This is a genomic window from Sporofaciens sp. St.21A7, from assembly GCF_059728535.1.
The window spans coordinates 1,373,401-2,296,146 of record NZ_BAAGFN010000001.1 but is presented as its reverse complement, the minus strand read 5'-3'; the positions used below and the strand labels follow the sequence as shown (position 1 = coordinate 2,296,146).

The following is a 922,746-nucleotide window of genomic DNA, read 5'->3' as shown; positions in this document are numbered from 1 at the left end:
TCTTCGTCGGAAGACAGATTGCCCCAGAAGTCGTCGTCACTGCCATGATAGACATCTTGGCAAATTTCTTCGGCATCTTAGCCGGGTTTACTTTACACATTGCCGCAGTAAATGGCCCGAACAGCATGAACTGAATCGCATCGCCGATTAGGAGTACCCCTAAAAACTTCATCATTGGAATAATTACTTTCAGGCCCGTAGAACCGGCTACATTTGCCAACAGACAGAAGATACCGATTGGCGCAATGTGCATAACCGTCTTAATAATATTTGTGATAATCGTATTCAGTCCTGTCACCCACTCTACCATATTGCGGTTCCCGCTCTGCTTCGTGTACGCGCCCATCGCCACGCCGAAGAACAGTGAGAATACGATACACGGAACCATTGCGCTCTCCGCCATAGAACCGATAATGTTCGTCGGTACAAATCCCAACAGCGTCTCCTGTAAGGAAGCAGATTCTACCGCCGCATTTGCCACATCCTCCGCACTTGCAATCTCAATCCCGACGCCCGGTTTGAACAGCATGGACAACGCCACACCAAATCCTGCCGAAATCACTGTAAATGCAATAATCCACTTAAACGTGTGGAAACCCATCTTCCCTACGTCCTGCCCGTCGCCGCTTCCTACCGCCGCCGCTACTGCGGACATAACCAGAAGTACTACGGACATCTGAATCAGCCGGATAAAAATATCACCGATAAATTTCAGATTTGCCGCCCACGGTCCGATGATTGTACCGAACAGAATACCTCCGACCGTCGCGATTAGAATCTGTGTCGTAAGAGATACCGAAAATCCCTTTTTCTTTTCTTCCATTTGTCATCCCTCGCTCTTTTCTTTTTCTCGCTGCATTCCTGTGAGATGGCCATCCCTTTTAATGAGTTTATTTTATCCTATTTTAAAAAAGAAGCAACACCCTGTGTTTAAAATGTGGTTATTTCTGTTTTAAATACGATTTTTTTTGCGTGAAAGGAGACCGTATCACGCATCCATAAAAATATTCTTGAAAATATTGTCCGTTCATGCAATAATAGAGCATAATCTGTTTTTGGGATGAAAAGAATTGAGGAGGATTTTAAATGAAAGACAGAAGTAATTTTTCTAACAAGCTTGGTTTCGTTCTCGCCGCTGCTGGCTCAGCAGTCGGACTCGGGAATATCTGGAGGTTTCCATACCTTGCCGCTCAGTACGGCGGGGGAACATTCCTGTTGATTTATCTGATCCTTGCAGTTACCTTCGGTTTTACACTGATGATTGCAGAGATTTCATTGGGGCGGAAGACAGGTTTAAGCGCCATCGGCGCATTCCGGTCACTGGATAAACGGTTTAATTTTCTGGGGATACTTGCCGTCATCGTTCCGGTTATTATCTTCCCGTACTACTCCGTAATCGGCGGATGGGTTGTAAAGTATTTTACCGTTTTCGTCACAGGCGGCGTGAAGGCTTCCGCAGGCGATACATATTTTACTGATTTTATCGGAGGCACAATTGAACCAATCGGCTGGTTTTTCATATTCCTGGCGTTCACGGCCATCGTCGTATTATGCGGCGTAGAAAAAGGAATCGAGAAGGTCAGCAAAATCATGATGCCGATTCTCGTAATACTTACGATTATCATATCCGTGTACGGACTGACCTTAAAAGGCTCCATGGAAGGACTGATTTACTACATCAAGCCTCATATGGCAGACGTGTCCGTGAAGACGATTCTGGCGGCAATGGGACAGCTCTTCTACTCGATGTCGCTGGCAATGGGCATCATGATTACCTACGGTTCTTATATGAAGAAAAACGATAACCTGGAAAGCTCCGTGCGCCAGATCGAGTTGTTCGACACAGGAATCGCATTCCTTGCCGGACTGATGATCATCCCGGCTGTATTTGCATTTTCCGGCGGCGATCGTTCTGCGCTCAATGCAGGACCGGGGCTTATGTTCATGACCCTTCCGAAAGTATTTGCAAGCATGAAATTCGGCGGCTTCATCGGAACCATTTTCTTCATGCTGGTATTCTTTGCGGCCCTGACATCCGCCATCTCACTGATGGAGACGATCGTTTCCGTTTTCATGGACAAATTTGGCTGGAAACGCAGATTCACCGGTATTTTTGTTGCGGTACTTGCGCTGGTCATGGGAATCCCGTCTTCCCTTGGATTCGGTCCGTTGGGCTTCATAAGCTGGAACGGCATGTCCATCCTTGACATTATGGACTTCGTAAGCAATAGCGTCCTGATGCCGATCGTTGCCCTTTTTACCTGCATCTTTGTTGGGTTCATTATCAAGCCCAAGGCGGTTGCCGACGAGGTAAAGGGATCAGACGGAACCTTCAAGGCAGAAGGAATGTTCAACATCATGATCAAATGGGTGGCTCCGCTCTTCCTGATTATTATTCTCATCAGCTCCGTCGCAAGCGGGCTTGGGTTATTTAAGCTGTAATTGTTTTTAGGGGGGAATAAAAAGCCATGGGGCTAAGAAAATGGAACGTATTCCTTTCAGTCGTTGATTCCGGCAGCTATACCAAAGCCGGAGAAGAACTGGGGTATACACAGGCAGGGATTACGCAGATGATGAAATCCCTGGAAAAGGAGGTCGGATTCCCGCTGTTCCACAAAGGGCATCAGGGAGTGTCGCTGACCAGGGAAGGGTCGGCGCTCCTTCCCTCAATCCGCTATCTCGTCGCCGCCTACGAATCGCTGAATCAGGAGATTTCTTTCCTGACAGGCGTACGTAAGGGAACATTAAAGATTGGAACCTACACCAGTTGTTCCATCCACTGGATTCCGGGAATCATCCGGACATTTAAGGATGAATATCCAGGAATCCATTTTGATATCTCAGAAGGAAATGAAGCAGAGCTTTCCAAATGGATTCGTGACCACAAGGTAGACATCGCATTTACCAGCTATCAGAACAGCTCTTCCTATCATTTCATTCATCTGTATGACGACCCGATGCTTGCAGTCATGCCGAAAGGACATCCCCTTGCCGCATACGACGAGATCCCGATCGAATTATTCGAGAGTTCAGCCTTCGTCGTGTCCGACTATACCTATCTGAACGATGTCCACAGAATCTTAAAAAATGCGGGCGTGACGCCGGATATTAAATACACTTCCCACAATGATTATTCCATCCTGTCCATGGTGGAGCATAATCTAGGAATCAGCATCCTTCCGGAGCTGATTCTTCGTGGAAAAACAGGGAACTTCGAGGCACGTCCGCTGAAACCCTACTCCTTCCGCAGACTTGGTATGGCTGTGGCTTCACCCACGGACATGTCGCCGTCTATGAAGATATTTATTGAATATACGAAAGAATATTTTAAAAATTAACCGCCGGACAGCGGGCGTATTGGTAAAAGAAAAAGTGGGCGCCACTTTTTCTTTTTACCGCTTATCTCCCATACAGAATACAGCGACTACGCCCGGTCCCGTATGGCTGCCGATCACAGTACCGATATTGTTGACCAGAATCTGGTCAATGCCCATCTTCTCCCGCACCAGTTCCTCCACGTACCGCGCATCCTCTTCACAGTCCCCATGGGTTATCATTATGATATCATTCTCCCACCCTTTTGACTGCTTCACAGCCGTATCTACAATCTTGTTCAGAGACTTTCTGCGCCCGCGCTCCTTTCCGATGACCTGCAAAGCCCCCTTATCATCCATATGGATCATGGGCTTAATTTTCACCATGCCGCCAAGCACCGCTACCGTTTTGGAGATACGCCCTCCCCTGTGGAGATGCTCCAAATCATCAATCGTCACATTATGGCAGACGTGCAGCTTATTCTCCTCCACCCACTTCGCCGTCTCCTCCATTGAAAATCCCTCGCTCTTACGCTTCAACGCATAGTACAAAAGCAGACCTTCCCCAAGGCAGGCACATAACGTATCAACCACTATCATCTTTTGCTGCGGATACTCTTCCATAAGTTCCTCTGCCGCAATCCGCATACTGTTGCAGGTTCCGCTAAGGGCGGAAGAAAAAGCAAGGTGCAGGATATCCTTCCCTTCCTCAAGGAAGGGCTTCAACGCCTCTTTTGCCTCTCCCGGATTCACCTGAGATGTCGCCGCCATCTTCCCGTCCCTTAACTTCCCAAAAAATTCTTTCGCAGACAGTCCGTCCATATCCTCGTATGTTTCCCCGTCTATGGTATATTTAAGGGGCACTATTGGCACCTTTCTCTCTGTCAGCCATTCCTTAGGCAAATCCACCGTACTGTTTACCGTAATGATATAATCTTTCAATATTTAAGCCTCCTTCGTTACGTTATTTTCTTCCATGCTGCGTAACACCTTTTTCATCGTAAATGTAAATAAAATTCCTGTAGTCACCACAGAAATGATATCCGCTACCGGCTCCGCCCTGTAGATACCCATCACGCCCATAAACTTTGGGAAAATGACTGCCAGCGGAATCAGAAGGAAAACCTTCCTGAGAAGGGCGATAAACAGGGAAACCTTCGCCTGCCCCAGTGCAAGAAACGTAGACTGGCATGCGGACTGTAATCCAAAAATTGTAATCCCAAGGAAATACACCGGCATCACCTGACATGTCAGCTCAATCAATTTCTCATTGTTCGTAAATATCCCTGCATAGACTTCCGGCACAAGGACTGCTATCCCGCCGAGAATCAGAGTCCCCAAAAGCCCCGCTGCCAGAAGCCTCATAAATGCTCCTCTGACCCGCTTACGGTTTCCGGCCCCGTAACTGTAGCTGATAATCGGCTGGACACCCTGAGAAATACCCTGTACAGGTATCAGAATCAACTGCATAATACTGGTCATAATCGACATGGTTCCCACATACAGATCCCCGCCGTAATTTTGCAGTCCGGAATTCAGGGTAATACTTACCATGCTCTCTGTACTCTGCATGATAAACGGAGAGATTCCAAGTCCTGCAATCCGTTTCACAATATCGGCTTTCAGCCCCATATTCTTGATTTTCAGCTTCATGACGCTCCGGCTGGAAGTAAGGAAACGGATGACCCACGCGGCGCTGACCGCCTGGGAAATAACCGTTGCCAACGCAGCGCCTCTCACCCCCATATCCAGTAAAAAAATCAGGATGGGGTCCAGCACAATATTCAGTACGGCGCCTATTACCACAGACAGCATTGCCGTCTTTGACTCTCCCTGCCCGCTGATAAACGTATTCAAACCAACAGCTACCTGCACGAAAATCGTACCGATAAGGTAGATGCCGATATAGCTTGCCGCGTACTCCACCGTCACGTCACTGGCGCCGAATGCGTACAGAACCGGCCGCTTGAATATGGAGAACCCGACGGTCAGCACAGCCGAAAACAGAACAATCATACCGGCCGAATTTCCCAGTATCAATTCTGCCTTGGGGACATCCTGCCTGCCTAATTCAATCGACGCAAGAGGCGCGCCTCCCATCCCCGCAAACGCACTGAATGCTGAAATCAGCATGATAATCGGAAACGTAACCCCAACCCCTGTCAGCGCCACATCTCCATACCCTTCGATATGGCCGATATAAATTCTGTCTACAATGTTATACAGCACATTGATTAACTGCGCCGCCACAGCCGGCACCGCAAGCGAAAACATCAGGCTTCCCAAAGGCGCGGTGCCAAGCCTCTGGCTGTCCATCTCCTTTTTCATATGTATCCCTTCCTAAAAAACTTTCTTTTGATATACGTCCCTTATTCTAACACGTGTGGAAAATAATGTAAAGAAGAAAGCTCTGGGAAGAGCCATATCCTTTCCGCACGGCTCTTCCCAGACATGCTGTTTAATTTAATTTTACATTCAGATAATTTCTTCCCGACAGGGTCTTGTTAAAGCAGATGCTAAGGACAATAATCAGCGTCCCCGCCGCAAATCCCCACCAGTTGAAAAGCGCCGTTAAAACCAGCAGCTCCAGACGCATGAATTTCAGGGCATATCCAAGCTCAAAATTAGGCTGTGTATAATTTGCCACGGACACAAACGCCATATACAGCATAACCTCCGCGTTGAACCACCCGGATTTGACCGAAAATTCACCCATAACCAGACCGGCAATCACACTTAACGGTGTGCTTAACATGCTGGGCGTGTTCAGCGCCGCCAGACGCAGGCCGTCAATAGCAATCTCCAAAATCAAAAGCTGGAAAATCAGCGGGATATTTACCGTATCCTTCACAGCCACAAAGGAAAACACCTTGGGAAGCCAGTTTAGGTTCTGCATAAAAAGCAGAAACACCGGCGTTAAGAAAACCGTCATAAGGGTGATCAGCCCCCGGGCAATTTTCAGGTAGATATTGGTAAGCGTTGGAAAATAATAATCATTTGCCTCCTCTATCATATCAAAAATCGAAGTCGGAAGAATCATTGCCGATGGCGAATTGTCCACCAGCAGCACAATCTTCCCCTCTAACAGGCATGCAGTCGCTGTATCCGGCCTTTCTGTGAACTTGAACTTTGGAAACGGATTGAACCATTTCCGTTTGTACAGCTCCTCCGCAAGACTCTGCTGGTTCATCCGCAGGGCGTCCGTGCGGATGCTGTTAATACGGTCGGATACATTTTTCAGAAGCTCCTGATCCACCCGGTCGCTCATATAACAGATTGCCACATCCGTCCGGGAACTGTCCCCAATCTCTACCATCTTCATAATCAGGTGGGGGTCCCGAATCCGCCGCCGCATCAATGCTGTGTTAAATACAATCGTCTCCACAAATCCATCCCGGGAACCTCTAAGGGACTTATCTTTGTCCGGTTCCTCCACGCTTCTTGCCGGATAAGTCCGGCAGTCGATTGCGATACATGCATCATATCCTTCAATAAACAGGCAGCTAACCCCAGATAGCAGGTTCTTTAAAACCTGGTCGAAATCCTCCAGAATCTCCACCTCCGCATAAGGGATGCATTCCCTGGAAAAACTGTTTACATCGTTGGGCATATCCTCCTTTGTGACTCCGAAAAATGAATTCATAATCTTGAGCATCGTTTCATCATTTGCAAACCCATTGATGGAATAGCATGAAGAGCATCGTCCTCCAATCATGATATCCCGTTTTATCAGGTCGAAGCTCTCATTGACCGGAAGTATCTGGTTAAGATACGAGGTGTTTTCTTCTCTTGAAGCAGTTACCTTCTTTACGTCTGACATAGCAATTCCTCCGCTTGTTTTTCACCTCTTATCTTTCCCTATATTACAAAAAATATGCGGAAATACTGCCATCTAAAAACCAGTATTTCCGCATATGTATTTTTATCCTGATCAGCTCTTTGTCGTACTTCCAAATCCTCCGTTCCGGGCCGCCGTCACACAGTCGTCCACCGTAATCCCGTATTCCACAAAAATCCCCTGCATGAAACCTTCCCCTGCTTTTAGGGAAACCGTCTTTCCTTCCCGGCTGTCATTAGTAATCTTCGCAAAAATATGTCCTTCATTATCTGAGTAGAAATAGTCACTGTCTATGATTCCAACCGTATTGTTCAGCTGAAGCCGATATTTAAAGCCAAGGCCGCTCCGTGGATAACACTTGAGCGCCCAGTCCGGCTCCATCTCCACACGGATTCCTGTTGGTATCTTCACCGTATCTCCTGGATTTAACGTGATTTCTACAGGAGTGAAAAAATCATATCCCGCCGAGCCTATCGTCGCCCGCTTAGGCAGCTCAATGCTATCGTAAATCTTTTGGATTTCCTGCTCCTCCTGCTTGCCAAACCCATCCTCATACCCTTCTTTAAACTGTCCGTAACTTACCTTATGAAACTGTGCAATCCTTCTTGCCATATTTCTTTCCTCCGTATATTTTTCATTCTTTAATTCTTCACTGCCGGAACCGGCGTACTATCCTTTGCGTCAAGGTCGTGTATAAATAATTTGGTATCCCGAACCATCACGTTAGACAGAAGCAGCACGGCTACCAGGTTCGGAATTGCCATCAACGCATTCAACGTATCCGCAACCAGCCAGACCAGGTCAAGTTTTAAAACAGGCGCAATGACCGCTACTGCAACGTAAAGAACTCGATAAGGAACCAGCCCTGTCTTTCCGGAAAAATACTCTACGCACCGCTCTCCGTAATAAGCCCACCCTAGAATCGTGGAGTAGGCAAATGAGATAATTCCAAGGGTCAGGATAATCGGGCCAAGATATGGAATCTGCCCAAATGCCAGCGTCGTAAGCCGCCCGCCGTTGTCAATTGTATCCGCGTTGACACCCGGATTCTTCATGATGGTCGTCACCAGCACCAGCCCTGTCATCAGACATACCACAACCGTATCCCAGAATGTCCCCGTGGAGGATACCAACGCCTGACGCACCGGATTCCTCGTCTGCGCCGCCGCTGCTGCAATCGGGGCAGAACCAAGGCCAGACTCATTGGAAAACAACCCCCGCGCCACCCCATAGCGGATTGCCATGCGCACGCCGTTTCCTACGAGGCCACCTGCCGCCGCTCCAGGCGTAAACGCCAGCCTGCATATTGCTCCGATTGCCGGAATTATGTAGTCGAAATTCATGCACAAAATGATGATGCATCCCAATACATAGAATACTGCCATAAACGGAACCAGTTTCTCACAGACTTTTGCGATAGACTGGATTCCTCCGAAGATTACAACCGCCGTCAGCGTTGCAATGATAATCCCCACCCCGATTCTCGGAATATGGAAATTGGTCTCACAGATCTCCGCGATTGCATTCACCTGTGTGGCACACCCAATCCCAAAAGATGCAAACGCTGCAAAAAATGCAAACAGCATCCCCAGCCATTTCATATTCAGTCCCCGCTCCAGCGCATACATTGCTCCGCCCTGCATACGCCCGTCTGCCGTCTTGACCCTGTACTTGACGGCTATGTAGGACTCCGCGTATTTTGTCGCAATACCGAACACGCCCGTAAGCCAGCACCATAAAACCGCCCCTGGCCCTCCGATGGCAATCGCAGTGCCGACGCCCACAATATTGCCCGTGCCAATGGTCGCCGCAAGCGCCGTTGTCAACGCCCCGAACTGGGAGACCTCGCCTTCCGCATCCGGATCCTTCGCGATGGAGAGCCGGATTCCCTTTGATATGGTGTACCGCTGGATAAATCCTGTGCGGAATGTCAGGAATACATGGGTTCCCAGCAACAGGACGATCATGCCCCATCCCCACACCACATCGTTAAGCGCCTGCACAAACGCATTGATCATATCATACATAGAAATCCCCCTTTTTCAAGATTCGTACACAAAACATAAAAACTCCAAAGCTTTTCCATCCTTGGAGTTTTTCATGTACAGTCTTTATATTATTATTCAATAATATGGATAATATACTATCACATACTCGAAGCCTTAGCAAGCATTTTTCCCTAAACACGAAGAGAAGCGCTCCTGACTACATGCTTCGCCAGTACAGACGACGTGACGCTTCCGACCCCTCCCGGCACCGGGCTGATATATGAAGCCTTCCTTTCTGCTGCCTCATAATCCACGTCCCCACACAGGCTGCCCGTTTCGTCCACGTTGATTCCCACATCAACCACAACTGCGCCGTCGCCCACCATATCTGCCGACACCATCCTTGCTTTCCCTGCCGCCACAATCAGAATCTCTGCATCGGAACATTCCGCCGGCAAATTCTCTGTCCGGGTATGGCATAGCGTAACCGTCCCATGCTCTTTGAGCAAAAGCATGGACAACGGGCGTCCCACTACCATGCTTCGCCCCAGAACCGTCACCCGTTTCCCCTTGGGCGTAATTCCGTAATAACGGAGCATTTCCATGACCGCCTCCGCCGTACAGGGAGCGAATCCTGTACTGTCCCCGGAAAATATCTTCGCCATGTTTACCGGGCTCATGCCGTCTACATCCTTTTTCGGATCAATCATCGCCCTGACAGGCTCCTCATCCAAAGACTCCGGGAGGGGGCGCAGCAAAAGAATTCCGTGTACCCCCTTATCTTCATTAATCTGGGAAAATGTCCGCTCAAATTCTTCCTGGCTTACATCCTCCGGAAGTTCTGTCACCCTGCATACGATTCCCGTCGTCTCCATGCGCTTTCTCGCACTTCGCTCGTAGGAAAGGTCATCCGGGCGCGCACCCACCCGTATAATGGAAAGACAGGGAGTGATTCCGATTTTTCCCAAGGCTTCCACCTCCTGCACCAACGTTTCCTTCATGGACTTGGCCACGTCGGTTCCCCGCATTACAACACTCATATGGTCCTCCCCTTCTTTCACAAATTCTGTGTACTAGGAACGGATTTTCCCCAGTACTTCTGCGTATATACGCTGGCGGTAGAAAGTCCCTTCCCGTATCAGAGCGTCTGCTTTTCGGTTCAATTCCTCCGCCTGTTTGCGATCCTTCATCAGTTTCGTATTGATAAAGACATTCAAAGACGCGCCTTCTAACGCCGCCTGGGCAAACAGGACTCCTCCCCCTACGTCGCTGACCGCAATCCTGCTGCCCTTCTCTCCTAAAATCTCCAGACACTCCATTGTTTTGAGGATCGTTTCCATCAATTCGATTGGGACAATACTTGCCTCATATAAGGCTTTCTCAAGGACTTGTTCCTTTGCCGCTTTCTCTTCTTCTGTCTCCTTAGGCATTCCGTAGGCCCGGGACAACGGCTCAAAACATTCTGCATCTTTGTCCGTCAATGCAATTAACCGTTTTTTTAACCCATCCAGACAGGCTAAATTCTCCTGAATCTCTTCCTCCACATCCGCATAACGTTTCTTCCCCACCGTCAAGTTTGCCACCATCATTCCCAGCGCAGCGGCAAAAGCGCCTACTGCGGCGCATGCCCCGCCGCCGCCCGGAACAGGCTTCGCGGAAGACAAGTCGTCTATAAAAACAGTTGCCTTTTCTTCTAACATCATCAATTTCATCCCCTCTCCAAACACTGATTATGCATAGAGTGGGTATTTCTCACAGATCCGGTTAACCCTACTGCGGATTTCCTCCGCCTTCGTGTCAAAATCCGTCACCGCCATCTTGATTAGCTTTGCAATCATCCCCATATCCTCTTCTTTCAGTCCCCGCGTCGTGACAGCCGGTGTGCCGATGCGGATACCGCTGGTTACAAACGGGCTTGCCGGGTCATTGGGGACTGCATTTTTATTGACAGTGATATATACCTCGTCCAGCCGGTTCTGCATTTCCTTCCCGCTGACGCCCATATTCTGCAAGTCAACCAGCATCAGATGGTTGTCTGTACCGCCGCTTACCAGATTGAATCCTTCTTCTACCATGGCCTGGGCAAGCGCTTTCGCATTCTTCACAACCTGCTTCTGGTAGGTCTTGAATTCCGGCTTTAAGGCTTCCCCGAAGCAGACCGCCTTCGCCGCGATAATATGCATCAGCGGACCTCCCTGGGTTCCCGGGAAAATCGCCTTGTCAATCGCCTTGGCATGTTCTTTCTTACACAGAATAATCCCGCCCCTCGGTCCTCTCAGCGTCTTGTGGGTGGTGCTGGATACGACATCTGCATAGGGAACCGGGCTCTGGTGCAGCCCAGCCGCTACTAATCCTGCAATATGCGCCATATCCACGAACAGGTATGCTCCTACTTCTTTTGCAATATCCGCAAAAATGTCAAACCGGATCTCTCTCGGATATGCAGACGCACCCGCAACAATCATCTTAGGCTTACATTCCTGCGCCTGTCTCCGGATCTCGTCATAATCCAAAAATCCCTCGTCATTCACATTATAGGGAACGAAATTGTATAAAAGTCCGGACATATTTACCGGAGAACCATGTGTCAGATGACCGCCATGTGCCAGATTCAGTCCCATCACAGTGTCGCCCGGCTTCAGCAAAGCCTGATAGACTGCATTGTTGGCGTTCGCCCCAGAATGAGGCTGCACACATGCATGGTCGCAGCCGAAGAGCTTCTTCACACGCTCAATTGCCAGATCTTCCAGAATGTCCACATGCTCACAGCCGCCGTAATAGCGTCTTCCCGGATAGCCTTCTGCATACTTGTTGGTCGGCACCGTTCCCATCGCCAGCATGACTGCCGGGCTTACCACATTCTCAGAAGCAATCAGTTCCAGGTTGCGTCTCTGGCGGTTCAGTTCCAGATAAAGAGCTTCGCCGATTTCCTCGTCGCAGCTTTTGATGTAGTCCATAACGTCTTGAATCATGTTCATCGCTTTTCCCTCCATTTTTCTTATGCGTTCTCCTTGTTGGTAAATGTAACATGTCCATATTACCATATTATAAGAAGATTCGTAAAGACAGAAATTTGCAGTCCACACATCGCTTTCCCCGAAGGGCGTGCGGCTGTACTTAAAACGATTCTATGATGTAAAGTGTTGCCATTTAGGGAATAATTATGTATAATTTCCATAAATTATAGCTCTGAGAGCAGCATGGGAACCGGCTGCAGCATTCATTTCTATAGCAGGCCGGTTACAGAACAAAAACAGGAGGACAGATATGGATAAAAAAGCAATGTATAAGCTCACATATGGATTATTCATCCTAACGGCGAAAGAAGGCGAGAAAGACAACGGCTGTATCGTGAATACGGTGACACAGGTTACGACAGAACCGAATCGAATTACGGTAGCGGTGAACAAGAAGAATTATACGCATGACATGATAAAGCGGACGGGAATATTCAATGTTTCTGTCCTTACAGAAGGCTCTAAGTTTGATACTTATAAGCACTGGGGATTCCAAAGCGGCGCTAACGTGGACAAGCTGGAAGAGATTTCCTTCCAAAGGGCGGAAAATGGAATTGTGTATATTGCGGATGAGTGTAATGCTTATCTCTCTGCGAAGGTGGTATCGGAAACGGACCTAGGGACGCATACACTGTTTCTGGCGGATGTGACGGATGGATGCGCGCTGTCTGACGAGGAGTCTGTGACTTACAGCTATTACCAGAAGAAAATTAAGGCGGCCCCTAAGGCGGAAGGGAAGAAAGGGTTTGTCTGTACGGTTTGCGGGTATATCTACGAAGGCGAGAGTTTGCCGGAGGATTTCGTGTGTCCGCTGTGTAAGCATCCGGCGAGTGATTTTAAGAGATTGTAAGCGGTGGCTTTGCACAAACGCTGGTGGAAGCAGCCGTATAGGACTGCCCATCAGCATCTTTTTCCTAATACCGGTTATGTACATCCTCCGCAAAGCACATCATATCTTTCACCTCAATGACCTTCCCGTCATCCAACACGGCACGTCCGCTCATCCGCCCAAATACCTGGTGCTGGTCCGTCTCAATAATCACAGCCGCCGTCTTTGCTGCCCGGTCAAGTACAGGTACGAAATCCATCTCGAACCTTCCGTCGCTGGACGTAAATTTCCACGGTTTCATATAATCCCCTTCCGGGATATGGAATGTCACATCATCCAGCTTATGTACTTTCCCGTCATAGACCAGCACGTTCTCAGACGCCGCCCGGGTATCTCCAAACCCATATCCAATATTGAAACCAAACGGCTTTCCTTCTACCATACAGTTGCCGGACCCCCAATACCAGCGGTTATCATAAGTCCAGACCCCGCGGCCCCAGTCCAGAGTCCCGAAGTCCGTCTCAGGATTGAAGGTATAAGTCTTCCCGTCAAACCTCATGCTTCCGCTGGCAGACATGCAGTTAATCTTCTGGTTATAATAGAACGCCGTCTTTTTCTTTTGCCATGGCGTCGCAATCACCATCGTATCCATCTGCGGCTGCCTAAGGGTAATGTTACAGTCCAGTTCCTTCCCCTGATAAAAATTCCGGTATTTACACAGAATCCTCCTCATGCCCTCTTTCTTTCGGAATTCAATATGCAGCCGCTTATCATGGTAAATCGTATCCCCCTCCTCCGAGGTAGACGGCATATTGAGCCTTCCCAAGGGAAACGGATTCAGAATCGTCTCCGTATGCTCCCATCCCTCCTTAAAATTCAACAGCGACACGGACTGTAAGCCGATATACCCGTCGTCCGACACAGTAAATGCGCCTGCAAAATCTTCGTTTAGTACCAGATAATAGTCCCACTCCTTAATCCGGAAAGCCGGCGCTTGAATCATGGAACGGTCGTAACGCTGCACCAACTGTCTGGACCATCCCGGTTCCCTCAGGGAACCGTCCTCCTTCAACAAAGGCTGCCTGTCTGTAACTTCATGGTTCCTCATAACGATTTCTCCTCTCCTTTTGCGCTCCCCGTATGCGGGGAAATCCTGTTCTCTTGACACAACATACCGATATCTTGACACCAACCAAAGGTGTCATAGTCTTCATGCGTTTCTGCATGTTTTCTTAATTGTAACATAAATGGAGAAATATTTGGACATTTCTGCTGCAGACAGTAGAAATTTTCATATTTTTCTGATATACTTCATTTACGGAAAGCGGCGAGGCATATAAGAATTTATGGAGGTAAAGAAATGTTTTTAGATACATCCTTTTTACAAAATGATGAAATAAATTTGGTTTTGGAAAGAACCGCTGACGGGAATGAAGAAAAAGGGTGGGTTCCTGCATATCATTTTGCAATCTGCAATCAAGATGGAATAAAAATGGGCGTTTGCGACTTGCGTATCGGCCATAATGATAAATTATATTATGGTGGAAATATAGGATATCGTGTAGATGAAAAATATAGAGGTCACCATTATGCAGGAAAGGCGTGTTTGCTGCTGTTTGAATTAGCAAAGATGCACCAGTTAGAATATGTGATTATTACTTGTAATCCAGATAATTACGCTTCGAGAAAAACTTGCGAATATGCAGGCGGCGAACTTTTAGAAACTGTAGAACTGCCTGCGGATAATGATATGAGAGAAGACGGCGAAACAGAAAAATGTATTTTTAAGTTTATATTATAGCCACCTATAAAGCGCTAGCAATCTGTTGCCGGGAGATGCAAAACCTGCCGAACTGCCTGGCCTGCAATGTTGTACTGGTATAACCCACATGAATTAACCGTACGTATAGATTATACCAGTAGTTCCTTACACAACCACCTTCATACAGATAAAATCTGCCCCATCCGCCTTCTCCATACCCACCACAATATCCCCATGATACCGTCCAATCAGCATCTTCGCACGATACAGCCCAAGTCCATGACGTTCGGCGTCCTTCTTCGTAGAATAACCCTTCTCGAAAAACCTGTGAATATTTTTAAGCTTCATCCCCTGCACCTGGTTCTTAATCAGGAAAACCATCCTGTCATCCTCTGAATCCAGTTCCATGACCACCCGGTTCATTTCCTCCGTACAGGCTTCATAAGCATTATCCACCAACGTACCCACAATCTCAATCAAATGGTGTTCCGAAATCCCCGAAATAATCTCCAGGCTCTTCACCTCTACCTCCGTCTTCACATAAGACGGCGCACGGACGATCTTACTATAAAGAAACCCGGCAAGCACCTTGTCGCTGATCCTAAGCAGCGGCAGATACTTCCTGCTGCCGTCGTCCCGAATCACCTCCGTAATATACGCCGACTGCCGCGCAACCAGTTCCTCATAATCGTTCACTGTCAGGTGCATGTTCAGAATCGCGTTGACATGATTGTCAAACTCATGCTGTTTCGCACGAATCTCCTTCACCAGTTCTTCCAACGGCCGGATATAATGTTGATACAGCTTCAATTCCGATTCCTTCTGCTGCATCAGGAGATAATTCCTCCGCCAGTCAATGATTCCCCAGATTTCCACTACCGTAAGCAGCAAAAACATCGTAAAAATCCGATAATCAAATGTGCCGCTGACCAGAAAATCCACAATCAGATAGACCGACACCAGCATTGCAAGCACACAAAAAATCCGGTATAAAAATTTTCTCGCCCAGTTAGCCACTCACAAGCCTCCCTATCTCTGCCTTGTACGTCACGCCAATCTCTACCACATCTTCACATCCTCTGAGTTTCACGATTCGGTTTACCGTATCGTAATACTCCACCTCACGGCGGTTCACGGCAAATACCCTGTGGCATTGCAGGAACATGCCTTCCGGAACTCTCGATAAAATATCTTTCAGCGTCACATACGGGATTTTCCAGTCTTCCTCTTTCAGGTGAAGGCAGACGCCCCTGTGTACCGCCTCAATATAGCGGATGTCCTCACACCTGACCTGATAGTTCACCCCATCTCGCTTCACCATTATCGAGGGCGGTTCTTCCTGCTTCTCCTGTCCAAGAACCTTCCTGACCACCTCCCTGACCTGTTCTGGCAGAAATGGTTTCATAATGTACTGATAGCAGTGCAATTCCCTGTACGCCTGCATCTCCATCGCGCCAACGGACGTGACCATAACAACCGGGGTAAACGTATAGCGAAACTGTTCCCGCAGCTGTCTTGCGAACAGGATTCCTCCGATATCCTCCCTGTTCTCGCCTCCCAGATTCACATCCAGCAGGAATAACCCATACCGGATATCCTGCGCCAGAAGCGCTTTTGCCTCTTCATAAGAAGAGGCGGCGTGGACACAGATATTCTCCGGATACTCCATTAGGATTTTCTCCAGGGCTTCCATCGAAGCCCTGTCATCCTCCAGAATCAATACATGTATCATACCGCCGCCTCCTTTTTGCTTTCACTTTACTGTCATTTTCTACTCGGCAATTACTTCCTTTGCGCTCTTTACCAGCCCTGCAATTCCCTGAATCTCTGAGGGGATGATAATCTTTGTCGCCTTGCCGTCCGCCGCTTTCTCAAACGCCTCCAGGCTCTTCATGGTAAGCACTGCCTCGTCCGCTCCCGCTTCTTTCAGGAAACGGATACCGTCGGCGTTCGCCTTCTGTACCTTCAAGATGGCTTCCGCCTCACCTTCCGCCTCACGGATCATAGCTTCCTTCTGCGCCTCTGCCCTGAGGATTGCCGCCTGCTTCTCAGCCTCGGCGTCCAAGATTGCAGACTCTTTGTGACCTTCTGCCACAAGGATTGTTGACTTCTTCTCACCTTCCGCCCTGAGGATTGCCTCACGGCGTTCGCGCTCAGCCTTCATTTGCTTCTCCATCGCATCCTGAATCGCTGCAGGCGGGATAATGTTCTTTAACTCAACCCGGTTCACCTTGATTCCCCATGGGTCTGTCGCCACGTCAAGGGACGCACGCATCTTCGTGTTAATCGTCTCCCTGGACGTCAATGTCTGGTCAAGTTCCAAATCACCGATAATGTTACGCAGCGTCGTCGCTGTCAGGTTCTCAATCGCCATAATCGGATTTGCCACCCCATAACAGAACATCTTAGGATCGGTAATCTGATAAAATACTACCGTGTCAATCCGCATGGTGACATTATCCTTCGTGATTACCGGCTGCGGTGCGAAATCCACCACCTGCTCTTTCAAATCAACCCGCCTTGCGACACGATCGATAATCGGCACTTTAAAATGAAGCCCTGTGCTCCAGGTCGCCTGATAAGCCCCCAAACGCTCTACCACCATCGCCCTCGCCTGAGGCACGATCTTGATACAGGAAATCAGAAGCAACAACACAATCAAAACTACGATAACTACAACAATTAAACCAATAATACCACTACTCATTCCTATTCCTCCTCATACTTTCTTACAATCAGCTTCACACCTGATATGTTCACTACCTTCGCCAGCGTCTCCGGCTCAAGGACTTCCTGTTCATCCTCTGCCCGCACGGTCCATTCCTGCCCATTCACCACCGCCATCCCCGTCTGTCTGATATTATCTACCCTTTCTGCAATGCGAATCGTCTTGCCGATAATCCCCTCGTAATTCGTCTTCTCCCGCTGCGTGTTGATGAACCGCACCGCAAACGGCCTTGTGAAAATGAGAAGCACGAATGTCACGGCAAAGAATGCAATGACCTGCCACACCAGAGATAATCCCAGGATGTTTAGAATCAGCGCAGCCAGCGCGCCGCCGGCCGCCCAGATACTCGTCAGCCCCACAGTGATAATCTCGATAATCAGCAGAATGATCAGAAGCCCCAGCCAGGCAATCGTAATATAACTGTCCTGCATCACCATATGTTCACTTCCTTTCTGTTGAACCTATGGTAACAAAGTTCGATGGATGAATCAATAGCTATTGCGTGAATACGGTGATTTCATGTTTGAATGACTAATTTTCACTGGATATTTCCTCCACACTTCTGTATAATAGTGAAGACAAATTGATTCTAATAACAGGAGGGATTCATATGAGTAAAATCGAAGAAGTCCGCGCCGATATGGTGAAAGCCATGAAAGCCGGAGACAAAGAAACCAAGGAAACACTGTCCATGCTGCTGGCCGCCCTCAAGAATAAAGCAATCGACAAACGGGACGACCTGACTGAAGAAGAAGAGACCCAGGTAATCATGAAGGAAATCAAGCAGACGAAAGAAACACTGGAAATGACTCCTGCTGACCGTACAGAGATCATCGACGACTGCAACAAGCGGCTTGCCGTCTTAGAGCAATACGCCCCTAAGATGATGGACGAAGCCGAGATTCGCGGCGTCATCTTGGCAACCTTAAAAGAAGTTGGGATCGAAACACCTACAGCCAAAGATAAGGGCAAAATCATGAAAGTTCTGATGCCTAAGGTCAAAGGCAAGGCTGACGGCAAGCTGGTGAATGAAATTCTCACATCTATCATGCAATAGGAGAGGCGTACGTCGGATATAACTCGGCTCTCCCGACCAGACAAACCGACCCACTCTGGCAAGAATCATGTCCTTTGGACATAAAAATGGAAAGCACAGTCCGGCAGACAAACTCCATTCTTATGCTTTCCATTTTTACAACCGCAGCTATTACCGCTGCCAATTCCATACCTTACTCTCCATTCTCCTCCGCCTCTTTCTTGGCGTCTGCCACGTCGTCCGTCTCCACGTCATTTGCATAAGGCTCCTTGACTTCTTCCCTCATCGTAACCCTGAGTTCTTTGAAATCAATCTTCTTCCAGACATCCTTGTCTACACTGATATCCGCTTTCTCGCGCCATTCTTTACAAGTATCTGTATAGAGCTTCTGCTTCCGCTCATTTACAATCGTATCTTTTCTCGCGTCCGTCGCCTCGCGGTCAAGCAGGCTGGTCAGCTTCGCAACATAGCAGCCGCCGTCTGTCTTCACAACCCCTGTCACTTCGCCCTCTTTCAGCTTGTCCGCTTCCTTAATAAGGTCTTCCGCCAGGTTCACTGACTCGGAATCAAAGGTCGCCTTCTTCGCCTCTAATCCCTGCTCTTTCACAAAAGCCTCGAAATCCTTAGCGTCTTTCGCGCCCTTGGCAAACTCCTTGGCCTTCTTATCGGCCTCTTTCTTCTCCTCGTCCGTCATGTCCACAGACTTCCCGTCCTCGTCCTCGGTCTTATAGGAAAACAGCACATACTGCATACTCTTCTGTGCGGCTTCCTCATCCGACACCTCCGTATCGGCGCCTTCCTGAATCTTCTTCTGCATCTTCTGCTGAATCGCCATAAGCGTCATGACGCGCCTCACCGTCTCTTCCGAACCGGATACCTTCTCCTTATCCTCCAGCGCATTCACATTGTCGAACTTCTTCGCAGCCTTCTCAACGACACTCTTCTCTTCGTCGGAAAGCTCCGCCTCGTAATCCTTCATGTGCGCCTCCAGGACTATCATATCCTCAAGGCTCTCAAGCACGGAATCCTTCACAGATTCCTCATAAGTCTTGCCCTTTGCAGCCTCGCTGTCCCACATATTCTCTCCCAGATACGCCGAATAGTAAGTCTCATACTGCGCCTGCACATACCTTGCATAAAAATTCGCAATATCAGCCGTAATCTTCTGATCCCCTACCGTCGCCACTACTTCATCCTCTTTAAATGAACTGCACCCGGCAAGGGAAACCACGCTTAGCATCCCTGCCATCATCAGCATTAAAATCTTCTTTTTCATCTCTATATACCTCCTTCGTATCATCCCTTCAAGCATATCAGCCTTCATTATATCCCTTTTTTACTGCTCAATCAATCCCTTCATGCCATTTAACACATTTTTCACAACTGCCAGGGCATCCACTCCCTTTTCCTTCCGCATCCTGCCCTTCCTCTCGTAGATAAAGCAAGGACTCTCCCCGTCCGTTTTTAGAGTCAAATCCCCCCGGAATTCATTGATCAGCGCCGGAATCCTTCCAGGCTGTATCTTTGCCTTCTCATACATGGTAAAATAATACGTCTCGCCTTTCTGTTCCACGGAAGTGACATATACGCTGTGGGCCAAAGCCTTTAAGCTGGCCGCCTCCAACAGCTTTTCCACCTTCTTAGGGATATCCCCGAAACGGTCCGTCAGCTCCTCCGTCATATCTTCCTTCTCTTCCTCATTTTCAATCGCAGCAATCCGCTTATAAATATCCAATTTCTGGTATTCATTGGGAATATAGGAATCCGGGATAAATGCATCTACGTTCAAATCCAGCGTCGTCACATAAGTCTCTTCCTCCGCCTCGCCTTTCATGTGCCGGACCGCCTCGTTGAGCATCTTACAGTACATGTCATACCCCACAGCCTCCATATTGCCATGCTGCTCCGCCCCCAGAAGATTCCCTGCGCCTCGGATCTCCAGATCCCGCATAGCAATCTTAAACCCGGAGCCAAGGTCGGTAAATTCTCGGATAGCGGCAAGCCGTTTCTCCGCAACCTCCTTTAACATCTTGTCTCTCCGGTACAGGAGAAATGCGTACGCCATCCGGTTTGAACGTCCCACCCTTCCCCTGAGCTGATACAGCTGCGACAGCCCCAGCCGGTCTGAGTCATGAATTATCATGGTATTCACATTGGAAATGTCAAGCCCGGTTTCAATAATGGTAGTGGACACCAACACGTCGATCTCCCCGCTGATGAATTCATACATAATCTTCTCAAGCTGATGCTCCTTCATCTGCCCATGGGCAAACTCCACGGAAACCTCCGGGACAAGCTTCTGGATGTGCGCCGTAACCTCTGCAATATCCTCCACCCGGTTATACACATAGTAGACCTGCCCCTGTCTCGCACATTCCCGCTCAATGGCTTCCCGTACCATCTCATCGTTATATTCCATCACATAGGTCTGAATCGGCATACGGTCATTGGGCGCCTCCTCTAAGACGCTCATATCCCGGATTCCAATCAGGCTCATATGCAAGGTCCGGGGAATCGGCGTCGCCGTCAGCGTCAACACGTCCACATTTTCCTTTAGCTGTTTAATTTTCTCTTTATGCTGCACGCCGAAACGCTGCTCCTCATCAATAATCAGAAGCCCTAAATCCTTGAACTTCAAATCATTTCCTAAGACCCTGTGGGTGCCGATTACAATGTCCACCAGCCCCCGCTTCGTATCCTCCACCGTCTTCTTCTGCTGGGCAGGCGTCCGGAACCGGCACATCAAATCTACCCTTACCGGGAAATCCTTCATCCTCTGCAAAAACGTATTATAATGCTGCTGTGCAAGAATCGTCGTCGGAACCAGATACACCACCTGCTTATCCTCCTGCACCGCCTTGAACGCCGCCCGGATTGCAACCTCTGTCTTCCCGAATCCAACATCCCCGCAAATCAGCCGGTCCATAATCTTTTTGCTCTGCATATCCCGCTTCACGGCTTCAATCGCATGAATCTGGTCTTCCGTTTCCTCGAAGGGGAACATTTCCTCGAATTCCTTCTGCCAGACCGTATCCTCCCCATACACGTAGCCTTCCTGCTTCTGCCTTGCGGCGTACAGTTTCACCAAATCCCTTGCAATCTCCCGGACGGCGCCCCGTACCCGGGATTTCGTCCGGTTCCACTCCTGGGTTCCCAGACGGTTCAGTTTTGGCTTCTTTGCATCTGCGTTGGCATACTTCTGTATCAAATCAAGCTGGGTCGCCGGAATATAGAGATTGCCCCCCTTAGCATAGGAAATCTTCATATAATCCTTGGAAATCTTATCCACCTCAATCTTCTCGATTCCCTGATAGATTCCAAGCCCATGATTCTCATGAACTACGTAATCTCCCGGTTTCAGCTCGGAAAACTCCTGAATCTTCCGTCCTTCGTATAGTTTTCTCTTTTTTTTCTTCTTCACCTTCCCGAAAATGTCCGTCTCCGAGATTACCGTATATTTTATCATCGGGTACTCATACCCTGTGGCTACATGGCCGTAAGCCGTCATGATTTCGCCGGGAGCCGCCTTACGATCCAGGTCGTCGCTATAGAAACTGCTCAGGTTATAGTCCCGCAAATCTTCCGCCAGGCGTTTTGCCCTTGTCCGGGAACCTGAAAGAAGAACTACCCGGTATCCGTTTCGTTTCAGACGCTTTAAATCACGGGTCAGCATGTCAAAGCTGCTGTTATAAGGATTAACCGTTTTCGCCTGAAGGCTTAATGAACCTCTGGTTTCCAGAATCTTGCAGCGCATATCCAGCGCAAAAAAACCGATGCTGCTGTAATCGTTGATTTTATGGAGAATCTCTTCCGTCCCGAACAGGCTGACCTCCCCATCCGTCATCTCATAACCGTTCTCCACCCGCTTCTTCTGCGCCTCCATAAACTCCGCTTCTACGCCCTCGCCCTTTTCCCTAAGGCGCACAGGTTCATCCAGAAACAGGATTGTCTCATCCACAGGGAAATAATCCAGAAACGACACCCTCCGTTCCCCTTCCTGAGGAAATTCAATTGCCGGGCAGATGGATATCTCCGTAAGGTTCTCGATAGACCTCTGTGTCTCCACGTCAAAAGTACGAATGGAATCCACCTCGTCTCCCCACATCTCGATACGGACGGGGAGCTCCTCCGTCAGAGGATACACGTCCAAGATGCCTCCCCGGACGGCAAACTGCCCGAACCCTTCAATCTGTGTTTCCCTGTCATATCCAAGCTCCGTAAGCCTTCGCTGCATTTCCCCCAAATCCAGGGCGCTGTCATTCTTAATGTTCAGGAACCGCTCTCCGATTACTTCTTTGGGAACTAACGAATCCAGAAATGCATCGAAACTCGTCACCACCGTCATTGGTTTTCCTTCCTCCAACGCCTGAATCACTTCCATACGCTGCCGCAGAAGTTCCTTGCTCCTGAGGTCAGCCTGATAGAACAGCAAATCCTTTGCCGGATACAGGTACGTCTGAGGATCGAGGAAATGGTACTCTTCATATATCTGCTTCGCCTTGAGTTCACTGGAACAGGCGATGACTTTATATTTCAAGCCATCGCTCAACGCGTACATCATATGTGTTTTCTGGGAATTGACGCATCCGCAGACACGTATCATCCCCCGTTCCTTCGTTCGGTTTTTGTAGAGCTCTTCAAACTCTGCCAACTCATTTAACGGCGCAATTAAGGCCTGCATCCTGATGCCTCCTCCTGTTCTAAGGCTGGTTTTGCCTAGCCCTCCCATCCTGTCATACTTCTTTGGCGGCTGGCCTTACCTTCCTGTTATATAGATTCATTGCGGCATCCGTCCCTTCCTCAAGAATCGTCTCGATGGCACAGACTGCCTGTTTGTATCCTTCTTCCATCAACTCCCGCTCGGCTTTGGAAAAATGCCCGAGCACATAATCCGCCAAATCATAGTTCTTAGGCTTCTCACCCACTCCTACTTTGATTCTCGGAAACACCTCCGTCCCAAGATTCGAGATAATATTCTTAATCCCATTATGCCCGCCTGCGCTCCCCTTCTTGCGGATGCGCAGTTGTCCCACATCCAGGCTCACGTCGTCATAGATGACCAGCAGTTCATCCTCCGGCTCCACCTTGTAATAATCCGTAAGCCCCCTGATGCTCTCTCCGCTGAGATTCATATATGTCTGTGGTTTTGCCAGGATCACCTTCCTGCCGCAGATCAGCCCTTTTCCCACATATGCCCGGTTCTTTCTACCGTCTACAGAAATATTATATTTGCCCGCAAGGGCATCTATGACCTCAAAACCTACATTATGCCTGGTTCCTTCATACTGTAATGTAGGATTCCCAAGCCCTGCAATGATAAACATCTTTTCTTCACCTCGGTTTCCTATTATACAAGAAGCAGGTTCATTTGTCACGCAAAAAGAAATGAATAATTTTCCTGTTTTTCTCATACATTATAGAAAACCAAATATCATACCCAATACAGGAGGCAATTTATGAGTTCCAGAACAAAAATAGTCGTATTGCATATGAAGGAGATTATCTACACAGCGGTATTCGCGACCTTGGCAATCCTGCTAATCATACTGCTGCTGTTCATGTTCCTTCCTAAGAATAAAGAAGCGGGCAGCATCGAAGAAAAATACATGCCGGGGGTCTACACCTCTACCGTCACCTTGAATAATACTGCTCTGGAGGTGGAGGTAACGGTGGATGAGTCCCACATCAATTCCATCCGTTTTTCCAACCTGGATGAGACGGTGGCGACCATGTTTCCGTTAATCCAGCCGGCGATTGAAGATATTGCGGAGCAGGTGTATGACCATCAGTCATTAGAAAATATCCAGTATTCCGAGGAGAACCCTTATACCTCCCAGGTCATTATCAATGCAATCGAAGAAGCGCTGAAAAAAGCCGAAACTACCAAGTAGTTACGGCTTTTTGTACGGGGCTTCTATCCCTCCACAATTAGATATCTTCCGCCGGGAAGCGCGAAGACTTCCGACGCTTCCTCCAGCTCCTCGGCGGACATTCCCTCCACGTCTGCGCCCCCTTCTTCCAGAAATTCCTTTACTTCCTTAATACTGTCCACGACCGCCGCAATACAGTCCTCAAGGAAAGCCTCCGCTTCCTCCAATGTCTCTGCTACCGGCTCGTCAAATAGCTGTCCCTGCTTTTTCAGAAATGTCTTCAGGCACTCTTCATCATACTCATACATCTTACCTCTTCCTCCTTATTCCCACTCTCTATCTGAATTTGCTCCTGGGTGCGCCGGATCCCTTCGCTTTCCAGGCATTCTTCCCGTTATATCCAGATACCCGTCAGTTCTCCAGGCCTGTCTATAATCGTCTCCGCCCCGGCAGCCGATAGAGTCTCTCTGTCTCTGAATCCCCATGCCACGCCAACCGTCCTGACTCCCGCATTCTTTCCTGTCCGAATATCTACTTCGGAATCGCCCACATACAGGCACTCCTCTTTCGTTGTATTTAACGCCTCCATTAAACGGTACACCCCTTCTGGATCTGGCTTTCTCGCGATTTGCTCCTGCTGTCCCTGCACACAGTCAAACACGCCCTCCCCGAAAATCTCCCGTACAACTTTCACCGTCTGCCTGTGAGGTTTATTGGACAAGACTCCAAGCCGGATTCCCTGGCTTTTCAGTTCTGACAGCATCTCCCGGATGCCCTCGTAGGGTGTTACATGATATGTACAGTTGGCGTCAAATATGCGTCCATAGATCTCCATCCCCTCGTCAAGCCTTCCGGCCGCCGTTTCACCGCCTGCTGCCTTGAGGGACTTCTCAATCAAAACCCTGGCTCCATTTCCAACAAATCGGCGACATTCATCCGATGTGATGGGCGGCATCCCCATCTCCTTTAACGTCTCGACTACCGAATATGTCAGAGATTCCAGTGTGTCAGTCAATGTTCCGTCTAAATCAAATATGCATGCTTTCATAATGTAAATACCCTCCATGCTCTAATCATAGTATAGACATACTGAAAATGCAAGTAGGGAACCCCCCTTTTTTCAGAGCAGGTTCCCTACGCATTATGAAAGATACTGCCGCATCACCCGGAGCGCATTTTTCTCAAGCCTGCTGACCTGGGCCTGAGAAATCTGAATCTGCTCCGCTACTTCCATCTGGGTTTTTCCTTCAAAAAACCGGAGCTTAATAATATACCGTTCCCGCTCCCCCAGATGCTCCATGGCAGCCTCCAAGGACAGATCCTCTACCCATTTTTCTTCTTTGTTCTTGGTATCGCTGATCTGATCCATCACATAAAGGGCGTCGCCGCCGTCATTGTAAACCGGCTCCTGCAGGCTCATAGGCGCCTGGATGGCGTCCAGCGCAAACACAATATCCTCCTTGGAAATCCCTATCTCCTCTGCAATCTCCTGAACAGTCGGTTCTTTCAGATTCCGTTTCACATAATTTTCCTTCGCATAAATCGCTTTATATGCCGTATCCCGCAGCGAACGGCTGACACGGATGGAATTATTGTCCCGCATGTACCGCCGGATCTCGCCGATAATCATAGGTACTGCGTAAGTTGAAAATTTCACGTCAAGCTCCGTATTGAAATTATTTATTGCCTTAATCAGCCCGATACACCCAATCTGGAACAAGTCGTCTGGATTCTCGTTGCTTGCCCCGAAACGCTTGATTACACTCAATACAAGCCGGAGATTGCCCTTAATGTATTCCTCTTTCGCCTCGGCGTCCCCCGCCTTAATCCGGGCAATCAAAGCCTCCTTCTCCTCTTCTTTCAGGATCGGGAGCTTCGCCGTATTTACCCCGCATATTTCAACTTTTCCCTGTGCCATAAAAAGAGCCCTCCTACCAGATAAATAAATTTGAATCTTTGTATAGTAAAATGATTCTCACTTGAAGGGCGTCGTATTCCTGAAACAGGAAAATAAAAAAAGTTTTGGTCCTTGACAGAGACAGTTCCCTTGATATGCAAAAGACAGTGTGATAAAATCTGGATATAAAAACGTACGCCATCTGAAAGGAGCCGACAGAGCTTATGAAAGCCGCTATTTCCATTGGGAATCAGAGTTTTGAAAAAATAAGGACGACCCAATCCTTCTATGTAGATAAAACAGATTTTATCCGGGAATGGTGGGAGGAACGTGATGAAGTTACCCTCATAACCCGTCCCCGCCGTTTTGGGAAAACCTTGAACATGAGTATGATGGAATGTTTTTTCTCTGAAAAATATAAGGGCAGAAGTGATTTATTTAAAGAGCTTACTATTTGGGAATCCGAGGAATACCGCAGGATTCAGGGAACATATCCGGTAATTTTTTTGAGTTTTGCCGGGGTGAAGGCGGATCTTTTCTCCAATGCAAGAGACGGCATCATTAAAGCCGTGGCAAATGCTTATGACGCCCATTCCTATCTGAAATGCAGCGATGCGTTGAGCAGAGAAGAAAGCGCTAACTATGATGCCTTCCAGAATTATTCCATACAGCCCTCTCCCAGGGAAAAAATTTCTGATACTATGCTGGCGTCATCATTATATACGCTCTCTATGTATCTGGAACGCTATCACAAGAAAAAAGTCCTGATCTTTCTTGATGAATATGACACTCCCCTGCTGGAAGCTTATATGTCCGGATACTGGAACGAACTGTCAACGCTGATCCGCAGTATGTTTAATCTGACCTTTAAGTCAAATATATCTTTAAATCGGGCAATCATGACCGGGATTACCCGAGTAAGCAAAGAATCTATTTTCTCCGACCTGAATAACCTTGAGGTTATTACTACAACATCTGAGAAATATTGTACGGCGTTTGGTTTTACTGAGGAAGAAGTACAGACATCTCTTCAACAATATGAGCTTGACAGTACGCTTGATAAAGTACGGCTCTGGTATGACGGATTTTGCTTTGGTAACAGAAAAGACATCTACAACCCATGGTCTATCACGAAATATCTGGATACGAAGAAATTTGGAACTTACTGGGCGAATACCAGCTCCAATCATTTGGTCAGCAAATTTATCCAGGAAAGCGCTTCCGACATTAAGATTGCAATGGAAGATCTGCTCGAAGGTAAAAGCATTGAGACGGAGATTGACGAAGAAATCATATTCGACCAGCTAGGAGAAAGCAGCGAAGCAATCTGGAGCCTGCTCCTTGCGTCAGGCTATCTAAAAGCAGACGGACTATCCGAAGAAGGAGTTTATCAGTTATCATTGACCAATCTTGAGGTAATGAAAGAGTTCCGAAGGATGATTCAAGGGTGGTTTAAGAAATCATCCGCCCGCTATAATGATTTCATCAAAGCTCTTCTTGAAAATAACGTGGGATATATGAACCACTACATGAATAAGATGGCGTTAAATACATTCAGTTTCTTTGATAGCGGCAACCATCCCTCTGAACAGACAGAGCCGGAAAGATTTTACCATGGTTTTGTTTTAGGATTGATTGCAGACGCCAAACTTGAGTATGTGATTAGCTCAAACCGAGAAAGCGGTCTTGGAAGGTACGACGTCATTATGGAACCAACTGACAGGGGGAAAAATGCGTATGTGTTTGAGTTCAAAGTGAAAGCTCCGGATTCTGAAATTACTTTGGAACAAACTGCCAAAAATGCTCTGGCGCAGATTGAAGAAAAAGGATACGACATCGAGTTGTCTGCCAAGGGATTTTCCAGGGAACAGATTCATCACTATGGGTTTGCTTTTGAAGGGAAAAAGGTTTTCATCGGTTATAGCAGCCCCGCAAACAAAGTGCAGGAAGCAGTCGGGAAATGAGATATCGCATTTCCCGACTGCTTCCTGCACTATTGTTTCTAATACTTCCTCCAAACCATCTTATCCACAACCCCGGTATAACTTTGAATCAGCTTGACCACCTTGGTACTGACATTCTCCTCCACATAATCTGGTACCGGAATCCCATAATCTCCGTCAAGGTTCATCTGTACCGCAATGTCCACCGCCTGCAGAAGCGACTTCTCATCAATGCCCGCCAGCACAAAACAAGCTTTATCTAACGCCTCGGGGCGCTCCGTACTGGTTCGGATGCAGACTGCAGGAAAGGGCTTTCCGATACTTGTGAAAAAGCTGCTCTCCTCCGGCAATGTCCCTGAATCCGAAACCACGGCAAACGCATTCATCTGTAAATGGTTATAGTCGTGGAAGCCTAACGGCTCATGGCGCACCACCCGCGAATCCAGTTCAAATCCCGTCTCTTCCAGCCTTTTTCTGCTTCTCGGATGGCAGGAATACAGAATCGGCATATCGTATCGCTCTGCCATCTGGTTGACCGCGGTAAACAGGGAAATAAAGTTCTTCTCCGTGTCAATATTCTCTTCCCGGTGGGCAGAGAGCAGGATATACTTCTTGGGTTCTAATCCCAGTTTATCCAAAATCTCCGATTTCTCAATGTCTGGCAGATTCTGGCGAAGCACCTCTGCCATTGGCGACCCGGTCACATACACACGCTCCTTGGGCAGGCCGCATTCATGCAGATATTTTCTGGCATGCTCGGAATATGCAAGATTGACGTCCGAAATAATATCTACAATACGGCGGTTTGTCTCCTCCGGAAGGCACTCGTCCTTACACCGGTTCCCCGCCTCCATGTGGAATATGGGGATATGAAGCCGCTTTGCCGCAATCGCCGAAAGGCAGCTGTTGGTATCGCCCAGAATCAGAAGCGCGTCCGGGTGGATGGTGTTCATCAGCTTATAGGAACAATTGATAATGTTGCCCACCGTCGCCCCTAAGTCGTCCCCGACCGCGTCCATGTATACATCAGGGGCGTCAAGCTTCAAGTCGTGGAAAAACACGCCGTTTAAGTTGTAGTCATAATTCTGCCCGGTATGCGCAAGAATGCAGTCAAAATATTTCCGGCATTTATGAATTACCGCCCCAAGCCTGATAATCTCCGGGCGTGTCCCTACGATGATGAGAAGTTTTAGTTTGCCGTTCTCTTGAAAATGTATATCCGTATAGTCCGTTTTAATCTCCATATGCTCTGTCTCTTTCCTTTCTTCTGCCGAATTCTGTGTCACAACAACTCACCGTCCACACACTTCGGCATTTTTTTCATGCTATCATACTATTATGGAGATTGTCAAATATCTTTCTACCGATCCCACTTATCCGCAAGATTCTGAATCTGTGTCTCAAACTTCGCCAGCTCCTTATTCGCCAGTCCTTCATTCCGATACACCACCTCAAGCAGCCGCTTTGCCGCCGCGACCACCCGCTGGAACGCCTGTGCCGCCCGGGATCTCGCCGGTTTCTCCGCCGCCTTCTTAGGAGCCTTCACCCCTTCCGTCACAATCTCATTGGTCATCAGGTCAATCGTGCCGCCCGAATACGGTGCAAACGCCGGACACCCTAGCGTCTCTTCCACAAGCCGGGCAAAATGATCCGTCACCTGATCCTCGCCATGGACTACAACCACACGTTCCGGTTTCTTCTCGAACCCGTTAAGCCAATCCAACAGCCCGTTCATGTCCGCATGTCCGCTGATTCCTCTCAGAACCTCAATCTTCGCATTCACGGTGATATTTTCCCCGAACAGCTTCACACTCTCGGCGCCCTCAATCAGCTTGCGCCCCAGAGTCCCCACAGCCTGATACCCCACGAAACAGATGGTACACTCGGAACGCCACAGATTATGTTTCAGATGGTGCCTGATACGTCCCGCCTCGCACATACCGGACGCCGACAGGATTACTTTCGGTTTCTCATCGAAATTAATCATCCGTGACTCGTCGCTGGTAATCGTCGTTTTGAGCCCCGGGAACAGCAGCGGATTAATCCCCTTCTCCACCAACGCCATTGCTTCTTCATCAAAACAAGATTTAACGTTCTTGTTAAATACGTTCGTCGCTCCAATCGCCAGCGGACTATCCACATAGACCTCAAATCCCCGAAACTCCGGCAAAAGATCCTTCTCCTTAATCTCACGGATAAAATACAGAAGCTCCTGGGTACGCCCTACCGCAAAGGACGGGATCACCACATTTCCTCCTTTGGCAAACGTTTCCCGCAAAATTCTCGTAAACTCGCCGATATAATCCGGAATCACATCCCCATGAGTCCTGTCGCCATAGGTAGATTCAATCACGATATAATCCGCCTCTTTCACCTTCTGCGGTTCTTTAATAATCGGCTGGTTCGCATTTCCCACATCGCCGGAGAAAACAATCTTCTTCGTAACCCCATCCTCCGTGACCCATACCTCGATACTGGCAGACCCAAGCAGATGCCCCATGTCGTGGAACTGTACGTCTATTCCTTCGCACAAGGTAATCCGCTGCTCGTAATCACAGGGAGCCAGAAGCTTAATGGCGGCGTCGGCATCTTCCATGGTATACAGCGGCTCAAAAAGCTCCTCCCCACTTCTCCTTCCCTTCCGGTTCCTCCACTCTGCCTCAAACTCCTGAATATGGGCGCTGTCACGGAGCATAATATTGCACAGGTCTGACGTGGCAAATGTTGTGACGATCTCTCCCGCAAATCCCTGCCTGCACAGAAGCGGAATCTTGCCGGAGTGATCGATATGGGCATGGGTCAGAAGCACATAATCAATCTCTCCTGCCGCTACCGGCAATTCCTGATTCTCATATAAGTCAGGTCCTTGCTCAAGGCCGCAGTCGATTAAAATGTTCTTCCCACATGCATTCAGGTAATGACAACTTCCAGTTACCTCATGGGCCGCCCCAATAAACTCAAGTCTCATATCTCCAACCCCTTTTCTTTTCATTATAGCACCATTCAGGGTTGTTTTCTATGCATACTTGCCGGATTCTCTACGAATATTTATAACCGTTCAGCCTTCCGGCTTCACTGTTACGAATATTTCACCATCTCCCGCTTCAGCCTCTGCATAATCTTCTTCTCTAGCCTCGATATGTATGACTGGGAAATCCCCAAAATATCCGCTACCTCCTTCTGGGTGCGTTCCTCCCCATCCGGCGTCCCAAGGCCGAACCGCATCTTAATAATCGTCCGCTCCCTTCCCGAGAGCCGCCCAATCGCCTTAATCAGCAGTTTCCGTTCCACTTCATTTTCCAAATCCTTATAAATCGTATCTTCCTCTGTGCCTAAAATGTCCGACAGAAGCAGCTCATTGCCGTCCCAGTCCACATTTAGCGGCTCGTCGATAGATACCTCCATCTTCGTCTTGTTATTTCTGCGAAGGTACATCAGAATCTCATTTTCAATACAGCGGGACGCATAGGTCGCCAGCTTAATATTTTTATCCGGGTTAAACGTATTGATTGCCTTAATCAGCCCGATGGTTCCGATTGAAATCAGGTCTTCCACGCCCACCCCCGTATTGTCAAATTTTTTCGCGATATATACCACAAGCCTAAGATTATGTTCAATCAACATTTTTCTTGCCGACTCGTCGTCCTCCGAGCCCAGGTCATTAATCGCCGCCGTCTCTTCGCTGGTATTAAGCGGAGCGGGCAGGATATCCGAACCACCGATATAGTGGACATCCTTTTTATCCGGGAAAAACAATGTCCGGAAATCCGGAACTACTTTCAGTTTAAATTGATGCGGTACTGCGACTCTTATTACCATAGCCTATCCCTCCTATTAAGACATCAGGATTCAAAATCATCTCATAACGGTCAGCCGTCATATCTCCCTCACAGATGGCCGCCAGCGGTTTCTCAATCCATTCCTTTTCTTTTCTGCATACATACATCCCATCCAGCGTTACTAATGGCATTACACCTTCCGCCTTTCCGATAGAGTGATATGAAATATAACGTATTCCTGTTATGTCATTTTCTCCCCATAGTTTCTTGATTACATTTTTGTCAATAATACTGACTGGCTTTCCCGTAACTTCGTCTTTCAGACAGTTGCCAGTGTCGATTAAAGCCTGCACGGCAACGCTTTTCTCTCCATAAAGCAGCACCACCCGGCATCTGTAACTGCTCTGCCTGCCCAGATATGCCACCAGGCTCCAGATACCGGATACCAGGTAGTAGCTGGCGACAGCCAGCGCCAGGAAAAGACTTCCTGCGCGTACATACTGCCTGAGGAATCCAAAGACCCCGCCGATAAGGAAACCGCTGATATAGAGCATCACCCATGCCCGCACAAGCTCCTGCCACCCCTGGGGCTGAATCCCGATTTTGACCATTACGATATTTGCCAGTCCATGGAGCAGTATGAGCTTCACAAACGCATATGGAACCGGCAAAGCCACGGCAAGGCAGGTCAGAAACGCGCCCGCCAGGGCTCCAAGACAAATCCGCCAGTATGCGGACAAACATCCCGTCATCTTGCGCACAATCGCAAGCAGGATGAAATCCATCGCAAAATTTTCCAGAAAAAACACGTCTATGTACAACTCATAATACACGCTCCACCTTCTTCCTTTGGATACGATCAGTGACACGAAATCGATTGAATTACTTAAGCAAGATTCATTATACGAGCCAAAGCAAAAAGATTTTGTCAGATGGTGGGACGAATCCCGATTTTCGTTCGACAGACTGTATTGACCACAAGATATAGTTTTTGGGAAAATGGATTTGTGGGAATCCTGCAAATCCAGACACAAGACTTTGTATCTTTTTTTGACATAAAAGAAAGAATTTTAAGGGAATAAACTGCAAATTTCTGGAAATATTTGGAAGTTTATGTAATCTATTGGCACATTTTGTCAACAAGTCCCGAAAACACAAAAAAAGCATGGAACTTGCCATGCTTCTCTTTTATTCATGTTGCTTAAAGACTAATCAAACGTCACAGAACTGACGATTGAATCTTATATTTATCAGTCTCGATAACTCTGCCCGCCCTGGCATCATGCCTGTGAAGCCGTTTTAACGGATATTTTCCTTCAGCCTCTGTGTACTTTCACGGACAGTCAATTTAGGCTGAAACGTAATACATTTTCTGGAATTCACCCCACTGCCAATCTCGCTGATAATCTGCTGCACCGCTTCCACTCCCATATCATAAACTGGCTGACTCACACTTGTAAGAGGGACGTCCAATATTTCGGAGAAAAAAATATCGTCATAACCCACAAGAGACATATCTCTCGGAATGTAATAATTGTGTTTTTTCAATCTATTATACACGCCATACGCAGACATATCGTTGAAAGAAAAGATTGCGGTTACTTTCTTTGAAAGCCCAAGAATATATTCTACCGCCTCTTTGCCGCTCTCCCTGTCATAATTACCTTCATATATCAAATCCGGATCATACGCGATCCCATATTCTTCCAACGCCTCCTTATATCCTTTTAATCTGTGCTGCGAATCTTCCAATGCCAATGGTCCTGCCACACAGGCAATATTTTGGTGTCCCAATTCCAAAAGATGCTTCGTCGCAGCATAACCTCCGCTCCTATGGTTCACAATAACAGAACAACAGTCCACTTCCTCAAGGAAACGGTCTATCATTACAAACGGCATCTTTAGCTTTTTCATTAAATCCACACTCTCCAGCGCCCTCTTTTTATCACTATCCAAAGACATACAGAACAAAATTCCATCTACGCCCTTATCCGCAAGCACTTGTATATACTCTAAATCTCTTTTATGTAAATCATTTGTATTACACAATATGAGATTCCAGCCGTTCCGTCTGCATTCATCCTCTACTCCTTTCGCAAGATTCGAGAAAAAGACATTACTGACATCTGAAATCACAAGCCCAATCGTTTTTGTTCTTTTCTTCACAAGCCCAACCGCAATCTGATTCGGCCGATAATTTAATTTTTCTACTGCATCAAATATGACATCTTTTGTACTTTTGGGAATTTTGTCAGCCTTTCCATTCAGAACCAGTGAAATAGTCGTCACAGAAAAACCTGTATAATTTGCTATATCTTTAATCGTTGTTCTCAATGTAATCTACTCCGTACCATGATTTATTGGATATATTATAACATTTTTTTCCATTTTTGTGGACAAATATCAAAAATTCGGCACAATAATCTTATATACTGTTTGTATTTTTCAATCTCCACATATTCGTTTGGTTTATGCGCCATATGGGGTTCCCCAGGGCCGAACAAAAGTACCGGCATTTCTTCGCATCCCTCCGTCAAGATTGATGCATCGGTAAAATAATTAATTCCTATCTCCTCCGCCGGTTCATTTTCCATTTCTATACAATGAGAAAAATGTTTCACCCAATCATGCTCCGATGATATTTCTATCGCCCTTCTCTCATTCATGATATTCACCTCGAATCCAGACCGTCTTCCCGATTCCACATATAATTTTTCGCAGATTGCTTCCATCTGCTTTAAAACCATTTTCACATCCAATCCCGGAACCGTTCGGATGTCCAGCATAATCTTTGCACAATCCGGCGTCATATTGGAGGCAATTCCTCCTTCTGCCATTGTAATCTGGACTGTCGCATTGCCAAGCACCCTATGGCCGAACCCTTCAATCCATTCTTTCAGACGAACAAAAGCTTCCATCCCATATTCAATTGCATTACACCCTTCCCAAGGATAAGCGCCATGGCTTGTCACGCCATGTACCTTTAATTCCAGCCAAAGGCATCCTTTCTGAGCCACTCCGAGCCGGCACCCCGTCGGTTCGCCGATTAGCAGAAGCTCCGCATTCGGCGCCTGTTTACTCTCCAATATTTTTTTCGCCCCGATTCCTCCTTTTTCTTCATCACATGTTCCAAAAAAGTAGATTCCCTTCTCAGGCTTTTCTCCTGAATTTCCAAGCTCTCCTAACAGATATACCATAGCCGCAAGGCCGCTTTTCATATCACTGGCTCCTCTTGCATAGATCTTCGTATCCCTCTTCACAGGAACCGCCGGTTCAGAGTCCCATTCGTCTTTATCTCCATATGGAACCGTATCCAAATGTCCGTTCCATATAATATTTTTTCCGCTCTTTCCAGGAATGACTGCCAGCACATTGGCATGTCTGTCGTCTATATACTGCACTTTTGCCTTTACATGATTGTCCTGTAAATATTTACATATAAACTCCGCAATCTTTCTCTCATCATCTTTTCCATTTACACTCGGAATCGATAGGATTTCGTTCAGCAATTCCAATTCTTTGTCCATGATTCTAACCTCGTTTGCAAATTAATATGTTTCCGCCAAAATCTCTCTCTTCTCAAAAAGGCCATCCCCAACAGGACAGCCTTTTCATTATTTGGTCAGCCAATCTACAATGCCTTTCCATAGTATATTATATTCTGACCATTCGCAGAATTCAACCGGTGCCCAATGCGGCGCACAATCCGATGTGAATACTGCGCTTCTCCCTTGCCCGTATTTGGCAAACGCGATAAACGGATCGCCGCCCACCGTCACGACAACTTCTGTCTCGGGCTTCGCAATTGTCTTATTATATCCAAGAACTTCCGGCCACTCTCCCGTTATCTGCGCAAGCGCTTCATGCTTAGCTGCTGTAACCGGCCGTATTCCGTCACAGTGCTCCATCCGGTCGTCCACTGTCAGCACTTCTACCGGAAGCACTTCCTGTACCGCCGTATCATGCCACTTTCCTTTTGCATCCACACCCGAAAATGTAAGATAACCCCCCACCATAAGGAGCGCGCCTCCTTCCAGTACGTAATCGCGGATCACTTTTGCTCTATCCGGTTTTTTGATGCTTTTTGTAAATGTTTCAGCTGGAAGAAGCAATGTATTTGCACCAATATCCGATAAAATTACACAGTCATATTCTCTTAATTCCTCTACTGTATAAGGAAATTTTTCTGCCGCAATATGATTTGGCATAAATTCGACTTCATATCCTGCTTCTTCTAATGCATTTTTCAGCCACTTTTCACCTGTTTCATATACGGATGTATAAAAACTATCAAATCCTTTTACGTGAGTTGTGTAACTCATCCATGATTCTCCTGCAAGCAGCACTCTTTTATTCATAATTCAGTTCTCCCTTTATTCTCTGTTTTTTTCTACATTTGCTACAAATCTTGCCATCGTGTGATTCAAGATAATCGCTATAACCAAGATAAATCCTAAAGCTGCAAGCTGCCATACGGAATTAATATTTGCAATCTGAAGCCCTGAATTCATCATTGTTATAATAATGACTCCTATCAGAACACCGCCAAGATGCCCAACACCTCCGGCAACTCCAATACCTCCTAATACTGCCACCGTAATCGCCTGCATCTCCATTCCGGTTCCCGCATCCGCTCTCGCCGTCATAAGCCACGAATTGTTGATAATTGCACTGATTGATGCAAGCAGCCCTGCGAGTATATACACACACATTCTGACTTTCTTTTCCTTAATTCCTGTGTACTTTGCCGCCTCAAAATTCGTTCCCATCAAATATACACGCCGTCCAAATTTCGTCTTATAAACAAGGCCAAAGACAAGTACCGTCACCGGGATTACTACAAATAAAATCTGATTTGGTATTCCAAACGTACTTTCAAGTGACAACATCTTAAAGCTGTCCGGAAAACCACTGATTGGAATCCCTCCTGTTAAATAGAGGGCAAGCGATCCATACACATACTGTGTTCCTAACGTTGCAATCAACGCCGGAATCTTGGCTGCGGCAACTAATCCCCCATTAATAGCGCCAAGTAAAATTCCTCCTGCAAGCGTAACAAGCGCGGCCGAAAAGATTCCTGCACCATTCATCACCGTCAATCCGAATATTACTCCCGATAAACTCATAGTTGCTCCGATAGAGATGTCAATTCCATCGCGCCCTGCAATCATTACAAGCGCCTCGCCCAATGACAACAAGGTTAAAGATGCTCCGAACTGTGTCACCTGCATTAAATTGTTCATATTAAAAAAGTAAGGGCTAATCAATGACAATACAATAAGTTCCACTACAAACAGCAACAGCAAAAATTTTGTTCTGCTCTTCGCAATAGAAAATGCTATCTTCTTCATGCTGTTACCTCCCGATTTCTCTTTCCCGCTCTTGTACTTGCCGTCATCGTGTCAAACAATACGGAAATCACAATCAAAAGACCAATAAAACAATTCTCCAATAATGATGGAATTCCAAGGATTACAATGCCATTTTTTAAAAAAGCGATAAACAAGACCCCTGCAAGCGTACCAATCACGCTTCCACGCTTCCCATTTCCTTTTGCTCCCGTTCCTCCAATCGTTACCGCTGCAATACAGGCAATCGGAAGGTCCGATCCAATCGTCATCTCCACGCTTCCCATCCTTGCAATATAGAGCATGGCGGCAATTGCGGCAATTCCTCCTGATATACAATAAGAAATCAGCTTGATTTTCTTTATATTAATACCGCTTAGATTTGCCGATTGCGGATTACATCCCGTCGCATAAATATAGCGTCCGAATCTTCGATACATAAGGAAATAATAGAAAACAGCATAAACAGCTATAATTAAAAGGAGTAATACCGGAATTCCAAAAAACTTCGCCCTGGAAACCACTGCCCAGCTTGGATTTAACCCTGTCAGCCATTTCCCACCAAGCAAGGCAAAAATTACAGCTTTCCAGATATTCATAGTCGCAATCGTCACAATCATGTCCGGAATCTGAAACTTTGCAACTAAAAATCCGTTTACAAATCCAACCGCAATGCCAATCCCAATTGCCGCAATTACAATGATAAAAATATTTATATTTGCCTGCAGCATATATCCAATCAGTATCGCAATTACACCCATCACAGAACCAACAGACAAGTCGATTCCTCCAAGCAGCATTACGATCGTCATGCCAATACTTACCATGGCTATCTCCGCATTATTCTGAATGACCCGAATCATGTTATCTATCGTCAGAAAATTGGGCGCTAATATTCCAAACAAAATAATCTCAGCAATCAATAAAAGAAATGTAACATATTCTCTCCTTCCCGGTTTCGGAACATATTTTTTGAACACACATCTCACCCCCATTACGATACTTCTTCCACTTTGCACCAATCTAACAAAATAGACGCTATCATTTTTGTACAGGTTACGAGTTCTTCTATCTCTACATACTCGTCCGCCTGATGTGCTAACCTTGGATCTCCTGGCCCGATATTCAATGTTGGAATTCCCACATTGCAGAACCATCCCATATCCGTATGGCAGCAAATCCCCTCTACTTTTGACTGGCTATTAACCTCTTGTGCGCTGTCCCTTACAGTTTGAAAAAAGGGCTGGTCGTCCAATGTCTCCCCGCAATCCGCATCTATCAGCCATTCGATTTTCGGTACGTTATCTCTCAGCCAGGGATCTGTCATTGCTACTGCTCTCACATAATCCTCAATCTCTTTCTTTACTTTTGAACCAAGACCATTTTCGTCTTTCTCTGCCGGTAAATACTGCGCGTTAAAAGTCAATACCGCCCGATTAGCAAATGTTGTCGGATATTCTCCCGCCTCAAACTGTGCAGTATGAATCTGGCAGGGAATGGGAAGATATTTATGTTCTTTGGTTACTGACCAATCTTTATTTAATCTACGAAAATGTTCCAAATAAAGGGACGCCTTGTCAATCGCATCTACCGCTCCTCCGGTCCGGAAATCTCCCTGTTTGAGCTCAATATGGCCGGCTCTTCCCTCTATTGTGAGCTTCCCCCACAAGATTCCTCTGCAAAGCGGCGCAATATCCAAATGCGTCGGTTCTGTAATCAGACATCCATCTGCACGATACCCCTTCGCAACCAAAGCCAGCGTTCCCATTCCCCCTGCTTCTTCATCCACGACCGTACCGATCATGGCGTCTCCCCTTAACCGGATTCCACTCTCTTGAATCGCCTTTAGAGCAACCGTCATTGCGGCAATTCCGCCTTTCATATCCACAGTACCTCTTCCATACACCCTATTACCGACTATTTCCGCCCCAAAAGGATCTTTACTCCACTTGCTTCCTCTTTGCACTACGTCAATATGGCCGGACATCATCATAGATCTTCCGCCTCCTGTGCCTCTTAACACCGCGAAAAGATTGGGTCTGCCCTCAAATGTATGATCTGCATAATATCCCGGTTTTCCTTCATATTCTGCAAGCTCTTTTGCATCCGGATAAGAATATTCTGTTTCCATTCCCATCTCATCCAAATATTTTTTTAATACTGCCTGTGCTTCTCCCTCCTGCATATATTCTTTTTCTTCATCAAAATATGGATTCACACTCGGTTTTTTTATTAATTCCTGGAGAAGGTTCACCACTTCATTCTGGTTCTCATCAATCCATGTATAAACCTGTTCTTTTGTATTCATATTTTCCTCCTACTCCCCATTCAGATTTAATGTATTTTTCAAAATATCCTCTTCCGTTACGTTTTCTCTGTCAAATCTGGCTGTAATTTTTCCTTTATAAAGCGTGATAATATTATCACTCAGCTCCATAACCTCCGGCAGGTCTGAGGAAATTACAATCACTGCCACACCCGATTTTGCAAGTTCTATCACGTATTTATGTATTTCAGCCTTTGTCATAACATCTATACCGCGTGTCGGCTCGTCAAGAATCAAGACCTTAGGCTCCTCAAGAAGCCAGCGGCATATCAAAACCTTCTGCTGGCCTCCGCCGCTTAGGCTGCTGACACTGACATTCTGATTCGGTGTTTTAATGCTGTATTTTTCAATATTATCCTGCACAGTCTTTCTCTCTTTCTTTTTATCAATCACCCCAAACTTATTAGAAAGGCTGTCTAAGAAAGAAACACTCATATTATCCCTGACCGGATGGATATCAAACAAACCCTGGACGCCTCTGTCCTCCGGCACATAAAAGATCCTTTTTTCAATGGCCTGATTGATCCCCTCTCCCGTAATGTCTTTCCCTTCAAACAGAATCTGACCGCTCTTCGCATTTGTTTCCCCGAAAATGGCTCTCGCTATTTCTGATCTTCCAGCGCCGACAAGCCCATACATTCCTAAGATTTGTCCCGGTTTTACAGAAAAAGAAATATTTTGATATACATTATCATAAGAAATGTCTTTTACTTCCAAAACAGGTTCTTCTCCCTGCTCATGCTCTTCATAAACGCTCATGTTTATTTTCCGCCCTGACATTGCCTGAATAATGGTTTCTTCACTTACCTCTTCCGGAATCAGCGTTCCTGTCAGGCATCCGTCTCTCAATACAATAATGTCGTCTGAAATTCTTAAAATTTCCGGAATTCTATGACTTATGTATATGATACTTACGCCCCGGCTTTTCAAATCCGCTATAATATCAAATAGTTTTTCCGACTCATTATGACTCAAAATAGAAGTCGGTTCGTCTAAAATCAGTATTTTACACTTCTTGTATATCCCTCTTGCAATTAAGACAAGCTGTTGATTTCCGATTGATAGTTCACTCATTGTCAGATGCAGAATATCCTCTGATAAACCAACCAGTTTCAAGGCTCCTTTTGCTTCTTCATACATCTTCGTCCACATAATAGTCTTATTACGGCTTACCACTTCATTCCCCATAAAAATATTTTCAAGAACAGACATATCTGCAAAAATATTAGGTTCCTGATATACAATTGAAATCCCTTGTTTCACCGCGTCAAGAGGCGAATGTAAATGCATTTCCTTCCCTTCAAAAAAAAGAGTTCCCTTATCATTTTTCAGAGCGCCTGCAATGATTTTCATCAATGTAGATTTGCCCGCGCCATTTTCTCCGATTACAGATAACACTTCCCCCATTTTTAATGAAAAACTTACATTCTGCAGCGCTTTCACTCCCCCAAAGGATTTACTAATGGATTCTGCCCGTAAAATAGTCTCTTCCGCCAAAAAATCATCTCCCTCCGCTTTCAGAAAAAGAGGCAAACCCTATGATTTGCCTCTTTGCTAAATAATCCTAGAAGTCAAAATCGTCAACATTGTCTTTTGTAATAATTAACGGCTCTCCAAGTAACAATATTTTATTTTCCGCATCCCATGTCACCGGATTAGAAATTCCTTCAATCTCATTCACTTCTTCAAACTCTTTCCCTTCTGCCGCCATTTTTCCAGCCCAAACCGTAAGGTATCCCAATTCTTCCGCATCCCACAAAATAGATTCTTCCATAACTCCTGCTTCAACAAAAGGTTTTACAGTCGCCGGTGAACCGTAACCGATAACTTTTACCTTTCCTGCCTTTCCTTCCTGCTGTACGGCCTGCGCAGCTCCTGGAATCGTAGATGATGCGACTGCGACAATTCCTTTCAAATCCGGGTATCTTGTCATAAGCTCCTGCGCTTGTTTTAAAGCCTGCTCGCTGCTTCCGCCCTGTGTATACCTGATATCCACGATTTCTATGTTCGGATATTTTTCTTTCTGCTGTTTCTCTATGAAAGAAATCCATGTATTCAAATTAGTTGCCGTTGATTCTCCTGAGACAATTCCTATTTGACCTTTCTCACCAATTTGAGCTGCCAGGCGATCCATTAAAGTTCTGCCTAACGCCTCGTCTGTTGCCTGCGCTACATAAAATTCACGTGTACTATCCGGAGCATCTGAATCACTTGTATAAACATGAATGCCAGCTTCCTGTGCTTTCTCAATATACGGATTCGTAGAAGAACTATCTAAAACAGAAAGCGACATAGCGTCTACGCCCTGCTTAATCAAACTGTCCATAATTTTTACCTGCTCTGTGGCGCTTGCCTGCGTAGCCCCTGTATAAAGAAATTCTACATCCAAGTCTTCTGCTGCCTGCTGCCCGCCTTTTTCCATAGCGGTAAAATATGGAATTCCAATTAATTGTGGAACGAATGCGATTTTCAGCTTATCGCTGTCTTCTGTTTGCTGCTTACTTTCACCGTTATCTTTCGGTTTATCCCCGCCGCTTCCGCATCCTGCTAACATTCCGGTTGCCATTGCTGCTGCCATAAAGAGCGTAACCGCCTTTTTCATTGTGTTTTTCATATTGTTCCTCCTTTAAGTAGTTTTGGTAAAACGTTTTTCCAAATTAGTAAAAAAAATAAGCCGCTTTATTTTTCTTTCTGAACTGATAATAATACATCTTATCTCTTTTGTCAATATGTATATTTTTATTATTTTTTATTTCTATTTCAGTGCATAATATACAAATATTGGAAACACATTTTACAAAAAATTCCTTGACCTCTGCTGTTTTAAATGTTTACTAAATCGTTTTTCCATCGTGACCGCATTTTTGTCAATCTCATAATCAGTAACTACTCAATGGGATACATCGAAATACCACAAAAAGACCCGAACACACCTTCATGTGTCCGAATCTCTTATGGAATTCTATCATCTTTCAACACTCAACCTACTTCTTAAAGAAATCCGGTATCTTAATCGACTGCTCTTTCACCTTGCTGGTGGGAGTCCTGGGCGTATCCAGAGAAGGCGCTGTTCCCCCTACCGGACGTCTCGGCATCGCTGACGCTCCGCTGCTCTTCATGCTTCCCATACCGAAGTCCAGCCTTGGCGCCGCAGGCCCGCCCTGCTGCATAGACCTGTCATATCCGCCTTGCTGCATACCGCCGCCGGCATGTCCCATAGCGCCGCCGCCCCTTGGCGTCTCAAGCCTTGATTTCAGTTTAGATGCACTGCCTCCCACATTGTGAAGGCCCGTAGCGATTACCGTAATAGTCGCCTCGTCTGTCCTGGCATCGTCATACATGGCTCCAAAGATGATATTCGCATCCTCACCTGCAAGATCCTGCACATATTCAGCCGCATCGGACGCATCCATCAGGGTAATATCACCGGATACATTGATGATGACATGGGATGCGCCTGCGATGGTCGTCTCAAGCAACGGACTGGAAACTGCCTGCTTTACAGCCTCCAACGCCTTGTCGTCGCCCCGTCCCTGTCCGATACCGATATGTGCGATACCCTTGTCTGTCATAACCGTCTGGACATCTGCAAAGTCAAGGTTAATCAGCGCAGGCACGTTAATCAAATCAGTAATACCCTGAATACCTTGCTGCAATACCTCGTCCGCCTTTTTCAAAGCCTCCGGCATCGTGGTACGCCTGTCCACCACCTCAAGCAGCTTATCATTCGGGATTACAATCAGAGTGTCCACACTCTCTTTCAGCTTCTCGATTCCTGACAGCGCATTGTTCATACGCGTCTTAGACTCGAAACGGAATGGTTTCGTCACAACACCGACCGTCAGCGCGCCAAGCTCCTTGGCAATCCGCGCAACTACAGGCGTCGCTCCGGTTCCCGTACCGCCGCCCATACCGCAGGTAACGAACACCATGTCCGCTCCCTTCAGCGCCGATGAAACTTCCTCCGCGCTCTCCTCCGCAGCCTTCTCGCCAATCTCCGGCCTTGCTCCTGCTCCAAGACCCTTCGTAATCTTCTCGCCAATCTGCATAAGCGTCGGCGCCTTACATAACTGGAGCGCCTGCTTATCTGTATTAATAGCAATAAACTCAACACCGGCAATCTGCTCATCAATCATTCGGTTCACAGCATTATTGCCGCCGCCGCCGACTCCAACAACAATTATCTTCGCCGCAGCTTCTGATTCATTCGTTTTAATTTCTAGCAAGGGTTTCTCCTCCTTTGTTATCCTTATTATATATTATACATCCCACACATAAAGCAAATGAAATGTGTTCTTTGCCATATATACTTATATAATATAGACTTTTGTGTAAAATATCAATAGAATTCCTCTATTTTTCTCAATTTTATTCTCTATTTTCTTCCCAAAGCCCATTACAATCCTCTCTCTTCCGAGTGACGAATCGGCAATCCCTTAATTTTATCCTTTGATTCCTATACGCCATCTGCTTCCGGTGCACCCTCGCCAGACGAATCCTGTACGCCATCTGCTTCCGGCGCACCCTCGCCAGACGAATCCTGTACGCCATCTGCTTCCGGCGTTCCGTCCCCTGCATCCCCTGTGGGCTCATCGCCTCCACTCTCCTGGGGCAGAGGCTCCTCCTGAAAAGTAACCGTCCCCTGCACCTCAGAATAATTCTCCAGATGCAGCGTCCCTTCCTTATCACCAATCTTTTCAAGAATCGGCGTAATCTGCGCAATCTTCTCGGCAGATACCGTCTTCCCCAGACGAATCCGTATCCTCCCCATATACAGATAGATAACATCCCCCTCGCACACAATCCTGTCCGGCTTGAGTCCATACTTGGCAATCTCTCTGGACGTCTCAAGAAGCTGCTCGAAGATTTTTGTGTTCTTACTCTCCAAATGCTGATACAGCTTCACCTCTCCCATGCCGATCCCTTCAATATACGGAACCCCTTCTATCAGCGCAGATGATTCCAACACCACAAACCCTTCTTTATCGAAATAGTCGTAAAGCTCCCCATTGCGCACATATCCCACAATCGGCTTCTCCTTCACATCCACCTTCACAATCCACGGCGCGTTAAGCCGCACCTTCATCTGCTCCAGGCATGGCAGTACTTTTCCTTTCCCAAGGGCATATTTCCCCAGAATATACAATGCATTAACCGATAAATCGTCATTCTGCACAGCATCCACAATCTCCTGCTCCGTCACATAATCATTTCCTTTGACCTCAATCTTCTGGACATAGAACAAAAGAAAGACGACAGCCGCGAGAATCGCCGCCGCCAGCGCAAGGACGATAAATGCGTATATCTTATGTGACTTTTTCTTCCTTCTTCTCGAGCCATCCCGCTCCTTTAATTCCCTGCGTCCCATATTTCATACTCCCCTGTCTAACCAAAGACATTCTATTTTACCCAAGAAGATACGCTGAGCACAAGCCCCATTTCCACCAGCAAAAACATGACCGAAGTCCCACCGTAACTGATGAACGGCAGCGTAATCCCCGTATTCGGTATCGTATTCGTTACCACGGCGATATTTAAAATCACCTGAATCATCATATGCCCCATGGCTCCTGTGGCAATCAGCGCGCCAAACAAATCATTTGCATGGGTCGCAATCACGAAAAACCGCCATATCAGAATCAAAAACAGAATCAGCACGAACCCTGCGCCAAACAAGCCCAGTTCCTCACAGATAATCGAAAATATCATGTCATTCTGCGCCTCTGGGACGAACCCAAGCTTCTGGATGCTCTCCCCAAGCCCGCGCCCGAACAAGCCGCCTGAACCGATGGCGTACAATCCCTGCAGCGTCTGATATCCTTTCTCATAGGCTTCCGGATTCCGCCAGATTGCCAGCCGCTCCAGACGGTAGCTCTCCAACGCAAGGAAGACCGCCATGAACCCGATGCCAAGCAGCCCCATGAAGATAAACTGCCCGTACTTAGGGCTTGCCACGAAGATCAAGATAACCCCGATTCCCAGGATAATAATGGCGGTACTTAAATTACTCGCCCCCACCAATCCTACCACCGGAAGAATCATCAGCATAATTTTCATCATGGTACGCATCTTCCCGATGTCCTTCACATTCTTCGTCACCATCTGGGCAAGGAATAGAATCAAAGCCACCTTGGCAAATTCAGACGGCTGAAAAGAAAGCGGCCCCAAAGACAGCCATCTTTTGGAACCGTTAATCTCATCACCTATGAACAAGACTGCCACTGACAAAAGTATCGCCGTCAAATATCCCAAAACAGCAAAATGCCGCCACACATGGTAATCCATATTAGCGACCACGAACATCCCGGCAATTCCAAGCAATGTCGCAAACACCTGCTTCTTTAAGTAATAAAACGAATCATGGAACTTGACGTCGCCATTGTACGCACTCGTACTATATAGGATTACAAGCCCCGTAATCACAAGCAGAAACAACGCGGTAAGAAGCGTATAGTCATACCTTGACGGCCGTAACCCGCCTGCCCTGGGCGGGGCATGCATTTCGGGATTCCCCTGACTATACCTTCTGTTCTTAGACTGTGTCAATATATGCCACTCCTTATAAGGAATTTACAATCTCTTTGAACTTCTCTCCACGTACTTCATAGTTCGGGAACATTCCCCAGCTTGCACAGGCAGGCGACAAAAGAACTGCATCCCCCGCTTGGGCGAAATCAGCCGCCGCAAGCACCGCCTCCTCGAAGGTTTCCGCAAACTGGTAATCCGTAAACCCACATGTAAGCGCATCCCTTGCAATCTTCTCCCTAGTCGCGCCAACCAGGATCAGCTTCTTGACTTTCCCTTCAAAACTGTTGATCCAATCCGTATATACCGAATCCTTGTCGTACCCGCCGCCAATCAGCACGGTGGGGCGGTTCATCGCCTGAATGCCTTTGATCGCGGCGTCTGGGTTCGTACCCTTGGAGTCATTATAATACACGACTCCCTTTTTCTCCGTCACATACTCAATCCGATGCTCCACTCCCTTGAACGCCAGCACACTCTTCCTGACTATGTCCGCAGGGACGCCGTACACCAGCGCCATTGCCGCGGCAGCCATAACATTTTCATAGTTGTGGGTTCCCAGAAGATTCAGTTCCTCCACCCGGCAGACCAAAATCTCTTCCCCATTTTTGTAAATAATATTGCCGTCCTCAAGATAGATTCCCTTTTCTAGTTTACGCTTGCTGCTGAAATATAGAACCTGCGCCCGTATATTTTCGCCAAATTCCCGCGTAAGCACATCCTCATAATTCAGGATACAGTAATCTTCTTCCGTCTGGTTCTTTGCAATATTCTTCTTTGCATTCACATAGGCTTCCATGGTATGATGGCGGTTCAGATGATCCGGCGTAAAATTCAGAATTGCGCTGACCCTGGGACGAAAATCAATGATTGTCTCCAACTGGAAACTGCTCATCTCCGCCACCGTGACAGAATCCTCATCCATCTCCAAAGACGCCGTGGTGTACGGATTGCCGATATTGCCCACCACGAAGGTCTTTTTATAATTCCCCATAATCTCGCCAAGGAGGGCTGTTGTAGTCGTCTTCCCATTGGTTCCCGTAATGGCAAGCACATCTCCCTTCCCGGCTTCATAGGCAAGCTCCACCTCGCCCGTAATCAGTATCCCCGCATCCCGCATTCGGTTCACAATCGGCAAATCCGTCGGAACGCCGGGACTTAGGACCACGATATCTAACGTATCGTACAATTCCTCCGGGAACGCGCCGATTACAATCTCCGCCCTGCTCCCTTCTCCCAGTTTCTGGCGCACTTCCCTGGCATCTAGTTTCTCATTGCCATCGTAAAGCGTCACATAAGACCCCTTTGCCTCCAAAAGCTTTGCCGCGCCGATTCCGCTGATTCCCGAACCAAATACCAGAACCTTCTTCTTCGTTACTTCCATATTCAATGTCTCCTCCTACATAGCCATCAGCGCAATCAGGCAGAGGAGCGCCGTGATAATGGAAAATACCGCTACCACCCTCGTCTCTGACCATCCGCACAGCTCAAAATGATGATGTATAGGCGCCATCTTAAAGATACGCTTGCCGCCTGTTTTCTTAAAATATGTCACTTGTATGATGACCGACAACACTTCCACCAGATAGATCAGCCCCACGATAAGGATAAAAACCGGCATCTGCAGCATGTAAGCCGTGGATGCGACAAACCCGCCCAAGGCAAGGGAGCCGGTATCGCCCATGAATACGCTTGCAGGATATACATTGAACAGCAGGAAACCCAGCAGCGCGCCTACCACGGCACAAGTGACCGGCTCTATCCCGCTCTCGGTCCCGATGGCGACCACCGTAAAAAATGTAGCGACCAACACGGTCACGCTGGATGCCAGTCCGTCCAGCCCGTCCGTGAAATTCACACCGTTCACAGTCCCAATCACGGCAATGAACAGCAGTGGAATCGCAAGCCATCCTATGTTCCAGTACTTTCCTCCCGTAAATGGAATCAGCATGGCAAGGGATACATCCGTAAACTTGATAATGTAAAATGCGAAAATTGCCGTCACCACAATCTGGAGAGCCATCTTCTGTTTCGGGAACAGACCGTCGGAACGCTTCATCACCACCTTCAGATAGTCATCCAGAAAGCCAATCAGCCCGAATCCAAGGGTCACAAACAGAATCGGGATTATCTTAGGATAATCCTTAATATAAATGACCGACGTGATGACCACGCTCAAAAGGATAATTACTCCTCCCATCGTCGGCGTACCTGCTTTTTTCAGGTGTGACTTCACACCCTCCTCCCGCTCTGTCTGCCCCATCTTCAGCTTCCGAAGCACCGGAATGATCAGCGGCCCCATCACCACACTCAGCGCAAATGATATCAGTACTGGAATCAATACACTATAATCCATAATCCACCTCTTTATCTCTTTCGTTAATTACAACTCTTTAACTATCCTAGTATACTTCATTTCCTACTCTTTTTCAATGCCCAGATACGGCAATATGCTCTCAAATATATTCCGCACCACCGGCGCCGCAATGGTCCCTCCGTAATAGATTCCCTGCGGGTTGTAGATGACGCACATCCCCAATATCTGCGGGTCGTCTGCCGGGGCAAATCCGATGAAAGAAGAAATGTATTTGTTGGCGCTTCTCGGAAGCGTCTGGGAGGTCGCCGTCTTGCCGCCGATGGAGTACCCTTCGATATACGCATTTTTCCCAGAACCCTCGGAGACAACACTCTCAAGCAGCATCCTCATAGTGGCTGAAGTCTCCTCGGAAACGATTCCCTTCTTCTCCTCGTACTTGAACTTCTCCACTTCTTTCCCCTCCGCATCTAGAATACGTACGCCGAAATGGGGAGTCACCCTTCTCCCTCCGTTGACCAATGCGGAAAATGTCGTAGCCATCTGCATGGGGGACACCTGAAAAGACTGTCCAAAACTCATGGTCGCAAGTTCCACCATCCCCACATTCTCCTTCTTGTGCATAATCGTCCCTGCCTCTCCCGGAAGGTCTACCCCTGTCAGGTCCATCAGCCCAAACTGCTGGAAATACTTATAAAAATCATCAGTCCCAAGCCGCAGCCCAATATCGATGAACACGGGGTTACAGGAATTCTGAATTCCCTGTACGAAAGTCTCTCCCCCATGGCCCCCCACTTTGTGGCAGCGGATTTTCCGGTCCTCCACCACCCGGTATCCCGGACAGCTAAAGGTATCCTCAAGCCTTACCGCACCCGCTTCCAGACAGGCGGACGCTGTGATTGCCTTAAATGTAGAACCCGGTTCATAGGTATCGTTAATGCATCCGTTCCTCCACATCTGGTTCAGCGCGTTCTGGCGGTCCTCATCCGACATCGAAGCGCTGTCCGCCCCGGTATTCAAGGTAAAGGGGTCATTCAGGTTAAACTCCGGTACATTTACCATGGCAAGGATTTCCCCGTTCTGAGGATTCATCAGCAGGATTCCCACCTTATCCGCCTGCTTTTCCTCCATGACCTTTTCTGCCATCTGCTGGGCGTACATCTGGATATTATAGTCCAGGCTGATCTGCAGCGTATTGCCCGCCACAGGCTCCACCCGGTCTTCCGCCACGCCGTTAAGTTCCACCCCCCGGGCGTCCGTCGTGGTCAGGATCGTTCCGTTCTTCCCTTTCAAGTACTCCTCGTACTTCACTTCCAACCCTATGATTCCCTGATTATCCCCTCCCGTAAAGCCAAGAACCTTGGAAGCAAGCTCGTTATAGGGGTAGTAGCGTTTGAAATCTTCATCTACCTTCACGCCGTCAAGTTCCATATTACGGATATTGTCCCCGGTCTCCTTATCCACGTTCGTCTTAATCCTCTCCATGGAGGACACCTTCTCCACACGCTTACGGACTGTCGCCTCATCCATCTCAAGGGCCTCCGCCAACGTCTTAATTACCTTCTCCGGCTCCCGTATCTGGCTGTGGATTACAGATATGGTGCAGACCGTCTTGTTGGTGGCCAGTACTTCGCCCCGGGCGTCCAGTATCTCGCCCCGGGCCGCCTTGATTTCCCGCTCTCTCTCGTGAAGGTCTTCTGCCTTCTTCTGATAGTATTTTGCATCGAACACCATCAGATAGACAAGCCTCCCCACCAACGCCAGGATAATCACGGCCGCAACGACGAAAACCACCAGAATCTTACGCTTATTATATGTTTTATTTTTCATAATGCAAAAACCTCGCAAAAGCTGTTTGTATAATTTATTACTGCTTTTGCAAGGTTATGAATCCTATGTCCAAATATTCTGCTCTGCCTGATTGTTTTGATTACATGCCAGTCTCACATTAGTTCCCGGTTTCTTCTATAACAGCGTCCGCCGCCGTCGCCTTCTCTATCCCAAGATAGGGGAATACTTCCCGCATAATATCCGCCGCAAGCTGAATTGCATAAGCGCATACTTCCTGCTTCGCCACATTTGGTTCATCCACGATGACGTAGACCATCACCTGCGGGTTCTCCTGCGGCGCATAGCCGATAAACGACAGCAGGTAATTGTTTGCCGAACGGGGCAGTTTCTCTGCCGTTCCAGTCTTGCCGCCGATGTCATATCCTTCAATCGCCGCCGATGAACCGGTTCCTTCCTCCACAACCCCAAGCATATAGTCCTTGAGGATATCGCTGGTTTCTTTTGAAACAGTCCTGCGCAGCACCACAGGGTTCTTATTCTCCAGCAAATCCCCATTTTCATCCCATATCTGCCTTACCACATGGGGTTTGTAGTAATCTCCTCCATTAATCAAAGAACAAAAAGATGCGCCTAACTGAGTCATAGTCACATTAAAATTCTGACCGAACGCGTTGGTCGCAAGGCTGGCGGAATCCATGTTCTCCACGTCGTAGAGAATCCCGGTGGATTCCCGGGGAAGGTCAATTCCGGTGGATTCCCCGAAACCGAACAACTCCTGATACCTGCTGAATTCCTCTTTTCCAAGGATCTGCCCAATCTGCATCAGAGCAACGTTACAAGAATTCTCAAGGGAACGCTTCAACGTCTGTGTCCCATGTCCGCTGCGGTTATTACAGTGGATGTCATGGTCCCCCACATGGAGCATTCCTCCACAGGAATAGCTCTCCCCTCCCGTCAGGATACCCGTCTCAAGCCCTGCCGCTATGGTAAATGGTTTGAAGGTGGAACCCGGCTCATAGGGTTCGCTGACACAGAAATTATTCCAAAGCTCGTTGTATTTCTCCACCTTTTCCTCTTCTGACATGGCTTCAATGGTTTCCGGCGCATAGTATCTCGTCAGATCCCTGGGCTGGTTCAAATCAAAATTAGGATAGGTCGCCTCCGCCAGAATCTCCCCATTCTGGGGATTCATAATGAGAACCGCCGTGTTCTTGCTGCCTTCTCCCGGTCTTGCCTCGTTCTTGTGCGCCTCGTTAAATGCCAAAATATGCTTCTCCACAATATTCTGCACCTGCAAGTCAATGGTGGAAACTACGGTATTCCCTGTGGTCGGTTCCTTAACTGTCCGCTCAAATGTGGAATCCTCGTCCAGATATCCGTATTCTTTCCCGTCCGTCCCGTTCAGGATCGAATTGTAAGACGCTTCAATCCCACAGCTCCCTACATTTCCATTGACCGTGAACCCAATCACATCGCTGGCCAACGTATTATAAGGATATTTCCGGATATAGTCGTCTTCCAGCCAGATTCCCCGGACGTTGGGATAATTCTCATCGTCCGCGTCGATTGCCTCGAACGCCTGCGCCGTCTCGTAGTCCACGCTTTTCCTTAAAATACTGTACCTGCTTGAGGGCTTCTCTTCAATAATCTGGCGCACCGCCGCTTCCTCGATCCCGAAACAGTCCCTAAGCACTGCTATGGTAGGCTCTACATAATCCTCGTCGCTTAGCATATACTGGACGTCCAGAATCACGTTGTACACCCGTTCGCTGGTGGCAATCTTCGTCCCGTTGCGATCCACGATGTCCCCGCGCTTAAAAGGAATCGTCCGACTGTCATACTGTTGTCTGTCCAGCACAATCTTGGTATAGTCCGAACCGTTGGACGCATTAATATAAGTAATCCTTCCCACTAAGATAACAAAAGCCAGTATAATCGTCACAAACAATAATACCAGCTTTTTCTGCATGAATTTTGAAAATTTTGTCCGTAATAAACTCTTTGTATTTTTTGCCATGTCACACCCCTATCTGTTGCGTTTACCTGATTGGGCGAGCACACCGTCATCCGGAATCTCCTCAAACTGCTTGACATAATCCGTGGCCGGGTTGTCGTATTCCACAATCTGCTCCGGAGATGCATAGACCATGCCTAGTTGGTTCTGAGCGCGATCCCTGATCTCGTCAAGATTCACGGAATCCATCACGGCGTTAAACTTTGCGTTATTCTCTTCTTTTAAGTTCGCCAGCTCCTTCTGCATTGCCGTAATGTTCTTCGAGCGGTCCGTAATGCGTGACTGTAATTTTACGTAGTTCACGCAAACGATAACTGCCATGACCGCCGCCACAGTAAGGAAAATCACATAGGCGGAATTCATATGAAGCGCCTGTTTCCTGTTCTTTAGTACCTGCTTGCTGACTTTCTTCTTAGGTTTCTCAGGTGACTGTTCATGGTATCCCGGTTCCACCTCTACCGCCACATTCCCGTAAACATATGGCGCCTGACTTCCCCGTCTTCTGTACTGCTGCCCATGATTGACACGATTCTTTGCTGCCATGTAAGTCACCCCTTTCCCGTCAAATATCCTGCCTTCTTCTGTTATGCCCGTTCAAAGATCCGAAGCTTCGCGCTCTTTGCGCGGCTGTTCTCCTTCAGTTCTTCCTCGCCCGGCAAAATCGGCTTTTTCGTAACAATACTCCCCTTTGGGACTTTCCCGCATACGCATACCGGAAAATCCGATGGACAGGTGCATGGATGCTCATTCTTCTTAAATGCGCTCTTCACGATCCTGTCTTCCAGTGAGTGGAATGTTATGATACATAACCTCCCTCCTGGATTCAGCAAATCGATCATGTCGTCCAAAGAATCCCGCAAGACCTCCAGTTCCCGGTTCAGTTCGATACGAATCGCCTGAAACGTCCGCTTCGCCGGATGCCCGGATTTCTTCTGGAACTTCATTGGTATCGCCCTCCTGACGATCTCCGTCAGCTGCCCTGTGGTCTCGATCTGCCCTTTCTCGCGCTCCATTACGATATGTCTGGCGATATTCTTCGCAAACTTATCCTCCCCGTAATCCCGGATAACGCGGTAAAGTTCTTTCTCTTCATAGCCATTGACAATGTCTCTTGCCGTCATCTTCTGCCTGGTGTCCATCCGCATATCCAGCGGCGCGTCCTCCCGGTACGAAAACCCCCGTTCTGCCGTATCCAACTGGTACGATGATACGCCCAAGTCGAGAATAATTCCATCGACCCTGTCAATCCCTAATTCATGGAGCCGCGACTTCATCTCACAATAGTTGCTCCTGACTATCGTGACCTTCTCCCCGAAGTCTTTGAGTCGAATACCTGCTGCCTTGATGGCAGCGGCATCCTGGTCTATTCCTACAATACTCCCCTTTGATCCCAGACGCTTACACACTTCAAGGCTGTGTCCTCCGCCTCCTAAAGTGCCATCCACATAGGTTCCGTCTGGCTTGATGGATAATCCATCGATTGTCTCCTGTAACAATACTGATCTGTGCCCGAATTCCATATCCTCTCCCTCTTATCAGATACTAAATCCGCTCGCTTCCATATCGGATGCAATATCCTCAATGTTTTCTTCCAATTCAGCATTCTCTGCGTCCCATCTTGCCTTGTCCCAAATCTCGGCACGCTTCCCCATACCGATAAATACTACTTCCTTTTCCAGATGCGCAAACGTTCTCAGACCGGAAGGAATCAATGTCCTTCCCTGCTTGTCCAATTCTCCCTCTATTGCGCTTGCCTGAAAAAAGTGGGCAAAACTGCGGGCTTTCTTGTCAGTCGTAGTAGGTAGTTTGTTCAGCTGCTCTTCAAAGGCGAGCCATTCATTCTCTGGGTATACATACAGGCACTTATCCACTCCCTTAGTTATGAAGAAATTCTCCCCTAATTCTTCACGGAACTTCGCAGGAATAATAAGTCTGCCCTTGGTATCTATATTATGGCTATACTCCCCCCTTAACATGTATGAACCCACCTTCTTCCAAGTGGCTCCACTTTCCCACCACTTTGCTCCACTTTCTACCACTCTCTACCACTTGTCACCATTGTAAACCACTTTTTTGAGTATTTCAACCCTTTTTTCACTTTTAGGGATTTTGCACAAAAAAGGAAAATATGTTCTCGAACAGCCGTTTACCGGCTGCTGAACAACTGTTTTTTCTTCTGCCAAGCCATACCTTACCAGACAAAAAGGAGCAGATAATCTCATAATTATCTGCTCCTCTTTCCTACTGTCTCTTAATAATCTAAGTATATACCGCAAAATATGCTGCCAATCTATGCCCGGCAATATCTCCCCCCTATAGATGCACATCTTTTATTCTGCCGTCCCATGCACTTTCTCAAGCTCTGTATTCAGCCCCGTCATCGCAGAATAATCAAGCTGCGCCTCCTGCTTAGGCTTCTTAGCCTCGTACGTCCCATACGCAGAATAGCCAATCCATCCAATCAGCACCACGCCTACAACCGCCACAACACACTTCCTAAGCGCATTCTGGAACTTCTCCTTCTTCATATTCTTCTTACGGTTCGCTTTTTCCTGTTTATATTTGTCAACTTTCTCCTGGCTCATGTCTCCTGATTTCTCCTTCTCAACCTGATATCCGCATAAAACATAAAACCTTCATGCAGTCCGTACCAGAATTCATTCTACCACAGATTAGAAAATTATACAACCACAATTACACCGCCATCCGCAGCATACATACTGCTGATGCCCGCCGTATCCAAAATGATCGTATCCCTGAAATCCGCTTTCTTCATTAATGTATCCCGCACATATTCTGCCCGTTCCCGACAGTTACAGTGGGAAATCGCCAGGATCTTCTCCTTGGAATCCTTCAAATCTTTCACAACCTCTTCCGTCAGCTTCGCCAGTGCCTTCTTGATTCCTCTTGCCTGCCCGAGCTGTTGTATATTCCCATCCGGCGTCGCGCCCATAACCGGCTTAATATTCAGCGCCGTTGCCACCACTGCCTTAACGCCCTTGAGCCTGCCGTTCTTACGCAGGGTATCCAGCGTCTCCAGGACAAAATAGGTATTCTGTCCATCGATGTAAGCCTCTACCGTCTCAACAACCTGTGAAAATTCCATACCCTTATCTTCACACTCTGCTATCTTCAACGCAATCAGCGTCTCGCCGATGGACGCCGAACGTGAGTTAAATACATAGATATCCTTCTCGCCGTATTCTTCATGGTACAGGTTCTTCCCCAGAATCGCACTGTTATAAGAACCGCTCAGTTCCGCCGACAGCGTTACTGCATACACATGCTGCGCGTCGCAGTGATACCCTTCCATATACCGCTCCGGAGACGGGCAGGAAGACTTAGGCGACGTGGGGCATGCCGCTACGCGCTTCAGGAAATCCGCCTGGTCAAACGTCTCGTCGTCTATTATATGATAAATATCTACGTCAATCTCCAGCGAAGCCGTCTCGTAAAGCCCCGACGCTTTCATCTCGTCTGTCAGTTCTCCACAGCTATCTACTATAATCTTATAACTCATATCCACCCTCCCGGCATGCTCTTATCATACGGTTCTAATCTCACTTGGGCATGTCATTAAATTCTATACTATGTAGTTTTCAATACTACATGGTTTATCATACCATATTTATGCCGGAAAAGAAAGTATTTTATTCGCTGATTTTTATTCTCCCGGACACTCCCAGAGCAATTCCCATCTCTACCATTAGAAACAAACTGGACGTCCCGCCATAACTGATGAACGGCAGCGTAATTCCCGTCGTAGGTATCAGGTTCGTCACAACAGCAATGTTCAGCACCACTTGGAGGGCCACATGAGCAAAGATTCCCGTCACCACCAGAGAGCCGTACATGTCCGGTGCATTCTGCGCTACAAACATTAGCCTGTACAGCAATAACCCAAACAATACCAGCACAATAATCACACCGAAAACGCCTAGTTCCTCACAGACTATGGAAAGAATCATATCATTCTGAACCTCCGGCATAATCATTTTCTGCGCACTGTTCCCAAGACCTTTTCCAAAGAAACCTCCGGACCCCACGGCATATAATCCCTGTAAGACCTGATATCCCCCCTCCTCGGCATGTCCCTCTGGATTGAGCCACACCAGGATTCTGCGCAAACGGAAATTCTTGCTGGTTTCAAGCATCGTCCCTAATACCTTAGCCCCCGCAATCGCACCTGCAATTCCCAGCACCGCAAGGATTACAAAGGGCTTGGTTTTAGGATGTACAACAAATATCATGATACAGGTAATCCCCATCACGATGATTGCCGTACTCAGGTTGTCCGTAAGAAACAAGACGCATGCCGCCGAAAAGCCGCCCCACAGAAGCACCTTCCGGATTCCCTTCCATGTCTTGATATCCTTTCCCAGATTACAGATGAGCACAGGGATAAACAGAATCACGGCAATCTTGGCAATCTCCGCCGGCTGAAGCTGCTGGCCGAAAGGCAGCCGAATCCATCTCCTTGCTCCTTTGACTTCTTTTCCAAGCGGCGTCTGCACCAGAGCCATCATAAAGATAGAAAAGAAGTAAATCATATTCGCCCATTTGATATAAACATGGTAATCAATCTTCTCGACAACATACATACCGACAAATCCGACACCATAGAAAAATAGCTGCCTTTTAAAATAGTACATACTGTCCTCATGTTCGACTAAAGCGCTGTATGCAGTCGTACTGTAAAGCATAACCAATCCAAAACAAATCAGAAAAATCAATACAGTAAGCAGGTTGAAGTCGAAGAAGCGAATCATATTCCCCCTCTTTTTCTCCCTGTCCCTTGTTTTCCCTGTCTTCTGCTTTCTTACTCTTTGATTCTTTGCCATATATTTACACTCCCATCGTATCTATTATACTCAGATACCGCTCTAAAAACAACCTGCAAACGAAGGAAAACACGCACCACTTTCTGAATTTCCCATACACTGTTATTGCAAACGTTCTATGAAAGGAGCAACACATATGCCGAATTATCGCTATAACACATCGGATTACATGCGGCGGAACGGCTGTGGAAGACCTGCGCCTACCCCGGTTCCGATACCGCAGCCCGCACCGTCCTGCCAGTCGGCCGCTCAGCTTATCCCGGAGCCTTCATGCTGTGACGACAATGCCGAGTATGACGAGCTGAATGGAATGCCCCTCGCTATGGCTTACGTTCCATGGCAGGAGTGGCGGAATCTCTACGAAGCAGAAAAAGGATTTCATAAGGGGACTATTTTCGAGGAATTGGATAAACCGTTCAGAGGAATTGGGATGGGAGGTTGTTGCAGATGACAGAGAGCAGACCGAACCGAAGTGAATTATTAGAATGGATTAACGTGGTCAGTTTTGCAGTTGACGATGTCAAACTGTTTCTGGATACGCATCCATGCAATGAAGACGCATTAGAGTATTTCGAGGAATTTAAGAAACAGCGGGTGCAGGCGCTCAAGGAGTACGCCAAGTATTTTGGCCCGCTGACCCTTGACACAGCCTGCACCCCGGCAGAATACTGGTGCTGGATCAACGAGCCATGGCCCTGGCAGGAAGGAGGATGCTAGTATATGTGGAATTATGAGAAACGATTACAGCACCCGGTAAAAATTACACAGACAAATCCTAAGATTGCGCAGGTTATTATTACTCAGTTTGGTGGACCTGATGGAGAGCTTGCAGCTTCGATGCGGTATCTGTCACAGCGGTATACGATGCCTTATAAGGAAGTGACTGGGATACTGACGGATATCGGTAGAGAAGCCCCTGAAATGTTCCATCTCAGGGGCCTGCGCTTTTTTTAGCGATTTACCCTGCGGACAGTTTACGCTTTTTGCAACTGTATAGCTCCATTTGAGAGGGAGCAGGTTCAAATACACATCAATATGGTCTTTGTCGTTTACAACCATTTTATCTAAGATTTCTTTGTAAAAATCATCTTCATATTCCACGCCGTTTATAAGCTCATTCATCGCTTCTGTAATTTCAGCGACAAGCTCTTGCTGTTTTTCTATCATCTCCCTTTGTTTGTCTATGCTATCTATCACGGATTGCAGTTCGGCAATCTCATTCTCGCACTTTGCTCTTGCTGCTGAAAATTCATCTCTGGTAATATCTCCAGATGTATAAAGGTCAATGAGGTTTGTGCGTTTTTGTTCAATGGCTTTTATTTGTGATTTTAGTTTCTCACTGTCTGTACCTGCGGTATCCATTGCGATAATAGACTTGATAATAGCAAGCAGATTATTAGTGATTTTCTCCTTATTGTATTTTAAGCTGCTCGTGACAAGGTACATGATGTGGGTTGCATCTTCGTTGCGTATGCTAAGTCCACTGCATCCAACTTTATTCCCTGCTTTGTCCACATGAGGGCTTCCATGTCTTGCAGCTTCAAGACACCGCCACGCCTTATAGCGGCTTCCATTTTTTCGGGTTTTATATCTCGCCACATAACTTGAACCGCAGCATCCGCATTTAATTTTCCCAGAAAATGGATAACGGTTGCTGTGTTTTGCTTTGCCCTCCTGTGAAAGCGATTTTTCATCCAAAATGCGGTTTGCCTTATCGAAAAGCTCACGGGAGATAATCGGTTCATGATGGTCTTTGATAATCACAAATTCCTCTTGTCCTCGGTTATACTTTTTTTCATGGGATAAAAAGTCTGGCGTATAGGTTTTCTTCTGCACCAAATCACCGCAGTATTTTTCATTGCGGATAACACGGAGAATGACTGTATTCTGCCATTCTTTTACACGCATGGGCTTAATTCCCTCCTCCCGAAGCTCACGGGCAATCACATGAGTTCCTTTCCCCTCATTTACAAACTTATGGAAGATAAGACGGACAACTTTTGCCCCATCCTCATTAATATACATTTTGCCATCTTTCACATCGTAGCCAAGCATACTCCGCCCAAACACAACTCCCTGCTCCATCTGGCGTTTCTGCCCCCATTTCACACGCTCGGAAGTCTTACGGCTTTCCTCCTGTGCAATCGAGGACATAATGGCAAGGCGAAGCTCTGCATCGCCGTCTAAAGTGTTGATGTTATCATTCATAAAGATAACACCCACGCCGTGCTTTTTGAGGTCACGGGTATAGAATATACTATCAAGGGTATTCCTCGCAAAACGGGAGATTTCTTTTGTTACAATCAAATCAAAATCACCGTTCTTTGCACACGCAATCATGCGGTTAAATTCTTTCCGTTTTTTTGTATTCGTACCAGAGATGCCTTCATCTGCGAACACTTCGTAAAGCTCCCAATCGGGATTACGTTCTATATATTGTCTGAAATAACGCTGCTGGCTTTCAAATGAATTTGCCTGGTCTTCGTTGTCCGTAGATACACGGCAGTATGCGGCAACCTTTCTCTTTGTGTGCTGTATCTTCCTTTCTTGGTTTAGTGTTTCGTATTTATCTATTGACATAAGAATATCTCCTTTCCCGACAATCCCTTGCCGTATTTTCAGTATAGTTAATTGAAAATGGCATGTCGAATGTGCAAATTTGTAATTCTCACACTTGACTATGTAAAAACGTCAAGCGGTTATGCCTGACGTTGCTTTTTTCTAATTTAGACGATATTGTTTTTCAAGCTCAAGCAAACAGCGTTCCCGCTGTGATGCGGTCAACAGATTCCGTTTTTCTAATGATAAAAGGATTGACCTTTGAAAATTCATAAGAAATGCTGTGTGTTCCTGCTCATTCAATTCTGGAACAGGCTCGCCAACATATCTAAATTCTCTATGCTTCAACAGGCAACACCTCCCTCATTCTCAATGTATGAGCGAATGATTGTACCATATAACGAGAGGGCTAATCCTTTTTTTGAACGCTGTCATCATGCAGCGGACAACATTCATGAGCAGGTAAAGAAGCCGAGAGTCTGCCCTGCTTCATCGGGCATTGCGAATATCCGTTTAAACCAATACTAATTGCCAACGCTTTGTCCATTGCAGGAAGAAAACGCCTGTCAAGAGTTCCCATATATTCCCGCAAACGTCGCTTATCAATCGTCCGTATCTGTTCAAGCAGGATGATAGAGTCCCTGTCAAGCCCCTCAACATCCTTTACTTCGGTATGTGTCGGTAATTTTGCCTTTGTCTGTGTTTTACCTGTTATGGCTGCGATAATGACTGTCGGGCTATGGCTATTTCCTATATCATTAGAAATGATAAGTACGGGTCGTATGCCGCCCTGCTCCGAACCGACGACGGGATTAAGCTCTGCGTAGTAGATGTCGCCACGCCTAATTGTTCTTTCCATATTCTTTAGAACCTCCTATCTGAATTTAGGCAGGAATACCCTGCCTATGTAACAGCCAGACACAAGGAAGTATTTAAAGTCGGAAGCACATAAAACAAGCCCTGTTCCGATAGACCGCCCTGCATCTGGCATTATGATAAAAGGCATTTTCTATTTGTCCCCGACACCCCGAAAATGCTGATGCGTGATAACGCAAAGGGAAGTCACCAAACGGTCAGCAGCAAACTGACGCCACGGGAGTTACACCCCAACTGTCGGTCTGACAGAGCCGCCCCCATTGCCTGCGGCGGATTGGTTACCGCTCGGACTGTGGCTGGACGGGAGTATCATTATCCTCTTTGTGGGTCATGGCGGAATCGGGAGCTGCCCGATATTTTCAGTCGATAATTTTCGCTTACTGCCTTTCGGCGGGTCATGGCGTATCGCTGCACACGCTTACACTTATTACAGCCACAAAGAGAATGTATTTGGTGAATGGGTATTCGGTTTTCAAAGAGCCGTCCCGTTTTTGCCATAACGGAAAACAGGTGAAAGGGTTTTTAAGCCCCTTCACCTGTTTGCTCACTCAACTGCCACAACACAAGGCAATTATTTCATAAATTTTTTTATCGCCTTTAATGCCGCTTTTATGGAACACTGGACAGCTTGATATTTGCAGCCCTCCAGCTTCGCAATCTGCTCATAGGTCAGCTCCCCGAAAAAATAAAGCTTCAGCCTGCGCCGCTGCACTTCGGGAAGTTTGGAAACCGCCCTATGTAGCTGCTCGTATTCGATGCTCTCTGAAACAATATCCTCAATCCGTTCTGCCTTATAAAAAGCTCTGTCATTCAGCGTTTCTTCGGTCAGCTCGGAGTGTTCAATGTGCCTGCTCACCCTGTTCAGATGGGATATGTCCTCAAGCTCAAATCTGTCAAACGTCTGGTACAGCATTTCGTCAATCTCAATATTCTGCTGCTTTCCACGCCCGTCCTTAAAAGAGAGGTAATAATGTCCCTCGGTTATCGTCAAAGTGTACGGATTATACTTGTCCTTTTTTCGGTTTGGATGCTTTTCAAGCATTGTAATTTCCTCCAATCAATCTGAATTTTTTTGGAAATCCAGATTGACGGGCGGAGAACGGCATCCCACGTCAAAAACAGCCCTGCGGCATGTTCTAACAAAAAACGACAAAAGAAAAACCGCAAAGGCTGTCACACCCTCACGGTTTATAGATATTTTGGTTCTTATATGTAGAGATTTGACTTCTACTTCTTGGGTAGAAAGCCCCCTTGCATTGACAAGGATTTTTTTAACAGGCTGTCCACCCATCCCCGATATGATATATGTAAATGAAAATTGCTATTTGCAGGCAATAAAAATCCCTCCAAACTTGAAACAGGTTTGGAGAGTGCTTGTTAAGTCTTTCAGGCATAGCAATACCGCCCACCAAATCGCCGTTTTTTTTAATTTGGTGGACGTGCCTACCTTTAGTTATATAAAAAGAAAAGCCGACAAACTGTGATTGCTCACACGTTCATCGGCTCTGCATCTATTGTGTCTGGCTCTGTGATGACTATTGTTTGTAAATTTCTCACTTCTATCAATCTTTCCTGCCTGCATTTCGGGCAGTAGAGAGGATAATTTATCAGAATAGTATCCTCCCTTATTCTGCTGCGGGTTTTGCTCCCGCAGACAGGGCATAATATCCATTCTGTCTGTTTCAATTTCCTGCCTGCCTTTCTTTCAAAAATAATTGTATTGTTTCCGATGCCTGTATAGCAGATATACTGTCAGCATAAGCGTGAAAAGCTCCGCAAGCGGTACTGCAAGCCATACGCCCGTTACCTTTAAAAATCTCGGCAATGCCAAAAGGAACACTGTAATAAATCCAAACGTCCGTAGAAAAGATATGGTTGCAGACGCTTTCCCATTGGACAATGCCGTAAATAATGCGGATGAAAAAATATTGCATCCAGAGAACAGAAAGCTGAATGAAAAAATGACAAATCCATCCTTTGTAATTTCAAAAACATTCCTGTTATCCTCGGCAAATACCTTTGCAATGCTTTCTCCACCAAGCAGGGAAAATAAAAATACAAATATGGAAATCCCCACTATAAATCTAAAACAGATACAGACGGTCTTTTTTAGCTGTTTTACATTCCCACTCCCATAGTTATAGCTTACGACGGGGGCTGTTCCCATAGAAAAGCCAATATAAAGCGTTGTTAAGAGGAACTGCGAGTAGATGAGTACCGTAATCGCCGCCACGCCGTCCTCGCCTAACAGCTTCATCATCGTTATATTAAACAGAAATGTCGTTACGGCAGTCGAACACTGGCTTACCAGTTCCGACACACCGTTGGAGCAGCTTTTCAGCAGAACAGATGCGTCCATATTAGGCTTGCAAAAGTGCAATTCACTTCTTTTCATCAGAAAAAATATTGTACCGATAATTGACGGTATCATATATCCGATGCCTGTCCCAATAGCAGCTCCCTTGATTCCCATTTGCAGTAAAACGATAAAAACATAATCAAAAACAATGTTGGCAATCCCCGCCAGAACAGCAAGCACTAAGCCTAATGTCGGTTTCCCCGCCGTCACAAACAGATTCTGATATAGCACCTGCATCATGTTAAAAGCGGCGAAAATGAGCTGTATCGTCAGATAATCCCTGCAATATGGGAACAATATTTCACTCGCCCCCAATCCCCAGATGATTTCATCCAAAAAGAAAAGCCCTGCTGCTGTAATCAGCAGACCGATAACCGCCCCTGCCACGACAATCAACGTGAAATTACTTCGGGCTTCCTCTGTGTTTCCATTCCCCATTTTCTTCGCAACGACCGCACTTCCTCCTGTTGCAAGCATCGTCCCCAGACCGACAATCAGATTGATGACGGGGCAGACGATATTGATGGACGACAGGGCGTTCGTGTTTACAAACCGTGCTACGAAAATCGTATCCACAATGGTGTATAAGCCCATAAACAGCATCATCACCATACTTGGGAAAGCAAATCGGATGAGGGATATGGCGTTAAAGCTCTCTGCCAACGGGTTTTTCTGTGTTTCGGTCATTCCTTGTTTCCCCTTTCCTGCCCGTATTTTCGGGCATAGAGGTATACCCTTGCGGTATTTCCTCCTTGTTTTTCGGTGGAAGCACGAAACGCTGCGTCGGGTAGCCATATTCCACAAGCAGTTCCCGTTCTGCAAATCCAAGACGGCGGTATTCTTCCCGCCAGCCCGTATCTGCCTTATCGCCTGCACGATATGTCGTCAAGGTAATCTCTTTCCCGCAAAGTAATTCCTCTGCCAGCTTATCGAGGAACAGCTTTGTAATGCCGAGATGCCGATACTGTGGATGGACAGCCAGAAAGTCTATGCTTCCTGTGTCGGGCGAAAATCCCATCACACCAATAGCCATATCGTCATCCCGTAAAATCAAAGCCTTTTTATCCGCAATATACCGATGCAGGTTTGCGGTGTAATCTCCCTTATCCAGACATGGATAGCCGTCAATCGTGAGGCTTACCAGTTCCATCCAGTCATCCACATCTTCGGGCGTGGCAAATGTTATATTGTCTTTTGTCAAATCCATTTTTATAAGTTCCTCCTTCAGATAAATTTCAAGCTGTAACGGGTAGAAGTTTTCCGCTTCTCGAAATTCCGCAGGGGAAGTCTTATACATCGCCTTAAAAATATCCGTAAATGCCTGCTGGCTTTCATACCCGCTCATAAGGGCAATCTCGATAATCGGTTTTGCAGAAAACACCAGAAGTTTTGCCGCTTCTGTAAGCTGCCGCCGTTTTGCGTAGTCATGGATAGTCAAGCCGACGGTCTTTGTAAAAATCCGATGCAGGTGGTATTTGGAATAGTGCAGTGCCGATGCCACCATATCTAAATCCATCTTTTCGTGCAGATGTTCTTCGATATAGCGGATAGCCTGTGAAACAATGCGTACTGTCTGACCTTGCATTTTGCGACCTCCTTTCTTCATTCTCACCCATGCTTTATGGGCATAGAGGTACACCCTTGTGGTGTTTCCTCGTTTTCACCCGCATTTTTTTAACATTACGAAATGTCAAAGCAGGGGTTCAATGAGATATTGTAGCACAAGGAGTTTTCTATCTTTTCATCATTCTTGCTATGTTTTAAACCATCTTCATTTACAGCAGTTCTTCTTTCAATGCCCTTATCCATTCTTCGATTGCCTGCACTAATCGAAATTGCTGTTGCAGAACTGCCATGCCCGTGGCAGGAACATCGGGAGCGTTTTCTTTTAAGTCCATGTTCTCCTCAAGATAGGATTTCAGCATATTGATATTACTTTCAATGTTATCCAGACATTCCCTCTGCTGTTCCTTTTCCATGCTTTCTAAATTAACAATAACCGCATTAAAATCCAAGAATATGTTAATCGGCTTGCAGGATATTTCGAGCATCAGCTTCTCAAATTCCTCATTTCCTGCATCCGTCAAGGAATATACCGCCTTTTCGGGCATTTTTCCCTCTTTCTCCGTGCGGCTTGTGATAAGCCCCTTTTCTTCCAACTGGATAACCTTTTTATAGATGGATGGTGTGCTGATTTTTACCCACTTTGAAATGTTGCGGTATTCCACCAGTTTCTGAATATCGTATGCACTCATTGATTCCCGTTTCAACATTCCCAATACAATCAAGTCAATGGTCGCCATTTAAAATTCCTCCTTTTTCTATTGACAACTACTATAAATTATAGTATTATAATTCCCGCAACACAACTACTATATTTTATAGTAGTATAAATAGCACTATTTGTCAAGAGAAAGGAGTTCAAAATGAACAGTCAAAGTAAAAAGATGGAGCTGCTCGGCAGCACATCCATACCAAAAGCACTTTTAGCAATGGGCATCCCAACAATGATTGGCATGTTGGTAAATGCTTTCTACAACCTTGTTGACGCTTATTTTGTCGGCGGGCTAGGGGAGAGCCAGATGGGGGCAATCTCCGTGGTCTATCCGCTCGGACAGGTTGTTGTCGGTCTTGGTCTGCTGTTCGGAAACGGTGCGGCTTCTTACATTTCCCGATTGTTAGGTCGTGGGGATAAGGAAAATGCAGATAAAGTGGCAAGTACCGCTTTATACAGCAGCGTATCCGTAGGGGCGGTCATCATTCTCATTTCTATGGTGTTCCTGCATCCCATACTGAAGCTCTTGGGGGCAACCGACAGCATCCTGCCTTATGCCGCCACATACGCAGGAATTTACATTGTTTCCTGCATCTTCAATGTGTTCAATGTCACGATGAATAACATTGTGACTAGCGAAGGAGCAGCTAAAACAACCATGTGTGCCTTGCTGACGGGAGCGGTACTCAATATCGCCCTAGACCCGCTGTTTATTTATGTGTTTGATTTAGGCGTGGCAGGAGCGGCGATAGCGACCGCAATCTCACAAATCGTTTCAACCTGCGTATATCTGACCTATATTTTTCGGAAAAAGAGCGTATTCCATTTTCGGGTTAAGGACTGCACATACGCAAAAGAAACCATGTCTGAAATTTTCAAAATCGGCATCCCGACATTGGTATTCCAGATTTTAACGAGTGTGTCCATTTCCTTAATCAACAATGCCGCTGGCGATTACGGGGACTCTGCCATTGCAGGCATGGGCGTTGTTACCCGCCTTATTTCAATGGGCAGCTTGTCCGTATTCGGGTTCATCAAAGGCTTTCAGCCCATTGCAGGGTACAGTTACGGGGCGAAGAAGTTTGACCGTCTGCGTGAAGCAATCAAGACTTCCATCCTATGGTCTACGGCTTTCTGTGTAATTTTCGGTGTGATACTGGTTCTGTTCCCTACGTCTATTGTTTCCCAATTCACAAAGGGCGACGCCGAGATGATTCGCATCGGAGCAGCGTCTTTGAGGGCAAACGGCATTTCCATTATGCTCTTTGGATTTTATACGGTGTATTCTTCCCTGTTCCTTGCTTTGGGAAAAGGCAGAGAGGGTTTTATCCTCGGAGCTTGCAGGCAGGGGATTTGCTTTATCCCCGTTATCCTGCTTCTTCCGATTGTCTGGGGGCTAAATGGAATTATGTACGCCCAGCCGATTGCCGATGTGCTTTCCGCAGTCATAACGGTATTCATGGCGATACCGCTCCACAAAAAGCTGAATGATATGCAGAAACAAACTACCGCAATAAGCACGAAAGACAACGACTAAATATTTATTCTTTCTGACAAATAGAGCCGATGAGCTGTGAGGTTTTCCACAAGTTCATCGGCTCTGCGTCTGTGCGTCTGGCTCTTTCATAACAACTACTTTTAATGATTTTACATTGATTAAACTTTCTTGCCTGCATTTCGGGCAATACAGAGGGAAGTTCCTTATTTCTGTATCTTCCCTTATTTTCATGCGTGTCTTATTTTCGCATACAGGGCAATATATCCAATGATACCGTTCCATATCTTTCTACACTCCAAAACAAAACTATTTTACAATTACTGTTCCGCTGTTGCTCATGATAGATAAACTGTTTTCGCCCTTTCCGATGCTCCCATCCTTACATCCGTCTGTATCGGTACTGAATTCCGCATTCTTAAGCTGTACGGTTACATCGTCCGAACCACTGGATATATGGCAGGATAAATTATCTGGCATCGTTTCATGGGACAATGTTATATCTCCCGAACCCGTTTCTACAGATAGGGAATCATAGCTGTTTATGTTGCTTATATTCACTTCGCCAGAATCTGTCGAAACAGCAGCCTTTCCAATAACTGCATTTTTCATAGTAACATATGCAGATTCTGTATTGATATTAGAATCCGTACATGAAGCATCTGTTATTTTAATATCGCCTGAAAGAGATTTTATTTTTACGCTTTCAGCTATGAAATCAGACATCGTTACATAGCCAGACTGGTTGTTCAAGGACAAAGCGGAAATGCTGACCGCTTCCAACTCCATCTCTCCCGAACCATTGTTCATGGATAATGAAACAGCATTATCTTTAGGAATATACAGTATTATCTTCCCTGCTTCACCAAACGAAAATTGCTCCGCCAGATTTTTGTCCGTATCATCATCCTGCTGTACCATTAGTTTTCCATCTTTCTGCACAACCTGCATATCACGGTCATTTTCTACTTTTCCTTCGCAGGCTATGTGTACTTTGTCATCACTGGAAGCCATCACTTTTAAATTCCAAGAGGAAATATCCAATACAATTTCTGAAATGCCTTCCGCCGAAAATTCCTCGTTAGAATCTATTTTTTCCTTGTTTCCACATCCGCATATGCCAAAAGCTATCACTAAAATCCCCGCTAACAGTATTTTTTTCACATTCATAACCCCGCCTCCTACATTAAATCTTTGCTTTCCACATTTATGATTGACAAAGCGGCAAAAAGCAAAGAAATAGCCGTCAAAATAATAGGAAATACTGCGTTGCCTGCCATTGTGAAATCGCCAATGTTCGCCTGCGTGAGAAAAATCAACAAAAATGAAGTGACAATCGTTGCCTTTGAAGATTTTAAAGCCATCCCGACAAACAAGGCAATAAAGCTCATGCTGACGATTACCACTGATTTTAGTATCAGTTGTATATAAAATGACAGACTGCCTATTGAAAAATCAACGACAAAGGATGACTGCATAAATTTTGCCCCAAAGAACACACACATATAAATTGCCAGTTTTGTTAAAATGAGTGCGGCAAAATTAAAAGTCCAGACCGCAATCATTTGGGAAGCTAAGATTTTCTGCCGCTTAATAGGGTAGGAAAACATCAGATTCATGGTCTTGTTTTTGTATGCGCTTACAATAAAGGTCGCCAACATTACACTGGTGTAAATAAGAAAAGCCATGCTGGTAAATAATTCAATGGGAGCGGAGATTACATCTGTCCCAGGCGCAGCATCCAGTGTTCCGTCGGGGTCGTTGGCAATACCCAAAAACGCTAACGCAAAAACAAATAAGCCAAGCAGAGCCGCCATAATGATTACGCCTTTGATATATTTCCCGATATTATTCTTTTTCCATTCAAGTCTGACAAGCTTTAACATGATTTTCCCACCTCCGATGTAATTTTTAAGAAATAGTCCTCCAATGTTTCGGTATGTTGGCTGATGGAAGCAATCTCTACATCATTTGCCATCAATTCCCTCGAAATCTTTTGTGTGGTGATACCCTGCTCATAAATACGAATCGCCGAATCGTTTACGATTTTAAAATTACTTAACTGCATTTTTTCAGCTAAAACATACGCCGCTTTCTTTGTATCCTCTACGGCAAGCTCGATATACGCCGTATTTGTTTCCGCAATTTCTTTCATGGATATTTCTTTCATCATCTTTCCATGATGGATAACGCCAACCGTATCGGCAATACTTTCTATTTCTGGGAGAAGATGACTGGATATCATAAACGTCATTCCATACTCGGTACATAGCATCCGAAACAAATCTCTGATTTGCTTCATTCCTGCGGGGTCTAAACCATTTGTCGGCTCGTCAAGGATAACTAACTCTGGCTTGCACAATATGGCACGGGCAATCCCCAGACGCTGCTTCATTCCTAAAGAATAGCTGCCCGCAGGCTTATCCGCCGCATCCGAAAGCCCAAGCATCCCGAGTGCTTCCTCCACGCTGCCTTTGTTATAATATCCCATATACTCACAATGAAGCTGTAAGTTGTCCTTTCCGCTCATATGGTCATAAAATGTAGGAAATTCAATGATGCTTCCCATACGCTTCAGCACCTCGTAAGAGTTTTTTTCCAATGCTTTCCCGAACAGCGCAACCGTGCCGCTTGTCGGTTTCCATAGATTTGTAAGCATCTTCATCACCGTGGTTTTTCCTGCCCCGTTCGGTCCTAAAAATCCATATACCTCACCTTTCTTTACATGGATATTCACATCTGTAACTAACTGTTTCCCATCTATCGTTTTGCTTAGATGGCTTGTTTGCAAAATATAAGACATTTTTTGCCTCCTTTCCTTAATGTTGCCAGCTTTTTGGCATAGAGGGATACCCGTAGGGTGTTTCCTTAGTAACGCCTTTTTCGGACATAGCAATACGCCCAAAGGTGTTTTATGAATATCATTATAGCGATATAGATTTTCAAAACTCTTGACTAATTCTTACGAATTTCTTTCGCAGGGAATTTAATAAGTTATTTTTTTGAGGCTTACTGTAAAAGTTGTTTTGACATTCGGTATGCTGTTTAAAAATATATCGCCCTCTAACTGCTTTGCAAGGTTCTTAGCAATCGTTAAACCTAATCCGTTCCCTTGTATTTCCCTGTTTCTGGAATCTTCCATTGTATAAAGCCTGTCAAACACATTCGATGCAAATTCCTGTTCAATCCCTTTCCCTTTATCAACCACATCAATATATACATTACCCTTGTCTTGACGCAAAAAAACTCCTAAATATTTGCCGTCGGAGCCGTAGCGTATTACATTTGACAATAAATTGTATAAAATTCTTTGCAGGGCTTCTTTCTCCCCCTGCACAAAAATAGCTGTTTCTGGAATAAACAAATCAACATCAAAATCTTTCTGCAATAAAATATCGTAAAACTCCAAAACATTCTCCCTGCATATCTCGTTGATATTGACTTTGCCAAGATTTATATTTGTATCGCCAGATTCCAGTTTTGCCAATGTAAAAAACTGATTGATAAGGTTCATAACTTGATTCGCTTTTGTTTCTACTTTTTTCAACATCTCATTATCTGCATGGTTCAAGCTCATAATTTCCAGATAACCCAATATGACCGTTAGCGGTGTTTTTATGTCATGGGAGATATTCGCCAGCATCTTTTTAGAAGAAATTTCTTCCCTTTTAAAATCTGCCCTTATTTTCTGTCGGTCTATCAGCAGGCGGTTGATTTGTCCCCCTAATTCCATCAAAACAGGGTTGTCCGTAAATACCATTACTTTCTCGTCGCTACCAGTTTCTAAAATTTCCTCCAACTTTTTATTCATCCGTTTTATCTTTGCCTGTATTCCCCTGCCAAAAATAAAACGCTGGTATAAAACCACAAGGAATAATAAGCAGACAACAACTGCCAAAAAGAATATGATTGTTTTATCGCTCATCCTTTCACTCCCCCAATTTGTATCCGATTCCCCATACCGTAATCACATACTGCGGTTCACGGGGATTATCCTCTATTTTATTCCTCAATCTGCTGATATGGACATTGACGGCATTTTCATCACCATAATAGGTATCATTCCAGACAAGGGAGTAAATCTGTTCTTTCGTATATACTTTCTTTGGATTCTGCAATAACAGCTTTAAAATTTCAAATTCTTTTGATGTAAGCTCTATTTTACAGCCGTTTTTTGTTACAGAATACTCATTCAGATGCATGACAAGGTTTCCCGTTTGAAGTATTGGCTGCTGTTCTGTTGCACTTGCAGCATACTGTGTAGTTCTTCGGATATTTGCTTTTATCCTTGCCAATACTTCTGTGACAGAAAACGGTTTCGTTATATAATCATCTGCTCCCAAACCTAAACCAAGCGTTTTATCAGAATCGGTATCTTTTGCCGATATAATAATAATCGGGACAGTGCTGTTTTCTCTGATTTTTTCCATGACTTCAATTCCGCTTATTTGAGGAATCATCAAATCAAGCAAAACCAGACTGAAACTATCCGAAAAGAACCTGTCGAGGGCATTTTTGCCATCATACGCTGTAATTACCTCAAATTTTTCTGTGTGCAAAAAATTCTTTAGCATGGTACTGATTTCCATATCATCTTCAACCAATAAAATCTTACTCATTGTCTGATTCCTCCTTATCTCTTTTTTTAAAACGCCCGTCTATAGGCTTTGATGCAGTCTTTGGAATCAGCCACACATTGCTGATTCGCATTACATCGGGGATTCGGTTTGTAGCGCATAATACCTGTATCCTCCGTTCGGACAATCCCCATTTTTCAGCCGCTTCTTTTACATTCATGTAATCAAACATTGAAATAACCTCCTTCATAACTGATATTATAATGCGTCAAAACGAATAATACAATTATAGAAAAAGTGTTATTGAGAAAAGCAAGAGATAATTTTTCCTAAAATAAGAAGTACAGTTTCTTATGTATGGAAATTTCACATCGTTTAAGCAGAACTTTCACTTCTGTAAAATATAAGGGAAAAATTAATGAACAGGTGGTGAAAAAATGAACGAAGCCGTAGGAAACCTTGACTTTATGGAATTGGGGCAGGCTATCCAAAAAGCCCGTGAGAAGCAGCGAATTACAAGAGAGGAATTAGCCGAGGAGCTTGGCATTTCGGCAAGGCATTTGCAATCTGTGGAGAAAGAGGGGCAGTATCCGAGCTTTCGGCTGTTTATTCAGCTTGTTACAATGTTCCATATATCCGTAGACCAGTACATACACCCAGACAGTCCAATAGGGAAAACAACTTTACGTCGGCGGTTAGATGTGCTTCTTGATACTTTTGATGATGCGGAACTGACTATCATAGCAGGGACGGCGCAGGGGATATGTACGGCAAAAGAGCAGCCAGAGGATTGACCTCTGGTTTTTCTTTCACCCGTTCTGCCATCAATACGCAGGCAAGCCGTACCCGTAGATAGAGCCGCTCCCGACTGGATAGCTCTGCTGTTTGCAGGCATCCCCAGAGTTGCCCTCCACGGTGTAGACCGTTCCATTCTCGCACTTCTCCACGATTCCCACATGGTCGATTGAGCCGTCGCTCCCCCAATCAAAGAAAATTAGGTCGCCTGCCTGCGGCTCATAGTTCTTATCCTGCCATTGTCCTTTGCCCTTGAACCAGTTCACACCGTCCGAGCAGAGGGAGAATTTCGGGATGATGCCGCTTTCCAGATAGCCGCACTGGTCGGCACACCACGATGCGAAGCAGGCGCACCATTCCACACGCCCACCAAAGCCGTACCAGCTCCAATAAGGCTGTCCGCCCTCGTTGCCGAGCTGCGTCAAAGCAACCTCCACAATGGCATGGTTTCCTCCGCTTGTAAACGCCCGCCCGTATGGGTAGTAGCGTAATACATGAGCGGGGTACTGCGTGTCGCCGTATTTCTCCCAACCGAGCCGCTGCGCCTGCATTGCGGAGAACTCCACCGCATTTGCATAGGAATAGCCGCCATAATTAGTCTTTGCCCATGAGATATACCCATTGCCGAAGTTGTAGCCCTGCAAGGCGAGCTTGATGCGCTCCATGTCAATCGGGTTCTCCACCTCGGCTGAAACAAGGGCAGCTTTTAGCTCCTGCACGCCGCACTCAATAGAATATTCGGGGTCTTTGATGCCGTTCGGCTCATGGGGGTATTTCTTATTGAAGCTCCCCTCCGCCGCCTGCATCGGGTCGCTGCCCTTGCCGCCAGATTCCTGCATCATCACCGCCTTGATAAGCTCCACATATTCGGGGATTCCGTACTGTTTCGCATACTTCTGTATCAGCGGCGTGTAGGCTTCCACCTCCGCACTGACAGGCGTATAGGCTGTGCTGTCGCTGCCGCCCCCGAACAGGGAAACGGCGCATCCAAGCAGGACGACGATGAGGATAATCACGACGGCAATCCAGCCGCCTGCGATAAGGGCGGAAATCAACGCCTTAGTCCCCACTATGATTGCCTTGACCGCCGCAATGGTCGCCTTGACCGTGGCTTTCGTCGCTTCGGCTGTCGCCTTTGCGGTGGCTTTTGCCGTCTGCGCCGCTTTCTGGGCGGCTTTGGCGGACGCTTTCGCTGTTTTCTGCGCCGCCTTTGCGGTCTGCTCCGTGGTTTTAATCGCCGTTTTGGATGTTGCCTTTGCGGTTTTCACGCCTTTTTCCGTCGCCTTGATTGTCCCTTTTGCTGTGGTCTTGACGGTTTTTTCCGCATTTCTGGCGGTTGTCTTTATCATCCGCTTTCCCTGCTGTCTGGTCTTTATCAGTGAGTTTGCCGCCGTCTGGGGCGTTTCGGTCTTGGCAGAAGCAACAGAAGTAGCGGAAACAGCGGGACGGCTTGCAGTCCCTTGTATTTCCTGCAAGCCGTCCTGCCTTATTGTACGCACGGCGTTTTGCCCTGTCTTGTTCCGCATTGTTTTCTGCTCTGCGGCTTTCTTCGCCCGCTTTGCCTTAAAATCGGCGATTTTATCTTTCGCCTTACCGATATTTTCTTTTGTAATCTGGGCGTTTTTCTGCCCCTGCTTATTAAACTGGTGGATGCCCTCGTCCTTGATACGCCCCGAAGCATGGGAAACCTTGTCGGCGGCATATTCCGTGGGGGAATTTTCCTCCGCATAATATCCCTGCTCCGCCTTATCCTTTGTTTTGGCGTAAGCGGATTTCATTCGACTGCCTGCTATGGCGGCTTTGTCTAAAGTCTTAATCGTCCCTTTGACCGCATCTCTGGTCTTTATATCAGCCATAAAATCCGACCTCCTTTCCCAGAAGATTTGCGGTCATATCAATTTACCTTTTTTGCCACGACGACAAGCCTGCCGTTCTGCGCCGAGTATTCGCAGGTGGAGAGGGTAATGAGCTTATCCCCATATTCAGCGGTCACGCCCGTATCATACAAGGCAAGTTCCTTACACTTCCCGATATAGGCATCAAACTCTTTTTCATTCTCCGCATGGACAAAATCATAGTAGCGGTAGCCCTCCGAGCTGTACGCCACGGTTTTAAACACGGCGATGATTTCATACTCTGCCTGCTCCGTGAGGGTGTCAAACTGGACGGTCTTATGCTTCTCATAAAAGCTCTTGGATTTGTAATCTTCCAACGCCCCGAACATCCTGCCGCCTTTGATGTGGTGTCCGTAGATAACCAGATTGTCGCTTGTGGGGATGTCGCAGTCCTCTTGGATATACGGTACGCCTAAGTCGCTGTATTCCTTTTCAAAGCTGTGCTTCAGATAGAAGTTGGGATTGTTCCTGCTCTGCATGACGGGGTAGTTGATGCTTGTTCCGTCAATGGCAATCCACTGTCGAGCGACACTTTCTGGTAGACTTAAACGGCACTTTATAATCGCCAACTTTTCCAGAAAAAAAGCACAACCGCATCTCAACGACACGGTCATGCCTCTTTCCCTGCATTCTCTCAGCTCAATGCCTGGTTATTGATCGCCGCTAACATTACCTCGGCATCAATCACTTTTTTCTCCATCTGGCTTCCCAAAGTCATCGCGTCTGTCATCACATTGTCAATCAGCCGGGCATTCCCCTGGCTGTAGCTGTGGACAGAACTGATCGCTGCAGTATCAATGATCTCCGGGCTCCCGCCCGCATTCCGGATCTTCTGCCGGATATAGTCCGGCACTTCCTGGTCTGTCAGGCCATGGAAGTTGTAATGCACCACAACCCTCTGCCGCAATGCCTCATTGACCTGTTTTTCCAGGATGTGGTTCAGATAAGGTTCCCCACATAAGATCAGCGAAAAACAATTCACCGAATCATATTTCTGGTTCATTAGCATTTTCAGGTCTCGCAGGATGCTGCTGTTCAGGTACTGTGCCTCATCCAGGATACAGATGAACGGCTGCCTTTTCTCTTTATACAGATAATACAGCCGCTCCTGGATCGACTTGAACATCTGGCTCTTCCCAAATCCGGATTCCAGCCCCAGCGCTTCACACAGCTGGCGGTAGAATTCCTGCACGCTTACTGTGGACAGGCACAGATAAGCACATTGATACAGATTCGGGTTCAGTTTCTTTGAAAAACACCGCAGTGCAAATGTCTTCCCCATCCCCGGGCTTGCCGTAAACACCCCGATCCCGCGGATCTCTTTCAGGTATTCCAGCCGCGCTGTCATCTCACGGAAATCTTCGGATTCAAAAGCATCTTTTTCCTTTACCATCTGCTTATCAAACGGATTAAAACCCAGACCATAATAATCAGTGTACATCTTCCCCACCTCCAAGCGCTGTGCTGTAATCTATGGATACATGGTTCTCCCGCTTTGTTTTCCCGTTCCCTCCCCGATCTGTCAGGCGCATCGGATATCTCTTCCCCTCCGAGAACACCCATACTTTTTCCGGGTCCTCCGGGAGATAGCGGACCTCTACCTTCTGGCCGATGAACTGCATCGGCGCGTCATAGCACCGGGAGTCCAGCTCCACCGTGGCGTCCCGGGATACCCTGCGAGTCGTACGGTTCAGGAAGCATTCCTCCAGCCATTCTGCTGACTGTGGTTTCCTTACCGGGCGTGGGCTGTGGAGATAACGGTACAGCGGCGTTTCCCCTGTCGTGGAATGTTCTGTCGTATTGTGCTTCCGGATATATGCTGCCAGGAGGTCATTGAACTCGTCCAGCGAGCGGATCTGGCTGATGTCGAGCCCGTAAAGCCATCTTTCCTTGAGTGTCCTGAAATTCCGCTCCACCTTCCCCTTGCTGGCCCCATCCCGGACAGGGGTATGCAGAAGCACTGTCCCAATGGATGCGCACACCATATCCAGCTGCCGGTTTTTGTAGGGCGCACCGGAATCCACATACAGTTTGTTCGGGATCCCATAAGCCGCAACTGCGTCCTTAAGGACCTTCTGGAAGTTGTATGCATTCTCCTGGTAAAAGATACGCCCGCCCACGATCATCCGGGAGTAGTCATCCAGGATCATAATCAGGTACGTCCTGTGCTTTTTCCCGTTTTCTTCCAGATACGGGAGGTAACACGTATCTGCCTGGTACATGCCGCCGAAATACGCCTCCTCGAACGCTTTCCGGTCACGCCCGGCCAATGCCGCGTCTGCGCTTTTCAGCCCATTGCGTTTCACAAATCTCTGGACGCTTGCCACAGAAACCGTTGCCGGGATCAAGCCCTCCTGTACCAGCCTGGCGTGGATCTGTGTTGCGTTCAACCTCGGATATTTCTGTTTGATCCGGTAGATCTCATCAATTGCCTCTTCTGTGAGCACCCTGGTCTTTCCAAGGTCGGACCGCGTTTTCGGCGTCAGGGCATCAATCCCGCCGTTCCGGTAAAGGCTGACCCATTTTCCGATTGTTTTGGGCTTATATTTCACAGTCCGCCCATCCGGAAGCCGCATTGGCGTCCGGGATACCCTCCGACAGTAAGCCATGACGGATTCATCTGGGTAAGTTTCCTGGATCACCGGCGCGATCATCCCAAAGCGAAGCCGGGCTGCCTCCATCTGTTCCTCTGTCCGTTCTGTTTTCTTTTGTTGTTCCATTTTATATCGCCTCCGGTTACAGTATATCCCCGCCGCCCCCCAAAGTACATGCCGGGATTATGGGAAACATCCGGAATGTTTTGCCTGGAACTTCAGCGGTGATGGAAATCTGACGCATGGTATGCCTGCAGGAATGAATACCGGAACGACTCCCAAAACCGGAAGAGCCGTTCCCCGTCCAGTTTTCCGATAAAATCAGACGCTTTTTTCTGTGCATCATTCAGGAGCCCCAGGATCATCTGTTTATGGGAAAGGAACAGGTCCCGGAAGACGTAAAGTGTGGAATGGCAGATCTGGTAAGCTTCACAAATATCTTCTACCGTATGGGCATGCAGGAAATAAGCATTCAGAACGGACAGGACAAAGCGCAGGCTGTAAGATGAATAGGGGATCAGCATCTCAGGAAGGAGGGCATGGGTATGCCCGCAGGAGGTGCACTTTACCCGTGGAACACACAGGGATTCCGTTACCGGTTTATCCCCTTTTAACGTGACCATGTAACGGGAATAGCTGTCATGGGGTTTCATGCTGCTTTTTGCCCCACAGTATGGGCAGCACTGGTCCGAAAGCATCAGGTCTCCAACCGCCTGGTCAAACCACTCCTGGTCTGATATTTTTATTTTTTTCAGCTTGCAAAACAGATTGAAAATGCGTATCATAATACTTGGATACTTCCTTTGGGATGTATTTGATGAAAGATGGAACCGGTTCTTGCCAGGAAGGGGTTCCTTCTTTTTTATTATAATCCTGTTTGTAAAGAGAAAAAAGCATGCAGTAAAACACAGCACACTCTCATCTCCCTCTTGTTCTATCTATTCTTATAATTTGCTTTTTTCTTTTAATCTCAATCATTCATAAAATGTTGCTCTACAATCCACCCGACCATATCCTCATTCTGCAAATACAGTTCTTTGTATTTTGCCAATATATCCTCGCCCTCGCTGACGGGCGTCTCCTTATCTTTTGGCGGTTCTTCCTCTGGCTCGGCGTTCTCCACGACCTCGGCAATCTCCGCAAAGGCTTCCGTCTGCTCGTCTATCTGCTGGTAATGGCTGTAAATCTTAAAGCCGCAAAAAACCGCTGCTCCTAAAAAGGTAACAGCGGCGGCGGTACAGAGAATGGTTTTATAGTTCTTAAAATTCATAGGCATTTCCTTTCCTTTTTATATTTTAACGTGTATGCTCCGCCTGCTTCTTGGGCGTGGGTAAATCCCTGCAATATTCGGGATACCGTGCCTTGATGCCCTCCATGAAATACGGGGCGAACTCGCAGCAGAACAATTCCTCTGGCGTAAAGAGTTTCTCACGCCCCTCCTCGGCGTAACCGTTCCAGAGGTTAAAGGCAAGGTGGCAGACCTTGACCGTTCCGCTTGTCTGCCATCCGCCGTGCATCCCCTCTGGCTTGATGCAGTCCGTCTTAAAATCGAACATGGCATTGATGTTCTGCCTTGTTTCCCCCGCAATCCCCATCACATAGAAAAACGCCCTGTGATAGCAGTCGTTTACCCTGCATTTCATCATACTTTCCAGAAAAAAATCACGGTGGGCTGCGTTGCGAAACCTTATCTCTGACATAAAAATCCTCCTTTCTCCTGCGCCGATACGCTGCAATCTGTTTCTTTTTGCAGCCGTGGCAGAATGATATTCTCCACATAAACTTCATTGATTTCAGAAGCGATAAAGTCACGCCCGTTTTTGATGCACTGGACTACCTCGCTCCCAGAGCCTGCAAAGGGGATTACCACTAAATCGCCCGCCTTGCTGCTTGCAAGCAGCATCCGTTCCGCCAGTTTCTCTGGCTTCTGCGTGGGATGCCCTGTTGCTTCTTTATAATTAGGCATAATCCTCGGAAACTCCCACACGTTTCCGCAGGATTTCCCCTTTGGGTTTTTCCTTTTGTCTTTTTCGCCGCCCTCATCATAGGGGATGCGGACGGCGTCAATGTTGATTTCATGCAGGGGGTTACTGTAAAACCACAAGAACTCCGCTTCATTCCGATAGGTCGCTTTCGCAGGTCGCCCCGTCCTGTAATTCCAGACAATCAGATTCCGCTTTATCCATCCAAACTTGTCTAAGACGTGTGTGGAGAGCTTGTCTATCATCTGGCAGCTCCCCCAACAGTAAAACGCACCCGTGGGCTTCAAAATCCTGTGGCATTCCCCCGCCCACGCCAGACACCATTCCAGATATTCCGCAACTGTCTGGAACACAAAGTCAAAGTCCCCTTTCATACGGTAATACGGCGGGTCGGCAATCACTAAATCCACGCTTCTGTCTGGAAGTTCCCGCAGCACTTCCAGACAGTCGGCAGGATAAACACAATTCCTTTCCAAAAATGCCATCTTTTTAGCACTCCCCAAATTTCGTCGTCATCAGTTTATACAGTTCCGTATTGCGTGGAAATTTATTGACGAAAGGCACAAGGGAGCTGCCCACTTTCAAAAGCCCCTGCCCCGCACCGACATTCGTGATATAACTCATCTGCAAATCGGAGATGTTAAGGAGCTTCGCAAGCTCGATGCGGTCTGTGGACGCCTGATTCAACATGATGATAAACTCGCTGTTGGCAAGCATCGTCCTCGCCGTATGGCTCTGCAAGAGGTCGTCTACGTTCTGCGTGATGCCCGTGCAGTACGCCCCGTACTTACGCACACGTTTCCAGAGGGTAAAGAGGAAGTTGGCACTGTATTCATGCTGAAAGAGCAGATAAATCTCGTCAATGAAAATAAAGGTGTTCCTGCCTTTCGCCCGGTTCTGGGTGATGCGGTTTAAAATGCTGTCGAGGACGACAAGCATACCGATAGGCTGTAACTGCTTGCCCAAATCGAGGATGTCGTAGCAGATAAGGCGGCTGTGGGTGTCCACGTTCGTATGCTTGGCAAAGGTATTCAAACTGCCGTCCGTAAACAGCTCAATCGCAAGGGCGATTTCCTGCGCTTCTGGCTCGTCCTGTTTTAACAGCTCCTCACGGAAGTCCTGCAAGGTCGGAGGTGTACCCATATAGTTGCCCTGCTGGTAATGGCGGTAGACGCTCGCCGTGCAGCGGTCAATGATGGATTTCTGCTTTGCCCCAAGGCTTGCCCCGCCGATAAGCTGCTCGCAGAGGGATAAAATAAACTCTGACTTCAAGATGACGGGGTTCGCACCGTCGCCGTAATCAGAGTTCATGTCCATTGCGTTGATGTGGTTGTCGCTCGTCGCCGAGATGTGGATAACCTCGCCCTGCATCGCCTTTACAAGAGGGGCGTACTCTCGTTCGGGGTCTATGACCAAGACATCGGCGTTAGGGTCGGTCAGAATGATGTTCGTCATTTCCTCCTTTGCCGTAAAGGATTTGCCCGCACCAGACACGCCGAGGATAAAGGAATTTCCGTTCAAAAGGTGGCGGCGGTTGGCGATTATCATGTTCTTTGAAATGACGTTCTGCCCGTAATACACGCCGTCCTTATGGTAGATTTCCTGCACACGGAAAGGAATAAACACCGCAAGGCTCTCCGTGGTGAGGGTACGCAGGGCATCTATTTTCCTCACGCCGAACGGCAGGGCGGTGTTCAGACCGTCCATCTGCTGGTACTTCAGCACGGCAAACTGGCAGAGATGCTTCCTTGCCGTCGTGAGCAGGGCTTCCGTGTCATTGTCAAGCTGCTCTTTGGTGTCTGCGGTATGCACCATCGTAAGCACGGCAAACATCATCCTCTGGTCACGGGTCGTCAAATCGTCCAGAAATTCCTTGCTTTCCTTTCTCTGCTGTTCCAAGTCGTAGGGGATGACGGCGGAAAAATTGTTGTTCTGGTTCTGTTTCCTCTGCCAGTTCGTGATGTTGGTTTCCACGCCTAAAAGACGGTTTTCCACCTCCCGCACGGCTTCGTCTGTGGGAACAGGAACAACATCAACAGAGAGCATCATGTTACGGTTTAATTCGCAAAGCTCCGCCACCATGCTGTCCTTGATATAGGCGGCGTACTCTCTGAGGAATATCACACGCCCGTAGCGTTTGCCCATCTTAAAATAATCTTTCTCAAACTCAAAGGAGTCGGGGCAGATATAGTCCTTGAAGTCGTGTCCTTTCCGCATGGTCTGCACCATGTCAAAGGAGAACGCCGTTTCCTCGCCCGTGCGGTAAAAATCATGGAAGATACGCAGCTTGTCGTTAGCATCCAGTTCCGTACACTTCGAGCCTAAACGGTTAAAATGCCCGATAAGGTCAGCACCGACACGGGCAAAATAATTCCTCGCTTCCTCAATGTTCTTCTTGCAGACGGAAACCGTCACATATTTATCCTGCACGGTGGAGTTTGCCCCCGTTGCTTTATCGAGCAGCATCTTGTTATACTCTTTGCGGTATTTATCCAAATCGTCCTCCGCCATCGGGATTAAGATGGTCTGCTCAAAGTCCGCTTTATTGAGCCTGCGATTGTTTATCGTGATTTTCGTGGTCGCCCCGCTATCGAGGGCGTTAAGAAGCTCCGAGTATTCGAGGAACATCGCTTCCTTGTCCTCACGGCTTGCCACGGCGTAGTTGATGTCCTCAAACTTAAATGTCTTTGCGTATTTGTTCCTGCCCACGAGGAAAATGCCGTCCTCCCACATGGTCTTTAACGGGATGACCGCCTGCACCGACTTCGGCACGATGAATTTCTCCCTGTCCTGCTTGAACAGCGTTTTCAGCGTCTTAATCATAATCTACCTCCTTGCGCTTTCTTGATTTCTTGGGCTGCTTTCGCCCGTCTGTCTTTGTTCTTTTTTTCTGCGTTTCCCCTTTTTCCGTTTCTTCTCCTGCACGGCGGGCAATCCTTTCTCATGTGCGTCCAGTGCCTGCTTCACCGCTTCGTAATATAAATTCTCTGGGACAAATAGAATCTTCTTCGGCATCAGAAACTGCGACTTTATCCACGCACACACAAACTGCTCGGCGGTCATGCCGTTGTACCTTACAAATCCCATGACCGCAAAAGGGGAAGCCCCCAAGATGCACATCCAGCTCAATGTTTCCGTCCCGAACCTGCCACGGAGCAGGAAGAACAAGCCGACCGCCACGCCGCAGGCAAGCACGGAAAACAGGAACTGCCGCATCGACAGCCCGAAGAACATGGATTCCGTGTAGTTGCGGATTTCCTTATTTATCTTGACTTCCATATCAGCACCTCTCCTCCCCGACATCCCCCGTCGAAATAAAGAGGATGCTGCGTTTTGGGATATATGCAAATCCAGAAATGGCATCCCCGATTTCAAATATCTCGTTATCGTCAGCTTTTTCAAATTTTCCTACCAGCCCTTTTTCAGCAGGCAGGTCATAGGCTTCGGAAGCCCCGATGACTTCTCCATTTAACAGATGGATATTATAATTCTGGCAATACTTCGTTTCTTTTTTCATTTCAATTTTCCTTTCCTGTTGGATAATTACAAGCCCATCATTTCCCTTACCACACGGTCTGCCATCTTGACCGCACCGACAAGGACGAGCATATTGAACACCAATTCCCCGATATAGCCCCACACCATCGTGACCGCCGCCGCATCGGGGTTGACTGCGGGCGGGGACGCCGCAAACACCGAGAAGATGATGCAGGCAAGCACGATAATCGCCCCCTCAAGGCACACGGCGGAGTAGCTCTTGATGAAGCTCTTTCCCACGCTCTGGCTCGGCTCTCCCGCAAACGAGGACAGCGGCACGGGGGCGATGGCGGTATATAAATATAGCTTGAAAAATCTCCCGTACACCGACATTATCATAATGAACGACAATACCGTGATGAACAGCCCGCCTATCAGCGTGACCGCCCATAGGGGGATGCTCTCGAAAAATCCGCAGTCCTCCACGGCTGTCACTATCTCTGTCGGCAGCACGGTCTTTTGCGCCGAGCCGAAACCTGCGGCTTTCATAATGGCGGAAATCACGCCCTGCACGATTTTAAACAGAGACATCATCAGCTCCAAGCCGTATGTGACCGCACCTTTCGCAAGGGTGAAGCGGATGAACAGCTTCAATGCGTGTTCGGGCTTCTTCACGCTTGCAAAGTCGCCGCAGGTACGCATCACGCCCACTACAAAGAACAGCACGAGCAGGGCAAGCCCTATCGCCTGCAACGCCCCGTGGATGTCAACAATGACTTTCCATATCGCACCGCCTTTAAAGGTTTCGGGGGATTGGGTGATGAGCTGCCATATCTCGGCTAACTTCTCATTCCAAGTGTTAAGGGCGTTCTCCAAGTTCTGGACTACCCAGTTATCAGACACATAGACCACCTCCTGTTTTTTCTGGATAAATGTTTATCTGGACATCAGACGCCACTTCATTGCCCCACACATCCCAACCGTCCGCTTTATTACGGGCAAACAGCTCCAACCTCGGCAAATCCCCCATAAGCTCAACGATTTTTTCCCTTGCTTCATCGGGCTTCTGGCTATGCCCACGCAGAGGGCTGATAAGGAACTGATGCACACGGGCGGATTTCCTGCGGATTTTCCCTTTTGTGGCAAGCAAACAAATTTCTGCATTGCCCCTCGTCCAAAATCCCAGACCAAAAAACCATCCTTTCCCGCTTTTATTCTGCTTCAGCCAGACAAAGGCGACTGTCTTGTACTGGAATCCCCATGCCTTAATCACCTGCAATGCTTCCTGTAATTGTGGGAAAGTCGCCCATAAAAACAGCACGCAGTCGTCAGCCGCCACTTCCGCAATATTTAATTTGCAGATTTCACCTACGCTCATGGTACTGTAATGATGTTCCGCAGCCCCAGAAAGATTTTTCTGGTCATAACGCCATGGCGGGTCAGCGTAAATGATGCTGTATTTTTTTACATTCTCGATAACTTCAACACCTCCATCCTTAAAGTTGGATAACGGAGCAAGTTCCGCAAGGCGGATCTGCCCCGTTACCCCTGTCTTATATCAGTCTGTTATTTCAGTCTGTTTTGGATTAGCCCGTGATGAGGGTCAAAATCTCTTTCGCAAAGGTAATCACAACGCCGCCCGCCAGTGTGAGGAAGCCGTTCGCCCTCTGGGACGGGTCGTGGGATTTCAGCGACAAGCCGACCTGCACGATGCCGAAGCCGAGCATAATCATTCCGACCGCCCGTATCAGACCGAAGATGAAATTGGAAAGGTTGTTGACAACGGCAATCGGGTCACTGGCGGCAAAGGCGGTCACGGACGTTCCGAGCATCAGAGCCGCAGCCAGTACCGCCATGCAGTAGAAGCGGAAACCTCTTTTTACCTTGCCTGTCATCGGCAGTTTCTGGGTTGTTTTGCTCTGGTTGTTCTCGTTCTTCTTAAAAAGTTTCATAGGGTAAATCCTCCTTATAAATTGAATATTTCTTCCAAGTCCTCATCGGACAGAAGCTCATAGGAAGTGCTGACAGGGTTAAGCGTAACAGCGTCTTTTGGAATATCCCCGCCAAACACAAAGGTTGCGACCGCCTGCATCGGCTCGCCGTGGATATACGGCGGCTTCCCACCGTCGGCGGTCAGTTTCACGTTCGGGTGTTTCAAGATGTCGTACTTCAAATCCATGACGGGACGTTCCCCACGCACAAAAAGAAGTGCGTAGCGGTTGTCCAGCATACGCACCTCGTCTGGGGTTAAAAGCTCACGCCCCGAAATCTGGTAGTTGGTGGAATAGTTGCCGCTCCGCCCAGAGCTTTTCCCATAGGTGTTCGTGTCTATCGTGGCTTTTCCAAGAAGCTCACTTACAAACTTATGGGTACTCTGCTCGTTGCCGCCGAGATAGAGGAACTCGTCGGCGTTCCCGACGATGCTTTCCCATTGTTTCTCGAATAATGCTTTGAGCTGTGCCAGATTTTGCAGGATAATCGAAACGGACACGCCCCTTGACCGCATGACGCTCAAAATCTTGTCAAAGTCATCGGGCAAACTGACGTTCGCAAATTCATCCATAATGAACTGGCAGTGGACGGGCAGGCTCCCGCCGTACTTGTGGTCGGCGAGGTAGAATAACTGTTGGAATAGCTGCGTGTATAACAGCGACACAAGGAAATTGAAACTGGTGTCGTTGTCTGGTATCAATGCGAACAGTGCAACTTTCTTCTCGCCCAAAGACGGCAAATCCAATTCGTCCGTGGCGGTCAAAGATGCAAGGCTTTCCAGATTGAACTTCTCAAGCCGTGCGGCGAGGGTTATCTGGATGCTCTTTAGCGTCTTGGCACTTCCGCTGTGGTAATCACGGTAATATTTCAAAGCGATATGCTCTGGGTTTACCATCTCAAGACGGTCAAACAGTTCGTCAAGCGGGCTTACATAGCTGTCGTCGTCCTCCCTTACCTCGCCCGCCCTTAATAGCTCCATCACCATCGGGAAATTCTGCTCGTCTGGCGGGGCTTCGTATTTCAGATAGAACACGAGGGACAGAAGCAGCATACTCGCCGCTGTGTCCCAGAACGGGTCTTGCGACTGGCTTCCTTTCGGCGTGGTCGCCTTAAAGAGATTCGTCACAAGCCGCTGCACGTCGTTGTCATTTCTTAAATAGACAAAGGGATTGTAGCAATGGCTCTTGTGCATATTGATTAAATCAAGCACACGCACCTCATAGCCTTTCTTTTCCAGAAGCCCGCCCGTGTCACGGACAATCTCGCCTTTCGGGTCTAAGATTACCATTGACGTGTTGCACTGCATGACATTGGGCTTACAAAAAAATCTGGTCTTTCCTGCGCCAGAACCGCCCACCACAAGGATATTTAAGTTCCTCCTGTGTTTCTTCCCGTCAAGTCCGATGCGGACGCTCTGGGTCAGCAGCTTGTTCTCCGATGCGTTTTTATCTCGGTATTTTTTATTAAGCGTACTTGCATTGCCCCATTTGGCAGAGCCGTGTTCCTCCCCCTTGCGGTAGTTCCTGCGTGTGGAGAAATAAACGCCGATTCCCATGCCGTAGGCAAGCAGGAAAATAAGGACAATTCTGGGAGTGTCCTCACATACCGTTATGGAAAACGGGTTCTCCATTGCCACGGACAGGTTGCCGATTATCTCCACGATGCCGCCGCTGACATAAGGGGCAGTCAGCAGGGCAAGCCACACGACAGGCACGATTCCGCAGAGGGAGAGGATTAAGCCCGCCTTATAATCATCACCGTTCTTCATGGCACTTGCACGGGGCGACCTTTACTTTCTTGGTCGGGGCGAATGCCACCCTGCTTATCAGCTCGTCAACAGGCTCGGTGGGGCGTTCCTCCTGTATCTGCTGCGTCCGCAGGGTGTTGAGGGCATTGAGGACGATGTTCTTATCGTATTTGTCCAATGCCAGATGGTATCGTTCTTCTTTCATGGTCTGCACCTCCGATTATTAGCGTTCCTGCTCTTTGGATTTGGGCGGCTTGTTCTTCTCAAGGCTCTTATACATGTCCGACTGGATTTCGCCCAGAACGTCACGCATCGAGCCAAGCTGCCCCTTAAATTCCTGCGTTTCCATGCCCGCAAACTCTTTCGGGAGATTGTCAAAGCGGAAGCCTTTGGTGTCCACGCCGTAGCGGGAGCTTACCATATAGGCGACGCAGAACGACTTGAACTCTGAAGCGTCACGGCTCTCCTTATGCTTGAAGTCAAAGACCGCCGCCGACACTTCCTTTGCCATGCTGACAAAGAGCTGTTCTTCATTCAATCCTGTCTTGACGAAGATTGTCTGCTGCGAACTGTCGTAGAACGCAGGCAGCTCAAGCTTATCATCTGGCACAAAGGAAACGGGGCTTGCGTCAATCATCGCCGACACAAGCTCCCGCATGGTTTTGGCTTCCTGCGGCTGCTGCCTGTCCTTTGCCGTGGTCTGGGAAATGTCGTAGACCACTTTTGCGTTGTAGCTGACCGCTTTTGAGCCGTCCTCCCGCTCGTACTCTTTCCCCGGCTCAAGGATAGTAATTTTCTGTGCGTCCTTGTCCACATAGGCACGGCTCTGTTTCCAACTGCCGTAGTCTTTAAGCTGCGTCGCTTCGGGCATCTGTGCCGAAACCAAGATGGCGTTGTTGACGGAGTAGCGGTCAAAATGCCCCTGCACGTCAAGGTACTGCTGAAACGCACCTCCGTCCGCCATCATTTTTTCGCAAGTCGTGTCTATCAGCTCATAGGCTGCTTTCCGCTGCTCCTGTTTCTGCGCCGCCCATTCCTCTTTGTTAAAAGGTCTGCCGCCGCCGCTGAATACGTCGTAAATGCTCATGCTCATCTTGCTCCTTTCGATTTTGGTTTCCGTTTCCGCTTCTGGGGCTGCTTATGCTCCGTCTTTCCTGCGGGCGGCTTCTTCGCCCTGTCGGAAGATTTTTCTTTTGCAGGGGAAACGCCCGCTTCCTGCTCCTTGCGGCTCTCCTTGATTTTCCGCAGTTCCTCCCTGACTGACGGCTTCTCCGCCTTAGCCATAGTAGCCCCCTCTGCGGGCTTCCTTTGCTGCTTTAAGGTAGGCTCGGACAGAGGGGATTTTTCTGTCTTTGCCACCGAGGGGTTTGGGGCGTTTTCCTCTTTCTGCATGGGCTTTCCCATAAGGGCATCCATGAGCCTGTCTTTCTCCGCCTTTTCTTCCACACCGACGTCTGGCTCTGGCTGACCGTCCTTTGCCCCTGCGTCTTTTTCTCCTGCGGTCTTGGCATCTCTCGCCTTTCCCTTTTCCCCTTTCGATTTCTCCGCTTCGGTCACGATAGAAGCGGTGTCCACCGACGCAAGGCTGAACCGCTCCACGATGCGGCTGATTTTCGATGCGTCCTCCGTACGGGCAATCACGTCCACTTCCGCATTGGGGTCTTTGTTCTTACGGTCTGCCAAAACGCAGTAGAGTACGCCGTATTTCTTCGCTTCCTGCGTGAACTTCTTCAAGTCGCCGCTCTTTACGGTAAAGACTTTCAGTTCTTTCCCAGAGCGGAGCATGTTTGTGAGCCTTGCCTTTCCTTTAGTTTTCTGTTCCTCTTTTAAAATGGAGTAGAGCAGGATGGCGATGTTCTTCGCACCCGCCCCCGTGATTCTGGCTGCGACCTCAAATCCCTCCAAGCTCATCCTTACGATTTGCTCCGCCGCTTCGCCGCCTGTGTTCATGCTTCATCAGCTCCTTTCCTTTCTGTTCTTTATCATCTGCCCGTATGACATTTAATTTTTCTTTGAGGGTGTCGCTGCGGGCTTCGATTCCCTCGCACAATCTGACCTCCTTCCGTAGTGTTTTCATGCGCCCTGTGATTTCCGACAAACGAGCCTTGACCGATTCTTTATCTTTGCCGCTTGCCTTGCGGCTCTGGGAGTAAAGCCCCTTGCGCTGTTCGGTCAGCTCCTGCATCTCGGATTCCAGAGAGCCTTTATAAGACAAAAGCTGCCCCGCCGTGTCAATATGGTTGCGGCAGAGCAGCCTTGTTTCGTTGGTAATGGCTTCCATCTTCAGCAAGTCGTCTTTCAGAAGATAGTGAAGCCTTGCATAATTCGGTTGTTTCTTCTTTGGCAGGATGCCGAGCTTGTAGCAGTAGTGGAGATACAGCCCACGCAAGCCGCCGATTTTCTTGGCATCCTTTAATGTGCCTTTTACCTTTATCACTCTGACCTGCGGCTGTTCTTTGGAAAAGCTCTGGAACTTGACCGCATAGGAATTTTCCCTTATGCGTTCCGTTATCCTCTCGTTGGTGTAGTCTTCGCCGAGCTTGTAGAGCCGCTTCGGTCTTTGCCATCCCTTGCCGACTATCGTCCAGTATTTTCGGTTGGGGTCAAAATTGATGCGGTATCCCATTTCCGACAACTGGCGGTCGAAGTCTTTCAGCGTGAACGATTTTGAGATGGCTTCGTCCACCGCCTGCCGTGCCACGGCATCCCTCGTAGGCAGACCGTTCTTCTCGGCTTGGCAGAGGACATAGGGCTTCTTCCTGCCGCTTGGGTGTTCGATGACCGATAAGGAATACTCACGGCACAATTCGTCCGAACGCTGGCGGAGCAGCCGCAGGTTCTTCTTGTTGTCGTAATAGTGCCTGCCGTCAATATAAGAAACCGAGTTGACGACAAAATGGTTGTGCAGGCATTCCGTGTTCAGATGCGTCGCCACAATCACTTGAAACCTGTCGCCCCACATCTTCTCCGCCAGCTTCACGCCGACCTCATGTGCCTGCTCTGGCGTGACCTCGCCCGCCTTGAAGCTCTGGAAGCCGTGATAACAGACTATTTCACTCTGGTCGTTCCATTGGGCTTTCGCCATCATCATCTCATCCCTTGCAGTGGTCGGGTCGCAGTTTACGCCCGTGACAAAAAACTGACGCTCGGTCTTGTCGCCGTTGGTGGCATACTTCATCACGTCGCCCATCGCCTGCAAGTCTGCATCCGTGTATTTGGGGTTGGCGGTCTTTTCTGGGTTCTCGGCGTAGCCGATGGGGTGGTCGAGCCTGCCCTTTACGTCCCATATCTCGCAGACCGCCATCAGCCAGACATCTTCCTCGGAACAAGGTAGCATCTGCCCACGTTCAGACGGAAGTCACGCCACCGTTTGGCTTCGTCGTAGAGCATCGGCGTGTCCACAAAGTTTAGGGCGTTCGCCTTTGCCGCAAGCTGGTTGATGCGGTTGCCGATGGCGGACAGCTCCCGCATGATTTTATAAAACTCTGGGTCTGGCTTCTCGCACAGGCGGTAGCCCATGACCATCGACTGGAGCAGGGCTTGTCTGGAATGCCCCGCCCTCTCCGCAAGGGAGCAGAGGTATTCAGCTTCTTCCTCTGTCAGTCGGAACAGTATCTGCACGTTTCGTTTCCGCATTGGCATCCCCCTTTCCCTCGGAGAGCCTGTTAATCTGCAACACGCACATACACGCCACGCCGACCATGCCGCCGAGCGTCGTGCCGAGAGCGAAGAACAATAAATCTCTCATCCTTAAAAACTCCTTTCTTCCTGCCGCACTCTGGCGGCGGTCTTTTCCACGGGGTATTAGGGGAGCTTTCCCCTAACAAGCGAATTTTGTTTCCATCGGCTGATGGATAACCAAATTCAGTGCTTGGTAAGACGTGTCTTTAATCCCCGTCCCCGCAACAGCATCCTTTACACACCGTTCTGAAACACGGACAGCCCGAACAACAATCGTCCTCAAAATCCTCTCCCTCGGATTCGTTTTCTTCCCCTGCGTCCTCCATAGGGTCGTTAATCTCGGCTTCGCCGCAGACAAAATCCCCGTCGGAAAACTTCACAAGGTCGGTGTCAAACAGGACGGTCTTTAACTTCTCCGCCGCCTGTTCGGGGCTGTCGGCATGGATGGAAACGGTCTTTGCATAGTGGGCGACAAGGGTCACTTCATAATTTTTCAATCGTTCTTTCCCCCCTTTCGGTCTGAAATTTTGTTATGGTTACGGTCATTTCTTACTGAAAATCTTCATTCAGTCAGCGGGCATCCCTCCTTTCACGGCTCGGTTTCTGCCTTGCAATCCCCAGATAGGACATTAAAAAATCGTTGAAGTCCTTGCCGATTGGCGGCGGTTCATCAACAATTCGGTAGTCTTTCTGCAACAATTCTTTCAAGGCGGCGGTACATAAACGACCTGCTTTGTCCTTATCCAGATGCAGAAATATGGTCTTGATTTGCGGGTTTGCTTTCAAAAAAGTCGTGAGGGCAACGGGGATTTTGCTTTCTTTCAGCTCTTTCTTCGGCTGGTACACGCCCGACAGGGAGAGAAGATTCTCCGCTTTATAATCTTTTCCCTCACATTTTAAATAGGTGGCGTAGGAGAGTAAATCAATGGCGGCTTCAAATAAATGCACGGCATCGGTCGGCTCTTTTGCCAGCAAGCGAAACGAATACCGCTTGTCGCTGCCCGATGCGTCACGCTTGAAGCTCCGCATCGTGCCACGGCAGGCGGCGTACTTTGGCGTCCCACTTTCATCTTTCCCGATGAAAACAGCGTTGTGGTAGTCGGCACTTTCAAATATAATCCCCTCGGCAATACACTCTTGGATAAGCTGGTAGTCAATGCCACGCCCGAAAAGATACTCCGTCACCCTGTCGCAGTTTTTGTTCTTCGGCGGCAGGAGCAGCACCTTTGGCTCGTCTTTTTTCACGGCAGGGGGCGGCGGCTTCCAGTCCGCCATCGTCTGTCCCGTGAGGGTTTCCACGGCTTCCACAAAGCCGTATTCCTTGACTTTCATCAGATAATCAAGGGCGGAATAGCCGCCGAAGCCCCTCGACCACCAGTACCATTTGCCGTTGGAAATCTTCAAGCTGTCATGCTCAGCGGTACAGTAGACGTTCGTCGTGCCTTTGACTTTGACAAGGTTGCTCGGTTCGTAGGCTCTAAGATAAGACAACAAATCTATCTGCCTTGCCTGCTCAAGTACGTCTGGGTCAATCTGCACATAGGGTTTAGATGCTCTCATTCAAATAAAAATCACCTCCAGAAATAGAATTAGCCGAGGGATTTTCGTAAATGAAAACCTCTCGGCTATGTAAAAAACAATATCAAGTTTATACTAACATCATTTTTTCTTGACTAGTTCACTAATTGTGTCCCTTTTCAGATGCCACTTTGGAAAGCTTTATCAAGAAATCATTCAAAACATTATTCCATATATTTAATTCTGAAACACACTTTTTAAGGTTATCTTTATAATGATTTTCATTGATTCCTAATAATTCAAACAGTGTTCTGCGATATAATAAACTTATTTTTGACGAATATAAAACGGACTCATTTCCAGTAAAATGTAAGCCTTTTTGTTTACGCTTGATGTGCATTATCCGAACTCTGCTATTAACCATTGTTGATAAAAACTCATCATAATTATTGGATAATTCATTTTCAAAAATATCTGTACCAAATTTATCAATCAAAGCTTCTAAACAGTTTCTAAGAGTTGTTCCACGTTCCCCTGGAAACAAAGATGAGAAAAGATTGGTATGTTCTTTTACAATTTCAATAAGAGGTTCTGCTAATTCCACCAAAAAAGCACATTTAACATCTACTGTTATTCCACTATTGCTTACTGAATAAAGATACATTTGATGCACCACATCTAATTCATCAAGCAATTTTTCCCATTTATAAAACAAATCCGCTGTAATGACAGAATCAAATTGCATCATTTTGTCATTAGAATAATTACAAAAATCGGCAGATGAAAAGTAAGATAGCCGCCTCTCTATAAGTTGTTCTTCATAAGAATGTAATATATCTTCATTTTCCATATCAGATTCAGATAATTGAATTTTTGATAATGGGATAAACGTGCCATCCAATAACATTAACAACCGTTCAATACTTAAAAACAGTGCATCCAAATCAAATACGGAAACATCCTCATCGGAAGTTACTGTTATTTTTCTAATTCCTAATTGTTCAATACTAATATGAAAATTCTTCCCCTTTTTAATGTCAAAATTAACTTCATGCGGACCGTCTAACATCATTTTTTCATCTTTAAAGGTAGCTACTAAAGATTTGCACGCTACTATTTGCTCCATACTTTCTTTCCTCCTTTTAACACATTTTCTTCACAAAAAAACACATTCTCATATTTACTAATTCAAACTATAAGTAGTCCAATCTGTAAAATTACTTACCTCATCTTTAGTAAATATTAGAATGTGTTCTTTCGTATTTTCGTTCAGAATAAACTATTTCCCGAAATTTGTCAACAATATTTTGTGATTTCTTATAAAAAAAATCAAGATATAGCGTTTATTGTCTATCCGAACTATGTAAAAGACGGCATCAGCACTCACGCCGACACCGCCTTTCCCTCGGTCAGTCCGTTATAAAATCCCTGCCTTTTTCAGATACCCCACGCTGTCATAGCAGCCACGGAAGTAAACCGACTGCATCTCCATGTCCGTAAGTTTGTTTCTAAGCTCCATTACTTCAATCAACGCTGCACATTCTTCCTCGGTCAGTTCCGCCGATGTTTCCGTGTCAAACACTCCCAAGACTTTCGGATATTTCCCATAAAGTCTCTCAATCTCGGCTCTTATGGCACGGTATTCCTCGTTTTCTCTGGACAGCTTTGCCACGACAGAGCCGAGGTATTCATTGAAGATATTGCTGTGGGCGTCTACAAAAGTTTCAAATCTGAACGTATCAGACATTCCTCTTCACCTCCGATTTTTTCTAATCGTCCTTATTATAATACCCCAAAATCAGCAGTACAAATGTGCAAACTGGATTTAACGCTCCCTATCCACACTTTTTTTCTCTGGCTGTTCGTCGTTCTGCTCTGGTTCATCGTCAATAACAGACTTGTCCTTTTCATTCAGATTCAGTTCGATATTGAGGGCGTTCAGCCGTTTCGTCTTTTCTTTCAGCTCATTTTCAAAGGCAAACGGCTTCTTCACTTCCTCTTTTGCGGTTTCAAGCTGTGCAATGGTTTCCTCCTTTCTCGTCTTGGCGGCTTCCAGTCTGGCGGGGATTTTGGCAATCTCATTCTCGATTCGGGTCAGATTGCCGATGGCATCCGTCCCTAAATCTACCTTATATTTCCTCATTCCGCAAAGGTTCAGACAATAGTGTGCATTGACGGTATCATAGAAAACCTCCATCTGAAAGCCACGGTAGCTGCCGATTTGTATCGGCTGTGACAGCGGGTTTTCCTTGCAGATGGCAAGGAGCATCCCGCCTGCGTCCGCTTTTTCTTTGTAGGTCACGCCGTTTAAGGTCATCGGGCAGAATTTATCCTCGCCCTGCGGCTTGTGCTGGCTGGCAATTTCCACATCGTTTTCGTAGCCTATAATGCGTTCCTCATACTCCTTAATCTCCTGCGGGTAATGCTTCAGTATCCTGTCCTCAAGGTCGTAATGTTCGGAAAGGTAGCTCTGCTTCAAAACTTTCAGCTTCGCCACCTGCATATCCAAGTCCATTTTTTCCTTAAAGCGTTCGTCGCCCGTGGCAAGCATTTTCACCTCCGCAAAGGAGAGGGCGACCTCGTCCACGTCCTCGGCAGAACGCACGGGGCTTTTGCTCGTCATTATCTGGGAAATGAATTTCTGCTTTCCCTCGACGAGCTGGTCGGGTAGGTCAGCGGTATTACTACCGCCTTCCCCCCTAAGAACCGTGCATGAAAGTTTCCCCTCACACGGCTCAAGCACTTATAAGCCCTGCATTACCAGAGCCGGTTCATCAACATTTTTCGAGTAATGGATAAATCTATGGCAGGCTGCGTGTAATAAAAACTTTCTCTCTTTGAAGTCTTCCCCTATAACTGTATGGATTCTGAAACCTTTTTCTACCGTTATCGCTTCCTTGCAGTATGGGCAGATTCCGCCCTGCGTTTTGTACAAAGCGTTCAGTTTCTTCCTGCCGCCTATCTCACGGAACATTCTTTCGGTATCCCTGTCCTCAAAATATTCTGCGTAACTGGCGTCGAATGGCGTCGCTTCTGACTTTGTTTTCAGCCACCTTACGATTTTTGTGTCAGTGGCATAAATCAGGTTGAGTTCAAACGAATCGCTCGTTTTCACGCTGAATGTCCAGATTCTTGTCCCGACCTGTCTGAAATATCTTTTCGCTATCCATTTGTGACTCTTTCGGGGATGTCTTCGTTTACACCACCGCCATAAGCATCTCCATACGTCAAAATCGAATCTCTCAAACGCATCCGTGGATACATTGTATTTGTGGAAATTTACCCACCCTCGGATAACTGGGTTCAGTTTTCGGATTAAATCCTCCTGTTTCATGGATGGGTTCTGCTTTATGATTCCCCTTACTTTACTGATTATGGCTTTATAGTTCTTTTTGGATGGTTTGGTCAGAAGCTTGTCTTTGTACCACCGTATATTTGTCCCAAGAAAATCAAACCCGTCTTCGATATGGGTTATGACTGTCTTTTCCTCTGACAGTTCCAGCCCTCTTTCTGACAGGAAATCCCGTATGATTGGGAGCACTCCGTTTTCCAAAAGTTCCCTGCTCTCGCCAGTGACGATGAAGTCATCCGCATAACGGATAAAATTGACTTTTGGGAAATATGATTTTCCATTGCTTTTCGTTTTGTGGTATTTCTCTTTTATCTTGGCTTCCAGTCCATCCAGCACCATGTTACAGATAGTCGGTGAAATCGCTGAACCCTGCGGGCTTCCCAAATCTGTCGGGAATAGCTTCCCTGTTTCGATATAGCCGCTTTTTAACCATTTCCGCAGGATATCCTTATCCATTGGGATGTTGCTTAAAATCCACCCATGGCTGATGTTGTCAAAACAGCCTTTTATATCTCCTTCCAGCACCCACTTCGGGGATTTCCCCTTGTTCAGACAGGTGAAGCATTGCTCAATAGCGTCCTGCACGCACCTTTTTGCCCTGAACCCATAGGAATTTGGGTCAGCGGTGGTTTCTGCAATCGGCTCTATCGCAAATTTATATAACGTCTGCATTGCCCTGTCCTTCATGCATGGTATGCTTAGGGGGCGTGGCTTTCCATTCTTTTTCGGGATATACACCCTTTTTAATGGCAATGGTTTGTAGCCCCTGCGTTTCAGTCCGAGAATTGCTTCATATTTCATTTTTGGGGTAGACCATAATACTTTGTCTACGCCTGCCGTCTTTTTGCCTTTATTACCCGTCACCCTCCTTACGGCTAATGCACGCCCGTAAAAAGAGTGTGTGAGCAGCCACTGCAAAGATTTTACCTTGCCTGTCCTGCCCTGTTGATGAGCCTTTACGATACGCATTTGCAGTTTTTTAACGTATGCCTCTGCCTTGTTCCAGTCTATGCTGTCCCATGCTTTGGCTGCGTCAGAAGTCGCACACGTTTTACCGTTCATTTGCCTTACTCCTTTCAAAAATCCTATAAACTCTCTCGTAATTAAGCACCCTGCGGAATTCTGCCCCCTTTCGGGTGGGGCAAATCTTGAACCCCTGTCCGTCCCCATTACAGGGTCGGCATTCGCTTCTTCCGCAATCCTTTTTCCGCATTCCCATCGGCTTTCCTTACGGTCGGCTTGCCCGTCTGGGCGAAAATACGGAGTTGACACGTTCCGCCTAACCAACAATTGATTGATAGTTTAGGTCCCACCTCTCCTCCGGCAGTCATTACGTCCGTGTATCCCCACTATACAAAAGGATAACCGACTGCACACCTTTTGGTTCAAGCCTGTCAGCTACTTTGGCTTGTTCGCCTTAACGAAGTTTATCAGTGGTTCAGTTAATTAACCATGCTATCAGTAAGCCTGCACCCTAACCGCCTTGTAGCTAGCAGTTTCATCTCCACCTCACGGTTTTGATTCCAAGTAGGGTTACTTTTATGCCCGCTTCCGAACAGTGCCATTGCTGGCAGAGCCGGGGACAACGGCTTCATCCAACGGAATGGATGGTTTGGTCTGTAATATTACATCCAAACAGTTAAATTAAGCGACTTCGTGTCGCACATAAAGGTACGCATCAAAGGTCTGTTCCGTTACATAGCGGTAAACTTCCACTTCGGGAAACATATTTCCCTGACGTTCCAGACGACCTTGACGCTGTTCCAAGCACGACGGCTTCCACGGGCAGTCGAGGTTATGGATGGCAATCAATCTGTCCTGCACATTTGTACCCGCACCCATCTTCTGGGTAGAGCCGAACAATATACGCACCTCGCCGCTCCTTACCTTTGCGAACAGCTCCTTTTTCTGTGCGTCGGTATTCGCTTCATGGATGAAACGCACCTGCTCCGCAGGGATTCCACGCCGTATCAGTTTTTCCCTCATGTCGTCGTAGACGTTGAACATACCGTCATTTTTCGGTGTGCTGAGGTCGCAGAACAATAATTGTGCTGCCTTTGTGTCGGCGTGTTCCTCCCAGATGCGGTACATATTGTCCACGCAGGCGTTGACTTTGCTGTTCGGGTCGTCTGGCAGCATTGGGTCAATCAACCTTTGGTCTAGGGCAAGCTGCCGCCCGTCGTTTGTCACTTTGAGCATGTTATCTGTTTGTGGTTTTACGAGCCTTGCACGGATTTTCTCTGCCCGCTTCGCAAGCCCCGCCACCATTTCCGTCTGGATTTGGCTCGGCTTGGTCTTGATGTTGTGGTAATTGACCTTTGGCACGGGGAGCTTCAGCATATCGGCGGTCTGGATGTCCGCAACCTCACGGAACATCTGCATCAGTTCTGGCAGGTTGTAGAACTTCGCAAACCTTGTCTTTGCTCGGTAATTCGTCCCCTCTGGGGCGAGTTCACTACCCCCAGTATTATAGATACATAAATGGATTTTTAATTGATTTCCCCAACAAACTTATAGAAAATCCTGATATTCTGGACTTTCTCTCCGCTGATAGTCTGAGGTTCCGAAACCTCAATCTTTTCGATCAGGCGATTTACAATCTCTGTAGTCAGCTCCTTAATCTCGGCACACTCTGCCATTTCATCGGCAAGGCGTTCTGCTTTATCCGCACTGTCCTCCAGATTTTCAGCCATCGCTTTTAACTTTTCGATTTGCTCTGTATAGTCTTTCTTTTCCTGCTCAAAGTGGGCAGACAGCAACCGGAATTGCTGCTCTGATATCATCTGCTTTGACCAGTCCCCATACAGCTTGATGAATTGTTTATCAGACTCTTTTAACTTTTTCTCTAAGACAGCCACTTTCTTGTCAATATTTGCCTTGCTGTTTGCAGATGACATGTCCATCTGACCAAGCACTTTCCGCATAAATTTCTCTCGATCCTTTATGACCTTCCCTGCATGGAATTGGATATCAGAAAGTACCAGTTCTTCCAAATCCCCGGCGCTGATGCGGTGCTTGCTACAGAACTTCGCTCCTCTTACACGGTAAATCCGGCATAGATAATACGTCTTTTCTAGCAAAGGCCTGTCCGGGTTCCGGCCATCCGTATGAATCGTCAGATTACTGCCACAGTCAGCGCATTTTAAAATCCCCCGGAACTTATTGTCATAACCGGAAGTGCATGGCTTCACTTTCGTATGCCTGTCAAGGATTTCCTGCACGGTATTCCATGTATGCTCGTCTACAATGGCTTCATGGTCGCTGGGTATAGTTACACGATCCTTAATCGGGATATAACCTTTTGACTGCTGTTTAAAATACTTCCTGTCATACCTCTGTACCCAAAAATAACCTTTATACAGGGGATTCCGGAGTATGCGGATGATCGTTGACTGTTTCCAATTATAAATATCATCCTCAGCAATTAAAAACTTTCCAAAAACTTCCTGATTGTAATAAGCTGGTTTCGGAATCTTTTCCTCATAAAGAATCTTTCCAATCTTATTGTTGCCATAGCCTTTCAAAGCAAGCTGGAAAATATAGCGGACGGTCGGTGCGGTTTCTTCATCCGCAATCAGATGGTTCTTATCTGCTGGATCTTTTTTATAACCAAACGGTGCATAAGCCCCCATAAATTTCCCTTGACTGGCTCGGATATACCTTCCCGTCTTTACCTTCTTTGAAATATCCCTCGAATAAAATTCGTTCAGGATGTTCTTGAACGGGGTAATGTCCATCTCTCCGCTGTTCGCTGAATCAACACCGTCATTGACAGCGATATACCGGACATGGTGGTTTGGGAAAAACACTTCGATATATGCCCCACTCTCCAGATAATTCCTGCCAAACCTTGATAAATCTTTGGTTATGACACAATCTACATGTCCCGCTTCAATATCCGCAATCATTTGTTGAAAAGACGGCCGGTTAAAATTCGTACCTGAGTATCCGTCATCCACGTAGAATTTATAACTGTGGATACCCATTTCTTCCGCTTTCCGTTTAAGGATTGCTTTCTGGCTCCCGATACTCATGCTCTCCCCGACGTTTCCATCGTCCATTGACAATCTCGTATAGAGTGCTGTCCATATTTCTTTATTTTCTGTATTCTGCATATTGGCCTCCTATATTCACTCAATATCCAGAGACAGAAATACGCTGACTTCATTATAGCCTTTTCCATCTCTGGCATCAACCGTCAATTCATCTTTTTAGACAGCTTTCTTCTCCGTCTCTATATTGCCCCTTAATCTTTTTTCCACATTCCTGCGGGCAGCTTCTTCGCTTACAACCGTTAATAATCCCTCCATACTTTCCGTACCGGAATATACATGCTCTACCACATAACGGATCGGCGTATTCTTTCTCCCCCTTTTCTTTCTCTGCATAGATTCCCTCCCTTCTTTCAATATTTTTTCAGTTTTCTCCACTACCCTGATATGTTTCCTTGCATCTTTTGTGCAGTTCTTATTTTTATCATAGTGCTGTTATCTGTTATGCTCTGCTTTCTTATCTGGATACAGTTTCCCGGAAACTACCGCCGCATGGCTGCGGATTTTGATTTCCCCACGCTTTTCACTTTCTATGGCGTTGCGGTATCCCCCGTCTGAAAGGAAGAAGCGGTATCTCTCCCCTTTAAACCCTACGGGGCTGTCATTATTCAGCACATCAAGTACAATCATATGTCTTGTGTCTGGCTGGAACCGCTCCCTCCCTGACAGGTCATGCCCCTGTAAGACCGGCTGTTTCAACCGTTCCTTTGCTTCATTCAGTCTCCGCAGGACAGAACTTCTGCCCTGTCCTATGAAATACGCCTTATTGTCTGCTATAAACCGGCTACATTCCGGTTCTGGAAGTTTTTCCAGTTTATCTGCAGCATTCCTTATGATGATCATCGTCAGGTCATCTCTGGCTGCTGACTGCCCATCCCTCATAGCTTTCACTGTGTCCTCTTTTGTCGTTGCTTCATACTTGTAAATCATCTCCAGTTCACTTCTTGTAAATCGCATAAATCCCTCCTTGCTTTTTTCATAATGCCTGATCAGGGGAAGCTGTTTTTTGCTTCCTACTATATAAGCCGATTGGGAACCGTTGGTGGGAAGGGAAATTGGATTTTTTTAGAAGTTTTTTGATTTTCCGTGACGTAAGACGATCACGCTGCGACTATTTTTAATAGGAGCCAATCTGCATATTGGGAAAATATGCAGGAACTGAGGGCATGGGGAGCGGATTCCCCATCAAGTTTGTCAGAGTAACCCAAAACCACAAAGTGGGTTTTGAGTTACTCTGGCGAATCTTGCTCTTTATTTCACTCTTTATTTCACTCTTTATTTCAGTTCTGACATAGAGAGCATTATCCGAGAAGTTTTATTACTAAAGAAATATCATGGAAGGTACAATTTATCGGCAATATCTAAAAAACTTCTCGAATAATAATTCGACTGTTTAGATCAAAGATACATTGCGTACCTTATGTCATTAACAGTCATCAGATAATTACGATAAAGAATTCCTTAATTTCTATGCTTGATTTTTCTATACCTGCCAAACATTATTCGAGAAGATTTTCTTAGAAATCGTTAATGAACTATATTTCTATAAATTTTCTGGAATAACGAAACTTCTCGGATAATGCCCTTTCAGTTCCCCAAATCCCAACACGCTGCTTTCTATGACTGTAAAGCCTGTTTCTAGTGACTGTATTTCAAAATTACGGCAAAATAAAACGTAGCAAATCTATTCTTTCTTAGATTCACCACGTTCGATATTTTTGTCTGTTATTATAATTTTATCTTTTTATCGTAATACTGTACCATAAGCTGTATGGATTCTTGATCCACATTAAATTCTTCTGATATATCCTCCGTAGATTTCTTCTCTATACAATAATTCTGATATACCAGCGCCGCCATATCACAGGACTGCGCAATCAGGATTCCAATCAGCTTTCTCATGAGGTCAATAAATTCTTTCACGTCCGGGTTTTCTTCTGCCTCGTAATCCCGCAATACCTTAGCAAAATCTGTTTCCTCAACATTTCTATTCCCCTTTTTCAGATTTTCCCGGATAAATTCCCGGATCATCTCCTGTTCCTCTCCCGACAGCCGGGTATACAGCCAAATCATTTCTATGACTTCTGCAGGCAGATCTGTCGGCAACGGCGGTAATTGTATATATTCCGGTTTCATTTTACTTTGTCCTCCTGTTATCAATTCTTGAATTACTTGGTTACGCTGATAGATTTAACAGCTATCTCGTAACCGCTGTCTTTATATTTTATTTCCAGTGCATAATCTCCTATCTGTGCCTTGCCCTCATCCTCCACAGCATAAAAGACATCCTCCTCCGTATCTCGAATGACTAGCTCCCCTATGGGTTGGTTCTCAACCGTATCCAACATAGCTTTGATACAGTCATCGCAAAACAGTTTTTTCATCTTATGGATACTGACAATACCGTTTCCCCGCTCTATTTCTGCAGAACCTTTACCTTCTCCCGGACTTTTGGAGATACGGATACCTGTCTGACTTATTTCATCATAGCCAAATGTCAACTGCGTATTTCCCTGATAATCCTCTGGGTCTATCCCTCGTTCAAATAGGTCTAACGAGTAGGATTCCCCAGTATTCAAACTGACAAGGACTGCCTGTGCCGGATAACTTCCCTTGCAGGCACGGCATTGATCAGACGTATTTGGGATATATTGGATATATTTCTCTATATCCTTTTCATATTTGTGAAATACTAAGTCGTGCCTTATGCTCTGAGCAATTTCGTCATATTCATCTTCTGTGGCAGACTCCATGTAAGATGTAACCATATTTAGAATTTCTTCCATAGCTTCGTCATCCCGGCGGTCCATCCGCAGGTTATTTATATTAATGAGCAAGATTACAAAAGCAACCATAAGCATACTTATTATAAAATAGCCATATAAAAGAGAACGCTTATCTGACTGGCTTAAATGCTTCTTAGAATCGTCGTGTTCATCCCCTATCCAGAAATCATCCCAATTATTCTTTATCCTTTTCCACAATCCTCTAATCTTTCACACCCCCATTCCTTCAGCATATAACCGCATACCGTTAATCTATCATATTTTATTCGTATAGTCAACCGCACACCGTTAATACAATGTCTTAAAACCTCTTATACTTTCATTAACCGTACAAAGTTGGGGGGATTTTCATGACATATTCTGACGCTGTTATTAAAAGACTGACGGCATTATGTGCCGAACGGGATATCACTGTAAATAAATTAGCTACACTATCCGGGATCACGCAATCTACAGTAGACAATCTAATAAAAGGAAAAACAAAGAACCCCAAGCTGAAAACTTTACATAAATTGGCAGTCGGTTTAGATATGACAGTATCCGAATTATTGGATTTTCCTGAAATGAATGAAACTGCATTTGATGATGAATAATCAATTACTAACGCTGTACCGTTAACCTCGAAGAAAAATTCCCCGTATACTCTATTTAATTCTTGGAACAGGGAGAGTTCTTTATGACTTATTCAGATGTGATTATTTTAAGGCTCACCAGATTATGCAAAGAACAAAATATTACGATAAACAAATTGGCTACTTTATCCGGTATTACTCAATCTACTGTCGAAAATATTATGTCCGGTAAAACAAAGAATCCCAAACTGAAAACACTTCATAAACTGGCAATCGGTTTAGGTATGACGGTATCTGAGTTATTAGATTTCCCTGAAATGAATGAAACCATCTTTGATGATGAATAAAAAGCAAATGGAAAGCAGATGCTCTCAATTCTGTCTAATGGTTTTTCATACATTTATCCCCAGAATGGAGGACAAGGATATGGCAACCAATAAGCGTGTATTTACTTTACGTCTGTCAGATGAAGTTTTTGATAAAATCGGTGTCTTGGCAACAAACAACCACCGTTCCATGACTAACTATATTGAATTTGTGCTGATTCAGCACTTGGAACAAACAGAAAAAAAGTATGGGAAGATAAAATCTGATGGAAAATAATGTAAGGGGCAGCAGCACTCTATGCTGTTGCCCATTGTCTGTCCATCAGCAAAATAAGCCGGAACTGTCAACGGCGGGCAGCGCCCGTTCATCTCGACCGTTGACTGTTCCGGCTTATTTTGCTATTGCTGACAACTTTTGAAACTACTCAACTCCATATTGTCACAAACAAAAATAGTTTTTATAATGTTTTCAAAAATTCTGACCTAGTCATTATAGTTGCTATGTCTTCTAACTTTCTTATCTTAAATCTGATATTTTTTTCATCAGCGTTCTCATCTACAAGCAAATACCTGTATTCATTCTGATATAAGAAAAGCTCCTTTCTCTTCGCAAATGACACATGATCAAGACTTTCTGTCATTAAATCCATTACTTTCATTTCATCTTCGATACTTTCGTCTTGATAATATAAAACATCTCTATTATAGAGCAAGTATTTATTTTTTTTTGCCCCATTTTTTATTCTCCTATCAAATTCTAACTCATCTTCTATTTTTACAACATACTCTCCAAATTCAAACATATCAGTTATTCTTTCTATACTACGTTTGTCGTCCAAATGATATAAACATAAAGCATAATCTACATCCTGTCTATCGGCATTAATCGTTAATCTAACCGGGATACCTTGTAGGGTTTGGTTTTTTGTCGTATAATATTTACCTTCCATTTCATCAGTTTTCCCAGCACACTTTTTTTGCTCTGCCTTTAAAAATTTTTCTGCATACTTTTGCTCAATTTCCAAATATTCTTTTACTCGTCCAAATTGTGCTGTACCTGACATAAAAGAATCCGCACCTTCTTTATCTATAAATTTTAAAAATGCCATTTTTCTTCCTTTCACAATTCTTCTTTATATTATTAAGTATCACTAACAATTGGCTATATAATCATTAATATTTTAACACAAAATATTTATACTTTCAATTTATACATCCATTTTGAATCAAGTGTTCCTTTTTTCTGCATGTTATTTTTGTGTATTTACAAAGTATTTTCTGCGTATTTCCCTCTGGATATTCCTATGTGTCTTTAACACTGGTGCTATCTCCAGAGCTGTGACTGTTTCGCCGAACGTGGAAGCCCAACTGTCAAAATGCTGCAACCCGTTCCTTGCGAGGGTGTCATACTGCAAGTACCGCTGCACGGAATACATCTCGACCATCGAGTTACTTATAGGCGTCCCCGTTGCGAAAACTACGCCACGGCTGCCCGTGATTTCGTCCAGATAGCGGCATTTCATAAAGAGGTCGGAGCTTTTCTGGGCTTCGGTCTGGGCGATGCCGCCCACATTCCGCATCTTGGTAAATAAATAGAGGTTCTTGTAAAAATGACTCTCATCTATAAAGAGCCTGTCTATGCCCAGTTCCTCAAAGTTTATCACGCTGTCTTTCCGCTTGGTGTCGTTCAGCTTGTCAAGTTTTGCCTTGATTGCTTTCCTCGTTTTCATGAGCTGCTTGACCGTGAACTGCTCCCCGTGGGATGCCTGCACGTCGTCAATGCCACGCTCAATATCGTCAAGCTGGCGCATGAGCTGTTCCCTCTGGCGTTCCTCGCTGATGGGAATTTTCTCGAACTGACTATGCCCGATAATCACCGCATCATACGCCCCCGTCGCAATCCTGCCGCAGAACTTCTTGCGGTTTCCCATTTCAAAATCCCGCTTGGTCGTGACAAGGATGTTCGCACTTGGGTAGAGCCTTAAATATTCCGATGCCCACTGCCCGACAAGGTGGTTTGGCACGACAAACATGGATTTCTGGCATAAGCCGAGCCGCTTGCTTTCCTGCGCTGCGGCGACCATCTCAAAGGTTTTTCCCGCCCCTACCTTGTGTGCAAGGAGCGTGTTGCCGCCGTAAAGGATATGGGCAATCGCATTGACTTGATGCGGTCTTAGCTGAATCTCTGGGCTGATGCCGCCAAATGTGATATGGCTTCCGTCATATTCACGGGGGCGGATAGAATTAAATGTGTCATTATAATAGCGTACAAGCCTGTTCCTGCGCTCTGGGTCTTTCCAAATCCAGTCCTGAAACGCCTGCTTTATCACCTCCTGCTTTGCCTGCGCCGCCGTGGTTTCCTTATGGTTCAGAACCACTTTCTTATTGTTGTGTTCGTCATAAACATAGTCAAAGATACGGGTGTCACGGAGATTCAAAGTGTCCTCCATGATGCGGTAGGCACTTGCCCGCTTCGTGCCGTAAGTGCTGTCCGCCTTGACGTTCCCCACGTCGGAACTTTTATTCTCAATAAACCAGTCGCCGTTATATGCCGTGTAGCGTACTTGCAGCCTGCCCGCCGCATAGCTTGACGGCGTTAAAAGCTCCACCATGAACTGCTGTATATCCTCCTGCGGTATCCACGTCGCGCCCAGACGGACGGAGATTTCGCTTGCGGGCAAATCCTTTGGGATGACCTTTTCCAGTGCCGCCACGTTGACCGCAAGCTCTGGGTCTGACTTTGCCGCTATCTCTGCGATTTTCAGTTCCTCCCGCACATTCCCCGATAAATACTCGTCTGCGGTCACATACCTTGCAGGCTCGGAAGATGGAACTTTATAAATAACTCCCTGCAATTCCTTAATGATTTCTTCCTTCGACCTGCAGGTGAGCCGCGCCATATAAGATAAATCGACACGGGCTTTCTCCCCGATGGAGAGGGCGAGGGCTTCGCTGGCGGTTTCCACAAAGGTCATTTCTCGGTGGGGCTTTATCGTCCGCTTCGTAAACATATCCGCTTTGCGTTTGAATTTTCCCTCGTCATCAAGCACCTCCAAAGAGCATAAAAGGAAGTAGCTCTCGTCTGCCGCAAAAGCGAGGTAGTTGCCCCTGCTGTTGATTAAGCCGTACTTTTTGGTAAAGGCATCATATAATCGGTTTAGGTTTTCCTGCTCGGTCTGTATCATTTCCTCTGGGCAGTCGTTGGTCTGGTACTGGATGAGCTTCCTCACGCAGTCACGGATTTCCAACAGCCCCTTGATGCGGTTCTCCGCCGTCATGGACACGTTGGCGGGGGTCATCCCGTTATTCTCTCGGAAGTAGACCTTTCCTCCCACAAGGGCAAAAGAGAAGTTCCGCACGTTCGGGTCGGCGGGGATGGCTTTCTCCTGTTCATCGGAGATACGGTCAACTTCATTTTCTATCTCTGGGATTTCGCCGTCTATCCGCTGCATGGCTTCATGGAGAAGCCCCGCAAGCGGCACGTCTGGGTAGGCTTTGCAGGCACTGTCCATGCCGAACCTTGTGCTTTCCATCTTCATCTCGCCAAGCACCATCTCTGGATGCTGGACAAAATAGCTGTTCATCGTAATGCCGTCCTCATTGGTATCGAGGTGTACCCACTCTGGCTCTATCTCTATCATGCGGTCACGTTTTTGTAAAATAAGGATGTCGCTCGTGACCTCCGTCCCTGCGTTTGCCCGAAACGTATTGTCTGAAAGCCTTACCGCACCCAAAAGCTCGGCTCTCTGTGCGATATATTTCCGCACCTCTGGGCTTGCCTTGTCCATCGTCCCCTTAGAGGTGATGAACATCACAACACCACCTGCCCGCACTTTATCCAGAGCCTTTGCAATAAAATAGTCGTGGATTAGGAACTTCTGGGCGTTGTAGCGGCTGTCGTTGACTTTGAACTCCCCGAACGGGATGTTGCCAAGCACCACGTCAAAATGATTGTCTGGGAGCTTTGTTTCCTCAAATCCCTCAATGGCAATGCTGGCTTTCTGGTAGAGCTGCTTCGCAATCCTGCCCGATAACGGGTCAATCTCGATGCCGTGCAGCTTTGATTTCTCCATGCTGTCGGGCAGAAGCCCTAAGAAATTGCCCGTGCCGCAGGACGGTTCTAAGATATTCCCCTGTGAAAATCCCAGACGGTCAAGTGCTTCATACATTGCCTTAATGACGATGGGCGGCGTATAAAAAGCGGTCAGCGTGGATTCCATAGCGGCATGGTATTCCTCATCGGAGAGAGCTGATTTTAATTCCTTATATTCATTTGCCCATGCCGCATTGTTGCCGTCAAACGCCATCGACAGACCGCCCCAACCGACGTATTTTGCAAGAGTTTCCTGTTCTTCGGGCGTGGCAAGGCGGTTTTCTATCTGAAGGTCATGGAGAAGCCTTATTGCTGCCATATTGTTTTGGAACTTCTCTTTTGCGCCGCCAATACCTAAATTATCATCGGTAATGCGGTAGTTGCGGCGGTCGGCAGAGAGGGCAAGGGCAAACGGTTTCGCTGCAATGGGCGTTTCCCTCGGCTGCTTATGCTCTGGCTCGTCAAAACGTATCTTCTCCACCACAATGTCATAAGGAAGCCCGTTCTCCACGGCGGGATACTCCGCCACGGTTTCCGTGGTCGGCTCTGTGGGGGATTCTGTTTTTTCTTCGGACTTTGGTTCTTTCTGTGCCAGTCTTTGCCGTTGGTTCTGTTCTCTTTCCTGCTCTAAAATCCTGCGGACATAGCCCACTTTCTCCACACGGTTTATCTGGAAACCCACGTTATTCTGAAATGTGATGTCACGCATGGAAACATCGCCGCTGATTTTTCCAACGCTTTCTATCATATAACGGCGGTTGTCAATCATAATCTCTTTGCCGATAAGGTCAGAATTATCCTGCTTTTCATCTGTTCCAGTCGGGGCAGGCTCTAAGTCCTGTTGTGCTTTCCGTTCCGCATCTTTCGCCGCAAACAGCTCCGTGATATGCTCCGCACTGTTTAAGGTATCGGCGTATTCCTGCGCTTCTTCCTCGGTTTCAAAAGTCTGGTAGATGCCACCTACGTCGTAGTATCGGTCGGCACTGTCCTCTGGGGCTTCGTTATTCCGTATAATAAACGGGTCGGCAAAGGCATCGGAAGTCTGCTCTACCGTGTAATGCGGTATCTCCTCTGGGGTATCGGGTACAATTTCTTTCCCCAATGTTCCATCAGTCTTTGCACTTCCCTCTCGATAAAACGGCTCAAGCTGTTCCTCCGTCAAGGACACTAAATCGTGGTAATACAGATTGGAAAGTGCGTTCTGGATAAGGTCGGCAAGGTCACTGTACTGCGTATATTCTGCAAGAACGCCATCCACATACGTTTCCATGCGGTACTGCAAGAGGTTGACGGATGCCTGTATCCCGTGCAAGTCATCCTCGGTATTCCGAAATGCAATCTTGACGTTGGACAAATCCGTATAGTCCACTTCGGCGTCGCCGCCAAACTCCGCATCGCAGTATGCGTCGATGCAGCCTTTCGCCTGCTCCAAAAGTTCTTCCTCGGCAGGCTCTTTCCTCCTGTGAAACCAGTCCTCCTCGGTAGCCATTATCTCGCCAAGCCGCTTTTCATCCTCTGGGGTCAGTTCCGTGTTCTGCTCCAAGAACGGGATAAACACGTCACGCCCCAGACGCAGGGATTCCATTTTCTCTCGGTAGTAATCTTCCCCCTGCCGTTTCCACTCTGGGATAAACGGACAAGTTGGGGAGAGGGAATATTCATAGAAATTTCGGATATGGTCGGTTAAATCCCCCTCGCCGTCGCCGATGTCAAACCGCCCCTCGTAATTAAATTCCTCACCGCCGATGACGGCATGGATTTCAAAATCGGTCTTATGATACCAGCCGACATGGTTCTCCTCATTCTCCCTTTCCCGATGCTGTTTTTCGTCCAGAACGCCGAGCAGCTTATTTCCCAAAGCGAAACTTAAATCCGTAAATCGGTCGTTCAGCTCCCTGTCATAAAAGGCGGGATGCTCGGAAAATCCGATAGCGAGTGTGATGCTGTCTGGCTTTTCCTCGGCAAGTGTTTCTGTTTTCTGGCTCTCGGTGATGACCGTTTTCAGATGGTCGTTCGCAGGGTTCTCCTTTAGCTTTTCTTCAAAATCGGCTCGGCTGAACTCTTTTCCGAACAATGGGAACTCCGCATTTCGCAAAGACACGGCGTTCTCATCAAAGGCGATGACCTCATATTTGTCCGCCCCGATATACACCACGTCGCCCTCGTGGTAGAGGTAGCGGAGAGGGTACAGCTCCGTAAGCTCCTGCGAGAAACGCCACGCATTGCTGCGGCTGTAAACGCTGGTCGTCTTTTTTTGCACAAGGGAGAGGAAGTCTAACAGCTCCTGCACGTTGTCGGGATGCTGCAATGCCTGTTCCATAAGGTCAGCGGGCATATCCGCAAAATCCCCGCATCCAATTACGCCCAACAAATCTTTCTCATAGCCGTCCAAGTCACGGATAAAGTCGGAGAGCCGCAGGGCGAGCGTGTCCCGCTTGTCCGCAGGGGGCAGCTCCCTTTTTTCCTCAATAAAACGCTGCCTTGCCAGTTTCCTCTGGGTGTCGATTTCATACTGCGGGGCAGATATGCTTTCCAGATAATCGGCATAGTGGTCTTTCTCTTTGGGATTGAGGTAGCGGTTATCCTTAACAAGCTCCCGCATCCGTTTTTCCGCTTTCGACCAGCTCAAAACAAGGTCGTGTTCGGTGGAAATGCCGTCACGGTCAATGGAGATGCCCTTGCCGCTGTACCACACATACCCCTCCGTGCCGTCTGAAAAATCAACGAAAAAGCCGCCCGTGCCGTATTCCCTTTTCAGAAAATCAATGTTCTTCTTTTTATCTTCCTGCTTCTGGAACTGGTGGTAAATGCGGTATTTCCCGTTCGCAACGCTGTTCCCTTTTACAAGGACGGCATCAATGTCCTCCTGTGAAACGGCAAAAGCAGAGGCTTTTTCGTCCTCTGCTTCAGCTATCATTTCAATCTGTTCGTCTACGGTCGGGAGATTGGCAGCAACTTCTTCCTCGTTGGCAACGCTGCCTTTTTCAGTTCCCGTCTGTTTTTCTGGCTCTGCGGTCTGTGCCGCAGCCGCTTTTTCTTCCTGCCTGCCGCCGTCCGACTGCGGCTCTGGCTCTGAATTTCCTAATTGTAAATCAGTTCTTCCAGTATCAATTCCTCCGCCTGGCTGCGGATATTGTTCATCATGCCGAGCCACTGCATCGGGGCTTTCTCTTTCAGCTCCTCCGTCACTCCCTGCTCGGCTGCTAACTGCTTCGTTAGAAGCTCCAGCCGCTGCAACGCCGTCTGTTCGGTCTGGTGTAAGTGTTCGTTCAGCCTGCCCGCTGTCAGCAGGTTGAGGTACGCCACCCTCTTGTGGTTTTCCAGATAATCCCTGTGCATCAAAGCGTACCTGCCAAGCGGAAGCTCTGGCTCTGTCGGTAATGTCAGGTCGGGAATAAGATAATCCGCCTGTTTCGTGTAAGTGATTTCGCCCATTATCTTCGCTCCTTTCGGGTTGTTTCCTGCCTTTATCATACTGGCTTGCGATGTCCCTTGCAAATGTGCGGTTCTGACCTCTAGCTTCGATTTGCACATTTCGGACTGCCGCCGAGATTTCCCGCAACGCCATCTCAGAAATGTCGCTCGTGGCTATGCCGATGGCGTTCAGCGTCTGGGGCGTGTTGAAATTTATAATCTCTGCAAAGTCCTCATGCTCAAAATACCCATCCGTATCCAGACCGCAGCGGCTCAGCAGCATATAGGCGACGCTGTTTGCGGCAAGCCGTCTGTAAATCACTTCTATATTATAGTCGTCCAGTTCCTCCAAAAAGCTGTCTTTCGTGCAGCCCTTTAGCTGTGAGAGGTAATCGGGCAAGTTGTCCTCCACGGCGTTCTCCGCCGTCCCTATTAAAAATGTGGCAAAATCGCCGCCCTCCGTGCCGCCGAACCTGTCCGCAAGCCGCTCCATGACGGGCTGCTCGTACCGCTTATCCATCTGCCATATCGGGACGGCTCGGCTGCCGTAGTAGCCCTCATGGGTGTCGGAAACGTCAAAATAATATTTCAGCGTATTCCTGCGCCCTTTCGGGTCAAAGACCGCTATGCCTTTGCTGTCATTATTTACCCAACGCTTAAAGAGCCTGTTCCATGTGCCAATCTCGGCGACTGCCGTAGCGTCGGGGCGTTGGGCGTAAATCAAGAGCTGCTCGTCAAAGCGGCACTTGTAATTGTGGCAGGCAGAGGATAAAAAGCCCTGCCAAGCCTGCGGGTTCTTTGCGACCGCCATCCCCGTGCGGCGGTACAGCTCCGTAATAAGCTGGTACTTTGCAGCCATAGGCTCACACCTCCTTATCGTTCCATATCTTTGTTTTTCTGCTTCCTGTCGTATTCCCCGCACCGCTCGGCGATTTCGGAATACATCTTGTCCCGCATGTCCCGCTCATAGGCTCGGTATTCCTTTGCCTTTTCCGTGGGCTTGTACCAGACACTCTTTTTATCTGCTTCATCTAAGCCCTCATAGCGGTCGTCTATCTTGTCCATATATTCCTTGTAGATGGCATGGGCGGCGGGGGCGTCCTTTGCGTAGCGGTAACGGTCAAGGCTCTTATGCGTCCCACGAAGCTCTGCGTATTCATAGAGCATACGGATAACCTCACGGTCAAGCCCTTTCTGCCCCTCGGCATCATAGATTTCCGACAGTCCCTTACATCTCCATGAATGGTAGGGAGAGGTGTCGTTGGAGCTGTGGGAAGATACATACACGCCGTCTTTCTTTACCGTGATGCGGTTGATTAGCTCCGTACTCATTCCATCCCACCTCCCAGAAATGAGATGACCTTGTTCCCCTTGATGCTTTTTTGCAGCTCATTGATGAGCGTGATGTCCGCTACCGTGATGCCCTGCATGGAGAGAATGTCGTCCATCGTCATGGCAGCAATGGCTTTTTCCTCGGTAAATCCTGCGTCCAGAACCTTGTTTAAGGCTCTGACGGCTTTTGGGTTGACTGGCATATCCCATACCTCCTATCGTTCATGGTCTTTTTGCTTCGGGGCTTTCTGTGCGGACGGCGGCTCCTGCGGCTTCGGCTCATACGTTGCCCCGTTTTTCTCCATGCGCTCGGCAAACTCACAGATGTGGTAAATGTCGCCGCCCCTGCCAGAGCTTAACTCTAAATGGGTTTCGTCGATATAGCGGCAGGCGTGTTCAAATTTTTCTTTCCACGCCGTCGTAATGATGATTTTCCCGCCGTCTGGGATGCGGAACAGTTCTTTGTAATGGGGGTCAATAAATCGGATTCCCTTTTCTGCTCTGGATATATGCCTGTCGAGCCATTCTTTCACATAGCAGTAGCAGTAAAAGTTATAGTCGCCCTTTGTCGGGTTGCAGCGGAGCAGGAAAGCGTGTTTCTCTGTATCCACACGGAAGCCGTACTCCGTGCAATAGTTCCCATTAAAGCCACTATCGGGAAATTCCTTTGTAAATGCACCCATGTCATAGCGGTTATGCAGAAGCCCCTTATCTTCACGCAGGGCGTTGATAATATCGTCCAGACCTGTCTTGAACTCGTCCGTTTTCCATTGTTCTCTGGTATCAAACCAAGTGGTATGAAAGCCATATCCAGAGGGGGCAAAATCACCTCGGAGATGCCCAATACATCCCGTCTGTCCCTCAAGCTGCATACTCTGGGCGTAGGTGTATTTCTGTTCGGATTGCGTCAAAGCCCGTACCTCCATCAGCGTTCCTCCCTGCTCTTTGATTTCTTCGCCTTTTCCTGTTCCTTGATTTTTGCGAGTGCTTCCTTTGCCCAGTCGGGCATCTTCTCTGGCTTGATTTCCCCAAGCACGTCGCACCGTTCCCATCGGGCGTGCTTTCCGTCCGCAAGGGAAGTGCCGAACACCGCCTGCCCCCTGCCGCCCAACGCTCCGTGACCGCCGTCCGCCAATACAAGCTGGTAGGCAGAATGTCGGTATTCGTGGCGGTTGACTTCGGCATTGATGACAACGACCTTTCCCACAATGCTGCCGCATTTGTCGTCTGGGATGCAGTCGTCTATGGTAAACGGGGTCATGTCAAACTTGAACTGTTCCTGCTCGGCTCTTACACTTTCTATCTGTTCCTGCACCCTGTCGGTAAACATCTGCATGGCTTCCAGATAGTCGTCAGAGCCGACCGCATCCGTCACCCATTCTGCGGACAGCGGGTTATCGTAAGTGCAACAGCAGACAAGATACGGGTATTCTTCTTTCTCATCTATGCCGAACACGACTTCCTTTTTGCCGATGTGGATGCTCTGCGTGACCTCGTAGGAGCTAATCATCCGTTTTTCTTCGTTCTCCATCGGGATTCTCCTTTCTTTGCTTTTTCTCCCTCTGCCAGTCTAAAACCTTTCGGATGCAGACGTCGCAGAAGATGACACGGCTGTCCTTATATCGGGGATAAGGACAGTCCGTGCAGTCATATTTCTTGTCATTTTCATTGTTTCCCGTGCTACCGCTCACGCCCATCGTGCTGCTTCGCCTTTTTATCGTGCTGTTGGTTGTATGGCATCTGGCACTCCGACTGGTAGCGTTCGTTCAGCTTTTCCCTCGCCGCTTCAAGGGTGTTGCAGTAGCAGCCCCAATAATAGTTGTCGCCGCCCTTGCAGTACCAGCATACATAAGGGTTCGGGGCTTTCGGGTGATGCCCGATGACAAGCTCCGTGTTCCCGATAGTGCAGCTCTCTATGATTTCATAGCCCTGATTGGAGCGTGTTTCACCGTCCATAGGCGTTCCTCCTCTCTTTAAATTTTTTATTCACTTCAAGATTCTTTCGCATATCTATGGTATGCCTTTTCCCCTTTGGCTCTGATTTTCTGCATCCGCACGCTCCCTAAAAGCTCTGGGTATTTCTCCTGCAATTTGCGGCGTGTCCTGCCCACGCTCTCAAAGCTCGGCAAGCCAAGCCCCTTATGGTTCAAAAGTATCTGGGCAAGCGGCATAGCTCCCGCATCTTTCAGATACAGGTTGCAGAGGGCAAGGTACAGCACCATGTCGTCATTTCTGGCGTCCTCATTCTCTTGCAGGACAGACTTCACTTTCCCCTCTATGGTTTTCAGATTTTCCATATCTACCTCCATACATGGAAAGAGGGCGGTCATTGAAAACCGCCCCAATCCACATCAGTAAAATATTTCTCAAACTATTTCCTGCGGAGATGCAGCCACGCAGCCGCACCGCCGATAAACGCCACAAGCACAATGGCGATGATGGTTTTTCCCCTCATCCTGCTTAGTCCTCCTTTTTCTTTCTTCTGCACTGGTAGCCTGCAAACCCGAAGATTCCCGCACCGACTGTAAATGCCGCCGCAAGGCTTACCCAAAAACCGAGGCTGAAGTCGTCGCCCGTTTTCGGGGTGTCACGCAGCTCGTTGTGCATGGTTACGGTTGCCGTTTCGTCCGTCTTGACGGTCACTTTCTGGTCGGCGGGCAGGATATAGCCAGAAGATGCCTTGTCGCTGACCTCAGACACGGTGTACTCGCCGATACGCAAGCCGTCAATGACGATTTCTCCGTTCTTGTCGGTAGTAAAGGTCTGGTCGTAATCTTTGCCGATGACACGGAAAGAGAAGCCCTCCACCTTACCGTCAGAGGATGTCTTGACGATTTTGAGTGAGCCTTTCTGTGCTTCATTTAAGAAGCCCTTGCCCGCTTCATTCTCCACATTGTAGGTCTTGCCGTTTTCCTCGATGGATACGGGATAGACATTCTCATCCAAAACAAAGCCTGTCGGGGCGGTTTTCTCACGGACAAGATATTTGCCGTACCGCAGGTCGTTCATCTGATACACGCCTTTCTCCACCTCGCCCATCTCGCCGAGAAGCTCGTCTTTCTTGTCCAGTTTTCCATCTTCGTTTGTATCAGAGTAGACCTCGAATACTGCACCCGTGAGCTTGTTGTCTTGGTAGTCCTTGTCTACCTTAGTCAGAGAGATATTGCCTTTGATGAAATAATTTACAAACTCAATCTCCACAACCTCGTCAACCTCACTGATTGTCACGCTGATTTCTTCCTCGGAGAGTACATATCCTTTCGGGCTTTTGATTTCACGGATTACCCATGTGCCATACGGAACTTCGGCAAAAGAAAAACTGCCGTCATCCTCGGATGTGGCAGTTGCGATTGCATTTTCCTTTGTATATTCCGTTGTCCCCACCTTAAAGATGCCGATTAACGCATCGCCTAAATCTTCGCCGTCCTCATTGGACTTTTTGCCGCTGACAGAGCCGTAAATCAGTTCGTTTTCAATGGCTTCGCCCTCGTTTGCCGTGATGGTTACAACGGCTGTTTCCTGCCCTGCGTACTCGAAGTCAACAGGGTACTTCTCATCGCTGATAAGGTAGGCGGCATTTGTGCTGATTTCCTGCACATAATAGCTGCCCATCGGCAAGTCGCTGATTGCTTTTCCGTGACCGTTCTCATCAAGGAAGATGACTTCAATCAATCCGTCCGCAGGGATAACAGAACCGTCTGCGGCGGTCAGCTCCTCGGCTGCATACAGACCGAACGTGACGTCCTTGATTTCGCCGTTGCTGCCCACGCCGTATGCTTCATCAACCTCAAGGCTCTTGATTACGTCAATTTCTACACGCTGACGCTCATTGTAAAACTCCGTGCCTGTTTCCGTCACTTCGATTTCCTGCCCCGCATACACAAGCTCGACCGCATGGATTTCATCATTCAGCACCATGCCATACGGGGCGGACACTTCCTTTACCTCATACTTTCCGAGATAAAGCTCCTTACTTTCCGCCGTTCCGTCCTCGCCAGTCGTTACAGTATCTACCACCTCGCCTTTTTCGGCTCTGACTGTTCCGTCTGTCGTGATGATGTCCTCGGCTGCGGTAATCTCGTAAACTGCACCCTCTAAATTATCCACGGCAAAAATCGGCTGGTACAGCCCCTTGTTTCCTGATACCCTGCTGAATACCTCCCCAGACTTTCCTACCGTGATTTTCCCTTTCTGTGCCATATTGGAGCGTTCCACCTTTACAATGGTGACGCCGCTTTCTTCCTCGGAGTTTTCCTGCCCCACGTCAAAATAAACTGGCTCGGAGTCTAAAACATAGCCGTATGGGGCTTGCACTTCCACAAGCGAATATCCCTTGCCGTATTCTAAGGTCTGCGGCGTGATAAGCCCGCCGTCCGCCGTGGTGTAGAATGTGTCAATCTCCGTCACTTCTGGATAAGTGAATTTCATTGTTACAAGGTTTCCCTCTGGGTCGTAAATCTGGAAGCCTGCGCCCGCATAGGGAATAACTTTAGCCGTTTCTATATCCTTTTTCACAATCTTGATATAGCTTTCAAAGTTGGCGTTGTTGATAAGGTAGCGGTAGGTCTGGCTGTCCTTGCAGATGAACACGTCAAAATCTTTCATCAGCTCCCGACCGTCCCATCCAGAGGTCTGATGCACGGTATAAATGCCGTATGGCATATCCTTTGTCTGGGCAAAGCCGTTCTCATCGCAGATAAGCGTGTCACGCTCGGTTTCCTCCGCCGCATCAAAGCTGCCTGCGGATTTCAAATACACCTCAAAGACAGCCCCCTCCTCTGGTGTTTCAATCTGGGTTTCGCCGTTGTCGGTGTGCTTGATGACGGCGATGTTCCCCTTAATGACCTGCTCATTTACGTCGTTCTTCGCAGAATTGTATTCCACGGTATAAAGTTCTGGCTCTGCCCCTACATGGTGTACGGTCGTGTCCAGAAGATAGCCCTCGGACGGGGTAATCTCACGGACGCTCCAATCATTCCCGCAGATATAATATTTCGTTGTGAACTGCCCGTTTTCATCGGTGGTGTAGGTGTCAACCAATTCCTCGCCCTTATAGATGCCGTAAACCGCACCTGCAAGGGTGGCGTCGCCCTGCGGCTTCTCGCCCGTTTCCACGTCGGTCTTTAATACCGTGACATTGAATTTCTTCAAGATGTTTGTAAAGCTGCGTTTCGTGACCTTTTTCCACTCAATCGGGGCGGTCTGGGATGCAGGGACAACGTAGCGGATAGCCGTGTCCACTTCCTCAAGGGTGTACGGCGTGCTGCCGCTGATAAGGACGTTCTCAAACTTAGCCAATCCATTCTTATCGGTCACGGCGTATTCATCAACCGCCAATCCGCTTAAAGAAGTGCCGTAAAGGTGGAATTTCACGCCCTCCACCAGATTATCCTCGGATGTTTTCACAACCTCAAGGCTTCCACGTTTCAAGGTATTGCTGAACGTCACCGTAGAGGTTTTCCCGCCGATGATTGTCACGGTCTGGGTTTTCTGCGGCTCATAACGGTCGATGGACTGCTCCGTGACGGTGTAAGTGCCAGGGAATAATCCCTCAACCGTGATATTTCCGTCCTTGTCTGTTTTTACGGTCTTGTTGAAGCCGTCGCCCTTGATGGTAAAGGAAATCCCCGCAACAACGCCGTCCTCGGAAGTCTTTTTCAATGCGACCGTGCCTGTCGGCGTTTCCACGTTGATATACGCCGTCATGGTGTCCACGTTTTCCACGCCCGTAATGACATCCTGTAAATTCGGGTCGCCGTAGGCAATCATCTTCGCTCCGCTGCTGACCGTCGGCGTGTTGTTCCTCGTTGCCGTAATCCTCGCCTTGCCGTCAATCGCCTTTTTTGACGTGATGGTGAGCTTGTTCCCAGATTTGGAAACTTTCACATTGCTGTCGGAACTGGTAAAGGAATACTCGGAAAGAGCATTATTCTTATCCGTCAATGTCAGGCTGTACTTCCCGTCCTTATAGGCAAGTTCTTTTGTAATATCTTTTTTGCCCGCCGACATGAAGCTTGGAATCGTGCTGTGCCTTGTCATGAATGACACAATCTGGTCGTAAGCCGCCCTCGCCCCGCTGTTGGCATAATTAGAGCCAAAGTGTAGGCTGTAAACGGTCGTGCTTGTCTGGCTGTACGGGCTTGCTGAATTACGGCATCCCGTGACGAACTCCCATACAAGGGTCTGCGTGGCAAGCCATTTCTCATCATCGCTCCCAGATAAATTCCCGCTGTTCCCCTGATAGCCGTAGAGCAGGGCAAGCCCCACCGCCTTTTTCTGGTCTGCGGAGAGGGCGTTCCATGTGTTGGAAGACGCCTTTGCCAGCGTGTTGCCTGTTTTTAAGGGTACGCCCGGCTGAAGGCAGAACGCCGTTTCCCCGTCTACATACATGCGGTATTTGTATTCGCCCGTGCCGCCTGCGGTATGACCTCCAATGTTTGCACTGGAATTATAACGGATGGCGTTCCCTGCGCCGTCGTAGGTGTGGGTAAAGGAAATTGTGCCGATGTCGCCCGCCGCAAACGCTGTCGTGGCAGGGACGGCGGACAGTGCCGTGACCGCAGCAAGGGCAAACGCCGCAGCCCTTTGAAATAGTTTACATATCTTCATTCATTACCTCCTGTTCGTACTCATGTTAATAGTTGACTTTCTGGCAGAAAAAAAGCCGCCCATGTGGACAGCCTTTAATATTTCTTTTCTCGGATAGTTACTGGCAGTATCTAGGGGGAGAGGTGTGGAGAGGGGGAAATTAAAAAATTTTTTCTGTTTCCCAAAGGGCAGACTTCCCCCTCGGTGTCCCATCCTAAAATCCCTATTTTTCCTGCCTTACCTCTCGTGAGCCTTGTTCCGCTGCAAATGGCGGTTATAGAATTCCAACGCTTTTACGACAAAATCCGTTTCCTGCCCTCTGGGGATGGATTTCGGTATGAGCTTGGTTATCCGCTCGTCCTTAAAGGGGGGCTTCTCTTTCTGGTTCGGCTTTTCCTCCTGCATGATGCTCTGGATAACCTCATCCGTGAGTTTCCCCTCCTGCATGAACTTTTTCATCTTGATAGCCTGTGCAAGAGAGGGCGTGGCATCGTTGTAGCCCATCGCTTCTAAAAGCGTATATTGCTGTTCCTCGGACAGATAGGAGATTTCCACCGCAGGGCGGAAAGCAATCTGGCGTTCATCAACCATTTGCAGGATTTCGGGTACAAGCTCGGTCAGACGGATAAAACGGCGTACCTGTTCGTGGCTGTCGCCCGTATCTTTACCAATCTTTGAAACTGATAAAGCATCTTTTCCCGCCGACTTCTCCACCAGTGGTGGAGAAGTTAAATCACTTCGCTCACCTTGCCGCTTCATGGCTTCAAGCCGCATCTTATACGCAAAGGCTTTCTCACTCGGCAAGATAGTCGTCCTTTGGAGATTACTCTCAACCATGACAATAATCGCTTCGTCACGGGTCAGCTCCTTAACTTCGCATTTGAGCGTTTCAAGCCCTGCAAGCTCGCAAGCCTTTTTCCTCCTGTGACCGCTGATAAGCTCATACCGCCCGTCCTCTTTCTGGCGGACTGTGGCAGGGGTCATCACGCCGCTCCGCCTTACGCTGTCCACAAGCTGCTCCATGTCCTCGTCCATTAAGACCTTGAACGGGTGGTCTGGAAACTCGTCAATCTCCGCAATCGGGATTTCCCTAATCTTGCTTAGATTCACTTCCGCACGGCTCTCGTCCGTTTCAAAGAGGTCATCGTATGCGGTCAGCTCGATTTTGCTTCCTCTGTTTCTCGCCAAGCTCTGCCACCTCCTTTCCGAACTGCTCGTAAGCGGCGGCTACTTTGCCGCCTTTGTCGTAGGCAAAAATGCTCTTTCCCTCTGCGGTGGCTTCCACGGCACGGATGGAGTGGGGTATCTGTGCGTCGAATACCTTGATTCTCTGCCCGTAGGCACTTTTTACCGTTGCCGTGATTTCCTTAGAGATGTTCGTGCGTGGCATTACCATCGTCATAAGGATGCCGTCAATCCGCAGGTGTGGGTTGATTTGCCGTTTCACTTTAGACACGGAGCGAAGCAACAGCTCTAAGCCTTTGGCGGAAAGATAATGGGGCTGTGTCGGGATAACCACGCTGTCAGCAGCCGCAAGAGCGTTGATTGTCAGCATACCCAAGCTCGGCATACAGTCAACAAGGACAGTATCATAATTCTTTTTTACCTCGTTGATGCAGGTTTTCAGCACGCTTTCACGGCTTATGGCGTTAATCAGCCTTACTTCCAGCCCCGACAGCTCAATGTTGGACGGGAGCAGGTCAACGCCCTCGTCATGGTGCAGGATGCTTCTGGAAACATCGACAGGTTTATCGTCAATGATGTCCTGCATGATGGTGGAGAGCGTATCGGGCAAGTCGTCTGGTCGGCTGTAACCGAGCGACATGGTTAAATTTGCCTGTGCATCGGCATCAATAAGCAGTACCTTTTTGCCCTGCTGTGCCAGAGCCACGCCCAGATTGACCGCCGTGGTGGTCTTTCCAACGCCGCCTTTCTGATTGGTTAAAGCGATTACTTTGCAATTTGACATAGGGTGCGTCCTCCTTTCGCATAGATTTAGCCACTTTGTCAAGGTGGCTATGTAAGAGTACCAGAGAACGCAAAAAAGCCACTTACTCTTAAAAATCAATAAGAATAAGCGGCTCTGTGATGTGCCTTAGACATATTCAATTTTCATTCTCTTGACTGGTGCGTTTACGACTTTGAATATCAGCTCGTCAACGCAGTCTGTATATCTGCCTTGCTGAATGAGCTGATTTTTCAGCTCCACAAGGCTATGTAATAAAATGCTCCGTTCTTGGCTATCCACATACAAATGGACTTTCTTTTCTCTCATAAATTTCACCAACCTTACTTGTCCAACTATGCAACATCGGGAGTAGATACCAAAAGGTTAATTGTACGTTCATTACCTCGTTGAACCACTGTCGGATGTTCCGAAAACTCAACTTGATTATTTTCACCATACCGTACCACCTTATCCGAAGTCTTTAAAGAATATACTAAAAAGCCTGTAAAATCAGATGATTCATTACTTTGTGATAATGGAACATTACCGCTGCTTCTCTGGGTCGAAATTTTTTCAAATAGCACACTTCACTTTTTATCATTTTAATCAACTCTGTGGGACAATCCTAAAAGCTCTATCCATAAAATCAAGAATTGCATCGTACATCTTAATTATATCGCCATATTCCAGATAAAGTTGATGGTCTTCTTCTCTGTAGCCAATACCAAACTTATCATATTTTTCAAAATCCTTGTGTATTCTACCTCCATTGTGTACAATCATATTCCGAGCGTCACGAATAGCAGTAATATATTCCCATTGCTTATCAGCAGTAAATCCAATTATGCCGACTTCTTCTTTTAAGTATTTAGCTGCCCTCTCTAATCCGCTTCCCTTAATATCTTTCAACTCTTTATCTAAATGTTTTATGCCATGATATAATCGACAAAGAGTATTTACCGCTTCCTCCAACAACGCTACCATTGTTAAAAGCAATGAATATTGTGTCAATAAATCCACCCTGCAAGAATGCAACCCTCCACTTGTCATTGCCCATTCTTCGGTTACAAAATCTTTATCACCTCTAGCTTCTTTTGCTATTTTTCTATAACTTTCAGCTATTACATCAAGAGCTATTTTATTATTTTCTATAACACTTTTAAAAGGATAAAAATCACAATGAGCTAAATACAAAGCCATATCACTTGCCTTATCCATATCATAGTATTCCATGTTTGGAAACTTTACATTGCTATTAAGGCTATACATATTTGTCATTTACTTACCTCCAAAAATTTCACGGTGATGTATTTATATTAAACCTTTGTCGTCTCTCCAATTACAACGAACATATCTTTTAAATTCCTCTTTGCACTCTAAATTCTCTCCATCCACATGGTCTACTATAATAATTTGTGGTAAAATTCCTGTATCTTTGCTAATAGCTTTAATTTCATCAAAAATTGTTTTATACATTTTATTAACTGCCATTAAATCAGCCTGTGTTATCTTGTCATTATCACTATCACCTTGCGGAAAATAAACTTGGCTTGGTTGGTCAAAAAACATAGTTAATGGCATAGGAGAATTCTTTTGCTTTGCAAAAAAATGGAGAAAACTCAAAAACAATGCAATATGACAGGATACCCAATTAGCCCCACTTCCCATTTCATATAAATAAATGTTTTCTCTATTATTCTGATGTTGATAAATATCAAAACTTCCATCAGTCAATCCAAAGTTCAAATTAATGGGTCTATATTCCTCCTCAAAATCCAGAGTAATGGCAAGGTGATTCATATTTTCTGACAAAAAAGATTTAGCCTTTGACATTTTTGTATCTACATCAAATCCTTTAATCTTTTTTTCTAGCCGTTCTATTTTTTCTTTAAGGTCTTCAATATCTTCATCAACTGTTTCAAAAATTCCAGAATCACTCATTTCAACAAATAGTGATATATTTGCTTTTGCATAATTTACCTTTTCTCTTTTCGAAGCAAGGGTTTTAGACGAAATAAATTTTTCCTCAATTGTTCTAATCTGCTTCCATACTTCTCGAATTTTAGCATCAATTTGAGATTGTATTTCCTTAAGTTTTCTGACATCCTCTGAAAAATCAGCAGTATATTTTTCGGTTATCTTTAATTCATTATCTAACCATTCAGTAGCTTCAATAAGTTCAGAATCTTTTTCTGCAATTTCTTTGCAATCATGACCGCAAAGCGGGCAAACATATTCCGTAGTCTCTATTTCTGCGACTCTCGTTTGTTGCTTTAACTCATTTAACATTTCTGAAAAAGCATTACCAGTATTTGAAGCCTTATCTATATTTTTAATTTTCAATAAAACTTCTCTTTCCTTATCCCTCAACTCATCCAATTCTTCATTTAACGCACTATAACGAGCCGCTATTTTAGATTCTCCAAAAAGTTGTGAATCATCAAATTCGGGTAGATTAGTCGCCAATCTCAACATTTTTTGTACAGAAATATTACTATCAAAATCCTGTTCAATCAGTGCAAAGTAATTTGCTAATAATGGGGATAAGTTCTCTTTTATATAAATAGTACTTTTTTCATTAGCCTTTTGTTTTTTATATTTTTGCTTTAATTGAGCTTTTAAACTATTGAGCTGAATCAAATCACTATAGTATTCTTGACTAATCATTCCAGCAAAAACAGGAAATTGGTCTATCACATCTTTTCTTTTATAATAATCAGAAAATCTATAAAACAATGCAAACTTACTTGCCATTAAATTCTGATGTTGAAATAAATATGAAACCATATTTCTTAGTGAAGCCCTTTTACTTTGCATTTCACCATCTGTAGCCATATTTATTACAAATAGTCCCAATGCACATTCAATCTCATACTTAACATCTTTATGGGACAATGGATTCATCTCTGCAAAATAGCCTATCTCTATTGTTTCCGGCTCAAAATTTATGGATTCTTTAGAAAGGTACATTTTACCCCCATTTTCCCAATTTTGACGAGCAATCACATAGGTGTGCTTACTTATAGCCATTACAAGTACATAGAGAAAGGAAAACTCCGTTATTTTGCCCTTAGGTATAGTACAGCGAGTACTACACAAGCAGTAATCCATTATCTCAACTAAGGCACTTTTTCCTGTTTTTGATTCTCCAGTAATTATATTAACCCCCTGTTTGAGCGGGACAATTCTTTTTTCCCCATTTTCATTAAAAATAATGATTGCTTTTACATAACTTTTCATTTACACATCAACTCCTAAATAGTAAGATAAATGGTCTTCGGTTGTCTTTGAAAACACTACTCCAAGATAAAATGCACATTTAATCCAGTCTCTAATTGTTCCTTCAAAATTTTTATATTCAATCTTTTTTATAAGCCTTATTTTATGATTGTTGAAAACTATTTTATCTTCGGAAGAAAGGATTATTAAGGCTTCCTTACAATACGGTTTAAGCGAATTATATCTATCCACATATCCTGACAAACGTGTCTTTCCAGAAATTTTACTTTCTTCTATAATTTGGGACGACTGAAATAAAGTATCAATTCGACTTCTCTTATTTGCAGTTACTAGTTTTTCTCGCGACTCTACATATAATAAAATAGGAAGTGCCATAAATGGCAATTTCATTTCGCAAGGCTTATCATAACCAGAAAGGAATCCTTGTATGAGCAATGAATAAAAATGAGTATTCATCGAAAGTTTCTTAATATTAGTTATGCTCATCTATTTCTTCACCCACTTTCCATTTAAAATCAGTTTCATCTACTATGTTATGTATAATTCCCCGCTGAAAAAATCCCTGATTACGAATAATCGAGCCAAAATCGTGTACATCCCACATCATTACATCATCATAAAGCGATTGTGCCGTATCAATTTGTTTCTCAAAGGATTGTCCCTTTGCATTTCGTTCGCTAATTCGTTTTTGGCGGTGCAACTTTTTATCTAATTCATCTATGTAAGGCTCAAGGCTATCCAAATACATTAGATTATTGTGAAAATAATTAACAACTGTCATATCAGTTTTCCAGTAATCTGAAATAGCTTCCATAATCTCAGAAGTATATTCTATTTCTCGGATAGCTTCAACAAATTTTTTTTGTTCAAGTTTTTTAGCTTCTTTTTCAGAAACAACCGCTTTGATATATTCTTGGGGAAGTGGAATAGAACCTTTAGTACCATATGCTGACGCTTCAACTTGGCAAATCTCATCAAATTCTTTTTTTGCCACTTCCCACTTATGTGGTGGATTCTTTACTTTATTTAATATCCGCCCAAGTAATGCTCCAATATATCCATCTCTATTCTCTTCTGGAATTGAGCGTATATATTTTGAAAATTCACCAGATATGCCAACTAATGATGTTTTTGCAGCATCAATTATAAATTTATCCAAAATTTCTAAAAGGCGATTTTCATCATAAGAATCAGTAAAAATTCTATTATACTGACTTCTAAATGTTTCTTCTTTCTTTTTATATACTGCTCCTATACCTTTTAGTCGTTTTAATTTTTCACCTTTTTCTATGTTGTTCCATTCATAAAAAGGAGACTCTTTAGCAATTTTAGCCGTGGTACTGAGTATATAGTGAGAAAAATTCTTTACCCTTTCATAGTCTACATACCAATTAGCTAATGTTTTCCAAAAATCCACATCTCTATCCGAAAGAAATGTTTCACTAAAATGATGTTTCACCTCTCTTTGAAATAGACCACCTGTATTATTTATAATGCTTACATCACCATTTATCTCTATCTGAAGAGTCTCACCATCATTCAATTCAAAGCAATCTCTTAAAGCATTTAGATATTGATAAATATCGCCAGCTTTGGTTAGTGTTGCATCATTAACTGCTCTTGTCACTTTCGATACCTCCTTTCAAATCCAACCATGTGCCTGAATTGCTGTTCCATTCTTTATCCCATTCTCCCTCATCCACTATCGCATCAAACACTGGCTCAAGAAATTTCTGCATCTCCTTAATAACCACCGCAAATTCCAACGAACCATCTTTAATATTTTTCAAAAAATATCTCCACCGCTTCTGCATATCTTCATCTTCGGAAAGTGCCAGAATACGCTTAAAGCTATCTCTGTCATAAGGTGTTTCTCTTTTCTTCAATGTTTCAAAAATTGCCGCCCGCAGCTTCGCTCCCTCAAAATCGAATGTTCTTGCCAGATAATATATATCGTAAAAGTCTTTCATCCTGCCAGTCAATTCAAATCGCTGCAAGATAGCGTCAAATTTCTCTGCTATCGTACTTTCCAAAGAATAAGTTTTTATCACTGGCTTTTCAAAATCTGGAAGCTGTGTATTGATTCTCCTTTCCTCCGCTTTCGGCACAATAATATCTCCCACACCAATATCCACATTAAACGGCACACGTACATTTTTTATCTGACCGATAATTTGAGTGCTGATGCCGTGGTATTTCCTCTGTGGGGAAATTTCTTCAAATCCCTTTGCTATCATGGAAACAAAGTCATTTCCTGTTGATGTCTCAATAATCTTACCAATCATACTTTTTACATCTTCTATGGAATTGGAAAATCCACGAAGCAGGAAATCAACATCTATCGTTGCGCGGCTTTCAAAATTGGTAAGCGTATAGATGAACAATCCGCCTTTCAGAATAAGATTGTCTTCATAACCAGATTTTGAAAGTTTCCGCAAAAATTCCTCCTGCATAAACAACTGTAAACACTGTTGATAGCTGATTCCAGAAATCTTAGCTTTGTTTTTCAATTTTGCAAGAACGGACGCCGCCTTATCTGTCATTACAACCACACTCCAATCAAATCCTTTACACGCTTTTGCACCCGCAAAGTCTTTGCGTACTGCATAAGGTTCGGAATATTTTTTTTCTGGTCTTTTACATAGCCTTGTATTGCCTTATTAAAAATCTCTTTATCCATCTTATTCATATTCCTCAGCACATCACAAATGGTACGGTCACGGTCATAAATATGAACTTCTTGGAAGTCAATTTCTCCTTTTGTTTTTCCAATGAAAAGCAGCTCTGGCTCCACCCGATAAGCCTTAATGAAAGGATAATCAATATTTGTACGCTTTCTGGAAGTATTTTTGTCAATGGTAATATTCCATTCAGCGGGATTCCTGTCACTGTATCTATAATAGAAAAGGGCTGTTTCCATACAAAGAACTGCATCAGGGAACAGGCGGTTGACAATAACCACCTCACTCGTACCATAGTCATCCACCCAATGGTAACAGCCCCTTTTTATTCTTTCAATCAATCCTTGTTCCAGCATACGTTGAATATCTCTATAAAACAATTTTTCATTTGTAAGCTGTGCCGTTGTCATGACATAGCCATAATCAGAAAATATTTTGCTTAGTATTCTTATATCATTTTGTGTTAGCATTATTTCCTCCTTCTGACGCATTTACTGCGTCATTCAGGTAGATTTGGAAGTTTACTTCCAAACTTTCACCTCTGCACTAAAATACGCATAAATTTTTTATCGCTTGTGTGCTTTACTACATTATATCTATTCAACGCAAAAAAATCAAGCGAATCAAATCGAACAACTTCAAATCTTATACTTGTGTAATTTACTACATAAAATCAGACCTACTTGTCCACAATAAAACAAATAGGTCTGACACAATTTAACCTGCTATATCAAATCTCGTTGAAGCAATGCCATATATAGTTATCGTTCTTTCCGTATCTCTAACTTCGATAGAATAAGGCTTCCCGACATCCCCCGCATCTTCATTTTCATCATACTTCTTTATCCTCTCAAACGTCGAAAAGCTATGTATCGGGAATCCCACCGTATCATCCTCGTCCCAAAATGCAGTAAGCGGAACATTACCGCTGCTTCTCTGGGTAGTGAAGCCTCTGAAATGTTCCTTTCAGAGGCTAACGCTTTTTTTGATGCTGTCGCAACCGTATAGCTCCATTTAAGGGGAAGTAAATTCAAATATACATCTATGTTCTCTCTGTCGTTAATCACCATCTTGTCAAGTAGCTGTGTGTAAAATTCATCTTCGTACTCAATGCCGCCGATAAGCTCATCCACGGCGTTTTTAATGTCCTCCATCAGTTCCTTTTGCTTCGCAATTACAACTTGCTGTTTTTCCATGCTTTCCACCATAGATTTCAAGCTGTCGATTTCAGCATCGTATTTTGCCCTAAGAGCCGTAAATTCGTCACGGTCAATATCGCCGCTTGTGTAAAGGTCAATCAAATCAGTACGTTTTTTCTGTGTCGATTCAATTTTATCTTCCAAAGTATTCGTATCTGCGCCTGTCATATCCAGTGAAATCACCTTGTTAATCGTCTTAATCAAGTTATCCGCTATTTTCTGGCGGTCAATGGTGAGCTGTTTGCAGACAAGATACATAATATGGATGGCTTCTTCGTTGCGGATGCTTGTTCCAGAGCAGCCCACTTGGTTCCCTGCCTTGTCGATGTGGGGGCTTCCGTGCTTTGCACTCTCAAAACAACGCCATGCCTTATACTGGCTTCCGTCCTTTCTGGTCTTGTATCGGGCAACATAGCTTGCCCCACATCTGCCGCATTTGATTTTCCCAGAGAACGGATAGCGGTTGCTGTGTTTTGCCTTGCCCTCCTGCGAAAGCGATTTTGCATCCAAAATGCGGTTTGCCTTATCGAAAAGCTCACGGGAGATAATCGGCTCGTGGTGGTCTTTGAGGATGACAAATTCCTCCTGCCCTCGGTTGTATTTCTTTTCATGGGATAAGAAGTCTGGCGTATAGGTTTTCTTCTGCACTAAGTCGCCGCAGTATTTTTCATTGCGTATCACTCGTAAAATGACGGTATTGCTCCATTCTTTCACTCGCATGGGATTTATGCCCTCCTCCCGAAGTTCACGGGCGATAACATGAGTGCCTTTGCCCTCGTCCACGAACTTGCGGAAGATAAGACGGACGATTTTCGCCCCATCTTCATTGATAGTCATTTTACCGTCTTTTACATCATAGCCGAGCATACTGCGTCCAAACACAACGCCTTGCTCCATCTGGCGTTTCTGTCCCCATTTCACACGCTCGGAAGTCTTGCGGCTTTCCTCTTGTGCGATAGAGGACATAATGGCAAGGCGAAGCTCTGCATCGCCGTCCAAGGTGTTGATGTTGTCGTTTAGAAAGATAACGCCCACTCCGTGCTTTTTGAGGTCACGGGTGTAGAATATGCTGTCAAGGGTATTTCTCGCAAAACGAGAAATCTCTTTGGTGATAATCAAATCAAAATCGCCGTTTTTGGCGCACGCAATCATGCGGTTAAATTCTTTTCGCTTTTTTGTGTTCGTTCCAGAGATGCCCTCATCGGCAAATATGGCGTAAAGCTCCCAATCGGGGTTACGTTCGATATACTGGCGGAAATACCGCTGCTGGCTTTCAAATGAATTTGCCTGGTCGTCATTGTCCGTGGAGACACGGCAGTAAGCGGCAACTTTCTTTTTCATATTCTGTATTTTTCTCTCTTGATTGAGGGTTTCGTATTTGTCTATTGACATAAGAATAGCTCCTTTCCCGACAAAAGCCTTGCCGTATTTTAAGTATAGTTTCATAGAGGTATGTTGTCGAATGTGCAAATTGGGAAATCGTACATTTTTATTCTTGATTGAGTAGTGATGGTTCACGAAACATATGTAAAGAGCCAAGCGTTTAGGCTTGGCTGCGGTTGTTCTTTCTGTATTGCTTTTCTATTTCCTCAATACAACGCTCATACTGCGAGTGTGTCAATAGTTCTCTTTTTTTCAGAGAAGCAAGTATTGACTTTTGAAATTGCAGATAAAACGCTGTGTGTTCCTGTTCTGTGATTTGCGGAGCAGGCTCTCCGACATAGACAAACTCACGACACTTCAATCATCAACACCACCTCGCTATATGATATTCGTTAGGGTTTGTACGATATAACGGGATGGTTAGTCCTTTTTGGTAATGCCGATGCTGATAGCCAAGGCATCATCTACCAATAACATGAAACGCCTGTCAAAAGTACCGATGTACTCTTGCAGGCGTTGTTTATCAAGTGTCCTTATCTGTTCAAGCAGGATGATAGAATCTTTTTCAAGGCATTCATAGCCTTTTGCAATGATGTGGGTGGGGAGTTTTGCTTTGGCGTGTTCCATGCCCGTAATTGCCGCCACAATGACCGTAGTGCTGTGCTTGTTGCCCATATCATTAGAGATGATAAGTACGGGTCTGTGCTTGCCGCCCTGCTCCGAGCCGACAACGGGATTTAATTTGGCGTAATAAATATCGCCACGCTTGATAGTCCTTTCCATTATGTGTTTGACCTCCTATCTGGATTTAGGCAGGGATTTCCTGCCTATGTAGCAGCCAGATACAAGGGAGTGTTTAAGGTCGGCGGGGCATAAAAACAAAGCCCTGTTTCCATAGACCACCCTGCATCTGGCTTGATATGATAGGAGCATTTCTATGTTGTCCAAAGCCAGCAGAGCTGGCTTTACACCCACGAAATGCAAATGCGTTAGATAACGCATAGAATCCACCAAACGGTCAGCAGCGAACTGACGCCACGGGAATCGCACCCCAACTGTCGGTCTGACAGAGCCGCCCTCATTGCCTGCGGCGGGTTGGCTACCGCTCGGACTGTGACTGGACGGGAGTATCATTGTCCTCTTTGCGGGTCATGGCGAAATCGGGGGCTGCCCGATATTTTGAGTCGGTAATTTCCGCTCACCACCTTTCATCGCTTCTGCTTTTTGGCAGGTCATGGCGTACCGCTGCACACGCTTTTGCTCATCACAATCACAAAGAGAATGTATTTGGTGAATGGGTATTCGGTTGTCAAGGAGCTTGGGGAAGCCCGTAGAAAAGCCCCCTCACTTTTCCAAAGGAAAAAATGAGGGGGCTATGCACGGAAAATTTAATTTTCCAAAAGTTTTTTGAGCTTTTGCAGGATTTTCATGATGTGCCTGCTGACGCTGGACTGGTTAATGCCATAGATACGGCTCAACTCAACCTGCGATTTGCCCTCATAGAAATGCTGTTGTATAAGCGTCCGTTCTTCTTCCGACAGCAATGTGAGGGAAGATTTCAGCTTGTCCAACATCATTCTGCGGACAACGGTTTCCGCAACATTTACCGCTTCATCAGCTATAAACTCAAAACCGTTACCGCTGTCATCAGCATTTTCTATCGCTTCTAAAGACAGCAGGCTGTTGTCTGCATCGAGCTTTTGCAGATAACGCCACCGTTCCTTGTCCCGATAGAACTCGATGTAGTGGGTCTGTTCCGTCTCAATCAGACAGCCCTGCACGGGGATAAAGAACTTGTCCTTATAAGTTCCGTCCGCTTCCCTGCGGCGGCAGAAATCCTCGTAAGACAATTCCGTATAGCCGCCGTTTTCTTTGATATAGACCTTTCTTGGTGCATATTTCACCGTAAGTACCTCCAATCTGAATTTTGAAAATCGCTAAAATCCAGATTGAGAGGCGGGGAACGGCATCCCACGGCAGAAAGAGCCATGCGGCGTATTTCAGCAAAAAACGACAAAAGAAAAACCGCAAAGGCTACCACACCTTTACGGTTTAAGGAGAATATATTTCTATTGTATAGAGATTTGATTTCTACTTTCGAGGTACAAAGCCCCCATATGTTGACGAGGATTTTTTTAGCAGGTTATCCGCCCATCCTCGGTATGGTATATGTAAGTAGAAGTTGTTGCTTGCAGACAATAAAAATCCCTCCAAACTTCAAAAGCGAAGTCGGAGAGTGCTTAAGGCATAGCAAAACGGCTCACCGAAACATCGTTTTTTTTATTCGGTGGGCTTGTCCAATTTATATTCATATAAAGAACAGAGCCGATGAACCTGTGATTGCTCACTTGTTCATCGGCTCTGCGTCTTATGCGTCTGGCTCTTTAATGACTGTAATATGACACTTTTTTACTCGTATCAAACTTTCTTGCTTGCACTTTGGACAAAAGAGTGGAAAGTTTTTAAGCTCTGTATCTTTCCGTATCATAATGCGGGTTTTGTTCTTACAAATTGGACATAGTATCCATTGAGTATCTGCCATTACATCACCTCCCATATTACAAAACAGGAGTTTTTAAGCCAACATATCCATTTAGAGCTGCCATAATTAAAATAATCAGTCCCATTACGATACAAGCAACAAGGAAACGCCACCCTTTTAGAGATGCAAAATTTCTCAAATATACGAAATAGAGAATGGCTTTCCAAATCAAAATGCCTACAAACACAATGTTCAAAATCATTCCGGAAATAGTATTATTCCAGAATAGATAGAAGAAAACTTCGGTAAAAGCTACTACAACAGCACAAATTGCAGTAGGAGCATATGAGATACCCCATGCTTTTATATGGTCTGATACCGTTCTGTTACTGCCCAAACATCTGCATACAGCCCAAAATAAAATGCAAATGAGAGCATAAGATAATATTCCATATCCTGTGATTTTCAACATTCTCTGCATCTCAAATTCTGGTCGATTTACTCCGCAAAAATGCTGAAGAACAGGCTCAAAAACAGAATTTAGTAGTATCGTAATTATCACCAATCCCCACGAAACTGCTTTATTGCCTTTTGCAAAGGCTTCCGCAGGATGGTTTAGTGCTTCAATCAACTGCTTCATAGATTTACCCTCCAAAGAAACTCAGAAACAAATTTGTGTACTGTGTTCCAAAAATCATAGTAAAAACAACAGCTTGAACGGCTGAAACTGTAAAAGCAAACCTCCAAGGATAGGTGACAATCATTTTTTTAATCTTACCAATACCAGAAGTGTCCTCCGCTTTGCATTCTGTTAATATACGACTGAGCATCATGTCCCTTTGCTGCTCTGTGGGTATCCCGTCCTGTTCAAATACTTCAAATGCTTTTTCGATAAACTCATCTTTCCTTGGCATTGTAGTCCCTCCTTTTCTCATATCCTGCATAGCTTTTTATAAAAGCGTTTTTTGCCCGCTGCAAAATGCTTTCTATGGCTTTTGGCGACTTTTCTACAATAGATGCAATCTCTTTAACAGATTTTTCGTCAATATATTTCAGTACCAGAACAATTCTATATTGCTCTGGCAGCCCATGTAAACAGGCTCGAACTTTTTCCCGTTCAAATGACTTAATCAAAAGCTCCTGTACATCTTGGGATGGGTCTTCGAGATACTCTGCCATATAATCATCAATCTCAACCATCTCAAATTTAGGGCTATACTGTTTTCGATAAAAGTCATTTAACTTATTTCTGGCTATTTTGAAAATCCAAGTTCGTTCAGAGCTTAATCCCTTAAACCCAGACATTCCTCTATATACATCCATAAAGATGTCTTGTGTTATATCCTCAGCCAGAGCTTTTTTCATTCCCGTTCGCAAATATACATATTGGTATATTTCATTGACATACGAGTGATACACCGATATGAATTTTTGTTCTCGTCCCTCTTTAAAAACACTCATATAATCATCTACCTCATTGAATTATAAGCTCCTTTGTAAGCAATATAGTATCCTTGTAAATTACCTCAAGCTTCAAAGAGCCAGCCGCTACCTGCTCTGCCTCCAGCTCGTACACAACAATGTCCTGCATATCTTTTTCTGTTGCTTTTGTTTCAGATTTGATTTCAGTACCATCAAGATACCATTTCACGGTATATTCCATGCCTTTTGGACTCTCGACAAAATGGACGCTTGCATAAACTGGTTCATTAACGATAAGAGCGTCTTCTTGATTTGCTGACTCCAACTCTTCCTGCGAAGAATAGCTGCTATTTGAAATGATACATGTCTGAATAGTATCGTCATTGCCGCCACATCCAACCAATGAAACTGCCATCATCAAAATTGTGATTAATAAAACCGTAACTTTTTTCATAGAAAATCCCTCCTTATTCACCGTAGTTATATTCATCCTGTTTTATAAAGGTCAAATATGCAATTATTAGAAATGATATAATGCTGATACCAAAAATGACGGATGCCTGCGAAAACCTTGAAATATCTGATACTTCTGATAGTGCCTGCATCATTACTCCTGGTGCTATCAGACTGAAATTATCAACCATCTGAGTTGTCCATCCAAATGCTTTTCCGATTCCCTCTACTATCATAACAAAAAAACGGGGCATCAACAGTAAACCTATTGCTAAACTCCAAATGAGCGCTGCCTTTGAGGAACGGGCAAGTATTGAAATCAACATACCCATAGTAGCATAGACCATAATATATCCCCATAATGGAAGCAAATACTGTATCAGTACAAGTATATGTGCAAAGTTGCCGCTAAGCCCAATGATGGCACAAGTAACTGGTGTCATATAGATAAAGGACAAAACCAATGACATGATTGCTGCAACAAGGACTTTTGAAATAAAGATTCTTGTTTTCGGAATGCCCGAACATATGATGCAGTCTAAAACATTGTGTTCTCTATCAGACGAAACCAAATCAAAGTATGACGATAGTACCGCCCACGAGCCGAAAATCATATGCGGAAGAAACAATGCCAAAAACTCAATCTGGTCGCTCTCTACTAATTTTGTTCTACCACCCGACGTATAAAAGAAGAACACTCCCATACCTGCAAGAGCTATCCAAATAACCAATGTGCGTAAGTTCATTGCTTTTTTGAAATCTCGTCTAACAAGAGACAGAATATCCATTCTCATTTTCGCACCTCCTCTAAATGAAGTTGTTCCTGCACTATGCGCTTCACATTGCAAGCAGTGACCTCAAATATGCTAATGTCGTGTAAAGTCAACGCAGAAATCAACAGGGGGACTTGCTCCTTGGTAATTTGTGCGGTAAGAGTAGTTCCAAGTTTATCTACTGAAAGGGAGAAATCACTCGCTAACATTTCAAGAACCTGTCTTGAAATGTTGGCTATTTTGAAAATATAAGAGCTTTCAATTTCATTGTCATATATCAGTTGTCCGTTTTGCAATATCGCAATGTTGGTGCAAATTTCATCCATATCCTGCAAAATATGAGAGGAAATGATGATGCTTTTCCCTTTCTGGTGGATACCCTTAATAATGCCTTTCATCTCAAAAGTTGCATTGGGGTCTAAGCCTGCCGTTGGCTCGTCCAGAACATATAAATCTGGTTCACCTGTCATCGCAATAATCATTTGCAGTTTTTTCTGTTGCCCAGGTGACAGGTGTTTGACCTTTTTACTCATATCCAATTTCAGTTTTTTCCCAAGAAAAACACTTTCTTTGGTATCTGCGTTCCGCAATCGGGCAAAAAAGCGAATTATTTCAGAAACAGTTGTATTATCATCAAATCGACAACTTTGTGGCATATACCCAATAAAAGGTTTGCCCGTTTGAAGATTCACCGTGCCTTTTGTGGGCTTCATCAATCCGCTAATCAATCTTAGCAGGGTCGTTTTTCCTGCGCCATTCTGCCCAATAAGCCCGTAAATCTCGCCGTACTCAATAGACATATCGATTCCATGTAAAATCTCTGTTCTGCCAAAAGATTTTGACAAACTGTTGGTCTGAAGCACATATTTGTCCATTCCCATGACCACTCCTTTCTGAGCAGATGTTTTCCTGCTTCATAAAGGTAGTCGTATGGATATCAAAAATCCCTCGCTTTTTTTAATATTTTTTTCTCCAAGCGTCAGCTTTCATATATTATAGACAGTGAAACGGACTATATCAACTATGTAAATATGAATTTCCATCTCTTGTAATAGGATATTAAATCTCCTGTTTTAGGAGATTATACATCGTTTGACTGGAAGCCATATCTCTGTAAAATATAAGAGTAAGATTTTCAGAGTATAGGTGGTGAGCTAATGGACGAAAGAAACATTCATTTTGACTTCGACTTTACTCCGATTGGACAGGCAATCAAAAAAGCCCGTGAATCCAGAGGGATAACAAGAGAGCAGCTTTCTGGTATTATCGGCTATGCTCCCAGACATATTCAAGCGATTGAGAATGAGGGGCAGTATCCGAGCATTGAGCTGTTTATTCAACTCATTACAATGTTTGATGTGTCAGTTGATGAGTACATATTCCCAAACAAAGAAGTCAAAAAAAGTTCTGTCCGCAGACGCTTAGACGCACAGCTCAACAGATTAGATGATAAAGAGCTTTTCGTCATAGAAGCAACCGTAAGCGGATTATGTAAGGCAAAAGAGGAAACAGAGGATTAAGCCCCTCTGTTTTTCTTTTGCCCGTTTTTAATAGGCAGGGATGCCGTAGCCGTAGATAGAGCGGCTCCCGACAGGGTAGCTCCGCTGCCTACAGGCATCTCCAGAGTTGCCCTCCACGGTGTAGACGATGCCGTTCTCGCACCGTTCCACGATGCCGACATGGTCGGTTTCCCCGTCACCCTCCCAGTCAAAGAAGATGATTTGTCCTGCTTCTGGCGTAAAGCCAACCTCCTGCCATTGCCCCCTATCCTTAAACCACTGAGAGCCGTTGACGCATCCCGCAAATTTAGGGATAACGCCGCTGTCGATATAGCCGCACTGGTCGGCACACCACGAAACGAAGCAGGCACACCATTCCACACGCCCGTCAAAACCGTACCATGACCAATACGGCTTGCCGCCTGCGTTGCCCACCTGCGATAGAGCCACGGTGACGATTTCGCCGTCCCCGATGGTGATGCCGTAAAGCACCGCAGACCAGAGGGAATTGTTTTCCTCGGCAAGTAATTCCGATAGCTGCTGCCGCTGTTCCTCGTTGAAGCCGTATCTGTCCGCCATTTCTTCAGCTGTCTTGTGGCTCACGGTGATATAAAGGTAGGTCTGGGTGACGGTGGTTTCCGTTTCCACGATATTCCCGTGACCGTCATCGCTCTCGGTTATCTGGGTTTCGGTCTTGCTCTCGGTACGGAAGCTGATTTCGTTCATCTCCCAGAAGATGTCCTTTAGGAGCTGCTTCTTGTTATCGTCCATTGTGGCGACTTCCTGTGGGTTGTCTGGGTCGGTGGTGGTCTTGACGGAGTACACCGCAAGCACCTCTTTCCAGACCGCACGGCTTCCCGACATCTCCAGTACATCGTGGGAAGTGCCGTCTATGATTTCATCAAGGCGGCTGTCGTAATCGGCATTGATTTCACGGACTGCGGTCTGCATGGTCATCCCGTTGCCAGAGTCCTCGCCCGAAAAGAATATGCCGAACACTGAGCCTACAAGCAGCCCGATAAGGCAGATAATGAGTATCACGGCAACGGCAATCCACCCGCCTGCCATGACTGCCGCTATCAGAGCCTTTGTGCCTGCGATAATCGCCTTGATTGCCGCAAGGGTAGCCTTGACCGCCACTTTCACGGCGTGGGCTGTCGCCTTGGCAGTGGCTTTTGCCGCCTGTGCCGCTTTCTGGGCTGTCTTTACGGAAGTCTTTGCCGCCGCTTTCGCTGCCTTGGCGGTCTGCTCCGTGGTCTTAATCGCCGCCTTAGAGGTGGTCTGGGCGGTCTTGATGCCTTTCTCCGCAGTTTTGAACGTACTCTTTGTGGCAGCTTTGACGGCTTCTTTTGATTTTACCGCACCTTGGGCAGCGGTTCTGGCGGCTTCTCTCGTTTTTACCGTGCCTTGGGCGGTGGATTTTACCGTCTTTTCGGCATTTCGGGCGGTGGTCTTGATGGTCTGCTTTCCCTGCTGCCTTGTCTTGATAAAGCGGCTCTTTGCTTTCTCGCCTGCATTTGCGGGGGTATCGGGGGCAGGAGAACGGCTCGCCGCCCCGTGACGGGGCTGTGAGCCGTTCCGTTCTGCAGAAGCCTGTGCTTTCTGTTTCTCTGCGGTTTTTACCGCCCTTTTTCCCTTAAAGTCCTCCACCTTGTCCTTTGCCTTGATGATGTTCTCCTTGGTGGTCTGGACGGATTTCTGCCCCTGCTTGTTAAATTGGTGTGCGCCCTCGCCTGCAATCCGCTCCGAAGCATAAGAAACCTTGTCGGCGGCATACTCGGTGGCAGAGCTTTCCTCCGCATAATAGCCCTGCTCCGCCTTTTCCTTGGTCTTGGCGTAGGCGGCTTTCATGCGCTCCGAAGCGACAGCCGCCTTGTCGATAGCCTTGATTGTGCCTTTGACCGCATCTCTGGTCTTAATCTTTGCCATAGGGAGCCTCCTTTCCGAAAATACGCTGTACCCTCTGGGATTTGGCGGTCAAATCAGTCCACCTTTTTCGCCACCACCACAAGCCTGCCGTTCTGGGCGGAGTATTCGCAGGTGGAGAGGGTGATGAGCCTGTCGCCGTACTCGGCGGTCACGCCCGTGTCGTAGAGGGCAAGCTCCTTACATTTTCCTACATAGGCGTTGAACTCGTCCTCGCTTTCCGCATTGACAAAATCATAGTAGCGGTAGCCCTCCGAACTGTACGCCACGGTTTTGAATACGGCGATGATTTCGTATTTGCCCTGCTGCGTGAGGGTGTCGAACTGGATGGTCTTGTGTTCCTCGTAAAAGTCCTTTTCCTTGTAGCTCTCCAACGCCCCGAACATTTTGCCGCCCTTGATGTGGTGTCCGTAGATAACCAGATTATCGCTTGCAGCGATGTCGCAGTCCTCCTGCACATAGGGCGTACCTAAATCGCTGTACTCCTTTTCAAAATTACGCTTGAGGTAGAAGTTGGGGTTATTTTTGCTCTGCATGACGGGGTAGTTGATGGTCGTGCTGTCAATGGCAATCCACCCTATCAAATCCTCGTTCTGCAAGAACAGCTCGTTGTACTTCGCCAGAACGTCCTCGCCCTCGCTCACGGGTTCATCCGTGGGAATCGGCTCGGATTCGGGAGCCTGCTCCACTATCTGGGCAAGCTGCTCGAAGTTCTCTGCCTGCTCGTCCACCTGTGCATCGTGGTGAGAGATGCGGAAGATACAGAAAGCCGCCGCACCCAAAAGGCAGACGGCGGCAGCGATGCAGATAACAGACTGGTGCTTTTTCAGATATTCTTTCATAGGCTTTTCTTTTCCTTTCTCGTCTAAAATTTGCTTGGCTTTGTTTGGTTTACCTTGCGTGGTCGGTGTGCTGCTTGGGAGCGGGTAAGTCCCTGCAATATTCGGGATACCTCACCTTGATGCCCTCCATGAAGTAGGGGGCAAACTCGCAGCAGAACAATTCCTCTGGTGTGAAATACCTCTCACGCCCGTCCTCTGTATAGCCGTTCCAGAGGTTAAAGGTGAGGTGGCAGACCTTGACCGTGCCGCTTGTCTGCCATCCGCTGTGCATCCCCTCTGGCACGATGCAGTCCGTATTGAAATCAAACATGGTGTTGATGTTCTTCCTCGTTTCCTCCGCAATCCCCATCACATAAAAGAACGCCCTGTGGTAGCAGTCGTTTACCCTGCATTTCATCATGTTCTCCAGAAAGAAATCACGGTGAGCCGTGCTGCGAAACCTTATATCCGCCATAAAAATCATCCTTTCCTAAACCTCCCCGAACTTGGTCGTCATCAGTTTATACAGCTCCGTATTGCGGGGGAACTTGTTGACGAACGGCACAAGGGAGCTGCCCACTTTCAAAAGCCCTTGTCCTGCCCCCACATTGGTGATATAGCTCATCTGCAAGTCGGAGATGTTAAGGAGCTTCGCAAGCTCAATCCTGTCCGTAGACGCCTGGTTTAACATGATGATAAACTCGCTGTTGGCAAGCATCGTCCTCGCCGTGTGGCTCTGCAAGAGGTCGTCCACATTCTGGGTGATGCCAGTACAGTACGCCCCATACTTACGCACACGCTTCCAGAGAGTAAAAAGGAAGTTTGCGGAATACTCATGCTGAAAGAGCAGGTAAATCTCGTCAATGAAGATAAAGGTGTTCCTGCCCATCATTCTGTTCTGGGTGATGCGGTTTAGGATGCTGTCAAGCACCACAAGCATACCGATAGGCTGTAACTGCTTGCCCAAGTCCAGAATGTCATAGCAGATAAGGCGGCTCTTGGTATCCACATTCGTGTGCTTGGCAAAGGTGTTGAGAGAGCCGTCCGTGAAAAGCTCAATAGCAAGGGCAATTTCCTGTGCCTCTGGCTCGTTCTGCTTCAGAAGTTCCTCACGGAAGTCCTGCAAGGTGGGCGGCACTCCCATATAGTTGCCCTGCTGATAGTGGCGGTACACCGAAGCCGTGCAGCGGTCTATGATGGATTTCTGCTTTGCCCCAAGGCTCGCCCCGCCGATGAGTTGCTCGCAGAGGGATAAAATAAACTCTGATTTGAGGATGACGGGGTTTGCCCCGTCTCCGTAATCAGAGTTCATATCCATAGCATTGATGTGGTTGTCGCTTGTAGCCGAAATGTGGATGACCTCGCCCTGCATCGCCTTTACCAAAGGCGAATACTCACGCTCTGGGTCTATGATAATCACATCGGCGTTGGGGTCTGTGAGGATGATATTCGTCATTTCCTCCTTTGCCGTGAACGACTTGCCCGCCCCAGACACGCCGAGGATAAAGGAATTACCATTGAGCAGGTGGCGGCGGTTGGCGATTATCATGTTCTTGGAGATAACATTCTGCCCGTAATAAACGCCGTTCTCATGGTAGATTTCCTGCACACGGAACGGGATAAATACCGCAAGGCTCTCCGTTGTGAGGGTGCGGAAAGCGTCAATCTTTCTTACGCCGAACGGTAGGGCGGTGTTCAGACCGTCCATCTGCTGAAATTTCAGCACGGCAAACTGGCAGAGATGCTTCCTCGCCGTGGTGAGCAGGGCTTCCGTGTCATTGTCAAGCTGCTCCTTTGTTTCCGCCGTATGCACCATCGTAAGCACCGCAAACATCATCCTCTGGTCACGGGTTGTGAGGTCATCGAGGAACTCCTTGCTTTCCTTTCGCTGCTGCTCCAAGTCGTAGGGGATGACGGCGGAAAAATTGTTGTTCTGGTTCTGTTTCCTCTGCCAGTTGGTGATGTTGGTTTCCACACCGAGCAGGCGGTTTTCCACCTCCCGCACGGCTTCGTCCGTAGGGACGGGAACGACATCAACGGAAAGCATCATGTTACGGTTTAACTCGCAAAGCTCCGCCACCATGCTGTCCTTGATATAGGCAGCGTATTCCCGCAGGAATATCACACGCCCGTACCTGTCGCCAATCCTGAAATAATCCTTTTCAAACTCAAAGGTGTCGGGGCAGATGAAGTCCTTGAAGTCGTGACCTTTCCGCATGGTCTGGGAGAGGTCGAAGCGGAATGCCGTTTCCTCGCCCGTGCGGTAGAAGTCGTGGAAGATGCGGAGCTTTTCTTCCGCATCAAGCTCCGTGCATTTCGAGCCGAGCCGTGAAAAGTGGGCGATAAGGTCAGCCCCCACACGGGCAAAATAATTGCGGGCTTCCTCGATATTCTTCTTGCACACGGATACGGTCACATACTTATCCTGCACGATAGAATTAGCCCCTGTTGCCTTGTCGAGCAGCATCCTGTTGTATTCCTTACGGTACTTATCCAGTCCGTCATCTGCCATAGGGATAAGGATGGTCTGCTCAAAATCCGCCTTGTTCAAGCGGCGGTTGTTGATGGTGATTTTCGTGGTCGCCCCGCTGTCGAGGGAATTGAGCAGCTCCGAGTATTCAAGGAACATTGCCTCTTTGTCCTCACGGCTCGCCACGGCATAGTTGATGTCCTCAAACTTGAATGTCTTTGCGTATTTGTTCCTGCCCACGAGGAAAATGCCGTCCTCCCAGATGGTCTTGATTGGGATGACCGCCTGCACCGATTTCGGCACAACGAATTTCTCCCTGTCCTGCTTGAACAGGTTTTTAAGCGTCTTTAACATGGTCTACCTCCTTACGCTTCTTTGATTTCTTGGAATGCTTTGGTTTTCTTGTCTTTGCTTTCGCCGCCGTCTGCTTCTTTTTCTTCTGCACGGCGGGCAAGCCCTTTTCGTGGGCTTCAAGGGTCGGCTTCATGGCTTCGTAGTAAAGGTTGTCTGGGGAAAACAAAATCTTCTTTGGCATTAAAAATTCTGATTTTATCCACGCCCAGACGAATTGCTCCGCCGTCATGCCGTTGTACTTGATAAAGCCCATCATGGCAAAGGGGGAAGCCCCCAGAATACACATCCAGCTTAGGGTTTCCGTCCCGAACTGCGGGCGGAGCAGGAAATACAAGCCCACCGCCACGCCGCAGGCAAGGACGGAGAAAATGAACTGCCGCATTGACAGCCCGAAAAACATACTCTCCGTGTAGTTGCGGATTTCCTTATTTATCTTGACTTCCAATCGTTCTCACCTCCTTATCGCTCCCTGTCCTCATGTTTACGGGCAGGGGGCTGTTTCTGTGTTTCCCTCTGCGGCACAAGGTAGGGCTGACCGTCACGCTCCTTAACCTGCGTGGGATAGCCCATGACCTTTAGTGCTTTTTGCAGGTCGGACACGCTTCCTTTGTCTGGCTTGCAGACACCGATTGCCCGATACATCTGCAAATCGCCGTACCACTTCTCATTCTGGAAATTGTCTGCCCGAAAGAAAATATCCTCTTTGATTTCCTCAAGGGGCATTTCAAATATCCTGCGGTATTCCGCTTCAAAATCGTACATGGCTGTCCTCCTTACCGTTCCATCGTGTTCTTTCTCTTTGGTGCTTTCTTCTGGGACGGATAGGGGATAAATTCTTCCTCCCCTTTGATGATGCTGAACTCCGCCCTTAAAATCGGGTGTGTTTCCTGCTTCTGGTACTGGCGGATAAGGTCAACCGCACTTTCCCTTGTGGCGGTGCTGCCTTGCTGCATCCCGTCCTTGAAAATATAAAACCGTTCCATTGCTACCTCCTTTACAAGCCCATCATTTCTCTGACAACACGGTCTGCCATCTTGACCGCACCGACAAGGACGAGCATATTGAAAACAAGTTCCCCGATATAGCTCCACACCATCGACACCGCCGCTGCATCGGGATTGACCGCAGGGGGCGTTGCCGCAAAGAGGGAGAAGATGATGCAGGCAAGCACGATAATCGCTCCCTCCAGACATACGGCAGAGTAGCTCTTGATGAAGCTCTTTCCCACGCTCTGGCTCGGTGAGCCTGCAAAGGTGGAAAGCGGCACGGGTGCGATGGCGGTGTAGAGGTAGAGCTTGAAAAACCTGCCGTACACTGACATAATCATAATGAACGACAGCACCGTGATGAACAGCCCACCGATGAGCGTCACCGCCCATAGGGGGATACTCTCAAAAAAGCCGCAGTCCTCAACTGCCGTCACGATTTCCGAGGGGAGTACCGTCTGCTGTGCCGAGCCGAAGCCTGCGGCGTTCATAATGGTGGAGATTAGCCCCTGCACGATTTTGAACAGAGCCATCATCAGCTCCAAGCCGTAAGTCACCGCACCTTTGGCAAGGGCAAAGCGGATAAAGAGCTTCAACGCCTGCTCTGGGCGTTTCACCTCCGCAAAGTTTCCTGCGGTACGCATCACGCCCACCACAAAGAACAGCACGAGCAGGGCAAGCCCGATAGCCTGCACCGCACCGTGGATATTGACGATTACATTCCAGATAGTGCCGCCCTTGAACTGTTCTGGGGACTGGGTTATGAGCTGCCATATCTCCGACAGCTTTTCGTTCCATGTGTTAAGGGCATTCTCCAAGTTCTGCACAATCCAGTTATCTGACATTCGACCACCTCCGTTCTTAAAATTGGATAACGGGGCAAGTTCCACAAAGCGGATCTGCCCCGTTGTCCCTGTCTTGTGTCAGTCTTTCAATGAGCTGTCTTTTCCCTTAGCCCGTGATGAGGGTCAAAATCTCCTTGGCAAAGGTAATCACCACGCCGCCCGCAAGGGTGAGGAAACCGTTTGCCCTCTGGGACGGGTCGTGTGATTTCAGCGACAAGCCCACCTGCACGATGCCGAAGCCGAGCATAATCATTCCGACAGCCCTCACCAGACCAAAAATAAAATCCGACAGGTTGTTTACCACCTGTATGGGGTCGTTGGCGGCAAAGGCGGTCATGGAAGTGCCAAGCACCATCGTGAGGGCAAGCACCGCCACGCAGTAGTGGCGGAAGCCTTTCTTGACCTTGCCTATCATGGGCAGCTTTGCGGTTGCTTTCTTCTGGGTGTCCTTTTTGTTGAAAAATCTCATGGTGTAATCCTCCTTAAATTTGATAAATTTCTTCTAAGTCCTGTTCGGACAGAAGCTCGTAGGATGTGCTGACCGCTATAACACTCGTAGCGTTCTGTGGAATGTCGCTGTCAAACACAAGGGTTGCGACAGCCTGCGTAGGCTCGCCGTGGAGATAGGGCGGCTGTCCTCCGTCAGTCGTCAGTTTCACATTGGGGTGCTTTAGGATGTCGTACTTAAAATCCATGACGGGGCGTTCCCCACGCACAAAAAGAAGTGCGTAGCGGTTGTCGAGCATACGCACCTCGTCTGGGGTCAAAAGCTCACGCCCCGAAATTTGGTAGTTGGTGGAATAGTTCCCGCTGCGTCCAGAGCTTTTCCCGTAGGTGTTGGTGTCGATGGTCGCCTTGCCTAGAAGCTCCGACACATACTTGTGGGTGCTTTGCTCGTTGCCGCCCAGATACAGAAATTCATCGCAGTTGCCCACGATGCTTTCCCATTGCTTCTCAAAGAGTGCTTTGAGCTGTGCCAGATTTTGCAGGATGATACTCACCGAAACGCCCCTTGACCGCATGACGCTTAAAATCTTGTCAAAGTCATCGGGCAGCGAAACATTGGCAAATTCGTCCATAATAAAGTGGCAATGCACGGGCAGGCTCCCGCCGTATTTGTGGTCGGCAAGGTAGAAAAGCTGTTGGAATAGCTGCGTGTATAAAACGGACACAAGGAAGTTAAAGCTCGTGTCGTTGTCGGGTATCAAGGCGAACAGGGCGACTTTCTTTTCCCCAAGGCTCGGTAAATCAAGCTCGTCCGTTGCGGTTAGGGATGCAAGGCTCTCCAGATTGAACTTTTCAAGCCTTGCGGCAAGGGTTATCTGGATGCTCTTTAAGGTCTTGGCAGAGCCAGAGTGGTAGTCACGGTAATATTTGAGGGCGATATGCTCTGGGTTTACCATCTCCAGACGGTCAAACAATTCGTCCAGAGGGCTTACATAGCTGTCATCGTCCTCCCGTACCTCGCCTGCCCGCAAAAGCTCCATCACCATCGGGAAATTCTGCTCGTCTGGCGGTGCTTCGTATTTCAGATAGAACACCAGAGAAAGGAGCAGCATACTCGCCGCCGTATCCCAGAACGGGTCTTGGGACTGGCTTCCTTTCGGCGTGGTGGCTTTGAATAAATTGGTCACAAGCCGCTGCACATCGTTATCGTTCCGAAGATAGACAAAGGGGTTGTAACAATGGCTGCGGTGCATATTGATAAGGTCAAGGACACGCACCTCATAGCCTTTCTTCTCCAGAAGCCCGCCCACATCACGGACGATTTCGCCTTTCGGGTCTAAAATCACCATCGAGGTATTGCACTGCATGGCGTTGGGCTTGCAGAAGAAGCGTGTTTTTCCCGCCCCGCTTCCCCCGCACACAAGGATATTCAGATTTCTCCTGTGCTTCTTGCCGTTCAGCCCGATGCGGACATTCTGGGTCAGAAGCTTGTTCTGAGTTGCGTCCTTATCTCGGTACTTTTTATTGAGCGTACCTGCGTTGCCCCATTTTGCAGAGCCGTGTTCCTCGCCCTTGCGGTAGTTCCTGCGTGTGGAGAGATAAATCCCGATGCCCATGCCGTAGGCAAGCAGAAAAATAAGGACAGTCCTTAAACTGTCCTCGCACACCGTTATGGAAAACGGGTTATTGATTGCCACGGTCAGACCGTTCATTATCTCCACGATGCCGCCGCTGACATAGGGTGAGGTCAGCAGGGCAAGCCACACGACAGGTACGATGCCGCAGGCGGCAAGGATTACGGCTGTTTTCTGGTCGTCACCGTTCCTCATGGCACCGGCACTTGCAGGGTGCGACTTTCACCTTTTTGCTTTTAGCAGTCGCCACCGTTTCAATCAGCTCGTCCACGGGGTCGGTGGGGCGTTCCTCCCGTATCTGCTGATTGCGGAGCGTGTTCAACGCATTGAGGACGATATTTTTGTCGTATCGGTCAAGGGCAATGTGATACCGTTCTTCTCTCATGGGCTTCACCTCCGATTACCGTTCCTGCTCTTTGGACTTGGGCGGCTTGTTCTTCTCCATGCTCTTATACATATCGCTCTGGATTTCCCCAAGCACATCCCGCATGGAGCCAAGCTCTCCCTTGAACACCTGCGTATCCATGCCCTCAAACTCTTTCGGTAGCCTGTCAAAGCTGAAGCCTCTGGTATCCACGCCGTAACGGGAGCTTACCATATACGCCACGCAGTAGGCTTTAAACTCGGACGCATCCCTGCTCTCGTTGTGCTTGAAGTCAAAGACCGCCGCCGACACTTCCTTTGCCATGCTGACAAAGAGCTGTTCTTCGGAGAGGTCTGTCTTAATGAAAATCATCTGCTGTGAGCTGTCATAGTAGGCGGGGATTTCAAGCTCCGCCACGGGCTGAAAATCAACGGGGCTGGCATCAATCATTGCCGACACAAGCTCCCGCATGGTCTTGGCTTCCTGCGGCTGCTGCCTGTCTTTCGCAGAGGTTTCGGAAACATCGAAAACCTCCTTGGCGTTATACCCGACAGCCTTGCTGCCGTCATCACGGGTATATTCCTTGCTCGGCTCAAGGATAACGACTTTCTGGGCGTCCTTGTTCACATAGACACGGCTCTGCTTCCAAGCCGCTTTTTCCTTGAGCTGTGTCGCTTCGGGCTTCTGTGCCGACACCAGAATGGCGTTGTTGACGGAGTAACGGTCAAATCGCCCCTGCACATCAAGATACTGTCTGAATGTCCTACCGTCCGTCATCATCTTTTCGCAGGTCGTGTCAATCAGCCCATAGGCTTCATTCCGCTGTGCCTGCTTTGCGGCAGCCCATTCCGCTTTGTCAAAGGGTCTGTTGCCGCCGCTGAATACATCATAGATACTCATTATCTTGCTCCTTTCGCTTTCTTGGGTTTCTTCCTCTGGGGCTGCTTATGCTCCGTCTTTCCCGTGGACGGCTTCTTTGCCCTGTCGGAAGATTTCTCTTTATCAAGGGTGGGGGACACATCGGCTTCCTGCTCCTTTCGGCTCTCCTTGATTTTCCGCAGTTCTTCCCTGACGGACGGTTTCTCGTCCTTAGTCATAGTAGCCCCCTCTGCGGACTTCCTTGGCTGCTCTGAGGTAGGCTCGGACAGAGGGGATTTTTCCGTCTTTGCCACCGAGGGGTTTGGGGCATTTTCCTCTTTCTGCATCGGCTTTCCCATGAGGGCGTCAAGCAGCTTGTCTTTCTCCGCCTTTTCCTGCACGCCGATTTCTGGCTCTGGCTGTCCGTCCTTTGTTCCTTTGCCATCCCGTGACTTCTCCGCTTCGGTGACAATGGATGCGGTATCCACCGATGCAAGGTCAAAGCGTTCTACAATACGGCTGATTTTCGATGCGTCCTCGGCTCTGGCAATCACATCCACCTCCGCATTGGGGTCTTTGTTCTTACGGTCTGCCAAAACGCAGTAGAGTACGCCGTATTTCTTTGCTTCCTGCGTGAACTTTTTGAGGTCGGCGTTCTTCACCGTAAAGACTTTCAGCTCCTTGCCAGAACGGAGCATTGAGGTGAGCCTTGCCTTGCCCTTGGTTTTCTTTTCCTCTTTCAGAATGGAATAGAGCAGGATGGCGATGTTCTTCGCACCTGCCCCCGTGATTTTGGCAGCGACTTCAAATCCCTCCAAGCTCATTCGGACGATTTGCTCCGCCGCTTCGCCGCCTGTGTTCATGCTTCATCAGCTCCTTTCCTTTTTCTTTGTTCTCGTCTGCCCGTATGGTCTGTAACTTTTCTTTGAGAGTGCCGCTGCGGGCAAGAACACCCTCGCACAGTCTGACCTCCTTTCTGGCTGTTTTAAGCCGCCCCGTGATTTCGGAGATTTGAGCCTTGACCGCTTCTTTTTCTTCGCCGCCTGCTTTGCGGCTCTGGGAGTAAAGCCCCTTTCGCTGTTCGGTCAGCTCCGTTATCTCCGTTTCCAGAGAGCCTTTATATGACAAGAGCTGCTGTGCCGTGTCGATATGGTTGCGGCAGAGCAGCCTTGTTTCCTGCGTGATGGCTTCCATCTTCATAAGGTCGTCCTTTAGGAGATAGTGAAGCCGTGCGTAATTCGGTTGTCTTTTCCTTGGCAGGATGCCGAGCTTGTAGCAGTAGTGGAGATACAGCCCACGCAAGCCGCCGATTTTCCGTGCGTCTTTCAGAGAGCCTTTTACCCTTATAACCTTGACCGCCTTTGTCGGCTCGGCAAAGCGGGAGAACTTCACTGCATAGGAATTTTCCCGTATGCGTTCCGTAATCCTCTCGTTGGTGTAATCGTCACCGAGCCGATAGAGCCGCTTGGGTCTGTCCCAACCTTTACAGATAATCGTCCAGTATTTGCGGTTGGGGTCAAAATTGATGCGGTAGCCCATCTCTGCCATCTGGCGGTCAAAGTCTTTCAGCGTGTAGGATTTGCTGATGGCTTCATCCACCGCCTGCCGTGCCACGGTGTCCCTTGTGGGTAAGCCCTGCTTCTCGGCTTGGTAGAGGGCATAGGGCTTCTTCCTGCCGCTTGGGTGTTCAATGACCGATAAAGAATATTCACGGCACAATTCATCGGAACGCCTGCGGAGCAGCCGCAAATTTTTCTTGTTGTCGTGGTAGTGCCTACCGTCCACAAAGGAAACGGAGTTCACGACAAAGTGATTGTGCAGGCACTCGGTATTCAAGTGGGTGGCGACAATCACTTGGAACCTGTCGCCCCACATTTTCTCCGCCAGCTTCACGCCTACCTCGTGTGCCTGCTCTGGCGTGACCTCGCCCGCCTTGAAGCTCTGGAAGCCGTGGTAACAGACAATCTCGCTCGTGTCGTTCCATTGGGCTTTGGCTATCATCATCTCGTCCCTTGCGGTGGTCGGGTCGCAGTTCACGCCGCTGACGAAAAACCTCTGTTCCGTCTTGTCCTTATTGGTGGCGTATTCCATGACATCCACCATCGCCTGCAAATCGCTTTCGCTGTACTTGGGATTGGCGGTCTTTTCTGGATTTTCGGCATAGTCGATTGGGTGGTCGAGCCTGCCTTTCACATCCCATATCTCGCAGACCGCCATCACGATGCCCTGCGGGGGAGCAGGTATTTCTTTCGGATGTCGATTTGAAATTCGTGCCACTTCCTCGCTTCCTCGTTCAGCATGGGCGTATCCACAAAGCCGAGGGCGTTTGCTTTCGCCGCAAGCTGGTTGATGCGGTTGCCGATGGCGGACAGCTCCCGCATGATTTTGTAAAATTCGGGGTCGGGCTTCTCGCAAAGCCGATAGCCTTTCACCATTTCTCTTAGGAACGCTTCTCTGGAGCGTCCAGACCTACGCACAAGCTCATGGAGCTGCTCGGCTTCGTCATCAGTCAAACGGAAAAGTATCTGTACCTTTCGATTTCTCACTTTTCTTCACCTCCCTGTCGGAGAGCCTGTTAATCTGCAAACAGCACATCAGCATGACGCCGCTCAGACCGCCGAGGGTCACGCCGATGATAAAGAACAGTAATTCGCTCATTCTTATAGCTCCTTTCTCTGGTCGCCGTGTTGCCCACGGCAGGGCTGCATCCTTTGATGCCAGTCTTTTATGGGGTATTAGGGGGCATCCCCTAACAAGCGAATTTGGTTAGCCAAATTCAGTGCTTGGTAAGACATTACTTAGTCCCCGTCCTCATACATACATTCTCCGCATACGGGGCAGTAGTAGGGACAGCCCGAACATTCCTCATGCTCCAGACACTCGTCCTCGATGTCCGTTTCTTCGCTTCCGTTCTTCAAAGGGTCTGTAATGTCGGCTTCGCCGCAGACAAAATCCGCATCGGAAAAGCTCACAAGGTCGGTGTCAAAAAGCACGGTCTTTAATTTCTCCCTTGCTTCTTCGGGGCTTTCGGCGTAGACGGAAATGGTCTTTTCGTAGTGGGCGGTAAGGGTCACTTCATACTTTTTCAATCATTCTTTCCTCACTTTCGTTCTTGAATTTTGTGGTGGTTTCTGTGCTGCAAGGGGATAAATCTCTCACGCAATCAGCGGGCATCCCTCCTTTCACTGTGGGGGTTTTGCCTTGCAATCCCCAGATAGGACATTAAAAAATCGTTGACATCCTTGCCGACTGGCGGCGGGGCGTCAACGATTTTATAGTCTTTCTGCAACAGTTCTTTGAGGGCGGCGGTACAAAGCCTGCCTGTCCTGTCGTTATCCAAGTGCAGGATAACGGTCTTGATTTGCGGATTTTTTTGCAGGTAGGTGGACAGGGCAATGGGAATTTTGCTCTCAGAGAGTTCCTTTTTGGGCTGATACACGCCCGACAAAGAGAGCAGGTTTGCCGCCCTATAATCCTTTCCCTCGCATTTGAGGTAGGTGGCGTAGGACAGCAAATCAATGGCGGCTTCAAATAGATGCACCTTGTCTGTCGGCTCTCTTGCCAGAAGTCGGAACGAATACCGCTTGTCGCTGCCCGATGCGTCCTGTCTGAAAGAACTGCCGAGCGTACTCCTGAGAGCCGCATATTTTGGCTTTCCGCTTTCGTCCTTACCCACAAAGACGGCGTTATGGTACGGTCTGCTCTCAAAGATAATGCCCTCTGCGATACAGTCCTGTATGAGCTGATAGTCAATGCCACGCCCGAAAAGGTACTCTGTCACCTTATCGCAGTCTGCATTTTTCTCTGGCAGGAGCAGCACTTTCGGCTCGTCCTTTTTCACGGCAGGGGGCGGCGGTTTCCAGTCGCCCATGTCCCCCGTGAGGGTCTGCACGGCTTCTACGAAGCCAAGCTCTCTGACTTTCATCAGATAATCAAGGGCGGAATAGCCGCCGATGCCCCTTGACCACCAGTACCATTTGCCGTTGGAAATCTTCAAGCTGTCGTGTTCCCTTGTGCAGTAGACATTGCCTGCCACACGCTTTAGGTTGCTCGGCTCGTACCGTTGCAGGTAGGATAGCAGGTCGATTTGCCGTGCCTGTTCAATCACGGCGGGGTCAAACTGAACATAGCCGTTACTTCCCATTCAAATAAAATCACCTCCAGAAATAGATTTAGCCGAGGGGCTTATCGTGAGATAAACCTCTCGGCTATGTAGATTCAACGTCCGTTATTTACTTTAATCTTATTTGCTTTTCAATCTTTTCTTCAACCTTTTCTTTTTTCAGCATGTCATAAGACTGCTTCAAATTGTCAATGGCTTTCTGTAATTCTTCCCGATGATGTTTTTCATCCACCGTTTTTTGTGCTTCTTCAATCGTTAGTCTGAAATCTTGCGATGCTTTATGCATATTCTTTAATAGAATTTGATATTGGTACATCTTAAACAATAGCTCTTGATAACGTAAAACATAATCTCCAAGAAGAATAGCAACTTTACCATTAAATATGTATTTGATTTTAGTGGAAGCATCTTTTACCATTTCCATTTTAACTAAGAATTCTTTATGATAAGGTTGCTCTAACGGATGGGCTATTACATCAGTGATTTTTTCTAAATAGGTATTGTTCGTCATCTGTGCAAAGATAAAGTCCATCGCAAGTACAGGCTCATCCTCTTTATTTATCAAAAGAATCTGATTGGTTTCATGTAGCTGCATCAGACCTTTTGCTATAAGATAATGCTCAATACGTTTATCAAATAAATGCTGCTTATTACTCAGCTTAATCTGCTGTTTCGTCTGTACTAAAGCAATAACAGCTACAACGGCAGTAATTACAGAAAACCAGAAATTCCAATCTATTAGCATATCAACATCAACCTCCTACAATTATTTGCCCAGAAGTTCTTTCGCAATTTTTAAATTTAAGAATTGCTCTTTTGCTTCTTTTGCCATATCAAATTTTTTGTCCCATGCTTCACGAATTTTTGATTTTGACAATACCTCCTCAAGCGAATAATCATCAAAATATTCAATGTGTTCAGAAGTATAATATTTTTTGCAGTAATGAGCATAAAGGGCAATTATAGCGGATTTGCATTCATCTGGTTCAATTTCAGTGTCATTCTTTTTAAGTATCCGCTCTAAGTCATAGGATAAATAGTGTAAGTCTGGCGGATAATCATAATACACAATTTCGCCCTCATACTCCATTGGAACAGGTTTTACATCAATGTTGTGTTCTTTTAATTTATACTCAAAATACGAAAACAAAATATCCGCATTAACACAAGTATCATTATACAAACTGACTTCCTCATATGTCGATAAAAGAGAGACTAACTTCTTTGTTTCATTTTTGCTCATATATCTCGTGCTATATTCTTTGGAAATCGCACATAGTGTATCGTAATTTTTTCTTGAATATCCATTAGCTAATAGTCTAATAATCGGATGGATAACAGCCATTTTAAGATTGTTCCTATTCCCCTTTTGATAATATAGTGCCGAAATAATCAATGATATTATCCCAGAAAGCACAACTGTTATAAGTGTAAAGAAATTTGAATACCAATTTGAAACAAACCAATCTATAAAACGCATATATCTCACCTCGTCCTTTTTACTTGATATCTAAATCAGTAGCCTCAATTATACTATAGCTACATGATTTTTTCTACCCCTCGACTATGTAAAAGACGGCATCAGCTTCACGCCAACGCCGTCCTTTTTCTCGGTCAGTCCGTCATAAAATCCCTGCTTTTTTCAGATAGCCTACGCTGTCATAGCAGCCACGGAAGTACACCGCCTGCATCTCCATGTCCGTGAGCTTATTCTTCAGCTCCATTACCTCAATGAGAGCCGCACATTCTTTCTCGGTCAGCTCGCTTTCCGTTTCGCTGTCAAACACAGCTAAAACCTTGGGATATTCCTCATAAATGGCTTCAATCTTTTCTTGCAGGGCTTTGTATTCCTCGTCCTCTTTCGACAGTTTGGCAACGACAGAGCTTAGATATTCGTTGAAGATATTGCCGTGAACATCTACAAAAGTTTCAAATCTGAACGCATCAGACATTTTCCTCACCTCCGATTTTTCTTATCGTCATATATTATACTGCCCAGATTTCAGCAATACAAATGTGCAAATGGGCTTTAACGCTCCCTGTCCTGTGTTCTTTTTTCGGGCTGTTCGTTTTCCTGCTCTGGCTCGGTATCCATAACAGGGGTGTCTTTCTCGTCTAAATTCAGCTCAATATTGAGGGCGTTCAGCCTGTCGTTTTTTTCTTTCAGCTCATCTTCAAAGGCAAAGGGCTTTAATACTTCGGTCTTTGCGTTGGCAAGCTGCTCCAAGGTTTCCGCCTTTCGGGTCTTGGCGGCTTCCAGTCTGGCAGGGATTTTTCCAATCTCGTTTTCAATACGGGTCAGATTTCCCAGAGCATCAGAGCCTAAATCAACCTTGTGCTTTGCCTTTCCGCAGAGGTTAAGGCAGTAATGGGTATTGAAGCTGTCGTAATAAACCTCCATCTTGAAACCTCGGTAGCTGCCGATTTCCACGGGATTTGACAGCGGATTTTCCTTGCAGACCGCAAGGAGCATTTCGCCTGCGTCTGCTTTCTCGGTATAGGTCACGCCCTTTAAGGTCATGGGGCAGAACTTATCCTCGCCCTGCGGCTTGTGCTGTTCGGCAAGAGCGGTATCGCTTTCATAGCTGACGATACGTTCCTCAAGCTCCTTTATCTCCCTCGGAAAGTGTTTCAGTATCCTGTCCTCAAGGTCGTAATGTTCGGAGAGGTAGCTCTGCTTCAATACTTTCAGCTTTGCCACCTGCATATCCAAGTCCATTTTTTCCTTGAAACGCTCATCGCCCGTGGCAAGCATCTTCACCTCCGCAAAGGAAAGAGCCACCTCGTCCACATCCTCGGCGGAACGCACGGGGCTTTTGCTCGTCATTATCTGGGAGATAAATTTCTGCTTCGATTCCACAAGCTGATAGAGGTAGGCATCAAAGGTCTGCTCCGTCACATAGCGGTAAACCTCCACCTCTGGGAACATATTGCCTTGGCGTTCAATCCTGCCTTGCCGCTGTTCCAAATCTGAGGGTCGCCAAGGGCAGTCGAGATTATGAATTGCCACAAGCCTGTCCTGCACATTCGTACCTGCACCCATCTTTGGCGTAGAGCCTAAGAGGACACGCACCTCGCCGCTCCGTACCTTGCCGAACAGCTCCTTTTTCTGTGCATCGGTGGTCGCTTCGTGGATAAATCGCACCTGCTCGGCGGGAACGCCACGGGCAATTAGCTTTTCTCGGATGTCATCGTACACATTGAAAGAGCCGTCATTTTTCGGTGTGCTGAGGTCGCAGAACAGAAGCTGCGTTGCCTTGGTGTCGGCGTGTTCCTCCCAGATGCGGTACACATTATCCACGCAGGCGTTGACCTTACTGGTAGGGTCGTCTGGCAGCATGGGGTCAATCAGCCTCTGGTCGAGGGCAAGTTTCCGTCCGTCATTGGTGATTTTGAGCATATTGTCGATGTTCGGCTCGACAAGCCTTGCCCGCACTTTCTCGGCTCTTTTGGCAAGTCCCGCCACCATATCGGTCTGGATTTCACTCGGTTTGGTCTTGATATTGTGGTAGTTGACCTTGGGGACGGGAAGCTTTAGCATATCGGCGGTCTGAATATCCGCCACCTCCCGAAACATCTGCATCAGCTCTGGCAGGTTGTGGAACTTGGCAAACCTCGTCTTTGCCCGATAGCTTGAGCCTTCGGGTGCAAGCTCCAGAGCCGTGACCGTTTCTCCAAAGGTGGAAGCCCATGCGTCAAAATGCTGCAAACCGTTCTGTGCAAGGGTGTCATACTGCAAGTACCTCTGGACGGAGTACAGCTCTACCATTGAGTTGCTCACGGGCGTTCCTGTGGCGAAAACCGTGCCACGGTTGCCCGTTATCTCATCCAGATAGCGGCATTTCATAAACAGGTCGGAGCTTTTCTGGGCTTCGGTCTGGGCGATGCCGCCCACATTCCGCATCTTGGTGTAGAGGTACAGGTTCTTGTAAAAATGGCTCTCATCTATAAAGAGCCTGTCAACGCCTAACTGCTCAAAATTTATCACCGTGTCCTTTCTTTTCGTGTCGTTGAGCTTCTTTAACTTGGCTTCAATGCCTTTCCTCGTTTTCATGAGCTGCTTGACCGTAAACTGCTCGCCGTGGGATTTTTGTATCTCGTCAATGCCCATCTCTATATCGTTGAGCTGCCGTTCTAACTGCTCCCTCTGGCGTTCCTCGCTCATCTGGATTTTCTCGAATTGAGAGTGTCCGATGATGACCGCATCATAATCGCCCGTGGCAATCCTGCCGCAGAACTTCTTGCGGTTGGCGGTTTCAAAATCCTGCTTGGTGGTGACGAGGATATTGGCACTCGGATAGAGCCGCAGGTACTCGGAAGCCCATTGCCCTACAAGGTGATTTGGTACGACAAACATGGATTTCTGGCAAAGCCCCAACCGCTTGCTTTCCTGTGCGGCGGCTACCATTTCAAAGGTTTTTCCCGCCCCTACCTTGTGGGCAAGGAGCGTATTGCCGCCGTAAAGGATATGGGCGATGGCGTTGACTTGGTGGGGTCTTAGGGTAATCTCTGGGCTTATGCCGCCGAAAGTGATATGCCGCCCGTCATACTCACGGGGTCTTTTGCTGTTAAAGGTGTCGTTGTAATAGCGGACAAGGCGGTTTCTGCGTTCTGGGTCTTTCCAAATCCAGTCCTGGAACGCCTGCTTGATGACTTCCTGCTTTGCCTGTGCCGCCGTGGTTTCCTTGTGGTTGAATACCGCTTTTTTGTTGCCGTGTTCGTCATAAACATAGTCAAAAATGCGGGTATCCTTTAGGTTTAGGGTGTCCTCGATGATGCGGTAGGCACTTGCCCTTTTCGTACCGTAGGTGCTGTCCGCCTTGACATTATCGAAGTCGGAAGTCTTGTTCTCAATAAACCAGTCGCCGTTATATGGGGTGTAGCGTACCTTGATACGCCCTGCGGCATGGCTTGACGGCGTTAAAAGCTCCATCACGAACTGCTGGATATCGGACTCTGGTATCCAAGTCGTACCCAGACGGACGGCGATTTCCGCTGCGGAGAGGTCTTTCGGGATGACCTGCTTCAAGGCTTCCACATTAAGTGTTAGGGCAGGGTCGGACTTCGCCGCAATCTCCGCAACTTTCAGCTTCTCCCGCACATCGCCCGACAGATATTCGTCTGTGGCGGCGTACCGTGCAGGCTCGGTATTCGGCACACGGAAGATAACACCCTGCAATTCCGTGACGATTTCCTCCTGCGTTTTTCCCGTGAGCTTCGCCATATAGTCAAGGTCAACACGGGCTTTTTCCCCGATGGAGAGTGCAAGGGCTTCGCTTGCCGTTTCCACGGAAGTGATTTCACGGTGGGACTTTATCGTCCGCTTGGTAAACATATCCGCCTTGCGTTTGAAATTGCCCTCGTCATCAAGCACCTCCAAAGAACACAAAAGGAAGTAGCTCTCATCGGCGGCAAAGGCAAGATAATTCCCTCGGCTGTTGATTAGCCCGTATTTCTTGGTGAACGCATCGTAGAGCCGATTAAGGTTTTCCTGCTCGGTGCTTATCACTTCTTCGGGGTAGTCATTGGTCTGGTACTTGATAAGGCTGCGTACACTGTCCCGTATCTCAAGCAGCCCTTTGACACGGTTTTCCGCCGTCATGGAGAGCGTGGCGGGGGTCATGCGGTCATTCTCTCGGAAGTAAATCTGACCGTTTACCAGAGTATAAGAGAAGTTCCGCACATTCGGGTCGGCGGGGATGGAGTTGTCCTGCTCATCGGAAATCTGGTCGATTTCGCTTTCGTACTCTGGTATCTCGCCGTTTATCCGCTGCATGGCTTCATGCAGAAGCTCGGAAAGGGGTCTTTCCTTATCTGCTTTGCAGGCAGGCTCTAACTTCCCGAAGCGGGTGCTTTCGTTCACCATACGCCCAAGCACCATCTCTGGATGCTGCACAAAATAGCTGTTCATGGTGATGCCGTTCTCGTCCGTGTCAAGATATATCCAGTCTGGCTCTGCATCTATCATTCGGTCACGCTTCTGTAAAATCAGAATGTCGCTTGTGACCTCCGTGCCGGCATTGGCACGGAAAGTGTTGTCTGGAAGCCTTACCGCACCCAACAGCTCGGCTCTCTGGGCGATATACCGCCGCACCTCTGGGCTTGCCTTATCCATCGTACCCTTGGAAGTGACGAACATCACCACGCCGCCTGTGCGTACCTTATCCAGAGCTTTTGCAAAGAAATAATCGTGGATAAGGAACTTCTGAGCGTTGTAGCGGCTGTCATCTACCTTAAATTCCCCAAACGGCACATTGCCAAGCACCACATCAAAGTGGTTGTCGGGCAGCTTGGTGTCCTCAAATCCCTCCACGGCGATTTTCGCTTTCTGGTAAAGCTGCTTTGCGATTTCACCTGTCAGCGGGTCGATTTCCACGCCGTGGAGCTTAGAGCCTGCCATGTTTTCGGGCAGAAGCCCGAAGAAATTGCCCGTGCCGCAGGACGGCTCCAAAATATTCCCCTGTGAAAAGCCCAGACGGTCAAGGGCTTCATACATTGCCTTGATGACAACGGGCGGCGTATAGAACGCCGTCAGGGTGGATTCCTTTGCCGCACGGTATTCCTCTGGGGACAGGCTCGCATACAGCTCCTTAAATTCCTCCGCCCATGCAGCGTTGTTCTCGTCAAACGCCATAGACAGACCGCCCCAACCGACATACTTCGCAAGGGTTTCCTGTTCTTCGGGAGTGGCAAGGCGGTTTTCAAGCTGAAGCTCGTGCAGGAGATTGACCGCCGCCATGTTGTTCCGAAACTTTTCCTTTGCACCGCCAACGCCTAAAGCGTCATCGGTGATATGGTAATTGCGGCGGTTATCGGAGTAGGCGGGGACAGAGGGCTTTGCGGGAGCTTCTGCTTTTTCTTCGGGTGGTAATTCCTTTTCTGCCTGCTCCAAGAGCCTGCGGACATAGCCGATTTTCTCCACTCGGTTTATCGGGAAGCCCACATTGTTCTGGAAAGTGATGTCACGCATGGAAACATCGCCGCTGATTTCACCGATGCTCTCAATGAGATAGCGGCGGTTGTCTATAGTAATTTCTGTGCCGATAAGGTCTGAATTGTCCTGTTTTGCAGGCTCGGACGGGGCAGATATTACACCCTGCTTTACACGCTCCGCATAAAGCCATTCCTCGGCTTCTTTATCTGCAACGGCTTTTCTGGCTTTCAAAAGCCCTGCTTCGGCTTCTTCCTCCGTGGGATAGGTCAATATCTTACCGTAATCATCGGTGTAATACTCGTCACGGATATTGTCCCAGATGGCAAAGGCGTCCTCTGGGTCTGGAAACGCATCGGAAGTCATAATGACCTCAAAGCGTTCCTCTGGCGGCTCGGTTTCGTACTGTGCCGCAATCTTTTCCGCATAGGCAAGCATTTCATCGACAGCGGAGTTTCCATCGGCGGGAGTTTGTTTATCAGAATTTTCTTCAGCGGCTTTTGTTTCTTCGGGCTGTGGCTTGTCCTCGGCTTTCCTGTTCCAGTCGGCTTCGGTAGCCATTATTTCTGCAAGGAGCTTCTCGTCCTCTGGGGTCAGCTCGGTGTGCTGCTCCAGAAAAGGAAGGAACACATCACGTCCGAAACGCAAAGTTTCCATCTGCTCTCGGTAGTAATCCTCGCCCTGCCGTTTCCATTCTGGGATAAAGGGGCAATTCGGGGAGAGGGAGTAGTCATAAAAGTTTTTGATATGGGCAATCAAGTCGCCCTCGCCGTCCCCGATGTCAAAGCGTCCCTCGTAGTGGAAGTCCTCGCCGCCCACAACAGCGGTAATTTCAAAGTCGGTCTTTTTGTACCATCCCACGCCCTTGCTCTTATCCAGTCTTTCACGGTGCTGCTTTTCGTCCAGAACGCCGAGCAGCTTATTCCCAAGGGCAAAGCTCAAATCGGTAAAGCGGTCATTGAGCTGCCTGTCGTAAAAAGCGGGATGCTCGGAGAAGCCGATGGAAAAAGTGATGCTGTCTGGTTTTTCCTCGGCGGGTGCTTCTGTTTCCTTTTTTTCGGCGGTTTCCTGCTTCTCGGTGATGACGGTTTTCAGATGGTCGTTGGCGGGATTTTCACGGAGCTTTTCTTCAAAGTCGGTACGGCTCAGTTCCCTGCCGAACAGGGGAAATTCCACATTCCGCAGGGATACGGTGTTCTCGTTAAAATCAGAAATCTCATATTTGTCCGCACCGATATACACCATATCGCCCTCGTGGTAGAGGTAGCAAAGAGGGTAAAGCTCCGTAAGCTCCTGCGAAAACCGCCACGCATTGCTGCGGCTGTAAACGCTTGTAGTCTGCCCCTGCACCAGTTTAAGGAAATCAAGGAACTGCTGCACGGTTGCAGGGTCGGAAAAAGCCTGCTCCATCTGCTCGGCGGTCATATCGGCAAAGTCGGTACGCCCTACCTTTTCAAGCAGGTCTTTTTCGTAGCCGTCCAAGTCACGAATGAAGTCGGAGAGCCGCAGAGAGAGCGTATCCCTTTTGTCGGCAGGGGGCATCTCCCTGTGGGCTTCGATAAACCTCTGGCGTGACAGCTTCTTCTGGGTGTCAATTTCATACTGTGGGGCAGATACGCCCTCCAGAAAATCGGCATAACGGTCTTTCTCTTTCGGGTTGAGATAGCTGTTGTCCTTGATAAGCTCCCGCAGGCGTTTCTCTGCCTTAGACCAAGTTAAAACCAGCTCACGGTCTATGGAGAAGCCTTTGCCGTTAACCTCAAAGTGACCGCTTCTCCCGTCTGAAAAATAGTAGCTGCCGCTTCCTGTGCCGTATTCCCGTTTCAAAAAGGCGATGTTGCTTTTGCTGTCCTCATTCTTCCAAAACTGGCGGTAGATACGGTATTTGCCGTTTTCCACGCCGCTGCCTTTTGTAAGGATAGCGTCAATATCTTCCTGCGAAACGGAAAAAGCAGAGGATTTTCCGTCCTCTGCTTCAACCATCATTTCAATCTGTTCATCTACGGTGGGGAGATTCGCCCTTACTTCTTCCTCGGTGGCAATACTGAGCTGTCCGCCGCCCTCGGTTAGCTGTAAATCAGCTCGGTCAGTATCACTTCCTCCGCCTGGCTGCGGATGGCGTTCATTGCCTGCACCCACTGCATCGGCGCTTTCTCTTTCAGTTCCTCCGTCACGCCCTGTTCCTTGGCGAGCTGCTTCGTCAGAAGCTCCAACCTCTGTAACGCCGCCTGCTCGGTCTGGTGCAGGTGTGCGTTCAGCCCGCCCGATGTCAGCAGGTTGAGGTAAGTCACCCTCTTGTGCTTCTCCAGATAATCCCTGTGCATCTGTGCGTATCTGCCAAGCGGAAGCTCTGGCTCTGTCGGTAATGTGAGGTTGGGTATAAGATAATCGCCCTGTTTGGTGTAAGTGATTTCGCTCATTGTTTTCGCTCCTTTCGGGTTGTGTCCTGCCACTATCATAGCGGCTTTGGGGTTTCGGTGCAAAGGTGCGGTTTTGCCCTTTCTCCGCCATTTGCACATTTCGGATGGAAAGGGAGATTTCCCTTAGTGCCATTTCCGCAATATCGCTCGTGGCGATGCCGATGGCGTTAAGGGTCTGGGGCGTGTTGAAATTGACAACAGCCCCGAAGTCCTCACGCTCAAAATACTCTGCTGCATCTATACCGCATCGGGTCATCAGCATATATGCCACACTGTTTGCGGCAAGCTCACGGTACATGACTTCGATGTTAAAATCGTCAAGCCCCTCTAAAAAGCTGTCCTTGATACAGTCCTTGAGCTGTGCCGTGTAGTCCTGCAAATTGTCCTCAACGGCGTTCCTTGCCGTTTCCATCAGCACCTCGGCAAGCCCGTCACTTTCTACCTCGCCAAACCTGTCGGAGAGCCGTTCAATGACTGCCTGCTCGTACCGCTCATTCATCTGCCATATCGGGACGGGGCGGCTGCCATAATAGCCCTCATGGGTATCCGACACATCAAAATAGTATTTGAGGGTGTTCCTGCGTCCTTTCGTGTCAAACACGGCGATGCCCTTGCTGTCCTTGTTTACCCAACGCTTAAACAGCTTGTTCCACACCTCTATGGTGGTAACGGCAACTGCATCGGGGCGTTGGGCGTAAATCAAGAGCTGCTCGTCAAAGCGGCACTTGTAATTGCGGCAGGCAGAGGATAAAAAGCCCTGCCAAGCCTGCGGGTTTCTCGTCACCGTTCTGCCTGTACGCTGGTACAGCTCGGTCATTAGCTGATACTTAGCAGCCATTTTCACACCTCCTTATCGTGAAATTTTTTGCCTGTTTCTGTTCTTCATTCCGCACCACCGCCCAAAAAGGAGATGACCTTGTTTGCCTTGATGCTCTTTTGCAGGTCATTGATGAGCGTAATATCCGCCACCGTGATGCCCTGCATGGAGAGAATGTCGTCCATCGTCATGGCGGCGATGGCTTTTTCCTCGGTAAAGCCTGCGTCCAAAATCTTGTTCAAGACCTTGACGGCTTTCTGGTTTACTGCCAATCTAAAAACCTCCTTATCGTTCATGGTCTTTGTGTTTCGCCGCTTTTTGGGCGGACGGCAGCTCTTGGGGTTTCGGTTCAAAGCTGTGTCCGTTCATCTTCATTTTCTCCGCAAATTCGCAGATGTGGTAAAGATTACTGCCCACCTCGGTGTGGTACTCGTCAATGAAACGGCAGGTCTTTTCCGCCTTTTCTCCCCACGCATAATGGATAATGATTTTCCCGCCGTCTGGGATGCGGAACTTCTCATTATAATGAGGGTCGATAAAGCGGATGCCCTGCTCGGCTTTCTGGATATGCCCGTCAAGCCAGTCTTTCACATAACAGTAGCAGTAAAAGTTATAGTCGCCCTTTGTGGGGGTGCAGCGGAGCAGAAAAGCGTGTTTTTCCGTATCCACACGGAAACCGTACTCGGTGCAGTAGTTCCCCGTAAAGGCGGCATCGGGATTTGCCCTCGCAAACGCCGCCATGTCACGGCGATTATGCAGAAGCCCCTTGCACTCACGGAGCGTATTGATAACCTCGTCAAGCTCCGCCTTGAACTCGTCCGTTTTCCACTTGTCCCAATGGTCGTCCCATGTGGTATAAAAGCCGTTCCCAGAGCTGTCAAAATCGCCACGCAGATGCCCGATGCAGCCCGTCTGTCCCGCAATCTGCGTACTCTGGGAATAGGTGTATTTCTGTTCGGGCTGTGATAAAGCTCGTACCTCCATCAGCGTTCCTCCCTGTCCTTTGCTTTTTTCTCTTTCTCCTGTGCCTTGATTTTGGCAAGGGCTTCCTTTGCCCATTCGGGCGTACATTCGGGCTTGATTTCCCCAAGGACATCGTACCTTTCCCACCTGCGATGCTCGCCCGTGGCAAGGCAGGTGCCAAACACCGCCTGACCTCTGCCGCCAGTCGCACCGTTTCCGCCGTCCGCCAGTACAAGCTGATAGGCGGGATGCTGATATTCATAGCGTTTCGGCTCGGCATTGATAACCACAACTTTGCCGACAATGCTTTTCCCCTTATCATCGGGGATACAGTCTTTCACGGTGAAAACAGTCTTGTCAAAGGGATATTTTGCAAGCTCGGCTCTGGAAAGCTCCACCTGTGCCTGTACTCGGTCAAGGAATACCTGCATGGCTTCCAGATAATCGTCTGAGCCAACAGCTTCCGTTGCCCACGGAACGCCCAGAGGGTTATCGTAGGTGCAGTAGCACACCATAAAGGGGTACTGTTCCTTTTTGTCCACGCCCAAGATGACCTCTTTATCCCCAAGGTGGATGCTGTGTTCCACCTCATAAGAGCCAATCATTCTTTTTTCCTCACTCATTCGGATGCTCCTTTCTCTGCTTTTTTTCTCTCTGCTCGTCTAAAATCTTACGGATACAGACATCGCAGAAAATAATGTGCCTGTCCTTATATCGGGGGTAAGGGCAGGTCGTACAGTCATATTTTTTGGGGCTGCTTTCCGCAGCCTTTTTATCGCTCACGGTCATCGCCGTTTCTCTGCTTCGGGGCAGGGAGATTGTTGTAGGGCATACGGCACTCCCTTTGGTATCTCTCGCTGAGATTTTCCCTTGCCGCTTCGACGGTATTGCAGTAAGTCCCCCAGAAATAGTTGTCGCCGCCCTTGCAGTACCAACACACATAGGGGTTGGGGGCTTTGGGGTTATGCCCGATGACAAGCTCCGTACTCCCGATAGTACAGCCCTCTATGATTTCATAGCCGCCATTGGAGCGTTTTTCTTCCTCCATAATCAGACCTCCGTTCAATCGCTTTTTGCATACTTACGGTATGCCTTTTCCCCTCTGGCTCGGAGCTTCTGCACGGGGCGGCTTCCCGCAAGTTCGGGGTGCTTCTCCTGCAATCTGCGCCGTGTCCTGCTGACGCTCTCGAAGCTCGGCAGACCGAGGGATTTGTGCTGCGTCATTATCTCGGCAAGCGGCATCGCCCCTGCGTCATCCAGACAGAGGTTACAGAGAACAAGGTACAGCACCATGTCATCGTTTCGGGCATCCGCATTCTTTTTCAGAATGGTTTTCACCTTGCTTTCGATGGTCTTGAGATTCTTCATTGCGTACCTCCATAAAGGGGTGGGGGCGGCTGTTGGAAGCCGCCCCGTCCCTGCAAACTTGGGTTACTTATTCTTTCTGTGGCGGATGTTGAGCCACAAGGCTCCGCCGCCGATAAATGCCACAAGCACGATGGCGATAATGGTCTTTGCGTCCATTCTCATAAAACCTCCTTTCCGATTTCTGACCGCAGGGGATTACTTGTCCCGTGGTTCGGTCATCAGTCCTCTTTTTTCTTCTTTCCCTTAATCCCAAGAAATCCCAGAACGCCTGCGCCGATAGTAAATGCTGCCGCAAGGCTCACCCAGAGGGCAGGGTTGAAGTCATCGCCCGTTTTCGGGGTGTCCCTCAGCTCGTTGTGCATCTGGACGATGGTGGTCGCCCCCGTCTGCACGGTAGCCTGCTTGTCGGCGGGCAGGATATAGCCTGCGGAAGCCTTGTCGTTCACCTCGGAAACGGTGTATTCGCCAATCCTCAGATTTTCAATGAGGATTTCACCGTTCCTGTCGGTGGTAAAGGTCTGGTCGTAGTTCACGCCCGTGATGCGGAAAGAGAATCCATCCACCTTGCCGTCCGAGGATGTCTTGACGATTTTGAGGTTCCCTTTCTGGGCTTCATTCAAGAACCCCTTGCCCGCCTCGTTCTCCACGGTGTAGGTCTTGCCGTTTTCCTCGATGGATACGGGGTAGACATTTTCATCAAGGATATATCCAGTCGGGGCGGTTTTTTCACGGACAAGGTACTTGCCGTAGCGGAGTTCTTTCATCTGGTAGATGCCGCCCTCCATCTCGGTCATCGTGCCGAGCAGCACATCGTCCTTATCCAGTTTGCCGTCACCGTTGGTATCGGAGTAGACCTCGAATACCGCCCCCGTGAGCTTGTTGTCGGGGTAGTCCTTATCCACTTTTGTGAGGGAGATGCTGCCACGGATGAAGTAGTTCACAAGCTCCACCTCAACAGCTTCGTCCACCTCACCGATTGTCACGGCGATTTCTTCCTCGGACAGTACATATCCTTTCGGGCTTTCAATTTCACGGATTACCCATGTGCCGTAAGGCACTTTTGCAAAAGAAAAACTACCGTCCTCTGCGGATACGGTAGTCGCAATCGCTGATTCCTTGGTAAATTCAGTCGTGCCAGTCTTGAAGATGCCGATTGTCGCACCGCCCAGAGCCTTGCCGTCCTCGTCTGATTTCTTTCCGCTGACAGAGCCGTAAATCAATTTATTTTCAATGGCGTTGCCGTCATTGGCAGAGATGTGGACGGCTGCGGTGTCCTGCCCTGCATACGCAAAGACAACAGGGTACTTGGTGTCGCTTGTGAGATAGGCGGCGTTGGTGCTGATTTCCTGCACATAGTAGCTGCCAAGGGGTAGGTCGATGACTGACTTCCCGTGACCGTTCTCGTCAAGGGAAAGTACCTCAAGCAGGCTGTCGGCAGGGATTTCCGTACCGTCTGCGGCGGTCAGCCCCTCTGCCGTGTAGAGACCGAAGCTCACATCTCGGATTTCGCCGTTCCTCCCCACGCCGTAGGATTCATCTGTCTCAAGGCTCTTTACAAGGTCAATCTCCACACGCTGACGCTCGTTATAGAAGTCTGTGGCGGTTTCGGTGACGGCGATTTCCTGTCCTGCATAGACAAGCTCAACGGCGTGTACTTCGCTATTCAATACCATGCCATAAGGTGCAGTGACTTCCTTTACTTCGTATTTCCCAAGGTAAAGCTCCCTGGACTTCGCCGTACCGTCCACACCTGTGGTAACGGTATCAACCACTTCGCCCTTGGACGCTCGGAGAGTGCCGTCCAGAGTGATGATGTCCTCGGCGGCGGTAATCTCATAGACCGCACCCTCAAGAGCTGCCACGGAGAAAATCGGCTGATACAGCCCTTTTGTACCAGATACGGTGCTGAATACCTCGCCAGACTTCCCTACGGTGATTGTGCCTTTCTGTGCAGTGTTGGAGCGCACCACCTCGATGACGGTGATGCCGCTTTCTTCCTCGGAGTTCTCCTGCACCACGTCAAAATAGACTGGCTCGGAGTTTAAGACATAGCCGTAAGGAGCCTGCACTTCCACAAGAGAATAGCCCGTGCCGTATTCGAGGGTCTGGGGCGTGATGAGGTCGCCGTCCGCCGTGGTGTAAAAAGTGTCGATGGTGGTCACTTCGGGATAGGTGAATGTCATAGTGACAAGCCCGCCGTTGGGGTCGTAAATCTGAAAGCCCACGCCTGCGTAGGGGATGGCGTTGCCCGTCTCCGCATCTTTCTTCACCACCTTGATATAGCTCTCAAAATTGGCATTGTTGATAAGGTAGCGGTAGGTCTGACCGTCCTTATTGATGAACACATCAAAGGGCTTCATCAGCTCACGCCCCTCCCATCCAGAGGTCTGCTTTACGGTGTAGATGCCGTAGGGCATGTCCTTGGTCTGGGCGAAGCCGTTCTCATCGCAGGTGAGGATGTCACGCTCGGTTTCCTTGGCAGCTTCATAACTGCCTGTGGATTTGAGGTAGACTTCAAATACGGCTCCCGTTTCGGGCGTTTCAATCTGGGTCTCGCCGTTGTCGGTGTGCTTAATGATGGCGATGTTCCCTTTGATGACCTGCTCGTTTACATCATTCTTTGCGGAATTGTATTCCACGGTGTAAAGCTCGGCTTCTGCACCTACATGGTGGATTGTACCGTCCAGAAGATAGCCCTCGGATGGGGAAATCTCACGGATGCTCCAGTCATTGCCGCAGACATAATACTTGGTGGTGAACTGACCGTTTTCATCGGTGGTGTAAGTGTCAATCAGTTCCTCGCCCTTATAGATGCCGTAGACCGCACCTGCAAGGGAAGCGTCCCCCTGCGGCTTTCCTGTCTCCACGTCCGTCTTTGTCACGGTGACGTTGAACTTCTTCAGCACGTTCACGAAGCTGCGGCTTGTGACCTTTTTCCATTCAATCGGGGCGGTCTGGGTCGCAGGCACGACATATCGGGTGGCGGTGTCCACTTCCTCCAGTACATAGGGCATATCGCCGCTGATAAGCACGTTCTCAAACCTTGCCACGCCGTCTGCGTTGGTGACGGCATACTCATCCACGGGCAGACCGCTTAGGGACGTGCCGAAAAGGTGGAACCTCATGCCCTCCACGATGCCGTCCTCGGAAGTCTTTACCACCTCCAGACTGCCACGCTTCAAGACATTGTTGAAGTTCACGGTGGTCGTTCTGCCGCCGATAAGGGTCACAGTCTGGGTCTGCTGCGGCTCATAGCGGTCAATGCTCTGCTCGGTGATGGTGTAGGTGGCGGGGAACAGCCCCTCCACGGTGAGGTTGCCGTCTGCATCGGTCTTTACGGTCTTGTCGAAGCCGTCACCCTTGATGTGGAAAGAGATGCCTGCCACAACGCCGTCCTCGGAAGTCTTTCTGAGGGCAATCGTGCCGGTGGGCGTCTCGATGTTGAGATACGCCCTCACACCACCTACATTTTCCACGCCTGTCACCACGTCCTGCAGGTTCGGGTCGCCGTAGGCAATCATCTTCGCCCCGCTGTCTACCGTGGGTACGCCGTCCTTGGTGGCGGTGATGCGTACCGTGCCGCCGATGGCTCTGGTGGAGCTGATGGTCAGCGTGTTCCCAAACCTTGTGACGCTCACGCTGGCATCGGAGCTTGCAAAGCTGAAATCGGAGAGTACGCCGTTGCTGTCATTGAGGGTAAGGGTGTACTTCCCGTCCTTGTAGGCAAGCTCCCTCGTGATGTCGTTCTCACCGCCCGACATAAAACTGGGGATAGTGTTATGGTTCGCCATGAGGGACACAATCTGGTCGTAGGCAGCCCTCGCCCCGTCATTGGCGTAATTGGAGCCGAAGTGCAGGCTGTAGATGGTGCTGCTCGTCTGGTGGTAGGAGCCAGTGGATTCACGGCATCCCGTGACGAACTCCCACACGAGGGTCTGGGTGGCGAGCCATTTCTCGTCATCGCTCCCCGTGAGGTTATTGCGGTTGCCCTGGTATCCGTAGAGCAGGGCAAGCCCCACGGCTTTCCTCTGGCTGTCCGAGAGGGCGTTCCATGCGTCCGAGGAAGCCCGTCTTAGGGCGTTGCCCGTCTTTAACGGTGCGCCGGGCTGGATGCAGAACGCCGTCTCGCCGTCCACCGACATGCGGTACTTGTACTTGCCCGTGCCGCCTGCGGTGTAGCCGCCGATACTGGCACTGGAATTGTAACGCATGGCGTTCCCGCCGCTGTCATAGGTCATGGAAAAGGAAATCATGCCGATGTCGCCTGCTGCAAACGCCGTGGATGCGGGCATGACGGACAACGCCGTGACCGCAGCCATGACAAAAGCCGCAGCCTTTCTGAAAAATTTAGGGATTCTCATAGTTACCTCCTGTAATCTGGATTGTTGTTTGCCCGACTGACCGAAAAAAAGCTGCCCGACTGGACAGCTTAAATAAATCTCTTTTTCTCGGATAGTCTTGGCAGTATCAAGGGGGAGAGGTGTGGAGAGGGGGAAAGCCGATTCCGTTGCTATCCACCCATGCCGCAAAAGGGCAGACTTCGCCCTCGGTGTGCGGCTGTCCTACCTTTCCCTGTCTTTGCTCCGCTGCAAATGGCGGTTGTAGAACTCCAACGCCTTGACAACGAAGTCCGTTTCCTGCCCTCTGGGGATGGACTTGGGGATGAGCTTGGTTATCCTCTCGTCCTTGAAAGCGGGCTTTTCTTTCTGGTTGGGCTTTTCCTCCTGCATGATGCTCTGGATAACCTCGTCCGTGAGCTTGCCGTCCTGCATGAACTTTTTCATCTTGATAGCCTGTGCAAGTGAGGGCGTGGCATCGTTGTACTCCATCGCTTCAAGCAGGGTGTACTGCTGTCCCTCGGTGAGATAGGATAGTTCCACCGCAGGGCGGAAAGCAATCTGGCGTTCATCTACCATTTGCAGGATTTCGGGGACAAGTTCGGTTAGGCGGATATACCGCTGAATTTGATTGCGGCTTTCCCCTACCTTTTCAGCAAGTTCGGCATCACTCCGTAAATGTGTCCCCAATGGGGACGAATTATCTTTCGGGGGTCTGCCTGCCTGTCGCTTCATGGCTTCAAGCCGCATCTTGTACGCAAAGGCTTTCTCGCTCGGCAGGATGGTGGTACGTTGGAGATTGCTTTCCACCATGACGATAATCGCTTCGTCACGGGTCAGCTCCTTAACCTCGCATTTGAGCGTTTCAAGCCCTGCAAGCTCGCAAGCCTTTTTCCGCCTGTGACCGCTGATAAGCTCATACCGCCCGTCCTCTTTCAGACGGACAGTAGCAGGTGTCATCACGCCGCTCCGCTTGATGCTATCGACAAGCTGCTCCATGTCCTCGTCCATTAAGACCTTGAACGGGTGGTCTGGAAACTCGTCAATCTCCGCAAGGGGAATGTCCCTTATCTTGCTTAATGCTGCTTCTGCACGGCTTTCATCTGTTTCGAAGATGTCATCGTATGCGGTCAGCTCGATTCCTGTTCTTTTGCCTTTCGCCAAGCTCTGCCACCTCCTTTCCGAACTGCTCATAAGCTGCGGCTACCTTGCCGCCTTTGTCGTAGGCAAAAATGCTTTTTCCCTCTGCGGTGGCTTCCACGGCACGGATGGAATGGGGTATCTGGGTATCGAATACCTTGATTTTCTGCCCGTAGACATTCCTCACCGTGGCGGTGATTTCCTTGGAGATGTTCGTGCGGGGCATTACCATCGTCATAAGGATGCCGTCAATCCGCAGAGGGGGATTGATTTGCCGTCTGACTTTCGACACGGAGCGAAGCAACAGCTCTAAGCCTTTGGCAGAAAGATAGTGGGGCTGTGTGGGGATAACCACGCTGTCAGCCGCCGCCAGTGCGTTGATGGTGAGCATACCAAGGCTCGGCATACAGTCTAATGCGGAGTTAAATATTATGCAGAGTAACTATCTGCAATCATTAATAAAACCTATGATTTTCTTTCTGTTTACTCAGCATAATATTCCATATAGAATACCTCTTACAAATCACAGAAAGGGGGTTCCTATATGGAGCAACACGAGGTAACTATTGAAGAATTAGTAAATGGGCTGATGGATCACCTTAAGCTCATTGGCTACAAAGAAAGTACCCGGGAAAGATACTTGGCTTATTATAAAGTCTTTATCAAGTACTGCAGAAAGAAGGAGATTGATTATTTTTCACTTGATCTTGGAAAGCAGTTTCTGTTAGAACATCACAAGCATAAGTGGGTTGATTTTGAAAATCTGACAATGGCTGAGAATTATCTCCAGCGTCACATATGGATGTTGTACGAATTTCAATTGTACGGTGAAATCCGCCAGAAAAAACGACTTTCAAAAGACATGAGACTTGAATATTTTGAGGGTGTTTTAGATGGCTACATTGCACATGAAACAGAAAGAGGACTTAAGGATACAACCTTAAAGGGCAAGGAATTTTCTGCGAGAAAAGTATTTAAGTATTTCGAAAGCATCGGGATAAAAAATACCAGCGACATACGGTCCGAGCATGCATATGGATTTTTGGCAAGCAGATCCTACTACTCTATAACGACAAAAGAGGCTTATCAGTATTTGCTTAGGAGCCTTCTCGCTTATATGAGCCAAAAGGAACTGTGCAGTAAGGATTTAGCTCAGATGTTTCCGGTTATTTCAATTCACACCAAGAATTCATATCCTTCGTATTTCACGCCGGAATGTATAACAAAACTGCTTCAAAGCATCGATACCGAAACGTTGTATGGGAAAAGAGATTACCTGATTCTCCTCTTGGCAGCAACCCTTGGAATGAGGTGTATCGATATATGCCGGCTTACTCTGGATGACATTGATTGGAAAAGGAAAACTATTGGTTTTGTACAGTCTAAAACCGGTGAATATGTTTCATTACCCATTAGTGATGAATTGCTTATGGCTCTTATCGATTATATAAAAAACGCACGTCCCGAATGTGATTATAGAGAAGTATTGGTCAGCAACCGGGCGCCTGTGAAACCCTTTGAACACAGAAATTTCCATGAAATGCTGCAAAAATATTTTAAGCGTGCAGAAATTACTTTTAAAGAGGACCAGAAGCATGGGATGCATTCCATGCGTTCTTCTTTAGCAAGCAACATGCTTAGAAGTGAGGTCCCTATTCCTGTGATCTCAAATGTATTAGGGCATAAATATACAGATACGACAGGGATATATATCAAAATCGATTTAGAAGGACTAAGAAAAGTCGCATTGGAGGTGCCGAGGTATGAGTGAAAAAGAGATGGCTGGATTCGATGGTTTATATGGAGATACGTGTATCGCCTTTATAGAATACAGACGAAGCCTTGGATATAAATACGAGGGAAGAATCGTCCGTGCAATCAGGGAATTGAACCGATATCTGAATGAGCATGCCGCAGATGACACTATAAATCTGACAAAAGAATTGGTTCTTGGATTTGCTGCTAAGAGAGAAGGTGAACAGCCTATGACTCAAATGCGTAGAGAAGCACTGATAAGGCAGCTTGCAACATATCTGAACAGCATTGGTGTTCCTACATATGTTCTTCCGGAACATCAGCATGAAAGGTGTTCATTTGTTCCATATATTTTCACAAGGGAACAGATTTGCAGTCTGTTAAAGGCGGCAGACAGCCTTCCGTATGCTTATCGTTCGCCTAATATGTACAATGTTTACCCTTTCCTCCTCAGACTGCTCTATTGCTGCGGTTTGAGAATATCTGAGGCCTTATCCCTGAAGATATCTGATATAGATTTTACAGATAAAGTGATTACGGTAAGACAGTCAAAATACAATAACACACGCTTAGTGCCTATGTCGGAGTCCCTGTTCGCATGCTTAAGGAACTATATGAACGCGGTCAGATACTCGGAAAATGATACCGGTCTTCTATTCAGAAACCGATGGGGTAAGGCTTACCGGCCGAACTCTATACTTCAGAAGTATAAGAAGCTGCTTGAAGAAGCCGGTATTCCATGTACGGCAAGCGGAAAGCTTCCCCGTCTGCACGACTTAAGGCACACATTTGCAGTTCATGCACTTGAGGGAATGGCTGCCCAAGGAATTGATATGTATGTTTCCATACCATATCTTGAGGAATACATGGGGCATAGAAATATCAACTGCACAGAGAAATACCTCCGCTTAACAGCAGACTCCTATGATCGGATAATTGATGCACTCACACCATTATACAATGACATGATCAAGGGAGGGGATGCAGATGAGTAAAAAATATTTATCGGATTATCTTACTGACTATCTCACGAGATACCTTCCTCTGCAGATAGGAGCAAGCCCCAACACTATCAGGTCATACAGAGATGCCTTTATTGTATTTTTGCGGTACTGTCGTGATGAATTAAAGATTAAACCAGAGAAGTTAACAATGGATCAGATTTCAAGAAAAATGGTTGAAGTCTATTTGTTATGGCTGGAAGAAAACAAAGGCTGTGCTGTTAGTACAAGGAATCATAGACTTACAGTCATTCATGCATTGATGAGATATATCGCGGTAGAAGATCCCCGGTACATGTCCAAATGTCAGGAAATACTCGGAATAGACTTTAAGAAATGCGCCAAAAGAGAAGTTGAATATCTAACTGTCGATGAATTGAAAATCATTTTTGAACAGCCTGACAGTAAAAGAAAAAATGGCCAAAGAGATCTTACCATGCTTTCACTTTTATATGATTCCGGGGCAAGAGTCCAGGAACTTGTAGATTTAAAACTGAAAGACATCCGCTTTACAAAACCTGCAACTGTTACGCTTACAGGAAAAGGAAACAAGGCAAGAATCGTGCCATTGATGCCGGATACGGGAGCGCTGATAGAAAAGTATACAAGTAACTATGGCATCACAGTGCCGGATCAGTACCTGTTTGTGAATAAAATGAAACAGAAACTGACGAGATCCGGAGTCGAATATGTGATATCGAAATATGTGGCAAAGGCTCAGGTTAGTCACCCTGAAATAGCCATCTTAAATGTGACACCTCATATTTTTCGCCGCAGTAAAGCGATGCATTTGGTGCAGGCAAATGTAAATCTGATTTATATCCGCGATTTCTTGGGGCACGAATCAGTCAAAACAACAGAAATATATGCGAAAGCTGATTCTGCCGCAAAAAGAGAAGCTCTTGAAAAGGCAAGCGAAAAAATCATTCCAGAAAGCCGATACAAAGATAAAAAGAGAGAAGAACTCCTTGATTGGTTAAAGGAAATGATTTAAAGAGATCAACAGAATGGAGAATTATTATGCAGAGTATAATACGACACAATCACAGCGAAATGAATGAATTCAGCGGTTTACTCCGCATAATAATTTACTCCGCATTAGATTGTTTATGTGGTTATCCACATAAACAGTCCACGAGTACATAGTCGTAGCTTTTCCTTACCTCGCTTATGCAGGTCTTCAGCACGCTTTCACGGCTTATGGCGTTAATCAGCCTTACTTCCAAGCCCGACAGCTCAATGTTGGATGGGAGCAGGTCAACGCCCTCGCCGTGGTGCAGGATGCCTTGGGCGACATCAACGGATTTATCGTCTATGATGTCCTGCATGATGGTGGAGAGAGTGACCTGCAAGTCGTCTGGTCTGTGGTAGCCGAGGGACATGGTTAGGTTTGCCTGTGCATCGGCATCAATGAGCAGGACTTTCTTTCCCTGCTGTGCCAGAGTTGCGCCCAGATTCACCGCCGTGGTGGTTTTGCCCACACCGCCTTTCTGGTTGGTTAAAGCAATTACTTTGCAGTTTGACATGGGTGCGTCCTCCTTTCGCATAGATTTAGCCGCTTTGTCAAGGCGGCTATGTAACTGTACCAGAGGACGCAGGACGCAAAAAAGCCGCTTACTCTTAAAATCCATAAGAATAAGCGGCTTCATGGTGATGTGCCTTAGACATATTCGATTTTCACTTTCTTTAACGGGGCGTTGGCTACCTTGAAGATAATCTCGTCAACGCAGTCCCCGTATCTGCCCTGCTGTATGAGCTGGTTTTTCAGCTCCACAAGGCTATGTAAAAGTAATGATTTCTCCCGGCTGTCTACATATAAGTGAGTGGTCTTTTCCCTCATATCGTCCACCGTCCTTTCTTGGCTATATTGTATATAAAGGCAATCAGTCCTGCAAAGGTATAAATCCTATGCGGCAGGAATAGCACAATAGATATTGATTTTTCGCTGAGAGCCTTGTCCGATAACGGATGGCTGTTCAGCGTATGTAAAATGATTGTTCTTTCCGTATCTTGTGGGCTTGTCCTTTGTTACAATATCATCTACCCAAAAGCCCACAAATAAAGACTGTTCGGGCATTTCGGGAGAGTGGAACATTTCCGATGCTTCAGTGGGTACGGAAGAACTGGCCCACATGGAGATGATATGTGCCATCGTCCATCAGCTTACACGCAACCTGACGCCGGAAGAACTGGAGAAGTCCGGATTCGATAAATACTATGTAGACCACACCCTTGCCCTCTGGCCCCAGGCGGCAAGCGGCGCGCCTTGGACTGCAACTTACTTTCAGTCCAAGGGCGACCCGATTACGGATATACACGAGGATATGGCGGCAGAACAAAAAGCAAGAACCACCTACGACAATATCCTGCGCCTCGTAAAAGACCCAGAGGTCTGTGAACCCATCCGTTTCCTGAGGGAACGTGAAATCGTCCACTATCAGCGTTTCGGTGAATCTTTAAGAATCGTCCAGGATCACTTAGACAGCAAAAACTTCTATGCCATCAACCCTGAGTTTGATATCCGTCCCCGTGACTAACCTTTAAACTCGCAGAATCTATGAATCTATCTGAATTAATCAAGGGCAAAACCATTCACCAGGTTTTGCCCTTTCTCAAAACAGCAATGACATTTTTTACTTATATCCACTCTGACGCCCACACTGAAAGGGTTTTACACAAAGCATTCGCCGCAAAACGTTTCCCGTCCACCACTTTTGCCCCTGGCGCTAAAGCCTGCATATTTTTCCCGGCTTCTCCCATTGGGCTTCCGCCGGATGTAGCAAACGGTATCACCGTCTTTCCCGTAAAATCATAGGCTTCCATAAAAGTATCAATAATAGACGGTTCCCTGTACCACCACACCGGGAATCCGATAAATACCACTTGATACTGATTCATATCCCCTACCTTAGAGCGGATTGCAGGACGGCATCCTCTGTCGCTCATTTCCACAGAACTCCTGCTTCCCTTATCCTGCCAGTCAAGATCTTCGTCCGTATATGGAATCTCCGGTTCAATTTCAAACAAGTCCGCCCCTGTCTCCTTTGCCAGTCGCTCTGCCACTTGCGCAGTCACTCCGCTTGCACTGAAATATGCTACCAATACTTTGCTCATTGTGAAACTCCTCCTTGCATCTGTTTTCATTGGTAGTTTTATCATACAACCTGAAGTACACTTAAAGTCAAGAGATATTATTATAAAATCATCTTAACGGCCTCTTTCCAGCCCTTGCTTTTTTTACTTTTAGTTCAGGCTCCATTTTCGGTTCATAAATACTTCTGCCAATTTCCTCCATGACCCTTTTATCGTAGAGGCCAAGCGCAATCCCCGCCACATATGCCGCCCCTATCCCGGACATTTCTTCCGCCTGCGATACGCTTACCCTTGTATTCAGCAAATCACTTTGGAACTGCATCAGATAGCTGTTTTTCGACGGGCCGCCGTCTACCCTGAGTTCCGTCACAGTATCTCCCGTATCTTTGCAAAATGTCTCCACAATATCCATAATCTGATATGCAATACTCTCTACCGCAGCGCGCACAATTTCTTCCCGCCCTGTAGTTCTTGTAATACCGCACAAAAGTCCCTTCGCCTGGCTGTTCCAGTAAGGCGCCCCTAGCCCGGTGAATGCAGGTATCAAATACAAGGAATCATCCTGTCTCGCCGACCGGCATAAGCTTTCTGTTTCATTTGGGCTGTCGATCATCCGGACTTCATCTTTAAGCCACGTAATGACCGCTCCTGTATAATTAATATTTCCCTCTAATACATAATTGATTTCCCCATTAAGCTTCCATGCCAGCGAAGTCACAACGCCGCTCTTACTGCTGATCGGCGTCGCTCCCGTATTCATCATAATCGAAGAGCCTGTCCCGTAAGTCGCCTTGATCATTCCCGGCCGTATGCATCCCTGCCCGAACAGAGCCGCATTGGAATCTCCCATCACACCATGGATCGGCACAGCCTTAGGCAGGAGCCCTTCAAAATCCGTCATTCCAAAGCAACTGTCCGAATCGCACACTTCCGGTAAATACTCCGGTGACAGCCCGAATATCCTGCATAGCTCTTCATCCCACCTAAGCCTGTAGATATCAAAAAGCTGTGTCCGTGATGCATTGGAATACTCTGTCTTATAAGAAGTACCGCCCGTGAGCCGATAAATCAGCCATGTATCAACGGTTCCCATTCCAAGCGCTCCTTCTAGCGCCTTCTGCCCTGCTCCTTCTACATTCTCAATCAGCCATGCAAGCTTCGATGCCGGAAAATACGGCGACAGTGTAAGCCCCGTCTTCCGTTCAATGACCGCTCCATCACCGGATTCTTCAATCCTATCACAGATTGCCTGTGAGCGGGAGCACTGCCATACCACAGCGTCTGCCAGCGGTTTTTTCGTCTGCCTATCCCAGATTAAGGCTGTCTCCCGCTGGTTACTGATTCCGACGCCGGCAATCTGCTCCGGATTGATCCTAAGCCCGCCCTCTTGGGGATTGATAAGAAGCTGCTTTACCACACGCAGCGTATTCTGATAGATTTCTTCCGGGTCATGGGACACCCATCCCTCTTCATTTACAATCTGTCGGTGGGGAAGATCTTCCCTGCGAACCATCTTCCCGTTTTCATCAAACAGCAGCGCTTTCGTTCCCTGTGTACTCTGATCAATGCCAATCAAGTACTTCTTATTCATATTCTCATCACCCATATGACTTTCTCCATAATCCTTATCCAAAGACGCCGTTGCTTATATCCGGGCCTTTGGCTCTGCAAAAAATCAGGCAAGCGCCTCACGTACCTTCTTTGCAATCCCTTCCGCATCCAACCCATAGTAGCCAAACACCTCACTGGATGTACCCGTAATCACCGGTGCATCCGGCAGCGACATGTTCACTACCTTCTTCGGGCAATGCTCACCGACTACCTGTGCGACCATAGCGCCTAATCCGCCAAACGGGGCGTGTTCCTCTACGGTCACAACAGCTTTTGCCTTCCCGGCCTCTCGGATGATCGTTTCCCGATCCAGCGGTTTTACACAGTACATATCTACGACCGTGATAGAGATGCCATCCTCTGCCAGAAGCTTTGCGGCGTCCTTCGCCGGTTTTACCATCTCGCCGCATGCAATCACGGCTGCATCCACACTTCCTGTCCTTGCCCTATCGACTACAACCGTAGCCCGGTTAAGCTCAAACGGAATCTCCTTACCTGCTTCTTCATATTCATCATAAACCGGGTCTACCGCATTTCTCCCTACACGGATATAGGCAGGGCTTTCATCCGCAAGCAAGGCCTCTGTAAGCTTCTTTGTCTGCAGATGGTCGCTTGGCAGATACACCCTCATATTCGGAATAGCGCTCATAGCTGCGATATCCTGCGCTGAATGATGACTCATGCCCAATGCGCCGTAGCTGACGCCGCCGCTAATACCGATTAATTTGACATTGGTATCAGAATATGCCACGTCCACCTTGCACTGCTCATAACTTCTGGCCGACAGGAAACATGCCGGAGATACGGCATAGGCCTTCTTCCCGCATTTTGCAAGCCCTGCCGCAATACTGACCAGATTCTGCTCCGCAATCCCGGTCTCTACGAACTGCTCCGGATAGGTATCGGCAAACGGCGTAAAGGAACCGCTTCCTCTCGAATCGCTGCATAACGCCACAATACTTCGATCCTCTTTTGCAGCCTCCATCAGCACTTCACAAATCACCTGTTTATTCGCTGTCTTTCCCATTATGCCAATGCCTCCTCTCTTGCTTTCAGATCCTTCATAATCTGTGCATACTCTTCATCCAACGGAACCTTATGATGCCAGTTCACCTTATTTTCCATGACCGGAGAACCTTTTCCCTTTACTGTATTTGCAATTAGGACCGAGGGCTTTCCCTTTACCGCCTTTGCTTCTTCAAATGCGGCGTGAAGCTCCTCCACGTCATTTCCATCCTTTACATCAATCACATGCCACCCGAAGCTTCTGAACCTCCCATGTAAGTCGCCGTGGGCCATCACCTCTTCGGTCCCCCCGGAAATCTGCAGACGGTTACGGTCTACCACCGCACAGAGATTATCAAGCTTATAGTGGCTGGCCGCCATGACTCCCTCCCATACAGAACCTTCTGCCAGCTCACCGTCGCCCATCACAGTATAGACACGGCAATTTCGCCCGTCCATCTTCCCTGCCTTCGCCATCCCCACGCAGACCGGAAGCCCATGGCCAAGAGAACCTGAATTCATCTCAATTCCCGGCAGCTTGTTATTGGGATGCCCGATAAACCGGGAACCGAATTTGCTGAAGGTTTTATGTAATTCTTCCTTTTGGAAGAAACCCTTCTCCGCCAGCACGGAATAATACGCTTCCACGGAATGTCCCTTGCTCATTACAAAATAGTCCCTGTCCGGTGAATCCATATTCTCGGGACTGATATTCATCTGGTCAAAATATAATTCTGTCAGGATCTCCATCACACTCATATCCCCGCCGATATGTCCCGCCTTTCCTGCCCGAATCAGGTCTACGGTATCCTGGCGTAATTTATACGATAATGCTTTTAAATTCATTGCAGCCTTCCTTTCTTATTTCCTGTTTCCAAACCTAAGTCCACCTGCCCCGCAAGGGGCATGCATTACGAACCGCCTATCTTAGCCAGTCCATTGATATCCCGGCCATCTGTCTGCCGTAGCCAATCACTCGCCTCTCAGATAAGCCTTCACCTCTTCTTCAATCGGGTCGTAGAGATCCGGTTTCACACCGATATACTTACATGCCTCATATAAAACCGGAACAATATCCTTATGGATTCCCACACAATGATGGATATAAGGCCCCTCTACAATCTTGGCCTCCAGACGTTTGATATTTTCCACCTCTACCCAGAGATAGGTTCCCATCCCCTTAGGTCCGTCTACGCCCTTCGCCCTTCCAAGGAGCAAGGAGTATTCACCATTATCTCCGTCAAACCGGCAGAGTGTCACATCGCCATGTTTTGCTTCTGCAGTCAGGCTGCCCGGATGGTCAAATGCCAATGGATACGTAAGCCTCGGCTTCTGCTGTGCCACAGACATAGGCCATGGCCCACAGTGCTGCAGCAATTCGCCATTCGGGATATCCGGATGGCGGATCGTCCAGTCTGCGAAAAAGGTTCTGGTTTCCCCCATACCTGCCGCCTCTGCCAGAAGCGCTGTCACCGCCCCATGGATATCCGTCTCGCAGACCACTGGGATTCCCTTCTCATTCAGGATTGCATTTGCCGCGCAAGGCATAATCCCAATCTCGGTCTGCAGGGCATTCCAACACTGGATAGCTGCTGCCTGGCACCCATATTGGCTGGCCAGCTCCTCCATCGCGACCGCAAGCGCCGCCACATTCTCCACCTCGTTATCCTTGATCTCAATCTCCATCGTTTCATGGATATAAGAAATCATCTCTTTAAGCCTCAAATCCTCTGCCTTCACAGCTCTAATCTTCTCGGTCAGCTCCGTCATTGGAATTGGGGCGAGCTGAATCTGAAACTTCTCAAGCAATTCCCCTTCGTTGCACATAGTAGTCCAGAAGTCAAAGGGACGTGTGGAAATCTGGAGAATACGGATACTTCTAAAGGTCTTCACCACATTGCATACCGCAAGAAAATCACGAAGCCCTCTCTCGAACACCGGATCATCCAGCCTGCAGTTCGTCATATAGGTGAAGGGCACCTGAAACCTTCTCAATACTTTTCCGGTCGCAAAGAGCCCGCACTGGGTATCCCTTAACCGGACCCCATTCTCATCCGGCCGTTCATCCAACGGCCCCCACAGAAGCACCGGCACATTCAACTCCTTCGCAAGTCTGGCACAGACATATTCTGTTCCGAAGTTACAGTGGGGCAGGAATAACCCGTCAACGCCCTCGCTCTTGAACTTTGCCGCAATCTTCTTCACATCATTGTCATCGTACAGAAGTCCCTCTTCATTGATATCATCAATGTCAACAAAATCAATTCCCAGTTCCCTTAATCTGTCCGCGGTCAAACCTCGGTACTTGATCGCGTCCGGCGCACTGAAAATGCTCCTTCTTGTGGGCGCATAACCAAGCTTCATACTTACCATTTCTATCTCCTCCTGTTCTTAACTTCTTGCCCAAATTATAGCTTATCATTTACTAAATTTCTCCAACTTATTAAGTATTTTTATCTTAATTTATCACTTAATTCTTGTATATTTTATACTTATCCGTTATACTCAATTTAAAAGATACACCCTAGTGTGCTGTCTGCATTATATTCAGTCAAACCTCCTTGTCTATTCGCCCATCTGCCGCGTTGGATTTTCTAGCCGTAGCCACCGCTACGCCGTCGAAAATCCGCCTTGCAGATGAACGAATATCCTGCGGAGTTTCGCCAGATATAATGCAGACAGCACACTAGTGTAGTGATAACGGATTTCAACCACACAGGTAAAACATTTTAATCTGAGAGGGATACCGCAATGAGCATTACCGCAAAAGAATTAGCCAGAAAAATAGGCGTTTCCGCCGCCGCAGTCTCCATGGCGCTGAACAATAAGCCCGGGGTCAGCCGCAAAACCCGGCAGTTGATTTTAGATGAAGCAGAAAAAAACGGATATGATTTTTCCCGCCTTTCTGTGAAGAAACAGGCAGGAGGGAATATATATTTCGTTATCTATAAAAAACATGGCGCAGTTGTCACAGATACTCCGTTCTTCTCCCAATTATCTGACGGAATCAGCGAAAGCTGTAAGGAAAACGGCTATAAGATGAACATCCGCTATGTGTACGACGACGGAGAAACCCTGGAGGAACAGGTCGGAGATATCCAGTATTCCGACTGCTGCGGCATCATCCTGCTCGGTACGGAGATGAGCGCAGAGGACTTTCGGATATTCAAGGCCGTCCCCCTTCCCATCGTCCTGTTGGATACTTATTTCGAGACGGTACAGACCAACTACGTCCTGATCAACAATGTACAAGGGGCATATCTCGCCACATCCTATCTGATCAAACGCACCAGACAGCAGCCGGGGTATCTGCGTTCCTCCTATCCGATCGGGAACTTTGAAGAACGGGCATCCGGATTCTACAATGCAATTCGCTTTGGAGGGATGTCAGCCTCCAAATCCATCGTCCATAGGCTGACGCCCTCTATCGAAGGCGCCTTTTCCGATATGGCAGAGATACTGGAACAAGGGGAAGAATCGGCGCGGTGCTACTTCGCAGATAATGATCTGATTGCCGTCGGAGCGATGCGCGCGTTCAAGGCAAAAGGCTACCGGATTCCGGATGACATTGCAATCGTCGGGTTCGACAATATCGAATTTAGCAATATCGTAGAGCCAAGCCTGACCACCGTCCATGTACCTAAGCGGGAAATGGGTCAAATGGCTGCCAAACGCCTGATCAATCTGATTGAGAAAAAGGAAACGGCGCCTGTCAAGATTGAAATTGCTACTCATCTTGTCAAGCGCCATTCCTGTTAATCGTTCTTTTTCTGCCTTGCATCCAGCTCCGCACGAATCTGGGGATATTTCTTATCCAGATCATATGGAAGCATGACCAACACGCACACAATCGTTGCTGCCAGAGACAGTCCGCCAAAAGCAAAATTCAGCGCGCCGATCGTGACCGGGAATGCCTCTTTCAGGCTTTCACCGGCTGCAAGCGCCGCATCCATTGCAGGGATATTCTCCTGATAATGGCTCCATGCCAACAATGCAGAGATGATAGCCGATGCAGAAGCAGATGACAGCTTATTCACAAACCCGTTTACTGCATTCTGAGTACCGCCCATATTCTTGCCGCACTTCCATTCCGTATAGTCAAATACGTCAGGCAGCATAGAAAAATACATACTCTGCCTGAAACCAAATCCCAGGCCGATCAGGGCTAGCGCCGCTGTAGCAATGCCGGCATTAGATGTTATAAACAATATCAGATACCCTACGCAATCCACAATGGCGCCAAACTGCATCAGCTTAATCTTGGAAATCCCTTTCCCGTTAAGGATTGCAGAAACCAGCATGGTCGGAATCGCCAGAACCGTCAGCAGTGATAACGCAAGGCTCATCGTACTCGTATTGCCGATAATATATGTATAATAATACTGCATTGCGCCATACATGCCCAGATACCCCAGAAACAGGAAGAATATAAGCCCCAGTATCATGATATAATATTTGTTCTTGAACATATTGCCCAAATCTTTCAAGATTGACGTCTTTTCCTGGGATTTCGTCGGCGGGTTGATTTCAGCAACGCTAAATACACAGGCAGAGATGATCGCAATCACGATAACGCCAAGCACGATATTCGTATTGCGGTATCCAGTTGCCAGCGCCTGGCCCGTCGCATCCTTAGAGCCGGCAAAAAAGTATATCATAGGCAGCACAAACAGGGAAGACGTCAGCGACCCCAAGTTGGAAAACACGGTACGGGTCGTCGCGATCTTGGTACGCTCAGCCGGGTCTGCCGACAGAGCCGTAACAATCGGAGCCATGGGGATGTTCACTAGCGTATATCCAAAGGAGAAAATAATGTAGGTAACATAAGCCCAGGCAAGCTTCGCACCTGCGCCCCAACTGACAGGGACAGAAAACAGAAGCACCATTCCTACAGCCAGTACAGGCGCGCCTGCCATCATCCACGGCCGGTACCTTCCCATCTTAGTATCCGTATTATCAATCAATGCGCCTACCATATAATCCGTGAAAGCATCGATGAACTTCGTGACAACAAACATGACCCCAATCGGAACCGGATCGATGCCGGCACAGTTCGTATAATAAAACAGCAAATAAGTATTCGCCAGCAAATATGCCAGATTACAGGCATAATCACTGATACCGAATCCGATACGCTGCCTCCATTTGAAGGCTGTCGTCTGATAATAACTTGGTTCATGCTTTAAGATTTGCATATTGGTTCCCTCCTCGTATGTTTTATTCCTTTCCCTCATTGAGCGTACTCACTACCTGCTGAACCAGCTTGGAAGGAAGTTCAAGACTGTTGTCTTTCACATTGAGCCTGCTTACTACATTCTGGATTAGTTCCTGATTAAGCTTGCCCTGTCCCAAATCGGCATCCCCGAATTGTCCAAAAGGAATTGCCAATCCCAAAGGAAGAATCGGATTTTTGTCAGGGTCAAAGAATTCCTGTACCGCCTTGCTGGCCGTAGACAACGCCTCCTTAAACTGTGGTTCCTTGACAAAATGTCCCACTTGCGCCTGTGGGCTGAAACGCTTGACTGCTTCCGCAGAATCCACCATAATAGACGCCGTCAGTAGGATTTCCCGAGAGCTTCGTCCCACCAGGATTTCATATTCGCCGCCTTCTACTACCCATTTATGTAATGCAGGCGTATAGCACTCAAAGGCTCTTCTGTCCAAAGTAACGGAAACCTCCTGCTCCTCGCCGGGTTTCAGATAAACCTTGCGAAATCCCCTCAGCTCTTTTACCGGACGATTGATACTGGAAACCACATCCCGTACATAGACCTGTGCAACATCCGAGCCGGCGCGGCTGCCTGTATTTTTCACGATAAAGCTGACGGTCACGTTATCATTTACACTCATTCCGCTCTTATCCAGATGAATATCGCTATAGGCAAAGGACGTATAAGACAGGCCATACCCGAACGGGTATTCCACATCCAGTTTCTTTGCGTCATACCAACGATACCCGATATACACACCTTCTCCGTATGCCACATCCGGCACCGTATCCGGATAATGCGGGAAACTCAGATAGGAAGGCGTATCCTCCAGACGGCAGGGATAGGTTTCCGGAAGCCGCCCGCCGGGTTCCGCCAGACCGAACAACACATCGACCGTGGCGCCTCCGGATGCCTCTCCTGCATAGCCGCCCTGCAGCACGGCCCTCACCCTCTTATTATAGGCGGTAATATCCACCGGCGCACCGGTATTGATCACCAGTATTACGTTGGTGTTCACCTCCAGGACAGCGTCCAGCAGATCCCGCTGGCTTTTCGGAAGAAAAAGATCCGTACGGTCATAGCCTTCCGATTCCACACCGTAGGGATATCCGGTAAATAAAATGATGATCCCTGCATTTTTAGCCGTCTCTACTGCCTCCGTAATCAAATCCGGACGAGGCGTATCCTCCGGCGGGAAACCTGCATTGATCTGATAGCCTGCCGCATAAGGAATCTCCCCCACCCCTGTCAGTCGAACAATCTCATCATAGGGAATATCCAGTGTATGCCCGTTCATATGACCCGAGCCGCCGCCCATATAACACGGCGCTTTGGCGAATCCGCCGATAACTGCCAGCCCTTCCACATTCTGATCAAGAGGCAGTACGCCGTCATTCTCCAGAAGAACCGCCCCTTCTGCTGCCGCCCGGCGTGCCAGCGCATGATGTGCCTTCAAATCTACCGTGGGAATCTCGCCGCCGTCATGAATCTTGTAATAACAGTCCACCACATGGTAAGCGATCTGATCCAGTGCGCCCTCCGGCATATCCCCATTGTTGACCGCATCCCAGAGCAGATGGCTGTGATTGTCTTCCTCGGCCAGTTCCACATCCAGGCCTGCCAGATGCCCTTCTATCTTATCTTCCCGATAATGGACCGCGAACGCGTCAGACATGACAAGGCCGTCATAGCCGAACTCTTTGCGCAGCTTATCCATGATCTCCCTGTTCTGATGAACCCATTTGCCATTTACCTTGTTATAGCAAGTCATCACTGTCCATGGGTCAGACTTCTGGAGAACAAGCTGGAACACCCGCAGATACATCTCGTTGAACGTCCGTTCATCCACTACCGCATTAGTCGTCATACGCTCATACTCTTGATTATTGCAGACAAAATGTTTCAGGTTTGCCGCCACATGCTGGCTCTGGACTCCGTTAATGTATGCCGCCCCCAGTTCTGAGGAAAGCCAGGGGTCCTCGGAATAGTATTCAAAGTTCCTCCCGCACAGCGGGCTTCGTTTCATGTTGACGCCTGGACGGAGGATGATGTCCACCTGCTGGTTCTTACACTCCCTCCCCTGGGCCTCTCCGATCTCACGGGCCAGTTCGGGATTCCATGCAGCTCCTTGCGCCGCCGTTGCGGAGAGCAGGAAACCGTTACTTTAGACGGCTTCTATGACGGGGACGGCATCTATCGCATCCGTTTTATGCCGTCATATGAAGGCCTTTATACTTTCTCCGTTTCCGGCAGCTTCTCCAAACAGGCCTACCATGGTTCCTTTACCTCTCTTCCCGCTGTTCCCGGCTGCCATGGCCCGGTCCGGGTGGCGGATACCTATCACTTCCGTTATGCCGACGGCACGCCTTACCGTCCTGTTGGCACGACCTGTTATGCTTGGACTTTCCAGAAGGAATCGGTAAGGACGCAGACCCTTGCAACTATGGCGGGAACCTGTTTTAATAAACTGCGTTTCTGTCTTTTCCCGAAACACTATGATTATAATTTAAACGATCCCGTCTGCTTTCCTTTTGAGGGGACTCCCTGTGACAACGCAGGATTGACCGAAGAAAATTTTTCTCAGGCAAACTGTTCCTGTCTCGGCGGCAGGGAAATTGCAGCCAAAACAAACCACTGGGATTTTGAACGTTTTAATCCGGAGTATTTCCGCCTGCTCGAAGACTGTATCTTAAAGCTTGCCAAAGCTGGTATTGAGGCCGATCTTATTTTATTCCATCCTTATGACCGCTGGGGTTTTTCTGACATGACTCCCGAACAGGACGAGCGATATGTCCGCTATATAGCCGCCCGTTTTTCTGCATATCACAATGTCTGGTGGTCTATGGCAAATGAATATGACCTTATGCCCCAGAAAACTTTTGAGGACTGGGAGCGGCTGGGCAGACTGGTCAAATCTCTGGACCCTTATGGGCATCTTCTGAGCATCCATAACTGCCAGGCCTTCTATGACCATACCCGGGACTTTATCACCCACTGCTCCATCCAGCGCACAGACTTATACCTTTCTTCCGAAATGACCGAAAAATGGCGGGAACAATACAAAAAACCCGTGGTACTGGACGAGATCTGTTATGAAGGTAATCTCCAGCATGGATGGGGCAATCTCACCGGAAAGGAGCTGACCAGACGATGCTGGGAGGCTGTCTGCCGCGGCGGCTATCCCGGACATGGCGAGACATTCCTTGAACGCATTCCTGACGGCAGCGCCAAAGACCGGGATGTCCGGATTTGGTGGTCCCATGGCGGAACGCTGTATGGCGAATGTCCGCCCAGACTGGCTTTCCTGTCACAGGTACTTGCAGACATACCCGGCGGACATGGCCTGAAAAGCATCCATCTGAACTGGGATGAGGTCGCTGCCGTGCCGGACAGCCCGCTGGCGGAAGAACACAGCTATTATCTGGTCTATTTCAGCTTTATGGCGCCTCTATTCCGCCGCTTCCATATGGATGATGAGACTTGGTTTGAAATAGACATACTGGATACTTGGAATATGACCGTAACACATCTGGGAAAACGGCGCGGAGAATTTACCGTTCCACTCCCCGGGAAACCTTATATGGCGCTTAGGTTAAAAAAAGCAGAAAGGAGCCATTGCGATGACGCAAGTTGAAAAATGGGATGTATTTGAGCTTGCCCTGCAGGGAAGGCAAGAAAGAAACCCCTTTACTGATTATGAAATACATGGTATATTTTATCATAAAAAGGAAACCTTGACCGTAAACGGTTTTTATGATGGAAACGGCATCTACCGAATCCGGTTCATGCCCTCCTATGAAGGTGAATATACTTATGAAGTTTCCGGCAGCTTTAGTCCGGAAACCTTCTCTGGGCGATTCACGGCCATACCGCCCTCAAAAAATAGCCACGGCCCTGTGCGGGCTGCGAATCGGTTCTATCTTGAGCATCAGGACGGCACACCGCATCACTCCTGCGGCACCACATGCTATTCATTTGCCCTTCAGGAAACCGAGATCATCGAGCAGACTTTTCAGGAACTGGAAAAGGGATATTTCAATAAAATGCGGTTTTGCCTCATGCCAAAACATTACGATTTCTGCCTGCAGGACCCGCCGGTCTTTCCTTATGAGGGGATTCCCATGGACGCCAGTTTCCTGACCCGCGAGAACTTTAATGACTACAATGGCGCTGCGCCTGGGAATCACTGGAATTTTGAGCGTTTTAATCCGGCTTTCTTTAGGCGCTATGACAATATTATCCGGCGGCTGATGGAGCTGGGTATCGAAGCAGACCTGATTCTTTTCCACGCTTACGACCGTTGGGGCTTTTCAACCATGTCCATGGAAGAGAATCTGCTGTACCTGCGTTATGTCGCCGCCCGGTACGGCGCTTTCCGTAATGTATGGTGGGCGCTGGCAAACGAATATGAACTTTTGCGCCACCTCACCACAGACGACTGGGAGCAGCTTGGAACTGCCCTTCAGGCAGCAGATCCTTACCGCCATCTTATATCCATACATAACTGTGAGGCCTTTTTTAATTACAAACGGCCCTGGATCACCCATTGCAGCTGCCAGCGGGAGGATCATCACAAGACTACGGAATACACCGACGAGCTCCGGAATCGTTTCGGCAAACCCGTGATCTGGGATGAAGTCGGATATGAAGGCAATTTTCCCCATTGTTGGGGCAACTTCACCCCGGAAGAATTAGTCCGCCGGGCATGGGAATCCCTGATCCGCGGCGGTTACTGCGGCCACAGCGAGACGATCCTTAGTGATGATAATATTATCTGGTGGGCGCACGGTGGAAAACTAAAGGGAGAAAGCGCCAAAAGATTCGGGTTCATGCTTGATTTCATGAAGGATGTCCCTGGCGGCGGGCTATGCCTTGGAAGCCTGCGGGATGATATTCATTTTCAATGGGATGATGATGTTGCAATACCTGCCGACCCGGCTTTCAACGGCCAGTATTACTTCTTCTATTTCAGCATATGGCGGCCGTCTTTCCGGCAGATATGGATCGATGATACTACTTGGTTCGATGTTGAGATCATTGATACCTGGAATATGACAATAAACAGATGCGGCCGTTACAGAGGCCGCTTTGAGCTGCCCCTTCCCGGCAGGCAATATATCGGCATTCGATTAAAGCGCTCGATATCATAGTAAATTACGAAGCAGCGGCCAAATCATGCAGGCCGCGCCGCGCAGGCCCGCCTGTGGCAGCGGCCAGGTGTGCATTCATGCCGCGTTCGCGTAGGCCCGTTGCTTCACGTACATAAAAGGAGGTCACATGAAATATGGAAGAATCTAAGATAACTGGCCGGGCAATCGCAAAACGTCTGGGAATATCTCCTGCCACCGTTTCTCTGGCGCTAAATGGCCGCCCGGGAGTCAATCCCAAAACACGCGAAGCCATTCTCGCCTGTCAGGAGACACTTTCCCGTCAGGAGGATAAAATGTTTCCTGATAAAATTTTGTTGATCAGTGCAGAGATTTCTTCTCCCAGTGACCATGGTCTGTTCAAACAATCCTACACCGAATTGTACCGTATACTGAATAATCACGGCTATCTCCTGCAATCTGTCACATGTGATGATACGTCCGCCTCCTTTTCTGCTCTGTTGGAGCAGCTTCCCAATAAGCAGATCGCAGGGGCCATCATCTTTGCTGTGAATATCCCTTTTGATAGCCTGCAATTCCTCAAGACAGCAGATATCCCCCTCATGCTTTTTGACTGTGACCTCCGTCTTCCTACAGGGGATAATCTTCTTATTGACAATTACGGCGGTGTCAATGATGCAGTGGAGTTTCTGATCGGACACGGCCATCAAGATATCTGGTATCTGTGCCACAGCGCAGAATATAATTTTAATTTTACCGAACGCCGGCGCGCATTCAAACAAATCACTGACAGCTTGGGAATCAGAGGGCATATGTTCGAGCTGTCCGGAGAACTCCGGGAGATACGCACCCGCGGACAGGCTTTTCTCAACAGCCTTTCGCGCAGGCCTCTGCCGGTATTGACAGAGAACTACCAGATTTCCTTAGGGATCTTAGGCGCAGCGCAGCAGCTTGGGCTATGCGTACCAAAAGATCTGGATATTGTATGCTTTGATGAACTTCCGGAAGAAACACTACTGCCCTGGCCGGTTCCAATGATCCGTATATTCCACGGCAAAAAGGCAGCTATTGCCGCAAAGCGGCTGATCGACCGGATAGAAGGCCGGACTGATATCAATATTTCCTATTCATTCCGGACAGAACTAATCAATCACTCTATTGGAGATAAATCATGACAGAACAGTATAAGATATTTGAATCGGACTTAACCGGAACAAAGCAGGGCAACCCCTATATGGATGTTTGGCTGAAGGCCATATTTACAAACAATACGGAGCAGTTCACAGTCAATGGCTTCTACTGCGGAAACGGCAGATATAAGATCCGCTTTATGCCGGGAAAGCCTGGAATCTGGAGAGCCGTCACCGAATCCAACGACCCGGCGCTTCATGGTATCAGCCTGACCTGTGAATGCGTACCCGCACAAGAAGGGAATCACGGACGTGTACTGCGGATGGATGAGGTGCGCGCGCACGCCGCCGCGAAAGCTTCTTCAACCAACGAAGACAGGTTTCATTTTCTGTATGAAGACGGCGCCCGTTTCCAACCCTTTGGCACTACCTGTTACGCCTGGGTCAACCAGCCCGCGAAGATACAGGAACAGACCCTTGAGACATTGAAGCATTCTTGTTTCAATAAGGTAAGGATGTGTATCTTCCCCAAATTCTACACCTACAATACGGCAGACCCTGAATATTATGCATTTGAAGGAAATGAAAAGGATGGTTTTGACTTCACGCGCTTCAATCCGGTATTCTGGGAGAATCTTGAAAGACGTATCCGGCAGCTTGATGAACTGGGAATCGAAGCGGACGTCATCCTTTTGCATCCTTATGACAGATGGGGATTCTCCAAGATGGACCGGGATACCGACGTCTTTTATCTGAAATATGCCGTAAGCCGTCTGTGCCATTTTAAGAATGTGTGGTGGGCTCTTGCCAACGAATTTGACCTGCTTCCATGGAAATCTGTGGAAGACTGGGAATTATATGCCCGTGTCGTCATGTGCCGGGACCCCTACGGGCATCTGCGCTCTATTCACAACTGCGTAGAGCTTTATGACCAAACGCGCCCCTGGATTACCCATGTCAGCATCCAACGGATCGACGTATACAAGACTGCAGAAGCGGTCAGCGAATGGAGAGAACTGTATCAGAAACCGATCGTGGTAGACGAATGCGCCTATGAAGGAAATATTAACTTTGGCTGGGGTAATATCACAGGGGAGGAGATGACAAGACGTTTCTGGGAAGGCTGTATCCGGGGCGGATACCTCTCCCACGGAGAAGTATATGTTCAGCATGAACAGATCTGGTGGGCTCACGGCGGCAGGCTTCACGGAACCTGCCCGGACAGGATCGCATTCCTAAAAGATATTATGGCAGACGTCCCGGAGGGCTGCGCACCGTTAAAGCTCACACCGGAAAATCACGAGGCGAACTGGGATGTCCCCTGTCTGTGCAAAGAATCCGACCATTCTTATTACTTATATTATTTCGGGTTCTTTCGGCCGGCTTTCCGCACCTATGAACTGCCAAAGGGCTGCGCTTATGAAATCGAATTAATCGATACATGGGATATGGCAATCCAAAAGCTTCCCGGAATCCACTCGGGGAATATTAAGATCGGTATGCCAGAAAAGCAATATATGGCAATACGCATGAAAAAAATCTGATGATTTGCCAGTACTCCATCTGGCTAGTTCAGGAGTTCGATTTCTGACCAGATGGAGTACTAACTCCATTTCGTTTAGATACAAAATGCAGCATAAAGAGGAACCGTCTTTTTCCCGTCCTCAAAGCCAAAATTCTTGGCAGAAAGTTTGATAGCATAATCAGGTTTGTAGGTATCCATATAGACTTTTAAACTTTTGGCTTTTGTATTATCCGCCGATTTGACTTCAATAGGTATCAACCTTTCATCCCTCTGAATCACAAAGTCTACTTCTGCCCCGCGTTCGGACATCCAGTAATAGGTGTTGTACCCACTTATGGTAAGCTGCATATTCACATAGTTTTCCGCCATCCCGCCCTTGAAGTCATTGATTTCATCCACCATATAGAGGATATCATTCGCCGCTAAATCCTTTTTGGCAAGAAGCAGCCCCATGTCTGACACATATATCTTGAACGAATCAATATCACGATAACAACGCAAACAGATTCTATGAAATGAGATATCTGACTCCTCATAAATGTTTCTTTAACCGTATCCCCATCGTAAAATATGGTTCATTTAAACATTTCTCTCTATCGACACAATAGCCCCTCTTTTGATAAAAGGAGACCGCATACTCATTACTTTTTAACGCCCATATTGCAATCTCTTTATATCCTTGTTCCTCTGCCTTTTCTTCCGCAAAATGAATAAGCATCCCCCCAATTCCTTTCCCTTGAAATTGAGAATCCACATAAAGGCGGAAGATTTCAAATGCTCCAGCTATGTCTGCATCTGCTGCATCTCCCAAAGATATCATCGCTAACACCTGGTTCTGCTCTTCCCACACATATTCCGATAACCTACGGGTAGTAAAATCTAATTTTAATCGACCTGTTCTTTCCGCACATCCTTCTTCATTTAATAATAGGGGATTGATATATCCGGAATAGACATTTTTCCAATTCTCATTTACAATATTACATACAACCTCCATATCTTTTTCTTCTAATACTCGTATCATCTTTTCTGGTTCTCCTCCCTTCAAACAGATATCGCCATCGCATTCCACCACGTAATTCGCCACCTGATTGATAAACTCTAGCTCGTCACAGATAAGATTACGAGTCAGAACATCCTCTGAGAAACATCTGATAACCTCAAAAACAGTCTCTCCATACTTTCTTCTATTCTCGCAACGTCAACAAAGAATAAAGATACATTCACTCCGTCGCCACTATCGAATGTAATATTATCTTGTCCCTGCATAGCGTCATTCAAAGGATACAGCAGCCATATTTCCGAAGTAGCATACTTCTTGGAATATGCATACATCTGATACATATCCGCTTGTGATATACCATAGTTCTTGCTTCTGTCATTAATAAGACTCTTCCATTTTGTATCCAGAATAACAACACTCTTATCATCCCTGGTTACAACAAGGTCTGGCCTAAGAGCAAACTTCCTGTAGCTTTCTCCATTGAGTTTATTGAATAGATAATGCCCTCTGTCCTGTGCCGACACATCCCAGTGATATTTTGAAAATGCTTTTTTCAGATTCTGTGCAACATATGCTTCGAACACTTTCTCCATTGGGAACATTAATGCTCTTGCAGATTCTGTTCCAGAAAACGTTGTAAAGCTTTTATTTTTCAAAAACACTCTGGACCACTGCATCAGCATCTCATAATCCTTCGTATTGCGGTCAATTACAACTTGCGAGAAATCCTTATCATAATTTGTTGATGGAGATACCATCTCAAATGAAGTAAGCAGCTGTCGGATTGCTTTTGAGTTTTCTGCACTTGTTGTAATACTATGAAGTTTAAGCAATGTTGACTTAACCAGTCTGTTTTCCGGACGATTTACCTGGTATTCATCATAACCAACATAGAATCGCTCTTGATGAGTCATATTATGTTTTATATGCTCGTTTACAAGAAGCTTCCCCTTATAGAAGCTGAGGTTATCTTCCACTCCAATATAGGATGATTTAATCCCATGTTTTACAAGTTGTCTAACTTCCTGCAAATACATATTGATAAAAATCTCATATAGGTTCATGCGATCCATTTTAAGATTCGCATTTGAAAATACTTTGCTTGGAAAGTCCTTCATGCTTCTTAACATACGAATGAACACTTTTTTTGTTTCATCCTGTTCTCCGTTTAAGAATTCAATCTTTGGGAGCACCTGGATCTGACAATCATTTTTCATCTGGATGAGTCCAACATAATTCTTGAAAGTTACGGTTTCACCGATATTTCGACGATATCCAATCTTTATAAAATCGAGCACATCCGACTCTTCTGAATCCGAGTCAAAAGCATGAATGAACTCAAGGAGATCAGCAAAAGTATCCTCATCTACACATGTGTATTTATCGTTAAATTCTTCATTGCCAATAAGAGTATCGAACTCTTTCACTTCAATGAGTTTATTCACGTTCTCACCACTTTTCCTAGCCCATAATCTGTATGTAGCTATTGATATTCATAAACGCTGATTCCTGGATTTCATAGGAATAATCCGGAATATCAACATCTGAATTGTCTCCTCTAAAAATAGAGTTTGGTTTAATTTCCTTTGCAAGTATGAATTTATACTCATCATTGTCCTTACCGTTATCTCCAAGAACCATCATAATTTTGCTATAGTCCTCGTAGAAGTATTCCTGTAATAAAGGAATAACAGACTTTCTAAAGATACATGCAAGTTTTTCAATTGTTGGTTCAAACACCAATCCTGTAAAGAAGGCGTGTCCTATTGTGTGTTCTCTGTCATATAAATACTCAATACGCTGATTGATTACATCGAGCATCTGAGCAACATCAAGTTCATCACCATCGACCTGGAGCATGTCTGCACCAATTTTTCTAAGGACATCAGAATTCGGCATCATTTCAACAAATTGAAATCTACGGCGAAGTGCAGTATCCATTAAGGCAATGGATCTATCGGCTGTATTCATTGTTCCAATAATATAAACATTTCCAGGCACACTGAATGGAGTATTCGAGTATGGCAGAATAACTTCTGCAGCTTCATCTGCTCCTCTTCTCTTTGTCGTTTCAATCAAAGTAATCAGCTCACCAAAAATCTTAGAAATGTTACCACGGTTAATCTCATCAATTATAAATACATATGGTCTATTCTCCTCAATGATTGGCCCACCAGGAATTCTCTTGAGCAAATCATCAATAGATACACGATTCAACGGATAGAGCGTATATCTTCCAAGCTTCACCTGTCCGTTTAAGTCACTAATATCAATTGGTTCTCCTCTGTAAATCCAATCAACTTTTCTTTTTCTTGGATATCTATCAGAAGAAATATCAAATTCATAATCACCTGTAACTATACCAATACTGTTTATTTCAGATACAGATGCTCTCGTAACAATGACATCTCCAATTTCCATTTCATCCTGGAAATTAAGAAGCATTCTTCTTTCTTTATCATTTAATGATTTTTCTTCCTCCGTTATCCTTTCAGGAGCAGCACTCCAGCCAATTCTAATGGTTCCTTCTTCAAAGCACTTGGCAGCAAGTTCTGGCGACTCACTTCCACCCAAAATCATGCACCACAGTTTTGAATCTTCATTAACTTGGAATGAAACATTTGAAATAGTCGTTTTCATATCGACTGATACTTTGCTTGCTTTGTCACAAAAATCCTTGAAAACACCATCTTTTATCATATATGAAATAGCACTCGACTCTTCACTAGAATCCATTACAGGCTTTATTCCTTCGATAAATTCTTCATAGCCGTAAGACTGATGGAACGTTGTAAATGCAATTCTTCCAGCCTTTTTGAGCTTATTGTACTTATCAAAAACCTCATCATATGGTTTACTGCAAACTTCTTCGAGAGATAATCCTTCGCAGATTGCCACAGCGTAATTTACTGTATTATATGTTTTACCTGTTCCAGGAGGGCCATAGAGAATCATGTTTTTATCAAACTCTAATGACTCTACATCATTTTCTTCTATATTAATTGCTGATAAATCCATACCTTCTAACGCCTCCTTTAGTTCTTCTCTGATTTTCCATGAGTATCTTACATTTCCGTTTTCTTCTACGTATTTCCCTACAAATGGAATTGTATAATATCTTGTTGTGCCATCCTCTTGTATACAGTCACATCCTGTATATTTCATTGCGGCCTGACCTATGCTTCTTCCATATGCATTGTACGCACCTTGCTTTCCACCGTAGAGCTCTTCCAAATGAGCACAAGTTGATTCTCCACCTTGCTCCATAATCTTTGCAAGCAGATCCAGATACTCCGGTTTTATGATGTAAGAATTTCTAAGCATAGTAGCCCACTGTTCTGTCGTGATGCCAGGAGTATACTCTTCAATTGATGGCCAATATTCATTAGTTGGCTTATCAATTCCAAGGACGTGCTCATAGTAAGGAATAAGTTCAGAAACACCTTTGAGCATTGATGCTTCAATGTCATCGTTTGTAATCTCTTCATCGTATTCCACAATGCTGCAAATCTGAACCTTCTTGTATGTACCGTCAGCAATCTTTGATTTGATTGTTTCTACATCTTCTTCTAGCACTTCTGGTCTTCCGAATTCATTGCTGCCTGAAACATAGCTCAATGAGCTATTGGCACTGATAAGAATGTCTAAATGTCTATGGTAGTTTGCGACTACAGACTTATCTGATCCATCATTTTTAAGCTCAAGACTAAAACGGAATCTAGCGTGGTTTGTCACTTCAGACATATCTACAAATATAGATATGCTTTCAGGTCGCTTTGCGTATTCACTATATTTAAGCTGCGCCCACAGATAATTTCTTGTTTTTGTATTTGAACCATCTAGCCATTGTATTGTTTCACACTTATTTAAATTAAACTTTTCAGCACAGAGCTTGGCCATTTTCTGTAATTCCGCTTTTACTCGTTGGCCATTTGCTTTAACTGTGAGCAATCTTTCCTTCTCTTCTTCATCAGTAGCTAAATTTGGATTTGAGTAAGGAACCGCTCTGTTTTTCTCAAGATAATCCATTACCCATATGTAATTAATATTCGTATGAGTCATACCTGCTCCCAGTTGTCTTGCAGCATTGTCAAAAATGCGGTAGTTCTTGATTGTAAAATTGCTGTCTCTGAATTCTTTTATGGCACGACAATTATCAATGTAACTTTGTATAGAACCTTTGTTATCCAACTTTACACCAAGATATTCATAAATATTATCATAACCACTATTAGCGTTGAGGACTGGAAATACTGTAGGTTTTAAACAATGCAAAACTTGAGATGCAGCTGCCGCACCCATTCCTTTAAATTCATCATTGAAAACTTCTTTACAACGTTCAAAAATCCTATCGTCATCCTGCATATGCATGATACTGATACACATTCTAACGAAATTATGTACGGATGATACATCAGTTTTATTCATAAAAGAATAAAATCCTGTTCCAAACATTCCTATGCTTTGAGCATCATTTTCTCTGTTCTCATATTTACGATTATCGGCATTTCCCCATATTTCCCGCAGTTTTCTTTTCAAAACATCTTTTTGATCCGCAGGCAAATGGCTAGCATCTATTCTTTCTTCCCTTTTTGCTATGCTAAGTTTCCATGTCCCTACACACATCAAATAAACTAAATTTAAGTCCTCATAATCAAGATCGCTTAAATCCTTCATATTCTCATATGCATTGATGGTTGTTCTCATTAGCTCATATGATCCATCGTGCTTATCCGGCTCCATTTCTTCCGCATTTAGAAGTATTGATACAATGTCTAGGTATTCTTTGATTTCAGGCTTTACAGTTATTGCTTTTTGAGGTGCTCTAAAACCCAATTTTTCTAATGCTAAACGTGAATATAAGCTGGTATTATATTCCTCAACCATTTCGAGCTCAGTATATTTGTCATAAGGCTCATCGTATTTACTTTCGACATTGTATTTGCGATCATCGATTTCAATCTCTTTGATATCAACCTTATTTACTTTACATTTGAATCTGATCATCTGCTCTTCACCAGATGAATAAATATAAACAATATCGCCCACCTCGTAATTTGCATACTGTCTCCAGTCAATCTTTTTTAAATCATGAAATGCATCCACAAAATTATAATATTTTAAATTTCCTGACGTTATCCATTCAGTCACGGTAACTCCTCCTATGATCTACCCTAATAATACAAAAACAGGTGTCCATTTATCTGGACGCATAAGTTCTTCCGTACTCACTGTTTCTCGTTTTAGTTTCTTTTTAAAGTTCTGGGTGTCTGACCAATCCTACAAGCCAACTCTGCAACACATATTCCTTTTTCTTTACACAGATTCTTAATTAAATTCGATGTGTTCATAATCTCACCTTTTCTGTTGAAACCCAGTTTCTGAGAACATAGTAACGTTAAGGTATATTATAAATCATTTGGTTGACATTTTCAATATGCGCTACCCGCTGTTTACATGTCGTTCATAGCATTTTACAAGACTCCGACACGTCCTTTACGGTTTTCATTATTTTCTCCAATGCAACTGCACTTTTCCTTTGCAATATTAGAAATATCTTAGAATGCCTGTCTAAATAATCACAGATTGAGTCAATGCCATGAATCTTGTATGTGCTAAACCTATTTTGTTCAGCGAACGAATGTTTTTTTGTGTCTCAAAAACTCGGAATTTCCTATAAAGCAAATATAGCGGCTCTTGGTTCACTCCAAAAGCCGCTAATTCATTTAATTTTTGTTTGCAAGTACAGAATAGTATGCTGCCATCCTTTTGTTAGTTTCCACAATATGCTCTTCATTATCCACCCACATCTCACACTGTTCAATAACAATTCTCAATGCGTCTTCCATTCCTTCCGGTGGATACTTATATTTTTTAAGTAGTCTCTTTACTTTCTTTCTCATGGACGCTCTTGCAGATTCTTTCTTTTCCCAGTCAACAGTACGTGAACTGCGAAGTTCCTCTGTCAACTCTCTTGTGATTGCAATAAGCTGGTCATTTGTATAGAAATCTTTTACTGCCTCCGGTCTTGTTAATGCATCATAAAAAGCAAGTTCCTCATCCGACAGCCCCATTTCATCGCCAGCTTTGTGTGCGTTGCTGATGTCCTGAGCCATCTTCATCAGTTCTTCTATAACTTCTTCATTGGTCAGCATTCCATTCAGATAAGATTTAACCACCCTATCAAGCATAGATGAAAATTCCTGCGATTTTACAATGTTGGTTCTCTTATAAATCTTTACCTGCTCGGCAATCAATTTTTTCAGCAATTCTATAGAAAGATTCTTTTCCGGCATTTTTGCCACTTCTTCCATAAATGCTGTATTAAACAGATTGAACTCTGTATCCACATCCGTAAACAGATTAATAACTCCATCACTCTGCACACTCTGCTTGAGCAATTCATTTATCTGGGCATTCATCTCTTTAAAGGATAATGGACCTGGCTTAACCACCTTAATCAATACTGACCTGACAGTTTCAAAATATGCCTCTTCACGTCTCTCATCTGCTGTCGCTATACTCTTTGACATTGAAAATGCCTGTCGCATCATATAACATTCAGTCAGATAATTCTCCAGAGTTTCTGCATTTTCCGGAGCAGAAAGGAAGTTCACACCACCTGTTATGAGATTCGCTCTTCGCAGATCACTCTCGGTTGTCATGAAATCGCTATAATCATACCCATGCATCAAATCGCGACATACAGATAACTTCTCTTGAAATTTCAGGTAGGCCGTCTTTGCTACATCCATATTACTGAACTTTTTCTGATCCGATTCTGTATATTGTTTCATGGCAGCTTTCAAAGCAGAAGCAATTCCAATATAATCAACAATCAGACCACCTTCTTTATCCTTAAATACACGATTAACACGGGCGATAGCCTGCATCAGATTATGTCCTTTCATCGGCTTAAAGATATACATGGTAGACATTGATGGAAGATCGAAACCTGTCAGCCACATATCCACTACAATGGCAATCTTAAATTCACTATCATTGTCCTTAAATTCTCTTGCAAGGCTTTCTCTATATGACTTGTTTCCAGTCAGTTCTTTCCATTCCACCGGGTCTTGATTACCACCGGTCATGACAATCTTAACCTTGCTTTCCCATCCTGGGCGCATTTCAAGGATTTTTTGATATATCTTTACTGCAATCGGTCTGGAATATGCAACAATCATAGCCTTGCCAGTCTGTTCATACTGTCGGCAATTTTCATAATGTTCCAAGATGTCTGTGCATAAAGAATTAAGCACCTTCGGAGTACCAAGGACGCTGTCCATATGAGCTAACTCATGTTTGCTCTTTTCGATATCTACCTCATTCGCATTAGCTTTCAGGCGTTCATAGGTTTCATCAATCTGTGCCACAATCTCTGGGTCAAGTTCCAGTTTGATCACTCGACTCTCATAATAAATCGGTTTGGTCGCACCATCCGCTACAGCCTGGGACATATCATAGATATCTATGTAATTACCAAACACCTCTAATGTGTTTCTGTCTTCCAACTCTATCGGCGTTCCGGTAAATCCTATGTATGTTGCATGAGGAAGGGCATTTCTGACACGCCTTGCATTACCAATGGTAATCTTACCTGTCTTGGCATTGACACGTTCCTCAAATCCATACTGGCTTCTGTGTGCTTCATCCGCCATTACCACAATATTTCTTCTCTGAGAAAGTGGTTCATCGCTTTCTTCAAACTTTTGCATGGTAGTAAAGATAATACCATTAGCAGTTCTTCCATCCAGCCAGTCCATAAGGGCAATAGTCTTAGAACCATTTTTCTTTTCCTCATCTGATAGACGTCTCTTTTCAGCCTGTACTGGAGTCTGTCTCAGGAAATCTTTACATTTTGAGAACTGGGCAAATAACTGGTCATCCAAATCATTTCTATCTGTAATGACAACAATCGTTGGGCTATTCAATGCTTCCTGCAAATATTTTGCATAGAAAACCATAGATAGAGATTTTCCACTACCCTGTGTATGCCAGAACACACCACCTCTACCGTCTCCGCCATCTGCACTTGCCTTTCTGGTAGATTCTACTGCTTTCTTTACAGCAAAATACTGATGGTATGCTGCCAATATCTTAGCATTCCCCGTAATTTCCTTAGAGAAGCAGATAAAATTATGCAGAATATCAAGGAATCGGTCTTTTGCAAACATACCTTTTATCAAAGTTGTAAAATCTGCAAACCTTGTATCTTCATAATCTCCATCAACAGTTTTCCATTCCATAAAACGGTCAATCGAAGCAGTGATAGTACCGGCTTTTGTCTGTGACTGATCACTGATAACACAAAAAGCATTATAATTAAAGAAACTCCCTATAGATTTCTTATAATTCTGAATCTGCTGATATGCGTCCTCAATGGTAACAGAATCTGCCTTTGGAGACTTCAATTCCATAACAACAACAGGCATACCATTCAGGAATATTACCACATCTGGACGTTTTGTTTCATATTCCTCATACGTCCACTGATTTGCCACAACAAAACTGTTATTAGCCGGATTGCCATAGTCCACTAACCTTACAATTTCACTGACCTCTTCTCCCTTTTTTTGATATGCTACCGTAACGCCATTTTGAATATAATCTGTAAAGATTTCATTCTTGGACACAAGACTTCCAGCCTCGTATTCCTTGATTTTCATGATAGCCTCATCAATGGCCACCGCAGGCAACTTCGGATTGATGGATTCCAGCGAACTCCTCAGTTGTTCTTCATATAAAGGATTACGTGTGTCTCTCTTTACGTCAGGTCCATAAAGGTGTGTATATCCAAGGCTTTCAAGCAATTCAACAATAGAATTTTCATAACTTGATTCATTAAAACCAGACATATATCTTCACCTCCTATTTGTATTAAAATTTGTTTTATCTTAGTGCTATAAACGATAATTTACCGCCGCATCAGGAACGGAAATATGCGGAAAAAGTAGATTGCGGCGGTAACGAGGAAACGGCAAGGCCGTTTTCGAGTCTACGGGTAGCTTAGAGGTCGATAGCTGAGATGTCAATCTCGCCGGACATGAGCTTTGGTAATAATGCATCACGCAGCGCTGAAAGTCGCTTATTTTCAGTCTTGTTAGAGTTAAGCTGCTCAAGAACTGGAAAAGCAATGGCATTAAACTCTTCTAACTCTTCCTTCGATGGAAGAACAACAGAGTATGTCATAATTTGTTGCTTGTCTCCACGGGGCATTTTTGTCCCTTTTGATCCAGCCGCCATGAATGCAAAGAATTTGTCAGTATATAGAGTGCTGAATAAATACGCTGCATATTGAGATTGAACCGGTGTGAAGCAAAGAACATCTGTTGAACATCCGCACATGTCCTCACAGTAGACAATCTTCTTAAAGTAAGGTCGAATGTTGGAAATCAATGTATCGCCCTTTTGGCAGGCAGTAGTCTGTGGTGTAGCCGGAAGACTCGCAGCCTCAGTTGAACCAGCTTTTCCAGGCAACATATTCTCCGTTGAGAAGTAGGTGTTGACATTCAGTTCAGAAACAGCCACCTTTTCTTTGGAATACGAGCAAATATCCGAAAGGATACCCTGATTTGCTACCAAGCTGACATCGCCAAATTGCTCTTGATATATTGCTTGCAAGAGATCAGATAAATTCTTGTTTATTTCTGTATTTGTCTTGATTTTCTCATCAATATTCGCTAAGAAGCTTCCTATATTCTTCTGAACCAATTTATCACTTGGATACCTGATAATTATTTCATCTTGCAAACGTCTTCTATTAATTTCGGTTTGACCCGTGGATCCTTCTGCCAGTCCTTCTATTTGAGATTGAAATGACTTTACAGCATACCCGTAGTAAATGGGATCTAATTCTTCCGAAGGTCTAATAAGAATCATGTGTCCATCAATAGTCGTAGGCACTGTGACTTCTATCATCTGCGCAACTCTGCCAGCAGTTCCTGTTCCTGTCGAATTTATCAGAACATCTCCTATTCTCAGCATTTTATCTGCAGGAATTTTCTTTTTTGCGCAATCATGAATTCTTGATTCGCTGTACGAAATTTCAAAATTTCTATTACACTTTTGATTTAACACTCGTATCGTATTTTCATTTTCTTCTTCTGTATACTTAGGTGGTATACCTTTTGCTATGAACGCAGTTACCTCTCCTAAAGTCTTTTCAAGCCACTCTGCCATATTGTCACCTTCCTAACCAATATATTCATTGCTCTGCTTGACCATTGCATACTGCAAGGTCGTATCTATTCTCTTATGCCTGGACTTTTTGTATATCTAACTGCTTACCCATTTCACGCAGACGAGATTCGATACCGCCAAGAGAAAAAGCTGAACAACTGATAATCTGTCAGATAAGAACGTAAGTCTTCCGTCCGAATATGACGTATACCTTTGTCTATCGAAGACACCATTGTTTCAATAGTTGTTCGGTAATATTTCAACGTTTTTTCTGAACAACCTTCAATCCGCTTTGCCGAAACAAAAGCATCTATCAGCTTTGGATTATCGTCTGTATCCTTCTTTTCCATCTGTACTGTGATCTCACAGCCAAACAGTGCATTTTCAAGTGCCTTTTGCAGCTGCTGCATTTGGGCATTGTCGAGGTGTGGCAGCATTTGCTGCATCACCTCTGAAATAATCTGTTGTTTCATAGGTCATTCTCCTTCAAATTTATTTTCCAGAGAACGACTCAACGGCAGTTCCGTTGGCTTTATCTCCCGCCGTTGGTGGGAGTATTTAGGTTAAACAATAATTTATCTCAACAAGCAAAAGCATTATATGAGGAAATGTTCCTCAATACTCCTGATACTGATATGACACCAGGAGTATTGAGTGACATTGCGACATAAGTTTCTCACCTCTTACTCAGCATAGCCAATCGCAGCCAACTTCTTTTTGATTTCAGCCTCCAACTTATGAGATTCTTTAAATAAACCATATAATTCTGTAGATAATCTGGCCATCTTTTCTTCAAATGGCTCTCCATCATCTTCCTGTTCTTCAATGCCTACATATCTACCCGGAGTTAAAATATAATCCTGCTCAGCAATCTTTTCTGTTGTAACAACAGCACAAAATCCCGGAACATCTTCTAATGTACCTGCTACAAATGCATTGTATGTTTCAGACAGCTTCCCAATATCATTTTTTTCCGGATCATCCGAACCATCCGTGAGTTCTCTTAATGCACGTGTTACCATCGTTCCCATTTTACGTGCATCAATGAAAAGCGTTTTCCCTTTTTGCGTCTTATTCTTTGATAAGAACCATAAGCACACTGGAATACCGGTTGTGTAAAACAACTGACTTGGAAGTGAAATAATACACTCCACCAAATCTTCTTCAATGATATTCTTCCGAATTTCACCTTCACCACCACTTTGTGAAGAGAGTGAACCATTCGCCAGTACCATACCCATCTTTCCATTTGGTGCCAAATGCCAAAGCATATGCTGAATCCACGCAAAGTTCGCATTGCTCGCTGGAGGTGTTCCGTACTTCCATCTCTGGTCTTCCTTCAATTTGTCTGCTCCCCAAGAAGAAAGATTAAAAGGCGGGTTTGCCATTACATAATCTGCTCTCATAGTTGGATGCTGATCACTCAAAAATGTATCTTCCGGAAACTCTCCTAAATTGCAATCAATGCCTCTGATTGCAAGATTCATCTTTGCCATCTTCCATGTGGTAGGGTTCGATTCTTGTCCATAGACAGATATATCATTTATTAACCCTTGATGGTGTTTAATAAATTCCGCGGACTGTACAAACATTCCACCCGCACCGCAGCATGGGTCATACACACGACCATTAAACGGTTGCAGAATTTCTACAATCGTTCTAACAACACATGATGGTGTATAGAATTGTCCAGCATTCTTACCTTCCTGTTCGGCAAAATTTCTAAGGCAGTATTCATATGTTCTGCCCAATAGGTCTTTTTCATCTGCTCCGTCTATCATCTTTACGTTGGTAAAGAGGTCTACCACTTCACCAAGTCTACGTTTATCAAGTTCCTGACGTGCAAAATTCTTCGGCAAGATCCCTTTTAACTTTTTATTTTCCGCTTCAATGGCAATCATGGCCTTGTCAATAACAGTACCAATCTCCGGCTTATGGGCAGCTTCTGCAATATCCTTCCATCTGGCACCTACCGGAACATAAAAGATATTTTCAGAATAGTATTCATCCTTATCCTCTTCAAATCCCTCGCCCTCTTCAACAAGTTCCTGATATTTTTCTTCAAAACTATCAGAAATATATTTTAAGAAAATAAGTCCCAGAATGACATTCTTATATTCAGAAGCATCCATGTTTCCCCTAAGGACACACGCAGCATCCCATATTTCTTTTTCAAATCCTATATCCGCAGTATTCTTTGTTGCCATGTTATTGCCCTTCCTTTTTCTTGTTTTCGATTTCCTGTATCAACGCAGTTCTTTCTTCCTCAGAAAGTCTTGATATTTCTTCTATCAAATTAATCCAATCTGCATCCTGAAAACCAGCCCACCCTTTCGCATCAAGAGCATCCTGCATATTTCCTGTATTATTCACAACTTTAAGCCCTTTGAAATTTGGCAAAGAACTGTTATACCAATAATCAACCATGTCATCTCCAACATCATAGATTTTGTAACGACGTCTCAACATGTAAGACAACAATCTATCCTTGATTTTTATGTAATCCGTATTATCATCCGGGCGAATTTCAATCTTAATTCCACTGGTTTCAATTTCACCATAATCGTCAACACTATCTGGCCTTACCGCTTCTTTATGGTTCAGAATTTTCATGTTGTCATTGATAATTAACTTGTCCATAATTCTGGCAACCTGCTCATAAGTAAGGTTATTTATGTTCAGACCATTTATATCTCTTACATCACTTATGCCTAAAAGCCAATCAATAGACACATTATACGTCTTTGCAATTCGGTACAAATTATCTGTGGTTATTAGCTGTGCGCCACTAAGCCATTTACTAATATTACTTTGTGTGGTCTGCAATCTTCCTGCAGTAATTTCCTGTGTCTCTTTTTCAAATAATTCCGCTAAACGTACTTTGATTATATCTTTCAAATCATCCATCGTTTCCTGTCTCACTCTCCAAAAGGTCCTGTATTATCACTCATTAAATCTGCATAATCATCCTCAGCCTTTTTCGCTTCATCCCATACTTCCAGCCAATTCGCCTCTGTCATAGCTTCGCCAGTCAAAAAATCCAAGCCATTCATACTCCAAGTACCTTCCCAAATCAGAGGGCGGTCCTGGAATAAAGCAAGCTTTGTCTCATTCCAATTCAATGTTAACAACCTAACTAAAGCAACCACAATATATAGTGTTTGATATTTTAAAATTTATATCATCTTATCATCGGCACAGGATTTTCCTGTGCTTTTTTGTATCGTTTTTCTAAAGAGTGAGCTCAAAATATTGCACAAAAATTTCCTGATATTTTCATTAGATTTACTATTGACAAAATAACCAAAATTTGCGGCGCAGCCCCTGATTATAGTACATTTTTGAAAGGAGCTGCATTTATGAAACTCATTCAGATTCTCGCCGATATTATCTGCAACACTTTGCTTGACCCAAATGCCCTGGACAGGGCGCGCAGGCAAAAAGGCGCTTATACCCGTAACTGCGGAAAACTTCCTTACTGGACTTTGGTTAAACTTTTACTCGGCAATGTTAAAAAGACAATCTCTGCCTCCTTGGATAGTTTTTTTCATGAACTTAAACTGAAATCGGGAGCACCCTCTGTCAGCTGCTCACAGCAGGCTTTCAGCAAAGCGCGTTCTAAAATTAGCCATTCCATTTTCAAAGAAGCTTTTGAGCGCATGCTGGATTTCCTCTGCAGCCAGGATTCCCTTCCTTTCCACGCGCGGTTTCTGGGGGTATGGGGACGGCAGATCATAGCCATTGACGGCTCTAAGATCCCGCTTCCCAACCGGAAAGCTCTCCTTGATCAATATGGCAGCATCGGGAGAGGTGCTAGCTCTCCCACTGCCATTGCCAGTGTTGCTTTTGACGTTCTCAATGACCGCGTCCTTGATGCCCAGTTCGAACCAATCCATGTGGATGAGCGTACACTTGCCATGAGACATATGGACAATATCAAAAACAAAGCACGGGCAAGCTTATTATACACCATGTTTGTCTTCGACAGGGGATATGCTTCCAAAGAATTGATCGCTTATATCGAAGACACGATCCATGCAGGGTATCTTTTCCGGCTCAGGTCTAAATTTAACAATGCGATTGATGCGCTTCCCGCACCGGCAGACCAGTATGGGATCACCGACCACATTCTCGTTTTGGATGACAGGAAAGTCCGCGTCCTAAAGTTCTATCTTCCAGGCGAGACACTGGAAACACTGATCACAAATGATTTTGGCCTGGATCAAGGTCTGTTCCGCCAGTGCTACTTTCTTAGATGGCCAGTGGAAGAAGATTATAAGCTGATTAAGGAAAAAATAGGGCTTACGGACTTTCGCGGTTATTCCGAAAATTCGATCCTTCAGGAATTCTGGATCTCCATTCTGCTTGCGAACCTCACCCTTGCTATTAAGAAGGAAACGGACGGGATCATCGACCGTACCATTAACCAGAAAAACAATAAGCACAGGTACATGACAAATATAAATGAGCTCGTCGGCTGCCTGAGCCGTCGGCTTCCAGAATATATGGATTCTGAGACACCTGCCGAAAAATTTACCATAATCCGGGACATCTTTTGTTTTGCCGTATCACATCGGGTACGGGATAAAAAAGGATGCAAAGAGTCAAATCCACGTGATATTCCCAGAAAGGTAAAGCATCATTACAATAACAAGGCAACACACTAACTATCATTTCTGAAAGGTGGTGATGTCCCGCGGTTCTATGCTCCATGGCGTCAGAGAAATATTTTTAAAATTTGCTTCTAGCACCAAGGGGGAAGTCTGCCCTTTTTTATCTCACCCAATATACTTTTTGTTATATTTCTGTCAATTTAATGCTGTATTCTCGCTCTTGATACCATACCACTACTAAGTTGTTAACATTGCATTCCAATTATCATAAAGTTCTTTATCTGTTTTATATATCGTCACGCTTTTCTTCGTCAGCATCTTTATTAATGGATCAGAGACTTTAAAGGATAATGCATTTGCACTCTCTTCCATTTTTAATGCGCCATGTCGGATTAGCTCATGAAGGTTTCTTACTGCTGTAGTATACGTTGTTCCTTCACACGTTTTATATATTTCTTTCTTATCAGATAAACCCAACAGCCAATCAGCAGACACCCCATAAATTTCTGATACATGATATATCGTTTCTAATGTCGGTTGCTGCGAACCAGAAAGTAATTTACTTACATTTCCCTGCGTCATATTTAATTTTTTTCCAACTGTTTCTTGTGAATCTTGTCCAAACGTCTCCCTAAGTCTAGCTTTAATTACATCTATCGCTAATGCCATACTGTCACCTACTACTCGAATCAAAAAACTTGTTATTTGGTTCCGTCTCCCTGGCAATTCTTCCCTTTGTATACTGAACAAAACGCCTTCAAAAATTCATACGAAACGCCTTGAAGTGGTCTACATGTTCACCCAAGCATTCTTTCGTAATTTCTATATTAAATGCCATATACCGTCAAACATTCCTCTCTCGAATAAAATATTCCTCTGTCGAATAACTTCATTCTACCACGAATATTTTAATTTTTGAATCCCCCTTTTTCAACATTTTTCAAGAATATTGCCATTCAAACCCATCGTTATCTTATTCCTGGCATTTCCTCTATACGGGCAAGCTGGCGATTTGCAAATTAGGAGGATTCCGAAATGTATGGCCACAGAACTATAGCAAAGTATCGCCGTGAGGTTTCCTCCCAGCCAATCAATGGAGGAAATCGTTATGGCAAACACAACTGCAAATCCTTATAAGTACAGCAACAGAACATCAATCGACGGAGTACCGCTTGAACCCGGACAGGTATTAGCACCTTGGTGGATTCAGAATGGGTACAAATTAAAAGCAGAAGAAAAGAAGCATTGTACAACCATTCACTACGGAGAGTTCAAATTCCGTATAGGTTTCATTCCTATAAAAATTGAAGGCTTTGAAACCTATATGGAAGGCTTCAACAACGAAATCAACAATTACATGAAAGAACGTAAAGAGGGGCGATGCATTATGGGTTACAAGGCAGACGGCGAACCAATCTGCTGTCAAAAATCTAAACATTGCAGAGGATGTGAAAATCAGCATAATCAGCAAATTAAACGTTACAATCCTTTGAAGGACCGATTTGACATTCTTTCCTTAGACTACTGTTATGCAGATGAAGATTTTGATGTGGCTGATGAAAAAGCTGAATCTCCAGAAGACGCAGCATGTGCATCTGATGCTTTAACAGAAGAAGAGCTCTATGCTCTTGCACTCACCCACTTTCAAAAAGAACATCCTCGTTATGCTGAAATCATCAAACTTAGCAAACAGCATGTTTCAATCGAAGAAATCTGTAACAAAATTGGACTCAAGCCAAATCGCGGGCGTGAAGAAATCAACAATGCTTATAATGCACTCTGTGACTATCTTGGTCTCGGTGTGTACAAGCATAAAAGCAACCGCAGAAAATAGTCTCCATACGCAGAAAAGCGGCAACATCCTAAGATGTCGCCGCCTTTCTGCTATCCATTCAAGCTTTAAATTGGTGGCTCCCAAGCATTAGAATAATCATTTCTATGTATTTACTCTTAATTTCGGTAAATTATTTAAGCTTACCGATTCCAATGTCTGCAACTGCTGCACCGCCAACTGCCTAAGCAATTCCATTCTTTCTTTTTGGTCTTTCCCTTGATTAATCAATACAGCATTATAGCTTTCCAAATTAGCAAGTACAAGTAATTGATTCAGAGTTGCCACATCCCGCATATTTCCTTTAACTGCTAAATTTTCGTCTTTCCATTGCTTAGCTGTCTTTCCAAACAAAACTACATTGAGCATATCAGCTTCATTAGCATATGTGTAGGCCACCTGTGCAGGCGTTAATTCTGGCGGAATCAAATTTTCTTTTATCGCATCAGTATGTATCCTGTAATTCAATTTAGAAATCTCTCTGTTCAAATTCCAGTTCAAAGACAATCGACTATTTTCATCTGTCTTTAATCTTCTATAATCCTTCATAATATATAATTGGAACTCAGGCGAAATCCAAGTTGCGAAAGACATAGCAATATCACTATGGGCATATGTTCCGCCATAACGTCCCGCTTTTGAAACAATGCCAATGGCATTTGTAGCTTCTATCCACTTCTTTGGTGACATTGTAAATGCGTTTGCTCCTGCCTGTTTTCTAAACCCCTCGAATTCGAGGGGTTTAAAATCTGGATTATGAAGCCTTTCCCATAATCCCAAAAATTCTATTACATCCCTGTTTCTCATCCAGTTTTGAATAACCGCTGTTGGGTCATCACTTTTATATCGAGCTATATCTGTCAATGAAATAAATTCATTATCAAAATCCTGCGTATAAATACCAATATCTATTCCATTTGCATGAATTGTATCCTTAATTATTTTTCCCATTGCTCCTCCTATAATAATATCACAAACTTCCTCAAGCATTGTAATTGTTTCTTCTCTTAGATATGTTCTGCCAAATAGTTATTTGTTTTCATCTTCCCACATCTCCCGATACTCTTCAATATAAAATTTAATGCACCTCGGATATACATATAAATATTTTCTACACACTTTCTTATACAACCCCAATATTTTTTCATCACATTCAAAGTCGAGTAAATAATCAAGCAAATGTGATAGTTCAACTTCTGACACGGTTCTGCTACACACATCTTCAACCAGCGGCAAATAAACCTCATAGGCTTTTTGATGTATTTCAACTATCTGTTCTGCAATCTGATAAATCCTTTCATCCATTAAATTACCTCAAAATATTTAAGTGCATCCGTTATCGCTTCTACCTTCTCTTTCGGTGGACGCTTCCTCGAATGTTTTAATTCTTCTACCGCATTAGAAGCATCATACATTGTTAAGCCTAAAGACCTTTTCACCTCTACAATATACGCAGTATGTACTTTAAATCCATATTTCTTTTCAATATATTCCTGTATAATTTTATATGTAATTTTCGGTTTAGGCTGATATTTCTTTGCCCGCTCTGCTATTGTATCTAAAGGTACTTTTCCCGCGCCTTCTCCAAATTCCACCGTCACATTAATGACACTATCTGGTGATTTGTGGGACAAAAGTACAATGGTTTCAACATGCCCCGAGACACCATTATGAATGTCGAGCGTCTGCGGGAATATATCCAAAATCCGTGGGTATGCGGAAACATATCTACAATCCTCTAATCTCATTTCAATCCATCAAACCTCGTTCTGCTAAGTCAAGAGCTGCTTTTTCATAAAATCACATCTACGATTTTCCACTCTTTTCCCAGCATCTCAATTATATCGCCAACTTTATGACCAGTGAACACTTCAAGAGCTTTAGGCAAAGCCCCATTCATCAGATCATATTTAAACGTCTTTGTTTCATCGTCTGTGTTGTGAATTACAACCTTACATCCCAATATAACCTCCAGCTCATCCGGCTCGGATTCTAAGTTCTGCTCATCATCGGCCGAATAATCAATGTCTTCTACACCACCTTCCAAATTCAACGAAGGCGTATCACCTTGCATAATAGCGGTAATTGCATCAGAGAAGATATTTGTAATTTCTTCTTGCGATAAGCAGTCTATAACTACTGAACCTCCTACCGCGTTCAGATATGACATTGCTGGACGAATGTGATTTCTCACCGAAAGTACTTTTCCTTCTTCTTTAAATACACGGAGAGCTTCAATAATTGCTGACATAACCTCCGGATTTGACGAAAAGGTAAAATTGTAGAAGAACTCATTAATTTTAGAGTTAAGGTCATTGCTTCCAATGATGTCCAAACTTTCAAAGTGATTCTTGTCATTATTAGGATTGAACGTGTTATGTCCTACCCACCAACATTTTGATAATGTGTTTCTATAAAATCCGCTTCTGCTGGAGTTTTTATAGAAAAATCTTGTCTGAATAGCACCGACTTCCTTTTCAGCGCTCTTAGGCCTTTTTTCATGTCCATAGCCCCAGCGCTGCCTCATGTATTCGTAAAACGTCGTATGCGTAAGCCCTGCCCACAGCCTTTCGTCGCTTGCCTGTGATTCGCTTAAGAACATCAATTTCTCATATAATATTTTGCAATTATTGAGATCGATTTCGCCTGGAGTCAGATCTGCATTAAGGCTTGCCAACTTAAACTCTGCAACATCCTTAAATTCAGTGAAGGGATCATCGCCGCAAATATCATATATCCACTTGTTGGAGCTCTCTGTGTAGTATTTTCCGTAGACTGCCGGAAGATTTGCTTTCAATGTTTCCAGAGCATCTCGTTTCATTATATATAGTTTCATCACGAGTCCTCCTCCGTAGTATCAAAAAATACTGGAATTTGATTTATTGCCTTGCTTATTGGTAATTCCATAGCCTCCTGTGCGAGCTGATATGAAGTCTTCTCACTATTAAGCACTTCATCCATAAATCTTATTCCTCTTTTAGCATAGGATTTTTCTAATGCTAAAAACCATTCTTTATTATGATAAGTTTCTTCTCCATCATCTTGCTTGAGCTCTTCAAACACATATACCAATGCCGGTAAAATCAGCATTGAATGGAAAAGTGGTTGAAGCTCCGTCTTTGCAGAATATATGGAATACACATCATAATCATGACTTCCGAGACCTATTCTTATTTTAGGCGAATCAAGCATTATTTCTGCCGGCTTATCTTCGTCAGTAACTCTTTTATAGATTGTGAATATTGAACCAGCATTTGTAAATTCTTCATAATCTTTAGTTATATCTAAACTCGTCAAATTCTGGTAGGCCAATATTGAACCCTGAAATAGGTCAAAAGTCATTCCATCAAAATCTTCAACCCAATCGCTACTAAAGAATTTTGTTACTCGTTTTTTTAAGATTACAAACGCGGCAGCATCCAGCGTTCCATTAACTCTGCTGATTGGAATTACATGTTCTATATGTTTCGATACAGAACGAAGTACTTCCCTATAAGCTGTCGTCGTGCATTCTAAGTGAATTACATATTCAGCTTGGCCGTTCAGTATCATTTCTTGCAGCTCTCGACAATTCATAGCTATATCAAAACTGAGCTGCAGGCTATTAACACCTTGCATGCGCTGTTCGAAATCAACATTAAATATTGACTCTTTGTAGTCAGCCTTTTCATCACTAAGCACTGGATAGGCAAACAATCTATTAGTTATGTTCATATACGTTTACCTCCATAGCGTAATCCCTCGAATCTGCAAGGTGTACTGTGATCTTTATCCTGTTAGAAGATGATAATCCTTCAGTCTCTATATAGGAACCACTCATTTTCACATTCTTACAGCCGCCAACTGCCTCGGCTCCTTTAATACGAATTTGGTTTGATTTACCGTTTTCTCCAACTGTTACAAGTTCGATTCTTCCATACTCCACATCATACGGTATTTCAAAATTGATAGAATAAACACCCGTACCATTCTTTATTATACGAACGTTTTTCAAAGGGCAATTAGTCTCTCTGCCCTTTTTCTTCTGAGACACTACATCTTTTCCTTCCGGATCTGGAATGCCTCTATGCGAATCGAGCTTTTTCCTTTTTCGTTTTCCCTTTAAAATTCTTAACCCTGGATCGCCAACAGGGCCTAATGTTCCTTTTGTGCTTGTGGATTCGCTTTTTCCTGCGTCTCCTTTTCCATAGAAAAATCCTTTTGACGGAGTGCTTTCAGGACGTTTTATAATATCAATATTTCCAAGGTGATCATTCAAATTCTCCCGCTTATTATCAGATTCTCCTGACTCAACTGCTTCTGGCTCTTGTTGAAGCACTCCGCTCAGACCTTCTACGTCCATCTCATCATCACTTGTGTGCTCAGCCAATTCAGCAACAATGCCTCTGATCCATTCTTTTATTTCTTCATAATATCTTTTTGCCTGCTTTGGATCTGAATGCCGCCCCGGTTCCCAATTATCGTGGGCTACAGTTTCCATTGCTCTAAAGTAATTGTTAATTGCCTTACCTTTAAGCTCCAGGATTCCTGTGAATGGAACCAATTTTGAGATGTTTCCAAGGCGAAATAGTTTCATTCCTGCCTTTCTTACAATTAGAACTTTCCTATCAAGCTTTTCAGTTGGGTCAACCAAAATTCTCAGTTGAAGTGTTCCCATCCCATGAAAATCCATCGAAAATGTCTTAACATCCTCAGTCCGGGTTAAACATAAATAGTTGCCATATGTACCCTTGGTCGGTCCTGGATAATCCCGATGAACTCTTTCCATATAGCCGCCTAAAGTTTTTGAATTTATCTCGCTCTTTTGCACTTTTACGCACAATTGCCCATTGTATATGGACATCAAAAAATTCTCCAACATCGCAGTAATGATCTCATCTTCCCAATCACTATTAGCCTTAAATCCATACACAAATACATCTGTTCCAGTTTGTGAACGCTGGTTTAAAGATTCAAGTTCAATTATATTTTCAACAGGATTGTTGCCATCCGGATTCCCATAGTATCCGACGCCACTTGTCATATTTTGGCCGTCTGGATAAGACATCAATCTTGATATTCCTTGAGATGCTCTTTCACCCGCCTGATTCAATGTTCTATAAAAAACCAACCTGTAGTATGAATTACTAAACGGCGCACTTTTTCCTATACCAAAAGCACCAGCCTTGTCACCATCCTTGTTGGCACCGCCATCAATCTTAATTAATGCATTCCATCCGTCAAATTTAAAATCGAACGCATCACTTGAATTAGTATATGGATCTGACAAGCCGGTAGTATTGTAATCACTAATTCGTAAAACAAATCCTTTTTTCTCGTGCGCCTTACTTACAGCAGTTTTTAAGAATGTTTTAGCTTTCTCACTTTTTGATTTATCCCAAAACAACTTACATTTTTGCAGTATCCCGCGATATTCAACGATTCCTGGAATTTTATCTTCTTCAATAAAATATCGCTCAAATTCAACGAGAACATTCGGGTTCGCATCATCTAAAGCAGCATCTAACGAATTTTGGCAGTTTTCTCTGGCCAACGAAGCGAGTTCAGTTCCATTGAAATTTTCAATTCCAGCATCAGCAACGCCTTTGATCTGGCCGTCTTGATTTCCGGGAAAATTCCACTTAATCATCTTTTCATATTCCTTTCTTATTTCTGTACCGCTGTGCGATGTGGAAACTATAAACGCGGCATTTATTTTTTAACATAGGTAAGTTCGACGTCATATCCAAGTTGTTCCATCATTTGGATAAAAGTCTTGTTGATTATCTTCTCCGGGCTTTTTATCAGTCGATTCACGTAGGACGGAGATGTTCCCGATTTTTCGGCAAGCTCTGCCTGAGTAATTTGCTCTTCTACGCACTTAACCTTAACATCTATTTCAATATTATTTTTTAGCATTTCTTTATCGCCTCATGTTTCTAAATGCAATTTAACTAATAGTTAAATTTATTGTATCACAATTTCATGATTTTTTCTATAATTCGATAAAAAAGTGTCTTCGACACTTCAACCCCCTAGCCCCCATTCATGGGGGAATTAGGGGTTTCTTTTTCTTTTGTTTTCCTGCATAATAGTCTTATGAGCATACTACAAGAAATTTTTAAAGATCATTATGAAGAAATGGTTTATATCCTACATCCCCGTGACTCTGTCATCGAAAATGTTGAAAAAATGATCAACTGCGGCGATCCCTCCTTTGGTGGCGCCATGTATGGCTGTCCACACTGCGGAAAGCTTAAGTTTGTCCCTTTCCGCTGTAAAAGCCGTTTCTGCCCCACCTGTGGCAATAAATATGCCATGGAATGCACTACCAGTATGTCCTTTAAACTGGTAAATGTCCGTCATCGCCACTGTGTTTTTACAATTGATGAGCAGCTCCGGGATTTTTTCCTCAATGACCGTTCCCTCCTCGACTGCCTTTTTCATGCCGTAAACAATGTTGTTTCACGCATGTTTTTTAAACAGAATAAGTCCATGAACTTTACTCCCGGTTTTATCATGGTCCTCCACACTTTTGGCAGGGACTTAAAATGGAACCCCCATATACACTGCCTTATTTCTGAGGGTGGTTACAGCGATAATGGTTTCTGGCGCAATACCAGACACTTCAACTATACCTATCTCCTCAATGCTTTCCGCACTGCCCTGCTCAATGAAATGGACTCCAAAATCGGCCCTTCTTTCAAAAGGGTTAAGTCACGCTGTTACCGGGATCACAAAGACGGTTTCTATGTCTATGCTAAGCCTAATAAATGTGACCCAAAAACTGCCATAAAATACATTGGACGCTATCTGGGGCGGCCTGTTATCGCCACATCCCGGATTGACAGCTATGATGGTGACTTTGTCATCTTTCACTACAACCGCCACGAAGATGACGCCTATGTGGAAGAGACCCTTCCTGTTATGGAGTTCATAGAGCGCCTGATCCGCCATATCCCGGAAAAGCATTTCAAAATGATCCGCTATGGCGGCATTTATGCACGCCACCGGGAGATTGATAAAAAACTTTATAGAATCATTTCCCGTGAAAAACACCGCATTTTCAGAAGCTTTAACCAGTGGCGCACGGCCATTCTCTCTGCTTTTGGCTATGACCCGCTGAAATGTGAATGTGGCACAACTATGCTGTTTTTAGAACTCTATTTCAACCACAAGCGCGTTTCTCTGGAAGAATTGTACGAGAAAGTCATGTCCCGTTCTCGTGGAAAAAGGTCTTCTGCATGACTTTCTTAATTCCCATTTCTGTAGTATACTCCTTTCAAAGGAGGCTGTACTTATGAACCCAAACACAGAGAAACTACGCAAAAAATATATAGATAATCCACCCGAAGGCATGACATCCGGGGACATTCGCCGCATGAGCGAGGATGACCTTCTTGATATGGATTATTTCTTAAATGAAGATGACCCATTTGACGACGATTTTGGAGAGGAAGGTTTTTATATTTTCTAAATCCTTGACCGTCTGTTTTGAATACCTGAAACACAGTGCGTTCCACTCATGCGGTAAGTTCCTCTTGCACCGTAAGCATTGGCGTTCAATACCGAAGTATAAGTGACAGAGGCAGTATCTCCATCTACCTCCACCACCGGGGAGTCAATACCAATCGTAAAATACCGGAGACTGCCATCCTCCACATCCGCAAAATATTCTTCCCGCGTCTGCTGCCTACCGCTCATATGTGTAAAGGTCATATCCTCCGGCACAAGTTCCCGCATGGTAACAATATCCGCATCCGTCATTGCCTGGCAGTACCTCGCCTGCTGATAGAGGACTTCTATCTGCTCCCCGCTCATGGCAGACAGATCCACCCCGATCAGTTCCACATTTTCAAAAACAGAAAAATCATATTCCTGCATAACTTCTCCTTCCTGCCTGTCTGCGATTTCAACCGTCACGGCCACATTGTCCTCCATTGTCTCAAATACACTTAAATCCGAAGTAATCTTCCCCATACGGATCAAGCCACCCTGACTGGAATTCCCTTCATTTCCGAAAAAAATTGCCGTAAGCAGTGCCACTTCGGGGCCGATCATCACATCATCCTCAATCTCAATGCTCCCCCTCGACATACAGGTCAGATTGTGGTTGATAATTACATTTTTCCCGATTTTGATTCTCTTCCCCAAATCAATCTGCATCGGAGGGAAGATGACACTTCCTTCCGGCAACGGCGATTCAAAAAGTTCATCTGTCAACCGCCGCCCTTCCTCGGAATGGGGTTCTGTTCGGTTGATCTGAAAGCACAGTTTTCCACACCTGTGGATTTCCTGGACGGAAGCCTGATAGCTTTCGTCCCGCATATTGATTCGTTCTAATTCCATGATACCACCTCATTTTCTGTTTAATCTGCAGGTATGAACGCACTCAAATGTGCTTCCTGCTCCGCAAGGCTCATGTTAAAGAAGCGGACACCCTTATCCAAAGCCCGGATTCGCTCCATTTCTTCCGCCGTCAGTTCAAAGTCAAAAATGTCGATATTTTCCTGAATATGCTTCGGATTGGTAGATTTCGGGAATACAATTGTTCCCTCCTGGATATGCCAGCGTAGGATGATCTGTACATTGTTCTTCCCATACTTTTCCGCAAGTTCAGTAAACACCGGCTCATTCAGAAGCTCCTTGTCGCCATGCCCGATAGGATACCAGCTTTCAATCACCGTGCCGCAGGATGAAATCCGCTTTTTCAATTCATTCTGCTGATAATACGGATGGCACTCCACCTGCAGGACTGACGGCTTAATGGTTGCGGCGGCAATCAGTTCTTCCAAACGCTCCGATTCAAAATTGCTAATACCGATGGATTTCACCTTGCCTTCAGCAACAGCTTTTTCCATATCTTTCCACGCCCCGATATAATCGCCAAACTGCTGATGAAGCAAAAGCAGGTCAATATACCCCGTATCCAGCCTGGAAAGCATTTTGTCAATCGCTGCCGCCGTCTTTCCCTCGCCATACTCGCTGGGCCAGAGCTTTGTGGTGATCCAGATTTCCTCACGGGGAATACCGCTTTCTTTTACGGCCTCCCCGACTCCACGCTCATTCTGGTAAGCATGGGCAGTGTCAATATGGCGGTAGCCTGCACGAAAAGCCTCCATACACGCTGCCTTTGTGTTTCCATCCCCCGGAATCATATATACACCAAGGCCAAACTGAGGGATTTTGTTTCCATCATTTAAAGTTACATAAGTCTGATTCATTTTGGTTTCCTCCATTCCTAATCCGCCATTTATTAAAATCCATACCTCTCCAGCCATTTCCTGATATCATTCTCTGCCTGTGACACCCTGCCTCCTGTGACCGCCAGCCCTCTTTCTACCTTTGCGCCGGGACAGGCTGCCTGGATATCGGCTTCGCTGCGTCCCATGCCGCTGCCTTCGTGGGTACAGAGAGGAAGGATTGTCTTCCCAAAGAAATCATGCCCTTCCAAAAACGTGAACACAGCCATTGGGCAGGTTCCCCACCAGTTTGGGTAACCCAGGATCACGGTATCATAGTCAGCCATTTTTAGGGCATCCGCTTTCAATGCCGGGCGCGCTTTTGCATTCTGCTCGGATTTTGCCAGCTCTACGGTTTCCATATGGTCATCCGGATATGGTTTCTCCGTTTCGATGCGAAATACATCCCCGCCTGTCAATCCATGGATCATCTGTGCCGCAACCCTTGTATTTCCAATCTTCAGTTTTACAATTTTCCCTCCCACATAGGCTTCTCCTTCATGGGAAAAATAAGCGACCAACACTTTTTTCATGGCAATACCTCCATCTCTTATTTTCTTATCTGTATAAAATTTCTCCGCCGCCGACTGCGGCGATACCCTCTGCAGCGGTTTCTCTGTAAAGCTGCCACCCTGCCGCTACCTGCGAAATCCCCGGTGGCCATATACCCTGCACCCGTCCAGCGCTTCCTCCAGAGAGCGGAACTCTTCGTCTGTTAGTTCCACTTTGGACGCTTCCAGATTCTCAACAATGCGTTCCTTATTTTTTGAACCCGGTATCGGAACCACATTGGGGTACTTGTGCAGCATCCACGCCAAGGAAATCTGCGCACTGGTCGCATCTTTCATTTCTGCGTATCTTTTCAGAAGGTCAATAATCGGCTGGTTCCCCGCAATGTTTGCTTTGGAAAGCTGCGGGACCCAGTTCCTGACATCATCGTTTTTCTCAAATTGTGTGTCCACTGTGATCTTCCCTGAAAGAAGCCCGCTGGCAATCGGTGAAAACGGGACGAAGCCGATGTTGTTCTCCAGACAGTAAGGGATCACGCCCTTTTCCGCGTCCCGCTCCACCATGGAATAAATATTTTGGACTGCCGAGAGCGGCGTTACCCTGTTTGCTTTCTGAATGACAGGTACATCCACCTGGGACAATCCCCAGCCACGGATCAGCCCATCTTCTATGAGCCTGCCCATAGCTTCCGCAATCTTCTCCACGGACACACCGCCCATCCTGTGGAGATAATATAAATCCACCCTGTCCGTCCGGAGCCGTCTCAGCGACTCTTCCAGATGACTGCGGACTGCATGGTAAACAGATCCCCTTCCGATGGCTTCAAAGCCATTTAAAAACAGCTTCGTAGCGATCACCACCTGCTCCCTTACCCCATGCAGCGCATTCCCCACAATGCGCTCATTATGTCCAATGCCGGAAAGGTTCGGGCTGTAGATTTCTGCGGTATCAAAAAATGTACATCCGTTCCGGCAGGCATTCCGGATTGCTTCCACACTGTATTCCTCCGGCGGTATCTGCCCATAGCCATGGGAAAACGCCATGCATCCCATACCGACTTCGGATACTTCAATATCCCTTAATAATCTGGTCTTCATTCAGCGCCTCCTTATCAATAAGCCGCAAATCTCTGATCCTTATCGATATCCGTCATCCTCTGCATTTCATCCTCTGACAGCTCAAAATCAAAAATCTCAAAGTTTTCCTGGATATGTGCCTCATTGCTTGAACCGGGGAGCGCGATATTACCCGCCTGCAGGTGCCAGCGCAGGATAACCTGTGCAGAAGTCTTACCGTGCGCTTCGGCTATGCTGCTGATGGTTCCATCATTAAATAATGTCTGCGTATTTCCCCTTCCGCCCAATGGGAACCAGGATTCCATGACTGTCCCGTACTGGGCAATATGCCCCTTCATCTCCATGCTCTGATGGTATGGATGGGTTTCGTTTTGGATTAATGCAGGGACAATCGTTGTTGCGTCCACCAGACGGTCAAAGTCCTCCGGCTCATAGTAATTAGACAGCCCGATGGATCTCAGTTTTCCATCTGCAACGGCCTGCTCCATTGCCTGGTATGCCTCCACATCATTTTCCGGCTGTGAATGATGGAGGATCATAAGGTCTGCCTGTGTCAAGCAAGGAATAAAAAATTTTTCCTCTCAACTCTCTATCAAAAATATAACACTAATCAATATTTGTAAACATAATACCAAATAACATTCACCTCAATTTAATCTATAAATATGCCTTCGCCAAAAGCTCCGATATATACTCAAAATCGTGCAATGATATCCTATGTTCTAAGTTTAATTCTACTATCTCTTCCCTCACTCCTTTAGCAAAGTGTGAAGTAGTAGCAATAATACCTCCTGTTGGCTTTCGTTTATTCATTCCCAAAACGCCATACATATTTCTTATTACTTCTATTCCCACCGGTCTATTTGGAGCATAATGTTTACACTCCACCAGGAACAAAAACTTTCCTAAGTCTGTTTTCTCTGCTATGTAAATATCTACCCCTCCATCCCTTGTCTGTTTTGTCAGTTCTACTTCATAACCTAATTTCTTAAATAACTCCGCCATTATTTTTTCAAATTCTCTTGGCGATAATTCATACATGCTCATTGGTTCTTGTGCAATATAACACATCAAATCATTATTTATCTGTAATACATCCTTCTTTATGCTGATTAAAGAGGGGCTTATAATACTTTTATTCGGAACAACTATATCTGATTTTCCTACAGAAATTTGCTGATATAATAATTTGTCTATAATATCGATACCAAGACTGTCTACCAGCCTAAACATATTCTCTATAATAAGTGGATTTCCCTGCGTCAATAAAAGAATCCTTTTCATTTCTTCATAATCAAAATCTATAAGATGATCTTTAAATCTATTTAGACGAAAAGAAACTATCTCACTTTGGCTCAATCCGTTCACTGATAAACAAACAAATTTTTCTTTACTAAAACGATAATCCACAGTTCTACCAACTACTAATATAAATGATAACTCATTATATTTTATTATTTCTTCTAACTTCTTTGAATCCAATTCATCTGCATCATCAATAATAATAAGGGAATTATCTTCTACCCTCAAATCTTTTGGAAGTTGCCACGCATGCCATATATAAACATTACTATATTGCTCTTTATTCTCTTCTGCATACACCCTTACTAATGTTGACTTTCCGATCCCTGCAACACCAGTAATTAAGGCTACATGATTACCTGATTCACTCAGTATTTTTTTCAGTTCAGATAGTTCTTTTTCCCTTCTTAACAAAGGCATATTTGATTCAATAAATGTATCTGTATTATATTTATCAGATTCTAATAAAACATCCTTAACCTTTTTCCCTATATTCATCAGCACACTTTTACTCCATACACAATTTTCTCAAATAAAATTAACAACTTATTTATCCAACTCTATAAGCATCGTATCCAGCCTATTATAAAGATACTCTGCCGGAGAACCACCGTGCAGTTTTTCGTTCAGCAGATCAACCAAATCCTTATTTGAAATGCTGATAATCAATTTCCCATTCTCTCTCAACGTCCCTTTAATTGCTTTTTTAGCATTTTTATCTTCCCCATAACATGAAATTATTATCGCAACACATCTAAGCGCTTTCGCATACAAGTATTTGTCCGTAGTATATATTTCTTTTTGTGTTATTGTTTCTGAATAATTCTTAAATTCAAAAATAATATATTTAGACCGAAAATATTCCTCAATAAATTTCCAAAAACTCTCTTTTATATCATCTTTAATTTTGCATATTAAATCAAACCTATATAAATCCTCATTTGATTTCTGTTGTTCACTCCACAATGCCAAATCTGCTGCAAAAAGAATATTTAAAACCTTAGTACATAGATTTTCATATTCAGAACTCTTTCTTGTCTTCGGTTCCCAAGCCTGTATCTCCGCTATCAATGATTCAATAATTTCATAATCGTTCGGCTTTTCAACTGTATCTACATTTTCATTCTGAACCTTTACCCCCATTAACTTTAATAAATCTATAGGCTCATAAGGCTCAATATCCTCCGTAGAATACTCCAAAATTGAAAGTAATTGAGATTTTAAAACTTCATCACATTGTACTATATACAACAAATTTCTAATATCTACAACTAAAATATCTGCTTTTTGCTTGATTATTTCCCATGCCTGAGAAGACAACTCATTTGCCACCACTAATATATATTTTGAATTGTATGTATCTTCCAGCATAGATGCAGATGCCAATGCTTTGGAGATTATAGACGTACTTATTACCCTCTGCCTAATTGCTTTCGCCTCAATATAAAATCTGATGTTCTCTTTTTCTGCTAAAATATCATAATACTCATTCCTATTAGACATTTTAGTCAGGCATCCATAACTTTTAAAAATCTCACCCACAATATATTCAAACTGATACCCCCTAAGAGGATACCTGTATCCATATCTGGAAATTTCATCAATAATACAATGTGCCAACTCATTTTCATCATTCCATAATGTGACTGTCCTATTTCCAAACCTCTTTTGAATATCCCCATGAAATAATTCTTTTTTTACAAACACAAATACCGTTTTTCCAGTGTTTAATGCAATATCATATTCCCAAATAGAATTTTCAAGAAATTTTTCTGCTACGACAAACACAAAGCAATCACATTTTTCAATCTGTTCATTAAAATATCTGACTATATTATTACCAGCATTTGTCGAACAAACGTCTGTAAAAATATCAAATCCAAGTTCATTTAGCTTTTTACTAACCAAAGCAATTTTCTCATAATCTTTAAATGTATAGCTTAAAAATACTTTCCTCTTAAATTTACTAAATCCGATCCTATTCATCTATCCAACCCCATTTTCACCTTAAATTGCTCAAATAAATATGAGCCACAGACACAACCTGCCCATGGCTCAATTTTACCACTACTTTCCCAAAATTGGAACTATCTTTCAGGCAGAAACCTCACCCTCAAACGGATTCCTCACCTTCCACACAATCTCCATAGCATCCTCCCCATAGACAACCACCTTCTCAATCAGCATCTTCAACCTCTCCCTATCAAAAACCTCCAGTACAGAAAGTCCAGCCAGTTCCTCGTCTGCCACTTCCTCTGAACCGGCAGCCTCCCTCATACATTCAAGCTCCGCCTGCGCTTCACGCCTGCTCCGCTCTAGCTCTTCCATCCGCACCCTGCCCGTCTCAATCCGCTCCACATAATCCTCCCTGCTGATTTCCCCGGCCTTATACCGCTCATACAGCCGCATCTTCCTTCCCTTCCACTGTGTCAACTCCTTCACACTCTCCGCAACCGTCTTTTCAAGAACTGCCACCCTGCCGTCCTTTTGAGCCGTCCTGCTGATATCCCGCTCTGCCGCCAGCACATCCGCCATCTTCCTCACCTGGCAAAGCACTGCTCCCTCCAGTTCGTTCTTCCTGACAGTCACTTTCTGGCAGTCATTCTCCCGCTCCTGCGTCCGGCCTCCGCAGAAATACCTGCCGTTAGCCCTGCTCCTAAGCTGCAGTGCCTTCCCGCAATGCCCGCAGAAAAAAATACTTTCCCTCTTCTTCATTTTTTTTCTGGCTTTATCCGCAGTCCCTACTCCCTCATTAGCCTTCTCAAAAACACTCCGGGAAACCAGTGCCTCATGATGTCCCTCCACCACGATCCACTTCTCCCTTGGCTGCCTCACCACCTTCTTATCCGTATCCATACCGCACTTCGCCCGGTTCCAGATTAACTTCCCCAGATACACCTCATCCGTAATAATATCCCTTACCGAAGAAGCACACCACCTCTTCACCTTTACATGAGGCTGCCTGTCTCCATAAGTATCTCCTGCCATCTTGTGATAAACAACCCTTGACGGTATCCCCTCTTCATTCAGCCTTCTGGCAATCTCCGCATAACCGGTTCCGTCCGCCGCCATCCCAAAAATCCTCCGCACAACCCACGCCGCATCTTCATCAACCAAAAGCCTGTGCTTATCCTCTGGGTTCTTCCGATACCCATAAGGGGCAAACTGCCCAACAAACTCCCCGTTCCTCACCCTCGTATCCCTGGCAGACCGCACCTTCTTAGACAAATCCGCGCTGTACATCCCATAGACCAGATTCTTCAACGCAACACTCATCCCGCCCGTCGCTCCGAACTTATCCTCACTGTCGTAACCGTCATTCACCGACACAAACCGAACCTGCAGGATCGGAAAGATATATTCCAGGAACCTCCCCACTTCCAGATAATCCCTCCCGAACCGTGAAAAGTCCTTCACAACGATCATATCAACCTTCCCGTCCTTCGCCGCCTCAATCAGCGCCTGCACCCCCGGCCTGCGGAAGTCAACGCCGGAATACCCGTCATCACAATACTCCGTGATAACATATTCCTCCCCCTGCAGCAGTTCCTCTATATGCCTTTTCAGCAACACCCTCTGCGCCGAAATACTGTTGCTCTCTTCCATTTCACCCTTACCGCTGTCCTCATTGGAAAGCCGAAGATACATAGCGACTATCCTCTTCTTCATCATACCGCCTCTCTCTCTGCCCTGATTCTCAACAAATCTTCCAGCACATCATCATATTTCAGATACACTTCAACATCCCCTCCCTCATGCACCGCAACCTTATCCACAAACGCCTCAACCATTTCCCTCGTCAGACTCTGCATATCCAAACATCCCTCAACGACAGCCTTCCAGTTTCTGTCTACACAATATCTGCTGGAATACTCCGCCCGTGCCTTTTGGACTTCCCCAAGCCTTGCCGTCAATGCCCTGATCTTTTCGGCATATTGCCCGCTGATCTGCGCATACTGTTCCTCATCAATCAGTCCATCTCTATAATCCTCAAAAATACCGGCTTTCACTTCCGTCTCCCTCTGCAGCTCCTTCCTTATCCGTTCAGCTTCCTTCCCATAAAAATCATACTTCCTCAAATTCCTGTCATCCGCATTCATCCGCCTCACAGTTTCCTCCGCCTCAATACAGAGCCTCATATGGGCAGCAACCGTTCCAAAAACAGCCTGGTTGACATCTTCCAACGAAACCTTATGGTTCGTACAGCTCCCATGAGTAGATTGAAGATACGTCTTGCATCGGTAAAACTTCTTGTCATGCCTTGCTCCCTCTGTACGGAACCCCATTACCTTTCCACAGTCCGCACAGACAATCTTCTTCCCCAGAAGATTAAAACGGGCATGGTCATAACCGTTCTCCCCATGGGTAGAATGGAACCTTTCCGCATTGCCCGCCAGCAGTTTCTGAACTTTCTCATAGTCCTCCCTACCCACCAGTGCTTCATGCGTCCCTTCCACAACAATCCACTCTTCCTCCGGTATTTTCACCTGCTTCCCAGCCACCCTCTTATACCTGTTATGGACGCTGGCTCCCACATAAGCATAATTCGTCAATATGGTTCTCACCGTCACATAATTCCATTCCGTATTAAACCCCTCTGGAACCTCATGCCCGAACCGCAACATCTTATAAGCCTTCGGATTCATCTCTTTTCGGGAAACCCGCCTTGCAATCTCCTTCAACGAACACCCCTCCAGGAACAGCCGGAAAATCTCCTGCACCGTCCCCTTCACCCGCTCGTCCGGGTAAAGCCGCCGTTCCACATTCACATACCCATACGGGACCGCCCCCGATGAATACTCCCCGTTCCGCCAGTACGCCCTGTGCGCCGTCCTCATCTTCCTGGACAAATCCTTCACATACAGCTCATTCACCATATTTTTCAGCGGCATCATCAGCTCCCCGCCCGGCTTCTCCGAATCATACCCGTCCGTCACCGCAATAAACCTCACGCCGAAAAACGGAAACACCCGCTCAATATAATTCCCCGTCTCCACATAATCCCGTCCCAGCCTGGACAGGTCCTTCACAACAATACAGTCAATCACCCCGTCCCTCATATCCCGCACCATCGCCTCAAACCCCGGACGCTCAAAATTCGTACCCGTGCAGGAGATATCCGCATACTCCTTCCCTATGACCATATCCTCCCGCTCCGCCACGAACTTCCGCAGAAGCTCCATCTGCGTCTCCACCGTCGCCCGCTCCCGGTTTTCCTCCGTCTCCTCCGAAAGCCTGGCATACAGCCCCGCCCTATAACAGACCGCCTTCACCGGAACCGGAACCTGCGCCCCGGAACCACTCGGCAGGTCATTCACATTCACAAAATCCACCTTCTTAGACTTCCTCGCCATATTACACCGCCTCCTTCCACTCAAACCGAATCCGGCCCCGGCTGTCACAGACCGCCTCACAGCCCGCATGTTTCAGCCCCTCCAGGACCTCCCTGTAACAGTCCCCGAAACTGAAAACCACCTCGACCGTCTCCCGGTCCACGACCTTCACCCGCTCAATCAGCTCCACCGCCACATTCCTTGTCAGCCGGTCAATATTCTCATGCTCCGCAAAATAATCCAGCCACCGGTACTTATCCGTATTGGAAGCAAGGATATCTTCAATCTCACCCTTCATCTGCCGCACCGCTTCCTCCGCCAGATCTCGTCTCTGCGTATAAGCCTCATGCAGCTCCCTATAATCCTCCTTAGAGACAATCCCGTCCTTCATATCCTCATAAAGCATGTTCCGCAGCTCCCGACACCGCAGAACCTCCGCCTCCTTCTGCTCAATCCGCCTCTCCAATTCCCGGATATCCAGCTCCTGGAACGGGATCTCAGACACCTTCTCCATCGCCCGCTTCAAATCCAGCACATTGGCAACCTGCACCTTCAAGACCTCCAGGACCGCCTCTTCCAGCCTCTCCACCCCGATCCTGTGGCTCGCACACTCCTTCGTCTCCTTATTCCTCGAACACACATAATACCGGTACTTCCGCTTCCCGGAACACACATTCTTCCGCACCATGGCCGCCCCGCAGTCCGCACACACCACCATGCCCGCCAGAGGGTACACCTCCGACTGCTCCGGGGACATCCTCGTATCCATCCCCAGGAGCCTCTGCACAATAGCAAAATCCCGGTCCGAAACCACAGCCTCATGGTTCTTCTCAATCCTCACCCAGTCCTTCTCCGGCTTCACAAAGGACTTCTTCACCTTATGGTTCGGCGTCGTCTGCCTGCCCTGCACCAGATTCCCAACATAACACTCATTTTCCAATATCCGCCGCACCGTCACCGAACTCCACAGCGCCCGCTCCCCAGTCTTAAAGCCGGTCTGATAATTGCTCCCGGACGCGCTCTTATACTCCATAGGAGACAGCACCCCCATATCATTCAGCCTGCCCGCAATGGCATCCTGGCTCATGCCGTGCAGCTTCATACGGAAAATATCCCTCACCACGCCTGCGGCCACCGGGTCAATGACAAGCCGGTTCCGGCATCCCTCGTCCTTCTGATACCCATAAGGCGCAAAAGAACCGATAAACTCCCCGTTCTTCCGCTTCACCTCCAGGTGGCTCCGGATCTTCACCGAAATATCCCGGCAGTAAGCGTCATTTATCAAATTTTTAAACGGAATGATAATCTCATCTGACTGGTCTTTCCCCTCCAGGCTGTCGTACCCGTCATTCACCGCAATAAAGCGCACCCCAAGAGCCGGGAACAGCCGCTCAATGTACCTGCCCGAATCAATATACTCCCGCCCGAACCTGGACAGATCCTTGACAACCACGCAGTCCACAACGCCCTTCTTGATATCCTCCAGCATCAGCTTGAAAGAAGGCCGCTCAAAACTGGAACCGCTGTACCCGTCGTCCACCCGTTCCGAAACCACCACAATATCCTCTTTGTCCTTCAGGAAATCTCTGATTAACTCTTTCTGATTAGAAATGCTGTTGCTCTCCGCTTTAGACGCGCCCGCAACATCGCCATCCTCCTTCGACAACCGGACATAGATGGCGGCATGATAGATCTTCTTGAATTGTTTGTTCTTCATGTGCTTCCGCTCCTTTCTAATTTGCCAGAATCACCTGCAAAATCAAAAAGGCGGATGCACTAACTTGTCCCTAAGACAATCATAGCGCCTCCGCCCAAAAAAGTCCAATGTTATTTTAAACATTCCGCAGCATATTTTCAAAAGCCTCTTCAAAAGAGCCCCCATCCTCCGCAAACCGGACCCTCACCTTCATATCCCCCACACGCACCGCATAAGGATTCCCCACCGCTTCCAGATAAGCCCTCTTCCGTTCCTCCAGCGGCAGGCTCCGGTCAATCTCCACCTTGCGGATATCCACAAGCCCCTCCTTCTCCACAGTCCTCACATCCACGTCTTTCAGCGCATCCAGCTCCATCACCGTCATAACCGATTCCCTTACCTTTCCAAAATTCATACCAACGGCATGGTATGTACCGCCGGGGAATCCCCCGGCCGACGCGCCCCAGACCTCAACAGCCCTCCGGCAACATATAGCAAGACAAAAAAATAAGGCATCCCTGCCCTCAACAAAAACACCCTTACAGCCTCGTCACAAAATCCAGCGAAATCCACCCGTTCCGCTCCCTCTTATACGACTTCAAAAGCCCCCACTTCCCGGCTGATTATTCTAATGCTTGGGAGCCATCTATTTAAAGCTTGAGAGCCATCTGGATCCAGTGTATTTTAAAGCTTGGGAGCCACCACTATATATTGTGGTCATCCAAATATATTGCTTAAGATAAGATCCCTCTTTTAAGATGTGTTTATGAAAAGTACCCGTACTTTTCAAATACATTTTAAAGGAGGTTTTCTATGTTTAAGAAAACAAAAGTAAGACAGATCCTTGAACTTCTTCACAAGGATCTAAGTGCCAGAGAGATCTCTAAAACTTTGAAGGTCTCTCGTAATTCTGTTGCATTTGTGAAAGAATCTTATGACAAATGTGACAAAGACTGGGATGAAATATGTCTGATGAACGATGACGAGATCTATCACCTTTTTTATCCCCATACCTTCAGGCCAAGAAACAGATTTGCTCCAGTGGACTATTCGTATGTCCACAGTGAATTGAAAAAGGTCGGGGTTACAGAAATGCTGCTATGGGAGGAATACTGTGAAAAGGGTAATGCACAAGGGATTTCCCATTGCTGTTATGCTACATTCGCAAATGGCTATAAACGCTTTATAGCTGATAAAAATTATACCAGTCATATCGAACACAAACCGGGAGTAACTCTGGAGGTTGACTGGTCAGGTCCTACGATGAGCTACATGGATCCTGACAAACAGGAACAGCAAACGGCATATCTGTTTGTTGCGGCTTTTCCGTACAGCCAGTATACCTATGTAGAGGCTGTCGCTTCTATGAACCAATCAGACTGGCTGTCGTGCAATGTCCACATGCTGGAATTCTTTGGCGGGACACCTGTAAGGATTGTCTGTGACAACCTAAAAACAGGCGTGATCAAACACCCGAAACATGGAGAGGTCGTGCTGAATGATTCCTATTTATCTTTTGCAGAACACTACCAGGTTGCAATTATGCCGGCACAGGTAAAGAAACCCAAACAGAAAGCAAGTGTCGAAGGCGCGGTGGGAAAAATTGCAAGAAAGATCATCGGCATGCTCAGAAATGAAACTTTTCATTCTATAGAAGGGCTTAATTCGGCAATCAGAAAAGTGCTTGACAGGCTAAATGACAAACCCTTCCAAAAGAGAAACGGCAGTAGAAAAACAATTTATGAGCTGGAGGAAAAACCATATCTCAGAACCCTGCCAATGCTTCCCTTTGAGATCTGTGAGTGGTCATATAATCACAAAGTAGGCCCGAATTCCCATATATGGTTTCACAAGGGACAATACTCTGTTCCAAGCAGTTACATAAATAAATACGTTGATGTGCAGTATAACAGTTCTCTTGTTTGTATCTACGCCTCACATCAATTAGTAGCTGAGCATAAACGTATTCCCACAGGCATTCGGAATGCGAAAAGAACAGAGATGTCCCATCTTCCATATCCAATATACACTCCGGATACAATGGAATCAACGCTGAATAAAGCAGAAGCTATTGGCAACAGTACAAGAACCGTGATAGGCAGGTTGTATGACAATGCAAAAGTAAAAGAACAGGCTCTTGTAGATGCAAGAACCGTATTGGATATCGCTGGTGTATATGGGAAAGATATCCTTGAAACAGCTTGCAGCCTTGCACTTAAGGACTTTCATCTGATTACTTACAACACGCTTATGCCTTATGTGAAAAGAGCTGCAAAAAACAGAAAAAATGATCTTACAAAAAAGAACGTAAAAGATCATAAGCAGGGAATCGTAAGAGGTGCGGATTATTATAGAGAGGATGGTAAAAATTTATGAATACAGAGATCAAGAAACAATTATCAGTATTAGAACTCAGTGATTTAGTGGCTGTGATCGAGGCTCAGGAAAAAGAAGTATCTTTTGTTGACCTGACTTACAATGAGAGGCTTTAGCATCTGCTCTCAGCTCTAATAACAGAACGGCAGAACAGACTGATCACCAGGCTGACAAAGAATGCAGATTTAAAGTATCCCAATGCAAGCCTTGAAACTTTAGACTGTGATGCACGAGAGGTCAGTAGGGAGAAAATCGCAAATCTTGCAACCATGGGATTCGTAGGTGCTGCAACAAACCTGATCATTGCAGGCCCGACGGGTGCCGGGAAAACCTATCTTGCATGTGTCCTGGGTGTAGAAGCATGTAAACAGACTCTCCGGACGTGTTATATCAGAATGCCGGATATGCTGGGACATTTTCAGGCCCACAAAGATAACCTCAGAGAGCAGGTACGATACCGGAAGAAACTGGGAAACTATAAAGTGCTGATCATAGATGAATGGCTGAACTATAAGATCAATGAGAAAGAGTCAAAATTCATATATGAGTTGGTAGAACAGCGTTGTGGAAATAATCCGACGATCTTTGTCGGGCAATACGAGGTCTGTGACTGGCATGAACGGTTAGGCGGCGGAACCCAGGCCGATTCTATTATGGACCGGATCATACATAACTCTTATTCCATACCGACTACCGAAAATAACCTCAGAAAGCTGTACGATTCTCAAAAAGCCAGAAAACTTATGGAGTCCTTAAACTCATAAAAACGCAGATTTATTTTTGTATGTGGCAGACGATAAATCAACCGTTAGCAGGAAACACTGATGACTCTTTAGATGCCACAACATTTATTCCTTTTATCAGGAGGTTTTTAATGAAAATAAAGTTAGACGAACCGACCATTCCTAATGATATTCGACAAAAAATACGAAATCTACGAGTATTGCTTGATCTGGCAGACAATTTAAGGGATGAAATCCTGGCATGGTATACAGCCGAACTAAAATCTTATGATTTCAGAGCTGATGCACAGCAAGAATTATTTAATCCTGGAACAGGAACCACTGTTGAAGGGATATCAGAACTTGCCATCATGGAGGCACTTTCCGAGCTTCAGATTTTTAATGAAGTAAGAAAGAAAAAATGAGGTGAAATTTATTTGCCATTAATTTGAAGCTGTTATTTTAAGCTTTGTTCAAGTTTTATGCAAAAGATTGTCTCGGTGATTTCGATTAGCAGACAAAGAGAGGGCAGAGCCGGTCATCAAAGGTTCTGTCTTCTTTCGTTCAAAAAGAGAATATGCTGGAAAAATAAGATTTCGAGGAATTTCGTATCAGCATAGCTGGCCAAAGGTCTGCTTTGTTATTTCTTAATTTTATTCAGGAACATTCCAAAATTACTCTGGACAATCCATGATATTTTCAGTACAACTATATCTTGTATCTTATAGATGGCCCCCAAGCATTAAAATCAGGACGGATTTTGGGTGGCTCTCAAGCTTGAAATTGGTGGCTCCCAAGCATTAGAATAATCAATATGCGCATGTGCAAACATTGTAAGAAAGCCTTTGTCGCAAGCAGGAAAGTAGAAATGTAAATATCATAACCGATGCAGATGGTAAAAGGCTGGTCTTGATTAACGATATCCGTTTCAAGGGCAAACGTCAGATTGACTGGGATGATGTAAAGCAGTATCTTGAAGGATATGTCGGGGACTATTATGAGATTGAGGAAAATGCGGAACGTATTTATATCGGAAGTGAACTTCCTGAAGAATATACAGAATCAGAAAGCCGTAAAAGCCTTATGGGTGCAAATGCAAAAGCGAAGGCAAACGCCGCTACTGCGATACCAGAGCTGATACAGATAGCATCTAACCCGGCTTTTGAAGAAAACCGCAAGGAAAAACACAATAAAAACGCAAAATACGGCTGGTACAGGTATGATGTCCGTTTTGCCCTCCCGGTCTATGAGAAAAATGTGCTTGTAAGATACAATATCTTCTATGCCCGTCTTTTAATTAACCATGCTGAAAATGGCAGGAAATATCTGTATGACATTTTGGCAATAAAAAAAGAAACGAACAAGCCGTAGCAAGATGTACGGTGAAAACCCACTTCTTATTGTCAATAATAAGCTATTTTTTAATTCCTGTCAATCCCCAATTTTGATTTTTTCAGAATACCGCCATTGGCGTTTTTAATGCAATGGGGGAACTTTGTTCCCCCTTGACCACCCCATAGCATGAGGCGCAGAAGATGTCAAGACCGCCGCAGGCGAGGCGGAGCCGGTGTCTTGACATCTTCTGCGCCTCATGCTACAAAACTTAAAACCAAAACAACACTAAAGGGAATATATCAGATCGTGCAGCACAACTTCCTCCGCCCTGCTCCTGATGCTGTTCATTTTTTGGAGCCAACAGAGCCAGTCATCGGATTTAAGCTGCTCCGTTACGCCCTCTTTCTTTGCCATCTGCCTTACAAGCCTGTCCATCATCTCATTGCATTCCTCATCAATTTCCGCAAGATGCTTCCATAAAGTTTCCGATAAAAGCATATACGAATAAATGCCCCTGTGGTTTTCTTCTAAAAAACGCTTTCTCATCCGTCCATACTTCCCGATCTGATATTCTGTTGTATCCGAAAGTTTGAGATCGGGAATCAGATAGTCACCGCTTTACTTTACTTAAGGATAATCCTTCGGGGAACTGCCATAAATGGCATATTCCCCATAGTTCCTGTATTTAATCAATCTTCCCGACAAAACGGTAATAAATCTCAATGTCCCACACCTTTTTGCCATTCTCGTCTTTCCTCCACTGATGGACTGCGATTTTCTCAATCAGTTCATTCAAAAGAGGAGCGGTAAGCTCGTCAATGGCACTGCATTTCTGGATTAAGTCCACCCACCGTTTTGCGTCGTCCGTTTCCGCTTTGGCATCCTCAAGCCTTGCGGATACGGTCTTTATCGTTTCATCAAGCTGTTGCTGCTCCGTGCGGTATTTGACGGAGAGCATGGAATAGTTTTCTTCATCAAGAAGCCCTTTTACCCTGTCCTCGTACATCTTCGCAAAGAGGTTGTTTAATTCCTGCCTGCGTTTCTGCGCTTTTTTCAGCTCCTTTTCATCACGGGCATTCTCTGTTCTCCGCTGTTTCTTGCTGCTCTGCAACAGCCGTTCCAGAATGGCGTCCTCATTCTCCTTTACCGCCATCAGCCAGTACTGCAACCGTCCGAGAACAAAAGCATAGAGCAGATTGTAAGTGATGAAATGCAGGGAACACGCTTCTTTCCCATGTGCGGAATACTGCGTGCAGCGGTAATACCTCGACTTGTTCTTTGTGTTTGCCGCCGATAAGCTCCAACCGCACTCGCCGCATTTGAGCAGCCCTGCGAATATCTGCGGCTCATCGTCCTTTCGGCTGCGTTTGCGGGAATTGATATGCCCCTGCACTAAATCCCATGTTTCACGGTCAACTAACGGCTCATGGGTATTCTCAATCCGCATCCAGTCCTCTTTCGGTCGCCTGACGTTCTTCTTTGACTTGTAGGACAGTTTCTGTATCTGGTAGTGGACGGTATTGCCCAGATAGATTTCATTCTGGAGTATTTTGCTAACGGTAACGATGTTCCAGAGGTATTTCTTGCCCTCTGGCTGTCCCTCAAAAATATTCGCCTTGTAGCCGTTTTTCTGCGACGCCCACCATGCTGGTATCGGGATTTTCTCGGCGGCAAGGGTGCGGCAGATTTTGTTCGCCCCGTATCCGTGCGCCGCAAGTGCGAAAATCTTCTCCACAATCCACTTCGTTTCCTCGTCAACGACGAGCCTGTTCTTCTCGGCAGGGTTGATTTTATAGCCGATTGGCACGACAGGGGCGATGTATTCCCCATTCTTGAATTTCGCTTTCATCGCATTTTTCACCTTGCGGCTCGTTTCCTTTGCCTGCCATTCGTTGACGATGTTCTTGAACGGGGCGATGTCGTTGTCCTCCCTTATCGTGTCAACGCCGTCATGGATTGCGATGTACCTTACGCCCTTGCTTGGGAAATAAAGCTCCGTGTACTGCCCAGTGAGGATATAGTTCCTGCCAAGCCTTGACAAATCCTTTGTGACAACGCAGTTGATTTTCCCGTCCTCTATCTCAATCCCGTCTGCATATTTCAGACGCTTCCTAAGCTCCGTTATCCGCTCCGTCACGCCCTGCTCTTCGGCTCGGAGTGTTTCTTTTTCGGCTGGTGTGACACGGCGTACTTTATTCCGCAAGTGCTGTCGGTAGTCGATAAGTTTATTCATTTCGGTCTGGTTTTGCTCCCTGTCGGCGTGTAAGTCGGAGAGGGTGGAGATGTTATGCTTTGACATATACCTTACCTGTGCGGTGATTTCATCTAACTTCCGCAATTCTTCTTTCATCAGCGGGCTTGTCGGCTTGTAGTCCGTGCCTTTGGGGAATATCCCTAACTGATAGCACCAGTAGTAATATAACGCTAAGATTCCCGTGGTTTTCTGATGCGGTTTCCATGCGTTTTTATACTGTTCTGGCATATGGGGAGAGTAGGAAATCCTTGCTTTGTAGTTCCCGTATCGGGAAGTCCCGCCTAAACATGACCGTATGAAATCGGGTGTCAACCGCTCGTCAAGCGTGTCTAACCTTGTGAAATGCTTATATTGTGGCAGCTTCATTTTCCAATGGCTGCCCGAAAAATCAACCTCATATCCTTTATCGGTAAGGTATTTCATCATGTGCTGTAAATCCCTGCTCCCGTTGATTGCTTCCCTTAAATCCTCCCGATAGACGTTGTACCGTGTCGGCTTTCCGCTTTTTTCGTCCAGATAAAACGGTCTTGACGGGGCTTTCTTGGGGTTTTCAATCACTGATAAACCGTACTCTCGGCATAAGCGGTCGGACACTTCCCTCAACCTTTTCTGCTCGGATTTTGAGTAATTGTATTTGCTCCCATCCAGATAAGAAACGGAGTTGAAACAAAAATGGTTGTGGAGATGTCCTTTGTCAAGGTGGGTGGCAACGATTATCTGATATTTGTCGCCCCACATTTCCCTTGCTAATTTCAATCCGATTTCGTGGCATTGTTCGGGCGTTACCTCGTCTGGCTTGAAGCTCTGATAGCCGTGCCATGCGATATACCCGCCTGTCTTTGGTACTGTTTCTTCGTCAAAATCATCTGCTGTAATGCTGTTTCTTTCAGACAGTTGACTGCGGAAACATACTCGCCCTCATTTGTTTTTAACGGATTCTTCACATAGGAGAACACGTCAAAGAAGTCCTGCATTTCCCGATTCGGCACGGTCTTTTCTGGGTTTTCTATATAGTCAATCACGTCTTTTATGCTCCCTTTGACATGCCACAGGCTCGTTACCGCCATATCAGACCGCCCCCTGTCCCGTCAATTCTTCTACGCTAAACTGTTGTGGGAGAGTGGATTTCTGTTGCAGTTCTAAGATAAAATCCTCAATCTCCTTACAGATTTCAGCGGCGGTTGGATAGTAGGGAACACACTTTTTAAAGGCAGAATGTACCTCATAAAGTGTGTTCAGCAACGCCCAAAATTCTTTCTCTGGCTTCGGCTGCGGGGCGTTTCCCTTGCATAACTGGCGCATAAATTCGGCTGCGGACAAACCGCAAGCGACGGCGCACTGCTTTAATTTTTCATGTTCTTCCTCGTTCAATCGGACGGTAATCGGGACTTTCCGCATGTCCTTTTCTGGTTTTTCTCTGCTCATTTTCCTCAATCCTCCAGTCTTATTTTTCTTTCTTCGGGGTAAATAGGGGCTGTCCCCTGGGTGAAGTCCACACGCCTTTAGGCTGTGGATTGGATTGTGGCTGACACAATCCGATGCTCGCTATCTCTGTGGACAACGCCGCAGAGCATTTTTCCTGTGCAGCCGAAATTCTTAATGCCTGTCTTACCCGCCGAAAAGAAAATCCTATGTCCTTGCACCTCCGTTCTGGATTTGATTTTTCTTGACTTTTGGATAAATGAAAAGCCGCTACACGACACCACGAATGACAGGAGAGATTTCTCCTGCTCGGATTCGCAATGCTATGTAACGGCTTTGGGATTCAAAACCATGCTGCCATACACCAGCCGAAAAGGGCAGCATACTTTCGGCGGCGGTCAGCCTTGTCCGTTGGCTGACATTTCATTCTTCCATCTATGTTCTTATTTAATTTTCAAGATTACTTCCTGCGTTTCTTAAATTTCTCCTTTGCATACCCATAGGCTTCTTGGATATATGGTTTCAATTCCTCGAATGTCTGTTCAGAGGGGTTCAATGCACATATCCACGCCATCCATGCGTAGACGGGATGGGGAAGTATCTCATTCAATACAGTAAAGTCGTAATCCATATCTACAACGCCGCCCGCTGGTGGACGTTTTGGGACTGTTCCAAACAATTCCGTAAAAGTGCTTTTCCGTATTCCCAAATTCACACGGTAGACGTTCTCTCTGTTTAAATCAGAGCCTTTGTCATTATCGCCATCCTTTTCCTTAACTGTCAATATATAAACGCCACGCTTCAGTGCATGGTCTGGGTTATAGAAAATCCCTTTCTCGCCCCAACTCTCAACTAAGACTGTTCCCTCAAGATTTTGAAGGCAGTAATTCAATATTTTATCTGGTGTCATTCTGACAGCTCCATTTCTGTTTTACTTCTAATTCTCCTATGAGTGTTTTAGAATATCATAGCGGCTATATTTGTGTCAAGATTTTGGGTAAACTTTTTAGTATTCCCTGTGGACAGGAATTTTATTCATCAATTTTAGTAATTAGGCGGGGGATTTTTATCCCCCACCCAATAGCCCGTCAAAAAGCAGTCTTTATTAGCTGGTTATAAAATCTTCCGCAGCTTTTTCCGCAGATGGTCTAGCCTTGCATAGATAGCCCCTGTTGTCAATCCAACAAGCGGAGCATTTTCCTTTGTGGAATAACCCTGCATTTTCAGCAGGATGATTTGCAGGGTACGCCTGTCCACTGTAAGCAATGCCCGATACAGAGTTTCATCCTCAATTTCATCCAGTAAATCAGCAACAGTCTTTAGCTCGTTATTATGTTCCCTGTCTGCCATTCCCTCAAGGTATTCGCCAAAATCGCTTGTCCAATGGTAAAATCTCCTGTTGGAATTAAAGTCTGCCCTGTCGTCTGTGCGGATTTTTTCAATGGTGGTTTCGTCAACTCCATGTTCCCGCAATATTTTTTCCTCGGCTTCTTTCCAGATAAGCCATTTCCTGTTCTCCCGTCCGTTGTTGTATGCCATTCTTTTTTCCTCCAATCTGAAATTTTTGAAAATGCTAAAATTCAGATTGGAAAGGCGGCGAACGGCAACGAAGAACAACAAAAATACCCGACTGAACATAAGTCCAATCGGGCATAAGGATATAGGAGTTTTTAGTTCCTACAACATGATATTCTATTTCCATTTTGAGGGCAGGGATATTCTCTACTGCCCGACAAAAACGATATTAAATCCTCCTGTGATAGTTTTCTGCAAAGACATGAAACTAACATCTCCTAAAAATATTTCAAAATAAAACAGAGCCAATGAACAGTGGTAATCTTACCCTCCATTCATCGGCTCTGCGGCTGTGCGGCTGGCTCTTTGATGACTGTTAATCGTAAATCCTTTACTTCAATTAATGTTTCCTGTCTGCATTTTGGACAATAGAGGGGAAAGTTCATCAGAACTGTATCCTCTCTGATTCTGTTGCGGGTTTTGCTACCGCAAACAGGACGCAATACCCACTTTGTCTGTTTCATAATCAAACCTTTCCGAAACTTTATCCGCTAAATTAACGCATCGTTCCGCAATGTTTCATTCAAGTCACACTGCAAAAGACGCTTTCCGCCAATATAATAAGCAAGCGCAACAAACAATACTATCGCAGCCGCAAATATCAAAATAGGCAGAATCGGGGCTTCCGACCAAAATACCATCGGGTCTAAATAACTTGCTGTTACGGCGAATTGCACAAACAGTACGGTAAGCGGCAATGTAATCAAAAGCGGTTTCCCTGCAATCACAAACGCTTCAATAAAGAACATTTTCCTCATTTCCTGCGGCGTCAAGCCAACGGACATATATTGGACGAATTCCCGCTTCCTTTGACGGAGAAACCCTAATGTATTTGAAAAGACATTCGCAATTCCAATAATGGCAAGCAATACACAAAAAGCTCCCAAAATCATTACCATGCCTTGGCTTAAACTGTCATTAGACAATCTTTCCTGTACTCGGTTTTCACTTTCAATTTCATACTTTACCGATACAAGCTGCACGACTTCCTGTTCCAAAGTGTTTAAATCCGTAAGATTTGAGGTTCCGTTTGAAAAAATACGGATATAACTGTCGGATTCCGCTTCACATATCTCTCCCAAAGTTTTATTCCACATAGAAAGCGGGATAAAATGTACAAGGGCATAATTATCATATTCTTCCCTCAATGCGGGAGATTTCTGTGTATAGGATAAAACAGGAATTTCTACGGTTTTATCATTTTTATAAAGTATTGTTTTCTGGTTATCCTCCCTTACAAATGGAACATATTCTTTGTAGCGGAAATTGCTGTTTCTGCTATCCCAAATCTGATTTAATACGATTGCGCCGTCAAGGCTTGGCGTAATCCCAATCTGTGAACAGAAGTTTAAAAAGCCCCTGTCATCCAAAACAACAATCGGTGCAGATACTTGAAACTGCCCATTTTCATTCGGCGTTCCCGAAACTGATTCAAGCCCGCCAAGCGATGACAGTTCATCGCTCTGTAATCCCTCTGGCAGAAACGTCATTGCTTCCGCCTTTTGATATACTGTGGCATCTTTTATCCCCGAAATATCCTGCAAATCATCTGTTAAGCCGAAATCCGATATTTTCGTGTCCTTTAAGGTTATCATAATATCCCATACATCCTGATACCGTTCAAAATAAGTATATCTGGTACTGATATCTGCAAGGGTAGTAAAGCAAATCATAATAGAAAAGCCCAGAAAAGACAGCAATAATGATAATGTGGATATCCGTAAATGTTTCTTTTGGGCTTTTAATGCGTTCCCTGCAAGTTCCCCTTTCATGCCAAAAATGCAAGATAAAAACCGGGAGTGTTTCTTTTTCTTTAACAATAAACCGCTTGTATTTCTGATTGCTTCAAGCGGCGTCATCCTGCTCAGTTTCCTTGCGGGAATCCACGCAGAAAAAATTACGGTTAAGAACGAAATGAAAACCGTAGCCGCAAATATAGACGGATGATACTGAAAAACAGCTTCGTGGCGTCCAGATACATCCGAAGCAAAAAAATTGACCGCTTTTATAACACCATAGCTTATTAAAATCCCCGATATACTTCCGATTAGCATTGGCAGTATGCTTAAAGCCATCGCTTCCTGCAACAGACAGGTTCTAATCTGCCTTGGTGTAGCCCCGATACTCGAAAATATACCAAATTGATGGATTCTGGCATTCATGGATAATTCAAAAGAGCCTCGGATAATTAAGATTAACGATACTGCCACAATAATCAGTATCACAACATACAGTGTCAAAAGCATTGGCGGCGTTGCATCCTCTGGGTCGTGTATAAAATAGCGGGACAGGAGCAATGAGTTGTAATGGATGGAATCTTTATTTAGCTCAAGCTGTGCTGCAATTAGTGGCATATCAGAATAAATCGTTCTGGCATTCTTAAAATAAACATCCGCCACTACTTTCCCTTTTTGGGATAATTCTTCGTTAACGACAGCTTTTTCTACATTCGCAAATTGACATATCATAGATAAATCATCAGAACTTAATGATTCACAAACAATGCGCCCCTGCCAGTCGCCCTCCTCCAATATGATTTGTTCCACATCATACGTCCAAAAATTGTAAGCTATGCTGCATAACAGCGACAAAAACATGGTAGCAACAAGAGCAGCCGCCATAATTGAAATGCTGGATGCACGGTTATTTTTAATATAGCTTTTGGAGTAGTCCTTCCACATGCCGCTCACCTCCGCTTCTGGTCGCTGACAATTTGTCCGTCTTCGATGGTCACAATTCGGTCAGCTTCCAATGCAATTTTTTCGTCATGAGTAATAAGGAGTATCGTCTGTTTTAAATTTCGGTTTGACAGCTTTAAGAGGTCAATTATTTCCTTGGAATTTTTTTGGTCAAGGTTTCCCGTCGGCTCATCAGCAAAAAGGATGGCAGGGCGGTAAATCAAAGACCTTGCGATTGCGACACGCTGCTGCTGTCCCCCAGATAGCTGGCTCGGCAGGCTTTCCAGTTTATCCTCTATCCCCAATGTCTTTACAATCATTTTAAAGTAATCCAAATCTGGCTTTCTTTTGTCAAGCAGCATAGGCATAAGGATATTTTTCTCTGCTGTAAGAGTGGGAATCAGATTATAAAACTGGTAAACCAATCCAACCTTTCTTCTTCTGAAAATTGCGGCATCCGTAGCATTTAGCCCGCCAAGGTCAACACCGTCTATTGTTACAGTACCTTTTGTCGGCTTGTCTACGCTGCCCAAAATATGCAGGAGCGTTGATTTTCCAGAGCCAGATGCCCCAATAATTGCGACAAATTCGCCTTTTTCAATAGATAGGCTGATTCCATTTAAAGCAGTAACCTGATTACCGCCTTTCCCAAATACTTTTTCAATACCGTTACATCTTAGTATTTCCATGTTGTCAAATCCTCCTGTTTGTTATTTCCTTATTACTGGCGTGTCCCTCACGCCATAAAGGTATACCCTTGCATTTGAGATTTCTCAAAGTATTTTTATTATAACAAATGAAAGTGACATCTCAGTGACTACGCTCCAAACATACCATATTTTATGTGCTTCGCATTACTTTAACGAATATAAAAACGAACCTCAAAACAAGCCCCGCCATTCGGAAGGTTGAATGCACGGATAATTCCGTTCTGCATTTCTATGATTGCTTTTGAAAAGGAAAGTCCTATCCCGATTCCAGTATTTTTTGCGTTTTCACCACGATAGAACCTCTCAAACAGGTGGGGTAAATCCTCTTTTGCAAATCCCTCCCCCTCGTCCCATATCCGTATCTGCACATAAAGCGGATTTTTTTCATAGGAACAATGGACAGCAGTGCCTGTCCCTGTTGCTTCCATGCAGTTTTTCATTAAATTCATGACCGCTTCCATCGTCCAGTTTAAATCCACATTGATATTCATCTCGCCCATTTCTGGAACTTCAATCAGAACGCCCTTTTGCATGAACAGTTCATATAAATTGTCCGATGCCAGAGAAAGGATTGTAAAAACATCTGTTGGTTTCCTGTCAAGTGCAAGCGTTCCCGCATCAATGCGGGACAACAGCAATAACGCTTCTTCTAAGTGCATGAGCCTGTTTATCTGCCGCCCTATATCCTTGATATTGGCGTGCATTTTACACGCCATAGAGGTATGCTCTTGTGGCGTTTCTGCGGTATGTATATCGTCCAAATGTTCTTTCGCCATCTGGACAGTTAAGGAAATAGACGTAATCGGCGTTTTAAGCTGATGGGCGATATTAGAAAGATTTTCTGCAAAATTGTTTCGTGCTGTTAGGGCTTCTTCCCTTGTCTGGTAAAGTTCCGTTACCGTCTTATATATTTCATCTTGCAGTTTTGAAAATTCATCATCTGAAGATTCCAAAACCAATCCTTGAACTCCTGTATTTATTTTTTCCAAATATCCCGTCAAAGTTTGGATACGGGCATATGATTTCCTATGCCAATAACAGAAAGTGAAAAGGAATAATATGCCGCCCACAAAAAAAGCTAAAACGGCAATCCAAAGGGCTGTCGTGTCCGTAATCCCTAAATTCGATGGATAATAACCAAAGTTTGATAATATATTTTCGCCTGTCACATGGAAGTTGTGTGTTTTCAATAATTCCAAAACAGCCTGTCGGGAATCTGGATTATTTTCAATCATACTTTCACAAAATCCTCCCAATATATGAAAACACACATGGCGATAGTAAAGGGTAAGAAGGTATGTAGTCATTGCCGCTACAATAAGACTGACCGACAACACAAACAGAACCATTATTTTTATATTTGATTTTTTGCTCATATCTCATCCTCCATACGGTAGCCAAAGCTCCGTATTGTTTTTAAGCAGGACGGATGATGGAGCTTTTCTCTAAGCCGTTTCATTGCCACGGTCAACGTGTTGTCATTGACATAATTCCCATTATTATCCCAGATTTGAGTCAGCAGCCGTTCTCTTGTGACGGTTTTTCCCTTATTTTCAATCAAAAGCTGCAATAGTTGGTATTCTGCTTGGCTGACAGTAATTTCTTCTTCGCCACAAAATACTGCCGTTTTGTTTTTGTCAATTGAAATAGAACCGCAGGAAAGATACTGGTTCTGCACATTTCCTGACCTGCGTAGCAATGCGTAAATGCGGGAATACAGAACTTCTAATTCAAAAGGTTTTGTCACATAATCATCTGCCCCATATCTAAAACCAGAAATAATATCACAAGTGTCATCTCGGACAGTCAGAAAAATGACTGGCAATTCTTTCCAACTTGAGCGTATCCATCTGCAAAAGCTATTTCCCTCGCCGTCTGGCATATTCCAGTCAATCAGCGCAAGGCTTGGAATATGGTGTTCCAATGCCTTCTTTCCGCTTTCCAATGTTCCAAATATAGAAACAGCATACCCTTTTGGGCTTAGATATGCTTTTACAGCCGTTGCAATATTTTCATCATCTTCAATATAATAGATTTCTATCATTTTTCCATCTCCTTGTAATTTTTCCGACGCATATCCGCTGGCTTTTCTGTGTCCCGTGGGATAAGCCATACACGGGTTAGGTGGATAACGCCCTCAATACGGTTTGCCTTGCATAATTTCTGGACTTGCCGTTCGGATATCCCCCATAATTTTGCGGTTTCCTGCACTGTCATGTAATCGAACATAAGATACCTCCCAAAATCAACTAAAAGTATTCTTTATTATAGTCGGTTAAGCGAACTAAAGCAAGCCTATAAAAATTTCATATCCACATAAAAACGACAAGGTTTGCACCCTGCCGTTTCTAATTGCTTATGCGTAAATAATTTCCTCGTTCACAATCTCCCTCGCACACGCCCTTATGTTACCTAGCCGCCCTGTCCATTCTAGGGCGTTTTCTTCCTTTCTTCTTGTTCATAATCGCTCCCCATTCTGTATTAACATCAAGGTCGCTCATACTCTTTACTTGATACACCTTAACCGCTGGCACATATGCGCCGCACATTTCGCAGACATTCGCCTTATACCTGAAAAACAGTTCTTTCGGCTTGTTCATCTGCTCGTATTCGGGTATGATGTCTGCATAACTCCCAAGGGCGTACTTCACCCTGCGGAATCCCTCATTGTAAAGGACTGCATATTTTGTACCCTTCTGTGTTTTGTACGGCACTTTAAACTCTTTGTTTTTGGTATATTTGAGCTTTGCTTTTGTCATTGTGATACGGTATTTTGCCGCAACGGTCTTATACAGGCTGTATTCCATGACATAATGGAACTTATTTAATACGGAGACATTGCTCGCAAGACGGTAGTAATTGTAAATCCCCCTAATCTGCGCATTGTACTTCCGCACCATTTCATGCACTGGCAGGAAAATATAGTCGTTCCGCTGTAATGTAGCCCAGCAAATTAAAGTTCCTATCTCCCGCACAAAAACGTCAAATTATAATCTCAGTTTTTAAACACTGTCTATAAAAGTGTGCTACAGGAGGCGGCACGTTTTCCTCTTGACCATCCCATGTCATTCCGATATAGTTTTTATGGAACAAAAAAAAGAGAAAGAACAGCACCTTCCACAGTTCGTTCTTTCTCTCACATACCAGTGTGCCTGCCATATACGGGATCATGTCCCGCTCATGAGGCTCCAGCACCACCGACATATATTATGATAAGAGAAAATTCCCTGTTTTGCAAGCTGGTTCGTATAAAAAGTTCATCAAAGATCCTGTTCGATTCCTTTATGGCCGGATTCCGTTCGGAACTGCAGACCTGTCCCTGCTGTGGGGTAAAGGGATCCTGCCGCATCCATGCCTACTATGACCGCTCCCTGGTGGACTTTATAGGCGGCACCCAGGTCCGCCACAGCCTCTGCATCATGCGCCTTATCTGTACCTGTGGCCATACCCATGCCATCCTCCCGGACTTCATCATTCCCTACTCCGGCTACGGCCTGTTCTTCCTTCTACGTGTCCTGGCAGAGTATTTCCTGCGCCTTTCCACTGTGGAAAGGCTATGCGAACGCTTCGGCATCACCCTTTCCCAGCTGCGCCGGTGGCTGCAGCTCTTTCGGGTGCAGAAGGAAGTTTGGCTCGGCGTGCTTTCCTCCATGGAGGTTTCCGGCCTTTCCTTCCTGAAGTCCCTGCTCACGCAGCCGGCTTATTCGGATTTCGCCTCCGCCTTTGTCCGCCGTTTTACAAAGTCTTTCCTCCAGTCCCATAAAAACCCGACACTTTACTGCCAGCAGGTGTTCGGCCCCTGACCCTTTTTCCGTCGGCCACACGCCACGGGTATGGCTTCCCTCCCTTCTCTCCTGCATAATGGTGGAAAACCACCTAAGGAGGACATTTTTATGGACAACAATCCAAAAAAACTTTCGGACGCAGCCGCCATGGCACAGTTCCGCCTCGCTCTCATAGCGCCGGTCATCCATGGCCTTTATCCGGATGCGTCCAGGAACGCTTACTACCTGCGTATCACCGAAAAACCGCTCACCCTGCCTGACGGCTCGGTATTCCAGTACAGCCCAAAGACCCTCAGCAAATGGGTGTCCCTCTACCAGAACGGTGGCATCGACGCCCTCATGCCGCAGGAGCGTTCCGATAAGGGCTCCACCCGGGTGCTCCCGGACACGGCCATCGAGGAGATCTACCGCCTCAAGGAAGCCTTCCCACGGCTGAACTCCACCCAGATCCACCGGCACCTCGTTGAAGAAGCCTTCATCCCTGCCACAGTCAGCGTCTGCGCCGTCCAGCGCTTCGTGAAGAAACATGACCTGAAATCAGCACGCAACCCAGGCATGCGGGACAGGAAGGCGTTTGAAGAAGACGCCTTTGGGAAGATGTGGCAGGCAGATACCTGTTACCTGCCTTATATCACGGAGCACGGCCAGCGCAGGAGAGTCTACTGCATCATGATTATTGATGACCATTCCCGGTTTCTGGTGGGCGGCGGCCTCTTCTATAACGATAATGCCTATAACTTCCAGAAGGTGTTCAAGGACGCTGTGGCAGCCCATGGAATCCCGGCGAAGCTCTATGTCGATAATGGCTGCAGTTACTCGAATGAGCAGCTTTCCCTCATCTGCGGCTCCATCGGCACCGTACTTTTACACACAAAAATTCGTGATGGTGCTTCCAAAGCCAAAATAGAACGCCAGTTCAGAACGCTCAAGGAGACTTGGCTCTATACGCTGGATCTGGATTCCATCACCACGCTGGCACAGTTCAACCGGCTGCTTAAAGACTATATGCGCACCTACAATACATCTGTCCATTCCGGCATCGGCACAACGCCCATGGACCGCTACCAGCAGTCACGCTCCTCCATCCGGAGCCCTAAGTCCAGGGAGTGGCTGGAGGAATGTTTCCTGAACCGCATCACCAGGAAGGTGAACAAGGACTCTACCGTCTCCATCGACAAGGTGTCCTATGACGTTCCCATGCAGTTCATTTCTTCAAAAGTGGAGATCCGCTTCCTGCCAGACGACATGTCCAGTGCCTTCATCCTTTATGAGGGGGAACATTATCCCATACGGCCTACGGATAAAAACGAGAACTGCAGGACGAAACGCAATAACACGCCGTCCATCGATTATTCAAGGATTGGGGGTGAGAGCTGATGTTCCGTTCCTACTATGGGCTTTCCTTCAATCCCTTTGACAAACAGAACGCAAGAGAAAAGGACCGGTTCCTCTCAAAGGACATCTCGGAAATGACGTCCCGGCTGGACTACCTCAAGGACACAAGGGGAATCGGGCTGTTCACCGCACGCCCCGGCATGGGCAAATCCTTCGCCCTGCGCTGCTTCGCAAAGTGCCTCAACCCCAACCTCTACCATATGGAGTACATCTGCCTCTCCACGGTCAGCGTCATGGAGTTCTACCGCCAGCTCTGCTCTGTTCTGGGGCTAGAGCCAAGGGGCGGCAAGCCTGGGATGTTCCGCGCCGTACAGGAGCAGATACTCTACCTCTACAAGGACAAGAAGCAGCCCCTCCTCCTGGCAGTCGATGAGGCACAATACCTCTCCACCGGCATCCTGGAGGATATCAAGATGCTCATGAACTACGGGTATGACTCCCTGAACTGCTTCACGCTCATCCTCTGTGGGGAGCCCCACCTGAACAGCACCCTGAAAAAGCCCGTCCATGAGGCCCTGCGCCAGCGCATCACCGTACACTACAACTTTTCCGGTCTCTCAGACTCGGAAGTGGCGCAGTATATCCTCCACAAGATCGCCTGTGCCGGAGGCGCAGCCTCCATCATCGACCAGGCAGCGCTTTCTGCCGTCCACAGTCACTCCCAGGGGAGCCCCCGCCTGGTGGACAACCTGATGACCGACGCGCTGACTCTGGGGGCACAGATGGACAAGAAAGTGATCGATACGGATGTCATCCTGGCTTCTGTCAGCAGCCAGAATCTCGGATAGGAGGAATGGAACATGAATTATACCTGTATCCTGAAAAGCGGTTCCCGCAAGGAGACCTGGACGGGGCAGATCATCCTGCTGAGCACGGGGAACGGATGGTATGAAGCTGAGATCAATGGGCGGGGGACTTACTTCCACATCCTCGCCGGACGGCATAAATATGGGAACTACCTGTGCATCCCTAACCATGATGTAGGGTGCGAGCTCTCCGATTTCTCCGATATCTTTTGGAATGAAGAAAGGATCGGCTCCCTGATGCGGAAGGTGGATGCGGTGACTGTCGCCACCGGCCTGGTTCATCTTCCTGTTCTGGCCGACAGGCAGGGGAAAAACTAAATTTTTCATATGGGCCATGTGTCTCATGAGGGATCCATGGCCTTTTGCATTTCAGGCGCAAAACAATACCGACAACAACGTGCAGCATTTTTGACAGGATTGTGCATTTGCAGACAGCACTGCGCAGTCAATAGGATAAATGTCGGAAAAATAATTTGCTGTTTGCGTTTCCATCAATTTGCCGTCCGACACTGTAACGGCTTCCTGACTTCCTTTTCCCCTGCCCTTGACACGATTTTCAGCACACCGTAATTTAACAGCTTCCCCACCCATTTCTCTTTTGGCAGGTACAGCTTGATTTTGCCGGTGTAGGCTTTAACAGTCCCTTTTCCTTTGGCTTTTTTCAGCGCACTGTCGTTGCATACCGTAACGTCATAGCCGAGGAACCTCGCTTTGTCGTCACTGTTCGTGATGAGCGTCTTTTCCGCAGACAATTCCAGTTTCAGCGTTTCCTCAAAGAACCTCCCAATATCGGACTTAATCTTTTCAGCATCTTCTTTGCTTCCGATTACGCCGATAAGAAAATCATCGGCATACCGTACATATTGAATCCGCTTATAGCCTGTGTCCATCGGGTCGCCCATAGGGATTTTCTGGAACGCCCTCTTTAAGTCTGCCAGTCGGCGTACTGCTTCCTGCTTTTCTGTATCAGAGTAGCCGTCCCATTCTTTTCGGATTTTGGCTTTGCACCTTTGGCGGTATGACTGTTTTCTGGAGTACTCATTGTTCCTTTTTCTGCCCGTACCTTTATCAAATCCCTTTTTGTAGTCCTCCATAAATCGGTCAAACTCATTAAGGTAGATGTTTGCAAGGATTGGGCTGATGCCAGAACCCTGGGCTATGCCGCTGAAAGTGGCATTGTACTCCCAGTTCTCCATATACCCTGCATTGAGGAATTTCCAAATCAGCTCAATAAAGGCTTCATCTTTAATCCGCCTGCGCAGGATATTTACAAGGCTGTGGTGGTCTATCGTATCAAAGTACGATTTTATATCCCCCTCCACAAACCATTTCACACCTGTAAAGTTCTGCTGTAACTGTAAAAGTGCCGTATGGCAGCTCCTGCCGGGTCTGAAACCGTGGGAATAGTTGGAGAATGTCGGGTCATAAATACTTTCAAGAATCATCTTAATGACTTCCTCCACCAGTTTGTCGTCTGACGACGATATCCCAAGCGGTCTCATTTTCCCGTTTTTCTTTTTGATATACTGTCTGCGGACAGGGTTCGGCTGATAACTGTGGTCTTTCATCGCATGGATGATTCGCTCCACTCTTTCTTTACCATAACCGTCGAGTGTCAGCCCATCTATGCCGGGTGTCATTGCACCTTTGTTGGCGTAGATGTTTTGGAGAGCCTGCAAATAAAAATCCCCATTATAAAGATTCCTGTACAGTCTCTCGTACTTGTAGTTTTCCTCTTTCGAGTGTTTCTGTAGATTCTCCAAAATAATCTTTGGACTTCTCATAGTGTCTCACACACCTTTCCTAAATTATTTCAGCCGTATAGCTGTCTCCCTTCGCCATGTGAACGGTATTACCGCCTCGGACTACTATGGAGACTCCGTAGCCATGCAGGATATTCAGGCACTGTATGCCATAGCTTAAAATGGTAAGCGTTCCTGTTTAGGCTATCCTCGTTTAGGCTTGTCTGTACAAGCGTGTCATGCTGTCGGCTATGACGTTCGCCGTTTTCCGCTTATTGCGGCTGGTCAGTGCGGAATGTGATGTGTAGACGCAGTTCGCAAACTCTGCGTACACCCTGCACTGCCTGACGTATAATAGCTATCTTCCGTCAGTGCTGATGATAAAGCCCCTCTGGCTGTCATTTAAGCAGTGTAGCTGTTTAACCTCATACATGACATTTCATCTTGATGCCCGTTCACAGCCTGATAACTGGCTGAATAGCACCGTTACCGACATGCTATACTCCCCGTCGGGTTTCCCTCTCGGATAAGTCGGTTGATGATAGGAAATAGGCTTCAAATGAAGCCCTCACATTGAACCTACTATCTTGCTAAAGATAGATTACAAACAAGCCCGCGCGGGACAAATGAGTTCCGCTTACGAGCGCACGGCAAACTCATCGAGCAAGCAGCGCACATGGACGGGCAGCCTGCCATGATACACATCGTCCGCCCTGTCACAGAGCAGGTTGAAAAGCTGCGTATACATGATAGACACAATAAAATTAAATGTGTCATCGGTGTCGGAGATAATGACAAACAACGCTGTCTTTTCATCCCCAATCATGTCAAGTCCCAACTCGTCATAGCTTGTCAGGTCACGCAGCTCTTTGATGTCAAAAGGGGCTAAACGTGCGCCGCAGCTAATTAAAATGCTTTTCGCTGTCTTGCCAGAAACGTTTTGTAAAGGACTTTTTAATCAAGTTCACAGAAAATTTACATTTTAGGGCAAAAAAATAAGGCCGGGAACCTGTTTTTAGATTCCCGGCCTATGGTCTTACTATGCTGTCCGTTCTGCTTTCAATTTTTTTACTTCGTCAAGAGGAAGTCCTGCATATTCCGCAATTTTTTCAAGTGTCAAAATCCCATCTGCCAACATTCTCTTTGCGGAATTGATTGCTCCTTCTTTTAATGTCTGATTCCTCATATCTTCCATAGCACGGCACATAATCTCGATTCCCTCCTTGCTCTCTTTGAAAAATCTCACCCTGTCCGCCAGTGTCCCATAATACATATCCGCTGCGTCTATACAGGAGAAGTCATGCATTAACTTCCCGATTGGCGTATCTCCACGGTAAGCGCCATTTACATACAGTATGTGCGAACCGTCCTCAAATCTTTCCCCAGTTCCTAAAAAGCATCGCTCAATCGGATAGAGTGGTAGCCCTTTTCCCATTACGTCATTCTCTGTGATAAAGATTACCCACGTTTCCGGCAGCTTGTTGAAGTCCTCGCCTTTCTTCAAAAGGTTTGCGTCCATCATGCTGCTGTTGTACCTTGCTCTTTTTCTCCCGGCTCCTTTGTCGGAGCGCTGTACTTCTACATTCAGTTTTGCCCCTGTGCTGTCCGTAGCCAGGATATCCAACCTCACTGAACGGTTCAGCAGGTTCTCCACAAATACCTGGGTGCCGACGTCCAGCACCTTTAAATCCGGTTTTTCCAGAACAATCTGCAATACCAGTTCTATGCTTGCCGTATCTCCCTCAAAACACTTTGTGAGGAAATCATCATCAAGCAGGCGAAAGCCTCTTAGCCTCTGTAAATCTTCCTGATGTTTCTGGTCTATCTGTTCCGTCACTGTCAATCTTCCCACCTGCTTTCCCTTCTGTTTTCGTATCTCCATACTACCATAAACCTCCTGATTTTACAAGCCGGGAGCCAGCGCATTTCTGATTCCCGGCCTGTTTCTATTATCGTTTTTACATCTGCTGTATCTCATTTTTCAGCATACGCTTGATTTTGTCGCTCATGGTTTCCCTGCTGGTCTTACTGAAATGAACCCTCACAATGTAGGTAGTCCGGCCAATCTTCTTCACCAGTGCGGGAGCGTCCTTATCTGGTGGCGTGGTGGTAATGTCCTCTGTGATTTTCTCGCTGCCCATAAATTCTCCTTTACATACAATCAGGTTTTGTTATCCCTTACTCACAATCTCTTTCGCCGCCGCTTTGGTCGCTCTGGCTCCTTCCTCCCGGAAATTTTTACCGGAAAAAAGAATCGGCGCACACCGTTCCAGTATGCGGTCATAAATCCTTGCGTGGGCAATGTCTGGCGGGTTCTTGATTTCTTCCAGTTTCAGGTTTGTTGTGACAATCAACGGCTTCTTACTCCGATATCGGCTGTCAATGACGGTGAACATCTGCTCCATGGCATACTCGGTACTGCGCTCCACTCCTAAATCATCAATGACAAGCAGGCTGTAATCGTCCAGGCTGGCGATAAAGGCCGCCCTGTCCTCGGCAAACACGCCGGTCAGCCGGTTCAGGATAGACGGGAAATTTGTCATCAGAACCGGCACGTCACGGTCAAGCAGGGCATTGGCAATACAGCCAGCAAAAAAGGATTTCCCGGTTCCCACGTCACCAAAAAGCAGAAGGCCGGCATTGTCCCGGTATGCCTTCTTCCAATGCTCCACATAGGCATGGGCTTTCTCCATGACGGGATTCTGGCCGTTATCATTGGCAAAAGTGTAATCATAAAGGTATCTGTCCTGAAGCCCCTGCGCCTTCCGGCGTTTGACACGCTCCATGCGTTCCCTCTGTTCCTCCATGGCTTTCCGTTCCTCCTGCGCCTTCTGCTGGCAGGGGCAGAGGCAGCGGGGCATGAAATAGCCGGAGCCTCCGAACCTCGGCACAACGGTCTGGCGGCTGCCATGGCATTTCTTACAGTGGATAAGCCCGTCAGCCGGTTCTATGTATTCGTCCCCGGCAAGTTCCATATCCCCGGCGGCCCGGTCAATGGCCGCCCGGACTTCTGCGGTAATCTCAATCATATGGTTTCTCCTTCCTCTACGCTGTAATCCCGGTTCCGGGCAGGCGGTTTCTCCTTCTTTTTGTCGGCGTTCGCCCAGCGCCGGATTGTGGCGGCGTGGTTTTTATATCCTTTTCCGCTGGATTCCATGTACTCGGACAGCCGCTCAATGTACTGTTCCCAAAGAGAGGGAAGTTCCGTCTGGAGTTCTGCCAGTTCTGCGGAAGATAGAAATACATTCCGGTATCTCCCATAGGCGTGTGTCATATCCCCCTCTCTATTCTCTATACTCTTATCTCTAATCTCTTTATCTCTATACTCTAATATAGGCGGACATTTGTCCACCCGGCCATTGGACGGACAAATGTCCGTTTCCCCGGACGGGAGCAGGTTCTGGCGTTTCAGCCTCATGCGCTCCTTTTTCTTCCGCTCCCCCTCGCTGGAAGACTGGCCGATCAGCAGCTGGATGTCGCTCATGTAATAGGCTCCGTCCGTCAGTATCTCCACAAGCCCAAACTCCTGGAATATCTTCAAAGCCCGCTCCACCGTGCCTACCTGATGCCGGGTAAAGGTAGCTATGGTCTGCACGGTATGGGGCAGATAGTCATTCAGCAGGAGTACGCCGCTGCTTTTCAGCGACATCAAATACATCTTGAGCAGGAGATTGGAGTACAGAAGGCCGTCCTGCATACTCTCCAGGATGACCATGGTTTCGCTGTTATAAAAATTCTCTTTCAGCTTGAGGTAATAAAATCGTCGGTTCTCTGTCATTTAGTTGCTCCTTTTGTTCTGAATAGCTTTTTTAAGCCTCTGTACGCATTTTAAGGCGGCTTTTGGGGTGTCAGTGATAAAAAGTATTGCCTCCCCTCCGACACGCTCCGAAAGTGCCTGATTTACAAGGTTTTTTCCGCTTCTAAAGCGTGACATAAGCGCCTTTGTTTCCGTTTGCGCTCTGTGGCGTGTTTCCGCTTCATACGGGCGGCACATTCCCTACAGTATTTCGCCCGGTTGGAGCCGGGCAGGAAAAGAGTGCCACACTCGCTGCACCGCCTGCTTTCCAGCCGGTGGTAAAGCGCCGTTTCCAGCTGGTGGTCTAAGGGCAGCACCGCCACACGGAACCAGCGGCAGAGCAGGGAGTGGGAAATGCTCTGGACACAGACGCACCCGTCCCCCTCGTCAAGCGCCATACACTGGCCGTTGTCGTAGTTGCAGCACTCACGCACCAGCCGCCTCGCCCTGCGGTACTGCCGGTAGTCCATGGCCGGGATTCGCTCATGCCGCCTGTTTCCCATATCTCACCTTGCAGCGGCACGGGTATCTTTACGGTGATGGTAATTGTCATGGTGATAAACTGCTGTGTCATAATTCCTGTTCCTCCTTCTTTCTGGCTGGTTCATTTTCCGTCCTGGCCAACTGCTCCGCTGTCTTTTTCAGGTTCTCCACCGCCTTGATGTCCTCCCGCATGGCTTTCATTTTCTGATACTGTACCGCTTTCTCCGCTTTCAGGCGGTCGGCTTCGGCCTGCCATTTCTTCAGGGTGATTTCTTCGCCGTTAGCTTTCAGCTTTTCCAGATACCGGACGGCGGCCTCATATAATGCCAGTTCCGCACTGTACTTCTGCTCAAACTGCTCCTTTTTCTTTCCCGGCTTCATCTTGTCAAGCTGGCGGCGGGTTCCTTTGTTCCTCTCGTATTTCTCCCACATGGAGAGATGTTCGTCCAGCACTTTAATACGCCGCTCGACGGTGACAATCTTCCCACGAAGGGAATAGTAATCTTTGTTCATGGCGGCCACTTTTTCATAAAGCTGCTCCATGGAAGTAATGTGGTTGCCGTTCAGGAAATTGAACAGGGCAGCGCTTTCTTTCAGGTTCCTTATCTTCCCATACCGGGAGCCGGGTTTCCCCTCTGACAGCTGTGCCTCGTAAAGCTGCGCCATGATACTGTCTTTTCTTTCCGGTTTCCCCGCCTGCTCCTTTGTCCATTTATAGAGCCGGGTAATCCTTGCTTTAATCTCCTTTAGCAGCTTATTGTCGGCGGCAATCTGGCGATTGATATTTCCCTTCTCTGTGGCAATGCCTTTCCGCTCCATCTGGCTAGCGGCAACGCCCAGATGGATAGAAGGTATCTTGTCAATGCCCTGACGCTCGTAGGAGCGGTGGTCAATCCGTTCCGGCATGCCCGCTGCCTCCAATGCTTTATTGGCGTAAGCTGCCCAGGCAGACCTCCACTTCTCTACATTTCCCTTGTCGTTCCAGTCGGTAGTGTCCTCCCGGTGGTTCTTCCAGCCGCCTTTGCCGTTGGGGATTCTCTGGCCGTTTTCGTCCAGTTCGTAGACCTTCCGGCATTTTGCTCCCCACTGCCCGTCCTCCTTTAGCGGCCTGATAGTGAGCATGACATGGAAGTGGGGTTGCCATCCTTCTTGTCATGGATAGAGAAATCCGCACACATACCGGCAGCGACAAAAGTATCTCTGATGAAAGAGCGGGCAAGCTGTAATTGTTCCTCCCGGTTCAGTTCCACCGGAAGGGAAATCTCTATCTCACGGGCAAGCTGTGCGTCACGGGTCTTTTCAACCATCTCCACACTGTTCCAGAGAGTGTTTCGGTCTTGAAATTCCGGCGGGGCATGGGACGGCAATATGATTTCAGAGTGGACTACGCCACGTTTCCGGGTGTAATCATGGGTAAGCCCGTCCCATTCGTTGGTCATTTTACTTCCGCTCCGGTATGCGGCAGCGCCTACGGCAGACTTGGCCTTGCTGCGCTTGATGAGTAGAACGGATTTTGCGGACATTCAAATTAAAAAAAAATGTGGAGGTAACAGACAATGGCAAAGACGATTTTTGAGGAACTGGGCGGCAAATACGAAAGGCAAGGTGACTATTTAATTCCATGTATAGCTTTACCCGCCGAAGAGGAACAGCCGATAGGCACATGGGGGCAGCGGCATCTGGACTATCTGATGCAGTACCGCAGGGTTACATACACCCATCTTCTCACAAGCGGCAGGCTGAATACATACCTTGCCGACATTGACAGACAGGCGCAGGAACGCTTTGAAAGGCTCATAGAGGGCATGAAACAGGCACAGAGCATAACGGAACGGCTAAAGGAAGAAAACGCCTTAGAATGGATAGGGCGGCTCAACAACATAAGGGCTTGTGCGAGGGAGATTGTGAACAAGGATATAATTTTTGTGTAGGCAGACGAAACGACAGAGTGTAAAAGCCCTGTCGTTTTTCTTCGGGAAAGTTTTATAAATGATATAAAATCTCTGTATATAGGAGATTTTTAGATAAGATACAGAAGTCCACATTTGTACAATTACAGTTGATGTAGTTTTTAAGGGAAATTATAATATTAGATGGACGTTAGGCAAAGCATTTTTATCTAAAAATTGGGGAATGAACAGAAAAAATTATTGAAAAAAGTAAAATTAATTGTAACGAATCGCACTTGAAAAGAACTAACAATATGAGGTGCTGATATGGATAAAGAAAAAATTGATGAAATATATCGTGAAAACGCCGCCATGATATATAAATATCTATGCGGCTTAACGCAGGACAGCGGACTTGCCGAGGAACTAACGCAAGAAACATTCTTTCAAGCAATTAAGGGGATTGACAAGTTTAGGGGAGATTGTAAGATTTCCGTCTGGCTATGCGGAATTGCTAAAAAACTATGGTATAAGGAACTGAAAAAAAGAAGCAGGCATAAAACCGCCCCACTAGACGATTGTGTACCTTCCACAGAAAATATTGAAAGTAAAAGTCTGGATAACTTGGAAAAAATAGAAATTTTCCGCTTAATGCACAACCTTGACGATATGACAAGAGAAGTTATGTATTTGCGATTGGCGGGGGAACTTCAATTTTCTGAAATTGCGGTTATCTTGGGGAAAACGGAAAATTGGGCTAGGGTAACTTATTACAGGGGAAAACAAAAAATAATGAAAGGAATGAAAGAATGGAACGAGAATTAGCTTGTGAGATTGTAAAAGATTTACTTCCTCTCTATGTGGACGGAATGGTAAGTGATGTTTCCAAAAAGAGTATAGAAAACCATTTAGAGAATTGTACAGAATGTAATGAGATATATCACAATATGGCTTATCATCTGGAAATGGAAACGCCACCGACAGAAGTTTCGGATGTTAAGAGATTTTTGAAAAAAACAAAGAAAATGTATCTGCTATATGGGTTAGGCAGTCTTAGCTTTATTGCAATACTTGTCTGTCTGATTGTGGATTTGGCAGTAAACAAAGGAATTACATGGTCTTTGATTGTGGGAAGCTCTTGCTTATTTGCGGACGCTTTGATATATGCTCTATCAACCTGCAAAAAGAATAAAGGCTGTATTGCAATGGCAGTTATAAGTATTGGGATGTTTGTCTTGCTTTCTGTCATACAGATTACCAGATATTATCTTATAGGAACAGGGACAGTCTGGCTTTTCCGTTATGGCTTACCCATCCTGCTGTTATGGCTTCTTGTCCTTTGGCTTCCAGTTCTTACAAGAGTATTCCTAAAATGGAACATTTGGGATTGCATAGCATGGTTTTTGTTATTGGTAATCATAGGAAACTATGTTACTAAACTGATTATAGGAGATTATGTGTGGAATGATGTACTCCATATGCAGGGATTTATAGGTAATGCGCTTGGAGAAGTGATTGGAATAATAGTATTTGGACTTATTGGGAGGATGAAAAAATGGAGAAAATAATCAGCGTAAAAAATCTAAGAAAAGCATATAAAAAAGAAACCGCCGTTGAGAATGTCTGCTTTGACCTTATACCTGGAAGTATCATGGGACTATTGGGAACAAACGGAGCAGGTAAGACTACGACATTAAAGATGGTTACCAACTTGTGTTCCAAAAATAACGGGAAAATTGTCATAGACAATGTATCATTAGACGAAAACCCTGAACTGGCATTGTCAAAGGTTGGGGCTGCACTTGACACACCCAGTTTTTATCAAGAACTGACCGCAAGAGAAAATATAGAATGTTTTGCACATCTATATGAAAATATCCCTAATGGGCAAGTCAAGGAATTGCTTGATTATGTCGGGCTTAGTTCACAGGCTGAAAAGAAAGTTAAAAAGTTTTCTCTTGGAATGAAACAAAGACTGGCATTAGCAAGGGCTATGTTAGGGCAGCCAAAACTGATTATTTTAGACGAACCGGCAAACGGATTAGACCCGCAGGGACAGATTAACCTATACCGTTTGATTTGTGATATGGCAAAAGAACGAAACACAACATTTATCGTTTCATCACACCAACTACATGATATGGAAAAATTCTGTACCGATATTTTAATTTTGGATAAGGGAAAAAGTATCTTGCAGGGGAAAACAGAAGAAATTTTATCTGAAACGACAAACATTGTGGAATGTATACTGGAAGAAGCGAAAGCTGCCAGAAGCATTCTCTTCGAGTGCCAAGGAATAAGTTTGATTTCAGAGAACGGAAATCAGTTTACAGTCAGACTTGAAAATATCTGTTTAAACGAATTTATTAAAAAACTTGTAGAAAACCATTTGCATATCCGCTATCTTTCCATGCGGAAACACTCATTGCAGGATCTCTTTCTAAAATTAACAGGGGGAACAGAGTCATGTATCCATTAACAAAATTATATGCGAGAAAAATATACAGACAAAAGCTGATTTACATTTTTTTTGCGTGCTTTTTTATAGCTTCTTTCTTTTATGCTTTTCTTATTTCAACACCGCAAATGGAAGAAATGCTGAATATCAATATTGGAATTGTTGGGAGGAAAAATTTCCCCGAATTTATGATGAGGTTTTATGTTGGAACAGTGGGTATTCTTTTTAATGTATTTCTGCTGACGTTGTTTATTTGTGAGGAAGATAGGAACAAAATGCTTTATCAGCCTTTATTACATGGGGAAAACCGCAGCAGAATGATACGGTCAAAAATTTATGTTTCCATTAGTATGTCAATGATTTTTGTTTTACTGACAGTTTTTATAAATTACACAACAGCCTTTATGCGTTGGGGCTATGAAATCTTTGAACAGGCAGCTTTCATCAGAACCGTTATAAAATATCTGTTATCAAGTGTCTATATGTCGGTTATAACGCTTGGAATCATTACACTTTGTATCTGTACCCGCAACGCATGGAAAACGATATTATTTGTGATTATTTATTTATTAATTGACCAATTTATTTACAGCTCCAATATTGCATTATTACAAAAAATATGGGTTGGATATTACCTTAACCTTTGGACGTTTGCATATGAGTATCAGAAAATACCATTCAGCGAAGTACTGATAGGAATATCCATTATGATACTGTACGGAATTATTTTTTTTCAAATATCCCTATACAGAACAAAAAGAATAGATTTTTGAGTGAGGTAAAAAATGATAATAAGATTATTAAATATACAATTTATACGGCTGAAAAGGCAAAAGATTTTATACTTATTTTTTGTCGTGATGGCATTAATTATCATCTCCAATGCGCTGGGGTGCGCAGGCAGTTCAGAAGATTATGGCATGGGATATTATGCAGGCGGTAAATTTCCAACGATGTGTATGCAGTCCTATATTGATATTATCGGTACACTATTCCTTAGCTTTATCAGTGCAGTATTGATATGCGGGGAAAAGGCAAGCGGTATGTTTCGACAGCCTTTGTTGAATGGCGTTTCCAAAAGACAGCTTTTAATAGCAAAAACTGTTAGTATCTTTACAGTTGCGTTGATATGTTTTTTGTTTGTGGCAATCGCTAGTATTGTAACAGGCTTCGTTATATGGGGCAGTCATATATTTGATAATGCACAGGAATATTTGTTACAAATGTTATTATTAGCTTTTCCGCAGACAACAATGGTTCTGTTTCTAGTGCTTTTGTCCTTGTATATGTCAAATATATCCAGTATGATGTGCGCTTCTCTGATAATTTTGTTAGTCAATAATTTATTTAGCCAGTTTTTTGGCAGTTACATTTCGTTTATAGATTTTATGTATTATCTGTATGCTTTTTCAGGATATAACGGAATAGAATTAACAAGCAAAATAGTTGTATTAGGAATTGCTGTTAATATTATAACAGGAAGTATTCTTGTTTATGGCATTATCAGACGTACAAACAATATGATAATGTAAAATCTTAAAAGAAAAATTTTTAACAGGTGAGTATAAATGACAAAACAACAATGGATACTTTGCCCTACTTGTGGCAGTAAAACTCGTGACAGAATCAGACAAGATACTATTTTGAGAAACTATCCTCTCTACTGTCCGAAATGCAGGCAGGAAACATTGATTGAAGTAACAAATTTGAAAATGACAGTCATCGCAGAGCCAGACGCAAAGACGCAGAGCCGATAACAAGTGAGTACATTATCTCACAGTTCGTTGGCTCTATTTTATTTCATAAGGTTTTAAGGCAAACGCCCACCATATAAAAAAACGGAGTTTTGGTGGGCTGATTTGCTACGCCCGAAAAGACTTAACAGACACTCTCCAGACCTGTTTTGAAGTTTGGAGGGATTTTTTATGTCCTTTTTTCGGGCAGTTATACGTCTGCTCACGCAACGCAGAGTTTACCCATTGATTATTCTAATGCTTGGGAGCCACCAATTTAAAGCTTGAGAGCCACCCAAAATCCGTCCTGATTTTAATGCTTGGGGGCCATCTATAAGATACAAGATATAGTTGTACTGAAAATATCATGGATTGTCCAGAGTAATTTTGGAATGTTCCTGAATAAAATTAAGAAATAACAAAGCAGACCTTTGGCCAGCTATGCTGATACGAAATTCCTCGAAATCTTATTTTTCCAGCATATTCTCTTTTTGAACGAAAGAAGACAGAACCTTTGATGACCGGCTCTGCCCTCTCTTTGTCTGCTAATCGAAATCACCGAGACAATCTTTTGCATAAAACTTGAACAAAGCTTAAAATAACAGCTTCAAATTAATGGCAACTGAACCACTACCGGCTAAAGCCGGTAGGTTCGGTGTGCTGCTAAAGCAGCCTAAAGTTGTCTCTGCTCTTTGTTATTCCTTTTATCTTTAACTTATTTCAAAGTTGTCTGTTTTTAATTTCTCTTGTAAATCTTGATTTTTAATATACTCTTTGATAATTTCATCTGTTACATTTCCACTACTTGCCACAAAGTATCCTCTTGCCCACAAATGCCGTCCCCAGAATTGCTTGTTCAATTCTTTGTATTCCATCTGCAATTTTCGGGATGTTGTTCCCTTAATATATTGTACCAGCTTACTTGCTGATAGATGCGGCGGTGCTGATACCAGCATATGGATGTGATCACTTCCTACATGCCCTGCCAGGATTTCTACCTCGTTCTTTTCGCATATGATTCGGATTAATTCTCTTGTCCGTACCGCTATCTTTCCTGTTATCACCGGTTTTCTATATTTTGTTATCCAAACCAGATGGTACTTAATATCATACGTGCAATGTGACGATTTTCTATAATTCTCCATATTCTTCACCTCACGTTTAGTATTTCTATTTTTACTTTTTTCTAAACTTGAGGTTATGGGGTTGACCTAAAGGTTTCGCCTTAAGGCGAGGGTTTTAACCCCATTATACAGACAATAAATTTCACCTCATTTTTTCTTTCTTACTTCATTAAAAATCTGAAGCTCGGAAAGTGCCTCCATGATGGCAAGTTCTGATATCCCTTCAACAGTGGTTCCTGTTCCAGGATTAAATAATTCTTGCTGTGCATCAGCTCTGAAATCATAAGATTTTAGTTCGGCTGTATACCATGCCAGGATTTCATCCCTTAAATTGTCTGCCAGATCAAGCAATACTCGTAGATTTCGTATTTTTTGTCGAATATCATTAGGAATGGTCGGTTCGTCTAACTTTATTTTCATTAAAAACCTCCTGATAAAAGGAATAAATGTTGTGGCATCTAAAGAGTCATCAGTGTTTCCTGCTAACGGTTGATTTATCGTCTGCCACATACAAAAATAAATCTGCGTTTTTATGAGTTTAAGGACTCCATAAGTTTTCTGGCTTTTTGAGAATCGTACAGCTTTCTGAGGTTATTTTCGGTAGTCGGTATGGAATAAGAGTTATGTATGATCCGGTCCATAATAGAATCGGCCTGGGTTCCGCCGCCTAACCGTTCATGCCAGTCACAGACCTCGTATTGCCCGACAAAGATCGTCGGATTATTTCCACAACGCTGTTCTACCAACTCATATATGAATTTTGACTCTTTCTCATTGATCTTATAGTTCAGCCATTCATCTATGATCAGCACTTTATAGTTTCCCAGTTTCTTCCGGTATCGTACCTGCTCTCTGAGGTTATCTTTGTGGGCCTGAAAATGTCCCAGCATATCCGGCATTCTGATATAACACGTCCGGAGAGTCTGTTTACATGCTTCTACACCCAGGACACATGCAAGATAGGTTTTCCCGGCACCCGTCGGGCCTGCAATGATCAGGTTTGTTGCAGCACCTACGAATCCCATGGTTGCAAGATTTGCGATTTTCTCCCTACTGACCTCTCGTGCATCACAGTCTAAAGTTTCAAGGCTTGCATTGGGATACTTTAAATCTGCATTCTTTGTCAGCCTGGTGATCAGTCTGTTCTGCCGTTCTGTTATTAGAGCTGAGAGCAGATGCTAAAGCCTCTCATTGTAAGTCAGGTCAACAAAAGATACTTCTTTTTCCTGAGCCTCGATCACAGCCACTAAATCACTGAGTTCTAATACTGATAATTGTTTCTTGATCTCTGTATTCATAAATTTTTACCATCCTCTCTATAATAATCCGCACCTCTTACGATTCCCTGCTTATGATCTTTTACGTTCTTTTTTGTAAGATCATTTTTTCTGTTTTTTGCAGCTCTTTTCACATAAGGCATAAGCGTGTTGTAAGTAATCAGATGAAAGTCCTTAAGTGCAAGGCTGCAAGCTGTTTCAAGGATATCTTTCCCATATACACCAGCGATATCCAATACGGTTCTTGCATCTACAAGAGCCTGTTCTTTTACTTTTGCATTGTCATACAACCTGCCTATCACGGTTCTTGTACTGTTGCCAATAGCTTCTGCTTTATTCAGCGTTGATTCCATTGTATCCGGAGTGTATATTGGATATGGAAGATGGGACATCTCTGTTCTTTTCGCATTCCGAATGCCTGTGGGAATACGTTTATGCTCAGCTACTAATTGATGTGAGGCGTAGATACAAACAAGAGAACTGTTATACTGCACATCAACGTATTTATTTATGTAACTGCTTGGAACAGAGTATTGTCCCTTGTGAAACCATATATGGGAATTCGGGCCTACTTTGTGATTATATGACCACTCACAGATCTCAAAGGGAAGCATTGGCAGGGTTCTGAGATATGGTTTTTCCTCCAGCTCATAAATTGTTTTTCTACTGCCGTTTCTCTTTTGGAAGGGTTTGTCATTTAGCCTGTCAAGCACTTTTCTGATTGCCGAATTAAGCCCTTCTATAGAATGAAAAGTTTCATTTCTGAGCATGCCGATGATCTTTCTTGCAATTTTTCCCACCGCGCCTTCGACACTTGCTTTCTGTTTGGGTTTCTTTACCTGTGCCGGCATAATTGCAACCTGGTAGTGTTCTGCAAAAGATAAATAGGAATCATTCAGCACGACCTCTCCATGTTTCGGGTGTTTGATCACGCCTGTTTTTAGGTTGTCACAGACAATCCTTACAGGTGTCCCGCCAAAGAATTCCAGCATGTGGACATTGCACGACAGCCAGTCTGATTGGTTCATAGAAGCGACAGCCTCTACATAGGTATACTGGCTGTACGGAAAAGCCGCAACAAACAGATATGCCGTTTGCTGTTCCTGTTTGTCAGGATCCATGTAGCTCATCGTAGGACCTGACCAGTCAACCTCCAGAGTTACTCCCGGTTTGTGTTCGATATGACTGGTATAATTTTTATCAGCTATAAAGCGTTTATAGCCATTTGCGAATGTAGCATAACAGCAATGGGAAATCCCTTGTGCATTACCCTTTTCACAGTATTCCTCCCATAGCAGCATTTCTGTAACCCCGACCTTTTTCAATTCACTGTGGACATACGAATAGTCCACTGGAGCAAATCTGTTTCTTGGCCTGAAGGTATGGGGATAAAAAAGGTGATAGATCTCGTCATCGTTCATCAGACATATTTCATCCCAGTCTTTGTCACATTTGTCATAAGATTCTTTCACAAATGCAACAGAATTACGAGAGACCTTCAAAGTTTTAGAGATCTCTCTGGCACTTAGATCCTTGTGAAGAAGTTCAAGGATCTGTCTTACTTTTGTTTTCTTAAACATAGAAAACCTCCTTTAAAATGTATTTGAAAAGTACGGGTACTTTTCATAAACACATCTTAAAAGAGGGATCTTATCTTAAGCAATATATTTGGATGACCACAATATATAGTGGTGGCTCCCAAGCTTTAAAATACACTGGATCCAGATGGCTCTCAAGCTTTAAATAGATGGCTCCCAAGCATTAGAATAATCACTGCCTGGATTTCTGATTTTTTTCACTGTTTTTTTGCACGAACAACCCACGCAGCAGGATTGAAGATTGTGTAAAATCTTTTCAAAAATCCAGCCGCAGAAAGGAGATAAAAAATGGCAAACAGGGAACGCAAAAATGAACTGAAAATATACCTGAGTGATAAGGAACAATACATACTGGAGCAGAAAGTAAAAATCTCCGGCATGAAAAGCAAGTCCACTTTTCTCCGCCGCCTGATTTTGTACGGCTTTGTCTATGACATTGACTATTCAGACCTGCGGGAATACAACTACACGCTCGGAAAAATCAGCGGCAATCTGAACCAGATCGCTAAGCGAATGAACGCAACGGGCAACGTCTATAAAGCCGATGTCGAGGAAGTAAAAAAGCTGATGAAGAGGTGTGGGATACACAGAAAGCCATGCTCTCAAAACAGCCCTCCATGAAGCAGTAAACCCAAGTGGAATCCCCCTTCCAAAAACGGAATAGTTCCAGTCAGATTTTTCACGCAAATATGCAATAGATAAACCGTAACAAAAGCCAAAATCAGACAAATTTCGCACCATTAAAAAAGGTGTACCGCAGTGGAGTTTCTTTCTTCCTTGCGATACACCTTGATGTGTGCAATATGCCGATAATTTTGATGAATGTCCTTATCCTGGCCTTAAGTATTTTTCGCTTTATTCTCATCGTTCTACATCTCCTTGTCTTTAAACTATCGTTTCATTTTTCTCCTATCACTCCAACAAAAGTTACAGCAAAAACAGCAGCCCAGGTTTCCAAAGCTGCTGCATCAATGCACCCAAATATGTCTGCTATACAACGGCTTTTTTCTTTTGCCGTTGTACGGCAGATTTACAATACGGATATTTTACACAATTAATAAATACTCTTTTTGTTTTTACGGCTTAATCCGTTCAAAATTAAAACTGCAAGAACCATACAAACTATCAGAATAACTAAGCTGGCTGCTTTGTTTCCGATGGTTGTTTCATAATATCCTGAAAGCTGGAACACCGCAGTAATCGGGTAAACAGTTTTCAGAGTTTCAGACATACTTGCAAACAGACCGGCAAAGGAATAGATTTCAGTAAATACCAAAGCAAGCCAATACCCTTTTTTTATACGGGCTACTAATGCCACAATCGGTGAAATAGCAAGAAATACGCCAATACCATTTACAAAATAGGTAAAAAGGAAGCCCCATACTGTCTGAATAGATAATGTTCCGAAATGCATTATAGCTTCAACCGCAAAAGTAATTACAAACAGCAGAAGATAAATCAAAATACTGAAAACCATTGCAACGATCATTTTAACAACAGTCAGTTTCGCTTCATCTACTGGCACAAGCCGCAGTGATTTCAGAGTATCTTCCTGTTCCTCCCGGCAAATCATATAGCTGCCTAACAATGCAATGACAGCCGGAAGCACAAAAAAGGTTGCCAAAGACTGTGCGGCAGTCATAAACCAGCCAGCCCCATCTATATATCGTGAACCCTTAAATACAAACTGCCCCTCTGCAAAGACGATAATAGCAATCATAACCACTGCAAAGACAGCAATCCAAACGATTTTAGAATGACGAAGTTTTCGGCGTTCAGCCCAAAGTAATTGTTTCATACTATCCACCTCACTTTCTTTTTCCTAAAGCCAATATAGCCAACACCACTGAACCCGCACACCATATTGCAATACATATAAATGCAGCCGGAATATTAAGAGTTTGTGTCAAAACCACACCGGGAATATCACGCATGACAATGGCGGTCATACTGGATAAAGGGTGTAGATACATATTAACCATAAGCAGAATAAAACCAAGAAACGTATAAACCAGAGTTAAACATACTGGAAATATATAACTTTTTCCGGCAGCCGCAACCGCTAAAAGCGGCAATATGGCGAAAGAGGTTAATATAGCAATTTCCATACATTTTTTTAGCAAGTAACAAAAACTGCCCCATTCAAATGTTATATAACCGGGAAGCGTACCAAAAATCACGGACAATCCGGCTGTGAGCAGCATAAAACAAATAGAATAAGACAGCACAACAATAAATTTGCTAAAAAAATATTTTGTCTTGCTAATCGGTACAATCCACAACTGTTTAAGCATATCATTTTGGTGTTCATCATACATAAGCATAGTGGAAAATACCCCCAATACGACAGGAAGTATAATCCAAGGCGTGTAGCTGAAAGCAGTCCATTTATAAAATTGTATTGTATCTATGCCTGTCTCTCTAATGTCTCTAAAATAAAAGATTGAAAGAAATGGCATGAGAAGAGCTGCCAACAGCATTAACAGGATAAACTTTCTACGGCGCAGTTTTAGAAATTCTGTTTGTGTCAATTTAAGCAATGCCTTCTCCCCCTGTAATTTTTTTGAAATAGTCCTCCAATGTATCATCACATAATTGAGAACTGATAACTGCCACATCCTGCACCACAAGAGCCTTATTGACAGCCGCCATATCCAATGACGTATTATAAATCCGCAGGGAGTGGTCGTCCTGTACGGAATAATCTGTAACTCCGAATTGCCTTTCCAAAACAAGAGAAGTTTTCGGAATATCAGAAACTTGCAGAAGTATATATTTACTGTTTTTTCTTTTCAGTGTTTCCATGCTGTTTTCTTCCAGTAAGACACCGTGATCAATAATGCCAATATCATCAGCCAATAATGCAATCTCGGACAGGATATGACTGGAAATGAGGATTGTTTTCCCATGTTCGGTACTCAAGTCTTTAATAAAATCTCTTACTTCTGCAATGCCGATAGGGTCAAGACCATTCGTAGGTTCATCTAAAATCAACAGCTCCGGGTCATGCAAAATAGCATTTGCAATACCAAGACGCTGTTTCATTCCAAGAGAATATTTGCTGAATAGCTTTTTGTCCCGATAAGGGAGACCGACAATATCCAAAGCATTTTTTACAGCATTTGGGGCAGCAGTACCACGCAGCTTCGCAAATATTTCAAGGTTTTCCGTACCCGTCAGGTTTGGGTAGAAGCCGGGTGTTTCAATAATAGCCCCAATCCGGGGATATACCCGTTTTTCCCTTCCTTTGATATTTTGTCCGAACACATCTATTTCCCCAGAAGTAACAGGGGTTAATCCCAAAATCATTTTCATTATTGTGGTTTTGCCAGCTCCATTACGCCCTAGCAGTCCGTATATCCGCCCTTTTTCTACATGGATATTAACAGCATTGACCGCTGTCTGCTCACCATATTTTTTTGTTAACCGCTTTGTTTCAATCACATAGCTGCACATAATATTTCCTCACTTTCTTAATTATCGTGGTCTTTCTAAATCACATAGTTATACAAGTTTCCGCTTGCTGAATAGTTGGTAAAAACTCTTCAAAATGTTTTCTTCTGTAAAACAATTACAGAAACGATTGTCGAAATAATGCCTATAGCCAGTAAAGAAACAGAACAAGTCATCGGTGATGCTGTTATTACAGCATTTCCTGTCCAACTGTTTACCATTTCAATAGCGGCAGGTGAAATGTGGGGATAAATTCCCATAACACTCGCCAAGGGGTGCAGTCCCATGAGCTGGGACGAGGCAAGCACAACAGGCACAAGATAAAGTAATACAGCCCCAATCGGTAAAATGTACCCTTTTGATAGCGTTGCTAAAAATATGATTGGGAGCATGGCAACCGGGATCAGCGCACCGCCAGCCAAAAACAATAGCCCCGCCTGTAGTATTGTTTCCGTATTCAAATCAGTAAAGCCGCCAGCAATTAAGCCGCCAACGATGCAGATAACAAAGGTAAACAGGCATAGCCCCAATGACATAAGGATTACAACCGCTATCTTTGAAAAATAAAGCTGTGCTTTGGAAACCGGAATAATCAAAAGTCCTTTTAATGTATCGTTTTTCTGTTCATCAAAGAACAATGTGGTGGCAAACATCCCCAACACAATAGGCAGAAACAGGCTTGTAAGGTTCTTAAATGCCAAAGTGTATAAGTCACCAAAGCTATCCATGAGAGGACTGCTTCTTGATATGCTGCAGGCACGCTCAACCGCAAATACTCCCAAAATAGCAGTAAGAATAAAAATACCCCAAACTGTCTTATTCCGTTTCCATTTCAGTATCTCAGTAAAGATAATTGTCATTGCCTTTTCCTCCTTTCCAATCCCATAACTTCTCGGAATCTTCAGCCCTTACTTTATAAGGCTTTCAGACCCTTGCTTCAAAAAATCACCCACTTTTTTTGCAAAAACACTTGACAAACCAGTCAAAAAATGCGGCGCTTCGCGCCCTTGATCAATAAGTACATTTTTTGATTGGAGGCGATTTTTGATGTTACCTTGTAATCCTGGCGGTCATGCCGCCTTTCAGGATACTTTCGTATCCCAGTTCCTTAAATTTTACCCGGATCCCTTTGCGCTTCCCAAAAGCACTTGGGATTATATCGTGCAGTTCTGGTATCTCGATCTTTCCAAGACTGATTCTATCATGCAGGATTGTTACTCTGTTTTTGGCCCGGAACCCAGGCTCCCTTCCTGCATGCTGCGCTCCTACCTGCTTGCTTTGAAGCTGAAAGTCTCTTCCATCACTGTCTGGTGCCGCATGCTTAAGGAAACTCCCCTTTATGCCATCCTCAGCGGTTTCTCTTTCGGTGATACCCCTGGTGTCGGTACTTTTTATGATTTCTTTTCCCGCATCTGGCAGCATGACTCCAGCAACCTTTCCCCGAAAGACCGCTTCCCTAAGATAAAGAAAACTCCCAAAGGCAAAAAGAAAGGCGATAAGACTCCCTGCGACTCTTCCAGCACGGCTTCCAAACTCCTTCCCCTGCTGGAACGCTGGCATCTGAAACCGGATAACCCTTTTTCCCTTGTTTTCCGGCTCTATCAGCAGCAGTTCCTGGACCTTTCTATCCGCAATGGGCTGATCGACTCAGACCGTCTGGCTCTTGCCGGTGACGGCACCCCTGTCCGTACTGCCGCACAGCAACGAAAAAAGCGTATCTGCGATTGTAAGGAAAAAGGCTGTCCTTCCTGTAACTGTAAGCGCCATTACTCCCAGCCTGACTGTAACTGGGGATGGGACTCCCACCGGGAATGCTATTTCTTCGGCTACCACCTCTACATGTATGTGGCTTCCGATTCCTATAGCGACCTCCCTGTATTTCCACTTTTGGAACGGGCTTCCCGGCATGACATGCTTTCCTTTCTCCATTCCTTTTTCACAATGAAAGCATACCTTCCGGAATTCCGTATTGAAAAACTCCTTCTGGATTCTGCCCATGACGCTTGCCCTGTTTATGAATACTGCACACGGGAAAACATCACGCCGTTTATCGACCTCAACCCCGGACATACCGGGCATTTTACCTATAAGGACGATTTCACAATCGATGACGATGGGATCCCTGTCTGTAAGTTGGGCTTACGTATGCATAAAGATGGATATGAAGCTGCCAAACACCGGGCGAAATACCGATGCCCAAAAGCCAACCGAAAACGGGGCTGCTTCTGTGAGCATCCCTGTTCACCGGCTAAATACGGCAGGACTGTACATATCTTTACCGATGACAATCCAAGGTTATTTAACATACCGCCAAGGGACTCTAAAGCATGGGAAAAGGAATATGACAGAAGGACTTCCGTGGAACGCTCCAACAAGCGCGAGAAAGAGGACTATAAATTAGAAGACGGCAGGCACCGATCTACGAAGATGTGGTACTGCCGCCTCTACGGCATCATGATGCTACAACACCTTGATGCCTGGGAAATGCCATCGATTAAGGCATTTCAAGAATCATTATTAGGATTAGCCGCCTAATAATGATATCTTAAGCGATCCCATAAGATTTTTCAAGGCATAGTACCCGCTATGTCCAATGTTTATGTCCATTTTTCTCAAACTTCTTTTCCTGCACGATATTCAGTTGTCAATTTTCGGTTGGAATCTCATTCATTGAGATTCCGAGAAGTTATTCCCTAATTATATAGCATTAACCTTGCCAAAACCTTGCCGTAACCTTGCTTTTTTCATGTTTTCCTCCAATAAATATACAAAAAGCCCTGTGCTGTTACAGAGCTTTTGGAAATAGTATCGTAAATGTTGCACCCATTCCGGGATTGCTGTCTGCTTTAATTTTCCCATTGTGAGCATTTACAAGTTCTGTCGTAATAGATAGCCCCAAGCCATTGCCCCTGGCAGAACGTGAACTGTCACATTGATACATTCTCTCAAAAATATGCGGAATATCAGAGGAGAAAATACCTTTTCCATTATCTGAAATGATAATTTCTACTTGCTGTTCATTCTCCAATAATTTCAAAGTCAATTTATTGCCGCCACTGTGCATAAGCACATTTTGAAACAGATTATTAAGAATGCGGGTATAGGAATGAGGGTCAATACGAAAAAAATATTCATCTTCAGGAATATCAAAATCATATTCAAAATGGTTGCGTTCCAAGGTTGGAACCCACTCTGCGACAATATTGCGGGTCAATTCGTTAAAATCACATAACTCAAAATGAAAAACCTGTTCTTTAGCGTCTAGTTTTACCCACTCAAATAGTGCTTCCACAAAATGTTTTAAGTGACACGCTTTTTCTACTGCAATATGGATATAGGCTTCTTTTTCTTTCCCAGCCACAAGACCATTTTCAACGGCATCCAAGTAGCCAAACAATGAAGCTAATGGTGTCTTTACATCATGGGAAAGGCTTGTCATAAGTCGCTTGTATGCCTGCTCCGATTGTTTTTGTTGGATAAGCTGTGACTGGTTCTTGACCGCAATTTCATTGATTGCATAGCAAATACGCTTTGTCATATCGCTTTTTCTCGCCAAAACCCGTCGGTTCGGATTACCGGACTTTATATCTTCAAGGGCTTCTTCAATAATAGATAATTGTCCTCTTACACGCCTAAGTTTCGTAATAAAAAACAGGACAGCCAAAAGCGCTGTACAGAGAGCAATTAATAAAAATGAATTTAAGTTCATGTTATGCCTCCCTGTTAAATCGGTAACCAACGCCCCGAACAGTCAGAATGTAAAAAGGGTGTTCCGGGTCTGGTTCGATTTTTTTCCGTAATTTGCTGATAAACGACATGATATTACTATCATCAAAAGCATACTCTTCCTCCCATACATGGGTATAAATCTGCTTTTTTGTAAACACTTTTCCTTTATTTGCTGCAAGGAAAGAAAGCAGATCAAATTCTTTTCCTGTAAGTTCCACTTGTATATCATTAACCAAAACAAGACGGTTAAGGTTATCTATCGTCATTCCTTGAAATACCATACAATCCGTTTCTGTGCCAGAAACAGTATTGAACAATGTAAAACGCCGGATAAGAGAATTTACACGTGCCATAAGCTCGTTAATGCTAAATGGCTTTGTCAGATAATCGTCTGCCCCCATCCTTAAGCCGGAAACCTTATCTTCCTCACCGCTTTTTGCGGTAAGCATAAGAACAGGCACATTGCTTGTCTGCCGTACTTGTTGCAACACTTGAAAACCGTCTAAGTCGGGCATCATAATATCAAGAATAATAAGTGAACAGGTATCTTTGGTTTCCTCCAATATATGCAGTCCTTCTATCCCTCCGCCTGCGACAACCGCAGTAAGGTTTTCCTGCTCTACGCATTTTTTCATAAGTGCGCAAAGTTCTTTATCATCATCTATAATTAAAACTTTATTCATGTTTTTTCTTCCTTTCTGCTTTTAATCGGGCATCTGTTGGTTTTTCAGCGTCCTTTGGAATCAGCCACAAGCGGCTGAACTTTGCCACGCCCGGTATGCGGTTTTCCTCACATAGCTTTTGCACCCGTCTTTCTGAAATGCCCCATTTCTTTGCCGCTTCTGGGGCAGAAATATACTCTAACATCTTCATTCACCCTTCCTTTAATCTCTGCCATATAATTATATGCGGTCAGGCGAATCATTTCAAGTATTTAAGACCTGCATCATGGAAATGTGCATAACTGGCTATGAAACTATGGAAAACCCCATTCACAGCCTGCCCTGCGCTGTTTTGCAAAAGGACTCAACCCCAACCTCTACCACATGGAGTACATCTGCCTCTCCACCGTAAGCGTCATGGAGTTCTACCGCCAGCTCTGCTCCGTCCTGGGGGTGGAGCCAAGGGGCGGTAAGCCCGGGATGTTCCGCGCCATACAGGAGCAGATCCTCTACCTTTACAAGGATAAGAAGCAGCCCCTCCTCCTGGCCGTTGATGAGGCCCAGTACCTATCCACAGGCATCCTGGAGGACATCAAAATGCTCATGAACTACGGCTATGACTCCCTGAACTGCTTCACGCTCATCCTGTGCGGGGAACCCCATCTTAACAATACCCTGCGCAAGCCCGTTCATGAAGCCCTGCGGCAGAGGATCACTGTGCACTACAACTTCTCCGGTCTCTCTGATTCGGAGGTGGCGCAGTACGTGCTCCATAAGATCACCTGTGCGGGAGGCTCTTCCTCCATCATAGAGCAGGCCGCCCTTTCCGCGGTCCACAGCCACTCCCAGGGAAGTCCCAGGCTGGTGGACAACCTCATGACTAACGCTCTCACCCTTGGCGCACAGATGGAGAAGAAGATGATCGACACAGAAGTGATACTAGCCTCCGTCAGCAGCCAGAATCTTGGGTAGGGAGGTGCTGCTTATGGAATATAACTGTATCCTCAGGGATGGTCCCCGCAGGGAAATCTGGACAGGAAAGATCCTCTTATTACGGTGGCGGCCTGGGTGGTATGAAGCAGAGATCAATGGGCGGGGGACTTACTTCCACATCCTGGCCGGGCAGCATAAATATGGGAATTACCTTTGTATCCCGAACCATGATGTAGGATGTGAACTGTCTGATTTTTCTGATATTTTTTGGAATGAGGGGCGGCTCAGCAGTCTGATGCGGAAGGTAGATGCAGTTACGGTTGCCTCTGGCTTGGCTTATCTCCCGACTCTGGCTGACAAACAATGAACCACCTATATGCATCTTGTGGCCGTGGATCTTACGACAGGATCTATGGCCTTTTGCGTTTCAAAGGAAAAATCAATACCGGCAGTGTGCAACATTTTCGACAGCATTATGCATTTGCAGAAGGCACTGCGCAGTCTACGGGAGAAAAGTTGGAAAAATAATTTGCTGTTTGCGTCTCCCTCAATTCGCCGCCCAACACCGAATATGCTCCCCAGTAATGACACCTATCCCCCGCACCGGATAATATCCCGCACCGGGATTCTTTGAAAAATCCGTCATACGTTCAATCCCTTCCCGGTCCCCATATATCCGCAATGCCTTCTCTAACTTCGTGTCAAGTAGATTTTGCTTTGCCTTGTTAGACGCAGGCATGAAATCATCAATGACCAGCACAGCGTCCGGATGTAATCCGATTGCCTTCTCAATCCCTGCTTCAGTCGCATTGAAATTTACTGCAGGCTTCGTGATTTCCTTCCGGTTCAGTGTTTTTGTCATGCACAACGCCAGACACGTTTTCCGACTGTTCGTTTTCCCGATTACAGATACCACAAATTTTATCGGAAAGCCCGCTTCATCAAATAATGTTGACAAGGTGCCCATGTGTGCAAAAAGATACAATGGCAACGAAATTTTTTTGTCTTGGCAAATATCCAGCATACCGATTGACTGCCGGAAAACATCCTCTGTCCCGACCTTTTCTGCTGAGAATTCAAACTCATACTTTGCATTTCCACTGACATTCGGCACAACACTTCCTATCGCCCCGCCAGAATATACATACGCCGGGATTCCATTGATTTTTTTCCAACCATTCACAGCATAAACGATTCGCACGCTTGGATTACTCCCGGCAATTACATTGCTGACGTATTCGCCAAAATCCATCATTTTTGCACCTCTGCGGATGAACGCTATCCCTTGAGAACCCGACTGCACCCATTTGAAACTCGAAACATCGTCGGTGCTGACCGTTTTTTCAAATGTCTTCGTGCCAATGACAATATTAAAACGATAAAAAATTCGAGACTCCTCGCCATCCGGTAGCTCATAAATTTTCTCAATCTTTTCGATAAGCTGCAAGTGGAAATTTTTCCAATCATCCGTCGCTTCGGTTACAATCGAGCTCATTTTTTCTTTCTTTTTTTCTAGCGACTCCGTTTGTGCATTCTGCTCGTTACAAATACTTGAAGTATTCTCTAACTCATTCAACGCATAATTCAGATTAACATCTTCTCGGCAAGGAATTGTATTTTCTGCTCCTTCCTCTTGTATATGTGCGAAAAGACTTTCCTTCATTTTCACCTTTCCGTGCTCTTCCTCGCTCTCTAAATGCGCAAATAATTTCTGCTTCATACCTTCAAATTTCGCATTGCAAAATCCTTGAACAACCCCTTCCAAGCCTTCTTCGTTTTCTTCTTCATTCCCAATGTGGGTAAATAATTTTGTTGCTGTCCCGCATTCTTGAGCTGTAAACCCTGCTTGAGGTTCGGTTTCCTCATCTCCTTTCACATAGCTGAAAAGTTTCTTCGGTATTTCCTCCATTCTCCTACCACCGATTCCTTGACCGGCGTTTTCTTCTTTTGGCAATTCTCCGCGCATTATCAAATTTTCACACTCCTTCCGATATTTTGCTGAAATTTAAGCATTTTTCGGATTTCAGCTTACAGCTTTCTACATTAATATCATAACCCACCCAAAGGAATTTGTAGATTGGTCACTATCAAAAATTTCATCAAATGATTCCTTTACTTTTTGGGGATTTTAGTATATTATATAGTCATAAAGTAAACTATTTGGAGGGCTTTATATGAATAATATCGAACCTGATAATTACCTGAAGTTTTTTTACCTAATCGACACTGAAAAACTCGTACAAGATATTTTAAATAAATTATCACCAGAGTTTTGCTCTGAGGATTTATTTTCTTGTATATTTTCCAAAATTGAAGAGGCTTGTTATCCCTATCTGGAATTTGTATATTCGCCGGCCAGTTTCAATCATACTGACCAAGATTCTACATTTTCTTCCCGTATTTCGCTTTTACGGCTTGTTTTAAAAAATCACTGTATTATTCACGGATTTATAAATTTACTAAAAAAATCTGAAACCGCTGATGAATCTAAAATAACAATATCTGGGGCAAATGATATCAAGCTTAAAACCGGCTATTTTAAAACAGAAGGATTTTCCAATTCTCCTTCTTTATTGCCAGACGGAACAGAACAAAAGATTACTATTGCCAAAAATTATAATAAAAACAAGAAGCGTTTCATCACAGATAATTCCCGATATTCGTATCAGGTACTCCAAAACTATTCTTGTGAATCAAATAAAAATGGTTTCTTAATCATTCCTTCCTATCATGGAAACTGGGGGTGCTTTATTTACAATGAACCTTTAGTAAAAACTGTCAATGATAACATCTATGCCTTAAAAGGATCTCTTTCGATAAAGAATAAGACTTTGATTAAGAATTATAATAACCTACTTACTGCATGTACCAGTTGGTGCAATCATAATCATTTGATATCTACGGATAAACTACTTTTTGAACATGCAATGGAATCTATTTATGGTTTTTCATTCTTCGGATATGCCTCAAAACTCCTTAAAAACATGTACGCTGCCACTTTCGATGATACGAAGCTCACTATAAAAGACTTGGAAGGCAGTTTAATGCTAAGCCACATTCAACAAACTGCACAGTTACCTATTACATATAACCGTTCCGTTTTTTTGGAGCATTGCCTTTATTCCGTTATCAATAGCAAATATTTAAAATCGCAGGAACATCAAAGGAAAAATAACAGTTTATTTTCACATATATCCAGAAAACCGGTACCAAAGGAATCGTTAATCACAAGTGGCTTTGACCATATGGAAAAATACCTCCAAAAACTAAAATATGTTGCCATACCATTACTTGAAAACTTATGGGATGTGATTATTGATAAACTTAACGACCCTAATAAACAAAATGCTCAACATTCTATCAGCATTAAGACTTATTGCGACTATATAGAAAAAAACTACTTCGTAATAAGCCAAGATTATTCCCGCTTCTTTGAGAGCGAAAAAATATTATATGACTTTTATGAAGATTCCCTATATACTAATCCTTCTGAAGCTTCATATGCACTATATCGAGATTATAACTATACAAATAATTTAAAATCAGAATTTGAGCGTGACTCGTTTACACATCTTTTATTAGATTACTTTAAACCAGAACGTCTCTCCATTCCGCAACCTAGTCTTTATGAATTACTTATAGCTTACTCTGGTACAAATCATAAACCTGCAGACTTGTCCGCTCATACTGAGGAATTGAATTTTCACAAATATCATCGTGAAAATATTCTATCTTTTGCCGAAAACATAACCCCCTTTATTCGCTAGATGTCCATCTAAAGAAATCCCCTTAGAAGCCAACGCCTGCTAAGGGGATTAAAATTTAGCGGCCTTACTAAATTAGCACATCTTAGTTATGCCCTTTCTCCCCTGTATCCCCTCGTTTTTGGCAGATATTTATGTAGAATTCTCTATAAAAATACTCAAAATATGAGGGGATACAGGGAATCAGGGAGTTTTCTTACATTTGCCTCTTTGAAACTGGCTACAGTTACTTGAACTGGTCAAACATTATAAAGTGTATTTTCAATTCGTATCATTACTATTGCCATACTTTAGTTAAATCAACTATTGAAAGTCCCATATAACTCTATTTTCAAATACCCTTGGAAATCATTAACTACTAAGGGGATTTTGGCTACTTTATTCATCGTCCTGAATTTCTTTGTAACAGGGATTTCTCTTCATATCCCTTCCACCCCTGTATCCCCTCATTTATAGCAGATATTTGTATAAATTTTTCTATAGAAATACTTAAAATATGAGGGGATACAGGGAATCAGGGTTTTAAAAATAGAAAGTGCCTTCTCACTTCGATTTATCGGACGTCTTCTACCTCTACCAGCTTTAATGCTTCCTGCAGAAGCGCATTAACAAGGCTCTCTATCGTCATTCCACACGCATATGCTATCCAAGGCCAGCCTCTCCAAAAATCCTTTTGGTTCCCAGCACGCCTTATTCCAGCCACCAGTATCCTGCCATCCCTTGCCTTCAGCCCGCTACGATACAAGAACAACCGTATCCATGTCTTCATTATAATAATAGATGGAATCCGACAGGCATTCTTCCGGCCCTACCACACCCGTACAGTGGTTGATTTGGTAAACCATATCCTTTAAATTTTCTACTGTGAACATCTTGCTTTCCTTCAATAAGATGATTTCATGCACGGAGCAGGGCAGGATGTAAAAACTGCCTCCCCGTTCTCTTGCAAATTCCCGCAGCAAGTCGTTGCGCAGGATTGCCCTAGCACCATAACTCCGATTCCGGTTAAAGATGACATACATCCCCACTTTCTCTTCTGCCCCTTCCATCTCTTCCCTAAATTGACGGGCGGCCTCTGCGTCTCCATTTTCCATCAGCACATCTTCCAAGACCGTTTCCATCATCTCTATCCGAAAATCTTCTTCCCTTAGGTTATTTTTGGCCGCTTCCCACAGCTCCTTTGCGTCCACGCCCCAGAACTCCATGCATTCCCTGCTGACCGGCAGCGTTGCCGCCATTCCCCCTTCTTCCTTAATGAAAACATAAAATACAACCGCCAAATCCAGGTATTCCCTATGGGGCAGCCGTTTCAAGGCTTCCCGGTTCCAGTTCCTATTAATTACCCGCATACACAGCCTGCGTTTTGCAGTTTCCCAAGTCTTCGGGATATGACCCTCATTGATAAACAAGGGCATATCACATGCCCGGATTATCTCTTCCACGCATTTCTTAAACTCTCCCGTATGCTGATATCCCTCATAGATATCCTCCGGATAAAGCGTCGCACGCACGGCTGTCCCGAACTGACACACAACGACCGCCTCTTTGCTCGTGTCATTCGTCTTTACTACATTGTCATAATACACCCGCCCCCTTCCAAGGAAATGCTCCTGCAGGGCGTCCTTCAATGCCTCTTTGAACTGCGTATAATCCATCATCATTCCATTCTCCATTCTCTTCACCTTGCCATTCATAATCCTTTCTGTAATCCCTAAGATAACGCCTCACATATCATTTTCGCAAAGACACAGAATCCTGACACGAATCCCTGCCGTTCCCCGATGGCACATGCCTGGCACATTAGGTTCGTAAATTCCTCATCTGTAATCTTTTGTAAATCCACGTCCTTGAGCAAAGCAGACAAATCGTCGCTTATCGCATGGTCGTTCTTTTCCATCTCTTTTGTTTCTGCAAAAATCCGATTATAGATATCCCTAATCAGCATAATATCCTCCTATCAAATATCCCTTACCAGCATAGCCATGAGATACTTGTCGTCCGTCTTCTTAACCGTTTTCCATCAGATTATGCGGCTTCCTTGGTCTTTGTCTTTTTCAGCCCGCTTAATGCCTTCGTATAAATCTCCGGCGTCATCTGTTCCAGTTTATGGATTCTATATCTGGACAGCACATTTTCGATGGGAACCCCCGTGCGCTTTAACTCCTGCTCTAAAACGGTTTTCTGCATGTCCGTAATCCGGCTTTCCTCTGGCTTCTGGCCGGGATTCTGCCAATTCCCCAATTCCTGTCCGGCTTTCTCCCTGTTTCCCTTCTCCTGGCTGGGATTTTCCTTACATTCTGCTTTTTGTCCTTCATCTTGCTTACCTCCGGGATTCTGCTGGTTTCCTGTATCTTGTCCGCTTTTCTGCCTCGGCTTTAATTCAAACACCTTAACGCCTTTTCCATTTACAATCACAAGGGCAGTTATCTCCCTCTGTTCATTGTAAGAAATGGACTGTACCGAAAACCTGTCACTGGTTGTAAACTTGTTGTCTCTCTTCTGAATCGTGGCATTTCCCGCACCAATCCAGATAAACGGCGCCGTATACAATTCCCTTCCCACGCCCCAGTTAAAGCAGGCCCGTTTGAAGGAATCCGAAGCCTGTCCTTTCTCCTTCTCCGAATAACTGGTTGACCCCACGTCCTGCTTGGCAATCCACTGGCATTTCTTACTGTCCCATATTTCTACAGTGCAATATAAGTTCCCATCTATGATTTGATGTGTCCGTTTCCATCCAAAGGGCGTAAACGTCTCATCCAGAATCTTCTGGTCTACCCGTGCGTCCTTGAATAAGAGTAGGCTCAAGCCCCTTTCATTGATGGTCGATACCCGGCATTCAATTTCGTCTGCCCTCAATAACCGGACAAAGGCTTTCCCACAGCCTGTCCCGTCAACTGCTTCTTCCCGTTCCGGCTCGTTTCCCGACTCCTTCTTTCCGAGGCTTGACGCTCTCTTTGCTAATTCTTCTTTGATATCTGGCATACTCCACCTCCACAATACAAGATAAGGAGAGACTTTTTCTGCCTCTCCTCACGAAATCCTTCATTCTATTAGAAACTTCCTTTATTTCAGTCTCATCCAAATACCTTCCATACCTGCATATTCCGTTTATTCACTTTTTATATCTGTAAAACCACAAATCTCCCCTATGCTGCTTTCACCGTAAGCCTCCGGCTATGGACAATCTTCTGGTACTCTGCATATACCTCCGGCTTCTCTGCTTTCAGACGTTTCTCGTCTATCCTCTGGCTGTCTACCGCTTTCCATGATACCCGGTACTTCTCATTCTCTGCCAACTCTGCTTCCCCAAGATACATCTTTAACTCCTGCTCTATCTGCTTCTTCTCCGTCTCCATCTCTGCCATGATGTCCGCCAATTCCTGCCGACGTTCTAATTTCTCATTGAAACCGTTTAAGGGGATGGTCTTAGCCGAGCATTTCTTGAAATACTCTGCAATCACGCTGTCCGCCAGCTTGGAACCGTCGGGGTCGGGCAATACACGCTTCAACACATGGTTCTCCCAGAAGTCCTTCTCAATCCTTACCAAATCGGCGAGCATTTCATCATCCCTCTCCATGCGGTAGAACTTGAAATCCCTTCCATATATCAAAACAGCGATATACCAAGCCTGCGCATTGCAGACGGACATATAATGGTAGCACTGAATCTGGTAAGATAAGGGAATCTTTCCATCCTTCCATTTATCCGCCATGTAAGGGCTTGCGGTCTTGCATTCCAGCCCTGCATTCTCCCCCACTACCATCCGGTCTACGTCCGCCAGCATAAAGGGATTGGCTTCGTCATAAAACATGGCGTTGGCTCTGCGTACCTTTTTCCCCGTCGCCTCCGTGAATCTCCTTGCCACATAGTCTTCAAACTCCCGCCCTTGGCGCATTGCCTCATTGTCGATTTCTTCGGTTTCGTCCGTGGTCTTGTCCTGGTACATGTGGTACTATGTCAAGAAAAAGTACAAGTTAAAAGTGAACTTTTCTTACAACCTTCCATTTTTTATCCAGCCAATCTTTCCATCTTATTCAATTTCTGTTCATACACATTCTCGTATTCATTTGGTGATAGATATCCACAATGACTGTGGATTCTTACCGTATTATAAAATGTCTCTATGTATTCAAATACCAATTTATAGGCATGTTCATAATTTTTTATTTTAAATCGATTCAGCCATTCTCTTTTGATCAATGCATGAAAGGATTCAATACAGGCATTATCCCATGGATACGCTTTTTTCGAATAACTTCTCTTCATTCCAATGGTTGCCTCTACATACTCCCTGCACACATACTGGATCCCCCGGTCTGTATGCAGAATTAAGGGTTTCTCCACATTCCTCCTTCTTTTTGCCTTTTCTACCGCTTTTACGACATGTTTTGCTTCTAATGTATTACTTAATACCCATGAGATGATCTTTCTCGAGTACAGATCCATAATACTCGTTAAGTATACAAAGCCCTCGTAAGTCCAGATATAAGTGATATCCGAACACCAGACTGCATCCGGTTCTTCCGGATTAAATTTTTCTTTCAGAATATTTCTCAGCCTACTGCTTAGATCCGGTTCGATTGTTGTAACGGTATAAGGTTTCACGTACTGTGCTTTGATCCCCAATTCCCTCATATAATTCCCCACTGTTTTGTCTGCTATTTTTTCTCCTTCCCTGCGCAGACATTCTGCTATTTTGGGGGCTCCATAATTCTGATGGGATTCCTGATAAATCTCAACGATCCTCTCTTTTATCTGCTCCTTTCTCTTCTCCCGGGTGGAAGGGAGGCGGTTTTTCCATGCAAGGTATCCGCTTCTTGAAACACCTAAGATCCTCAGCACACCAGAGACATTCGGCCGGCGTTTCCCCTCTTCCAGAAGCTGCTCTTCATACCGGGCAGTCTCCAGGAAGAGAGCCTCTGTCATTTTCCCAGTATGCCGATTGCTTTTTTTAAGATATCTAAAGCATCTTGTGTATCACGTAGCTCTTTACGCAGGCGTGCAAGTTCCTTTGCATCATCACTCTCAAAATTCCCCCTTCCTCTGGTTGGGACTGTCCCCTCATTTGCATCATATATCTTTCTCCAGTTAGAAAGAGCTGTCTTACTAATCCCCAGATTCTTTGCACACTTAGCAATCCCAAGCTCTGGATGTTCCTTCCAATACCTTACTGCATCATTCTTAAATTCTTCTGTATATTGTGTAGCCATGTTCATTCCTCCATCTGTTCTATTATACTTTCCTGTTGGGAATTTTCCATGTCTAACTTGTACTAATTATATTCTAACACCAACCTGCAGGGCCGTGCGATAGGGGTTGAACCCGCATACCGCCCCTGCGTCAGAGCCTCCAATGCCCTGTTTCCGGTACTTTAGCCATTCTGCTTTTTCCATATTCAATGTGGACACTAATTTCTTCATATGATGTTCTCCTCCTTCCTATCCCTGTAATCCCTCCTGAGTTTTGCCAGTTCCTTATCTAAGCAATACTGGATATCTGCGGTATAGGAATCCTCATATCCTAGCCATTCCCGATAAAGGAAGGTCAGGATATTGGGAAACGTCACCGCCGCCTCCAATGTTTCGGTTGATAACCTGCCGCTCATTTCTGCCAGAAGTTCATAAATGCTGATAATACTGTCTATCTGGTAAGCCGCCTCATAGATGGCTTCCTTTTCCTTCTTAAGAATCTCATACCGAAAGATTGCTAATTCTCCGCTAAGTTTCAAGCAGAAGGCTTGTTCCAACTGTCCCTTTACATATACCTGCTTTCTCTGCCTTTCCCAATCCCGTTGCGCCGTATTTACCATCTAATGTAAATAAAGTGATATCTGCCCTGCGGTATAAACCTGAATATTATTCCCCATATCCCCTCTTTATGGCCAAAAACAGGGCATATAGATTTTCATTTTCTATATGCCCTGACTCTGTTACTATATTTTATTTTCATTGACAGGATTGATTATGCAAACTGCATGACTCTCGTTTCAATTTCTTTTAGTTCATCAAGTGATAACACCGGAATACACTCTGCAATTTCTTCAAGCGTCATTTTGCCTTTTATTATTAATCTTTCTGCGGTTTCCCTTGCACTTTTTAATTCTGCTTTTTGTGCCGCTTCCTTTCTCATATCTTCCAAAATTTTGCACATGACAGCAACTCCTTTCTCATCCTGCTTGAAATACCTGGCTCTTTTAGCAAGCGCCTCATAATTCATGTTTTCGGGATTGGTACTTCTAAAATCATGCATTAACTTTCCGATTTCATCATTGCCCCTGTATTTCCCATTCACGTATAAAATATGCGAACCGTCTCCAAATAATACTTTTTCTCCCCCAATCTCAACATATCTCTCCACCGGATATAGGGGCTGGTTTCCTTTCATGACGTCGTTTTCTGTAATAAAAATCACATAACTGTCGGGAATATCCTCTGTATCATCTCCAGGCTTTAAGATATGTGTATCTAACAGGCTGCTGTTATGCCTTGCCCTTTTTGCGCCTGCCCCTGCGTCTGACCTTTGTATTTCTACATCAAATTCTTGATTGGCACTGTCAACCGCATGGACGTCTAAAACAGCAGAACGTCCTTGCAGGTTCTTCATTAGTTCCTGTGTCCGAACCGATTTGACCGTGATATCTGCCCGTCCTAAGACAATCCGAAGTATCAGTTCCACGCCCTCAAAATTATCTGCCAAACAGACGGTCATAAAATCATCATCCATATACCGAAGTGATTTCAGACGCTCTAAATCCTGTTGATGTATCTGCGCCGCTGTACTCAAAATATCACCTTCTTCCGTTTCTTCTATTATATATCAGATAATCTCTTTTGAAAACTGAATTTTTCTGCCTTTCCCAATCCCGTTACGCCGCACTTACCATCTGGTACGCCTTGTCGATCATCGGATTCCCATCCACGGTACGGGAGAACAAGTTCTCCTTGTAATTCGCCGTCTTGCGAAGCGGCTCTGCATGGGTCGCAAAATCAGATACCGCATTGACAAAGCGGTAGGCATTTTTTCCCACGCCCTGTAAATCCGGTGCGTCAAAATAACGGATTTTCATATCTTCACGTAACCGCTTCATGTTCTTCTCCTGCTGAGGCGTGGAACCATCCTCAATCGGAAGTAAAACCTCGATATATTCCATGACCTGTTTATCCGTCAGCTTCTTCATGCGGAGTGCTTCAAACTCTTTGCCCAGTTCGTCCATGTAGTTTTCTGCCAGGAACAGGGTATCCTTTGCCTCCTGCATTTTCTCCTTGATATCCCCGGTGTGAATCATAGACCATGAACGCTTCGCATTTGCCAACGCCAGATTTAACGTGTTCTGGCATACGACACGAATCGGTGTCAACGCTACTTTGATTGCGCCAGAGCCATCATGGGTATTGGAAAACAAAAGATAGGGGCTGATTCTCTCCCCGGATATGATGTACTCATGGGGCATATGGGCAAGCAGCCATACCTTCCTGCCTCCCTGCAAACTTCCGGCTGTCTCGTATTTCACACCTGCCCCTAATAATTCGTCCGTAAACGCAAAGGCTTCGTCGTTCTGAATCACCCGGTAACGGTCTGTGACAACGCCAAGCACCTTGCGGTCAGAATCCCGCACATTTGCCTTGTATCCGTCAACCAGTTCCTCCATGGCTGTGTAAATCGGTTCCTGCAGGACACGCCAGTCCAACCCTGCCAACTGCAATGCGTCCTTGGAAGCCGGGGCTTCTAATACCTTCGTCCCTAATCCATGCCATGGGGTTTCCCTTACATAAAACATGCTCTCGACATTTGCCGCCATAATCGAAATCTCCTCTCTCAATCAACCTTTGTTTTTGTATCCTTTTCTACCTCTTGCCGATTCTGGCGGTAGCTCAGTCCCTTTAAATTTGACTGCCGCCAGTTTCCGGCAACTATCAGACGATACTTCTCACTAATCTTCTTCCGCTATAATCTCTGCCAGCTTGACGCCGCACCCGATAATGAATAAAGCAATCTCAATGCCTTTCATCCTTCTGCCTCCTTTCCTCAACACCGCAGGACAATCCTAACGATTGCTCTGCCAATGTTCTTTACTATAATGATAATCTCCAGATATGCCATTCCTCCTCTCTGGGCATGACAAATGGCAGGAAGATGATTTCCTCCTGCCACTTCTATGAATGGTTTCATGATAATAATATACAACTAAATTATGCTATTTTTACTGATACTTCTGAAAACTACCACTAATAGAGAAAAGGTGTCCGAATCGGACACCTTTTTCATCTATAAGATTTCACTTCTAGGATACGGGAACCTAAAAATCTTCACAAACACTTGCCATATCATATGGTTAATGAAAGACACCGCCCTGTCATCAGTGACACTTCGTATCCCTTTTTAATAACCTTCAATCATTTTCTCTTTTTCATAATCCAAATCCGGCACTTTTTTTCGCATTTTCTCTAACTGTAAAAATGCGTCCTCACTTTGTCCCATATCATCATCCGCATAAAGACCTTTCAATCCCTGCATAATCTGTATAATAAAAATAACCTTATCTTCTGGAATCTGTTCTAATAATTTTACTGCCTCCTGCCTAATCTGGGTCATTTCAAATGCACTCCTTCCGAATCTTCTTACTTTTCATTTCTGGATTCATTATACTATGATTCCCCATCAAATACAAACATTTGTAAAATCCCAGTAAAGAAATGGCAGGAAGATAATCTCCCTGCCGTTCTTCATAAACCTAAACTTATTTGATACTTCACAGATTCGTGTTATCCTCTATAAAATTTCTTTCTGCCAAGGATTCCGCATACGCCTAACGCAATCATCCCAAGTACCATCCAGTATACGATATTCGTCTCGTCTCCTGTTTTCGCACTCTTTTTCGGACTTACGACCTGTTCTTTCTTCTGTGTCGGTGAAATCTCTGCCGGAACATCTGACTGGGACATCTCTTTATCTGACATCACAATCACATAATCGGAGGCATGGGAAAATTCCAGACTTACATTTCCATCCGGCTGAATCTTTCCGGTATTGATAAATATCATCTTTCCGTCGCTGTCATGGTAATATAAATTGCCAAACTGCCCCGAATGTTGACTTCCTACATTTACAGTCAATGAAGCCTTAAACCCAAAATCTCCCTCATGTGCTAAGGAAAGCTGTCTGACTGGGTTATCTCCTGCAAGTGCCTGTAATGTCTTACTTGGGATATTCTTGGTATCCAGTATTACTTGAAGATTAATATCCTTCAAATTACTAGCCTTAATATCCTTGCCATTAATCGTCCAAGTATATCCGCCCATATTTAACTGGATATCTACATCTTTTCCTTTGGCGGCTTCCAGTATCTCTTTTGAAATCACAGTCGCCCCATCCATATCTACGCTGACAGAACCGCCGGATTCTGTTGATTGAATAATCTTTATGGTATTATCAATCGTTTCTTGCGGAAGGGATACGCCTGGCGCCGGAATTGACGGATTGCTTGGCTGGCTCGGATTCTCAGGCTGACTTGGCGGTGTCGGCTTGTCTGGTTCTTCTGAAGCCTTAGTTCCATATCCATGGAATGTCATATTTTTTTCTACCGTAAATGTAACGCCTGGCTGATAATCTTCATAAGGCCATACCACTTTTTCATAACCATCAAAGGATTCCCTAAATGTGACTGTCTCACCTTTCTCTACTACCTGGCAAATGACAGCTTCCAAATCATAGTCGCTGTCCCATCCCACTTGTCCACTAACAAACATGGGGTCAATCAGGTAGCGAACGATACAATTTTCGTAGACTGCTTCCATTCTAATATATTCTCCATGCTTTACTGGCTCATCCTCTTTAATATCTTCCCCATAAGTATCTTTAATTTCCCATTCTTTGAATCTTAATCCTTCGTAAAACTCCGGTATTTCCCATGCTTTTAAGGCTTTTATCACATCACTTCCCTTTGCGCCTTCATCCAGAATCAAAGCCTTCGTTGGTAAAGTACACCCATTTTTATCATATCCAATACAATGAACCCACATTGTTGCTTTACCAGAAAACTTTGCCGAGAGATATATCCTATTGTAATCGGTAGCAATCTCATCCTCTCCCATATTAGAAGAAGTATATGTATTTTCCCATTGTTCAAACTTATACTCCTTTGTGATGTCATCCGGTAAATATTCTTTTGCTCTTTTCAATACTGTTCCATAGGTTGCGTCCTTTTCAAAAATTAACGGTACTTCTTGATAGCCCCTATTTCCTTCGTTATTAGCATAATAATATCCTACTATCATACAAGCCTTATCATAAACAGCATTTATACGAACATAATCTGTATTGAAAGGGCTTTCATCCGTACAGTTATAGGGCATTTCCATCTCCCACTTTTGGAACGACATCCCTTGATATGATTCTTCCGGTGCGGCTGAACTTTCAACCATTTCTCTCAATTCTCCATATGTCATGCCTTCTGAAACTTCTATTTTCTGCATCTGATAGGACTCATTCCCATCTACTTTGCGGTATCTGTAGCTTGCAGAAACAAGTGTTTTATCATACTTTGCCCGAATAGACATATGACTCGAATTTCCTATAATCTGTGTATCCTCTGTAATTGGATTTCCGCTATAATCTGTCCATCCAGTCTGCGTAAATCCTGGATATTTTGATTTCATTTCTGGGAATGTTATGCCAATCTCCTTCAATGTCTGGCGCCGTTCAACATTTTCTTTTTGAACCTTCTGAACAGTTTCCCATTCTCCATTCTCATTTAATGCACTGAAGCTAATGTTGATATCATAGGTTGGATTTACAAACGTATTGCCATTCGTTACCTGGATATAATACGGATAATTTGCGTTATAGGTAAATGCATTATCATCTGCTTGGTTATTTTCCGTATCCGAAATATCAATTCGGTTTACATACCATTCACATGGATATGTATCCTCTGTAACTTCAAGTACGCCTTCATAAATACCTTTCTCCTCATCATAATACACATATGCAGTTTTTGATGAATTGGCAATATCTGAAGCAGCTTGGAAATTCACATATCCATATTTATCCAATTTGCCTTCGTCACTAACGGCTTCTATCGTGACCTTGACACTATCTCCGGCAGAAAGCGTTTCCCCATTTCTATCTAATGAAACTGACGTAATGACAGGCTTTGTTACATTAGATACAGTCTTTTTTACGATATACTTGCACTCTCCCATATCGTCTATATTAAGGTACTCTGCCTTTCCTAACGAGTCTTTCTTTATATAGATACTATGCAAAGTCCACGTTCCGTCACCGTAATAAGTTCCAACAGTACTGTCGCTTTTGAACTCTTTTCTATTTTCCGGATTAACTGAATAGAAATAAAATTCCCTGGTGCTTGTATATGTGGTATTTTTACATTGAAAACTTGCATATATTCCATACCCTTCTATCTCTTCTTCCGTTTCCAATGTCATCTCTAATTTACCATTTTCATCAAGAGTCTGTCCATTTTGCTTTAATTCAAAATTTTTGATATGGACTTCTCCAGATACCTGCTGTTCTACGGATACCCAATATTTGTATTCCCCTTTTTCGTAACATGAATAGTCAAGATAATTACTAGCCTTGTCTGTCACTCTGATAGATGATATTGATACTTTTTCAGCGCTCGTATTTGATAATGTATATTCACATACATAACATCCTTTTTCTACATCATACGAACTCTCCATAGATGTAGAAGAACCTTCTGATGAGATTCTTGCGTATACGCTTAATTCTCCTTCTTCTGTCCCCGTATCATAGGCATACACATAAAGCCGAATGGTTTCATCCGCCTTTACAGTTGTACCCTGTTGCGGAAATTCCACCTTTTCGATAACAGGCTTCGTCGTATCATACTGCTCATTACCTGCCTTTTCTGTTCCTATTGTTCCCTCTGACTCTTGTGTCTCTTTTTCTTCATCTAAATCCTGATTATTCTCCGTATTGTCGCCAGCTTCTGCCTTTTTGTCATCCACCGCTGGTTCTTCTGCATAGATAGAAACAGGATTCGCCATTGTGACCAACATAGCTAACAACAGCGTGAAAGTTAGAATTCCTTTTATTAACTTCCTTTTCATTCGTTATCTACTCCTTCCCATAAATAATTTAAATACTGCCTTTTCTTTCCCCCAATAACTTCACATTCTACATCTAAATCTCCATCACCTCCCTTCCCCATTGACACTTTCGTATATTCTTTTAAATGTCAAAATTATTGCTCCTTTTCTCTTTTCCAGAAGCCATCTCTCTTTCTCCTACAGAATAAATAGACTTTGATGTATCCATCGTTACATCAACTAAAGAATATCCAAATAGGCTTTAATTAGATATTTCTCAATCATACAGGGATCGTCACCTTCTAAATAATTTGACATACAACCACCATAACATTTTGGCAGGAACACACAGTTATTACATTCTTCTCTAAATATTATTTCACAACCTCTATTATCTTTCCCGTACTCTGCAAGTGCAATATTTCCAATCTTTTTTTCTTCTTTTCCCACATAATGCTCACAAGTAAATACATTTCCATAAATATCTATTGAAAAAGATCTTGGATCTCCATTCATGCAGGCATGCATCCTTGGAAGTGAATAGAGTTTAGTACCTACTGTTAACTTCTTTATATTTTTTACCGTAAGCAACATCTGCTTTATATACTCTACTTTTTCATTCTCTTCCATAGGGTATTGTGACCCTGTTATAAACGCTGGATAAAAAACTACATTTTCACAATTCGCATATATGCTATCTATTTCCTTTAAAAGTTCTAAAATACTATCCTTATTTCCTCTGTCTATATTTAATCGTATATTTATAAATATCTTTTTCTGAGCCGCCCCTCTAATATTGTTCAAAATATTATAGAATTCACCCTCTGAAGGATTTATATAATTCTTTCTAATTTCATACTTATCCTTTGCACCGTCCAATGTAATTTGAATATTTTTAACATTCCAAAAAGAAAATTTTTTTTCAATAATATCCTTTTTCAATAAACTCCCATTTGTTATTATATACGACTGAAAATTAATCCCTTCCTTGTTTAATCTACTTGACAGCGCATCCATAAATTTAGTATTCATCAATGGTTCTCCACCAAACCATATAATCTGCACTTCACTTTGAATCATATGTCTTTTAATAAATTTGACGATTTGTTCCTCGGCATTCCAAAAAATATCCTCTTGCTTTACACCCTTTTCATAACAATAGTCGCACCGGGCATTGCACCTTAAGGTTGTTGTTACAGTAATACTTAATGGCCTCGGTATATGCAAAGTAAATACCTGACTGCAAGCCAAGTATTTAGCTTTTTCATTTAATTCTTTTTCAACAAAAAATCCATTTTCAAGCAATATCTCACTTATTTCTTTTTCATCGAGATATTGTTCATATTCATTAAGATCTAAACGGATTAAAGAATTATATAACGTATTATAAATGAGAACATAATCTTCTTTCTCATGCACGTAATTAAACTCCGACTTTTTATACTTCATTGCATTCACTTTTCCCATTTATGATTTTTAGAACCAAAACCTTAAAACTGTCAGCATCTGCTTTTCCATCAACATCAACTGAAATTTCTTTAATCATATGCAATACTTCTTCATTGGCTGAAATTATGAGATCCATAACATTTACTCCTGCACCAATTGTTCCATAATTGAATTCAATAAAATCATCTGCAATCCTCTGTCCAAAGAATTTATTTCTTGTTTCATCAACTCAGCATTTTTTTCTATTATTTCAATTATAAGATTTCTACACACACCCATCTCATCTAAAACACTATCTTTTTCTATTTTATGTAGCTCCAAAATTTCTTTGACATCTGCTTCCAGATTCTTCAATTCATCAGTATATTTTTTATATAACTGCTCGGAATTATTTAATATGCATTTTTTCAGGCTTTCCACTATCGTATCTATCTTTTCATGTAATTCTAATTTCATTTCATTCTGCCGATTCTTTAAATCCGTAGTTTCTTGAGAAAAAGAACTCATCTGCTCTTGTTGTTTTTGAATTATAAGCAATAAAGAATCAATCTTATTATCCATTTCTATTAACTTCTTTTTCTTAAAGAATAACATTTTTGTCCCCCTAATCTTTTAGCTGATCTAATAATATTTCTGTAAGTTCGTACTTGTAAATATATTTGATTCGCATAGTCTCTAATTTTTCCTTATCATGTTCTTTCGCATTTACTATTTCCGTATAAGCCTTATTTGCTTCCCTCATGTTCTTATCAACTTCATTTAATCGAGCCTGAATCTCTCTCTTTATCATCTCTTCCTGTTTTCTTACTGTTGATTCGATTTTGCCGCTTAATCCAGTCAAAGCCTCTTTTTGCACCCTTTGACAAAATGCATCAAAATTTTTTGCCCTCTTTTTATCATCGTCTTCTTCTAAAATAACGGATAGTTCTTTGTCCGTCAAAACTAAACGGTCATCCATTATATTGCCAATATATCCAACTACTTCTTTCTTCAACTGCTCATTTTTATCACGAATTCCAGCAATATTTATATTTAAAGATTTCCCGCCAAACAATTGCCTATTAACCTTTTCTAATTCCTGAATTAACTCATTCATTGATTTGTTAATCCAATCAAGAATCAACGATTCTTTTTTCTCAGAAGCCTCTCTGATTGTTTCCTTCATGGCGGCTAATTCATCTGCAATCTTTTTTGCATGTGCCTCGGTTTTGGATGGTCCGGGATGATATCCACATCCTCCACCACTTTCAAAAATATCTCTAAAAAAATCACCTACCGCATTATTCATGACACAGCAGTTTCCCACACAACAACCACCCATTTTGTTTCCTCCTATAGTTTCCTTAACTTTGCCTGAAATCTTAACTCTTCTATATGATCTCTTGCATAAAATCCCGAGACAGTTTTTCCTCTTAGTACATTCCTGGTAACAAGTGATTTTCCCATTATTGTCACAAAGTCTTCAATTTTAACATTATTTGATATACCTACTTGTCCATAAATCTGTACGCCATTTCCAATCTTAACATTTGATGCTATCCCCGTCTGCGAGACAATCTTACATCCGAATCCTATATGGACGTCATGACCTATATCAATTAAATTTCCTATTTTACAGCCTCGTCCTATATAGGTATCAGAAAAGGTCCCTCTTTGTATCGTTGTATTATTTCCTATATTGACATTACTATCAACAACTGTAATTCCTATCCCAGGAAATTCTTTCAGCTCATCTTCATAATAATGATAAAAACTTTTAGCGCCGATCGAGCTTCCAGAAGCTATGTAAACACCATTCATTATAACCGTTCCATTTCCTATATTTACATTCGGTTCAATAAAACAATTATTTCCTATATACACATCATTTCCTATATACACGTTAGGCGAAATTATTGTACCGTCTCCTATGCTCACATTTTCACCTTGATAATAATCGTAATTCTTTCTATATACTGGCATTTTATCGGCTCTGTTTTTTTCTCTATCCATCAAAATATTTGCAATTTTCACCGAAGCAACTTCCATAGGATCATTGATATAAATCAAAGTTTTATCTGTCTTTATAAAAACCGGCTTTGTAAGAATACAATTTGCTTTTGTTTCTCTCACTTCTGAAATATTATTTACTATGGCGATACTATTTTCTTTTGCACAAAAAGAATATAAAATTGAATTTACCTCTCTGTCTTCGCCAGTAAACTCATATCCGCAGTTATTCGCTATCTCACTTATTTTCATTCTATTTTCCACTATTTGACTTGTTTATGAGTTTTGGCAAGATTGCATCCAATCTTTTCTGAGTATTTGTTTCGACACTCTTTAAAATACTGGTCAATTGTTGTCTGCAAGCAGTAATTTCTTCGTAATTTCTCTTTTGTTCCTCTACTTTAGCCTTCATCTTTTCAATATCCGCATTTGAGATCTCTATAACTTCTTTAGTTTCTTTTTGCTCATCTTTTGCAATGCGTTTAAGAGTATAGACAATATCCAAATATTTCTTTTCAATATCTTGACTTAAAAGGATTTGATAATTTTTTGCAAGTTTATCTGTAACAATCGTTCTTATATTTTCTATATTAGTAAGCTTCTTCATTTTAGGTAATGAATTTTTTATACCGTTGATATCTAACCCCATACCTAATGCGAACTGCTTCAATGTAATCATATCTGATTCATCTAAATAATCAAAATCCCTGCACAAATTATAAATATGCGCTGCCGAATGAATGATATTAGCATGTGCCATCTCTCCAGTATCAAAGAAGCCTTTTCCAACTAACCTTTCTTCCAACCATTTTTTCTGTACGTTCCAATCTTCAAAAGGCTTATTCAGCTTGTCCCAATGCGTAGCTATAATATGGACTTTATTTTTGTTGTGCGAAGAAAAAGAAAAAACAGAGGATATCGTTTCTATCTCATCCTTCTGAACCTTTTGTGCATCCACACACACAAATACTGCATTTGCCTTTCTTATATACTGCCTTGTAATTTCTGAACGATATGCCACGGGATCTGACAATCCTGGCGTATCCACAAATACTACCTGTTTAGGGAAATTCTCCGATAGGGAAGAAATGCCAACTTCTATTTCTTTCACAAAATAATGTTCCGCACTCCTTGACGAAGACCAAACCGAAAGTTCTTCTTCTATCTCGTTATTAGCAATTTCCTTGTAAACAGGAGCGTGGTTTACCCACTTATTCTTACATTGCTCTGCATTCAGCTCATTATATTCTTTCATAAATGCATCTGCGCCTGATGTCCTGGAAGCCCATAGCTGTTCCCATTCTCCCGAAGTGTAAAATGTGACCCGTACATAATCCTTAGGACTGCTTCTGAACTTTGTTAACGCAGCTGTTTCCGGCGTTACAGCCATTGAAGCATAGTTATGCCCTAATAAAGAATTTATTAACGTAGATTTTCCTGTTTTAATCGTCCCTACAAATGCAATTTGAAACTCTGGTTTTGTACATAAATCCAAGAAATCCATCATTTTTTCAGATATGCTTCCATTTTCCTGTAACTCTGGGAGATCCATCAAGGCTTTATACTTTTCAACTTTTTTCGTATACAAATCCACTATATCATTCCATACAATTCTACTATGCGGCATCTTATCGAGGTTTTCAATAATTCTCATCATTTTAATTTCCTCTCTTTCATAAACAGAACTGTCAGAAAACATTGAAGAATCCAAAATAGATCCACATTTCCTGCAAAAATATCTGCCTGAACTGTTTATTTCACCACATTTCTTACACTTTATATCATATCCCATTTCAATCATCCTCCATATCATCCTATTCAATATACCCCATTAATTCATCCTGATTAATTGTATATCCAAGTAAGCTAAATTCTTTTTTTTCGAGAACACTATTTTTTACGGAATAATTTTTTCCATCAAAATTTATTCCATAATCCGGTATGAGCAATTTTTTATCTCTTTTAAGCTTTTGGAATATTTTTATCATTAAATCATCTACGGAATATTTCTCTTTTGTATAATCATGTAAAATATTCTTCAAAACATTTGATATTACTGTATCTTCATTATCAATAATAACAAAATCAATCTTTGCTGTTGTATCCATATTATATTCATTTTTAAGATAATCCATCAGTCGCTCTATATGACTTTTTGAACTATTAATATTATAAGAATACTCTGGATTCCCTTCAATATATACTCTTTCAAATGCCCCGTTATCTTTTTCATATAGATATAATTTGTCTTTTCCTATAATCATAAAAAAAGTCTGCATAAATTCACCTTCCCTTTTTACCCCTATATTTCATATAATTTATATTGTACTCCTATTTTCTGATTTCCAGTACGTTTTTCAGAGCATCCTTATCTGAAAGATTAGGGTTGGTTGTTTTCTCAACCGTTGACAATGTATCTATAATGTCCTGCAGCTTCATATCATCCTTCTCCGAACCATCTATATATCCTAATATACTTGAAATATACTGGCTATCCGTTTCCACTAATTTTGCAATTTCCTTCATCTTTGGTTCTGTAAAGAAATCTGGATTCTGCCCAACTACAATACAGAAATCCTCCATTGGAAAATCCTGGTATTTCTCAATCATAACTCCTGAAGCCAATTCCATGCCCTTTTTTATCTTTTCTTCTTCCGATATCTGCTTAGATTTTTCCGGATCCAACTCATAATTTTCAACATCCCTTACATATTCGGCATACGAATCATAATCTGCTGGATTATATCCACTCTGTATCGCCTTATCTCCAAGTTCTTCAGTTTTTATCTCTGGTTTAATCAATCCCAATGCTTTACCTAAACTTACTAATGCATTCCCAATAGCTTTTAATCCTTGGATTGCAAGCCCTATTACTGCTACTGACTTCACTACCGTTGTTGCCGCTGTTGCAATTGCTGCGATTGCTCCTAATATAATTGACATATAAATTCTCCTTTACATTAAATATGTAGTTACTTCCTTCTTTTCATAAATATCATCATCACAAAAATTATTATTATAAAATGTATGGACAAAAAAATCTTTTAATACTGATACTCTTTCTTCTTGGGTAAACATACTGGATCCTGCTTTACCGGAAAGCATATCCCGATGGATAATGAGCTTCTCCCATACCTGCGGCACTTCCATATTAGAACTGTTCGCTGCAGATGCTATCTTTTCCTTAATTTCCGAAAACTTTCCTACGTCCATTTTTAGTTTTCTAATCATATTTGCGACTTCATTATATAAGGGATAAATAGCCCTTATTTCTGCTCTTTCATAACATTCTCCCAAATACCCCTTATCTATACATTGTAAAAATCTGTTTTTCACAACATCGTTCCCAATTTGCTTCTCAGTTGTATCGCTTACAGAAGTAATATGCACATGCACAGGTTTCTCGGTTTGTTCAGAAAATACAATTGCATTACCGACATTCAACGCCGACAAATATTCTTTTTGCTTATCATCCATAAGCATGGTATCACCAACAGCCTCTTTGTCATCTCTTGCCAAAATTTTATGTATAATCTTAGTATTTGTATTTTTCAATACTTCGGAAACAAGTTTATTGGGTATCTGATCCACAATAATAAGTCCTTCTCCATATTTCCGCACCTCCGCCAACAGATCCGAAAATGTTTCTACTGCACTCTTTTTAGAACCGCTATCACCATATTCAACTTTTGATAACAGCCTGTGCGCTTCTTCAATCAGAGTAAGATGTCTAAATTCGGGATTTTCCTTATGCTCATCTTTTATCACTGCAGATAATCTGCTCAAAACAAATCCCATAAATAGAGCTTTATCTTCTGGAGACTTTAATTCTTCCATTTCCAGGATGATATTATTTCGTGCAATAAACCTAAAATCCGTAGAACGTTCACAGTTCAACATGCTTCCCTTTGAACCTACCGTCAAATTTGACAAGCGGCTCACTAAAGACCCAATATAATCTGCCTGCATTTGCGCACTAAATTTCTTACTTTTAACAACTACTTCCATTTCTTGAAGCAAATCGGATAATATTGGGAAACTATTCTTACCCGGTTCATATGGATCCTCTCCATATGATTTATTTGTATTCGTATTTACATCCCATCCTTTTTTTTCATAACACTTATAGATCGCTTCCTCTAATATTTGAGGCATGGAGGCTTCCATCGGAAATGCAGATGTAAACGTTGCTTTAATCATATCAACATGTGCCGAAATAACTTCTCCTTTAATCAATTCAAATGGATTAATCCTAAAGGGAGCGACTGCTTCATTACCAAGGGTAAAAACAACTATATCGTTATCATTATTTATAAGGGTACGATATTCTGTTTTTGCCGGCTCAATTACTAAAAATGGCATATTCGCTTCTGAGAGCAGCCTATGACATGTAGTGGTTTTTCCACTTCCCGTAACTCCAGCAATAAATGTATGCTTTGCCATGCTATCCTTGGAAAGATAAAACGGGATTTGCAAATCACGTCCTTTTTGAACCATTTTCCCAAGATTAATTGCTGAATTTTTATCGATATTTTTCTCATTTAGTCCAAAACCAACGCCTTCCTTGAGCGTGAGACCCGGGACTTCTTTCTGTGGCAGGCCTGCAATCAGACTGATTTCATCCGTAGTCAGATAGGAATTGAGGCCAACATATTTCCCATAACACGGCCTGCCCAACAATAACAATGCATCATCCAAGCGATTTTCTATTATCTGATATTGATTTTGATAAGACTTCAAAATATTTTTATTCTGAATTTTGCTTAAATCAATGCTTTGCGAATATAAGGGGCTATACGATGAATTATTACCTTGGAATAATGACATGATTCCAACTTTTAACCTGTTCGCATGTGTAGGCTTTTCTGCCATATAGTATATGGCAGATTTAAATAATCCCTTACTGTACCCTGTTTTTAATCTTTCCAGCAAATCCTCATTAATGTATTTCATTAACTCTTCCGCATGTTTATTCGCAATCTCAACTGTTACAGAATTTGAGGAACCCTTATTCATGCTAATCCCTTGATTTGATCCCTCTTGGTGATCTCTGCTCTCTCCCTTGGAATTCTGTTCAGCACTCCCTCTGTTAGTATTTGATGTTGAATCGCCTCGTGAATACCCTTTAGTTTCACTTCTGCTATATCCCCAATTTTTATTTCTGGAATTGGACTCGCTTTTCCCAAAACTGATTGTCTTTGCATCATTTTCAGCATGCTGAATAGTCCTCTTTGAGTAAACGGATAAACGATTATATAGTTCATATACATCTTCACGTATTTCAAGCACTTCTTTTTTAGAAACAGGTTCACATACAACAACTAACCGCCATTTTAATCCAAGCATACTGTTTACAAGCCTATCAATTCCTTGAAAATCGTACTCACCTCCCATATCTTTTTCATTTATTGAAGGTATTCCAATAATTGTTCCAGCATTTTCATAACTTTGAAGCCCCCTACCAACTAATTGCTCCAATTCATGCTCGTCCATTTTCTCCAATATGCTTCCACCAAAATTTCCCTCAAATACATTTGCAATAATCTTTCCATAATTTCCTACCGATAATTTATTTCCTAAGACAGCCCGATTTTCATTTCGGTTTTTTACAACTCCTATACATAATTCAATTCCCTCCTCTGTTCCTGTAAGAACATACACAAAGTTGAACGCTGGGTTATCTAAAGATAATAAAACATTTTCAAAAGCTTCTCTCCGTGGATAATCCTCGTCAAAAGATAATTGTTTTATTCTGTAAAAGCACACTTCATTCTTCTTCAGTTCACCATTTTGGGGAAAATCAAATTTCTCTATTGACTCAATTACATTACTTGAATTAGCCATTTGCAAGTTACCAAATAACTCCAGTATTTGATTCGATTGAATTAGTTCAGAATTGATTTCATTTTCCACTTTATCTTCCCCCTAACTTTTCCTGTGTTTTTATGTATGCTTTGATTTCTATATTCATACATATATTAAACAATACATTTTTTGCAGCTCGATTACAAAAATCCTACATAGAAACGATATGAACTTCTCTGTCTGCTACCATAAAGGATATCTTTTCTTCCAACATTCTTTTTCTCTTCATACCATTCAACTTTTTAAAATAGAATACAGGTATTACTTTTTTCGTTTCATCTACAATCCATTCACAAATATCTTTCATATTCTGAATACTAATAAACCCTTCAACTTTTAATTCAATAAATGTCTTATTAAAATATTCGTAATGCCTACCTTCGTATATTTTTAAATCATTCAAATATGCAGCTATTTCATCTGAAAGAAGATTCATTTGTAAATATGCCTCTTCTTTATCTTTCTCTCCTATTAAATCAAGCCCATCTAAAATATTAGATATTAAAGATAACTTTAGTAAATCCTCTATGGAATCCAATCTTTCACAAATCGCTTTTATATTAAAGTGCGTACTATTTTCCATTACTATCTCTTCCATTATATTTTTAATTTATGAATCTATAGATTACGCTTTCCCACATCAAGACCACGAAGCACCCTGCATATTTTCTTTTCTACATTGCTTTTCACTTCTTCTCCACAATATGTAGGGATAAATATAACCATCCTCTTTCACATCTATTACTCTATAATGAATGCGTTCAAAAAAATAATTATTCACATGCCACGTTTCTGCCGTTACTCTATGGCTTTTTCCCATACATTTCCTTCATCGCACGTATTTCTATCTGCATATCATCCACTAACTCCTTTGGACCCAGCACCTTCACCCACCTTCCCTGCGACAGCAATTCCATAATCGTCCCTCTGCTATACTCTACCATTGCCGTAATCTCTGCCGCTTCTCCATGCTGGCGGACAACGCTTGCTGTCGGGAATTTATCTAATACGGCTTCTACCGACGGACCTGTATAGAGGAAACGGATTTTCATGGGCCGTCCCATAAACATTTTTTGATTATATACTTTTGCTTTTTCCAGACGCCGCCTTTCTTCAATCTCAATGGGAATCCTCTCTTTTCTCTCATGGATTTCTGCGATTCTATCCATCCGGTAATAAATCACCGCCGAATTTTCCATATCCCCACGGCAGGCCAATAGGTAAAAATAGAAGCTGGAAAACGTGACTGCTATGGGATAAATCCATCTTTCCACCCGTTTTCCATTTAATTTTTTGTATGTAATCTCCAGGCTCTTCCCTTCTTTTATCCACTCCTCCAACCGCCACACGGTATCGTACAAATCAAGGCTGCTTTCCGTATTTACCGGACAATAGTATTCCATCTCATTTTTCCAAAAATCCCGAAACAGTTTTTGGTCTGCATGGCTGCTATATACCGTCAGATTGGCAGTCATTTTCCTTAATTCATCCTTCCCAAATACCCTGCTTCCTAATAAGATTTTCAGAATGATGAGAAGTTCCTTTGCCTGAATCCCCCCTCCTGCGCTCAAAACATAGGAATGTTTCTTTCTGTCATACAGCAGTTCTACATTCCCTACCAGTTCCCTGTGCTCTGCCAGAAAAGAACGGATGATACTGATATCCCTTGATATGCTCTTTCTTGCCACCTGGTATTCTTCTGACAGCTCTGTAACGGAAACTTCATTTCCGGAATAGAGCCTATATAAAATCGCTAAAATCCGGTTCTTCTTTTCCATCTATGCTTTCCCTCTTTTATCATTTCACACTTCCTTCATCCTATTTTCCAAACATATATTCCCAATTCGGTACTCATGTACACATTATATGATATTTACATTAGTTATTCAAGCATAATTCATTTATACATTAGCCACGTAGAAATAAGCTATGCAAAAATTTGTTTTTCGGTGATAATTGTTAAAAAGGAGGACGCCCTATGGTTCGTTTACGAGTGCTAGAAATCTTAGAAGAACAAAACCACACCAAATACTGGCTTTACAAGCAGATGAATCTGAGCTACCAGAATTTTAACCGCATGATTACAAACCAGACCAGTTCCATCCGATTTGAAAATCTGGACTTGCTAAGCAACATTCTCCATTGCCCTATCGGGGATTTGTTTGAAAAAATAAATGACCACATAGAATAACCGGTAATTCCATGCTGTCGTTTCCTAAGGGCTGTCACACGAAATCCCAGAATACATGGTTCGTTCTATATGAAACCATTCTGCAATTTCCCCTGTGCAGCCCATATATCAACAGCTTACTCTTGATGGCTTTCCCCAATGCACTCCATAAACAGGAAATAGGCGTATCTGAATCCTCTCGTAAATCCACGCTCTTCTCCCATTTCACATGCCATAAGAACCATATCCCTTATTTTTTCGGATTCCTTCTCTCCAAAATCTTCTTGAACATTTCTCAAAACTTCCTCATGGAATTTTGTTTCTTTCCTGCCGTCTTTATCCGTGATCATTTTATCAAGATGGTTTAATTCTGCTATCATGTCATTCATATAATTGTACGGAGTCTTATCTACTCCCATTCTCCTTTCCCATACCGAATCCATCATTCTTTTTGTATTTCTATTTCTGCTTGTCCGGATTTTGCATGCCTATTCTACCAAAGCAAACAGGACACACCCCTGTCCCTCTGAAAAATTCGCACATAATTATATCATTTTATCTTTCATTTCCCTTCTCCAGCAAGCCCTCTGTCCGAAAACTAAAATACCCGTCCCCCACAATGATATGGTCCATCAACGGTATCCCAAGGAGTTTTCCCGCCTTCTCTATCCTTTTCGTTATCTCCATATCTTCATCACTCGGCACGCACCTTCCCGACGTATGGTTATGCACCATCACAATCCCCGCCGCATTTGCCAGAATCGCATGTTTGAAGATTTCCCTCAGCTCTGCCAGAGCCGCATTCACCGTCCCTATGGACACCACCTCGATTGCCGCCAGCTTTCCTATATTATCCATGGACAACACCAGCAAATGCTCCCTGTCTGCCCCTGCCAGAAACTTCCTTGTAAATGCCGCAACTTTCTCCGGCTTGTCAATTTCTTCCATCGCATATGGAAGCTCTCTTTCCTTAACCATTGTTATCCTAACAAACGGCACATAACTCTTATCTTCTGCTTTTTTCTCCATCCTATCTCCCTCTCCTCCAGAGAATTTAATAAACAAAAAAGCCAGAACACTTCCGTTCCAGCTCCCAATAGAATCTTTTCATTTTTCTCCAGCCTGTCTCAAAATCATTTGTTCTATGTTTTCACTGATATAAAATCCTTTCATTTTCATGCTTTCCAAAATAGGTTGGACCTCTGTAATCACTCCGCTTGTTTTCGCTTTTAACAGCACTCCGACAGTTCCGGTAACTGTAAGCCCTAAATATTTCGCCGTCTTCTTTGCCGCATTATCATCTATCACAACCAAATCTGCCTTTTCATTCTCCTGTGCAAGAATCATCACCTCTACTTCCCCGTCATGGAGTTTAGCCTTGTACATCTTTTTATCAGAATCGTTCTTTATCTGCTCTACGTGAATCCAGTCCGCCGATACAATCTGCTGACAAGCAGAATCCTTTTTTACTGTTACTTCTGAATACACCGCCTGCGGAACAACAATTTCCCCATACAATTTTTTTAATATTTCCAGCTTTCCTATATTACAAAGAATAATCAGCGGAGTAGAATTTACAATCACTCTACGCATTTTCCAATTCCTCCAGAAATTCTTTTTCATTGTCAAACTGGAAAATAGAAATATGATTTTTTCCCAGATACCTGATAAACTCCTCTTCTGTCATTTCTGCAATCTGCGCACAATAACCAATAGATACGCCGCTTTGGGAATAATATCCCAATGCTACCGCCCGCTTTGCAAATTGACAGGCTTCTTCCCTGCTCATGCGCGTATCAAATAAAACCGCTTCCGGTATCTCTATCGCCACTTGACACATACCATACCTCCTCCTATCTTCCTTAATTATGAAAAAATTGATTTTAAAAATATTATACTTGAAAACATCATTTTTTAACACCCTCTACGAAAAAATTATGAATCAACCATGCCGTCCATCAAATCAACGCCAATGCCCGGAACCTTTTTCTCATCCGAATCAGCCTCGCAGAAACTCCCCGCATGGTAATGTTGCAATGCTCTGCAATCTCCCGGTAAGTATATCCTGCCGCCCTCATACAGACGACCTCCTTCTCCTTTGCCGTCATATGGGACATCAACTGCTGTAACAGCGCCCGATGTTCCAACTCCACGGCAACACGGTTCATCTGTTCTAACACCTGTTCCCTTGAAAGTGCAGGTTCGTAATCTTCCCGGTACGTTCCCATAGGGGCATTTCGTTTCGGGCAGTTCCGGTAAATATATTCGTTTATCATGCTATATCTCATTTTCCTCCACGCAATGGATGAAAACGGATACTTTGATAACTCCGGTTTTTCCAGAAACTCCTGGACTGCTTCCAGATATCCAAAGATTACCACATCGTAAAACTCAGACCGTTCTAAATGATTCTTCCAAAGAAAGCGTTCCACCAGTACATGGTGCTGTTCTGCAAATCTCTTCTGTTCCTCTGTCAATATACGTGGTGTTAGAATATAATTAGTACAAGTTAGACATGGAAAATTCCCAACAGGAAAGTATAATAGAACAGATGGAGGAATGAACATGGCTACACAATATACAGAAGAATTTAAGAATGATGCAGTAAGGTATTGGAAGGAACATCCAGAGCTTGGGATTGCTAAGTGTGCAAAGAATCTGGGGATTAGTAAGACAGCTCTTTCTAACTGGAGAAAGATATATGATGCAAATGAGGGGACAGTCCCAACCAGAGGAAGGGGGAATTTTGAGAGTGATGATGCAAAGGAACTTGCACGCCTGCGTAAAGAGCTACGTGATACACAAGATGCTTTAGATATCTTAAAAAAAGCAATCGGCATACTGGGAAAATGACAGAGGCTCTCTTCCTGGAGACTGCCCGGTATGAAGAGCAGCTTCTGGAAGAGGGGAAACGCCGGCCGAATGTCTCTGGTGTGCTGAGGATCTTAGGTGTTTCAAGAAGCGGATACCTTGCATGGAAAAACCGCCTCCCTTCCACCCGGGAGAAGAGAAAGGAGCAGATAAAAGAGAGGATCGTTGAGATTTATCAGGAATCCCATCAGAATTATGGAGCCCCCAAAATAGCAGAATGTCTGCGCAGGGAAGGAGAAAAAATAGCAGACAAAACAGTGGGGAATTATATGAGGGAATTGGGGATCAAAGCACAGTACGTGAAACCTTATACCGTTACAACAATCGAACCGGATCTAAGCAGTAGGCTGAGAAATATTCTGAAAGAAAAATTTAATCCGGAAGAACCGGATGCAGTCTGGTGTTCGGATATCACTTATATCTGGACTTACGAGGGCTTTGTATACTTAACGAGTATTATGGATCTGTACTCGAGAAAGATCATCTCATGGGTATTAAGTAATACATTAGAAGCAAAACATGTCGTAAAAGCGGTAGAAAAGGCAAAAAGAAGGAGGAATGTGGAGAAACCCTTAATTCTGCATACAGACCGGGGGATCCAGTATGTGTGCAGGGAGTATGTAGAGGCAACCATTGGAATGAAGAGAAGTTATTCGAAAAAAGCGTATCCATGGGATAATGCCTGTATTGAATCCTTTCATGCATTGATCAAAAGAGAATGGCTGAATCGATTTAAAATAAAAAATTATGAACATGCCTATAAATTGGTATTTGAATACATAGAGACATTTTATAATACGGTAAGAATCCACAGTCATTGTGGATATCTATCACCAAATGAATACGAGAATGTGTATGAACAGAAATTGAATAAGATGGAAAGATTGGCTGGATAAAAAATGGAAGGTTGTAAGAAAAGTTCACTTTTAACTTGTACTTTTTCTTGACATAGTACCAACGCATATTTTTCATCTGTATTTCTTCTCCCTTCCCAAACAGCACAAAGCCGGAACATTTCTGCCCCGGCTTTGTGATTTCTTATCTCGCAATCTGTTTCTACCTATATACATGGTGTCCAAATTGGACACCACATGGACTTTACCTTTTCAAACTTCCTCCTGACACCGTATCATAATATCGTGAAGCAGATACAAATCTTCCTCACTTACACAATCCGCCCGGTTCATAATCGCCCTTGTGAGGAATACCGCCCACTCAACGTCTGACCATTCTTCCGGGGTGTCCAAATTGGACACTTTCTGCATTGCCTCTATAACTGCTTCTGTAATGACCGTCAGGCTTACGCTTTCCCTGCCCCACTCCCGCAATATCTCCTGATGACGGTTCGCTTTCTTAAATTTCCTTATGTTTCCGCCCTTTGCAGTCTGTCCGGTCTGCTTTTCTTCCATTTTGCCTGTAAAATCATCCCTTTGGATTTCTTTCCCGTTTTGGTGCTGTAAATCGGTGTCCAAATTGGACACCACTGAAAATCCCTTATTTTTTCTTCCATCTTTTCCTTCTCGGTTCTTCATTGCCCTCTCTGTGACCTCCTTTGCTTTCATGCCGCCTTCTTCCGCCGCTTTCTCTGCAATGGCTTTCTGTTCTTCTTCTGATAATTTCGACGCCTCATACGCCGCACTGATATTCAGGGTTCCTTTCCGGAATTCTTCCTGAACCTCTGGCACCGCATGATTGTGGATACTGTCCATCCTTGCAATGCCGGAACTGCTTTCATTCATAAGGTCTGCCACGATATCCCGCAGCTTTCCCCGTATCTCCAATCTGTCCTCATCCCTTGCTTTTATCAACGCCTCTTTGAGTCTCTGTGCCTGTTGGGTCTTTTCCCATGGCGTCAGTTCCCGATTCAAAGCATTTCCCATCAGAAGGGACAGTTCCAGCATTGCAGGAGTCATATCTTTGTAAAGATAACGCACCTTCTCGTATTCCCGATACCCTCGTTCAAGGTTCTTGATATTCGCAAGGTTCCTCCTATGCCCACTTACGATACGGAACTCCCCATTCACTCTCGCCAAGACCGTCGGCTGCTGCTGTCCCACCGCAAGAAAGCTGTCTGCAAGTTCTTCTATGTTCTCTTGAGAGTAGAAATTACTCTCCGAAGGCTTCACATCCCTGGGGTTCAGCCATATCTCCTTGTACGCATTCACTGTCTCTGACCCGGACTCCTTTTTCTTAATGTCTATCAAATCGTTAATTCCAAATTTCGCCATGCCCCATTATCTCCCTATCCCCGTATAACTGGTTACGAAATGCTTATAATCCTGCGCCGCACCACAGCATGGGCTGTACTCGTAGATTGGTTTCTTTACAAAAGAATTTTCTGCCACCTTTGCAGAATACCGAATCCTGCCAAGAACCTTATACTGCCTGTAATGCTTACTTTCTGCATTGTCCCATTCCTGCCTGAGCCATTCTAACCCTGCTGCTTCCCCGTCCGTATTCTGGTAAATCGTTATCAGCACGCCTTTTAGTGACAAAGACGGATTCAGAGCTTTTGCGTCCTCAATCTGCCCGGCCACAATATCCAGCCCTACTAAGGAATTTTCATCAATCTTCACAGGAACAATGACTTCATCCGTCACCTCAAGGGCATTGACCACATTGATTCCAATATCCGGGGGATTGTCTATGATACAGTAATCATATCTTTCACAAATGCTATCTTCTGTCTGATTGTTGATACTGGCTTTTACAAATCTCCGGTATCTCCCTGTCATATCATCCCCGCCTTCTCGCACCAGATTCCAGGCCGCACCAAACAATGACAGATTCGACGTGATAATATCTATCCCTTCATAAGCTGTCACCTGTATCAATTCCTCCGGATTCTGCCAATGACCGCTTAGTATCTTTGCGGCAGGTGCAGTCTGTTCTGCCTCATACCGTTCAAATGCCTTGCTCAGATTCCCCTGCTTGTCGTTATCCCACAATAAGACCCGATTTCCCCTGCGCCACAATTCATAAGCCATATTTACCGAAGTAAAACTTTTCGCAACCCCGCCCTTTAAATTTAGCAGACTGATTGTTTTCATACTATTCCTCACCATCCTTGATTTATATCTGGTATATTGCTTCATGTCCCTATCAATTTTTATAGCAACAGAAATAAAAAACGCCATCAGATTTACTCCGATAGCGTTTTACACCGATAATAAGTTATATGCCAAACATTTTTCTCGTACTTTCTACTTCTTCCACACTACAGCCAAGATTCTTTGCAATCTGCTCATTTGTTAAATCCGGGATTTCCCTTACTGTCTGAAAAATCTTTCCAGATAAAATCAAGCCTTGTTGTACTCCTTGTTGTACTCCTTGCTGTATCCCTTGCAAAATCCCTTCCTGCCTTGCTTCCTCTTGCTTCACCTGTATATCTTCCTCATAGCTATACTCCGCAATCAACATATTCTCCACCTCGCTTCCTTTCCTCTTTAAATAATCTGCCAGAATCCCCTTTTCAATACATTCCCTGATTGCCTTTTTAATGGCCCTTTCTTCATCCGAATACTTTCTCACCGTGCTGATAAACTGGCTATATTCCCTTAGTATCCCGCATTTATCCAGAATCCCATGCGCTTTATCGGAATTAATGTTAATGACCTTCACCTTTAATTCTACGGAATTTTCTCCTGCCGGATTCATAAATGCGTCTGACAAAGATAATACCTGTTCTAACGGCTGTTCCTTCTCGCCATTGTAAAATACATAAAACTCTGGGGTCGGTATCTTCACCAATGTCGTCCTGTAGCGTGCCTTGCTGTCTACCAACTGCTCATATGCCCTTCCCACATACATCAAGCAGCGCAAGGGCATATTTCTATTGATAGTACTCATATGTTCTCCGAAAACAAGCACCTGCCCATTCACCTCACAAGAAATGTCATTCTTGAAGTTCTTATATAAGACATCATCAATCTTTACCTTCCGAATAATCGTTTCATCCTCATAGTTTGTATCATGCAACGCATTATATAAACTCAGCAGATTCTTCTTTGCCGTTTCATCCTGGTAAAAGAGGTCAACAAAGAGACTATCTTTGTACTCCCGGTTCTCCTTCTCCATTGTCCTGCACCTGCCTTTCCTTTCTCTCTATACTACCATACTTCATTTTATGTTTCAATTATCGGTTTCAATATCTTTACGGACATTTCCTTACACCTACCTTCCTATATTTACGGCTGCTACATTTGAGATAATCATTGGTTGATTTGTAATTGCTGATTACAACTACGGGTTCTTCGCATTCGCAGCAAATAAAATCACCGTCACCAATCTCTACCAGATTTTTACAGAACTCGCAGATAGCCATTCTTTTGCCCAAATTTTCTCCCTCCTATCTCTTGTCTGACATTTTCACTCCCTTTGTCCTAAAATCTCCAACGGCCACTATCCTTCCTATGGCTGCATGGCATGGATACTGCCTTTATCAGATTTCCTCTGTAATAAACATAGCAAAAATCCACACTTTTCTACTCTGGCACTTATACAAGTATCATTAGAATCATATACCATTACAATCCACTACTTTGACTGATTTTGTTTATTATTATATAACATGGGCATACAGAATCGACTCTCAAAGAATCTAAAGCGACATCAAGAGGGAATGTACTCACAATTCCCAAAAACATCTATTATTCAATAGCCTATGTTCCAAATCCATCTATCAACATTCTGATAGAAATCCTATAATAATATTTTTAACTTTCATACTAAAAAATTGTGTCCGAATCGGACACCCAAAACCTTAGATGTCTGTCATTCATCCTTGCACCTTGGATTCTTCTCTGATTTTTGATACCGCTTCTCCTTCCGTGTCGCATTGTCCCTTACCACTACTTGGTGATATTTCTCTAACATTTGGTCTTTTCAAGGCTCTCTCCATACTGCCGCAGGAAATTCAGTAAACTTATTATTTTCATATCCTTTCCCATCCTTCCATATTTATTTCTAACATACAGCTCTTTGTACTGACAATTATCAATATCCCTGTACCAGTTATATCCTGCACCCGATAATCTTCTCCATTAAATTATGGCAGCAAAAAACGCTGCCAGATCCTCTCCGACAGCGTTTCTGATAACTGGTGACTATATATCAAACATTTTTCTCGTACTTTCTACTTCCTCCACACTGCAGCCAACTTCTTCTGCAATCCTCTCATTTGTAAGGTCAGAACATTCGCTTACAACCCGGAAAATCTTTCCAGATAATATCAATCCCTCTTGTCTTCCTTCACGTCTTCCTTCTTCTCTTCCTTCTTCCAATAATAATTCTGCAACCTGCGTCATACGTACAACCTCCTTAATATATTTTGCTGTTTCAGAATCAATAATCTTATCAGCAAACACCAAAATCCCAGATAATACAAATGTCTTTTTCTCTTTATTCACAATCTTCTTTGCCAGTTCAACTGCTTCTTTTACTGCCTGCTTTTTCTTCTCTTTCCCTTTATATGTCAAAGGCAAAATAATCAATTTCATCAGTTCGTCATCTGATAACGGCAGTCCATGCTCTAATTTCTCCCTGATCTCTTCCTGTACAGTTTCGGGATCTATTTTACTAAGAAATGCCTGCTCCATCTTTAAAGTAAGACAGCCTGCCGAAAATTCTTCAGGCGCTTTCTCTACATCCGCTGTATATATGACAATCATACGGATTTGCTTTGGCATCTCATCCTTTTTATACCTTTCTAAAATTCGTACAATGTAGTTCAGGTACTTTAAATGATTCTCCCATTTAACATCACTCTCATAATCTATAATTGCAACCGAATCATCTTCCAAAAGAAACAGATTATCAAGCCTCATTTCATTTACCTGTATCTGTGGAAGATTTGTTGGCAAAATCTGTTTGATCTTAGGCACATCAATCCCATAAACCTTCAAAGATTTATCTTTAAAGTTCTCTGCTAAAATCTTAGACAGAACATCCTTATTATGATAGGTAATCTCTCTTTCATTGCTGCTCATATACCTTTTAATATCCTTCCCTTCTTTATTTTCTTTTCGGGATACTTCTCTTTCTTCTATACTATCATACATCCATTAGGGATTCAATCAAACATTTTGAAATCTCATGCGCTTTATCTGAATTTATATTAATGACCTTCACCTTAATCTTCATATTATCACACTCCAATTAGGGTTTCCATTATCGGTTTCTAATATCTCAGGCACATTTCTGTCTCCCCGGCTTCTTAAATTTCCGGCTCCTGTATTTTAAATAATCTTTTGTTGCCATGTAATTACTGACCGCAACTGCCGGTTCTTCACATTCACAGGAGATAAAATCTCCCTCACCGATTGCAATCCGATTTTTACAGAATTCACATACAACTACCTTCTTCTTTTTCCCCATGCATTCTCTCCTTCCATATCCTTATCAGAGGATGTGTCCAATTTGGACACCTGCAACTGCATTCATATCAATCCTCCGTATAGAATCTTTCTGTTACCTTGCATACATATCGCCATTGTCATAGACACGATAAGTGACTACATCTCCTCCAATGCTGCCTGCCACTTCTACAAAATCTAGTGCTTCTCGGCATTCCATTATCAAGCTCTTCCTGTGCTTTTTCCTGTGCGCAATTTATCCTTTCTTTGTTCATCAACATCTTCATTACCTCCACTTCTGAATTCAATATAGAATATGTTTACAATGATAATCAAAGAGGCCGGAACTTCTCTGCTTTGGTCTTTTTGATATCACATTTATAATATATAATCGAATTTATCGGATTCGGCAATTTATTATGAATAGTCTGTTTGCGATTCATAATCGAACAACTAAAAAGATATGATATTGTTAGCCACAATCCATAACAGTTAATATAATCAAACAAAATTCACCAGAATCCATTATCAAATATTAAATTTTAACAGCAACTAACAACATATTTTTAATTGCCGATGGTAATCATATAGACCTGTTTGTGTGTACACTTTTTTCATGTGAAAAATCAGAAAGCCCCATAATATAAGGCTTTCCCTGTATACACAATGGTCTGATTACCTGTTGGAATGCCGTCTCCCATATACAGGGGGACGACCAGCACACTATCAACAATATCTTTATCTACTTATACTATTATATTATATTATCTATTCTATTTACTACTTATCCTTATATCTATATATCTTTATCTAAATATCGTATATATTATATAATCTTCTTTTCATTACTTTTATGTTATAACTATTGATTAAAAATAACAAAATATACCGTTATTTACATGAAATTAATACAATCTGAAAGGAGTCTACAAAACATGAAGAAAACAGAACGTGGAGACTATCGTTTCCACTCAGGGACAAAAGAAGTGCTGAATAAAAATGCACAAAAGGCAGGTAAGAACGCCTCAGCTTATTTAGAAGATTTAATCCTTAATGACAAAAAGAGCCCCTCCCATGAACAACTGATTGAACATTCGTTAAAAGAAAACCAACTCATAAACAGCCTGCTTACCAGTGACGAATTATCACTCAAATCTAAGCAGTTTATCGGAAAGGAGATAAAAAATTATGTCTGATATTCGCATAGAAGTTTTTAACGGGGATTACAGCAATGACGATGTATATGAACGTGTGTTAGGCTATATCGCACAAAAAGAATTTGTCAGCGGTTATGGCTTTACCTGTAACCAGGATTTGTCAATCATAGAACAATTTAAACTGAGTGAATGTTATTCCTCACAAAAGAACCCTCAGAAAATATGGCATTTCTGCATTACCTTCGCACGTCATCAAGACTTTAACTGGCTGTTACCAATGGCTGTATGGATTGCAAAATACTTCTCCCCAGGCTACCAGGTATTATACGGTCTGGACATGGAACGGGGCGGACACTCTTATTCACCTACTGGGACTTATCATTATCCATCCAAAAGTTCAAAAGACAATGCCCCACATCTGCATTTTGGAGTCAATGCGTTCAGCTACCATCCAGAGGCTTCCGTCCTTACAGCCGAGATTATGCAGGACTGCATGAAACATATCCAGGGTAAGCTGTCGGCCATGTATCCGAACATGACAGTAACTTTACAATTTCAAGGAAAGAAGGGATAAGAATGTTTGAACCATATGACGATATCCTAACGATAGAAGAAGTTGCCGAACTGCTACGGATTGGCATGACTCAGGCATACCGGATTGTACGCTCAGGTAATTTGAAAGGATACAAAGAAGGGAAGGACTGGAAGATTCCCAAACAGGCTCTTATCAATTATGTGGTATCTCAGAGCCATCTATAATCACTCTTTCACGAATCACTCTTTATCATTTATCACTTGATTACAACAATCCAAATCAAAAATTTTATTAAATCTCTGTAGGATAGACTGCACTTCTATCCTACAGATAAATGATTCCAAACGATGTCCTCTTTACGATATCACTGCCTAACAACACATCCGCCAGAACTTTTGCGGCAATGAATATTCGCATATTTTTACTCTAGCATTGATAATTCAGCCTTATACTCAATTTCTACATCTAATTCATCAAAGCCAAAATAATATTACTCCCATTTCCCAACTTCATCATCACGAAACCTCTTACAGAATATCGGATAAGTCAATACCCAGTTCTTTCATTTCTTCCTCGTCAGTACCAAGATCACCATACAGAAATTCCAAAAATTCACTGCTGCTGTTATAACGGTCCGCATGTGCTTCTGCATAGATTCCGATTGCATTTGCTAACAGGACTTTAAGCCTTTCTTCCGCTATAATCTCCGGTATTTTTCTACCGTTTTTATTATACAAGCTCATATTTTTCTTTCCCCTCCCTTCTCTCACCAGATTCCAAACAGCGCAAAACTTATCGGCTACCCACAAGGGATAGCGGACTTCATTGTTATTATAATCGTTAAAGGAAAATAATCTAATAAATCTGGTTGTATGCCAATCAAATTGATAGTAAAAATCCTCAGAGACATACCGCCTCTGAGGATTCCCCTTACATAACTCTACATTTTTCTCCATATTTTTGTCTCTAAATGGTACAAAATTGGTACAATCTTCTTATACCTAACTGCTGCGCATTGGCATGACCCAGGCATACCGGATTGTACGCTCAGGCAATTAAAAGCTCTGTAGGATAGATTGCACTTCTATCCTACAGATGAATGATTCCAAATGATATCCTACATCAAATCTTTTTTGAACTGCTTGGCACTACTCCCTCTTCAAGCTGCCTTCATTTGTCTGAATCAATGATAAATTTTTGACTACAATATCGACAAACAATCCTCATTCCAGCTATTCTGAATCATCAAGAGTTTTTATACATTTACGAATCAATAATTCCATCTTTTCATATTTACACACAAATGACTCAACACTCGCTTCTAACATTTCCCCTCATTTGCCATGGAAAAATCAAGATAAAATTTCCCTGTATTTTTACACAACTGCTGACAATAAATCCTCTGTGCTCGCCCATTCCCCTCTCTAAAAGGGTGTATTACATTTATTTCTGACAAATAATATGATATCTTTTTGCTTACATATTCAATATCTTTTTCTCCTTTTAAAAAATTGTCTTGTTTTAACTTCTCATATAGTTCTAAAAACTGCACTTCGATAAATTGCACCAAGCAGAAAATATTTCCTTTTGCAATATCAACAGTCCGTATCTGTCCAGCCCAATCATAAATATCTTCAAAAAGAAACTTATGGATATTTTTCAAATGTGCAAGATCGAAATTACCTGTAATGTCATCTACCAAAACAGCAGCCTTGATAATCGAAATTTCTCTTTCCACCATACTTAGCTGCTGTCCATTATGAATATTAAATTTATTTACTAATACTTGTGTTCCCGGATAACAATATTTTATATCCCCATCATCTTTATATTCATAATAATAATCACCAACCCCCACTTCAAGTGGGGGTTTGAAAAACGCCCCCAAGGGCTCTGTTACTGCTCGCCTCAAAGGCGGGTGTCGCAAGCATATATTACTTGCTACCGCTAAAAAGCGGCTCCTTTACTTTCTTCTTTTCGGGACTCTTCTGACTGTTCCCGGATGTATTTCTTTATGGCATCCTCTGTTACATTTCCTACTGTTGCCACGTAATACCCTCTTGCCCAAAATGCTTTATTCCACTTACTTTGTTGTTCCGGATGCCTGTCATATATCATGAGCGTACTCTTCCCTTTCAAGTATCCCATAAAACTTGATACGCTTATCTTGGGCGGTATGCTCACGCACATATGTACATGATCGGCACACACAGCTCCTTCTATAATTTCTACTCCTTTGTATTTACATAAGGTGCTTAATATCTCCCGTACATCGCAGTTCAACTGACCGAATAATTTCTTTTTTCGATATTTTGGTATAAATACGATATGGTACTGGCATTTCCATTTCGTGTGTGATAAACTTTTACTGTCCATTTGGACCGCCTCCTATTCTTGAGATTGGCTTGCGACACCTTTCTCATTTTAACATAGGAGGCTTTTTTATAATATCCTCTTCGTCACAACTTACTCTATTCTCCCCAGCATAGCTGGGGGATTAGCGATTTCATTTATTCATCTGCTATTCCTTCTCTGCCATATACTTACGCTTTATTTCCTTTATGACATCCTCTAAGCTACGTTTACCTGTAAGTACATCCATGATATTCTTTTCGTCATTCTCTGTAGCATACATCCCTTCCATAGCAAACGATGCTTTTGTTGTATTTAAAACAGTCTTGACTGGTAACATTAAAATTCCTTCCTTCTCTTAAAATTTTCATATTTATTATGACAGAAAATAAATTACATTCATAAACTTTACCAACTCATTGTTTTATACAGGTTTCTTCCCATTTTGTTCTAAATATGACTCTACCCGCTTTAAAAATAATCCAATAATTTTTTCTTACGACTTTTGCAAAATATCTGAATCATCAAGACCAACTTCCTGCCATCTATCCGTTCATCGGCTGATAATTCGCCTGCATGATACAGACACATCATCTCATTCTTAAAATATGCCAACTCCTCTATTACATTCTCATCCGATACAATCTCTTTTTCGTATCTTGTCATATAAAAAGGAATATAGATTCTGCATGTATTTTTCTTTTCCTCACTAATATTATAGCAGATATCTTTCTAAATTACACTAACGTTTTCTGCAATATACTTCTTTCATAACAACATTCTAATTTTCTGTTGCTGTCTTTTCGACGAATTCTGTTCACTGATATGCTGAATCCATATAGTCCATCTCGTCTTCTATCGTCCTTTTATACACCATATATATTGTTTATGCGTTTTGATATTACAATATATTGTATACCCACAAATATCAATATGCTAGGACACAAAATACTCCACCGCATTCTCAGGGAACATCTCCTTGAATTCTCCATAGAGTTGCGCCGCAAGCGTCTTGTTGTGGGCGATGACCAGCGTCGGCTTCTGCAATTCCTGAATGACATTCGCCATCGTAAATGTCTTGCCGGAACCCGTAACCCCTAGTAAAGTCTGGAATTGATTGCCCTCCTTGAAGCCTTTGACCAGCTCGGCAATAGCCTGCGGCTGGTCGCCGGTGGGCTTGTAGGGGGCTTGTAATTTGAACTCTGGCATATAAAAACCTCCAATTTGTGACCGAAAAAAGTTTGCTTATTCGCCCGAAATTCGTGTAATTTGATTTTCGATTCGTGTAAAATGGGCTTGCAAAGCTGGCGAATAAGCGTTAAAATAGCAATTACACGAATGCAGGTCACAAAACCGTATTTTTGAAACGTAACAACACTGAATAACACCAGCCAGTACAGATAGTATTATCCAGTCATTTGGTTTTTCATTATAACACATAAGTCAAAAAAAGTACAGACCAAAATCGAACTTTTGTTCTGTACTTTTTTATGTGATTCGGTTATGCCAGTATCTTAGTTTCACGCAAGAAATTCACCGATTTGTTCTATATAATTATCTTCTGAAAAATCTGTACCGCTTTCACTTTCCTCCTTTGGGATTACTTCATCAATAAACGGCTGGAGATCGTCTAAACAGTCCTCGATGATTTCGGCGGTATCTCCGTAAACATCTATGGTGATGATTTCTTTCGCATGTCCCATTAGCTGTGATACCGCTTTGGGATTGAAATTGTTCTTTAATAAAATGGTACAGAAGGTGCTTCGCAAATCATGCCACCGTATATCGGGCAGTCCATTGTCCTCCAGCAGCTTCTTGTAATGCCTCCAGTGAAAATCCTTGCTTCTCGGACGCCCATAGGTGGAACAGCAGATATAATCCAAATCCTGAAATGTGCCTGACCGCCTTCTGCGGTTCTTCTCATACACTTTCCTTTCTTCCAGAATGGCTTCAAACACATAATCCGGTATGGGTATGGTTCGGTAGCTGGACGGCGTTTTCAACCCAATTTCCTGTTTTGTAAACGTCTTAGCCGGGAAGTCCCCGGCAGTCGTGTTTGGCTTCTTGCCTAACTGCCGCTGCACTTTCAATGTCCGATTGATATAATCTATATCCGAATATTTTACCCCATTGATTTCACACCGCCTCAATCCCAACAGCACTGCAAATAATACCTGCATATGGATTGGCGTTTCCCTGCTCGCTTCAATGAGCGTTAAAACCTGCTCCATATTCAGCGTCTTTTGTGTATCAATGTTCCGGGTGTGGTAGACTTTCTTTTCTACCTGCTTTGGCAGAGCCACATCAATCGTCGGATTTATGGAAATGATTTTCTTATTCACAGCATACTGCATGGACGTATTCATCACCGTTTTTACCAATCTTGCGGTAGAAACGGAAGCCGCCGCTTCTTCATAATAAAGGCTCTGGATATGGCTCCGTTTGATTTCCGTCATTCTGATGTTGCCCATCGCCGGAATCACATGGTTATTGACGATATTGGAATAGGTTTCATAGGAGCCGCTTGTAATGCGTGGGCGCATTTCTTTTTCAAGCCAGAACAGCATAAAGTCTTTCACTTTTACGCTGGTATATACCACATATGTGCCTGAATATAATTCGCCCAGCGTCTTGTCCCTGTCCGTGTTCGCCGCTTTCTTTGTAGCAAACCCGGATTTCTGCTGTGGTATTTTTGTCCCGTCCGCATAAATCAGCACCACACGATAGCCAAACTTATTCTTAATCGGCGTGACGTTATAAACCTTCCAGTCCACAAACTGCTGTAATTTCAAATCAAATTCCATGTTATCCTGTCCCTTCCCTGCCTTCAGGGATAAAAGCGTCATTCATAAAGGCAATAATCTTTTCTTTCTCATCCATGACGTCACAATAATATTCAAAGGTTGTATTGACAGAACTATGTCCCAATAACCCTGATATTTTCGCAAGCGGAACACCCTGCTCCACCAAAATAGTGGCAAACATATGGCGGAGTCCATGCACGGTTACAGCAGGAAGCCCATTCCGCACACACAGCTTTGTCAAAGCGTTGTTCATGGCGGACAGGCTATGTACCTTTCCATTTGCCTGACAACTGATATAATCGTTATCAATAAAAGCCTCCTGCATCTTTTCTTTATACATATCTATCTGACATTTTCTTTTCTCCAGCTCTGTAATAATGACCTCCGGCACACGCAGTACCCGGAAACTGTTGGGCGTTTTGGGATCACGTTCGATTAAAATATTTTCTTCAATCCTGCTCCCCTCTTTTATAATAGGGTTTGCAACAATCTGTCTGCTGATTTTCACACTACGGCGTTCTAAATCAAAGTCGGAAAATTTCAGCCCATAGATTTCGCCTTTCCGCAGTCCGCAAAACAGTCCCAACAGAATTTCCAGATACCAGTTATCCTTTGAAGCCGCCTGAAGGAGTATTTTGATTTTCTCCCTGCTGAGAACCACGATATTGGGTTTCTTTCGCTTATACGGCTTTGTTTCCGGCACGGGATTCACATTGATATAGCCCTCTATGACTGCCTCTTTCATGGCAAGATTCAAAATTTCCCGCCCCTTATTTCCTGCCGAAACACAAGCCTTTGATGTCCTCTCCAGAAGTCCGTCCAGGTATTCCACGCTGACAAACCTCATCTTTATATCATAATCAATGTTTGGGATAATCAAGTCATATAAGGCGTATGCCCCAACCATTCTTGTTGTCGTCTCAATTCTTTTTGAAAACACTTCCTCAAACCAGTAGATAAGATAATCTTTAAATAGAACGTCTTTATTGGATTTGCTGGAAAGCTGCTGTTTCCGCAACAGCGCATTAAATTCTTCCTCGCATTTCCGATAACTGGCCTCCGCCTCTGCCTGACTGGAAAACCCGCCTTTCTTTCCATATTTAACAATGCCGTTGTCTTGCAGTGCCTTTGTACGGTGATACCATGAATTTCGTTCAAAAAAAGCAACACTCTTTTCCTGTGTTTTCTTTCCCATTCCTATCACCTCCGCACGTTTAGCTTGCTCCATTTAACCATTGATCGAATCCCTCTTTGGGAACCCGGTACAGCTTTCCTATTTTTATCACCCTGAACGGTTTCTGACTCTCATAGGCTTCATCCAGAAATGCGTATGCCTTGCTTCTGCCAATACCCAATAGCTTCTGAATGTCATCAGCGTCATAAACCTGTTTTTGCAAATTCATGGTATCTATATCAGTCACCTCCCGAAACATGGGAAGGGACTGCTTGCTATTATCATAGCTTCACAATCCCTTCCCGTCTAATGTGCGAATTTTCAAATCGCATCCTTGACTTTTCAATTATCCTTGTTCTCACTGCAATACCTTTTCCTTATTAAATAATCGTATCCCTGCCTGCTGTTGCAAAATATACAGGTATCCTTCAAATTTTGATTCTTATCTGCCCTCTGGATAAAATGCTCTTTGGAATCATAAAAAGGTTTTGCACATATTGGGCACAGACACATCAAAATCGGTTTATCCCGTTTTCTCATCCCGGTGCTGGAGCATAATGCTTTATCAACCTTCAACATTTGCTGTCTGTCCAGCGTCCCGATATAATCCCCCAGTCTCTTTTTGTCCAGCGTTCGGACTTGCTCTAACAGCACAACAGAATCTTTTTCCAGACCTTGCATATCTGCCGGAATCGGGACATGAGTGGGCATTTTTGATTTTGGCCTGCTTGTAATTGCCGCTACAATTACGGTTGGGCTGTATTGATTCCCTCTGTTATTCTGAATCACTAATACCGGACGGTATCCGCCCTGCTCACTTCCGAAAACGGGATTTAAGTCTGCATGGTAAATATCCCCTCGTCTGATTTTTCTTTCTTCCATAATAAAAATGTCCTCCATAATCTTTATTTCCTGAATCCAGTCTGATTTTTCTTTCATGGCAGAAAATATAAATTTGCAGAATACATCTTGCCTGCCGAAAAAACTGCATTTCAGGTATGTATCAGCCGAACACAAAAGCATGGCTTTTTGATTATTCTTCAGAATATTTTCATGTTTTGTGTCCGGCTACCACTTTTAGCCTGATAAGCCTATTTGTCCTCGACACCCCGGCTTACATATCTACCGCTTTTACGGCAAATATAGGGAAGTCACCAAACGACTGGCTGCTGGCCAGCTCCACGGGAATCGTACCCCTCCGGGGATCGCCCGGAGCCGCCCTCATTGGTTGCGGCGTTTTTATACCTAATGGGTATTTACGCTCGACCTGTGACTGGACGGGAGTATCATTGTCCCTGCTGCCTGTTATCGCCCTGCCAGTAGCAAGCTGGCAGTTATAGCCCGGTATTTTTCGCTCCTTAAACGGGGATAGGACAGCCGCAAACCATTGTCTTTCTGTCTGTGCGATTTCGTTGCCTTTATCTCCATCCAGCTCATGGCGTACCTGCTAACGTGGCTTACGCTCATCACGATAACAACAGGAATGTATTTGATGAATGGGTATGAAATTTTCATGGTACAAACCCATTCACCACATAAATGCAGAAAACAGGTGAAGGAATTTTTATCTCCCTCACCTGTTTCCTCACTTATCAGGCAAAACCCGAAAGTCCTTTTTTAATTTTTTTCAAAAAACTTTTTCAGGCTTTGAATTGCCCCGTGGATACTGTACTCTACTGCTCTGGTTGAACACTTTTCCCGCTCTGCGATTTCCACATAGGTCAATTCCTGAAAATAATGCAGTATTAGCCTCTTCTTCTGTTTTTCCGGCAGTTCGTTGATTGCCTTATGTAGCTTTTCTGTCTGAAGCCTGCGGAACACGATTTCCTCCATGCTGTCCGGCTTTTTCATTGCTCTCATATTCAAAGTGTTTTCCCACACCTCGGATTGCTCAATATGCCTGTCCACCACGTTAAGATACACCAAATCGCTTAATTCAAAAGAATCAAACGTGTCATACAGCACCTTGCTGATTTCAAGTTTATGTAAAGCACCTTGTCCGTCTTTAAATGAAACATAATACTGGCCGTCTTTCTCGAATATCGTATAAGGATTGTACTTATCCTTTCTTCTTTTTGGGCGATTACCCTCCATGTCCTTTCCTCCAATCTGAATTTTTTGTCAAAAATTCAGATTGGAAGGCGGTGAGCGGCAACCGATGATGAATAACGCCCTGCGGCGTAATCCGGCAAAAAACGACAAAAGAAAAACCGCAAAGGCTGTCACACCTTTACGGTCTATGGAGAATTTATTTCTATTATGTAGAAATTTGACCTCTACTTGTGGGGTAGAAAGCCCCCTTGCATTGGCAAGGATTTTTTTAGCGGGTTATCCGTCCCTTTATATCGTTTTTGAAAATAGAAATTGCTATTTGTAGGCAATAAAAATCCCTCCAAACTTGAAACAGGTTTGGAGAGTGTTTGTTAAGTCTTTCGGGCATAGCAATACCGCCCACCAAATCGCTGTTTTTTTTAATTTGGTGGACGTATCTACCTATGGTTCTGTAAAAAGAAAAGCCGACAAACTGTGATTTCTCACACGTTCATCGGCTCTGCATCTAATGTGTCTGGCTCTGTGATGACTGTTACTTGCAAATTCTTTGCTTCTATCAATGTTTCCTGCCTGCATTTTGGGCAGTAGAGAGGATAATTTTTCAGAACAGTATCCTCCCTAACCTTGTTACGGGTTTTACTTCCGCAGACAGGACAGAATATCCATTCTACTTTACCCATAACAAATTATCCTAATTTCTTTTTTAGTGTTGCTATCCATTCTTCGATTGCCTGCACCAACAAAAACTGCTGATGTAAAACAGCCATACCCGTGGCAGGAATATCGGGAGCATTTTCTTTCATAGAAATATTCTCCTCAAGATAAGATTTCAACACATTGATATTGCTTTCAATGTTATCCAGACATTCCCTCTGTTGTTCCTTCGCCATACTTTCTAAGTTTACGATAACAGCATTAAAATCCAAAAATATATTGATTGGTTTGCAGGATATTTCAATCATCAGTTTCTCGAATTCCTCATTTCCTGCATCCGTCAAAGAATATACCGCCTTTTCGGGCATTTTTCCATCTTTCTCCGTGCGGCTTGTGATAAGCCCCTTTTCTTCCAACTGGATCACCTTTTTGTATATAGATGGTGTGCTGATTTTTACCCATTTTGAGATGTTGTCGTCCCGCAAACTAAAGTTCAAATCTCCCGCACAAAAACGTCAAATTAAAATCTCAAGTCCCAAATAACGTCTATAAGAATGTGCTGTAGGAAGCAGCACGTTTTCCTCTTGACCATTCCATGCTGTTCCGATATAGTTTTTATGGAACGAAAAAAAGAGAAAGAACAGCACCCCTACAGTTCGTTCTTTCTCTCATACACCAGTGTGCCTGCCATATACGGGATCATGTCCCACTCTTGTGACTCCGGCACTACCGACATATACTATGATAAGAGAAAACTCCCTGTTTTGCAAGCTGATTCGTATAAAAACTTCATCTAAAGTCCTGTTTGATTCTTTCATGGAGGGATTCTGCCCTGAGCTGCAGACCTGTCCCTGTTGTGGGGCTAAGGGAAGCTGCCGGATCCATGCCTACTATGGCCGTTCTCTGGTGGACTTCGTGGGTGGCACCCCTGTCCGCCACAGCCTCTGCATTCTGCGCCTTATCTGTACCTGCGGCCATACCCATGCCATCCTTCCGGACTTCATCATCCCCTACTCCGGCTATGGCCTGTTCTTTCTCCTGCGTGTCCTGGCGGAGTATTTCCTGCACCTGTCTACCGTGGAGAGACTCTGCGAGCGCTTCTCCATCTCTCTTTCCCAGCTGCGCCGATGGCTGGATCTTTTCCGTGTGCAGAAGGTGGAATGGCTGGGCATCCTCTCTTCCGTGGAGATATCCGCCCTTTCTTTCCTGAAGGCTCTGTCCATCCAACCCGCCTATTCTGATTTTGCTTCCGCCTTTGTCCGCCGCTTTGCGAAATCCTTCCTCCAGTCCCATAGGAATCCGGCGCCTTACTGCCAGCAGGTATTCGGCCCGTGAAATGCTTTCCCTCAACCACACGCCATAGGTATGGCTTCCTTTCCCCACCTCCCTCATAATGGTGCAAAACAACCTAAGGAGGATATTTTTATGGACAACAATCAAAAGAACCTTTCGGATGCAGCCGCCATGGCACAGTTCCGGCTCGCGCTCATTGCACCGGTCATCCATGACCTTTACCCAGATGCGTCCAGGAACGCCTACTACCAGCGTATCACCGAGAACCCTCTCACCCTGCCGGATGGTTCTGTGTTCCGCTATAGCCCCAAAACCATCAGCAAGTGGGTATCCCTTTACCAGAACGGCGGCATCGACGCACTTATGCCCCGGGAGCGCTCCGATAAGGGTGCCACCCGGGTGCTGCCAGATACCGCCATCGAAGAAATCTGCCGGCTCAAGGCGGCTTTCCCAAGACTGAATTCCACCCAGATCCACAAACATCTTGTGGAAGAAGCCTTCATCCCTGCTTCCGTCAGCGTCTGCGCAGTCCAGCGTTTTGTGAAGAAGCATGACCTGAAATCGGCATCCAACCCAAACCTGAGGGACAGGAAGGCCTTCGAGGAAGATGCCTTTGGGAAAATGTGGCAGGCGGATACCTGTTACCTTCCTTATATCACGGAAAACGGCCAGCGCAGGAGGGTCTACTGCATCCTGGTCATTGATGACCATTCCCGTTTCCTGGTGGGCGGCGGACTCTTCTATAATGATACGGCCTACAACTTCCAGAAGGTGCTCAAGGATGCCGTGGCCGCTCACGGGATCCCGTCTAAGCTCTATGTCGACAACGGTTGCAGCTACGTGGGTGCGCAGCTCTCCCTGATCTGCGGTTCCATCGGCACCGTCCTTTTACATACAAAAGTACGGGACGGTGCCTCCAAAGCCAAGATAGAACGCCAGTTCAGGACACTCAAGGAAACCTGGCTCTATACCCTGGATATGGATTCCATCACCTCCCTGGCGCAGTTCAACGGGCTCCTTAAGGATTACATGCGCTCCTACAACACTTCCGTCCATTCCGGCATCGGCACTACACCCCTTGCGCGCTACCAGCAGACCCGTTCTTCCATCCGCAGGCCTAAGTCCAGGGAATGGCTGGAGGAATGCTTCCTGAACCGTATTACAAGGAAGGTGAACAAGGATTCTACCGTCTCCATCGACAGGGTGGCCTACGACGTCCCCATGCAGTTCATCTCATCAAAAGTGGAGATCCGGTTCCTTCCGGATGACATGTCCTCCGCCTTCATCCTTTACGAAGGGGAGCATTACCCCATCCGGCCTACGGATAAGAACGAAAACTGCAGGACCAAGCGCAATAACGCACCAGGCATTGACTACTCAAAGTTAGGGGGTGGCTGTTGATGTTCCGTTCTTACTATGGATTATCTTTCAATTCTTTTGATAAACAAATGGCCCGGGAGAAAGACCGTTTCCTTTCTAAGGACATTTCTGAGATGCTCTCCCGGCTGGACTACTTAAAAGATACCAGGGGCATCGGCCTGTTCACGGCACGCCCCGGCATGGGCAAGTCCTTCGCCCTGCGCTGTTTTGCAAAAGGACTCAACCCCAACCTCTACCACATGGAGTACATCTGCCTCTCCACCGTAAGCGTCATGGAGTTCTACCGCCAGCTCTGCTCCGTCCTGGGGGTGGAGCCAAGGGGCGGTAAGCCCGGGATGTTCCGCGCCATACAGGAGCAGATCCTCTACCTTTACAAGGATAAGAAGCAGCCCCTCCTCCTGGCCGTTGATGAGGCCCAGTACCTATCCACAGGCATCCTGGAGGACATCAAAATGCTCATGAACTACGGCTATGACTCCCTGAACTGCTTCACGCTCATCCTGTGCGGGGAACCCCATCTTAACAATACCCTGCGCAAGCCCGTTCATGAAGCCCTGCGGCAGAGGATCACTGTGCACTACAACTTCTCCGGTCTCTCTGATTCGGAGGTGGCGCAGTACGTGCTCCATAAGATCACCTGTGCGGGAGGCTCTTCCTCCATCATAGAGCAGGCCGCCCTTTCCGCGGTCCACAGCCACTCCCAGGGAAGTCCCAGGCTGGTGGACAACCTCATGACTAACGCTCTCACCCTTGGCGCACAGATGGAGAAGAAGATGATCGACACAGAAGTGATACTAGCCTCCGTCAGCAGCCAGAATCTTGGGTAGGGAGGTGCTGCTTATGGAATATAACTGTATCCTCAGGGATGGTCCCCGCAGGGAAATCTGGACAGGAAAGATCCTCTTATTACGGTGGCGGCCTGGGTGGTATGAAGCAGAGATCAATGGGCGGGGGACTTACTTCCACATCCTGGCCGGGCAGCATAAATATGGGAATTACCTTTGTATCCCGAACCATGATGTAGGATGTGAACTGTCTGATTTTTCTGATATTTTTTGGAATGAGGGGCGGCTCAGCAGTCTGATGCGGAAGGTAGATGCAGTTACGGTTGCCTCTGGCTTGGCTTATCTCCCGACTCTGGCTGACAAACAATGAACCACCTATATGCATCTTGTGGCCGTGGATCTTACGACAGGATCTATGGCCTTTTGCGTTTCAAAGGAAAAATCAATACCGGCAGTGTGCAACATTTTCGACAGCATTATGCATTTGCAGAAGGCACTGCGCAGTCTACGGGAGAAAAGTTGGAAAAATAATTTGCTGTTTGCGTCTCCCTCAATTCGCCGCCCAACAAGATGTTGCGGTATTCCACCAGTTTCTGAATATCGTATGCACTCATTGATTCCCGCTTCAACATTCCCAGTACAATCAAGTCAATGGTAGCCATTTAAAATCCCTCCTTTTTCTATTGACAACTACTATAAATTATAGTATTATAATTTCCGCAACGCAATTACTATATTTTATAGTAGTATAAATAATACTATTTGTCAAGAGAAAGGAGTTCACAATGAACAGTCAAAGTAAAAAAATGGAGCTGCTCGGCAGTGCATCCATACCAAAAGCACTTTTATCAATGGGTATTCCAACAATGATAGGTATGTTGGTAAACGCTTTCTACAATCTTGTTGACGCATATTTCGTCGGCGGATTAGGAGAGAGCCAGATGGGGGCAATCTCCGTGGTCTATCCACTCGGACAGGTCGTTGTCGGTCTTGGCCTGCTGTTCGGTAACGGTGCTGCTTCTTATATTTCCCGATTATTAGGTCGTGGGGATAAGGAAAATGCGGATAAAGTGGCAAGTACCGCTTTATACAGCAGCGTATCCGTGGGAGCAGTTATCATTATAATTTCTATGGTATTCCTGCATCCCATACTGAAGCTCTTAGGCGCAACAGACAGTATCCTCCCCTTTGCCGCCACATACGCAAGTATCTACATTGTTTCCTGTATTTTTAATGTATTCAACGTCACGATGAATAACATTGTAACAAGTGAAGGTGCCGCCAAAACAACTATGTGCGCCTTACTCACGGGTGCAGTGCTAAATATTGCCCTAGATCCACTGTTTATCTATGTGTTTGACTTAGGGGTAGCAGGAGCAGCGATAGCAACCGCAATCTCACAAGTCGTTTCAACCTGCGTATATCTAACCTACATTCTGCGGAAAAAAAGCGTATTCCATTTCCGGGTTAAGGACTGCACATATACAAAAGAAACCATGTCTGAGATTTTCAAAATCGGCATCCCGACATTGGTATTCCAGATTTTAACGAGTGTGTCCATTTCCTTAATCAACAATGCCGCTGGCGATTACGGGGACTCTGCCATTGCAGGCATGGGCGTTGTCACCCGCCTTATCTCAATGGGCAGCTTGTCCGTATTCGGGTTCATTAAAGGCTTTCAACCCATTGCAGGGTACAGTTACGGGGCGAAGAAGTTTGACCGTCTTCGTGAAGCAATCAAGACTTCCATCCTATGGTCTACGGCTTTCTGTGTGATTTTCGGTGTGATACTGGCTCTGTTCCCTACGGCTATCGTCTCCCAATTCACAAAGGGCGATGCCGAGATGATTCGGATCGGGGCAGCGTCTTTGAGGGCAAACGGCATTTCCATTATGCTCTTTGGATTTTATACGGTGTATTCTTCCCTGTTCCTTGCTTTGGGAAAGGGCAGAGAGGGCTTTATCCTCGGAGCTTGCAGGCAGGGGATTTGCTTTATCCCCGTTATCCTGCTTCTCCCGATTGTCTGGGGACTAAATGGAATTATGTACGCCCAGCCGATTGCCGATGTGCTTTCCGCAGTCATAACGGTATTCATGGCGATACCGCTCCACAAAAAACTGAATGAAATGTAGAAACAACCTGCCGCAATAAGTACGAACAACAACTAGTATAGATCGATTTTAATTTCTTTACATTATTATTTTAAAATCCATATTATTTACAAAGTTTTTAGAAAATGGTTTTGTAAGGTTATTTAAATCGTATTATACTAGATATTTGTTTTTCTATACTAACAGAGCCAATGAATTGTGAAGTATCTCACAAATTCATTGGCTCTGCGTCTTTGCGTCTGGCTCTTTGATGACTGTTACTTTCAACTTCTTCGCTTCAATCAATGTTTCCTGCTTGCACTTCGGACAATAGAGAGGATAATTCTTCAAAACCGTATCATCTCTGATTCTATCACGGGTTTTGTTTTTACAAACAGGACAATGTACCCATTCTGTTCTTATCATAACGATACTTCTTTACCTTTCCTTTAAAATTACCTTTTTACAATCTATTTCTTTTCTAATCCAATCCCGCATGATATTCAAATGATATTCCGTATGAAACCAATGCTCACAATTCTCAGCAACGGTAAGATTACAACCGAACTTTTTCGTAAACTGTTCCACAAGGCAACGGTCTATCAGATTGTCATTTTCCCCATACAATATTTTAGTTGGAAAATCCCATTGTCTAATTGGATGCTCTAATACATATTTCCAATATTCCCATGAAAGTGTCTGCCCGAAGTCAATTGTAATCACACGCTGTTCTTCTAACTGATTTTGTGATACACCTGCCCATTCCATCATCCTTGACATGAGTTCTTTCATGTCAAGAACAGGAGAAACAAACAGACAGTTTTTTATTGGCTCTCTCCCAAAGCTCAACATACTGAACCATGCGCCGATACTGCTCGCATATAAAGAAATCTGCTTCCACCTATCTTTGGCAAAATCCATAATCCCAGATAACTCTGGCACAATACTCCAAGGCTCAAATTCTACTGCCCCATTGACCCGCTCTCCATGTTTCGGCAAGTCTACGCTAAGAACCTGCCAGCCAAAACAGCAAGCCACATCTGCGAATACTGCCGCTTCTTCTTTACATCCTCCCTGACCATGTACATAAAAATACAGCTTTCTTGATGGAACACCCCAAAGAACAGCAGGTATCCCATTTATTTCAAGTTCCTTTTTCATTTTCTCTACCTATTTTTTCGCCTTTTGCAACACTATTTAAAATAGTTTAAACACTAATATCATTAGTATTTTATCCGATAATCCTCTTATTGTCAATGACTAATGGCAGAAAATCTAATGATAATATTGACTTTGCTAATTACATTAGTTAAAATAATTAGAAAATATCTTTGCGAGAGGTAAACTTATGCGGATAACAAAATCTGATGTAATACAAACCGCTGCGGATATAGCGGATAAAAACGGTTTAAGCAATGTTTCTTTAAAAGCCGTTGCCGAGAGCCTCAATATCCGTACCCCGTCATTATATAACCACATAGACAGCCTTGAAGCCCTGCTTAGGGAAATCGCCCATAATGGCATGAAAACCATGAATGAACGGATGATACAGGCAGCTATCGGCAAAATTGGGGACGACGCAATAAAAAGCGTAGGCATCACATACCTTAACTACATGATTGAACATCCTGGAATTTATGAAACAATACAATGGGCAACTTGGCATGGCACTAAGGAAACAGGGAAAATATTTGATAACTACCTTTCACTTTTAAAAACACTTGCTCTTTCATGCAATTTTAATCCAATAAACATTGATGAAATCTTAAACTTATTGACAGGCGTTCTCCACGGCTACACAACTTTGCAACTGCGATATGCGTTTACCAAACCAGCTGAAGTCAGGATAGCCTTATCCTCCGCCCTTGATACCGTACTTGCAGGGCTGCATCAAAAATATGACCAACACGAAAAGGAACATTTATGATGGCAAATAACATCCGCTACTTATACAATGCCCAAACAGGCATTGAGCTGATTTTCTGTAAGGATTCAACCATATCTTACCCATTACATAATCACGTTTCCGTACTGACAATCGGTATCATACTGGATGGCTCCATAGTCCTTACAACACATAAAGAAGCAAGGACTTATAAGCAAAACGAAACATTTGCAATATTTCCGTATGAACCACATAGCATTTCGGCACATGACAGCTATTCCCTGCTTACCCTGTGCATTGATAAGAATGCTGTAAACAACGCAGATGTTATCACCATACAAAAACATATCGGACTTCTTCTGATGCAGGCTCTGAATATGGGAAAAATCAATCAATATCAAATATTACAACTACTAAGCTGTCTGGATAAAACCTCGGATTCTTCCAACTGGCAGCTTAAAATCCATACCCCATATATCCACGACTTAAAAAGACAGTTGGAGTTATACCCAGAATGCAAACTTTCTGTCGAGGAAATGGCACAAAACGCTTTTCTAAGCAAATACCACTTTATCAGAAGCTTCAAGGCAGAGGTAGGGCTTACGCCGCACCAGTTCCAAATCCAGAACCGCATCCGCAAAGCGCAACGCCTAATCCACGAAGCCGATACAATAACCGAAGTAGCTTTGACCACGGGTTTCTGCGACCAAAGCCACTTCATAAAGCAGTTTGAAAAACAGGTAGGCTTGCCGCCTTTAACTTATAAATATTCTTCTGGAATTATCCCTCAAAATACCCCTATACCCTCTGGGGCACTCGTGCCATTCAGCGATACGAAAGAGATATAACCCGATAAAGCTATTAGCAGAGGGCGGGCATAAACTTTGCGAACAGGCAAAGCCCGTCATCCCCTGCAATCACTTCATGCGGTACGCTTATGGGAAATATGGATATTACGCCCGTTTCATAAGGCAATTCCACACCGTCATTAACGCACACGCCCGTGCCAGAGATTACTTCATGCGTTTCCAGTTGTTTCTCGTGGATATGGCTGCCAATCTTTTTATTAGGGGCTATCCTCACTAGATGGTAACTAAATTGTTCGCCTGTCCTTTCGGATGTGATAATGTGCTTCAGCTCCATACCCTCAAAAGTAGGATGCTTCGACCACGGGATAGCATCAAATGTAACTGTGGCATCTTTTAACAGCAGCTTTCCTCCCTCGTTGAATTTTTCAAACAGATTTTTGTAATCCATTTCCAACACTTCCTTTCAAATTTTTTGGCAATATTTTTGCCTGCTTACATCATACCAACAGGCTTATTATTTGAATTGTAAAAAATTGCTGAATACAAAACAGAGCCGATGTATTGTGATTTCAAACTATCTCACAAATTCATCGGCTCTGCATCTGTGTGTCTGGCTCTCTGATGACTGTTATTTTTAAATTTTTCGCTTCAATCAATGTTTCCTGCTTGCATTTCGGGCAGTACAGCGGATAATTTATCAATACCGTATCTTCCCTAATCCTGTCACGGGTCTTATTAGAACAAATCGGGCAGCGCACCCATTCTTTTGCTATTATCAGAACATTACCTCCCTCTGTGCTTTGCTTTTTTCTTTTCCTGCCGCAGAGCGAATTGCCGCTCTTTCTCTGCTTCTTTCTGTTGTCTGGACTTCACTTTCCGTTCCAGTTTTCCCTGTTCATGTTGGAGCTTTAAGGCTTGTTGGGCTTTTGTGCCAATGCCCTTGTTTTCCAACTGGCTGTTGATTTCCCTCTGCATACGCTTGGGATTGATTTTTCGTTCTTCGGTTTTTTCTGTTTTAACTGGCGGGCTGAATTTCAGCTTATGCCAGTTTTTGAGCAGAAAATCATACACTTCATAATCTTTCGGCTCTGCGCCGAACGTAATCTTGCAGACCTCATATTTGTCGCCGTCTATGCGCTCAAACAATCCAATCCAAAAGGGATTTTCAAACAGAATTGTCAAGCTGCTTTTCATCGCCATGCCATCAACTCCCCCTAAACTGGCTTTCAAATTTATCAAGCCATTCTAACAGGGATTGGTATAATAAACGCTGCTGTTCAAAAATCGCTTTCCCACCCAATGGAATATCTGGATAGCTGGCGGCATATTCGTCAATGGATTTTGCTGAAGCCGTAAAATTGTCCCGCAGCTTCTTTATCAAATCCAGTGCTTTTTCCCTTTCCATTTTATTTAAGTTTGTAATGACAACATTGAAGTCAAACAGCAATGGGACTTTCTGGTTTGCGTAAGTTTCCATAAGCTGCCCAAAATACGTCCGCCCCTTATCCGTGATGGAATACACCGCTTTATCAGCGAATTTATCCCCTTTTACAATACTGCTCTCCAAATAGCCCTGCTCATTCATTTGAAGCACTTTCCGATAAATGGATGGGACGCTAACCTTTGTCCATCTTGAAAGATGATGGTATTCCACATCTTTCTGGATGTCGTATGCACTCTGCGGTTTCTCCATAACAATTCCGAGAATTACCAAATCTATGGATGACATATTCTCACCTCCGTTTTTACTATCATCAATATTACTATTATTGATAGCAAAAATCAAGAGGCTATCACAATTTATTTAAAAATGTTCTGTTCAGTTATATAACTTCTTACAAGAGGAAATCAAACCTCTTATTACAAGAACTTTCACATCGTTTAAGTAGAACTTTCATCTCTGTACAATAGAAGTACCCAATATTAAATACAGGTGGTGAAAATATGATCAGTCATGATTTTAATTTTCTGGAATTAGGGCAGGCAATTCAAAACGCCCGTGAGAAGCAGAGGATTACAAGAGAGGAATTAGCTGAAGAACTTGGCATTTCCGCAAGACATTTGCAGTCCATTGAAAAAGAGGGGCAATATCCCAGCTTTCCACTGTTCATCCAGCTTGTGACTATGTTCCACATATCCGTTGACCAGTACATACATCCACCATCCCCGGCAGAAAAATCAACGTTACGCCGACAGTTGGATGCACTCTTTGACACATTCGATGATTCGGAGCTGACCATCATAGCAGGGACAGCACAGGGGATATGTAAGGCAAAAGAGCCAGAGGAATAACCTCTGGTTTTCTCTTGCCACATTTCAATACGCTGGAACACCGTACCCATAAATGGAATCACTGCCCATGCTGTAACTTCTCCTCGCACAAATATCGCCACTGTTCCCCTCTATGGTATTCACAACGCCATTCGTCACGCTCTCCACAATCCCCACATGGTCTATGGTTCCGTCATTTCCCCAATCAAAGAAAATAATATCCCCCGCTGCCGGAACATAGCTTGCATCCTGAAACTGCCCACGGGCTTGGAACCAGTCCACACCGTCCGAACACAGGGAAAATTTCGGTATCACGCCGCTCTCCAGATAGCCGCACTGCTCCGCACACCACGACACAAAGCAGGCGCACCATTCCACCCGGCTGTCAAACCCGTACCAGCTCCAGTAGGTATCACCGCCGTTCCCTTCCTGCGTCAACGCCACCTGCACGATTGCCCCACTTCCGGTTCCAGTGGGGATTCTGCCGAAAATATAATACCGGAGTACATGGGGGACGTACTGCTTATCCCCATAGCTGCCCCAGCCCATCCGCTCCGCCATCATATCGGAAAACTCTGCGGCGTTGGCGGCAGTGTATCCCCCATAGTTACTCTCTGCCCATGCGATATACCCATTCCCGAAGTTATACCCCTGCAACGCCAGTTTGATATGCTCCATGTCCACCGGGTTCTCCACCCCTGCGCTTTGCAGGCAGTCTTTCAGTGTCTGTACGCCGCACTCGATGGAATATTCCGGATCGGTGATTCCATTCGGCTCTCTTGGGTATCTGGTGTTATAGCCGCTCTCAGAGCTTTGCATGGGGTCGCTGCCCTGCCCGCCGCTTTCCTGCATCATCACCGCCTTGATCAGCTCCACATATTCCTCAATGCCGTACTGCCTTGCATAAATACGGATGACTGGCTCATAGGCTTCCACCTCCGCACTGACCGGGCTTACCGTGCTGGAATTGCCGCCGCCCACCATGCAGAGAAGCCCGCCGAACAGAAGGACGATAATCAGGATAAGGAAGGCTACCCATCCCCCTGCAGCAATGGCGCTCACCAGTGCTTTTGTGCCTGCAATGATGGCCTTTACTGCGCTTGCCGTGGCTTTCGCCGCTGCCTTTGCCGCCTGTTCCGCCGCCCTCGCCGCCTGCCTTGCCATCTGCACCGTTTTTTCTGCGGTCTTTACAGACGCTTTCGCCGCCGCTTTTGCGGTCTTTGCCGCCTCCTTCGTGGTCTTTACGGTTTTCTCGGCGGTCTGCTCGGCGGTTTTTACGGATTTTGCGGCAGATTTGATTGTCCCTTTCCCGGTGTTTTTTACCGTCTGCCCCGTTTTCCCTGCGGTTCTGGCTGTCCTTTCGCCCCGGTCTATGGTCTTGATGGTCTGCTTGGGAAGCTCCCTAAACTGCGCCACCTGATGTTCTGCTCTCCGCTGGAAGATTCTTTGCTGTGACGCCCTCTGCATGGCTCTCTGACCTGCGGCTTTCTTCTGTGCCGCCTGTTTCGCCGCCTGCTCCTGCGCCTTTTTCCTCATCTGCTCTTTCGGCTGGTAAGGCTCTCCCCTGCCTGACGGGACGGAAGGCGGGGGAGATGCGGAAGGCTCCCCGTGGGCAGGACTGCTCCCGGCACGGGTTCCCTCGCTGGTTGATTTCGTTACTTTGGTTTCTTTCGCTGCTTTGGTTTCTTTCGTTGCTTTAGATATTCTGTGCGTTTCCTTTGCCTTTTCCACAAGCCTTCCGCCCTGCTTCCTCGCCTGATGTGCGGCTTCATGGACAGCTCGGTCGGCTCCCCGCTCTGTTTTTTCCTCGGCATATTCCGTGGGGGAAGCGTACCTCTTTTCCTGCGGCTGTGCATTTTCCACGGTTTCCTTTGTGCGGACATAGGCACGTTTCACTCGCTCCATGCCCGTCACGGTCTTGTCCAGTGCCTTTACATCCTTATGGACTTGGCGTGTTTTGATTTCTTTGCTCATCGCCCGCCCTCCTTTGGGGTAAACCTGCCGTTACTCCGCAGTCTTTTTTGCCACTACCACAAGCCGCCCGTTTGTTCTGGAATACTCGCAGGTGGAAAGCGTAATCAGCTTGTCCCCGTATTCGGCGGTCACTCCCGTATCATAGAGGGACAATGCCTTGCACTCATCCACATACGCCTGAAAATCTTCCTCGGTTTCCGCATTGGCGAACAGATAATACTTGAATCCCGTATCGTCATACACTGTGGTCTTGAATACTGCAATCACCTCATAGTCCGCTGTTTTCGTGAGCGTGTCAAAGTGGATGGTCTTATGCCCCTCATAAAATTTCCGGCTCTCATAGTCCATCAGCCCGGTGAACATTGTCCCGTTCTTCATGTGGTGTCCGTAAATAATCACGTTGTCGCTGGGTTCAAAGGGACTGCAATGCTCCGCAATATAAGGCACCCCGTATGCGCTGTACTCCTTTTCAAAGCTGCGCTTCAGGTAGAAGTCGGGGTTGTCCGGCGTAAACATCACCGGGTAGTTGATATTCGTATCATCAATGGAAATCCAACCTGCCATATCGTTGTTCTGGTTGAAAAGCTCCTGATATTTGGCAAGCGGGGACTGGTTTTCTCCTTCTGCTGGCTCCTCCGGCGTTTCTCCGGTTTCCCCGTTTTCTTCCGTTTCCTCCGCCTGCTCCACAATCTCCGCCAACTGTGCAAATTCATTGGTTGACTTCCCTGCGCTGGCATAGTGGCTTATGACCTGAAACATGGAAATGCAGAACAGCAGGGTGCAGAGTGCCGCCCCTGCGGTATAGATATAAAATTTTTTCTTCATTCAAATATCCTCCATAAAATCCCGGCAAAACGCTTTCCTTTGGCATTTTGCCGGATATTTTTTAAAATGGCAGGCGTTTCGCCTGCGTGTCACTGGTTACCTTGCCTGCTCTTTAACTGGCTGCATTTTCTGGTCTGCGCTCCTCCCACTTTTTATCTGCCTAAGCTCCGCTTTCACCGATGGCTTTTTACCCTCTCCCCGGCAAAACTGCTCCATCCGTTTCTGTGCATTGTCCGCCGCTTTTTCCATAGCGGCGAATGACCTGCCGAAAGATAAAAATGCTTTCTGGATTTTCGCAAGGATTCCTTTATCCCCTTTCGGCTCTGCCGGCTCTTTGATACGTCTGCCGATCAACGCCCGCCCCGCATTTTTGGTGTGCTGCGCCGCCCTGTTCAGCTCGCCGCCGACAATGCCGATTTTCGCCGCATTCCGCTCCATGCTTTCCATGCCGCTGTGCAGGCTTTCTTTTAAAGCGGACAGGGCGGCGGGGATTTTCATGGCGGACACTGCTTTTCTTAATGTGTCCACGCCTTTCCCCTTAAACTCCTGTACCGCATTTTTCGCAGAACGGATAAGGTTTGTTTTTACAAGGGCAATCTGCCCGCCAATCTCCTGCACTTTGCCCTCTGCGCTGTCCAGAAGCCGGGCGGCGGTCGCTTTTATGCCCCTGTCCTGAATCTGCTCCAACTGCCCCCGCACCTCTTTTAACTCCTTTATGACCTCCCCGAACTGGCTCTCCATGCCCTCCAGATAATTCACAAGGCTTTCCACTTCCTGCCTCTCTTTTTTCAGCCCGTTCCCTTCCAGAACCTCAAACAATTCCCGGATTTCCGGCTGTTCCCTTAACGCAACCGCTGCTTCCATGCCTATCTCCCTCCCCTCTCTCCACTTTCCGCTCTCGTCTTAACTGCGGGCAAATCCCGGCAATATTCGGGATACCGCATTTTTATGGCTTCATAAAAATAGGGCGCATAGCCGCAGTCAAAGATTTCATAGGGGGTTGACATCCGCTCGTCACCCTGCTCCACATAACCGTTCCAGAGGTTGAACGCAAGTCGGGTGAGCCGCACCGTCCCTCCCGTCTGCCAGCCCTCGTGCAGTCCCTCCGGCCTGATGCAGTCCTGTTTAAAGTCAAACATTCTGCCCACGTTATTTCTCGCCGTGTCGGAAATTCCCACACAATAGAAAAAGGCACGGTGGTAACAGTCCGTATTGCCGCATTTATGCAGCATGGTGAAAAAGAAATTTTCATGCTCCTTTGAAGCAAACCTCATTTCTGACATTCTGATCCCTCCATAGAAAAAGGCGGCTTTTTAACAGCTATTCCGCTGTTTACAAGCCGCCTGAATATTTTTATCTGCTCCGGTTCGCACTGTCCTCGCCCGGTTTTGTTGTCATCAGCCGATACAGACGGGTATTCTTCGGGAACTTATTGATGAACGGCACAAGGGAGCTTCCGTATTTTATCAAACCGCACCCTGCGTCCGCATTGGTGATATAGCTCATCTGCTCGTTGGAGATGTTCAGCAAGTCCGCAAGTTTCTGGCGGTCGGACGCCGCCTGGTTCAGCATGACGATATACTCGCTGTTGGACAGCATCGTGCTGGCAAGGACAGAATCTAACAGGTACTCCACGTTCTGCGTGATGGCGTTGGGGAACGCATTTCTTTTCCGAAATCTTCTCCATGCAGAATTGAAGAACGCCCCGGAATATTCATTCTCAAACACCACATGAAACTCGTCCAGAAAGATATGGGTGCGTTTCCCTTTCTTCCAGTTCTCCGTGACACGGTTTAACATGGCGTCCGTGATAACCAAAAGCCCCATTGTTTTCAGTTGTTTCCCTAAGTCCATGATGTCATAGACAATCATGCGGTTATTTACGTCCACGTTGCTCTCATGGGCAAATGCGTCCAAACTGCCGCTTGTGAAAAGCTCCAACGCCAGCGCAAGGTCTTTCGCCTCACGCTCCGGCTGCTCCAGCATTTTCTCCCGGAGCCTGCACAAAGTCGGCACGTTGCCGCCTGCCTGATAATCTTCGTAAACTGCGGCGGTACAGCGGTCGATGATGGATTTCTCCTTTGCGCTGACTCCTTTTTTGTCAAGCTGTTCAAATAAGGACAATACAAACTCGGACTTGTCAATGACCGGGTTCCCGCCATCGCCATAGCCTTCCACCATGTCCATCGCATTGATGTGGTCACGGCTCCCCGCCGCTATGCGGATGACCTCGCCGCCCATCGCTTCAATCAGGGAACCGTACTCACGTTCGGGATCGCATATCAAAATATCGTCCCCGGTGGCAAGGGCAAGGAACACAATCAGCATTTTTGCGCTGAAGGACTTGCCGCTCCCCGGCACCCCCAAAAGGAAAGAGTTCGGATTCATCAGCTTCGCTTTGTTGCACATGATAAGGTTGTGGGAGATTGCGTTCTCCCCGCAATAAATGCCGCCCTCGTCCATGATTTCCTGCACCCTAAAGGGCATAAGAACCGCAAGGCTCTCCGTGGTAAGGGTTCTTAGCGCATTGATTTTCCGGTGTCCGATTGGCAGGGCGGTATTCAGCCCGTCCATCTGCTGGTATTTCAGGGTGGAAAACTGGCATAAATGCTTCCTCGCCACGGTCAAAATCGTATCCGTGTCTGCGTCAAGCTGCTCTTTCGTGTCGGCGGTATGCACCAGCGTCAGCACCGCAAACATCATCCGCTGGTCACGGGTGGTCAAATCATCCAGAAATTCCTTGCTCTCCTTGCGCTGCTGCTCCATGTCATAGGGGACGACTGCGGAGAAATTGTTGTTGGCGTTCTGCTTCCTCTGCCAGTTGGTGATGTTGGTTTCCACGCCCAGCAGACGGTTCTCCACCTCCCGCACCGCCTCGTCCGTGGGGATGGGTATCACGTCAATGCTCATCATCAGGTTGCGGCTTAAATCCGTAAGCTCCGCAATCATATTATCTTTGATATAAGACGCATATTCCCTTAAAAACAGCACCCGCCCGTAACGGTTCCCCATGCGGAAATGGTCTTTTTCAAACTCAAGGCTGTCCGGGCAGATAAAGTCCTTAAAGCTATGCCCTTTCCGCATGGTTTCAACCAAATCAAAACGGAAGCTGGTTTCCTCCCCGGTACGGTAGAAGTCATGCAACGCCCGCAGCTTATCCGTTGCGTCCATCTCCACGCATTTGGAGCCTAACCGTGAGAAATGGCTCACTAAGTCCGTGCCGATGCGGGCAAAATACGTCCTCGCCTCCTCGATGGATTTTTTATACACGGATACCGTCACATATTTCTCCTGCACAATGCTGTTGGCTCCCGTGGCTTTCTCTAAGAGCATGGCGTTGTACTCTTTCCGGTACAAATCAAGGCCGTCCTCCTGCATGGGGATTAAGATTGCCTTCTCAAAGTCCTGTTTGTTCAGGCGGCGGTTGTTGATGGTGATTTTCGTGGTTGCGCCGCTGTCAAAGGAATTGAGAAGCTCGCTGTACTCAAGGAACATGGCCTCCTTGTCCTCCCGGCTCGCCACCGCATAGTTGATGTCCACAAATTTATAGGTTCTGGCAAATTTGTTCCGCCCGATCTGGAAAATGCCGTCCGCCCATACCGCCTGAATGGGGATTGCCTGCTGCACTCCTTTGGGGATGACAAATTTCTCCTTGTCCTGCTTGAAAATATTGCTCAATGTCTTAATCATTCCGTTTCCGCTCCTCCCTTTCATGGTTCTCAATGCACGGCTTCACCGCCTCGTAATAGATATTCTCCGGGTTAAAAAGCAGGCGTTTCGGGATAAGGAACTCCGATTTGATCCACGCCCACAAAAACTGCTCTGCGTTCATCCCGTGGTAGCGGACGAACCCCAACGCCGCAAAGGGAGCCGCCCCTAAAACGCACATCCAGCTCACGGTTTCCGTCCCCACATGGGGACTGAGTAAAAAATAAAGCCCGACGGCAACGCCGCAGGCTAAGACAGAAAAAACGAACTGCCGCATGGACAGCCCGAAAAACATGGATTCCGTATAATTACGGATTTCCCGGTTTATTTTTACTTCCAAACTTTTCACCTCCTATCGTTCCATCCCACACGTCCGTTTCGGCGGTTTCCTTTGGGGCAGGTAGGGTATGAATTCCTCCTCCCCCGTGATAATGCTGAACTCCGCCCGCAGGATGGGATGTGTTTCCAGTTTCTGGTACTCCCTTATCAGCGCAAGCGCACTTTCCCTTGTGGCAGTGCTTGCCTGCTGAATCCCGTCCTTAAAAATATAGCACCGTTCCATCGTATCCTCCTTACAACCCCATCATCTCACGCACTACCCGGTCTGCCATCTTCACTGCCCCTACAAGCACAAGCATATTGAAAATCAGCTCCCCGATATAGCTCCACACCATTGTCACTGCCGCCGCATCCGGATCGACTGCGGGCGGGGATGCTGCAAATAATGAAAATATAATGCAGGCAAGCACGATGATCGCCCCTTCCAGACACACCGCCGCATAGGACTTGATAAAACTTTTCCCTACGTTCTGCGACGGCTCCCCGGCAAAGGTCGATAAGGGAATCGGCGCAATCGCCGTGTAAAGGTACAGACGGAAAAAACGCCCGTACACGCTCATTATCATAATAAAACTCAACACCGTAATGAACAGCCCGCCGATTAACGTTACCGCCCACAAAGGGATACTCTCAAAAAAGCCGCAGTCCTCCACCGCCTCCACAATCTCATTCGGCAGCACGGTCTGCTGTGCGGCTCCAAAGCCTGCGGTTCTCATAATCGTGCCAACTATTCCCTGCACGATATTGAATAACGCCATCATCAGCTCCAATCCGTGGGATATGACGCCTTTTGCTATGGCAAACCGGACAAACAGCTTTAATGCGTGTTCCGGCTTCTTCACTTCCACAAAGCTGCCGCAGGTCTTTACCACGCCGACAACAAAAAACAATACCAGCAGGGCATAGGCGATTGCCTGCAACGCCCCGTGGATGTTCACGATGGCAGTCCAGATACCGCCGCCCTTAAAATTCTCCGGGGACTGCGTGAGGAGCTGCCATATCTCCGCCAGTTTCTCATTCCATGTTTCCAGTGCATTGACTAAATTCTGCACTACCCAGTTATCTGAATCCACTCATTTCACCTCGCTTCTGGATGTGGCAGGGGAGCCGCCAAAGCCTGCCCCCTGCCGCCACTCTTTTTACATGATTATCCGGCAACGTCCATCAGCCCGTGATAAGGGTTAAGATTTCCTTTGCAAAGGTGATGATGACGCCGCCCGCAAGGGTTAAGAACCCGTTGGAACGCTGGCTGGGGTCGTGGGACTGCAAGGACAATCCTACCTGCACAATGCCCCACCCTAACAGAATCAATCCAACTGCACGGATTAAGCCGAAAATAAAATCGGACAGGTTGTTGATGACCGTAAGCGGATCGCCCGCCGCATACACCGTCGTTGCCCCGGCTGTCATCATCAGCACCAGTGCGGCGTACACCGCCATCGCCCGCTTTGTCTTTCTGCCCATCGGCTGCCTGCTGGTTTTCTTGCTGTTCTCATTCTTCTTCATCATTGTTCTGTTTCCTCCTTGTTCTGGGATTGGTTTTAATCAGTTGCGCCCCGGCGTAACTGGCACCGATTTCACCGCTTGCGTTCCCCTGTGAAATCGTGTGCCTCTGCCAGAGGCTTGTTTCAGTGGCTTTCCTCCGCTGAAACAATCGCTTCTAAATCCTCCTCGGATAAAAGCTCATAGGAATCGGTTCCAGCCTGCCCCTGCGTCACTTCGCCTTCCAGACTGTCCCCCAATGCAATGCTGCCAACCGCCTGCGTCACTTCCCCGTGGCGGTAGGCTTTTCCTTTCCCGTCCGTGGACAGTGCCACGTTCGGGTGTTTCAATATATCAAATTTTTCATCCATCACCGGGCGTTCCCCTCGGATAAATAAAAGCGCATAGCGGTTGTCCAGCATACGCACCTCATCCGGCGTCAAAAGCTCACGCCCGGAAATCTGATAGTTTGTAGAATAATTTCCTGAATGCCCCGTAGATTTCCCATAGGTGTTCATGTCAATGGTGGCTTTCCCCAGCAATTCGCTGACGTACTTATGGGTTCCCTGCTCGTTGCCGCCCAGATATAAAAATTGGTCGCAGTTGCCCACAATGCTTTCCCACTGCTTCTCGAAAAGCGCCTTTAGCTGCGCCATGTTTTGCAGGATAATGGACACGCTGACTTCCCTCGACCGCATGACGGACAGGATTTTGTCAAAGTCATCTGGCAAACTGACGTTCGCAAATTCATCCATCAAAAAATGCACATGGACGGGGAGCCTGCCGCCGTGCTTATGGTCGGCAAGGTAAAATAGCTGCTGGAATAACTGCGTGTATAGGATGGATACCAGAAAGTTGTAGCTGGTATCGTTGTCCGGTATCAGCGCAAACAACGCCACTTTCTTCTCCCCCAGTGATGACAGGTCTAAATCGTCTGTGGCTGTCAAAGCCGCAAGGCTGGAAAGATTGAATTTCTCCAACCTCGCCGCAAGCGTAATCTGGATGGATTTCAGCGTTTTCGCACTCCCTGAATGGTAGTCCTTATAATATTTCACTGCGATATGCTCCGGCTCCCGCATTTCCAGACGCTCAAATAATTCGTCAAGCGGGGACTGGTATTCATCGTTGTCCTCCCGGACTTCCCCTGCCCGTAACAGCTCCATCACCATCGGGAAATTCTGCTCATCCTTTGGTGCCTCGTACCTTAAATAAAATATCAGTGCTAAGAGTAACATGGACGCCGCTGTGTCCCAAAAAGGATCGTTTGACTGGCTCCCTTTCGGGGTGGTTGCCTTAAAAAGATTCGTCACAAGCCGCTGCACGTCGTTGTCATCCTTTAAATACATGAATGGGTTGTAGCAGTGGCTCTTTTCCATGTTGATTAAGTCAAGCACACGCACTTCATACCCTTTTCCCTCCAGAAGATGCCCGGTGTCCCGCAGGTTCTCTCCCTTAGGATCAAGCACGACAAATGACGTGTTCGCCTGCATAAGATTCGGCTTTGCATAAAACCTTGTCTTTCCGGCTCCGCTCCCGCCCACCACGATGGTGAGCAGGTTGCGGCGGTGTCTGCGGCTGTCATAGCTGATACGCACGTTTGACGTCATAATCTTGTTGGCTCCAAAATCTTTCTCACTGTATTTCTGGTTGACCGCCCGTGCGCTGCCCCATGCGGCGGAGCCGTGTTCCTCGCCCCTCCGGTAGTTCCTGCGTGTGGATACATAAATGCCAATCCCCATCCCGTATATCAGCAGGAAAATGAGGACAGCCCTTAAGCTGTCCCCACATAAGCGGATAGAAAACGGATGGTTCATGGCGTCCGGGAATCCCCGTATAATTTCAGGCAATCCCCCCACAAGATACGGTGCTGTCAAAAGGGCAAGCCAGACAACGGGAAGGATGCCAAAAAGCGCAGCTATCCATACCGCCTGCCCGTTATCTCTCCTCATGGCATTTCCGCCCCCTTTTCTCTTTCTCCGGCGGCTCCTCAATTGTCGAGCGACACTTTCTGGTAGACTTAAACGGCACTTTATAATCGCCAACTTTTCCAGAAAAAAAGCACAACCGCATCTCAACGACACGGTCATGCCTCTTTCCCTGCATTCTCTCAGCTCAATGCCTGGTTATTGATCGCCGCTAACATTACCTCGGCATCAATCACTTTTTTCTCCATCTGGCTTCCCAAAGTCATCGCGTCTGTCATCACATTGTCAATCAGCCGGGCATTCCCCTGGCTGTAGCTGTGGACAGAACTGATCGCTGCAGTATCAATGATCTCCGGGCTCCCGCCCGCATTCCGGATCTTCTGCCGGATATAGTCCGGCACTTCCTGGTCTGTCAGGCCATGGAAGTTGTAATGCACCACAACCCTCTGCCGCAATGCCTCATTGACCTGTTTTTCCAGGATGTGGTTCAGATAAGGTTCCCCACATAAGATCAGCGAAAAACAATTCACCGAATCATATTTCTGGTTCATTAGCATTTTCAGGTCTCGCAGGATGCTGCTGTTCAGGTACTGTGCCTCATCCAGGATACAGATGAACGGCTGCCTTTTCTCTTTATACAGATAATACAGCCGCTCCTGGATCGACTTGAACATCTGGCTCTTCCCAAATCCGGATTCCAGCCCCAGCGCTTCACACAGCTGGCGGTAGAATTCCTGCACGCTTACTGTGGACAGGCACAGATAAGCACATTGATACAGATTCGGGTTCAGTTTCTTTGAAAAACACCGCAGTGCAAATGTCTTCCCCATCCCCGGGCTTGCCGTAAACACCCCGATCCCGCGGATCTCTTTCAGGTATTCCAGCCGCGCTGTCATCTCACGGAAATCTTCGGATTCAAAAGCATCTTTTTCCTTTACCATCTGCTTATCAAACGGATTAAAACCCAGACCATAATAATCAGTGTACATCTTCCCCACCTCCAAGCGCTGTGCTGTAATCTATGGATACATGGTTCTCCCGCTTTGTTTTCCCGTTCCCTCCCCGATCTGTCAGGCGCATCGGATATCTCTTCCCCTCCGAGAACACCCATACTTTTTCCGGGTCCTCCGGGAGATAGCGGACCTCTACCTTCTGGCCGATGAACTGCATCGGCGCGTCATAGCACCGGGAGTCCAGCTCCACCGTGGCGTCCCGGGATACCCTGCGAGTCGTACGGTTCAGGAAGCATTCCTCCAGCCATTCTGCTGACTGTGGTTTCCTTACCGGGCGTGGGCTGTGGAGATAACGGTACAGCGGCGTTTCCCCTGTCGTGGAATGTTCTGTCGTATTGTGCTTCCGGATATATGCTGCCAGGAGGTCATTGAACTCGTCCAGCGAGCGGATCTGGCTGATGTCGAGCCCGTAAAGCCATCTTTCCTTGAGTGTCCTGAAATTCCGCTCCACCTTCCCCTTGCTGGCCCCATCCCGGACAGGGGTATGCAGAAGCACTGTCCCAATGGATGCGCACACCATATCCAGCTGCCGGTTTTTGTAGGGCGCACCGGAATCCACATACAGTTTGTTCGGGATCCCATAAGCCGCAACTGCGTCCTTAAGGACCTTCTGGAAGTTGTATGCATTCTCCTGGTAAAAGATACGCCCGCCCACGATCATCCGGGAGTAGTCATCCAGGATCATAATCAGGTACGTCCTGTGCTTTTTCCCGTTTTCTTCCAGATACGGGAGGTAACACGTATCTGCCTGGTACATGCCGCCGAAATACGCCTCCTCGAACGCTTTCCGGTCACGCCCGGCCAATGCCGCGTCTGCGCTTTTCAGCCCATTGCGTTTCACAAATCTCTGGACGCTTGCCACAGAAACCGTTGCCGGGATCAAGCCCTCCTGTACCAGCCTGGCGTGGATCTGTGTTGCGTTCAACCTCGGATATTTCTGTTTGATCCGGTAGATCTCATCAATTGCCTCTTCTGTGAGCACCCTGGTCTTTCCAAGGTCGGACCGCGTTTTCGGCGTCAGGGCATCAATCCCGCCGTTCCGGTAAAGGCTGACCCATTTTCCGATTGTTTTGGGCTTATATTTCACAGTCCGCCCATCCGGAAGCCGCATTGGCGTCCGGGATACCCTCCGACAGTAAGCCATGACGGATTCATCTGGGTAAGTTTCCTGGATCACCGGCGCGATCATCCCAAAGCGAAGCCGGGCTGCCTCCATCTGTTCCTCTGTCCGTTCTGTTTTCTTTTGTTGTTCCATTTTATATCGCCTCCGGTTACAGTATATCCCCGCCGCCCCCCAAAGTACATGCCGGGATTATGGGAAACATCCGGAATGTTTTGCCTGGAACTTCAGCGGTGATGGAAATCTGACGCATGGTATGCCTGCAGGAATGAATACCGGAACGACTCCCAAAACCGGAAGAGCCGTTCCCCGTCCAGTTTTCCGATAAAATCAGACGCTTTTTTCTGTGCATCATTCAGGAGCCCCAGGATCATCTGTTTATGGGAAAGGAACAGGTCCCGGAAGACGTAAAGTGTGGAATGGCAGATCTGGTAAGCTTCACAAATATCTTCTACCGTATGGGCATGCAGGAAATAAGCATTCAGAACGGACAGGACAAAGCGCAGGCTGTAAGATGAATAGGGGATCAGCATCTCAGGAAGGAGGGCATGGGTATGCCCGCAGGAGGTGCACTTTACCCGTGGAACACACAGGGATTCCGTTACCGGTTTATCCCCTTTTAACGTGACCATGTAACGGGAATAGCTGTCATGGGGTTTCATGCTGCTTTTTGCCCCACAGTATGGGCAGCACTGGTCCGAAAGCATCAGGTCTCCAACCGCCTGGTCAAACCACTCCTGGTCTGATATTTTTATTTTTTTCAGCTTGCAAAACAGATTGAAAATGCGTATCATAATACTTGGATACTTCCTTTGGGATGTATTTGATGAAAGATGGAACCGGTTCTTGCCAGGAAGGGGTTCCTTCTTTTTTATTATAATCCTGTTTGTAAAGAGAAAAAAGCATGCAGTAAAACACAGCACACTCTCATCTCCCTCTTGTTCTATCTATTCTTATAATTTGCTTTTTTCTTTTAATCTCAATCATTCATAAAATGTTGCTCTACACTCAATCAGCTCGATGACTTTCAAAAGCACATCGTCCACTGCGTCTGTCGGCCTGCCCTCCTTTATCATCTGGTTACGCTCGTCTTTCAGGGCATGGAATATCACGCCGTATTCGTATTTGTCCAGCTCAAGGGTTTTCTTTTCCCCGCTCAAATTCACCACCTCCGTCTACCTTTCCTGTTCTCTGTTCTTTACCTTATAATCCCGGATTGGCATTTCCCCGTATGCGTCAAGCAGGCGGTCAATTTTCTCCGATTCCGCATAGGTGGTTCCACGGTACAGCGGGTACGTCACGCCTTCCACGCATACCCTGCCGCCTGTCGGCTCAAGGTCAATGCCGCACAGATTTTCTTCCGGGAAAAGGTTGAAACTATATCCTGCCTTCACTGCCCTCATCTTGCGTCCTCCCGGTTATGCTGTGCCTGCGGCTGCTGCCTCTGGCTCTGGCTCCGGTTCGGTTCCAGCACTTTCGCCATGCGGGAAGATATATCGCCCGCTGCGTCACGGACTTTGGACAGCTCCCCACGGACTTCCTGCGGCTCCATGCCCTCGAAAAATTCCGGCGCATGGGTGAAATCAAACCCCTGCGTGTCCACGCCATATTTTTTGCAGAGCAGGTAGGACGCACAATAGGCATGGAAAGCGTCCTCGTTGCGGTCGTAATTCTTATCCCCGTCCGCAAACCCGGCAAGGGCAAGCTCCGGCGTCACGCTCCGGAAGATTTCCTGTGCGCTCATGCCTTTTCGCACATAAATGCAGCTCTCCTCCGGCTCAAACAATGCCCCTTTGTCCTCCGGCATCTGATCCGGCTCCGCCGCAACGATGGCAACGGGCGGGTTGTTCACCACTGCCCGCACAAGCTGTGCGTCCGTGATTTCCGGCTGCGCCTGCTGTAACCTGTCCCTTGCGTTGGTCTGTGAAATGTCATACACCTTTTTCGCATTGTAATAGGTTCCGGTGCTTCCGTCCTCACGCTCATACTCCTTCCCCGGCTCCATAATCAGGATGGGGTTGTTCCGCTCCTGCCTTTTCACATAGGCTCCCTGATCCCGCCAGTAGCCGTAATCGCCAATCTTCTGCGCCTCCGGCTTCTGCGCCATAATCAGCAGGGCATTGTTGGCGGTGTAGCGGTCAAAGCGGCTCTGCACGTCAAGATACTGCTGAAACGCCTGCCCGTCCGTGGCCACTGCCGCCGTCATCTGCTCCGACATTTCATAACAGCGGCTCCGGTTGTTCCTGCTCTCTGCGATAAATGCCGCCACCCGGTCATCCTGCGGCACGGCGGATACATTCAGTAAAGAATCAAGGCTGAAATTGTTGTCCATACATCTTACCTCTCTTTCGATTTTTTCGGTTTTGTTTTTGTCTGCGGCTGTCTATGCTGCAATGGCTTCTGGTTTTTCGCTTTGGTGTCCTTTGCAGGCTCGCTCCGGCTCCCTGCCTCCGCTTCTTTCTTCCTCCCTGCCTGAATCTCTTTCAGCTCCTCCCGCACGGACGGTTTCTCCGGCGTGGCTGGCTGGTACAGCTTAGAAGTACCCTCGGCGGTTGTCCTTTGCTTCTTTAAGGTAGGCTCGGACTGACGGGATTTCGCAGTCTTGCCCAAAGAGGGGTTTTTCTGCTGCCCCTCCTCTTTCTGCGTGGGGCTGCCTAAAAGCTCGTCTACCAGCAAATCTTCCTGTGACTTCCCCGGCCTGTCTTTCTCCGGCTCTGGCTGTGCCTGCGGTTTTCCCGGTGACGGTTTCTCCGGTGGTGTTTTTTCCAGTAACGCTTTCTCTTTTGGCGGTTCCTTCGTTTTCTCCTTTCCGGGAGCCGCCTTTTTCTCCTTCGCCTGCGATTTTTCTTCCCTCGACTTCTGGATTTCCGTCTTAATCTGTGCCGCCTCCGTGACGGACGCAAACTTGAATCGTTCCACGATACGGTTGATGCGGGGCGCATCTTCCTCCTTCACCATAATGTCCACCATCCCGTCGCTGCTCCCTTTCGGATCACGGACGGCACAGTAGAGGATTCCGTACCGCTTCGCCTCCTGCACGAATTTCTTCAGGTCGCTTTCCTTTACGGAAAATACGGTGAGCGGTTTCCCTGAGCGCACTAAGGTTTCCAGCCTTGCCCTGCCTCTGGTCTTTTTCTGCTCCTTTAAGATGGCGTACAACAGCACTGCAAGCTGCTTTGCCCCCTCGCCGGAGATTTTTAAGGCCGCTTCCCCCACTTCCATCGACATACGCACCACCTGGTCAGCGGCTTCGCCTGATGTGTTCATGGATTGTTCCCTCCTTTTCCGTGTGGACGTTCTTTTCCTCCACACTATTTTCCTGCCGCACGGTTTCTAATTTTTCTTTCATTGCGCCGGAACGTGCGGCTATCCCGTCGCAGAGTCCCACCTCCTTCCGCAGTTCCCCGATCTGCTTTGAAAGACCGGAGATTTCCGCCTTTATTTCTGACAGCTTTTCACCGTCTTTGACGCTGCGGCTCTGATACCGCAGGTGTTTCCTTTTGTCCGCAAGCTCCGCCATCTTCCCCTGCAACTCTTCTTTCAATGAAAAAAGCTGCTCCGTGGTATCTATGCGATAATGGCAGAGCAGCCTTGTTTCCTTTGCAATCTTATCCAGTTTTATTAAGTCCTCCCGGAACATCATGTGTACCTGCTTCGGACTTACGGGCGGTCGGTTCTTCGGTAATATCCCCAACAGATAGCAGTAACGCAGGTACAAGCCACGGAGTCCGCCGATTTTCCTTGCCTTTTGTATATTCCCATGCACTTTTATGACATAGGTTTTCTTCTCTGGCAGCACGGCAGGCGGCGCAGGCTTTTCTATCTTCTGCGTGAGTATCCGCCTGCGGATGGATTCTAAGGTGTATTCCTCCCCTAAGTTCCTCGCCAGCTTCATCCCCCGCTCCCTGCCCTCCGCCCGTACCGTGACGTCCTTCCCGAATTTGATGGAATAGCCTTTCTCTTTCAGGTAATGGAAAAACTGCTTTTCCGTCCTCGCCTTTGCAATGGCTTCGTCCACGTCCGCCTTTATCATCCCTAAATAGGTCGGCCTGCCCTCCTGCTCCGCCCGCCACTCCCCATAATGCTTTGCCTTCTGCTTTGGGTTCTCTATGACGGATAATCCGTATTCCCGACATAACCTGTCGGAAGCGTTACGCATATCCCGGTAGTCCTGCTTGCTGCGGTGATACCGCAGGCCGTCCGCAAAGGAAACGGAGTTCACCACGAAATGGTTATGCAGGTGGTGCTCCTTATCTAAGTGGGTAGCGACTACCACCTGAAAGCGGCTCCCCCACAATTCCTCCGCCAGCTTCACGCCAATCTCATGCGCCATTGCCGGGGTACATTCCCCCGGCGCAAAGGACTGGTAGCCGTGGAACGCCATAATGCCCTCGTCTTTCCCATACCTCTTTTTGACCGCCATCATTTCTGACCGGGCGGTGGTCGGGGCGCAGTTGACGCCGGACACATACTGCTCCATGACTTTCTCATTTTCATCATCTATTTTCTCCCCCTCCGATGTCCCTGCTTTTCCCTGCTGTCTGGTCTTTTCCGCATTGACCGCATAGGCGATGACGTCGGACAGTCCCTGCGTTTCTTTTTCCTCCATGCCGGACAGCTCCTGCAGCTTTGCAATTTCGGGATTCGTGGTTTTGTCCGGGTTCTCCACATAGATAACTACTTTTCCTAACCATCCTTTGACGCTCCAGATAGATGTGGTTGCCATTACCCCGTCTTTTCCGGCAGGATGACCGCCTCGGTAATCAGCCTGACCGCTTCGTCAAACTTCCTCATGTCGCTGTCATACCTCTGCACGTCAATCACGTTCAGTGTGTCCGCCTTCTGTGCGATCTGGTTTAAGTTGTTCCCAATCTTATGCAGCTCCCGCATCATGGAATAATAGTCGGGCGGCGGAGCCTCCCTCGGCGTCTTTCCCATGATTGCCTGACGCACATAGGCTTCCTGACTGATTCCGCTTCGCTTTACCCGCTCCCTGAATGCCTCCGCCTCTTCTTTATTCAAACGGAACAGAAACGGGACGTCCCTCTTTCTCATCCTTCCACCTCCGTATCTCCCCCGTGCAGGCGGTTAATCTGCAACAGGCACATCATCACCACGCCCACAATGCCGCCTACAAAAGTTCCACTTAAAAATGCCAGCATACTGCTCCACTCACCTTTCCGTCATGGTGCGCTTTCACCATGCAACTTGTCATATCTGCCGGAACCTCCCGGCTCCGCTAAAAAGGGGTATTAGGGGATTTTCCCCTAACAAGCTGCCTTCGGGTTGCCGCATGGCAATCCAAAGGCGTTGCTTGCTGGTATTGTGTATCACCCCTGCGGCTGCGTACCGCCTTTTGGCGTCGGCTTTACCACCTGCCGAAAACAGAGGTTTCCTGATACGATATTTGGCATAAATCTCACTCCCTTCTCTGCCCATGACTGGATACTTCTATAGATTTTTTCACATATCCAGGCATAAAAATAACCGGGTGATTCCCATTCCTGAAAACCATCCGGCTATGTAATATTCATATTTCTATGGTGACTTACATTCTTAATCTTTTATTACCCAACTCCGTATCATCGAATAATTCATACGAACAAGTAACAAAATTCATTTGACGAATCTCTACACTTGGATTATATACATCCCTCCAATATTTAATCCAATGCAAAAGATTATTATCAAATCTTGCACCCAAAAAAATAATCTTAATCACATTAGAATCTATATTTAAAAATTTATCACCTTGGCTTATAAAACGCCACTCCTTCTCATATGACCACGATGTTTCTTTATGTGCAGCTAATTTAGTATAATTATATAAATCTGTATGCGATACTTTTATAGGACTATCAACATATCTCACCTTTTCCAAAGTAATTGAATCTGTATTTACCCAATCCGAAAAATCAAATGCAATACAAATTCCTGTATGGGATGCTGCATAGTGCGCCCACATTAAGGAGGAGCTCTGTGTCTCTGATAATGAAAAAATCCTTGTTACATTTTTCCTATTTCTTTCTTCAAGCATGTTTCCATACTCTTTCAGTGGATTATTGATTTGTATTTCTGCAATGGATTCATTGGGATCATTTAATGATTTTAGTTCTGGTAAATATAGTCTTTGATTAACAAATATGTCTTGTGTATTTATAAATCCGTCTCCAGATATATCCCTATACTTATATAAAAGCATTCTCTTACCTCTCTCTTTTTATTAAATATTTGAAACATTTTTATTGTTCAACTGGATATGTATGCACTTTTGGTTCAATACTTTGATGAGTACCATTAATATGCACAACAATACAATCCTTTTGAAAATAATGCGCTTTATGATCGGTATCCCAATAATCAATTTCAATATTGATTACAATTTCCACCATTTTTTGAGTATCAATAAGAAAATAAAAGTTTACGTTTTCCTCTTTTGCAATAACTATTTTTGCAGGGAAACCGTTAATAACAATGTTTACATCTATGGCACTGCCCAATCCAATATTTCTTATTATATATTGCAAATATACAAATCCAGCATCTGATTGCCTTACTCCAATTAAATGTTTATCTGACTCGGTAAAATTATAACGTATTTTTCTGACTGATTTTCCCTCAATCTCAACTATCCTATCATTTTCCTCAGTTTTTGCATTTTGGTTAAAATATTTATGGCGTGTATCTAAATATGGCTTAATAAATAACTTTCTTTGCTCTAATGCGGCATCTTTTTCTGCCTGTTTTTGATTTTCCAACTTTCTATTGTTATCTAGTATCGTAATAAATACTGCGGCTAAAGTAGCAATTCCACCTAAGTAACTACCCAAAAACCCCGCCCATACTTCGTTGGAAATATTGCTCGGAATATTATTTCCAAAAATAAATTTATCTATAAAAGCTGGAATTAAAATAATAAATATTGCTACTCCCGCACATATTAGCAACTTTTTCATAAACTATTTCAACCTCTCTTTCACAAAATTCCTAGCAGAAATAACATCTTTTCATCTTTTGGGGGTAAACAATTTAATAATACTTGTATTATTAATCTTAACTTATATGTCAGCATACCACACATCTCTATTTTTTTCTACTTAATACAAATTATCCTTACTTGCAAAACTACTTATTTTTCATCTTTTCAACATCTCAAAAAAATTATTTTAATTTCATTCTTGAAAACAAATATGCTATGCAATACTCAGATTTCCTCTAACATCCGCAACAGTTTAAAGGTAAACGGTAGATAACACGTACCTAGAATTCCGCCAAAAAATATGAGAGAATACTTCTAAAAGCAAACAGAGTATTCTCTCATAATTATTTCATTTTGTTTGTGTCTGTTTCCGACATCTTTCTGGAAGATTTGGCGACCAGGGGAGTAGGTCTTCACAGAAGCTTAGATCTGTGTCATCCATATGTTTGGGTATCTCTGTCAGTAGATATTCAAAATAGTCATATGGCTTTAGGCTGTTTGCTTTTGCTGTTTCTGCAATACTGTATATTATGGCACTGGATTTTGCACCGGCTATGGTGTCTATCATCACCCAGTTCTTCTTTCCTATGCAGAATCCCCGAATGGATTGCTCCGCAGCGTTATTATCCATCGGTACTTCGCCATCGTCCAGAAATACTTTCAGGTATTTCTCCTGGTTGATGGAATACTGGAATCCTTCCCAGGTCTTGCTTTTTTGCGGCACTTTTAAAAGATTTTCACGTACCCATGTGAAATAAGCCTCCACCAGAGGTCTCACGCTCAACTGGCGGCGGTCTTTTCGATCTTTTGCCGGGAGGTCTTTTAATTGCTTCTCTTCCCGGTAGATGGCCTGGATCATGGTCAGTGCCAGATATGCCCGGCTGTCTTTCTGCCTCGATTTGGGCAGCGCCTTTACAGCTTCGTCATACCTGCGCCGTGCATGTGACCAGCATCCGGCAACCCTCAGGTCCTCACGTTCTTTTTCCACTGTGTGGTAGACCTGGTATCCATCGGTAACACATATACCGTTGAAATCTTTCAGGAATTCCCGGGGATGGCTTGCATTCCGCGTTTTTTGGTATTCATACAGGACGATCTGCCTGCCGCTGTACATCTGGCTTGTGCGGTATACCCACATATAACTCTTGCTCCCTGCAGGGCGTCCGTCCTTGTTTACGGCCACAGGAGTCTCATCTGCCTGCAGTACATGATAATCATAAAGCTTTTTATGGAGGTAATCATAGAGTATTGCCAGATACCGCTCTGCACACTGAACCGTCCAGTACGCCATATCCTGTCTGGAGATCGCGATGCCATAACGTTCAAACTCTTTTTCCTGACGGTACAGGGGCAGCGCATTCACATATTTGGCATTCATCACCGCAGCTTCCAGGGATGGGGAAACAAGGCTCCCCTTCAAGAGATACCCGGGATGCCCTGCTTTGATGATCTTATCCTCGTTTTTCCCTGCATATACGGCCACATGGTGCTCTTCGACTTCTATTTTGGCCGGGGTAAAACGGTATCTGCGGTACACTTCATCGGGGAGCTGTTTCCATCCGGATTCGCCAAAGGTATCTGCAAGTTCTTCCGCTGTCATTGTATGCTCAACAACCACAACTGGAAGCCCTTCTAAATCCTGCTCCCGTTTTCCCTTTTTCTTCTGTATTTTTTTACGTGGAATCTCATCAGAACCAGTGCTCCCGGCACTTTCCCCGGCAACCGCTTCCGCCTCATTAAAGAATACAACCTTTCCATCTACCTCCATAAATGAGATCTGGTTCTCCACTTCATGCTTTTCAGAAGACCTGCCAAAACGCTGCCTTTTGGAATCCGCAAGCTGCTCCAAAACCAATTGAAGATTTTTATCTATATTTCTCAGTTGATTCTGTTGGGAGAGAAATAACTGGATGATCGTCTCCTTATCCATGTTTTCCAGTTTTTCTTCTGTGTACTCCGGTGCCATATGTTTCCCTCCCTCATTTTCTATATTTTCATTATATCAAACTTTGGAGGTTTTGGCGAATTCCGGTTTCTGCATTTCCCGTCAAAATGCCGATACGTAAGAACCCCTCAGAAGCGGATACGGAGACGGTATCTGAAGGGTTCCCTTAAAAGCCGTCTGGAGCAGTTCCAGTCCGGATGGCCGCCCTAAGGAGTATGCTGGAGCAAGCTTCCAGCAGCCATATATCCTTTCTTTACTGTCTGAAATAAGGCGTGTAAAATCTCTGTTTTGCACAATCTTACCCCATATATTCCGGCGGTCTTACTGCTTTTACGGATTTCTTGGGTGTGATCGTAAGGCCTTCCATTAACCAGCGGAACTGCTGCTGTGTCAATGACTTTACTTCTTCCGCGCTGCGCGGCCATTGGAACCTGCTTTCTGCCAGTCTTTTATATAGCAGGAGCCAGCCGTCACCTTCCCATACCAGTCCCTTGATACGGTCAGCACGTCTTCCGCAGAAAAGGTAAAGAGTGTCCGGTAAATATGGTTTATTACCCGTCTGGGTTTCAAGGATAGCCGCCAAACGGTCTATTCCTGATCGGAGATCTGTATATCCGCATACGATATAGACCGCCTGAAAGCAGGTCGCATCATTCAGCATTCCGGATCACCTCCAGGACTGCTGACAGAAGCTTCATGGAAGTGGTTTCAGCCACATGAATCGAACATCCTGCCAGTGAAATATCCAATCCTTGAAAAAGGACATCCGGAGCCGTCCGGGTCTGGCACAGGAATTGTGCATCTACTGGTACAATGTCCTGTAAGCCATTTTCTTTCGAAAGACCATTCAGATAAGCTTCCCTTACGCGGCGGAGCCGATAATAATAATTACCTTTTGTAATACCATTCTGGATACACCACTCTGTAATGCGCATTCCTTCCGGACGATTCTGGCAATCTTTGATCTGTGCAGCCCACTGTTGAAGACGATAGTGTTCAGCTATTGTTGTTGTTTTTGAATTCATAGACTTACCTCCATATACCGGTATCAAAAGTTAAGGCTTAACTTTTGATACTCATAATAGAAATATGTCTATTGTCACATATTTTGTGCCTTTAGTCGAGGTACTCGCTATCTACCGTTTACGTTTAAAGATATGGCTGCATCCCAAAAGGTACATTTGTATGCTTTCTGCCCTTGCTTTGTCATATTCTAATTCAAAAAATTTGGACAGTGCCTTTGTTTCCCCTGCAGTCAGCTCCATAGGTTCCTCCACACCCCCGTCATCCGTCAGCCTTGAAATAAAATCGTGTTTATCAAGTATCCTGTAACGCTCTTCTGTAATCTTGCTGTAAGATACGGAGCTTCTCAACGCCTCCTCGCACAATATGTCTATCTCCTCTATGATGTCGCTGAACCATTTGGGCAGGTTGTAGATGTCGATGTTCCTTATGTCCATAGCTATGGCTCCTTTCTGTTTTTCCAGAGAAATATAGCAGAAAGCCAACGGAGAATCCACCGTGTGATTTTTTATCTCGCACATTTGATTTATGCTTTTCTCCGTTATGTAGCACGGCATCGGTTCCCCGATACCGCAAAAACACGACTTACTTCTCTATATCTATCGCTCTCGCAAGGACGGAAACATCCGTCACGTCCCGGTTGGAAAAATCTAAGATATTGGTTTCGCTGTATATCTTTTCCACCATCTTTGCGGCGGTTTCCGCACTCTCCGCTGAGATTTTCACCCTCTTTTCCGAGATGGCAACCAGCGTCATTTCATACTGCCTCATGGCAAACGCCTCCTTTCCTACCGCCCTATTCCTTTGTCCCGGACGCACTCTTTCACCTTAAAATCAGCCCCCACAAAATGGTCTGCGTCCAAAATATACTGGCTTCTGTTCCAGTTTTCTTCTGCTATCTGTTCCGCTTCCGCAAGGCTCTCCGCCTCAATGGGTACAGTCATTTGCAGGGTTTCCGTTATTGTTACGTCATACGTTTTCATCTCTCATGGCTCCTTCCGTTATTCTTTTTTACCCGCTCCGTTATCCCGATTCCTAACCGGATACAGAGGAAATCATTGCAGTCCTTGCCCTTTGGCGGCGGCTTATCCCGTGTCCGGTACTGTTTCGGAAGCACGGTCTTGATCACCTCTGACGCCAGCCTGCCCGCCCGGTCATTGTCCAGGTGCAGCTCCACTTCTTCAACCTCCGGGTACTCTTTTAAAAACCGTGTGAGTGCTGCCGGAACCTTGCTGCGCTCGATTTCCTTTGCTGGCTGGTACACGCCTGCAAGGGATAAAAGGTGTTCCGCCCTCCAGTCCTGACCGTCCATTTTTTGCAGGGTGGCATAGGATAGCAGGTCAATGGCGGATTCAAACAGGTGGACTTTTATGCTGTTTCCCTCTGCCGGGATAGAAAAGGAATAGTTTTTGTCGCTCCCGTTTGCATCCCCGATAAAGTCCGTCCCGATTCCACGCAGGGCGGCATACCGGGGTTTTCCTCCCTTGTCCATGCCCACAAATACAGCATTGTGGTAGTTCTCGCTCTCAAAAACCATTCCCTTTTGCAGACAGAATCCAATGATGTCCGTGTCAATCCCACGCCTGTTCAGATAGGAAACAACCTGCGTCTGGTAGCGGTTGGGTTTGGGTAAGAGCAGTTTCTTTTCTGTTGTCTTTTCGGCTGGTAGGGAAACAGGCGGCGCAATCGTCGCCTGCCCTGCAATCGTCTGTACCGCCTCCATAAAGGTATAGTCCCTGACTTTTATCAGGTAATCAACCGCTGACCTGCCCCCGATCCCACGGCTCCACCACATCCATTTCCCGTTGGAAATTTTCAGGCTGTCATGGCTTTTCGTGGTGTAGGTGTTGCCCGAAAAATGCACAAGCTCATAAGGCTCATAGTTTTTCAAGTACGTCAATAAGTCCATCCGCTTCGCTTCCTGCACGACTTCTGGTGCGATATATGGCATAAATTTCAGCTCCTTTCCTGCCCATGATTGGATATTTGCTGTCTGTTTTTGAATATCCGGGCATAAAAATAGCTGATTGATTCTCGTTTTGAAAATCAATCAGCTATGTAACACATAAACTATTTTCATCCAATTACAAACAGAAATTTAAAATAGCATATTAGTTTATTACTCCTCTTTCTTGAAGAAATCTCTCAACCTTCTCATATTTTTTGTTTTTATACGGAATCTCATATAAAAGTATACCTTTTTCTTTCGCATACTTACGTTTCAAATCATCATTTTTCTGTTGCAATAAAAATTGTAAATCACCGCCGAACTCTTCAACTGGCTCATAGTGCTGCTCTCCTTGGCATTCGATTAAGCATTGGAGCTTACCATCCTCGTCATAAATTCCAAAATCATAGCGAAGAAGATTAACCTGTCTAACCCCGTACAAATCTGGGAAAGAAACCTCTACTCGATACGGAACCCTGTTCTCTTTCAACAGCTTTGTAACAATCCACTGAAATGAAGATATCGGATGGCAGTTACAATAAGCATCACTCCAATAACCATTGTATGCTGTATAACCATACTCGGTTGGGGGATTTATTGAGAACTTAGATGATTTTATCTGCTGCTCCTTGCCGCACAGATAGCAACGACACCGATATAATTTATAGACATAATAGGTGCCACCACCTTTTTTCCTTGCATCAGAAATAGAGTGAATTTCTTCATAATGATTATTGACACATTCCAATACTTCCAACGATTCATGAATGGTTCCGGTATAATCAATACTATAACCTGGAGCAAGAACTCGTTTATAAGTTTCTTTCTTTTTTTCCTCTTGTGTTGTTTTTAATCCACACTGATTTTTCTTATCATATTCTTCATATAGCCATCGGTCTTTTCTGCTTCTGCGGATTGTTTCCGTACAATAACGATGCTTCTTCTCCAAAAACGCAAATTCAGACTTACTTACTTCTTTTCCGCAATCACATATACATTTGTATGATGGGCCATATATTTTTCCGAACTGATCGCTTTCATCTACCGGAGTAACACCAATTACTGTTAGACATCCGTACTTTGTGCCAATCGGGATAAACATTTCATCCGGATTGCAAATCGGACATTCTAATCCAAAAGTAGTTCTTTTCTGAATCGGCGCCTGCCATTCATGTCCATTCTTACATTTCCACCAAACATTAAGTGCCGTACTAAATTCCATCGTAGATGGAGACATAGGAAATCGGGCGGTAGAGTTTTTCTCCTCATTCCACTCCCTCAATAGATCTTCTCTATTATTTTCTTTGCACCACTGCTCTAGACTTATTTTTCTTTTGGCCATAGCTGCCTCCGATATTTGTTACAAAAATTATTGATAAATAATAATTTGAGATTTTAACACTTCCCCTATTACTTCAAATACTATAATTTATCTATACTACTAATAACAGAATTTTTTTACATGTTTTTACTTCTATAAGCAATTCACAACTATCAAATGCAATCGGCTTTCTTATTACATTTCAGCATCCAAATCAGCAAAATGTATTAACTTCAATATAATTAAAGCAAAGTTATAAGATAACCAACTTATATCCAAGCGATTGCCTGCAAAATATGTGTTTGCTTTATATTCTGGAAATCTAAAATACTCAACATTCCCACCTTCAATATATTTACAAAACATTTTGCAAAATAAATCCACGTCAGCCATGTAGCTATCGCTAATATTATATTTTGAATATAATGAATTAGATAATTCTTCTAAATCATGTGTTTTAGCAACTTGCCCGCTTTTTATGAGTAATAAATATTTGAAACCAATTTCAATTGCGTGTCTGCCAACGTAAATGGTAACTACTGAACTTGGTAATGAATCTATGAGTTTATCAAATGCATTTATATATTCCATCCAATAATTTTTCCATAATAATATTCTATCGTCCTTTTTAAAATTCTTTCCTGTTCCGTCAAAGGAACATAAACAACCAATAACGTCTTCAATCTTCTCCTCGGATGATAAACTATTCTTTCTCGAATTTTTAGCCACATTCCTACTATCAGTTCCATTAAATATCGGTGATTTATCGTAATTTACATGAGCTACTGAGAAAGCACCATCCAATTGCAGAACCTCTTTATAGGTTAACTCATTTCCTAATGCTTTAAAAATATTCATAATAATACCTCTTGATTCAAAGTTTTATGATAATAAGAATTGAAATATTTTCTTTGTTAATCTATTTTTTGCTACTCCATTCTTTCCTCATTAAAACCTATTACAAGTTATTATATCATATTTTTTATCATAGCAAAAGCCGGCTGACCTTCACTATTGAAATAAACCCGCCATATAAAATGGTACGCTGCCTAAAAATAATCACTAAACTGCCCCTATTTTCTTCAAATAAGCATACCCGTCTGTATGCCCCCGGAAATAAATCTGCTTTCTCTCAATGTTATCTTTTTTCAAACTGAGCCTGAAATATTCCACCAATATCCCATGTTCCTCCGCTGTCAAAGATATATTTCCCTCGCCCTCTGTCACATTTAGTATGAATGGATAATCCCTCTCCATATCCCCGATCTGCCTGCAAAGCGCCAGATAGCTGTCATCCTGCTTCCGCAAATCCACGATTATATCGTTGTCTATCTCCATAAATCCATGTTCCATACGCTTGACTAAATCATTATATTCCTCTGTTGCTGCGTTCATTTTTATCACCCTTTCGTTTTTATTATAATATACCCATTTTTCACCGCAACAACAAATATGCGAACCTCTATTAGTTTTTCCCGTCCGCTATGTAAACGGTACTGGTTTCCCAATACCGCTTTTTTTACCGTTCCCGGTCTTTACTGCCTTTCTCCGGCTCCGTTTCTTCCTCCTCCGGCTCAACATCCAGCACGATATTTTCTTTCTTATCCATATCAAGCAGGGCATTTAACTCCCCCAGCCGGGCGGTCTTTTCCGCTAACTCCTGCTCCTTTGGAAACTCTTTGACTGTCTCTATTTTTGCATTTTCAAGCTGCGCTTTTAAAGTTTCCAGATGTTCCTCACACCGGGAGAGGTTATCGCCAAACTTCTCTATCTCATTATCCAGACGGGTAATGTTCCCGTGGATGTCCGTCCCCAGCGTCACATGGTACGCCCGTTTCCCTTTCAGGGTGATGACAAAATCCTTGCTGAAGGTGCTGTAAGAAAGCTCCATCGCAAGCCCACGGTAAGCTCCCAGAGGAACCGGATCAGGGGAACTCATGGCTTTGCAGGCTGCAATAATCGCCTGCCCCGCCTCCTTTTTCTCCCCATAGGTCACGCCGTTTATCTGCATAGGCGGGAAGGTATCCCGGTCTGGCGGCGTGTGCGCCTTCACCTGCTCAATGTCCTGCTGGTACTCCACAATCCACTGGCTCTGCCTTTTTATCTCCATCGGATAGTATTTCGTCACCTTATCCTCCATCTCGTAACGCTGGCTTAGGAAGCTCTGCTTTAAGAGTTGCAGCTTCGACACCTGGATGTCTAAGTCCATCTTTTCCTTAATATATGGGTTCCCGGTGGCAAGGGCTTTGATTTCCGCATAGGATAAAGCCACCTCGTCAATGTCCTCGATGGTGCGTGCCGGGCTTTTGGACGTCATGATCTGGCTGATAAACTTCTGCTTGTTCTCAATCATCTGGTCGGGTAGGTCAGCGGTATGGTACTATGTCAAGAAAAAGTACAAGTTAAAAGTGAACTTTTCTTACAACCTTCCATTTTTTATCCAGCCAATCTTTCCATCTTATTCAATTTCTGTTCATACACATTCTCGTATTCATTTGGTGATAGATATCCACAATGACTGTGGATTCTTACCGTATTATAAAATGTCTCTATGTATTCAAATACCAATTTATAGGCATGTTCATAATTTTTTATTTTAAATCGATTCAGCCATTCTCTTTTGATCAATGCATGAAAGGATTCAATACAGGCATTATCCCATGGATACGCTTTTTTCGAATAACTTCTCTTCATTCCAATGGTTGCCTCTACATACTCCCTGCACACATACTGGATCCCCCGGTCTGTATGCAGAATTAAGGGTTTCTCCACATTCCTCCTTCTTTTTGCCTTTTCTACCGCTTTTACGACATGTTTTGCTTCTAATGTATTACTTAATACCCATGAGATGATCTTTCTCGAGTACAGATCCATAATACTCGTTAAGTATACAAAGCCCTCGTAAGTCCAGATATAAGTGATATCCGAACACCAGACTGCATCCGGTTCTTCCGGATTAAATTTTTCTTTCAGAATATTTCTCAGCCTACTGCTTAGATCCGGTTCGATTGTTGTAACGGTATAAGGTTTCACGTACTGTGCTTTGATCCCCAATTCCCTCATATAATTCCCCACTGTTTTGTCTGCTATTTTTTCTCCTTCCCTGCGCAGACATTCTGCTATTTTGGGGGCTCCATAATTCTGATGGGATTCCTGATAAATCTCAACGATCCTCTCTTTTATCTGCTCCTTTCTCTTCTCCCGGGTGGAAGGGAGGCGGTTTTTCCATGCAAGGTATCCGCTTCTTGAAACACCTAAGATCCTCAGCACACCAGAGACATTCGGCCAGCGTTTCCCCTCTTCCAGAAGCTGCTCTTCATACCGGGCAGTCTCCAGGAAGAGAGCCTCTGTCATTTTCCCAGTATGCCGATTGCTTTTTTTAAGATATCTAAAGCATCTTGTGTATCACGTAGCTCTTTACGCAGGCGTGCAAGTTCCTTTGCATCATCACTCTCAAAATTCCCCCTTCCTCTGGTTGGGACTGTCCCCTCATTTGCATCATATATCTTTCTCCAGTTAGAAAGAGCTGTCTTACTAATCCCCAGATTCTTTGCACACTTAGCAATCCCAAGCTCTGGATGTTCCTTCCAATACCTTACTGCATCATTCTTAAATTCTTCTGTATATTGTGTAGCCATGTTCATTCCTCCATCTGTTCTATTATACTTTCCTGTTGGGAATTTTCCATGTCTAACTTGTACTAATTATATTCTAACACCAACCTTTTTCTACCGTTATCGCTTCCTTGCAGTATGGGCAGATTCCGCCCTGCGTTTTGTACAAAGCGTTCAGTTTCTTCCTGCCGCCTATCTCACGGAACATTCTTTCGGTATCCCTGTCCTCAAAATATTCTGCGTAACTGGCGTCGAATGGCGTCGCTTCTGACTTTGTTTTCAGCCACCTTACGATTTTTGTGTCAGTGGCATAAATCAGGTTGAGTTCAAACGAATCGCTCGTTTTCACGCTGAATGTCCAGATTCTTGTCCCGACCTGTCTGAAATATCTTTTCGCTATCCATTTGTGACTCTTTCGGGGATGTCTTCGTTTACACCACCGCCATAAGCATCTCCATACGTCAAAATCGAATCTCTCAAACGCATCCGTGGATACATTGTATTTGTGGAAATTTACCCACCCTCGGATAACTGGGTTCAGTTTTCGGATTAAATCCTCCTGTTTCATGGATGGGTTCTGCTTTATGATTCCCCTTACTTTACTGATTATGGCTTTATAGTTCTTTTTGGATGGTTTGGTCAGAAGCTTGTCTTTGTACCACCGTATATTTGTCCCAAGAAAATCAAACCCGTCTTCGATATGGGTTATGACTGTCTTTTCCTCTGACAGTTCCAGCCCTCTTTCTGACAGGAAATCCCGTATGATTGGGAGCACTCCGTTTTCCAAAAGTTCCCTGCTCTCGCCAGTGACGATGAAGTCATCCGCATAACGGATAAAATTGACTTTTGGGAAATATGATTTTCCATTGCTTTTCGTTTTGTGGTATTTCTCTTTTATCTTGGCTTCCAGTCCATCCAGCACCATGTTACAGATAGTCGGTGAAATCGCTGAACCCTGCGGGCTTCCCAAATCTGTCGGGAATAGCTTCCCTGTTTCGATATAGCCGCTTTTTAACCATTTCCGCAGGATATCCTTATCCATTGGTGTAGCCCAGCAAATTAAAGTTCCTATCTCCCGCACAAAAACGTCAAATTATAATCTCAGTTTTTAAACACTGTCTATAAAAGTGTGCTACAGGAGGCGGCACGTTTTCCTCTTGACCATCCCATGTCATTCCGATATAGTTTTTATGGAACAAAAAAAAGAGAAAGAACAGCACCTTCCACAGTTCGTTCTTTCTCTCACATACCAGTGTGCCTGCCATATACGGGATCATGTCCCGCTCATGAGGCTCCAGCACCACCGACATATATTATGATAAGAGAAAATTCCCTGTTTTGCAAGCTGGTTCGTATAAAAAGTTCATCAAAGATCCTGTTCGATTCCTTTATGGCCGGATTCCGTTCGGAACTGCAGACCTGTCCCTGCTGTGGGGTAAAGGGATCCTGCCGCATCCATGCCTACTATGACCGCTCCCTGGTGGACTTTATAGGCGGCACCCAGGTCCGCCACAGCCTCTGCATCATGCGCCTTATCTGTACCTGTGGCCATACCCATGCCATCCTCCCGGACTTCATCATTCCCTACTCCGGCTACGGCCTGTTCTTCCTTCTACGTGTCCTGGCAGAGTATTTCCTGCGCCTTTCCACTGTGGAAAGGCTATGCGAACGCTTCGGCATCACCCTTTCCCAGCTGCGCCGGTGGCTGCAGCTCTTTCGGGTGCAGAAGGAAGTTTGGCTCGGCGTGCTTTCCTCCATGGAGGTTTCCGGCCTTTCCTTCCTGAAGTCCCTGCTCACGCAGCCGGCTTATTCGGATTTCGCCTCCGCCTTTGTCCGCCGTTTTACAAAGTCTTTCCTCCAGTCCCATAAAAACCCGACACTTTACTGCCAGCAGGTGTTCGGCCCCTGACCCTTTTTCCGTCGGCCACACGCCACGGGTATGGCTTCCCTCCCTTCTCTCCTGCATAATGGTGGAAAACCACCTAAGGAGGACATTTTTATGGACAACAATCCAAAAAAACTTTCGGACGCAGCCGCCATGGCACAGTTCCGCCTCGCTCTCATAGCGCCGGTCATCCATGGCCTTTATCCGGATGCGTCCAGGAACGCTTACTACCTGCGTATCACCGAAAAACCGCTCACCCTGCCTGACGGCTCGGTATTCCAGTACAGCCCAAAGACCCTCAGCAAATGGGTGTCCCTCTACCAGAACGGTGGCATCGACGCCCTCATGCCGCAGGAGCGTTCCGATAAGGGCTCCACCCGGGTGCTCCCGGACACGGCCATCGAGGAGATCTACCGCCTCAAGGAAGCCTTCCCACGGCTGAACTCCACCCAGATCCACCGGCACCTCGTTGAAGAAGCCTTCATCCCTGCCACAGTCAGCGTCTGCGCCGTCCAGCGCTTCGTGAAGAAACATGACCTGAAATCAGCACGCAACCCAGGCATGCGGGACAGGAAGGCGTTTGAAGAAGACGCCTTTGGGAAGATGTGGCAGGCAGATACCTGTTACCTGCCTTATATCACGGAGCACGGCCAGCGCAGGAGAGTCTACTGCATCATGATTATTGATGACCATTCCCGTTTTCTGGTGGGCGGCGGCCTCTTCTATAACGATAATGCCTATAACTTCCAGAAGGTGTTGAAGGACGCTGTGGCAGCCCATGGAATCCCGGCAAAGCTCTATGTCGATAATGGCTGCAGTTACTCGAATGAGCAGCTTTCCCTCATCTGCGGCTCCATCGGCACCGTACTTTTACACACAAAAATTCGTGATGGTGCTTCCAAAGCCAAAATAGAACGCCAGTTCAGAACGCTCAAGGAGACTTGGCTCTATACGCTGGATCTGGATTCCATCACCACGCTGGCACAGTTCAACAGGCTGCTTAAGGACTATATGCGCACCTACAACACATCTGTCCATTCCGGCATCGGCACAACGCCCATGGACCGCTACCAGCAGACACGCTCCTCCATCCGGAACCCTAAGTCCAGGGAGTGGCTGGAGGAATGTTTCCTGAACCGCATCACCAGGAAGGTGAACAAGGACTCTACCGTCTCCATCGACAAGGTGTCCTATGACGTTCCCATGCAGTTCATTTCTTCAAAAGTGGATATCCGCTTCCTGCCAGACGACATGTCCAGTGCCTTCATCCTTTATGAGGGGGAACATTATCCCATCCGGCCTACGGATAAAAACGAGAACTGCAGGACGAAACGCAATAACACGCCGTCCATCGATTATTCAAGGATCGGGGGTGAGAGCTGATGTTCCGTTCCTACTATGGGCTTTCCTTCAATCCCTTTGACAAACAGAACGCAAGAGAAAAGGACCGGTTCCTCTCAAAGGACATCTCGGAAATGACGTCCCGGCTGGACTACCTCAAGGACACAAGGGGAATCGGGCTGTTCACCGCACGCCCCGGCATGGGCAAGTCCTTCGCACTGCGCTGCTTCGCAAAGTGCCTCAACCCCAACCTCTACCATATGGAGTACATCTGCCTCTCCACGGTCAGCGTCATGGAGTTCTACCGCCAGCTCTGCTCTGTCCTGGGGGTAGAGCCAAGGGGCGGCAAGCCTGGGATGTTCCGCGCCGTACAGGAGCAGATACTCTACCTCTACAAGGACAAGAAGCAGCCCCTCCTCCTGGCAGTCGATGAGGCACAATACCTCTCCACCGGCATCCTGGAGGATATCAAGATGCTCATGAACTACGGGTATGACTCCCTGAACTGCTTCACGCTCATCCTCTGTGGGGAGCCCCACCTGAACAGCACCCTGAAAAAGCCCGTCCATGAGGCCCTGCGCCAGCGCATCACCGTACACTACAACTTTTCCGGTCTCTCAGACTCGGAAGTGGCGCAGTATATCCTCCACAAGATCGCCTGTGCCGGAGGCGCAGCCTCCATCATCGACCAGGCAGCGCTTTCTGCCGTCCACAGTCACTCCCAGGGGAGCCCCCGCCTGGTGGACAACCTGATGACCGACGCGCTGACTCTGGGGGCACAGATGGACAAGAAAGTGATCGATACGGATGTCATCCTGGCTTCTGTCAGCAGCCAGAATCTCGGATAGGAGGAATGGAACATGAATTATACCTGTATCCTGAAAAGCGGTTCCCGCAAGGAGACCTGGACGGGGCAGATCATCCTGCTGAGCACGGGGAACGGATGGTATGAAGCTGAGATCAATGGGCGGGGGACTTACTTCCACATCCTCGCCGGACGGCATAAATATGGGAACTACCTGTGCATCCCTAACCATGATGTAGGGTGCGAGCTCTCCGATTTCTCCGATATCTTTTGGAATGAAGAAAGGATCGGCTCCCTGATGCGGAAGGTGGATGCGGTGACTGTCGCCACCGGCCTGGTTCATCTTCCTGTTCTGGCCGACAGGCAGGGGAAAAACTAAATTTTTCATATGGGCCATGTGTCTCATGAGGGATCCATGGCCTTTTGCATTTCAGGCGCAAAACAATACCGACAACAACGTGCAGCATTTTTGACAGGATTGTGCATTTGCAGACAGCACTGCGCAGTCAATAGGATAAATGTCGGAAAAATAATTCGCTGTTTGCGTTTCCATCAATTTGCCGTCCGACAGTCTGTCGTGATGATGTCCTCGGCTGCGGTAATCTCATAGACCGCACCCTCAAGGCTGTCCACTGCAAAAATCGGCTGGTACAGCCCCTTGTTTCCCGATACCCTGCTGAATACCTCGCCAGATTTTCCTACCGTGATTCTCCCTTTCTGTGCCATGTTGGAGCGTTCCACCTTTATAATAGTGATGCCGCTTTCCTCCTCGGAGTTTTCCTGCTCCACGTCAAAATAGACTGGCTCGGAGTCGAGGACATAGCCGTATGGGGCTTGCACTTCAACGAGGGAATATCCCTTGCCGTATTCTAAGGTCTGCGGCGTGATAAGCCCGCCGTCCGCCGTGGTGTAGAACGTGTCAATCTCCGTCACTTCTGGATAAGTGAATTTCATTGTTACAAGCTCGCCGTTCGGGTCGTAAATCTGGAAGCCTGCACCCGCATAGGGGATGACCTTGCCCGTTTCCACGTCTTTCTTAACGATTTTGATATAGCTCTCAAAGTTGGCGTTGTTAATAAGGTAACGGTAAGTCTGGCTGTCCTTGCAGATAAACACGTCAAAATCTTTCATCAGTTCCCGACCGTCCCATCCAGAGGTCTGGTGAACCGTATAGATGCCATACGGCATATCCTTTGTCTGGGCAAAGCCGTTCTCATCACATATCAATGTGTCACGCTCGGTTTCCTCCGCCGCATCGAAGCCGCCTGCGGATTTCAAATATACTTCAAAGACAGCCCCCTCCTCTGGCGTTTCAATCTGGGTTTCGCCGTTGTCGGTGTGCTTGATGATGGCGATATTGCCCTTGATGACCTGCTCGTTTACGTCGTTCTTGGCAGAGTTATATTCCACGGTGTAAAGCTCTGGCTCTGCGCCTACATGGTGTACGGTCGTGTCCAGAAGATAGCCCTCGGACGGGGCAATCTCACGGACGCTCCAATCGTTTCCGCAGATATAATATTTTGTTGTAAACTGCCCGTTTTCGTCGGTGGTGTAGGTGTCCACAAGCTCCTCGCCCTTATAGATGCCGTAAACCGCACCTGCAAGGGTGGCGTCGCCCTGCGGCTTCTTCCCCGTTTCCACGTCGGTCTTTAATACCGTGACATTGAATTTCTTTAAGATGTTGGTAAAGCTGCGTTTCGTGACCTTTTTCCACTCAATCGGGGCGGTCTGGGATGCAGGTACGACATAACGGATTGCCGTGTCCACTTCCTCAAGGGTGTACGGCGTGCTGCCGCTGATAAGCACATTTTCAAACTTTGCCAGTCCGTTCTTATCGGTCACGGCATATTCATCAACCGCCAATCCGCTTAAAGAAGTGCCGTAAAGGTGGAACTTCACGCCCTCCACAAGATTGTCCTCGGATGTTTTCACGACTTCCAGACTGCCACGCTTCAAGGTGTTGCTGAACGTGACCGTCGATGTTTTCCCGCCGATGATTGTCACGGTCTGGGTTTTCTGCGGCTCATAGCGGTCAATGGACTGCTCCGTGACGGTGTAAGTGCCAGGGAATAAGCCCTCCACCGTGATATTCCCATCTTTGTCGGTTTTCACAGTCTTGTTGAAACCATCGCCTTTGATGGTAAAGGAAATCCCACCGACAACGCCGTCCTCGGATGTTTTCTTTAATGCGACTGTCCCTGTCGGCGTTTCCACGTTGATATACGCCGTCATGGTGTCCACGTTTTCCACGCCCGTGATAACGTCCTGCAGGTTCGGGTCGGCGTAGGCAATCATCTTCGCCCCGCTGCTGACCGTCGGCGTGTTGTTCCTTGTAGCCGTAATCCTCGCCTTGCCGTCAATCGCCTTTTTTGACGTGATGGTGAGCTTGTTGCCAGATTTGGACACTTTTACATTGCTGTCGGAGCTGGTAAAGGAATACTCGGAGAGGGAATTGTTTTTATCCGTCAATGTCAGACTGTACTTCCCGTCCTTATAGGCAAGCTCCTTTGTGATGTCTTTCTTGCCTGCCGACATGAAGCTCGGAATCGTGCTGTGCCTTGTCATAAATGACACAATCTGGTCGTAAGCCGCCCTCGCCCCGCTGTTGGCATAATTCGAGCCAAAGTGCAGGCTGTAAACGGTCGTGCTTGTCTGGCTGTACGGACTTGCAGAGCTGCGGCATCCCGTAACAAACTCCCACACAAGGGTCTGGGTGGCAAGCCATTTCTCGTCATCGCTCCCAGATAAATTTCCGCTGTTGCCCTGATAGCCGTAGAGCAGGGCAAGCCCCACCGCCTTTTTCTGGTCTGCGGAGAGGGCGTTCCATGTGTTGGAAGATGCCTTTGCCAGCGTGTTGCCTGTTTTTAAGGGTACGCCCGGCTGAAGGCAGAACGCCGTTTCCCCGTCCACATACATACGGTACTTGTATTCGCCCGTGCCGCCTGCGGTATGACCGCCGATATTGGCACTGGAATTATATCTGATTGCGTTCCCTGCGCCGTCGTAGGTGTGGGTAAAGCTAATCGTGCCGATGTCGCCCGCCGCAAACGCTGTCGTGGCAGGGACGGCGGACAATGCCGTAACCGCAGCAAGGGCAAACGCCGCAGCCCTTTGAAATAATTTACATATCTTCATTCATTACCTCCTGTTCGTTCTCATGTTGATAGTTGACTTTCTGGCAGAAAAAAAGCCGCCCATGTGGACAGCTTTAATTGTTCTTTTCTCGGATAGTTACTGGCAGTATCTAGGGGGAGAGGTGTGGAGAGGGGGACATTTAAAAAAATTTGCTATCCCCCAAAGGGCGGACTTCTCCCCAAGTGTGCGGTTATCTTTCCTGCCCCCGCTGCCTTTGCAGATGGCGGTTGTAAAACTCCAACGCTTTTACGACAAAATCCGTTTCCTGCCCTCTGGGGATGGATTTCGGTATGAGCTTGGTTATCCGCTCGTCCTTAAAGGCGGGCTTCTCTTTCTGGTTCGGTTTTTCTTCCTGCATGATGCTCTGGATAACCCCGTCTGTGAGCTTTCCCTCCTGCATGAACTTTTTCATCTTGATAGCCTGTGCAAGAGAGGGCGTGGCATCATTGTAGCCCATCGCTTCTAAAAGCGTGTACTGCTGTTCCTCGGAAAGATAGGAGATTTCCACCGCAGGGCGGAAAGCAATCTGGCGTTCATCAACCATTTGCAGGATTTCGGGTACAAGCTCGGTCAAGCGGATAAAGCGATAAATTTGCGGTTGACTGTCACCACTTTTTTGACTTACTTGTTGTGCTGATGTTGTCCCCTTTAACTTATTATCCAGTGGAGAAGAAGTTAAATCACTCCTTTGCCCCTGTCTGTTCATAGCTTCAAGCCGCATCTTATACGCAAAGGCTTTTTCACTCGGCAAGATTGTAGTCCTTTGGAGATTACTCTCAACCATGACAATAACTGCTTCATCATGGGTCAGCTCCTTAACCTCACATTTCAGCGTTTCAAGCCCTGCAAGCTCACAAGCCTTTTTCCTCCTGTGACCGCTGATAAGCTCATACCGCCCGTCCTCTTTCTGGCGGACTGTGGCAGGGGTCATTACGCCGCTCCGCCTTACGCTGTCCACAAGCTGCTCCATGTCCTCGTCCATTAAGACCTTGAACGGATGGTCTGGAAACTCGTCAATCTCCGCAATCGGGATTTCCCTTATTTTGCTTAGATTCGCTTCCGCACGGCTCTCGTCCGTTTCAAAGAGGTCATCGTATGCGGTCAGCTCGATTTTGCTTTCTCTGCTTCTCGCCAAGCTCTGCCACCTCCTTTCCGAACTGCTCGTAAGCGGCGGCTACCTTGCCGCCTTTGTCGTAGGCAAAAATGCTCTTTCCCTCTGCGGTGGCTTCCACGGCACGGATGGAGTGGGGTATCTGTGCATCGAATACCTTGATTCTCTGCCCGTAGGCACTTTTTACCGTTGCCGTGATTTCCTTAGAGATGTTCGTGCGTGGCATTACCATCGTCATAAGGATGCCGTCAATCCGCAGGTGCGGGTTGATTTGCCGTTTGACCTTAGACACGGAGCGAAGCAACAGCTCTAAGCCTTTGGCGGAAAGATAATGGGGCTGTGTCGGGATAACCACGCTGTCAGCAGCCGCAAGCGCATTGATTGTCAGCATACCCAAGCTCGGCATACAATCTAATGCGGAGTAAATTATTATGCGGAGTAAACCGCTGAATTCATTCATTTCGCTGTGATTGTGTCGTATTATACTCTGCATAATAATTCTCCATTCTGTTGATCTCTTTAAATCATTTCCTTTAACCAATCAAGGAGTTCTTCTCTCTTTTTATCTTTGTATCGGCTTTCTGGAATGATTTTTTCGCTTGCCTTTTCAAGAGCTTCTCTTTTTGCGGCAGAATCAGCTTTCGCATATATTTCTGTTGTTTTGACTGATTCGTGCCCCAAGAAATCGCGGATATAAATCAGATTTACATTTGCCTGCACCAAATGCATCGCTTTACTGCGGCGAAAAATATGAGGTGTCACATTTAAGATGGCTATTTCAGGGTGACTAACCTGAGCCTTTGCCACATATTTCGATATCACATATTCGACTCCGGATCTCGTCAGTTTCTGTTTCATTTTATTCACAAACAGGTACTGATCCGGCACTGTGATGCCATAGTTACTTGTATACTTTTCTATCAGCGCTCCCGTATCCGGCATCAATGGCACGATTCTTGCCTTGTTTCCTTTTCCTGTAAGCGTAACAGTTGCAGGTTTTGTAAAGCGGATGTCTTTCAGTTTTAAATCTACAAGTTCCTGGACTCTTGCCCCGGAATCATATAAAAGTGAAAGCATGGTAAGATCTCTTTGGCCATTTTTTCTTTTACTGTCAGGCTGTTCAAAAATGATTTTCAATTCATCGACAGTTAGATATTCAACTTCTCTTTTGGCGCATTTCTTAAAGTCTATTCCGAGTATTTCCTGACATTTGGACATGTACCGGGGATCTTCTACCGCGATATATCTCATCAATGCATGAATGACTGTAAGTCTATGATTCCTTGTACTAACAGCACAGCCTTTGTTTTCTTCCAGCCATAACAAATAGACTTCAACCATTTTTCTTGAAATCTGATCCATTGTTAACTTCTCTGGTTTAATCTTTAATTCATCACGACAGTACCGCAAAAATACAATAAAGGCATCTCTGTATGACCTGATAGTGTTGGGGCTTGCTCCTATCTGCAGAGGAAGGTATCTCGTGAGATAGTCAGTAAGATAATCCGATAAATATTTTTTACTCATCTGCATCCCCTCCCTTGATCATGTCATTGTATAATGGTGTGAGTGCATCAATTATCCGATCATAGGAGTCTGCTGTTAAGCGGAGGTATTTCTCTGTGCAGTTGATATTTCTATGCCCCATGTATTCCTCAAGATATGGTATGGAAACATACATATCAATTCCTTGGGCAGCCATTCCCTCAAGTGCATGAACTGCAAATGTGTGCCTTAAGTCGTGCAGACGGGGAAGCTTTCCGCTTGCCGTACATGGAATACCGGCTTCTTCAAGCAGCTTCTTATACTTCTGAAGTATAGAGTTCGGCCGGTAAGCCTTACCCCATCGGTTTCTGAATAGAAGACCGGTATCATTTTCCGAGTATCTGACCGCGTTCATATAGTTCCTTAAGCATGCGAACAGGGACTCCGACATAGGCACTAAGCGTGTGTTATTGTATTTTGACTGTCTTACCGTAATCACTTTATCTGTAAAATCTATATCAGATATCTTCAGGGATAAGGCCTCAGATATTCTCAAACCGCAGCAATAGAGCAGTCTGAGGAGGAAAGGGTAAACATTGTACATATTAGGCGAACGATAAGCATACGGAAGGCTGTCTGCCGCCTTTAACAGACTGCAAATCTGTTCCCTTGTGAAAATATATGGAACAAATGAACACCTTTCATGCTGATGTTCCGGAAGAACATATGTAGGAACACCAATGCTGTTCAGATATGTTGCAAGCTGCCTTATCAGTGCTTCTCTACGCATTTGAGTCATAGGCTGTTCACCTTCTCTCTTAGCAGCAAATCCAAGAACCAATTCTTTTGTCAGATTTATAGTGTCATCTGCGGCATGCTCATTCAGATATCGGTTCAATTCCCTGATTGCACGGACGATTCTTCCCTCGTATTTATATCCAAGGCTTCGTCTGTATTCTATAAAGGCGATACACGTATCTCCATATAAACCATCGAATCCAGCCATCTCTTTTTCACTCATACCTCGGCACCTCCAATGCGACTTTTCTTAGTCCTTCTAAATCGATTTTGATATATATCCCTGTCGTATCTGTATATTTATGCCCTAATACATTTGAGATCACAGGAATAGGGACCTCACTTCTAAGCATGTTGCTTGCTAAAGAAGAACGCATGGAATGCATCCCATGCTTCTGGTCCTCTTTAAAAGTAATTTCTGCACGCTTAAAATATTTTTGCAGCATTTCATGGAAATTTCTGTGTTCAAAGGGTTTCACAGGCGCCCGGTTGCTGACCAATACTTCTCTATAATCACATTCGGGACGTGCGTTTTTTATATAATCGATAAGAGCCATAAGCAATTCATCACTAATGGGTAATGAAACATATTCACCGGTTTTAGACTGTACAAAACCAATAGTTTTCCTTTTCCAATCAATGTCATCCAGAGTAAGCCGGCATATATCGATACACCTCATTCCAAGGGTTGCTGCCAAGAGGAGAATCAGGTAATCTCTTTTCCCATACAACGTTTCGGTATCGATGCTTTGAAGCAGTTTTGTTATACATTCCGGCGTGAAATACGAAGGATATGAATTCTTGGTGTGAATTGAAATAACCGGAAACATCTGAGCTAAATCCTTACTGCACAGTTCCTTTTGGCTCATATAAGCGAGAAGGCTCCTAAGCAAATACTGATAAGCCTCTTTTGTCGTTATAGAGTAGTAGGATCTGCTTGCCAAAAATCCATATGCATGCTCGGACCGTATGTCGCTGGTATTTTTTATCCCGATGCTTTCGAAATACTTAAATACTTTTCTCGCAGAAAATTCCTTGCCCTTTAAGGTTGTATCCTTAAGTCCTCTTTCTGTTTCATGTGCAATGTAGCCATCTAAAACACCCTCAAAATATTCAAGTCTCATGTCTTTTGAAAGTCGTTTTTTCTGGCGGATTTCACCGTACAATTGAAATTCGTACAACATCCATATGTGACGCTGGAGATAATTCTCAGCCATTGTCAGATTTTCAAAATCAACCCACTTATGCTTGTGATGTTCTAACAGAAACTGCTTTCCAAGATCAAGTGAAAAATAATCAATCTCCTTCTTTCTGCAGTACTTGATAAAGACTTTATAATAAGCCAAGTATCTTTCCCGGGTACTTTCTTTGTAGCCAATGAGCTTAAGGTGATCCATCAGCCCATTTACTAATTCTTCAATAGTTACCTCGTGTTGCTCCATATAGGAACCCCCTTTCTGTGATTTGTAAGAGGTATTCTATATGGAATATTATGCTGAGTAAACAGAAAGAAAATCATAGGTTTTATTAATGATTGCAGATAGTTACTCTGCATAATATTTAACTCCGCATTAGACTGTTTATGTGGATAACCACATAAACAATCCACGAGAACCGTGTCGTAATTCTTTTTCACCTCGTTGATGCAGGTTTTCAGTACGCTTTCACGGCTTATGGCGTTAATCAGCCTTACTTCCAGTCCCGACAGCTCAATGTTGGACGGGAGCAGGTCAACGCCCTCGTCATGGTGCAGGATGCTTCTGGAAACATCGACGGGTTTATCGTCAATAATGTCCTGCATGATGGTGGAGAGCGTGTCGGGCAAGTCGTCTGGTCGGCTGTAACCGAGCGACATGGTTAGATTTGCCTGTGCATCGGCATCAATGAGCAGGACTTTCTTGCCCTGCTGTGCCAGAGCCACGCCCAGATTGACCGCCGTGGTGGTCTTTCCAACGCCGCCTTTCTGGTTGGTTAAAGCGATTACTTTGCAATTTGACATAGGCTGCGTCCTCCTTTCGTTTAGATTTAGCCACTTTGTCAAGGTGGCTATGTAACTGTATCAGAGAACGACAGAACGCAAAAAAGCCGCTTACTCTTAAAAAATCAATAAGAATAAGCGGCTCTGTGATGTGCCTTAGACATATTCAATTTTCATTCTCTTTACTGGTGCGTTTACGACCTTATATATTAGTTCGTCAACGCAGTCCGTATATCTGCCCTGCTGAATGAGCTGGTTTTTCAGCTCCACAAGGCTATGTAATAAAATGCTCCGTTCTTGGCTGTCTACATACAAATGGTTCTTCTTTTCCCTCATTCATATCACCGTCCTTTTTCTTTCATTGTATAGACAAATGACACAATATTCAAAGATGCAAATGGGAGAAAAAATAAGCGTACCACTATCTCTAATGATACGCCTATCCCGTTCAATTTCTAAGAGCCTGTTGCCCGCTTTTTATCGGCAAGGTGGACACTACATAGACACGTTGATTGCCCAAACCCTTTATTTTCCGTTTGTGTTCCCACACCCGATATCAACTACCACCGAAACGTCAAAGTAGTTTTTGAGGTGCTTATTTCGGATTTTTTCACCCTCCGAAGTGAACATGAAATGCTTCGCAAAGTGCCTAAAATAAAGGATTTCTACGAGGTTTTCTTTTGTATCAACACAATAGTCTCAACATGTTCACCGTTGTCCAAACCTATACTTAAATCATTTTCAATAATCGGCAGCTTAAACCGAATTGATTTAAGCCACTGACCATTGGGTTTACGTTCCTCATAAATCTGTATTTCTGCAATCAACGCTTCAATAAGCTGTCGCCGTTCCACATCGTTCATAGCGAAATACAGCTTGTCAAAACAAATCAATACCTTGTAAATATTATCCCCTGTGATTTTCTCGGCTTCGATGGATGTCTTTTTCGCTCTTGCATCAATCAACTGTGATTCCAGTTCCTCTATCTTGTCATACATCCGATAAAGCCTGTCATCAAGGTCTGACTTTCTTCTAATATAATGTCTGTCATCGGGATTGAGGTTATCAATTTCCTCAATCAGCTTCGATTTAATGGCGTAATCTTGGCGGAGCTGTTTTTCATAATTTGTTATTTCTTGGTCTATGGCGGTCGTATCAACTTTCATGTTGATTTTTTCCTGCATCATTGCCGCAAAATGGGGATTGCTGACCAGTTTTACTATCACTTCGGCTACGGCATCGTCCAAAAGTTCTTCCCGTATCTGCTTTCTATAATCGCATTTATGCCCCCGCTGCATACCACGGTGTTTACACCCATAATAAAAGAAATCTTTGTATTTTGTACCGTCTTTTTTATATTTGATGCTTTTATTCCCATACATCCCTGCACCGCATATGGGACATTTTACAATCCCAGAAAGCAGATGCGTCCGTTCATTTTTCCCTTTATTAACGTGTTCATATTTCTTCGCCTGTGCAATCAGTTTTGCCTGTGCCGCATTCCAGACATCCTCTGGAATAATAGCCTCATGCAGTCCGTCTACCAAAAGAAAATTTTCCTGCTCCACAAGATGGTATTCATTTCGTGTTCCGTGAACTTTTTCTGTTTTCCTACGTCCATAAGCAATTTTACCGCAATAGACTGGATTTTTCAATATCAGACGGACTAAGTGGGCGTCAAAAAGAGGGTTCTTCCCATTTTGACGTTGTATCTTGCGGATGCCGTGATTCTCCAGATATTTTGAAATCCCGTTTGAGCCAATATCCGTATTCACATACTGGTCATAGATTGTTCGGATTGCAACTGCTTCTTCCTCGTTGATTTCCAACTTGCCATTTACAAGTTGGTAGCCATAGGGGGCAAATCCGCCATTCCATTTTCCCTCTCTGGCTTTCTGGATTCTGCCCTCCATTGTCTGGACACGGATATTCTCACGCTCAATTTCAGCTACCGCCGACAAAACGGAAATCATCAGTTTACCCGCATCTTTAGACGAATCAATCCCGTCCTCCACGCAGATTAAGTTCACGCCGAAGTCCTGCATGACCTGCAAAGTGGAAAGAACATCTGCCGCATTTCTTCCAAAACGTGACAGCTTGAATACCAATACATACGAGATGTTGTCTTTTCCTGACTTCACATCTTCCATCATCTGTCTGAATTGCATCCGCCCTTCAATGGATTTGCCCGATTTCCCTGCATCCTCATACTCGCCGACAATTTCATAATCATTAAAGTCTGCATACGCTTTCATCCTTGCCCGCTGTGCGTCCAGTGAATAACCGTCAATCTGCATGGCGGTGGAAACCCTCTTATAAGTGTAAACCTTTATTTTTTCTTTGTTCATAATAACAGCAACTCCTTTTTTACCAAAACCGTTATATTTATTTTCTGCACTTAAAATTGTATCAGCGATTCTCTGAAACAACAAATGTGCGATTTTGGTGAATATTAGAGTCGCTGCCATATTCTTTGCTACGACTGGCATCGGGCATACCGTCTATGCCCAGTTCAGAAGCGTATTTTGCTATCAGATTTGCCAGCAGGTCAGCCAAGCCGTTCCACTCATCGTCAATGAGCATATTCCGATACACCCCCTTTATTTATTTGCCATAGCAAGACTAATGGCAAGAGCCTTGTCAACCCTTGCCATTATATTATCGGGCATTGTACCCATATGATTTTTAAGCCTCTTCTTGTCAATCGTCCGTATCTGTTCAAGCAGGATAATAGAATCCCTGTCAAGCCCCTCAACCTCTTTTACCTCGGTGTGTGTCGGCAATTTCGCCTTTGTCTGTGTCTTGCCCGTGATAGCGGCAATAATAACTGTCGGGCTGTGCCTGTTGCCTGTATCATTGGAAATGATAAGTACGGGTCTTGTGCCACCCTGTTCCGAGCCGATAACGGGATTAAGCTCTGCATAGTAGATGTCGCCACGCTTAATAATTCTATCCATAGTATCTGACCTCCTATTTTGATTTAGGCAGGAATACCCTGCCTATGTAACAGCCAGACGCAAGGAAGCATTTAAGGTCGGGAGAATATAAAACAAACTCTGTTCCATTGACCGCTCTGCATCTGGCTTTATGATAGAAAGCATTTTCTATTTGTCCCCGACACCCCGAAAATGCTGATGCGTGATAACGCAAGGGAAGTCACCAAACGGTCAGCAGCGAACTGACGCCACGGGAGTTGCACCCCAACTGTCGGTCTGACAGAGCCGCCCTCATTGCCTGCGGCGGATTGGTTACCGCTCGGACTATGACTGGACGGGAGTATCATTGTCCCCTTTGTGTGTCATGGCGAAATCGGGAGCTGCCCGATATTTTGAGTCGGTAATTATCCGCTCACCACCTTTCATCGCTGTTGCTTTTTCGGCAGGTCATGGCGTACCGCTGCACACGCTTATGCTCATTACAGTCACAAAGAGAATGTATTTGGTGAATGACTATTCAGTTGTCAAAGAACTGCGGGAAGCCTGTAAAAAGCCCCTCACTTTTCCAAAGGAAAAAGTGAGGGGCTTGAGCGGAACAAATTTTTTATTTTTCCAGAATTTTTTTGAGCTTGGCTAATATTCTCCGTTTTCGGTCATTGATTGTCTTTTGCGGAATACCCGAAATGCTTGACCATTCTCTTTCTGACAGTTCTTGAAAAAAGATAGCATTTACCAACTTTTGCTCATCTTCAGATAACATGGCAAGGGCAGAACGCAGCTTGTCCAACATCATCCTATGGACAACAGCTTCCGCAACATTTACCGCTTCATCAGCGATGAAATCAATACTATTGTCATCATCTCTCTCAAATGCCTCTAAGGATAACAGGCTGTTATCTGCATCGAGTTTTTTCAGATAACGCCAACGCTCCTTGTCACGATAAAACTCAATATAATGTGCCTGTTCCGTTTCAATCAGACAGCCCTGCACGGGAATAAAGAGCTTGTCCGCATAAGCCCTGTCCGTTTCTCTGCGGTTGCAAAATTCCTTATAGGATAACTCTGTGTAGCTGCCACTTTCTTTGATATATACCTTTCTTGGTGCGTATTTCACCGTAAGTACCTCCAATCTGAATTTTTTTGAAAATCCACATTGGCAGGCGGTGAACGGCATCCAACGCCAGAAACTGCCTTACGACGTATTCCTGCAAAAATCGACAAAAGAAAAACCGCAAAGGTTGTTATACCTTTACGGTTTATAGATATTTTAGTTCCAATATGTAGAGATTTAACTTCTACTTGTTGGGTGCAAAGCCCCCTTGTACTGAAACAAATTTTTTTAACGGGTTATCCGCCCATCTTTTATATAATATATGTAAATGGAAGTCGCTATTTGCAGACAACAAAAATCCCTCCAAACTTCAAAAAGCGAAGTCGGAGAGATTTCAAAGCATGGCAAATCAGCCCACCGAAGCTCCGTTTTTTTTATTCGGTAGGCTTGTTTTGGTATAAATGAAAAAATACCTTTTTCTAAATAGTCAAATTGTTCTATTCCTTTGAATTCCATCCTGTGAAATCAATTTCAAGCTCTGTTTCATCTGGATGCTCCATATTAGATGGAATAGGCGATTTTATACCGCACTGCTGATTTTCCGCATACGGCAACAGAATATTCTTCAACGTTCCCATTTTTTCAAATGTGCTTTTCCTACACTGCAAACCGCAGAAAAACAGCAAGCCTGCAAAAGCGAAATGTTGGACACAACTGGAAAGATAGATATTTAAAATAGCCAGCTCGTTACCTTTGACGGAAACGCCCTGTGCAAGCTGCGCCGAAATATTTTGTTGGCAGGCTGCCAATGAAATAAAAGCTGTAATTAACAAAATTGCTGCGAGAACATACAAAATCAACGAGAGTAGACCATCTTTTTTCTTTGTTTTAATCATCTGATTGTCATTCATTTATTCTCATCTCCTTTCACTGCGTGACACATTATTTTTGCGTTTTTGTGGCTGCGAGGTAGATTGCTTATTTATTTCTTCAGGACGCTCAAAAATCTGTGCTTTTCCCTTACGAAGTTTTATCACTATATCAGCTTGTTTCGCTAACGCCCCCGAATGTGTCACAATGATAACGCAACGCTTGAGTTCATGTGCGCTTTCTTTGAGAATTTGCGTGATTTCCTCTGCTGTATCCTCATCAAGATTTCCTGTTGGCTCATCGGCAAGCAAAATCGCTGTATCGCTGGCTAATGCCCTCGCTATCGCCACACGTTGCTGTTGGCCGCCTGAGAGCTTGAGGACATTACGTTTGGTTTCTTCTTTTGTCAACCCCAAACGCTCCAGAATAGGAAGCGGAGCTTTTTTTGAGGTCAACTTCACATTTTCTATTGAGTTCATATAATCTATCAGGTTGTATGCCTGAAAGATAAAAGAAACATTTTCATGCCTGTGTTTTGCTAGTCCCAGTTTATTGATGTTCTCTCCGTTGCATACGACTTCGCCTTTAGTCGGAACATCTAAACCACCGAGCAGAGAGAGCAATGTTGTTTTTCCACACCCTGACGGACCAAGAATGGCATACATCTTTCCAACATCAAAGCTTATTGAAATATCTTCAAGTACCTTTGATTTCCCGTTATAGGAATAGCCAAGATTTTTTGTTTCTAAAATTGACATATTTTTATTCCACCTTTCATTAATTCATCTTTGATAAAATTTCTTTTGGCTTGAGCCGCACTACTGGCACACTCGAAACAAAAACGGACAGAACGGCTACTAATGAGCCAATTCCACAGACCGCAAAAAAATCAGGAGCAGTCACATCTATTTCAATGGGTGCTGTATCTTTCCCTGTTACCTCAATGTCTTGTTCACCTACAGACTGTTCACAAGCACTTGTCATTAAATAATTACCTGCGGTATTTGCTGCCGCTGCTCCTGCAAAATAGGAAATGCCAAAAGCTACAATGGCAATAAGCAGAATTTCCACTATGTGCTGCCCGATAATTTGGATTTTATCAAATCCCATTGCCAACAATACACCTATTTCATGCACTCGTTCTTTCATCCATAGAGCAAGCATGAGCGAAAGTGCAAGCAGACTTCCGACTACGATACAAAGAAGTAACGAGGACAGCATGGAGGACATTTTTTCAAGCGGTGCAGCAGAACGTCTGTATTCTGCATCAGCCGTTTCAATGGAGAAGTCGTCCCACGCAATATTTACATTTTCCTTCACAGATTCTATGATATTACTAAGCTGCGCAGGGTCATCCACATAGAAATTCACTCCTTTATACTCGCCCTTACCATTTGTATAAAGTTCTTTTGCTGTTTTATTATCTGTAAAAATACGGTTTTGATAAAGTGAAGGTGGTGGAGCAAGCCCGGCATTTACTTGAGGTTCCTTTATCTCAAATAGTCCTGCGATGGTAAGAGTAACGACTGCACCGCCATTCATTGTTTTTAACATAATTTTGTCACCTACCTTTAGGTGATTAACAGCAGCGAGGTCTTTACTAATCAATGCAATGCTTGTGTCACCATCCCCAATATGCTTCCCTTCTGTGAGCTGGAAAATTTCCTTTTGGAAATAATTGCTTTTCTCAGAAAAGGAATTGGACTCACTTGTAGCCATGTGCAGCAATCGCTCATCCTCATCGTATTGATTGTTGGTTTTAATAAGCTCTAATGGTATACCGTCAGAGGACAGCACTTCTGATTCTCCGTTTTGGTAGGCATTGTATTGTTCAATCCCTGATATAGACATCACTTTTTCTATCACCGAATCATCAAGGGAAGAACCTGTGTATTGTACCCCACCGTTTTCGTCCGCTTTGTAATTCTCGGAATTCGCCTTATTTATCACAAGCCCAAAATTTCCACCAAGAGTGTAACGGAGTTCCAATGCTGCTGTATCCGATGTTCGTTTTGTCGATAGCCCAACTAAAACAAAGGTGGACACGACAAGTAATACTAAGAACAGAACAACGCTTTTTCCCAACTTCCTTATGACGGATAGAAAGGCTCTTTGAAATATTCCCATATGATTTCCTCTCCTAACTCATTTTAGCGAGAAGCTGTTTTGGCTTTAAACGGAACAACGGTACGGATGCAGCTAATACAGCTACAACAGTCAATAAGCCGCCGATTCCGAATACCCATAGGAAAGTCTGCGGTACTACGGTCACACTCAGCTCCGTTGCTGTATCTACATTCATCGGTGTTTCAGGAAGCGTATACCCAAAAGACCCATCTTCCTCTAACTGCGTATTCTGTGGTGTACTGCTTTGGCTGGTGTCACCCAACAAGGTGTTTCCCAAGCCTTGTGCTACTGCACTGCTCGTAAAAAACGAAATGCCAAACGCCAAGATTGCTATAATAAATACTTCTGCCATATGCTGCATGATAATTTTAAATTTGCCAATTCCGAGTGAAAGCAAAATCCCAGATTCATGAGTACGGCTTTTTGTCCACATGGTAAGCAGTAAAATTAAAACTGCCACACCAATAATAGTAATAATAATGATAAGAGTGGTAATCAATCCGCTTAAATTATCCAACGGAGTAGTAGCAACTTCATAGGTCTTATTATCTGTGGATATGGAGTAACAGCTCCAATCAATGGAATTCAGTTTTTTCACTTCTTGCATAATATTGTTTAGTTCTGCGGGGTCATTCACCCGATAATGAACTTTATAATATCCTGCGGATGACCACGAGAGTAGCTTTACGCTAGTTTCTACATCCATCAATACTGTATTTTCCAAAAGTTCACCCGGCGTAGAGAACACAGATACTTGTTGACTTACTTTTGAGTCAAAAATGCCGACAATGGTTACGGTTTCTTTCAGTTTTCCGCCTTCCTCATCACCGCCCGTAATCTGTGAATTCATAGCAATGATAAACTGGTCGCCAAGTTTTAAGCCATTTTTCTCGGCAAGCTCTTTGTGAATAAGAACGGCATTTTGGTCTTTTGGCGTAATCTGCCGCCCTTCAATTAACTCTATACTTCCCCCTGTGAACATATCCGCTTCCTGCGTGTTAGTATAGCCATAAATGTTGGCTTGCTTGCTAAGAACAGGCTCATTGGCAAACATACTGCCTTCGATGCTTTTAAGTTCTAAATAGTCACCTTCCATAGTTTTTAAGTTAGCGGGTCCGATGTTCTCCGCATTGTATCCACTGACACCAGGAACAGAGGCTACCTTATCAGCAATCTCTTTTGTAAGTGATTCCCCAGTATAAACCATTGCGTAGCTTCCGTTGCCAACATCCCGACGTTCAAACTTGGATTGGTCGCTGTGGTCTTCTTTCATAACAAAACCACCGCCAAATGACCTGCGTAAATTTGTGGCAGCTTGCTCCGAAGCACTCTGAATTGAAATGCCTGAGATTACCAATGTTCCAACCACAAGGAAAATTGCAAACAGTAAAATACTTTTTTTCCATTTGCGAGTAAGATAACGTACTGTGCGTTTCATTGCACCCATAGAAAATCCTCCTTTATTTTGTTTTCAAGAAGTATTATAAACGGAGCATTTTTCATGCGTATGAAGTGTAGTTGTCATGAAGTTGTCAAAACAAGAAAAGAGTTTCGCTTGCGAAACTCGCGCCTGCGGCGGTCGCATCGCGACATCCACCGCTCACGCCGCAGTGTGCATCCCGCCCGGAGGGCTTTTTGTTTCATAGGACGCACTTTTCTATGAAATAAAAAAACACCCTCGGCAAAGAGGATGCTTTCACTACAGAAATTTACTTTTTTAAATCTATACGAAACCGCATTCCACTATTCGTTGGCTCTAAGGCATAGCTAATACGGTAGGTATCTAAAATTTTCCCTGTAAGGTAAAGACCAAGTCCATTACCTCCCGTTGTCCGACTTCTGGAATAGTCTGGTCGGTAGAATGCTTCAAATAGATGCTTTCGCTCTTTTTCTGGAATAGGCTTACATTCGTTTTCTACAATTAGAGTTCCATTCATACAAGAGATAAAAACCCGCTTTCCCTTTTCCGTATATTTTACGGCATTAGAAATTATATTGGAAATTGCTTTTGTGACTGCTTTTTGCGGGAGCATAGCATAACTGCTGTCATCCACGTCCATTTTAAAGTTTATCCCCTTAGCTTTGGCAATTAGAATATAAGGGCTACACACTTCGTTAAGAAGCTCTGATAGAGAAACCTCAGCTACCTTTTCTTCTTGCTGACCACTGAGCTTAGACGCATCTAATACCTCTTGAATCATCGTTGCCAGCTGTAACATCATATCTTTGCACACAGGCAGATAGGTGTCGTAATCCTGAAACTTTCCTATTCCCAAAATCATACTATCCAGCATGGTACATACCGCAGTAACTGGCGTTTTAAGTTCATGGGAAGCTGCTCGCATAAAGTCTATCTTGGATTGCTCTACCTCGTTGACATGTTCAATTTCAGCATGTAGGTCATCAATAGAAGTAAGCAACTCCCTATATAACGAATTTACATTTTGAGCAAGCTGCCCGATTTCATCTTTTGATGTCACAGGACAGATAATCGTGCGTTCCAACTTCTTCATACGACTGGTTGCATTTGATATTTCTGTGATTGGCTTTGTCATCCGTCTGGAATACCACAAAGCAACAATAACAGAAATCAGTACACAAATTATCAGGGTAAACGGAAGTATTTCAAGAACAACGCCTTTAACTTCGCCAACCGGCTGTAAAGTCATTACAATCTGTAAACTACATTCTTTATCATAATCATCCATAAATGTCGAGGTCTTTTTTACAAATTGTGTGGAAAGGAATGGTGTTAATCCCTCTATGCCTTGGTTTGTAATTTGAGGAAATGTATTAGAACTTTCCAGTTTACCATCAGGAGATGCCTGAAACGAATAATTCTTCCCGTTCCCATTCAGTACATCCTCAATATAAAAAGCCCCAAAAACATATTGCTCTCCTTCATAGGAAAGGGAGATACATGACTTGCTTTTCTTTGCGTATTGCTCAACCAGTTCTTGAGGTGTTTTGGACTCAGATTCCTGTAATTTTCGCACGATTTCATTACTGATTTCTATTGCCTGCTTTTCCTTTTGATTGGTGTAAATTGTGGGAATGAGAAGGTAAATCAGGCAATGCCCCAACAAGGTAATCAACACCATAATGGAAAGCGTATATAAAAAGTTTTTTTGAAATAATTTCATCGCTTCACCTCAAATTTATATCCCACACCTTTTATCGTTTGAATACAGTCCAAATCCAACTTTTTCCGCAAGCGTCCTACGTAAGTGTCAATTGTTCTATCATTTAGCGGAATATCTATACCCCAAATATAGTTTAATATCTGTTCTCTCGTCAAAACAACACCTGGATGCTCCACCAACATTTTCAGCAACAATACTTCCTTCGGTGAAATATCAACCGATATTCCTGCTTTTTCTGCCGAAAAACCAGAAAAATCAACCATTACATCTCCTTGCTGCCATATCTTTTCGGGTTCAGTTTTCCCGACACGGCGGAGCAAAGCTGTCACTCTTTTACCAAGAAGAACAATGGAAAATGGTTTTATTACATAATCGTCAGCCAAACCATCAAAACTCATAATCTGTGTATCTGTATCGTCCATAGCTGTCAACATAATCACGGGAATAGAACTACTTTTTCTGATTTGCTTCAGGACGTTCAATCCACTCATTTTCGGTAGCATAATATCCAGTATTACAAGGTCGATTTTATCTGTATTAAATGATTCAACTGCCGTTTCTCCATCAAAGACTGAAACGACAGTATGCTCCATATCACGAAAATATTCGCTGACTGTTTCATTTGTCAGTTCATCATCTTCAACTACCAAAATTTTTGCCATACCATTTCACCTCCGCCCTTATTGTGGCATTCCTATTTGTCATCTGTATGAATTTCTTCTAATTTGTTTTCTTTTCTTCGGGCATCCGCAGGTTTTTTTGCTATTCGAGGTATTAACCATATTCGGCTCAAACGAACTACTCCATCAATCCGATTGGTCTCACATAATTTCTGTACCTGTCGTTCAGATAATTTCCAAAGCTTTGCGGCTTCCTGCACCGTCATATACTCAAACATAATTAGCCTCCCAAATGTATTGCATCCATTATAAGCGGTCAAACGAATAATATCAACTGTGTAAACACGAACTTTTATATCTCAATACAGGCTATTAAATATCTTATACCAAGAGATTTCACAGCGTTTAATCAGAAGCCACATCTCTGTAAAATATAAGGGTAAGAATTTCAGAGTATAGGTGGTGAACTTATGGACGAGAGAAACAACGATTTTGACTTTGATTTTACACCCATAGGACAAGCAATTAAGAAAGCTCGAAAAGCCAAAGGCATGACCAGAGAACAGCTTGCCCGTATTGTTGACTACAACCCCAGACATCTCCAAGCAATTGAAAATGAGGGACAATATCCAAGCATTGAGTTGTTTTTTCAACTTATTATGATATTTGACATTTCGGTTGACGAGTACATACATTCGGACAAGACGGCAGTTAAAAGTTCTGTCCGCAGGCATTTGGACACTTTGCTTGACCGATTGAATGACAAGGAGCTGTCCGTCATAGAAGCAACCGTAAACGGGCTATGTAAGGCAAAAGAGCCAGAGGAATAAAAACCTCTGGTTTTTCTTTCGCCCTATTTTAGTAAACTGGCAAGCCGTAACCATAAATAACGCTACTACCGACAGCGTATTGTTTTTGCTTGCAGACATCGCCAGAGTTGCCCTCCACGGTATAAACAACACCATTCTCGCTTTTCTCTACAATACCCACATGGTCGATTGTTCCATCTCCATCCCAATCAAAAAAGATAATATTTCCTGCCGTTGGCTCATAGCTTCGGTCTTGCCATTGTCCTTTGCCCTTAAACCAGTTTACACCATCCGAGCAGAGGGAGAATTTCGGGATAATGCCGCTTTCCAGATAGCCGCACTGGTCGGCGCACCACGATGTGAAGCAGGCGCACCATTCTACACGCCCGCCAAAGCCGTACCAGCTCCAATAAGGCTGTCCACCCTCGTTGCCAAGCTGCGTCAGAGCCACTTCTACGATGGCTTGATTGCCACCGCTTGTAAACGCCCGCCCGTATGGGTAGTAGCGTAACACATGGGCGGGGTACTGCGTGTCGCCGTACTTCTCCCAACCGAGCCGCTGTGCCTGCATTGCGGAAAATTCCACCGCATTTGCATAGGAATAGCCGCCGTAGTTGGTCTTTGCCCATGAGATATACCCGTTGCCGAAGTTGTAGCCCTGCAGGGCGAGCTTGATGCGCTCCATGTCAATCGGGTTCTCCACCTCGGCTGAAACAAGGGCAGCTTTTAATTCCTGCACGCCGCACTCGATGGAATATTCGGGGTCTTTGATGCCGTTCGGCTCATGGGGGTATCTCTTGTTGAAGCTCCCCTCCGCCGCCTGCATCGGGTCGCTGCCCTTGCCGCCAGATTCCTGCATCATCACCGCCTTGATAAGCTCCACATATTCGGGGATGCCGTACTGCTTCGCATACTTCTGTATCAGCGGCGTGTAGGCTTCCACCTCCGCACTGACAGGGGTATATGACGTGCTTTCGCTGCCGCCCCCGAACAGGGAAACGGCGCACCCAAGCAGGACAACAATGAGGATTATCACGACGGCAATCCAGCCGCCTGCGATAAGGGCGGAAATCAACGCCTTAGTCCCTGCGATAATCGCCTTGACCGCCGCAATGGTCGCCTTGACCGTGGCTTTCGTCGCTTCGGCTGTCGCCTTTGCGGTGGCTTTTGCCGTCTGTGCCGCTTTCTGGGCGGCTTTGGCGGACGCTTTCGCCGTTTTCTGTGCCGCCTTTGCGGTCTGCTCCGTGGTCTTAATCGCCGTCTTGGATGTCGCCTTTGCGGTTTTCACGCCTTTTTCCGCCGCCTTGACCGTGCCTTTGGCTGTGGTCTTGACGGTTTTTTCCGCATTTCTGACGGTTGTCTTTATCGTCCGCTTTCCCTGCTGTCTGGTCTTTATCAGCGAGTTTGCCGCCGTCTGGGGCGTTTCGGTCTTGGCAGAAGCAGCAGAAGTAGCGGAAACAGCGGGACGGCTTGCAGTCCCTTGTATTTCCTGCAAGCCGTCCTGTCCCATTGTACGCATGGCGTTTTGTCCCGCCTTGTTCCGCATTGTTTTCTGCTCTGCGGCTTTCTTCGCCCGCTTTGCCTTAAAATCGGCGATTTTATCCTTTGCCTTACCGATATTCTCCCTTGTAATCTGGGCGTTTTTCTGCCCCTGCTTATTAAATTGGTGGATGCCCTCGTCCTTAATACGCCCCGAAGCATGGGAAACCTTGTCGGCGGCATATTCCGTGGGGGAATTTTCCTCCGCATAATATCCCTGCTCCGCCTTGTCCTTTGTCTTTGCGTAAGCGGATTTCATGCGCCTGCCTGCTATGGCGGCTTTGTCTAAAGTCTTAATCGTTCCTTTGACCGCATCTCTGGTCTTTATATCAGCCATAAAATCCGACCTCCTTTCCCAGAAGATTTGCGGTCATGTCAGTTTACCTTTTTTGCCACGACGACAAGCCTGCCGTTCTGTGCCGAGTATTCGCAGGTGGAGAGGGTAATGAGCCTGTCGCCGTATTGGGCTGTCACGCCCGTATCATACAAGGCAAGCTCCTTGCACTTCCCGACAAAGGCATCAAACTCTTTTTCATTCTCCGCATTGACAAAATCATAGTAGCGGTAGCCCTGTGAGCTGTACGCCACGGTCTTAAACACGGCAATGATTTCATACTGCGCCTGCTCCGTGAGGGTGTCAAACTGAATGGTCTTATGCTTCTCATAAAAGTTCTTGGATTTGTAATCTTCCAATGCCCCGAACATCCTGCCGCCTTTGATGTGGTGTCCGTAGATAACCAGATTGTCGCTTGTTAGGATGTCGCAGTCCTCTTGGATATACGGCACGCCTAAGTCGCTGTATTCCTTTTCAAAGCTGTGTTTCAGATAGAAGTTGGGATTGTTCTTGCTCTGCATGACGGGGTAGTTGATGCCTGTTCCGTCAATGGCAATCCACCCGACCATATCCTCATTCTGCAAATACAGTTCCTTGTATTTTGCCAATATATCCTCGCCCTCGCTGACGGGCGTATCCTTATCTTTTGGCGGTTCTTCCTCTGGCTCGGCGTTCTCCACAACCTCGGCAATCTCCGCAAAGGCTTCGGTCTGCTCGTCTATCTGCTGGTAATGGCTGTAAATCTTAAAGCCGCAAAAAACCGCCGCTCCCAAAAGGACGACAGCGGCGGCGGTACAGAGAATGGTTTTATAGTTCTTAAAAATCATAGGCTTTTCCTTTCTTTTTAATATTTTAACGTGTATGCTCCGCCTGCTTTTTGGGCGTTGGTAAGTCCCTGCAATATTCGGGATACCTTACCTTGATGCCCTCCATGAAATACGGGGCAAACTCGCAACAGAACAATTCCTCTGGCGTGAACAGTTTCTCACGCCCCTCCTCGGCGTAACCGTTCCAGAGGTTAAAGGCAAGGTGGCAGACCTTGACCGTGCCGCTTGTCTGCCATCCTGCGTGCATCCCCTCTGGCTCAATGCAGTCTGTTTTAAAATCGAACATGGAATTGATATTTTTCCTTGTTTCCTCCGCAATCCCCATCACATAGAAAAACGCCCTGTGATAGCAGTCGTTTACCCTGCATTTCATCATGCTTTCCAGAAAAAAATCACGGTGGGCTGCGTTGCGAAACCTTATCTCTGACATAAAAATCCCCCCAATCTTAGCACTCCCCAAATTTAGTCGTCATCAGCTTATACAGCTCCGTATTGCGTGGGAACTTGTTGACGAACGGCACAAGGGAGCTGCCGACTTTGAGTAACCCCTGCCCCGCACCGACATTCGTGATATAGCTCATCTGCAAATCGGAGATGTTAAGGAGCTTCGCAAGCTCAATGCGGTCTGTGGATGCTTGGTTCAGCATGATGATGAACTCGCTGTTGGCAAGCATCGTCCTCGCCGTATGGCTCTGCAAGAGGTCGTCCACGTTCTGCGTGATGCCCGTGCAGTACGCCCCGTACTTACGCACACGCTTCCAGAGGGTAAAGAGGAAGTTGGCACTGTACTCATGCTGAAAGAGCAGATAAATCTCGTCAATGAAAATAAACGTGTTCCTGCCTTTCGCCCTGTTCTGGGTGATGCGGTTTAAGATGCTGTCAAGGACGACGAGCATACCGATTGGCTGTAACTGCTTGCCCAAATCCAGAATGTCGTAGCAGATAAGGCGGCTGTGGGTGTCCACGTTCGTATGCTTGGCAAAGGTGTTGAGAGAGCCGTCCGTGAAAAGCTCAATCGCAAGGGCGATTTCCTGCGCTTCTGGCTCGTCCTGCTTTAACAGCTCCTCACGGAAGTCCTGCAAAGTGGGCGGCGTACCCATATAGTTGCCCTGCTGGTAGTAGCGGTAGACGCTCGCCGTACAGCGGTCGATGATGGATTTCTGCTTTGCCCCAAGGCTTGCCCCGCCGATAAGTTGCTCGCACAAAGACAAAATAAACTCTGATTTCAAGATGACGGGGTTCGCTCCGTCGCCGTAATCAGAGTTCATGTCCATTGCGTTGATGTGGTTGTCGCTCGTCGCCGAGATGTGGACAACCTCGCCCTGCATCGCCTTTACGAGAGGGGAGTACTCACGTTCGGGGTCTATAACGATTACATCGGCATTGGGGTCGGTCAGAATAATGTTCGTCATTTCCTCCTTTGCCGTGAACGACTTGCCCGCACCAGACACGCCGAGGATAAAGGAATTTCCGTTCAAAAGGTGGCGGCGGTTGGCGATTATCATGTTCTTTGATATGACGTTCTGCCCGTAATACACGCCGTCCTTATGGTAGATTTCCTGTACACGGAAAGGGATAAACACCGCAAGGCTCTCCGTCGTCAGCGTTCTTAACGCATCAATCTTCCTCACGCCGAACGGCAGGGCGGTGTTCAGTCCGTCCATCTGCTGGTACTTCAGCACGGCAAACTGGCAGAGATGCTTCCTTGCCGTCGTCAGCAGGGCTTCCGTGTCATTGTCAAGCTGCTCTTTGGTGTCTGCGGTATGCACCATCGTAAGCACCGCAAACATCATCCTCTGGTCACGGGTCGTCAAATCGTCGAGGAACTCCTTGCTTTCCTTTCTCTGCTGCTCCAAATCATAGGGGATGACGGCGGAAAAATTGTTGTTCTGGTTCTGTTTCCTCTGCCAGTTCGTGATGTTGGTTTCCACACCGAGCAGGCGGTTCTCTACCTCCCGCACGGCTTCGTCCGTCGGGACAGGCACGACGTCCACGGAAAGCATCATGTTACGGTTTAACTCGCAAAGCTCCGCCACCATGCTGTCCTTGATATAGGCGGCGTACTCACGCAGGAATATCACACGCCCGTAGCGGTTTCCCATCTTAAAATAATCTTTCTCAAACTCAAAAGAGTCGGGGCAGATATAGTCCTTGAAGTCATGACCTTTCCGCATAGCCTGCGCCATGTCAAAGGAGAACGCCGTTTCCTCGCCCGTGCGGTAGAAGTCATGGAAGATACGCAGCTTGTCGTTAGCGTCCAGTTCCGTACACTTTGAGCCAAGACGGTTGAAATGCCCGATAAGGTCAGCCCCGACACGGGCAAAGTAATTCCTCGCTTCCTCGATGTTTTTCTTGCAGACGGAAACGGTTACATATTTGTCCTGCACGGTGGAGTTTGCCCCCGTTGCTTTATCGAGCAGCATTTTATTATACTCTCTGCGGTATTTATCCAAATCGTCCTCCGCCATCGGGATTAAGATGGTCTGCTCAAAGTCTGCCTTATTGAGCCTGCGGTTGTTTATCGTGATTTTCGTGGTCGCCCCGCTGTCGAGGGCGTTAAGAAGCTCCGAGTATTCGAGGAACATCGCTTCCTTGTCCTCACGGCTCGCCACGGCGTAGTTGATGTCCTCAAACTTGAATGTCTTGGCGTATTTGTTCCTGCCCACAAGGAAAATGCCGTCCTCCCACATGGTCTTTAACGGGATGACCGCCTGCACCGACTTCGGCACAATGAATTTCTCCCTGTCCTGCTTGAACAGCGTTTTCAGTGTCTTAATCATAGTCTACCTCCTTACGCTTTCTTGATTTCTTATCTTTCTTTCTGGCTTTTTCAGCCTGTTTTCTCCGTTCCCTTGCCGCTTTGCGCCTTGCCCTCCTGCATTTTTTCTTTTTCTTATCCTGCACGGCGGGCAAGCCCTTTTCATGGGCTTCAATGGCGTTCTTCACCGCTTCGTAATATAAATTCTCTGGAACAAATAAAATCTTCTTCGGCATCAGAAACTGAGATTTTATCCATGCCCACACAAACTGCTCGGCGGTCATGCCGTTGTACCTCACAAATCCCATGACTGCAAAAGGGGAAGCCCCTAAAATGCACATCCAGCTCAATGTTTCCGTCCCAAACCTGCCACGGAGCAGGAAGAACAAGCCGACCGCCACGCCGCAGGCAAGCACGGAAAACAGGAACTGCCGCATCGACAGCCCGAAGAACATGGATTCCGTGTAGTTGCGGATTTCCTTATTTATCTTGACTTCCATATCAGCACCGCCCCTCCCTGACATCTCCCGTCGAAATAAAGAGGATGCTGCGTTTTGGGATATATGCATATCCAGAAATGGCATCCCCGATTTCAAATATCTCGTTATCGTCAGCTTTTCCAAATTTTCCGACCAGTCCTTTTTCAGCAGGCAGGTCATAGGCTTCGGAAGCCCCGATGACTTCTCCATTTAACAGATGGATATCATAATTCTGGCAATACTTCGTTTCTTTTTTCATTCTGGTTTTCCTTTCCTGTTGGATAATTACAAGCCCATCATTTCCCTTACCACACGGTCTGCCATCTTGACCGCACCGACAAGGACGAGCATATTGAACACCAATTCCCCGATATAGCCCCATACCATCGTGACCGCCGCCGCATCGGGGTTGACAGCGGGCGGGGACGCCGCAAACACCGAGAAGATGATGCAGGCAAGCACGATGATTGCCCCCTCTAGGCACACGGCGGAGTAGCTCTTGATGAAGCTCTTCCCCACGCTCTGGCTCGGCTCTCCCGCAAACGAGGACAGCGGCACGGGGGCGATGGCGGTATAGAGATACAATTTAAAAAATCTCCCATACACCGACATTATCATAATGAACGACAATACCGTGATGAACAGCCCGCCTATCAGCGTGACCGCCCATAGGGGGATGCTCTCGAAAAAGCCGCAGTCCTCCACGGCTGTCACTATCTCTGTCGGTAGCACGGTCTTTTGTGCCGAGCCGAAGCCTGCGGCTTTCATAATGGCGGAAATCATGCCCTGCACAATTTTGAACAGAGCCATCATCAGCTCCAAGCCGTAAGTGACCGCACCTTTCGCAAGGGCGAAGCGGATGAACAGCTTCAAGGCGTGTTCGGGCTTCTTCACGCTTGCGAAGTCGCCGCAGGTACGCATCACGCCCACGACAAAGAACAGCACGAGCAGGGCAAGCCCGATAGCCTGCAACGCCCCGTGGATGTCAACGATGACTTTCCATATCGCACCGCCCTTAAAGGTTTCTGGGGATTGGGTGATGAGCTGCCATATCTCGGCTAACTTTCCATTCCATGTGTCAAGGGCGTTCTCCAAGTTCTGGACTACCCAGTTGTCTGACATTCGACCACCTCCGTTCTTAAAAATTGATAGCGGGGCAAGTCCCGCAGAGCGGATCTGCCCCGTTATCCTGTCTTGTGTCAGTCTGTTATTTCAGTCTGTTTTGGATTAGCCCGTGATAAGGGTTAAAATCTCTTTCGCAAAGGTAATCACAACGCCGCCCGCCAGCGTGAGGAAGCCGTTCGCCCTCTGGGACGGGTCGTGGGATTTCAGCGACAAGCCGACCTGCACGATGCCGAAGCCGAGCATAATCATCCCGACCGCCCGTATCAGACCGAAGATGAAGTTGGAGAGGTTGTTGACGACGGCAATCGGGTCATTGGCGGCAAAGGCGGTCATGGATGTGCCAAATACCATCATAACGGTAAGCACCGCCACGCAGTAATGGCGGAAGCCCTTTTTTACCTTGCCTGTCATCGGCAGTTTCTGGGTTGCTTTCTTCTCGTTTTTCTGAAAAAGTTTCATAGGGTAAATCCTCCTTATAAATTGAATATTTCTTCCAAGTCCTCATCGGACAGAAGCTCATAGGAAGTGCTGACAGGGTCAAGCGTAACAGCGTCTTTTGGAATATCCCCGCCAAACACAAATGTTGCGACCGCCTGCGTCGGCTCGCCGTGGATATACGGCGGCTTCCCGCCGTCGGCGGTCAGTTTCACGTTCGGGTGTTTCAAAATGTCGTACTTCAAATCCATGACGGGGCGTTCCCCACGCACAAAAAGAAGTGCGTAGCGGTTGTCAAGCATACGCACCTCGTCTGGCGTTAAAAGCTCACGCCCCGAAATCTGGTAGTTGGTGGAATAGTTGCCGCTCCGCCCAGAGCTTTTCCCGTAGGTGTTCGTGTCGATGGTCGCCTTGCCTAACAGCTCCGACACAAACTTATGGGTACTCTGCTCATTGCCGCCAAGATAGAGGAACTCGTCAGCGTTCCCGACGATGCTTTCCCACTGTTTCTCAAACAATGCTTTGAGCTGCGCCAAGTTCTGTAAAATGATGCTGACCGACACGCCACGGGAACGCATGACGCTCAAAATCTTGTCAAAATCATCAGGCAAACTGACGTTCGCAAATTCATCCATAATGAACTGGCAGTGGACGGGCAGGCTCCCGCCGTACTTGTGGTCGGCGAGGTAGAATAGCTGTTGGAATAGCTGCGTGTATAACAGCGACACAAGGAAATTGAAACTGGTGTCGTTGTCTGGTATCAGTGCGAACAGTGCGACTTTCTTCTCCCCCAAAGACGGCAAATCAAGCTCGTCCGTAGCGGTCAAGGATGCAAGGCTTTCCAGATTGAACTTCTCAAGCCGTGCGGCAAGGGTTATCTGGATGCTCTTTAGCGTCTTGGCACTTCCGCTGTGGTAATCACGGTAGTATTTCAAAGCGATATGCTCTGGGTTTACCATCTCAAGGCGGTCAAACAATTCATCGAGAGGGCTTATATAACTGTCATCGTCCTCCCGTACTTCCCCCGCACGAAGCAGCTCCATCACCATCGGGAAATTCTGTTCGTCTGGCGGGGCTTCGTATTTCAGATAGAACACGAGGGACAGAAGCAGCATACTCGCCGCCGTGTCCCAGAACGGGTCTTGCGACTGGCTTCCTTTCGGCGTGGTCGCCTTAAAGAGATTCGTCACAAGCCGCTGCACGTCGTTGTCATCCCGAAGATAGACAAACGGGTTGTAGCAGTGGCTCTTGTGCATGTTGATTAAATCAAGCACACGCACCTCATAGCCTTTCTTTTCCAGAAGCCCGCCTGTGTCACGGACAATCTCGCCTTTCGGGTCTAAGATTACCATTGACGTGTTGCACTGCATGACGTTCGGTTTACAAAAAAATCTGGTCTTTCCTGCGCCAGAGCCGCCCACCACGAGGATATTCAGATTCCTGCGGTGTTTCTTCCCGTCAAGCCCGATGCGGACGCTCTGGGTCAGCAGCTTGTTCTCCGATGCGTTTTTATCTCGATACTTTTTATTAAGCGTACTTGCGTTGCCCCATTTTGCAGAGCCGTGTTCCTCCCCCTTGCGGTAGTTCCTGCGTGTGGAGAAATAAACGCCGATTCCCATGCCGTAGGCAAGCAGGTAAATAAGGACAATTCTGGGAGTGTCCTCACATACCGTTATGGAAAACGGGTTCTCCATTGCCACGGACAGGTTGCCGATTATCTCCACGATGCCGCCGCTGACATAAGGGGCAGTCAGCAAGGCAAGCCACACGACAGGCACGATTCCGCAGAGGGAGAGGATTAAGCCCGCCTTGTAATCATCACCGTTCTTCATGGCACTTGCACGGGGCGACCTTTACTTTTCTGGTTGGGGCGTATGCCACCCTTTCTATCAGCTCGTCAACAGGCTCGGTGGGGCGTTCCTCCTGTATCTGCTGCGTCCGCAGGGTGTTGAGGGCATTGAGGATAATATTTTTATCATACTTATCCACCACGATATAGTAGCGTTTTTCTTTCATTGCTGCACCTCCGATTAGCGTTCCTGCTCTTTGGATTTGGGCGGCTTGTTCTTTTCAAGGCTCTTATACATATCCGACTGGATTTCGCCGAGTACATCACGCACCCTGCCAAGCTGCCCTTTAAATTCCTGCGTTTCCATGCCCGCAAACTCTTTCGGGAGATTGTCGAAGCGGAAGCCTTTGGTGTCCACGCCGTAGCGGGAGCTTACCATATAGGCGACGCAGAACGATTTGAACTCTGAAACGTCACGGCTCTCCTTGTGCTTGAAGTCAAAGACCGCCGCCGACACTTCCTTTGCCATGCTGACAAAGAGCTGTTCCTCGGAAAGCCCCGTCTTGATGAAGATGGTCTGCTGTGTGCTGTCAAAAAAAGCAGGCAGCTCAAGGTCGTCCACTGGCACAAAGGAAACGGGGCTTGCGTCAATCATTGCCGACACAAGCTCCCGCATGGTTTTGGCTTCCTGCGGCTGCTGCCTGTCCTTTGCCGAGGTCTGGGAAATGTCGTAGACTATCTTGGCGTTGTAGCCGACCGCCTTTGAGCCGTCCTCCCGCTCGTATTCTTTCCCCGGCTCAAGGATGGTGACTTTCTGAGCGTCCTTGTCCACATAGGCACGGCTCTGTTTCCAACTGCCGTAATCCTTAAGCTGCGTCGCTTCGGGCATCTGTGCCGAAACTAAGATTGCGTTGTTGACGGAGTAACGGTCAAAATGCCCCTGCACGTCAAGGTACTGCTGAAATGCACCGCCGTCCATCATCATCTGTCCGCAGGTCGTGTCTATCAGCTCATAGGCTGCTTTGCGCTGCTCCTGTTTCTGCGCCGCCCATTCCTCTTTGTTAAAAGGTCTGCCGCCGCTGAATACGTCATAAATGCTCATGCTTATCTTGCTCCTTTCGATTTTGGTTTCCGTTTCCGCTTCTGGGGCTGCTTATGCTCCGTCTTTCCTGCGGGCGGCTTTTTTTCCCTGTCGGGGGATTTCTCTTTTGCAGGGGAAACATCCGCTTCCTGTTCCTTTCGGCTCTCTTTGATTTTCCGCAGTTCCTCCCTGACTGACGGCTTCTCCGCCTTAGCCATAGTAGCCCCCTCTGCGGGCTTCCTTTGCTGCTTTAAGGTAGGCTCGGACAGAGGGGATTTTTCTGTCTTTGCCACCGAGGGGTTTGGGGCGTTTTCCTCTTTCTGCATGGGCTTTCCCATAAGGGCGTCCATGAGTTTGTCTTTCTCCGCCTTTTCCTCCACGCCGACGTCTGGCTCTGGCTGACCGTCCTTTGTATCTGTGGTCTTGGCATCTTTCGCCTTTCCCTTTTCCCCTTTCGATTTTTCCGCTTCGGTCACGATGGAAGCGGTATCTACGGAAGCAAGATTGAAACGCTCTACGATGCGGCTGATTTTCGATGCGTCCTCCGCACGGGCAATCACATCTACCTCCGCATTGGGGTCTTTATTTCCCCTGTCCGCCAAAACGCAGTAGAGTACGCCGTATTTCTTCGCTTCCTGCGTGAACTTCTTCAAGTCGCCGCTCTTTACGGTAAAGACTTTTAGCTCCTTTCCAGAGCGGAGCATGTTTGTGAGCCTTGCCTTTCCTTTGGTTTTCTGTTCTTCCTTTAAGATGGAGTAGAGCAGGATGGCGATGTTCTTCGCACCCGCCCCCGTGATTCTGGCTGCGACCTCAAATCCTTCCAAGCTCATCCTTACGATTTGCTCCGCCGCTTCGCCGCCTGTGTTCATGCTTCATCAGCTCCTTTCCTTTCTGTTCTTTTTCATTTGTCCGTATGGTCTGCAACTTCTCCTTGATAGTGTCGCTTCGGGCAAGGACACCATCGCACAATCTGACCTCCTTTCGGATTATTTTCATCCGCTCTGTGATTTCCGACAGCCGAGCCTTGACCGCTTCTTTTTCTTTGCCGACTGATTTGCGGCTCTGGGAATAAAGCCCCTTACGCTGTTCGGTCAGCTCCTGCATCTCGGATTCCAGAGAGCCTTTATGAGACAAAAGCTGCTGTGCCGTATCTATATGGTTGCGGCAGAGCAGCCTTGTTTCGTTGGTGATGGCTTCCATCTTCAGCAAGTCGTCCTTTAGGAGATAGTGAAGCCGTGCGTAATTCTGCTGTTTCTTCTTTGGCAGGATGCCGAGCTTGTAGCAGTAGTGGAGATACAGCCCACGCAAGCCGCCGATTTTCTTGGCATCCTTTAATGTGCCTTTTACCCTTATGACCTTGACAGGTTTTGTCGGCTCGGCAAATCGGGAGAACTTGACCGCATAGGAATTTTCCTTGATGCGTTCCGTTATCCTCTCGTTGGTATAATCCTCGCCGAGCTTGTAGAGCCGCTTCGGTCTTTGCCATCCCTTGCCGATTATCGTCCAGTATTTTCTGTTAGGGTCGAAATTGATGCGGTATCCCATTTCCGACAACTGGCGGTCAAAATCTTTCAGCGTAAATGATTTTGAGATGGCTTCGTCCACCGCCTGCCGTGCCACGGCATCCCTCGTAGGCAGACCGTTCTTCTCGGCTTGGCAGAGGACATAGGGCTTCTTCCTGCCGCTTGGGTGTTCGATGACCGATAATGAATACTCACGGCACAATTCATCCGAACGCTGGCGGAGCAGCCGCAGGTTTTTCTTGTTGTCGTGGTAGTGCTTTCCGTCAACGTAGGAAACTGAATTGACGACAAAGTGGTTGTGCAGGCATTCCGTGTTCAGATGCGTCGCCACGATTACTTGAAACCTTTCTCCCCACATCTTCTCCGCCAGCTTCACGCCGACCTCATGGGCAACCTCTGGCGTGACCTCGCCCGCTTTAAAACTCTGGAAGCCGTGATAACAGACTATTTCGCTCTGGTCGTTCCATTGGGCTTTTGCCATCATCATCTCGTCCCTTGCGGTAGTCGGGTCGCAGTTGACACCCGTGACGAAAAACTGTCGCTCGGTCTTGTCGCCGTTGGTGGCGTACTTCATCACGTCGCCCATCGCCTGCAAGTCCGCATCCGTGTATTTCGGGTTGGCGGTCTTTTCTGGGTTCTCGGCGTAGTCGATGGGGTGGTCGAGCCTGCCCCTTACGTCCCATATCTCGCAGACCGCCATCAGCCAGACATCTTCCTCGGAACAAGGTAGCATCTGCCCACGTCTAGACGGAAGTCACGCCACCGCTTCGCTTCGTCATAAAGCATCGGCGTGTCCACAAAGTTCAGGGCGTTCGCCTTTGCCGCAAGCTGGTTGATGCGGTTGCCGATGGCGGACAATTCCCGCATGATTTTATAGAACTCTGGGTCTGGCTTCTCGCACAGGCGGTAGCCCATGACCATCGACTGGAGCAGGGCTTGTCTGGAGTGTCCCGCCCGCTCCGCAAGGGAGCAGAGGTATTCAGCTTCTTCCTCGGTCAGTCGGAACAGTATCTGCACGTTTCGTTTCCGCATCCAAATCCCCCTTTCCCTCGGAGAGCCTGTTAATCTGCAGCACGCACATAGCCGCCACGCCGACCATGCCGCCGAGCGTTGTGCCGAGGATAAAATATAAAAACTCACTCATTCTTGGATTCCTTTCTGTGACCGCCGTGCCGCACACGGTATGGCGGCATACTTTAGCATTGTTCTTTTTACGGGGTATTAGGGGAGCTTTCCCCTAACAAGCGAATTTTGTTTCCATCGGCAGATGGATAACCAAATTCAGTGCTTGGTAAGACGTGTCTTTAATCTTCGCCCTCATACATACATTCTCCACACACGGGGCAAAAGTACGGACAGTCGGAACAATCTTCATTCTCAAATCCCCCGCCCTCGGTTTCCATTTCTTCATCTCCGTCCTCATCTTCGTCCTTAATATCCGCTTCTCCGCAGACAAAATCCTCATCGGAAAATGTGACAAGGTCGGTATCAAACAGGACAATCTTTAACTTTTCCGCCGCCTGTTCGGGGCTGTCTGCATAGATGGAAACGGTCTTTTCAAAGTGACCTGTGAGTGTAACATCATATTTTTTCACTCTTCTTTTCCTCTCTTTTGGCTTTAAATTTTATTTGATTTCATGCTCCTGTCTTAGAAAAATCATCAGACAATCAACGGGCATCACCCCTTTCACGGCTCTGTTTCTGCCTTGTAATCCCCAGATAGGACATTAAAAAATCGTTGAAGTCCTTGCCGACTGGCGGCGGTTTATCAACGATTCGGTAGTCTTTCTGCAACAATTCTTTCAAGGCTGCGGTACATAACCGACCTGCCTTATCTTCATCCAGATGCAGATAGATATTCTTGATTTGTGGGTTTGCTTTTAAAAATGTCGTGAGGGCAACGGGGATTTTGCTGTCCTTTATCTCTTTCTTTGGCTGATATACGCCCGACAGGGAGAGCAGGTTTTCCACTTTGTAATCCCTGCCCTCGCATTTTAAATAGGTGGCATAGGACAATAAATCAATGGCGGCTTCAAATAAATGCACCGAAGCACACGGCTCTCTCGCCAGAAGCCGAAACGAATACCGTTTGTCGCTACCCGATGCGTCACGCTTGAAGCTGCTGATTGTGCCACGGCAGGCGGCGTACTTTGGCGTTCCGCTTTCATCTTTTCCAATAAAAACAACATTGTGGTAGTCGGCACTCTCGAAAATAATTCCCTCGGCAATGCACTCTTGGATAAGCTGATAATCAATGCCACGCCCGAAAAGATACTCACTCACCCTGTCGCAATTTCTGTTCTTCGGCGGCAGGAGCAGCACCTTTGGCTCGTCTTTTTTCACGGCAGGGGGCGGCGGTTTCCAGTCCGCCATCGTTTGCCCCGTGAGGATTTCCACGGCTTCCACAAAGCCGTATTCCTTAACTTTCATCAGATAATCAAGGGCAGAATAGCCGCCGAAGCCCCTCGACCACCAGTACCATTTGCCGTTGGAAATCTTCAAGCTGTCATGCTCGGCGGTACAGTACACGTTCGTTGTGCCTTTGACCTTGATAAGATTGCTCGGCTCGTAGGCTCTAAGATAGGAAAGCAGGTCTACCTGCCTTGCCCGCTCAAGCACGTCTGGGTCAATCTGCACATAGGGTCTGCTGCTTCTCAATGGGCAATCACCTTTCTTTCCCAGACAGAATTTTTTCCGTCTTAACCATATAGGATTTAAAATCTGCGATGGTCTGGCGCAGTTCATCCATGTGGGAATCCTCCCGTCCAAGCCATTCCTCATAAACATCCTGCAAAAGATTCGGGGATTTCATAAAGGCTTTTGCCGCCTGCGGGGAATAATCTGCATCTGAAAAGCACTCTGCAATATCATTCTTCAAGATAATCTGATATGCAGCATCGTAAATCTCCTGCGGGCTTTTGCTTAGGATGTCCTCACGGAAATCGGCAAGCTCACGCTGTACTTTTTCAGCCAGTTTTTGATTAAGGGACTGTCTGTACTCTTGGTAATTCAATCACACACCTCCTTGAAAATAAAATAAGCCGAGGGATTTTCGTTGTGAAAACCTCTCGGCTATGTATGATATTTAATTTGCTTTTCCAATGAAAATATATCTTAGTTGCCCTCCAAACTACTTATCCAATCGCTTAATATCTTCTCAAACTCAATCTCCTTATTATATACTTGATATAAATCTTTAACTATATCAAATGGTGGATTAGGGAGAGAATGATGTTTTAAGATTAAACATCTCTTATTCTGAGTTTGCATCATTCCAAGTTCATACGCAACATTGGGATTATAATAAGCACCCTCTTCTGCCTCATCAAACAATGCAATGCCATATTTGCAACAGTACACAACTGCCATTGGATTAAAAGATGTTCCTGTAATATTTTTCCACTCTTTTTCATCTGCTCTAACGCAATTATATCCTTGCCTTTCTAATTCCTTTTTAATATATTCATAGGTAACTTTGTTATTATCCCGAAATTTCATCATTAAAAAAACATTCTTTTCATATGGATGCTTATTGAGTTTACTCTGGATTTCTTTTTTATATCCTCGCAAAGCACTAATCAATTCAAATTTGACAGAAGGATTTATATAAATATATTTTTCATTCTCTTTAACAATATTCGATGTGAATATTTGATTGATTTTTCGGTGAAAATCTACTTTATTCGAGTTATTTATTATTATTGGCGTTTCAAAATAATCATTCTCAAGATAATCTTCCCAACACGATTCAGACCTTTTTAATCTAAAATCTATTTTATCATTAGTATATCCATCGGATTTTAATCTTTCCACAACAAGATTTCTATCCGTATAAATATATATAGGTACAACAATTGCCTTGTACTTATAATCAGCTTGCAATCTTTTTATTATTTGAATACTTCTAATTATTACTAGTGTAAACTCATATTTCTCCAAAGATGCTCTAAGTTCGTCTTCATTAAATCCATATAAATGTCCTCCATATGGATATTTATTCTTATCACCAAAATTTTTCTTCGCAAATTCTTCTTCCGATAAAAAAATCAAGTCAAGATTACTATTTTTTTCTTCTTCCCTAAATGGTCTTGTAGTGTATTTACGCAACATATTTGCATTATGATATCTGTTTTTTACATACTCCACAAGGTCTGTTTTTCCTGTTCCTGCTGCTCCATCTATTAAAATAAGCTTTTTTAACATTTGTTCCCCTCCTTGTATAGCTTTAATTAAATTTTTTATTTTAGTTTTTTCCTATATGTATTTTGTATAATTATATTACATAAATCAACATTTTTCAATCAATTTATTATGTAAAAGACGGCATCAGCTCCACGCCGACACCGCCTTTTTCTCGGTCAGTCCGTTACAAAATTCCTGCCTTTTTCAAATATCCCACGCTGTCATAGCAGCCACGGAAGTAGACCGACTGCATTTCCATATCCGTAAGTTTGTTTCTAAGCTCCATTACTTCAATCAACGCTGCACATTCTTCCTCGGTCAGTTCCGCCGATGTTTCCGTGTCAAACACGCCTAAGACTTTCGGATATTTCCCATAAAGGCTCTCAATCTCGGCTCTCACGGCACGGTATTCCTCGTTTTCTCTGGACAGCTTTGCGATGACAGAGCCGAGATATTCATTAAAAACATTGTCATGAACATCTACAAAAGTTTCAAATCTGAACGCATCAGACATTCTTCCTCACCTCCGATTCTTTCTAATCGTCCTTATTATAATACCCCAAAATCAGCAGTACAAATGTGAAACTGGATTTAACGCTCCCTGTCCGTGCATTTTTTCTCTGGCTGCCCGGCGTTCTGCTCTGGCTCATCGTCAATAACAGACTTATCTTTTTCATTCAGATTCAGTTCGATATTGAGTGTGTTCAGCCGTTCCGTCTTTTCTTTCAGCTCATTTTCAAAGGCAAACGGCTTCTTTACTTCCTCTTTTGCGGTTTCAAGCTGTGCGATGGTTTCCTCCTTTCTGGTCTTGGCGGCTTCCAGTCTGGCGGGGAGCTTGGCAATCTCATTCTCGATTCTGGTCAGATTGCCGAGGGCATCCGCTCCTAAATCCACCTTGTATTTCCTCATTCCGCAGAGGTTCAGACAATAGTGTGCATTGACGGTATCATAGAAAACCTCCATCTGAAAGCCACGGTAGCTGCCGATTTGTATCGGCTGTGACAGCGGGTTTTCCTTGCAGATGGCAAGCAGCATCCCGCCTGCGTCCGCTTTTTCTTTGTAGGTCACGCCGTTTAAAGTCATCGGGCAGAACTTGTCCTCGCCCTGTGGCATATGCTGGCTGGCAATTTTGGCATCATTCCCATAGCCTATAATGCGTTCCCCATACTCCTTAATCTCCTGCGGGTAGTGCTTCAGTATCCTGTCCTCAAGGTCGTAATGCTCGGAAAGGTAGCTCTGCTTCAAGACTTTCAGCTTCGCCACCTGCATATCCAAGTCCATTTTTTCCTTGAAACGCTCGTCGCCCGTGGCAAGCATTTTCACCTCCGCAAAGGAGAGGGCGACCTCGTCCACGTCCTCGGCAGAACGCACGGGGCTTTTGCTCGTCATTATCTGGGAGATGAATTTCTGTTTACCCTCCACAAGCTGATAGAGGTACGCATCAAATGTCTGTTCCGTCACATAACGGTAAACCTCCACTTCGGGAAACATATTGCCCTGCCTTTCCAGACGACCTTGACGCTGTTCCAAGCACGACGGTTTCCACGGACAGTCGAGATTATGGATGGCAATCAGCCTGTCCTGCACATTCGTACCTGCGCCCATCTTCTGGGTAGAGCCGAACAATATACGCACCTCGCCGCTCCTTACCTTTGCGAACAGCTCCTTTTTCTGTGCGTCAGTATTCGCTTCATGGATGAAACGCACCTGCTCCGCAGGGATTCCACGCCGTATCAGCTTCTCCCTCATGTCATCGTAGACATTAAACATGCCGTCATTTTTCGGTGTGCTGAGGTCGCAGAACAATAATTGTGCCGCCTTTGTGTCGGCATGTCCCTCCCAGATGTGGTACATATTTTCCACGCAGGCGTTGACTTTGCTGTTCGGGTCGTCGGGCAGCATCGGGTCAATCAATCTCTGGTCTAGGGCAAGCTGCCGCCCGTCGTTTGTCACTTTGAGCATGTTATCTGTTTGTGGCTTTACCAGTTTGGCTCGGATTTTCTCCGCCCGCTTCGCAAGCCCCGCCACCATTTCCGTCTGGATTTGGCTCGGCTTGGTCTTGATGTTGTGGTAATTGACCTTTGGCACGGGGAGCTTCAGCATATCGGCGGTCTGGATGTCCGCAACCTCACGGAACATCTGCATCAGTTCTGGCAGGTTGTAGAACTTCGCAAACCTCGTCTTGGCTCGGTAATTCGTCCCCTCTGGGGCGAGTTCACTACCCCCAGTATTATAGATACATAAATGGATTTTTAATTGATTTCCCCAACAAACTTGTAGAAAATCCTGATATTCTGGACTTTCTCCCCGTTGATGGTCTGAGGTTCTGATACCTCAATCTTTTCGATCAGGCGATTGACAATCTCTGTAGTCAGCTCCTTAATCTCGGCACACTCCGCCATTTCATCGGCAAGGCGTTCCGCTTTGCCTGTGCTGTCCTCCAGATTTTCAGCCATCGCTTTTAACTTTTCGATTTGCTCTGTATAGTCTTTCTTTTCCTGCTCAAAGTGGGCAGACAGCAGCCGGAATTGCTGCTCTGAAATCATCTGCTTTGACCAGTCCCCATACAGCTTAATGAATTGTTTATCAGATTCTTTTAACTTTTTCTCTAAGACAGCTACTTTCTTGTCGATATCCGCCCTGCTGTTTGCCGATGACATATCCATCTGCCCAAGCACTTTCCGCATGAAATTCTCCCTGTTCTTTATGACCTTCCCCGCATGGAACTGGATATCAGAAAGCACCAGTTCTTCCAATGCCCCTGCATCAATCCGATGCTGTCTGCAGAACCTTACGCCTCTTGTACGATAAATGCGGCATTGATAAAACGTCTTTTCAAGAAGCGGCCTATCCGGGTTCCTCCCGTCTGTGTGTATCATAAGGTTGCTGCCACAATCGGCGCATTTTAAAATCCCCCGAAATTTATTGTCATAACCGGAAGTGCATGGCTTCACTTTCGTATGCCTGTCAAGGATTTCCTGTACAGTATTCCACGTATGTTCATCTACGATCGCTTCATGGTCGCTGGGAATAATGACACGCTCTTTAATCGGGATATAACCCCTTGTCTGCTGTTTAAAATGCTTCTTATCCTGTTTCTGCACCCAAAAGTAGCCTTTATATAGCGGATTGCGCAGAATACGGAGAACCGTTTCCTGTTTCCAGTCATAAGCGTCATCTTCCTTAATCAGAAATTTTCCAAAATACTCCTGCTTATAATAAGCTGGTTTCGGAATCTTCTCTTGGTAAAGGACTTTCCCAATTTTATTATTCCCATAGCCTTTCAGGGCAAGCTGGAAAATATAGCGGACAGTCGGCGCTGTTTCTTCATCCGCAATCAGATGGTTCTTGTCTGCCGGATCTTTTTTGTAGCCGAACGGCGCATGAACTCCCATAAATTTCCCCTGGCAAGCTCGGATATACTTACCGGATTTTACCTTTTTGGAAATATCACGTGAATAAAATTCATTCAGGATGTTCTTGAACGGGGTAATGTCCATCCCGCCACTGTTCGCTGAATCCACGCCGTCATTCACAGCGATATAGCGGACATGATGGTTCGGAAAAAACACTTCAATGTATGCCCCGCTCTCCAGATAATTCCTCCCAAGCCTTGATAAATCCTTAGTTATGACACAATCCACATGCCCCGATTCGATATCCGTAATCATTTGCTGGAAAGATGGACGGTTGAAATTCGTACCAGAGAATCCGTCGTCCACATAGAATTTATAGCTGTGGATTCCCATTTCTTCCGCTTTCCGTTTGAGGATCGCTTTCTGGCTCCCGATGCTCACGCTCTCCCCAACGTTCCCGTCGTCCATTGACAATCTCGCATAAAGCGCTGTCCATATTTCTTTATTTTCTGTATTCTGCATATTGGCCTCCTATATTTACTCAATATCCAGAGACAGAAATACGCTGACTTCATTATAGCCTCTTCTGTCTCTGGTATCAACCGTCAATTCATCTTTTCAGACAGCTTTCTTCTCTGTACCCATATTGCCGTTCCTTAATCTTTCCTCCACGTTCCTGCGGGCGGCTTCTTCGCTCACAACCGTCAATAATCCCTCCATGCTCTCCGTACCGGAATATACATGCTCTACCACATAGCGGATTGACGTATCTTTTCTCCCTTTTTTCTTTTTCTGCATTCATTCCCTCCTTTATTTCAACATTTCTTTCAGATATTCCATGTTCTTCTGTGCCTGTACCTTACGGAAATTTATCCCGGAACAGCAGACTGGCGTACACATGGCAAGCACTCTGTCATAAATTCTCTGATGCGCCCTGTCTGCCGGATTCTGCAGTTCTGATAATGTCAGGTTCGTAGTAACAATCAATGGCCTGCGGCTCCGGTAACGGCTGTCTATCACGTTGTAGACCTGTTCTAAGCCGTATTCCGTTCCCCTCTCCATCCCAAAATCATCCAGTATCAGGAGTGGGAAGCTGCATAAACGCTCTATATAAGCATTCCTCCCATTTAATGTGCCTGTCAGGTCGTTTAGAATAGCAGCGAAGTTCGTCATCCGTACCGGGATTTCCCGCTCCATCAGCGCATTTGCGATACATCCGGCAAGGTAGGTCTTTCCTGTACCCACATTCCCCCAAAGGAGATACCCCCGGCTCTCTTCCCGCATTTCCTCCCAATGCTCCACATAGATGTGTGCAAATCTCATCTGTGGATTTCTCCCGTTGTCATTGTCAAATGTCCATCTCTTCATGCTGCCGTCTGTGAATCCGCTGTCCTTCAGCCGTTCCACCGTAGCTTCATGCTCCCTCTGCCGTTCTTCCGATTCCCGCTTTTCCCGTTCCTTTCTCCGGCATTCGCATTCGGATGGGTGGCGGTCACGCCCGAAAAGCGTCTTTCCTTCCGGGAAATAGGCTTCTTTCGGCGTATGGCAGGCTCCACAGTATAAAAGCCCGTCCTCCCCTGTGTAATCGCCGTTTTCCGGCTCTGCATCCATCGGAACCATCGTTCCCCTGGTATCGTCTAAAATCATAGGCTCTCGCCCTCCTTATATTCGTAATCGGGGATGCCCTGTGCGGCGTTTCCATTCCTGTCATTGTCCGCCCATATCCGTATGGCGGCGGCATAGTTGTGGTAACTCTTCCCGGTTGCGGCAAGGTAACGGCTCATTTCCTCTATAAACCTTTGCAGCCTGCCGGGGTATTCACTCTCCAGTTCCGATAATTCTTCTTCGGAGAGGAAAATATTATTGTATCTGCCGCAGACAGTGCGTCCCCCATTCACTCCCTTTGTTTGGTTCTCTATTGTTTTGTTTATATTATAGTTGTTAGAGGCCAGTTTTCCGGCCGTCATAAGTCCGGTTTTCTGGCTGTCAGTAGTCTGATTTTCCGGACTTATGAGGTACGGATTATCGGCCTCCATAAGTCCGGAAATCTGGACTACTGGCGGCAGCTTCACATACAGGCGGTTTGCTGTGGAGAATCCCTGCCGCCTCCGTTCCAGAAGACCTGCCCGGTCTAATTCGTTCAACGCTTCTTTTATGGTTGACGGGCTTTTATCCAATGCATCCGCTATCGCCGTTACCGGGAATATAATATATGTCCTTCCGGATTCATCCTGCCATCCGTTCTTCTGCGATAGGGTAGTGCGGTCTAAGAGCAGTGCATACAAAAGCTTTGCTGTCTGTGTGATATCCATTTTCAGCAGGAACCGGGGGTAGGGGAGATAAGGCGGTAAATGTGTATCTGCCCAGACATATCCTGTTTCCTGCCCCTCTGTTTCCACTCTATTTCTATTTTCCTGTGGTTCTCCCTGCTTTCTGAACTTCCTCCCGGAACAATTATCTGTCATGTTCAGCCTTTTTATCGGGGTACAGCTTTCCGGCGGCTACTGCGGCATGGTTCCTGATTTTCATCTCCCCTCGCTTTTCACTGGCTCTTGCAATGTTATATCCTGCGTCAGAGAGGAAGAGACGGTATCTCTCCCCTTTAAACCCGACAGGGCTGTCATTGTTCAGCACATCAAAGACGATCATGTGCCGGGTATCTTTCTGGAAGCGTTCGATCCCCGACAAATCATGCCCCTGCAGGACGGGCTGTTTTACCCGCTCCTTGGCTTCGGCAAGCCGCCGCAGGACGGAACGTTCACTCTTTTCTATGTGATGCGCTTTATTGTCTGCTATAAAACGGCTGCATTCCGGCTCCGGCAGCTTCCCCAGCTTTTCTGCGGCGTTCCTTATGATTATGTAGGTCAGTTCATCCCCGATAGCGGATAATGCTTCTTTCATAGCCTTAACCGTATCTTCTTTTGTCGTGCATGCATACTTGTAAATCATCTCAAGTTCACTCTTGGTAAATTGCATAGTTCCTCCTTTTTTCATTCTCTATCGCTCTTGTTCCTGCCGTCTCTGCGGCTTATATTCCTGTCTCAGCATTGCGTCCAGGTTGGTTTTCACCCGGCGAAGTTCCGCTGTTTTTGTTTTCTGCTCCAGGTATTCGCTATAAATGGCATTTTTCCGGGAAACCAGGGATTGGTTCTCTGCCTTGATTTTTGCCAGGTCAGGGAACTTCGTCATTCCCCGCTCCTGAAAATACCGTCCTGCCGCCGCAAATAAAGCAAGGTCTGCCCGGTTCTCTTCCTCGTAGCGTTCCCGCTTTCTCGCCTTTTTCAGCCCTTCATATGATGGCTTGGTCTTGCGGTAGACGGATGCCTGACGTATCAGCTCTTTATTGTCGGCAATCTTCTTTTCCATAGATTTTATTTCCTTTGAAAGCGCCCTCTGCCTGTCAGACGATTCCTGTATGGCATGGTCTACATCTTCCGGGCAGGAGAAGCCGCATTCTTCAAGATAAATCATCGTCTGCGACATCTGCTGGAGATTGAAGCCTTTCGCCCACCATTCATATCCTTTGCCCTTGCCTTCGCCCATTTTTGCCGGGATATCAACCATGCGCTGTATACTGTCCTGATTCGGTGCGGTTCCAGACGTTTTCCGGTGTTTTAAGCGTTCTATGACGCTCTCCCTGTGGTTTTGTCCGGCCTGCTCCTTTTTGGCGGCTCTGGAAGCATTTTCGGCAAGGACAGAAAGTACCGCTGCCTTATCGTAATCCGTTCCCAGCTTCCGGGCAGTGACCGGCTTAGTCCTGTCCGGGGTAAGGTAGCTTAATCTCCCCCGGCTTTCCCTGACTTCAATCCCGTAATCCTGCATGAGCCTTGCGGAAAAATCCTCAAAGGATGCTGCCGCCGAAAGCGCTGAACGTATTGACTGACGCAGCAATTCTTTCTCCGTCTCGAACTTAGGCTGTCTTGGCGTAACCCCGTCTGCAATCATTTTTTTATTCAGGATGTCTTTCTCTGCCTGTCCACGTTTCTTTGCCCAATACTCACGCTCGGTAACCTTCTCCCTGCCGCCGTTCAGCAGGTCAATTTGATATAATCCCTCACGCTGGCACATCTCCATGACTTCACTCCGGAAATACCGCATAGCAGAAGCGGTACAGCGATGCTTTGCGCCTTCCTGTGTGTCGCATGGCCTGTCCATGTAGGCTTTCCGCTCCACTGCATGGATGCGCAGGGAATTGATGACGATGTGTACATGGATGTTGCCGGAATGGTTATGTCCGTCCGGGTGGGTGCAGACAAGGGCCTGATGTCCGGGGAAATGTTTCTTACAATACTCCATCCCCAATTTCTGTGCTTTCTCTACGGTCAGACCGTTGTCGTCGGCATCCCTGGGATCAAAACTGATAATGTAGTGATGGCTCTTTATGTCCTGCCGCTGGCTGTTCTTTTTATACTGCATATTCGCCTGCAGGCAGGAGATTGCAAAATCTTCCTCCCCGCAATTCACAGTCTCAATCTTGTAACCTTTACGGGGAACCATCCGTCCGGCTTCATCCTTTACTGGCTTCATGTTAAATTCGTCATGCTCAAAGGTCAGGTATTGTTCGGCTGCTCCGTAATCGGCATTCTTAGAGCTGATATGTTTTATCGTTGCCATAGGCTTCCCCGATGACTTTCAGCACTTCAAATTTCAAGGCGGCAAGGTCAGCGGCGCATCCTTCCAGTTCTGCGGCAAGTTCCCGGTAAGGAAAGCCGTATTCATTTAGGTGTCTGGCAATCTGGTTTAAGTTGCTGCCAATCTTCCCGTACTGCGCCACCAGATTTGAAACTGCGGTCAGCATTTCCTCATTGTTTGCCGTTACCCTGATGGTCGTGGATACCTTGCCGGAAAAGATTGCCTGCCTAAGATACTCGGACTGGCTTATGGAAAGCGTCCTGCATTTTTCCTCAAAGTCCTGCCGTTCTTCTTTGGTCAGCCTTGTCTTGACAATGCATCCCCGGTGGGGTGTGTTGTACATTTTTTTCATAGCTATCGTTGTCACTCCTTTCCAAAATTTTCTTTCCTAAAATTTCTCCTTTCACTAATAGCAGACTGGCGGGGCCAAAATGTAAGTAGTCAGAGAAAATTTTTTTATTTTTTCAAAAACCTCCTTTCACTAATAGCAGGCTGGCGGTACCAAAATACAAACAGTTTATAAAAAATTTATAATTACTTTTTATTTTGCTCTCGTAACCGGATGGGGATTTTATGCAGTAAAGGATTCAAAAATCTGTAGATTTTTTCATAAGCAGGGTTTGGGGAAGGCACTCCCCAACAAGTAGCTGTCCGGAGTGGAGGATGGAGCGGAAGCGGAATCTGGAACCTTGGACGATACTTGCTCTTACAAGTACCGCATTGCAGTTACTCATAATTCTACGAAAATGGCAAAAACGGCGAACCCTTTCTGTATCAAGGATTCGCCGCTTTCATGTGGCAAAGATGATATTATTTCTTTTTTCTTTCGTAGTATTGTGCCATGAGTTCTATCGTGTTCTCAGGCACATGGAATATTTCCGATATTTCTTTTATGGATTTTTCATCAATGCAGTAATATTGGAGAACAAGCGCCGCCATTTCACATGCCTGTGCCACCAACGTTCCGACTAACTCCCGCATAAGGGAATGAAACTCTTCGATATAAGGGCTTGCTTCCCCGCCGGATCGCTCCATCATTCTTAGCAGTTTTTCTTTTTCACTTTTATCTGTACCAGCCTTCATTTCTTCCTGCATAAAAGCTAAAAACTTTTTCCGTTCCGGCTCTTCCATCCGGGCAAATCCCCAGACAACCTCTATGAGCTCCGGCGGCATATCGGACGGCATTGGCGGTAATTGTATATAATTCGGCTCCATATTGCTTTGTTCTCCTTCCTGTTATCAATTCCTGGATCACTCGGTTTCATTGACTGACTTAACTGCTATCTCGTAATCTCCGTCTTTATATTCTGTTTCTAATGCATAATCTCCAATCTGCGCCTTGCTTTCATCTTCCAGGGGATAAAATGTATTCTTCTTTGTATCGCATATGACAAGTTCTCCGATAAGCTGATGCTCAACCGTATCCAACATAGCTCTGATACAGTCATCACAAAACAATCTTTTCATCCTGTGGATGCTGACAATCCCGTTTCCTCGTTCTATTTCTGCCAAACCTTTGTTTTCTCCCGGACTTTTGGAAATGTGGATGCTTGTCTGGCTTATTTCATCATAGCCATATGTCAACAGCGTGTTCCCCTGATATTCCTCTGGCTCTATTCCCTGTTCAAATAAGTCCAGTGAATAGGATTCTCCGGTATTTAAGCTGACAAGAACCGCTTGCGCCGGATAAATTCCCCTGCAGGCACGACATTGCTCAGATGTGTTCGGAATATATCGGATGTATTTCTCTATATCCTTTTCATATTTGTGAAATACTAAATCGTGCCTTATGGTCTGGGCAATCTCATCATATTCATCCTCTGTGGCTGCTTCTACATAAGATATAACCATGTTTAGAAGTTCTTCCATAGCTTCATCATTCCGGCGGTTTATCCGGATGTCATTCATTTTGATAAGAAATACTACAAATACTACCGTAAGTGTACCTATCACAAAATAACCATATAAGAGAGAACGCTTATCTGACTGGCTTAAATGCTTCTTAGAATCGTCGTTTTCGTCCCCTATCCAAAAAGTATCCCATTTTATCCTTATTTTTTTCCACAATCCTCTTATCTCTAACACCTCCACTTTTCACTTAATGACCTATTATCTTTCTTAAATTTATACCTCCGTTTTTCAATATCTGAATATTGCTTATATCTATAAGCAATTATAACTTTTTATATTGGTAAAATCAAGATATAGCTTACAGATATAAGCAAAACAAAGGGGGCATAGTCTTGAAATTATTATGCAATGAAACATTTGGACGTAATCTGCAACAGATTCGTCTTTCATGCAATTTCTCACAAGAACAGACTGTTGCTAAACTGCAACTACTTGGCTCGCCTCTTAGTCGTAGTACATACTCTTTAATTGAGTTAGGACGTGGAAATATTTATGTTAGTGACTTAGTGGGTCTAAAACAAATTTTCAAAACGGATTATTCTGATTTTTTTAAAGATATTTCTGTATCAAGATAGCAAGGCAAGTTTTTAATTCAATCTTCCTGCTTATATCTATAAGCATTTTTCTTTTTATTGTTTGATATAGTACAGTTTATTGCTTGTACTTATTGGCAAACCTATAAATACGGCATGGAAAAACCTTAACGACAAATTTCAAATCCATTGAAATTAGAAAGTTGATTTATAGCCATGAAGATATTATGTAATGAATTATTTGGACAAAATCTACAACGCATCCGCAATTCCTGTCAGCTAACCCAGGAGCAGACCGTTGCCAAATTGCAGGTTTTAGGGTCGCCATTGAGTCGCAGCACATATTCATTGATTGAGCTTGGCAGAGGGAATATCTATATTAGCGATTTGGTCGGATTGAAAGAAATCTTTAATGTAGAATACGAAGAATTTTTTAAGAATATACCTGCCAGTAGATAATAGTACAATGGTGGCAAGGATTTTACCTTACCACCATTTATAATTGTCTTTTCAGCGTATTTCTCTCTGGAGTTGCTTATGTACCTCTAATTCTGGTGCTATCTCCAGAGCCGTGACCGTTTCTCCGAACGTGGAAGCCCAACTGTCAAAATGCTGCAACCCGTTCCTTGCGAGGGTGTCATACTGCAAGTACCTCTGCACGGAATACATCTCGACCATCGAGTTTGAGATGGGAGTTCCCGTTGCGAAAACCACGCCACGGTTGCCCGTGATTTCGTCCAGATAGCGGCACTTCATAAAGAGGTCGGAGCTTTTCTGGGCTTCGGTCTGGGCGATGCCGCCGACGTTCCGCATCTTTGTAAACAGGTAAAGATTTTTGTAAAAATGACTTTCGTCTATAAAGAGCCTGTCTATGCCCAGTTCCTCGAAGTTTATCACGCTGTCTTTCCGTTTGGTGTCGTTTAATTTATCAAGCTTCGCCTTTATCGCTTTCCTCGTTTTCATGAGCTGCTTGACCGTGAACTGCTCCCCGTGGGATGCCTGCACGTCGTCAATGCCACGCTCAATATCGTCAAGCTGCCGCATGAGCTGTTCCCTCTGGCGTTCCTCGCTGATGGGGATTTTCTCGAACTGACTATGCCCGATAATCACCGCATCATACGCCCCTGTCGCAATCCTGCCGCAGAACTTCTTGCGGTTTCCTGTTTCAAAATCCCGCTTGGTCGTGACAAGGATGTTGGCAGATGGATAGAGCCTTAAATACTCCGACGCCCACTGCCCGACAAGGTGGTTCGGCACGACAAACATGGATTTCTGGCATAAGCCGAGCCGCTTGCTTTCCTGTGCGGCGGCGACCATCTCAAAGGTTTTTCCCGCCCCTACCTTGTGGGCAAGGAGCGTGTTGCCGCCGTAAAGGATATGGGCAATCGCATTTACTTGATGCGGTCTTAGCTGAATTTCTGGGCTGATGCCGCCAAATGTGATGTGGCTTCCGTCATACTCACGGGGTCGGATAGAGTTAAATGTGTCATTGTAGTAGCGTACAAGCCTGTTCCTGCGTTCTGGGTCTTTCCATATCCAGTCCTGAAACGCCTGCTTTATCACCTCCTGCTTTGCCTGCGCCGCCGTGGTTTCCTTATGGTTCAGCACCGCTTTTTTATTGTTGTGTTCGTCATAAACATAGTCAAAGATGCGGGTATCCCTTAAATTTAAAGTGTCCTCCATGATGCGGTATGCGCTCGCCCGCTTCGTGCCGTAAGTGCTGTCCGCCTTGACATTCCCAATGTCAGAACTCTTATTCTCGATGAACCAGTCGCCGTTATATGCCGTGTAGCGCACTTGCAGCCTGCCCGCCGCATAGCTTGACGGCGTTAAAAGCTCCACCATGAACTGCTGTATATCCTCCTGCGGTATCCACGTCGTGCCAAGACGCACGGAGATTTCGCTTGCGGGCAAATCCTTTGGGATGACCTTTTCCAGAGCCGACACGTTGACGGCAAGCTCTGGGTCTGACTTTGCCGCTATCTCTGCGATTTTCAGTTTTTCCCGCACATTCCCCGACAAATACTCGTCTGCGGTCACATACCTTGCAGGCTCGGAAGATGGCACTTTATAAATAACTCCCTGCAATTCCTTGATGATTTCTTCCTCCGACTTGCAGGTGAGCCGTGCCATATAAAGCAAATCGACACGGGCTTTCTCCCCGATGGAGAGGGCGAGGGCTTCGCTGGCGGTTTCCACAAAGGTCACTTCTCGGTGGGGCTTTATCGTCCGCTTTGTGAACATATCCGCCTTGCGTTTGAATTTCCCCTCGTCGTCAAGCACCTCCAAAGAGCATAAAAGGAAGTAGCTTTCGTCTGCCGCAAAAGCGAGGTAGTTCCCCCTACTGTTAATCAAGCCGTACTTTTTGGTAAAGGCATCGTATAATCGGTTTAGGTTTTCCTGCTCGGTCTGTATCATTTCCTCTGGGCAGTCGTCCGTCTGGTACTGGATGAGCTTCCTCACGCAGTCACGGATTTCCAACAGCCCCTTGATGCGGTTCTCCGCCGTCATGGACACGTTTGCAGGGGTCATTTCGTTATTCTCTCGGAAGTAGACCTTGCCGCCCACAAGGGCAAACGAGAAGTTCCGCACGTTCGGGTCGGCGGGGATGACTTTCTCCTGTTCGTCAGAGATACGGTCAACCTCATTTTCAATCTCTGGGATTTCGCCGTCTATCCGCTGCATGGCTTCATGGAGAAGCCCCGCAAGCGGCACGTCTGGGTAGGCTTTGCAGGCACTGTCCATGCCGAACCTTGTGCTTTCCATCCTCATCTCGCCAAGCACCATCTCTGGATGCTGGACAAAGTAGCTGTTCATCGTGACGCCGTTTTCGTTTGTGTCGAGGTGTATCCACTCTGGCTCTATCTCTATCATGCGGTCACGTTTCTGTAAAATAAGGATGTCGCTCGTGACCTCCGTGCCTGCGTTTGCTCGAAACGTGTTATCTGGCAAGCGGACGGCACCTAAAAGCTCGGCTCTCTGTGCGATATATTTCCGCACCTCTGGGCTTGCCTTGTCCATCGTCCCCTTAGAGGTGATGAACATCACAACGCCGCCTGCCCGCACCTTGTCTAGTGCCTTTGCGATAAAATAGTCGTGGATTAGGAACTTCTGGGCATTGTAGCGGCTGTCGTTGACTTTGAACTCCCCAAACGGGATGTTGCCAATCACTACGTCAAAATGATTGTCTGGGAGCTTCGTTTCCTCAAACCCCTCAATGGTGATGCTGGCTTTCTGGTAGAGCTGCTTTGCAATCCTGCCCGATAACGGGTCAATCTCGATGCCGTGCAGCTTTGATTTCTCCATGCTGTCGGGCAGAAGCCCTAAGAAATTGCCCGTGCCGCAGGACGGCTCTAAAATATTCCCCTGTGAAAATCCCAGACGGTCAAGTGCTTCATACATCGCCTTGATAACGACTGGCGGCGTATAAAATGCGGTCAGCGTAGATTCCATAGCGGCATGGTATTCCTCGTCGGAAAGTGCTGACTTTAATTCCTTATATTCATTTGCCCAAGCCGCATTGTTCCCGTCAAACGCCATAGACAGACCGCCCCACCCGACGTATTTTGCAAGGGTTTCCTGTTCTTCGGGCGTGGCAGGGCGGTTTTCTATCTGAAGGTCGTGGAGAAGCCTTATTGCGGACATATTGTTGCGGAACTTTTCTTTTACACCGCCAACGCCTAAATTATCATCGGTAATGCGGTAGTTGCGGCGGTCAGCGGAGAGGGGGAGCAGCTTATAGGCGTTCAGAGTGCCTTTCTGGTAACTGTCCGCATATTTGAGGAACTCATCATCGGGCATTGCCGCAAGCTGTTTCAGCCACTCATCCGAAGCAATCCCCACAAGGCTGTCGCCGTTTTTGTCCATGAAAAGAGTGTTTATATCCTCTTTCAATGCGGCATATCCCGCACTGTCTTTCGCCGTTTCCAATCGGAAGTGGAGCGTGCCTGCCAGATTCTGGCTCTGCGGCTTTTTCTCTGGCTCGTCAAATTTTATCTTCTCCACTACAATGTCGTAGGGAAGCCCGTTCTCCACGGCAGGGTATTCTGCCACGGTTTCCGTGGTCGGTTTTGCAGGAATATCCGCCTTTTCTTCGGGTTGTGTTTCTTTCTGTTCCTGCTCCAAGAGCCTGCGGACATAGCTGACTTTCTCCACACGGTTTATCGGGAAACCTGCGTTGTTCTGAAACGTGATGTCACGCATGGAAACGTCGCCGCTGATTTTCCCGACGCTCTCGATAAGATAACGGCGGTTGTCAATCATAAGCTCTTTGCCGATAAGGTCAGAATTATCTTGCTTTCTGTCTGTCCCAGACGGAGCAGGCTCTAAGCCCTGTTGTGCTTTCCGTTCCGCATCTTTCACCGCAAAAAGTTCCGTGATATGCTCCGCACTGTTTAAGGTGTCGGCGTATTCCTGCGCTTCTTCCTCGGTTTCAAAGGTCTGGTAGATGCCGCCTACGTCGTAATATCGGTCGGCACTGTCCTCTGGGGCTTGGTTATCCCGTATGATAAACGGGTCGGCAAAGGCATCGGAAGTCTGTTCGACCGTGTAATGCGGGATTTGCTCTGTGGCATCAGAACTAATATCTGGGCTTGGGTTTTCAGCCGCCTTTGTATTTTCCTCCCGATAGAACGGCTCAAGCTGTTCCTCCGTCAAGGACACTAAATCGTGGTAGTACAGATTGGAAAGTGCGTTCTGGATAAGGTCAGCAAGGTCATTATACTGCGTATATTCTGCAAAAACGCCGTCCACATACGTTTCCATGCGGTACTGCAAAAGGTTGACGGATGCCTGTATCCCATGCAAGCCGTCCTCGGTATTCTTAAAAGCAATCTTGACGTTGGACAAATCCGTATAATCCACTTCGGCATCGCTGCCAAACTCCGCATCGCAGTATGCGTCGATGCAGCCTTTCGCCTGCTCCAAAAGTTCTTCCTCGGCAGGCTCTTTCGCCCTGTGAAACCAGTCCTTCTCGGTAGCCATTATCTCACCGAGCCGCTTTTCATCCTCTGGTGTCAGCTCCGTGTTCCGCTCCAAGAACGGGATGAACACGTTACGCCCCAGACGCAGGGATTCCATTTTCTCTCGGTAATAATCTTCCCCCTGCCGTTTCCATTCTGGGATAAACGGACAAGTGGGGGAGAGGGAATATTCATAAAAATTTCGGATATGGGCGGTTAAATCCCCCTCGCCGTCGCCAATGTCAAACCGTCCCTCGTAGTTAAATTCCTCGCCGCCAATAACGGCATGGATTTCAAAATCGGTCTTGTGATACCAGCCGACATGGTTATCCTCATTCTCCCTTTCACGGTGCTGTTTTTCGTCCAGAACGCCGAGCAGCTTATTTCCCAGAGCGAAACTCAAATCCGTAAATCGGTCGTTCAGCTCCTTGTCATAAAAGGCGGGATGCTCGGAAAATCCGATAGCGAGGGTAATGCTGTCAGACTTTTCCTCGGCAAGTGTTTCTGTTTTCTGGCTCTCGGTAATGACCGTTTTCAGATGGTCGTTTGCAGGGTTTTCCTTTAACTTTTTCTCAAAATCTTCCCTGCTTAATTCCTTTCCAAACAATGGGAACTCCGCATTTCGCAGGGAAACGGCGTTCTCATCAAAGGCGGTGATTTCATATTTGTCTGCCCCGATATACACCACGTCGCCCTCGTGGTAGAGGTAGCGGAGAGGGTACATCTCTGTAAGCTCCTGCGAGAAACGCCACGCATTGCTGCGGCTGTAAACGCTGGCTGTCTTTTTCTGCACAAGGGATAGGAAGTCTAACAGCTCCTGCACGTTGTCGGGATGCTGCAATGTCTGCTCCATAAGGTCGGCGGGCATATCCGCAAAATCCCCGCATCCAATCACGCCCAACAAGTCTTTCTCATAGCCGTCCAAGTCACGGATAAAGTCGGAGAGCCGCAGGGCGAGCGTGTCCCGCTTGTCCGCAGGGGGCAGCTCCCTTTTTTCCTCAATAAAATGCTGCCTTGCAAGTTTCCTCTGGGTGTCGATTTCATACTGCGGGGCAGAGATGCTTTCCAGATAATCGGCATAGTGGTCTTTCTCTTTGGGATTGAGGTAGCGGTTATCCTTAACAAGCTCCCGCAGCCGTTTTTCCGCTTTCGACCAGCTTAAAACAAGGTCGTGTTCGGTGGAGATGCCGTCACGGTCAATGGAGATGCCCTTGCCGCTGTACCACACATACCCCTCCGTGCCGTCTGAAAAATCAACAAAAAAGCCGCCCGTGCCGTATTCCCTTTTCAGAAAATCAATGTTCTTCTTTTTATCTTCCTGCTTCTGGAACTGGTGGTAAATGCGGTATTTCCCATTGGCAACGCTGTTCCCTTTTACAAGAACGGCATCAATGTCCTCCTGTGAAACGGCAAAAGCAGAGGCTTTTTCGTCCTCTGCTTCAGCAATCATTTCAATCTGTTCGTCTACGGTCGGGAGATTGGCGGCAACTTCTTCCTCATTGGCAACGCTGCCTTTTTCTGTCTGTCCCTCTGGCTCTGCCGTCTGTGCCGCAGCCGCTTTTTCTTCCTGCCTGCCGCCGTCCGACTGCGGCTCTGATTTTTCTAACTGTAAATCAGTTCTTCCAGTATCACTTCCTCCGCTTGGCTGCGGATATTGTTCATCATACCGAGCCACTGCATCGGGGCTTTCTCTTTCAGTTCCTCCGTCACTCTCTGCTCGGCTGCTAACTGCTTCGTCAGAAGCTCCAGCCGCTGCAACGCCGTCTGCTCGGTCTGGTGTAAGTGTTCGTTCAGCCTGCCCGATGTCAGCAGATTGAGGTACGCCACCCTCTTGTGCTGTTCCAGATAATCCCTGTGCATCAAAGCGTACCTGCCAAGAGGAAGCTCTGGCTCTGTCGGTAATGTCAGGTCGGGTATAAGGTAGTCCGCCTGCTTCGTATAAGTGATTTCGCTCATTATCTTCGCTCCTTTCGGGTTGTTTCCTGCCTTTATCATACTGGCTTGTGATGTCCCTTGCAAATGTGCGGTTCTGACGTTTTGCTTCGATTTGCACATTTCGGACTGCCGCAGAGATTTCCCGCAACGCCATCTCGGAAATGTCGCTCGTGGCGATGCCGATGGCGTTCAGTGTCTGGGGCGTGTTGAAATTTATAATCTCCGCAAAATCCTCATGCTCAAAATACCCGTCCGCATCCAGTCCGCAGCGGCTCAACAGCATATAGGCGACGCTGTTTGCGGCAAGCCGTTTGTAAATCACTTCTATATTATAGTCGTCCAGTTCCTCCAAAAAGCTGTCTTTCGTACAGCCCTTTAGCTGTGAGAGGTAATCGGGTAAGTTGTCCTCCACGGCATTCTCCGCCGTCCCTATTAAAAACGTGGCAAAATTGCTGCCCTCCGTGACGCCGAACCTGTCCGCAAGCCGTTCCATGACGGGCTGCTCGTACCGCTTATCCATCTGCCATATCGGGACGGCTCGGCTGCCGTAGTAGCCCTCATGGGTGTCGGAAACGTCAAAATAATATTTCAGCGTGTTCCTGCGCCCTTTCGGGTCAAAGACCGCTATGCCTTTGCTGTCTTTATTTACCCACCTTTTAAAGAGCCTGTTCCATGTGCCAATCTCGGCGACTGCCGTGGCGTCGGGGCGTTGGGCGTAAATCAAGAGCTGCTCGTCAAAGCGGCACTTGTAATTGTGGCAGGCAGAGGATAAAAAGCCCTGCCAAGCCTGCGGGTTCTTTGCGACCGCCATCCCCGTGCGGCGGTACAGCTCCGTAATAAGCTGGTACTTTGCAGCCATAGGCTCACACCTCCTTATCGTTCCATATCTCTGTTTTTCTGCTTCCTGTCGTATTCCCCGCACCGCTCGGCGATTTCGGAATACATCTTGTCCCGCATGTCCCGCTCATAGGCTCGGTACTCCTTTGCCTTTTCCGTGGGCTTGTACCAGACACTGTTCTGGTCGGCTTCCTCCATCTGCCCGTAGCGGTCGTCTATTTTGTCCATATATTTTTTGTAAATGGCATGGGCGGCGGGGGTGTCCTTTGCGTAGCGGTAACGGGCAAGGCTCTTATGAGAGCCACGAAGTTCGGCATACTCATAGAGCATACGGATAACCTCACGGTCAAGCCCTTTCTGCCCCTCGGCGTCATAGATTTCCGACAATCCCTTACATCTCCATGAATGGTACGAAGAAGTGTCGTTGGAGCTGTGGGAAGACACATACACGCCGTCTTTCTTTACCGTGATGCGGTTGATTAGCTCCGTACTCATTCCGTGCCACCTCCCAGAAAGGAGATGACCTTGTTCCCCTTGATGCTCTTTTGCAGCTCATTGATGAGCGTGATGTCCGCCACCGTGATGCCCTGCATGGAGAGGATGTCGTCCATCGTCATGGCGGCGATGGCTTTTTCTTCGGTAAAACCCGCTTCAAAGACTTTATTTAATACTCTGACCGCTTTCTGGTTTACAGCCATTTCAAATCCCTCCTATCGTTCATGGTCTTTGTGCTTCGGGGCTTTCTGTGCGGACGGCGGCTCTTGCGGCTTCGGTTCGCAGCTATGCCCGTTCCTTTCCATACGCTCGGCAAACTCGCAGATGTGATAGAGATTGCTGCCCACTTCGGTATGGTATTCGTCAATGAAACGGCAGCTTTTTTCCGCCTTTTCTCCCCAATCGTAAGTGATAATGATTTTCCCGCCGTCTGGGATGCGGAACAGCTCTTTGTAATGGGGGTCAATAAATCGGATTCCCTGTTCTGCTCTGGATATATGCCTATCAAGCCATTCTTTCACATAGCAGTAGCAGTAAAAGTTGTAATCGCCCTTTGTCGGGTTGCAGCGGAGCAGGAAAGCGTGCTTGTCGGTATCCGCACGGAAGCCGTACTCCGTGCAATAGTTCCCCTTAAAGCCGCTATCGGGAAATTGCTTTGTAAATGCACCCATATCATAGCGGTTGTGCAGAACCCCCTTATCTTCACGCAGGGTATTGATAACATCGTCCAGTCCTGCCTTAAATTCATCGGTTTTCCATTGCTCCCTCGTATCCGTCCAAGAAGTATAAAAGCCATATCCAGAGGGGGCAAAATCACCTCGGAGATGCCCAATACATCCCGTCTGCCCTTCAAGCTGCATACTCTGGGCATAGGTGTATTTCTGTTCGGATTGTGTCAAAGCCCGTACCTCCATCAGCGTTCCTCCCTGCTTTTTGATTTTTTCGCCTTTTCCTGCGACTGGATTTTTGCGAGGGCTTCTTTTGCCCATTCGGGCATCTTCTCTGGCTTGATTTCCCCAAGCACGTCGCACCGTTCCCATCGGGCGTGCTTTCCGTCCGCAAGGGAAGTGCCGAACACCGCCTGCCCCCTGCCGCCCAACGCACCGTGACCGCCGTCCGCCAGTACAAGCTGGTAGGCAGAATGCCGATATTCATGGCGGTTGACCTCGGCATTGATGACAACGACCTTGTCCACAATGCTGCCGCACTTATCGTCTGGGATGCAGTCGTCTATGGTAAACGGGGTCATGTCAAACTTGAACTGTTCCTGCTCGGTTCTTACACTCTCTATCTGTTCCCGCACCCTGTCGGTAAACATCTGCATGGCTTCCAGATAGTCGTCAGAGCCGACCGCATCCGTCACCCATTCTGCGGACAGCGGGTTGTCGTAAGTGCAGTAACAGACAAGATACGGGTATTCCTCTTTCTCATCTATGCCGAACACGACTTCCTTTTTGCCGATGTGGATGCTCTGCGTGACCTCATAGGAGCTAATCATCCGTTTTTCTTCATTCTCCATCGGGATTCTCCTTTCTTTGCTTTTTTTCTCTCTGCCAGTCTAAAATCTTTCGGATGCAGACGTCGCAGAAGATAACACGGCTGTCCTTATATCGGGGGTAAGGACAGTCCGTGCAGTCATATTTCTTTTCCTTACCGCTCTCGTTCATCGTGCTGCTTTGCCTTTTTATCGTGCTGCTGGTTGTACGGCATCTGGCACTCTGACTGGTAGCGTTCGTTCAGCTTTTCCCTCGCCGCTTCAAGGGTGTTGCAGTAGCAGCCCCAATAGTAGTTGTCGCCGCCCTTGCAGTACCAGCATACATAAGGGTTCGGGGCTTTCGGGTGATGCCCGATGACAAGCTCCATGTTCCCGATAGTGCAGCCCTCTATGATTTCATAGCCCTGATTGGAGCGTGTTCCACCGTCCATCGATTCTTTCGCATATCTGCGGTATGCCTTTTCCCCTTTGGCTCTGATTTTCTGCATCCGCACGCTCCCTAAAAGCTCTGGGCATTTCTCCTGCAATTTGCGGCGTGTCCTGCCCACGCTCTCAAAGCTCGGCAAGCCAAGCTCCTTATGGTTCAGAAGTATCTGGGCAAGCGGCATAGCTCCCGCATCTTTCAGATAAAGGTTGCAGAGGGCAAGGTACAGAACCATGTCGTCATTTCTGGCATCCTCATTTTCTTGCAGGACGGCTCTGACTTTGCCCTCAATGGTTTTCAGACTGTCCATAAATTCCTCCGTTCCGTGCGTTTCTTTGCACAAACATCCTTTATAAATGGAAAGAGGGCGGTCGCTGAAAACCGCCCCAATCCACAACAGTAAAACTTTTCTTATCCTACTTTCTGCGGAGATGCAGCCACGCAGCCGCACCGCCGATAAACGCCACAAGCACGACAGCAATAATAGTTCTATTTCTCATTCTGCTTAGTCCTCCTTTTTCTTTCTTCCACACTGGTAGCCTGCAAACCCGAAGATTCCCGCACCGACTGTAAATGCCGCCGCAAGGCTTACCCACAAGCCGAGGTTAAAGTCGTCGCCTGTTTTCGGTGTGTCACGCAGCTCGTTGTGCATGGTTACGGTTACCGTTTCATCCGTCTTGATGGTCACTTTCTGGTCGGCGGGCAGGATATAGCCAGAGGATGCCTTGTCGCTGACCTCGGACACGGTGTACTCGCCGATACGCAAGCCGTCAACCACGATTTCGCCGTTTTTGTCCGTCTTGAATGTCTGGTCGTAATCTTTGCCGATGACACGGAAAGAGAAGCCCTCCACCTTACCGTCAGAGGATGTTTTGACGATTTTTAATGAGCCTTTCTGCGCTTCATTCAAGAAGCCCTTGCCCGCTTCATTCTCCACGTTGTAGGTCTTGCCGTTTTCCTCAATGGATACGGGATAGACATTCTCATCCAGAACGAAGCCCGTCGGGGCGGTTTTCTCACGGACAAGGTACTTGCCGTATCTGAGGTCGTTCATCTGGTAAACGCCTTTTTCTACCTCTCCCATCTCGCCGAGCAGCTCGTCTTTCTTGTCCAGTTTCCCGTCTCCGTCCGTGTCGGAGTAGACCTCGAATACTGCACCCATGAGCTTATTGTCTGGGTAGTCCTTGTCTACTTTTGTCAGAGCGATATTGCCTTTGATGAAGTAGTTTACAAGCTCGATTTCCACAACCTCATCAACTTCGCCGATTGTTACGCTGATTTCTTCCTCGGAGAGTACATATCCTTTCGGGCTTTCGATTTCACGGATAACCCATGTGCCATACGGGACTTCCTCAAAAGAAAAACTGCCGTCATCCTCGGATGTGGCAGTCGCAATCGCATTTTCCTTTGTATATTCCGTTGTCCCAGTCTTAAAGATGCCGATGAACGCACCGCCTAAATCTTCGCCGTCCTCGTTGGACTTTTTGCCGCTGACAGAGCCGTAAATCAGTTCGTTTTCAATGGCTTCTCCCTCGTTTGCCGTGATATTCACGATAGCTGTTTCCTGCCCTGCGTACTCGAAGTCAACAGGGTATTTCTCGTCGCTGACAAGGTAAGCGGCATTTGTGCTGATTTCCTGCACATAGTAGCTGCCCATCGGCAGGTCGCTGATTGCTTTTCCGTGACCGTTCTCGTCAAGGAAGATGACCTCAATCAGCCCGTCCGAAGGGATAACAGAGCCGTCTGCTGCGGTCAGCTCCTCGGCTGCATACAGACCGAACGTGACGTCTTTGATTTCGCCGTTTCTGCCCACGCCGTATGCTTCATCCACCTCAAGGGTTTTATTGAGGTCGATTTCCACACGCTGACGCTCGTTGTAAAACTCCGTGCCTGTTTCCGTCACTTCGATTTCCTGCCCCGCATACACAAGCTCCACGGCATGGATTTCATCGTTTAATACCATGCCATACGGGGCGGTCACTTCTTTTACCTCATACTTTCCGAGATAAAGCTCCTTAGATTCTGCTGTTCCGTCCTCACCAGTGGTAAGTGTGTCCACGACCTCGCCTTTCTCGGCTCTGACCGTGCCGTCTGTCGTGATGATGTCCTCGGCTGCGGTAATCTCGTAAACTGCGCCCTCTAAATTATCCACGGCAAAAATCGGCTGGTACAGCCCCTTGTTTCCTGATACCCTGCTGAATACCTCCCCAGACTTTCCTACCGTGATTTTCCCTTTCTGTGCCACGTTGGAGCGTTCCACCTTGACAATAGTGATTCCACTTTCTTCCTCGGAGTTTTCCTGCTCCACGTCAAAATAAACTGGTTCGGAGTCTAAAACATAGCCGTATGGGGCTTGCACTTCCACAAGCGAATAGCCCTTGCCGTATTCTAAGGTCTGCGGCGTGATAAGACCGCCGTCCGCCGTGGTATAGAACGTGTCAATCTCCGTCACTTCGGGATAAGTGAATTTCATTGTTACAAGGTTTCCCTCTGGGTCGTAAATCTGGAAGCCTGCACCCGCATAGGGGATAACTTTGCCCGTTTCCATGTCTTTCTTAACGATTTTAATATAGCTCTCAAAGTTGGCGTTGTTGATAAGGTAGCGGTAAGTCTGGCTGTCCTTGCAGATGAACACGTCAAAGTCTTTCATCAGCTCACGCCCATCCCATCCAGAGGTCTGGTGTACGGTATAGATGCCATACGGCATATCCTTTGTCTGGGCAAAGCCGTTTTCGTCACATATCAATGTGTCACGCTCGGTTTCCTCCGCCGCATCGAAGCTGCCTGCGGATTTCAAATATACCTCAAAGACAGCCCCCTCCTCTGGCGTTTCAATCTGGGTTTCGCCGTTGTCAGTGTGCTTGATGATGGCGATGTTCCCCTTGATGACCTGCTCGTTTACGTCATTCTTGGCAGAGTTATATTCTACGGTGTAAAGCTCTGGCTCTGCGCCTACATGGTGTACGGTCGTGTCCAGAAGATAGCCCTCGGACGGTGTAATCTCACGGACGCTCCAATCGTTTCCGCAGATATAATATTTTGTTGTGAACTGCCCGTTTTCGTCGGTGGTGTAGGCGTCCACAAGCTCCTCGCCCTTATAGATGCCGTAAACCGCACCTGCAAGGGTGGCGTCGCCCTGCGGCTTCTTCCCCGTTTCCACATCGGTCTTTAATACCATGACATTGAACTTCTTCAGAATGTTGGTAAAGCTGCGTTTTGTTACTTTCTTCCACTCAATCGGGGCGGTCTGGGATGCAGGGACGACATAGCGGATTGCCGTGTCCACTTCCTCAAGGTTGTACGGCGTGCTGCCGCTGATAAGGACGTTCTCAAACTTCGCCAGCCCGTTCTTATCGGTCACGGCGTATTCATCTACTGCAAGCCCGCTTAAAGACGTGCCGTAAAGGTGGAACTTCACGCCCTCCACAAGATTGTCCTCGGATGTTTTCACAACTTCAAGGCTTCCACGCTTCAGGGTATTGCTGAACGTGACCGTCGAGGTTTTCCCGCCGATGATTGTCACGGTCTGGGTTTTCTGCGGCTCGTAACGGTCGATGGACTGCTCCGTGACGGTGTAAGTGCCGGGGAATAAGCCCTCCACCGTGATATTTCCGTCTTTATCTGTCTTTACGGTCTTGTTGAAGCCGTCGCCCTTGATGGTAAAGGAAATCCCCGCAACAACGCCGTCCTCGGAAGTCTTTTTCAATGCGACCGTGCCTGTCGGCGTTTCCACGTTGATATACGCCGTCATGGTGTCCACGTTCTCCACGCCCGTAATAACGTCCTGTAAATTCGGGTCGCCGTAGGCAATCATCTTTGCCCCGCTGCTGACCGTCGGCGTGTTGTTCCTCGTTGCCGTAATCCTCGCCTTGCCGTCAATCGCCTTTTTTGACGTGATGGTGAGCTTGTTCCCAGATTTGGAAACTTTCACATTGCTGTCGGAACTGGTAAAGGAATACTCGGAAAGAGCATTATTCTTATCCGTCAATGTCAAGCTGTACTTCCCGTCCTTATAGGCAAGTTCTTTTGTAATATCTTTCTTGCCCGCCGACATGAAGCTCGGAATCGTGCTGTGCCTTGTCATAAATGACACAATCTGGTCGTAAGCCGCCCTCGCCCCGCTGTTGGCATAATTAGAGCCAAAGTGCAGGCTGTAAACGGTCGTGCTTGTCTGGCTGTACGGGCTTGCAGAGTTACGGCATCCCGTAACAAACTCCCACACAAGGGTCTGCGTGGCAAGCCATTTCTCATCGTCGCTTCCAGATAAATTCCCGCTGTTGCCCTGATAGCCGTAGAGCAGGGCAAGCCCCACCGCCTTTTTCTGGTCTGCGGAGAGGGCGTTCCATGTGTTGGAAGACGCTTTTGCCAGCGTGTTCCCCGTTTTTAAGGGTACGCCCGGCTGAAGGCAGAACGCCGTTTCCCCATCCACATACATGCGGTACTTGTATTCGCCTGTGCCGCCTGCGGTATGACCGCCGATGTTCGCACTGGAATTATATCTGATTGCGTTCCCTGCACCGTCGTAGGTGTGGGTAAAGGAAATCGTGCCGATGTCGCCCGCAGCAAACGCTGTCGTGGCAGGGATGGCGGACAGTGCCGTGACCGCAGCCAATGCCAACGCCGTAGCCCTCTTGAATAATTTACGAATCTTCATTCATTACCTCCTGTTCGTTCTCATGTTGATAGTTGACTTTCTGGCAGAAAAAAAGCCGCCCGTGTGGACAGCCTTTAATTGTTCTTTTCTCGGATAGTTACTGGCAGTATCTAGGGGGGAGAGGTGTGGAGAGGGGGAAGCCAAAAAATTTTTTCTGTTTCCCAAAGGGCAGACTTCCCCCTCGGTGTCCACTTCAAAAATTCCCATGTTTCCTGCCTTACCTCTCGTGAGCCTTGCTCCGCTGTAAGTGGCGGTTGTAGAACTCCAACGCCTTTACGACAAAATCCGTTTCCTGCCCTCTGGGGATGGATTTCGGTATGAGCTTGGTTATCCGCTCGTCCTTAAAGGCGGGCTTCTCTTTCTGGTTCGGCTTTTCCTCCTGCATGATGCTCTGGATAACCTCATCCGTGAGCTTTCCCTCCTGCATGAACTTTTTCATCTTGATAGCCTGTGCAAGAGAGGGCGTCGCATCGTTGTAGCCCATCGCTTCTAAGAGTGTATATTGCTGTTCCTCGGACAGATAGGAGATTTCCACCGCAGGGCGGAAAGCAATCTGGCGTTCATCTACCATTTGCAGGATTTCGGGTACAAGCTCGGCCAGACGTATATAGCGTTGGATTTGATTGCGGCTTTCCCCGACCTTTTCGGCAAGTTCCACATCACTCCGTAACTTTGTCCCCACTGGGGACGAAGTTAAATCACTTCGCTCTCCTTGCCGCTTCATCGCTTCAAGCCGCATCTTATACGCAAAGGCTTTCTCACTCGGCAAGATAGTAGTCCTTTGGAGATTACTCTCAACCATGACAATAATCGCTTCGTCAAGGGTCAGCTCCTTAACCTCGCATTTGAGCGTTTCAAGCCCTGCAAGCTCGCAAGCCTTTTTCCTCCTGTGACCGCTGATAAGCTCATACCGCCCGTCCTCTTTCTGGCGGACTGTGGCAGGGGTCATTACGCCACTCCGCCTTACGCTGTCCACAAGCTGCTCCATGTCCTCGTCCATTAAGACCTTGAACGGGTGGTCTGGGAACTCGTCAATCTCCGCAATCGGGATTTCCCTTATTTTGCTTAGATTCGCTTCCGCACGGCTCTCGTCCGTTTCAAAGAGGTCATCGTATGCGGTCAGCTCGATTTTGCTTTCTCTGCTTCTCGCCAAGCTCTGCCACCTCCTTTCCGAACTGCTCGTAAGCGGCGGCTACCTTGCCGCCTTTGTCATAGGCAAAAATGCTCTTTCCCTCTGCGGTGGCTTCCACGGCTCGGATGGAGTGGGGTATCTGCGTGTCAAATACCTTTATTCTCTGCCCATAGGCACTTTTTACCGTTGCCGTGATTTCCTTAGAGATGTTCGTGCGTGGCATTACCATCGTCATAAGGATGCCGTCAATCCGCAGGGGCGGGTTGATTTGCCGTTTGACCTTAGACACGGAGCGAAGCAACAGCTCTAAGCCTTTGGCGGAAAGATAATGGGGCTGTGTCGGGATAACCACGCTGTCAGCAGCCGCAAGAGCGTTGATTGTCAGCATCCCCAAGCTCGGCATACAATCCACAAGAACCGTGTCGTAATTCTTTTTTACTTCATTGATGCAGGTTTTCAGTACGCTTTCACGGCTTATGGCGTTAATGAGCCTTACTTCCAGCCCCGACAATTCAATGTTGGACGGAAGCAGGTCAACGCCCTCATCATGGTGCAGGATACTTCTGGAAACATCGACGGCTTTATCATCAATGATGTCCTGCATGATGGTCGAGAGCGTGTCGGGCAAGTCGTCGGGTCTGCTGTAACCGAGCGACATGGTTAAATTTGCCTGTGCATCGGCATCAATGAGCAGGACTTTTTTGCCCTGCTGTGCCAGAGCCACGCCCAGATTGACCGCCGTGGTGGTCTTTCCAACGCCGCCTTTCTGGTTGGTTAAAGCGATTACTTTGCAATTTGACATAGGGTGCGTCCTCCTTTCGCATAGATTTAGCCACTTTGTCAAGGTGGCTATGTAAGAGTACCAGAGAACGACAGGACGCAAAAAAGCCGCTTACTCTTAAAAAATCAATAAGAATAAGCGGCTTCATAATGATGTGCCTTAGACATATTCAATTTTCTATGCTTTATATCAATATCCTAAAATATGTTTTGTTGACTTTGAGGCAGATTTTATAGTTTTTTTATCCTCCTTCGCTTCTTTTTCACCCTCACTTAATATCTTTTGTACAACATCTTCATATTTTACCATTTGAGATAAACGAACTCTTATCTGAATTGCAGTTCCTTTTAAATAACAATTTTGTGGATATTCCTTTATCCCATCTTCATCTACTTTCATTGCTGCATCACCACTTAATATAATAAAACTCCCTCCCAAAGCAGCACATGTTCTACTTACCATGTATAATCCATATCCCGAATTTGCCCATTCATCCATTGAAGAATTGCTTTTACCAGGAACAAATGTTCTTGAAATACCTGGTTTTAACGCATACTTCAATGCATCTTTGTCTGTACTTATTAAACTTTCATACGCTATATTACTTAATAAACTTTCTCTGATTCCAATTCCCTCATCCAAAATCGCAAGTTCAACCAAGTCATATGAAGGCCAATATTGTGCACAATACCAAATTTCTTTAGCATTACTATGTTCAGGTATATTTCTCATTATTTCTGTTAATGCATAACTCAACCATTTCTTATAAGAAGAATTTCCTTGTGACAATACATTTGCCATTAAATTTGATTTACTAACTATTACTTCCTGTATTCTCTCCAAATTAGTCGCACCCTGTTCTCGAAGTTCTTTAATGTCTAACTTGGTAATTGGAAGATACCTCTGATTGCCGTAATTTTCATCAAACCCTTTTCCATGTTTGATTCCAATTGCTGTATAAAATCTCATATGTTCAGCATAACTATTATTGCAGTTTTTAGCGACACATTTTTTTACATCTGATTCATTTCTTCTCTGTCTAATTGAACTAGAAACCACTAGCATCGGAAAAGGATCGCAATTATGTACCTTAGAAAAATCAAACACTTCGCCCTCTTCCAAAAAACAATTATGAATTTCTTTTGAAAATTCTAATGCACTTTTTACCGTTAAATCTGGCACGTATATCATCTGTTTTCTCCCATCATTCTTAATAATCTCTTATTCTACAACTTTATTTCACATAATTCACTTTATTTGTCACTCTTTCAATATTTTTAAAGCAATAGGTTCTGCATCACTATTGTAAAATTATATTACTAAACATTTTCTTGAGATTTTGATATCCATTCTACAAAGCAGCTTATCACTTCTTATTTGTTCATACATCAAATCATGCGAAAATGCTCCAACGCCTCCTTTATAGCTGCTTCTTTCTCTGGCGGGCATTTTGGCTGTCTGGCATTTTCCGATTTTGGCAGATTATAATTCACTCTCTCAATAATTCCGCATTTCTCTTTTACCTGTGCGATATATAAACTGCTGACTTTCAATCCACTATGCTCCAACACATAATTTTTAATCTCCTCATAGGTTGCCTTACTCTCCGCAGCCGTCAAATCAAGCTCGTCCATCTGAAGCTCCACCTCAATATGTTGGTCTGAATGAAGTTTGGACAATAAACATACCGTCTCCACATGCACCGTATGCGGAAACTGATCCACCGCCCTCACTCTTTCCACCTCATACCCTTCCCCCCGCAGAACCTTCAAATCCCGCGCAAGCGTCGCCGGATCACAACTCACATACACAACCCTCTTAGCCCCCATCTCCACAATCGTCCTAAGCAGCCCTTCATCGCACCCTTTCCTAGGCGGGTCAACCACCACCACGTCCGCATGACATTTCCTCCCCCCATGCTCCTCCTCAAATCTCCTTCCAAACTCCGGCAGCACCTCCTCTGCCTTCCCCTCAAAAAACTCCACATTCCCAATCCCATTTACCTTCGCATTCACCCGTGCATCCACGACCGCCTCAGGCACGATCTCCACCCCATACACCTGCTTTGCCCTCCTGGCCAAAAACAGGGAAATCGTCCCAATCCCGCAATACAGATCCCAAACCGTCTCCTCCCCCGTTAGCTGCGCGTATTCCAACGCCAGGCCATACACTTTCTCCGTCTGCACCGGATTAACCTGAAAGAAAGACAAAGGCGAAATCTGGTACTTTACATCCCCAATCCAATCCGTAATATACGTCTGCCCCCACAACAGGCGGATCTCCTTCCCCATAATCACGTTCGTTCTCTCCCGGTTGACGCTTAAAGTAACGCTGGTCATCCCTTCAATCCCAGCCAGCCGCTTAGCCAGCACATCCCCATGGGAAATCTCCGCCCCATTTATCACAAGGCAGACCATGATCTCTTTTGTCCGGAAACCATAACGGATCAACACATGCCGGACCAGCCCGCAATGCTCTTCCTCACAGTAAGCGCTGATTCCATACTCCTCCATAAAATCAATCACACAGCGCAGAATCCTCTCATTTACATCCACCCCCAGCACACATCTCGTATTCGGAATAATACTGTGAGTCCTTCCCGCATAAAACCCAGCGACAATCTTCCCGTCTTTATCTGTCCCAATCGGAAACTGTGCCTTATTCCTATAAGCAAACGGCTCCTCCATTCCCACAATCGGCTCCATGATTTCTGAAACAGTCTCCTTTGGCATCCCCCCGATCCGAATCAGATTCTCCCTGACCTTATCCTCCTTAAATTTCAACTGCCTGCCATACTCCATCTCCTGAATCTGGCATCCGCCGCAGCTTCTCGCCATCGGGCAGGCAGGCTTGTCCACACGGTACGCAGAAGGCGTAACAATCTTCACCAGTTTTGCATATGCATAATTCTTCTTGGCTTTCATAATCTTGGCTTCCACCACATCCCCAATGACAGCATCTTTGATAAACAACGCATACCCGTCTATTTTCCCGATGCCTTCCCCATTGCTGCCCATATCCTCAATCATTACCGTGACCATATCATTTTTCCGCATTTTTCCCTCCAACTTGCAATGTATCATACCCGACTTCCATTCCAACCTGCAATGTATCATACCTGATTTCCACTCCAACTTTCAACACAGCACTCTAGTGTGCTGTCTGCATTATATTCAGTCAAACCTCCTTGTCTATTCGCCCATCTGCCGCGTTGGATTTTCTAGCCGTAGCCACCGCTACGCCCTTGAAAATCCGCCTTGCAGATGAACGAATATCCTGCGGAGTTCCGCCAGATATAATACAGACAGCACACTAGCATCTTCAACATCCATTTTGCCGTCCTCGGCAAAGTCAAAATTACCCTCGGCAGGCAAAGAACCACTCGCAGCTTCTATCTGCTCCTTTTGCCCGCCAAGGGTTATCACTTAAAAACTTCTATATCCCCATAGTCGTCTTCCTCAAATTCGACTCAAATAACCGGTTATACCCCAGCCATTCATTACTGTTCTTATCCTTAAAAATCTCCGTCAGCGTCTGCATTTTTGCATCCGCACAGTCTGCAAAATTAAGTGCAAGCGCCTCCGCAAGGGCCGGTTTCTTCGGCGACCCATACTCCAGCTCCCCGTGATGCGCCACGATACAATGCTTCAGCTCACTTGCCAGCCGCTTAGGGAATCCCGGTATCGACCTTACCGCCTCACTTATCATCTCCACACCAATTACGATATGCCCTAAAAGCTGCCCGTCGTCCGTATAATCGTTCTCCGGAAAGGGAGACAATTCCCTGACCTTGCCGATATCATGGCAGATTGCCGCTGCGCACAGCAAATCCCCGTTCAGTATCGGGTAAGCTCCCGCCATATATTCACAGAATTTCACCACGCTCAAAGTATGCTCCAAGAGTCCTCCCGAAAACCCGTGATGAACGGTCTTCGCCGCCGAATGTGCCTTGAACCGCCGGATGAACGCCTCGTCTTTCACAAAATAAAATTCTATCAGCTGCCTCAGATAAGCATTCCCAATCTTTCCCACATATCCCATCAGTTCCCGGTACATCTGCTCCGTATTCTTATCGCTAGTAGGCAGATAATCCGCCATTACATACTCTTCTTCCTGCGCCTTGCGAATCTGCTTAATATTCAACTGTAGATTATTGTTGTAATTGATTACCTCACCGTACACTTCGATGAAATCCATCTCCTCATAATCTGCAATCCCGCCGGAATTCGGATCCCATACCTTCCCATCCAAGACTCCCGTCTTATCCTGAAGAATCAGATTGTCATATGGTTTCCCGTTCCTCGTCTCCGCCGAACGCTTTCCCTTGCATAAATAAATGTTCCTGATTGTCTCACCCTCACGAAGAGTATTGATATATCTCATTTTTCTGCCTCTTTTCATTCTGTCTTATTGATTGTCTATTTATCGTCTTCTATTTTTCAGCCCGTATGCCGGTATCTTTCATCCCACATGCCCCTACTCCCACCATTTTGCAGGTGCGTCAGGCCCGTACTGTCCTCAACCCAGGTTTTCCGTAAAACTCTCCCTCTACATCTCCTTGCTCCCGACCACCACCTTAAAATCAATATCCACATATCCGTCGGCGCCCTGGCGCTGCCCCTTGAGCACGACCTCACTTCCAGCCTTCTTCCCCATCAGCGTCCCATGGTAAATCCCGTAAGACCCAATCTCCACGCCGTCCATGCTGGTAATCACATCGCCATTCTGGATTCCCGCCGCCATCGCCGGGGAATCAGCATCCACATTCTTCACATACAATCCCTTGGGGATTCCCTGCTCCTCAATCTCCTGCGTAACATCCACCCCCCAGATTCCGATATACGGGACGCCCTGCCCATTGGAAAGGAATTCTATCACATCCTTCACATCCGTAATCCCGTAACCGATAATCAGCTCCGTGCTGTCTTCCTCCGCTGCGCTCTGGTCAATCAGGGCAATAATCTCCCCTTTCAGATTCACGATAAAGCCGCTTCCGTTCTTGGAGCCGGCAATATCCGTGTTAATCAGCCGGTACTGCCCGTCAGCCGAATCCCGGACATTCTTTCCTGATGCAATGGAACCGAAGCCCATTGCCCCCGCGTACCCAAACGGTTTGCCAAGCACAATCGCAATATCCCCCTTGGACACGGCGTTAGAACTGCCAAGAACCGCCATATCAATCTGCGCCCATGTAGAATCCTGAATATCGGAACGATTTACGGCATAGATTCCGAACCCCAGATTCCCGTCGCTCTTTTTCAGCGCCGCCGGATACGCCTGGCCATTGTTAAATACAACCTTTAATTCCTTCGCATCCTTTGCCACCGAAGATTTACCCAGAATCAAAAGCTCCCGCCCGTTATCCGCCACAATCAGGCCGGACACGCTGTTCTTATAGTCCTTCGATTCCTCCGTCCAGTCCTTCTCCTGCGACACGCCCGCAATCTCCACCACAGACCGGTTCGCCTTAACGCCGATGGCCGTCAGGGATTGCTGCATCTGCCGGTAACTGTCCGCGTCCAGCGGCTGCTGTACTACCGCCTCCTCCGGCTGCGGCGGCTCTTCCTCCTCTTTCTCCTCCGGTTCTTCCTCCGCCGGAATCGTGACCTCCTTTGGATCATCCTGAAAAATGCTGTCCATCGCCGGCTTTAGCGCGCTGAAACTAAAGCAGGCAAATACGCCGAATATCAGGCCCCGGCCTGCCATCCGGAAAAATCCTTTCCTCTCGCCTCTGCGGTCTCTCTTGATCGTCTCCTGCAAAAAAGAATACTCTTTAAGCCCCTCCTCAGATTCATCCTTTATCGTTTCCTGTGGATGTAATGCTTCCCTTGGATCTTTCTGCTCTTCCATAGACCCGCCCTTCTCCTTTTCCATTCCTTATGGTCCGTCCGGGCATCCGGCGCGGTCCACTCGTCAGGACAACACACATAATACTCTAAAATACACCCTAGTAGATATAGTATACTCCAAGAAAGACGATTGTTCAATATTTATCCTTCCCTTTATGGCGCAAATAGGTTAGAATAGTGCTAGGTGATGAATATGAATAAAAAAACATTGAACAAATTGGAATACCATAAAGTAATCGAACTGCTCACAGAGCAGGCTTCTTCTTTCAGCGGTAAAGAACGGTGCAGGAAACTGCGCCCCATGACTTCTCTGCCGGACATTAACACGGCGCAGCAGCAGACCGCGGCTGCATTTACCCGTATTGTCAAGAAAGGGCGTCTTTCCCTTAGCGGATGCAATCCGGTCAATGACTCCCTGAAACGCCTCGAGGTGGGCGCAGCCCTTGGAAGCGGGGAACTTCTGCGCATCTGCAAGCTCTTAGAAGCCGCCGGGCGCGCCAAAGCCTACGGAAGGCACGACAATAGCGACGACGAGGAGGACTGCCTGGATTCATTTTTCCAACAGTTAGAGCCTTTAAGCATACTATCTGCGGAAATCCGCCGGTGCATCTTAGAAGAGGATGAAATAAGCGACGACGCAAGCCCAACATTGAAGCATATCCGCCGTTCTATCAGCCAAATGAATGATAAAGTCCATGGGACTCTGTCCGGCATGGTGAACGGCTCTCTGCGCACTTATTTGCAAGACCCCATCATAACCATGCGGGGCGACCGCTACTGTATCCCGGTAAAGGCAGAATACCGAAGCCAGGTGTCCGGCCTGATTCATGACCAGTCCTCTACCGGTTCCACACTGTTCATTGAACCGATGGCAGTGGTAAAACTGAATAATGACTTAAAAGAACTTTATGGGAAGGAACAGGAAGAGATTCAGGTCATCCTTGCCCGCCTTAGCGAAGAGACCGCACAGTATATCGAAGAAATCCATACGGATTACACCGTCCTTGGCGAACTGGACTTTATTTTTGCCAGAGGAAGCCTTGCTCTTAATATGAACGCCTCTATGCCGGTCTTTAACACGGAAGGGCGTATCCGTATCCGGGAAGGAAGGCATCCGCTGTTAGATAAACGTCAGGTAGTCCCAATCACGGTCACTCTTGGGGATGAATTCGATCTTTTAATCGTGACCGGGCCCAACACAGGCGGAAAGACAGTCTCCCTAAAGACCGTGGGGTTATTTACCCTCATGGGGCAGGCGGGGCTTCACATCCCGGCGCTTGACCGTTCCGAACTTGCCGTGTTCGAGCAGGTCTATGCGGACATCGGGGATGAACAGAGCATTGAGCAGAGCCTCAGTACCTTTTCTTCCCACATGACGAATATCGTTTCCTTCCTTTCGCAGGTGAATGAGCGTTCCCTCGTCCTCTTCGACGAGCTTGGGGCCGGAACCGACCCCACGGAGGGCGCGGCCCTTGCTACGGCAATCTTGAGCTATCTGCATCAGCGGGGCATCCGTACCATGGCGACCACCCACTACAGCGAGCTGAAGGTATACGCATTGTCCACACCCGGCGTTGAGAATGCCTGCTGTGAGTTCGACTTAGAGACACTTCGTCCCACTTACCGCCTGCTCCTTGGGATTCCCGGGAAGAGCAACGCATTTGCCATTGCGGGGAAACTGGGGCTTCCGGACTATATTATCGCAGAGGCGAAGACTCATCTGACCGAGCAGGACGAATCTTTTGAAGATCTGCTCACCGACCTTGAGACCAGCAAGCGGACAATCCAGAAAGAACAAGACGAGATTGCCGCCTACAAGCGGGAACTAGAACGGCTCAAGACAGAGGTCAGCAAAAAGCAGGAAAAATTAGAGGCTCAGAAAGAGCGGATTCTGCGTGAAGCCAACGAGAAGGCCCACGCTATCTTAGCGGACGCCAAGGAGACAGCAGACGAGACACTGCGCAATTTCCGCAAGTTCGGCAAGGAGAACATTTCCGCGGCAGAGATGGAAAAGGAACGGGAGCGGCTGCGCAAAAAGATGGCGTCCGTCGGCTCCAAACTGGCCATTGAAACACAGAAGCCAAAGAAACAGCACAAGCCTTCGGACTTTAAATTAGGAGAATCCGTCAAGGTATTGAGCATGAACCTGAACGGGTCTGTCATTGCCTTGCCTGATTCCAAGGGGAACGTCACCGTCCAGATGGGAATCCTGCGCTCCCAGGTCCACATTTCCGATTTGGAGATTATTGAGGAGACACCTTCCTACTCTGCAAAACAGATGCACAAGACCTCCAAGGGCAAGATGAAGATGGGCAAGTCCTTCTCAGTCAGCTCGGAGATTAACCTGCTGGGCAAGACGGTAGACGAGGCGATTGCGGAACTGGATAAATATCTGGACGACGCCGCCCTTGCCCACCTGTCCAATGTACGCGTCGTCCACGGCAAAGGAACCGGCGCGCTGCGCTCAGGCATCCATACCTACCTGAAACGCCAGAAGCACGTGAAGTCCTTCCGGCTGGGTGCATTCGGAGAAGGAGACGCAGGAGTGACAATCGTAGAACTGAAATAGCTAGGAGATATCATAAATGGTAAATAAACAGAAAATTTTAATCGTTGACGATGACGAGAACATCGCCGAACTGATTTCCCTGTATCTGACCAAAGAATGTTTTGACACAATGATGGTACACGACGGGGAAAAGGCTCTGATTGCCCACGATACTTACCAGCCCAACCTGGTACTGTTAGACCTGATGCTTCCCGGCATCGACGGCTATCAGGTATGCCGGGAGCTTAGGACTCGGTCAAATGTGCCGATCATTATGCTGTCGGCAAAAGGCGAAGTCTTCGATAAGGTGTTAGGGCTTGAGCTGGGCGCCGACGACTACATCATGAAGCCTTTCGATTCCAAGGAAATGGTCGCCCGGGTGAAAGCCGTCCTGCGCCGCTACCAGGCAGCGCCGAAGCAGGAGGAAGCCCCGGAGAATAAGGGAAAATGCGTGGACTATCCGGGCATTTCCATTAACCTTACGAATTATTCCGTACTGGTGGACAACGTTCAGGTAGATATGCCCCCTAAGGAACTGGAACTTTTGTATTTCCTCGCCGCCTCCCCCAATCAAGTATTTACAAGGGAGCAGCTTTTGGATCAAATCTGGGGGTATGAATATATCGGAGACACCCGCACGGTGGACGTCCATATCAAGCGGCTCCGGGAGAAAATCAAAGACCATAGCTCCTGGGGGCTTAGCACAGTCTGGGGAATTGGCTACAAGTTTGAAGTGAAGTAGAACAAGCGATACCATAAGGAGCGGCGGATTACATGCGCAGTACATTATACCTAAAATTTGTTATCATATACGTCATCTTCGGATTCCTCAACATCTTTATCGTGGCTACCCTGACGTTTAGCCTGACGGAAAGCCCGTTGGAATCCGAGATGGCAACCTCCCTGTACCGGGAGGCGAATCTCGTTGCCAGCCGGTATCTCCCCTCCTATTTTTCGGAAGAGATTGACGCCTCGGAGGTACACTTGCAGCTATCCGGCATTGAGATTCAGCTAGAAGCCGCCGTGTGGTTCGTGGACAAGGACGGCGGCGTCATATCCTCTGCCGTGTCTAATGATTACCCTTCTGCCCCCCGTCAGATTGAAGGCTTTGACCCCATGGAAAGCGGGGGGAGCCAGTACCAGACAGGCGGCTATCACGGATATTTTGAGGAGGATGTCATTACGGTCATTGCGCCTGTGGTCTTCGGGTATTCTCCCAAAGGATATCTGCTGATTCACAAGTATATTTCCGATTCCCGTAATTCCCAGAAAATCCTTCTCCGGGCGGCAGTCATCACGGTATTTGTTATCTATCTCCTTTCCTTCATGGTACTTCTTGCCTTCCAGTATTTCGTGTACCTGCCGCTGCGCAAGATTACGGAGGCTGCGACACAGTATGCTTCCGGCAATCTGGACTACGAGATTCCTGTGAACACGGAGGATGAGATGGGGTATCTGTCCGCCTCCCTGAATTATATGTCCTCCCAGCTTAGGGATATGGAGGATTACCAGAAAAAATTTGTGGCAAATGTCTCCCATGATTTCCGTTCCCCCCTGACTTCCATCAAGGGGTACGTAGAGGCGATGGCAGACGGAACCATACCGCCGGAACTTCATGAAAAGTACCTGAAGATTATCCTCTTTGAGACAGAGCGGCTTACGGATCTTACTCAGGATCTCCTGACCCTGAATGAATTTGACACGAAAAACATGCTGTTGAATAAAGAAGTGTTTGATATCCATGAAATGATCAAGAATGTGGCGGCTTCTTTCGAGGGGACTTGCACGCAGAAAAAGATTTCCATCGAAGTCATTTTTCCGCCGAAAAAGCTGACCGTCAACGGAGATAAACGTAAGATTCAGCAAGTCCTGTACAATCTTCTGGACAATGCCATCAAATTCAGCGATTCGGATTCGGTCGTCACCATTGAGACGACGGAGCGGGGAGAGAAAATATATACCTCCGTCAAGGATGACGGTATCGGGATACCAAGGACCTCCCTCAATAAGATATGGGAGCGTTTCTATAAGTCCGACCTCTCCCGCGGGAAGGATAAGAAAGGAACCGGGCTGGGGCTTGCCATCGTCAAGGAGGCAATCCAGGCACACGGTGAGAACATCAGCGTGGTCAGTACAGAGGGAGTCGGGACGGAGTTCATCTTCTCCCTCCCCAAAGGGTAATGGGGCGGCAATACGGGGCTGCCCCCGTATCACCGGTGTACTGACATTTGGGACTCTATTTCACAATTACGGTGGGGAATCCGGCCTGTTTCAGGCGCTGTTCCATATCCACCGCATCATCCATATCGTCAAAATTTCCCACCTGGACCCGGAGGTAAGGACCCGAATCGTCGATATATGCCGGGAACCCTTCCTCCAATAATTCGTTCAGCAGCCGTTCCGCATATCTCCGGTTGCGGAATGCGCCTACCTGGACGCGGTAATCCTCATCCTTGACGATTCCCTGTGAATCCAGTGTGTCTAACACGCCCGCCGCGATTGCCTGGGCGATATCCTGGAAATTTTCATCGAACAACTGGTTATCCACTTCTGAATTGATGAATCCGGCTTCCACCAACAGCGCCGGCATGTTCGTCCTTCTAAGTACTACCAGATTGGGACGCTCTTTCACGCCAAGATTCACGAATCCCACAGCCTCTAACTGGTCGTTAATGTCCTGCGCCATCTGGTATTTCAGGCCTGACAGGTCGTAAATCAATGTCTCGACCCCTGACACTTCATTGTCTGTGGGAAATGAGTTCCTGTGGATTGACAGGAACAAGTCTGCCCCCGACTGGTTCGCTTCCATAGCTTTTTGTAAGGGTGTCTCGAATACGTCCGTCGTTCTCGTATACTCTACGTCAATTCCATGGTTCTGGAGGATTTCTCCCACGGCAAGGGCCAGGCGCAGGGCGTCGTCCTTCTCCTGACGGCCATTATACACGGCTCCAGGGTCACTCCCCCCGTGGCCTGCGTCCAAAATAATTGAATAAGCCATACTCTTACTCCTATATTTTTTTGTACTATAGTATGCAAAAAGACAGGATGTTGTGTATCCTGCCTTTTGAAATGTACTTATTCTTTCTCTGACTCCACGATTGCGACCGTGGTATCTCCCTTCTGCGCCTGCTCAAGGACAGCCGTCGCAAGCCTGACAAAATTCCCTCCCGAGGTGCTTGCACCGCTCACCGCATCGATATCGCCAGCTCCTTGGTTTTCAAGAAGCTGCGCCGCATATTCCCTTGTGTACTTATTCGGATAGGTTCCCTGTACCCTATTCATATTCTTCATATAAGCGATATCCCAGGATTTGATAAAACCGCTTGCATTCTCCGCATTGTACTCCACGGACACAATCTTATCCTCCATCACGCAGATGGTCACATACTCCTTCCATCCATGGCTGTAATCCGACATCTGCGCAGTATAATATCCGTCCTTCAGCCTCTCCTCTTTCTTGCAGGAAACCACGAAAAGCCCGGTACACATACACAATAACAGAATCCATATCCTCTTCTTCCACATGACGCTACTCCTCCCTCAATCTGAAACTGCCGGCAATCTCTTTAAGCTTCTGTGCCTGCCGGTTCAACTTCTGGCTCGCCGTGGTGCTTTCATAACTTGCATTCAGGTTATGCTGCGCCACATCCCTGATCTGGGTAATCTGCCCTGTCATGTTGCCAAGAGAATGCTTCTGGACAGTCACATTTTCCGCAAGCTGTTCCGTAATCTTTGAAATCTGGTCTGCAATCTCTCCGATATCGCGGAATGATTCCGCTACCTTCTTGGCGTATTCAGTTCCCCGCTCCACTGCCTGAATAGAACTGTCAATCATGCTGGTGGTACGCTTAGAGGATTCCGCGCTCTGTGCGGCAAGATTTCCCACCTCTTCCGCTACAATCGCAAATCCTCTGCCAGCCTCCCCTGCCCTTGCAGCCTCCACGGACGCATTCAACGCCAGGATGTTGGTCTGGAAGGAAATATCTTCCAGGAATTTATTGATCTTCGTAATCTCCACAGAGTTCCGGTTGATATCCTCCATTGCCCTTAGCAGGTTCTTCATATTGCCGTCGCCCGTCTCCATGTGTTCCTGAGTCGTCTTCATCAGGTCTTCCACCGTCTTCGTATTCTCATCCACGTGGAGAATATTCTGCTCAATAGCCGTCGTCTCCTGAGACAGTACATTCAAGGATTCCGACTGCTCCGTGGAACCATGGTGTACCTGCTGCGCACTCTCTGACACGGCGCTTGCAGTTAAAAGCACCTCCTCGGAAGAAATCTTGATAGACTTCAGCATCCGGTTCAGTGCATCGATGATTTTGTTAAGGGATTCTTTCATCACGATAAAATCTCCTTCAAAATCCCCTCTTACGTCCACCTGGAAATTACCGCCGGACATATTTTCCAGAATGTGGGACAATTCCGATATGTACCCATTAATACTCTCTACTGTATTGCTCAAAGCATGGGACAACAGCTCCGTCTCATCGTCAGTCTTGATGACCTCCGTCGGAGTCTTCAGATCTCCCTGTGCAAGAAGCCCGATTCTTTCTGTCACCCCACGAAGCGACCTCTGGATCTTGGATGAGAATCTGAGGGTAACGATTCCCGCAAGCAAAAGAAGCAGACAGGTAAGCCCAATACTCGCTAAAATCCCAGTATTAGCAGGTCCCATGAAATCCCTCTGCGGTACGATTAAAGCCAGATGCCATCTGGTCCCGTTGATCGGCGCATAGCTTACGAATGCCGCATCTAAGGATTTTCCTATGCTGGTCACGCCAGTCTCTTTCTCCGTTAAATAATCTTTGATGCCGGAAAACTGTGTTACATCCTCAATCCCTTTCTGGTTTCCTACAAGCTCCGTATTCCGGCATCCCATAATCTCGCCTTCCCAGTTCACGATATACGCCTCGCCGTTGGCGCTGAGGTTGATATTGCTCAGTACATCGTTCAATACGTCATATTTATAACTTCCCACCAAATAATAGTGAAGCTCTTCCCCAGACATCACAGGGATTCCCATAGCAAGCTCTAATTCTCCCCCCGCAGAATCTACATCATCCACAGCCAGATTCTGTGTCTCCTGAAGCAGAGAATACAGTTCCCTGTCAGCAATCGACGACGGGCAGGCGTTATCCCCCAGATAGAGGGAGCCGTCCTCCTTGTAAAGCCCAAGCCAGAGGAACTCTATCCCCGACTGCGCTTCTTTCAAGGCTTCCTCCTTCTCCTTTCTGGAACTGTCGGGATTCTGGATGGCAACCCGGTCGCTGATCATAAAAATCCGGTCTGCCAGCATATGCATGTTAGACTCGATGCTCTGGGAAGCCATCTTGGTCGTAGACGGAAGCACATCTGTCATAATCTCTCTCGTAAGAACCTTCATAGACAGCGCCATAACGATCACAAGAATCACAGCCAGGACAACGACAATAGCAGTAGTATTTACTACTATTTTTTTGTTAATACTCTTCTTCACGTTTCCTTCCTCCATCAATATCTACTTTTTACGGCGTACTCCAATCCTGTGCGCCGTTTCCTTACAGCAATCGCCTCTTCGTGAGTAAAGACTCAGGCAACAGAAATAGCGTGGCCCCCGTCACGCTATCCTTAGACCTCCTATGGTAAAATTCCATTACTTCAGCAACACGAATACAATCAACGCCGCCACAATTACAATCGCAATAGCAAGAATGATAATCGGGAGTTTGGATATCTTCTCATCGTCATCATAGAAATCATCGTCGTCATCATAATCGTCATCGTCGTCATCATAATCGTCGTCAATCTCTTCTTTACGTTTCGGCTTAGGAGCAGGCTTCTTCTTGCCTTTCCCGTCGCCTACGGCAAGCATCTCGTCATATGCCTTGCGCATCTCGGCTTCCCGTTTCTTACGGACATTCTTAGGAGGAATATTGGAGTAAGTCTGCTCTTCCTGCTCCTCCTCTTCATCTCTGCTCTTCTCTATCTTCTTCTGGGGAACCTTGAACTTCTTCTTACAGTTATAACATAAGAGATAATTCGGATCTTTTTTCCCCGGCTTCAATTCCTGACCGCATATTGGACATTTCATCAGAATGTATTCCTCCTCTTTTATATAGTATAATTACAGCTCTTCCGTCAACTGGTGCAGAATTTCTCACGTATACGGTCATTATACTACATCCGGCATAAAATATCAAAACTTTTACCGTATATTTCTTTAAAATGTTATACAAAATACTTTTCTGCAATCTTCCGCAGTTTCTTAGGTTCCTGGGCGAACCATGAATCAAACGTAGTATGCTCCCCTTGGACTGCCTGTCCAAGTTCCGTAAAAAATGCAGGAAGGTCTTTTTGCAGCATCACTCCCCACTGCTCGCCAAACCGTTCTTCCCCCTCCCGGTCAGAACCGTTGACATGAAAGGTAAACGCCGGTTCCACCACATTATTTACCCGCTTTACCCCTCCGTGGAAGCCAAGCGTGCCAATCTGGTGCGTCCCGCAGGAAGACGTACATCCGGAAATATGGATTCTCGGCAGGACGCCGTCTGCAAAATCTTGTTTCCTTACTTCCTCAATGATCTGCGCCAACGCACCTTGGGAATCCCGTAAACCCACCTGGCAAATCGAAGCGCCGATGCATGCCACGGATGTCTCGAAAAGATTCTTCGCCCCGTCGGCGGTAACTTGAAGCGCCTTCTCCACCTCTCTGCCATTGAGGTTAATAAAATAAATCGTCTCGTCCGGAGCCAGACGAAGCTCCACCTCTTCCATATCCTGAATCGTTTCGTAAATCTCTGCAAATTTTGACGCCTGGGGCACTCCGCCGATTGGGTGGTACGCCAGGGCATAAAGCCCTTCCTGCTTCTGTGGAATCACCCGGGAATATCTGCCTCCCTGAACAGGCCTATAAGCCCCATCCCTGCCAACGAATTCGCTGCCATCCTTTGTGACCGGGCATGGGGATACGCGGATTGTCATATCCTCTCCTGCCTTCACCTGCTCAAGCTTCTCAAGATATGCCCGCCGATACCCCTCGACGCCAAGGGTTTCCTGCATATATCTGGTCCTTGCCTTTGCGCGGCTCTCATAATTCCCATAGGCGACGAATGTCTCGACCATTGCTTTTACATAGTACAGCACCTCTGACGGCGAAATCTGTCCGGCAACTTTTACGCCCATACGGGGATTGTTCCCGAGGCCGCCTGCACTGTACACGTCAAAAGTTCCGTCCGGCTTCGCCACGAATCCTAAATCCCGGAAGGTGGCGTGGGGTTCATTTGCAGGAGAATTCGAGAAACATACCTTGAGCTTCCTCGGCATTTTCACAGTCTTAATGATTCCCAGCAAATAGTCCGACACTGCCAGCGCATAAGGCATCACGTCGAAATACTCCCCCTGTTCCACGCCGGATAACGGGGACACCATCACATTCCTCGGGAAGTCTCCGCCGCCGCCCCTCGTGATAATACCCACATCGAAGGCTTTCTCCATAATCTCACAGACCGTCTCCATGCTGAGATTGTGGAACTGTACGGTCTGACAGGTCGTCACATGTACCTTCTCGATTCCATACTCCTGAATGGAATCCACGATAAATTTTAATTTTTCTTTGTCAATCCGTCCGCCCGGCAGACGGAGCCTTAACATGCTCGCCGTACCGCCCTTCTGTGCATAACTTCCGAAACCTCCGGAAAATCCTTTATATTCCTTCACACTGACTTCGTTTGCATAAAACTTCTCCGTCATCTCACGAAATTGCGCGATATCATCCCTGAACTCTTTTAACAACTGCTCCATACTCTCGTCTCCTATCCTTCGGCTTCCCTTTTACAGCGCTTTAATTCCGCAGGCTCAGCGCCCCTTCCACCAGTATCTTTGCATCATCCAAAATATAGTCGAATGCTCCCGCCTGATAGAGGTTTATCACAATCAGCCCCACGGGCACGGCGAAAATCATTGCGAACACACCGCCCGCTTTGTATCCTGCATACAGTAGTACCAGTGTAACCAAGGGCTTTAGCCCCATACTGTCCCCCACCAGCTTAGGCTGGATTAACTGGCGCACCAACTGGGTAACGCCGTATAAAATGAGAAGCCCTGCCACCATCTTATAATTTCCCATCATGAATTTATAGACCGCCCACGGAATCAACGCCGTCCCCGTCCCAAAGAAGGGAAGGAAATCCAGAAAGGCAATCAAGAACGCAAGCAGGAAGGAAAAGTGAATCCTGAGTACCAAAAATCCCACCAGCAATAATACATAGACGACCACCATAATCTTGAGCTGTGCCTTAAAATATCCTCCCACGGCATATTTCAGGTTATCCACTACCATCGTCATCCGGCTCACCAAAGCGTTAGGTGCAATCCGTTTCGCCCACACAATCACGTCCTCCCGCTCTGCGATGAAGAAATAGGCCGAGATGAAAGTCACGATGGTTGCAATCAGGGCGGAAGGAATTCCCTTGGCAAACCTTCCCGCCGCCGAAACGGTGGGTTCGCTGAGCTTGCCGATAATGTCCCCCATGGTTTGCTCCAGATTGTCCATCATGGTATGCCAGCCCTCCTGGACGCCTGCGGGAAGCAGCCGGAAGACGCCGTTTAGGCTCTCCCCAATGGTATCCATACCGGATTCCAAATCCTGATACATTTCCGGCATGTTCTGGATTAGGCTTACCACCTCCCGGGCAATCGTACTGGCAAGCAGATAGATGAGCAGGCCGACCATCCCTAAAACACCGATAATGATCAGCGCAGAACCCCATTTCTTAATCAGCTTCACCCGCTTTTCCAGCCAATTCACCACAGGGCTTGCAATCGCCGCAATGACCCAGCCAACCACGAAGGGCATAAAGAACCCCAGCAGCTTATATCCCAGATAAAGGCACAAGACCGTCCCTATCAGGCTGAAAGCAAGGCTTACGGCTACCTTCCAGTAGGGACGTTCATCCTGCATCTGTTCTTTTAAATTCATCTCCACGTATTATTCACCTCTTTTTAGGGAAATATCCCTCTATCTCAGATATTCCTTCTCTGCCAGCTCCCAGATTTCATCCCTTCCCTGTTTCGTCACCGAGGAAAACGGAATCACCGCCGTTCCCGAGGGCAGGCTCAATCCCTGCCGGATTGCCTTGACCTGCTTATCCTGCTGACTCCGCTTAATCTTGTCAAGCTTCGTCGCAATAATAATCGGCGGATATCCCTGGTCCACAATCCAGTCATACATCATCTTGTCATTTGCAGACGGCTCATGGCGGATATCAATCAACAGAAACACGGCGCGCAGCTGTTTCGAGCCATGAAGATAACGCTCCACCATCTGCCCCCATTTCTGTTTCTCCTGCTCGGACACCTTGGCATACCCATACCCCGGCAAGTCAACCAGATAGAGCGCTCGGTTAATATTGTAAAAATTAATGGTCTGGGTCTTCCCCGGTTTCCCAGAAATACGGGCATAGGATTTCCGGTTCATCAGCGTATTAATCAGTGATGATTTCCCTACGTTGGATTTGCCCGCAAATGCAATCTCCGGCATCTGATTCTCCGGTATCTTGCTGGTGATCCCGCATACTGTTTCTAAATCAACATTTTTAATAATCATGTTCTACCTCTTTTTACTTCCTGGGCTTCGACGCCTTGCTCCGTCCGCCCAGCGCAAGTTTCAGAACCTCGTCCATACGGGAAACCGGTACGATTTTCAGGCCTCTGGTAATCTCATGGGACAGCTCTTCCACATCGGATACATTTTCCTTAGGGATAATGACCATCTTAATGCCCGCATTCTTCGCCGCCAATAGTTTCTCCTTCAAGCCTCCAATTGGAAGCACCCGGCCGCGCAGCGTAATCTCACCGGTCATGGCTATGTCCGCACGCGCCTTCCTTCCTGTAATCGCCGACATCATCGCAGTCGCCATGGTAATTCCGGCCGACGGCCCGTCTTTGGGGACCGCCCCTTCCGGTATATGGATGTGTATGTCATGCTCTTTAAAGAAATTCTCGTCAATCTTGTGCTCCTTGCTGACGGAACGGATATAACTGATCCCGGTCCTTGCGGATTCCTTCATCACGTCTCCCATCTGCCCAGTAAGCAATACTTCTCCCTCTCCCGGCATGATATTCACCTCAATCTGAAGGGTATCTCCGCCCACGCTGGTCCATGCCAATCCCCGGACAATCCCGACTTCATCCGATTCATTCGCCATCTGGTAAATATATAATTCCTTCCCAAGATAATGGGATAAGTTGCGCTCCGTCACACGGACAGATTCCTTCTTCATCTCCAGGATTTCCCTTGCTGCTTTCCGGCAAATGTCCCCGATTTTCCGCTCCAACTGGCGCACACCTGCCTCTTTCGTATAGTTGCGTGCCATCTTCCACAGCGCCTTCTTGCTGATACTAAGCTGTTCGGAATCCAGCCCATGCTTCTCAAGCTGCTTGGGAATCAAGTGCTCTGTCGCGATATGCATCTTCTCGTTCTCAGTATAGCTGCTGACCTCAATCACTTCCATACGGTCCAGAAGGGGCCTTGGGATTGGCTGCAAGGTATTCGCCGTGGTAACGAACAGTACCTCCGACAAATCCACCGGGACCTCCAGATAGTGGTCGCGGAACTTCCGGTTCTGCTCACTGTCCAGCACTTCCAGAAGCGCCGAGAAGGTATCCCCCTTGTAATCGTTGCTGACCTTGTCAATCTCGTCCAGAAGCATCAGCGGGTTCTTCACCTCCGCCTGCCTCAAACCGTTGGCAATCCTGCCAGGCATCGCGCCTACATAGGTCTTCCGGTGTCCCCGGATTTCCGCCTCGTCCCGTACTCCCCCTAAGGAAATGCGCACATAAGGCTTGTTAAGCGCCCTTGCCAGAGACTTCGCGATAGACGTCTTACCGGTTCCCGGAGGGCCTGCCAGACAGAGGATGGGAGTATTCCCCTTCTTCGTCAAAGTCCGGACAGCAAGGAACTCCAATACCCGCTCCTTGACCTTCTCAAGCCCGTAGTGGTCTTCCTCCAATATCTGCTTTGCAGACTCGATATCCTCGGATTCCTCGCAGGTCTTGTCCCAAGGCATCTCAAGCATCGTCTCGATATAAGTACGGATTACACCGTTTTCCGCCTGACTGCCCAAGGTATTCTGGAACCTGCGGATTTCCTTTTTCAGTTTTTTCTTCACCTCTTCCGGCGCCTCAAGGGCGTCCGCCTTCTGCTGGAACTCCTCTGCATCGGAAAGGGTGCTGTCGTCCCCTAACTCCTCCCGAATCAGCTTCGCCTCTTCCCGGAGGATATATTCCCGCTGATTTTTATCCACCCGCTTCTTCACCTTCGCCTGAATCTCATCCTTGACGTTCATAATCTGGATTTCATTCATCAACTTGAAGGAAAGCAGCTCGTAACGCTTCACCAGATCAGCCTCTTCGAGAATCTGCTGGGCGTCCGTATTGGCAAACGGCACATTCGCCGCCACCACGTCAACCAGTTTCTTCAGCTTGCCGATATTCTCTGCCTGTGTTCCCAGCTCTTTCGAGAGCTTAGGGTTCTTGGACAGATATTCCTTGAAAATATCCTTCAGTCCCCTGAGCATCGCCTCCGTATTCAGCGGCGGTTCCATCCCCCTCTCCAGCTCTCCATCTATGCCCGGCTGGTACGCCAGAACCCCGGAGACGTCCGTATCCGGAACCTCAGTGATATTTGCCCTAAGATAAGGCTCCTCGAATTCAATGGTATTGATATACGCCCGCTGTTCTCCTGTAATCAGGACACGGCTCACTTTCCTGGGCAGCTTGATAATCTGCCGCACCGTCGCTACGCATCCCGTACGGTACACATCTTCAAGCCCCGGTTCCTCCACATCGCCGTCCTTCTGGGCTGTCAGGAAAATCTTCTGATTTCCCTCAACGGCTTCCTCGATTGCCTTGAGGGATTTGGAACGGCTGACGTCAAAATGGCGGACCATCTCCGGTAAAATCGTAATCCCTCTTAAAGTCACCATTGGCAGACTCATCGTCTCTCTGTTCATAAACAATTCTCCTCTAAGAATTAAGCTAATAAATATCCATGTATGAAGAAAAGAATCCCGCTTGCGAGATTCTCCGCTTACGGCGGGTACAGACATATGCACCCGCCTCTTATTCTTTCCTGCCTCTACGTTTCTTCGTACTAAGCGCTCTCCGACCGGACTGCAATCCGCTCGTACTCAGGCTCTCCGATTCCCTTTACGGCATCCGCCGTAATCCGGCACGCCTTTAACGAAGCGTCCGAAGGAGCCTTGTACATGATATCCATCATGATATTCTCCATAATCGCCCGCAATCCTCTGGCTCCCGTCTTTCTCTTTAAGGAAGTCCGAGCAATCGCTTTCAGCGCCTCTTCGTCAAAGGTCAGCTCCACTCCGTCAAGCTCTAACATCTTCTGGTACTGCTTTACAATGGCGTTCTTAGGCTCTGTCAGAATCCGGATTAACGCCTCCTCGTCCAGCGTCTCCAACGCCACCGTGACCGGGACGCGCCCTACCAGCTCCGGAATCAGCCCGAACTTCACAAGATCCTGAGGAAGCGCCTGACTAAGCAGCCGGTCAACGTCGTTCTCATGCTTGTCGCCGATCTCCACATTGAATCCGATGGACTTCCGGTCAATCCGCTTCTCGATAATCTTATCTATCCCTTCAAATGCGCCGCCGCAGATAAACAAGATGTTCGTCGTATCAATCTGTATCAGCTCCTGATGGGGATGCTTCCTTCCCCCCTGAGGCGGTACGTTGGCAATCGTACCCTCCACAATCTTCAGGAGCGCCTGCTGTACGCCTTCACCGGAAACATCCCTCGTAATCGAAGGATTCTCCGACTTCCTGGTAATCTTGTCTATCTCGTCAATATAGATAATGCCATACTCCGCCCGGTCAATATCCCCGTCGGCAGCCTGAATAATCTTGAGCAGGATGTTCTCCACATCCTCCCCCACATATCCGGCTTCCGTAAGCGCCGTCGCATCGGCAATCGCAAAGGGAACGCCTAAAATTCTGGCAAGGGTCTGGGCAAGCAGGGTCTTCCCGCATCCCGTAGGGCCGAGCATCAGGATATTACTCTTGCCAAGCTCCACGCCTAAGTCCCTTCCCGCCATAATCCGCTTATAGTGGTTGTACACCGCCACCGACAGGACCTTCTTTGCCTCATCCTGGCCGATGACATACTCATCCAAGAACTCCTTGATTTCTTCCGGCTTCAGCAGATTGATGTCCGAAAATGGATTCCACTGCCGCTCGTCGCCGAACTCAAACTCTTCCTCCAGAATCTCGGTACACACGTCGATACACTCGTCGCAAATATACGCCCCGTTCGGGCCTGCAATCAGCTTGCGCACCTGATTCTGTGTCTTATTGCAGAACGAACACCTGACCTGATCGTCGTTCCTTCCTACCATTCTCTCACCTCGTCTAAGGGACATCCTTTAGAAGACAGCTTAACGGCTCTTGATGACTTCGTCAATCAGCCCGTACTCCTTCGCTTCCTCTGCCGACATGAAATTATCCCTGTCCGTATCTTCACTGATGATTTCAATCGGCTGTCCCGTATTCTCTGATAATATTCGGTTCAATCTCTCGCGGGTGCGTAAGATATGCTTCGCGGCAATCTCAATCTCCGTTGCCTGTCCCCGCGCTCCTCCTGACGGTTGATGGATCATGATTTCAGCATTGGGCAGAGCCAGCCTCTTTCCCTTCGTCCCGCCTGCCAGCAGGAAGGAACCCATACTTGCCGCCATACCGATACAGATCGTCTCAATATCACACTTGATATACTGCATCGTGTCATAAATCGCAAGGCCTGCCGTCACAGACCCTCCCGGGCTGTTGATATACAAGTGGATATCCTTCTCCGGATCTTCCGCCTCTAAGAATAAAAGCTGTGCAACGACAACACTTGCCGATACGTCGGACACTTCCTCCCCGAGAAAAATAATCCGGTCTTTCAATAATCTTGAATAAATGTCGTAGGATCGTTCCCCACGGCTTGTCTGTTCAATGACATAAGGTACTAAACTCATGTATCTGCCTCCCTATCCGCGACAGCGATTATTTTTCCACGGCGTTCTCAACAAGGAATGTAATCGCTTCCTGAACAGCGATATCTTCCTTCATGCGCGCTTTCTCTTTGTCGCCCATCGTCTCTTTCATCTTATCTGCGTCCATCCGGTACATCTCTGCCATTTTCTGAATCTCTTCGTCTAATCTTTCCTCGCTGACTTCGATATTCTCAGCCTTCACGATTGCCTCTAGCACCAGACGGGTCTCAATGCTCTTTTCAGCCTGCGGCCTCATATCTTCTAACAGCTTCTCGGCAGATAACCCGGTAAACTGGAAATACTGCTCCATCGTAAGTCCCTGGCCCTTAATTCTCCGTGAGAAATCTTCTGCCATCTGTGACACCTGTGTCTCAATCATCGCCTCAGGAAGCTCATACTGTGCATTCTCCACAGCCTGCTCTACCGCTTCGTCCTCCTGCTTCTCCTTACCCTCGGACTCCTTCTTCTGGGCAATGCTCTTTTTCAGGTCTTCCTTATACTCTTCTAACGTATCGAACTCAGATACCTCGGATGCGAACTCGTCGTCAATCTCCGGAATCTCCTTCGCCTTAATCTCATGTACCTTGCACTGGAACACAGCTTCCTTGCCCTGCAGGTCTTTTGCATGGTACTCTTCCGGGAATGTCACCTTAACTTCCACGTCCACGCCTGCATTGACGCCAATCAGCTGCTCTTCAAATCCCGGGATAAAAGAACCGGATCCAATTACCAGCGGATGGTTCTCTCCCTTGCCGCCCTCGAAAGCAACGCCGTCTACGAACCCTTCATAGTCAAGGATTACTTCATCTCCATCCTGAACCGGACGGTCTTCTACCGTAACCTTTCTCGCATTCTTCTCCGCCTCTTCCGTAAGCCTTGCATCAATCTCTTCGTCCGTTACGTCCGTAGAATACTTTTCCACTTCCAGCCCCTTATACTGCCCAAGGGTCACTTCCGGCTTCAGCGCAACCGTAGCCGTAAAGATGAACGGCTTCCCTTTCTCAATCTGTACGACGTCAATCTGAGGCCTGGATACGATATCCTCCTCACACTCATCGTAGGCTTCCCCATATGCCTTAGGAATCAGCTCATTAGCCGCATCATCAAAGAAAATCTCTGCGCCGTACATCTTCTCAACCATCTGGCGCGGAACCTTTCCCTTACGGAACCCCGGAATTGCAATTCTGTTCTTCTGCTTCTTATATGCACTCTGAAGCGCTTTTTCAAAATCATCGGCAGAAACTTCGATTGTAAGTTTCGCCATGTTTTTCTCTAACTTCTCTACCTGTAAGCTCATCTACCATTTCCTCCTGTTTCTATACTGTCCGCCGACAGTTAACATTCACCAAAAAAGTATAACACAAACCTCTCTAAATATCCAGTATTATTTCGTCTCATATACGATGGATTCCGCAATCTCCTTCGCCTTTGCAGGTCCCGACAACACTTCAATCAGCTTTAATGCAAAATCAATCGCCGTACCCACGCCGCGGCTGGTGATGATGTTCCCGTCCACGGTGACAGCTCCGCCGGAAATCACTGCTCCCTGAATCTCCTTCTCCATGGAAGGGTAGCAGGAAACACGTTTTCCCTTCAAAAGCCCCATGTTGCCAAGCACCGTCGGAGCCGCACAGATTGCGGCAATCTTCTTGCCCTCGTCATAGAATCCCTTCACAACCCGGCGCACCCCGGCATGGGCGTCTAAGTTCTTCGTCCCCGGCATTCCTCCTGGCAGCACAATCATGTCTGACTCGACAAAGTTCACTTCCTCGAACAAATCTTCCGTCTGCACATTGATTCCGTGCGCGCCGTGTACCGTATAATCTTCCATGATAGAGACGGTGTCCACATAGATAGTCGCGCGTCTCAAAAGGTCCACGACGGTCAGGGCCTCCACCTCTTCAAATCCGTCCGCAAGGATTACACTCACTTTCTTCATATTGGTCTTCCCCCTTTTATTTTCTCATTTACATTTAGAATCTCTTATATTATGATAATATCAGCGGTTCGGCTTCCTATTGCCGTCCGCAAATTTCAGACAGGAGGCATATAATGGAAATCGAACGCAAATATCTCGTAGACAAACTCCCCGGACACATAGAGGATTATCCTTGCCGCATCATCTCCCAGGGATACTTAAATATTAACCCCGTCGTGCGTATCCGCCGGGATAACGAAAAGTATGAGCTTACCTACAAATCAAAAGGCTTCATGGCAAGGCAGGAATACAACCTTCCGCTCACCCGGGAAGCCTATGAACATCTTCTCACAAAAATCGACGGACGGCTGATTGAAAAAAGACGTTACATGATTCCGCTGGAGCATGGGCTGACTGCGGAACTGGACGTCTTTGAAAGAGAGCTCGCCCCGCTCATTCTCGTGGAGGTGGAATTTTCTTCAGAGGAAGAGGCCAATTCCTTCGTCCCTCCGTCTTGGTTCGGGGAAGACGTCACATTCTCCGGCAAGTACCATAACAGCAGCCTAAGCAAACAATAGTCCATACAGGCTGCGCATGCCGCCATCCGGATTCACGGCTTCCCATAGGCTGCCGTCTGCCTGAAAATCCCCGGACATCAGTCTGACATTGCGAAGCCGTCATGCACCGCATTCATTGCCTTGTCGATATCTTTTTTCGGCACCAGGACCGTAATACGGATTTCTGAGGTAGAAATCATATTGATATTGACTCTGGAATTATAAAGAGACTCGAACATCTTCGCGGCAACGCCGGGATTGCTCATCATCCCCGCCCCGACCACAGACAGTTTCGCCACATCTTCATTCCACGTAATGTCCTTGATGGTCAGCCGCTCCTTATTCTCCTCCAACGTCTGGATTGCCGCCTCTAAGTCATCTGACGCTACCGTAAATGAAATATCTTTTGTCCCTTCCCGTCCCACAGACTGTAGGATAATATCCACATTAATATTGTTCTTCGCCAGCGTATCGAAGATACGGAATGCGATTCCCGGCCTGTCTTCCACGCCGATCACGGAAATCCTTGCCGTATTCTTATCGGCAGCCACGCCCGTAACTAATAGTTTTTCCACTCCTTTTGCCTCCTTGACTACGGTTCCTTCCGAACGGTTCAGGCTGGACCGCACGACCAGTTCCACGTTGTATTTTTTCGCCATCTCCACCGAACGGTTATGGAGTACCCGCGCCCCAAGGCTCGCCAGCTCCAGCATCTCGTCATAGGTAATGGTATCGATTTTTCTGGCGCTTTTCACGACCCTTGGGTCCGCCGTATACACACCGTCCACGTCCGTATAAATCTCACATTTATCCGCATGCAGCACAGCCGCAAGGGCTACAGCCGTCGTATCCGAACCTCCCCGTCCAAGGGTGGTCACGTCGTCGTACTTGTTCACCCCCTGAAACCCGGTCACGATTACAATCTTCCGGGAATCCAGTTCATGGAGGATACGCTCCGTCTCCACACGCTTAAATCTTGCATTGCCGTACCGGGAGGTAGAATGCATCCGTACTTGAAAGGCATTCAGGGATACGGCCGGGACGTCTAAAGACTGCATCGCCATCGCCATCAGCGACACCGATACCTGCTCTCCTGTGGTCAGCAGCATATCAAGCTCCCGCTTCTTTGCCTTCGGGTTGATGGTCTGGGCAAGAGAAAGCAAATCGTCCGTCGTATCTCCCATGGCGGACAACACGACCACCACGTCATGTCCTTCCTTATAATCTTCGATGCACCTTCTGGCAACGTTAAAAATCCTCTCTTTGTTCGCTACGGAGCTGCCTCCGAATTTCTTCACTATCAGCATAGTCCCTCCTGCAAAAGATGTTCCATTAACCGGTATCCGTCCTGATAGTACCTTCCTGTCAGGGCGGCGGTCTTCTCGGAATATTCTTCCGCTCCTTTTATGGATTTCGTACTGTCATACAATAGATAAGGAACCGGCTCCCCTGTATGGGTACGGACTTCAATGGGAGTCGGGTGGTCCGGAAGGAGCAGAAGCCGGAAATCTTCCCCTGACTCCTCAAGCCCCCTGACTACGGTTCCCAATACCTTCTCATCTACATTTTCTATGGCAGTTACCTTGTCTTCTGTCTTTCCCTGATGCCCCATCTCATCCGGCGCCTCCACATGGATATACGCAAAATCATAGCCGTCTTTTGTAAGGGCATCCACCGCAGCTTTCGCTTTTCCTTCATAGTTGGTGTGAAGCCCTCCGTTGGCGCCTTCCACAAGGATTCGGTCCATACCTGCCCCGACTGCAATCCCTTTCAGCAAATCCACTGCGGAAATCATCACGCTTTTCTTCCCGGTCCGTTCCTCAAAAGACGTAAGCGCAGGTTTCTTCCCCGCGCCCCAGAACCATGCCGAATTCGCAGGTTTCAATCCCTTTTTTCTCCGTGCTTCATTGAGCGGATGGGATTTTAATATCTCATAGCTTCTCTCCATCATATCCCGCAAGATTCTGTCTTCCGGAAGATACGCTCCGATCCGCTGTGTCAGGATATCGTGGGGCGGGGTCAGTTCTGCCGTCTTGCCATTCTTCTGAATCAGAAGGTGGCGGTAACTGGTACCCACATAGAACCCATATCCCTCTGCCCCAATCCCTTCTTTCAACGCTTCTATCAATACAGCCGCATCCGCCGTGTCGATCTCGTCAGAGCTGTGGTCTAAGATGGTCTGTTCTTCATAAGCTGCGTCCTCCTCCGACAATGACACCAAATTACACCGGAAAGACACGTCCGTATCCTCCATATCCACGCCGATGCTCAGCGCCTCTAACGGAGATCTGCCCGTATAGTAGACCCTGGGGTCATAACCCATAACCGACAGGTTCGCCGTATCGCTCCCCGGCGCCATCCCCTCCGGAACCATAGACGCCATGCCAAGCTCTGACACCGGCGCAAGACTGTCCATGAACGGAGTATGCGCCGCCTCAAGGGTCGTCCTTCCCCCCAGCTTCTCAAGAGGTCTTCCCGCCATCCCGTCGCTCAGAATAATTACATATTTCATTGTTATCTCACCCCCATTTTCTCTTATCGGACACGTAACGCAAGGGCTATCCTTCCACACGTATCATGTGCAGAATCTCATCTCTGTAGATATTTGCCCTGGTCGCATAGTCTCCCTCCATCATGACCGGAGTGACAAACCCAAATTCTCCCTCAAGTTCTTTTACTTCCACCACTTCGATCTCCCCAAAGGAATCCCTAAGCTTTGGCAGCATCTCCTCTTTTTCTCCCTTGATACGTACAAAGAAGCGGCGTTTCGCATCTGCTTTATCCTCAAGTTTGAGCTTCTCCTGTTTCCACATGGTCATAATATTCCGGTTCAGATGCTTTGCCGCATCCACCACGTCCGCCACTACAGCGCTGGCCGTCGGAAGCTTTCCCGCGCCGCTGCCGTAGAACATGGCGTCGCCAAGAACATTTCCATGTACGAAAATGGAATTAAATACCCCGTTCACATTATAGAGGGGGTGCTGCGGATACAGCATACAGGGAGCCACGATGGCATGGAGCCTGTTTCCCCCATGGCGTTTGCTGGACGCCAGAAGCTTGATGGTGGTTCCCATTGCCCGGGCATACTTCATATCCTCCACTGCAATTTCGGTAATTCCTTCACAGTAAATATCCTCGAAATCCACCTGCTGCCCGGAAATCAGCGAAGACAGAATCGCAATCTTCCTGCAGGCGTCATACCCTTCTACGTCCGCCTCAGGATTTCTCTCCGCATAACCGTTGGCCTGCGCTTCTTTTAAGACCGTATCGTAGTCCGCTCCCTCATAGAACATCTTTGTCAGCATATAGTTGGTGGTTCCATTCAGGATGCCTGTGATTTCCTCAATCTCATCTGCCGTCAGGGAAGAATTGAGAGGGCGGATAATGGGTATTCCGCCGCCAACGCTGGCCTCAAACAGGAAATTAATGTTCTGCTCCTCGGCAATGGACAGAAGCTCTGCCCCATGCTTTGCCACCAACGCCTTGTTGGACGTGGCCACGCTCTTTCCCGCCTGGAGACATCGCTTTACGAAGGTATAAGCAGGCTCAATGCCCCCCATCACCTCCACCACAATCTGAATCTCGTCGTCCCCAATAATCGTCTCGAAATCATGGATAATCTTCTCCTGTACAGGATCTCCTGGAAAATCCCGCAAGTCCAGCACATACTTGATATTCAGCTCATCCCCGATTCTCTGGTTGATACGCGCGCCGTTGGTGTTCACTACCTCCACAACGCCGGAGCCTACCGTCCCATACCCCATAACTGCTATATTTACCATCTTGCTGTCCCTCCTCTAACTATTCACTGGCTGTTTCAGATATTCACTGACTGTTTCAGATATGCGTTCATGAACAGATCAATACCGCCGTCTAAGACCGCCGTCACATTGCTGTTCTCCACATTGGTCCTGTGGTCCTTCACCATGGTATAAGGCTGCATCACATAAGAACGAATCTGGTTTCCAAATCCGATTTCCTTCACTTCACCACGGATATCCGAAACCTTGTCCGCCTGTTCCTGTTCCTTCAAAAGCTGTAATTTTACCTTCAACATCTGCATTGCCTTCTCTTTGTTGTGGTGCTGGGAACGCTCGTTCTGGCACTGCACTACAATCCCCGTAGGCAGATGGGTAATGCGGATTGCCGATGACGTTTTATTAACATGCTGCCCTCCCGCGCCGCTTGCCCGGTACGTGTCAATCTTCAAATCATCCTCTGCAATCTCAATATCAATCTCATCCTCAATATCCGGCACTACGTCGCAGGACGCAAAGGAAGTCTGCCGCTTTCCCGCCGCATTGAATGGAGAAATCCGCACTAAACGGTGGACGCCCTTTTCTGATTTCAGATAGCCGTAAGCATTCTCTCCATTTACCTCAAAGGTTATGGCTTTGATGCCCGTGATATCCCCGTCCAGATAGTCAAGCACCTGGATTGAGAATCCCTTCCTCTCCGACCATCGGCTGTACATCCGGTAGAGCATGCTGGCCCAGTCACAGGATTCCGTCCCGCCCGCACCTGCATGAATGGTCACAATGGCATTACAGGAATCATATTCTCCCGACAAAAGCGTCTGAATACGAAGCCCCTCGAACACTGCCTCGAACTCCTGAATCTCCGTCCAGATTTCTTCCGCCATGGAAGCGTCGTTTTCCTCGTATCCCATCTCAATCAACAGGTTGATATCATCGTAAGCCGTATACAGCTTCTTGATGGTATCCACCTGCTCTTCCAGAGTTTTCAGTTCCTTCATGAACCGCTGGGACTCTTCCGGATCGTCCCAGAAGCCCGGCTCCTCTATCTTGTGCTGCAGTTCCTCAATCCGTCTTTCCTTCCCTGCCAGGTCAAAGTGAATCCCTCATCTCGGCAAGAGGTTCTTCATATGCATTCATCAGTGTCTTGAACTGATCTAATTCAACCATCTTATCACCTCTTTCTTATATTCTTTCTATCTATAGCTACTTAGCTATTTACGCCCGCAGCACTGCTTATACTTCTTCCCGCTTCCGCACGGACATGGATCGTTGGGGTATACCTTCTTATCCGCCCGTTTCTTAGGCGCCCGCGCAGCGCTTTCATCCCGGTTGGTTCCTGTCACCTTCGCCACCTGCTCACGCTCTACCTTCTGCTCGATACGGATATGGAACAACGCCCGGATGGTATCCGCCGCAATCCCCTTCGTCATCTCGTCGAACATGTCGTATCCCAGCATCTTGTACTCTACCTTAGGGTCACGCTGACCGTAAGCCTGCAGTCCAATTCCCTGACGGAGCTGATCCATGTCGTCGATGTGTGCCATCCACTTTGCGTCAATCACCTTCAACAGGAAGACACGCTCCACTTCACGGACATGCTCCGGCTCCGGGAATTCGGATTCCTTCGCTTCATACGCCTTTGCCGCACGTTCTTTCAGCAGATGCTTCAATTCCTTCTGCCCCATTCCTCTTACGTCTTCTTCCGTGACCGCCGCAATCGGTATGGTATTGTGAATCGTCAGGTTCAGCTCTGCCAGGTTCCACTCGTCATAATCCTGGTCCTTTCCAGTCACCATATCTACCACATTTTCCACATATTCATTCATCATATGGAAAATGGAATCCCGCATATTCTCTCCGTCCAGTACCCGGCGTCTCTCTTCGTAAATAATCTCTCTCTGCTCATTCATGACCTGGTCATAATCCAGCAGGTTCTTACGGATTCCAAAGTTATTCGCCTCAATCTTCTGCTGTGCCTTCTCAATGGCGCTTGAGAGCATCTTATGCTCAATCTGCTCCCCGTCTTCCACGCCAAGAGCCGTAAATATACTCATCAGCCTTTCTGAGCCGAACAGACGCATCAAATCATCCTCCAGGGAAATGTAGAATCTGGATTCTCCCGGATCTCCCTGACGTCCGGAACGTCCTCTTAACTGATTGTCGATACGTCTGGACTCATGCCGCTCCGTTCCGATGATTTTAAGACCTCCGGCCGCCTTCGCCTCGTCGTCCAGCTTGATATCCGTACCACGTCCCGCCATATTCGTAGCGATAGTCACGGCGTCATGAATACCTGCCTGCGCCACAATCTCCGCCTCCATCTCATGGAACTTGGCATTCAGCACGTTATGTTTGATTCCCCGCCGTTTCAGCATACCGCTCAAAAGCTCAGAATTTTCAATGGTAATCGTACCAACCAGTACCGGCTGATGCCTGCTGTGGGCCTCTTCAATGGCGTCGCAGACTGCTTTAAACTTCTCCTTCTGGGTCTTATACACGGCGTCTTCCAAATCTTTCCTCTGTACCGGCACGTTGGTCGGAATCTCAATGACGTCCATCCCGTAAATCTCACGGAACTCCTTCTCCTCCGTCAGCGCCGTACCGGTCATACCCGCCTTCTTTGCAAACTTGTTGAACAAGTTCTGGAAGGTGATGGTGGCAAGGGTCTTGCTCTCCCGCTTCACCTTCACATGCTCCTTCGCCTCGATTGCCTGATGCAGACCATCCGAATAACGGCGTCCCGGCATGATACGCCCGGTGAACTCGTCTACAATCAGGACTTCGTCCTCTTTCACCACATAATCCTTGTCCTTGAACATCAGATTGTGGGCGCGCAGCGCCAGGATGATATTATGCTGAATCTCTAAGTTCTCCGAATCCGCAAGGTTCTCGATATGGAAGAACTTTTCCACCTTCTGTACACCGTCTTCTGTCAGGTTGATATTCTTCTCCTTCTCATTGACGATAAAGTCTCCAGTCTCCTCAATCTCCTCGCCCATAATGGCGTTCATCTTGCTGAATTCGCCGCTGGCTTCCCCCCGCTCTAACTGGCGTGCTAAGATGTCGCAGGCCTCATAAAGCTTCGTGGACTTGCCGCTCTGCCCAGAAATAATCAGAGGCGTACGGGCTTCGTCAATCAGTACGGAATCCACCTCGTCGATGATGGCATATTTCAAGCCTCTCTGCACAAGCTGTTCCTTGTAAATGACCATGTTGTCCCTCAGGTAGTCGAACCCAAGTTCATTGTTGGTCACGTAAGTTATGTCACAATTGTACGCGGCGCGGCGCTCGTCATTGTCCATGCCGTTAAGTACGACGCCTACGGTCAGCCCCAAAAATTCATGTACCTGTCCCATCCATTCGGCGTCACGCTTTGCCAGATAGTCGTTGACCGTTACCACATGTACGCCCTCTCCCGTCAGGGCATTTAAGTAAGCCGGAAGGGTGGATACCAGCGTCTTTCCTTCACCGGTACGCATCTCGGAAATACGCCCCTGATGCAGGATAATACCGCCGATAATCTGGACGCGGAAATGCCGCATCCCCAGCACACGCACAGACGCCTCCCTTACGACGGCATACGCCTCGGGCAGGATATCGTCAAGAGTGGCTTCGCCGCTTGTAAGCCTCTCCTTAAATTCTCTGGTCTTATCCTTTAATTCACTGTCCGAAAGCTTCTGCATCTCCGGCTCAAGAGCCTCCACTGCGTCTACAATCGGATAGATTCTCTTTAACTCATTCTCACTATGTGTTCCAAATAATTTCTGCATTAACCCCATATCGGATAGCTCCTTATCACTAATTTAGCCATGGTAAACCACTTTATCCTACATAATAACACTATCTATAAGTCAATTCAACTAATTTATAAAGTGTTTACAAACTGTTAATTTTCCGTTTGTATCCATTTTAAGGGTATATCAGCAATATTTTTTTACATGTTCATAAGGAATCTTTCCGCCGAAAAGGTCTAGGGCGCTTCCGATGGTAAAATCCAGCCGCCCCCCGGAAATCTTGCGGAAATGCTCCAAATCTTCAAGACTTCCGATTCCTCCGGCGTAAGTGGTTGGTATCTGTTGCCGAGTGCTTAACAGCTTCACAAGCCCGTCCTCGACGCCGGAGGCTTTCCCCTCCACGTCCACGCCATGTACCAGAAATTCGCCGCAGTAACCAGCAATTTTGTCCAGGATTTCACAGGTCAGCTTTACATTGGTGAAAGTCTGCCAGCGGTTTGTTACGATATAGTAACCGTCCTCTTTTTTCCTGCAGCTCAGGTCGATTACGACGTGTTCTTTTCCTACCGCATTGCACAGTTCTTCCATGCGGTCCCAGCGGATTTCGCCGTCTTTGAAGACGTAGGATGTGACGATTACATGGCTTGCCCCGGCTTTAAGGTACTCCCCGGCGTTCTCTGTCGTAATTCCGCCGCCGATTTGCAGGCCGCCGGGGTACGCCTCTAACGCGTCCATAGCCTGCCGGCGGGTCTTCCCGTAGTATTCAGAGGAAGGCGGGTTCAGAAGAATCACATGGCCTCCCTTTAACCCGTCCTTTCTATATAAATGTGCGAAGTATTCTGCATCCTGGGCGGCTGAATAATTCTCCACCGCCTGGTTTTCTTCGTCTCTTAAACTCCCGCCCACAATCTGTTTCACCGTCCCGTTGTGGATATCGATGCAAGGTCTGAATCTCATATGTTCTCCTTTTTAATACCGGTTATCGAAAATCCGGGTAGACTTCTTCTCGCTTCTTGGAAGATCCCCGATTGAAACCGGCTTTACGTTTACCGTAACGCCAATCTTGTTCTTAAATTCCTGCTGGATTGCTTTGGAAGCCGCTTTCGGCTCTGCTCCATGGTTGATTTCTACAAACAGGGTGCAGACGTCCTTCCCGTTCATATGGTCCAGCATGAACTGGTACTCGCTTGACGCCTCTGCCACGCCTTTTAGCATCTCCTCAATCTGGCTGGGGAAAATGTTGACCCCCTTGACCTTCACCATGTCGTCCGTCCTTCCAATCAGAGTGTCGATTCTTGGGAAACGGGAACCGCAGGGGCAGTCTCCGGGAATAAAGCGAGTCAGGTCGTGGGTGCGGTAGCGAATCAGCGGCGCGCCCTGCTTGCGAAGCGTAGTGATAACCAGCTCTCCGATTTCACCGTCCGGCAGGACTTCGCCTGTCTTAGGATCTACAATCTCGAAATACACATAGTCGTCCCAGTAATGCATTCCGCACTCATAGTCGCAGCTCATGGCAATTCCCGGGCCATATACCTCCGTCAGCCCGTAAATGTCATAAAGCTTGACTCCAAGTTCTGATGCAATCCTCTTTCGCATCTTCTCGCCCCACCGTTCAGAGCCGATTACGCCTTTTTTCAGGCTGATTTTGTCTGTCAGATTCCTCTTTGCAATTTCTTCCGCAAGGAGAAGCGCGTAGGACGAGGTGGCGCATAGGACGGTGGATTTCAAATCCTGCATCATGCGAAGCTGCTTGTCGGTGTTGCCGGGCCCCATAGGGATGGTCATTGCCCCCAGATGTTCCGCTCCTAACTGGAAACCGATGCCCGCTGTCCACAGCCCGTATCCTGGCGTAATGTGGATGCGGTCCAAAGCAGTAATTCCAGCCATCTCATAGCATCTGGCGAACATCTTTGCCCAGTCGTCCACGTCCTTTTGGGTATAAGGGATGATGACCGGAGTTCCCGTTGTGCCGGAGGATGAATGAATTCGGACGATTTCTTCGTCCGGCACTGCCTGAAGCCCCAGCGGATATGCCTCCCTGAGGTCTCCCTTCCATGTAAACGGAAGTTTCTCAAAATCTTCCTGGCTGTTGATTGCGTCAATATCAATCTCCTTGAATTTCTCTTTATAGAAACAAGGCTTTGACGTCAGCAATTTTAAGTTCGTCTTGATTAGTCTGAATTGTAATTCTGTCATTTTCATGTGTATGTTCCTTTCCTATTCCTTTAAGCGTTGTTCTCATTCCGTACATACAGCCTCTGCGCCAAGCTCTAACGCCTTGAGGTTCATCTCCTGATATTGCGGTTTCACCCGCCTCCTGATTTCACGTTCCATCTCTTCCATACCAATTTCCAAGGCATTGCCCGCCACCGCCGCACCAAGAAGGGCAATATTCAGCGTCTTTGCTGAACCTGCCTTGCTGCAAATATTCTCCCCGTCAATCACATACAATCGTTCCACCTGATTCTTTAGGAAATGAAGCATCTCCCCGCTGTCATACCCCTTCCCGTCTAAACTTGCGGTCACAGGCTGTAGGGCTTTTTGGTTCACAATCACGATTCCTCCCTTTTTTAAATAAGAGAGATTGCGCACAGCCTCCGCAGGCTCAAATGCCAGAAGTACATCCGCGCTTCCCTTTGGAATCATCGGAGAATGAATCTCTTCTCCCACCCGCACATGGCTGACCACAGAACCGCCTCTCTGCGCCATGCCGATTGTCTCTGACGTACGGACAAACATTCCTTTCTCCATTGCGGCATAAGCAATCAGTTTGGAGGCAAGGACTACCCCCTGCCCCCCGACTCCGCACAGTAAACAATTCTTATTCATGGTCCACCTCCTGTATCGCACCAAACTTACATATTTTTGCACAGACGCCGCATCCATAACATAGGCTCGGCTCTATGGAAACCTTCCCCGCGCATACCGCCATTGCCGGACACCCCAATTCCCGGATACACTGCCTACAGGATACGCATGCCGTCTCATCCACCTGGTAACAAGTCTCTGCCTTCGTGACGGCGATACATGGGGACTTGAAAATCACAGCCCTTACTCCCGTTTCATCCAAGACCTGGCGAACTGCGTCAATCGCCTCCTCGAGTTTTAAAGGATCTGCCTTTACAATCTTACTCACGCCGATACCTTCCAACACCTTCTCAATGCTTACCTTCGCCACAACCTCCCCCATCATCGTCCTTCCTGTCCCAGGATGAGGCTGGTGTCCGGTCATCGCCGTCGTGGAATTGTCCAGCACAACCAGAACGATGTCCGTCTGGTTGTAAACCGCATTGATTACGCCTGTAATTCCAGAAGCGAAGAAGGTAGAATCACCGATGAAAGCAAAATTTACCGCGTCTCTTTCTATAATGTGAAGCCCCTGTGCGATTGTCACATCTGCGCCCATGCACAGACAGGTGTCAACCATGTCGAGAGGCTTTGCATTGCCAAGGGTATAGCAGCCGATATCCCCGCTGAATACAGCTTTCCTTCCCTTTGCCGCCTGTTTCACTGCATAGAAAGAGGCACGATGAGGACATCCCGCGCAGAGAACCGGAGGACGAACAGGCAGCGGCGGTATTTTCAGGCTTTCCGCCTCAAATCTTCTTAGGTCTTCTCTCAGCGTCTCTTCTGCAAACCTTCCCAGGTCTTCCCTCACGCTCTCGACACTATTCTCCCCCGCATTGGCAGTATCATGGGTAAGTTTACCCCGAATCGTCACACTCAGATGGTACTTCCCGGCAATCAGAAGAAGCGCCCGCTCAATAACAGGGTCGAGTTCCTCAAATACAAGCACTTCGTCAAGCCCTGCAAGGAACTTACACGCCAGCTCCTCCGGAAAGGGGTGCGGCGTCCCTACCCGCAGAAGAGGGACGTCCGAAGAAATGCTCTCCTTCACATAAGCATAACTGATTCCTCCCGCCGCAACGCCTTTTCGGACTCCTGCGCCCCCCTCTACAGTATTAAAACGGTAGGAAGAAAATACTTGAGAAAGCTCCTCGTTACGCGCTTCAATCTTCTTATGGTTCTGATAAGACAGTTTCGGAAATATCACCCACCGTTCCGAATCTTTGACAAAACCTTCCGGCTTGCCAAATTCTTCCCCGCACGTCTCATCCGCCGCGTAAGAAGATGCATCAGCCGGCGTCTCCCTGACCGTCACCGACGCGCACCCATGACAGATACGGGTGGTAGGGCGCAGAATCACAGGCGTTCCATACTTTTCCGAATATGCAAATGCATCCCCTACCATCTCATAGGCTTCTTCCGGGGACGTCGGGTCAAACACCGGAAGCTTCGAGAACCATCCAAAATGCCGGGTGTCCTGCTCCGTCTGTGAGGATATAGGCCCCGGGTCGTCCGCCGATACAATGACCATGCCGCCCTTCACCCCCACATACGCAAGGCTCATCAGCGGGTCGGACGCCACGTTAAGCCCCACCTGCTTCATTGTCACCATGGTTCTCGCTCCTGTGTATGCGGCTCCTGCCGCCACCTCAAGGGACGCTTTTTCATTTACCGACCATTCCACGTGGATTCTGCCTTCCGTATTATTCCTCGCCACAGTCTCTAAAATCTCTGTGGAGGGCGTTCCCGGATATCCCGAAACCAAACTGACTCCGGCATGAATCGCACCTAAAGCGATGGCCTCGTTTCCCATCAGTAATTGTACTGCCATACCTGTTTTCTCCTTTGAAATTACATTCTTATCGCAATATTTTAGCACACTACAGCAAAAAACACCATATCAAAACATGTCCATCCTTTTCCGCCGTTCAAAAAAATCGGTCAAAAACCCGTAAAACTCTATTACATTGCGGCTGTCTGTCTTGTTCCGGTTATAGTGAATAATAATGTCCCGCTGGCAGATTGGCTCTTCAATCTTTAACAGCCTTACATGCTCGTTGTCAATACTGCCCCACGTAAATTCCGGCCAAAACCCGATTCCGATATTCGCTGCAATCATGTTTTTCACGGCAGACGGGTTGTCGCTCTCGAAAATGACCTTAGGCGTGAACCCCGCATGCTGGCAGAACCGGTCGCAGATATAACGGAACTCTCTGGAGCCAAGGAGACAGATAAATCCATCGTCTGCCGCTTCTTCAAGCCGCACAGATTCCCTTCCCTTGTATTTCCCATTTTCCGGCACCGCAAGATAGATTTCCTCCCCGCATGCAAAACGGTTCTGTTCCTCATGCCCCTGATAGAACAGCTTCGTGGTCACGGCAATATCATAAAGCTCGCTCTCCGAATTTTGCTGGAGCTGGAAATTGATCTCTTCATGTTCTTTCTTATATTCGATGATTGCCTCCATCACAAGCCCCGACGCTGCCAGCACGTTCATATGGATAGTCTCCCCCTCCAGCGCTACCATCATTTTCAGTTGTTCAGGTATGGCGTCCATCTGTTCCATCAGAGGCTCTAATTTCCTCTGTAAATATTTTCCGTATTCTGTCAGCACGATATTCCTGCCTTTTGCCGCAAACAAAGGAACCCCCAAATCCTTCTCAAGCCTGCGGATTGCCTGTGTCAGCGCCGGCTGCGTAATATGCAGGTTCTTTGCGCTGTTCGTCATATGCTTCGTCTTCGCCGCCTCCAGAAAATATCGAATCTGCATGATTTCCATAGATATCCTCCTGTGCTTCCTCTTCCCTGTCTCCGGAAAATATCGAATCTAAACTATTTTCCTGAAACATTATCACAATCCAATAATCATAATGTAAACATTATGATTATGATAAATATTATATATTAGACATAATCATAGGTCAATGCTAAACTATGTGAGGAACAAAAATGAACCAACCAGAAAGTGAGGGAATGAAAATGGCTGAACTTTTAGAGTCCACCATGCTGATTTGTTTTGGCCTGTCCTGGCCTATGAACCTTGCCAAGAATATCAAAGCAAAATCAGCAAGAAACATGAGCCTCCAGTTTATACTCCTAATTATCATCGGGTATATCGCTGGAATCTCTGCAAAAATCTATAACCACAGATTCAATTATGTACTTGTCGTTTATCTTCTGAACTTAATCGTCGTATCTGCAAATGTGGTCGTATTCTTCATCAACCGCCGCTACGACAGACAGGCAAAAGAGGCGAACGCCAAACTAAGCAGACAAATTTCCGGCAATGCAGTCAATACATCCGTGGAAACAGCGGCTTTGGCGGCTCAAGAGTCCACACCTTTAAAACCATCGATTCACAGTCAAGGAGAAGATGAAATGGAAACATATCGTGAAATGAACAGTATTACGGAAGCCGGCGGCGTCGTGCTTTTCGGCTCCAACACATTTGCCGCCCTCCCCGTGGGAGAACTGGCACAGGCGTTCCGCATAACGGAACCCATCTACAACCGGAGTATCAAAGACGTGCGTATCGACCAGATTGAAAGCTACCTAAAGGTATGCCTGTATGACTTGAACCCACGCAAGATATTCGTAAATATGGGGGATATTGATATTCTTGATGAAAATGTAGACGCAGACAATTTTATTTCCAAATATGAGTGGCTCCTGTACATGATTCACACAAAGACACAGGCTTCCATCTATATCGTGCCAATCGTATCCAACAGTCCGGCGGCTTTTCAGATTAATCAACGGCTGAAAGCATTGGCTTCACAGACCGGGTGCAAGTATGTTGACGTCGCAGGGGTATTGGAATCCAAGCGTCCAACCCTCAGGCTGTTTGAAGTGCTGAAGGTGCATATGCGCAATCATCCGATTAATTTTGCCGACGCCATGGAAGCCGGGGCGTTGAGTAACCGTAAGATCGAAGACGTGCCAAACGACGGTCAGGCCTCTGCCGAGCCGGGGGTAAAAAGAGAGGTCGTCTTTGCAAAACACTAAGGATCTGTCAATACTGTATTGGTATGTCTGATTGATAGATGTTTCAGGGAAGCTGCCGGGGGAGGCAGCTTCTTCTGGTTTTCCGTCATTTCGCAGTTCTCTCTAACAAAACCTTGCGCTTGAAGCAAGCAAATGCTAGAATGGCTGATATATTATCATCCGCCTTAATAGCTCAGCCCGTTTTCCCCTACTTCTGAAGGTTTAGGACATGCACCCATGCTTCCTCACAAATTCCCTGTCCTTATAATAATTCTTCCGAAAGACAGCCGCTATCAAAAAATTTCGGCTCCTCCAGTTCTTTTGCTCCCTTCGTTACTACGCCGTAATCCTCAATATTCCCTTCCGGATACTCCCATACTTCTACTTGTACGTAAATATCTCCTCCACATTTCGGACATACGCCGTCAAAAGTCGCCAAATGCTCTAATTCTAATCCCATTTTTCTTTCATAAGAACCTACGCATTCCAATTCCATATCCGTCAAAACTACTGCCCCACAATTTAAACATGCCACCTTATATGGCAATTTAATTTCCATGTCCTATACCTCGCTTAAATATTATACTATCTGTTTTAATTGCGTTTCTTTCAGCGCCATTCTCGGAACACCCATGTTCTCAAAAATACTTACTGTAGTCTGAAATGTCTTCCCTGCTCTGCCAAAAACCGATAATCCACGGTCTATCTGAATAATATATTTTGACCCTTGAATACTCCTTGCATGCAAATCCTTTTTATTCTCTACTATGTATATGGAAAATTTCCAATTTTTAAAATTCTCCCCCTCAAACATATCTTTTATCTGCTGTTCTGAAAAATCTTCTTTTTTTAATGAATATATTTCAATATCCGCATTGGCCTTTACATATTTTAGGATATATTTTTTCAAATAATCTATCCCCTCTTTTGTAAGCAGATAACTGTCAAAAATCTGTATATATTCTTCTTTACCTAAAAATCTTCCCAGCCATTCTGCTACAAATTTACTGTCTTCTCCTTCTGATATAGACTTCCCATTTACTGGTAATGTATACATTGAGAACAGATTATTCCCACCGGCATCATTGATATCTGCGCTATCAAACACCGAGATTCCAAATTTATTGATATACTTCACCCCGATTCTACGTTTCGACTCCATAAGAATCATCTTATCTTCTGTCTTTTTACATAATGTCACTAATTCATTAAGATATTCATTCTCATTTATATTGGTTTTGTCAGATGATGTATTTATTATGACGGTTCTCTCCTTTGTATAGAATATATCCGTACAAAGAATCCTGAACAACCATACGATGCTGGCGGATTCGCCTTATCATCTCGACACTCTCTGCATCACCAGAGAATGCATCGACAGATTTACACTTTTCTAATATACTGTAACATACTACAAGATCTATCATAATATTTCTCCTAAACGGATACTTTGCTATTCGCTTTCATCAACATTTTGGTCAATTCGTAACTTTTATCAAAAAATCCGGTCGGCCACGTTTTTTCAAATTGCCCGTTCTCACACAGCTTCATCTTCTCTACATAAGAATCTCCTTTTTCATCCTTATCTACATAATAGATTGCCACTTGGTCGTCGCTAATCTTTACGTCAGGATCAGCGACCAACACTTGCAATTTTCTTATTAAATGCTCGCTATGAGTCTCAATCAATATACGATTGACCGCCCCTTTCTTATCATTGATGCATTCAACAAACAAGTCTGCCAGTTGTGCCTGTGCGGCCGGATGCAAATGAATCTCCGGTTGTTCAAATATTACAGTTCTACGCTTTGTTGTATTCGCCGTATATGGACTCCGTCTATAATCATTTTCATTATATAACTGTGTTACTATAGGCAATACTTGAGAGATACCATACCCTACATCTATAATATTGTCCGTTTCCTTATTCCCGCATACGAACAAACTATATAACCCATTCCCTACATCTTTAATACTCAGAGAATATCCCATAGTTTTATATAACCAATCAGATACATTATTTAATAATTTTCTATCCTCTTGCGCAGCTTGGCGCAAAATCATACTTGTATTTTCACCGTTAACTCCGACATCATTAAAATTACTTTCCGAATCCCTGTACGTCCGTTTGGGATTTTCTCTGAAAGGCCCGATATATGCTGTCTTCTCTGCTTCATTTCTCAAATAATCCTGTATGCCCCTGAAATATAGCGCTATAATGGAGACTGTCTGTAAAAGTGATCTTGCTATATTTTTTTTGTCTGTCGAAACATTGTTCTCAACATATTCCATCATATCAAACATATATTTGGAATTTAAAGATTGATCCACATCCAGATATTGTTCCATCAATTCAACTTCATCTATTAGCGGGATGAACTTATTAATACTTTCCCAATCTGCCGGACTATAGAGTACTGACAGACTGGGATGAATTCTTTCTAGGGCGACCACGTGGGCGCTTTGGCTTCTGCTCATACTGATCTTTGGGCTTGGGTTTACGGCCACGTTTCTTGGGTGCTGGCTTTGGTATCGGTTTTGACAGACCCAAGGCCTCAAGTTCCTCAAATACAATCTGCAGTGTGTGAACCCAGTATCCATCATCTGTTGCCGGTTCTTCCGGGGCATCTGTTCTACGCCAGGCTGATGATAGGTCATCCATCAGTTCTCCATAGGACATATGGTCAAATAATCCTGCCGTCCGCGCCTTTCGTATGATACGGCAGGTGGCAACTGTAGACAGGAAGTTCACAAACTCACCGCCGATGACGGAATAATCATTCTGCACATCGGTATGATCCAGGCATTCATCGCTTTTATACCGATTAAATACCAGTTCCAGAAGCCAGCGGTCCTCATAACAAAAGTATGCCGTTTTCGCATCTAAGTCCTGGTCGGATTCAAGAACGATTACACCAAAAACAGCTTGTTTCTTTGCGTATTTCTCTGGGAGAAAGGTATTTTTCTTCTGAGCGTTCGCAAGATAGGCTGCTTCTTCAGCTGATGCTTTTTTCGTATCCTTGAATGCATATAGGTATCGGCCGCCCTTGATCTGTTTCTTCTTATAAACTATATGAGCGGCAATGCCAGTTAGTACTCCTTCGAAGGAAAGCATATCATTATCCGATATGCGGGCATCATTCCGTTTGATCGGCGTAAGGAAATGAAGATCCGGACGCTCCTGCAATTCTGCTTTGATTTTGCTTGGAGGGAATCCTTTGTCAGCAACAATGATCCCTTTGCGAATGTCATTATCACGGATAAACGCCGGATAGGAACTGGCATCAATACTGTTTCCCGGAAATACTTCGGCACAAACCGGTTCCATCCGCTCGATGTCATAAGCATATAGGACAGACACTTCACTGCAGCCCCTTACTCTTGCCTTACGGGAATAGGCAGAAAGATCATTGACCTTGCTGTTATCCTGTTTCAGCGTGCCATCAATCGCCACATGATGGTCGGCGGAAGTCGATTGAATACGTAACTGGTAGAACTGTTTGCGCCTGGAACCGTCCATCCCAATCCTTTGCAGAAGGTTTCCAATAGAATTCGGGGACATTGCTGCTCCGGGATAATCTTTGCAGACGAATGTCCTATGGTAATGTGTTGCCATCCGGTTTGCGGTAACAGCCGGCTTGATCACTTTAAGGGTCGCAATAGACATCATTGCATAAGCATCCGATGGATCGTACACAGCAAGGAGATCTGACACAAGGTCTTTCGTGACAGACTTAACAAGTGCGGAAGCGCCATAGGACAGCATATCCGGTTCTGCAGAAGTTCCTGCTTTCGACTCGTGGATTGGCACATATTTATGATCAATGATGTGACCGACCACCTTGCCGTTTCGCGGCTGGGGATTGCCACCGGGAACATATTTAGAAGAGGAACGTTGCCTGACAGCATAACGTTTGGGGCCATCCCGGCCGTTGTCATCCACTATGGTATTAACCGGTCTTGGAACTGCTCTGATATCAGCAGGTACGGGCATAAAAATCACTCCTTTATATAGTCCTATTATAACACATTAGGACTATACATAATAGATTTTTATACACAATTTTACAAAAATCTAAATGGATTAACAGGTGTAGCACGGTTAAAAATGGCCATTTTTTAGGGATTATTGCTTTTAATAACTAGTTTTTGAATGTATTATATAGTTTTGGGTGAGTTTGCGGGTCTATTCTATAGTCCGGTAAATTGGGAAAGTTTTAACTTATAGAAATTCATTTTTACTTTACCTAAATTCTCTTCACGGTCTTCCCATCTTCTTTCATATAATATTTGATGGACTGAAAATATATAACCGGTTCCGTCCCTTTCAATCGTACATAACTTTTTTCCGTCAGCATATAATTCTATATCCCTTACCTGCAGCTTTTTTTCTGGTTTATCAATCGAAACTTCCAATTCTATATTTTTAACAAACTCCCGATTATTAAATAATTCTTCAACATATTCATGCCTTCTTAAATAATATCTATTTCTAATTCTTCTTGCAAGTTCTGGCCCGAATGAAATTTTAAATCCCAACGGCATCGTTCCATGTCTATATGAAACATCATCATAATTGCCATAATCAATCAAATTGCCAAAAAGCAACAAAGGTGTAAGGGTGTCTTCCCGAAATGTTTGGGTAAGCATTACTGGGAAACGCAAAAGACTGCTCTTTCCACAACTATTCTTTCCAACAAATACTGTAATCGGCTTCATTTCAATTTCTTCTGATTGTTTGAAGGATTTGATATTATTCAAGCAAAACTTCTGCATATCACCCATCTCCTCTATATTCCATATACATTTTATCTTCCACTTTCTTTCATTTTACCATATTTCTATATAGTCAACAAGAAGAAGACTTTATTATTTACGCCCTTCTGCCACCGGCAAACACAAAAATATTTTTTAAATCGTAAAATTATTATATTTTCCCTATTGCAATAATCTACATTCTATATTACACTACAAAATACGAACCATATCAAGTTTCACCCTTATCCGGTGAAACATACAGCCCTGTCAGGGCATACATTACAGTATATCCAAAGGTCATCCCGTAATGGACATACACATGGTATATTTCAAGAGAGGTATTGAATAATGGAAAAAAAAGAATTTACAGAACAAGTCATGAAATTAATCACCGACAATCCGGCGAAGTTCATCAAAATCAGGGATACATTTGAAGAAATGTTTGGAAACCGCGACATCAGCAAACCAGAAGCAATCAGCGACCAGGAATATAAACGGCTCCGCCTCAGGTTTCAGGATATTGACGTTCCTTTTAGCTGGTGCAACACAAAAGAAGCCGTCTGCCAGTTATACATTACAATGGATAAGCACCGCAGCAGGCACGATGATGATGATTATACATTCAAGAAATCTACAAAATCCAAGAAAAAAGGTCTGTTCGGTCTGTTCAGATAAAAGAATAAAAACCGCCTTGCAAGTATCATATCCTGATAACGCAAGGCGGTTTTTCATATTTCACTTCTAACAGAACAAAATGATCAACTGGGAAGCCAGCACTACTGCAATCAATGCAATGGGATAAGTCGCCGCATATGCGGCCGCAATATCCTCCGTCCCCGCCATATTAATCAGCGTCCCAAGAGCCGGCGTACTGGTCATACCTCCGGTCAGCGAACCAAGATTATTAAGGAGCGGCAATTTCAATATATTCTTTGCAATGATAAATCCAATAATCATCGGCAGAATCGTCATAATCGCCCCATACAGGAAATAAATCGGCTCGAAATACTGTACGAATTTGGCGCCGCCGGATACTCCCGCTCCAATCAGGAACAGCATCAGTCCCAGTTCCCGCAGCATTTTCAGAGTAGAACTCTTAGGCACAATGGAAATCTTTCCGATATGCCCATAATGCCCGAACACCAACGCTGTCAGCAGGCATCCGCCCGTAGTGGTCAGGGAAAAGTTCCGGTAACTGATACTTCCCACCAGAATCCCCACCACCGCTGCAAATGAAAACGCCATGAACCCGAACTCGTCTACCTCTGTCAGAATCAGGCTCTTCCTCTTTGCGCTCCCGCCTTCTTGGGCGGCAATCTTCGCAACTTCCTCGTTCATATCCGCCTTCATGACCTTGGGGACAATCTGTACGAACAATACGACTCCAATGACCCCAAACAGATATGCAATCCCGTACCCGACGGACACCAGCGCCTCCAAATCTGCGCCCACTGCCGCCTTGGATGCGGAGAATGCCGGCGTACTGGTCAACGCTCCCGAAAGGATGCCCACCAGAATCGCCTTGAACTGGTCATGGTCAAGTTCCGTAAAGTTACCGCCGATAAAGATACATAATACACAAGCAGCCGCAGCCGCAAGGATAATCACTGCGCCGAGCAGGACGTAAGATTTAAAATTCCGCTTCAAATTCCCGAAAAAATTCGGTCCTGCAATAAAACCTACGGAAGTCACGAAGAAAACCAGTCCCATATTCTCTACGATTTTCAGCGCGTCCGTAGCAAACGACGCATCCCCTGCCATCAGGTTATCCGACAGCTTTCCGTATAACAGACACCCATAGACCAGAGCAACGATAAATACTCCGGCAGTTCCAAGGTCGATTCCCTTTACTTCTATCCTGCCGATGGAATATCCGACAGCGGCAATCGCGAAGATTGAGAATGTCAGAAATACTACAGCCTTAACTGCCAATATCCCTCCAAATAACTCCATGTCCTATGACTCCCTTCTATATCGTAACGCCTCCCGTTTTAAGCCTCATGCTCCTTCAAATAAGCAGCACGTCCGCTCTCATACAGGTTATTTCCTTCGCTGTCAATGATAACGACCAGCGGCATATCCTCTACATACAGCTTCCTAAGAGCCTCTGCGCCTAAGTCTTCATAGGCAATCAGCTCTGCCTTCTTGATACATTTGGCAAGAAGGGCGCCTGCCCCGCCAATGGCTCCGAAATACACGCCGGAATACTTCTTCATTGCATCCACAACTTCCGGAAGACGCGCGCCTTTTCCAATCATGCCCCTTGCGCCCACGGACATCATAGTCGGCGCATAGGCGTCCATACGCCCGCTGGTGGTGGGTCCCGCAGAACCGATGACCTGGCCCGGTTTCGCCGGGGTGGGTCCCACGTAATAGATGGTAGCGTCCGTAGGATCAAAAGGAATCTCCTCTCCCTTGGCAAGCGCCTCGCACATCCGCTTATGTCCTGCATCCCGGGAAGTATAGATGGTTCCGGTCACGAGTACGCTGTCGCCTGCATGCAGTGTCTTAGCAAGCTCCTCTGTCAATGGTAATGTAATCTTCTTTGCAGCCATCTAAATCACCTCCGTTTTGTGGCGCGTGACATGGCAGTTGATATTGACTGCACATGGCATACCTGCGATATGGGTCGGAAGAGTCTCAATATTCAATCCGATTGCCGTAGTCTTTCCGCCGAAGCCCTGAGGCCCGATTCCAAGCTTGTTAATCTTCTCTAACATTTCTTTCTCCAAATCTGCATAGAACGCATCCGGATTGGAAGAATCAATGGGGCGCATCAGCGCTTTCTTTGCAAGAAGAGCCGCTTTGTCAAAAGTCCCGCCGATTCCGACGCCCACTACCATAGGCGGGCATGGATTCGGTCCTGCCGTCTCTACCACTTCCAGGATAAAATCCTTGATTCCCTGTAAGCCATGGGAGGGCTTGAACATACGGATCTGACTCATATTCTCGCTCCCGAAGCCCTTTGGCCCTACCGTAACCTTAATCTGCTCGCCCGGAACGATTTCCGTATAGAGCATTGCAGGGGTATTGTCCCCTGTGTTTCCACGGCGTACCGGGTCTTTGACAACGGATTTCCTAAGATAGCCCTTATCATAACCGCGGCGTACTCCCTCGTCCACAGCGTCCGCAAGATTGCCGCCGGCCAGATGTACGTCCTGGCCAATCTCAAGGAATACGCATGCCATACCTGTATCCTGACAGATCGGTACGCACTCGTTATCCGCAATCTCGAAGTTCTCAATAATGTTATCAAGAACGCCCTTTGCAATCTCACCATCCTCACACGCGCGGCAATCTTTAATCGCACACTTTACGTCCTCCGGAAGATGATTATTTGCTTCGATACAAAGCTTTTCTACGACATCCGTAATCTTGCTTACTTCTATCTCACGCATAATCTTGTCTCCTTTTTTTATTCATATCCTTGTGGCATATCTCTATCTCTCATGCCGGGCATATTTCGGCAGCAGCAATGGTGATACATCGCCGGAAGCTGCGTCTGCATTCTTCAGTTCCTCTTCATAAGCCGCCACATGGTCAATATTCATCGTACCAAGCTCTACCTCTTTCGCTTTCGCCGCCGCTTTCTTACCTGCATTCCGGCCAAATACGATAACGTCAAGAAGGGAATTGCCCATCAGACGGTTTCTTCCATGAATACCGCCTGCGGCCTCTCCTGCCGCCAGGAGGTTTGGAATCGTCTTGGTGAAGCCTTCTCCGTCAATCTCAAGGCCGCCGTTCTGGTAATGCAGCGTCGGATAGATCAGGATCGGAACCTTTCTCATATCAATCCCATAGTTCATATACATACGGAACATTGCAGGGATTCTCTTCTCAATGGTTCCCTCTCCGCCAATCAGTTCAATCATCGGCGTATCAAGCCATACGCCCATTTGCCCGCCGGGAGCCTCTACCCCCCGTCCTTCTCTGCACTCGCGGATAACGCCAGAAGCATTGACGTCACGGGTCTCAAGCGGATGGATATAGGCTTCACCTTCAGCATTGACAAGCTGGGCGCCTACCGAACGTACTTTCTCCGTAACAAGGGCGCCGCGGATCTGCACCGGATGGGCAACGCCTGTCGGATGGTACTGGATAGAATCCTGATAGAGAAGCGGTACGCCTGCCCGGTATCCTAAGACCAGTCCGTCCGCCGTTGCGCCGTAATGATTGGAAGTGGGGAAGCCCTGATAATGCATTCTTCCTGCGCCGCCCGTTGCGATGACAACCGTCTTTGCCCTTGCCACCGAGTAATCCCCTGTCTCCATATTGAGAAGAATAGCGCCTGCCGCCTGTCCCTTCTCATCCTTGATAATCTCTACTGCAGAAGTAAACTCTACCACCGGAATCTGACGGTTCAGTACTTCGTCCCTAAGGGTACGCATAATTTCCGCTCCGGAATAATCCTTACATGCATGCATTCTCTTTCTGGATGTACCGCCGCCGTGGGTCGTTACCATACGTCCGTCCCCATCCTTGTCAAACATGACGCCAAGCTCGTTCAGCCATTTGATTGCGTCCGGCGCTTCCATGACAAGACGTTTTACCAATTCCGGCCTTGCAGCAAAATGTCCGCCCCCAAAGCAGTCCAGATAATGCTGTACCGGGGAATCATTTTCCTTATCTGCCGCCTGGATACCGCCTTCCGCCATCATGGTATTGGCGTCTCCAATCCTAAGTTTCGTTACGATCATCACATTGGCGCCTGCATTGTGGGCTTCGATGGCACAGGAAGAGCCGGCGCCGCCGCCGCCGATGACAAGCACGTCTACATCATAATCAATTTTCGTAATATCAATATCTTCATTCAAAATACGGCTGGTAGAGTGGAGCATTTTTGTAAGCTCTAACGGCGCTTTCTGTCCCTTGTTGGCCCCTACTTTGATTTCCGCAAATGCCTCCGGATTATAATCTGGATGGAATTCTTTCAGGAGAGCGTCTTTTTCATCAGCAGTCAGACGCCTGGGTTCTGTAGACATACGTTTTTCTCTTGTAGCCTCTACCTTTTTGATGGATTCCATCATATTCTCTGGATATGGTGTATACATGTTTACGCCCTCCCTTACTTCTCAATCTCTCTGGTATTATAAAGTTCCTGCATCTCTGTGATTGGCTTCTGCATAATCTGCTCAATCAGCTCGTCATACTCGCCTTTATTGATTTCTTCTACACGGTCTGCAAGATGCTCAGTCTTAGGCGCGATGTATTTTCCTGTAAGCCTTCTTGCCAGAACACCTACATGGGGATGAGAGATACCTGCCGGACATCTTACGGTACAGCAGCCGCACCCGATACAGTCGAAGGATTCTTCCGCACACTTCGTAAACTCGCCCCGCTGCGCGTATGCGATGTACTGCATAACATTCAGATCCTGGGTACATGCCTTTGTGCAGGCATTACATCCGATACAGCTATAGATTTCCGGATAGAGTTCCATCATGATCTGCTGGGTCGGTTTGATATCCTCAATGTCATAGGTTCTCTTATCAGTCGGGAAAAATGGAATACTTGCCACATACATTCCCTCTTCCACCTGAGTCTGGCAGGCAAGGCAGGTCTTTAATTCATTTTTTCCCTTGATACGGTATACGGTCGCACAGGCTCCGCAGAAACCATGACGGCAGCCGCATCCTCTTTTCCATGTATAGCCGGCGTATTCCATGGCGGTCATAATTGTAAGGTCTGCCGGAACACTGTAACGCTTACCGCTAAAATATACATTTACCATATTTTCCATGTTATTCGTATCCTTTCTCTAAATTATATGGCTAAACTGGTGAGCCTTTAATATTCATTGGGAAGTTCGTCGATTTCATCATAACGGAACACAGGGCCGTCTTTGCAGACATACTTCGAGCCGATATTGCACCGTCCGCATTTGCCGACTCCGCACTTCATACGCAGCTCTAATGTGGTATACACCTGTTCCGTCGTAAATCCAAGCTCCTTTAATCCTGCAAGTACGAACTTAATCATAATCGGAGGCCCGCAGACCAATGCCGTCCTGTCTGTGTCGAATCCCAGCTCTTTTACGTAGTTCGGAACAAAACCCACATGTCCGTCCCAGTTATCCTGCTCCCTGTCGATGGTCAGATAGACGTTCACGCCCTCTGCCTTCATCCAGACTTCCTGTATCTCTTTTAACTGAACCAAATCCTCCGCAGAACGGGAACCATAGACAATATCCACCGTCCCATAATTCTCACGGTTATCCAGCACATAGTTGATCACAGAACGAAGGGGCGCAAGCCCGATACCGCCTGCAATGAATAGCAGGTTCTTACCTCTAAGCTCCGTCTCTACCGGAAAGGAATTGCCGTAGGGTCCCCGGACCGTAATCTCATCGCCCACCTCTAAGCTGTGGAGATAGTCCGTCAGGATACCGCACTGCTTAATACTGAATTCCTGATACTCTTTATTGGTCGGAGAAGAAGTAATGGAAAACATACCCTCGCTAATTCCAGGCGCACAGACCATAGCGCACTGTCCCGGCATATGCTCGAAAAGCTTGCCGCCCTCGGGAGCATTGACCCGGAACGTCTTTACATCCGGCGTCTCCTGACGGATATCCGTAATCACGCCCACCTGAGGAATCAGCGTATCTAATGTATAATTCTTATGACATGTACATTCACCCATTATTTTTCACCTCCCTGATTCTGAAACGCCTTTACAACCTTCACAATGTTAAGGGCCTGGGGGCATTTCTCCACACAGCGGCCGCATCCTACGCAGGAGTACATTCCGTCGTTATTCGCCGGATAATACACCAGCTTATGCATGAACCTCTGGCGGAACCTCTGCATCTGGCTGGTACGGTTATTGCCGTGAGCCATCATCGTAAAGTCTGAGTACATGCAGGAATCCCAGCATCTATAACGGGATACGCTGTTTCCTGCCGTATAATCCTTGATATCATAACACTGGCAAGTAGGACATACAAAGGTACAGGTGCCGCATGCCAGACATGGCTTGTATAACTCTTCCCAAACCGGGGAATCGAATTTCTCGGAAAGGGCGTCCCCGTTCCAGCCTTCCAAGGAAAGGTTCATATAGGGCAGTTTCTCCACAATGTTATGGATATTTTCTTTTTCCGCCTCTACTTTCGCCTCGCCGTCTGCGTCGTCTGTAAATAGCTCTTTCACGGCTTCCGTAAGCGCTTCCCCTTTTTCTGTCAATGCCTTCCAGTAGAGTTCTTCCCCTGCCGTCCATACTGCAACGTCGGAAGCCGGGCTTGCAGCGTCCACGCCGAATACCTTACAGAAACAAGTTTCCTCCGGCTCATGGCAGGCAAAAGCGACAATCGTCCCATGGTCCCTTCTTGCCGCATAGAACGTATCCACCGGGTCGGACAAGAATACATTGTCCAATACTTCCATGCCTTTTACGTCGCAGGCTTTCATGCCGAACACTACAAAATCCTGCTCTTTTAAGCTCTCCGGCTCGATAGACATCTTCTTTCCCTCTTTCCGGACCGTATAAAGCCCTTCACTCTGGGGGAAAAATGCGTCTTTTGCCGATTTTACAGTCTTTAACGTGTCAAGGTCTACTTCCGCATCCTTGCTCCAAGCCCCGAAGTTGGTCTGCCCAGCGGTCTTTACCGGAACATACAGCTCTTGCTTATCCGCGATTAACTGGAATAATGCGGAAAGATTTTCTTTGGCTATCTTGTACATACATTATCCCCTCTTTCCTACAATACTTGGTTCCGCGTCCTCAAACGTATAGTCGGTAAGCGGCGCCGTTGACTCGGTATCTGCCCCTGCCTGATATTCACCGTATAATTCATCAATGTCCTTGATAAATTTGCGGTTGAACAGATGAAGCGGGATTCCCTGGGGGCATACACGGCTGCACTCGCCGCAGTCCGTACACCTTCCCGCCACATGGAACGCACGGATGATATGGAACATCTTCTCCTCGAAGGAATCCACATTTGCCTTCTGGGAGCTGTCAAACTTGTTGCTGTCGAACACACACTTGCGGCAGCTGCAGGCCGGACAGGCATTTCTACAGGCGTTGCAGCGGATACATTTGCTTAACTCGCTCTGGAAAAATGCAAATTTCTCCTCCGGGCTCATGGCCTCGATCTTCGCTACCTCATCGAAACGCTCAGCATCCTTGGTATCCTTGGATTCCCCGATCTGCTCGTCAAAAATCATATGGTCTTTGCCTTTGCAGACATGGCATCTCTCTAACATGGCGTCTGCGTACGCAAGGGTCTTTTCCCCGTAAATGGTCTGAATTTTTAAGCTTTCTGCCTCGTCCGTAATCTCTGCGCCTTCGATGCTCTCAATTCCTTTGATTCCCTGCTTCTTGATTCTCTCAATATCCAGTTTGCCTTTGCACCCTACACCGACGATGTACGCCTTGTCCCTGTCTACCCGGTGTTCTTTGATTAACTGGTTAAAGCTATATGTATCGCATGGCTTTAAACAGACCATAGTCTTCCCGTCAAGTTTGGAAGCCTCAATCATATATTTGCTCAAATTCGCCCCGCAGAAACCATTATAAACAAAATCTTTTAACTCTTCTTCCGTCTCGAAGTAAGCCGGTTCCGGATTATAAGGCAAGTCTCCGGCCTTCCAGCCGAGAACCCGTGCCACAGTCCCGTCTGCCAGCAGCTCTTTTGCACGATTTATTAGCTCTTGCATCTCAAATCCCCCAATCTTACGTTTTCACCGAGAGAATAGATTTTCTCCACAAAACTGTTCATCGTGTCGGAGAACTTCACGCCCTCTGCCGCAGACACCCACTCCACGCGGGTACGCCCGTTTTCCACGCCGATGTAATCAAGCATGGAGAACAGAAGCGTCATACGCCTCCTTGCGTAGTAATTTCCGGTGCTATAGTGGCAGTCTCCCGGGTGGCATCCGCACATAATGACTCCGTCCGCGCCTTTTTCAAATGCCCGCAGAATGAACATGGGATTCACGCGGCAGGAGCATGGCACACGAATAATCTTCACGTCGGCAGGGTAGGTCAAACGGCTGCTCCCGGCCAGATCGGCTCCCGCATAGCTGCACCAGTTACAGCAGAACGCTACAATTTTAGGTTTGAATTCTTTATTTTCTAACGGCATATTGCATCCACCTCCGCTATAATCTGTCTATTTGAGAATCCTTGCAGATCCATGGCGCCTGACGGACATGCAACGGTACATGCACCGCAGCCCTGGCAGAGCGCATTGTTGACTACTGCCACCCGGCGCGTCTCGCGGATTCCATGGTCATTGACCTCTTGGTCTTCATAAGTAATCGCACCGTAAGGACACACATTCTCACAGGTCGAACATCCGTTACACAGCAAGGTATCTGCCTTGGCGGTACACGGGTTCGTCATCAGCTTATCCTTGGCAAGCAATCCGATGGCTTTCACGGCAGCGGCTCCTGCCTGCGCCACCGTCTCCGGGATGTCTTTCGGTCCCTGGCAGACGCCGGATAAGAAGATTCCCGCTGTGGGCGACTCTACCGGACGAAGCTTTGCATGAGCCTCCGTCAGGAAGTTGTTGGTGTCAATACTTGCAGTCAGCATGGTCGCAATCTTGCGCACGTCCGGATTCGGCTCGATGGCCGTAGCAAGGACTACCATATCCGCTTCTTTCAAAATCTGCCGGTTGTCAAGCAGGTCTGAACCCTGTACCAGCAATTTCCCGTCTGGCTGCGGAATTACCTTCCCCACCTGTCCCTTGATATAATTCACTCCATACTGCTCTACCGCTCTTCTGTAGAACTCGTCGAAGTTCTTGCCGGGAGTACGTACGTCGATATAGAATACCGTCACGTTCACGTCCGGATATTTGTCCCTTATCAGCATCGCATGTTTTGCCGTGTACATACAGCAAATCTTGGAACAATAGGGTTTTCCTCTGTCATCGGAGCAGCGGCTTCCCACGCACTGGATAAATACAATCTCCTTAGGCGCTTTTCCGTCGGAAAGACGCTCTAAATGACCATGGGTCGGTCCTGCCGCATTCATCACACGTTCCAATTCCAAGGATGTAATGACGTCCTTGCTCTGGCTGTAAGCATACTCGTCATATTTGTCAAGGTTGATGGTGTCAAACCCTGTGGCGACTACGATCGCACCGTATTTCTCTGAAATAATCTCGTCCTTCTGCTCATAGTCGATGGCTCCTGCCTGACATACTTTGGAACAGATACCGCATTTTCCGGTCTTGAATTTGATACACTCATTGCGGTCAATCACCGGAACGTTCGGGATTGCCTGTGCAAACGGCGTATAAATGGCGCTTCTTGTGTTAAGGCCACGATTAAATTCGCTTGGCGCTTTCTTGGACGGGCATTTCTCCTGGCAGACGCCGCAGCCCGTACATTTGTCCATATCCACGCTTCTTGCTTTCTTTCGGATATCTACGGTGAAATCACCCACGAATCCGCTGACTTTTTCCACTTCACTGTATGTATAGATGGTAATCTTCTCATGGGCTGACGCTTCCACCATCTTAGGGGTCAGGATACATGCAGAACAGTCAAGGGTCGGGAAGGTCTTGTCAAGCTGCGACATCCTTCCGCCGATGCTCGGGGTCTTCTCCACGATATCCACTTCATAACCTGCGTCTGCAATGTCAAGGGCTGTCTGGATGCCGGCGATACCTCCGCCGATAACCAGCGCACGCTTGGTAACGCGGCTCTCTCCCGCCTGAAGCGGCGTGTTTAAGTTCACCTTTGCAACTGCCGCCCGCATCAGGATAACCGCCTTCTTGGTCGCCTCATCCATATCCTTATGAATCCATGAACAGTGTTCACGGATGTTGGCGATCTCCACCATATAAGGATTCAATCCTGCGCGCTCGGCCGCCTTCCGGAACGTAGCCTCATGCATACGCGGGGAACAGGAACATACTACGATTCCTGACAAATGCTTCTCGGCAATCGCCGCCGCAATCTTCGCCTGTCCGGCTTCGGAACACATATACTGATAATCCTCGGCATGGACAACCCCCGGCTCCATGAGCGCCATCTCTGCTACTTTATTTACGTCTACCGTAGCGGCAATATTGCTTCCGCAATGGCAGACAAATACTCCTATCCGCTGCACTTTTTTCTCACCTCCTGTACCTTCTGTATGCACTTACTAATAACTGCTGCGGAAGCTCCGGGTCTAAAAGCTCCGGAATCTCGTCTGCCAGCAGATAATTCTGGCCTTTTTGACGCACGACGACCTGTCTTGCGGCGTCAATCAACTTCCCTGGTTTTACGTCGCGGGGACATCTCTCCACACACGCGAAGCAGGAAAGACATTTCCACAGGGACTTAGAATTTACCAGGCTTTCAATATCTTCATTGATTACGTAGGACACAAACTGATGGGGCTTGATATCCATCTCGTTGTAGGACGGGCAGGTGGCGGAACATTTGCCGCACTTCATACATTTCAGCGGATTCACGCCGCTGATTTCCTTAATCAGCTCCGCCTGTTTCTTTTCAGAACTCATGATTTTGGCACCTCCTCTTTCACTCCCAGAGCCTCGGCAAGCAGTTCGGTAAAGTAGACCACCGGAAGTTTTTTGCCTGTACTCTTATTCAGGTTATACAGGCAGAGCGGACATGCCGTAGTCAACATCTGCGCCCCAAAGCCTTCTGCGCTGTCCATGATCTTTTCACACATATTTTTGGACATTTCTTTCTCTTTCAGGGAAATGTACCCGCCGCAGCATTCATTGCGGTACGGATAAATAACCGGCTCTGCGCCGATGGCGCGGATAAAATCCTCGATGATCTTCGGGTTCTCCGGGTCGTCAAAACTTAACAGCTTGCTCGGACGAAGGAGGAGACACCCATAGTATGCACCGATTTTCTTTCCCGTCAGAGGATTCGTCACTTTCTTCTTCAATTCGTCAAATCCTACTCTGTCGCGAAGGACTTCCAGGAAATGAAGAACTACCGTCTCGCCCGCATAAGGTTCTTCAAGCTCCATGTAATTGTTCGCCCTGGTGCGGATGTCTTCTACGTTCTTCATGTCGTCATTGACACGTTTGATGACATGATGGCATGCGGAACACATGGTCACCAGTTCTTGTCCCTTCTCCTTCGCCGCATTTAAGGCGCGCACAGAAGACAACTTCGTGGCGATTTCGTCAGAACCAAGAGGGTAGACCCCGCCGCAGCACTGCCAGTCTTCGATCTCTTCTAACTCGATTCCCAGAGCCGCTGCTGAAGCCCTTGCATAAACATCCAGATCCTTTGCCTTTGTTCTCAAAGTGCATCCCGGATAATAACTGTACTTCATAGTTCTCGCTGTCCTTTCTTACTATATTTTGTCGAAACTTCATTTTTATATTAATATGAAGTTTTTCATAAGTCAATAATTCTGTGACTACAGTTCAATCTGTGCGATGACAGCTTTCAATGCATCCGCACTTGCCTTTAACTTGCCTACCTCTTCCTCTGTAAGGGCCATTGGAATCTTGCCCTGAATACCGTTAGGGCCAACCAAAGCCAATGTGCTTAAACATACGTCTTCGATTCCATATTCCCCGTGCATCATGGAAGATACGGTGGTAACGGACTCGGACGCGGACATCAGAATGCTGCATAATCTGCAGACGCCTCTCGTGACTGCATAGAAGGTCGCTCCCTTGTTGGCGATAATCTTGCCGCCGGATTTCTGCACGTAGGTAAGCATTGCATCTTTGTCCAATTCTTTGGCGTCTTTTCCAAGATGTGGCATCATTGCAACAAAATCGTCTACGTTAACGCCTGCAATCCGCGCCGCAGACCATGGAATAAAGGATGTATCTCCATGCTCGCCAAATACATATGCATGAATATTTCTCTGTGCTACTTTAAAATGTTCGGAAAGTCCGCAACGGAGTCTCGCGGAATCTAAGACAGTTCCGGAACCAATAATCTGATTCTCCGGGATACCTGAAATCTTTGTGAATACATAGGTCATAACATCGACCGGATTGCTTACAATGATATAAAGCGCCTTTGGTGCCGCCTTTACAATCTCCGGTGTGATCTGCTTTAAGATATCAACGTTGGTCTGTGTCAGCTCGATTCTGGTCTGGCCTGGCTTACGCGCAATTCCAGATGTGATGATTACAATGTCGGAATCCTTCGCATCCTCATACTCACCTGCTACAATAGCTACCGGATCTCTGAAACAGGTTCCCTGCTCGATATCCATGACCTCGCCCTCTACCTTCTCCTTGTTGATGTCGATCAGAACGATCTCAGATGCCATGTCCTCGCCGGACAATGTGTACGCAATTGTGGCGCCTACGCTTCCGGCACCAATGATTGTGACTTTGCAGCTCATGTTTTCTTCTCCTTCTCTATGCATTTTCTACTGATTCTGGAATACTGGCTCTCTTTAGCTTATGCCAGTACGCCTGGCGTCAGAACCACTGTGTAATTTGTCGTTTCCTGCCGCCTTCTGAAGACATCATAACACATTGACAATAAATTAACAAGCATTTTGTTTGTAGAAATTTTAACAATATATTTCCTATCTTTTATCCAATTTGACGAAAACCTACGCATAAAAAAGGTGCAAAATCTTTATTATCTCAATAAAGACTTCGCACCTTTGGTTCATGCTAATTTACTTCTTTGTTGTTTGCGAGGATATTTTTCTTGCGTATTTTCAGCTTCGCTCTTTCTTTTTCATCCGTTTCTCTGTCAATTAATTCATCGACAAAAGTGATCAATGCATTATACACTTCAAACTGTTCGTCGCTCATGCCCATATTATCACCTCACTTTTAAAGTGCCGTTTACTTTTGTATTCTCATTATATCAATAAGTGATTTAGGTGTAAAGCCTTTATTCAATCCTCTGTCACAATAAGTCTTTTGGCCAAACTGTCAAAAAGCTGCTCATCCAGAATCAACCGGAAAAGCAGCTCCTCATTCAAATATTATCTAACCTTGTCATCATTGACGCCGTCATTGTTGTTATTGATGTTGTTATTGTCGTCGTTCCCATCCAGGGCATCTCCCACGTCATCCATGCCGTCGCGGACATCATCGCCAATCTCATCGGCTATATTATCTCCATCGTCACGGTCCGTACCGTCTGTAGCGCCATTGGTATTTCCGTTATTGGTGTTGCCGTTGTTGGTGTTACCATTGTTGGTATTGCCGTCGTTTGCCGCATTGTTGTTCGCTGCATTGTCATCTGCGTTGCCATCGCTTCCGCAGGCCGTCATTCCAAGCATTGCGCCTGTACACATTAAAATCAGTACCATTTTCTTTAACTGTTTCATGTCAAATTCTCCCTTTCATGTATCTTTATCTATAATCAAGTAATACTTGTTATCAGTAATATCTGCAAAAAAAGAAATCCTATACTGGAATTTTTTACAAAACATAGGGACGCCATTCTTGAAAGAACATTATTTCTATGCTATGATTTTCATATCTTATAGGAAAGGAGCCTGAAAAGATGGGAAAAATCTTCAATATAACGGGCGTATGCATTCCAACCAGGCATTATATGGTCGATATCAGCAGACAGCTTGGGCAAATACGCACTTTAATTGACCAGGGAGCTTATTTCACGATCAACCGGGCAAGGCAATATGGCAAGACTACCACATTATATGCCCTGAACCGGTTTCTTGGTGATGATTATCTGGTGGTGAATCTGGATTTTCAGGCTTTGGACACGGCAAAATTTGCAGATGGCAATATATTTTCCCTGACTTTTGCGCGGTATTTTCTGCAGCGGATATATCGGCAGAACCCTCTTATTCCGGAAGAATTACAAGACTCTCTTTCCGAATTGGATATGGCAGTCTCAGAAGAAAAAAAAGAGTTTTCATTGTATGATTTATTTCAATATTTAATCCGAATCTGCCACGCATCAGCCAGGCCAATCATCCTGATTATCGACGAAGTGGACAGCGCCGCAGACAATCAGGTATTTCTGGATTTTCTCGCACAGTTAAGAAATTATTATCTGGAACGGGATACCCTTGGCACGCAGACCTTCCATTCCGTAATCCTGGCCGGAGTCTGCGACGTGAAGAATATGAGAAGAAAACTTCGCCCGGACGACGCGCACAAGACGAACAGCCCTTGGAATATTGCCACGCGCTTTAAGGTAGACATGAGTTTTTCCCAAGATGATATTGCAGGAATGTTAAGGTCATACGAAGCTGACCGGCATACCGGGATGGATATCGGCAGCATTGCAGGCCTGCTGTTTCATTACACTTCCGGCTACCCATATCTGGTATCCGCACTGTGCAAGTTGATAGACGAGGATGTGGCTCAATCCGATGCTTTCCGCACAAAATCTCCCTGGACAAGCGACGGTTTCTTTGCTGCGGAACGTATGCTGCTTTCGGAGAAAAACACACTGTTTGACTCTCTCATTGGAAAACTTACCGATTATCCCGAATTAAACACATTAATCGAAAAACTGCTTTTCACAGGAGCTGCGATTTCTTATAATACGGATGAACCTGCTTTTGATGTTGCCACTATGTTTGGGTTCATCCGGAACAACCATGGAACCGTAGAGATTTCCAACCGTATCTTTGAGACACGCCTCTACAACCTGTACCTATCCGGCGCACAAATGCAGCGCATGGATATCTACACGGCATCTCAAAGAGATAAGAATTGTTTTGTGATGGACGGTCATCTGAATATGCGGCATATTCTGGAAAGATTCGTCATACATTTCCACGACCTTTACAAAGACAGCGATGAAACTTTTATTGAAAATTCTGGCCGCAAACTGTTCCTCTTGTACCTCCGCCCAATTATTAACGGAGTCGGCAATTATTATGTGGAAGCACAGACACGGGACATGGGGCGCACAGATGTGATTGTCGATTACCGCGGGGAACAATTTATCATCGAAATCAAGATATGGCATGGGCTAGAATATCATACTCGCGGCGAGCGTCAGCTATCCGCTTATCTGGATGCCTATCATACGGATAAAGGCTATATGCTCAGTTTTAATTTCAACAAGAAGAAAAAAATCGGCGTCAATGAAATTGTTGTCGGCAATAAGACAATCATTGAGGCCGTGGTATAAAAACAGGGGGTGCCGGAAAATAAGATTTTCAGACACCCCCTTGTTCCTTAACGGACGAAGTACCTCCGCCCCAAAGAAGCATGCATCACAAGATGGCCCTTGGGTATATCTACAGCCGCTCCGCGATCTGCCCGCTTCTGTACGCCCGAAGAAGCACCTCTAGATCCGCGATCTGCTCTTTTAAATCCCTTCCGTCATCCGTATCCCCGACCAGTTTCCTTTCCAGCACCCGGTCCACGATCACGCTGTCAGAATGGATGTCGCTCTCCTTCTCAATCGCCGCCTCCGTAGATTCAAAAGGCTCGTGCGCCACCAGAATCAACCCATAGGAATTAGAAATCAGCGTATACCCCGCAATCCCCGTCTCCTTCTGGTAAGCCTTGGAAAATCCGCCGTCAATGACCATGACCTTGCCGCCGCACTTCACTGGGTTCTCCCCGTTCTTACTCTTGACCGGGACATGGCCGTTGATGATATGAGTGTCTTCCTCCGGCAACCCGAATTCCTTCAAAATTCCGTTCACCACGTCCTCCTCTTCCAAAAGGCTGTAATACGGATTCTTCTTCTCCTTATGGGTCTCCTTCTCCGCAAGGAAATACCGCTCAAAAGTCGCCATCTTATCCTTCCCGAATAACGGCGATCCCTCGCTGAGCCAGATATACCACATCATATCCTTGCCCCGCTCCCGTTCCACGTCGTCAAGGGCATGGAATCCCTTGCGCACATAACTCTCCAGAATCTCATACAGGCTCTTCCCCTGATAAGACTTCCCGTAAATGCACACAGATTTCAAACTTCCGTCTTCATTCAGCGGAACGCACCCGTGATACAAAAGATTATTGTTATACACCTTGTACAAAGCGCCTTTATTCAACAAGAACCGCATATGCCGCTGTAATTTTTCACAGTTCAGGAACGCCTGCTCCAGCCGTTCCATGATATCCTCTTCTTCCTTGGTCAGCGCATAGGGATTCTTAGGGTCAACTGTGGGGAAATTCTTATCCAGCATCTCATAAGTCTTGCCGTCAATCTCAATCGTTCCCTTCTCATAGTCAACATGGTGCAGAAGATTCCTATCATCCATGTTGAAACCGGGATTATTCCGGATAATCTGGCCCTCCACCTTAAACTGGATGATAGAGATTGCCTTGTGCATCTTGATATCAATCAGCATCTCATTCTTCCCATGGCCGGAATCGCCCTTTAACAGGAAACATTTGCATGGGTCGTCACTATAGGTATTCATGGCAAACGTCGCCAGCGGAAGCAGATTAATCCCATACCCTTCCTCCAGAATATCCAAGTTACCGTATCTTGCACAAATACGGATGACATTGGCGATACATCCCCTCTGTCCTGCCGCCGCCCCCATCCACAGCACGTCATGGTTCCCCCATTGGATGTCCACAGAATGATGGTCGATTAATTTATCCATGATGATATGGGGACCTGGCCCCCTGTCATAGATATCTCCCACGATATGCAGGTGATCCACTGTAAGCCTCTGAATCAGCTCACTCAGGGCAATGATGAACTTCTCCGCCTTTCCGATTCTGATAATCGTGCTCACGATCGAGTTATAGTACGATCCCTTATCCATGATATCCGCCTTCTCCGTAATCAGCTCTTCGATGACATAGGCAAAATCCTCCGGCAGGGATTTCCTCACCTTGGAGCGGGTGTATTTGCTGGCTGCCCGCTTGCTGATCTCAATCAGACGGTACAGGGTAATCTTGTACCAGTCCTCCATGTTGTCCTCTTCCCGCTTAATCCTGTCCATCTTCTCCTTGGGATAATAAATAAGAGTAGCAAGAGCCTGCTTGGTCTTGCTACTCATAGTATTCCCGAAGACATCATCGACTTTACGGCGCACTGCTCCCGAACCATTCTTGAGCACATGGGAAAATGCCTCATATTCCCCGTGGATATCCGTAAGGAAATGCTCGGTTCCTTTCGGAAGGTTCAGAATCGCCTGTAGATTGATAATCTCCGTCGATGCCATTGCGATGGTCGGATATAATTGGGAAAGCCTCTCCAAATAACGTACTTCCAATTCTTTCATGATAATCCTCCCATGTAAATATCATTCCATGCGGCAAATTCGGCAAATTCGGCAAATACCGCCGCACATAACTGCCGCATTACTTATCTCTTCCGTATACTACGTACCTGTCACTGCTCTTCTAAAACTAAAACCGGATGACATCCGACATATCGTATGCCCCCGCCGGTTTTCCCGCAAGGAACTTCGCCGCCTCCACGGCTCCCTTGCCAAACACCGTCTTAGAATAAGCCGTATGCTTAAACTCAATTACTTCGTCCGCCCCGGCGAAAATCACTTCATGGTCGCCCACAATCGTCCCTCCACGGACTGCCGAGATGCCAATCTCCTTCTTTTCCCTCTTTCTGCGCACCTGGCTTCTGTCATACACATACTCATAAGCATCATCCATTGATTCGTTGATTGCATCTGCCAACGCAAGCGCCGTCCCGCTGGGCGCGTCCACCTTCTGGTTATGGTGGCGCTCCACCAGTTCAATATCGAATCCCGCCGTGCCAAGCACTTTTGCGGCATCCTGAAGTAATTTCATCAGAAGGTTGATGCCCAAAGACATATTGGCAGACTTGAGCACCGCCGTCTTTTCCGACGCCACCTTCACCTTCCCAAGCTGGTCTTCTGAAAGCCCGGTCGTACACAGCACCACCGGAACCTTCCTGTCCGCGCAGTAATCAAGCAGCGCATCCACCGCCCCTGCGTTCGAGAAATCGATGATGACATCTGCTTCCACATTACACTGGTCTATACGCTCAAACACCGGGTAATCATTCTTTAACCCTGTATAGGTGTCAATTCCCGCTACTAATTCTATCCCCTCGTCGGCTTTGATAAGACCGGTAATCACCTGCCCCATCTTACCGTTGCATCCATGCATGATCGCACGTACCATCTTTTGTCCTCCTAAAGTTTAATTCCGAATTCCTTCATGGCTGCCGCCAGCGTCTCCTCATGTCCCTTGGTAAGCTCCGTAAGCGGCATGCGTAAGCCCCCGCAGTCCATACCCATAAGCTTCATCGCCTTCTTCACCGGAATCGGGTTCACTTCGCTGAACAACTGTTCCACCAACGGAATCGCCCGAAGCTGGAGCTTCGCGCTCCCTTCCGTATCTCCCTCGAAAAACTTCGCACAGATATCGTGAGTCTCCCTGGGCGCAACATTGGACAACACGGAAATCACGCCCTTGCCGCCCAGCGACAGAATCGGTACAATCTGGTCGTCGTTTCCCGAATACAAATCTACATTCCCGTCCGTCAGTGACAGAATCTTCGCCACCTGGGAAATATTGCCGGAAGCCTCCTTCACGCCCACAATGTTCTCCACATCCCTGACAAGGGACGCCACCGTCGCCGGCTCGATATTACATCCTGTACGGCTTGCCACGCTGTACATGATAATCGGCGCTTTCGCCTCCTTTGCCACCGCAGTATAATGGGCAATCAGCCCCGCCTGAGTGGCCTTGTTGTAGTACGGCGTCACGATCAGAAGCCCGTCCGCACCATAGTCCGCCGCCTCCTTCGACATGTCCACCGCCGTCTTCGTGCAGTTAGAACCAGTCCCGGCAATCACCGGAATGCGCCCCTTTGCCCGGTCGATGGCAAACTTCACACATTCCAGATGCTCTTCCTCCGTCATCGTGGCAGATTCCCCCGTCGTGCCGCAAATGATAATGCTGTCCGTCCCGTTCTCACAATGGAAATCAATCAGTTCGTCCAGTCTATCATAATTAATACTTTCATCTTCATTAAATGGTGTGACAATCGCCACCCCGGCTCCTGTAAAAATAGCCATTCGTAATCCTCCTGACATTCATATTCATTTTATAAAAATTCTATCATCAATCAAATATGATGTCAATGAAAGTCTCGGGTTGTTTTCAGGATGTTTTCTAATCTTCCAGACATTCCAGCTTGCTGACCGAGACTTCATAGGCAACCCGCTTCTCGGTCTCCGTCTCCGACAGTTTCTTAATATATTCCCTGCTCTGAATCCTCCCGATGATCTGGACATGCTCGCCAACTTCAAATCCTGACGCAAATCTCGCATTCCTCCCCCAGCAGATACATGGTATGTAATCCGACTTCCCGTAAGGCCTGTTCACGGCAAGCAAAAGATCCGCGATCTCTCTTCCCAGCGGCGTCTTTCTGTAGACTGGCAGCTTACATATGTACCCATCCAGGAAAATGTTATTCGTCTTCGCCCCGTCAAGTTCTTCATCGATAAAAGATACTTCCCGCACGAACACGGACAGCACCAGACGGTTCTTCTGCTCGTCGTGCCGGTTGTATGAGCGGAACTGCCCGCTCACCATGATGAATTCGCCCGTGTAATCCTGAGTCACGTCAATCAGCCGCTCCGATATCATCAGAGGGATATTATCCTCCGAGTTACTCAGACGCTTCACATGCACATCTACCATGTAGAATCCTTCTCCATAGACCTCATGGCTGAAAAGAAACGGTGACGCGATCTCTCCCATAATGGTTACCTGGTTGTTTTCAATAATCTTATCTGACATAATTCTACAATCTCCCTTCCTCCGAATCGTATTTTACGTTGTCAAGCATTCCCCCTTAGATTTGCGGGGTCATTACTTAGTTTATGACGCTCATTTCTATTTTAGAACCAAAATACTTGTAAATTTTTAAAAATATGGTAAACTAACGTGTGAGTTTTAGTTGTGCATAGAAAAGGATGATGATAATAATATGAAAACAAAACGTGAAGATGTAAGGAATATTGCGATTATCGCACATGTAGACCACGGAAAAACCACGCTGGTAGATGAACTGCTGAAACAAAGCGGGGTATTCCGTGAGAATCAGGCGGTGGAAGAACGGGTAATGGATTCCAACGATATCGAGCGGGAACGGGGAATCACGATTCTGTCCAAGAATACTGCCGTCTATTACCATGGAACCAAAATCAACATTATCGATACGCCGGGACATGCGGACTTCGGCGGCGAGGTAGAGCGGGTGCTCAAGATGGTCAACGGAGTAATCCTGGTGGTAGACGCTTTTGAGGGAGCCATGCCCCAGACAAAATTTGTCCTTAGGAAAGCCCTGGAATTAAGCCTGCCGGTCATCGTATGTATCAATAAAATCGACCGCCCGGAGGCAAGGCCCAATGAAGTCATCGACGAGGTTCTGGAGCTGTTCATGGATCTGGACGCCTCCGATGAGCAGCTTGACTGTCCCTTCGTCTATGCTTCTGCCAAGTCCGGGGTAGCCGTCTTAGACTTGACAGACGAGGAACGGGACATGAAGCCGCTCTTCGAGACGATCCTTGACTATATCCCGGCTCCTGAGGGCGACCCAAAGGCAGATACCCAGGTATTGATCAGTACCATTGATTATAATGAATATGTGGGACGGATCGGTATCGGGAAAGTGGATAACGGAACCATCAAGGTAGGCATGGATGCGGTAGTGGTGAACGAACACGACCCTGACCGCCAGGAAAAAGTACGGATCAGCAAATTATATGAATTCGACGGATTGAACAAAGTGGATGTGAAGGAGGCTTCTATCGGTTCCATCGTGGCAATCTCCGGAATCGCAGACATTTCCATCGGGGATACCATCTGCTCGCCGGAGAACCCGTCTGCAATCCCCTTCCAGAAGATTTCAGAACCCACGATTGCCATGCAGTTCATCGTCAACGACAGTCCTTTCGCGGGATTAGAAGGGAAATATGTCACCTCCCGGCATCTGCGCGACCGCCTGTTCCGGGAACTGAATACGGATGTCAGCCTCCGGGTGGAAGAATCCGACAGCACCGACAGCTTCAAGGTATCCGGGCGCGGGGAACTGCATTTATCCGTATTAATAGAAAATATGCGCCGGGAAGGATATGAGTTTGCTGTCAGCAAGGCAGAAGTACTATATAAAAAGGACGAAAACGGCAAGCTGCTGGAACCTATGGAAACTGCCTATATCGATGTCCCAGATGAATTTACCGGGACTATCATTGAGAAATTAAGCCAGCGGAAAGGGGAACTACAGAACATGGGAACCTCCAACGGCGGTTATACGAGGCTTGAATTCCTGATCCCTGCCCGAGGCTTGATTGGATACCGCGGGGAATTCCTGACCGACACCAAGGGGAATGGGATTATGAACACAGCATTTGAAGGGTACGCTCCTTTTAAGGGCGACATCCAGTACCGCAAGAGCGGCTCCTTGATTGCGTTCGAGACAGGAGAATCGGTCACTTATGGGCTTTTTGGCGCACAAGAGCGGGGAATCCTCTTCATCGGGCCTGGTGAAAAGGTCTATTCTGGTATGGTCATCGGGCAGAATGCCAAGACGGACGATATCGAAGTCAATATATGCAAGACCAAGCATCTGACCAATACCCGCTCTTCCAGCGCGGACGAGGCGCTCCGCCTGACTCCGCCGAAGATTCTAAGTTTAGAGGAAGCGCTGGACTTTATTGACACAGACGAATTACTGGAAGTCACCCCAAAATCACTTAGGATTCGCAAGAAAATCTTGGACCCTAAGATGCGGAAACGAGGAAACAGATCATGACGTTTTTATTTCTTTTGGAGGGGATACGGACTCCCTTCCTGAATCAACTGATGCAATTCATTACCTATTTCGGGCAAGAACTGATTGTCATAGCGGTTATCTGCACATTTTACTGGTGTGCGGATAAACGCTTTGCTTATCTATTGGGCTTTACCTATTTTACGGCGGGTCTGGGCGTGCAGGCGTTGAAAATCACATTCCGTATCCCCAGGCCATGGATTTTGGACCCAACATTTCAGCCGGTAGACAGCGCCGTTTCGGGAGCAACCGGTTATTCCTTCCCAAGCGGCCATACCCAGAGTGCGACTTGCCTCTTCTACCCCCTGTCCCTCTATGTTTCCCGGAGATGGGTCAGGCTTATGTGCGTCACCGCCTTTCTGCTCATCGGATTTTCCAGAATGTATTTGGGATGCCACACTCCGAAAGACGTCTTGGTGTCTATGGGCCTGTCCCTTGTGGTTTCCACTGTCATCTGGAAATTCCAGTCGGTATTGCTTGACGACACCCGGTATCTGAAACAGATTGCCGCTGTCTTAGTATGCCTGTCTCTGGCAACTGCTGCTTATTCTCTGTTTCTTAATGGTAATGGCGTCATTGAGACAAAGTATGCCATGGACTGCTGCAAGGCTGCCGGGGCGGGGCTTGGCTTTGCTGTAGGCTGGTATGTGGAGCGGACGAAGTTGAATTTCGACACACACACCGGCAGAATGTGGACGCAGATTCTAAAGCTCCTGATTGGGCTTACTGCCGCACTTCTGCTGAAAGGAGGTTTTTCATTGATATTCGGAAGTTCCATCTTGGCAAAGATGTCCGAATACTTTATACTGGTATTATGGGTAATTGTAATTTATCCCTGTATATTCCAAAGAGTGTCTTTATTTCAACCGTATTAGAAAGGAAAACCCTATGCAGCAGATTATCGCCCGTTTTTTAAAGAGAGTCACGGAAGTCCTGGAATTCGTTATTTCTATTATATTAGCGATTGGAATCGTCCTGCTCTGCTTCCGTATGATCGGCGCCATGAGCAACATCCCGAACCTTGAGGTATGGCCCAATTATGACGATCTTCTCGAGACCTGTTTTAACCTTATCATCGGCGTGGAGCTAATCCGCATGATGTACTACCATACGCCGGATACCGTTTTTGAGGTTCTATTGTTTGCCATCGCGCGCCAGATTATCACAGACCACTCTTCTATCTGGGGGAGCTTGGTCGGCGTCACCGCCATTGCAGTTTTATTTGCCACACGAAAATACCTCTTCTGTGAGTTTGATATTTCAGACGCTATCCTTTTCCGTGCAAGCGCAAAGGTCAAGTCCATTAACAGGCTTTTGAACCTGGGTATCCCCCATGAGCCAAATGAAACCCTCATGGATGTGGTAAACCAAAAGCTGGCGGAAAATGAACAGACTGCCCGTGTCGGCGCATGTGTATACTTCCATGACTGCGGTCTGAGGGTCGCCAAACTTCACGACGAAAAAATTTCAAGAATTGAGGTAATTCGTTCTATACATTAGTAATCAAACGTGATATACTACATATATCAGATAGATTACCAGTCGGACTAATAATTATCAGACTAATCTTTTTGAAATGCGATCGAAAAGGAGTTGGGCAGAATGAAGTTTATCATTATTGGAAAGAACATCGAGGTAACAGAGGGCTTGAAGGAGTCCGTACAGAACAAGCTGGGCAAATTAGAGAGGTATTTCACCTCTGACACGGAGATTCATGTGACATTGAGCGTACAGAAAGGGCGTCAGAAGATTGAGGTGACGATTCCTGTCAAAGGCGATATCATCCGCTCGGAACAGGAAAGCAACGATATGTATGTCTCCATTGATCTTGTAGAGGAAGTAATCGAACGCCAGCTTAGAAAATATAAGAACAAGCTGATTGCAAGGCATCAGGAAGGCGGTAACTTCAAGCATGAGTTCTACGAAGGAGAAGAGACTTCCGAGGATGAGAACCAGATTAAGATTGTCCGTACCAAGAGATTCGGCTTCAAACCCATGTATCCGGAGGATGCCTGTGTACAGATGGAGCTGTTAGGACATGACTTCTATGTATTCTGCAATGCGGAGACTGATGAAGTGAATGTTGTGTACCGCAGAAAGAACGGTTCCTTCGGGCTGATTGAACCAGAATTTTCATAGGTACAAGTCCGGGGCGTCAGGTATAATGCGTAAGTTTAAAATTGGGGGATTTGTTTCGTAGAATATGTATGTTTAAGAATTTCCTTGCCGGCAGTTTTAAAACTGCCGGTTTTTATTGCTATACTATCTGCATCTTCCCGTCTATCTTAGCAAGATAACACGGCTCTCCCTCCTGCAGGACAGCCTGTCCGTTCGTTCCTTCCGTAATCTCGACCTTTACCGCCGCGCCTTCTTTCAGAGATACCAGCGCCTCCATCTCCACCTTATCGGTATAGACGGTATCCAACACGGTGATTCCTCTCTGCCCCAATAGATACTGGATCTTCCCCAGCCCCGTGTAATCCGTCGTAATCGAAAGCCGCATACCAGGGATTTTATTTATGACGGCCGACGCCGACAGCCCTTCCTTCGCCGCCGCCCCATATGCCCGAACCAGGCCGCCGGTTCCAAGCAGCGTGCCTCCGAAATACCGGGTGACTACAATTGCCGCATTGGTGACCCCTTCCCCTGACAAGACCTCCAGAATCGGCTTCCCCGCCGTCCCGCCCGGTTCCCCGTCGTCGCTGAACCTCTTTATCTCTCCCCGCTCCCCGATGATATAGGCATAACAGTTGTGCCTTGCATCCCAGTATTTTTTTTTCATAGATTCGATAAATTCCTCCGCTTCTTCCTCTGAGGAGACGGGAACCACGTTCGCTATAAACCTGGATTTCTTCTCCGTAATCTCCCCTTCTCCGCCTCTGTAGACCGTCTTATATTCTGGCAACATCTTATCATCCTTTCCTTAGTAGTTCCTTATTATTACATTCTTATATACTACTATAACGAATTTCTTAAGATTTTCCTACCGAAATATGAAGTTTTCATTTTTTTCTTTATTTCGCCAGATTTGTTTGCTATAATAACGAGGTATAAAGGAGGCTTCACATATGAACTATGGTAAGAAAAAAGCTTCACAAAAGCAAAAAAAAATAACGTCTAAGTCTACCATGCAGGGGAAGCGGATTGGCGTACGGCTTTTTAAGGCATTTCTTCTCTGCCTTATCGTAGTCGGGGTCACAGGAGTCGTTGGAGTCGGCGTATTTGCCAAGAAGATCATCGACGACAGCCCGGAGATTTCTCCCGATAAGGTGAAACCTAAGGGTTTTACTTCTTTTGTATATGCAGATGACGGCACCACCGAGATTGCACGTTTCGTTAAATCCGGCGCAAATCGTACGTCTAAGTCCATCTCGGAGATTCCAGAGGATTTACAGCATGCCATTGTCGCAATCGAGGACGAACGTTTTTATGAACACAACGGAATCGACCTGCAGGGAATCATCCGTGCAGGAGTGATCGGACTTACCTCTGGAGATTTCTCTCAAGGTGCCAGTACGCTGACACAGCAGTTGATCAAAAATAACCTCTTCGATTTTATGAATGAGGATACCTTTTACGACTCTGTGAAGCGTAAACTACAGGAACAGTATCTCGCAGTCCAGATTGAAAAGCAGATGGACAAGGACGCCATCCTGGAGAGTTATCTGAACACCATCAACCTCGGTCAGAACTGTCTGGGCGTACAAGCCGCTGCCAAGCGGTACTTCGGCAAGAACGTGAACGACCTGACGCTGTCGGAATGTGCCGTTATCGCCGGTATTACCCAGAGTCCATCGCGGCTAAACCCTATCTCTAACCCAGAAGGGAATGCGAAACGACGGAAGAAGGTACTGGACGATATGCTGGAACAGGGGTATATCGATCAGGCTGCCTACGATGAAGCAATGGCGGATGACGTCTATGCCAGAATCCAGTCCGTCAACAGTGTTACGAATGAAAGCAGTCCCTATAGTTACTTTGTGGATGCACTTGTTTTACAGGTGATCGACGACCTGATGGGGCAGCTGGGATATACCGAGACGCAGGCTTACAACGCTGTATACAGCGGAGGCTTGAGCATTTACTCGACCCAGAGCCTTTTGATGCAGCAGATCTGTGATGAAGAGGCGAATAACGATGCAAACTATCCGAGTCTGAAAGAATACGGCTTGGACTGTGCGATTACCGTAACCCGTGCGGACGGGACTGTAGAGAATTACAGCTCCGGTCACATCAAACAATATGCAAAGAATGCATACGGTGATTCACAAGGTCTTGTCTACTCCAGTGAGGAAGCTGCGCGGGCCATGGTAGAAGAATGGAAATCAACGATCGCCAGAGAAGGCGACACCTATGATGAAAACATCAATATCACACCTCAGCCGCAGTCTTCGATAACCATCATCGACCAGAACACCGGTCAGATTAAAGCGATGGTCGGCGGTCGGGGAGCCAAAGAGACCAGCCTTGGACTGAACCGAGCCTATCAGGGTTCAAAGAGACAGCCTGGTTCCTGCTTCAAGCCTCTTGCCGCATATGGACCCGGAATGGATTCCTGCGGGAAGACACTTGCCACCGTAATAAAGGACGAGCCTTATACTTTAAGAAACGGCAAGGTGTTGAGGAACGCCAATGGCCGTTACGGCGGCGATACCACCATCCGCAAGGCGATTACCTGGTCTAATAACGTATGTGCAGTCAAGTTAAGCGATGAGATTACCCAGCAGTTAGGTTTTGAATACTGCGAGAAATTCGGCATCTCCACGTTGGTCAAGAGCAAGACTACGGAGGCGGGCGTATTTAGTGACCTAGATAACCAGACCCTCGCACTGGGCGGTCTGACAGACGGCGTCTACAATTACGAGATTTGCGCGGCATATGCGACGATCGCAAATGGCGGTGTCTATAACTCGCCTACCTTATACACTAAGATATTAGATCACGATGGCAACGTGCTGTTAGAAGGAATCGGGGAAACCCGTACTGTAATCAAAGATAGTACGGCAGCGCTTCTTACAAGCGCCATGCAGGATGTTGTAAACGCCGGTACTGGCTCACGGGCACAGCTCCCCAATATGCCTGTTGCGGGCAAGACGGGTACCACAAGTGATAATAAGGATATCTGGTTCTGTGCATATACACCGTATTATACCTGTGCTGTATGGAGCGGATATGACGATAACAAGGAATTAACGAATACCGTCTACCATCTGCAGCTCTGGAAAAGCATTATGAGCAGGATTCATGCGAATCTGGAACGAAAGGAATTCACTATGCCGCCGTCTGTGGAGCAGAAAACCGTTTGTTCCATCAGCGGTATGCTCGCCGTGCCTGGAAGCTGTCCGGGGATTACGGAATATTTCGCTACCGATATCTTGCCGACGGAACGATGCACTGGGCATGGGTATAGCTACGAGGAAGGAGAGGAAGGGGAAACCGAAGAGGATAACCGGGATTATTCCTTGGATATTCCGGACGATCCGGATCCCACAATTCCAGATCCTGACCAATCGGCGACTCCGGATCTGCCGGATCCCGACCAATCGGCGACTCCGGATCTGCCGCCGCCGGATGCGAATCCGGATACACCTCAACAGTAAAGAACTCTACAACAAGAAAATACCGACAGAGAGTCAACATATCTCTGCCGGTATTTTTACTTGTGAATATTTTATAAAATCAGCTTCGCCGCTCCACAGATTCCCGCATCATTCCCTAACTCTGCCAATACAAACTTCGTCTTCTTATTGGCAAAGAACGCTTTCTCCATAAAATATTTTTCGATATAACCAAGAAGAATGTCTCCCGCCTTGGACACCCCTCCGCCAATCACGATTGCAGAAGGATCGGTCACAGCCGCAAGGTTCGCCAGAGCATGCCCAAGATAAGAGCCAAATTCTTCCACGATCTCCTCAGACATCTGGTCGCCTTCTTTCAGCGCATCAAACACTGCTTTTGCATCCACCTTATCTACACTGCGAAGCGCAGATTCCTTATCATCCTTCTCAAGCCGCATCTTCGCAAGACGGGCAATCCCGGTTGCCGACGCATACTGCTCTAAACACCCATGATTCCCACAGCCGCACCTGGCCGTCTCTTCATAATTCACACAGAGATGCCCTATCTCACCGCCTGCACCGTTGGCTCCAATCAACGGCTGCCCATTCACGATGACGCCTCCGCCGACACCCGTGCCAAGCGTGACCATAATCATATTCTTATTCCCTTTCCCGGCGCCTAGCCACATCTCTCCAAGAGCCGCCACATTAGCGTCATTGCCTGCCGCAACCTTCATGCCAGTCAATTCTTCCATCTCACGGCTCACTTCCTTGTATCCCCATCCCAGATTCGCCGTTTTCTGCACAACCCCATTTTCATCCACAGGAGCCGGAATCCCGATTCCGATTCCCGATATCTGGGAATCGTCAAGCCCCTTCTCCTCCATCTTCTTTTTCAAAGCTTCTGCCACGTCTGGAAGGATTGCTTCTCCCCCGTTCTCGGTACGGGTCTTAATCTCCCACTTATCGACCAACTCCCCATCTGTCTGAAAGAGTCCGATCTTCACCGTAGTCCCACCGATATCAACACCAAAACAATAATTCATCCTCTTGCCCTCTCTTACTATTTTTTCGTTAGGTTCCGTTGTACCCTCTTATACAATTCCTGTGCGGCATTGTATCCCATCTTCTTCTGCCGGTAGTTAATCGCCGCCGTCTCCACAATGATTGCCAGATTTCGTCCCGGACGGATGGGGAGCTGATGGCATACGATTTTATTTCCCAGAAATTCCGTATACTCCTCCTCCATGCCCAGACGGTCATACTTCTTATCCTTATCCCAGTCTTCCAGCGTAATCACCAGATCGATATTCTGGGTTTCGCGCACACTCTGTACACCATACAGCGTCTTGACATCCACAATACCGATTCCCCTAAGCTCAATAAAATGCCTCGTGATATCCGGCGCAGTTCCTACCAGCGTCGCATCGCTGACCTTGCGGATCTCTACCACATCGTCGCTGACCAGACGATGCCCTCTCTTGATCAGCTCAAGCGCAGCTTCGCTCTTTCCAATCCCGCTCTCGCCCATAATCAGGACTCCGACACCATAGACATCCACCAAGACACCGTGGATTGAGATGCACGGAGCCAGTTCCACATTCAACCAGCGGATAATCTCCGCCGTAAACTGGGCTGTCTTCTTCTCCGTATTAAAGACCGGGATATTCGCTTCTTCCGCCATCTCAAGCAACATCTGTTCCGGCTTTAAACTCCTTGAAAATACAATACATGGAATGGGATAGGACAATAACTGGGTATAAATCTCCCTCTTATGATCCTCATCCATCTTTTCCAGAAATGTATACTCCACATACCCGATCAGCTGTACCCGGTCAGAATCAAAATGTTCAAAATATCCTGTAAGCTGCAGCGCAGGACGGTTAATGTCCGGAATCCCAAGAGTCTTATCCCCAATATCCACATTGGGCGTAAGATTCTTCAGATCCATCTTCTCCACAACTTTTTTCAGCTCAACTCTACCTGCCATACTCTTCTCCTTCCCAAATTTGTAACCAACTAAGGCGGCTGTCTGCCGCCCGCATATTCTGCACAGCAGATTTTTACCTCGCTAAGATTATATCACATCAATGGAAAAAGTCATAGACATCCTGTGCAGATTTTTCATTCATTGACGGAAGTTCCTTTAACTGTTCCACCGTGGCATTCCGGATTGCATCAATATTTTCAAAGTGCCGCATCAAATCCTTCCTCCTTGCCGGCCCCACCCCTTTAATATCATCCAATATAGAATGTACCTGATTCTTTCCCCTAAGCTGCCGGTGGAACGTAATGGCAAACCTGTGGGCTTCATCCTGAATCCTGGTAATCAGCCGGAAACTCTCGGAATTCTTATCGATTGCAATCTCTTTATTCTGATAATATAACCCTCTGGTACGATGGTTGTCGTCCTTGACCATGCCGCACACAGGAATGTTAAGCCCTAGCTGATCCAATACCCTGAGCGCAACATTCACCTGTCCTTTTCCTCCGTCCATAAGAATCAAATCCGGGAATGCAGTAAATCCCCCTATATCCTTTCCTTCTTCCTGCTCCCGCATCCCATGCTCAAAACGGCGGGTCAGGACTTCCTCCATGCTGGCATAGTCGTCCGCCCCCTGAACTCCCTTGATTTTAAACTTGCGGTAATCATTGCGTTTTGGTTTCCCCCTCTCATACACCACCATAGAGCCCACCGATGCAAACCCGCTGGTATTCGAGATATCAAACGCCTCCATCCGCAGGATTCCCCTAAGTCCCAGCATTTTCTCCAGCTCCTTCACTGCCCCGATGGTCCTGCCCTCCTCGCGCTTTAGCCGTTCCTTGTCCGTACTTAATACAAGGGCCGCATTCTTACCGGCAAGCTCCACCAGCTTCTCCTTCGTCCCCTTCTTAGGAATCCGTAAATGTACCCGATGTCCCCTCCGATTTGTCAGCCACTCTTCGATGACCTCCATATCTTCCACAGTCTCCGGCAGCATCAGCTCGGCAGGTATATACGGCGTCCCTGCATAGAACTGCTTGATAAAACTGGACAGAATCTCGCTCTTTGTCTCTCCCTTCACGATTTTAAGATAGAAATGGTCCCTTCCAATCAACCTTCCGCCCCGGATGAAAAAAACCTGGACCACCGCATCCTCTTCCTCCACTGCCACGGCAAGGATGTCCCTGTCGTCTCCCGCCGTATCCGTGATTTTCTGCTTCTGGGCAATCTTCCGGACGCTGGCAAGCAGTTCCCGGTACTCGATTGCCTTCTCAAATTCCATGGCCTCCGACGCCTCCTGCATCTTCTGCTCCAACTCCTTTAAGATCACATCATAATTCCCGTTCAGGAAATGAACTACCTCCTGTATGGACTGACGGTAATCTTCCCTGGAAATATACCCCTGGCACGGCGCCTTGCACTGGTGGATATGGTAATTCAGGCAAGGTCTTTCCTTTCCGATATCCTTAGGCAGTTTCCGGTTGCAGCTTCGGATACAGTACAGTTTCCGTATCAGCTCAATGGTATCCTTAACAGCCCCAGCACTGGTGTAAGGGCCAAAATATTTTGCCTTATCCTTCACCATTTTTCTGGCCAGCATGACCCGCGGGAAGGGTTCGTCTACCGTCACCTTAATGAACGGATAGGATTTATCATCCATCAGCATGGTGTTGTATTTGGGGCGGTGTTCCTTAATCAAGTTACACTCTAATACCAAGGCTTCCAGCTCTGAATCTGTGACAATATACTCAAACCGGACAATGTGCGTCACCATCTGCTCAATCTTTGCGCCCTTATTGCGGCTGCTCTGGAAATACTGCCGGACACGGTTCTTTAAGCTGATAGCTTTGCCCACATAGATGATGTCGTCCGTTTCATCATGCATAATGTATACGCCAGGCCTTCCCGGCAATTTCTTTAACTCTTCCTGGATATCAAACATAGGTACTCCTTCTTGCAATCGAGTAGGAAGAGCCATCTTCCCCTACTCAGCCCGCGGCCCGTGCGCCGCCTCAGCGGCATATTTTCTCTGCACGCGTCTGCGCATAAAAGCCCGGAACGACTAAAGTTCCCGGGCTTTCTATTATATGTTTTCTTCTGATATATCTTCTTCTGATACGTCTTCTTCTGTCTCTACCGGATTCATCGCAATCCTCTCTTCGCTCTTCTCTTTCTTGTCTTCCGGATTGATTCCTTCTACTTCATGGAAAATCTCCATGAATTCTTTTCCGGTAATCGTCTCTTTCTCAATCAGGAACGCCGCAATCTTATCCAGCGCCTTCCTGTGGCTGGCAAGAAGTTTCTTGGCCTCCCCGTAAGAATCCTTCAAAAGCTTCATCACTTCCCGGTCAATCTCAGACGCCGTCTTCTGGCCGCAGTTTGAGACTGCCCTTCCGTCCAGATATCGGTTCTGGATAGACTCAAGTCCAATCAGGCCGAATTTCTCGCTCATACCATACTGGGTAATCATGGCTCTTGCCACCTTCGTAGCTTTCTCGATATCGTTAGAGGCTCCTGTCGTTACGGTATCAAATACAATCTCTTCCGCCGCGCGCCCTGCCAGCAGACCTACCAGCATTGCGTCCAGTTCCTTCTTGGTATTCAGGAACTTCTCTTCCTCCGGCGTCTGCATCACATATCCCAGCGCCCCCATGGTCCTCGGCACAATGGTAATCTTCTGCACCGGCTCAGCATCCTTCTGCAATGCGCTCACCAACGCATGGCCGACCTCGTGATAGGAGACGATTCTTCTCTCCTCCTGGCTCATAATACGGTCTTTCTTCTCTTTTCCTACCAGCACGACCTCCACAGCCTCAAACAAATCTGCCTGGGACACGGCAGTCCTGCCATTCTTGACGGCATTAATCGCCGCCTCGTTAATCATATTGGCAAGGTCGGAACCTACTGCGCCGCTGGTCGCCAGCGCGATTGCCTCCAAATCTACCGTCTCATCCATGCGTACATCCTTGGAATGTACCTTCAGGACATCCACCCTTCCCTTTAAATCCGGCTTCTCCACGATAATGCGCCGGTCAAACCGTCCCGGACGAAGAAGCGCCGGGTCCAGAATCTCAGGACGGTTGGTAGCCGCCAGAAGCACAAGCCCCTTGTTGCTCTCAAACCCATCCATCTCCGCCAAAAGCTGGTTCAGGGTCTGTTCCCGCTCATCATTGCTGTTCAGCTGATTATCCCGGCTCTTTCCAATGGCATCGATCTCGTCAATAAATATAATACAGGGAGCCATCTGCTGCGCCTGCTTGAACAAATCCCGTACTCTTGACGCCCCCACGCCAACATACATCTCCACAAATGCAGAGCCGCTCAGGGAAAAGAACGGCACCTTCGCCTCACCGGCAACCGCCTTGGCAAGTAACGTCTTACCGGTTCCCGGAGGCCCCACCAGAAGCGCGCCCTTGGGAAGCTTCGCGCCCACGCTGGTGTATTTCCCAGGATTATGCAGGAAATCTACCACTTCCTGCAAGGACTCCTTCGCTTCATCCTGCCCTGCAACATCCTTGAAGGTAACGCCGGTCTGCTTCTCCACATACATCTTGGCGTTGCTCTTGCCGATTCCCATCATTCCGCCGCCCTTCGCCATCTTCCGGGTCATCCAGACGAAAACGCCTACCAGCACCGCAATGGGCAGCAAGGTAAGAAGCGTCTGCGCCACAACGGCAGAAGTAGTATCCGGAATCTGCTGGCTGAACTTCACGCCTGCCTTGTCAAGACGCTCCGGCAGGGAATCATCCCTGACTACCCCGGTATAGTATTCCTTGGCAATCTTCTGCCCCTTCTCTTTCTTTTCCGTAATCACGATACGTGTACTGTGGATGACGACTTCCTCCACCTTCTTATCGTCTACCATCTCAAGGAATTCATCGTAACTAATCTCGTTATCATCACCCATTCCCTGAAACTGGAACAATGCCATGACCATGATCGACGTAACCAGCGTCACCAATATGACAAACGATAAGCCCTGCTTATTATTTCTATTATTATTCTGATTCCTGTTGTTCTGGTTATTATTATTCTGGTTGTCCATCTTCTTCCTCCTGTACTACCCTTTCATTATACGGAGAGCCTGGCCGGAAATCAATACAAACATTACCTGTGACTGATTTTTTAATGCTTTTTATGGAATTTTTACAATTAAATTGTTTTTCATTACAATTTATGTTAATATCAAATCAGTTCTGGACATTGATAATAATATATTTACCTGGGTAGCCGGGGGACGTGCTCTCACCCAATCCGAGATCCTGTCGGAAGGTGGTGATTATTATGAGTACATATGAAGAATTTATGATTCTGCTGACTTTTGCGTTAGTGATAATCGGAATTCTGAATCTGAAAAGTAAGAAATAGCCGTCCTGCTCTCTGCAAAGTAGACGGCTATTTCCTTATAGTTTTGTTGTAAATCTTCGCCGGGTTGGGTGAGCTGCAATCACCTTCCGGCTATCCTGTTAAATATATTATAACCACATTTAATAAATATGTCAAACATTTTCCAACCATTCGCACATCTTCCTTTTCTCTTCCGAGATTACCGGCACGTGTGATTGCCGCGGAAAAATAAGACAAGTAAGGGGAATCATCTATGAAAATCGGATTTGACAATGAAAAGTATCTCAAGACACAATCAGCCCATATCCGGGAACGTATCGAGCAATTCGGGCAGAAGTTATATCTGGAATTCGGCGGTAAATTATTCGACGATTACCACGCTTCACGAGTTCTTCCCGGTTTCCAGCCGGACAGTAAGCTTAGGATGCTGAAACAGCTTTCCGACCAGGCGGAGATTATCATCGCCATCAGCGCAGAGGATATCGAAAAGAACAAGGTCAGGGGCGATCTTGGCATCACCTACGACTCCGACGTGCTTAGGCTGATGTCCGCATATCAGGAACAGGGACTTTACGTGGGAAGCGTCGTGATCACCAAGTATGGCGGCCAGGAAAGCGCAACTCTCTTTAAAAGCCGGCTGGAAAAATTAGGGATCAAGGTATACCGCCATTTCGTCATTCCCGGTTATCCCTCCAACGTACCCTATATCGTAAGCGACGAGGGCTACGGAAAGAACGATTATATCGAGACTTCCCGCCCTCTTGCCGTCGTGACCGCCCCTGGTCCCGGAAGCGGCAAGATGGCAGTCTGCTTATCCCAGCTCTATCAGGAACACCGGCGGGGAATCTCCGCGGGCTATGCCAAGTTCGAGACGTTCCCCATCTGGAATATCCCGCTGAAGCATCCGGTGAACCTTGCTTATGAGGCTGCCACAGCAGACCTGAATGATGTGAATATGATTGATCCCTTCCATCTGGAGGCTTACGGGCAGACTACCGTTAATTACAACCGGGATGTAGAAATCTTCCCTGTGCTGAACGCCATGTTCCAGCGCATTTACGGTGAAAGCCCCTACAAATCTCCTACCGACATGGGGGTAAATATGGCGGGAAACTGCATCTGCGATGACGAAGCCTGCCGGGAGGCTTCCCGGCAGGAAATCATCCGGAGATATTATGACTCCTTAAAGCGGCTGCTGTTCGGCACTTGTTCCGATTCTGAGGTCATGAAGATTGAGATGCTGATGAATCAGGCCGGCATTAATGTACACGACCGTCCGGTGGTGGATGCGGCGCATAGGCGTGCCGAAGAAACGAACGGACCTGCCGCAGCGCTTATGCTCCACGACGGACGCATCATCACAGGCAAGACTTCTAACCTGCTGGGAGCTTCCGCCGCCCTTCTTTTGAATGCACTGAAAGAGCTGGCAGGACTCGACCATCAACGCCATGTCATTTCCCCGGAGGCAATCGAACCCATCCAGAGGCTCAAAACCCTTTACCAAGGCAGCAAAAATCCCAGGCTCCATACGGATGAAGTCCTGATTGCCCTCTCGGTCAGCGCGGCGACAGACCCGGCGGCCAGGCTTGCATTGGAACAGCTTCCCAAGCTAAGGGGCTGCCAGGTCCATACCTCTGTTATGGTAAGCTCCGTGGATATGAAACAGTTCAAAAAATTATCCATCCAGGCGACCTTTGAGGCGAAGTACGAAAAAAATTCTGTATTTTTTGGCGGGAAAGGTGTATAATGTGTTTATTTAGGAGGACATTATGGCAGTAAAATATGTATTTGTAACCGGCGGGGTCGTTTCAGGCCTTGGAAAAGGAATCACAGCCGCATCCCTCGGACGGCTTTTGAAGGCGCGAGGATACACTGTGACCATGCAGAAATTCGACCCTTATATTAACATTGACCCCGGAACCATGAATCCGGTCCAGCACGGCGAGGTGTTCGTGACCGACGACGGCGCGGAGACTGATTTGGACCTGGGACATTATGAGCGTTTCATCGATGAGAGCCTAAGCAAGAATTCCAACGTCACCACTGGAAAAATCTACTGGTCTGTTCTGCAAAAAGAACGGCGGGGAGATTTCGGCGGAGGGACGGTTCAAGTCATCCCCCATATTACGAATGAGATCAAAAACCGATTCTACCGAAATCCTTCCGCAGAACATACGGAGATTGCCATTATCGAGGTAGGCGGAACGGTAGGCGACATTGAGAGCCAGCCATTCTTAGAAGCAATCCGCCAGTTCCAGCACGAGAAAGGGCATGAGAACGTAATTCTCATTCATGTTACATTGATTCCTTATCTGCGCGCATCCCAAGAGATGAAAACCAAGCCCACACAGGCAAGTGTGAAGGACTTGCAGGGAATGGGAATCTGGCCGGACATTCTTGTATGCCGTTCCGAGCATCCGCTTGATATTGGGATTAAGGACAAGATTGCCTTATTCTGCAACGTGCCGTCTGGCCATGTACTTCAAAATCTGGATGTTGAATATCTGTACGAAGCTCCGTTGGCAATGGAAGAAGAGAATCTGGCCGGTGTTGTCTGTGAATGTCTGCACCTTGACTGCCCGGAACCGGATTTGAAGGACTGGACGGAGATGGTAGATTACCTGAAACACCCCAACACGGAAATCACAATCGCATTGGTAGGCAAATATATCCAGCTCCACGATGCATATATCAGCGTGGTGGAGGCGTTGAAACACGGCGGTATTTTCAGCCGTGCCACCGTGAATATCAAATGGATTGATTCTGAGACTGTGACTGCCGGAAACGTAGACGCCCTCATGCAGGATGTCAGCGGGATTCTTGTCCCCGGCGGTTTCGGGCATCGGGGGATTGACGGAAAATTAGAGGCAATCCGGTACGCCCGCACCCACGGCGTCCCATTTCTGGGACTGTGTCTTGGAATGCAGCTCGCCATCGTGGAATTTGCAAGAAACGTGCTGGGATATAACGACGCCCACAGCGCAGAATTAGACCCTAACACCACTCATCCGGTCATCCATATCATGCCGGAACAGATTGGGGTGGAAGATATCGGCGGCACTCTGCGCCTTGGCTCCTATCCCTGTGTCCTTGATGAGAATTCCAAGGCATATCAGATGTACGGAACCAGAGAGGTCCGGGAACGGCACAGGCATCGCTATGAAGTCAATAATGATTACCGGGAAAAACTTACAGCCAATGGCATGAAGCTCTCCGGGCTGTCGCCAGACGGGAATATCGTGGAAATGATTGAGATTACGGAACATCCCTGGTTCATTGCCACACAGGCGCATCCGGAACTAAAATCCCGCCCAAACCGCCCGCATCCTCTGTTCCGCGGATTTATTGAGGCTGCGCTCAAATACCGCGGCTAACATTATGCCTGAACTGAAAACAAATGCATAGACAGATGAAAAAGGGGGATTGCCGGAAAGTAATATTTTCCGGCAATCCCTCCCTTTTCCCTAATTTTCCCTTACACATTTCAACGCCTCTGCCACAACCTGATGCATATCATAATAGCGGTACATCCCCAGACGCCCGCCGAAGATGACCCCTTCCTCTTTCTCGGCAAGCGCTTTATACTTCCCATAAAGGGCATTATTCTTCTCATCGTTCATCGGATAATAAGGTTCTGCCCCTTTCTCCCACGCTGCCGGATATTCTCTTGTAATGACCGTCTTCGGATTTCTCTCCCCTGTATTGCCATATCCTCCCTGACATCCGTACTCAAAATGCTTATGCTCGATAATCCTCGTGTACGGTATCTCATATTCCGTGTAATTGACCACCGCATTTCCTTGATAATTCTCCATATCTAATGTCTCCGTCTCGAACCTTAAACTGCGGTATTCCAATTCCCCGTAACAATAATCATAATAAGCGTCAATCATTCCGGTAAATACAACCTTCTCTGCCTGCTGCTTTAATTCCTCCCGCTCTGCAAAAAAGTCCGTATCCAGACGCACCTCAATCCCTTCCAACATCTTTGCAATCATCTGGGTATAACCGCCCATCGGAATTCCCTGATACTTGTCGTTAAAATAATTATTATCATACACGAACCGAACCGGAAGCCGTCGGATGATAAAGCTGGGAAGCTCCGTCGCCCGTTTGCCCCACTGCTTCTCCGTATAACCTTTCACCAGCTTTTCATAGATATCCTTCCCTACCAGAGAAATCGCCTGCTCCTCCAGATTCTTAGGCTCCGTGATTCCTGCCTCCTGAATCTGCCTGTCGATGATCTCTTTCGCCTCCTTGGGAGTCTTGGCTCCCCACATCTTACTGAATGTATTCATGTTAAATGGCAGATTATATAATTCATCCCCATATCTTGCCACCGGGCTGTTGGTATAACGGTTAAATTCTGCGAACTGCTGCACATAATCCCACACCTCCTTGTCCGACGTGTGGAAAATATGCGCGCCATACTCATGAACTTGAATTCCGTCCATTTCTTTCGTGTAAATATTGCCTCCGATATGTTTCCTGCGGTCAATCACCAGCACACGTTTCCCCGCTTTATTCGCCTCATACGCAAAAATAGATCCGAACAATCCTGCGCCTACAATTAAATAATCATACTTCATCTCTTTTCATCCTCTCTACTCTCTTACTATTTCTGTCTCAATCACGCTTCTTTACCAAACCGAACCTCACAGTCCTTCCGGAAAAATGATATCCCATAACAATCAATCTTCCGATACCCTTCTTCTCGCAATTCTTCCATATACCTTTTATCATAGATTTGCTGCAACGCCTTTTGGGCATCATTCTCCAAATCATCTATCGAATCCGAAACTTTCACTTCCACAATAAATGACCTCCCCCGCAACGAAGGACTTTTCACCATAATGTCAGAACGGCCATTTCCGGTTTCACGGTTAGACTTCACCAAATAATTCTCACTCTGGCTCAATATTCCTGTCAAAAAACCATGATAAAAATTTTCTGCACTGTCATAAAAACTAATGGTTCGGAAAAGCTGACCATTTAATATATCCGTCATCCTCTGGGCATTCCCATTCTCCATTGCACAGTACAAATCATGAAAATCCTCCTTCTTTATCATATCTTTCAGCCAATTCAGGATAGTATTCTGATAAATTGTCTTTACCTCTATATTAGGAATCCTTGCCCGCAAGAAGATAGATGATTCCTTAAAATACTCACTCTCTTTCGTCAGATATCCTGTAAAATAGAGAAAATTCCACAGATTCTCACCATTGTTATACATATCCCCGTAGGTAACTTCTTCATGAACCTGAATATCTAAAGTCCCACCACCTAAAAGTGTTTCAATCTGTCTTTTTGTTTCCCTATCCGCCCTGGCTATCAAGTCCTTTATGATGTCATTAGAACTGGTGTTAATCCAATGTGGACGCGGAAATGCATTGACATCCGCATATAAATCATACATAAAATTGATTACACTCCATGGATTATAGACCTCTGTACTGCCAAACGCATACCCATCATACCATTCTTTCATAACCGTGAAACGGCTCTCTACGCCATAGTACACCATCATCTGCCCCACTTCCGCTTCTGTGAAACCAAAATGCTCACTATATCTCTGGTCAAGTATAGATATAATCTTCAAATGATTCAGCCCGGTAAATATACTCTCCTTTGAAATCCTCAAACATCCGGTTATAACGGCAAACTGCAGATAATCATTCGTCTTTAGCGCAGATTCAAATAATGACCGGATAAAACCTACCATTTCTTTATAAAATCCTCTGAAATACGCATTCTCTAACGGTACATCATATTCATCAATCAGGATAACTGTATTCTTACCTGTAATCTTATACATACACTTACTGAATAGCTTCAACGCACCCCGAACCTGCTTTTCATCTGCTTTTTCATCTGCAATATGGAGGTATTGCTCATATTCTTTCGTCGTGAGCCGTTCTCTCCCCTGCTCAATGACAGTTCTATGCCTGTCAAATTCTGACGCGATCTCCGCCTGCAGTACATAATAGGCATTCTCAAAATCTTCCTGCTTAGCCGATTTCAGCGTCAGATTCATCACAGGATACTTTCCCATTTGGCTGCTATACCTTTCCCCAGCATCCAGAATCTTCATTCCCCGAAAGAGTTCTCTATTCTGACGATTCTTTTCCATATCCCCGCTATCTTCAAAAAAATATCTAAGCATACTTAAATTCAACGTCTTCCCAAATCTTCTTGGGCGGGTAAATAGGTTCACTTTCCCTTTCAGATCCAACAATTCTTTGATAAATAACGTTTTATCCACATAGTAATAGCCAGACTTCACCATATCTTCAAAATTTTCCACACCAATTGGTAATGCTTTTTTCATACAAATACCTCGCTATTAACCACAAACCTACCTACAATTTCAAGTATTTTACATTATACCAAAATCTTATCACGCTGGCAAATTGATTTTCTATCCGTTTATGCCCATTTTGCCGCGCTTCCTTTCTCCGACCTTGTAACCACCAGTTTACGCTCTATCTGCTCTTTCAGTTCATTCACATGGGAAATGATTCCCACAAGCCTCTCCTCATCCGCAAGCTCCGCCAGAATCCGAATTGCCTGCCCCCTGGCCTCATCATCCAGAGAGCCAAATCCCTCGTCTACGAACATGGTATCCAGATGGATTGCCCCTGCCGTGTTCTGGACAATATCGGATAACCCTAACGCCATAGAGAGCGAAGCCATAAATGACTCCCCGCCCGACAGGGTCTTCACATCCCTCACCGAATCGCTTGCCATGTGGTAGATATCCAAATCCAATCCGGCTTGCCCCTGGTTTGCCAGATTCTTCACATCCCGGCACTGTAACATGAATTCACCTGAGGTCATACGAACCAGCCTCTTATTTGCGGCATGTATAATCTGTTTGAAATACTGCCTCTGTACATATGTCTCAAAATCCAGCTTTACCGTCCCGCTTAGATTGCCGTTGGCAGTCCTGCTTAGGTTTCCCACCATCTCATACTGTCTCTGCAAATCTCCATCCTTTTGAAAAAAATCCTTTAACCGGCTCCTCACTTCCCGGTTCTTCTGATTCGCGGTATACAGACGGACATACTCTTCCTGAGCTTTCTTCTGCTGCTTAGCCGCCTCCTGGATCATTTCCCCAATCTGCCCTAAATCGGCTCTTTCCTTTCCCTCCAACTGCTCCTTTAAGGACTTTTTCCTTCCGGACACTTCCTTTACCAGCAAATAGAATTCCTTGATTTTTCTTTCCAGCCCTGCCGCCTCATCCGATGATAGTTTTCCCTCAAGATATGCCGTTTCATCAGCAAATCCTTGAGCTTGAAGCATTGTCCCATAGCCTGTCTGGCATTCCCTTACTTCTTCCTCCTGCTGCCTAAGCGCCGCTTCACTGCTAGCCTTCTGCCCTTCCAGTTTCCTAAGCTCTTCGACGGACTGCCGCTCCTTCTTCTCCGCCTGCCCGTAGGCTGTCTTCGCCGACTCCAGCCTATTCGTCAAGTCATCCATGCGCTCCTTCGCCTGTTCCCGTGAAGGGAAAGGGAGTTTTTCTTCTTTCATCCGGATTTCTGCTTCCAACCGTTTTACTTCCAACAACAACTCTTCATATTCTAACTTTTCCTGCCCATAGGACTGCTCCAGGTTGTGAATCTCTTCTTTCATTCTCTTTTCGTTCTCAGCCGCCTGTGTACACTGCCGCGCCTCTTGCTCCAATCTTACAAGCTCGGCCTGTGTTTTCTCCATGGCGTCTTTATTCTTTACAGTAACTTCCTGAATCTTTCTCCTTATCCTCTCCTCGTCTTCTCCTGAAAACGTATTCCCATCCTCACTACCTTCTTCCCCCGAAAATACATCCCCCATGACCCTTACATATTCTCTGGCAAATGCCTCTCTTCCCGCCTCAAATCTCGCCGCCTGTTCCCGGAACATCGCCACGGCCTGCTCTCTTTTTTCCTCCGCCTGCTCCCGTTTCTTCTTCGCCTGTCCTACTTCCTGCTGCGTCGGCGCGCCTTCCGGAAGCCGTCGGATATCCGGATGTACGCAGGAACCACATACCGGGCATGGCATGCCGTCTTTCAGTCCTCCCGCAAGGATTCCTGCCTGTTCCGCAAAAAAAGCCTGATACCGCTCCTCATATGCTTGGAACGCATCCAGATAAGACTTCTGGGTCTTCTTCGCCTCTTTCTTTCTCCTCTCTAACTCTTTTCTTTCCTGGACAAGCTGCCCACACTGGATTACCAGCTTCTCCAAATCCCGGTTCAGGGACGCAAGCTGTTCCTCCCTAAGTTTCAAGCCTTCCATTCTTCCCGGACTTGCGGCAAATTTTTCTTGAAGCTGCCGCGCCTCCTCTCTCTGTTCTGCTAAATCATCCATCCTTTTTTTTCGCTTATCCAGTTCTTTTTGAAGCTTCTTCTGCATCTTTTGTTCCTTCGCATACTGCTCCCTCAACGTCTCAAGCAGGCCATACTGCGGCAATGCATCCGCCAGCCTTACCACCTCAGCATTACAGGATTTCTCGTGCAGTGCAAGCTCCTTTTCCCGCCGTAATTTTGTCTCGTGCATCTCCTGAACCCTGTGTTTTACGGCGTCCAACCTATGGCTGATGTCTTCGATATTTTCCCTGGTCTTCTTTGCCGTTTCCCGGCTTGCGACAAGCCTTTCCTCCTGAACCTGAACCTTCTTGGCACACTGTGCGGTATGGAACCGTATTTCCCATTCCTTACATTCCTCCTGCCCTTCGGCAAGCTCCTCTTCTTTGCGCCTTACCTGGTCAAAGGCCTCAAACAAACGGTTCACCGTCTCTCCCTCGCTTTTCTTCCCGTTCAGCCTGTCCAGATTTTTCTGGAGGGATGCGGCCGCCTCTTTCTTCTCTTTTTCTAAGGCTTGCCCTTCTTTTATCATCTCCTCTAATGTTTCTATCACTTCTTCATAAGGAATCACCGAATAGCCCTTTAGCTCCCTAAAACGCTCCATAAATGCATCTTCACCCAGATTTTCGTCTGGATTTGAAAGATTTCCTGCAAATTCTACCCGTTCCATCTCTTGTTTTGCAGCCCGCACGTTATCCTCCAACTGGCCGTACAACACCCCCGCGCGCCTCTTTAACTCCTCCTGTACCCGGTAATACAATCCGGTCCGGAAGATTCTCGAAAAAATCCGTCGGCGTTCCTTAGATTCCGCATGGAGTAATTTCAGGAAATCCCCCTGTGCAATCATGGCAATCTGGGTAAACTGGTCTGCATCCATTCCCATAATCTCCACAATCTTCTGGTCTGTCTCCCGCTTCTTCCCACGGTACACATTCCCATCCGGCAGTACCAGCTCCACTTTAGGGGATTCCTTCACATATCTGGGAGAACCGTCTGCATACCGCCGTTTTCCCAGTCTCGTATATTCTGGATTCCGGCGGATGGTATACATTTCCTCCCGGTAGGAGAAGGTATACTCCACATACGTATCCGTCTCTTCCGACGCATACTGGCTTCGCATCATGTTTCCGTCCCGTTTCCCGCCGCTGGTCTGGTCATACAAGGCATAGGTGATTGCGTCAAATACCGTCGTCTTCCCTGCGCCTGTATCCCCGGTAATCAGGAACAGCCCATGCTGCACATCTGCAAAATCAATCTCCGTCTTTTCCCCATAAGACCCGAAGGCTGACATCACTAATCTGACTGGTTTCATGGGTTATTCCTCCTTTGCCTTTCCAAAAATCTGACGCATCATTTCCAGTTCCTCTTCTCCTAACTTCCTCCCCTGCATCTCCTGATAGAAATCGGCAAAATTTTGCAGCGGGTCTTTTAAAGTCAATTTCTCATCCAATTCTGACAGCTTTTTCCTTGTCCGGCCGTTATCTACGCGGACTTCCAAGATATGGCTAAATACCTTCTCAAGCTGTTCTTTCGGCTTGTAGGGTTCTGTCTCGTCTGTCAGTGTTACGCTGATGTAATCTCCCCGTTCGTCATCTTCTGCATGTTCTATGATGTCTTTCAGATTCCCTGTTTTCTTTTTCACATCCCGCAACGGATGTAAGGGCAGAAGCTCAATCAAAGGCGGCTCGCCCTTCTTACCCAGAGTGACCACGGTAAGCGTTTTCTCGTGCTTGCATTCGCTGACAGAATATTTCAGAAGCGTCCCGCAGTAACGGATGTGGGGGCTTCCCACGCTCTGGGCTCCGTGCAGATGCCCCAGGGCCACATAGTCGAACTCCCAAACGGCGCGGATATCTACGTTTTCTAACCCGCCTACACAGAAGGTTTCAGAATCGCAGGTTGCGGGATAGAATACAGGCTTATCACTAAGAGCCGGCTCCTTCTCACAGGCAGGTGCAGAAGCATCCTGTGTGCCGGACACATTTCCCGTATAAAACTGATGGGAGACCAATACATTTCTCCGGTTTTTATAATCGATTTCTTCCCGTGCAAGAAGCTTTTCAACTGCATCCGTATACGTCTGCGGCGGGCCTTCCTCAAATATCTTCTTCTCGTCTGACGGCTTCAGAGCGTCCGTAAACACATTCCGCACATATGACGGCTTCATGAATGGCAGAAGATAAAAATCTACCTCACCGTATGCATCTGAAAGCGTGACCTTCCTAAGCCGCTTTGACGCATCCCTTGGCACGTTTCCTGACAGATGAATCTGGTGCTTTTTCAAGATATCCGACGCATATGTAAGCCTGTCTGCAGAGTCATGGTTTCCGCTGATAATCAATACTGGAATAGAAGGGATAATCTCTGACAGGCTTGTAAGGAATCGGTCGAAAACTGCCACTGCTTCCGCAGACGGCACACAACGGTCATAGATATCCCCTGCAATCACTACGGCATCCGGGCAGAGAGAACGGGCGTAGGCTATGACTTCACTAAGTATGGCCTCCTGCTCCTCTTTCAGACTGTAATGATGAAGCTGTTTGCCGATATGCAGGTCGGACAGGTGAAAAAATTTCATAAATATGTTCCTTTCTATTTACATTTAAAATCATCGGACATTATACTAATGTATGTAAACCAACTTACTTTCAATTATTAAGGAGAGAATTTATGTTACGGGAGATTGACTTAAATAAAGTGTCGGATGGAAAACTGTACGGGAGCAACGATATGGCGAAGACAGACTGCAACGGATGCAGGGGATGTTCGTCCTGCTGCCGCGGTATGGGGAATTCTATCGTCTTAGACCCTCTGGATATCCATAGGCTGACCACAGGATTACAGAAATCCTGTGAAGAATTATTGAATTCCTGTCTCGAATTAAATGTAGTGGACGGCGTTATCCTCCCCAACCTCAGGATGACCGGGAAGGAGGAGGCTTGCGTCTTCCTTCGGGGCGGGCGATGCAGCATCCATTCCATACGCCCCGGACTCTGCCGTCTCTTTCCGTTGGGACGGTTCTATGAGAATCACTCTTTTCAGTATTTTCTGCAGATACACGAGTGTCCTGCGCCAGGCAAGAATAAGGTCAAGATACGTAAATGGATTGATACGCCTGATATCAAACGATATGAGAAATTCATAGCAGACTGGCACTATTTCCTAAAACCTCTGCAGGAATACGCTATGGATTTTGAACATGGGGAGAATATCCAAAAACTCAGTATGCTCATTTTACAGCAGTTTTATCTGAAACCATATGCAGCAGACGGTGATTTTTATCAGGAATTTTACGGAAGGCTGAATGCCTTCTCCAACGCCATCACGTAGACCTGACAGGGATTCCACTCGTCCCACAACGTGGGGAATACTTCAAATTCCTTAAAGCCAAGGCTTAGGTAGAAACGGTTGGTGTCGTCGTATGCCGGATACCTTCCCATCTGTACCGTCTTCACTTGGATAAAGGAATAGCCTTTTGACGCCGCAAATGCTTTCGCCTCTTGAAACAGCTTTGTACCAATCCCCCTTCGGTGGTATTCCTTCAATATGCCCATGACGGATACCTCTACGGTATCCGTTCCGGTTTCATTCATGCACAGGAACCCCACCGGGTTTTCTGCGTCAAACGCCCCAAAGACAAACTGTGACGAACTTTCCGAGATATACTCTTCTCTGGATTCGGGGATGCCGAACCATTCCGGGAGCGCTTCGAGTATCTTTCTTGCGGCTGCCTGTTTTTCTTCCTGGCTATGAATCTGACGTATCATCGTTTCCCTCCGCTTTTTCCGCTTTTTCCTCTTCTGTCCCCATACCCGCAAGTATCCTCTGCGCCTCCTGTACGCACCACATACGGTTGCCCTTTGAAACCACATAGTTGAGGCTGAGCTTAGCACTCTCATTTTCACCAAGCCCCAGATAAATCTGAGCCTCCTTCAGCGCATAATTCACTTTCATCCATGGCCTGACGGCGTTCCCGTTCAAGTCTATCCGCTCATGGAGGAATCTGGACGCCGACTGGTAATCCTGATTCTCAATCGCCCTTGTCAGGTTATTGCCTGCACACAGCATCTCAAAATACTTCCAGTCCCTCTTTCTTCTAAGCCTGGCGTCCGTTACTGCCGCCGTGCCGTTCATCCGTTCATACTCCTGCTGATACTGTGTCTGGCGGGAAATACTCCTAAGGAATGCTTGTTCCAGCTCATGCACCTGCATTCCCATTCCTCTCTTAAAATACTGGTCAGATAATAGAATATAATAATTCGCCCGGAAGATTCCTTTCAGCTTACGGGGATTGATTCCCTGCAAGGTCTCCCATGCCCGGTCGTAATTCCCCTGGCTGTGCTGTGCCAGGGCGATATTGCATAGGATTCTGTCTTTATACAATACCATGCTGTTTCTGCGGATACATGCCTCATATAAAAACGGGTCGCATTCCGTAGCTAGGATTTCTGCAATTTTGACTGAGCCAAGGCGTATGATAAGGCAGGCAATCGCTTCAATCAGTGCATATACGATACAGACGCTTGCCGTAACCAGCACAAAAATAACGCTGCCGAATCTCCATGCCATAACGTAGGAGTCAATCCCGAATACCATATAAAACACATAGACTGCCCCAAGGATACAGATGAAAAATCCGGCTGCCTGATACCGATACAGCTGCGCTCTTCGCTTTTTTACTTCCAATTCCATTACAAAATTCCTCCTATGACTTGTAAAATCTATCCCGGACAAATTCATTATAACACAGAACCGCCAAAAAGGATGCCCATTTATTTAAAAAGACGGCGCAGATAATGTTTCCACCATCTACGCCATCTCTTCTCAATTATTTCTGCACAATATTGATAATCTTCTTAGGAACATAAATCTCTTTCACAATCGTCCCCGTCAGCTTATCCGCCACTGCCGCCTTCCCCGCCGCAATCGCATCCTCCTTGGAGATATCCGCCGCTACCGAAATCACGGCTCTCGTCTTCCCGTTAATCTGCACCGGAACTTCAATCTCATCATCCTTCATTAGCTCTTCATCATAGGTAGGCCATCCCGCAGTAAACACGCTTCCTTCATGCCCTAACTGCTCCCAAATCTCTTCCGCCATATGGGGGGCAAAGGGTGACAGCAGAACCGCCATGGTGGAAAGCGTCTCTTTGTCAATGCCGCCCTCTTTCTTCGCAATCTCAATCAGGTTGTTATTGTGCTCCATGAAACCGGAAATCGCCGTGTTCAAGCTAAAGCTCTCCAGCCGCTTCGTAATATCGCACACCAGCCTATGTCGCTCCTTGACCATCGCCTTCGATGCCTTGACATCCTGATCCTTACTGTCCATCACAAGGTTCCAGACACGCTTCAGGAAACGGTTCACACCGTCAATCCCCCGGTCGTCCCACTCGGCATCTAACTCCGGCGGTCCTACGAACAGCTCGTACATCCGCAGGGAATCACATCCGTAATCCCGCACCAGATCATCCGGAGACACCACATTTCCTTTGGACTTGCTCATCTTGATTCCGTTCTTTCCCGTAATCATCCCCTGATTGAACAACTTCTGAAACGGCTCGTCGAAATCAATCGCTCCGATATCGCACAGGAATTTCGTATAGAAACGGGAATACAGCAGATGAAGCACCGCATGTTCCACGCCGCCGATATACATATCTACCGGAAGCAGCGCGTCCGCCTTCTCCCTGGAAACCAGTTCCTTGTCATTATGGTTGTCCACATACCGCAGGAAATACCAAGAAGACCCCGCCCACTGGGGCATGGTATTAGTCTCCCGCTTCGCAGGTTTTCCACATACCGGGCACTTGCAGTTCACCCACTCCTCAATTCCGGCAAGGGGAGACTCGCCTGTCCCTGTCGGCTCATAGGACTCTACCTCCGGCAGGCGCAACGGCAGCTCTTCCTCCGGGACCGGTACATTGCCGCAGTCCGGGCAGTGTACGATTGGAATCGGCTCCCCCCAGTAGCGCTGGCGTGAAAATACCCAGTCGCGTAGCTTATAATTCACAGTCGCGCGCCCGATTCCCCGCTCCTCGATGATATGGGGCGCTTCTTTTTTCAGGACCGCAGACTCCATCCCGTTCCATTCTCCGGAATTAATCATGGTTCCGCTTGCCTCGGTATAAGCCTCCGTCATATGCTCAATTGCCTGTCCGTCCTTGGCAATAACCTGCACAATCGGAATCCCGAACTTCGTCGCAAACTCGAAATCACGGTCGTCATGGGCCGGTACGCACATAATCGCTCCCGTACCATAATCCGCCAACACGTAATCTGACAGCCAAATTGGCGTCTTTTCTCCATTTAACGGATTGACGGCATAACTACCGGTAAACACGCCCGTCTTTTCCTTATCCTGCATACGGTCCACATTGGACTTCATGGATGCCTCGAGGATATATTTCTCCACAGCGTCCCTCGTCTCGTCCGTAGACAGGCTTTTCGCCAGCTCATGCTCTGGAGCCAGTACCATGAACGTCGCTCCGAACAACGTATCCGGCCTTGTGGTGTAGACCGTAATCTTCTCGTCCCTTCCTTCTATCGGGAAGTCCACCTCCGCGCCGTAAGATTTTCCAATCCAATCCGACTGCATCTTCTTGACCTTCTCCGGCCAATCCAGCTTATCAAGGTCATTAAGCAGCCGCTCCGCATACGCTGTAATCTTCAGCATCCACTGACGGAGGTTCTTCTTCGTGACCTCAGCCCCGCAGCGTTCGCATTTGCCATTCACGACCTCTTCATTGGCAAGGCCGGTCTTACAGGACGGGCACCAGTTAATCGGGAATTCCTTCTCATAAGCAAGCCCTTCCTTGAACATCTTTACGAAAATCCACTGGGTCCATTTATAAAATTCCGGGTCAGTGGTATTCACCTCCCTGTCCCAGTCATACAGCGCCGCAATCTCATTGATCTGCTTCTTGATATTCCTTACATTCTCCGCCGTGGAAATCGCCGGATGCACGCCCATCTTGATAGCATAGTTCTCTGCCGGAAGCCCGAACGCATCCCATCCCATAGGGTGGATGATATAGTATCCCTGCTGCAGCTTATACCTGCTCCATACATCAGAAATTACATACCCTCTCCAATGCCCCACATGAAGCCCATTTCCGGATGGATAAGGGAACATGTCCAGACAATAGTACTTCTGACGTTCTTTCCCATTCTCATCGACCTTGACATTGACCGGGTTCTTCTCCCAGTTCTCACGCCATTTCTTCTCAATCGCCTTATGGTTGTAAGGTATTATCTTCGACACGATATTCATTCCTCTCTTTCAAAAAATAATTCTCATATGCCAGGATATAAAAAGCCTTTGCATCTCCACCGAGACGAAAAGGCTTAGAATCTGCACACTTCTTCATCTGCTCTATTTCCTACTTATTATATGAAGAATGTAAAAATAAGTCAAGTAATATTTTCTTATACAAAAGTCACAATTATAGTTGTTCCGTCTGCCTGTTTAGTGTATAATAGTTGTACACGGATCATACTGATGATTTCAGTAACTGAATAATACATAAAGGAGAGGTTTACGATGGTAAATTTATTGACTGGCCCAAAAGGGAGCGGAAAGACACAGAAAATGATCGAGCTTGCGAATAAGAAAGCAAAGGAATGTAACGGCAACGTTGTATTTATCAAGAAAACCCATAGAGACACAGCGAGTGTTACATTTGATATCCGGACAATCTGCATGGATGACTTCACCTCCATTACGAACACGGACGAATACATAGGCTTTTTGTACGGTATGTACAGTTCTAACCATGATATCGAGTGCGTCTTCATTGACGGCGTTATGAAGCATGCCGACATCTCCCTTGCGAATGTGCCGGATTTTGTTGAAAGGCTGAAAAAGATTTCAACAGAGTGCGGGATCGAATTCTTTGTGAGCCTCAGCGCTGACAAGAGTGAGCTGACAGGAATCCAGGAAGGCGGATACAGCTATCTGAATTAATTGGGTACAATATTTTATTTGAAAGCGACATAACCATATAATACTAGTACATCGAATAATTAATAACTGCCATCTTCACTTGTCTATGCTTCCGATAGCACAGAGCAAAAAGCCTCAGCGTAGCCCGCTACGCCTACGTTTTTTGCTCTGCACTCTCAAAAGCATATCCTGCGTGAATATAGCAGTTATTTAATTTTCGATGTACTAGTACACCGGGAAATGCGGTTGTCCGACAATATGGTATCTTCGGTAAAGAAGGATGGCATATATTACAGACAATGCAACATTTCCCGGTATCCCCGTCTTTTTATTTATGAAGATTGTGGCGTCAAGGCTGGCCACCGTCCCATAATTCCGTATGCCGAACCGATTTTCCCTCCATTTAGGAGCAGTTCCCTGGCCTTTTTCTGTAATCTGGTCACAGACGGCAGATTCTTATGCTCCGTATCCGGCGGAACCTGAAACAGCCATTCCAGATACCCTTGATCCTCCCTGTCTTCTTCCACAATCTCAAATCTCTCCTGAAAGGATAGGATATTCGACTTTTCCGGCAGCAGCGGCTTTAACGCCTGGGACAGAAGCCAGGAATTACAGGTATATTTGCAATATTTGTAATCCCTGTAATATGCGGCGAAAAACTGATTTGCCTGTTCTATGGAAACATCCACAGATTCCTCCGACAAGTCCGCATCCGACGGTATATGGAGCGCAATCACATCTTCACCGCCGTAGTTTTTGAACTGATATTCCAATGCCCCGATGCGGAACAAGCTCATGCAAAGCTGCCTGTAAGTCCACCATCCTCTGTCAAAAAACATGCGGCCGTTTTTCTCTTCACATTCCCGGATAAATCTGGGGAAACATTTCATGGTATCAATGTAAATTGTTTCCGGAATTCCTTTTTCCAGATATCCGTCATATGTGCAGCAGGCACATTCTAACTGACAGCAGAGCATCTTGAAATGGTCCGCATCATCCTGGAAAGCAGCTTCTAAGCGATGGTATGCCGGTTCTGCTAATTCCTTGTCAAGCAGCCGGTTCAGGTCACACTCTATCTGGGCAAAATCCATTCGGCTGGCGGTTACTTCCAGTCTTTTTATGATTTCAGGCTGCAGCTGAATCAGTTGGCATAACCTTTCCATCGTCATTTTCATTATGGCAACCCTCCTCCCAATCGATTGTACTATCTCCATTATATCTGGCGAAACACCGCAGGATATTCGTTCATCAGCAAGGCGGATTTTCAAGGGCGTAGCGGTGGCTGTTGTCACAAGGAGGGACCCGCTTGCGGGAGGATTCCTTATGACCGACCGTTAAGTGAATCCAACGCGGCAGATGGGCGAATAGCCAAGGAGGTTTGCCTGATATAATGCGATCAGCACACTATTTTCTCCAAAATCTGATATATTTATTATATCCCACACATATTTAGAAGGCAAGCGGATATAGAGATATAATCTGCGGGGAACCTGTCATTTCATTTATCATAGGTTTCCCCGCCCAGATCTCTACTCCCTATTTTTCAAAGCCTCCGCCGGTAGAATCCGTTTTACCCTCCTCATCAAAAACAGCGTACTGATAAAGTATAATCCCAAAATCGCCGCAAACAGTCCTGCATACATCCACCAGCGAAATGTCAGGTTCAGGCCAACCGCTACGTTTGACACCAGATAAGGATATATCGCATCCATAAATACCTTTGACAGTGGAATTCCCAGCGCCGCGCTGACTGCCACGACGGCCAGATTCCCGTTCAGATAAAGCTCTCTGATTTCTTTATTCCGATATCCGAAGATTTTCATCATAGAAATAGGCACTGTACAGCGGTCTATCATTACCTTCAGCATCAGATACATGACGACAAGGAAGAGCAATGCAGAAACACTCATCAGCATCCTGACCATAGGCCGCATCTTCTCCACAAAGACTGCCGCGCTCTTTTCTACTTCTGCTTTGGCAGACACGGCATATAACCTGCCGGGCTCAATATCCAATGCATGATCTGCGAATACTATGTTGTAATAATTCTCCTTTTCTCCTATTAGCTCCCGCATGCTGCCTATTTCCATAAATGCGAACATCCTTGCTGAATACGGCACGATTCCATCCACGGTAAACGCGTATCTTCTGTCCTTTTCTTCGTCGTCCAATACAAGGTCATCTCCCGGCTTCAGCCTGAACTTGCCCGCCATGGCGGAAGATATCAGAATCTTGCTTTGCCCCTCTTCCACCGGCGCGTCAAAGTAAGGATTGTCCGGATGAATCCCAAGCAGTGTCACATCAATATTGTATCCCATTGTCTCCTTTTTCAGATTCATGCCGCAGGCTTCTTCTCCGTCCTCCGGCAGTATTTCCTCCCACAAAGGATACTCATCCGGGGATCCCGTGATACCTTCCCCTGACGGGACGGGCGGACTGGCAGCCGATAAAGTATATGTGTACATATATTCATATCTGGTATCTGCCACACTGTCCGTTCTTACATGTTCACAAAGCACATAGCAGTTCAGGCCAAGCATGCAGACCAGCAAAGCCAGGAACATCCCTAAAAATACAGTTACGGCAGTCCGTTTTTCCCTGAGAAAATGGCGTATCTGAAACGCATGGACAAATCCCATTTGTCCAAGATCCCTATTCCTGCCCCTTGCAATTTTCTGCTCCCTGCGCATCAGGGCAAGGGCAGGTCTTTGCAATTTTCTGTAAATCACTAACAGATTGGTCAGCGCCGCAACTGCCGGAGGCATCAAGATGCCATAGAAAATCAGATACGGCTCATATGCCACGGGAAAATCCGGTATGGAAAAATATTGATAAGTATCCCCCATCTGTACCTTGACGCCAAACTTACTGTAGCCAAGAATCGTTCCCACAATTCCTGATACTAAGGTAAGCAGGACAGGCAGCAAAAGATAATGAACCAATAATTCCTTTCTTTTTATTCCCAGCGCATACAACGTTCCAATGACCTCGGATTCCCTCTCAATGGTATGTACCACAAAAACGGAAATCACATAGGCAAATAGTCCAATTAGCAGTACGCCCGCAAACAGTCCTGTCGTCTTATTGATGACCACATCATCTGCCGCTCCTTTGATACGGATATTGTTTTTTGCGGGGAGGAACTGCGTCAGCTTTGGTATTTCCTCCTGCAGCAGCTTTTTCAGCTCCTTGTCTGTCAATCCGCCATTCAGCAGATACCCATACACATATTGTTCTGCTTGGATGCTGCTGCCTGCTTCTTTCATTCGCTGATAATCTGCCTCATTTACAAAAGCAGTTCCAAACTGACGGCTGTCTACGATGCTGTCCGATAAATTTCGGTAAGGCGCATCATAATCCGGCGATGTTCCGATTCCACATACGGTAAAGAGCCGTCCCCCGATTCCAATCTCATCACCAACAAAAATCCTATGATCCTCGCTGTATCGTTTTTCCAACAGAATTTCCCCATCCCGCTCAGGAAGTCTTCCGGGATCGGCATGTACCCTGTCGATTTTCTGCCTGACAGCCGATATGCGCAAGACAGAATCGTCATCTGTTTTGCAGTCCAGATAAAAGTGTTCCTCTACCGTAATCCCGGCATCAATCAGTTTCTTCTGTTCTGCGCTGCTCATCGGCACAAACAGGCTGAACTGGCCGTCTTCCACGGACTGTGCCTTCGCCGCTTTTGCACTCCCTTTGATAATCGTATCGGCGGCGGCGACCAGGCTGATTACGATATACATCCCAAGAATGACCATCAGCCCCAATGCCAGATAACGGGGCAGATTTTCCTTGAAATCCCGTAAAATCCGCTTCTTCAATATCATCTGCATCTTATAGGTCCTCCAATTCTGCAGCACATACCTTTTTCCCGTTACGATAGTTTTCCATAATTTGGCCGTCCTTTAAGAAAACCACCTGATCCACCATGTTTTTGATAGAATTATTGTGGGTCACGATTAGCATGGTCGTCCTGTATTTTCTGTTTACCTCTTCAAGGAGAACCAGAATGTCCCGGGAAGTCCGGGAATCCAGCGCTCCGGTAGGCTCGTCACAGAGAAGAAGTTTCGGGTTTTTCACCAACGCCCTTGCTATGGCGCAGCGCTGCTGCTGGCCGCCCGAAAGCTGGGAAGGAAATTTGTTCTGATGCTCAGTCAGTCCCAGCGTGTAAAGAAGGTCTGCAAGATTCTGGGGATGCCCGGAAATATATTCGCATACTTGAATATTTTCCTTTACCGTAAGATTGGGGACAAGGTTGTAGAACTGGAAGACAAACCCCAGGTTTTCGCGCCTGTAATCCGACAGCTTTTCCTGCGTCAGGCCGCAGATTTCCTTCCCGTCTACCCGTATAGACCCAGAATCCATTCGGTCAAGACCTCCGATGCCGTTCAGAAGCGTGGATTTCCCGCTTCCGCTCGCTCCCTGTATGACGCACATATCGCCTTTTTCCACCGACATAGAAACTCCCTTCAGCACCTCCATGAAACTGCCGCCTTCCCCATAACTTTTCTTTAAATTGCTGACTTCTAAATACATCGCTTCTCCCTCCATCTCCCTTATTTTTCTCTTTAACTCAGTATTGTCATTAACTAATACAAGGTTACATAACATTGTTATGTTAAAAGCCACAAAACTCCTCCTACCGTTTAATCATCTACGTCTTTGCTTGTTCTCATCCTTTCCGGACAAATGCTCCCACCCAACCAGCCACTAAATATGCTACAATTGGTTCGATATTTTTAACCGCCTTCTCTTCTTCTTTCACATGGATCAGAAGATGCACAAAAGCTTCTATCTGCATATGGGATGTCCAGTGCAGGAAATAATGGTCAGGCTTAGGTATCCCTTTCTTCACGGAAAGCAGATCTGTCAGTTTATCATAATGCCTCTCCAAAATATTCACGAACTGATCCACGATTGTTTCATAGACACTCCCCTGGCTTTTGGTCAATAAAAGGAGTACTATATCGTAATGCTGATACAGATAGTGCAGAATCTCCTTGGCGCTGCGGATATCCTCCGACGCATCGCCGCCAAGCGCCATCTGGGCATCTGTCCCAATCTCCCTGGAAAAATGGTCTTGCATCATCTCCATTATCCCTTTGATGGTATCGTCTACGATTGCCGAAAGCAAATCTTCCTTATTTTGAAAAAAGAAATACAAGGCGCCGGTGGTGACGCCTGCCTTTTTGCAGATACTTCGCAAGGAAGCTTTCATATAGCCTTTTTCCAGAAATTCCTGTCTGGCATATTCCATCAGCTTTTCTCTTGTGGCTTTTTCATCAGACATATGGAAATTCTCCTTCTTTGCATAACGCTGTTATCTTCTCTCTAAAATAACATAAAAGGAGATATCCTGTCAATCATTTTAATCGAATAGGAAGAGCCATTTACCCCTACCCACCGCGCGGCCCGTGCTCCGCCCAAGCGGCATATTTCCTCTGCACGGGTCTGAACAGAAAAAAGTCCCCCGCCTTACGGCGAAGGACTATCCCCACATATCTTTTTATCCGATTGACAATGATACATCACTCATCGCTTCCTGACTCCAAATCACCGCCACGGTTCCCCCGAATCTCAAGCGACATGACAAGATTCGCTCTTTCATCCTCCTTATACTCCAATACGACCTCCTGCCCCTCTTCACAGCGGACAACATCAATAAAATCAACTACAGAGATATCAAAAATATCCTCCGACCCGTCCACCATAATATAATAATGGGACGTCCCATCAATGACCGCCTGGACAATCTTTGTAATCTTCCCCGTAATCTTTTTGACTTCCCGCGTATCCTGCTCAGCCTCCTTGACACCGTTGCTGAACAGCAATTCCAGATAATTCTCCTCACACTGGCTCACACTGTCGCCAATGGCAACAATCTGGTACTTCTGCACATTTACCATCGCATACTTCTTCACCAGCCCCGCATCATCCTTCAATGCGATAAAATACGTCGGCTCATCCGAAATATTCAGCAGAAGCGGGAACGTCGCCTTATACTTCAAGTTCTGCACCTGGCCCTCTGCAGAAGACATGGCGGAAGCCTCCGTCGCGCCCTCGACCTTGTAATACTTTGTCTCCATCGTCCGCTGGTTGGACAGCACAAAGCCCACGTTAGACTGGTCTCCGTTTACCGAAGTCACCCCGGTATACATCCATACATCGTCGTCCAATGCCAGGTAATTATACCCGTCCGTGGTCTTTAAACAATCCTTCTGGCTCAAGATACTGTTGAAGAACCCATGTTTCAGCGTACCGTAATAGTCAAACAACTGCACCAGCAGATCCGCCGAATATGCCCGGTCTACCCATTCCGGCACGTCTTCGATATCATACGTCTTCATATCTCCGGTCACGGCATTGCATAATACTACCTTGCCCACCGTCTCTCCGCCGAAAAGCCCGATATTAAACTTCTTGACCGGAGCAATCCAGTAAGGGGTTCCCTCCTCGTCAATCTCAAAGCTTAACTCCCCATAGATATAGGTAGGATGCGCAAACCGCAGATGCCGGTAAATGTTCCTGTTAAAATGTTCGCTGGTCGTATAGCGTATCCCTTGTTCCAGCTTCACAAGCTCCGTTGTCTGAGTCGCCATATTAATACGGATATACGCCGGAATACCGTTGGACCGGTTGGTGAACCATTTGATCAGGCTGGCATACCTAAGAGGCGACACCCTGACCGGATTATCCTTATAGTTAATCTGGCTGTAAATATTGTCCACCTCGAACTGGGAAACCATATCCACCATACTTCCCATCTTCCGGTCTCCGAGAATCTCCGCCGTATCCTTGTCGAGAAGCGGAATCTTATCGAAGGAAAGCTCCTCCACATCCTCCGTAAATTCCCCTTCTTTCACCGTTAGCAGCTTCTGGTATTTCTTCGCATTGACAATCGGCGATGAGAGCAGGGAACCCAAAAGATACACGATTCCCACGCACAGTATCAACACGCCGAAAAATTTCATCACCTTGCTCTGTTTCAGTTCCTTCCTGCCAAGCTTCCTGCGCGCGGCATAGACAGCCGCCAGCGCAACAAGCAGAAATATCACAAAGAACCACGTCTCTGACGAATGGATATTAATCGCAGGAAGAGCCGCATAATAGTATCCCCCCGCCGCCACAATCAAGGCTAACACAATCAATAATTTCTTCTTAAAATTCATATAATCTCCTTTTTAAAATTTCCGGTTCCACGCCGAAGCGGTAAACAGCATCAGGAATGGGAAAATCTCCAGACGCCCCGCAAGCATGTCGCAGCAGAATACCAGCTTCGACAGCGGAGAAAAATCCGCAAAACTTCCGCTTGGGCCAACCGCGCCGATTCCCGGCCCGATATTGTTCAGCGTAGTTAAGACCGAACTGAAGGTGGTGCCAAAGTCCATATTATCAATGGACACCAGAAGAACCGACCCTACGATAATCCCCATATAAGCCATCAAATAGACATACAGCGTCCGCAGTACATCCGTATCCATCTTCTTCCCATTCATGCGGATAATACTGACCGACTTAGGATGCGCCATCTGCACAATCTCACGCTTGATACATTTCAGCATCATCATGAATCGCGCCACCTTCATGCCTCCGCCCGTGGAGGACGCACATGCGCCGACCATCATCAAGAACAGAAGCACACACTGGGAAAACATAGGCCACAGGGTATGGTCAGCCGTCGCATACCCGGTGGTGGTAATAATCGAAGCCACCTGAAAAATTGCATACCGGAACGCATGGAACGGATTCCCGTACATATGGCTGATGTTCAGCGTTATCAGGCAGGCGGCAGACAAAATGATCCCCAGATAGGTTTTCAGCTCCTCATTCTTCCAGACCGGTTTCCAATCCTTTAACAGCAGGAAATAATACAGGTTAAAATTCACGCCGAACAAAATCATAAATACCGTAATCACAGAATCAATATACACACTGTCAAAATGCCCGACGCTTGCCGAGTAATTGGCAAACCCTCCGGTTCCTGCCGTGCCGAAGGAAAAAATCAGGCTGTCGAACAGGTTCATGCCCCCCAGCAGCAACAGAATAACTTCGACTGCCGTAAGTGCAAAATACATCCCGTACAGAATCCGTGCCGTGGACATGGTCTTAGGCACCAGTTTATCCTTCTCCGGTCCCGGTACCTCCGCCCGGATCAGATACATGGTGTTCTTCTTATCCAGCTTCGTGAGCACCAGCACGAACACCAGCACGCCCATGCCGCCAATCCAATGGGTAAAGCTTCTCCAAAACAGCATTCCCTGGGGCAGCGATTCAATGTCCGTCAGAATCGTAGAGCCTGTGGTCGTAAACCCGGAAACCGTTTCAAAAAACGCATCCAGATAATCCGGGATACTTCCGGAAAGCGTAAACGGCAGCGCCCCAATCAGAGACCAAAGAATCCATGCGCTCGAGACGATGACCATGCCCTCCTTCCCGTAAATATTCCTGTTTTCAGGCTTTTTTACCCCCGCCAGCAGATAGAACGCCCCCGCAATCACTGACGGAACCAGAAAATACACACCGCTAAATTCCCGGTAAATCAGGGACACCAACGCCGGCAGCAGCAGAAGCGCCGCCTCCACCCCCAGCATCTTCCCCAGTATATACCGTATCATCTTTGTATTCATAATCTAATTCCAGTCTCCCCTACGCAAGTATGTCAGTAAATTTATTGATAATATGCTCTTTCGTAACTACAATGACACTGTCGCCCGCCTCCAGATGGTCGTCGCCCCCCGGAATGATAATCTTCCGTTTCCTGCCGATACAAGCAATCAAATGGTTCTGTTTCGTAGGAAGGTCTTTCAGCGGAATATTCGTAAAATCACAGGCTTTCTTGATGATAAATTCCATCGCTTCCACCTTCCCGCCAAGCAGCCGGTAAATGGTCTCAACGTCTGCATTACTGTAGGAATTCTTTCTCGCCCGCACATAGTTGACGATTTCATCCGCAGCCGCACCCTTTACGGAAACGATACTGTCAATGCCAAGCCCTTCCACCATCTGCGCCCGGGAATCCTCGTTGACTTTGGCGACAATCTTATCGACTCCCTGTGCCTTCGCAAACAGCGACATGATAATATTCTCCTCATCCATGCCCGTCAGCGCCACCACGGCGTCCGTATCCTGGATTCCTTCCTCAATCAGCAGGTCATGGTCAGCCGCATCTCCCTGTATAATTGTAGCTTTCGGGAGAGCCTCGCACAGATACTCACATTTCTCCGGATTCCGCTCAATAATCTTCACCTGCATCCCCGCCTCAAGAAGCTGGCGCGTAAGGTAGAAGCACAGATTTCCTCCGCCGCAGATCAGAACCCGCCGGATCTTGGTGCTCTTGCGCCCCAGAGACTTAAAAAACGACCGGAGATTCTGGTGTCCCGCCGCAATATGCAGACGGTCATCCTCCTGCACCACGAAATCTCCATCCGGGATATGGACGGAAGTCCCCCGCTTAACGGCACAGACCAGAATATTGATGCCGAACTTCCGCCCAATCTGCGCCAGAGAAAGTCCTGCCAACGGGCTTCCTTGTTTCAGGACATGCTCCACCAGCTCTACCCTTCCCTTCATGAACGTCTCCACCTTGCTGGCCTCAGGGAACAGCAGAATCCTTGCAATCTCATTTGCCGCCGACAATTCCGGGTTAACCGCCATACTCAGATGCAGGTCTTCCTTAAAGAAATCAATCTGCCTGTAGTAAATGGGGTTGCGCACCCTTGCAATGGTATGCTTTGCTCCCAAATGCTTCGCCAGCAGACAGCAAAGCATGTTCATCTCATCCATGGATGCACAGGCAATCACCAAATCGGCATGAGGCACGTCTGCCTGCTTCTGCACCTCCATATCTGCGCCGTTTCCCGGAATACAGAAGATGTCGAGCTGGTTCACAGCTTCTTTTAGTTTTCCCGCATTCTGATCAATTAAAACAATATCATAGTCCTCTTCTGATAACTGGGCGGTCAGTTTATGCCCGACCTTGCCGTCACCGATAATTACTATCTTCATTTTTTTGATCCTCATTCATATCTCTCTTGTATATTTGCCATGTATGGTATACCGAACACAAAATATTTATTCCTAACTCCATCATGGCAAAAGAGATTATAGCACTTTTACTATAAGAAAAAAAGCCCTTACGGGCTTTTCTTCTACATCTTAATTATTTTCTCCTATTCTTCAGCGGCTCTCTTGGCAATCTCTGCTTCCTGGACATCAGAAGGAGCCTGCTCATAGCGCGCGAACTCATAAGAATAGGTTCCTCTTCCGCCTGTCATGGAGCGCAGTACCGTACAATATCCAAACACACCTGTCATCGGGATATCTGCCACAATCTCCTGTAATCCCCCTGCAATCGGGTTCATACCAAGAACACGTCCGCGGCGTTTGTTCAAATCACCCATGACATCTCCTGTATAGTCATCCGGAACCACGACTTTAATCGAAGCGATTGGCTCTAAGAGTACCGGACCAGCCTCCATGAATCCCTTCTTGAATGCCTGAATGGTCGCAGTCTTGAACGCCATCTCAGAAGAGTCTACCGGATGGTAAGACCCATCGTACAATGTCGCCTTCACACCCACTACCGGATATCCGGCAAGAGGTCCCTTAATCACAGATTCCTGAAGTCCCTTCTCTACTGCCGGGAAGTAATTCTTAGGAACCGCACCGCCCACTACCGTCTCCTCGAAGATGTACGGCGTATCCAAATCGCCGGAAGACGCAAACTTCATCTTAACATGACCATACTGCCCGTGTCCGCCGGACTGCTTTTTATACTTCGTGTCAACATCAGAATTCTTCTTAATCGTCTCTCGGAACGCAACCTTAGGCGTCTCCAATGTCACTTCACACTTATATCTCTCGAGAAGCTTGCTCACTGCAATCTCTAAGTGCTGGTCGCCCATACCATAAATCAAAGTCTGACGGTTCTCGCTGTCATTGACCGCCTTCAGAGTGATATCCTCTGCCATCATCTTCTGAAGCGCCTGAGATACCTTGTCCTCGTCGCCTTTGTTCTTGGTCACATACTTCATATATGTATAAGGCTTGGAATACTCGGTCTTTCCGAACAGCACCGGTGTCGTCTTTGCGGAAAGAGTATCGCCTGTCTTGGTATTGGTCAGCTTCGCAATCGCACCGATATCGCCTGCAAATAATTCCTTGACTTCTACTGGCTTATTCCCCACCATGGTATAAATCTTACCCAGCTTCTCGTCTGTCTCGGATTCCCCATTGTAGAGCGTATCCTCGCCCTTCAATACTCCGGAACATACCTTGACAAAGGAATACTTTCCGATGAATGGGTCTACCATCGTCTTGAATACATAAGCGGATTTTGCCTTCGCAAAGTCATAGTTCGCCTCATATATCTCATTAGTCTTACGGTTGATACCTGCACATTCTCTCCAATCCGGACTCGGGAAGAATCTTACGATATCAGACAGCAGGTTGGCAACGCCCTGTGCCTGTACATTAGAACCCATCGCAACCGGTACAATCCGTCCTTCCATAACCTCGGTACGCATCGCCGCACGGATCTCCTCAACGGAGAACTCCTCGCCCGCGAAATAACGCTCCATATATTCATCGCTGATCTCTGCAACTGCCTCTAACAGCTTCTCACGGTATGTCTCAAGGTTCGGTTTACAGTAATCCGGAATCTCGCACTCTTCTCTCTGTCCGATGCCTGTATAGCGTCTGCCCGCATTCTTGATGACGTTGACATAGCCTACCAGCTTCTCGTTCTCTCTGATTGGCTGGAAATGAGGCGCAATCACCTTGCCGTATCTCTCGTTCAGATCCTCGACCACCTGACGGAAACTTGCGTCGTCTACATCCATCTCCGTCACATAAATCATACGCGGCAGCTTGTACTTGTCGCACAGCTCCCATGCTTTCTCTGTCCCGACTTCCACGCCTGCCTTACCGGAAACTACGATGACTGCCGCATCCGCTGCGCTGACCGCTTCCTCAACCTCACCTACGAAATCGAAGTAGCCCGGGGTATCCAGGACATTGATCTTCGCCTTCTCCCACTCAATCGGGATCAGAGTCGTACTGATTGAAAATTCTCTCTTCTGTTCCTCTTTATCGAAATCACTGATCGTATTGTGGTCTGTGATCTTCCCCATACGGTTCGTTGCTCCTGATACATAAGCCATCGCTTCAGCAAGGCTTGTCTTGCCGCTCCCTCCATGTCCTAAGAGAACTACGTTCCTGATCTCGTCAGTTCTGTAAACCTTCATATTTTCGGTGCCTCCTTATACTTGGTAAAATCTCATGTTTACATTGTACTAAAAAATCGGCGGCATTACAACTCTTTTATACATGTTTTACAATGTTTTAGGATTTTGCAACATTCCAGATAACCTCTATCCCAAAATCTGCACCCCTCCAAGCAGCACGTAAGAGATAAACCACATAATCACAGTCGCCATAAATATTCCCAATATAACCGCCGGAAACGCCTTCTTAAACTTCACGCCAAGGAGCGCCGCAATCAGCGACCCCGTCCACGCCCCGGTTCCCGGAAGAGGAATCCCCACGAACAGGACAAGCCCCCAGAACTCATACTTCTCAATCTTGTCACTCTTACTCATCGCCTTAGACTCAAGCTTATCCACCATAGGCTTAAACAGCTTCGTCCCCTTCATCCACTTAAAAATCGGCGTAATCAACAGCAAAATAAAGGGAACGGGAATAATATTCCCAATGATACACAGCGGAATCGCCTTCGCCACAGGCACCCCCAAAAGCGGACCTGCAACAAGAAGCGCCCCCCTAAGCTCCAGAATCGGGATCATCGAAATAATAAACACAATCGCTTCCTTCCCGACACTCCCGCCCAAAGCGTCGATAATACTCTGCACTAATGTTTCTGTCATAGACACTCTCCTTTATATCTGCAACTATCCCCATAGGGAAACATCTCAAAATTCCCCCGGCATCTGCCTTCCCACATACCTTTCAAGGAATCCAAACAGAACCTCCATCTCCTCTCTGGTCCCAATGGTAATCCTAAGATACTGCTCAATCCTCTCACTTCCCCAGTACCGGACATAGATGCCGTTGTCCTTCAACGCCTCAAACAATTCCTTTGCGTCATACTCCGGGTGAGTGGCAAAAATAAAATTAGCCCGTGAATCAAGGCAGCAAAATCCCAGCTCCTCAAACCGGCCTTTCGCCCACTCCCTCGTCTTAATAATCTTATGGAGCCCTTCCTCAAAATATTCCCTGTCCTTCACAGCCTCCACGCCGCACACAAGCGCAGCCTGATTCATGGTATATGAATTAAAGGAATACTTCGCATCATTCAGATACTTAATAAGCCTTGGGCTGCTAACGGCATACCCAATCCGCATCCCCGCCATAGACCTTGCCTTAGAAAATGTCTGCACCACAATCAGGTTCTCATACCGGTCAATCAACTCCATTGCAGAACGCCCTGCAAAATCCACATAAGCCTCATCCACAATCACAATCACATCTGGATTCGCCCGGATGATGTCCTCCACCACATCCAGTTCCTCATAGAGCGCCGTTGGCGCATTCGGATTCGGGAAAATAACCCCGCCATTCTCCTTATAATAATCCTCTTTCACAATCCGGAAATCCCCGTCAAGCTTCTGGCACTCATAGGGAATCCGGTAAAGCTCTGCCCAGACCTTGTAGAAAGAATATGTAATGTCCGGGAAGAAAATCGGTTTGTCTGAATTAAAAAAAGTCAGGAAACACATAGACAACACATCATCAGACCCAACTCCTACAAACACCTGATCCGGATTCACATGGTAAAAATCCGCCAACGCCTCTGTAAGGGCTGTACATGCAGGGTCCGGATAAAGCCGAAACCTGTCTGAATCCATCTCTTCCAGAGCCTTTGCAACCCTCGGGGAAGGCGGATAGGGATTCTCATTGGTATTCAGTTTAATCACTTTATTCTGGGGCTGTTCCCCCGGCACGTAAGGCTCCACCTTACGGATATTTTTCTCATATTCTCTCATATTCTCTATCCTTCAATCTTTGTCACAATCCGTCCTCTTTCAAGACTTATGAAACGGCATCCCGCCCTGTCAGAGGCATGTATTATAATCATTACACATTTAGAAATACTCGCCCGCCAATTCCCGGAACTTAGGCAGGGAATTCACAATCGTCTCATAAGCCACGCAGTAAGCAAGCCGCACATACCCCGGACAGGCAAACGAACTTCCCGGCACCAGCAAGAGGTTATATTTCTTCGCAGCAGCGCAGAACTCCTTCTCATCTGCAACCGGAGACTTCACAAAAAGATAGAAAGCCCCCTGCGGCTTGATGCAGTCAAACCCACACTCCCGCAGTCCCCGGTATAATGTCTCCCGGTTCCTGTCATAATAGGAAATGTCCGTCTTCTCATTGATACATTTTGCAACCACCTTCTGCTGCAATGTAGGTGCATTGACAAACCCAAGAATCCGGGTCGCAACATTCGCCGCCGCCAGGACGTCCTCACTGTCCTTCACCTCGTCCGGGATTACCAGATAACCGATACGCTCCCCAGGAAGGGACAGGGACTTACTGTAAGAATATCCCACAATCGTATTGGCATAATACTTGGTAAGATACGGAACCTCCGCTCCGTCATAGACCAGCTCACGGTATGGCTCATCAGAAATCAGGTAAATATCCGTCCCAAATTCCCGCTGTTTTGCCTCCATAACCGAAGCCATCTTCTGGATCGTCTCCTCCGAATAAACTACGCCCGTAGGATTATTCGGCGTATTCACAATGACCGCCTTAGTCCTAGGCGTAATCTTCTGCTCGAATTCATCCAGTTTCGGCTGGAAATCCACAGTATTCGGGGAAATCTCCACCAGAACCCCGTCATAATTATTCGTGTATGAACGGTACTCGCCGAAATACGGGGCAAAGGCAATCACCTCGTCGCCGGGATTCAGAAGCGTCTTCAAAATTACATTCAATCCGCCTGCCGCCCCCACTGACATCACGATATTCTTCCCCGCAAACTTCGTCCCAAAACGTTCATTTAAGGACTGCGCCACCGTCTCCCTCACATCCGCATAACCGGAATTGCTGTTCGTATACCCATGAAGAACCACCGGATCATTCTCGTTCAGCAATTCAACGATTGCATTTTTTACCGACTCAGGAGCCGCAACATTAGGATTGCCAAGGCTAAAATCAAACACATTCTCCGCCCCGTAAATCTGGGCAAGCCGGTTGCCTTCCTCAAACATCGCACGGATTGCCGAACTATTTGCTACCATGTTCTTCATTTTCTCTGCTATCATGCTCTTCTCTCCTTCTTATGCACCCGATTCGTATCTATTATCACGCTTCTATCTCTGTCACATCCCCTTTTTCCACCATAAATACCGGACGGTATGACAGTTTTGCCTTTCGTAAGCCTTCTGCCCCCGTATCTTCCTCACGGTTGACATAAAGATACTCTCTGCACTCATGCTCCACGAACTGCTGGTTAATCATCGGGTACGCGCCTTCCACATCCGCAAAAGCCTTCTCGATATGAACCACAAACGTATCGGAACAGATCGGTTCCCCGATGGTAAACGCTACCACTTCCCCGTCAATCCTAAGAATCCCGCCTGTCAGTTCCAGTTCTTCAAACAAGCGCAGCGCGTTCATTGTCACACAAATCTCACCGCGCTTTTCGGGGTCATCCTCACAGCCATTCTGCTCCCGCCATTTCAGCGCCATCTGGAAACACTCTTCCGCATTCTGAGGCGTGATTGCCTCATACGACCAGCGCCCATCATACAGCGCCTTAAACTTATTGATATGGTTCCGCTTACTATGCAGCTTCTTTCCTGACAACGTGGCAAGTTTCTCCGACTCATAGACATAATCCGCACTGTCCCTGTCATACGCAATCTGGAATCTTCCCGGATACCATTCCTCAAGCTGCGCAAAATGCTCCGACGTCAGGTTATACATCTGAAACGGCAAGCCGCGCCCCTTACAGTACTCCATCAGCCATTCAATCGCCCTTCGCACATCCGCCGCCTCCCCAGCCGGATACGCAAAAGCCAGATGTTCCTCATCTTCGCTCTTAAAAACCAGCGCATTCTCCACAACCGCCCATTTCACCGGATACTGGCGCGACCATAGATATACATTTGCAAATGTCCGCTCACAGCTCCGGCTCGTATGATGCCTGAAATAGTGAGAAATAATTTCCTTATCTTCCAACTCAGCTCTTTTAAATTGTATCTCGTCCATATCCTGACCTTCTCTTTTTCCTATATTCTTTAGTATCTTGCCACACAGGAAGCATTTCTATTCACTTCCTGACGGCTCACAGACCGCATACAAATCCGCTTCCTGCACCATCTCTGCCTCTGCAATCTTTTCCTCCCTCGCAAGCACCGCAGACACGCACATCATGCAAAACAGAATCACAATCAGCATAGAAGCCCGCATTCTTTTACCCAACTCCATCATTCTTATCTCCCCTTACTTAAATTGATTTATACTACGAATTATATGGCTATCCCCTACACATTTTCAAAATTTCTATGGTACAACGCTTCATAGATTCCTTTCTTCAAAAGCAGTTCTTCATGGGTTCCCTCTTCCGCAATCCCGTCCTCGGTCAGCACAAGAATCTTCTGTGCATTCTGAATCGTAGTCAGCCTGTGGGCAATCACGAAGGTCGTCCGCTCCTTCGCCAGCCCTTCCAGAGACTTCTGCACCACCTGCTCACTTTCATTGTCAAGCGCCGACGTCGCCTCGTCAAAAATAAGAATCGGCGGATTCTTGAGGAACACCCGCGCAATCGACAACCGCTGCTTCTGCCCGCCGGACAGCTTCACTCCCCGCTGGCCGATATCCGTATGATACCCCTGAGGGAAACTCATAATAAAATCATGGGCGTTGGCATTCTTCGCCGCCCGCACAACCTCCTCGTCCGTGGCGTCCATCCTTCCATAACGGATATTGTCGAGAATCGTCCCCGCAAACAGATATACATCCTGCTGCACGATTCCTACATTGTTGCGCAAGTCATCCAGTTTTATATCACGGATGTCAATCCCGTCAACCGTGATAGAACCTGACGACACGTCATAAAACCGCGGGATCAGACTGCAAAGCGTCGTCTTACCCACCCCGGAAGGTCCCACCAGAGCCATATAATCCCCGGCGTCCACCTTCAAATTAATATGGTTTAACACCCTGTCATTCTGGTCGTCATACCGGAAAGACACATCCCGGAACTCAATCTCACCGCGCATCTGCCCTACCGACACGGCGTCCGGCTTATCCTCAATATCCGGCGCAATGGACAGAATCTCAAGAAACCGTTCAAATCCCGTATAACCATTCTGGAACTGCTCCGTAAACGCAACCAGCTTCTTGACCGGGTCGGTAAAATTCGCAATATACAGGAGAAAGGTAATCAAATCCGTCAAGGCCACCGTGCCAGACAGCATCATGACGACCCCCACAACCAGAACCACAACCGTAATCAGCGTACTCATCGCCCCAAGCCCGGAATGGTAAATTCCCATGTACTTGTAGCTGATCTTCTTCGCAGCCACAAAATTATCATTCCCACGCTTGAACTTCTTCATCTCTTCTTTTTCATTGGCAAAAGACTTCACCACCCGGATTCCCGACAGGCTATCCTCAATCTGGCTGTTAATCTCCGCAATCTTCTCCCGGTTGCGCTTAAACGCCTTGCGCATCTTCCCGTTAAAGATAAATGCGAACACAGCCATAACCGGAATAAATGCAAACGCCACGAAAGCAAGCCTTACATTCACAGCCAGAAGGATGGCAAAAGAGCCAATAATCTTAATCACCGAGATGACCAAATCCTCAGGTCCATGGTGGAGAAGCTCACTGATGTCGAACAAGTCGCTGGTAATCCGGGACAAGAGATGACCTACCTTCTGGTTATCATAGAACGCAAAAGTCAGCTTTTGATAATGCCCAAAAATATCCCTGCGCATATCCGCCTCCATCTTCGCACCCATGATATGCCCAAAATACGCAATATAAAAATTGCAGAAAATCTCTAACAACACAAGGGCTACCATCAGTATGCCAAGAAAGAGGATGGACCTCCTCGCTTCATCCGCCTCAAAATATACCACATCATTCGTGATATACCTTACTACCAGCGGAATAATCAGCGTCACAGCGGCCCCCAGAATTGCAAAAAACATGTCACTGTAAAACAATGACTTATATGGACCGTAATAGGCAAATAATTTTTTTAGTTTCTCCTTCATGATTCTTTAGATTCCTCTCTATTTTCCAAACGTATGGCAACGTTTCTTTCGTAGCGCCAGTTTCCTTATTGTATCAATAATCTTCCAAGAATACAAGCAGGAAATTGAAAATCTCAAACCACAGCCTCAATCACCTTCTTATCCCCAACAACTCTGTCGTATACACCGGGCTTCTTCTTTTTATTAAAGCAGAAGCTCAGCATATACCCTGTCTTCAGCTGATAATCCTCCAGATAACCCACAATCTGCTTCTCTCCCCTTTCATGATACTCCTTCCCCCTCCAAATCTTTATTTCGATAATGTATCGTTCTCCCCGGTAATCTACGATTACGTCCGTACGCCCCATGCTTCTCGTACGGGATTCGATATAATAGTTCCCGGCTCCATTTATAATCGGACGTAAATAGAGCAGGAACAGCTTTCTAGCGGATTCTTCAATAAATTTTTCCTCGCAATCTCCATACAACTCGTCAAAATGCCCTACAAACTTCTCCAGAACCAGACGCATATTCAAATAACCGCCAACCATAAATTGGTTTTTATCATAAATAGACGCTCTATAGATATCGCTTTCCCTCATTTCTTCTACAGATAAAAATCGATTATAGAGACGTATCTCAAAAATTCGGTTGGCTAACGCTACATTCCCGCCCATATTCTTAACAAATCCAAACATAGACGCAACCATAACCGCCTGATTGTCCGTATTAAACGGAATATCTTTTCCCACAAACAGAACTGTATACAGCATTCTCTCCAGTTCCGGATAACTGTCAACCTTCCCCATCAGCGATTCAAAAAGCGGATTCTGTTCTATTAACAATTTGCGGATGGCCGCCAAAACTCCGTCTTTTGTCCACGCCCCACTCTTTCCTGAAAATTCCTTATCCGCCGCAATTACTTCATCCAACAGTTTACAGATTCTTGAAACAAGAAAGGGATACCCAGATGTATAATCATAAATCATCTGCGCTATTTCCCCGACTGCCATTCCTGTATGGTGGTCATGCTCATACATTTCCAGCATATACATGATCCCTTTCACAGGCAGACTCATATCCACTTCAAAATCAGCGGCAATATTCCACGGGCTATCCGAGACACCTTCCTTCTTTGGACGGATCTTCTCCTTCAAATTCTTAATATCGTACACCCCCGCTAAGATGACAGACTGAAATGCCGGTCTTGTATCCCGTTTTAAATACATGTCCCGCAATACCCCAAGAAATGTGGCAAACACCTGATAATTGCCAGCCTGGTCTACCTCGTCAATCATCAGCACAACCGGCTTGTCTGCCCTCCGGCAAATCCGTAACAGTAAATTTGTCAGAATACGGAAATTCATCTCCTTAGAGTCCTCTACACTTCTTAGGTATATTTCTTCCTGAACATCCTCCGGTATACCTGAAACTTCACCAAAATCAAGAGTGTCATAAAGCAGTCCTGACAATCGTACGCAGAAAGACCCGGTATCTGAAAAAACCTCTTCCTCTATTCCCTCAAAACTTATCAAAAAAACCGTATATTCCTCCTCAAGCCTCCTCTTCAACCCATTTAACGTCGTCGTCTTGCCATACTGCCTGGCCCGGTTGACAGTAAAATAATCGCCTGCATCGACATACGCCTTCATCTCTTCCAGACGTTCCGAGATATCAGCCATATAATGCCTCTCCGGCAAACATAAACCTGTAACATTGAATCTTTTTTTCATACTGCCGCCTCCCTAGCCATATCTTCCGAAACCATTATAATCCCTCTTCACTTCAACCGATACTTGCCAAACGCCTTCTCCTCGTCCAGATGCACATCCCGGAAAAACACGATAAGCCAGATAACTACCGCAATCATTGCCGCATACCGCATAGAGAACAGATGAGCCAACACACTTCCGGCGCCCAGAATTGCAGCCCACAGAAAAAACGCATTCCTCTGATCCCTGCTCATCCGCTCCCTGTCATACTTATCTCTCTGTTCTTTCGGCATCGTGTTGAATCCGCTAATCAGGATTGCCGCCTTTCCCTTTAAAATACCAAACAAAAGACCGCATACCAGAAAAAATATACTTCCGCTGCCGCATATCATCGTCCCTGTATCCATATTCCTCTCCTTTCATCTTTTTATAAATGACTTTAATGAATAAAAATGGAAGGATTCAGCCGCTTTAATTCTGAAAAAAATTGTTCTTTTTCGTGTATGGAAATCAATGTTAACAACCTAACTAAAGCAACCACAATATATAGTGTTTGATATTTTAAAATTTATATCATCTTATCATCGGCACAGGATTTTCCTGTGCTTTTTTGTATCGTTTTTCTAAAGAGTGAGCTCAAAATATTGCACAAAAATTTCCTGATATTTTCATTAGATTTACTATTGACAAAATAACCAAAATTTGCGGCGCAGCCCCTGATTATAGTACATTTTTGAAAGGAGCTGCATTTATGAAACTCATTCAGATTCTCGCCGATATTATCTGCAACACTTTGCTTGACCCAAATGCCCTGGACAGGGCGCGCAGGCAAAAAGGCGCTTATACCCGTAACTGCGGAAAACTTCCTTACTGGACTTTGGTTAAACTTTTACTCGGCAATGTTAAAAAGACAATCTCTGCCTCCTTGGATAGTTTTTTTCATGAACTTAAACTGAAATCGGGAGCACCCTCTGTCAGCTGCTCACAGCAGGCTTTCAGCAAAGCGCGTTCTAAAATTAGCCATTCCATTTTCAAAGAAGCTTTTGAGCGCATGCTGGATTTCCTCTGCAGCCAGGATTCCCTTCCTTTCCACGCGCGGTTTCTGGGGGTATGGGGACGGCAGATCATAGCCATTGACGGCTCTAAGATCCCGCTTCCCAACCGGAAAGCTCTCCTTGATCAATATGGCAGCATCGGGAGAGGTGCTAGCTCTCCCACTGCCATTGCCAGTGTTGCTTTTGACGTTCTCAATGACCGCGTCCTTGATGCCCAGTTCGAACCAATCCATGTGGATGAGCGTACACTTGCCATGAGACATATGGACAATATCAAAAACAAAGCACGGGCAAGCTTATTATACACCATGTTTGTCTTCGACAGGGGATATGCTTCCAAAGAATTGATCGCTTATATCGAAGACACGATCCATGCAGGGTATCTTTTCCGGCTCAGGTCTAAATTTAACAATGCGATTGATGCGCTTCCCGCACCGGCAGACCAGTATGGGATCACCGACCACATTCTCGTTTTGGATGACAGGAAAGTCCGCGTCCTAAAGTTCTATCTTCCAGGCGAGACACTGGAAACACTGATCACAAATGATTTTGGCCTGGATCAAGGTCTGTTCCGCCAGTGCTACTTTCTTAGATGGCCAGTGGAAGAAGATTATAAGCTGATTAAGGAAAAAATAGGGCTTACGGACTTTCGCGGTTATTCCGAAAATTCGATCCTTCAGGAATTCTGGATCTCCATTCTGCTTGCGAACCTCACCCTTGCTATTAAGAAGGAAACGGACGGGATCATCGACCGTACCATTAACCAGAAAAACAATAAGCACAGGTACATGACAAATATAAATGAGCTCGTCGGCTGCCTGAGCCGTCGGCTTCCAGAATATATGGATTCTGAGACACCTGCCGAAAAATTTACCATAATCCGGGACATCTTTTGTTTTGCCGTATCACATCGGGTACGGGATAAAAAAGGATGCAAAGAGTCAAATCCACGTGATATTCCCAGAAAGGTAAAGCATCATTACAATAACAAGGCAACACACTAACTATCATTTCTGAAAGGTGGTGATGTCCCGCGGTTCTATGCTCCATGGCGTCAGAGAAATATTTTTAAAATTTGCTTCTAGCACCAAGGGGGAAGTCTGCCCTTTTTTATCTCACCCAATATACTTTTTGTTATATTTCTGTCAATTTAATGCTGTATTCTCGCTCTTGATACCATACCACTACTAAGTTGTTAACATTGGTATGGAAATGAGCATCTCCCGTTTTCTTCCCTTTATCATAATCCGATCCAACGACATTGCCCCTGACGCAATCGGGTTATGCGTCCGATATACTTCCGTAATCTCATGAATCTCAATCGTGTCCCTGCCAAAACCAACGACCTGTATCAATTTCCCTCCGTCAATCTCAACATAATTTTTAATTGCCGCCGGGATACAAGTACTATCTACAATCAACACCGAAAATAATACAATTCCCAGAGAAACCTTATCCCCTTCCGGTAATGCCAATAAACAGTTAAGCAAGAAAATATTCAGTCCTGCCAAAAGAAGCCACACCCAGACGCCTACTTTTCCTTTAAATTTCATAGTATGCCACCCCCATTAAGCCCATGGAATCAGATTTCCAGCAAATCCTCACTTCTGCACCCTAACGCGCGCCCAAGCCGCATCACGGTAATTGCCCGTGCATGGTTGATATTCATCGAAAATATAATAATTGACTTCTGTACCCGTCTCTTTGATTACATGGATAGACTCTTCTTCTTGAACCACTTCAAAATTTGCCATAACCGATTACCCTTCTTAATAATGCCGTATTACCTCGAACCGTTCTAATTGAACCTCTTCCTGTTCCCCGATTCCCGCCTTCTGCCTTGCAATCCGTACCTGTTCCTTAACCGTGTCAATCCCTTCCAGATTCGGCAGGAGCAGTCCCCGCCGGTATCCCTCCGTCACCACCACACCATATCGTCTGACATCCAGCATATCCTCAGAATCAATCTTCTCCGTATCCCCCAGCACGTCTACGCTAATCACCAGTTTCTCAAGCTCCTCCGGCTCTATGGGGGAGAATCGTGGGTCTTTTACGGAGGCGCTGACGGCATTCTCGGCAATCTCTTCCGCTATGGAAGGCTGTACCGCCTGAATCGTGCCGATACATCCCCGAAGCTGCCCTTCCTTCTTTATGGAAACAAATACCCCAGCCCTCTGGGTATACATTTCCTCAGGCAGGTTCTCTGGTATCTCTCCCTTCACGCCAGTACGGACATAGGTTTCTATCGTCTCCCTCGCAAGGCGCACATAGGCATCCTCCTTCGCCCTAAGCCCCTGTATCCGTTCCCGTTCCTTCTCTTCATACTGCTCCTTAAAATTCCGTGTCAAATCTTTGCCGCATACCTCATATGTGCAGATACCATACCCGACTCCAAAAGGTCCCTCATAGCAGAGACGCTCTGCTGCAACTCCGGTCCTGTCCAACACTCCCGCCATCATCACAAATGACCTGTGTCCGCACTCTCCCGCTTTCTCACAGAAATCCTCCGAAAATTCCAGAAGTTTCCCAAAATCACCGTTTCCCATCACATCCATGACCCGGCGGTCATACTCCGGGCCTTCTTCCTTGTATCCGTAAGGGCCTTGGGCGGCAAGCCTGTGAGACAAATCCCCGCTGGCAATCACCACCGTCCTGCGGCCAAGGACTTCTGCAGTTTCTTTCATCCGCCGTCCCAGTTCATAATGTGCCGAAAGAGGAAGCCCGGAAAGCCCAACCCTGACCAGCCGATAATCTGTCCAGTACTGATTTACAAAATACAGCGGCACCATCGTCCCATGGTCTAACCTCCTGTCACGCTCCCCGGCGGTCCCTGCCGGAAGATTCCCTGCCTTAGCCAGTTTGCAGAGATTTTCAACAAATTCCGTATCATAGACGGTCTCCATCTTCACCTGCCCTGCACCGAACTGCCTGAAATCACCTTTCGCACCATCTCCCGGTGAGATATGGAAATAATCCGCATACATCATCTGATGGGGTGAAATCAATACAATCGTCTCCGGCTTCCATTCCGCTATCCTTCTTGCGGCCTCATGGTACGCGCAAACCGTGTCCTGAATGTTCCGTTCCTCACCTCTGCCGATTTCCGGTATGATCAGCGGAGGATGGGGCGCCATACATGCTCCTGCTATCATAGCAAAAACCTCCCTCGTCCATTTCCCAAGTCCGTCTAAAACTTTTGTCTTCTCCGCCAAGAATACCACATTTTCCCTCTTGTATCAACGCCGGACATGGAGATTACATTTTTTTATATTTCTCCTTTAGTCTTCGGATTCCTCTGCCCCAGTGGATAAACAACCACACATATTTCTGCAGGATTATCATGAACCGACATCGGTTGACCTGTTAAGAATACTGTGATACTATCGTATTGGAATCCAAATCAACCATAAATAGTAGAAAGGGTAAAAATGAATCACACAGCAAAACGTAAACTCACCGACAATCTATTCATACTCTACATTCTCGCGGTACTTCTCATCATACTTGGGCAGTTCCTTGGGATGCTGCTAGGCTTCTTCCCCTTCATGACAAGCACAGACGTTGCAGTCACCGTCACCATGTACCTGAGTTTTATCGGTATCTGGATACTGACGCTTTTATATCTGCGGTTTACAAAGAAAAACCGCCCCATCCTGAAATCCATCGGAAGAAGTGCGGCAGGCAACAACTTAAAGAACCTCCTGCTCGGATTTGTCCTTGGCTTCGTCCTGAACGGCGTCTGCATCCTTGCGGCATGGCTCCACAAAGATATCTCACTACACTACGATTCCTTCCGGCCAGTGGCTTTTGCGCTTATTTTCATCGCCGTCTTCGTCCAATCTTCGGCGGAGGAACTGGTCTGCCGGGGATTCCTGTACCAGCGGCTGAGACAAAGCTATGGGCATCCTGCCGTGGCAATTATCGGAAACTCCTTACTTTTCGCCATCCTGCATCTCACGAACGAAGGCGTAACGATTCTGTCCGTGCTAAATATATTCATTGTTGGGGTTTTATTTTCGTTCATGGTCTATTATATGGATAGCATCTGGTGCGCCATGTCCATGCACGCCATGTGGAACTTCACTCAGAATATCATATTCGGATTGCCGAACTCAGGTATCGTATCCCCCTACTCTGTCTTCCGTCTGGATGCTTCCACGGCAAAGGACAGTTTCGCATACAATGTAGGTTTTGGCATCGAGGGAACCTTGCTGGCAGACGTTATCCTGATACTGGCTTGCATCTGCCTGTATCTCTGGGGGAAAAACAATAGGGAAAAATCATAAGGTCAGTACACTAAAAGACCTGCCATGCTAAATTCGCACGGCAGGCCTTCCTGTCTGATTTCCACACGCTTAAAATACCACAGCCGACACGGCCGGAATCGTCACGACCGACAAAAGCGCCGTAAGCGCTACCCCCTTTGCCGCCTGTTCGGCGCATTCTTTGTCCGTATACTGCTGCGCCAGCATGGCAGTCATGTTCGCTGCCGGCGTCGCAAGCACTACCATACATACCCCGCACAGCATGGCATTATCAACCACCCTGACAATCACCTGCATAGCAAGAATCGGAACCACCAAAAGCTTTGTCAGGGAAAACAAAAGAAGCCTTGTATCCAGAAATAACTCCTTCAACCGCATTTCCGACAGGTAAATGCCAATTACCATCATACTAAGCGGCGCTGTCAGCCCACTCAAACCGCTCATGGCCATATTAAAAAATTCCGGCGTTGGGATACGCATCAGATAGAGTACAATCGCCAAAATACTGCTGACCACCCCAATGTTAAAAATCTTCCCCCATTCAATCCCTTTCGCCTCTTTCTGGATCGTCTGGATTCCATAAGTGTAAATCAGGACATTGAACAACATGGTAAATATTGCCGCATACAAAAGCGCCTCCTGCCCATAGACTGCCATAATCACCGGGAACCCCATGAATCCGATATTGTTAAATGCAGACATCAGCCGATAGATCCCCCTCTGCTCCTTCTTAACACGAAACAGAAACGGCATCGCCAGCGAAAGCAATACCATCCCTCCCAGAATCACAAGCGCAACGATCGCCGTCAAAAGAAGCTCCTTTCCCTTAATCGTCCCTTCCCCGTTCACTACGGCGGACAGCGTAAGGGCAGGATTCGCCACATTTATCACCACCCATGAAATCTTCTTGCTGAAACTCTCATCCATGATTCCCTTTTTTGCCGCTCCATACCCAATAGCAATATAGATAAACAATACAATCATCGGTTGTAACAGTAACATTTTTACTCTCCTTTAACTACGGTACTCTGTATGCCCTGATATACCCTGCGCATTGTCATCCCCTGAATAATCGTCGTAAAAAATACGATTGCATAAGTCCCGCCAAGGATAATCAGATATACCTCATCAGAAACCATTCCTTTCGCACTCATGGCAAGGGCAACCGACAGCCCTCCCCTAAGTCCTCCCCAGGTCAGCAGCTTAATGAACTGCGGCTTATTGTACCCGTCGGGCAAGGGTCCAATAAAGAGCGATGCGGCTCCAAGGCTCCCCGCCCTTCCAATTAGATTCGCGACAATCGCAAGGAGCGACAGAACCAGAACATGAGGCGTCTGTAGAATCCGGATAAATGAAAGTCCAAGCATTACATATAAAATAGAATTCAGCAGCGTATCCAAGATTTCCCAGAAACTATCGAACTGATGAAGCTCTAGCGTGCGCCCCTTATATGTCGAAAAATTCCTAAGCGCTGAGAACAGGACGCCGCAGACCACCGACGCAATCGCCCCGGAAAATCCAAAATGCTCACACAATACATAAGACAGAGACACCGCCAGAAGGCTGGTAAATATCTGCCGGGCTTCATCCTTCGTTTGGCCAAATACCGGGAAACACACAAACGTCACCACAGTTCCCACAGCCACGGCTCCCAGTAATTCCTTTGCCATCACCGCAATAAAGCCGCCGCTTTCTGCCGCAGTGACCATTCCCGAAAAGAAAATAAACAGTGCGACGCCCATCCCGTCATTCAGCAAGGACTCACCCTCAATAATGAAACTAATCCCCGGCGGAAGGTTGAACTTCTTTAGAATACTGGTGGCGGCAATCGGATCTGTAGGCGCAACAATGCTGCCGAACATCAGGCAGATCGGAAGCGTAAACGAAAGTCCGAGAACTTTGCTCGCACCATAGAAAATCAGCCCATAGAACACAGCCCCCAAAAAAGTAGCTCCCACAGCCAGCAGTGAAATTGCCCGGGCATGTTTCTTGAAATCCAAAAGCCTCATATGGCAGGAACCTGCAAACAGCATAAAGCACAGGACTCCCTCCATCAAAAAGCCTTCCAAATCAAAAAACTGTAATTCCTCAAGTACTTGGGACGCCGTCCCTGTCCCTTTTAAGGCTGCGCTCACCAAAAGTAGTATACCGCCAAGGATAACGGTAAACAGCATCAACGCAATCTCGTGTGTGAATTTCGTCACTTTTTCGTTAAAATATCCAAGCGCAACTACAAGCGCAAGTAATATAACCGTATTTATCAGAAATGTATCCAAATCTCTTCTCTCCTTTTCATGTACTTTGTTCTATGAATCTGTCTCTGCATCCCGTCCGGGAACCTGCAGCAGAATCTTAACCGTAAAAACCTGATCCTCCGTAAGTATCTCCATAATCCCCTCGTATTTCATTGCAATCATATTCACAGATTCCAACCCCTGACCTAAGCCATCCCTCTTGGACGACCGGTAATGCCCTCCTTCTTTCCTTAGTTCTCCCTGATAGGGATTCTCAACCCTGATTGCCAGCATCCTAGACGCCGCCTGCCGAATCCTCAGGCTAATATAGGGTTCCTTCATATCCCGGACGCCTTCCATGGCATTTTCCAGCAGATTCCCAAGCATCACGCAGAAATCCTGATCCGATACCGGAAGCTTCTTTGGCAATGAGACAGAAAATTCTGTCCGTATCCCCCTCCTCTGGCAAATGGATTCATAATACGATATCAGCGCATTCTGCGCCGCCGAATAGGAATAAAGCTTCATCTCCGCCTGCCCGTCGTCGATGTATTTTCCAACATACTCCTTTAGTTTCCCGTACTCCTTCTGCCCCACCAGCTCAGAAATCACAATCAGCTGATGACGGAAATCATGACGGATACGGCTGTTCTCCTCCACATTTCTCAATAACTGCTGATACTGCGCCCCCTGCACCGAAAGCATCTGATTGGCAATCTCCGTCTTCTGTTTCTCCACAAAAGCACGGGCAACGGCATAAAACAAAAAATAAATCAACACCACAAAAAACGTGAAGAAAAACAATACGAACGGGTAGAGCTGCCGTACATACCCCACATACATGTTCCGATATACGCGGGGGTACATAAAATAGGTAGACGCCAAAAAAAGCGCCGGAAAACACCAAACCTTTTTCCAGACTGCTTCTTCATGAAAATTCTCCATCACCCACCCCATATATCTGGAAAGGGGCAGGTACAGGATTACATCAGCCGCTGCCAGAAACAAAAACTGCACTCCCAGGGCTTCATACGAAAAGGCAAGAGAATTCCCCTCCTGATGCAGCGTATAATCGAACATGGTAGCATATAATTTGGAAAATCCCCCTACAAGGCAAGCGGTAATAAACGCAAACAGCTTCTTGGAAAAAGGAAGCTTAACCTCCCGGTTATACAGATAGAGAAAATAAATACCTGCCGGATATAAGACGAAATCCGTCACTCTTCCCAGAGAGTGGATATTTCCAGCCAACGCCACACAGAATACCATAACCAGAATCGCTATGATAATCTTACCAGCCAACACAGACGGCCGGCTCTTCAAATATCCGCGCACCGGATAAAAACATAAGGGAATCATGGGGAGAATAATCGAACTATATAGCAAATCATCATATGCCGCCGGCAATTTTCTAACCTCCCCTCCCGAATTACCTCTAACTTCTTCAATCCCATTATCTGTCAGCTTTCCTCAGATAAATAAACCAATATGCGCACCCGACGCAGGCTGCGCCGCCGATGATATTGCCGATAGTCACGGGTAACAGATTTGCCCCAAAAAAGTTCCCCCAAGTAACCGCCTCCATATCCACGCCCGCCTGAGCAGCCGCCTGTCCATACTCCGGTATTCCCCTGGCAAAAATCCCCGCGCCGATATAATACATATTTGCTATGCTGTGTTCAAACCCGCAGAGCACAAACATCATAATCGGGAAGAACAGCCCCATGATTTTCCCCGCCACATCCTTTGCCGCAAAGGAAATCCACACGGCGATACAGACCAGAAAATTACACAGGATTCCCCGAATGACCGCATCCCCAAAAGACAGCGAACACTTCGCGGCAGCCGTGGAAATGACGGAGACCGCCATCTGCTTTCCAAACAGATCCGGCTGATGGGAAAACACGACGAGCGCACCCACCAGAAGACCGCCGACCAGATTCCCAAGATATACCACGCCCCAATTCTTCAGCATCCCTGCCGGCGTGATTTCCTTTTGAAGCAGCGGAATTACCAGCAATGTGTTGCCCGTGAATAATTCACTGCCTGCCAGCAAGACCATGGTAAGTCCCCCCGGGAACACGCACGCCCCGGCGAACTTCCCCACCGATGCAAGCGGAACCGACACTGCAACTGTCGTTGCGCCCACCCCGCCCATTGCGATGAACGCGCCTGCAAGAACCGCAAGAAGGAACATCTTGCTAATCGGCGTAGCTACCTTCGCTTTGCCCGCCGCAATATAGTTTTTCGCCGCCTCGGCTGGTGTAAAAAAATTCATCCTCCATCCCCCTTGTATCCATTCATTCGTGAGCAGGAAACCGATTCGCTGCCCATCTAACCTATCATATCACAAATTCCCTATTCTTGAAACAGGCAAAAAAACATAATACGCAAGGTATTAAAAAAGACCGCGTTTTCACGCAGCCCACTCTTTCGCGGCCAAACCCTGTCAGAACCTTAATTTCCGGATATTCTGCAAGGTCTCCTTATAAGGTTTCCCTTTTCCAAACAGCAGCGTCGTTCCCAGCACGAACCCCCGCACCCCCTTGGGGGCGAATTCCAGAATCTTATCCGCGCTGCACGCGCCGTCCCAGTAAATCTCGAACTCCATATCCTCCTTCATAGCCAAAAGTTTCGTAATCTTCTTCCCCACATAGGGCAGATACATCTGCCCCGCATTACCGGGATTCACCGACATCACAAGAACCTTCTTTACAATGCGAAGCATCTCCATCACCGTCTCCACCGACGTCCCCGGATTAATCGCAATCCCTGGAATCATATCCGCATGGATGATTCTCTGCAAGGTTGTGGATGGATGGTATTCTGCCTCCGGATGAATATACACCGTATCCCCCTTACGCAAGTTACTCAGAAACAAACCGATATGGTTGCTTGGATGTTCAATCATCAGATGCACGTCTAATGGTTTCTCCGACGCCGAAGCGATGTAACGCATATCATTCAAAGACATGGCAAAATTCGGTACATACCTTCCGTCCATGATATCTATATGAAAAGAATCAATCCCGCCCTCCGTCAGGTTCCTCACTTCCTCCTTTAGATTGCCAAAGTCTGCACACATCATAGAAGCCGTCAATTCAAACTGCATTTTCTTCCTCCCACTACGTCAGCATGATACGCCCAGTATGATAAATCTTCAAATCTTTCCGATGGTATAAAAAATATAAGGTCATAAGGCTCTCACCCAAGTATCCAATATAACGGTCTGCCCGTTCCCGCCCTCCGGGATTGCTTAATCTTTCCGTGTACTCTAAAATCGGGAAAAGCCATGCACAATAATCTGCCAAAACCTTTTTTCTGGCAATCAACAGATTATAATTATAAAAATAGGGCAGTCTCATCAACTCCATACATTCATATACAGATTCAGGATGTAATTCTTCTAACGCCCTCAGCATAGCGTCCCAGTCAGACTCTTCCACATACCTCCCATGGTGCTCTCTCAGGTCTGGTTCATGCAAGGTCGGGAAGGGCAAGATTACATCTACCTCATTCTCCTTCAACCGATACAAGTCTTCCTCCGTAACCTCCAATATCCTGCGGTAATGGAATAAACCATAATATTCCAACGCACATCCCTCTGCCCTCTCCACAGCCGCCAGTTTATTTTTCCACAACCAGTAAAGCGCCGTCAGCTCACAATAGTTTCCATTCTTTTCAGAAATATTCTCCCCCTGACAGTCGCAAACCGACGCGCATCTTACCTCTGTCAACGCCCCTCCCGCCTGCAAAGGCTTAATCCATTCCGGAAGAACCTGAATCTTCCCCACTGGTTTATCCCTATGAGATTTTACCTGATATACCTGAATTTCTGCCTTTTCCCTTCCCATAGACAGGGCATGAAGTGATAAAAAAAGATTCTTCTTAGCATAATACTTCTCCATCAATCTCCCTTCCCTGTGGGAATCTATACAGACATATTCCAAATCCCCCAATTCCTTTAGTGTCTGAATCATCTCTTTATGCATGTCCTCCGGCGCTGCAATCAAGACCTGTATCTGGTTTTGGTTCTTTCTTAGTACATCCCTTACCTTTGCGATCTCATAGACAGGCATCCCAGCAAGCGCTGACGGATTATCTCTCAAGGAACTGACAATAAATCCCTGAATCACTGCTTCCGGATACAAAGCCCTGACAGCCTCACAGATACCAAGCGCCAAAGACTTGGCGCCATAAATCCAAACTTGTTTCCTCTCCATGGCTTATCCTAATCTCCCCTGTAAAGAGCCTCAAGCTTCCTTGCCGCGCCCTTTATATCATATCCTCCATCGGCTATCATTTCATCCATTAATTCCCGTTCACCTGCCAACCCAATGCCTGCCAACGCTTCCGTCCACTGCTCTTCCACCAGCGGGAGAAATCCTACCAAATCCGTAATCTTCACTTCGTCAGTCACTTGATCCGATACAAGGCAGCGAAGCCCCGACGCCTGCGCCTCTATCACAGAAATCGGGAACCCTTCAAACCGGGAAGGCAGACAGAACACATCCATCCCATGCAGATACTCTTCCACATCCTCCTGCCATCCCATACACAAAACACTGTCCCCAATGCCAAGCTCCGACGCCTGTGCCTCTAACTCCTCTTTCAGTTCTCCCTCTCCCATGCAGAGCAGGAATAAAGAAGAATTCTTTGCATGCGCCTTAGCAAACGCCCGTATCAAAAATTCCTGGTTTTTCTGATAGCTGTATCTCCCCACATTTCCTACCACAATCCGATTCTCCAATTTCAGAAACGTCCGCATCCGTTTCCGTTTTTCCGGATGAAAACGATACTTTTCCACATCGACGGCATTGGGCAATATCTGAATCTGTTCCCGCAGAATCCTTGCGCCGAAGAGCCAGTCTGCCGCCTTGACGGAGCATGCACAGACATCCGTAGCATATTCCATCGAAAACAGATCCTTATATCTGCAATGCGTCAAAAGGCGTCTCCTGCGTTCCTTCTCATCCGTTTCATCGATACCCGTACTGTGGGAATGGACAATCACCTGACCGATTCCCATCTCCATGGCGACCTCCTCAATCAAAAATCCCCTCCATGAACTGGTGTGTAAGTGTATCTTGTCATACCCCTGACCTAAGATTTCACGAATTTCCTTTTTAAGCCCCAAGGGGCTTTCCCTCTGCGTATTATGTAACTTATGAACCGGAAAACCATACTGCCGATACTCCTTCGTCATTTTCAGGGCATCTGCACCTTTGGTCAGAAATGCAAACTGGAATCTCTCCATGTCCATATACTCCATATGGTTAAATATATAACGGTACACCCCATTCTTAATATCCGGCGGCGTCATATGAAGAATTTTGATTCTGTTCTTTACTCTACACTCTGTCGGCATATCCTCTTTTCTCCTATAGCAATGCATCCCTTCCCGTATTCTTATCGCCCCCAAGCCAGTCGTCCAGCACAAAATCCTCTAATCCGGGAATCCCAATCCGACTGTATTCCGAGGACAGGTATCTCAAAATTTCATCGCAAAACATGTAGGGCGGCATATCCTCAGGCAGTTTTGGCATAATACCGGCAAAGTCATCGCAATATCGGAGAATACCGGCGTGAATCTGCTTCAATATATCCATCTGCTTTGCCGTCCTGCCCTCTTTGTCAAAGATGCTGCTTCCATTCTCATCAAACCGGATGAAAGACGGCTCGTAGGACGTGAGTATACATTCAAGGAAATCACAGAGCGCAAATATTCTCCATTCTTTTTCCTGTACGGAAGTCTCTTCCAAATATGCCCGTACCTCAATTGCATCTTTCCCGGCAATTCCACTGACACTCTTCTGGAAATACAGTCCCTTGCATTTCCTTCCGCTGATTTTTTCCAGCATCCACTGGCAGGTTCCTCTTGACATAAAATCAAAAAAGTAAATCTCCTCGTACCTGCCAAGCTCCAATTTATCTAAATACTCCCGATACCCTTTCCCCGCCTGAACATCTTCCCCGTCTGCAATCTCAAGCGCCTTGCGTGAAACCATAAAGTATACGTCTTGGGGCAGTCCCGAAAGCCTCCACCCAGCTTTTAGTTTCCGGAAAACCTTCTGAATCAGCCACCCATCCCTGGCGGAAAACAGCAGGACAGAATTCTTCTGCTTCTTAACCTCATGAAACAGCCATACGGCAAACGACAGAACCAAGGGCGCAATCAATGCATATCCAAATGTCTCTCCATCCCGAATCTCCGGTAATCCTTTTGATTCGCAAAGTGCGAAGGGGTCGTTAAAAACTTGGGATGCAAGCATCCCCAGCATGACTCTGCTCTCAATATTCCCAAGATAAACCAATGCGTCACTGTAAGCGGAACATTCCATCATCCCCACAGCCGGCATGATGAGAAATGCATCCATGCCATGCCGCTTAGGAGAACGGTAATCCGCCTCCATCTGGTCGCCAATATGAAGGCAATTCCCACTCGTCTTTTCTCTTAGGATATCAAAAAGTCTCCCCGGCTTAGGCGTACCATAGTCGCATGACACCAGCAATTCCCGATAGCCTGTGATTCCCTGTTCCTCCAATAATTCCTCCAGAATTTCAGCCGGGAAATACATATCCGACGCCAGATATACTTCCTTCCCCTGCCTGACACAATACTCCATACAACGTTTCATTCTTTCCCGGATACACAAGACGCGTTTCTCATATGCAATCTCTAACTCCAATAACTCCTGTAATATTTCGCCAGACAACCCATTCTTCTCTCCCATCTCCCTGTATATCTCATAAATCGTCGGCTCCGTGTTTTCTCTTCGCCTTTGCTCAGCGCTCTTTCGCTCCTTGGAAAATACAAAAGGAAATCTGCCTGAAAGTTCCAAATCCATCAATAAAAATACATCTGTCGGCTCATACACTTTCCGCATAAGCAATGTGTCAAAGACATCAAAAGATATGACTTCGTGGGCATCTATTTCCCGCTTCAAATCCTCATACGTCTCTTGAAAATAGGGCAGGCTGCGCTCATGGTTCGCCGTCTTTTCTGCAACGTCGTTTCCACAAATATCTAAAACCTCAATCCCATGCTCTTTGCACCATCTCTGGATTCTCTTATAGATGATTCCATGTACGGAAGGACGCGCCGCTACGATAATCCTTTTCAATCGCTTTTCCACCATCTCATCCTGAGACAGCACAGGCAGGCCACAAAAATATTCTCCCGTTTTCGCTAAATCCATGACCCCCGCAATCGGATAATCCCTGCACTTTGTAATCAATGCCTCAGCGCTGAGTCCCGTCCCGTAAATGACCATGGGCTTACACATCTTACGCTTAAAATGACTCCTGAATTTTTCCACAATCTCTTCTTGTTCTTTTCCCATTTTATTCTTTCCTCATTTTACGCATCGTTATTATTCCAGATAAGAAAGGAATTTCCCACTGTCCCTGACATTTTTAATTCTCTTATTCATATTCTGAACATCCCGCCCCACCTTCTCCGTTTCCAGCCAGTCTGCCATCTCATCCTCGTCAGAAAACACCAGGCCGTTTCCATTCTGCCTCACCTGGCTGCAGACATTTCCGCTTCTCGTATTCGTGATGATAAAACATCCTGCCTCGTATGCCTCATAATAGGTATAGCTATAGGTTTCAGCCCAAAGGGAACCGATGTAGGCAATATCTATGCCATGTGCTGTCAATGCTTCCGTCATGGAGGGCATCCCCTGATAGCCGTAAAGCCCTACGGAAACATAAGTAACATCCGGGATTCTCAAACGCTCTGGACAATCTCCCATACAGTAAAAATCGTACTTTTGATGAAAACGTTCCACCAGACGGACATACGGCTCCCACCCCTTATGCCAGATAGCAGCCCCAATATAGGCAATCTTAATCCGGCTGTTCACAGATTTTTGGAACGTCTCCGTTTCATATTCCAAATGAGGCAACTCTACAATCTTGACATTTCGATAAAACTGCTCTGCTTTTTTCTTCGTATCTGCCGAAGGCGCCGCCAGCAGCGCCCTATATTTTTCAAACAATGCCCGGTAGAAATCCACTCTTTTTCTGCGCCTGCATTTTTCACTGCATGAACTACAGCAAAATTTTCCATTTTCATCGATGCACAATTCTTGATTCTTGTGCAAAAACCGGTAAAAACAGATACAGGAAAAATCATGGATATAATATAAAATACTTTTTTCCACAGCAATCGAATCCAGCAATACTTTCACCGTTCCATGGCTGTAATATGGACTGTGAATGACGAATCCCCTGACTCTTGGATACATTTCCACAAATTCGTAAACCGAAAAAATTCCAAAATAGCAGCCGTCTGCACTCAGCGCCAGATATACACTATCCTGCCTTCCCTCCTCATAAAACAGCAGCGGAATCATCTCGATTGTATAAAAGTTTGCCCGGCGAATCTGCGCGCACTGCCCTTCAATGAATCTCCTTGAACCGTTTGTCTGCCACATTGCATGGATACCTCCGTATACGGCGACCAACCGGTCAGCTTTCATGGGTTTTTGTGCCGTAACGTTCCTTTCTTTTTCGTTCAGAAGCCCCATGGTTACGATATCAATCAAGGAAAATTTGCCGTATTGTTTTATCTGATTGGAAATCTCTTCAAAATAATGGTTACAGACAATCACCAATGTATTCTTATCGTCTTCATCCGCTAATTTCTCAGGCGGGCAGATTTCCTTTCCGTCCAGAAAACACCCCCATTTTTTTACATCGTTATCCACAAAATAGGCAAACTGATGTGCGAACAGTTCCCTGTACTGCGCATAAAAATCACCGGTTCCCCAGACAACCGTCTTCGTATATTTTTCCAGAATTTCTCTCAGGTATCGTCCCATTTTTTTACCAGCTCCTCCTGCCGAACCGACCTCGTCCATGTTCCGCCCAATGACCCAAAACTCCGTCACAGGAATCGGCTTGACGTGATAAAATCACACACGTCCCCCGGCTCGTAGAGCACAATCACGTTCTGTATATCCACGCCGTTTTTCTTTAAATTTTCTCTCATTTCCTGCTGATATAATTTACTGGAAATAATTACGGTATCAACAATATTTTTACATTCTGCAACTGTTATCACGGGACGGCTTTGGAATTCTTCTTCCTTTTTTTCCGTCACAATAAAATATAAATCTGACTGGATTTTTCCCACAAGCCTGACGTATAGTCTTAATAATTCTACCGTATGTCTGCCGCACCCATATATCCCCACTCTGCGTGCGGGTTGGTTCAGCGGCAGCCTTTTCAATTTCCTGAATACTTCTTTTCTAAGGCGGCTTACGAACTCCCGCCCCATAAGCAGATATCCTCTCCGTGAGTCCCAGAATGTATCTATCAAATCAGCCTGCTCTTTACCGCTTAATTCCTGTATCTCCTGAAATGCCGCTAACATTGCCGCAGACTGTCCAAAAAACCTTCTCTCCACTGAAAAGAACGTCAACCACATCTCAAAAAAATGATATAAGAAACGTTTCATCCATTCTCTTTGGACAGATTCCTCGCCACTTTGAGAGAGATACCCCATCCCATACAAGAGTCCCGCCGAGACGAATCTGCCTGTAAATTCTGCATTCTCCCTGTCAATCCCGTTCTCTTTCAGACATTCCCACATCGAACGTTGAACCCAGACTGTATCCCTGCATTTTTCTTCGCTGATGCGTCCTGTCATGATAGAATCCGCCCTGCATCTTCTGATATACAGATTGTCCGGGATACAGCAAATACTCTCCGCCCTCAGAGCCGCCTGCAAGCTAAACAGATTATCTTCAAAGTAAACTCCCTCCGGGAACCGGATATGATATTTGTTTAAAAAATCGGTCTTAAAAGCCGCCAGACATGCAGAGGAGGAATAGCTGTCTGGGAAAGACGCGTACAGAAATTCTCTTCCTTTCATTACATGGAAATCAAATTCTTCTGCGTGTAACATCGGCTTTTCATATGTCTGAACCTCATATTGAAAGGTTGCGTTATAATACAACAGATCTGTCTGGTATCTGCACAGACTCTCTTTCAGCTTTTTCACCGTCTCCCTGCTGACATAATCATCGGAATCGACAAAAATAACATAGTCCCCCGCAGCCTTTTCCAAACCGGCATTTCTCGCCGCCGAAAGTCCCTGGTTCTGCTGGGTAAACAGCGTAATATAGGGATATTGACTGCAATATTTCTCACAGATTTCTTGGCTTTTGTCTGTAGACCCATCATTTACCAATATGATTTCATCAAACTTTTCCGTCTGTGAGATAAGGCTGTCTATGCAGTCCTCCAAATATCGCTCCACATTATATACTGGCACAATCGCAGTTAAATTCATTCTATGCTACTCTCCTCCTCCATAATTAAGCCATTCGGCAAGGTACCGGTTATTTGCCTTCCCAGCGCGGGCTTTTTATCTGCTCTCCCGCCGGAATCGGATATTTGACGGCCTCCGCCCCTCTGCAATGGTTACACATGTCAAGATACCCTTTTCCCGAAAATCCCATCTCGTATTCCAGCAAAATCTTCTTATCTCCGTTTATCTCATCCAAATCCAGATAATCTTCTTTTCCTAAACCCATACCAAGATTATCCGACACGCTTCTTGCCATAACACAATAATAATAACGGCTTCCCCGGATTTCCCTGCACGGAGTCCTACAGCTGCCAAATACCTGAAGCAGTTCTTCTGCCCCTCCCCCTCTCCTTTTTCTGTCAACCGATTCAAATCCATAATCCATCCACAGCCCATCTCTATCGCTCATCGTGTATGCAATCTGATTTCTCTCTAATCGTTCTTTTAACTGCCCATATTTCTCTTCCAGCCTTTTCACTTGGGCAGAGTAATCGGATATACGGATTGTCACATGATATCTTCTGCATAAATGAAGCAGCTCCTCCCCCGGTATGATGGTTCCATTGGTTGTTATAGAAAAAATAACGATTTTTTCACGGTATTTTTCGCCGATATACGCCACCATCTCCCCAAGTTTTTTGTATAGAAATGGTTCCCCGCCAATCAGTACAAATTCTTTCACAATATCTACATACCGGAAAAAATAATCCGCACTCTTTTTCGCCGTCTCCACATCCATATCCTGAGTTTCTCCACCAACCGCATAACATCCATGAGCACATTTCCTGCATCGAAGCGTACATCTCTCCGTCAGGCAAATCTGCGCCAGCTCTGTGTAAACCTGATGATTGGCATACACCGACAAAAACGGGAATATCTTCTTCATAAAAGTCCTGTACTCATAAAAATCCCGTTCCTTTTTCAACCCTGCGCAGACTAACTGTTCTTCTATAACCGGAATATTTTTATCATCTGTCGCAATAATGATTAAACCATCCCGCCCCCTCTCCAGATACTCGTCAAGCGAAATCTTCTGCTTTCTTCTGTCGTTATCAATAAATCCTGCAAAACATCCAGTCTTCTCAATAATGTCCTTTAGCTCTCCGCCAATCAATCCTGCGCCAAAGATATAAAATTGGTTTCCCAATTCTCTGAAATCCCTGACCAGGCCCTTTGCATATGCATCAAATTCATGCCCTTTATTCTTCCATTTCATATTTCCACCATCTACTTCATGAAAACAAATCCTTAATCCGAATCAACTGGCCAGCCAGCTTCACCTTACACACATGCTCCAATTCATCCAGATAGTCAATTCCCATCTCTGCCCCTTGGCGAAGCAGTTCACAGAATACTTGGTGTAGCTCTTTTAGCTCCCTCGCCGAGCTGCATCCCCCGTCTCTTTCCGCCAATACTCTTTGGAGGAACGCCAAAGATTCTTCTTGTAAAGAAAAGCCGCTTTTTCGCAGAGAAAGCTGCTGGAAATAGGCATAAGCCTGCTTTCTTTCCTCCTGAAACACGCGGAAATTCCGCTTCGTATCATTCTCCGGATGCACTCTGTATCTCAGAAGGAAACGATTGATTGTGGATATATTTCCCACCTTCGAGCTTTCTATATAAAACCTGAAATCCTGCATTCCATAGCAATGATTCTGATAATACAGATGATGCCGTTCCATAAATTCTTTCCGAATCATCGCCGTACCGTTCAAGAAATCCATACTTTGGAACAGCAGCATCGCTTTGATATATCTGGGATTATTTCTCGGTATACAAGAGTAATCAACGACCGCCCCTTCCTCATCGATGAAACGGCTTCTCCCGCCTAAGATATCAATCTCGGGATGGGATTCCAGATAATCCACCTGCCAAGATAACCGTTCTTTCTCTGCAATATCGTCATCGTCAAGCAGCGCAATGTATTTCCCCCTGCTCTTTCGGATTCCTCTGTTCGTAGACTCTGCAATTCCCTGGTTTCTTTCATTGCAAAACAACCGGATTCTCTGGTCTGTATAATTTTGGATAATCTTTTGTGAATCGTCCTCAGAACAATCTTCAACAATAATCAATTCCCAATTTTCATAGGTCTGGCTGATTACGGATTCAATCGCTTCACCGATAAATTTCCCGCCATTGTAAGACGGCATGACAACGCTGACTAAGGGTTTCATCCTTCTCTTTCCCTCCCCCAAAACTCCCAAAACATCTCAAAGCGTCGGGAATCAATAAATTCCTTCACAAACTGTGTCTGTGGGTTTTGGCAGATTTCCTTTGGCGTTCCAATCTGTTCAATCCTTCCAAGATTCGTAATAATAATGGTATCCGCCACCTCCATAGCTTCTTCCTGATCATGAGTCACAAAAATACTCGTAACCCCAACCCGTTCAATCATCCCCCGAAGCCATGCGCGAAGCTCCCGGCGCACCTTGGCGTCAATCGCCGCAAAGGGCTCGTCCAGCAGAAGAAGTTTCGGGTCAGGCGCTAACGCCCTGGCAAATGCCACGCGCTGCCGCTGCCCGCCAGATAACTGATAGGGATACCGTTTCCCGAAATCCTCCATGGATATCAATTCCAACAGTTCTTCCACCCGTTTCTGAATCTCCTGCCTGCTCCTTTTCTGGACCTTTAAACCGAATGCGATATTCTCTGCCACCGTCATATACCGGAACAGAGCATAGTTCTGGAATACGAAGCCGATTCCCCGCTTACTCCCCGGCAGGTCGTTTACCCTTGCTCCGTTTAAGAAGATATCCCCGGAATCCGGTCTGTCCAGCCCTGCAATCATCCGCAATATGGTCGTTTTTCCGCTCCCGCTGGGGCCAAGCAGAGCCGCCAAACGCCCCTTTTCAACTCCTAAACACACATTTCGGGACGCCTGAAACCCGTCAAAGGCCTTGTTAATCTGCCGCATTTCTACATACATGTCAATTCCCGCCTCTCTTTTTCTTCTTCCACTCTGCCAGACTCCTTGCAGCCAGAATCAACGTCGATAACAATACCAGAAGTGACGACACTGCAAACGCCGCCGTTGTATTGAACTCATTGTAGAGAATCTCCACATGGAGAGGGAGGGTATTGGTCTTGCCCCGCAAATGCCCGGATATGACAGACACGGCTCCAAATTCCCCCATCGCCCTTGCCCCGCACAGAATCATCCCGTACAGCAACGCCCATTTGACATGGGGGAAGGTAATCTTCCGAAAGATCGTGAATCCCTTTGCCCCCATCAATGCCGCCGCTTCCTCCTCGTCTTTTCCATAAGCGTTCATCACCGGGAACAGCTCGCGGAACACAAAAGGAAATGTGACAAATATTGTGGCAAGAATCACGCCTGGTACTGCAAAAACAATTTTGATGTGATGCGCTTTCAGGAAACCTCCCATCCATCCGATATTCCCGAACGTCAGTATGAAGACTAGTCCTGCGATAACCGGGGATATGGAAAAGGGGATGTCAATCAAAGCGGCCAATACCTGCCGTCCTCTGAAATAAAACTTAGACAACAGATAAGACGCGAATAGTCCGAACACCGTATTGACTGCCACGGCAGATACCGACGCCAGCAACGTCAGCCCCAACGCCTTTATTGCATATATGTCTGTTATGCTCTGCCGGTACGCAGTCCAACCGTCTTTCAAGGCATTCACAACTACCACAATCAACGGCAAGACCAGCATTACAAATAAAAACAACCCACTGACAAAAATCAAGACATATTTCACAATCGGATTTGTATTCCTTTTTCCTACTGCCATATACTCAAAACCTTTCCCAAAATATCAATATTTCATAACGAAACATTTGCTGCCAAATCCTGAATTACAGACACCGTCATAAATTTCTCGTAAATCTCTGCATCGAAATCTGAATGGAATTCATGATTAACATCATAATAAAAGACAACAGCAGCAATACCAGCGCAATGGCGGTCGCATCCGTATACTTGTATTGCTCCAGCTTCTCCATAATCAAAAGCGGCGCAATCTGTGTCTCATAAGGGATGTTTCCTGCAATAAAAACCACGCTCCCGTACTCCCCGATTCCCCTGCTAAACGCAAGCCCAAAGCCGGTAATCAATGCCGGAAACATCTCCGGAAGCGCCACCCTAAGAAAGGTATATCCCCTTCCCGCCCCCAACATCGCCGCTGCTTCTTCATACTGCCCGTCCAACTTTTCTAACACTGGCTGCACAGACCTGACCACAAAGGGAATCCCCACAAAAATCATGGCAATGGTAATCCCGATTCTGGTATAGGCAATGGTAATCCCTCTCTTAGCGAAATATGCGCCAATCCATCCCTGGTCGGAATAAAGGGAAGTCAGAGAAATTCCCGCCACGGCAGTAGGCAGCGCTAAAGGCAGTTCAATGATTCCATCCATCAGCCGCCTTCCGGGGAAATCATATCGTACCAGCACCCATGCAAGCCCCATGCCGAACACAGTATTGATAAGCGCCGCCCAAAAAGCACAGGAAAGACTGACCCTGTACCCAGCCATAACCTGACGGGATGTAACCACTGCTGCAAACTCTGAGAATTCAAGGCGGCCAGCGCTTAGAAAAATGGAAGCCAGCGGTATCAATACAAAACATCCAAGCATGGAAAGAGTCGCTCCAAGAGACAAGCCAAAACCCGGAATTACCCGAACACCTCTTTTGTTCTTAACCTTTACAATCTCCTCCATAAAATACCCTTTCCTGGCAGTATTGTCTCACTTATTCGCTGTAGATTTGGTCGAAAACCCCGCCGTCCTCAAAATAGGTCCGATACGCCTCGTCCCACCCGCCAAATTCATCTATGGTCACAAGATTCATCCCCAAGTCAAACTGACCTGAGAATTCCTGCAAAATCTTCTCATCAGAAGGCCGGTAATAATATTTCCCTGCCAATCTCTGCGCCTCATCGCTGTACAGATAACCCAGATATTCCTCTGCGATTTCTTCGGTTCCATGGGCTTTCACATTCTCATCCACCACCGCAACGGACGGCTGTGCTAAAATACTGACAGAAGGCGTCACAATCTCATAGGCGTCCGGATGTTCCTTCATGGAGAGATACGCCTCGTTTTCCCACGCAACCAGCACATCCCCCTGACCATTTTCTACAAATGTATTGGTTGCGCCCCTTGCCCCGGAATCTAACACCAGTACATTCTGATACATCCTTTTCATAAAATCTTTCGTTGCCTCCTCGTCGCCTCCGTCCCGCTCCTGCCAGTATGCCCATGCGGCAAGAAAATTCCAGCAGGCTCCCCCTGACGTTTTGGGGTTCGGCGTAATGACCTTTACATCTTCCCGCACAAGGTCATCCCAGTCCTGAATATTCTTGGCATTCCCGCTGCGCACAAGGAACACGATGGCAGAGGTATATGGAGAACTGTTCTTTTCATATTCCTCCATCCAGCCGCCGTCAATCATTCCTGCTTCCTCAATCATCGCAATATCATGGGCAAGGGCCAGCGTAACCACATCTGCCTCGTTTCCTTCTATCACGGAACGCGCCTGAGAGCCGGAGCCGCCGTGGGACTGTGTGACATTGATACTCTGCCCCTTCTTTTCTTCCAAATATGTACAGAATAGTTGGTTATACTCTGCATAAAACTCACGGGTAGGGTCGTAAGACACGTTTAAAAGTTCTGTCTGAGAGTCTTCCCCTCCTTGGCATCCTGTCCCGCAAAATATGATAAATATTGCCAATATGAAAACAAATATAATTTTTTTCTCCTTCATAAATGCTCCTTGATGATTCCATATACCGACTCCGGGACAACAGTTCCATGGAATACGCTGTTTTTGTCCTGACAAAACATTCCGCTAATTCACCATTTTCATATAAAACAGGGAGACTTTGATAGTTCGTACCTTCAAAGAAATTCCTCACTTCTTCCATATATCCCTTGTGAAACAGAATCTTTTTGAACTCCTTGTTTACCTGATAATTTTCGTTACCGGAACACTTCTGGTAATCACTGACAGAAATAATCCCGGTTATCTTTTCCTCCCTGTTTTTTACAAATACCGTTTGCCCGATTCGGAAAAACAGTCCTAATTTCTCATTCAGATTTTTTTCGTATTCATACACAGAAAAACAATTATCTTTTGATATTCTAACGTAACCCATTGCTCTCCTTCTTGGCGATTGTTCTCAGAATGGTTTCTACCGCTGTATCCAAAGATTCTCCTTCGGTATTCATCACAAGGTCTGCATGCTCTGGCTCTTCATAAGGACTGGAAATTCCCGTAAAGTTTGGAATCTTTCCTTCCCTTGCTTTCCGGTACAACCCTTTTACATCCCTTTCTTCACATACCTCCAATGGAGTATTGACATAGATTTCTACAAAATTTTCTTCTCCGATAATTTCCCTTGCAATCCTCCGGTCGTTTCGGTAAGGTGAAATAAAAGAAACTAAAACAATCAACCCTGCGTCATTCATCAGCTTTGCCACCTCTGCAATCCTGCGGATATTTTCAATCCTGTCCTCCGGTTCAAAACCTAAGTTCCGATTCAGCCCCATCCGGATATTATCGCCGTCCAAGAGCATGGTATACTTTCCGCCAAGGCTTAACCGTTTCTCGGCTTCATTCGCAAGGGTAGACTTTCCTGATCCGGAAAGTCCGGTAAACCACAGGGTCAAAGGCTTCTGTCCCATTCTCTCTGCGCGGATTTCCCTTGTCAGGTCTAATTTCTGCCACACAATATTTTCCGACCTTCTCAATGAATGTTCCACGACACCGCAGGCAGAAGTCATATTGGTGACGCGGTCAATCAGTATGAAACTTCCCATGCTTTTGTGCTTCTCAAAGGTATCGAATACGACTGGTGATGAGGCGGCAACATCACAGACCGCCATCTCATTTTTATACAATTTTGAGGTGGCAATCTGCTCTCCCGTATTGACGTCAATCCGGTACTTGATTTCCATGACTGATACGGGAAGCATCTGGGTTCCAATCTTAATCAGGAAATTCTTTCCCTGTCTTAACTCCATGTCGTCCATCCAAAGTATTTTCGCCGTAAACATGCTGCTGACGATTAATTCTGTATCCTTCGCCAACACACAACCTCTGGAAATATCCACTTCTCTGTTAAGCGAAACCGTTACAGCCTGACCTTTTTTGGCCGTATTCATTTTCTGGTCTGCCGCGAAAATAGCCTGAACCTTCACACGCTCCCTGCTTGGAAGAACCGTAAGTTGGTCGCCTACGCTCACAGCGCCCCCTTCAATCTGCCCCTGAAAGCCCCGGAAAGACTGATTGGGCCTGCATACCCTCTGGATTGGCAGGATGAATCCCTGCTCCTTCGCCCCGTCTTCTATCTGTATGGTTTCCAGATATCCCAACAGCGTTTTTCCCTTATACCATGGCATGGCCCAGGAACGGGAAGTGATATTATCACCTTCCGTAGCCGAGACAGGCATCAGCTCAACATTACAGAGGTTCAAATCAATTGCAAGTTTTCTGATTTCTTTTTCGATTCTGCAGTAGGCTTTTTCATTGTAATGAAGTAAATCCATCTTATTTACCGCAAATAGAAAATGCCGGATTCCCATAAGGCCGCAGATTCCTGCATGGCGTCTCGTCTGTGCCAGAATCCCCTTGGTGGCGTCTATGAGAATCACCGCCAAATCTGCGAAGGAAGCCCCCACCGCCATGTTTCGGGTATACTCCTCATGCCCCGGCGTATCCGCCACAATAAAACTTCTCTTCTCCGTTGAAAAATACCGGTATGCCACGTCAATCGTAATTCCCTGCTCCCGTTCTGCCATCAATCCGTCCAGCAAAAGCGAGTAGTCCGTTTTCCCCGCCCGGCTTCCCACCCGGCTTTCTAACTCCAAGGCATGTTTCTGGTCAGCAAACAACAGTTTTGCATCATACAGCATGTGCCCAATCAATGTAGATTTCCCGTCGTCCACACTTCCGCAGGTCATAAATTTCAGCAATCCATCCATCTAAAAATATCCCTCCCGCTTACGCCGCTCCATACTTCCGGCTCCTTCATGGTCTATCACCCGGCTCGTTCGCTCGGAAGTGACGGCTTGCAAGGTTTCTTTTACAATCCCATCCAATGTATCTGCCGTGGACTCAATCCCCCCTGTCAGGGGATAACAGCCAAGAGTCCGAAAACGGACACTCTTATGCTCTATGTTTTCCCCCGGAAGTAACCGCATCCTGTCATCATCAACCATGATGATGTTCCCATCCCGGAATACTACCGGACGTACCTTTGCGAAATACAGGGGAACGATTTCAATCTTTTCTCTGGCGATGTACTGCCAGATGTCCTTCTCCGTCCAGTTAGAAAGGGGAAATACCCGGATACTCTCTCCTTTATGGAGCTGTGTATTATATAGCTTCCACATCTCCGGTCTTTGGCTTTTCGGTTCCCATGCCTGTGCCTGATTTCGGAAGGAAAAGATTCTTTCTTTTGCCCTGGACTTCTCCTCGTCTCTCCTTCCTCCGCCAAATGCCGCCGTGAATCCGTAGGCCTCCAATGCCTGCTTCAAAGCCTGGGTCTTCATGATGTCCGTATAAGCCGCGCCATGGTCGAAGGGATTAATACCTTGCCTTACTCCTTCTTCGTTGGTATAGACCAGCATTTCGATTCCATGTTTCTCTGCTATACGGTTGCGAAATGCAATCATTTCCCTGAATTTCCATGTGGTGTCAATATGTAAAAAGGGAAACGGAGGCTTCTCCGGATAGAAGGCTTTCATCGCCAGATGCAGCATAACGGAGCTGTCTTTTCCGATGGAGTAGAGCATAACCGGTTTCTCACATTCTGCCGCTACTTCCCGCATAATATAGATTGCCTCTGCCTCCAACGCATCCAGATGGGGATGTAATTTTTGTCTGTCCATTTTACGTCCTCCTGTCAATCATACCTTGCCCATGCCAAGCATAGTGTTCCAGATTTTATTTCCCAGATTTTTCTTTCCGGAACCATCTGATATGTAAGCTTCCCTCAATTTTAAGCATTCCAAAAACTCCTGCAACTTTATGGGCATTTCATAGACAGGTTGTTTCAGAAGCTCTTTTCTCACTACATGCAAATATTCCTGTAACTCTATTTCGTTCACTACGATAAGGGGATTTTTTTCAATTCTGCCGCTTTCTTCGATATAGCGTAACAGATGCCGTCCCATTGGCATAAAGCCGTACCAAACTCCATTAGATATCTGTTTCCAAAAAAATCTGTCGGCATATTCGATATGATTTTCCTCTAACAGCGGCAAATCTGGAAATCTTTCTTTTTCGTCCGCCAACGGCGTTCCCTGAATTTCAGATGGATGATTTACATGGGTTACTTTTAACGACTGAAAATCAAATTTTTTGGCTGATTTTTCTTCCTCTTTAAATCTAAAAAACATACTGTCTTCTCCCACTGTCACTGTTTCTATGAGAGAAAATGGTTCTTCCTTGCTTCTAATCTCTATGGAAGATATGGTTCGGTCTGCCCTGTTCAAAATATGCAGATGCCCGCCTCGCCATGGGCAAAAATACACTTTTTCATCCCTGATGAAAATCTCCTTATGTACATTTATCTCTGAAAATTTCTCGTTTTCAAAGTTTCCATAAAAAAATGTTTTTCCCGTTTCAATCTCAACCTCGAACAGTCCATTATAAAACCAATTAGAAAAATAAATATATCCGTCTGCATAAACAAAATTATGGCAGCTAATCCTATCTAATACGTTCACTGATTCCATTTTCTTAAAAAAATTTCCTGCTCTTCTTTTGAATAAAAATGCTCCATATATGGATGATTGCAATAATAATACTCGATATACTCTGCCGGAAGCTTCATTCTTTTCTTTACCTCTTTATAAATATGGGCGTATTCTTTCCGCTCACCTACATTATCATTTTGCAGTTCAAATTCGGAAACACCTGCAAAATCTCTGATAACGTTCTCTAATTCTGTGATTTTTTCTATTTTAAAAAGTAGGATTTCCGCATTGTCAGATGAAATGATTGTGTATCCTTTTTCCTTGTCAAAGGGGTAATCCAATACATTGACACCGCATAATTCTCTTAATTCTTCCTCAAACCATTCAAATAATCTGTTCTGAATCTTTCCCATCAATTCAGAAACAGCTTGCAAAAATGTTTTTCCTTTTCTTAATCTTTCTGCAAAAAAACGGTCGGCAACACCGCTTCCAATCCATTGAAACACGGTGGATAAATCGGTCGCGATTGGTTCTCTTATCATTGTTATGATTTTCTTACCTTTCATCCTATTTTTTATAGAATCCACATAACCGGGAAAATGGGAACTAAACACGTTTGTATTCTTTATCAACTCTTCGTGATTTTCACCCAATATCAATTCCCCAATCATATCGTTTTTGAAAAAGAATCTATGTACATGCGCATTCTTGACTCCCTCATTCCATAGACTTTTTACGATAGTTGAGGAGCCTACTTTCCCGTTTTGATAGACTAAAATAGGATATCTACATGCATTTTTTACAACATCTCCCCGCATTTTCAATTCTCTGTACCACAAGGTAAACCGTTCTGCATCGGATTCTATATCTACTGGTTTATTAATTGTATATTTCCATATTAATTCTGTCGCAAAGGCAGAAAATCCTCCCCCTGCGTACATCAATGTCTGTTCGATTTCTCTTCTCATATCCGCATTTTCCACGGCAATAATAAACAATACATTTTCTTTGTTTTCGATCTCAGCGATGGAAAAAACTATTCCGCCCATCCATTCCATATGGCGCTTTCCGGCATCCCGGTCACAAAAATCGTATCTGGTGATTCCCAAATCCCGGAGCATCTTTGCTATTCTTTTCCCATAATTCCCGGCTCCGTAGATGATGATTTCCTTGTCCCTCAGAGATTCTCTATCTTCTAACACAGCATAATCCATATATTTTTTTTGTGGGATTACAATTTCTTTCCTGTATTGTTCTTCCAGTTCAGGTAAATCGGCTTTTCGCTCCTGTCTTGTCACCAATATTTCATATAAATCAATGAGAAATTTTTCCTGCGTGTTCCGGACATCTTCACATGAATAATGGGAATGGCAGTATGCATGAGTTACAATCTGATTAAACTCCTGCTTCAAACCATTGTCCGGTTTACGGCCGAAGATCTGGCTGAATGATTCAAATACCTTGGAATTGTCCAGAATCTCTCGGTAATCTACCAACAGATATTTCTTATTTCTGAGAAACCTTAATATGCTGAGATTATAATGGCTCCACAGCAAGAGACTATGCTTGCTGGTGTATCCATCCCGTTTCCTTAGGGACTCCATTACTTCTAAAGGGTTCCGAAATATCCATATATATGCAGTTTCAACCTCCAGCCCATCTAAAATTTTCTCCCATAACGGAAGCAATACCGATATCCGTGGGTCTTTTATGGCAACCGTATCGCTTTTCAAAAGTAATCTTTGGACAATCGCTTTTAATTTTTCTATCTTTTTGATGATCTGCGGATGATGATAATCCGGTTCTGCCAAAGTCAAGCTGTACCATTCTCTTCCGCATAAACGTAATATTTCATCATTGGTCTTTGTGATCTCAATATTTTCAAAGAACCCGCCCGGATTGTCCCTTGCGGCGCCCATTAATTCTGCTTTTTCTCCCAAGTAGGCGCCCATATGTTGGCAGAGCTGCGCCGCAACGGATGTTCCGCTTCTATGCATTCCTGCTATGATAACAACCTTTTTCATTTATCAGTTTTACTCCTTATACTTGCTTTTTCTGCGTGCTTTTAATTTAATATAGTACATATACTATATATTTTTGTTCAAATAAGACACATTGGTCATCTCTTATGTAATCGATGATGCAGATTATCTCCGCTTCGCTCCCCGCTACATCATATCTTGTCACCAACCGTAGGTTGATGACCTGCGTGCGCATCAGCGCACTTCCTCTTGTCTTGTCACCAACCGCAGGTTGATGACCTGCGTGCGCATCAGCGCACTATACATTCCCATGTTCGCGAGGTCTTGGCATACCCAATACGCAACGTTCTATTGCCTTCTAATGCCGACTTTTATTTTTTATATCATGAATACGCTCCCCAGTCCTTTCGGTGAAATACCGGCTTACCGCCGCTATTCATCTAAGCAGCTATTCTTATGACCTTTCTCCTTATTTTTAAGCAGTTTAATACAATACTCCATCTCCGAGTCCGCGCTTTTTCGCATTCTTTGCCGCATTGATTTTCTCCTCTGTCTGGTATCCGCAGGCTTCACATAGGAATATCCCTTCCCGTTTTTCCCCCAGGCGCCCGCATCGACTGCATTCCTTACTGATATCTTTTCCGATTACTTCCACAATCTCTACCGAATGCTCGCGGCATTTCTGCGTGAATCTGCTGCGGATATATCCTCTCTGCCACAGAGTGTTGTAATGATTCAGCTTCTTGCTTACTCCTTTTCCGCCTGGTTTGGGAAGCCGGGGGATATAGACGATTCTGGGTTTCTCTGTCCTAAGAAAACGGTTCAGCTCTTGGTTAATATAGCTATGGAGCCGTTCCTCATACCGCTTTTTCTTATTGCGATACTTTATCCTTCCCGGATTGTCTGCCTTATTTCGCATGTAACTCCCCGTCTGTTTCCGAATCCAGTCCGCATACTCTGTCTGGTAACTTCCAAGCATTTCTCCGTACCGATTTCCCCCGTCTGTCGTAAACATCGTACACATTCCCACTGACACGCCTACTTGGTTCGTATAATCTGCATGTTCACGGACTGCCGTCTGAATTGGAACTTTAATCTCTATACCTGCCTTGTCCGGATACAATTTTATATATAGCTGAGATTGGTACTGGTTATGATCCGTCAGCGGTATGAAGACCCGTTTCCGCTTCTGCTTTACGGAAATGTAGATTCCGTGGTCTGCATAACGGTACGCCCTCTCGGCTATGGAAAATCCTGCCGCAATATCCGTATGCAGCTTTCCAAGGTGTCTGCGTACCTGCCTGCAAAGATAGTTGTGGAGCTTTTTTACCTCTACTTCCCTCGCCAACAAATCATATTGCTTCTGAAGCTCCGGTTTCAATACGACTTGCTTCTGGTTTAATACCGCCTCAAACCCATTGTTGACTTTCAGTAAAAAACGGAGGTAGTGCTTTTCTTTTTCCGTGAATCCGTCGTTGCGTCCTGTCAATTTCAGGATTTTTGATTTCGTATCTGTCCACTGGCATTTTATATCTCCCAATGCGTCAAAAATGGCAAGATAATAATATACAGATGGAATTCCAAGCCTTTCCCGCAACCCGTCCTTCGTCATCTCGTTCTGTACCGTATACCCGGGGTAAATCTTTGACAGGCTGCCGATACCTCCGTAACGCTGGTATATGTAATTCTTTACTGTGCGGTAATCCTCTGCGACTTCCTGAAGTTTTTTCATATCATCTGCGCTGACAGGCTCTCTGTTGTGCTGGCAAACTGTCTTACACAATTTTTTTTGATTCATCTTCATTTCATAAACCTGTACCCAAGAGGTACACCGTAATACATGCCTTAGGGCGGACGCCCTCCATCAAAATATTTTTTATGTATTGCTGAATCCTGATTCCGAGATTTGACAGATTTCACAGATTACCCCAATCTATGAAAAATTTACCGTCAGCTCTGATTACATCGTACTTTCTATTCCTCCTGACCCACAAAACGACCATAAATAGCCGACACGGAATTCATATGCTGACGCTTCGTTTCCGCCGTGGGATGTACGTAACGGTTCAATGTGATTTTCACATCTGAGTGACCTAAGATTTCACTGAGACATTTGATATCCATCCCGCTGCTGACGCAGTTTGTCGCAAAAGTATGGCGCAAAATATGAAAATTTTTCTTTTTCACATTGGCGGCCTCAAGGTATTTTCGGAACTTATTCTGATATGTCCGCGGCTCCATAGGCTTGTCTTTATTGATGACATATTCCCCGTCGTTGTCATAGCAGCGGAGCAGTAATTTTACAAGTTCATCCGGCAAAGGGATTTCTCTCTTTGAACATATACTTTTCGGCTCTCCTTCTAACAGCGTCGTCCTGACGTCGCATCCCTCCACTGCAATCCGCTGTACGGTCGTGTTCACCTGTAACATTTTTCCAGCAAAATCAATGTCATTCCATTTGAGGGAACAGATTTCCCCTAAGCGCAATCCCGTGGAAATGCAGATGATAATCCCCAGTTTACAGGCATCCATCCCATCATACAGGCATCGCAGAAGCCGCTCTTGTTCTGACAGGTTCAGAATCTCCACCGGTTTCGTAAAGGTTTTGCTTCTCGGGCTGGAATATCTGAGTGAAGGAACCTGATAATGGAGAACCGCATAAGAAAGTATCTGATTCAATACACATGAGATACTTTTGTGCAGGCTGTCGGACATCATCTCCGACTTTTCATTTTGAAATACTCCTATTACCGTTTCCTCTGTAAGCTCAGAAAACAGAAGATTTCCTAGCTTTTCTCGAATATGGGTCTCATAAATAATACGGTATTTTGTATAGGTTGCATGTTTTTTCTGATTCCTCGTGGCTTGCAGCCATTCCTCTGCCACAGTATGGAAATAAACCGCTGTATGGCATTCTTCTTCTTTTCTCTTCTTTGCAGACAGCTTTGCTTCGGACAGCTTTTCTTTTACTTCACCGTACGTCTTTGCGTAAACAGAATGAAGGACGCTCCTGCCGCTTTCCGGCTCCTGCGTGTAGTATCTTCCCTCCCAACGTCCATCTTTTCTTTTTCTTATGTTTTCTCCGCGTCTCGGCATTTCCAGAATCCCTCCTGACCATTATTTTGACCACAAATAGAAATAGGTCTGTTGTTTTCATGTGTATTTTGCGCTATATTTATACAGAATTCCTATAAATCTGTGAAAAATTTTTACATTTGATTGACAAACCCATGGTTTGAAAGTATAATAATGCAAGCGGAAGGGATTGTATGAGATTTTTTATATAGACATTCTTTCGCAGATTGGGGTAATCTGCGAAAAAAGATACAAAAGAAGGGGCAAAAGCGAATGCTTTTGCCCCTTCTTTTGTATCTTCATGCATGAAAACTCAACTCTATACAACTACCTCTAATATCCTTTTCCCGTCACAGATACTCTCAATTATCCCTGTCTGTTTATTTTTGTTAAAATTAAACGTCAATAAATACCCTCTGTCAAGACGATACTGTTCCAGATATCCCGCAAGCTGGGCTTTCCCATCATAATTGTATTGCCTGCCTCTCCACAATTTCATCTCAATCACAAACTGTTTTCCTTTATAATCAACGATCACATCTGTCCTTGTCTTATCACGGGTCTGTGCTTCAATATAATAATTTCCCATCCCATTGATGATTGGACGAAGAAACATAAGAAAAACCCGGCGTCCATCTTCCTCCAAAAATCTTTCATCCGCCTGCGCAAATACGCTTTCAAAATATTCATAAAATTTTCTCATTACAAGTTCCATTTGGAGCATTCCATGGGCGACTAACTGATTCCTTCCATACTCTGGCTCAGGCAATTCCTTGAGACTACTCTCTTCTTCCGATAAGAAAAAGTTATAAAGCTTCGTCTCAAAAATACGGTTTGCAACACACACGGCCTGTTCCTGTTCCTTCAAAAATCCAAACATGACTCCTAGCTGTATCACTGGAGCATCTGTCTCAAAGGTATATCTTCTCCCTTGAAATAGAATATTTTTCAACATCATGCTTAATTTCGGATATTCATACAGATGCTTGAGCATATCATCAAACAGTGTGTTCGGCTCTTTTAGAATCGTACGAACCGCCTCCAATACCCCCTGTTTGCTCCATGCGGCTTTCTTGTCCGGACAGACCCAACCTCCGGCAACCCGTTCGTCAATCAACTGACAAAGCCTTGATACCAGGTAAGGATATCCTGACGTATATTCGTAAAGCATCTGGCTGATTGCCCTCACATCCATGCCTGTATGCCAGTCTTCCTCATACATGTCCAGCATCGATGCAATCTCATTTGCGGAAAAACTCATATCCACCAGAAAATCTGCCGCTATGTTCCACGGACTATTATTCTTCCCTTCATCTTCCGGATGCAGCTTCAACTTCAAATTCTTAATATCATAGACGCCGGCCAATATGACTGATTGAAAGGTAACATCTCTGCCAACCAACTGCTTTTGGTACTTTTCCCGCAAAATACTGAGAAATGAAAGAAAAATCTGATTGTCTGAACTTTTGTCAACCTCGTCTATCATTAAAATAATCTCTTTGGGACATTGCCTGCATAAGTTACTGATTTTTCTCCCCAACTCCCTCATCGGGAACCTGTCCGAGACAGGCTGATTCCACTCATCAATCATTTCCGAAGAAACATCCTGCTCTCTCAAGGCATCGCTGATATCCATGATAAGTCCTTCCACAAGATTCGGCAAAGACTTGAAATATTCATCGGCTGCTTCAAAACTAAGGTGCAGTATCACATATCGTTCCCTTAACCGCTCTTCCAACAAATACAGCGTCGTAGTCTTTCCATACTGCCTTGCCTGATTTATCGTAAAATAATATCCACGCTGGATATAGTCTGTAATGATCGTATCAATTTTCTCTGAGGTATCTACCATATAATGCTTTTCACGGACACAATTACCTGTTACATGAAACCGTCTCATACCACACCGCCTTTTCCAAACCATTTCAGGATACCTTATTGGACGAAGTCCACCCGCCCTGCAGGGGCATGCATTACGGGATGCCCCTACGGGTATACTATGTTGATAGTATAGCAATTTCAAACGGCCGGTTCAACAGAAACTTGATAATCCCTTCCCCCTATGCTAAAATAAACCAAACACAGACAGGAGGAACCGTTTTTATGGGATTATATCTAAACAGCAAAAAAGCTTCCCTTCTCTACAAAGACGAAACCGAATCCACCTATTTTGTTGATAAAACCGCAATGCTTGACGAATTGATTCCTCTCATCGAACCCAATCTCAGAGATAAGAACCAAAAATATATCTGCATCACTAGGCCCCGACGTTTTGGTAAATCCGTGATGGCAAGCATGATTGCCGCCTATTTCGGTAAAGGAAGGGATTGCCGTCCGATTTTTGATTCTCTGGCTGTGAGTTCCCGGAGTTGGTATACGACTCACCTCAATCGGCACAACGTCATCTATATCACTTTAAACTCCCTGCCTTCCGGCTGCAAATCCTATCGGGAGTATATCGACCGAATCAGCAAACGCATCCTGCGCGACCTGATTCAGGCATACCCAAAGGCCAGCCTGGCAGAGTCAGACGCCCCTTGGGACGCATTGAATGAGATTCTGGAGTCTGATACAGAAGACGTCCGTTTTATTTTCGTGCTGGATGAATGGGATTTCATTTTCCACAGAGATTTCGTTTCAGATAAAGATAAGGCTGAATATATTGATTTTCTGAGCAACCTGTTAAAAGACCAACCCTATATAGAATTTGTCTATATGACCGGAATTCTGCCGATTGCCAAGTATTCCAGCGGTTCCGAGCTGAATATGTTTCTTGAGTATGATATGGCGACGAAAAAGAAATTCAGCGGCTATTTTGGTTTTTTGGAATCTGAGATCGATACATTATTTGATATCTATTGCAAGGAGACGGCAAATCCGGAAATCACACGGGACAGCCTGCGCATCTGGTACGACGGATACTGTACCGTTACCGGGCGGCGCCTTTACAATCCCCGCTCAATTGTATGTGCATTGTCTGACAACCAGCTCTCGAACTACTGGACAAGTTCCGGGCCTTATGATGAGATTTTTTACTATATCCGCAACAATATTGACGATATCCGGGATGACCTTGCACTAATGATTGCCGGAGAACGAATTCCGATTGTGTTGTTAGGATATGCGGCCACAGATTCGGAATTAAAGTCAAAAAACCAGATTTATTCTGCAATGGTTGTATATGGTCTCCTTACTTATGAAAATGGCGCTGTCTTTATTCCCAACAAGGAACTGATGGATAAATACAATGAATTGCTGCTGACCAATGACAGCCTTGGTTACGTCCACCGTTTGGCAAGGGAATCTGAGAAAATGCTCACGGCAACCTTATCCGGTGACACAAAAACAATGGCTGAGATTCTGGCATTTACCCATAATACAGAAACGCCCATTCTTTCGTATCACACTGAAACAGAGCTGTCCGCAGTAGTCAATCTTGTCTATTTGTCCGCACGCGACCGTTATCGTGTAGAGCGTGAAGATAAGGCTGGCAAAGGGTTTGTTGATTTCATCTTTTATCCTGAACATAGTAAAGCAGACGGAATCATTCTGGAATTGAAGGTCAATAGTACGCCGCAAGAAGCAATCCGGCAGATAAAAGAGAAAAACTATGGTCTTCGTTTCAAAGGCAAACTCGGAGAGAAAAATAGATATACCGGAAGGATATTGGCTGTTGGAATCAGCTATAATAAGAAGACCAAAGAGCATTTCTGCAAAGTGGAAGTCCTTAAACGTGCTGATAAATAAAGGAGGCTGTTGCAAAATAACAGCCCCTTTTCATCATTAACTTCTCATAATATCCCCGTCATCAAACGGATCTCCGCACTCCGGACAGAACTTAGGCGGTTTCGTCGCGTCTTCCGGCTCCCAGCCGCACTTATCGCAGCGGTATTGCGGGATTCCCGCCGGTTTTGGCGCTCCGCATTCAGAACAGAACTTCCCTTTATTTACAGCGCCGCAGGAACAAGTCCAGCCTGCTGCCTGACTCGGTTTCGGCGCTCCGCATTCCACACAGAACTTCCCGGTATTACCGCCTGTACCGCAGGAACACGTCCACCCATCCTGGGACGCCGGCTCTGCATGATTTCCCTGTGAAGCCCCATACGCCCCTCCTGCCGGATTTTGCGCCGCCGGATTTGCCGTCGCCTGTCTCTGTCCCATAGCATACAAATCCTGCAAATTCATGCCGCCAGCCTGAGACGCCATGCCCATTCCCATGAATCCGGACATCGCCCCGTTCTTATTTCCTGCCGCCGTGCGCATAGCGTCTGCCTGTGCGCCTACCAGCGTCGCCGCAGCCATTCCCGGATCGCGCATGACAGCCGATTTCTGGAGCTGCTTAATCATCTCCTCATCTTCCTTGGATGCCGTCACACTATTCACTCCGAGAGAATAGACCATGATTCCTCGAAGCTGTGTCCATTTCTTTGACAAGACCTCATTCAGCGCATCCGACAGCTCTATGGTATGCCCAGGCAATGCGCTGTAGCGGATTCCCATCTCCGAAATCCTGGCAAACGCCGGCTGCAGCGCCGTAAGCAGCTCTGATTTCAGCATCGAATCAATCTGATCTCTGGTATACACATATCCTACATTTCCGCAGACATTGGCATAAAATACCATAGGATTCACAATCCGATAGGAATACTCCCCATTACACCGGATGGAAATATCCACATCCAGCCCAATATTCCGGTCTACCACACGGAAAGGCACCGGATTGGGCGTCCCATATTTATTGCCCGGAATCTCCTTAATATTCACATAATAAATCCGCTGGTTCCGTCCGGCGCCGCCCCCAAACTGGAACCTCCGCCACGCCTCTTTCGCAATCCCCTTCAGGCCTTCCACAAAAGAGCCTCCGAACATGGAAGGGCTGGTCTTCGTGTCATAGGTATACGCCCCCGGCTCTGCACAGGCGTCAATCACCTTGCCATCCTCCACAATAATCATACACTGCCCGTTCGCTACGGCAATGTGGGAGCCGTCCGTGATAATATTGTCGTCCCCCTTCCGGTTCGCCGAGCGCCCCGATACACGTTTTTCTCCTTTTGCCACCAACACATCCGCATCCAATGCATCACAGCAAAAATATTCCTTCCACTGATCTGCCAATGTTCCGCTTGCAGCCGACCATGCCGCCCTGATTAATCCCATAATTTTTCTCCTCCTATTCTAGTGTACTGACCACCCGAAGACATACTTCAACCCTCAAAACTTTCCGCTTGTTCCGGAACTGTTAGAATGCATCCCGCTGCTGCCGCCGCTGTCGGAATGACTCTCTGTCTGCCTCTTTGTCCGCGTCACAGTATGATACAAAAACCTATCCGAACGATTGAACAGATGAAAACTATCCGCCTTCATATATTCCATGGCGCCATCCCGGCTCACCCTGGTATTCATGCTCCTCTTCCAAGACAGCACAACGCCGAAAGACACCGAGAAAGACAAAAGGAACGACACCCCTACAATTAATGGTATCCGCCATCCTTCCCCGTAAGGGTGGTCTTCCGTATACGGCTCTCCTTTCTCTGCAGCCGCCAGATAATCGTCCGCCATAGACACATATCTGTCAAATGCATCGTAGAACTCTCCGTCAGACAAATCATCCAGAATCTTCTCTCCCAGCCGCTCTCTTCCGTATGTAGTGAACGCCGCCTGCGCCGCCCCGAAGCCTACCAGCCCCCAGTCCCGCTCTGCCATGCTGATGGCAAGCATCACGCCGCTGCCCGAAGTTCCTGTCCCCAGGCCATACTCCGCAAAAATCTGCTCCTGCCAGATCTTAATATCTCCTCCGCCGAAATCCGGCGTTGTTACAATATATACCCCGGCTCCATATTGTTCTGAAACTCTGGAGCATTCCTTCTCAAGAGCTTCTTCCTCTTCTGAGGTCAGAAGACCTGCGTCATCCTGAACCCATCCCTCGAATCCCGGATCATTTCCCGCCGCGGCCACTTCCGGCATTCCGATTCGACTCTCTGCTGCCAATCCGGCAATCCATATGATTACCATACACAGCAAGAGCCTTCCTTTTGTATATAATTGGTTGGCCATCATAACACACCTCCGAATAACAGAATCCCGACAACGGAACATACCACCGTCCCAATCGCCGTGAATCCACAGAGATATTTCCAGAAAGCGCCCTTGTCTACCGGCAGTTCGCCTACCATCTTGCCGGTCTGCCCGTTAATGGCAAACTGATACTTCCGTCCCCCATAGACCGTCTCGAACAGCCAGACAGGCAGTAAAGCATACAAAACCTTTCCCTCCTGAGACGCAAGACGCCGCCTTTTCACCGTTACAGTCTCGTACCCTTTAACCGTACTGCGCAGCACCTGTTCGGCAGTGTTATACAACCTCTGTTTCGCCCTGCCCATTGCCGTCTTCGCATCTACATCGTATTTATCCGTCTCATACCCCGCCAGATAAGCCTGCCTGAAATCCGTCAGGCCATTGTAATCAAAAGGCTCGATGGACTCCGTCGTATTATCGTCCATCTCCACGCTTCCGTCCACAGGCACATGGACGAACTCCATCGTCCCCGCCCGGGAGACGAGATAGTAAGACGTCTCCACATAGTCGTAATCACTGTCGCTCCACGCCCTGACCCGGGTTGCATGGAAACTCATATCCGCACTCGCCTTGCAGTCGAACAGCCAGTAAGGGACATAGCATCCCCGCAGGTTCTTTAGATAACTGCGGTCCCGGAAATTTTTCGGCAGCAGGCGTTTCCCCTTGCAGAAATGCATCATCTTCTGCCGCGCCTCGTCTCCCTTCACCTGAAAGGGAATCATGACGTCCGGCTCAAATTCTCCCGATGAAGCCGCCTGAATCACCACTACATTGTTGCAGTAGGGGCAGACCGTACTCACCGTATTCTCGTCGGCTTCAATCTCGGCGCCGCAAGAAGGGCAGATATATAATCCGTCCTCCGTTCGTTTTGCTCCCTGTTCTTCCTTCCGGTATTCCCAGTCCAAATCCTGCTCATTCGGCGACTGCTCTTCCCGCTCATACTCCTCCATGGTTTCCAAATCATACTGATTCCCACAGCTATTACAGGAGAGTTTCTGAGTCTTCGGCGAAAACACAAGAGCTGCCCCGCAGCAAGGGCATTTATATTGTACAAAATCCATTTCGTTCTCCTCTTTATATCAAATACTATCCTATACGGTAAAACCACCCAGACAAGTTATACATCCATCAGGCTATCTAAGGCAGCAAAAAAGCCCGGATAAGACACATCCACACACTGGCTGTCCTCAATCACCGTCTCACCTTTTGCAGCCAGCCCCGCAATGGAAAACGCCATCGCAATCCGATGATCCAGACAGCTCCGGATATGCGCCCCCGAAAGCCCGGTTCCGCCTTCGATAACCATCCCGTCGTCCGTCGGCGTAACCTGGGCTCCCATTGCCCTTAAATTCTCCGTCACCGTATCAATCCGGTTGGTTTCCTTTACTTTCAGTTCCGCCGCATCCTTGATTACCGTCGTACCTTCCGCGCAGGCCGCCATTACGGCTATCATGGGGATTTCATCAATCAAAGCTGGAATCAGGCTGCCCCCAATGGTTGTTCCGTGAAGCATACTGTATCTGACCAGAATATCAGCCGTCGGCTCGCCGCCCCCACAATGAAGACCGCCAAAATACTCCTGCCCCATCCGGCAATTCCCTGTCCCCGTTCTGTCTTCATCCCACATATTCCTAGGGTTCAGATACGTAATATCCGCCCCCATCGCTTCACAGACCTTGAGTATCCCCGCCCTTGTGGGATTCGTCCCTACATTGCGGATTAAAATCTCTGCGCCCGGCACCAATAGCCCTGCCGCTATGAAATATGCCGCAGACGATATGTCTCCCGGTACTTGAATCTTCTGTCCATAAAGCTGCTTACAGGGCATTACTCCAGCCGTAGCACTGCCGTCCTCATGCACCTCGGAAGTAACGTCCGCCCCAAAGGCTCCTAACATCAGTTCCGTATGGTTACGGGAAAGGGCCGGCTCGGTCACAGACGTCCCGCTGTCAGCGTAAAGCCCCGCAAGAAGGATTGCAGACTTCACCTGGGCCGAAGCCACCGGCGACTGATATCGAATACCATGAAGCGCCCCCGGTTCTATCCTAAGAGGCGCGCACCCATTATCCAGGACACTCCCGATACGCGCACCCATACGGTTTAATGGCGTCATAACCCGTCCCATGGGCCGCGAATTCAAAGACGCATCCCCGGACATCACAGATACAAAATCCTGCCCCGCAAGAATTCCTGACATAAGCCTTGTGGTCGTCCCGCTGTTGCCCACATCCAACGTCCCCTCCGGGGCAGACAACCCGCGAAGGCCCTGGCCGTGTACCAGAACCGTCCCATCCTTCTGCTCAATCTCAATCCCCATTTTCCGAAAACATCCAATGGTAGACAGGCAGTCTGCCCCCTGAAGGAAATTCGTAATCTCCGTCGTTCCCAAAGCAATGGAGCCAAGCATAACGGAACGGTGGGAAATTGACTTATCCCCCGGCACCGTCACTTCTCCCTTAATTCCTCTTTTCGGATAAATATTCTTAACGCTCATAGACAACATACCTGAATTTCTGCAATAATTCCGCCGCCCGTTTTGAAGACGCCTCATCATAGAATTCGATACGCAGAACCCCTTCTTCAAACTCTCTGTTATGTACAATCCCGATATTTTTAAGGTTCAGATTATTCGACGCAAGGATGGCCGCAATCGCCGCAATCCCTCCCGCCTCGTCGATAATGTCACAGTAGACCTCATACGCCTTCTTGATGGGACCTGCCGATGATGCCGGAATGGAATTCCTGTAGTTTCTGGAACTGTCGAACAGATGATAAATTCCCTGTTCATCCTCCCTGTCAATCATCTCCTTTGCCTTCCCCAATGCCTGAATATATTCCCCAAGAATCCGGGAAATATATTCCTTATTCTTTAGGCAGATATGCTGCCACATGGTAGGCGAAGAAGAAGCAATTCGGGTGATATCCTTAAATCCACCGGCTGCAAGATTCTTCATCAATTCCTCCTTAGTGTCCGTATCCCGCACAAAATTCACAAGACTGGCCGCAATAATATGAGGAAGGTGGCTGATAGTCCCGGTCACATAATCATGTTCCCGGTAATTAAGGAGAACTGGGATTGCCCGCAAAGCCTCCACGAACTCCACATACCGGTCAACCTTCTCCCTGGCCGCACGGCTTGCCGGCGTCAATACATAATATGCATTCTCAATCAGCATTGCCTTAGAATTCACATAGCCGCTCTTCTCAGACCCCGCCATGGGATGCCCTCCGATAAAATACGGCTCAAGCCCCAGAGCCTCCACCTCCCGGTGGATATTCGTCTTCACACTCCCCACGTCCGTCAGGATACAGTCCCCATGGAGATATCCTGCAACCTGCTTCAAATAAGCCGTATTATAAGAAACCGGCGCACACAGGAATATATAGCTGCATTGATGAAAATTATCATCAATCGTAGTTGCAGCTACATCAATCACCGATTCCTGCGTCGCCAGCGCCAACGTCTCCTTATTCTTATCAAATGCCACAATCTCATAATCCGGAAAATACTGCCGGATTGCCCTTGCAATCGACCCGCCAATCAGTCCCAGACCAATAAACCCGATTTTCTGTCCCATAATTCTTCTCCTTTGATTGGTCTATCTGATTTATTTTACCTTAAAATCACCCCTTTTGTCAATATTTTACCAATTTAATGTATTAAAGTTCATTTATCCCAGAAAGGTTCAGCAAAATCCTCGTCACGAACCTTCCGTCCTCCATAGCAAAATCCGTTCCGCCGTTATAACGGGACGCCGTCTTCATAATGCTTGCCGTACCAATCCCCTCCCCGCTTCTGGACTTGGGAATTCCCTTCTGAAACCGGATATCATCGGCACAGGTATTGGTACACTGAATGACAATCTTACTCCCTCTTTTCGCGATATAGATATCAATCTCCTGCTGCATTTTCCCGGAATTTACGCACCCGTGGATTGCATTTTCAAACATATTCGCCAAAATCGCGACCCAGTCAATATCACGGATGGGGATATCTGCCGGCACTCCCGCATCTATATTCACATCAATCTGCTTCTCCTTCGCCTGCCTCGCATAGACAGACAGGATGCTGTTCACGACCGGATGCCCGCAGACAGGTTTTGCCCTCCTGCTCTCTACATCTGCGCCGTATTCTTCCAGATAACCCAACAGATTCTTCATATCCCCTTTTTCCACATAATCCCTGATAAGGAGAATATGATGACGTGCATCATGGCGAATCCGCGCCGCCTCTTTCTCAGATGTACCAACAATGTCAAGCTGACTACGGATAAGCTGTTCATTCAGCTCTAACAGTTCCTTCTCCGTCTGGTAATGGTGTTCCATGCCCAGATGGATATACAGATGGAGAACCGTATACTGCAAGAACCCGGCCATTGCCAGTACAAAGAACGCCCGCACCATGTTGAAAACCGAAAATCCCTGAAGGTTCGGCCAATATGCCATAATCGCACCGAGAAATACCGAAATAAACAGGGCGAACGTGCTGAACAGATCCATCTCCTCCACCAGGAAATCCACATTGTCCAGAAATTGTTTTCTAAGTTTCTTCCATGTAACAATCAGAATGATCCCATAGCTCAGGAAGCGCACCAGGATATCCACCCACAGATTCCCGCCGAACCACCAGCGCGCCACATCTACCCCCACAAACGTACCCACAGAAAACATGTAAAAAGAAGCTGCAATCTTATACAGTGACAGATAGATGACCTCCTGGCTCATCAGGCTGCAGAAAATCCCACTGACCGGAAGAAACGAAAGAGCCGCCATCTTGACAAAGCTTTCGTTCGCCAGAAGATACCAGAAGCTATACACCGCCAGAATCACCAGGCCGAAAAGAAAATAGAAACACACCGTCTTCTTCATTGGAAATCGCGGACGGTCCAGCATCAGAAAAAAAGACAACATCAATATAACACTCAATCCATTACGCAAAAATGCAACCCAAAAAGAACCGCCTAACATCTTTTGTCCCTCCCCGTTCAAAAAATGTCATTTCATGACACTTCTTTCCTACTATAGCATAAAGAATATTATTTTCTTTCTACATGGGATAACTCATGATTTATCTGGGACAAAAAAGAGACTGCCGGAAACCGCTCTTTCCGGAAGCCCCTCTAACGCTTCTCTTCGCCGCTAAAATAATAGGAGAAATAGACCTTCTTAAATTCGGCAGACACATTCCTGGGAATATAGATCCTGCATTCATTATCCATCAGAATCTCTTCCCTCTCCACCGACATCACATGATTCAGATTCAGGATATAGGAACGGCCGCACCTGCTGAACTGGGCAAAGGGTTCCAGCATCTCCCACAATTCCCTTGCCGTCATACGCACCCGGCATTCTTCCGCATTCAGGTACAACATCTGATAATTCTTCTGTGACTCGCAGTAGACGATGTCGTCCGGCTTCATCTGCCGGATTCCGCCTCCTGCGACCTTTATCATAATCTGATCCTCCCCCGCCTTCTTCATCTGCTTTAACACAATGTCCATGGCATGGAAGAACCTTTCTTTCTCAAGAGGTTTCACAAGGTATTGAAGCGCGTCCACGCCGTAAGCTTCCAACGCATATTCCTTAGATGTGGTCAGAAAGACGATAAACGTTTTGCACTCCTGCTTCCGCAATTCCACCGCCGCCTCAATCCCGCTCTTTCCCGACATAAAAATATCCAAAAGCAAAAGATCCGGCGCATACTCCTTCTTGGCAATCCTCTCCAGAAGCTCCTCCGCACTCCGAAATCTGTCTATTCTGTATTCATCCGTTTCTTTTGACTCCTGATATGCTGCCAGAAAATCTTCAATTTTGTCAAGTTCCCTCTCATCATCGTCACAAAGCGCAATGAAATACATCAAGACGACACTTCCCTTCTAAAACTCCTCTATTCCTCGGAGGTATATTCCTCTATGATCGGCGGAACCTGAGACAGCAGGTTATCAATATCTTCAAACATGGCGCTCTTGGTTGTACCGTGTCTTGCCGCTTGATTAATATGCTTGATAACCTCCTGATACTGCCCTTTTACCTGATCAAAAAAGCCACACAAAATCTGAAGCGCATTCTTGGATTGGCCAATCACTCCGGAAATCTCCGTATGCACATTGACCGCCCCTTCCGCAGACTGGGTAATCTCATCGAACATGTCGTAGGTTTTCTGCACCTTCTGAATGCTCTCCCCCAGCGCCTCCTGAGAGGTTGTAATACTATTGTTCAACTGCTCTGTTCCCTGCTCTACATCCTTAATACCGGAGTCCACTTCTTTCGTCAGCCCCTTAATCTCGTCCGCAAGCTTCTTGACCTCTACCGCCACCACTGCAAAGCCTTTTCCCTGCTCACCTGCCCGCGCCGCCTCAATGGATGCGTTGATTGCAAGGATATTCGTCTGGTCGGCAATCGACACAATCTTATCGGTACAGAGCTTAATCTTCTCCACAGCCTTCTGCAGTTCTGTGAAGGTATACTCCATCTCGCTGAAATAATCCGCCACCTGCATGGAACTGCTTTTCAGCTCCGTCACCTCATCCTGGGCCTGCTGGACGGACTGTGCCACCGTATCCTTTACCTGGGCGAATCCGCCGGACGCCTCCTCGATGCTCACAAAATTCTGCTCGAAATCTGCCAGCCTCTCCTGAAAGCGCTCCGTCTCCTTCAAGACCGTCCCGAAAGAACCCCGGATTTCATTCAGCTCCCACAGGGAATCCACTTCCTTCTGGACCATTTCTTTCTCGTACTCTTTTAACGTATTCATGACATGCACAACCGGATACAGGTTCTCTTCATTCTCCGCCGCCACGTCTTCCTGACGCTTATTCCTTCTCCAAAACAACATAACCCTCTCCTCCTTTACTCAAACACCACACAGGTCATAGACTGGTTCACAAATCGGTTGTTGTAGTGTTCCCCATATCCTACAAACCCGACATGGTTCCCAAGCTTCTCCATATCCTTCAGATATTCCTGCATATAATGGTTCTGAGTAAAGAGCAGATACCGGAACAGGCAGTTTACGGAAAATACGGCTGAAATCTTCGTGAAATCCTGCCGAATCGTCTGAATGGTATTCCTTACGGTCTCCCGGTAATCCCCAAGCTCCAAAAGCACTAAGACATCCGAATCATTCACCTGCCGGAAACAGACCAGAGAATCGCCCTTCACTTCTTTGATGGAAACGATACAGACGTCATCGCCGTTCAATTTACCGAAAGGATTCTGGAAAGTACGCGTCGTGATCTCCTGCTCCGTCACATGGAGAATCTCCTGATAGACCTGCTTCGCCGGCCTTCCGTTCAATGCTCCCAGTACATAATTTGCCTTATCCGTCCGGGACGCAATAAACCGGTAGTTCTCCATCTGACGGTAGATATTCTCTTTGTACGCCTTCACTTTACCGCCCAAGTTCCTCACCACGGCATACGCCACGGCATCCTCATAGATCCTGCCGTTTGCAGACACTTTTCCGCCGTCGCCGGTTCCGCCTACCAATGAAATGTTCCTGCGCTTGAGCACCGAATAAATCGTGGTCAGCACACAGGCATCGTTCCCGGCACAAAAGTCAATGCAGACCGTGTCGTTCTGGGTCGCCTTGACGCTGTTCACATCCTTCACCAGCCGGTCAATATACCGGACAGGCATCACGGACACCTGTTCTAACACATTCGCCGCCACAGTGACTCCTTCCGTAAATGCAACGACGCCGACTCCTTTCTCAACCACGGCTGAATCGTAGCACATTCCAATACACCCAATACTCGGAACGCCGGGATAGAGTTCTTCCAGCTCTTTTACATGTCTTTCAAACTGCTCACTGTTGGAAAACAGCATAAGAAGCTGCGGCCTGCTGATACCGCGGACCGCTTCCTGCAGATTTCCACTCTGGCTTTTCCCAAAAATCTGTTTCATTATGTAAGTTCCTCTCTTTGCTTGTCGTAATTATATATTATATGTGATAATCCTATCAAACGTCAATTAGATTTTTTTGCTTTTCATTTAATAATACTTCACATTGACCGTTTTTCCCAGATTTCCGGCGCACTCTTTCAACTGCTCCACCAGGTTCATACGTACGCTCAGGTCGAATGGAAGGTTTGAGTTCTTATGGGCTACATTCATCGCCTTCCCGACGAACAGGTTCAGCTCCGTACACTCTTCGATTATCAGCTTCGCCAGTTTCGACGCACCGTTGTCCGCATCTAGTTCATCAAAGAACGCCTCGTCAAATTCATCGTGTTCATACCGCCTTAAAAGCCCCAGAGACTTCCCTATGGTCAGGACTCCCTCTGTCACCAGATCCAGCCCTTCCATGGACGCGGTAGGCGGAACGGCAGGGTCCGCATAATTCACTGACGTCACGATTTCCCGTTTTAATACCCTGGACGTAATATTTGCACTGGTGCCGCCGCAGACCACCTTCTTTCCTTCCTGCTTCATAAAGTCCCTGACCACCCTCTCGTCGTCTTCCTTGTGAGTCGGAGGACCGGTAAATATATTGACAATCCGCCGCTCAATCACCCTTGCCACGGCAACCGTCGTATCATCCCCCGGTTTGCTGCCATACAGGTCGTCGCAAAGCTGGCTTAACATCGCCGCAAGGCGGGACGCAGAAAGGGTCTGCTTCGTACATTTCAGAGTATAATCCGCCATATCCTTCCAGGTCCACCCCAGATTCATAAGCTCCCCCTCGCCTGCCCAGATGACGCCGTCGCTCATCAGCACAAAACAGTCTTTTAACTTCACCTGAAAACGGTACTCACGGATGGATTTGCCCTCAATCTCCCTTTCCTGATACGGGTAATCCACGACCTTCCCATCCCTCACGAAAATGCACAGAGGGTTGTCGAATTCCACCAGATAGGCTTCCCCGCCATGAAAAATCTGAAGGATACTGAACGTCGCATACGCCGCCTGACGCACCCTGCAGACCGGCAAGGTCTTTGCAATCGTCTCCACACAGGACTCGATTGACGCCCCCTCACGGAACATTGTCCCAAGAATCTTAGAAGTGAGGGTCGCCAGTATATTTGCCTTGACCCCACTCCCCATACCGTCTGCGAGAATGACAATCTGGGAATCCTTCGTCTTCAATATCTCAACTTTGTCCCCGCACAGCTCTTCCCCGTGTTTGTTCAGGCTCTTCCAGGATATATCTACACTCACGCTCATACTATTCTTCCTCTTCAAACAGAATCGAATCCCTAAGCTTCGACAGCGTCACTTTCGTCTCTGCCGTAGTTTCGCCCAACAGCCCTGCAATCTCCTGAGCGACCATCATCTGTTTGTCAATGACTTTCTGCGCCATCTCCACCGTCTCAATCTTCAGGTTATAATGCTGTTCTTTCGCCTTCTCTTCTTTTGTAATATCCTGATAGGTCACTAGCACGGATTCCAAACTGTCGATATAGATAATCGTCTCAAGCACTTTCAGCTTCACAGTTTCCAGATTCATCTTCTTGTGGATAATCTGCTGTCTGGTGGTGAGCACATCGGAAATATCCTTGTCGTCGATGAATTCAAAGATATAGCGTTCCAGCGCTTCTTCTCTGGATACGCCAAGCATCTCCATGGCTTTCTTGTTGCATTCCCGGATTCGCATGTCCTTGCCAATGATCAGAATCATGCTCGGCGTCACGTCCATGACGATATTCGACATGGACTCTGCCTGGGCAAGGGCATAAGGCAGGCACATGCCAATCTCTGCCTTCTTCTGGAATACGGCTGCCGCCTTCGCACGGCAGGTAGCGTACCCGCAGGCCCCGCAGTTCAGCTCGTCTTGTCTGGTATATTTGCCCATGGCATGGAGCACCTGCTCCATCTCCTTGTCGTCCGGCTGCCGGTCCACCACATGGCGGTCCTTAAATTCCTTGCGAAGATCAAGACTGCTGCCGTCAATCCCTTCCGCCGCTTCCCGATGCTTCACCTGTCTTTCGATATCTATCTTGGCGCGAACTTGCGACTGTCGCCACTTATCCGAAGCAGGTCCCTTGATACATCCGCCTTCGCATACATTTACCTCGAAAAAGCAGTTGCGAATCTCGCCTTTCTTCAACTCTTCAAATAATTCCATACAGTTTTTCAGGCCGTCAATATGTACTTTATAATAGGAATCCTCCTCCGTCCCCGCCAGCACCGACTGAATCACCCCTCCGCTTACGGGGTAGAGCCGGTTCACCTCAGGGCTTGGGTTGCCCATCGGCTGGTCGAAACACTGGTGGATATCGATTCCTTCCGCCCTCCACCATCTGGTAATCTCCTCGAATGTCAAAATAGCGTCGATTGCTCCCCTCACACGTTCGTCCCCGATTGCCTCTTCCTTCTTTGCGATACACGGCCCTAAGAAGACCACCTTGACGTCTTCTCCGTAAATGCTTTTAATCAAGCGTCCATGAGCCACCATGGGGGATACCACCGGAGCCATGAAGGGAACCAGAGAGGGGTAATATTTCTCAATCAGGTCATTGACGCTTGGGCAGCATGTGGTGATGATATTCTCCATCTGCTTCTCCTCAAGCAGCCTTGCGTACTCTCCTGTGACCAGAGCAGCGCCCTCCGCCGTCTCCCGCACCTCGGAGAAACCCAGACGTTTCAGGGCGTCTACCACCTGTCCCGGCGTATCGTACTCAAGGACTCCCAGATAGGAGGGCGCAATGGAGATAATGGTCTTCATGCCCTGTCTTAAATAGCCCTTTACCCGATCCATGTCGCTTGCAAATGTCTTCGCGTTCTGCGGACAGACCTCCAGGCAGTGCCCGCAGTTGATACAGTGGTCCTTCATGATGTGCGCCTGCTCGTTCTCTACCGAGATCGCTTTTACTTCGCAATGGCGCACACATTTATAACAATGCCTGCAGCTTGCATCCTTAAAATCGATTACCCGCATCTTCTCGCCTCCAGTATGATTTCTTTAATAATTATATCAAAACAAGCTTAACCGCTCAAGTTTTTTTGACAGGTTTTTACGTCCTTTGTCCGGCAATACTAAAAAAATGAAAAATTTTTCCAACACTTCCCCCCCTGATTCGTTATAATAGTGAAAGCCGCAAAAGGAGGATGGACAGAAGACATACATGGCGGAAAGCTTTTGGTTTTGGACGATGTAAGAATCACCGGGCTTAGCGCCGAAGAATTACAGATGCTTGAAAGCCTGCATGTAGCTGACTCCATTTTACAGACGAAGCCGGGGCAGCCCACCTGCATACCCTTAGCATCTCTCCTGATATAGAGATTTTCATTCTTAGGGGAGACCTGACTAGGGACTTGCAGCTACTGGTTTGTCTCTGTGGGCATTGTTTTCTTAAAGCTCAACGGAAAAACTTCCCAACAATTCCCACGCCGCATCACGTTCTTTCTTCTGTTCGGGTGTAAGCTGTGCATAGGGGCTTAACATCGGATGCACTCTTGCGTCATCATTACGCGCCGCTCCATAACTCCAATTATAAAAGGTATAGAAACGGAGCCAGCGCAGATGATCCAGTTTGCGGTACATATCCAGCACGGATTCATCCCTTTTCGTCTCACAGTATTTCTCATACGCCTTTTCCACCGTATCGGCGCTGAAATCCGTGAGCGTCTCATCCTCTAGGAGAATGCGGATCTTCATCAGAAGGTGATCTGCTGCAGTAATCTTGGACTCCCGGTGAAAATCATCCAGTTCATCCCAGCTCAAGGTCGGATAGGAAACTGATTTGCAAAAAATCTCATTAATTGTAATCGCCGCCCTGTTCAATGCAGTACGCATAATCTGGTTCGGTGTGTAAATCTCCTCATTGGTTCCAAAATAGCACACTCCCGGCGCTTTCCGGTTACTATGCAGATGTATCTGCCCATGAATCTTGTAAAACTGGTTCAGCCGCCAGAATATATTCCACCCTTCCGGTTCGTCATCCGGGCAGATAATGATGCGGTCTGCCCGCTCTAAAAGCGTATGGCAGGATTCCCATAATCCGTCATGGAAAATCAAGGAATCTCTCTCCTCTGATTCCTCCCCCAACGAAAACATCTCATCCAAATGGCTGTGCATGGCAAGAAATTCTTTTGCATCCCCGAAGATATGGTAAGCTACATGCTGGTCTACCGAAATAATATTCGTCAGGATTGCCCGTTCCAGAATGCAACGCCCATAGTTTCCAAAGCCAATCAGTACAATCGTATTTTCATAGCTGCATAAAGCCCTGGAACGCCAATACTGTCTGGCACAGCAGTCATAGCTGTGAAAAAAATTAATGTTTCCGGAGAGATGGTCATGTCCGTTGGTCGTCCTTGCATAGACCTCTACGGGTAATTTATGTAAATCAATCGCACGACTGTTTACGCCGATGTCGTTTTCTTTCATTAGAAAAATCTTACATCTGGCGCCTACATCTTTCTTGCAGGCAACGATTCTTGCCGGGGACGCACTGAGAAACAGACAGGGATAATCCGGGAACTCCATCTGCTCGTCTCTTTTTTCTCCATAGATAATTACTGCGTCCGGGTCTTCCTTATATATGTTTTCTGCCAAAGTGTTGGCCTCCGCGCCGTAATCAGCAAAATAATACCAGTTCTTCCTCCGCTGGAAGCCGAGCATGAGGAACGGCAGACCTTCGCTTGTTACGAAGGAAATGACGGCGCCGAACAAGGTCATCATCATTCCTGCCGACAAAAACAGGAACACGACGCCTACGCCATGTCCAAGCGGCGTTACCGGCGTTAAGTCACCGTAACCCACGGTTGTAAGCGTGACTAAAGAATACCAGAATGCATCGCTGAATGTGCGGATGGTCGCACTGCTGTCCGAATATTCGGAAAAATAAAGAAGCATAACCAGCACGATATAGATAAATAATAAAAGTGCAGTCATGTACAGATAGATTTTTTTTCTTCTTTTCATGGGAATCTGTCTCCTTTTCAGCCGATGTCATCGTATGATTATAAGATATTATACCACATAGGCTGTCAAAGGAAATATATCTGTCAGGGATTTCAAAAGTTAATTTAATATTTACTTTAGAACACTATTTTGCTAATATAAGTAAGTAATTATTTAGTTATGGCATGAGAGAAAAGGAGGAAGAACATGTTAGAAAAGCTCTTCAAATTGAAGGACAACAACACAGACGTGCGGACAGAGGTATTAGCGGGCATCACCACGTTTATGACAATGGCGTATATCCTTGCCGTAAATCCCAGTATCCTTGCGGTTGCAGGAATGGACCAGGGCGCTGTGTTCACGGCGACGGCGCTGGCATCCTTTATCGGTACGCTTCTGATGGCGTTTCTGGCGAACTATCCGTTTGCCCTTGCACCCGGGATGGGATTGAATGCATATTTTGCATATACCGTAGTTCTTGGTATGGGGTACGAATGGGAGGTCGCGCTTACGGCAGTATTCGTCGAAGGTATTATATTTATCGTCCTGTCCCTGACGAATGTGCGCGAGGCGATTTTTAACGCGATTCCGCTGAACCTCAAAGCGGCGGTCAGCGTTGGCATCGGTCTGTTCATTGCATTTATCGGGCTTCAGAATGCGAATATCGTTGTAGGAGGCGCTACGTTGGTAGAGCTGTTTTCCATAGAAGGTTATAATCTTGCCAATGGTGTGACGGCGGGCTTTCATGATGTGGGGATTACGGTCCTGCTTGCGATTGGAGGCGTTGTGATTACGGGGATTCTGGTCATTAAGAATATCAAAGGGAATATTCTGTGGGGGATTCTGATTACATGGATTCTCGGAATCATCTGCCAGCTTGCCGGAATTTATGTCCCGAATCCGGAACTTGGGTTCTACGGCCTGCTTCCGGATTTCAGCAATGGGCTGTCTATCCCGAGCATTATGCCTGTTTTTGGCAAACTACAATTCAATGGGATTTTTACACTGAATTTTATAGTCGTCATCTTTGCATTTTTATTTGTAGATATGTTTGATACCATTGGTACGCTGATTGGCGTCGCTTCTAAGGCTGACATGTTGGATGAAGAAGGGAAGCTTCCCAAAATCAAGGGCGCGCTGATGGCGGATGCGGTCGCTACCACTGCCGGCGCTGTGCTTGGGACTACTACGACTACCACGTTCGTTGAGAGCGCTTCCGGGGTGACGGAGGGCGGCAAGACGGGGCTTACGTCTGTAACCACGGCAATCCTGTTCGGGCTGGCGCTGTTCCTGTCTCCGATTTTCCTTGCGATTCCATCCTTTGCAACGGCTCCGGCATTGATTGTAGTTGGGTTTTATATGCTGACGAATGTTGTGAACATTGATTTTAACGATATCTCCGAGGCGCTTCCGTGCTATATCTGTATTGCGGCAATGCCGTTTTTCTATAGTATATCCGAAGGGATTTCGATGGGAGTGATTTCTTACGTGGTCTTGAATCTTATTACAGGGAAAGCGAAAGAGAAAAAAATCAGCTTGTTGATGTATGTTTTGGCAGTATTGTTTATTTTGAAATATATTTTCCTGTAACATTTCATTTGTGATGAAAAAGAACGCCGGCGGGAATTAAGTTTTTATCCCTTAATTCCCGTCGGCGTCCTTGTTACCCTAATGCGTCTCTCCCATTACTTCCACAATGTCCTCTCCATTTTTCACCGCCGCCTCAATGGCATACTCCAAACATTCAGCAATCATCCCAAGGGACATGAACGGCGTCCCGTTGGGTTTTTCTACCGCCTGCTCCGCCGCAAAGGGCACATGGATAAATCCTGCGCGGATACGGGGATATTTCGTCGCGGCCATATGAAGCACTTGGTACATAACGCTGTTGCACACATAGGTTCCCGCCGTATAAGAAATATGGCAGGGGATCTTGTGAGCACGGATATTCTTCACGATTGCCTTCACCGGAATCGTCGCATAGTATGCCGGTTCCCCGTTTTCCTGAAGCGGCATATCCGACGGCTGCTCACCGTCGTTGTCCGGGATACACGCCTCCGCAAGGTTGAGCGCCACCTGCTCGATGGTCACACAGGAACGTCCCCCTGCCTGCCCTACATTTATCACGATATCCGGCCCGTATTTCCGGATTCCCTCCTCCACAGCCAAGCTGCTCCTTGAAAATGCAGTCGGTATCTCCAACTTAACAACCTCGGCTCCCGCTATCTCGTCAGGCAGCAGCTTAACCGCCTCAAACGCTGGATTCACCGACTCTCCCCCAAAAGGATCAAAGCCCGTAACTAATACTTTCATTTTCATTTGCCTCCCGCTTATTTTACCGCAATACTTGATTGCCCCGTACGCACATTCCCTTTACATATCCGGCTTCGACGCCTGAGAAAAAGAAATAACCGCTTCATTCTTCTTCATGAACAGCAGCCCGAAGGCCCCAGGCCCGCAGTTACTTGCAATCGCAGAGGATGCTTTTTGCAGATATACCCTCTCAAACGGGCAATACTGCCGTACAAGCTGTTGGATGTATTTTAGTCTCTCTTCGTCCATCCCAGCATAGGTAATGAACAGGATCCGCCGATCAATGTGCCTTGCATCCCGGAACACCCTGCGCACATAGCTTCGCGCCATATGGGAAAAATCTCCCATTTCAAGGCCTCCCACCGTCATCCTGCTCTTACGCAGATGGATGACAGGATGCAAAAGCAACGCATCGCAGAGTACCTGCACCCGTTTGGACACCCTCCCTGCCCGACACATCATATGTGTGCTGTCGATGATGAATGCCGAAGAAATATAGTCCCTAAGCGTCTTCACATTCTCGATAATCTCCCTCTTCGAGGCATGGTGTTCTGCCATATAGGCGGCAAACAGCACGATAAGCCCCATACTGCTGGAAAGATGTCCGGAATCGATGACCGTGACATTTTCAAATGATTTCGCCGCCTCCACCGCATTAAGGTATCCGTCGCTGGCATGCTTTGCCATGGTAATATGAATCACATTCTGGGCTAAGGTCAGCTTCTCAGCAAAAAACCGCTCGTAATCCTCCACCTCCGGCGGCTGGGAATATCCATAGTGTCCCTCTTCCATATGCACCAACAGCTCATCCGCCCTCAGCTCCAACTCATCCAAGAACCGTCCCTCTTCCGTACATACATAGTACGGACACACGGAGATACCGAACTCCTTTTTTAGGGATTCCGGCAAGTCGCACACACTGTCTGTAGTAACCAGAAGCGAAATACGCTGCGTCTGCTCAAATATCAGGAAATCTTTCCCTATATCCGACCGATCGACGCCCTCGCTCATTTTTACCAATTCCTTTGGCAGAATGCTCAGCACAGCCACCTCTAGGAGCGCGCCGCTGACCGGCTTCGCCAGATAGCCGCTGAAACCTTCCTTCCGATAGAGAAGCTGATTGTCACTGCCCGCATTTGCAGTTAATGCGATTACAGGCACATTCTGGCACAGCCCGCCCGGCTGGGTGCGCAGCGCATGAAAACATGCAATCCCGTCCATCTCCGGCATTAGGTGGTCCATCAGGATACCGTCGTAGTGCTGATCCTGGGTCTTCGCCAGACATTCCGCCCCGCTCATCGCTATATCGATCTGGATTTTCGTATCCGAGAGCAGCTTTTTCACTACGGCAAGGTTCATTTCATTATCATCGACCACCAGTATATGGGCGTCCGGCGCCTCAAAACTCTGCTTGTAGCGCTCTCCTTCATGTACCCTCGACCGGGAATCCAAGGTAAATGTCCCCAGTTCCTTATCGTCAATAATATCCTGCTCCAGCATGACGACAAACTTCGAGCCTTTAGTATAGACACTGTTGACGGTGATTTCTCCGTCCATCAGCTCCACGAGCTGATGGACGATGCTAAGCCCCAGTCCCGTACCTTCGATATGGCGGTTCTTTTCTTCATCCACCCTTCGGAACGCATGGAAGATATAAGGAATGTTTTCCTTTTTGACCCCCTGTCCCGTATCCTCCACAGTATACCAGACGCGCACCCGATTCAGCGTCAGCCGTTCGCACCGGACGGCTAACGTGACAGAGCCCTCTTTCGTATACTTTACGGCATTGTTCAAGAGATTAATCAAAATCTGCTTGATGCGTACCTCGTCCCCGCAGAGCATACTTGGAATCGAAGAATCGATATGGAGCCGGAATTCCAGCCCCTTCTCCTTCGCCTTAATCCAAATCATATTGACGATTTCCGAAAAAAGCTTCCCTGTCTCATAAGATACTTTAACAATCTCCATTTTTCCTGACTTAATCTTGGACAAATCCAGAATATCATTGATCAGCGTCAGCAAAAGCTTGCTGGCTCCCTGAATGTTCCTCGCATTCTCTGCCACCTCCGGCGGTATATCCCCCCGCAGGATAAACTCATTCAAGCCGATAATCGTATTGATGGGCGTACGGATCTCATGGCTCATACTGGAGAAAAAGTGATTCTCCGCCCGGTTCAGTTCCTCAATCTCTTTCTTCTGCTGCCGCGAAAGCTCATTTTCCTGCTCATAGATCTTATTCAGAAACATGAGCAGTACGCTGATCAGCATTCCCACCAGAATAACCGAAAGGGCAGAATCGAAAAACGAACTTCTTGACGTATTCCGCACAACAAACTCCGGTACATAGAAGGCGATATAATAACAGAGAAACGTCTCCATCACACATAACAGGAAAAACGTATACATGCGCCTTCCTTCCAATGTAATGCAGATGTATATGAAACAGATCACGAACCACTCAGGTACTCCGCTGTAAAATCCCCCTGCCGTGAAGAAACTGATCGGGAACAGGATCAAGAGCAGTATGGAAATCGCCGTAGCCCCTGCGTGGATACGGTCTTTCCGGATACTGACTTTCACAATCACGGCTATCATGGCAATACTGATGGGCAGCAGAATCAAATTCAGCTTCGTTTTGACCATAAACAACATACACATCAGCGCAACCATACAGATGAACGTTACAATCCGAAACATACGCTCCCGCAAGCTGACCCTATGATCAAAGATGACAGTAATCCAATTTTTTATCACGCAATTTTTCCTCCTCTCAATACGTGCGTACTCTTAGAAAGCATCCGAAAAATCTCACAGTTTGGCAATACTATCACAAACATCGTCATACATACGCATAAGATTCAAGTGATTCCTGCGGATATACTCCACATCCCCCCGCTTCCCTGCATACTCCAATAACTTCGCAAAGGCAGAAAGACGTTCTGCGCCAATCGTAAGGGATGTACTCTTCAATGCATGGACTTTTACGGCATAGTCCGCCCAGTTGGCAGCCTCGTAAAGGGATATAATCTCCGCCTTTTTGTCCGCACTCTGAGACTGGAACATCTGCAGCATTTCCAGATAGAATTCCCTGTCTCCGCAGCAGTAATCAAGCCCCATCTTTACATTGATCCCGGTGCGTTTCAGACGGTTGAAGGACACATACTCCCCACGCCCCGAACCGTCGGCTTCATGCCAAAATCCATCCGAATCCGTATCCTCTTCCGGAGACTTTGCTCCATCGCCGGATATCCTGTGCAGACTCCCCATGCTGTCCGCCATATCTTCTCCTGCATCATTTTCCCTATCCGTACGGACATTCTCCTCTTGCGTCTTGCTGCGCTCCGTTACTGCAGGTTCCTGCGCATTTTCTTTCCCTGCCCGTTCTGCCATGTACGACCGTTTATCTTCCGCCGCCCGTTCTTCCGCAGGTTGATTATCTTCTTCCCCTGCTCTTTCTTGTATGGGTGAACGCTCTTCTTTCACTTCTCTTTCTGCCTTAGATGAACGCTCTTCTTCCACTTCTCTTTCCACTTTGGATGAACTGCCTTCTCCCGCTTTCCTTTCTGCCTTGGAGGAACGCTCTTCTCCCACTTCTCTTCCTGCATTAGACAGACCTTCTTCTTTCACAGCGGTTTCTGCCATGGACGGTTGTTCATCTTCCGCCCTGCGATACCTTATCACAGGTCCGACGTCCGCCCAATCCTGATTGATTTGCGGGGCGGAGCTATAATGGATACACTCCTTTGGAAGCACTTTGTTAAGCACCCTTTCAAGGACGGAACGCTCAATGGGCTTGGGGACAAATTCCGAAAATCCTTCATTCCGAAACATTTCCCTCGCACCGCTGATCGTATTCGCCGTCAGCGCGATTACAGGCCGGTCCCGATATATCCCATTATTGGTCTCACGAATACGCCTAAGCGTTTCCACACCGTCAAGCCCAGGCATCATATGGTCTAAGAAAATGACGTCATAGGAAATCTTGCTGCACCGTTCAATAGCCTCTTTTCCGTTCAGGCAGGTATCTACCTGCATCCCATACCCGCCCAGAACTCCCTTGGCGACTACAAGGTTCATCTCTTCATCATCCACTGCCAGGACTTTGACTCCCTCGCAGGAAAACGGCTTACGCCCCGCCATCTGAGCCTCCTTGAACCGATTCTCCCGCACCTCGCCGTTCAGCAGGTTCACGACAGAAAGAGCCGTAAACGGCTTGCGGATCACAAGAAGACGGCTGTCTTTGTCCAGCCCAAATCCCCTTTCCGCAATCACGACTACCCGATGTTCCTTTGCTAATTCTTCGTAAAAATCACAGTACTCCTCATATTCTGTCTGGGCGATGAATACATGGGTTATCTTATATGTACGCAGGAGTTTCTTTAACCCTTCAAAATTATGCGCCTGATATCCCTCGATGCCAAGCCCTTCCATCATATGCCTTATCAGCCTGTCATAATAGCTTCTGACCGCATCACAGCTATATTTCTCCGGCCTGAAATAGCATGCAATACAGAGTTTCTCCGGATTGTCAAGCTCCATGCAGGGCGCGTTGTCCGCCACCCCCTGGGGAATCGTAATATGCGCCTCAAGGCCTTCGCTCCCTTTCCCGTCAAAATAGATAAAACCGCCCATGGCGTGCAGAAGTCCCCGGGCAATGGGCAGCCCAAGCCCAAGCCCTCCCGCAAGACGGTTGCTGCCCGTATCCGCCTGATAAAAATCATCATACATCTGCCCAATCTGCATATCCGTCATGCCGATGCCGGTGTCAAAAATATCGATTACCAGATTGACTCCGTAGCTTTCCCGTCGGAACTCCACACAGACGTCAATGCCGCCCTCTTCCGTAAATTTAATCGAATTCTCCACCAGAATTTTAAGTACATGCGTAATCTTCTCCGAATCCCCGATAAGGACTGCCGGCAGCTTCGGGTCAATATCGAACACCATCTCCAACTGGCTGCTGCCATTCTGCACAGCCATAATGGTAAGCACGTCGTTCAGCACGGAAGTAAAACGGTACTGCTCTTTTACCGGCACTAACGTCCCCTCCACAATCTCCGTATAGTCCATCATATTGTTAATCAGGTTAGATAAACGCCTGCCCGCCATCTGGATTGATTCAATATCTTCCTGTATTTCCCCAGGAATCCCTTTTTCCTTCACGACCTCGCTGATTCCGACCACCATATTGATTGGAGTGCGGAGCTCATGGGATACATTGGACAGGAATACCGCATTCTGTTTCCCTGCCGTCTCCAACTGAACGAATGTCTCGTCATGCTTCTTCCTTGCTTCCAGCCGCTTATTGATCCGATATCTTGAAATCGCAGCAGCCCCGAGAATCACCACAGCTCCAAGAAGAAGGCGGGTGAAAACCCGCCTTCCCGGATGGATTGCGATGGAATGCAGAAGGAAAACTTGATACAGCATTTCCAACACGTACAATACGACCGTCATACACAACAGCCGCTTTCTGTCAAACAAGGAAAAAATAAGAAGCACAATACACGCCACAGCAGGAATATCGAATATAATCCCTCTATGTACGCCAAAAAAGAAAAATTCCCCCAATATCAGCCCGGCGCACAGGTTCTCGTACACAGCCTCCGCTCCAAATCTTCCAATATGAAGAAACCATACGCTGAACATTCCCGCCGCAATCAGCGGAACAATCCATGGCTCCCACCTCATAACTAACGTCATCATCATCAGCATGACGCTGAACACCGTGACAATCAGGGCAAGGAGCAGGTGCTTACTTGTCTGCTTATCCGTCCTCATTCCTTATCAAGCTCCTTTGCAACCCGTTTCAGCAGCTCTTTCGGGAAAAATGGTTTTTTCAGATAGTTCACAGCGCCCAGCCTGATCGCACTCCTTACGTCGTCCTCATACCCCGACGCCGTAAGGAAAATCACCGGGATATCCACAGAAATCTCTTTCATGCGTTCAAACGTCTCAATGCCGTTCATCTCCGGCATCGCAATATCAAGAAGAATCAAATCTATCTTTTCACCCTTCATCTTCAGCAATGCTTCCTTGCCAGACTCCGCAAGAAGCACGTTGTATTCTTTCTCCAGAATCCTCTTCGTCAGCATCAGATTCATTGCGTCGTCGTCCACGACCAAAATTCGCTTTTTCATATCTGCCTCCCTCTTCAAACTTGGAGATGTCCAAATCTCTGTTCTCTATTAAATATATTTTAAAGCAGACCCGGCATAAAATCAAGTGTTACAAATAATATAATCTCTTGATAATTTTTCCTTACATTTTCATCCTTTCCTGAAGTGCCTGGCATGACACTATCACATCCAATACAAACTCCCCGTCTTCCGTATAACAGAGCATATCCCCGCCAAGACGGTCTGCCGCCTCCTGCACGGTAGTAAGTCCGAATCCATGGTCATACCCTTTCTTTTCCGTAGCAGGTATACTCCCCTTCTCCACATACAGAGCGTCCCTGCAGCAATTCCTGATCCGTATGGTAAGATGTTTCTTATTGTACTTCATCTGCACATAGATCTTACGTTTCCCTGCATCCAGGGTCTCCAATGCGTCACAGGCATTTTCCAGCCCATTTGCCAAAATCTGGCACAGTTCCATATAGGGCAGTTCTTCTCCCCCGGCTTGTATGTCAATTGTACGCTCAGCCCCTAATTCCTCCAGCTTCCCGAAATAATAGGCAAAAACCGCATTAATGTAGGGATTCTCGCAGAATTGCCCGTCCAAAGCATCCATATCCGTTTCTACGCCCTTCAAATATCCCATCGCCTCTTCTGTCTTTCCTGCGGCAAGCAAGCCCGAGAGCGTGACCGTATGCCCTTTCATGTCATGCTTCATCCTCCGTATCCGCTGCTGGTTCTCAAGCCGCGCTTTCAGCATGTTCCTCTGCTCCTGTAAAATACGCTCGTTCTGCTGTTTCCGATAAAGTAAAAGCTGCCTGTAGAGCGATGTAAAAATCGTGGCATAATTGAACAGCATCAACGCCAGAATCAATATACATTGAAACATGTCCTCCGGACGGTTGACAATGTTGGTGGGATACTGCACCGCTACCGCCAGCAAGAGATAGTACAGCATGGTCATCCCCGAAAAGATACCCCATCCCTTTTCTACACCGTTCTGCAGTTCCAGATAAGGCTTTCTCAAATAACGCCAGATTAGATACTCCATAATAGGAAACGCAATCAACCTGCTGACAAGCATCAGCGTGTATTGCCCGTCCCCCAAAAAGTAGTCCATCAGATTTGTAACCGCCATAAGCCACAGACAGGAAGTATCTGCCAGACAGAAGGAAAAAAGAAATTTAAAATTCCTGTCTGCGCTCAGCGCAAAGAAGAGAATAAAACTGGGGACAGTACAGGTCAGAAGAAAGACTTTCGCCATCACTTCAAAACCAAGGACTGCCAGCCCTCCCCCGTTGAGCAGGATTAATACTCCCATACAAATCCCTATTACGATTGTCGTCTTCTTTCTGGTAAACCGTGACCGGAATAATAAAATAAATACAAAAAGAATATGAAACATAGACCAATATATAGATAAATCCCGACGTATCTCCATTTTGTCTTTCCTCCTTGAAGATATACCCTGAAAAAAACTGTCACATCCCCGATTTTTTATTGATGATGTGACAGTTACTCTCTAATTACAAAAAATACGCCATTATTCATTCATATTTGCCAGCTTCGCACTCTGGTCCGCCGCAATACATGCGTCGATAATCTCCTGGATATCCCCGTTCATAATCTTATCCAGCTTATACAGCGTCAGCCCAATCCTGTGGTCTGTCACACGTCCCTGAGGGAAGTTATAGGTACGGATCTTCTCAGAACGGTCCCCCGTCCCAATCTGGCTTTTCCTTGCCTCTGCCTCGGCGTCATGCTGCTTCTGGCACTCAATATCGTATAATTTCGCCCGCAGCAGCGCAAATGCCTTATCCTTGTTCTGCAGCTGGGATTTTTCCGTCTGGCTGTAAATCACGATTCCTGTGGGATAGTGGGTCAGGCGGACGGCAGAATCGGTCGTGTTTACACACTGACCTCCATTTCCGGACGCACGCATAACGTCAATCCGGATATCCTTCTCGTCAATCTGGACGTCTACTTCCTCTGCCTCCGGTATCACGGCTACCGTAATGGTCGATGTATGGATACGCCCGCCGGACTCCGTCTCCGGGACGCGCTGTACCCGGTGTACGCCGGACTCATATTTCATCACGGAATAAGCTCCGCTTCCGTTAATCATGAATGTGACGTTCTTCATGCCGCCGATTCCGATTTCTTCACATTCCACCAGTTCTACTTTCCAACGCCTGCCCTCTGCATAATGCAGATACATACGGTAAATCTCTGCCGCAAACAGCGCCGCCTCGTCTCCCCCTGCGCCTGCACGGATCTCCACGATAACGTTCTTGTCGTCGTTGGGGTCTTTGGGAAGCAGCAGGATTTTAAGCTCCCGCTCAAGCTCTTCCACCCTTGCCTTGGATTCATTCAATTCCTCCTTCGCAAGCTCGCGCATCTCCTCATCCGCTTCCTCCTCCAACATCTGAAGGCTGTCCTCAATCGTCTGTTTACATGCCTTATATTCCTTGTATGCCTCCACGATTGGAGACAGGTCATTCTGTTCCTTCATCAGTTTCCGGAACCGGTTCTGGTCGCTCGCCACGTCCGGCTCCTGAAGCTCACTCAAGATTTCCTCCATCCGAATGAGCAAATCCTCTAATCTGTCAAACATCTTACTTCCTCCTGAAAATATATAATATACAAAATCAAATCCTTCATCCCGGCCAGCTACAAAAAACCGCCCGCACATACACTGCCACCAGTGTAAATGCCCGCCGCCACACGGTCAAGTCCCGACAAATCCTTTTTTACCGTAACATCTTCAAACCCATGGCTTTCCATCAATTCCGAAACATCCTTCCCCTGGCCGCAGCCAATCTCGAACAGCAGAATTCCCCCCGTCTTCATATAGGAAACGCCATCCTCTATGATTCTTCTGTAAAAATATAAGCCGTCTTCCCCGCCATCCAGCGCTATCCGCGGGTCATGGAGACGCACCTCATCCTGAAGCCCCTCGATGTCTGCCGTGGGGATATAAGGGGGATTGGAAATGATGACATCATATTTTACCTCTGTCTCCTTGAAACCCTCAAATAAATCCGAACAAATCCATTGCGCGGCCACTCTCAGACGCTCTCCATTCTTTCTGGCAACCGCCAGGGCATCCTTAGAAATATCGCATCCTTTCCCTTCGGCATCCGGACACATTTTCAGGATACTCAGCAGGATACAACCGGAACCGGTACACATATCCAAGACGCGAATCTTTCGTTCTGCAAGAGAAAAACCTTCCGCGTCCTTCGCCTTCCTGCGGACCGCCTTCACAGCCTCCTCCACCAGCGTCTCTGTATCCTGCCTCGGGATCAGCACATGCTCATTCACGTAAAAAGGAAATCCCATGAATTCCTGCTCCCCGGTAATATGTTGGAGAGGAATCCGTTCCTTCCGTCTCCTGATACACTCCTGATACCGCAGAGCCGTCTCCTCTGAAATCGCCCGGTCAGGTTCCCCGTAATACGACGCCCTGCCGATACCCGTGACATATTCCAAGAGATACCAGGCGTCCCTTGCCGCATCTTCAACGCCGGCCTTCTCTAACGCTACGGTTCCTTCCTCAATGCCCTGCCGCAGTGTGAAAATTCTCTGCTTCATACCCTCTCCAATCAAATACCGCCTCAACCGCCTGGATTGCTACCTCAATCATGCCGTCGTCCGGCTCTTTGGTCGTAATCTTCTGAATCGCAAGCCCCGGCTTACTGAGCAGGTTCACCAACCCATTCTCACTGCGCCCCGCAAGCTTGAGGAACTCATAGGAAATCCCCGCGATCACCGGAAGCAGCGCAATCCGTATGACAATCCGCATCACCGGAGTCTCGGCGCGGACCAGCACAAGCATGATAATACTAATCGCAAGCACCAGAAACAAAAAACTGGTCCCGCACCGCTTATGCTGTCTGGAACTAATCCGTACATTCTCCACCGTCAGCGGCAGCCCGTGTTCAATACAGTTAATGCACTTGTGCTCCGCACCGTGGTACATAAAAGTCCGCTGGATATCCTTCATCCGGGAAATCAGCAGCACATACAAAATAAAGATTCCAATCCGCACAAATCCTTCGATTACGGTGCGCACACCGTAAGACGGGATATATTTTTCCAGCAAAGAAGACAGGAAGTAAGGGAGCACCATGAAGATAGCCACTGCCAATACAAGGGAAAATGCCACCGTCACCCCCATCAGCAGGCTTTCCTTCTTTTCCTGCTTCTCGGCTTCCTTCTCTGTCATCTCCTCCCCTTCTTCTTCCTCGAAAAAACTGGCGGAATAGGTCAGCGTCTTCATCCCAAGAACCATGGAATCGATAAAGTTAAAGACACCCCGGATGAACGGAATCTCAGTCAGCTTCTTCCATCTGTGGACAATGCTCTTATATGTCTCCTTACTTACAAGGATTTCTCCGTCAGGCTTACGGATTGCCACGGCATAATCATCCTTATGCTTCATCATGATTCCTTCTAACACAGCCTGACCGCCTATATTTGATGATTTCATAACTATACTACTCCTTTTGAAACATCCGTCATAGCAAAAGACTAGAAATTGATTCCTGGTCCGCGACATTGACGAACGCAGCTAAAAGCTATACCTTTCATACATATATATAGAAAAAGGTTGAGATCATACAACCTCAACCCGATACCTGCAATCTTATTTGCCCATTCCGTATTTCTTATTGAACTTATCAACACGACCGCGAGCCTGAGCTGCCTTCTGCTGTCCTGTGTAGAATGGATGGCACTTGGAACAGATTTCTACGTGGATATCTTCTTTTGTAGAACCCGTCACAAATGTATTACCACAGTTACAAGTTACAGTTGCCTGATGATATTTTGGATGTATTCCTTCTTTCATGATTTTCACCTCTTCTTTATTACGTCATATACCGCCTGCCAATCCCCTCCGGCGATGTACTAGTGTGCTGACACATTTACATTTCGCCAAATGACTTGCCTGAATTTCCATCTGCCGCGTTGTCGTCGGTCAACGATGCCACCGCATCGCCTCCCTCCTCCGCCTTGCAGACTGAAAATTCATTCTGCGTCATTTGACTGAAAGTAAATGTGTCAGCACACTAGCTGCCATATAGAAATCCCTGCTGTCGGCTATGCATTTCTTACGTTATCTAAACAGCGTTGTTATTGTACCATAAAAACGAAACCTTGTCTAGATTATTTTTGTCTTTTTTACCATTTGGATTAACTCTGCATTATTGCGGGTCCTGCTGTACATATTCAGGATATTTTCCACAGCCTCATCCGCACGCATGCCGTTTAAAGCGCGGCGCATAGTATCCACGGCCTCTTGTTCCTCCCGGGACAGGAGCAGATCTTCCCTTCTGGTTCCGGACTGAGGAATGTCGATTGCCGGGAATACCCGCTTCTCGGATAACTTCCGGTCTAATACCAGTTCCATGTTGCCGGTTCCCTTGAACTCCTCATAGATAACGTCGTCCATCTTGCTTCCGGTGTTGACGAGAGCCGTTGCCAGGATGGTAAGGCTTCCGCCGCCCCGCATGTTCCGCGCCGCGCCGAAGAACCGTTTCGGCATATGCAGCGCCGCCGGGTCAAGGCCGCCGGACAGCGTCCTTCCTGACGGCGGGACTGTCAGGTTGTACGCCCTCGCCAGACGCGTGATGCTGTCTAACAGAATCATCACGTCCTTCTTATGTTCTACCAGACGCTTTGCGCGCTCGATTACCATCTCAGACACACGCTTATGATGCTCTGGTAATTCGTCAAATGTAGAATAAATGACTTCTACGTTGTCTCCTTCAATCGTCTCCTTAATATCCGTGACTTCCTCGGGACGCTCGTCAATCAGCAGAATCAGCAGATGAATCTCCGGGTTATTCTTCCGGACAGACAACGCCACCTGTTTTAACAGGGTTGTCTTACCTGCCTTGGGCGGGGAAACGATCATACCGCGCTGCCCCTTTCCAATGGGAGACAGCAAGTCCACAATCCGCATTGCCGTGCTTGTCTTGCCGCACTCCATCCGAAGCCGTTCATCCGGGAAAATCGGCGTCATATCTTCAAAATTCGTCCTGCGCATCGCCTTCATGGGGTCGATGCCGTTAATCTTGGTCAGGTATAATAACGCGCTGAACTTCTCCTGCTGTGTCTTGATTCGTGTATTTCCTTCCAGAATATCCCCAGTCTTTAAGTTAAATTTACGAATCTGCGACGGCGACACGTACACGTCGTTCTCTCCCGGCAGATAGTTCGCGCTGCGGATAAACCCATATCCGTCCGGCAGCACTTCCAGGATTCCACATGCCGTGATTCCGCTGTCCAGCCTGTCTATATCATGGACTTCTTTATCTCCTGTATTCGCAGACATCTCTTTCACCTGTTCTCTTGACGCCTGTTTCTCCTTCTCGTCCTCTTCTAGCATACGCTCAACCAGCTCTGCTTTCTTCATTGTCGATATTCCTTTTAAACCTCTTGCTTTGGCGAGGTCTTTGAGTGTAGATAAAGGCAACGATTCATACTTCTCTCTCATTAAATAAATGTCCTTTCATGAATTTTAATTTTCCACCTATACAAATATCTGACATACCAATATCCATATATTTTTTCCCTGGGATACGAGGGGCCTGAATTGACCCAGCTGGAATTAAATGTTATTATACTACATTTATTGGAAATTTGAAAGCCTTTTTATTGATTTGATGCCGTAAGAATGATATTATAGTAATATCGTTCAGCGGCAAACCGCAAAACGATACTCATCATGAACACATTTCACAGTGTTGAAAAGGGCGGTTGAGCTGATATGGCTGTCTTACGGGAAGGAGAACGGTATTATTCCCTGAACCAATACCTGAAACATACCTACGGGGAAAAACTTTATAAGGTCTCTCTGGATGCGGGGATGACCTGCCCGAACCGGGACGGTACGCTAGGAAGCCGGGGCTGTATCTTTTGCAGCGCGGGCGGGTCGGGGGATTTTGCCGCTGACCGTAAGCTTTCTATTACGGCGCAGATTGAACAGGGCAAAGCCCAGGCTGCTGGAAAATATTCCGGGAGTTCTTATATTGCCTATTTTCAGGCCTATACCAATACCTATGCGCCCGTATCCCGTCTGCGGGAAATATTTTCCGAGGCCATCCGCCGCCCCGATATCCGGATTCTGGATATTGCCACCCGTCCGGACTGCCTTGGGGCGGATGTGCTGGCTCTGCTGGATGATCTGAACCGGATAAAACCCGTGTGGGTAGAACTGGGATTACAGACCATCCATCCGGATACGGCGGCATTTATCCGGAGGGGATACGGACTTTCCGTGTTCGAGGAGGCGGTGCGTCATCTGCGCACGCGCGGGATTTTGGTAGTCGTCCATACGATTCTGGGGCTGCCCGGAGAAAGTATGGATCAACAGCTTGCAACCGTCCGGTACTTGAACACTCTGGACATCCAGGGTGTAAAATTTCAATTACTACATATATTAAAGCATACGGATCTTGCCGCCTATTATGAAGAGCATCCCTTTCATCTTCCCAATATGGAGGAATATTTCGAGATGCTTGGCAAGTGTCTGTGTGTCTTGCGGCGTGATATCGTGGTACACAGACTGACCGGGGACGGGCCAAAACCGCTCTTAATCGCCCCGCTGTGGACAGGGAATAAACGCCATGTCCTGAACCGCTTACGGGCATACTTAAAGGAGCAGGATATCTGGCAGGGAAAGGATGGATGATATGGATAAACCGCTGAAACTATATAAACTGATTATTCTGTATATATTGAACCGGGTAGATTTTCCGCTGACCAACGCGCAGATTTCAGAATTCATATTAGAGGAAGGGTATACGACTTATTTTAAGCTCCAGCAGGCAATCTCGGAGCTGGTGGAGGCGAACCTGATACGGGAAGAGTCTACCCACAACCGGACTTTCTTCCATATTACAGAAGAAGGGACGGAGATTGTCTACTATTTCCACAATGATATTTCGCCTGCCATCCAGCAGGATATTAATGCATTTTTAAAGAAAAAGAAATACGAGCTGAAGAATGAGGTTTCCGTGAAATCGGATTATTACCGGAACCCCAACGGGGAGTATTCGGTCAAGTGCCAGGTTATTGAGCAGCGGATTCCGTTGATTGACCTGACCGTGACTGCGCCGACGGAAGCCGAGGCAGAGACGATTGCACATAACTGGACGAAGAAGAACCAGGAGATTTATGCGCTCATTATGTCAAAACTTTTGTAGAAAATATGGCCGGCTTTCCAGATGATACCGGCTGCGTGCTTCTTATGGCTGAATAAATTAATCTAGGAGAAATCATATCTATGAAGGCAAAAAAATTAGGTGAATTATATGTCAGTTTTTTTAAAATCGGTGGGCTGACCTTTGGCGGCGGGCTTGCTATGCTTCCTATGCTCCAGCGTGAGGTCGTGCAGAAATATGGCTGGTGTACGGAAGAGGAGCTTCTGGACATCTATGCTATCGGGCAGTGTACGCCCGGAATCATTGCGGTGAACACCGCCACATATGTAGGGTTCCAGCAGGCAGGGTTTCTGGGCAGCGTTGCCGGTACTCTAGGGATGGTGTCTCCGTCCCTGATTATTATCTGTCTGGTTGCGTCTATCCTACAGAATTTTATCTATATGCCGGTGGTACTCCATGCATTGGCGGGAATACGGATCGTAGTCTGTGCGTTGATGCTGAATACGGTGTTTACGATGATGAAAAAGGGGATTGTGGACAAACTGGGAGCCGTGGTATTTCTCATTGCGTTCTTATTGGCCTGCTTTACTCCGGTTCCTACGGCTGTGGTCATCGTACTTTCCGGCGTCACGGGAATGATTGCGAAACGTATGGAAAGGAGGCATTCCGCATGATTTATCTGATTCTGGCATATGAGTTTTTTAAGATTGGGCTGTTTTCCATTGGGGGAGGCATGGCTACCCTGCCCTTCTTGATGGATTTGACGAATAAATATGACTGGTTTACCGTAAGCGAGCTTACGAATATGGTGGCAATCAGCGAGAGCACGCCTGGACCTGTGGGCATTAATATGGCGACTTATGCGGGGTATAACGCTGCCGGCGTCCTTGGGGCTGTTGTGGCTACGCTGGCGCTCACGGCTCCTGCCTGGATTATTATTATAGTGATTGCGAAGTTTCTTGAGAATTTCAGTGAGAATACCAATGTGAAGGCTGCATTCTATGGGATTCGCCCGGCGGTGGCCGCCTTGATTGGGTATGCAGTGTGGGAATTGCTGAAAATTGCGGTTGTTTCCGTCGAGAATGGAAAAGTGGATGTGAATGTGATCAATGTAGTGGTATGCGCGGCGGCTTTTGGGTTGCTGCAGGTGAAGAAGCTCGGGAAACTGCATCCCCTGGTCTGGATTGCGGCGGGGGCTTGTGTGGGGATTGTGCTGCAGATGTAGGGTTTGGCAGCCGAGACTGTTGCAAAATGCAGAAATTATACAATGCTATTTTGCAACAGTCCCATTTTTTCATCAATAATTATATTTGAATACTTTTTCTCCATTTCCCTCGATATCTAACTGAATCTTCTCATGGAAGAAACTTATCTCTTTGGAATCTAATTCTAATATTACAATATTCTCCTTCCATTCCTTGTAAGCCGCTGCTTCTGTTGCAGAATTTGCTGCCCGCATTGCCGTAGGCGAGTATGGCGCATTCCTTAACTTCCAATCATTACGGTACGCCGTTTCCAGTACGATTCCATCAATCTCCATATTCAAAAATGCAGCTAATGCCCTTGCATTCATGACTCCATATTTGAACTGATTTTTGATTTTCTTCCATTTATCGTATTTGATACTTTTCTTGAACTCTAAAATATGCAGCTGCCACTTCTCATTGTTAACATGTCTTATAAAAATAAATTTATCCGCGCATTGACAGGCCTTTTTATTCGCATCCAAATAGGGCAGAGTTCTTTTTTCCGGAAAATGAAAAACAACCGCCTCATCCTCAAACTTACTTCTCAGAGTTGCCGCACCTTCCGATTCCTCCTCAATAATTGAAATAACTTCATCCCGCTCTGACACAATCGTATATTCGCCTGTCCGAAACAAATCCAGATTCCGTTTTAGATATTCAGGAATCATCTGTATATTCCCCCTGTCAAATAATCCCTATTTTCTTAAATATCATAGGTCAGTTCAAGCATTTCCTCAAAGGCATTACTAAAAGTGGTCGTCTCAAACCCCATATCTCCGGCTTTTAATTCCATAATTTCGGAACTGTCATTTTCCCGACAGATAAATTGATATACTCCGACTTTCTCTGCATCCAATAAATCCTGCTCTTCTATCTTGTATTTCTCCATAAGCTCATGCTTTTTATCACTGTTATTTACACGAAGCATATTGTTGACATGCTGGATTATGATATCGCTGTGGGTGGTCAGGGACACTGGGATTCCCATATTACACAAACGTATTAAAATTCTTGCAACTATTGTCTGCAATTTCGGATGCATACACATTTCTGGTTCTTCTATAAACACCTGCGTCATCCTATAGCGATATTTGCATATCAAATAGAGCGGTGCAATCTCCGTCACGATTGCAGACGCAAGATACATCTGAATTGGTTCGTTAAGCGTCTGCGGTTTATATAAAAAAGATTTGGACATCTTATTTTGGATTTCTATCGTTCCATGAAGAATCGTATGCTCCATAAATTCTGCCAACTGTTCTAATTTATAATTTTTACCTTCTTTTTCGCCTACATCATTTAATAGTTTTAGAAAACTTATTACTGGCTTAGTAAAATAAATATCTCGTGAATCCTGATCCATATTAGGAAATCTGTTTAAACTATTTTCATAAATATTATTAGTGAGCAAATTTTTTGATAATACGAATCCCGTCCGCGATGAAGGCAAAAACACTATATTATTTCCTACTTTCAGCAGTTCTCCCCAATATCTCAACAGTGTTCTTAATATAAATTCTACATACTCTCCGCAATTTGATACATAATCATCTGCAATTTGAATCCCTGTATGATAATCTTGACAAATTTCAACCCACATTATTTTGTTGTAGTGAATATAATCTTCCTGCCCGTCCGCTGTCTTTTTATCTTGAGTATCTACTATATTGTATTCTGTCTGAAAGGAAAATTCTATTTCGATTTTTCTTTCATCTTCTATTCCTAATTCTAATTTCCCTATCTGTATATTTTTATTGAAGACATCAGAAACAAATTGATTTTTATTTTGTTCAATACATTGATTTAGCAAAACATAAAAACTCCGACTCCACTCTCTAGATAAAATATTTTTCCCCTCAGACCTTATGCACTCTAATACATAACGCTCACATTCTCCATACAATTTTGTTCTTTTTACTTCATCAGTCAAACGAGCTAAAACCCAATTACTATCTGATGTAAGTCCCCATAATAGACTCATCAAATAACTTTTCCCGCTATTATTATCTCCTACAAACATCATCATTGGTTTTATTTCTAATTCGGCATGTCTGATTTTAGCAAAATTTTCAATGATTACTCTTCTTTTCATATGAAGACCTCTCCCAAAAAGCATTGTGTTTTATAACCCTATCATAGCCGATAGATTTTGAAATATCAAGTGTCGTTACCCACAATTTTTCTACAGCTCCTTCAGCAATAATCCAATTCGTCCATCCGCCGCTTCTGGCTAACCACTCAATTCACAGCAAGAACTCACACATTACCCCATTGCTGACGTCAATCCCACGCTCCGTCAGCCTTACGAAACCGCCGATTTCCTCCATCAATCCCATCCCAACCATCTTTTTCAGAACTCTTCCGTATACATCCTCCATCCGCCGCCCAAACGTCTCTTGAAATCTCGCCTTAGACACCCCTTCCATCTTCCGAAGCCCCAGGAACATACACTCTTCCATCTGTTCCTGAACACTCAATTCCACTGGCGCTTCCCCGAAATTCCATCTCCGGTTATCCACAAGCGACGACGCTCCCGTTCCAATCCCCAGATACTCTGTCCGGTTCCAGTATCCCAGGTTATGCCTGCAGGCATAACCCGGCAATGCATAATTCGAGATTTCATACCTGTGGTATCCGTACTCTTTCAGAACCTCCAACGTCTTTCGGTACATTTGACGCTCTTCCTCCTCACCGGGCAGTTCTTCCGCATGTCTCCCTTCCCCATATTTCTCGTAAAACCAAGTTCCTTCCTCAATAATCAAGCTGTAAGCCGAGATATGCTCCGGCCTTAACTCTGCTGTTTTCCTAAGCGTCTCTTCCCATCCGGCAAGCCTTTGCCCCGGGATTGCCGACATCAAATCCACATTGATATTCCCAAATCCCATCCTTCTGGCTAACCGAAACGTACCAAGGAAGTCTTCGTAGGTATGAATCCTTCCAAGCTTTCTTAATTCCTCATTCTCCGACGACTGCAGGCCAATACTCAGACGGTTGATTCCCGCCTGTCGATATGCCCTTAGTTTTTCTTCCGTGACAGTGCCGGGATTCGCCTCTATCGTAATCTCCGCATCCCCATCCACCAGAAAGGTATCCCGGACCGCTTCAAATACGGCAAGAATCTGGTCTTCTTCTAATATGGACGGAGTCCCGCCGCCAACAAAAATGCTGACAACATGATAAGCCTTTGCCAGCCCGCAATAACTGCGAACCTGACGGCAAAGGCTTGTCACATATTCCTGCCGCTCCTCCTCAGAAGAAGGAGCCGACAGGAAATCACAGTATAGACATTTTTTAACACAAAACGGAATATGGATATATAATTCTAATTCTTTCTTTTTTATTCCCACAATCTGCTACCTGTTCCTACTTATCATCCAGCTTTAACACGCTCATGAACGCCTTCTGGGGAATCTCTACATTTCCCACCTGGCGCATCCGCTTCTTTCCTTCCTTTTGCTTCTCCAAAAGCTTCCTCTTACGGCTGATGTCTCCGCCATAACACTTGGCAAGCACGTCCTTACGCATCGCCTTAACCGTCTCTCTCGCAATAATCTTGCTGCCAATCGCCGCCTGGATCGGAATCTCAAAAAGCTGTCTCGGAATCTCTTCTTTTAACTTCTCACACATCTTGCGCCCACGCTCGTAAGCCGTATCTGCATGGATGATGAAAGACAGCGCATCCACTTCTTCTTTATTGATCAGGATGTCCAGCTTCACAAGATTGGACTGCACATAGTCATCCATCTCATAGTCAAAGGACGCATAGCCTCTGGAACGTGATTTCAGGGCATCAAAGAAATCATAGATAATCTCATTCAACGGCAAATGATACCGCAGCACAGCCCGGGTCTCCTCAATATATTCCATTCCGTCATAGACTCCCCTGCGTTCCTGGCACAGATCCATGATTGCGCCGATGAACTCTGACGTGACCATGATCTCCGCCTTCACCATAGGCTCTTCCATATATTCAATCTCCGACGGGTCGGGAAGATTGGACGGGTTGGTAAGCTCAATCACATCGCCGTTGGTCTTATGCACTTTATAGATAACGCCCGGAGCCGTTGTCACCAAGTCCAGATTATACTCCCTCTCCAGACGCTCCTGGATAATCTCCAGATGAAGAAGCCCCAGGAATCCGCAGCGATACCCGAAACCTAACGCAATCGAAGTCTCCGGCTCGAACTGCAGGGAGGCGTCATTTAGCTGCAGTTTCTCCAGCGCATCCCGCAGATCGGGATACTTTGCCCCATCTGCGGGATACATGCCGCAGTACACCATGGGGTTGACCTTCTTGTAACCCGGAAGAGGTTCGGTACATGGGTTCGACGCATCTGTAATCGTATCGCCCACCCGGGTATCCTTCACATTTTTGAGGCTGGCCGTGATATAACCCACCATGCCCGCGCTCAATTCTTCGCAGGGGATGAACTGTCCCGCGCCAAAATATCCTACCTCTACCACCTCTGCCTTCGCCCCGGTAGCCATCATCAGGATCGGAGTCCCTTTCCTGACCGTTCCCTCCTTAATCCTACAGAACACAATGACGCCCTTATAAGAGTCATACAGGGAGTCGAAAATCAACGCTTTCAGCGGCGCTGCCGGATCGCCCTCGGGCGCCGGGATCTTCTCCACAATCTGTTCTAATACTTGCTCCACATTCAGTCCCGTCTTTGCGGAAATCTGCGGGGCGTCCATCGCCTCAATTCCGATGACGTCCTCAATCTCTTCGATTGCCCGTTCCGGTTCTGCACTTGGAAGGTCGATCTTGTTGATTACCGGCATTACATCCAAGTCATGGTCTAACGCCAGATAGACATTCGCCAGCGTCTGCGCCTCCACACCCTGGGCTGCATCCACCACAAGGATTGCCCCGTCGCACGCCGCAAGGCTTCTGGACACCTCATAATTGAAATCCACATGCCCCGGTGTGTCAATCAGGTTGAAGATATACTCCTCCCCATTCTTCGCACGGTAGACGATGCGTACCGCCTGCGCCTTGATGGTAATCCCTCTCTCCCGCTCAAGCTCCATGTTGTCCAAAACCTGAGACTGCATCTCCCGGCTGGTCAGAAGCCCCGTCATCTCTATGATGCGGTCAGCCAGTGTGGATTTCCCGTGATCTATATGTGCGATGATACAAAAATTACGAATCTTACTCTGCTCTATACCTGCCACTGTTATCGTTCCCCTTACTTTTCAATGTAAAGATAGTTCATGCTTTATCATCATTACATAACTTTTCATACTTTTTTACGAGCTGCTGATAGTCTTCTATCGTCTGACATTCTTTTAAATCGTTTAAAATACGTGCTCTCTCAAGTTTTCTTGCCAAAATTTCAATTGTCTCGGCTGTGTTTGGCATATCCTCACCCACTTTCTATCAATACCATCTACTTTACCCTTTAAGCGCTGAATTTTACAATAAATATTTCCACGCTCATCACATCATTCATCCGCCCCGTCTTCACCATCTCTTCCGTACTTGCCGCCTCCTCCATGATATCCCGCAGTTCTGCCTTGGAAAATGTCCTGCATTGCTGCATGTATTTGCCTGCCACGAAGGGATGAAGCTTTGCGGTCTTTGCAATCTGAGCCTTATCATTTCCTCTTCCCATCAAATCCTTCACTTCCAGCAACAGCTTGAACTGACGCGCCAGAAGGTAAAGAATGCGCATGGGCGGCTCTTTTAAGGCAAGCAGGTCGTAATAATAATCCAAAGCCTGCTTCTGCCGCTTTGCCGCCACCGCCTCAATCATGTCAAATATCTTATTGGTAATCTGGGTCGTACAGATATCGTCGATGTCCGCCGCAGTAATCTCGTCCTTTCCCAGTGTATAAGAAAATAGCTTCTCCAGCTCTTTTTCCAGATTCTCCATATCCGTCCCGGTCTTGGACACCAGATAACGGGCGGTAGATTCCTTAATCTGCCGCCCCTCTTTCTTCACATTGCCTGCAATCCAGTAGAGCAGCGTCTTCTCATCCTGCCGCCCCATCTCCACGATACGCCCCCTGTCCTTCACAGCCTTGTACATCTTCCCCCGCTTGTCCACTTCATTTTCAATAAAGAGAAGACATGTGGTGTCCGGCATCGACTTAATATAGTCTGCCAGTTCCGGCGTTGCATTCTTGAAAAAACCGGAATTCTCCGCCACAATCAGCCGCCGCTCAGCGAAAAAGGGCATCGTTTCCGCCAAATCCACAAGCTCCGCCGGGTTGATTCCTTTTCCTTCATAATAGGCGTAATTCATGGTATCCCCGTCTGGGATTATCGCTTTTGTCATCCGGTCTTTGTACTGTTTCTTCAAATATGCCTCTTCTCCGTAAAGAAGATAAACATTCTTAAATTTTCCGGATTTGATATCTTCATTCAGGCTTTTCATGGACTACCTTACCATATCTCTCGTAATCTCATCCAGGGAATGTGCGCCGCACATCGCCATGGCGTCTTCCAATTCGGAAATCAGTTTTGCCGTGTAAACCTGAACGCCTTCTTTAGCCGCCCCGTAAACCGCTGTCACGAAGGGACGTCCAATCAGGACTGCATCCGCGCCAAGGGCGAGCGCCTTGAATACGTCCACGCCGGAGCGGATTCCGCCATCCACAAAAATCTTCATGTCATTTCCCACCGCATCGGCGATCTCTTCTAATACTTCCGCTGTTGCCGGACACTGGTCAAGCACACGTCCTCCATGGTTGGACACGACGATTGCGGACGCATTGGCTTCTTTTGCTTTCAGAGCGCCTTTTACGGTCATTACGCCTTTTACCACGAACGGCACTCCTGCGGCTTCTACGATTTCTCTCAAGTCTTCCACAGACTTGCTTCCCGCAGGCGGAGTGAGATTCTTCAGGAATGGCAGCCCTGCGGCGTCAATATCCATTGCCACGGCAAAAGAACCGCAGGCTTTGATTAGGGCAAGCTTCTCCTTTAACGTATTGATATCCCACGGCTTCACTGTCGGGATTCCGGTTCCGTTCTTTTTCCCGATGGCATTGGTCGCTGCCTCCATCACTGCCGGGTTCGTCCCGTCTCCCGTAAATGCGGCTATACCGGCGTCCGCACAGGCGGATACCAGAATGTCGTTGTATTCCAAATCGTCGTATTTGTCACCATAATGAAGCTTCATCGCACCGATTGGCGCGGCGAAGATTGGCGCTTTAAAGGTTCTCCCGAACAGATGAAGGGAAGTGTCTACCGGTTTATTTTCGCAGAGCGTGTCCATGTTCACGAAGATTTCCTGCCATTTATTGTAATTCCGGATGGCCACCGTCCCGATTCCTTTTGCGCCGGGGCCCGGGATTTTGCTGCCGCAGGCTTTTCCGTTGCAGACCGGACATGCTTTGCAGATTTCTCCTACGCAGGTTCTTGCGTTTGCTAATACTTCTTCATATAACATCTTTCTCTTCCTCCATTTTCTTTATTGTTAATCTTATCGGACGAGCGTCCGCTCTTTATTGTGCCTTAATGCTCTTTTTTGCTGTCAGCCGATGGAACCCTACTGCCAGGGCAAATGTAATCATATAATTCAAAATCATTACAAGGATACGATTTGCCGGAGTGTTCCCTGTCAGCCCAAAATATCCAAAATATCCGTAGATTACCGGATGAATCAAAAACATATATGCCGAATAATTTCCCAATACCACAAGAAGCCTTAGAGACAAAAATCTCGTCAGAAGTCCTTTTGACCAGTGAATGCTCCATAAAAGTACCAAATTCTGAACAATCCATACAACGCTCCTTACAATCCATTCCGGCATGGGAACACAAAAAATCAGCAAGGCTATTCCAATAGCGGCTATCCATCCGAGAATCCCGGGGATTTGCAAAATGATATTCTCCTTAGGGTTTCCCAGACGCCCAACACCCCGGCAAGTTTGCCCTTGGGTATACCCATCCGGGCATCCCGTGACGCATGCCCCTTCCGGGGCGGGCGAACGGGCGTCCGATAAGGTATACATTCCAACAATCATAGCCGTCACATACTCTCCCAAGCGGGATAACGGGAAGATGTAAATCCAGTATTCTATATTCCAATCTGTCCTTCCTATCAGGAAACAGTAACAGAATTGTAGTATTACGATTGCAAGTATGGTTTTGACCACTGTATGAAACTTTTTATTTTCTAAAAACTGTGCCGTCTTATGCAGCAAAACCGGCGTCAGGAGACAGATTACCGCATAAGAAGACAAAAACCATGAGACTCCGTTAAATCCCCAGTAATATTTCGGATACAATGATTTCGTCAGAGTAATGCTCAGGATGAAAACAATCCCCCAGAACAGGATAATCGACGAACCGCCTTGGCGTATCTGCTCAGGAATCCCGGAAACAGGGATGCACAGAAGCGTCGTCGCTACATGTAAAAAATACAGTTTCTTTATATGGCGCAGCATATATATAATACTGCTTTTGAAACTTTTTTGCGGACGCTTTCCATTTGCCCAGGACAGTCCGTTCAGGTAGCCGCTCAACATGAAAAACAGGCTGACCGACCATGCCGCATATGTGGACAGACCCGGATTATTGTAGTGGTAGAAAATGATTCCTGCCAACGCAACCGTCCGTAGTCCCTGAAATGCATCAATCTTCGTATTGGGCGAAACCACGGTTCCTTTTTCCATCTTCTGTCCCTCTCTTTGCCATGCCTGATGTTGTGCTGCCTGATTTCATCTGCGTAATCTCCGATAGAATTAGTATAATGTAGAATCTTTACTTTTACAAGATATAAATCTTCTGTTCTAAATTTATCTCTATTTCACCATTTCATTCCTCCTGCTGCAGAGTTATTGCCCCAAATATAAAAAGCCCTGCAATCATATACGCTTCTTACATGACAGCAGGGCTTTTTCTCGTATATTCTATTTTTTCCAGAATTCATCTGTGAAATCTCTTTGACATCGTTTGGCCATGCCAGCGACCATCCGTCACCGCATCGCCTCCCTCCTCCGCCTTGCAGACTGAAAATTCATTCTGCGTCATTTGACTGAAAGTAAATGTGTCAGCACACTAGTAAAAAGTCTTGACATTTTCCATTTTGCGAGTATACTACAAACCATAAGCAAAGGCGCTTTGGATTCGACCAAGGCGTTTTTTTATGTGCAGACCCGAACAGATGAAATATGCCGCTGAGGCGACGCGGGTTGCGCGGCGAGTAGGGGAAGATGGCTCTTCCCTACTCGATTTTTTGCAGAGAGGAGAATATAAGAATGGGAATTAAGGAAGAATGCGGTGTATTCGGCATTTTTAATCCTAACGGAGAAGATGCTGCCTCTTCTATATATTATGGATTGTCTTCCCTCCAACACCGTGGTCAGGAATCTTGTGGAATTGCCGTATTTGACACAAATGGTTCAAAAGGGAATATGAGCGTTCACAAAGGAATGGGACTGGTAAATGACGTCTTTAAGGAGGATACACTGAAGGGGCTTCACGGAAATCTGGGAATCGGACATGTCCGTTATTCTACAACAGGAGACGCCACACCAGACAACGCACAACCCCTGGTATTGAATTATATCAAAGGTACATTGGCTCTTGCACACAATGGAAATCTGGTAAATACGGAAGAACTGCGCAAGGAGCTTGCTCGTACAGGAGCAATTTTCAGAACGACGACTGATTCGGAAATCATCGCCTATGAGATTGCACGGGCGAGAGTCAGTACCAGCAGCGTCGAGGAAGCCATCCTACAAGCAGCCTCCCGAATCATCGGAGCCTATGGGCTGGTAATCGCAAGCCCACGTAAACTAATTGGCGCACGTGACCCTCTTGGCATCCGCCCTCTCTGTTTGGGAAAAAGAGATGATTCCTATATAATAGCGTCGGAAAACTGTGCCCTGACAGCAATCGGCGCCCAGTTTGTCCGAGATATATGTCCTGGCGAGATTGTCACTATTTCCAGAAACGGAATCTCATCAAACTTTATTTCCGGAAATGCTGCGCCGGCTCACTGTATCTTTGAATATATCTATTTTGCAAGACTTGACAGCACATTAGACGGAGTTTCTGTCTATGAGTCCCGGAAAAAAGCCGGCGCCGCACTGGCCAAAGCCTATCCGGCAGAGGCTGACCTGGTCACTGGCGTTCCTGATTCCGGCATTACGGCGGCCCAGGGATACGCCGAGGAAGCCTCTCTTCCTTTCGGTCTTGCATTTTACAAAAACAGCTATGTTGGCAGGACATTTATCAAGCCTACACAGAAAGAACGGGAAGACAGCGTCCGTCTGAAACTAAGTGTCCTAGAAGACACCGTAAAAGGAAAAGATATTGTATTGGTAGATGATTCCATCGTACGCGGGACGACCATCGCCAACCTAATCTATCTGTTGAAACAGGCAGGTGCAGGCAAAGTACATGTAAGAATCAGCTCTCCACCATTCTTATATCCTTGTTACTTCGGAACAGATGTACCGTCCAGACATCTGCTGCTTGCTGCCTCTCATTCGACAGAAGAAATCCGCCAACTTATCGAAGCCGATTCACTGGGATATATGCGTGTAGAGGATTTGCCTTCCATAGTAAATGGTCTGCCTCTCTGTAAGGCATGTTTTGATAACAACTATCCGCTCCCTATATTTCATATATCATAATATTTTTTTTATATTTTAATTAATTTTTATTGAAAAAGCTTACTTTTATAATTATACAAACGTATGTTTTTTGCTATTTTGTATAATAATTTATTATTATTTTTATTTTTCATATTCATATTGACGAAATCAATCTTGCATGATATACTCCCTTTAACAACATTAATTCTGACGGACAGAGTCAGACAATCAAAAGGAGGTTTTTTAGTTATGAAAAAGTTAGCAGCATTATCCCTGATCCTTTCCATGATGTGTGGATTGGTCGCATGCAGCAACAGCAACAGTGGATCATCCGATGGGGGAACGGAATCCAAAGATGAAGGTAAATCCGATGGGAAAGTTTCCATTAACGTCATTGCCGCACAGTATGGTCAGAACACGAAGACATGGTGGGAAGATTTCGTTAAGGATTTCACGGCAGAGCATTCTGATATTGACCTTACGGTAGAAGTTGAGTCATGGAATGATATCTATACGGTAGTGAACACCAGAATTTCCAACAACGATGCTCCTGATATCCTGAATATCGATGTTTTCGCCAATTATCAGGCAGATGATCTTCTGCTTCCTGCAGAGGATTTCGTATCTAAGGAGACTTACGATAAGATGTATCCGGCTTTCTTAGAGCAGTCCAATATAGACGGTACGATTTGGGCGATTCCGGATTTGGCTTCCGCCCGTGCGTTGTATTATAACGCTGATATCTTAGAGGCGGCCGGTGCGAAAGTTCCTACCACATGGGATGAACTGACAGAAGCATGTAAAGCAATCAAAGCCCATGATTCCAACATCTATCCATGGGGTATTGATATGACGACAGATGAAGGACAGGCGGCTTTTGCTTACTACACATGGAACAACGGCGGCGGTTTTGTAGACGATGACGATAACTGGGCATTGAACAGCGAGAAGAATGTGGAAGCAATCGAATATGCAGTGAAGATGGTAAAAGACGGCTATACGAACAGCGATCCTGCTAATGATACCCGTTATGACCTTCAGGATATGTTCGGTGCAGGACAGGTTGCCATGATGATTGGTCCTAACAGTATTCCTACATACATTGCTGACGGCGGTTACTCTATCAATTACGCTGTTGCTCCTATTCCGACAAATGGCGGCGTTGATTCTGTTTCCGCAGGTGTTATGGATCGTTTCATGTGCTTCGACAATGAGTATTCTGATGAAGAGCTGGAAGCAATTAAGACTTTCTTCGATTTCTTCTATGAGGATGAGCGTTACTCCGAGTGGGTTCTGATGGAAGGTTTCCTGCCAGCGACTACTACCGGCGGAGAGATTCTTGCAAAGCAGGACGAGAGCATGGCAAGCTGGGTTGATATCGTAGGAAGCTGTAAATTCTACCCAACTGCGAAGACCGAATGGGATGATGTAAAACAGGGCGTTATCAATGTTGAGCAGCAGGCATTACTTGGGGGCAATGTCAAGGAGCTGTTAGACGAACTTCAAAGTGAAATTGCAGAATAAGATTTCATAATTACCCCGCAGCTTACTGCGGGGTTTTCATTTTAAAAATTTTACAGAAATTATAAGGGAGGTGTCCCCGTGAAAAACAAAGGATTCCGCAAGGTAGAGCCGTATATCTGGATTCTGCCTAGTATTATCCTGATGGCGGTCTTTATCTTAATTCCAATTATATTCGTCTTCAGGATGTCATTAAGCGAAGTCAGCAAAGCTGGTATTATCCGCGGATTTTCCGGTTTTGCCAACTTTACAAAAGTAATGAACAGTTCCGCTTTCAAGCTGGTTCTGCGCAACACGATTGTCTGGACCGTTGCCGTTGTGGTTCTGTCTACGGTACTGGGCTTCATACTTGCCCTGCTATTGAACAATGAATTCCGCGGGCGGAAGATTGCCAGGGCTATCATGGTTTTCCCTTGGGCAACAACGCTGGTTATACAGGCGAGCGCATGGAAATTCATCATTGACACGGACTATGGTACATTGAACACTTTGCTGCTTAGGCTTGGGCTTATAGACCATTCCATCAACTGGACGCCTACGGCAGAAGCATATTTTATGTGGGAGATTGCCTGTGGTATCTTTGTTACCATTCCGTTTGTCACCTTCTGCGTCCTCTCAGGTCTACAGAGCATTGATACCACTTATTATGAGGCGGCGACGGTAGACGGGGCAAATTACTGGCAGCAGCTGTTCCAGATTACGATGCCTTTGGTGCGCTCTTCCTTGACGGTCAGTACGGTGTTGAACATCATCTATGTATTCAACTCCTTCCCGATTATCTGGACGATTACCAAAGGCGACCCCGCCAACCATACGGACACATTGGTTACATACCTATATAAATTGGCATTCTACAATGGCAAACAAGGGCAGGCTGCCGCAGTTTCCGTGATCGGTTTCACGATTCTGTTGATCTGCGCAAGCGTGTACATGGTCTACACCCTGCGGAAAGGAGATGAATAATTATGGCAAAGAAATCTAGTTCTCCGAAAAAGATAATCCTGCGTGTCCTGCTGTACATTGTAGTAATCGTAGTCTGCATCGTTACGCTGTATCCTTATTTTGCCATGTTCTGTACTGCTTTAAAGAACAGGGCGGAGATTTTCTCCATGAACGGCACGGTACTTCCGATTACGTCGGTCTGGTCCAACTTTATTGACGTGTGGCATCGGGCACCTATGGCGAATTATATGCTGAACTCGCTCATGATTGCCGGCGGCTCAACGATTATTGCCATGCTCTGTGGTATTCCTGCAGCTTATGCGCTGGCACGTATGAAGTTCAAAGGACAGACCATCTTTCTGGGATTTGTTATTGTTTCCCAGATGTTCGCTCCTGTCGTATTATTGATTGGTATCTATAAGGTTATGTCAATCCTGAGTTTGACAGACAGCATCATTGGACTGATTTTTATCAACGCGGCATTTAACCAGGCGTTTACCATATGGCTGCTGCGCGGTACTTTCATAGGCATTTCCGTAGAGATGGAACAGGCTGCAACCATCGACGGCTGCAACCGGCTTCAGGGCATGACGAAGGTTCTGCTCCCGGTAGCGGCTCCCGGTATTGTGACGACTCTGATCTTTATCTTCATTAATGCATGGAATGAGTACACGGTTGCACTGTGTCTGATTTCAACCAGTGAGCGCGAGCCTTTGACGGTAGGAATTAATGTATTCAACGGATACAATATGATTGAGTGGCAGTATTTATTTGCTGCATCGCTCTTTGCGATTATCCCTGTTGTTATCCTGTTTATGGGCATTGAAAAGAATCTGGTCAGCGGCCTTGCCTCTGGCGGCGTAAAGGGTTAGTTAGCTTATATGGAATAAGAACGAGGCTGAAAGTACTATTTCAGCCTCGTTTTTATTCCACTGATAAAAATCACTGCGCCAAGTCCAAACTCTTGATAAACGGCAAATTCATCATACTGCGACACCCAGTCCCTGCACCACTCTGTTTCCTTACACCGCCAGAATAACTCTTCATCCATCATCCTTAACCCAAACCCTTCCGGCAGTCCCTCAGCCATCTTTTCAAGCCTTTTCCTGTCAAACACATCCGGTTCCTTTTTGAGCGCATACCTGATAACCTCTTTGGAACACCCTCCGTTCCATTCCCTGAGGAGCCCCTCACACTCCCTATTCTGCGGAACCAGAATCACATGCGCCTGTCCCAATATTTCCTTAATCAGCATAAGAACCAATACCTTTCAATCGAAAAAAGTCAAATCTTTAACAAAACAGTAAAAGTTATTGTTTCTAGGAATCCCTACTTGAACTATCAGTCAGATTTTGATATAATAAATGAAAATTTATAATAGAATATCAATACAACTGCTAAAAGAGGAAGAATGAGATGAAGAAAAAAAAGATTAATTCAATCCGAAAACAAATCTTATCAGGATACCGGCATGTAATCCTGGTAATGTGCCTGTTGGTTGCTGTTTCCCTGATCTCACTCATACAGATCAGCAGGAATTACCGCGTCGTATCCAATAACCGGGATAATCAGGCTGCTACCCAGTCCGCATTGGCGAAACACTATGAATGGCTGGAGATGTACAACGAAAGCATTGTGAACGGAACAGAATTTAAGGGAAGCTTGGATTATAACACCTGTCTTCTGGGGCAATGGTTGTCAGGGGTGAGCGACTCAGACCTTTCTGACACCGTAATCCGCACTGCTTTGGATGAAACTCAGGAACCCCATCAGAAGATGCACACGCTGGCGTCCGAGATCCTGGAACTCGCAGCGAACGACCAGACAGCCGCATACAAAAGATTTAATGAAGAGCTCAAACCTTTGACGGAAAAGGTAATCCAGGGGTTAGACAAGATTTCGACACAGTATAAGGAGATTGCCAATCAGGCGTCCGAAAAGATGGATAGACTGATTTTTATCATGATTGTCTTAAATATTGTGTGCGCTCTAGTTGGATTCATCGTTGCCATATTCTATGGAACCCGCTCGGCAAGACAGATTAGCCGGCCGATTACAGCCGTAGCCGAATGGTCAGAGAAGCTTTCCGTGGGCGCAGACGAGATTGATTTCGACCAGCAGGTATTGAAAGGCAACGAAGACAATGAGATTGGCTCCATGATTCATTCATTCCAGCGGATGGTAGACAGCATCCATGAGAACGTAGAAGTGGTAAAACGCCTTGCTCAGGGGGATATGACCGTATTCGTCAACATCCGTTCTCAGGAAGACTCTCTTGGACGGAACTTATACCATCTTGTACAGTCTAACGACTTTATGTTTGCCCGGATTATAGAGATAGCCATGTCTGTTGCAACTGCATCACAGAACATTGCCAATGCAAGCCAGACGCTTGCCGACACAGCGTCAAAACAGGTTGTTGCCATTAATGAGTTAAACAGTTCCACAGACGAAACCAGAGAACTGGTAAGACAGAACGGAGTTGAGGTTCAGCATGCCACCGACCTGTCCCACTCCATCCTGCAGGATATGCAGGACAGTAATGCCAAGATGGGGCTGTTAGTTGAGTCTGTAGACGAGATTAACAAGTCCTCACAGAAGATTGCCAACGTCATCAAACTGATTGACGATATCGCATTCCAGACGAATATTCTTGCCTTGAACGCCGCAGTCGAAGCCGCCCGCGCCGGGGAAGCCGGAAAGGGATTCGCTGTCGTTGCAGATGAAGTACGTGTACTGGCTCTCAAGAGCGCAGATGCGGCAAACGAAAGCAAGCAGTTGATTGAAGCCACCATGCGCGCAACAAAAGACGGAAGCCAGACCAGTTCAGAAGCATTTGAGACCTTCCAGCACGTTGTGGATGATCTGGACAGTATTATTGAGACAGTGAACCGTATCTCTGACTCCTCACAGAAACAAGAAGACGCTATTTCACGTATCCATGAGCAGGTTGAATTTATCAACGAGTCCATCACTTCTAACCTGTCCGTGAACGAAGAAGCTGCTGCTGCAAGCGCTGAGATGAGGGAAGACGCAAGGCTGCTTGAGGATGAGATGAACCAGTTCAATCTCCGCCAGAGAAAGATGGGCCACGCATACATCCCGCCAGAGAAACGGGGCGACGAGGAATTCATCCGTCAGGCCAACGAGAATTACCAGAAAGCCCTCAAGACAGGTAAGTTTGAGTTTTCAGACGAATTTGCTCCTGAGAAATAGAGCAAGAATAGTTTCTGTTACATAAGAGACGATACAACATTTCCGTATCGTCTCTTTTTCTCGCATCTCTTTCCAATTTTCGCTCACACGAACCGGCTGCTTACTCCATACTTTTTCTGATACGCAGGATATTCTGCCCGTCCTTGTACTCATAAGTGATTTCATCCATACTCTTCTTCACCATATAAATCCCAAGCCCGCCAATCTCCCGCTCCACCAGGGGAAGCCCCACATCCGGATCTTCCTTAGAAAGAGGGTCATAGGGAACCCCCTTGTCGATGAAAGACACCACCACCGAAAGAGGCGTATCCACAACTTCTACGCGGACGGTCGCCGCCCCTACGCCGGGATGATAGGCATAATGGGCAATATTTCCGAAAAGCTCGTCAATGGCAATGTCAATCTGCATCTGCGCCTTCACAGGGCATCCAAGAGCCTCAAGCTGCTCATCCACAAATGCCGTCACCTGCATAATATTCTCTACCGTTGCATCTATGGTTAGTTCCTTCATTCCTCCACCTTCATTCTTTCCTTATATTCCAGACAAAGCATGGTAATATCATCAAACTGAGGAGCATCCCCGACAAATGCGTCAATGTCCTCTTTCACAGAGCTAAGCAGCGTTTCCGGAGACGCCGCCCCATTCTTTGACAGAACCTCTCCTAACCGCTCCATTCCATATAGTTCCATCTCCCGGTTGGTCGCCTCCGTCACCCCGTCCGTATACTGGAAAATCTTATCCCCAGGCTCAAGCTGCATCGACCCGCACCGGTAACGAATCCCCTCCATACCGGCAAGCACAAAGCCCGCGCGGATTTTGTAAGTCTCAAAACCATTTCCCTTACAGATAAAGGGAATCTCATGTCCTGCATTGACAAACATAAGCTCACCCGTCACCAGATCCAGTACGCCCTCAAACGCCGTGATGAACAGCCCTTCGCTGTTAGACTCGCACAACAGCTCGTTGACCTCCGTAAACACTTCTCCCAGATCCCGCTCTGGTTTCGTATGGTCCTTAATCAACGTCTTGCCAATCACCATGAACAGCGCCGCCGGGACTCCTTTCCCCGACACATCCGCCACCACAATAGCAAGATGACGCTCATCCACCATAAAGAAATCGTAGAAATCACCGCCAACCTCCTTTGCCGGATTCATCGTCGCATAGATGTCAAACTCCGTCCGCTCCGGAAACGCAGGGAAAATACAGGGCAGCATAGACGCCTGAATATTCCTTGCAATATCCAGCTCCGTCCCAATCCGTTCCTTCTCCGCCGTAATCCGCGACAGATTCTCAATGTAATCCTTCAGGCTGTCGGTCATATGGTTAAACGCCTCCGAAAGAAGCGCAGTCTCATCGTCCGACTCCACTGTAATCCGGTAATCCAGATTGCCGCCGCTGATCTGCCCGGCTCCTTCGGTCAGCGTATAGATTGGCCGGGTCAGCCGTCTGGCAAACTTATTGGACAGGAAAATGATAACGGCCGTAATCAATAACGCAATCACCACGAACATTCCAGCCATCAGCCTAATCTTTGCATTGATATTCTCCGTGGTCTGAATGGTAATGCTGCTGATATTCTCCTGCAAGTCGTTGATATGGGTCACAATCGACGCATCATCCAGCCCAATCACCGTCACCATCACCCAGCTCGTCGTCGTCAGCGGCGAATATGCAAGATAGGACTCTTTCCCATCTAACTCCACCTGAGAGATACCGGAGCCTCCCTGCCGAATCCGTTCCATAACGACGGTCAGCTTTCCGTTTTCTGTCTCCATCAAATTATCCCGAAAACGGTTAATCTCGCTGTTCTCATCAGGATTGGCATTTGCAATCACATTCATACTACCGGTATTCAATAGGAACGCATAGCCGCTCTCCCCAATGCTGGTACTCTGCACCATTTCCTGAATATTCTCAATCAAGCCTCCACTTCCTGCCACGCCTACAAGCCTGCCGTCCACATAGACCGGCATAGAACAAATCAGCGCCACCCCGCGCCCGGAGCTGTCCTGAATCGGGTGGCTCCAATAGACCCCGCCTGCCTCAAGCTTCGCCGCTTCCTTATACCAGGAAGACTGTCTTGCATCATATTCTACCATAGAAGCCGTCAGCGTGTCAGCCAGCACATCAATTCCCGAAGATTCCAGACAGAAATAGGAGGCGCCGATTCCACTGTACGTACCGTCGCCGTTGTCAAAATTACGGATGCCCCCTAATGCATTTTCTAGATGACGTGCAAGATACAATTCCCGCCTCATAGAACCGGTCAGGCTTGCCTCGTCAAGCCTCGCCTTTACCACGGTTCCGTCCTTCTCCACAATAGAGTCCGGCGCCATCACAGACCGGGGCGCGCGCAGATGGAAAGAAAACGCCCCCAGCGTCTCCGGCGAATAATTGCAGGAAAAATCATAGGCATCTACCGGAAGCTCTCCGTCCGGCCGTCCCTGGGTATAAAACTCCTGGTTGGAATAGACCTCCTGTGCAGCCATCGCCACCAGCCTTGTCTGGTTCAGAATCAGGTTCAGGCTCATATCTGCAAGGCTGCTCTTATTCTCAGCCATTGCCTGAAGCTCCTCCTGCTTCTGCGTCTGCAAAGCATCCGTCGCGTCTGCCGCCGTCTGCTCGTTCAGGTCTTGCAGGCCATCCGTGGTATTCTGCCGTATCCGCCAGATTTCAAAACCCGAAGCCGCGCCCAGAAGCAGAATCGAGGCAAGGGAAATCGACAGTACCAGCCGTACCACCTTATTTTTAATTGTTTTCAATCCTTTCAATCCTCCTTCTGTAAAACTTGTTCAGTCGTTCTGATGCAGCCGAATATAGGAAAGCAGCCGTTCTCCATCCTCATGCAGGTGGATATCCTCATAGCGAATCACCTGCCCGCCCGTGTAAGCCAGCAGCATATACTCTTCCTTTATCTGCAAGGGTTTCAGCCCGGTAAAGAAAAATCCCTCTTTCCTAAGCATTTCATACCCGTAGACAGCCGATGAATCGCAAAGATTCAGATAGCAGAGTACCGTTGCATCCTCCCGCCGCCTAATCTGTCCCATCCGGTCAGACAGCCTGTCCGGGAAATCCGTCCCAATCTTCTGAACCGTCCAAATGTAGGAGTTATGTTCCTTCTCTTCCTTCCACCCCATCTGTGTCTTTTCACTTACAGGCAGCCTTAGGGTCTGATCCATCCGGCACTCCACCCCAAGCTCATGGTAAATCCGCTGCACCTCCCCTGTATGCTGCGAAGGGCAATACAGCGCTTTGTCAAATTCCCTGCACTCCCTCCTGCACATGACAGCCTGGCTCATTTTCCCTTCGGACGGCAGCATAAGACCCGGCACCATGACAGGATTCCGGTACAGCATCAGCCGAATCCCGCAGTACACGAACCCCCGCCTGGCAAGGCTTCCCTGGCTGATGCTGTTATGGGTCATCACATCCGCATATAGCGAGCAGATTCCCTCCTGCCCCTCGGCATAACGAAACAGGCGCTCCTCCTGCGCCTTTCCAATCCCCATTCCCCGGTAGGCTTTCTTCACTACCCGCAGCATCAGCAGCGCACTTCCGTCGAATTCCTCATCCTTACGGACAGCCGAAGTGCTGATAATTTCCCCCTCAGGAGTCACGCCGCACAGCACAGTCATCTCCCCGGCGGCACATTTCTCCAGAAGAAACTCCTCATCCAGATACTCCTTGTAAGGGTATCCCCCTCCATAGAAATCTTCAATACACCTGCAAAATTGCTCTCCGTCCCCTTGCCGGAACAGTCGGAGACAGACGTTCACAGAACGTCCCTTCTCCCGATTCTCAAATATCAAGCCAGAATCCATAACGCCATCCCCTCCCTAGAGCGTGTTTCAAAGTTCGATTGAAAATCAAAACAAAATCACTAAATGATTCATGCCGAATGTCTCCCGAAACTGAATATCCTTTGCCGTCCCTACAATCATCTTAATCCCAAGCACCTCGTCTTCCATCTCCTCATTCTCCCGGTTTTCCTCATAAAAACGTACAGGGTCAAAAATCTTCCCGGAATTCCGGATACAAAGCAGCACATCCTCCCCCGTTCTCATGATACGGATATCTATAAACTGCTCTGTCTGCCTCGAAGAGGCAGACATTTCGAGATGTTCTTTGGGTATACAGTAAGTCACGATCACCGTCAGCATTTCCTCAATCGCCAGACTGACCTGCATCGTCTTTTTTGCCGTAATACCGGAAGATTCACAAAATTCCGTAATCTTATTAGAGGCAAACATCACATCCTCCATTGTGTTGCGTACAGAGAACGAAATCTCTCCTTCTCCTTCCCGGGAGGTATCAAGCAGATACCTGTCAAGGCAGGGCGACCGCCGCCGGATCCCCTTCACCACCAGCAGGATTGTGCCAAGCGTAAGGATATCTGCCGCCGCAAGCGCCATCCAGATTCCCTCCACACCTGCAAAAGAACCCAACAATAGGACAGCCGGAGCCAGATAAAAAAACAGCCGCAAAGACAGAACCAAATTCGACAGCATGGACCTCTGTATCGTATTAAAATACCCGGACATCATCAGATTGGGAAACGCGAACAGGAAACTGACCGCCAGACAATCCACCGGACAGCAAAAATAGCAGTGAGGACGCCTGAGGCTTCCCTTCACTCTTCAGGAAATTCAAGGGAAGATAGATAAACAGAGTCCCGCTGCCGCCGATCACATACCAGAACAGATAATCCGCCGCATACTCCCGCACTAGTCCTTCGCCGCCCAGCAGAGAAAGCAGCGGCTCCATTGCCAAAAGCGCCAATGCCGTCGTCAGCACACAGACCGCCGTTGTCATCCAAAAGGACAGCGTAAACACCTGCCGATAGGAATCATAATCGTTTTTCCCGACATAGAGATTCGCCGCAATCGAGCCGCCCATGCCGATCACTGCGCCGATGGTATAATAAAACAAATAGACGGGGCCAACCAGCGACATGGCAGCCAGCCCCGTCTCCCCAAGGAAACGCCCTACAATCACCGTGTCAATCATCCCGCTCATGCTGGCAGCCAGCATGGAAAGGATAGACGCGGTAACATATTTTCCATAGACCGTTTTCAGAAAAAAGTTATTTCGCCTTAGTTCCCGATCCATATCTACATCCTGTCACAAAACCTGCCCGAAACTACTTCTCAATCGTCAGGATATCCGCAAACCCGGTCACATCGAAAATCTCCATGATAGTCTCATTTACATGGATCACCTTCATGCTGCCCTGCTTATTCATCGTCTTCTGCGCGCCCAAAAGCACTCTCAGGCCTGCCGATGACAGATAATCAAGGCTGCCCATGTCAATCGTCAGTTCCGTCACGCCGTCAAGGCTGCTCTTGATGACTTTCTCAAGTTCCGGAGCCGTAGTTGTGTCGAGCCTTCCCTCAAGGGACAGGCAAAGCTGATTACCATTCTGATTTTTTGTAATATTCATATTCCTACCTCATTTCTTTCTGAATTTCTTTCGCAGTTACCGCCGGGTAATCTCCCATCCTCAATTTCACGGCAGGTTTCCCCGGAAAACACTCCTCTCATGCCAACACATTCTTATGTATCAGATTCGCAAGGGGATAGTTCGTCGGATTCGTGTACTGCATAATCTTCTTTCTGACCTCGTCCTTCTTCTTCTGATCCTCGTCTTCCTTTTTCGAGAAATCATCGATCAAAAACTCAATATTCTTCTGCATCATCCGGACCGTATGAGCCATATTTCCCATGATGTCGATGACATTCCTCGGGTTGGCGGCAATGAATTCTTCCAGTGAATCATTGGTGACACGCATAACAAGCACTTCGTTATAGGCAACCACCGTGTAAATACACGGCAAGTCGGAAAATACGTTCAATTCCCCGAAACACCTGCCCTTGGAGTAGATCCCAATCAAATGCTCTTCCTTCTCCCCATAGCGGTTAAAGACTGCCACGGAACCGGATAAAATCTTAAACATGCTGTCGTTTACTTCTCCCTCTTTCAGAATCATTTCATCTGCGTGAAACGTCTGCATCCTGGGTTTCTTCTTTTTTTCGTCCATATCTGTCTGTCCCCTAATCTCCTATATCCGTATGCCCCTGCTCAAACTCCCACTGCAGGCCGTATTTATCAATGAAATAAAAATACTTGGTGTTGCCTAAGATATCCGCCGCCTTCTGCTTTCCCTCGGCGTCATTCTCTTTTGCCTCGTCGAAATAGTGGAAATCTGACGGCTCAGTTTTGCTGATTTGGTAGACTTTATAGTCTTCCGTAGTATTGATCAAGGTTATGTCAGGCTGTGCTTTGATATACTCAAAAGCTTCTTCGATATTAATAACCTTCAAGGCAACGTGCCTGGCGCCGCTGATATCGTTTGCATGGAAGCATATTGGCTCCTGACGTCCTTTCGGGTTGTGGTAGCACATTAATTCGATGGTAAATTTGGTTCCCGGAACATCCATGAAGCCGATGGATACTTCGGCTTCTTCGGCCTCCTTAATAAAGCCGCCTGCCTGAAAGAACCCTTTATTCTTCCAATGAGGGATATGCTGGTTCGGGACTGCCCCCAAGATCCTCTCGTAATACTTGAACGCCTCCGGTACGTCGTCTACGAAGATGCAGACATGTGAAAGACCTGTAAAAGTTGGTTTTTGCATAGATATATTTCCTTTCAATTCTCATTTGATAATGCCGCGGTCACGGCATAACGCTTCTATACTTCTGTCATAGGTAGCCTCGGCTTCTTTAGAAAAGAAGCAGCCCGGTACTCCCTCATTGTGGTCCCGGTGATGGGCCACACATTCACAACATTTTCCATGCCTTGGACAGTCATATGTACATGGACATGGACATGGTCTTTGGTTCTCGCAATGATTCATGTTATTATCCTCCTTACGCAATTATAACAATCTGTCTTCTTAAATTGTTGCAGTTGGGATAATATGTATCTATTTAGGGACAATATTCAGTTCAGCTACCGTATTATTCATATTCAGCACCCGCATATACTGGAAATCCGACATAATCTTTTTAAGCAAGGCGATTCCGCCTACGGTCACGTCCTCTTTTTGTCCCGCGTCGTCCGGGCTATACTCCAACGGATTGAAAGGAATGCCGTCGTCACGGATCCGCAGGATATACTTATCATCCTGTATGGTAAAGCTAATATCCATGTAATTCTTCCGGTCAGCCCGGTAGCCGTACTGCACAATATTCGCGGCAATCTCCTCCATGGCAAGGCCAAGGATCTTGGCATCCCGCTCCGTAATATGATTCTCCTCACAGAAGGAGAACAATTTCTCACGGAACGCAATGACCTCATCCAAGTCATTTCGGATGGAACAGTCTAGGTTCTTGACTTGCTCCACTTCCGGCAGCATATAGACTCCCCTCTCGAACCTGCCTTTTCTCTGTCCAAGCATCCGGTACAGGCAGCTCAGCAGAATCGTGGCAGCTTCACTTACGACTGCCGCCGCGCACACTCCAAAAAGCCCCCACAGGAAAATCCCGCCAAGGGTCAGGGGCACAATGACCAGAAATCCCTGAAGCGCCGTGATCACCGTAGACAGCCCGGGCTGTAAGATCGTCTGATAGTAGGACATCAAAAACTTATTGTACACATAGAACGGAAAACTCAGCGCAAAGATGCGAAGGGCCATATTGCACATGCCAAGCATCTCCCCCTGGGTAATCCCGAAAAGTCCCGCAATAAACTGAGGCGCCGCAAGGAATATCAGAAGCAGCGCGGCAATCGCAAGATAACTGTAGGTAAGCACCTTCCTGCAAAGCACACGGATCCCATAGTAATCCTTCTCCCCGTAGAGAATTCCCGCAATATTCTGCACCAGCCCGATAATACCGCCCACGCACAGCTCCGCAATCAGCACCGCATTGGCGCAGACCGAGTAGACTGCCATAGGGTCATTTCCCAAGATCCTGACAATGGCAGAATTGATGATCACAGACTTTAAAGCCGACATCAACGTAAACGCCGCACTGGGAATTCCCGCCTTTGCCGCAAGGCCGGCATAACGCAGCGTCTCCCCCGCGGGCTTTCGCAGATGCAGCATCCGGTGCTTTGAGCGGAAATAGAACACCACCGTCACCATCCCGGCAAAATAACCGATCACGGTGGCAAGCGCACTTCCCGCCATCCCGATTTTCAACCCTTTCAGGAAAACCAGATCCAACGCCAGATTGACCACATTGGCAATGATAAAAAGCATACTGCCAAGCTGGGGATGGTTATCCGCGTTCATAAAATAGCAGAAGATAATCGCCAGCGTCAGAATCGGTATCCCTCCAAAATTCACGGCAATATAGGGCTGCGCCAACGCCGCAAGGGTCTCATTGCCCGCAAGGACCGTTGCAAGAATGCCGGGAAGGGACGGGGTAAACACCGCAAAGAACAGCGACAGGACCAGCCCCGCCCCGACCGAAGCGCTGAACACACCGTCCGCCTCCCGGGTATTCCTTTTCCCCAACAGCACGGCGGCTTTTGCCGCCCCTCCCATTGCCAGCATCATAGCCGGCATCTGAAGGAGCAGCAGCACAGGCATGGAAATCTCGATTGCCGCCATAGCATCCGGGCCAAGAATATTCCCTACGATCATGCCGTCCACCACATTCCCAAGCTGCATCGCCACCGTCATCAGCACACCGGGCAAAATATACTGATGAATCTTCTTATTAATCAAAAATCCATTTCTCTCCATCATGCAATCCTATATTCTCCCGTCAAAAAATCCCAGCGTTTGAAGGGCTGTAAGCGCATTTTTCAGATATCCTCCATCCGGCATCGGCCACTTGAACCCAAGCCTGTAAAGCGCCTTGGTGGTAAACCCGTTATCCGCATCAATATAGACCGAACTGTTATCCTTATCACTGGAAGAATAGGCAATCAACCCTGAAATCAATTCATTCTTCTCCTCATTCTCAAGGGCAGAAAGCAATGCCTCGTTAAACTCCTCATCACTCACAATCTCAACCTCAATCCCCGACCGGTTCATCTGTTCGACGACATCCGCCATCTGAATCAGATAACTGCTATAGGCATGGAACACGCTGAATTCTCCTGCTGACGAAGCCAGCCTGACAATCGCCTCCGCCGTAGAATCAATCGGGGAAAACTCCGCCGGCATATCCAGCATGGAAACCGGGAATTTTCCAAGAGCCACATACCCCCGCAGAGTACGCATGAACCCGTTGGTGACAGAATTAATCTGGAACTCTCCGTCACTGACACGGCTCATCAGATTCCCGACCCGAATCACCATACCTTTCATTCCAGCGGCGACAGCCTCAAGAACCGCCTTCTCCGCCCGGAACTTCGTATCTATATACTTATTCGTCAGACTCTGCCCGAAGAACAGCTCATCCTCATGGAGCTTCTTCTCCGCCGGGAATTTTTCCGCCACATTCTCGCCTGCAATACTCACGGTGGAAATCTGAATCAACTCTCTTCCCGTGTCCTTACACAGCCCAATCAGATTCAGAACTCCCTGATAATTCACCTGTTCCAGGGTATTATCCGCCGAAAAATGCTTCACGCACGCCGCACAGTTAATCACCAGTTCAAAATCATAGGCGCTCAATCCAATAACCGCGTCTCCGTCCGTAATATCTCCCTCAATCAGTCTGATTCTTTCACCAAACAATTCCTCGTAAGGATTGTCGAAATAGTACACCAGCATGCTCTTGAGCCGTTTTTCCAGAGAAAAAGCCTTCCCCTTTCGCATCAGGCAATAGACGACCTGATTTCCATTATCAATCAAATACTTCAGGATATGCGCTCCAAGGAAGCCGTTTGCCCCGGTCAACAGGATGTTTCCGGCTACTTGCGGACGAATCTCATCCACAAATTCCACGCGGTTTCTGCTCAAGACCTTCTCCAAAGACCCTTGTAACTCCTGTCCATCCTCCGTCGCGTCCTCATCGCCGCCCTTTCCTTCTATCTCCTGGATATGACGTTCCAGGCTAAGGGGCGTCTTATATTCAAACAAATCCCCATAGGAGATTGGCAGGCCCTCGCTCATGCATTTCATGGCCACCTTGGACGCTGACAGAGACGTACCGCCGTTCTCGAAGAAATCATCCTCAATCCCAATCTGCTCCATGCCAAGAGCCATCTCAAAAATCTCGCACAGCTTCCTCTGTAAATCTGAACGCGGCTTCACATAATTCTTTTTCTCCGCCGTATATTCCGGTTCTGGAAGGGCCCGCTTGTTCACCTTGCCATTATTGGTCAGCGGAAGCTCCGGAAGCTGCATCAGCACACTTGGCACCATATAAGGCGTCAGGTACTTCTGCATGAAACAAGTTAGATTCTGCCTGTCAATCTGGCTCTCCGCCACGAAATACCCGCATAAGAACTGAATCGAATCCTTCTCTTTCACCAGCACCACGCTGGACTTCACGGTAGGATACTGGTTCATGACATTCTCAATCTCATCCAGCTCCACGCGTAATCCCCTAAGCTTTACCTGATTGTCCATACGTCCCATGAACTCAATCTTTCCATGGTGATTCCATTTCGCCAAGTCGCCGCTTCTGTATGCATTCCTTCCCTCAAACTGGATAAACTTGTCCGCCGTCATCTCCGGCTTGCCCACATAGCCCCTGCCGACACCGTTTCCGATAATCAACAATTCCCCCGGTACACCTGCCGGCAAGAGATTCCGGTAACGGTCGATCATCACCATCTTGATATTCGCCATCGGCTTACCAATAGTAATCTTATCCCCCGTCACCTGGTCAAAGGCACAGCCGATGGTAGTCTCTGTCGGGCCATACCCATTGAACACCAAAGCCGCCGTCCCAAGAGCCTTAATCTTATCGTAAAGAGCCTCTGGAAATGCCTCTGCGCCAACGTTGAACACCTTAATCTGCGACAGCGCTTTATTCATCTCCGGCAGGTCAATAATATTTATCAAATACGAAGGCGTGCAGGTCAGCACATCCACCCTATTATCAAGAATCAGTTTCGCAAGAGCCATAGGGTTATGGATTTCCTCCTCATTTGCCATGCAGACCGTAATCCCATGGTACAGCGGGTTACATTCCTCCAGAATGGAAACGTCAAAGGTAATGGCCGCAAATGCCAGCGATACGGTGGCATTATATACATACGCCTGAGCCTCCACGTTATAAGGGTTGTCATCCACATAATTCACCAGATTCCGATGCTCAATCATGACTCCCTTTGGCTTCCCGGTAGAACCGGAAGTGTAAATACAGTAACACAGATTCTCCGGCCGAATATCCACAGCAGGGTTTCCGGTTTTTCCACCCTCGGCCAGAAGCTCCTCAATGAACAATGCTCGGACAGAAAGCTTATCCAAAAGCATCTTACGCTCTTTGGCCAGACTTTGCGGCATCAGCAGGAACTCAGCCTTGGAATCCTCCAGTATATAACTGATTCTCTCGTCAGGGTATTCCGGGTCAATGGGAAGAAATGCGCCTCCCGCCTTCATGATACCCTGTCTTGCGGCGTAGACCTCCACCGTCCTCGGCAACATAACGCCGACCATCTGCTCTACTTTAAGCCCCATATCGATCAGGCGGTTCGCAATCTTGTTGGCATTCTCGTTCAGCTCTCTAAAGGTCAGGGAGCGTCCGCAGGCAATTACAGCCGTCTTGTCAGGATACAGAGCCGCCTGCCTCTCAAACAGTACATTTGCCGTCGTCTGCTCCACAGCATAATCCGTCTCATTATATCCGTCAATCTCCCGGCGCGCCTTTCTGCCCACCATGGAGACCTCCTTCAACAGCTTCTTCTTTCGGAACTCATCCGTCACAGCGGCAAGACAGTCCATAAATCCCAGTACCGTCCGCTCCTCATACATGTCGCTTCGATACTCTGCCTGATACACAATCTGTCCATCCTCCACCAGCACGTCAACGGACAGCGGCGCCTTTGCAGTATCCAGGGAAATCTCCTGACGAACAGCCTTTTCTCCTGCAACCTCATCAAACAGGAAATTGTCTCCCTGGAAGGCAAACATGAGGTCAGCCTTGATATCGTAAGCTCTGCTGATTTCCGCAAAGGAATAGATATCCGCGTTCATACTGTTCATCAGCTGTTCCCCGGTCTCCCTCAGATAATCCCCGATTTCCTTCTCTCCATCCAGTTTACAGTACACTGGAAGCGTCTTCACCAGCATATTCATGATCGACGCCAGACGGGAGTCATTTCTTCCATTATAAATAGTAGTAAATACTGCCTCCTCCTTATACACATAGCGTCCTGCCACGAACCCAAATACCGCCGTAAACAGTGTATTCATGGTAATCTTCTGCTCATCACAGAATTTCCGCAAAGCATCCAAATCTACAGGAACCACTCTCTGACAGACGCCAAGCCCCGGGAACTCCCCCCGATGGTCTTTCGCCGGAAGGAAGTCCGTATCACAATCTTTGAATACAGCGTCATAATACTTCTTCGCAAGAAGATACTCCTCGCCGTTTCGCATCTTCTGCTCCACCAGAGCCGCCTCAAAGCCGCTGAAGGTCTCCTTCGCAAGTTTGTCTCCCTCATAAGCCCCATTCATATCCTTTAGGAAAATTCCACAGGACTCACCGTCACAAATGATATGGTGGAACTCAAGGAACAGATAATTGCCCTCTGCCGTTTCATAAATCCGTATTCTGAACAGCCGTTCTCCAAGAAGCTGATAGGGCCGTACCAGCTCCTCCTTACACAAGGTCTGACAGACTTCCACCTCAAAAGGCAGGTCGTCATTTCGTTTCTGCCAGATATCACCGTTTTCATCCATATACAGCGTCGTCTTAATATATGGATGTGCCTCCACAGCCGCCTCAAGAGCTGTTTTCAGCCGCCCAAGATTTACATTTTCCCCAAGCCGGAACAAAAACGGAATGTTATAAATGGTGCTGCCCGGATTGGCCGCACACTCAACAAAAATACCATTCTGTGTCTGGGTCAGCGGATAAACCTCCCGCTTTTCAAATTCTTCCTTCTCCCCAATTCCCGCAAGGAACCGCTCCAGCTTCTCAACCGTGTCATTCTCCTTCAAATCCTTATTACGAATCACAGCGCCGTCAAATGCGTCCGAGAGCAGAACATTCAGCTTTACAGCCCCTATCGAGGTCAGTCCTGCCTTATAAATATCTGTGGTCACGCCAAATTCCCGGTGGCCGATAACTTCCGCCACACAGTCAAAAATCCTCTGCTGTACCTCGCCTTTCGGCGGTACAAGCTCCTGTGCCGCACGCTCCGGCACAGGAAGGGCGCGCTTATTCACTTTCTGGTTCTGGTTCAGCGGAATCTTATCTATCTGCATTGTCACAGCCGGAACCATGTAGGGCGGCTTGCTCTCCTCGATAAATGCATGCAGCGCCTCCACATCCACAGTCCCCTCAGACACCACGTAAGCGGCGATATACTTCCCGCCCGACGGCTCGTCAAATGCCGCTACAGTTGCATCCGTAATTCCCGGGAATCTGCGGATGACCTCTTCTACCTCCGTAAGCTCGATGCGGAAGCCCCGCACCTTCACCTGTCCGTCGCGCCTGCCGATGAACTGAATATTCCCATCCGGCAGGAAACGCACAACATCCCCCGTATGGTAAATCCTTCCATACCCTTCAAGATTACAGAATGGATTTGCCGTATACACCTCTGCCGTCTTCTCCGGACGGTTCAGATACCCGCGGCTCACCTGATAGCCCGCAATACAAAGCTCACCTGGAACACCGACCGGAACCCGTCTTCCCATCCCGTCCAATACATAGAGCTTCACATTGGAAACGGCCTTTCCAATCGGGAACTCGTCCTCATACTCTCTAAGGGGGTAAGCGGTTACATTGACCGTACACTCCGTAGGTCCATAAATATTATAGTAGTTCGTACTGCCCTCAGGCTTAAAGGGCGCCAATCTCTCCCCGCCCATAATCAGATTCCTAAGCGCATCATTCTTCATACTGGTGGCAAACGCCCGCCCAATCTGGGTAGTCATGAATCCATGGGTAATTCCCTGCCGTTCTATATACTGATTTAAGGCCATCAGATCCAGACGGATTCCTTCTTCAATAATATGTACCTCTGCCCCCGTAATCAGCGCCGGATACATATCCATCATATTAGCGTCAAAACCATAGCTGGCATAAGCCGCCACCTTACACTCTGGCGTCACCTCATAAAACTCCCGATACCAGTGACAGAAAGCGACAATATTCCCATGCTCGAGCATACACCCCTTAGGCACGCCTGTAGATCCGGAAGTATATAAAAGAATAAACAAATCCTCCGGTTTCGGCGGTTTGGGAAGCTCCCTTGCCTCCGGCAGGCTGAATATATCCTCTGTCAGGAGAACCTTTCCTGAAAATTCCGGCACCAGTTCCAAAAGCTCCTCGTCCGCAATGAGCAGCTTTGTATCCGCATCCTTCATCATAAACGCAAGACGGTCTTTCGGATATGACGGGTCTAAAGGCTGATACGCTGCCCCGGCCTTGGAAATACCAAGGGAAGCAATCGCCATATACTCACATCTTGGAATCAACACAGACACAGCATGCTCCCGGCCAATCCCTAAGCCTGCAATATAAGCGGCAAGACGATCTGTTACCTGATCCAGTCCGGCGTAGGTATATCTCCTGTCACAGTACACCACCGCCGTACGCTCCGGCGTTTTCGCAGCCTGCTCCCGGAACATATCCACTACCGTTTTACTCCTGTCATACGCCTTTTCCGTATCATTGAAATGGTCTAACACCTGAAGTTCAAGCTCCGATGCCAGCGCAATCTGGTCAAGAGACTCACAGGAAAGCATCCCCAAAAGAACCTGACGCATCATCCCAAGAAGTCCCTTGGCAGTCTCTTCCCGGTATATATCCCTGCGGTACTCTAAAGAAATCTCATACCCTTCCTTGCTCTTCATGACCATGACAGAGATATCCGCCTGAACGTCCCCTGTAGGAATGGGACGCGCAGGATACTGCCTGCCTTCAATCGTAAGGCCGTTGAACATCTCTCCCTGGTACACAAACAAAATATCTGAAGAAATCCCATACTCCCTTGCCAGCTCTGCAAAGGAAATACAGTCATGACCCATCAGCTCATAGAACTCCTCCTGAAATTCCTTCAAATAATCGCTGACCGTCATACGCTCGTCAAAGGAATAATTGATGGGAAGCGTGCGCACGAACATACCCGTAGACTGAGCCAGATTCGCCGTATGCCTTCCATTATTGACCGTACAGAAAAAGCTCTTATTCATGCCGCTTGATTTACCCAAAGCATAGGAAAATGCACCCAGAAACAGCGTATTCTCGGATATCCCTTTCTGCCTTACAAACTGCTCTACAGCCATGCAGGAAACTTCCTCGCCGCACCCTTGTCTTACTTCGCCGCTCCTTGGACTTACCGTCTTCTTCTTGTAATCCTTGATCAGCATTTCCTCTATCTCTTCACCTGCGAACCTGCCTTGGAAATACTCCCTCGCAGCCAGGTACTCGGGCGTTTCTTTTAGAGTCTCCTCATAGACCGACAAGTCTGTCAAAGATATCTCTTCTTGCTTCGGCTCTTCTCCCTCATAGAGAAGAGAGATTTCATCCAGAAATACCGTCACCGAAGTACCGTCGAAAATCAAATGATGGACGTCAAACAGGAAATACCAGCGGCCCTTACACAGATAGAGCGCCATGCGGTAGAGAGGTTCTCCCTCCAAACGGAAGGGACGTACAAATGTCCTCTTTACCGCCTCCATATCTTCCACTTCCCACTCTTTTACATCTGCCTTCTGATATTCCGGATGCAGGCACATCACAGGCGCCCCATTGCTCAGCAGAATATTGATACCAAAGGATGCGTGGCGTGCCACTGCCTTTTGCACCGCATTCTTGAATCTCTCCAGTTGGATATTCTCCGGCAATTCACAGCACATAGGAATATTGTACATGGTGGCATCCGGGTCGTTAACGCACTCCAGATAGACGCCCATCTGGGAATCCGTCAGCGGATACTCTTTCCTCTCACAGTCTGCCTTACGAATACCTGACGTCTGCTCCACCAAAAGAAGGCCGGCAATCATCTCCGGAGTCCTTCCCCTCAGGACCATCTCCGGAGTAAGGGGTAAATCGGACAGACATTCCAATAACTGCAATACATTGATGGAATCTCCGCCAAGCCGGAAGAAATCATCCTCTCTGCCCGTCGTCCCGCAATGCAGGACTTCCTGGAAGCCTTCACAAAGCCTGCGCTCCGTATCATTTTCCGGCTCCCGGTATTCTGCCTTATATTCCCCAATCCCCGGCGGCAGTAAAACGGTACGGTCAAGCTTCCCGTTGGCGTTCTTTGGCAGCGCATCCATCCGCTTAAAGAAACGTGGAATCATATAATCCGGCAATGTACTCTTGAGGACTGTTTTGATCTGCTCTGCCGTCACATCTGATTTTGATACATAGAAACCACAGAGATAATTCTGCCCGTTCTCATCTTCAAATGCCTTCACCACTGCATTTTCTACATCCGTCACAGAAGCCATCCTAATCTCGATCTCTCCCGTCTCCACACGCTGTCCGTTGATCTTCACCATCCAATCCTTGCGGTTGACATAGACGTAATTCCCGTCTGCAAGTCTCTTGCCAAGGTCTCCGGTATGCAGGAGGATCTCCCCGTCCTCCTGTTTCTGGAACGCGTGGGCGCTCTGTTCCTCAAGATTCAAGTAAGCCTCGGCAAGGATGCCCTTGATACAGATCTCACCCGTTTCTCCCTCTGCCACTTCCTGTCCTTCTTCGTCCAGCAGGAAAAATTCTAAGCCCTCCCCTGGCTTTCCGATGGGCGTATTCTCCATAGCCTCCTCAATCTTATAGTATGACGCCATCGCAGCCGTTTCGCTGGCGCCATAGATATTATACAAGTCGTATCCGTCGCCTGACAGCATGGAGACACGTTCGCTTCCCGTACAGATCTTCTCAAGCGTCGCCGCTCTATTCTTAAAAAGCTTTAACATCTGAGGACTGATAAACGCGCAGGTAATACCGTTTTCGTCGAAATACTCCTCAATCATATGTACATCTTTGCGAGCCTCCTCCGAAACGATGTGGACGCATCCGCCGCAGCTCAATACACCATAATATTCCAGAACAAGAATCACAAAGGACATGGGCGCCATGGCTGCTAACACATCCTTTTCATGCAAATGAAAGCCATGCCTGTTCCTTACGACTCCCTGTGAGAAACTCGCCGTCGTGTGGACGATCCCCTTGGGTCTTCCGGTAGAGCCGGATGTATATATGAGCATTACCTTGCTGCCGTCCGTGCGTCTCGCAGGGACAGCCGGCTCATACTGCCCAACATCCCCAAGCCAGCTTACGTCAATCCTTGCCGCCGCCTGACAATCCTCTTGTATGTAATCAAGCCTCTCCTTCGGGTATTCCGGCACCACAGGAACGAAGGCCGCCCCTGCCATCATGACGCCAATCTCCGCCGCCACGTACTCCATCCGCCTGTCCATACAGACCATGACCGCCTGCCCGGACAGATTCCCGGACTTTCTAAGTTTCGCCGCAATCCTGCGGCTTAACACATCCAGTTCCTCATAGGTCGTACTTCGTTTCCCGCCGCGGTCAACAATCGCTGTTTTGTCTGGAAAACGACGCACGATACTCTGAAATTCATCCAAAAAATTCATAATACAGATTCCTCCTTTTCTCTACTTTTATTCCTGTTTAAGCCAGGCTTCTGCCCTTGCCTTCACATTCTCCCGTAAGTTCTCGTAATAAAAATCATAATCATGGCCATGCAGGCTCTCCGGCCCGAACAGCTCTGCCGGCGCATATCCTGCATCCTTTGCCGTACAGATGACGACGCCCCGCTCTGTATCGACCTGGGCGTCCGCAAGTCCTTTTATGATCTCATACTCACCGGTCTCCTCATTGAAGATACGGCTGCCCAGATTCTCTTCAAAACTGGCATAGGTATCATCCCGTTTCCAGTTAATGGGATTGATGCTGACCGCCTCCGGCTCCACCACAATGTTACTCTGTCCCTGATTCCCCTTCCCCTCGGTATTCCAGGACACGATGACGCCCGTATCATCGGCGCCCTCGGCAAATTTCAGATATGGATGATCCGAAAGCCAATCTTCCGTGATCGAAAATCCAATCGGATATGCCGCCACCATACGCTCATAGTATTCCGGATGTGCCTGCATGTATTCCCCAAGGACAATTTTCGTCATAATGGAGCCCTGGGAATGACCTGCAATCATAAATGGTCTGCCCTCATTATAATTTTCAAAATAGTAGTCCAGCGCAGCATAGACATCCGTGCGTTGCTCATTCTGCTGATATTCCTCTAGTTCCGTGTGGCTCATGCCAACTACCTTGTAGATATTGCTCTGTCTGTAATAAGGAGCAAATACGTTCGTCGATTCCTCGAATACCGTTGCCTGATTCTCATAGACTACTCCGGCACGCGCCCGCATGTCTTCATTGTCTATATCGCAGATTGGTTTCGCATCATCTGACTCATCCTGATAGCAGGTGGGATAGAGGTAAACTGTATCAATCTCATGGGTAATCTCAGGAATCCTCATCCAATTTTCTTCTTTCGAGTAATCCGACGGTGTCCCTGTAAGTTCTGCAATTTCAAAGCCTCCCTCTGGTTCTGTCTGTGATTCTTGTTGGCTTACTTGCTCCTGCTTCTCGGTTTCTTCCTGTTTTCCCCTATCTTCCGGCAAATCTGCCGTATTGCCGCAGGCGACGGAATTGCATACAACGGCGCCCACAGCCACCGATAATATCCACCTCCTTATGTTATTTTTCATGTTACTGATTCTCCCTTCTTGTCTTTTCCTATTCGATGTACTAGAATTGGTATTATTGGGAATACCCATAATTAGATTTACTATAACATTTCCTAAAATCTGATTCTATAAGATGGGATATTTCACATTTTTTTTGGGACAAAATTGTAGTATGAATTTCCTATGTGTGTTATAGTACAAAAGGGAGGAATTATTTATATGAAGTATATTTTAGAAAACTATTTAAAGAATCATGTAAAAGCCAAAAAATGGCTGCAATACTTTCTGGCTTCTTTACTCATCGTTGTGCTATCCGTAACCGGATGCAGTTCGATACAAGAACATACTGATGGAAATACCAGCGATACTGCTGCCAACAAGACGGTTGAGAGTGAACCGGATACGCCGACGGAAGAAGAAACATCCGAACCGGCAGAGGATGGAACATACAGCAGTAAAGAAGATGTAGCGCGGTACATCTATATTTACGGACATCTTCCGTCCAATTTTATCACAAAAAAAGAAGCCGAAGAGCTGGGCTGGGCGGGAGGCTCCTTAGAACCCTATGCACCGGGCAAATGTATTGGCGGCAGCCATTTCGGAAACTATGAAGGACTTTTGCCGGAGAAGGAAGGCCGGACATATACGGAGTGCGATATCGACACATTGGGGGCCGAAAAGCGCGGCGCGAAACGAATCGTATTTTCCAACGACGGCCTGATCTATTATACAGAAGATCATTACGAATCCTTTGAACTTTTATATGGAGAAGACTGAATATGAACATTTGTATAATAGACGGTAAGCTGATTAAGGACAGGGAAATGCTGCATAGAATCCTGGCAGAGCTTCCGGGAGTCCCGGACTGGTACGGAAGGAATCTGGACGCTCTGCATGACTGCCTCACAGATATTCAGGAAGAACTGCTGATTCGGATTCAAAACGAAAAAGACCTGACCTTGCATCTGGGGAATTATGCGGCCGCATTTCTGCATGTACTGGCTGAGTCGGCAGAGGAGAATAAGAAGATACACTATGTGGTTGAAGTAAACTAAAGACTTCCAACCATCAGGAAAGCCACAGTTAAACTGTGGCTTTCCTTCGCTCAATGCCGTCTGAAGACCGGAAAATCTCTCTATCCCAGTTCATACTTCACAACATCTATCTTTGCAATTCCATCTGCAAAAAACGAGATTCCGTCTGCCTCCTGCTCGGTATACATTGTAGCCGAAAGAACCTGCTCCCCGTCATTGACAAAGACTTCCACGCTGAAACGGTCCAGAATCATCCTCAGTTTCAATTCTCCATCCACAGGATTTACCAGGCTGCGCCTCTGATGGATAATGGCTCTTCTGGAACCGGAGAACTTCCGGTCTACCTTCAGGATCGATTCTCTCGGACGGAAACTAAGCGAAGTCCAATATCTGTCATTTTGGGCGAAACGGACGGCAAACTTCTGATACAGCTCTTCTCCGTCTGCCGGCCGGATACTAAGCTCCATATCCACTCTTCTGCCCTTCACCCCATCCAGTTCTACCAGGCTTGAAACTGCCACGTCCGTATATTCCACCTTGTTACGCCGCATTGCATCCAGTTCCCTTACCGGTTTCTGGTAGAGCCTGCCGTTTTTCAGAGACAATTCCCTTGGAAGGCTCATCTGCCCAAACCAAGGTTCTTCCGGAGAACGGATCCCGCAGGCGTCCCAGTTCTGCATCCATCCGATCATGATCCGGCGGCCATCGGGAGCTAATACTGTCTGAGTCGCATAAAAATCAATCCCGTAGTCAATAGACTGATTACACATCTCCTTGAATGTACCGGCTTCTTCATTATAATCACCGATCAGGCAGAGCGTTCCGTTCCCATTGTGGTATTCAAACCCTTCCGGGAGCATATCCTGCGGGCTTGTAAGCAGCACCCATTTCCCATCCAGTTCAAAGAAATCCGGACATTCCCACATCTTCCCGAACCGTTCATGGTTAGAAACCAGTACACTCTTGAACTTCCAATGAAATCCGTCGGCGCTGGTATACAGCAATATCTGCCCGCTGCCGTCGGCCGGACGGTTTCCCACAACACAGGCATATGTGCCGTCGGCCTGCTTCCACATCTTAGGATCGCGAAAATCATATCTGCTGCTGCCCTCCGGGATATCCTGCTCATCCAGAACCGGATTCTGCTCATATTTCTCATAATCAATCCCGTCGCCTACTGCAATGCATTGTGTCTGAACTTCCCTGTAAACATCGCGTCCCTGATGTTCCTTTAACACACCGGTATACATCAGCAGATGCCTTCCGTCCGGCAGTACCACCGCACTTCCGGAAAAGCACCCGTCCCTGTCATATGCCTCATCCGGCGCAAGGGCGCAAGGAAGATATTCCCAGCGGAGCAAGTCACTGCTGACCGCATGACCCCAATGCATAGGGCCCCATTTTGACTCATAGGGGTAATACTGATAAAACAAATGGTACTGGCCTTTATAATAGCAAAAGCCGTTAGGGTCATTCATCCAGCCTACACGTGGAGTCAGGTGGAAATCCGGACGCTCCTCTTTACTGATTAATTTTTCAGAAGCCTCTTCATATTTTCTCGCTTCACGTAATGTCTGACTTGTCATAAAAATTTCTTCCTTTCCTAAAATATATGCCCTTTATTTTGACGCGGCCGTCTGTGCATTATAAGAATCCAGATATGTCTGGAACAGCTTTAGATATTCACTCAGCCCGTATGCTTCTAAGTCTTCCAGGTATTTATCCCAATCTGCATCGGAGAACCCGTTCATGATCCAGTCTGCTTTCTTAGCATTGATAGCTTTCTGGATATCTGCCTGCAGGTTTGAGAGCTTCTCCGTATCATCCCGGCTCATGAAAATATTCGGGTATACATACTCGGTGTGCATATCAGGCGTATAAAATTCTTCGATCCAGTCCAGACGGTACTGCGCGTCGTCCGGGCATGTCACATACACGTCGTAATATTCATCCAGAATGGCAAGCGGTCCTCCCACCGCTTCTGCCTCTCTTACCTCTACCGGAGACGCGTCGCCAAGCGGCGCATGCTTTAACATATCCTCCCCGTCGGCGTTCTTCCCCATCTCAAAGATATCAAAATCGTCGTCCTCACCATAGGTTCCCCAGTTGTTCTGGGGGGACTGCATCGGCGCGTACATCTGATCCAGCCATGCACATACCAGCGCCGGATTCTCTGCAACCGAGGTTACCACACAGTCCGCGGTCAAATCCGCTGGTGAAGGAACCGTTCTGGGGCGTCAGGTTCCGGGTATCCGCAGTCAGGACCGGAAGCGGCACCCAATCCTTCAGGTTGTCAATATTGCCCACATCCCAACTGAAACATACCCCATAACGCCCGGACTTTCCCTTTGACACATAGGTAGACCATTCCTGCGTAAATGCTTCCGGGTCAATCAGCTTCTCTTCATACAGCTTATGCAGCCATTCAATTCCCTTCTTATAGCCTTCCTGGACTGCGGTACAGATTACCTCCCGGTCATCTGTAACTGCGATATGCCGGTCTTTATCCGCATCGCCGTATCCTTCTCCAAAACCATTAATCAGAATCGCCGGGTCCTGATCTCCGTTATTGACGATACAGGACATAGGGATAATGCTTCCTTCAATCCCAAATTCCTCCTGAAGTTCTTTTGCATGGTCACGGAAAGCAATCAGGACTTCCTCAAATTCCTCCACTGTCTCCGGGATCTCAAGCTTCAGGAAATCCAGCCATTTCTTATTAATAAAACTCATATTCCCTATCGTCTGTATGGCCGTCTTATTGGAACCAAGCTGCTCAATCCAGGGCAATGCCCAGATATGCCCGTTTACATCCGTACACATAGTCCGATACTCCGGATATTTGTCAAACACAGATTTCAGATTCGGCATATATGCATCAATGTATTCCTCCAGAGGAATAATTGCGCCGTATTCCCCGTATTTTAACAGATTGCTGTCCGAGAATCCCGCAGAAAAGATGAAGTCTGTCAGCTTATTGGGATCTGACATATTCAGTGAAATCTTGTCCGGCCACTGGTCGGACTGGATCGCTGTCCAGTCAATTTCCACATTCGTCTGTTCCTGCAGCCGTTTAAAAATCGTCCGGTTATTCGGCTCTGATTCTGTGCTGGGCGGATAGCTGATCATGCCTGTTAATGTTGCTTTTTCCTTCAAAGGGAACTGAAGCGTTTCCTCATCCACCGGACGGAAGGTCCCGTCATTGATCTTTCTCTTCCCTCCGCAGCCCGCAAGGGAAACTGCCATGCATACCACAAGAGCCGCCGCCGCGATCCGTCTTCCATACCTGCGTCCGAACCTGAGTCCGGATCTGTTTTCATATCTATTACTAAATCTGTTACTCATCGTCTGCCTCCTTCTTATCCTATCCCTTTACGGCGCCCGCCATGATACCGCTGTCAAAATACTTCTGGAAGAACGGGTACATGATCAGAAGCGGTAAACTGGAAATAATAATGGTTGCGTATTTCAAAAGCTCCGCCAACTGGGCGCGTGCCGCCGTACTCTGCATATCCGCGATCATGCCGGATTCCGGCTGGTTCTGGATCAGGATAGAACGCAGTACAAGCTGCAGCGGCTGTTTTGCAGAATCATTCAGGTAAATCATAGCGTCAAAGTAACTGTTCCACATGGCAACAAACTGCCACAGTACAAGCACAGCAATCACAGGAGTACAGACCGGAAGCAGGATCTTGAAGAAAAATGTCAGCTCGCTTGCTCCGTCTACATCTGCCGCCTCGCGAAGCTCCTGAGGAATCCCTCTGTAATAAGTCCTTGCAATCGTCATGTTCCACACACTGAATGCACCTGGAAGAATCACTGCCCACATGCTGTCCACAAGCCCCAGATTACTTACTACTAAGTATGTAGGAATCAGGCCGCCGCCAAAAAACATGGTAATCATAAAGATGACATTAAAGAATCCTTTCCCTCTGAAATCCGCCCTTGACAGAGGATAAGCCGCCAAAAGCGTCACCGCCACAGAGACAACCGTAAACACTACAGAATAGATGACCGCATTCTTAAATCCAATCCAGATCTGGCTGTTGGTCATGACGCGCTCATAAGCGGTCGCCGTCCATTTGCTGAAATCAAAGGTAATTCCTTTGTTCTGCAATGTAATCGGATCCATGAAGGATGCAACTATAATATAAACCATCGGCACAATAATCGCAATCACAAATAAGCCCAATAATATGTAGCCAATCGTCAGCAGCGCCTTATCCTGCCCCGAATATCTCGTAAAATTTTTCTTCTTCATCTTACCTGCACCTCCTTAGATTCCCTGTCCGTCATTCATCTTCGCTACGATTTTATTTACGACAAGGAGAAGAATGACGTTGATGACTGTGTTAAACAGGCCTACCGCAGTTGAAAAACTGTAATCGCCGTCAATCAGACCTTTTCTATATACATAGGTTGCAATGATCTCTGATGCCGGAAGGTTCAAGTCCGTCTGCAGGGCATAGGCTTTCTCGAAGCCGATACTCATGATATTTCCTGCCTGGAGAATGAACTGGATCACGACCATATCTTTGATTGCCGGCCACTCCACTGCACGTATCTGCTGCAGAATATTGGCTCCGTCCATAACCGCGGCCTCACGAAGCTCCTGGCTCGCATTGGAAAGGGACGCTGTATACATGATGGACGCCCATCCTGCGCCCTGCCAGATACCGCTGATAATATAGATAGAACGGAATGCCTCCGGCATGGTCATGAAATTAATGTCCGTTCCCAACAGCAGGTTCACAGGGCCGGTCACCGAAAGGAAAATCCGCACGATACCGCAGAGAACAATGACCGATACGAAGTTGGGAAGATAAAGCACCAGCTGTATCTTCTTCTTGATTCCTGCGCTCTGAATCCTGTTCAGCAAAAGCGCCAGTATAATCGGAACCGGGAACCCCCAAAGTAAGCTGTATACGCTCAGCTTCAGCGTATTGACCAGATATCTCATGAAATCCGGGGATGACAAGAACCTTGTAAAATGCTTAAATCCCACCCACTCACTTCCGGAAACTCCCTTAAAAGGATTGTAATCCTGGAACGCAATCAGAATCCCGCTCATAGGCGCATACTTGAAAATCAGCGTCAGCAGCAATGCCGGCATCATGAAGATTACATATAGCTGCCAATGCTGCCTGATATACACCAGGGAATTGTGAAACCCTCCGCCCTTGCTTCCTTGCCTTCCATTTGAAACAGTTTTTGAATTCGTTGTCATAACTTCCTCCTTTCTTTCAAATCCCTCCATCTTCTGAACATGTTTTCTCTCATGTCTTTTCTGGCTCTCCTTTCCTTTTGATTGTGCATTTGTAAAATTATCATTTTACATTAGCTTGAGATTTGTATAATCTATTTATATCATTTATTTTACATTTAGTCAATATTTTTTTGCTATTTGCATACTTTTATTTTTGCATTTTCACTTTTTTGTACACTCTCACCAATTTTGTATTGCATTTTGGCATAAAAAATATTTTTCAGAATTTTACATTTTTACATTTGACACATTTCAATTTGTGCATTATAATATATGCAGAAGGAAGTCAGAAGGAGGAGTTTATGAGTACCAGAGTTACAATCCAGGACATTGCCGACGAGCTTGGCATTTCCCGGAACACCGTCTCAAAGGCGATTAACAACACCGGAATCCTTGCCGACGCCACCAGGGACAGAGTATTAAAAAAAGCTATGGAGATGGGCTACAAGCAGTTTTCTTATGTGACTGCCGCAAAGTCAGGCGGCTCCGTACTCTCCATCCCTGCGCCAAAGGAGAAGACTGAGATCGCGCTATTCCTTACTAATTTTGTAGGAGGTTCCCACTTTGCGACGGTGATGCTGGATAAGTTCCAGAAAGAGCTTGCCGGACTGGGATACAGCCTCACCATGCACCGTGTGCTTACAGAAGAACAGGAAAGCTTGAAGCTTCCGGCGTCATTCTCCCTGGAGCGGACTGCCGGCATCGTCTGTGTCGAGATGTTTCATTATGAATATGATAAGATGCTCTGCCAACTCGGACTGCCGGTCTTGTTCATAGACGCGCCGGTGACATGCTTAAAAGAACCGTTGGAAGCAGACCTGTTGTGCATGGACAATCAATCGGGGATCTATCAGTTTGTCAGGGAGATGGCGGACAGAGGGAAGACGAAGATTGGATTCATCGGGGAGCATATGCACTGCCAGTCATTCTTTGAACGATATACTGCTTACCGGAATGCCATGCATCTGCTTAATCTGCCCTGCCCGGATGAGTATTGTATTACAGGAAATAAGAAGGGGGTACTCTACCCCACGGGGAACGACTATCTGGAATTTTTGTCCGAACGCCTCACGGACCTTACGCATCTGCCGGAGGTATTCATATGTGCCAATGATTTCGTCGCTCTGGATGCGCTGCAAGTTTTCAGGAAATTAGGGTATTCTGTTCCGGATGATGTATATCTGTGCGGTTTTGACGATTCGCCGGAATCAAGAATTGTTACGCCCCCGCTGACTACCATCCACATTCACAGCCAGATCATGGGATTTTCTGCCGTAAACCTGCTGATGTCCCGTATCAACGAGCCGTCCTTGAATTACCGCGTTATGCACACGGAGACAGATCTGATTTATCGGGAGTCTACAGGAGATCAATAAATTAATGCCGCCAGAATGGCGGCGGAAAGGAGCTTCATTATGAGTAATCTATTTAACCTGGACGGTCCGGTCCTTCAATTCATTAACAAAATTGTTTACAGCGTTTATCTGAACATCCTGTGGTTCATCTGCTGTATTCCCGTTGTAACAGCCGGTGCATCCACCGCCGCACTGTTCTATGTTACACTAAAGATATCCAGAAACGAAGAAGGCAATATCACAAAAGCATTCTTCCATTCCTTCAAGGCGAATCTGAGACAAGCAACAAAGATATGGCTGATTCTCCTGTCCCTTGGCATCATCCTGAGCATTGACGGTTATGTACTCTATCATATGCGGTTTGAAAATGTATTTTGGACACTCTGTACCGCAATCTTCTGCGTAGCAGCGATTGCCTATGCCATTGTCCTGATGTATATATTTCCTCTCCTTGCAAGATTCGACAATACAATTGGCGCTATGTTCAAAAACGCGCTGTTCATCGGCGTCCGTTTCCTGTTCTGCACTGTACTGATGGCCGTTATTTACTTCGTTATGCTTCTGATTGTAGTCCGTATCTTCACCCCGGCTGTCATCTTCGGGGAGGGCTTATGTGCATTGCTCTGTTCCTATCTGCTGTCTAATGTCCTAAAACTCTGTCAGGAAAAGAGTGAAGAGCATGCACCACAGCGAATCCGATAGCGAGGAGAAAGTATGAATACATGTCTGAACGACCTTCATGGGAAGAAAAAAATACAGTACATCTGGGATTATTATAAACTGCCAATTGTAATCTGCCTTATCTTCTTATACATCATTAGTTATACGATATATGGCCGCTTTTCCCAAAAAGAAACCTTGCTTTATACCGCTCTTGTGAATGTTTCAGCAAGCGAACAGCTCACGGATGAATTGAGTCTGGGTTTTCTGGATTTTCTGGATGTCAATTCTTCTAAAAAAGAGCTGAAATTATATACAGGTTTATATCTCACGGACAACCCGGATAGTCCCAACTATGAGTACACCTATGCTTCCCGCATTAAAACAGTTGCTTCCATTGATGATGAAAAACTGGATGTTGTACTCATGAATAAAGAAGCATTCGATGCATTTTCACAAAATGGGTATCTTTATAACATGGAGGAGTTACTCCGGGATACTGCTCCTGAGGCTATGACAGAGTGGGAACCCTATCTTGTGACCAAAACTGTCATCCTGGAAGACAACGCTGATGAAATAATGCTTGACAGCTCATTGTCTTATCAGGCTTTGACAGATGAATTCCCTATGGGGCTTCTTATATCACAAAAAGGGCTTTTTAAGGAGGCCGGTTTTGGTGATGATGTGTATCTTGGCGTCCTCAAAAATTCTCCGCGGGTGGATATGGCAATAGAATATATAAGCTACCTGTTTTCAGAAATATAGAAATGCGGTGATAAATCTTTCAGGGAACTTCCGATCCAGACATCCTGATTTTCAGAATAATCCTCTATCTCAATCCGAATCTTCTTTTTCTCCCCGGATACAGCTTCCCGGAAACTACCACCGCATGGCTACGGATTTTGATTTCCCCACGCTTTTCACTTTCTATGGCATTGCGGTATCTCTCCTCTTGGCTCCCTGCTTCTCTACGATAATTCTCCTTAATCTTTTTAAAACCACTTTCTCTGCGTTCCATATAATTCATTCGGCCGAAAACATCTGCGATAATCGGATTCCTCCGTCTGGAAGGCTCATGATCCGTATCAAGATCATGTACAAAATAACCGGCAAACATACCGACAGGAGAATAGCTCTACATAATTTTCTCAAATTGTGAAAGTATTGATAGCATAGAGCAAGCTACTGCAATCCATCCATAGCAGTGAGCCAACTTTAAATGACATTTTTATGGATGTTACGGGGAGGACGCTGTTATGAATTATTTGGAATAATCGTTGCAACAAAAATTGCAAGCCTTAATCAGTTTATATTGTGGACTGTGCCAATCGAAGCCGTTTGCTTTGTTCCTGCAATTTTGCATTTATTTAAAATTACTCCTGCATGGTGCGGGTATTATCCTGTCAATGTTTGTAGGGATATGGTTTCAGGGCATTCTTCGTCCACAATAGGTTTTTTAGGAGTGGTGGCAACGATGGTAATTCTATTTATTCTTTCAAGATTTTGTGTTTTGAAAATGTGGGATAGCATGGGAGGTGTAAAGCTATGAAAGCAATTAGATTCAGCACTTGTGGCTTGTGTCATGGCTGGCTGGTTAACGCCGAAATAACTATGTTGCAAAATAAAAACTATCAATGCAATATATGTAAAAGAAATGCAGGGGTTAGAGATAATCCTGTCTCAGCTCACAAGTACAAGAAGCACTGAAACATATTCGCCTCAAAGCTTTCATGTGCCTCTATTCATTTTTATCCATTTTCTGCCAGCATGACCTTACATCGTTTTTTATAGCATGCAATCCCATATTTCAGAATATTCTCTACCCCGTCGTCTTCAAGATCATCTTCATATCTGGTATACTCGATTTGTTTCAACGCCTCCTTACATGCACTCTCCAAATCTCCGTCACGGGCATATTTTACTTCTATGATGATCCCCATATCTCCGGTATCCGGTTCCGCAAGGATATCCGCATAGTCCTTTCCAATTTCCCTGTTGGAGGAAATCCCCCACCGTGTTTTCACCCCTAAAATTCCAAGCAGAACTCCATGGTAGAAATTTTCTTTCATATCTGTTCTTACGGCCGTATCACGGATACTGATGGTTTTCCTTAAATATTCTGTGAAAATTTTCTCTACATTTTCTGTATCTTCTTTCTGCAGAGCATCACAGAAACGGGTCAGCATTTCCCCATCTTCCCGAACATTCTCCTTAAAAAATTCCATGATCTGTGTCTCAAAAATATCCCGGATTTCCAAATTGGGAATTACCAGTTTCATCCGTCTCCCCTCTGCTTTTCCCCTCTTCGTCAGATACCCTGTGGTAAAGAGCAGGCTCCAAATATTGTCTATCGTCTCATAAATCTCCGGGTATGTGAGTTCCTGGTGAATTTCCTTCGTAATAACTTCACCTGCCAACAGGTTCTCAATCTCCCGTTTGGTCACAGCATTTGCCGACTCCTGAATAAACCGTTTCACTGCGTCATTGCTACTGGTATTAACCCAGTAATTCTCCGGCTGTGCATCTTTATCATCCAATAATGAATCACAGTAATTTAAAACATCCCATGGACAATATACATCTACATTGCCAAAATGATACCCATCATACCATTTCTTTGCTATATCATAACAATCCGGATACCCATAATATTCCAAGAGCCTCCTCACTTCTGTATCTGTAAATCCAAAATACTCATCAAACCGTACATCCGTAACAGAACGTACCTTTAAGTTATTGAGTCCAGTAAAAATACTTTCTTTTGAAATACGAAGGCATCCCGTCAGCACTGCAAATTTTAAACTATTGTTTGTCTTCAACGCCTCTCCGAGCAGATTCCGGATTAAAGAAATCATCTGATCATAATATCCGTTTGCATGAGCCTTTGCCAATGGAACGTCATACTCGTCAATCAATAGGATAACCTTTGTATTATAATGCTTTTCCAACATTTCTGACAACATTCTCAGACTATCGCAGAACGTAGATTCATCCATTTTACTGTCCAAAAGACGCTTATATTCCATTTTATCACTTTCACTTAATACATCACTCTCCAGAAGATACTGAACCTTTGACGCCGTTCTCCTCACTGCCCGAGCATTCAGTGAGAAAAAATGCTCCAACATACTCATATTCAACGTTTTCCCGAATCTTCTGGGACGGGTAAACAGATTTACTTCACCCCAATTATCAAGAAGTTCTTTGATGAACCCGGTTTTATCAATATAATAAAAATCTTCTGTACAAAGTTTTTCAAAATTATCAATTCCTATGGGCAGTTTCTTCTTTCTCATTTCCATTTCCACATCCCTTCTATTCACACACGCTTTTCCTGTAATAATTTATTTCCAAATACATTATAACAACTAAACCACAGCATTTCCATAAAAATTCCAATGCATAGTTTCCCTTTTTCAATCTATCTTTGCCACTTCTTCAATCTTAATAACTCTCCTCCTTCTACCTCTACTGTAATCGCCCCATTTTCCTGTGTCGAATATATCCTGCTTCCAACATCCGCAAGCCTCTTTACTGTTTCCTGGTGCGGATGCCCATACCGATTCCCCTGTCCTGCTGAAATGAATGCATACGCAGGCTGTACCTGTCGGAGAAATTCTTCGGTTGATGAGTTCTTTGAACCATGATGCGCCACCTTCAGAACCTCCCACGTACAATCCAGATAGCTTTCTTCTAACTGTTTTGTAAGCTGCATTTCTCCTTCTCCCTCTACATCCCCAGTTAAAAGCATATCAAACTCTCCGTACTGCACAGCCAACACCATAGATGCCGCATTGCCTGATTCCAGCCCTGTACTGCCTGTCTCCGGCACAGCATTCTCCTGCCGTGATTCGGCACCTTCTGATTTTATTCCCAGATTTCCCGGCTGTATACATGTGATCACCATTCCCCCTTCCCTGATACTCTGTCCCGGTTCTATCACCACTACACGGATTCCATGATTCCTTGCTTTTCCTGCCAATTCTTCTAAAGCCTCATCCCACGCCTCCTTCACCGACAAAACCAATGTCCCAATCTCCACACCGATATCCTGTCTCTCAATCAGTTCTTCTATTCCGTTCATATGATCACTGTCGCCATGGGATATCAGCACATAATCAAGCCTGCCGACTCCCTGTGACTTTAAGAATGGCTCCAGCCTGTACTGTCCCACCTTCTTCACGTCGCTGCTCCCGCCATCTACCAGATAAGTATTACCCTCTGGTCCTTTCATGAAGATTCCGTCTCCCTGCCCCACATCCAGAACCACCATTGTAAGTTTCCCTGCCTCTCCAAAACGCAGCATTAACATAATAATCGCTGCTACCCACATAGCTACCGCAACACATTTTATCCGCCTATACCCATTCAGGTTTCTTATGATGCATTCCTCTTGCGGGGCAGGCGGACTGCCGTCTAGCGAGATATGCTTAAGGGCATCCCGTAATGCACGCCCTGTGGGCGTGCGGACTCCATCCGATAATGCATACCTTGTTGGGTGGGAACCATCCGCCATCTCTCGCTCATTCACTGATACAACATGTCTAAACAGGCTCAATCCAAAAAGCAAAATCCCATAATACACCCCGATCTGCCATATCTCAGGCCTTCCAATCACAAGCCTTGCTCCCGGCAGACCAAGTGTTATCTCACAACTTATCTTATAAATCCACAAGATTTTACTGCATATCCAAAACAATAATGCAGATACAGGAGCAAGCCACATCGTAAACAGGCTTCCTGTCATTCCCAGAAATAACAGTACTGACATCAACGGGATTACAAAGAAATTTAGAATAAAAGAATAAAGCGGAAATTCAAAGAAATAATAAAGCAAAATCGGAAGGATGACCAGGTTGATACCGACACTGGCCGTCAATCCCTGCAAAATCACCTGCCGTACATGCTCCCAGCCCCCCATCAAATACGTAGAAAGAAAACAATCTTCCCTGTTCTGTCTCGGTGAACTCTGCGTCTCTCCCCTTCTATTACCTGTCACTCCCACCAAACCACTATATGAAACATCTGTGCTACGTGATGCATATACAGATAGAGCTTCTTGTACACTCACCTTTGTCTTCATTTTCATCTTCTGCCCGTTACTGTGCAATGTACGTGTGCATATGCCTTCCTGCACCACCGGCACCACCGCCAGAATCGCAAGCACCGCACCAAAAGACAGCCAGAACCCTCCGTCATACAGACTCAGCGGCCGCCACAACAGCACCATAACCGCCGCCACAGAAAGCGCCGTCGGCGCATCGTAATGCCGCCCCGTCATATCCGCTCCCACACGAAACAAAAACATCGTAAGCGCCCGCACCGCAGACACAGTACACCCAATCATCAGAATATAGAACATCAGAAACAATATTCCAAATGCCCCGCCAACCGGATAAGACCCCGTAATCCTCCGCAAAACCTTATACATCCCAACCCCAATAAAGGACAGATGCAGCCCCGAGATCGCCAATATATGCCCAATCCCATTCACCTGATAAAGCGTCCTAAGCTCCTGGTCCATCTCCCTCTTCTCCCCCAACAACATCGCCGAAAGAGTCGCCCCGTCCTCCTCGCCAAGCTCATCCAATAAGGCTTCCTTCCACATTCTCCGAAAATCCGCAAGCCGTTCTCTCCATTTCCACACGCCTCTATCCATGACACGCGCCTCCTTTGCCCACACTTGGCAATGGATATCTTGTATCTGGTAAAAACGTTTCTGGTCGAAATTCCCCGGATTTCTCGCTTTTTGAAAATAAGAAACCTTCCCCTCGGCTCTTATAATATTTCCCATATTAACCTGCAAATCGGAATTTATATAGATAATGATTCTTGACTCCTGAAATATTTTCTTATGATACTGAATAGAATTGTCTTTTAGATACAACACCTGACTATCTGCCTTAGGCTCCACCCGATACACCCGCCCTTGAACCATAACCGTCTCTTTTTGCGGCACGGCCGCCTCAAGCGGGGAGGGACGAAGCTCCTGAATTAGCCTGTCCTCACCCTTCAACACGGCTGCAGCAATTATCGTCAACGCTATCAGGCACACGGTTAATAGCCGCCTATTTTTCATTTCATCCAGGCACACAGATATGATTTGCCTGTCTTTCATTCCCCACTCTCCTCCACAAGATTCTGATCCCTCGAAAGAGGTTTACTTAAATCAATTACGCCCATATATTTAATATTAGACTCTCCGTTCACTGAAATCTGCACCTGACTGGACGCCCCGCCGTCCACAATCGAATTCACGATTGCATAGACGGCGACGCCTGGATCTGCCACACAGGGATTACTCAGAAAACCTTCATCCAGATTCACATAACAAACCGTATCCTTGACAGATACCCCGATTACCTTCGTCTCCGGAGGAATTACAGGGCAAAGTCCGTTGATAGAAGGACCCTTAATCAACTGTTCCACAATCAGCCTCTCTATCGACATATTACTATTATAGCGAACGCTGACCTCCTCTGAAATCAACCGGTTCCCGTTTTCATTTGCAAAATACAGCTTTAATTTTTTTGGCTCGTATAGATGCAGAGAAGACCCCTTATATTGCAGAAAATCCTCTGCGCCCATATACCCGATTGCATTCCCCATACTGTCGGTCAGCGGCTCGTCCTCAATAAAAAAGTCGATATATTCAATCCCTTTTAACTGCGATAAGGTAAGCACCACCGCTGCTCTCAGCAGCACTTCCTCCTCCGGTTTCATTCTTCCGTATCCATTGCTGAAATGAATATCCAGAATCTCATCCGTCAAGACCCACTCCCTGATATAAACTCCTACAGGAAAAACGCTTTTACTCTCAATGGATTCTGGCTCCTTACGCATCTCATGGAGCATATCTTCAATCACGTTTTCCTCTGTGGTATTCTTCATCGTATATCCTGCTTTGACTAAAGATGTGCCTTCCATATTCATATAATATACAAAGGCGCCGCCTTTCCCCGGTTCTTTTCCAGATTCCTTGATAAGGCTGCACCCAGCCAGAAAAAGAATCGCTGCTATCAGGCACATACCTAAGAACATCCCGTAATTCATGCCCCTGCGGGGCGGGTGGACTTCGTCCATTAAGGTATTTTTTGTTTCCATACTGCCCCCTCCCTATGACACATAAGTTAGTGGAATCCGCACGGTAAATGTAGTCCCGCCTCCGACCTGGCTATAAACCCGGACAGCCCCCCTGTGCATAACCACCGCGCTCCTAGCAATGGCAAGCCCAAGGCCCGTCCCGCCAATCTCCCTGGAATGGGACTTATCCACACGGTAGAACCGCTCAAAGACATGTTCAATCGAAGATTCTGGAATCCCAATCCCAGAATCCGCCACCTCAATATAACAGTTCTTATGATCTGCGTTCAGAGACACATGTACCCATCCGCCGTCTTTGTTATACTTAATTCCATTTTCCACCAGATTCGTAAGCGCAAGGGATATCTTCACCTCATCGACCTCTGCCGTCACCGGCCGAAAACTTTCCAGCACCAGCTCTATATTGCGCGTCGCCGCTATCGGACGTAGACGCTTTAAGATCTTCTCAATCAGTATATTCATATTTTCCGACTTAATATTCAGCGTATTGGCAGTCTTGTCCATCTTCACCAGTGACAAAAGGTCATTGATAATCTTGTTCTCACGCTCAATCTCCTCTGATAAGTCGCCCATAAACTCCTTATAAAGCTCCGCCGGTACATCCTCCTGAATCAGCAGCGAATCCGCCAGTACCTTCATTGAAGTAAGCGGTGTCTTCAACTCATGTGATACATTAGAAACGAATTCGTTTCTTGAGTCATCTAAAACTTTCATCCTGCCCAACATTTTGTTAAATGAATCCGATATCAGCATGGTTTCTGTGTAGGTCTGTTCATGAAGGTAATCTGCTTCATAACCTTCCGTTACTGCTGCTATGGAATTACTGATTCGCTGGAACGGCCTGACCATTACAAACCCTGCTGAAAAGGCAAGAATTACCGCCATAATTCCAATCGTCAGACAGACGACCAGAATACGTTCGTCCAATCCCTGTACACCGTCAACAATCATATCCGTAGACACACTGACCAGCATCACGCCCACGGACTTCTCCGTTCCTCTGTCAAGAATCGGAGAGGTAACTTCAATATAACGGTTCTTAGCGTCATAATTGCTGGTGCCTTTTCCCTGAAAGCAGCGGATGACATCCTCGGACACAATCGTCTTCCCCTTGTCCATATCATAGGTATCTTCCTGAATGCGGAAATCATGGTCAATCACCATAATCCGACCGCTATAGATGTTCGACATCTGGACCAGCTCTGACCGGAGCACTTCGGATGTTTCGCCAGTCAGGTAATTGGCATCACTCAACTGGTTACAAAGAATTGTACATTGATTCTGAATCTCCGCAGTCCTTCTCGCCACTTCCCGCTTCTCATAACTGCTTAGGACAATCCCTCTTAAAACAAATACAGGGATTCCCCCCGCCAGTATGACCAGAAGAATGATCCGGACACGGAGACTCTTCAAAATATTCCATTTCAGATATTTCTTAACCCCTGAAATAATAACCAACTCCCCATTTTGTATAGACGTATTTCGGATCGCTCGGATTCGTCTCAATCTTCTCTCTCAGCCTTCGGATATGTACATCTACCGTCCTTGCATCGCCGGGGTACTCATATCCCCATACGATATTCAGCAGATTCTCGCGGCTGTACACTTTGTTCGGATTCATGGCGAGCAGCTCGAGCAAGTCGAATTCCTTGGCAGTCAGATTCACCTCCCGTTCTCCGATGACCACCCGCCTGCTCTCACAGTCAATCTTCATACTTCCCTTCACCAGCATCTTGTCATTCACCTGGCTTGACCCTCTCTTGCCGGTACGGCGCATGATTGCCTTGATCCGCGCCTTGACCTCTAAGATATTGAAAGGCTTGGTGATATAGTCGTCCGCCCCGTATTCCAGGCCGAGTATCTTGTCCATATCATCGTTCCTGGCCGTCAGCATTACGATTGGGACGTCGGAAAATTCCCGAATCATCTGGCATACCTCGAATCCGTCGTGCTTGGGCAGCATAATATCCAGAAGAATCATGTCATATGCATTCTCCTTCGCCAGCTTTAACGCCTCTTCCCCGTCGTAGGCACAGTCTACTTCCATCCCGTCCTGCTCCAGGCTGAAACGGATTCCTTTCACGATTAATTTTTCATCATCTACCACCAATACCCGTCTGCTCATCTAATCTCTCCTAATTGACCCTGATCTGATTCCTGACCTTATGAAATACGCCTTCCTTAATCCCTTGGACTTCCATCAGCTCTTCAATCTTCTGAAAGCCCCCATGTTCTTCTCTGTAAGCGATAATGGACGCCGCCTTCGCCTCTCCGATACCGCTCAATGTCATCAGTTGTTCTTTGGATGCCGTGTTCAGATTCACCTTTCCGTCATCTGACGATGAAACCTGCCCCGACGGTTTGCCACCCTCGATTTCCTGCTGCGCTATGTATAAGCTGCCTTGTGCGCCTTGCTGTTCAGCAGATAAACCACCTTGTGTCCCTTGCAGGACATCTGCCCCGCCTTGCTGTGCCTTTCGTACCTCCTCCGTTGACGGTACGTAAATCCTCTGTCCATCCCCGACCTTCGCAGCTTGGTTCAGCCATTCGCCCGCACCGTTTTCAAGAATGCCTCCCGCAGCCTCGATAGCTTCGTAGAGGCGGCTTCCAGCCAAAAGCGGATAAACGCCCGGACATGCAACCTGCCCGCACACATGGACATAGATGATTCCCGAATTTTCGACATCTTCCTCCTGACCGTCCCTCTTCTCTTCCTCTTCTAGTACATCATAAATTAAATAACTAGCCAAATATATATATGAGTGTTATAATCAAATTATTTAATATAGGAAGGAATGTTGATTATGGCACACGCAAATATATTAGATATTGAACAGGAAGATTATGAATATCTCCAATCTCTGTGTAGATGCAGAACAATACAGGCTCAGATTGTTGACCGAGCAAAAATATTGATATACAAAACACAAGGTGAGTCAAATGCCGCAATAGCACAGCGCATAGATGTTAACGTGAATACCGTTAAGTTATGCCTTAAAAAGTTTAAAGAAGGCGGTGTTGATCTTGCTTTATATGATAGACCACGTCCTGGTCATCCAATTGAAATTACAGATGATGCTGTGGCATGGATCGTGGATTTGGCCTGCCAACGTCCAGCTGATCTTGGCTATTCCCAGGAACTTTGGACTCTGAAAAACCTGCATCAGCATATTCAGAAAAATGCACAAGAGGTGGGCTTTCCCCGGCTTGCCACGATCACAAAACCTATGGTTCAAAAGATATTGCGCAAGTCGGAAATCAAACCTTTCAAAATCAAGTATTACTGTGAAAAACGTGACCCTGAATTTGAACAGAAAATGCATGATGTACTTTTGGTATATAAGCAAATATCCTTACAGTTTAATGAAGATGGTAGCATAATCGTCCCAGAAGATGGGATTGTTGTCCATACAGTTTCTTGTGATGAAAAACCCGGAATACAGGCGATTGCAACGACCGGGGATGACCTGCGTCCAACAGCGGATACAGGATGTGTTTACCGTGACGCGGAATATAAGCGTTTAGGGACTCTTTCCTTATTGGCAGGAATTGATCTGCTGACTGGGGAAGCAATTCCACTGGTCAGCGAGAGTCATAAAAGTTCAGATTTTATCAATCTGTTGAAGAAACTGGACAATAAATATCCAGAAGGGGATGTGATACGTATCATATGCGATAACCATTCTGCCCACAAGTCCAAGGAGACAAAAAACTATCTTGCAACGTGTCCGGAGGGACGATTTATCTTTGTATTTACGCCCACGCATGGATCATGGTTAAACATGATAGAAAGTTTCTTTAGCAAGATGACAAAGCAGATGTTAAAAGGAATTCGAGTCAAATCAAAGGAGGAACTCGCTGACCGCATATACCTGTATTTTGAAGAGGTCAACAGGGAGCCAGTTGTATACCATTGGACTTATAAAATGGATGAAATAAGTCAGGATGAAGCCGTTAAAGCTGGCATAAAATCAAATGCTAATTAGGCCAGTTATTAATTATTCAATGTACTAGTGCTTCTTGTGATACTTCATCTGTCAGGCAAACCAATTCTTCGTCCTGGCTCTTTGCCTTTCCCCCACACCCTGTCATCAGGGACGGCAGCGCCGCCGCTAATACCATGGCGGCGATAACCAGCTTCTTTTGCACCCTTCTATGCATATAAACTCCTTTACAGTCTGTCGAAACTGCAAATACCCCGCAATATGCATCTATGCGGCAGGAACACTCCTGCCACACCATGTCTTAATTATTGTACTATTTCCACTGGAAAATTGCAACTCCAATCAGAGCAATTCCCATCCCGATTATCTTCCTCCACTCAAGAGGTTCTTTCTCGACGCCGAACAATCCCAGAAGCTCAATCACATACGCCACAATCAACTGAGCAATTACAATCAGAAGCGCCGCCTTTGCAGGCCCTAACTGCTCCATACTCTTAATGACCGTCAGCGTGATTCCCGCTCCGATGACACCTCCAAGAAGCACGTACTTAGGTTCCACCTTCGCAATCGTCATGACGTTGTCACGCCCTGCAATCAGCCACGCGATGGCACAGGCCGCAAATGCCGTAAGCTGCACCCAGCCATTGCTGACCCACATTCCTGTCGTCTTCGTTACCTGTGTATTAAATACCCCCTGCACACTCATAAGAGCGCCTGACAGGATTGCAATAAAAAAGCCAATCATTGAAAATACCTCCGTCTCCTTTCAGATAACATCCCCGGATTCCCTGTTTTTCCCGGGAACGCCAAAAATACTTCTTTCGGATAGTATGTCCAATGATTGGTCTTTTATGCCCAAAGGCATGCATTACAGCACACTTTTCAATTTCTCAATCATTTCATCAATATGTTCTTTTTCTATAATAAGGGGCGGCAAAAGGCGCAGTACATTGTCTCTTGCGCTGATAACAAGAAGTCCTTTCTCAAGGGCCGCATGGATAATCTCTCCCACAGGTCTTTTCATTTTCATCCCCTGTATCAGCCCAATCCCTCTGCAGTCCAGTATCTCGTCGGTTTCTGCCGCCAGTTTCCCAAGCCTTTCCGTCAGATATGCCCCGGTTTCCCGTACATGGGACACAATCTCTTCCCGCTCAAATATCTCCACCGTCTTCGCCACTGCCGCGCACGCCAATGGATTGCCGCCGTAGGTCGTCCCATGGTCGCCGGGTTCTAAAGAATATTCTGCCACCGCTTCTGTCATGGCAAATGCCCCCACCGGCAGCCCGCTTCCAATCGCCTTTGCCATCGCCATAATATCAGGCTTCGTACCGTAGGACTGCCATGCGAACATCTCCCCGGTCCGCCCCATGCCGCACTGAATCTCGTCGCAGATCATCAGAATCCCTTCCTGGTCACAGAGCTTACGGATTCCTTCCATAAACTCCTGGGTCCCGCGGTTAATACCGCCTTCTCCTTGAAGGGCTTCCAAAATAATCCCACAGGTCTTATCTGTCAACTGTGCCTTTACACTGTCCAAATTGTTAAATTCTGCAAATTTTACGCCTGGAAGCAGCGGCTCAAAAGGCGTCCTGTATGCTTCGCTTCCGGTCACGGACACTGCCCCGATACTCCGACCGTGGAAAGAATGCTCCATGGCAATGAACTCGTACCTTCCCGTCCCCTTCTTCCATGCGTATTTCCGCGCCGCCTTCAGCGCCCCTTCGATTGCCTCGGCGCCGCTGTTGGTAAAAAACACCCGATCCATTCCTGAAATCCGGCGAAGAGCCGTGGCTGCCCTGCCGCAGGCAGTGTTGTAATACAGGTTCGAGGTATGGGTCAGACAGTCAATCTGCGCCTTCAATGCCTGGTTTAATTCCTGATTCCCATATCCCAATCCGCACACGGCGATGCCTGCCGCAAAATCAAGATATTTCTTTCCGTCGGTATCATAGAGATAGACTCCCTCGCCCTTTTCCAGCACGACAGGGAAACGGTTATAAGTATGTACAAGTCCTTTTTTTGTTTCTTCTATATACTGATTCATTTCTTTTCTCCATAATAAAGTTTCTCATCTTATTCGCCGTGATAAAATTTCTCTTCCGTATCGTTTAACATCGCCGTCCCGATCCCTTTATTGGTAAATATCTCAAGAAGCAGGCAATGGGGAATCCGTCCGTCCAGGATATGCACTCTCGACACGCCGTTTTCAATCGCGTCTATGCAGTTCTGTAGTTTCGGCAGCATCCCGCCGCCAATATAACCTTCCTCCATCAATGCCTTTCCTTCCGATACCCGCAGTTCCGATATTAAAGTGGCAGCATCTGACGGATCTTTGTAGACGCCCTCGATGTCCGTCAGGAACGCAAGCTTCTCCGCATGGACTGCCCTTGCAATCGCACACGCCGCATCGTCCGCATTGATATTATATGTACAAAACTCCTCATCCATTCCTACCGGGCATACGATTGGCAGGAAATCTTTCTCTAACAGGTCGAACAGAATATCCGCATTCACATGTTTCACTTCACCTACAAAGCCGATATCCTCTCCGTCTGCGTACTTCTTCTCTACTTTTAACAGCGCGCCGTCCTTACCGCTGATTCCAATCGCCCGAACTCCTAAGCTCTCCACAAGCTGCACCAGCCCTTTGTTGACCTTGCCAAGCACCATCTCGGCAAGCTCCATAGTCGCCTCGTCCGTTACCCGAAGGCCATTCACAAATTCCGGCTCCATGCCCACCTTTCCTACCCATTTACTGATTTCCTTACCGCCTCCGTGGACGATAATCGGCTTGAAACCTACCAGCTTTAAGAGTGTCACGTCCTGAATGACTTGCTCCTTTAACTGCTCGTCCACCATTGCGCTGCCACCATATTTTACCACAATTATTTTCCGGTTAAACCGCTGGATATAAGGCAAAGCTTCGATTAAAACTTCCGCCTTATCCAGATATTTCTGCATTGATTGATTCATGATTCCCATAACTCCTGTCTTCTGGCTGATGTATTCATCTAACTCCTATAATCCGCATTAATCTCAATATAACCATGTGTCAGGTCACACCCCCATGCCGTCGCCTCGCAGTCTCCCATCTTAACATCCGCGATTGCCGTCACCTCAGGTTCTGACAGTATCTTCGTCGCCTCTTCTTCGCTATAATCCACCGCAGTTCCATTCTCAATAATCTGAATCCTGCCCGCACTGCTCTCAAAAAACAAGTCTACCTTCTCAGGGTCGAACTGTGCTCCGGAATATCCCATTGCACACAGGATTCTTCCCCAGTTCGCATCATGACCTGCAATCGCCGTCTTGGTTAGGTTGGAGCAGACGATGGACTTCGCCAGCGTCTTTGCCTGCCCGACGTTTTCGCATCCCACTGCCTTTACCTCGAACAACGCCGTCGCTCCCTCGCCGTCGCCGGCGATCTTCTTCGCGAGATATTCATTGATTACATGCAAGGCTTCCCGGAACTTCTGATAATCCTCGGTCCCATCCACGATTTCCGCATTCTCCGCCATACCGTTTGCAAGCAGAAGCACCGTATCGTTGGTGGAAGTGTCACCGTCCACGGAAATCATATTATAAGTGTCTTCGATATCCTCGCTCAATGCCTTCTGCAGCGTATCTTTCGCAATCACGGCGTCTGTCGTGATAAATGCAAGCATGGTACACATATTAGGGTGAATCATGCCGGAACCTTTCGCCATACCGCCGATGGTCACGGTCTGTCCTCCCACCTGGATTGCCACGGCAAGCTCCTTCTCACAGGTATCCGTGGTCATGATTGCTTTCGCCGCCGCAGTGCCATTTTCCAGAGTTCCATTCTTCTTCTCTGCCAATGCCATGATTCCGGCAGCCACCTTGTCCATCGGAAGCTGTTTCCCAATCACGCCCGTTGAACCAATCAGGACGCCGTTCTCGGAAATATTCAGGGCATCTGCCGCTGCTTTGGCTGTTTCCCTGCAATATCCATACCCTTCCTCTCCTGTGCAGGCATTGGCAATCCCGGAATTCACGATAACAGCCTGTACATCCCCCTTGCCTTTCACCACTTGCTGGTCCCAGCGTACGGGGGCGGCTTTTACCACATTTTTCGTAAATGTCCCTGCCGCGATACACGGAACCTGACTGTAAATCATCGCCATATCCGTCCTGTCCGTATACTTAATTCCTGCTGCCGCCGCTGCCGCCTCAAATCCTTTCGCTGCGGTCACTCCGCCCTTTAACTTCTCCATCTTCAAATCCTCCTCTGCTTTGCGCCTGTCTGTAATCCAAACCGCCTTTTCTTATTGCTGGTTAAATGCCGTAATATTCTTCTCATTTAGTACAAAATCATAATAATTCAAATCCAGCCTTCTCGTCCACCCAATCGTATTCCAGAATGCATTGCCAATATCATTTCTGGTAAATGCAATCAGGCACACCTTGTTAATCTGCTCTTTTTTAAGTTCCTCCATGGCGCGCACGACCATCGCCTTGCCAATGCCCCGCCGGCGGTAATCCTCATCCACGCATACATGGTACAGACAGCCCCGCCGCCCGTCGTGGCCGCACAGGATACTTCCGACTACCTTCCCGTCTTCCACTGCAACTACGCTGGTAGCCGGATTCCTTTTTAAGAAACGCTCAATCCCTTCCCGGGAATCATCCACGCTCCGAAGCCCGAACCCCCGGATTTTCGTCCACAGGGCATATACCCCGTCATAATCTTCCATTGTCATTGTCCGGATCATAATCCACCTCTATTTTTGTAAATTCAAATACTAAGGGAACATAGGGACAAGTTCCAGCCCTTCCGCCTCAGGCAGGCCGAACATCAAGTTCATATTCTGCACCGCCTGGCCCGCCGCGCCCTTCACAAGATTGTCAATGGCGCCCATCATGATAATCCGGTTCGTCCTCGGGTCAATCTTGAAATTGATATCCACATAGTTGCTGCCCTCGACCCATTTCGTCTCCGGGCAGAAGCCCTCGCCAAGGATGCGGATGAAATGTTCATTTCCATAATATTTCTCATAAACTGCCCTCACATCTTCATATGTAACTTCTCTTTTCAGAGAGGCATACTCTGTCACCAGAATCCCCCGGTTCATAGGGACAAGATGGGGTGTGAAATTCAATACGACTTGCTCCTGTGCCGCATATCCTAACTGCTCTTCAATCTCCGGCGTATGTCTGTGGGTGGCGACTCCGTAAGCTTTGATATTCTCATTGACCTCACAGTAGAGGTTTGCCACCTTGGCACCTCTGCCCGCGCCGGAAGTCCCGGATTTGGCGTCTATGATTAAGGTCTTCATGTCAATGATTCCCTCCTTCGCCAGCGGATACGCCGTCAAGATGGAGCAAGTGGTGTAACAGCCCGGGTTCGCCACCAGCCTCGCTTTGCAAATCTCATCCCGATTCACCTCGCAAAGACCGTAGACCGCTTCCTCTATGTATTGAGGGCTTTTATGCTCAATCCCATACCATTCTTCATATACTTTTACGTCTTTGATACGGTAGTCGGCGCTCAGGTCGATGACCTTTGCCTGTGAAAGGATTTCCTCCTTCATCATCGACGCACAGAATCCCTGGGGAGTGGCTGTAAAAATAACGTCCGCCTGTCCTGCCAGTTCTTCCATATTATCATCCAGACATCTCTCATCCACGATCCGGAACATGTTCTGGTAAACATCTGCATACTTCTTGTCAATATAACTTCTGGAACCATACCAGATTATTTCAGCATCCTTATGCCCTGACAGAAGGCGTACCAGTTCGCCTCCGGCATATCCTGTGGCTCCGATAATACCTGCTTTTATCATCTATTCAACATCCTTTCCCCTTCTGCGGCCGTATTTTATTGACTTCAATCAATATAAACCAAATCTTTGTGCTTGTCCAGTGGGACATTGCATAAAAAACTCAAAAATAAGGCTTGCATAATTATACATCTAATTTGTATGTTATGCAAGCCTTATTTTCATTTACATTTTAAAATGCAGTCCGCCCCACGGGTAAGAATCTACGAACATTTCCCTTTTCCACATCTAACGGGACATCCTGATAACGGTAGATACTGAGCAAAATTCCAATCAACGTATTTGTCACAAGGACACCGGTTCCGCCGGAAGTAAGGAAGGGGCAATAAACCGTCCCGGAAGGAATCACTCCCGTATTCACTAACACATAAAACATGATCTGCACAATGAGTACGGCAGTACACCCAAAACCAATAATATTTCCAAGATGGTTCTTCTGTCCCACCGACATTCCCATAAAGTAGACGAACACACCCACCAAGAGGCCAATCGCAAGAATCGCCGCCAAAATTCCATAGCACGCTATGATATATAGCAAACTGTAATCCATACCCGACATCAATCCATCCACGGCTTTGACGGCGCTTACGCCTTCCCCGCCGCCAATCCATCGGCTGCCGTCCAGAATCCCGCGGAGCATCCGGATCTGATATCCGGCCTCCCCACTTCCCGGGTGCAGCAAATTCCTGACACGCGTATACTGATAAGCAGGCCCGGACAGGAAAAGTTTAAGATAGCCGATGCCGGCCAACAGCATTGTCCCTCCCCAGGCCGACGCCAGCATCTTTCCCTTTGACCCTTGAAACCATCCTCTAATCATTGCAAAGGACAAAATAAGTAAAAATGTCAGGTACAGCATCATCGCCGTCACAACGCTCGGAATCCTCAGGGTAATGCACAGGGCGGGCAGCATCCAAAGGAAACATTTCCCTACCGCAAGATAGCCCTGCCCGTGATAATGATACACGATTGCCGCATACAACGGAACAAAAAGGAAACATAATAACTGGATGTTCAGGGAAGCTGAAAGAAACGGCAGATTCAACCACTGTAACGCCCCGTTCACCTGCTGCCCGAACAGATACATTCCCCCGAACAGCACAACAAAGACTGCGGCGGTAATCTCCCTTGCCCATCGCCCGATCCGGCTGTAATCTGCATAGCAGACTCCCACCATGACCGCCATGCCGACGAGCATCCATTTTCCATATCCTCCCGTGATAAAATCTTCTTCCGAAAAATTGCTTTGCAGGAGACTCAGAAGCGCATAGCCCGCAGCATAGAGAATACCAATCAGCGCAATCCACCCCCATGCCACGCGCGGCCTGTGTACCAGATCCAGCGCCGCTCCCGCTTCCACCGGGTCGCCCATCTCCTTCACCGCCTCATTTTCCGCCTCTTCTCTGGTAAGGCCTTCACCGAGGAAATAATTCTCCTGCTCCTCGATATGGCTTCGGATCTCCTGAGCCACCTGCGCTCTCGCCTGCTTACAGCGAATCTGCTCCGTCAGTATCTTTACATATTCTTCTTTCTTCCCCTGGCTCATATTGCACCTCCCATACTTAATACGTCTACGACTGCCTGTGAGTAGGCATACCATTCTTCTTTCTTTTCTGCAAGAGCCTTGCGTCCTTCTTTTGTGATACTGTAATACTTGCGTATCTTACCGGCTTCTTTTCTGCCGCGCTCATAGGATTTCAACAATCCTTTTAACTCCATCCCGTGCAGCAATGGATACAATGTCCCTGCCTTGAGTTCAAATACATTTCTAGATTTCCTGCGCAGCCCTTCAATCATTTCATAGCCATACATATCTTTTTCCTCCAACAGCCTCAGAATCAGCATAGAGGTGCTGCCGGAAACCAGACTCTTATCAACTGCCATCTCGCATCGCTCCTTCCAAAAATATATTGCCCATCTATATATCGGCTATCTACATTATATATAGATTATCTACACATGTCAATTCATTTTTTGTATAATTTATTCAACCTCCCCATATAAATCGTATAATGTATGTATTTTTTGTGCATAAAATGTATATTTAATGTTTTTTTAATTTTATTCTTGCATATTTATAAAAAATACGGTATAGTATTCCTTGCAGTTAAGAACGACCTATTTTTACATACACAAGACAGAATCAGGAGGATAATCTTATGAAAGAAAAAGTTGTATTGGCATATTCCGGCGGATTGGATACTACGGCAATCATCCCGTGGCTGAAAGAGAATTTTGACTACGAGGTCATCTGCTGCTGCGTTGACTGCGGCCAGGGCGAAGAACTGGAGGGCCTTAACGAGCGGGCAAAACTGTCCGGGGCTTCCAAGTTATATATTGAAGACATCGTAGATGATTTCTGTGACAATTATATCGTTCCTTGTGTACAGGCGCATGCTGTTTACGAAAACAAATACCTGCTCGGAACTTCTATGGCACGTCCCGCCATTGCTAAGAAGCTGGTGGAAATCGCAAGGAAAGAAGGGGCGTCTGCTATCTGCCACGGCGCGACCGGAAAGGGCAACGACCAGATTCGTTTCGAGCTTGGCATCAAGGCGCTGGCGCCAGACCTGAAAATCATCGCCCCATGGCGGATGACGGATGTATGGACGATGAACTCCCGTGAAGAGGAGATCGAGTATTGTAAACAACACGGAATTAACCTTCCATTCGACGCAAGCCATAGCTACAGCCGCGACCGCAATTTATGGCATATCAGCCATGAGGGGCTGGAACTGGAAGACCCGTCGCTGGAGCCAAATTATGAGAATCTGCTGGTACTTGGGGTAACGCCGGAGAAAGCGCCGGATGAAGGCGAATATGTTACCATGACCTTTAAGAAGGGTGTTCCAAAGAGCATTAACGGCGAAGAGATGAAAGTATCCGACATTATCCGTAAATTGAATGAGCTGGGCGGGAAACACGGGATTGGCATCTGTGATATCGTAGAGAACCGTGTGGTAGGCATGAAGTCCCGGGGCGTATACGAGACTCCCGGCGGAACCATTCTTTATGAGGCGCACCAACAGTTGGAAGAACTGGTACTCGACCGGGCGACTTATGAGGTGAAAGAAGAGATGGGCAATAAACTGTCCCAGATTGTATATGAAGGGAAATGGTTCACCCCGCTTCGCGAGGCTGTACAGGCTTTTGTTGAGTCTACTCAAGAGTATGTGACCGGAGAGGTGAAGTTCAAGTTGTATAAAGGGAATATTATCAAAGCCGGAACGACTTCCCCCTATTCTCTGTACAGTGAGTCCCTTGCAAGCTTTACCACAGGTGATTTGTATGATCACCATGATGCGGATGGATTCATCAATCTGTTCGGACTGCCGCTCAAGGTCCGTGCCATGAAGATGCAGGAAGTGGAAAAAAGCCAGAAATAAGGATTGCAGACAGAAAATAGAATTGCCGGGAAATGTTGTGTATACAGCTCATTTCCCGGCAAGCTTTCCTATAGCTATCACAGAACTTCCCGCATCACCCGCTCTGCATTTTGCCCCCAAATTCCATCCAACTGCCTCTCCGGCACCCCGGCTTTTTTCAGTGAGTCCCATAACCGCTCCATCTTGGAGACATCCGGAATCTCCAGGCTTCCATCTGGATCAAACCCGTCAAAATCTGTCCCGATTGCAGGGAATCCGCTCCCGCCGACCCGTATCATATGCAAAATATGCGCAGTCATTGCCTCGACCTTGGAATCCTCCCGGGCCGTGTCAGCTTCCTCTATCTTCCCCGTGCCAAGGAATGCACCGTAAAAATTCAGCCCAGCGACGCCTCCGGTTTCTGCAAGGCTTCTTATCATCTCGTCCGTCAGGTTCCTTGGATGGTTACAGAGCATCCGGCAATTGGAATGGGACGCAACCACCGGCTTTTCGGAATATTTAAGGACATCCCAGAATGTCCCATCCGAAGCGTGGGAAACATCCACAATCATCCCCAGTTCTTCCATTCTCCTGACCACCTGTATTCCAAAAGGCTTTAATCCCTTGCCCATCAAAACGCCGTCCCTGCTGTTAGGATGCCCGATACAGTTCTCATAATTCCACATCAGCGTCATAAGACGTATCCCCTGGCCATACAGCCGATCAAGCCTCCCGATTTCTCCATTCAGGACTCCGCCCTCCTCCACGGTAAGGAATGCCGACACCTTCCCTTCTCTCTCATTTTCCTGCATATCCGAATAAGATTTGGCTAACTTGATTTGTTCCGGATAACATTTCGCCTGTTCCGTCAGGTATGCAATCATCTCCTGCACACGTCCGTAACATCCCTCATAGCCTCCCGCATCTTCAAAATCTCTCAGGCAGGTAAAACAGGCAAAAAACTGTGCCTTCGTTCCCGCTTCTTCCATATACGGGATGCTGACGCTGCAATGGTTCTCCATCAGATTCCCCTTCTTATCCATATCCATCAACTTCCACAACGTATCGCAATGCATATCAATCAAGTTCATAACTTCCGCCTCCGTTTCATAACCTCTACAGTAAGTATATATTTTTTCAAGGAAAATGTATACCTTTTTTAGAGGAGGCTTTTCATGAAACCAGTCATCGGAATCGTATCCTGCGGATACATGAATCAACGTCAGTTCGTACCGCAGACCTATCTGCATACGGTGGAACACTTTGGGGGGACGCCCGTCATTCTCCCCTGTACACAGGATGAAGAGGCTCATTTTTGCTATGGGAGACAGTGCGACGGCTTCCTGTTCTGCGGCGGGGACGATGTTACGCCCCTTCTGTTCGGGGAGGAATTAATGACGGAACGCGGGGCAACCGATTTTCAGACAGACCAGTTCCATATTGCCCTGATGAAATATTTGTTATCCCTGAAACTGCCAATCCTTGCCATCTGCCGCGGCATGCAGATTCTCAATATCGCCCTTGGCGGAACCATTTATCAGGATATCTCTCTGCGCTGGCCCGTCTCCCTGAACCATATGCAGTTATCCTCTGACCGTTCCGACCCTTGCCACAAAATCTCTGTCTTAAAAGATAGCATCCTATCTAATATTTTCAATGAAAATGAGGTTGTAAATAGTTTTCATCATCAGTGCATTCGTATATTGGGAGCGGAACTGAATATCGCTGCCGTGGCATCCGACGGCATCATAGAAGCCATCGAATCCGACTGTCTTCCCTTTGTGGTCGGCGTCCAATGGCATCCGGAATGTATGTGGAAGACATCCCTATCTATGGGGGAACTCTTTCATGTTTTTATTGAAAAATCAAAAAACGCCAAAAATTTGCAGTATATTTCTCCAAAGCCACGGACACAATAATCCCGAAGAAACCATGCGGCATCAGAAAAAAGCCGTTGTAAAAAAGGAGGAAACAGACATGGCCGATTTATCAGTACTCGACTTACAAAACCTGCGTCACCTGATTGGAGGTTACAGCACATGCCACTGCAAACTGCAAGATTATGCATCTCAGGCACAGGACCCCGAAGTAAAGAAACTTTTCCAGGATGCAGCCAATTCTGCAATGAAGAACAAGCAGGATTTAATGAAATTCTTATAGGAGGACAGCAGACATGTTAGATGAGAAGACAATGGTAAGCGACGCACTCACTGGCGTCAATGGCGAACTGACCCGTTTTGGCGAGATGATTCCCCAGACGGAGAATAAAGAGTTGAAGCAGTGCTTAAAGCAGATGCGCAATGAATGTGAGATGTCACAGGAGAAACTTTATCAGGTTGCTCGGGAGAAGAGCTACTATGTTCCGGCGGCAAAGGCATCCCAGCAGGAGATTGAGCATGTGAAATCGATTTTGAGCGGCGGTTCTATGAAATAAGAAAGCTTTATTGGAATCATATTGATGGAAGAAACGTATTTTTCTTTGACGTTTCTTCCATCTTTTATTATCTTTTTCCTCTTGACCTTCGTATAATACTAAGGTTTAAAATATTTACGAGTCACAACATGACACCTATTTCAAATACAGGAGGCTTTACATATGAAACTAGAAGGCAAGTCCTTAAAACAAGATTTCTTCCGTTTTATTATCCCATCGCTGATTGCACAATGGGTCTATGCTCTCTATACGATGATTGACGGTTTGTTTGTTGCAAGAGGCGTGTCAGAGCTTGCGCTCTCCGGCGTCAATATCGCCATGCCTTTCGTAACACTGCTTTTCTCCGTAGCGCTTATGTTTGCCGTCGGCTCTTCTACCGTCATTGCAATCCTATTAGGCGAAAAGCAAGACCAGAAGGCAAATGAGGTATTCACCCAGAATGTGCTCACCACAATCCTCGTATCCGTACTGCTCACAGCAACCGTTCTCTGGAAATCTGAAGAAATTGCCGCTTTCCTTGGCGCAACAGAGCTTACCGCCGGATATGTAAGGACCTACATCACAACCATTGCCTGTTTCAGCGTCTTCTTCATCTGCTCCTACTCTCTGGAGGTACTGATTAAGACAGACGGTTATCCTATGAAAGCAACCATCATTGTCACAACCGGAGCTGTATTGAACTGTATCCTGGATTATATTTTCGTAATCCTCCTCCACAAAGGAGTCTGGGGCGCCGCATTCGCTACAGGGCTGTCACAGCTAATCGTAGTCCTATTGTATCTGACACATTTTTGCAGTAAAAAGACACATATGAAGATAGTACGGTTCACCCCGTCCCTGTCCTTGACATGGCGCACCATGAAAATCGGGCTGTCTTCTGGAATCACAGAATTCTCTGCCGGAATCGTAATCTTCCTGTTCAACCACGCGATTCTGGCATACCTGAATGAAGAATTTATCGTCAGTTATACGATTGTCACCTATGTCAGCACCATTATCGTCATGTCCATGGCGGGCATTGCACAGGGAATCCAGCCATTGGTCAGCTATTATTACGGCAGACGGCTTCCCGGTCAGTATCATCTGCTCCTGAAATATGCGCTCGGCTTCGGCGGTATATTCTCGGTGGCCGCTTTTGCCATATCCAGAATCATCGCAGAGCCTCTGGTCAGCCTGTTCATATCCCCGGAGCTTTCAGACCTACGAAGCGCATCTGTAAGTGTCTTCCACACATTCGCTTACTCCTTCCTGCTCTACGGGATTAACATCATCATCGGCGGATTCTTTACAGCGATTGAATATCCGAAATCCGCTATGGCAATCTCTCTTGGAAGGGGATTCGTATTTGTCGCTTTCAGTCTCCGGGTTCTGACGGCATTCTTCGGCGGAAATGGAATCTGGTGGGCGTCTGCGCTGGCGGAAGGCATGTGCCTGGTACTGACACTTTCGTTATTCCTGCTTTACAGACGGCAACACCCTCTCTCAGGGACAGGCTAAGGGGACGCCCCCAGAATATAATTGACATCTATTTTAAAATGCGATTATAATGGACATGTACACTCGGATTCTATCTTGCCGGGTGCGCACGCAAAAGGCGCTCTTATGAGCAAAGGAGGAATCTATCATGAATTATGACGTAATTATTGTCGGAGCAGGCCCTGGCGGAATCTTCTCGGCATACGAACTGGCGCAGATGGACAACCGGCTCAAAATCGCAGTTTTCGAGGCTGGCGTCCCGCTCAAAGACAGGCATTGCCCTATTGACGGTAAAAAGGTAAAGTCCTGCATCAAATGTAAAACCTGTGCAATCATGAACGGCTTCGGCGGTGCCGGTGCATTTTCGGATGGGAAGTATAATATCACCAATGATTTCGGCGGAACCCTCTATGAATATATCGGAAAAGAACAGGCTCTTGAACTGATGCGCTACGTAGACGACATCAATACCAGCCACGGAGGAGAAAAGACAAGGATGTACTCCACGGCAGGGACCCAGTTTAAGAAAGTCTGCCTCCAGAATAAGCTGAAACTTCTGGACGCGTCCGTCCGCCATCTGGGAACGGATATTAATTATGTGGTTCTGGAACAATTATACGACGAACTGAAAGACAAGGTAGAATTTCATTTTAACACTCCCGTAGACAGCCTGGAACGCACGGAAGACGGCTACCGCGTCCATTACAACGGGCAATCTGCTGACTGCAAAAAATGTATCGTCTCTGTGGGCAGGAGCGGAAGCAAATGGATGGAGAATATCTGCCGGGAACTAGACATTCCTACCAAATCTAACCGGGTGGACATCGGCGTCCGGGTAGAACTTCCTGCCGTCATCTTCTCCCATCTGACGGACGAGCTGTATGAGAGCAAGATTGTCTACCGCACGGAAAAATTCGAGGACAACGTCCGGACATTCTGCATGAACCCATATGGTATCGTGGTAAATGAGAACACCAACGGTATCGTCACGGTAAACGGCCACAGCTACGAGGATACGGAACACCAGACAGAAAACACCAATTTCGCACTGCTGGTCGCAAAACATTTCTCCGAGCCATTCAAAGACAGCAACGGATACGGGGAAAGCATCGCAAGGCTGTCCAACATGCTTGGCGGCGGCGTTATCGTACAGCGGTTCGGAGATCTGGTCAGGGGAAGGCGCAGTACTGCCGGAAGGATTCGGGAAGGATTAGTTACCCCTACCCTTGCCGCCACGCCCGGCGACTTGAGTCTGGTACTTCCGAAACGGATTCTGGACGGTATCATGGAGATGATCTACGCACTGGATAAAATAGCGCCGGGAACCGCCAACGACGATACCCTGCTCTACGGCGTGGAGGTAAAATTCTATAACATGGAAGTAGAACTTGACCAAAATCTGCAAAGCAAGTACCAAGGGCTTTATATCATAGGAGACGGAAGCGGGGTCACTCATTCTCTCTCCCATGCTTCTGCAAGCGGAGTATATGTGGCAAGGCATATTGCGGAAAATATATAAGCATTTTGTCTTGTCTCCCCTGCAAACGCAGAAGGCAGGCAGCTAACATCTTTGAATATATGTATATACTTTGGGGCTGCCACATCATGGTAAATAACCTGATGTGGCAGCCCCAATCTCTTATGTCCGGCAGGGAATCTATCTCCTGCCCTTAGTCTACTTTCACATCCAACATTTGCTGCGAAACTTCTGCCTTACTCATCTGGTAAGCCGCCCGTGCTTTGGCGCGCTTCACCTTCAACGCCTCCGGCGTCGTCTCTGCCTCCATGCGGGTCATCTCCCTCTCCCTGGAAAGCATCCTGACATCCTTTTCCGTCTCTGCAGCCTTAACCGCCTTTTCCGCGAAAACTTGGCCGTCTTGTGCAAGTCCTTCCCTGTCCGCATCCGTCTTTCCCGCAGAGCCATCTTCCTGTTCTGCCTTCTCTGACGGTTCCTCGATACCCAGTTCCTTCTCTTTTGCCTCCTGCAAATCCTTCTCTGCTTTCAGGCGTTCCGCCTCTGTCGGCAGCTTCGCATACTCGCCGCTTTCCACGAATTCCTGGGCCGTCGTCTGCAAAGCCTGATTCTTACGGTGTTCCTGCATGACCAGCTCGAACTTCTTTTCCTCCGGTATCACCGGATTATTCATGATACTGTTCACCGCACTCAGGGAAGTTGCCGTGTGCGCCATCTTTACACGCTCCACTTCCTCCTTCGTCTTACACTTTTTTAACTCGTTCTCATAGTTCTTCTGCTCTGCCTCAATGGATTTCACCTTCTGATAAGCCTGCGGGTCATGCTTTCGCAGATAATCCATCTCTTCTGCTGTCAATTTCTGACCGCTGTTCAGCTTTAAATCAATCTGCTTGGCAAGCTGGTCGGAACCATCCTCCCGGGACTTGCGAATCTCCTCTGCCTGACGCCTTGTGGGATCATTGTCAAGCCTCATACTCCCATCCGCTGTAAAATCATTAGTATCCTGCTTCTTCTGCCACTTCATCTGCATCTCCATATTTCGTGTGTATGCATTCAATGACTGCACTGTAAAAAAATTCACAGGCTCACCTCTCTTTCTAAAACCTAATTCCGTATACTATATCCTTCTATCCATAGACGCCCGTGAAAGCATATTGCCTGACTGCCTTAGGCATGCTTCCACCGATTCCCTCGTAACGCTGTCCAAAGCTCCGTACTTTATCGGCTTTCCAATCTCCCAGCCTGGGTCTGCTTCCCTTGCCGCGTCAAGGAACGCCTGCCTGTATGCCCGCTCATACTGCTGCATGGTATATCCTGCTGCCAGCCGGTCTTTCTTCGTCACCTTACGGTACATATTAGTGTATACGTCCGACCGTTTCGTCCTGTCACCATTCAGGATGCCGTTCTCACGCAGAAATTCCTTCTTCGTCTGCTCGAACATCTCATCCTTGCTGCTTTCCGGGATGGAAATGATGCGCTTTCTGCTGCTTTCGTTGGCATCTGTTACCAACAGGCCTGCGAGCCCCGTAGTGGGATCTATGTAATCTCCGTCCTTATCGTAGCACCTCATTGAATTCTTAATTGCCTGAACATTCGTGAACATTGCGCCGTTCCCATTCTTCGCCATCTCCTGCATGACTGCTTTGTACTGCTTACTGTTCGTATCAATACCCGCCGCCTTTAACTGCGCCTGTACAGAACGGCTGTTAATCTGTGATAAACGGAAACTGCCGATGGGATTGCCGCCGGATATCCCTGACATTCCAAATGTTTTCTGCAATAAATAACTATAATCTATGATTCTTGACATGAAAGAGCCTCCTTTCGGCTATAATAATGACCATTCCCAAAAACTGCGAATATTTACGAACATTCCTGATACTGTCCGTAACCTACTAAATTTTATATCGGCAGAAATGCAGGAAAACTTAACCAACTCGATATGATACGAAAAAAACTGCGAGCCATATCCGTGACTCACAGTTCTTTGTCCCACATCTTCAAAAACAATTCACATCTTATCCTGTCATGACAGAATCGACTCCATGATCTGCAGTTTCCGGAACCGAAACGCCCTACCCAAGCGCCACATCTAAAATCATCATCACCAGGAACCCGACAATAAACCCCAGTGTCCCTGATTTTTCATCCTCCTTGTCGCAAGCCTCCGGAAGCAGCTCTTGAACGACCACATATATCATCGCCCCTGCAGCCAACGATAAGAACCAGGGCATCCCCATCTGTACCGCGCCTGCCAGCCCGGCGGCAGCCACGCCGAAGATTGGCTCTACCACCGCCGACATACTGCCGATGAAAAAGGCCTTCTTCTTACTGAACCCATTCTGAATCAGGGGAAGCGCCACCGCCGTCCCCTCAGGGAAATTCTGGATTGCAATCCCGACAGCCAGCGCAATCGCCCCTGACAGCAATGCCGGTTCTCCGGGATTCTGCGCAGCCAGGGCAAATGCAAGGCCAATCGCCATCCCTTCCGGGATATTATGCGCCGTAATCGCCATAATCAGCATAGCTGTGTTTTTCTGCACCCTGAGATGCTCCCATCTCCCAATGAGATAGTCCGCCAGCAGCAGCAATATGACGCCGAGCAGGAATCCGCCTGTAATAACCATCCAGCTCACCTGCCCGTTCTCTTCCGCGAATTCAATCCCCGGCAGCAGCAAAGACCACACAGAGGCGGCGACCATCACGCCTCCGGCAAACCCCAAAAAACCCCTTTGGAGCCTGCCGCACATATCCCTCTTCACGAAGAACACACCCGCCGCCCCGAGCGTAGTCACTGAAAATGTAAGTAACGTCCCTAAGAACGTCCATAGAATTCCATTCATAGTTTTCACCTCACCATCAATATACGGTGAAACTATGAAATGGTTCCTCCTGCAAATACCTTCATAGAAGCCTCTTCCTCAAACTGCTTGGAATACAGCTCATAGTAGTATCCTTTTTCCCTGAGCAGCTCCTTATGGGTGCCCTGCTCAATGATTTTCCCGTCCTTCACCACCAGAATCAAGTCTGCCTGCCGGATGGTAGAAAGCCGGTGGGCGATGATAAACGAGGTATGCCCGCAAAGAAGCCGCCCTGTCGCCTGCTGGATCAACTGCTCCGTGTGGGTATCAATCGAAGAAGTCGCCTCGTCCAGCACGAAAATTGCCGGATCTGCCAGAATCGCCCTGGCAAATGAAATCAACTGTTTCTCCCCGGTAGAAAGCCTGCCGCCGCTCTCCCCTACATCGCTGTCGTATCCATTTTCCAGCTTCATGACCACTTCGTCCGCCGACACGCTTTGCGCCGCAGCCTCAATCTCCCCGTCCGTCGCGTCCAGACGCCCGTACCGGATATTTTCCCGCACCGTACCGGAAAACAGATGCGGATTCTGCAGCACATAGCCAATCTGGCTGTGAAGCCATAACTGAGAACGCTCCCGGTAATCCACGCCGTCGATCAGTATCCGCCCCTTCGTCGGCTCAAAGAAACGCCCTACGAGGTTCACAAGGGTTGACTTACCTGCCCCTGTTTCACCCACAATCGCCACATTCATCCCCGCAGGCACATGAAGGTCAAAATGCTCCAGTACATATTCTTTTCCATCGGGATACCGGAAAGAAACATCCTCGAACACGATATCTCCCTGGATCTTCTCCCAGTTCTCCTTCTTAGGATGGAATGCGTCCCCATATTTTTCTAACACCTCGGCCTTATCTACCACATTCGGCGCCTGCTCCAGAAGATCCATCACACGCTCAATATTTGCCTGACAGGAAATCAACTCTGCCAGAAGCCGTGCAAGCTGCTGGATCGGCTCGAAAATGATGACTGCGTAGGATATGAACACAGACAGCGTCCCAAGCTTCATAATCTCTTCTTTCACCATATAGCCGCCCTGCGCCAGCACCACAGCAGCCGCCACGGAACTGAACAGCAGAATCATAGGGATATAGATTGCGTTAAGCCTTGCGGAACGGCTGGCCGCCCTGTGCATGTCCGCCGTCCTCTCAAAAAATGCTTTCTCATTATCCCGCTCAATCACCATGCTTTTCGAGGTCTTGACACCGGTAATCCCTTCGTTATATGCGCTGGTAATCTGAGAATTAATCTTCCTGACCTTCCGGTTCCAGTGCAGAATTTTATTCTGGAAGTAAACCGTCAGCACGGCAATGCAAGGTACAATCAACAGGATGACCAACGTAAGCCTGACATTTAACATAAACATAATGCAAAACACACTGACCACATAGAGCAGCGACCAGAACATATCCACCAGCCCCCATGCGACCATGGACGCAATACGCAACGTATCGCTCATGACTCTGGCATGAATGTAACCTACCGGAGTCGTATTATAATAAGAAAATGATAACGTCTGCAAATGTTCAAACTGCGCCCATTTTAAATCCTTTCCCACGTTCATCTCTATGGTGGTAGCCGCCCGGACAGAAAAATAGACGCACAACGTCTGGATCACGATGACAGCCACGTAGGCCGCTGCAAACCGTCCAATCCCGGCAAGGCTTTCCACGGTAATAAAGTGGTCGATAGCGTAGCTCTGGAACAGAGGCACTACCACGTCTATTCCGGCAAGAAAAATATTTAACCCAAGAGAAATCGCAAAAAACTTCTTATAAGGCTTGAAAAAAGGCAGCATTTTTCCCCAGACCTTGAAACTGAACGGTTTATTGTAATCTTGTTCTTCATATGCCGCCATTTCTTACACCTCCATCTTCTTTCTGTCATCCTGGCTCATCTGTATCTCATAAATCTGCTGGTAGAGCCCGCCACTCTTGATTAATTCATGATGCGTCCCGATTTCCTCGATGCGTCCATGATTCAGGACCAATATCCGGTCTGCGCCCATGAGCGTCGTAATTCTGTGGGAAATCAGGATTACGGTGGCTTCCTTCATGTATTCTTCCAGCGCCTTCCGAATCTTTGTGTCCGTCTGGGAATCCACCGCTGACAGGGAATCGTCGAACACCATGACCGGAGCTTTTTGAAGCAACATCCGGGCAATCGCCACACGCTGGCGCTGTCCTCCGGAAAGTGTCACGCCTCGTTCCCCGACTAAGGTGCCGTATCCGTCCGGGAATCCCATGATTGCGTCGTCGATACAGGCAATCTTCGCCGCCTCGCGGATTGCATCCATGTCTGCGCCTGGTTTTGCAGCCGCAATATTCTCCTGAATCGTACGGGAATACAGGAATGGTTCCTGCAATACCATCCCCACCTCGCTCCTGAGCTTGTCAAGGGGAATCTGACGGATATCCTTTCCGCCGATATGGATGCTTCCCTGTCCTTCTTTAAGCTCGTACAGGCGGGTTAATAGCTGTACAATCGTAGATTTTCCGCTTCCCGTGCCGCCAAGGATGCCAAAGGTACATCCCTGTGGGATTTGGAAATGGATGTCTTTTAGTACTTCGTTTCCGTCTTCATATCCGAAATTCACATGGTTAAACGCGATATCATATCGTTCCTTTCCTTCTGCAGCGGATATATTTACCTGCCCGTTTTCTTTCACTGGCTCTTTTGCCTGTCCAGCCCTCGCTTGGGATTCTTCCGGCATGCTTTCCTGTGTCTTTATACCTGCTTCGTTCCCCTGTATTGTATCTATTGTCTTTATCTCGGCTTCTTCCTTGGCGCTTATAATGTAGTCCACACGTTCAAAAGAAACGCCCGCCTTGCTCATATCAGAAAGAATCCTTCCAAGGCCACGGATCGGCCACACAAGGGTCGTGTTATAAGAAGCGAATGCAACAAACTCACCGACTGTAATCCTGCCCTGCACCGCCTCCATCGTACCAAGCACGATGACCGTGACGACCTGAAGTCCTGTAATCAGATCCCCGACTCCCCAGTACAGGCCGGACAGAGTGCCAAGCCGGATCCACAGATTCGCGAAAATGCCGTTCTTCTCCCGGAACCTGTCCATCTCAAACCGTTCCCGCCCGAACGCCCGCACCACACGGACTCCGGTCGCATTCTCCTGTACTACGGTAGACAGCTCGCCTTCTGCTTCATCGGCTACGATGAACCGCTTGGCAATCAACCTGTAAAATACGGAGGAATAGATGATTACAATCGGTACGAACGGCAGCACTGCCAACGATAACCGGACGTTCATCGACACCATCATAGAAAAATAAATCACAATCAGGAAGACCGTCCGGAAGACTTCCAGCAATTGTGTCACCACGAAATTACGGATGACCTCCACATCAGAGGTGCAGCGCTGTATAATATCCCCGGTCTGGTTCTTGTCATGCCAGCTCATGGGAATCCTCTGGACATGGCAAAACAGCATGTCCCGCATATTTTTGGCAAATGTCTCTCCTGCAAGCGCCGTATTTGACCGGCACACGAACTGCGACAGCCCCGACAGCGCAGCCACCGATACCAAAAGAAGCGCCAGAATCCAAAGATGGTCTGACAGGTATCCATACTTTGTCCCGTCAAGCACAGAATCTATGCTGAAACGGAAAATCTGGGGCGTCAGCGAGTTCAATACGGTCATCGCCAGAGATGCTATGACCGCAACTGCAAAATATTTTTTTGATCCGTCAAAAAACTGACGGATCAAGTTCCATTTTCTGTATTTAATCTCAATCCCTTCTCTCCTTTTTAATCACCCGACCGCATGATTTTTAACAGAAGCTCAATGTGCTCGGCAATCTTTTCATCTTCTAAGTGATCTACATTGTCTCTCACCTGCTTCAATCTCGTCTCTTTTTCAATCGCCATCAGTTTGTTTAGGACCTTATCGCTTTGGTCTTGTGCCTGTGCGGTCTTCTTACCAGGCTTCGCCTGCGTTGCCCCAGTCTTAGACGCTGGTTTCCCGGTCTGCGCCTTTGCTGCTTTTGACGCTGGTTTCCCGGCCTGCGCCTTTGCTGCTTTTGACGCTGGTTTCTCCGTCTGTGGCTTTACTGTAGATTTATTACTCTTTTTCTTAAACATACATTCCCCCCTTACTTCAGTCACTTAAACCATACAAAAATTTTTCGCACTGATAAGACTGCATTTTTAATTACATATTTAACAGAACGAAAAGCGAGATACTTCTTAACTATAGCAAAAATTACTAATACAGACAATGGGATTTGCTAATTTATTTTACAGAAAAAAGAAACTCTTGTCCTTCCCTATATCAGGTGTTATAATATCACCGTAATTGTATTGTATCTCATTGAAATGAGAATGATAACAAGGAGGAATTGAATAATGAAAGAACAAAGACATGACACTCGTTGGATGGTCAGTGTTGCACTTATGGCAGCAATCATCATTGTGCTGGCGAACACGCCCCTTGGGATGATTCAGCTTCCGATTATCAAGGCGACAACTGTCCATATTCCTGTCATCATCGGCGCAGTCCTGTTAGGTCCGTCAGCAGGGGCGATTCTGGGCGCAGTGTTCGGTATCTGCTCGTTGGTCAGCAATACCATGGCTCCCACGCTGCTGTCATTTGCCTTCTCCCCGTTTATGAGTACTTCTGGGCTTCCCGGGGCACTGAAAGCCATCTGGATCTCTGTGGGATGCAGGATTTTAATCGGAGTCGCAGCGGGATGGCTGTGGATTCTTTTCTCGAAATTGAAGGTAAACCAACTGGTTGCACTTCCTGTTGTAGGATTCATTGGTTCTATGGTAAATACGGTGACGGTCATGGGAAGTATCTATCTTCTTTTCGCACAGCAATATGCCGACGCAAAAGACGTGGCTGTCTCTGCCGTGTGGGGGCTGATTATGGGTACTGTGACGGCATCGGGCATTCCGGAGGCGGTTGCTGCGGCTATTCTGGTATTAGCGCTTGGCAAGGTGTTGATACAGGTATTTAAAAAAATGGGCGCAGATGCAGCAGGCGTTCCGGCGGCAAGATAGATGTATGAGAGTTATGGGCCTATTTTAAAATAAATATGAAAAATTAATTTTACCACTTGACAAATACCTACATTATGTGATATAAATAGCTAGTGTGATTGAGACACATAGGGGATTGGTCAAGTGGTATGATAGGGGTCTCCAAAACCTTTGGCGGGAGTTCGATTCTCTCATCCCCTGGTAGTAAAAAATAGCTGTAAACCTTGATTTATAAGGATTACAGCTATTTTTGTTTTCAATGCTACAGAGTATTTGAGAGTGTTTCAAGGTGTAAATGCCCCAAACGGCTACGAGGGAGAATTTCGATAATACATCGGGATTCTCCTTTGCTTATTGTCAGCCGGATGTCTTACGTTTCGATTTCCTTGTTCTTCCTTGTCTGTCCCTTCATAACCGAGTGTTCCGGTTACGGACGCCCAGAGCGACGGGTCCTAACAGGGCGGCGGGTCGGCTGGACGAACGGACATTACCAGTACCGTAAATCTTTGGTAATGTCTTCCATAACGTTCTGAATCCCCGTTCCAATAAAGATACGTCCATACCAATACTGTACACTTCCTGCCGGCTTGCTCCCCCCTATGGGAGACGGGCATAGGGGCAGGCGATTTTGCTTAGGAGCGAATCTGCTTTCCAAGATTTGCTCCTAAAATCGGTTTTTGGGGTGAGGGAATGGTACACTATGAAGTTAATGGTCATTAGTTATGTCTTGTAAAATCAACTAGGATGATTTTATCTGTTTTTCTTTTTCTTCGTGATTCATTCGGATAAAAACTTTACATTGTTCGATACAAATATATTGTTGTTCCTTTGATAAAGAACGGAAAATTCTCAACATTTCATTTTCATTAGGAGTAACTATGATTCCACACCGGCAATCGTCCATATCGTATCCAGGGACAAGAAAACAGACTTCTACCATGCAGTACGCCCGGATAATGCAGGAAGCACGGGGACGACCACGGTAAAATTGGCGGGCGGAAATTATAACGTGGGGTTCGTCAGCCCCCTCAACAAAGACGGCTCTGCATATGATGTGCAAGGCACGGGCAAGGCAAAGGAAATAGAACTTGAAGTAAAGACCGACGCCAAGGACGGCGTGAAGGTTGACTGCCCGATGACCCAAGTCCCGGCAGACAAGGTAACGGACGAAATGCTTCGGGACATCATAGACAAGACCCAGGACGCAGTGGAGAACGGCGACGAAAGCATGAAAGGCGACGCCGGGAAAGACGTGCTGGAAAAACTTGGGGAGAATGTAGGCAACAGCCCGAACGCTTCTGATAAGACCAAGGAAGAAGCGGGTGCTATAAAAGGGGACGCAAATACGGACCCACTACATACAAGGAGATAAGATATGGATAAACAGGAGATTTTAAATTTTTTATCAGAAAAGAAACGGGTTACAGCACCCGTCGCAGCAGCAGAGGACAGCGTGGACAGAGCTGAAAAAAATTATGAAATGGCTAAGAAAAAATGGCGGGTCGGAATCGTGATATTGCTGATTTTGACATTGGCATATCTCCGGTTCTGTTCAAAAGGAAATTTCGGCTTGTTTTATTTTAACGAAAGGGGCGTGATTCAAGCTGGTGGAATCGGGGGATTGATTCTCTTTGGGGGACTTTCTGCCCTGTTACTTTACATAAAGATAACCCGTTATATAAAACCGGCAGAGCATGAACTTGCAAATGCGCTCAGTATTCTCCGGCAGGCGAAGGATACCCCGGCTTATCAGAATGGGGCAAAAGACTTTTCAGCAAAATTCTATAATTATTCCGATGTTTACCATCTGTGGAATTTTATCAATGAGGGAAGAGCCGAAACTTTAAAAGAAGCGTATAACCTATTGGAAACAAACCAATTCCAACAAAACCAGATGGAAATCCAAGCGGATATCAGACGTTTACAGCAGGAAATTGTAACTACATCCAAGGTGAATGCGGCGGCTTCCGTGATAACAGCATATAATACGGCTAAAAAGAAATAGTGAAAATACTATGCACCCTTGTTTTTATTCATAAGTGGAGAGGGGTGCGGGGACGTTGTCCCCGATAATTTATGGGTTTCCGTAGGGAACCCCATAAAACAGTTTATTCTCATATATAATAAACTGTTAGCATGTTGAATTTTTATTTTATCGTCTAAGAAGTAGACCTCTTTTCCGATAGACTTGTATTCAGCGTAAATCGTATGAAATTCTTTAACTAAACCAGCTTCTCTCATTCTCTCTTTCTCCAGTTCCAAATTTCCTGTAATACATAATATAACAAGTGCAGCTCCTCCAATGTGCCGTCAAACTTGATCCTGCCTAAAACTATTATAAAGCAAAAAGAAGCTAAAAACAGTAGTGGAGTCAGTCCCCCCATTTTCATTATAGGCTGTGATAACCATTCATGATTCGTTGACAATTCAATAGACTTTATTCCCTAAGCGTGATATAATACATACTACCAAGACAATGAGCAATCACAGATGGGGTGATATATCAAAAACAATGTGATTCCCAGATTAAATACCATTGAATCTTGCTACACTGATACATATAATCGCTATAAAGATTATGTTGAAAAAATGGATGCCGCTTTTTCAGATATTGAGTTACTGAAAAAAGTAGTTGCTTCCCACGGTGAGAAGCTGAAGAAGATTTTATAGTTCGTTTATAACAACTACATAACTTATATCACCAAAGGGTGTAAGGTCTATTGAATTATCAAGGACTTTGCACTCTTTTTATATTTACAGGTTATGGAGGTTGAGATATGAATACTTATTTTAAGAATGTTCAGACATTGGATGAACTCAGGAAGCAATACAAGGACATACTTAAAAGGTATCACCCAGATAACGGCGGCTCAGAAGATATTACCAAGGCAATCAATGTCGAGTAGGAAAAGCTATTCAAGAATATTAAAGGATAACCATTCAAGACACGATACGGCAGATAATTTGTGTGATGGACGAATGGTTGAATGAATGGTTGACATGATGAAAAAAGAGTCTGACAGGTTCTATTCTTTTGTTCTATATAGTGGCTTTATTTTGCGTTTTAAGGGGGTATTTTCGGCTTGTATTGCGCAGGTATATTTCTTTCTTGGGTGAAGGCATTTCGAGTTAAAATAGGGCTGATTTTTTGCATTCCAGGGCATGGATAGGGGGAACTGGGTGATTGGTATGTCGGGTGGGTTTACATTAATTGAAGGAGGTTCGGTCACACAAAACGGGTTATGTGTTCTATCCACACACCGACTATATTTTTTTATCTGTCAGATACACATTCCATATAATCTAAGTTTATTTTCTTCATAGTGCCAAAGCCTATGTCAACTTTCTTTGTTTTACTAATAATGCATTCTCCTTCCAATTTTTATTACGAGAGTTCAGTGTACATATAAAAAACACTAAATATAAATTTTTTAATTTTCAACTTTAGTAAATAGTAATGGTCAACTGAACAGAATAAAGATATAACCTTATTAATAAAGACAGACATATTACAGCGCAATTTACTCTCGTAAATTACTCTGTAAATAATTTCCACCTGTGCGGTTAGACTTACTAATCATATAGCAAAATTAAGTATCATGATTCTACATTCGTTATCTGACAGCAGTATAAGAACTGGTGTATCTTGAGCAGAAGTACAAATTGTACCGTTGATAATTCAATAAAGACTTTACACTCTTTGGTGATATAAGTTATGTAGTTGTTATGATGGGGTTATGAAATCTTCTTTAGCTTTTCGCTGTGGTCAGAAATAACTTTTTTCATGATATCAATGTCAGCTTGCATTGCCTGTATTTCTGGAACTGCTTTTCATATCGTTTCGCTGCCGGAACATAGTTTTCTGCTAGCAACTGAATATTTTTATCAGTAACATTTTCAAGATACAGCTTGATGTCTCTGATATCGTCCTTCAACGGTTGCAATTCTGACTTTAATTTTGCGTCTAATTTAACATCCAGTAATTGAGAGATTGCTAGTAAATCTTCATTTGTCAACGCCATGATATATCACCCCTTCTGTGATTGCTCGTTGTCTTGGTCCCGGAATTCGCCAGTTTCGCGGTTTTCTGCTATACTATTACTGGAAAGAGAGGGAATGCCATGAGCTCGGATTTAAAGAAAGAGATTGCCATGCGCAATGAACCGTTTGCAGGCCAGGAAAGGGAACTCCGGCTCCAAAGCAGAGTCATAGAGAAACAGAAAGAAATGATTGAGTTCCTTCAGAAACATATCTCTAAAATAACAGATATCATGATGGATGTGACAGAATACCATGCACATGTGTTTCTTTATAATCCTCTTCTTTTCTTACTACATTCATCCGCTGCATCTCCGATCTTGGTTAATATTATAAGTACTTAGACAGAGAATACAACTCATAATAGTCAGCCAATTTACTAAGTACATCTATCGGAAATGCCCTTATCCCTTTTTCATATCTGGCATATACTTGACAGCATCGAAACCAGACTTTCCGGAGTAAGGGGCTCAAGCCCGCTTCCTATATTCTCCACAGCACAGGAAAGGATACATCCGTTAGAAAGACTCGTCCACAGTCTATAACCTTCTTCACCTGCCAGTGAATAAGAAAAGAAAGACCACTGCCGCTCTCCCTCTGCCAATGCCTGCACTTCCCCTACAGTTGCCCCCTGCTCATCCGTATTGGCGCTCAAGAGATACTCTACTTCCTGCTTTGCCGTCGTGAATACGGCATTCTCGTCTTCCGTCATCAGCCTAAGGTTAATCTGTGTACTGCTTGTGCCGTCCGCACCCATCCGCTGAAATACCACCTGTTGTTCGGAACTGTATTCAACTTCTTCAAATCCTTCCGGTCTGGAAACCGAAATCTTAACACTTCCATCCTCTGTAGAAAGAACCGAATTTCCGTCAACCTCATTTTCATCTGCACCTACATTCTCATCCAGTTCTTCCTGCAGGTTCTCTCCCGCAGCCACATCTGCGCCCTCTGTCTCCGAAGAAATCTCCTGCCCAGCCGTGTCTGACGGCTCCTTCTTCTCCTGCTTATCTCCACATCCTGAAAATACAATACTTACTGCTGCGATAAAACCAATCATAATTCTTTTCATACATGAAACCTCATCTCATATTTTTTTGTAACATTTGCCCCGCTACTTTACACGTTGCATTTATTTATTTTATCATGCATTCCTTCTAAAGTCTATTTTATTCTTGCAAGATTTTTCTAAACAGGCTATAGTAATATTATTATTTTACAAAAATGTCTGGAAAGGAACCATTATGAATCTGAACAATAAAACAATCCTACTTGGAGTTACCGGTGGTATTGCCGCATATAAAAGTGCATCCCTTGCAAGCCTTCTGGTGAAATCCGGGGCGGAAGTCCGTGTTATCATGACGGAACACGCAACTAATTTTATCAATCCTATTACCTTTGAATCCCTGACAGGGCACAAATGCATTACGGATACATTTGACCGTAATTTTGAATTTAAAGTAGAACATGTTGCCCTTGCTAAGAAAGCGGATCTGATTATTGTCGCACCGGCAACCGCTAATGTGATTGCCAAACTTGCACATGGGCTTGCCGACGATATGCTTACAACCACCATATTAGCTAGTAAAGCCCCCAAGCTCATCGCCCCTGCCATGAATACCGGTATGTACGAAAATCCGGTCACACAGGAGAACCTCGCCCTTCTTAGGAGGTATGGCATGGAAATCATTTCCCCTTCAAGCGGACGGCTTGCCTGCGGCGATGTGGGCGCCGGAAAGATGGCGGAACCGGAGGTTTTGTATGAGCACATTCTTCGCAGCTGCGCCTGTACCAAAGACATGGCTGGCATGAAGGTTCTCGTGACCGCAGGTCCCACCCTGGAGTCTCTCGACCCTGTGCGTTTTCTTAGCAATCATTCATCCGGGAAAATGGGTTACAGCATCGCCAAGGCTTGTATGCTCCGCGGGGCGGACGTCACTCTGGTAACAGGCAGGACTGCCTTGAAGCCACCGATGTTTGTGGATGTGGTTCCGACTATTTCAGCCGAAGATATGTATGATGCTGTCGTTTCACGCAGTGATTCCATGAATTTAATTATCAAAGCCGCCGCCGTAGCCGATTACCGTCCGGCCCTGATTGCCACAGAAAAGGTCAAGAAAGGGGATTCTGAGCTGTCTATCCCTTTGGAACGCACCCGCGACATTCTGAAATACTTGGGGGAACATAAGAAGCCGGGACAATTTCTGTGCGGTTTCTCTATGGAAACAGAACATATGCTGGAAAATTCCCGAAAGAAACTGATTCGGAAGAATCTGGATATGATAGTTGCAAACAATTTAAAAGTGCCTGGAGCAGGTTTTGAAACGGATACGAATATTGTTACGATAATTACTCCGGATGATGTCACAGAGCTTTCTCTAATGAGTAAAGAAGAGGTTTCCTTTCATATTTTGGACAAAATTCTTTCTATATATGTTTAAAATTTCAAGGCATATGTAAGGTGCTGAGTTAACTTTTTTATATTTATATGGGGTGCCCGAATGATTAAATTGCTGTCATATATACTCTTTCCCCTCATGGAAAATATATCATATGAAATGCGGTTTTCTGACACCCCATCAATAACAACGATATAATCGAGTTCTTTTATACTACATAAAAAAGTGACTGACTCCCATCAATCACTTTTTTCTGGCATATTATATTATGTACCCTCAAAACTGCATACAAGAAATCTTAACTAAACTTTCTCTTATCATCCATCTTTTTCTTATACCTATCCACCTTTGGTCATGCCCTCGACCGATTAGTTGCGGTCAGCTCCATACATTACTGCACTTCCACCTCCGCCCTATCTACCTTGTCGTCTTCAAGGGGTCTTACTGCTCTACGCAGGGATATCTCATCTTGAGGGGGGCTTCACGCTTAGATGCCTTCAGCGTTTATCCCCTCCCGGCTTGGCTACTCTGCCATGGCCTTGATTAGCCAACAGATCCACCAGCGGCCAGTCCATCCCGGTCCTCTCGTACTAAGGACAGCTCCTCTCAAATATCCTTCGCCCGCGCCGGATAGGGACCGAACTGTCTCACGACGTTCTGAACCCAGCTCGCGTACCGCTTTAATGGGCGAACAGCCCAACCCTTGGGACCTACTTCAGCCCCAGGATGCGATGAGCCGACATCGAGGTGCCAAACCACTCCGTCGATGTGAACTCTTGGGAGTGATAAGCCTGTTATCCCCAGGGTAGCTTTTATCCGTTGAGCGATGGCAATCCCACTTTCTACCACCGGATCACTAAGTCCTACTTTCGTACCTGCTCCACCCGTCGGTGTCGCAGTCAAGCTCCCTTCTGCCTTTGCGCTCTCCGAATGGTTTCCAACCATTCTGAGGGAACCTTTGAGCGCCTCCGATACCCTTTCGGAGGCGACCGCCCCAGTCAAACTCCCCACCTGACATTGTCCCCCAGCCGGGTCACGGCTGTTGGTTAGAAATCCAATACTGCAAGGGTGGTATCCCAACAGCGGCTCCATGGCAACTGGCGTCACCACTTCCTTGCCTCCCGCCTATCCTGTACATGCAATACCGAATCCCAGTATCAAGCTGGAGTAAAGCTCCATGGGGTCTTTCCGTCCTGGCGCGGGTAACCAGCATCTTCACTGGTACTTCAATTTCACCGGGTGCATTGTCGAGACAGTGCCCAAATCATTACGCCTTTCGTGCGGGTCGGAACTTACCCGACAAGGAATTTCGCTACCTTAGGACCGTTATAGTTACGGCCGCCGTTTACTGGGGCTTCAATTCAAGGCTTCGCTTTCGCTAACCTCTCCTCTTAACCTTCCAGCACCGGGCAGGCGTCAGCCCGTATACTTCACCTTTCGGTTTCGCACAGACCTGTGTTTTTGCTAAACAGTTGCTTGGGCCTATTCTCTGCGGCCAGGTCTCCCTGGCACCCCTTCTCCCGAAGTTACGGGGTCATTTTGCCGAGTTCCTTGACAATGCTTCTCCCGTCGGCCTTAGGATTCTCTCCTCATCCACCTGTGTCGGTTTACGGTACGGGCACAACCCAAACAATAGCGGCTTTTCTTGACACATGGCTCACATGCTTCCCTACTCTTACTTCGGTCCGCATCACGTCTTCGGGTTGATATACGGATTTGCCAGTATACCCCCTACCTCGCTTGCACCGGTCTCTTCATTCCCGGCTCATGCTTTCCACGTGTGTCCCCACAGTTCTGTTGGATTGTGGTACAGGAATTTCAACCTGTTATCCATCGACTACGCATCTCTGCCTCGCCTTAGGCCCCGACTTCCCCAGGGCAGATCAGCTTTACCCTGGAATCCTTGGATATTCGGCCGGAAGGATTCCCACCTTCCTCTCGCTACTCATTCCGGCATTCTCTCTTCGATACCGTCCACAGCTCCTTCCGGTACTGCTTCTTCCAGTATCCAATGCTCCTCTACCAATCATTTCTGATTCCTAAGCTTCGGCAGTGTGTTTCAGCCCCGGACATTTTCGGCGCAGGACCTCTCGACTAGTGAGCTATTACGCACTCTTTGAATGTATGGCTGCTTCTAAGCCAACATCCTAGTTGTCTCTGAAATCCCACATCCTTTTCCACTTAACACACATTTTGGGGCCTTAGCTGTAGGTCTGGGCTCTTTCCCTTTTGACTACCCAACTTATCTCGTGCAGTCTGACTCCCATACACCATCTTGGCGGCATTCGGAGTTTGATATTCTTCGGTAAGCTTTGACGCCCCCTAGGAAATTCAGTGCTCTACCTCCGCTAGACTTGTATGAGGCTAGCCCTAAAGCTATTTCGAGGAGAACCAGCTATCTCCGGGTTCGATTGGAATTTCTCCCCTATCCACACCTCATCCCCACCCTTTTCAACGGATGTGGGTTCGGACCTCCATTGCCTTTTACGGCAGCTTCATCCTGGACATGGATAGGTCACCCGGTTTCGGGTCTGCTCCGACTGACTCTGGCCCTGTTAAGACTTGGTTTCCCTTCGGCTCCACCCCTTCGGGGCTTAACCTCGCCAGCCGGCGCAACTCGCCGGACCGTTCTACAAAAAGTACGCGGTTCATCTCATACGGATGTTCCACAGCTTGTAAACATATGGTTTCAGGTTCTGTTTCACTCCCCTCCCGGGGTTCTTTTCACCGTTCCTTCACAGTACTATGCGCTATCGGTCACTAAGGAGTATTTAGCCTTACGGGGTGGTCCCCGCATCTTCCCACAAGGTTCCACGTGTCTCGTGGTACTCTGGATTCCGCCATGTCATCCGTCTTTTCGCTTACGGGGCTTTCACCCTCTCTGGCTGGCTTTCCCAAAACCATTCTGCTAAGACTTCTGAATCAAATTTGCGGTCCGAACCCCGGGATGCACGCATCCCGGTTTGGGCTCTTCCCATTTCGCTCGCCGCTACTTTGGGAATCGATATTTCTTTCTCTTCCTCCGGCTACTTAGATGTTTCAGTTCACCGGGTTCCCTTCCTTAACTTATGGATTGGGTTAAGGATACTTGAGGTTCCCTCAAGTGGGTTTCCCCATTCAGACATCTCCGGATCGTAGGATATTTGCTCCTCCCCGAAGCTTTTCGCAGCTTATCACGTCTTTCATCGGCTCTTAGTGCCAAGGCATCCACCATACGCTCTTTCTAGCATGACCAACTGACTTGCGGAAACGGGATGTCCCGTAAGTCCTCACCGATATAGCGTTATCGGCGTTGGTTTCATAGGTTGTTTTTTTGATTCGTTTTCTCGAATTGGATGTAATCATCATTACATAACCAGATGTTACTCTGCTAATAACAATTACCTCGGATGTCTTGATTAAGATATTTCTCTTATCATATTTCTTGTATGCGGTTTTCAAGGTACATGTTGACTGAATGCTTTCTTGTTTTTATGCTTTATCAGTCATTAGAAACCTGAATACTTAGCGAGAGTCCTCACAAACTTAGTATGAAGGTTGTTCTAAAACAAAGCTTTTGAACTTCCTCTATTCAAATCTCTAATCACTGGTAAAACCAGTTATCAGAACAGCACTGCCCTGCTGATTGGGTTGGCGTTGATAAGTTGTTGCTCATCCTTGCCGGTATCTATTCTTAAAGACTTGGCGTGTTTCTTTCACACCATCGTCGGTCAAGAACGTCCGCTTCACCTTGTTCAGCGAACGACTTAAAAAATCTAAACTCGACCTTCGCTCTGCTCGTTCTCATTAAGATTTTTTAAGTCTGGCGGCCACCTGTTCTTCCACACCGTCTCCAGTGCAGTACCATCGGCCGCTTAGGGCTTAACCATCGTGTTCGGGATGGGTACGGGTGTGTCCCCCAAGCGCATCGCCACCAGACATCGCCATCTAGACTTTTGACAGCCTTGACAACTAAACAATAGACAACAATTCCCTTACTTCTTCTTCCGTTTTAGTTGGATTGCTCCAAACGAAAGAAGTCTTTTTCCTTAGAAAGGAGGTGATCCAGCCGCACCTTCCGATACGGCTACCTTGTTACGACTTCACCCCAGTTATCGGTCCCACCTTCGACGGCTCCTCCCTTTCGGTTAGGTCACCGGCTTCGGGCGTTACTGACTCCCATGGTGTGACGGGCGGTGTGTACAAGACCCGGGAACGTATTCACCGCGACATTCTGATTCGCGATTACTAGCGATTCCAGCTTCATGTAGTCGAGTTGCAGACTACAATCCGAACTGAGACGTTATTTTTGGGATTCGCTTGCACTCACATGTTCGCTTCCCTTTGTTTACGCCATTGTAGCACGTGTGTAGCCCTGGTCATAAGGGGCATGATGATTTGACGTCATCCCCACCTTCCTCCAGGTTATCCCTGGCAGTCTCTCCAGAGTGCCCATCCTAAATGCTGGCTACTGAAGATAAGGGTTGCGCTCGTTGCGGGACTTAACCCAACATCTCACGACACGAGCTGACGACAACCATGCACCACCTGTCTCCTCTGTCCCGAAGGAAAGGCAACATTACTTGCCGGTCAGAGGGATGTCAAGATCAGGTAAGGTTCTTCGCGTTGCTTCGAATTAAACCACATGCTCCACCGCTTGTGCGGGTCCCCGTCAATTCCTTTGAGTTTCATTCTTGCGAACGTACTCCCCAGGTGGACTACTTATTGCGTTGGCTGCGGCACCGAATGGCTTTGCCACCCGACACCTAGTAGTCATCGTTTACGGCGTGGACTACCAGGGTATCTAATCCTGTTTGCTCCCCACGCTTTCGAGCCTCAACGTCAGTCATCGTCCAGCAGGCCGCCTTCGCCACTGGTGTTCCTCCTAATATCTACGCATTTCACCGCTACACTAGGAATTCCGCCTGCCTCTCCGACACTCTAGCCTTACAGTTCCAAATGCAGTCCCGGGGTTGAGCCCCGGGCTTTCACATCTGGCTTGCAGAACCGTCTACGCTCCCTTTACACCCAGTAAATCCGGATAACGCTTGCCCCCTACGTATTACCGCGGCTGCTGGCACGTAGTTAGCCGGGGCTTCTTAGTCAGGTACCGTCATTTTCTTCCCTGCTGATAGAGCTTTACATACCGAAATACTTCATCGCTCACGCGGCGTCGCTGCATCAGGGTTTCCCCCATTGTGCAATATTCCCCACTGCTGCCTCCCGTAGGAGTCTGGGCCGTGTCTCAGTCCCAATGTGGCCGGTCACCCTCTCAGGTCGGCTACTGATCGTCGGCTTGGTGAGCCGTTACCTCACCAACTACCTAATCAGACGCGGGCCCATCTTACACCACCGGAGTTTTTACCTCAGAACCATGCGGTTCCGCGGTCTTATGCGGTATTAGCAGTCATTTCTAACTGTTATCCCCCTGTGTAAGGCAGGTTGCCCACGCGTTACTCACCCGTCCGCCGCTCAGTCACAATTATCTTCATCCGAAGAATCCAATCAAAGTGCTTCGCTCGACTTGCATGTGTTAGGCACGCCGCCAGCGTTCATCCTGAGCCAGGATCAAACTCTCGTAATAAAGACTAAGGTTCGGTCTTTCACGAACCTTAGTCGTATTACGCTTCACAATACTTAGCGAGGTCTCCCACGAGCTTAGTATTGCGAAGCATCTTTTAGACGCTTCGCAGTTCATAGCGAGGTTTCTCACGAGCTTAGAACTGTCGAAGCATCCTTAAATAATCAAGTTTAATCTCGGTCAAGAAAAATGCTCGCTTTTTCTTTTCCCGTTATTACTGTTTATAAGGTTGGTCTTGAATTTCCAAATCCATTTAGCTTAGCCAAACTTCTTCATCCATTCAATTCCACGTTCTGAAATTTTCTCTCAAGAAATTTTCAGGGTTGTTGTCTATTGTTTAATTATCAAGGTTCTTTCCTGTTGTCGTCTCTCGCGACAGCTATATTAGATTATCACATCTTTCGTCGCTTGTCAACAACTTTTTTCAAGTTTCTTCAAACTTTTTTCGCTGTCATGTTTTGTATTTCCTTGCTCATCTGACAGCTCAATTAGATTACCATATCTGTCATATCTTGTCAACAACTTTTTTGATTATTTTCAAATATTTTCATCTTCCTGCCGGATATGCGATTTCTTCCCCTAATTTTGAGTACAGAATCCCATCCATGCTATCATAGTAAAGGCTTTCTTCTGACACTTCGATATACATTAGATTTGAAAAAACATCAAAAGCTCCTGACTCAATCTCACATATATTTGCCGGAATAAAGATTTCAAACACATCCTCTTCGACATCTGCAAATGCATTTCCCTTGATTCCGACACACTCTGAATCTGATGTGATTGCCAAAATCCCATCTGTGAAAGAAAGCGCCTCCGTAACCCCCACAATATAACCCCAATTATCGACAAAAAATCCGGCAATCTCTCTAATTTCATAATTTTCCTTTGTAGATTCCTCTTCGTCCGGAACAGACGACATATCATCATTTGTCTCATCTTCATCATTTTTAATGAAAGGAATATCTACCTTCGTTTCTTCTTCGATGAAAGGAATATCTGCCTCGGTTTCTTCGATGACCGGGATATCCGTCTCCTGAAAAATCCCGGAAAAACTTCCGAAATCCTGTATTATGCTAGTTTCTCTTATCTCCAGACGCTGCACCCGTTCTGTGATTCCTGTATGCTTTCGCTGTTCTGCCAGCGTGTGCGCCGCCGCATTTTCCTGCTCCCAGCCATACAGCGTGAACGTCTTCTTTGCATTTTTGCAAATAAGTTCCGTATATCCGTCACACATACTGCCGTTTTGCTTAATTTCCTGACTATACACCACAGTATCTTCCGCCTTTGCCCTGTAATCTGCACTATCCATCCCGACACCGCAATACAATATACATGACAACACAAGGAGCAGACAGCCCTTACTGCCCCGCTCCCAGCCTATCTCACTCATACCATTTTTTCTTAATCTAAGAACCATCTCCATAATCGACCCAAACCTCCGAAACTCATTTCCTTACTTCTATCATCTCCTTCTATTTTGATACTTCTTTCTGCGATATCTGTCAAGAGATTTTCCATTTTTTTCCATATTTTTTAAATGAATACTATAGAGCGTGTCTGAAACACGCTCTAATCTGCCATCCTAAGTCTCTCCACCACACTTCGTTTTTCAAGATTCCGAAAGCAAATATATGGGACAAGAACCGCAAACAGGAGCAGGACCGGAGTACATATGACTAATGGCAGCAAGGTGAACCGGAACGTGGAATAACCGCCTGCCACCATTGCCCGTACAAAGACGCCCACCGTAACGGTTCCCAGAGCAAACGATACTGCCAGCGTAATCCCTGCATAGGAAAGCCCTTCCAGGGCCAACATCCTGCGAAGCTGACGTTTCGTCATCCCCACGCTCTGAATCATGGCAAATTCTTTCTTTCGGGAAATGATTGCCGTCACCATACTGTTAATGAAGTTCAATATCCCTACCAACGCAATTACGATGCTGATGGCGTATCCAATGACGGCAGAGGAACGGGTTTCCGCCTCGTACTGTGCTTCGATTTCCTTCCTTGACACAATGTTCATCCCCACCGCCTTCGTCTGCCGGTACTCTTTCAGCAGCTCATACGCTTCCTCCATATGGCTGTCGTCTATATTGAAATAAAATTTCCTTAAATTGCTTCCCTGCCACAACTGTGTAAATACATCAGCCGGAATGACTAACGGGACATCAAAGACTTCCCTGGTCCCCTCGACCAGCGGGCTTGGCGGCAATAGTACTGCCATGACCGTAAATTCCCTGCCCTCAATCCGGATCTTCTCTCCTACAGAATACGTGGGAAGAATTTCATCGCCTTCTGCCGAAGGACCGATGGCAAGGACGTAATCTCCGCCTGCGAATTTTTCCGCATCATATTCTCCTTCCATGACATACCGCCCGCTTGACGCCGCCTCAAGAATCAGCCCGTCAGCTCCATAGACCGTATGGACAGCCGCATTTCCCAAGAGCGCCTCGTCGTATTTTTTCTTCCATTTCGGGAAGGTAGGATCAAAGGACGCAAAATCCTCCAACGTTTCCTTCGTATAAAATGCCCGGAAGTTCTCGCATGCCTGTTGGCTTAGCGGCATCTGCACCTCCCGGCAGTACAGACGTCCGAAATCTTCCAGCCCCTCCTGCGCCAAAATATCTTCCACTAGGCTATCATCAATCGTGCGGCTTGCAGGGTCATACCCCTCGACACGTTCATTGGTCGCATCGTCAATCTGAAAATCTGCCGCTGCCAATTCTATCAAATACTTCTCCATGTCAAAACTTGCATTCTTCGCATAGAAGAAGCTCATCAAGACCATCCCCAAGGTCAGAGAACCGATTACCAGGAATGTACGTTTCCGGTCACGCCACAGATTCGCCCACGCCATCCCGGGAAGAGAAGCGCCCTTTTCACGTTTTCTGCTTTTTTTCTTAGAACCACCGTCCCCTTCCGTATACCGCAGGGCTTCCACAGGGGAAACCTTCCCCGCCACCCGAGCCGGCAACAAGCAGGAAATCAATACCGTCGTCAACGCAAACACCGACGAACCGATGAAAATGACTGGATTTGCGGAAATCAGCGCATCCGTCCCCGGCTTGGAAACCAGCACCGGAAACAGTACGATACCGAGAAAATAGCCAAGCAAGAGCCCTGCCGGAATTCCTGCAAGAGACACCAGACACCCTTGCCCGAGTATCATCTTACGAATCTGCTTCTTTGTCATGCCCAGAGTCTTTAATTTCCCGTAGAACTGAATATCTGAGACGACCGATATCTGGAATACATTGTAAATAATCAGATACCCGGCAATGAATACCAATGCCATTGCGCCGTACATGGGGAGATTTTCCGTCAAAATGCTCTTCTGGATTTCATCGGAATAGGCAAGGTTCATATGGAAATCAAGATTGGACAGCCCACAATCCGAAAGAACCTTTGCCGTCTTTTCCTCGATGTTTTCTGTGCTGCCGAAGGAAATTCCCATCATACGCATTCCGCAGACCTGCCCGTCTTCGGCGTATCCGCCGCAGGCTTCTTTGGCGAACCCTTCGCTGACCCAGGCCATGCTTGCATAGGCGGAGAGATTCCCCTCCCAAAATCCGCAGAGCGTGAACGTACTCTCTGTCATTTCATCGGAACGGATGTCTTTTTTCCACTGAAGCGTTACCTGTTCCCCAAGCTTCCGTTCCATTCCCAGACGCTCAAGGGCCAGAGTATCAAGCGCAATCTCCCCGTCCTTACGGGGCATTCTGCCTGTGGCCGGATATGCAAAATCATCCTTTGCATACTGGTCGGTTCCGTAACGGATTTCCACCTGCCGTCCGGCAAACTCTGGGTTTTCTGCAAGTCCTACCACGATACTCCATCCGCTTTTTTCCACATCCGGATGACCTGCAACCCGCTCAATCTGTTCATCTGTCATGTCCTTACAGGTTGCATGGGCGGATGTGCCGGATTGGTGCAGGGACATCTCCGTCATGGTCTTTCCCATACTCTGGGCTAGGGTAAATAATGTGGTGAACATCATCGTCGTCATGGCAACAGCCAATGCTGCCACAAGATTGCGTCCCCTGTTCTTTCTGAGGCTGCGCACCGTCAGGATTCTTTCCATAGACAACTCTTTTTTTACAGATTTATGCTCTCCCATAGTCCCTGCCTCCTTATGCCTCACCCAATGTACGTCCGTCCTCAATCCGGATACAGCGGTCTGCCTGCGCCGCAATCTCCGGATTGTGGGTAATCATCACGATTGTTTGATCGTATTTCTTGCTCGTGGCCTTTAAAAGACCAATCACCTCGTCACTGGTCTTGCTGTCCAGATTCCCGGTGGGTTCATCTGCCAGAATGATTGCCGGTTTGCCCGCCAGCGCCCTTGCGATTGCCACCCTCTGCTGCTGCCCGCCGGATAGGGTGTTGGGCATGTTGTAGATTTTTTTCTCCAGGCCCAAAAGGGAAATAACCTCCTGAATGAATTTCCGATCAGGTTTCTTTCCGTCGAGACGGATTGGCATGGTGATATTTTCATATACGTTCAAGACAGGAACCAGGTTATAATTCTGAAAAATGAACCCAATCCGCTGGCGGCGGAATACCGTCAAATCCTCGTCGTTCAGCTTACTAAGCTCAAAATTATCTACCCGCACGCTTCCTGAGGTGGGACGGTCAAGGCCTCCTAACATGTTGAGCAGGGTGGATTTCCCGCTTCCGGAGGTTCCGATGATTGCCACAAATTCTCCCTGTTCTATGGAAATATCGATTCCGTTTAAGGCATTCACGATATTTGGTTCTTTTCCGTATTGTTTCATTAGATTCGCCGTACTTAAAATACTCATGTCAGATTTCCTCACTTCTTTCTTAAATATTTGCAGCTTCAGTATAGCCAAATCAGGAAATCCTGCCATATAAAATGCTTAATCTAATATTTACGGGGTAAAATCTAAATGTTCATTAACTATTGACAAGAAAACTTGACACATATATAATAGAATTGACAAGAAAACTTGGCATACAGGAAAGGCAAGGTGTCACATATGGATAAAAACGAAGTATTGCGCAGGGCGCAAGAGAAGAAGCCTAACAAGATGGATGAGATGGAGCTTGACATTTATAACAAAGGGTGTAAGGTGGGATTGATAGCAGGACTGGCAGGCTGCCTTATCGCAATGATCACAAAAATCATAGCCGGTATTCCATACTACGACGTATATGCGATTTACTGTTTTATGGCCGGAGGGCAATTAATCTACAGATGGAGCAGGCTGAAAAAGAAAAGCGATTTGTGCTATGGTATTTTATGGTACGCCTTGGCAATCGGATTCTTTGCAGGCTATTTATATGAAATTTTCTGACGGTGTAAAAAACATGGAGACAGAACTGATATTAAAGAATCATTTGAAACAGGCCAGAATGGAAAAAAAGCTTTCCCAAAACGAACTTGCCAAGCTGGTAGGGGTCTCCCGCCAGACTATCAGCTCAATCGAGACAGGGGTATTTAACCCTACGGCGAAATTAGCGTTGATACTGTGCATTGCATTGGATAAAAAGTTTGAAGAACTATTCTACTTCTAAGGCATAAGGATTATTTCTGAATAAGGGAGTGTCGGAAAAGACAAACTTCTCCTTTCCGGCACCCTTCCCCTCCGAAAGAATACTATCCCTACTCCGGAATCGGAATCATGATTTTCAGCACGAACTTCCCGTCCTTCGCCTTCACCGTACACTGCCCGTCGTACTTTTCCGCAGCTTTTCGGATATTCGACAACCCGAACCCGTGCAAAAAAGTATCTTCCTTGCTGGTCCTTCCATCCCCCGGCCCGTCAAGCAGCATATTATTTTCCACAGCCACCACCAACATATCATGAATCCTGGCGGCTTTTGCCGTAATGAGCCGCATGCTCTCGGAAACCTTCTCGCTGGCTTCAATAGCGTTGTCCAGCGCATTTCCGAAAATAGCGCTGATATCCAGCGGTTCTATGAATCCGCCCGCCTCAAACCGGATAGCCGCCTGGAAATCAATCTGTTTCTCCCACGCTTTCCTTAACTTATCCCGGATAATGATATCCAGAAAATCATTTCCCGTATGGTAGTAGGCTTCATAATCTTCCAACTCTTCCTTCAGTTTTTCAATGGACGCCCCCACCTCCTGAGAATGTCCGTCCTGCGCCTGCAGTACAAGAAGGTGGTTCTTCATGTCATGGTAAATGCTCCTCACACGCTCTTCTTCATCCACTTTGTCTTGAATATACGCAAGCTCCATGCTAAGCCTTCGCGCACCGTACTCCACCTTCCGCGCATTGCTGATATATGCCGCCAGATAAATTCCGCCGAAGCTTGAGAATATCGCCGCCCCGCAGATTGGGTAAACAATTGCCATCTCCTCCGGCATAAAATAGATAATCGTGAAAATGGATACCACAGGGGCAATCAAAAGGATATCCACGAGCATCCACATTTTCACCGTAAGCTCTTTGATAATCTGTATTAGATATTTCCTCAGGACGAGCCATGCCATAAGCCAGAAGAAAAGCCTGAGAAGAAGGGCGCAGGTATGGATAAAGGTGCTTATGAGCAATGTTTCCTGTGTCCAACCATCATAGACAAGATCCGGGGCATCCGTAAGCCAGAAGAAGAGTCTTGAACCGGTATCTTCCATCAGATAATTTACGGCGATTACGGCCGGGTAGAACACCATCAGGGCCGTCAGCTTCTCCATCCACCCGCCCCGGTAAAATAACGCGATATATGGGATAAAGCCAAGCAGCGGCAAAAGGATGCTTGCAAGGTCGTTGGAAAATACCACCACGTTAAACAGAAACGGGCATAAGAGGAACGCCGCCGCCCGTACCGCCAAGTTGTCCCGCATTGGCAGGAGGGTCCGGAACATCAGGAAGATTACAAAGGCATTTCCCCACAAAAGCAGGAAAGAGACAACGTCTAAGAACCGTATCATAGCATATCCCCCCAATATTCTGTAAGATGCTCCATAAATTCCTTCCGTTTCGGCTGGCTGATAGCAAGGGTCTCTCCCGTAATCAGCGTAATCTCTAATTTTCTGGCCGCTTTCACATAAGCCAGATTCACCAGACATCCGCTATGGCATCGCACAAAGCCATGGGGCGCTAATTCCTGGGCGATCTCCTTCATGCTCCGGTAACAGATGATATTCTCCTGCTCAGAATGAAATAACAGGTTCCGGTTAAATGTCTCCACGTAACGAAGGCTGTTCAGCAGGATTTTGTATCTCCCGGAGTCATTATTTACCACAATAAATGGGCTTTCCTCCTTCCGGCGGCGCAGAAGAAACCTGTCCAACTCGTCTCGTAAGCGGGCGTATTTTAAAGGCTTAATGATGTAGTCCAACGCCTGAAACTTGTACCCTTTAAGCCCATGCTGGGTCAGTGTGGTCAGGAAGATGACGCCCACCTTCTCGTCCATTTCCCGCAGACGCTTTGCCGCCCTAAGGCCGTCCACCAGCTTCATCTGGATATCCAGAAAAATGAGGTCGATGGTGGTATCGTATTTCTCAATCAGTTCCAGGCCGTCATAGTAAACGGTAATTTTGATCTCCTCGCTCTTTTCCAGCTCGTATTGGCGGACGAGGGCGGTCAGGGAATCCACCAGGGAACGTTCATCGTCGCAGATTGCTATATGTATCATTGTATCCGTCTCCTTTCACATTATAGTCCGACGCTGATTGCCTCCCCCACGCTCTTTACGCCGATGATCCGCACACCCTCCACTTTTCCTACTGTCTTTACAGACACTTCCGGAAGGATGCAGGTAGTAAATCCCAGTTTCTTTGCCTCTGACACCCGCTGCTCCGGCATGGACACCGCCCGCACTTCGCCGCTTAACCCCACTTCGCCGAACACGATGACATCTTCCGCAATGGGACGGTTCTTATAGCTGGATGCAATCGCCAGCACGATTCCTAAGTCTGCCGCCGGCTCATTTAACCGAATTCCCCCGGCGATGTTGACATAGGCGTCATAGCCTGACAGAGGCAGTCCCAGCCTTTTTTCCAGTACCGCCATCAGAAGGTTGACCCGGTTGTAGTCAAGCCCCGCCGCCGTCCTTCTGGGCATTCCGAAATTGGTCTTGCACACCAACGCCTGAATCTCCATGAGCATAGGGCGCGTTCCTTCTATTGCGCAGGCGACCACAGAGCCGGACGCATGTTCCGGCTTGCCGCTCAGCATGAACTCCGACGGGTTCTTGACTTCCGTAAGCCCTTCTTTTCGCATCTCGAACACGCCGATTTCGTTGGTGGAGCCGAAACGGTTCTTTACGCCCCTCAAGATACGGTAGGAAGCATGGCGGTCTCCCTCGAAATATAAGACCGTATCCACCATATGCTCCAGCACCCTAGGGCCTGCTACCGTACCTTCTTTGGTCACATGCCCCACAATGAAGATAGAGATAGAAAGTCCCTTGGCAAGCTGCATGAAAATATTGGTGGATTCCCGCACCTGGGAAACGCTTCCCGGCGCAGAGCCTACCTCTTCGTTGTACATGGTCTGTATGGAATCAATCACCACCATGTCCGGCTTCTGCTGTTCGATGATTCCCCGGATGATATCAAGGCTTGTCTCGCACAGAAGGTAAAGGTTATCCGTAAATTCTCCCATGCGGTTTGCCCTGAGCTTTATCTGTTTTAAGGATTCTTCTCCGGATATGTAGAGCAGTTTCCTCCCTGCCGCCGAAAGACGCTGGCAGACTTGCAGTAAAAGGGTTGACTTGCCGATTCCCGGGTCGCCGCCCACCAATACCAGCGAGCCTTTCACGATTCCCCCGCCTAATACCCGGTTCAGCTCCTCGATGCCGGTGTCCATGCGGTCGTCCTCGTCCGCCTCAATGCCGGACAGGGTAACGACTTGGGCGTCCTTTTGCTCCTTTACTGCCTTTGCTGAAGCAGGGCTCACTTTTTCCTCCACAAATGTATTCCACTCCTTACATGCCGGACACTGCCCCAGCCATTTCGACTCTTCATGCCCGCAGTTCTGGCAGAAATACACGCTCTTCTTTGCTTTTGCCATATTTGCACTCCTTTTATGCCTAAAAAAGGAGCCGCTTTTTGCAGCCCCTCTTATTGAAATTATGATTTTCTGACTACCTTCACTTCCACGCTGCGCTCCGGCTCAAGTTCTGCGCTGACGCTCAGCTTTCCGCTCAAATTCGTCTTCATGACCCCAACGTTGATCCCGTCCATATACACCTCGTATTCGCTGTCTGCCCCAAGTTCCAGCGTAAACTGTGCATCCTTCGTCCCGGACACCTTGAAAGAAACCGTATCTTCGTCTGCCTGAAAATTCTCTACAGCGGTTCCCGGAACCGACTCATATACAAACATGCCGTTCTTCTCCAACTTGGTAATCTCAGCAAAAGTCTTCACCTTGTAAATGTCGCCCTGAAAATCATATCCGTCAAGCTTCGTCTTGCTTGCCAGCGTATAATCTCCAAAGCTTAGGGTGCCGTCTCCTTCAGTCCTTAACAATTCTTTCACTGCTGCCATATTTATCTCTCCTCCTGAGGTTCTTCTTTTGTACCCCTATTATATCTCAATTTCGTCTGGATTTGTAGTCTTTGGTATAAATTTTATTTCTTTTTTAGACAGTCCTACCACCACTTCCGAATCCCTTAAAACCTCTCCGTTCAGGATTGCTTCCGCAAGCCCGTCTTCTAACTGGTTCTGCACTGCGCGGCGCAGCGGGCGGGCGCCGTACTTCTGGTCCGTACCTGTCTCCACAATATGTTTCTTTACCGAATCGCGTATGGCAAGGCGGATTCCAAGCTGCTCTTCTGCCCGGGCAGTAAATTCCTTGCACAACAGGCCCACGATTTTCTTCATCTGTTCTGCATTCAGCGGGTGGAATACCAGAATCTCGTCAATCCGATTCAAAAATTCCGGACGGAAAATCAGTTTAATCTCCTTCATGACATTTCCCTTCATCCGCTTATAGTCTCCTGCCACGTCTTCTTTGACGTTGAAGCCTAGTTTCTTAGGGTCGATAATGGTCTGTGCGCCGGCATTGCTGGTCATGATGATGACGGTATTACGGAAATCTACCTTCCTCCCCTGAGAATCCGTAATATGCCCGTCGTCCAATACCTGCAGCAGGATATTGAAAACGTCCGGATGTGCCTTCTCGATTTCGTCGAAAAGAATCACCGAGTAGGGCCTTCTTCTCACCCGCTCGCTTAACTGCCCGCCGTCGTCATGTCCGATGTATCCCGGAGGCGCCCCAATCATCTTGGCGACGCTGTGTTTCTCCATGTACTCCGACATGTCTACCCTTATCATGGACTCCTCATTTCCGAAGAGGGCTTCCGCCAGCGCCTTAGAAAGCTCCGTCTTTCCGACGCCGGTAGGGCCAAGGAACAGGAAGGAGCCGATGGGGCGTTTCGGGTCTTTCAGTCCCACCCTTCCCCGCTTGATTGCCTTCGCAACTGCGGTAACAGCCTCGTCCTGCCCGATCACCCGCTGATGGAGCACTTTTTCTAACTTGTTAAGCCTTACGCTCTCCGTCTCGGCAAGCCTTTGCACCGGGATCTTCGTCCACTGGGACACGACTTCTGCAATGTCTTCCTCTGCGACGGAAAGCTGCCGTTCCTGATTCTTCTTGTGGAAACGTTTCTTTACCTGAGAGAGCTTCTTCTCTGCCGCTTCCTGCTCCTTATGGATGCGGGCTGCCTCCGGAATATCTCCGCCTCGGATTGCCTCCTCTAACGCCGCGGTCAATTCCTCCACTTCCGCTTCCATCCCGGCGATATTGTCCGGAACCTTGAATCCCCGCAGGCTTACCTTGGAACATGCCTCGTCCAGTACGTCGATTGCCTTATCGGGCAGGAAACGGTCGTTCACGTAACGGCTCGCCAGTTTTACGGCAGCCTCTAACGCAGTCTCTTCAATCTCTACGCGGTGGTGGTCTTCATATCTCTTTTTCAGCCCTTTCAGGATGTCAAGGCAGTGTTCTTCGGTCGGTTCTTCCACAGTGACCGGCTGGAACCTGCGTTCCAACGCCGCGTCTTTTTCCAGATATTTCCGGTATTCTGTGATGGTCGTAGCGCCGATTAGCTGTACCTCACCTCTGGCAAGGGATGGTTTCATGATATTGGATGCGTTAATCGCCCCTTCTGCACCTCCCGCGCCGATGATGGTATGCACCTCGTCCAGAAACAGAATGACGTTCCCGGCGGACTTCACTTCCTGCAGCAGGCGCTTCATCCGCTCTTCAAATTCACCCCGGTATTTGGATCCGGCAATCATCCCGGCCAAGTCCATGGTCAGGATGCGCTTATCCTTCATCCCTTCCGGCACGTTCCCGGCGGCAATCCGGGACGCAAGCCCTTCAATCACGGCCGTCTTCCCGACTCCCGGCTCCCCTACAAGACAGGGGTTATTCTTGGTTCTTCTGCTCAGCACTTGAATCAAGCGGTTGATTTCCGACTCCCTTCCGATGACCGGGTCAAGCCGCCCTTCTTCTGCCTGTGCAGTCAGGTCGGTTCCGAACTGCTCTAACATCCCTTCCCGTTTCCTGCCGCCGCCCGTAAGCATCTCATCCTGATATTCCTTGGGATCGCCCCCGAGGACAGAGAAGATGTCCTGATAGATTTTCTGCATATTGATATTCAGGGTCAGCAGTATCCGGGTCGCCACACAGTCGGGGTCCCTGAGAAGGGCAAGGAGCATATGCTCTGTCCCTATCTTGTCTGACCGGAAATGAGCTGCCTCTGCCATGCTTTCTTCCAGAATGTACGTAAGCCTGGGGCTCGTCTCCGGGTGGCGCGCCACAGCCGTCTCTCCTACCGGGCATACCAGTTCGTCCACGACTTTGCGGATGCTCTCTTCGTCTACCCCGTTCATGCCAAGCACCTGGCCTGCAACGCCGGTATAGACTTCCCGAAGCCCTAAGAGCAGGTGCTCCGTCCCCACGTAGGGATGGTTGAGCTTCCTTGCCGTATCCCTCGCTATCTTCAATACCTTGTTCGCCTGTTCCGTATAATTCATGAATGTCCTTTCCTTTCCTTGTTCTGTTATACCTTACCATATTCCTCATAGATTTCGTCTACGAGGGCATGCACTTCTTCTTTAGAAATATTCTTGCACCTTCCTCTTGCCAGCAGTACGCGGAGCTGTTCTTTCATCTCCAGCAGCGCTCTTGCCTTGTCCATGTCGATTGCTATGACTGCTCCTCTTCTCCGGTCTAGCTGTATGAATCCCTCCTGCTTTAGGATGGAGTATGCCTTGTTCACAGTATGCATGTTGATTCCTACCGTATTGGCAAGCTGCCGGACAGAGGGCAGGGAGTCTCCTTCCTGAATCAGGTTCATGGCGATTCCCATGATAATCTGGTTCTGGAGCTGGATGTAGAGGGCTTCATCACTGTTAAAATCGATTTCTATCAGCATTGGTATCACCTATTCTTCTATGTCTGATTTATGTCTGCTTCTTTTGTTCTAGGCATACTATAACATAAAAAGAAAGAGCTTTCTACTCTTTCTTTTCACTTTTTAATTGATTCAAGAACAATTCATACAATTGACGATGTTTTTTTACAACGACATGGAGTATCAGACCGCATATCCACATTAATATCCCTATCGTAGCCAATACACCCGATACAATCAAGGTCGGAAATCGAAACACGTATCCCGTTGCAAAATATTCCAGCAATACTGGCAAAAATAAACCCAAAGCCGCAAGGTTACACACTGCAGATACAACCGAAAAAAATACTAACGGCTTATAATCCCGAAATAACGTAGCGATTGTCTTTAGAACTTTTATCCCGTCACTCACGGTATTCAGTTTCGATTCACTGCCCTCCGACCTATCTCTGTAACAGACCGCCATTTCTTCTAACAAAAAATTCTTATCCAGGGCATGAATCGTCATTTCCGTTTCGATTTCAAATCCTTTTGATAAGATAGGAAAACTTTTCACAAATAGATAACTGAAGGCTCTATATCCTGTCATAATATCCTTTATATTACTGTGAAACAGCCAATTTATCAAATTCCTGACGATCCGGTTGCCAAAATTATGAAACCGTCTTTTGTTCTCTGTAAAATACGTAGAAGACAAACGATCCCCAATCACCATATCTACGCCTTTCTTTAAGACAAGTTCTACCATTTCAGGCGCGGATTCAGCAGGATAGGTATCGTCCCCATCGACCATCAGATAGCACTGTGCATCTATGTCCCGAAACATACTCCTTATCACATTCCCTTTTCCCTGCCTGTATTCATATCTGACGATCGCCCCGGCTTCTTTTGCTTTTTTGTCCGTTCCGTCGGTAGAATTGTTATCATATACATAAATGGCCGCTTCCGGCAATATATTCTTAAAATCTTTAATTACTTTTTCGATTGTTACACCTTCATTGTAACATGGTATGATTACAGCAATTTTATCCATTCTCTCTCCTATACTTTGTTGGACGAAGTCCGCCTGCCCGTAGGGCATGCATTACGGGGTGCCCTTGGGTATACTTTGTTGGACGAAGTCCGCCTGCCCGTAGGGCATGCATTACGGGGTGCCCTTGAATATACTTTAACGGACAATGAAATTCTTTGATTATAAGGACGCTCTGATATATCGACAAATATTTTGCAATTTGGATTAACGGGTACGCCCCGGCAAGATACATATAAATAAAAGGTTCCATATCTTTCGCAAACCAGCTTGTAAATAAATCGACCGCAGCGATATACAAAATTGCAGACATAAGGACTCCTAAAACGAATAACCACATCTCCAAATGATTTCTATTATGAAATAAAAATATCGTCATAAATAGGAATCCAACGGCTGCTATAATGCTGACAAGCGGACTTACTTTTTGATAGACGCTAAATATCGCACCGACAATCTTTTCAATCACATAATTTGACGAAGAAACCGGATCTTTTACGATCGCCCCATTCTCATGAACCACATCAGGATACACCGTGAAACTATGAAAAAGCGCCTCCCAGCATCTGATTGAGTAGACGTCGCCCGTACTTAAACTCTCCTCACATATCTTTGGCATTGAGCATTGATATGTGGCAATCCCTTTTAGATATTTCACAAAGTCCTTTAGATATTTTCCATTTTCTATATATTCATCCTGTACCTGAACACAACTTAAATGTATCCGGTCATCTCCGTCTAACAATCCGTCTTCAAAAGCCTTATCCAGCTCTTTTGTGATCTGCCCGCAGAAATCATTCATTACCCTTGCGTCTACAAAATATCCTGCCTCATTTAATGCAGAACGAACGACCCACATTGGCAAATCTCCACGCATATCCTCACCGGTACCGTCACTCCAGCTATTTTGTTGATTCAGCATCTCTTTCTCAATCGATTTTAATGTTGGGCTAACATCCATTGCTTTTCTGATTGCATGATTCGAGCACCACACGTCTAACGGAGCGTCGTCTTCTATCACATACAGCCGCTTCATCATTTCGGCAAATTCAGAATTTGTCCGTTCGCTTGTCACAAATTCTTTATAGCAAAAATAGTTTACGGTACACAACCCAAGGGTGACAAATGCAAGCGAAAATAACGGAAGCAAGACCAACAGCCCCCTTTTCACCACTTCTTTTGTTATACGCCTGTTTTTATAGATGATACAACCGATTGTAACAAACAGCACTACGCAGACAAAGGGCAGAATCCATAGGGAATCATCCCTGATATAATAAAAACAAGGCAAACAAAATGCACCGCCGATTGCCCATTTTTTGAAACTATCTTCATTCCTTCTTAGAAAAACAGCAATCACACATGAAAAAACCAAGATAGTGCCATATGGTACTACTGCCGGTTGATAGGTTCTCTGGGCAATCAAATAATCAAATCCTGCCGGGGAATATATCATCAATAAATAAATCACCGCTTTTCCTTTCAGTGAAGGTATTAATTTATCGACCGCCTTTATAAAAACATAAGCAGAAATGATGTTCAGTAATCCCAGTCCGATAGAATAGGGAAGCGACAGCCAATGGCAGATCGCAACAAAAAACGGATAGGAAATGCTTTTGATCAGTGTTGTATGGGAATATCTCCCCAACCATTTAAAATCAGAAATATAAACCGCATGATTATACATTAATTGATCGTCATACGCTTGCTCTGTAAAATACGCCACCGGAATCTTCCAAGATAAAAACAGCCTGAAAACGGTCGCCAATAGCAAAATCCATAAAATGATTTGTTTGTTTTTATTGATTTTCAAAAAATTCATCTCCCTCTTGTAACAATCCCTTCCCCGTATTTCATACGCACTTTCTCTAATGCCTGGTCGAGCATTCTCGTCTTCTCCCTCTTAGGGTCATACCGAAACTGTGGGTCAAAAATCGTCATCTGTTCCGGCTCATCTTCCTCCGCCAATTTAGAACTGCGTATCCCTAACAGCCGGATTGGATTCTTGTCCCAAAGTTCCCGGAACAACTGGACTGCTTCCTCATAAATCTCCTCGTCCCGGTTCGTCCCTCTATCAAGCTGTTTCTGATGGGAAACACTCTCAAAATTATAGTATTTAATCTCTACGCTCAGCATCTTTGCCTTCTGTCCGGCATCACGGAGCCGCCTGCCTACGCTGGCGGCAAGCATTTTCAATACTTCCTTTGCCTCCTCCTCCGTAGCGGCATCCTTGGAAAGAGTGATAGAATTGCCGATTCCTTTCGCTTCCGCAGGTTCCGGCTCTACCACCGCATCGCCGATGCCATTGGCAAACTCCCACAGCCGCCTTCCGTGGCTCTTTAGATGCAGTTCCAGAAGTTTTGGCTCCATACGGGCAAGTTCCCCGATTGTGAATATTCCCAGCTTCCGCAAGATCTCCACGCTGGAATTACCGGCCATATAAAGCTCTGCCACAGGTAACGGCCACATTTTCACCGGTATCTCCTCCGGAAACAAGGTATGTACTTTATTGGGCTTTTCAAAATCCGAGGCCATCTTTGCCAAGAGTTTATTACTGGAAATGCCCACATTTACCGTGAACCCAAATCTTCGGTATACCTCGTTCTTGATTTCCATAGCGCCTTCTACCGGAGAATGATAATCCTTCACATTTTCGGAAAAATCCATATAACACTCGTCCACACTTACCTGTTCTATGACCGGGGTATAGCTTTGCAGAAATTCCATCAGCCTGTCGCTGTACCTCCTGTACAGCTTGTGGTCAGGCGGCGCAGTCACAAGACTAGGGCATTTGCGGAACGCATTGGCCACCGGCTCGCCTGTGTGGATGCCGTATTTCTTTGCCGGAATGGACTTCGCCAGCACAACGCCGTGCCTTGTCTTCTGGTCGCCGCCGATAATTGCGGGAATCTGACGCAGATCTCGCTTCTTACCATTCTTTAATTCCTCTACTGCCGTCCAACTAAGATATGCAGAATTCACATCTATGTGGAAAATTACGGACATGCAGACCACCTCCAATATGTCTATCTTTTTTCTCCCTATGCGAATCGATATTTTCCTTTTCCTTGACCTGTCACTGTAACTATAATCTCCATATCATCCCTCATTTTCATCAGTATTGCTCTGGCTGTTGAATCCGAACATCCCAATATTTCCTTAATTTCGGCAGCCCCAAATACCTGCTCCTTTTCTAAGGCATCGTATATCTTTAAAATGTTATTTCGCGTCGGTTCGCTATATCTTTGATTTTCAACCGCCGATTTTATAATCTCAATCGCCGATTTTTCTATTCCAATCGCCGACTTTTCTATCTCCACCGCCGATTTTTCTGCCTCAACCGCCGGATTTTCTGCCTCAATCGCCGATTTTTCTAAAAATGCAGGATGAATTGGTATCCTGATACGCATTGCTCTTCTTTCTTCATCTGTAAAAAATTCTGCTCTTGGCGAACCGTTCCTTTTCAGCTCCTCTTGAATTGTCGGTATCCCGGTAGAATGACCTTCCGATAACTCTAATTCCTTTAAAAATTCTCCCAGTCTTCGATTCCGATAATATCTTGACACAAATCTTTTTCCTTCAGCTATGGTTTTCTCCGAAATCGATCTGTCAATTCCCGGAAAGTTCATAATATTTACACAATCAGGCTCTATCTCTATTGTCACTGGTTCGCAGGACATATAGTCTCTATGATAAAATGCATTGACCACAGCTTCTTCAATCGCCTGATATGGATAGTTCACAATTCTAAGCGCCTCCATCTGCCCATGAATTTTTATGACTTTCTCCCGAATAAATATATTTCTAAACCGCTCCATTGTTCCTTTTATCATCTGTGGAACCGACCCTGTAATATTCGGGAAATCCTCACTCAAACTAGGATTTTCTACACTTCCCTTTGGAAATGAAGTCATTTGCACATAAGTATATCGAAAGAACTTTTCCGGATAGTCACAGAACATCATCAATGCAACATTTTGAATATATCTTTGCTCCAAAGGTCCTTCCAATAACTGTAAATCTTCCAATATAGCTTCTACTCCCCGTTCCCTGACTTGTCTAGATAATTTACTTCCTGTCTTGCGCAAATGGTCTTCTAACAGAATCGGTGAAATATCATCAAATGTTGCCTTATGATTAGCCCTGCAATCGAACGGCGTCTGGTCTGCCATGTTAATAAGCTCTCTTTCCTGCTCCTGATTGGCTTTTACCGAATTGGTCAGATAACGAATATAATAATTATATTTCTTACCCTTTTTACTTGTAACGTACTCTGGTACTTTATAAGGTCTTTGCTGTCCTGCCCTCGCAACAATAATTAATATCCATTTCCCATCCACCTGCGTCGTACTTACCTTAGGGAAATATGTTGGAGCCATAGAATTATTATATCCTAGCATTTCCTTCTGTATCTTATCTAATTCATTTTCCGGTATTCCCTGTACTGGTCTTTGCGCAACGCCATTCTTTTCAGCAACACCAATAATAATATATCCACCGCCTTTGTTGTTATAATCATTGGCAAATGCACATACACTGCGATAAATATCATCCGGGTTCCAGCCTGACTTGAATTCAATACGGTCTGATTCTATTTTTTCCCTTTTGAGCAAATCTTCAATACTTATTTCAAGTTCCATGATAGTCTCCCATTCCATCTTGCTTTATACGATTTAATGCCTATATTTTAACATTTTTATGGAAAAAATAAACATATCACGGCAAAAATTTTCGGGCATATCCGAAAATGGTTTTCTGGTCTGCAAAAAAACCACCTTTCAAATATGCCCGAACATTAGATTGACACATTTATCATATACCGTTCAACATCAGCAACCTGCTGCACTTTTCACATCCACGTACTCATACCCTTCAAAACTATCCGCCACATTCTTGCAGGTCAGCTTTCCGTCGTATGTGTTAATCGCGGAATAAATCACCTCGTTCTCCTTACAAGCCTGTTCAAGTCCCTTGCCGGCGATTTGCAGCCCGTAACTCAAAGTAGCATTGGTTAACGCAATCGTAGACGTCCGCGGAACTGCGCCCGGCATATTGCCGACACAATAATGGACAATGCCGTCTACAATATAAATCGGGTCGTCATGGTAAGTCATCCGCGTCGTCTCGCCGCACCCGCCCTGGTCAACGGCAACATCCACAAACACCGCGCCCGGCTTCATCTCTTTTAAATATTTTTTCTTGAATAGCTTAGGCGCAGCCTTCCCCGGAATCAGGACAGACCCGATTACAAGGTCAGCCTCTTTCACGGACTTCTCAATGTTGGCGTCGTTGGATGCAAGAGTCTGAATCCTTGCCCCGAAAATATCGTCCAGATATGCAAGCCTCTGGAGATTCACGTCTAGAATCGTTACATTCGCCCCCATGCCCACTGCAATCTTACAGGCATTGGTTCCCACAGAACCTCCCCCAAGGATGACCACATTCGCCTTAGGCGTTCCCGGTACACCCGCAAGGAGTACCCCTTCCCCGCCGTAGATTTTCTCAAGGTACTTCGCGCCTTCCTGTACGCTGAGACGTCCGGCAATCTGGCTCATAGGCGCAAGAAGGGGGAGACTGCCGTTTCTATCCATCAAAGTCTCATAAGCAACACCCTTCACCTTAGAGGCAAGGAGGGCGTCTGTCTGCGGACGGTCTGCAGCAAGGTGCAGATAGGTATATAAAATCAGCCCCTCATGGAACAACGGATACTCGTCCGGAAGCGGTTCCTTGACCTTGACCATCATCTCTACCGTATCCCATACTTCTTTCGCCGTATCAAGCATTGTCGCGCCCGCCGCTTCATACTCTGCGTCCGTAAATCCGGAACCGTTACCGGCTCCCTTCTCAATATAAACTTCGTGCCCTGCATTCACATAACTCTTCACATTGTCGGGTATCATCCCTACCCGGAACTCATTGTTCTTAATCTCCCTGACACTTCCAACCTTCATCTTCCTTGACCTCCATACCATAATAATGTATCCGAACATTTCATTTGGGATGAATAATATTATTCATATATACATCATTATGAATAATATTATTCTTTTTTCTTTTCAATAATACTACCACAAGTCCTTACATTATTCAATAAAAGTTATTTTTTTCACAGAATTATTTAATTATACTTCAAAATTTAAAATTGTATCTACAATTTTTCTTGCATATTTTCTTCATTCATGCTTAAATCATTATATGACATGAAAACTTCGGAGGTACTCTATGAGCGAACTGAGCGAATTAATTCATAATGCCAATCTGACAAAGACCCAGAAAATGATAGCCAAATATATCCTGGATCATTCCGCCGACGCCTGTTTTATGACGTCTACCGAGATTGCCTTGAAGCTGAACGTCAGCGAATCCTCGGTCATCAGGTTCAGCAGGTCTTTAGGTTTTAGCGGGTTCATGGATTTTCAGAAGATGCTGCGCAAGGAATATCAGGACAAGGTTCTCAGCATATCCAACACGATTACCGTGCCTGCCCAGCGGGTTGCCAAACGGGCGAAGCTTGAACGTAATTCAGACTACATCAACCGGCATTTTAAGAACGCTATCCAAAATCTGGAAACCTTATTTACCACCAATACATTAGACGCATTTGAGGAGGCCGCCGACGTCATCGTTGCAGGAAAGCGTAAGTACATCGCTGCTTCCCGGGGCAACGCCTGCCTTGGAGACTTTTTTCTCCTGTACCTGAAACATATCCTGCCCCATGTGACCTGCACCAACACGGCTGCCCTAAGCCCCATTGACCATATGTGCAACATTACGAAAGACGACTGCCTGGTTGTTTTCAGTTTTCCGCGGTATTCTTCCTTAGACCGGGTGACGACGGAGATGGCCAAAGAAGCAGGGGCAAGAATCGTCGTGATTACAGATAAACCAAGCGCCTTGCTTGCACAGTATGCGACGGTACTGATTACGGTTCCGGTTGACAGCAATGCATTTTTTAATTCTTTAATCGGCCCACAGTTTGTGGCCGAGATATTGCTTGATACCATCAGCCATAAGGTAAATGGGATTGAGAAGCGGTTGAAGAAGATAGATAAATATCTGGATAAATTAGGGATATACTAACCGAAAAATAGGGGACGCCGGTAATTTCCGGCATCCCCTTAATTCTTTACGCCTCATCAATCGCCTTCCCGATATCATGACGCATATATTTATTGTCAAATTTTACCCACTCCGTCGCCGCATACGCATTAGCTCTGGCTTCTTTCAGATCTTTGCCTTTTGCCGTAACGCCAAGCACACGCCCGCCGTTGGTCACAATCTGCTCTCCCTCAAATTTCGTCCCCGCATGGAAACAGTAATATCCCTCTTGCTTCTTGAATTCCTCAAGCCCGGTAATCGGGAGCCCCTTGTCATAAGCCAACGGATAACCGTCGCTTGCAAGAACCACGCATACCGCTGCATTGTCCTCGAACTCAAGGTCAATCTGGTCAAGCGTCCCGTCAATACATGCCTCCGCCACTTCGATGATATCATTCTTCATCCTCGGCAGGACGACCTGAGCCTCCGGGTCTCCGAACCTTGCATTATATTCCAGCACCTTAGGACCTTCCTCCGTCAGCATCAGCCCGAAGAAAATCACGCCCTTAAAGGGCCTTCCCTCTGCCTTCATCGCATCTACGGTTGCCTGATAAATATATTTGTTACAGAAATCTTCCACTTCTTCCGTATAGAACGGGCTTGGAGAAAATGTCCCCATCCCCCCGGTGTTAAGGCCTTTATCCCCATCTTTCGCACGCTTATGGTCCTGTGCAGAGGCCATAGTCTTGATGGTATTCCCATCCACGAAGGACAGCACGGACACCTCCCGCCCCGTCATGAATTCTTCGATTACCATCTCGTTTCCCGCATCCCCGAACTTCTTGTCCAGCATGATGGTCCTAACGCCCTCCTTCGCTTCTTCCAGCGTGTTACAAATCAGGACGCCTTTTCCAAGAGCCAGCCCGTCAGCTTTGAGTACGATAGGGAATTTTGCCGTCTCAAGATATGCAAGCGCCTTATCTGCATCGGTAAAATTCTCGTATGCCGCCGTTGGAATCCCGTATTTTTTCATCAGGTCTTTGGAAAATGCTTTCGAGCCCTCCAAAACCGCCGCATTCTTCCTTGGGCCAAATGTACGGATTCCTGCCGCCTCTAACTCGTCTACCAGCCCGCCTACCAACGGGTCGTCCATGCCTACGATTACAAGCTCTACTTCCTTTTCCTTTGCAAACGCTACGATTTTATCAAATTCCATGGCGCCGATAGGAGCACATTCGGCATACTCCGCAATCCCGGCATTCCCAGGCGTACAGTAAATCTTATCTGCCTTCTCGCTCTTCGCCGCACAATAGGCAATCGCATGTTCCCTGCCGCCGCTGCCGACAATCAACACATTCATCTTCTGATTCCCTCCATTTCTATATTCTTCACTCTATCTCTCCCGCTGAATTCATCTGCTCTGATTGAATGTACACATGAATTGCTGCAACTGACAATCTTGCAACATGGGCAACCCAAAATACCCCGCAAATAACCCCTGCAGCAGCCAGCAATATTTTCCTACGCTTCATCTAAACTTCCTCTTACACAGACGGGGCTATGAAAGAACATAAACCGCCCCATTCCGTACTTCCACTTTCCCATTGGCAATCAAATCAATCGCCCGGGGCAGAATCTTCCACTCTGCCTGTTCCATCACACGCTTCTGTAAAACTTCCGGCGTGTCCCCTTGTTCCACCTCCACGGCCTTCTGGAGGATAATCGGTCCGGTATCCGTCCCTTCATCCACAAAATGCACGGTAGCCCCCACTACCTTGACCCCCCGCGCCAAAGCCGCCTCGTGTACTTTCAGCCCATAGAACCCCTTCCCGCAGAAAGCGGGAATCAGGGAAGGATGAATATTAATCATCCGTTCCCTGTATTTTTCAATCATAGCCGGGGGAATCACGACAAGGAAACCTGCCAGGACAATCAAATCCGGCCGGAACCCATCCACGGTGTCCATAAATTTTTCATTGAATTCCTCCCGCGACGAATAATCCTTAGGAGAGACACACAGGTTTGCAATCCCATGTTTTTCTGCGCGCTCCAAAGCATAAGCGTTCTTATTGTTGCTGATGACTCCCGCAATCCGGGTATTCGTAACCACACCGCTATCCACAGCATCTATGATCGCCTGGAGGTTCGTTCCGCCTCCTGATACAAGTATCAATACTTCTAGCATAACGCAACTCCCTTATCTCCTTGCTCAATACGCCCTACAACATACGCCTGCTCGCCTGCCGACTTAATTGCCGCCATGGTTTGCTCCACGTCGGCGGCATCTACGGCAACCACCATCCCAAGACCCATGTTAAACGTGTTGTACATCATCTCTTCCGCAATCTCGCCCTTCTTTGCCAGAAGCCTGAAAATTGCAGGTACTTCATAGCTGTCCTTCTCAACGACTGCCCTTACGCCCTCCGGCAGCATCCTTGGAATATTTTCATAGAAACCGCCGCCTGTAATATGGCTGCATCCCTTGACCTTCACGCCGCTGTCCTTTATTGCCTTTAACGCTTTCACGTAGATTCTCGTAGGCTCAAGGAGGGCCTCGCCTAAGGTTCTGCCTAATTCCTCATAATATGTATCCAGTGATTCCTTTGACATCTCAAATACCTTACGGACAAGAGAGAATCCGTTACTGTGGACGCCGCTTGACGCCAAGCCCACCAACACGTCTCCCGGTCTTATATTTTCACCGTTAATAATCTCCTTCTTGTCCGCCACACCAACGGCGAACCCGGCAAGGTCGTATTCTTCCTCCTGCATAAGCCCTGGGTGTTCCGCAGTCTCACCGCCCACCAGAGCGCAGCCGGACTGCTTGCAGCCTTCCGCCACGCCGCTTACGATTGACGCAATCTTCTCAGGATAATTCTTTCCGCATGCAATATAATCTAAAAAGAATAACGGCTCGCCTCCCGAACAGGCAATATCGTTTACACACATTGCCACCGCGTCAATCCCGATGGTATCGTGCTTGTCCATAATAAACGCAAGTTTCACCTTCGTCCCGCATCCGTCCGTCCCCGACAGAAGTACTGGCTCGTCCATCTTCTTGATTCCGCTCAAATCAAATGCGCCTGCAAATCCGCCAAGACCGCCTAACACTTCGGGGCGCATCGTTTCCTTTACATGCTTCTTCATTAATTCCACTGACTTGTAACCAGCTTCAATATCCACTCCCGCGTTCTTGTAATCCATATCCGCCTCTCCTTTTTCCTGACTGTATCATACTTCTGAAATAAACTTTGTCCCACAAACCACAGGTTATCCTAAATACGCTTCATACCCAATCTCGTCTAACTTCGCCGCTTTTGCCTGAACCGTCTCCTTCATCTCTCTGGAATAATCCTTCAGCCGATTCAGCAATTCCTCATCAGACGTCGCAAGAATCTTCGCCGCCAAAATCGCCGCGTTCATACCTCCGTCAATGGCCACCGTCGCCACAGGGATTCCCGGAGGCATCTGAACGATGGAAAACAATGCGTCTTCCCCTCCGAGGTTCTTTCCGGACATCGGAACGCCCACCACCGGCATCGGGAACAATGCCGCACACATCCCCGGCAGATGCGCCGCCATACCCGCGCCTGCGATAATCACCTTCATCCCTTTTCCTTCCGCCGCTTTCGCCCACTCAAAAAATACGTCCGGCTCACGGTGTGCTGAGATGATGGTCATCTCATAATCAACCCCCAATTTTTCCAACATCGCCGCAGCTTTGCTCATGACCTTTAAGTCTGAGTCGCTGCCCATTACAATTCCTACTCCTGGCATTTCCTTTTCATCCTTTCTCTAAATTAAAATCCGCGTCCATTACTGTTTACATACTTTTACTTACTATTGAAACGGCTCGTTCAGAATCTCAGTACCTTCTAGCACAAACCTTCCGTCTTCAAGAAGAACAATCTCACGCCCATCCCTGGTGACTACGGCAATCCGCTTCAATTCCTCATAAGGAATCGTGATGTCTGTATGGCACTGGTAGTAGGCTTTCGACACATCCTCTTTGCGCAGGATGGAAACCGAATTATCCTTCGCCACAATCTCCTTCCCATCCGGGTTATACACCCTGACATCCTCGCTCCAACTATAGCAGGTATCCCCCACTGCAAAATGAGGGCCCATCTTCTCGGCAATCAATATTGTCAGCTTGTCCTCAATCCCGTATTTCTTCGCCGCCACATAAGCCGTGGTGTTTGTGCCGATCGCGAACTCACCCAGAGCCAAGGTCGGATGCTTATGAAGGATATTTTCGTAAATATACTCCTTGTTCTTGTCTTCCTCATCAAAATTACCGCATCGGTAGTCCTTTATCATCCCATCAACAAATGTGATCTCAAGATCCCGATATTGCAGTTCATGCAGATATACCTTGCTGACATGCAGAACCCCATTGGTCCCCTCCAGTACCGGAGACGTAAACACTTCGCCCACAGGGATATTCACATCCGCCACACAATTTTCAAACGCAGTCTCCTTTTCCGGATTTTTCAGCTCATGAATCTTGACCTTCAAGTCCGTCCGGTTGCCGTTCCCGCCGAGAATATGGACGTATTCTCCCTGGTCAAGCACGTCGATGATTCTCTGCTGCACCTTCCCGTAAATCTTGGCGTCCAGCGTATTGATGCGGATAATCTCGTCAAAAATCTCCTCATACTGTTCCCCAATCTCAGGCACCGGATAGGAGATAATCGTAAAACTTCGTTCATCCCCGGGGATATACTGATCCGTAATCTGGCTCTGCCGGCTGGAAAGCTGAAGCATAAGCTCCTCCTGTTTCTTGGTGAGCTTTAGCACTTCGTCTTTCTGTTCCGGGCTAAAGGGCTCCTCGCCGAACATCTCAATACATGCCGGCCCTGCGTATTTGCATGCCATATCCTTATAATGCTCGTAGGTCGTCTGTATGACTTCTAGTTTCCGTTCCATGAACTTCTTATCCAAAAACAAGGCCTGATCGTTCCGATGGTCGTACTCGTACTGCTTATTGGCAATTGCGCCGTAATATCCCGTCTTCAAATGTCCCTGTTTTGTAAGGACACTGACCCCGGAACGGTAAAGCACCGGCTTTAATCCCATCTCCCCGAAGTTTTGGATTGCCTGCCTGAGCACACGCTCGAACCCAAGCACATAGCGGATTTCTACCACTTCCTTCTTCGACAGGTCTTTTCCCGTATTGACGAATCCCTCCCGGTAGCCTTCCGTATAAACGTCTGCCATCTTCCGGATGGTATCCTCCGGAAGCTCCCTGAGATGCTTTGCGGTACGCAACTCATTCTCACTGATATATTCCCCGAACTGATACAGGTAACGCAAGTCGTCCAAATCGCATTTCATAACGATGTCCACGGCAAAGGATTCTGCCGGGTCAATCAGTGCGCGGACCTTGTCCGCCGCAAAAACATCACAGTAATCGCTGGCATACCAATAAATACAGTCCCGAATCCTGCCAATCTCCGGTTTTCCCTCCTCGAACTGGTTATAAATCTCAATCAGAAGTTCAAACAGAATATCTAGATATTCTGTTTTCTGCTCAAATACGTATGCAATGCTCCCTCGAAGTTCCGTATAGAGGAAACTCAAAATCTGCCCGTACTCCTCGCCGAACTCCCTGACGGCGTAAGCCGGATTCGCAAAACTTGACCCGTATGCTTCCGGCAGAATATCCTGATACAGACGGTGATTCCACCTTTCAAGCTCCCCAAGCTCCAAATTCCCGTATTGTCCGTCTTCGACCAACGTCTTGACCTCATCAATCATCAATACAAACTCCGCCATCTTCCGGAAAAACTCCTGAAACGAGGCTTCTACCGTATCCTCATCCTTCATCTCACGGATTCTTCCGACAGCCAATCCGTATCTTTCGTCTATCATCCCACGAACCTCCTTCTCACATTTTTGTCAACCTATTATCTATTTATTTCGCCCTGACTCCTTTTTTTCGCCGCCGTCTAAGAGCGCCGCCTACCGTACGAATCCCCGGATAAAAATTGCCACAAGACCCAACAGCACAGCCATATTAATTCCAATCCCTATCTTACAGGTTATGTAATTCTTCTCTCTTTCCTTCATTCCCCGGTTTCCAAGCCATGTTCCGATTCCCGCAAGCGCAATCGTCCCGAGGCCTACGAACCCAAGCAGCATGCCAATCTCGCCCTTCTCACGGTAGGAGATGGAAACCATCAAAAACAACAGAAGAAGAACCACAAAAGCATAGCAGCAGGAATAGATTCCCTTCCTCGCATGGCGTGGCTTTGCCTGCCCGTACTTCGTGATTCTTTTCCGCTGCTTCTCTCTGGCTTTCGCCAGCGCTTTTGCCCTATCTTCTTCTGTAACGATCTTTTTTCCTATTAACATATCTTCTCCTTACTGCCGCACAGACCACGAACATGACGTAGCCGGCAAGCCCTCCTATGGTATTCAGCAGAAGGTCATCCACGTCGAAGCTGCCTACCTTCGTAATCAGCTGAAACGTCTCCACACACAGGCTCAGCCCAAAACTATAGAAAACTGTGGAAAAGAAACTCCTGTACTTGCTTGCCATAGGCATAAAGAAGCCAAACGGCATAAAGATAATTACATTTCCAAATAAATTCGTGAACATGGCGAACATCCCGACCTTATCCCGATAGTTCCAGAACCTCTTAATCTCCTTAAAAAGCACGAGATTATAGTGGTAGTCCTCCATCTCTCCCGTCCGTCCGTACCAGTCTGAAAATATTAGGAAATAGATAATGAATGCAATATACAATACAAATAATATTTTCCCGAAAAAACGGATTCTTCGATTACGCTGGTTCCGGCTCAAAAAGTAAGCCCCCGCTTCTCCTTCATCAGGCGTGCGCCGCCCACGATTGTAATGACTCCTGCCGTAACTCCTACGACTGCCACGATGATACCCACCACGATACTTGATATTCCGGCAAAATTCATCGCCTTATATGCCTTTTCATTCATAGATTTCCCCTCCTGCATGTACCGCCTATCTTACGCCATATGTTTTATAATATGCGTCGATTGCTGTTTTTAATGTATCATCGATCATAATTCTTCCCTGACATTCTCGGTTATAGAGATATTCTACTACCTCGTCCATGGACACGATTGCCCTTGCCGGGAAACCATACAAATCCGTAATCTCATCCAGCGCGCACTTTTCGCCGCCCTTGCCGACTTCCATACGGTTTAAGGATACCATCAATCCCTTTATTTCTATGCTGCCCTGAGCCTTCAAAATCGGAAATGTCTCTTCAATAGACTTGCCGGATGTGGTCACATCCTCAATGATTACGACTCTGTCCCCGTCCTGTAACTTACTTCCAAGAAGAATGCCGGTGTCCCCGTGATCCTTTACTTCCTTGCGGTTGGAACAATAGCGGATGTCCTTGCCGTATAATTCACTGATTGCCATCGTCGCTGCCACGCTTAATGGAATTCCTTTGTATGCAGGTCCGAACAGCACGTCAAAATCAAGACCGTAATTGTCATGAATTGCCTTCGCATAATATTCCCCCAGCCTGCGAAGCTGTGTGCCGGTTACGTATGCGCCGGCGTTCATGAAGAATGGAGACTTCCTTCCGCTCTTTAAAGTAAATTCACCAAATTTTAATACATCGGATTCTACCATAAATTCTATGAATTCCTGCTTGTATTGTTCCATATTATGAAAACCTCCTTTATCTGCCGACTTTGCAGCCCTTTTTCACTCTCTTGATTTTAACATAACTCCTGTCTATTTTCAATTCACCCCATCAAATAATTTGAATCTATCCTTTCAGAATCTTGACCAGCCTGCTAGTCCCAAGCCTCCGGGCCCCAAGCCTCACAAATTCCTGTGCATCCGCAAAAGACGAGATTCCCCCTGCCGCTTTCACCCCGACTTTTTCCCCGACATGCTTCTTCATGAGCTCCACATCCGCAAATGTGGCTCCCGCCGTAGAAAATCCGGTAGACGTCTTGATAAAATCCGCCCCTGCGCTTGTGACGATCTCGCACATCTTAATTTTCTCTTCCTCCGTCAGAAGGCATGTCTCAATAATCACTTTCAAGATCCGTTCTCCACATGCCTCCTTCACGGCGCGGATCTCGTCCTCCACCTCACCGTACCGCCGATCCTTCAAAAAGCCGATATTTACCACCATATCAATCTCCGACGCACCCTTTTCAATCGCGTCTTTCGCCTCAAATACTTTCGCTTCTTTCGTACTGTAGCCGTTGGGAAACCCGATTACCGTACAGACAGGCAGCTTCTCCCCCACATATTCTGCCGCCTGCTTTACATATGCGGCAGGAATGCAGGCAGAGGCTGCCCCATATTTCACAGCGTCATCCAGGATCTCCTTTATTTCCTCCCAGGTCGCCGTCTGGGACAGTAACGTATGGTCAACATATTTCAATATTTCCCGGTCCATTTTCCTCACTCTCCTTACTCAGATTCCCCGGTCCAAACCCCTGCGGCAGCAATTCCTTCAATGTATAGACCTTATAGTCTTTGATTCCTGTAGCCAGGATAATCTCAAATTCCTCCGGCTGGCAGAACTCCATCATCACCTGCCGGCAGACGCCGCAAGGAGGGGTGTATGCATCGAGCCTTTCCCCGGGTCCCCCCACAACGCAGATTGCCCGGAATTGTCGCACGCCCTCGCTGACCGCCTTAAAAAATGCCGTCCTCTCGGCACAGTTTGACGGGCCGTACGCTGCGTTCTCAATATTACAGCCAGTGTAAACCCTGCCGTTTTGCGCCAGAAGGGCTGCGCCGACCCGGAAACCGGAATACGGCGCATAAGAATACGCAAGCTGGCCTATGGCAGTTCCAATCAATTCTTGTATTTCAGTTTCTGGCATTGCCCTCCTCCTTATCTCTGGCAATCATTTTTTTCAGCGCGCCCACTGCCACCCGGACCGCCCTGTCCGTATCGTGGACCACAGGGTTGTCAAGCCCCTCTTTCTCCCGCTCCTGGTTCGCCACCACAAGGAAACATGCACCGGCCCTGACGCGCAGATGGCTTGCGACAACAAACAGCGCTGCCGACTCCATCTCCGATGCCAGACAGCCTAACCGTTTCCACGCTTCCCATTTGTTCAGCAATTCATAACTGACCGGCTTGGTTTCCGGGGAATGCTGCCCGTAGAAGGAATCTTTGCACTGTACCACCCCTACATGATAATCCGCCGCAAGTTCCCTGGCAGTATCCATCAGCGCATTCGTAATACGGATATCCGCAACCGCCGGGAACTCCAAAGGCGCATACTCCCGGCTGGTTCCTTCCATCCGTACCGCCCCGCTGGCAATCACCACGTCGCCGCTCTTAACCTCTGTCTGCATGCCGCCGCAGGTTCCGATCCGGATAAATGTATCCGCCCCTGACATCACCAGTTCTTCCATGGCGATTGCTGTAGACGGGCCTCCAATCCCGGTTGACGTCACACTTACCATTACACCGTCTAAATATCCTGTATAGGTGACGTATTCACGGCTGTCCGCAACCAGCTTCGCATCGTCGAAATACTTTGCGATTTTCGCACAGCGCTTGGGATCTCCCGGGAGGATTACGTATCTCCCCACGTCGCCTTTTCCCACCTGGATATGATACTGTTTGTCCGGGTTTTCTGAATATTTCATAAGCTTCCCTCCTTTTCTTCTTCCACTAAATATTCAAATCAACTCTTAATATCCATAAGACTAACGCACATTGCAGCAGCATAAGAAACGGAATCCCTGCCCGGAACTTCCAATGCCGGGTCTTATGCCGGAACAGATGCATCCCTGCATAACTCCCAACACTCCCTCCAAGAAGGGCAGCCAGAAACAAAGTCTTCTCCGGCACTCTCCATTTATGTCTCACGGCACAACGTTTGTCATAGCCAAATAGCAAGAATCCTGCCATATTCGCCGCGATTAGCCAGACACATCCTACCCATATCATTCCTAAACTCCAATCTCTTTCCTAAGCGTAAAGGAATAGAGAATCTTCTCTTTTACCTTCTTTAACGTCATCTGCTCCAACGCCTTGCCATAATAATCAAGCTGGGCGTGATATTTCTCCGCAAGTTCCTCTGCCCGGAAAATCTTATCCGTCTTATAGTCTAACACCACCAGGCCGTCTTCTTCCTCAAAATACACGTCGATGATTCCCTGTACCAGAATCTGCTCGCCTTCCTGCTCATCGGGATAAATCTCCCTTGCGTCAACGCCAAGGACAAAGGGCTGCTCCTTCCACAGCCTCCCTGCCCTCGCCGCCTCCTTCATCCGCCGTCCTGCCGGGCTTTTCAGGAATCCAAGGATATCCTCTATATGGATACATTCCGCCATGTCCTGGTTCATCTTCCCCTCTTCGGTAAAGATACCAACAGCCGACAAAAGGCTGTCTTTGTCATACTCCCGTGAAAAATCCAGAAGCTCCATCAGCCTGTGGTATGCCGTACCCCGGGACGCCCCTGTCAGTTCCTCTTCTTCCTGGAGGAATTTAGGAACCAAGGGAACCACATCCGGCTCTTCGTAGGGCATTTCCCCGAACTCTCCAAGCTCTTCCCCTGCCGTTTCCAGCAGGTATGTTCGTTTCTTTAGCTCGGACACCGTGAACTTCAGCTTTTGGCGCCGGCTTCCTGTATAGGGGTAACAGTAGGAAAACTGCTCCTTCAGCGTCTCGTGCATCGCCGACTCATAGACGGTTTCCGTATCCCACTGCTCCAACATGGCCTTCGTGATGCGCCCTGCCGTCTCTTCCTCTACCTGTTCCCGCACGATATCCTCGAAGGTCAGTATTTTCTTTACGATTGGCACATCCTCCGGAATCTGTACCAGCGCCGGAAGAAGCCAGTCCCAGTAGGTATTGGCCTTACTCAGACGGCCGAAAGGCAGAGCCTCCTCCTTCTGCCCGCCGGCAAGCTCATATCCTGCCAGTTTCTTTTCCAGATTCGAGATTGTCCCGGTAATAATCAGCTTCTCTTTCGCCCGGGTAAATGCGACGTACAATACACGCAGTTCTTCTCCTAAGCTGTCTAACGCCTCTTCTTTCTGCATTGCCTTCTTGACGATGCTGGGACTCTTCGTCCGCTTCTCAATGTCAACGGCATCCAAGCCCACGCCCATCCTGGCATGGAGGACTACGCTGCTCCTTACGTCCTGCATGTTGAACCGTTTCCCCATACCTGCCACGAACACGACAGGGAACTCAAGTCCTTTGCTCTTATGGATGGTCATAATACGCACAGTATCCGCCTGTTCGTCCTCGATACTTGCCTCCCCGTAGTCCACATCATACTTCTTGAGCTGCTCCACATAGCGCACGAAATGGAACAACCCCTTGTAACTGGTGGATTCAAAGGCTCTCGCTTTCTCCACCAGCATGTTAAGGTTCGCCTGCCGCTGCTCACCTCCCGGCAAAGCAGAAACATAGTCTCCGTATCCTGTTTCTTCCAGAATCCTCCACAGAAGTTCATGAATCGGCGTATAGGGCACGATTCTGCGGAACGCCTCCATCTGTCCCAGGCATTCCTCCAGTTTTCTCTGAATCTTCGGGTCGCTCCCCTCTGCCCGGTAACAGGCCACCGCCTTACAGAACGGGAATTCCCGGTATTCACTCCTGACCTTCGCAAGTTCCTCTTCCGTCATTCTGCAAAAGGAGGAGGCAAGCACCGCCGCTAACGGGATATCCTGCTGCTGATTGTCAAGGATGCGCAGATAGTCCAGCAGCACGCCAATCTCCTGGGCCTCAAAATATCCTTCCCGCGTCCCTGCATATGCGGGAATCCCTTCCCGGTTCAACACCTCCGTAAACACGTCGGCAAATCCTCTGATACTTCTTGTGAGAATCACGATGTCCGAGTACCGGACAGGGCGGAACTTTCCAGTCTTCTTATCTATAACCTGATGCCGCTCTTTCAGTTCCCGTATCCTTGAGGCAATCCCCCGCGCCTCAAGCTCCCGGTCGGTCATTTTCGCAGATGCCACGGATTCCCGGCCTTTATCCGGCTTTCCCGCCGACTCGCCGTCTACTCCCAGATTTTCCGGCTCATCCTCCCATTCCGGAAGGTCACTGTCTATGACCAGGACCTCTGTTTCGAGATGTTCCCCCTCTTGATAGTCCGCCCCCACATAAAGCGCCGCCTGGTCGTCATAGGCAATCCCGCCAAGCTTCTGGGTCATAATCTGCCGGAAAATAAAATTCACGCTGTCCAGGACTTCTTTCCGGCTGCGGAAATTCTTGTGCAGGTCAATCCTCTGTTTCAAGCATCCATTCTCCCGGTCTTCCGTATGGCTGTCCGCTTCGCAGGCAGTTTCATAAGTATGGAATTTCTCCATGAAAAGCTCTGGCCTTGAGAGGCGGAACCGATAAATGCTCTGCTTCACATCCCCCACCATGAAAATATTATAACGCCCCGAAGACACGGTGGAGATACTGGTAAGAATCGTCTCCTGTATCAAGTTACTGTCCTGATACTCGTCTATCATAATCTCCTGAAACTGCTCCTGATACTCCCGCGCCACCGCCGAAGGACGGAACCCCTCCGCCGTCTTCTCGGCCAGAATCCTTAGCGCATACTGCTCCATATCCGAGAAATCAATCATATTCTGGCTGCGCTTCTTTTCCTCGAAGCGCGCCGAGAACAGCAGTACCAGCTCGGCAAGCTCTTCCATGGCCGGCCGGCACGCCCTAAGGTCACTAAGCATTCCTTCCGCGCTCTGGTAAAAATACTGCCCCGCTAAATCTTTCACAATCTCCTTGACCTCATCCCGGATCGCCTTAACCATTGCCGCCTTCTCCCCGTCCACGGTCTTATCCCGGTTGGCGGCAAGGCGCACCCAGGAAACGCCCGCCATGGCTTTTGCCATTTTCTCGAAAGAACCGGCTGCAAGCAGCCCCTCTATCATCTGCTGGTCGCCAAGAAGCGTCGGCTCATATGCCGTCGGTCCGTCGGCTTCCTGACAAATGGCAAGCCCTGCCGTAAGCAGGCCGTCGGCTTCCCGCAGATACTCCATAGTATGTTCCATCGCCAGACGCACGGATTCGCTGGCTTCTAGTTCTTCTATGCTGTCGGGACGGTACGCATCCATGCATCTGCGAATCCATTCTTCCGGACTCGGGTAACTGCGGGAGAATTCATAGATTTTCAGAATCAGCTCCTCAATCTTCTTATCGTCCCGCCCGTTTCCATACGCCAGTGAAAAATCAAGGAACCGCTGGCTTTTCTGGCTGTACTTCTCCTCCAGCACCTCCCCAAGCACCTCCTGGCGCAGCAGTTTCAGTTCTCCTTCCTCCCCGGTACGGAATCCCGGGTCTATATCAATGGCATGAAAATGGTCCTTCACGACAGACAGACAAAAACTGTGGATGGTCGTAATCCGGGCATTATGTATCAGCGTCGCCTGTTGTTTCAGATGTTCATTGTCCGGGCATTCCATAAGTTTCTTCTCGATTGCCCCCCGGATTCTTTCCTTCATCTCCGCAGCCGCAGCCTCGGTAAATGTCACAATCAGCAGACGGTCCACATCTACAGGCTCGGCGTCCCTGGTCAGCATCGAGATAATACGCTCCACTAAGACAGCCGTCTTTCCCGAACCTGCCGCAGCCGACACCAGGATATTCCTGTCTCTTACGTCAATGACCTGCTGCTGTTCCTTCGTCCACGTTACACCCATACTCTATGACTCTCCTTTTTCCTCATCCGCCTTCATCAACCCAAGAATCTCTTCCTTGCTTACCTTCTCAATCTCCCGGTAAACGTAACCGGGAATCTTCCGGTCAAAACCACAGACATGCCGGTATTGGCAGTAATCGCATCCCGTTTCCTTTCCCTTGCGGTAAGGCGCCGCCTCTGTATTGCCATCCATAATCATCTGGTGGGATTTGGCAACCTTTCTGGCGGCATGACGCATCATCAGCAGGAATTCCTCCTCCGGCACCGTCTTCGACCCCTTCGCCAATGCGCCGTTTTTATTGTATTTCACAGGGACGGCAAGGGATTCCCCGCCCTTTAAGTGATCCAGATGCAAAAGGACCTCTTCCTTTAAGTTGACGATACCGTCCGGGCGCAATTCTTTCAGGATTGCCTCTTCGATTTCCGTTTCCTCAAGCTTCTCCACCAGCGGATCTTTGATACGGTAATAAAATACCCCTGCCGGAACCACCTCACGCTCCGGATGCTTCTTGGCTTCCAGCTCGCAAGCCCCGTTCATATACACCATAAGCTGCAGCTGCAAACCATGATACAAGGAAATAATATCGAACGCCTTACTCCCGGTCTTGTAATCCACCACCTTTACATAGGTACGGTCATCCTCCGTGCAAGTATCCACCCGGTCAATCTTCCCGTAGGAGAAACGCAGCTCATATGCCGACGGGCGGAAATCCCCGGCTCTTAACTGCCGGGTCAGCGCCCACACGGTACACCCAAGCATCCGCTTCATGCGCACAATCATATACTCATCCCTTGCGGAGCGGTAAAGCACAGAATTGCCGTAGTCCGTCACCGCCTCGTCCACGCTTTCCTCTACATACTGTTTCCGGACTGCCTCCGGGATTTCTACCCAATCGTAACCGTTTTCTTCCACCTTCTTAGAATACCGCTCCAATGCGCCATGGCAGACATTTCCCAAATCCACCGCCTGGAATTCATACTGCTGCCGCTCCCGCAACCCTAACCCGTAGGTGAGGAAATGGGCAAACGCACAGGCCGAGAACTGTTCTATGCGGGTAATGCTGTCCTCAAAATCTTCTCCGTAGAGTTTCCGCGCCGCCTTCTGGGTCAATCCGTCCATGGGACGGCGGTAATATCCCGCCGCAAGCAGGCTCTCAACCTTCTTCTGCCATCTCTCATCCTTCTTATACCAGGTATACAACTCCTTCCAGACCTCGTCCATGCCGCTGCCTTTGCTCCGGAACCCGCGAATCAGCCAGTCAATCCCCAATTCTTCCGTCAATTCCCGCTTTGGAAGGCTGATTTCTTCCTCGTCCTGCACCTCAAGGTGCGGGTACAGCCTGCGCAAGTCTTGAATCAAGTATGCCGGACGGATGCTCTTCCCGTCTGACGACACCTTACTGTAATAGATAAAAAGCCTGTCCGACGGTTTCGTCAGGTTCATGTAGAGGTAGAATTTCTGGATATACGCCTTCTCCTTCCCTCCGGGGGCAAGGGCAAGTTTTTCCTTCTGGAAATGTTCCCGGTCGCGCTCCGACAGAAGCCCGGTACGAAGGAGGGCTCCCGGCAGATGCACGTCGTTTGCCCCGATGAAAAACAGCGCGCGGATGTCCTTGAGCCTGGTACGCTCCACGTCTCCTGCCACCACCTGATCCGTACTGGGGGGAATCACGCCCACTCTCGCCTCCTCAAGCCCCGCGTCCAAAAGCTGGCAGTATTCCTCAAGGCTGACCTCCTCGTCGCCTAAAAGCTCCACGAACTTATCGAACAGCTCCACCACAATCCGGTAGACCTGCGCATACTCCTTGGCAAGGGCAAGCTCTCCCGCCTCCTGGAATTCTTCCTCCTGCCGTTTCAGCCTGACCTGCAGATTCTCCTGAACCATGAACTCATACACGGCGCAGGTGATGTCTCTTACCGTCTTTTTGCGCTGTTTCAACACGAACATCAGGGAGTCTACCTTCTCCACCAGCGCAACACGGCAGTGGTTCAGCCGCTCTAAATCCTCTCCCCGCATATGTTTCAGGCGGCGCAGCCACTTCTCCTGCCACCTCTTATAGCCTCTGATTCCAAGCCCCAGGCAATAGTTCTCCAGCTCGTCCACTTCTTCCGTAGTGAATCCGGATAAGCCTGTGCGCAGGAAACGGAACACGCTCTCGTCGCTGAAGTTTTTCTGTGCCATATTCAGAAGGCTTCGGATGTATTCCACGAAAGAATTCAGCAGAATGTTCCGCTTATGATCCATGAATACTGGGATATCGTACAAATCAAACGCCCGTTTCAGATAGTCCCCGTAAATCTCCATACTGCTTACGATTACGCCGATATCGCGGAAACGAAGCCCTTCCTTACGTACCAGGCGGCGGATGGCCCCTGCTGCCGCCAGCGACTCTTCCCATGGGTTTCTTGCCGCATGGATTCGGATTGCATCTTGCTCCTTCCCAAATGTCCCTGTCTGGTAACGGAACAGGTTCCGCTCCAGAAATGCCAGAGGTTCATTTCCCCGGAAACGGTATACAGGTCTTTCGTATCGGCAGATGGGTTCCTCCACCTCCACCCGGTTCTCTCTGGCAAGGCCCATAAGTGTGCTGACCATATGCTTGCTGAGGGCAAACAGTTGGTAGGGATGGCTGTACACATAAGGGTCCTCCCGCTCATCCATGGTCACTGTCACGGCCACCTTGCGGCAATGGCGCATCAGCTCCAAAAGAAGCCTGTTCTGTACAGGCGTAAAGCCGGTAAATCCATCCAGAACGACGACGCTGTCCCTAAGCATCTCCGACTGGCCGATTACCCGGCTCAAACTATCCAGCAATTCTTCTTTTGTAATGTATTTCCGGCTCAGATAGTCGGTAAACCCTTTATATAGGATGGAAATATCCTTGAGTTTGTAATAAAGGCGGGACTGGCTGCCGATAGACGCCATGACGGTAAGGAGTTCCTCTTCCCCGATATCATACTGGGTGAATTCCGAGATCACGGACTTGACCTCGGTGATGTATCCCAGTTTCTTCATATTGCCTTTCAGCACGCTTAATTCTGCCTCATAATCCCCTGCAATCTTCCTGAGAATCAGGTTCTTTCCAACATCGTCCAGCACGGGAAGCATCCCGCCTCCGATCTCTTCAAATACCCGGTAGGCAAGCCTCCCGAAGCTCAGTACGTCAATATTCATGATTCCATGTCTGGGATGTGCCATGACCAGATCTTTCTGTGTCTGCATGGTAAACTGTTCCGGCACCAGCACGATGTAGTTCCGCTGTGGATGGCGTATGGATTCCTCCACCACGTACTGGTACAAGCCGTATGATTTCCCCGAGCCTGACGGCCCGAATATAAACTGAAGCGACATCTCTTCTCCTTTCCCCCAGCGGTCACGGGCTTATTGCAGAATCACGCATTGATTGGAGCGGGACGCGAACGCCGCTTCAAACCTGTCTTTGTCATATTCTACCAATCCTTCCAAAGGATCTGCAATCTTGACCGTATTCTCGGTATATCCTACAAGCACAGCCGTATGGTCGTTAGTACTCCACTCCACATAGGCTCCTTCTTCCGTGTTCCACCCTGTAGTCGGCCTGCGTTCTGCCATATCAATTGTCACCCAGACGATTACCGGGATTCCCTGGCAGACAAGCTGGTATAATTTCTCGGGGGTGGCGCCGTTCTGGTCGATTGCACGCCGGTCGCTCTCCTGTTCTCCCAGATAGGCGTTCGCCGCGGTCACGATTGCCCCAGTGCCGCAGACATGGCCGTCCCCTTTGGGATCTCCTATAAAATAATGGTTCAAATCCGTTCCCAGAAGCCTTCCGTCTGCTCCATAACGAAGGTTCTCGGGAGCCTTGGGAAGATATACGTCTGACATCACGGTCTTGTCAACATCATAACCATAGTAATTCAGTATCATGGTAAGGGAGGTAATCTCACATCCTTTTGGCAGTTCAGGATTCTGCTTCACTTCCGGGAAAGAAGGGAGGGAATAATCCATCCTGCGCGGAAAAACGGTGATTGCGGTGATAAGTTTTCCTTCCATCACCACGACGCGCATCCCGCTTTCCATGACGTCTGGTTTTAATTTTTCTGATAATTTGAGTTTTGAAAGATCTGACTCCTCGGCGCTGTCCGTCGATGATTCCCCTGCGGAATATACTGTCCTTGCACCTGCCGGGGCGATGAGAGATGCTGCAAATGCGGCTGCCAAGCAGACAGCAGCCGCTTTTCTGGTCTTTTGTCTGTTCTTCAATCTAATCCTCATACTCCTTTTCTTTTAAAATATCATGACTCTATTTTAAAACATTTTGAGGATATTCACAACAGTAATTTTTACATGAGCATATTAATGAGGAAACTGTCTCCTCCCTTCTGTTCTTCGCTTTCCTTCGCATTGGAGACTTCGCCCATGCGCTGCATTGCTTTTTCCAGCATTGCTTTGACTTTTGCCACTTCATTTTCATCGCACATATCGTTAGCGACGCCGTACTCACAGTCTGACAAATCCTTTTTCAAAAGGCCTATCACCATCTGAACCTGCGCCGCTGTTTTTGCCGAGGCAAGCTGGCGGGCGCGTTTTCCCTGATTAAAGGCGACCCTGCCGGAACGCTTTTCTGATTCTTGGTCCTCCCCTTTTAACCTGTCTGCGCTGCCTGCATCGTCCTGCCCTATGAGAATCTGGTCTTCTCTTCGTTCCAAGGCGTCTCCCGTCCCTTGCGTACCGGCTGTTTTGCCCAGCACTTCCTTGACATCCCCAGTGACAATAGACGTAATCTTCTCGTCAGCAAAAATCTCGTCTAACAGGTCTTTGGGTATCTGCTGTCCCACGCTCCATCCGGGCATCTTCTCCTTAACGGCCCCTGATACCTCCTGTGCCAGCTTTTGCTCTAGCTTGCTTAACGTCCATGCCGCAGGCACACGGTCGTCCCGGGCAAGGGTCTTGTAATACTCGTTGCGGGCGCCGTGGTATGCCTCTTCCTCTGCCTGATTATCCCCTGACATCCCGTTATATTGATAGTATGCCTTCTTTACGTTTTCAAACACCAGATTTTTCATCTCATCCGATACGTCTATGATCCTTTTTTGGCTGGGATCTCCGGTGAGCAGCATTCCCTCTACTCCGTATGAATTTTTGTAATGCCCGGAACGCAGATCCTCAATTGTGTTCACATATCCTCCTCGCATCCTGCCTCTCTCCCTTCTCTAAATCCACTGATTTAATGGCTCTCTTTGGAGTGTTTTGTTTTTATATCGGCAAAAACTATATTTTCTACGGGGAAATGGAACGAAAAGGGGCATTTAAGGGAATGAAAGGAATGTTTATAGAAACTTTTTTATGTAATAGCGTTTATGCCCTGCCGGGCAGTCTTCGAGTACGCCAAATACTTCATACCCAAGACTTTCGTAAAAGGCACGCGCCTGAAAATCGAACGTATCCAGATGAATGAGACGTGCGCCATGACTACGGGCAGCCTCCTCGACCTGCATAAGCAGCTCTTTCCCAAGCCCGGTTCCCCTATGTGCTTCCGAAACCCACAATGCATCCACATCCGCACAATTCCAGCAGTACATTCTCGCTATAATACCGCCTAACACCTTCCCAGTATCCGAAACTACTTTTCTGCTCAAATCAATGAACAGTTGTTCCTGCACTGCCGGGACACGGGTCAGATTGTAGGCAACTAGACCGTCTATAATGGTCTTCTTATCCTCTTCATTACACGGATATATCTCATACATAAGCGACCTCCTCTTTTCACTCCTGTCGGCATTATCTGCATGACTTCTGTTTGTCCTGTCTCTCGGTTCTAATCGTAAAACGGCTTCAACAGATTGCGGCAGACTTCCCCAAAACAGCTTTATAAACCATAAATACCAGCTTTCGGGCAGTCTGCCGCATCTTTCTAACAAAATCTATGCTTCCGCATCGGCATTCCTCAACTTCTCTGCAAATTCATTGCTCAGGGTTATCTTAGCCACATAGAAGACATCTCCTGTCATATACACAGTCCAGTCGTCCTCAATCTCCACCTGTAAATCCCCGCCAGGCATATGGACGATTACCTTATTGTTGGTCATTCCCAGCTTGTAAGCGACTCCTGCTGCTGCACATGCGCCGGTTCCTGACGCAAGGGTGTAACCCGCGCCCCTCTCATAAATCTCAATCGCCACATGCTCCTTGTCAACCACCTTCATAATCTGAGTATTTACACGGTTGGGGAAATATCTTGCCATCTCCGCATAGTCTCCGATTTTGCACACTAATGGTTTGGAAATCTCCCTCATGGGGATGACACAGTGGGGATTTCCAATGGATACGCAAGTGACCGGATACAGCGTCCGCCCAAATACCATATCTTCATTAATCACTTCCCGGCTCTCGCCCGTCACAGGGATATCGTCGCTTCGGAAGGATAACCGTCCCATGGACACCCTAAGGCGGCTTCCATCCTCATTTAAGAAGGTCACTTCCACCGGGCCGTTGCCGGTATACAGCTTGAAATTCTTCTTCTGGACATAGCTTGCGTCTTTTAAATATTTCGCAAAAATCCGGACGCCGTTCCCGCTGGTCTCCGACTCGCTCCCGTCCGGATTCCAGACCTTTACATGCATCCCGTCCGCCTCAAGGATCGGCCCTTCCAGCACACCGTCTGAGCCAAGCCCGGCGTTACGGTCACAAATCATCCTCACATTCTCCCTGGTCAGCTCTAATTCATTTTTATTCGGGTCAAATACCACATAATCATTGCCAAGCCCGTGATAACGCTCTAATACAACCTTCATTCCATACCTCCATGCACATCTTACACTTATCATTTCTGACGGTTACAATTTTCCGATATCCTTATCATAACAGGCATTATTTCCCTTTTCAACACAATTCATGCCAATTATATTGCAAATACTGCCATCTTACAGTATGATATGAAAGAAACCGACTGAACATACCGCCTGGGCAGCAAAATGCCATTAAATCGTATGGAGTATAAAATGGGACAATATGTGAAAAAAGGGTATCTGAACAGCGAATTCCGCCTATTCCATCTGACAGACCAGGAAACCAGAGAGGTGGCGTACCACTATCATGACTTTGACAAGATTACCATTTTCCTCAAAGGAAATGTCAACTATATTATCGAAGGGAAATCCTATGAATTGAAGCCTTATGACATTGTGCTTGTCAGGCATAATGACATCCACAGGCTGGATGTGGACAATTCTGTCCCATATGACAGAATCATCGTCTATATCTCCGTTAATTTTATGAACGCCTACAGGACAGATACCTATGACCTCAGCTATTGTTTCCAGAAAGCCGAGGCGGAACATTCCAACGTCCTGCGGATTCCGTCATTGGAAAAAAGTTCCCTGTTTGGTTCCATTTCCCAGCTTGAGAAATCTTTCACGGACGACGGATATGCGGCGGAGCTGTTCCGTCAGGTGTTGTTCCTGGAATTCATGGTACACCTGAACCGCGCCGCAATGAAAAACCGGCTGGAATTCATCGATACGCATAACTGCAACTCTAAGATTCTGGATATCCTCCGGTATATCAATGAGAATCTGGACGGCGAGCTTGGCATTGATACGCTTGCTGAACATTTCTTTATCAGTAAATATTATATGATGAGGCTATTCAAGCAGGAAACCGGTTATACCCTTGGGCAGTATACTTCCCAGAAACGGCTCCTGCTTGCGAAAGAACTGATTCTATCCGGTGTACAGAGTACACAGGCTTGTTTTGACTGCGGTTTTAAAGATTACTCTACCTTCACCCGGGCGTACCGAAAACTCTTCGGAGAATCCCCTAAGGATACAGCGTTGCATTAATCTTTCCGTATATCTCTGCCGGGACGTATGCACGCACGTAAATCCCATCCTCCCGGTACTCTTCCTCCAACAGTTCCCCGTACTTACGGATGAGCTGCAGCTTCCCAGCTTCCTGATAAGGATAGAGACTTTCTATCAACCGTTTTCTTTCCCTTAAAACAGCTTCCACGGTCTTTAGAAGCTCCGAAATCCCTTCCCCCGTCTTTGCAGAGATCCTGACAGTGTAATCGGCATGGAAATCCCGGATAACCCCGGCGTCTTCTTCAAGCTTATCCTGCTTATTGAACACCGTTACCACAGGCTTGTCCGTGACTCCCAGGCTTTGCAGCGTCTCGTATACGGTATACATCTGCTCATCCATCTGAGGATTCGAGACATCCGCAACATGCAGAATCAAATCCGCGTACCGCGCTTCCTCCAACGTACTCTTGAACGCCTCAATCAGATGATGGGGCAGTTTCCGGATAAACCCGACCGTATCCGTCAGCAGGATTTCCTGCCCGCCCGGAAGTTTCCGGCTTCTGGTGGTGGGGTCAAGGGTTGCAAACAGCTTGTCCTCCGCTAAGATATCCGCCCCGGTCAATGCATTCAGCAGCGTAGACTTCCCGGCATTCGTATACCCCACGATTGCAGCCACAGGGACATGGTTCCTGCACCTCTGCTCCCGCGTGACCTCCCGGTGGCGCCGGACATCTGCAAGCTCCCGGTTCAGTTGGGCTATCCGGCTCTTGATGAGCCGCCTGTCCATCTCAAGCTTCTTCTCTCCCGGCCCTCTGGTTCCGATTCCGCCTCCAAGCCTGGACATGGCCGTACCAAATCCCGTCAGGCGGGTCTGCCGGTATTTTAACTGGGCCAGTTCTACCTGAATCTTTCCTTCGCTGGTAGAAGCCCTTGCGGCAAAAATATCCAGAATCACCAAAGTCCTGTCCATCACCTTGGTATCCAGCTCGTCCTGCAAGTTCTTCATCTGCGCCGGCGAAAGTTCATCGTCACAGATAATGCCGGTCGCATCAAGTTCCCATAATAAATCTTTTAATTCCTCTATCTTCCCTTTTCCGATATAAGTACCGGGATGTACCTGCTCCCGGTTCTGGATGAGCCTCCCGACGGTATCCGCCCCGGCAGTATCCGCCAAATCCTTTAACTCCTCAAGGGAATCTTCCGTGTCCTCCTGCCCGGAAACGCATACTCCGACCAGAATCACACGTTCTGTCTCCTTTGCCAACTCAATCATATTGCTAATCCCTTACCTTGTCTCCAAAAATTGCTGCTCTTTCAATGCATTGGCGTCGTTGGGATACTCGGCGGTATACTCGGCAAGTTTTGCCTTTGCACTCTCCCAGTCCCCGGTCTGTTCAAACGCCACAATCAAATTATACTTCATCTCCCGGTCAAGCTCTGCGCTGTTGCCTTTCAGCCCGATTCCAAGCTGGAAGTAGTCCTTCGCAGACGCGGGGTTATTCAGCTTCATCTCGCAAATCCCAAGGAGATTGTAGATGGTTCCCGTAAACGGCTGCTCCGTCTTCTGCTCCAAAGCCTTCTGGAATGCGTCGCGCGCACCCTCATAGTCTTCCTGCTCCCAACAGGCAAGCCCGATTCCCCGGTAGGCGTCCGCCACATTGATCTCTTCCTCCACAGCCTGTCCGAATTGTTCGATTGCTTCTTCATACTGCCCATTTTTCAGATATTCTATTCCTTCCTCGGAAGGATTGCCCTTCCAGACGGTCAGGCACAGATACAGGAACAGGCACAACAGGAGGAAAACTACCGTTAATATCCCGACCGCAATCCGATTCGCCCTCCTCTTCTTCGTACGCCTTCTCCGGTTTCTTTTCTTCATGAATTATCTCCCATCTGCTTCTCCATAATACTCTTCCCAGTCGCAATGCCATATACCCTGGCGCGTAACTACACGGTATATTTCGCAACCCACGCTGAATTCAGCAGCGCCATAAACATTACCCCTACTTCCGCCGTAATCGCCTCGCTCATACTGAAATATCCTACGATTGAAAGGAGCAGTACCAATGCCTTGATGAACAGCGCGAAGGTTACATTGCGTTCGACGACTTTCAGCGTCTCCTTCGCAATCTTGATTGCGTCCACGATTCTATGTAAATCGTCCTCCAAAAGAATCACATCCGCCGCTTCAACCGCCGCCTCTGAGCCCGTGGCTCCCATGGCGATTCCCACATCTGCCCGCGCCAAAACCGGTGCGTCATTGATTCCGTCGCCCACGCATACCAGCCGTTCGGAGGCGTCCTGGATGCTCAGGAAATCCTCCACCAACTCCATTTTATCCTCCGGCATCAGGTTCACATAAGCATAATCCATATCAAGCTCCCGGGCAACCGGGATACTTCCGCTCTCCGTATCTCCGGTAAGCATTACAAGGACTGCGCTGCATTTGTCCCGCAGATAATCAAAAGTGTCCTTCGTATTCTCCTTCACAGAATCCGAAATCACAATATAACCCGCATAACGCTTCCCGATGGCGATATAAAGCACGGTTCCCGGCTCTTCTACTTCCGTACAAACGACGCCTTGCAGATCCATCAATTTTTTATTTCCCACATAAACGCGTTCCCCGTCGAACACGGCGCTGACCCCAAGCCCTGGCATCTCGCGCATCCTGCCCACCCTTCTCTTATCTACCTGCCTGCGGTATTCCGTAAGCAACGACTGGGCAATCGGATGGTTGGAATAACTCTCCACATGGGCGGCAATCCCCAGCAGTTCCTCTCTTGTCATATGGAAGGCCCGTACATCCGTAACATGGAACACCCCTTCCGTCAGGGTTCCTGTCTTATCAAAGATAAAGGTATCTGCCTTCGCCAAATCTTCCAAATGATTCCTTCCCTTAACCACGATGCCCTGCCTTGCCGCCGACGCAATCCCCCCAAGGAATGCCAACGGTATAGACAGCACAAGACCGCACGGGCATGCGACAACCAGAAAAATCAACCCCCGGTAAATCCATGCGTCCCAGTTCCCATAAGAAAATGTCATGGACGGGTATACCATAATCGCAAGCGCGCACAGCAACACCGCCGGCGTATAAAACCTGGAAAAGGAGCCGACGAAATTCTCGCTTTCCGACTTCTGCTCCTGGGCTTCTTCTACCATCCTCAGAATTCTGGTGACAGCCGAATCTTCATAAGATCCTACTACCATGGCCTCAATCGCCGCACTCAGGTTAATATAACCGCTGTAAATCCTGTCTCCCGTTCCCACAGACCGGGGAGCCGCCTCTCCTGTCAGCGCCTTGGTATCTACATCCGATATCCCGTATGTTACCATGGCGTCCGCCGGCACACGCTCCCCCGGCTTGATGATAATCGCATGTCCCGGCTTCAAAGTGGAAGGGTCTACCTTAAACTCCTTGCCGCGGACCAGCCTGGTGGCATACTCTGGACGGATATTGATTAGCTTCTGAATCGTCCGCTTCGTGCTTGCAGTGGAATAGGCGTCAAGCAGCATCCCGAACCCAAACAACGCCATGACGAATACACCCTCCGTATAATGCATGGTTCCGATAGCGCCCACCGTCGCAAGTATAATCAGCATATATTCTGTCATGACCCTCTTCTGCATCAGGCTCTCGCAAAGCCTACAGAATGTCTCAAACCCGATAATCAGATACGCCGCCAGAAACCAGATAAACTTCACACGGTTATCCAGCGAATAGCGCATGGACGCTGCGATTGCCCCGCCATAGACGATGATTCCTACAATATAGACAATACACTTTATTCTCTGCTGCTTTGTCATGTTGCCCCGCCTCTTTGCCCGGTATTCAAAACACCGGAAAACTACTCTGTAATATGCTCCATACCCTGGCTGATAATCGTCTGGATGTGATCGTCAGCCAGCGAATAATATACGGTCTTTCCGTCTCTGCGGTTCTTTACCAGCTTCATCTGTTTCAGCACCCTGAGCTGGTGGGAAATTGCCGACTGGGTCATGCCTAAAATCTCGGCAAGGTCACAGACGCACACCTCCGCCTCCAGCAACACGCACAGAATCTTAATTCTGGTAGAGTCACCAAATACTTTATAAAAATCTGCCAATTCCTTCAGCAGTTCCTCTTCAGGCATCTTCGTCCCAATCTGGCGGACGATATCGTCATGGACAAGCGTCACTTCACAGCATTCCGCCTCTGTCTTCTTCATATTATGCCTTCCTTTCCATGGATATGAACATCCATACTGCGAAAATACAGTACCATTATTAATTATGCCAAACGGAATCCCTGATTTCAACCGTTTGGCATAAAATGAAAGTAAAATTAATATTTTTGTAATGATTTTTTCGCATATAATACGCGGATAGAATTCAGGACACAGAGCATCGCCACGCCCGTATCGGCAAATACCGCCATCCACATATTTGCGTATCCCAGAAATCCCAGTACCATTATCAGGAATTTAATTACAAGGGCAAACACCACGTTCTGCATGGCAATCCTTCCCGTCCTTCTGGCAATCCCTACCGCCTCCGGAATCGCATCTACGGAAGAGGTCATGAATACCACGTCCGCCGCCTCGATTGCCGCGTCTGCGCCGCTTCCCATGGCTGCCCCTACGTCTGCCCCCGCAAGGACGGGAGCGTCGTTAATCCCGTCGCCCACAAACATCACAGCCCCATGTTTCCTGCGGATGTCCTGTAGATGTGTAAGCTTATCCTGCGGCAAAAGCTGTGCATGCACCTCGTCAATCCCGGTCTGCTGCGCTACGGCTTCGGCGCTGTCTTTTGCATCGCCTGTCAGCATTGCCGTGACAAGATTCTGGGATTTCATCCGCCTGACTGCCCCTTTCGCCTCTTCCTTAATCACATCCGCGATTACCAGATATCCCGAAAGCTCTCCGTCTATCGCCACCAGGACCTCGGTTCCATAGGCGTCCTTGCGGTAGTTCTTCGTGTCAACCTGATACATTTCCATTAAGCCCTGGCTTCCGCACAGTACCGTTCCCTCCGGGAATACCGCGCGGATTCCTTTGCCGGATATCTCTTCCACCTGCTGCGGCCGCACAAGCTTTAGGCTGCGCTGGTTTGCCTCTGTGACGATGCTTCTTCCGATTGGGTGGGTGGAATCTAACTCACAGTCTGCCGCCACAGCCAAAATCTGTTTTTCCGTCAGACGGTTCAGCGTCACGATTTTCTGTACCACAAAATTCCCCTTGGTGATCGTTCCTGTCTTATCCATTACAACAGCTTTTATGTCCTTCAATGCTTCAATGGCGACGCCGCCTTTGAACAGGATTCCCTGTCTTGAGCCGGCGCCAATCCCCGAGAAGAACGCAAGAGGGACGCTTAAAACCAGCGCGCATGGGCAGCTGATGACAAGGAAGGTGATTGCCGTGTAAATCCAGTAGTTCCAATTACCGGTAAAGACGGACGGAACCACAGCCGTAAGGACAGCCGCCGCAACCACTACAGGCGTATAGATTCTGGCAAACTTGGTGATAAAACGGTCAATCTTAGGCTTGCTTGCAGCCGCATTTTCCACGGAATCAAGAATCCGCGTTACCATGGATTCGCCGAGAGGTTTTGTCACCTCAAGTTTCAATACGCCCGTGTCATTGACACAGCCAGAGTATACGTCTTTGCCCGGAAATACTTTCACAGGCACAGGTTCTCCCGTCACAGGCGATGTATCAATCTGGCTCTGCCCTTCTATAATCCTGCCGTCTAACGGGATACGGTCGCCTGGGCGGATGAGGATGACATCGCCTGCCTTCGCATCCTTCGCCGGGATTATATTCACGTCGCCGCCCTCTATCAGGCTGACATTCTCCGGCCGCAGGTCTACGGCTTCCATGATTTGGGAGCGGCTGCGGCTTACGGCAATGTCCTCGAAAATCTCGCCCACCCGGTAGAACAACATGACGCCTACGGCTTCTGCAAAATCTCCGATGGTAAAAGCCGCCAGCGTCGCTACGCTCATCAGGAAATTTTCATCGAATACATGGCCTTTCGCCAGGTTCTTTACTGCCGTCCATACAATCTCAAGCCCGAGAATGGCGTATGCTATAATAAACAAAACGGGAGTGACAGCAAAACCCGGCATTGCACGCTCTAGGACTTCGCCTGTGATGAACAGGACGGCGCCTGCCGCTACTGCTATGAGATCCTTTTTATTTTCTGCAAACGGGCTTTCTTTTTTTTGTGCGACGATGCCATCCTCTCTGGGCGTCACTGTGACCTCTGACTCGATGGAGGCACAGATTCTACGGTATTCGGGGAGCAATGCGTCGGGGTCGTCTGCCGCTACTGCTAGCTGCTTCGTTGCAAATGTGATGGTTGCCATCTTAACCCCCGGGAGTTCCCGGATCTGCCGCTCCATCTTTGCGGCACAGTTAGCGCAGCCCAGGTTATCAAGGATGTAAATTCTCTTAGGGACACCGGCGGGCATAGCGGGAGTGTCGTCGGATTGGGCGGGTTCATGGGTATGGCCGTGATGATCATGGTCATGATGACCATGGGTATGATGGTCATGGCCACAGCCGCATTCACTCTCATGGGTATGTTCCTCTTGAGCATGCGAATGGTCATGTCCACGCCCACCAGAATCTATATTCATCCTTTCTTTCTCTTCCATTTAAAATCCCTCCTAGCTTGATAAAATAATTCATTAGTCTAGCAATTTTTGCTTTCATATGAACAATCATTCATATGTTCATGTTTTAATATAACCACAAATCTATAAATTTGTCAATATGTTTCCAAACGATTTCCTGTCTTACACAATCTACCATTTAATAGAGTAAAGGCAGCAGGATTTCTCCTTACCGCCCTATAATCTTCACATAATCTTCCGTCTTATCCCGCATGATATGAAACCCTCTTTCCAACTCTTCCAGAGGGAAACGATGGGTAATCAGTTCTGAAGGCGCAATCCGTTTCTCCCTGAGCCGTTTCAGTACATAATGCCAGTCATCGGACTCTTCTCCCGTAAATGAGGAATTCCATGTCCCCTTCACGGTAAGCTGGTTCCGCAGTATCTTCCAATACACCGATTTCTCCAGCCCCATATCCCCAGACGGATTACCGACCAGCATAATCTTCCCGGCAAATGCAGTCTGGTTTACCGCCTGTTTCAGCGTCTCGTTCTTACCCACACACTCGAAAAAGACATCTGCGCCTATGCCGTCCGTCCGTTCCTGAATCCATTGCTGGGTACTGTTCTTTCGGATATCGCAGTAACATTCCTTGGGAAGCCCCAGTTTCTGGAGCGTCTGTTTCTGGAAGTCTTTATTCCCAAACACATAGATATTCTGCACACCCGCTTCCCGCAGAAACATATATAGCAGCAGCCCGATTGTGCCGACGCCGCAGATTGCAATATGATCGTCTGCACTTACCCCAATCCGTCTCATGGCATGGACAGCCACAGCCATCGGCTCTAACATGGCGGCGTCCTCAAATGTAACGCTGTCAGGAATCGGTATCAGGTTCTCTTGCGGAACTGCCGTGTACTCGGCAAAGCCTCCGTCCTGACGCGAACCGAGATAACTGTAACTTCTGCACATCTCATATTGCATCTTACGGCAAGGCGGACACGTACGGCATGGAATTAATGGAAATATACCAACCCTCTGCCCTTGTAATGCGGTATCTGCCAAGGCTCCGACTTTCACCACCTCACCTGAAAATTCATGTCCGGGTATCAGGGGATGGGAATAAGCCCCGGTCTGATAAATCCTTGGGATGTCCGAACCGCAAATTCCAGCTGCTCTTACCTTCACTAACACTTCCTGCTCCCTAAGCGTTGGTTCTTCTACCCCATCGAACCTGATATCTCCTATATTGTGTAAAACCCATGCTTTCATTTTCCTACCCCCATATTATGCAGAATGTACTTCTGCATCTACGATCTTTTGGAATCTTTCCAAATCTTCTTTTGTGGTAATCTTGAAATTCCCCTCATCGCCGGGAATCATTACAACGTCCTGTCCTGCCAGGATTGCCGGCTCTGTGGAGCCGTTAATCTGCCAGATTTGTTCGGGCAATAAGCGGCAGTTGGCTTCGTAATAAGAACCAAGCCGGAATAACTCCGGGGCTTGTCCGGCGTATATTTCACTCCGATTCAATAGCGCTGTTATCTTCTTCCCGTCTGTGCTTAAATAAACCGTATCCTTCATCGGAAGCACAGGCAGGACTCCGTCATGCCCGACGGCGCTTTCGATACAGTCCGTAATCTGCTTCTCTGTCAGAAGCGGCCGGGCGGCGTCGTGGATGAAGACATAATCGCTTTCTTTCGCATATTCCCGGATATCCTCTAATCCATGAAGGATAGATAGCTGCCTGTTGCCGCCGGGTCTGGAAAACCCTTTGAATTTCCCTGAGAAACCATACGCCGTAAGCCAGTTGCTTATCTTTCCCTGCCAGGCAGGGTCTGCGACAATCTGGATTGCTTCTATCCCACTATGACGATAAAGCCGTTCGATACTGTAGGTAATCACCGGTCTGCCGCCTACCTCGATGTATTGCTTGGGGATGTCAGAACCCAGCCTTGTACCTGTACCGCCGGATAAGATTAATGCAATGATCATATCTTCTTTTTCCTTTCTATCTGATATGTAAATATTATACGGCACCTTTTCTCGCCGAAATAGATTACGATATATTATCTCCTGTTGTTGATAGTATAACAACTTTAGGCTTCTGGTTCAATAACATTTATAAGCCTTTCCCTTTATCACCTTGTTCAAATATGTTATACTCAATTCATACCTTATCTGAAAGGAAATGATTGTATGGGGCTTTATCTAAACAGCAAAAAACCCGCTATATTATACCAAAATGAGACAAGGGCTGCATATTTTATAGACAAAACGGCTCTATTGGACGAACTTGCCGCTTTATTAGAATCTTCCGACCATGCGCCTCAACAGTTAGGCACGATTGGAAATAAATATGTCTGCATCACCAGACCCCGAAGATTTGGGAAAACAGTTATGGCAAACATGATCGCCTCCTATTTCGGGAGAGGTATGGATACCAGCGATATATTCGGAAAATTGAGTGTCAGCAGAAGGGAATGGTATCATAAACATTTGAACAAACATAATGTCATTCATATTATGTTTAATGAAATGCCCTCAGAATGCAAGAATTATTCTCAATATATTACAAGAATTCAAAAAAGGCTTCTTGAGGATCTGATCCGTGAATTCCCCAATGTAGGAATCGACTGTGAGACTGCCGTTTGGGATGCGCTGAACCAAATTCTGGAAATTGAGGATGATGTAAAATTTATTTTTGTCCTTGACGAATGGGATTTTATCTTTCACAGACAGTTCGTGACCGATTCGGATAAGGCTGCGTTTATAGATTTTATCAGCAATCTGCTCAAAGATCAGCCATATGTAGAATTAGCGTATATGACGGGAATCCTACCGATTGCGAAATATTCAAGCGGTTCTGAATTGAATATGTTTTTAGAATACACAATGGCAACAAAAGTAAGATACGGGGAATATTTTGGATTTTCGGATGAAGAAGTAGACATTTTGTTTGAACGCTACCTAAAACTTACGGAAAAACCTTCCATCAGCCGTGACAAGCTGCGGATTTGGTACGATGGATACCAAACGTTGTCAGGGAAACGGCTGTATAACCCTCGCTCCGTGGTATGTGCCCTAAGCGATAACCAGCTCAGCAATTATTGGACTAATTCAGGTCCATATGATGAGATATTTTATTATGTCCGTAAAAATGTAGATGATGTGAGAGATGATATTGCGCTTATGGCTGCCGGTGAATCGGTTCCGGCAAACATACAGGAATATGCCGCTACTTCTATGGAATTGCGGACAAAAGATGAAGTTCTATCCGCAATGGTTGTGTATGGCTTTTTATGCGTAGAAAACGGACGGGTATCTATTCCAAATAAAGAATTGATGGATAAATTCGTAGATATGATTCGCAGGGAGCCAGCCTTAGGATATGTATATCGCCTTTCTCAAAAGTCAGAACAGATGTTGAAGGCAACATTGTCGCTGGATACGGACAAAATGCTTTCGATATTAGAATATGCTCATAATACAGAAACGCCTTTATTAAGCTATAATAACGAATCCGAGCTGACTGCACTGATAAATCTGGTTTATCTTTCCGCAAGAGACAGCTATCGGATTGAAAGAGAGGATAAAGCTGGAATCGGATATGTCGATTTTATCTTCTACCCGGAAGTTAAAAAAGCTGACTGCATCATTCTTGAATTAAAGATTGACCATACGCCAGAAGAGGCAATCCAGCAGATCAAAGACCGAAAGTATGCGCTCAAGTTTAAGGGGAAACTTGGGGCACTTGTATCATATACCGGAAGGATTCTTGCCGTAGGTATTGCATATAGTAAAAAGGATAAAAAACATTCCTGTAAAATAGAGATCTTAGAAAACTGACCTATCTAGTCAAAAATTGGACGCATTAACTGTCTGTATGAAACGAAGCAGGCAGTTCTTGTCCCCAATTTTTGACCGAATAGAGTATAACTTGGTACTGTCATGATCTAATTTTACCGGCAAAATACTCCCCAACCCCCGCAATAAACCCCAGCACCTTCTCCTTCATCTCCCCCGGAAATGCCGTCAGCACCGGCGCCGTCTCAAAACTCAACACACCCTCATACCCAATCCTCTTTAACCCTCTGATAAATCCCTCCCAATCCGTAGAAGCCCGATTCTCCCTCGTCTTCGTGAACGTAAACGGTATCTGGTGCAAATCCCCCACTCCATCATTATCGTGGATATGCAGCGCCTTCAGCCGATGCCCAAGCCTTACCAGAAACTTTTCAAAATCAATCCCCACCAAATTCCCATGCCCCGTATCAAAGCAAAATCCCAGCACCTCCCCATGGTACTTCTCATAAAACCGGTCAATCCGTTCCGCCGCCTTCCTCACGTTACAGCAAGGTCCCTCCACCACATGCCCTCCCAGCACATCGTACAGGTTCTCGATACAGACCACAATCCCCCTCTCCTTCGCCATCGGCGCAAGAAAGTCCAGGAATCGCTCCGTCTGCCCCCACTCGGCTTCCTCAGACCCAAGGTTCCCCGACAGCTTGAACCCATGCACCACAGGATATCGGCACCCAAAAAAAGCGCAGATTTCCATGCTTTTCGGCGCAACCACATTCCACAGGTAGTCGTTGATCTCCTTCTTACCGCCAGGGATATACAATGGATAAGGCATATGCATCTGATGGACCTTCACCCCGGCGGCTTTCGCCCCCTCCTTATGGGGTCGGAAAAAGGTCTCCAATTCCGTAACCGTCTGGTCAAAAAAACCATTCAGCTCAAATCGGTACAGCGACGTATTCAGAAGATACGAATTCAAACTAAAATCAACATTAGAAAATCCTACCCTTTTCAGCAGTTCAAATCCCGCTTTCGGGTCCCGATCCTCTACCACGCCCTTCGTCTGTACGCCTATGGAAACCATACCGCTACACCCCTTTCAGCCTGTCAAAATAAAACGACGGCATATATTCATCGTTAAAAAACTCGATATTCTCTACTCCCATTGCCTGTAACTGCCGCTTAATTTCACGGTAATAAATATTACAGATAAAAACCCCGCAATCCTCCGGCAGGTCTTTCAGCGCCCCAGGCGCTTTCACCTCAAGGCCGCAGAATACCGTCCCCCATGTCTTTTCATTATTATCACAGGTAAACAACGGCGGGTATTTCTCCCCATAGCATTTCATATAATTCCGGCACATATTCCCTGCGCCGAACAGCACAATCTTCCGGTACTTCTTCAGCAGATTCTCAATCCCTATCTGCCATTGGAAATAGTCTGCCGTCGCCTTTGCAAGCCTTAGAAGGGGCGGACGCAAAAGCGGGGAAAATGTGACCACCGTGTCAAAGGCATCCAGGATTAACTGCCCGTCAAACCCAATCTCCCTAAGCCCACGCAAAAGCCGCAGCCAATCCGTCCGCGGCTTTCCAAAGCAAGCGCAGGTAAACGGAAGCAAAGAGCCTTCATTCTGCCCGTCGCAATCCCTTAAAACCACTGCTTTAAGCCGATCCCCTAACGCAAGGGCGAACTCATACATGTCCTGTCCGCACAGGCTTAACACGCCCACGTCCATGCAGAACCCGAAACGCTGCTCCCCGGCTTCCTGGTTTAGCCAATCCAGCCACATTGCGGCTTCCTCACCGTCGGAACAAACGCTTCGCACCATCCGGCCATTCCGATTGCGGCACTGATTCTCAAGTAGAATTATCACGCCGCTTTCCTGCGCCGTCTTTGCAAGCCCCAGGTAATACTTTCGGTTTATCCGCCATTCTTTTTCTTGTATATCGTCTGCATGTCCAACAATCCCACGGCTGAACTCTTCGCCAGCCGCATATCCTCCGTAAGCAGCATCTCCCTGGGAAACCGCATCCGATCTGTAAACCGTATCTGCATATAACGGACGAACCACAAGATAACCACAGCCAATCTCCCCGCAAAAGCGGATACATTCCTTCTGAATCTCGGTAAGCCTCCCCGCCAAATCCTCCCGCTTCGTATCCCGGGGCAGGCAAGGCGCCTGGGCGACCGGGATTCGCAGATGGTTCCGGACACACTCCCCATGCATTTTTGCAAAAAAGTTCCGAACCTCTTCCGGATGCTCCGAAACAGGAAGAAACAGCCTGTCTGCCTCCCCTTCCTCATCCTTGCGAATCTCTCCATAATGTTCCAGCTCATAACTGGAACAGGACATATCAAACTCTAACGATGTATTCTGAAAACCGGCGTCCACCATATCCATAACCCCTTGTCCGGGGCGAAACGGATTCACGATGCCGGCAGATGAACAGATGATCTCCATATTACTGCCTTTCTTAATACCTGGAATCCGCCTGCACACGGTTCTTATCTCCCACTGCCCCCATTATTGCTGCCTGCAGCATCGTAGAACTGGTACTCTGCGTATAAGGGAAAAACTCCAACTCCGCTCCAAGCGTACGCAGTTTCCTCTGTAGCCAAACCCAGTATGGCTGCCCCTCATGGTCGCTCCCTGAAAAGAGACACCCATACCTCAGTTCCTTCCATGCATCAATTTTATTCGTATTATGGGCATCAACAGCCACAACCCGGTCCACATACCTGCACTGCTTCACAATCTCCAATCTTTCCTCAAACGAGATAAATGGAGTCTTTGCCTTATCCTGCATTGTAAGCTCATCTGTAAGCACACCCGCAACTAGATAATGGCATCGTTTTTTACAGTTTTTGAGGAGATTCAGGTGTCCGATATGGAACAGGTCAAAAACTCCGGTAACATAACCCATGTGATACTTGCCGTCGGACATTGCATCCACCATCTTCTCACCTAATAACGGTTCCATCTCCCTGCTGAAAATCCGGTAACTGTCCTCCCGGATTCCCATCGCCTCAAGCTGCTTCACAACCGGCTCATAATCTTTGATAACGATAATCACCCGGTATGTTCCGTACATCAGCCTGTTCAAGGAATCCGGGGCTTTAATTTCAATCCCACATTTTTTGCTCCCCCATTTTTCCCGGTTATTATCCACCAGGAAAAACGGCGCATATATTCTTCCGTATTTCTCCAGGTAATCGTCCGCAATCCTGCCTGAACCAAACAAAACCACCCTCCTGCCGTCAAGATTATAAAATGGGTCAAAATAACCGCCTTCCATACCGCCCTTCCTCCTGTCTAAATTTCTCCTGTTTTCCTTCATCACATTTCCATAATATCGGACCCATTGATAAAAACCGCTGAAAATATTTCGCCTGCGGAGTTCTTTCTGAAACTGCTCCTCCTCCCTCTCATAATATTCCCAGGCAGAAGAAAACCCGTACCTTTCCTTGAGGTTTTTAAGCGGCACAACCTCCTCAATCTCCGGCGCAAAACCATGCTTTTTCGTAATGGCTTTTTTTATTTATTCTTTCTATAAAATATTCTAAAATTTCACCGTGTCAAAAATCAACATCTTTGTTCTTCCCCCATTCCAGATTAAAATAATACCAAAGCGATTTACACATACAATCGCTTCGATATACAAAAGAGGAGGTTGAAATGAATGATATACGGGTATGTGCGTGTAAGCACAAGGGAGCAGAACGAGGACAGGCAGATGCTTGCCTTGAACGAGAAAGAGGTGCCGGAGCAGAATATTTATATAGACAAGCAGTCCGGCAAGGATTTTAAGCGTCCAATGTACAACAGGATGCTCAAGAAATTAAGAGAGGACGATTTAATCTATGTAAAGAGCATTGACCGCCTTGGACGAAATTACGAGGAAATACTTGAGCAATGGCGTATCCTGACGAAAGAAAAAAAGGTAGACATTGTTGTTCTTGACATGGAACTTTTAGACACCAGGAGGGGCAAGGATCTAATGGGAACCTTTCTCAGCGATATTGTGCTGCAGGTACTTTCTTTCGTGGCAGAAAATGAAAGGAAGAATATCCGAGAACGTCAAAAAGAAGGAATCGAGGCAGCAAAATTGCGGGGCGTACAGTTTGGGCGCCCCAAACGGGATGTGCCGGACGACTTCATTCAGATTTGCTATAGATGGAGAAGCGGACAGATTCTTGGAAAAGAGGCGGCAAAACTTTGCGGAATGCCGTTGACTACATTTTATGGAAGAGCAAGAGAACAGATAAAAGTATTAAAGCAGACGTGTGAGTATTAATACAGGACTGTGATGGGGCTGACGGAAATGATATATTTCTACGCCATACCTCTTTGCAGAAAATAACATTTCCCGACACCCCAGTGTTTTGGACAGCGCAGATAACTTCCTTAGAAGTATGTTGTCAATACACCTGTAAGTGATGTAACCCATTAGCGTTTCAAACATCATCACAAGGCATCGCCAACCAGTGTTTTGATAAACTCCTGCTTCGCAAAAAGGATCTGTATTAGTTCGTTCTCCTGCTGCCAGTTCAGCGGTTCGGAATGACAGCAGGTGTTGCGCAGCCGACGAAATTTTTCTAACTCCTCGGCATATACTTTCCACCACCGCTCATCGCAAACCTGTTCAAACAAGATAGCCCTGCGGGAAGCTAATCGAAAACGAAATTCTTCTTTATTTAGAAGATAGGTAAAGGTCCCTGCTGTTACTTTATTTCCCTTTATATCACATAGCTTTTCCTTGTATATCTTCTCATCTGGAAACATTGCTTTCAATTTCCCTAAGAGCATTTCTTTCAGCATGGATTCCATTGTCTTGCAGAATAAGATGCCTGCGCAGGACGCATCCATATCTTCCAGGTTATACCTTTCTCTCATCATGGCAAATAGCTCATGCAACAGTATACTGCTGGTAAGCCTTTGCTGAATTTTCGACGGTAAACTTTTCATATCGGATGCAGAAAGACCGAACGCCGCCAACTGTGCCGATGTGAGTGAACTATTTTTCCATAAATTATCCAACTCTTGAAAAAGGGGCGCCACCAGGCAATCATCCAATTCCCCATCCATTGTCAAGGAGTCAGCACCAGGCACTTCTTGCAGCAATTGCGCTATCTGCTTGTCATTTCGCAGCACATCGGGACTGTCTGCCGTTTTTTGCAGGGCACGAAGGGCATGACTGTCCAGAATCCCCTTTACCTTTTGAAATAGAAGGGAATGCTGCCAAACAGTATAATCACCGATTACATACAAACGATACTTGGCACTGGTAGCCGCTACATTGACAATGTTGGCGTTTACCCATCGTACCGCCGGTAAAGCATTCTTATCGCATCCAAGCAGAAAAATGACCTGATCCGCTTCTTTGCCCTGGAAGGTGTGCACGGTTCCTATGTTATTTTCTGCCCACTCAGCAAATCGTTTATCCTCCCGGTACTCCGGCTGAGTTCGAATCATCTTCTTCATGCCGTCCCGCACGGTGGTAAACGAGGTAATAACAAAAAGGCTCGGTGTTTCTTCGGTTAACCTGTTTGATCAAATCCAGTTCATCCGTCACAACCGGCTCCACCTGTTTGGGATCACCAACCACGATAGCACGGCGGCAGCGGAAAAGAGACCCTAACGTCATCTACGGCGCGGCTTGCCCGGCCTCGTCGATAATCAGGCAGCCAATTTCTCCTGAACGTCGAATGGAGGCCAGCATTTTTCCCGCTGATGCAAATGTAGTGGAAAGCACAGGGGTCAGCAAAAACACCGTGTTCAGCAAAGAACCGAATGCTGCTTCCTGGTCGCGCTGAGAAAATGCCACAGGCGTGTTCTTCTCATCCCCCGGTTCTTTCCACAGTAATAACAGATTCTTAATCGACTGATCGCCACGCCGATCGGAAGCCTCCTTCAATAGCGATATATAGAACCCGCGGGCCTGTGCAATCTTCTTAAAGCATTCCTCCATTTGCAGGCGCAGCTTGTTTACCTGTTCGAGACAGTTTTTTCTTTTTTCCGAAAGTTGATATTGTTGATTTATAATACCGCTTATGATGTCTCTTTGTACATCACATCTCTGGCTTTGCCGTTCCAATTCCTGCTCCAGTTGTCTCGTCTTCGCCGCCTCTTCATGAAAGCGCTGTTCCGCTGTGGCCAAGGCTTGATATTGCTCCTGGATAGTACGAGCCAACTTGCGTAATACCTGAGATGAAAGACTACACCCCAAAAAGGAGTGGAGAAAAAAGCGAAAATTCGCCTTTGGGCGGTATCACCCTTTCATCGAACGGCAAAGAGCTTTCCGGTCAACCCATTTTAGCCGTCTCCGAATATATCATTTAAAATCTCTGCAAAGTTAATGTCTTTGTTTTTTTGAAATTGAGCCATGTCTTCCATTGCTTCCGCTCTATTCTTGAAAGTTTTTTCTATAACAAATAAGCGGTTTACAAGATTACCATTATCGCCAATGATTTGATTCGGATAACCAAAGAGCATCTCCCCCAGCTTTTCATATTTTCCTATATAACTTTCATACTGCAGATCTGTAAACTTCGTCTGGATACAACGGCTGTATTTTCTGTTGCAGCAAAACCAAATATGCTTACTCTCCGCTTTAGCACATTTCAATTGGTAGGGATCATTCCATGTGTTAAAGTGCTGCCATACGTGATCTGCCAGCACAGAGGTGTCTGTTCCAATAACTTTTGCGGGTTCCAGAAATGGAACTTCCCGGTACGCTACATTATGAGTGATCTTTTTCTCGCCAGCTATATACCGATCATAAATCGAAATGATTTCTGCAAGCTGTTCCCTAAGTTTTCCATCCGCCTTATGCTCAAAAAATAAGGAATCTATTTGTTCAAGAGTTCCAAAGTAGCTTTTATCAAAACTGGTAAAGGATGCCGCGGAATAGTCGTCGAGCAACAACCGATAATATTGTTTATTCATCCATTCTCGCCTCTCTTTCCCTGCTGTATATCCAAACTCTACGAGAATTTTCTCAGCCGGGATATAATGTTTCTCCTGCTCTTCGGGCGGAAGGCTTCTGATTTTCTCAAATTCCGCAATCGCTTCGTCCAGCTATTTTGTTCCCTGTAACGCAATGATATATTATATAGAATTCGTAGTAACCTCGACCTGTTTCCCGCTGAAAGCTACGCCATACTTGAAGACCGTTTTAACGCCTTTTGAGATCATATCGGCCCTCTCCGGATTCCCCATTCGAGCTGATATAATAGCGGTTATCCATCATAGCGCAAAGCCCCAGAACAAAACCATGATAAAAGTTTTCTCTGGCAGTATCATAGCAGCTTGCCGATTGGAGAAGAAGCTTATGCATCTCCTTTTGCAGCCTTTGTGCATCATTAGAATACAATGCCTCTTGAATGGAGATTGCTGTAGCTTGGGGAATGATATCGGTCAATTTTTGCAAAATTTCTTTGTTATACACAAACGCAATCTCCCGGTTGGGCAGCGCCACCTCGCACATATACTCACCGCTGAAAGCAGGATCTACCTTTACGACTTTCAGATAGCCTGCAACCAGAAGAAAGCTGTAAACGGAGGAAGGATTATTTCGAATATGGGGATAAATAACTCCAGTGTCGATATACGTCAGGAAAGATTCCCTTTGCAGTAAAGCGTTAAGTCGTTCATAGATTTCTTCTCCTGCATTCTCCAAAATTTCGCCAATGATCTCATTGCTGCCTGTTGACTGCCAAAAGGCCTTGGGCTGACAGCCATTGCTAAAATAGTTGATAACAGACCATGGGTTAAATATTTCCGTTTTCCCGAACCGATACCCGTCGTACCAAGCAGAGATTTCCGCGTACTTCTCCTCGGCATGGTAATATCGGGCAATCGCTTTTACTTCTTCCGGCGTAAAGCCAAAATATCCACTATACTGGTTGTCCAATATGGAATTCACTTTTAAATTGTTTAGACCGCTGAAGATGCTCTCTTTGGCCACACGAAGAATGCTCGTTAAAAAGCCATAAGAAAGGTGCCGGTTATCCTTCAGGCCGCCTGAAAAGAGGTTGCGCATAAAGAGAATCACCTTATCATAAAACCCCCTCATATACCCCTGCTGAATCGGCGTGTCATACTCATCGATGATAATAATCGGTGGGATACCATAATGCTCGTCCAGCATTTGAGAGAGCCTTTGCAGGGACATCATCATATCTGTGCTGTCCGCTTTCCCTTCCAGAACATTCTTAAAGTACGATTTCTCATATTTACTGCACTGCTCGCTTTCCAAGAGCTCGCTGTGGCGTTCGAACTCCTGTGTCAAAATCTTGGAAATCTGATCATAGGTCTCCTCCCAGGAGTCCCGTTTCACATCCTTAAAAGTGATAAAAATCACCGGGTATTTTCCTTGATAGTCTCGATATTTTTTACCACAAGCCCAAATTTTTTTATCTCTGAAATAAATAGAGGTGTCTTCGTCCGTCTTTTCAAAGAAAGTGCGAATCATATCCATATTCAAAGTTTTGCCAAAACGGCGCGGACGGGTAAACAGAGACACCATCGGTCTCTCGTCCAGAAAATCCTTGATCATCATAGTTTTATCGACATAGTAGTACTCAGACGAGGCCAGACGATAATCTGAAATTCCAACCGGCAGCGGTAGACCAGACGATGTTTTGGTTTTTCTATATGCACCGGTTTTAATGCGAATATCCGCAGGTTTTTCGGCGTCGATAGGTATCACCCAACCGCGTCCCTTTTTATATGCCCCTTCTATCCGCCCTTCTTTGCATAGAACGGTTACTCGACGCTCCGTGATTCCCCAAAGCTTTGCCGCTTCCTTTACAGTTATGGTATCACTCATGTTAGCACCTCCAAGCTTTTCAGATATAGTATACCACTGCGGCAGAATAAACTCAACAATATTCGGAATAAAACCAAGCGCAATGTCTGACTTTGTTCTTTTGCGCGTTATCCTACCAATTTATGATTTGAGCTTGTTGTTGCTGTACTTTTGTATCTCTTTTGTTTGGCTCAACAATGACAACGCAATATCCGCCCGTATTATGGTAAGCCAAAAACCCCAGTATTCCTGCGCTCCCGCGGGCTTTTCCTCTCCAAAATTTTTTACTCACATCACCAGCATCGCATCCCCAAACGAAAAGAACCGATACCGCTCCCTCACAGCCTCCTCATAAGCCTCCAACACCTTCTTGCGTCCCGCCAGGGCGGACACCAGCATAATCAGCGTAGATTCCGGCAGATGGAAATTCGTAATCAAGCAATCCAGCACCTTGAACCGATACCCCGGATAGATGAAAATCTCCGTCCATCCACTGCACGCCGCAAGTTCCCCGTTCTCGTCTGCCGCAGATTCCACCGTCCGGCAGCTTGTAGTCCCCACACAGACGACCCGTTTTCCGTTCGCCTTCGCCCGGTTGATTTTATCCGCCGCCTCCTGATCAATCTGATAAAATTCCGAATGCATATGATGGTCGGTAATCTCGTCCACCTTCACCGGACGGAACGTCCCAAGCCCCACATGCAGCGTCACTTTCGCAATATCCACTCCCTGCCTTTCAATCTTTTTTAGCAGCTCAGGCGTGAAATGCAGCCCTGCCGTGGGCGCGGCCGCCGAACCTGTATGCGCCGCATATACAGTCTGGTAACGGTTCTTGTCCTCAAGCTGGTGGGTGATGTAAGGAGGTAGAGGCATCTGCCCTAACTGGTCTAAGATTTCCTCAAAAATCCCCTGATAAGTAAACTGAATCAAACGGTTTCCTTCTTCCACCACATCTACCACCTCGCCGGTCAAAAGCCCGCCGCCAAAAATAATCTTCGTTCCGACCTTCGCCTTTCTTCCCGGCTTCACCAGCGTTTCCCACATATTATTATCTTTCCGTTTTAGTAAAAGTATCTCAATCTTCCCGTTAGTCCCTTCTCTGGAACCAATCAGCCTTGCCGGAAGAACCTTCGTGTCGTTAATCACCAGGCAGTCGCCCTCATGGAGATATTCTGTAATATCCCGGAACACACGATGCGAAATAACTCCAGACTCCCTGTCAAGTACAAGGAGCCTGGAGCTTTCCCGATCCACTAAGGGGTCCTGCGCTATCAATTCTTCCGGCAATTCATAGTAAAAATCCTGTCGTTTCATTTTAATATGAATCCCTTCCTTAATCCATTATATAGACGTACCATCCGTTTCATTCGATGATCCCTCTGATACATTTATCGGCACACTGCTATTGCCTGCTGCAACTTTTTCTGATTCTGCCCTGTCATTCTCCGGCATTTTCCCAAAAACTTCCACCGGATTCCCATCCTTTTCCTTCTCTGGTAGAGGACTTCCTCCGTGCGGCATCTGTCCATACCCCTTTCCCGGCGCAGTACCTTCTCCTGCCGGCATATTTCCATTCGCATTTCCGTACGGAGATATCGGGCCATAGGCAGACGGTCCATTCCCCCCGGACGGTCTTCCGTAGGGCGAAACAGGCGGCGCAGGCGGTACGGGTGGTATGGGCGGATACGCAGCCATAGCCTGATACTTAGGAACCACTTTAATCCTCTTCCCATAGACCACCCTGGTATCGCAGATCATATCGTGAAGGCCTCTCTTCTCCCGGTCTACCCCCGCCATAATATAACCAATCCCAATCGACAGCCCGCACAGAAACCTTCCCACCGTTTCCCGGTACAAAATACTGACAAACGTAAGTTTCCGGTTTCCATCCGCAGGGACCACCCTGAGGTTCATAAGCCGTTTTCCCGGCGTCGTCTCTGTATAATAGGTAAGCAGGATAAAATAAGCGACCTGCAGCAAATACAATATCGTATCTTTTACCGTATACTGGAACAGCCACCTTGTCCGAAACAGACCTCCTCCCGCGAAGGACATTATCCCTATAACCAGATTAACGAACAAAAGCCCAATCCAGACAATACCAAGGTCAATCAGGTATGCCGCCAGACGCACCCAAAATCCTGCGAACTCTAATTCCTGCCTGCCGCGGTTAGCGTAATTGTTCTGCATAGTACATCGGCACCCCGCTTTCCATCTCTGCCGCAGTCTCTTTTAAGATCTGCGCTTCTGACTTGGGAATCACACTTTCGATTTTTGCAAACAGAGAGGTAAAGAAATCAAGCTCTCTCTCCTGCTCATAGAATTGATAGACCCCAAGCTCACTGCTCATTGCCGCTGTCATATCCTCGTAAAGACTGATTTCATCAATCAATCCCTTCTCCAACGCCTGGCTCGCCGTGTAGACACGTCCGTCTGCAATCGCCCTCACCGCCGCATCCTCCATGCCGCGCCCTTCTGACACGATACCCACGAACTTATTGTAATATTCATCCACCTGCTCCTGATAGATAGCAATCTGCTCCTCCGTCATCTTAGAGCTGTCCTTATACTCCCCGCTGGTGATACTAAAATAACGAATCCCTAACTTCTCGTAGAGGCCAGTCATGTCAAATCCGGACATAATGACTCCAATCGAACCGGTGGTGGTATTGGGATTGGCGTAAATCTTATCCGCCGCCATAGAAATCATATATCCTCCCGACGCCGCATAATGCGCCATATAATCCCAAATCGGGCGTCCCGTCTCTTCCTTATATTCTTTCAGTTTCAGGTACAGCTCCTCCGACTCATACACCGTTCCGCCCGGGGAATCCACATAGAGCAGGATTCCCTTGTTATCGCTGTCGTCCATCAGGTTATCAATATAGTCAAGAGTCGTGATATGCTGATACCCCACAGGCACATCGAACACCCCTGTTTCTGTCTGTTCCTGAATCGTGCCTTGTACCGTCACGATTGCAATATAGTCGCCGCTGGGCGGATTGAATCCGTCCACCTCCGTCAACAGTTCCCCCATGCTTTCCTTTAGTATCTTCTCTGACCACGTATTGGTCAGTACGCTGGATACTCCTACCATGATAAATAAGATTGCCGCTATGACCAAACCGCCTATCTGTTTTTTATTCATTTCTAATCCCCATTTCTACAGCATGTTTGAAACATACTTTCTGCCTTTTCAAACGCGCAATTATTTCCGCAGCTCGATTCCCATAGCTTCCAAAGCCTTCAGGATTCTGCCCATGGCCTCCGTTACCTCTGCGTCCTCCAGCGTCTTATCCTTTGCGCGGAATACGATGGAATATGCCACAGACTTATATCCTTCCTTAATCTGCGCTCCCTCGTAGAGGTCGAACAGGCCATAGCTCTCCAGATACTCGCCGCCCTTCTTCTCAATCACGTCCTCAATCTGTCCTACCAGTATCTCCTTAGGAATCACCATACTGATATCACGGTTCACGGACGGGAACCTGGCAATTCCAGTATACTTCCGGTCAAATGTGGCCCGCTTTACAATCTCCGGCATATCCAGCACTGCAACATAGGCTTTCGTCCCGATACCATAGGCGTCTGCAATGTCCGGATGGACCTCTCCTAGATAGCCGACCACTGTGCCGTCATAGATGATATTGGCCTGACGCCCCGGATGGAGATAAGGCTTGCCGGAATTGGGGTCATAGACTTCCTTCTGGTTCATCCCGATTTTCTCAAAGAACTCCTCCACAACGCCCTTCATGCTGAAGAAATCTCCGTCCCCGTACATTCCAAGGGTAAACTGCATCCGTTCCTCGGGAAGCTCCGTCAAAGGCAGCGCTTTCGGCAGATAAATATTCCCCAGCTCATACAGCCGGACATTCTTGTTTCTTCTATTATAATTGGTAGCGAGGGATGTCAGCATCCCGTTCAGGGAAGTAGTGCGCATAATGCTGTAATCCTCACCTAAGGGATTCATAATCTCTACCGTCCTGCGAAGAGGAGAATCCTGTGGAATCCGCAGCTTGTCGAACACTTTCGGGCTTTCAAAGGAATAGGTCATGCCCTGGCTGAATCCACAGAATTCCGCGATGTCTCTTGCCACCTCTTCCACACGCAGCTTAAAGGACAGCTTTCCGGTGGTCGCCTCCCCTCTTGGAAGCGTGGTCGGGATATTGTCATACCCATAGAACCTTGCCACCTCTTCCGCAAGGTCGGCAAGACGGAACAGGTCGTGGCGGAAGGTGGGCGCGATGACTTCGCTTGCCGCCTCGTCGAAGCCAAGCCCAATCTTCTCGAAATAGCCAAGCATCTCCTCCTTGGAAATATCTGTCCCCAGAAGACGGTTGATTTCCTCTGCATCAAAGGGAACTCTCACCGGCTCTTTCTTCTTGCCGTAGACGTCTACGGTGCCGCCTACGACTTCACCGGCCCCCAGCTCTTCTACCAACTGGCAGGCGCGGTCGATTGCCGCTTTCGCATTGTTCGGGTCAAGCCCCTTCTCGAACTTACCGGAAGCATCGGTTCGCAGGCCGATTTTCTTACTGGATTTACGGATATTCGTCCCGTCAAAACATGCAGCCTCGAACAGCATGGTCTTTACATCGTCCGTGATCATGGAATTTTCACCTCCCATGATTCCCGCAATGCCAATCGACTTCTCGCCGTCGCAGATCATCAGCACAGACTCATCCATTTCCCGCTCCTGCCCGTCTAAGGTGGTGAACTTCTCCCCCTTCGCAGCAGTGCGCACGATAATCTCCCGCCCGGCAATGGTATCTAAATCATATGCGTGCATGGGCTGGCCGTATTCTTCCATCACGTAGTTGGTAATGTCAACCAGATTATTAATCGGGCGGATTCCCACAGATGCAAGACGTCTCTGCATCCATTTCGGGGACGGGCCGATTTTGATATTCTTCACGACCCTTGCACAGTACCTTGGGCAAAGGTCATTGTCCTTGACCGTAACCTTGATGAAATCGCCAACGTCCTCACCATTTCCTGTCTCTGTCACTACGGGCGGATGAAATTCCTTGCCAAATGTAGCCGCCGCTTCCCGTGCGATTCCTACCACGCTGAAACAGTCTACTCGGTTGGAAGTCACCTCATACTCGAACACCACGTCGTTAAGCCCCAGGGCCTCTACCGCATTTGCCCCCACAAGCGCATCCTCCGGGAAAATGTAGATGCCTTCTTCCGGCGCCTCCGGATACATATCGCGGTTAGAGCCAAGCTCTTCGATGGAACACATCATGCCCCGGCTCTCAATCCCCCTAAGTTTTCCTTTCTTAATCTTCACGCCTCCGGCAACGCGGCTCCCTGGCTCATGCCCTCCGGCGACCCGTCCTCCGTCCAGCACCACCGGGACCTTGTCTTTCTCATGCACGTTCTTTGCGCCTGTTACAATCTGGACAGACTCATTTCCCACATTGACCTGACAGACAATCAACTTGTCTGCGTCCGGATGTTTCTCAATCTTGTCAATCTGGCCAATCACAATCTTATCCAGATCGGCGTCCAACACCTCGTATCCTTCTACCTTGGTTCCGGATAATGTCATTGCATCCGTATATTCCTGTGCAGTGGCTTCAAGCCCCGGAACATACGCTTTTATCCATGATAATGATGTATTCATCTTCCTGCTCCTTTCTGCCGCTTCTTAGAATTGCTTCAAAAATCTAATATCATTTTCATACAACAGTCTCATATCGTCTATCTCATACTTGAGCAGCGCGATCCGCTCAAGCCCCACGCCGAACGCGAATCCTGTGTACTCATTGGGGTCGATCCCGCACATTTCCAGCACATGAGGATGCACCATACCGCAGCCAAGAATCTCAATCCATCCGGACCCTTTACAGAAACGGCATCCCTTTCCCCCGCATTTGAAACAGGTAACGTCCACCTCTGCGCTTGGCTCTGTAAATGGGAAATGGTGGGGACGGAACTTCGTCTTCGTGTCCGGCCCGAACAGTTCTTTTGCGAATACCTCCAGCGTCCCTTTCAAATCTGCAAAAGAAATGTTCTTGTCAATGACCAGTCCTTCAATCTGATGGAAGGACGGGGAATGGGTCGCGTCCACCTCGTCGGAGCGGAACACCCTTCCCGGCGCAATCATACGGATGGGAAGCTTCCCTTGCTCCATCACACGCGCCTGAACCGGGGATGTCTGGGTACGCAGCACGATTTCCTTATTGACATAGAAGGTGTCCTGCTCATCCTTGGCCGGATGCCCGTCGGGGATATTCAGCTTCTCAAAATTATACAGGTCGTACTCCACGTCCGGCCCCTCGACCACCTCGTAGCCCATGCCGATGAAGATACGCTCTACCTCTTCTAACGCAATGGTGTTAGGATGCCGGTGTCCCACCATATTTTTCCTGGAGGGGAGCGTAACGTCAATCACTTCCTGCTTCATCTTCTCTTCACGGATTGCCCGCTCCATCTTCGCCTTGCTCTCTTCTAAAATGCTCTCGATTGCCTCCCGCGTCTCGTTGACCAGCTGCCCAACCTTGGGGCGCTCTTCGGGCGCAACATTCTTCATTCCCTTTAATACGGCGGTAAGTTCTCCCTTCTTGCCTAAGAACTTTACACGCACATCATTCAATTTTTCCGGCATGTCGGCAGCATTGATTGCCTTCAACGCTTCCTCTTTGATGCTCTGCAATTTCTCTTTCATCGCTTCTCTTCCTTTCCTGCTCATTTACAAAATTGTTCCGGTCATTTACACTTTTCCCGGAAACAGTGAAAGACCGCGCGGCCCGTGCGCCGCCTCAGCGGCATGTTTACTCTGCACGGGTCTGCGCACAAAAAAAGCCCATCCCAAAAAGGGACGAGCAATTACCCGTGGTACCACCCTGATTCCCGCATAGTCGCACTGGCTTCATGAATGCGGGCGCTCAAACATGCGTAACGTGCATCAAACGGCATCTCCTACTACCATAGTATGGCTTCAAATATGCAGCTCGCGCGGGAAATTCGATTCCTGTCTGAACCAAAGGGAACTTACAGCCCGGTGATTCCCTCTCTCTGTTGGAAAACAGTTCTCTACTTACACGGTCATCGCTTTTCATTTTATGGATACGGATGTGCCGCTTCATATGGAAAGCACATCCGTACGCTTCTTAAAATTATAACATACGAAAAAATGATGTCAAGTTTTTTTCAAATTTTCAGAATAGTTTCAGAATAGTTCCGTCATAAAACATTTCTTGTGGTAGAAGATCTTTCCAATCTCCTCCTCTTCTTTCGAGTACACCTTCACATTAGGCATCCACCGAATATCTTCGGCGCCCTTATCGCCGCAAATTAACGCAGAAAATTCATTGATCGGAAGTAAAAGATCTACTGCCTCTTCTATATCGGCGCTCACCTTTTCTACCTGGTTCTCCTGTCCTTCTGAAAAACGGATTTTCCACACTCCCTGATTCTCAGGAAGAATATCGTCCTTGATTCCTATGCAAAGCTGCCCGCTCCCAAGGCATCTGCACATCTTTAGCGCCTTCTTTACATCAATAACCCTTGACATTCCGCCATAATATTTCTCACATGATGATTTGATATCTTCACCCAAAAGTAAAGAAAGGGAGATATCGGCAGGTATTGCAAAATGAATCTTATCATAATAGGATCCAAAGGCAGATCTTATAAAAGATAGCATCTCGCTAAAAGCATCGGCGTCTAAAAACAAAAAATCATTACGGGCTTCAAACGTGGTTGTGCATTCCATAACCACGCCGTCCGGCGTACTCTTTTTGCGGTAAATGAAAAAGCCTTTGGGGACGCCGGCTCTATCGCGATAGAGAAAAACATACCTGCGCTGCTTTAGCAAATCTTCTTTTTCCATTTGTGGACTATATTTTTCACGAATAGAGGAAAGATTATATTCCTTATAAAATTTTTCATAAACTCTCAAAAGCGGCTCTAAGCTGTCTCCCGGAAAAATCTGTGCGACGCTGCCTTCGATGCTCTTCTTGGGAAACTCCGTAAAGGGAATCGTCCAATCGCAAAGCCCATTCCCTTCCTCAAAACCAAATTTACGATAATATTGCACGCTAAACGGGTATAAGAAAGAAAATGCACATCCCTGCTCATACATATCCCGAAGCGTAAAGTTCATGCAAGTGCGGATAATTCCGTTCCTTCGGTATTCGGGCAGCGTCGCTACGCCTCCGATTCCCCCAAGCAGCATCTCTTTGCCGTCGAAGCGGCAACGGTATTTGTTATAAAGAAGGCATCCGTACAACACAGATTCGTCTTCTGAAAATACCCCGATTTTCCTGCAGTTTTCATCTGTCTCCAAATCTGTCTGAGATTTCTTTTTCTCCTCTTCATAATCAATAGATACCTCGAACGCCACTGCCTGCACAAGCTGGAAACGATGATTCTCTTCCGGCGTCATTAAACGGGTCTTCTGTTTCATATTCATCCTCCTCGTATGTTCCTTATTTCAAAATCTCTGTCTCACTTTTTTGCAAAAACCTTTCCGCAAAGCAGCACATTCATTTCCCCGCCAAGCAGGATGCAATACATACAGAAGTACATCCACAGCATAATCAAAACGATGGTCGTAAGACTCCCATACATGTTGGAAAATCCCTTGAACACATCCAGGTAGATAGAAAATACCCAGGAAATGACCATCCATCCCACAGCCGCAAACATGGCGCCCGGGAGCTGGTCGCGGAACCGTCCCCGCCGGTTCGGAAGGTAACGGTACAGCATCAGTGAAAATATCACCAGCACCGTCGGCGTAATGAATACCCGCGCCGCGATCAACTGGTCTGCCACCCTCCTAAGGAACGGGATATGTTCTGCAATGAACAGGTTCAGCGTATTACCGAATACCGATAATACCAACAGCAGTATAATGACTACGATAAACAATACGGTATAGAATGTTGCCCGGATGCGAAGCACGATATAGTTACGCGTCTCCCTGCACCGGTAAATACAGTTAAGCCCCGACGCCATTGCAAGCACGCCCTTCCCTGCCGACCACAGGGCGACCACAATCGTGACCGGGATGACTCCCGTGGACTGGTTATATACCTGATTCACAATAGACGTTATCAGGTTTTCCACAGACGACGGGAACACTTGGATGACGGCGGTCATTACATCCGCCTTTGTCACAGGGGTGTACTGCACCATGGTAAGCAAAAGCAAAATAATCGGAATCATGCACAGCATGAAAAAATATGCCGACTGGGCGGCATAGGCGCCTACATGGTCTTCATTAAAACCTGCCGTGATACCTGTGATTTTTTGATAGATATCCTTTAGTCTCTTCATAATACTCTCCCACATATTTGCTCTATATTTTACCCGATTTTGTATCATTTGTCTATGATTAGATTGATTCAGCAGCGTCAGAATATATGGAGGAACCATATCTGCCCGGGATATCATTATATTATATGAAAAAAATGCAGAAATATAAGCCGGAGCTGCTTAACTATCCCCGGCTTTAATCTCTACATCTTTAAAAAATAATGTCAGTATGTCTATATAGCTCTTCCCTTTCTTCGCCATCTCATTAGCTCCGTTCTGGCTCATCCCGATTCCATGCCCGAACCCGCCGCCGGATATTACGAACATGTCTCCTTCTTTTCTGATTGTAAAAAATGCGCTGGGCAATAGTGCAGAGCTTGCCGCCGTCGTACCGTCCTGCTTGACGATTTCATAGCCGCTTCCACCCAGGGCGCGGCGTATCTTATTCTCCGTACCCACGGTCGCTGTCCCGGCGTCTCCTTCCGCACATATCTCAAGCGCCACGCCCCCTGCGCCGGACTTCGTGATTTCTATATTTTGGAGCGTCCCGATATTCTTCCCGGTGTTCTGGCTCACCAGATTGGACAGCGTTCCTACGGGAATCTTCGCCTCCCAGCGATACCAGGGAAGTCCTGCTTCGTAGTCTCCTTCTTCATCCTTTACCTCCACAGACTGTAGATACTGGTTCCCCTCATTGCTTTCTGTCCCCCATGCCTCCAAGCCCGCCGTCTTTCCGCAGGAGGTGGAATAATAGTAGGTAGTCACAATCTGCCCCTGATAGCGCACCACCTGCCCCTGGGTTTCCATGACTGCCCGGTTCGTGGACTCCTGTGCCTGGGAATTGCCGTATACCTGATAATCCGTGCTGTCGTTCACATGCGCCTCATATTCCGGATAACCGTAACTCTGCATCTGTTGGTAGGCATAGCTTCTGGCGCACACCGCCTGTGCTTTCAATGCCTCAATCTCATAAGAGGCAGGCATTTCGCTTGGCACTACCTTGCAAAGGTAAGTCTCCAGCGGAAGTTCATTGATGATTACGATTCCCTCTGCCGTTGTACGAAGCTCCAGAGTTCCGGCATAGGAAGGCGTCCCGTAACCCCTTTCGATGCTGTTCAGGACAATCTCTCCCCCGTCCTTTGCGCTGATTCTTATATTGCCTCCCTGAAACCTTGGGTCGTCAGGTGCAAACGCTGCCTGCTCACCTGCCGCCGCTTCCTGAACTTCTTCCCCGAAGGCGATGGAAAGCCCGCCGCCTGCGGATACCGATACGCTGGGATGCACGATATTCAAGTATCCGTTGGTCATGAGCAGTACCCGGATATTCGGGTTGTCTACCACGATTTGCCATTTTTCCTCCTGAGGCGTTTCTTCTTCCTTTTTTACTTTTTCCTTCTCTCCCGGCGTGCCGTCTTCCCGGTGTGTAAGCGCCGCCTGCAAGCCTCCGATTATAAAAAGGCAGAGCAGAATCAGCATTCCGTACCAGAATGGGGCGGAGAATCTCAGCGGGAAACGCCTGCGTCTGTTATATCTCTTCACCTAACCTGTAACCCCTTGTCCAAATACTCTTTTCTCAATGTATGCCTTGATTTTGGAAATATTACCTCAAATATCAACTTCTATATAATACCATCTCATCTTGGAAACTGCTATACCTTATCGTACATTAGTCCATCCGCCCCGCAAGAGGCATGTATTACGTTGTGCCCTTTGGGTATAGGCAAACGGGAAAATTTGTCGAAAATTGATGATTTGTAATGCTGGAATTTTAATCGGTTACATTTTATAATATATGGAAGAAATTTTAATAATTATTTATAGAATTAGGGTTGATTTTTTACCGCTAAGGACATATTATATATGAAAGATGTAACAAAAGTTACATGAAAATAAAGTATATCCCTAGCAGTAATCCTCCCACTATAAGGGAAGCGATAAACCTAGGGATATTTTTATTTTCAGGAGGTACATATGATCCGTACTGCGATCTTAGTCGATGGCGCATTTTACAGACGGCGTTCGTATTATATTTACGGTGACAAAGAACCGTCTGAACGTGCAGACGAACTTGAATGGTATTGCAAACGACATATACGCGAAGAAAAAGCTGACCAATGTTCCTTATACCGGGTCTTTTACTATGATTGTCCGCCGATGGATAAAAAGGTGTACCATCCTTTACTCAAAAGGCAAATTGATTTTGGAAAAACTAACGATTATACTTGGGCTAATATTTTTTTCAAAGAATTAACACACCGACGGAAATTTGCCCTCCGGCTTGGTCGCCTTGCGGAAGAACAGGCTCATTTCAACCTGCGTCCGGAAGCTACAAAAAAACTAATGAATGGTTCGCTTAAAATTGAAGACTTGACGGAAAAGCATTTTCTCTTAGATGTAAAGCAGAAAGGTGTGGATATGCGTATTGCGATTGATATCTCTTCTCTGGCATTCAAAAAACAGGTTGACCGGATTATTCTGATATCCGGCGACAGCGACTTTGTCCCTGCTTCAAAGCAAGCAAGAAGGGAAGGCATTGACTTTATCCTTGACCCTATGCGTTCACCGATTAAAGAGGATCTGTTTGAGCATATAGACGGAATGCGGACGAAAGCCAGTAAACTGAACTAATACACATAACATAAAGGCGGCATATGCCGCCTTTATGTTCGCAAGTATAATAGACAAAACTTGTTACTATATAACAATGTCATATACCGAGTTCGTCTTAATGCGTTTGAGTGGACCTGGCGGGAGTTGAACCCGCGTCCGAAAACCCATCCACCAGAGCATCTCCCATCACAGTCATTAATTTGACATTCCCTCTGCCGGACGCCTAATGACAGGCTTCTGGTTTCAGTAGCTTCATACGTTCTTCCATTCCCTCAAAGCTTTGGAAACGAAGTGCTCCGCCTCATTGAAGCCGGCATCTCAGGCAGCGGATGACCTAAGGCCGACTGCCGCTTAATTAAGCAGCGTACGCTAATTCTCTATTGTCTGCGTTTATATTTAGTTGGAACTTTTAACGTAGTGTCCCGCTACGGATGGCTTCTCCAACTTCCAGACCTCCGTCGAAACCAGTACAAGCCCGAAACTGAAATACTGGCATGCCTTTTCTATAAGCATACTCTATTATAAGAACAAACATTCCCTTTTGTCAAGTATTTTTTTGTAAAGTTCAAGTTCATAAAGTTCTGAAGTTTGAAATGACCATATCTATTTCCAACGGCAAACTCCCGACTTTCCATGCGCTGCCAAAGCAATAATCATTCTTATCATCCTTAAATTCCATTTTAATCGCCGATACATATCCTGGATGCCATTGGATATGAGCCGGCTTATCTGAAGGTATTGGATTTTCTGTCTGCTCTTCCGTAATTATAAGCTCGTTTGCCATCTTCCTCATCTGACCTTACATTATGAAAGTACCATAAAAAAACAAATTATCAACCTATGAAAAAAAGAAAGGATTCTCATGCCAAGACATTTTTATGATATAATAAGGCACAGCCCATTTAATCAGAAACACGATTGCGAGGTATACTATGAAAAAAATATTAATGATAGAAGACGACACCGACCTGCAGGAAGGACTTTCCTTCTCCCTTAGGCTGGACCGCTATGAAACTGCATGCGCCTCCACATGCAGGGAAGGACTTTCTTTCCTAAACACAGGACACTTCGACCTGATCCTTTTAGACTGTAACCTCCCCGACGGCAACGGTTTCGACCTCTGCTCCCAAATCCGCACATTCAGCCAGATTCCCATCCTCATGCTGACTGCCCGGGAAACGGAGATGGACGAGGTAAAAGCCCTGGAACTAGGCGTAGACGATTATATGCGCAAACCCTTCTCCCTTGCAGTTCTCAAAGCAAGGATCAAAAAACTCCTGCAGCACGCCGAATCTCCCAGGCTCCTTGTCTCCAACGGTATCACCATAGATAAAGGAACCTGCACCGTAACCCGGGGAACGGCCGAAATCATTTTCAGCCAGACCGAATACCGTCTGCTTTTGTATCTGGTCGAAAACAAGAACCGCGTCCTGTCCAAAGACCAGATTTTAGAACACATCTGGGACAGCGGCGGCAAATTTGTAGACGACAATACCGTATCCGTCAATATCCGCCGTCTGCGCACGAAAATCGAAGAGGATGCCTCCAATCCCCGGTTCCTTAGAACCGTATACGGATTAGGCTACCTCTGGAAAGAGGAATAACGATGACAGATCAACTCCCAACCTGGCTAACCGCCTGGCTCCTGCCTTTGTCCCTGACGCTGGCCCTGTTTGCAGGATACCTGATTTTCCGTAACCGAAAACAATACCGGGAAATTGACCGGATGCTGGACGCCGTCCTCACCCGCCAGCCAATTAAGCGCTCCGATTTACAGGAAGGAGGGCTCTCCGCCCTTGCAGGGAAAGCCAAACGAATCCAAGAACATTTACTGCTGGAAATCGAACAGGCAGAGCAGGAAAAAGAACAGGTGAAGCAATTAATCGCCAACATGTCTCATCAGCTCAAGACGCCCCTTGCCAATGTCATGATGTACGAAGAACTGCTTGTCAATCCTGCGGTGTCTCCGGAACAACAGGCGCATTTCCTTGAGAAAATGCATGCACAGACCGCCAAAATTGACTGGATTCTAAAATCCCTGTTCAAAATGGCAAAACTGGAGCAGAACGCGATTGATTTTGAAATCGCGCCGCTCCCCATCCACGACACCCTCATGGACGCCCTTAATACCATTTATACAAAAGCCAAGCAAAAACAGATTCAGATTGAGCTGGAAACCAAGAAAAACCCCGTCCTCCTTCATAACCGCCAATGGACTGCCGAAGTATTTGCCAACCTTCTGGAAAATGCAGTCAAATACACCGATGCCGGCGGGAAGATAAGGATTACGATACAATCTCTGGAAATGTACACGCAAATTTCCTTCTCCGACACCGGCATCGGCATCGACCCTTCCGAATATCAGGCAATCTTCCGACGTTTCTACCGGAGCAAACAGGTAGAAAATATCGAAGGCTCCGGCATCGGGCTTTATCTGTCTAAAATGATTCTGGAAAAAGAATTGGGTTATCTGACAGTGGAATCGCAGGCAGGGAAGGGGAGCTGTTTTACCGTGTTCTTACAAAACCGTAAGAATTGACCTGCATTTTTGTAGGATGGCTGTAAGCTGCGTACCGTAAACTGAACGTTATAAGAACGAATATACAGCAACAGAAAGGAGCCAGCCATGAACATTTTAGAAGTAACACAGCTTGAGAAAGTATACGGAACCGGCATAAACCAGGTACACGCCCTCAAAGGCGTCACCTTTACCGTAAGCCAGGGGGAATTTATCGCCATAGTCGGAACCTCCGGTTCCGGGAAAAGCACCCTGATGAACCTGATTGGAGGTCTTGATACTCCCACAACAGGCTCTATCCGAATCCGGAAGCACGATATCGCCGCCCTTACCAGAAACGAACTGACCATCTTCCGACGGCGCAACATTGGGTTCGTATTCCAGAACTACAGCCTGATGCCTGTCCTGAACGTCTACGACAACGTCGCCCTGCCTGTCACCTTCGACAAAGGACGGCATATCGACCACACCTTTATCGAAGAACTTTTAAAGGAACTGGGACTCTGGGAAAAACGCAGGAAATATCCCAGGGAGTTATCCGGCGGCCAGCAGCAGCGTGTGGCGCTTGCCCGTGCGCTGGCGAACAAACCCGCCCTTCTCCTTGCCGACGAGCCTACCGGCAATCTGGATTCCCGCACTACGGCAGAGGTCATGGGGCTTCTCCGCATGAGCGCGCAGAAATTCCACCAGACCATCCTTATGGTCACGCACAACGAATTGATTGCCCAATCCTGCGACAGAATCATTGCCATTGAAGACGGGCAGATTCTTGGAAAGGGCGGTGATGGCCTTGACTAACACAGTAAAATTAGCATTTTCCTATCTGAAATACTACAAAAAACAGACTTTTGCCCTCCTCCTAGGAACTGTCATGTCCGTTGCCTTGATGACCGGCGTAGGCTCGCTGCTCTACAGCGGGAAAACTGCCGACATCCAACGAATCCGGGATGTCTACGGGGACGCCCATTACTGGTTCGATATGGAAGACGGAGAATTTGACAAATTGCAGGAAGCCATTCATTCCGGCAAATGGATGGAATCGGAAGCATTTACGGTGGAGAAAGCCGGAATCCTTACCATAAAGGAAGAAATTCAGACTCCCTGCCAGATTACAGTTGCCCATGCAGATTCAGGGTATCTGGAAATGTTCCACAGAAACCTCCTGAAAGGCTCCTACCCGCAAAACCCCGGGGAAATAGCCCTCTCAGAACACGCCATACGCAACCTTGGCATAGGAAACACCCTTGGAAGCGCAGTCGTCCTTGGCGGGGACACCTCCTCCCTGTGCGGAATCCTTTCAGACCAATGGGATGAAACTGCCAAAGACATGAAAGTCTTTGTAAGCGCCGATACAAAACTTAGGACGGAACGCCCCCGCCTCTATGTCAAATTTGAAGAAAACGGCGACGTACTCACACAGGTAATGGCATTTTCAAAAACTTATGGTTTAGACATCCATAAAATCAATAGGGTAAGCAGCCTGACCGCATACGTGGGCGGAAATGCATCGCCTTCTATCATTGACGTTACAAAGACTGCACTGTCGCTTCCGGAAGGGAAACTGGCGTATTTCTGGGGAACCCTGAACCAGACCCATGATTTGACCGGGAAGCTCATCCTTGCCGCTCTTGGCATATTTGCCGCTTTCGTCATATTCAGCCTGTTCCAGGTATCCGTGCGGAAACGTACCGCACAGTACAGCGCCTTGCAGACCCTCGGTATGGACGAACGCAGCACCTTTGGCATGATTCTTTCAGAGCTATACATGGTGCTGCTGGCAGGATATCCCATTGGCGCGGCTCTCGGCAGCCTCGGCGCAAAAATACTCTATTCCCGCATGGGTGAGATTTTCGTAGACCAGCAAATCGGCATGACCCAAAAAGGGACGCATACCGTAGACGCCAGGGATGTGGCGGCACAGATTGAAGTCCGCCCCGGAAGTTTCCATATTTCGACCGGAACGATCCTCGGATGCGCAATCTTCCTGATGTTCCTGATGCTGTTGGTAAGCTTTCTATTGATTTGCAGGATGCGCAAATTTACCTTAACGGAAATGCAGACCCAGAATACCCATACACGAAAACAAAGCCGTAGAATCTACAGTATTAAGTGCAGCAACATGACTGGAATCCTGAGCCGCAAGTTTTTATTTGAACGGAAAGGGACGTTTGCAGGTATCATCGTATCCCTCTCTTTAGGCGGAGTCTTGTTCCTTGGCACGACCTACGTCGTCCAGAATGCCAGAATCCACAATGCCCTGTCTTTTAAAGCCGACGACGGGCTTGCTTCTGATATTCAGGTGTATGAAGATTCCCACAGCCTGTCCAGCGTCATTCCCTCAGACATTGTAAATACTCTGGAAGGGATAGAAGGCGTTTCCTCTGCCAATCCGATCCGCTATACCCTTGGGGAGATTCCTCTGGAAGACGGACGCTTCCGCTGGCCGAAATATTATGCGGAAACGGCGGACGAGGAAGGATTTGAACCAGACCCCTTAATCATGGAACGGTATAACGGAATCATCACGCGGCAAAGCGATAAAGATTACCGTCTGAAGACAAATGTATACGGCTACTCAGACCAGATGCTTGCGGAACTGACAGATTATCTTCTGGAAGGGAGCTTTGACGCCGCGTCTATGAAAAAAGAGGATACGGTTATCCTCAAAACTCTCATGGACGGGCAGGGCAACTATGACGGGCTGGACGTCTCCCCCGGCGATTCTATCCGGCTGAAAGTCCCGAAAAATGCGTCCGTTCCGGAAGAGGCGCTTAGGTTTGAAGGGGAAGAAGACTGGTATGTGGATAAGGAATTTACGGTCGCCGCTATCGTCAGCAGGTCTTTGGGAAAAAATGATAATTATATCGGAGATTTTACCGATACTGTGGGCGTCATTATGACGAACCAGCAGATGTCGGATGATTTCGGGATTGACGGATATGACAGTATCGGGATTACTCTTACGAAAGGGGCTGACCATCACAAGGTTTCTGACGAGGTCAGGGCTGTTACCCAAGATATCCCAAACTGCCTAATCAAAGACTATGCCCAGTTAATCGAAAAACAGGAGCTTTACCTGCGCCAGAAAATGTTTTTCTTCTATGGGATTGCCGCTATCCTGCTTCTGATTAGTATTTTCCATATCCTGAACAGCATGCAGTATCTTGTAGCTGCAAGGAAACGGGAGTTCGGGATTCTCAGGGCAATGGGAATCACAGACGCAGGATTCCGGAGGATACTGGTAAAAGAAGGGCTCTGCTATGGAGCCTGCTCCGGGCTCTTTATGGCCATTCTGTACGGGATGGTACAGAAAGTGTTATATTATGCGCTTCAACACGTATTTCTGTACCTGCATGCGAACGCAGGTCTTCCGCTTCTGCCGCTAATAGGTATGGTGGTATTGAATCTGGGGATTTGTGTCGGAGCGATGCTGTTGGCAGGAAATGAAGTGCTGAACGGGAATATAATAGATGAGATTGCCCAATAAAGGCTTTACACCATAATCACCGATTGATATAATAAAAATACCAAGTAAACAGCATTTATGGAAAGCAGGTGGGTATATGACTGAAAAAGAAATGCTCAAGATTTCTATAGAAGAATTTGACAGATTACAAGATTATATGCAGTCTTGTACGGATAAGGAGTCAGAGACATATAAAAAAATGAAACGAAGATATACGACATTAAAAGTCATTCTGACAGCCTCAGGTATCAACCTGACAGAAATTGACTATATCAAAGAATAGCTCATAACTTCATGAATCAAGGTGTAACGTCTTTATCGAATTATAAAAGGCTTTACACCTTTTTTAATAGAAACATGCTCTTTCGGCAACTGACAATAAAAAATAAAAAGTTAGCACTCACCTCTTGACATTGCTAATAATATGTGTTATATAATATATATAGCAAATAAAACAATAAATAATTTTCATACCTTATGGGATATACTAATCCATAAGATAATTTTCAAGGAGGAATGATTTATGTTATTAGCAAACAGAGGTTTCAACAATTTATTCGACGATATGTTCAGCGATCCGTTTTTCAGCCGTTCTTACGACCACACATCCGCACAGATTATGAAGACGGATATTCATGAGAAAGATGGGAATTATCTGGTAGAGATGGAGCTTCCCGGATATGCCAAAGAGGATATCAAGGCAGACTTAAAGGATGGATACCTAACCATCTCCGCCCATAAGAACATGACGAAGGAAGAGAAGGATGCCAAGGGCAACTGCGTACACAAAGAAAGATATACCGGCACCTGCAATAGAAGCTTTTATGTTGGGGATGCCTTGACACAGGATGATATCAAGGCCGCATTCAAAGACGGCGTTCTCCATCTGGCATTTCCGAAGGAAGTTCAGAAGCAAGAGGAACAGCCGAGACTGATTACGATTGAATAACAGAAACAACAAAAGCAGAGGGGAGGACCTCCACAAGGTTCTCCCCTCTCTTACTTTCTATCCAAATATTATAACTATTTTTCGATTATTAAAATTCTGTTAACCCCATTACATCTGTAAGTATAATCTTGTCAATCTTCGTATGATTATTTATAATAAGAACTATGAAGAAGTAATTTCTACATAAGGAGGCGCTATATTTTTGAAACAGCTGAGAATACTACAAAACAATGGCTATCTGGAAGTATAGCAAAATCCTAATTCTGATCTTGTCCGCACATTACAGTGTGTCTTTCGTTACTCTTTGAACGAAAAAACGGAGAATCCTACTTATTTATACCCAAGGGTACACCGTAATGCATGCCCTGCGGGCAGGTGGACTTCGTCCATTAAGGTATAATAAATAAGTAGTGATTCTCCATTTAATGGCAAACCTACTGATAAAACCGAATCTTCCCAATCAACGGCAATTCTTTCCTGTCGCCCTTACAAGCGGAGACGATCCCCATGATTGCCAAGATAAGGAACACCAAACCCAGAATGTCAAAAATCCACGAAAACATCCCTCCGCCGAAATGAATGATCGAATGCAGCCCCCACACCCAATCACCTTCCAGCAAATCCACCAGCGAAGACGCTAGAAACAATACCAATCCCTGATTCACATGATGTTTGACATACTGCGACTGCTTATCACCTGCCAAAAGCGGTATCAACAAAAGGATTCCAAGATATGAGAGTACGCCCATCGCTTTATTTCGGCTCACTTCACTCTGGTCAAAAAAGTCTGCTGAACCATACCGCTGCGCCTCATACCCATACTGCTGATATCCTCCTGACTGATACCCATACTGGCTATCCTGCTGATATCCTCCTGCTTGATACCCATATTGGTTATCCTGCCCATACCCTTGCTGGCCATATGTATATCCTTGCGCGCCGCTCTGTCCATAGCCTGTATCGCTGTTCTGGCTGCCTCCGGAATAACTGCCCGATAGATTCGGTATCTGCGCGCCACACTGCGGGCATGTCATAATCCCGTCATCCACCTTCGCACCACATTTCACACAATAAGACATCTTACCTGCCCCTTCCTCTATTAGAATAATTCTATTGTATTCCCAGTACGCCCGTTGCGCAATCCCTTTCTGGAATTTTAAGAAAATGATTCTTCCGAAAGCCCCAAAATCTCCGCCAGCACCTCCACGATGATCTCATTGGTACAGGACTTCACATACCCCAGCAAATGCAAAGAAATCTCATCCTGCTTCTGCGCTTCCGAAAGCGTATCATCCCTTTTTGTCTTTTCAATCAGCTGAATTAACTGAGGCGTCAGCTCCTCATACGTCTCAATCGTCGTCTGCGTGACCATCTTACGCAAATCATCTTTTTTAGTCGGCACCATACATATCCCCCCTCCTTTATCTGCAATTACGATTACCCGATATTGCGCACCTTGAAATCCCTCTGGGCCTCTCTTTGCTGATCCTTCTTCGCAATATCCTGCCGCTTGTCATACAGCTTCTTCCCCTTGGCCAGCCCAATCTCGACCTTCACAAGACTGCCCTTAAAATAAACTTTCAGCGGCACGATTGCCACCCCTTTTTCCTTCGTCTTCCCAAGGAGCTTGTTGATCTCCGACTTATGGAGAAGGAGCTTCCTGACCCTAAGCGGATCTTTATTGAAAATATTTCCCTTCTCATAAGGGCTGATATGCATACCATAGACGTAGACCTCGCCATTGTCCACACGGATAAAAGACTCCTTGATACTGCACTTGCCCATCCTGAGAGATTTTACCTCAGTCCCATGGAGTGCAATTCCCGCCTCATAGGTATCCAGAATAAAATAATCATGGTATGCCTTCTTATTATTGGCAATCATCTTCCCATTTGTCTTTGCCATATGCATGACCTCCTTCTATCAAAACACTCTTTATTGCCACCATATCCGGACAAACATCACTCAGAAACCGAATCTACAATCTCAAAATCAATCGTCCGAAGCATCCTGTCCGCATCCATCACCCGCACCCGAACCCGCTGCCCCAGCTTATACAACTTGCCGGAATGCGCCCCTGCCATCTCGTACCGCTCCTCGTAATAATCATAATGGTCGTCTGACATGTTCGCCACATGCACCAGGCCTTCCACAGTATTCGGCAGCTCCACATACATTCCCCACTTCGTCATGCCGGAAATCACGCCTTCAAATTCATCCCCAATATACTGCTGCATATACTCGACCTTTTTAAGCTTAACTGTCTCACGCTCTGCTTCCTCAGCCCTCCGCTCCATCTCACTGGAATGCTTCGTCACTTCCGGAAGGATACGCTGATAATGAGCCATCCGCTCCTCATCCATCCGCCCGCGCAGGTGATCCTTAATAATCCTATGGATCTGCAGATCCGGATATCTCCGGATAGGCGAAGTAAAATGTGTATAATAATTCGCCGCAAGTCCGAAGTGCCCCACATTTTCCGGCATATACCGTGCCTGCTTCATTGAGCGCAGCGCCAGGCGGCAAATCAACGCCTCCTCGGGCGTATCCTCCACCTTGGCAAGGAGCTTCTGAATCTCCTTAGGGCGGATCTCATTGACGCCGATATGCATGGAATACCCAAAATTATTGATAAATGCGGCAAGTGTCCGAATCTTCTCCTCATCCGGCGGCTCATGGGTTCGATACACGAAGGGGATCTCCTGCCAGAAAAAGTCCTCCGCCACCGTCTCGTTTGCCAACAGCATAAAATCCTCAATTATCTTCGTCGCTACATTCCGGTCATAGGGCAGAATCTCAAGCGGCTTGCCGTCCTCGTCGAGCCTAAGCTTCGTCTCCGGGAAATCAAAATCAATCGACCCGCGCCTCTGTCTGCGCTCCCGCAGAATCCGGGACAACTCCCCCATCCGCCGGAACATAGGCAAAAGATCACGGTATCGTTCCATCTCTTTTTCATCGCCGTCCTCCAGAATCTTCCTGACACTGGTATAAGACATACGCTCATCCACGTGAATCACCGTCTCCGCAATCTCGTGGGAAACCACAATCCCTTTTCGGTCTACCGTCATGATACAGCTAAGCGCCAGCCGATCCTCCCCCGCATTCAGCGAACAGATCCCGTTGCACAGTTTATGGGGCAGCATGGGAATCACGCGGTCAGCCAGATAAACGCTGGTTCCCCGCTCCCTTGCCTCCCGGTCAATGGCGCTGTTCTCCTGGACATAGTTCGCCACATCCGCAATATGGACGCCCAACAGGAAATTCTCTCCCTCCGCCGTAAGGGAAACCGCGTCGTCCAAATCCTTTGCATCCTCCCCGTCAATGGTCACCATCTGCCAGCCCCGTAAGTCCTTCCTCCCTGCCATGTCTGCAGGGCTGACCTCTTTGGCCACACGATCCGCCTGATTCAGAAGCTTCTCAGAAAATTCCACAGGCAGGTCATACCCCTTCACGATCGACATAATATCCGTGCCAGGGTCATTGACATGCCCGATGATCTCTGTCACCCGTCCCTCTGGATTCCGCCCCGGCTCCCCATAGGAAGTCAGCTCCACCACCACCTTATGCCCACTGACTGCTCCTTTCGCTTTCTCAGCCGGCACAAAAATATCATAGGGAAATCTTTGGTTATCCGGCAGCACGAATCCATAATTCTGCTGTTCCTTTTTCCGGTACAGTCCTACGACATGGGTCATCCCCCTTGCAATGATCCCCACAATCCGGCCTTCCCGGTTCCGTTTTTCTCCCTGATGCTCCTTCGTGATTACAAACTCCACCTGATCCCCATCGAATGCACCGTTTACATCCTCCTCACAGATATAGACGTCCCCAAAGCCATCCTCCGTTACGACGAACCCGAACCCCTTCAGGCTTGCGCGGAACGTCCCTGCCAGTCGCTTGGCCTCCCCCTTGCAGAACTTTCCCCGCTTTGACAGGTAGATCTTACCGTCCGCCTCCAAAGATTCCAGCACTTCCCGCAGCTCATCCCGCTGTTCCTTGGGAACCTGCAAGATCATGGCAAGCTCCTTGAACTTCATCGGAACATACAGACTATCACATATGAAGTCATAGACCACCTTTTTTCTCTTTTCAAATGCCTTGTCCATCTCCTGGTACTCCTCCCCACTCATAATATGTATCCCCATATACAAAGAGACACCCCTATACAGGAGTGTCCCACCATTCTCATAAAAATATGCCGCCTATGCAAATACTTTTAAATTCAACACCGCTGCCAATACAATAAACAGGATTGCAAGGAACTTGGTAGACTTCACCAGCGCGCCCTCCATAGAACGCCCCTTGTTCTGCCCCCAGTAAGTATCCGCCATACCGCTGATCGTCCCAAGTCCCGCAGACTTGCCTTCCTGCATCAAGACAATCGCTGTCAGTGCAATACAGTCTATTGCGAATATAATCATTAATATTATCTTTAGAATCTCCACCTTCTACACCTCCTACGGCTAAACCTTTTTTATTCTACCATAAGACGCCTGAAATAGCAAGATAGAGCCACAGCAAAATGAATGAAAATTTCAGATTAAGCAAATGGATTCCGGTATTGTGCCACATCCCCCAGCCGTTCCTCAATCCTGAGGAGCTGGTTATACTTCTCCACCCGCTCTGAGCGGCAAGGCGCTCCGGTCTTAATCTGCCCCGCATTGAACGCCACGGCAATATCTGCAATCAGCGAGTCCGCCGTTTCGCCCGACCGGTGGGAAACAATCGTCCGGTATCCCGCACATTTCGCTGTTTCAATAGCATTGAACGCCTCGGTCAGCGTACCGATCTGATTCACCTTAACCAGAATCGCATTGGCTGCCCTGCGTTCAATCCCCTTCCTAAGCCGTTTCTCATTGGTGACGAACAAATCATCCCCCACAAGCTGTAAGTTTGCCCCCAACCTGTCAGTCAGAATCTCCCAGGCGTCCCAGTCTTCCTCATCCAGCGGGTCTTCGATAGACGCAATGGGAAATTCCTGTGCCAGCTCCTCATAATAATCAATCAATTCCTCCGCCGAACGCACGACTTGATGCCCGTGCATCTTACTCTCGCCCTCAAAAATATATTTCTTCGCGGACTTATCATACAGCTCCGTGGCCGCCACATCAAGCGCAATCACAATATCCTCCCGTGCCTTGTATCCGGCGACCCCGACGGCGTCCATAATGAAACGGAGCGCCTCCCTGGCATCCGGAAGATTAGGCGCAAATCCCCCTTCGTCGCCGACCCCGGTACTGTAACCATGCTTTTTCAATAGATTTTTCAGTGCATGGTAAATCTCTGCACACATCCGAAGCCCTTCCTTAAAGCAGCATGCCCCCACGGGCATAATCATAAATTCCTGAATATCAATGGTATTGTCCGCATGCTTCCCGCCGTTCATGATATTCATCATCGGCACCGGAAGACGTTTCCCATTAGTTCCTCCAAGATAGGAATAGAGGGGAATCCTAAGGGACTTGGCCGCTGCCCGGGCTGTGGCCATAGACACTCCCAGCATGGCGTTCGCCCCCAGGTTTGACTTATTCTCCGTACCATCCAACTTACACATAATCCGGTCAATCATCGGCTGGTCAAACACATTTACCCCGATGATTGCAGGCGCAATCCGTGCATTCACATGGTCCGCAGCCAGTTCCACCCCAAGCCCGCCGTAACGCTCTGCCTTGTCACGCAGCTCCAGCGCCTCATACTGCCCGGTAGACGCGCCGGAAGGAACACTCGCCCGCCCCAGGAACTCGCCGCCGGCAAGGACTTCCACTTCTATAGTCGGATTCCCGCGGGAATCTAAGATTTCTCTTGCGTATACATCCGTAATCGGTAAATACTTATGCATCTCAAAATCCTCCTTTATAGGAGGTATTATGCGCCGATTTTCCAATTCTAATGCAGATTCCGGAATACCATTGACATTTCCAGACGTCAGCGTTACAATCGGGTGTGGTATCAAAAGAATTTTTTGTCGAGGTTAATCATGAAATCACAATTTAAGAACTTTATCAATCTAACTCTGAGTACGCTGGTAATGGCGGTCGGAATCTATTTCTTCAAATTCTCCAATAACTTTACCTTTGGGGGAATCACAGGACTTGCCGTCTTAGTCGCTAAATCCGGCGCAATCTCCGCGGGAGATTTTTCATTTGTGGCAAATATGGTTTTGCTCATCATCGGCTTCTTTGTACTTGGCAGGAAATTTGCTGCAAAGACCGCCTACAGCAGCATCCTTCTTTCAGTGGCGCTGTCAGGGCTTGAGCGGATCTGTCCCTTAAGCCACCCACTGACCGACCAGCCCTTGCTGGAACTGATATTCGCCATAGCCTTGCCGTCCATCGGCTCTGCCGTCCTGTTTAATATCGGGGCGTCCAGCGGCGGGACAGACGTAATCGCTATGGTTATGAAGAAATACACCAGCTTTAATATCGGGAACGCACTGTTGGTCACAGACTTCTTCATCACCCTTGCCGGATTCTTCGTGTTCGATATCCAGACAGGGCTATATTCTTTCCTGGGGCTTGCGCTTCGCTCCTTTATGATTGACGGGTTCATCGAAAGTCTGAATCTGTCCAAGTATTTTAACGTGGTATGCAAGAACCCACAGCCAATCTGCGACTTCATAAAAGATGAAATACATAGGAGCGCAACGATCGTCGAGGCAAAAGGTGCGTTCAGCGGCGAAGACAAGTACATCATCTTCACAGTTTTGAACCGTTTAGAGGCGGTACGCCTTCGGAACTACATCAAAGAAAATTCACCGGATGCATTCCTGCTGATTTCAAATACCAGCGAAATCATCGGGAAAGGCTTCCATTCTATCTGATTTTTGGGAACGGATAGGGAAAGGGGATGTTGCAAATTTGCAACATCCCCTTTCCCTATAATGATTGCCGCCTAAATCCCTTAGCCGACCATCAGCCCTTCCGCCTTAATCACATCTATCACCTGTCCCACGTATTTCTCACACAGCTCATCCGTTGCCGCCTCGACCATAACCCGGATTACCGGTTCCGTCCCGCTTTCCCTCACAAGGATACGCCCATCGTCCCCCAGCGCCTTTGCCACTGCATCTACCGCCTTCGTGACTTCTGCATTCTCTCTCGCCGTCTTCTTATCTGCCACCCGGACATTCTTCAATAACTGCGGATAAATCTTGACGGGCTCAGCCAGCTTTGCAAGGGACAGTTTCTTCTCCAGCATGACCTCCATCACCATCAGGGACGTCAGGATACCGTCCCCGGTAGTGGCATGCTTGCTGAAAATAATATGTCCCGACTGCTCCCCGCCAAGGGAGAAATTATTGCGCACCATATTCTCATATACATATTTATCGCCTACAGCCGTCTTCTCGTATTTCAGCCCCACCTTGTCACAAGCCTTATAAAGCCCAAGGTTGGACATAATCGTGGTCACAATGGTATCCCCATTGAGACGCCCGTTCTCCTTCATATACTTCCCGCAAATGTAAAGAATCAAATCGCCGTCCACCACATTGCCGTTCTCATCCACGGCGATACACCGGTCTGCGTCACCGTCGTACGCAAAGCCAACGTCCAGCTTCTTCTCCTTTACATACTTCTGCAGAACCTCGATATGGGTCGAACCACAGTCCGCATTAATATTCGTCCCGTCCGGCTCACAGTTTATCACATAGGTCTTTGCGCCCAGCGCATCATACACGCTCTTGGCAATGGCAAAGGCACTCCCGTTGGAACAATCCAAGCCCACCCGCATATCCTCAAAGGAACGGGTCGCCAGCGAAATCAGATAGCCGATATAACGGTTCCTCCCCGCCGCATAATCCACGGTACGCCCGATATTCTCCCTCTTTGCAAGGGGAAGCTCGTCAATCTCCCCGTCTATATACGCCTCGATCTTTTCCTCCACATCCGCTTCAATCTTATGTCCCTTCCCGCTGATAATCTTAATTCCGTTATCATAGAAGGGGTTATGGCTCGCCGAAATCATGATTCCACAGTCAAAATCTTCCGTCCTCGTCACATAAGAAACACTGGGCGTCGTAGTTACATGTAACAGGTACGCATTCGCCCCTGAGGCGGTGATTCCCGCTGCCAGCGCATACTCAAACATATAGCTGCTCCGCCTCGTATCTTTACCGATCACAACCTTTGCCTTGTGATTCTGCCCATAATACCATCCAAGAAAACGTCCGACCTTAAACGCATGCTCTACAGTTAAAACCGCATTTGCCTCGCCCCGGAAACCATCTGTTCCAAAATATTTACCCATAATCATTAACTCCTTCACATCATTTGCCTTATTTACCGTTTTTTTTGCACAATAATAACAAAATACTTTACTATTATATAAGGTTTTAGGGAAATATACAACTGTAAATTTTAAATAGCATCTCAGAAAGGCAGCCGGAAAATGCTATGAAAATGACATTTCCCGACTGCCTTTTTATATCACGTCTTTAATGATGGAACAGTCTAAGGCCTGTGAACGCCATTGCTATCCCATATTTATTACAAGTCTCAATCACGTTATCATCTCTGACTGACCCGCCAGGCTGCGCAATATACCGCACGCCGCTCCTATGGGCGCGCTCAATATTATCCCCGAACGGGAAGAATGCATCCGACCCAAGGGATACATCCGTCAGCTTATTAAGCCACTCCCGCTTCGCCTCTCTGGAAAATACTTCTGGTTTCTCCTTAAAAATCCCCTGCCACGCGCCGTCTGCCAGCACATCCATATAATCTTCCCCGATATACAGGTCAATCGCATTATCCCTGTCCGCACGGCGGATGGAATCCACGAAGGGCAGCCCCATCACCTGCGGGGACTGCCTCAGCCACCAGTTATCCGCCTTCTGCCCCGCAAGGCGCGTACAGTGAATCCTGGACTGCTGCCCCGCACCGATTCCAATCGCCTGGCCGTCCTTCACATAGCAGACAGAATTCGACTGGGTATATTTCAGCGTAATCATGGAAATCGCCAGATCCCGTTTCGCCTCTTTTGTAAGCTCCTGATTCTCTGTCACTACATTTGCAAAAAAAGCGTCGTCAATCTTCAGCTCATTCCGTCCCTGCTCGAACGTAATGCCAAACACGTCCTTATGCTCCAGCGCCTCCGGCACATAATCCGGGTCGATCTGAATCACATTATAATTCCCGTTTTTTTTCGCCTTCAGGATCTGAAGCGCCTCCGCCTCGTACCCCGGCGCAATCACGCCGTCCGACACCTCGCGCTTAATCAGCCTCGCCGTATCCACGTCGCACACATCCGACAGAGAAATAAAATCCCCGAAAGAAGACATTCGGTCAGCCCCCCGCGCCCTCGCATAGGCACAGGCAAGGGGCGACAATCCGCCTAAGTCGTCTACCCAGTAAATCTTCGCAAGGGTATCTGAAAGGGGAAGCCCTACCGCCGCCCCCGCAGGCGACACATGCTTAAAAGACGTCGCCGCCGGAAGCCCTGTCGCCTTCTTTAGCTCCTTCACTAACTGCCATCCGTTAAATGCATCCAAAAAGTTAATATACCCCGGCTTACCATTCAGCACCTGAATCGGCAGCTCCCCACCATCTGCCATATAAATCCTTGACGGCTTCTGGTTCGGGTTGCAGCCATATTTTAATTCCAGCTCTTTCATCTCAAATCATCCTCCCTTTATTTTTTACATTTCAGAAGTACACGGACTTACTGGTTCTTGTTCACAATCCTCGTCCTGTATTCCCCTGTGGCAATATCAATGTACCGAACGAAGAGCGACACCTTATTCTCCTCGTTCAAGCTGTCCCACAGAAGCTCTGTGAACGCATCCATATCATCAGAAATTTCAATCAGCTTCGGCTCGCCCTCAAAACTCGGAAGCGGCTCGCCGTCACACTGGTATGTGTGGATAAAATGCCCTTCCCCGGCCGCCGGATTCTCATACGCAAACGTATACCGGTTACAGCTACCCGGACATCCGTTATTGCTCTTCAAAATCGACATTGCATAATTGTAATTCCCCTTTTCAATATGCATAATTCCCGAAATCCTCGGCGTATAGTTGGGAGCATCCGGCTCGAACTCCCTGCACCGCAAAGACTGCTCGAAGGTCATCTGCCTATCCATCCCTTCATAAATGGTATCGGTCTGATCCCCATTAGTCACAATGGTCTTGTTCCCCAGCACACGCACAGGAGCATAGATAACCAGGCTCGGATCTGTCAGCTTCGCCGGGTCAAAAGCCTGTGTCCGGATTCCTTCCCCATCCTCCACAAAAATACGGTTCCGGCTGTTCACGCTTCGCCCCATGATAAAATAAGCAGTCACGGCATGCCTTCCATCCGGGCTTTTCCCGATGATAATCCCCCGTCCCGGATAAGAATTCCCTTTCAGTTCCTTGTCGATTGCTAACATTTTCATACAAAATCTCCTTTATTCGATGAATTTTGACCTGTTAATCTATTATATAAAAAATACTGCCCATTTTCCAGTAGTATTTTCTATTGAATACATGTTTTTAGAATGATACAATGGAAACATCATAATAAACAGGGGGACAAGTTTCATGCGAAAACCAACATTTCTTATCTCCTGCATATTTGCCTTCGTATTGCTGACAGGATGCAGCGACAACAAAATCGACGAATATGTAGGAGGACAAATTACTTCCATCAAGGAAAATGGTTCCGACAGCTTTGCCGCAATGCTGGATGAAGGAATTGCCGAAAGCAATGATTTATACGTCCTGCAATTTCCGGAAGAATTGCGGGAGCCTTATCTGGAATTCATGAAGGATTCCTTCAGTTCCATCTCCTTTGAAGTGGCAAAAGCAAAGAAGATGAACGACGGGACATTTTCCGTCCAGGTGACATACACTCCGCTCAACATTAAGAAGACCGTAGAAACTGCCAACGTCGAACACATCGCTTCTCTGGAGACTACGGAACTTACCGGGGCAGTGACTTCCATACTGGAAAAGGATACTAAGCTCATAAAAAATTCTCCTTCCTATGAGGAAGAGACGATAACGACGCTGAGTGTATACAGCGAAGGGGAATCCTACAAGATTTCAGAAGAAAGTCTCGGGAATCTTCTCTCCCAGGCTTTGTACGGAGCCATGACGCCTTATGACCAAGTCTGCGACATCCTGGACTGCTACGACTTCGTCAAGGCATACTTAGACGCCTCCTTCAAAGGCGACGTCGCCCGTTTTGCGCTGCATACCGACCGCACCGAGGAAGAGGCGCTCGCATGGTATGAGGCAGACGTATTCGACCCGCCGTCTGATTTGAGCGAAGCCTATGTGGCAAGATATCAGGAATCCTTAAAGACCATGATGAAGCAGTGCCAGTACACGGTGGGCATCCCTAAGAAGGAGACGGGAATCTTTAGTTATACGGTAGAGATCAAGACTACGCCAAACACCAGCTTAACCAGCGCTTACTCAGAATTTGAGGGCGGGACATACTACTCCATCGAGGAAGTTTCCTCCGGCCTGGTGACGGCAATGGAAAAATATGCCGCTGCGCCTACCTTTGGAGAAGAGACGTCCATGACGATTTCCTTTAACGCTTCTTCCATGCTAAGCGCAGAAGATGATAATTCGGAGCTGTCGGCGCTGGCGACTACCATCTTCATGATACCGTAAAAAATACCTATAATAAAAGGAGGTTGTTGGAAAAAAGGTTATCTTTCCCAGCAACTCCTTTTGATTAGGCGTTCCATCTGCTATTGCCATTCACATAGCTATTTTCTTATGAATCTTGCAAATGCTCAGTACACAGTCTTGTTCCATTGATATTTTTTCATATCAACATACTCTCCCACGAATTCAACCCCTTCTGCCTTTAGAAGCTCCGTCTGTCGGTTGCATTTCCCGCTTCCGAATGCACAGGACATCCTGCCGTCCTTCGTCACTACACGGTGGCATGGCAAATCACTGTTACATGGAACCGCATGGAGGGCGTACCCCACCACCCGCGCCCAACGGCGGTTGCCCGCAAGCGCGGCAATCTGCCCATAGGACGCAACCTTCCCCTTGGGAATCTGGCGGATTACGTCATATATTTTTTCAAAAGAATTTTTTTCTTCCATTCTTTTATCTTCCCCAATCTCTCAGAGATCTCCTTTTCTTCTCCCTGCGCCGTCGGATGATAATACTCCCGCTGGCCAAGAGACTTTGGCATACACTGCATATGTGTTAGTTTTTCCTCCGTATCGTGGGCATATTCATATCCCTTGCCATATTCCAAATCTTTCATCAGTTTCGTCGGCGCATTGCGAAGCTGTAGCGGGACCGGCTCTGCCTGCAGATTCTTCACATCCTGCTTGCATGTTTCGCAGGCTGTATAAAGAGCGTTAGACTTAGGTGCCATAGAAAGATAGGTAACGGCATGGGTCAGATGCACGTCGCACTCCGGCATCCCAAGGAAATGGCATGCCTGATATGCCGCAACTGCCACCTGCAGCGCACGGCTGTCCGCCATCCCAACATCCTCACTGGCGAAACGGATCAGCCTTCTCGCAATATACAACGGATTCTCCCCGCCCTCTAACATTCTGCACATCCAGTAGATTGCCGCGTCTGGGTCGCTGTTGCGCATGGACTTGTGGAGGGCTGAAATCAGATTGTAATGTTCCTCCCCATTTTTATCATAGAGCAGGGACTTCTTGCTGATACACTGCATAAGCCCCGCGTCCGTCACCAGGATGCCCTCGGCGCTGATTTCCCCGTTCGTCACAGCCATCTCCAGCGTATTGAGGGCAGTCCTGGCATCACCGTTGGCAAATGCTGCGATTGCCGCCACCTGCCGTTTCGTAATCCGGACATTCTGCGCCCCGAACCCTTTCGGGCTTCTGATTGCCTGTTCCAAGACCTTTATCAAGTCCGCTTCCTCCAATGCCTTTAAAACGAACACCCGGCATCTGGACAACAAAGCCGCATTGACCTCAAACGAAGGGTTCTCCGTGGTCGCGCCGATCAAAACAATACTTCCCTTCTCCACAAAAGGCAGAAATGCATCCTGCTGCGCCTTATTAAAACGATGAATCTCATCCACAAACAAGACCGTGCGGATTCCAAGCCTCCGGCTGCTTTCTGCCTGATTCATTACTTCTTTGATTTCTTTCATTCTGCTGGTCACGGCGCTGAAATTAATAAAATCCGCATTCGTCCTGCCGGCAATGATTCCCGCCAGCGTGGTCTTTCCCACGCCCGGAGGTCCCCAGAAAATCATCGAAGAAATCTGGTCCCGCTCAATCAACTGCCGCAGCATCCTTCCCTCTCCCAGCAAATGTTCCTGTCCCGCAAATTCTTCCAATGTCGATGGCCGCAGACGGCTCGCAAGCGGCGCCGTCTGTTTCCTGTCGTCAAATAATGTCATCTGTTCCATCCGACTTTCTCCCGTTCCTTCCACACTATCTCTAATCTTACCTATCTTCAATCTCAACCACAGCCATTATCTCTGTAACGCTGCCGCCAGGAAGCTCATTAGTCCCAATGGTCATCCTTGCCGCCAGACCTGCTTCGCCGTATAATTCCCGAAGCAATATAGACGCACCGTCCACCACCCCTGTATAGCTTCCGAATTCATCCGCACACCTGACATAGCCAATCATCTGCACAAACTGTCTGACTTTATCCAGATCTCCCAGCTCTGTCTTTAAGACTGACAGGATATTCAACGCACTCAACCTTGCGCCCTCCTGCCCCTCCTCAACCGTTAAATCCTTTCCGACGATGCCCTTTACCTGTACTACACCATTCAGATGCGCCGTCTGCCCTGCAAGATATATCAGATTACCTACCCGCCTTGCAAGTACATAGACCCCTGCCGGGGCGGCAGTCTCCGGCAGTTCCAAACCCATTTCCCGCAACTTTTGCTCGACTCTCATCGTTCATCCTCACTCTCTTTTCTCTATATTAGACACTGTCCATTCCTCCTAAAGGGAATTTCCTTAATAGAACCTGCATACCTTCTCCAAAATCATTTACCGGCACGGCAGTTATCTGCCCTCTCCAAAGTCATTTACCAGCCGCTTCAAAGGGACATCTCAATTATCTTCGTAGCCACATTCTCCCTGAATGCCGTATCATGTTCCACAAAAAGAATCGTCGGCCGGAACTTCAACAGCAATTCCTCAATCTGGACACGTGACAGCACATCAATATAATTCAACGGCTCATCCCACACATACAAGTGAGCCTGCTCACACAAACTCTTTGCCAGCAGTACCTTCTTCTTCTGCCCTGCACTGTAAAGGCTCACATCCTTTTCAAACTGCTCCCTCTCCAGATCCAGCTTTCGCAACACCGCCTTGAACAGACTCTCCTCCAGCCCATACTCCTGCGCCATCTCTCTTAGATTCCCCTTTAGATACGAGGTATCCTGAGAAATATAGGAAATCTTGATTCCGGAAGCCACATGCACATTTCCTTCAAATGTAAGCTCCTCTCCAAGCAATAATTTCAGGATACTGGATTTCCCGCATCCATTTCTTCCGGAAAGGCACACCCGCTCCCCCTGCCGGATATCAAAGCAAATACGTGAACACACCTTATGATTGCCATAAAAAACCGCCACATCCTTCCATTCTGCAAGCAAATCCGTATGGTATGCAAGGGGGCGGATTTCAAGCGCATCCATGGTTTCTATGTTCCTAAGCAACTTCGACTTCTCTTCAATCGCCTGTTGCTGACGGTTCTCCAGCACTTTCGCCCGCTTCATCATCTTAGCCGACTTATGGCCGATAAATCCTCTGTCCGGACGCAGCCCTGCCACACGCTGTCCCTTTTTACTCTTCTCCACCTGATCCGACCAGCCGGACGACTGTCTTGCCGCCTGCTTCAGACGTTTTACTTCCGACTCCAGCTTCTGGTTCTGCGCTGCCTCCAACCGATCTGACGCTTCTTTGTTCGCATACCAGGAACTAAAGTTTCCTTTCTGGACATCAATATTCATCTTATTGATTGAAAGGATATGATCCACACAGGAATCCAGAAAATTCCGGTCGTGGGACACCAAAATAAATCCCTTCTTTCTATTTAAATACTGTGCGACCTGCCGCCTTGCCTCCACATCCAGATGATTCGTCGGCTCGTCAATTAAAAGGAATCTCTCTTCCCCAAGGAACAGAGCCGCCAGCAGGACTTTCTCCTGCTCTCCATAGCTCAGTGTGTAAAATGGGCGGTACAGTGCCTCTGCATCCACGTTCAGCAGATTCAATTCACGGAACAACTGCCATTCTTCAAACTGCGGATTCATCTCCTCCAGAATCTCAAGCGTCATTCGGTCTTTTTCCTTCACTTCATAGGGAAAATAAACGAATTTTACACTCGATGATATCCGCCCCTGATATTTATACTTACCCATCAAAAGATTCAGGAAAGTAGTCTTGCCGCGGCCGTTGCGCCCTACAAATCCCAGTTTCCAGTCCGTGTCAATCCGGAATGATACGTTTTTGAATACCTCTTCAAAACTGCCTTCATATGAAAAGCTCAAATTTACTACATCAATCATTGCCATATATGCGCACCTCCTGTACATCCGTATCTCGTTCATCATTTTCTATTCCGACACACCTTTCTGCAGGACTTCCGGCTCAAACTCTGCAAAAAACTGCTGCCATTGCCTTTTCTGGCAATCTTCTGTTAAAAGTGCAAAATGATACCCTTGGGGGTATAAGAGATACGAAAAAAGCTGCAAGAAAGTCTCCTTACAGCCTCACGAAATACACACAATGACTCTCTCCCAGAGAAACATTGCTTCGATTACTATTTCAAAATGAAAGGATGCCCGACTTTCCTGCTATCGACATAACAAATAGACGGAATATGTTCCGTGACTATTGTTATGCAGTTACATTTGTAATTAGCAAGAAATCATCCTCATCCTTTCATCTCCAATCTATTATATGCTAAAAACAGGATAGCACAGTGCAGTACAAATAGCAAGCATTAATTGCAGCACATCAACTGCTTCAACTGTCTGCTATGGTTTGAAACCGTCTTTTTTAACATATCGACGTCGGTCTGTATCACATCAATCTGTTCAACTCCCGACTGATACCGGTTATATGTAGTAAGATAGCAGCCTTCGATATTCTGTAAGCGAGGCGAAAAATCATTTTCCATATTAAGGTTAATATTCCTCACAGAAATTTCAAGATTATGAACTTTCACCTGCAAATCAGAAACTTCCTCTTGTAAGATGTCAACGTTCTTCTTGAGTTTCTCCATCTCCGTCTGTAAGTTTGAAACATCTGCCTTCAGATTTGCGACGTCTTCTTTCAGCTCCGCGACGTCTTCCTTGACTTCCTTCATGTCTGCCTTCAGATTCGCGACATCTTCCTTGACTTCCTTCATGTCTGCCTTCAGATTCGCGACATCTTCTTTCAGCTCCGCGACATCTTCCTTGACTTCCTTCATGTCTGCCTTCAGATTCGCGACATCTTCTTTCAGCTCCGCGACATCTTCCTTGACTTCCTTCATGTCTGCCTTCAGATTCGCGACATCTTCTTTCAGCTCCGCGACGTCTTCCTTGACTTCCTTCATGTCTGCCTTCAGATTCGCGACGTCTTCCTTGACTTCCTTCATGTCCTCCTTCAGATTCGCGACATCTTCTTTCAGCTCCGCGACATCCTCCTGTAAAGCTGACACATCCGTTTTAATCTCTTTTATATCCTTTTTTATCGGTTCTAACTTTTCATCCAGTTTCTTATCCAGTTTCTCATCTAACTTTTTATCCAACATCACAGATATAGCTGACAATAATTCGCTATTGCTCATATCGCTACACCTCCCAAAAATCTACGGAAAACTTCCTACACCAACATCACCGACAAAAACAGACTCTCCCTTCCATCTATAGTCTAACACAAACACCTACGGTTCACAATCGAAACTTTTCGACAAATATTGACATCCAAAAGCAGCTAAAACGCAAAAAAATTCTCCGGAATTCGACATTAATATTTCCTTAGTGTGTCATTGGAATCATCCGTCGTCTTGTCAATTTTCCGGATCACCACATAATATCCGTCCCCGTCACTCGTCTTCACCTTCACACGGTCACCGGCTTTATGTCCCCTGACTGCCTTTCCCAGAGGAGATTCGATACTGATAAGCCCCTGCAGCGAGTTTCCCCGCACACTCGTAACAAGACGGTAACTTTCTGTCTCATCATCGTCCTCAAAATAGACCTCCACCGTATTATTGATTCCTACTTCATCATCTCTTGAAGTATCCGAAACAATCCTTGCATTCTTGAGCATCTTTTCCAGATAGCGTATCCGGCTCTCATTACGGTTCTTGTCCTGCTTCGCTGCCTTATATTCAAAATTTTCACTCAAGTCACCCTGCGCCCTTGCCTCTTTGACCGCTTCTAGTTCCTTCTTCCGCACCACAAGTTTCCGGTATTCAATCTCTTCCTTTATCTTCTCCACATCGCTTCTGGTCAGCTGTTCTCCCATAATTGTTTCACTCCCATCTCATTTACCAGTCTCTCTATATTGTACTCCGTATCCCGGCTATCGTCTAGTGTGCTGGCACATTTGCTTTCAATCAAATGTGTCAGCTAGTACAGCGAATATTAAGTAATTGGCAGTTTGGCGCAGGACAAATGTGGTCAGTCAAATGTGCATTGCAAATGCCGCCAGCATGTCTCTCAGTGGTTTCCAGAGATAGGGATTCGTATCCTCAAGGAAATGCTCGACCTGTAGCCCAGTGGTCACTCCTCTCTCGTACAACAGGCAGTGGGTTCCCTTTGCCGTCTCTCCGATTGCCGTCTCTCCCATGGCGGACACCCCTACTGCAATCTCTTTTCCCAATGCGGCAACGCCCGCACTATAGATTCCAACTGCCGTCGCGCCAAATGCAAACACGCCGACCGCAAGTTCTCCTCAGACCATTCCCTTGATGATTCCTCTGCCACCTTCTGCACGGCGTCGATTTCCTCTTCTCCCGGCAGTTTTTTCCTTGCCGGAAATCCCCCGCTCTCTTCATCCAGATAATCTTTCAAAAGATAATCCAGGCTCACCTGAAAAATTTCTGACATCGTGACCAATTTTGATATCTCCGGAATACTGCTCCCTGCCTCCCATTTGCTCACAGACTGTCTGGTAATACCAAGCCTGTCTGCAAACTGTTCCTGAGACATTCCTGATTTTTTTCTCTGTATCGTTAGTTTTTCTGCCAGATTCATTTACCTACCCGCCTTTCTCATTTCTGTCTTTCTTCCTTGTACTTTAATCCGAAAGCCAGAAGAAAACAAGAAAACAATGCTTGGTAATTTGTCAACCAGCAGTTGCACCCCTTTGTTTTCAAGGAATTCTATCGATTCTCCCTCATCGCCCTGCAAGGGCTTCCATAAGCAACCACATTGCCGGGAATATCTCTGGTGACAACGCTTCCTGCGCCAATGACCACATTGTCCCCAATCGTCACGCCCGGCATGATGATCGCACCTCCTCCGATCCAGACATTATCTCCAATGACCACCGGAGCCGTCTGAGTCTTACAGAACGCAAAAGAACCGTCTTCCTTTGGCTCCCCGAATCTGTCGGCCGCATTTGCCGGGTGAAACGCCGTATAAATCTGGACATTCGGGGCAATCAAAGCATTATTGCCGATGATGATTTGATTATCATCTAAGAATGTGCAGTTCATATTGACTTCGCAGTTATTTCCAAAATAAATATTGTTCCCATAATCCACATAGAACGGAGCCGTAATCCACAGATTCTTCCCGTGTCCTCCAAGCAGTTCATGCAGTATGCGCCCTTTTTCTTCTGCATCTGCCGAATCTGCCTGGTTATAATCCCTTACCAAATCTTTCGCTTTATGCCACTGCTCCAACAATTCTGCGTCACCGCAGTCGTAAAGCTGTCCTGCCAGCATTTTTTCCCTTTCTGTCATATATCTGTCCCTCCTTAACTTGGCAAATGTCCCAATCGCCCAATGAACTCATTCTACCACAAGCATTTATGCAAATCTACAAATTACTTAATTTTCCCTTAATCCGGTTGCCCCTTGTCCGAAAATCTTCTATACTAAAAAAAATTATGATATAAACATGGAGAAAATGAAGATATGTTCAAAAAAGGCTCTAAAACATGGAAAAAACTGAAAAAACTTGCCAAATACAGCTCTTTGCTTGCCATCATGGGCGCTGTAGTTTTATTGTGTACGGACGGTTATGTGAAGAAGAAGGCGGGCGGCGCTATTTCTTCGGAGGAAGCTGTCGTAGATGCTGAGCAAAAAGCTGACGCTATCCTGGTCTTGGGCGCGCAGGTGAAACCCGACGGCAAGCCGTGCCTAATGCTGAAAGAACGGCTGGATACGGGAATCCGTTTATATCAGGAAGGGGCGGCAGACCGGATCATCATGAGCGGGGATCATGGCAGCGACGATTATGACGAGGTGAATACGATGAAATCCTATGCAATCAGCCACGGGGTTCCGTCTGAATGTATCTTCATGGATCACGCTGGTTTCTCGACTTATGACAGTATGTACAGGGCGAAGGAGATTTTTCAGGCTAAGAGCCTGGTGGTAGTGACGCAGGAGTACCACATGTACCGCGCCCTCTACGACGCCATGGCCTTCGGACTTGACGTGCAGGGCGTACCATGCGACACTGCGGTCTACAAGGGCGATACTTACCGGAAGTCACGGGAAATCCTTGCGCGGATGAAAGATGTGGGATTTACACTGGTGAAACCCAAACCGGCCCTGTTGGGAGATACGATTTCGCTGAAGGGCAGCGGGGATGTGACGAACGATAAAGCTTTATAGCATATACCCTAACCGGCGGAGCATCTCCATATCCGTTTCTATCGTATATCCTGCCGTTGTCAGCATGTCTCCGGTGATTGCGGCATTTGCCCCAGAGCAAAAAGCCCCTTCTCCCTTATCCTCCATCAGCCCTCTTCCTCCCGCAAGGCGGATGAACGCATCCGGCAGGATAAACCGGTAGACCGCCACGATCCTTCGCATATCATCTACGGTCAGACGGGCATTTCCCTCATAGGGAGTCCCAGGAATGGGGTTCAGCATATTGACCGGAACGCTCCTAATTCCTAATTCTCTTAGGGTAAATGCCATATCTATTCGGTCTTCCTCCGTTTCTCCCAATCCCATAATGCCGCCGCTGCATACGCTTAGCCCTGCCGCCTTCGCCGCCTTGACGGCGTTTACCTTATCCTCGAATGTATGGGTAGTGCAGACATTCGGGAAGTTCCTGCGTGAAGTTTCCAGATTGTTATGTATTCTGGATACTCCTGCCTCTTTCACTCTGCAGTACTGTCCTTCGTCCAGAAGCCCAAAGGATGCACACACTTTGATGTCTGTCTGCTCCCGAATCTCACGGATTGCCTCGCACATTTGCTCAATCTCGGCGTCCTTCAGCGACCTGCCGGAGGTTACAATAGAAAACCTGTGTACGCCATGGTCTGCATTATATTTTGCCTGACGGACAATCTCCTTTGTATCAAGTAACGGATATTCCTCTGCTGCCGTATGGTAATATGCCGATTGGGCACAAAATTTACAGTCCTCCGGACATTTACCGCTCTTTCCGTTGATGATTGTGCAGATATCGAACCTATTTCCGCAAAAGTGTTCCCGAATCTCGTCCGCCGCCTTGCAGAGTTCTTCTAATGGCCCGCCATACAGGAGCAACGCCTCGTCCTTTGTAACTGCACCGCCGCTGTTTATTTTTTCTTTCATTCTTTTTACAAATGTCGTATGCTCATCCTTTGTATTCATCTTTGCCTCCAAACGTTCTGAATCATTATCCTAAATAACTATATAGCCAATCCCGGCAAATTGTCAACCTATTTTTTCTTTCTGTTTACATTTTGTGTCAGCAGAAAGAAAATGGATTATTTTCCAACCTTGCTTATTGACAAAAAACTTTTCACTGGTATAAAATTCAATAAGATTATTCCAGAAAGGATGCTGTCTACTATGAATCTTATTAAAAAAGCCTATTGCAGGACATTCCAGGCAGGACTAAAAATCGCACTGCCCTTCCTGCCATACCGGAAACCGAATATTGTCGGCAGCGTGAAAGCGCTTCCAGACATTTTACAAAAACACGGATGTGATCGGATTCTCATTATCACAGACGCCGGTATCATGAAGCTGGGATTGACCAGACGCCTTGAGAAAGTCCTTACACAGAATCAGATTCCTTATTACATTTATGACAAGACCGTAGCCAATCCTACCACGGCAAATGTCGCTGAAGCATTGGAGTTGTACCTCGAAAATAATTGCAATGCAATCATTGGGTTTGGAGGCGGTTCCAGCATGGACTGCGCCAAGGCGGTTGGCGCGCGTATCGCCAAACCAAAACAATCCCTTGCCAAAATGAAGGGCATCCTAAAGGTTCTCAGAAAACTTCCTCTCCTGATTGCCGTCCCTACCACGGCAGGAACCGGAAGCGAGACCACTCTTGCTGCAGTCATTACCGACGCTGAGACACGGTACAAGTATGCAATCAATGATTTCCCTTTGATTCCAAGATATGCCGTGCTTGACCCCAAAGTCACGTTAAGCCTTCCGCCGTTTATTACTGCCACCACAGGGATGGATGCGCTGACTCATGCCGTGGAGGCTTATATTGGAAGATCTACCACCTACGGCACGAGAAAGAATGCACTGATGGCTGTCAGCCTTATTTTCCAGAATATTGACAAGGCTTATACGGCAGGGAGCGACATCGACGCACGGAGAAACATGCTGCATGCTTCCTTCTATGCCGGATGCGCATTTACCAAATCCTATGTGGGTTACGTACACGCAATCGCCCATTCCTTAGGTGGAGAGTACAACGTGCCTCATGGACTTGCGAATGCAATCCTGCTCCCATTTATGTTGGAAGCTTACGGTTCCCGTATACATAAGAAATTATACCGTTTGGCCGTGGCAGCGGGGATTTGCCCGGAAGGTACGCCTTATGATGCAGCCGCCGGAGATTTTATTGCGGCAATTAAGGATATGAAGAAACGCTTCGGCATCGGTGATACCGTAAAAGAAATTCAGGAGGAGGATATTCCAAAACTTTCCCACTATGCGGACAAGGAAGGAAATCCTCTGTACCCTGTGCCTGTACTGATGGATGCAAAGGAATTGGAGCGGTTTTATTATCTTTTAATGGAAAATCCTAAAAAAGGAGGCGCTTTATATGAATGAACAGGAAATTAAAAACATTGTGACCAGTCAACGGAAATATTTTAATACCGGCGCGACTCTTGCTGTTGAAGGACGGATTCAGGCGCTTCAAAAATTAAAGGATAACATCTTGAAACATGAGGAGAGGATTCACGATGCGCTGAAAAGGGATCTGGGCAAGAGCGGTTTCGAGAGCTATATGTGCGAGACCGGGCTGGTTCTTAGTGAAATCAGCTATATGCTGCGGCATATCCGCTCCTTTGCGAGGGAGAAACGGGTAAGGACTCCCCTTGCGCAGTTTCATTCCCGAAGCTATAAGAAACCTTCTCCTTACGGAACCGTGCTGATTATGAGCCCATGGAACTATCCGTTCCTGCTGACCCTTGATCCTCTTGTGGACGCAATCGCGGCAGGGAATACGGCTGTGCTGAAGCCAAGCGCATATTCCCCATGTACCAGTGAGATTGTTTCTGAAATTATCCGGGAATGTTTTGATGAGAAATTTGTCTGCGTTGTCACTGGCGGGCGTTCTGAGAATACTTGCCTATTGAAAGAGCATTTTGATTATATTTTCTTTACCGGAAGCCAGACGGTGGGCAGGGAGGTTATGCGGCAGGCTTCGGAACATCTGACGCCTGTGACTCTGGAACTTGGCGGAAAGAGTCCTTGTATTGTGGAGAAAACAGCCAATCTTAAACTTGCGGCAAAGAGGATTGTATTTGGTAAGTTCCTGAACTGCGGCCAGACTTGTGTAGCCCCGGACTATATTTATTGTGACAGGGCTGTGAAGGACAGGCTGGTCAAGGAGATCAAAAAGCAGATTCAGCACCAGTTCGGCAAAGAGCCGCTGAAACGGGCGGATTATGGGAAGATTATCAATGAGAAGCATTTTGACAGGATTACCGGACTGATGGAGCCGTCGAAAGTGGTCTGGGGCGGGAACTCTGACCGCGGGGCATTGAGGATTGAACCCACGGTAATTGATAATGTCACGTTCGGGGATGCGGTAATGCAGGAGGAGATTTTCGGACCATTGATGCCAATCTTGACGTTTGACACGTTGGACGAGGCTATCCGTAATATCCAGTCTATGCCTCATCCGCTGGCGCTTTATATTTTCTCAAATGATAGGAAAGCGGTGGGGAAGGTGACTTCTCAGTGCGGTTTCGGCGGAGGATGCGTCAATGATACGGTCATTCATCTTGCTACCTGCGAGATGGGCTTTGGCGGCTTCGGCGAGAGCGGTATGGGGGCGTATCATGGGAAGGATGGGTTCCGGACATTTTCACATGAGAAGAGTATTGTGGATAAGAAGACGTGGATTGATCTGCCGATGCGGTATCAGCCTTATCGGAAAGTGTATGAGGGGATGGTGCGGATGTTTTTAAAATAAGTTGTGGAAAATCCCCAAAACACGTATGTTTTGGGGATTGAAATCCATATTTGATATTTCGTTTGCATAGCTCTTGCATAGTTCCGAATTTTAGCTTATCGGCCTTCGGGCCAACTAGGCTCGAAGCTGTAGCATATAATCATTGCATTTCAGAAAAATGAAACACCGCTCTTTGGAAGAACGGTAGAAGTTGCATCCTTTTATAGTGGCAAAGTACCCACTAGTTCTTCAATAATCGCACTTACTTTATTTGCCAGATTATATCCTAGAATGGGCATAAGTTTGTCGTAAAATGGCTCAGCAACATTCATATCCTTTACTGTAATCTGAATATGGTCAATAATCGGTTTCATTTCTTCCTCCTCTCAATTTGTTAGCCAATATTGTCGCCCATCTCTGGTGCGCTCCATAAATCCATACATTATGAGGTAACGCCGAATAGTCATATAATCGTCATAAATTGGCTTGAGAATTTTATTTACTTCACACTCGCTATATTTTTTCCCATATTCAAATTGCTCTGCAATTTTCCCGAGAATAACAACTTTTTTCTTTTCGTTTGGCGAAAAAGATTTAAGCACAAGTGGATGGGTGCTGGAAAAAAATGTTTCAATAATATGTTGCTTTTCTTCCGCTGTGATGAGATAGCGATCATCAACATAAATTGTATTGTTATGAGCTTGCTTTGCCTTTTCACGGAATGTAAAGCGTTGCCTGCGAATTGTGCCCTCTGTCACATTTAGTTTTTTTGCCATATCCTTATCAGATATTTTGGAATAGAACATAGCAAGTAGTTCTCTTTGATTTTGGGTTAAAGTATTATATTTTGACTCTGAATATAGTAGCTGTGTTAGATTGCTACTGTGTATCTGTTTAATATGTTTCATTACCGCAGGCTCAGCCATAAAGCACCCCAGTTTTAATTTATTCTTCCAGCTTGTCACAATGTTCGATATATCTGTAGACCAGTTTTTCTACACGGAAGGGCATAAAGGCGAGGGCAGTTGCCGAAAGTCTATTGATGTAATGCTGAACTCCATGAACGAGAAGGAACTTGTAGTTATGAAAGCCACAGCCGAAGGCTTGAAGAAAGCCAGAGAAACGGAGGTCTCCGCTGCCGCTCCGGTCGGTGCTGGGCGTGCGCCACTGGCGCACAGCACCCCCAAACCCGGCTTCGGGCCAACATGGTCCGAAGAGTCAGCGTCGCTCCGCTCCTTATGTTGGCTTAATGTTATAAAAATAGCAGAGGTTCATTATAATCCCCTGCTATTCCTATATTGATAAGATAAAATATTTTAAAAAAACTCTCAACGTCATTGAGAGTTTTTATCTTCATCCACTATTTCCGTTAATTCCTCAAGCTTCTTTTGTAAGTTTTGTCTTTGACATGATATGCAGATTGTTTGACCATGTATTTTCTCTTAGCAGAGTTCCTAACTCCGGCTTGTCACAATAAGTTTCAAAGAACTGCTTCATGCGCCAGATATTCTGTGGGGAATAACCTCTAATCCCTGGCTCCTGCGTCAGAATATATTCAGAAAGAGCCTTTACGGTAGAACGTCCCCAGCCCTCCTGCACGGCCTTATGGGAAACAAAATCTCCAATTCCCCAATAAAGGTCAATCATTGTAGCATTCACCTGATAGGTAGCTTTCCGACGGGCATCTGCTATCATTTGCAGAATGGCATTAAAATCACTTTGATAGTTTAATGCTAAATCGTCCATACATTTCCCTCGTTCCGATAGTCTGTTTGGATAGTTATATCACGGAATAAGTTCAAGATGAAGATATATTTTTCCATTCAGGAAATATGTTATTCTTGCATAGTTCCAAACGCCCAAAATATGGCATTTTCAAGCACTTTGTTAGTTACCTGTTACTTACCCATAAATACTCATACGATCTCATTTTGTCTTATTCAGTTCATTCAAGATATGATTTATATTTGTCAAAACAATCCTGACTCCCCTTTTATTTAATCTGATTACCTTTCTCACGATACCGTTAATCTCTGCCGCCAGCTTATCATTTATAGTCACTGGAACTGTATTGTTTTCAATCATATACTGACAATCAATATGCTCTTTACTCACCGGGCAAACATTCTGAATCAAAAAAGCTCTATATTGACCGTTTACGTATCCAAATCGCAGGCCATCATATTCTTTATATCTCTTTTTCTTCTCCTCATATATTCTCTTGTATTTTTCTGTTTTAGAAGATATAGGAACCATCCAAAAATATCCATCCATTTCAAAGCAATAACAACAAGGTCTTCCATGCACTCCTGCTTCATCACTATCCTTATTTCCCATTAATCCACAATTTGGGAAACGATTATAATATTCGTCCTTAATAAAGTAAAAATTTCCTGTGTTCAATTTATCTCCTATGTACAAAAGTGCCCCACCATACAGTGAGGCACAAAATTTGTATCCCAGCCATTTATTAGCCGCTTGCTGGGTAGCGAAAAATATTTGTATCTGCACCTTTTCTATAAATGCCGATATGCAGTCCCGGCAGAATAATAAGAGGTTCAACTGAACTTCTTAATTTATATTATACTCATTTCCTGGCAAATATCTACTGGCATTTTGTACAAAAAGCAGATAAAATCCCCAAAACGCATACATTCTGGGGATTGAAATCCGTATCTGATATTTCATCTGCCTATCGCTTGCTAAACTGCGGAGCCCTACGCGCTGCCTTGAGACCGTATTTCTTACGCTCTTTCATACGTGGGTCACGTGTCAGGAATCCTGCTTTCTTGAGTACCGGCCTGTAATCTGCATCAGCCTGAAGAAGCGCCCTTGCGATACCATGACGGATCGCTCCTGCCTGTCCGGTATATCCGCCGCCCTTTACATTCACGATCACGTCGAACTTACCGTCTGTCTCTGTCGCAACCAATGGCTGGCGCACAACGACCTTCAATGTCTCTAATCCGAGATACTCGTCGATGTCTCTTTTATTTATCGTAACCTTACCTGTTCCTGGTACTAAATACACTCTTGCGATTGATTTTTTTCTTCTTCCTGTTCCGTAGAATCTTGCATTAGCCACTTTAATATCCTCCTCTCAACCTTCTCTTACAGTTTCAGTTCAACCGGTTTCTGAGCCTGCTGCTTATGCTCTGGTCCGGCGTACACATGAAGTTTCTTAATCATAGCTCTTCCCAAAGGTCCTTTCGGAAGCATACCCTTAACAGCAAGTTCGATCACTTTCTCTGGCTTCTTGTCCATCATCTCTGCCAGTGTAGTCTCCTTCATGCCTCCTACATAGTCAGAATGGTGGTAATAAACCTTCTGCTCCATCTTCTTGCCTGTTACTTTTATCTTCTCGGCATTGACAATCACTACATAGTCACCGGTATCAATATGCGGAGTGAATTCCGGCTTGTTCTTACCTCTTAAAATCTTAGCTACTTCTGATGTGAGACGACCTAACGTACATCCCGCAGCATCAACTACATACCATTTTCTTTCAATCTTATCTGGATTCGCCATATAAGTTTTCATCGGTCTACCTCCTGTGAAACATTAACATATTCATGATAATCATACACGCAGCAATCTGCGAAAGGCAGTTCTTACGCATATTATGGTATCGAAATCAATAAGGCTCCGGGGCTTTGGTTCCTCACTGTTTCTCTTTTTGTCATACTGTTAAATTATATTATACGGCGCCGTGTGTGTCAACCATTTTCTTCTATTTTTCCAGTAGATTTTATCCCAGATTCTTCTCAAAATGCTGGTAATCAATCGGGTCTGTCCAGTCGCCGCCCCAAGTAAAGCCGTATTTCGCAAATATCTGATAACAGATATCCTCATGCCCAATCATATGCGGTTCACCGTTCGCCCTGTCGATATAGCGTTCCATGTCCGTATAGATTTCCCGGAAACTTCCGTCTTCGTTATATGCTACGCATGGATTCTGCAGGGGATTGATGTCAATCGCATATCCCATGGCATGGTTCGACAACTGGTCTGTCCCGGCAATGTTCCTGTAGAAAAATGCAGACGTATTGTTATTCTCGATGGAATTCCTGTCAGTTGAAGCGCCGTTATCCTCCGCCGTCCAGAACCGGTCTACCAAGAGCATAGACTGTATCTCATACTCCTGCTCATACAATTCCCGGAAAATATTCCTTACATCCTCCGCAATATTGACATTTACAATCAGCTCTCCGACCTGTACCTCATGATTGTAGTTAAAATGAAGGACTTTGAGGTAACGCAGCTGCTCTCTGGCAATGCTTTCATTATCCACAAAGGACATTCCATAAATGAACTGGAATATGTCGTCGCTGATTTCATTCGCCACAAAATACTGGTCGAGCATCCCTGGGTCTACCTGCGCCCTGTCTACAACCGTACCGGCTTGCATGTCCGTAATTGCCTGCATGGCAGTGGGATTATCCACAGACGAATCTGTTCCGGCCGCCTGTTCCGTATCGGTCGTGCTCTTTGCATCGTCTTTTTCTTTGTCAGTGTCCTTCATTTTGAAAAAAATCACGGCTGCAAGCACGATAATTAGAACAATTAGTATAATTACCATAATACGTGTGATGACATGTAACCTTTTTTCCAATCTTTCTCGCCTCCTAATCATCCTTATATATGGCAATATACTACAATTTTCGACTTTCCGCCACTAATATTTGGCAATTTTTCATTATTTCATGACTACCTTACGGAAATTCTTCTTTCCCTTTTTCAGAACAATTCCTTCCCCGGACAAATCTTCCGCCGTAAATTCTGCATGGATATCGCCAATCTTCTCCCCATCGACCGTCACGCCTCCCTGAGTCACTGCACGGCGGGCGTCGGATTTGCTGGAGACCAGGCCGGATGTCACCAGCATAGTCAGGATATCAATTTTTCCGTCTGCAAGATCTGCCTCGGTAAGTTCGGCGCAAGGCATGTCTGCCGCCGCCCCCTGGCTGAACAGCGCCTTCGCCGCATCCATCGCTTTTTGGGCCTCTTCTTCACCGTGTACCATCTTGGTTAGTTCAAATGCAAGGATTTCTTTCGCCTGATTAAGCTGCGCACCTTCCCAGGAATCCATCTTATCGATTTCTTCAAGGGGAAGGAAGGTCAGCATACGGATACATTTTAAAACATCGGCGTCCGCTACATTTCTCCAGTACTGGTAGAACTCAAAGGGAGATGTCTTTTCCGGGTCAAGCCACACTGCGCCTTTCTGCGTCTTCCCCATCTTATTGCCCTCAGAATTCAAAAGCAGCGTAATCGTCATGGCGCATGCATTCTTGCCCAATTTCCGGCGAATCAGCTCTGTTCCTCCCAGCATGTTACTCCACTGGTCGTCGCCGCCGAACTGTAGGTTGCAGCCATATTTCTGGAACAGGGCATAAAAATCGTAGCTCTGCATAATCATGTAGTTAAATTCCAGAAAGCTAAGCCCCCGTTCCATTCTTTGTTTGTAACATTCTGCAGTCAGCATCCGGTTCACACTGAAATGCGCTCCTACCTCCCGCAGTACCTCGATGTAATTCAAATCCTTCAGCCAATCAGCGTTATTGACCATCATGGCCTTTCCTTCTGAGAAATCAATAAAACGGCTCATCTGCCTTTTAAAACATTCACAGTTGTGCTGAATCGTCTCCTCCGTCATCATTTGACGCATATCCGTCCTTCCAGAGGGGTCTCCAACCATCGCCGTACCTCCTCCAATCAGGGCAATCGGCTTATTTCCTGCCTCCTGCAAACGTTTCATAAGACATAACGCCATGAAATGCCCCACATGCAGGCTGTCTGCCGTCGGATCGAAACCGATGTAAAATACAGCCTTTCCGTTATTAATCAAATCCCTGATTTCTTCCTCATCTGTAACCTGCGCAATCAATCCTCTTGCCTGCAATTCTTCATAAATTCCCATAATTTCTTCTTCCTTTCTTTTTTATTGCCGGAAATAAAAAAACGTCCTTATCGCTTATCGATAAGGACGGATATACTATCTCCGTGGTACCACCTTGATTCACCGGCAGCTCACACTGCCCGCCTCTGTCAGTTGCGTATTCACAACCTTTGCACAGTAACGTGTGCGTCCCGTCACAGCCTACTCGCCTACACTTTCTTAATATCAAACCTGCTTTCTCTGCCTCTGAGAGACAAAAAAACGGTATTACAATGTATGCTTTCTGTGTGCAGCTCCAAGATGTATTCATAATCCATTCCTTCATGCGCCTCTCATCCACCGGCGGCTTTCTGTATGGGTGTATGGGATTACTACTTCTTCTTTTCAAAGCCTTTGTTCTGTATGGGTCCTGCGGCAGGCTGAACTTTTGTCTGTCGCTTGAATAAAATCCTAACGTATTTGGAGCTTTTTGTCAAGGCAATTTTTGATTCCTATTGACATTCCGTTCAAATCGTAGTATATTTTATACAAGCAGATAAGGGGGAGTAGCCGAACACCATATAATTGGTGTATTTGAAAGCGTCACCCGATACCGAGAGGTATCCGTATCAAATGAGATGTGCAAGACTTTTATCGTGGCAGATGTCATGATAAAAGTCTTTTTTATTATTTCATGGCTTCACCGGCTTTTCTTTGACGGTGTATATGACGTCTGCCGCACCTGTCATATACTATCTATGACGGAAAATATCTGCGGCACACAAAGGAAAGGAGGAATGATACTATGGGATGTCTGGGCAATCTACTCTGGTTTATCTTAGGAGGCTGCATAAGCGGCCTTAGCTGGGCGTTTGCAGGCTGCCTCTGGTGCGTCACCATAATTGGGATTCCAGTGGGAATGCAATGCTTTAAGCTTGCCGGCCTGTGTTTCTTCCCCTTCGGGAAGGAAGTTACTTACGGCGGAGGAACCGGCTCTTTCCTGCTGAACCTGATATGGCTTATGGTTTCCGGTTTCTGGCTTGCCGTAGAATCGGCGGCCATCGGAGTCTTACTCTGTATGACAGTAATCGGTATCCCCTTTGGCATGCAACAGTTCAAGCTCGCCAAGCTGGCTCTGATGCCATTTGGCACCACAGTTTATTAAGCAACGATTTCAAAAAAGGAAAAGAAAACAAGAAAAGGAGAATGACACTATGGAAAGACAACAATATGTATGCCCGAAATGCGGAAATATGCACTATGAAAGCGACCAGTTCCAGGCGACCGGCGGTAATTTTGCCAAAGTATTTGACATCCAGAATAAAAAATTTGCTACCGTCACCTGTACCCGCTGTGGTTTTACAGAATTGTACAAACGGATGAATTCTGACGGATGGGATATTATTGATTTTTTGATTGGATAACCGAAAGACGAGGCCGGCTGGGAATCACTTATGATTCCCAGCCGGTCTCATCTTTCGGTTCCATAAAGAATCCTAAGTACACTTGTAATATGGACAATGCTTCTTCAAACACTGCTGATTCTCTTCGGAAAAGCCGCACGTAATCTCCTCTGGCAGCTCCATCTCCACCCCCAGCTTCTCCTTCACGAACCTGGCCGCTTCTTTCGCCGCCGTAAAGGAATCCCGTTTGCAGCACCTGGGACCGCCAAGCCTAGCCACTGCGCCTAAGGCGCGGGAAGTCATCTCGTTGGAGAGCCGCCAGGAATTGCCCGTAAGCGGCGTTGCCTTTGTAATGATGCTCATAAATATCCCGGTACTGACCGCAGCGCCGCAGCATCCCCACAGCCCGCATGCACCTCCCGGATATTCGCTTCCCCTGGCCCGCATCTCCTCCAAGGCTTCCTCAAACGCCTCCCTGCCGCCGCGCTCCTCGTATCCGCCGCAGTTCTTATACGCCGTAAGCAGCGCCGCGCCCACCATGACATGGTGCTCCGGTCCATGCATATATATGTATGAATTCTCCATCAACTCCTGCATAATGGCAAGGGGATTTTTCTCTGTGCTGGTCCGGCACCCTTCCATAATGACCTCTATCCCCCGTCTGGCATGGCAATTGTCGCACACATAATGCCCGTCCTCACAGCTTGCATGGCTTTCAAATTCCTCATGGCACATGACGCATTCCATCTTCTTCGCCTTCTCATAATATACGATCGGTTTGCCGCACACCAGACATGCCCCTACGTTTCTTGCCATATTATCATCCTCCAAACTACTTTCTTAAAATGCACACGGACTCTGTCCGGCAAGAGTACAAAGTCCGCCGCCCCAAAAAGGGGCAGGCATCGCATCCCCTACTGAATCTTCACACCGTCTTTCACCACGGCTTTCAGATTCAATTCCTCATCCAAGAGCACAACATTCCCCTTCTTCCCCGGCGCAAGAGAACCATATTCCTCGTGGATTCCCAGACATTTCGCCGGATTTGCGGTCGCGCATGCCACTGCCGTCTCAAGAGAAATCCCCATCTTTTGAACCACCGTCTTCATACATTCCATCAGGTTCGTAGCCGAGCCGGCCAGCGCGCCGTTAGATACAAGGGTCGCCCGTCCGTCTGCAACATTCACATCCAGTCCCCCAAGGGTATACTGTCCATCCGGCATCCCTGTGGCACGCATGCTGTCGCTGATCAGCACAATCCGTTCTGCACCCAGCATTTTAAATGCGGCACGCACTACAGAAGGATGGATATGGACTCCGTCGCAGATCATCTCCGCATTCACATGGGCGCTGTCTGAAACTGCCCCCACAACTCCTGGTTTTCTGTGGGTAAATGCCGGCATGGCATTGTACAGATGCACCGCATGGTCAGCCCCCGCCTCGAACGCCGCCATTGCCGTATCATAATCCGCATTGGTATGGGCAAGGGAAATATGCACCTTGTCCTTCATCTTCCGTATGAACTCCGCCGCATCCCTATTTCGCTCCGGCGCAATCCCTACGAACTTCACAAGCCCTTCTGAGGCATCCAGAAAACGCTGGCAGACGTCCGCATCACAGGAAATAATATTCCGCTCATCCTGCGCCCCCTTTTTCTCCTCGCTGATGAACGGGCCTTCCATATTCACGCCGACCAAGTCAGCCCCGCTATTTTGCCCTGTTGCCTTGCTGTTTACTTCTGCCTTGTACTGCGCCGCAACCGACAGAATATCCTCCAATTCATTGACCGGAAGGGTCATCGTCGCCGGGGAAATGGCAGTCACGCCCACAGACGCCTCGTATTCTGCAATCTTTTCAATGGCTTCTTTCGTCCCGTCACAGAAATCATAGCCTTTGCATCCATGAAAATGCAGATCAATCAGGCCGGGAATGGCGTAACACCCTTCTCCGTCAATAACCGTCTCCTCCGAAGCCGCTCTATCCGCTCCAAGGCAAGCCGGCCCCGCCGCCTCAATCTTTCCCTCCTGGATGACAATCTCTCCATCTACAAATTCCTTCTCTTCTGTGTAGACCTTCACATTCTTAATAATCATAATCTTACCTCCATACGACGTTTCCTATTCCAACACCTGCCTGCGTCTTCCGCTCCCTTCCTCCAACGCCCGCAGCGTATTGTCATGCAGGATTTCTTTTGCAAACTTATCCTGTTCTACATAATAAGAATAAATAATATCAAGCATTACCAGAATCGGGAACTGGGGAGAAATAACATTTCCATGGTTCAAGTGCCTAAGGGAAGGAAGCAGTACGATTTCATCGCAGAATTCCTCAAAAATCCCTTTGTTCTTAGCCGTCAAAAGTATGGTCTTCGCGCCTCTTCTGTGAGCCTCTTTGAGCAGATACAAAACATCCTCCTTCTCGCCGCTGATACTGATACCGAATACCAGGCTGTCCCTGTCCTGAAACACGGCCCGCATGCGCATCAGATCTGCATCCTTAATGGAATCAATATCAACGCCGATTCTCATGAACCGGGATTCCATTTCTTCCGCCGTAAGCCCGGAACTGCCGATGCCGCACACGAAAACCCGGTTCGACTGGTTCAAATATCTGCCGATTCGCGCAATCTGCGTCTCGTCCACCAGATTATAAGTCTTGTTCAGAAGCTCCTGATATGCGTTCAAGACCATTCTCGTATTGCCCGTCATAGATTCCTGCTTCTCCACGAAAGTCTCCTCATACTGGTAGACGAACTCACGGTATCCCCGATACCCGCATTTCTTGGCGAAACGGGACAGCGAGGCTTCTGACACATACAAAAGTTCGGAAATGGATTTTGCGGAAAAATCCATCCGCTTGCGGTTCCGTATAAAGAAATCTGCAATCGTCTTCTCCACCAGTGTAAAATTATCATAATTCGACTCAATCATCGGTACTACGGATTTAACATAATACTCCATCTGTGACTTCATCCTTATTCTTTTCTTCTAATTGTCCTGTTCCTGCCGCTGCATGAAATGATAGAACGCCCCAAGCATGCCCGCATCGTTCCTGTGCTTTGCAAATGCAATCCTTGTACGGGAAGCGATACTTGCCACCAGATATTTCTCAACAGCCTTTTCTACCCTGCCTTTCAGGTACTCCTCCTGCGCCATAATACCTCCGCCCAGCACGACTACCTCAGGGTTCAGCACATAGCAGATATTGGCAATCCCCTGGCCCAGCACATCCGTCATCTCGTCGATTGCCCGGATACAGAGCGCGTCGCCTTTCTGGGCATCCTGAAAGATACGGTAGCCGTTCCACCTCTCCGACGGCTCGTTCTTCCATTCCGCCACCTTCCTTGAAAGGATACTAGCCGCCCCCAGCGTCTGGAAATCGCTGCCTGCCATATGCATGTAACCCACCTCGCACGCGCTGTTGCTGAAGCCATGGAACACTTTCCCGTCTATAATGGCGCATCCGCCGATGCCTGTCCCGATTGTCAGCATGAGGGAAGAAGAACTGCCCTTGGACGCGCCGGACACAGACTCCGCAAGTCCCGCGCAGTTGACGTCATTCTCCACCTCACAGGGAATCCCGAACCGGCTCTCCATGGTTTCTTTGAACCGGGTTCCGGCATACTCAGGAATCAATGGAGCGGCATAAAAAATCTCTCCCTTCTCGGTATCCACCATTCCCGCCGTTGAAATACAGATGCCGTCCACAGCCCCGGTCTCGCAATACCGTTCCACGATCCCGACTGCTTTCGCCAGAATGGACATGCCGCCCTTATAGCTCTCTGTGCGCATTTCACTTCGACATACCAGTTCCCCGTCTCCGTTCAAGACCCCGTATTTTATCGCCGTCCCGCCTATATCTATGCTTACATATCTCTTCATATCTGTACCTCTTTATTATAATATATTCCCATCATTTCCGCAATCCATACAAACGTCATACGCTGACCGGATGTACACATCCGTTACTGTGAACGCCGTAGGTGTGAACAGTAACACACATCCGGTCAGATTTCATTCATTAAATACGCACTTTGAAAATCGCTTTCTTGATTTTCTCCGATTCTTCCACAGCAACCGCCGTACGGTGGGCGTCGCTTGGATAACAAATCAGGAAATCCCCTTTCCGCAGTATGACGGAACCGTTCTTCCCGCCCTCCATCGGCAGGAAATCATCCTCCGGCACATAGTCCTTTACGTCCATATTCGGGAGGAAATTCATATCAATCTGCTCTTCGCCCTCAAGCATCAGATGGATATCCAGATATTCCTTGTGTGCTTCCCAGAAACGTTCCTTGGCTGTCACCGTCTCGTATTCCACGATATTGACGAACAGCCGTTTTCCGTCTATTTCATGGCTTCCCTTCTCGTATTCGTCCAAATTATGCTCCTTTGCATACCGGAAGCACTCGAATACTCCGTCTTCCAGAAAGAAATATTCCTTGAGGTTCAAAATATTGCCGAATATCATACTCTTTTCTCCTTCTCAACACTAATTTTTGTAAATCGTCGTATTAGGCGCAGGTACGGAAGTATCGCCCTTGGCCTTCCGGTAAATGATACTTGCCGGAATCCCCACCGCCAAGGATACTGCAATGGATATCAGCGAGTAAGACCAGATGGAAACGGCCTCGGCCGGAACAAAATACTTGATTCCCACCATGACAAGGGATGCCGCGATAAATGCCAGCGTTGCCCCGAAGGTATTTGCCACCTTTGTAAACGCCCCAAGGATAAAGGTTCCGATCAGGATGCCAAGAACCAGTCCCATAAATCCGTTGAACCACTCGTATGCAGACTTAACGCCTCCGTTCGCCAGGACCATCGCTACCACGATAGAAAAAATTCCTACGATCAAAGACACGTACTGTCCAATCTTCGTCTGTTTCTCGAAGCTCAGCTCTTTCTTCGTCAGACGTGCCTGTATATCCAGCGTCCAGCTTGCCGCAACGGAGTTAAGCCCTGTGGAAAGCGTAGACTGGGACGCCGCATAGATAGCCGCCAGAAGCAGTCCCGTAATGCCCACCGGAAGCTCAAAGGCAATGTAGGATGCAAAAATCTGATCCTGCGCCGCTGCCGGAGGCAATGCATTCTGCTGATAGAACACATACAACCCGGTTCCAATCAGGTAGAACACAGTCGCAATAAAGATAGAAAGCGCACCGTTGGTCAGCATCATTTTATTTAACTTCTTGGTATCCGTCGTCGTCGTAAAACGCTGCACAATATCCTGGCTTGACACATAGGAGCCCATGGTGTTGAAACCTGCGCCCACAATCAAGATGAATACGCTGTCTTTGAAAATGTTAATATTAAAGATTGGCTGGTCTGCGGCAAGGAATTTGTGCTCTGTGGTCAATGTGGAAAATACCGCACCGATTCCTCCGTCAATATGTGCCAGCAGGAACACCAGTGAGAAGGTGACGCCAATCAGGAGCACTGAGCCTTGGATAAAGTCTGTCCAGAGTACGGATTTCAATCCACCTGTGTATGAATAAATGATTGCAATCACACCCATGATGATAATCAATACGTTCACGTTAATTCCGGTCAGGCTTCCCAATACCATACAAGGAAGGTACATGATAATGGACATACGCCCTACCTGATAAATGATGAACATCACGGCCCCCAACACCCTAAGCCCTTTGCTCCCGAACCTCAGCTCCAGATAATGGTACGCCGTATCAATATCCAGTTTGCTGTAGATCGGCAGGAAAAACTTGATAGTCAGCGGGATGGCAAGCAGCATGCCCAACTGTGCAAACCACATAATCCAAGTCCCGGCATAGGAGTTGCCCGCAAGGGACAGAAAGGAAATAGGGCTTAACAGGGTCGCAAAGATGGATACGGAAGTCACCCACCACGGCACGGTTCCGTCGCCTTTGAAATATTCTTTTCCCTTCATATCTTTTTTTGCGAAATGGAGTCCGGCAAATAATACCGCTGCCAGATAAACGATTAATATAATTAAATCAATAACTGTAAATCCTTGCATTTTCTATCCTCCTCATTTGTATTCCCCAAATCCCGGACTCGGGGAGTACGTATATTCTCAATCCCCAGTGTGCTTTCTGCATTATATCTAGCGAAACTTTGCAGGATATAATGCAGTCAGCACACTTAGTCGTTCAAGCGATATAGTTTCTCCTTGGCGCTGCGAATTAAGCAATATAGCTTTCCTTGGCACTGCGGATCATCCGTGCGGCTTCTTCCACTACCGCCATGTCGCTGTCTGCCAGGGACGGCAGCGGCGCTCTCACCCCGCCAAGCTCAAGGCCTTCATTCAGCTTTAAGACTTCCTTGATGACTCCGTACATATTTCCCTTTGCGGAACACAGCTTGTAGATAATCTCATTGACCGTATACTGGAGTTCTCTTGCTTTTGCCATCTCATTTGACTTCACATACTCTTCCAATTTCAGGAACAGTTCCGGCATCGCCCCGTAGGTTCCGCCGATGCCGCCTTCTGCCCCGATTGCAAGTCCGCTGATGAACTGCTCGTCCGGGCCGTTGAAAATGATGTAGTCCTCGCCCGCCGCCTGTTTGAACATCTGGATATCCTGTACTGGCATGGAGGAGTTCTTTACACCGATGACCTTGGGGTTCTTACGCATTTCCTCAAACAGACCCATAGTGAGCGCAACGCCCGCAAGCTGGGGAATGTTGTAGATGACGAAATCGGTATCTGGCGCAGCAGAACTTATATCATTCCAGTATTTTGCAATGGCATGCTCCGGCAGACGGAAATAGATTGGCGGGATTGCAGCGATTGCATCTACTCCCTGACTCTGGGCATGTCTGGCAAGTTCCATGCTGTCCTTGGTATTGTTGCAAGCCACATGGGCGATAATTGTCAGCTTACCTTTTGCTGCTTTCATGACATTTTCCAGTATCATCTTCCGGTCTTCCACACTCTGATAGATGCATTCTCCGGAGGAACCATTCACATAGAGTCCTTTCACGCCCTTTTCTACAAAATACTGAGTCAATGCCTGGACTCCTTCGGGGCTTACGTTTCCTTCCTTGTCATAACATGCGTAAAATGCCGGGATTACTCCTTTGTACTTGTTTAAATCTCTCATTGTTTCTTCTCCTTTTTATTCTTATTGGTATACGCTTTTTGTTATTTTATGTCATGAATCCTGATGTCTGCCTTATTTTGCAAGGCTGTCTGCAAATGCTTTCGTGATGAGCTGGGGCCTTGTAATGATTGAGCCTACCACCACACAGAAGGAGCCAAGCTCAATGACCCGTTTTGCTTTCGCGGGCGTATCGATGTTGCCCTCTGCGATGACCCGGTGTTTGGCCTGTCCAAGTATCTTCCGGATAATCTCGAAATCATTTGCCTCAATCCTGTCTCCCCTGCTCTGGTCTGTGTATCCGACCATAGTCGTCCCGATAAAATCAAACCCTAATTCGTCTGCATGAAGGGCCTCCTCGACGGTTGAACAGTCTGCCATCCAGAGCTGCTCTGGATACTTTTCTTTCACCTGTGCGAAAAATGTATCCAGCGGCAGATTACCCGGCCTTAATCCTCCGGTAGCATCCATGGCGATGATTTCCGGCTTGACTTCCATCAGTTCATCGACCTCTTTCATTGTGGGGGTGATGTAGACGCCGCTGTCATCGTAGTCCCGCTTTACGATTCCGATAATCGGCAGGGCTGTCTGGGACTGTATCTCACGGATGTCTTCCTTCGTGTTCGCCCGGATACCTTTCGCCCCACCTTGTTCTGCCGCCAATGCCATCCGTCCCATGATAAAAGACGAATGGAGCGGCTCATCCGGCAATGCCTGGCAGGATACCACCAGCCCGCCCTTTAGTTGTTCTACACATTCTTTCATACGCTTGCTCCTTTCCCGTAGAATGTCTGTGCTCCTGTTTGTTTCCTGGTTTCTGCCACACAGTATACGCATTTATGAATTTATTTTCAATAGATTTGTGATGTTATGAAACTTCTTTCATCATTTTCAAAACACACCAGTTTGGGGCGTGTTTTTGAGATAAATTTTTGGTCATGTTGCACAATTACAGGTTACTTCTTTCCATATGTGAAAGTACCCTCAGCGTAAATGAAAAGGATACGCTGAGGGTACTTTAGTTATCTGTAATTTATAAAATTTTATTCTTTTTTATTTACTCGAATTGGTACTTGACGCAATAGTATCATATGTGATACTATTGCGTCACAATAAAGCAAGAATGCCCGCTAAAGAAAGCATACATAATAGATATTCTTAACAGGATTCATGAATAATTTTCCTGAACTGAATATAATAGAAGATGAAAAGGAGTGCCTGGCATGAAAATAAATGATTATATGAAATTACCCTATACAAGGTTAGTACAAGAGATGCATGATGAGAGCGGAGATTATTTCTATGGAAGAATTCTGGAATTGGACGGCTGCCAGAGTACCGGCGAGACATTGGAAGAGTTGTATCAAAATCTAAATGAAGCCATGTCTGGATATTTGGAAGTGAAACTATCAAATCATCTCCCCATTCCAATACCTGAAACGACGGACAATTATAGTGGCAAATTTGTTGTAAGATTGCCTAAATCATTGCATCAGCGATTAGCAATAGAAGCGGAGAAAGAAGGCGTAAGCCTGAACCAGCTTGCTCTATATAAACTCGCTTTATAGAAAAATACGTAAAATAAGTCTGCCAAGAGCATGATTCCCGCAATATTCACAGAAATTTCATGCCCTTGGCAGACCTTATAGTTCTTTAGAAAAATATAACACCAAATCATCATCGTTCCGGCATTCGCCGTAAGGTTCGCAGATTTTATCCTGATACCACGCCCCGGAACCGTCCGGAACATAGCCCCGTTTTACATACATCCTCTGGGCACTCCCATATCCCTGATGAAGCCCTACCCCCAGACAGACGGTATCTCCATATCTTGCAGCAATCTTTTCCGCCGTGTCCATGAGCTTAGTCCCAATCCCATGCCTCCTGTACTTTTGGAGGACTCCGAAATCCACTATCTCCGGTAATCCCTTTCCCTGATACGCTCCTCCGGTACATTCTAAATAGACATTGATGTATCCTGCAACACAGCCCTCATACTCGGCTGCCAGCGCCACCGCCCTGCCTTGGGCCGCGTCTTTCAAACGGGTGTGATACTTGTCTGCCGACGCGTCCCATCCCTGCTTTCGCTCCCCGTCTGCAATCAACTCTGCATCCGCCTCTTCCAAATCGCGGATTGTAATCTTACCATCTTTATAATATTCCATTCTTTTCCCCAAAATGACTCTTTCCGTCTATGAATCAAAATATCTTTCTTTCCGCCAGTTATATGCAATCACCGCAGCCGACGCCACTACCAGGAATCCTGCCAAAAGCTGGGATACCGGAAACCCGATGCCCGGAAGCAGCAATTGGTCTGTCCTAAGCCTCTCAATCCAGAAACGCCCGAAGCCGTACCCCGCCAGATACATCAGAAATATCTCTCCGTTGAACTTCTTATGCTTACGGTACAAAAGCAATAAAATCAGAATCAGCAGGCACCACAGGGACTCATAGAGAAACGTAGGATGTACCTGAATATAGGAAACCCCTTCCTTCGTCTCCATATGCTCCCGCATAAGCTCCGTGATATCCGACCCCCGCACCGCGTCCACCGGCAGGCGCATGGCAAGAAGCCAGTCCGTATATTCCCCGAAGGCCTCCCTGTTAAAGAAATTGCCCCATCGCCCAATCATCTGCCCTGCCACCAGGCCAAGCCCTGCCGTATCCAGTAAAAGAGGCGCAGACAGATGCTTCACATGGGCGAACACAAAAACCGTGATAACCGCGGCAATAACTCCTCCGTAAATGGCAAGCCCGCCTTCCCGAATATTGAAGATACTCAAGAGATTATCTTTATACATGTCCCACGAGAAAATCACATAATAAATCCTTGCCCCGATTATCGCAAATATCACAGCGTAGATTGCCAAATCATAATAATCCTCCGGGTTCTGTTTCGTACGTCTTGCCTCTAATGCCGCAATCAGAATCCCGGTCAGGATTCCAATCCCAATGATAATACCATAATAAGCAATCTCAAACCCAAATACCGTGATGTGGTCGCCTACCGATTTCAGATGAATTCCGATATTTGGAAAATCTATGGTTCTATGCATGATGCCATTACTTCCTTCCTATACGTTGAACCGGAACAGCATAATGTCCCCGTCCTTCACAACATAGTCCTTGCCTTCCAGCCTGATAAGTCCCTTCTCCTTCGCCGCACTGTGGCTTTTACATTCCATCAAATCGTCATAGGATACCACCTCTGCCCGGATGAATCCTCTCTCAAAATCAGAGTGAATCTTCCCTGCCGCCTGAGGGGCCTTCGTCCCTTCCGTAATCGTCCATGCGCGCACCTCAGGCTCTCCCGCCGTCAGGTAACTGATCAGCCCTAAAAGCCGATAGCTTGCCTTAATCAGCTTCTCAAGCCCTGACTCGGATAATCCAAGGTCTTCTAAGAACATCTTCTTCTCATCGTCCTCAAGCTCCGCAATCTCCTGCTCAATCTGGGCACACACGACGAACACTTCGCTTAGCTCCTCTTTGGCATAATCCCGCACAGCCTGTACGCCCTCATTGGTCCCGCCGTCGTCGGCAAGGTCGTCCTCCGCCACATTCGCGGCATAGATGACAGGTTTGTAAGTAAGCAGGTTATATCCCAAGAGCCAAGACTCCTCTTCCTCATCTTCTGCGCCTGTAAATGTTTTTGCAAGTTTTCCTTCTTCCAGATGAGCCTTAATCTTCTCCAACAACGCCAGCTCCTTTGCCGCCGCCTTGTCGTTGCGCGCCACCTTTGCCGTCTTGGAAATCCTGCGCTCCAATATCTCCAAATCGGAAAAAATCAGTTCCAGATTAATCGTCTCAATATCCCGCAGCGGGTTGATGCTCCCATCCACATGGACAATGTTGCTGTCCTCGAAACACCGGACTACATGGACGATGGCGTCCACTTCCCGGATATTTGCCAAAAACTGGTTGCCAAGGCCCTCGCCCTTAGAAGCTCCCTTCACCAGTCCTGCAATATCCACAAATTCAATGGCAGCCGGTATGATTTTCTTCGTGTGGTACATCTCGCCTAACACGTTCAGCCTCTCGTCCGGTACGGTGACGACCCCTACGTTGGGGTCGATGGTGCAGAACGGGTAATTCGCCGACTCCGCTCCCGCCTTCGTCAATGAATTGAACAGCGTACTCTTTCCTACATTGGGCAATCCAACAATCCCTAATTTCATATTATCCTAATCTCCTATGATTTTTGTTAATTTATATTTTTTGCCTTTCAAATTTAATTATGTTCTAATCCTATTCACATTGTAAAAGCTCCTTCTAAAAAAAGTGCCTTAATACCTATGTCAGTATAACATATCAATATGTAAAAGTAAATTGATTCCCTTCCTCTAAATACGCTTTTTAGGCTCAGATACTGTTGGCAATTTAGTTGTTAAACTGCAAATATATGCTTTTTTTAATTTATTCGCCGGATGAAAGTAGATTCTTCCCGGAATGTTATGTCCCTTTCTAAATCTTTCTAAAGTCTGTTTTGATTGCGTTGAAACACTTTTGGAAGGAAACGCCTCCTCTTCAAATCTTTCTCCATCCCATTTTGAAAAATATCTTTCCAAACTCATTAGTTTATTGCACAATGTTCCTACATGACATACCTGAACCTGCCCCTCTAATTGATTAAGTGCAACCTGATGAAATATAAGTGATGGAAAAAGGACGTCCAAACGTTCCAATAACTGTTGAGGTGTATTTATGCCTGAAAAATCTCTTTTCCTTATTTGGGAAATTTGACCGGAATACTCCTGGAGTTGTTTCTCATTAGACAAGTTATATACACTAACAGAAAAAGTATGATCTTCCTTTAAGGAATAATATTGACATGGTATTTCAAACATATTCCAATAAAGTTCGGAAACAAAACTGATGCTAAAACGCCGAAGCATATCTTTATCTTGCGTATTAGATTCTTTTTTCGCTCCACCAAAGAATCCAATTCTTCCTCAGTACATTCCGCCAGAATGCAAGTCCATGTCTCGAACAAAGCTTTGCTGATCGGTCTTCTCTTGCATAAATCAGGCATACGTCTGAAAGCAAATTTCCCAAAAATTTCCTTACTTACATTCAAAACCATGACAAACCGTATCTTTATACGTCCCGCGTCCGTCTTTTCAAATCCCTTACGATTCAACATCTCCATCCCTGCATTCAGGAACAAATCTATAGACCCCTTATATTCCAAGACACCCAAACCATAAAAGGTCAGAAAGCGAAGGACAAACTCCCTGTCCAACATACGATCTGTTTTTACAGAATATCCTGTTGCCTGTTTAAACTCTTCTAGATTTGCCAGTTCTTTTAAATACCTTGCCGGAAATCCCTGATACAATGCATGCCGGATTTCTTGCGGCTCCAGCTCTAATCCTCCTGTATTAATGCGTTTAAAAATATTGTATTTCAAATTGATAGGCGCGCCAGGATTTATGATATAAGTAATGACCTGCGTTTCCTTCATTCTCCGCACATAAGCCCGCGGCATATCATCAATGGTGGCACCCTCTAACTCCTTTAAAAACTCTAAGCCCTGCAATCTGAGTTTGGACTCATCATCTACAAAAAATTCTTTCAATGCTGTCAATCGCTGCAAGCCATCAATGACCACCCATTTGCTGTTATTACTCCCATCAAAATAAAATGCTGGCAACGGTATCCTTAACAGCAGAGACTCAATCAGCTGGCTCTTTTTTTCCGGACTCTAATCCGGCCTTTCTTTGAAAATCAGGCATCAAATCAATTTCTTCGTTTTCTAATCTCGAAATAATCATATCCAACGATAACGGTTTGGGCGAAATATTGATCTGAGTCGTATCATATGGCTTAATCAATTCCGTGTAGTTGATTTCATCTGTCATCTCTTCCACTTCTTCTTCTTCAACCACTGATATATTGTTCTCTTCTAAATACTTCCTGCATAATTCAATATTTTCCTTAAAATTTTGCTGAGAAGACAAAACATCAATAAGCAGTGAATTACTTATTGTCCCTTCCCTGTAGTTTTGGGCAATATTTATTAGCTTGTCCAAATCTTTTTTATACTTTTCAGGTAGCATTTTCTCTCTCCTTGCATATTTCTTCACCTTTTATACATACTATAGATTGAGGTGATTCTTTTTGTCAGATTATATATTACAAATAACTCCAGAACCGGAATTCATTAACAATAAACCCCTCTATTTTGGGTGTATTATAAAAAACAATGCCATAGATTCCTCTTCAAATTATGGTTTTGGTTGGTCTATTTCTGCTGCTACAGCATTTGGGGACGCATATAACTATTACAAACAATTTATTTTATATAATGGTTAATTGTACCATAACTATCACCCCATATCCGCCGTCGGACATAGGGTGATTCCATTTCTTTATACGTATCTATTTTTCTTCTCCATCCTTATCCCGCGTCTCCATCAGGATTACCCATCCCGACGGGAAACGGATCACAGCCTCCTCCTCGCCTTCTGCAATCTGGTTGCTCACACAAAGACTGTTATAGGGCGTCAGCGTATGGTTCCTTAACGGATACTTCGCACCGCTAATATTGAAGCCAAAGACGTCCTCCCCCAGCGGGAATACGGAGAAATAATCGCCGAAAGCCTCATCCCTTCGGATATGGGTCTCGCCGTCTCCGATGATAGTAATCAAATTCTGGCTGTCAAGAATCTTTGCATCAATCCCTGCCTTAAACGGAATCATGAGGCTCTGCACATTTGCCCAGAGATGGTCGATTCTGCCGCCAGTTGCACCGAGAATCACCAGTTCCTTACTGCCAAGGGTCATGGCCAGACGGATTGCTATCTCCGTATCGGAAGCATCCTTTACCGGATTGTACTCCCGAACAGGAACATTTGTTTTATTCTTATAATAATCCCGGATTTCCTCCTTGGCGCTGTCAAAATCTCCCACAATATAATCCGGCATAATCTGGTGATAATACAGGAATTCCACACCCTTATCTACCGCGATTACGCACCGTTCTTCCTGTTGGTTCAAGACAGACAGCGTCAATGCCTCATCTAGTTCCCCTCCGCTGATAATGATACTTCTTTTACTCATATTCTCTCAAAATCTCCATAAAATCTTTCGTGTTCTTCCCTGGGTCTCCTCCAAATACCGCCGACCCTGCAACAATCACATTGGCGCCCGCCTCAAGGACTTCACGGACGTTGGAGAGGTAGATACCTCCGTCCACTTCAATATCCAAGGACAATCCTTGCTCATCTGCCATCCGGCGAATCAGACGAATCTTGTCCAATGACTCTGGAATAAACTTCTGCCCTCCAAACCCTGGGTGGACGCTCATGACTAGAATCATGTCTACCTCTTTCAGATAATCCCTTACTGCCCCGCCCTCCGTCTCCGGACAGATAGAGAGTCCCACCCGAAGCCCGCAGGATCGTATCTTCTCTAACGTCGCCTTTACGTCCTCACAAGCTTCCAGATGAACGGTTATCAAGTCTGCCCCTGCCTTTTTGAAATCCTCAATATGCCGGATGGGTTCCTGTACCATCAAGTGTACATCCATTACCTGACTCCCCGCTCCCTGAATGGACGCCAGCACCGGCATCCCAAAAGAAATACTAGGGACGAACATCCCGTCCATGACGTCAAAATGAAGGTATGCGGCTCCATTTTCTTCCGTCGTCCTTATCTGTCTGCCCAGCTCCTTAAAATCTGCCGCCAAGATTGACGGGGCTAATATACATGCCATACTCAATACCTCCTTTTATTCTTCAATTCTTCATACATCTCCGTATAGTCCTGATAGCGGACAGGATGGATTCTGCCATTCTCTACCGCATTCCTTACCATACATCCCGGCTCATGCACATGGCTGCAGCCATTGAAACGGCATGTTCCTTCATATTCCGCAAATTCCGGGAAATATTGCCTAAGCTCTTCCTTCTCGAAATCATTGACATACAGGGAACTGAATCCCGGCGTATCCATGATATAGGAATCCCCGTCTATGGGGAATAGTTCCGAGTGCCTGGTCGTATGCTTCCCACGCTCGATTTTACGGCTGATGGAGCCTGTCTCCATATTCGCCTCAGGCGTCAGCATATTAATCAATGTGGATTTCCCTACGCCGGAGGGACCTGCAATTGCCGTGGTCTTTCCCTTTAAGCAGTCTCTCACAAGATCTATATTTTTTCCTTCCAATGCGCTCGTAAACAACAGAGGATACCCGCATCCCCCGTAAATCGCCCGAAGCTCCTCAATCTGCGCCTCATCGGCTATGTCCTGTTTGTTGAAGCACAATACAGCCGGAATCCCTTTCCGCTCCATCATGACAAGAAAACGATCAAGAAGGTTATAGTGGGGCGCAGGGCGCAATACGGCAAATACTACCAATGCCTGGTCGATATTAGCCACCGCTGGGCGTACCAGCTCATTTTCCCGCGGAAGAATCCGAATGATATTACCGGTCATTTCTTCCCCGTTCAGTATTTCAATCTCTACATTGTCTCCCACTAAAGGCTTGACCTTCTCTTTCCGGAAGATACCTTTTGCCTTACATTCATAAACACCGGATTCTACTACGTGTACGTAGTAGAATCCGGCAATCCCTTTCACAATCTTACCTTGCATAAACGTCGCTACTCCACAGTCTGGTTATCATCGCCTGTATCCGGCGGGGGTGTCTGCTCTGCCGGTTTCCTGCTGACCACAAGATTCACGGACGTACCTTCCTCTACGGTGCTGCCAACACCAGGATCGCAGCTGATGACAGTTCCAGACGGAACTGAATTGTCATCCCGGTAAACCACATTTCCGGTCGCAAGCCCTGCACTGCTCAAAAGCTGTTTTGCATTCTCCAGAGTTGTATTGGTCACAGGCGGAACCGCTACCTTTTCCGGCGGCTTCGGTCCCTGGCTTACCACCAGACCGACTGACGTACCTGCCGCTACTTTCTTTCCTCCATCAACACTCTGGGATACGACAAGCCCTTCTGGAACACTGTCATTCCAATCATAAGTTACCGTACCAACGTTAAGCCCTGCCGCAATAATCGCATTCTGGGCATCCGCATCTGCCTGGCCGATGACATTGGGGACAGTCTTCTTCTCTGCGCCCTTGCTGACCTTCATAATAATCTGCGTATCTTCCGTAGCCTGCGCATGTGCCGCCGGGGTCGTCTCAACGACATCCCCCTCGGCTACGGTATCGCTGTATACAAATTCCGACGAAATCTTCTTAAAGCCTGCCTGAGTCAGCATACTATGCGCTTCGCTCTCATTGTGGCCTTTGACATCCGGGACTTCGATCTTAGTACCCACAAGCCCGGAACTTACCACTACCACAATCGTCGTATTCTTATCTACCTTCTTACCTGCTTCCGTCTTCTGCTCCGAAACCGTTCCTTCCTCGTACTTGTTGGATTCCTTCCGCTCAGCAACCCTAAAACCAAGCCCCATCCCGTTCAGCTCTTTCTTTGCTTCTTCTTCCGTCTTCCCGACCACATTGGGAACCTTTACCTGCTCCTCTTCTGTCGTCTCGTTTTTCAGTTTGGGCGTGAATTTGAACAGTCCCGCAGCCTTCCCGATTACAAAAATCAATATGAACACGATGATGACCGCTACCACAATCGTCAGAATCTTCATCACCTTGTTCATGCGCGGGTTCACATCGTCGGAATCCCTGCGCCTCCTTCCGCGTGAATCATAGTCGTCATCGTCAAAACCGTCATCATAATCACGGTCGTCTTCATCGTCATCATAATCATTACCGTCTCCGTAGCCGTCATAATCATCGTCGTCCCCATAGCCGTCGTCGTAATCATGATGCTCTCCATAGCCGTCGTCATAACCATTTGTACCATAACGGTTATCACTGTCACTGCCGTAACCATCGCCGCCATACTCGTCATACTCGTCGTCATCGTCGTAACTTCGGATATCGTCCAGCTCATCACCGGTAATAATGACAGTATTCATTCCCCTAAGCGGCGGTATCACCACAAAATCCCCATTGGGGTCTACCAGGGAACGCTTCAAATCCTGAACCAACTCATCCGTATTCCGGTATCTCCGCTCACTGTTCTTCTGGGTACATTTCAGAATAATCCGCTCTAAACTATAGGGAATATCCGGCACAATCTCCGACGGCGGGGTAATCTCTTCCTGCAAATGCTTGATTGCAACCGATACCGTGGACTCTCCGTCGAACGGCACCTGCCCTGTCGCCATCTCGTACAGGGTAATGCCCACCGAGTAAATATCGCTTCTCTGGTCGCTGAACCCGCCTCTTGCCTGTTCCGGCGACGTATAGTGGACGGAACCCATAGCATTGGAGCTGACCGTGTTGGACGTAGTCGCCTTGGCAATCCCAAAATCCGTCACTTTCACCTTGCCGTCTTTGGAAATGATGATGTTCTGCGGCTTGATATCTCTGTGTATAATGTCTGCCGCATGGGCGATTCCCACACCCGTACACATCTGAATCGCGATGCTGATGACTTCCTTGTGGGACAACCTGCCCTTTCTCTCTATATAATCTTTCAGCGTAATCCCCTCGACCAGCTCCATGACCATGTAATACAGCCCCCGGTCTTCTCCGACGTCGTATACGTTGACAATATTCGGATGAATTAGACCGGCCGCCGCCTGAGCCTCCGAGCGGAACTTACGTACAAAATTCTCGTCTTCTTTATATTCCTTTTTTAACACCTTGATTGCCACGTAACGGTTCAGCATGCGGTCCCTGCCCTTGTATACGTCAGCCATACCGCCCGCCCCTACCTTACTGAGCACCTCATATCGTTTTCCAAGGATAATCCCGTCTTTCACACTCATACACTCACCTCGTCTGCAAGCGGCTCTGCTATAACAACCCCTATGTTATCTCTCCCGCCGTTGCTGTTTGCCTTCTCAATCAACATCTGCACTGCCTCCACCACATCCCGGGAGCCGCGCACGATATCAAACATGTCCTCATCCTCTACCATATTGCTCAATCCGTCCGTACACATCAATATGATGTCCCCCTTCTTGAGCCGGAACTCGTATATATCTGCCTCCACGCCTTCCTTCACGCCGATTGCCCTTGTGATGATATTCTTGTCCGGATGGTTCCTTGCCTCTTCCGCCTTGATGCCTCCAAGCCTTACCATCTCTTCCACAAGAGAATGGTCTTTGGATATCTGGCGTATCTTCTCATTGATTAAATAGAGACGGCTGTCTCCCACATTGGCAAAATACAAAGTATTGCCAACAACCGTCGCCACCACCAGTGTCGTCCCCATGCCTTCCAGCTTGATATCCGCAGATGCGACTTCGATTAACTTATCGTTTGCAATGCTGACAACGTTGCGCAGAATCTCTTCCGGCTTGTTAAGGGGCGTATTCTCCAATTCTTCCCTAAGTACGCCCACCGTATATTTTGACGCAAAATCTCCTGCCTTGTGGCCGCCCATTCCGTCGGCTACCGCAAGAAGATTCGGAAACGGCCCGATAGGCTTATCCGTCACATATACATAGTCTTGGTTGACTTCACGCTTTCTCCCTACATCAGTCATTGCAAATATCTTCATCTGGTTCTCCCGTCCGCGGCAGCGTATCGTCTCCTAAGCTGACCGCAGGCTCCGTCTATATCCGAGCCTCTTTCCCTTCTTATAGTAACATTAATTCCATTTTTTTCAAGTTTATTTTTAAAAACACAGGCATTTTTCCTGTCTGGTCTTCTGTATTTCCTTTCTGTGACCGGGTTCACGGGGATGAGGTTCAAGTGGCAGTTCCTTGGTTTCAGGATTGCCGTAAGTTCCCGCACATCCTCCGCCGTATCGTTCACACCTGCAATCAGGCTATACTCGAACGTTACCCTCCGTCCTGTTTTTTGGAAATAATCGTCGCATGCCTTGAGCACTTCTGAAAGGCCGTATTTCTCTGCCACGGGCATGAGCTTCCTTCGCTTCTCCTGCGTGGAGCCGTGGAGGGATAACGCCAGCGTAATCTGGAAACCTTCCAATGCCAGCCGGTACATGTTGGGCACGATCCCGCAAGTGGACGCCGTGATGTTCCGCTGGCTGATATGCAAGCCCCGCTCATCGCTTATCATCTGGATAAACCGGACAAAGTTGTCGTAATTGTCAAGAGGTTCCCCCGTTCCCATTACGACAACATGGGATACCCGTTCTTTGGTCAATTTCTGGATCTGATATACCTGCCTTAACATCTCAGAAGGAGCGAGATCCCGCTTTCGCCCACCGATGGCGGATGCACAGAACCTGCAGCCCATCCGGCAGCCTGCCTGAGACGAAACACAGACTGAATTCCCATAGGGATGGCGCATCAGGACGCTCTCAATCATGTTGCCGTCCCCTAACCCGAACAGAAACTTCTCGGTGGGGTCTGCTTTTGAGATCTGGCGTTCTGCCAGCTCCATCTGGGGAATTTCATAGGTTTTTGATAGTTTTTCCCGAAAACTCTTAGAAAGATTCGTCATCTCATCAAAACTGCCGACTAATTTTACATGCAGCCATTCGTAAATCTGACGGCTGCGGAAGGGCTGTTCACCTAATGCGTGGATCTCTTCCGCCAATTCGTTATAATTCAAGGAGCAGATGTCTATCTTCTCTTCCGCTCCTATATCTTCTGTCTCATTTATCTTTTCTGTTTCGTCTATATCTTCTCTCACATTTATCTCTTCAATCGTTTCTATATCCTGCATACATTCCATAATATTTTCTATACCTTATTGGACGAAGTCCACCCGCCCGCAGGGCATGCATCACCGTGTGCCCTTGGGTATATAATACTGCTATCATAAACCCATATCGCAAATCACCAAGCTCTTCACATTCTCAGGAACATCGCTATGTAGAACCCGTCTCCTGAATCACGCCCTGGCAAGGTCTGCCGTTCACGCTGCAGATGAAATTCTGGAAACTGTCTTGCGAACCATGCGGCATTATCCTCATTCTCTTCTTTATGAATGGTACATGTACTGTAAATCAACTTGCCGCCCTGTTTCACATACTCTGCCGACACAGACAGAATCTCCCGCTGGAGCTTCACCAGTTCCCGCTGTGTATCCTGAGTCATCTTATATTTTAGATCCGGTTTCCTTCCCAGCACCCCAAGTCCTGAGCATGGAAGATCTGCAATCACAATATCGGCTTTCCCTACGGACGCCTCGTCTCTCAGGCGCGCATCCATCTGCACCACTTCTATGTTCGTCATGCCGCTTCGCAGAATATTCTCCCGTATCATCCCTATCTTATATTCCGTCAAATCCCTTGCTTCCACATGCCCGGTTCTCCGAAGCATCTCTGCAAGATGGATTGCCTTGCCGCCGGGAGCGGCACAGACATCTATAATATAGCTGCCTTCCTCCGGTGCCGCCCACTGTGCGACCTGCATGGAACTGACGTCCTGTACCTGAAAATATCCTTTTTGAAAACTTTCCAGTTTCATCAGATAGTCAAGGCCTGAAAGGTGAAGCGCGTAAGGTAACTCTGCATCTTCCTTCACGGAGACACCCTCTTCTTTCAGCTTACGCATCAGTTCTTCCTTGGATATCCTATCTGGATGAAAGCGGACCGTCACCGGCTTTTCTTTCAGGAACTCTTCTGCCATGGCACGGACTGTCTCTTTCCCATATTCGGCCAGCCATTGCCCAAGTATCCATTCCGGTACAGAATAGCGCACGGAGAAACTATAAAGCATGTCCTCCTCGGAAGGATAACTGATATCAGACAAATTCCTGCTGATATTACGGAGTACTCCGTTGACAAATCCCCGAAGGCTGCCAAAGCCTCTCTTTGCGGCAAGTTTCACGGCTTCATTGCACGCTGCGGAAGCCGGGACACTATCCATATATTTTAACTGATAGACTGCGCTCCTAAGAATTGTCCGGATTACCGGCTTCATCTTGCTTACCTTGACCTTGGAGAACTGGTCGATGATGTAATCCAGTTCAATCATGCGTTCGAGAGTCCCATTCACCACTCTTGCAATGAACGCGCGTTCCTGTTTTTCCAGATATTGATACTGGTCAAGTGCGTTCTTGAGCGCAATATGGCTATATTCCCCGCCACGGGTGATTTGGATTAAAATATCCAGAATCAATTCTCGGGTATTCGTGGATTGTGCCATGAGATAATCCTCCGCATCTAAATTTAATTTCTCCGGTTATTCGCAAGCAATATAATACGCAAGAGCTGTAACGCCGCCGAAACTGCGCCTGCCACATAGGTAAGCGCCGCTGCAAAAAGCACCTTCTTTGTCGCATTCACTTCATCCTCGTAGAGAATCCCGCTGCCGCCTAAAATATGGATTGCACGGCTCGATGCATTGAACTCTACCGGAAGCGTCACAATCTGGAATAAGACAGCCAGGGAAAATGCCAAAATACCCAGATTCAGAAATACCATAGAAGAACGGCTACTGAATAAGAGTCCGATAATAATCAGCGGCCACGCGATAGCACTGCCGAAATTCACTACAGGCACAAGTGCGCCTCGGATCTGAAGCGGAACATAACCCGTATCATGCTGGATTGCATGCCCGCATTCATGGGCAGCCACCCCAAGCGCCGCAACGGACGAAGAATTGTAGGTCGCATCAGACAAACGCAGGACTTTAGACCTTGGGTCATAGTGATCCGTCAGATTCCCCGGGACATGCTCCACCTGCACATCATGGATACCTGCACTTCTCAAAATCCGCTCCGCAGCCTCACGCCCTGTCATTCCAGAATGGTTCCGTACCCTGGAATACTTGCCGAACGTAGACTTCATCTTCGCCTGTGCCAGCAGACAGATAATAAGGCCGATTATGACCAGAATATATGTGGGATCTATCCCATAACCATAATACATAACTACACCTCCTGATTACTTATCACTATTACACATATCACGATTGCACATGTCTCTGTTACACATGGTTCATCAACATATACAAAGTATTATATATGAAAAACAGGTAAAATACCTGTTTTTCATACAAATTTAACAATTATTAATGATTTCCTAAAACTGTCCCTGCTTTCATCGGATACCCTCGCAGGAATGCGCCCGCATCCATCCGCTTCTTTCCCGGTATCTGTAACGCAAGTATTTTCAACGTTCCACGCCCGGTTTTCACACAGAACCCATCTTTCCCGACTGCAACGACCGTTCCGGGAACCATCATCTCCTGATTCCCTGATGTTCCAGAATCCCCCATGTCCTCTTCCAGTTCCAGATTCTCCCGATTCTCTTCTGGCTTTGAATACTCTGCCGTCTTCGGCGCGTCCACCACCAGCGCGTCCCATATCTTCATCACCTTGCCGTCCCAGTCCGTGTATGCGCTCGGCCAGGGATTTAATCCCCGTATCAGCCGCTCAATGGCTGCGGCGTCCTGATTCCAGTCAATCTCACCAAGGCTCTTATCCAACATTCTTGCGTATTCCGTCGTGCTTTCACCCTGCTTTTCCGGTTTGACCGTTCCTTCTTCCAACTCCTTCAGCGTCCGGACACAAAGGTTTGCTCCCGCTTCCGCCAGTTTATCGTGAAGGCTCCCACCCGTCTCCTTTTCGTCCAGCACAACTTCCGTCTTCAGCAGCATGTCTCCCGTGTCCAGCCCCTCGTCCATCTGCATAGTGGTGACGCCGGAGACCTTCTCACCGTCTATGACAGCCCACTGGATAGGCGCAGCCCCGCGGTATTTCGGGAGCAGAGACGCATGTACGTTGATACAGCCATAAGGCGTCATCTCGAGAATCTCCTTAGGCAAAATCTGCCCGAACGCTATGACGACTATGACGTCCGCCTGATATTTCCGCAGTTCTTCCACACAGTCCAATGCCCGAACCCGCTTGGGCTGGAATACGGGAATCTGGTGTCTGATTGCTGCTTCCTTGACCGGCGTGTACTGCATCTTGCCGCCCCGTCCCTTGGGCTTGTCGGGCTGTGTGACTGCGAGGACCACCTCATGTCCTGCCTGAACCAACGCCTCCAGAGTTCCTACAGAAAAATCCGGGGTTCCCATGAAAATAATTTTCATCTACTCATCCTCCTCATATACCGCATCGTGAAGTCCGCCTTCTACCATCTCGACGTACATTTTTCCCTCCAGATGATCAATTTCATGACAGAATGCACGGGCAAGGAGTTCCTCTCCTTCCATCTCTACCTCTTCCATATCCTCGGTCAGTGTCCGGATACGGACATAGTTCGGCCTGGTCACGGTTCCTGCCTTCCCTGGAACACTCAGGCACGCCTCCTCCCCGGTCTGCTCTCCGGATACTTCCAAAATCTCCGGGTTTATCAGCACGATTGGCCCGTCGCCGATATCAATGACCACAATCTTCTTCAGAATTCCTACCTGGGGTGCGGCAAGCCCTACTCCCTGCGCCTCATACATCGTATCCAGCATGTCGTTGATTAGTATCCTGTTGCGAATTGTCATCTTCGTTACGTCTTTGCATTTCTTCGTAAGAACCTCATCTCCCAGTTCCCGAATCTTTCTTATTGCCATAGCCTGCTCTCCTCTTCGTTTTATTCTAAACCATACCCGTCATGTTCCACCTGAAAATACACCTTACCGGACGAAGTCCGCCCGCCCCGCAGGGTCATGCATCACGGTATGCCTAAATACTTAAATTAAAATACATTCATAGGATTAAAATCAAACTGAATCCGCATTTCCTGAAATCCCTTATTCATCTCTATATACTGCTCCATCCGGTTCTTCACCTCGATTAAGAGCCTGCCGTCGCTCCCTTTCAGGTACAGCGCCCGCCGGTACATGTCGCTGACCTTTGCCACATAAGGGCTTGCCGGACCAATCTTCTGTAAGACCCCTTTCTTGTCTACCCTGACCGCAAATTCTTTCAGATACTTTGCAGCCGTCTCGAGCATTTTCTCATCCGGTCCCGTCATCAGCACTGCCAAAAGCTGCTCCACAGGCGGGTAGCCCATCAGTCCACGGTACTCCATCTCGGCAGCGTAGAATCCTTCGTAATCCTGTGCCGCCGCCATCTCAATGCTGTAATGTTCGGGACTGTAAGTCTGGATAACGACCTCCCCCCGGCCTTTCCCCCGGCCGGCACGTCCCGCCGCCTGGGTCAAAAGCTGGAATGTCCTCTCTGCGGCGCGGTAATCATTCGAGTACAGGGACATATCTGCCGCAAGGATTCCAACCAGCGTCACATTGGGAAAATCATGTCCCTTAACGATCATCTGTGTTCCGATCAGGATATCTGCCTCTTCGCTGGCAAATGCTTCCAGTATCTTCTCATGCCCGTCCTTCGTCCTTGTAGTATCCATATCCATCCTAAGGACGCGCGCGCCCGGGAACTTTTGTTTCACCAGCTCCTCGATCTGCTGCGTCCCTGCCCGGAATCCTCCCATATACTGGGAACCGCAGGAGGGACAGATAGTTACCTGCGGTTCCTCATGTCCGCAGTAATGACAGACCAGCTTTCCGACCTTATGCGCCGACAGAGAAACATCGCAATGAGGACATTTTACTACATATCCGCAAGACCTGCAAGAAACAAAACCTGCATATCCCCTCCGGTTCAGGAATAGCATGATCTGTTCTCCTCCTGCAAGCCTATGCTCTATCAGTCTTTTCAGCCGGTCGCTGATAATGGAACGGTTGCCTTCCTTCAGTTCTTTGCGCATATCTTCCACGTATACTTCCGGCAGTTCTCCCTCCCCGGCACGCGTATTTAGCTTTAAAAGCTGAAAACGCCCGCACTCGCAGGCATAGAACGCTTCCAAAGAAGGTGTGGCAGATCCAAGGACTACGCTTGCGCCCTCTCTTTTTGCCCGTTCGATTGCGGTCTCCCGGGCGTGGTAGCGGGGCGTCTGTTCGCTCTTATAGGCAGATTCGTGTTCCTCGTCTATCACAATCAGCCGAAGCCGGGAAAAAGGCGTGAATAGGGCGGAACGGGGACCAATCATCACGTCTACCTCCCCCGATTTCACCCGCTCCATCTGGTCATAACGCTCTCCCGGCGACATTCTGGAATTCAGGATAGACACTCGGCCGCCGAACCTGCCGTAGAACCGCATGACGGTCTGGTAAGTAAGCGCAATCTCGGGAATCAATACGATTGCCTGGCCTCCCGATTCCAATACTTCGGCAATCATTTCCATGTAAACTTCTGTTTTTCCGCTTCCCGTTATCCCATATATCAGATAGGTCTTACGAAGCCCACGGCTATAGTCTTCCCTGAAAACATGGATTGCATGTTGCTGTTGTGCGGTAAATTCCCATAATTGCCTGGCTTTCTCCTTCTGGCGGATGGGATTGCGGAACACCTTTTCGGACTTTAGCGCTATCATCCCTTGCTCTTCTAAGGCGCGCACGACTGTCCGGGTCACATTCAGTTTCTTCGTCAAGAAATCATAATCCTGCTCCGGCTGGTCTAAAAGGGCGGCAAGAAGCCTTGCCCGGGCTTTCTGGTTCTTGTGGAGGAATCTGTCAAGCTGCCGTTTTCCTTCTTCCTCGCCAAGCAGAAGGCAGACGCGCTTTTTTTCCTTCGCTTTCTCCTGCTTTTTGATAGGGATGACCGTTTTCAATGCCTGAATCATGGTTCCGCCGTAATGCTCCTTCATCCACGCCGCAAGCGCCACCAGCTTCGCTTCGATTGCCACGCTGTCTTTTGCCACTCCAAGTATTGGCTTCATCTTCTCTGGGTCGTATCCCGGTTTCTCGGAAAAACCGGTCACATAGCCGTGGATTTCCTTGTTGCCTCTTCCAAAAGGGACGATGACTTCCGTCCCAACCCGAAGTGTGCCTTCCAACTCTGGGGGGATGACGTATTGAAATACTTTATCCAGTTTTTCATGCGTAATGTCTACGATTATATCTGCGTACATATATTTCCCCAAAAACTAACCCCGCAGTTCTTCCAACACCTCTCGGATCAAGCTGCGGTCGTCCATGTCGTATTTCACACCTTTGATTTCCTGATATGTCTCATGCCCCTTGCCCGCCAGTACAATCACATCTCCCGGCTCGCCATGTGCAATGGCGTACCGAATCGCCTCTTTCCTATCGCAAATGGCAATGTACTTTCCGTCCGTCTTCTCCATACCTGTGATGATATCATCAATAATTGCCTGAGGTTCTTCAAAACGTGGATTATCTGACGTAATAATCGTAAAATCAGACATCCGCCCCGACACCTCTCCCATCTCGTACCGTCTTGTCCTGGAACGGTTGCCGCCGCACCCGAAAATTGTCACGATACGCCCTGGGTCATAATCCCTCAGTGTATGGAGCAGGCTCTCAAGGCTCATGGCGTTATGTGCGTAATCAATCATCATGGTAAATGCATCCGACACCTTTACCATCTCGATACGCCCTCTTACCTTCGCCACTTTCAGCGCTTTCTGGATATTCTCTGCCGGCACGTCAAAATGCCGGCACACGGCGATTGCCGTCAGTGAGTTGTAGACGCTGAAATCTCCCGGAATGTCAATCTCCACGTCAAAATCCATCAGCCCATTTACATGGTAGCGGACTCCTAAATATCCCGGTTTTGTGATATGTTCAATGCCCGTAGCACGTAAGTCTGCTTCTTCTGACATACCAAATGTCTCCACCTGACATGTGGCATTCTGGAATACATCCTGATACCACGGGTCGTCCACATTGGCAATCCCCAGCCTGCACTGGGTGAACAGGATTCCCTTACAGCGTTTGTAATCTTCAAAATCTTTATGCTCGTTTGGCCCGATATGATCCTCTCCCAGATTGGTGAAGATTCCGATCTCAAAAGGAATCCCCGCCGTCCTGTGGAGCATAAGGCCCTGGGAGGAAACCTCCATCACCACACTGTCGCATCCTGCTTCCACCATTTCGGCAAAATATTTGTGAATCGTGTAAGACTCCGGCGTCGTATTGTTCGCCGGTATGGATTTGTCCCCGATTACTGCCTCAATCGTTCCAATCAGCCCAACCTTGTGTCCCACGCCCTCCAGAATGGATTTTACCATATAGGTCGTGGTGGTCTTTCCCTTTGTGCCGGTGATTCCAATAATCTTCAGCTTTTCTGCCGGATAGCCGAAATACGCTGCCGACATCAGCGCAAGGGCGTAGCGGGTGTCATTAACCCGAATGACCGTCACTTCTTCCTTAACTTCCACTTCTTTCTCTACGATCAGGGCTTTTGCTCCTTTCGACGCCACCTCTTTGGCATACTTATGCCCGTCGGAAACTGCGCCGCTGATACAGACAAATACACTTCCTTCCGTCACTTTGCGGGAATCGTTAATAAGCTCTGTGACGCTAATCCCGTCATTTCCCTGGACGACTTCATATTCCAAATGCTCTAACAACTGAGTTAATTTCATCTTACCTGAATGCCTCCTGTTATCGTCTCTTTCTATGGTATCCCCTAAGGGTATCCTTACTGTCCACGGACAGAACAACTTCTGTACGCCAAAAGAATTGTATCATACTTAGGATTATTTTTCTACAAATAGAATCATTTATTAATGCATAGGGTTTAAATTTATGCTATACTGGAAAACAGATGGATAAACCTAAGCTCCGCAACAGTATATGCGGCTGTCTGCGGAAATATATTAAGAAAAGGGGAATGTGATTTATGAAAGCATATGAACGGTTACTCAAGTATGTGGTCGTAAGGACGCCAAGCGATGACAACAGCGAGACGGTCCCTACCTCTTCCTGCCAGTTTGATTTGGCGCGCCTGCTAGAGCAGGAGATGAAGGAGCTGGGTCTTTCAGATGTGCGCCTGGACGACCAGTGTTATCTGTATGGGAAGCTGCCGGCGACTCCCGGGTTGGAGGACAAGCCTGCTATTGGCTTTATCGCACATATGGATACGGTGTCGGATTTCTGCGATCATGAAATCAAGCCTGTACTTACGGAAAATTATGACGGGAAGGATTTAGCCCTCGGGGACAGCGGGCTTGTGTTAAGCCCGGATAACTTCGGGCATCTTGAGAGCCTTGCGGGGCGGACGCTGATTACCAGCGACGGGACGACGATTCTCGGGGCGGACGATAAGGCTGGGATTGCAGAGATTCTTACGATGGTGGAGCGGCTGATTCAGGAGGATATCCCCCATGGTACAATTTGCGTCGCATTTACCCCAGACGAGGAAGTCGGCACGGGAGCTTCTCATTTTGATGTGGAGGCGTTCGGGGCGGATTATGCTTATACGCTGGACGGAGATACGGAAGGCGAGATTCAGTACGAGAACTTCAATGCGTGCAAGGCGAGGTTCGATGTGAAGGGGTTCAATGTGCATCCTGGTTCCGGGAAGGATACGATGATTAATGCGAGCCTGGTCGCAATGGAGATTAACTCACTCCTGCCGGGCATGGAGACCTGCCGGGGCACGGAAGGGTATGAGGGATTCTACCATCTGATGAGCATGTCGGGTGAATGTGCAAAGGCACAGTTGAATTATATTGTGAGGGATCACTCTAAGGAATTTTTTGAGGCAAGGAAAGGGACTCTTCGGTTGATTGAGAAGAACCTCAACGAGAAATGGGGCGAGGGTACGGTCACGCTTACCATTACCGAACAGTATAAGAATATGGCGGAGATTATTGCAGGATGCATGCACTTGATTGATAATGCCAAGACAGCCTGTGAGAATGCGGGGGTGACGCCCCTTGTGATTCCGATTCGCGGAGGCACGGACGGATGCCAGCTTAGCTTCAAGGGACTGCCTTGCCCGAACCTTGGGACAGGGGGGCATGCGTACCATGGGCCTTATGAGCATATCACGGTGGAAGGCATGGACAAGAGTGTGGATGTTGTAATGGAATTGGTGAAGCTGTACGCGAAATAGAAGGGGCGGCTTCGAGTAGGGGAAAGGATTTTCCCCTACTCGATTAAATTATGCCAACTGAATAATCTCGGCTTGGATTTCCTCTAATTCCTCCATTGATAAGGACGGTATATAATGTGCGATTTTTTCAAGTGACATTTCTCCATCTTTAATCATTCTTTCCGCCGTTTCCCGGTCTGCATCATGCCGTTCACTTCTGATGAATGAATTCATAATCTGTTCTTCGTCAAATAAACTCATCATAATCGTTACAACCTCCTTTTCCCTGCTATGCAAATATTCCTTTAAAACATTCCTGTCCTTACATATTCTTATCGTTTCCGTAACTGCCTTTTGTGTCATTCCATACTGTTGGGTCTGCTCGTTAAAAACTTTACAGAAAATAATGTATTGATTAATAATGTCGTCCTTATCGCTCTCGTAAATAATTTTTGCTTTTACTTCAAGGTCTATATCTGCATCCTCAAAAAATTCTTTTGATAAAGATATTCTATTGGGTTTCTGCCCTTTATTTCCTGTAAATATTACATAAAGTTCAGGTTTTGGCATTTTTACTTTCTTACTTTTGTAGTAGTTTTGTCTGGTTCGTTGAAAATATTCGTGATAACTTTGCGCCAAATACAACAAAACTCTTACTAAAATATTCATTGTCCATGTAGACTGTGCCTCTATAAGTATCATCAATTTATTACCTACAATAAACCCCAAATCATTATATAGATTATCGGTCAGCACATTTTCTATTGTTACATCTGTCAGTGAATCCTCCGTCGCTGCTGTGTCCTCTGGGTGAAGCGTTTTATACAATTTTAACAGATAACTCTTATTTTGAAAAAGATCAAGAAATACACTGTTTTTGGCAGTACGCTTTGCTTTTATTTCCTGTTTCTGCTTTGTATCGTCCTTCATTCCATCACCTCGGTAACTTAAACTCTGCGACATAAAATGCAATGTCATTTGCTCCTACTATATCTTAATTATACAAAAAAGACCCTCTATTTACAATGAAATTCACACGATTTTTTTATACTATTTTCTGAAACTGCCTGCAGATTTATCAAAAAATGATTTGATTCTACATATTCTCTACATTATACCTCTTCTTTGAACCCTTCGCCTACAACCTCATTTGACTCCATAATAATCGTAAATGCCTGCGGGTCAATCTTACGCACCATCTTCTTAATGGTATACATCTGCTTATTGTTGCAGGCGCACATGACAACGTCCTTATTTTTCTTAGAATAGCTCCCGGTTCCTTTGAGGATGGTAGAGCCTCTCCCAGAGTATTCGTCGATGGATTCCGCTACTTCTGCACCATGCTCTGTCACAATAAGAGTCATCTTCCCTTCGTCTACGCCGTACAGGATGCGGTCCATCACGATTGCCATGAGATAGGTCACGATGATTCCATAGATGAAACCGTCAATGTCCTTGAACACAATCCAGCTCCCCAGAACGATTGTTGAGGTATCCAGTACAAAGGTGATGATTCCTAATGACATGTGCGGCTTTACTTTCTTGATGGACATGCTGATAAAGTCCTGGCCGCCTGTGGAAGAACCGCGCATGAACACGATTGCATATCCTGCGCCGCCAAGTACGCCCATGCAAAGCGCCGCAAGAAGGCGGTTGCCGTCATATACCGGGAACATAGGGGCAATGTAATCCATGAAAACAGAAGAGATAATCATCGTCTTGACCGATTTCAGGAAGAATGTCCTGCCCAGGAATTTGTAGCAGAATATGGCGACGGGTACGTTCAGTAACAGGGTTCCTGCGCCGACTGGAAGTCCAAACAGATGGTAGAGGATGATTGCGATTCCCGAAAACCCTGCTACCGGAAAATTGGCGTTCAGCGCAAAGTTGTAGATTCCCACTGCAATCAGCATACTTGCCGCAATATCGACGATGATATCGATTCCTAATTCTTTCCATTTCATTTTGTAACTCATTTTATCAAACCTCCTGTAACGACTGTAAAAAAGATTCTATCAGACACTTGAAAAAAAGCAGCTGCGAACTATACTTTATTGGGTGACCCCAGCCCTGCATAGACTTATCCCATGGAATATTCCCTGCAAGTATAAAATATAATTCGCAACTGCTCTTCTGGTTATTAGTATATCCGTTAAAATTATTTTTGTCAATATAGGAGAAAATTAACCTGAATTTCGGCATACTTACAACCTACGAATCTGTCTTCCAGGGTTTCCTGCAACGACGCAGTAACCCTCCTCAAAGCTTTTGGTAACTACCGAACCGGCTCCTACCACCGTATGGTCCCCCAGCTTAACCCCTGGTAATATCACGGCATTCATACCTATCCAACACTTTTCCCCCAATATCACTTCTTTTCCCTGTTGATGGACGTCCGGCTCCATCAAATCATGATTTGCCGTAATAATTCCCACATTCTGGGCAATATAAGTCCCCTTTCCAATAGTAATCTTACCCGCAAACGTTTGAAAATAATTTCCTGCCCCCTGGAAATTATTTATGTCGTCCACATGAAACTCTATATTACTTCCACACTTCATATAAGGCGACACTGGCCACGGTACGCCCAGATTCGTTTGAAACAGAATCCGATGCACAATGTCCGTCGCCGCCCACCGCCATCCCAAAGCCGTTATGCTTTCAAACCATTTCCCTTTCAGATATTGTTTTCGATAGAAAAATGGCTGGAGTATTTTTACAAACAGCCATTCGATTACACATATAAACAGTTTCATTACTTTTCGCATATGCCTTTACACTTTCCATTTATTTTATAAATAATTTAATATAATCCTCTGCCTCTATTGTATTCAAATTAAAGTCCCAGCCATATTTGCAAATACATTTCAAATAGTCGCCTGCCGACATATAATCATAAAAGGCATTGCCTGTATGTTTATAATTTCGGAGGCAAATCTTCACACGGTTGAGATATCTCAGAAAAGCAATTTTTTTCAATTTTGATTTTCGTCTCTCCTTCTTTGACATAGAGCAGTCCATATAATCCATCTGTATCCCGACGGTAGGATCGATATAATTCTGCATGTATTGATATTGCAGATACCGACCTTCCAGAAATATCCTTGGAAGTTTGGAGAAAAAATCGCAGAGCCTCTTATCCCAAAAGGGAAGTTCCCAATCCAGGCCTGCGAACTCATAGGCCCGGACGTCATTTGCAATAAATTTTGCCTGACGGTTTTTCCATTCCCACAGCATGTACTCCTGAACCATACCTCTTGGCGACAGTGTTTCAGGAATATTTTTTACCCATTTTCTGACTGCTTTTTGAACCGTGGGCGATGTCCGCAGATTATAATGATCTTGTAAAATCATCGCCGCCATTTCGGTTCGGTTATATTCCCTGTTTTCGATATGAATGTGACTGCCTGCAAGAAAATCCAACGCATGCCCGGGAATAACAACGGCGTTTTCCACAGCAAGCTCTCTCCGCTTCAACTCCAATACCGCCGGAAGGGGCTGAATGCTCCCGATTGACGTCCCTCGGCAGGAAAAATCTAAATACTTTTTATAGTCAGGGGAATGGAAAAAATCTCTCCAAACCTTCCCGTTATACTCGATAAAATGCCATGGACACCCCAATGCTTCTGCCACTTCCTTTGAGCATTCCGACTCCTCGTTCCCTGCACGCCCGTAAGAGAAACAGACAATATCTTTATATCCAAGCCGTTTTAAAACTACTGCTGCCGTCCTTGAGTCACATCCGCCGCTTAACGGTATCAGCGCCGTTCTTCCATCCAAACGCTGTATCATGTCACAGAATACTTCGTCAAGGCAGGCGTCCAATTCTTCCAAAAACTCCTTTTCCACTCCTGTACCGTCACAGGTATAACGGCATTCATAATAAGATTTTCTGAAAATACTTCCGTCTTCTCTCGATATCACCACATACTCGCCCGGAAGGACCTGATAAATTCCCCGAAAAATTGTTTCATTTTCTGTAACATAACTGGCTCTCAAAAACTCGTTTACATTTTCATCCTGCAATACCGACTTGCTTTTCTCCGCTATCTTTGCCGCATCATCGCCAACCCAAATCCTTTGTTCCTTTACACAATAAAACAACGGGATACTCCGTATGATGTCACATCCCAATATCACACTTTTTTCCTGTTCATCCAGCAAGGCAAACGAACCTCTAAGCTCTCTAAGCCATACCTTATTGGACGAAGTCCCCCCCCCTGATATATTTCTGACATAATATCCTTTAGATTTCTGATATCAAATTTTTTAGCAATTCTTAGATTATTGGCTATGCACTTTTTCCGGAAGTCCTCATCCTCATGCATTTTCTTGATTGCCAATACCATCTGATCCACATCCGCAGGGTCTATGCAGCATCCTGTAACTTTATCCTTAGTATAATCCTTTATTCCGTTTACATCTGCCGAAATCATGGGCAGTCCCGCCGCCATTGCTTCCAAAGGAGCTATGCCCAAACCTTCCCTTACAGACGGATGTACAAAACAGTCTGCTATCTCGCATAGCTCGTCGATATCGGAACGAAAGCCTGCAAGTTTTACATGCTCCTTCAGCCCATATACGCTGATAAGCCCATCCAAACTCTCCTGCATTTCACCCCGTCCGACAACAAGGTAGACAATATTCGCGATTGCTCCCTTTTCCGCCATTTTGTGAAGCGCTTCGATAACAATCTTCTGATTTTTCCGTTCGCTTAGTTCTCCTACAGATAGAAGAACAAAATCGTCCTCTTTTAGCCCCAGGGAACGTCGCTTCTGGGATCGATTGATTTGGCAAACCGAAAACTTTCCAATATCTACCCCTACCCCCGGAATATAAACCGTCTTTGCCGCATAGAATCTTGTTTTCGCTCTGTGATAATCTTCTTTATTAATTGTAATCAGAACATCTGTCCATCTGCTGAGGAACTTTTCTATAGGATAAAACAGCAGCCAGTTTTTTAGCGGACCTCCCTCATAAAAATGGAAACCATGAGCCGTATAAATTACTTTTGTATGGGCTGTATGTGCCGCTATACGCACAATCGACGATGCAATCGGGGTATGCGTATGGATAAAGTCATACTTCCCTTTTTTCAGAATATTTACCGCTTTTCTGTAGGAAGAAATATGGCTTTTTATATTGATCGGGTTTCTTGAAAAGTCTAATTGAATGCAGTTTACATCCATGCCTGCCAGTTCTTTTTTTAGCTTCTGCGTTCTTTCTTTCGGCCACACGGATGTGTCGTTAAAATCACACGCCACATCCACTTTATATCCCATATTCAGGAGCAAACGGATGTTTTCCATATTAAATTGGCCTATCATTGATGGCACGGTAGCCGCCATTAATACTCTTTTCATCCAATTTCTCCCTCAATCCAAAAATTTTACGGGTCTAGCCGGAACCCCCACTGCGACACACCGATCGGGAAGATCCCGGATTACCACCGCTCCTGCGCCCACTATGGTATCTCGCCCGATTTTCTTTCCTTGAATGACCTGTGTCCCGGTTCCCAGCTCGGCTCCCCGCTCTATCCGTACATTCCCCGATACGTTTACGCTTGGGTATAACGTCACAAAATCTTGTATGGAATCGTCATGCCCGACCGTGCAGTCCAGGTTGACGATTACATGATTTCCGATAGAAATCCCCACCGTAATAATGGAACCGGCACAGATAATCGTACCTTCTCCTACCGTATTTTCTTCTGATATCATGACGCTTGGGTCAATCAATGTCGCAAATCTGACATTCTTATATGTCCTCAGTTTTTCCGTCACCTGAATTCTGATTTTCGCAGAACCGATTGCGCAGACTGCCCACACTTCTTCCATAATGTTTTCAAAATACTCGCATCCGCCTAATACCGGATATCCTCTTTCTTCATTTCCATGAAACACAGGATTGTCGTCAATAAATCCTGCAATCTCCCAGCTCGGGGTGTCGGCGTTGATGCGTTCCACAAGCCACGACACTTCTCTTCCAAATCCTCCGGCGCCTATGATGTATAGCTTCTTACTCTTTGCTCCCATGAAATTCCTCCATCGTCACAGATGTATCCGAACTGATACCTTCTCTCCTTAACACAGCCGAAATGGTTCTGGCTATGATTTTCCAATCACTGACAAACCGTATATGATCCACGTACGCTACATCCAGCTCAAATTTTTTCTCCCATGAGATTGCATTTCTCCCGTTGACCTGCGCATACCCGGTTATTCCCGGACGGACTTCATGCCGTCTCTTCTGCCGCTCATTGTAAAGCGGAAGATACGCGACAAGCAGCGGTCTTGGTCCTACGATACTCATATCGCCCTTTATAATGTTGAAGAGTTCCGGCAATTCATCCAGGCTCGTGGAGCGCAGAAACTTTCCGAATTTAGTAAGCCTTGCGCAATCAGGAAGAAGTTTGCCACAGGAATCTTTTTCCTCCGTCATGGTACGGAACTTGTATATGTAGAAAACCTTTCCGCCCAATCCAGGCCTTGCCTGCCTGAATATCACTGGGGTTCCCATCTTACAGCCCACAAGAACCGCCAGAATCCCAATCAGCGGGCTTAACATAATCAGTGCAGCCACGGCAAGGATAACATCCTGGGGACGTTTTATGTATTTCTCATAGAATCCAGCCTTATGACCTTGTATCATGATTCCATCCATTTCTTTTTATACAAAACAGTTTTTTATAAGCTCCATAATGATTTCCTGCTCTTGCTCCGTCATTTTGATATCGCTTGGAAGGCATAACCCTCTGCAAAAGATATCTTTCCCTACGTCTTCCCCTTCTTCCGCCATAACGAAATCGTAGTTTTCATATACGGGCTGGAGATGCATGGGTTTCCAGATGGGACGGGATTCCACATGATACTCCTCAAGTTTTTCTCTAATCTTTACCGGAGAGACTTCTATACCCTTATCAATTAAAATACAGCTAAGCCAGAAATTCGGTTCTGTATATTCCAGGAATGGATTCATGGTCAAAGGGAATCCCTTTAAGCCTTGCTCATATCTTTGGTAGATTTGTTTTTTTCGTATCCTGTGTTCTTCCAGATAACGCAGCTGCCCTCTTCCGATTCCGGCAAGAATGTTGGACATACGGTAATTGTATCCTAATTCTTTGTGTTGATACCACGGCACATTTTCACGTGCCTGAGTGGACCAGAACCTTACCTTTCTTGCGGCTTCTTCCTCGTCCGTCAGGAGCATTCCTCCCCCGGATGTAGTAATAATCTTATTTCCGTTAAAGCTTATGACGTTGTATGCCCCAAACGTTCCGGTCTGCTGTCCTCTGTATGTCGCTCCCAGGGATTCCGCCGCATCTTCGATGAATACTGCATGGTATTTTCTGCATATATCCCGGAGTTCGGAAAGCTTTGCCGGGGTTCCGTACAGATTTGCTGCAATAACCGCCTTTGCATCCGGATATTTTTGAAATGCGCGCTCCAGGGCAGCGGGATCCATGTTCCAGGTATCGCGCTCACTGTCGATAAATACCTGTATACCCTGCTCATAGCTGACTGGATTCACGGTGGCGGCGAACGTCAGATCCGAACACAAAACCTTGTCGCCTTTTTTTATTCCTGCTAACTTGACTGCAAGGTGCAGCGCCGCCGTACCTGCCGATAATGCTACTGCATGCGTACAGCCTACATAGCTGCAGATTTCCTGCTCCAAACGCTCCAGGTTCTTTCCGACTGTAGATACCCAGTTTGTGTCAAATGCCTCTTTTACAAATTTTTGCTCGTCCCCGTGCATTGTGGGGGACGCCAGCCATATCTTATTTTTAAATGGTTTTATTGACATATCTCCACATCCTTTTCTGTTATCTCAAGCCCTGCCGTCAGATATGGAAAAATCCGGCTTTCTGGTTCATCGGAATATATTGTCGTTTCCACCTTTGCCAGACGTTTATGCCGGTCTATTTTACAAATCCGGCTTTCCATTCCTTTCAGCGGTCCCCGAATAATCTTCGGAATACCTCTGCGGATGATTCCTTCCGACATGTTCAAGTTGTGGCTCTCACCACACAACTTTTTCAGAAATATCTCTTCATTTCTTGCCACGGTAAACAGCTTGATTCCCTGCAGGCAGAAGCACGCTTTTATCTCGTCCGCCAAAAGATTTTCGTCTTCGCTTTCCAGAAATACATGGGCTGGAAATAAAATGTTTCGTTCCAGATGCCATCTGCCCTCATAGCGGCGCATCCGGTCATAGGTTAAAATGAATCCTTTCCTGAGTGAATTGGGGGAAAGGTGTTTATTGCAAATATCCAAAATTTTATATTCTTCCTGCGGCTTGCAGGATATTACGTGCCAAATAGTTATCCCTTCTTTCGTGGAGTAGGTTACTCTGCGAAAAATTGGTGACAACATTCCATATATTTCATCTGATATTACGAGAAAATATGTAAAAATTCACAATATACACCAATTATTTTAGGTATTACTTCTCAATTATCAGATAATTTTAAATCAAAATGTAACAAAAAGAATTTAGGTATTGAATTATTCTTATTAGATGGGTATAATAGATTTGCTATTTAAAGAAAAATCGCAGAGTAACCTACTCTGCGAAAATATTTTCGACGTCTTTCCTGACCGTATGTTACATTTCACACCCACGCCATCTGTATAATAAAAAAGGTTGCTGCTTTGGCGTTAAGCTTTAGCAACAACCTTTTCCTGTTTTATTTTGGGCGGGCGTTTCCGTTCATATATTTCTGATATCTTCTGATATACATCTACATTTTGTGAGCGTAACAAATAGACTATGCTTAAGCCATTACAAATATCGTTTAAACTTTCTTGGCTCCGCAGAGTAATTGCCTGCTTCTGTTTTCGTTTATAGACTCTTGCCAATCTTTCACATAGGGAATTATTGGCTGGAACCCGTTTGTCATGCAGGAACAATAATTCGCTTTCTTTATATTCCCTTAACCGGAGAAATAGATTATACCCTTCCCTATAATACTCCGTCGGCGGCTCATCCTGATATTCTTTCTCCGCCTTGTTCAGGATTTCGTCATACCTTTTCTCGAATCCCTCAACAATTATCGGATCAAGTTCTTTCTCCCCCAACCCATTTCGGTAATGCAGCATCTCCTGGAACAATCCGTGCATCTCCTTGTTCCATTCCAGCTGCGGCTCATTCTGCTCGCTGCCGATCAGATAGCGGCAGTCATGCTGGGTACACTCCTGATGTTTTGTTCCATAATGGTAAAATGTCTTGTCATGGTCATGCAAGACAATCCCAACATAATTCTCCAGCGGCGTTCCTTCTATTCCTTTATGCCCTTTTTTCTCCCTGCCTATATAAAGTGCCACATCTGCAATCGGGGATGCAAGTATAAGGACCTGCGCACTGTGCCCATTTACAGATGCGTTTGTAAAATCTGCATTCATGACCGGAGACTGCATTAGTTTCTTTATAATCTCTTTTTTCTCTTCCGCTGTTTTCGCTGAAAATTCCCTGGTAAGACCATTGATCATGCCGTCGGACAGTTCGATCTCGCCTTTTGTCAATTCTGAGATTAGCTTTCTTATTTTTCCATGGGATACGTTGCATTCATTGCTCAGGAGAAAGGCAAGTGCCTTCACCGTCCCGTCATAGTTCACTTCATTGATATATCCTTCTGGAAATGGAGCATGTACACGGGCTCCGGTTCTTTTGTCACGGTATTCCTTTGTCGTATATTCCATGACCGCTACAGACATCTGGATGACCACTTTCTGTTTCCGAATGATTTTTCCCGTCTCATAATAATTCTCTTTATCCAGGTATTTTGCAGGTGCAGGGATTTCATGTGTCTCTGTTACGGCATGGAGCTTCCTGCGGTGTCCGGCATGGCCTGGCTGTCCGCCCGGTTTCCGGTCAGTTTTTACCCGGCTGTTCGGGATTTTTTTCCTGCCGGGTTTCTGCTGGGAAGAGGGGATGGATGAATTCTCAAAATCCATATTGACCTGCGCAGTCAGTTTTTGGTTCAGGCCTTTTTCTTCCTCCAGTTCAGCCCCTACCCTGTAGAATTCCTGTCTTATATCACGGCATTTATCTAATGCTTCATCTCTCTGGCGAACAACTTCCAGATTCTCTTTTTTGAGCTTTGCAATGAGACGGTCTTTCCTGTCAAGTTCTTTTTGGCATTCGTGGTAAAGATCATCATTTGCTTCCATCCATTGATTACGGACAGACCGGATCTCCTTACGTGCCTGTGCTAATTCTTGTTTTAATTCCCGGATATTTTTTTCAAGTTTCCGAATAATACTCTTATATTCTTCTTCTAATTTTTGGTATCTCTCGCCGGATTTAAATTCGGCGATCTGCTGTGCCAGTGATTTCACTTTGTACTGTAATGCACTTGTATATTCAAATGGATTCATCTGTAATCTCCTTTGATGAATTAGGGCGGGAATCTAATACCTGTGCCATCGTTCTGCTTAATTCTATTGTCTCTTCCAGTTGTAATGTCAGCATGGAAATATATTCTTCTTTCTGTTCAAGAAGCTCTTCCGAAGTCCGAATACATTTTTCCTGGATTCGGATTACATTTTCTGCTTCTTTAAGAGCATTCTCCAATTTAGAAATCTGTAATTCATATTTTTTTATAAGTGATGTTTCTTTACTCATTGCTGCCTCCGCACTTGTAATAAAAAAAGTATAGCAGAAACCTGGAAAAAAAGCGAATGAATGAAATCTGGCATTCGTCATTTTGCCAGGGATAAATTGTTGATTTTTCAAGACAAATGGATATTAAACCACGCAGAAAGAGATGTGAGAAGGGGGGTTTAAGACGAAAAACAGAAAAGAGGAAATGTTATCCACAAGAAATATCTGAGGACAAAATGTTAATAACATTTTGTCCTCAAATGTATCATTTACTGTGGATAAAATTTTTTTTAATTTCAGCACATTTACCAACACTTTCTAAAAAGCCTATTACTGGCGTGGGTGTGAAAAGTAACGACCGTATATATTTTATTTCATTTTTTGAAAATAGTACTTGCTATTTTTTCCCAAAGATGCTATCATATAACACGGTTAAAGAATTAACAAGAATATCTCATCGGGGTGTGGCTCAGCTTGGCTAGAGCGCCTGGTTTGGGACCAGGAGGCCGCAGGTTCAAATCCTGTCACCCCGATATTCATGCGGGTGTAGTTCAATGGTAGAACACTAGCCTTCCAAGCTAGATACGTGGGTTCGATTCCCATCACCCGCTTTTTATTTTGCGGGAAGCCCTATCCTATCGGGTTTCCCGATTTTTTCCCCCAATCCTATTTCACAATTTCAGGAGGTATGATAATGAAGATTGTATTTTTAGACGTTAAGACAATCGGCGAAGATATTGATCTGTCCGGTTATGACCGGCTCGGAGAAGTCGTGAAGTACCCCTTCTCCACCCCCGCCCAGGTTCCCGGTCGGATTGCAGACGCAGACGTCATTGTATTGAACAAGGTACGGATTGATGCTGAGACGATAGGAGAAGCCCCTCGCCTGAAACTGGTGTGCGTAACTGCCACCGGCACGAACAACTTGGACAAAGAATATCTGGACAGCCGCAACATCGCATGGAGGAATGTCAATGGATACTCTACGGAGTCCGTCGCACAGCATACCTTTGCCATGCTGTTTTATTTACTGGAAAAGCTGCGGTATTACGATGATTATGTGAAAGACGGGCGTTACGCGTGCGACACGTCATTCACCCATTTTGAGGAACATTTTTATGAATTGAAGAATAAGACCTGGGGCATCATCGGGCTTGGTAATATCGGAAGGCGGGTGGCCTCTATCGCCGAAGCCTTTGGCTCCCATGTAATCTACACCTCTCCCTCAGGCAGTACGCCTCAGGAGGGATACTATCAGACCGATATGGACACCCTTCTTAGCACATCCGACATCATTTCCGTACACGCACCGCTAAATGAATATACGGAGAATCTGCTCGATGCCGCTGCATTTAAGAAAATGAAGAACTCTTGCATCTTCCTGAACCTTGGAAGAGGTCCGATTGTGGTGGAGCAAGATCTTGCCGAAGCAATCGAACAGAAGGAGATTGCTGCCGCAGGACTGGATGTTCTTTGCGAAGAGCCTATGAGCCCGGACAACCCGCTCCTTAGGATTCAGGACAGCCGAAGATTGCTCATTACTCCCCACATTGCATGGGCAAGCGTGGAGGCAAGGACACGGCTGATGGAGATTGTCCTTGGACAGATAAAGGATTTTTTTAGCTGCGGGTCACAGCCATAAACAAAAAAGGCACTGTCGGAATATGCCCATAACAGCCATATTCCGACAATGCCTTATTTTTTCGGATGATTTCCATGCAGTATCACAGCAAGAATCTCTCCTGCCATTACCAGTACGCTCCCCATAGCAAGGTAGATATCCCCCAGATTCGCCGTAATCCTCCCGATATGCTTCTTTTTTGTCCTAAGCCCAATATAATCGACTACCTTCCCCCTCGCCAACCTGTCGAAGAGGTTGCTCGCCGCCCCGGCGCTCACCAGAGTCATGCCCAATTTCCTGATATAATTCCTCTTTTTTGCAAATGTCAAGACATCCCACGCCATCACCCCGGCGCCGGCAAACAGAGACATCCCCTTCACAGCCGCCGGGTACTCGTCAAACAGGTTCAGCAGGAATCCCCGGTTATATACCTTACGGATTACAATCTTTCCGCCCGGGAGCTCCCTTTCTTCGCCTGGGTTCAGTTCTTCCTCCACCCGTTTCTTAATCATGATATCCGCGCCGAGCAGTATTGCAAATATTACCAGCATAGCGGAGAGCATTCTATATCTCCTCTTTGATCTTCACGATCTGCTCTTCCTGCTTCTCAATCTCTTCCTCACGTTTCTCAATCTCTTCACACAAGGAAATGTATTCGGTATCGTCTACCTCGCCTTTCCGGAACTTCTCATAGACCATGCGTCCGATATCCTTCAAGTCCCGCTCATTGGAGCGCTTCATCGAACGGATGTCGTTCTTAATCTTCTGAATCTCCAGCGTATCCTCTGCTTTTTTGCTAAAATCACTTGCCGTATCTGAAATCTTCTTTCCCAGTTCACCAAAAAAATCTGCCATTTTATCTTCTCCTTTTCTCTCTTTCTTGCGTTCACTACAACTGGCGTAAAATGTCCAGGGAACGATACAGGTTCATGGCTCCATACCCCCACTCCCGATTCGGGCTTTCCATCCCAGGCCTCTGCTCCGCGCCCAGAAGGATGATATTCCGAATCTGGCTGGAATTCACCCCCCACGCCTCCGTATTGTTCAGCACCCATTCCATCAGAAGCGCCACCGCCCCTGTTGCGATTCCCGCCGCAACACTGGAACCGCTGCGGACCACGAACTCATTGTTCAATCCGGCGCCGGATACCAGTACGCCAGGCACCGCATAATCTGGTTTGACTCTTCCATCTCTAGTATACCCCCTCCCGGAATTAATATCAACTGATTTATCAACTCCATTATAGTATGCGACCGTCATCGCAACTAAACTGCTTCCCGGTTCCGCCAGGGTCGTGTCCGGGTTTGCCTCTAAGAAATATACCTCTCCGGTCAGGAAGTCCTGGACTGGCAGCCAGATATGGAATCTCCCATCAGAGCGCAGCACAGGTTTCACACTGATTTTCCAGATCCCCGGCGCCGGATTCCGGATTCTCATAAAGATTAATTGTGAATCATTGTTCTCCAGCAACAGCCGGTACTCTACCTCCACTTCTGTCCTGTCAAACACAAAAGTCTCCCGGTATTCCCGCCCTTGCTTGAGTGTAATATACCCCGTCCTTTCCCCGGAAGGAGAGGTAATGGCAACGGTCATGACATTGGGGACTGCCGTCCACAGCTCTGCCACGAAGCCTTCTACCCCTTCTCCCACACGAATCTCGGCGTCCGCGGTATCATCCATACTGCTAAGTTCCCGGGAAAAGTGATGCCTGTGAACCGCCCCGTTTCCTGCGCTGATTACAACACTCCTGTTCAGTACCGACGAATAAGCGTCAAGCATGTTAGACAGAAGGGAGGTTCCGTTATGGCCGCCCAGGTTCGTGCCAAGGGCAACACACATGACCAAAGGCATATTGCGTTTCCGCGCAAGGGCATTGATGTACTTCATAGCGAGCATGATATCATTCTCCTGAAAACAGGTCGCATCCTGGCGGATGACGTAAAAGTCCTTGAGATAGGCTTTCGCAGGCTTTAGTTTCACCACCGCAAGAGTCGCCTCCGGGGCGGCTCCGATAAACCGGTGTTCCAAATCGGCATTTCCAGCCGCAACACTGGCGATAAATGTACCATGTCCCTCCGTGTCCATGCTGGGGACGATTTCCAGTGGATTTTCTGAGCGCAGCGCTTCATTAATCATTTCTTCTGTGTATTCGCTTCCGTAATCCAATCCGTCGGGAAGTGTGCCGTCCTGTATGGTCTGATCCCAGATGCCGGCAATTCTCGTGGAGCCGTCGATATTTCGGAAGAGGGGATTCCGGTAATCGATTCCGGTATCCAGTATGCCCACCATGACTCCGTTTCCCTGAAGATTCAGCGTCGGGTAACTTTGTACCACGCTGATCCCCGCATCATCCATTGCCTGTAAATCCATTAGCTGGTAACAGTTTGGAATGGAATTGTAACGATAGTATTCCAAAGATACCGGCTCCGTCAGCGTCCTCTCTACGTAGACTGCCTGAAACCCAAAATCCATGGACTGGACGCATGCCATCGCCCTTTGCGCCTCCTCTGGCGTTATCTCCCGGTAAACCGGAGCGATAAAATCAATAAAGTCCTCTGACATAATCATTTTCCGGCAAGTTTCTCTATCCATAAAAACACCTCATATACCTTTTCTCTTAGTATATGAGGTGTTCCTCGTATTCTTCACAGCAAAAAATCTAACCCGTAATACGCGGCACCTCCTGCCCTCTCAGCATGATCAGCGGCCCGCCTGTCCCCTCTATGTATTCCCGCGTAATCGTCACCTGCCCGATATTATCATCCTTAGGGATCTCGAACATAATATCCAGCATGAACTCCTCAATAATCGCCCTGAGCGCCCTTGCGCCCGTATCCTTCTCCACAGCCTTCTTCGCAATCGCCGCCAATGCGCCTTCATCAAATTCCAACTTTACCTCATCTAATGCAAGCAGCTTTTGATACTGTTTCAAAATCGCATTCTTAGGCTCAGTCAGAATCTTCACCATCATCTCCTCACTCAGACCCCGCAAGGTAAATACTATCGGAAGGCGTCCTAAAAATTCGGGTATCATCCCAAAATTACGCAAATCCTCGGTGGCCACCTTCTCAAGAATCGTCTTGTCCCTGTCATACCTGTCTTTTAGCTCCGCCCCGAACCCAATGGAAGACTGCTTCGTCAGCCGCTCTTTAATGATCTTATCCAAATCCGGGAACGCCCCGCCGCAGATAAACAGAATATTCTTCGTATTCACAGTGGTAAGCGGAACCATGGCATTCTTGCTGTTCGCCCCTACCGGAACCTCCACGTCGCTTCCCTCAAGAAGCTTTAACATCCCCTGCTGGACAGATTCCCCGCTTACATCTCTCTGGTTGGTGTTCTTCTTCTTGGCAATCTTGTCAATCTCATCGATGAAAATAATCCCTTGTTCCGCCTTCTCCACATCATTGCCAGCAGCAGCCAGAAGTTTCGATACGACACTCTCGATATCATCCCCGATATATCCTGCTTCCGTCAGGGAAGTGGCGTCTGTGATGGCAAGGGGAACGTCCAAAAGCCTTGCCAGCGTCTTCACAAGATAAGTCTTACCAGAACCAGTAGGCCCGATCATCAGCATATTCGACTTCTCAATCTCGATATCATCCATGGTGTCCGTCGCCACACGCTTATAATGGTTATAGACTGCCACAGACATAGCCTTTTTCGCGTACTCCTGTCCCACCACATACTCATCCAGTTTCCCTTTGATTCTATGGGGCGCAGGGATATTGCGGATGTCAATCAGGGGCTTTTTCTCTTCCCCCTCCTTTTTCTTCTTAATCTTCTGCTTCTTTGGGACATTCTGCTCCATGTCAGCCATATTAAAAATCTGTACGCCCGGGATATTCAGATTCATGAGCTGGCTGTAATCTACCTGCCCGCTCATCATAGCGTCAAAACTCTTCTGCATACAATCGCTGCAGATTGAGATGCCGTTGGGAAGATCAATCATCTTGCCTGTAGTCGTCTCCGGACGCCTGCACACAAAACAAATCTTCTCATATTCGTCCTCATGATGCTTCTTCGTATCCTCCACCTGCCCATTTCCCACTTTCTCTACGTTGTTCTTATCCTGTTCGGACATCTTGCCTTACCTTCCTTCTTACGTCACACTTAATCTTATGTCTTTCCAATCAAGAATCCTGCTTATACAGGCAATCCCTCTACCCTTCCCGTACCATCTCAAGGAATCTCTCCTCCGAAATAATCGGAATCCCCAATTCATTTGCCTTCTTATTTTTAGACGACGTAGACGCCGCGTCATTATTAATCAAATAATTCGTCTTAGAAGTCACTGACCCCGTCACCTTTCCCCCAAGGCTCTCAATCAATTCCTTCACCTCTCCCCGGTTGGCGAAATGCTCCACACTGCCGGTAATCACGAAATTCACCCCTGCAAATATCTGTTTCGTCTCCTCTGCCGTCTCTTTGGGAATCACCAGTTCCTCCAGCAAATCCCGGAACTGCCTCACATGCTTCTCTGATGCAAAATAATCCACGAACGCCTTCGCAATCACCCCGCCCACACCCGGAATCTCATTTAACTCTTCCTCCGTAGCGCCAAGCATCTTCTCCACATCATATCGGAATTCCTTACAGATGACCTTCGCATTGGCAAGTCCGATATTGGCGATTCCCAGCGCATAGATTACTCTGGGCAGCGTCGTTGTCCGCGCCTTCTCGGCATTACCCACCAGATTCCGGTAAGACTTCTCGCCAAACCCTTCCAGTGATTGGATTTCCTCCTGATACCGGTCCAGATGAAAAATATCCGCAAACTCCCGGATATATCCCAAGGAAATGAATTTCTCCAAGGTCGCCTCCGAAAGTCCTTCGATATTCAGCGCATCCCTGCTTACGAACAGGGCAAATGACTTGACATGCTTCGCCTGACACTCTGGGTTCGTACAGTATAAAGCCTTCGCATTGGCCACCTGCCGTACTTCCGTCGCCCCCTGGCACACCGGGCACCTGTGGGGAATATCCTTCACGCCGCTTCTGGTCAAATTCTTTGCAATCTGGGGTATAATCATGTTCGCCTTATACACCTCAATCTTATCCCCAACGCCAAGCTCTAATTCCTCCATGATGCTGATATTATGGACGCTGGCGCGGCTGACCGTCGTTCCCTCAAGCTCCACAGGCTCAAAAATTGCCACAGGGTTAATAAGCCCTGTCCTTGACGGGCTCCACTCAATCTCCGTAAGGGTCGTCTCTTTAAGCTCATCCGCCCATTTGAACGCATAGGAATCCCTTGGGAACTTAGATGTCCGCCCAAGGGACTGCCCATACGCTATATCATTATATATTAACACAAGACCATCCGACGGGAAATCATTCTCTGCAATTTTTTCTGAAAATTTAATAACTTCGGCTTCCACCGTATCCTTTGTCACCGCATGGAACTCTACTACCTCAAAGCCCTGCTCCATGAGCCACTCCATCTGGCAGGCCCTGGAATTATGGAAATCCACATTCTCTGCCTGCACCAGAGAAAATGCGTAGAACCTTACGTTCCGTTTCGCCGTAATTTCGTTATTCAACTGGCGCACCGAACCGCTGCACAGATTCCGGGGATTCTTATATTTCGCATCCACATCCTCAATTTCAGAATTAATCCGCTCAAAATCCCGGTATCCGATCACCGCCTCGCCCCGCAGTATCAATTCCCCCTGATAGGCAATTTTAAGAGGGATGTTACTGAACACCCTTGCATTATTCGTAATCACCTCGCCCACCTCGCCGTTTCCCCGGGTGACAGCCTTAAAAAGCTCCCCGCCCCGGTAAGTCAGCACAATGGTAAGGCCGTCCAGCTTCCATGACAGCAGCGCCTTCTGTTCGCCGAGAAATTTTTTCAGTTCCTCGACCTCCTTGGTCTTATCCAACGAAAGCATGGGGCTTTCATGTCGTTCCTTAGGCAGCTCGCTCAATACCTCATATCCCACGTTCACAGTTGGGCTGTTGGCAAATGTAATCCCAAGTTCCCCCTCAAGCCCTTTCAGTTCATCGTACAGCGCGTCATACTCCCGGTTGCTCATGATTTCCCTGGATTCCTGATAATATGCGCGTCCCGCGTCATTTAGCTTCTCCACTAACTCTAACATTCTGGCTTTCTTCGATTCGCTCATATAGCTCCTTTAACTCCTGCTCTGTTAATTTTCTGACTGCCCCCGGCTTTAAGCCGCCAAGCTCAATATTCATGACCCGAGTCCGGATAAGCCGCTTCACCCGGTAGCCCAGCGACTCGCACATCCTGCGTATCTGCCGGTTCAGTCCTTGGGTCAGCACAATGGAAAAGGTATACTTTCCCACCATTTCCGTCCTGCAGGGCCTTGTCAGGGCGTCAAGCCCTTTCTCCGGATCCCGGATTCGGACTCCTTTTTCCATCTGCCGGAGAAATTCCTCCGTTACAGGCTTATCCACTGTCACCTTATACTCCTTCTCATGCCCGTATCTCGCCCGCATCATCCCGTTAATCAAGTCTCCGTCGTTGGTCATAAGCAAAAGTCCTTCCGAGTCCTTATCCAGACGCCCTGCATAAGTAATCCGCTCCGGATAATTCAGGAACCGGACAATGCTCTTGCGCTCTCTTCTCTCTTCTGTGCAAATGATTCCCACCGGCTTATTCACAGCCAGCACAATTCTCTCCCGTCTTCCCCCGACGAGCTTCTTTCCGATTCGTACCTCCTGAGACGGCTCCACTTTCATGCCGGGAACCGCCCGCTTTCCGTCTACCGTGACACGCCCGCTCTCAATCAGGCGGTCTGCCTCCCTGCGGGAACACACGCCCGCATCGCTCAGATATTTATTCAGCCTGCTCATCCTGCAACACTCCGCTTATCTTTCCGTCCTGTACAAAAGTATTTCCACTATATAAAAATAATACGCTGGAAATCTTATTTTCTTCCATAATCTCATCCAGATTCCCCTCATAGTACTCCGGGTCCACCACGATAATCTCCCGGAAATAGGGCACAAGGAAGGGAATCAGACAGTTCGCATAAGAATCCTTCACCAACAGCAGACGGTCTGTGGTATCCGCCGTGGTGCGGATATTGCCCACCCCGTAGTTCCCGCCAAGGAACAGGCCATAGGCATCCCGCTCCTTTAATTTCGTGCGGTCGTACAGGGTAGAGACCTTTCCCTCCCCGAAATCTGCCACAATCTGAGGCATCTCCTTCTCATTTTCAGGTCCATAGATGTAGATGGACTCCTGATATCCGCTCTGGTATCCGCTCTTTAACGACAGGTCGCCCGTAAATATATTCGTGACCGCATACTTCTCCCATTTCGGCGTCTTCGCACCGTCAAGCCCCATAGACTCCACAAGCTGCTGGCTGGCATAATATGCGCCGAGGGTTGTCCAATGGGAATCTGTGTGATAATAGATTTCTTCTTTCTTGTGGGACGAAAGGGTCTTGCTCAAATCTACCCATGTAACGCCTTCCCCCAGATTCTGCCAGATGGAGCGGAAGATTGCATTCTGGTCCTCTGTCACGGCAAAACGGGGAAGTTTATCCGATAAGATATTCGCGGCATTGGGGGCTAACGCAAGATATATAGGAACCTTCTCATACCGCGCCTTGAATGCCTCCATGGCGTTTAAGTTCGCGTCTATCTTCTCCTGGTCTGCCGCTGCCACCGCCTCCAGAAGATATGCATCCCTGCCCTTGAATACACCGCCAGACTCCCGTTTTCCAATCAGCAGGTCCATCTGGTTCTTCATGGACACCCACAGATTGCGGACGAGGAACTGATCCTGGCGGAACTCCTCATACTGTGCCATGAAAGAACCGTCAGCCACATGTTCCAGCGACAGCTTCGGACGTGTGGCAAGGGGACGGTTCTCCTTCTCGGAGAACTCCTGCTCAAGTGGAATCAGTTCTAATAAGGAAATCAGTACTAACATCCCAAAAAACAGCAGCGCCGCCGTCTTTCTCCTGTATGCTCTTCCCTGCTTAAAATCCTTTTGTTTTCTCTGCTTCATATATTCTCCTAAAATATACCCTCCGGGCGTCCCGTAATGCATGCCCCTATGAGGCGGGTGGGCTTCGCCCAGTAAGGTATGCCCAAGGGCACACCGTAATGCAAGCCGCTCAACATACGATATATGCCACGCACAGCACGAACATTACCCCATATATGACACAATTTATCATCGCCATTCCTCTTGCGCCTCTGTCCATCACACTAACGTACCCTTTATGTACAAACGGAAGAAGCCCTATCAGCATAACGGCAAGAAGGGCAGCATTCGTGACTAACAGGTACATCCCCCTGTCATCCGCAAGGCCCGACGCTCCCACTGCGAACATAGTTCCCAGATAGGTGAATCCATCGCTCGCTCTGGGATTAAAAAAGAATACCCAGCCAATCATCACCATCACGATGCTGTAAATATGCCCGAGAAACCCTGGCATCTCATCTAACATCCTCCACAGAAACAGCTTCTCCGCCACCATCAAAAGGCCGCAGTACAGCCCCCATACAATATAATTCCCGGAAAGGCCATGAAACAGGCCTACGAGCAGCCAAATCAGCAGGATATTCCTCACCTGCTTTGATTCCTCGACATCGCCCCCGCCCAGGGGATGGTACACGTATTCCCGGAACCACGCCCCAAGGGACATATGCCATTTATACCAGAATTCCGTCGTACTTCCCGCCCCATAAGGATACTCGAAATTCCCAGGCAGCTCGAAGCCTGTCATTTTTCCCAGTCCTAACGCCATGTCCGTATATCCGCTCAAATTATAATATATTTGGAGCGCGAACGCCAGACATCCAAGCCATGCGCTGAGCACAGACATCTCTCCTGCTCCCATCGCCATGACCTCGGCGTGGAGAATTCCTATATTATCTGCGAACAATACCTTCTTGGCAAGCCCGCGGATAAAATACATCGCCCCTTCCCCGACCTTGCCCGGCGTCATCTGCCTTGCCCCAAGCTGCTTTTCCATCTCTGCATACCGCACTACCGGACCGCCCGGCATCTTTAAGAACATAGACACATACAGGACAAGGTCAGCCGGATTCTTCTGCACCTTTGCATTCCCCCGGTAAACATCCAGGATATACGATAACATCTGAAGTGTATAGAAAGACATCCCCATGGGCATCGCAAACCCCTGAAAGGGAATGTCAACAGGCAAGACAGCTTGAAGCCCCGCAAGAACCGTCCTTCCATATAGAAAGAAGACGAGAACCCCCAGATTGATTCCCACGCAAAAACGCATAACAACCCTGGCACGCCTCCGATTCTTCAAGACTCCTGCCAACCTAAGCCCGCAGGCATAAGTAAAAAGCGCCATCCCAACCATCAGGAAAACAGCCACAGGCTCCCCCCATGCATAGAACACAAGGCTTGCCAAGAGCAACAGAGCGTTCTTCAACTGCCCCGGCATCAGATAATACAGAAACAATACAACCGGTAAGAATGTAAATAAAAATACAACACTGTCAAATAAACCCGCTACCATTACAGCTCTGCCGCCTCCGCCATGTGATTCACCCATTCCCCATAGTAATCCGATGCCAGATGGATTCCGTCCTCGGTATAATATTCATCTTTAATCAGACTTTCATTATCAATAAAAGTCACGCCTTCTTCCTCACATAATTCCATGAGTTTCCTGTTATACGCAGGAATATTCCCATACAGTTCATCCTCTTCTATGACCTCCTGCTTAACCGGCAGGATACTGTTGACGTAAATCTTCGTATCCGGCAGCTTCTCTTTCAGTTCGTCAAGCACGCGCCGGTATGCGGCCCCAAATATTTCTGCATCCCCGGACGCCGCCTTAATGTCGTTCAGCCCATAGGCAAGGAACAACACTTGCGGACCCACTTCAATCGCCCTTGAAACATGATTCTTAATCATGCTAACCTCTGTCTCGCACACGCCGGTATCCCGTTCCGCCGTAACAAAGGACTTATCAAGCGCCTGGTTCTCATACAATCCCTGGGCAATGGAATCCCCAAGCACATAGGAATTGGCAAATTTCTCGCTGACAGACCGGTTCGCCCATGCCTCGTCCGCCGCCCGCTCCGCCTCCTCAAGCTCCTGAATCTGCGCGTCAATCGCCGCCGTATCCGCTTCTTCCATCCGCTCAAGCTTCGCGAGCCCTTTTCTCGGGTCTTCTCTGGGATTCATGACGCCCACCGCGAACACGACGCCCCCGATGACCATCCAGATAATCATTGCCGCGACAGCCAGGCGCAGGACGACGTCTCGTTCTTCACTTTTCTTCTTCGTCTTCTCTTGTCCTCTACTCACGCAAGATACGTTCTCCTTAAAGCCACTATTTATATCCCGTATTGTACTGTTTTTCCCTGTAAAAGTCAAATATATGCTATACTATATCATAAATAACTACGATTTTAACAATCAGCAAAGGAGTTTTTTATATGAATATGTTCACATTATCAGCAAAATCCTGTATGTCCCACCTCTTACTTAGGGACACCTTCGATAAATTTTCGTTCATCGAAGGGGAAATCACTACCTTTAACAAATTTACTTTGGACGGGTTCCTGCACAAAGACTTTTTCGATGAAAAGCCTGCGCGGGATTATTCCTACTGGAGAGAAGTCCGGGACTTGTGTTTCAGCCTCATCAAAGGGAAACGGACGCCGCTTCATTTTAAGATTGTCCTCTCCCTTGCGCCGGAGCACTTCGGGGATTTTCTGGACGGACATCAGATACGTACATTTTCCCCGGAAGACATCACGGGGCTGTACCTGAATTTCCATTACGACGGCGCCGTCCTGCAATGTATCACCGGAATTTCCATGCGGACATTCACCATGGATAAATCTCTTGAGAAAGAATGGGACGCCTATGTGGAAGGATTTTTCAAAAGAGCGGAAATTGACCGGGAAAAATAGACATATTTTTAACAGAGACATTGTATTTTTTTTATAAATCATTTATAATTTACATATACTTTTTGTTAGTTAATCGTAAAAGGAGATAAGAACATGAGAGGTAAGAGAAGAACTGAAGACAGGCCGGCGTCCAGATCCGCGATGCGCAGATGGGGCATTACAGGGAAACTGGTCATTGCAATCGTCGTCACCATCGTAATTATGGTCGGCGCACTATTGCTGATCGTCCGCAGCCGCGTATCCGATGCTCTGCTGGCAAAGAGCGAGAAGCTGCTGGAAGAGACTACGGATAAGGCAATCCAGGAGGTGAACTCGTGGATGAGCGGAATATTGGCGACTCTGGAGACCCAGCGGGATACGATTCAATATGAAGATATGGACGTTCCGCGCATGGTAGAATACATTAAGCATACGGCCAACCAGAACAGCGCATATCCGGCGGGAATCTATGTGGCGCTGACGGACGGCTCTCTATACCATGCATCCTTCGTACCTGGTCCAGAATACAATGCCCTTGAGAAATCGTGGTATAAGGACGGGTTGGCATCCGAAGACTTCATTTTAGGCGACGCGTACTTTGACGAAGACAGCCAGTCCTATGTTGTAGGCGCGTCCGGCGTATTGAAGACCGCCGCCGGAGAAGTGAAGGGCGTTGCGGCAGCGGACGTATACCTGACTTCCATATCCGATATCGTAGCCGATATCCGGCTGGAAAAGACGGGCGGGATTTTCCTTGTAGATACCAGGACCGGAACTATCATCGGCCATCCGGATACGGAGATGAACGGACGATCCATAACGGAATTCACCGGCGATATGTATGCCTACGCTGCCAAGAAGATACAGGAGAATGCTACCGGGCTGAGCCTTTACAATGACGATATGTACATAGAATTGAAGACTGTGCCGAACTGTGACTGGATGGCGGTATCTTATGTTTCCAGAGACGAAGTGCTTGCTGATTTGGATACCTTGACAGGCATTATGACGTCGGTAGCCGCGTTTGCAGTCTTAATCATGATTGTGCTGATTATCATTCTTGTAAGGAACATTATCGGGAAACCGGTAGCCGAACTGAATAATGTCGCATCAAGGATCGCAGAAGGCGATTTGGAGCAGTCCATCCGGCACACTTCCAATGACGAACTTGGAGAGCTGGCGGCCAATTTCGGCAAGACTGTAGTACGTCTCAGGGATTATGTGGACTATATTAACGAGATATCCGAAAAATTACAGGAAATCTCCGAGGGTAATCTTGCATTTACCCTTACCCATGAATATCTGGGAGAATTTGCAAAGATTAAGGACTCCTTAGAGCGAATTTCCTGGTCTCTCAACGAGACGCTGGGACAGATCAATGTGGCGGCCGGCCAAGTGGCGACTGGTTCCGAGTACGTTTCCGACGGGGCACAGACATTATCGCTGGGTTCCTCCCAGCAGACTGACGCCGTGGAATCTCTTGCATCCCATATTTCTGCGGTTTCCGATGGAATCCAGAAGACCGCACAGGGCGCGAAACAGGCAAGCCAGATATCGAGGAATGTTAAGACGCGTATCCTTGAAAGCAACGAGAAGATGCAGCATATGAATTCGGCGATACAGAAGATCAGCGATAAGTCAACGGAGATTCACAGCATCATCAAGACCATAGAAGACATCGCATTCCAGACCAATATCCTTGCGCTGAACGCGGCTGTGGAAGCGGCCCGGGCAGGTACGGCAGGAAAAGGATTTGCAGTAGTCGCAGATGAAGTCCGTAACCTTGCCAGCAAGTCCTCTGAGGCGGCGAAGAATACCACCACCCTGATTGACCAGACGGTGGAAGCCGTTGTCGAAGGTTCCAGCATGGCTGAGGATACGGCAGCTTCTATGATGGAGGTTGTAGAACAGGCGGAAGAGGTGAGCAAGCTGATTCAAGGAATTGCGGAATATTCTGCTCAGCAGGCAGAGGCAACGGAGGAAGTGACACGGGGAATCGCACAGATTTCCGATGTGGTACAGTCTAACCTGTCTACCGCTGAGAAGAGCGCCTCTGCCAGTGAGGAGTTGTCCGGCCAGGCTAGTATGCTGAATGAACTGGTATCGAAGTTCCGGCTGAAAAAGCAATAAGATATATTCCAGAAACGGGATTGCGTTTTGGCGCAATCCCGTTTCCATATCTTTCTTCAATTCCCATATTAATCATTATAATGACCTCTGCAAGATAACACAATTATTTGAATGTCACGTCGCCTACTTTGTCAACAGCATCATGACCTCATTGCTCCTCTGTACAAATGCCGTCATCTCTTCCGGATTCAGCGGCTTATGTGCCAGCATCGCCAAATCGTAAAGCTGTTTACAGATAATGGACACATTCTCATTCTCCTTATTCTCTACCACGAACTTCACCAGCGGGTGGTTCGCATTCAGAATCAGCGTGCTCTCTCCGCCCATATCCATGCCGCCCATATTGCCCATGCCGTACATCTTCATCATCTCCTGCATACGGCGGTTCTGCTCGGACAATGTAATCATGGATGCGACCTTCTCATCTTTCAGCTTCTCAATCTTCACATCCAACTTGTCGTTGCCAAGCTCCTTGCGGAAAATCTCAATCAGGCTGTCGGACGTTGCCTTGAATGCTTCCTTCTCTTCTTCCGCCACCTCTTCCTTCACGTTATCCGTAACGTCGGCGTCAATCCTCTGGAAACGGATATTCGGATTCTTCTGCTCTAACTGTGTGATGAAAGGGGAATCAATGTTATGGTTCATGATTACGGCATCCTGTCCCTGATTCCGGAACATATTGATGTACTGGCTCTGCTGAATCTCATCCGTCACATAGTAGATAGTGGTCTTAATCTCCTCTACCTTGTTCTCGTCCTCATTCTCACCCTCGGACGCCTCATCCTTCTTCTCATTGGCCTCAACGACCTCGCCGCCGTTCTCCTCGATACAATCCTTCAAGGTCAGGTATTTCCCGTCAATATTCTTAAACAGGATGACTTCCTTCATCTTGTCGCAGAACTTCTCGTCTTTCAAGCAGCCGAACTTGATGAACGGGCTGATATCGTCCCAATATTTCTCGTAGTCCTCTCTCTTCGTCTTGCACATTCCGGAAAGCTTATCTGCAACCTTCTTGGAAATGTAATCGGCAATCTTATTGACGAACCCGTCGTTCTGGAGCGCGCTTCTTGAAACGTTCAGCGGCAGATCCGGACAGTCGATAACTCCCTTTAATACCATCAGGAACTCCGGAATAACTTCTTTGATATTGTCTGCAATGAATACCTGATTATTATATAACTTAATCGTTCCCTCAATAGAATCATACTCGGTATTGATTCTCGGGAAATACAGGATTCCTTTCAGGTTGAAAGGATAATCCATGTTCAGGTGAATCCAGAACAGCGGCTCCTTGTAGTCTAAGAATACCTTGCGGTAGAACTCCTGATAGTCCTCGTCGGAGCAATCGTTGGGGTGCTTGGTCCACAGCGGATGGATATCGCTCAATGAGACCGGACGCTTCTCAATCTTGACCTTCTCCTTCGCCGGCTCCACCTCGACCATTTCTTTTTCGCCGTCTTCATTCTCTTTCTCTTCCATCTTGGCTTCTTCGTGGATATGCTCGACCACAACGTCGTCCTCTTTCAGGTCTGCCTCGTCGATGGTCTCATACTCCAGCTCTGCATTCGCCTTGGACAGGAAAATCTCTACCGGCATGAAGGAACAGTATTTCTCAATGACTTCCCTGACGCGGTACTCGTTGGAGAATTCTACACTGTCATCGTTCAGGAACAGTGTAATCTCGGTTCCTACGCCTTCTTTATTCCCCTCGTCCATCTCGTACTCTGTGCCGCCGTCGCTGACCCAGTGTACCGGGGTTGCGCCTTCTTTATAAGAAAGTGTATCGATATGCACCTCGTCTGCTACCATGAACGCAGAATAGAATCCCAGGCCGAAATGACCAATCATATCGTCTTCCGTAGTCTTGTCTTTGTATTTCTCAAGAAATTCTGTCGCGCCGGAAAATGCAATCTGGGTGATGTACTCTTCCACTTCCTCGGCGGTCATCCCCAGACCGTTGTCCGTGAATTTCAAGGTCTTCTCTTCCGGGTTCACCTCTACCTTGATGGACGGCTTGTAGTCGTCCGGCAACTGGTATTCTCCCATCATATCCAATTTCTTTAACTTTGTGATTGCGTCACATCCATTGGATACCATCTCACGCGCGAAAATGTCGTGATCGGAATATACCCACTTCTTAATAATTGGGAAAATATTCTCACTGCTGATTGACAAATTTCCTTTCTTTGCTGCCATACTTATCACTCCTACCTCATTTTTTAATATTTTCAAAATGTTATACATACGTTATGAACGAAGTCCATCAACCCGCCGAACCTGTCTTACGTCTTGCGGGCGTGCCGGAACTTAAAAAACGAAAACCAGATGTCCTTCGCCTAAATGATATGATAATACGAGTGATTTTAAAAGTCAATAGAAAATTAGCACTCTTTCCGAATGAGTGCTAACAAATTTCTTAAAAATATAAAATTTCTATAAAATGGGGCATTCTAAATCAAATCCAAAATACCTGACCGCATTCCGGTAAGAGATATCTGGAATCATTTTTTAGTTTTAAATGAGTATTTATAATAGAGTCTGAGGTGTTTCATTCATTTCCAATTCATTCTTCTCAAATTCCTTTTGTTTTTCAGATTTGCATTTCAATTTTCCCTTCCTTCAGCAGCCCTGCGCACTTTTCTTCTATCAGAGCAAGCATAAAAAATAAATATCACACCACAGCCTCAATCAAGATTTTATCTCTTACCCTAATCTCTTTTACGCCAATTTCTTTCTTTTTATTGAAATTAAAACTGAGCATATATCCTTTCTTTAGATGGAAATAATCAAGATAATCTGACAGCTGTTCTTCTCCACGCTCATTATATGCATTGCCCCGCCAGATCTTAATCTCAATTACCGACTGTTCTCCCCGATAGTACAGCACCAGATCCATGCGTTCATTATTTCTGGTACGCGACTCTACACTATAGTTCCCTACACCATTAATAATCGGCTTGAGAAACAAAAGGAAATATCGTCTCCCTACATCTTCATAAAAAGTAACATCCTGATCCCCATATAAATAATCAAAAGTTTCTACAAATTTTTCAAGCACCTTCCTGACATCCAGATGTCCTCCGACAATGAATTGATTCTTCTCCTGCACCCCTGCTTTATAAAACTCACTAGAGGAAAATTCTTCTGCGATGAAATAATTATAAAGTACCGATTCAAAGATCTGGTTAAAGACTACTGCCGTATCCTTCTCATTTCTGATAAAACCAAACATAACCGCATCTTTCATATAATCATTTGTTGCAGTATAGGGAATCGGCCTGCCGGTAAAAAGCAATTCATATAATACGGTCCGAAGCTTTGGATAGAGTTTCAGTTTTCTTATCATTGACTGATAAAGAGTGTTGTCTTCTTTCACCAGCATTCTTTCAGCTTCACAGACCCCTTCCTTTGTCCAGGCGCTTTTTTTATCCTTAAATTTTTCTGTCCCCGCGATCTCTTCATCTAGATATTTACACATCCCGGATACCAGATACGGATACCCGGACGTCATTGCGTAAATCATTCCCGATATCAGTGTGATATCCATACCAGTGTGATAATCCTTTTCATATTCCCTTAACATACCGGCAATATCATCTGAGGAAAAACTCATATCTATATCAAATCTGGCGGCAATATTCCATGGGCTGTTTTCGATGTGTTCCCCGTCAGGTCTTATTTTCCGTCTGACACTGCGCACATCGTAAACTCCGGCCAGAATCACTGATTGAAATGCCGGGAACTTTCTTCTCCTCAGATAATATGCACGGAGCTGTGCAAGGAAATCTACAAATACCTGGTCGTTCGAGGCTGCGTCCACTTCATCGATAATCAGGACAATCTTCCTCTCCGCCTTAGCACACCATTTTTTCAACGCTTTAAAAAGTGTCTGGAGGGAACTTGTACCATCTGTCTGCCCGGCAAATGAAGCAAGTTTCTTTTCAATATCATCTGGCAAATTCTCAGTCAAATCCAGTAATTCTTCGGAAAAAGCCGCAACAAATGACTGTTCACTTTCAAACGCTAATGAACTCATCGTCTGAAAATCCATGTAGACTGTCTCATAATCTTTCTTCAGGTATTCAGCAAGCGCTGTCAATATCGTTGTTTTCCCAAACTGACGCGCCCTGTTCATCGTAAAATACAGCCCGGCATCTACCATGCCCTTAATCTCTGTCAGACGGCCGGTCAAATCTACCATATAGTTTAATTCCGGTTCACAACAACCGACCGTGTTAAATACCTTCGCCATCCGCCGCGCCCTCCTTTCCTTCACTCATCTTTCTCCATGTCATATGCAATCTCGCAAGACTTCTTATAACAGGCGATTCCATACTTGTGAATCACTTTCATCCCACTCGTCCTAAGGATCTCTGTGTAACCGCCGTTATCGATCTGCTTCATTGCTTCCTTACAAGCAGCAGCATAACGTGCGTTTTCTGCATACTTCACTTCTATGACACAGCCAATCTTCTCATGTGGAATCTCAATACATATATCCGTATATCCGGTTCCAGACTCTGAATTCGATTTGACGCTCCAACCGCCTTCTGCCTGCAAAAGACCTAACAGCATACCATGGTAGAAGTTTTCTTTCATTTCCTTTTTAACGGCAGTATCCCGAATACTGATCGACTCTGACATGATCTCACTAAATATCCGCTGTACTCCTTGTGCATCACCGCTCTTTATAGCTTTACAGAATTCCTTCCATCTCTTTGTATTTCCTATGACCTTGACTCTGAACCATGAATTAATTTTCTTTTCATAGATTCCACGGACCTCCCGGTTGGGTATGACCAGCTTATGAAGCCCATTTTCCGGTCTTCCGGTTTCTGTAAGATATCCCGTGGTAAACAGGACGCTCCACAGATAAGTCTGGCGGGTCTCAAGATCCTCACTCCCAAGATCCGTATATGTCAATTCCGGTATTAAAGCTTTCTCTATATACTCCCCGGAAATCAAAGCCTCAATCTGATTCCTCACGGTTGCCGAGGCATTTTCAAGTATATCCTGTATGATAGCATTACTGCTGCTGTTCTCCCAATGCGCCTCCATCGGGGCATGGATATCCTCCCTGAGCTTATCACACTGATTGATTACATCCCACGGACAATATACGTCCACATTTCCGAAATGATAACCATCATACCACTCTTTGATACGTTCAAACGTCTCCTCTATCCCATAATATCGAAGCATCTCTATGACTTCCTTATCCGTAAAGCCAAAATATTCCCCGTAATCTACGTCTGAAATCGTCCGTACCTTAAAATTATTAAGCCCTGTAAAGATACTCTCTTTCGCAATCCTAAGGCATCCCGTAATAACTGCCAAGAATATATTATGATTTGTCTTCAACGTATGACTGAACAGCAGACGCATCATCTGCACCATCTGTGGATAATATCCATACTGATAGGCTTTGTCCAGAGGCACATCATACTCGTCCAGCAGGATCACTACCTGCTTTCCATAATGGGTACTGAGGAGCTTGGAAAGTAATTTCAGGCTCACGCATATACTTGACTTCGTTTCAAAATGGTTCGACAAAATATCGTCTAATTTGCACTTATCATATTCGGAAATATGTGGGCTGTCCATGAGCCAGACAAAGCGCCCCGCTTCTTCACTGATAATTTCGCACAGCATGTCCGTTGCTTCTGTAAAATTCTCCCCTTCCACATCTTTAAAACTCAGTGTGATGACCGGATATTTTCCCATGTATTGTTCGCATAATTTTTTTTCTTTCGCTATGTCAAGTCCGTCGAACAGCGACGAATCCGTACCGATCTCAAAAAATGTCTTGAGCATATCCATATTGAGGCTTTTGCCAAATCGTCTCGGACGTGTAAAGAGATTGACAATACCTCTTGCTTCCAGCAGGTCACGGATAAATCCTGTCTTATCTACATAGTAAAAATCCTGTTCTTTAAAGGTTCTGAAAAATTCTACTCCTATGGGGAGCTTCTTCTTTTTTCCTTTCACAACGCTCACCTTCTCCTGTACTGGTCTCTATTGTAATATAAAAGAGATGGGTCTACTCAATACTCTTCAACGACTCCACCATATCTATCTTCTTGAGCTTAAAATACATCACTCCGTTAATCATCAGTGAAAATGCCACCGTAAGAGCCAGACTATAGATAAAACTCGGCAGATTGATATTCCTGCCGAACATCGCTGAATCCACCTCCACCGTCTCAATAATGAAAAGGTGCAAAAACTTCCCAAGCACAACTCCTACGACTGCCCCAAGGAAGGTCAGCAGGATATTCTCCCGGTACACATATTCTGCCACTTCCGTATTGTAAAATCCTAAAACTTTCAGTGTCGCCAATTCCCGCTTACGCTCTGCAATATTGACAGTATTCAGGTTATAAAGCACCACGAACGCCAGCATCCCTGCCGAAATAATCAAGACAACAATGACCAGGTTCAGGCTCCTTAACATATCGTCTAACTGCTTCTCGATATCATGGGTATAGCTGACGCTCAGCGCGCCGTCCTTTTTCAGGATATCCCTTCCGACCTTCTCCATCTCCGTATTGGTAGCCGAGTCCGCCATCGTGAACAAGATACTGTTATACTCCGGCTCCTGGCCGTATACATTTTCATAACAGCCCGGCGTAAAATATATGTAATGCCCCATATAGTTTTCGCAAATCTGCGTAATCTTTACCTTCTTATTGCCGTTTTCTTCATCCTTAATCTCGATGGTATCACCCTTTTTTGCCTCTAAAAGCTTTGCCGTCTTCTCGCTGACGATTACGCCGTCGTCTGACAGTTCGTACCGTTCTTTCGTCTTCCGGTCATGGAAATCAACGAACTTGGGGATGTCCTCCACCGTACCGAACACACATGCATAAGCCGCCCGCTCCTTCTTTCCGTTTACCAGCGTGATATTCTGCATATCCGCATCCATAAACCGGGCCACCTGCCCTTCATCCTCCAAGGCCTCTTTCAGCTCTTCCTGCTGCTCCTTCGTAATATCCTCTTCCAGATAAATGCTTCCGTCATAGAACTGAATCTCGGCAAATTGAAGCTCGGCAATCTCATAGCAGGAATCTTTCAGCCCGAATCCTACCAGCATCAGCGCCATACACCCGCCGATTCCAAATACGGTCATGAAGAAACGCTTCTTATACCGCATCAAATTCCGTATGGTGGATTTCCACGTAAAATTAAGATGCCTCCAGATGATACCGATACGTTCCAAGAACACCCGCCGTCCATTCTTTGGGGTGGGCGGACGCATCAATACTGCAGGCTGTGCATCCAGTTCCCGGTAGCAGGCCATGACCGTAGCAAATATGGTGCAGAACACCGCAGCCCCGGACGCCATCACCGCATACCCCCAGTCATAAGGCACGAGAATCCGCGGTAAATGCTGGTATAATATCCCGTATGCGTAAACAATAATATATGGAAGAATCTTCTCCCCAATCAGGACGCCTAAAATGCTCCCTCCCGCCGTAGCTAACAGCGCATAGCCGATATATTTAGACGCAATGGCCGCTTTGCCGTAACCAAGGGCTTTCATCGTCCCGATGGATGTGCGCTGTTCCTCCACCATGCGCGTCATGCTGGTCAGGCTGATGAGCGCTGCCACAAGGAAGAAGAGTACCGGGAACACCCGCCCGATTGCTCCGAGACGCTCCGCATTTTCTCCGAATCCGCTGTACTCTATCAAAGTGCTTCGGTCATACACATACCACTTAGGCAAGCCGATATCCGCAATATCCGCTTCCGCCTCGGCAATCTTTTCTTCTCCTTCGGCAATCTCTTCCTCGGCCTTGACCTTGCCGTCCTCATATTCCTGCTTAGCGTCGGCAAGTTTTGCTTCATTGGATAGGATTTCTGCCTCGCCGTCGGCAAGTTTTGCTTCCTGCTCCTTTATCTCTCCCCATCCCGCATTAATCTGCTTCTGTCCGGATGATAGCTGTGCAGGTACGGACGCAAGTTCGGATTCTGCCGCCGAAAGCTGTGCCTTGGTGACGGCAAGCTGCGCTGCCGTATCGTCTAACTGCTTCTGGCTTGCGGTAAGTTCGGCAGCTCCCGACTCATATGCCTGACGCTGGCCTTCAATCTTCATTGTAAGCATCTGGGCCGTTTTCTCCAACTCTGCAAGCTGCTGCAAAAGCTCGGCAGGAATTTCGATCTCGGGGCCTCCCGGATTATCGTCTCCCTCCGAATCTCCCGGAACGTTTACATCCCCGGAATCTTCTGGGGCATTGCCGTCTAAAGAGCCGCCCTCGCCTATACCGCCTGAAACATCTCCGTTCCTGAAACTATCCTGTACACTCGTCCGGACAACTTCCGGCTGCGCCCCGGCTGCCTTCCGTATTCCCGTCCTTCTGGCTTGTGCCTGCATCTGTTCAATCTGCGCTTTTATGGCTCCAATCTGATCGAGTACGGTCTGATAACTCTGCTCGTCCGCCCCGATCTGCGCCTGCAGGCCCTCTAACTGCTGCCTTCCTGCCGCTATCTGTGCCTCCGCATCCGGCCTTGCCGCCTCATACTGTGCAAGCCCCTGCTCATATGCCGCCTTGCCGTCATTTAACTGTGCAAGCCCTGACCGGTACTCGGCTCTGGCCGAATCCAGTTCCTTCTGCTTGGAGTTCAGGGTGGATTTCGCATCCGCTATCTGCTTCCTGCCGTCCTCAATCTGCACCCTGGCATCCGCAAGCTGCTTTTCTGCGTCCGCTATCTTCTCCGCCGCATCCGCAAGCTCCTTTTCCGCCTCTTCCTTTCCTTCTTCCAGCTCCTCTTTCGCCTCGGCAAGTTTCTCATTTGCCTCGTCTTTCAGGCTGTCTTTACGGACCAGGGCGCGCTCGTCCGTAAGTTCCTCCACCTGTGCAAGAATCTCCTCAATCCGGTCGTCGTATGCGTCGGTAAATGCAAGCAGAGCCTTTGCACCTTCTACCTGCAGATAGACCTCGGTAAACACATCCATATCAAAGGTATTTTCCGGCACAACAAGAAATGCCTGAATGCTCCCGTCCCCCACCGTCGAGCTGCCTCTTCCGTAGGACAGATAGCACGGGCTGTTCCCAAGCCCCACCACCTCAAAGGTATCCGTCTTTAATGTATCGGAAATCTCATCGTCTGTCCCTGACTTCAGTTCAATCTTATCCCCAATCTTGAACTCCGAATTATCGTCCGCAAGGCACTCCCCTGTTTTCTCGGGAAGCCGTCCCTTGCTCACTGTCACCCGGTTCATCTTCTCCTGCAATGACATGACATGGAGTACCTGCTGCTCTTCCTTGGCGCTATAGAGGAAATCCGCGCTGTACGCCCCTTCTGCCCTTGCGATTCCATCTGCTTTCTCCATGGCGCGCACGTCTCTCTCCGTAACGCCGTAGGTACAGATTGCCTTGATGTCCATCAACTCCGCCTCGTCAAAATAAGAATCCCCGCTCAGTCTCATGTCCGGCTCTGAGGCACGGATTCCCGAAAAAAATGCGACTCCAAGAGCAACAATGAACAGAATCGATAAAAACCTCCCCGGGCTCTTCCGGATTTCCATATAGAAATCTTTCCTGGTTGCCTTCTTTCTCTTTTTCGTCGTCTGATTCGTCCTCTTCATCTGCATACCCTACCACTCTATAGTTTCTACCGATACCGGGTACGGATTCCTCAAAATGTCCGCCACCCGTCCGTTCTTGATCTTGATTACACGGTCGGCCATCGGCGCGATCGCCGAATTGTGGGTAATGAGAATGACTGTCATACCCTTGATCCGACACGTATCCTGCAAAAGTTTCAGGATGGACTTTCCCGTGTTATAATCTAACGCTCCTGTCGGCTCGTCGCACAGCAGGATCTTTGGGTTCTTCGCCAACGCCCTTGCAATGGACACCCGCTGCTGTTCCCCGCCGGATAACTGCGCCGGGAAATTATTGAGACGCGCTCCAAGCCCCACTTCCTCCAACACTTCCCTTGCATCCATGGGGTCTTTGCAGATTTGGAGAGCCAGTTCTACATTCTCCAGTGCAGTCAGGTTCGGAATCAGGTTGTAGAACTGGAATACGAATCCGATATCGTCCCGGCGGTAAGCCGTGAGCTGCTTCTGGGAGTAGGAAGTGATATCCTGCCCGTCCACGATTACCCTTCCCTCTGACGCCGTATCCATGCCGCCCAGAATATTCAAGACCGTCGTCTTTCCTGCACCGCTTGGTCCCACTACCACGGCGAACTCTCCCTGATTGATTTGGAAATCAATCCCGTCCGCCGCCATGATCTCCACCTCGCCCATGCGGTATCTCTTTTTTACATCTTCTAATGTGACAAACCCGCCCATATGTTTCCTCCGTGAACACTCATTTAGTTTTCTAACTTCTTTTTGTAAATCTGGCTTTCATTTCCTTCACGAACTTTTTCTTGTACGTTGCTATTATATCACGTATAATACCAGAAGAGAAATCTAAATATTTATAAAACTATTCTAAAAGATATGGTAAAATAGCTGTATAAAGGGAGGTCCATATGAATACTGTAAACATAATACCAGCGAAATCTGACTCTGAAATCCACGAAATCGCCAATCTGGCGGAAGAAATCTGGCACCAGCACTTTACTCCTATCATCGGGGAGGCGCAGGTGAATTACATGGTGGAAAAGTTCCAGTCCTATCCTGCCTTACGGGAACAAATTGGACTGGATGGTTATGAATACTACCAGTTATTCAGCTCACACACCTTCGCCGGTTACATGGGAATCCATCCGGAGGCAGAGGCGTTGTTTTTAAGCAAGCTCTACATAAAAAAAGAATGCCGCGGCCAGCATCTTGCGACAGAAGCGCTTCATTTTCTGGTTGATTTGTGTAAAGACCGGGGGCTTAACAAGATATGGCTGACCTGCAATAAGCATAATGAAAATACGCTGGCAGTCTATGACCATCTGGGATTTGTAATTACGGACGAGCAGGTAGCAGATATTGGGAATGGGTTTGTGATGGATGATTTTATACTGACTCTTGAGATTCGATAGCAGGGGACTGCCACTGCCGTGAAAATGGGAGAGGAAGATGTCACTTCGTGACCCCATTTTCGCGCAGTTCAGCGCCGAAGCGCTGAACTTTCAAAATAAAATGGATTAGATATCCTCCTGTGCCTTCCTTGCCTCTTCCATGTCCTCTTCCGAGAAATTCCTCCGGAATTCCTCCGCCTGTCTTGCCGCCGTCTCTTCATCCGGCTCCCATCCGTCCACCTTCATCGCATGAATCCCATTCTTCTCAAACAGGCCGAACGCCCCTTCAAGCCGCTTGCGGAAATCCTCATACTCCGGACGTTCCTCGCCGCACCATCCCACTTCCGCCAAAGCCGCGAACCTGGGCCAGCACAGCTCTTCCAGCCGCTCGTCATCCCGGATAAACTCCGTCCACACCAGACATTCTGCCCCCAGTACAGAATCCCCGCCGCATGCTCCAAGTTTCCCCGGGTCTGCCTTCAAGTCATACATATCCTTCACAGAATGCATACCATAGGGATAATCACAGTAACAGTTCTCCACCATGGCAAGAATCGCCGTCCCGCCCTTGTCAAGATGCGCCTGAATCTGATGATCCTTATCCTCTGTCCAGAGCTGCACCACCACCTCTTTGTCCAGATTCCCGCCATAGACAGCCTCATTCCATACAATGGGAATCCGCCCCTTCGACAACAGATATGAAGCGATGCGGTTACAGAAGTATCCCTGAAGCTCCTGGGCATTTTTGAGTCCTTCCTCCTCAATGCGCTTCTGGCAGCATGCACACCCATTCCAGCGTTCCTTAGGCGCTTCGTCGCCTCCGATATGAAAATATTTCCCTGGGAAAATCTCCATCAAATCATCCAGAAGATTCTCTATGAACGTAAAAGTCTCCTCTTTCCCGGCGCAGAACAATTCCTTGAATATCCCCGCCCTCGTTTCAACCTCCACCGGTTTTCCAAGGCAGGAAAGCTGTGGATACGCCGCTAAAATCGCCGTCACATGCCCTGGCATGTCAACCTCCGGAACGACCTCAATCCCCAGTTTCCCGCAATAGTCCACAATATCCCTGACCTCATCCCGCGTGTAGAAACCACCTGACCTCTGGTCGGAACGATAATTTCCAAAATGATCCCCCGCCCGCACCGAACTGATTTCGTGGAGCTTGGGATACCGTTTGCTCTCAATCCTCCATCCCTGGTCGTCCGATATATGCCAGTGGAAATGGTTCAGCTTGAACTCTGCAGACATGCGGATCATTTTCTTTAACTCCTCCACAGAAAAATAGTGCCTTGCACAGTCAATCTGGAAGGAACGGTAGGAATACGCCGGATAGTCTTCAATCTCCATACAGGGCAATTCCTCCCCGTACATCATCCGCAGCTGCCCCAATGTGGTGCGGGCATAGAAAAGTCCGGCATCCCCGCTGCCCTCCAAAAGAATCTGCTCCGGCGAAATACGGATACGGTATTCTTCCGCTTTCAATCCGGTGCAGATTTCCTCCTTTACCGGGACATCCTGCCCGGCTAATCCTTCTGTTAACTGCATTTTTCTTGGTTTTGGTATCATATGTTACCCTCCTCTTCCTATTTTTTTGTATTTCTTATTTGGATGAAGTCCGCTATATTACCAGCCTTCTTCCGAGTGAATCCAGTATTTCAATAACTGCTGTTCGTAATTCTCCGGGCGCCTCCGCCATTCGCTGGGCGATACGCCTGTGACCTGCTTAAAATTCCGGTTAAATGTTGACAGCGTCGTAAAGCCACATTTTCCCGCAATATCCGTCATGGATTCATCTGTATTTTTCAGATAATTACATGCCGTCTGCACCCGCACCAGATTAATGTATTCCAACGGTCCCATATGCATGTATGTGGAAAATACCCTCCGGAAATGCGTCTCGCTGATATGGCACCATTTTGCCAAATCTTCCACCTTCAAAGGCTCCATATAATGGAGCGTGATGTAATCCAACGCCCGGGAAACAGGTATCGTAATCTTCCCGCTGATTTCCAGCGGCCCATTCTCATCCGGGTTCTCTCTGGCGATGCTTACCAGGAGCGCCGCCATAAGCCCCTTGGCTTCCTCCAAATAGAATTCCTTCGTATCCCGCATAATATCAAGGATTCCCCGTATCATCTTTGCAATGCCCGGCGTTTCCTCGATTGCACGGAAGATTGCCTGTGAATTGATTCTGTGGAGCAGGTATTTCATCCGTTTCACATTACCGCCTTTCAGGTACAGCTCTTCCAGAATCCCCTCCACATCCACGAACAGATACTCCCATCTGCTGATCGTACCCGGGTCGCTGTTCGTCGTATGGGGATAATTTCTGGGGATGATCGAAATCTCTCCGCCCGTAAACCGGTAATCCCTCTCCCCTAGAGTCAGCGTCCCTTCGCCCTCGTAGCAGTAACCGATCTCCATATAATTGTGGAAATGCAGATAATCAATATCCCGGCCATAGGTCTGCACCCATTTCTGCCCCAGCAGTGCAAGGATCGGGCTTCCTTCCGGCATCTTGTAATATCGGAATTCTATCTTAGGTTTTTTCTTCTTAGACATCGCTTTTTATCCTTCCCAAGGCGCTGTTCTCGGCCGCCTTCTTCTCCCATGTTCCGGAATAATATCTCACTGCCCCCACAAGCGCCGCACATATCCAGGTCAGAGGAGAGACGAACCAAAGCCCCCGGTATCCGAACAGCCTTGGGAACAATAACGCGCACCCGATTCTCGTCACGACCTCGCTCACTCCCATGAGTACCGTCACCGATACGTCCCCAGACGCCCGCAGGATATTGTGATAGACTACCAGTATCCCCCCGGCGATGAAAAATCCCGTAAATATCCGCATATATTCCACGCCGAACCGGATTGCCTCTGGCGTCTGGGTAAACGCCTCCATAATCGGCCGGGCGCACACGAACGTCACCGGACAGAAGATACCGTAACATACCCCATTCATCACATACGCGCTGCGGACCCCTTTCCTGACCCGTCCGAAATCACCCGCGCCCACATTCTGCCCGGTAAATGTCCCAAGGGAACTGCCGATTGCGTCTGCAAGCTGAAACCCCAGCCCCTCTACCTTCATGCAGACCCCGTAGGCAACAATCATGGTCGTCCCGTATGTATTGATTACTGCCTGAAGCGTCATGTCTGATATGGAAATAATGCTCATCTGCAGCCCCGTAGGAAGTCCGTAACGCAATACCTGCCCCGCCAGATAAAAATCCAGTTTCCATTCTGTCTTTCTGATCCGCAGAAACGGCAGTATCCTCCATGCATACCACATACAGAGTATCCCGGAGATCATCTGTGCAAGTACCGTGGCAAACGCCGCCCCCGCCGTCCCCATGGGAATCCACGCCACGAACACGATGTCCAGAAACACATTCAGCACACTGGATACAATCAGGAACAACAGGGGGACTAGGGAATTCCCCAAGGCGCGCAGCACAGACGAGCTGAAATTATACAGCATCGTCCCGCAGCTCCCGGCATAAATGACCATAAGGTACGCCCCTGCCGCCGGAAGCAGCGCCTCCGAAGTCCGAAGGATGCGAAGCAGCGGATTCACCGTCAGCATTCCTCCCACCGTAATCAGAGCCGTCATCCCCGCCGCCACATACGCTCCCGCCACAAAGGTATGGCGTATCTGATCTTCCTGCTGTGCGCCGTAATACTGAGATATTACCACGCTGACTCCCGTTGTCACTCCCATCATGATTGAAAACAGCATGTACATCGCCGTCCCGGCAATACTGACCGCCGCCAGAGCCTCATCCCCCAGAAACCTTCCTACGATATAAGTGTCGGCAAAATTATAGATTCTCTGGCATAACATCCCGAACAGGACCGGGAGCGCAAACTTAGCCATCTGGGCAAGTACGGGTCCCCGGGTCATATCCATTACTTTTCCGGTATTCATATTATTCTTCTTTCTCCCCCTTATTGGCCAAAATCCACCCCCAGGGCATGTATGATATCTTTACTTTACCAATCTATTTCTTCCCCGTCAACCTATTTTCGTCTATACATCTAACTGCACAACCGAAAATTTTTAGGTCGTCTTATGTTTTTCTTAAGAAATTTTATAAACATTTCCAGTTTTTGACATACTTGTGTCACAATTGTTTTATATAATGAATTCATCACATGAAAGAAGACGGTAGTCGTACTTCACATTACATATTCAAGTAAGGTATGATTACCGGGCTTCGACTAACAATAAGTTAAAATTTAGATAGATTTTTTCATCCCCCTCCAAAAGACCTGTGCATACGCACAGGTCTCCTTTTTATTTCCAATATAACAGCAAATAAAACTCACAAAAAATTTTAATTTGGGTATTCCCTCACAGCCGGTAGTTGTGTTATAATGTCAAATATGCAGCGGTGGTCGAGTTGGCTGATGGCATCTGCCTCGAAAGCAGAAGAGCCGCAAGGCTCCGGGGGTTCAAATCCCTCCCGCTGCGTTTTCTAATTTTCGGTCATTATGTTCGCCCTAGCCAGTTTCTTTTTTAGGAACCTCCGGCAGATATAAGCGTTCGCCAGCCTCTCCAGCCTGTCATCCAATTCCGTAAGCCTGACCGGGCCATATTTTCTCCTGAGCGCCTTTTCAATCAGCCAGTCGCATATCCGGGAATTTTTCGGAAGAAGGGGCCCGTGGAGGTAGGTTCCAATTACATTTTTATAGACAACCCCCTCGAAACCGCTTTTTCCGTCGTTGCCCCCGCCGTACAAGACTCTCCCGAAAGGACGGCAGCCGTTAATATAGGTGCGTCCCCCATGGTTCTCGAATCCTACTACCGGGATATCGGACAGCTCGCTCCTAAGGATAATATTCCCAATCATCCGCCCCTCCCCCTGCTCTGTGTAGATATCAAGCAGGGAAAGTCCTTCTATTCTTCCGGCGTCTGTCTGATAATATTTCCCGAGAAGCTGATAACCGCCGCAGACTGCAATCACGACGCCGTTATTTTCTACATAGTCCCGGAACGCCTCACGTATCCTCTTTAAATTCTGGCAGACAATCATCTGCTCCCTGTCAGAACCTCCTCCTAAGAGTACGATGTCAAGTTTCCCGAAATCTATCGAATCTCCGGTATTGAACTCGATGGTCTCCGCCTGGATTCCCCGCCAGAGACACCGTTTCATCATACACGCCACATTTCCCCGGTCTCCGTACAGGTTCAGCAAATCCGGGTAGAGATGCCCAATGGTAATCTTCATATCTGATGCCGTCCTCATCTGTGTCCCTCCCCGCATATACGCTTCAAAAGATTTCGGGTATCATAAAGAGCTGTGTAATTCACAAGAACATACAGGTTCTTGCTCCCCTGCGCTATGTGCCTGTACACAGCTTTCTCCACATCCGGTTCAAGTTCCGCCTGTATCCCTGCGTATTTAAGCCTAAGCATCAAATCCTGGCAGCGGATTCCGCTGACCGTGACAAAAGTACCTTCCATCCCCGCAATCCGCTCAAAATCTACGTCCCAAAGCCAGGAAATGTCCGTGCCGTCCTGCTCGTTATCGTTGACCGCCACCACCAGGTCTTTGTGCCGCTCGTCCTGCATCATCACGTCAATGTTCTGGTTGAATCCTGTGGGATTCTTTGCTAGATTCAATACAATTCTGATATCGCCCGCCCAAAATTCCTCCATCCGCCCGTTTTCCGGGCAGAAATCAGAGAGGGCTTTCCGGAAATTCCCTGCCTTTAGCCCTGACGCACGGATTGCGGCGTATGCAGCAAGGATATTATATACGTTATAGAAGCCGCGCTGGGATGAATGAAACCATTTCCCGCCCACCGTAAAGGAAAGTCCGCCTTCCATCTCTACATTCCTTCCGGCAAAGTCTAGTTTGGGCCTTTCAAATCCGCAGCCCGGACAGCGGTAGTCCCCAAGCTGCCCGTAATGGTAGAAGCGGTAGGTAAGCCTAGCCCCACAGTATCGGCAGAATCTTCCTTCCCGGATCTCCTGTATCTGTCTGCCTGTATGTACGCATTCGCTGATTCCATATGTCACGTAATCCCTGCCGCTGTCCAATGCAAGGGACACAGACAGAGGATCGTCCCCGTTTACGATGAGCTTCATCTGTGGAGCAGATTGTATCGCTTTGTTCAGGATATCCATGGTGGCGTCGATTTCCCCATACCGGTCCAACTGATCCCGGAACAGATTGGTGAGTACCATATGACTTGGTTTGAAATGTGTGAATACTTCCCGTGCCGACGCTTCGTCGATCTCGATACAGGCATAATCTGCGTGAAGGCTTCCGTCTGCCGACGCCCCAAGGACGAACGCAGCCGCAACGCCATTTAACATATTAGAGCCTGTCTGGTTGCAGATTACGCCGTACCCCTCTGCCTTTAGCGCGCCGCTAAGCAGGTTGTTCACGGTCGTCTTACCGTTCGTCCCGCATACGGCAAAAATCCCCCGCCTCACCTGTCCTGCAAGTTCCGAAAGGATCGTGGGGCTTATGAGAAGGGCAATCTTTCCCGCCCATGTGACGCCCTGCCTGTGAAAGATACGGACACAGACCTTTTCTGTTATTTTTGCCGCCCAGACGGCAGCCATACTGCGTAATTTCATATTCGATGCGTTTCCTCTTCCCGTCTTATGTTATCTGATGCCAGCCACATATTCTATTTTAACATGGGTCTATGGAGTTCTTGTTTGTAAATTTCCCTCGATTTCGCAACCGGACTTCTTAAAAACGACCACTGCTCCGTATTTCAGGACAATCAGGCATAGGAGAACAGCCGCCGCCAAGATTCCCGCCAGGCTTCCCAGCATCCGGGAATCTGCATCGTAAAGAGGATGGTTCAGAAGGGAGAAAAACGCCTCCTTCTTCTCATCAATAAGCGCTGTCCAGAACGAAAAATCTGACCATGCAGACGGCACATAATCGTCGGAAAAATGCAGGCTCAAAAGCAGCAGGGCGCATACGCCCCCAAAACCCACGATCGGTGTCACGAACCGAAACATTTCCGGCAGCAGCTTCCCCATACGGCTCAATGCCAAAAACAGCATGACCCACAGAGGCAGATACAGAAAGATCCTGCCAATCCCCAGATACAGGTCGCATTCTGAAACCCATCCTTTTCCTTCCTGAAGAATCCCTGTAAGCCTTTGACGCACCACGGACAGGGGGATGCCCGGAGCCTCGATTCGGATACAGGAGTATGCCCGTCCCTTTTCTCCCTGAATCATACAGAGCTGCCCCTCCGTCTCCACAATCCCCCGGACAATATAGGTGCCCTTCCCAAGGGTAAGCTGCTCACCGAGCGCCTCAACAGAGCCGAACAAGGTATCTGCCGTTTTTTTGCTTACGACACAGCCTTTAGAATCACTGTCCGTCACAAAGGTTCCTGCACACAGTCTGCCCGGCATCACCAGATTCATGCTGCCTGCCGTCTCCACCAGTTTTACCTTGGTTTCCCGGTTCAGATCTTCGTTTTTTAAGACCTTTCCCTTGGATTCCTGAAACAGTGCCAGGTCCCTTATCTCTCGTTTTGCGTCATCGGAAGCCTGTTCCCAGAACCCGTCAATCTGCTCTCTAGCCAGCAGCTTTTCTGAATAGTAAAAGCCGCTTTGTCCCTCTATCCCGGCAAGCCTAACATAAAATCCAAGCGCCGCCCCGATTCCGATGCCTAAGAAGGCCAACCGGAACATATATGCCAGATATGGTTTTATTCGCTTAAACGTACCCTGTCACCCTCTTTCACATATTTACTGGATTCTGTGATGATTTTTGCATCCTTGGGCAGATTCGTTTCCACGGCCACCGAGTAGTCGTCCTTTTCAAGGACGGTGACATTGACCTTCACTGCCGTATAGGACTCGCCCAAAATGCCCGGTTTCATCTCTGCCGTCAGGACATAGCTGCTACCGCCCGATTCCCTTAAAGCAGTCAGGGGGAGAAGTGTCTCATAGCTGTTCTCTGATTTCCTGCTATACCGGTAAGCCACGCCTGTTCCCACGCGATAGGCGTTTCCTCCAAGCGGCGCATACCAGACGTATCTTCCTTCTTCGTCCTGCCCGATTCGTTCAATCTCAAGGGTCTGTGCCTTAGTCTCTCCTTGAACCGTAACCTGGATTTCGTCTCCTGCCGCCACCGTCCCGATCTTATTGTCCGGAATGAAGCCGCAGGCTTCTACATTTCCCACTACCAGCGTAATCTGTTCTGTCCCTGCGGTGATGCTGCCCTCTGCCGCCCCGGCAGATTCAAATAAGCCGTCCGCCTGCGCAGTGACTACCCCATTTGCTTCTTTGAGCCTTACGGTCTTATCCATTTCATTCTGTAATGCGGTGAGCTCTACCTGCATCTCATTTTGCGCCATCTGGGAAATCTCCCCAGCCGCGGCTTCATTTGCCTGAGTGTTTGCCTCGTCCTGCTGGGCGATCTGGTACGTCCCTTCTGCCGTTTGATACGCCCGCTGTGCCGCCGTAAAGGATGCGTATGCATTGTCTATCTCTGCCTCAAGACGCTGCAATTCTTCATTCAGCGCCACATCTTCCTCCTCAGAACCGGAAGGGATTCTGGCTGCCGTCTCGTCGTACTGATTCTGTGCCATTTGATAATTGTACCGGGCTTCATCCAAAGCTTTTGCCGCCTCGTCAACCGAGAGGGCCGCCTGTGCGGTCGCCGGAGTCCTCGCCTGTGGGATACCCGAAAGCCTTTGCTGTTCCATGCGGTATCTCAGTTTCTCGATTTCCTGTGCCTGTGCGTTAAGCTTTTCCTCCAAATACCCTAAGTCAAACTGGAGAAGCCCTTCTCCTGCATGCACCGCGCTCCCCGGTTCAGCCAGAATATCCACTAATTTCTGCCCTTCTGGAAGAGACTGGTATATCTTATCCTTTGCCTTTATGCTTCCCTCGCCGTCAAATTCCTCTACAAGGCTTCCGCGGTTTAACCCTTCCGTTTTGACCTTGGCCACGGTCAGGGACGCCGCGCCCCGGGCAATCAGTGTGCAGCACAGCATCACCATAAAAAATGACAGGATGATGTTCAAAATTTTTCTTTTCATAGTCACTCCTTTAGCCCCGACGCCTCAATCCCTTTTTGCAGGTAGTCTCTTCCCCATAGGAACCCCAGCACCGCCGGAAGCATCATCACCACCGACGCCACGAAAGATACGCCCATCTGGTCTGTGGTGATTTCCGGCAGGTACAGGGAGAGGGGCAGTTTTGATTTTGTTTTTAAAAATGTCATAGGCGCTTCCACTGCGTTCCAGTATTCGAGAAAATTTAAAATCAGCGCGGAGATGATTCCCGGGCTTCCAAGGGGTATCCCGATTCGCAGGAAGGTGGTAAACTCTCCTGCGCCGTCCACTTTCGCCGCCTCGAACACTTCCTTGGGGATGGCGCGGAAAAATTTTTCCATGATGAATACAGGAAATGTAGAAAAGATTCCCGGAAGGATGACTGCCAGATGGGTATCCAAAAGGGAGAGTTTGGACAATACCAAATAGCTTGAGACCATCGTCACCTGAAAGGGCATGACCATCAGTATCATGTACAGGAGGAACAGTGGTCTCCTGCCCCGAAATTCGTATCTGGCGAACGCCCATGCCGCCATCGTCCCAACGAACGTCTGGCCCAACATCACGGAAAAGACCTGTTTTACAGAGTTCCAGAACATCACGAAGAAATCCGGAGAATCCAAAAGCAGCTCCACATAGGGCGCAAGCGTGGGATAGACGGGAAGGAGCCTTGCCGACAGTTTCCCGGTATCCCCGCCTAATACGGCGCCGTATGCCTCTTTTAATTCCTGTCCGCCCATGATGGAATTACTCAGCATCATGAGAACGGGCAGAATCATAATCAGGCCTGCGATACTTAGTATTACGTACACTGGTATAAATTTTTTGTGCATCTATGTTTCCTGCCTTTCATTCCACCGCTCCAACAGGAAGAGAAGGATACTGACCGCTGCCGCCATCATCACTGCCGCCGCGCTCATTTTCTGAATATCCAGCTTCGTGAACCAGTTATTGAAGAGATGCTGTAACATGTAAATACTTTCGTGAGGGTAATCTCCTGCAATCAGGTACGCCTCCCGAAACACCCGGAAGGCATTGACGAAGGACAACACAAAAATCATGACGATCCCCGGTTTCAACTGAGGCAGTGTGATATAAAAGAAACACGCCCAAGCCCCTGCCCCGCTTACCCTTGCTGCCTCATACTGTTCTTCGCCCACTTCTGAGAGCGCCGCAATCCACAGCACCACATCGTACCCTAAGTTTTTCCACAGGTAGGAAAATACCAGTACCCAGAACGCCGTATCCGTATTCATCCAGTCCTGGCCCTCTCTCCCAAACAGCGCCAACATCTCATTCAGGAGTCCGTTCCCATGGAAAATGACTTTCCAGGACACCACCAAGGATGCCACCGGGACAGCCATGGGAAGCAGGAACACGGTCTGGAACACTGCCTTTGCCGCCGGAAGACGGTAGAGCATCCATGCAGCGCAAAAGGAGAGTACCAGAAGCAGCGGCAGGCAGATGCACAAGAACCGTAAGGTGTGGGCCGCCGCCTGTTGGAACGCGGTGTTCCCCAGCACTTCCTGATAATTGGAAATTCCCACGAAGGTATTGCCCACCGCCTTTAGGAAGGAACGGCGTATGACGTCTGCAAACGGTATCAGCACGAACACCGCCGCTCCCGTAAGACTTGGAAGCAAAAACAGATATGCTGTTTTCTGTTCCTGTTTCTTCATAAGATTGTACCTATTCTGCAAGATAAGTGTCTATCTTCTGGCAGATCGCTTTTGCTGTTTCTTCTGGGGTCTGCTTGCCGCTGTAACAGTTTTCCATCTCCATAAGAACCGTGTCCGAAACCATGCCGTCCACCATAAACGGGACATTCAGCCCTTCTATGATCTGTATCAGCTGATTCACCTCGTCTTTTGTGGGATATGTCGCCTCGACCCTTACCTCTTCTCCTGTTTCCGGATTGGTTGCGCTCGAACTGCCGCACAGTTTCAACGCATCTGGAGTCTCTACATAGTCCGCCTGATAGGAAAGGGCGCTCCTTAGTACCGGGAAACCGTCGGAATTGTCGCCATTCTGGACGGATTCGTCGAACAGGCACTCAATAAATTCTGCCGCAAGCTCTTGCTGCCCGGAGGATGCGTTGATCCCTGCGATTACCTGAGGGATATAGTATTGCTTCAGGCTTCCCGGAGTTTTTTCGTCCTCCCTTGCCAGGGCATAGGGAACCATGGATGAAATCAGGCCGCCTATTTCTTCAATCATCACCGGGTCGTTCTTTAGCCCCATGCCGGAGCTAAACCGGGTATGCATCCGACTCCAGATATTTGCCCCATATTCTTCTTCGATTCCCCTTGTGTTCTGCACCTCGCACAGCTTCATCCAGTCATTCAAAAACTGCGCAAGCTTCTCCTCATTAAGACCGCCCCCATCCTCCGTAAAATCTTCGTAAAATGTATGGAATAAGGTCATTCCCGCAAGTTCATGGGTGGTAGTCCCGAACAGCCGCTCTCCCGGGTTCTGTTCCAGATAAGTATGGAACGCATCCGGATTCTGGCATGCATTTACCTTCGCATCCTCCCCGAAAACCACAGGCAGGCTGACTCTTGCCGGGACTGCGTAGGTCTTTCCGTCAAGGCTTGCCGCATTTTCCACCAAGTTCATCAATACACCTTTCTGGGAGAGCCGTCCTGCCAGATCCGATAAATCTGCCAGAACCCCTTTTTCCATGTAGGACGCCGCCGGGAGTCCGTCCAGAATCAGGATGTCTGCGCCGCCGCCGTTCAAAAGCTCTGCGTTCAGGGTCCGGATTGTCTCTGAGACAGGCGTATCCTCATTTCCTGCTGCTGTGTGGTAATCTACCTTGACCTCGGGGTGCTGGTTCTGGAAGGTGTAGATTGCCTGAGAGACCGTCTGGTTTTCGTTCAGCCCGTAGATGCTTAGGCTCTTGTCCCGGACGGCTTTGACGTCCTCGTCATAACGGTAGCGCATAAGCCTTTCTCCGCCTTCGGCAATGTGGTACAGTCCGTAGAATTCCCCGCTATTTCCCCAAAGAAAATTGGTCAGGTACGCCGAATCCATGCTCAGCAGCACGCCGGTTCCGTCCATGACTGTTTCCACGATACTGCCCTGCTCGGTAAGCCTCTGGATTCCTTTCCGGTTCACCAGATACCAGACACCGGATTCTCCCGGTACAATCATGGATTCCTCAAGTTCCTGCTTTACTTCCACGCTCTCTGTTTTTTCAAAATTCTCCGGGTCGTAGAAATCAACGCTCTGCCGGTCTTTTCCGAATATGGCAATGCTCCCGTCGGATACTCCCATGACAGGCTGATGGTCGGACACGATAGGGAGGATTTCGGTTATCTCTGAAATCTTCTTGTCATTCTGATAGAATTCCACCATGCCGTCCATGTTCACAAGGACCATGGTGCCGTTTTTTAACACTGCCATATCTACAAGTAAATCCGTCCACCCCTCTGCGTTCACTTCTAAGCATGGCGCGGGGGTGCAGTCCAGGGCGGTTGTGTCTCCGGCGTCTTTTAAGATATGCTGGCCGTATGGCACGTCGTCTGATGCGGGGATTGCCATTCCATATATACCGCCGTCTTTTCCGTAATAAATGTGGTCAATCGGAAGTCCAAGCCTTTCGTGGGCGTCCGTCATCCACGGAAGGCTGCCGGAATCTGTCCACCCCTCGTTTTCGTAAATGTAACTGTGGTAGTCGTTTTCGTTCCTGGCATAGAGGGTTATGTGGCCGTCCTGATTCTGGATTCCCAAGGCTTCCCCCGCCCCTTCCGGCAAGGGGATTTCTTCTTCTACATAGCGTCCCTTTGCAGAAACTTCGCCGTCTTTTTTGCCGTCTGTGCCGTCCTTCCCGCAGCCGGCAGCAAGTCCTGCCGCGAGGGATGCCGCCATGAGAAGGCTGAATATTTTCTTCATTTTCATATGCGCTGCTCCTTACTCTGGTTTTTCTTTCACTGTAAAATGCCCTCGGCAATGCTGCCCTTTCGGCTTTTTAACAGCTCTTGGGATTATGATACCAATAAAATCTCGGAAAATCTTTGAGAGGCTTATAAAAATCTTAAAGATTTTTTTGAGATTTCTATGGTATAATGCCTAAGGATCTATTAATATAAGGGGTTTTTAGCATGCGTATTTTAATTATTGAAGACGACGAACAGCTTTGTGAGACATTGAAATTGCAGTTTGAACACCATGGAATCGAATCCGACTGTGTCCACAGCGGGATTGACGCACTCTATTACGTCTGCCAGTCGGTCTACGACTTAATCATTTTAGACCGGATGCTCCCTGGCATGGACGGGATTGCCTTGCTTAAAATCATACGTGAAAATAACGTCCGTACCCCGGTCATCCTTGCGACGGCCGTCGATTCTGTGGAAGAGCGGATTGCGGGGCTTGACAGCGGGGCGGACGATTATCTGGTGAAGCCCTATGATATTGGGGAACTGCTGGCTAGAATCCGCGCGCTGTGCCGCCGTCCCGATACTCTGGAGGTTTCGGGAACCCTTGGTTTTGAAGACTTGGAATTCTCTCCGGCAAACCTTGACCTTTCTATCAAAGGCGCGTCTTCCCCGGACAAAAAGATACGCCTGTCCCGCAGGGAAGCGGTTCTGATGGAGTATTTCCTTACGCGTCCCAACCAGACCCTTGCCCGCCAGCTTATTTACACACGGGTCTGGGGACCTGACGGAGAGGTGGAGGACGGGAATCTGGATACCTATATCTACTATCTGCGCAAACATCTGCGTACATTGAAGAGCCGGGTGCGGATTCAGACGATTCATGGAATCGGGTACAGACTGGAGGCAGGGGAATGATCCAGAAACTACGCCGGCATCTAACTCTTTTGTTCCTGATTCCTACCAGCCTCATTTTGTCGCTGATTCTGTTCGTCCTTTTTTTCTGGCAAGCCTCCCTGACACGGAGCGAACAGGCGGTTAATCTACAGAATCAAATCCTGAACCTGACTTACCAGTTAGAAGGGGCGTATTTTTTCTCGGATGACTGGCTGGCGAGCCTGGAGTATGACCACAGGCTGATTATCCATATTGAGGATAACAGAGTTCCTCTGCTCTTCAGTGGCTCCTGGACGCCTCGAACAGACCGGGACGTTCTGGTCGAGCTGGCAAGGGAGCAGGCGCTAAAAGAGCATATCGATACTTCTGCCCGCCCTTATTCTTCCACCATGCAGAAGTCTTCGATTTTCACGGTACATGGCAGGAACCATGATACCTATCAAGGGATTGTGGTCATACTTGCAACGGAAGATGGGTTTCGTTCCCTGACCCTGCTCTCGGACATTACGGAACTGAAACGGCAGGAACCGAAAAGGCTTCTGTTCTTTTTGGGGGTGGATATCCTGGGGATACTGGCGCTTTTTCTGGTCAGCCGTTTCGTCGCTTCTAAGGCTGTCGCGCCGGTCGCCGAATACCACCGGAAGCAGACGGATTTTATCGCCGCCGCTTCCCATGAACTGCGCTCTCCATTGGCTGTGATTCAGAACTGCGCCGCCGCAAGCCTGTCTATGCCGGAGCAGACGGAGAAAATGAACCGGCTTATTCTAAGCGAATGCAGCCGTTCCGGAAAATTAATCAAGAATCTTCTCTGGCTGACTTCTGCCGATACCGGGAAAAAGCCACGGAAGCTTGCGCCTGTGGAAATTGACCTTCTGCTTCTTAGGCTCTTTGAGACCTATGAGCCGCTCTGCTATTCCAAAAATATCCGGCTTAGGCTCTTGCTGGCCGATGAGATGATTCCCTGTGTATCCGGTAATTTCCAATGGATTCACCAGATGCTCTCTATCTTCCTTGATAATGCCATTGCCTATGGATGTGCGGGGCCGGGGAATTTCCATGAAGGGAAACCATCCATTGAGATTTGCGCCGGGGTGGAGGGGAAGAAGGTCGCGGTTTCGGTTGCAGACCATGGGCCGGGGATTCCAGAAGGACAGAAGGACAGGATTTTTGACCGGTTTTATCGCAGCGACGCTTCCAGGAAGGAGAAAGAACATTTCGGGCTGGGGCTTTCGATCGCGCAGTCCCTTGCGGCGCAGTTGGGAGTGGGGATTGAAGTCTTGGACACGGAAGGCGGGGGATGTACGTTTCGGGTGGAATTTGGGGTGAGCGGGAAGGAGTGTTATACTAATGAAGGAAAAAATATATAAATTATTTCTTATCTTTATGAAAAGGAGTCTGGGGAAACAAAGAAAGATTAAGCTTTCTGCCTGCTTTTATGCAAATCCTTCAACTCTTCTATCGCCTGTTCGTAGGACATCACATGTAAACCAAGGAACATCTGGCGCAGTGTATCCACGGATGCCTGCGCCAGCATTTCCGCCGGCGTTTCTTCCGGGTAAGTCAGGCTCCAGACCTTAAAAAGATAACCGGTCCAATACATGAAATCGTCACTTAGGATCTCTCCTTGCCCGACCGACTCTTCATCTCCAATACTTCCATAATGTATGTCTCTCCAATCCAGAGATCGGTAAACAGACTATGATAATGGCAAATACTATTAAAAGACCATGCAAAACCTTTCATGATGCTAAAACAAATTAACCTGCGGTTAATTCCGAAATGAAAAAATATACAATGTTTCAATGGTTTTTCCTGTCTGTTATTGTTATCCTAATATCAGATACTTGCCAGATGTTGAAATCATCTAAACACAGAACAGGAGGACACATGCTATGAAAATCAACGAAATTATCCGAAAAAAACGAATCGAAAAGGGGTTCACTCAGGAACAGATGGCCTCTTTTCTGGGCGTCTCTGCCCCCGCAGTCAACAAATGGGAAAAATCAATTTCATACCCTGATATTACCCTGCTTCCGGCTCTCGCCCGGCTGCTCGATACAGACCTCAACACCCTTCTGTCTTTTCAAGAAGATTTAACAAGGGATGAAATCGGACATTTCCTAAATAAACTGGTTTCCGCCGCCGAGACAGAAGGGGTGGACAGTGCTTTTCACATGGCGCTTGAAAAAATCCACGAATATCCTTCCTGCGACGCCTTGCTTCTCAATACGGCGCTGACCCTCGAAGGGCTTTTCATTACTCATATGGGCAAAACTAACGTCGCCCCCTATATGGATACGATTGAAGAGTTATATGTAAGAGCCTCCAAGAGCAGTGACCCGGAAGTTTGCAGCCATGCAAAATCCATGCTAATATCAAAACGAATCGGAAAGAATGAATTTGAAGCCGCCGAGAAATTACTGGCAGAACTACCGGATGCGGCATTCATTGACAAGAAACAGTTAGAGGCTTCCCTATACCTCCAACAGGAGGAGTGGGGAAAAGCGGCGCAGCTAATTGAACAGAAAGTCCTGTCGGGAATCACAACCGTCCAGTCCTCTCTGTACACATTGATTGAATTAGCGATACGAGAGGAACGGACAGAGGACGCCCAACAGATTACCCTTATTGCAAAGCAGATTACGGAACTGTTCTGCCTATGGGAATCTAACGTCCACATTGTGGATTTCCAGCTAGCCGTCTCCAGAGAAGATATTGACGGATGCATCAGCGCCTTGGACAAAATGCTTCCGGCTCTCAATCAAGAATGGAAACCGGAGCATTCTCCCCTGTACCGCCACCTTCCGCTGAAAGGAACAAACATAGGGCAGACCATGCGTCTTGGAATCCTGAATGAACTGGAAAATCCGGAAAATCACGCATATGATTTCCTGCGCGATATTCCGGAGGTACAAAAATTACTGAGAAAATACCGTTAAGAAGTCTTTCTCCCTACATCCCTTTCGACATCTCTTCGCAGACCTTCATCGCCTCAAAGACTGCGCTGCGGAAGCCGCGCTCTTCCAACACGCGGACTGCTTCAATCGTCGTTCCTGCCGGGGAACATACCATATCCTTTAACTCGCCTGGATGTTTCCCGGTCTCCAATACCATCTTCGCACTTCCGAGAACTGCCTGTGCGGCAAATTGGTAAGCCTGCGGCCTTGGCATCCCGCCGGAAACCGCCGCGTCCGCCATAGCTTCGATTAACATGAACACATACGCCGGAGAGCTTCCGCTCACGGAAACTACGGCGTCCATCAGACGCTCCGGAACAATCTCCACACGGCTGAAACTCTCCAGAAGCGTACGCACATATGTAGTCTCTTCCTCGGTCATATGCTCGTTGGGACAAGCCGCCGTCATACCTTCTCCCACCAACGCCGGCGTGTTCGGCATGGTACGGACGATTTTGACATCCTTACCGAACTGCTCCCTAAGCCATGCCAGAGTCTTTCCCGGCGCAATGGTGATTATGAGCTGATTATCACGGATGCTGCCGCGTATCTCATGGATGACGTCTGCATAGAACTGGGGCTTTACAGACAATACGATGACCTCCGCTTTCTCGACCACCTCTTTGTTGCTGTCGGTCACATGGATGCCGAACTGGCTCTTTGCCCTCTCTCTTCCCTGTGCGGATAAATCCGCCCCGATAATCTCTTCTGCCCCGATAATCTGTTTCTTGATAATTCCTCCCATGATAGCTGACGCCATATTTCCGGTTCCGATAAATCCAATTTTCATCTGATATACCTTCCTTATATTATTTTGTATACAAAATTTTAATTTGTATACAATTTTGTTATATTGACTATAACATGGGATTTCCTTTCCGTCAACCTGTTTCCGTAAACTAACTCGAATTTATGTCACCTTTTCTGCCCCTGTACGCATCTAATATGTATAATAGCTATTATATAAAACAGGATATGGAGAAGGTACATATGATTCATTTGGTAAAACAGGCACAGCAGGGAGACGCAGACGCATACAGCGAGCTAATCCACATCCATCAGGATTCCTTTTACCGGATTGCCAGAAGCAGATTGTATAATGACGAAGACGCGGCGGACGCCATTCAGGAAACCCTTCTGACAGGATGGGAAAAATGCCGGACCTTAAAAGAGCCGAAATATTTTAAGACTTGGATGATAAGAATCCTGATTAATAAATGCAATGATATCCTCCGCAAAAAACTACCGACGGATAATCTGGAAAATATCCCGGAGCCCTGTGCCGACGATATGGAGGAAAACATCATGTTCAAAGCAATGCTGAAAGAACTTAGCAAGCCAAACCAAATGGTTATGGCATTATACTACGGCGACAGCTATACCATCCGTGAGATTTCACAGATTTTGGAAATATCAGAGAATGCGGTAAAGCAGCGCCTTGTAAGAGGACGGAAGGAGGCATTAAAATCTTATGAAAATGACTGAGCAGGATCAGAATAAAAGGATTCGTGACATCTATCATAATACGAAGACTCCCGATGGGGTAAAAGACCGTATTGAAGAGACATTAAATACCATAAAGCAGCAGGACTTCGACGGACATACGATACATTTCAAGAAACGCTGCCGGAAATCCTGGTCATACCGAAGAGCCGCCGCCATTGCGGCAGCAGCGATCCTGTGCATCGGCACAACGGTATTTGCCGCAGAACGCATTTACCAGATGCAGTTAGAGAAGAAAAAAGAACATCTGGCAAGCCTTAATATTTCTTCCGAAAGCCCCCTGCCCGACGAGGTCGCCGAGGTGGAAATGAAGGTCAATTATATCCCGGAAGGCTTCGCATTAGACCCGGAAAATGTCAAGAATACTTATACCTCCCCTTCCCGGGACGACGTCTGGTATTCCATCGATGAACCTTTACTGCTGGATACGGCTGAACCGATGACGGAATCATTCGTAAAGGATGCCGAGACACTTACGGTAAACGGACAGGACGCCGTTTATATCTGCAATACTTATACGGAGGATACCACATGGAAAAGAGAAAAAATATTTATCCTGTATGAGGAACTGAACCGAATCGTTACCGTAGGAGCATGGGGACACGCCGATAAAAACGAGCTGATAAAAATAGCGGAAAATATTACCCTCACCCCTACCGGAAAAATGGTTTCTACCAAAGGGCTCTCCCGCTGGAGCGATGTGGCCGCTTCTAACGAGCTGTCGGAAGATAAGGGAGAGGACGTGCCTTACGAAGAAGATGATTATTATTTCAATGAAACAAATGGGGAGGGCATGGCAAACGTACACCAGATTGGAGATAAATTTGACATTCACACCAGCCAGGATGATGGCACGCCTATCTCTCTGGAAGTGTCTGTCACAGAGGTTCAAACAGCGGACGACCTCTCTCTGCTGAGCAACAAGGATGCGATTCCTGATGCCTGGCATGAGCTGGTTGGCCCCGATGGGAAACTTACCAGCGACACCTTGAATTATATAAAACTGGGCGACGGCGAAGAGACTCTTGACCAGCTTGTGCGCACGGAACAAATGCCTTTAAAGCTGGTATATGTGACTGTAGAATATACGAACAAAAGCAGCAAGACAATCCGCGACGCTTTGTATTTCGCCTCCCTTATCCCAATCATACAGGACGGGGATACCTTCCGGGTCCTCGACCGCACGGACGATACCTGTGATTATGTAGAAAATGAGCATCTATACATAGGGCATGAGATGGGTTACATGGATGTTTTCGGCGGAAAACTGGGCGTAAAAAATTATATTCCGGAGATTAAGCCGGGAGAAAGCGCGACAGTACATCTGGCGTGGCTTGTTAACGAAGACGAACTGGACAAATCCTATTTGGATTTTCAGGGGAATATGACTTTTACTGAGGATGGGCTGGAAACTGGATATGTAGACTTGAATCTGTAGTGTGTAACGGAGGGCTGAAAAGATATCTTTTTAGCCCTCCACTATCTCCTACACTAGGAATTCCACTTCGTCCCAATACCGGCTTTTACTGCCTTGTCATAGATTTCCCTTGCCGCGACCAAATCCTGCGTCGCAACACCGACCGACTTGAACACGATAATCTCCTCGTCGTTCTCACGGCCTGTCACCTCACCCTTAATCACATTCCCCAGATCGCCGGTAAAATTATCCTTCGTTATCGTTCCGTCTTCCAGCGGAATCAGGATGTCGCCCGCCTCTGACAGCACCGCTTCCTCCGAATCAAAATAAATCTTGGACGCCCGCGTCAGAATCACAGGAGGCATCTCCTGCATGTGATGCTGGTAGGAGCCAATGCAGCTAATGGTCGCACCCTTCTTTACCCTTGTCCCGTCAAATACCGGCTTTTCTGCCGGAGTTGCTGTGATTATGAGGTCGGCGTCTTCCACTGCCTCATCGGAAGACTTGACAGGGAGGATTCTGGCATCGTAGCGTTCCATTTCCTTCTGCATCTGCTTTACAAATGCTTCCGTCCGGTCATAATGCAGGCCGCATACCCGCACTTCCTCTAATTGCCGGGCTTCCAGCATCGCCTCAAGCTGTGCCGCGCCCTGTCCGCCTGTGCCGATTAATGCGCCAATCTTACATTCTTTCTTTGCCAGTATGTCGAACGCCGCACCGGACGCCGCACCGGTGCGAATCTGAGTTACAGAGATTCCGTCCATGAGGGACTTAACAACGCCCGTCTTCCCGTCAATCAGCATAACCTGCGCTGGCAGGGCGGGCAATCCTTGGTCAATGTTGTGGGGAAATACATTGACGATTTTGAGGGACGCCGTATCCATCTCCTCCACGTAGGCAGGCATGAAGAGGAAACAGCCGTCCTGCTTCGGTGCCTGGATGTTGGTGCGTAAGGGGGCGTTGCATTTCCCCTCCACCAATAGCTGAAACGCCCGCTTATTCGCCTCTATGGCGTCTCTCATTGTAAATACTTGTCTGATATCTTCTTTTGATAATAGTAACATGTTCTTCCTCCTTGTATTCCGTACCGTATAGGTTTACTATATCAAAAAATATAAGGACAGACAATGGATTTCTGCCGATGACTCCTAAAACCCTTTCAGAATCCTAAGCGTATGTGTAACCCCTTTTTCTACACTATATCTGCCTTTCCAGCCAAGCCCCTCTAATTTTTTCGTATCTAGAACCTGTCTCATAACCGGACTGCGATTCGCTAAATCTGCTGCACTGGGGTTTTCATATACAACTTTACTGCCCGAAACCTTTGCAACAATCTCTGCAAATTCTGCAATCGTGCATTTTGACTCTGAATTTGCACAGTTATATGCCTCTCCGCCATCCCCTGCCAACAAAATTGTCAATATTGCCGATACACAATCGGCGGTATATGCATAAGACCGCATCTGGCTCCCTTTACTCTTCAGGATAATATCCTTGCCAAGCGCGCCATTTCTTAAAAACTGCGCGTTCGCCCGATTGTCTCCTTCCAGCATCCCAGGTCCATAAGTATGACAAGGACGGGCGATTACGGTTTCCAACCCCTTCTGTTTTCTGTAGGAAACACATAAGGTTTCTGCCAGTCGTTTACTTCCTGGATAGCAAGAGCGGGGCGACAGAATGTCAATCTGTCCGCTGGCTGGCTCTTGAAAAGGCGAAAGGCTTGCATCACATTCCCCATATACCTCACCGGTAGAAACATACAGGAATCGTCTGCAGCCATGCCCCTTTGCATACTCCAACAGACGGTATGTCCCATGTACATTACCCTCAATCGTACCTACCGGATCTGAATTAAATGCATCCGGATATGCATTTCCCGCCCCATGGATAATATAGTCGAAGGATTCTGTAAATCACAGGGTAATAAATACCAGATAATCATCCTCTCCCTGGTCGCAGAATAATCTACTCTGCGATTTTTGTTAAAAAGAAAAGCCGCAGTTAGTCACAAACTGGTCCGGTTTCTTTTTATTAATCTGGACTTTTTAATATATCCACTTTGATGATAGTATATTTGTGAGGCGGACGTTTGATATTTGCAACAACAGAGCCGCCGACAACACACTATAACATAAGGAAAATAAATTCTATGACTAAGAAAATAGCAGTAATCAACGACCTCTCCGGCTTCGGCCGGTGTTCCCTCACTGCCGCAATCTCCGTCATATCGGCAATGGGCGTACAGGCATGCCCCCTCCCCACTGCAATCTTGACGGCCCAAACCGGATACCCCAGCTATTATTGCGACGACTATACGGACAAAATGGACTATTTCCGCAGCGAATGGGAAAAGATGGGGCAGCGGTTCGACGGCATCTATACCGGATTCGTTGCCGGGGAAATGCAGATCCGCCAGATCTTCCGTTTCCTGGGCACCTTCCGGACCCCCGATACATTCCTTCTGGTAGACCCCGTCATGGGAGATGACGGGACGCCTTACCCATTCTATACCCAGGCGCTGCTTGAACAGATGCACAGGTTAGCTTTAGAGGCTGACATCATTACGCCAAATTTGACAGAATTATGCCTCCTGACAGGCACAGACTACCAATCCCTAATGGCAAAGACTTCTTCGGTAGAATTAATAGATGCAATTCAGGAAATCGGACAGACCTTCTGCAGGAAAGGTCCAGAACATGTCATCGTAACCGGAATCCGTTTTGAGGATATAGACGGCACGAAAAAGATGGGAAATCTACTGGTCAGCACGGCTGCCTCCTCCCTGTTTTCTTTCCCTTATATCGGCGGCAGCTATTCTGGAACGGGAGACTTGTTCGCCTCCTGCATCGCCGCCGGCTCTGCCCGCGGAGATTCCCTTCCTTCTATTATAGAGAAAGCTGGGGAATTTTTGGAACTTGCATTGCTTGATTCCGTCAAAGAAAATGTACCGCGCAACGACGGCGTCAACTATGAACAATATTTGTCTTTACTCATCTAAGTAAATTATAAACAGGGGCAGTCGGGATATGCTATTCTCATAATTCCCGACTGCCCCTATATATTTTCTAAAACATACCTTAAATACCGCAGAACCAGAAACTAAACTCCAGCTTCTTACTCACATCAATCAGATACTCCGGATGAGTCAATGACCCCCAGCTATCGTCCCCGGCGATTCCCATCTGTGCTTTCGAGGCACGGACCACCGTATAGTGTACCTCCGGCAATTCAAACGGATGCATCGCATTCTCCAGCTCATGAGGAGTATACGGCAGCGCCGAGAAGCACATGGGGCCGTTCTCGGATGTCATTGCAAACCGCATTCCTCTTCCTTTACGGTCGGTGACTTCCGCATAACGCACCTCTTCCTTATTACCGCACTCCTGAGGAACAATATACTCTGCCATATTGTCCTTCACAAGATTCTCGTAAATGCCAAGCTTTGCCCCCTTCTTGCGGTCCGCATAAGTTTCTGCAGGACCAAGGCCATACCATTTCACATGGTCATAATCCGCATCCAGCTTGAACATCATACCGAATTCCGGCATATCGCCCAACTCTTTTACCGGATCATAGGAAAGGGTCGTCTTCACGCACCCATCCCCGAACACTTCGTAAGACACCTGGCAAGTTGCCGCCGGTATGGTACACAGATGATAGGTAAAGGAAACGGTTGCGCTGTGTTCTCCTTCCTGTGCCTCTAACATACTCATCTTAAACAGCTCATCCCCCATTGCCTTATCGGTAACATACATGCTTGCAATCTTCCACTGGGCATAGCGCGCCGGCATCTGGTTCCCGCAGTCATTATCCACAGGCGCACGCCAGAAGTTCGGCTTAGGAATGGATTTGAGCATCTCTTTTCCTGCATATTTGTAAGAGACCAGCCCTCCGGACAGCACCGAGAACATTACCTCAAAATGCTCTCCGCGCACGCCGATATTGTGTGTGCTTCTGATCACTTTCACACCCTTATCGCATACTTTTTCCGCCTTCTCTACCTGATATACATACTGACCGAACGCCACCTCATGTCCGCGCTTCGCCCAAATGGCGTCCTGTCTCAGATGGAAAGATACGGTAACTGCATACTCACCTGCCAGTGTCTCCTCCGGAACCGGCAGTGCATAAATTTCCTCGCAAAGCGGCTCCACGTGGGTCTCTAAAACAGCCCTTCTTACCACATGCCCGTCCCGCGCCACAGTGACACGGCACTCAAAAGTATCCGTATTGACGAACAAGTTCTTATTGATTACCCTGACCTCGGTCTTTCCAACCTCTGCCGTGATGTTCTGGTAATTGAATTTTACCTCCTGCATCTTAGGGGAAGCCTCTCTGTTTCCGTAAACGATTCCATTGGCGCTGAAATTATAATCCGTCGGACGCTCTCCGAAATCTCCGCCGTATGCCTGGAATTCTTTCCCATAGCGGTCTTTCTTGCAAATGGTCTGGTCGATATAATCCCAGATAAATCCACCCTGATACAACGGCTCCGTGTCGGTCAAATCCGTATATTTGTGCATAGCTCCGCAGGAATTCCCCATTGCGTGGGTATATTCGCAGCAAATGAACGGCTTGCTCCTGTCCTTTGCCAGGAACTCCTTGATTCCTTCCACGGAGGTATACATCTGGCTCTCCATATCGCTGGTGTCATTATAACGGCGGTCGTGGTGTACTCCCTCATAATGAACCAGACGGTTCGGGTCTAACTTCCGGAAAAGCTCTGACATCTCATAGATATCCTTTCCGCCGTAGGATTCATTCCCACAGGACCAGATCAGGATTGCCGGGTGGTTCTTGTCCCTCTGGTAAACGGAATTCACACGATCCAGCATCATGCCCAGCCACTCCGGCCTGTCGTTCGGCACTACCCCTGAGTCGTCCCCTGTCAGCATCGCTGTATCCCAAGTACCGTGGGATTCCAGGTTGTTCTCATCGATCAGGTAGATTCCATACTCATCGCAGAGCCGGTAAATCAGAGAGCCGTCCGGATAGTGGCAGGTACGGATAGCGTTGATATTATTGCGCTTCATCGTCTCAAGATCCTTGCGAAGCTCCGCCTCACTCACGCTTCGTCCGCTCACACAGCTAAATTCATGGCGGTTCACACCCTTGAACACGATTCTTCTTCCATTCAGGGTCATGATATTGTCCTTCATCTCAAACCTTCGGAAACCAACCTTCTCCGGTATTACTTCCTGAAGCGTTCCCGCGGCATCGTAAATCTCGATTGTCAGGTCATAGAGATTCGGCTCTTCTGCACTCCAAAGCGCCGGCCCGTCCACCGTCCATGAGCGGGAAACCACTGCCTCAAGCTCCAGTTCTTCTTCAATGACCGTATCACCGTCCTTTGCAAGACGAATCACTGCCTTCCCCGCCGCCGTTTCTGCCGAAATCATGTCCAGACGGATATCGAACGCTGCTTTCTTCAGTGTCTCGTCCGGTATCGCGCAGATTTTTAAGTCACGCACATGCACATCCGGTATCGTATATAGATAAACGTCCCTGTAAATACCGGAGAAACGGTAGAAATCCTGATCTTCGCACCAGCTTGACGCCGTCCATTTGAACACCTGCGCTGCCAGCTTATTCTCTCCTTCCACCAGATACTCCGTCAGTTCAAATTCTGACGGGGTAAAGGAGTCTTCGCTGTATCCCACGAGCGTCCCGTTCAGCCACAACGCCAGCCCGCTCTCCGCGCCCGCAAAGGAGATGAAGAGACGCCTTCCCTTCATACGCTCCGGTACTGTAAAATACTTTACATAACTTGCCACAGGGTTGAAATACTCTGGAATCTCTCCCGGCTCTATCTCGTCATGCCCTTCCCAAGGGTACTGCACATTCGCATACTGCGGAACGTCGTAACCCTCCATCTGGATATGTGCCGGCACATGGATATCGTCCCAGTCTTTGCAGCAGTAATCCGTCTTCTCAAATCCGCAGACTGCCGCCTTGTAATTCCTTGCATAGTGGAACTTCCACAGCCCGTTCAGGCTCTCCTTGAAATCCTCATGACCTGTCTCCATATCCAAAACCGAAGCATAATACCTGTGGTCGGAATGGGCGTCAAGCCTTCCGTCACGGAAATACTGCGGGTCTTTTAATTTGCCATAATCAAATACTCGGTCCATTGTTACTCCTCCTTAACTTAGCTTACATACCTGAGTTTTCTCTGTTATCAATCCTTATTATATTACGGATAGACAAAAGAAAGTGTAATATGTTAAACTATATAATATAACATTTTGAAACAGGTGATGACGATGCCAATACATTACAGGAATTCCCCTGTCAACGAACCTTTCTTATTTGACTCCATCGGCCACAGTTGGAGCCAGGACCGGGTCTTGCGCCCTAAGGGGTTCCCCCTCTACCATTATCTACAGACGGAACGGGGACGCGGGACCGTCCGGGTTCAGGGGGCAGAATATGTTCTGAACGAGGGAGAAGGAATCTTGATTTCTCCTTACCTCCATCATTCCTACGCCCGGGACACCGAAGAATGGCTGACAGCCTTTGCCACATTTACCGGAACCATCGACAGCAGCATCGACAAGATGGTGGGAAACAAACCGGTCGTATTGATAGATAAGGAAAAGGGCGCCATGATTGGCGCGCTCATCAACGAAATCATGGAGGACTGGGACATCCTGTCTGCCGATACCCGTGCGCTTTCGCTTAGGTGTTATAGCTTGCTGCTGCATTTTACCAGCAGCCGACATACCCGCGCTTTGACTGACGAGCCCTTGTATCTGCGTTATGTGGCGCCGGTAATAAAAGAGATTGAAACCCGCTATGACACTGAACTCACCGTACAGGAACTAAGCGCGGGCGTCTATGTTACGCCACAATACCTGTCCCGCCTGTTCCGGCGTTTTCTCGGATGCTCTACCTACGAATACCTAACCACCTTCCGAATCAACAAGGCAAGGGAACTGCTGGTATCCGCCCCCCGCATGGAAGTACAGCAGATTGCCGGAGAGACGGGATTCTCTGACGCGAGCCATTTTATCGCCATGTTCAAGAAGATAACCGGCGTCACGCCACTTGAATTCCGCAGGCTGAACTGATATGATTGCTTATGAAATGATATCACCGCTTATGAATCAGGAGGAAAAATAATATGTACAATTATAAGATCGTAGAACAGGTAATTCGGAAACCCAAACCTATGACAGGATTTCTCCGGACGACAATGATTGTTTTTGCAGTGATTCTGCTTCTTCTGGGCGTCACACTGTCTCAGGGATTCATGCTGCCAGGGTTTTTGCTGGTCGTCCTTTACTATTTTTACAATACCTACAGCCGGAAGGAATATGAGTATATCTTAGAGGAGAACCATCTTACCATCGACGTCATTTTCGGGAAAAAGCATCGCCGCTCCGCCCATTACCTTGATATGGAAGCGCTGGAAGTCCTTGCCCCGAGCTGGCACGACGCCGTAGCAAAATACCGGAAAGAAGGCGGAAGTATCCGGCTGGCCAAGTATGACTACACTTCTTATGAGGAAGACACGCCCTATTATACGATGATCATCACAGAAAACCGGGAGAAAATTAAACTCTTGCTGGATTTAAGCGATAATATGCTGCAGATCATCAAACGGAGATATCCTGACCGGGTATTTCTGTCATAAAATTCCTACATCCTGACGGCAGATTTGCTGACCACATTTTATATCTAGTGTAAGTATAGCATCTGCCTTCGGGTCATCTTATTCTCAAAATATTTACCAAAAAACCTGTCTCTTCTTGTCGAATCCCATACAATAACACTATATATGATTGATTATGCACACTATACAGTCGATTCTAACAACTTTTGGGACGTTTATATTGATATAATATGTCCATGAAGTAATTAATCAGAAGGAGGATAAAGATTATGAAGAAAAGATTACTTTCAGTATTACTTGTGGGAGCAATGGCATTCTCACTCGCAGCATGCGGCGGCGGTGGTTCCGACGACAGCGGTTCTGGCAGCGGCGGAGATTCCGGTTCTGACGAAGGCGGCTCCGGCGGCGGGGACAAGCTGGTTGTATGGACATGGGACCCGGCGTTCAATATTCCTGCAATCGAGGAAGCCGGCAAGATTTACAAGGATACCGTGAATGACAAGTTCGAGCTTGAAGTAGTTGAGACCCTGTCCGACGACTGTGAGACAAAGTTACAGACATGTGCAGAATCCGGTGATTTCGGAACGATGCCTGACATCGTGCTGATGCAGGACAACTCTTATCAGAAATTCGTTTCCTTCTATCCGGAAGCATTTACGGACCTGACAGACAGTGGAATTGACTTCTCACAGTTTGCAGAAGGTAAGTTAAGCTACTCTACCGTAGACGGCAAGAACTACGGCGTACCATTCGATAACGGCGCAGTTGTTTCCTGTTATCGTACAGACATTCTGGAGGAAGCAGGATATACTATCGATGATATCACAGACATCGACTGGGACAAGTTCATCGAGATTGGTAAGGTAGTGAAGGAAAAGACCGGCAAGTACATGCTTTCAGGACAGGCTAACAGCCAGGATATCATCATGATGATGCTTCAGTCCGCAGGCGCTTCTCTGTTCAACGAAGACGGAACTCCGAACCTTGTTGGCAACGATCCGCTGAACGAGTGTATTGATATCTATCAGAAGATGGTAAAAGAAGGGATTTTTTACGAAGTAAACGAGTGGGATGAATATGTATCCTCTATCACCAACGAGCAGTGTGCAGGAACGATCAATGGTAACTGGATCATGGCTACGATTATGGGTATGGAAGACACAGCCGGCAAGTGGGAAATCACCAATATGCCTAAGCTGGTGAAGAGCGCTAACGCTACGAACTACTCCAACAACGGTGGTTCTTCCTGGTATGTAACTTCCAACTGCCAGAACACAGAACTTGCTTTCGATTTCCTTGCCAAGACATTTGCAGGAAGCGAAGACCTGTATGCGAACATACTACCTACTACCGGCGCTATCGGTACATGGGGACCTGCCGGTGAGTCCGAAGCTTATCAGGCTCCACAGGAATTCTGGAATGACCAGCCGATCTACTCAACAATCGTAGAGTACGCTGAGAAGACGCCTACCAACAACACAAGCGCTTATTACTATGATGTTCGTGAGGTTATCTCTACGGCAATCCAGGATATCATGACCGGCAGCGATAAGGATAAGACCTTAGAGCAGGCTCAGGCAGATGCGGAATTCTATTACGAATAAAACATACCCGGTCTGATTCACGTGATAATATTTTCGGGGGGACCGTCTTTCAGGTTCCCCCGAACTATTATACAACTACATATAGCTTAAAGGAACGAAGGGGGTTTTTTTATGGAACCTAAAAAGAAAGGTATGAGCCTGATTGCTAAGCAGAAAGCCGCCGGCTGGGCATTCCTCACTCCGGCAACTATTATGATCGCAGTCATGAGCTTCTACCCGATGATCAGGGCTTTTCTTCTGTCACTGCAGACAGGGAAAGGATCAAACTACAGATTTACCGGTTTTTCCAACTATGCCCGAATGTTTGAAGACAGAGTATTTCTTAGGTCAGTAGGAAATACGTTCTTCTATCTGGCAATTCAAGTGCCAATCATGCTGGTGCTTGCAATCCTGTTAGCCCAACTCCTGAATAATAAGGATCTGAGGTTCAAAGGATTTTTCCGTACCTGTGTATTCCTGCCATGTGCAACGTCACTGGTTTCCTATGCGATTATTTTCCGTTTCCTGTTCGCACAGGATGGTCTGATTAATAATGCATTGGTCAAGATGGGATTTCTGGATCATGGGTATAATTTCCTGGGAACCGCATGGTCGGCTAAGATGGTAATTATTATCGCCCTGATCTGGAGATGGACCGGATATAACATGGTATTCTACCTTGCCGGGCTTCAGAATATTGAGTATTCTGTATATGAGGCGGCTAAGATCGACGGCGCCAACGGTTGGAAGACCTTCTGGGGGATTACCGTTCCGCTTCTGAAGCCAACGATCATCATGACATTTATCATGTCCATCAACGGTACTTTGCAGTTGTTCGACGAGTCTGTCAACCTGACCAACGGCGGACCGGCAAATGCGACAATTACAATGTCCCACTATATTTATAATACCTGTTTCCTGCGCGCCCCGAACTTTGGTTATGGAAGCGCCATGGCATTCTTCGTATTCATTATTGTTGCTATCTTAGCATTTATTAATCTGAAAGTAGGTGATACACGTGACTGAGAAAAAGAACAGATCTATGATTCAGCGCAGGCTGATTCCTACCTACATATTTTTGACGATTTTTTCCATCATCTCAGTTTTTCCGTTCCTGTGGATGATATCCGCTGCCACGAATAACTACATCGACATCTCTAAAGGACGTCTGATGCCTGGTTCATTTGCGGCGGAGAACTTCCGGAACCTGGTTGCACAGCAGCCGTTGGCACGTGCGATGACCAACTCTTTCGTTTACGCCATCTCAGTGACTTTGATCTGTCTGTTCATCTGTTCACTGGCTGGTTATGGATTCGAGGTCTACCATGACAAATGGAAGGATAAATTGTTCTCTATCTTACTGCTTGCGATGATGATTCCACAGGTCGCGACGATGATTCCGTTGTTCCAGATGTTTTCCAAGGCAAAACTTCTGAATACGACGATTGGATTCTTCCTTCCGATGATTTCGACGCCTTTCATGATCATGATGTTCCGGCAGAATGCCCGTGCATTCCCGGTTGACATCATCGAAGCAGCAAGGCTAGACGGGCTGACCGAGATCGGGATTTTCTTCCGCATGTTCTTCCCGACCATGAGGTCTACGTATGCGGCGGCGGCAGTTATCACGTTCATGAATGCATGGAATGCATACCTGTGGCCGAAGGTAATCATGACAGACGGCAAGTCATTGAATATGGTTATGTTGATTGCCAATACTATTGGCGGTTACAAGATTGACTACGGTATGATTATGATGGGCGTTTTGTTCTGCTCCATTCCTACGATGGTTGTATTCTTCGTATTGCAGAAACAGTTCGCAGAAGGTATTACCGGAGCTGTCAAATAATTTGCTTACAAATGTCCGGCATGTTTTCCCGCACAGGCGGGCATACATGCCGGATATTTTATAAATAATAGATAGGAGTATTGAAAAAATGAGTGATTTTATTCTGAACGTAATCCATCGTCCCGAGATGGTTCCGGAGTATTCCGCCACCGTTACAGGACACGGCAAAGAGGAGGATATTGGAGACAAGAAACTTTTGACCGAATCTCTGGATATTTTCAAGACCCAGCAGAGGCTTGCCCATGAAAATGGGTTGAAAGTCACAATTCATATGACCTATGCCGCTCTTTTTAATGAGGAAGCCGTGGCAATCGCGAAAAACGACCATGAGGTATATGGGGATGAGATTGCCCTCTCCCTTCTTGGGCTGCCCTGTGAGGAGTTCCGCGAGAAATATAAGACTAAGGATTTCTGCATCTGGATGTTCTCCATGGAGGACAAGAAACGGATTGTGGATGATGTTTTCGGCAAATTCCACGATATTTTCGGATTTTACCCGGAATCCACCGGTTCCTACTATATGGACGCGGATCTGACCAACTATATCAAGGAAACATATCCTTCCGTAAAATGTGCCATTGCTACGTGTTGGGAAGAGGGTCCCAAAGCCTATCATACCTGCAATAATTCCTGGTATACGCTGTTCGACGGCGGTCCGTGGGCGCCTTGGATTCCATCTAAGCAGAATACCCATGCACCGGCGGCGGATGAGTCTGAGGACAGTGGGATTGTGGCAATCCCCCATCTGTCCAGGGATCTTCTGGCGTGTTATGACGGCAACGGCTCTAACTTCGGAACCCATCCCCAGAATGTGCTCAGAGGCATGATTTATGATACCAAAACTTGGGAATTTCCTTATCTCTATAATCTCATCGACCAGTACCGTGCCCAGGAGAAGTATAATAACGGTTATTCTTATAATATGATGTTCGTAGGTCCTGGCTGGATGAATAAGATGGGACGGTGGGAAGCTCCTTATGAGCTGCTTCTGAAATCCTATTCGGATGGGTGCAAGTATTACGGTGATTTGAAGAAAGAGGGCAAGCTCATTGATATGACCATGTCTGAATTCGCGGACTATTACCGGGAGAAAAAGTCCTACAAGGAGCCGGAATGTGCGCTGTGGCGGGACATCCTTTATGGTTCTGACAAGCAGGTGTTCTGGTATACCGACCCGTATATGAGAGCTGGGGTAAGCATGGATCAGGGCGGAGCGATTTTTGATCTGCGTCCCTATGCGGCGAAGCTTAAATGGGAGGTCGGTATCGGGACGAAGCATGTGCAGGATGCTTCTTATCCGTTCTTGATTCAGGAGAAATACCGGGCCGGATATTTCACCCATTATGCGGGTGAAGGGACGATTCGGAGCGCGAAGCTCAGTTACAAGGGCGAGGAAGTGGATCTGTGCCTGTGTCGCACGAAGGCGCATTTTTCTCAGGAAGGGAAGACCAGGATTCTGACCCTTGACCCTGTGACCATTGAATTTGCCGATTTATCACTGACCCTTCTGACAAAGGAATATTTCGAGGAGGGAAGCGGTTCGATTAAAATTGAGCGTACCGTCCTTGAGATGAGCGACCCGTCTGCCGAGGTCGAGCTGAATGAGTATATGGTGGCTTGTTATGGGACGACGGAATATCCGGAGGATATGACGGGGATTACCCTTACCTGTGAAGGCAGTGAGCCGAAGGAAATCGTGTATGAGTACCGCTGCCGTGAGGAGAGCCTTAAAGGCGCATCGGCTGTTTCTGCCATAGTTCCGGCGATTGAAACGAAGGTTTCTATGACGGCTTCTTCAGAGGCGGAAGGGTATATCCGGGAAGGGTATGCATTTTCCCCGATGTTCACGCTGGGGTACAAGAAAAAAATAAAGGATAAGGAGATGTTTGCGACATGGCTCAATCTGGAAAAGGCAAATTAAATTACAGATGTCCTTCCTGCTTTATGCGGGATCTGGATATTGATATGTTTTATGATAAGGATAAGAAGGAGTATTACTGTATCCGGTGTCAGTATACGGGAACCGAAGAGGATGTGCTGGCGAAGAATGAGATGGTCAGGACGCGGTATGGGGCGATGAATACCAGGTATACGAAGTTTGATTTTGATTAGGATGGATTTCACATGTAAAAGGGGCTGTCGGGATTTCCCGGCTGTCCCGATTTTTTAATACTCGTTTCCAGTTGCCCGTTTTAACCTTTTATAGTATGATTAATCTATGCACAATATTTTTTGACAAAACGGAGGGAAAACCATGGCTGAAAAGACCGCATCCCTTGCCACACAGGCATACGATAAGATAAAAGAGAATATCCTGAACCTGACCTATCCCCCCGGGACGCCGCTCACCGAATCCTTGCTTGCCGCAGAACTCGGCATGAGCCGAAGCCCAATCCGGACAGCCATCCAAAAGTTACAGTCAGAAGGGTTGATCGTCTCCGACTACTACAAATCCATAACTGTCCGGGAGATTACCGACAAAGATATCAACGAGCTTTACCAGATCCGCGAACTGTTAGAAGGCGCCGCATTCCGTCTGATCTTCACCTCCGGACGGAATGAAGAATATTCTTACCGCCTTGAGGAGAAAGTTGTCCGCATGTTTGCCGCCGCCGAAAATACCTATGAATGGGAGCTTGCAGATACCGCCATGCACATGGAGATTATCAGCATCTTTGAAAATGGACGGATTAACAGAATCTATGAAAACAACCTTTGCGAGCTGATCCGCATCGGGCAGTTTGCCGTCAGGAATGGGATGCAGATAGAAAAGACAAACGAAAATCTCAGGAAGATGATTGAATATATGCGAAAAGGCGATGCCGAACAATCCTTCGCAATCCTGAAGGCAGACCATTTTGAAATCGGGCGGGACAGTGCATTGAAAGATACCTCTACCACCCCCGCAACTTCGCCTGCGGCACTTCCTTCCTGACAATCTCTAACGCCTGCTCCATGATACTGTCATTGTACTTATGAAGTCCTGGCCGTATCACATGTTCGGAGTTGTAGAAACGTTGGAGATAGTACCGTTTCGCATGGGCAATCCATTTCCCAATGGACTCAAAATCCGACCGCTGGTGATATTCCAGCACAACGGTCGTACAGAACTCATACGGCACGGCGTCACTGAGCAGAAATTCTATGCTCTTTTTAACATTTTCCAGGTCATACCCCTGAATCCCCACCGTCTTCCCGTAACTTTCCGGGGAATTCTTAACATCCATGGCAACATAACTGACCAGCCCCTCGGAAACGAGCCGCTTTAATTTATCCGGGAAACTCCCGTTCGTCTCAAGTTTTACCTCATATCCCAATTCCCTGACATATCTCAGGAAATCCTCCACCCCATGCTGAATCAACGGCTCCCCGCCAGTCAGGCAGACTCCGTCCAGGATTCCCTGATATTTCTCCAGAAATGCATAAACTTCCTCCGCAGGAATCTCACTGTTCTCGTGGGTATTCATCACCAACGGCTTATAATAACAGTATGGACAGCGGAAATTACATCCTGCCGTGAATACCGTACAGGAAATCTTCCCCGGATAATCTAATAACGAAAATTTCTTTAGGCCCTGTATTACCATACTTTCAGCCTCCTTTTCCGTTCTTTCATAACCCTTATCCTGCTTTCCGATGGAGCGCCCTTACGGCAGATGCAAATGTACGGCGCCGCCTATGCCTTGAAGTGTTCCATCATGTAGGGCATGCATTCCTTGCTGTACTCTCCAAGTGAGTACCTTCCTTTATTCAGGCACCAGTCCGAAACCAGGGCGCGTTCACACATGGCATAATATCGAGTCACCTCGCTCACCGCAAGCTCCCCGCGTATCTGCCCCCGCTTCTGCCCTTCCTCCACGATCTGATCCAACAGCCTGTAGTAATTGCGGTTGCGGTCTAACAGATGGCTCTGTTTCTCTGATACAAGCTGCGTGGAATACAGAGAGGCAAGCAAGTCAATGTTAATCTTCTCCTCCATCATCGTATGCATCTCATAGTTCAGATATAATAGTTTATCAAAACTATTCATCTCCGGCTCCATCTTTGACTCCAGCTCTTCATAATAATCATCCAGAATCATAGACAACGTATTCAAGAGTTCATCCTTTGTGCTGAAATAGTAGTAGAAGGAACCCTTGGAAGTCTGTGACAATTCAATGATATCGTCTACTGTCGTACCGTTGTATCCTTTTTCGTAAAATAACTGCCATGCTGCGGAGACTATCCTGCTCTTCACGCTTTTCTTGATTTCTTTTCCCATGCCATTCTCCTATCCTGCTGCCAACTGATTCCTTACATTCGTATCCTAACACACCCTAAAACGGCTCTCCTCCACTACCGGAATCTCCTCCTCATCAATCCAGTCAATGGAAATATACATCCCCCTGTTCAGCCCTTCCATCAACTTATAAATCAAGGCTTGCCGCCCCTGGACTTCCATCCGCACAGTACCGTCATATTCATTCCTGACCCACCCGGTCAGCCCAAGGGAACCCGCCAGATGCTTTGCCGTATAACGGAAACCGACTCCCTGCACTCTTCCATGGAATACCAGCCGTTTTCGTATCTCTGCCATAATAACCATATCCTTTATCACTTTACATTATTGTAATGGTTTTTTGTCAGAAAAGCAAGAAAAAGGTCACGAGAAAGGGATGAGGAAATTTTTGTTCCCCATCCCTTACACAGGCCATGCCGTGATTAATTAAAATTCTGCTCCGTCCTCTCGATAATCTCATCCTGAAGCGGCTTGCTTAAATTGCGGAAGAAGTCGCTGTATCCCGCCACACGGACAATCAGGTCTTTGTACTCCTCCGGATTGTTCTGGGCGTCAATCAACGTCTGCCGGTCAATCACATTAAACTGGATATGGTGTCCGTCCATGGAGAAATAAGACCGGATCAGGCTTGCCATATGGTCAAGCCCCTCTTCGCCCGCCACAACATCCGGCGTGAACTTCTGGTTCAGCAGTGTTCCCGCCGTCGCAAGGTGATCCATCTTCGCACAGGACTTGATGACTGCCGTAGGCCCGTTGGTATCCGCTGATTTCTCCGGGGAAATGCCCTCGGAAACCGGCTTATGGGCTTTCCTTCCATTCGGCGTCGCAAGGATGACGTCGCCGAAGTACACGTGGCAGGTGGTAGGCAGCATATCTACCCCGTACTTGCCGCCCTTCATGTTCGGACGCCCTGTAATCGAGCTTCTGTAAAGCTCGAACACCTCCTGCATGATATCGTCCGCATAATCATCGTCATTGCCATACTTAGGAGTCTTGTCATGAACCATGCGGTAAATGGCATCGTATCCTTCATAATCATGCTCCATCGCCTCAATCAGCTCTTCCATGGTAAAATTCTGCCTGTCGAACACATTATATTTCACAGCGGCAAGGCAATCTGTGACCGTACCAATGCCCACGCCCTGAATATAGTTGGTATTATACCTTGCGCCGCCTGCATTGTAATCCTTTGCATTAGAAATGCAGTCATTGGTCACAACGGAAAGGCACGGCGCAGGCATCTCCTGTGCATACAACTGCTCAATCACGTTGTTGCCGCGAATCTTGATGTCAACGATATGGGCAAGCTGCTTCTTGAATGCCTCCCACAGCTCCTCATAGGTCTTGAAATCCTTCGCATACCCCAGTTTCAGGCCAATCTGTTTCCCGGAATACTGGTCAAATCCGTTGAACAGCGTCAGCTGGAACACCTTCGGGATGTTCAGATACCCGGTCAGGATATAAGCCTCGCTGCCCCACGCGCCCGTCTCCACACACCCGGAAGAGCCGCCGCGCCTTGCGTCCTCAAGGTTCTTTCCTGCGTTAATCAGCTCCATAATCTGGGCTTCCGTATTGTAAAATGCAGGCTGTCCCCATCCTCTCCTGGAAACCTCGCAGGCTCTCTTTAAGAATTTTGCAGGAGTCTTCTTGCTGATGGTCACGTTCGAGTTGGGCTGAACCAGCTTCATCTCATCCATACAGTCCAGAATCAGGTAGCTTACGTTGTTCACCCCGTTACGTCCGTCCGGCGTCACTCCGCCTGTATTGATATTTGCAAAATCCGTATAGGTTGCGCTCTCCTTCAATGTAATGCCCACCTTCACCGGGGCAGGCTGGTTATAGAATTTCACCCACAGGCACTCTAAGAGTTCCAACGCCCTTTCATCGTCCAGGATTCCAGCCTCCACATCCCTCTCATAATATGGGTTCAAATGCTGGTCAAGCCTTCCCGGGCTAAATGCGTCCCATGGGTTCAGCTCTGTGGTGACGGCAAGGTGGGTGAACCAGTATAACTGGATTGCCTGCCAGTATGTCTGGGGCTTGTGCGCCGGAACCACCTCAAGGTTCGCAGCGATCTGAAGAAGCTCTTTCTTTCTTGTCTCATCCCCTTCTTTTTCTGCCATCTCAAGGGCAAGTTCATGATAACGCTCACCAAGGATGAGCACAGCGTCGCAGGAAATATCCATTGCCTTCAGCTCTTCGCATTTATTCACCGCATCCGGATCGTTAATGTAATCCAGAGCCTCCATGGTCTGACGGATCTTCTCCTTGTAGTCCATGTATCCCGTCGTAAATACCTGCTCCCCGCCACAGGTATGCCCCGGTCCTCTCTGCTCCATGAACTCAGTGAACATTCCTGCGCTGTAGCACTCATGCCATTCCGGGGTCATCCGCGCAAGGATCTTCTCCCTCATGCTTCTTCCCGTCCAGTATGGAATAATCTCCTCTGCCTGTAACTTCCGGTCTTCTTCTGTGGTGTGGAAGGATACCAGCTCACGCTCGCTCATGACCACCATGTCCTCTACGCTGTGGCAGCAAAGCTCCGGGAATGTGGGGGACGCCTGAGGATCTCTTCCCTTCTCTCCGATAATCAGCTCCCCGTCGCCTAAGTACAATGTCTTCTTAGAGAAATACTCTTTGAGAACCATCGCACGCATGACAGGGATGGAATATTTTCCATCGTTTTCTTTGTAAAAATCCGTCTCGATTTTTGCCCTTTCAAGGTCAATGTGAACCGGTGTCGTCACACTGAGTTCCCTGAGCTTCTGGATTCTTTCATTCATACCACGCTTTGCCATGTCCATTTAACCTCCTATTTTTGTGTTCTGGAACCCGGCTTCCTGAAAGAGCCGGACAAACTCTTCCATCTTGGCCCGTTCCGGTGCATGTAAATCTGTTCCCTTATATTCCATATCCAGCTTCGGATACTTGCCGCTCCCTGTATCGTGGTAGGGCAGCAGGTTAATCTGAGGCGGATGGATATCGTGTTCTTTCAGAAACGCTATGGTTTCCTTCATATTCTTCTCATTGCCGTTCACTTCTTTTATCACGGGAATCCGTATGTAGATTCTCGCCCCGTCCCTGGCAAGGCGGACCAGGTTCTCAAGAATCAGCTTGTTATCCACACCCATATATTGTTTATGGCGCTGTGAATCCATTACTTTTATGTCGTAGAGAAATGTATCCACATAAGGCAGGATTGCCTGAAACTTCTCGTATGGGACATGCCCGCAGGTGTCAATGGTAAGCGTCACATCCTGCTTCTTTAGTTCCTTTGCGGCGGCAAGGAGATATTCCATATCCATCGTCATAACCTCCCCGCCGGAAAACGTAACCCCTCCGCCGGAGTCTTCATAAAAAATCTGGTCCTTCATCAGCTCTTTCACAAGCTCTTTTACCGTATACTCACGCCCAACGACCTCACGGATTCCTGCCGGGCAGAAGTTCTCACACTTGCCGCACAAGGTACAGGCTTTACGGTCCAGTACAGGTCTTCCATCCTTCATTGTGATTGCCTGACTGGGGCAAATCTTCGCACATGCGCCGCAGCCTGTGCATTTCTCCGGATCGTACTGCATCTCCCTTTCATAACGCCGGGTCTCCGGATTGTGGCACCACTGGCATCTAAGCGGGCATCCCTTGAAAAACACAGACGTCCGGATACCGTCCCCGTCATGGACCGAGAACTTCTGTATATTCGTAATATTTTTCATCTCATAATCCTCTCATCAACCGCAGTACATCTGCGGAACAAACCAGCTTGTTTCCTGCACCCATTCTTATTTTAGACCGCAGTTTAAACTATAGTTTAAATATATCACCCTGTTACTATTTTGTCAATGAATTGATATTATATCTTTCATCCAAAAGTATCAACCGCGCATCCGCAGATAAAATAATAACTCTGGCGCACATACTCATGTGTACGCCAGAGTCTTTACTGGAACCAGAAGACACTTAGCCCTTGCCTGCCATCTGCTTCTCCTGCTGCTAAATCATCTTAAAATCCTGTATACATCCCAGGCAGATCAAACAGCGATATCTGGATATCCCTGCCCGACGTAACCGCCCGCTCCTTGATCACTTCATCGCCCCGCACATGCCCCACAAGGAGCGGGGAATCCGGGTCGTGCTGCCCATACTTGTTCCGGGCATTCTCCTGGCTTCCCGTGGCATAGCAATACTTACACCCATGGATGCAGGTGTGGTATATCCCAATATCCACGCTCTCCACACACCGGCACTCCTTACGCTGCCCGCCATCCTTTTTCAGATCCAGACGATATCCTGTCAGGCTTCTTATCTTCGCCTTATCAATACATGCACAGTGCCCAATCCCGAAACGCTCAAGATTCATCTTCTCCGCACAGGTAAAAAGCGGAAGGTTGTAACTTCGGGCAATCCTGCTAAGTCCCCCTGCCAGCTTCAGGATTTCATCCTCCGTAAGCTCCCGGAACGGGCTGCCCTTATATGCGTCCACAAAGCTGATGATACATCTTGTTGTCGCCTTGGCAAGCCACCTGCACATCAGCTCGAACTGCTCCAGATGATAGGATATGGTATACTTCTCCGTAAGCAGGAGCGGGTCGAACCGCCAGTCCATGCGTTCCCTCCCCAGTTTTTCGCTCATCAGCACAAAGGACGCCATCACGTCCGACGTATCCGCCAGATTCACCTCCATATCTGACTCATAGTCTGTGATTGTCACCTGAAAATAATACTCATAGCCCATCTCTTCAATCTCGCGCAGATACGGCAGCATAGGCCTTGGATTCTTCGTCCAGAACACGATACAATCCACCGTCTCAGGAGACAGGAAAATCCTTTTTATCTTTTTACGGTTATATGGATTCGGAACCAGCACTTCCCCGGCTTTCAGGCGGTTCACGAACCACTCCGGATATAACGCCGGAATATCCGTTCTTCTGCTAGCGCTGATTATCATTACTCAGTTCCAATCCTGCCCTGCCGTACACGGGCGTAAAATCCCCAAAATTCTTCTCGATCAGCCTGCAATACTCCTCAAAGGGTTCCGCGCCTTCAAAGGGTATCCTAAGAACGTCCCGGACTCCCTTGTAATACCACCCAATGATATGCTTGTCCTTCATGCGGAACCTGTTCCAGAGTTCTTCCCCCAGAACAGGATAATCCCTGTCGATATCCCGGATATTCGACAGCTTATCCGCAAGTCCGATCATCTGCACATCCCTGGGCGCATTCCGCAGGTGTTCAATCGTACTGAGCTTCCTGTCCATCCAGGATTTTGACTTATCCTCACTCTCCTGGGCGACAATCCTTGCCACCCGCTCCGAAAACTCCTGCGCCAGTATCCTCTGCGTCACCCCTTCACAGTCTTCAATCGTGTCGTGCAGCACAGCCGCACTGATTACCTCCTCATCCTTCGTCATCGTCGAAACAATATCCTTCACCTCCACCGGATGAACGATATACGGACGCTTCGTCCCCTTCCTAAATTGCCCTTCGTGTGCCTTAAATGCGAATTCGACTGCTCTGTCAATCATACTCTTACCTCTCTTAATGCCGCTACTCATCTAACAGGTTTTCTTCCTCCTCAATTCCTTCACGAAGCCTCGCTTTTTCTTTTTTATGGAATAAGTTAAATATACAGGGAACGACGAACAAAGTCAATACAGTTCCGTATATCAATCCTCCGATTGTCACCACGGCCATCGGCTGGACCATGTCCGCCCCCATGCCGAACCCGGCTGCCATGGTGGACAGGCCAAGGATCGTGGTCAGCGCCGTCATAACGATTGGGCGAAGCCTGGTCGTTCCCGCCTCCACAAGGGCTTCCCGCTGTTCCATTCCATTTTCAATGAGCTGATTGGCATAGTCAATGAAGACAATCCCATTATTCACAATAATACCCGACAGCATGACGAATCCAATCATGGCAATTACGCTGACCGGCATCCCGGCAATGTAGAGCGCCAGAAGCCCTCCGGTAAATGCAAGGGGTACGGTAAACATGACGATGAAGGGTGAGCGCAGGGACTGGAACTGCGCTACCATGATAAGATACATGAACACCAGCGCAAGGGCAAGCATCTTAAAGAGTTCCACCATCGCCTCCATAATCGTCTCATCCTCACCGGTCATCCTGACTTCATAGCCTTCCGGTACGCTGTAACCGCCTAAAGCCTTCTTCACCCGATTACTGACAAGACCGATATTATCCCCATCTTGAATCTCCGCCGTTACGGACATATAGCGGCTCTGGTCCATGCGGCTGATTGCCTGTAGGCCGGAGGCGTCCTCAAACGTGGCGATATCCCCAAGTTTTACCTCTTCTTTCGTCCCGTCCTGCTTCTGCGCCGTGACTGTAAGGTTCTTCACATCCTCGCGGGTCAGGCTTTCATTGGCGTCGTCCAGCACATAGACGTCGTACTCGTTGGTGTCCGTGGACAGCGTCGTTGCCGTCCTCGCCTCCGAGAGCTTGCCGGAAAGTTCCTGGTACACCTGCGCCACCGTCAGGCTGTGCTGCGTCGCTTTTGCTTTATCCACAATGACCCGAAGCTCTTCCTTATTATCCTCGGTTCCGTCCGATACGTTCTGCGTTCCTTTGACGCCCTCCACGATTTTCTTGACATCCTTTGCAATCTTCTGCAGACGGTCTAAGTCCTTACCCTTTATCTGGATATTGATTCCGGCGCTTCCCAAAGCGCTCATATCCATGTTGGACATATTTACCGTAAGCTCTCCGGCAAGGTCTTTCGTAACCTTCTCGATTTCCTTTTTCAACTGCTCGTTGGACATGGAAGGATTCTCCTTGGTCGTGGCATAAAAGGAAATGCTGTTGCTCTCTGACTGCCCTCCTCCCATCATGGAGTCTGAAGCCATCAGGCCGCCCACATCCTCGATATCTTTGATTTTACTTACCCGTTCCATCACCTCATCGGCGGTCTTGGCCGTCTCTTCTAAACTGGTTCCCTTTTCCATCTCCAGATCCATGCTGATCTGGGTACTCTCCATGTCAGGCATGAACTGAGTTCCTCGTGTCAGCTCTATGGCTATGCTGCCTGCGAACAAGAGTAAGGCGCCAAGGATGACAAGGACTTTATGGTTCAGGGCGCAGCGGAGCATAGTTCCGTAAATCTCCCGCACCTTGATAAAGAACCGTGACTCCTTGTTCTCCGTCTTCCTAAGCAGCCCCGCTGACATCATCGGAACCAGGGTCAGGGCAATCAGGAGACTGGCAAGCAGGGAATAGGCGATTGTCAGTCCCATATCCACAAAGAGCTGCCTTGTGACTCCTGAGGTAAATACGATAGGAAGGAACACACATACGGTAGTCAGGGTGGACGCCGCGATCGCCCCGCCCACCTGTCTCGCCCCTTCGATTGCGGCTTGTTTTGCAGACGCGCCTTCTTCGTTCCGCATCCGGTAAATATTTTCAATCACGACGATGGAGTTATCCACCAGCATACCTACTCCCAGCGCAAGCCCTGACAGGGAAATGATATTCAGTGTGACTCCGGAGAAATACATCGCCACTAACGCCGTCATGATACTGATTGGGATAGAGCATGCGATTACAAACGTTGGCCGGATGCTCTTTAGGAATACCAGCAGGATAATGACTGCAAGCGCCGCGCCGTACACCAGGTTCTCCAGCACAGAATTAACAATTAAGTCGATGTAGACTCCCTGATCCATCAGGACTACCGTATCAATGCCAGAATGCTCTTTTTTCACCTGCTTCAGACGCTCTAACACCCGATCGCTTACGTCGCCCGTGGAATAACCGGTCTGCTTCTGGATCATCAGCATGACGCCGGCGTTTCCGTTGATTTTCGCATAGGTCTCGTCTGCATTGTTGACTATTTCAACGCTGGCTACGTCCGACAGCTTCACAGGGTCGATTCCTTCCATATCCACCAGCACTAAGTCTTTCAGTTCTCCGATGTTTTTGAATTTCTCACCCACACGGATAAGGAAATCGCTCCCCTCTTCCTGCACATAGCCTGCCGGCATGCTGAAATTCTCTGCCGAAAGGATGGTCTTTACCATGTCCGCCGTAAGGAGGCTGCCGATTTCTGCCCCGGCGGAGGCTTCTTCCATGGCAGATTCCATCTGCGCCTCCTGCATTTGCAGAGCGGATTCCCCTGCGGCAAGCTGCGCCGTGCCTTCTCCGATACCAACCGCTGCCTCTAACTGGGCGGACGCAAGCTCTCCCCTTGCCTGGGCCAGTGTCATGGCTCCCTCGTTGATTTGCTGCTGCACTGCCTGTAACTGGCTTTTCCCGGTCACCAGTTGGTTTTTGCCTTCTAAAAGCCCCGCCTCCTGCTGTTCTAACTGCTCAATAGCCGCCACGATTGCCGCCCGCGCCGTCTCGTAGACTCCGTCGCCTACGATTGTCTCAAGTTGGGCCAGTTGTGCTTCCAGTTCTGCTTTCTGCTCTTCTGTAAGCCCAATATCCGGCAATTCCAGCGTACCTTTAATCTCGTCGTATTTTGCTTTCGACGCGTCAAGCTGAGTCAACTGGGCCTGTGCCTCTGCTTTTCCCGCCTGAATCAGGGCAAGGTTCTGCTGAAGCTGTGTCTCGGCTACATTTAACTCAGCCATCTTCTCCGTGATTTCCAACTGAGCCTGTTTGATTTCTTCGCTTTTCATAGAAATCTGTGACTCGGCTTCGGCTAAGCCGGAAGAAGCCTGTGCCTTGCCGGATTCCAGAGCGGCTTTCCCGCTTGCGACCTGGGCTTTCGCCTCATCCAGCGCGCTTTTTGCCTCGTTTACCTTCCGCTCCATTTCTGCCTTGATTTCGTCGTTCAGCTCTGTGACCTTCTGCTCGTTGACGGTGATTTCGACCGTTTCTTCGATGCTTCCGGTCACGGTGACGGATGCGACGCCTTCCACGCTTTCTACTTCGGGAATCACCTGTTCATCGATGATTTTGCTGGTTTCCGCCGCGTCTTCACCCTCGGCGCTCACCGCCGCCACCAGTACCGGCATCATGTCCGGATTCAGTTTCATAATGATGGGGTTCGACACTTCGTCGGGCCAGAAGCCTTGAATCTGGTCAAGGCTTTCCCGCATCTCGATGGTAACGGAATCCATGTTCGCCGTCTGGTCAAATTCCAGGACTACCGTAGAAGCATTTTCATTGGAAATAGACTGAACGGTCTTGATGTTGCTGACCGTCGCCATGGTCTGCTCCACAGGTTTCGTCACAATCTGCTCGACTTCCTCGGGGCTTGCGCCTATGTATGTAGTCATGACGATTGCATATGGAAGGTTCATGCTCGGCAGAAGGTCTACGGTCATATTGCCGAAGGAAACCACTCCCAGAATGATAATGAGTACTACGCCTACTACTACTGTGTAAGGTTTTTTTACGCTGAATTTTGATAGCATGTGAAGCCCTCTTTCTGTGTGTTAGTTGATTTACATATTATTAAAATAATATGTAAATCATAGCACTTGAGACTTTTATTGACAAGAATTCTGGTGTATAATGGTGGCGCGAAGATGCGATTTAATAGATAATTTATAAACATTTTATAAAGCATTTTATTGGATTGGAGAATTGGGGATGGAATCAAAAAATGTACTGGTTACGGGGGCTTCCCGTGGTATCGGGCGGGCGGCTGCCTTTCGGTTTGCAAAGGGAGGGTATCATGTTTTCCTGAACTGCTGCACTTCGGTGGATGAACTGAATGAGGTGCGGCGGGGAATCGAGGAGGTATATCAGGGTTCTTGCGAGGTGGTCTGCGGGGATGTGGGGAATCCAAAGGATGTTGCGTCCATGTTTGAACAGATTTACCGTTCCTGCGGCTGTCTGGACGTGCTGGTCAATAATGCGGGCATTTCTCATATAGGGCTTTTGATGGATATGGGTGACGATGACTGGCGGAAAGTGATTGATACCAACCTGTCTTCCGTCTTCTACTGCTGCCGCAAGGCGATTCCTCCTATGATATCACGGCAGTCTGGGAAAATCATCAATATTTCCTCCATGTGGGGGACTTCGGGGGCATCCTGCGAAGTGGCTTATTCTGCTTCTAAAGCGGGGGTGAACGGACTTACGAAGGCGCTTGCCAAAGAACTTGCGCCCAGCAATATCCAAGTGAACGCTATTGCCTGCGGGGTGATTGATACCAAGATGAATATGCAGTTATCGGAAGAAGAACGGAAAACATTAGAGAATGAGATTCCGGCAGGAAGATATGGAACGGCAGAGGAGATTGCCCAGGTGGCGTGGGACTTGGCCCATGCGCCCGGGTATCTGACGGGACAGGTGATCGGAGTGGATGGAGGATATCTGTAGGGGGGACAGCGTGTCCCGCTACAGCATATCCTCCAGACAGTCTGCGATTGCCCCACCCCGATTTACGAGTTGATCTCAAGCATGACCGGGCAATGGTCTGACCCCATTACATCCGTCAGGATCTTCGCATCCTTCAGCCTGTCTTTCAGGCATTCTGACACGCAGAAATAATCAATCCGCCACCCTGCATTCTTAGCGCGCGCACTAAAACGGTAAGACCACCAGGAATAGATCCCTTCCACATCCGGATAGAAGTGCCGGAACGTGTCTATAAATCCCGATTCAAGAAGTTCTGTGAACTTCCCCCGCTCCTCATCGGTAAATCCTGCATTCTTATGGTTCGTCTTAGGGTTCTTCAAGTCAATCTCCTTATGGGCCACATTCAAATCCCCACAGAAAATCACAGGCTTTTTCTCTTCCAGCCTTTTCAAGTACGCCAGAAACGCCGACTCCCACTCCATCCGGTAGGGAAGCCTTGCCAGCTCGTTCTGGGAATTCGGCGTGTATACCGTGATAAAATAGTAATCCTCAAATTCCAGCGTAATCACGCGCCCTTCCTGGTCATGCTCTGCAATCCCGATTCCGTTAGAAACAGATATAGGCTCTTTCTTCGTAAAGACTGCCGTCCCTGAATAGCCTTTCCGCTGGGCGTAATTCCAATACTGATGATAGCCCGGCGTCTCAAGGGCAAGCTGTCCTTCCTGCATCTTCGTTTCCTGAATACAGAAAACATCTGCGTCCGCCTCCTGAAAAAAATCCATGAATCCCTTCTGCACACACGCGCGGATTCCATTTACATTCCATGATATAAATTTCATCGTTGAAACTCCTCCATGATTCCCGTATTATGCCGATGGCATTCTACTAATAATATACTTTCCGCAGGAACAATCCCCTTGCCGGCGCAAGGAATCCTGCAAGGCTTCGATCCTCCGCCGCTATCACCACCGGCAGCTTTGAGGCGTCCCGCTTGCCCGTCCCAATCTCTAATAACGTCCCGGTCAGAATCCGTACCATATGATATAGGAAACCTGTGCCGTAATAGGTAATCCTGACCTTCTCTCCATTGCTTACAATCTTGATATTCGTGATACGCCGGATGGAATCCTTACATTCCTTGTCATCGGTGAAGCTTATGAAGTTCTTAGGGCCGATTAGATACTTGGTGGCATCGCGCATCGCCTCAATATCCAGTTTCTCCGGATAATGGTAGCAGTATCTCCGGGAAAATACGTCCGGCTTCTCCCGGCAGTCGATATAATACTCGTATTTCTTACCCTTCGCGCTCTTGCGGGCATGGAAACTGTTCCTTACTAGCTCCACCTTCACCACACGGATATCTTCCGGAAGATACCGGTTCAAAGACTCTTTGAATTCATTGGTATCGTAAAGTTTCGACAGCTTCACGCTAACCACCTGCCCGCGGGCATGGACTCCTGCGTCCGTCCGCCCGGAACCGTCTACCTGGACCCGGTAGCCTACTAATTTGCCGATGCTCCACTCCATGACGAACTGGATGGTATTGTCCGTCGTGACCTGGCGCTGCCATCCCTGATATCTGCTGCCATCGTAAGCGATGGTCAATTTGTATGTTCTCATTTATCTCACCCAATCTATCGTATATTCACAATCTTAATTCCGACGGTTGCCTATGCATCCCGATACCAGACATGTGTAGGATGCCGCGCTATAAAAAGGAAGAAGCAAACGATTCCTGCTTTGCTTCTTCCCTATTCTACCACTTAATTCACGTCATAGCAAATATCTTCTCTATCAAATATCTTCCAATTTTTCTATAAGGCTACTTCAATATCTTTTTCAGCTCGTCCATAAATGTGTTCACGTCTTTGAATTCCCGATAAACCGACGCAAATCTCACGTATGCAACCTCGTCCAGATTCTTCAATTCCTCCATGACAATCTCCCCTACCCGGCTGCTGGGAATCTCCTTCGCCTCCAGGCTGAATACCTTCGTCTCTATCCTGTCGATGGTGCGCTGGATATCCACTGCAGATACCGGCCGCTTATAGCATGCCCGCAGGATTCCGTTCTCGATCTTGCCCCGGTTATACTGTTCTCGGTTGTTGTCTTTTTTGATAATGATTAAGGGAATTGTCTCGACCTTCTCGTAGGTCGTAAAACGCTTGCCGCAGGCGTCGCAGGAACGGCGGCGGCGGATGGAATTGCCATCTTCCGCGGGCCTGGAGTCGATTACTCTGGTATCTAACTGGTTACAATACGGACACTTCATCTTGTGCTGTTTTCCTTTCTCTTCGTAAGCATAGTATACAACGCGGGAATGCAGGAAGTCAAACTGTATTTTGATTATCGTCCGCATTAAGGTAATTTTTATTTTAAATGTTTCACCGTAACCCGAATCCCCTCCTCTGTATTCTCAATCATCACTCCCATTCCATGAAGCCCTAAAATCTTCTTCACCAGAAACAGCCCAATCCCCATATGCTTCTCCTTCTTCCCCCGGCTTTTATTCCCGGTATAGAACAAATCAAAGGCATGCAGAAGCTGTTCCTCTTCCATGGTTTTCCCGGTATTCTCAATCACGCACTTCCCCGCTTCTGTCCTGACCAGTATCCTGCCATCAGGCACATTATACTCCACGGCATTAGAAATCAGATTCCAAACTGCCTTCCCAAGATATTCCCGGTCGCCCTCCACCAGGAAATCTGCGTCTTCCTGATATTGCACCTGAATATTCTTCTCGTCAATCATCGGCTCAAACTTCTTCATTTCCTCCCGAATCAGTTCCCCAAATGACACTGTTTCTTTTTTCAGCGCCAGTTCCTCGGAATCGTCCAGTTTCGATATCTCTATCATTTCCCTCACCAGAGAATCCATCTCCTCCGTCTGTCCGATAATCTGGGTGAGATAATAGTCCCTCTTTTCCTCCATATTATGCTCTATCAGATTCTCCGCAAAATTCCGGATAATGCCAAGAGGCGTTTTCAGCTCGTGCGCCATGGCGTTGGTGATATCCCGCCGCGTTTCCTCCAACGCCATCTGCCGTGCATAGGTCTGCTCAAATGTATGGCTGACCACAAACACACATAGGACAGTCAAGAGCAGTCCCGCCAGATAGAGGTATTTCATATATTCAAATGCATCGCTCCAGGGCCTTTCTTCCATGCGGATTTCCATATAGACATAAGGGTCGTCTACAAATTCCACTTTCAGCTTATACTTACATCGGAAAAGCAGTCCCTCTCTTTCACTGTAGATACTGGGATATTCTGCTTCTGCTGCTTCTGCTGTTTCCGCTTCTCCAAAAAACTCTCCCGGATTCGGGAAACTATGGAGATATTTACTGCTGCTCCATCTGTGCCATCTCTCATAAGAAGTGATGTAGGGAAATACAAGGCCTGCATCCTGAACTTCTCCATTTTTCCGCTCCTCTTTGCTAATATCCGGATTCGCCCACTCCCACAGGATTTTGCTGTCTGTGACATGAAAAATCCGCTCGGTGCCATACTCTTTTCCCGTGGCATAATCCACCATCAGACCGACGCTTGCATGTGTAACCATCTCCCCTGTAAGCGGATTTTTATACTGCTTTTCATTCGCCTCCTCTCCTTCCTCCCACGTAAGTTCCTGGACGAAAATATCATACAATTCCTTTCCATCCGAAGATATGCGGATTAGGAATCTATATTTTCCCGGCAGCGTATAGTTTTCCGTAGACTGTCTTTCCTTCCAGCAATGTTCCGCCAGTTCTTCTTTTTGCTTAAATGTGAGATAATCATCCAGATTGAAAGGGCCAACGTTGATTCCGGCGGTATCCGCCATATACATCATATCGCCGATTGCATCATAGCTATTTGCCAGCAAATTCTGCTCCTTGTCATAAACGGCGACTGCAATATTCAGTTGGGGGTTCGTCGTACTCCAGAAATATTCATTTACCAGACAACGATAATATTCCCGCCGCTTGTCCTCTCCAGAAAATTCTTCAGACTCTGCCATAGAATCCTCCTGGTCCGTCGCTTTTCTGTGGATGGATGTCGCAACTTGCTCAAACGTACGGATATAGTCCTCCTCAAACTTTTGTTTCACCAGCAGCGTTGCCAGCCCCATCGTCGCCAGATACAGGGTAAGAAAAACGGCGGCTGCCGGTTTCCAGAATCTTTTCTTTTTTTTATTCCGTATTCCATTCATCGTACCACCTCCGATTTATGCGCCAGTCAACCAGATTACAGGTAAACCGGCGTCACATTACGCCTCATTACGGATTGCCATTTTCCGTGGATAAACGATATCCGAACTTCCGCACAGTCTCTATGGTACATCCGCAGGAACCGATTGCCTTGCGCAGCTTTTTGATATGATTGTCCACTACCCGCTCATTTCCGTCAAAATCATATCCCCAGAAGCGAATCAAAAGCTGCTCCCGGCTGTAGACCCTCCCCGGATTCTGCATTAGGAACAAAAGCATCTCATATTCTTTGGGCGGCAGGGGAATGATTTCCCCGCCTTTTTGGACACTTCGGCTCCGGATATCTGCTTTCAGGCCGCCAAGCTCCACGAAAGCGTTGATTCCCTGAACTCTCCCAGTAAGCGCCATTGCCTTGGCATACAATACGGGGAGTGAAAACGGTTTCGTCACATAATCGTCCGCCCCAAGCGCATAGCCGTTAAGCATATCCTCTTCCATCACCCGTGCCGTGATAAAAATGACCGGGACGTCACAGTCTTTGCGAATCCGTCGGCACACGTCAAAGCCATTGACGCCCGGTATCATAACATCCAGCAGAATCAAGTGGTAACTTTGGGTTTCCAAACGCTCCAATGCCTGTATCCCGTCTTCCGCTTCCTCCACACTCCATCCCTTGCCTGTAAAATAGTCCGCTGCAGCCTCTGCAAGCAGAGCGTCGTCCTCCACAATCAGTAATCTTAGTTCCATATATATTCTCCATATTTCGCCAGTTCTTGTATCTTTTACAGATATCTACGTTCTCCACATTCCGTCAATCCGTGTATCGTTTACAGAAAATGTCCGGACAATTTTTCTGTATGGTGATACCATATCATATGAATATATCTTTTCTGTAT

Annotated in this window: 857 protein-coding genes, 4 tRNA genes, 3 rRNA genes, 1 other RNA gene, 24 pseudogenes and 1 other annotated feature (1 of these 890 only partly in view); of the genes and pseudogenes, 163 read left to right on the top strand and 726 right to left on the bottom strand. The window is 46.8% G+C overall.

Annotated features, from left to right (window positions below; genetic code table 11):
- A protein-coding gene (locus AC6I3O_RS11385) for a dicarboxylate/amino acid:cation symporter (RefSeq protein ID WP_497850967.1) crosses the window boundary here: on the bottom strand, positions 1 to 823 show its 5' portion. Its footprint begins 431 nt before the window's first position; the window shows 823 of its 1,254 coding nt (coding positions 1-823); its start codon is at positions 821 to 823; the stop codon falls past the left edge of the window.
- 263 nt (positions 824 to 1,086) lie between these two features.
- Here AC6I3O_RS11385 and AC6I3O_RS11380 point away from each other — a divergent pair, with 263 nt between their 5' ends.
- Both AC6I3O_RS11380 and AC6I3O_RS11375 read left to right on the top strand, forming a co-directional pair.
- Positions 1,087 to 2,442, top strand: coding sequence for a sodium-dependent transporter (locus AC6I3O_RS11380; RefSeq protein WP_497850966.1), 1,356 nt, complete (start codon positions 1,087 to 1,089; stop codon positions 2,440 to 2,442).
- 26 nt (positions 2,443 to 2,468) lie between these two features.
- A complete protein-coding gene (locus AC6I3O_RS11375) occupies positions 2,469 to 3,338 on the top strand; it encodes a LysR family transcriptional regulator (RefSeq protein ID WP_497850965.1) in 870 nt (289 codons plus the stop codon).
- A 54-nt stretch (positions 3,339 to 3,392) separates the two neighbouring features.
- Here AC6I3O_RS11375 and AC6I3O_RS11370 read toward each other — a convergent pair whose 3' ends face one another.
- From AC6I3O_RS11370 to glyA, 8 genes are all read right to left on the bottom strand, one after another.
- The gene (locus AC6I3O_RS11370; protein ID WP_497850964.1) at positions 3,393 to 4,256 is read right to left on the bottom strand and encodes a DegV family protein; all 864 of its coding nucleotides are present in this window, start codon (positions 4,254 to 4,256) and stop codon (positions 3,393 to 3,395) included.
- Between the two features lie 3 nt (positions 4,257 to 4,259).
- Positions 4,260 to 5,642 carry an MATE family efflux transporter gene (locus AC6I3O_RS11365; protein ID WP_497850963.1) on the bottom strand — a complete coding sequence of 461 codons (1,383 nt, stop codon included), beginning with the start codon at positions 5,640 to 5,642 and terminating at the stop codon, positions 4,260 to 4,262.
- A 130-nt stretch (positions 5,643 to 5,772) separates the two neighbouring features.
- On the bottom strand, positions 5,773 to 7,134 hold the full coding sequence (locus AC6I3O_RS11360; protein ID WP_497850962.1) for a spore germination protein: 1,362 nt from the start codon (positions 7,132 to 7,134) through the stop codon (positions 5,773 to 5,775).
- A 111-nt stretch (positions 7,135 to 7,245) separates the two neighbouring features.
- Positions 7,246 to 7,764: a dCTP deaminase/dUTPase family protein gene (locus tag AC6I3O_RS11355; RefSeq protein WP_497850961.1), complete on the bottom strand. Its 519-nt coding sequence runs from the start codon at positions 7,762 to 7,764 to the stop codon at positions 7,246 to 7,248.
- Between the two features lie 29 nt (positions 7,765 to 7,793).
- Positions 7,794 to 9,179, bottom strand: a complete 1,386-nt coding sequence (locus AC6I3O_RS11350) for an alanine/glycine:cation symporter family protein (RefSeq protein WP_497850960.1) — start codon at positions 9,177 to 9,179, stop codon at positions 7,794 to 7,796.
- 152 nt (positions 9,180 to 9,331) lie between these two features.
- Positions 9,332 to 10,180, bottom strand: a complete 849-nt coding sequence (locus tag AC6I3O_RS11345; protein ID WP_497850959.1) for a bifunctional 5,10-methylenetetrahydrofolate dehydrogenase/5,10-methenyltetrahydrofolate cyclohydrolase — start codon at positions 10,178 to 10,180, stop codon at positions 9,332 to 9,334.
- Positions 10,181 to 10,213: 33 nt separating this feature from the next.
- A complete protein-coding gene (locus AC6I3O_RS11340) occupies positions 10,214 to 10,843 on the bottom strand; it encodes a cyclodeaminase/cyclohydrolase family protein (protein ID WP_497850958.1) in 630 nt (209 codons plus the stop codon).
- A 27-nt stretch (positions 10,844 to 10,870) separates the two neighbouring features.
- Positions 10,871 to 12,112: a serine hydroxymethyltransferase gene (glyA, locus tag AC6I3O_RS11335; RefSeq protein WP_497853454.1), complete on the bottom strand. Its 1,242-nt coding sequence runs from the start codon at positions 12,110 to 12,112 to the stop codon at positions 10,871 to 10,873.
- Positions 12,113 to 12,407: 295 nt separating this feature from the next.
- Here glyA and AC6I3O_RS11330 point away from each other — a divergent pair, with 295 nt between their 5' ends.
- The gene (locus tag AC6I3O_RS11330; protein WP_497850957.1) at positions 12,408 to 13,007 is read left to right on the top strand and encodes a flavin reductase family protein; all 600 of its coding nucleotides are present in this window, start codon (positions 12,408 to 12,410) and stop codon (positions 13,005 to 13,007) included.
- Positions 13,008 to 13,071: 64 nt separating this feature from the next.
- On the opposite strand, the gene AC6I3O_RS11325 is transcribed toward AC6I3O_RS11330, so the two are convergent.
- Positions 13,072 to 14,094 carry a DUF2804 domain-containing protein gene (locus AC6I3O_RS11325; RefSeq protein ID WP_497850956.1) on the bottom strand — a complete coding sequence of 341 codons (1,023 nt, stop codon included), beginning with the start codon at positions 14,092 to 14,094 and terminating at the stop codon, positions 13,072 to 13,074.
- Positions 14,095 to 14,346: 252 nt separating this feature from the next.
- Here AC6I3O_RS11325 and AC6I3O_RS11320 point away from each other — a divergent pair, with 252 nt between their 5' ends.
- Positions 14,347 to 14,787, top strand: coding sequence for a GNAT family N-acetyltransferase (locus AC6I3O_RS11320; RefSeq protein ID WP_497850955.1), 441 nt, complete (start codon positions 14,347 to 14,349; stop codon positions 14,785 to 14,787).
- A gap of 126 nt (positions 14,788 to 14,913) precedes the next feature.
- Here the strand turns inward: AC6I3O_RS11320 and AC6I3O_RS11315 are convergent, their stop codons facing one another.
- From AC6I3O_RS11315 to AC6I3O_RS11300, 4 genes are read right to left on the bottom strand one after another with little or no spacing between them, the layout of a single operon-like run.
- A complete protein-coding gene (locus AC6I3O_RS11315) occupies positions 14,914 to 15,765 on the bottom strand; it encodes a sensor histidine kinase (protein ID WP_497850954.1) in 852 nt (283 codons plus the stop codon).
- A complete protein-coding gene (locus AC6I3O_RS11310) occupies positions 15,758 to 16,480 on the bottom strand; it encodes a LytR/AlgR family response regulator transcription factor (RefSeq protein WP_497850953.1) in 723 nt (240 codons plus the stop codon). Before AC6I3O_RS11310 ends, AC6I3O_RS11315 begins: the two co-directional genes overlap by 8 nt.
- A 39-nt stretch (positions 16,481 to 16,519) precedes the next feature.
- Complete coding sequence (locus AC6I3O_RS11305; protein WP_497850952.1) at positions 16,520 to 17,455, bottom strand: SPFH domain-containing protein; 936 nt, start codon at positions 17,453 to 17,455, stop codon at positions 16,520 to 16,522.
- Between the two features lie 2 nt (positions 17,456 to 17,457).
- Positions 17,458 to 17,913 (bottom strand): NfeD family protein, encoded by a 456-nt coding sequence (locus AC6I3O_RS11300; protein WP_497850951.1) that lies wholly within the window; start codon positions 17,911 to 17,913, stop codon positions 17,458 to 17,460.
- A 173-nt stretch (positions 17,914 to 18,086) separates the two neighbouring features.
- Between AC6I3O_RS11300 and AC6I3O_RS11295 the strand changes: the two genes are divergently transcribed.
- Entirely contained in the window at positions 18,087 to 18,533 is a 447-nt protein-coding gene (locus AC6I3O_RS11295) for a GatB/YqeY domain-containing protein (RefSeq protein ID WP_497850950.1), read from the top strand.
- A 172-nt stretch (positions 18,534 to 18,705) separates the two neighbouring features.
- Here AC6I3O_RS11295 and AC6I3O_RS11290 read toward each other — a convergent pair whose 3' ends face one another.
- The 3 genes from AC6I3O_RS11290 to pth are packed head-to-tail and all read right to left on the bottom strand — an operon-like array spanning position 18,706 to position 23,836.
- Entirely contained in the window at positions 18,706 to 19,788 is a 1,083-nt protein-coding gene (locus tag AC6I3O_RS11290; RefSeq protein ID WP_497850949.1) for a peptidylprolyl isomerase, read from the bottom strand.
- 60 nt (positions 19,789 to 19,848) lie between these two features.
- Positions 19,849 to 23,193, bottom strand: coding sequence for a transcription-repair coupling factor (gene mfd, locus AC6I3O_RS11285; protein ID WP_497850948.1), 3,345 nt, complete (start codon positions 23,191 to 23,193; stop codon positions 19,849 to 19,851).
- A gap of 52 nt (positions 23,194 to 23,245) precedes the next feature.
- Positions 23,246 to 23,836: an aminoacyl-tRNA hydrolase gene (pth, locus tag AC6I3O_RS11280; protein WP_497850947.1), complete on the bottom strand. Its 591-nt coding sequence runs from the start codon at positions 23,834 to 23,836 to the stop codon at positions 23,246 to 23,248.
- Between the two features lie 132 nt (positions 23,837 to 23,968).
- On the opposite strand from pth, the gene AC6I3O_RS11275 reads away from it, so the two are divergent.
- Entirely contained in the window at positions 23,969 to 24,403 is a 435-nt protein-coding gene (locus AC6I3O_RS11275; RefSeq protein ID WP_497850946.1) for an FMN-binding protein, read from the top strand.
- 23 nt (positions 24,404 to 24,426) lie between these two features.
- On the opposite strand, the gene AC6I3O_RS11270 is transcribed toward AC6I3O_RS11275, so the two are convergent.
- The 3 genes from AC6I3O_RS11270 to sigG all read right to left on the bottom strand — a co-directional run bounded on the left by AC6I3O_RS11270 (position 24,427) and on the right by sigG (position 26,300).
- Positions 24,427 to 24,690: a glyoxalase gene (locus AC6I3O_RS11270; RefSeq protein ID WP_497850945.1), complete on the bottom strand. Its 264-nt coding sequence runs from the start codon at positions 24,688 to 24,690 to the stop codon at positions 24,427 to 24,429.
- Positions 24,691 to 24,776: 86 nt separating this feature from the next.
- Positions 24,777 to 25,430, bottom strand: a complete 654-nt coding sequence (locus AC6I3O_RS11265) for an HAD family hydrolase (protein WP_497850944.1) — start codon at positions 25,428 to 25,430, stop codon at positions 24,777 to 24,779.
- A 93-nt stretch (positions 25,431 to 25,523) separates the two neighbouring features.
- The gene (gene sigG / locus AC6I3O_RS11260) at positions 25,524 to 26,300 is read right to left on the bottom strand and encodes an RNA polymerase sporulation sigma factor SigG (protein ID WP_497850943.1); all 777 of its coding nucleotides are present in this window, start codon (positions 26,298 to 26,300) and stop codon (positions 25,524 to 25,526) included.
- A gap of 203 nt (positions 26,301 to 26,503) precedes the next feature.
- Here sigG and AC6I3O_RS11255 point away from each other — a divergent pair, with 203 nt between their 5' ends.
- On the top strand, positions 26,504 to 28,243 hold the full coding sequence (locus tag AC6I3O_RS11255) for an AAA family ATPase (RefSeq protein WP_497850942.1): 1,740 nt from the start codon (positions 26,504 to 26,506) through the stop codon (positions 28,241 to 28,243).
- 38 nt (positions 28,244 to 28,281) lie between these two features.
- Here the strand turns inward: AC6I3O_RS11255 and AC6I3O_RS11250 are convergent, their stop codons facing one another.
- From AC6I3O_RS11250 to AC6I3O_RS11125, 26 genes are all read right to left on the bottom strand, one after another.
- Positions 28,282 to 29,466 carry a UDP-N-acetyl glucosamine 2-epimerase gene (locus tag AC6I3O_RS11250; protein WP_497850941.1) on the bottom strand — a complete coding sequence of 395 codons (1,185 nt, stop codon included), beginning with the start codon at positions 29,464 to 29,466 and terminating at the stop codon, positions 28,282 to 28,284.
- 116 nt (positions 29,467 to 29,582) lie between these two features.
- A complete protein-coding gene (locus AC6I3O_RS11245) occupies positions 29,583 to 31,190 on the bottom strand; it encodes an MBL fold metallo-hydrolase RNA specificity domain-containing protein (RefSeq protein WP_497850940.1) in 1,608 nt (535 codons plus the stop codon).
- Positions 31,191 to 31,300: 110 nt separating this feature from the next.
- Complete coding sequence (gene sigE, locus AC6I3O_RS11240) at positions 31,301 to 32,041, bottom strand: RNA polymerase sporulation sigma factor SigE (protein ID WP_497850939.1); 741 nt, start codon at positions 32,039 to 32,041, stop codon at positions 31,301 to 31,303.
- The gene (locus tag AC6I3O_RS11235) at positions 32,007 to 32,834 is read right to left on the bottom strand and encodes a sigma-E processing peptidase SpoIIGA (protein ID WP_497850938.1); all 828 of its coding nucleotides are present in this window, start codon (positions 32,832 to 32,834) and stop codon (positions 32,007 to 32,009) included. The genes sigE and AC6I3O_RS11235 overlap by 35 nt, the downstream gene beginning before the upstream one ends.
- Before the next feature lie 466 nt (positions 32,835 to 33,300).
- Complete coding sequence (locus AC6I3O_RS11230; RefSeq protein WP_497850937.1) at positions 33,301 to 34,335, bottom strand: LacI family DNA-binding transcriptional regulator; 1,035 nt, start codon at positions 34,333 to 34,335, stop codon at positions 33,301 to 33,303.
- A gap of 35 nt (positions 34,336 to 34,370) precedes the next feature.
- Positions 34,371 to 35,528, bottom strand: coding sequence for a M20 family metallopeptidase (locus AC6I3O_RS11225; protein ID WP_497850936.1), 1,158 nt, complete (start codon positions 35,526 to 35,528; stop codon positions 34,371 to 34,373).
- 87 nt (positions 35,529 to 35,615) lie between these two features.
- Positions 35,616 to 36,359 (bottom strand): glutamine amidotransferase, encoded by a 744-nt coding sequence (locus tag AC6I3O_RS11220; RefSeq protein ID WP_497850935.1) that lies wholly within the window; start codon positions 36,357 to 36,359, stop codon positions 35,616 to 35,618.
- 15 nt (positions 36,360 to 36,374) lie between these two features.
- Positions 36,375 to 37,352, bottom strand: coding sequence for an ABC transporter permease (locus tag AC6I3O_RS11215; RefSeq protein WP_497850934.1), 978 nt, complete (start codon positions 37,350 to 37,352; stop codon positions 36,375 to 36,377).
- Entirely contained in the window at positions 37,349 to 38,329 is a 981-nt protein-coding gene (locus AC6I3O_RS11210) for an ABC transporter permease (protein ID WP_497850933.1), read from the bottom strand. The genes AC6I3O_RS11215 and AC6I3O_RS11210 overlap by 4 nt, the downstream gene beginning before the upstream one ends.
- Before the next feature lie 14 nt (positions 38,330 to 38,343).
- Positions 38,344 to 39,657, bottom strand: coding sequence for an ArgE/DapE family deacylase (locus AC6I3O_RS11205; protein WP_497850932.1), 1,314 nt, complete (start codon positions 39,655 to 39,657; stop codon positions 38,344 to 38,346).
- 9 nt (positions 39,658 to 39,666) lie between these two features.
- On the bottom strand, positions 39,667 to 41,172 hold the full coding sequence (locus tag AC6I3O_RS11200; protein WP_497850931.1) for a sugar ABC transporter ATP-binding protein: 1,506 nt from the start codon (positions 41,170 to 41,172) through the stop codon (positions 39,667 to 39,669).
- 67 nt (positions 41,173 to 41,239) lie between these two features.
- A complete protein-coding gene (locus tag AC6I3O_RS11195) occupies positions 41,240 to 42,289 on the bottom strand; it encodes an autoinducer 2 ABC transporter substrate-binding protein (protein ID WP_497850930.1) in 1,050 nt (349 codons plus the stop codon).
- Between the two features lie 370 nt (positions 42,290 to 42,659).
- Positions 42,660 to 43,901 carry a cell division protein FtsZ gene (gene ftsZ / locus AC6I3O_RS11190; protein WP_497850929.1) on the bottom strand — a complete coding sequence of 414 codons (1,242 nt, stop codon included), beginning with the start codon at positions 43,899 to 43,901 and terminating at the stop codon, positions 42,660 to 42,662.
- A 230-nt stretch (positions 43,902 to 44,131) separates the two neighbouring features.
- Entirely contained in the window at positions 44,132 to 45,043 is a 912-nt protein-coding gene (locus AC6I3O_RS11185) for a cell division protein FtsQ/DivIB (protein ID WP_497850928.1), read from the bottom strand.
- 32 nt (positions 45,044 to 45,075) lie between these two features.
- Entirely contained in the window at positions 45,076 to 46,176 is a 1,101-nt protein-coding gene (locus AC6I3O_RS11180) for an FtsW/RodA/SpoVE family cell cycle protein (protein WP_497853453.1), read from the bottom strand.
- Between the two features lie 58 nt (positions 46,177 to 46,234).
- Complete coding sequence (gene murD / locus AC6I3O_RS11175; RefSeq protein WP_497850927.1) at positions 46,235 to 47,584, bottom strand: UDP-N-acetylmuramoyl-L-alanine--D-glutamate ligase; 1,350 nt, start codon at positions 47,582 to 47,584, stop codon at positions 46,235 to 46,237.
- A gap of 15 nt (positions 47,585 to 47,599) precedes the next feature.
- Positions 47,600 to 48,556: a phospho-N-acetylmuramoyl-pentapeptide-transferase gene (gene mraY / locus AC6I3O_RS11170; protein ID WP_497850926.1), complete on the bottom strand. Its 957-nt coding sequence runs from the start codon at positions 48,554 to 48,556 to the stop codon at positions 47,600 to 47,602.
- 63 nt (positions 48,557 to 48,619) lie between these two features.
- A complete protein-coding gene (locus AC6I3O_RS11165; protein WP_497850925.1) occupies positions 48,620 to 50,344 on the bottom strand; it encodes a peptidoglycan D,D-transpeptidase FtsI family protein in 1,725 nt (574 codons plus the stop codon).
- Between the two features lie 118 nt (positions 50,345 to 50,462).
- Positions 50,463 to 52,322 (bottom strand): peptidoglycan D,D-transpeptidase FtsI family protein, encoded by a 1,860-nt coding sequence (locus AC6I3O_RS11160; RefSeq protein WP_497850924.1) that lies wholly within the window; start codon positions 52,320 to 52,322, stop codon positions 50,463 to 50,465.
- Between the two features lie 9 nt (positions 52,323 to 52,331).
- Positions 52,332 to 52,862: a hypothetical protein gene (locus AC6I3O_RS11155; RefSeq protein WP_497850923.1), complete on the bottom strand. Its 531-nt coding sequence runs from the start codon at positions 52,860 to 52,862 to the stop codon at positions 52,332 to 52,334.
- Positions 52,863 to 52,903: 41 nt separating this feature from the next.
- Complete coding sequence (gene rsmH / locus AC6I3O_RS11150) at positions 52,904 to 53,839, bottom strand: 16S rRNA (cytosine(1402)-N(4))-methyltransferase RsmH (RefSeq protein WP_497850922.1); 936 nt, start codon at positions 53,837 to 53,839, stop codon at positions 52,904 to 52,906.
- Positions 53,840 to 53,854: 15 nt separating this feature from the next.
- Positions 53,855 to 54,295, bottom strand: coding sequence for a division/cell wall cluster transcriptional repressor MraZ (gene mraZ, locus AC6I3O_RS11145; RefSeq protein ID WP_497850921.1), 441 nt, complete (start codon positions 54,293 to 54,295; stop codon positions 53,855 to 53,857).
- A 66-nt stretch (positions 54,296 to 54,361) separates the two neighbouring features.
- A complete protein-coding gene (locus tag AC6I3O_RS11140) occupies positions 54,362 to 54,541 on the bottom strand; it encodes a hypothetical protein (protein WP_497850920.1) in 180 nt (59 codons plus the stop codon).
- Positions 54,542 to 54,649: 108 nt separating this feature from the next.
- Positions 54,650 to 54,904: a hypothetical protein gene (locus AC6I3O_RS11135; RefSeq protein ID WP_497850919.1), complete on the bottom strand. Its 255-nt coding sequence runs from the start codon at positions 54,902 to 54,904 to the stop codon at positions 54,650 to 54,652.
- Between the two features lie 95 nt (positions 54,905 to 54,999).
- On the bottom strand, positions 55,000 to 55,839 hold the full coding sequence (locus tag AC6I3O_RS11130; RefSeq protein WP_497850918.1) for a DegV family protein: 840 nt from the start codon (positions 55,837 to 55,839) through the stop codon (positions 55,000 to 55,002).
- Between the two features lie 130 nt (positions 55,840 to 55,969).
- Positions 55,970 to 57,160, bottom strand: coding sequence for an FtsW/RodA/SpoVE family cell cycle protein (locus AC6I3O_RS11125; RefSeq protein ID WP_497850917.1), 1,191 nt, complete (start codon positions 57,158 to 57,160; stop codon positions 55,970 to 55,972).
- A gap of 136 nt (positions 57,161 to 57,296) precedes the next feature.
- On the opposite strand from AC6I3O_RS11125, the gene AC6I3O_RS11120 reads away from it, so the two are divergent.
- The 3 genes and pseudogenes from AC6I3O_RS11120 to AC6I3O_RS11110 form a co-directional block, all read left to right on the top strand.
- Positions 57,297 to 57,611, top strand: coding sequence for a spore coat associated protein CotJA (locus AC6I3O_RS11120; RefSeq protein ID WP_497850916.1), 315 nt, complete (start codon positions 57,297 to 57,299; stop codon positions 57,609 to 57,611).
- On the top strand, positions 57,608 to 57,877 hold the full coding sequence (locus tag AC6I3O_RS11115) for a spore coat protein CotJB (RefSeq protein ID WP_497850915.1): 270 nt from the start codon (positions 57,608 to 57,610) through the stop codon (positions 57,875 to 57,877). The genes AC6I3O_RS11120 and AC6I3O_RS11115 overlap by 4 nt, the downstream gene beginning before the upstream one ends.
- Before the next feature lie 3 nt (positions 57,878 to 57,880).
- Positions 57,881 to 58,093: pseudogene (locus tag AC6I3O_RS11110) on the top strand (manganese catalase family protein); the annotation flags it as partial.
- Here the strand turns inward: AC6I3O_RS11110 and AC6I3O_RS11105 are convergent.
- The 8 genes from AC6I3O_RS11105 to AC6I3O_RS11070 all read right to left on the bottom strand — a co-directional run bounded on the left by AC6I3O_RS11105 (position 58,010) and on the right by AC6I3O_RS11070 (position 65,257).
- Positions 58,010 to 59,740 (bottom strand): recombinase family protein, encoded by a 1,731-nt coding sequence (locus tag AC6I3O_RS11105; protein WP_497850914.1) that lies wholly within the window; start codon positions 59,738 to 59,740, stop codon positions 58,010 to 58,012. The pseudogene AC6I3O_RS11110 and the gene AC6I3O_RS11105 overlap by 84 nt on opposite strands.
- A gap of 141 nt (positions 59,741 to 59,881) precedes the next feature.
- Positions 59,882 to 60,067: a hypothetical protein gene (locus AC6I3O_RS11100; protein WP_172538658.1), complete on the bottom strand. Its 186-nt coding sequence runs from the start codon at positions 60,065 to 60,067 to the stop codon at positions 59,882 to 59,884.
- Positions 60,068 to 60,128: 61 nt separating this feature from the next.
- Positions 60,129 to 60,578 carry a type II toxin-antitoxin system PemK/MazF family toxin gene (locus AC6I3O_RS11095; protein ID WP_172538659.1) on the bottom strand — a complete coding sequence of 150 codons (450 nt, stop codon included), beginning with the start codon at positions 60,576 to 60,578 and terminating at the stop codon, positions 60,129 to 60,131.
- 588 nt (positions 60,579 to 61,166) lie between these two features.
- Positions 61,167 to 61,637, bottom strand: coding sequence for an RNA polymerase sigma factor (locus AC6I3O_RS11090; protein ID WP_482571940.1), 471 nt, complete (start codon positions 61,635 to 61,637; stop codon positions 61,167 to 61,169).
- 446 nt (positions 61,638 to 62,083) lie between these two features.
- Entirely contained in the window at positions 62,084 to 62,281 is a 198-nt protein-coding gene (locus AC6I3O_RS11085; protein WP_022752044.1) for a cysteine-rich KTR domain-containing protein, read from the bottom strand.
- Positions 62,282 to 62,300: 19 nt separating this feature from the next.
- A complete protein-coding gene (locus AC6I3O_RS11080) occupies positions 62,301 to 63,641 on the bottom strand; it encodes an MATE family efflux transporter (RefSeq protein WP_497850913.1) in 1,341 nt (446 codons plus the stop codon).
- Entirely contained in the window at positions 63,601 to 64,539 is a 939-nt protein-coding gene (locus tag AC6I3O_RS11075) for a GNAT family N-acetyltransferase (protein ID WP_016305940.1), read from the bottom strand. The genes AC6I3O_RS11080 and AC6I3O_RS11075 overlap by 41 nt, the downstream gene beginning before the upstream one ends.
- Before the next feature lie 190 nt (positions 64,540 to 64,729).
- Complete coding sequence (locus AC6I3O_RS11070) at positions 64,730 to 65,257, bottom strand: PadR family transcriptional regulator (protein WP_482573455.1); 528 nt, start codon at positions 65,255 to 65,257, stop codon at positions 64,730 to 64,732.
- Positions 65,258 to 65,380: 123 nt separating this feature from the next.
- On the opposite strand from AC6I3O_RS11070, the gene AC6I3O_RS11065 reads away from it, so the two are divergent.
- Positions 65,381 to 66,766 carry an MATE family efflux transporter gene (locus tag AC6I3O_RS11065; protein WP_257465238.1) on the top strand — a complete coding sequence of 462 codons (1,386 nt, stop codon included), beginning with the start codon at positions 65,381 to 65,383 and terminating at the stop codon, positions 66,764 to 66,766.
- A gap of 54 nt (positions 66,767 to 66,820) precedes the next feature.
- Here AC6I3O_RS11065 and AC6I3O_RS11060 read toward each other — a convergent pair whose 3' ends face one another.
- From AC6I3O_RS11060 to AC6I3O_RS11030, 7 genes are all read right to left on the bottom strand, one after another.
- The gene (locus tag AC6I3O_RS11060) at positions 66,821 to 67,009 is read right to left on the bottom strand and encodes a cysteine-rich KTR domain-containing protein (RefSeq protein ID WP_257465237.1); all 189 of its coding nucleotides are present in this window, start codon (positions 67,007 to 67,009) and stop codon (positions 66,821 to 66,823) included.
- A 24-nt stretch (positions 67,010 to 67,033) separates the two neighbouring features.
- Positions 67,034 to 67,894, bottom strand: coding sequence for a DUF4097 family beta strand repeat-containing protein (locus tag AC6I3O_RS11055; RefSeq protein ID WP_257465236.1), 861 nt, complete (start codon positions 67,892 to 67,894; stop codon positions 67,034 to 67,036).
- Positions 67,895 to 67,905: 11 nt separating this feature from the next.
- Positions 67,906 to 68,610 (bottom strand): ABC transporter permease, encoded by a 705-nt coding sequence (locus AC6I3O_RS11050; RefSeq protein WP_257465235.1) that lies wholly within the window; start codon positions 68,608 to 68,610, stop codon positions 67,906 to 67,908.
- Entirely contained in the window at positions 68,604 to 69,527 is a 924-nt protein-coding gene (locus tag AC6I3O_RS11045) for an ABC transporter ATP-binding protein (RefSeq protein WP_257465234.1), read from the bottom strand. The genes AC6I3O_RS11050 and AC6I3O_RS11045 overlap by 7 nt, the downstream gene beginning before the upstream one ends.
- Before the next feature lie 183 nt (positions 69,528 to 69,710).
- The gene (locus AC6I3O_RS11040; RefSeq protein ID WP_497850912.1) at positions 69,711 to 70,649 is read right to left on the bottom strand and encodes a sensor histidine kinase; all 939 of its coding nucleotides are present in this window, start codon (positions 70,647 to 70,649) and stop codon (positions 69,711 to 69,713) included.
- Positions 70,650 to 70,653: 4 nt separating this feature from the next.
- The gene (locus AC6I3O_RS11035) at positions 70,654 to 71,343 is read right to left on the bottom strand and encodes a response regulator transcription factor (RefSeq protein ID WP_257465232.1); all 690 of its coding nucleotides are present in this window, start codon (positions 71,341 to 71,343) and stop codon (positions 70,654 to 70,656) included.
- The gene (locus AC6I3O_RS11030) at positions 71,336 to 71,533 is read right to left on the bottom strand and encodes a helix-turn-helix domain-containing protein (protein ID WP_257465231.1); all 198 of its coding nucleotides are present in this window, start codon (positions 71,531 to 71,533) and stop codon (positions 71,336 to 71,338) included. The genes AC6I3O_RS11035 and AC6I3O_RS11030 overlap by 8 nt, the downstream gene beginning before the upstream one ends.
- A gap of 205 nt (positions 71,534 to 71,738) precedes the next feature.
- On the opposite strand from AC6I3O_RS11030, the gene AC6I3O_RS11025 reads away from it, so the two are divergent.
- Positions 71,739 to 72,095 (top strand): helix-turn-helix domain-containing protein, encoded by a 357-nt coding sequence (locus AC6I3O_RS11025; protein ID WP_497850911.1) that lies wholly within the window; start codon positions 71,739 to 71,741, stop codon positions 72,093 to 72,095.
- 30 nt (positions 72,096 to 72,125) lie between these two features.
- Here AC6I3O_RS11025 and AC6I3O_RS11020 read toward each other — a convergent pair whose 3' ends face one another.
- From AC6I3O_RS11020 to AC6I3O_RS10860, 33 genes and pseudogenes are all read right to left on the bottom strand, one after another.
- Complete coding sequence (locus AC6I3O_RS11020) at positions 72,126 to 73,952, bottom strand: lysozyme family protein (protein ID WP_497850910.1); 1,827 nt, start codon at positions 73,950 to 73,952, stop codon at positions 72,126 to 72,128.
- A 38-nt stretch (positions 73,953 to 73,990) separates the two neighbouring features.
- Positions 73,991 to 74,605, bottom strand: coding sequence for a class B sortase (locus AC6I3O_RS11015; RefSeq protein ID WP_497850909.1), 615 nt, complete (start codon positions 74,603 to 74,605; stop codon positions 73,991 to 73,993).
- A gap of 20 nt (positions 74,606 to 74,625) precedes the next feature.
- Positions 74,626 to 75,432 (bottom strand): ExeA family protein, encoded by an 807-nt coding sequence (locus tag AC6I3O_RS11010; RefSeq protein ID WP_290452041.1) that lies wholly within the window; start codon positions 75,430 to 75,432, stop codon positions 74,626 to 74,628.
- The gene (locus AC6I3O_RS11005) at positions 75,422 to 76,711 is read right to left on the bottom strand and encodes a TnsB C-terminal domain-containing protein (RefSeq protein WP_290452042.1); all 1,290 of its coding nucleotides are present in this window, start codon (positions 76,709 to 76,711) and stop codon (positions 75,422 to 75,424) included. The genes AC6I3O_RS11010 and AC6I3O_RS11005 overlap by 11 nt, the downstream gene beginning before the upstream one ends.
- 92 nt (positions 76,712 to 76,803) lie before the next feature.
- Positions 76,804 to 77,370 carry a DUF6431 domain-containing protein gene (locus AC6I3O_RS11000; RefSeq protein WP_354022698.1) on the bottom strand — a complete coding sequence of 189 codons (567 nt, stop codon included), beginning with the start codon at positions 77,368 to 77,370 and terminating at the stop codon, positions 76,804 to 76,806.
- 185 nt (positions 77,371 to 77,555) lie between these two features.
- Positions 77,556 to 77,855 (bottom strand): hypothetical protein, encoded by a 300-nt coding sequence (locus AC6I3O_RS10995; protein ID WP_497850908.1) that lies wholly within the window; start codon positions 77,853 to 77,855, stop codon positions 77,556 to 77,558.
- Between the two features lie 25 nt (positions 77,856 to 77,880).
- On the bottom strand, positions 77,881 to 78,285 hold the full coding sequence (locus AC6I3O_RS10990; RefSeq protein WP_135990833.1) for a DUF6075 family protein: 405 nt from the start codon (positions 78,283 to 78,285) through the stop codon (positions 77,881 to 77,883).
- Positions 78,273 to 79,052 carry a DNA-methyltransferase gene (locus AC6I3O_RS10985; protein WP_497850907.1) on the bottom strand — a complete coding sequence of 260 codons (780 nt, stop codon included), beginning with the start codon at positions 79,050 to 79,052 and terminating at the stop codon, positions 78,273 to 78,275. The genes AC6I3O_RS10990 and AC6I3O_RS10985 overlap by 13 nt, the downstream gene beginning before the upstream one ends.
- 4 nt (positions 79,053 to 79,056) lie before the next feature.
- Positions 79,057 to 81,390, bottom strand: coding sequence for a VirB4-like conjugal transfer ATPase, CD1110 family (locus AC6I3O_RS10980; RefSeq protein ID WP_497850906.1), 2,334 nt, complete (start codon positions 81,388 to 81,390; stop codon positions 79,057 to 79,059).
- 3 nt (positions 81,391 to 81,393) lie between these two features.
- Positions 81,394 to 81,846, bottom strand: a complete 453-nt coding sequence (locus AC6I3O_RS10975; RefSeq protein ID WP_497850905.1) for a PrgI family protein — start codon at positions 81,844 to 81,846, stop codon at positions 81,394 to 81,396.
- 1 nt (position 81,847) lies between these two features.
- Positions 81,848 to 82,084 (bottom strand): hypothetical protein, encoded by a 237-nt coding sequence (locus AC6I3O_RS10970; RefSeq protein WP_120391755.1) that lies wholly within the window; start codon positions 82,082 to 82,084, stop codon positions 81,848 to 81,850.
- Between the two features lie 26 nt (positions 82,085 to 82,110).
- Positions 82,111 to 82,947 (bottom strand): VirB6/TrbL-like conjugal transfer protein, CD1112 family, encoded by an 837-nt coding sequence (locus tag AC6I3O_RS10965; RefSeq protein WP_497850904.1) that lies wholly within the window; start codon positions 82,945 to 82,947, stop codon positions 82,111 to 82,113.
- The gene (locus AC6I3O_RS10960) at positions 82,940 to 83,521 is read right to left on the bottom strand and encodes an MT-A70 family methyltransferase (RefSeq protein ID WP_497853452.1); all 582 of its coding nucleotides are present in this window, start codon (positions 83,519 to 83,521) and stop codon (positions 82,940 to 82,942) included. Before AC6I3O_RS10960 ends, AC6I3O_RS10965 begins: the two co-directional genes overlap by 8 nt.
- 109 nt (positions 83,522 to 83,630) lie before the next feature.
- Positions 83,631 to 83,996 carry a glutamyl-tRNA amidotransferase gene (locus tag AC6I3O_RS10955; RefSeq protein WP_497850903.1) on the bottom strand — a complete coding sequence of 122 codons (366 nt, stop codon included), beginning with the start codon at positions 83,994 to 83,996 and terminating at the stop codon, positions 83,631 to 83,633.
- 14 nt (positions 83,997 to 84,010) lie between these two features.
- Positions 84,011 to 85,804: a VirD4-like conjugal transfer protein, CD1115 family gene (locus AC6I3O_RS10950; RefSeq protein ID WP_497850902.1), complete on the bottom strand. Its 1,794-nt coding sequence runs from the start codon at positions 85,802 to 85,804 to the stop codon at positions 84,011 to 84,013.
- On the bottom strand, positions 85,791 to 85,988 hold the full coding sequence (locus AC6I3O_RS10945; protein ID WP_016221079.1) for a hypothetical protein: 198 nt from the start codon (positions 85,986 to 85,988) through the stop codon (positions 85,791 to 85,793). The genes AC6I3O_RS10950 and AC6I3O_RS10945 overlap by 14 nt, the downstream gene beginning before the upstream one ends.
- 18 nt (positions 85,989 to 86,006) lie before the next feature.
- A complete protein-coding gene (locus AC6I3O_RS10940; protein WP_497850901.1) occupies positions 86,007 to 86,870 on the bottom strand; it encodes a hypothetical protein in 864 nt (287 codons plus the stop codon).
- A gap of 2 nt (positions 86,871 to 86,872) precedes the next feature.
- Positions 86,873 to 87,733 (bottom strand): PcfB family protein, encoded by an 861-nt coding sequence (locus tag AC6I3O_RS10935; RefSeq protein WP_497850900.1) that lies wholly within the window; start codon positions 87,731 to 87,733, stop codon positions 86,873 to 86,875.
- Entirely contained in the window at positions 87,675 to 89,120 is a 1,446-nt protein-coding gene (locus AC6I3O_RS10930) for a relaxase/mobilization nuclease domain-containing protein (RefSeq protein WP_497850899.1), read from the bottom strand. Before AC6I3O_RS10930 ends, AC6I3O_RS10935 begins: the two co-directional genes overlap by 59 nt.
- On the bottom strand, positions 89,087 to 89,419 hold the full coding sequence (locus AC6I3O_RS10925; RefSeq protein WP_497850898.1) for a plasmid mobilization protein: 333 nt from the start codon (positions 89,417 to 89,419) through the stop codon (positions 89,087 to 89,089). Before AC6I3O_RS10925 ends, AC6I3O_RS10930 begins: the two co-directional genes overlap by 34 nt.
- The gene (locus AC6I3O_RS10920) at positions 89,367 to 89,531 is read right to left on the bottom strand and encodes a DUF3789 domain-containing protein (RefSeq protein WP_497850897.1); all 165 of its coding nucleotides are present in this window, start codon (positions 89,529 to 89,531) and stop codon (positions 89,367 to 89,369) included. The genes AC6I3O_RS10925 and AC6I3O_RS10920 overlap by 53 nt, the downstream gene beginning before the upstream one ends.
- Before the next feature lie 139 nt (positions 89,532 to 89,670).
- Positions 89,671 to 89,961 (bottom strand): hypothetical protein, encoded by a 291-nt coding sequence (locus AC6I3O_RS10915; protein ID WP_497850896.1) that lies wholly within the window; start codon positions 89,959 to 89,961, stop codon positions 89,671 to 89,673.
- 73 nt (positions 89,962 to 90,034) lie between these two features.
- Positions 90,035 to 91,024 carry a DUF3991 domain-containing protein gene (locus tag AC6I3O_RS10910; protein ID WP_497850895.1) on the bottom strand — a complete coding sequence of 330 codons (990 nt, stop codon included), beginning with the start codon at positions 91,022 to 91,024 and terminating at the stop codon, positions 90,035 to 90,037.
- Positions 91,025 to 91,145: 121 nt separating this feature from the next.
- A complete protein-coding gene (locus tag AC6I3O_RS10905; RefSeq protein WP_497850894.1) occupies positions 91,146 to 92,108 on the bottom strand; it encodes a HEPN domain-containing protein in 963 nt (320 codons plus the stop codon).
- Between the two features lie 291 nt (positions 92,109 to 92,399).
- On the bottom strand, positions 92,400 to 92,729 hold the full coding sequence (locus tag AC6I3O_RS10900; protein ID WP_497850893.1) for a DUF6664 family protein: 330 nt from the start codon (positions 92,727 to 92,729) through the stop codon (positions 92,400 to 92,402).
- Positions 92,730 to 92,807: 78 nt separating this feature from the next.
- Positions 92,808 to 93,725 carry a hypothetical protein gene (locus AC6I3O_RS10895; protein WP_497850892.1) on the bottom strand — a complete coding sequence of 306 codons (918 nt, stop codon included), beginning with the start codon at positions 93,723 to 93,725 and terminating at the stop codon, positions 92,808 to 92,810.
- Positions 93,726 to 95,396, bottom strand: coding sequence for a group II intron reverse transcriptase/maturase (gene ltrA, locus AC6I3O_RS10890; RefSeq protein WP_497850891.1), 1,671 nt, complete (start codon positions 95,394 to 95,396; stop codon positions 93,726 to 93,728). It abuts the gene before it with no gap.
- A gap of 603 nt (positions 95,397 to 95,999) precedes the next feature.
- Positions 96,000 to 96,788, bottom strand: a pseudogene (locus AC6I3O_RS10885) (helicase-related protein); the annotation flags it as partial.
- A 35-nt stretch (positions 96,789 to 96,823) separates the two neighbouring features.
- Positions 96,824 to 98,449, bottom strand: coding sequence for a recombinase family protein (locus AC6I3O_RS10880; RefSeq protein ID WP_497850890.1), 1,626 nt, complete (start codon positions 98,447 to 98,449; stop codon positions 96,824 to 96,826).
- 96 nt (positions 98,450 to 98,545) lie between these two features.
- On the bottom strand, positions 98,546 to 98,722 hold the full coding sequence (locus AC6I3O_RS10875; protein ID WP_497850889.1) for a hypothetical protein: 177 nt from the start codon (positions 98,720 to 98,722) through the stop codon (positions 98,546 to 98,548).
- Between the two features lie 99 nt (positions 98,723 to 98,821).
- Positions 98,822 to 99,343: a DUF5720 family protein gene (locus AC6I3O_RS10870; protein ID WP_497850888.1), complete on the bottom strand. Its 522-nt coding sequence runs from the start codon at positions 99,341 to 99,343 to the stop codon at positions 98,822 to 98,824.
- Positions 99,344 to 100,114: 771 nt separating this feature from the next.
- Positions 100,115 to 100,522: a hypothetical protein gene (locus tag AC6I3O_RS10865; protein WP_497850887.1), complete on the bottom strand. Its 408-nt coding sequence runs from the start codon at positions 100,520 to 100,522 to the stop codon at positions 100,115 to 100,117.
- 32 nt (positions 100,523 to 100,554) lie between these two features.
- On the bottom strand, positions 100,555 to 101,370 hold the full coding sequence (locus AC6I3O_RS10860; RefSeq protein WP_497850886.1) for a hypothetical protein: 816 nt from the start codon (positions 101,368 to 101,370) through the stop codon (positions 100,555 to 100,557).
- A 152-nt stretch (positions 101,371 to 101,522) separates the two neighbouring features.
- Between AC6I3O_RS10860 and AC6I3O_RS10855 the strand changes: the two genes are divergently transcribed.
- The 3 genes from AC6I3O_RS10855 (at position 101,523) to AC6I3O_RS10845 (ending at position 102,347) form a co-directional block, all read left to right on the top strand.
- A complete protein-coding gene (locus tag AC6I3O_RS10855) occupies positions 101,523 to 101,765 on the top strand; it encodes a helix-turn-helix domain-containing protein (protein WP_497850885.1) in 243 nt (80 codons plus the stop codon).
- Between the two features lie 83 nt (positions 101,766 to 101,848).
- Complete coding sequence (locus AC6I3O_RS10850) at positions 101,849 to 102,091, top strand: helix-turn-helix domain-containing protein (protein ID WP_497850884.1); 243 nt, start codon at positions 101,849 to 101,851, stop codon at positions 102,089 to 102,091.
- A gap of 79 nt (positions 102,092 to 102,170) precedes the next feature.
- The gene (locus AC6I3O_RS10845) at positions 102,171 to 102,347 is read left to right on the top strand and encodes an Arc family DNA-binding protein (protein WP_497850883.1); all 177 of its coding nucleotides are present in this window, start codon (positions 102,171 to 102,173) and stop codon (positions 102,345 to 102,347) included.
- Positions 102,348 to 102,528: 181 nt separating this feature from the next.
- On the opposite strand, the gene AC6I3O_RS10840 is transcribed toward AC6I3O_RS10845, so the two are convergent.
- The 31 genes and pseudogenes from AC6I3O_RS10840 to AC6I3O_RS10690 all read right to left on the bottom strand — a co-directional run bounded on the left by AC6I3O_RS10840 (position 102,529) and on the right by AC6I3O_RS10690 (position 133,953).
- Positions 102,529 to 103,179 carry a hypothetical protein gene (locus AC6I3O_RS10840; protein ID WP_497850882.1) on the bottom strand — a complete coding sequence of 217 codons (651 nt, stop codon included), beginning with the start codon at positions 103,177 to 103,179 and terminating at the stop codon, positions 102,529 to 102,531.
- Between the two features lie 141 nt (positions 103,180 to 103,320).
- A pseudogene (locus AC6I3O_RS10835) lies at positions 103,321 to 106,953 on the bottom strand (helicase-like domain-containing protein); the annotation flags it as partial.
- An 852-nt stretch (positions 106,954 to 107,805) separates the two neighbouring features.
- Positions 107,806 to 108,483: pseudogene (locus AC6I3O_RS10830) on the bottom strand (LPD25 domain-containing protein); the annotation flags it as partial.
- A 761-nt stretch (positions 108,484 to 109,244) separates the two neighbouring features.
- A complete protein-coding gene (locus tag AC6I3O_RS10825) occupies positions 109,245 to 109,598 on the bottom strand; it encodes a TnpV protein (protein ID WP_497853451.1) in 354 nt (117 codons plus the stop codon).
- A gap of 852 nt (positions 109,599 to 110,450) precedes the next feature.
- Positions 110,451 to 110,909 carry a hypothetical protein gene (locus AC6I3O_RS10820; protein ID WP_497850881.1) on the bottom strand — a complete coding sequence of 153 codons (459 nt, stop codon included), beginning with the start codon at positions 110,907 to 110,909 and terminating at the stop codon, positions 110,451 to 110,453.
- A complete protein-coding gene (locus AC6I3O_RS10815; RefSeq protein ID WP_497850880.1) occupies positions 110,906 to 111,112 on the bottom strand; it encodes a hypothetical protein in 207 nt (68 codons plus the stop codon). Before AC6I3O_RS10815 ends, AC6I3O_RS10820 begins: the two co-directional genes overlap by 4 nt.
- A 12-nt stretch (positions 111,113 to 111,124) precedes the next feature.
- Positions 111,125 to 111,835 (bottom strand): hypothetical protein, encoded by a 711-nt coding sequence (locus tag AC6I3O_RS10810; RefSeq protein WP_497850879.1) that lies wholly within the window; start codon positions 111,833 to 111,835, stop codon positions 111,125 to 111,127.
- Complete coding sequence (locus tag AC6I3O_RS10805; RefSeq protein WP_497850878.1) at positions 111,835 to 112,440, bottom strand: hypothetical protein; 606 nt, start codon at positions 112,438 to 112,440, stop codon at positions 111,835 to 111,837. The genes AC6I3O_RS10810 and AC6I3O_RS10805 overlap by 1 nt, the downstream gene beginning before the upstream one ends.
- A complete protein-coding gene (locus AC6I3O_RS10800) occupies positions 112,412 to 112,606 on the bottom strand; it encodes a hypothetical protein (RefSeq protein ID WP_016296675.1) in 195 nt (64 codons plus the stop codon). Before AC6I3O_RS10800 ends, AC6I3O_RS10805 begins: the two co-directional genes overlap by 29 nt.
- On the bottom strand, positions 112,590 to 112,865 hold the full coding sequence (locus AC6I3O_RS10795) for a hypothetical protein (protein WP_497850877.1): 276 nt from the start codon (positions 112,863 to 112,865) through the stop codon (positions 112,590 to 112,592). Before AC6I3O_RS10795 ends, AC6I3O_RS10800 begins: the two co-directional genes overlap by 17 nt.
- A 35-nt stretch (positions 112,866 to 112,900) precedes the next feature.
- Positions 112,901 to 113,206, bottom strand: a complete 306-nt coding sequence (locus tag AC6I3O_RS10790) for a hypothetical protein (RefSeq protein ID WP_497850876.1) — start codon at positions 113,204 to 113,206, stop codon at positions 112,901 to 112,903.
- Positions 113,207 to 113,369: 163 nt separating this feature from the next.
- Complete coding sequence (locus AC6I3O_RS10785; protein ID WP_497850875.1) at positions 113,370 to 117,518, bottom strand: SpaA isopeptide-forming pilin-related protein; 4,149 nt, start codon at positions 117,516 to 117,518, stop codon at positions 113,370 to 113,372.
- A gap of 216 nt (positions 117,519 to 117,734) precedes the next feature.
- The gene (locus AC6I3O_RS10780) at positions 117,735 to 118,685 is read right to left on the bottom strand and encodes a ParB/RepB/Spo0J family partition protein (protein WP_497850874.1); all 951 of its coding nucleotides are present in this window, start codon (positions 118,683 to 118,685) and stop codon (positions 117,735 to 117,737) included.
- Positions 118,639 to 119,466, bottom strand: coding sequence for a ParA family protein (locus tag AC6I3O_RS10775; protein WP_497850873.1), 828 nt, complete (start codon positions 119,464 to 119,466; stop codon positions 118,639 to 118,641). Before AC6I3O_RS10775 ends, AC6I3O_RS10780 begins: the two co-directional genes overlap by 47 nt.
- Before the next feature lie 126 nt (positions 119,467 to 119,592).
- On the bottom strand, positions 119,593 to 119,772 hold the full coding sequence (locus AC6I3O_RS10770) for a hypothetical protein (RefSeq protein WP_160279194.1): 180 nt from the start codon (positions 119,770 to 119,772) through the stop codon (positions 119,593 to 119,595).
- Between the two features lie 279 nt (positions 119,773 to 120,051).
- The gene (locus AC6I3O_RS10765) at positions 120,052 to 120,723 is read right to left on the bottom strand and encodes a hypothetical protein (RefSeq protein ID WP_497850872.1); all 672 of its coding nucleotides are present in this window, start codon (positions 120,721 to 120,723) and stop codon (positions 120,052 to 120,054) included.
- 33 nt (positions 120,724 to 120,756) lie between these two features.
- Complete coding sequence (locus tag AC6I3O_RS10760; RefSeq protein ID WP_497850871.1) at positions 120,757 to 122,685, bottom strand: DUF3732 domain-containing protein; 1,929 nt, start codon at positions 122,683 to 122,685, stop codon at positions 120,757 to 120,759.
- A complete protein-coding gene (locus AC6I3O_RS10755; RefSeq protein ID WP_160279197.1) occupies positions 122,686 to 123,171 on the bottom strand; it encodes a three component ABC system middle component in 486 nt (161 codons plus the stop codon). It lies immediately after the preceding gene.
- Positions 123,158 to 124,312 (bottom strand): hypothetical protein, encoded by a 1,155-nt coding sequence (locus AC6I3O_RS10750; RefSeq protein ID WP_497850870.1) that lies wholly within the window; start codon positions 124,310 to 124,312, stop codon positions 123,158 to 123,160. The genes AC6I3O_RS10755 and AC6I3O_RS10750 overlap by 14 nt, the downstream gene beginning before the upstream one ends.
- The gene (locus tag AC6I3O_RS10745; protein WP_160279199.1) at positions 124,296 to 125,228 is read right to left on the bottom strand and encodes a nucleotidyl transferase AbiEii/AbiGii toxin family protein; all 933 of its coding nucleotides are present in this window, start codon (positions 125,226 to 125,228) and stop codon (positions 124,296 to 124,298) included. The genes AC6I3O_RS10750 and AC6I3O_RS10745 overlap by 17 nt, the downstream gene beginning before the upstream one ends.
- Complete coding sequence (locus AC6I3O_RS10740; RefSeq protein WP_160279200.1) at positions 125,228 to 125,836, bottom strand: type IV toxin-antitoxin system AbiEi family antitoxin domain-containing protein; 609 nt, start codon at positions 125,834 to 125,836, stop codon at positions 125,228 to 125,230. Before AC6I3O_RS10740 ends, AC6I3O_RS10745 begins: the two co-directional genes overlap by 1 nt.
- A 372-nt stretch (positions 125,837 to 126,208) precedes the next feature.
- Positions 126,209 to 127,957: a recombinase family protein gene (locus AC6I3O_RS10735; protein ID WP_497850869.1), complete on the bottom strand. Its 1,749-nt coding sequence runs from the start codon at positions 127,955 to 127,957 to the stop codon at positions 126,209 to 126,211.
- A gap of 411 nt (positions 127,958 to 128,368) precedes the next feature.
- Complete coding sequence (locus AC6I3O_RS10730; protein ID WP_497850868.1) at positions 128,369 to 128,731, bottom strand: type II toxin-antitoxin system PemK/MazF family toxin; 363 nt, start codon at positions 128,729 to 128,731, stop codon at positions 128,369 to 128,371.
- A 605-nt stretch (positions 128,732 to 129,336) separates the two neighbouring features.
- On the bottom strand, positions 129,337 to 129,852 hold the full coding sequence (locus AC6I3O_RS10725) for a sigma-70 family RNA polymerase sigma factor (protein ID WP_497850867.1): 516 nt from the start codon (positions 129,850 to 129,852) through the stop codon (positions 129,337 to 129,339).
- 448 nt (positions 129,853 to 130,300) lie between these two features.
- A pseudogene (locus tag AC6I3O_RS10720) lies at positions 130,301 to 130,490 on the bottom strand (cysteine-rich KTR domain-containing protein).
- A 16-nt stretch (positions 130,491 to 130,506) separates the two neighbouring features.
- Positions 130,507 to 131,070, bottom strand: a complete 564-nt coding sequence (locus AC6I3O_RS10715; RefSeq protein ID WP_497850866.1) for a YIP1 family protein — start codon at positions 131,068 to 131,070, stop codon at positions 130,507 to 130,509.
- A gap of 4 nt (positions 131,071 to 131,074) precedes the next feature.
- On the bottom strand, positions 131,075 to 131,344 hold the full coding sequence (locus AC6I3O_RS10710) for a hypothetical protein (protein ID WP_497850865.1): 270 nt from the start codon (positions 131,342 to 131,344) through the stop codon (positions 131,075 to 131,077).
- Positions 131,328 to 131,891 (bottom strand): RNA polymerase sigma factor, encoded by a 564-nt coding sequence (locus tag AC6I3O_RS10705; RefSeq protein WP_497850864.1) that lies wholly within the window; start codon positions 131,889 to 131,891, stop codon positions 131,328 to 131,330. The genes AC6I3O_RS10710 and AC6I3O_RS10705 overlap by 17 nt, the downstream gene beginning before the upstream one ends.
- Before the next feature lie 13 nt (positions 131,892 to 131,904).
- On the bottom strand, positions 131,905 to 132,306 hold the full coding sequence (locus AC6I3O_RS10700) for a hypothetical protein (protein ID WP_497850863.1): 402 nt from the start codon (positions 132,304 to 132,306) through the stop codon (positions 131,905 to 131,907).
- Between the two features lie 13 nt (positions 132,307 to 132,319).
- A complete protein-coding gene (locus AC6I3O_RS10695) occupies positions 132,320 to 133,099 on the bottom strand; it encodes an ABC transporter permease (protein WP_247230737.1) in 780 nt (259 codons plus the stop codon).
- Positions 133,096 to 133,953: an ABC transporter ATP-binding protein gene (locus AC6I3O_RS10690; protein WP_497850862.1), complete on the bottom strand. Its 858-nt coding sequence runs from the start codon at positions 133,951 to 133,953 to the stop codon at positions 133,096 to 133,098. Before AC6I3O_RS10690 ends, AC6I3O_RS10695 begins: the two co-directional genes overlap by 4 nt.
- Positions 133,954 to 134,235: 282 nt before the next feature.
- Between AC6I3O_RS10690 and AC6I3O_RS10685 the strand changes: the two genes are divergently transcribed.
- Positions 134,236 to 134,598: a helix-turn-helix transcriptional regulator gene (locus tag AC6I3O_RS10685; protein ID WP_247230739.1), complete on the top strand. Its 363-nt coding sequence runs from the start codon at positions 134,236 to 134,238 to the stop codon at positions 134,596 to 134,598.
- Between the two features lie 27 nt (positions 134,599 to 134,625).
- Here the strand turns inward: AC6I3O_RS10685 and AC6I3O_RS10680 are convergent, their stop codons facing one another.
- From AC6I3O_RS10680 to AC6I3O_RS10525, 32 genes and pseudogenes are all read right to left on the bottom strand, one after another.
- Entirely contained in the window at positions 134,626 to 136,506 is a 1,881-nt protein-coding gene (locus AC6I3O_RS10680; RefSeq protein ID WP_497850861.1) for a CHAP domain-containing protein, read from the bottom strand.
- A gap of 53 nt (positions 136,507 to 136,559) precedes the next feature.
- On the bottom strand, positions 136,560 to 137,345 hold the full coding sequence (gene srtB, locus AC6I3O_RS10675; protein WP_497850860.1) for a class B sortase: 786 nt from the start codon (positions 137,343 to 137,345) through the stop codon (positions 136,560 to 136,562).
- Positions 137,346 to 137,394: 49 nt separating this feature from the next.
- Positions 137,395 to 137,799 (bottom strand): DUF6075 family protein, encoded by a 405-nt coding sequence (locus AC6I3O_RS10670; protein ID WP_497850859.1) that lies wholly within the window; start codon positions 137,797 to 137,799, stop codon positions 137,395 to 137,397.
- Between the two features lie 15 nt (positions 137,800 to 137,814).
- Entirely contained in the window at positions 137,815 to 140,148 is a 2,334-nt protein-coding gene (locus AC6I3O_RS10665; protein WP_497850858.1) for a VirB4-like conjugal transfer ATPase, CD1110 family, read from the bottom strand.
- The gene (locus AC6I3O_RS10660) at positions 140,132 to 140,593 is read right to left on the bottom strand and encodes a PrgI family protein (protein WP_497850857.1); all 462 of its coding nucleotides are present in this window, start codon (positions 140,591 to 140,593) and stop codon (positions 140,132 to 140,134) included. Before AC6I3O_RS10660 ends, AC6I3O_RS10665 begins: the two co-directional genes overlap by 17 nt.
- A 14-nt stretch (positions 140,594 to 140,607) precedes the next feature.
- Positions 140,608 to 140,910, bottom strand: a complete 303-nt coding sequence (locus AC6I3O_RS10655; RefSeq protein ID WP_497850856.1) for a hypothetical protein — start codon at positions 140,908 to 140,910, stop codon at positions 140,608 to 140,610.
- A gap of 11 nt (positions 140,911 to 140,921) precedes the next feature.
- Entirely contained in the window at positions 140,922 to 141,131 is a 210-nt protein-coding gene (locus AC6I3O_RS10650) for a hypothetical protein (protein ID WP_497850855.1), read from the bottom strand.
- An 11-nt stretch (positions 141,132 to 141,142) separates the two neighbouring features.
- A complete protein-coding gene (locus AC6I3O_RS10645; protein ID WP_497850854.1) occupies positions 141,143 to 141,979 on the bottom strand; it encodes a VirB6/TrbL-like conjugal transfer protein, CD1112 family in 837 nt (278 codons plus the stop codon).
- Between the two features lie 106 nt (positions 141,980 to 142,085).
- Positions 142,086 to 142,448: a glutamyl-tRNA amidotransferase gene (locus AC6I3O_RS10640; protein ID WP_497850853.1), complete on the bottom strand. Its 363-nt coding sequence runs from the start codon at positions 142,446 to 142,448 to the stop codon at positions 142,086 to 142,088.
- Between the two features lie 13 nt (positions 142,449 to 142,461).
- The gene (locus AC6I3O_RS10635) at positions 142,462 to 144,255 is read right to left on the bottom strand and encodes a VirD4-like conjugal transfer protein, CD1115 family (RefSeq protein WP_497850852.1); all 1,794 of its coding nucleotides are present in this window, start codon (positions 144,253 to 144,255) and stop codon (positions 142,462 to 142,464) included.
- Positions 144,242 to 144,445: a hypothetical protein gene (locus AC6I3O_RS10630; RefSeq protein WP_120477792.1), complete on the bottom strand. Its 204-nt coding sequence runs from the start codon at positions 144,443 to 144,445 to the stop codon at positions 144,242 to 144,244. Before AC6I3O_RS10630 ends, AC6I3O_RS10635 begins: the two co-directional genes overlap by 14 nt.
- A 15-nt stretch (positions 144,446 to 144,460) precedes the next feature.
- Complete coding sequence (locus AC6I3O_RS10625; RefSeq protein ID WP_497850851.1) at positions 144,461 to 145,324, bottom strand: hypothetical protein; 864 nt, start codon at positions 145,322 to 145,324, stop codon at positions 144,461 to 144,463.
- The gene (locus AC6I3O_RS10620; protein WP_497850850.1) at positions 145,324 to 146,145 is read right to left on the bottom strand and encodes a PcfB family protein; all 822 of its coding nucleotides are present in this window, start codon (positions 146,143 to 146,145) and stop codon (positions 145,324 to 145,326) included. Before AC6I3O_RS10620 ends, AC6I3O_RS10625 begins: the two co-directional genes overlap by 1 nt.
- Positions 146,087 to 147,559, bottom strand: coding sequence for a relaxase/mobilization nuclease domain-containing protein (locus tag AC6I3O_RS10615; RefSeq protein ID WP_497850849.1), 1,473 nt, complete (start codon positions 147,557 to 147,559; stop codon positions 146,087 to 146,089). Before AC6I3O_RS10615 ends, AC6I3O_RS10620 begins: the two co-directional genes overlap by 59 nt.
- The gene (locus tag AC6I3O_RS10610; RefSeq protein ID WP_497850848.1) at positions 147,499 to 147,828 is read right to left on the bottom strand and encodes a plasmid mobilization protein; all 330 of its coding nucleotides are present in this window, start codon (positions 147,826 to 147,828) and stop codon (positions 147,499 to 147,501) included. Before AC6I3O_RS10610 ends, AC6I3O_RS10615 begins: the two co-directional genes overlap by 61 nt.
- Positions 147,788 to 147,940 carry a DUF3789 domain-containing protein gene (locus AC6I3O_RS10605; RefSeq protein ID WP_497850847.1) on the bottom strand — a complete coding sequence of 51 codons (153 nt, stop codon included), beginning with the start codon at positions 147,938 to 147,940 and terminating at the stop codon, positions 147,788 to 147,790. Before AC6I3O_RS10605 ends, AC6I3O_RS10610 begins: the two co-directional genes overlap by 41 nt.
- A 140-nt stretch (positions 147,941 to 148,080) precedes the next feature.
- Complete coding sequence (locus tag AC6I3O_RS10600) at positions 148,081 to 148,371, bottom strand: hypothetical protein (RefSeq protein WP_497850846.1); 291 nt, start codon at positions 148,369 to 148,371, stop codon at positions 148,081 to 148,083.
- Between the two features lie 74 nt (positions 148,372 to 148,445).
- The gene (locus tag AC6I3O_RS10595) at positions 148,446 to 149,426 is read right to left on the bottom strand and encodes a DUF3991 domain-containing protein (RefSeq protein ID WP_497850845.1); all 981 of its coding nucleotides are present in this window, start codon (positions 149,424 to 149,426) and stop codon (positions 148,446 to 148,448) included.
- An 88-nt stretch (positions 149,427 to 149,514) separates the two neighbouring features.
- Positions 149,515 to 150,150, bottom strand: coding sequence for a hypothetical protein (locus tag AC6I3O_RS10590; RefSeq protein WP_497850844.1), 636 nt, complete (start codon positions 150,148 to 150,150; stop codon positions 149,515 to 149,517).
- A 21-nt stretch (positions 150,151 to 150,171) separates the two neighbouring features.
- Positions 150,172 to 150,885: a hypothetical protein gene (locus AC6I3O_RS10585; protein ID WP_497850843.1), complete on the bottom strand. Its 714-nt coding sequence runs from the start codon at positions 150,883 to 150,885 to the stop codon at positions 150,172 to 150,174.
- Between the two features lie 142 nt (positions 150,886 to 151,027).
- Complete coding sequence (locus AC6I3O_RS10580; RefSeq protein ID WP_497850842.1) at positions 151,028 to 151,357, bottom strand: DUF6664 family protein; 330 nt, start codon at positions 151,355 to 151,357, stop codon at positions 151,028 to 151,030.
- 77 nt (positions 151,358 to 151,434) lie between these two features.
- Entirely contained in the window at positions 151,435 to 157,581 is a 6,147-nt protein-coding gene (locus tag AC6I3O_RS10575) for a helicase-like domain-containing protein (protein ID WP_497853450.1), read from the bottom strand.
- Between the two features lie 821 nt (positions 157,582 to 158,402).
- Complete coding sequence (locus tag AC6I3O_RS10570) at positions 158,403 to 158,756, bottom strand: TnpV protein (RefSeq protein ID WP_497850841.1); 354 nt, start codon at positions 158,754 to 158,756, stop codon at positions 158,403 to 158,405.
- Positions 158,757 to 159,638: 882 nt separating this feature from the next.
- Entirely contained in the window at positions 159,639 to 159,845 is a 207-nt protein-coding gene (locus AC6I3O_RS10565; RefSeq protein WP_479914698.1) for a hypothetical protein, read from the bottom strand.
- A gap of 13 nt (positions 159,846 to 159,858) precedes the next feature.
- Complete coding sequence (locus AC6I3O_RS10560; RefSeq protein ID WP_497850840.1) at positions 159,859 to 160,557, bottom strand: hypothetical protein; 699 nt, start codon at positions 160,555 to 160,557, stop codon at positions 159,859 to 159,861.
- Complete coding sequence (locus AC6I3O_RS10555; protein ID WP_497850839.1) at positions 160,557 to 161,159, bottom strand: hypothetical protein; 603 nt, start codon at positions 161,157 to 161,159, stop codon at positions 160,557 to 160,559. Before AC6I3O_RS10555 ends, AC6I3O_RS10560 begins: the two co-directional genes overlap by 1 nt.
- Positions 161,152 to 161,325, bottom strand: coding sequence for a hypothetical protein (locus tag AC6I3O_RS10550; protein WP_497850838.1), 174 nt, complete (start codon positions 161,323 to 161,325; stop codon positions 161,152 to 161,154). The genes AC6I3O_RS10555 and AC6I3O_RS10550 overlap by 8 nt, the downstream gene beginning before the upstream one ends.
- A complete protein-coding gene (locus AC6I3O_RS10545) occupies positions 161,309 to 161,584 on the bottom strand; it encodes a hypothetical protein (RefSeq protein ID WP_497850837.1) in 276 nt (91 codons plus the stop codon). The genes AC6I3O_RS10550 and AC6I3O_RS10545 overlap by 17 nt, the downstream gene beginning before the upstream one ends.
- A 14-nt stretch (positions 161,585 to 161,598) precedes the next feature.
- Positions 161,599 to 161,904: a hypothetical protein gene (locus AC6I3O_RS10540; RefSeq protein ID WP_497850836.1), complete on the bottom strand. Its 306-nt coding sequence runs from the start codon at positions 161,902 to 161,904 to the stop codon at positions 161,599 to 161,601.
- Positions 161,905 to 162,122: 218 nt separating this feature from the next.
- Positions 162,123 to 166,265 (bottom strand): SpaA isopeptide-forming pilin-related protein, encoded by a 4,143-nt coding sequence (locus AC6I3O_RS10535; RefSeq protein ID WP_497850835.1) that lies wholly within the window; start codon positions 166,263 to 166,265, stop codon positions 162,123 to 162,125.
- A gap of 201 nt (positions 166,266 to 166,466) precedes the next feature.
- Positions 166,467 to 167,435 carry a ParB/RepB/Spo0J family partition protein gene (locus AC6I3O_RS10530; RefSeq protein WP_497850834.1) on the bottom strand — a complete coding sequence of 323 codons (969 nt, stop codon included), beginning with the start codon at positions 167,433 to 167,435 and terminating at the stop codon, positions 166,467 to 166,469.
- Positions 167,359 to 167,796 (bottom strand): annotated as a pseudogene (locus AC6I3O_RS10525) (ParA family protein); the annotation flags it as partial. The pseudogene AC6I3O_RS10525 and the gene AC6I3O_RS10530, both read right to left, overlap by 77 nt.
- Before the next feature lie 129 nt (positions 167,797 to 167,925).
- Between AC6I3O_RS10525 and AC6I3O_RS10520 the strand changes: the two are divergent.
- Genes AC6I3O_RS10520 through AC6I3O_RS10510 form a run of 3 tightly spaced genes read left to right on the top strand, consistent with a single transcriptional unit; the run spans position 167,926 to position 171,131 of the window.
- Entirely contained in the window at positions 167,926 to 169,152 is a 1,227-nt protein-coding gene (locus AC6I3O_RS10520) for a site-specific integrase (RefSeq protein WP_289227658.1), read from the top strand.
- Complete coding sequence (locus AC6I3O_RS10515) at positions 169,145 to 170,131, top strand: tyrosine-type recombinase/integrase (protein ID WP_162208674.1); 987 nt, start codon at positions 169,145 to 169,147, stop codon at positions 170,129 to 170,131. Before AC6I3O_RS10520 ends, AC6I3O_RS10515 begins: the two co-directional genes overlap by 8 nt.
- Entirely contained in the window at positions 170,124 to 171,131 is a 1,008-nt protein-coding gene (locus AC6I3O_RS10510; RefSeq protein ID WP_497850676.1) for a site-specific integrase, read from the top strand. The genes AC6I3O_RS10515 and AC6I3O_RS10510 overlap by 8 nt, the downstream gene beginning before the upstream one ends.
- A gap of 130 nt (positions 171,132 to 171,261) precedes the next feature.
- Here the strand turns inward: AC6I3O_RS10510 and AC6I3O_RS10505 are convergent.
- Both AC6I3O_RS10505 and AC6I3O_RS10500 read right to left on the bottom strand, forming a co-directional pair.
- Positions 171,262 to 171,663, bottom strand: a pseudogene (locus AC6I3O_RS10505) (ParA family protein); the annotation flags it as partial.
- Positions 171,664 to 171,797: 134 nt separating this feature from the next.
- The gene (locus AC6I3O_RS10500) at positions 171,798 to 171,977 is read right to left on the bottom strand and encodes a hypothetical protein (RefSeq protein WP_497850833.1); all 180 of its coding nucleotides are present in this window, start codon (positions 171,975 to 171,977) and stop codon (positions 171,798 to 171,800) included.
- A 235-nt stretch (positions 171,978 to 172,212) separates the two neighbouring features.
- Here AC6I3O_RS10500 and AC6I3O_RS10495 point away from each other — a divergent pair, with 235 nt between their 5' ends.
- Positions 172,213 to 172,674: a manganese catalase family protein gene (locus tag AC6I3O_RS10495; RefSeq protein ID WP_497853449.1), complete on the top strand. Its 462-nt coding sequence runs from the start codon at positions 172,213 to 172,215 to the stop codon at positions 172,672 to 172,674.
- A 100-nt stretch (positions 172,675 to 172,774) separates the two neighbouring features.
- On the opposite strand, the gene AC6I3O_RS10490 is transcribed toward AC6I3O_RS10495, so the two are convergent.
- The 5 genes and pseudogenes from AC6I3O_RS10490 to AC6I3O_RS10470 all read right to left on the bottom strand — a co-directional run bounded on the left by AC6I3O_RS10490 (position 172,775) and on the right by AC6I3O_RS10470 (position 178,219).
- A complete protein-coding gene (locus AC6I3O_RS10490) occupies positions 172,775 to 173,251 on the bottom strand; it encodes a flavodoxin (RefSeq protein WP_497850832.1) in 477 nt (158 codons plus the stop codon).
- An 80-nt stretch (positions 173,252 to 173,331) separates the two neighbouring features.
- A pseudogene (locus AC6I3O_RS10485) lies at positions 173,332 to 174,821 on the bottom strand (FGGY-family carbohydrate kinase).
- A gap of 84 nt (positions 174,822 to 174,905) precedes the next feature.
- On the bottom strand, positions 174,906 to 175,868 hold the full coding sequence (locus AC6I3O_RS10480; RefSeq protein ID WP_497850831.1) for a transketolase family protein: 963 nt from the start codon (positions 175,866 to 175,868) through the stop codon (positions 174,906 to 174,908).
- Positions 175,868 to 176,692, bottom strand: a complete 825-nt coding sequence (locus AC6I3O_RS10475; protein ID WP_497850830.1) for a transketolase — start codon at positions 176,690 to 176,692, stop codon at positions 175,868 to 175,870. The genes AC6I3O_RS10480 and AC6I3O_RS10475 overlap by 1 nt, the downstream gene beginning before the upstream one ends.
- A gap of 126 nt (positions 176,693 to 176,818) precedes the next feature.
- Complete coding sequence (locus tag AC6I3O_RS10470) at positions 176,819 to 178,219, bottom strand: L-fucose/L-arabinose isomerase family protein (protein ID WP_497850829.1); 1,401 nt, start codon at positions 178,217 to 178,219, stop codon at positions 176,819 to 176,821.
- Positions 178,220 to 178,597: 378 nt separating this feature from the next.
- Here AC6I3O_RS10470 and AC6I3O_RS10465 point away from each other — a divergent pair, with 378 nt between their 5' ends.
- Positions 178,598 to 179,605: a LacI family DNA-binding transcriptional regulator gene (locus AC6I3O_RS10465; protein ID WP_497850828.1), complete on the top strand. Its 1,008-nt coding sequence runs from the start codon at positions 178,598 to 178,600 to the stop codon at positions 179,603 to 179,605.
- Here AC6I3O_RS10465 and AC6I3O_RS10460 read toward each other — a convergent pair.
- Positions 179,602 to 181,041: an MFS transporter gene (locus AC6I3O_RS10460; RefSeq protein WP_497850827.1), complete on the bottom strand. Its 1,440-nt coding sequence runs from the start codon at positions 181,039 to 181,041 to the stop codon at positions 179,602 to 179,604. The two genes, AC6I3O_RS10465 and AC6I3O_RS10460, sit on opposite strands and share 4 nt — an antisense overlap.
- A gap of 22 nt (positions 181,042 to 181,063) precedes the next feature.
- Positions 181,064 to 183,151: a glycoside hydrolase family 3 C-terminal domain-containing protein gene (locus AC6I3O_RS10455; protein ID WP_497853448.1), complete on the bottom strand. Its 2,088-nt coding sequence runs from the start codon at positions 183,149 to 183,151 to the stop codon at positions 181,064 to 181,066.
- Between the two features lie 33 nt (positions 183,152 to 183,184).
- Here AC6I3O_RS10455 and AC6I3O_RS10450 point away from each other — a divergent pair, with 33 nt between their 5' ends.
- From AC6I3O_RS10450 to AC6I3O_RS10435, 4 genes are all read left to right on the top strand, one after another.
- Positions 183,185 to 184,690 (top strand): DUF5605 domain-containing protein, encoded by a 1,506-nt coding sequence (locus AC6I3O_RS10450; protein WP_497850826.1) that lies wholly within the window; start codon positions 183,185 to 183,187, stop codon positions 184,688 to 184,690.
- Positions 184,677 to 186,206, top strand: a complete 1,530-nt coding sequence (locus AC6I3O_RS10445; protein ID WP_497850825.1) for a DUF5060 domain-containing protein — start codon at positions 184,677 to 184,679, stop codon at positions 186,204 to 186,206. Before AC6I3O_RS10450 ends, AC6I3O_RS10445 begins: the two co-directional genes overlap by 14 nt.
- Positions 186,207 to 186,340: 134 nt before the next feature.
- Positions 186,341 to 187,339, top strand: a complete 999-nt coding sequence (locus AC6I3O_RS10440; protein ID WP_497850824.1) for a LacI family DNA-binding transcriptional regulator — start codon at positions 186,341 to 186,343, stop codon at positions 187,337 to 187,339.
- Positions 187,336 to 188,838, top strand: a complete 1,503-nt coding sequence (locus AC6I3O_RS10435) for a DUF5605 domain-containing protein (protein ID WP_497850823.1) — start codon at positions 187,336 to 187,338, stop codon at positions 188,836 to 188,838. The genes AC6I3O_RS10440 and AC6I3O_RS10435 overlap by 4 nt, the downstream gene beginning before the upstream one ends.
- A gap of 74 nt (positions 188,839 to 188,912) precedes the next feature.
- On the opposite strand, the gene AC6I3O_RS10430 is transcribed toward AC6I3O_RS10435, so the two are convergent.
- The 10 genes from AC6I3O_RS10430 to AC6I3O_RS10385 form a co-directional block, all read right to left on the bottom strand.
- Complete coding sequence (locus AC6I3O_RS10430) at positions 188,913 to 189,320, bottom strand: DUF4143 domain-containing protein (protein ID WP_497850822.1); 408 nt, start codon at positions 189,318 to 189,320, stop codon at positions 188,913 to 188,915.
- A gap of 31 nt (positions 189,321 to 189,351) precedes the next feature.
- Positions 189,352 to 189,843 carry a GNAT family N-acetyltransferase gene (locus tag AC6I3O_RS10425; protein ID WP_497850821.1) on the bottom strand — a complete coding sequence of 164 codons (492 nt, stop codon included), beginning with the start codon at positions 189,841 to 189,843 and terminating at the stop codon, positions 189,352 to 189,354.
- 104 nt (positions 189,844 to 189,947) lie between these two features.
- On the bottom strand, positions 189,948 to 191,267 hold the full coding sequence (locus tag AC6I3O_RS10420; RefSeq protein WP_497850820.1) for an McrC family protein: 1,320 nt from the start codon (positions 191,265 to 191,267) through the stop codon (positions 189,948 to 189,950).
- Positions 191,268 to 191,283: 16 nt separating this feature from the next.
- Positions 191,284 to 194,973, bottom strand: coding sequence for a DUF8426 domain-containing protein (locus AC6I3O_RS10415; RefSeq protein WP_497850819.1), 3,690 nt, complete (start codon positions 194,971 to 194,973; stop codon positions 191,284 to 191,286).
- A 575-nt stretch (positions 194,974 to 195,548) separates the two neighbouring features.
- The gene (locus tag AC6I3O_RS10410; protein WP_497850818.1) at positions 195,549 to 198,680 is read right to left on the bottom strand and encodes a type I restriction endonuclease subunit R; all 3,132 of its coding nucleotides are present in this window, start codon (positions 198,678 to 198,680) and stop codon (positions 195,549 to 195,551) included.
- Between the two features lie 151 nt (positions 198,681 to 198,831).
- Positions 198,832 to 200,004, bottom strand: a complete 1,173-nt coding sequence (locus AC6I3O_RS10405) for a restriction endonuclease subunit S (protein WP_497850817.1) — start codon at positions 200,002 to 200,004, stop codon at positions 198,832 to 198,834.
- A gap of 113 nt (positions 200,005 to 200,117) precedes the next feature.
- The gene (locus tag AC6I3O_RS10400; RefSeq protein ID WP_497850816.1) at positions 200,118 to 200,477 is read right to left on the bottom strand and encodes a phage integrase N-terminal SAM-like domain-containing protein; all 360 of its coding nucleotides are present in this window, start codon (positions 200,475 to 200,477) and stop codon (positions 200,118 to 200,120) included.
- Positions 200,478 to 200,687: 210 nt separating this feature from the next.
- Complete coding sequence (locus AC6I3O_RS10395; RefSeq protein ID WP_497850815.1) at positions 200,688 to 202,211, bottom strand: class I SAM-dependent DNA methyltransferase; 1,524 nt, start codon at positions 202,209 to 202,211, stop codon at positions 200,688 to 200,690.
- 1 nt (position 202,212) lies between these two features.
- Positions 202,213 to 202,911, bottom strand: coding sequence for a helix-turn-helix domain-containing protein (locus tag AC6I3O_RS10390; protein ID WP_497850814.1), 699 nt, complete (start codon positions 202,909 to 202,911; stop codon positions 202,213 to 202,215).
- A gap of 11 nt (positions 202,912 to 202,922) precedes the next feature.
- On the bottom strand, positions 202,923 to 203,057 hold the full coding sequence (locus AC6I3O_RS10385) for a hypothetical protein (RefSeq protein ID WP_497850813.1): 135 nt from the start codon (positions 203,055 to 203,057) through the stop codon (positions 202,923 to 202,925).
- 306 nt (positions 203,058 to 203,363) lie between these two features.
- Between AC6I3O_RS10385 and AC6I3O_RS10380 the strand changes: the two genes are divergently transcribed.
- The gene (locus AC6I3O_RS10380) at positions 203,364 to 204,671 is read left to right on the top strand and encodes an IS4 family transposase (RefSeq protein WP_497850542.1); all 1,308 of its coding nucleotides are present in this window, start codon (positions 203,364 to 203,366) and stop codon (positions 204,669 to 204,671) included.
- A 183-nt stretch (positions 204,672 to 204,854) separates the two neighbouring features.
- Here the strand turns inward: AC6I3O_RS10380 and AC6I3O_RS10375 are convergent, their stop codons facing one another.
- Positions 204,855 to 205,286: a helix-turn-helix domain-containing protein gene (locus tag AC6I3O_RS10375; RefSeq protein WP_497850812.1), complete on the bottom strand. Its 432-nt coding sequence runs from the start codon at positions 205,284 to 205,286 to the stop codon at positions 204,855 to 204,857.
- 439 nt (positions 205,287 to 205,725) lie between these two features.
- Here AC6I3O_RS10375 and AC6I3O_RS10370 point away from each other — a divergent pair, with 439 nt between their 5' ends.
- On the top strand, positions 205,726 to 206,451 hold the full coding sequence (locus tag AC6I3O_RS10370) for a hypothetical protein (protein ID WP_497850811.1): 726 nt from the start codon (positions 205,726 to 205,728) through the stop codon (positions 206,449 to 206,451).
- A 102-nt stretch (positions 206,452 to 206,553) separates the two neighbouring features.
- Here AC6I3O_RS10370 and AC6I3O_RS10365 read toward each other — a convergent pair whose 3' ends face one another.
- The 7 genes from AC6I3O_RS10365 to AC6I3O_RS10335 all read right to left on the bottom strand — a co-directional run bounded on the left by AC6I3O_RS10365 (position 206,554) and on the right by AC6I3O_RS10335 (position 212,346).
- A complete protein-coding gene (locus AC6I3O_RS10365) occupies positions 206,554 to 207,399 on the bottom strand; it encodes a KilA-N domain-containing protein (RefSeq protein ID WP_497853447.1) in 846 nt (281 codons plus the stop codon).
- Between the two features lie 78 nt (positions 207,400 to 207,477).
- The gene (locus tag AC6I3O_RS10360; protein ID WP_497850810.1) at positions 207,478 to 207,753 is read right to left on the bottom strand and encodes a hypothetical protein; all 276 of its coding nucleotides are present in this window, start codon (positions 207,751 to 207,753) and stop codon (positions 207,478 to 207,480) included.
- The gene (locus tag AC6I3O_RS10355; protein ID WP_497850809.1) at positions 207,753 to 208,196 is read right to left on the bottom strand and encodes a hypothetical protein; all 444 of its coding nucleotides are present in this window, start codon (positions 208,194 to 208,196) and stop codon (positions 207,753 to 207,755) included. Before AC6I3O_RS10355 ends, AC6I3O_RS10360 begins: the two co-directional genes overlap by 1 nt.
- 44 nt (positions 208,197 to 208,240) lie before the next feature.
- Positions 208,241 to 209,284 (bottom strand): DUF6339 family protein, encoded by a 1,044-nt coding sequence (locus AC6I3O_RS10350; RefSeq protein WP_497850808.1) that lies wholly within the window; start codon positions 209,282 to 209,284, stop codon positions 208,241 to 208,243.
- Positions 209,284 to 210,162, bottom strand: a complete 879-nt coding sequence (locus AC6I3O_RS10345; RefSeq protein ID WP_497850807.1) for a hypothetical protein — start codon at positions 210,160 to 210,162, stop codon at positions 209,284 to 209,286. The genes AC6I3O_RS10350 and AC6I3O_RS10345 overlap by 1 nt, the downstream gene beginning before the upstream one ends.
- Positions 210,149 to 212,077 (bottom strand): hypothetical protein, encoded by a 1,929-nt coding sequence (locus tag AC6I3O_RS10340; protein WP_497850806.1) that lies wholly within the window; start codon positions 212,075 to 212,077, stop codon positions 210,149 to 210,151. The genes AC6I3O_RS10345 and AC6I3O_RS10340 overlap by 14 nt, the downstream gene beginning before the upstream one ends.
- Positions 212,078 to 212,139: 62 nt before the next feature.
- Positions 212,140 to 212,346: a helix-turn-helix domain-containing protein gene (locus AC6I3O_RS10335; protein WP_497850805.1), complete on the bottom strand. Its 207-nt coding sequence runs from the start codon at positions 212,344 to 212,346 to the stop codon at positions 212,140 to 212,142.
- Between the two features lie 180 nt (positions 212,347 to 212,526).
- Between AC6I3O_RS10335 and AC6I3O_RS10330 the strand changes: the two genes are divergently transcribed.
- Positions 212,527 to 213,675 carry an IS91 family transposase gene (locus tag AC6I3O_RS10330; protein ID WP_497850804.1) on the top strand — a complete coding sequence of 383 codons (1,149 nt, stop codon included), beginning with the start codon at positions 212,527 to 212,529 and terminating at the stop codon, positions 213,673 to 213,675.
- 52 nt (positions 213,676 to 213,727) lie between these two features.
- Entirely contained in the window at positions 213,728 to 213,904 is a 177-nt protein-coding gene (locus AC6I3O_RS10325; protein ID WP_168354808.1) for a hypothetical protein, read from the top strand.
- Here AC6I3O_RS10325 and AC6I3O_RS10320 read toward each other — a convergent pair.
- The 11 genes from AC6I3O_RS10320 to AC6I3O_RS10270 form a co-directional block, all read right to left on the bottom strand.
- Positions 213,901 to 214,776: a DUF4440 domain-containing protein gene (locus tag AC6I3O_RS10320; RefSeq protein WP_497850803.1), complete on the bottom strand. Its 876-nt coding sequence runs from the start codon at positions 214,774 to 214,776 to the stop codon at positions 213,901 to 213,903. The genes AC6I3O_RS10325 and AC6I3O_RS10320 overlap by 4 nt on opposite strands.
- 20 nt (positions 214,777 to 214,796) lie before the next feature.
- A complete protein-coding gene (locus AC6I3O_RS10315) occupies positions 214,797 to 215,651 on the bottom strand; it encodes an aldo/keto reductase (protein ID WP_497850802.1) in 855 nt (284 codons plus the stop codon).
- A gap of 32 nt (positions 215,652 to 215,683) precedes the next feature.
- Positions 215,684 to 216,202: a flavodoxin gene (locus AC6I3O_RS10310; RefSeq protein ID WP_497850801.1), complete on the bottom strand. Its 519-nt coding sequence runs from the start codon at positions 216,200 to 216,202 to the stop codon at positions 215,684 to 215,686.
- Positions 216,203 to 216,307: 105 nt separating this feature from the next.
- Positions 216,308 to 217,276, bottom strand: a complete 969-nt coding sequence (locus tag AC6I3O_RS10305; protein ID WP_300820806.1) for an aldo/keto reductase — start codon at positions 217,274 to 217,276, stop codon at positions 216,308 to 216,310.
- A gap of 14 nt (positions 217,277 to 217,290) precedes the next feature.
- The gene (locus tag AC6I3O_RS10300; protein ID WP_497850800.1) at positions 217,291 to 217,812 is read right to left on the bottom strand and encodes an aldo/keto reductase; all 522 of its coding nucleotides are present in this window, start codon (positions 217,810 to 217,812) and stop codon (positions 217,291 to 217,293) included.
- Between the two features lie 100 nt (positions 217,813 to 217,912).
- On the bottom strand, positions 217,913 to 219,055 hold the full coding sequence (locus tag AC6I3O_RS10295; RefSeq protein WP_497850799.1) for a restriction endonuclease: 1,143 nt from the start codon (positions 219,053 to 219,055) through the stop codon (positions 217,913 to 217,915).
- Between the two features lie 48 nt (positions 219,056 to 219,103).
- Positions 219,104 to 220,543, bottom strand: coding sequence for a TIR domain-containing protein (locus AC6I3O_RS10290; RefSeq protein ID WP_497850798.1), 1,440 nt, complete (start codon positions 220,541 to 220,543; stop codon positions 219,104 to 219,106).
- A 108-nt stretch (positions 220,544 to 220,651) separates the two neighbouring features.
- Positions 220,652 to 222,226: a recombinase family protein gene (locus AC6I3O_RS10285; RefSeq protein ID WP_497850797.1), complete on the bottom strand. Its 1,575-nt coding sequence runs from the start codon at positions 222,224 to 222,226 to the stop codon at positions 220,652 to 220,654.
- Positions 222,226 to 223,911, bottom strand: coding sequence for a recombinase family protein (locus AC6I3O_RS10280; RefSeq protein ID WP_497850796.1), 1,686 nt, complete (start codon positions 223,909 to 223,911; stop codon positions 222,226 to 222,228). Before AC6I3O_RS10280 ends, AC6I3O_RS10285 begins: the two co-directional genes overlap by 1 nt.
- A gap of 1 nt (position 223,912) precedes the next feature.
- Positions 223,913 to 225,607, bottom strand: coding sequence for a recombinase family protein (locus tag AC6I3O_RS10275; protein ID WP_497850795.1), 1,695 nt, complete (start codon positions 225,605 to 225,607; stop codon positions 223,913 to 223,915).
- A gap of 115 nt (positions 225,608 to 225,722) precedes the next feature.
- Positions 225,723 to 226,001, bottom strand: a complete 279-nt coding sequence (locus tag AC6I3O_RS10270; protein ID WP_497850794.1) for a DUF6870 family protein — start codon at positions 225,999 to 226,001, stop codon at positions 225,723 to 225,725.
- Positions 226,002 to 226,399: 398 nt separating this feature from the next.
- On the opposite strand from AC6I3O_RS10270, the gene istA (AC6I3O_RS10265) reads away from it, so the two are divergent.
- The 4 genes from istA (AC6I3O_RS10265) (at position 226,400) to AC6I3O_RS10250 (ending at position 230,055) form a co-directional block, all read left to right on the top strand.
- Complete coding sequence (istA, locus tag AC6I3O_RS10265) at positions 226,400 to 227,962, top strand: IS21 family transposase (RefSeq protein ID WP_497850770.1); 1,563 nt, start codon at positions 226,400 to 226,402, stop codon at positions 227,960 to 227,962.
- 119 nt (positions 227,963 to 228,081) lie between these two features.
- The gene (locus AC6I3O_RS10260; protein WP_497853444.1) at positions 228,082 to 228,726 is read left to right on the top strand and encodes an ATP-binding protein; all 645 of its coding nucleotides are present in this window, start codon (positions 228,082 to 228,084) and stop codon (positions 228,724 to 228,726) included.
- Between the two features lie 110 nt (positions 228,727 to 228,836).
- Positions 228,837 to 229,109, top strand: a complete 273-nt coding sequence (locus AC6I3O_RS10255; RefSeq protein WP_125128212.1) for a hypothetical protein — start codon at positions 228,837 to 228,839, stop codon at positions 229,107 to 229,109.
- A 484-nt stretch (positions 229,110 to 229,593) separates the two neighbouring features.
- Positions 229,594 to 230,055, top strand: a complete 462-nt coding sequence (locus AC6I3O_RS10250) for a hypothetical protein (RefSeq protein WP_497850793.1) — start codon at positions 229,594 to 229,596, stop codon at positions 230,053 to 230,055.
- 82 nt (positions 230,056 to 230,137) lie between these two features.
- On the opposite strand, the gene AC6I3O_RS10245 is transcribed toward AC6I3O_RS10250, so the two are convergent.
- From AC6I3O_RS10245 to AC6I3O_RS10175, 15 genes and pseudogenes are all read right to left on the bottom strand, one after another.
- Positions 230,138 to 230,263, bottom strand: a complete 126-nt coding sequence (locus AC6I3O_RS10245; protein ID WP_497850792.1) for a hypothetical protein — start codon at positions 230,261 to 230,263, stop codon at positions 230,138 to 230,140.
- Between the two features lie 41 nt (positions 230,264 to 230,304).
- Complete coding sequence (locus AC6I3O_RS10240; RefSeq protein WP_497853446.1) at positions 230,305 to 230,622, bottom strand: TnpV protein; 318 nt, start codon at positions 230,620 to 230,622, stop codon at positions 230,305 to 230,307.
- Positions 230,623 to 230,704: 82 nt separating this feature from the next.
- Complete coding sequence (locus AC6I3O_RS10235) at positions 230,705 to 233,098, bottom strand: relaxase/mobilization nuclease domain-containing protein (RefSeq protein WP_497853445.1); 2,394 nt, start codon at positions 233,096 to 233,098, stop codon at positions 230,705 to 230,707.
- Positions 233,056 to 233,340: a hypothetical protein gene (locus tag AC6I3O_RS10230; protein ID WP_497850791.1), complete on the bottom strand. Its 285-nt coding sequence runs from the start codon at positions 233,338 to 233,340 to the stop codon at positions 233,056 to 233,058. Before AC6I3O_RS10230 ends, AC6I3O_RS10235 begins: the two co-directional genes overlap by 43 nt.
- A 1-nt stretch (position 233,341) precedes the next feature.
- Positions 233,342 to 233,698 (bottom strand): plasmid mobilization protein, encoded by a 357-nt coding sequence (locus tag AC6I3O_RS10225; RefSeq protein WP_497850790.1) that lies wholly within the window; start codon positions 233,696 to 233,698, stop codon positions 233,342 to 233,344.
- 457 nt (positions 233,699 to 234,155) lie between these two features.
- Positions 234,156 to 234,605, bottom strand: coding sequence for a DUF6194 family protein (locus AC6I3O_RS10220; RefSeq protein WP_497850789.1), 450 nt, complete (start codon positions 234,603 to 234,605; stop codon positions 234,156 to 234,158).
- A 203-nt stretch (positions 234,606 to 234,808) separates the two neighbouring features.
- The gene (locus tag AC6I3O_RS10215; RefSeq protein WP_497850788.1) at positions 234,809 to 235,234 is read right to left on the bottom strand and encodes a sigma-70 RNA polymerase sigma factor region 4 domain-containing protein; all 426 of its coding nucleotides are present in this window, start codon (positions 235,232 to 235,234) and stop codon (positions 234,809 to 234,811) included.
- Positions 235,235 to 235,545: 311 nt separating this feature from the next.
- Positions 235,546 to 235,734, bottom strand: a complete 189-nt coding sequence (locus tag AC6I3O_RS10210) for a cysteine-rich KTR domain-containing protein (protein WP_497850787.1) — start codon at positions 235,732 to 235,734, stop codon at positions 235,546 to 235,548.
- Between the two features lie 27 nt (positions 235,735 to 235,761).
- Positions 235,762 to 237,951 (bottom strand): ABC transporter permease, encoded by a 2,190-nt coding sequence (locus AC6I3O_RS10205; protein WP_497850786.1) that lies wholly within the window; start codon positions 237,949 to 237,951, stop codon positions 235,762 to 235,764.
- 5 nt (positions 237,952 to 237,956) lie between these two features.
- Positions 237,957 to 238,637: an ABC transporter ATP-binding protein gene (locus tag AC6I3O_RS10200; RefSeq protein ID WP_497850785.1), complete on the bottom strand. Its 681-nt coding sequence runs from the start codon at positions 238,635 to 238,637 to the stop codon at positions 237,957 to 237,959.
- 170 nt (positions 238,638 to 238,807) lie between these two features.
- Positions 238,808 to 240,034 carry a sensor histidine kinase gene (locus AC6I3O_RS10195; RefSeq protein ID WP_497850784.1) on the bottom strand — a complete coding sequence of 409 codons (1,227 nt, stop codon included), beginning with the start codon at positions 240,032 to 240,034 and terminating at the stop codon, positions 238,808 to 238,810.
- Entirely contained in the window at positions 240,031 to 240,702 is a 672-nt protein-coding gene (locus AC6I3O_RS10190; RefSeq protein WP_497850783.1) for a response regulator transcription factor, read from the bottom strand. Before AC6I3O_RS10190 ends, AC6I3O_RS10195 begins: the two co-directional genes overlap by 4 nt.
- Complete coding sequence (locus AC6I3O_RS10185) at positions 240,699 to 240,887, bottom strand: helix-turn-helix domain-containing protein (protein ID WP_016320096.1); 189 nt, start codon at positions 240,885 to 240,887, stop codon at positions 240,699 to 240,701. Before AC6I3O_RS10185 ends, AC6I3O_RS10190 begins: the two co-directional genes overlap by 4 nt.
- Positions 240,888 to 241,014: 127 nt before the next feature.
- Positions 241,015 to 241,107, bottom strand: a pseudogene (locus AC6I3O_RS10180) (TnpV protein); the annotation flags it as partial.
- Positions 241,067 to 241,606 (bottom strand): annotated as a pseudogene (locus AC6I3O_RS10175) (group II intron reverse transcriptase/maturase); the annotation flags it as partial. The pseudogenes AC6I3O_RS10175 and AC6I3O_RS10180, both read right to left, overlap by 41 nt.
- Positions 241,607 to 241,867: 261 nt before the next feature.
- Between AC6I3O_RS10175 and AC6I3O_RS10170 the strand changes: the two are divergent.
- The 4 genes from AC6I3O_RS10170 (at position 241,868) to AC6I3O_RS10155 (ending at position 244,962) form a co-directional block, all read left to right on the top strand.
- Complete coding sequence (locus AC6I3O_RS10170; RefSeq protein ID WP_304532924.1) at positions 241,868 to 242,461, top strand: DUF6431 domain-containing protein; 594 nt, start codon at positions 241,868 to 241,870, stop codon at positions 242,459 to 242,461.
- 90 nt (positions 242,462 to 242,551) lie between these two features.
- Complete coding sequence (locus AC6I3O_RS10165) at positions 242,552 to 243,820, top strand: DDE-type integrase/transposase/recombinase (RefSeq protein WP_304532923.1); 1,269 nt, start codon at positions 242,552 to 242,554, stop codon at positions 243,818 to 243,820.
- The gene (locus AC6I3O_RS10160) at positions 243,820 to 244,626 is read left to right on the top strand and encodes an ExeA family protein (RefSeq protein WP_016222687.1); all 807 of its coding nucleotides are present in this window, start codon (positions 243,820 to 243,822) and stop codon (positions 244,624 to 244,626) included. The genes AC6I3O_RS10165 and AC6I3O_RS10160 overlap by 1 nt, the downstream gene beginning before the upstream one ends.
- Positions 244,627 to 244,638: 12 nt before the next feature.
- The gene (locus tag AC6I3O_RS10155; protein ID WP_302134599.1) at positions 244,639 to 244,962 is read left to right on the top strand and encodes a DUF6618 family protein; all 324 of its coding nucleotides are present in this window, start codon (positions 244,639 to 244,641) and stop codon (positions 244,960 to 244,962) included.
- Between the two features lie 173 nt (positions 244,963 to 245,135).
- Here the strand turns inward: AC6I3O_RS10155 and AC6I3O_RS10150 are convergent, their stop codons facing one another.
- The 8 genes and pseudogenes from AC6I3O_RS10150 to mobQ all read right to left on the bottom strand — a co-directional run bounded on the left by AC6I3O_RS10150 (position 245,136) and on the right by mobQ (position 252,104).
- On the bottom strand, positions 245,136 to 246,428 hold the full coding sequence (locus tag AC6I3O_RS10150) for a reverse transcriptase/maturase family protein (RefSeq protein WP_497850782.1): 1,293 nt from the start codon (positions 246,426 to 246,428) through the stop codon (positions 245,136 to 245,138).
- A gap of 607 nt (positions 246,429 to 247,035) precedes the next feature.
- Positions 247,036 to 247,320: pseudogene (locus AC6I3O_RS10145) on the bottom strand (type IV secretory system conjugative DNA transfer family protein); the annotation flags it as partial.
- A 105-nt stretch (positions 247,321 to 247,425) separates the two neighbouring features.
- Entirely contained in the window at positions 247,426 to 248,268 is an 843-nt protein-coding gene (locus tag AC6I3O_RS10140; protein WP_497850781.1) for a PD-(D/E)XK nuclease family transposase, read from the bottom strand.
- A 76-nt stretch (positions 248,269 to 248,344) separates the two neighbouring features.
- A complete protein-coding gene (locus AC6I3O_RS10135) occupies positions 248,345 to 248,527 on the bottom strand; it encodes a transposon-encoded TnpW family protein (protein ID WP_300849117.1) in 183 nt (60 codons plus the stop codon).
- A gap of 30 nt (positions 248,528 to 248,557) precedes the next feature.
- Positions 248,558 to 249,415 (bottom strand): ATP-binding protein, encoded by an 858-nt coding sequence (locus AC6I3O_RS10130; protein WP_497850780.1) that lies wholly within the window; start codon positions 249,413 to 249,415, stop codon positions 248,558 to 248,560.
- The gene (locus tag AC6I3O_RS10125; protein ID WP_497850779.1) at positions 249,412 to 250,164 is read right to left on the bottom strand and encodes a phage replisome organizer N-terminal domain-containing protein; all 753 of its coding nucleotides are present in this window, start codon (positions 250,162 to 250,164) and stop codon (positions 249,412 to 249,414) included. The genes AC6I3O_RS10130 and AC6I3O_RS10125 overlap by 4 nt, the downstream gene beginning before the upstream one ends.
- 122 nt (positions 250,165 to 250,286) lie before the next feature.
- Positions 250,287 to 250,685, bottom strand: coding sequence for a cysteine-rich VLP domain-containing protein (locus AC6I3O_RS10120; protein ID WP_497850778.1), 399 nt, complete (start codon positions 250,683 to 250,685; stop codon positions 250,287 to 250,289).
- 67 nt (positions 250,686 to 250,752) lie between these two features.
- Positions 250,753 to 252,104, bottom strand: a pseudogene (gene mobQ / locus AC6I3O_RS10115) (MobQ family relaxase).
- A gap of 117 nt (positions 252,105 to 252,221) precedes the next feature.
- On the opposite strand from mobQ, the gene AC6I3O_RS10110 reads away from it, so the two are divergent.
- The 7 genes from AC6I3O_RS10110 to AC6I3O_RS10080 all read left to right on the top strand — a co-directional run bounded on the left by AC6I3O_RS10110 (position 252,222) and on the right by AC6I3O_RS10080 (position 256,769).
- Entirely contained in the window at positions 252,222 to 252,596 is a 375-nt protein-coding gene (locus tag AC6I3O_RS10110; protein WP_497850777.1) for a TnpV protein, read from the top strand.
- Between the two features lie 285 nt (positions 252,597 to 252,881).
- Positions 252,882 to 253,379, top strand: coding sequence for an RNA polymerase sigma factor (locus AC6I3O_RS10105; RefSeq protein WP_497850776.1), 498 nt, complete (start codon positions 252,882 to 252,884; stop codon positions 253,377 to 253,379).
- Positions 253,364 to 254,122: a zf-HC2 domain-containing protein gene (locus AC6I3O_RS10100; protein WP_497850775.1), complete on the top strand. Its 759-nt coding sequence runs from the start codon at positions 253,364 to 253,366 to the stop codon at positions 254,120 to 254,122. Before AC6I3O_RS10105 ends, AC6I3O_RS10100 begins: the two co-directional genes overlap by 16 nt.
- Positions 254,110 to 255,033, top strand: a complete 924-nt coding sequence (locus AC6I3O_RS10095) for an ABC transporter ATP-binding protein (protein WP_497850774.1) — start codon at positions 254,110 to 254,112, stop codon at positions 255,031 to 255,033. The genes AC6I3O_RS10100 and AC6I3O_RS10095 overlap by 13 nt, the downstream gene beginning before the upstream one ends.
- Positions 255,021 to 255,785 (top strand): ABC transporter permease, encoded by a 765-nt coding sequence (locus tag AC6I3O_RS10090; protein ID WP_497850773.1) that lies wholly within the window; start codon positions 255,021 to 255,023, stop codon positions 255,783 to 255,785. Before AC6I3O_RS10095 ends, AC6I3O_RS10090 begins: the two co-directional genes overlap by 13 nt.
- A gap of 12 nt (positions 255,786 to 255,797) precedes the next feature.
- Complete coding sequence (locus AC6I3O_RS10085) at positions 255,798 to 256,544, top strand: ABC transporter permease (RefSeq protein ID WP_497850772.1); 747 nt, start codon at positions 255,798 to 255,800, stop codon at positions 256,542 to 256,544.
- Positions 256,545 to 256,580: 36 nt separating this feature from the next.
- Positions 256,581 to 256,769, top strand: coding sequence for a cysteine-rich KTR domain-containing protein (locus tag AC6I3O_RS10080; protein ID WP_497850771.1), 189 nt, complete (start codon positions 256,581 to 256,583; stop codon positions 256,767 to 256,769).
- A 686-nt stretch (positions 256,770 to 257,455) separates the two neighbouring features.
- Here AC6I3O_RS10080 and tnpA (AC6I3O_RS10075) read toward each other — a convergent pair.
- From tnpA (AC6I3O_RS10075) to istA (AC6I3O_RS10060), 4 genes are all read right to left on the bottom strand, one after another.
- On the bottom strand, positions 257,456 to 257,890 hold the full coding sequence (gene tnpA, locus AC6I3O_RS10075) for an IS200/IS605 family transposase (protein WP_300512659.1): 435 nt from the start codon (positions 257,888 to 257,890) through the stop codon (positions 257,456 to 257,458).
- A gap of 126 nt (positions 257,891 to 258,016) precedes the next feature.
- Positions 258,017 to 258,289, bottom strand: coding sequence for a hypothetical protein (locus tag AC6I3O_RS10070; RefSeq protein ID WP_125128212.1), 273 nt, complete (start codon positions 258,287 to 258,289; stop codon positions 258,017 to 258,019).
- Between the two features lie 110 nt (positions 258,290 to 258,399).
- Positions 258,400 to 259,044, bottom strand: coding sequence for an ATP-binding protein (locus tag AC6I3O_RS10065; RefSeq protein WP_497853444.1), 645 nt, complete (start codon positions 259,042 to 259,044; stop codon positions 258,400 to 258,402).
- A gap of 119 nt (positions 259,045 to 259,163) precedes the next feature.
- Positions 259,164 to 260,726 (bottom strand): IS21 family transposase, encoded by a 1,563-nt coding sequence (gene istA / locus AC6I3O_RS10060; protein ID WP_497850770.1) that lies wholly within the window; start codon positions 260,724 to 260,726, stop codon positions 259,164 to 259,166.
- A 306-nt stretch (positions 260,727 to 261,032) separates the two neighbouring features.
- Between istA (AC6I3O_RS10060) and AC6I3O_RS10055 the strand changes: the two are divergent.
- Positions 261,033 to 261,373, top strand: a pseudogene (locus AC6I3O_RS10055) (plasmid mobilization protein).
- A 425-nt stretch (positions 261,374 to 261,798) separates the two neighbouring features.
- Here the strand turns inward: AC6I3O_RS10055 and AC6I3O_RS10050 are convergent.
- The 4 genes from AC6I3O_RS10050 to AC6I3O_RS10035 all read right to left on the bottom strand — a co-directional run bounded on the left by AC6I3O_RS10050 (position 261,799) and on the right by AC6I3O_RS10035 (position 265,057).
- Positions 261,799 to 262,542 (bottom strand): ABC transporter permease, encoded by a 744-nt coding sequence (locus tag AC6I3O_RS10050; protein ID WP_491869654.1) that lies wholly within the window; start codon positions 262,540 to 262,542, stop codon positions 261,799 to 261,801.
- Between the two features lie 10 nt (positions 262,543 to 262,552).
- Positions 262,553 to 263,284, bottom strand: coding sequence for an ABC transporter permease (locus AC6I3O_RS10045; RefSeq protein ID WP_491869653.1), 732 nt, complete (start codon positions 263,282 to 263,284; stop codon positions 262,553 to 262,555).
- Positions 263,277 to 264,200, bottom strand: coding sequence for an ATP-binding cassette domain-containing protein (locus tag AC6I3O_RS10040; RefSeq protein ID WP_491869652.1), 924 nt, complete (start codon positions 264,198 to 264,200; stop codon positions 263,277 to 263,279). Before AC6I3O_RS10040 ends, AC6I3O_RS10045 begins: the two co-directional genes overlap by 8 nt.
- Before the next feature lie 89 nt (positions 264,201 to 264,289).
- Positions 264,290 to 265,057, bottom strand: coding sequence for an ABC transporter permease (locus AC6I3O_RS10035; RefSeq protein WP_497850769.1), 768 nt, complete (start codon positions 265,055 to 265,057; stop codon positions 264,290 to 264,292).
- A 187-nt stretch (positions 265,058 to 265,244) separates the two neighbouring features.
- On the opposite strand from AC6I3O_RS10035, the gene AC6I3O_RS10030 reads away from it, so the two are divergent.
- Complete coding sequence (locus AC6I3O_RS10030; protein ID WP_497850768.1) at positions 265,245 to 266,732, top strand: hypothetical protein; 1,488 nt, start codon at positions 265,245 to 265,247, stop codon at positions 266,730 to 266,732.
- Positions 266,733 to 266,982: 250 nt separating this feature from the next.
- Here the strand turns inward: AC6I3O_RS10030 and AC6I3O_RS10025 are convergent, their stop codons facing one another.
- From AC6I3O_RS10025 to AC6I3O_RS10015, 3 genes are read right to left on the bottom strand one after another with little or no spacing between them, the layout of a single operon-like run.
- On the bottom strand, positions 266,983 to 267,906 hold the full coding sequence (locus AC6I3O_RS10025) for a sensor histidine kinase (RefSeq protein ID WP_497850767.1): 924 nt from the start codon (positions 267,904 to 267,906) through the stop codon (positions 266,983 to 266,985).
- 1 nt (position 267,907) lies between these two features.
- Positions 267,908 to 268,609, bottom strand: coding sequence for a response regulator transcription factor (locus AC6I3O_RS10020; protein WP_251210042.1), 702 nt, complete (start codon positions 268,607 to 268,609; stop codon positions 267,908 to 267,910).
- Positions 268,602 to 268,799, bottom strand: coding sequence for a helix-turn-helix domain-containing protein (locus AC6I3O_RS10015; protein WP_334306757.1), 198 nt, complete (start codon positions 268,797 to 268,799; stop codon positions 268,602 to 268,604). Before AC6I3O_RS10015 ends, AC6I3O_RS10020 begins: the two co-directional genes overlap by 8 nt.
- A 173-nt stretch (positions 268,800 to 268,972) precedes the next feature.
- Between AC6I3O_RS10015 and AC6I3O_RS10010 the strand changes: the two genes are divergently transcribed.
- Both AC6I3O_RS10010 and AC6I3O_RS10005 read left to right on the top strand, forming a co-directional pair.
- Positions 268,973 to 269,560 carry an ExeA family protein gene (locus AC6I3O_RS10010; protein WP_497850766.1) on the top strand — a complete coding sequence of 196 codons (588 nt, stop codon included), beginning with the start codon at positions 268,973 to 268,975 and terminating at the stop codon, positions 269,558 to 269,560.
- Positions 269,561 to 269,573: 13 nt separating this feature from the next.
- A complete protein-coding gene (locus AC6I3O_RS10005; RefSeq protein ID WP_004604849.1) occupies positions 269,574 to 269,888 on the top strand; it encodes a DUF6618 family protein in 315 nt (104 codons plus the stop codon).
- 180 nt (positions 269,889 to 270,068) lie between these two features.
- Here the strand turns inward: AC6I3O_RS10005 and AC6I3O_RS10000 are convergent, their stop codons facing one another.
- Positions 270,069 to 271,493, bottom strand: a complete 1,425-nt coding sequence (locus AC6I3O_RS10000; protein WP_497850765.1) for a hypothetical protein — start codon at positions 271,491 to 271,493, stop codon at positions 270,069 to 270,071.
- 202 nt (positions 271,494 to 271,695) lie between these two features.
- Here AC6I3O_RS10000 and AC6I3O_RS09995 point away from each other — a divergent pair, with 202 nt between their 5' ends.
- Positions 271,696 to 273,288 carry a hypothetical protein gene (locus tag AC6I3O_RS09995; RefSeq protein WP_497850764.1) on the top strand — a complete coding sequence of 531 codons (1,593 nt, stop codon included), beginning with the start codon at positions 271,696 to 271,698 and terminating at the stop codon, positions 273,286 to 273,288.
- Between the two features lie 550 nt (positions 273,289 to 273,838).
- Here AC6I3O_RS09995 and AC6I3O_RS09990 read toward each other — a convergent pair.
- From AC6I3O_RS09990 to AC6I3O_RS09875, 24 genes are all read right to left on the bottom strand, one after another.
- Positions 273,839 to 273,988 carry a hypothetical protein gene (locus AC6I3O_RS09990; protein ID WP_497850763.1) on the bottom strand — a complete coding sequence of 50 codons (150 nt, stop codon included), beginning with the start codon at positions 273,986 to 273,988 and terminating at the stop codon, positions 273,839 to 273,841.
- Positions 273,989 to 274,019: 31 nt separating this feature from the next.
- On the bottom strand, positions 274,020 to 274,958 hold the full coding sequence (locus AC6I3O_RS09985) for a DUF5688 family protein (RefSeq protein ID WP_497850762.1): 939 nt from the start codon (positions 274,956 to 274,958) through the stop codon (positions 274,020 to 274,022).
- A gap of 38 nt (positions 274,959 to 274,996) precedes the next feature.
- Positions 274,997 to 275,230, bottom strand: a complete 234-nt coding sequence (locus AC6I3O_RS09980; protein ID WP_497850761.1) for a hypothetical protein — start codon at positions 275,228 to 275,230, stop codon at positions 274,997 to 274,999.
- Positions 275,231 to 275,310: 80 nt separating this feature from the next.
- On the bottom strand, positions 275,311 to 276,267 hold the full coding sequence (locus AC6I3O_RS09975; RefSeq protein ID WP_497850760.1) for a hypothetical protein: 957 nt from the start codon (positions 276,265 to 276,267) through the stop codon (positions 275,311 to 275,313).
- 164 nt (positions 276,268 to 276,431) lie between these two features.
- Complete coding sequence (locus AC6I3O_RS09970) at positions 276,432 to 277,232, bottom strand: YqaJ viral recombinase family nuclease (RefSeq protein WP_497850759.1); 801 nt, start codon at positions 277,230 to 277,232, stop codon at positions 276,432 to 276,434.
- 62 nt (positions 277,233 to 277,294) lie between these two features.
- A complete protein-coding gene (locus AC6I3O_RS09965; protein ID WP_016220921.1) occupies positions 277,295 to 278,212 on the bottom strand; it encodes an IS3 family transposase in 918 nt (305 codons plus the stop codon).
- Positions 278,209 to 278,496, bottom strand: coding sequence for a transposase (locus tag AC6I3O_RS09960; RefSeq protein ID WP_016220920.1), 288 nt, complete (start codon positions 278,494 to 278,496; stop codon positions 278,209 to 278,211). The genes AC6I3O_RS09965 and AC6I3O_RS09960 overlap by 4 nt, the downstream gene beginning before the upstream one ends.
- A 66-nt stretch (positions 278,497 to 278,562) precedes the next feature.
- Positions 278,563 to 278,706, bottom strand: coding sequence for a YqaJ viral recombinase family protein (locus tag AC6I3O_RS09955; protein WP_497850758.1), 144 nt, complete (start codon positions 278,704 to 278,706; stop codon positions 278,563 to 278,565).
- The gene (locus tag AC6I3O_RS09950) at positions 278,703 to 279,014 is read right to left on the bottom strand and encodes a DUF3848 domain-containing protein (protein ID WP_497850757.1); all 312 of its coding nucleotides are present in this window, start codon (positions 279,012 to 279,014) and stop codon (positions 278,703 to 278,705) included. The genes AC6I3O_RS09955 and AC6I3O_RS09950 overlap by 4 nt, the downstream gene beginning before the upstream one ends.
- Positions 279,015 to 279,247: 233 nt before the next feature.
- Positions 279,248 to 280,069 (bottom strand): nuclease/transposase family protein, encoded by an 822-nt coding sequence (locus AC6I3O_RS09945; RefSeq protein ID WP_497850756.1) that lies wholly within the window; start codon positions 280,067 to 280,069, stop codon positions 279,248 to 279,250.
- A gap of 82 nt (positions 280,070 to 280,151) precedes the next feature.
- Positions 280,152 to 281,084 carry a DUF932 domain-containing protein gene (locus AC6I3O_RS09940; protein WP_497850755.1) on the bottom strand — a complete coding sequence of 311 codons (933 nt, stop codon included), beginning with the start codon at positions 281,082 to 281,084 and terminating at the stop codon, positions 280,152 to 280,154.
- Positions 281,085 to 281,665: 581 nt separating this feature from the next.
- Positions 281,666 to 281,878: a UDP-N-acetylenolpyruvoylglucosamine reductase gene (locus tag AC6I3O_RS09935; RefSeq protein ID WP_497850754.1), complete on the bottom strand. Its 213-nt coding sequence runs from the start codon at positions 281,876 to 281,878 to the stop codon at positions 281,666 to 281,668.
- Positions 281,879 to 282,048: 170 nt separating this feature from the next.
- Positions 282,049 to 285,378 carry a hypothetical protein gene (locus tag AC6I3O_RS09930; protein ID WP_497850753.1) on the bottom strand — a complete coding sequence of 1,110 codons (3,330 nt, stop codon included), beginning with the start codon at positions 285,376 to 285,378 and terminating at the stop codon, positions 282,049 to 282,051.
- A 219-nt stretch (positions 285,379 to 285,597) separates the two neighbouring features.
- Positions 285,598 to 286,776 (bottom strand): radical SAM protein, encoded by a 1,179-nt coding sequence (locus tag AC6I3O_RS09925; RefSeq protein WP_497850752.1) that lies wholly within the window; start codon positions 286,774 to 286,776, stop codon positions 285,598 to 285,600.
- Positions 286,777 to 286,795: 19 nt separating this feature from the next.
- Positions 286,796 to 286,942 carry a hypothetical protein gene (locus AC6I3O_RS09920; RefSeq protein WP_497850751.1) on the bottom strand — a complete coding sequence of 49 codons (147 nt, stop codon included), beginning with the start codon at positions 286,940 to 286,942 and terminating at the stop codon, positions 286,796 to 286,798.
- A 5-nt stretch (positions 286,943 to 286,947) separates the two neighbouring features.
- Positions 286,948 to 287,400: a hypothetical protein gene (locus AC6I3O_RS09915; RefSeq protein WP_497850750.1), complete on the bottom strand. Its 453-nt coding sequence runs from the start codon at positions 287,398 to 287,400 to the stop codon at positions 286,948 to 286,950.
- A 10-nt stretch (positions 287,401 to 287,410) separates the two neighbouring features.
- Positions 287,411 to 288,127, bottom strand: coding sequence for a hypothetical protein (locus tag AC6I3O_RS09910; protein ID WP_497850749.1), 717 nt, complete (start codon positions 288,125 to 288,127; stop codon positions 287,411 to 287,413).
- Between the two features lie 11 nt (positions 288,128 to 288,138).
- On the bottom strand, positions 288,139 to 289,047 hold the full coding sequence (locus AC6I3O_RS09905) for a hypothetical protein (protein ID WP_497850748.1): 909 nt from the start codon (positions 289,045 to 289,047) through the stop codon (positions 288,139 to 288,141).
- A gap of 1 nt (position 289,048) precedes the next feature.
- Positions 289,049 to 290,596 carry a dynamin family protein gene (locus tag AC6I3O_RS09900; RefSeq protein WP_497850747.1) on the bottom strand — a complete coding sequence of 516 codons (1,548 nt, stop codon included), beginning with the start codon at positions 290,594 to 290,596 and terminating at the stop codon, positions 289,049 to 289,051.
- A gap of 13 nt (positions 290,597 to 290,609) precedes the next feature.
- The gene (locus AC6I3O_RS09895; RefSeq protein WP_497850746.1) at positions 290,610 to 291,059 is read right to left on the bottom strand and encodes a hypothetical protein; all 450 of its coding nucleotides are present in this window, start codon (positions 291,057 to 291,059) and stop codon (positions 290,610 to 290,612) included.
- A 67-nt stretch (positions 291,060 to 291,126) separates the two neighbouring features.
- Positions 291,127 to 291,738 carry a hypothetical protein gene (locus AC6I3O_RS09890; RefSeq protein WP_497850745.1) on the bottom strand — a complete coding sequence of 204 codons (612 nt, stop codon included), beginning with the start codon at positions 291,736 to 291,738 and terminating at the stop codon, positions 291,127 to 291,129.
- Between the two features lie 12 nt (positions 291,739 to 291,750).
- Entirely contained in the window at positions 291,751 to 294,708 is a 2,958-nt protein-coding gene (locus AC6I3O_RS09885) for an ATP-binding protein (RefSeq protein ID WP_497850744.1), read from the bottom strand.
- A gap of 103 nt (positions 294,709 to 294,811) precedes the next feature.
- On the bottom strand, positions 294,812 to 295,243 hold the full coding sequence (locus AC6I3O_RS09880; protein ID WP_497850743.1) for a hypothetical protein: 432 nt from the start codon (positions 295,241 to 295,243) through the stop codon (positions 294,812 to 294,814).
- Between the two features lie 220 nt (positions 295,244 to 295,463).
- Positions 295,464 to 296,438, bottom strand: a complete 975-nt coding sequence (locus AC6I3O_RS09875) for a helix-turn-helix transcriptional regulator (RefSeq protein WP_497850742.1) — start codon at positions 296,436 to 296,438, stop codon at positions 295,464 to 295,466.
- Positions 296,439 to 296,638: 200 nt separating this feature from the next.
- On the opposite strand from AC6I3O_RS09875, the gene AC6I3O_RS09870 reads away from it, so the two are divergent.
- Entirely contained in the window at positions 296,639 to 296,851 is a 213-nt protein-coding gene (locus AC6I3O_RS09870; protein WP_497850741.1) for a helix-turn-helix domain-containing protein, read from the top strand.
- Between the two features lie 116 nt (positions 296,852 to 296,967).
- Here the strand turns inward: AC6I3O_RS09870 and AC6I3O_RS09865 are convergent, their stop codons facing one another.
- From AC6I3O_RS09865 to AC6I3O_RS09845, 5 genes are all read right to left on the bottom strand, one after another.
- A complete protein-coding gene (locus tag AC6I3O_RS09865) occupies positions 296,968 to 297,249 on the bottom strand; it encodes a hypothetical protein (RefSeq protein WP_497850740.1) in 282 nt (93 codons plus the stop codon).
- 136 nt (positions 297,250 to 297,385) lie between these two features.
- Positions 297,386 to 297,859, bottom strand: a complete 474-nt coding sequence (locus tag AC6I3O_RS09860; RefSeq protein ID WP_497850739.1) for a JAB domain-containing protein — start codon at positions 297,857 to 297,859, stop codon at positions 297,386 to 297,388.
- 78 nt (positions 297,860 to 297,937) lie between these two features.
- On the bottom strand, positions 297,938 to 298,423 hold the full coding sequence (locus AC6I3O_RS09855; protein ID WP_497850738.1) for a PIN domain-containing protein: 486 nt from the start codon (positions 298,421 to 298,423) through the stop codon (positions 297,938 to 297,940).
- Positions 298,416 to 298,670: a UPF0175 family protein gene (locus tag AC6I3O_RS09850; RefSeq protein WP_497850737.1), complete on the bottom strand. Its 255-nt coding sequence runs from the start codon at positions 298,668 to 298,670 to the stop codon at positions 298,416 to 298,418. Before AC6I3O_RS09850 ends, AC6I3O_RS09855 begins: the two co-directional genes overlap by 8 nt.
- A gap of 118 nt (positions 298,671 to 298,788) precedes the next feature.
- Positions 298,789 to 299,307: a sigma-70 family RNA polymerase sigma factor gene (locus AC6I3O_RS09845; protein ID WP_497850736.1), complete on the bottom strand. Its 519-nt coding sequence runs from the start codon at positions 299,305 to 299,307 to the stop codon at positions 298,789 to 298,791.
- 88 nt (positions 299,308 to 299,395) lie between these two features.
- On the opposite strand from AC6I3O_RS09845, the gene AC6I3O_RS09840 reads away from it, so the two are divergent.
- Both AC6I3O_RS09840 and AC6I3O_RS09835 read left to right on the top strand, forming a co-directional pair.
- Positions 299,396 to 299,683, top strand: a complete 288-nt coding sequence (locus tag AC6I3O_RS09840; RefSeq protein WP_016220920.1) for a transposase — start codon at positions 299,396 to 299,398, stop codon at positions 299,681 to 299,683.
- Positions 299,680 to 300,597 carry an IS3 family transposase gene (locus AC6I3O_RS09835; protein ID WP_016220921.1) on the top strand — a complete coding sequence of 306 codons (918 nt, stop codon included), beginning with the start codon at positions 299,680 to 299,682 and terminating at the stop codon, positions 300,595 to 300,597. Before AC6I3O_RS09840 ends, AC6I3O_RS09835 begins: the two co-directional genes overlap by 4 nt.
- Before the next feature lie 210 nt (positions 300,598 to 300,807).
- On the opposite strand, the gene AC6I3O_RS09830 is transcribed toward AC6I3O_RS09835, so the two are convergent.
- The 6 genes from AC6I3O_RS09830 to AC6I3O_RS09805 all read right to left on the bottom strand — a co-directional run bounded on the left by AC6I3O_RS09830 (position 300,808) and on the right by AC6I3O_RS09805 (position 306,076).
- Complete coding sequence (locus AC6I3O_RS09830; protein ID WP_497850735.1) at positions 300,808 to 301,929, bottom strand: ParB/RepB/Spo0J family partition protein; 1,122 nt, start codon at positions 301,927 to 301,929, stop codon at positions 300,808 to 300,810.
- A gap of 6 nt (positions 301,930 to 301,935) precedes the next feature.
- On the bottom strand, positions 301,936 to 302,751 hold the full coding sequence (locus AC6I3O_RS09825) for a ParA family protein (protein ID WP_497850734.1): 816 nt from the start codon (positions 302,749 to 302,751) through the stop codon (positions 301,936 to 301,938).
- Between the two features lie 124 nt (positions 302,752 to 302,875).
- Positions 302,876 to 303,778, bottom strand: a complete 903-nt coding sequence (locus AC6I3O_RS09820) for an RpnC/YadD family protein (protein WP_497850733.1) — start codon at positions 303,776 to 303,778, stop codon at positions 302,876 to 302,878.
- A gap of 76 nt (positions 303,779 to 303,854) precedes the next feature.
- The gene (locus tag AC6I3O_RS09815; protein ID WP_497850732.1) at positions 303,855 to 304,037 is read right to left on the bottom strand and encodes a hypothetical protein; all 183 of its coding nucleotides are present in this window, start codon (positions 304,035 to 304,037) and stop codon (positions 303,855 to 303,857) included.
- A 769-nt stretch (positions 304,038 to 304,806) separates the two neighbouring features.
- Positions 304,807 to 305,688 (bottom strand): hypothetical protein, encoded by an 882-nt coding sequence (locus AC6I3O_RS09810; protein ID WP_497850731.1) that lies wholly within the window; start codon positions 305,686 to 305,688, stop codon positions 304,807 to 304,809.
- Between the two features lie 199 nt (positions 305,689 to 305,887).
- Complete coding sequence (locus tag AC6I3O_RS09805; protein ID WP_497850730.1) at positions 305,888 to 306,076, bottom strand: hypothetical protein; 189 nt, start codon at positions 306,074 to 306,076, stop codon at positions 305,888 to 305,890.
- Between the two features lie 913 nt (positions 306,077 to 306,989).
- Between AC6I3O_RS09805 and AC6I3O_RS09800 the strand changes: the two genes are divergently transcribed.
- Genes AC6I3O_RS09800 through AC6I3O_RS09790 form a run of 3 tightly spaced genes read left to right on the top strand, consistent with a single transcriptional unit; the run spans position 306,990 to position 307,970 of the window.
- Positions 306,990 to 307,250 (top strand): hypothetical protein, encoded by a 261-nt coding sequence (locus AC6I3O_RS09800; protein ID WP_497850729.1) that lies wholly within the window; start codon positions 306,990 to 306,992, stop codon positions 307,248 to 307,250.
- Positions 307,243 to 307,785 carry a hypothetical protein gene (locus tag AC6I3O_RS09795; RefSeq protein ID WP_497850728.1) on the top strand — a complete coding sequence of 181 codons (543 nt, stop codon included), beginning with the start codon at positions 307,243 to 307,245 and terminating at the stop codon, positions 307,783 to 307,785. Before AC6I3O_RS09800 ends, AC6I3O_RS09795 begins: the two co-directional genes overlap by 8 nt.
- A gap of 2 nt (positions 307,786 to 307,787) precedes the next feature.
- Positions 307,788 to 307,970, top strand: coding sequence for a helix-turn-helix domain-containing protein (locus tag AC6I3O_RS09790; RefSeq protein WP_497850727.1), 183 nt, complete (start codon positions 307,788 to 307,790; stop codon positions 307,968 to 307,970).
- Between the two features lie 303 nt (positions 307,971 to 308,273).
- On the opposite strand, the gene AC6I3O_RS09785 is transcribed toward AC6I3O_RS09790, so the two are convergent.
- The 13 genes and pseudogenes from AC6I3O_RS09785 to AC6I3O_RS09725 all read right to left on the bottom strand — a co-directional run bounded on the left by AC6I3O_RS09785 (position 308,274) and on the right by AC6I3O_RS09725 (position 317,279).
- Positions 308,274 to 308,702, bottom strand: a complete 429-nt coding sequence (locus tag AC6I3O_RS09785) for a hypothetical protein (protein WP_497850726.1) — start codon at positions 308,700 to 308,702, stop codon at positions 308,274 to 308,276.
- 365 nt (positions 308,703 to 309,067) lie between these two features.
- Positions 309,068 to 309,658 carry a Fic/DOC family protein gene (locus AC6I3O_RS09780; RefSeq protein WP_497850725.1) on the bottom strand — a complete coding sequence of 197 codons (591 nt, stop codon included), beginning with the start codon at positions 309,656 to 309,658 and terminating at the stop codon, positions 309,068 to 309,070.
- A gap of 35 nt (positions 309,659 to 309,693) precedes the next feature.
- Complete coding sequence (gene tnpA, locus AC6I3O_RS09775) at positions 309,694 to 310,122, bottom strand: IS200/IS605 family transposase (protein WP_497850724.1); 429 nt, start codon at positions 310,120 to 310,122, stop codon at positions 309,694 to 309,696.
- Between the two features lie 145 nt (positions 310,123 to 310,267).
- Positions 310,268 to 310,438, bottom strand: coding sequence for a hypothetical protein (locus AC6I3O_RS09770; RefSeq protein ID WP_497850723.1), 171 nt, complete (start codon positions 310,436 to 310,438; stop codon positions 310,268 to 310,270).
- Between the two features lie 131 nt (positions 310,439 to 310,569).
- Positions 310,570 to 310,764 (bottom strand): hypothetical protein, encoded by a 195-nt coding sequence (locus tag AC6I3O_RS09765; protein WP_497850722.1) that lies wholly within the window; start codon positions 310,762 to 310,764, stop codon positions 310,570 to 310,572.
- 273 nt (positions 310,765 to 311,037) lie between these two features.
- A pseudogene (locus AC6I3O_RS09760) lies at positions 311,038 to 311,307 on the bottom strand (DEAD/DEAH box helicase family protein); the annotation flags it as partial.
- Between the two features lie 311 nt (positions 311,308 to 311,618).
- Positions 311,619 to 312,902, bottom strand: a complete 1,284-nt coding sequence (locus tag AC6I3O_RS09755; protein WP_497850721.1) for a tyrosine-type recombinase/integrase — start codon at positions 312,900 to 312,902, stop codon at positions 311,619 to 311,621.
- 1 nt (position 312,903) lies between these two features.
- Complete coding sequence (locus AC6I3O_RS09750; RefSeq protein WP_497850720.1) at positions 312,904 to 314,097, bottom strand: tyrosine-type recombinase/integrase; 1,194 nt, start codon at positions 314,095 to 314,097, stop codon at positions 312,904 to 312,906.
- Positions 314,098 to 314,116: 19 nt separating this feature from the next.
- Entirely contained in the window at positions 314,117 to 314,305 is a 189-nt protein-coding gene (locus AC6I3O_RS09745; protein ID WP_044984356.1) for a helix-turn-helix domain-containing protein, read from the bottom strand.
- 113 nt (positions 314,306 to 314,418) lie between these two features.
- Positions 314,419 to 314,958: a type II toxin-antitoxin system PemK/MazF family toxin gene (locus AC6I3O_RS09740; RefSeq protein ID WP_497850719.1), complete on the bottom strand. Its 540-nt coding sequence runs from the start codon at positions 314,956 to 314,958 to the stop codon at positions 314,419 to 314,421.
- A 735-nt stretch (positions 314,959 to 315,693) separates the two neighbouring features.
- Positions 315,694 to 316,170, bottom strand: a complete 477-nt coding sequence (locus AC6I3O_RS09735) for an RNA polymerase sigma factor (protein WP_497850718.1) — start codon at positions 316,168 to 316,170, stop codon at positions 315,694 to 315,696.
- 440 nt (positions 316,171 to 316,610) lie between these two features.
- Entirely contained in the window at positions 316,611 to 316,808 is a 198-nt protein-coding gene (locus AC6I3O_RS09730) for a cysteine-rich KTR domain-containing protein (protein WP_497850717.1), read from the bottom strand.
- A gap of 6 nt (positions 316,809 to 316,814) precedes the next feature.
- On the bottom strand, positions 316,815 to 317,279 hold the full coding sequence (locus AC6I3O_RS09725; RefSeq protein WP_497850716.1) for a PadR family transcriptional regulator: 465 nt from the start codon (positions 317,277 to 317,279) through the stop codon (positions 316,815 to 316,817).
- 244 nt (positions 317,280 to 317,523) lie between these two features.
- Between AC6I3O_RS09725 and AC6I3O_RS09720 the strand changes: the two genes are divergently transcribed.
- From AC6I3O_RS09720 to AC6I3O_RS09705, 4 genes are all read left to right on the top strand, one after another.
- Complete coding sequence (locus AC6I3O_RS09720) at positions 317,524 to 318,117, top strand: DUF6431 domain-containing protein (protein WP_368444840.1); 594 nt, start codon at positions 317,524 to 317,526, stop codon at positions 318,115 to 318,117.
- Positions 318,118 to 318,207: 90 nt separating this feature from the next.
- Positions 318,208 to 319,476: a DDE-type integrase/transposase/recombinase gene (locus AC6I3O_RS09715; RefSeq protein WP_039909679.1), complete on the top strand. Its 1,269-nt coding sequence runs from the start codon at positions 318,208 to 318,210 to the stop codon at positions 319,474 to 319,476.
- On the top strand, positions 319,476 to 320,282 hold the full coding sequence (locus AC6I3O_RS09710; protein WP_497850715.1) for an ExeA family protein: 807 nt from the start codon (positions 319,476 to 319,478) through the stop codon (positions 320,280 to 320,282). The genes AC6I3O_RS09715 and AC6I3O_RS09710 overlap by 1 nt, the downstream gene beginning before the upstream one ends.
- Before the next feature lie 13 nt (positions 320,283 to 320,295).
- Positions 320,296 to 320,610, top strand: coding sequence for a DUF6618 family protein (locus AC6I3O_RS09705; protein ID WP_004604849.1), 315 nt, complete (start codon positions 320,296 to 320,298; stop codon positions 320,608 to 320,610).
- Positions 320,611 to 320,809: 199 nt separating this feature from the next.
- Here the strand turns inward: AC6I3O_RS09705 and AC6I3O_RS09700 are convergent.
- Positions 320,810 to 320,902: pseudogene (locus AC6I3O_RS09700) on the bottom strand (PadR family transcriptional regulator); the annotation flags it as partial.
- Positions 320,903 to 321,025: 123 nt separating this feature from the next.
- On the opposite strand from AC6I3O_RS09700, the gene AC6I3O_RS09695 reads away from it, so the two are divergent.
- A complete protein-coding gene (locus tag AC6I3O_RS09695) occupies positions 321,026 to 322,372 on the top strand; it encodes an MATE family efflux transporter (protein ID WP_497850714.1) in 1,347 nt (448 codons plus the stop codon).
- A gap of 195 nt (positions 322,373 to 322,567) precedes the next feature.
- Here AC6I3O_RS09695 and AC6I3O_RS09690 read toward each other — a convergent pair whose 3' ends face one another.
- Positions 322,568 to 322,756, bottom strand: coding sequence for a cysteine-rich KTR domain-containing protein (locus AC6I3O_RS09690; protein WP_300887410.1), 189 nt, complete (start codon positions 322,754 to 322,756; stop codon positions 322,568 to 322,570).
- A 12-nt stretch (positions 322,757 to 322,768) separates the two neighbouring features.
- A complete protein-coding gene (locus AC6I3O_RS09685) occupies positions 322,769 to 323,491 on the bottom strand; it encodes an alpha/beta hydrolase (RefSeq protein ID WP_300887408.1) in 723 nt (240 codons plus the stop codon).
- 187 nt (positions 323,492 to 323,678) lie between these two features.
- Here AC6I3O_RS09685 and AC6I3O_RS09680 point away from each other — a divergent pair, with 187 nt between their 5' ends.
- The gene (locus tag AC6I3O_RS09680; protein WP_300887405.1) at positions 323,679 to 324,257 is read left to right on the top strand and encodes a TetR/AcrR family transcriptional regulator; all 579 of its coding nucleotides are present in this window, start codon (positions 323,679 to 323,681) and stop codon (positions 324,255 to 324,257) included.
- The gene (locus AC6I3O_RS09675; protein ID WP_497850713.1) at positions 324,257 to 325,063 is read left to right on the top strand and encodes a helix-turn-helix domain-containing protein; all 807 of its coding nucleotides are present in this window, start codon (positions 324,257 to 324,259) and stop codon (positions 325,061 to 325,063) included. The genes AC6I3O_RS09680 and AC6I3O_RS09675 overlap by 1 nt, the downstream gene beginning before the upstream one ends.
- 13 nt (positions 325,064 to 325,076) lie before the next feature.
- On the opposite strand, the gene AC6I3O_RS09670 is transcribed toward AC6I3O_RS09675, so the two are convergent.
- The 4 genes from AC6I3O_RS09670 to AC6I3O_RS09655 form a co-directional block, all read right to left on the bottom strand.
- On the bottom strand, positions 325,077 to 325,472 hold the full coding sequence (locus AC6I3O_RS09670; RefSeq protein WP_497850712.1) for a cupin domain-containing protein: 396 nt from the start codon (positions 325,470 to 325,472) through the stop codon (positions 325,077 to 325,079).
- Positions 325,473 to 325,611: 139 nt separating this feature from the next.
- On the bottom strand, positions 325,612 to 325,800 hold the full coding sequence (locus AC6I3O_RS09665) for a cysteine-rich KTR domain-containing protein (protein WP_160583005.1): 189 nt from the start codon (positions 325,798 to 325,800) through the stop codon (positions 325,612 to 325,614).
- 7 nt (positions 325,801 to 325,807) lie between these two features.
- Positions 325,808 to 326,224: a YjdF family protein gene (locus AC6I3O_RS09660; protein ID WP_497850711.1), complete on the bottom strand. Its 417-nt coding sequence runs from the start codon at positions 326,222 to 326,224 to the stop codon at positions 325,808 to 325,810.
- A gap of 4 nt (positions 326,225 to 326,228) precedes the next feature.
- The gene (locus AC6I3O_RS09655; protein ID WP_160583003.1) at positions 326,229 to 326,753 is read right to left on the bottom strand and encodes a PadR family transcriptional regulator; all 525 of its coding nucleotides are present in this window, start codon (positions 326,751 to 326,753) and stop codon (positions 326,229 to 326,231) included.
- A gap of 215 nt (positions 326,754 to 326,968) precedes the next feature.
- On the opposite strand from AC6I3O_RS09655, the gene AC6I3O_RS09650 reads away from it, so the two are divergent.
- A complete protein-coding gene (locus AC6I3O_RS09650; RefSeq protein ID WP_497850710.1) occupies positions 326,969 to 327,316 on the top strand; it encodes a helix-turn-helix domain-containing protein in 348 nt (115 codons plus the stop codon).
- 24 nt (positions 327,317 to 327,340) lie between these two features.
- Here AC6I3O_RS09650 and AC6I3O_RS09645 read toward each other — a convergent pair whose 3' ends face one another.
- The 36 genes from AC6I3O_RS09645 to AC6I3O_RS09470 all read right to left on the bottom strand — a co-directional run bounded on the left by AC6I3O_RS09645 (position 327,341) and on the right by AC6I3O_RS09470 (position 357,553).
- Entirely contained in the window at positions 327,341 to 329,269 is a 1,929-nt protein-coding gene (locus AC6I3O_RS09645) for a lysozyme family protein (RefSeq protein WP_497850709.1), read from the bottom strand.
- A 30-nt stretch (positions 329,270 to 329,299) separates the two neighbouring features.
- Positions 329,300 to 330,094 (bottom strand): class B sortase, encoded by a 795-nt coding sequence (srtB, locus tag AC6I3O_RS09640; RefSeq protein WP_497850708.1) that lies wholly within the window; start codon positions 330,092 to 330,094, stop codon positions 329,300 to 329,302.
- A 96-nt stretch (positions 330,095 to 330,190) separates the two neighbouring features.
- Positions 330,191 to 330,958 (bottom strand): DUF6674 family protein, encoded by a 768-nt coding sequence (locus AC6I3O_RS09635; protein WP_497850707.1) that lies wholly within the window; start codon positions 330,956 to 330,958, stop codon positions 330,191 to 330,193.
- A 2-nt stretch (positions 330,959 to 330,960) separates the two neighbouring features.
- Complete coding sequence (locus AC6I3O_RS09630) at positions 330,961 to 331,377, bottom strand: DUF6075 family protein (protein WP_497850706.1); 417 nt, start codon at positions 331,375 to 331,377, stop codon at positions 330,961 to 330,963.
- A 70-nt stretch (positions 331,378 to 331,447) separates the two neighbouring features.
- Positions 331,448 to 333,784: a VirB4-like conjugal transfer ATPase, CD1110 family gene (locus AC6I3O_RS09625; RefSeq protein ID WP_497850705.1), complete on the bottom strand. Its 2,337-nt coding sequence runs from the start codon at positions 333,782 to 333,784 to the stop codon at positions 331,448 to 331,450.
- The gene (locus tag AC6I3O_RS09620; protein ID WP_497850704.1) at positions 333,777 to 334,151 is read right to left on the bottom strand and encodes a PrgI family protein; all 375 of its coding nucleotides are present in this window, start codon (positions 334,149 to 334,151) and stop codon (positions 333,777 to 333,779) included. Before AC6I3O_RS09620 ends, AC6I3O_RS09625 begins: the two co-directional genes overlap by 8 nt.
- Before the next feature lie 3 nt (positions 334,152 to 334,154).
- Complete coding sequence (locus AC6I3O_RS09615) at positions 334,155 to 334,364, bottom strand: hypothetical protein (protein WP_497850703.1); 210 nt, start codon at positions 334,362 to 334,364, stop codon at positions 334,155 to 334,157.
- 10 nt (positions 334,365 to 334,374) lie between these two features.
- Entirely contained in the window at positions 334,375 to 335,214 is an 840-nt protein-coding gene (locus tag AC6I3O_RS09610) for a VirB6/TrbL-like conjugal transfer protein, CD1112 family (protein ID WP_497850702.1), read from the bottom strand.
- A gap of 91 nt (positions 335,215 to 335,305) precedes the next feature.
- Complete coding sequence (locus AC6I3O_RS09605; protein WP_497850701.1) at positions 335,306 to 335,650, bottom strand: glutamyl-tRNA amidotransferase; 345 nt, start codon at positions 335,648 to 335,650, stop codon at positions 335,306 to 335,308.
- Between the two features lie 119 nt (positions 335,651 to 335,769).
- Positions 335,770 to 337,572: a VirD4-like conjugal transfer protein, CD1115 family gene (locus AC6I3O_RS09600; protein ID WP_497850700.1), complete on the bottom strand. Its 1,803-nt coding sequence runs from the start codon at positions 337,570 to 337,572 to the stop codon at positions 335,770 to 335,772.
- A 158-nt stretch (positions 337,573 to 337,730) separates the two neighbouring features.
- Entirely contained in the window at positions 337,731 to 338,537 is an 807-nt protein-coding gene (locus AC6I3O_RS09595) for an ExeA family protein (RefSeq protein ID WP_290452041.1), read from the bottom strand.
- Positions 338,527 to 339,816: a TnsB C-terminal domain-containing protein gene (locus tag AC6I3O_RS09590; RefSeq protein ID WP_290452042.1), complete on the bottom strand. Its 1,290-nt coding sequence runs from the start codon at positions 339,814 to 339,816 to the stop codon at positions 338,527 to 338,529. Before AC6I3O_RS09590 ends, AC6I3O_RS09595 begins: the two co-directional genes overlap by 11 nt.
- Positions 339,817 to 339,908: 92 nt before the next feature.
- Positions 339,909 to 340,475: a DUF6431 domain-containing protein gene (locus AC6I3O_RS09585; protein ID WP_354022698.1), complete on the bottom strand. Its 567-nt coding sequence runs from the start codon at positions 340,473 to 340,475 to the stop codon at positions 339,909 to 339,911.
- A gap of 189 nt (positions 340,476 to 340,664) precedes the next feature.
- Positions 340,665 to 340,841 carry a hypothetical protein gene (locus AC6I3O_RS09580; RefSeq protein ID WP_497850699.1) on the bottom strand — a complete coding sequence of 59 codons (177 nt, stop codon included), beginning with the start codon at positions 340,839 to 340,841 and terminating at the stop codon, positions 340,665 to 340,667.
- Positions 340,842 to 340,856: 15 nt separating this feature from the next.
- Positions 340,857 to 341,084 (bottom strand): hypothetical protein, encoded by a 228-nt coding sequence (locus AC6I3O_RS09575; RefSeq protein WP_497850698.1) that lies wholly within the window; start codon positions 341,082 to 341,084, stop codon positions 340,857 to 340,859.
- The gene (locus AC6I3O_RS09570) at positions 341,081 to 342,013 is read right to left on the bottom strand and encodes a hypothetical protein (RefSeq protein ID WP_497850697.1); all 933 of its coding nucleotides are present in this window, start codon (positions 342,011 to 342,013) and stop codon (positions 341,081 to 341,083) included. Before AC6I3O_RS09570 ends, AC6I3O_RS09575 begins: the two co-directional genes overlap by 4 nt.
- 5 nt (positions 342,014 to 342,018) lie before the next feature.
- A complete protein-coding gene (locus AC6I3O_RS09565) occupies positions 342,019 to 342,948 on the bottom strand; it encodes a PcfB family protein (RefSeq protein ID WP_497850696.1) in 930 nt (309 codons plus the stop codon).
- A complete protein-coding gene (locus AC6I3O_RS09560) occupies positions 342,923 to 344,407 on the bottom strand; it encodes a relaxase/mobilization nuclease domain-containing protein (RefSeq protein ID WP_497850695.1) in 1,485 nt (494 codons plus the stop codon). Before AC6I3O_RS09560 ends, AC6I3O_RS09565 begins: the two co-directional genes overlap by 26 nt.
- Positions 344,407 to 344,736 carry a plasmid mobilization protein gene (locus AC6I3O_RS09555; protein ID WP_497850694.1) on the bottom strand — a complete coding sequence of 110 codons (330 nt, stop codon included), beginning with the start codon at positions 344,734 to 344,736 and terminating at the stop codon, positions 344,407 to 344,409. Before AC6I3O_RS09555 ends, AC6I3O_RS09560 begins: the two co-directional genes overlap by 1 nt.
- Positions 344,733 to 344,843 carry a DUF3789 domain-containing protein gene (locus AC6I3O_RS09550; protein ID WP_172508487.1) on the bottom strand — a complete coding sequence of 37 codons (111 nt, stop codon included), beginning with the start codon at positions 344,841 to 344,843 and terminating at the stop codon, positions 344,733 to 344,735. The genes AC6I3O_RS09555 and AC6I3O_RS09550 overlap by 4 nt, the downstream gene beginning before the upstream one ends.
- A gap of 386 nt (positions 344,844 to 345,229) precedes the next feature.
- Positions 345,230 to 345,883, bottom strand: a complete 654-nt coding sequence (locus tag AC6I3O_RS09545; RefSeq protein WP_497850693.1) for a DUF2971 domain-containing protein — start codon at positions 345,881 to 345,883, stop codon at positions 345,230 to 345,232.
- A 40-nt stretch (positions 345,884 to 345,923) separates the two neighbouring features.
- Positions 345,924 to 346,637 (bottom strand): hypothetical protein, encoded by a 714-nt coding sequence (locus tag AC6I3O_RS09540; protein WP_497850692.1) that lies wholly within the window; start codon positions 346,635 to 346,637, stop codon positions 345,924 to 345,926.
- A gap of 372 nt (positions 346,638 to 347,009) precedes the next feature.
- Positions 347,010 to 348,626, bottom strand: coding sequence for an IS66 family transposase (gene tnpC, locus AC6I3O_RS09535; protein ID WP_497850691.1), 1,617 nt, complete (start codon positions 348,624 to 348,626; stop codon positions 347,010 to 347,012).
- Between the two features lie 277 nt (positions 348,627 to 348,903).
- Positions 348,904 to 349,266 (bottom strand): IS66 family insertion sequence element accessory protein TnpB, encoded by a 363-nt coding sequence (gene tnpB, locus AC6I3O_RS09530; protein WP_497850690.1) that lies wholly within the window; start codon positions 349,264 to 349,266, stop codon positions 348,904 to 348,906.
- Positions 349,256 to 349,630 (bottom strand): IS66 family insertion sequence element accessory protein TnpA, encoded by a 375-nt coding sequence (locus AC6I3O_RS09525; RefSeq protein WP_497850689.1) that lies wholly within the window; start codon positions 349,628 to 349,630, stop codon positions 349,256 to 349,258. The genes tnpB and AC6I3O_RS09525 overlap by 11 nt, the downstream gene beginning before the upstream one ends.
- A gap of 111 nt (positions 349,631 to 349,741) precedes the next feature.
- Entirely contained in the window at positions 349,742 to 350,065 is a 324-nt protein-coding gene (locus tag AC6I3O_RS09520; protein WP_497850688.1) for a DUF6664 family protein, read from the bottom strand.
- A 148-nt stretch (positions 350,066 to 350,213) separates the two neighbouring features.
- Entirely contained in the window at positions 350,214 to 350,399 is a 186-nt protein-coding gene (locus tag AC6I3O_RS09515) for a hypothetical protein (protein WP_497850687.1), read from the bottom strand.
- A 17-nt stretch (positions 350,400 to 350,416) separates the two neighbouring features.
- Positions 350,417 to 350,611 (bottom strand): DpnD/PcfM family protein, encoded by a 195-nt coding sequence (locus AC6I3O_RS09510; protein WP_497850686.1) that lies wholly within the window; start codon positions 350,609 to 350,611, stop codon positions 350,417 to 350,419.
- Positions 350,608 to 351,579, bottom strand: coding sequence for a DUF3991 domain-containing protein (locus tag AC6I3O_RS09505; RefSeq protein ID WP_497850685.1), 972 nt, complete (start codon positions 351,577 to 351,579; stop codon positions 350,608 to 350,610). The genes AC6I3O_RS09510 and AC6I3O_RS09505 overlap by 4 nt, the downstream gene beginning before the upstream one ends.
- Positions 351,580 to 351,739: 160 nt before the next feature.
- Positions 351,740 to 352,918, bottom strand: a complete 1,179-nt coding sequence (locus AC6I3O_RS09500; RefSeq protein WP_497850684.1) for a zinc-ribbon domain-containing protein — start codon at positions 352,916 to 352,918, stop codon at positions 351,740 to 351,742.
- A 174-nt stretch (positions 352,919 to 353,092) separates the two neighbouring features.
- Entirely contained in the window at positions 353,093 to 353,755 is a 663-nt protein-coding gene (locus AC6I3O_RS09495; protein WP_497850683.1) for a hypothetical protein, read from the bottom strand.
- A 204-nt stretch (positions 353,756 to 353,959) separates the two neighbouring features.
- Positions 353,960 to 354,292, bottom strand: coding sequence for a DUF6664 family protein (locus AC6I3O_RS09490; RefSeq protein WP_497850682.1), 333 nt, complete (start codon positions 354,290 to 354,292; stop codon positions 353,960 to 353,962).
- Between the two features lie 124 nt (positions 354,293 to 354,416).
- Positions 354,417 to 355,250, bottom strand: coding sequence for a hypothetical protein (locus AC6I3O_RS09485; protein ID WP_497850681.1), 834 nt, complete (start codon positions 355,248 to 355,250; stop codon positions 354,417 to 354,419).
- Positions 355,251 to 355,333: 83 nt separating this feature from the next.
- Positions 355,334 to 356,251: an IS3 family transposase gene (locus tag AC6I3O_RS09480; RefSeq protein WP_497850680.1), complete on the bottom strand. Its 918-nt coding sequence runs from the start codon at positions 356,249 to 356,251 to the stop codon at positions 355,334 to 355,336.
- Complete coding sequence (locus AC6I3O_RS09475) at positions 356,248 to 356,535, bottom strand: transposase (RefSeq protein ID WP_016220920.1); 288 nt, start codon at positions 356,533 to 356,535, stop codon at positions 356,248 to 356,250. The genes AC6I3O_RS09480 and AC6I3O_RS09475 overlap by 4 nt, the downstream gene beginning before the upstream one ends.
- Positions 356,536 to 356,608: 73 nt before the next feature.
- Positions 356,609 to 357,553, bottom strand: a complete 945-nt coding sequence (locus AC6I3O_RS09470) for a group II intron maturase-specific domain-containing protein (protein ID WP_497850679.1) — start codon at positions 357,551 to 357,553, stop codon at positions 356,609 to 356,611.
- A gap of 273 nt (positions 357,554 to 357,826) precedes the next feature.
- On the opposite strand from AC6I3O_RS09470, the gene AC6I3O_RS09465 reads away from it, so the two are divergent.
- From AC6I3O_RS09465 to AC6I3O_RS09450, 4 genes are all read left to right on the top strand, one after another.
- Positions 357,827 to 358,420: a DUF6431 domain-containing protein gene (locus AC6I3O_RS09465; RefSeq protein WP_304532924.1), complete on the top strand. Its 594-nt coding sequence runs from the start codon at positions 357,827 to 357,829 to the stop codon at positions 358,418 to 358,420.
- Between the two features lie 90 nt (positions 358,421 to 358,510).
- A complete protein-coding gene (locus AC6I3O_RS09460) occupies positions 358,511 to 359,779 on the top strand; it encodes a DDE-type integrase/transposase/recombinase (protein WP_497850678.1) in 1,269 nt (422 codons plus the stop codon).
- Complete coding sequence (locus tag AC6I3O_RS09455) at positions 359,779 to 360,585, top strand: ExeA family protein (protein WP_497850223.1); 807 nt, start codon at positions 359,779 to 359,781, stop codon at positions 360,583 to 360,585. Before AC6I3O_RS09460 ends, AC6I3O_RS09455 begins: the two co-directional genes overlap by 1 nt.
- Positions 360,586 to 360,597: 12 nt before the next feature.
- A complete protein-coding gene (locus AC6I3O_RS09450; protein WP_302134599.1) occupies positions 360,598 to 360,921 on the top strand; it encodes a DUF6618 family protein in 324 nt (107 codons plus the stop codon).
- Between the two features lie 191 nt (positions 360,922 to 361,112).
- On the opposite strand, the pseudogene AC6I3O_RS09445 reads toward AC6I3O_RS09450, so the two are convergent.
- The 19 genes and pseudogenes from AC6I3O_RS09445 to AC6I3O_RS09355 all read right to left on the bottom strand — a co-directional run.
- Positions 361,113 to 363,677, bottom strand: a pseudogene (locus tag AC6I3O_RS09445) (SpaA isopeptide-forming pilin-related protein); the annotation flags it as partial.
- Between the two features lie 190 nt (positions 363,678 to 363,867).
- Positions 363,868 to 364,812, bottom strand: a complete 945-nt coding sequence (locus AC6I3O_RS09440) for a ParB/RepB/Spo0J family partition protein (protein ID WP_497850677.1) — start codon at positions 364,810 to 364,812, stop codon at positions 363,868 to 363,870.
- Positions 364,766 to 365,203, bottom strand: a pseudogene (locus AC6I3O_RS09435) (ParA family protein); the annotation flags it as partial. The pseudogene AC6I3O_RS09435 and the gene AC6I3O_RS09440, both read right to left, overlap by 47 nt.
- A gap of 104 nt (positions 365,204 to 365,307) precedes the next feature.
- On the bottom strand, positions 365,308 to 366,315 hold the full coding sequence (locus AC6I3O_RS09430; protein ID WP_497850676.1) for a site-specific integrase: 1,008 nt from the start codon (positions 366,313 to 366,315) through the stop codon (positions 365,308 to 365,310).
- Positions 366,308 to 367,294, bottom strand: coding sequence for a tyrosine-type recombinase/integrase (locus AC6I3O_RS09425; protein WP_162208674.1), 987 nt, complete (start codon positions 367,292 to 367,294; stop codon positions 366,308 to 366,310). Before AC6I3O_RS09425 ends, AC6I3O_RS09430 begins: the two co-directional genes overlap by 8 nt.
- Entirely contained in the window at positions 367,287 to 368,513 is a 1,227-nt protein-coding gene (locus AC6I3O_RS09420; protein WP_289227658.1) for a site-specific integrase, read from the bottom strand. Before AC6I3O_RS09420 ends, AC6I3O_RS09425 begins: the two co-directional genes overlap by 8 nt.
- Positions 368,514 to 368,668: 155 nt before the next feature.
- Positions 368,669 to 369,070: pseudogene (locus AC6I3O_RS09415) on the bottom strand (ParA family protein); the annotation flags it as partial.
- A 135-nt stretch (positions 369,071 to 369,205) separates the two neighbouring features.
- Positions 369,206 to 369,385, bottom strand: coding sequence for a hypothetical protein (locus tag AC6I3O_RS09410; protein ID WP_016297372.1), 180 nt, complete (start codon positions 369,383 to 369,385; stop codon positions 369,206 to 369,208).
- A 329-nt stretch (positions 369,386 to 369,714) separates the two neighbouring features.
- Complete coding sequence (locus tag AC6I3O_RS09405) at positions 369,715 to 371,397, bottom strand: recombinase family protein (RefSeq protein ID WP_497850675.1); 1,683 nt, start codon at positions 371,395 to 371,397, stop codon at positions 369,715 to 369,717.
- Positions 371,398 to 371,458: 61 nt separating this feature from the next.
- Complete coding sequence (locus tag AC6I3O_RS09400; protein WP_160260212.1) at positions 371,459 to 371,632, bottom strand: hypothetical protein; 174 nt, start codon at positions 371,630 to 371,632, stop codon at positions 371,459 to 371,461.
- Positions 371,633 to 371,649: 17 nt separating this feature from the next.
- Positions 371,650 to 372,006: a type II toxin-antitoxin system PemK/MazF family toxin gene (locus tag AC6I3O_RS09395; protein WP_497850674.1), complete on the bottom strand. Its 357-nt coding sequence runs from the start codon at positions 372,004 to 372,006 to the stop codon at positions 371,650 to 371,652.
- A gap of 583 nt (positions 372,007 to 372,589) precedes the next feature.
- The gene (locus AC6I3O_RS09390; RefSeq protein WP_497850673.1) at positions 372,590 to 373,099 is read right to left on the bottom strand and encodes an RNA polymerase sigma factor; all 510 of its coding nucleotides are present in this window, start codon (positions 373,097 to 373,099) and stop codon (positions 372,590 to 372,592) included.
- A gap of 434 nt (positions 373,100 to 373,533) precedes the next feature.
- A complete protein-coding gene (locus AC6I3O_RS09385) occupies positions 373,534 to 373,947 on the bottom strand; it encodes a hypothetical protein (RefSeq protein WP_497850672.1) in 414 nt (137 codons plus the stop codon).
- A 6-nt stretch (positions 373,948 to 373,953) separates the two neighbouring features.
- Positions 373,954 to 374,664, bottom strand: coding sequence for an ATP-binding cassette domain-containing protein (locus AC6I3O_RS09380; RefSeq protein WP_159752148.1), 711 nt, complete (start codon positions 374,662 to 374,664; stop codon positions 373,954 to 373,956).
- Between the two features lie 19 nt (positions 374,665 to 374,683).
- Positions 374,684 to 376,033, bottom strand: coding sequence for an ABC transporter permease (locus AC6I3O_RS09375; RefSeq protein ID WP_497850671.1), 1,350 nt, complete (start codon positions 376,031 to 376,033; stop codon positions 374,684 to 374,686).
- A 13-nt stretch (positions 376,034 to 376,046) separates the two neighbouring features.
- The gene (locus AC6I3O_RS09370; RefSeq protein ID WP_497850670.1) at positions 376,047 to 377,480 is read right to left on the bottom strand and encodes an ABC transporter permease; all 1,434 of its coding nucleotides are present in this window, start codon (positions 377,478 to 377,480) and stop codon (positions 376,047 to 376,049) included.
- A gap of 262 nt (positions 377,481 to 377,742) precedes the next feature.
- Positions 377,743 to 379,176, bottom strand: a complete 1,434-nt coding sequence (locus AC6I3O_RS09365) for an ATP-binding protein (RefSeq protein WP_497850669.1) — start codon at positions 379,174 to 379,176, stop codon at positions 377,743 to 377,745.
- Positions 379,173 to 379,838: a response regulator transcription factor gene (locus tag AC6I3O_RS09360; protein WP_160278261.1), complete on the bottom strand. Its 666-nt coding sequence runs from the start codon at positions 379,836 to 379,838 to the stop codon at positions 379,173 to 379,175. The genes AC6I3O_RS09365 and AC6I3O_RS09360 overlap by 4 nt, the downstream gene beginning before the upstream one ends.
- A gap of 32 nt (positions 379,839 to 379,870) precedes the next feature.
- On the bottom strand, positions 379,871 to 380,074 hold the full coding sequence (locus tag AC6I3O_RS09355; protein ID WP_160578972.1) for a helix-turn-helix domain-containing protein: 204 nt from the start codon (positions 380,072 to 380,074) through the stop codon (positions 379,871 to 379,873).
- Positions 380,075 to 380,266: 192 nt separating this feature from the next.
- Here AC6I3O_RS09355 and AC6I3O_RS09350 point away from each other — a divergent pair, with 192 nt between their 5' ends.
- Positions 380,267 to 380,626 carry a helix-turn-helix transcriptional regulator gene (locus AC6I3O_RS09350; RefSeq protein WP_160578971.1) on the top strand — a complete coding sequence of 120 codons (360 nt, stop codon included), beginning with the start codon at positions 380,267 to 380,269 and terminating at the stop codon, positions 380,624 to 380,626.
- A 28-nt stretch (positions 380,627 to 380,654) separates the two neighbouring features.
- Here the strand turns inward: AC6I3O_RS09350 and AC6I3O_RS09345 are convergent, their stop codons facing one another.
- From AC6I3O_RS09345 to AC6I3O_RS09200, 30 genes are all read right to left on the bottom strand, one after another.
- Complete coding sequence (locus AC6I3O_RS09345; RefSeq protein WP_497850668.1) at positions 380,655 to 382,481, bottom strand: lysozyme family protein; 1,827 nt, start codon at positions 382,479 to 382,481, stop codon at positions 380,655 to 380,657.
- Between the two features lie 38 nt (positions 382,482 to 382,519).
- Positions 382,520 to 383,305 carry a class B sortase gene (gene srtB, locus AC6I3O_RS09340; protein WP_497850667.1) on the bottom strand — a complete coding sequence of 262 codons (786 nt, stop codon included), beginning with the start codon at positions 383,303 to 383,305 and terminating at the stop codon, positions 382,520 to 382,522.
- A 25-nt stretch (positions 383,306 to 383,330) separates the two neighbouring features.
- Entirely contained in the window at positions 383,331 to 383,735 is a 405-nt protein-coding gene (locus AC6I3O_RS09335; RefSeq protein ID WP_497850666.1) for a DUF6075 family protein, read from the bottom strand.
- Between the two features lie 16 nt (positions 383,736 to 383,751).
- Positions 383,752 to 386,085 (bottom strand): VirB4-like conjugal transfer ATPase, CD1110 family, encoded by a 2,334-nt coding sequence (locus AC6I3O_RS09330; RefSeq protein WP_497850665.1) that lies wholly within the window; start codon positions 386,083 to 386,085, stop codon positions 383,752 to 383,754.
- Positions 386,078 to 386,563 carry a PrgI family protein gene (locus AC6I3O_RS09325; protein WP_016303344.1) on the bottom strand — a complete coding sequence of 162 codons (486 nt, stop codon included), beginning with the start codon at positions 386,561 to 386,563 and terminating at the stop codon, positions 386,078 to 386,080. The genes AC6I3O_RS09330 and AC6I3O_RS09325 overlap by 8 nt, the downstream gene beginning before the upstream one ends.
- Before the next feature lies 1 nt (position 386,564).
- The gene (locus AC6I3O_RS09320; protein ID WP_497850664.1) at positions 386,565 to 386,801 is read right to left on the bottom strand and encodes a hypothetical protein; all 237 of its coding nucleotides are present in this window, start codon (positions 386,799 to 386,801) and stop codon (positions 386,565 to 386,567) included.
- A 26-nt stretch (positions 386,802 to 386,827) separates the two neighbouring features.
- Positions 386,828 to 387,664: a VirB6/TrbL-like conjugal transfer protein, CD1112 family gene (locus tag AC6I3O_RS09315; protein ID WP_497850663.1), complete on the bottom strand. Its 837-nt coding sequence runs from the start codon at positions 387,662 to 387,664 to the stop codon at positions 386,828 to 386,830.
- Positions 387,665 to 387,769: 105 nt separating this feature from the next.
- Positions 387,770 to 388,126: a glutamyl-tRNA amidotransferase gene (locus AC6I3O_RS09310; protein ID WP_497850662.1), complete on the bottom strand. Its 357-nt coding sequence runs from the start codon at positions 388,124 to 388,126 to the stop codon at positions 387,770 to 387,772.
- A 14-nt stretch (positions 388,127 to 388,140) separates the two neighbouring features.
- Complete coding sequence (locus tag AC6I3O_RS09305) at positions 388,141 to 389,934, bottom strand: VirD4-like conjugal transfer protein, CD1115 family (RefSeq protein ID WP_497850661.1); 1,794 nt, start codon at positions 389,932 to 389,934, stop codon at positions 388,141 to 388,143.
- Positions 389,921 to 390,118 (bottom strand): hypothetical protein, encoded by a 198-nt coding sequence (locus tag AC6I3O_RS09300; RefSeq protein WP_497850660.1) that lies wholly within the window; start codon positions 390,116 to 390,118, stop codon positions 389,921 to 389,923. Before AC6I3O_RS09300 ends, AC6I3O_RS09305 begins: the two co-directional genes overlap by 14 nt.
- 14 nt (positions 390,119 to 390,132) lie before the next feature.
- Entirely contained in the window at positions 390,133 to 390,993 is an 861-nt protein-coding gene (locus AC6I3O_RS09295; RefSeq protein ID WP_497850659.1) for a hypothetical protein, read from the bottom strand.
- A gap of 2 nt (positions 390,994 to 390,995) precedes the next feature.
- Entirely contained in the window at positions 390,996 to 391,841 is an 846-nt protein-coding gene (locus AC6I3O_RS09290; RefSeq protein ID WP_497850658.1) for a PcfB family protein, read from the bottom strand.
- Positions 391,783 to 393,228: a relaxase/mobilization nuclease domain-containing protein gene (locus tag AC6I3O_RS09285; protein WP_497850657.1), complete on the bottom strand. Its 1,446-nt coding sequence runs from the start codon at positions 393,226 to 393,228 to the stop codon at positions 391,783 to 391,785. The genes AC6I3O_RS09290 and AC6I3O_RS09285 overlap by 59 nt, the downstream gene beginning before the upstream one ends.
- Positions 393,195 to 393,527 carry a plasmid mobilization protein gene (locus tag AC6I3O_RS09280; RefSeq protein WP_016296651.1) on the bottom strand — a complete coding sequence of 111 codons (333 nt, stop codon included), beginning with the start codon at positions 393,525 to 393,527 and terminating at the stop codon, positions 393,195 to 393,197. The genes AC6I3O_RS09285 and AC6I3O_RS09280 overlap by 34 nt, the downstream gene beginning before the upstream one ends.
- Entirely contained in the window at positions 393,475 to 393,639 is a 165-nt protein-coding gene (locus AC6I3O_RS09275; protein WP_497850656.1) for a DUF3789 domain-containing protein, read from the bottom strand. Before AC6I3O_RS09275 ends, AC6I3O_RS09280 begins: the two co-directional genes overlap by 53 nt.
- Positions 393,640 to 393,799: 160 nt before the next feature.
- Positions 393,800 to 394,090: a hypothetical protein gene (locus tag AC6I3O_RS09270; RefSeq protein WP_497850655.1), complete on the bottom strand. Its 291-nt coding sequence runs from the start codon at positions 394,088 to 394,090 to the stop codon at positions 393,800 to 393,802.
- Between the two features lie 73 nt (positions 394,091 to 394,163).
- Positions 394,164 to 395,153 (bottom strand): DUF3991 domain-containing protein, encoded by a 990-nt coding sequence (locus tag AC6I3O_RS09265; protein WP_497850654.1) that lies wholly within the window; start codon positions 395,151 to 395,153, stop codon positions 394,164 to 394,166.
- Between the two features lie 7 nt (positions 395,154 to 395,160).
- Positions 395,161 to 395,508, bottom strand: a complete 348-nt coding sequence (locus AC6I3O_RS09260) for a DUF3848 domain-containing protein (protein ID WP_497850653.1) — start codon at positions 395,506 to 395,508, stop codon at positions 395,161 to 395,163.
- A gap of 101 nt (positions 395,509 to 395,609) precedes the next feature.
- On the bottom strand, positions 395,610 to 396,698 hold the full coding sequence (locus AC6I3O_RS09255; RefSeq protein WP_497850652.1) for a hypothetical protein: 1,089 nt from the start codon (positions 396,696 to 396,698) through the stop codon (positions 395,610 to 395,612).
- A 163-nt stretch (positions 396,699 to 396,861) separates the two neighbouring features.
- The gene (locus AC6I3O_RS09250; protein WP_497850651.1) at positions 396,862 to 397,191 is read right to left on the bottom strand and encodes a DUF6664 family protein; all 330 of its coding nucleotides are present in this window, start codon (positions 397,189 to 397,191) and stop codon (positions 396,862 to 396,864) included.
- 77 nt (positions 397,192 to 397,268) lie between these two features.
- Positions 397,269 to 398,816: a helicase-related protein gene (locus tag AC6I3O_RS09245; RefSeq protein ID WP_497850650.1), complete on the bottom strand. Its 1,548-nt coding sequence runs from the start codon at positions 398,814 to 398,816 to the stop codon at positions 397,269 to 397,271.
- Between the two features lie 113 nt (positions 398,817 to 398,929).
- Positions 398,930 to 400,555: a recombinase family protein gene (locus AC6I3O_RS09240; RefSeq protein WP_497850649.1), complete on the bottom strand. Its 1,626-nt coding sequence runs from the start codon at positions 400,553 to 400,555 to the stop codon at positions 398,930 to 398,932.
- 96 nt (positions 400,556 to 400,651) lie between these two features.
- The gene (locus tag AC6I3O_RS09235) at positions 400,652 to 400,831 is read right to left on the bottom strand and encodes a hypothetical protein (protein WP_497849484.1); all 180 of its coding nucleotides are present in this window, start codon (positions 400,829 to 400,831) and stop codon (positions 400,652 to 400,654) included.
- A 12-nt stretch (positions 400,832 to 400,843) separates the two neighbouring features.
- A complete protein-coding gene (locus AC6I3O_RS09230) occupies positions 400,844 to 401,680 on the bottom strand; it encodes an ATP-binding protein (RefSeq protein ID WP_497850648.1) in 837 nt (278 codons plus the stop codon).
- Positions 401,677 to 402,345: a helix-turn-helix domain-containing protein gene (locus tag AC6I3O_RS09225; RefSeq protein WP_497853443.1), complete on the bottom strand. Its 669-nt coding sequence runs from the start codon at positions 402,343 to 402,345 to the stop codon at positions 401,677 to 401,679. The genes AC6I3O_RS09230 and AC6I3O_RS09225 overlap by 4 nt, the downstream gene beginning before the upstream one ends.
- Positions 402,346 to 402,487: 142 nt before the next feature.
- Positions 402,488 to 403,009, bottom strand: coding sequence for a DUF5720 family protein (locus tag AC6I3O_RS09220; protein ID WP_162211719.1), 522 nt, complete (start codon positions 403,007 to 403,009; stop codon positions 402,488 to 402,490).
- 21 nt (positions 403,010 to 403,030) lie between these two features.
- On the bottom strand, positions 403,031 to 404,647 hold the full coding sequence (locus AC6I3O_RS09215) for a relaxase/mobilization nuclease domain-containing protein (RefSeq protein ID WP_497850647.1): 1,617 nt from the start codon (positions 404,645 to 404,647) through the stop codon (positions 403,031 to 403,033).
- Entirely contained in the window at positions 404,619 to 405,017 is a 399-nt protein-coding gene (locus AC6I3O_RS09210; RefSeq protein ID WP_031277646.1) for a plasmid mobilization protein, read from the bottom strand. The genes AC6I3O_RS09215 and AC6I3O_RS09210 overlap by 29 nt, the downstream gene beginning before the upstream one ends.
- A 458-nt stretch (positions 405,018 to 405,475) precedes the next feature.
- A complete protein-coding gene (locus tag AC6I3O_RS09205; RefSeq protein WP_497850646.1) occupies positions 405,476 to 405,880 on the bottom strand; it encodes a hypothetical protein in 405 nt (134 codons plus the stop codon).
- 36 nt (positions 405,881 to 405,916) lie between these two features.
- Positions 405,917 to 406,732 (bottom strand): hypothetical protein, encoded by an 816-nt coding sequence (locus AC6I3O_RS09200; RefSeq protein WP_497850645.1) that lies wholly within the window; start codon positions 406,730 to 406,732, stop codon positions 405,917 to 405,919.
- A 176-nt stretch (positions 406,733 to 406,908) separates the two neighbouring features.
- On the opposite strand from AC6I3O_RS09200, the gene AC6I3O_RS09195 reads away from it, so the two are divergent.
- Positions 406,909 to 407,151 carry a helix-turn-helix domain-containing protein gene (locus AC6I3O_RS09195; RefSeq protein ID WP_497849479.1) on the top strand — a complete coding sequence of 81 codons (243 nt, stop codon included), beginning with the start codon at positions 406,909 to 406,911 and terminating at the stop codon, positions 407,149 to 407,151.
- A 507-nt stretch (positions 407,152 to 407,658) separates the two neighbouring features.
- Here the strand turns inward: AC6I3O_RS09195 and AC6I3O_RS09190 are convergent.
- The 16 genes and pseudogenes from AC6I3O_RS09190 to AC6I3O_RS09115 all read right to left on the bottom strand — a co-directional run.
- Positions 407,659 to 413,580, bottom strand: a pseudogene (locus tag AC6I3O_RS09190) (helicase-like domain-containing protein); the annotation flags it as partial.
- Positions 413,581 to 413,672: 92 nt separating this feature from the next.
- On the bottom strand, positions 413,673 to 414,026 hold the full coding sequence (locus AC6I3O_RS09185; RefSeq protein WP_497850644.1) for a TnpV protein: 354 nt from the start codon (positions 414,024 to 414,026) through the stop codon (positions 413,673 to 413,675).
- An 852-nt stretch (positions 414,027 to 414,878) separates the two neighbouring features.
- A complete protein-coding gene (locus AC6I3O_RS09180; protein WP_497850643.1) occupies positions 414,879 to 415,337 on the bottom strand; it encodes a hypothetical protein in 459 nt (152 codons plus the stop codon).
- Positions 415,334 to 415,540, bottom strand: coding sequence for a hypothetical protein (locus AC6I3O_RS09175; protein ID WP_497850642.1), 207 nt, complete (start codon positions 415,538 to 415,540; stop codon positions 415,334 to 415,336). Before AC6I3O_RS09175 ends, AC6I3O_RS09180 begins: the two co-directional genes overlap by 4 nt.
- Before the next feature lie 12 nt (positions 415,541 to 415,552).
- Positions 415,553 to 416,251 (bottom strand): hypothetical protein, encoded by a 699-nt coding sequence (locus AC6I3O_RS09170; RefSeq protein ID WP_497850641.1) that lies wholly within the window; start codon positions 416,249 to 416,251, stop codon positions 415,553 to 415,555.
- Positions 416,251 to 416,856: a hypothetical protein gene (locus AC6I3O_RS09165; RefSeq protein ID WP_497850640.1), complete on the bottom strand. Its 606-nt coding sequence runs from the start codon at positions 416,854 to 416,856 to the stop codon at positions 416,251 to 416,253. Before AC6I3O_RS09165 ends, AC6I3O_RS09170 begins: the two co-directional genes overlap by 1 nt.
- Positions 416,846 to 417,004 carry a hypothetical protein gene (locus tag AC6I3O_RS09160; protein ID WP_497850639.1) on the bottom strand — a complete coding sequence of 53 codons (159 nt, stop codon included), beginning with the start codon at positions 417,002 to 417,004 and terminating at the stop codon, positions 416,846 to 416,848. The genes AC6I3O_RS09165 and AC6I3O_RS09160 overlap by 11 nt, the downstream gene beginning before the upstream one ends.
- Positions 416,988 to 417,566: a hypothetical protein gene (locus tag AC6I3O_RS09155; RefSeq protein ID WP_497850638.1), complete on the bottom strand. Its 579-nt coding sequence runs from the start codon at positions 417,564 to 417,566 to the stop codon at positions 416,988 to 416,990. Before AC6I3O_RS09155 ends, AC6I3O_RS09160 begins: the two co-directional genes overlap by 17 nt.
- Before the next feature lie 195 nt (positions 417,567 to 417,761).
- Positions 417,762 to 421,910 carry a SpaA isopeptide-forming pilin-related protein gene (locus AC6I3O_RS09150; RefSeq protein WP_497850637.1) on the bottom strand — a complete coding sequence of 1,383 codons (4,149 nt, stop codon included), beginning with the start codon at positions 421,908 to 421,910 and terminating at the stop codon, positions 417,762 to 417,764.
- A gap of 217 nt (positions 421,911 to 422,127) precedes the next feature.
- Entirely contained in the window at positions 422,128 to 423,063 is a 936-nt protein-coding gene (locus AC6I3O_RS09145; RefSeq protein WP_497850636.1) for a ParB/RepB/Spo0J family partition protein, read from the bottom strand.
- The gene (locus AC6I3O_RS09140; RefSeq protein WP_497850635.1) at positions 423,017 to 423,844 is read right to left on the bottom strand and encodes a ParA family protein; all 828 of its coding nucleotides are present in this window, start codon (positions 423,842 to 423,844) and stop codon (positions 423,017 to 423,019) included. The genes AC6I3O_RS09145 and AC6I3O_RS09140 overlap by 47 nt, the downstream gene beginning before the upstream one ends.
- A 168-nt stretch (positions 423,845 to 424,012) precedes the next feature.
- Positions 424,013 to 425,014, bottom strand: a complete 1,002-nt coding sequence (locus tag AC6I3O_RS09135; protein WP_497850634.1) for a hypothetical protein — start codon at positions 425,012 to 425,014, stop codon at positions 424,013 to 424,015.
- A 197-nt stretch (positions 425,015 to 425,211) separates the two neighbouring features.
- Positions 425,212 to 426,879: a 23S rRNA (uracil(1939)-C(5))-methyltransferase RlmD gene (rlmD, locus tag AC6I3O_RS09130; RefSeq protein ID WP_497850633.1), complete on the bottom strand. Its 1,668-nt coding sequence runs from the start codon at positions 426,877 to 426,879 to the stop codon at positions 425,212 to 425,214.
- A 180-nt stretch (positions 426,880 to 427,059) separates the two neighbouring features.
- Positions 427,060 to 427,248: a hypothetical protein gene (locus AC6I3O_RS09125; RefSeq protein ID WP_497850632.1), complete on the bottom strand. Its 189-nt coding sequence runs from the start codon at positions 427,246 to 427,248 to the stop codon at positions 427,060 to 427,062.
- Between the two features lie 10 nt (positions 427,249 to 427,258).
- Positions 427,259 to 428,206 carry a 3'-5' exoribonuclease YhaM family protein gene (locus tag AC6I3O_RS09120; RefSeq protein ID WP_497850631.1) on the bottom strand — a complete coding sequence of 316 codons (948 nt, stop codon included), beginning with the start codon at positions 428,204 to 428,206 and terminating at the stop codon, positions 427,259 to 427,261.
- Positions 428,207 to 428,371: 165 nt separating this feature from the next.
- A complete protein-coding gene (locus tag AC6I3O_RS09115; protein WP_497850630.1) occupies positions 428,372 to 429,673 on the bottom strand; it encodes a S1C family serine protease in 1,302 nt (433 codons plus the stop codon).
- A 192-nt stretch (positions 429,674 to 429,865) separates the two neighbouring features.
- Between AC6I3O_RS09115 and AC6I3O_RS09110 the strand changes: the two genes are divergently transcribed.
- The 3 genes from AC6I3O_RS09110 to AC6I3O_RS09100 are packed head-to-tail and all read left to right on the top strand — an operon-like array spanning position 429,866 to position 434,401.
- Positions 429,866 to 432,241 carry an endonuclease MutS2 gene (locus AC6I3O_RS09110; RefSeq protein WP_497850629.1) on the top strand — a complete coding sequence of 792 codons (2,376 nt, stop codon included), beginning with the start codon at positions 429,866 to 429,868 and terminating at the stop codon, positions 432,239 to 432,241.
- Between the two features lie 16 nt (positions 432,242 to 432,257).
- The gene (locus AC6I3O_RS09105) at positions 432,258 to 432,962 is read left to right on the top strand and encodes a response regulator (RefSeq protein ID WP_497850628.1); all 705 of its coding nucleotides are present in this window, start codon (positions 432,258 to 432,260) and stop codon (positions 432,960 to 432,962) included.
- Positions 432,963 to 432,994: 32 nt separating this feature from the next.
- A complete protein-coding gene (locus AC6I3O_RS09100) occupies positions 432,995 to 434,401 on the top strand; it encodes a HAMP domain-containing sensor histidine kinase (RefSeq protein WP_497850627.1) in 1,407 nt (468 codons plus the stop codon).
- Between the two features lie 55 nt (positions 434,402 to 434,456).
- Here AC6I3O_RS09100 and AC6I3O_RS09095 read toward each other — a convergent pair whose 3' ends face one another.
- From AC6I3O_RS09095 to AC6I3O_RS09040, 12 genes are all read right to left on the bottom strand, one after another.
- Positions 434,457 to 435,218 carry an N-acetylmuramoyl-L-alanine amidase gene (locus AC6I3O_RS09095; RefSeq protein WP_497850626.1) on the bottom strand — a complete coding sequence of 254 codons (762 nt, stop codon included), beginning with the start codon at positions 435,216 to 435,218 and terminating at the stop codon, positions 434,457 to 434,459.
- A 77-nt stretch (positions 435,219 to 435,295) separates the two neighbouring features.
- The gene (locus AC6I3O_RS09090; protein ID WP_497850625.1) at positions 435,296 to 435,745 is read right to left on the bottom strand and encodes an FMN-binding protein; all 450 of its coding nucleotides are present in this window, start codon (positions 435,743 to 435,745) and stop codon (positions 435,296 to 435,298) included.
- 4 nt (positions 435,746 to 435,749) lie between these two features.
- On the bottom strand, positions 435,750 to 437,696 hold the full coding sequence (locus tag AC6I3O_RS09085) for a methyl-accepting chemotaxis protein (RefSeq protein ID WP_497850624.1): 1,947 nt from the start codon (positions 437,694 to 437,696) through the stop codon (positions 435,750 to 435,752).
- Positions 437,697 to 437,852: 156 nt separating this feature from the next.
- Positions 437,853 to 438,290 carry a hypothetical protein gene (locus tag AC6I3O_RS09080; RefSeq protein WP_497850623.1) on the bottom strand — a complete coding sequence of 146 codons (438 nt, stop codon included), beginning with the start codon at positions 438,288 to 438,290 and terminating at the stop codon, positions 437,853 to 437,855.
- A 137-nt stretch (positions 438,291 to 438,427) separates the two neighbouring features.
- Positions 438,428 to 439,999: a nitrite/sulfite reductase gene (locus AC6I3O_RS09075; protein ID WP_497850622.1), complete on the bottom strand. Its 1,572-nt coding sequence runs from the start codon at positions 439,997 to 439,999 to the stop codon at positions 438,428 to 438,430.
- A gap of 40 nt (positions 440,000 to 440,039) precedes the next feature.
- Positions 440,040 to 441,158, bottom strand: coding sequence for a sporulation integral membrane protein YtvI (gene ytvI / locus AC6I3O_RS09070; RefSeq protein ID WP_497853442.1), 1,119 nt, complete (start codon positions 441,156 to 441,158; stop codon positions 440,040 to 440,042).
- 57 nt (positions 441,159 to 441,215) lie between these two features.
- A complete protein-coding gene (yihA, locus tag AC6I3O_RS09065; protein WP_497850621.1) occupies positions 441,216 to 441,803 on the bottom strand; it encodes a ribosome biogenesis GTP-binding protein YihA/YsxC in 588 nt (195 codons plus the stop codon).
- Positions 441,804 to 441,816: 13 nt separating this feature from the next.
- Positions 441,817 to 444,210: an endopeptidase La gene (gene lon, locus AC6I3O_RS09060; protein ID WP_497850620.1), complete on the bottom strand. Its 2,394-nt coding sequence runs from the start codon at positions 444,208 to 444,210 to the stop codon at positions 441,817 to 441,819.
- Between the two features lie 140 nt (positions 444,211 to 444,350).
- On the bottom strand, positions 444,351 to 445,610 hold the full coding sequence (gene clpX / locus AC6I3O_RS09055) for an ATP-dependent Clp protease ATP-binding subunit ClpX (protein ID WP_497850619.1): 1,260 nt from the start codon (positions 445,608 to 445,610) through the stop codon (positions 444,351 to 444,353).
- 39 nt (positions 445,611 to 445,649) lie between these two features.
- Positions 445,650 to 446,231, bottom strand: a complete 582-nt coding sequence (clpP, locus tag AC6I3O_RS09050) for an ATP-dependent Clp endopeptidase proteolytic subunit ClpP (RefSeq protein ID WP_497850618.1) — start codon at positions 446,229 to 446,231, stop codon at positions 445,650 to 445,652.
- 28 nt (positions 446,232 to 446,259) lie between these two features.
- Entirely contained in the window at positions 446,260 to 447,546 is a 1,287-nt protein-coding gene (gene tig, locus AC6I3O_RS09045) for a trigger factor (RefSeq protein ID WP_497850617.1), read from the bottom strand.
- An 87-nt stretch (positions 447,547 to 447,633) separates the two neighbouring features.
- Positions 447,634 to 448,188 (bottom strand): DJ-1 family glyoxalase III, encoded by a 555-nt coding sequence (locus tag AC6I3O_RS09040; protein ID WP_497850616.1) that lies wholly within the window; start codon positions 448,186 to 448,188, stop codon positions 447,634 to 447,636.
- Positions 448,189 to 448,301: 113 nt separating this feature from the next.
- Between AC6I3O_RS09040 and AC6I3O_RS09035 the strand changes: the two genes are divergently transcribed.
- The gene (locus AC6I3O_RS09035) at positions 448,302 to 448,745 is read left to right on the top strand and encodes a CYTH domain-containing protein (protein ID WP_497850615.1); all 444 of its coding nucleotides are present in this window, start codon (positions 448,302 to 448,304) and stop codon (positions 448,743 to 448,745) included.
- Positions 448,746 to 448,822: 77 nt separating this feature from the next.
- On the opposite strand, the gene AC6I3O_RS09030 is transcribed toward AC6I3O_RS09035, so the two are convergent.
- The 10 genes from AC6I3O_RS09030 to AC6I3O_RS08985 form a co-directional block, all read right to left on the bottom strand.
- Positions 448,823 to 450,031, bottom strand: coding sequence for an aspartate kinase (locus AC6I3O_RS09030; protein WP_497850614.1), 1,209 nt, complete (start codon positions 450,029 to 450,031; stop codon positions 448,823 to 448,825).
- Positions 450,025 to 451,236, bottom strand: a complete 1,212-nt coding sequence (locus AC6I3O_RS09025; protein ID WP_497850613.1) for a cofactor-independent phosphoglycerate mutase — start codon at positions 451,234 to 451,236, stop codon at positions 450,025 to 450,027. The genes AC6I3O_RS09030 and AC6I3O_RS09025 overlap by 7 nt, the downstream gene beginning before the upstream one ends.
- Before the next feature lie 46 nt (positions 451,237 to 451,282).
- The gene (locus AC6I3O_RS09020; protein WP_497850612.1) at positions 451,283 to 452,506 is read right to left on the bottom strand and encodes a homoserine dehydrogenase; all 1,224 of its coding nucleotides are present in this window, start codon (positions 452,504 to 452,506) and stop codon (positions 451,283 to 451,285) included.
- Positions 452,507 to 452,541: 35 nt separating this feature from the next.
- Positions 452,542 to 453,649, bottom strand: a protein-coding gene (gene prfB, locus AC6I3O_RS09015) for a peptide chain release factor 2 (protein WP_497850611.1) whose coding sequence is annotated in 2 segments (ribosomal slippage) — positions 452,542 to 453,585 and positions 453,587 to 453,649 — 1,107 coding nt in all. Because the reading frame shifts where the segments join, the coding sequence is not laid out codon by codon here.
- A 44-nt stretch (positions 453,650 to 453,693) separates the two neighbouring features.
- The gene (gene secA, locus AC6I3O_RS09010) at positions 453,694 to 456,261 is read right to left on the bottom strand and encodes a preprotein translocase subunit SecA (RefSeq protein WP_497850610.1); all 2,568 of its coding nucleotides are present in this window, start codon (positions 456,259 to 456,261) and stop codon (positions 453,694 to 453,696) included.
- A gap of 141 nt (positions 456,262 to 456,402) precedes the next feature.
- Positions 456,403 to 457,173, bottom strand: a complete 771-nt coding sequence (gene hisA / locus AC6I3O_RS09005; protein ID WP_497850609.1) for a phosphoribosylformimino-5-aminoimidazole carboxamide ribotide isomerase — start codon at positions 457,171 to 457,173, stop codon at positions 456,403 to 456,405.
- Positions 457,174 to 457,185: 12 nt separating this feature from the next.
- Positions 457,186 to 458,418 carry a phenylacetate--CoA ligase family protein gene (locus AC6I3O_RS09000; RefSeq protein WP_497850608.1) on the bottom strand — a complete coding sequence of 411 codons (1,233 nt, stop codon included), beginning with the start codon at positions 458,416 to 458,418 and terminating at the stop codon, positions 457,186 to 457,188.
- Between the two features lie 36 nt (positions 458,419 to 458,454).
- Positions 458,455 to 459,045, bottom strand: a complete 591-nt coding sequence (locus AC6I3O_RS08995) for an indolepyruvate oxidoreductase subunit beta (RefSeq protein ID WP_497850607.1) — start codon at positions 459,043 to 459,045, stop codon at positions 458,455 to 458,457.
- A complete protein-coding gene (gene iorA / locus AC6I3O_RS08990; protein WP_497850606.1) occupies positions 459,038 to 460,894 on the bottom strand; it encodes an indolepyruvate ferredoxin oxidoreductase subunit alpha in 1,857 nt (618 codons plus the stop codon). Before iorA ends, AC6I3O_RS08995 begins: the two co-directional genes overlap by 8 nt.
- A 69-nt stretch (positions 460,895 to 460,963) precedes the next feature.
- Complete coding sequence (locus AC6I3O_RS08985; protein WP_497850605.1) at positions 460,964 to 461,842, bottom strand: LysR family transcriptional regulator; 879 nt, start codon at positions 461,840 to 461,842, stop codon at positions 460,964 to 460,966.
- 170 nt (positions 461,843 to 462,012) lie between these two features.
- Here AC6I3O_RS08985 and AC6I3O_RS08980 point away from each other — a divergent pair, with 170 nt between their 5' ends.
- The gene (locus AC6I3O_RS08980; protein ID WP_497850604.1) at positions 462,013 to 463,068 is read left to right on the top strand and encodes an SGNH/GDSL hydrolase family protein; all 1,056 of its coding nucleotides are present in this window, start codon (positions 462,013 to 462,015) and stop codon (positions 463,066 to 463,068) included.
- Positions 463,069 to 463,309: 241 nt separating this feature from the next.
- Here the strand turns inward: AC6I3O_RS08980 and AC6I3O_RS08975 are convergent, their stop codons facing one another.
- From AC6I3O_RS08975 to AC6I3O_RS08950, 6 genes are all read right to left on the bottom strand, one after another.
- Positions 463,310 to 463,606: a hypothetical protein gene (locus AC6I3O_RS08975; protein ID WP_497850603.1), complete on the bottom strand. Its 297-nt coding sequence runs from the start codon at positions 463,604 to 463,606 to the stop codon at positions 463,310 to 463,312.
- 21 nt (positions 463,607 to 463,627) lie between these two features.
- The gene (locus tag AC6I3O_RS08970; RefSeq protein ID WP_497850602.1) at positions 463,628 to 464,218 is read right to left on the bottom strand and encodes an MIT C-terminal domain-containing protein; all 591 of its coding nucleotides are present in this window, start codon (positions 464,216 to 464,218) and stop codon (positions 463,628 to 463,630) included.
- Positions 464,219 to 464,288: 70 nt separating this feature from the next.
- Positions 464,289 to 464,474, bottom strand: coding sequence for a hypothetical protein (locus AC6I3O_RS08965; RefSeq protein ID WP_497850601.1), 186 nt, complete (start codon positions 464,472 to 464,474; stop codon positions 464,289 to 464,291).
- A 10-nt stretch (positions 464,475 to 464,484) separates the two neighbouring features.
- Positions 464,485 to 465,396: an AAA family ATPase gene (locus tag AC6I3O_RS08960; protein WP_497850600.1), complete on the bottom strand. Its 912-nt coding sequence runs from the start codon at positions 465,394 to 465,396 to the stop codon at positions 464,485 to 464,487.
- A 58-nt stretch (positions 465,397 to 465,454) separates the two neighbouring features.
- Positions 465,455 to 467,041 carry a transposase gene (locus AC6I3O_RS08955; RefSeq protein ID WP_288124265.1) on the bottom strand — a complete coding sequence of 529 codons (1,587 nt, stop codon included), beginning with the start codon at positions 467,039 to 467,041 and terminating at the stop codon, positions 465,455 to 465,457.
- 197 nt (positions 467,042 to 467,238) lie between these two features.
- Positions 467,239 to 467,823: an AAA family ATPase gene (locus AC6I3O_RS08950; RefSeq protein WP_497850599.1), complete on the bottom strand. Its 585-nt coding sequence runs from the start codon at positions 467,821 to 467,823 to the stop codon at positions 467,239 to 467,241.
- 330 nt (positions 467,824 to 468,153) lie between these two features.
- Between AC6I3O_RS08950 and AC6I3O_RS08945 the strand changes: the two genes are divergently transcribed.
- Positions 468,154 to 468,480: a hypothetical protein gene (locus AC6I3O_RS08945; RefSeq protein WP_497850598.1), complete on the top strand. Its 327-nt coding sequence runs from the start codon at positions 468,154 to 468,156 to the stop codon at positions 468,478 to 468,480.
- Between the two features lie 66 nt (positions 468,481 to 468,546).
- Here the strand turns inward: AC6I3O_RS08945 and AC6I3O_RS08940 are convergent, their stop codons facing one another.
- The 15 genes from AC6I3O_RS08940 to AC6I3O_RS08870 all read right to left on the bottom strand — a co-directional run bounded on the left by AC6I3O_RS08940 (position 468,547) and on the right by AC6I3O_RS08870 (position 482,043).
- Positions 468,547 to 469,758 carry an aspartate-alanine antiporter-like transporter gene (locus AC6I3O_RS08940; RefSeq protein WP_497850597.1) on the bottom strand — a complete coding sequence of 404 codons (1,212 nt, stop codon included), beginning with the start codon at positions 469,756 to 469,758 and terminating at the stop codon, positions 468,547 to 468,549.
- A 38-nt stretch (positions 469,759 to 469,796) separates the two neighbouring features.
- The gene (locus AC6I3O_RS08935; RefSeq protein ID WP_172490085.1) at positions 469,797 to 470,360 is read right to left on the bottom strand and encodes a Fe-S-containing hydro-lyase; all 564 of its coding nucleotides are present in this window, start codon (positions 470,358 to 470,360) and stop codon (positions 469,797 to 469,799) included.
- Positions 470,361 to 471,203, bottom strand: coding sequence for a fumarate hydratase (locus AC6I3O_RS08930; RefSeq protein WP_497850596.1), 843 nt, complete (start codon positions 471,201 to 471,203; stop codon positions 470,361 to 470,363).
- Positions 471,204 to 471,245: 42 nt separating this feature from the next.
- Positions 471,246 to 472,856: an FAD-dependent oxidoreductase gene (locus AC6I3O_RS08925; protein ID WP_497850595.1), complete on the bottom strand. Its 1,611-nt coding sequence runs from the start codon at positions 472,854 to 472,856 to the stop codon at positions 471,246 to 471,248.
- 14 nt (positions 472,857 to 472,870) lie between these two features.
- Positions 472,871 to 473,545: a 2Fe-2S iron-sulfur cluster-binding protein gene (locus AC6I3O_RS08920; RefSeq protein ID WP_497850594.1), complete on the bottom strand. Its 675-nt coding sequence runs from the start codon at positions 473,543 to 473,545 to the stop codon at positions 472,871 to 472,873.
- Positions 473,546 to 473,592: 47 nt separating this feature from the next.
- Positions 473,593 to 474,447: an FAD/NAD(P)-binding protein gene (locus AC6I3O_RS08915; protein ID WP_497850593.1), complete on the bottom strand. Its 855-nt coding sequence runs from the start codon at positions 474,445 to 474,447 to the stop codon at positions 473,593 to 473,595.
- Positions 474,447 to 475,484, bottom strand: coding sequence for a 4Fe-4S dicluster domain-containing protein (locus tag AC6I3O_RS08910; RefSeq protein WP_497850592.1), 1,038 nt, complete (start codon positions 475,482 to 475,484; stop codon positions 474,447 to 474,449). Before AC6I3O_RS08910 ends, AC6I3O_RS08915 begins: the two co-directional genes overlap by 1 nt.
- A 3-nt stretch (positions 475,485 to 475,487) precedes the next feature.
- Positions 475,488 to 476,462, bottom strand: coding sequence for a 4Fe-4S dicluster domain-containing protein (locus AC6I3O_RS08905; RefSeq protein ID WP_497850591.1), 975 nt, complete (start codon positions 476,460 to 476,462; stop codon positions 475,488 to 475,490).
- Positions 476,450 to 476,890 (bottom strand): hydrogenase iron-sulfur subunit, encoded by a 441-nt coding sequence (locus tag AC6I3O_RS08900; protein ID WP_497850590.1) that lies wholly within the window; start codon positions 476,888 to 476,890, stop codon positions 476,450 to 476,452. Before AC6I3O_RS08900 ends, AC6I3O_RS08905 begins: the two co-directional genes overlap by 13 nt.
- Positions 476,881 to 478,869: a 4Fe-4S binding protein gene (locus AC6I3O_RS08895; protein WP_497850589.1), complete on the bottom strand. Its 1,989-nt coding sequence runs from the start codon at positions 478,867 to 478,869 to the stop codon at positions 476,881 to 476,883. Before AC6I3O_RS08895 ends, AC6I3O_RS08900 begins: the two co-directional genes overlap by 10 nt.
- Positions 478,870 to 478,876: 7 nt before the next feature.
- Positions 478,877 to 479,266 (bottom strand): 4Fe-4S dicluster domain-containing protein, encoded by a 390-nt coding sequence (locus AC6I3O_RS08890; RefSeq protein WP_497850588.1) that lies wholly within the window; start codon positions 479,264 to 479,266, stop codon positions 478,877 to 478,879.
- Positions 479,263 to 480,060, bottom strand: a complete 798-nt coding sequence (locus tag AC6I3O_RS08885; RefSeq protein ID WP_497850587.1) for a CoB--CoM heterodisulfide reductase iron-sulfur subunit B family protein — start codon at positions 480,058 to 480,060, stop codon at positions 479,263 to 479,265. The genes AC6I3O_RS08890 and AC6I3O_RS08885 overlap by 4 nt, the downstream gene beginning before the upstream one ends.
- Positions 480,061 to 480,147: 87 nt before the next feature.
- The gene (locus AC6I3O_RS08880) at positions 480,148 to 481,095 is read right to left on the bottom strand and encodes an L-lactate dehydrogenase (protein ID WP_497850586.1); all 948 of its coding nucleotides are present in this window, start codon (positions 481,093 to 481,095) and stop codon (positions 480,148 to 480,150) included.
- 280 nt (positions 481,096 to 481,375) lie between these two features.
- A complete protein-coding gene (locus AC6I3O_RS08875) occupies positions 481,376 to 481,519 on the bottom strand; it encodes a hypothetical protein (RefSeq protein WP_497850585.1) in 144 nt (47 codons plus the stop codon).
- 176 nt (positions 481,520 to 481,695) lie between these two features.
- On the bottom strand, positions 481,696 to 482,043 hold the full coding sequence (locus AC6I3O_RS08870) for a hypothetical protein (RefSeq protein WP_497850584.1): 348 nt from the start codon (positions 482,041 to 482,043) through the stop codon (positions 481,696 to 481,698).
- 179 nt (positions 482,044 to 482,222) lie between these two features.
- On the opposite strand from AC6I3O_RS08870, the gene AC6I3O_RS08865 reads away from it, so the two are divergent.
- Complete coding sequence (locus AC6I3O_RS08865; RefSeq protein ID WP_497850583.1) at positions 482,223 to 483,830, top strand: AAA-like domain-containing protein; 1,608 nt, start codon at positions 482,223 to 482,225, stop codon at positions 483,828 to 483,830.
- A 109-nt stretch (positions 483,831 to 483,939) separates the two neighbouring features.
- On the opposite strand, the gene AC6I3O_RS08860 is transcribed toward AC6I3O_RS08865, so the two are convergent.
- The 4 genes from AC6I3O_RS08860 to AC6I3O_RS08845 all read right to left on the bottom strand — a co-directional run bounded on the left by AC6I3O_RS08860 (position 483,940) and on the right by AC6I3O_RS08845 (position 488,404).
- Complete coding sequence (locus tag AC6I3O_RS08860; protein WP_497850582.1) at positions 483,940 to 485,892, bottom strand: fructose-1,6-bisphosphatase; 1,953 nt, start codon at positions 485,890 to 485,892, stop codon at positions 483,940 to 483,942.
- A gap of 127 nt (positions 485,893 to 486,019) precedes the next feature.
- A complete protein-coding gene (dapB, locus tag AC6I3O_RS08855; protein ID WP_497850581.1) occupies positions 486,020 to 486,778 on the bottom strand; it encodes a 4-hydroxy-tetrahydrodipicolinate reductase in 759 nt (252 codons plus the stop codon).
- Between the two features lie 11 nt (positions 486,779 to 486,789).
- Positions 486,790 to 487,677, bottom strand: coding sequence for a 4-hydroxy-tetrahydrodipicolinate synthase (gene dapA, locus AC6I3O_RS08850; RefSeq protein ID WP_497850580.1), 888 nt, complete (start codon positions 487,675 to 487,677; stop codon positions 486,790 to 486,792).
- Positions 487,678 to 487,774: 97 nt separating this feature from the next.
- Positions 487,775 to 488,404 carry a single-stranded DNA-binding protein gene (locus tag AC6I3O_RS08845; RefSeq protein ID WP_497850579.1) on the bottom strand — a complete coding sequence of 210 codons (630 nt, stop codon included), beginning with the start codon at positions 488,402 to 488,404 and terminating at the stop codon, positions 487,775 to 487,777.
- A gap of 190 nt (positions 488,405 to 488,594) precedes the next feature.
- Here AC6I3O_RS08845 and typA point away from each other — a divergent pair, with 190 nt between their 5' ends.
- The 4 genes from typA to hpf all read left to right on the top strand — a co-directional run bounded on the left by typA (position 488,595) and on the right by hpf (position 492,578).
- Positions 488,595 to 490,421, top strand: coding sequence for a translational GTPase TypA (typA, locus tag AC6I3O_RS08840; RefSeq protein ID WP_497850578.1), 1,827 nt, complete (start codon positions 488,595 to 488,597; stop codon positions 490,419 to 490,421).
- Positions 490,418 to 491,314 (top strand): phosphatase PAP2 family protein, encoded by an 897-nt coding sequence (locus AC6I3O_RS08835; RefSeq protein WP_497850577.1) that lies wholly within the window; start codon positions 490,418 to 490,420, stop codon positions 491,312 to 491,314. Before typA ends, AC6I3O_RS08835 begins: the two co-directional genes overlap by 4 nt.
- Before the next feature lie 13 nt (positions 491,315 to 491,327).
- A complete protein-coding gene (locus AC6I3O_RS08830; protein ID WP_497850576.1) occupies positions 491,328 to 491,939 on the top strand; it encodes a transporter in 612 nt (203 codons plus the stop codon).
- Between the two features lie 102 nt (positions 491,940 to 492,041).
- Complete coding sequence (gene hpf / locus AC6I3O_RS08825; protein ID WP_497850575.1) at positions 492,042 to 492,578, top strand: ribosome hibernation-promoting factor, HPF/YfiA family; 537 nt, start codon at positions 492,042 to 492,044, stop codon at positions 492,576 to 492,578.
- A 118-nt stretch (positions 492,579 to 492,696) separates the two neighbouring features.
- On the opposite strand, the gene AC6I3O_RS08820 is transcribed toward hpf, so the two are convergent.
- On the bottom strand, positions 492,697 to 493,347 hold the full coding sequence (locus AC6I3O_RS08820) for a YigZ family protein (protein ID WP_497850574.1): 651 nt from the start codon (positions 493,345 to 493,347) through the stop codon (positions 492,697 to 492,699).
- Between the two features lie 160 nt (positions 493,348 to 493,507).
- Here AC6I3O_RS08820 and AC6I3O_RS08815 point away from each other — a divergent pair, with 160 nt between their 5' ends.
- Entirely contained in the window at positions 493,508 to 496,039 is a 2,532-nt protein-coding gene (locus AC6I3O_RS08815) for a transglycosylase domain-containing protein (protein ID WP_497850573.1), read from the top strand.
- Between the two features lie 71 nt (positions 496,040 to 496,110).
- Here AC6I3O_RS08815 and AC6I3O_RS08810 read toward each other — a convergent pair whose 3' ends face one another.
- From AC6I3O_RS08810 to ftsH, 4 genes are all read right to left on the bottom strand, one after another.
- Positions 496,111 to 497,043 carry an ROK family glucokinase gene (locus AC6I3O_RS08810; RefSeq protein ID WP_497850572.1) on the bottom strand — a complete coding sequence of 311 codons (933 nt, stop codon included), beginning with the start codon at positions 497,041 to 497,043 and terminating at the stop codon, positions 496,111 to 496,113.
- A 17-nt stretch (positions 497,044 to 497,060) separates the two neighbouring features.
- Positions 497,061 to 497,987 carry an HPr(Ser) kinase/phosphatase gene (gene hprK / locus AC6I3O_RS08805; RefSeq protein ID WP_497850571.1) on the bottom strand — a complete coding sequence of 309 codons (927 nt, stop codon included), beginning with the start codon at positions 497,985 to 497,987 and terminating at the stop codon, positions 497,061 to 497,063.
- Positions 497,988 to 498,084: 97 nt separating this feature from the next.
- Positions 498,085 to 499,923, bottom strand: a complete 1,839-nt coding sequence (gene uvrC, locus AC6I3O_RS08800; protein WP_497850570.1) for an excinuclease ABC subunit UvrC — start codon at positions 499,921 to 499,923, stop codon at positions 498,085 to 498,087.
- A gap of 141 nt (positions 499,924 to 500,064) precedes the next feature.
- Positions 500,065 to 502,026 (bottom strand): ATP-dependent zinc metalloprotease FtsH, encoded by a 1,962-nt coding sequence (ftsH, locus tag AC6I3O_RS08795; protein ID WP_497850569.1) that lies wholly within the window; start codon positions 502,024 to 502,026, stop codon positions 500,065 to 500,067.
- Positions 502,027 to 502,581: 555 nt separating this feature from the next.
- On the opposite strand from ftsH, the gene AC6I3O_RS08790 reads away from it, so the two are divergent.
- Together AC6I3O_RS08790 and pyrG are read left to right on the top strand one after the other, a co-directional pair.
- On the top strand, positions 502,582 to 504,075 hold the full coding sequence (locus tag AC6I3O_RS08790; protein WP_497850568.1) for a DUF1846 domain-containing protein: 1,494 nt from the start codon (positions 502,582 to 502,584) through the stop codon (positions 504,073 to 504,075).
- Between the two features lie 22 nt (positions 504,076 to 504,097).
- A complete protein-coding gene (gene pyrG / locus AC6I3O_RS08785; RefSeq protein WP_497850567.1) occupies positions 504,098 to 505,702 on the top strand; it encodes a CTP synthase in 1,605 nt (534 codons plus the stop codon).
- 90 nt (positions 505,703 to 505,792) lie between these two features.
- Here the strand turns inward: pyrG and glf are convergent, their stop codons facing one another.
- The 4 genes from glf to AC6I3O_RS08765 form a co-directional block, all read right to left on the bottom strand.
- The gene (gene glf / locus AC6I3O_RS08780) at positions 505,793 to 506,917 is read right to left on the bottom strand and encodes a UDP-galactopyranose mutase (RefSeq protein ID WP_497850566.1); all 1,125 of its coding nucleotides are present in this window, start codon (positions 506,915 to 506,917) and stop codon (positions 505,793 to 505,795) included.
- A 41-nt stretch (positions 506,918 to 506,958) separates the two neighbouring features.
- Complete coding sequence (locus AC6I3O_RS08775) at positions 506,959 to 508,659, bottom strand: AAA family ATPase (protein WP_497850565.1); 1,701 nt, start codon at positions 508,657 to 508,659, stop codon at positions 506,959 to 506,961.
- Positions 508,660 to 508,757: 98 nt separating this feature from the next.
- Positions 508,758 to 511,982 carry an AAA family ATPase gene (locus AC6I3O_RS08770; RefSeq protein WP_497850564.1) on the bottom strand — a complete coding sequence of 1,075 codons (3,225 nt, stop codon included), beginning with the start codon at positions 511,980 to 511,982 and terminating at the stop codon, positions 508,758 to 508,760.
- 3 nt (positions 511,983 to 511,985) lie between these two features.
- On the bottom strand, positions 511,986 to 513,248 hold the full coding sequence (locus AC6I3O_RS08765; protein ID WP_497850563.1) for an exonuclease SbcCD subunit D: 1,263 nt from the start codon (positions 513,246 to 513,248) through the stop codon (positions 511,986 to 511,988).
- A gap of 92 nt (positions 513,249 to 513,340) precedes the next feature.
- Between AC6I3O_RS08765 and AC6I3O_RS08760 the strand changes: the two genes are divergently transcribed.
- Positions 513,341 to 514,000 carry a YkgJ family cysteine cluster protein gene (locus tag AC6I3O_RS08760; protein WP_497850562.1) on the top strand — a complete coding sequence of 220 codons (660 nt, stop codon included), beginning with the start codon at positions 513,341 to 513,343 and terminating at the stop codon, positions 513,998 to 514,000.
- Here the strand turns inward: AC6I3O_RS08760 and AC6I3O_RS08755 are convergent.
- The 3 genes from AC6I3O_RS08755 to leuS form a co-directional block, all read right to left on the bottom strand.
- Complete coding sequence (locus AC6I3O_RS08755) at positions 513,961 to 514,437, bottom strand: GNAT family N-acetyltransferase (RefSeq protein WP_497850561.1); 477 nt, start codon at positions 514,435 to 514,437, stop codon at positions 513,961 to 513,963. The two genes, AC6I3O_RS08760 and AC6I3O_RS08755, sit on opposite strands and share 40 nt — an antisense overlap.
- Positions 514,418 to 515,362 (bottom strand): hypothetical protein, encoded by a 945-nt coding sequence (locus tag AC6I3O_RS08750; protein ID WP_497850560.1) that lies wholly within the window; start codon positions 515,360 to 515,362, stop codon positions 514,418 to 514,420. The genes AC6I3O_RS08755 and AC6I3O_RS08750 overlap by 20 nt, the downstream gene beginning before the upstream one ends.
- A gap of 136 nt (positions 515,363 to 515,498) precedes the next feature.
- Positions 515,499 to 517,940 (bottom strand): leucine--tRNA ligase, encoded by a 2,442-nt coding sequence (gene leuS, locus AC6I3O_RS08745; protein WP_497850559.1) that lies wholly within the window; start codon positions 517,938 to 517,940, stop codon positions 515,499 to 515,501.
- A 270-nt stretch (positions 517,941 to 518,210) separates the two neighbouring features.
- Between leuS and AC6I3O_RS08740 the strand changes: the two genes are divergently transcribed.
- Positions 518,211 to 518,633, top strand: coding sequence for a hypothetical protein (locus tag AC6I3O_RS08740; RefSeq protein ID WP_497850558.1), 423 nt, complete (start codon positions 518,211 to 518,213; stop codon positions 518,631 to 518,633).
- Positions 518,634 to 518,944: 311 nt separating this feature from the next.
- On the opposite strand, the gene AC6I3O_RS08735 is transcribed toward AC6I3O_RS08740, so the two are convergent.
- The 16 genes from AC6I3O_RS08735 to AC6I3O_RS08660 form a co-directional block, all read right to left on the bottom strand.
- Positions 518,945 to 519,787 carry an acyltransferase domain-containing protein gene (locus AC6I3O_RS08735; RefSeq protein ID WP_497850557.1) on the bottom strand — a complete coding sequence of 281 codons (843 nt, stop codon included), beginning with the start codon at positions 519,785 to 519,787 and terminating at the stop codon, positions 518,945 to 518,947.
- Positions 519,788 to 520,141: 354 nt separating this feature from the next.
- Positions 520,142 to 522,448, bottom strand: a complete 2,307-nt coding sequence (locus tag AC6I3O_RS08730; RefSeq protein ID WP_497850556.1) for an ABC transporter permease — start codon at positions 522,446 to 522,448, stop codon at positions 520,142 to 520,144.
- 1 nt (position 522,449) lies between these two features.
- A complete protein-coding gene (locus AC6I3O_RS08725; protein ID WP_497853441.1) occupies positions 522,450 to 523,151 on the bottom strand; it encodes an ABC transporter ATP-binding protein in 702 nt (233 codons plus the stop codon).
- Between the two features lie 136 nt (positions 523,152 to 523,287).
- Positions 523,288 to 523,905 carry a TetR/AcrR family transcriptional regulator gene (locus tag AC6I3O_RS08720; RefSeq protein WP_497850555.1) on the bottom strand — a complete coding sequence of 206 codons (618 nt, stop codon included), beginning with the start codon at positions 523,903 to 523,905 and terminating at the stop codon, positions 523,288 to 523,290.
- A 238-nt stretch (positions 523,906 to 524,143) separates the two neighbouring features.
- Complete coding sequence (locus AC6I3O_RS08715; protein ID WP_497850554.1) at positions 524,144 to 525,784, bottom strand: CvpA family protein; 1,641 nt, start codon at positions 525,782 to 525,784, stop codon at positions 524,144 to 524,146.
- Between the two features lie 12 nt (positions 525,785 to 525,796).
- Positions 525,797 to 527,242 carry a TrkH family potassium uptake protein gene (locus tag AC6I3O_RS08710; RefSeq protein WP_497850553.1) on the bottom strand — a complete coding sequence of 482 codons (1,446 nt, stop codon included), beginning with the start codon at positions 527,240 to 527,242 and terminating at the stop codon, positions 525,797 to 525,799.
- Between the two features lie 19 nt (positions 527,243 to 527,261).
- A complete protein-coding gene (gene trkA / locus AC6I3O_RS08705) occupies positions 527,262 to 528,620 on the bottom strand; it encodes a Trk system potassium transporter TrkA (protein WP_497850552.1) in 1,359 nt (452 codons plus the stop codon).
- 164 nt (positions 528,621 to 528,784) lie between these two features.
- Complete coding sequence (locus AC6I3O_RS08700) at positions 528,785 to 530,860, bottom strand: elongation factor G (protein ID WP_497850551.1); 2,076 nt, start codon at positions 530,858 to 530,860, stop codon at positions 528,785 to 528,787.
- Positions 530,861 to 530,986: 126 nt separating this feature from the next.
- Positions 530,987 to 531,499 (bottom strand): COG2426 family protein, encoded by a 513-nt coding sequence (locus tag AC6I3O_RS08695; RefSeq protein WP_497850550.1) that lies wholly within the window; start codon positions 531,497 to 531,499, stop codon positions 530,987 to 530,989.
- Between the two features lie 45 nt (positions 531,500 to 531,544).
- Positions 531,545 to 532,618: a histidinol-phosphate transaminase gene (gene hisC, locus AC6I3O_RS08690; protein WP_497850549.1), complete on the bottom strand. Its 1,074-nt coding sequence runs from the start codon at positions 532,616 to 532,618 to the stop codon at positions 531,545 to 531,547.
- 99 nt (positions 532,619 to 532,717) lie between these two features.
- Positions 532,718 to 533,905 carry a pyridoxal phosphate-dependent aminotransferase gene (locus AC6I3O_RS08685; RefSeq protein WP_497850548.1) on the bottom strand — a complete coding sequence of 396 codons (1,188 nt, stop codon included), beginning with the start codon at positions 533,903 to 533,905 and terminating at the stop codon, positions 532,718 to 532,720.
- 40 nt (positions 533,906 to 533,945) lie between these two features.
- On the bottom strand, positions 533,946 to 534,854 hold the full coding sequence (locus tag AC6I3O_RS08680; protein WP_497850547.1) for a DUF2156 domain-containing protein: 909 nt from the start codon (positions 534,852 to 534,854) through the stop codon (positions 533,946 to 533,948).
- A 57-nt stretch (positions 534,855 to 534,911) separates the two neighbouring features.
- On the bottom strand, positions 534,912 to 535,076 hold the full coding sequence (locus AC6I3O_RS08675) for a hypothetical protein (protein WP_497850546.1): 165 nt from the start codon (positions 535,074 to 535,076) through the stop codon (positions 534,912 to 534,914).
- Between the two features lie 53 nt (positions 535,077 to 535,129).
- Complete coding sequence (locus tag AC6I3O_RS08670) at positions 535,130 to 536,869, bottom strand: ABC transporter ATP-binding protein (RefSeq protein ID WP_497850545.1); 1,740 nt, start codon at positions 536,867 to 536,869, stop codon at positions 535,130 to 535,132.
- A 113-nt stretch (positions 536,870 to 536,982) separates the two neighbouring features.
- Positions 536,983 to 538,581 (bottom strand): AAA-like domain-containing protein, encoded by a 1,599-nt coding sequence (locus tag AC6I3O_RS08665; RefSeq protein WP_497850544.1) that lies wholly within the window; start codon positions 538,579 to 538,581, stop codon positions 536,983 to 536,985.
- A 47-nt stretch (positions 538,582 to 538,628) separates the two neighbouring features.
- Positions 538,629 to 538,967 (bottom strand): DUF3784 domain-containing protein, encoded by a 339-nt coding sequence (locus AC6I3O_RS08660; protein WP_497850543.1) that lies wholly within the window; start codon positions 538,965 to 538,967, stop codon positions 538,629 to 538,631.
- A gap of 344 nt (positions 538,968 to 539,311) precedes the next feature.
- Between AC6I3O_RS08660 and AC6I3O_RS08655 the strand changes: the two genes are divergently transcribed.
- Positions 539,312 to 540,619 (top strand): IS4 family transposase, encoded by a 1,308-nt coding sequence (locus tag AC6I3O_RS08655; protein WP_497850542.1) that lies wholly within the window; start codon positions 539,312 to 539,314, stop codon positions 540,617 to 540,619.
- Between the two features lie 183 nt (positions 540,620 to 540,802).
- Here AC6I3O_RS08655 and AC6I3O_RS08650 read toward each other — a convergent pair whose 3' ends face one another.
- Genes AC6I3O_RS08650 through amrA form a run of 3 tightly spaced genes read right to left on the bottom strand, consistent with a single transcriptional unit; the run spans position 540,803 to position 542,767 of the window.
- Positions 540,803 to 541,168 carry a PH domain-containing protein gene (locus AC6I3O_RS08650; protein ID WP_497850541.1) on the bottom strand — a complete coding sequence of 122 codons (366 nt, stop codon included), beginning with the start codon at positions 541,166 to 541,168 and terminating at the stop codon, positions 540,803 to 540,805.
- Positions 541,169 to 541,216: 48 nt separating this feature from the next.
- Positions 541,217 to 541,369: a hypothetical protein gene (locus AC6I3O_RS08645; RefSeq protein WP_497850540.1), complete on the bottom strand. Its 153-nt coding sequence runs from the start codon at positions 541,367 to 541,369 to the stop codon at positions 541,217 to 541,219.
- Between the two features lie 15 nt (positions 541,370 to 541,384).
- Positions 541,385 to 542,767 (bottom strand): AmmeMemoRadiSam system protein A, encoded by a 1,383-nt coding sequence (amrA, locus tag AC6I3O_RS08640; protein WP_497850539.1) that lies wholly within the window; start codon positions 542,765 to 542,767, stop codon positions 541,385 to 541,387.
- A gap of 276 nt (positions 542,768 to 543,043) precedes the next feature.
- Here amrA and AC6I3O_RS08635 point away from each other — a divergent pair, with 276 nt between their 5' ends.
- Positions 543,044 to 543,901, top strand: coding sequence for a CPBP family intramembrane glutamic endopeptidase (locus AC6I3O_RS08635; protein WP_497850538.1), 858 nt, complete (start codon positions 543,044 to 543,046; stop codon positions 543,899 to 543,901).
- Between the two features lie 69 nt (positions 543,902 to 543,970).
- Here AC6I3O_RS08635 and AC6I3O_RS08630 read toward each other — a convergent pair whose 3' ends face one another.
- The 23 genes and pseudogenes from AC6I3O_RS08630 to AC6I3O_RS08520 all read right to left on the bottom strand — a co-directional run bounded on the left by AC6I3O_RS08630 (position 543,971) and on the right by AC6I3O_RS08520 (position 573,058).
- Complete coding sequence (locus AC6I3O_RS08630; RefSeq protein ID WP_497850537.1) at positions 543,971 to 544,882, bottom strand: AEC family transporter; 912 nt, start codon at positions 544,880 to 544,882, stop codon at positions 543,971 to 543,973.
- 2 nt (positions 544,883 to 544,884) lie between these two features.
- Positions 544,885 to 546,156, bottom strand: coding sequence for a cation:proton antiporter (locus tag AC6I3O_RS08625; RefSeq protein WP_497850536.1), 1,272 nt, complete (start codon positions 546,154 to 546,156; stop codon positions 544,885 to 544,887).
- Between the two features lie 30 nt (positions 546,157 to 546,186).
- On the bottom strand, positions 546,187 to 547,521 hold the full coding sequence (locus AC6I3O_RS08620; RefSeq protein ID WP_497850535.1) for a sensor histidine kinase: 1,335 nt from the start codon (positions 547,519 to 547,521) through the stop codon (positions 546,187 to 546,189).
- A 46-nt stretch (positions 547,522 to 547,567) separates the two neighbouring features.
- On the bottom strand, positions 547,568 to 548,392 hold the full coding sequence (locus AC6I3O_RS08615; protein WP_497850534.1) for a formate/nitrite transporter family protein: 825 nt from the start codon (positions 548,390 to 548,392) through the stop codon (positions 547,568 to 547,570).
- A gap of 171 nt (positions 548,393 to 548,563) precedes the next feature.
- Entirely contained in the window at positions 548,564 to 549,226 is a 663-nt protein-coding gene (locus AC6I3O_RS08610; RefSeq protein WP_497850533.1) for a ribulose-phosphate 3-epimerase, read from the bottom strand.
- A gap of 13 nt (positions 549,227 to 549,239) precedes the next feature.
- A complete protein-coding gene (locus AC6I3O_RS08605) occupies positions 549,240 to 550,337 on the bottom strand; it encodes a DUF4422 domain-containing protein (protein WP_497850532.1) in 1,098 nt (365 codons plus the stop codon).
- Positions 550,338 to 550,345: 8 nt separating this feature from the next.
- Positions 550,346 to 551,482: a glycosyltransferase gene (locus tag AC6I3O_RS08600; protein WP_497850531.1), complete on the bottom strand. Its 1,137-nt coding sequence runs from the start codon at positions 551,480 to 551,482 to the stop codon at positions 550,346 to 550,348.
- Between the two features lie 13 nt (positions 551,483 to 551,495).
- The gene (locus AC6I3O_RS08595) at positions 551,496 to 553,457 is read right to left on the bottom strand and encodes a hypothetical protein (protein WP_497850530.1); all 1,962 of its coding nucleotides are present in this window, start codon (positions 553,455 to 553,457) and stop codon (positions 551,496 to 551,498) included.
- A gap of 30 nt (positions 553,458 to 553,487) precedes the next feature.
- Complete coding sequence (locus tag AC6I3O_RS08590) at positions 553,488 to 555,011, bottom strand: glycosyltransferase family protein (RefSeq protein WP_497850529.1); 1,524 nt, start codon at positions 555,009 to 555,011, stop codon at positions 553,488 to 553,490.
- Entirely contained in the window at positions 555,008 to 556,417 is a 1,410-nt protein-coding gene (locus tag AC6I3O_RS08585; protein ID WP_497850528.1) for a glycosyltransferase family 2 protein, read from the bottom strand. The genes AC6I3O_RS08590 and AC6I3O_RS08585 overlap by 4 nt, the downstream gene beginning before the upstream one ends.
- A 49-nt stretch (positions 556,418 to 556,466) precedes the next feature.
- Entirely contained in the window at positions 556,467 to 557,651 is a 1,185-nt protein-coding gene (locus tag AC6I3O_RS08580; RefSeq protein ID WP_497850527.1) for a radical SAM protein, read from the bottom strand.
- 16 nt (positions 557,652 to 557,667) lie between these two features.
- Positions 557,668 to 558,606, bottom strand: a complete 939-nt coding sequence (locus tag AC6I3O_RS08575; RefSeq protein ID WP_497850526.1) for a glycosyltransferase — start codon at positions 558,604 to 558,606, stop codon at positions 557,668 to 557,670.
- A gap of 53 nt (positions 558,607 to 558,659) precedes the next feature.
- Positions 558,660 to 559,358 (bottom strand): annotated as a pseudogene (locus AC6I3O_RS08570) (sulfate/molybdate ABC transporter ATP-binding protein); the annotation flags it as partial.
- Between the two features lies 1 nt (position 559,359).
- Positions 559,360 to 560,190 carry a sulfate ABC transporter permease subunit CysW gene (cysW, locus tag AC6I3O_RS08565; protein ID WP_497850525.1) on the bottom strand — a complete coding sequence of 277 codons (831 nt, stop codon included), beginning with the start codon at positions 560,188 to 560,190 and terminating at the stop codon, positions 559,360 to 559,362.
- A 76-nt stretch (positions 560,191 to 560,266) separates the two neighbouring features.
- Positions 560,267 to 561,118, bottom strand: a complete 852-nt coding sequence (gene cysT, locus AC6I3O_RS08560; protein WP_497850524.1) for a sulfate ABC transporter permease subunit CysT — start codon at positions 561,116 to 561,118, stop codon at positions 560,267 to 560,269.
- A gap of 31 nt (positions 561,119 to 561,149) precedes the next feature.
- Positions 561,150 to 562,163 carry a sulfate ABC transporter substrate-binding protein gene (locus tag AC6I3O_RS08555; RefSeq protein WP_497850523.1) on the bottom strand — a complete coding sequence of 338 codons (1,014 nt, stop codon included), beginning with the start codon at positions 562,161 to 562,163 and terminating at the stop codon, positions 561,150 to 561,152.
- A 377-nt stretch (positions 562,164 to 562,540) separates the two neighbouring features.
- The gene (gene cysC, locus AC6I3O_RS08550; RefSeq protein ID WP_497850522.1) at positions 562,541 to 564,382 is read right to left on the bottom strand and encodes an adenylyl-sulfate kinase; all 1,842 of its coding nucleotides are present in this window, start codon (positions 564,380 to 564,382) and stop codon (positions 562,541 to 562,543) included.
- Positions 564,383 to 565,291, bottom strand: a complete 909-nt coding sequence (gene cysD / locus AC6I3O_RS08545) for a sulfate adenylyltransferase subunit CysD (protein WP_497850521.1) — start codon at positions 565,289 to 565,291, stop codon at positions 564,383 to 564,385.
- A gap of 18 nt (positions 565,292 to 565,309) precedes the next feature.
- The gene (locus tag AC6I3O_RS08540; protein ID WP_497850520.1) at positions 565,310 to 566,140 is read right to left on the bottom strand and encodes a hypothetical protein; all 831 of its coding nucleotides are present in this window, start codon (positions 566,138 to 566,140) and stop codon (positions 565,310 to 565,312) included.
- Positions 566,128 to 568,125 carry a putative capsular polysaccharide synthesis family protein gene (locus AC6I3O_RS08535; RefSeq protein ID WP_497850519.1) on the bottom strand — a complete coding sequence of 666 codons (1,998 nt, stop codon included), beginning with the start codon at positions 568,123 to 568,125 and terminating at the stop codon, positions 566,128 to 566,130. Before AC6I3O_RS08535 ends, AC6I3O_RS08540 begins: the two co-directional genes overlap by 13 nt.
- Positions 568,126 to 568,567: 442 nt before the next feature.
- Positions 568,568 to 569,881: a zinc ribbon domain-containing protein gene (locus AC6I3O_RS08530; protein WP_497850518.1), complete on the bottom strand. Its 1,314-nt coding sequence runs from the start codon at positions 569,879 to 569,881 to the stop codon at positions 568,568 to 568,570.
- 176 nt (positions 569,882 to 570,057) lie between these two features.
- The gene (locus AC6I3O_RS08525) at positions 570,058 to 571,179 is read right to left on the bottom strand and encodes a tyrosine-type recombinase/integrase (RefSeq protein ID WP_497850517.1); all 1,122 of its coding nucleotides are present in this window, start codon (positions 571,177 to 571,179) and stop codon (positions 570,058 to 570,060) included.
- 298 nt (positions 571,180 to 571,477) lie between these two features.
- Positions 571,478 to 573,058, bottom strand: coding sequence for an ATP-binding protein (locus AC6I3O_RS08520; protein WP_497850516.1), 1,581 nt, complete (start codon positions 573,056 to 573,058; stop codon positions 571,478 to 571,480).
- Positions 573,059 to 573,261: 203 nt separating this feature from the next.
- Here AC6I3O_RS08520 and AC6I3O_RS08515 point away from each other — a divergent pair, with 203 nt between their 5' ends.
- Complete coding sequence (locus tag AC6I3O_RS08515; protein ID WP_497850515.1) at positions 573,262 to 574,905, top strand: AAA family ATPase; 1,644 nt, start codon at positions 573,262 to 573,264, stop codon at positions 574,903 to 574,905.
- A gap of 36 nt (positions 574,906 to 574,941) precedes the next feature.
- Here the strand turns inward: AC6I3O_RS08515 and AC6I3O_RS08510 are convergent, their stop codons facing one another.
- The 11 genes from AC6I3O_RS08510 to AC6I3O_RS08460 form a co-directional block, all read right to left on the bottom strand.
- Positions 574,942 to 576,315: an SPFH domain-containing protein gene (locus AC6I3O_RS08510; RefSeq protein WP_497850514.1), complete on the bottom strand. Its 1,374-nt coding sequence runs from the start codon at positions 576,313 to 576,315 to the stop codon at positions 574,942 to 574,944.
- Between the two features lie 54 nt (positions 576,316 to 576,369).
- Positions 576,370 to 577,215 (bottom strand): TPM domain-containing protein, encoded by an 846-nt coding sequence (locus AC6I3O_RS08505; protein WP_497850513.1) that lies wholly within the window; start codon positions 577,213 to 577,215, stop codon positions 576,370 to 576,372.
- Complete coding sequence (locus tag AC6I3O_RS08500) at positions 577,212 to 578,294, bottom strand: TFIIB-type zinc ribbon-containing protein (protein ID WP_497850512.1); 1,083 nt, start codon at positions 578,292 to 578,294, stop codon at positions 577,212 to 577,214. The genes AC6I3O_RS08505 and AC6I3O_RS08500 overlap by 4 nt, the downstream gene beginning before the upstream one ends.
- Positions 578,295 to 578,350: 56 nt before the next feature.
- Positions 578,351 to 579,727 carry a 3-phosphoshikimate 1-carboxyvinyltransferase gene (gene aroA, locus AC6I3O_RS08495; RefSeq protein ID WP_497850511.1) on the bottom strand — a complete coding sequence of 459 codons (1,377 nt, stop codon included), beginning with the start codon at positions 579,725 to 579,727 and terminating at the stop codon, positions 578,351 to 578,353.
- Entirely contained in the window at positions 579,717 to 580,811 is a 1,095-nt protein-coding gene (locus AC6I3O_RS08490) for a prephenate dehydrogenase/arogenate dehydrogenase family protein (RefSeq protein WP_497850510.1), read from the bottom strand. Before AC6I3O_RS08490 ends, aroA begins: the two co-directional genes overlap by 11 nt.
- An 82-nt stretch (positions 580,812 to 580,893) precedes the next feature.
- Complete coding sequence (locus AC6I3O_RS08485; RefSeq protein WP_497850509.1) at positions 580,894 to 582,201, bottom strand: ATP-binding protein; 1,308 nt, start codon at positions 582,199 to 582,201, stop codon at positions 580,894 to 580,896.
- Positions 582,202 to 582,353: 152 nt separating this feature from the next.
- Entirely contained in the window at positions 582,354 to 583,091 is a 738-nt protein-coding gene (locus tag AC6I3O_RS08480) for a LytR/AlgR family response regulator transcription factor (protein ID WP_497853440.1), read from the bottom strand.
- A 29-nt stretch (positions 583,092 to 583,120) separates the two neighbouring features.
- Entirely contained in the window at positions 583,121 to 584,068 is a 948-nt protein-coding gene (locus AC6I3O_RS08475; protein WP_497850508.1) for a methyl-accepting chemotaxis protein, read from the bottom strand.
- A 14-nt stretch (positions 584,069 to 584,082) separates the two neighbouring features.
- Positions 584,083 to 585,138, bottom strand: a complete 1,056-nt coding sequence (locus tag AC6I3O_RS08470) for an FIST signal transduction protein (RefSeq protein ID WP_497850507.1) — start codon at positions 585,136 to 585,138, stop codon at positions 584,083 to 584,085.
- Positions 585,139 to 585,225: 87 nt separating this feature from the next.
- Positions 585,226 to 586,398, bottom strand: coding sequence for a SpoIIE family protein phosphatase (locus AC6I3O_RS08465; protein ID WP_497850506.1), 1,173 nt, complete (start codon positions 586,396 to 586,398; stop codon positions 585,226 to 585,228).
- Position 586,399: 1 nt separating this feature from the next.
- Complete coding sequence (locus AC6I3O_RS08460; protein ID WP_497850505.1) at positions 586,400 to 588,112, bottom strand: [Fe-Fe] hydrogenase large subunit C-terminal domain-containing protein; 1,713 nt, start codon at positions 588,110 to 588,112, stop codon at positions 586,400 to 586,402.
- Between the two features lie 207 nt (positions 588,113 to 588,319).
- Between AC6I3O_RS08460 and AC6I3O_RS08455 the strand changes: the two genes are divergently transcribed.
- Entirely contained in the window at positions 588,320 to 588,454 is a 135-nt protein-coding gene (locus AC6I3O_RS08455) for a hypothetical protein (protein ID WP_497850504.1), read from the top strand.
- 72 nt (positions 588,455 to 588,526) lie between these two features.
- Here the strand turns inward: AC6I3O_RS08455 and AC6I3O_RS08450 are convergent, their stop codons facing one another.
- Positions 588,527 to 590,101, bottom strand: a complete 1,575-nt coding sequence (locus AC6I3O_RS08450) for an ion channel (RefSeq protein ID WP_497850503.1) — start codon at positions 590,099 to 590,101, stop codon at positions 588,527 to 588,529.
- Between the two features lie 186 nt (positions 590,102 to 590,287).
- Between AC6I3O_RS08450 and AC6I3O_RS08445 the strand changes: the two genes are divergently transcribed.
- Positions 590,288 to 591,670 carry an NCS2 family permease gene (locus tag AC6I3O_RS08445; RefSeq protein ID WP_497850502.1) on the top strand — a complete coding sequence of 461 codons (1,383 nt, stop codon included), beginning with the start codon at positions 590,288 to 590,290 and terminating at the stop codon, positions 591,668 to 591,670.
- 78 nt (positions 591,671 to 591,748) lie between these two features.
- Here the strand turns inward: AC6I3O_RS08445 and pcp are convergent, their stop codons facing one another.
- From pcp to rho, 10 genes are all read right to left on the bottom strand, one after another.
- On the bottom strand, positions 591,749 to 592,393 hold the full coding sequence (pcp, locus tag AC6I3O_RS08440) for a pyroglutamyl-peptidase I (protein WP_497850501.1): 645 nt from the start codon (positions 592,391 to 592,393) through the stop codon (positions 591,749 to 591,751).
- Positions 592,394 to 592,453: 60 nt separating this feature from the next.
- Positions 592,454 to 595,147: a DegV family protein gene (locus AC6I3O_RS08435; RefSeq protein WP_497850500.1), complete on the bottom strand. Its 2,694-nt coding sequence runs from the start codon at positions 595,145 to 595,147 to the stop codon at positions 592,454 to 592,456.
- A gap of 54 nt (positions 595,148 to 595,201) precedes the next feature.
- The gene (locus AC6I3O_RS08430) at positions 595,202 to 598,174 is read right to left on the bottom strand and encodes a response regulator (protein WP_497850499.1); all 2,973 of its coding nucleotides are present in this window, start codon (positions 598,172 to 598,174) and stop codon (positions 595,202 to 595,204) included.
- Entirely contained in the window at positions 598,171 to 598,533 is a 363-nt protein-coding gene (locus AC6I3O_RS08425; RefSeq protein ID WP_497850498.1) for a response regulator, read from the bottom strand. The genes AC6I3O_RS08430 and AC6I3O_RS08425 overlap by 4 nt, the downstream gene beginning before the upstream one ends.
- A 121-nt stretch (positions 598,534 to 598,654) precedes the next feature.
- Complete coding sequence (locus AC6I3O_RS08420; protein WP_497850497.1) at positions 598,655 to 599,953, bottom strand: sensor histidine kinase; 1,299 nt, start codon at positions 599,951 to 599,953, stop codon at positions 598,655 to 598,657.
- Positions 599,954 to 600,055: 102 nt separating this feature from the next.
- On the bottom strand, positions 600,056 to 601,126 hold the full coding sequence (gene prfA, locus AC6I3O_RS08415) for a peptide chain release factor 1 (RefSeq protein ID WP_497850496.1): 1,071 nt from the start codon (positions 601,124 to 601,126) through the stop codon (positions 600,056 to 600,058).
- A 56-nt stretch (positions 601,127 to 601,182) separates the two neighbouring features.
- Complete coding sequence (gene prmC / locus AC6I3O_RS08410; RefSeq protein WP_497850495.1) at positions 601,183 to 602,106, bottom strand: peptide chain release factor N(5)-glutamine methyltransferase; 924 nt, start codon at positions 602,104 to 602,106, stop codon at positions 601,183 to 601,185.
- A complete protein-coding gene (locus AC6I3O_RS08405) occupies positions 602,069 to 603,004 on the bottom strand; it encodes a DUF1385 domain-containing protein (protein ID WP_497850494.1) in 936 nt (311 codons plus the stop codon). Before AC6I3O_RS08405 ends, prmC begins: the two co-directional genes overlap by 38 nt.
- Before the next feature lie 156 nt (positions 603,005 to 603,160).
- Positions 603,161 to 603,364: a 50S ribosomal protein L31 gene (gene rpmE / locus AC6I3O_RS08400; protein ID WP_497850493.1), complete on the bottom strand. Its 204-nt coding sequence runs from the start codon at positions 603,362 to 603,364 to the stop codon at positions 603,161 to 603,163.
- A gap of 312 nt (positions 603,365 to 603,676) precedes the next feature.
- Positions 603,677 to 605,014 (bottom strand): transcription termination factor Rho, encoded by a 1,338-nt coding sequence (gene rho, locus AC6I3O_RS08395; protein WP_497850492.1) that lies wholly within the window; start codon positions 605,012 to 605,014, stop codon positions 603,677 to 603,679.
- Between the two features lie 273 nt (positions 605,015 to 605,287).
- Between rho and mnmL the strand changes: the two genes are divergently transcribed.
- From mnmL to AC6I3O_RS08375, 4 genes are all read left to right on the top strand, one after another.
- Positions 605,288 to 606,211 carry a tRNA modification radical SAM protein MnmL/YtqA gene (mnmL, locus tag AC6I3O_RS08390; protein WP_497850491.1) on the top strand — a complete coding sequence of 308 codons (924 nt, stop codon included), beginning with the start codon at positions 605,288 to 605,290 and terminating at the stop codon, positions 606,209 to 606,211.
- A 1-nt stretch (position 606,212) separates the two neighbouring features.
- Entirely contained in the window at positions 606,213 to 606,725 is a 513-nt protein-coding gene (locus tag AC6I3O_RS08385) for a DUF4364 family protein (RefSeq protein WP_497853439.1), read from the top strand.
- An 80-nt stretch (positions 606,726 to 606,805) separates the two neighbouring features.
- A complete protein-coding gene (locus AC6I3O_RS08380; protein ID WP_497850490.1) occupies positions 606,806 to 607,357 on the top strand; it encodes a chromate transporter in 552 nt (183 codons plus the stop codon).
- Complete coding sequence (locus tag AC6I3O_RS08375; RefSeq protein WP_497850489.1) at positions 607,354 to 607,908, top strand: chromate transporter; 555 nt, start codon at positions 607,354 to 607,356, stop codon at positions 607,906 to 607,908. Before AC6I3O_RS08380 ends, AC6I3O_RS08375 begins: the two co-directional genes overlap by 4 nt.
- Before the next feature lie 72 nt (positions 607,909 to 607,980).
- On the opposite strand, the gene AC6I3O_RS08370 is transcribed toward AC6I3O_RS08375, so the two are convergent.
- From AC6I3O_RS08370 to AC6I3O_RS08340, 7 genes are all read right to left on the bottom strand, one after another.
- On the bottom strand, positions 607,981 to 608,598 hold the full coding sequence (locus tag AC6I3O_RS08370; RefSeq protein WP_497850488.1) for a hypothetical protein: 618 nt from the start codon (positions 608,596 to 608,598) through the stop codon (positions 607,981 to 607,983).
- A 35-nt stretch (positions 608,599 to 608,633) separates the two neighbouring features.
- Positions 608,634 to 610,022 (bottom strand): AAA family ATPase, encoded by a 1,389-nt coding sequence (locus tag AC6I3O_RS08365; protein ID WP_497850487.1) that lies wholly within the window; start codon positions 610,020 to 610,022, stop codon positions 608,634 to 608,636.
- Between the two features lie 151 nt (positions 610,023 to 610,173).
- Positions 610,174 to 611,271 (bottom strand): radical SAM family heme chaperone HemW, encoded by a 1,098-nt coding sequence (hemW, locus tag AC6I3O_RS08360; protein WP_497853438.1) that lies wholly within the window; start codon positions 611,269 to 611,271, stop codon positions 610,174 to 610,176.
- Positions 611,272 to 611,293: 22 nt separating this feature from the next.
- The gene (gene lepA / locus AC6I3O_RS08355; RefSeq protein WP_497850486.1) at positions 611,294 to 613,108 is read right to left on the bottom strand and encodes a translation elongation factor 4; all 1,815 of its coding nucleotides are present in this window, start codon (positions 613,106 to 613,108) and stop codon (positions 611,294 to 611,296) included.
- A 227-nt stretch (positions 613,109 to 613,335) separates the two neighbouring features.
- Entirely contained in the window at positions 613,336 to 614,313 is a 978-nt protein-coding gene (gene holA, locus AC6I3O_RS08350) for a DNA polymerase III subunit delta (protein ID WP_497850485.1), read from the bottom strand.
- A gap of 3 nt (positions 614,314 to 614,316) precedes the next feature.
- Positions 614,317 to 615,330 carry an alpha-hydroxy-acid oxidizing protein gene (locus AC6I3O_RS08345; RefSeq protein ID WP_497850484.1) on the bottom strand — a complete coding sequence of 338 codons (1,014 nt, stop codon included), beginning with the start codon at positions 615,328 to 615,330 and terminating at the stop codon, positions 614,317 to 614,319.
- Between the two features lie 55 nt (positions 615,331 to 615,385).
- Entirely contained in the window at positions 615,386 to 616,558 is a 1,173-nt protein-coding gene (locus tag AC6I3O_RS08340) for an acyltransferase family protein (protein WP_497850483.1), read from the bottom strand.
- Positions 616,559 to 617,143: 585 nt separating this feature from the next.
- Between AC6I3O_RS08340 and purF the strand changes: the two genes are divergently transcribed.
- From purF to AC6I3O_RS08320, 4 genes are all read left to right on the top strand, one after another.
- Positions 617,144 to 618,526, top strand: a complete 1,383-nt coding sequence (purF, locus tag AC6I3O_RS08335; protein ID WP_497850482.1) for an amidophosphoribosyltransferase — start codon at positions 617,144 to 617,146, stop codon at positions 618,524 to 618,526.
- 210 nt (positions 618,527 to 618,736) lie between these two features.
- The gene (locus AC6I3O_RS08330) at positions 618,737 to 620,011 is read left to right on the top strand and encodes an ABC transporter substrate-binding protein (RefSeq protein ID WP_497850481.1); all 1,275 of its coding nucleotides are present in this window, start codon (positions 618,737 to 618,739) and stop codon (positions 620,009 to 620,011) included.
- Positions 620,012 to 620,089: 78 nt separating this feature from the next.
- Positions 620,090 to 620,971, top strand: coding sequence for a carbohydrate ABC transporter permease (locus tag AC6I3O_RS08325; RefSeq protein WP_497850480.1), 882 nt, complete (start codon positions 620,090 to 620,092; stop codon positions 620,969 to 620,971).
- 2 nt (positions 620,972 to 620,973) lie between these two features.
- Positions 620,974 to 621,822, top strand: coding sequence for a carbohydrate ABC transporter permease (locus AC6I3O_RS08320; RefSeq protein WP_497850479.1), 849 nt, complete (start codon positions 620,974 to 620,976; stop codon positions 621,820 to 621,822).
- 35 nt (positions 621,823 to 621,857) lie between these two features.
- On the opposite strand, the gene AC6I3O_RS08315 is transcribed toward AC6I3O_RS08320, so the two are convergent.
- Positions 621,858 to 622,205 carry a GNAT family N-acetyltransferase gene (locus AC6I3O_RS08315; RefSeq protein WP_497850478.1) on the bottom strand — a complete coding sequence of 116 codons (348 nt, stop codon included), beginning with the start codon at positions 622,203 to 622,205 and terminating at the stop codon, positions 621,858 to 621,860.
- Between the two features lie 161 nt (positions 622,206 to 622,366).
- On the opposite strand from AC6I3O_RS08315, the gene AC6I3O_RS08310 reads away from it, so the two are divergent.
- Positions 622,367 to 624,166 carry a methyl-accepting chemotaxis protein gene (locus AC6I3O_RS08310; RefSeq protein ID WP_497850477.1) on the top strand — a complete coding sequence of 600 codons (1,800 nt, stop codon included), beginning with the start codon at positions 622,367 to 622,369 and terminating at the stop codon, positions 624,164 to 624,166.
- A gap of 100 nt (positions 624,167 to 624,266) precedes the next feature.
- Here AC6I3O_RS08310 and AC6I3O_RS08305 read toward each other — a convergent pair whose 3' ends face one another.
- From AC6I3O_RS08305 to AC6I3O_RS08250, 12 genes are all read right to left on the bottom strand, one after another.
- A complete protein-coding gene (locus AC6I3O_RS08305) occupies positions 624,267 to 624,677 on the bottom strand; it encodes an ATP-binding protein (protein WP_497850476.1) in 411 nt (136 codons plus the stop codon).
- Positions 624,674 to 626,932, bottom strand: a complete 2,259-nt coding sequence (locus AC6I3O_RS08300; RefSeq protein ID WP_497850475.1) for a SpoIIE family protein phosphatase — start codon at positions 626,930 to 626,932, stop codon at positions 624,674 to 624,676. Before AC6I3O_RS08300 ends, AC6I3O_RS08305 begins: the two co-directional genes overlap by 4 nt.
- A 30-nt stretch (positions 626,933 to 626,962) precedes the next feature.
- Positions 626,963 to 627,991 (bottom strand): GNAT family N-acetyltransferase, encoded by a 1,029-nt coding sequence (locus tag AC6I3O_RS08295; RefSeq protein ID WP_497850474.1) that lies wholly within the window; start codon positions 627,989 to 627,991, stop codon positions 626,963 to 626,965.
- 45 nt (positions 627,992 to 628,036) lie between these two features.
- The gene (locus tag AC6I3O_RS08290) at positions 628,037 to 628,678 is read right to left on the bottom strand and encodes an ATP-binding protein (protein ID WP_497850473.1); all 642 of its coding nucleotides are present in this window, start codon (positions 628,676 to 628,678) and stop codon (positions 628,037 to 628,039) included.
- Positions 628,679 to 628,694: 16 nt separating this feature from the next.
- A complete protein-coding gene (locus AC6I3O_RS08285; RefSeq protein ID WP_497850472.1) occupies positions 628,695 to 629,279 on the bottom strand; it encodes an MATE family efflux transporter in 585 nt (194 codons plus the stop codon).
- Positions 629,280 to 629,310: 31 nt separating this feature from the next.
- Positions 629,311 to 629,610, bottom strand: a complete 300-nt coding sequence (locus AC6I3O_RS08280; RefSeq protein ID WP_497850471.1) for an STAS domain-containing protein — start codon at positions 629,608 to 629,610, stop codon at positions 629,311 to 629,313.
- A gap of 97 nt (positions 629,611 to 629,707) precedes the next feature.
- Positions 629,708 to 630,208 (bottom strand): cyclic nucleotide-binding domain-containing protein, encoded by a 501-nt coding sequence (locus AC6I3O_RS08275; protein WP_497850470.1) that lies wholly within the window; start codon positions 630,206 to 630,208, stop codon positions 629,708 to 629,710.
- A gap of 13 nt (positions 630,209 to 630,221) precedes the next feature.
- On the bottom strand, positions 630,222 to 630,803 hold the full coding sequence (locus AC6I3O_RS08270; RefSeq protein ID WP_497850469.1) for a VOC family protein: 582 nt from the start codon (positions 630,801 to 630,803) through the stop codon (positions 630,222 to 630,224).
- 21 nt (positions 630,804 to 630,824) lie between these two features.
- Positions 630,825 to 631,025, bottom strand: coding sequence for a hypothetical protein (locus tag AC6I3O_RS08265; RefSeq protein WP_497850468.1), 201 nt, complete (start codon positions 631,023 to 631,025; stop codon positions 630,825 to 630,827).
- Between the two features lie 69 nt (positions 631,026 to 631,094).
- Positions 631,095 to 632,864, bottom strand: coding sequence for an MATE family efflux transporter (locus tag AC6I3O_RS08260; RefSeq protein ID WP_497850467.1), 1,770 nt, complete (start codon positions 632,862 to 632,864; stop codon positions 631,095 to 631,097).
- Positions 632,865 to 632,870: 6 nt separating this feature from the next.
- The gene (locus tag AC6I3O_RS08255; protein WP_497850466.1) at positions 632,871 to 641,798 is read right to left on the bottom strand and encodes an amino acid adenylation domain-containing protein; all 8,928 of its coding nucleotides are present in this window, start codon (positions 641,796 to 641,798) and stop codon (positions 632,871 to 632,873) included.
- A gap of 27 nt (positions 641,799 to 641,825) precedes the next feature.
- Positions 641,826 to 642,935, bottom strand: coding sequence for a DUF3089 domain-containing protein (locus AC6I3O_RS08250; protein ID WP_497850465.1), 1,110 nt, complete (start codon positions 642,933 to 642,935; stop codon positions 641,826 to 641,828).
- Positions 642,936 to 643,133: 198 nt separating this feature from the next.
- Here AC6I3O_RS08250 and AC6I3O_RS08245 point away from each other — a divergent pair, with 198 nt between their 5' ends.
- A complete protein-coding gene (locus tag AC6I3O_RS08245; protein WP_497850464.1) occupies positions 643,134 to 643,691 on the top strand; it encodes a ribonuclease domain-containing protein in 558 nt (185 codons plus the stop codon).
- A gap of 2 nt (positions 643,692 to 643,693) precedes the next feature.
- Positions 643,694 to 643,969, top strand: coding sequence for a barstar family protein (locus AC6I3O_RS08240; protein WP_497850463.1), 276 nt, complete (start codon positions 643,694 to 643,696; stop codon positions 643,967 to 643,969).
- Positions 643,970 to 644,049: 80 nt separating this feature from the next.
- Here AC6I3O_RS08240 and AC6I3O_RS08235 read toward each other — a convergent pair whose 3' ends face one another.
- From AC6I3O_RS08235 to AC6I3O_RS08220, 4 genes and pseudogenes are all read right to left on the bottom strand, one after another.
- Positions 644,050 to 645,534, bottom strand: coding sequence for a glycoside hydrolase family 32 protein (locus tag AC6I3O_RS08235; protein ID WP_497850462.1), 1,485 nt, complete (start codon positions 645,532 to 645,534; stop codon positions 644,050 to 644,052).
- Between the two features lie 33 nt (positions 645,535 to 645,567).
- Positions 645,568 to 647,194, bottom strand: a pseudogene (locus AC6I3O_RS08230) (extracellular solute-binding protein).
- 118 nt (positions 647,195 to 647,312) lie between these two features.
- Positions 647,313 to 648,209, bottom strand: a complete 897-nt coding sequence (locus AC6I3O_RS08225; RefSeq protein ID WP_497850461.1) for a carbohydrate ABC transporter permease — start codon at positions 648,207 to 648,209, stop codon at positions 647,313 to 647,315.
- A 15-nt stretch (positions 648,210 to 648,224) separates the two neighbouring features.
- Complete coding sequence (locus tag AC6I3O_RS08220) at positions 648,225 to 649,175, bottom strand: ABC transporter permease (RefSeq protein ID WP_497850460.1); 951 nt, start codon at positions 649,173 to 649,175, stop codon at positions 648,225 to 648,227.
- Positions 649,176 to 649,516: 341 nt separating this feature from the next.
- Here AC6I3O_RS08220 and AC6I3O_RS08215 point away from each other — a divergent pair, with 341 nt between their 5' ends.
- The 3 genes from AC6I3O_RS08215 to AC6I3O_RS08205 are packed head-to-tail and all read left to right on the top strand — an operon-like array spanning position 649,517 to position 651,994.
- Positions 649,517 to 650,590, top strand: coding sequence for a LacI family DNA-binding transcriptional regulator (locus AC6I3O_RS08215; protein WP_497850459.1), 1,074 nt, complete (start codon positions 649,517 to 649,519; stop codon positions 650,588 to 650,590).
- A 39-nt stretch (positions 650,591 to 650,629) separates the two neighbouring features.
- Complete coding sequence (locus AC6I3O_RS08210) at positions 650,630 to 651,271, top strand: YesL family protein (protein WP_497850458.1); 642 nt, start codon at positions 650,630 to 650,632, stop codon at positions 651,269 to 651,271.
- 12 nt (positions 651,272 to 651,283) lie between these two features.
- A complete protein-coding gene (locus tag AC6I3O_RS08205) occupies positions 651,284 to 651,994 on the top strand; it encodes a hypothetical protein (protein ID WP_497850457.1) in 711 nt (236 codons plus the stop codon).
- Between the two features lie 64 nt (positions 651,995 to 652,058).
- Here AC6I3O_RS08205 and AC6I3O_RS08200 read toward each other — a convergent pair.
- Positions 652,059 to 652,349 (bottom strand): annotated as a pseudogene (locus tag AC6I3O_RS08200) (DUF5720 family protein); the annotation flags it as partial.
- A 99-nt stretch (positions 652,350 to 652,448) separates the two neighbouring features.
- On the opposite strand from AC6I3O_RS08200, the gene AC6I3O_RS08195 reads away from it, so the two are divergent.
- Entirely contained in the window at positions 652,449 to 652,778 is a 330-nt protein-coding gene (locus tag AC6I3O_RS08195) for a hypothetical protein (protein WP_497850456.1), read from the top strand.
- 199 nt (positions 652,779 to 652,977) lie between these two features.
- Here AC6I3O_RS08195 and AC6I3O_RS08190 read toward each other — a convergent pair whose 3' ends face one another.
- The 6 genes from AC6I3O_RS08190 to AC6I3O_RS08165 all read right to left on the bottom strand — a co-directional run bounded on the left by AC6I3O_RS08190 (position 652,978) and on the right by AC6I3O_RS08165 (position 661,083).
- On the bottom strand, positions 652,978 to 654,531 hold the full coding sequence (locus AC6I3O_RS08190) for an AAA family ATPase (RefSeq protein WP_497850455.1): 1,554 nt from the start codon (positions 654,529 to 654,531) through the stop codon (positions 652,978 to 652,980).
- Positions 654,532 to 654,650: 119 nt separating this feature from the next.
- Positions 654,651 to 657,347: a ComEC/Rec2 family competence protein gene (locus AC6I3O_RS08185; RefSeq protein ID WP_497850454.1), complete on the bottom strand. Its 2,697-nt coding sequence runs from the start codon at positions 657,345 to 657,347 to the stop codon at positions 654,651 to 654,653.
- Positions 657,344 to 658,333 carry a GerMN domain-containing protein gene (locus AC6I3O_RS08180; protein WP_497850453.1) on the bottom strand — a complete coding sequence of 330 codons (990 nt, stop codon included), beginning with the start codon at positions 658,331 to 658,333 and terminating at the stop codon, positions 657,344 to 657,346. Before AC6I3O_RS08180 ends, AC6I3O_RS08185 begins: the two co-directional genes overlap by 4 nt.
- Before the next feature lie 12 nt (positions 658,334 to 658,345).
- A complete protein-coding gene (locus tag AC6I3O_RS08175; protein WP_497850452.1) occupies positions 658,346 to 659,839 on the bottom strand; it encodes a sensor histidine kinase in 1,494 nt (497 codons plus the stop codon).
- The gene (locus tag AC6I3O_RS08170) at positions 659,769 to 660,458 is read right to left on the bottom strand and encodes a response regulator transcription factor (protein ID WP_497850451.1); all 690 of its coding nucleotides are present in this window, start codon (positions 660,456 to 660,458) and stop codon (positions 659,769 to 659,771) included. Before AC6I3O_RS08170 ends, AC6I3O_RS08175 begins: the two co-directional genes overlap by 71 nt.
- 10 nt (positions 660,459 to 660,468) lie before the next feature.
- Positions 660,469 to 661,083 carry a ComEA family DNA-binding protein gene (locus tag AC6I3O_RS08165; RefSeq protein ID WP_497850450.1) on the bottom strand — a complete coding sequence of 205 codons (615 nt, stop codon included), beginning with the start codon at positions 661,081 to 661,083 and terminating at the stop codon, positions 660,469 to 660,471.
- Positions 661,084 to 661,137: 54 nt separating this feature from the next.
- On the opposite strand from AC6I3O_RS08165, the gene AC6I3O_RS08160 reads away from it, so the two are divergent.
- Positions 661,138 to 662,319, top strand: coding sequence for an IS630 family transposase (locus AC6I3O_RS08160; RefSeq protein ID WP_304523360.1), 1,182 nt, complete (start codon positions 661,138 to 661,140; stop codon positions 662,317 to 662,319).
- Positions 662,320 to 662,335: 16 nt separating this feature from the next.
- On the opposite strand, the gene AC6I3O_RS08155 is transcribed toward AC6I3O_RS08160, so the two are convergent.
- The 9 genes from AC6I3O_RS08155 to AC6I3O_RS08115 form a co-directional block, all read right to left on the bottom strand.
- Entirely contained in the window at positions 662,336 to 662,494 is a 159-nt protein-coding gene (locus AC6I3O_RS08155) for a hypothetical protein (RefSeq protein WP_497850449.1), read from the bottom strand.
- 96 nt (positions 662,495 to 662,590) lie between these two features.
- Complete coding sequence (locus tag AC6I3O_RS08150) at positions 662,591 to 663,022, bottom strand: DMT family transporter (RefSeq protein ID WP_497850447.1); 432 nt, start codon at positions 663,020 to 663,022, stop codon at positions 662,591 to 662,593.
- Between the two features lie 123 nt (positions 663,023 to 663,145).
- Entirely contained in the window at positions 663,146 to 664,321 is a 1,176-nt protein-coding gene (locus AC6I3O_RS08145) for an aspartate aminotransferase family protein (protein ID WP_497850446.1), read from the bottom strand.
- A gap of 29 nt (positions 664,322 to 664,350) precedes the next feature.
- Positions 664,351 to 665,250, bottom strand: coding sequence for an acetylglutamate kinase (argB, locus tag AC6I3O_RS08140; RefSeq protein ID WP_497850445.1), 900 nt, complete (start codon positions 665,248 to 665,250; stop codon positions 664,351 to 664,353).
- Positions 665,251 to 665,288: 38 nt separating this feature from the next.
- Positions 665,289 to 666,512, bottom strand: coding sequence for a bifunctional glutamate N-acetyltransferase/amino-acid acetyltransferase ArgJ (argJ, locus tag AC6I3O_RS08135; RefSeq protein ID WP_497850443.1), 1,224 nt, complete (start codon positions 666,510 to 666,512; stop codon positions 665,289 to 665,291).
- A 51-nt stretch (positions 666,513 to 666,563) separates the two neighbouring features.
- On the bottom strand, positions 666,564 to 667,010 hold the full coding sequence (locus AC6I3O_RS08130) for a GNAT family N-acetyltransferase (protein WP_497850442.1): 447 nt from the start codon (positions 667,008 to 667,010) through the stop codon (positions 666,564 to 666,566).
- 30 nt (positions 667,011 to 667,040) lie between these two features.
- Positions 667,041 to 668,081: an N-acetyl-gamma-glutamyl-phosphate reductase gene (argC, locus tag AC6I3O_RS08125; protein WP_497850441.1), complete on the bottom strand. Its 1,041-nt coding sequence runs from the start codon at positions 668,079 to 668,081 to the stop codon at positions 667,041 to 667,043.
- 169 nt (positions 668,082 to 668,250) lie between these two features.
- The gene (locus AC6I3O_RS08120; protein ID WP_497850440.1) at positions 668,251 to 669,624 is read right to left on the bottom strand and encodes an FtsW/RodA/SpoVE family cell cycle protein; all 1,374 of its coding nucleotides are present in this window, start codon (positions 669,622 to 669,624) and stop codon (positions 668,251 to 668,253) included.
- Positions 669,621 to 669,962, bottom strand: a complete 342-nt coding sequence (locus AC6I3O_RS08115; RefSeq protein ID WP_497850439.1) for a PadR family transcriptional regulator — start codon at positions 669,960 to 669,962, stop codon at positions 669,621 to 669,623. The genes AC6I3O_RS08120 and AC6I3O_RS08115 overlap by 4 nt, the downstream gene beginning before the upstream one ends.
- 275 nt (positions 669,963 to 670,237) lie before the next feature.
- Here AC6I3O_RS08115 and AC6I3O_RS08110 point away from each other — a divergent pair, with 275 nt between their 5' ends.
- The gene (locus tag AC6I3O_RS08110; protein WP_497850438.1) at positions 670,238 to 671,464 is read left to right on the top strand and encodes an argininosuccinate synthase; all 1,227 of its coding nucleotides are present in this window, start codon (positions 670,238 to 670,240) and stop codon (positions 671,462 to 671,464) included.
- A gap of 77 nt (positions 671,465 to 671,541) precedes the next feature.
- Here AC6I3O_RS08110 and AC6I3O_RS08105 read toward each other — a convergent pair whose 3' ends face one another.
- Entirely contained in the window at positions 671,542 to 672,534 is a 993-nt protein-coding gene (locus AC6I3O_RS08105; protein ID WP_497850437.1) for a dipeptidase, read from the bottom strand.
- An 84-nt stretch (positions 672,535 to 672,618) separates the two neighbouring features.
- Between AC6I3O_RS08105 and AC6I3O_RS08100 the strand changes: the two genes are divergently transcribed.
- From AC6I3O_RS08100 to AC6I3O_RS08080, 5 genes are all read left to right on the top strand, one after another.
- Positions 672,619 to 673,362, top strand: coding sequence for a gamma-glutamyl-gamma-aminobutyrate hydrolase family protein (locus AC6I3O_RS08100; RefSeq protein WP_497850436.1), 744 nt, complete (start codon positions 672,619 to 672,621; stop codon positions 673,360 to 673,362).
- Positions 673,363 to 673,420: 58 nt separating this feature from the next.
- Entirely contained in the window at positions 673,421 to 673,603 is a 183-nt protein-coding gene (locus AC6I3O_RS08095; protein WP_159752649.1) for a hypothetical protein, read from the top strand.
- A 13-nt stretch (positions 673,604 to 673,616) separates the two neighbouring features.
- Positions 673,617 to 673,877, top strand: coding sequence for a spore coat protein (locus tag AC6I3O_RS08090; RefSeq protein WP_172490036.1), 261 nt, complete (start codon positions 673,617 to 673,619; stop codon positions 673,875 to 673,877).
- Between the two features lie 162 nt (positions 673,878 to 674,039).
- A complete protein-coding gene (locus AC6I3O_RS08085; RefSeq protein ID WP_497850434.1) occupies positions 674,040 to 675,374 on the top strand; it encodes an MATE family efflux transporter in 1,335 nt (444 codons plus the stop codon).
- A 127-nt stretch (positions 675,375 to 675,501) separates the two neighbouring features.
- On the top strand, positions 675,502 to 676,872 hold the full coding sequence (locus AC6I3O_RS08080) for an NAD(P)/FAD-dependent oxidoreductase (protein WP_497850433.1): 1,371 nt from the start codon (positions 675,502 to 675,504) through the stop codon (positions 676,870 to 676,872).
- A gap of 151 nt (positions 676,873 to 677,023) precedes the next feature.
- On the opposite strand, the gene AC6I3O_RS08075 is transcribed toward AC6I3O_RS08080, so the two are convergent.
- From AC6I3O_RS08075 to AC6I3O_RS08050, 6 genes are all read right to left on the bottom strand, one after another.
- On the bottom strand, positions 677,024 to 677,908 hold the full coding sequence (locus tag AC6I3O_RS08075) for a hypothetical protein (protein ID WP_497850432.1): 885 nt from the start codon (positions 677,906 to 677,908) through the stop codon (positions 677,024 to 677,026).
- Between the two features lie 36 nt (positions 677,909 to 677,944).
- Positions 677,945 to 678,637 (bottom strand): DUF3879 family protein, encoded by a 693-nt coding sequence (locus AC6I3O_RS08070; RefSeq protein ID WP_497850431.1) that lies wholly within the window; start codon positions 678,635 to 678,637, stop codon positions 677,945 to 677,947.
- Between the two features lie 265 nt (positions 678,638 to 678,902).
- Positions 678,903 to 679,670: a ZIP family metal transporter gene (locus tag AC6I3O_RS08065; protein WP_497850430.1), complete on the bottom strand. Its 768-nt coding sequence runs from the start codon at positions 679,668 to 679,670 to the stop codon at positions 678,903 to 678,905.
- A 32-nt stretch (positions 679,671 to 679,702) separates the two neighbouring features.
- Positions 679,703 to 681,544 (bottom strand): ABC transporter ATP-binding protein, encoded by a 1,842-nt coding sequence (locus AC6I3O_RS08060; protein ID WP_497850429.1) that lies wholly within the window; start codon positions 681,542 to 681,544, stop codon positions 679,703 to 679,705.
- Between the two features lie 3 nt (positions 681,545 to 681,547).
- Positions 681,548 to 683,413 carry an ABC transporter ATP-binding protein gene (locus AC6I3O_RS08055; protein ID WP_497850428.1) on the bottom strand — a complete coding sequence of 622 codons (1,866 nt, stop codon included), beginning with the start codon at positions 683,411 to 683,413 and terminating at the stop codon, positions 681,548 to 681,550.
- Positions 683,414 to 683,454: 41 nt separating this feature from the next.
- Entirely contained in the window at positions 683,455 to 683,787 is a 333-nt protein-coding gene (locus tag AC6I3O_RS08050) for a hypothetical protein (RefSeq protein ID WP_497850427.1), read from the bottom strand.
- Between the two features lie 264 nt (positions 683,788 to 684,051).
- On the opposite strand from AC6I3O_RS08050, the gene AC6I3O_RS08045 reads away from it, so the two are divergent.
- From AC6I3O_RS08045 to AC6I3O_RS08030, 4 genes are all read left to right on the top strand, one after another.
- The gene (locus tag AC6I3O_RS08045) at positions 684,052 to 684,708 is read left to right on the top strand and encodes an ECF transporter S component (protein ID WP_497850426.1); all 657 of its coding nucleotides are present in this window, start codon (positions 684,052 to 684,054) and stop codon (positions 684,706 to 684,708) included.
- A gap of 109 nt (positions 684,709 to 684,817) precedes the next feature.
- A tRNA-Trp gene (locus tag AC6I3O_RS08040) sits at positions 684,818 to 684,888 on the top strand.
- A 787-nt stretch (positions 684,889 to 685,675) separates the two neighbouring features.
- Complete coding sequence (locus AC6I3O_RS08035) at positions 685,676 to 686,059, top strand: hypothetical protein (protein ID WP_497850425.1); 384 nt, start codon at positions 685,676 to 685,678, stop codon at positions 686,057 to 686,059.
- 3 nt (positions 686,060 to 686,062) lie between these two features.
- Positions 686,063 to 686,692 carry a hypothetical protein gene (locus AC6I3O_RS08030; protein ID WP_497850424.1) on the top strand — a complete coding sequence of 210 codons (630 nt, stop codon included), beginning with the start codon at positions 686,063 to 686,065 and terminating at the stop codon, positions 686,690 to 686,692.
- An 8-nt stretch (positions 686,693 to 686,700) separates the two neighbouring features.
- On the opposite strand, the gene AC6I3O_RS08025 is transcribed toward AC6I3O_RS08030, so the two are convergent.
- Complete coding sequence (locus AC6I3O_RS08025) at positions 686,701 to 686,928, bottom strand: hypothetical protein (protein ID WP_497850423.1); 228 nt, start codon at positions 686,926 to 686,928, stop codon at positions 686,701 to 686,703.
- A gap of 536 nt (positions 686,929 to 687,464) precedes the next feature.
- On the opposite strand from AC6I3O_RS08025, the gene AC6I3O_RS08020 reads away from it, so the two are divergent.
- The gene (locus tag AC6I3O_RS08020) at positions 687,465 to 687,593 is read left to right on the top strand and encodes a hypothetical protein (RefSeq protein WP_497850422.1); all 129 of its coding nucleotides are present in this window, start codon (positions 687,465 to 687,467) and stop codon (positions 687,591 to 687,593) included.
- An 876-nt stretch (positions 687,594 to 688,469) separates the two neighbouring features.
- Here AC6I3O_RS08020 and AC6I3O_RS08015 read toward each other — a convergent pair.
- Both AC6I3O_RS08015 and AC6I3O_RS08010 read right to left on the bottom strand, forming a co-directional pair.
- Positions 688,470 to 688,709, bottom strand: a complete 240-nt coding sequence (locus AC6I3O_RS08015) for a hypothetical protein (RefSeq protein ID WP_497850421.1) — start codon at positions 688,707 to 688,709, stop codon at positions 688,470 to 688,472.
- A 431-nt stretch (positions 688,710 to 689,140) separates the two neighbouring features.
- Complete coding sequence (locus AC6I3O_RS08010) at positions 689,141 to 689,794, bottom strand: hypothetical protein (RefSeq protein ID WP_497850420.1); 654 nt, start codon at positions 689,792 to 689,794, stop codon at positions 689,141 to 689,143.
- Between the two features lie 172 nt (positions 689,795 to 689,966).
- On the opposite strand from AC6I3O_RS08010, the gene coaBC reads away from it, so the two are divergent.
- Positions 689,967 to 691,163 carry a bifunctional phosphopantothenoylcysteine decarboxylase/phosphopantothenate--cysteine ligase CoaBC gene (gene coaBC, locus AC6I3O_RS08005; RefSeq protein ID WP_497850419.1) on the top strand — a complete coding sequence of 399 codons (1,197 nt, stop codon included), beginning with the start codon at positions 689,967 to 689,969 and terminating at the stop codon, positions 691,161 to 691,163.
- Between the two features lie 306 nt (positions 691,164 to 691,469).
- On the opposite strand, the gene AC6I3O_RS08000 is transcribed toward coaBC, so the two are convergent.
- The 6 genes from AC6I3O_RS08000 to AC6I3O_RS07975 all read right to left on the bottom strand — a co-directional run bounded on the left by AC6I3O_RS08000 (position 691,470) and on the right by AC6I3O_RS07975 (position 701,488).
- Positions 691,470 to 694,355, bottom strand: a 23S ribosomal RNA gene (locus tag AC6I3O_RS08000).
- A 566-nt stretch (positions 694,356 to 694,921) separates the two neighbouring features.
- A 5S ribosomal RNA gene (rrf, locus tag AC6I3O_RS07995) occupies positions 694,922 to 695,039 on the bottom strand.
- Between the two features lie 114 nt (positions 695,040 to 695,153).
- Positions 695,154 to 696,684 (bottom strand): 16S ribosomal RNA (locus tag AC6I3O_RS07990).
- Together the 16S, 23S and 5S rRNA genes form the textbook arrangement of a ribosomal RNA operon.
- Before the next feature lie 544 nt (positions 696,685 to 697,228).
- Positions 697,229 to 698,107, bottom strand: a complete 879-nt coding sequence (locus tag AC6I3O_RS07985) for a hypothetical protein (RefSeq protein ID WP_497850418.1) — start codon at positions 698,105 to 698,107, stop codon at positions 697,229 to 697,231.
- A gap of 146 nt (positions 698,108 to 698,253) precedes the next feature.
- Positions 698,254 to 700,803 carry an FtsX-like permease family protein gene (locus AC6I3O_RS07980; protein WP_497850417.1) on the bottom strand — a complete coding sequence of 850 codons (2,550 nt, stop codon included), beginning with the start codon at positions 700,801 to 700,803 and terminating at the stop codon, positions 698,254 to 698,256.
- 13 nt (positions 700,804 to 700,816) lie between these two features.
- Entirely contained in the window at positions 700,817 to 701,488 is a 672-nt protein-coding gene (locus tag AC6I3O_RS07975; RefSeq protein WP_497850416.1) for an ABC transporter ATP-binding protein, read from the bottom strand.
- Positions 701,489 to 701,686: 198 nt separating this feature from the next.
- Here AC6I3O_RS07975 and AC6I3O_RS07970 point away from each other — a divergent pair, with 198 nt between their 5' ends.
- Positions 701,687 to 702,004 carry a DUF6442 family protein gene (locus AC6I3O_RS07970; RefSeq protein WP_497850415.1) on the top strand — a complete coding sequence of 106 codons (318 nt, stop codon included), beginning with the start codon at positions 701,687 to 701,689 and terminating at the stop codon, positions 702,002 to 702,004.
- 13 nt (positions 702,005 to 702,017) lie between these two features.
- Entirely contained in the window at positions 702,018 to 702,224 is a 207-nt protein-coding gene (locus tag AC6I3O_RS07965; RefSeq protein WP_497853437.1) for a helix-turn-helix transcriptional regulator, read from the top strand.
- A gap of 88 nt (positions 702,225 to 702,312) precedes the next feature.
- Here the strand turns inward: AC6I3O_RS07965 and AC6I3O_RS07960 are convergent, their stop codons facing one another.
- From AC6I3O_RS07960 to ald, 11 genes are all read right to left on the bottom strand, one after another.
- Positions 702,313 to 703,605 (bottom strand): ATP-binding protein, encoded by a 1,293-nt coding sequence (locus AC6I3O_RS07960; RefSeq protein ID WP_497850414.1) that lies wholly within the window; start codon positions 703,603 to 703,605, stop codon positions 702,313 to 702,315.
- A complete protein-coding gene (locus AC6I3O_RS07955; RefSeq protein WP_497850413.1) occupies positions 703,602 to 704,312 on the bottom strand; it encodes a LytR/AlgR family response regulator transcription factor in 711 nt (236 codons plus the stop codon). The genes AC6I3O_RS07960 and AC6I3O_RS07955 overlap by 4 nt, the downstream gene beginning before the upstream one ends.
- A 20-nt stretch (positions 704,313 to 704,332) precedes the next feature.
- Positions 704,333 to 705,691 (bottom strand): DNA repair protein RadA, encoded by a 1,359-nt coding sequence (gene radA, locus AC6I3O_RS07950; protein WP_497850412.1) that lies wholly within the window; start codon positions 705,689 to 705,691, stop codon positions 704,333 to 704,335.
- A gap of 59 nt (positions 705,692 to 705,750) precedes the next feature.
- Positions 705,751 to 706,167, bottom strand: a complete 417-nt coding sequence (locus AC6I3O_RS07945; RefSeq protein WP_497850411.1) for an endosialidase — start codon at positions 706,165 to 706,167, stop codon at positions 705,751 to 705,753.
- Positions 706,168 to 706,206: 39 nt separating this feature from the next.
- The gene (locus tag AC6I3O_RS07940; RefSeq protein ID WP_497850410.1) at positions 706,207 to 708,663 is read right to left on the bottom strand and encodes an ATP-dependent Clp protease ATP-binding subunit; all 2,457 of its coding nucleotides are present in this window, start codon (positions 708,661 to 708,663) and stop codon (positions 706,207 to 706,209) included.
- Between the two features lie 26 nt (positions 708,664 to 708,689).
- On the bottom strand, positions 708,690 to 709,064 hold the full coding sequence (locus tag AC6I3O_RS07935) for a GntR family transcriptional regulator (RefSeq protein ID WP_497850409.1): 375 nt from the start codon (positions 709,062 to 709,064) through the stop codon (positions 708,690 to 708,692).
- An 82-nt stretch (positions 709,065 to 709,146) separates the two neighbouring features.
- The gene (locus tag AC6I3O_RS07930) at positions 709,147 to 710,076 is read right to left on the bottom strand and encodes a glycosyltransferase family 2 protein (RefSeq protein WP_497850408.1); all 930 of its coding nucleotides are present in this window, start codon (positions 710,074 to 710,076) and stop codon (positions 709,147 to 709,149) included.
- Positions 710,069 to 711,886 (bottom strand): hypothetical protein, encoded by a 1,818-nt coding sequence (locus tag AC6I3O_RS07925; protein WP_497850407.1) that lies wholly within the window; start codon positions 711,884 to 711,886, stop codon positions 710,069 to 710,071. The genes AC6I3O_RS07930 and AC6I3O_RS07925 overlap by 8 nt, the downstream gene beginning before the upstream one ends.
- 5 nt (positions 711,887 to 711,891) lie before the next feature.
- A complete protein-coding gene (locus tag AC6I3O_RS07920) occupies positions 711,892 to 713,079 on the bottom strand; it encodes a Y-family DNA polymerase (RefSeq protein ID WP_497850406.1) in 1,188 nt (395 codons plus the stop codon).
- Positions 713,080 to 713,114: 35 nt separating this feature from the next.
- Positions 713,115 to 714,713, bottom strand: a complete 1,599-nt coding sequence (locus tag AC6I3O_RS07915; protein WP_497850405.1) for an RNA/DNA-binding domain-containing protein — start codon at positions 714,711 to 714,713, stop codon at positions 713,115 to 713,117.
- A 189-nt stretch (positions 714,714 to 714,902) separates the two neighbouring features.
- Complete coding sequence (gene ald, locus AC6I3O_RS07910; protein WP_497850404.1) at positions 714,903 to 716,024, bottom strand: alanine dehydrogenase; 1,122 nt, start codon at positions 716,022 to 716,024, stop codon at positions 714,903 to 714,905.
- 271 nt (positions 716,025 to 716,295) lie between these two features.
- Here ald and AC6I3O_RS07905 point away from each other — a divergent pair, with 271 nt between their 5' ends.
- Positions 716,296 to 717,153, top strand: a complete 858-nt coding sequence (locus tag AC6I3O_RS07905) for a MurR/RpiR family transcriptional regulator (RefSeq protein ID WP_497850403.1) — start codon at positions 716,296 to 716,298, stop codon at positions 717,151 to 717,153.
- Positions 717,154 to 717,199: 46 nt separating this feature from the next.
- Here the strand turns inward: AC6I3O_RS07905 and purD are convergent, their stop codons facing one another.
- The 20 genes from purD to dapF all read right to left on the bottom strand — a co-directional run bounded on the left by purD (position 717,200) and on the right by dapF (position 737,526).
- Positions 717,200 to 718,471: a phosphoribosylamine--glycine ligase gene (purD, locus tag AC6I3O_RS07900; protein WP_497850402.1), complete on the bottom strand. Its 1,272-nt coding sequence runs from the start codon at positions 718,469 to 718,471 to the stop codon at positions 717,200 to 717,202.
- A gap of 28 nt (positions 718,472 to 718,499) precedes the next feature.
- Positions 718,500 to 718,643, bottom strand: coding sequence for a hypothetical protein (locus AC6I3O_RS07895; RefSeq protein WP_497850401.1), 144 nt, complete (start codon positions 718,641 to 718,643; stop codon positions 718,500 to 718,502).
- A 26-nt stretch (positions 718,644 to 718,669) separates the two neighbouring features.
- On the bottom strand, positions 718,670 to 719,296 hold the full coding sequence (gene purN / locus AC6I3O_RS07890) for a phosphoribosylglycinamide formyltransferase (RefSeq protein WP_497850400.1): 627 nt from the start codon (positions 719,294 to 719,296) through the stop codon (positions 718,670 to 718,672).
- The gene (gene purM, locus AC6I3O_RS07885; protein WP_497850399.1) at positions 719,290 to 720,315 is read right to left on the bottom strand and encodes a phosphoribosylformylglycinamidine cyclo-ligase; all 1,026 of its coding nucleotides are present in this window, start codon (positions 720,313 to 720,315) and stop codon (positions 719,290 to 719,292) included. The genes purN and purM overlap by 7 nt, the downstream gene beginning before the upstream one ends.
- 66 nt (positions 720,316 to 720,381) lie before the next feature.
- A complete protein-coding gene (purE, locus tag AC6I3O_RS07880) occupies positions 720,382 to 720,888 on the bottom strand; it encodes a 5-(carboxyamino)imidazole ribonucleotide mutase (protein ID WP_497850398.1) in 507 nt (168 codons plus the stop codon).
- 63 nt (positions 720,889 to 720,951) lie between these two features.
- Positions 720,952 to 722,985: an aminopeptidase gene (locus tag AC6I3O_RS07875; RefSeq protein ID WP_497850397.1), complete on the bottom strand. Its 2,034-nt coding sequence runs from the start codon at positions 722,983 to 722,985 to the stop codon at positions 720,952 to 720,954.
- A 90-nt stretch (positions 722,986 to 723,075) separates the two neighbouring features.
- Entirely contained in the window at positions 723,076 to 723,468 is a 393-nt protein-coding gene (locus AC6I3O_RS07870) for a DUF6142 family protein (RefSeq protein WP_497850396.1), read from the bottom strand.
- Positions 723,431 to 723,919, bottom strand: coding sequence for a VanZ family protein (locus tag AC6I3O_RS07865; RefSeq protein WP_497850395.1), 489 nt, complete (start codon positions 723,917 to 723,919; stop codon positions 723,431 to 723,433). The genes AC6I3O_RS07870 and AC6I3O_RS07865 overlap by 38 nt, the downstream gene beginning before the upstream one ends.
- On the bottom strand, positions 723,916 to 724,068 hold the full coding sequence (locus tag AC6I3O_RS07860) for a hypothetical protein (RefSeq protein ID WP_497850394.1): 153 nt from the start codon (positions 724,066 to 724,068) through the stop codon (positions 723,916 to 723,918). The genes AC6I3O_RS07865 and AC6I3O_RS07860 overlap by 4 nt, the downstream gene beginning before the upstream one ends.
- 25 nt (positions 724,069 to 724,093) lie before the next feature.
- Positions 724,094 to 724,771, bottom strand: coding sequence for an orotate phosphoribosyltransferase (pyrE, locus tag AC6I3O_RS07855; protein ID WP_497850393.1), 678 nt, complete (start codon positions 724,769 to 724,771; stop codon positions 724,094 to 724,096).
- A 106-nt stretch (positions 724,772 to 724,877) separates the two neighbouring features.
- Positions 724,878 to 725,522 (bottom strand): deoxyribose-phosphate aldolase, encoded by a 645-nt coding sequence (gene deoC / locus AC6I3O_RS07850; protein WP_497850392.1) that lies wholly within the window; start codon positions 725,520 to 725,522, stop codon positions 724,878 to 724,880.
- Complete coding sequence (locus AC6I3O_RS07845) at positions 725,494 to 725,955, bottom strand: cytidine deaminase (protein WP_497850391.1); 462 nt, start codon at positions 725,953 to 725,955, stop codon at positions 725,494 to 725,496. The genes deoC and AC6I3O_RS07845 overlap by 29 nt, the downstream gene beginning before the upstream one ends.
- Entirely contained in the window at positions 725,942 to 726,733 is a 792-nt protein-coding gene (gene udp / locus AC6I3O_RS07840; RefSeq protein ID WP_497850390.1) for a uridine phosphorylase, read from the bottom strand. Before udp ends, AC6I3O_RS07845 begins: the two co-directional genes overlap by 14 nt.
- Before the next feature lie 25 nt (positions 726,734 to 726,758).
- A complete protein-coding gene (locus AC6I3O_RS07835; protein ID WP_497850389.1) occupies positions 726,759 to 727,037 on the bottom strand; it encodes a DUF1294 domain-containing protein in 279 nt (92 codons plus the stop codon).
- A gap of 2 nt (positions 727,038 to 727,039) precedes the next feature.
- Positions 727,040 to 730,753, bottom strand: a complete 3,714-nt coding sequence (addA, locus tag AC6I3O_RS07830) for a helicase-exonuclease AddAB subunit AddA (RefSeq protein ID WP_497850388.1) — start codon at positions 730,751 to 730,753, stop codon at positions 727,040 to 727,042.
- A gap of 3 nt (positions 730,754 to 730,756) precedes the next feature.
- A complete protein-coding gene (locus AC6I3O_RS07825; protein ID WP_497850387.1) occupies positions 730,757 to 734,104 on the bottom strand; it encodes a PD-(D/E)XK nuclease family protein in 3,348 nt (1,115 codons plus the stop codon).
- 30 nt (positions 734,105 to 734,134) lie between these two features.
- A complete protein-coding gene (locus tag AC6I3O_RS07820) occupies positions 734,135 to 734,995 on the bottom strand; it encodes a C39 family peptidase (RefSeq protein ID WP_497850386.1) in 861 nt (286 codons plus the stop codon).
- 80 nt (positions 734,996 to 735,075) lie between these two features.
- The gene (locus tag AC6I3O_RS07815) at positions 735,076 to 735,912 is read right to left on the bottom strand and encodes a DUF3879 family protein (protein WP_497850385.1); all 837 of its coding nucleotides are present in this window, start codon (positions 735,910 to 735,912) and stop codon (positions 735,076 to 735,078) included.
- Between the two features lie 150 nt (positions 735,913 to 736,062).
- A complete protein-coding gene (locus AC6I3O_RS07810; protein ID WP_497850384.1) occupies positions 736,063 to 736,482 on the bottom strand; it encodes a GNAT family N-acetyltransferase in 420 nt (139 codons plus the stop codon).
- Between the two features lie 174 nt (positions 736,483 to 736,656).
- Positions 736,657 to 737,526 (bottom strand): diaminopimelate epimerase, encoded by an 870-nt coding sequence (gene dapF, locus AC6I3O_RS07805; protein WP_497850383.1) that lies wholly within the window; start codon positions 737,524 to 737,526, stop codon positions 736,657 to 736,659.
- Positions 737,527 to 737,733: 207 nt separating this feature from the next.
- Between dapF and AC6I3O_RS07800 the strand changes: the two genes are divergently transcribed.
- Positions 737,734 to 738,573: an AraC family transcriptional regulator gene (locus tag AC6I3O_RS07800; protein ID WP_497850382.1), complete on the top strand. Its 840-nt coding sequence runs from the start codon at positions 737,734 to 737,736 to the stop codon at positions 738,571 to 738,573.
- Here the strand turns inward: AC6I3O_RS07800 and hflX are convergent.
- The 7 genes from hflX to AC6I3O_RS07765 all read right to left on the bottom strand — a co-directional run bounded on the left by hflX (position 738,551) and on the right by AC6I3O_RS07765 (position 747,128).
- Positions 738,551 to 739,807: a GTPase HflX gene (gene hflX / locus AC6I3O_RS07795; protein ID WP_497850381.1), complete on the bottom strand. Its 1,257-nt coding sequence runs from the start codon at positions 739,805 to 739,807 to the stop codon at positions 738,551 to 738,553. The genes AC6I3O_RS07800 and hflX overlap by 23 nt on opposite strands.
- A gap of 12 nt (positions 739,808 to 739,819) precedes the next feature.
- A complete protein-coding gene (locus tag AC6I3O_RS07790) occupies positions 739,820 to 740,413 on the bottom strand; it encodes a tetratricopeptide repeat protein (protein ID WP_497850380.1) in 594 nt (197 codons plus the stop codon).
- Between the two features lie 68 nt (positions 740,414 to 740,481).
- On the bottom strand, positions 740,482 to 742,344 hold the full coding sequence (locus AC6I3O_RS07785) for a heavy metal translocating P-type ATPase (protein WP_497850379.1): 1,863 nt from the start codon (positions 742,342 to 742,344) through the stop codon (positions 740,482 to 740,484).
- Between the two features lie 41 nt (positions 742,345 to 742,385).
- Positions 742,386 to 742,745: an ArsR/SmtB family transcription factor gene (locus tag AC6I3O_RS07780; RefSeq protein ID WP_497850378.1), complete on the bottom strand. Its 360-nt coding sequence runs from the start codon at positions 742,743 to 742,745 to the stop codon at positions 742,386 to 742,388.
- A gap of 116 nt (positions 742,746 to 742,861) precedes the next feature.
- Positions 742,862 to 745,174, bottom strand: coding sequence for a heavy metal translocating P-type ATPase (locus AC6I3O_RS07775; protein ID WP_497850377.1), 2,313 nt, complete (start codon positions 745,172 to 745,174; stop codon positions 742,862 to 742,864).
- A gap of 187 nt (positions 745,175 to 745,361) precedes the next feature.
- Positions 745,362 to 746,405, bottom strand: a complete 1,044-nt coding sequence (locus tag AC6I3O_RS07770; RefSeq protein WP_497850376.1) for a galactitol-1-phosphate 5-dehydrogenase — start codon at positions 746,403 to 746,405, stop codon at positions 745,362 to 745,364.
- A gap of 15 nt (positions 746,406 to 746,420) precedes the next feature.
- A complete protein-coding gene (locus AC6I3O_RS07765) occupies positions 746,421 to 747,128 on the bottom strand; it encodes an IspD/TarI family cytidylyltransferase (protein ID WP_497850375.1) in 708 nt (235 codons plus the stop codon).
- A 204-nt stretch (positions 747,129 to 747,332) separates the two neighbouring features.
- Between AC6I3O_RS07765 and AC6I3O_RS07760 the strand changes: the two genes are divergently transcribed.
- Positions 747,333 to 748,982, top strand: coding sequence for an AAA family ATPase (locus tag AC6I3O_RS07760; protein WP_497850374.1), 1,650 nt, complete (start codon positions 747,333 to 747,335; stop codon positions 748,980 to 748,982).
- A gap of 100 nt (positions 748,983 to 749,082) precedes the next feature.
- Here the strand turns inward: AC6I3O_RS07760 and AC6I3O_RS07755 are convergent, their stop codons facing one another.
- Genes AC6I3O_RS07755 through AC6I3O_RS07745 form a run of 3 tightly spaced genes read right to left on the bottom strand, consistent with a single transcriptional unit; the run spans position 749,083 to position 752,423 of the window.
- Positions 749,083 to 750,021, bottom strand: a complete 939-nt coding sequence (locus AC6I3O_RS07755) for a sugar phosphate isomerase/epimerase family protein (RefSeq protein ID WP_497850373.1) — start codon at positions 750,019 to 750,021, stop codon at positions 749,083 to 749,085.
- Positions 750,022 to 750,025: 4 nt separating this feature from the next.
- A complete protein-coding gene (locus tag AC6I3O_RS07750; protein WP_497850372.1) occupies positions 750,026 to 751,399 on the bottom strand; it encodes a sugar phosphate isomerase/epimerase family protein in 1,374 nt (457 codons plus the stop codon).
- 13 nt (positions 751,400 to 751,412) lie between these two features.
- On the bottom strand, positions 751,413 to 752,423 hold the full coding sequence (locus tag AC6I3O_RS07745; protein ID WP_497850371.1) for an FAD synthase family protein: 1,011 nt from the start codon (positions 752,421 to 752,423) through the stop codon (positions 751,413 to 751,415).
- A 195-nt stretch (positions 752,424 to 752,618) separates the two neighbouring features.
- Between AC6I3O_RS07745 and AC6I3O_RS07740 the strand changes: the two genes are divergently transcribed.
- Positions 752,619 to 753,233 carry a recombinase family protein gene (locus AC6I3O_RS07740; RefSeq protein ID WP_497850370.1) on the top strand — a complete coding sequence of 205 codons (615 nt, stop codon included), beginning with the start codon at positions 752,619 to 752,621 and terminating at the stop codon, positions 753,231 to 753,233.
- 170 nt (positions 753,234 to 753,403) lie between these two features.
- On the opposite strand, the gene AC6I3O_RS07735 is transcribed toward AC6I3O_RS07740, so the two are convergent.
- The 12 genes from AC6I3O_RS07735 to AC6I3O_RS07680 all read right to left on the bottom strand — a co-directional run bounded on the left by AC6I3O_RS07735 (position 753,404) and on the right by AC6I3O_RS07680 (position 768,491).
- Positions 753,404 to 754,420, bottom strand: a complete 1,017-nt coding sequence (locus tag AC6I3O_RS07735; RefSeq protein WP_497850369.1) for a hypothetical protein — start codon at positions 754,418 to 754,420, stop codon at positions 753,404 to 753,406.
- A gap of 163 nt (positions 754,421 to 754,583) precedes the next feature.
- A complete protein-coding gene (locus tag AC6I3O_RS07730; RefSeq protein ID WP_497850368.1) occupies positions 754,584 to 755,096 on the bottom strand; it encodes a hypothetical protein in 513 nt (170 codons plus the stop codon).
- Between the two features lie 155 nt (positions 755,097 to 755,251).
- Positions 755,252 to 755,884 carry a hypothetical protein gene (locus tag AC6I3O_RS07725; protein ID WP_497850367.1) on the bottom strand — a complete coding sequence of 211 codons (633 nt, stop codon included), beginning with the start codon at positions 755,882 to 755,884 and terminating at the stop codon, positions 755,252 to 755,254.
- 229 nt (positions 755,885 to 756,113) lie between these two features.
- Positions 756,114 to 757,769: an AAA family ATPase gene (locus tag AC6I3O_RS07720; protein ID WP_497850366.1), complete on the bottom strand. Its 1,656-nt coding sequence runs from the start codon at positions 757,767 to 757,769 to the stop codon at positions 756,114 to 756,116.
- 267 nt (positions 757,770 to 758,036) lie between these two features.
- Positions 758,037 to 759,062 (bottom strand): tRNA preQ1(34) S-adenosylmethionine ribosyltransferase-isomerase QueA, encoded by a 1,026-nt coding sequence (queA, locus tag AC6I3O_RS07715; protein ID WP_497850365.1) that lies wholly within the window; start codon positions 759,060 to 759,062, stop codon positions 758,037 to 758,039.
- A 27-nt stretch (positions 759,063 to 759,089) separates the two neighbouring features.
- Positions 759,090 to 759,938 carry an RDD family protein gene (locus AC6I3O_RS07710; protein WP_497850364.1) on the bottom strand — a complete coding sequence of 283 codons (849 nt, stop codon included), beginning with the start codon at positions 759,936 to 759,938 and terminating at the stop codon, positions 759,090 to 759,092.
- Entirely contained in the window at positions 759,919 to 760,896 is a 978-nt protein-coding gene (sppA, locus tag AC6I3O_RS07705; protein ID WP_497850363.1) for a signal peptide peptidase SppA, read from the bottom strand. Before sppA ends, AC6I3O_RS07710 begins: the two co-directional genes overlap by 20 nt.
- Positions 760,897 to 760,956: 60 nt before the next feature.
- Positions 760,957 to 763,377: a phenylalanine--tRNA ligase subunit beta gene (gene pheT / locus AC6I3O_RS07700; RefSeq protein WP_497850362.1), complete on the bottom strand. Its 2,421-nt coding sequence runs from the start codon at positions 763,375 to 763,377 to the stop codon at positions 760,957 to 760,959.
- Between the two features lie 24 nt (positions 763,378 to 763,401).
- Entirely contained in the window at positions 763,402 to 764,421 is a 1,020-nt protein-coding gene (gene pheS, locus AC6I3O_RS07695; RefSeq protein ID WP_497850361.1) for a phenylalanine--tRNA ligase subunit alpha, read from the bottom strand.
- A gap of 146 nt (positions 764,422 to 764,567) precedes the next feature.
- Positions 764,568 to 764,814 (bottom strand) — a binding site (T-box leader).
- Between the two features lie 111 nt (positions 764,815 to 764,925).
- Positions 764,926 to 766,164 carry a GNAT family N-acetyltransferase gene (locus AC6I3O_RS07690; protein WP_497850360.1) on the bottom strand — a complete coding sequence of 413 codons (1,239 nt, stop codon included), beginning with the start codon at positions 766,162 to 766,164 and terminating at the stop codon, positions 764,926 to 764,928.
- 41 nt (positions 766,165 to 766,205) lie between these two features.
- Positions 766,206 to 767,036: a YihY/virulence factor BrkB family protein gene (locus AC6I3O_RS07685; protein ID WP_497850359.1), complete on the bottom strand. Its 831-nt coding sequence runs from the start codon at positions 767,034 to 767,036 to the stop codon at positions 766,206 to 766,208.
- Positions 767,037 to 767,195: 159 nt separating this feature from the next.
- On the bottom strand, positions 767,196 to 768,491 hold the full coding sequence (locus AC6I3O_RS07680; protein ID WP_497853436.1) for a SpoIID/LytB domain-containing protein: 1,296 nt from the start codon (positions 768,489 to 768,491) through the stop codon (positions 767,196 to 767,198).
- Positions 768,492 to 768,986: 495 nt separating this feature from the next.
- Here AC6I3O_RS07680 and AC6I3O_RS07675 point away from each other — a divergent pair, with 495 nt between their 5' ends.
- Positions 768,987 to 769,643 (top strand): NYN domain-containing protein, encoded by a 657-nt coding sequence (locus tag AC6I3O_RS07675; RefSeq protein ID WP_497850358.1) that lies wholly within the window; start codon positions 768,987 to 768,989, stop codon positions 769,641 to 769,643.
- A gap of 108 nt (positions 769,644 to 769,751) precedes the next feature.
- Here AC6I3O_RS07675 and ssrA read toward each other — a convergent pair.
- Both ssrA and AC6I3O_RS07665 read right to left on the bottom strand, forming a co-directional pair.
- Positions 769,752 to 770,102: a transfer-messenger RNA gene (ssrA, locus tag AC6I3O_RS07670) on the bottom strand.
- A 94-nt stretch (positions 770,103 to 770,196) separates the two neighbouring features.
- Positions 770,197 to 770,409, bottom strand: a complete 213-nt coding sequence (locus AC6I3O_RS07665; protein ID WP_497850357.1) for a hypothetical protein — start codon at positions 770,407 to 770,409, stop codon at positions 770,197 to 770,199.
- 148 nt (positions 770,410 to 770,557) lie between these two features.
- Between AC6I3O_RS07665 and AC6I3O_RS07660 the strand changes: the two genes are divergently transcribed.
- The 6 genes from AC6I3O_RS07660 to AC6I3O_RS07635 all read left to right on the top strand — a co-directional run bounded on the left by AC6I3O_RS07660 (position 770,558) and on the right by AC6I3O_RS07635 (position 776,558).
- Positions 770,558 to 771,229 (top strand): response regulator transcription factor, encoded by a 672-nt coding sequence (locus AC6I3O_RS07660; protein ID WP_497850356.1) that lies wholly within the window; start codon positions 770,558 to 770,560, stop codon positions 771,227 to 771,229.
- Positions 771,230 to 771,231: 2 nt separating this feature from the next.
- On the top strand, positions 771,232 to 772,164 hold the full coding sequence (locus tag AC6I3O_RS07655; RefSeq protein ID WP_497850355.1) for a sensor histidine kinase: 933 nt from the start codon (positions 771,232 to 771,234) through the stop codon (positions 772,162 to 772,164).
- Between the two features lie 87 nt (positions 772,165 to 772,251).
- Positions 772,252 to 772,941: an ABC transporter ATP-binding protein gene (locus AC6I3O_RS07650; RefSeq protein WP_497850354.1), complete on the top strand. Its 690-nt coding sequence runs from the start codon at positions 772,252 to 772,254 to the stop codon at positions 772,939 to 772,941.
- On the top strand, positions 772,934 to 775,630 hold the full coding sequence (locus AC6I3O_RS07645; protein ID WP_497850353.1) for an FtsX-like permease family protein: 2,697 nt from the start codon (positions 772,934 to 772,936) through the stop codon (positions 775,628 to 775,630). Before AC6I3O_RS07650 ends, AC6I3O_RS07645 begins: the two co-directional genes overlap by 8 nt.
- Positions 775,631 to 775,706: 76 nt before the next feature.
- Positions 775,707 to 775,892, top strand: coding sequence for a hypothetical protein (locus AC6I3O_RS07640; protein ID WP_497850352.1), 186 nt, complete (start codon positions 775,707 to 775,709; stop codon positions 775,890 to 775,892).
- 240 nt (positions 775,893 to 776,132) lie between these two features.
- Complete coding sequence (locus AC6I3O_RS07635) at positions 776,133 to 776,558, top strand: Hsp20/alpha crystallin family protein (protein WP_497850351.1); 426 nt, start codon at positions 776,133 to 776,135, stop codon at positions 776,556 to 776,558.
- Positions 776,559 to 776,992: 434 nt separating this feature from the next.
- On the opposite strand, the gene AC6I3O_RS07630 is transcribed toward AC6I3O_RS07635, so the two are convergent.
- From AC6I3O_RS07630 to eno, 6 genes are all read right to left on the bottom strand, one after another.
- Positions 776,993 to 777,637, bottom strand: a complete 645-nt coding sequence (locus tag AC6I3O_RS07630) for a zinc-ribbon domain-containing protein (protein WP_497850350.1) — start codon at positions 777,635 to 777,637, stop codon at positions 776,993 to 776,995.
- A 77-nt stretch (positions 777,638 to 777,714) separates the two neighbouring features.
- The gene (locus AC6I3O_RS07625) at positions 777,715 to 777,963 is read right to left on the bottom strand and encodes a hypothetical protein (RefSeq protein WP_497850349.1); all 249 of its coding nucleotides are present in this window, start codon (positions 777,961 to 777,963) and stop codon (positions 777,715 to 777,717) included.
- Between the two features lie 32 nt (positions 777,964 to 777,995).
- Positions 777,996 to 778,463 carry an SsrA-binding protein SmpB gene (smpB, locus tag AC6I3O_RS07620; protein ID WP_497850348.1) on the bottom strand — a complete coding sequence of 156 codons (468 nt, stop codon included), beginning with the start codon at positions 778,461 to 778,463 and terminating at the stop codon, positions 777,996 to 777,998.
- A 56-nt stretch (positions 778,464 to 778,519) separates the two neighbouring features.
- Positions 778,520 to 780,664 (bottom strand): ribonuclease R, encoded by a 2,145-nt coding sequence (rnr, locus tag AC6I3O_RS07615; protein ID WP_497853435.1) that lies wholly within the window; start codon positions 780,662 to 780,664, stop codon positions 778,520 to 778,522.
- Positions 780,665 to 780,760: 96 nt separating this feature from the next.
- Positions 780,761 to 781,003 carry a preprotein translocase subunit SecG gene (gene secG, locus AC6I3O_RS07610; RefSeq protein WP_159754041.1) on the bottom strand — a complete coding sequence of 81 codons (243 nt, stop codon included), beginning with the start codon at positions 781,001 to 781,003 and terminating at the stop codon, positions 780,761 to 780,763.
- A 95-nt stretch (positions 781,004 to 781,098) separates the two neighbouring features.
- Positions 781,099 to 782,397, bottom strand: coding sequence for a phosphopyruvate hydratase (gene eno, locus AC6I3O_RS07605; RefSeq protein WP_497850347.1), 1,299 nt, complete (start codon positions 782,395 to 782,397; stop codon positions 781,099 to 781,101).
- 138 nt (positions 782,398 to 782,535) lie between these two features.
- Here eno and AC6I3O_RS07600 point away from each other — a divergent pair, with 138 nt between their 5' ends.
- Positions 782,536 to 783,378: a YitT family protein gene (locus tag AC6I3O_RS07600; RefSeq protein ID WP_497850346.1), complete on the top strand. Its 843-nt coding sequence runs from the start codon at positions 782,536 to 782,538 to the stop codon at positions 783,376 to 783,378.
- Between the two features lie 80 nt (positions 783,379 to 783,458).
- On the opposite strand, the gene glmM is transcribed toward AC6I3O_RS07600, so the two are convergent.
- From glmM to AC6I3O_RS07585, 3 genes are all read right to left on the bottom strand, one after another.
- A complete protein-coding gene (glmM, locus tag AC6I3O_RS07595) occupies positions 783,459 to 784,805 on the bottom strand; it encodes a phosphoglucosamine mutase (RefSeq protein WP_497850345.1) in 1,347 nt (448 codons plus the stop codon).
- A 187-nt stretch (positions 784,806 to 784,992) separates the two neighbouring features.
- Entirely contained in the window at positions 784,993 to 786,171 is a 1,179-nt protein-coding gene (locus tag AC6I3O_RS07590) for a phosphoribosylaminoimidazolecarboxamide formyltransferase (RefSeq protein WP_497850344.1), read from the bottom strand.
- 47 nt (positions 786,172 to 786,218) lie between these two features.
- Positions 786,219 to 786,932 carry an IMP cyclohydrolase gene (locus tag AC6I3O_RS07585; protein ID WP_497850343.1) on the bottom strand — a complete coding sequence of 238 codons (714 nt, stop codon included), beginning with the start codon at positions 786,930 to 786,932 and terminating at the stop codon, positions 786,219 to 786,221.
- 145 nt (positions 786,933 to 787,077) lie between these two features.
- On the opposite strand from AC6I3O_RS07585, the gene AC6I3O_RS07580 reads away from it, so the two are divergent.
- Positions 787,078 to 788,160, top strand: coding sequence for a hypothetical protein (locus AC6I3O_RS07580; RefSeq protein WP_497850342.1), 1,083 nt, complete (start codon positions 787,078 to 787,080; stop codon positions 788,158 to 788,160).
- Positions 788,161 to 788,285: 125 nt separating this feature from the next.
- On the opposite strand, the gene AC6I3O_RS07575 is transcribed toward AC6I3O_RS07580, so the two are convergent.
- The 9 genes from AC6I3O_RS07575 to AC6I3O_RS07535 form a co-directional block, all read right to left on the bottom strand.
- Entirely contained in the window at positions 788,286 to 788,606 is a 321-nt protein-coding gene (locus tag AC6I3O_RS07575; RefSeq protein WP_497850341.1) for an MGMT family protein, read from the bottom strand.
- Positions 788,567 to 789,904: a replication-associated recombination protein A gene (locus tag AC6I3O_RS07570; protein ID WP_497850339.1), complete on the bottom strand. Its 1,338-nt coding sequence runs from the start codon at positions 789,902 to 789,904 to the stop codon at positions 788,567 to 788,569. Before AC6I3O_RS07570 ends, AC6I3O_RS07575 begins: the two co-directional genes overlap by 40 nt.
- Before the next feature lie 37 nt (positions 789,905 to 789,941).
- On the bottom strand, positions 789,942 to 790,406 hold the full coding sequence (locus tag AC6I3O_RS07565) for a RidA family protein (protein WP_497850338.1): 465 nt from the start codon (positions 790,404 to 790,406) through the stop codon (positions 789,942 to 789,944).
- Positions 790,407 to 790,552: 146 nt separating this feature from the next.
- Positions 790,553 to 792,037: a ribosomal protection-like ABC-F family protein gene (abc-f, locus tag AC6I3O_RS07560; protein ID WP_497850337.1), complete on the bottom strand. Its 1,485-nt coding sequence runs from the start codon at positions 792,035 to 792,037 to the stop codon at positions 790,553 to 790,555.
- Between the two features lie 431 nt (positions 792,038 to 792,468).
- On the bottom strand, positions 792,469 to 793,299 hold the full coding sequence (locus AC6I3O_RS07555; protein ID WP_497850336.1) for a hypothetical protein: 831 nt from the start codon (positions 793,297 to 793,299) through the stop codon (positions 792,469 to 792,471).
- Between the two features lie 179 nt (positions 793,300 to 793,478).
- Positions 793,479 to 793,982 carry a transcription elongation factor GreA gene (gene greA / locus AC6I3O_RS07550; RefSeq protein ID WP_497850335.1) on the bottom strand — a complete coding sequence of 168 codons (504 nt, stop codon included), beginning with the start codon at positions 793,980 to 793,982 and terminating at the stop codon, positions 793,479 to 793,481.
- Between the two features lie 159 nt (positions 793,983 to 794,141).
- Positions 794,142 to 794,339 (bottom strand): hypothetical protein, encoded by a 198-nt coding sequence (locus tag AC6I3O_RS07545; RefSeq protein WP_497850334.1) that lies wholly within the window; start codon positions 794,337 to 794,339, stop codon positions 794,142 to 794,144.
- Positions 794,318 to 794,713 carry a helix-turn-helix domain-containing protein gene (locus AC6I3O_RS07540; protein WP_497850333.1) on the bottom strand — a complete coding sequence of 132 codons (396 nt, stop codon included), beginning with the start codon at positions 794,711 to 794,713 and terminating at the stop codon, positions 794,318 to 794,320. The genes AC6I3O_RS07545 and AC6I3O_RS07540 overlap by 22 nt, the downstream gene beginning before the upstream one ends.
- A gap of 128 nt (positions 794,714 to 794,841) precedes the next feature.
- Complete coding sequence (locus AC6I3O_RS07535) at positions 794,842 to 795,426, bottom strand: sugar O-acetyltransferase (RefSeq protein ID WP_497850332.1); 585 nt, start codon at positions 795,424 to 795,426, stop codon at positions 794,842 to 794,844.
- Between the two features lie 174 nt (positions 795,427 to 795,600).
- Here AC6I3O_RS07535 and AC6I3O_RS07530 point away from each other — a divergent pair, with 174 nt between their 5' ends.
- Entirely contained in the window at positions 795,601 to 796,305 is a 705-nt protein-coding gene (locus AC6I3O_RS07530; protein ID WP_497850331.1) for a SanA/YdcF family protein, read from the top strand.
- Here AC6I3O_RS07530 and bioB read toward each other — a convergent pair.
- Positions 796,300 to 797,238 carry a biotin synthase BioB gene (bioB, locus tag AC6I3O_RS07525; RefSeq protein WP_497853434.1) on the bottom strand — a complete coding sequence of 313 codons (939 nt, stop codon included), beginning with the start codon at positions 797,236 to 797,238 and terminating at the stop codon, positions 796,300 to 796,302. The genes AC6I3O_RS07530 and bioB overlap by 6 nt on opposite strands.
- A 240-nt stretch (positions 797,239 to 797,478) precedes the next feature.
- Between bioB and AC6I3O_RS07520 the strand changes: the two genes are divergently transcribed.
- Positions 797,479 to 798,708: an iron-containing alcohol dehydrogenase gene (locus AC6I3O_RS07520; protein ID WP_497850330.1), complete on the top strand. Its 1,230-nt coding sequence runs from the start codon at positions 797,479 to 797,481 to the stop codon at positions 798,706 to 798,708.
- Positions 798,701 to 800,080 carry an aldehyde dehydrogenase gene (locus AC6I3O_RS07515; protein ID WP_497850329.1) on the top strand — a complete coding sequence of 460 codons (1,380 nt, stop codon included), beginning with the start codon at positions 798,701 to 798,703 and terminating at the stop codon, positions 800,078 to 800,080. The genes AC6I3O_RS07520 and AC6I3O_RS07515 overlap by 8 nt, the downstream gene beginning before the upstream one ends.
- A 200-nt stretch (positions 800,081 to 800,280) precedes the next feature.
- Here the strand turns inward: AC6I3O_RS07515 and AC6I3O_RS07510 are convergent, their stop codons facing one another.
- A complete protein-coding gene (locus AC6I3O_RS07510) occupies positions 800,281 to 800,433 on the bottom strand; it encodes a hypothetical protein (RefSeq protein WP_497850328.1) in 153 nt (50 codons plus the stop codon).
- A 12-nt stretch (positions 800,434 to 800,445) separates the two neighbouring features.
- Positions 800,446 to 800,985 carry a DUF2087 domain-containing protein gene (locus AC6I3O_RS07505; protein WP_497850327.1) on the bottom strand — a complete coding sequence of 180 codons (540 nt, stop codon included), beginning with the start codon at positions 800,983 to 800,985 and terminating at the stop codon, positions 800,446 to 800,448.
- Position 800,986: 1 nt separating this feature from the next.
- Here AC6I3O_RS07505 and AC6I3O_RS07500 point away from each other — a divergent pair.
- Positions 800,987 to 801,190 (top strand): annotated as a pseudogene (locus AC6I3O_RS07500) (transcriptional regulator); the annotation flags it as partial.
- Positions 801,191 to 801,436: 246 nt separating this feature from the next.
- Here AC6I3O_RS07500 and AC6I3O_RS07495 read toward each other — a convergent pair.
- From AC6I3O_RS07495 to tyrS, 6 genes are all read right to left on the bottom strand, one after another.
- Entirely contained in the window at positions 801,437 to 801,805 is a 369-nt protein-coding gene (locus AC6I3O_RS07495) for a DUF1016 N-terminal domain-containing protein (RefSeq protein WP_497850326.1), read from the bottom strand.
- Between the two features lie 180 nt (positions 801,806 to 801,985).
- On the bottom strand, positions 801,986 to 802,462 hold the full coding sequence (gene cptIN, locus AC6I3O_RS07490; protein ID WP_497850325.1) for a type III toxin-antitoxin system CptIN family toxin: 477 nt from the start codon (positions 802,460 to 802,462) through the stop codon (positions 801,986 to 801,988).
- A gap of 289 nt (positions 802,463 to 802,751) precedes the next feature.
- A complete protein-coding gene (gene rpsI, locus AC6I3O_RS07485; RefSeq protein WP_497850324.1) occupies positions 802,752 to 803,144 on the bottom strand; it encodes a 30S ribosomal protein S9 in 393 nt (130 codons plus the stop codon).
- A 26-nt stretch (positions 803,145 to 803,170) separates the two neighbouring features.
- A complete protein-coding gene (rplM, locus tag AC6I3O_RS07480; RefSeq protein ID WP_497850323.1) occupies positions 803,171 to 803,599 on the bottom strand; it encodes a 50S ribosomal protein L13 in 429 nt (142 codons plus the stop codon).
- Between the two features lie 208 nt (positions 803,600 to 803,807).
- A complete protein-coding gene (locus AC6I3O_RS07475) occupies positions 803,808 to 804,671 on the bottom strand; it encodes a M15 family metallopeptidase (protein ID WP_497850322.1) in 864 nt (287 codons plus the stop codon).
- A gap of 84 nt (positions 804,672 to 804,755) precedes the next feature.
- Positions 804,756 to 805,979, bottom strand: a complete 1,224-nt coding sequence (tyrS, locus tag AC6I3O_RS07470; RefSeq protein ID WP_497850321.1) for a tyrosine--tRNA ligase — start codon at positions 805,977 to 805,979, stop codon at positions 804,756 to 804,758.
- 763 nt (positions 805,980 to 806,742) lie between these two features.
- On the opposite strand from tyrS, the gene AC6I3O_RS07465 reads away from it, so the two are divergent.
- On the top strand, positions 806,743 to 807,102 hold the full coding sequence (locus AC6I3O_RS07465; RefSeq protein WP_497850320.1) for a YccF domain-containing protein: 360 nt from the start codon (positions 806,743 to 806,745) through the stop codon (positions 807,100 to 807,102).
- 49 nt (positions 807,103 to 807,151) lie between these two features.
- A complete protein-coding gene (locus tag AC6I3O_RS07460; protein WP_159752943.1) occupies positions 807,152 to 807,361 on the top strand; it encodes a zinc ribbon domain-containing protein in 210 nt (69 codons plus the stop codon).
- Between the two features lie 72 nt (positions 807,362 to 807,433).
- On the opposite strand, the gene AC6I3O_RS07455 is transcribed toward AC6I3O_RS07460, so the two are convergent.
- From AC6I3O_RS07455 to AC6I3O_RS07420, 8 genes are all read right to left on the bottom strand, one after another.
- Positions 807,434 to 808,156 carry a DUF5714 domain-containing protein gene (locus AC6I3O_RS07455; RefSeq protein WP_497850319.1) on the bottom strand — a complete coding sequence of 241 codons (723 nt, stop codon included), beginning with the start codon at positions 808,154 to 808,156 and terminating at the stop codon, positions 807,434 to 807,436.
- A gap of 98 nt (positions 808,157 to 808,254) precedes the next feature.
- Positions 808,255 to 809,433 carry an N-acetylglucosamine-6-phosphate deacetylase gene (gene nagA / locus AC6I3O_RS07450; protein WP_497850318.1) on the bottom strand — a complete coding sequence of 393 codons (1,179 nt, stop codon included), beginning with the start codon at positions 809,431 to 809,433 and terminating at the stop codon, positions 808,255 to 808,257.
- Between the two features lie 24 nt (positions 809,434 to 809,457).
- Positions 809,458 to 810,300: a MurR/RpiR family transcriptional regulator gene (locus AC6I3O_RS07445; protein ID WP_497850317.1), complete on the bottom strand. Its 843-nt coding sequence runs from the start codon at positions 810,298 to 810,300 to the stop codon at positions 809,458 to 809,460.
- Positions 810,301 to 810,327: 27 nt separating this feature from the next.
- Positions 810,328 to 811,221, bottom strand: a complete 894-nt coding sequence (locus tag AC6I3O_RS07440; protein WP_497850316.1) for an ROK family protein — start codon at positions 811,219 to 811,221, stop codon at positions 810,328 to 810,330.
- Between the two features lie 139 nt (positions 811,222 to 811,360).
- Positions 811,361 to 811,810: a NanQ anomerase/TabA/YiaL family protein gene (locus AC6I3O_RS07435; protein WP_497850315.1), complete on the bottom strand. Its 450-nt coding sequence runs from the start codon at positions 811,808 to 811,810 to the stop codon at positions 811,361 to 811,363.
- 21 nt (positions 811,811 to 811,831) lie between these two features.
- A complete protein-coding gene (locus AC6I3O_RS07430) occupies positions 811,832 to 813,337 on the bottom strand; it encodes a sodium:solute symporter family protein (RefSeq protein ID WP_497850314.1) in 1,506 nt (501 codons plus the stop codon).
- 166 nt (positions 813,338 to 813,503) lie between these two features.
- A complete protein-coding gene (locus tag AC6I3O_RS07425; protein ID WP_497850313.1) occupies positions 813,504 to 814,424 on the bottom strand; it encodes a dihydrodipicolinate synthase family protein in 921 nt (306 codons plus the stop codon).
- A gap of 72 nt (positions 814,425 to 814,496) precedes the next feature.
- Positions 814,497 to 815,186, bottom strand: a complete 690-nt coding sequence (locus tag AC6I3O_RS07420; protein WP_497850312.1) for an N-acetylmannosamine-6-phosphate 2-epimerase — start codon at positions 815,184 to 815,186, stop codon at positions 814,497 to 814,499.
- A gap of 458 nt (positions 815,187 to 815,644) precedes the next feature.
- Between AC6I3O_RS07420 and AC6I3O_RS07415 the strand changes: the two genes are divergently transcribed.
- Positions 815,645 to 815,989 carry a type II toxin-antitoxin system HicB family antitoxin gene (locus AC6I3O_RS07415; protein WP_497850311.1) on the top strand — a complete coding sequence of 115 codons (345 nt, stop codon included), beginning with the start codon at positions 815,645 to 815,647 and terminating at the stop codon, positions 815,987 to 815,989.
- Positions 815,990 to 816,064: 75 nt separating this feature from the next.
- On the opposite strand, the gene AC6I3O_RS07410 is transcribed toward AC6I3O_RS07415, so the two are convergent.
- From AC6I3O_RS07410 to AC6I3O_RS07325, 18 genes are all read right to left on the bottom strand, one after another.
- Positions 816,065 to 816,586 (bottom strand): GNAT family N-acetyltransferase, encoded by a 522-nt coding sequence (locus tag AC6I3O_RS07410; protein WP_497850310.1) that lies wholly within the window; start codon positions 816,584 to 816,586, stop codon positions 816,065 to 816,067.
- A gap of 27 nt (positions 816,587 to 816,613) precedes the next feature.
- A complete protein-coding gene (lgt, locus tag AC6I3O_RS07405) occupies positions 816,614 to 817,477 on the bottom strand; it encodes a prolipoprotein diacylglyceryl transferase (protein WP_497850309.1) in 864 nt (287 codons plus the stop codon).
- Positions 817,478 to 817,495: 18 nt separating this feature from the next.
- Positions 817,496 to 818,596, bottom strand: a complete 1,101-nt coding sequence (ychF, locus tag AC6I3O_RS07400; RefSeq protein ID WP_497850308.1) for a redox-regulated ATPase YchF — start codon at positions 818,594 to 818,596, stop codon at positions 817,496 to 817,498.
- 165 nt (positions 818,597 to 818,761) lie between these two features.
- Complete coding sequence (locus tag AC6I3O_RS07395) at positions 818,762 to 819,196, bottom strand: hypothetical protein (RefSeq protein ID WP_497850307.1); 435 nt, start codon at positions 819,194 to 819,196, stop codon at positions 818,762 to 818,764.
- 35 nt (positions 819,197 to 819,231) lie between these two features.
- A complete protein-coding gene (locus tag AC6I3O_RS07390; protein WP_497850306.1) occupies positions 819,232 to 820,071 on the bottom strand; it encodes a DUF262 domain-containing protein in 840 nt (279 codons plus the stop codon).
- Between the two features lie 22 nt (positions 820,072 to 820,093).
- A complete protein-coding gene (locus tag AC6I3O_RS07385; protein WP_497850305.1) occupies positions 820,094 to 820,477 on the bottom strand; it encodes a hypothetical protein in 384 nt (127 codons plus the stop codon).
- Positions 820,478 to 820,799: 322 nt separating this feature from the next.
- Positions 820,800 to 821,480, bottom strand: a complete 681-nt coding sequence (locus tag AC6I3O_RS07380) for a thiamine diphosphokinase (RefSeq protein ID WP_497850304.1) — start codon at positions 821,478 to 821,480, stop codon at positions 820,800 to 820,802.
- Complete coding sequence (gene rpe, locus AC6I3O_RS07375; RefSeq protein ID WP_497850303.1) at positions 821,473 to 822,135, bottom strand: ribulose-phosphate 3-epimerase; 663 nt, start codon at positions 822,133 to 822,135, stop codon at positions 821,473 to 821,475. Before rpe ends, AC6I3O_RS07380 begins: the two co-directional genes overlap by 8 nt.
- Positions 822,136 to 822,137: 2 nt before the next feature.
- A complete protein-coding gene (gene rsgA / locus AC6I3O_RS07370) occupies positions 822,138 to 823,016 on the bottom strand; it encodes a ribosome small subunit-dependent GTPase A (RefSeq protein WP_497850302.1) in 879 nt (292 codons plus the stop codon).
- Between the two features lie 8 nt (positions 823,017 to 823,024).
- Positions 823,025 to 825,220, bottom strand: a complete 2,196-nt coding sequence (pknB, locus tag AC6I3O_RS07365; RefSeq protein WP_497850301.1) for a Stk1 family PASTA domain-containing Ser/Thr kinase — start codon at positions 825,218 to 825,220, stop codon at positions 823,025 to 823,027.
- A complete protein-coding gene (locus tag AC6I3O_RS07360) occupies positions 825,217 to 825,957 on the bottom strand; it encodes a Stp1/IreP family PP2C-type Ser/Thr phosphatase (protein ID WP_491866305.1) in 741 nt (246 codons plus the stop codon). Before AC6I3O_RS07360 ends, pknB begins: the two co-directional genes overlap by 4 nt.
- Positions 825,954 to 827,102, bottom strand: a complete 1,149-nt coding sequence (rlmN, locus tag AC6I3O_RS07355; RefSeq protein WP_497850300.1) for a dual-specificity RNA methyltransferase RlmN — start codon at positions 827,100 to 827,102, stop codon at positions 825,954 to 825,956. Before rlmN ends, AC6I3O_RS07360 begins: the two co-directional genes overlap by 4 nt.
- Before the next feature lie 116 nt (positions 827,103 to 827,218).
- Positions 827,219 to 828,520, bottom strand: coding sequence for a 16S rRNA (cytosine(967)-C(5))-methyltransferase RsmB (rsmB, locus tag AC6I3O_RS07350; RefSeq protein ID WP_497850299.1), 1,302 nt, complete (start codon positions 828,518 to 828,520; stop codon positions 827,219 to 827,221).
- Between the two features lie 23 nt (positions 828,521 to 828,543).
- A complete protein-coding gene (locus AC6I3O_RS07345) occupies positions 828,544 to 829,245 on the bottom strand; it encodes a zinc metallopeptidase (protein WP_497850298.1) in 702 nt (233 codons plus the stop codon).
- Positions 829,246 to 829,387: 142 nt separating this feature from the next.
- A complete protein-coding gene (gene fmt / locus AC6I3O_RS07340; RefSeq protein WP_497850297.1) occupies positions 829,388 to 830,413 on the bottom strand; it encodes a methionyl-tRNA formyltransferase in 1,026 nt (341 codons plus the stop codon).
- Positions 830,414 to 830,887, bottom strand: coding sequence for a peptide deformylase (gene def, locus AC6I3O_RS07335; RefSeq protein ID WP_497850296.1), 474 nt, complete (start codon positions 830,885 to 830,887; stop codon positions 830,414 to 830,416).
- Between the two features lie 125 nt (positions 830,888 to 831,012).
- On the bottom strand, positions 831,013 to 833,241 hold the full coding sequence (gene priA, locus AC6I3O_RS07330) for a replication restart helicase PriA (protein ID WP_497850295.1): 2,229 nt from the start codon (positions 833,239 to 833,241) through the stop codon (positions 831,013 to 831,015).
- Positions 833,242 to 833,256: 15 nt separating this feature from the next.
- On the bottom strand, positions 833,257 to 834,720 hold the full coding sequence (locus tag AC6I3O_RS07325; RefSeq protein ID WP_497850294.1) for a UDP-N-acetylmuramoyl-L-alanyl-D-glutamate--2,6-diaminopimelate ligase: 1,464 nt from the start codon (positions 834,718 to 834,720) through the stop codon (positions 833,257 to 833,259).
- Between the two features lie 257 nt (positions 834,721 to 834,977).
- Here AC6I3O_RS07325 and pepT point away from each other — a divergent pair, with 257 nt between their 5' ends.
- A complete protein-coding gene (gene pepT, locus AC6I3O_RS07320) occupies positions 834,978 to 836,195 on the top strand; it encodes a peptidase T (protein ID WP_497850293.1) in 1,218 nt (405 codons plus the stop codon).
- Between the two features lie 48 nt (positions 836,196 to 836,243).
- On the opposite strand, the gene AC6I3O_RS07315 is transcribed toward pepT, so the two are convergent.
- From AC6I3O_RS07315 to AC6I3O_RS07265, 11 genes are all read right to left on the bottom strand, one after another.
- A complete protein-coding gene (locus AC6I3O_RS07315; protein ID WP_497850292.1) occupies positions 836,244 to 837,104 on the bottom strand; it encodes a hypothetical protein in 861 nt (286 codons plus the stop codon).
- Positions 837,105 to 837,286: 182 nt separating this feature from the next.
- Entirely contained in the window at positions 837,287 to 838,150 is an 864-nt protein-coding gene (locus AC6I3O_RS07310) for a YitT family protein (RefSeq protein ID WP_497850291.1), read from the bottom strand.
- A 228-nt stretch (positions 838,151 to 838,378) separates the two neighbouring features.
- Entirely contained in the window at positions 838,379 to 838,930 is a 552-nt protein-coding gene (locus AC6I3O_RS07305) for an acyltransferase (RefSeq protein WP_497850290.1), read from the bottom strand.
- A gap of 31 nt (positions 838,931 to 838,961) precedes the next feature.
- Positions 838,962 to 840,338 carry an asparagine synthase-related protein gene (locus tag AC6I3O_RS07300; RefSeq protein WP_497850289.1) on the bottom strand — a complete coding sequence of 459 codons (1,377 nt, stop codon included), beginning with the start codon at positions 840,336 to 840,338 and terminating at the stop codon, positions 838,962 to 838,964.
- Complete coding sequence (locus tag AC6I3O_RS07295) at positions 840,311 to 841,537, bottom strand: glycosyltransferase family 4 protein (RefSeq protein WP_497850288.1); 1,227 nt, start codon at positions 841,535 to 841,537, stop codon at positions 840,311 to 840,313. The genes AC6I3O_RS07300 and AC6I3O_RS07295 overlap by 28 nt, the downstream gene beginning before the upstream one ends.
- A 12-nt stretch (positions 841,538 to 841,549) precedes the next feature.
- Positions 841,550 to 842,209 carry an acetyltransferase gene (locus AC6I3O_RS07290; RefSeq protein WP_497850287.1) on the bottom strand — a complete coding sequence of 220 codons (660 nt, stop codon included), beginning with the start codon at positions 842,207 to 842,209 and terminating at the stop codon, positions 841,550 to 841,552.
- Positions 842,193 to 842,825, bottom strand: coding sequence for a sugar transferase (locus AC6I3O_RS07285; RefSeq protein ID WP_497850286.1), 633 nt, complete (start codon positions 842,823 to 842,825; stop codon positions 842,193 to 842,195). Before AC6I3O_RS07285 ends, AC6I3O_RS07290 begins: the two co-directional genes overlap by 17 nt.
- 18 nt (positions 842,826 to 842,843) lie before the next feature.
- On the bottom strand, positions 842,844 to 843,980 hold the full coding sequence (locus AC6I3O_RS07280; RefSeq protein WP_497850285.1) for an aminotransferase class I/II-fold pyridoxal phosphate-dependent enzyme: 1,137 nt from the start codon (positions 843,978 to 843,980) through the stop codon (positions 842,844 to 842,846).
- A complete protein-coding gene (locus tag AC6I3O_RS07275) occupies positions 843,971 to 844,450 on the bottom strand; it encodes a hypothetical protein (RefSeq protein ID WP_497850284.1) in 480 nt (159 codons plus the stop codon). The genes AC6I3O_RS07280 and AC6I3O_RS07275 overlap by 10 nt, the downstream gene beginning before the upstream one ends.
- A 384-nt stretch (positions 844,451 to 844,834) precedes the next feature.
- Positions 844,835 to 846,553 (bottom strand): IS66 family transposase, encoded by a 1,719-nt coding sequence (locus tag AC6I3O_RS07270; RefSeq protein ID WP_304523303.1) that lies wholly within the window; start codon positions 846,551 to 846,553, stop codon positions 844,835 to 844,837.
- Positions 846,540 to 846,800 (bottom strand): hypothetical protein, encoded by a 261-nt coding sequence (locus tag AC6I3O_RS07265; protein ID WP_305085201.1) that lies wholly within the window; start codon positions 846,798 to 846,800, stop codon positions 846,540 to 846,542. Before AC6I3O_RS07265 ends, AC6I3O_RS07270 begins: the two co-directional genes overlap by 14 nt.
- A gap of 437 nt (positions 846,801 to 847,237) precedes the next feature.
- Between AC6I3O_RS07265 and AC6I3O_RS07260 the strand changes: the two genes are divergently transcribed.
- From AC6I3O_RS07260 to AC6I3O_RS07250, 3 genes are all read left to right on the top strand, one after another.
- Positions 847,238 to 847,312: transfer RNA gene (locus AC6I3O_RS07260), tRNA-Pro, on the top strand.
- Positions 847,313 to 847,319: 7 nt separating this feature from the next.
- Positions 847,320 to 847,390 (top strand) — tRNA-Gly (locus tag AC6I3O_RS07255).
- An 83-nt stretch (positions 847,391 to 847,473) separates the two neighbouring features.
- Positions 847,474 to 848,421, top strand: coding sequence for a D-2-hydroxyacid dehydrogenase (locus AC6I3O_RS07250; protein ID WP_497850283.1), 948 nt, complete (start codon positions 847,474 to 847,476; stop codon positions 848,419 to 848,421).
- Positions 848,422 to 848,474: 53 nt separating this feature from the next.
- Here AC6I3O_RS07250 and AC6I3O_RS07245 read toward each other — a convergent pair whose 3' ends face one another.
- The 9 genes from AC6I3O_RS07245 to AC6I3O_RS07205 form a co-directional block, all read right to left on the bottom strand.
- A complete protein-coding gene (locus tag AC6I3O_RS07245; protein WP_497850282.1) occupies positions 848,475 to 848,951 on the bottom strand; it encodes a signal peptidase II in 477 nt (158 codons plus the stop codon).
- Positions 848,952 to 848,964: 13 nt separating this feature from the next.
- Positions 848,965 to 849,255, bottom strand: a complete 291-nt coding sequence (locus AC6I3O_RS07240; protein WP_497850281.1) for a hypothetical protein — start codon at positions 849,253 to 849,255, stop codon at positions 848,965 to 848,967.
- Between the two features lie 34 nt (positions 849,256 to 849,289).
- On the bottom strand, positions 849,290 to 850,993 hold the full coding sequence (locus AC6I3O_RS07235; protein WP_497850280.1) for a S8 family peptidase: 1,704 nt from the start codon (positions 850,991 to 850,993) through the stop codon (positions 849,290 to 849,292).
- A gap of 67 nt (positions 850,994 to 851,060) precedes the next feature.
- Positions 851,061 to 852,485, bottom strand: a complete 1,425-nt coding sequence (gene clpX, locus AC6I3O_RS07230; RefSeq protein WP_497850279.1) for an ATP-dependent Clp protease ATP-binding subunit ClpX — start codon at positions 852,483 to 852,485, stop codon at positions 851,061 to 851,063.
- A 79-nt stretch (positions 852,486 to 852,564) separates the two neighbouring features.
- Positions 852,565 to 854,529, bottom strand: coding sequence for an NAD-dependent DNA ligase LigA (gene ligA / locus AC6I3O_RS07225; RefSeq protein ID WP_497850278.1), 1,965 nt, complete (start codon positions 854,527 to 854,529; stop codon positions 852,565 to 852,567).
- The gene (locus AC6I3O_RS07220; protein ID WP_497850277.1) at positions 854,477 to 855,223 is read right to left on the bottom strand and encodes a pseudouridine synthase; all 747 of its coding nucleotides are present in this window, start codon (positions 855,221 to 855,223) and stop codon (positions 854,477 to 854,479) included. Before AC6I3O_RS07220 ends, ligA begins: the two co-directional genes overlap by 53 nt.
- Entirely contained in the window at positions 855,207 to 856,388 is a 1,182-nt protein-coding gene (locus AC6I3O_RS07215; RefSeq protein WP_497850276.1) for a DHHW family protein, read from the bottom strand. The genes AC6I3O_RS07220 and AC6I3O_RS07215 overlap by 17 nt, the downstream gene beginning before the upstream one ends.
- Positions 856,389 to 856,497: 109 nt before the next feature.
- The gene (locus tag AC6I3O_RS07210) at positions 856,498 to 857,880 is read right to left on the bottom strand and encodes an MBOAT family O-acyltransferase (protein ID WP_497850275.1); all 1,383 of its coding nucleotides are present in this window, start codon (positions 857,878 to 857,880) and stop codon (positions 856,498 to 856,500) included.
- Positions 857,880 to 858,677: a GDSL-type esterase/lipase family protein gene (locus AC6I3O_RS07205; protein ID WP_497850274.1), complete on the bottom strand. Its 798-nt coding sequence runs from the start codon at positions 858,675 to 858,677 to the stop codon at positions 857,880 to 857,882. Before AC6I3O_RS07205 ends, AC6I3O_RS07210 begins: the two co-directional genes overlap by 1 nt.
- A gap of 131 nt (positions 858,678 to 858,808) precedes the next feature.
- On the opposite strand from AC6I3O_RS07205, the gene AC6I3O_RS07200 reads away from it, so the two are divergent.
- Positions 858,809 to 859,288, top strand: a complete 480-nt coding sequence (locus AC6I3O_RS07200) for a DUF5721 family protein (RefSeq protein WP_497850273.1) — start codon at positions 858,809 to 858,811, stop codon at positions 859,286 to 859,288.
- Positions 859,289 to 859,381: 93 nt separating this feature from the next.
- Positions 859,382 to 861,397 (top strand): methyl-accepting chemotaxis protein, encoded by a 2,016-nt coding sequence (locus AC6I3O_RS07195; RefSeq protein WP_497850272.1) that lies wholly within the window; start codon positions 859,382 to 859,384, stop codon positions 861,395 to 861,397.
- A gap of 123 nt (positions 861,398 to 861,520) precedes the next feature.
- Here the strand turns inward: AC6I3O_RS07195 and htpG are convergent, their stop codons facing one another.
- The 5 genes from htpG to AC6I3O_RS07170 all read right to left on the bottom strand — a co-directional run bounded on the left by htpG (position 861,521) and on the right by AC6I3O_RS07170 (position 871,700).
- Positions 861,521 to 863,593, bottom strand: coding sequence for a molecular chaperone HtpG (htpG, locus tag AC6I3O_RS07190; protein WP_497850271.1), 2,073 nt, complete (start codon positions 863,591 to 863,593; stop codon positions 861,521 to 861,523).
- 475 nt (positions 863,594 to 864,068) lie between these two features.
- Entirely contained in the window at positions 864,069 to 865,649 is a 1,581-nt protein-coding gene (locus AC6I3O_RS07185; protein WP_497850270.1) for an ATP-binding protein, read from the bottom strand.
- A 20-nt stretch (positions 865,650 to 865,669) separates the two neighbouring features.
- Positions 865,670 to 867,385, bottom strand: a complete 1,716-nt coding sequence (locus AC6I3O_RS07180) for an AAA family ATPase (protein ID WP_497850269.1) — start codon at positions 867,383 to 867,385, stop codon at positions 865,670 to 865,672.
- A gap of 52 nt (positions 867,386 to 867,437) precedes the next feature.
- On the bottom strand, positions 867,438 to 870,986 hold the full coding sequence (locus AC6I3O_RS07175) for an ABC transporter permease (protein ID WP_497850268.1): 3,549 nt from the start codon (positions 870,984 to 870,986) through the stop codon (positions 867,438 to 867,440).
- A 9-nt stretch (positions 870,987 to 870,995) separates the two neighbouring features.
- A complete protein-coding gene (locus tag AC6I3O_RS07170; protein ID WP_497850267.1) occupies positions 870,996 to 871,700 on the bottom strand; it encodes an ABC transporter ATP-binding protein in 705 nt (234 codons plus the stop codon).
- Positions 871,701 to 871,885: 185 nt separating this feature from the next.
- Here AC6I3O_RS07170 and AC6I3O_RS07165 point away from each other — a divergent pair, with 185 nt between their 5' ends.
- Positions 871,886 to 872,389, top strand: a complete 504-nt coding sequence (locus tag AC6I3O_RS07165) for a GNAT family N-acetyltransferase (protein WP_497850266.1) — start codon at positions 871,886 to 871,888, stop codon at positions 872,387 to 872,389.
- A gap of 105 nt (positions 872,390 to 872,494) precedes the next feature.
- Here the strand turns inward: AC6I3O_RS07165 and AC6I3O_RS07160 are convergent, their stop codons facing one another.
- From AC6I3O_RS07160 to AC6I3O_RS07150, 3 genes are read right to left on the bottom strand one after another with little or no spacing between them, the layout of a single operon-like run.
- Positions 872,495 to 873,937, bottom strand: a complete 1,443-nt coding sequence (locus AC6I3O_RS07160; protein WP_497850265.1) for a beta-N-acetylhexosaminidase — start codon at positions 873,935 to 873,937, stop codon at positions 872,495 to 872,497.
- A gap of 57 nt (positions 873,938 to 873,994) precedes the next feature.
- Positions 873,995 to 874,933 (bottom strand): helix-turn-helix domain-containing protein, encoded by a 939-nt coding sequence (locus tag AC6I3O_RS07155; RefSeq protein WP_497850264.1) that lies wholly within the window; start codon positions 874,931 to 874,933, stop codon positions 873,995 to 873,997.
- Positions 874,926 to 876,299 (bottom strand): MATE family efflux transporter, encoded by a 1,374-nt coding sequence (locus AC6I3O_RS07150; RefSeq protein WP_497850263.1) that lies wholly within the window; start codon positions 876,297 to 876,299, stop codon positions 874,926 to 874,928. The genes AC6I3O_RS07155 and AC6I3O_RS07150 overlap by 8 nt, the downstream gene beginning before the upstream one ends.
- Positions 876,300 to 876,759: 460 nt before the next feature.
- Here AC6I3O_RS07150 and AC6I3O_RS07145 point away from each other — a divergent pair.
- Positions 876,760 to 876,845: transfer RNA gene (locus AC6I3O_RS07145), tRNA-Ser, on the top strand.
- Between the two features lie 4 nt (positions 876,846 to 876,849).
- On the opposite strand, the gene AC6I3O_RS07140 is transcribed toward AC6I3O_RS07145, so the two are convergent.
- The 7 genes from AC6I3O_RS07140 to AC6I3O_RS07110 all read right to left on the bottom strand — a co-directional run bounded on the left by AC6I3O_RS07140 (position 876,850) and on the right by AC6I3O_RS07110 (position 885,316).
- The gene (locus AC6I3O_RS07140; RefSeq protein WP_497853433.1) at positions 876,850 to 877,602 is read right to left on the bottom strand and encodes a type 1 glutamine amidotransferase; all 753 of its coding nucleotides are present in this window, start codon (positions 877,600 to 877,602) and stop codon (positions 876,850 to 876,852) included.
- Between the two features lie 14 nt (positions 877,603 to 877,616).
- Entirely contained in the window at positions 877,617 to 878,963 is a 1,347-nt protein-coding gene (locus AC6I3O_RS07135; protein ID WP_497850262.1) for a MurT ligase domain-containing protein, read from the bottom strand.
- 69 nt (positions 878,964 to 879,032) lie between these two features.
- Entirely contained in the window at positions 879,033 to 880,046 is a 1,014-nt protein-coding gene (locus tag AC6I3O_RS07130; protein ID WP_497850261.1) for an ABC transporter permease, read from the bottom strand.
- Between the two features lie 17 nt (positions 880,047 to 880,063).
- Entirely contained in the window at positions 880,064 to 881,401 is a 1,338-nt protein-coding gene (locus AC6I3O_RS07125; protein ID WP_497850260.1) for an efflux RND transporter periplasmic adaptor subunit, read from the bottom strand.
- 2 nt (positions 881,402 to 881,403) lie between these two features.
- Positions 881,404 to 882,249, bottom strand: coding sequence for a carbohydrate ABC transporter permease (locus tag AC6I3O_RS07120; RefSeq protein ID WP_497850259.1), 846 nt, complete (start codon positions 882,247 to 882,249; stop codon positions 881,404 to 881,406).
- A complete protein-coding gene (locus AC6I3O_RS07115) occupies positions 882,250 to 883,095 on the bottom strand; it encodes a carbohydrate ABC transporter permease (RefSeq protein WP_497850258.1) in 846 nt (281 codons plus the stop codon). It lies immediately after the preceding gene.
- Positions 883,096 to 883,105: 10 nt separating this feature from the next.
- Positions 883,106 to 885,316: a hypothetical protein gene (locus tag AC6I3O_RS07110; RefSeq protein WP_497850257.1), complete on the bottom strand. Its 2,211-nt coding sequence runs from the start codon at positions 885,314 to 885,316 to the stop codon at positions 883,106 to 883,108.
- A 203-nt stretch (positions 885,317 to 885,519) separates the two neighbouring features.
- On the opposite strand from AC6I3O_RS07110, the gene AC6I3O_RS07105 reads away from it, so the two are divergent.
- Both AC6I3O_RS07105 and AC6I3O_RS07100 read left to right on the top strand, forming a co-directional pair.
- Positions 885,520 to 886,212: a response regulator transcription factor gene (locus tag AC6I3O_RS07105; protein WP_497850256.1), complete on the top strand. Its 693-nt coding sequence runs from the start codon at positions 885,520 to 885,522 to the stop codon at positions 886,210 to 886,212.
- Complete coding sequence (locus AC6I3O_RS07100) at positions 886,209 to 887,558, top strand: sensor histidine kinase (RefSeq protein ID WP_497850255.1); 1,350 nt, start codon at positions 886,209 to 886,211, stop codon at positions 887,556 to 887,558. Before AC6I3O_RS07105 ends, AC6I3O_RS07100 begins: the two co-directional genes overlap by 4 nt.
- A gap of 47 nt (positions 887,559 to 887,605) precedes the next feature.
- On the opposite strand, the gene AC6I3O_RS07095 is transcribed toward AC6I3O_RS07100, so the two are convergent.
- Complete coding sequence (locus AC6I3O_RS07095; protein ID WP_497850254.1) at positions 887,606 to 887,791, bottom strand: hypothetical protein; 186 nt, start codon at positions 887,789 to 887,791, stop codon at positions 887,606 to 887,608.
- Positions 887,792 to 888,083: 292 nt separating this feature from the next.
- On the opposite strand from AC6I3O_RS07095, the gene AC6I3O_RS07090 reads away from it, so the two are divergent.
- Positions 888,084 to 889,130: a helix-turn-helix domain-containing protein gene (locus tag AC6I3O_RS07090; RefSeq protein ID WP_497850253.1), complete on the top strand. Its 1,047-nt coding sequence runs from the start codon at positions 888,084 to 888,086 to the stop codon at positions 889,128 to 889,130.
- 13 nt (positions 889,131 to 889,143) lie between these two features.
- On the opposite strand, the gene proC is transcribed toward AC6I3O_RS07090, so the two are convergent.
- Positions 889,144 to 889,938 (bottom strand): pyrroline-5-carboxylate reductase, encoded by a 795-nt coding sequence (gene proC, locus AC6I3O_RS07085; protein WP_497850252.1) that lies wholly within the window; start codon positions 889,936 to 889,938, stop codon positions 889,144 to 889,146.
- Positions 889,939 to 890,138: 200 nt separating this feature from the next.
- Here proC and AC6I3O_RS07080 point away from each other — a divergent pair, with 200 nt between their 5' ends.
- Both AC6I3O_RS07080 and AC6I3O_RS07075 read left to right on the top strand, forming a co-directional pair.
- A complete protein-coding gene (locus AC6I3O_RS07080) occupies positions 890,139 to 890,633 on the top strand; it encodes an RNA polymerase sigma factor (protein ID WP_497850251.1) in 495 nt (164 codons plus the stop codon).
- Positions 890,620 to 892,089: a hypothetical protein gene (locus AC6I3O_RS07075; protein ID WP_497850250.1), complete on the top strand. Its 1,470-nt coding sequence runs from the start codon at positions 890,620 to 890,622 to the stop codon at positions 892,087 to 892,089. Before AC6I3O_RS07080 ends, AC6I3O_RS07075 begins: the two co-directional genes overlap by 14 nt.
- Before the next feature lie 53 nt (positions 892,090 to 892,142).
- Here the strand turns inward: AC6I3O_RS07075 and AC6I3O_RS07070 are convergent, their stop codons facing one another.
- Entirely contained in the window at positions 892,143 to 893,132 is a 990-nt protein-coding gene (locus AC6I3O_RS07070; protein ID WP_497850249.1) for an ornithine cyclodeaminase family protein, read from the bottom strand.
- A gap of 84 nt (positions 893,133 to 893,216) precedes the next feature.
- Positions 893,217 to 893,966 (bottom strand): annotated as a pseudogene (locus AC6I3O_RS07065) (NAD-dependent epimerase/dehydratase family protein); the annotation flags it as partial.
- 251 nt (positions 893,967 to 894,217) lie between these two features.
- On the opposite strand from AC6I3O_RS07065, the gene AC6I3O_RS07060 reads away from it, so the two are divergent.
- On the top strand, positions 894,218 to 895,066 hold the full coding sequence (locus AC6I3O_RS07060) for a pyridoxamine kinase (RefSeq protein ID WP_497850248.1): 849 nt from the start codon (positions 894,218 to 894,220) through the stop codon (positions 895,064 to 895,066).
- A gap of 79 nt (positions 895,067 to 895,145) precedes the next feature.
- Here the strand turns inward: AC6I3O_RS07060 and lacZ are convergent, their stop codons facing one another.
- Complete coding sequence (lacZ, locus tag AC6I3O_RS07055; RefSeq protein WP_497850247.1) at positions 895,146 to 898,199, bottom strand: beta-galactosidase, LacZ type; 3,054 nt, start codon at positions 898,197 to 898,199, stop codon at positions 895,146 to 895,148.
- A 132-nt stretch (positions 898,200 to 898,331) separates the two neighbouring features.
- Here lacZ and AC6I3O_RS07050 point away from each other — a divergent pair, with 132 nt between their 5' ends.
- The 8 genes from AC6I3O_RS07050 to AC6I3O_RS07015 all read left to right on the top strand — a co-directional run bounded on the left by AC6I3O_RS07050 (position 898,332) and on the right by AC6I3O_RS07015 (position 906,050).
- Complete coding sequence (locus tag AC6I3O_RS07050; RefSeq protein WP_497850246.1) at positions 898,332 to 899,138, top strand: AraC family transcriptional regulator; 807 nt, start codon at positions 898,332 to 898,334, stop codon at positions 899,136 to 899,138.
- A gap of 53 nt (positions 899,139 to 899,191) precedes the next feature.
- Positions 899,192 to 899,704 carry a DUF6106 family protein gene (locus tag AC6I3O_RS07045; RefSeq protein ID WP_497850245.1) on the top strand — a complete coding sequence of 171 codons (513 nt, stop codon included), beginning with the start codon at positions 899,192 to 899,194 and terminating at the stop codon, positions 899,702 to 899,704.
- A gap of 248 nt (positions 899,705 to 899,952) precedes the next feature.
- A complete protein-coding gene (locus tag AC6I3O_RS07040) occupies positions 899,953 to 901,287 on the top strand; it encodes an extracellular solute-binding protein (RefSeq protein WP_497850244.1) in 1,335 nt (444 codons plus the stop codon).
- A 111-nt stretch (positions 901,288 to 901,398) separates the two neighbouring features.
- Complete coding sequence (locus AC6I3O_RS07035; protein WP_497850243.1) at positions 901,399 to 902,292, top strand: carbohydrate ABC transporter permease; 894 nt, start codon at positions 901,399 to 901,401, stop codon at positions 902,290 to 902,292.
- A gap of 16 nt (positions 902,293 to 902,308) precedes the next feature.
- Positions 902,309 to 903,115, top strand: coding sequence for a carbohydrate ABC transporter permease (locus tag AC6I3O_RS07030; RefSeq protein WP_497853432.1), 807 nt, complete (start codon positions 902,309 to 902,311; stop codon positions 903,113 to 903,115).
- An 88-nt stretch (positions 903,116 to 903,203) separates the two neighbouring features.
- Positions 903,204 to 905,036, top strand: a complete 1,833-nt coding sequence (locus AC6I3O_RS07025) for a DUF3863 domain-containing protein (RefSeq protein WP_497850242.1) — start codon at positions 903,204 to 903,206, stop codon at positions 905,034 to 905,036.
- Entirely contained in the window at positions 905,009 to 905,227 is a 219-nt protein-coding gene (locus AC6I3O_RS07020; RefSeq protein WP_497850241.1) for a hypothetical protein, read from the top strand. Before AC6I3O_RS07025 ends, AC6I3O_RS07020 begins: the two co-directional genes overlap by 28 nt.
- 142 nt (positions 905,228 to 905,369) lie before the next feature.
- Positions 905,370 to 906,050: a GntR family transcriptional regulator gene (locus AC6I3O_RS07015; protein ID WP_497850240.1), complete on the top strand. Its 681-nt coding sequence runs from the start codon at positions 905,370 to 905,372 to the stop codon at positions 906,048 to 906,050.
- Here the strand turns inward: AC6I3O_RS07015 and AC6I3O_RS07010 are convergent.
- From AC6I3O_RS07010 to AC6I3O_RS06975, 8 genes are all read right to left on the bottom strand, one after another.
- On the bottom strand, positions 906,010 to 906,702 hold the full coding sequence (locus tag AC6I3O_RS07010; protein WP_497850239.1) for an anaerobic ribonucleoside-triphosphate reductase activating protein: 693 nt from the start codon (positions 906,700 to 906,702) through the stop codon (positions 906,010 to 906,012). The genes AC6I3O_RS07015 and AC6I3O_RS07010 overlap by 41 nt on opposite strands.
- An 89-nt stretch (positions 906,703 to 906,791) precedes the next feature.
- On the bottom strand, positions 906,792 to 907,376 hold the full coding sequence (locus AC6I3O_RS07005; protein ID WP_497850238.1) for a TetR/AcrR family transcriptional regulator: 585 nt from the start codon (positions 907,374 to 907,376) through the stop codon (positions 906,792 to 906,794).
- A 45-nt stretch (positions 907,377 to 907,421) separates the two neighbouring features.
- Positions 907,422 to 907,691, bottom strand: coding sequence for an acylphosphatase (locus AC6I3O_RS07000; protein WP_497850237.1), 270 nt, complete (start codon positions 907,689 to 907,691; stop codon positions 907,422 to 907,424).
- A gap of 125 nt (positions 907,692 to 907,816) precedes the next feature.
- Complete coding sequence (gene hypD / locus AC6I3O_RS06995; protein ID WP_497850236.1) at positions 907,817 to 910,192, bottom strand: trans-4-hydroxy-L-proline dehydratase; 2,376 nt, start codon at positions 910,190 to 910,192, stop codon at positions 907,817 to 907,819.
- A 6-nt stretch (positions 910,193 to 910,198) separates the two neighbouring features.
- Positions 910,199 to 911,107, bottom strand: coding sequence for a trans-4-hydroxy-L-proline dehydratase activase (locus AC6I3O_RS06990; RefSeq protein WP_497850235.1), 909 nt, complete (start codon positions 911,105 to 911,107; stop codon positions 910,199 to 910,201).
- Between the two features lie 287 nt (positions 911,108 to 911,394).
- On the bottom strand, positions 911,395 to 912,339 hold the full coding sequence (locus tag AC6I3O_RS06985; protein ID WP_497850234.1) for a DUF1848 domain-containing protein: 945 nt from the start codon (positions 912,337 to 912,339) through the stop codon (positions 911,395 to 911,397).
- Positions 912,323 to 912,916, bottom strand: coding sequence for an HD domain-containing protein (locus tag AC6I3O_RS06980; protein WP_497850233.1), 594 nt, complete (start codon positions 912,914 to 912,916; stop codon positions 912,323 to 912,325). The genes AC6I3O_RS06985 and AC6I3O_RS06980 overlap by 17 nt, the downstream gene beginning before the upstream one ends.
- Positions 912,917 to 912,938: 22 nt before the next feature.
- Positions 912,939 to 916,769: an efflux RND transporter permease subunit gene (locus AC6I3O_RS06975; RefSeq protein ID WP_497850232.1), complete on the bottom strand. Its 3,831-nt coding sequence runs from the start codon at positions 916,767 to 916,769 to the stop codon at positions 912,939 to 912,941.
- A 178-nt stretch (positions 916,770 to 916,947) separates the two neighbouring features.
- On the opposite strand from AC6I3O_RS06975, the gene ymfI reads away from it, so the two are divergent.
- Complete coding sequence (gene ymfI / locus AC6I3O_RS06970) at positions 916,948 to 917,682, top strand: elongation factor P 5-aminopentanone reductase (RefSeq protein ID WP_497850231.1); 735 nt, start codon at positions 916,948 to 916,950, stop codon at positions 917,680 to 917,682.
- A 62-nt stretch (positions 917,683 to 917,744) separates the two neighbouring features.
- Here the strand turns inward: ymfI and AC6I3O_RS06965 are convergent, their stop codons facing one another.
- From AC6I3O_RS06965 to AC6I3O_RS06945, 5 genes are all read right to left on the bottom strand, one after another.
- Entirely contained in the window at positions 917,745 to 918,500 is a 756-nt protein-coding gene (locus tag AC6I3O_RS06965; RefSeq protein WP_497850230.1) for an exodeoxyribonuclease III, read from the bottom strand.
- A 46-nt stretch (positions 918,501 to 918,546) separates the two neighbouring features.
- Positions 918,547 to 919,281 carry a tRNA pseudouridine(38-40) synthase TruA gene (truA, locus tag AC6I3O_RS06960; protein ID WP_497850229.1) on the bottom strand — a complete coding sequence of 245 codons (735 nt, stop codon included), beginning with the start codon at positions 919,279 to 919,281 and terminating at the stop codon, positions 918,547 to 918,549.
- Between the two features lie 202 nt (positions 919,282 to 919,483).
- Positions 919,484 to 919,933: a transcriptional regulator NrdR gene (gene nrdR, locus AC6I3O_RS06955; protein ID WP_497850228.1), complete on the bottom strand. Its 450-nt coding sequence runs from the start codon at positions 919,931 to 919,933 to the stop codon at positions 919,484 to 919,486.
- A 98-nt stretch (positions 919,934 to 920,031) separates the two neighbouring features.
- Positions 920,032 to 921,852 carry a sensor histidine kinase gene (locus tag AC6I3O_RS06950; RefSeq protein WP_497850227.1) on the bottom strand — a complete coding sequence of 607 codons (1,821 nt, stop codon included), beginning with the start codon at positions 921,850 to 921,852 and terminating at the stop codon, positions 920,032 to 920,034.
- A gap of 67 nt (positions 921,853 to 921,919) precedes the next feature.
- Entirely contained in the window at positions 921,920 to 922,597 is a 678-nt protein-coding gene (locus AC6I3O_RS06945; protein WP_497850226.1) for a response regulator transcription factor, read from the bottom strand.
- Between the last annotated feature and the right edge of the window lie 149 nt (positions 922,598 to 922,746).

Bases quoted from the DNA above. Each gene is read 5' to 3' on its own strand.
- AC6I3O_RS09275 (WP_497850656.1), bottom strand. From the start codon at position 393,639: ATGAGTGAGTTTTTATATTTTATCCTCGGCACAACGCTCGGCGGCATG.
- AC6I3O_RS07315 (WP_497850292.1), bottom strand. From the start codon at position 837,104: ATGAAGGACGATACAAAGCAGAAACAGGAAATAAAAGCAAAGCGTACT.
- AC6I3O_RS07600 (WP_497850346.1), top strand. From the start codon at position 782,536: ATGAAATCACAATTTAAGAACTTTATCAATCTAACTCTGAGTACGCTG.
- priA (WP_497850295.1), bottom strand. From the start codon at position 833,241: ATGTACGCAGATATAATCGTAGACATTACGCATGAAAAACTGGATAAA.
- AC6I3O_RS08160 (WP_304523360.1), top strand. From the start codon at position 661,138: ATGGCACACGCAAATATATTAGATATTGAACAGGAAGATTATGAATAT.
- AC6I3O_RS09930 (WP_497850753.1), bottom strand. From the start codon at position 285,378: ATGAAAAGGAAGTTAATAAAAGGAATTCTAACTTTCACGCTGTTGTTA.
- AC6I3O_RS07410 (WP_497850310.1), bottom strand. From the start codon at position 816,586: ATGGAATATTATAAAGATGGTAAGATTACAATCCGCGATTTGGAAGAG.
- AC6I3O_RS10625 (WP_497850851.1), bottom strand. From the start codon at position 145,324: ATGAGTATCTATGATGTATTCAGCGGCGGCAACAGACCCTTTGACAAA.
- AC6I3O_RS09595 (WP_290452041.1), bottom strand. From the start codon at position 338,537: ATGTACACTGATTATTATGGTCTGGGTTTTAATCCGTTTGATAAGCAG.
- AC6I3O_RS07945 (WP_497850411.1), bottom strand. From the start codon at position 706,167: ATGGCAGCAGTGAAAGAATTGTTAAGGACTGAAGGAGACGGCACCCTA.
- AC6I3O_RS10920 (WP_497850897.1), bottom strand. From the start codon at position 89,531: ATGAGAGATTTATTGTTCTTCGCTCTCGGCACGACGCTCGGCGGCATG.
- AC6I3O_RS09875 (WP_497850742.1), bottom strand. From the start codon at position 296,438: ATGGAAAAGAAGAACCGGATTTTAGCGATTTTATATAGGCTCTATTCC.
- AC6I3O_RS07135 (WP_497850262.1), bottom strand. From the start codon at position 878,963: ATGAAATTACGCAGTATGGCTGCCGTCTGGGCGGCAAAAATAACAGAA.
- AC6I3O_RS06950 (WP_497850227.1), bottom strand. From the start codon at position 921,852: ATGAATGGAATACGGAATAAAAAAAAGAAAAGATTCTGGAAACCGGCA.
- AC6I3O_RS07690 (WP_497850360.1), bottom strand. From the start codon at position 766,164: ATGAAACAGAAGACCCGTTTAATGACGCCGGAAGAGAATCATCGTTTC.
- AC6I3O_RS08835 (WP_497850577.1), top strand. From the start codon at position 490,418: ATGACGTTTTTATTTCTTTTGGAGGGGATACGGACTCCCTTCCTGAAT.
- AC6I3O_RS09960 (WP_016220920.1), bottom strand. From the start codon at position 278,496: ATGGCTACACAATATACAGAAGAATTTAAGAATGATGCAGTAAGGTAT.
- ychF (WP_497850308.1), bottom strand. From the start codon at position 818,596: ATGAAATTAGGGATTGTTGGATTGCCCAATGTAGGAAAGAGTACGCTG.
- AC6I3O_RS07250 (WP_497850283.1), top strand. From the start codon at position 847,474: ATGAAGATTGTATTTTTAGACGTTAAGACAATCGGCGAAGATATTGAT.
- AC6I3O_RS09525 (WP_497850689.1), bottom strand. From the start codon at position 349,630: ATGAATTCAAAAACAACAACAATAGCTGAACACTATCGTCTTCAACAG.
- AC6I3O_RS10550 (WP_497850838.1), bottom strand. From the start codon at position 161,325: ATGACCGTGAGCGATAAAAAGGCTGCGGAAAGCAGCCCCAAAAAATAT.
- AC6I3O_RS07825 (WP_497850387.1), bottom strand. From the start codon at position 734,104: ATGTCGCTTCAGTTTATATTCGGGCCGTCAGGCTCGGGGAAATCATAC.
- AC6I3O_RS09460 (WP_497850678.1), top strand. From the start codon at position 358,511: ATGGACAACAATCCAAAAAAACTTTCGGACGCAGCCGCCATGGCACAG.
- AC6I3O_RS10490 (WP_497850832.1), bottom strand. From the start codon at position 173,251: ATGAGCAAAGTATTGGTAGCATATTTCAGTGCAAGCGGAGTGACTGCG.
- AC6I3O_RS09695 (WP_497850714.1), top strand. From the start codon at position 321,026: ATGAACAGTCAAAGTAAAAAAATGGAGCTGCTCGGCAGTGCATCCATA.
- AC6I3O_RS10910 (WP_497850895.1), bottom strand. From the start codon at position 91,024: ATGAGAGCATCTAAACCCTATGTGCAGATTGACCCAGACGTACTTGAG.
- rsgA (WP_497850302.1), bottom strand. From the start codon at position 823,016: ATGCAAGGTAAGATTGTGAAAGGGATTGCCGGATTCTACTACGTACAC.
- AC6I3O_RS08820 (WP_497850574.1), bottom strand. From the start codon at position 493,347: ATGTTGCCAGAATATAAGACGGTCTACAGAGGCGGAGAAGGGGAGATT.
- smpB (WP_497850348.1), bottom strand. From the start codon at position 778,463: ATGGCAAAGACAAATGGGAAGATGATTGCCAATAATAAGAAGGCATAC.
- AC6I3O_RS08660 (WP_497850543.1), bottom strand. From the start codon at position 538,967: ATGGATACAGGGACGATGATATGCGGCAGCGGAAGTATATTTTTTCTG.
- AC6I3O_RS08010 (WP_497850420.1), bottom strand. From the start codon at position 689,794: ATGAAAAGAATTATGATTGGTTTTATCGCAGCAGTAAGTATTGTATTT.
- AC6I3O_RS10385 (WP_497850813.1), bottom strand. From the start codon at position 203,057: ATGAATGGCTTGGATTTTTTGACTGGCGAAGCTATGACAGAGGCGAAT.
- AC6I3O_RS10815 (WP_497850880.1), bottom strand. From the start codon at position 111,112: ATGCCAGTCAACCCAAAAGCCGTCAGAGCCTTAAACAAGGTTCTGGAC.
- AC6I3O_RS09505 (WP_497850685.1), bottom strand. From the start codon at position 351,579: ATGCCATATATCGCACCAGAAGTCGTGCAGGAAGCGAAGCGGATGGAC.
- AC6I3O_RS07285 (WP_497850286.1), bottom strand. From the start codon at position 842,825: ATGATACAAGGTCATAAGGCTGGATTCTATGAGAAATACATAAAACGT.
- AC6I3O_RS07170 (WP_497850267.1), bottom strand. From the start codon at position 871,700: ATGGGCGGGTTTGTCACATTAGAAGATGTAAAAAAGAGATACCGCATG.
- uvrC (WP_497850570.1), bottom strand. From the start codon at position 499,923: ATGTTTGATATCCAGGAAGAGTTAAAGAAATTGCCGGGAAGGCCTGGC.
- AC6I3O_RS10510 (WP_497850676.1), top strand. From the start codon at position 170,124: ATGAGTAAAAAATATTTATCGGATTATCTTACTGACTATCTCACGAGA.
- AC6I3O_RS11080 (WP_497850913.1), bottom strand. From the start codon at position 63,641: ATGACCGAAACACAGAAAAACCCGTTGGCAGAGAGCTTTAACGCCATA.
- AC6I3O_RS07930 (WP_497850408.1), bottom strand. From the start codon at position 710,076: ATGGATAAAATTGCTGTAATCATACCATGTTACAATGAAGGTGTAACA.
- AC6I3O_RS08150 (WP_497850447.1), bottom strand. From the start codon at position 663,022: ATGATTGGCTTTTTTATTGCAATCCTGTCAGGCGCTCTTATGAGTGTG.
- AC6I3O_RS10810 (WP_497850879.1), bottom strand. From the start codon at position 111,835: ATGGAGGTACGGGCTTTGACGCAATCCGAACAGAAATACACCTACGCC.
- AC6I3O_RS08460 (WP_497850505.1), bottom strand. From the start codon at position 588,112: ATGCGGGTAATCGATTTTAAGGATGCAAGCTGCAGGCATTGTTATAAA.
- AC6I3O_RS07030 (WP_497853432.1), top strand. From the start codon at position 902,309: ATGATTCAGCGCAGGCTGATTCCTACCTACATATTTTTGACGATTTTT.
- AC6I3O_RS07265 (WP_305085201.1), bottom strand. From the start codon at position 846,800: ATGAGTAAAGAAACATCACTTATAAAAAAATATGAATTACAGATTTCT.
- AC6I3O_RS09235 (WP_497849484.1), bottom strand. From the start codon at position 400,831: ATGCAGAAAAAGAAAAAAGGGAGAAAAGATACGTCAATCCGCTATGTG.
- cysW (WP_497850525.1), bottom strand. From the start codon at position 560,190: ATGGCAGTAGGAAAAAGGAATACAAATCCGATTGTGAAATATGTCTTG.
- cysT (WP_497850524.1), bottom strand. From the start codon at position 561,118: ATGGAGGAGATTGTAAAGGTTAAGAACAAAAGAGGTGTTCGGGTAATT.
- udp (WP_497850390.1), bottom strand. From the start codon at position 726,733: ATGAAATATTCAGAAAACCCGGACAAACAGTATCATATCCAGGTGGGA.
- AC6I3O_RS09100 (WP_497850627.1), top strand. From the start codon at position 432,995: ATGCGCAGTACATTATACCTAAAATTTGTTATCATATACGTCATCTTC.
- AC6I3O_RS11205 (WP_497850932.1), bottom strand. From the start codon at position 39,657: ATGAATACAAAAGAACAGGTTTATACATGGATTGATGAGAACCAGAAT.
- AC6I3O_RS07565 (WP_497850338.1), bottom strand. From the start codon at position 790,406: ATGAGAGTCGAGCAAAAGTTGCGGGAAATGGGTTTGGAACTGCCGGAG.
- AC6I3O_RS09650 (WP_497850710.1), top strand. From the start codon at position 326,969: ATGATCAGTCATGATTTTAATTTTCTGGAATTAGGGCAGGCAATTCAA.
- pyrG (WP_497850567.1), top strand. From the start codon at position 504,098: ATGGCAGTAAAATATGTATTTGTAACCGGCGGGGTCGTTTCAGGCCTT.
- AC6I3O_RS11035 (WP_257465232.1), bottom strand. From the start codon at position 71,343: ATGAGTAAGATTTTATTGGTTGAAGATGATATGGAAATCAGTACCATG.
- AC6I3O_RS07185 (WP_497850270.1), bottom strand. From the start codon at position 865,649: ATGGCGAAGGTATTTAACACGGTCGGTTGTTGTGAACCGGAATTAAAC.
- sigG (WP_497850943.1), bottom strand. From the start codon at position 26,300: ATGGCACAGGGAAAAGTTGAAATATGCGGGGTAAATACGGCGAAGCTC.
- AC6I3O_RS09550 (WP_172508487.1), bottom strand. From the start codon at position 344,843: ATGCTGGCATTTTTAAGTGGAACTTTTGTAGGCGGCATTGTGGGCGTG.
- AC6I3O_RS08790 (WP_497850568.1), top strand. From the start codon at position 502,582: ATGAAAATCGGATTTGACAATGAAAAGTATCTCAAGACACAATCAGCC.
- AC6I3O_RS10080 (WP_497850771.1), top strand. From the start codon at position 256,581: ATGACAAAACAACAATGGATACTTTGCCCTACTTGTGGCAGTAAAACT.
- AC6I3O_RS10375 (WP_497850812.1), bottom strand. From the start codon at position 205,286: ATGGCATTAGCGATAGATGTAATTAAAGCTAGACTTAGGGAGACGTTT.
- AC6I3O_RS09865 (WP_497850740.1), bottom strand. From the start codon at position 297,249: ATGGGAGTAGATAAGACTCCGTACAATTATATGAATGACATGATAGCA.
- AC6I3O_RS10665 (WP_497850858.1), bottom strand. From the start codon at position 140,148: ATGTTAAAGACGCTTAAAAACCTGTTCAAGCAGGACAGGGAGAAATTC.
- AC6I3O_RS11060 (WP_257465237.1), bottom strand. From the start codon at position 67,009: ATGGAACGGTATCATTGGATATATTGCCCTGTATGCGAAAATAAGACA.
- purN (WP_497850400.1), bottom strand. From the start codon at position 719,296: ATGCTAGAAGTATTGATACTTGTATCAGGAGGCGGAACGAACCTCCAG.
- AC6I3O_RS09095 (WP_497850626.1), bottom strand. From the start codon at position 435,218: ATGGCTTATTCAATTATTTTGGACGCAGGCCACGGGGGGAGTGACCCT.
- AC6I3O_RS10370 (WP_497850811.1), top strand. From the start codon at position 205,726: ATGGCAAACACAACTGCAAATCCTTATAAGTACAGCAACAGAACATCA.
- AC6I3O_RS09895 (WP_497850746.1), bottom strand. From the start codon at position 291,059: ATGATTATAGGAAAAGACAAATTATATCTATATGAAAAAGATAACGGG.
- AC6I3O_RS09090 (WP_497850625.1), bottom strand. From the start codon at position 435,745: ATGTGGAAGAAGAGGATATGGATTCTGTTATTGTGTATGTGTACCGGG.
- AC6I3O_RS11070 (WP_482573455.1), bottom strand. From the start codon at position 65,257: ATGGCGACCATTGACTTGATTGTATTGGGAATGTTGAAACGGGAATCA.
- AC6I3O_RS10070 (WP_125128212.1), bottom strand. From the start codon at position 258,289: ATGAAAATAAAGTTAGACGAACCGACCATTCCTAATGATATTCGACAA.
- AC6I3O_RS07270 (WP_304523303.1), bottom strand. From the start codon at position 846,553: ATGAATCCATTTGAATATACAAGTGCATTACAGTACAAAGTGAAATCA.
- AC6I3O_RS10555 (WP_497850839.1), bottom strand. From the start codon at position 161,159: ATGAGTGAGGAAAAAAGAATGATTGGCTCTTATGAGGTGGAACACAGC.
- AC6I3O_RS08535 (WP_497850519.1), bottom strand. From the start codon at position 568,125: ATGAAAAAGGTTGTTATCATAGCAGGAATGCATAGAAGCGGAACATCC.
- AC6I3O_RS10710 (WP_497850865.1), bottom strand. From the start codon at position 131,344: ATGCCAAGGAAAGATGAGTTTATCGAAAAAGCATTTGAAGTATTTGAA.
- AC6I3O_RS08860 (WP_497850582.1), bottom strand. From the start codon at position 485,892: ATGAAAGAATTGGAAGTACGTTATTTGGAGAGGCTTTCCCAATTATAT.
- AC6I3O_RS08585 (WP_497850528.1), bottom strand. From the start codon at position 556,417: ATGAATTTAACTGCGATTGTGCCAGTATATAATGTGGAGCGATATTTG.
- AC6I3O_RS08210 (WP_497850458.1), top strand. From the start codon at position 650,630: ATGAGTAATCTATTTAACCTGGACGGTCCGGTCCTTCAATTCATTAAC.
- AC6I3O_RS08405 (WP_497850494.1), bottom strand. From the start codon at position 603,004: ATGAAATCATCAAATATAGGCGGTCAGGCTGTGTTAGAAGGAATCATG.
- AC6I3O_RS10905 (WP_497850894.1), bottom strand. From the start codon at position 92,108: ATGGAGCAAATAGTAGCGTGCAAATCTTTAGTAGCTACCTTTAAAGAT.
- AC6I3O_RS09320 (WP_497850664.1), bottom strand. From the start codon at position 386,801: ATGAAAAAAGAAACGAAGTATTGCCAGAATTATGATATCCATCTGTTA.
- AC6I3O_RS08470 (WP_497850507.1), bottom strand. From the start codon at position 585,138: ATGAAACAGATTTTTGGGAAAAGCCAGAGTGGAAATCTGCAGGAAGCG.
- AC6I3O_RS07140 (WP_497853433.1), bottom strand. From the start codon at position 877,602: ATGAAGATTACCATTGGGCATCTCTACCCGGATTTGCTGAACCTGTAC.
- AC6I3O_RS08615 (WP_497850534.1), bottom strand. From the start codon at position 548,392: ATGAATTTTTTTACACCAGCCGAGGCGGCGAAAAACTATATTGCGGCG.
- AC6I3O_RS10295 (WP_497850799.1), bottom strand. From the start codon at position 219,055: ATGAATATAGGGAAAAAGGTTAAGGATGTTTTATTAGAATCTGATAAA.
- AC6I3O_RS08870 (WP_497850584.1), bottom strand. From the start codon at position 482,043: ATGAAACAGTTAAAGAAAATGGTACTGATTTTAATGTGTACAGGCGCA.
- pth (WP_497850947.1), bottom strand. From the start codon at position 23,836: ATGTTTATCATTGCAGGGCTTGGGAATCCTACATTACAGTATGAAGGA.
- AC6I3O_RS09510 (WP_497850686.1), bottom strand. From the start codon at position 350,611: ATGAAAACGTATGACGTAACAATAACGGAAACCCTGCAAATGACTGTA.
- AC6I3O_RS08935 (WP_172490085.1), bottom strand. From the start codon at position 470,360: ATGGCTGCAAAGAAGATTACATTACCATTGACAGAGGAGCTTGCTAAG.
- AC6I3O_RS09325 (WP_016303344.1), bottom strand. From the start codon at position 386,563: ATGGAAGTCAAGATAAATAAGGAAATCCGCAACTACACGGAATCCATG.
- AC6I3O_RS10695 (WP_247230737.1), bottom strand. From the start codon at position 133,099: ATGAGAATGGATATTCTGTCTCTTGTTAGACGAGATTTCAAAAAAGCA.
- AC6I3O_RS07175 (WP_497850268.1), bottom strand. From the start codon at position 870,986: ATGAAGAGGACGAATCAGACGACGAAAAAGAGAAAGAAGGCAACCAGG.
- AC6I3O_RS07580 (WP_497850342.1), top strand. From the start codon at position 787,078: ATGCGAAAACCAACATTTCTTATCTCCTGCATATTTGCCTTCGTATTG.
- AC6I3O_RS09425 (WP_162208674.1), bottom strand. From the start codon at position 367,294: ATGAGTGAAAAAGAGATGGCTGGATTCGATGGTTTATATGGAGATACG.
- AC6I3O_RS10880 (WP_497850890.1), bottom strand. From the start codon at position 98,449: ATGCAGAATACAGAAAATAAAGAAATATGGACAGCACTCTATACGAGA.
- AC6I3O_RS10925 (WP_497850898.1), bottom strand. From the start codon at position 89,419: ATGCGGAAACGAAACGTGCAGATACTGTTCCGACTGACAGAGGAAGAA.
- AC6I3O_RS07915 (WP_497850405.1), bottom strand. From the start codon at position 714,713: ATGGAACTTGAAATAAGTATTGAAGATTTGCTCAAAAGGGAAAAAATA.
- AC6I3O_RS07025 (WP_497850242.1), top strand. From the start codon at position 903,204: ATGAGTGATTTTATTCTGAACGTAATCCATCGTCCCGAGATGGTTCCG.
- AC6I3O_RS10870 (WP_497850888.1), bottom strand. From the start codon at position 99,343: ATGCGATTTACAAGAAGTGAACTGGAGATGATTTACAAGTATGAAGCA.
- pheS (WP_497850361.1), bottom strand. From the start codon at position 764,421: ATGAAAGAGAAATTGCAGAGCATCAAAGAGGAAGCGTTGAAGGCAATC.
- AC6I3O_RS10940 (WP_497850901.1), bottom strand. From the start codon at position 86,870: ATGAGCATTTACGACGTATTCAGCGGCGGCGGCAGACCTTTTAACAAA.
- AC6I3O_RS11275 (WP_497850946.1), top strand. From the start codon at position 23,969: ATGAGTTCCAGAACAAAAATAGTCGTATTGCATATGAAGGAGATTATC.
- AC6I3O_RS08280 (WP_497850471.1), bottom strand. From the start codon at position 629,610: ATGAATATTACAAAAAATCAGAATGGTAATCAGCTTTGCCTGTCCCTT.
- AC6I3O_RS08905 (WP_497850591.1), bottom strand. From the start codon at position 476,462: ATGCAAGAGCTAATAAATCGTGCAAAAGAGCTGCTGGCAGACGGGACT.
- AC6I3O_RS07345 (WP_497850298.1), bottom strand. From the start codon at position 829,245: ATGTATTATGGTTATGGGATAGATCCCACATATATTCTGGTCATAATC.
- AC6I3O_RS09175 (WP_497850642.1), bottom strand. From the start codon at position 415,540: ATGGCTGTAAACCAGAAAGCGGTCAGAGTATTAAATAAAGTCTTTGAA.
- mnmL (WP_497850491.1), top strand. From the start codon at position 605,288: ATGGCTGTCTTACGGGAAGGAGAACGGTATTATTCCCTGAACCAATAC.
- AC6I3O_RS10340 (WP_497850806.1), bottom strand. From the start codon at position 212,077: ATGATTAAGTGGAATTTTCCCGGAAATCAAGACGGCCAGATCAAAGGC.
- AC6I3O_RS09790 (WP_497850727.1), top strand. From the start codon at position 307,788: ATGTTTGAACCATATGACGATATCCTAACGATAGAAGAAGTTGCCGAA.
- AC6I3O_RS09995 (WP_497850764.1), top strand. From the start codon at position 271,696: ATGAATAATATCGAACCTGATAATTACCTGAAGTTTTTTTACCTAATC.
- AC6I3O_RS10715 (WP_497850866.1), bottom strand. From the start codon at position 131,070: ATGAAGCAGTTGATTGAAGCACTAAACCATCCTGCGGAAGCCTTTGCA.
- AC6I3O_RS10185 (WP_016320096.1), bottom strand. From the start codon at position 240,887: ATGTTCGATTACATGACAGTGCAGGAAACCGCAAAATTATGGGGGATA.
- AC6I3O_RS09755 (WP_497850721.1), bottom strand. From the start codon at position 312,902: ATGGAATTTGATTTGAAATTACAGCAGTTTGTGGACTGGAAGGTTTAT.
- AC6I3O_RS06980 (WP_497850233.1), bottom strand. From the start codon at position 912,916: ATGATTGACAGAGCAGTCGAATTCGCATTTAAGGCACACGAAGGGCAA.
- AC6I3O_RS09715 (WP_039909679.1), top strand. From the start codon at position 318,208: ATGGACAACAATCAAAAGAACCTTTCGGATGCAGCCGCCATGGCACAG.
- AC6I3O_RS10845 (WP_497850883.1), top strand. From the start codon at position 102,171: ATGGCAACCAATAAGCGTGTATTTACTTTACGTCTGTCAGATGAAGTT.
- htpG (WP_497850271.1), bottom strand. From the start codon at position 863,593: ATGGCAGCAAAGAAAGGAAATTTGTCAATCAGCAGTGAGAATATTTTC.
- AC6I3O_RS09165 (WP_497850640.1), bottom strand. From the start codon at position 416,856: ATGGAGAATGAAGAAAAACGGATGATTAGCTCCTATGAGGTCACGCAG.
- AC6I3O_RS08695 (WP_497850550.1), bottom strand. From the start codon at position 531,499: ATGACAGAAACATTAGTGCAGAGTATTATCGACGCTTTGGGCGGGAGT.
- AC6I3O_RS10380 (WP_497850542.1), top strand. From the start codon at position 203,364: ATGAAACTCATTCAGATTCTCGCCGATATTATCTGCAACACTTTGCTT.
- AC6I3O_RS10580 (WP_497850842.1), bottom strand. From the start codon at position 151,357: ATGTCTGATGCGTTCAGATTTGAAACTTTTGTAGATGTTCACGGCAAT.
- AC6I3O_RS10230 (WP_497850791.1), bottom strand. From the start codon at position 233,340: ATGGCGGTAACGAGCCTGTGGCATGTCAAAGGGAGCATAAAAGACGTG.
- pyrE (WP_497850393.1), bottom strand. From the start codon at position 724,771: ATGGAACAATACAAGCAGGAATTCATAGAATTTATGGTAGAATCCGAT.
- AC6I3O_RS11340 (WP_497850958.1), bottom strand. From the start codon at position 10,843: ATGATGTTAGAAGAAAAGGCAACTGTTTTTATAGACGACTTGTCTTCC.
- AC6I3O_RS11310 (WP_497850953.1), bottom strand. From the start codon at position 16,480: ATGATACATGTATTGATTCTGGAGGATGACAGGGCTTCGATGGAAGCC.
- AC6I3O_RS08490 (WP_497850510.1), bottom strand. From the start codon at position 580,811: ATGGGACAGAAAATCGGGTTTATTGGTCTGGGACTGATTGGCGGGTCG.
- greA (WP_497850335.1), bottom strand. From the start codon at position 793,982: ATGGGAGAACAGCTGACCAGAAGCGATGTGGAGAAGATAAAGGAAGAG.
- AC6I3O_RS09160 (WP_497850639.1), bottom strand. From the start codon at position 417,004: ATGAACGAGAGCGGTAAGGAAAAGAAATATGACTGCACGGACTGTCCT.
- AC6I3O_RS11040 (WP_497850912.1), bottom strand. From the start codon at position 70,649: ATGAGCGATAAAACAATCATATTCTTTTTGGCAGTTGTTGTCTGCTTA.
- AC6I3O_RS07455 (WP_497850319.1), bottom strand. From the start codon at position 808,156: ATGGCAAGAAACGTAGGGGCATGTCTGGTGTGCGGCAAACCGATCGTA.
- rsmB (WP_497850299.1), bottom strand. From the start codon at position 828,520: ATGGCACAATCCACGAATACCCGAGAATTGATTCTGGATATTTTAATC.
- AC6I3O_RS11095 (WP_172538659.1), bottom strand. From the start codon at position 60,578: ATGGAAAGAACAATTAGGCGTGGCGACATCTACTACGCAGAGCTTAAT.
- AC6I3O_RS07680 (WP_497853436.1), bottom strand. From the start codon at position 768,491: ATGCTGATTCTGCTCTGCCTTTTTATAATCGGAGGCTTGCAGGCGGCG.
- AC6I3O_RS09575 (WP_497850698.1), bottom strand. From the start codon at position 341,084: ATGAGGGCAGTGAAGGCAGGATATAGTTTCAACCTTTTCCCGGAAGAA.
- AC6I3O_RS08580 (WP_497850527.1), bottom strand. From the start codon at position 557,651: ATGAAATGGAAGAATAAAGGGCATGAATTTGATGCATATGCAAAGGGC.
- AC6I3O_RS10310 (WP_497850801.1), bottom strand. From the start codon at position 216,202: ATGAAAAAAGTGTTGGTCGCTTATTTTTCCCATGAAGGAGAAGCCTAT.
- AC6I3O_RS08740 (WP_497850558.1), top strand. From the start codon at position 518,211: ATGGTAAATTTATTGACTGGCCCAAAAGGGAGCGGAAAGACACAGAAA.
- AC6I3O_RS09935 (WP_497850754.1), bottom strand. From the start codon at position 281,878: ATGACCCAGATTAGGCAGGAGGCAGTAAAATTATTAGAACAGATTCCA.
- AC6I3O_RS10100 (WP_497850775.1), top strand. From the start codon at position 253,364: ATGGAACGAGAATTAGCTTGTGAGATTGTAAAAGATTTACTTCCTCTC.
- AC6I3O_RS10655 (WP_497850856.1), bottom strand. From the start codon at position 140,910: ATGTACGATTTTGAAGCGGAATACCGCAGGATATTTGAAATGCCCCTT.
- AC6I3O_RS07975 (WP_497850416.1), bottom strand. From the start codon at position 701,488: ATGAGTATTTTAAGTACGGCGAATCTAATGAAACAATACGGAAAAGAA.
- AC6I3O_RS10095 (WP_497850774.1), top strand. From the start codon at position 254,110: ATGGAGAAAATAATCAGCGTAAAAAATCTAAGAAAAGCATATAAAAAA.
- AC6I3O_RS10820 (WP_497850881.1), bottom strand. From the start codon at position 110,909: ATGAGTACGGAGCTAATCAACCGCATCACGGTAAAGAAAGACGGCGTG.
- AC6I3O_RS08765 (WP_497850563.1), bottom strand. From the start codon at position 513,248: ATGAAATTTTTTCACCTGTCCGACCTGCATATCGGCAAACAGCTTCAT.
- AC6I3O_RS08985 (WP_497850605.1), bottom strand. From the start codon at position 461,842: ATGGAAATCATGCAGATTCGATATTTTCTGGAGGCGGCGAAGACGAAG.
- AC6I3O_RS07660 (WP_497850356.1), top strand. From the start codon at position 770,558: ATGAAAAAAATATTAATGATAGAAGACGACACCGACCTGCAGGAAGGA.
- AC6I3O_RS07000 (WP_497850237.1), bottom strand. From the start codon at position 907,691: ATGGCAGAGATACGAAAACGGCTGGTATTCCATGGAAGAGTGCAGGGA.
- AC6I3O_RS07790 (WP_497850380.1), bottom strand. From the start codon at position 740,413: ATGAAGAAAAGAAACCGGAGAAGGCGTACGAAGAAGAGGAGGGCGAAT.
- AC6I3O_RS10290 (WP_497850798.1), bottom strand. From the start codon at position 220,543: ATGAATAGGATCGGATTTAGTAAATTTAAGAGGAAAGTATTTTTAAGC.
- AC6I3O_RS10280 (WP_497850796.1), bottom strand. From the start codon at position 223,911: ATGGCGAGGAAGTCTAAGAAGGTGGATTTTGTGAATGTGAATGACCTG.
- AC6I3O_RS10745 (WP_160279199.1), bottom strand. From the start codon at position 125,228: ATGACAGATAAGGCGGCGTCCGTTCTTGCAAAATTGAAAAACAAAGCT.
- AC6I3O_RS11290 (WP_497850949.1), bottom strand. From the start codon at position 19,788: ATGAAAAAGAAGATTTTAATGCTGATGATGGCAGGGATGCTAAGCGTG.
- AC6I3O_RS11025 (WP_497850911.1), top strand. From the start codon at position 71,739: ATGAACGAAGCCGTAGGAAACCTTGACTTTATGGAATTGGGGCAGGCT.
- AC6I3O_RS08655 (WP_497850542.1), top strand. From the start codon at position 539,312: ATGAAACTCATTCAGATTCTCGCCGATATTATCTGCAACACTTTGCTT.
- AC6I3O_RS07905 (WP_497850403.1), top strand. From the start codon at position 716,296: ATGAGCGAACTGAGCGAATTAATTCATAATGCCAATCTGACAAAGACC.
- AC6I3O_RS08605 (WP_497850532.1), bottom strand. From the start codon at position 550,337: ATGGAGAGGAAACAAGTTTGGATTTATGGCGCCAAGTCTTTGGCGCTT.
- AC6I3O_RS07430 (WP_497850314.1), bottom strand. From the start codon at position 813,337: ATGCAAGGATTTACAGTTATTGATTTAATTATATTAATCGTTTATCTG.
- AC6I3O_RS09205 (WP_497850646.1), bottom strand. From the start codon at position 405,880: ATGGAGCCGAATTATATACAATTACCGCCAATGCCGTCCGATATGCCG.
- AC6I3O_RS08890 (WP_497850588.1), bottom strand. From the start codon at position 479,266: ATGAGTTCTGAAAAGAAACAGGCGGAGCTGATTAAGGAAATCAGCGGC.
- AC6I3O_RS09380 (WP_159752148.1), bottom strand. From the start codon at position 374,664: ATGTCAATTTTAGAAACAAAAAATCTTGGCTATTCCTATAACGGGAAA.
- AC6I3O_RS09745 (WP_044984356.1), bottom strand. From the start codon at position 314,305: ATGAATTTGCAAAAACAGGTTTATGACGCTGATGACATTCAGAAGCTA.
- AC6I3O_RS09470 (WP_497850679.1), bottom strand. From the start codon at position 357,553: ATGGATAAGGATATCCTGCGGAAATGGTTAAAAAGCGGCTATATCGAA.
- AC6I3O_RS09585 (WP_354022698.1), bottom strand. From the start codon at position 340,475: ATGATACGCATTTTCAATCTGTTTTGCAAGCTGAAAAAAATAAAAATA.
- AC6I3O_RS11075 (WP_016305940.1), bottom strand. From the start codon at position 64,539: ATGCAAGGTCAGACAGTACGCATTGTTTCACAGGCTATCCGCTATATC.
- AC6I3O_RS09565 (WP_497850696.1), bottom strand. From the start codon at position 342,948: ATGAACACATCAGGCGAAGCCGCTGACCAGGTGGTGCGTATGTCGATG.
- AC6I3O_RS09225 (WP_497853443.1), bottom strand. From the start codon at position 402,345: ATGGATATCACACAGACAGCAAAGCTTTTGTATGCACTGCTCTTAGAC.
- argJ (WP_497850443.1), bottom strand. From the start codon at position 666,512: ATGGAGAAGTTAAAGGGCGGAGTGACCGCAGCGAAAGGATTTGAGGCG.
- AC6I3O_RS07895 (WP_497850401.1), bottom strand. From the start codon at position 718,643: ATGAAGCGTAGGAAAATATTGCTGGCTGCTGCAGGGGTTATTTGCGGG.
- AC6I3O_RS09305 (WP_497850661.1), bottom strand. From the start codon at position 389,934: ATGAAGAACGGTGATGATTACAAGGCGGGCTTAATCCTCTCCCTCTGC.
- AC6I3O_RS08050 (WP_497850427.1), bottom strand. From the start codon at position 683,787: ATGTTTAAGAAAAAGAGTAATAAATCTACAGTAAAGCCACAGACGGAG.
- AC6I3O_RS10935 (WP_497850900.1), bottom strand. From the start codon at position 87,733: ATGAACACAGGCGGCGAAGCGGCGGAGCAAATCGTAAGGATGAGCTTG.
- AC6I3O_RS10335 (WP_497850805.1), bottom strand. From the start codon at position 212,346: ATGCTAAAAAATAATATTGAAATAGATGTTAAGGTTAAGTGCGTAGAA.
- AC6I3O_RS08505 (WP_497850513.1), bottom strand. From the start codon at position 577,215: ATGATGGCCAACCAATTATATACAAAAGGAAGGCTCTTGCTGTGTATG.
- AC6I3O_RS08015 (WP_497850421.1), bottom strand. From the start codon at position 688,709: ATGGCGTTGACAAATGAAGATTTACTAGCAATCTCTCAATTACTGGAT.
- AC6I3O_RS08940 (WP_497850597.1), bottom strand. From the start codon at position 469,758: ATGGAGTTATTTGGAGGGATATTGGCAGTTAAGGCTGTAGTATTTCTG.
- AC6I3O_RS11090 (WP_482571940.1), bottom strand. From the start codon at position 61,637: ATGCTTGAAAAGCATCCAAACCGAAAAAAGGACAAGTATAATCCGTAC.
- hpf (WP_497850575.1), top strand. From the start codon at position 492,042: ATGAAGTTTATCATTATTGGAAAGAACATCGAGGTAACAGAGGGCTTG.
- AC6I3O_RS08330 (WP_497850481.1), top strand. From the start codon at position 618,737: ATGAAAAAGTTAGCAGCATTATCCCTGATCCTTTCCATGATGTGTGGA.
- AC6I3O_RS09025 (WP_497850613.1), bottom strand. From the start codon at position 451,236: ATGAAATATGTAATTATTCTGAGCGACGGGATGGCGGGAAGACCTCTT.
- AC6I3O_RS09345 (WP_497850668.1), bottom strand. From the start codon at position 382,481: ATGGCTGATATAAAGACCAGAGATGCGGTCAAAGGAACGATTAAGACT.
- AC6I3O_RS09970 (WP_497850759.1), bottom strand. From the start codon at position 277,232: ATGTACCAGGACAAGACCACGGACGAAACCGAAGAAATCGACAATGAG.
- rpmE (WP_497850493.1), bottom strand. From the start codon at position 603,364: ATGAAAGAAGGAATACATCCAAAATATCATCAGGCAACTGTAACTTGT.
- AC6I3O_RS08070 (WP_497850431.1), bottom strand. From the start codon at position 678,637: ATGTCAAGAATCATAGATTATAGTTATTTATTGCAGAAAACATTTGGA.
- clpX (WP_497850619.1), bottom strand. From the start codon at position 445,610: ATGGTAGGAAGGAACGACGATCAGGTCAGGTGTTCGTTCTGCAATAAG.
- AC6I3O_RS08105 (WP_497850437.1), bottom strand. From the start codon at position 672,534: ATGAACTTGATTGATATGCATTGCGATACGTTGTGGAAGTTGATGGAT.
- AC6I3O_RS09825 (WP_497850734.1), bottom strand. From the start codon at position 302,751: ATGAAAACAATCAGTCTGCTAAATTTAAAGGGCGGGGTTGCGAAAAGT.
- AC6I3O_RS09220 (WP_162211719.1), bottom strand. From the start codon at position 403,009: ATGCAATTTACCAAGAGTGAACTTGAGATGATTTACAAGTATGCATGC.
- AC6I3O_RS10825 (WP_497853451.1), bottom strand. From the start codon at position 109,598: ATGGGCGAAATCACTTACACGAAACAGGCGGATTATCTTATTCCCGAC.
- hprK (WP_497850571.1), bottom strand. From the start codon at position 497,987: ATGGCAGGTAGAGTTGAGCTGAAAAAAGTTGTGGAGAAGATGGATCTG.
- AC6I3O_RS08715 (WP_497850554.1), bottom strand. From the start codon at position 525,784: ATGAATTTTAAGAAGAAATTATTGATTGTGTTAGCCTTGATTGTGGCG.
- AC6I3O_RS07625 (WP_497850349.1), bottom strand. From the start codon at position 777,963: ATGGTGCCGACTAAAAAAGATGATTTGCGTAAGATGGTCACGCAGACG.
- dapB (WP_497850581.1), bottom strand. From the start codon at position 486,778: ATGGTACGTGCGATCATGCATGGATGCAACGGTAAGATGGGGCAGGTG.
- srtB (WP_497850860.1), bottom strand. From the start codon at position 137,345: ATGAAAGAATATCTGAAAAAGCACCAGTCTGTTATCTGCATCGCTGCC.
- AC6I3O_RS09710 (WP_497850715.1), top strand. From the start codon at position 319,476: ATGTTCCGTTCTTACTATGGATTATCTTTCAATTCTTTTGATAAACAA.
- AC6I3O_RS09120 (WP_497850631.1), bottom strand. From the start codon at position 428,206: ATGAGATATATCAATACTCTTCGTGAGGGTGAGACAATCAGGAACATT.
- AC6I3O_RS07920 (WP_497850406.1), bottom strand. From the start codon at position 713,079: ATGTCCGTAATTTTCCACATAGATGTGAATTCTGCATATCTTAGTTGG.
- AC6I3O_RS11380 (WP_497850966.1), top strand. From the start codon at position 1,087: ATGAAAGACAGAAGTAATTTTTCTAACAAGCTTGGTTTCGTTCTCGCC.
- ligA (WP_497850278.1), bottom strand. From the start codon at position 854,529: ATGAGCGAATCGAAGAAAGCCAGAATGTTAGAGTTAGTGGAGAAGCTA.
- AC6I3O_RS09035 (WP_497850615.1), top strand. From the start codon at position 448,302: ATGGAAATCGAACGCAAATATCTCGTAGACAAACTCCCCGGACACATA.
- AC6I3O_RS11030 (WP_257465231.1), bottom strand. From the start codon at position 71,533: ATGTTTGATTACATGAATGTAAAAGAAGCGGCTGAAAAATGGGGATTG.
- AC6I3O_RS07435 (WP_497850315.1), bottom strand. From the start codon at position 811,810: ATGATATTCGGCAATATTTTGAACCTCAAGGAATATTTCTTTCTGGAA.
- AC6I3O_RS08385 (WP_497853439.1), top strand. From the start codon at position 606,213: ATGGATAAACCGCTGAAACTATATAAACTGATTATTCTGTATATATTG.
- AC6I3O_RS08815 (WP_497850573.1), top strand. From the start codon at position 493,508: ATGAACTATGGTAAGAAAAAAGCTTCACAAAAGCAAAAAAAAATAACG.
- AC6I3O_RS08970 (WP_497850602.1), bottom strand. From the start codon at position 464,218: ATGATTCTTATGGAGTCGAAACGTAGAATCGGGGTGAAGTATATCAAT.
- AC6I3O_RS08445 (WP_497850502.1), top strand. From the start codon at position 590,288: ATGTTAGAAAAGCTCTTCAAATTGAAGGACAACAACACAGACGTGCGG.
- AC6I3O_RS07765 (WP_497850375.1), bottom strand. From the start codon at position 747,128: ATGATCATTGCATTAATCTTATCCGGCGGTACAGGTACAAGGCTGGGT.
- purF (WP_497850482.1), top strand. From the start codon at position 617,144: ATGGGAATTAAGGAAGAATGCGGTGTATTCGGCATTTTTAATCCTAAC.
- AC6I3O_RS08030 (WP_497850424.1), top strand. From the start codon at position 686,063: ATGGATAAACAGGAGATTTTAAATTTTTTATCAGAAAAGAAACGGGTT.
- srtB (WP_497850667.1), bottom strand. From the start codon at position 383,305: ATGATTTTTAAGAACTATAAAACCATTCTCTGTACCGCCGCCGCTGTC.
- AC6I3O_RS09240 (WP_497850649.1), bottom strand. From the start codon at position 400,555: ATGCAGAATACAGAAAATAAAGAAATATGGACAGCGCTTTATGCGAGA.
- AC6I3O_RS10440 (WP_497850824.1), top strand. From the start codon at position 186,341: ATGGAAGAATCTAAGATAACTGGCCGGGCAATCGCAAAACGTCTGGGA.
- AC6I3O_RS07125 (WP_497850260.1), bottom strand. From the start codon at position 881,401: ATGAAAAGAAAAATTTTGAACATCATCCTGTCATTTTTTATGGTGATG.
- cysC (WP_497850522.1), bottom strand. From the start codon at position 564,382: ATGGATGGATTGCTGAAATTTATGACCTGCGGAAGTGTGGACGACGGG.
- ltrA (WP_497850891.1), bottom strand. From the start codon at position 95,396: ATGAACGGTAAAACGTGTGCGACTTCTGACGCAGCCAAAGCATGGGAC.
- AC6I3O_RS11180 (WP_497853453.1), bottom strand. From the start codon at position 46,176: ATGCATGCCCCGCCCAGGGCAGGCGGGTTACGGCCGTCAAGGTATGAC.
- AC6I3O_RS10840 (WP_497850882.1), bottom strand. From the start codon at position 103,179: ATGGCATTTTTAAAATTTATAGATAAAGAAGGTGCGGATTCTTTTATG.
- AC6I3O_RS11325 (WP_497850956.1), bottom strand. From the start codon at position 14,094: ATGAGGAACCATGAAGTTACAGACAGGCAGCCTTTGTTGAAGGAGGAC.
- AC6I3O_RS09180 (WP_497850643.1), bottom strand. From the start codon at position 415,337: ATGAGTACGGAGCTAATCAACCGCATCACGGTAAAGAAAGACGGCGTG.
- AC6I3O_RS09910 (WP_497850749.1), bottom strand. From the start codon at position 288,127: ATGGGTGGTTGTTGTGTGGGAAACTGCTGTGTCATGAATAATGCGGTA.
- AC6I3O_RS10605 (WP_497850847.1), bottom strand. From the start codon at position 147,940: ATGAGCGAATTACTGTTCTTTATCATCGGCGTGACCCTCGGCGGTCTG.
- AC6I3O_RS09830 (WP_497850735.1), bottom strand. From the start codon at position 301,929: ATGGCGAAATTTGGAATTAACGATTTGATAGACATTAAGAAAAAGGAG.
- AC6I3O_RS07465 (WP_497850320.1), top strand. From the start codon at position 806,743: ATGGGATGTCTGGGCAATCTACTCTGGTTTATCTTAGGAGGCTGCATA.
- AC6I3O_RS10690 (WP_497850862.1), bottom strand. From the start codon at position 133,953: ATGGACAAATATGTGCTTCAGACCAACAGTTTGTCAAAATCTTTTGGC.
- AC6I3O_RS08875 (WP_497850585.1), bottom strand. From the start codon at position 481,519: ATGAGCGACGAACAGTTTGAAGTGTATAATGCATTGATCACTTTTGTC.
- AC6I3O_RS11195 (WP_497850930.1), bottom strand. From the start codon at position 42,289: ATGAAAAACACAATGAAAAAGGCGGTTACGCTCTTTATGGCAGCAGCA.
- AC6I3O_RS10005 (WP_004604849.1), top strand. From the start codon at position 269,574: ATGGAATATAACTGTATCCTCAGGGATGGTCCCCGCAGGGAAATCTGG.
- AC6I3O_RS10855 (WP_497850885.1), top strand. From the start codon at position 101,523: ATGACATATTCTGACGCTGTTATTAAAAGACTGACGGCATTATGTGCC.
- AC6I3O_RS09820 (WP_497850733.1), bottom strand. From the start codon at position 303,778: ATGGAGAAGGAGAACCGGGAGTACAAAGATAGTCTCTTTGTTGACCTC.
- AC6I3O_RS07120 (WP_497850259.1), bottom strand. From the start codon at position 882,249: ATGCACAAAAAATTTATACCAGTGTACGTAATACTAAGTATCGCAGGC.
- mraY (WP_497850926.1), bottom strand. From the start codon at position 48,556: ATGGATTATAGTGTATTGATTCCAGTACTGATATCATTTGCGCTGAGT.
- istA (WP_497850770.1), bottom strand. From the start codon at position 260,726: ATGTTTAAGAAAACAAAAGTAAGACAGATCCTTGAACTTCTTCACAAG.
- AC6I3O_RS10350 (WP_497850808.1), bottom strand. From the start codon at position 209,284: ATGAAACTATATATAATGAAACGAGATGCTCTGGAAACATTGAAAGCA.
- AC6I3O_RS08755 (WP_497850561.1), bottom strand. From the start codon at position 514,437: ATGATACGTCAGATTCATAGCCAGGAAGAAAAACAGGCAGCCGCAAGA.
- AC6I3O_RS07845 (WP_497850391.1), bottom strand. From the start codon at position 725,955: ATGCCAGAAACTGAAATACAAGAATTGATTGGAACTGCCATAGGCCAG.
- rplM (WP_497850323.1), bottom strand. From the start codon at position 803,599: ATGAAAACTTATATGGCGAATCCAGATAAGATTGAAAGAAAATGGTAT.
- AC6I3O_RS10275 (WP_497850795.1), bottom strand. From the start codon at position 225,607: ATGAAGAACAAACAATTCAAGAAGATCTATCATGCCGCCATCTATGTC.
- AC6I3O_RS10210 (WP_497850787.1), bottom strand. From the start codon at position 235,734: ATGAAACAGACAAAGTGGGTATTGCGTCCTGTTTGCGGTAGCAAAACC.
- AC6I3O_RS10015 (WP_334306757.1), bottom strand. From the start codon at position 268,799: ATGAAGATGTTAGAGTATATTTCTGCCCCAGAAGCGGCAAAGAAATGG.
- AC6I3O_RS08110 (WP_497850438.1), top strand. From the start codon at position 670,238: ATGAAAGAAAAAGTTGTATTGGCATATTCCGGCGGATTGGATACTACG.
- AC6I3O_RS07540 (WP_497850333.1), bottom strand. From the start codon at position 794,713: ATGAATCTGGCAGAAAAACTAACGATACAGAGAAAAAAATCAGGAATG.
- AC6I3O_RS10865 (WP_497850887.1), bottom strand. From the start codon at position 100,522: ATGAAACCGGAATATATACAATTACCGCCGTTGCCGACAGATCTGCCT.
- AC6I3O_RS08185 (WP_497850454.1), bottom strand. From the start codon at position 657,347: ATGAAAGACAGGCAAATCATATCTGTGTGCCTGGATGAAATGAAAAAT.
- AC6I3O_RS09290 (WP_497850658.1), bottom strand. From the start codon at position 391,841: ATGAACACAGGCGGCGAAGCGGCGGAGCAAATCGTAAGGATGAGCTTG.
- AC6I3O_RS07575 (WP_497850341.1), bottom strand. From the start codon at position 788,606: ATGGAAGAAAAAAATTCTTTTGAAAAAATATATGACGTAATCCGCCAG.
- AC6I3O_RS09300 (WP_497850660.1), bottom strand. From the start codon at position 390,118: ATGAAAGAAAAACGCTACTATATCGTGGTGGATAAGTATGATAAAAAT.
- AC6I3O_RS11225 (WP_497850936.1), bottom strand. From the start codon at position 35,528: ATGGACAAAGAATTGGAATTGCTGAACGAAATCCTATCGATTCCGAGT.
- AC6I3O_RS07005 (WP_497850238.1), bottom strand. From the start codon at position 907,376: ATGGGAAAAGAAATCAAGAAAAGCGTGAAGAGCAGGATAGTCTCCGCA.
- AC6I3O_RS10730 (WP_497850868.1), bottom strand. From the start codon at position 128,731: ATGGAAAGGACTATCAAGCGTGGCGATATTTATTACGCCAAATTAAAT.
- ftsH (WP_497850569.1), bottom strand. From the start codon at position 502,026: ATGGACAACCAGAATAATAATAACCAGAACAACAGGAATCAGAATAAT.
- AC6I3O_RS10795 (WP_497850877.1), bottom strand. From the start codon at position 112,865: ATGGACGGTGAAACACGCTCCAATCAGGGCTATGAAATCATAGAGAGC.
- AC6I3O_RS08980 (WP_497850604.1), top strand. From the start codon at position 462,013: ATGAACCAACCAGAAAGTGAGGGAATGAAAATGGCTGAACTTTTAGAG.
- AC6I3O_RS07425 (WP_497850313.1), bottom strand. From the start codon at position 814,424: ATGAGAGATTTAAACAAGTACAAAGGAGTAATCCCGGCATTTTACGCA.
- AC6I3O_RS08305 (WP_497850476.1), bottom strand. From the start codon at position 624,677: ATGAAGGAACTAACCATAGATGCAACGGTAGAGAATATTATGCAGGTG.
- AC6I3O_RS11130 (WP_497850918.1), bottom strand. From the start codon at position 55,839: ATGAGTTATAAGATTATAGTAGATAGCTGTGGAGAACTGACAGACGAG.
- pknB (WP_497850301.1), bottom strand. From the start codon at position 825,220: ATGAGTGTGAAAGACGGGATTATCCTTGGAAAACGATATGAGGTGCTC.
- AC6I3O_RS08225 (WP_497850461.1), bottom strand. From the start codon at position 648,209: ATGAAGAAGAAAAATTTTACGAGATATTCGGGGCAGGATAAGGCGCTG.
- AC6I3O_RS07955 (WP_497850413.1), bottom strand. From the start codon at position 704,312: ATGATACATATAGCAATCTGCGACGATGAACGTTCCCTGGTGGATTCC.
- AC6I3O_RS08725 (WP_497853441.1), bottom strand. From the start codon at position 523,151: ATGTATTTAGAAGTCAGCAATTTAAAGAAAAGTTATGGGGAAGGCGGC.
- AC6I3O_RS09965 (WP_016220921.1), bottom strand. From the start codon at position 278,212: ATGACAGAGGCTCTCTTCCTGGAGACTGCCCGGTATGAAGAGCAGCTT.
- AC6I3O_RS06965 (WP_497850230.1), bottom strand. From the start codon at position 918,500: ATGAAATTTATATCATGGAATGTAAATGGAATCCGCGCGTGTGTGCAG.
- AC6I3O_RS10875 (WP_497850889.1), bottom strand. From the start codon at position 98,722: ATGCAGAGAAAGAAAAGGGGGAGAAAGAATACGCCGATCCGTTATGTG.
- AC6I3O_RS09450 (WP_302134599.1), top strand. From the start codon at position 360,598: ATGAATTATACCTGTATCCTGAAAAGCGGTTCCCGCAAGGAGACCTGG.
- AC6I3O_RS07445 (WP_497850317.1), bottom strand. From the start codon at position 810,300: ATGGAGTATTATGTTAAATCCGTAGTACCGATGATTGAGTCGAATTAT.
- AC6I3O_RS09375 (WP_497850671.1), bottom strand. From the start codon at position 376,033: ATGGGAATATTTCAAAGAGCCTTTCTATCCGTCATAAGGAAGTTGGGA.
- AC6I3O_RS08575 (WP_497850526.1), bottom strand. From the start codon at position 558,606: ATGAAACCCTTAGTCAGCGTTGTCATGCCGTCTTACAATGGCGGGAAA.
- AC6I3O_RS09625 (WP_497850705.1), bottom strand. From the start codon at position 333,784: ATGATTAAGACATTGAGCAATATTTTCAAGCAGGACAAGGAGAAATTT.
- AC6I3O_RS09680 (WP_300887405.1), top strand. From the start codon at position 323,679: ATGCGGATAACAAAATCTGATGTAATACAAACCGCTGCGGATATAGCG.
- AC6I3O_RS08310 (WP_497850477.1), top strand. From the start codon at position 622,367: ATGAAGAAAAAAAAGATTAATTCAATCCGAAAACAAATCTTATCAGGA.
- AC6I3O_RS09285 (WP_497850657.1), bottom strand. From the start codon at position 393,228: ATGCTACCTTGTTCCGAGGAAGATGTCTGGCTGATGGCGGTCTGCGAG.
- AC6I3O_RS08120 (WP_497850440.1), bottom strand. From the start codon at position 669,624: ATGAGCCAGGGGAAGAAAGAAGAATATGTAAAGATACTGACGGAGCAG.
- AC6I3O_RS09230 (WP_497850648.1), bottom strand. From the start codon at position 401,680: ATGATTTTAGACGATACCAGGGGAACGATGGTTCCGATGGATGCAGAG.
- AC6I3O_RS08375 (WP_497850489.1), top strand. From the start codon at position 607,354: ATGATTTATCTGATTCTGGCATATGAGTTTTTTAAGATTGGGCTGTTT.
- abc-f (WP_497850337.1), bottom strand. From the start codon at position 792,037: ATGGCAATGATTGATGTAGTAAATTTGAGCTTTTCATATGAAGGCAGT.
- AC6I3O_RS08670 (WP_497850545.1), bottom strand. From the start codon at position 536,869: ATGAAGGAGAAACTAAAAAAATTATTTGCCTATTACGGTCCATATAAG.
- AC6I3O_RS08320 (WP_497850479.1), top strand. From the start codon at position 620,974: ATGGCAAAGAAATCTAGTTCTCCGAAAAAGATAATCCTGCGTGTCCTG.
- AC6I3O_RS10135 (WP_300849117.1), bottom strand. From the start codon at position 248,527: ATGGGCAGCGAGAAAATCACAGAGGACATTACCACCACGCCACCAGAT.
- ymfI (WP_497850231.1), top strand. From the start codon at position 916,948: ATGGAATCAAAAAATGTACTGGTTACGGGGGCTTCCCGTGGTATCGGG.
- AC6I3O_RS11270 (WP_497850945.1), bottom strand. From the start codon at position 24,690: ATGTATGAGTATGATGAAGAGTGCCTGAAGACATTTCTGAAAAAGCAG.
- AC6I3O_RS10770 (WP_160279194.1), bottom strand. From the start codon at position 119,772: ATGAGAGAAAAGAAAGTCCATTTGTATGTGGATAGCCAAGAACGGAGC.
- AC6I3O_RS09245 (WP_497850650.1), bottom strand. From the start codon at position 398,816: ATGTTCCGTGAGGTTGCGGACATCCAGACCGCCGATATGCTGAAGCTC.
- AC6I3O_RS10400 (WP_497850816.1), bottom strand. From the start codon at position 200,477: ATGAAACAACAGATTATTTCAGAGGTGATGCAGCAAATGCTGCCACAC.
- AC6I3O_RS08955 (WP_288124265.1), bottom strand. From the start codon at position 467,041: ATGCCCGTACCTGCTGATATCAGAGCAGTTCCAAGACCGGTTAATACC.
- AC6I3O_RS10805 (WP_497850878.1), bottom strand. From the start codon at position 112,440: ATGGAGAACGAAGAAAAACGGATGATTAGCTCCTACGAGGTCACGCAG.
- AC6I3O_RS09170 (WP_497850641.1), bottom strand. From the start codon at position 416,251: ATGGAGGTACGGGCTTTGACACAATCCGAACAGAAATACACCTATGCC.
- AC6I3O_RS10200 (WP_497850785.1), bottom strand. From the start codon at position 238,637: ATGGAAATACTAAGATGTAACGGTATTGAAAAAGTATTTGGGAAAGGC.
- AC6I3O_RS08380 (WP_497850490.1), top strand. From the start codon at position 606,806: ATGAAGGCAAAAAAATTAGGTGAATTATATGTCAGTTTTTTTAAAATC.
- AC6I3O_RS08060 (WP_497850429.1), bottom strand. From the start codon at position 681,544: ATGGCGGCATATGAAGAACAAGATTACAATAAACCGTTCAGTTTCAAG.
- AC6I3O_RS10520 (WP_289227658.1), top strand. From the start codon at position 167,926: ATGGAGCAACACGAGGTAACTATTGAAGAATTAGTAAATGGGCTGATG.
- AC6I3O_RS07960 (WP_497850414.1), bottom strand. From the start codon at position 703,605: ATGATACGGTTCTTAGACGTTGTCTCTTTCCTGCTTTTGTGGGGAAAT.
- AC6I3O_RS08130 (WP_497850442.1), bottom strand. From the start codon at position 667,010: ATGATCCGGACAATGACAATGGAAGATTATGACGGGGTATATGCCCTG.
- truA (WP_497850229.1), bottom strand. From the start codon at position 919,281: ATGAGAACATACAAATTGACCATCGCTTACGATGGCAGCAGATATCAG.
- AC6I3O_RS09520 (WP_497850688.1), bottom strand. From the start codon at position 350,065: ATGGACATAAGGAACATCGACATCTACAACCTGCCCAAATGGTTCAGC.
- AC6I3O_RS10790 (WP_497850876.1), bottom strand. From the start codon at position 113,206: ATGGAAAATCTGAAAACCATAGAGGGGAAAGTGAAGTCTGTCCTGCAA.
- AC6I3O_RS09975 (WP_497850760.1), bottom strand. From the start codon at position 276,267: ATGCCAGATATCAAAGAAGAATTAGCAAAGAGAGCGTCAAGCCTCGGA.
- AC6I3O_RS10270 (WP_497850794.1), bottom strand. From the start codon at position 226,001: ATGAATTTTGGAAAGGTAAGGGAATCGGTTATGACGGTGATGGAGCTG.
- AC6I3O_RS10630 (WP_120477792.1), bottom strand. From the start codon at position 144,445: ATGAGAGAAGAACGGTATCACATTGCCCTTGACCGATACGACAAAAAT.
- AC6I3O_RS10680 (WP_497850861.1), bottom strand. From the start codon at position 136,506: ATGGCAAAGATTAAGACCAGAGATGCGGTCAAAGGCACAATCAAGGCT.
- AC6I3O_RS07420 (WP_497850312.1), bottom strand. From the start codon at position 815,186: ATGAAAGAATGTGTAGAACAACTAAAGGGCGGGCTGGTGGTATCCTGC.
- AC6I3O_RS10215 (WP_497850788.1), bottom strand. From the start codon at position 235,234: ATGGCATACAACAACGGACGGGAGAACAGGAAATGGCTTATCTGGAAA.
- AC6I3O_RS09310 (WP_497850662.1), bottom strand. From the start codon at position 388,126: ATGAAACTTTTTCAGAAAAACGAGAAGAAAGCAACCCAGAAACTGCCG.
- AC6I3O_RS11050 (WP_257465235.1), bottom strand. From the start codon at position 68,610: ATGTTAAAGCTTGTCAGACTTGAATGGAAAAAGAATAATATCGGGAAA.
- AC6I3O_RS10460 (WP_497850827.1), bottom strand. From the start codon at position 181,041: ATGCAAATCTTAAAGCATGAACCAAGTTATTATCAGACGACAGCCTTC.
- yihA (WP_497850621.1), bottom strand. From the start codon at position 441,803: ATGATTATTAAAAATGTTGATTTAGAAACAGTATGCGGGATCACCAGC.
- AC6I3O_RS08680 (WP_497850547.1), bottom strand. From the start codon at position 534,854: ATGGACGAGATACAATTTAAAAGAGCTGAGTTGGAAGATAAGGAAATT.
- AC6I3O_RS09670 (WP_497850712.1), bottom strand. From the start codon at position 325,472: ATGGATTACAAAAATCTGTTTGAAAAATTCAACGAGGGAGGAAAGCTG.
- AC6I3O_RS09385 (WP_497850672.1), bottom strand. From the start codon at position 373,947: ATGAATGACAATCAGATGATTAAAACAAAGAAAAAAGATGGTCTACTC.
- murD (WP_497850927.1), bottom strand. From the start codon at position 47,584: ATGGAAGTAACGAAGAAGAAGGTTCTGGTATTTGGTTCGGGAATCAGC.
- argB (WP_497850445.1), bottom strand. From the start codon at position 665,250: ATGAATCAATCAATGCAGAAATATCTGGATAAGGCGGAAGTTTTAATC.
- AC6I3O_RS08430 (WP_497850499.1), bottom strand. From the start codon at position 598,174: ATGAGGACGGATAAGCAGACAAGTAAGCACCTGCTCCTTGCCCTGATT.
- coaBC (WP_497850419.1), top strand. From the start codon at position 689,967: ATGAATCTGAACAATAAAACAATCCTACTTGGAGTTACCGGTGGTATT.
- AC6I3O_RS09720 (WP_368444840.1), top strand. From the start codon at position 317,524: ATGATAAGAGAAAACTCCCTGTTTTGCAAGCTGATTCGTATAAAAACT.
- AC6I3O_RS08920 (WP_497850594.1), bottom strand. From the start codon at position 473,545: ATGGAAAATATGGTAAATGTATATTTTAGCGGTAAGCGTTACAGTGTT.
- AC6I3O_RS08215 (WP_497850459.1), top strand. From the start codon at position 649,517: ATGAGTACCAGAGTTACAATCCAGGACATTGCCGACGAGCTTGGCATT.
- AC6I3O_RS07650 (WP_497850354.1), top strand. From the start codon at position 772,252: ATGAACATTTTAGAAGTAACACAGCTTGAGAAAGTATACGGAACCGGC.
- AC6I3O_RS11045 (WP_257465234.1), bottom strand. From the start codon at position 69,527: ATGTCTTATATTTTGCAAACAAGCCATCTAAGCAAAACGATAGATGGG.
- fmt (WP_497850297.1), bottom strand. From the start codon at position 830,413: ATGAAAATTATTTTCATGGGAACCCCGGATTTTTCTGTAGGAACTCTG.
- AC6I3O_RS09920 (WP_497850751.1), bottom strand. From the start codon at position 286,942: ATGGATCTCATAATTTCAGCCAATGAAGAAGTATTGCATATGATTAAA.
- AC6I3O_RS08915 (WP_497850593.1), bottom strand. From the start codon at position 474,447: ATGGGTGAATGTACATGTCATAAGAATTATACATTAGATACGCTGATT.
- AC6I3O_RS08810 (WP_497850572.1), bottom strand. From the start codon at position 497,043: ATGAATTATTGTTTTGGTGTTGATATCGGTGGGACTACGGTGAAGATC.
- AC6I3O_RS07720 (WP_497850366.1), bottom strand. From the start codon at position 757,769: ATGAGTGATACCATAACTGTAAAGGAAGCGGCAAAGCTTTGGGGAATC.
- AC6I3O_RS10800 (WP_016296675.1), bottom strand. From the start codon at position 112,606: ATGGGCGTGAGCGGTAGCACGGGAAACAATGAAAATGACAAGAAATAT.
- AC6I3O_RS10970 (WP_120391755.1), bottom strand. From the start codon at position 82,084: ATGAAAAAAGAAACGAAGTATTGCCAGAATTATAATATCCATCTGTTA.
- AC6I3O_RS10575 (WP_497853450.1), bottom strand. From the start codon at position 157,581: ATGGTGTATATCGGTGCGGACAAATATGAGATTTCTGATTTTAACGAG.
- AC6I3O_RS07585 (WP_497850343.1), bottom strand. From the start codon at position 786,932: ATGAAAATGTTAGCAATCGACAAGGAACTGAAAGGGAATTCTTATCCG.
- AC6I3O_RS10705 (WP_497850864.1), bottom strand. From the start codon at position 131,891: ATGAGTGTTTTTAAAGAGGGACGAGAACAAAAATTCATATCGGTGTAT.
- AC6I3O_RS09735 (WP_497850718.1), bottom strand. From the start codon at position 316,170: ATGGAGGGTAATCGCCCAAAAAGAAGAAAGGATAAGTACAATCCTTAT.
- AC6I3O_RS08190 (WP_497850455.1), bottom strand. From the start codon at position 654,531: ATGGAAATGAGAAAGAAGAAACTGCCCATAGGAATTGATAATTTTGAA.
- aroA (WP_497850511.1), bottom strand. From the start codon at position 579,727: ATGAGCGTTAAGAATATTTATCCGAAAAGAGGAATTAAGGGAGAAGTG.
- AC6I3O_RS09365 (WP_497850669.1), bottom strand. From the start codon at position 379,176: ATGAAATTATTTCAAAAAAACTTTTTATATACGCTTTCCATTATGGTG.
- pheT (WP_497850362.1), bottom strand. From the start codon at position 763,377: ATGAATACATCATTATCATGGATAAAAGCGTATGTTCCGGGGCTTGAA.
- tnpB (WP_497850690.1), bottom strand. From the start codon at position 349,266: ATGCTGAATGATGCGACCTGCTTTCAGGCGGTCTATATCGTATGCGGA.
- AC6I3O_RS08240 (WP_497850463.1), top strand. From the start codon at position 643,694: ATGAACATTTGTATAATAGACGGTAAGCTGATTAAGGACAGGGAAATG.
- hisA (WP_497850609.1), bottom strand. From the start codon at position 457,173: ATGAGATTCAGACCTTGCATCGATATCCACAACGGGACGGTGAAACAG.
- AC6I3O_RS09600 (WP_497850700.1), bottom strand. From the start codon at position 337,572: ATGAGGAGAGATAACGGGCAGGCGGTATGGATAGCTGCGCTTTTTGGC.
- AC6I3O_RS10585 (WP_497850843.1), bottom strand. From the start codon at position 150,885: ATGCGTTTTATAGATTGGTTTGTTTCAAATTGGTATTCAAATTTCTTT.
- AC6I3O_RS11000 (WP_354022698.1), bottom strand. From the start codon at position 77,370: ATGATACGCATTTTCAATCTGTTTTGCAAGCTGAAAAAAATAAAAATA.
- AC6I3O_RS11015 (WP_497850909.1), bottom strand. From the start codon at position 74,605: ATGACCGTGTCGTTGAGATGCGGTTGTGCTTTTTTTCTGGAAAAGTTG.
- AC6I3O_RS07110 (WP_497850257.1), bottom strand. From the start codon at position 885,316: ATGAAAATGAAGAAAATATTCAGCCTTCTCATGGCGGCATCCCTCGCG.
- AC6I3O_RS10110 (WP_497850777.1), top strand. From the start codon at position 252,222: ATGGCAAAGACGATTTTTGAGGAACTGGGCGGCAAATACGAAAGGCAA.
- AC6I3O_RS08500 (WP_497850512.1), bottom strand. From the start codon at position 578,294: ATGGATTTTGTACAATATAAATGCCCTTGCTGCGGGGCAGCTCTTGTG.
- AC6I3O_RS08515 (WP_497850515.1), top strand. From the start codon at position 573,262: ATGGGATTATATCTAAACAGCAAAAAAGCTTCCCTTCTCTACAAAGAC.
- AC6I3O_RS08425 (WP_497850498.1), bottom strand. From the start codon at position 598,533: ATGAAAAAGCGAATTTTGGTCGTGGACGACGACGCAATGAATCTGATG.
- AC6I3O_RS10945 (WP_016221079.1), bottom strand. From the start codon at position 85,988: ATGAAAGAAGAACGATACCATCTGGCATTGGACAAATACGATAAGAAC.
- sigE (WP_497850939.1), bottom strand. From the start codon at position 32,041: ATGGTAATAAGAGTCGCAGTACCGCATCAATTTAAACTGAAAGTAGTT.
- AC6I3O_RS11250 (WP_497850941.1), bottom strand. From the start codon at position 29,466: ATGGAGATTAAAACGGACTATACGGATATACATTTTCAAGAGAACGGC.
- AC6I3O_RS09590 (WP_290452042.1), bottom strand. From the start codon at position 339,816: ATGGAACAACAAAAGAAAACAGAACGGACAGAGGAACAGATGGAGGCA.
- AC6I3O_RS08245 (WP_497850464.1), top strand. From the start codon at position 643,134: ATGAAGTATATTTTAGAAAACTATTTAAAGAATCATGTAAAAGCCAAA.
- AC6I3O_RS07875 (WP_497850397.1), bottom strand. From the start codon at position 722,985: ATGATAGACGAAAGATACGGATTGGCTGTCGGAAGAATCCGTGAGATG.
- AC6I3O_RS07725 (WP_497850367.1), bottom strand. From the start codon at position 755,884: ATGAATAAACAATATTATCGGTTGTTGCTCGACGACTATTCCGCGGCA.
- AC6I3O_RS07035 (WP_497850243.1), top strand. From the start codon at position 901,399: ATGGAACCTAAAAAGAAAGGTATGAGCCTGATTGCTAAGCAGAAAGCC.
- AC6I3O_RS09495 (WP_497850683.1), bottom strand. From the start codon at position 353,755: ATGAATATTTTTAAAGCATTAGGAAATGAGTTAACCTATAAAGAGGTT.
- AC6I3O_RS09880 (WP_497850743.1), bottom strand. From the start codon at position 295,243: ATGGAAAATAGTACGCACTTTAATATAAAAGCGATTTGTGAAAGATTG.
- AC6I3O_RS10425 (WP_497850821.1), bottom strand. From the start codon at position 189,843: ATGATACGAGTATTAGAAGAAAAAGATATGGAGGTTGTATGTAATATT.
- AC6I3O_RS09410 (WP_016297372.1), bottom strand. From the start codon at position 369,385: ATGAGGGAAAAGAAGAACCATTTGTATGTAGACAGCCAAGAACGGAGC.
- AC6I3O_RS08720 (WP_497850555.1), bottom strand. From the start codon at position 523,905: ATGTCTGATGAAAAAGCCACAAGAGAAAAGCTGATGGAATATGCCAGA.
- AC6I3O_RS10645 (WP_497850854.1), bottom strand. From the start codon at position 141,979: ATGTCAGATAACTGGATTGTGCAGAACTTGGAGAATGCCCTTAACACA.
- pcp (WP_497850501.1), bottom strand. From the start codon at position 592,393: ATGAAAGTATTAGTTACGGGCTTTGATCCTTTTGGGGGAGAGTCGGTG.
- lacZ (WP_497850247.1), bottom strand. From the start codon at position 898,199: ATGGACCGAGTATTTGATTATGGCAAATTAAAAGACCCGCAGTATTTC.
- AC6I3O_RS10225 (WP_497850790.1), bottom strand. From the start codon at position 233,698: ATGAGCAGAGAAAAACCAGAAAAGGACATGCGGAAAGTCCCGATTACC.
- AC6I3O_RS10205 (WP_497850786.1), bottom strand. From the start codon at position 237,951: ATGTGGAAGGACTACTCCAAAAGCTATATTAAAAATAACCGTGCATCC.
- AC6I3O_RS11220 (WP_497850935.1), bottom strand. From the start codon at position 36,359: ATGAATAAAAGAGTGCTGCTTGCAGGAGAATCATGGATGAGTTACACA.
- AC6I3O_RS08020 (WP_497850422.1), top strand. From the start codon at position 687,465: ATGAATACTTATTTTAAGAATGTTCAGACATTGGATGAACTCAGGAAG.
- AC6I3O_RS10985 (WP_497850907.1), bottom strand. From the start codon at position 79,052: ATGGCATTTTTGGAAAGGAATTGTGTTTATCCTGCCGACTGTCTGGAA.
- AC6I3O_RS08965 (WP_497850601.1), bottom strand. From the start codon at position 464,474: ATGATAGATCTTGTAGTATGTTACAGTATATTAGAAAAGTGTAAATCT.
- AC6I3O_RS11330 (WP_497850957.1), top strand. From the start codon at position 12,408: ATGGATAAAAAAGCAATGTATAAGCTCACATATGGATTATTCATCCTA.
- tnpA (WP_300512659.1), bottom strand. From the start codon at position 257,890: ATGGAGAATTATAGAAAATCGTCACATTGCACGTATGATATTAAGTAC.
- AC6I3O_RS09080 (WP_497850623.1), bottom strand. From the start codon at position 438,290: ATGAAATGTCCAATATGCGGTCAGGAATTGAAGCCGGGGAAAAAAGAT.
- AC6I3O_RS08600 (WP_497850531.1), bottom strand. From the start codon at position 551,482: ATGCCGACAGAGTGTAGAGTAAAGAACAGAATCAAAATTCTTCATATG.
- AC6I3O_RS09400 (WP_160260212.1), bottom strand. From the start codon at position 371,632: ATGCTCATTGACGATGAGTGGAACGGCTTGGCTGACCTGCTGGCAAAT.
- AC6I3O_RS10150 (WP_497850782.1), bottom strand. From the start codon at position 246,428: ATGAGAAGTCCAAAGATTATTTTGGAGAATCTACAGAAACACTCGAAA.
- AC6I3O_RS07020 (WP_497850241.1), top strand. From the start codon at position 905,009: ATGGCTCAATCTGGAAAAGGCAAATTAAATTACAGATGTCCTTCCTGC.
- secA (WP_497850610.1), bottom strand. From the start codon at position 456,261: ATGGGGTTAATGCAGAAATTATTTGGAACACATAGTGAGAATGAGTTA.
- AC6I3O_RS09985 (WP_497850762.1), bottom strand. From the start codon at position 274,958: ATGGAGAATGGAATGATGATGGATTATACGCAGTTCAAAGAGGCATTG.
- AC6I3O_RS08525 (WP_497850517.1), bottom strand. From the start codon at position 571,179: ATGCCGAGACGCGGAGAAAACATAAGAAAAAGAAAAGATGGACGTTGG.
- mraZ (WP_497850921.1), bottom strand. From the start codon at position 54,295: ATGTTAAGGGGGGAGTATAGCCATAATATAGATACCAAGGGCAGACTT.
- AC6I3O_RS07070 (WP_497850249.1), bottom strand. From the start codon at position 893,132: ATGTTACTATTATCAAAAGAAGATATCAGACAAGTATTTACAATGAGA.
- AC6I3O_RS07835 (WP_497850389.1), bottom strand. From the start codon at position 727,037: ATGATATGGGTAGGATGTGTCTGGCTAATCGCGGCGAATATGGCAGGA.
- AC6I3O_RS07590 (WP_497850344.1), bottom strand. From the start codon at position 786,171: ATGAAAGAGCTGGAATTAAAATATGGCTGCAACCCGAACCAGAAGCCG.
- AC6I3O_RS10445 (WP_497850825.1), top strand. From the start codon at position 184,677: ATGACGCAAGTTGAAAAATGGGATGTATTTGAGCTTGCCCTGCAGGGA.
- AC6I3O_RS10500 (WP_497850833.1), bottom strand. From the start codon at position 171,977: ATGAGGGAAAAGACCACTCACTTATATGTAGACAGCCGGGAGAAATCA.
- AC6I3O_RS11140 (WP_497850920.1), bottom strand. From the start codon at position 54,541: ATGAGATTATCTGCTCCTTTTTGTCTGGTAAGGTATGGCTTGGCAGAA.
- AC6I3O_RS11160 (WP_497850924.1), bottom strand. From the start codon at position 52,322: ATGGCAAAAAATACAAAGAGTTTATTACGGACAAAATTTTCAAAATTC.
- AC6I3O_RS11320 (WP_497850955.1), top strand. From the start codon at position 14,347: ATGTTTTTAGATACATCCTTTTTACAAAATGATGAAATAAATTTGGTT.
- AC6I3O_RS07735 (WP_497850369.1), bottom strand. From the start codon at position 754,420: ATGAAGAAGATGATTCGAACTCAGCCGGAGTACCGGGAGGATAAACGA.
- AC6I3O_RS07290 (WP_497850287.1), bottom strand. From the start codon at position 842,209: ATGGGAGCAAAGAGTAAGAAGCTATACATCATAGGCGCCGGAGGATTT.
- AC6I3O_RS09295 (WP_497850659.1), bottom strand. From the start codon at position 390,993: ATGAGCATTTATGACGTATTCAGCGGCGGCAGACCTTTTAACAAAGAG.
- AC6I3O_RS07310 (WP_497850291.1), bottom strand. From the start codon at position 838,150: ATGAGTTACAAAATGAAATGGAAAGAATTAGGAATCGATATCATCGTC.
- AC6I3O_RS10515 (WP_162208674.1), top strand. From the start codon at position 169,145: ATGAGTGAAAAAGAGATGGCTGGATTCGATGGTTTATATGGAGATACG.
- AC6I3O_RS09515 (WP_497850687.1), bottom strand. From the start codon at position 350,399: ATGAGGCAGTATGAAATGACGCTGGTTGCCATCTCGGAAAAGAGGGTG.
- AC6I3O_RS09940 (WP_497850755.1), bottom strand. From the start codon at position 281,084: ATGGCGGCAAATGTCGAGAGCATGTTTTATGTAAGGGAAACCCCATGG.
- AC6I3O_RS09905 (WP_497850748.1), bottom strand. From the start codon at position 289,047: ATGAAAATAAGTGAGATAGCGAATAACTGCGGATATGAGTTTACTGGC.
- AC6I3O_RS08370 (WP_497850488.1), bottom strand. From the start codon at position 608,598: ATGATTCCTGAATATCTAAAACGGAATCTGGATTTGTTTCGGACAGGC.
- AC6I3O_RS10170 (WP_304532924.1), top strand. From the start codon at position 241,868: ATGATAAGAGAAAATTCCCTGTTTTGCAAGCTGGTTCGTATAAAAAGT.
- AC6I3O_RS11295 (WP_497850950.1), top strand. From the start codon at position 18,087: ATGAGTAAAATCGAAGAAGTCCGCGCCGATATGGTGAAAGCCATGAAA.
- AC6I3O_RS08485 (WP_497850509.1), bottom strand. From the start codon at position 582,201: ATGTTAGGCGGTTCTTTTTGGGTTGCATTTTTGCGTAATGGATTGAGT.
- AC6I3O_RS10255 (WP_125128212.1), top strand. From the start codon at position 228,837: ATGAAAATAAAGTTAGACGAACCGACCATTCCTAATGATATTCGACAA.
- AC6I3O_RS07860 (WP_497850394.1), bottom strand. From the start codon at position 724,068: ATGAATGAAAAGGCATATAAGGCGATGAATTTTGCCGGAATATCAAGT.
- AC6I3O_RS09255 (WP_497850652.1), bottom strand. From the start codon at position 396,698: ATGTTAAAAAAGCTTATTTTAATAGATGGAGCAGCAGGAACAGGAAAA.
- AC6I3O_RS11055 (WP_257465236.1), bottom strand. From the start codon at position 67,894: ATGAATGTGAAAAAAATACTGTTAGCGGGGATTTTAGTGATAGCTTTT.
- AC6I3O_RS10105 (WP_497850776.1), top strand. From the start codon at position 252,882: ATGGATAAAGAAAAAATTGATGAAATATATCGTGAAAACGCCGCCATG.
- AC6I3O_RS10190 (WP_497850783.1), bottom strand. From the start codon at position 240,702: ATGATAGAAATCTATTATATTGAAGATGATGAAAATATTGCAACGGCT.
- AC6I3O_RS10305 (WP_300820806.1), bottom strand. From the start codon at position 217,276: ATGAAGACCAGATTATTAAGGGATATTGAAGTATCCGAAGTCGGTATG.
- AC6I3O_RS09900 (WP_497850747.1), bottom strand. From the start codon at position 290,596: ATGATTGAAATGGGATATGATATAAAGTGTAAGAAATGTGGTGAAATA.
- AC6I3O_RS09615 (WP_497850703.1), bottom strand. From the start codon at position 334,364: ATGGAACGGTGCTATATTTTTAAGGACGGGATTCAGCAGGCAAGCACT.
- AC6I3O_RS10465 (WP_497850828.1), top strand. From the start codon at position 178,598: ATGAGCATTACCGCAAAAGAATTAGCCAGAAAAATAGGCGTTTCCGCC.
- AC6I3O_RS07780 (WP_497850378.1), bottom strand. From the start codon at position 742,745: ATGAAGAAGACAGAGGCGGAATGCTGTGAAGTGACGCTTGTCCATGAC.
- AC6I3O_RS10165 (WP_304532923.1), top strand. From the start codon at position 242,552: ATGGACAACAATCCAAAAAAACTTTCGGACGCAGCCGCCATGGCACAG.
- AC6I3O_RS08610 (WP_497850533.1), bottom strand. From the start codon at position 549,226: ATGCAGTTTGAATTGACGGCTTCTATGATGTGTGCAGACTTTGGCAAT.
- AC6I3O_RS10125 (WP_497850779.1), bottom strand. From the start codon at position 250,164: ATGACAGAGAACCGACGATTTTATTACCTCAAGCTGAAAGAGAATTTT.
- AC6I3O_RS07210 (WP_497850275.1), bottom strand. From the start codon at position 857,880: ATGGTAGCGGGTTTATTTGACAGTGTTGTATTTTTATTTACATTCTTA.
- AC6I3O_RS11155 (WP_497850923.1), bottom strand. From the start codon at position 52,862: ATGGCAGCAAAGAATCGTGTCAATCATGGGCAGCAGTACAGAAGACGG.
- AC6I3O_RS07060 (WP_497850248.1), top strand. From the start codon at position 894,218: ATGACTAAGAAAATAGCAGTAATCAACGACCTCTCCGGCTTCGGCCGG.
- AC6I3O_RS08235 (WP_497850462.1), bottom strand. From the start codon at position 645,534: ATGACAAGTCAGACATTACGTGAAGCGAGAAAATATGAAGAGGCTTCT.
- AC6I3O_RS08025 (WP_497850423.1), bottom strand. From the start codon at position 686,928: ATGAGAGAAGCTGGTTTAGTTAAAGAATTTCATACGATTTACGCTGAA.
- AC6I3O_RS09740 (WP_497850719.1), bottom strand. From the start codon at position 314,958: ATGGAAGAAAGAAAAATCAGACGAGGGGATATTTACCATGCAGACTTA.
- purE (WP_497850398.1), bottom strand. From the start codon at position 720,888: ATGCCAGGAGTAGGAATTGTAATGGGCAGCGACTCAGACTTAAAGGTC.
- AC6I3O_RS10760 (WP_497850871.1), bottom strand. From the start codon at position 122,685: ATGAAAAGTTATGTAAAAGCAATCATTATTTTTAATGAAAATGGGGAA.
- AC6I3O_RS07675 (WP_497850358.1), top strand. From the start codon at position 768,987: ATGATCCGTACTGCGATCTTAGTCGATGGCGCATTTTACAGACGGCGT.
- AC6I3O_RS08290 (WP_497850473.1), bottom strand. From the start codon at position 628,678: ATGCTGTCGAATTTGGTTCTGTCTTTGCGGCTGTTTTTTTATCTGGCT.
- AC6I3O_RS10545 (WP_497850837.1), bottom strand. From the start codon at position 161,584: ATGGAGGAAGAAAAACGCTCCAATGGCGGCTATGAAATCATAGAGGGC.
- AC6I3O_RS08950 (WP_497850599.1), bottom strand. From the start codon at position 467,823: ATGCAGAAGTTTTGCTTGAATAATATCAAATCCTTCAAACAATCAGAA.
- AC6I3O_RS08080 (WP_497850433.1), top strand. From the start codon at position 675,502: ATGAATTATGACGTAATTATTGTCGGAGCAGGCCCTGGCGGAATCTTC.
- AC6I3O_RS10345 (WP_497850807.1), bottom strand. From the start codon at position 210,162: ATGAACATAACTAATAGATTGTTTGCCTATCCAGTGCTTAGTGATGAA.
- AC6I3O_RS09855 (WP_497850738.1), bottom strand. From the start codon at position 298,423: ATGCGTAGAGTGATTGTAAATTCTACTCCGCTGATTATTCTTTGTAAT.
- AC6I3O_RS10955 (WP_497850903.1), bottom strand. From the start codon at position 83,996: ATGAAACTTTTTAAGAAGAACGAGAACAACCAGAGCAAAACAACCCAG.
- AC6I3O_RS09420 (WP_289227658.1), bottom strand. From the start codon at position 368,513: ATGGAGCAACACGAGGTAACTATTGAAGAATTAGTAAATGGGCTGATG.
- AC6I3O_RS08095 (WP_159752649.1), top strand. From the start codon at position 673,421: ATGGCCGATTTATCAGTACTCGACTTACAAAACCTGCGTCACCTGATT.
- AC6I3O_RS07295 (WP_497850288.1), bottom strand. From the start codon at position 841,537: ATGAAAAGAGTATTAATGGCGGCTACCGTGCCATCAATGATAGGCCAA.
- glyA (WP_497853454.1), bottom strand. From the start codon at position 12,112: ATGATTCAAGACGTTATGGACTACATCAAAAGCTGCGACGAGGAAATC.
- AC6I3O_RS08675 (WP_497850546.1), bottom strand. From the start codon at position 535,076: ATGATGGAGTTGGGTAAAAGAATGCGGGCTTCTATGCTGATTGTGATT.
- AC6I3O_RS10410 (WP_497850818.1), bottom strand. From the start codon at position 198,680: ATGTCTGGTTTTAATGAATCAAGTTATGAAAATTCTATTGTTGAATTG.
- AC6I3O_RS08255 (WP_497850466.1), bottom strand. From the start codon at position 641,798: ATGAATTTTTTGGATGAATTTCAGAGTATCGTGCGTCGTTTTCCAGAC.
- AC6I3O_RS07495 (WP_497850326.1), bottom strand. From the start codon at position 801,805: ATGGACGATTTAGCATTAAACTATCAAAGTGATTTTAATGCCATTCTG.
- AC6I3O_RS07015 (WP_497850240.1), top strand. From the start codon at position 905,370: ATGGCTGAAAAGACCGCATCCCTTGCCACACAGGCATACGATAAGATA.
- AC6I3O_RS08340 (WP_497850483.1), bottom strand. From the start codon at position 616,558: ATGGAAAAAGGAACCGTGGTTTCGCCCAATACGAAGATTGATGCATTT.
- AC6I3O_RS10090 (WP_497850773.1), top strand. From the start codon at position 255,021: ATGTATCCATTAACAAAATTATATGCGAGAAAAATATACAGACAAAAG.
- AC6I3O_RS10535 (WP_497850835.1), bottom strand. From the start codon at position 166,265: ATGAGAATCCCTAAATTTTTCAGAAAGGCTGCGGCTTTTGTCATGGCT.
- AC6I3O_RS08885 (WP_497850587.1), bottom strand. From the start codon at position 480,060: ATGAAGTACAGTTATTATCCGGGATGCACTTTGAGAACAAAGGCAAAG.
- AC6I3O_RS09135 (WP_497850634.1), bottom strand. From the start codon at position 425,014: ATGATATACGTGCCAGATTTAACGGTAAAAAGTGCATTAGAATTTTCA.
- AC6I3O_RS09555 (WP_497850694.1), bottom strand. From the start codon at position 344,736: ATGAGAAAGAGGGACGTCCCGTTTCTGTTCCGTTTGAATAAAGAAGAG.
- proC (WP_497850252.1), bottom strand. From the start codon at position 889,938: ATGAAAATTGGATTTATCGGAACCGGAAATATGGCGTCAGCTATCATG.
- AC6I3O_RS09785 (WP_497850726.1), bottom strand. From the start codon at position 308,702: ATGGAGAAAAATGTAGAGTTATGTAAGGGGAATCCTCAGAGGCGGTAT.
- AC6I3O_RS06945 (WP_497850226.1), bottom strand. From the start codon at position 922,597: ATGGAACTAAGATTACTGATTGTGGAGGACGACGCTCTGCTTGCAGAG.
- AC6I3O_RS10285 (WP_497850797.1), bottom strand. From the start codon at position 222,226: ATGAAGAAGAGGATAGTCGCTATGTATCTTCGGCTTTCCAATGAGGAC.
- argC (WP_497850441.1), bottom strand. From the start codon at position 668,081: ATGATAAAAGCAGGTATTATCGGAGCCACAGGATATGCCGGAGGCGAA.
- AC6I3O_RS07045 (WP_497850245.1), top strand. From the start codon at position 899,192: ATGTACAATTATAAGATCGTAGAACAGGTAATTCGGAAACCCAAACCT.
- hflX (WP_497850381.1), bottom strand. From the start codon at position 739,807: ATGATTGAGTTGGCAAAGGAGACAGAACGTGTGATTCTGGTCGGAGTA.
- AC6I3O_RS10155 (WP_302134599.1), top strand. From the start codon at position 244,639: ATGAATTATACCTGTATCCTGAAAAGCGGTTCCCGCAAGGAGACCTGG.
- AC6I3O_RS07870 (WP_497850396.1), bottom strand. From the start codon at position 723,468: ATGTTAATAGGAAAAAAGATCGTTACAGAAGAAGATAGGGCAAAAGCG.
- AC6I3O_RS07710 (WP_497850364.1), bottom strand. From the start codon at position 759,938: ATGCAGAACAATTACGCTAACCGCGGCAGGCAGGAATTAGAGTTCGCA.
- AC6I3O_RS08465 (WP_497850506.1), bottom strand. From the start codon at position 586,398: ATGAGCGTGAGTGTAGATATATCCTGGAAGAGCCTGAACAAACACGGG.
- rlmD (WP_497850633.1), bottom strand. From the start codon at position 426,879: ATGCGGAAAAATGATATGGTCACGGTAATGATTGAGGATATGGGCAGC.
- AC6I3O_RS09395 (WP_497850674.1), bottom strand. From the start codon at position 372,006: ATGGATAGAATTATTAAGCGTGGCGACATCTACTATGCAGAGCTTAAT.
- AC6I3O_RS11305 (WP_497850952.1), bottom strand. From the start codon at position 17,455: ATGAGTAGTGGTATTATTGGTTTAATTGTTGTAGTTATCGTAGTTTTG.
- AC6I3O_RS06985 (WP_497850234.1), bottom strand. From the start codon at position 912,339: ATGATAATCAGCGCTAGCAGAAGAACGGATATTCCGGCGTTATATCCG.
- AC6I3O_RS07685 (WP_497850359.1), bottom strand. From the start codon at position 767,036: ATGAAGAGACTAAAGGATATCTATCAAAAAATCACAGGTATCACGGCA.
- AC6I3O_RS11365 (WP_497850963.1), bottom strand. From the start codon at position 5,642: ATGAAAAAGGAGATGGACAGCCAGAGGCTTGGCACCGCGCCTTTGGGA.
- AC6I3O_RS09250 (WP_497850651.1), bottom strand. From the start codon at position 397,191: ATGTCTGATGCGTTCAGATTTGAAACTTTTGTAGATGTTCATGACAAT.
- AC6I3O_RS10560 (WP_497850840.1), bottom strand. From the start codon at position 160,557: ATGGAGGTACGAGCTTTATCACAGCCCGAACAGAAATACACCTATTCC.
- AC6I3O_RS07630 (WP_497850350.1), bottom strand. From the start codon at position 777,637: ATGTCTTATTGTGTGAAATGTGGTGCGAAGGTGGATGACGGGATTATG.
- AC6I3O_RS07245 (WP_497850282.1), bottom strand. From the start codon at position 848,951: ATGCTGGTAATATTTGCAATACTGCTCGGCGCGGATATCATGATTAAG.
- AC6I3O_RS11355 (WP_497850961.1), bottom strand. From the start codon at position 7,764: ATGGCAAGAAGGATTGCACAGTTTCATAAGGTAAGTTACGGACAGTTT.
- addA (WP_497850388.1), bottom strand. From the start codon at position 730,753: ATGGGTGTAACGTGGACGAAGGAACAGCAGCAGGTCATTGACGTAAGA.
- AC6I3O_RS07760 (WP_497850374.1), top strand. From the start codon at position 747,333: ATGGGGCTTTATCTAAACAGCAAAAAACCCGCTATATTATACCAAAAT.
- AC6I3O_RS11375 (WP_497850965.1), top strand. From the start codon at position 2,469: ATGGGGCTAAGAAAATGGAACGTATTCCTTTCAGTCGTTGATTCCGGC.
- AC6I3O_RS11245 (WP_497850940.1), bottom strand. From the start codon at position 31,190: ATGAGACTTGAGTTTATTGGGGCGGCCCATGAGGTAACTGGAAGTTGT.
- leuS (WP_497850559.1), bottom strand. From the start codon at position 517,940: ATGAATATCGTGTCGAAGATAATACCTTACAACCATAAGGCGATTGAG.
- AC6I3O_RS06975 (WP_497850232.1), bottom strand. From the start codon at position 916,769: ATGCTATCAAAATTCAGCGTAAAAAAACCTTACACAGTAGTAGTAGGC.
- AC6I3O_RS09480 (WP_497850680.1), bottom strand. From the start codon at position 356,251: ATGACAGAGGCTCTCTTCCTGGAGACTGCCCGGTATGAAGAGCAGCTT.
- glf (WP_497850566.1), bottom strand. From the start codon at position 506,917: ATGAAGTATGATTATTTAATTGTAGGCGCAGGATTGTTCGGATCTATT.
- ald (WP_497850404.1), bottom strand. From the start codon at position 716,024: ATGAAGGTTGGAAGTGTCAGGGAGATTAAGAACAATGAGTTCCGGGTA.
- AC6I3O_RS07010 (WP_497850239.1), bottom strand. From the start codon at position 906,702: ATGGTAATACAGGGCCTAAAGAAATTTTCGTTATTAGATTATCCGGGG.
- deoC (WP_497850392.1), bottom strand. From the start codon at position 725,522: ATGGACCGGGAAATATTGAAATATGTTGACCATACGTTACTGTCCCAG.
- AC6I3O_RS09850 (WP_497850737.1), bottom strand. From the start codon at position 298,670: ATGTGTCAAGTGGCGATAGAGATACCGGAAGCGGTTTTATTTGATACG.
- AC6I3O_RS07195 (WP_497850272.1), top strand. From the start codon at position 859,382: ATGAGAGGTAAGAGAAGAACTGAAGACAGGCCGGCGTCCAGATCCGCG.
- AC6I3O_RS07520 (WP_497850330.1), top strand. From the start codon at position 797,479: ATGAATCTTATTAAAAAAGCCTATTGCAGGACATTCCAGGCAGGACTA.
- AC6I3O_RS09215 (WP_497850647.1), bottom strand. From the start codon at position 404,647: ATGGCAACGATAAAACATATCAGCTCTAAGAATGCCGATTACGGAGCA.
- tig (WP_497850617.1), bottom strand. From the start codon at position 447,546: ATGAGCTTACAGGTAGAGAAGTTAGAGAAAAACATGGCGAAACTTACA.
- AC6I3O_RS07325 (WP_497850294.1), bottom strand. From the start codon at position 834,720: ATGAAATTAACTCAGTTGTTAGAGCATTTGGAATATGAAGTCGTCCAG.
- AC6I3O_RS07460 (WP_159752943.1), top strand. From the start codon at position 807,152: ATGGAAAGACAACAATATGTATGCCCGAAATGCGGAAATATGCACTAT.
- AC6I3O_RS07150 (WP_497850263.1), bottom strand. From the start codon at position 876,299: ATGAATACCGGAAAAGTAATGGATATGACCCGGGGACCCGTACTTGCC.
- AC6I3O_RS11350 (WP_497850960.1), bottom strand. From the start codon at position 9,179: ATGTATGATATGATCAATGCGTTTGTGCAGGCGCTTAACGATGTGGTG.
- AC6I3O_RS11185 (WP_497850928.1), bottom strand. From the start codon at position 45,043: ATGGGACGCAGGGAATTAAAGGAGCGGGATGGCTCGAGAAGAAGGAAG.
- AC6I3O_RS11120 (WP_497850916.1), top strand. From the start codon at position 57,297: ATGCCGAATTATCGCTATAACACATCGGATTACATGCGGCGGAACGGC.
- AC6I3O_RS10740 (WP_160279200.1), bottom strand. From the start codon at position 125,836: ATGCTAACACAAAATGATATAAGAATACTAAGCAAAATATTTTCTGAT.
- AC6I3O_RS10325 (WP_168354808.1), top strand. From the start codon at position 213,728: ATGAACCCAAACACAGAGAAACTACGCAAAAAATATATAGATAATCCA.
- AC6I3O_RS07095 (WP_497850254.1), bottom strand. From the start codon at position 887,791: ATGTATTGGACCGGTTATCTTTTTAAGGTCTGGAGCCTGACTTACCCG.
- AC6I3O_RS09750 (WP_497850720.1), bottom strand. From the start codon at position 314,097: ATGGGAAAGAAAACACAGGAAAAGAGTGTTGCTTTTTTTGAACGAAAT.
- AC6I3O_RS09155 (WP_497850638.1), bottom strand. From the start codon at position 417,566: ATGGACAGTCTGAAAACCATTGAGGGCAAAGTCAGAGCCGTCCTGCAA.
- AC6I3O_RS09605 (WP_497850701.1), bottom strand. From the start codon at position 335,650: ATGATGAAGAAGAATGAGAACAGCAAGAAAACCAGCAGGCAGCCGATG.
- typA (WP_497850578.1), top strand. From the start codon at position 488,595: ATGAAAACAAAACGTGAAGATGTAAGGAATATTGCGATTATCGCACAT.
- AC6I3O_RS09835 (WP_016220921.1), top strand. From the start codon at position 299,680: ATGACAGAGGCTCTCTTCCTGGAGACTGCCCGGTATGAAGAGCAGCTT.
- AC6I3O_RS07075 (WP_497850250.1), top strand. From the start codon at position 890,620: ATGAAAATGACTGAGCAGGATCAGAATAAAAGGATTCGTGACATCTAT.
- AC6I3O_RS10540 (WP_497850836.1), bottom strand. From the start codon at position 161,904: ATGAAGAATCTCAAGACCATCGAAAGCAAGGTGAAAACCATTCTGAAA.
- AC6I3O_RS09690 (WP_300887410.1), bottom strand. From the start codon at position 322,756: ATGATAAGAACAGAATGGGTACATTGTCCTGTTTGTAAAAACAAAACC.
- AC6I3O_RS08270 (WP_497850469.1), bottom strand. From the start codon at position 630,803: ATGCAAAAACCAACTTTTACAGGTCTTTCACATGTCTGCATCTTCGTA.
- AC6I3O_RS10975 (WP_497850905.1), bottom strand. From the start codon at position 81,846: ATGGAAGTCAAGATAAATAAGGAAATCCGCAACTACACGGAATCCATG.
- AC6I3O_RS10320 (WP_497850803.1), bottom strand. From the start codon at position 214,776: ATGGAATTAGAACGAATCAATATGCGGGACGAAAGCTATCAGGCTTCC.
- AC6I3O_RS09795 (WP_497850728.1), top strand. From the start codon at position 307,243: ATGTCTGATATTCGCATAGAAGTTTTTAACGGGGATTACAGCAATGAC.
- dapF (WP_497850383.1), bottom strand. From the start codon at position 737,526: ATGAAGGTTGTATTAGAGCGTTATCACGGGCTTGGCAATGATTATGTG.
- AC6I3O_RS07980 (WP_497850417.1), bottom strand. From the start codon at position 700,803: ATGGGAGAGCATAAATCTGTAAAAAAAGAGTTGTCTATGGAAAGAATC.
- purM (WP_497850399.1), bottom strand. From the start codon at position 720,315: ATGGATTACAAGAACGCGGGAGTGGATATTGAAGCTGGTTACAAGTCA.
- AC6I3O_RS08945 (WP_497850598.1), top strand. From the start codon at position 468,154: ATGGAAAAAAAAGAATTTACAGAACAAGTCATGAAATTAATCACCGAC.
- AC6I3O_RS07200 (WP_497850273.1), top strand. From the start codon at position 858,809: ATGAATATGTTCACATTATCAGCAAAATCCTGTATGTCCCACCTCTTA.
- AC6I3O_RS09475 (WP_016220920.1), bottom strand. From the start codon at position 356,535: ATGGCTACACAATATACAGAAGAATTTAAGAATGATGCAGTAAGGTAT.
- tnpA (WP_497850724.1), bottom strand. From the start codon at position 310,122: ATGGACAGTAAAAGTTTATCACACACGAAATGGAAATGCCAGTACCAT.
- AC6I3O_RS10315 (WP_497850802.1), bottom strand. From the start codon at position 215,651: ATGAATCAGACTTATGTAACTTTAAATGATGGAAACAAAATCCCTCAG.
- amrA (WP_497850539.1), bottom strand. From the start codon at position 542,767: ATGATAGCAGGAGCATGTATGGCGCCCCATCCTCCGCTGATCATACCG.
- AC6I3O_RS08975 (WP_497850603.1), bottom strand. From the start codon at position 463,606: ATGGAAATTAAATTGCCATATAAGGTGGCATGTTTAAATTGTGGGGCA.
- tyrS (WP_497850321.1), bottom strand. From the start codon at position 805,979: ATGGGAATTTATGAAGAATTGCAGGCAAGAGGATTGATTGCGCAGGTT.
- AC6I3O_RS11065 (WP_257465238.1), top strand. From the start codon at position 65,381: ATGAACAGTCAAAGTAAAAAGATGGAGCTGCTCGGCAGCACATCCATA.
- AC6I3O_RS10640 (WP_497850853.1), bottom strand. From the start codon at position 142,448: ATGAGATTTTTCAACAAAAAGGACACCCAGAAGAAAGCAACCGCAAAG.
- AC6I3O_RS08595 (WP_497850530.1), bottom strand. From the start codon at position 553,457: ATGGGAAAAGAACAAGAAGAGATTGTGGAAAAATTCAGGAGTCATTTT.
- AC6I3O_RS08475 (WP_497850508.1), bottom strand. From the start codon at position 584,068: ATGTTGTTTTGGAGAAGGAATAAGCGTCAGGAAGACGTGGCGGCGGAG.
- AC6I3O_RS07100 (WP_497850255.1), top strand. From the start codon at position 886,209: ATGATCCAGAAACTACGCCGGCATCTAACTCTTTTGTTCCTGATTCCT.
- AC6I3O_RS07770 (WP_497850376.1), bottom strand. From the start codon at position 746,405: ATGAAAGCATGGGTTTTACACAATATAGGAGATATCAGGTTCGATGGG.
- AC6I3O_RS07165 (WP_497850266.1), top strand. From the start codon at position 871,886: ATGAATACTGTAAACATAATACCAGCGAAATCTGACTCTGAAATCCAC.
- AC6I3O_RS10395 (WP_497850815.1), bottom strand. From the start codon at position 202,211: ATGGCAACAAAGAATACTGCGGATATAGGATTTGAAAAAGAAATATGG.
- AC6I3O_RS10025 (WP_497850767.1), bottom strand. From the start codon at position 267,906: ATGAACTTAAATTCATTTTTATTAATTGCTCTCTGTACAGCGCTTTTG.
- AC6I3O_RS07535 (WP_497850332.1), bottom strand. From the start codon at position 795,426: ATGACAGAAAGGGAAAAAATGCTGGCAGGACAGCTTTACGACTGCGGT.
- AC6I3O_RS10035 (WP_497850769.1), bottom strand. From the start codon at position 265,057: ATGACAATTATCTTTACTGAGATACTGAAATGGAAACGGAATAAGACA.
- AC6I3O_RS10850 (WP_497850884.1), top strand. From the start codon at position 101,849: ATGACTTATTCAGATGTGATTATTTTAAGGCTCACCAGATTATGCAAA.
- AC6I3O_RS07215 (WP_497850276.1), bottom strand. From the start codon at position 856,388: ATGAAGCAGAGAAAACAAAAGGATTTTAAGCAGGGAAGAGCATACAGG.
- def (WP_497850296.1), bottom strand. From the start codon at position 830,887: ATGGCAATAAGAAAGATTCGGGAACTGGGAGATGAGGTTCTTACGAAG.
- AC6I3O_RS08555 (WP_497850523.1), bottom strand. From the start codon at position 562,163: ATGAAGGAGAAAAAAATTATATTTGTTTTCATATTGGCAATATTTATC.
- AC6I3O_RS08260 (WP_497850467.1), bottom strand. From the start codon at position 632,864: ATGATGGAGAGAAATGGATTTTTGATTAATAAGAAGATTCATCAGTAT.
- AC6I3O_RS10245 (WP_497850792.1), bottom strand. From the start codon at position 230,263: ATGTCAAGACACCGGCTCCGCCTCGCCTGCGGCGGTCTTGACATCTTC.
- AC6I3O_RS09810 (WP_497850731.1), bottom strand. From the start codon at position 305,688: ATGAGCAGCAATGAAAGAGAGATTACCTATCATAATAAGGATGTTCTG.
- AC6I3O_RS11360 (WP_497850962.1), bottom strand. From the start codon at position 7,134: ATGTCAGACGTAAAGAAGGTAACTGCTTCAAGAGAAGAAAACACCTCG.
- AC6I3O_RS11005 (WP_290452042.1), bottom strand. From the start codon at position 76,711: ATGGAACAACAAAAGAAAACAGAACGGACAGAGGAACAGATGGAGGCA.
- bioB (WP_497853434.1), bottom strand. From the start codon at position 797,238: ATGAAAGAAAAAATAAACAGCGGCGGTGCAGTTACAAAGGACGAGGCG.
- AC6I3O_RS08845 (WP_497850579.1), bottom strand. From the start codon at position 488,404: ATGTCAGATAAGATTATTGAAAACAACCAGGTAACCATTATGGGAGAG.
- AC6I3O_RS10590 (WP_497850844.1), bottom strand. From the start codon at position 150,150: ATGCTAATAGATTGGAATTTCTGGTTTTCTGTAATTACTGCCGTTGTA.
- AC6I3O_RS09490 (WP_497850682.1), bottom strand. From the start codon at position 354,292: ATGAACGCAGCAACAGAGGAATATAATGATTTAGTCAAGCGTATGGAA.
- AC6I3O_RS07740 (WP_497850370.1), top strand. From the start codon at position 752,619: ATGATATACGGGTATGTGCGTGTAAGCACAAGGGAGCAGAACGAGGAC.
- AC6I3O_RS08760 (WP_497850562.1), top strand. From the start codon at position 513,341: ATGTTACGGGAGATTGACTTAAATAAAGTGTCGGATGGAAAACTGTAC.
- rpe (WP_497850303.1), bottom strand. From the start codon at position 822,135: ATGGCATGTATATTAGCCCCGTCAATCTTGGCGGCAGATTTTAAGGAG.
- AC6I3O_RS08100 (WP_497850436.1), top strand. From the start codon at position 672,619: ATGAAACCAGTCATCGGAATCGTATCCTGCGGATACATGAATCAACGT.
- AC6I3O_RS10670 (WP_497850859.1), bottom strand. From the start codon at position 137,799: ATGGCGGATATAAGGTTTCGCAGCACGGCTCACCGTGATTTCTTTCTG.
- AC6I3O_RS09075 (WP_497850622.1), bottom strand. From the start codon at position 439,999: ATGGAGCAGTTGTTAAAAGAGTTCAGGGATGATATCGCGCAATTTCGT.
- AC6I3O_RS07040 (WP_497850244.1), top strand. From the start codon at position 899,953: ATGAAGAAAAGATTACTTTCAGTATTACTTGTGGGAGCAATGGCATTC.
- AC6I3O_RS08830 (WP_497850576.1), top strand. From the start codon at position 491,328: ATGCAGCAGATTATCGCCCGTTTTTTAAAGAGAGTCACGGAAGTCCTG.
- AC6I3O_RS09405 (WP_497850675.1), bottom strand. From the start codon at position 371,397: ATGAACAAAGAAAAAATAAAGGTTTACACTTATAAGAGGGTTTCCACC.
- AC6I3O_RS09360 (WP_160278261.1), bottom strand. From the start codon at position 379,838: ATGGCAAAAATTTTGGTAGTTGAAGATGATGAACTGACAAATGAAACA.
- queA (WP_497850365.1), bottom strand. From the start codon at position 759,062: ATGAAACGACAGGATTTTTACTATGAATTGCCGGAAGAATTGATAGCG.
- AC6I3O_RS10650 (WP_497850855.1), bottom strand. From the start codon at position 141,131: ATGGAACGGTTTTATATTTTCAAGGACGGGATGCAGCAAGGCAGCACC.
- AC6I3O_RS08145 (WP_497850446.1), bottom strand. From the start codon at position 664,321: ATGAATCAGTATATAGAAGAAACAAAAAAAGGACTTGTACATACTTAT.
- AC6I3O_RS10480 (WP_497850831.1), bottom strand. From the start codon at position 175,868: ATGGGAAAGACAGCGAATAAACAGGTGATTTGTGAAGTGCTGATGGAG.
- AC6I3O_RS07280 (WP_497850285.1), bottom strand. From the start codon at position 843,980: ATGTCAATAAAACCATTTAAAAATAAGATATGGCTGGCGTCCCCCACA.
- AC6I3O_RS09140 (WP_497850635.1), bottom strand. From the start codon at position 423,844: ATGTCAAATTGCAAAGTAATCGCTTTAACCAACCAGAAAGGCGGCGTT.
- AC6I3O_RS09485 (WP_497850681.1), bottom strand. From the start codon at position 355,250: ATGATTGAGAACAAGCAGAAGTTTATCAGCCAGATCATGACGTCCAAA.
- AC6I3O_RS10755 (WP_160279197.1), bottom strand. From the start codon at position 123,171: ATGAGCATAACTAATATTAAGAAACTTTCGATGAATACTCATTTTTAT.
- mfd (WP_497850948.1), bottom strand. From the start codon at position 23,193: ATGCAGGCCTTAATTGCGCCGTTAAATGAGTTGGCAGAGTTTGAAGAG.
- rnr (WP_497853435.1), bottom strand. From the start codon at position 780,664: ATGGACAAGGCATTTGAAAAGAGAAAAAAGGTGGTCTATGACTTCATA.
- AC6I3O_RS09980 (WP_497850761.1), bottom strand. From the start codon at position 275,230: ATGCTGATTAGGGATATCTATAATCGGATTTTTGCAGAAACAAAAGAG.
- AC6I3O_RS10930 (WP_497850899.1), bottom strand. From the start codon at position 89,120: ATGCTACCTTGTTCCGAGGAAGATGTCTGGCTGATGGCGGTCTGCGAG.
- AC6I3O_RS09370 (WP_497850670.1), bottom strand. From the start codon at position 377,480: ATGGGTGCAATGAAACGCACAGTACGTTATCTTACTCGCAAATGGAAA.
- AC6I3O_RS08530 (WP_497850518.1), bottom strand. From the start codon at position 569,881: ATGAATCAAAAAAAATTGTGTAAGACAGTTTGCCAGCACAACAGAGAG.
- AC6I3O_RS09570 (WP_497850697.1), bottom strand. From the start codon at position 342,013: ATGGACAACAATTTCAGCCTTGATTCTTTACTGAATGTATCCGCCGTG.
- glmM (WP_497850345.1), bottom strand. From the start codon at position 784,805: ATGGGTAAATATTTTGGAACAGATGGTTTCCGGGGCGAGGCAAATGCG.
- AC6I3O_RS09185 (WP_497850644.1), bottom strand. From the start codon at position 414,026: ATGAGCGAAATCACTTATACGAAGCAGGCGGACTACCTTATACCCGAC.
- AC6I3O_RS10360 (WP_497850810.1), bottom strand. From the start codon at position 207,753: ATGGATGAAAGGATTTATCAGATTGCAGAACAGATAGTTGAAATACAT.
- AC6I3O_RS09860 (WP_497850739.1), bottom strand. From the start codon at position 297,859: ATGGAGAAAAAAGCAGAAGATAAGAGTTATGTGCCGTTTGTTAGGATA.
- AC6I3O_RS10030 (WP_497850768.1), top strand. From the start codon at position 265,245: ATGTTACCTTGTAATCCTGGCGGTCATGCCGCCTTTCAGGATACTTTC.
- AC6I3O_RS10365 (WP_497853447.1), bottom strand. From the start codon at position 207,399: ATGGGAAAAATAATTAAGGATACAATTCATGCAAATGGAATAGATATT.
- AC6I3O_RS11345 (WP_497850959.1), bottom strand. From the start codon at position 10,180: ATGAGTGTTGTAATGCGGGGAACCGACGTGGCCAAGTCCATGAAGGAA.
- AC6I3O_RS07530 (WP_497850331.1), top strand. From the start codon at position 795,601: ATGTTCAAAAAAGGCTCTAAAACATGGAAAAAACTGAAAAAACTTGCC.
- AC6I3O_RS10995 (WP_497850908.1), bottom strand. From the start codon at position 77,855: ATGAATTTTAAGAACTATAAAACCATTCTCTGTACCGCCGCCGCTGTT.
- AC6I3O_RS08345 (WP_497850484.1), bottom strand. From the start codon at position 615,330: ATGTTATATGAAGAAGTATTAGCAAACGCAAGAACCTGCGTAGGAGAA.
- AC6I3O_RS07105 (WP_497850256.1), top strand. From the start codon at position 885,520: ATGCGTATTTTAATTATTGAAGACGACGAACAGCTTTGTGAGACATTG.
- AC6I3O_RS07640 (WP_497850352.1), top strand. From the start codon at position 775,707: ATGACTGAAAAAGAAATGCTCAAGATTTCTATAGAAGAATTTGACAGA.
- AC6I3O_RS09315 (WP_497850663.1), bottom strand. From the start codon at position 387,664: ATGTCAGACAACTGGGTAGTCCAGAACTTGGAGAACGCCCTTGACACA.
- cysD (WP_497850521.1), bottom strand. From the start codon at position 565,291: ATGGACAGACAAAAATTACATCCCCATCTGGATGCGTTGGAGGCAGAG.
- AC6I3O_RS09765 (WP_497850722.1), bottom strand. From the start codon at position 310,764: ATGACAAGATACGAAAAAGAGATTGTATCGGATGAGAATGTAATAGAG.
- AC6I3O_RS09030 (WP_497850614.1), bottom strand. From the start codon at position 450,031: ATGCTGATAGTGAAGAAATTCGGAGGCAGCTCCGTAGCGAACAAAGAG.
- AC6I3O_RS08480 (WP_497853440.1), bottom strand. From the start codon at position 583,091: ATGTATTTCATTGCGCTTTGTGACGATGATGAGAGGGAACTTGACAAA.
- AC6I3O_RS11255 (WP_497850942.1), top strand. From the start codon at position 26,504: ATGAAAGCCGCTATTTCCATTGGGAATCAGAGTTTTGAAAAAATAAGG.
- nagA (WP_497850318.1), bottom strand. From the start codon at position 809,433: ATGATTATTAAGAATGTGAAGGTCTACACAGAAGAGAAGGAATTTGTA.
- sppA (WP_497850363.1), bottom strand. From the start codon at position 760,896: ATGAATAAAAAACAGATAGGCGGTTTGGTCATAGCGGCAATCTTATTT.
- AC6I3O_RS10220 (WP_497850789.1), bottom strand. From the start codon at position 234,605: ATGACACCAGATAAAATATTGAATTACTGCCTTCAAAATCTTGAGGGA.
- AC6I3O_RS07440 (WP_497850316.1), bottom strand. From the start codon at position 811,221: ATGAAGAGATATGTAAGCATAGATATAGGCGGGACGGCGATAAAATAC.
- AC6I3O_RS07775 (WP_497850377.1), bottom strand. From the start codon at position 745,174: ATGGAAGAGAAAGAAAGGATGAATATAGATTCTGGTGGGCGTGGACAT.
- lgt (WP_497850309.1), bottom strand. From the start codon at position 817,477: ATGCATAGAACCATAGATTTTCCAAATATCGGAATTCATCTGAAATCG.
- AC6I3O_RS10330 (WP_497850804.1), top strand. From the start codon at position 212,527: ATGAGCATACTACAAGAAATTTTTAAAGATCATTATGAAGAAATGGTT.
- AC6I3O_RS10700 (WP_497850863.1), bottom strand. From the start codon at position 132,306: ATGAAAAAAGTTACGGTTTTATTAATCACAATTTTGATGATGGCAGTT.
- AC6I3O_RS10990 (WP_135990833.1), bottom strand. From the start codon at position 78,285: ATGTCAGAGATAAGGTTTCGCAACGCAGCCCACCGTGATTTTTTTCTG.
- AC6I3O_RS08520 (WP_497850516.1), bottom strand. From the start codon at position 573,058: ATGAGACGGTTTCATGTAACAGGTAATTGTGTCCGTGAAAAGCATTAT.
- AC6I3O_RS07655 (WP_497850355.1), top strand. From the start codon at position 771,232: ATGACAGATCAACTCCCAACCTGGCTAACCGCCTGGCTCCTGCCTTTG.
- AC6I3O_RS10765 (WP_497850872.1), bottom strand. From the start codon at position 120,723: ATGACAAATATGTATAGCCTTAATAGCAATGTAAAGTTTCCAAACATG.
- AC6I3O_RS10085 (WP_497850772.1), top strand. From the start codon at position 255,798: ATGATAATAAGATTATTAAATATACAATTTATACGGCTGAAAAGGCAA.
- AC6I3O_RS10785 (WP_497850875.1), bottom strand. From the start codon at position 117,518: ATGAAGATATGTAAACTATTTCAAAGGGCTGCGGCGTTTGCCCTTGCT.
- AC6I3O_RS10570 (WP_497850841.1), bottom strand. From the start codon at position 158,756: ATGAGCGAAATCACTTACACCAAACAGGGCGATTATCTTATACCCAAC.
- AC6I3O_RS08900 (WP_497850590.1), bottom strand. From the start codon at position 476,890: ATGCCGTTAGAAAATAAAGAATTCAAACCTAAAATTGTAGCGTTCTGC.
- AC6I3O_RS08730 (WP_497850556.1), bottom strand. From the start codon at position 522,448: ATGCAGATGATATTGAAGAAGCGGATTTTACGGGATTTCAAGGAAAAT.
- AC6I3O_RS09115 (WP_497850630.1), bottom strand. From the start codon at position 429,673: ATGGAAGAGCAGAAAGATCCAAGGGAAGCATTACATCCACAGGAAACG.
- AC6I3O_RS10900 (WP_497850893.1), bottom strand. From the start codon at position 92,729: ATGTCTGATACGTTCAGATTTGAAACTTTTGTAGACGCCCACAGCAAT.
- AC6I3O_RS09355 (WP_160578972.1), bottom strand. From the start codon at position 380,074: ATGTTTGAGTATATGACGGTGCAGGAAGCCGCAAAGCTTTGGAAATTA.
- AC6I3O_RS08195 (WP_497850456.1), top strand. From the start codon at position 652,449: ATGACATTTTTATGGATGTTACGGGGAGGACGCTGTTATGAATTATTT.
- rsmH (WP_497850922.1), bottom strand. From the start codon at position 53,839: ATGGAATTCGGGCACAGATCAGTATTGTTACAGGAGACAATCGATGGA.
- AC6I3O_RS07115 (WP_497850258.1), bottom strand. From the start codon at position 883,095: ATGAAGAAACAGGAACAGAAAACAGCATATCTGTTTTTGCTTCCAAGT.
- AC6I3O_RS08910 (WP_497850592.1), bottom strand. From the start codon at position 475,484: ATGTACAAGATAGCCAAAGAAAATCTTTCCGCATTATTCCAGTTAATC.
- AC6I3O_RS08630 (WP_497850537.1), bottom strand. From the start codon at position 544,882: ATGTTACTGTTACAACCGATGATTGTATTGTTTATCTATATTGCTATT.
- istA (WP_497850770.1), top strand. From the start codon at position 226,400: ATGTTTAAGAAAACAAAAGTAAGACAGATCCTTGAACTTCTTCACAAG.
- AC6I3O_RS10530 (WP_497850834.1), bottom strand. From the start codon at position 167,435: ATGAGCAGTTCGGAAAGGAGGTGGCAGAGCTTGGCGAAAGGCAAAAGA.
- AC6I3O_RS10195 (WP_497850784.1), bottom strand. From the start codon at position 240,034: ATGAGCAAAAAATCAAATATAAAAATAATGGTTCTGTTTGTGTTGTCG.
- AC6I3O_RS07090 (WP_497850253.1), top strand. From the start codon at position 888,084: ATGAAAATCAACGAAATTATCCGAAAAAAACGAATCGAAAAGGGGTTC.
- AC6I3O_RS08650 (WP_497850541.1), bottom strand. From the start codon at position 541,168: ATGAAATTTAAAGGAAAAGTAGGCGTCTGGGTGTGGCTTCTTTTGGCA.
- AC6I3O_RS06990 (WP_497850235.1), bottom strand. From the start codon at position 911,107: ATGAAAAATATTACGAATATACAGAAGTTCTCGGTCCATGACGGGGAC.
- AC6I3O_RS09455 (WP_497850223.1), top strand. From the start codon at position 359,779: ATGTTCCGTTCCTACTATGGGCTTTCCTTCAATCCCTTTGACAAACAG.
- AC6I3O_RS07570 (WP_497850339.1), bottom strand. From the start codon at position 789,904: ATGGAACAGATGACATTATTTGACGACAGGAAACAGACGGCGCCGCTT.
- AC6I3O_RS09635 (WP_497850707.1), bottom strand. From the start codon at position 330,958: ATGGAAGCAGCGGTTGCGTTAAGGGAACAGCCGGAAATCCGGGAATTG.
- AC6I3O_RS10040 (WP_491869652.1), bottom strand. From the start codon at position 264,200: ATGTGCAGCTATGTGATTGAAACAAAGCGGTTAACAAAAAAATATGGT.
- AC6I3O_RS11265 (WP_497850944.1), bottom strand. From the start codon at position 25,430: ATGAAAGCATGCATATTTGATTTAGACGGAACATTGACTGACACACTG.
- AC6I3O_RS08735 (WP_497850557.1), bottom strand. From the start codon at position 519,787: ATGAAAATGACGATGGAAAGGTTATGCCAACTGATTCAGCTGCAGCCT.
- eno (WP_497850347.1), bottom strand. From the start codon at position 782,397: ATGCATAAGTATTTACCGATTACGGATGTATACGCAAGAGAAATCTTA.
- AC6I3O_RS09210 (WP_031277646.1), bottom strand. From the start codon at position 405,017: ATGAAAAAAATGTACAACACACCCCACCGGGGATGCATTGTCAAGACA.
- AC6I3O_RS10120 (WP_497850778.1), bottom strand. From the start codon at position 250,685: ATGGGAAACAGGCGGCATGAGCGAATCCCGGCCATGGACTACCGGCAG.
- AC6I3O_RS08265 (WP_497850468.1), bottom strand. From the start codon at position 631,025: ATGAATCATTGCGAGAACCAAAGACCATGTCCATGTCCATGTACATAT.
- AC6I3O_RS08420 (WP_497850497.1), bottom strand. From the start codon at position 599,953: ATGGAGATACGTCGGGATTTATCTATATATTGGTCTATGTTTCATATT.
- AC6I3O_RS08295 (WP_497850474.1), bottom strand. From the start codon at position 627,991: ATGGATTCTGGCTTGATATTTGAGAATCGGGAGAAGGGACGTTCTGTG.
- ytvI (WP_497853442.1), bottom strand. From the start codon at position 441,158: ATGCAGGATGAACGTCCCTACTGGAAGGTAGCCGTAAGCCTTGCTTTC.
- AC6I3O_RS08635 (WP_497850538.1), top strand. From the start codon at position 543,044: ATGAATCACACAGCAAAACGTAAACTCACCGACAATCTATTCATACTC.
- iorA (WP_497850606.1), bottom strand. From the start codon at position 460,894: ATGGCAGTACAATTACTGATGGGAAACGAGGCCATCGCTTTAGGTGCG.
- AC6I3O_RS10735 (WP_497850869.1), bottom strand. From the start codon at position 127,957: ATGTCAATAGACAAATACGAAACCCTCAATCAAGAGAGAAAAATACAG.
- AC6I3O_RS07965 (WP_497853437.1), top strand. From the start codon at position 702,018: ATGGAGACAGAACTGATATTAAAGAATCATTTGAAACAGGCCAGAATG.
- AC6I3O_RS08275 (WP_497850470.1), bottom strand. From the start codon at position 630,208: ATGGACGAAAAAAAGAAGAAACCCAGGATGCAGACGTTTCACGCAGAT.
- AC6I3O_RS07240 (WP_497850281.1), bottom strand. From the start codon at position 849,255: ATGGCAGATTTTTTTGGTGAACTGGGAAAGAAGATTTCAGATACGGCA.
- prmC (WP_497850495.1), bottom strand. From the start codon at position 602,106: ATGAAGCAGAGAATTTTCACACTGCGGCAGGGCATTGAGGAAGGAACC.
- nrdR (WP_497850228.1), bottom strand. From the start codon at position 919,933: ATGAAGTGTCCGTATTGTAACCAGTTAGATACCAGAGTAATCGACTCC.
- AC6I3O_RS08045 (WP_497850426.1), top strand. From the start codon at position 684,052: ATGAAAGAACAAAGACATGACACTCGTTGGATGGTCAGTGTTGCACTT.
- AC6I3O_RS11300 (WP_497850951.1), bottom strand. From the start codon at position 17,913: ATGGTGATGCAGGACAGTTATATTACGATTGCCTGGCTGGGGCTTCTG.
- AC6I3O_RS08775 (WP_497850565.1), bottom strand. From the start codon at position 508,659: ATGAAAAAAGCATTACCAATTGGTGTGGAAAATTTTGAAGATATGGTG.
- AC6I3O_RS07385 (WP_497850305.1), bottom strand. From the start codon at position 820,477: ATGCTACCTGAAAAGTATAAAAAAGATTTGGACAAGCTAATAAATATT.
- AC6I3O_RS08065 (WP_497850430.1), bottom strand. From the start codon at position 679,670: ATGAATGGAATTCTATGGACGTTCTTAGGGACGTTACTTACATTTTCA.
- AC6I3O_RS08180 (WP_497850453.1), bottom strand. From the start codon at position 658,333: ATGGAAACAAAAAATACCTTAATGGACGAAGTCCACCCGCCCCGCAGG.
- AC6I3O_RS07360 (WP_491866305.1), bottom strand. From the start codon at position 825,957: ATGAAGATATTTGCAATGACTGATGTAGGGAGAAAGCGTGAAGTCAAC.
- lon (WP_497850620.1), bottom strand. From the start codon at position 444,210: ATGAACAGAGAGACGATGAGTCTGCCAATGGTGACTTTAAGAGGGATT.
- AC6I3O_RS09685 (WP_300887408.1), bottom strand. From the start codon at position 323,491: ATGAAAAAGGAACTTGAAATAAATGGGATACCTGCTGTTCTTTGGGGT.
- AC6I3O_RS09430 (WP_497850676.1), bottom strand. From the start codon at position 366,315: ATGAGTAAAAAATATTTATCGGATTATCTTACTGACTATCTCACGAGA.
- rho (WP_497850492.1), bottom strand. From the start codon at position 605,014: ATGAGAGAGAAGTATGAATCGTTGCCTTTATCTACACTCAAAGACCTC.
- AC6I3O_RS09110 (WP_497850629.1), top strand. From the start codon at position 429,866: ATGAATAAAAAAACATTGAACAAATTGGAATACCATAAAGTAATCGAA.
- AC6I3O_RS11115 (WP_497850915.1), top strand. From the start codon at position 57,608: ATGACAGAGAGCAGACCGAACCGAAGTGAATTATTAGAATGGATTAAC.
- AC6I3O_RS10950 (WP_497850902.1), bottom strand. From the start codon at position 85,804: ATGAAGAACGGTGATGATTATAAGGCGGGCTTAATCCTCTCCCTCTGC.
- AC6I3O_RS09705 (WP_004604849.1), top strand. From the start codon at position 320,296: ATGGAATATAACTGTATCCTCAGGGATGGTCCCCGCAGGGAAATCTGG.
- radA (WP_497850412.1), bottom strand. From the start codon at position 705,691: ATGGCAAAAGCAAAGAAGAGCGTGTATTTCTGCCAGAACTGCGGGCAT.
- AC6I3O_RS07985 (WP_497850418.1), bottom strand. From the start codon at position 698,107: ATGGAGATGGTTCTTAGATTAAGAAAAAATGGTATGAGTGAGATAGGC.
- AC6I3O_RS08645 (WP_497850540.1), bottom strand. From the start codon at position 541,369: ATGGCAAATTTTGAAGTGGTTCAAGAAGAAGAGTCTATCCATGTAATC.
- AC6I3O_RS07050 (WP_497850246.1), top strand. From the start codon at position 898,332: ATGCCAATACATTACAGGAATTCCCCTGTCAACGAACCTTTCTTATTT.
- srtB (WP_497850708.1), bottom strand. From the start codon at position 330,094: ATGAAGAAAAAATTTTATATCTATACCGCAGGGGCGGCACTCTGCACC.
- AC6I3O_RS09150 (WP_497850637.1), bottom strand. From the start codon at position 421,910: ATGAAGATTCGTAAATTATTCAAGAGGGCTACGGCGTTGGCATTGGCT.
- AC6I3O_RS08925 (WP_497850595.1), bottom strand. From the start codon at position 472,856: ATGTATACACCATATCCAGAGAATATGATGGAATCCATCAAAAAGGTA.
- AC6I3O_RS07235 (WP_497850280.1), bottom strand. From the start codon at position 850,993: ATGGATAGAGAAACTTGCCGGAAAATGATTATGTCAGAGGACTTTATT.
- AC6I3O_RS10010 (WP_497850766.1), top strand. From the start codon at position 268,973: ATGGAGTACATCTGCCTCTCCACCGTAAGCGTCATGGAGTTCTACCGC.
- AC6I3O_RS09730 (WP_497850717.1), bottom strand. From the start codon at position 316,808: ATGGGTAAAGTAGAATGGATATTCTGTCCTGTCTGCGGAAGTAAAACC.
- AC6I3O_RS09770 (WP_497850723.1), bottom strand. From the start codon at position 310,438: ATGTTACCAGTCAAGACTGTTTTAAATACAACAAAAGCATCGTTTGCT.
- AC6I3O_RS11215 (WP_497850934.1), bottom strand. From the start codon at position 37,352: ATGAAGAAGATAGCATTTTCTATTGCGAAGAGCAGAACAAAATTTTTG.
- AC6I3O_RS09560 (WP_497850695.1), bottom strand. From the start codon at position 344,407: ATGGCAACCACATCTATCTGGAGCGTCAAAGGATGGTTAGGAAAAGTA.
- AC6I3O_RS09330 (WP_497850665.1), bottom strand. From the start codon at position 386,085: ATGATTAAGACACTGAAAACGCTGTTCAAGCAGGACAGGGAGAAATTC.
- AC6I3O_RS09955 (WP_497850758.1), bottom strand. From the start codon at position 278,706: ATGAAGAAATTAGTGTCCACATTGAATATGGAAAAAGCAGAATGGCTA.
- AC6I3O_RS09350 (WP_160578971.1), top strand. From the start codon at position 380,267: ATGGACGAGAGAAACAACGATTTTGACTTTGATTTTACACCCATAGGA.
- AC6I3O_RS08750 (WP_497850560.1), bottom strand. From the start codon at position 515,362: ATGGAATTGGAAGTAAAAAAGCGAAGAGCGCAGCTGTATCGGTATCAG.
- AC6I3O_RS08865 (WP_497850583.1), top strand. From the start codon at position 482,223: ATGGGAAAAATCTTCAATATAACGGGCGTATGCATTCCAACCAGGCAT.
- AC6I3O_RS08450 (WP_497850503.1), bottom strand. From the start codon at position 590,101: ATGAAAAGAAGAAAAAAAATCTATCTGTACATGACTGCACTTTTATTA.
- AC6I3O_RS11165 (WP_497850925.1), bottom strand. From the start codon at position 50,344: ATGAAAAATAAAACATATAATAAGCGTAAGATTCTGGTGGTTTTCGTC.
- AC6I3O_RS07415 (WP_497850311.1), top strand. From the start codon at position 815,645: ATGAAAATAAATGATTATATGAAATTACCCTATACAAGGTTAGTACAA.
- AC6I3O_RS10470 (WP_497850829.1), bottom strand. From the start codon at position 178,219: ATGGTAAGTATGAAGCTTGGTTATGCGCCCACAAGAAGGAGCATTTTC.
- AC6I3O_RS09465 (WP_304532924.1), top strand. From the start codon at position 357,827: ATGATAAGAGAAAATTCCCTGTTTTGCAAGCTGGTTCGTATAAAAAGT.
- AC6I3O_RS08880 (WP_497850586.1), bottom strand. From the start codon at position 481,095: ATGAGCTGCAAAGTCACAATCATTGGTGCCGGAAGCGTAGGCGCCACA.
- AC6I3O_RS08685 (WP_497850548.1), bottom strand. From the start codon at position 533,905: ATGATAGCAGAGAAAATGAAGAACATGGTAGCAAATAGTTCGGCAATC.
- clpX (WP_497850279.1), bottom strand. From the start codon at position 852,485: ATGTCCGAACAGGATAAGAACAACGTAGAGAAAGTGGGAAATGGGCAG.
- holA (WP_497850485.1), bottom strand. From the start codon at position 614,313: ATGAAAAGCCTGAATGAAGATATCAAATCCGGAAAATTTAAGAATGTT.
- AC6I3O_RS10390 (WP_497850814.1), bottom strand. From the start codon at position 202,911: ATGGATGATTTGAAAGATATAATCAAAGTACGTTTAGCGGAATTATTT.
- AC6I3O_RS09500 (WP_497850684.1), bottom strand. From the start codon at position 352,918: ATGGCCAAAAGAAAAATAAGTCTAGAGCAGTGGTGCAAAGAAAATAAT.
- AC6I3O_RS07785 (WP_497850379.1), bottom strand. From the start codon at position 742,344: ATGACAAAGCAGCAGAGAATAAAGTGTATTGTCTATATTGTAGGAATC.
- AC6I3O_RS08085 (WP_497850434.1), top strand. From the start codon at position 674,040: ATGAAACTAGAAGGCAAGTCCTTAAAACAAGATTTCTTCCGTTTTATT.
- prfA (WP_497850496.1), bottom strand. From the start codon at position 601,126: ATGTTTGACAGATTAGAGGATTTGCTCATTCGGATGGAGGAAATCTTG.
- AC6I3O_RS07970 (WP_497850415.1), top strand. From the start codon at position 701,687: ATGGATAAAAACGAAGTATTGCGCAGGGCGCAAGAGAAGAAGCCTAAC.
- AC6I3O_RS08700 (WP_497850551.1), bottom strand. From the start codon at position 530,860: ATGAAGGTTTACAGAACTGACGAGATCAGGAACGTAGTTCTCTTAGGA.
- hisC (WP_497850549.1), bottom strand. From the start codon at position 532,618: ATGAGAGAATATGAGAAAAATATCCGTAAGGTGGAGCCTTACGTGCCG.
- AC6I3O_RS07220 (WP_497850277.1), bottom strand. From the start codon at position 855,223: ATGAGCAGGCTGAATAAATATCTGAGCGATGCGGGCGTGTGTTCCCGC.
- AC6I3O_RS08710 (WP_497850553.1), bottom strand. From the start codon at position 527,242: ATGAATACAAAGATGATACGGTATATACTGGGGAAGATGCTGGGGGTG.
- AC6I3O_RS10160 (WP_016222687.1), top strand. From the start codon at position 243,820: ATGTTCCGTTCCTACTATGGGCTTTCCTTCAATCCCTTTGACAAACAG.
- AC6I3O_RS07160 (WP_497850265.1), bottom strand. From the start codon at position 873,937: ATGATACCAAAACCAAGAAAAATGCAGTTAACAGAAGGATTAGCCGGG.
- AC6I3O_RS10020 (WP_251210042.1), bottom strand. From the start codon at position 268,609: ATGAATAAAGTTTTAATTATAGATGATGATAAAGAACTTTGCGCACTT.
- AC6I3O_RS07800 (WP_497850382.1), top strand. From the start codon at position 737,734: ATGGGACAATATGTGAAAAAAGGGTATCTGAACAGCGAATTCCGCCTA.
- AC6I3O_RS09840 (WP_016220920.1), top strand. From the start codon at position 299,396: ATGGCTACACAATATACAGAAGAATTTAAGAATGATGCAGTAAGGTAT.
- AC6I3O_RS09545 (WP_497850693.1), bottom strand. From the start codon at position 345,883: ATGCTTTTATATAAGTATAGGGATATATCTGGAGACGGATTTATAAAT.
- AC6I3O_RS09915 (WP_497850750.1), bottom strand. From the start codon at position 287,400: ATGTTATTCTTTAAGAAAAAGAAGTTAATAGAAATGGATAATAAGATT.
- AC6I3O_RS09870 (WP_497850741.1), top strand. From the start codon at position 296,639: ATGGTTCGTTTACGAGTGCTAGAAATCTTAGAAGAACAAAACCACACC.
- AC6I3O_RS10140 (WP_497850781.1), bottom strand. From the start codon at position 248,268: ATGGAGATACGAAAACAGAAGGGAAAGCAGGTGGGAAGATTGACAGTG.
- AC6I3O_RS10405 (WP_497850817.1), bottom strand. From the start codon at position 200,004: ATGGCAGAGTGGCTTGAAAAGACTTTAGGAGAGGTAACTGCGTTCATA.
- AC6I3O_RS07130 (WP_497850261.1), bottom strand. From the start codon at position 880,046: ATGTTCCGGTTGGCCTTCTTAGGCATCGGAATCGGGGCGGCGCTTGGA.
- AC6I3O_RS09800 (WP_497850729.1), top strand. From the start codon at position 306,990: ATGAAGAAAACAGAACGTGGAGACTATCGTTTCCACTCAGGGACAAAA.
- AC6I3O_RS11010 (WP_290452041.1), bottom strand. From the start codon at position 75,432: ATGTACACTGATTATTATGGTCTGGGTTTTAATCCGTTTGATAAGCAG.
- AC6I3O_RS09890 (WP_497850745.1), bottom strand. From the start codon at position 291,738: ATGTCAATTATATTAGGAGCAATCGCAGCAATTGCAACAGCGGCAACA.
- AC6I3O_RS10595 (WP_497850845.1), bottom strand. From the start codon at position 149,426: ATGGGAAGTAACGGCTATGTTCAGTTTGACCCCGCCGTGATTGAACAG.
- AC6I3O_RS08090 (WP_172490036.1), top strand. From the start codon at position 673,617: ATGTTAGATGAGAAGACAATGGTAAGCGACGCACTCACTGGCGTCAAT.
- AC6I3O_RS10130 (WP_497850780.1), bottom strand. From the start codon at position 249,415: ATGATTGAGATTACCGCAGAAGTCCGGGCGGCCATTGACCGGGCCGCC.
- AC6I3O_RS08170 (WP_497850451.1), bottom strand. From the start codon at position 660,458: ATGAGCAGACGGGTATTGGTGGTAGATGATGAAAAATTAATCGTGAAA.
- AC6I3O_RS07810 (WP_497850384.1), bottom strand. From the start codon at position 736,482: ATGTATGAGATATATCCGTGTAATGAAGAGGATAAGAAGACCATTATA.
- AC6I3O_RS07155 (WP_497850264.1), bottom strand. From the start codon at position 874,933: ATGTCTAAGAAGAAAAAACCTAAGATAGAATTCCGATATTACAAGATG.
- AC6I3O_RS07305 (WP_497850290.1), bottom strand. From the start codon at position 838,930: ATGAAACTGTTTATATGTGTAATCGAATGGCTGTTTGTAAAAATACTC.
- AC6I3O_RS09660 (WP_497850711.1), bottom strand. From the start codon at position 326,224: ATGGCGATGAAAAGCAGCTTGACAATTCTGTTTGAAAATCCCTTTTGG.
- AC6I3O_RS08220 (WP_497850460.1), bottom strand. From the start codon at position 649,175: ATGACAACGAATTCAAAAACTGTTTCAAATGGAAGGCAAGGAAGCAAG.
- AC6I3O_RS08960 (WP_497850600.1), bottom strand. From the start codon at position 465,396: ATGGAACAATATCTGGATGTGGATCAATCTTTAAATTCCAAATATATG.
- AC6I3O_RS08115 (WP_497850439.1), bottom strand. From the start codon at position 669,962: ATGGCAGTTGATAAGAGTCTGGTTTCCGGCAGCACCTCTATGCTGATT.
- AC6I3O_RS09000 (WP_497850608.1), bottom strand. From the start codon at position 458,418: ATGAAAATGACAGAATTACAATTCAGACTAATCAAGACGAACTTAAAA.
- AC6I3O_RS10050 (WP_491869654.1), bottom strand. From the start codon at position 262,542: ATGAAACAATTACTTTGGGCTGAACGCCGAAAACTTCGTCATTCTAAA.
- AC6I3O_RS10435 (WP_497850823.1), top strand. From the start codon at position 187,336: ATGACAGAACAGTATAAGATATTTGAATCGGACTTAACCGGAACAAAG.
- AC6I3O_RS10980 (WP_497850906.1), bottom strand. From the start codon at position 81,390: ATGATTAAGACGCTGAAAACGCTGTTCAAGCAGGACAGGGAGAAATTC.
- AC6I3O_RS07750 (WP_497850372.1), bottom strand. From the start codon at position 751,399: ATGGAGATCATCTGTTCATCTGCCGGCATCGTGAATCCGTTTCGCCCC.
- AC6I3O_RS07940 (WP_497850410.1), bottom strand. From the start codon at position 708,663: ATGAATTATACGGAACAGGCGAACAAGGTATTGAAGATAGCGAGGGAT.
- AC6I3O_RS10475 (WP_497850830.1), bottom strand. From the start codon at position 176,692: ATGAATTTAAAAGCATTATCGTATAAATTACGCCAGGATACCGTAGAC.
- AC6I3O_RS10620 (WP_497850850.1), bottom strand. From the start codon at position 146,145: ATGAACACAGGCGGCGAAGCGGCGGAGCAAATCGTCCGAATGAGCTTG.
- AC6I3O_RS08930 (WP_497850596.1), bottom strand. From the start codon at position 471,203: ATGCGTGAGATAGAAGTAAGCAAGATTACGGATGTCGTAGAAAAGCTT.
- AC6I3O_RS07380 (WP_497850304.1), bottom strand. From the start codon at position 821,480: ATGAGTAAAAGAAGTATCATTATCAGCGGAGGGGAACTAGATGAGGCA.
- AC6I3O_RS08770 (WP_497850564.1), bottom strand. From the start codon at position 511,982: ATGAAACCAGTCAGATTAGTGATGTCAGCCTTCGGGTCTTATGGGGAA.
- AC6I3O_RS08155 (WP_497850449.1), bottom strand. From the start codon at position 662,494: ATGCATAGAAGGGTGCAAAAGAAGCTGGTTATCGCCGCCATGGTATTA.
- purD (WP_497850402.1), bottom strand. From the start codon at position 718,471: ATGAATGTGTTGATTGTCGGCAGCGGCGGCAGGGAACATGCGATTGCC.
- AC6I3O_RS07555 (WP_497850336.1), bottom strand. From the start codon at position 793,299: ATGAGCAATAGCGAATTATTGTCAGCTATATCTGTGATGTTGGATAAA.
- AC6I3O_RS08510 (WP_497850514.1), bottom strand. From the start codon at position 576,315: ATGGGATTAATCAGGGCGGCATGGTCGGCTGCAAGCGGAACATTGGCA.
- AC6I3O_RS09655 (WP_160583003.1), bottom strand. From the start codon at position 326,753: ATGTCATCCATAGATTTGGTAATTCTCGGAATTGTTATGGAGAAACCG.
- AC6I3O_RS07935 (WP_497850409.1), bottom strand. From the start codon at position 709,064: ATGCTGATAGAAATCGATTTTAACAGTGATGAAGCCCTCTACATCCAG.
- AC6I3O_RS08205 (WP_497850457.1), top strand. From the start codon at position 651,284: ATGAATACATGTCTGAACGACCTTCATGGGAAGAAAAAAATACAGTAC.
- AC6I3O_RS08365 (WP_497850487.1), bottom strand. From the start codon at position 610,022: ATGAAAAGAAGAGTAATCATTGAAAATTTTGCTAAAATCAGACATGCC.
- clpP (WP_497850618.1), bottom strand. From the start codon at position 446,231: ATGAGTTTAGTACCTTATGTCATTGAACAGACAAGCCGTGGGGAACGA.
- AC6I3O_RS10355 (WP_497850809.1), bottom strand. From the start codon at position 208,196: ATGAGATTAGAGGATTGTAGATATGTTTCCGCATACCCACGGATTTTG.
- AC6I3O_RS07505 (WP_497850327.1), bottom strand. From the start codon at position 800,985: ATGGCTGAGCCTGCGGTAATGAAACATATTAAACAGATACACAGTAGC.
- AC6I3O_RS09335 (WP_497850666.1), bottom strand. From the start codon at position 383,735: ATGTCAGAGATAAGGTTTCGCAACGCAGCCCACCGTGATTTTTTTCTG.
- AC6I3O_RS10635 (WP_497850852.1), bottom strand. From the start codon at position 144,255: ATGAGGAACGGTGACGACCAGAAAACAGCCGTAATCCTTGCCGCCTGC.
- AC6I3O_RS08665 (WP_497850544.1), bottom strand. From the start codon at position 538,581: ATGAAAAAAAGATTCAATGTTACAGGTTTATGTTTGCCGGAGAGGCAT.
- AC6I3O_RS09105 (WP_497850628.1), top strand. From the start codon at position 432,258: ATGGTAAATAAACAGAAAATTTTAATCGTTGACGATGACGAGAACATC.
- AC6I3O_RS10685 (WP_247230739.1), top strand. From the start codon at position 134,236: ATGGACGAAAGAAACATTCATTTTGACTTCGACTTTACTCCGATTGGA.
- AC6I3O_RS09805 (WP_497850730.1), bottom strand. From the start codon at position 306,076: ATGGGGAAAAAGAAGAAGGTAGTTGTATGTGAATTCTGTAAAAATCGG.
- AC6I3O_RS07510 (WP_497850328.1), bottom strand. From the start codon at position 800,433: ATGAAACCGATTATTGACCATATTCAGATTACAGTAAAGGATATGAAT.
- AC6I3O_RS08995 (WP_497850607.1), bottom strand. From the start codon at position 459,045: ATGAATAAGAATTGTTTACTGTGCGGAGTCGGGGGGCAGGGGGTAGTC.
- AC6I3O_RS08285 (WP_497850472.1), bottom strand. From the start codon at position 629,279: ATGGATCGGGAACTAAGGCGAAATAACTTTTTTCTGAAAACGGTCTAT.
- AC6I3O_RS11135 (WP_497850919.1), bottom strand. From the start codon at position 54,904: ATGAGCCAGGAGAAAGTTGACAAATATAAACAGGAAAAAGCGAACCGT.
- trkA (WP_497850552.1), bottom strand. From the start codon at position 528,620: ATGAAGATAGTAATTATCGGTGACGGCAAGGTCGGGCATAAACTGACC.
- AC6I3O_RS09280 (WP_016296651.1), bottom strand. From the start codon at position 393,527: ATGCGGAAACGAAACGTGCAGATACTGTTCCGACTGACCGAGGAAGAA.
- tnpC (WP_497850691.1), bottom strand. From the start codon at position 348,626: ATGGCACCGGAGTACACAGAAGAAAAACTGGAAAACATGGATAAGGAG.
- AC6I3O_RS11105 (WP_497850914.1), bottom strand. From the start codon at position 59,740: ATGTCAATAGATAAATACGAAACACTAAACCAAGAAAGGAAGATACAG.
- AC6I3O_RS09540 (WP_497850692.1), bottom strand. From the start codon at position 346,637: ATGAAAAAGTTGCTAATATGTGCGGGAGTAGCAATATTTATTATTTTA.
- AC6I3O_RS09020 (WP_497850612.1), bottom strand. From the start codon at position 452,506: ATGGTAAATATAGCAGTTATGGGGTATGGGACGGTAGGCTCCGGCGTT.
- AC6I3O_RS11125 (WP_497850917.1), bottom strand. From the start codon at position 57,160: ATGGCAAAGAATCAAAGAGTAAGAAAGCAGAAGACAGGGAAAACAAGG.
- AC6I3O_RS08250 (WP_497850465.1), bottom strand. From the start codon at position 642,935: ATGAAAAATAACATAAGGAGGTGGATATTATCGGTGGCTGTGGGCGCC.
- AC6I3O_RS09675 (WP_497850713.1), top strand. From the start codon at position 324,257: ATGGCAAATAACATCCGCTACTTATACAATGCCCAAACAGGCATTGAG.
- AC6I3O_RS11020 (WP_497850910.1), bottom strand. From the start codon at position 73,952: ATGGCTGATATAAAGACCAGAGATGCGGTCAAAGGGACGATTAAGACT.
- AC6I3O_RS07635 (WP_497850351.1), top strand. From the start codon at position 776,133: ATGTTATTAGCAAACAGAGGTTTCAACAATTTATTCGACGATATGTTC.
- AC6I3O_RS08540 (WP_497850520.1), bottom strand. From the start codon at position 566,140: ATGGAATCAGTGAACGTATTAGATAGGATTAGCTGCCATAATTTTGTT.
- dapA (WP_497850580.1), bottom strand. From the start codon at position 487,677: ATGGCTATTTTTACAGGAGCCGGGGTGGCGATTGTCACACCATTTAAT.
- AC6I3O_RS09630 (WP_497850706.1), bottom strand. From the start codon at position 331,377: ATGTCAGAAATGAGGTTTGCTTCAAAGGAGCATGAAAATTTCTTTTTC.
- AC6I3O_RS08315 (WP_497850478.1), bottom strand. From the start codon at position 622,205: ATGCTGATTAAGGAAATATTGGGACAGGCGCATGTGATTCTGGTTCCG.
- AC6I3O_RS10775 (WP_497850873.1), bottom strand. From the start codon at position 119,466: ATGTCAAATTGCAAAGTAATCGCTTTAACCAATCAGAAAGGCGGCGTT.
- hypD (WP_497850236.1), bottom strand. From the start codon at position 910,192: ATGGCAAAGCGTGGTATGAATGAAAGAATCCAGAAGCTCAGGGAACTC.
- AC6I3O_RS07665 (WP_497850357.1), bottom strand. From the start codon at position 770,409: ATGGCAAACGAGCTTATAATTACGGAAGAGCAGACAGAAAATCCAATA.
- AC6I3O_RS09645 (WP_497850709.1), bottom strand. From the start codon at position 329,269: ATGAGCAAAGAAATCAAAACACGCCAAGTCCATAAGGATGTAAAGGCA.
- AC6I3O_RS07755 (WP_497850373.1), bottom strand. From the start codon at position 750,021: ATGGTTTCCATAGGCGTACAGACGAAGGGCGTGGTAGAGGATCGGGAC.
- AC6I3O_RS07515 (WP_497850329.1), top strand. From the start codon at position 798,701: ATGAATGAACAGGAAATTAAAAACATTGTGACCAGTCAACGGAAATAT.
- pepT (WP_497850293.1), top strand. From the start codon at position 834,978: ATGAAAGCATATGAACGGTTACTCAAGTATGTGGTCGTAAGGACGCCA.
- AC6I3O_RS07080 (WP_497850251.1), top strand. From the start codon at position 890,139: ATGATTCATTTGGTAAAACAGGCACAGCAGGGAGACGCAGACGCATAC.
- AC6I3O_RS09040 (WP_497850616.1), bottom strand. From the start codon at position 448,188: ATGAAGAAAGTGAGTGTAATCCTTGCGGACGGATTTGAAGAGGTGGAG.
- rlmN (WP_497850300.1), bottom strand. From the start codon at position 827,102: ATGGAATGTATGCAGGATATAGAAACGATTGAAGAGATAAATGTGAGA.